The following is a 911,424-nucleotide window of genomic DNA, read 5'->3' on the forward strand; positions in this document are numbered from 1 at the left end:
GGATGACATTTGGCTTGCTGCGGGCGATGCTTACCTCATGTGGAGTCGGCGGCATTGATCCTGTGCCGAGTATGAGAAGCGCACTTAGCGTCGCACAAGAGAGAATGATAGCCGAAAATGCATACGAGTAACAAGGCGGAAACGGCCGATCATGGCCCCTGTAGCCGCTCATCATAAGCCCCTGCAGTCGCGTCACACTGCGCTCTGCCGCCCATCATGGGAGCTATGGCGGAAACTGGGTGATGACGGTGTGAGAAGGGCGGCGTATCGAGGCGGGTGTCGAGCCTGCCAGAACCTCTTCGAGAGAGCGATACGCCATGAACGAGACTACCAACATTGTCCGCTTTCGTCAGCCCGATACGATTGACGATCCCCTGACGGATATTCTCCGAACCGGCGCCCGCAAGTTGCTGGCCCAGGCCATCGAGATCGAGGCTGAGGCCTTTCTCGCCAGCATGCGCGAGCTGAAGCTGCCGGACGGGCGCGAGCGCCTGGTCCGGCACGGGCATGGCCCCGAGCGCACGATCCAGACCGGCATCGGTCCGGTGGCCGTCAGCCGGGTCAAGATCCGCGATCGCGGCGATGAGGGAGAGGACCGCATCCGCTTCACCTCGGCGATCCTGCCGAAATGGGCCCGACGGACAAAGAGTTTGGATGCGCTGCTGCCAATCCTCTATCTGCGCGGGCTCTCCACCGGAGACTTCCAGGAGGCGCTTTCAGCCTTGCTCGGCAAGGACGCCCCGAACCTCTCGCCGTCCGCCATCACCCGGCTCACCGGCGAATGGCAGGCCGAGTACGAGCGTTGGCAGGTCCGCGATCTCTCGGCTCGGCACTACGTCTATGTCTGGGCCGACGGGGTCTACCTGCAGGCCCGGATGGAGGACCAGGCCGAATGCATCCTGGTGCTGATCGGCGCCACGCCGGAAGGCAAGAAGGAGCTGGTCGGCTTCCAGGCTGGGGTGCGCGAGAGCGCTCAGAGCTGGCGCGAACTGCTCGTTGAAATCAAACGTAGGGGCTTGGCCATCCCGCCCCGGATGGCTGTTGGGGATGGAGCTCTCGGCTTCTGGAAGGCGCTCGACGAGCTCTTTCCCGGCACGCATCATCAGCGCTGCTGGCTGCACAAGACGGCTAACGTGCTCAACAAAGCGCCGAAGTCGGTGCAGCCGGGCATGAAGGTGGCCCTGCGCGAGATCTACCTCGCGCCCACACGAGCCCAGGCCGAGGTGGCCGTCGATCTGTTCGAGGAAGCCTATGGGGCACGCTACCCGAAAGCCGTGGAGTGCGTGCGCAAGGACCAATGGGCGCTGCTGGCCTTCTATGACTGGCCGGCCGAGCACTGGATCCATCTGCGGACCACGAACCCGATTGAGAGCGTGTTTGCGACGGTGCGGCACCGGACCGTGCGCACCAAGGGCTCACTGTCGCCAACCACCGCCCGCCTGATGGTGTTCAAGCTGGTGATGGCGGCCGCAAGAAGCTGGCGGAGGTTAATGGGCGAAAACCAGTTGCCGAAGGTGATCGCCGGTGTCAAATTCCCGGACGGCATCGAGATCATTCAGATGCCGACAAACAGCGCCGCCTGATCGGCCCCGTCACCTAAATTCCGTCATAGCTCCATCATGGGCGCGCAAACGGCACAGTTTGTACCTTTGATGATATTACAAACGGTCCGAAAGACCACCGGAATGACGCCGTAGGGTAAATTCGACCTGCCAGCCGACGCGCTGGGAATTTTGACGAATGCGAAAAGGGGGGACGGACTCGGTCGCCGTCCTGCGGCCCACTCCTAAATCCCCCGCGCGAGGGCTTACCCTCGATGGCATCTGGCAAGCCTCTCAGGATGCCGGTTGCACGGCACAGGGCGCAAACGCCCCTCCACAATCCATACCGACACGCAGCGCTACCGCAAGCACATCGTGCCTGCCCTCGGTTCCGTCGCCGGAACCAACCTGATCACCGACCGCGTGCGCCTCAATGGCGGCGTTGAGCGCGGGCAGATCGGTTTGGTCTGCGATAGTGTCGGCGGGGTACATCACGTCGCTAATGATGCTTGCGGTGACTGCGCGATTTTGCATCGCCTAGGAAGTAATCATCCGGATCGGAATCGAAAGCTCTTCCATGGCGACGACCCAGGAGTTGCTGAGCTATCCTTTTGAGAGCCATTCTAAAATCGCTCCTATCCCTTTGAGTTTATTGCGCAACAGCGGCGAGTATCTAGGCTCGAAGGTGGTCTCCAAAGGAGCCACAAGCGTGGAACGGGTTGTGGTCACGCGGACAGGGGATGATGTTTGGTCGGTATCGCACAAGGGGCGGACCGTCTCAGTTCACGCCACTGAGGAACAAGCACTCTCAGTCGCTTTTGCCTTGGCCTCAAATCGTCGGCAGGAGGGGTTTGAGGCGGTTGTCGTAGTTGCGGCGGGAGGGGGTGAAGACGACTTCAACCACTCGAAAGACTGATCATCACAATGCCTGACGCCTTTTGTGAGAGTTCTGTGCAATGGATGATGATGACAAGCTCTTGATGGTCGATAAGGTGTCGCCAGCTACCGATAAGTTGTCTCGTGTGCTCAATCGGCTCGGCTTGTTGATAGCATTAGAGCATCGGACCCAAAAGTGGATCCACTTTTGGGTCCGATGCTCCACTCCATGAAGTGCGCATCGTTCGGAGCGGAAAACCGGGTCCACTTTTCAGCACGATGCGCTAGGCATCATCGCTTGGACTGTCGTCTACGCGCTTCTGTTCGCGATCCATCGAACGATCAGCGATGGTATCGTCGAGCAATTTCGATAAAGGGCTTGCTTAAGAGGCTGCGATTAGACAGCCTCGTCTGAGAATTCCCATGTGCCGCTGAGAAAGCAGGAGCGGATGATGCAAGGCCTTCGGTCGGCAGAAGGCCTGCAACGGTTCACGAGCGTGTTTCCAGCCGTCAGAAACCTGTTTGTTCTGCCCCACTCGAACCCGTTTGCCCTTGCCACCCACCTTCACCGCCTTCAGGCCATGGCAGCATGGAAAGCCGCGGAAGGCGTGCTCGCCTGAAGCCAACGAAGCAGGGTTTACTGCGGTCTCCGCAAGTTTACGTGACATCACCCGATTCAGAAATCAGGATTACGAGGAGGACTGTCTGTAATCGGTGCCATAAGATCAATCATGGTCTGAGCTGGGATTGTGACGACAGATGCAGCGGTCAGCGTTGCGATGGAATGATCCATGCGCTTCAGGACGAAGATGCGCTGGTCACTCAGATCGCCAGGGATGAGGTAGTTCATGATCTGCCGGTTCCCATTCGGCAGGGCCTTATAGCGGCAAGCCCAGCCTGTGACGATCAGGTAGACGCTGTCCGGGGCAGCGCCCTCGCGGATCAAGTCAGTGTGGGAGACAATAGGCTCAGGCTTCTGCGAGAGGGCCTCCAGCACTGTTCTGTCACCTTATGGCAGTTCGATGTAGTTGCTGAGCTTGTGGATTAGCAGGTTCATCAAGGATGTACTCGGATGAGCGTATGATCATACTAGCATAGGTGGCACCTGCCTTCGCCCGAGCCAAAGGCGAACCATGGAGCAGGCACAGCATTCGTAGGCATGAAAGCTCCATTCGGAAAGTCAAACTTCCATACTTCTATGGTTATTTACCTGATAATGCTGTGATTTAGAGCTTGGGCGGCTTTATTCCCGAGTTTTGTCTGGTAGCCGACAGACAGAGTGGTTATCCCCTTTTAAGTTTTGTTAAATTTTCCAAGAGAGAGGGGAAGCAAGATGGCCGAGCAAGTGATCCCATTGCTGCCTGATCAGGCTTTTAGGGCATCCCACCCGTCAGGTCGTCCTGCGCGAGCGGTGACGACGATTCTGCTCTGCGACACCTCTCTTTTGCGTTCCGGACTTCAGGGCATTCTGCGGGGAGGGCCGTTTGCTCCGGCCGTGACAGCATCAACTGCCAATGCAACTCGCATGCAGGATGTGGTGTCGGAGTCTGCCCTTGTTCTTATCGAAGCCGGTCAGAACATCAGTTACCTGCTTGATGTGGTCAGATGGGTAAGAGCGCAGTATCCGAAAGCTCGGATCGTAGCCTTGGCGGATCGGGTCGACCTCGACTTCCTGCGGTTGGGCCATCAGGCTGGCGTGGACGGCTTCTGTTCAGCAGCCAGCGCCCGTGAGGTTCTGATCAAATCCCTTGAACTGGTGATGTTGGGAGAGCCTGTGATTCCCTCTGCGGTCCTTCGTTCTGTCACGGACGGGGCATTCGCTTGCCCTCAACAGCCACCTCATGAACATGGATCAGAAGTGCCGAACTCCTCTGACCTGATGGGATGCAAACTCTCTGCGCGAGAAGTGCAAATCCTGAATTGCTTGCGGCAAGGAGCGCCTAACAAAGCCATCGCTCGCAGACTGGATGTGACTGAGGCCGCGGTGAAAGTCCACATCCAAGCCATCCTGCGCAAGACTGGTTTGGCCAATCGCACTCAAGCCGCCATATGGGCCTCCAAGTGCATGTCACAGCGAAATGGGGCATCTATGAATGTCTGAGGTGGGGATGACTGAGATTGCGGTCGGAGTTCAGGTTAGCATCAACTTCAATCCCTCCGAAACCGATGAAGAGCTTTTCCGAGGGCATAGTCAGGCGGGTAGATGTGACCATTCTGGCAGGGCGCTCCTTTGTGCTCATAGTCAGGAATGAGGTCATTCTTGACCAATCGCACCGGATCAGGCCCGATTTCCCTGTTTTCGTCCGGTATGAATGCCGTAGAGGCTGAGCGGAACATCGTGCCAGCTCGGACGCAGGGAAAGCCGTGAGGCTGCCGCCGCGACTGCGATGTTGATGGGCTTGAAGGGACTTGGGGCAGAGTTTGCCAGCGTGCTCTTGTCAGAGGGGTTGTTCCGGACGTTTTCCAATCGCAAGGAGGTCGCAGCTTATGCAGGGTTGGTTCCCACGCGGTGGCGAAGTCGGTCTGTCAGCCATGAGCAAGGCATCTCGAAAGCTGGCAATGCCCGGTTGCGGACGAGCATGATCCAGCTGGCCTGGCTCTGGCTCCGCCATCAGCCGCACTCCCGTCTGACCCAATGGCTCTACACTCGTGTGGAGCTCTAGCGCAGCCGTGGTTGGAACGAGGATTGTGCCACTGACTCGAAAGCTCTTGATCGCGCTGCGGAAGTATATCTCTGCCAGGGTTGCGATCGAGAGCGCTGTCATCAAGGCAGCATAGCTCCCGGATCTCCCATTGCTCCCATCTTCCGAGGTATGATTGATCCAGGTGGACGAACCGATGCCCGAGGCGCTGGAGACGACGACGCTCTTGAGTCGGAAATCCAGAGTGACCCTGGCTTGGACGAGACCACCCAGCGGGCCGTAATCGAGGCAAGGCGCGGCCAAGACCGTTTCCGCCTCAATGTCGAAACCGTCGAGCAGCCCTGCCGCGTCACTGGCGTGACTGACCCACGCCTACTCCGGGCCAGCCACATCAAGCCCTGGCGGTCCTGCGCGACCAGTGCCGAGCGGCTCGGCGGGAACAACGGGCTGCTGCTCTGCCCGAATGTCGACCACCTGTTCGACCGGGGCTATATCTCCTTCCACGATGACGGGCGCATCCTCGTCTCACCTTTGGTTGATGCCACCCAGATTGCGCGGCTCGGGATTTCGACGGCACCGCAGCTGAACGTGGTCGCCTTTAGCGCGAGACAGGCCACATACCTCGCCTTCCACCGTGAAAGCGTATTTCTTCATGGTCGCTGAGCAGCAAGACAGGGCTGTAGGAAGGGAGGCTCGCCAATCCACGATCATGGACCCGGACTGGTGCAACTTGGTGTGGACACCATGGGTGCTTCACTCCGGTATCAACACACCTGTTCGCCGATGGCGCTTATGATCGGGGCCAGCTGATGAGTGAAGCCGCCTACCGGGATCTCGTGATCGAGATCGTGCGCAAGCTGCCCGACCAGCAGGGCTTTTAGGTGCTCGCGCGAAGGTGGGTCGTTGAGGTAGTCTTTACGCAATAGACAAAAGCGGACGTGCTCACTCTCCGGGCTGGTGGGCAGCACATAGCGGATTTCGACCTCGTCATTCGTGACTACAACACGGTCGACCAGCAATAGCACGAGCTGTCGACGCAGCTCGAAGGTGGCATTCGCCAGACCGTGCTGCACCTGCTCACGAAAAGCCTCCAGTGAGGTCGCCAAACCGGCGAGTTGTTGCTGGCGTTGTGCATCGTTGTACAGAAGCTCCTCCTGGTCAGCCATCGCTTGCATGCGGTGCTCCAGGTCGCGGCCACGCCGTTCTTCCACTCTGAGCGAGCCAATGAGGCCGGTACCAAGCGTTAGATTGCAACCACTCTCATGTTCGCCATTTCAAGCAGCAGGCAACAGAAAAGTTCTGGCTTATCTGGCCAGCGGTTGAGGACAGCTGCACCCTGGATTTGCTTCGCTTAAGTGGAGAGCGGTTTGGTAGCTATCCGGCCAGCCTTTCGAACTGAACCGGACTGACATAATCGAGTGTCGAATGACGCCGGACGGGATTGTAAAACCCATCGATGTAACGACCAATCGCCTTCTTGGCCTCGGCCCTCGTCTGGAAGACGGTGCGCCAGACCAGTTCGGATTTCAAGGTCTTGAAGAAGGTCTCGACCACGGCATTTTCGAAACAATTGCCTGTCCCGGACATGGAGATCCGGATGCCGTGTTTCCTCAACTCGGCCTGATAGGCTGTCGAGCAATATTGACTGCCGCGGTCCGCGTGATGGGTCAGCCCCTCACCAAGTCTTCGGATCGCCAGAGCCTTGCGCAGCGCCTCCAGCGCCAGCTCCGTGTGGAGGCTGTCACTGACCGCCCAGCCGACCACCCGCCGAGCAAAGAGATCGAGAATCACAGCCAGGGAGAGCCAGCCCTCGTTCGTCCACAGATAGGAGATATCCGCGGCCCACTTCTGGTTCGGGCGCTCGGCCGAGAAGTCCTGCTCGAGCAGGTTGGGCGCGATCGGAAAAGCGTGATGGCTGTCGGTGGTGCGCTTGAAGCGGCGCTTCTGCCGGGCCTTGAGGCCGTTCTCGCGCATCAACCGAGCCGTCCGGCGGCGTCCCACCGTTAGGCCCTCGTCCTGCAACTCACGAGTCATGCGCGGGCTGCCATAGGTCTCATGCGAGAGGGTGAAGGCCGAGCGAATGTGGGCCAGAAGCACCAGATCCTCGCGCTGGCGCGGGCTGGCTGGACGCGAGCGCCAGGCGAAGTAGCCGCTTTGGCTGACACCGAGAGTCTGGCACAGGCGCGTGACGGGGAAGCTCTCTTTCGCCACATCGATGAACTGAAACTTCATCGACTTCCCTCCTTGGCGAAAAAAGCCGTAGCCTTCTTCAGGATCTCCCGCTCCTGGCGCAGGATCTCGTTCTCGCGCCGCAGCCGCTTCAGCTCGACCGCCATGTCCTCCTGGCGTTCTTCCGGCGGATCGTCGATCTCACGCTCGCGGCGGCGATCGAGCCAGTGGCGCAGGGTCGACAGGCCGACGCCGAGATCAGCGGCAATCGCCCGTCGGCTGCGGCCACTGGTCAAGGCGAGCCGTACAGCCTCATCCTGAAACTCTTTCGTAAAGCGTGTCTGGGGCATGGAGATCCTCCTGCTTCATGAGAGGCTCTCCATCTTTTCGGAGCAAGTCCAGGGTGAACCGTTCGACGCTCGCGCGCTGGATGGCGGAGCACCAGGATATGCGGCCTTCGTCGGCCACGCCGCCCAATGAGGACATCGTGGACGAGCTCAAGCGCCTCCGCCGCGAGAACGAGGTGCTGCGCCAAGAGCGCGACATCCTCAAGAAGGCCACCGCTTTTTTCGTCAAGGAGGGAAGTCGATGAGGTTCAAGCTCATCGATGCGGCGAAAGCGGAATTCCCCATCCAGCGCCTGTGCCAGGTTCTTGAGGTGAGCCAGAGCGGGTACTTTGCCTGGCGAAGTCGTCCGGCGTGCCAGCGTCAGCGCGACGATCGGGTGCTGCTCGCCCATGTCCGGTCCGCCTTTCGAGAGTCGCATGGCACCGATGGCAGCCCACGGATGACGCGCGAACTCCAGGATCAGGGCCTGCCAATCGGTCGCCGTCGGACGGCCCGACTGATGCGCGAGAACGGCCTCAAGGCCCGGCAGAAGCGCCGCTTCAAGCGCACCACCGACAGCCACCACGCCTTTCCTATTGCGCCCAACCTGCTCGAGCAGGACTTCTCGGCCGAGCGCCCGAACCAGAAGTGGGCCGCGGATATCTCCTAGATACTGTCGGCGAATTCCCTGTTGGCTATTCAGCAAGAGGAGGAATCCATGAGCCTTCATCCCGAGCCGATTGGTGAGATCCCGGCCGAGACCGTGCGAGTTGCCCGGGCAGCTTTCCCTAAGGGCAACATTGTGGCCCGGCTCCGGGATGAATTTAGCATCCTCTACCAGGATGAGGACTTCCGACGGTTCTACCCGAGCCGGGGGCAACCCGCCCTTGCGCCGTGGCGGCTGGCTTTGATCACGATCTTCCAGTTCCTCGAGCACCTCAGCGATCGACAAGCCGCTGACGCTGTCCGGGCCCGGATCGACTGGAAGTACGCCCTGGGGCTCGAGCTGACTGATCCCGGGTTCCACTTCAGCGTGCTCACCGAATTTCGGGCCCGCCTTGTCGCCGGCCAAGCGGAGCATCTGCTGTTGGACACCATGCTCGAGCGGTTCAAGGCCCGCGGTCTGATCAAAGCGCGCGGCAAGCAACGCACCGACAGCACGCATGTGTTGGGGGCCGTGCATGACCTCCATCTTCTCGAACTTGTCGCTGAGACGCTGCGCGCCACTCTCGATGATCTGGCCGCCGTTGTTCCGGACTGGATTCGCGTGATCGCTCAGCCGGCGTGGTTCGAGCGCTATGCACATCGCATTGAGGACTATCGTCTGCCCAAGAGCCGGGAGAAGCGTGAAGCTCTCTCGCTGGAGATTGGCACGGACGGGTTCTTCCTGCTCGACGCCTTGGACGATGCGAGCGCACCGGCTGCGGCTCGAGCGGTGCCGATGGTGCAGACGCTGCGCGACGTGTGGCGGGTGCATTACGCACGGGACGATGGGCGGCCGCGCTGGCGGGCGGGAGCGGAACTGCCACCGGTCGGCGAACGGCTGCAGTCGCCCTATGATCCCGAGATGCATTACTGCACAAAGCGTCAGATGGAGTGGTCCGGCTACAAGGTCCACGTCACCGAGACCTGCGATGACGATGCCGCGCACCTGATCACGCACGTCAAGACCTGCCCGGCCATGGAGCAGGACATGACGAGCACGGCCGAGATCCATGCGTGCCTGGCCGCCAAAGGCCTCCTCCCTTCTGAGCATTACGTGGACTCGGCCTACATTGATGCGGCCTTGTTGGTCAGCAGCCGGCGGGACCACGGGATCTCGCTCGAGGGGCCGGTGCGGGGCGTATCGTCCTGGCAGGCCCGCACGGGACAGGGATATGATCTGCCCAACTTCGTGATCGACTGGGAGCGCGAACAAGTAACCTGCCCACAGGGTAAGGTCTCCGTGACGTGGCGCGTCGCGCGCAGAGAGGATGGAAGCCCGCGCATCAATGCCGTGTTCAGCCGCTCTGATTGTGGAGCCTGCGTCGTCAGAGCGCTGTGCACGCCCGCGAAGGAAGCCCGCCGCGCCGTCTACTTCCACACGCGCCAGGAGTACGAGGCATTGAATGCAGCCCGATCCCGGATGCACGATCCCACATGGAAGGAGCGGTATCATATCCGGGCTGGCGTCGAGGGCACTCTCTCACAGGGTGTGCGGGTATTCGGAATGCGCCGGAGCCGGTATATCGGGCTCCTGAAGACCGGCCTCCAGGAAGTGTGTTCGGCGGCTGCGATGAACGTCTTGCGGGTCGTACACTGGTTGGACGGATGGCCGCGCACCAAGACGCGCGTGACCCGCTTTGCTGCGTTGGCGCCAGCCCTCTGAATTCGCCGACAGTATCTCTCCTATCTGTGGACGAACGAGGGCTGGCTCTACCTGGCCGTGGTCCTCGATCTCTTTGCTCGGCGGGTGGTCGGCTGGGCGGTCAGTGACAGCCTCCACACGGAGCTGGCGCTGGAGGCGCTGCGCAAGGCTCTGGCGATCCGAAGACCTGGTGAGGGGCTGACCCATCACGCGGACCGCGGCAGTCAATATTGCTCGACAGCCTATCAGGCCGAGTTGAGGAAACACGGCATCCGGATCTCCATGTCCGGGACAGGCAATTGTTTCGACAATGCCGTGGTCGAGACCTTCTTCAAGACCTTGAAATCCGAACTGGTCTGGCGCACCGTCTTCCAGACGAGGGCCGAGGCCAAGAAGGCGATTGGTCGTTACATCGATGGGTTTTACAATCCCGTCCGGCGTCATTCGACACTCGATTATGTCAGTCCGGTTCAGTTCGAAAGGCTGGCCGAATAGCTAACAAACCGCTCTCCACTAAACTGAAGCAAATCCAGAGAGCTGCTGACGGGCTTGGCGCAAGGCCCGCACCGCCGCCAGACGGGCCCGGGCCAGGTCTCGCAGGGCCTCATGGGCCGGATCCGGAACCCAGACGGAGGTGAGTTCGCCGGCCCGATGCAGCCTGGCCAGATTGCTGGCATCGCGTCGGTCGGTCTTGATGCGCTCGCCCGGCTTGCGCGGGATCAGCGAGGGAGCCACCACCACACACTCGTGCCCGGCCGCCGTTAGTTGACGCTGGATACCATAGCCGCACGGACCCGCTTCGTAGCAGAACCGCAGGGTGCGGCCTGTGCATCCCAGCTTGTCCGCCAGCTTTTTGAGATCTGCAGGCGTGTTGGTGATCCGACCATACTCGCGCACGTCGCCGCGCTGGCCCTCTTCCGCCAGCGCCACCGTGATGGTGTCTTTGTGCACATCCAGTCCGACAAAGATGATAGGCTGATCCATGACCCGTCTCCGATGCATGAGGCTCGGCACCGAACCATCCGGCGCAATCCTCGAACACCTGCATACTGCGAGACGGGTCGCCCCAATCTCAGGCGAACATTTGGTCTAAGCAGCGATTCGGTGGTTGGCCAACGGATGGCGACTTCGCTCGCAATTGAGCATCGCGACCGCCTCGTGGATGGCATCATCGAGGTTCTCTGGACCCGCGAAAGTCTGGTGAGCAAGATGATGCTGCTTCAGATCGCGCCAGAGCTCTTCGATGGCGTTGAGTTCGGGAGCGTACTTTGGCAGCCATTCGACCGTGAGCCAGGGCGCCCGCTCGGCGAGGGCGGCGCGCGTCGCCTTGCTGGTGTGGATCGGGCCATTATCGAGGACGAGCACGATCGGCTTCGTCGCACGAGCGGACGTTGGGCCATACTGCGTGTCGATCTGGTCCAGCAGCGCGATGAAATCGGCACTGCGCTTGCTCCGGCTGGTGCGCACGATCAGGTCCCGCGGGGCCCAGTCGAGCAGACCGAGCATCGCCACCTTGGCGGCTTGGCCGGGCGCGGGAATGCGCAGATCCGCGCCCTTCTTGGCCCAAGCATGGGCGAGATAGGGGTGGGTGAGCGCTTGGCCGGGCGCGGGAATGCGCAGATCCGCGCCCTTCTTGGCCCAAGCATGGGCGAGATAGGGGTGGGTGAGCGCTTCGGATTCATCCCCGAACAAGAGCACGATATCGCCCGCCTCGGCCTGCGCCTTCAGGAGCTTGCGGCGCAGGCCGGCGCGATCCACGGCGTCTGCATCCTGGCGGCCCTTCAGGGTATGGCGCGGCCGGCGCCAGCGGAAATCCCCCTTTGGCGCAACACGACCGAAAGCCGTGAGCGCGAGATGCGCACGCCGGAGCGCTTCTCGATCTCGTCGGCCAGCCGCGGCAAGGTCCAGTTGGGGCGATTTGCGACCGATCCCGCCAGAACCGCCTCGGCCACCGCGAGCGCCCGCTCGGCCTTGACCGGTGCCGGTCCCGGGGCAACGGATCGCCGCAGCGCGTCGACCCCACCCGTCATGAAAGCGCTGCGCCAGAGCCGCACGGTATCCTCGCGCACGCCGAAGGCCTCGGCGATCCGCGGGCTCGTCCAGCCCGCCAGGGTCAGCAGGAGCGCCCGCGCCCGATCCGCCTCGCCCCGATCGCGCGAGTGGCTGAGAGCCATGAGCTCACGCCGCTGCGCGGCGCTTGCGACAACAGGGGATTTGCCCGCCATGATCCGCATCCCGAACCAAACTATGAGATGGAATCACAGACAGCATCCGTTGGCCACCCCGCTGAAACCTGCTTAGGTCAGGTCTTCGGTAATCTGCACGATAGGCTGCACACTGGTGAAGTTAGGAATATCATCAAGAATTTCCTGACCATGGGCTTGAACCGCATTCTGGAAGTCTTCCAGGGTGCGGAAGGTGAGCAAGGCAATCACCTGATAGGGTGCAGGACTGCCATCTAGCGAGCTAACCCCCCGCATTTGACGCTGGTCTTCCAGGCCCATAGATCGCCAGCGCTCCCTCACAAAGGGGACGTGCTTGTGCAGGTAGTAGTCATAATTGAACGATGAACCGGGTTCGTTCGGATACAGAGCACTGATAACAACCATCGCTCCCTCCCTGAGCCAGTAGGATCCAGCTTCCCATGAGGTTCTGCTTCAGATGTTCGATCAGCAAGAGGGTTTAAGCTGCGTCCGTTGGGCCTGTCTCAAAACAGAAGATCCCCGGTTCCATAAAGGCGCTTATCGGAAATTCACGTGTAGAACCCCGTTAGAAAGGTCACTCCTCTCCCCGTTACAAATGTCACTCTCCCTGGGTGATGGTGCTGGGGAGATTGGGTCTGATGACGGTGATCGGGATGAGCCGGCCGGAGATCGATCGGGTTCACATTCTGCGGGACGTCGTGGCGGAGCGAATTACGGTGCGCGAAGCTGCCCAACTGCTGCGGATCACACGGCGCCAAGTGTTCCGATTACTCAAGGCCTATCAGACCGGTGGTCCCACGGCCTTGGTGTCGCGCCGGCGCGGCAAGCCCAGCAACCGCTCCTACCCGGCGGCGCTGCGGACCGAGGTGCTGGCGCTGATCACAGCCAACTATGCCGATTTCGGCCCGACGCTCGCCTGCGAGAAGCTCGCCGAGCGGCACGGCATCGATCTGGGTGTCGAGACGATCCGGCGCTGGATGATCGCGGCGGGTCTCTGGCAGGAGCGCCGGCAGAAGCTCAAAGGGGTGCACCAGCCGCGCTATCGGCGCGACTGCGTCGGCGAACTCGTCCAGATCGACGGCTCCGAGCACTACTGGTTCGAGGATCGCGGCCCACCCTGCACGCTTCTGGTCTACATTGACGATGCCACCAGCCGGCTGATGCACCTGAAGTTCGTCGAGACCGAGTCGACCTTTGATTATTTCCGATCGACCCGGGAGTACCTGGAGGCCTACGGCAAGCCGGTGGCGTTCTACTCCGACAAGCATGCCGTCTTCCGCGTCAACGGCAAAGGAGCGGTGGGCGGTGACGGCATGACCCAGTTCGGGCGAGCCCTGCATCAGCTCAACATCGACATCATCTGCGCCAACTCGCCCCAAGCCAAAGGCCGCGTCGAGCGCGCCAACGGCACCTTGCAGGACCGCCTGGTCAAGGAGATGCGACTGGCTGGGATCTCGACCCTTGAGGCGGGCAATGCCTTCCTGCCGGCATTCATGGCGGACTTCAACCGCCGCTTTGCCAAGGCGCCCTACAGCGACAAGGACCTGCATCGCCCGCTCAGCGAGGACGATGAGCTGGATGACGTGTTCGCCTGGCGGGAGGAGCGGACGGTCTCGCGCAATCTGACCCTGCAGTACGACCAGGTGCTGTTCATCCTCGAGCCGAACGCGATCACGCTGTCCCTCGCCCGCCAGCGGGTGACCGTCTACGACTATCCGGATGGGCGCTTTGCCATCAAGCACAAGGGCCTGGAGCTGCCCTACAGGCCCTTTGACCGACGCCAGCAGGTGGATCAGGCGGCGGTCGTCGAGAACAAGCGGCTGGGTCCGGTTCTGGCCTACATTGCCGAGCGGCAGAAGGAGCTCGACATGAGCCGGAGCAACAGCGCCCCGCGGCGGCGCGGCCAAGGCAAGAGCCTGTTCAAGGTGGGTTGAGCTCTCAGCAGTCACTCCCCGGAGGTGACATCTCTAATGAGGACAATCAGAGACTTGTCTAACGAGTTCTGACATCACGTGCCCTCACAAATGACATCAGAAGTGCAAACGAGAGATGCACAGTCTCGGCGCAATCGGCTAAACCAACCAAGATGACACCCAAGGCTTTCTTCCGCTGGGTCGCATGGCTGCTCCTGCTTGCCATTGCGGTCTTCACCCTCACGCCAATTGAACTTCGGCCCGTCACTGGGGCTTCGGTCAGCTTGGAGCGGTTTGCCGCCTTTGCTGCCATTGGAGCCGCCTTTTGCCTCGGCTATCCAAAACACCGCCTCTCCATCCTTGTTCTGCTGGTCGGGATCGTCGGGTTCCTTGAGGTCGCCCAGAACCTTGTCCCGGGCCGCCATGGTCACCTTCCGGACGGCTTGGTGAAGGCATCAGGCGCTCTCCTCGGAGCCGCGTTCGCCACGTTCGTTACCCGCCGTGAGCGCGTTTCATAAAGCATCTTCTCGGAATCCGTCGACGAAGCTGTTCTCTATTCGGCCTTGCTGCAATTGCGGTAACGGCGCACCAACACATAGCCGCCAGCCAAGAGCAGGAAGGGCAGGCCAGCCCCTGCAATCGGGCCAAGTACGCCTGTGCCGCCGCCCGGCTTGCCCCCAGGTTTCTCCCAGGCTTGCCGCCGCCATGAGAGTTCACGAACTCGGAGATCCATTTGACCCCTGCCCCCACTTGGGTCGGAACCACATAGGAAACGCTCACGGCGCCGAACAGGGTCGCCGCTGCAAGGATATTTAGCCAGGAGCGTATCAAGACATCCTGTGAGGTGACTTCATCTCTATCGGCCAACGTCGGACCTTGAGGTTTCATCCTGCCTCTCAGCCAAAGGTGTTGAGGCCAACCTGCCGGAGGTACCTCCCTGGAGACTCATTGCATTCATAAGGGCAGTTGCTAATCGGCCTTGAGAGGCGTTGTCCTTTCAGGGGTCCCTTTCCATGAGGTGTGTTATGTTAAAGCAAATTACCTTGGCCACATTGCTTGTGGCGGCAACGGCAACCGTGCCCGCTCTGGCCCATCATAAGGCAGGCCATAGCGGCGGCGGTGGAGGCGGTGGAGGCTCCATAGGCGGCGGCGGCGGTGGAGGCGGTGGCAATAAAGGGGTTCCTGGCCCGATTGCCGGAGCCGGGCTGCCGTTCCTGCTGATCGCAGGCGGCTATGTCTTGGTCCGCCGCTACCGTACCCGTAGCACGGCAGAAACCAGCTCACCGACAATCGTTAGTTAGCCTCACAGCATGCACTGTCGGGTCGAGCGCCCGAAGCGCTGAAGCATTCACACAAGTATTCACGCTAGCACTAGCGGCTAGCCTTTGCATGATGAGGGGCCGATGCCGGATGTACACACGGCCCCATCTGCCTTTTGGCCTACTTCTGCCGGCGAGAGCCAGCGCTCATGCGAACAGGAAATAGCCACTACTCAGGTCTGTCACGCCCTTGACGGTAATATCGTCGGCAGCAGCGAAGTGGATGACACTGCTGTCCCCGGACGTGTCGATGCTCAGATCGGTAAAGGTGTGGATCCCCTCAGCCGCAAACGCGGTCAGGTCGATCTTGTCCTTGCTGGTCTGAAAGTCTCCAATCGTATCGTGTCCGTTGGGCGGAGCGAACACGAAGACATCGTTTCCACCACCGCCGGTCATGCTGTCGTCACCCGTGCCGCTAACCAAGGTGTCCTTGCCGGGCCCGCCGTCGAGCACGTTGTCCGTGCCACCGATCACCGTCAGCTGGTCGTCTCCGGCCCCGCCATCGAGCCGGTTCTCGGCAAAGGAGCCTTCCACGGCATCCGGAGAAGCCTTCACCGACAGGAAAGCCTCGAGCGTGTCGTCGCCGAAGCCTCCGTTCAGGATGTTCGACAGGTGATAGGAGGTGAGAAGATCCTCTGGCTGTGTACCGCTGGCCTCAAGGTGGGCGGTCAGGGTGTCGTTGCCCGTGCCGCCGTCGAGATGGTTCTTGGCCGTGGAATTATCTACCCTGTCGGGAAATTCTGACGTGATCGACAGGGTAGCCTCGAGGGAATCGTCGTCGGCACCTCCGTTCAAGATGTTCGACAGGTGGTACAGATCCCCGCCCGCGAGTCCCCCGAGGGGGATGGCATCGATGCTGGCATTCAGCGTATCCCGGCCCGTATCGCCCTCTAATTGGTTTACGGAGAGAATTTGGCCGTCACCGGAGTGAATGGATTCGGCCGCGAGAGTGTCATCACCTATCCCGCCGTTAAGGTAGTTGGTTGCGTCGATGAAGCCGTTGCCGCTGGTATTATGGCGCGCCTCCAAGGTATCGCTGCCCTGGTCGCCCCAAAGTTCGTTGATCGCAGGAGCACTTGACGAGTTGGTGCCCGTTGTGGCGGAGGCCGTCATCAGATCATCACCAGAGCCGCCATGCAGAGAGTTCTTCACCAGTTGGATGGTGTTGGAATTGCCGATGGCCGTGGCATCCATGACATCATTGCCGCCGCCGCCATCGAGGATATTGATAGCTGTACCTCCTATGCCGTCGAATTCCGTTCGAGCGCGAGCGGTAATGTCGTCACTCCCAGCTCCACCGTCGACGATATTCATGGCTGTATGTGGGTCACGGACAGCGCCTTGCGCATCCGCATCGGCGTTGATCGTATCATCGCCTTCCCCCCCGAGAATATGGGTCTCGACGTTTACAGTTCCGGTTGTAGCGCCATTCAACTTGGCAGTCGCGTTGATGGTGTCGTCGCCTGAATCGCCATTGCTCAGAACGTCGGCGGTCAACACTTGCTGGGTCGGGAGATCCAAGCCTCCCTGAAGGGCAACAGTCGCATCGAGCGTATCATTGCCTGCTCCACCGAGCTGCACGGCTACGCCGTGAGCGGATTGGCTATCCTGCACCGTAACGGTGTCGTTGGTAGTCAGCGTATCGTTGCCGCGTCCGCCGATCAGGGCCGTGCGGTTCAAGGTACTGCTCAGGTCATCATCGCCCCCCAGGCCTAACACCACATCGCCATCAGCGGCTGTTCTGAGAGTATCATTGCCACGTGTGCCGACGATCACGTCATGAATTGGGGTAATCAGGGACAGCCAATTGCGGGATGTTGCATCACCCCCGATTTGGTTGTCGTCCTTGCTGGTTGTGTCAGTGAAGGTCGCCATCATCGTGCTCCTGGTGCTGCAAGCCCCCAAGGAACCGGAAAGTGGAACGCCGTCTCAATGATCGGGATGGCGCGTCTGCAAGTTCACTGTGCTCCTCGACTCTACGGTTATGTAATCAGTCACGCTTAATGCGACAAAGTCATGAGAATTGGCAGGTTATAGCGCTCCATGCCATATTTCTAACCCGAATGATTAGCTCACTACACCCGGCTATTTGCCAAGCTCAATTGGGTATGCGAGGTAATCAGTAAGTCCGATAACTAACAAATCGGCAGCATTTTCTTTCGACTAAGGCTGCCATATTCTCCGATTGCTACGGTTGTTGTATTGTCACCGCCGCACGTGCTGCACCGGGTTGATCCGGTAAAGACGCACCAGTAGCTCGCGCCCATGATGTCGTCGGTTTGCCAAACCCCGACGGTGACGGGAAAGACCGGCGGCGCGGCGGTGTCATCGATCCAGAGGACCACGGGCGTGCCGTCGCGAGGTGCAGTGCTAACTGGGCCCCAGCCGCCGCTCATGATCGTTCTCGACCTGGTGGATGAACCTCACCGAGCCTTATCAACGACAGGCAGAAGCCTTTGTTCGCGGTTCCATACTGGGGTCCGGAACAAGATCTGCTCCCAAAAACACGCCGGCATTATCAACCAAACGCAGCTTTTCCTTTGCAGCTAAGCTTTTGCGTGAGCTTCTGATCCCGTGATCGATGGCCGGATCGGGAGGTCAGCATGCAGCTATCTGTAGGTGAGATACTGGGTAGGATCACGACCGTGTCGGATATGATCCGAGTCTTCCAGGATGAGGATCATTGCCGGTATCTGCTTGAGGCCATGGCGTGGCCCAAGGGACGGATCTGCGCGGCCTGCGGCTATCGCGGCTCCATCGCCCTGATGGGTCGGCAGAACAGGAGGCGAGCACGATCCGGCCTATACCAGTGCTCGAATGGCGTCTGTCGCTCGCAGTTCACAGTCACGACCCGCACGCCTCTGCATGCGACCAAGCTCCCGCTTCGGGTGTGGCTGTCCGGCCTCTGGCTGATGCTGCAGTCGGACAAGGGCATCTCCTCTATCCGTCTAGCCGAGGCCCTCGGCGTCAGCCAGCCGACGGCCTGGCGCATGGGCCATGCCCTGCGCCTCATGGTCGGGCGCGAGCAGGCTCTGGATGGAGTGGCTAAGATTGATGGCCTCTATGTCGGCAGCAAGCCATGGCGGGAGATGAACTATTCTCCACCCGGCCGTGGACGCAAAGGTGAGCCGAAGACCTTGAAAACACCGGCCCTTGTGGCCGTGCAGCGGCCGCCGGATCTGAGTGTTGGTGCATCCGCTGGTGAGACTCGGGCCGCGGTGATTGAGGATCTGTCGGAGTCCGAGGCTGATCGGGTTCTCACGGAAGCCGTCGATCCAAAGGCTCATCTGATGAGCGATGAATGGAAGGAGTTTGTGTCTCTGGGCGGCGCCTTTTCGGCCCATGACACCGTGCACCATAAGGCTCGCAAGTATGCCCGCGGTCCAGTTCATATCAATTCAGCGGAAGGCTTCAATGACCGGGTCCGCCGCACGGTCTCGGGTGCGTTTCATCACATCAGCCCACATTTGGCGGATCTTTACTTCAATGAGATTGGCTTTCACTGGTCCCAGCGGGTGGTCACAGGCCAGGCGCCGCGAAGGACGCGCAAAGGCCGTCAGGTGACCAAGTGAGGATACCGACGAAGCCGTCCACTTCGTCCAATCTGAAGCCGTCCAGGCATTCCGATTTCAAGCCGTCCGTGGTTCCGAGGTGAAGTCGTCCACCTGAGCGCCGCTCTTCGGGTCGTTGATGGATGGTGGTTGAGGCGGTGGCGCTGGTCAAGCGTCGGCTTGCGCGTGGCGGGTCTTGCGCAGGCTCTCGCCGGTGAGAGTGATCCGGTAGGCGTTGTGCACGACCCGATCGAGAATGGCGTCAGCCAGAGTTGGAAGGCTGCCGATCATCGCGTACCAGTTCTCGACCGGCACTTGGCTGGTGATCAGCAACGAACCGGCATCATAGCGGTCCTCGACGATCTCCAGCAGATCGCGCTGCTGCTCGCCGGTGAGCGCCTCAGGACCCCAGTCGTCGAGCACCAGCAGCTTGGCCCGGGCGAGTGTGCGTAACAGGCGAGAGTAGCGGCCATCGCTGCGGGCGAGATCGAGCGCTGCAAACAGCCGCGGCACACGATGGTAGAGCACCGACAGATCCTCCCGGCAGGCGCGGTGTCCAAGGGCGCAGGCGAGCCAGCTCTTTCCGACGCCGCACGGGCCGGTGATCAACAGATTGCGCCGCTCGCGGATCCAGTCGCAGGACGCCAGCTTGAGAAACAGTGCCCGGTCGAGGCCGCGCGCGGCCCGGAAGTCGACATCCTCGACGCTGGCAGGATGGCGCAGTTTGGCTGTCTTGGCCCGGGTCTCGAAGCGCTTCTGCTGGCGCGTCGTCACTTCATGATCGAGGATCAGGCCGAGCCATTCGGCATGGCCGAGCGCGTCAGCCTCGGGATTGGCGCCGAGCGCCTTGAAGCCCTTGGCCATGCCGTGCAGGCCCAGCGCGTGGAGCTGGTCGAGGGTGGGATGGGTCAACATGGTCGGTCTCCGTTCAGTGGAAATACCCCGGTCCGCGGACGTTGGGGTGGGTGATCACGGGCGTGTCGGCCGCCGGGGCGGGAGCACGCTCGTGGTAGGTGTCGAGTAGCGACACGATGCTCTTGTAGGTCAGCGCCCGGATCGCCAGGGCTTTGGCCGCGACCGCCTCGACACGCTCCTTCGGGATGCCGCGCATGTGCTGCAAAACCCCGATGCAGGTGCGAAAGCCCTGCTCGGGATGGCGGCGCGCCGACAGGATGGCGGCAATCAGTCCCTCGGTGTGGGGGCCGATCACCGCCGCCCAGGAGCGGAAGCGCTCGGGCGACCAGGCGGCATAGCGGCGATGAGAGCTCGGCATGTGCTCGGCCTGCGTGCCGTGCGCCCGTCCCGCGAAACGCCGCGCGTGGGCAGCCACGCGCCCGCCCTTGTGGAAGGCCTCGATCGTGCGTTGGGTGACGCGCACCTCGACCTGCTGGCCGATGAGGCCAAACGGCACCGAGTAGAAGAAGCCCTCGACCTCGATGTGATAGTCGAGCCCAACCCGGGCGAACTGCCAGTGCGCGAAGACGTAGTCCTGCGCCGGCAATGGTGCGAGGGCCGGCTTCTCGATGGTCTCGAACACCTGGCGCCGGCTGACGCCGAGCCGGCGCATGGGCACACTGTTCATGCGCGTGACGGCCTCGGCGATGGCCGCATTGGCCTCCTGGAGCGAGAAGAAGGTGCGGTGGCGCAGGCGGCCGAGAATGTAGAATTGGGCGAAGCGCACGCCGGACTCGACTTTTGCCTTATCCTTCGGGCGACGCGGTCGGGCCGGAAGAATGCCGACCTCGTAGTGGGCCGCCATCTTGCCGTAGCTGCGGTTGATCTCGGGATCGTAGAACGAGGCCTTGTGGACGCCGCTCTTCAGGTTGTCCGGGACAACGAGCTTGGTCACGCCGCCATGGAAGCGGAACATGCGCACATGGGCTTCGATCCAATCCGGCAGGGTCTGGGTCCAGGTCGCTTCGGCATAGGTCAGGTTGGAGGCGCCGAGTACGGCCACGAAGATCTCGGCGTGGCGGATCTCGCCGGTGAGCGGATCGACGATCGGCAGCTTCTTGCCGGAATAATCGACGAAGACCTTGTCGCCGGCGACGTGATGCTGGCGCATGGTCGGCGTCAGGCGGCGCTCGAAGGAGCGAAACAGATCGCAGAAGCGCGAATAGCCGTATCCGTCCGGATGATCCGCGAGATATTCCTCGTGCAGGATGGCGATGCTGACGCCAGGCCGCTTGAGCTCCTGGACCAGGTGGGCCCAATCCGGCTCCGGCCGGCGGCGCGTTCCGATCCGGGCGCCCGCCCGGGCGAACAGCTTCTCCTCGAGGGCGGTATCGCTCAGGTCCTCCGGCAGGGGCCAGATCAGCCCGGCCGCCTTGGCCCGCTGGATGGCGTCCCGCACGGTCGAGCGCGCCGCGCCGACAATCCGGCCGATTGCGCGGTCGCTGGTTCCACTCGCGTGGAGCCGTAGCACTTGCCGCATCTGTCGCATGGTCATCTCTCTGTTTGCCGGCATCGCGTCCCTCTCTGGTGGAGAGGTCGAAATGCCCCAATTGGATGACCCGGTGCAGCACGGTTCTTCCGCCTGAGCCCTGGACGGGATCAAATCGGAAGGATGGACGGCTTCAGTTCGGAAGGGTGGACGGCATCAAATCGGAACCATGGACGACTTCAAGTCGGTACACATGGACGGATTGCGTCGGTATCCGCAACCAAGACCTTGTGGGCGCGAGTACCGCCTGCCTTGCAGCTCCTAGCGGTGTTTCGCTTCACCATTGGACGCGAGATGCGCCGAACCAAAGTGGGTGCGATTGACCTCGTCTCGAAAGTAGCGGTGTTTGGTTGATAATGCCGGCGTGTCAATGGGAACAGATCTTGCGCTGGCCCCAAGTTGGAACAAGTGCGGTTCTACCGTGATCTGGAGCCGAAACTGTCTGAGGCGCAGCGCGCCGGGCGCAAGCGCCAGGGCAAGCCCTTCCACGCCAAGATCGCCAACCGGCGAGAGGACGCGCTCCATAAGTGCGCGTTCCAGGCGATCGTGATTACGGATTCCAGAGGATCGTGATCATCCATTCCAGAGCATCGTGATCATGGTGGATTTGCTTCGCTTAAGTGGAGAGCGGTTTGCTAGCTATCCGGCCAGCCTTTCGAACTGAACCGGACTGACATAATCGAGTGTCGAATGACGCCGGACGGGATTGTAAAACCCATCGATGTAACGACCAATCGCCTTCTTGGCCTCGGCCCTCGTCTGGAAGACGGTGCGCCAGACCAGTTCGGATTTCAAGGTCTTGAAGAAGGTCTCGACCACGGCATTGTCGAAACAATTGCCTGTCCCGGACATGGAGATCCGGATGCCGTGTTTCCTCAACTCGGCCTGATAGGCTGTCGAGCAATATTGACTGCCGCGGTCCGCGTGATGGGTCAGCCCCTCACCAGGTCTTCGGATCGCCAGAGCCTTGCGCAGCGCCTCCAGCGCCAGCTCCGTGTGGAGGCTGTCACTGACCGCCCAGCCGACCACCCGCCGGGCGAAGAGATCGAGAATCACAGCCAGGGAGAGCCAGCCCTCGTTCGTCCACAGATAGGAGATATCCGCGGCCCACTTCTGGTTCGGGCGCTCGGCCGAGAAGTCCTGCTCGAGCAGGTTGGGCGCGATCGGAAAAGCGTGATGGCTGTCGGTGGTGCGTTTGAAGCGGCGCTTCTGCCGGGCCTTGAGACCATTCTCGCGCATCAGTCGAGCGGTCCGCCGGCGCCCGATTGGCAGTCCCTCATCCTGCAGCTCGCGGGTCATGCGCGGGCTGCCGTAGGTCTCATTGGAGAGGGTGAAGGCCGAGCGAATGTGGGCCAGAAGCACCAGATCCTCCCGCTGGCGCGGGCTGGCTGGACGCGATCTCCAGGCGAAGTAGCCGCTCGGGCTCACTTCGAGGACCTGGCACAGGCGTGTGACGGGGAAGTTCTCTTTCGCCGCATCGATGAACTGGAACTTCATCGACTTCCCTCCTTGGCGAAAAAAGCCGTGGCCTTCTTCAGGATCTCCCGCTCCTGGCGCAGGATCTCGTTCTCGCGCCGCAGCCGCTTCAGCTCGACCGCCATGTCCTCCTGGCGTTCTTCCGGCGGATCGTCGATCTCACGCTCGCGGCGGCGATCGAGCCAGTGGCGCAGGGTCGACAGGCCGACGCCGAGATCAGCGGCAATCGCCCGTCGGCTGCGGCCACTGGTCAAGGCGAGCCGTACAGCCTCATCCTGAAACTCTTTCGTAAAGCGTGTCTGGGGCATGGAGATCCTCCTGCTTCATGAGAGGTTCTCCATCTTTTCGATACTGCTGGCGAATTCATCATGCTGGGATGGGAACCATCATGAGCCTGGTGAATGCGGATTGCCGGGTTCGTGCGAGCGGCGTGCCAGCGAACCAAGCCCCTAGTCGGATGAGGTTCATCGCAGCCGCCGTCAGCACGTGTTGCAGATGCGTTTTGGCAAGACCGATATAGCGCGAGCGCCGCAGATGCAGGACCCGGACCCCAGCTGAGATTGTGCCCTCGATCCCGGCGCGCTGTTGATAGTCCTGCTTGAAGTTCGGCTGTGCCTCACGCTCACGAGCCGCTGCAAGGGTCTCGTGCTCCTCCTGAGGGCGCAGCGTCAGAAGTCGCCGATCGCTCCGGGTACACCGTGCCTTCAACGGACAGGGACGACAGTGGGTCGTCGAGAAGCGCACCTTGAAGGCCGTCCGCCCCTGCCAGTAATCGGGACGCCAGCTCCGGCTCTCGTGCCCGGCCGGGCAGATCGCGACTTGCCGATCCCAATCGAAGATGAAGTCCTGCAAGGTGAAGCCCTCACCTGATTGGGTCTGCCACTGATAATTCTGGGGAGCCGGCCCCAGGAGCGTGACGCCATAGTTCCGGCGGCTGGCGACGAGTTGATCGGCCGCGACATAGCCGGCGTCGACGAGGTGAGTGCCGGGCAGCAGTCCCTTGGCCTTGAGCCCATCATGAATGGTGTTGAGGGCGTCGCGATCCACGACCGGCGCCGGCGTAGTCTCCACATGCGTGATCAGGTGCGGGCCACCCTCGTCACAAGCCTCAGTGAGATGAACCTTGTAGCCAATCCAGGTCGTCGTCCCCTTATTGGCATAATGGACCTCTGGATCGTAGGGTGATCCGGCCATCAGCAGGGAGGGTGGAAATCCCTCATGCTCGGTCCGCCACCGCACCCAGGGAGTGGTCTCAGAGAATGCGCCGGCCCCAGGTTCTCCGGTCTGAGCCTGGTCGGTGAGACAGAAATTCTGCACCCAGACCTGCCGCAGCAGCTCAACAGCCGGGATCTCACGCAACCAGATTGGTGCACCAGGAGCTATGATGGCAGCCAGCAGCTGATGACCATCGCGCCCGATCTGCTCGGCATGGGCGCGCCGCATCGCCTCGCCTTGCGGGACATTATAGTCGTCAGCCCGCCTGCCATACCGCTCGATCCAGGCGGGATTGGCATGAGCGCGCAACCATGCGGGAGCAGCGGACGCCAAGACATTGAGGGCCGCCCGCATGGTCTCGGTCACGCAGGCGAGACGGTTCAGAGAGCGGACGGCTCCGAGCACATGCGTGGAGTCGGTGCGCTGGCGGCCTCGGGCGCTCAGTAGCTTGTGCTCACGACACAGGGCTAGAAGCGTATCGAGGAGATGCTCCTCTAAGCCTCCTGCCACCAGACGACCGCGGAACTCGCTCAGAACCGAGGCATCGAAGCCAGGGTCGGTTAGTTCCAGGCCCAGCAGGTACTTCCAATCGATGCGGCTGCGGACCGCATCGGCCGCCCGCCGATCGGAGAGGTTCTCAGCGAACTGCAGCAAGCTCACCAGCGCCAGTCGCCACGGGCATTCGGCCGGCTGCCCGCAAGGGGCGAAGAGGGACGCGAACTGGGCGTCGGTAAAGATCGTCCCAAGGTGGTCACGCAGGCGCAGATAGGGGCTGCCATTCGGGAACGCGGCACGCGCGACGGCTGCCGTTGCGGCCGGGACATCACGGCACGGGGTCGGGCGGAGCGACATGAGGACCTCCGGGATGGTGGGGCTGCCCCTCAATCCCAGAACGCCAATCCCTGCCTCAACGGCTCCGGCCCATTCGCCAGCAGTATCCTTTTCGGAGCAAGTCCAATGCGCATCGGATTGAACTCAAGGGCGACAGCCTGCGCCGCCGGGCCGGCGACAGGAGTGTGGCATGATCCGATCGACCTTTGATCGCTGGCGCCGGGCTTGACCTGACGCCTGTTTCCAGACCACCTTACAACTGCCAGCGGTACTGACCGCTTCATTCCCGCTCAGCGGACCACCAGGTCAACGCTGACGGTGATCACGATCACCAGAACGAGTGATCATGATCGTGTGGAAGCACTGATCACCATCCCTGGAATGCGCACCATAAGTTCTCTCGCGCGGTGGTGAACCGTTCGGGAGCCGCCGTTGTCGGCACCATCTCATCCTCCTGGCAGATTGCATCCGGCGCCGGCAAGGCAACCCTTGATGTGAGTTGGTCCATGTTGCGCCACTTCCTCGACTGCGATCACACAGGAGTGACCTACTCAACGCAGACCTGTTCTGGGTGCGATGCGCTCAGCGGCCCACAAGGTCAGGACGGGCTTGCAATCAGGCAGGGGGTTGCGGCGATTGCGGGTCGGTTCACGAGCGCGATCAGTGAGGTGGCTCGGTTTGTCTGAGCAGCGTTTTCGGTTCGCTAAGTGGAGCCTCTGCCGGGGTTAGGCTGCCGCAAGCTGCGGCAGCGGGTTGAAGTAGGCCTGATCGGGTGTCCTCCGGTCAAGGCTCGAATGAGGCCTCTGGCCGTTGTAAAAGGTCAGATACCGACCAATCGAAGCTCGGGCCTCCGACACGCTGTCGTAAGCCTTCAGATAGACCTCCTCGTATTTGATGCTGCGCCAGAGACGTTCGACAAAGACGTTGTCGCGCCAGGCCCCCTTGCCGTCCATGCTGATCGCGATCTCGTTCTTGAGGAGCACGCTGGTGAAGTCGTGGCTGGTGAACTGGCTGTGATCTTCTGACTATCGGTGTTGAAGATCTCAGGGCAGCCATAGCGGGCGATGGCTTCTTCCACCGCCTCGATGCAGAAGGCCGCCTCCAGAGTGATGGACAGCCGCCAAGCCAGAACCCGTCGGCTGAACCAGTCGATCACCGCCGCCAAATAGACAAAGCCCCGCGCCATGGGGATGTACGTGAGATACTGTCGGCGAATTCCCTGTTGGCTGTTCAGCAAGAGGAGGATTGCATGAGCCTTCATCCAGAGGCGATTGGTGAGATCCCGGCCGAGACCGTGCGGGTTGCCCGGACGGTCTTCCTCAAAGGCAACATTGTGATGCGGCTCAGAGACGAGTTCGGTGCTCTCTACCAGGATGAGGACTTCCAAAGGTTCTACCCGACCCGGGGGCAACCCGCCCTTGCGCCATGGCGACTGGCCCTGATCACGCTCTTCCAGTTTCTCGAACACCTCAGCGATCGGCAGGCTGCCGACGCTGTGCGCGCCCGGATCGACTGGAAGTATGCGCTGGGGCTGGAGCTGACCGACCCTGGGTTCCACTTCAGCGTGCTGACCGAGTTCCGGGCGCGCCTTGTGGCCGGCCAGGCGGAACATCTGCTGCTGGACATGATGCTCGAGCGCTTCAAGGCCCGCGGCCTGATCAAGGTGCGCGGCAAGCAGCGCACCGACAGTACGCATGTGTTGGGGGCCGTGCATGACCTGCATCTTCTGGAGCTCGTCGCCGAGACGCTGCGAGCAACCCTGGATGATCTCGCCGCGGTTGTTCCGGGCTGGGTTCGCGGGATCGCTCAGCCGGCGTGGTTCGAGCGCTATGCGCATCGCATTGAAGACTATCGCCTGCCCAAGAGCCGGGAGAAGCGCGAAGCCCTCTCGCTGGAGATCGGCGCGGATGGGTTCTTCCTGCTCGACGCCTTGGACGATGCGAGCGCGCCGGCTGCGGCTCGTGCGGTGCCGATGGTGCAGACGCTGCGTGACGTATGGCGGGTGCATTACGCACGGGATGACGGGCGGCCGCGCTGGCGGGCTGGAGCGGAACTGCCTCCGGTGGGCGAGCGACTGCAGTCACCCTATGACCCGGAGATGCACTACAGCACCAAGCGTCAGATGGAGTGGTCCGGCTACAAGGTCCATGACACCGAGACCTGCGATGCCGATGCAGCCCACCTGGTGACGCACGTGAAGACCTGCCCGGCCATGGAGCAGGATATGACGAGCACAGCCGAGATCCACGCCTGCCTGGCGGCCAAGGGCCTCCTGCCTTCTGAGCACTTCGTGGACTCAGCCTACGTCGATGCGGCCTTGTTGGTCAGCAGCCGGCGGGACCACGGGATCTCGCTCGAGGGGCCGGTGCGGGGCGTATCGAGCTGGCAATCCCGCATGAGCCAAGGATACGACATGCCCCAATTTGTCATCGACTGGGAGAACGAACAGGTGACCTGTCCACAGGGCAAGATCTCAGTGACTTGGCGCGCCGCGCGCAGCGAGGATGGGAGCCCGCGCATCCATGCTCGCTTCAGCCGCTCGGATTGCGGGGCCTGTGCCGCCAGAGCGTTGTGCACGCCAGCCAAGGACGCGCGTCGCTCCGTCTACTTCCACCTGCGTGAGGAATACGAAGCGCTGAGCGCCGCACGAGCCCGCATGCGCGACCCCGAGTGGAAAGAGCGATATCATGTCCGCGCCGGGGTCGAGGGCACGCTCTCACAGGGCGTGCGGGCGTTCGGGATGCGACGGAGCCGGTATATCGGGTTGCTGAAAACAGGGCTTCAGGAGGTCTGTACAGCCGCTGCGATGAACGTCTCGCGGATTGTGCACTGGCTGGATGGATCGCCACGGGCCACAACGCGCGTGACCCGCTTTGCCGCCTTGGCGCCGATCGCCTGAATTCGCCGACAGTATCTACGTGATGAGCGCGGCGTTCGGACAAGTCAGCGGCAGCCGCGCATGCGCCAGCAGCCGCTCCGGCTGGTGTTTTTGGACGAGACCTTGGTCAATACCAGGAGATTCCTCCTGTGCGGGCGTAGCCGCAAGAGCGAGCGATTATGGGCGAGCCCGCCTTGTGCGATCGGCGGTCCGATAGCCCGCCGGATCTTCGAGACTTACGTTGAGATCCACCTTGCCCCAATCCTGACTAAAGGTGACGTGGTAATTCTCGACAACCTGCCGGCGGACAAGAGTGAAAAAGTCGCGCAATGCTTGAATCAGGAAGAGGCGTGGTTCCTGTTGCGGCTATCTTGTAGTTCCGATCACAATCCGATTGAACAGGCCTTTGCAAAGCTAAAAGCACACCTACGCGCCGGAGAAGCACGAACTTTGGACGCGCTTTGGCGAGCAATCGGCGACATCCTCAATCTCTTCGATCGGCGCGACTGTTGGAACTACCTCAGGGCTGCCCGATATACCTCCGTCTCAAGTTCCGATGGTTTAATCGAGCGCGATTTCCACCATGAGCACGCCGTTAAATGAGCGAACCTAGCATTTCAGCGAAGTGGCCCTGTGGGAGAAAGGGCGCGGTGATCAGCCGCGCCCGTGCGCTCAAAGCAAGAAGTCGGCCGAGGACAGCGTGTAGCCAGTGCCAGCCACATCCACAGTCGCGACTGAGCCCCCAGTCTTGATGTACAGGTGCGTCTCGCCTGCCGTCGCATCCTTAACAGCCCAGATTTGGCCGTCCAATCCGGTGCCGCTGGCGCTCTTGTACCCGGCCCAGGAGAACGCCTGATTACCGGACGCCGCCGAATTGGCATCGATGCCGGAGAAGTCGAGCCGGTCGGTGCCGCGCACGAAGTCCATCACCTTGTCGCCGTCCGAACTCCACTTCGACGTGAACTGGAACGTGTCACGGCCCGCGTTTCCCCACAGGGTATCCGCACCGCCGCGTCCGTTGAGCAGATCGTCTCCCGTTCCGCCCTTGAGTACATTGACCCCGTCGCTTCCGTCGAGGAAGTTGTTCAGCTCATTGCCAGTGCCGTTGATGGCGCTGGTACCAATGAGCTTCAGGTTCTCGACATTTTTGGTCAACGTGTAGCCAATCGTGCTTTCGATGCGATCGGTGCCTTGGCCAGTCAGCTCGACAATCGTGTCACCGCTATGGTTGACCATGTAGGTGTCATTGCCAGCAAGACCCTTCATGGTGTCAGGGCCGGTCGTACCCGCGAGCACGTCGTTGCCGCTCGTGCCGGTAATATCGCCCGGTGTAGGCGTCGGTGTGGGCTCCGGTGTGGGGGTCGGATCGGGCGCAGTACTGTCGCCCAGATTCGGTGCCTGGTCGGGCGAGAGCGGTGTCTCTACATTGATGTTGCCGATGCGGGTAGGCAGGTTGCCAGCGGCATCGGGCTTCACGTACTCATGGCCCCAATAGCCCTTGCCGTTGTAGTTCTCCTCCCAGGTGATGTTAGTCATCCGGTAGGTGGTGTTCTTGCTACCATCGAAGTACATAGTATAGCCACCACCATCGACGTAGTTGTGGCGGATCGTAATGTCATTCATGTTCCCGAAGTAGCTCTGGAGGAAGATCGCTCCAGTCTGACCATGATTGAGGATGATCGTGTTGTTCTCGATCAACACGCCGTTCTGACCGCCCTGCACCTGGATGCCGTCGTAATGGGGCGATCCGGCCGCCGCGAAATCGTGGAGGTAGTTGCCCCGCACAACCGATGCTCCGGCATTCAACGTGATGCCGTTCTCGAAGCCCCGAATGTCATTGCCGGAAAACGTGCCGGAGCCTTGGATACCGTGCGAGCCGGCGTACGCGCCCAGGCCATCAATGTCACAGTTGACCACCGATGCTCCCTTGTAGCCTGATTCGACTTTGACGCCCGTATATGAACTGGAGGTGATCTTGCTATTCTTGATGGTCACGTTGTCGGCGCGGATGACCACCGAGCCCTTGATGTCGAGACCGTCAAGCACAGTCCCTGCCTTGGTGACGATGATATTGCCGGAGGGCGTCAGGGTGATACCGGACGGAACGCCCGTGTTAACTGCTGTAGGAAAAGGCATAATAAATTTTCTTTTTCGCTTGTGAAATGATGAATGCGCATTGACGGGCCGAAGACGAGGGTTGCTGCAAGCGACAGCTGTCAGCGAGCCTGTGATGTTGACCCGATCAATGGAGGAATACGACGTGGAGATCTCTCGCAGGATCCGGAAAGCCGGGTGCCGCGACCATTATCCTTCGCAGAGTTGAGACAACGGTCTGCTACGCCATCTGCTATGATGGCACGCAGGAACTTACCTCGGAAGGAATGCCTGGAGTTGCTTAAGGGGGGGACGGTTTCCGCCATTGTTGACGGACATGGGATGGATTCAGATCCTATCGCATCCTGAGATCAAACGGCATTGCCGATAGCTACCGAAAAGCCATCTTACAATGCGCCAACACACGCAGTATCGGCAGAAATTATTGGTTTGTTTTGTGAGATAGAGATTGTCATCATTTGCCCTTTTATCGTTACTATTTGTTTTAGAGACTGGTCCGAAAGACATAGTGCCTTCGCGTCTCTTATTGGTGGTTAGTAACAAGTAGCCATTTAGAACTCCCTCCATATATGACTTCGTTCCTGTGAACGAATGCCTTGGTGAAGATTAAGTTCTTATGAAGACTTGTTATGTGCCAAAAAGCAGCAGAATTTGTCCAAAATATGTTAGGCCTGAAGAACGTTGAAACGGCGCAATGGATTTGCTTCGCTTAAGTGGAGAGCGGTTTGCTAGCTATCCGGCCAGCCTTTCGAGCTGAACCGGACTGACATAGTCCAGTGTCGAATGACGCCGGACGGGATTGTAGAAGCCGTCGATGTAACGACCAATCGCCTTCTTGGCCTCGGCCCTCGTCTGGAAGACGGTGCGCCAGACCAGTTCGGACTTCAAGGTCTTGAAGAAGGTCTCGACCACGGCATTGTCGAAGCAATTGCCTTTCCCGGACATGGAGATCCGGATGCCGTGCTTCCTCAACTCGGCCTGATAGGCTGTCGAGCAATATTGACTGCCGCGATCGGCATGATGGATCAGGCCCGCTGATGGCCGCCGGATCGCCACAGCCTTGCGCAGCGCCTCCAGCGCCAGCTCCGTGTGGAGGCTGTCACTGACCGCCCAGCCGACCACCCGCCGGGCGAAGAGATCGAGGACCACGGCCAGGGAGAGCCAGCCCTCACCCGTCCACACGGACGAAATATCCGCGGCCCACTTCTGGTTCGGGCGCTCGGCCGAGAAGTCCTGCTCGAGCAGGTTGGGCGCAATCGGAAAGGCATGATGACTGTCGGTGGTGCGTTTGAAGCGGCGCTTCTGCCGGGCCTTGAGACCATTCTCGCGCATCAGTCGAGCGGTCCGCCGGCGCCCGATTGGCAGTCCCTCATCCTGCAGCTCGCGGGTCATGCGCGGGCTGCCGTAGGTCTCATTGGAGAGGGTGAAGGCCGAGCGAATGTGGGCCAGAAGCACCAGATCCTCCCGCTGGCGCGGGCTGGCTGGACGCGATCTCCAGGCGAAGTAGCCGCTCGGGCTCACTTCGAGGACCTGGCACAGGCGTGTGACGGGGAAGTTCTCTTTCGCCGCATCGATGAACTGGAACTTCATCGACTTCCCTCCTTGGCGAAAAAAGCCGTGGCCTTCTTCAGGATCTCCCGCTCCTGGCGCAGGATCTCGTTCTCACGCCGCAGCCGCTTCAGCTCGGCTGCCATGTCCTCCTGGCGTTCTTCCGGCGGAGCGTCGATCTCGCGCTCGCGACGGCGGTCGATCCAGTGGCGCAGGGTCGACAGGCCGACCCCGAGATCCGCGGCAATCGCCCGTCGGCTGCGGCCGCTGGTCAGGGCAAGCCGCACCGCCTCATCCTGGAACTCTTTCGTAAAGCGTGTCTGGGGCATGGAGATCCTCCTGGGTCATAGAAGTGCTCTCCAGCTTTCCGAAGCAAGACCACCTTGGTCTTCATCCAGTAGATCGGCATTCGGTTCTCGCGGGTCAGGCTTTCTCGCTTTCCGCGCCGCTGCCTTCCTCGATCATCTTCACCCGTGCTCGGGTAAACTCGACGACCTTGTTGGCAAACTCGACCGCTTGCTCGGGTGTCGACCCAGTCTCCTGCATGGATTGGACGTAAATCCCTCGGTACATCGCATAGCGCGCCTCGCGCTGGTCGGCTGGGAGCTTAAGAATCTGCATCGCATATCTGTTGATCGCGGTGAGAATCGCATCAGCGGCATTTTGCTGTTTCGACACCGTTTTCTCCTGCAGTTTCAGAATCTCAATTTGCGCTATCGTTCCTAGCCGTTCTTATGCATCGGAAGAGTGATGAGGGCTGGCGGATGTAGCTTAAGCACTTGAAGCAGCGTAGGATTTGGTTGCTGAAGCCGATCCTGCTCTCCGTTCGAGGCTGCCACACCCGCCATGCCGGACGATACAACCGCAACGTTCCCGTTTCCAGCCGTGGGCCGCAAGAAGATCACCGCCGCTTTCGATGGCGGGCGCTTGTCGTCCGACGGCGGTGTCATGCTCCTGGCCCAAGCCGAGCGCCGGCTGGGGATTGCCGCGCGGCTGGCGCGCATCATCCCGGATCGGCGCGACCCGACCCGCGTGACGCACGCGATCACAGATATGATCCGCGCCCGCATCTTCGCCATCGCGTGCGGCTATGAGGATTGCAACGACTTCGGCCCGCTGCGCGCTGATCCGGCGTTCAAGCTCGCCTGCGGGCACTTGCCGGAAACCGGGGCTGACCTCGCCTCGCAGCCGACCCTCTCGCGTCTGGAGAATGCGCCTACGATCCGCGATGCGATCCGGTTGACCTATGCCCTGATCGAGCAGTGGATGGACAGCTATGCCACTCCGCCCGACGGCGTGGTGCTGGACATCGACGACACCTGCGATGTGGTGCATGGGCACCAGCAACTGTCCTTGTTCAACGCCCATTATGACGAACGCTGCTTTCTGCCGATCCATGTCTACGACAGCGCCACCGGCCGACCGGTTGCCGTCGTGCTGCGGCCGGGCAAGACGCCCTCGGGTGTTGAAGTGCGGGCGCATCTGCGACGCCTCGTGCGCCGCATCCGCACGCGTTGGCCTCTCACGCGCATCACGATCCGGGGTGACAGCCACTATGCCCGTCCCGAAGCCATGGACTTCTGCGAGCAGCACGGCCTCAGCTATCTGTTCGGACTGGCCGGTAGCCGGCCGCTCACAAGCAAGGTGCAGGGCACCGCTGATGCGGTGCGCACTCAACGGGCGATCGAGGATCGCGAGGTGGTGCGCGGCTTTGCCGAGACGACGCACCGGGCCAGGAGTTGGTCGTGCGAGCGCAGGGTGGTCGCCCGCATCGAGGCGACCCGCCTCGGGCTCGACATCCGCTTTGTGGTCACCAACCTGAGCGGGACCAGCCCACGCGTCCTGCTGTCCCGAAGCCGACCTCTTCCGCGCCATAGCGGCGACTCTCCTGCCCAGCCCGAGAGCAGCCTCGCCCTGAGAGACGGGGCCGCCATCGCCCCGATCATCCCACCCGATCCTGCAAACGCGTTCCCAACGTTCCAGACCTCGCCGCGGTGGAAGAAACGCAGCGGATCCGCACGCCGGGGCTGCAGATCACGTCATCCCGACAAACTCTGGTGAATACGATGGGCTAGCCCCCTCGGTTCGCCGAATGCCCTGTAACAATCGCTCCAACGCAGATTCGAGTTTTTGGTTCGGCTCGACGGCCAATGGAGGAATGCCGCTTTCTTTTACTTGTCCCATAATCACAGACCTCTCCGAGAGATTACTGTTTTTGGGACACTTTGGCGGACGTCCCCCCTACTGCTCCTCATCCAGGCGGGAGAGACCGGGAAAAGTGTTCCGCTCGGCCTCTCCCACGCCAAGCATTCATGAGTAATCATGCGCCGGCGGAGACCTGCACAGAAGCGGTTTTTATTAAATAGTTGGCCCTGAATAATGCATCGGCACCGGGCTGGCGCTGGATTTCAGGCGGCTTGAGAAGTATTCGGTTGCGCAAATGAACTGATCAGAGCTGCAATGATCCAGGCCACAAAAAGCCTGAGCCAGTTCAGGATCAGCCGTAGGTTATGTCCGGCGGCCACGAGCAGCGCGTTCATCGCATCACCCGCGACTCCGAGCAGGTGATTGCGTCCCAGCCGCCCGTCCGCTTTCATGTGCCCGATCATCGGCTCGATCGCGGACCGGCGTCTCAGTTCCCGCTTGATCGTGGGCGTCAGACCCCGCCGCTGTCGCGTGATGAACACCCGATCCGTCTTGGCGTAGTCATGCCCACGATAGCCCTGGTCGACGTAGATGCACGCGGGCTCCACGTCCGTCATGGCCACGACCTGATCCATCGTCGTGCTGAGCGTGTGGCCGTCATACGGATTGCCTTCCAGGGCCTTGGAGGCGACGACAAGCCCTTCCCGGTTGGTCACCGCCACCGCGACCTTGCTGCCGAACTCGTACGGCCGATGCGCTTTCCCTTTGGCGATGCACACCACCTCCGGAGCGTGAAGGCTGTACAGCTTGTTCTTGCTCGTGCGCTCCTGTGTCAGAAGACGCTCGGTGAGCCTCAGCAGAGGAGCAAACCGGCGTGAGAGGGCTGCGTCACCAGCGACTTTCCTGGCGATATCGCGATAGACCCGGCCCAAATAGGTCTTGAGCCGCTTCAGTTCGCGGCCCATGCGCCGCATCTGCCGCGCATGGGCATAGCGCCCCACCTGCACGGCCGCGCGTTTGGCCACCCGAGTATGAGCCTGACGCAGTTGAAGGCCGTGCCGCTTCGCCTGCCGCACCAGAGCCTGCAACGCCTTCAGGTACAGCTTGGCATCGGTCGGATGGGTGATGGCCTTGGGCTGCACCGTGGTGTCGACACTGATCCGCTCCAGGCTCGACGATCGCACCGCGCCGCTCTCCAGCCCGGCCTGGATGGTGGCGGAAAGCAGCGTCTCCACCCCCTTGGGTCCGAGCCGCTTGCGCCAGCGCGTGAGCGAGCTGGGATCGCACGGCGGCTGATGCTGGAAGTACTCACAGCCGCAGAACCACTGCCAATAGGGATTCTCGATCCAGCGCTGCACCACTGCCTCATCGGAGAGGTTGAAGGTGTGCTGGAGATACGACAGCCCGACCATCAGGCGCGTTGGCTTCGCAGGCCGTCCGAGCGGACGATAGAAGCGGCCAAACTCTTGATCGAAGCGGTGCCAGTCGATGAGAGTGGCGAGCCGAACCAGCTCATGGCGGTGGTCGAGGATCTGATCGAGGCGGCTGCGGTAGAGATCGCCGGAGCTCGGCAGCGATGGCTTGGGTCCCATGGCAAAACACCAAGTTTGAGCGGGTCAGTCCCCAGATGCTGGCATTTTACGATGCTTTGTGACGGCGAAGAATCCTTCAGCCTCAACAAGTTGTGGGTTGTTCAGGGCCGACTAAATAATCGGCGCGACGTTCCATAAAGTTCCGCGAACACTGTCCGAAACCTTCAAATCGCGTTCCACACGAAAGATAGTATGCGCAGTGAAGCGGAGTTAAAAAGAGATGTGTAACGTGGTATCTTTACGGCCCACAAGTGGGACGTTATTCGAAACGTACGAAGTCTGATCTGCCCCTCTACTGCGATCCGGGCCCGTAACACGATTGACAGCTCTACTTCAGTCGAAGTGCAATAAGCTTCAGGCTATGATATTCAGCGGCTGGACTCGACACTTGCATGCACACCACCTTACTCTTGGCGACGCTTCTCCTAACAACATTCTGTTGCGGTGTTCTTGTAGGCTACTACGGCTCACCACACTTGGAGCCGATCAAGCGCGTCTTGAGACCAATCAGACAGTTTGTTTGGGCATCGAAAAAGCGGTCGGTTTATGACCAGCCGATGGCAGGGCGTGTTACGGTCTACGATAGCCTACCAGGAACGGCAGAGATCGTGATGCTGGGCGACAGCCTGACTGATTGGGGAAACTGGGATGAGCTTCTGCCCGGTTTGGATATCATTAATAGAGGTATTGGAGGTGATACATCAGGGGGCGTTTTGACCCGATTGAAAGAGATCAGCCAGCGCAACCCAAAGACTGTTGTTCTTATGATAGGCATCAACGACATCCTCCAAGACTCCTCGCCGGAACTCGTCGCTCTGAATATCAAGCAGACGGTCCGCTCGCTTCGCGAGAACAAGATCCGTGTTATTCTGCAGAGCGTTCTGTTGATGGATGCGACTACGGGTCAGAGAGCAAACCGCAAAGTCAAACGGCTTAATACTTTTCTCCGCCACATAGCAGCCGAGGAATCCACCCAATTTCTCGATCTTAATACAGTGCTCGCGCCCAACGGTACTCTGCATCCTGAACTCACGCGAGACGGTCTGCATCTTGCCGGGCGCGGCTATATCCTTTGGGCAGAATCTCTTCGGCCCCTTCTTTAGAGCATAGGACGGTTAAACAGACGCATATCCGGCGGCCCTGAGGAAGTTCCAACACTCGTACGGCTCGAAGAGATTGCAGATATCGCCGAGGGCGCGCCAAAGCGCGTCGAATGTTCGAGCCTCGGCCTTGCGCAAGTGCGCTTGATCTTGGCAAAGGCCTCCTCATCCTGGATTTGCTTCGCTTATTGATCCGGCTTGGGTGATCTTGAACTACGCGGCATAACGGAAAGATGGATGCCCAAAGTAGCTGCGGATCCGTTCGGGCAACTTGGCGAGCCGGCGCATGTGGCTTATGACGGTGCGCTTGAGTTCGGGCTTGCTGCGGGCCGGCGGCTTGCGCGTCACGGCGTGCTTCAGGTCAGCATTCAGGCCCTCGTCCGGGTTCAACTCAGGGCTATAGGATGGCAGGTAGAAGACCTCGATCTGCTCCGTGCGCTCGGCCAGCCAGCCCCGTACCGCTTGGGCCCGATGGACCGGCAGGTTGTCCCAGATCAGAAACACCTTGCCCGTAGCATCCTGGATCAGCCGGCCGAGAAAGCGGATCAGGCTCGGGGCCTTGACCGCACCATTGAGCACCATCCAGCGCAGCTCGCCCTTGTTGGTCACAGCCGAGATCAGGCCCAGCCCCGCACGCTTCTGACAGGGGCGCACGACAGGCGTTCGGCCGCGTGGGGCGAAGCTGCGACCGCGCCCATCGTCGGAGCGCAAGCCGGTCTCGTCCCCCCCAGAAGACCGTGCCCTTCTCCCCTCTGGCTTGCTCCACGATGGCCGGATAGTCCTGCCGCAGCCAGCGCCGCACGGCCTTCGGTGACTGCTCATAGGCCCGTCGGAGTGGCTTCTGGGCCGTGAAGCCCCAGCGCGCCAGATAGGTGCCGATGGTGCGCACCGCCAGCCGGACCCCACAATGCCGCTCGATCAGCATCCGCACCGACGCCCGGCTCCACAGGGCGAAGGGCAGACCGAGTTCGTCGGGCGTGTGCCGGCGGATCAGAGCGCGGACCTGCGCTTCCTGCTGGGGCTCGAGAAACCGTCCCGTGCCGGGGGCCGGGCCCCGCGGTCCGCTGGCCAATCCCGCCAGGCCCTGCTCGGCGAAGCGACGGCAGATATCGAATATGCCTGTCCGGGTCAGGCCCACCTGCGCGGCAATGGCATCATAGGTCAGGCCGCTCTCGCGCAGACCAACCACCTGTCGCCGACGCTCCTCTTGCGCTGCTGCTGGCAGCTTGCGCATGTCGACATGTTTCATTCCGCCAAACTGGATCGACTGGCCCTAGATTTCAAGATCACCCAAGCCGGATCAATAAGTGGAGAGCGGTTTGTTAGCTATTCGGCCAGCCTTTCGAACTGAACCGGACTGACATAGTCCAGTGTCGAATGACGCCGGACGGGATTGTAAAACCCATCGATGTAACGACCAATCGCCTTCTTGGCCTCGGCCCTCGTCTGGAAGACGGTGCGCCAGACCAGTTCGGATTTCAAGGTCTTGAAGAAGGTCTCGACCACGGCATTGTCGAAACAATTGCCTGTCCCGGACATGGAGATCCGGATGCCGTGCTTCCGCAACTCGGCCTGATAGGCTGTCGAGCAATATTGACTGCCGCGGTCCGCGTGATGGGTCAGCCCCTCACCAGGTCTTCGGATCGCCAGAGCCTTGCGCAGCGCCTCCAGCGCCAGCTCCGTGTGGAGGCTGTCACTGACCGCCCAGCCGACCACCCGCCGGGCGAAGAGATCGAGAATCACAGCCAGGGAGAGCCAGCCCTCGTTCGTCCACAGATAGGAGATATCCGCGGCCCACTTCTGGTTCGGGCGCTCGGCCGAGAAGTCCTGCTCGAGCAGGTTGGGCGCGATCGGAAAGGCATGATGACTGTCGGTGGTGCGTTTGAAGCGGCGCTTCTGCCGGGCCTTGAGGCCGTTCTCGCGCATCAACCGAGCCGTCCGGCGGCGTCCCACCGTTAGGCCCTCGTCCTGCAACTCACGAGTCATGCGCGGGCTGCCATAGGTCTCATGCGAGAGGGTGAAGGCCGAGCGAATGTGGGCCAGAAGCACCAGATCCTCGCGCTGGCGCGGGCTGGCTGGACGCGAGCGCCAGGCGAAGTAGCCGCTTTGGCTGACACCGAGAGTCTGGCACAGGCGCGTGACGGGGAAGCTCTCTTTCGCCACATCGATGAACTGAAACTTCATCGACTTCCCTCCTTGGCGAAAAAAGCCGTAGCCTTCTTCAGGATCTCCCGCTCCTGGCGCAGGATCTCGTTCTCACGCCGCAGCCGCTTCAGCTCGGCTGCCATGTCCTCCTGGCGTTCTTCCGGCGGAGCGTCGATCTCGCGCTCGCGACGGCGGTCGATCCAGTGGCGCAGGGTCGACAGGCCGACCCCGAGATCCGCGGCAATCGCCCGTCGGCTGCGGCCGCTGGTCAGGGCAAGCCGCACCGCCTCATCCTGGAACTCTTTCGTAAAGCGTGTCTGGGGCATGGAGATCCTCCTGGGTCATAGAAGTGCTCTCCAGCTTTCCGAAGCAAGACCACTGGTACGATGCATCTTGATTCAAGACACGCCTCGACCAGTCCTCAACTGCGATAGGGACCGTCACCCAGTCTCAGCGCTCCCCGTGACCTTAGCAGGGCAACCCCAAACCTTCGATCCAGCAGCCACATCGCGATTCACAAAAGACATTGCTCCAATGGTCGCGCCATCTCCGATTACAACCCCCTTAGCTATTATACAGCTTGGCCCAATATAAACACCGTTCCCAATGCGGGTAGCCGCGAAGTCGATTGGTTCCTTTCCTAAAGTTGTACTCCTCCTGACGGTATCATGAGAGTATATCTGCACGCCTGAAGATATCGAACAAAAACTCCCTATGACTAGGCCTCCGGACCCGTCGAGGATAACGTTAGGGCCGATCCATGTATCTTCCCCGACCTGCACATCGCCTAATATTAGGACATTATCGTAACAGGTGGATCCTCTGCCAAACCCGTATTCCCGAGCGTTGTCTGAGCGATCAGTGATTAGATCCCCAAAGGAAACTCGCCTTTTGAACCTTTCCATTTTTTCTGCTTGTAGTTCTTTCTGGAGCTTTCGCAATTCATCGAGCATGTTATTAATCCTTCTTGACTGTCTCTTAGCTCGAGTTTGGCCATTTCTGATGGGTATTCAGGAGCGCAGGGCGGAGAAGCGAACGATGCGGTAAGCTGGCGGAGTTTCCGCCAAGAGACGCTGCCATGTTGCACCTACCCGCCCGCTTCGCTGCGATCATTGTAGCGTTTGCCCCGCTCTTTCGCCATCGGACGTGGCGCCATGCCGAGATCCTACTCGTCGGGGCCATCCTGGCGCCCGGCAAGCGCACCGTGACCAGCCTCCTGCGCATCACCGGCCTCAGCTGCGCTCGCTGGAGTGGACGCGAGGCGGCCCGCCTGCTGCTGGGCCCGCTGATCCACGCCTTCGCCCCGACCGGTCCGGTGATCCTCGGCCCGGACGACACTATCGAGCGGCGCCGTGGCAAGCACATCGCGGCCCTCCCGCGTCTGCACGCTCGTACCCTCCAGGAGGATTATTCCGAAATATTTGGTGCACTGCTGCACCAAAACTATCGGAAGCTCCCATACAGGACTGCGCAACGGCTAGCTGTCTGGATGCGAGACCTCCTTGGCGTGAGCGACGACGTGGAGGGCTTGGGCCAACGCGTATCGATCTGGCGGCTTGAAGCGCGCGTTGGCGAGGTTGGGCTCGGCGGCGAGGCGCCGGTGCACGACTTGCTCGGGTGAAGCCCCCTTGAGCACGCGCTGGCGTCGCCTGTTGTAGGCCTGGTTGAAGCCTTTGAGCAGCGTCTCGAGATCACGATGGCTATAGATCGTGATCCCCAGCACCTCGCGCTGCACCCGGCCGTTGAAGCGCTCCACAAGACCGTTGGTCTGCGGCGTGTAGGGTTTGGTCTTGCGATGCTCCACCTTCAGCTTGCGGCAGGCGTGTTCAAAGCCATCAGCCGTGAAGCAGGATCCTCTGTCCGTCAGCACGTGGGTGACCTTGAAGGGGAACGCGCGGATCGCCTCTTTCAGGAAGGCGACCGCGCTTGTGGCCAGCTCATCGTCTTTGACCGCCAGGTGCACCCAGCGCGAGCAGCGGTCGATGGCGACATAGAGGAAGCGCTTGCGGCTCTCGCCATTGGCGGTTTCCAGCTTGGGCAAGTGCTTGATGTCGATGTGGACGAAGCCGAGATCATAATCCTTGAACGTGCCGCTCTCCCGCTTGCGCTGCTGCGCCGGGGGCAATCGTCCTAGCCCCTCAGCCTTGAGGATGCGGTAGACCGCATCGCGGTTCAGATGGGGCAGGAAGTGCGTGACCACGAAGGTCAGATCATCGAGCGGAAAGCCGGTGGCCTGGCGCAGGGCGCAGACAATGGCCCGCTCTTCCTCAGTGGCTTTCCAGGGCAGCTTGTGCGGCCGGCTGCTGTGGTCCTGGCAGTCCTTGGCCCCGCGCTTGCGCCACTTGCGGACGGTCTCGGTGCTCACACTAAAGCGCTGGGCCAGCACGCCGGTGGGCTCGTGTGAGCGGGCAATCTCGCTCCGAATGGCCGGGGTGGTGCGGGCTTGCGGATGAATGGAGTGCATCACGTCCTCCTTCGATGAGGAGTTCGGCGCCGCAGGCCGTCAAAGCGCCAAGTATACTCCTCAATCGCCCAACGCACCCGGTCCCAACAACGTTCCGCCACCAAACAATTAGCATGTGTCCGTCAGAGCTCATCTAGCACCTCCCACACCCCGTGAGGGTTAATCCTTCTTATCTTGATTTATAGCCGTTGGGGGAGAGCATTTGTCTCGTCGTTGAGCTAACTAGGAAAAATGATGGCTCTTGGCACGGGAAACATTGATCCAGGAGATTTCGAATCTCCTTTTAACAGAGCGGCAGGTGTCCTTCTGCTGCAAGCTACCCAGACTGGCAGGATAAAGCCGTAGAGGGGGCGAGGAGCAGGTCTTCCAAGGCTCTTGAGGTTCTTCTGGCTCATTGCGGTAGGACCTGAGAAAACCGTGAGCCAGAGCATGACGTCAGATATGATACTTGATGGTACGCAGTCATCCTTGTCGCGAAAAAGAGGGCGACAGGCGCTTAGATCAAATCGGCTTCAGCGCGGACGTAAGAGGCGTGCAGCGGGTGAGGAGGAGGGGCATACAGGCGCCTTCGAAGCGTCGTCATGGACGACGCTACCATGGCCCGTTCTCATGTTCCTCACAGCAGTGGTCGTGCCATGGATTATCACGCTCGGCGATATACGTCTGTCCGCCTATCGCATCGTGCTGATCGCCACTCTTGTTCCTTCTCTAGTCAAGTGGGTGTCAGGCAAGGCCGGCCCGATCAGGGCTACCGATCTCGCGCTCCTGATGTATTCGGTCTGGTCTGTGATGAGCCTCTTCACCGTCCATGGTTGGCGGGCGGGACTTCAGCCCAGCGCAATTCTGTTCATTGAAACGACATCCGCGTATTTTCTCGCCCGCAGCTATATCCGCAGTTTCGACGATTTTTACAACATGACACGATTTCTGTTTTGGATCGTTGTTTTCATCTTGCCATTTGCAATCGTCGAGGCATTCAGCGGGCAAAATGTCCTTCTGAAGCTTTTCAGCTTAGTGCTGCCCTCAACCCCTTATATGCCTGCCGAACCACGCTGGGGATTGCGTCGTGTACAAGCCTTCGCTGAGCATCCCATTCTGTTTGGCGTCTGCGTAGGCAGCATCTTTTCTCTCGTCCATCTCGTTCTAGGCTACGACAGATCTGTGATCCAACGCCTTATGATGTCGGGCACTGTTGCGGCAACGGCATTCTTATCGTTATCCGCAGGGCCAATCGGCGCGGTAGCGGTGCAGGGCCTACTGATTACGTGGGATCGGATGTTTAGTCGCTACAGGTGGCGCTGGAGGATTATTCTGAGCATCGTGCTCGTCGTTAACCTGGCTATTGCAGCGATCCCCAATCAATCCCTGATTATGTTCTATATCAAGCACTTAACATTTGACGAGTTTACAGCTTACTTCCGGGTTCTCATCTGGCAATACGCATCGCAATCAGCTCTGAATCATCCCTTCTTCGGAGTTGGTCTGGGCGAGTGGGCGCGACCTTACTGGATGCCCGAGAGTATCGATATGTTCTGGCTAATTCACGCAGTGCGCTATGGCATTCCCGCAGCCCTTCTCATGCTGCTCGCCTTCACATTGGCATTCTACTCCGTGTCCTCTAAGAAAAACCTAAATGACCGGCTCGCCAGTTGCCGCGCCGCCTATCTGCTCTGCATGGCGGGCTTCTTTATTGCCGGATGGGCCGTTCACTACTGGAATGCTAGCTACGTCTGGTTCCTTTTCCTGCTGGGCAGCGGCCTTTGGCTGTTAGACGTAGAAGAGCCTTCCTCTGCGATGGACGGAGATCCGCGAAGCTGCCCCCGGCGAGGCTCACGCACAATGCTCCGGAGTTGAACCGCTGTGTTAGCCGGTCTCAAGCAGACGTTCGTAGTCCTTGGCGAGCCGCCGACTGGTGGTGAGCCAGACGATCAGTCGTTCAACAATCCATCTTCGCGCGAGCACCTGAAAGCCACTTGATCTCGTCGGCGGCTCCGCGTCGACCCGCATCCAGACGCCGCCGATCCACCAGTGTCGCGGGATGGACAGCTTCCGGCCGAGGGCTCGGCGCAGCCAATCCTCGGGCCACGATAAGCGGTATCGGCCCACATTCGCTCGATCGCCGGAAAGAGATGCTACAGGCCTGACAATACAAGCTCGACCCCCTGCACGGTCGTGGATGTCAGCCGGATAGACTTTGGTCTTCAGCAGCGTGCCTTGCGTATCTCCGAGCAGATGGCGCTTGCAACACTTGATCGTCGTGCTGCCCTTATAGCCGCGCGGTCCGTCCATCAAGCGCTTGGTATGCCAGTGCTCGCGCGCCTGCCGCACGTCGGAGTGTTCTTGTCCGCTGGCCCGCAGCGTTTTTTCTAGAGCATCGGCGGTTCTGAATGAATCGGAGGCTATGCGGCGTGACGGCTTTGTGATTCCCTTATCTCGGCCCTCTTTAGAGGAGATGAGCGATGACCAAGTCCTACTCGCTGGATCTGCGGCAACGGGTGGTGCGCTTTGTTGAGGCGGGGCATTCCTGCCATGAGGCCGCCCGCCATTTTGAGGTGTCGGTCGCGTTTGTGGTGCGGCTCATGGCGGCGTATCGGGCCACCGGCAGCCTGGCGCCCAAACCAGAGGGCGGCTGGCGCTACTCCAAGCTCGACCCGCATCGCGACTTCCTGATCCGTCGCGTGGCCGAGAGGAACGACATTACCATGCCCCAGCTCGCGGCCGAACTGCTGGCCTTGGGCACCAAGATCACGCCGGCTTCCATCGCGCGCTGGTTCATCCGCCACGGCTATAGCGTCAAAAAAAACTTTGCGGGCCAGCGATCCTTCGACAAGCTCAGGATGAGGAAGGACGCTCCGACGTGCGCCAAGCCCGCGAGCATTGGCACACGAAACGCCAGCCGCGCATGCGCCAGGAGCCGCACCGGCTCGTGTTTCTCGATGAGACCGGCACCTCCACCAAGATGACGCGCTTGCGTGGCCGCTGTCTGAAAGGGCAGCGCCTGTATGCAAGGGCGCCATTCGGCCACTGGCTGACCCAGACCTTTGTGGCTGGGCTCCGTTGCTATGGTCTGACGGCGCCTTGGGTGATCGATGGGCCGATGACCCGTCAGATCTTTGAGACTTATGTGGAGACCCAGCTTGCTCCGACGCTGTCCAAGGGCGACGTGGTGATCCTCGACAACCTGCCGGCGCACAAGAGTGAGAAAGCCGCGCAGTGTCTGAAGCAATGCGGCGCCTGGTTCCTGTTCCTGCCCCGTACAGTCCGGATTTTAACCCAATTGAGCAACTCTTCGCTAAGATCAAGGCGCACCTGCGCAAAGCCGAAGCCCGCACCTTTGACGCGCTCTGGCGAGCCATTGGGACTATCTGCGATCTGGTCGAGGCTGAGGAATGCCGCAACTATTTCACTGCCGCAGGTTATGGATTCGTCTGAACAGCCGATGCTCTAGGACAGCGAAGTTAACTGACAGGCCTGCTGTTCGAGAGCCGCCAGGTAGGCGGCAGGATCGTGGCGAAAGCGGGTGCGCAGCGTCCGCGCGCGGCGGCCTCTTTCCAGACTCTGGCGCAAGCTCCTCCAGTGCTCCCGGTTCGCGGCGCCGAGATCCCGTGCCGTGGGCGCGTGCACGCGGGTCGCGGTGGCGGCGAGCAGCCGGACCGAGCCGCGCAGAACCGCACCGGGGGCTGCCGTCTTGCGGCCGGTCGCACGCCGCTCGTGATAGCGCTGGGAGCCGAACAGCTGTTCAAGATCGTTGTTGGTGCGCGGTAGGTCCGGCACCGCATAGGTGTGGAACAACCCAGGGCGATAGCTGCGCGCGACCTTCTGGACATGATCGATCGCACCGGCCAGCGTCCCGGCCGCGCTTCGATAGCGCTGCATCGCACCCAGCACCCCGTTCACCCGCCGCCGCACCATCGCGGCGCTCTCCTCGTGCGGGTTGCCAAGCCAACAGCCTCTTACTCCAGTTTCGTGAGTAGGAGAGCAACATCGGTGCTGGTCGGAGGACGCTCTCTTGTACTGAACATCGGGCACCTACCAGCAGGCACCGGCGCAAATGGCCCGGCTGCATGGCTCAGGCTGCTTCACAGTAGATAGTAAGTGCCGTGTATACCCTTTTCGAGGTACTATACCAGCGAGTAGCACGACATGCTACCGCGGAATAGATAAAGAAATTTATTTAACGGTTCTTTGCCTTTGGCCGTTTCTGCTCCAAGTTCTGAACGTGGATAACAAATTTGATTCGGGCGTCTCTTGCTGCGTAAAGTTTTGGCTTTACCGTAAATAAAGCGGTTAACTCTTTTCGCGTTCCTGAAATCCATTTGGAGAGCGCAAGTGCACAACGAACAAGGCTCACGCTCTATATCGTACCCTAATGATTGGCCGAAGGGCACCTATATCGGGTATCTTAGTTCGAGCCGTAGCAGGAGGTTGCATCCACATAGGGTCGATGTCACGACCGAAGACCTGATTCCAGGGCAACACCATGTAAATCCGAAGTTAAACTTGGCGTTAAAACGTTGTCTTGACGTTTCAGCGGCGTTCGTCTTGCTTGTTTTGCTTTCTCCGATCCTGCTTCTGATTGCGGCTGCCATCAAAATCACTTCAACAGGACCAGTTTTGTTCCGGCAGCATCGCTATGGCCTGAACAAGCACAGGTTCGAAATCGTGAAGTTCCGCACGATGTATCTGAGCTCATGCGATCAGTCTGGTGTACGGCAGCCTTCCCAAGGGGATGGCAGGATAACACCTGTTGGGCGCATCTTGCGCAAGTCTAGTCTCGATGAGTTGCCCCAGCTGTTGAATGTATTGCGAGGAGATATGTCACTCGTTGGGCCACGCCCCCATGTTCCTGGGATGCTCGCAGGGGGCGTGCTGTACGAGGAGCTCGTGCCGGGCTACTTCGAGCGCCTTCGGGTGCTACCTGGAATCACAGGGCTCGCCCAGGTCAATGGGTTACGTGGCGGCACAGATAACCCGGCTGCTGCTGAAGCACGTATCGCTGCAGACCTCGAATATATAGATCACTGGTCGCTGCTGCTAGATCTTAAGATTCTCATCAAAACAGTCCAATGTGAGTTCCTATCGGGCAGTGGCTGCTAATTGCACCGTTCAATAACGGCATTACTTACTCTCAGCGGTGTTGTGATAGCTAAGATCAACTACTAATCCAACCCGCCCTCAAGTCTGCTATGCGAATAGCTTTCCATAAAGCTCCCGATCATTTTCCGACTGGCATATTATGATAGAAGGTTCAACGATGCTTGAGCAATTGAAGCATCGGCGATTTATCCGTAATCGGCGCAATGTCTTTCGTCAACAGCGATGTACTTGCTGGAAAGAAAGCTTGGGGTTGCCCGGCACGAATTGGAGGAGGTGTAAGGCTGTAAGCCGCCTGCATTTAATGGGTAGCAACAACGATGTCAGCCACGGTACCGCAGCACCGGTATTTCACGCAAAAAATGAGCTTTCATTAGAAATGCCGGTGGCCTCGTGGTGAGACAAACCAATAGTCCGACGAAGGGGTAAGCCGAATGAACACTTTAACCGACGCACGAGCGAGTTAGCTTGAGATCGAATGAATATTGGGTGGGAAGAATGCCCGTCAATAATGTTACAACGAGCGATGGTGTTGTCATCTCTCATCCGGATCTTGTAAATCTCTATGGATGCAGCATAGGCTCCGGTACAAGAATAGGCCCCTTTGTTGAAATCCAGAAGAACAGCAAAATCGGGGCGCGCTGCAAAATCTCCTCTCATTCCTTCATTTGTGAAGGTGTCACCATCGAAGATGAAGTTATGATTGCGCATGGAGTCATGTTCACGAACGACATTTACCCGCGGGCCGTAAATAGTGCCGGAGAAATGCAGTCCGATCATGATTGGGAACTCATACCAACTCTCGTGAGACAGGGAGCCTCCATAGGATCGAATGTGACAATCCGCTGCGGCGTGACAATTGGGCGACACTCAATCGTCGGATGCGGCGCCGTAGTTACGCGTGACGTGCCCGATTACGCCGTCGTAGCCGGTGTACCCGCTCGCGTCATCGCCGATGTACGCGGTTCAACCGACCCGAAGCCCGAAAAGTTGACAAGGATTTAGAGATGATTGGGATCGGCGTTATCGGATATGGATATTGGGGCCCGAACCTCGCGCGCTGTGCGACAGAAGCGGAAGGATGCTACCTCGCATCAATTGCAGATTTTTCACCGGCGGCTAGAAAGCGCGCGCTGTCACGCTACCCTTCTGTGGCCATCGAAGAGAGTTGGGCCGCGCTGATCGTAGATCGAAGAGTTGATGCGGTCATCGTCGCGACACCGACCCACTCTCATTTCGACATTGCCCTTGCGGCGTTGCAGGCCGGCAAGCATGTGCTCATCGAGAAACCGATGACCTCCTCATCGCATGAAGCACGTATCCTGATCGAAGAAGCAGACAGGCGTGGCCTCGTTCTAATGGTCGATCACACATTCGTCTATACGGGTGCCGTGCGGAAGATAAGGGAACTGATCACGAGCGGCCAAGTCGGCGATGTCTACTACTACGACTCGACACGCATCAATCTCGGCCTCTTCCAATCCGATGTGAACGTGATCTGGGACCTAGCTGTCCATGATCTCGCGATCCTCGATTACACGCTCGATGCGCGACCTGTTGCGGTCTCGGCCACAGGAGCTGGACACATTCACGGCAGCCCCGAGAACATGGCGCATATTACGCTCTACCTCGAGGGCGGAGCGACGGCACATCTCAACGTCAACTGGCTCGCCCCTGTAAAGATTCGCAGGACGCTTATAGGTGGTAGCCGTCGAATGATCGTTTACGACGATGTAGAGCCCAGCGAGAAGGTGAAGGTGTACGACCGTGGTGTGTATCACGGCTCAGAGGTAGAGGTCACCGGAAAGCCAGAAGAGATCCATAGTATGCTACTTAACTACCGCATGGGCGACATTTGGACGCCCCAGTTGCCTGTCAAGGAGGCGCTACTCACCGAGATAGAGTATTTCCTGCAATGCATCGAGAACAAAGAGATCAAGCCCATAACGGATGGCATGTCCGGGTTGCGAGTTGTTTCGATGCTTGAGGGTGCAACGCAGTCCCTACGGCGTCGTGGTCATCCCGTGGAAAATCTAGCTCTGAAGGAAGCATCATGATCCCTTTTCTTGATATTAAGGCTCAATACCAAACAGTGCAGGGTCCACTCGAACGCGCTGTCCTCGACGTTTTGAGAAGCGGCGATTATGTGCTTGGCGATCCAGTCAGGACGTTTGAACGGGACTTCGCTGCGTATTGCGGCGCTGGCGAGGCCGTTGCGCTCAATACCGGAACTTCAGCACTTCATCTGGCGCTCTTAGCGGCTGGGGTTGGCCCGGGCGACGAGGTAATTACAGTACCGCTGACATTCGTCGCCACTGCCGCTGCCATTGTTTTTACTGGAGCAACTCCGGTCTTTGTAGATGTCGATCCGAAGACATTCACAATGGATCCAGAGGCCTTTGAGGCCGCGATCACACCACAGACCCGTGCAGTGCTGCCGGTCCATCTGCACGGACGCTTGGCAGACATGGAAGCGATCTGCGCTATTGCCAATCGCCATGGCATCATGATTATCGAGGACGCGGCTCAGGCGCATGGTGCGGAGCGGGATGGCCGGAGGGCGGGCACCTTCGGGACTATGGGATGTTTCAGCTTCTATCCAGGCAAGAACCTAGGGGCGTGCGGGGAGGGCGGCGCCGTTGTCACGAGCGACTCGGAGATTGCCGCGTTACTTCGCTGCCTCCGTGACTGGGGGCAGCAGGGCAAATACAACCACATCCTGCGCGGCTTCAACTACCGTATGGACACGCTGCAGGCTGCGGTTCTGGGAGTTAAGCTTCAATTCTTGCCGGCGTGGACGGAGGCTAGGCAAAGGATTGCAGCGTCGTACGAGAGCTTGTTGGTGGAAACCGGCGTGGAAAGACCCGGTCTGTGCGGGCGGGATCACGTTTATCATGTCTACTCGGTCTGCGTCGAAGGGCGCGACAAAATCCGCGAGATCCTCAATGCTTCCGGCGTCGCGACGGGCATCCATTACCCGAGGCCGGTTCATATGCAGCCTGCCTACGCATCGATATCAACGACCCCTGGCGGGTTTCCCGTATCCGAGCGCTTAGCCGAGCGATTCCTCTCGCTCCCGATCTATCCTGAGATGACGCAGCAGCAAGTGATTGATGTTGCTGATGCACTCTCTCGTGCTACCGAAGGCCGCATCGTCGAGGCAGCCTGATCTTTAGGATGCTTAGACTGATGGCGTTACGCCTGTGTCCGTTTTCGCCCGGTGCCTTTTGGAGACACTAATGGAATCCTCGGTAAACATCCTGACCGGCAAAAGAGTCCTAGTGACGGGCGGTGCAGGTTTTGTTGGGTCGCACATTGTCGATTTACTAGTTCAGTCAGGCTGCAGCGAGGTTGTTGTGGTCGACAACATGGTCCGGGGCAGAGCCGAGAATCTGTTAGAGGCCATAGCCAGAGGGTCGGTGCACATCGTAGAAGGGGACATTCGAGACAGAGCCCTGATGAAGTCGCTCGTGGAAGGGACCGATACTGTGTTCCACCAAGCCGCGCTGCGCATCACTCATTGCGCAGCTGAGCCACGGGCCGCGATGGAAGTGATGGTAGACGCCACATTCGACCTTCTGGAGCTGTGCGTCAGCGAAAAGGTGCGTAAGATTGTCATGGCATCGTCTGCATCCGTTTATGGGATGGCTGATGAGTTTCCAACCACTGAACGTCAACATCCTTTCGCTAACAGAACTCTGTATGGCGCAGCCAAGGCATTCGGTGAGGGCTTACTTCGTTCTTTCAACGATATGTATGGCCTGGACTATGTAGCGCTCCGATACTTCAACGTCTTCGGACCTCGAATGGATATCCATGGGCGCTATACTGAGGTTATGATTCGGTGGATGGAGCGGCTGAACGGTGGGCTCCCGCCCATTATTTTCGGAGACGGCCTGCAGACCATGGATCTGATCCATGTGAAAGATGTGGCTCGCGCGAACGTCTTGGCTGCGACCTCCGACGCAACGGATATTGCTCTCAACGTCGGCACAGGAAGCGAAACGTCCCTTCTGGACCTCTCTCGCCTCTTGGCAAAGGCAATGAAGCACGAAGGGCTTGAACCTATTCATGAACCTGAACGCGCCGTCAACCCAGTTCCACGCCGCTTATGTGACCCGAGTGCTGCGCGGCAGATCATTGGCTTTGCGCCTAAGTTCGCCCTCGAGGATGGCATGTTTGAGCTGGTGGAGTGGTGGCGTTCAGAAGCCATGAACGGCCTCGAGAAAGGTGTCGCCTGATGATCCCGATCGCTTCTCCACTCATAGGGAAGGAGGAGGCTGATGCGGCCGCGTCTGTCGTGCTCTCGGGATGGCTGACGCAAGGCCCTCAAATCTTGGCCTTCGAGTCGGAGTTTGCGGCTTCTGTCGAAGCCGACCACGCTTGCGCTGTGGCCAATTGCACGGTAGCTCTTCACTTGGCACTCATGGCAATAGGTGTCGGTCCCGGCGCTGAAGTCATCATGGCCAGCCACACGTTTATTGCCTCGGCAAATGCGGTTCGCCAATGTGGAGGTATTCCGGTCTTCATCGATATCGATCCAGTGACCTTCACAATGGATCCAGACAAGATTGCGCCAGCTATAACTTCGAGAACAAAAGCTATTATGTGCATCCACCAGATGGGGATGCCGTGTGACATGGAGCGTATCCTGCCGATTGCGCGGGCGTATGGTCTTAAGGTGATAGAGGATGCTGCCTGTGCCATTGGCTCGGAGATCCAAATCGGTGGAGTGTGGCAGCGGATTGGATATCCGCATGGTGATGTGGCCTGTTTCTCACTCCACCCTCGCAAACTCTTAACCGTCGGCGATGGAGGAGTGCTGACGACGTCAGACCCGGAGTTCGACCGGATCTTCCGACTCGGGCGACAGCATGGGATGAGCGTTCCGGATACGGTCCGCCACAACAGTTCAATCGTTGTTATCGAGGAGTATCCTATTGCTGGCTTCAACTACCGCCTGACGGATGTGCAAGGGGCTATTGGACGGGTGCAACTCAAAAGACTTGATGCCATCGTTGCCCGGAGACGCGAACTTGCAACTGTTTACAAGCGTATGCTCGCCGAGGTTCCAGGTGTTACCCCGCCAGCCGAGCCGACCTGGGCCCGTACGAACTGGCAGAGCTACTGTGTCCGTCTTCCGGACGGTGCCAATCAAGTCGCACTGATGCAGCAAATGCTCGACCAGGGTATCGCAACACGGCGAGGCATTATGTGTGTTCACCTCGAACGAGCTTATGCAGATCTAGAGCTACGCTTTCCACTGCCCGAGTCCGAAAGAGCTAGGGACCGCTGCATTCTCCTGCCTCTCTTCCATTCCATGACGGATGATGAACAGCGGCACGTCGTTTCAGCACTGAAAGACGCCTTGTCGAATTGCCTGGAGCAGAGCGGATCTATTTAGCTCGAGCGCCGTCGGGAGCAACGAAGTCAGCCTGTGGCAGGTCCCAATTGAGAAATGTGCCAGGTTCAAAGCAACAAGTTTGAGTCAGGCTTTGTTACAACCTAACAATCGTCACGAAGGTGGTGTAACATCGGGCAGTGTCGATCATCGTGAGGAGGTGCGCAATGGATGGAAACGTCGGACGGCCGGATCACATAAAGGAGCGCCGTGTGGCGGCCGCGAGAATCAATTTCAGGAATGGGCTAGATTAATCCGCTTGCAGTACCTCTCCATCATAATCGACGAACGTCGCCGGGGAGGCAAGACTGAAAAGAATATGAAGCTTGATTGAGAGCGAACATGGGACCGGAAAAAGTCATGGGACCGGAAAAAGTGCGGCGAAAGATTCTGGCAATTTCCTCCGGGGGAGGGCATTGGGTTCAGCTGTGCCGTCTCAGGGCAGCCTTTTGCGACTGCGACGTCGTTTATGCAAGCGTTGACCCGATCTATGCTGAGGATGTTCCAGGCCAACGGTTGTACATTGTTTGTAACGCGACACGGCGTGACAAATTTGCGCTGCCTGTTCTCGTTGCTCAGCTCTTCCTCATCCTTCTTAGGGAGCGCCCGGAAGTGGTCGTTACTACAGGAGCCGCGCCAGCCCTGATTGCGCTCGCCCTCGCAAAGTTAGTCTTCCGCTCAAGGACGATATGGATCGATAGCATTGCCAACTGCGAGCACTTGTCCACATCGGGTGCTTTGGCGCGCAAGTTCTCAGACGCTTGGCTGACACAATGGCCGCAGCTTGCGCGAACCGACGGGCCGGAATACTGGGGGGCAGTGCTTTGATCTTTGTCACCGTCGGCTCATTATTTCCTTTTGACCGCCTAACCCGAACCATGGACAATTGGGCTTACCTGCATCCAAATGAGAAAGTTATTGCTCAAGTGGGAGGCAGCGAGTATGAGCCAAAGCACATGGAGTGGGTTTCAAAGATCTCCCCTGGCGAGTTCCGAGCGAGAGTCAAGGACGCCTCAGTTATTGTGGCGCATGCCGGGATGGGAACAATAATCACAGCAGTCGAAAACGGTCGCCCCATTGTTTTACTCCCACGCCGAGCCGCCCTCGCGGAGCATACGACCGATCACCAGCTGCATACGGCGAATTGGCTGAAGGACAGGCCAGGTATTTTCGTCTGCAGGGCAGAGAATGATCTCGATTCGATGATTGCGAAGGCCACTACCGCTGCTGCAAGTGAAAAGTGGAGTATCTCGAACGCGGCACCCCTGGAAATGACGGAGCGCATTCGGCAGTTTATAGCCAGCGCTCCTCAAAGATCGGGGTGGCGGGGATTTCTATTGCGAAGCTAGATGTCTATCTAGGACATTCGGCTTAAGTCCCATTTTCAACGTAGTGAAGAAAGGTGCTGCGTTCGAGACGATGATAGCGTCGGGATTATTCGAACTGCTCGAAGCACCAAGAAAGTGCTCGCAGCATGAAGCACTTTAGTCGCGTTACCGTTCCAATTAAGAAGCTTGATTTACTTCGACAAGTTGGAGTGCCTTTCAGGGCCACGAGGGCACTGGCAACGACCTGACCCGACCGGGGACAGACGACCACCGGCAGGCTTACTCGCTTCCGAGAAGTGGCGATCAAATTTGGATTTGTACCCCATTGCGCCGCTGCTCCTAATGCGTAACCCTTGATGCGGGATGCAATTACATCAAAATACAGCAGACTTCGAGTGCTGCACTCGCAGTTATAGTTTCTCGTTGCTACAACATCGGGAGAGGTTGACTATGCAGGCGTTTATTAGTCGTGACCCGCTGGTCAGCGTAATTATCCCTCATCTGAACGAGCCGGACGACCTGCGCCGGTGCCTCAGAGCGCTGGACGCGCAGAAAGCAGACGGCTTCAACTTCGAGATCATTGTGGTCGACAACGGCTCTCGAGAACTGCCTGAGGAGATCTGCGCGGGCGTCAAACTTGAACGGGAACTCATCCCCGGTCCTGGTCCAGCCCGGAACCGCGGCGCTGAAGTAGCGCGCGCGGAGATTCTAGCCTTTATCGATGCTGATTGCATTGCCGATGACGGATGGATTCGTGGCATCGTTGAATTCTTCGATGCTCACCGTGATGTACATTGTCTCGGTGGCGACATCCGGGTTGCACCTACTTCGTCTGGTCCTCCGACTGAGACAGAGGCCTACGAGAATATCTTCAGCTATCAGGTACAGCGTTATGTCAAGCGGGACCATTTTGCTGCAACCGGCAACATGGCCGTTCGAAGAAGAGCCTTCGAAGCCGTGGGTCCCTTCGGTGGAATAGCGATTCGAGAGGACAACGATTGGGGACTGCGGGCAACAGCACTGGGTTTTCGCATCGCCTACGTATCGCAGGTCCGCGTTTTCACTCCTCCGTGCAAGTCCTTCGCAGAACTCGCGCGCCGCTGGGATCGTCTAGTTGCCCATGAGTTCCAAGAGATTGGAGCTCATCCCAGTAGTCGTGCCAAATGGTTGGCACGTAGCTTCGCCATAGCAATCTCACCGCTCGCAGAAGTCCCCTCGATCATTCGCTCGGACCGGGTTACCGGTTTCCGGGAATGCTGGCTTGCATGGACCTGCCTCACCCGCATCCGTCTTTATCGCGCACAGCGAATGCTTGACTTGATAAGAAGGGGCGATCCCACACGAATAGCCGAAGGCTGGAATCGGGACTAAGTGGTGCATCCGGTAGGTTGCGGGGTGTAATGACGGCCTTGTCTGCCCTACTGGCGGAGGTGGCCCACGGTACCGATGTGCTTGCGGGATTTAACCGCTGAAGAACGCGCGACCGTCGAGCGCCTTGGCTCACTCCCACACGGCTCCAGCCCAATGTGTGCAACGTGCGCAAATCATCTGGCGGGCCAGTTTCGTCGAGAGCGCCTCTGCGATTGCAGCCCGGGCTGGGCTGGATGGCGAGACTGTGCGCAAGCGCATCCACCGCTTCAATCCAGAAGGACTGGACGCTCTCAAGGACAGACAGCGCTCGGGTCGCCCGCCGACGTATTCGGCCGAGCAAACCGCCGCCGTGATCGCCACCGCGTTGAGCAAGCCTCAGACGCTCGGGCTGCCGTTTGCCGCCTGGACGCTTGATCGGCTGGCCGCCTATCTGCACGAGCAGAAAGGCATCGCGATCCAGCGCAGTCGCATTGACGAGATCCTGCTCCACGAGGGCCTGCGCTGGCGCAAGCACGAGACCTGGTTCGGCGAGCGGGTCGATTGGGCGCCGTCGGACGGCCCGACTGATGCGCGAGAATGGGCTCAAGGCCCGGCAGAAGCGTCGCTTCAAGCGCACCACTGACAGCCACCACACCTTTCCGATCGCGCCCAACCTGCTCGAGCAGGACTTCTCGGCCGAGCGCCCGAACCAGAAATGGAACGCGGATATTTCGTCCGTGTGGACGGGTGAGGGCTGGCTCTCCCTGGCCGTGGTCCTCGATCTCTTCGCCCGGCGGGTGGTCGGCTGGGCGGTCAGTGACAGCCTCCACAAGGAGCTGGCGCTGGAGGCGCTGCGCAAGGCTGTGGCGATCCGGCGGCCATCAGCGGGCCTGATCCATCATGCCGATCGCGGCAGTCAATATTGCTCGACAGCTTATCAGGCCGAGTTGAGGAAACACGGCATCCAGATCTCCATGTCCGGGAAAGGCAATTGCTTCGACAATGCCGTGGTCGAGACCTTCTTCAAGACCTTGAAGTCCGAACTGGTCTGGCGCACCGTCTTCCAGACGAGGGCCGAGGCCAAGAAGGCGATTGGTCGTTACATCGACGGCTTCTACAATCCCGTCCGGCGTCATTCGACACTGGACTATGTCAGTCCGGTTCAGTTCGAAAGGCTGGCCGGATAGGTGCAAAACCGCTCTCCACTAAACCGAAGCAAATCCAGTTGCGGGGGTGCTCGCGCGACTGGACCGCCTGCTCCGCACGGCGGTGAGGCAACGACGTTGACCCAGCACCGAGACGAACATTTTGGCCCGTGAGCCGAATCCACCTCTACCTGCAAGGCGGTAGTGCAGAATGGGGCTGGAACTTCCAATCGATTCACGTAAACTGAAGGTTCGCTCCAGACAGGCTATCGGGCTTACGCCATGACACCCAATTTGAACCCTTGTCCCTCCATATCGGTTGTAGTCGTCACGTATAACAGCGCTGAGGTTCTACGGGGCCTACTCGACTCCTTGCCGACAGGTCTCGACGGTGTCTCTAAATTCGAGGTAGTGGTTGTGGATAATGCATCCAGCGATCAAAGCACCGATATTGCGCTTGCCCATCCAATAAGCCCGAAAGTCATCGATATGGGGCGCAATGCCGGCTACGCAGCCGGCATCAACGCTGCGGAGACAGTCATCCCTCAGGATCGCGCCGTGTTGATTCTGAATCCCGATATTCGCTTACGGCCCGGAGCGGCATGGATCCTGCTCGAACGCGCGGCTGATCCTAAGGTCGGCGTCGCTGTTCCGCAGATACTAAACGAAGATGGGACTGTTGCCCTGTCTCTGCGCCGTGAGCCTTCGATCGCGACGGCTTGGACAGACGCTCTGCTAGGGGGAAGATACTCAGCCCGCCTGGGGACCAGCGAAACGATTGGTGATCTGCGGGTCTATAGGCAGGATGGATTAATCGACTGGGCAACGGGGGCAGCCTTGCTCGTTACGCCACAGGCCCGCCGCATCGTCGGTAGGTGGGACGAGTCATTCTTTCTCTACAGTGAAGAAGTCGATTACCTCCAAAGAGTGCGGGAATGTGGTCTGACTGTCGCGTATTCTCACAAAGCTAAGGTTACGCACATCGGCGGAGACTACCAAAAAAACCCAAGGCTTTACGCACTGCTGGTAAGCAATCGAATTCGCTATTTTCGGCGCCACCATGGGACATTAGCAACCGCAGTGTTCCGATTAGCCATTCTGGTAGGAGCTGCAATGCGATACGTGCTAGGCCCCTCCTATCGAGCCGTTTTCCGCGCGGCCCTCGTTCCAGTTAAACCGCCACGTTAATGCCCATGGATGCTAGAGCAGTTCCGAACCCGATGCACTCAAGTGCTGCTCTAACTAATTAGGTCTCATTCGAGCGATGCACCGTTCCGGTCGAAGGCGACTGCACGAGATTGACACTTGGTTCTGCGCTCTGAGCAGGAGATTTTGTGTGACAAGCTTGATTGTGATCGATGTCATAATACCAGTCGACGCGAAGGCTGACTCATTCGGGGTTTCCAAACTAGCGCGGGTCTGACTCCATGGTGGTGACCAGGAGATCCGCCATGCGCCCAGGGATCGAGCTTCGCACGGACTATGATGCAGCCCAGCTTCGGGCTTTGGCCAGGGTCACCCGCAACGCAGGACAAAGCCGGCGGCTTCTGGCGCTGGCCGAGATCTATGAGGGCGGCTCACGGACCAAGGCGGCACGGGTTGGTGGTGTCGGGCTGCAGACGGTGCGGGACTGGGTGATGCGGTTCAACGCCCATGGGCCCGAAGCCCTGGTCGATGGCAACGCGCCAGGCAATGCCTGCAAGCTCCAGGCCTGCCACCGCGAGGCCTTGCTGGCCCTGGTGGAGCAGGGCCCTATTCCAGCCGCCCATGGCGTGGTGCGTTGGCGGCTGAAGGATCTGGTGCAGTGGGTCCGGGACGAGTTCCGGATCGGAGTGAGCGAGACGACGCTGGGCCGTGAGCTGCGGATGCTCGGCTATCGCAAGCTCGCGGCCCGCCCGCGCCATCATGCCAAGAGCGATGCCGCGGAGGCGGTTTTTAAAAAGAGTTTCCCGCGCGAGTGGCGGAAATCGCCTCCAACGAGGCCGATGGCAAGCCGCTCGAGATCTGGTTTGCCGATGAGGCGCGGATCGGCCAGAAGAACAAGATCACCCGGCGTTGGGCCCGGCGCGGCACGCGCCCGTCGGCGCCGCGGGATCTGCGAACCGCCTCGACGTACATCTTCGGCGCGATCTGTCCGGCTCAAGGAAAAGCAGCCGGCCTCGTGCTGCCGCGTTGCACCACCGAAGCCATGGCGCTGCATCTGACCGAGATCTCGCATGCAGTGGCTCCAGGAGCTCATGCGGTGCTGCTGCTCGATCAGGCTGGCTGGCACGTCTCGCGCAAGCTGAAGGTGCCGTCCAACATCACGCTTCTGCCGCTGCCGGCGAAAGCGCCTGAGCTGAACCCGGTCGAGAACATCTGGCAGTATCTGCGGGAGAACTGTAAGCGGTAAGCTGATCGCATCTGGCGCGGCATGATGCGATGGCTGATCTTTACTGACACAGAAGCAAGGAGCTTTCAGTGTCAGTTACTATGTCTGCGCCTATGCCTGAGGATAGAAGCTTCCATGTCCTGGAGGCTGTTCCCAGTCGCCTGGACGTTGGACCTGCGCAGGCGCGCCGGCGTTGGTCAACTCAGGCCAAGATGGCTCTGATCGAGGAGACCCTGAAGCCTGGGGCCAATGTGTCGGCCATCGCGCGCCAGGCTGGGATCTCGCCAGCACAACTGTTCGGCTGGCGCCGCAAGGCGATGCAGGCTGGTGTTGTCCAAGGCGAGTCCCATGAGCAGCGGCTCGGATTCGTTGAAGTCACGCCGACATCCTCCTCGATGATTGAGATTGTTGTCGCGGACGTGGTGGTTCGCGTTGGTGCGGATATTGATCAGAACCACCTGGTCAAAATCCTTCGAGCGGTGCGTCAGGCATGATCCCGGCCGGCGTGAAGGTGTTCCTGGCCAGCCACCCGGTGGACTTCCGCAAAGGACCGGACGGGCTTCTGGCGCTGGTGCGCGAGGCCGGATCTGATCCCTTCAGTGGGGCTCTTTACGTCTTCCGGGCCAAGCGGGCGGATCGCGTCAAAATCGTCTGGTGGGACGGCACGGGCGTAGTGCTTTACAGCAAGAGGTTGGAGAAGGCGCATTTCTGCTGGCCGCGGATCGGCCCTCATCGGGTTCAACTCAATCATGCTCAGCTCCTCGCCCTGGTCGACGGCATGGATTGGAAGCGGGTGCACGCCGTGACTGTCAGGGCCCCTCAGTCGATCGGATAGTTGTCCCTGCGGCATGATGATTCAGAGCTGGGGAAGCGCTTCGACTGGCTGGCCCGCCATGCTCTGATGGACGCAATGACGGCCCATGATTCCACCCTTCCCGATGATGTCGACGCGCTCAAGGCGATGGTGCGCACTATCACCGAGAAGACGGCGCTTCTGGAACAGCGCAATGCCCATCTCGAGCAGGTGAACCAAGGCGCCGAGGAGCGGATCGCGCGGCTGATGGCGATCGTCAAGATGCTCGAGCGGGCGCGCTATGGCACCCGGTCCGAGAGGCTCGGCAAGGATCGGCTGACGGACGACCAGTATGCCCTCGCGCTCGACGAGATCGAGACCGGCGTGGCCGCCCTGGAGGCCGAAAGGGAAAAAGCGGCGGGGCCCGCAACGACCAAGCGGCCGCCGCGCCCGCGCAAAGGCTTCGCGCCGCATCTTGAACGGGTCGAGGTGGTGATCGAGCCGGACGATCCTCCGGGCTGCGAAGGGCTGGAGCGGGTCCGGATCGGCGAGGATGTCTGCGAGCGGCTGGATGTAACGCCGGCGCAGTTCCGGGTCATCGTCACGCGCCGGCCCAAGTATGTCTACAAGGGCCGCGACGGCGTCATCCAAGCGGCAGCTCCGGCGCGGATCATCGCCAGCGGTATCCCCACCGAGGCGCTGCTGGCCCAGATCGCCGTAGCGAAATACGCCGATGGCCTGCCGCTGTACCGTCAGGAGGCGATCTACGCCCGCGACAAGGTTCTCATTGAGCGCTCGCAGATGGCGCAGTGGATGGGCAAGGTCGGGTTTGAGCTCGCGCCTCTGGCCGAGTATGCCCTGGCGCGGATCAAGCAGGGCGAGCGGATTTTTGCCGATGAGACAACCCTGCCGACCCTGGCGCCCGGGGCAGGCAAGGCCAAGACCGCATACTTGTGGGCCTATGTGCGCGATGATCGGCCGTTTGGCGGCAGCGATCCGCCGATCGTGGTCTATCGCTTCGAGGACAGCCGGGCCGGCGACTGCGTGGCCCGTCATCTCGAAGGCTATCGCGGCGTTCTGCAGGTGGATGGCTATACGGCCTATCATCGTCTCGCCCGGCCTGAGGGAGTCAATGAAGGCGTGCAGTTGGCCGCCTGCTGGTCTCACGTGCGAAGGAAATTTTACGAGCTGCACGTCTCGGATGCCTCCATCGTGGCCGGGCAGACGCTGGAGCAGATGGCGGCGCTCTGGGCTCTGGAGGACAGCGTCCGTGGCAAGGCTGCGATGACGCGCATGAAGGCTCGCCAGGCGGAATCGGCTGCTGTCGTGAGCACGCTGTTCAAGCTGTGGGAGAAAGACCTGCCAAAGCTGTCGCGCAAGTCGAAGCTGGCCGAGGCGATCCGCTATGCTCTGACGCGCCGTGCCTCTCTGGAGCGGTTCCTGTCGGACGGACGCGTCGAGTTGGACTCCAACACGGTCGAACGCGCGATCCGGCCTCAGACCATCGCCCGTTCATTCTGCCCATGTCGGCGAAGAGCGTGAGGTTCATTATCGTTGGCATCCCTACTTTGGCCGAAAGGTCAGCGTGCGGCGGGTCGAGGAGCGGGCGACTGGCCGGTTTCTCCAGGTGGAAGGCCCATCTGGCATTGTCGTCTCGATTCCGGGCTGGATGTTAGATCCCATCGCTTGCGCCAAGATGAGAATTGGCCCGCCACAGATTGATCTCGCAGCGTTGTCCGATCTGAAGAGACTGGTCATGCCGACCGCTGCTTCCCCAAACTCCCCGAGCGCAATCAGATTCGCATGGGAGGAAGTCGATGAAACAGAACAACGTGTCAGCTCCGATCGCGGGCAGGCAGATGAGCCTGATATTCGAACCCCGCAGATTGGACGGGATGCGCGACGCGGAGCGGGCGAAGACAGTACTGCTTCTTGCCCAAATCCTGATGCAGGCCGCCGGCCTCGTCGTCGAGGAGTTGGGCGATGACGAAGTCTGATCTGATCCCGACGGTGCTGCTGAGGCGCAAGGCCGTCGTCTATGTGCGCCAGTCGACGCAATCCCAGGTCATGACCAATCTGGAGAGCCAGCGGCGCCAATATGATCTCGTCGATCTTGCACGCCAGCACGGCTTCGCCGACATTGAGGTCATCGACGATGATCTGGGCCGATCGGCGAGCGGGACGGTGGCGCGCCCGGGCTTCGATCGCCTGGTTGCATGGTTGTGCGCGGGCAAGGTCGGCGCTGTGTTGTGCCTGGATGCATCGCGGCTCGCGCGCAATGGCCGTGACTGGCATCATCTGCTGGAGTTGTGCGGACTTGTCGAAGCCCGCGTCATCGACCATGACGGCGTGTACAACCCCTGCCAGCCCAACGATCGCCTGGTTTTGGGTATGAAAGGCAGCATCAGCGAGTTTGAGCTCGGCGTGCTCAGGACACGGATGCTCGAGGCCGCCAAGTCGAAAGCGCGTCGGGGCGAGCTGCGCTTGTCAGTACCGTTCGGTTACATCTGGCACCGCGAAGCAGGTCTGGGGCTCGACCCTGATCTGCGCTTGCAGGAGGTGATCCGGCTCATCTTCGCCCGCTTCCGCGAACTCGGCAGCGCGCGACAGGTGTTATTGTCGATGACGGCTGATCAGATCCACTTCCCACGGCCTTCGGATGAGGGCCGCATGACCAGCTTTACCTGGTTGCCGATCCGCTATCGCAACGTGATCGGCGTGCTCAAGAACCCCTTTTACGCGGGCGTGTACGTTTACGGGAAAAGCGAAAAGCGGACCTCTATTGTCGATGGGAGGGCCCGCCGGAGCTACGGCCACGGCAAGCCGGTCGGGACCTGGGAAGTGTTCATCAAGGATCATCACGAAGGGTACGTCAGCTGGGAGGAATACGAGCGAAACCAGAAGCAGTTGGCGCTCAACAACTATGGTCGCGCCGACGGGGTAAAATCCGGCCGTGGCGGCAAGGCACTGCTGTCAGGCGTTATGACGTGTGGACGGTGCGGGCGGCGACTGAGCGTGGCCTATACCGGTAATCCGCAAAGTCGACCTGTCTATCGCTGCGACAAGCCCAACCTGATGATGGGCTTGCCCCGGTGCATGACCTTCGGTGGCCCCAGGGTGGACGCGGCTGTTGCGCGTGAACTGTTGCGCGCGGTAGAACCCTTGGCGATTGAGGCCGCGTTCGAGGCGGAGCGAATGCACCGGGAACGACAAGATGATCAACGCCAGATCCTCGATCTGGAGCTTAAGCAGGCCCGCTACGAGGCCGGTCTTGCTGAGCGCCGCTATGCTGCCTGTGATCCCGACAATCGTTTGATCGCTGCGCAGTTGGAGAGAAACTGGGAAATTGCCTTACGCCGCGTGCAAGATCTGGAGGCGCGCCAGCCCGCCGGAACCCCATCGACCATTGAGGTTGATCAAGGCGCTTTCGCCAACATGGCGGAAAACCTGTCAGCGGCCTGGAACACTCCTGATGTGACGATGCGTGCCCGTCAGCAACTGCTCCGGACGTTGATCGCAGACATCATTGTCGATGTCGACGATACGGTTCGTGATGTCGTGCTCACGATCCATTGGCGGGGCGGCCAGCACTCAGAACTGCGTGTTCGCAAGCCGCGAACCGGCGAACACGGCTGCGCGACAGCGGAAGATGCGCTGGCAGTCATGCGCAGCATGGCCGGCCGCTGGTCTGACGAGCATATTGCCGCGTCGCTCAATCGGATGGGCTTGCCTACCGGCCAAGGTAAAACCTGGACGGCGCACCGCGTCTCTTCCGTTCGGCGCGTTCGCGGAATCCACGCCTATCGATCCGCGGAGAAAGACGGCGAATGGCTGACCATGACCGAGGCGGCAATGGCGTTAGGCGTTACAAACCACGCGATACGTCGCCTCATCAAAACGGGCGTGCTTCCGGCTGTTCAGGTTGTCCCCGGTGCACCGTATCAAATCCGAGCCGACGATCTGGCGTCAGAGCCGATCAAAGCTGCGATGGCCCGGAAGGGCCGCCCGTGTCGCGCTGCTGATGCGGGTACGCTTCCAATGTTTACAGACACTTGAATATGGAGTGCACAATGAAACCTGCTTCACAAAGATCCGGATGTCGCGCTCCAGTAGATTGTTGTCGATCGGCATCCTGCCGTCCTCCAGAAACAGCGTGAAGGCAGGCCAGCGATTGAGCGCATAGCGCATCGCCTTGGCGAGCTCGCCCTTGCCGGGAATGCGCCGGAGCTGAGCCTCGCACCAGGCCTTGAAGGCCTCGACGCGCGGTCGACTGTCCCTCTGACGCACCGCGACACGCTGCTTGGCCGAGGCTCCCGTGATCGTCCGCTCGATGTCGTAGAGCGCGCCGATCCAATCGAGTGCCTCCCGGGCGATCGGAGAGTTCGTCCCCTTCCAGACATCGTGGAAATCCCGGCGCAGATGCGCCCAGCAGGCCGCCTCGCGCACGCGGGCCGTTCCCGTGGCATCACGCTTGTAGAGTTCCTTGAAGCCGGAATAGCCATCCGCCTGCAGGATGCCGGTGAAGGTGGCAAGGTGGCGCTGCGGACGCTCGCCCTAGCGGTCGGGCGAGAACCAGTACGCGGCGCCGGGCGGACCGCGGCCGGCCCAGGGCCGATCGTCCCGGACATAGGCCCAGATCCGGCCTTCCTTGACTCCGCGCTCCTTGCCGCCCTTGCGCTGCGACGGGTCAAGCACCCGGATCGGGGTATCGTCGCCATGCAGGTGGTCGGAGTTCATGACATGGCGTTTGATCCGAGCGCTCAACGGCCTCAGCGTGGCGACGGCCTGGCCGCACCAGTCAATCAGGGTCGAGCGTGGAATGTCGGCGCCGTGGCGGGCGAGGATCTCGCCCTGCCGGTACAACGGCAAGTGATCATCGAACTTCGAGACCAGGATATGGGCAAGCAGGTTCGGCCCGGCCATGCCGCGGCGGGTCGGACGCGTCGGCGCGGGCGGCTGCACGATCGTCTCGCAACACCGGCACGACTTCTTCAGGCGCGCCGTCTCCACGAGCTTGAGCTTTGCTGCGACAAAATCGAGGAGAGTGGAGACGTCTTCTCCAAGCAGGCGCAGAGAGCCTCCGCAGGCGGGGCAGCATTCGCCGGGGTCGAGCACGATCCGCTCGCGCGGCGTCGCGTCGGAAACCCGCGGCTGACCCCGCCGTCGTGTTGTCGACGCAGGTGTGCCTTCGCTCGTCGGTTCCGTCTCAAGTACCGGATGGGCCACGGCGATCGCCAGTTCGAGATCTTCAAGCGCGAGTTGAAGCTGTTCGATCTCGCGCTCGATCTTCTCGGAGCTGCGTCCAAACTTCTGCTTTTGCAGCCGTGCGATGCGGATCTTCAACGTCTGTACGAGCGCTTCCAGGGCTTTCTCGGTCGCGGAAAGGCGCGTGATCTCCTCCCGTTGCGAGAGGATGATCGCCTTCAGCGCCAAGGGATCATCAGGGAGCGAATCGAGCGCGGCTACCATGCTCAAAATCTACCGCAAGCCGCCTGTCGAAGACAGTATTCTGAAGCGATATCAAAAGGATAATCTACACGACGCGCGCCGGTGGCGCGGTCCATGCCGGCCGGCGCCAATCGATGCCTTCCCACAACATCGCCAACTGCGCCGAGGTCAGCCGCGCGGTCCCGTCCGCCGGCGATGGCCATGGGAAACGGCCTTTCTCGAGAACCTTGTAGTAAAGGCAAAATCCCTGGCCGTCCCACATCAGCAGTTTGATCCGCTCCCTTCTGCGCCCCCGAAAGGCGAACACCGCGCCGGAATGCGGATATGTGGCGCGCCACATATCCGTTCTTATGTGTCGTGAGAGATGATGTGGCGGCGGGATCGCTGACGGTGGAGTTCCAGCGCATTGCGGTTCCTGGCCGCTACATAATCTGAGCCATTTCTCCAGTGGGCGTTGGGCTATCCGCGCTCGCATGGAGAACGCACATGCTGGAACGCTACTTCAAGTATCCGAGGGTCCTGCATCGCTTGAGAGGCGGCGGCCTGGGTGACGAGCTCGATTGCATCGCAACCCATCTTTTCGAGAGCGGCTATCAGCGCACTTCAGCGAAGATCTACCTCGGCCGATTGGGACGGTTCGGTGGAGTCGTATCACGCGCAAAGCCGATCACCCAAGCCCTGATCGATGGCTTTGTCGCCGGTTGTCCGACCAAAACCTCACGTGTCGCCGCACGCACCGCGATCGCCCTAGCCCGGAGGATTGTTCCTCACCGCTTCGAGATTGGCCGTCACGAGCCCCATCCACATGAGGCCCTGCTGACAGGCTATTCCAGCTACCTGCGTGAGGTGCGCGGTCTGGCAGTGAAGACGCGGGAGGGTCAGATGCTCCTCGCGCGGCGGCTGCTTGCCTGGTGGGAGCGGCATCACGCCAGCGAGCCGCTCTCGGCCATGACCGGCATACATGTGCTGGCGCTCACCGGTCACCTCATGGGCCTGTCGTCCATGGATAACACGCGGGCAGCGACCGGGTCCTATATGCGCCGGTTTCTGAGGTTCCTGCACTGGGCCAACCTCAATGACCTGGACCTTGCGCGGTTCGTGCCGCGCACGCCATGCTACCGTCTCGCGCATTTGCCGCGGCAACTGGGTTGGGAGGATATCAGGAAGGCGATCGACGCCATCGACCCTGCGACCCCTACCGGCAGTCGCGATCGGGCTATCCTCCTGTTGCTGGCCACGACCGGCATCCGCAACAAGGAACTTCGCTCACTCGTCCTCGAGGATATTCGGTGGCGCGATGCGCAGGTTCGGATACGCCGCACCAAGGCGAGGCGCGATCGGAGCGTGCCCCTCACGCAGGAGGCGGGCGAAGCGCTCGCCGATTATGTCTTGCGGGCCCGGCCCGATTGCCGCAGCCGTCGCGTGTTCCTGGTGCACCTCCCGCCCGTGCGCCCGATCGACTGCAGCACCAACATCTCCCGCATCGTCCGCTCCGCACTGCAGCGCGCCGGCATCGTGCTAAACGGTCCCATCGGCGCCCATCTCATCCGGCATAGCTTGGCGACCCATCTTGTCAACCGGCGACGACCGATCAACGAGATCGCCGACCTGCTCGGCCATCGCAGCATCGATACGACCGCCATCTACGTGAAGGTCGCGGTGTCGCAACTCGCCGAAGTCGCCCTTCCTTTTCCCGGAGACGCGTGATGAGCACATTCTCCAGCAGACTCAGCAAGCATGTCGAGGCCTATGTCGCGCTTCGACGCTCGCTCGGCTTCTCGCTCAGCAAGCAGGCCACGATCCTGCGCGCGCTCGTCGCCTATGTCGATGGCGAACAGCTCGATGGTCCACTCTGCCGCCAAACGGTGCTCGGCTTCATAGGCTCCTGGGCGGGCACGGCGAATGGACGGGCCGTTCGCTACGGCGTGGTTCGCAGATTCAGCGAGTATCTCGCCATCTTCGATCCGCGCACCGACGCGCTTGACCCCAAGGCCTTTCCCAGGAACCGAGCCATCCCGCCACCCAGGATCCTCACCGACGAGGAACTCTCACGGCTCATGGCGGCATGCCGCGCGGTGTCGCCCGATTATCCCGAGCGCGCCCGGTTCCTGACGCCGCTCGTCGGCCTGCTCGCCAGCACCGGCATGCGGTCCGGCGAGGCGTTGCGCCTCGATCGCGGTGATGCCGATCTGGCTCAGGGGATTCTCCACATTCGAAGGACCAAGTTCCGCAAGGATCGCCTGGTTCCTGTCCATCCTTCGACGCTGGCGGTCCTGCGCGACTATGCAAGACTCCGGGATGGGGCCTTTCCAATGCCGGACATGCCAGCATTCTTCGTCAGCTCGCGTGGGACGCGATTGTCGAAGTCCGGTCTGAACGCCGCCTTCGGCGCGGCGCGCTCCCTCGCCGGCCTCGATCGCGGCAAGCCGGTGCGTCTCCACGACCTGCGTCACCGTTTCGCGGTCAGGCGGCTGGCGAACTGGCACCAGCAAGGCGCCGATGCGCGAGCGATGCTGCCGCTGCTCGCGACCTATCTCGGCCATGGCCACTACAGCGACACCGCCTATTACGTCACCGCGGACGCCGATCTTTTGGCCATGGCCGCCGAACGGGCCTTGGCCTGGGGAGAGACGCCATGACCGGCCGCTTCTCCTTTCCGTCGCTGCTGGAGTCCTTCTTCCGCCATCGCATGGCCAAGCAGCGCAATGCCACGCCAGCAACGATCGCCAGTTATCGGGATGCCCTTCGCATGCTGATCCTGTTTGCCGCCGATAGGACCGGATGTACGCCATGCGATCTCACCATCGGCGACTTGGATCGCGACACCATCCTTGCCTTCCTCGATCACCTGGAGGTCTCGCGCGGGAACAAGGTCCAGACGCGCAATGCGCGGCTGGCGGCGGTGCGATCCTTCTTCCAGCACGTCGCCGCCAACGACCCCGCCTCGCTTGGCATCGCCCATAGGATCCTCGCCATCCCGCTGAAGAAAGCGCACACCGAGATCACCCATCACCTCACGCGCACGGAGCTGGATGCGCTCATCGCGGCGCCTGATCAACGGACCGTACGGGGCCGCCGCGATCGAACCTTGCTGCTGTTTCTCGGTCGCACCGGCGCCCGGGTAACCGAAGCAACGGGCGTCAATGTCGACGATGTCCAGCTCGACCGGACCAGGCCCCAGGTGCTTCTGCGCGGCAAGGGGCGCAGGGAACGTGTTGTGCCAGTCTCGGCCGATCTCGCTCAAGCCCTCAGAGCCTTGATCGCCGAACATGGCCTCAACCATGATTCGCGGGATCCGATATTCCGCGGCGCCCGTGGTGAGCGAATGACTCGGTTCGGTGTGACGCACGTCGTCCGGCGCGCGGTAGCCGCGGTCACGCAGCCGGGGTTAGCATGCAAGGTCGTGTCGCCCCATGTTCTGCGCCACACCCTCGCCATGACGCTGCTGCAATCGGGTGTCGACCTGCTCACGATCCAGGCCTGGCTCGGTCATGCCCAGGTCGCGACGACACATCGCTATGCGGCCGCCGATGTCGAGATGATGCGCCGCGGTCTCGACCACGCCGCCATCCCGGGCAAGCACCCCGCCCGGTTCAAGGCAAAGGACGCGGTGCTTCAACTGCTTGAGAGCCTATAATTATGTGGCGGCTGGGAGCCGCAAAATGCTGGGATGCCGCCATCGGCTCTGCCGCCGTCACATAATCTCTCACGACACATAAGGCCGGGTTCTGATGCAGAACCTCCTGAGCCAGGGCGGCAAGGCCGGTGATGCCGCGGCGCATGTCGGTCACCCCACAGGCAAGGTAGACCCGAACACCCACTCCCGGTCCGATCATGCGCTCTCCGCAATCCGGATGGCGCGCATGAGCAGGTTCTCCGGCAAATCCGCTGCGGCGCGCACGATCCGCCCGTTGCGCAGCCCGATCTCCACATGGCGCTCGTTTGCTGGAAAAGCATTGGAGGTCCCGCCTTGCGGCGGCGCTGCGGCAAGCTCCACAGGCAGAAACCGGGTCTCCTCGACCGGGACCATGCGCTTGTCCCGCGTCTCTCGGCGCCACTGATAGAAATGCTGGCGCGTGATGGCGTGCCGCCGCGCCACATCCGACACCGTCGCGCCCTCCACGCCGACTTCGCTTAAAATCTGCGACTTCTCTTCGGTCGACCAGCGCCGACGCCGCTCTATGCCAGTCAGGATCTCTTGCCGCATCATCCACGTCCTTGATGACGTCAATAACGACGTCGTTAACGACGGGAATTTACATCGTCATGGAACGCCTCAGAAGGCGGCCTAAATCGGCCGGTTACGTTCAATCTCCGCCGTCAGGTCCTGTTCCTGGCGCGCGAGGGCCGCCAACCGCGCCTCCGCATCACGCCGCCGCCGCGTGTATTCCTCAAGCGACACGATGCCGGCGAGATAGGCTTCGGTAAGCCGTTCGATCCGCTGCTCCAGCGCCGCCAGTCCGTGCATCAGATTCGTCTGTCGGGCTTGTCGCTCCTGCGGCAGCCAATGCCCGCCCCGCGCCCGCTCCATCGCTTGTGCGATCATCTCAGGCGTCTCGAGCAGTTGGCACAGATCCCGCCAGACCAGATCATCGAGAGCCGTGGCGGGGATGAAGCGCGCCGGACAGCGCACCCCCGTTGCGCGCAGGCGGGTCGTGGTGCGACAGACATAGTAATCGTAGTGGCCCTGCTGGCATCGCCCGACGCAGGCGTAGCGACAGTGGCCGCAGCTGACGAGGCCACGCAGCAGGTAGTCATGGGCTCGATTGTTTCGTCGCGCCATCTGCCGATTATACACCAGACGCTCAGCAGCTTTCTCAAATTGGGTGGAGCTGACCAGCGCCGGCACCGGCGCCACCGCAATCCATTCGCCGGGCTCGCGCCGGCTCTTCCCGCAGCTGTGCCGACCGACCGGGGCCAGCGCCGAGCGTCGGGTGGTCAAGGCGCGGGACCGCGTGCGGTTGGCGAACACCTGACCGATATAGGTGGGATTGGTCAGCACATGGCAGAGGGTGGCCGGACACCAGGCCGGGCATCCGGCGGGTGAGGCGATGCCCAACCGCTCAAGCTGCTGACCGAGCCCGTAGAGCGACAGTCCGTCCTCGGCATACCAGCGAAAGATGGCGCGCACGACCATTGCCTCGGCCTCGTCGATCCGCACGCCGGTGGGATCGCGCGGATGGTCGGGATCGACACGATAGCCATAGGGTGGTTTGGTCCACGGCAGAAGCGTGCCAGCCTGCAGCTTGCGCAGCCGTCCGCGGCGCGTGCGCTCGACAATCAGGACGCGCTCATATTCGGCCACCGCCCCGCGGATCTGGAGCAGCAACTGGTCATGCGGATCCTGGCTCATGGGCCGGTCGAGGAACTCCACGGCCGCGCCGTGCCGTTCCAGCTCCTCGACGAGCAGCACCTGATGAACATAGTTGCGGGCAAGCCGATCAGGCGCAGTGATCAGGATGTGGTCGAGCTGAGCACTGGCCGCCGCATCCCTCAAGTGGTCCAGTGCCGGCCGTTGCAAGCTGGCTCCACTGTAGCCGTCGTCGCGAAAGACATAGTCGGCGGGCAACTCCCAGTGCTGTGCGTCCGCATGGGCGCGCAAGCGCTCGAGTTGGCTCTCAATCGACTGACTGTCGGTCTGACGCTGGGTCGACACGCGTGCATAGGCCGCTGCGATCGGCATGATGGTTCTCCTGTGGCCCAGGCCTTGGATCATCGCCCAGATCGCAGCTTGGCCGTGCTGGCGCGCCCTCCACGAGCAGCCGATAGGCTTTGTCCCAGCGCGTCTGCGCCCTCGGGCCGCCGGTCCAGCATCGCCTGATTGTCCACTGACCCTGGTGCCTGATGGCCTCCGCAAGGGGTTGATCCCTCGCAGAGACAAACTGCAGCCGCCGCATGCCGAAGCCGGTGCGGGACCGAGCTGCCATGCAGGCTCAGACGGCCATGGCGAACCCAGCAAAATTTGTCATTTGTGAATCTACCATCTTAGACGGGTTCTGGATCCATCGCGTGCTTCAAGATGAGGGGATCGAAAGTCACGTCGTCGATCCCGCCTCGATCGCCGTCTCGCGCCGGCATCGCCGCGCCAAGACCGACCGGATTGACGGCGAGGCTCTGGTGCGCACCTTGCTGGCTTACAAGCGGGGCGAGCCGCGCGTCTGCGCCATGGTCCATGTGCCGACACCAGACGAAGAGGATCAGCGGCGCCTCTGCCGGGAGCTGAAGACGCTCGTCGGCGAACGGGTCCGGCATGTCAACCGGCTCAGGGGGCTGTTCTTCTCACAAGGCATTGCCGACTACGACCTGCGGCGTCCGGACAGGCGTGCAAGACTCGACGAGTTGCGGACCGGCGACGGGCGTCCCTTGCCGCAGCATCTCAAAGCCGTGGCGCGGCGCGAACTCGAGGTCATCGAGTTGCTGGATCGGCAGATCGCGGCCGTGAAGGCCGAACGCGATGCCCTTCTGGCCGCGGCGCAAACGGCGGAGGTCCCGTCAAAGGCAGTTCAGATGCTGCTCGGCCTCAAGGGAATTGGATCGGGGTTCGCGGGCGCGCTGTGGTCGGAAGGCCTGTTCCGGCGCTTTGACAACCGGCGGCAGGTGGCGGCCTATGCCGGGCTAGCCCCGACGCCCTGGAAGAGTGGCAAGATCGATCACGAGCAGGGAGTATCGAAAGCCGGCAATCCCCGGCTGCGCGCCGTCTTGGTCGAGATGGCGTGGCTCTGGCTGCGGCATCAACCGGGATCAGCCCTTGCGCTGTGGTACCATGATCGGGTGCGCTGCCTGGGCGGGCGGATGAAGAAGGTCACGATCGTCGCGCTGGCCAGAAAGTTGCTGGTGGCTCTCTGGAAGTATGTAGTCCACGGCGTGGTCATCGAGGGAGCGGAGTTGAAAGCTGCCTGATCCTGCCCGCACACAGAATTCTCATCACTTCCACCAAGGCCTGATCAGCTTTGGCGGATCCGGGTGGACGAACCGCGGTAAGGGTCTGGCCTGAACCGCCGTAGTTAAGAATGGTCGCGTCCTCCCGAGCCCTGCCCGCAGAATGCGGGATGGTGGTGCAGCCGCCGCGAGCGGCGACCGTATGTGATGGGGTGGACGCCCCCGACGGCCTCGCTGTGGCAGAGTGGGTGTCGAACACCCGTTGAAGGAGGCGTCTGTAGGTCAGGTGAGCACAATCGGATTGGACATCGCTAAGCACGTTTTCCAGGCGCATGGAGCCGATGCGTCGGGTCATGTCGTCTTTCGCAAGAAGATCACACGCGCGAAACTGATCGAGTTCATGGCCTCGCAGCCGCCGTGCCTGGTGGCCCTGGAGGCGTGTGGCGGGGCCCATTACTGGGCCCGCGAGATCACCCAACTGGGTCACACGGTCCGCCTGATCCCGCCGGCGTATGTCAAACCGTTCGTCAAGCGGCATAAGAATGATGCCGCTAATGCGGAGGCGATCTGCGAGGCGGCTCAGCGGCCCAACATGCGGTACGTGGCCGTGAAGGATGAGGAGCAGCAGGCCAGGACCGTTGTCTTCCGGGCGCGCGATCTTCTCGTGCAGCAGCGGACCCAGCTGATCAACGCTCTGCGCGGTCACCTGACAGAATATGGATGCATCGTGCCAAAGGGACCGGCGCACGTGGCGCGGCTGATCGCGTGGATCGAGGACCCTGCCTCGCAGTTGCCGGAGAGCGCACGGGCGGTGTTCACGGTGCTGATCGACAGCCTGAAGGTGGTGGACACGCAGATCGCCGGTCTGGATGCCGAGATTGCCCGGCGCTCGCGCGAGGATCCGATCGCCCGCCGGCTGATGACCATTCCCGGGATCGGCCCCATCACGGCCACCGCGATCACGGCGCTGGCCCCGCCTCCGGAAACATTCCGCAAAGGCCGGGACTTTGCCGCCTGGCTGGGGCTCACGCCCTTGCAGAAGTCGACCGGCGGCAAGCAGAGGCTCGGCGCGATCTCGAAGATGGGCGAACGAACCCTGAGGCGGCTGCTGATCATCGGCAGCAGCAGCGTAGTGCATCAGCCATGCAAGCGCGGAGCGCCCGCCGGCTCGTGGCTGGCCCAGATATTGGCGCGCAAGCCGCGCATGCTGGTCACGGTCGCGCTGGCGAACAAAATCGCTCGCGTGGTTTGGGCCCTGCTGGCGAAGGGCGAAGTTTATCGAGCTCCGGTCGCAGCGGCGTGAAGCTGGCTGCGAGCGCGAGGCTGTCGACGGCGTAGGCGGGCGAAGGAGGGTATGGCACAACAGTCGGCGAGACGGGGCTGGAAGAACCAGGCAAACTCAGAGCGCTTCAAGCGCGCGAATGTGATTTGGATCCGGTCCGCGAACTCCCATACAGGCCCGCAGCGTTCATGCTGCACTTAGTGGTGCATCCGGCATGTTCCGAGGTATAATGGCAGTCCCTTCTGACCTGCTGGCGGAGGTGGCCCATGGCACGGGTCTGCTTACGCGAAATGACTGCTGCTGAGTATGCGGCGGTCCAAAAGCTAGCTCACTCCCACACGGCTCCGGCCCAACGCGTGCAACGCGCCCAAATCATCTGGCGGGCCGGTTGCGGCGAGAGTGCATCAGCGATTGCAGCCCGGGTCGGTCTTGATGGGGAGACCGTGCGCAAGCGCATCTGCCGCTTCAATGCCGAGGGTTTGGAAGCGCTCAAGGACCGACATCGCTCGGGTCGCCAACCAACCTACACGCCCGAGCAGACAGCCACCGTGATCGCCACCGCGCTGACCAAGCCTCAGACGCTGGGGCTGCCGTTTGCCGCCTGGACACTGGATCGACTGGCCGCCTACCTGCATGAGCAGAAAGGGATTGCGATGCAGCGCAGCCGCATCGACGAGATCCTGCTCCACGAGGGCCTGCGCTGGCGCAAACACGAGACCTGGTTCGGCGAGCGGGTCGATCCGGCCTTCGCGGCAAAAAGGGGGCGATCGAAACGCTCTACACCAAGCCGCCTGCGGGCAGTTGCGTGATCTGTCTCGATGAGATGGGACCGGTGAGCGCCAAGAGCTACGCGGGTCGGGCCCTGGTGCAGAGCCGGACGCGACCGGCCGAACGCGCCAAGCAGGAGATCGATTATGGCCGCCGGGCCAAGGGCTACATCTTCGGGGCGTTTTGTCCCGCCACCGGCGAAGCCTTCACGCATCCGTATCCCGGACGGGGTGGAGCGCACTGGGTCGACTTCCTCGGCCAGGTTGAGAGCTGGGTCCCGAGGACGACCAAACGGGTGTACGCGATCATGGATAACCTGAGTTCCCATCGCACGACCGACGTGCTGCTGTTCGTGCTGGCGCATCCGCGCTGGGAGATGGTGTTCCAACCCAAGTACGCGGCTTATCTCAACCTGATCGAGCCCTGGTGGAAGATCCTGCGTTCACTGGCTCTTGCCGGCCGGCGCTTCGAGACCTGGGAGGAGATCGTCGATGCGATCCACTGCTCGACAGTCTACTGGAATGCACACCGCCATCCGTTTGTCTGGGGCAGGCGCCGCCGGCATCGGCCCCGCCGCTCGCCCGGTATTGCTCTTCTGCCCAAGGCAGCATGACTTACCGGATGCACCACTTAGAGGCCGGACAGATGGCAGCGTCCGACTACGTCTCTATAGCCTCTAAAAATCGCTTGCGTCGGACGGGGCGTCCACAGATGAGTTTGAACCGAGCCGGATATGGCTCGTGTCACGCAACGGCTCGGATCCTGGATCTGGAACAACCGACTGGAGATTGCCCCATGAGTGGCTGACCCAACAAACTTGAATCATCCAAGCCCATGTGAGCCCGTCCCGAAAAGGATTGAACGAAGCCGCTGACGCGGCATTTGGTGCCCGGGGATGCGGATGATGCTTCTGTTTTGAAGGGTTGCGGCTGTTGAAGCGCAATTCCAGAACAGGAGATCAAGATGGTCGAGATGAGCCCTCTGCGCCGTCGCATGATCGAGGACATGACGGTCCGCAATCTGTCGCCCGCCACGCAACGATCCTACATCCACGCGGTAGCGAAGTTTTCGCGCTATTTCGGCCGGTCCCCGGCTCGGCTTGGCCTGGAAGATGTCCGCGCCTTCCAGGTGCATCTGGTGGCGAAGGGGATCTCATGGTCGGCGCTGAACCAGACGGTCTGCGCGCTGCGGTTCTTTTACGGCGTGACACTGGGCCATGCCGAGATTCCAGAACGGATTGCCTATGCGCGCTTGCCCCGCAAGCTGCCCGTGGTGCTGAGCGCGGATGAGGTTGTCCGGTTCCTCGAGGCGGTGCCCAGCCTGAAGACGCGCACCGCGCTGACCACGGCCTATGCCGCGGGCCTCCGTGCCTCCGAGACCGTCGGCCTGAAGGTCGGCGACATCGACAGCGAACGCGGTGTCATCCTGATCGCGCACGGCAAGGGCGGCAAGGACCGATACGTCATGCTGTCGGCGCAGCTTCTGCGCATCCTCCGGGTCTATTGGCGGCTGGCAAAGCCCAACGACTGGCTGTTTCCCGGTCGTGACGCAACCGCGCCAATCGATGTGCAGGTTCTCTATTCGGCATGCCGCTCGGCATGTATCGCCGCCGGCATCGACAAACGCGTGACGGTCCACACGCTGCGGCACAGCTTCGCCACACATTTGCTCGAGAACGGAACCGACATTCGCATCATCCAGGTTTTGCTCGGTCACAACAATCTGTCGAGCACGGCACGCTACACGAAGGTCTCGAACGGCCTTATTCGCCGCACGGAGAGCCCGCTCGACCGTCTGAGGCTGGAGGTTGTTCCCCCAAACTGAGCCGGCGTCGTCATGTCGGCAAGACTGGAGGTGGCGGACATCATGCGTCGCCACGGCGAGGCCTATCGGCAGGCCCATGAGGGTCATCTCGGGCGGGTCGAGCGCCGCACGATGAGCGCGATCGAGCTGTGCCGGACAGCCGCTCTCGGTGGCCATCTGGAGGGATGCCCATCATGCAGGACAATCCGCGTCTCCTACAATTCCTGCCGCAACCGGCATTGCCCGAAGTGCCAAGGACAGGCCTGTCGGGATTGGCTCGCCGCGCGGCAGGGTGACCTCCTGCCGGTTCCCTACTTCCACGTGGTCTTCACGCTGCCGGAGCCGATGGCCGGCATCGCGTTTCAGAACAAGGCCGCCGTCTATTCCATCCTGTTCAAGGCCGCGGCTGAGACGTTGCTCACCATCGCCGCTGACCCCAAACATCTGGGGGCGGAGATTGGTCTCGTCGCGGTCCTGCACAGTTGGGGCCAGAACCTGCATTATCATCCGCACGTCCATTGCATCGTGCCGGGCGGCGGCCTGTCGCCTACCCGCTTCGGGCGTCGATCCGGGGCCGCGCAGTGGATTGCGTGCCGGCCCGGCTTCTTCCTGCCCGTGCGGGTCCTATCGCGCCTGTTTCGTCGGCTGTTTCTGCAGGACCTGCAAGCCGCCTATGACGCGGGCAATCTGAGCTTCTTTGGCGACCTCGCCGGGCTGATGGCGCCCGCCGCGTTCCGCCGCCGGCTGGCAGAGGTCCGTCGTGTCGAATGGATCGTCTACGCCAAACCGCCCTTCGGTGGCCCCGGGCAGATGCTGACCTATCTCGGCCGCTACACCCATCGTGTCGCCATCGCCAATTCTCGGCTTGTCAGTATGGCCGACGGCAGGGTCTCGTTCCGCTGGAAGGACTATCGTCATCGCGGCAAGGTCAAGGTCATGACGCTCGATGCCCACGAGTTCATCCGGCGCTTCCTGCTGCACACCCTGCCGGACGGCTTCCACCGCATCCGACATTACGGCTTTCTCGCGAATGGCCATCGCGCCCAAAAGCTGGAACTGTGTCGCAGACTGCTGACCATCACGGCGCAAGAGAGCGCCGCCGACACCACGCATGATCGGCCCGCCGCAACTCCGGCCAGCCGGTGCTCCTGGTGCGGCCGACAGATGGTCACGTTCGGCATCTGGCGATGTGGGGAGGTGCCTCGCCGTCCCTTCTGGAGCGACAGTTCATGAGAGGATCAACCGCTTGCAGCATGGCAATGACCGAGCCGACTGCCATGCGCGCCGGCCTGCATCTGTTTGCACCGCGTCCCGGAGCGGGAAAGATCCGGGTGCTCTACGGTGACCGTGCCGGCCGTCTTCAACGCGATCATCGGCACCGAGCCGTCGCCGTCGGCACCATCAGGCACACGGATCGCGTTCCAAATGCCGTCCGTCCGGCCCTCGTCGAGCAACTCACCTCACCAACCAGCCTACAATCCCCATAGCGCCATCCCCGTCTCGCGGCTTCGCTCAATCCGGCTTCAATGAGGTCCTTCCGGATGAGGGCCTTCACACGTTCCGTCGCGACCGGACCTCACAGAACCCTCCAGATTGAGTGGCCGAGATGCCTATGATTCCAGGAGGGTGCTGAAGCCTTCCGGCTTCGGCGCCAAGCTGCCGGTGGCCCGATACGCCGCTATCAGCCGCACCACGAAGGCGACCGACACCTCAAAAGCCGGGCGGCCGCGTGGCAGGAATGGCCCGACTCGACGAATCATGCCACCCGATGGCGTAGATCCAGCGAGTAGGACTTGGTCATCGCTCATCTCCTCCCAGGAAGAGGGCTGAGTTGAGCGATGGGGTGGACGGCCCCTGACCCAGCGGCATCGCGATGTACCAGGATGGTGCTGTCAGTGACCATCAACGGAAAGGGACCGTCCAGATGCAGATTACCACGATCGGCCTCGACATCGCCAAGAACGTTTTCCAGGTTCATGGGGTCAATCAGCAGGGGCAAACGGTCCTGCGCCGGAAGGTGCGGCGCGATCAGCTTCTGGCGCTGTTCAAGAGGCTGAGCCATGCCTGATCGGCATCGAAGCCTGCGCGACGGCGCATCACTGGGCCCGACAGCTACAGGCTCTCGGTCACCAGGTGCGGCTGATGCCACCCGCTTAACTGCGCATCTCGCGGATCGTGAGCGCTCATTTCGTGGGATCGTGAGCAGGCATTTCACGCGATCATGAGCGGTCGCGTCGACCGATGGGGTGATGGAGTCAGGAGATTTGGTCGCCGTCAAGAGGGCGGGCTCTGGCGTTCTGCTTTCTCATGCTTTCTCCGGCGAGTTGAAGGCGGTGGGCATTGTGAACAAGACGATCCAAGATTGCGTCTCCAAGAGTGGGATCCCCAATCAGGTCATGCCATGCGTCCACGGGAACCTGGCTCGTGACGATGGTCGATGAGCGGCCGTGACGATCGTCGAGGATTTCCAGGAGATCGCGCCGCTCGGACCCGGTGAGCACTGACAAGCCCCAATCATCGAGGATCAGCACCTGTACGCGACCGAGGGCCTTGAGCAGGCGGCCATAGCGCCCGTCGCCGCGCGCGAGCGCCAATGCCTCGAACAGGCGCGGCACGCGGTGGTAGAGCACCGAGCGGTTATCCCGGCAGGCCTTGTGGCCGAGCGCGCAGGCGATCCAGCTCTTGCCGAGGCCGGCCGCCCCTGTAATCAGCACATTCTCATGCCGGTCGATCCAGTCGCCAACAACCAGCCGGGCAAAGACCGCGCGATCGATGCCGCGCGGGGTTCGCCAATCGACGTCCTCGACGCAGGCGTTCTGGCGCAGCGCCGCGAACTTGAGCCGCGCGGTGAGACGCTTGGTGTCGCGCTCGGCCGCTTCGCGGTCGACCAACAGCCCGATGCGCTCCTCAAAGGACAGAGCGTCGAGATCGGGCAATCGTCGCTGCTCCTCGAAGGCTTTGGCCATGCCGGTCAGGCCAAGCGCGATCAGGCGCTCATGGGTGGGATGGGTCAGCATCGGTTGGGTCTCCTGGGTTCAGTGGAAGTAACCCTGGCCGCGGATGTTGCCGTGGCGCAGGGGTTCGTGGTCGGGCGTCTCGTCAACGACGGCGCGGTCGAGGCCATTCTTGAGAATCGACCGGATCGAGGCGACGGAGCGTGCCTTGATGAGGAGGCCGCGCCGGCAGGCGGCCTCGACGCGGGTGTCGCCATAGCTCCTGGCCAGCGACAGGATGCCGAGGCAGGTGCGGAAGCCCTGCTCGGGATGTGGACGGTCGGCGATCACCGCCTCGAAGAAAGCCGCGACGGAGGGCCCAATCCGTTCACCGGCGGCGATCAGGCCTCGTGGGGTCCACTGGCCGTGGCGGCGATGGGCGCTCGGCATATGCTCGGCAACGGTGGTGTGGCCGCGCCGGTTCGGCGCCCGGGCATGGCTGGCGACCCGCTGGCCCTTGTGGAAGATCTCGACCGTCGCACCGGCAAGGCGCACGTCGACGAGTTCCCGGATCAGGCGGTAGGGCACGGAGTACCAGTGGCCGTCGACCTCGACATGGTAGTCCGGCGCGACGCGGCAGCGCTTCCAGCGGGCGAAGACGTAGGGCTCGTCTGGCAGCGCTCCCAGCCGGGGCCGGTCGATCTCGGCAAAGAGTTCGGCCCGGCTGGAGCCGAAGCCGCGCATCTGGCGGGCGTTGAGTTCGACGACCAGGCTGCGAATGGCGCGATTGAGCTCGGCGAGCGCGAAGAAGCGATGGTTGCGCAGCCGGGCCAGGATCCAGCGCTGGGCGATTTGGACCGCGACCTCAACTTTGGCCTTATCCTTCGGGCGTCTCGGCCGCGCCGCGAGAATGGCGGTGCCGTAATGGCCGGCCATCTCGGCATAGGTGCGGTTGAGGCCGGGATCGTAGCGGTCGGGATTGGTCACCGCCGCCTTGAGGTTGTCGCAGATCACGAACTTCGGAACCCCGCCCAGGAAGGCAAACAGGTTGGCGTGCACGGCAATCCAGTCCGGCAGGCTCTCGCTCGCGCAGGCCTCGGCATAGGTGTAGTTGGAGGCGCCCATGGCGGCGACGAACAGCTTCATGGGATGGGCTTGGCCGGTCAGCGGATCGAAGACGTCGATGGTGTCGCCGGCAAAATCGACAAACACCTTCTCGCCGCCCCTGTGGGTCTGGCGCATTGTTGGGCGAACGCGCCCCTTCCAGGCCTCGTAGGTGGTGCAGAACCAGGTGTAGCCGAAGCCATCGGGATGGGCGGCGCGATATTCCTCCCAGAGCAGCACGCGCGTCACGCCACGCCGGCGCAGCTCCTTCTCGACATAAACCCAGTCGGGGACCGGGCGCCGATCGGTCTGAGCCGAGGATGGTGCCGGAAACAGCAGGAGTTCGAGCGCGTCGTCATCGAGCCCGTCCGGCAGCGGCCAGCTCAGCCCTGCCAGACGGGCGCGGCGCAGGTAGCCATGAACGACGCCATTGCTGATCCCCAGCGTGCGCGCGATGACGCGCTCGGTCAGGCCTTGGACATGTCTTAAACGAAGTACTTCTCGGATCCGGCGCATCGACAATCTCTGGGTTGGCATCGGGCCTCCTCGTGGGTTGAACGAGGCATCCGTAGCCGGTTGAGTTGTCGGCCGAAGCTCCCGGCACCTCCGAAAAGGTGCTCACGATCCTCTGAAATCGTTGCTCACGGTGCCGCGAAATCGCTGCTCACGATCACGCGAAACACGCACTTAACTGAAGGCCTATGTCAAACGGAACAAAAATGACGCCGCCGATGCCGAGGCGATCTGCGAAGCGGTCACACGGCCAAGCATGCGGTTCGTGCCGATCAAATCGCCGGACGCGCAAAGCGTGCTGATGTTGCACCGTGCCCGTCAACTGTTGGTCCGCCAGCGGACCGCGCAGGTGAGCGCCTTGCGGGCTCATCTGGCGGAGTATGGCATCATCGCACCCAAGGGCCGTCCTCATGTTCAGCAACTGGTTGACCTGCTCGACAGGGGCGCGGACGGGCTGCCGGAGCTCGCCCGGCAGACGCTGCTGCTGATCGCCGACATGATCTCAGGTCTGAGCCAGCAAATCCGGAAGATTGAGATTGAGCTCATGAAGTGGCATCGGGCCGATGCCGTGTGCCAGCGTTTGGAGACGATCCCCGGTATCGGCTTCATCACCGCCACCGCCCTGGCCGCGACCGTCAACGATGCGCGCGTTTCGGTCCGGGCGCCAATTCTCGGCCTGGCTCGGGCTGGTGCCCAAGCCGCATTCCTCCGGTGGCAAGGAGCGGCTGGGCGCGATCTCGAAGATGGGCGACCGCTACCTGCGCCACCTCCTCGTCGTGGGGGCAACCGCAGTTCTCCGCTATACAAAGCGCAAGGCGACATCGGTCAATCTTTGGGCGAGCCGGCTGCGGGAGCGCAAGCCAGCGAGACTAGTCACCGTTGCGCTCGCCAACAAGATTGCGCGGATTGCCTGGGCCGTGATGGCACGGGGTGAGACCTACCGCGCCACAGTGGCTGCTTAAGGCAGCCTGGCTAACCAGTTTGGGCAGGGGAGAACGAACGCGTGATGCTGATCCGGTCAAGCCGGGGATTGGGACAACCTGGGTGATTCAGCGCGCCTTGCAGCGCGGTCGAGTGATGAGGACCCGATCCACCGACATCATCATGGCCAGCGGTCAGATGTGCCGCATCAACAGGCCGTACATATGACTGCACCCGACCACCCTGCAGACACGTCAACAAATCCCTTGCCAAAGGGGAGCGTTCTCTAATCGCGGGTCTCCAGTCAAGCGCAAAAAGCTCTGGCACCTTTGCTTCTCCCCGGGTCACGGTTCTCTCCGCGGTCGGCACGGGCCGCCGCATCATTGGGTTCAACAGCACGAGCCTTCCAAGGTCCACAACGTGATCAGCTGGAGAATCCAGCTCTCACAGGCCCCGCTTGCGGAATGACCCGTACCCTCGCCCCGAGGAGCAAGCACGGCACCTGGCGCTCACCTCACGATGAAGGCCAGATCAATCTCATCCTCCCCATTCTCATGCGGCAGCCTCCAGTTTGGTCCAGCGGAAGGGCTCACCCGTCCGCCAGATCGCATGCAGAATGACGGCGAGCTTGCGGGCCAGGGCCACCCGGGCCTTGTTGAACCCACTGCGCTGCACCAGCCGCACCGCCCAGGCCTTGAGCGGCGACCAGCGTTGCACCCGAGTCAGCAAGACACCGGCGGCCTCGAACAGATAGGATCGCACCAGTTCGTCACCGCATTTCGAGATGCGGCCGCTCCGGTCGATCTCGCCGGACTGATATCGCCGCGGCGTGAGACCCAAATGAGCTCCGACATTGCGGGACTGCCGAAAGCGCTCCGGGTGCTCGATCGCACTGACATAAGCCAACACCGAGAGAGCACCGACGCCCGGCACACTCATCAGGAGGCGGCACTCGGCCCGCTGGCGTACCTCCTGCCGCACTGCCTTGTCGAAGCGGGCGATCTGGTCCTTCAGCTCACGCCAGACCTGCAGCATCGGCCGCACAATCCCGGCCACCGCGGGCTGATCCGCCAAGAGGGTCTCGACTCGCTCAGAGAACGAGCGGCCATGCGCCATCCCGACCACCAGGCCAAAGACCTTCAGGATGCCGCGGATGTGGTTGGACAGCTGCGTGGTCATACCCACCAGCTGCCGGCGGGCACCGAGCAGGGCGCGGAGCCGATGCGCTTCGAAGGATTTGACGTGGACGCTGCGGTACCAGCCGGTGCGGACGATCTGCGCCAGCCCTTCGGCGTCATTGCGGTCAGTCTTGTTAAGCTGCATGGCCAGAGCAGCCTTGGCGTGGCGAGCGTCGAGACAGATCACCTCCAAGCCACGACGACGCAGTTCGTGCACGAGCCAAGGCATCAGCGGACCAGTCTCAATACCGACCTGGAGATCAGAGCCGTGTCGGCATAGGATCTGGGCGAGAGCTTCGGGATCGGTCGGGGCCGTGCCGCGCCAGAGGCGGCGGCCCTGCTCATCCACGATGCAGATCGAGGTCTCCTTCTGCGAGACATCCAGGCCGGCGTAGTGGGTCATCGTCTGCTCCTGCTCTGTTGGGCCGATCAGACTGTCGCCTGATCGGCGTTTCCGCCAGAGCCCTCGCGCTACCCGCGATTACCCGATGTCCACACATGAATCACAGATCGCGCCAGCCAAAAACCCGGGGAGTCGGATTTACAGTCCGATGCTCTAAAAGGACCAAGTTTGCGCGATGAACCGCCCTTATACCAACCGGCGCTGATCCTCATGCATTCGCCCAGTCGCGCAGGCCGATGGACATGATGGTCCAGGGTTGGTTGGTCAGCTTGTTCGATCACGCATCTTAGTGCCCTCCTCAACAAGCCAACCGAGGGACGGGAGAGAGGCGGTCCACCTTGCCGGCTTTGAGCTTTTGGAACGCGCGCAAGGTCGTGGGGCCATCCGGGAACAGATAGAGACCTGTCTTGGCATCCAGTTCAATAGCAATCGTGCCGTTGTAAATGCGGTCATAGATCCAGTGCGGCGTAACGCCGAGCTGGGCCGCGAGTTGGGACACCGTCAGGCAGCCGGGGATGCGGCGCGGATGCGACTGGCGGCGTTCGCGCAGGATGCCGTGCCGCAGCCGGATGGCCTGAACTGTGCTCGGCAAGACCGCCTGGCGCAGAGGTGAGCGATGTCCGGCGGCGGTCAGCGCGGCGGCGATGGCCGCATCACTCTCACCCGCGCGGGCGCGCTCGACGATGGCGGCTTCCATCTCGCCGCTCCGTGACAGTTCAGCGAGCGAGCCAACCGTAATTGGCAGCGCGATCTCGCTCGTCGCGCCGCCGCGCCAGACGAGGCGTAGGGCGATCGTGTCCCGGACGGCACGGTGGATCACCACCTTGTCGATGAGGCATCGCAGCAGCGCCTTCTTGCGCACCGTGGTGAGGGCCGGTTGCTGCCATAGATCCGGCAGGCGCCGACCGACCTCGGTAAACGCGGCTTGGAGATCAGGGCCGACACCGAACGGGATGACGCGGCCTTCTTCCGGCGCCGCATCGGCGAGCGCGGCTTCGGCCTGGCGCAAATCACGCAACGTTTCCTCCCAGCGCCGCTCGAGTTCAGCCGCGACGAGACGGTTGTCTGGATCGACCTGATCGAACTGCCGTTCGGCCAGCGCCGCCCGGTAGCGCAGCCGCTCAACCTGTTGCGCTTGAGCCTTCAGCCCGGCTGCGTCTGCCTCGCGCCGGAGGGAAACAGCCTGCGTGTAGGCATCCAACTCGGCGGGGGTGAGGGCCTTGAAGAAAGCCGCCACGGCCTCGGCATCGACCGGCGCGGCCGGGATGACTTGGCACACCGGAACGCCATGCTGCTGACGAAGATAGTTGCACATGTACCGGGCGCCGCCCTTGTACTGGACCACCATCTTGTGACCGCACGCGCCGCAGTAAACCATCCCGTGCAGCAGCGCGGCACCCTCGCGCGGCACGCCACGCGTCTTGTTCCGGTCGTACTCAGCGTAATTGTCGCGCAGCATGGCCTCGATCTTCTCGAACGTCGCCCAGCTGATATAGGCGGGGTACTGGTCCTTCACGACGATCCTCCACTGCTCGCGCGGGAGCCTCTTTTGCGAGCCTTTGCCTAAGGGCGCTGTGCGGACCGAGCGGGTGCGCCCGTAGACAAAAGCGCCGGCGTAGGCGGGGTTCTTCAGCACCTGCAGGATGGCCGCAACGGTGGGTGGGCGCCAGACCGTATCGCCGAACCGTCCCCGGCGCGGGATGCTCAGGCCGCGCTCGTTGAAGGCGTGCAGCACCTTGCTGGCCGAGCGGAGCCGCAGGAAGGTCGTGAAGATCAGATCGAGGCGGGCTTGCACCTCGCGGTCAGGGTTCTTGACCACCACACCGCCAGTCTCCCGGACGAGGCCGACCGGCAAGATCAGCGCCAGCTCTCCGCGTGCGGCCTTGTTCAGGAGACCAGCCGTGAGGCGGGCGCGGATCGTGTGCAACTCGACTTCGGAGAGGGTCCCCTTGAGCCCGAGCAGCAGGCGCCCATTAGCGGTGCCCGGATCATAGACTCCGTCGCGGTCGGCAATGAGGCAGTCCCTGTAGCCGCACAGATCGAGCAGTGGGTACCAGTCCGAACAGTTTCGGGTCAGGCGCGTCACCTCGGAGGAGAGCACGATGCCAACCTGGCCGAGCGTAACGCGTGCGATCAGGTCCTTGAAGCCCTCGCGGTGGACAGCGGCTGCGCCGCTCAGCCCGAGGTCGGCATCGATGATCTCGACGTCCTCCTCACGCCACCCGAGGCCGAGCGCGCGCCGACGTAGATCGTACTGCAGGCGCAGACTCTCCTGATTGCTCAGCACCTGGTGCGGACTGGACTGGCGGATGTAGATGACCGCGTGGCGGGCCAGATGCCGGTCGGTGATAAGTTCCGATCTCATAGATCACCTCTGTGAGGATGGCGGCGACGTCTTCGGCGATCGCGGCGCGGAGTTCGTCGGGCAAGCGTCTCCAGACGCGTTCGGGTCGCATGGGCATGGCGCCACCCCGCACTCGTCGGCCAGGGCGATCAGTTCCTCCAGTGCCTCACGTGTCAGCTTGCACGGCGGCTCACACGACGGCCGTGGAGCAAGGCTCGTCGCTCCGATCGGAAGCTTCAGCACCACGCGGTCCCGATAGGCGACGAGAGCGTGGCCGTCATGCCGGCGCGCGCTCACCGAGACCAGCAGGAACCGGCGGCCGAAGAGCGGGTGCCGCGAATCAGTGACCTCGATCTCAATCGAATCCCGATCCGCCGGGTTGTGGAAGGGGGTATCAACTGACGCTGTCGTTCCAGGCCTCGCAGCAGTGATCGAGAATGTCCGTGTAGGACGTGAACACCCGGTTCGAGATCCAGTTCTCCCTCATAAATTGCGAGATGTTCTCGACCGGGTTCAGCTTAGGCGCTTTCGCCGGCAGCGGGAGAAGCGTGATGTTCGATGGCACCTTCAGCTTGCGCGAGACGTGCCAGCCAGCCTGATCGAGCAGCAGCACCGCATGAGCACCTGGAGCCACCGCCTGCGCGATCTCGGCCAGATGCAGCGCCATGGCTTCGGTGGTGCAACGCGGCAGCACGAGGCCGGCTGCTTTTCCTTGAGCCGGACAGATCGCGCCGAAGATGTACGTCGAGGCGGTTCGCAGATCCCGCGGCGCCGACGGGCGCGTGCCGCGCCGGGCCCAACGCCGGGTGATCTTGTTCTTCTGGCCGATCCGCGCCTCGTCGGCAAACCAGATCTCGAGCGGCTTGCCATCGGCCTCGTTGGAGGCGATTTCCGCCACTCGCGCGGGAAACTCTTTTTAAAAACCGCCTCCGCGGCGTCGCTCTTGGCATGATGGCGCGGGCGGGCCGAGAGCTTGCGATAGCCGAGCATCCGCAGTTCACGGCCCAGCGTCGTCTCGCTCACTCCGATCCGGAACTCGTCCCAGACCCACTGCACCAGATCCTTCAGCCGCCAACGCACCACGCCATGGGCGGCTGGAATAGGACCCTGCTCCACCAGGGCCAGCAAGGCCTCGCGGTGGCAGGCCTGGAGCTTGCAGGCATTGCCTGGTGCCGTGCCATCGATCAGGGCTTCGGGTCCATGGGCGTTGAACCGCACCACCCAGTCCCGCACCGTCTGCAGCCCGACACCACCGACCCGTGCCGCCTTGGTCCGCGAGCCGCCCTCATAGATCTCGGCCAGCGCCAGCAGCCGCCGGCTTTGTCCTGCATTGCGGGCTCCTCTGGCCAAAGCCCGAAGCCGGGCTGCATCATAGTCCGTGCGAAGCTCGATCCCTGGGCGCATGGCGAACCTCCTGGTCACCACCATGGAGTCAGACCCGCGCTAGTTTGAAAACCCTGAATGAGTCAGTCTTCGCGCCGATTGGTATTAGCCGGTGCAGTATGGCGCTGACGGTTTGATACCACCTTCATCGAATCTCCCAGATGTGCAGGCCAGGCGTGGCAGAAAAATCTACGCCTGGCCCGTCCGGCTATGGCTCAAAGCAAGAAGTCGGCCGAGGACAGCGTGTAGCCAGTGCCAGCCACATCCACAGTCGCGACTGAGCCCCCAGTCTTGATGTACAGGTGCGTCTCGCCTGCCGTCGCATCCTTAACAGCCCAGATTTGGCCGTCCAATCCGGTGCCGCTGGCGCTCTTGTACCCGGCCCAGGAGAACGCCTGATTACCGGACGCCGCCGAATTGGCATCGATGCCGGAGAAGTCGAGCCGGTCGGTGCCGCGCACGAAGTCCATCACCTTGTCGCCGTCCGAACTCCACTTCGACGTGAACTGGAACGTGTCACGGCCCGCGTTTCCCCACAGGGTATCACCGCCATAACGACCATTGAGAATGTCGTTCCCGCCCTCACCAACCAGTACGTTGGCACCGTCGTTGCCATCGAGGAAGTTGTCCAGGGCGTTGCCGGTGCCGTTGATGTCGGCAGTCCCAGTCAACTTCAGGTTCTTGTCATTTTCGGCAAGCGTGTAGCCCACAGAGCTTTCGACTTGATCGGTACCGTCAGGAGACGGGGCAGGATTAATTGGCGTGGGCTCGGTCGGCTCCGGTGTCGGAGCGGGCGTGGTTTCGCTGCCGCCGGAAGCTTGGTCGGGCGAGAGCGGATTGGCCGTGTTGACGTTGTCAATGCGCGTCGGCAGATTGCCGCGCGGGTCAGCCTTGATGTACTCATAGCCCCAATAGCCGCGACCGTTGTAATTATCTTCCCAGACAACGTTCGTCATCGTATAGCCGGTTGGCTTGCTGCCGTCGTAGTACATCGTATAGCCGCCGCCATCAACATAGTTGTTGCGGACAGTGACGTCGTTCACGCTGCCGAAGAAGTTCTGCATGAAAATCGCACCCGTCTGGTCGTGGTCGACGATGATCGTGTTGTTCTCGATCAACACGCCGTTCTGACCGCCCTGGATCTGGATGCCGTCGTAATGCGGCGAGCCGGGAGCCTGTAGGCCATGGATATAGTTGCCGCGCACTGTCGAGGAGCCACCGGTCAGGTTGATTCCGTTCTCAAAGCCCCGGATGTCGTTGCCGACGAACGTGCCGTTGCCCATGATGCCATACGAGCCGGCGGTTGAGCCCATGCCATCAATGTCGGAGTTGATCACCGATGCACCCTTGAATCCCCGCTCGACTTTGACGCCAGAATATTCGTCAGAACTGATCTTGCTGTTCTGGATGGTCACGTTGTCGGCGCGGATGATCACCATACCCTTGATGTCGAGACCATTGAGCACGGTCCCTGCCTTGGTGACCATGATGTCGCCGGAGGGCGTCAGAGTGGTACCGGACGGAACGCCCGTGTTAGCTGCTGTGGGAAAAGGCATAATAACCCCTTTGTCCTGGAATAATGTACCCAGTTCTAATGAAGATTAAGCGGGATCAAGTGGAATGAAATCGTGATTGGCACCAGGAGAACGCGCGCCTTTACTAACCCGCCGCGCTGAATATTACGAAGAAAAAGGCGACAATTTGACGATCTACAAAGATAAAATTCAGGCCCTTCTCCTACATTCGCTTACGTTCGCCACACTACTATCGTTTAAGAAGAAGTATATTATTACAGGTTTAGGAATCGTTGCGGGTGTGTGATACGGGGAGCATAGGGCTGCTCATGGCCGCGCCACTCATGGCTTCTAAAAAGTCGGCCCTGAACAATGCCGTTTGATCAGGTGGCGATTGCATTCCAGGGTTCGTGGGCAGTATCCGATTGCGTGGATGAACCCAGCAGGGCTGCCATGAGCCAGGCGAAAAGAAGTTTGAGCCAGTTCAGGATCAGTCTGAGATTGTGCCCGGTTGCCACCAGCAGCGCATTCATGGCGTCGCCCGCAACTCCGAGCAGGTAATTGCGTCCCAGCCGCCCGTCCGCCTTCGTGTGCCCGATCATCCGGCTCGATCGCGGACCGGCGTCTCAGCTCGCGCTTGATCGTCGGCGTCAGACCCCGCCGCTGGCGGGTGATGAACATGCGCTCCTTGTGCGCATAGTCGTGCCCACGATAGCCCTGGTCGACGTAAACGCGTGCGGGCTCCATGTCCGTCAGGGCCACGACCTGATCGATTGTCGTGCGAAGCGTGTGGCCTGCATACGGATTGCCCTCCAGCGCCTTGGAGGCGAGCGCGAACCCTTCGCGGTTCGTCACTGCCAGCGCGACCTTGGCGCCAAATTCGTACGGCCGATGCGCCTTGCCTTTGGCGATGCACACCACCTCCGGAGCGTGAAGGCTGTAAAGTTTGTTCTTGCTCGTGCGCTCCTGCACCAGGAGGCGCTCTGTCAGCCCCAGCAGAGGAGCAAACCGGATCGAGAGCTCCACATCACCGGCGACTTTGCGGGCCACATCGCGGTAGACCCGCCCGAGATAGGTCTTCAGCCGCTTCAACTCGCGGCGCATGCGCCGCATCTGCCGTGCATGAGCAGAGCGGCCCACCTGTACGGCCGCGCGTTTGGCCAGGCGGGTGTGGGCCTGCCGCAGCTTGAGATCATGCCGCTTCGCCTGCCGCACCAGGGCGAGCAGGGTCTTGAGATAGAGCTTGGCATCGGTGGGATAAGAGGCTGGTGAGCAATTTTATTGCTTACTTTAAGTGGTTGATTCAGAATGGATTTCGTGAGGAGCGTGAGGTGGATGCGGGCTGTTTGACAGTCGAGGAACCCCGCTATGGATACCTGTCTCTATGCCAGCGATCTCAACGACAACGAATGGGCGCTGCTCGCGCCACTGATCCACCGCAGCCATCCGGCCGGGCGGCGACAGTTTCATCCCTTACGCCGCATCGTAGACGCGGTCTTTTATTTGCTACGCACCGGGGCGCAATGGCGGATGCTGCCGCACGAGTATCCACCGCGGTGCGCTGTCTTCTATCACTATGCCCGGTGGCGTGAGAACGGCACTTGGGAGCAGGTGACGCGCGTGTTGCGCGAGAGCTACCGCCGCGCGATCGGTCGAGCTCCTCAGCCGAGTGCGGCCATCATCGATAGCCAGTCGGTCAAGACCTCCGAGATGGGCGGACCGCGCGGCTATGATGGCGCCAAAAAGATCAAGGGCCGCAAGCGCCATCTTCTCGTTGATACGCAAGGAAATCTGCTGAAGAACAGTGTACATCCAGCCGACATCCATGACCGCACCGGAGCCGAGATTTTGTTGGAAGGTCTGCAGCATCTGTTTCCGGCCATCGAGCTAATGTGGGCGGACACGGCTTATCGTGGGCTGAAGGACTGGCTTCAGAAGGCATTGGGCTGGAGATTATCCATCCCGCAGCATTGGTGGACAGGCGGCGTCTGGATGCGGACTGATGCGGAGCCGCCGACGCGTCCGAGCGGCTTCCAAGTGCTCGCACGCAGATGGGTCGTGGAGCGAACGATCGGCTGGCTCACCACCAACCGACGGCTCGCCAAGGACTATGAGCGCTTCGTCGAAACTGGTGAGATGCTGCTCTATCTCGCCATGAGCCGCATCCTGCTGCGCCGCCTCACGCGCAAGAACGAAAGATAATTGCTCACCAGCCTCTAAGTGATGGCCTTCGGCTGCACGGTGGTATCGACACTGATCCGCTTCAGGCTCGACGACCGCACCGCGCCGCTCTCCAGCCCGGCCTGGATCGTGGCCGCCAGCAGCGTCTCCAACCCGTCTGGACCGAGCCGCTTGCGCCAGCGCGTCAGCGAGCTGGGATCGCACGGCAGCTGATGCTGGAAGTACTCGCAGCCGCAGAACCACTGTTCGCGGTAGGGATGCCTGTTGCCAGGCACCCCCGCACAGATCCGAACGTGCCCTATTCAGGCATTCGGCTCCCACCTCGGGTGTGTGACGGCAAAGCGCTGGTCAGGCCAGGGATGAAGGACACGGGGCATCGGCAGCCATGCGTCGGCAATCTGCATCATCCGTTGCCAGTTCATCCCGTCTTTCTGGCTCCGTCGGCGCAGCGTTCGGCGCCACGCCACCATCACCCGATGCCGGAATGTCTGTAACGATCGCATGTTGGTGGGCACCGCATGATAGGCAAAGTAGCCCGTCATCACGGACTTCAGCCACTTCCCCTGTTCGGGGATGGAAGCATGCATGTGCTTCCGCAGCTGGTCCTTGATCGCGCGCAATCTCTCCCGCATCCGGTCCGCCCGGGTCCGGCGCTGGAGCTGAAAGCGCCCCAGCCGTGACCGGCCGCAGATGAACACAAACCCGAGAAACTGGAACGTCTCCGGTTTGCCAAGGCCTCGCCGCTGCCGGCGCTCGCTCGCGTAGCGACCGAACTCCAGCAGCCGGGTCTTGTCCCCATGAAGCTCGAGTCCAAACTGCTCGAGCCTCTCACGCATCGCGTCCCGGAACCGCCGCGCGTCGCCTTCGTGCTCAAAGCCGACGATCACATCATCGGCATAGCGCACGATGATGACCTGACCGTTGGCGTGTTGCCGTCGCCATTGCTCGGCCCAGAGATCGAAGACGTAGTGCAGGTAGACGTTGGCGAGCAGGGGCGAGGCCCCTGATCCCTGCGGTGTCCCCCTGTCACTGACGCTCCATTCTCCCTCATCCAGAACGCCCGCCTTGAGCCACTTGAGCACAAGGCGGATGATGCGCTCGTCACCGACCCGATGCCTCAGGAACCGGAGCAACCACGCCTGGTCGATCTGGTCGAACGACAGCGTCAGTTGATACCCCCTTCCACAACCCGGCGGATCGGGATTCGATTGAGATCGAGGTCACTGATTCGCGGCACCCGCTCTTCGGCCGCCGGTTCCTGCTGGTCTCGGTGAGCGCGCGCCGGCATGACGGCCACGCTCTCGTCGCCTATCGGGACCGCGTGGTGCTGAAGCTTCCGATCGGAGCGACGAGCCTTGCTCCACGGCCGTCGTGTGAGCCGCCGTGCAAGCTGACACGTGAGGCACTGGAGGAACTGATCGCCCTGGCCGACGAGTGCGGGGTGGCGCCATGCCCATGCGACCCGAACGCGTCTGGAGACGCTTGCCCGACGAACTCCGCGCCGCGATCGCCGAAGACGTCGCCGCCATCCTCACAGAGGTGATCTATGAGATCGGAACTTATCACCGACCGGCATCTGGCCCGCCACGCGGTCATCTACATCCGCCAGTCCAGTCCGCACCAGGTGCTGAGCAATCAGGAGAGTCTGCGCCTGCAGTACGATCTACGTCGGCGCGCGCTCGGCCTCGGGTGGCGTGAGGAGGACGTCGAGATCATCGATGCCGACCTCGGGCTGAGCGGCGCAGCCGCTGTCCACCGCGAGGGCTTCAAGGACCTGATCGCACGCGTTACGCTCGGCCAGGTTGGCATCGTGCTCTCCTCCGAGGTGACGCGCCTGACCCGAAACTGTTCGGACTGGTACCCACTGCTCGATCTGTGCGGCTACAGGGACTGCCTCATTGCCGACCGCGACGGAGTCTATGATCCGGGCACCGCTAATGGGCGCCTGCTGCTCGGGCTCAAGGGGACCCTCTCCGAAGTCGAGTTGCACACGATCCGCGCCCGCCTCACGGCTGGTCTCCTGAACAAGGCCGCACGCGGAGAGCTGGCGCTGATCTTGCCGGTCGGCCTCGTCCGGGAGACTGGCGGTGTGGTGGTCAAGAACCCTGACCGCGAGGTGCAAGCCCGCCTCGATCTGATCTTCACGACCTTCCTGCGGCTCCGCTCGGCCAGCAAGGTGCTGCACGCCTTCAACGAGCGCGGCCTGAGCATCCCGCGCCGGGGACGGTTCGGCGATACGGTCTGGCGCCCACCCACCGTTGCGGCCATCCTGCAGGTGCTGAAGAACCCCGCCTACGCCGGCGCTTTTGTCTACGGGCGCACCCGCTCGGTCCGCACAGCGCCCTTAGGCAAAGGCTCGCAAAAGAGGCTCCCGCGCGAGCAGTGGAGGATCGTCGTGAAGGACCAGTACCCCGCCTATATCAGCTGGGCGACGTTCGAGAAGATCGAGGCCATGCTGCGCGACAATTACGCTGAGTACGACCGGAACAAGACGCGTGGCGTGCCGCGCGAGGGTGCCGCGCTGCTGCACGGGATGGTTTACTGCGGCGCGTGCGGTCACAAGATGGTGGTCCAGTACAAGGGCGGCGCCCGGTACATGTGCAACTATCTTCGTCAGCAGCATGGCGTTCCGGTGTGCCAAGTCATCCCGGCCGCGCCGGTCGATGCCGAGGCCGTGGCGGCTTTCTTCAAGGCCCTCACCCCCGCCGAGTTGGATGCCTACACGCAGGCTGTTTCCCTCCGGCGCGAGGCAGACGCAGCCGGGCTGAAGGCTCAAGCGCAACAGGTTGAGCGGCTGCGCTACCGGGCGGCGCTGGCCGAACGGCAGTTCGATCAGGTCGATCCAGACAACCGTCTCGTCGCGGCTGAACTCGAGCGGCGCTGGGAGGAAACGTTGCGTGATTTGCGCCAGGCCGAAGCCGCGCTCGCCGATGCGGCGCCGGAAGAAGGCCGCGTCATCCCGTTCGGTGTCGGCCCTGATCTCCAAGCCGCGTTTACCGAGGTCGGTCGGCGCCTGCCGGATCTATGGCAGCAACCGGCCCTCACCACGGTGCGCAAGAAGGCGCTGCTGCGATGCCTCATCGACAAGGTGGTGATCCACCGTGCCGTCCGGGACACGATCGCCCTACGCCTCGTCTGGCGCGGCGGCGCGACGAGCGAGATCGCGCTGCCAATTACGGTTGGCTCGCTCGCTGAACTGTCACGGAGCGGCGAGATGGAAGCCGCCATCGTCGAGCGCGCCCGCGCGGGTGAGAGTGATGCGGCCATCGCCGCCGCGCTGACCGCCGCCGGACATCGCTCACCTCTGCGCCAGGCGGTCTTGCCGAGCACAGTTCAGGCCATCCGGCTGCGGCACGGCATCCTGCGCGAACGCCGCCAGTCGCATCCGCGCCGCATCCCCGGCTGCCTGACGGTGTCCCAACTCGCGGCCCAGCTCGGCGTTACGCCGCACTGGATCTATGACCGCATTTACAACGGCACGATTGCTATTGAACTGGATGCCAAGACAGGTCTCTATCTGTTCCCGGATGGCCCCACGACCTTGCGCGCGTTCCAAAAGCTCAAAGCCGGCAAGGTGGACCGCCTCTCTCCCGTCCCTCGGTTGGCTTGTTGAGGAGGGCACTAAGATGCGTGATCGAAGAAACTCCGGATATCGGCGTCGAGAATCCAGTTCACGCGCATGGCATTGATGCCAACCGAAAGCGCATCGAGCGCATGGTGCTGACTGCGCCCTGGCCGGAACCCATACGAGAACCCGAGGAAATCCTCCTCGTAGATCGCGTTGAGAACTCTGACCACGGCACGCTGGAGGATTTTATCCTCCAGAGCGGTTACACCCAGCGGTCGCTGTCGGCCATCCGGCTTCGGTATGAACCGCCGCCGAACCGGCTTCGCCCGGTAGCTGCTGCGATGGACCCGGCGATGCAGATCCTGAAGATTGGCCTCCAGGTTTGCCTCGTAGTCCTGCCATGTCAGACCATCCATCCCGGGCGCAGCCTGATGCTCAAGCGCCTGGAACGACTCCCGCAGCAGATCGACGGTGACATGGTGCAGCAGTGCGGTGAACGTCTCCTTCTTCCGCTGCCTTGCAGCGTGCCGTACACGGTCCAGCCCCGGTGACACGCTGGCCCGGCTCTGCGTCCGGGGCGTGCGTGGATGGCCCGTGTTTCCCTCGGTCCCCGCCCTTGGCTCCCCCCGCTCCGTGGCCGGTGCCCCGGCTTTGTTCGCAGGCTTCGTTGCTACTATGGCGAGGTCAGACTTCTCCGGCTCGTGCATCATCGGCTTCGGCTCCTCGCCTTCCCGATGCGGACCGTCGGCTGATACGCACACCGACGGTCGAGCCGGAGATCTCCCGGTTCCCGCGCAAAGAGCGTGCATGCATGCCAGGGTCTGCGACCACGCCGGATCCCCGCAGCCCTTGCGGTGACGGGCTGCGGGATGTTGCCTTCCACGTATTGGAGCGTGTCGGCATCCGGGATAAGAACCCTATCGTGGCTCAATGGCTGGCCTGCACGTGCCCCTGCCGACGCTTCGACGACAGCCTCACGGCGGCCTTCGCACGGCTCGGGGTCGATGTGGATCGCTACTCCTTCATCGCGGTGGACTTGCACCACCTGCTCTTTGCCGGTCTCCCGGCGCTCCCAATACGGGTTTTCTGTCCAACGCTGCACCACGGCTTCATCGGACAGGTTGAAATTATGCTGGAGATAGGACACCCGACCATCAGCCGAGTGGGCTTGGCGGGCCGTCCGAGCGGACGATAGAAGCAGCCAAACTCGTGATCGAACCTGTCCCAGTCGATCAGACTGGCCAGGCGAACCAGCTCGTGACGCTGATCCAGGATCTGATCGAGATGGCTGCGGTAGAGATCGCCGGAGCTCGGCAGCGTCGGCTTGGGTCCCATGGAATTACACCAGCTTTGAGCGGGTCAGCACCCAGGAGCCGGCATTTTACGATGCTTCGTAACGACGAAGAATCCTTCTGTCCCAATAAGTTGCGGGTTATTCAGGGCCGACTAAAAACTGTTTGATCCCAGGGTGGTGCATTCTTGTCGCCGGAATGGAGGGATGCGCTTCTCTATTCGGCCCCTCCAAGTCAAGCGCTTTTAAGGCATCGGCCATCCCACCTCCAGGCAGTCGTCTCTCGCAGGGCCTTGCTTCTCTCCGGGATCGGCACATTTGCCCTCCCACCATGGGATTCGTAGGATGAGGTGGCTCAATCTATGGGGCGTTCTGGCCGCGGCAGCGCGGCCGATACAAGCGCATCCACGAGCTCGCCTGATCCATCGTCCTGCGAAGGACGTCTTTCTTCCGCCTTCTGGCGGAATTCGAGTTATCTCATTGCCCGTTCCGGTATGGCATCTTAGACAGCTGCGGGGATGCTTTCCCTCGTCCAGCGGAATACGGTGCCATCGCTCCAGATGCGGTGCATGATCACGCCCAGACGCCGGGCCAGCGCAACAATGGCTTTTCGCCCACCACGCCGTTTGGCGATATTCATCGCCCATGCTTTCAACCACGACCACTTCACGTGAACATTCGTCAGCATGACTTGAGCGGCTTCGTACAACAGCGTTCGCATCATGCCATCCCCGCAGAGGGAGACGCGGCCGATCCGGTTGCTCTCACCCGACTGATGAAGCACCGGCGTTAACCCCAGGGAGGCACCCACGGCTTTGGAGTTCCGGAAGCGAGCCGGAACGTCGATAGTACTGGCATAGGCTAAAGCGACAACGGGACCGACCCCGGGAATGGTCATCAGGCGTCGACAAACACCGTCGTCGCGGACAATCGACAGCAGCTTTCGATGAAGACGCTCGACCTCCTCTCGAAGCTTTCGCCAGCTCGCCAGCAGCGGCTCCATGATCTCTGCCGGGTCAGGCAGACAATCAAGGAGTTCGCGAATGCGGATGTCGAATTTGGCTGCGCCAACGATGCCGACTTTGAGGCCGAAGTTGCGCAGCAGGCCGCGAATATCATTCTCAAATGCAATCGCCTTCTCCTGCAGCAACTTGCGGGCGGTCAGGAGGGCGCGCCGCTTTTGGCTGGTCAGGGTTTTTACATGAACCGGTCGGAACAGATTCACCCGCATCATCTGCGCAATGCCACGTGCGTCGTTGCGGTCACTCTTGTTCACCTGTGCCTTGAGGAACGCCTTCGTATGGCGGGTCTCGATGCAGACGATGGGCAGACCGGCTTCTGCAAGCCCACTGAACAGCCATTGCGACAAAGGGCCAGCCTCAAGGCCGATCCGCTCGAGCCGCCAAGCAGGATCATGGAGGACTTGCGCGAGATCGTCTGGGTGGCTCGGCACTTTTGTCTCGCGGCAGATCCTCGTTTCATCCACAACGCACACCGACGTCTCTTTCACCGAGACGTCCAGTCCAGCATAGTGCTTCATGCTAGGCTTCCTTTCCTGATGCTTGTGCTTGATCCAACAGACCGGGTTTCATCATCGTCCCGCGGCGCGCGCCTTTCTAGCCCAAGCCATGGGATGGCAGGCCGAATACTCCATCTATGGGCCAAGTTCTCCACGGCAGCGCCACAACGACAGAGCGGCTGTCTTGGAGATCAAGTGCTTTGTTGGCGCCATGGCGTGAGATCCCGTACGATGGCATTCAGGACGGTGAGCAGCTTTCGTAGGACAGCAACGAGAGCAACCTTCTTGGGTCGTCCGCGGGTGATGAGCTGGTTGTAGAAGGTTCTCAGGACAGGATTGCACCGGATAGCAGTCAGTGCGGCCATGTAGAGGACATTGCGCACCGAGGTTCGTCCTCCGGCAATCGCTCTGTGGCCCCGCATGAGACCAGGGTCTCGGTTCACGGGGGCAACCCCGACGAGAGCAGCAATCTGGTGGCGGTCCACGGTGCCAAGTTCTGGCACCTCAGCAAGAAGCGTCCGAGCGGTGACATAGCCGATTCCGGGAACGGACTTGAGGAGCGCCTCGGTTTTGCACCAGGCTGGGGAGCACTTGATGGCTTCGCCGATGCCGCGGTCGATCTCGTCAAGTTCCTTTTCCAGGAACGCAACATGGCGGTCGAGCCTCTTGGCGAGGCGCTTGTCAGTGGCTCTCCGGCGGCGGTTCGTCTCCATGCCGATCATCTCGATAACCTGTCGGCGCCTGCTCACGAACTCGGCTAAGTGGTGCATCCGGCAAGTTATGCGGCCCTCGGCAGCAGGGCGATGCCGGGCGAGCGGCGCGGCCGATGCCGACGGCGTTGGCCCCAGACAAAGGGATGGCGGTGTGCATTCCAGTAGACGGTCGAGCAGTGGATCGCATCGACGATCTCCTCCCAGGTCTCGAAGCGCCGACCCGATAATGCGAGGGAGCGCAGGATCTTCCACCAGGGCTCGATCAGGTTGAGATAGGCCGCGTATTTGGGCTGGAACACCATCTCCCAGCGCGGATGCGCCAGCAGGAACAGCAGCACGTCGGTCGTGCGATGCGAGCCCAGGTTGTCCATGATCGCGTACACCCGCTCGGTCGTGCTTGGAATCCAGCTCTCAACGTGTTCCAGAAAGTCGACCCAATGTGCGCCGCCGCGTCCAGGATAGGGATGGGTGAAGGCCTCGCCGGTTGCCGGACAAAAGGCCCCGAAGATATAGCCTTTGGCGCGCCGGCCGTAGTCGATCTCCTGTCTTGCGCGCTCGGCCGGTCGCGTCCGGCTCTGCACTAAGGCACGACCGGCATAACTCTTCGCACTGACCGGTCCCATTTCGTCGAGACAGATCACAACACTGCCCGCAGGCGGCTTGGTGTAGAGCGTTTCGATCGCCCCCTTATATGGGCCGATACGTCAGTCAAGTGCTGGTCGCAGATGTTGCCGTGATCTCCGAGGTTGAGCCCGATGGCGCTCATGCGAACCGGTCGTCCGCATCACCTTATATCCGGTTGGGCCATAGCCCTGACCATGATCCCGCATGCGACGGGCACGGGCTCCAAGGTGAGCGCGACCATTCTTTTTTGCGGCATTCTTCCAGCCAGGGGGCGAAAGCGGTCGCGCTCCCCTCAGACATCACGCGCTGACAATCCAGCGCCAGCGCGCAACGAGGTTCAGGGCTTCACGACAACATCGGCCGGAAGGGCGCCTGTTTCGACATAGCGCCACAGCAGGATCAGCAGCTTGCGGGCGAGCGCCACAATCGCAATGCGTCGGACCCGACCGGTGGCTGAACCCACACGGCTGCGGAACCAGCCCGCGAGCGCACTGTCAGGTTGGTTGCGCACCCACAGCCAGGCGAGTTCGATCAGCGCCTTGCGGGCGCGGGCATTCCCGGCCTTGGTGATGCCCTGCTCGCGTGACCTGCGGCCGCTCGCAAACGGACTGGGGGTCAGCCCTACATAGGAGGCCACGTGGCGCCGGCTGGCAAAGCATCGGTAGAACACCTCCTTGGCGAGGACAGTTGCAAGCTCAGGCCCAATGCTCTTCACGTGCAGCAAGGCCCCGAGCTTGGATGAGGTCGCTGCTTTCGCCGCCGCCGCTTCGGCATCGCGCCTCGTCTCGACCTCTGCCAGCTGCCGCAGCACGAGTTCGAGCCAGTCGAGCTGATGGGCGATCTCCTCCGACAGTCGCGGTGGCAGGGGCCGACCATCCCCCGTGATTAGCTGCGGCAGGCGCCGACGGCGATCCGGCCGCAGCGGCTCGTAGTCGGCGATCCCCTGCGTGGCGCACAGCCCCTGGATCCGGTTGACGAGGCGGATGCGCTCCTGCAGCAGCGTGGCGCGCTCGCGGCTCGGACGACGCGCATCCTCCTCATCCGGCGACGGCGGGCGGACCATGGAGCAGACCTTCGGCTCGCCGCGGGACCAGGCCATCAGCGCCCGCAGCAGAGCCTGGGCATCCAGGCGGTCTGTCTTCGCCCGCCGCGCACGGCGGTCAACCTGCAGAGAACTTGGGTCCATGACATGGCTGCTGACGCCGTGCGCCTCGAGAAGGCGGTGCAGCCAGAACCCGTCGCGGCCGGCCTCGTAGCAGCATGACACGTGCGGGCTTGCGCTGGTGCGTCGTTCCACACGGGTTTGGATGCGGGCGAGCAGGTCGAGCACCGCCTGTCCGTCACCGGCGGGGAGCCGATGCAACTCGATCTTGGCGGCATCGGGCGCATGTAGCGCCACAAGCCAGGAGCGGCGGCTGAGTTCGAGAGCCAGAAAGATCGTGTGGGTGCTGTCCGAGAATGAAGCGTCGGCTGATGGAGAGTGGAACATGAGCGACCTCCAGAGGTGAGGTGACCGCCTTACTTCACCAATCTGGCGGTCCCTGGCCCATGAGATCTTTTTTCTGCGAAGGCTGGGTCGACCCGCTCGCCGAACCAGGTCTCGTGCTTGTGCCAGCGCCAGCCCTCGTGGAGCAGGATTTCGTCGATCCGGCTGCGCTGCATCGCAATCCCTTTGTGCTCGTGCAGGTAAGCAGCCAGCCGATCCAAGGTCCAGGCAGCAAACGGCAGCCCGAGCGTCTCTGGCTTCGTGAGCGCCATAGCGATCACGGTGGCCGTTTGCTCGGGCGTGTAGGTGGGCCGGCGGCCTGAGCGGTATCGGTCCTTGAGGGCTTCCAGTCCTTCCGCATTGAAACGGCGGATGCGCTTGCGCACAGTCTCACCATCGAGGCCGACCCGGGCGGCAATCGCCGCGGCGCTCTCGCCATGACTGGCCCGCCAGATGATCTGGGCGCGTTGCACGCTCTGGGCCGGAGCCGTGTGGGAGTGAGCCAACTTTTGGACTGCCGCATGCTCAACAGCAGTCATTTCCCGTAAGCAGACCGATGCCATGGGTCGCCTCCGCTAGTGGATCAGCGGGAGACGCCATTATACCCCTCTACCTGCCGGATGCACCACTAAGCGAGCCCGCTCCGGGTCCAGCAGAGGCCTTGCCTCAGGCCTGATCCGCTCGGCGAAGAGGGCAATCGCCTCGGCGTCGAGCGCATCGGTCTTGGCCAGGCGGCCCATAGCCCGAGCAAAGTCGCGGATCTGGCGGGGATTGACGACGCAGAGCGGCAGCCCAACACCGGCAAGTGCCGCGGCCACGGTTGTCTCGAAGCCACCAGTCGCCTCCAAGACCACGAGGGCGACGGGCAGGTCGATGAGGTGGCTGATGAGGTCATCCAGCCCCTTTCCGTCTCGCGAGACACAGAATGCCTTGCCTGTTGGTCTCAGGTGGACGTCGAGGCGATCCTTGGAAACGTCAATGCCGACGAAGACTGATGAAAATTCGTCCATGATCCTACCTTGTAAATACGGGCTTAGGCCCAAGCGGCTGTCCGGGTTCGGGACTGTGAAAGTGGGGGCCGCACCAAGCTCTGTCGCGGGCTCATGAGCCCTAGGCAAACGCGGGCTGACCCCCACCTTCAGCCTCGCCGGCTTCGTCTCGGCGGGCAATAGAGAGATACAAGGCAGTCCGTCGAGCGATACAGCATAGTCAAGCGAGCCTGAGAGCCTTGGCCCAGCGCCATGGCATCAACCCGAAGACGGTCGCCAAATGGAAGAAGCGGGAGACCACCGCGGATCGCCCGACGGGGCCGAGAGCACCGCATTCAACGGTGCTCTCGGTTCAGGAAGAGGCGATCATCGTTGCCTTCCGCAAGCACACCCTGCTGCCCTTGGACGATTGCCTCTACGCCTTGCAGCCCACGATCCCGCACCTGACCCGCTCCTCGCTGCATCGCTGCCTGCAACGCCATGGCATCAGCCGCTTGCCGGAAGTGACCGGCGACAAGCCGGCCAAGAAGCAGTTCAAGAGCTACCCGATCGGCTACTTCCACATCGACATCGGCGAGGTGCACACGGACGAAGGGCGGCTCTACCTGTTCGTCGCCATTGATCGCACGAGCAAGTTCGCCTTCGCCCAACTGCATGAGAAAGCCACACGGCGGGTGGCAGGCGACTTCCTGCGGGCCCTGATTGCTCTCGTGCCGTACAAGGTGCACAGCCCGCTACATCGGGCTGGCAAAGACGCATCTGCAACACGCGCTGGCGGCGGCTGCCATGAACCTCATTCGACTTGCAGCTTGGTTTGCCGGCACGCCGCTCTCACGAACGCTGCAAGCCGCATTTACCAGGCTCATGATGGCTCCCATCCCAGCGTGATGAATTCGCCACACTACTCCTTCTTGCAGGATGCAGATGGCTTATGGATCGGCTGAAAAGCGAAGTCTGAGCACGCATTTGCCGGAGGCATCGGAGACGGTCATTTGCCACTCTGTTCCATCCCAAAAGGTCATACCTTCATCTCGCAGGATCTCATCGAGAGTTTGCAGCCCCCAAGTACGTGCCTCTTTGACAGTAGGAAGCTCGACCTCAATAGGCCCCCCCAGAACGCCATCACCTATGAGTCTGAAGCAGTACCTAGGCATCCTTCACTTTGTGCCACCCAAACGATCTCTGTAGCGCATATAACTGCTAGCACAGGAAAGTGTTCGAATGCCGCGTATCTACAAGGTGCCTTTTGTAATGGGAGGCCGTTTTCACTCAGGCGGCACGTGCATTTTAAAACCCTGCACCAAAAATTTTTGTCATACCATCTGAGAAGATTAGTTTCTTAGTACATTCGTCTTGGTTGGTGCTCGCTTCATTAAGTACCCAAAAGAAGGCTATCGGCAGCACGCAGAGCCAGTTGCATCAGGGCGAGTGTCGGGTTGATGCTACCTGCCGCTGGGAAGACCGATGTGCTTACCAATCGAAGGTTAGGAATATGATGGCAGCACAGATTAGGGCCGACCACAGACTTAGTTGGGTCCGTGCCCATCCGAGTGGAGCCGGACGGATGGGCTCTCTGGTCTGCGATTTCAATAAATCCGACCGATCTATCACGTATAGTCCCCAACCATGTAATCGGACAGATACTATTGAACCCAGTGCGGTTCCAGTAGGCCCTGAATCGCTTGATGGATGACCAAAATGTATGCTCATCCAGCGCCGAAAGTCGCCAGTCGAGCTTGGCCATAGGAGTCCCAAGTTGGTCTAGCTGTGGAGAAAGGCTGATCCGATTGCTCCAATTCGGGGCTTGCTCAACTGTAATCTCGAATCTTAAATCGGTTCCAACAGGAATTAGCATTTGGCGGTGTATGAGACGCCAGTAAGCACTTCGCGCCAAGTACCGGGTATCCGTTGCGAGTTTGTATACATCCGATGCACGGACTGCGAAGTCGCCCTTCTGGACATCGCGCAGTAGTCTCCTGGCCAGCTCGAGCGGGGATTTCGGAGGCAAATCCAGAGCGACCTCAGCGTATGCACTTGCAATTTCATCCGCTTTCTGCGCCTCAGAAGTGAGTTCGAAGTAAAGACTGCGTCGCGCAAGGCCGCTGAAACGGTAGCCGAACAGTCTGTTTGTTTTGACTGGATCGACTGGAACGAGATGGCCCACAGTTGCCTTTGCATGCTCCTGAAAGTAGCGCCCCAAGGCGTCACAGCTCTGAAAGGGCCTATTATCTGCGGAGGCGTCAAGAAGCAGTAGCAGTCGCGTGCTTTCAATCGCACCAGCTGCAAAAATGAATTCGCGGGCACTCACCTTCAACTCGTGATCACTGAAGTTCTTAGCCACAATACTAGAAAGACGCGCTGAGGTACGATCAACTTCGAAGTTACACACGGTGGCACCAAGCCAAACTTCGACATTGTGGTGAGACAAAATCTCGTGCTTTAAGGCGGCTCCTAAATTGATACGACTGAATGTGGGGATTTTAGCCCATCTGCATGTCACATCAGGATCCCGGCGTACAAAGAGTCTGGCGGGATCTAATTGCTCTAGTAACTCCTCCTCGTAAGTTGAATCATCAAGGTCAAAGATTTTCTCGATCTCGCGTTGATAGGAAGTTAGTTCATCGAATGAAATTGGCCAGCCTGATGAAGAAATATATGGCCGATCGATCGTATCATTTTGGCTTGGATGGATCAGGCGGCCTCCCCAATACTTCGAGTTACCGCCGAATTCGCGGTTTCGTCCGGATAAGGCGCGCTTATAATATCCGGCTGGATCATCAATCTTATTGAGTTCCTGTATTCGTGCCTCAAACCCCTCAATCCCACTCTCAACTACGATCACTCGTTGCCCTGCTCGCGCCAAACGCACAGCAATCAGGAGACCAGCAATGCCCGCTCCAATGATACAGACTGAAGCGCATCGGTTGATCTGGTTCAGCTGAGCTTCGGCGAGCGTGTAGATTGGCATACGCTTCTCAATTGCATGGATAGCGGTGAATCTTGAGCAGGCCTTAGCTTGGCAAGGTATTGCCTTTTGCAGCTATGCTAATAGGTTGATCGACAAGATTAGTCGAGTTACCTCTTCAGATACGCTGCTGCCCCAGTAACTGCTTGCGGCGATCTACGCACTTTGTGCGAAGATGTTGCTAAACTCCGCTGCTCAGATCAAACGAGGGCGTACATCACATTAACTCTGATGTTCGTTGGCAAAGGCATTGAACGCAATACTACGCTCCCTGCAACGATCCGGGCACTCAACGATGTAATTACCCAGGCCCTCCTTCCGCACTGAGAGCCCGTCCCGAAAAGGGTTGAGTGGCCGAGACCGTTATGATTCCAAGAGGGTGCTGAAGCCTGACTTGGAACCGCAATGTGGACCCCGACCACCCGGCGGCAGTATAGCCGCGACGGCTTGCGATACGAAACCGATTTGACCGATGCCGAATGGGCGCTGATCAAGCCGCTCCTGCCTGAGCCCCGCGCCCGAGGCCGCCCGCGGCGCTGGTCCACCCGGGAGATCCTGAGCGCGATCTTTTATGTCCTTCGCGGCGGCATTGCCTGGCGGCTGTTGCCTTCCGACCTGCCGCCCAAGAGCACGGTCTTTCGCTGGTTCAGCCTGTGGCGTGACACGGGTCTGTTCGAGACCATCAACCACCTGCTCGTCATGGTGGATCGCGAGCGGATGGGACGGGAGGCCTCGCCCACCGCCGCCGTGCTCGACAGCCAAAGTGTGAAGACCACCGAGAGCGGCGGCCCAAGAGGCTATGATGCTGGCAAAAAGGTCAAAGGCCGCAAGCGCCAGGTGATGGTCGACACCGATGGGCGCGGCCTGGTCCTGGAGCCCCAGCCGGCGGACGTTCAGGACCGGGATGGCGCCTGTGTGGTCCTGCGCCTGTCGCGGCGTGCGTTCCCGTTCATCGTCACAGCGTTTGCCGACAGCGGCTATGCCGGAGAGGCTCCCGCCCATGCCACCTCGATTACCATCGAGATTGTCCGAAAGCCGCCTGATCAGATTGGCTTTGCGGTGCATCCTCGCCGCTGGGTTGTCGAAGTAGTCTTTACGCAATAGGCAAAAGCGGACGTGCTCACTCTCCGGGCTGGTGGGCAGTACATAGCGGATTTCGACCTCGTCGTTCGTGACGACAACTCGGTCAACCAGCAACAGCACGAGCTGTCGGCGCTGCTCGAAGGTGGCATTCGCCAGCCCGTGCTGCACCCGCTCACGAAAGGCCTCCAGTGAGGTCACTACACCGGCGAGGTGTTGCTGGCGTTGTGGCATCGTTGTGCAGAAGCTCCTCCTGGTCAGCCAGCGCTTGCATGCGGTGCTCCAGGTCGCGGCGGCGCCGTTCATACTCATCGAGCGGCAGGACCGCCCGCAGATAAGCATCGGTCAGCCGCTCGATCTGCTGCGAGAGATGGGCCTGGGCCCGGCGCAGCGTCTCGCGACGGGCGAGCAATTCCTGCGGCAGCCAGGCTCCGCCATGGGCCCGCGCCACGGCCGCAGCCAACGGCTCGGGCGAGCCCAGCTGGTCTTGCTTCGAAAAAATGGAGAGCTTCTGATGAAGCAGGAGGATCTCCATGCCGAAGACCCGTTTTACGAGAGAGTTTCAGGATGAGGCCGTCCGCCTCGTTTTGACGAGTGGGCGCTCGCAACGCGCAATCGCCGACGATCTTGGGGTGAACCGTTCGACGCTCGCGCGCTGGATGGCGGAGCACCAGGATATGCGGCCTTCGTCGGCCACGCCGCCCAATGAGGACATCGTGGACGAGCTCAAGCGCCTCCGCCGCGAGAACGAGGTGCTGCGCCAAGAGCGCGACATCCTCAAGAAGGCCACCGCTTTTTTCGTCAAGGAGGGAAGTCGATGAGGTTCAAGCTCATCGATGCGGCGAAAGCGGAATTCCCCATCCAGCGCCTGTGCCAGGTTCTTGAGGTGAGCCAGAGCGGCTACTTCGCCTGGCGCTCGCGTCCAGCCAGCCCGCGCCAGCGGGAGGATCTGGTGCTTCTGGCCCACATTCGCTCGGCCTTCACCCTCTCCAATGAGACCTACGGCAGCCCGCGCATGACCCGCGAGCTGCAGGATGAGGGACTGCCAATCGGGCGCCGGCGGACCGCTCGACTGATGCGCGAGAATGGTCTCAAGGCCCGGCAGAAGCGCCGCTTCAAACGCACCACCGACAGCCATCACGCTTTTCCGATCGCGCCCAACCTGCTCGAGCAGGACTTCTCGGCCGAGCGCCCGAACCAGAAGTGGGCCGCGGATATCTCCTATCTGTGGACGAACGAGGGCTGGCTCTCCCTGGCTGTGATTCTCGATCTCTTCGCCCGGCGGGTGGTCGGCTGGGCGGTCAGTGACAGCCTCCACACGGAGCTGGCGCTGGAGGCGCTGCGCAAGGCTCTGGCGATCCGAAGACCTGGTGAGGGGCTGACCCATCACGCGGACCGCGGCAGTCAATATTGCTCGACAGCCTATCAGGCCGAGTTGAGGAAACACGGCATCCGGATCTCCATGTCCGGGACAGGCAATTGTTTCGACAATGCCGTGGTCGAGACCTTCTTCAAGACCTTGAAGTCCGAACTGGTCTGGCGCACCGTCTTCCAGACGAGGGCCGAGGCCAAGAAGGCGATTGGTCGTTACATCGACGGCTTCTACAATCCCGTCCGGCGTCATTCGACACTGGACTATGTCAGTCCGGTTCAGGTCGAAAGGCTGGCCGGATAGCTACAAAACCGCTCTCCACTAAACCGAAGCAAATCCAGGAATGCCCCGCCTCGACGAAGCGCACCACCCGTTGCCGCAAATCCAGCGAGTAGGACTTGGTCATCGCTCATCTCCTCCCAAGAGGGCCGAGACAAGGGAATCATAAAGTCGCCACGCCGCATAGCCTCCGATTCAGTCAGAACCGCCGCCGCTGTAGCCCAGGATTAGAGCCGGAGTTATACCAACCGGCGCTGATCCTCATGCATTCGCCCAGTCGCGCAGGCCGATGGACATGATGGTCCAGGGTTGGTTGGTCAGCTTGTTCGATCACGCATCTTAGTGCCCTCCTCAACAAGCCAACCGAGGGACGGGAGAGAGGCGGTCCACCTTGCCGGCTTTGAGCTTTTGGAACGCGCGCAAGGTCGTGGGGCCATCCGGGAACAGATAGAGACCTGTCTTGGCATCCAGTTCAATAGCAATCGTGCCGTTGTAAATGCGGTCATAGATCCAGTGCGGCGTAACGCCGAGCTGGGCCGCGAGTTGGGACACCGTCAGGCAGCCGGGGATGCGGCGCGGATGCGACTGGCGGCGTTCGCGCAGGATGCCGTGCCGCAGCCGGATGGCCTGAACTGTGCTCGGCAAGACCGCCTGGCGCAGAGGTGAGCGATGTCCGGCGGCGGTCAGCGCGGCGGCGATGGCCGCATCACTCTCACCCGCGCGGGCGCGCTCGACGATGGCGGCTTCCATCTCGCCGCTCCGTGACAGTTCAGCGAGCGAGCCAACCGTAATTGGCAGCGCGATCTCGCTCGTCGCGCCGCCGCGCCAGACGAGGCGTAGGGCGATCGTGTCCCGGACGGCACGGTGGATCACCACCTTGTCGATGAGGCATCGCAGCAGCGCCTTCTTGCGCACCGTGGTGAGGGCCGGTTGCTGCCATAGATCCGGCAGGCGCCGACCGACCTCGGTAAACGCGGCTTGGAGATCAGGGCCGACACCGAACGGGATGACGCGGCCTTCTTCCGGCGCCGCATCGGCGAGCGCGGCTTCGGCCTGGCGCAAATCACGCAACGTTTCCTCCCAGCGCCGCTCGAGTTCAGCCGCGACGAGACGGTTGTCTGGATCGACCTGATCGAACTGCCGTTCGGCCAGCGCCGCCCGGTAGCGCAGCCGCTCAACCTGTTGCGCTTGAGCCTTCAGCCCGGCTGCGTCTGCCTCGCGCCGGAGGGAAACAGCCTGCGTGTAGGCATCCAACTCGGCGGGGGTGAGGGCCTTGAAGAAAGCCGCCACGGCCTCGGCATCGACCGGCGCGGCCGGGATGACTTGGCACACCGGAACGCCATGCTGCTGACGAAGATAGTTGCACATGTACCGGGCGCCGCCCTTGTACTGGACCACCATCTTGTGACCGCACGCGCCGCAGTAAACCATCCCGTGCAGCAGCGCGGCACCCTCGCGCGGCACGCCACGCGTCTTGTTCCGGTCGTACTCAGCGTAATTGTCGCGCAGCATGGCCTCGATCTTCTCGAACGTCGCCCAGCTGATATAGGCGGGGTACTGGTCCTTCACGACGATCCTCCACTGCTCGCGCGGGAGCCTCTTTTGCGAGCCTTTGCCTAAGGGCGCTGTGCGGACCGAGCGGGTGCGCCCGTAGACAAAAGCGCCGGCGTAGGCGGGGTTCTTCAGCACCTGCAGGATGGCCGCAACGGTGGGTGGGCGCCAGACCGTATCGCCGAACCGTCCCCGGCGCGGGATGCTCAGGCCGCGCTCGTTGAAGGCGTGCAGCACCTTGCTGGCCGAGCGGAGCCGCAGGAAGGTCGTGAAGATCAGATCGAGGCGGGCTTGCACCTCGCGGTCAGGGTTCTTGACCACCACACCGCCAGTCTCCCGGACGAGGCCGACCGGCAAGATCAGCGCCAGCTCTCCGCGTGCGGCCTTGTTCAGGAGACCAGCCGTGAGGCGGGCGCGGATCGTGTGCAACTCGACTTCGGAGAGGGTCCCCTTGAGCCCGAGCAGCAGGCGCCCATTAGCGGTGCCCGGATCATAGACTCCGTCGCGGTCGGCAATGAGGCAGTCCCTGTAGCCGCACAGATCGAGCAGTGGGTACCAGTCCGAACAGTTTCGGGTCAGGCGCGTCACCTCGGAGGAGAGCACGATGCCAACCTGGCCGAGCGTAACGCGTGCGATCAGGTCCTTGAAGCCCTCGCGGTGGACAGCGGCTGCGCCGCTCAGCCCGAGGTCGGCATCGATGATCTCGACGTCCTCCTCACGCCACCCGAGGCCGAGCGCGCGCCGACGTAGATCGTACTGCAGGCGCAGACTCTCCTGATTGCTCAGCACCTGGTGCGGACTGGACTGGCGGATGTAGATGACCGCGTGGCGGGCCAGATGCCGGTCGGTGATAAGTTCCGATCTCATAGATCACCTCTGTGAGGATGGCGGCGACGTCTTCGGCGATCGCGGCGCGGAGTTCGTCGGGCAAGCGTCTCCAGACGCGTTCGGGTCGCATGGGCATGGCGCCACCCCGCACTCGTCGGCCAGGGCGATCAGTTCCTCCAGTGCCTCACGTGTCAGCTTGCACGGCGGCTCACACGACGGCCGTGGAGCAAGGCTCGTCGCTCCGATCGGAAGCTTCAGCACCACGCGGTCCCGATAGGCGACGAGAGCGTGGCCGTCATGCCGGCGCGCGCTCACCGAGACCAGCAGGAACCGGCGGCCGAAGAGCGGGTGCCGCGAATCAGTGACCTCGATCTCAATCGAATCCCGATCCGCCGGGTTGTGGAAGGGGGTATCAACTGACGCTGTCGTTCCAGGCCTCGCAGCAGTGATCGAGAATGTCCGTGTAGGACGTGAACACCCGGTTCGAGATCCAGTTCTCCGTAAGCGGGCAGCTGATGCCGTTCAGGGCTGATAGTTCCACGGCATGAGGGCCTCGATCTCGCGGTTGGGCCACCCGTTGGCGATGCGTTCAAGCGTTTGGGTCAGCCAGGCGTGCGGATCGACGCTGTTCATTTTGGCTGTCGCCAGAAGGCTCGCGATGGCCGCCCATGTGCGCCCGCCACCATCAGAGCCGGCGAAGAGCGAGTTCTTGCGTGTGATCGTGAAGCAGGTTTCATTGTGCACTCCATATTCAAGTGTCTGTAAACATTGGAAGCGTACCCGCATCAGCAGCGCGACACGGGCGGCCCTTCCGGGCCATCGCAGCTTTGATCGGCTCTGACGCCAGATCGTCGGCTCGGATTTGATACGGTGCACCGGGGACAACCTGAACAGCCGGAAGCACGCCCGTTTTGATGAGGCGACGTATCGCGTGGTTTGTAACGCCTAACGCCATTGCCGCCTCGGTCATGGTCAGCCATTCGCCGTCTTTCTCCGCGGATCGATAGGCGTGGATTCCGCGAACGCGCCGAACGGAAGAGACGCGGTGCGCCGTCCAGGTTTTACCTTGGCCGGTAGGCAAGCCCATCCGATTGAGCGACGCGGCAATATGCTCGTCAGACCAGCGGCCGGCCATGCTGCGCATGACTGCCAGCGCATCTTCCGCTGTCGCGCAGCCGTGTTCGCCGGTTCGCGGCTTGCGAACACGCAGTTCTGAGTGCTGGCCGCCCCGCCAATGGATCGTGAGCACGACATCACGAACCGTATCGTCGACATCGACAATGATGTCTGCGATCAACGTCCGGAGCAGTTGCTGACGGGCACGCATCGTCACATCAGGAGTGTTCCAGGCCGCTGACAGGTTTTCCGCCATGTTGGCGAAAGCGCCTTGATCAACCTCAATGGTCGATGGGGTTCCGGCGGGCTGGCGCGCCTCCAGATCTTGCACGCGGCGTAAGGCAATTTCCCAGTTTCTCTCCAACTGCGCAGCGATCAAACGATTGTCGGGATCACAGGCAGCATAGCGGCGCTCAGCAAGACCGGCCTCGTAGCGGGCCTGCTTAAGCTCCAGATCGAGGATCTGGCGTTGATCATCTTGTCGTTCCCGGTGCATTCGCTCCGCCTCGAACGCGGCCTCAATCGCCAAGGGTTCTACCGCGCGCAACAGTTCACGCGCAACAGCCGCGTCCACCCTGGGGCCACCGAAGGTCATGCACCGGGGCAAGCCCATCATCAGGTTGGGCTTGTCGCAGCGATAGACAGGTCGACTTTGCGGATTACCGGTATAGGCCACGCTCAGTCGCCGCCCGCACCGTCCACACGTCATAACGCCTGACAGCAGTGCCTTGCCGCCACGGCCGGATTTTACCCCGTCGGCGCGACCATAGTTGTTGAGCGCCAACTGCTTCTGGTTTCGCTCGTATTCCTCCCAGCTGACGTACCCTTCGTGATGATCCTTGATGAACACTTCCCAGGTCCCGACCGGCTTGCCGTGGCCGTAGCTCCGGCGGGCCCTCCCATCGACAATAGAGGTCCGCTTTTCGCTTTTCCCGTAAACGTACACGCCCGCGTAAAAGGGGTTCTTGAGCACGCCGATCACGTTGCGATAGCGGATCGGCAACCAGGTAAAGCTGGTCATGCGGCCCTCATCCGAAGGCCGTGGGAAGTGGATCTGATCAGCCGTCATCGACAATAACACCTGTCGCGCGCTGCCGAGTTCGCGGAAGCGGGCGAAGATGAGCCGGATCACCTCCTGCAAGCGCAGATCAGGGTCGAGCCCCAGACCTGCTTCGCGGTGCCAGATGTAACCGAACGGTACTGACAAGCGCAGCTCGCCCCGACGCGCTTTCGACTTGGCGGCCTCGAGCATCCGTGTCCTGAGCACGCCGAGCTCAAACTCGCTGATGCTGCCTTTCATACCCAAAACCAGGCGATCGTTGGGCTGGCAGGGGTTGTACACGCCGTCATGGTCGATGACGCGGGCTTCGACAAGTCCGCACAACTCCAGCAGATGATGCCAGTCACGGCCATTGCGCGCGAGCCGCGATGCATCCAGGCACAACACAGCGCCGACCTTGCCCGCGCACAACCATGCAACCAGGCGATCGAAGCCCGGGCGCGCCACCGTCCCGCTCGCCGATCGGCCCAGATCATCGTCGATGACCTCAATGTCGGCGAAGCCGTGCTGGCGTGCAAGATCGACGAGATCATATTGGCGCCGCTGGCTCTCCAGATTGGTCATGACCTGGGATTGCGTCGACTGGCGCACATAGACGACGGCCTTGCGCCTCAGCAGCACCGTCGGGATCAGATCAGACTTCGTCATCGCCCAACTCCTCGACGACGAGGCCGGCGGCCTGCATCAGGATTTGGGCAAGAAGCAGTACTGTCTTCGCCCGCTCCGCGTCGCGCATCCCGTCCAATCTGCGGGGTTCGAATATCAGGCTCATCTGCCTGCCCGCGATCGGAGCTGACACGTTGTTCTGTTTCATCGACTTCCTCCCATGCGAATCTGATTGCGCTCGGGGAGTTTGGGGAAGCAGCGGTCGGCATGACCAGTCTCTTCAGATCGGACAACGCTGCGAGATCAATCTGTGGCGGGCCAATTCTCATCTTGGCGCAAGCGATGGGATCTAACATCCAGCCCGGAATCGAGACGACAATGCCAGATGGGCCTTCCACCTGGAGAAACCGGCCAGTCGCCCGCTCCTCGACCCGCCGCACGCTGACCTTTCGGCCAAAGTAGGGATGCCAACGATAATGAACCTCACGCTCTTCGCCGACATGGGCAGAATGAACGGGCGATGGCGATCGGCAGAAAGAATTTTCTGTTCGCGGGCTCCGATGCCGGCGGTGAGGTCATCGCCGATGCCATGACGCTGATCGAGACGGCCAAACTCTGCGGCCTCAACCCACACGACTACCTCGCAGATGTGCTCGGGCGGATCAACGATCACAAGATCAGCCGGCTTGATGAACTTCTGCCCTGGAACTGGAAGCCCATGGCTGTCCCTCAGGATCAGGCGGCCTGATCATGGCGGCGATTGCGCACGTACTCACACTGGCTCGCGTCGCCGAACTTCTGGGCGAGGAGGAGGACCTGCTGCATGAGATTAGCATTGAGATGGAGCCTGAGGACGGCGTGATCGGCGTGCATGGCGTCGGCGACGACTATACCCCCGCCTTCACCGACTTCGGCATCGAGAACTTGCGCGAACGTATCGAACTCCATAAAGCCGACGCTCGCCGCGCGTCAGACGTCGCGGCTACAAAACTTGATCCCAGGTCCTGATCGGCCCGTTACGATTGAACGCCAGAGCACCACTGCCAGCTTGGCGGCTCATACTGACGCGTTCTGTCAGCGGGTCCGCTGTGGCCTTGCCGAGGCTGACTTTGAGCGCCGCCGCGCCCTGGTCGAACTGCTGATCGATCGCGTCATCGTCACCGATAGCGACGTTGAGATCCGCTACGTCTTTCCCACCAGCTCAAAGGGCGAGCGTGAGCGGTTTTGTCTATTGCGTATGGACTATCAAACCCGCCTCCTGAATGGAGATGATCGGGAATATCTGTCCGGTTCGAGCCCGCGCTTTCTCCTGTAGCTGCGTAAACCGCATCAGCAGGCTGGCCACATCGCCGCCGCGCACGCTGTGCTTGGACATCCTCTCGCCGGCCCCTGGAGACAGGGAGGTGATCAGCCAGACGGAACGACTGAGACCGTATGTTCTCGGGGTGAAGGCGGCTCACCCTCGCCGTAAGCTGAGATCGGGGGTTGCTTCGGAGTGGCCGAAGCCGAGCCCCAAGCTTAGCGAGGATGAACCGTGGATCAGCATAGCAGACTTTTCATCGGTCTGGACGTCTCGAAACTGAAGATTTCTGTAGCCGTCGCGGATGGCGAGCGGGGTGGTGAGGTAAGATTTTTCGGGGACATCCCCTCAGATCCGGCCTCGGTGTCATCCATCGTGCAAAAGCTGGCCAAGCGAGGAGCAAAGCTCCACTTCTGTTACGAGGCAGGGCCGACAGGGTACGAACTCTACCGTCAGCTCACCGAGATGGGCCATGATTGTGTGGTAGCGGCACCGGCACTCATTCCCAAGCGTCCTGGAGATCGCGTGAAGACCAACCGGCGCGATGCGGTCAGCTTGGCACGGTTACATCGTGCGGGTGAGCTGACAGCGGTTTGGGTGCCGGACCGCGGGCATGAGGCTATGCGCGATCTCGTGCGGGCCCGCGAAGCAGCCCAGGAGGCTCAAAAGCGGGCGCGTCAGCAGCTTCAGTCGTTCCTCCTTCGACATGGCCGTGTCTATTCGGGCCGCTCATCCTGGTCGCTGGCACATACGCGGTGGATATCGACTCTGACGTTCGAGCATCCGGCGCACTTCATCGTGCTCCAGGAATACTGCCAGGCGATCGAGGATGCCGAGGTGCGCTTAAAGCGTCTGACCGATCTGATCTCGGAGACCGTCAAATCCTGGACGATGGCTCCTGTCGTCGAAGCCTATCAGGCGTTACGGGGCGTGTCGTTGATTGCCGCCGTCGTCTTTGTTGCCGAAATTGGCGACATCCGCCGCTTCGAAAACCCCCGCCAGCTGATGGCCTTTCTTGGCCTCCTTCCGTCAGAAAGCTCGACAGGTGAACATGTCAAACGTGGCGGGATCACTAAGGCCGGGAACTCACGGGCCCGTCGCATGCTGGTCGAAGGCGCATGGGCTTACCGCTTCCCTGCGCGGGTCAGTCGAACCAAGCAAGCGCAGTTGGAAGGCCTACCGAGAACTGTTCGCGAAATAGCGTGGAAAGGTCAGCTCCGCCTCTGCTCTCGCTACCGAACAATGATCCTCGCGGGGAAGCACAAGGCCATCGCGATCACCGCGATCGCGAGAGAAATGGCGGCCTTCCTGTGGGCGATCGGTCAGGAAGTGCAACCAGCTCACCACGCTTAGCCAAGCACCGCAGATCGCGCGCATTCGAAAGAGGAGACAAGATCATCTGCTGATGCGCAATCTTGGAGGCAGGGCCCCGGTCGGGGAATCTTCGATGGAACTGAGTGGCCGACTACGTCGATGCCCGTACTAAGATAGAAGCAGCCCCAGGCGTACACACGGAAATGCGGTATCCAACCCGCGTATAAGAGTTTGCAAACCGTCGTCTTGAGGTCCTGTCTCCGACATTGCGCATTAAACTGCATCCAGTTTGAGAACCATGGTTTTGGGCTTGGATTAGCGGCGGGCGTTCCCATCTGAGGCACTTTCCTCAGATATGGGTGGCGTCATGCTACGGGTTGATTGTGCACGCTGGGGTCAAACACCGGATGACCTGCGGCGGCTGGCGCTAAACGCACCTCATGCGCGCACCCGCGAGCGCGCGCTCGCCCTCTACGACATGGCTCAAGGAAGCTGCGCCACCCAGGTGGCGGCACGCACCGGGCGCCACCCGCAGACCGTGATGGGTTGGCTGCATGCCTACCACACACAGGGCCCCGCGGCCCTGGCCTATGGCCGCACCGGCGGCCGTCCCCCCTTTGTGCCCGAACCGCCGCCAGTCTCGGCGAGGTCGTGCGCGCGGCCCAGGGTGCGGCGGCCGCGCCGCCCGTAGACGGCGCCGATCCGCCGCCTCGCTTCACCCTCAAGCGCCTGGTGGCGTTCGTGCGCGAGCGCTTTGGTCTCAGCGTCTGTCGCGAGACCATCCGGGCGGCCCTGCACCGCCTCGCGCTGTCGTGGAAGAAGGCCAAAAAGCTGCTCGGCCGCGCGGATCCGGAGCAACGACGGGCTTTCATCGATCGCCTCCCGGACCTGCTGGCCGGCGCCCAACGCGACCGCCACCTCCTAGTCTATCTTGATGAGGCTCACCTTCACCAAGACACCGATCTTGGTTATGGCTGGTGCGCCCGCGGCCAGCGGCTGTGGGTGGCCTCCTGCTCGCCCGGGCTCTCGGCCAAGGTGTCGTTCTATGGTCTCTATCTCTACAACGAGGGCGAGGTCCGGCTGTGGCCCTATGCCCGCGCCAACGGAGAGCACACGATCGAGGTGCTGCGTCGGCTGCGGGCCGAGGTGTCCGACCGCAAGATCATTCTGCTGTGGGATGGAGCGCCCTACCATCGCGCCCAGGCGGTCCGGGCGGAGGCCTCCGATCTGAACATCGCGCTTGTGCCCTTACCCAGCTACAGCCCTGACCTGATGCCCGTGGAGGCGCTCTGGCGCTGGCTGCGCGAGGACGTCACCTATCACCACTGCCACAGCAGCCCTGAAGATCTCACCCGACGCGTCGCCGCTTTCGAAACCCGCATCAACACGGATCCATGCGCCCTGGCCGATCGCCTCTGGGTCAAGGATCAGCTCGACCCCAAGGAGGAAGAACTACGGTTCCCAAAATAGACGCGGTTTAGCTACACTATGCAGGACCAGCCATGATTGGCGGGATGAACAGTCGTGGCCATGCCGCTTGCATTTGAACATAAGAGTTCCATTGAGATAAAGATTGCGCCAAGATTAGTGCGGATAGCAGTCGGCTCGGATCCGGGTTCAACTGACATGGGTCGCCTCCAGCGTGAGTGGATATCGCAACCTCACTCTGCCAGAGAGCAGATCGCTATCCACCCCCATGGGATCTCTTAGAAGATTTCAGTAGACTATGTTCTTGGGATGTAACCCCACTTCCGAAGTGCCATTTGTGTATTTTCGGATAATTGTAGTGTGCCTCAGGCGGCCAAAGTCCTTGACGGGCGGCCGCCAGAAGCATCTCTTCTCGTCGTTTTTTATGAAGTTTTACACGAGGCATATGGTTCTGCACCTCAAGCTCCAAGGCTCGATAAGCAGATCGCACAGAGTCTATGACCTTATATCGATTTGGATGAGCAAGAATTTCAGTGTAGATGCCCAGTTGCACTTGCACCGCTCGATCGAGGCTGAAGCGTTGTACAACCACTTCTCTGCCGAACCGCCCGAGTTCTTCTCTTCGATCAGGGTTAGCAAGAAGACTCTCGAGTTGTTCAGCGAGCCGCGTAGCCCCCGCTGCACCATCAGCGAGTCCATAGAAGCCTTGTTTAAGAAATAGGTTGAGTGTCTCGGGATTGAAAATAGCTGAGAATGCCTCTTCGCCCTGAACAATCAGGGGCCGGCCGATCGCAAGGGCGCGGAGCGCAGAACTACCCATGCCAATTACAATATCTGCTGCTGCGTAGGCTGCCCGTGGGTCGAGTGTAGGGCCAGGGAGGGCGACGACCTCACGTTCCCATCTTACATTGACGGCTCTTGCGCGTTCCAAAAGCGAGTCAAAGGCGGAGCCCCCGCCAACAAGCACGAGCTTGATCGGATACTGGCCGGCAAGCAGGTCTGCCGCATCTATAGCCCGTACAAGCGAATCGAGCTTTAGATCTGGCGCAAAGCGTGAAACCCCAACGATCAGAAGATCATGCTCCGAGACACCATGAGTTCGGCGAAAGTCAGAACCGTCGATCCCTGGATGATCACTGTCTACATTGATTGGAGGCTCGAGCACCCAGACATTGCTGTGTTGTACCTCCCGGGCCTCTCTTCCTAATTCCTCTGTTCCCATAATTAGTGGCACCGCAGCGGGAACATACGGCATCACTGACATGCTCAACACAGTACACAACAATGGAACGCCTAGAAAAAGTCCCGCCCCAAAATACGCATCAAGGCACCCCGGCCATTCGTATGTATGAATCAAATCAATTTGCCTTCTCCGTGTAATTTCGGCCAACTGAATGATTCGTGAGGGTGCCGGCCTGTACTTAAGTGGATGTGCAGGCAGAAACTCCAAATTTCGGTCCTTGATATATTCGACGAGAGGGCCTGTCCTGCCATATATGAGGACCTCGTGGCCGGCATCAGCAATGCCGGCGGCCAAGTCGATGGCATTTATTTGGCTACCCCCGATTGTGAGTTCGTGCGGATAGACGAGAATACGCAAGGCCCGTTCTCCTTATCCCGATGTGTACAAATGGTGTGAAAGCATGGTCAACAGGCGCTATAATCGAGCGTGGCGGTGGTTACTCTTCAACTAAGTTTCTATAATGCTAGCTCGAATATCGCCGAACCGTTTTCTACAGCCTGTGAACAAGATCATAGCAGCGGGTGATTGAACTTTTCAGGCCCACGGGGCACTGTTAACCACCTATACCTCTTTCCGCTCCAGCATGAGCGCTACCGCGAAATGGATCACTGTCATGTAATTGGAAAAGATCCTCGATGAGTCTGCGCCGCTTGATTTCGCTGTCGAACCCAAGATACGGTGCGGCTGTTCGTCATTGTCTTGTCGGCGCTGATCGTCCAGCTGTTCCCGAGTGTCGACAGCGGAACAAGACTTGTGCTGGCTCAGGCACTCGGGCTGGACCCAAATATAGACTGTTGCAATGTAGGCGCTGTTATAGAACCTAGTGCTTGAGGGGTAGCTTCATTTTGTACGGCACTGTCAAGACCTAAAACACTGGCGAAGTGCTCCGCCCGTGCAATCCAGCTGTGCTTTCGTGCAAACGTTTGCCGCCGATGTAACAGCTGAGGCGTACGGGACTGCGCCAGAGTTCGTTCAACGGCGTCAGCAAAGCTGCGAGGATCCCGAGCTGTGGCGATAAGGTCAGTACTGAGCCAGCGGGCTGCGGAAAGATCAGTGGACACGGCCCCTCGTCCAGCTGCCAGATACTCCAGCGTTTTCAACGGAAAGCTGGCTTGGTTGAATTCAGTTTCTGAATACGGAGTCAGCCCAACATCGATAACACGAAGATAACTCGGCATAAGCTCAAACGGCTTTCGGCCCACGTAGCGCACGTTCTTCCGTCTGAGTAGCTGGCTGAGATCAAATGACGATTGGACAGAGCCGACTAATAGCAAGGACAGACCCCGGTCAGCCACTGCTTCGAGAAGGCTAAGGTCGATGCGCTGCGATATATGTCCAAAGACCCCAGCTATTGGGCCAGGCAGGTTCACGTCATCAGGCCATGGCGCCATATCAACATTTGCGAACCGCTCAGTGTCGCATCCATTGGGAATAAGAATCGGTTCATGGCCAAGCGCTTGCCAATGTTTAGAGAGATGCTCCGTGACCACGACGACGCGGTCTGCTCGTGCGGCTTGTTTGTGTTCTTCCTTCAATAGATATTTGCGGTCGAGGCCCATCAAGCCGGCTCCAGCGACGAAGTTGTCGGCGGCATACATGATTCGCTGCTCTGCTTCGACAGCATCGAAAAGGTTGGTGTGATTTGCCACGACAAAGGCGAACGCACGCCTGACACCAAGTGCCCGCACCGCATTAGCTATTGCCCAGCGGGTGAAACTTGCCTGAATGTGCCGTATTATGGGCCGGGATCCTGCAGGCGGTCCGCTTGGCGTGAGAACAGCGATGCGGGGCTGGACGATACGTAAGCCCGTGGACCAACTAATACCAGCACGGTGTGCGGCAATCGGTGATAATGGTGGATCGACAAAAAGAATGGGTGCCCATCGCGATAGGCGAGTAGCGATATGTTTAGCAGCATACCAGCCCCTGTCCCATGCAGTACCGCCGCAGATCACGACGAGCCCCTCCCACTCTCCATGCTGAGATGCTCGGGAATTTATCATGGATGGTGTCCCTCCAAGGAGCAGCATAGTTCCTGTCCTTCAGCTTCAAGACAGATGTTATGGATAAAGGCAGTTTCTCTTATTTCCTTTGGCTTTCAGTGCCTCACCTGAAACACACTATTTTAAGCCTGGCCATCAAACCGGATGCTTCACCATAATCTATCAAATGCTGGCTGGGATGACACTACATTGGCGTCAACGAGATTGAAACCGACGCAAGGCCAAAAACCATGAGAAAATCTATGATATTGTTGAGCCCTGTTGGTTTTCTCCATAAAACTTTAGGGATGCCAAGCGTCCTGAAACCGTTGCGAAGGAAAAAAATACATCCCTTGCGGCCAGATTAGGTATTAATATCGTATCCCCACAGTAGCTTGGAGCTAGATTTCTAGACACAGCAAAAAGATCATAATCAACGTGCATTTGGGCTACCCCCATCTTTACACCTAGTCCTTTGCCACAGGGGTTATGCCGGGTAGAGCCGCCGCAGTTTGGAGCGAGCCTGGGCGGTGGTGAAGTGCCAGTGCGCCTTGGCTCTGGCCCCGTTGCGTTGTGGATTTGCTTCGCTTAAGTGGAGAGCGGTTTGTTAGCTATCCGGCCAGCCTTTCGAACTGAACCGGACTGACATAATCGAGTGTCGAATGACGCCGGACGGGATTGTAAAACCCATCGATGTAACGACCAATCGCCTTCTTGGCCTCGGCCCTCGTCTGGAAGACGGTGCGCCAGACCAGTTCGGATTTCAAGGTCTTGAAGAAGGTCTCGACCACGGCATTGTCGAAACAATTGCCTGTCCCGGACATGGAGATCCGGATGCCGTGCTTCCGCAACTCGGCCTGATAGGCTGTCGAGCAATATTGACTGCCGCGGTCCGCGTGATGGGTCAGCCCCTCACCAGGTCTTCGGATCGCCAGAGCCTTGCGCAGCGCCTCCAGCGCCAGCTCCGTGTGGAGGCTGTCACTGACCGCCCAGCCGACCACCCGCCGGGCGAAGAGATCGAGAATCACAGCCAGGGAGAGCCAGCCCTCGTTCGTCCACAGATAGGAGATATCCGCGGCCCACTTCTGGTTCGGGCGCTCGGCCGAGAAGTCCTGCTCGAGCAGGTTGGGCGCGATCGGAAAGGCATGATGACTGTCGGTGGTGCGTTTGAAGCGGCGCTTCTGCCGGGCCTTGAGGCCGTTCTCGCGCATCAACCGAGCCGTCCGGCGTCCCACCGTTAGGCCCTCGTCCTGCAACTCACGAGTCATGCGCGGGCTGCCATAGGTCTCATGCGAGAGGGTGAAGGCCGAGCGAATGTGGGCCAGAAGCACCAGATCCTCGCGCTGGCGCGGGCTGGCTGGACGCGAGCGCCAGGCGAAGTAGCCGCTTTGGCTGACACCGAGAGTCTGGCACAGGCGCGTGACGGGGAAGCTCTCTTTCGCCACATCGATGAACTGAAACTTCATCGACTTCCCTCCTTGGCGAAAAAAGCCGTAGCCTTCTTCAGGATCTCCCGCTCCTGGCGCAGGATCTCGTTCTCGCGCCGCAGCCGCTTCAGCTCGACCGCCATGTCCTCCTGGCGTTCTTCCGGCGGATCGTCGATCTCACGCTCGCGGCGGCGATCGAGCCAGTGGCGCAGGGTCGACAGGCCGACGCCGAGATCAGCGGCAATCGCCCGTCGGCTGCGGCCACTGGTCAAGGCGAGCCGTACAGCCTCATCCTGAAACTCTTTCGTAAAGCGTGTCTGGGGCATGGAGATCCTCCTGCTTCATGAGAGGCTCTCCATCTTTTCGGAGCAAGTCCACTCCGGTCGATGCCGAGGCCGTGGCGGCCTTCTTCAAGGCCCTCGCTCCTGCCGAGCTGGATGCCTTCACGCGAGCGGTGGCGCTCCGGCGCGAGGCGGACGATGCAGCGCTGAAGGCTCAGGCGCAGCAGGTCGAGCGGCTGCGCTACCTGGCGGCGCTGGCCGAACGGCAGTTCGATCAGGTCGATCCGGACAACCGTCTCGTCGCCGCCGAACTCGAGCGGCGCTGGGAGGAGACGTTGCGCGATCTGCGCCAGGCCGAAGCCGCGCTCGCCGACGCTGCGCCGGAAGCCGGCCGCGTCGTCCCGTTCGGCGTCGGCCCCGATCTCCACGCCGCCTTTACCGAGCCGGGCCTTGAGCCGCTCGGTCTCCAGCGCCTCGCTAGCGGCCGGGCGGGCGGCAAGGCTGGCCTCGCCGGCCGCCAGGAAGGCGTCGCGCCAGCCGCTGAGGGTTGCGGCCGTCACGCCCAGCGAGCGCGAGACCGTGTCCAGATCCTCACCGCGCAGCAGGCGCAGAACCGCCTCGCGTTTGCGCTGCCGCGACATGCGCCCGCCACGGCCCAGACCGGCCGCATCCTTCATCATCTCTGTCATCGTCATCACCCTTCTGCGGATCCCGTCCGCTTACAGGGTGTCTCAGGAAACTGTAGGGCAGAGGAGTCTCTATCTGTTCCCGGACCGCCCCACGACCTTGCGCGCGTTCCAAAAGCTCAAAGCCGGCAAGTTGGACCGCCTCTCTCCCGTCACTCGGTTGGCTTGTTGAGGAGGGCAGTAAGATGCGTGATCGAACAAGCTCACGGATCAACCCTGGACGATCATGTCCATCGGTTTGCGCGATTGGGTCAATGCATGAGGATTAGCGCCGATTGGTATTAGGCAGAATTTGTCATTTGTGATCAGACCATCTCAACTGGATTGCGGTCCACGTAACCCAGCCCGGGCGAGCCCCCATGGCCCAGATGCGCTCACGAAAGCTCTGAGCCGCTTCCTCTGCACAGGGATTATGACGCTTTGGGGGGCGGACCCTTTGGAGCGGTGTTGGGATAGACGCGACCCATCTTTGCCCAGGCTTGCTCGGTGGTGAGGTGGCTCGATCCGGCTGATCGCCGCAACCGCCACCCGAACGTGTGTCCCTTTAGCACGGGAATTGGGAGTGGCGAACTGGGAGAGTTGGAGTAACGAACGGCTAGCTCACCGCTCTCGAATGCTCTCATCAAGGCCACGCAGGAGAGGATAAAGGAAGTATGAGATGACGGTCCTGCGACCAACTTGAATTTCCGCCTGAACTGCCATGCCGGGAAGTAAGCGGAAACTATCTGGCAGGTTACGGAGATTGGTGTCGTCAAGGCTCAGTCGAGCCCGGTAGAAAAGCCGATCACTGGACTGAGCGCCGCTCTGTCTCGTGTCAGACGGGAATGAATCCTGACTGATTGTTCTGACCAAGCCAGATACGGTTCCGTGCTTCTGGAACGGAAATGCATCGAGCTTGATTCGAGCTGTATAATTCGGGCTGATATGGCCGATATCCTTAGGCTCGATAAAGACCTCCGCTTCCATTGGCACGTTAAGAGGGACAAGGGTGAACAGCGGTTCTGCTTGACGGACAACAGAACCGACGGACCTTTGGGCGACCTCGAGCACAATAGCATTGGCTGGCGCAATCAAGGTGACGTGGCGCCGGCGTAATTCGGCTTTCTTAAGTTCCTCCGCGGCCTCATTTTGTCTCTCACGTGCTGAAACTAGAGATTCTAGAGTCGTCCGCCGAAAATCCTCCAGGAATTCTTGGCGCTGCAGGTGTGCTTTTTCTAGCTCGTGCTTTGCTTCGATCTGGGAGCCCTGCAAGCGGGTAATCGCCCCCTCAATGTCTAGACGTGCATCGCGCGTCTGTAACAGGTTGAGCTTCGAGCCAGTTTGATGAGCGAGAAGTGTTGCGCGCATGGCTTCAACTTCCTTGATACCCAGAAGCCTGTCGCGGGTGATTTCCTCTTCCTCACGGCTCTTTTGAATGCTTGCTTCCGCTCGAGATATCTCCTCAGTGAGATTCCGCACTCGGCTGTCGCGAAATGCCTTCCGTTGCGCCGCCAGTTCGGCTTCGACTACCTGCCGCGGATTAGATAGGTCCGTAGGCACATAGATGCGGTCCGAGAGTTCCGCCTCAAGCCGGTTAACCATAGCGTCAGCGGTCTCGAGCTTCACTTTCAGCTGATGAACGTCGGCTTCTGTAAATGTTGGGTCGAGTACGGCTAGCGTCTGTCCTGCGGTGACGGACTGGCCGACGGTGACAGTGATGCTTTGTATAACGGAACTCTCAAGCGGCTGAACAACAATATTGGGTTGGGTCGTTATCAGTTTACCTCGGGAGACTGCGACCTCATCGATCTCTGTCAGACAGGCCCATGCGATGCCTGCGCTAATCAGCAGCATAATCAAATAGAGGGTCAGTCTCGCCACCCGAGGTGGCGCGCGTTCCTCGACCTCGATAGCGTCCGGTTGGAACTCCGAGATGAATGCGGGCCGCTTCCGGAGGGAAAGCTGCACGATCTGGGCTCTCGGCTGACTATCACTAGGCTGGTGGCGAGACGTAGTCATGCAGCATGTCTCGTTTGCTGGTTCCAAAGGTGACGGTAGGTTGTGCACGAGGTCAGAAGCTGGTCATGCTGACCCATCGCGACTATATGTCCCCGATCGAAGACCAAAATAGTGTTGGCATCCACCAGCGTTGAGAGCCGATGGGATACGATCAGCACGGTCCTCCCCTCCGCAATTTTGCGTAGGTTCTGACGGATGATCATCTCGCTGTCTGGGTCGAGAGCACTGGTCGCCTCGTCGAGTATCAGCAGCCGTGGGTCGCTGATCAGGGCGCGGGCGATGGCCAGGCGCTGCTTCTGCCCGCCCGACAGATTTTCCGCGTTCTCCTCGAGCAATGTATCGAAACCCCTCGGAAGCCGCTCAATGAATTCATCCGCCCCAGCAGCTCTTGCTGCCCATGCAATCTCTTCGAAGGTTGCAGTCGGCTTCGCGGCGGCGATGTTCTCCCTAATCGTGCCACGAAAGAGGAAGTTGTCCTGTAGCACCACGCCGATAGATTTACGTAGGTGCACAAGATCGATTTCACGAATGTCGTAGCCATCAATCCGCACCAGGCCTTCCTGCACTGAATAAAGCCGCTGGATTAGGCGCGTAATTGTCGTCTTGCCGGACCCGCTGCGGCCCACGATCCCAACGATGCTACCTGGCGCCACTGTGAACGAAACGCCGTCGAGCGCAGGTGATCTTTCGGATTGATACGAGAAAGATACATCCTCGAACTCGATCGCTCCGGAAATTGGAGGACAGAGGCCCCGCTGTATGCCGTCGACCTCTGGCGCGCGGTTCATCACCTCGCCGAGCATGCGAACGGACAGGGAGATCTCTTGGTACTCATGTGCCATGGTCAAAATCTGGACCAAAGGTCCTGACACACGGCCAGCCAACATGTTGAAGGCCACGAGTGCACCAACCGTCAGCTCCTGGTTGAAGACATCAACCGCACCAATCCCGATGATGGCAACGCTCATAAGCTTTTCAAGTAGGCCGGTCACACTCTGGGCTGCGGCCGAAATCTTGTCGACGCTGTATTTCGTCGTAACGACCTGGGCGGATGAATTATCCCAGGTGCGTCGGTGAATCGGTTCCATGGCGAGCGATTTGATGGTGCGCATTCCGTGCATGGCCTCCACGAGGATGGCCTGCCGTTCTCCCTCGGCCTCATAAAGGGCTTGAAGGCGGCGGCGGAAGGGGCCAACGAGAAGTCCGATCATCAATGCGACACAGGCTGTGAAGGCGAGGACAACTAGAGTCAGCTTTACACTGTAGAGGAGCAGAACAGGGATGAAGACCACAAGAGAAAGCCCGTCCAGCATTGTGGTGAACAAGCGACCGGTTAGGAACTCGCGAATACGGCTGGCCTGTTGCATGTGCTGCACCAGAACGCCGGTCGGCACCTGTTCGAAATAAGCCAGCGGCAGATTTAGGAGATGCGCGAAGGTGCGGACAGCCACACGAACGTCAATCCGATTACTCGCATAAAGCAGGAGATAGCGCCTTAAGAATGTAAAGACCGCGTCAAAAACGAGCGCAATCGTCACGCCACCGGCCAGTACATAGAGTGTCGCATAGGCTTCATGCACAAGCACTTTGTCGATGACAAGCTGCGAAAAGATTGGCACCGCCAAGCCCAACCCGTATAGGACCAGAGCTGCTAGCAGAACATCGAACAGAATGCGGCGCTGACGCAAGAGCTCAGGTACGAACCAGAGGAAGCCAAAGGGGCGGTTGAGATCTCGACGAGGGCTTCGGTCGGGTTTGACGAGGACGACCTCGCCTTTCCAGGCCTCGCAGAAATTAGCCTCGGTGAGAGAGATCGGCTCTGGCAGGGCTGCGATCGGGTCCAAAATCAACACCGTGTCCTGGTCGCCAGCCCTTTCCAAACCCAGGACGACGATCCAGTTACCGTTGTGCAGCCGGGCAAGAGCTGGGAAGGCTCCATCCAGGTTCAACAGCGCCTTCCAATCGATGGAGACTCTGCGGGCTCTGAGCCCTGACTCACGGGCCATGCGCAGCAGAAGCTGAGTCGAGATCGGCACCTCACCGAGGGCATAGGTATGGGCGAGGTATTCGGCCGACAGATCGGTGCCGTGGTGGCGTGCAAGGGCGACGAGACAATGTAGACCTGTGGGAATGTGTACAGTCAACGCCGTTCGCTGCTCCGGTTCAGGAGGTAAAGTTGGGTGAGAAGTTACGGCTGCGGGTAGCAAGGTTGGGGGGCGCGGAATCGGCTGGAGCTTGCCCGGTGTCCCCCGAGGCTGCCGAATTCGGCTTGATGGCACCGGCCTCAATGAGCCCCTTGACAACCCGCTGCATCAACTCGACCGAATTGGCGAAGGCATCCACTGGCATCACGATTCGCTGACGGAAGGCCGGTTTTGGGTTGTTATTGGCATCACGCTCAGCGGGCGATAGACTCATCAGATCTATACGAACAATCGGCCCTGTGATCGTAATTTCCGCAATTCCGTCAGAATAGACTTCGTCTTGCATTGGATGGTTTCCCTATGCTGCTGCCGAAGGATTGAAGAGAACGTCGACCCAGTAGTTGCTCTTCTGGTAGGAGTTGGTTGGGAACAGGCTCGAGGTGCCATAAGCGTAGACGCCGTTGCGGCTTGCCGTGGTGTCGGCCAAACCCTTCAAGGGTCCATTGGTCACGTCCGCCGTGAAGAAGTTGCTTGTGGAGGCGTAACGGCTGTTGCTGTGGTAGGAGACCACGTAGGTGGTGTTGGCGTTGATCGCGATCGGGTTGGCGAAGGTGGCGGTTTGCCAGCCGCTGGCTGTCTCATTGGCGAACGTCACCGAGCCCAGGTTAGTGCCCGTGCTCGTCCAAAGCGTGCCGGTATGGGTGCCAGTCTCGTTAGTAGCTTTGTAGAACCGAATCCCGCTCACCGTGCCGGCGCTGGTGGCCTGAAACTTCATTCCAAGCTCCGCCGACTTGTCTGCGACTGACGGTGATGCCGGGGTGGCCGAGGAGCTGAACAGGCTCACTGCTGAGCCTGGCGCGTTGACTGAGAGGCTGACGCTAGCCGAAGCGGCGCCGCCACGCCCATCAGAGATGGCATAGTTGAAGCCTGCTGTGCCAGTATAATCGGCATTGGGTGTGAAGGTGACCTCTCTGCTAGTGGTGTTGTAGGTAACGCTGCCGTTGGTGGCTCCACTGACACCGGAGATGCTCAGTGTATCACCATCCGGATCGTTATCGTTGCCTAGTAACGCCGAGGCGGCAATGGTGATCGCCCTATTGGCAGTGGTAGTGAACCCACTGTCGTTGACCGCCACCGGTTGCTGGTTAACCGTAGAGGGATTGAAGAGAACGTCGACCCAGTAGTTGCTCTTCTGGTAGGAGTTGGTTGGGAACAGGCTCGAGGTGCCATAAGCGTAGACGCCGTTGCGGCTTGCCGTGGTGTCGGCCAAACCCTTCAAGGGTCCATTGGTCACGTCCGCCGTGAAGAAGTTGCTTGTGGAGGCGTAACGGCTGTTGCTGTGGTAGGAGACCACGTAGGTGGTGTTGGCGTTGATCGCGATCGGGTTGGCGAAGGTGGCGGTTTGCCAGCCGCTGGCTGTCTCATTGGCGAACGTCACCGAGCCCAGGTTAGTGCCCGTGCTCGTCCAAAGCGTGCCGGTATGGGTGCCAGTCTCGTTAGTAGCTTTGTAGAACCGAATCCCGCTCACCGTGCCGGCGCTGGTGGCCTGAAACTTCATTCCAAGCTCCGCCGACTTGTCTGCGACTGACGGTGATGCCGGGGTGGCCGAGGAGCTGAACAGGCTCACTGCTGAGCCTGGCGCGTTGACTGAGAGGCTGACGCTAGCCGAAGCGGCGCCGCCACGCCCATCAGAGATGGCATAGTTGAAGCCTGCTGTGCCAGTATAATCGGCATTGGGTGTGAAGGTGACCTCTCTGCTAGTGGTGTTGTAGGTAACGCTGCCGTTGGTGGCTCCACTGACACCGGAGATGCTCAGTGTATCACCATCCGGATCGTTATCGTTGCCTAGTAACGCCGAGGCGGCAATGGTGATCGCCCTATTGGCAGTGGTAGTGAACCCACTGTCGTTGACCGCCACCGGTTGCTGGTTAACCGGAGCTGGCGCGTTGACTGAGAGGCTGACGCTAGCCGAAGCGGCGCCGCCACGCCCATCAGAGATGGCATAGTTGAAGCCTGCTGTGCCAGTATAATCGGCATTGGGTGTGAAGGTGACCTCTCTGCTAGTGGTGTTGTAGGTAACGCTGCCGTTGGTGGCTCCACTGACACCGGAGATGCTCAGTGTATCACCATCCGGATCGTTATCGTTGCCTAGTAACGCCGAGGCGGCAATGGTGATCGCCCTATTGGCAGTGGTAGTGAACCCACTGTCGTTGACCGCCACCGGTTGCTGGTTAACCGTAGAGGGATTGAAGAGAACGTCGACCCAGTAGTTCTCAGCTTTGAAGACGCTGGTCGGGAAGGTACTGGTCAAACCATAGGCATAGACACCCGCATTTGCCGGTGCCGAAAGGGGCCCGTTTGTCACCGAAGAGGCGAAGCCATTTGTAGTCGATGAGTAGTAGCCGCCGGTGTGGTAGGAGACCACGTAGGTGGTGTTGGGCGTGATCGCCACTGGGCTTGAGAAGCTTACCGCCTGCCACCCGTTGCCAGTTTCATTCGTGAAGGTCGCCGATGCCAGCTTGGTGCCAGTGCCCGACCAAAGCGTGCCCGTATGAGTACCCACATTCAGATCGTTCTTGAAGAATCTCACCCCGGTGACGGTACCGGCAACCGAAGACTGGAACTTCATCCCGACTTCAATCGGGTTGCGATCCAGCTGGGCCACACTCGGCGGGCTTGCCGAGGCCGTGAAAAGATTATTGCCTGTCACCGTAACCGTTTGGCCGGCTTTCGGGACCTCCACATTAACGCTGTCGTCGACAGCTCTGGTCCTGATTGTAAACGTGCCGGCAGTATGGGGCACCCAGCTGTAGGTCCAATTCTCATCCCCAGTCACTGGGTGCCAGGTGGCGCCGCTATCAGTCGTGATCTCAACGCCTGCAACAACTCCCCCACCACTATCGGAGGCCGTGCCGCTGATCGTCACAGCTTGACCTACCGTGAGGGCACTGCCGGCACTTGGATTCGTGATGGTTGAAACAGGTTTCGTGGTATCGGTTGATTGGGTCGCCGCCACAAGCCCGGGCTCCAATGTGCCCGGCTCAATGCCCATGTCGGCCAGCAAGTTGACCATAGCCTGCTTGACACGGGGATCAACAGGAGTTGCCTCTAGGTCATGATTTGAGTCGAGGCCCCAGGCCCAGTAGACAGTGCCGGCACCGAAAACCAAAGCACCACTGGGAGCGCGGTAAAGTGTTAGATTATGCTCGGCTGTGCCCGCCCCAGTTCTGGTACCATAATCTCGCAGATACTTGTCCACTGGTAGCGTGGTGGATGACAGCTTGACGAGACCTGCAGGATCAAAGCCGTTATCGGGTGCGGCATCCCATTCGTAGCCGAGATAGTTCTTCGTGAGTGTCGCTGTTTGACCCGGCTGGAGGTCCGCAACACTAGTGTTGCGCCAGAAGCGCAGATTAGCGTCGTCGTACGGGACGGTGATTGCATCAAGCCGGTACGAGTCGACCTGGAACATGGTGCCGGTCAGAGAGTTCTCTGGTTGCCCTGCGCCCACAGAATTTGGTCCGACAAACCGCGGATCTCTCCAGGTTCCGGTCCATTCGTTACTCGGATCAATCGGCCCCGCCCTGGTCTCCTTGTAAGAAACGAGGGTGCGATAATCCTGACTGCCTGTGCTGATGCTGGGCTCCCAGCGCGTCTTCCAGTAGGCTTCATTACCGCTCCAGAAAGCGAGGTTCACGCCAGCATCACGGGCCGCTTCCACGTTGGCGCGCTGTTGGCCTGACCAGTACTCGTCATGGCCGACACTCAGATACATCTTATGGTTCTTAAGCAGGTTGCCGAAGCGGTCAACGTCCACGCCGCTCATGTAGGAGACATCGTAGCCGTTCTTCTCAAGCCACATAAGCGCCGGAAATTCGACACTGAAGATGTAATCCTGCGGGCCTGCAGCGAGGCCGCCGCCGCGGGTTATGATGGGGCGATTGTAGCTGACCTTGTAGGCACGCCCAGGTGATGTATCGCCCCCTGGTCCATTTCCCTGATAAAGGTTCGCACCGCCCCAGTGATTATAGGCCTGCCAAGTCGTGTCTGCCGTCTGAAAAATGACATCGCTGCTGCTGCTGTCGTCGCGAACAATGAATGGAATGTGGTTCTGCCCAGCCGTACCGTCCTGGCGTACGAGCTTGGCAGTGTAGATACCCGATACGGCATCGGCCGGGATGTCCCAGGATGCCGTGACGGCCCAGTTGCCGGCATCAACCAGACCGGTGGTGCTATCGCGCAGCGGTGTGGGCTGGGTTTGGACGCCCGTATGCTGCAGGGTGGCTACCTTGCGAGCGCCCATGCCGCCATAATAGCCGAGGCGGTAGATGTCGATCCGGTAGTTATTCGAGTCAGTGTTGATCTTGAAATCAACCCTGTTGCCGCGGTTAATGCTGATGTCGGTGGCGAAGCCCTCAATATTGGAGCTGCCCGCGCCCGTGATATCCCACTCGCTCTGAGGATTGCCGGGCTTTTGGTTCTCGAGAACGATAGCATTCGGCTCTGGTGCCGTGAGGTCGAAGTTCACCGGCTCGCTAGTAGTGGTCTTGGCTGTAACGGGACCTTTCAGCACCCCGCGCTGTTCAATGTTCCTCGGATCGCGGCCTTCCGCTTCCAGGCCGGGAGGGGTGAGCGGAAGTATCAGTCGTTCGCCTCCAGGCCGGTAAACCTCTCTTGGGGGGAAGTTATTTACAGTGTCAGCAAGAACACGAGATGCTGCCGAGTCTTGCGCTGGCTCTGGCAGTGGGGTTACCGCGAGAGCCGCTGGTTGTGATGGAGTTAACTGTGTGGAGATCGGGTCGGTCAGCACCGATGAGGGATCATGTGCCTCAAGAGGCGCTTGCCCAGCGGCGGAGTCCATAGGATCAAGGTGTCCTGCCGGGAGATCCCACCTGGGTGTGGATGAGGATGGTCCTGTCGTTTCGTCTCCTCCGGCGCGGTCCTGATTTTCAGTCTGAAGAGGGACACGCGCGCCACCATTGGAAGATGCCCCTGCTAATTCCTCCGCATGCAGACCACTAGCAGAGATCCCATTCAGGCCGCCTTCTTGTGCGAACCCAATAAGCGATGTCTCTTCTAGAAACTCGGAACCATCCAAAGAATCCATTCCGTCCGTTTCGGGCTCTGAAATTCTATCACTTGATTGGAGCATGAGAAACTCCCATAGATACGTGACTTCAGGGCAGTGTTAACTACACTTTGTCATCATAATAACTGTTTCAAAAGTCCCATAATCCGGTCCGGTCTGGCACTTAGTAGGTAGATCTCAACGTGCTCCGCGATAACAATACAGTGGCTGAGTGATCTTCCCTGGCAGTGCGAGCGGCATGCCCGCGAACCAGGCATCAAGCCCAATGAGGTTCAGGGCTGCTGCCGTCAGCACGTGCCGGAGATGCGTTTTGGCGAGACCGATATAGCGGGAGCGCCGCAGGTGCAGGACCCGGACGCCCGCCGAAATCGTTCCCTCGATCCCGGCGCGCTGTCGATCCTCCTTTGAGAAGGCAAGCTGCGCCTCGCGCTGGCGAGCCGCCTCCAGCGTCTCGTGTTCCTCGGGTGGTCGCAGTGTGAGAAGGCGCCGGCCGCTTCGGGTACACCGTGACTTCAACGGACAGGGGCGACAGTGGATCGTCGAGAAGCGCACCTTGAAGGCGGTCCGTCCCTGCCAGTAATCAGGAAGCCAACGCCTGCTCGTGTGCGCTGCCGGACAGGTCGCCACTTGCCGATTCTGTTCCCGGCACAGGACCAGGAGGGTGTCGAGCAGGTGTTCTTCCGCGCCTCCCGCCACCAGACAACTGCGGAATTCGCTCAGGACCGAGGCATCGAAGCCAGGGTCGGTCAATTCCAGTCCCAGCAGGTATTTCCAGTCAATGCGGCTGCGACGGCCTCGGCCGCCTGACGGTCAGACAAGTTCTCGGCGAACTGAAGCAAGCTCACCAGCGCCAGCCGCCACGGGCATTCGGTGGGCTGTCTGCAACTCGCGAAGAGAGGCGCGAACTGGGCGTCAGTGGAAATCGTCCCGAGTTGGTCGCATAGGCGCAGATTTGAATTGCCACGCGGGAAGGCGGCATGGGCAACGGCTGCGGTGGAAGCCGGAACATCAGCACACAAGGTCGGGCAGAGTGACATAGAACCCTCCAGAGTTGCAGAATTCAGGTCCTGCAACCCGAATGCCAAGCCTACCTCAAACGCTCCAACCCATTCGCCAGCAGTATCGGGAAAATGGAAAGCACTTTTGTGACCGAGGAGGTTCTCCATGCCTCAACAGCCCCGGCGCTTTACGTAGGAATTGCGGGATGAAGCCGTTCGGCTTCGCAGCTAAACCGCGTCTATTTTGGGAACCGTAGTTCTTCCTCCTTGGGGTCGAGCTGATCCTTGACCCAGAGGCGATCGGCCAGGGCGCATGGATCCTTGTTGATGCGGGTTTCATTTCGGCGCGGTCAGTCATCAGGGCACTCTGCTGACAAAGCAGAGCGCTCTTCCGATCTGCGATTGCCTCGGTGATCTGTTACCTTAGGCGTGGATGGCTATTCTTCTCTGTGGCGGTTGCGGTAGCGGCGCATCAGCACATAGCCACCGGCCAGAAGCAGGAACGGCAGCCCGGCCCCGGCAATCGGTCCAGGAACGCCTTTGCTGCCGCCCTCCGGCTTGCCTCCAGGTTTACTGCCATGAGCGTTCACGAACTCAGAGATCCATTTGACCCCAGCCTCTGCTTGGGACGGAAACGCATAGGAAACGCCCACGGCGCCGAACAACACAGTCCCCGCGACAAGAACACTTGGCCAAGTGCGCATCAAGTTCTCCTATGAGGTCACCTTATCTCAATCGGCCAACAGCGGACCTTAAGGTTTCATCATGCCTCTCAGTCTGATGCGCTGAAACCCACCTATCTGAGGTACCTCCCTGGAGGCTATTAATCTCATAAAAGTAGTTGTCAATCAGCCGAGTGACGCGTTGTTGTTATACTTCCTCAACGCGAGGTGTGGAATGTTAAAGCAAGTCACCTTAGCCACATTGCTTGTGGCGGCAACGGCAACCGTGCCCGCTCTGGCCCATCATAAGGCAGGCCATAGCGGCGGCGGTGGAGGCGGTGGAGGCTCCATAGGCGGCGGCGGAGGCGGCGGTGGTGGAGGCGGTGGCAATAAAGGGGTTCCTGGCCCGATTGCCGGAGCCGGGCTGCCGTTCCTGCTGATCGCAGGCGGCTATGTCTTGGTCCGCCGCTACCGCGCCCGGGGCCAAGCTCAATAGACCGGGCCACATGCTGAACATTGATCGGCTCCCGCGCCCTTTGTCTGCAGACGCGGGAGCCATGATCGTGAATGGACAGGCCGCAGCCACATTTGTCTCCCGCAACGAGCTATTCGCCGGGCTGGCCGTGGTCGGCTTTGCCAATGGCATCAGCGAGAGAGTCAGCCACGCGGTGGCAGACATCGGAATTGTTGCTGCGCTGGTGAGCACTTTCGATATCAGCGCCATTGTCTGGGTTGCCTGGGGCCTTAGCCTCGTGATCCTGCTTCGTAGTCCTATGCAGCCGGTCCGCCGTTCGGATTGGCTTGTGGCCAGTGGCGCTCTTCTCGCCTTCCTCGGGCCAGTCGCACCGCTGAGCTGGCTGGCCCTTGCTGCTTTGGCCATCTACTTGTTGCGGACGTCGCCGCACTCGAGCCTGTTCCACCGCGGTGCCTGGATCCTCCTCACCCTGACGGTACCGATGTTCTGGAGCCGCCTGCTGTTTGCTATCCTCAGCGACACCATCCTGCAGGGTGATGCGCTGCTGGTGGGCTGGCTGGTAGGAACCCCTCGCAGTGGCAATGCAATTCAACTCGCCGATGGCTCCGGCTATCTCTGGATTGCCCCGGCGTGTTCGTCCCTGGCCAACGTGTCGCTGGCGATCCTGTGCTGGGTGACGGTTAACAAGGGTATGGGACGTTCCAGCTCGCTGTGGGATGTCGGGTGGATTGTGCTCGCCTGTGCCGCGGTGGTCGCCATTAACGTCACCCGCATCAGCCTGATCGGGTTTTACCCCGCCTATTTTGACCTGCTCCACGGCCCGGTTGGGGCCACTGTCGCAAGCTGGCTGACCCTGGGGATTGTGATAGCGATCTGCATATTGGCGGTCCGGCGCGATCTTCCGGCTCGAGCCAACTCAGGATCTGCCGTGAAGATCCAACCTGGGCTTGGGATCGGACTTAGTCTGGCGCTGGTGGCGAGCCTGTTTCTCAAGGTTTCAGGCCTGGCGCATCCTACCCCCAGCCCTGCGGTAGACACAGCACCCGTGTTTCCTGATGAGGTCACAACCCTGCTTGAGCAGCAGGGCTTCCACATGAAGCTGCTTACCCCTAAGGACGACTTGCCTTGGGTGGTTGGGACTGCGGGAGATTGCCAAGTTCGAGTGACGAAGGTCGCACCCCAAGGGTGGCAGCAGGGACTGCTGACAGCGTTGGCTCAAGATCAGCACCTCGTGTACCTGTTTGATGGAGCGAGTTACCTGGAGCAGCCGATGATGCGAACGCGGGCTGATTTCTACTGGACCCGGCTGAACCGCTACCTCGGGCGCAAGGCCCCGAGCCGCCCTGTCCTTGCTGTGCTCTCGACTTCAGCCTGTGAGAACCTGCCGTTGCGCGAACTGGCTGACCTGTCTGGATGAAGCCGGTGCAGAATAAGGCCGTGTGTGGACGGCGCCTGCGTGGCAAGAGGGCTCTTGGTGTCTTGACGCTTTGGTCGGGTGCTGTTGGGGTGGACGGCCCCCTTACGGCATCGCTGTGCCAGAATGAGGTCGTTGCCGATCTCAAACACAGGAGACCGTCCATGGACCAGATTATTCGCATCGGAATGGATACGTCAAAGCACGTCTTCCAGCTGCACGGGGTGAATGCCGCCGAGGAGCCAGTCCTGCGCAAGAAGCTGCGGCGCCAGGACCTGATCACCTTCTTTGACAAGCTTCCGCCCACCGTGGTTGCCCTCGAAGCCTGTGGGGGCTCGCATCATTGGGCGCGCCTGTTGCAGTCGTTAGGGCACCAGGTGAAGCTGATCGCGCCGCAACTGGCCAAGCCATACGTCAAGCGTGGCAAGAACGATGCCGCCGATGCCGAGGCCCTGTGCGAGGCGATGAGCCGGCCGACCATGCGCTTCGTGCCGGTTAAGACCCCAGAGCAGCAGGCGGCCCTGATGCTGGTGGGGGTGCGCGATCGGTTGATCCGCCAGCGCACCCAGCTGGTCAACGTGATCCGCGGCTATGCGGCCGAGTTTGGGCTCATTGCCCCAAAGGGACTGTGTCGGATCGAGCCCCTCCTGGAGCGGGTCAAGACCGAAGAGACCTTGCCGGCTCTGGCCCGAGAGCTGTTTGAGATGCAGGCCACAGAATATGCGCGATTGCAGGTCCAATTGGAGGAGGTCGAAGATCGCCTTATGGCTTGGCACCGCGCCCATGAGGGCAGCCGACGCTTGGCTCGGATCCCTGGGGCGGGGCCGATCGGGGCCGCCATGCTGGTGATGAAGACGCCCGCGCCCGAGGCCTTCCGGTCCGCCCGCCACTTTGCCGCCTGGCTCGGCTTGACCCCAAAGGATCATTCGACTGCCGGCAAGGTGCGGCATGGGGTGATCACGCGCGCCGGTGACGAGATCCTGCGCAGCGTGCTGGTGGTCGGCGCTACGGCTGTCATCCGGCAGTTGCGGCGCGGCCAGTGTGCGCCTGCTTCGCTCTGGCTGGTGGAGTTGCTCAAGCGCAAGCCACCAAAGCTGGTCGCCGTAGCGCTGGCCAACAAGATCGCCCGCATTGCCTGGAAGCTGATGGTGACAGGCGAGAGCTACAAAGGCCCCTCGGCCAGACCGGCATCGGCATGCGTAGTTTAGAGATCAGCCCGACATGAGATCCTCTCGAGTGCTCTCATGTTGAACTGGTGTCGGACCTTGCAAGGAAGCGAGCAGATGGTGTGATCGTCGATCCAGACGGTGAGACACTCCGCACATGACTGTGGTCTGGCGAGGCCGCGGTGCTGTTAAAGCGCTTTTGATCTGGACTTGAATCGCTTCGGGTGGTCTGTGCGTTGACTGGGATATGGCCCGGGAGGCAAACCATGCCCCAGCCCTATTCTCCTGATCTGCGTGAGCGTGTTCTTGTCGCCTGTGCGCGTGGCGACCTTCCTCAGGTTGAGATTGCCCGCCGCTTCCAGGTCTGCCCCGCCACCGTCTCGAACTGGCGCCGCCAAGAGCGCGAGGAGGGCCGACGCTGTCCCAAGCCGCACAGCGGCGGCGTGCCCTCGCGCCTGGATGCAGCAGCTCTGGAGGTGCTGCGTCAGCTCGTGGCCGAAGACAATGACGCGCTGCTGCGCGAGTACCGCGAGCGCCTGGCCGAGCGAACGGGCGTGACGGTGTGTCTGGCGGTGATCTGCGAGGCGCTCAAGCGGCTCAAGCTGCGTCCGAAAAAAAGACCCTTCGGGCGGCCGAGCAGGAGCGGCCCGAGATTGCCGCCGAGCGCGAGGCCTATCGCCAGCAGATGAGCGAGCTTCCCGTGGAACGCCTGGTGTTCCTCGATGAGAGCGGAGTGACGACCAAGATGGCCCGCACTCATGCGCGAGCGCCACGTGGGCAACGCGCCTATGGCTCCATCCCGCTCGGCTCGTGGCAGCGGCTGACGGTCTTGGGCGCACTCGCCTGTGAGGGCCTGGTCGCTACGATGAGCATCGAGGCCTCGACCTCGACCTCCGTGCTTTTGGCCTATCTCGAGCAAATCCTGGTACCGGCCCTCAAACGCACCAAGCCGGATGCCATTCTGGTGTTGGACAACCTGCGCCCGCATCGGGCCACAGAAGTGCGAGACCTGCTCGCGCAGGCCGGGATCGGGCTTTTGTACCTGCCGCGCTATTCCCCGGAGTTCAACCCGATCGAGCCCGCCTGGGCCAAGATGAAAGAGCGGCTCAAGGCGAAAGCGCCTCGCACTCTTGAAGCTTTGGAAGCGGAACTCAAACCCGCCCTCGACACCATCACCGCAAAGGATGCCCGAGGCTGGATCAGGCATGCCGGCTATGCCCTACACTGATCCCAAAAGCGCTTTAGGAACTCACAGAGCGGACGCCATCTTGGCCAGCGGTCCTGTGCGACTGCACCAACAGGCCGGACATATGACCGCAAGCGATCCGATCAGAACACTGTCCAACACCCTTGCGAGGCGGGGGCCGGTTCTCTAATCACGGGTCTCCAGTCAAGCGCAAAAAGCTCTGGCACCTTTGCTTCTCCCCGGATCACGGTTCTCTCCGCGGTCGGCACGGGCCGCCGCATCATCGGGTTCAACAGCACGAGCCTTCCAAGGTCCACAACGTGATCAGCTGGTAGATCCAGCTCTCACAGGCCCCGCTTGCGGAATGACCCGTACCCTCGCCCCGAGGAGCAAGCACGGCACCTGGCGCTCACCTCACGATGAATGCCAAGTCAATCTCATCCTTCCCATTCTCATGCGGCAGCCTCCAGTTTGGTCCAGCGGAAGGGCTCACCCGTCCGCCAGATCGCATGCAGAATGACGGCGAGCTTGCGGGCCAGGGCCACCCGGGCCTTGTTGAACCCACTGCGCTGCACCAGCCGCACCGCCCAGGCCTTGAGCGGCGACCAGCGTTGCACCCGAGTCAGCAAGACACCGGCGGCCTCGAACAGATAGGATCGCACCAGTTCGTCACCGCATTTCGAGATGCGGCCGCTCCGGTCGATCTCGCCGGACTGATATCGCCGCGGCGTGAGACCCAAATGAGCTCCGACATTGCGGGACTGCCGAAAGTGGATTTGCTTCAGTTTAGTGGAGAGCGGTTTTGTAACTATCCGGCCAGCCTTTCGAACTGAACCGGACTGACATAATCGAGTGTCGAATGACGCCGGACGGGATTGTAAAACCCATCGATGTAACGACCAATCGCCTTCTTGGCCTCGGCCCTCGTCTGGAAGACGGTGCGCCAGACCAGTTCGGATTTCAAGGTCTTGAAGAAGGTCTCGACCACGGCATTGTCGAAACAATTGCCTGTCCCGGACATGGAGATCCGGATGCCGTGCTTCCGCAACTCGGCCTGATAGGCTGTCGAGCAATATTGACTGCCGCGGTCCGCGTGATGGGTCAGCCCCTCACCTGGCTGCCGGATGACCAGGGCTTTGCGCAGCGCCTCGAGAGCCAGCTCCGTGTGCAGCCGGTCGCTCACCGCCCAGCCGACCACCCGCCGGGCGAAGAGATCGAGGACCACGGCCAGGTAGAGCCAGCCCTCGTTCGTCCACAGATAGGAGAGATACTGTCGGCGAATTCAGAGGGCTGGCGCCAACGCAGCAAAGCGGGTCACGCGCGTCTTGGTGCGCGGCCATCCGTCCAACCAGTGTACGACCCGCAAGACGTTCATCGCAGCCGCCGAACACACTTCCTGGAGGCCGGTCTTCAGGAGCCCGATATACCGGCTCCGGCGCATTCCGAATACCCGCACACCCTGTGAGAGAGTGCCCTCGACGCCAGCCCGGATATGATACCGCTCCTTCCATGTGGGATCGTGCATCCGGGATCGGGCTGCATTCAATGCCTCGTACTCCTGGCGCGTGTGGAAGTAGACGGCGCGGCGGGCTTCCTTCGCGGGCGTGCACAGCGCTCTGACGACGCAGGCTCCACAATCAGAGCGGCTGAACACGGCATTGATGCGCGGGCTTCCATCCTCTCTGCGCGCGACGCGCCACGTCACGGAGACCTTACCCTGTGGGCAGGTTACTTGTTCGCGCTCCCAGTCGATCACGAAGTTGGGCAGATCATATCCCTGTCCCGTGCGGGCCTGCCAGGACGATACGCCCCGCACCGGCCCCTCGAGCGAGATCCCGTGGTCCCGCCGGCTGCTGACCAACAAGGCCGCATCAATGTAGGCCGAGTCCACGTAATGCTCAGAAGGGAGGAGGCCTTTGGCGGCCAGGCACGCATGGATCTCGGCCGTGCTCGTCATGTCCTGCTCCATGGCCGGGCAGGTCTTGACGTGCGTGATCAGGTGCGCGGCATCGTCATCGCAGGTCTCGGTGACGTGGACCTTGTAGCCGGACCACTCCATCTGACGCTTTGTGCAGTAATGCATCTCGGGATCATAGGGCGACTGCAGCCGTTCGCCGACCGGTGGCAGTTCCGCTCCCGCCCGCCAGCGCGGCCGCCCATCGTCCCGTGCGTAATGCACCCGCCACACGTCGCGCAGCGTCTGCACCATCGGCACCGCTCGAGCCGCAGCCGGTGCGCTCGCATCGTCCAAGGCGTCGAGCAGGAAGAACCCGTCCGTGCCAATCTCCAGCGAGAGAGCTTCACGCTTCTCCCGGCTCTTGGGCAGACGATAGTCCTCAATGCGATGTGCATAGCGCTCGAACCACGCCGGCTGAGCGATCACGCGAATCCAGTCCGGAACAACGGCGGCCAGATCATCGAGAGTGGCGCGCAGCGTCTCAGCGACAAGTTCGAGAAGATGGAGGTCATGCACGGCCCCCAACACATGCGTGCTGTCGGTGCGTTGCTTGCCGCGCGCTTTGATCAGACCGCGGGCCTTGAACCGCTCGAGCATGGTGTCCAACAGCAGATGCTCCGCTTGGCCGGCGACAAGGCGGGCCCGAAATTCGGTGAGCACGCTGAAGTGGAACCCGGGATCAGTCAGCTCGAGCCCCAGGGCGTACTTCCAGTCGATCCGGGCCCGGACAGCGTCAGCGGCTTGTCGATCGCTGAGGTGCTCGAGGAACTGGAAGATCGTGATCAAAGCCAGCCGCCACGGCGCAAGGGCGGGTTGCCCCCGGCTCGGGTAGAACCGTCGGAAGTCCTCATCCTGGTAGAGGATGCTAAATTCATCCCGGAGCCGGGCCACAATGTTGCCCTTAGGGAAAGCTGCCCGGGCAACTCGCACGGTCTCGGCCGGGATCTCACCAATCGGCTCGGGATGAAGGCTCATGGATTCCTCCTCTTGCTGAATAGCCAACAGGGAATTCGCCGACAGTATCTAGGAGATATCCGCGGCCCACTTCTGGTTCGGGCGCTCGGCCGAGAAGTCCTGCTCGAGCAGGTTGGGCGCAATAGGAAAGGCGTGGTGGCTGTCGGTGGTGCGCTTGAAGCGGCGCTTCTGCCGGGCCTTGAGGCCGTTCTCGCGCATCAGTCGGGCCGTCCGACGGCGACCGATTGGCAGGCCCTGATCCTGGAGTTCGCGCGTCATCCGTGGGCTGCCATCGGTGCCATGCGACTCTCGAAAGGCGGACCGGACATGGGCGAGCAGCACCCGATCGTCGCGCTGACGCTGGCACGCCGGACGACTTCGCCAGGCAAAGTACCCGCTCTGGCTCACCTCAAGAACCTGGCACAGGCGCTGGTGCGTGTTTCGCGTGATCGTGAGCAGCGATTTCGCGGCACCGTGAGCAACGATTTCAGAGGATCGTGAGCACCTTTTCGGAGGTGCCGGGAGCTTCGGCCGACAACTCAACCGGCTACGGGTGCCTCGTTCAACCCACGAGGAGGCCCGATGCCAACCCAGAGATTGTCGATGCGCCGGATCCGAGAAGTACTTCGTTTAAGACATGTCCAAGGCCTGACCGAGCGCGTCATCGCGCGCACGCTGGGGATCAGCAATGGCGTCGTTCATGGCTACCTGCGCCGCGCCCGTCTGGCAGGGCTGAGCTGGCCGCTGCCGGACGGGCTCGATGACGACGCGCTCGAACTCCTGCTGTTTCCGGCACCATCCTCGGCTCAGACCGATCGGCGCCCGGTCCCCGACTGGGTTTATGTCGAGAAGGAGCTGCGCCGGCGTGGCGTGACGCGCGTGCTGCTCTGGGAGGAATATCGCGCCGCCCATCCCGATGGCTTCGGCTACACCTGGTTCTGCACCACCTACGAGGCCTGGAAGGGGCGCGTTCGCCCAACAATGCGCCAGACCCACAGGGGCGGCGAGAAGGTGTTTGTCGATTTTGCCGGCGACACCATCGACGTCTTCGATCCGCTGACCGGCCAAGCCCATCCCATGAAGCTGTTCGTCGCCGCCATGGGCGCCTCCAACTACACCTATGCCGAGGCCTGCGCGAGCGAGAGCCTGCCGGACTGGATTGCCGTGCACGCCAACCTGTTTGCCTTCCTGGGCGGGGTTCCGAAGTTCGTGATCTGCGACAACCTCAAGGCGGCGGTGACCAATCCCGACCGCTACGATCCCGGCCTCAACCGCACCTATGCCGAGATGGCCGGCCATTACGGCACCGCCATTCTCGCGGCGCGGCCGAGACGCCCGAAGGATAAGGCCAAAGTTGAGGTCGCGGTCCAAATCGCCCAGCGCTGGATCCTGGCCCGGCTGCGCAACCATCGCTTCTTCGCGCTCGCCGAGCTCAATCGCGCCATTCGCAGCCTGGTCGTCGAACTCAACGCCCGCCAGATGCGCGGCTTCGGCTCCAGCCGGGCCGAACTCTTTGCCGAGATCGACCGGCCCCGGCTGGGAGCGCTGCCAGACGAGCCCTACGTCTTCGCCCGCTGGAAGCGCTGCCGCGTCGCGCCGGACTACCATGTCGAGGTCGACGGCCACTGGTACTCCGTGCCCTACCGCCTGATCCGGGAACTCGTCGACGTGCGCCTTGCCGGTGCGACGGTCGAGATCTTCCACAAGGGCCAGCGGGTCGCCAGCCATGCCCGGGCGCCGAACCGGCGCGGCCACACCACCGTTGCCGAGCATATGCCGAGCGCCCATCGCCGCCACGGCCAGTGGACCCCACGAGGCCTGATCGCCGCCGGTGAACGGATTGGGCCCTCCGTCGCGGCTTTCTTCGAGGCGGTGATCGCCGACCGTCCACATCCCGAGCAGGGCTTCCGCACCTGCCTCGGCATCCTGTCGCTGGCCAGGAGCTATGGCGACACCCGCGTCGAGGCCGCCTGCCGGCGCGGCCTCCTCATCAAGGCACGCTCCGTCGCCTCGATCCGGTCGATTCTCAAGAATGGCCTCGACCGCGCCGTCGTTGACGAGACGCCCGACCACGAACCCCTGCGCCACGGCAACATCCGCGGCCAGGGTTACTTCCACTGAACCCAGGAGACCCAACCGATGCTGACCCATCCCACCCATGAGCGCCTGATCGCGCTTGGCCTGACCGGCATGGCCAAAGCCTTCGAGGAGCAGCGACGATTGCCCGATCTCGACGCTCTGTCCTTTGAGGAGCGCATCGGGCTGTTGGTCGACCGCGAAGCGGCCGAGCGCGACACCAAGCGTCTCACCGCGCGGCTCAAGTTCGCGGCGCTGCGCCAGAACGCCTGCGTCGAGGACGTCGATTGGCGAACCCCGCGCGGCATCGATCGCGCGGTCTTTGCCCGGCTGGTTGTTGGCGACTGGATCGACCGGCATGAGAATGTGCTGATTACAGGGGCGGCCGGCCTCGGCAAGAGCTGGATCGCCTGCGCGCTCGGCCACAAGGCCTGCCGGGATAACCGCTCGGTGCTCTACCACCGCGTGCCGCGCCTGTTCGAGGCATTGGCGCTCGCGCGCGGCGACGGGCGCTATGGCCGCCTGCTCAAGGCCCTCGGTCGCGTACAGGTGCTGATCCTCGATGATTGGGGCTTGTCAGTGCTCACCGGGTCCGAGCGGCGCGATCTCCTGGAAATCCTCGACGATCGTCACGGCCGCTCATCGACCATCGTCACGAGCCAGGTTCCCGTGGACGCATGGCATGACCTGATTGGGGATCCCACTCTTGGAGACGCAATCTTGGATCGTCTTGTTCACAATGCCCACCGCCTTCAACTCGCCGGAGAAAGCATGAGAAAGCAGAACGCCAGAGCCCGCCCTCTTGACGGCGACCAAATCTCCTGACTCCATCACCCCATCGGTCGACGCGACCGCTCATGATCGCGTGAAATGCCTGCTCACGATCCCACGAAATGAGCGCTCACGATCCGCGAGATGCGCACGCTGGAGGGGGAATTCCGCTTTCGCCGCATCGATGAACGTGAACCTCATCGACTTCCCTCCTTGACGAAAAAAGCGGTGGCCTTCTTGAGGATGTCGCGCTCTTGGCGCAGCACCTCGTTCTCGCGGCGGAGGCGCTTGAGCTCGTCCACGATGTCCTCATTGGGCGGCGTGGCCGACGAAGGCCGCATATCCTGGTGCTCCGCCATCCAGCGCGCGAGCGTCGAACGGTTCACCCCAAGATCGTCGGCGATCGCGCGCTGGGAGCGCCCACTCGTCAAAACGAGGCGGACGGCCTCATCCTGAAACTCTCTCGTAAAACGGGTCTTCGGCATGGAGATCCTCCTGCTTCATCAGAAGCTCTCCATTTTTTCGATACTGCTGGCGAACTCGCTTCAGGGCTGCCGAGGCAGCTGCCAAGCTTCCGGAGTGGACAGCCGGCGCTCTGTATCCGAGCGCTGCAGGTCAGCCCTCCAGCTGCGAATGAAGCGGCAACATCGAATTCGCCAGCGGTATGTTTTTCGAAGCAAGTCCAAGAAGCGCTCCCGCAGCCATTCGTCCAAGCCATCGAACGCCGTCCGGCGCACGGGCTTGCGGAACGCCACAGGTCCGCCCTGGCGCAGATACCGCCGCACCGTGTTGCGCGCGCACCCGAATTCCCTAGCCAGCCGCTTGGCTCCCCAGCCAAGCCCATGCAGCCGCAGCATCGCGGCCACCTCCTCAGCCTGAAGCATATCGTCTCCCCGCATCGTCCGCGACAATGCAGGATCCACTGAAACCCCAGTCGACATCTATTCCTCCTCTGCCAAGGAGGGGGCAGCTCTTCATTTCGTCAGGGGGCGCATTGCCTCACGTTGAATGTTACCGGTAGCTTCGCCGTCCCGGACGGGATGCGTCATCTTTTGTCATCCTGGTTCGGGGATGGTGGATGGCAAGGCATCTCAGCATGGCAACACGCTCGGAATTGGTCGAAGCGATCATCGAGCGCTACCGATCAAGCGGCCGGGCGGACAAGCAGCACATCCTGGATGAGTTCGTTGCGGTCACCGGCTATCACCGCAAGCATGCAATCCGGGTCCTCTGTCGACCTGAGAAGAAGCCACCCGCCACCAGGCAATACGCCACCCGGTATGATGCCAGGGTGCGCGAGGCCCTGGTTGTGTTGTGGGAGGCGTCCGACCGTCTCTGCTCGAAGCGCCTGAAGCCGATGATCCCCATTCTGTTGCCGGCCCTGGAGCGACATGGCCGGCTCGATGTAGATGACGAGCTGCAGGGCAAGTTACTGACGGTCAGCACGGCCACGATGGACCGGCTGCTGTCGCAGGTGCGCATCGTCGCTCGTGGCGGTCAGCGCCGTCGCGCCGGCATGAGTTCGGCGGTGCGCCGTTCGGTGCCGGTGCGCACCTTCGGCGATTGGAATGATCCTGTGCCCGGGTATGTCGAGGTCGACTTCGTGGCCCATTCCGGCACCTCGTCGTCCGGCAGCTTCGTCCAGACGATGGTTCTGACCGATATCGCCACGGGCTGGACCGAGTGCGTGCCGGTGCGCACGCGCGACGGCAGTCTTGTGATTGGGGCGATCCAGCAGGCCCGGTCGCTGTTTCCCTTCCCACTGCTCGGCGTAGACTTCGACAATGACAGCGCCTTCATGAATGAACTGGTGGTCTGCTGGTGCCGAGGCCAGGGGCTGGAGGTGACGCGGTCGCGTGCCTATCGCAAGAACGACCAAGCCTGGGTGGAGCAGAAGAACGGCGCCATCGTGCGCAGTCTGGTGGGCTATGGCAGGTTCGTCGGGGCAGAGGCGACGGCCTCACTGGCCCGCCTTTACGCTGTGGTGCGTCTGCACGGCAATCTGTACCAGCCCTCGTTCAAGCTGCGGGAGAAGACCCGGATCGGGGCCCGCGTGATCAAGCGCTATCATGCGCCAGTTCCGCCTGCCGCCCGTGTGTTGGCTCATCCCAGCGTGAGCGAGACAGACAAAGAGCGGCTACGGGATCTGATAGAAGCATCGGATCCGGTCATGCTGTTTACCGGGATCCGCGTGGCCCAGGAAGAGCTTGGAAAACGGGTTGATCATCGCGGCCTGAACATCAAGCCCGAGGAACCTGTGGCCATTGATCTTCAGCGCTTCGCTGCGAGCCTGAAGACGGCCTGGCAGGCCGGCGAGACCCGACCGACGCATCGACGGCCGTATCGGCGGACCAAGCCGTATCCGAAGCGGCCGAGCATGTTTGAGCCGCATGAGGCCCAGATCAAGGCATGGCTTGAGGCCGAGCCGGCGATCCCGGCGGCGACAGTGCTCCAGCGTCTCATGGATGCCGATCCGTCGCGCTTCCGGACGAAAAGCCTGAGGATGGTGCAAAAGGTTGTGAAGGCTTGGCGGGTTGACGTGATGGGACGGATCATCCTCGACGGCGACTGGATCAAGCAGGTGCCCGCTTCTCCTCCTGCCGCGGGAGGAGAGATCGTCCGCTCCATCACGACGCCCGGTAACATTCTTCGGTGTGGCAACAGGAGGGGTTAGTTTCTCAGTTCGGCCGACAGAGCTCCCCAGAAGCCAGTCGTTGCCGTTTCCTCCATCGAGCGTCACGGGCCCATACGTGAAGCGTGTGGAGGTCAGGTCGATCAAATCGTTTCCGGCTCCACCATTGATCTGCCGGACATTGATCAGGCGCGGAGTGTCATGACCTAACCTATCTAGCCCATCGTATTCACCAGAGTTGGTCGGGATGATTTGATCTGCAGCGCGGGCGTGCGGATCCGCTGCGTTTCTTCCACCGCGGCGAGGTTTGGAACGTCGGAACGCGTTGGCGGAGAAGACATGGGGTGACCGGGGCGACAGCAGCCCCGTCGCTCAGGGCGAGGCCGCCCGGGGCTGGGGTGCCAGAGCGCTCGCAAGGCGGCGGAAGAGGTCGGCGTCCGGGCAACAGGAGGCAAAGGCCAGCCGGATGCGACTGGTGGTTTCCTGCACCCGCACGGCGATCTTGAGCAGGCGCAGCCGCAGCGTCACGAACTCCGCCCGGGCGAGATCGCGTGCCGCCGGGATGGCCTCCCGCACCGCCAGCATCAGCCAGTAGGCGGCCGTGTGCAGCACGAGCCGGACCTGGTTGGCCACGGCGCGCCGGCACGAGGTCCGGTCGGAGGCAAGTTGCGCCTTGTGGAACTTGATCCAGTTCTCGGCCTGGCCGCGGGCACAGTACAGGCTCTCGTAGACGACGCGTGGGCTGGTCCCGCTCAGGTTGGTGACCACAAAGCGGATGTCGAGCCCGAGGCGGGTCGCCTCGATGCGGGCAACCGCGCGACGCTCGCACGACCAGCTCTTGGCCCGGTGCGTCGTCTCGGCAAAGCCGCGAACGACCTCGCGATCCTCGATCGCCCTTTGAGTGCGCACCGCATCAGCGGTGTCCTGCACCTTGCTTGTGAGCGGCCGGCTACCGGCTCGCCCGAAGAGATAGCTGAGGCCGTTCTGCTCGCAGAAGTCCATGGCCTCGGGACGGGCCTAGTGGCTGTCGCCCTGGATCGTGATCTGCGTGGTCGGCCAGCGCGTGCGGATGCGGCGCACGAGGCGGCGTAGATGCGCTCGCACCTCGATGCCCGAGGGCGTCTTGCCGGGCCGCAGCACGACGGCGACCGGGCGGCCGGTGGCGCGGTCGTAGACATGGATGGGGAGAAAGCAGCGTTCGTCATAATGAGCGTTGAACAGCGACAACTGCTGATGGCCGTGGACGACATCGCAGGTGTCGTCGATATCCAGCACCACGCCGTCCGGCGCGGTGGCATAGCTTTCCATCCATTGATCCACCAGAGCATAGGTCAACCGGATGGCATCGCGCAGGCTCGGGGCGTTCTCCAGGCGTGAGAGGGTTGGCTGCGAGGCCAGATCCGCCCCGGTTTCCGGCAAGTGCCCGCAGGCGAGCTTGAACGCCGGATCAGCGCGCAGCGGGCCGAAGTCGTTGCAGTCCTCATAGCCGCACGCGATGGCGAAGATGCGGGCCGGATCATGTCCGCCACAGCATGCCTGACGCGGGTCGGATCGCGCCGATCGGGGATGAAGCAGGCGAGCCGCTCGGCGATCCCGATCCGGCGCTCGGCCTGGGCCAGGATCATGACGCCGCCGTCGGATGACAAGCGACCACCATCGAAAGCGGCGGTGATCTTCTTGCGGGACACGGCTGGAAACGAGAACGTCGCAGGTGTATCGTCCGGCATGGCGGGTGTGGCACAGTGCAATTGGTAGCAGGAGTTAGTCTCAGCAACTAAATCCTACGCTGCTTCAAGTGCTTAAGCTACATTCGCCAGCCCTCATCAGCCGCATAATGAATAAGAGTGACAGCTAGAGATGGTTCGCCAGCAGAGCCAGAAGAATGACGCTCACAAGAATAAGCAAAAGCAGCACGATGCGGCTCAGCCGTTCATGGCGAGCGAGACGGGCCTTGGCGACTTCGACCTTGCGGCGTTGCTCATCTCGTTCGGAAGGGGGAGGCGACACGACACTGTTACGCTTTAGAATTGGACTAAATTTCTATCATCGGTTGTTTCTAGTAGTCTCGCGCGTACGTGAGAAGATTGTCCGCTATGTGGCAACCAAGTTGAAATGTCGCTTGAAGCGCAAAGTAGAGATGTCAGTCAGGCCGGGTGAGACGGAGCCTGGGGCGGCGGTGCGCAGACCGTCCGATCGGAGCGCCGGCGGCCCAGGCGTTTGGGTTTGGGCTGGGACTGGGCAACCTGCGCCAGGCGATCCGCGCGATCTTTCATCAGGCCGGCCTTCTGGCTCGAGCGGCGGGGGCCTGCACCAAGGCCAGATGGAACGGGCCGGGCGTCCTGCTGCTCCTTGATCCACGCCAGCACCTCGCCCAGCCGCTTGTTCTCGACAATCGCCGCATGATTGACCCGCTGCAGCTTGTCGAACGCCGCATAGGCCAGCGGCAGACCCTTCCAGCGGATCTCGAGCCGCCCATCGGGAAAGTCAAAGATCTCCACCAGCTGACCCACCAGTCGCGCCGTGATATCAGTTGGATGCAACGTGAACTTCATCCGGTTGTAGTGCACGACCAACTGCCGGGAGACCCGCCGCGTCTCGCGCCAGCACAGGATATCGCCAAGATCGTTCATCCCGTTCAATGGCCGGTGCAGATCCCGATCCCGCGCCGGCGGTCGGGCGAACTTGCTGTTGTAGCTCTCGATGAAGCCGGGCAGGAACGCATTGGCCGCCTCCAGATCGCTGATGCCGGCCAGCCGCAGCTCCTTCACCAGCCGGTCCGGCAAGGTCGCATGCGCGCGCTCGACCCGGCCCTTGGCCTGACTGGAGTTGGCACAGATGATGTCGATGTTCAGCTCCGCAAGCGCCCGGCCGAACTGGGTCATGCCATCGCCGCTGGCCGCCTCCTCCTTGCTGACCCGGAAGATGGAATGCTTGTCGGAGTAGAACGCGACCGGCTTGCCGTGCGTGTCCAGATAGCGTCTGAGCACCTCAAAGTACGCAAAGGCACTTTCCGACGGCACGAAGCCGAGGGCCATCAGGCGGCTGGTGGCATCGTCCACGAACACCAGAAGCGTGCAGGGTGGGCCGCGATCCTCGAACCAGCGGTGCTCGCAGCCATCGATCTGGACCAGCTCGCCCAAATGCTCGCGACGGTGGCGCGGCTGATGAAAGCGCTTGCGCTCGGCGCGTGGCAACCAGAGCCCGGCTTGGATCATCCAGGTCCGCAGCGTCTCACGCGAGATCCGCAGAGCGTGGCGTTCCTCAAGCTTCTCAGCCGCCAGGGTTGGGCCGAAATCCGCATAATGCTGCCGTACCAAGCTGACGGCATGCTCGCGCAGGACTTCCGGCAGACGATTGTTGGAGGGGCGGCCGCGCCGGCGATCGGCGATCCCGGCTGGACCGCTGTCGCGAAAGCGGCGCACCAGGCGGTAGACCTGACGCTCACTGACCCACAGCAGTTTGGAGGCAGCCGCTAGCGCAGGGCCTCATGCATAGGAGACAGGCCTGCGACGAAGCATATCAGGTGCCCTACCGCATGCGGAACTGTCGGGTATCCGGGGTTCCTTGCCGCGTGCCACGCGATGTCTCCTTCCAGATCATCGTTATGGCTCACACGAAATTCCAGACAGTACCGCCCGTTCAGGCCCAGACGATTAGGCTCCATACGATTTCTGGCTAAAAATCGCACTCGCAGCTCTACAGGATCGGAGCCCACCACCCATTGGTTCAAGCTGAATCGCCGATCTTAGGTTCAGATCTGCTTTAATAACCGTACTTTCTGGGGTCGAACCGACATTTGTTCAATACGACTCCAAGGAGGTTAGTTTCTTCCCGAAGCGTGTGCTCACAAACATCAATCTCACTGATTGTGCTTACTTCTGCAGCCGCTACAAGAATTGCGCAATCAACGTTGGGAAGAAATGCAAGCACATCGTCGGTAGCCAGCATTGGGGGAAGATCGAATAATATCAGATCCGGCCTTAGCTGCTCTTTCATCTCCGTCATTCTGCGCCGAATACCCGGTCCGTGCAGCAATTCGGCAGCATGAGCTATATAACCGCGGTTGGCACCGATTGCAAGATTTTCGCCGAAACGCGCGAAAACGCATTCGATTGGTGCATCCCTCACTAGGAAATCCTCAATCGAGGAGAGCTGGCCCATACCGAGAACGTCAGCTACCTTAGGTTGCCTGAGGTCAAGGTCTACCAAAACGGTACGGCAGTCTAATAGACTTGCGAAACTGAAGGCTAAGTTTAGACCTACGACGGTTTTGCCGCATCCAACCGTCGGCGATGTAATGGCCACAGATGTCCATTTGTTCTCACGCATAATCCTAAGCATCTTCGTGCGCAAGATATCAAACGGGAAATGAGCAGGGTTTGTGCGGGTAATTGTGACGATTCGTTCGTCAGCCGCGCGACTTTCGTCAACCTTCATCTGACGCAGACGCATCCAGGTTAGATTTTCGTCAGGCGGGAAAGACGACGCACGGCTCTCTGCGAAAGTAACCGATGTTTCATTTTCGGAATTCAAAAGTACGTCGTGAATCTGTTCCATAATCCGGGCTCAACCTTCCTGCTTGGACCCGACATTAGCCAACGCGAGCTTATGTCGAAAGTGCACGACTATAAGGGTTATATCCATAGCCAATCCGGCGGGATGACTCAGTGCTCCTTTTGGATTTTACCCATAAGCGCAACATTTCGTGGCCCGCTACCGGTGTGCGCTTGTGCACGTTGTGGTGATGGCTGGTTCCTAAGCGGGGTTGTCTTAGTAGATTGCCGTTGGTTCGTCAGCCCAGTAAGGGGTGCTCGGTCGCCTCCTACAATAAAAGGGATCGTCGCCAAAGGCTCAATTTCGAGCTTGGCGACCAAATCTGTGGGGCGCCGGATTACATTACTCAATAGCTCCAAAAGAACTATGAGGGCTGCGCCTAGGCCAACTCCGAGCGCCAAGCCGCCTGCAGCAATCATGCGGCGGTTTTGCTCGATCGGTCGGCGAGGTGGCATAGCTTGTTCAAGAACGGAAAGTCGCTCGCCCTTCGATCGGGCTTCGATCTGCTGACCAATCAAAGCCTCCGCAAGTCTGGCTGTCGCCGCACCGTATTGAGACTGAGTATTTTGGTACTCTCGTTCAAGTGCTCGCAACTCGGTTTCTGTAACAGGCGCCTTAGTGACAGAATCATTCAACTCCTCGAGGCGCTTTTGGATTGCTTCCTTTTCCTGCAGGATAAGCGCGAGCTTCCGCGAAATTTCGGCCAGACGTAGATCCACCTCTGGTGGTCTATTCTTGCTAGCCTCTCCTTCTCCGGCCCTCGCCCTATCCGAATCAATTTCTTTCTCGAGGGAAGCGATCTGAGACATTATGGCAACGATAGCAGGGCTCGTCTCCGAATAAATGGCTCGCTTGTCGATCAGAACACGCCGGAACTGCTCAAGGGTCTGTTGCTTCAACGTCGGGCTACTTGGACCAAGCAGAGCCATCTGCGCAGTTCTGAGGTCTTCATCGCGCAGAGCGGCCGCCTCACGCGCGATTTGCGAAAGCCTCTCCTGAAGGCTGGTTTGCTGGCTTTGACGGAACGCCGCATTTTCAGGCAAGGTGTTCTCGTGGCTTTTCTTGAAATCGACGATCTTGCTTTCAATTTCTTGAAGCCTATCGGCGTGGCGCTGCACCTCCTGCTGAAAAAAATGCAGAGTATCGCCCGCCTGATCCGTGCGAAGGCTCACATTTTTCCGAATAATCATTTCAACAAGCTGATTGACCAAATTGGCAGCTAGCGCAGGGTCGGGCGAGCTAAAGGATATCGACAGGCCAAATGTCCCTTTGCTTGAATTGTCGAGATGAACCGGATCGACGCTGATGTTTGACCGCATATCTTGCGCGATTTCGTCGGAAGAAAGTTCGGGATTGTCGTGATAAAGGCCTAGCCGGTTGGCAAGCGTGTATAAGTTATCTCTCGACATCACCTGCATTTTTATGCGCAAAAGCTGTTTGACGATCTCCTCAGGGATCGTTGAGCGAGCCAGTTCGTTCGGAATCTGTGGGGACTCAACGAGTATTGTGGCGTCCGCTCGGTAAACCGGGGCCAGAAAGTAGGCAACAGCAATGCCAATCGCCGTTGTAAACGCGACGATGATAGCGAAGTAGGGAAGACGTCGACGAAAGATCGAGATGTAGAATCGTAGGTCGGCGATGTTCATCCAATTCCTGCCGGTGATTTAAGTGTCCACCCAATAGAGGAGCTTGGCATCATCTGTCCTCGGTTTGCGAGTGTCAGTTATGGTAAAGGCCACATCGTGAACGACGCAAACGTCGATAATTCAAGACCAGTTAGTCAAGCTAGTAAAAGCATGTGGAGCTTACGACAGTAGGGCGAGATATGTCTAGAGATCGTGGGAAGTCCGATATGGAAGCCAAATGATTAGCTACAAAGAGCGATAGAAGAGAAAAAAAGTATTAACTCGCGATAGCATGGTCGAGAGGCGATGAACCGCAGTTGCCAAAGCCTTTAGCTAAAGAGATCATGTGGCACTGTAATGGCTACCGATAGGATCGAACCGGTGCAAATGATGAATGTCCGGGCAGCAGCGCTAAGATCATTGAGCAACATTTGGGCGGCAGCTTTCATTATTGCACTCAGTGCTATGCTCCCTCGTCAAGCCCTCGCGGAGCGGCTTGCGCTTGTCCCTCAAATGAAGCTAAGAGTAAATATCGTACAATGGGTTCCTTCCAAGGGCGAGTATCAACACTGGGACTCGGTTAGTGGCGAGTTCGTCGTATCAACAGATGGAACTGTTACGCTTCCACTCCTTGGAACATTTGCCGTCACGGAGTTCGACACTCGAGAGCTTGCTAGTGAAATCGTAGAGCGCTTTAAGACTAAAGCTGGATTACTTGACGCTCCTGATGCTACAGTCGACGTTGTTGAGTACCCATCGATTTTCCTAGTCGGCAGCGTCGCCGCACCAGGTGCGAAGCCTTTTCGACCTGGGCTAACAGTGCTTCAGGCTCTGTCGTTGGGAGGAGGGGTATTTCGGCCAGACAGTAACTCGGGCCTGACGGGACAACTCGCGACAGTTGGTGAATTGGAAGACGTGCGCAGCCAGATTCTGCGCCATACCGCCCGCTTGTCCAGACTGCGGGCCGAGATGGCAGGCGACAAAGAGATCAGCTTCCCGCCTGAAATGAAGGTAGGCTCCGACGAAGCGGTCCTTGTCGAAATTGTTGCGCAAGAGAAGATTATCTTCAGAGCCCGCCGAAACGCACTTGAACGCCAGTTGCAGAACTTGGCCGAGCTACAGGGCTTGCTCAGCTCTGAAATTGACATTCTCGGCCAGAAAACACAAGCACTTGAGGGTAGTATCAAGCTTTCGGAGAACGAATTGTCTGACGTCAAGTCACTTGTCGACCGCGGAATTGCAACAGTCTCCCGACGGTCGGAGCTAGAGCGGGCAGTTGCCGCATTAAGATCCGATCGATTGGATCAAATTACTGCAATAATGAGAGGACGCCAGAGCATCAGCGAGGCGATGCGGAGCGAAGTGGGGCTTCGCGATAAGTTCCAAACAGACGTATCGACCGAGTTACAGGACGTTCAGGCGAGCCTCGAGCGGCTAAGGATTAAAGAGGAAGTTCTCAAGAAGACACTCGTGCTGACGCCTGCTACCAGTAGCAATGGTGGGATGGCGTTGAGCAGTGCGGACCCGGAGTTGTCTTTCGCAGTCGTCAGAAAGACAAAGGATAGAGTTGAGGAGTTCGCGGCATCGGAGAGAACCGTGCTTGCTCCAAATGATGTAGTAAAGGTAACGTTAGGCGAGCGGAGTAAGAGGTCGGCCGGTGCATCTGTCGCGGTGTCCGGTGTAAGTCGTTGATTCGACTTCTAGGGTTGTCCTGGTGAGGCAGTGCGCCCATAGTACATGCGGGGAAAACCAGGGTTCCAAGGGATTTTCTTTTTACGCGGCCCGTCGTGGGCGCTTTTGAGCAGATGAGATTCTGGCAGACATTGTTTAAGTTGCTCAATGCACCTTGAACAATGGTAGCTTTAGAGTTCATCTCGGCGTTATGTGAGCCCCTGCCCATAAGGCTTCTACCTTCGCTCGCCTTTGCTCTTCCAATAGAATGCATCGAAATTATGGAATCGTTGTTTGTCACTATGCACCCAAATTTAAGATTTGGCCGGAGCAAAGCTGAAATCCTGAAATCTGTAGCGATGATGGGTGGCGCGTCCGTTGTGAACATTGCCTTTGGGATGATCCGGAGCAAGGCAATTGCTTTGCTACTCGGGCCGGGTGGTGTAGGTCTATTCAGCCTGTATAATTCTATCACGGAAATCACCAAGGCTCTGACGAACCTAGGCATTCCAAACAGTGGGGTTAGGCAGATCGCCGAAGCCGCCGGCTCCGGCGACACCAACAGGATCGCCAAGACCGCAACAGTCCTAAGGCGTATGTCGATACTATTCGCCCTTGCCGGTGCCATCGTCCTGGCCGGATTGGCTGGACCGGTTTCGGAGTTTACCTTTCGTGGCGACCGCAGCCAATCGGCTGGGGTGGCACTTCTCGCCATCGCGGTATTCTTCCTCTCCGTGTCAGCAGGACAAGCTGCCCTCATCCAAGGGATGCGTCGAATAGCGGATCTCGCCCGGATGAACATGTTGTCCGCACTATCAAGCACAACTGTTAGTATTATTTTTATCTACACGTTCCGTGAAGAAGGAATTGTGCCCTCGTTAGTGGCCGTAGCCATCGTTTCTGCATTTGTATCCTGGTGGTACAGTCGAAAGCTTCAAGTGCAGTCTGTCCGTATGAAGATCTCTGACACTCTATCAGAGGCAGCAAAGCTATTGAAGCTTGGCATCGCTTTCGCAGCAAATTCGATTCTTACACTTGGCGCCGCTTATGCAATTCGACTTATTCTGATTCAGAGCCACGGCGTCGAAACGGCTGGCCTATATCAAGCGGCCTACACGCTGGGCGGGCTCTATACCGGCTTTATTCTTCAAACTATGAGCACGGATTTTTATCCAAGACTCACAAGCGTGTCTCAGGACGATGGTGAGTGTAATCGTCTTGTGAACGAGCAAACTCATATCAGTATTTTGCTTGCGGGACCAGGGATTGTCGCCACGCTGACTTTTGCGTCGTTGGTGATGACAACGTTCTACTCGGCTGAATTCACGCCTGGGGTCAATCTAATCCGCTGGATCTGCCTTGGCATGATGCTTAGGGTCATCGCCTGGCCAATGGGCTTCATCGTGCTAGCCAAGGGTGCGCAATGGGTGATTCTTTGGATAGAGATTTGGGCAGCGATCGTACACGTCGGACTTGCGAGTATTCTCGTCGCAAAGTTCGGCTTTGAGGGTGCCGGCGCGGCATTCTTCGCCCTATATGTCTCGCATAGCTTCGTTGTCTACTTGGTCGTTCGCCGCTTGAGCGGCTTCCGGTGGTCTAGGGAGAACGTGTGGTTGGGAGCATTGTTTCTTCTCAGTGCAGCAATAACATTCTGCGGCTTCCTCCTTCTCTCATTCTGGCCTGCAACGGCTCTCGGACTTGTGGTACTGCTTTTCAGCAGCTTGTATTCCTTGTGGACGCTTATCAGCCTCTGCTCGACGGATATGTTGCCTTCAGCCCTGAGGCCTTGGCTTGCACGCTTCGCCCGAGACCCTGAGAAATTATGATCGTCGAATAGCCTTTTACAACAGGTGTTACGATGTCTCTGTGCAAAGTATCAAATGATGTAGCTGAGGCGACCATAGTTAAGGCCCACACTTGCCACGTCACTATCCGCTCAGGACTAGTGGCCACATTCGTCCTCGGCATGGCGACTCTTTTACCCGCAAGCGCGTGTTGTATGCAGATCGAGGAAGATCTCAGGCTCAGTGACACCAGTGATAGACCTGAAGGATCGGGATTTCCCACAGCAGCTAACACGGGCGTTCCGTCCGGTACCACTCTGACGCCCTCTGGCGACATCATGGTCACCAAGGCAGGGACCGTGCTCAGTGGTCTCGACATCAAGGGTATGGTGGTCATCCGCGCCGACAACGTGACCATCCAGAACAGCAAGATCAGTTCTGACGGATATTCTGGCGTCAAAGTCGAGCGGGGATTCAAGGGTGCATCGGTGATCAACTCCGACATTGATGGCATGGGCTCAACCGCCGGCTCGTATGGCATCATGGGCAACGGCACGTTCGTCGGCAACGACATCCGGGGCTTTGAGAACGGAATCAACCTGACCGGTGGCTCCTCGACAGTGCGCGGCAACTATATCCATGGCCTACAGGCTCCCGGCTCGCCGCATTACGACGGTATCCAGAGCATGGGTGGACAGTCAGACACGCTAATCGAGGGCAACACGATTCGCGCGCGTGGCACTTCGGCGATCTTTATCGACAACATGTTCGGCCCAGTCAACGGCGTGACAGTCCGCAACAACTATCTCGGGGACGACGGTCAGTTCTTGGGCTACACGATGTATGTCCTCGGGGACCGCGGTGGCCACTATCCGGTGATGAATGTCATTATCCGAGACAACTATATCATAAAGGGCAAGTACGGTTTCTACTCCATTCGTCCCGACTACTACGGTCATCTGCCTACCATCGTCGGCAATACCGAAGTTCTTTATAAAGTGCCGCCCGAACGGATACCAGGCGGCGCTATGGTGCCTGCGGCAGATTTGATGCCCCAATAGTCGGAATATCCGGGTCTGACATGTACAATTCCTAGCCGTTCTTATGCATCGGAAGAGTGATGAGGGCTGGCGGATGTAGCTTAAGCACTTGAAGCAGCGTAGGATTTGGTTGCTGAAGCCGATCCTGCTCTCCGTTCGAGGCTGCCACACCCGCCATGCCGGACGATACAACCGCAACGTTCCCGTTTCCAGCCGTGGGCCGCAAGAAGATCACCGCCGCTTTCGATGGCGGGCGCTTGTCGTCCGACGGCGGTGTCATGCTCCTGGCCCAAGCCGAGCGCCGGCTGGGGATTGCCGCGCGGCTGGCGCGCATCATCCCGGATCGGCGCGACCCGACCCGCGTGACGCACGCGATCACAGATATGATCCGCGCCCGCATCTTCGCCATCGCGTGCGGCTATGAGGATTGCAACGACTTCGGCCCGCTGCGCGCTGATCCGGCGTTCAAGCTCGCCTGCGGGCACTTGCCGGAAACCGGGGCGGATCTGGCCTCGCAGCCAACCCTCTCACGCCTGGAGAACGCCCCGAGCCTGCGCGATGCCATCCGGTTGACCTATGCTCTGGTGGATCAATGGATGGAAAGCTATGCCACCGCGCCGGACGGCGTGGTGCTGGATATCGACGACACCTGCGATGTCGTCCACGGCCATCAGCAGTTGTCGCTGTTCAACGCTCATTATGACGAACGCTGCTTTCTCCCCATCCATGTCTACGACCGCGCCACCGGCCGCCCGGTCGCCGTCGTGCTGCGGCCCGGCAAGACGCCCTCGGGCATCGAGGTGCGAGCGCATCTACGCCGCCTCGTGCGCCGCATCCGCACGCGCTGGCCGACCACGCAGATCACGATCCAGGGCGACAGCCACTAGGCCCGTCCCGAGGCCATGGACTTCTGCGAGCAGAACGGCCTCAGCTATCTCTTCGGGCGAGCCGGTAGCCGGCCGCTCACAAGCAAGGTGCAGGACACCGCTGATGCGGTGCGCACTCAAAGGGCGATCGAGGATCGCGAGGTCGTTCGCGGCTTTGCCGAGACGACGCACCGGGCCAAGAGCTGGTCGTGCGAGCGTCGCGCGGTTGCCCGCATCGAGGCGACCCGCCTCGGGCTCGACATCCGCTTTGTGGTCACCAACCTGAGCGGGACCAGCCCACGCGTCGTCTACGAGAGCCTGTACTGTGCCCGCGGCCAGGCCGAGAACTGGATCAAGTTCCACAAGGCGCAACTTGCCTCCGACCGGACCTCGTGCCGGCGCGCCGTGGCCAACCAGGTCCGGCTCGTGCTGCACACGGCCGCCTACTGGCTGATGCTGGCGGTGCGGGAGGCCATCCCGGCGGCACGCGATCTCGCCCGGGCGGAGTTCGCGACGCTGCGCCTTCGCCTGCTCAAGATCGCCGTGCGGGTGCAGGAAACGGCGAGCCGCATCCGCTTGGCCTACGCGTCCTGCTGTCCCGAAGCCGACCTCTTCCGCGCCATAGCGGCGACTCTCCTGCCCAGCCCGAGAGCAGCCTCGCCCTGAGAGACGGGGCCGCCATCGCCCCGATCATCCCACCCGATCCTGCAAACGCGTTCCCAACGTTCCAGACCTCGCCGCGGTGGAAGAAACGCAGCGGATCCGCACGCCGGGGCTGCAGATCACGTCATCCCGACAAACTCTGGTGAATACGATGGGCTAGAGCATCGGACGGTTAAACGGACGCATATCCGGCAGCCTTAAGGTAGTTCCAGCACTCTTGTGGTTCGAACAGGTTGCAGATCTCACCGAGCGCTCGCCAGAGCGCGTCGAACGTTCGGGCCTCGGCCTTGCGCAAGTGCGCTTTGATCTTGGCAAAGGCCTGTTCAATTGGATTAAGATCAGGCGAATAAGCAGGTAAAAACAGGAACCAGGCTCCGCGTTGCTTCAGACACTGAGCGGCCTTCTCGCTCTTGTGGACAGCCAGGTTGTCGAGAATCACCACATCGCCTTTGCGCAGCGTCGGCGCGAGCTGCGTCTCAATGTAAGCCTCGAACGCCAACCGGGTGATCGGGCCATCGATGATCCACGGCGCGCACAACTCGTTGCACCGTAGCCCAGCCAGAAAGGTATGGGTTTTCCAGTGTCCAAAGGGAGCTTTCATGCGTAGGCGCTGGCCCCTGCGGCTCCGCCCGCGCAGGCGCGTCATCTTGGTGTTGACATACGTCTCGTCCAGGAACACCAGCCGGTGCGTCTCCTGGCGCATGCGCGGCTGGCGCTGGGCATGCCAGACCCGGCGCTCATCCCGCACATCGGCGCGTGCGCACTCCGCCGCCATCAGGCATTTTTTTATATGAGAAGCCGTGCCGGCACAGGAAGCGCGAGAGCATCGCGGGAGCCGCAACGATCCCATGCTCAGTCAGCAGCCTTGCGGCCAGCTCGGGCATGGTGATGGCCGGCTCGGCCTCGACCGTCTGGATCAAGAAGCTCTCATAGGGCACCAGCTTGCCGCGTCCGGGCGGACGGCCTTGCCGGGCCGGTGCCGGCGAGCCGAACCGCCGCTTCCGGTGCACCAGCTTGATGGCGAAACTCTCGCTGACGTCAAAGTGCTGGGCTGCCGCCCGGCAGGAATGACCTGCATCGACAAAGTCGGCGACGCGCACCCGCAGATCCAGGGAATAGCAATGACCCATAATCCACCTCCCAGTCCAGGCAGTGAATCACAGCTCTAGATGCCGTAATGGGCCTGGCGCTCTCGAGCTAGCGGAGCGGGGTGGCTGTCCCTCAGAGTGATGGTGTTGAACCGGGGTCCGAGCGGATCGGCCCCAAGCATCATGAGGGACAGCCATGGACTATTATGCAGGGATCGACGTGTCGTTGGAACTGAGCAGCGTCTGCATCCTCGATGCCGCGGGACAGATCGTCCGCGAGGCGAAGGTCGCCAGCGAGCCGGAGGCGCTCACCGCCTTTCTGTCGGGCTTGGGCTTGCCGCTCACGCGCGTTGGCCTCGGCCAGCGAGAAGAAGGTTTGGTGCCGCAGCCGTCCGAGAAGTAAGCACTTGGTGTGTGCCCTCTTGTGAGAGCGCTGTTTGCGCGTGACGTTCTGACCTTAAGGCTCGCTTTAAGGTCAGCAGATCGATGAAGATCGAAGTTCTCGGCACAGAGCGCCGGCGGCGCTGGAGCCTCCAGGACAAACTCCAGATCGTGGAAGAGACGCTGCAGCCGGGCGTGACGGTGACCGAAGTGGCCCGCCGCCATGGGCTCGCACCCAGCGTGGTTTTCACCTGGCACCGGCTGGCCCGCGAAGGACGGCTCGGCGACGCCGGTCCCGCCTTCATACCGGTCAAGATTACACCTATCCCAGGGCAGACTACGCCGATAGCATCACCACCGCGGCGCACCGGTCTGATCGAGATCGTCTTGAGGCACGGGCGCCGCGTTCGCGTGGACCGCGAGGTCGATGCCGAGGCGCTGCGGCGAGTGCTGCAGGTGATGGAGAGCCTATCATGATCCCGGTGCCGACCGGCGTACGTGTGTGGCTGGCCACCGGCCACACCGACATGCGCAAGGGCTTTGGCGGCCTCTCCCTGCTCGTGCAGGAGACGCTCAAACGGGATCCGCATTTATGTGTCGTGAGAGATTATGTGACGGCGGCAGAGCCGATGGCGGCATCCCAGCATTTTGCGGCTCCCAGCCGCCACATAATTATAGGCTCTCAAGCAGTTGAAGCACCGCGTCCTTTGCCTTGAACCGGGCGGGGTGCTTGCCCGGGATGGCGGCGTGGTCGAGACCGCGGCGCATCATCTCGACATCGGCGGCCGCATAGCGATGTGTCGTCGCGACCTGGGCATGACCGAGCCAGGCCTGGATCGTGAGCAGGTCGACACCCGATTGCAGCAGCGTCATGGCGAGGGTGTGGCGCAGAACATGGGGCGACACGACCTTGCATGCTAACCCCGGCTGCGTGACCGCGGCTACCGCGCGCCGGACGACGTGCGTCACACCGAACCGAGTCATTCGCTCACCACGGGCGCCGCGGAATATCGGATCCCGCGAATCATGGTTGAGGCCATGTTCGGCGATCAAGGCTCTGAGGGCTTGAGCGAGATCGGCCGAGACTGGCACAACACGTTCCCTGCGCCCCTTGCCGCGCAGAAGCACCTGGGGCCTGGTCCGGTCGAGCTGGACATCGTCGACATTGACGCCCGTTGCTTCGGTTACCCGGGCGCCGGTGCGACCGAGAAACAGCAGCAAGGTTCGATCGCGGCGGCCCCGTACGGTCCGTTGATCAGGCGCCGCGATGAGCGCATCCAGCTCCGTGCGCGTGAGGTGATGGGTGATCTCGGTGTGCGCTTTCTTCAGCGGGATGGCGAGGATCCTATGGGCGATGCCAAGCGAGGCGGGGTCGTTGGCGGCGACGTGCTGGAAGAAGGATCGCACCGCCGCCAGCCGCGCATTGCGCGTCTGGACCTTGTTCCCGCGCGAGACCTCCAGGTGATCGAGGAAGGCAAGGATGGTGTCGCGATCCAAGTCGCCGATGGTGAGATCGCATGGCGTACATCCGGTCCTATCGGCGGCAAACAGGATCAGCATGCGAAGGGCATCCCGATAACTGGCGATCGTTGCTGGCGTGGCATTGCGCTGCTTGGCCATGCGATGGCGGAAGAAGGACTCCAGCAGCGACGGAAAGGAGAAGCGGCCGGTCATGGCGTCTCTCCCCAGGCCAAGGCCCGTTCGGCGGCCATGGCCAAAAGATCGGCGTCCGCGGTGACGTAATAGGCGGTGTCGCTGTAGTGGCCATGGCCGAGATAGGTCGCGAGCAGCGGCAGCATCGCTCGCGCATCGGCGCCTTGCTGGTGCCAGTTCGCCAGCCGCCTGACCGCGAAACGGTGACGCAGGTCGTGGAGACGCACCGGCTTGCCGCGATCGAGGCCGGCGAGGGAGCGCGCCGCGCCGAAGGCGGCGTTCAGACCGGACTTCGACAATCGCGTCCCACGCGAGCTGACGAAGAATGCTGGCATGTCCGGCATTGGAAAGGCCCCATCCCGGAGTCTTGCATAGTCGCGCAGGACCGCCAGCGTCGAAGGATGGACAGGAACCAGGCGATCCTTGCGGAACTTGGTCCTTCGAATGTGGAGAATCCCCTGAGCCAGATCGGCATCACCGCGATCGAGGCGCAACGCCTCGCCGGACCGCATGCCGGTGCTGGCGAGCAGGCCGACGAGCGGCGTCAGGAACCGGGCGCGCTCGGGATAATCGGGCGACACCGCGCGGCATGCCGCCATGAGCCGTGAGAGTTCCTCGTCGGTGAGGATCCTGGGTGGCGGGATGGCTCGGTTCCTGGGAAAGGCCTTGGGGTCAAGCGCGTCGGTGCGCGGATCGAAGATGGCGAGATACTCGCTGAATCTGCGAACCACGCCGTAGCGAACGGCCCGTCCATTCGCCGTGCCCGCCCAGGAGCCTATGAAGCCGAGCACCGTTTGGCGGCAGAGTGGACCATCGAGCTGTTCGCCATCGACATAGGCGACGAGCGCGCGCAGGATCGTGGCCTGCTTGCTGAGCGAGAAGCCGAGCGAGCGTCGAAGCGCGACATAGGCCTCGACATGCTTGCTGAGTCTGCTGGAGAATGTGCTCATCACGCGTCTCCGGGAAAAGGAAGGGCGACTTCGGCGAGTTGCGACACCGCGACCTTCACGTAGATGGCGGTCGTATCGATGCTGCGATGGCCGAGCAGGTCGGCGATCTCGTTGATCGGTCGTCGCCGGTTGACAAGATGGGTCGCCAAGCTATGCCGGATGAGATGGGCGCCGATGGGACCGTTTAGCACGATGCCGGCGCGCTGCAGTGCGGAGCGGACGATGCGGGAGATGTTGGTGCTGCAGTCGATCGGGCGCACGGGCGGGAGGTGCACCAGGAACACGCGACGGCTGCGGCAATCGGGCCGGGCCCGCAAGACATAATCGGCGAGCGCTTCGCCCGCCTCCTGCGTGAGGGGCACGCTCCGATCGCGCCTCGCCTTGGTGCGGCGTATCCGAACCTGCGCATCGCGCCACCGAATATCCTCGAGGACGAGTGAGCGAAGTTCCTTGTTGCGGATGCCGGTCGTGGCCAGCAACAGGAGGATAGCCCGATCGCGACTGCCGGTAGGGGTCGCAGGGTCGATGGCGTCGATCGCCTTCCTGATATCCTCCCAACCCAGTTGCCGCGGCAAATGCGCGAGACGGTAGCATGGCGTGCGCGGCACGAACCGCGCAAGGTCCAGGTCATTGAGGTTGGCCCAGTGCAGGAACCTCAGAAACCGGCGCATATAGGACCCGGTCGCTGCCCGCGTGTTATCCATGGACGACAGGCCCATGAGGTGACCGGTGAGCGCCAGCACATGTATGCCGGTCATGGCCGAGAGCGGCTCGCTGGCGTGATGCCGCTCCCACCAGGCAAGCAGCCGCCGCGCGAGGAGCATCTGACCCTCCCGCGTCTTCACTGCCAGACCGCGCACCTCACGCAGGTAGCTGGAATAGCCTGTCAGCAGGGCCTCATGTGGATGGGGCTCGTGACGGCCAATCTCGAAGCGGTGAGGAACAATCCTCCGGGCTAGGGCGATCGCGGTGCGTGCGGCGACACGTGAGGTTTTGGTCGGACAACCGGCGACAAAGCCATCGATCAGGGCTTGGGTGATCGGCTTTGCGCGTGATACGACTCCACCGAACCGTCCCAATCGGCCGAGGTAGATCTTCGCTGAAGTGCGCTGATAGCCGCTCTCGAAAAGATGGGTTGCGATGCAATCGAGCTCGTCACCCAGGCCGCCGCCTCTCAAGCGATGCAGGACCCTCGGATACTTGAAGTAGCGTTCCAGCATGTGCGTTCTCCATGCGAGCGCGGATAGCCCAACGTCCACTGGAGAAATGGCTCAGATTATGTAGCGGCCAGGAACCGCAATGCGCTGGAACTCCACCGTCAGCGATCCCGCCGCCACATCATCTCTCACGACACATAAGAACGGATATGTGGCGCGCCACATATCCGCATTCCGGCAGCCTATTTGTCTTCCGCGGCCGGCGCGGCCAACAAACGACATAGAGCATACGGTTTTCGGTCTGCCACCATTGCGTATCCCTGGCATCCGCTGTTCGGACAAACCGTTCAGGTCTCGCGGTATCGGCGCGGGAAGGCGTTGAGCTTCGTCTATACCCAGGAGCGACCGGACCTCTCACGGGAATTGCCGGACTGGATGCTCGACCAGGCCTATTGCGCCGGCATGAGCTTGGGATCTCCACAGGTCAGCGTTGAGGGCCTTGCCGAGCTGGCCGCTGTCCTTGCGTCGTGGACGACGAATCGCCGCCATGGTGCACGATCTCGTCCTTCGCAGAAGGAGATCGGTCATGCCAAGATCCCGCCACCGCTCCCGGGCCCAGCCCGCTCTGGCGCTGGAGCCCCGCAAAGCACAGCCGCCCGTGGCCCCGACCCTGAAGGGGATCGTCGAAGCCCTCGCCGAGCTTCTCCTCGACGCTGCTCAGGCCGAACGCCCGACACGCCAGGGAGGCTTCCATGAGCGCCCGGATCACCACTGAGCATCTGCGGCGCGCGGCGGTCGTCTATGTTCGCCAGTCGACAATGGCCCAGGTCATGGGCAATCTCGAAAGCCAGCGCCGGCAATACGATCTGGCTGGGGAAGCGCGGGCCAAGGGCTTTGCCTCGGTCACCGTGATCGACGATGATCTGGGACGCTCCGGATCGGGCCGCAGCGAGCGTCCGGGCTTCGAGCGGCTGGTCGCTCTGGTCTGTTCCGGCGAGGTCGGAGCCGTTTATTGTATCGAGGCGTCGCGCTTGGCCCGCAATGGGCGTGACTGGCATCATCTGATCGATCTGTGCGCACTCGCCGGCTCGCTCGTGATCGATCCCGATGGGGCGTACGATCCGCGGCTGGTTAACGACCGCCTGCTGTTGGGGTTGAAGGGAACCATGTCGGAATACGAGTTGAGCCTGATGCGCCAGCGCGGGATCGCCGCCCGCGATGCGAAGGCGCAACGCGGTGAGTTCCGGTTCATGCTGCCGCCTGGGTTCTGCTGGAACGAGGAGGGCCGGATCGAGATCGATCCTGACGAGCATGTTGCCGACACGATCCGGCTGGTCTTCACGAAGTTCCGGGAGTTGGGCAGTGCCCGCCAGGTCTTTCTTTGGCTTAGGGACGCGGCGATCAAGATGCCGGTCGTGCGGCGCAATGTCGATGTGTGCAAGCTCATCTGGAAGGCGGCGGCTTATCACAGTGTCGTCCAGATCCTGCACAACCCACTCTATGCCGGCGCCTATGCCTTCGGCCGCACGGGACAGCGCACCCGCCTCACAGAGGGCCGTGCCAGGACCGTTGGCGGACGCAAGACCAGGAACGAGTGGAGCGTGCTCCTGCGGGATCATCATCCCGGCTACATCACCTGGCAGGAGTTCGAGGACAACCAGAAGCTTCTGCTTGAGAACGCGCATATGAAGAAGAACTGCGCCCGCAAGTCGGCCCGGGGCGGGCGGGCGCTTCTGACGGGACTGATGCGATGCGGCCATTGCGGGCGCATGATGCGGGTCTTCTACGGCATGGGAAAGGGCAATGCGCACCGCTATCAGTGCCGTGGCGACGATGCCCATGTCGGTTCCGGCCTGTGCATCGGCATCGGCGGGGTTCGGGTCGATCGGGCGGTGGCGCTCGAGATCCTCGACGCCGTCTCCGAGCGGGCTGTCGAAGCGGCGATCCTGGCCGCGGATCAAACCGAGCGGACACGCCAGGATGCGATCGCTGCTGTACGGCGCGAGCTCGAACAGGCCCGTTACGAGACCTCCCTCGCCGGACGGCGCTACGAGTTGGTGGATCCGGCCAAACGTCACGTCGCACGGGAGCTGGAAGCACGCTGGAACGATGCCCTGGAGCGGGCCACGCAGATCGCGCGTCGGCTGGAGGAACTCTCGTCGTCCCTGGCGGCAAGCCCGCCGATCGACCGGGTCCTTCTGCTTCAACTCGCCCACGACCTGCCCGCGGCCTGGAATGCAGCAGCGGACATGCGCAGCAAACAGCGCCTGCTTCACATCGTGATTCAGGAGATCGTCTGCAATCTCGACGACGCGACGAACGAGGCCGTGCTGTTGATCCATTGGTCCGGTGGACGTCATAGCGAAGTCCGGGTGGCCCGTGTCAAATCCGGCCGTTACCCAGCTGACAGAGCGCCCTCCGCCGTGGAGGCGTTGCGCACCATGGCGGGGCATTGGCCGGATCGGGAATTGGCGGTGGCGCTCAACCGGATGCGCTGCCAGACGGGCGATGGCAACACCTGGACCATAGTGCGGGTGCGGGAGATGCGCGAGCGCCTGGGGTTGCCGCACTACGTGGTGGATCCTGCAAGGCCGCGGACCGTCACCTTGATGAAGACGGCCGAGCATTTTGGCATCTGTATCGAGTCCGTCAAACGGCTTGTGTCGCGCGGCATCCTGCCCGCGACCCAGATCATTCCGGGTGCTCCCTGGCTCGTTCCCGTCGAAGCGCTCTCGTGTGAGACCGTTCGCCAAGGAGTGCAGGCGGTCATCGCCCGCAGGCCGAAGAACTACGAGAATTATCAGGACATTAAGATGATCCGCCTCCCGGGGATCTGAAGAAAGGCTGCATTATGAAAGAAACTTCGGCGATCTGATCAAGGTCCTCTGGTATGATGGCCAGGGCCTATGTTTGTTCTCGAAGCGCATTGATCGTGGTCGTTTTCTGTGGCCGTCGCCGGCCGACGGCACGGTGTCGATTTCCACCGCGCAGTTGGGTTATCTGCTCGAAGGGTTGGAGTGATACCCCGTCTAATCATGGCGATGCTCCCTCAGATCGAGCTGATGAATGTTGCCGGCGCGCAGCGCACGGATGGCCTCCAAGGCATCCGCCGTGTCAGGGATGAGATGGCGCCCTGACGCTTCGCGCATCGTCTGAAGAATGCCGCGCCGCAGCCGTTCGCACAGCCATTTGCGCGGAACTCCCAATCGTTCCACAACCTGCGTAACGGTCAAGCAGCCAGGCACGACTGGCCACCGGGTCTGGCGCCGCGCAACCGTAATGCCATGCCGCCGCCGAATGCCGCGGACCGTGTTGACCAGAACCCCATTCTGAAGCCCGGGTGAACGGTATTCCTCCGCCGTCAAGATCTGCGCGATCTCGTCATCATACACGCCCGCGCGAACCAGCTCGAGGACTCGGGTCTCCATCTCGCCACCGCGCGAGAGTGCACGCAGCGTCGGGACCGGCATCGGTACGGTCAATTCGGTGATGGCACCGCCGCGCCACACAATCCGGACGGCAGCCTGATCCCGGGCGCAGCGGTGCAGGATGATCTTGTCGATCAGACACCGCAGCAGTGCCTTGCGCTGAGACCGGCGCAGGGCTGGATTGGCCCAGATCTCCGGTAGCCGCTGCCCCAGGGCAACAATCTTGGTGTGCAGGCGCGGTGAGATTGGCCGATGCTCCTCAGCCTGGGTTGTTCTGCGAGCGAGATCGTCCTCGGCCTGACGCAACGTCAGCAAAGCCGCTTCCCATCGGCGTTCCAGTTCAGCGGCAACCAGCCGGTTGTCCGGGTCGACCCGGTGGAACTGCCGCTCGGCCAGCGCTGCCTCATAGCGCAGGCGTTCGATCTGCTGCTCCTCAGCATGCCGCAGCGCCGCAGTCGCCTGACGCTCGCTCTTGCGGGCAAGGTTCCAGGCCTCGATCTCCGCCGGGGCGACCGCGCTCAGGAAAGCCTGAGCCACCGCTGCGTCGATGGGTCCGGCGCGTAGACATTGGCACTCCGGCACGTTGAACTGCCGATGCAGATGGTTGCAGACGTATTGGCTGCCGCCTTTGTAGCGTACCATCATCTTATGGCCGCACTCGCCGCACCACGTGATGCCGTGAAGAAGTGCGGCGCCATCGCGCGGGATGCCACGTCCCTTCACACGTTGGTAATCGGCCCGGTTGTCGCTCAGCATGGCCTGGATCTTCGCAAATGTATCCCAGTCGATATAGGCAGGATATTTGCCCCGTACGACCGTCCGCCACGCGCCAAAGGGCACTGGCGTTTTGAGCGGGGGGCGGCCTGAGGCCGTGGGGGGCTGTTGACGGGTGCGCCCATACACGAAAGCGCCGGCGTAAGCCGGGTTTTTGAGAATATTCGTCACTGCCGCAGTCGTGGGCTGCCTCCAACAGATGTCGCCGAAACGGTTGCGCCGCGGCAGCATCAGACCGCGCTCCGTCATCAATCGGGTGGTCTTCACCGCGGTGCGCATTTGCAGGAAAGCGGAGAAGACAAGACCGATCCGCTCCTGGACCTCGCGGTTAGGATCCTTTGTGACGACCCCTGTCGGATCCCGGAGAAGACCGGCCGGCAACAACTGGGCAAGCTCGCCTCGTTCCGCCTTGGCCAGGAGCCCTGCCGTAAGGCGGCCTCGGATGGTATGCAATTCGAGTTCGGAGATCGTCCCCTTGAGCCCCAGCAGCAGGCGACCGTTGGCGGAACTCGGATCATAGACGCCATCCCGGTCAGCGATCAGGCAGTCCCGATGAGCGCAGACATCGAGAAGCGGATACCAGTCCGAGCAGTTGCGGGCGAGGCGCGTCACTTCGATTGATAGGATGAGCCCGACTTCGCCCAGCGCCACGCGGGCCACGAGGTCCTTAAAGCCCTGACGGTGCGACCCGGCTGCGCCGCTCAAGCCGAGATCGGAATCGATGATGTCAATATTGGCCTCATGCCACCCGAGTTCGCGGGCGCGCTCTTGAAGGGCATATTGCAGCCGCAGGCTTTCCTGGTTGCTGATGACCTGATGCGGCGTCGACTGACGCACATAGATCACGGCATGGCGCGTGAGATGGGTTGAGGTCACGAGTTCCGAGCTCATGCTTCACCTCCTGTAGAACGACCGCTAGGTCTTTGACGATCTCCCGGCGGAGCGCCGCCGGCAGGGTGGTCCAGACGCCTTGAGGGTGGATGGGCATGCGCCCTCGCTCTCTCCGGCCACGACGAGCAGATCCTGGATTGCCTCCGTGCTGAGCTTGGCCGTCGGCATGGACGGCTCCCCGCAAGGCCAAAGGCTTGTGGCCGGAAGCGCTAACCGCAACGTGAGACCGAATCGATACTCTACCCGGACCACGCCTCCAGGCCATGACGCAGGCTCCACGCTGATGAGCCGGAAGCGCCGGCGATAGAGCGGATGAGCGGAATCAACGACAACAACCTCGGCCGCGTCCGGACAATCATCGTTCGAAATAGGGGTATCTCTCGACCCCCTCGCTCGAGGGCATCGACTGGCGTAATCCCCAGCAAACCTGGCGCCCGACTGCGGCCGGATGAGCACCAAAGCCTTGCCATGCCACGGGTTCGTGGCACACTGGAAGTGTGGCAAATCACCCTGATCCGCTTCCCGCCAGTCTGGCTGACGCTCACGCGATGATCCGCGCCGAGCGCGCTGCCCGTCTGGCCGCGGAAGCCCGCGCGGGGGATCTGGAGATCGCTCGCGCTGCGTTGGAAGTCGCCCGGCTTGAAGCCACGCAAGCGCACGCCGCCCGCTATGCCCTGGAGCTGGAGATCGAACGGCTCAAGCTGCAGATCGCCAAGTTGCGCCGCCAGCACTTCGGCACTTCATCGGAACGCAGCGCCCGCCTCGACCAACTCTTGCTCGCCCTGGAAGACCTGGAGGAGAGCGCCGCTCACATGGATGCCGAGGCTGCGGCGAAGGATGCCGCCGCAGCGCCGGAGGCACCCCAGTGGACGGTGGAGGAGTTGAAGCGGGCCAAGCCCGCCCGCGGGCCCTTGCCCGGGCACCTGCCGCGCCGGCGCGTCGTCATCCCCGGCCCAACCTCGTGCGGCTGCTGCGGTGGCAGCTTGCGCAAACTCGGAGAGGTGATGAGCGAGACCCTGGAGCGCATCCCAGCCAAGTGGGTCGTGCTGCAGACGGTACGCGAGAAGTTCAGCTGTGCGGCCTGTGAGACGATCACCGAGACGCCGGCACCCTTCCATGCCATTCCGCGTGGCCGCGCCGGTCCCCACCTGCTGGACGAGATCACGGTCGGCAAGTTCGGACTGCATCTGCCGCTGACCCGCCAGAGCGCGGTGTTTGCCCAGGAAGGCGTCGATCTGGATGTCTCGACCCTGTGCGACTGGATCGGTGCGGTCGCGGTTGCGACCCAGCCGTTGAGCGCGCTGATCACCGACCACGTGATGAAGGCCGAGCGGCTGCATGCCGACGACACGCCGGTGCCGGTGCTGGCCAAGGGCAAGACCAAGACCGGGCGGCTCTGGACGGTGGTGCGCGATGATCGTCCCTTTGGAGGGGCCGATCCGCCGGCTGCGGTGTATTTCTACTCGCCGGATCGCAAGGGCGAGCATCCGCAGGGCTTCCTGAAGAGCTACAGCGGGATTCTGCGGGCAGATGCCTATTCCGGCTTCGGGCAACTGTATGAGCCAGGCCGCATGATCGGGGCTGCGATCGAGGCAGCGTGTTGGGCGCATGCGCGGCGCAAATTCTTTGAACTGGCCGAGTTGCGGAAGGGGCCGATCGCGATCGAGGCCGTCAAGCGCATCGATGCGCTGTTTGCCATTGAGCGTGAGATCAACGGCCGGTCGCCTGACGAGCGACGCGCCATCCGTGCCGCGCAATCCAAGTCTCTGGTCGACGATCTGGAGAGCTGGTTGCGGGCGCAGCGCGGACGGTTGTCGCCCAAGAGTGAGACCGCCAAAGCCATCGATTACATGCTGCGGCGTTGGGCTTCCTTCGCGCTCTTCCTCGAGGACGGGCGGGTCTGCCTGTCGAACAACGCGGCCGAGCGGGCGATCCGTGGCATTGCAGTCGGGCGCCGGAACTGGACCTTCGCTGGCTCGGATGTGGGTGGCCATCGGGCGGCCGCGCTGTACACGCTGGTCGAGACCTGCAAGCTCAATGATGTCGACCCGCGCGCGTGGCTGGCCGACGTTCTGGCACGACTGCCGGAGCATCCAGCCAAACGCCTCGCCGAGCTGCTGCCCTGGAACTGGAAGGCACCGCGCCACCAGCAGGCGGCCGCCTGAGGCTCAGGGCTGTCGCGTGAACAGCGCCTTGAACAGCTCTTCGGCTTTCTGCAGTCCTTCCTCGGTGAGGACAACGGACTTGGCCTTGCTGGCGGGGTCGCAGATGAACCCCTTCTGGTAGAGCCGGTCCGTCACACCCCAATCAAAGCTCTTCCAGGCCCGGCATCCATCATGCAGCGTCAGCCACATCAGGGCGAGAACTGCCTCATCGATCTTGTCATGGTCGATCTCCATTACGGTACTCTACCACACCGCAGCTAGAGATTCCGCGGTCGTCGGCGGATGCGTACTCCGAGAATGCAGGCCTGGGCAAAGCGCACGCCATTCTCCACTTTGGCTTTGTCCTTGGGCTTTCGTGGCCGCGCCGGCAGAACGCCGACGCCGTAATGCGCGGCCATCATGCGTAGCTGCGGTTGATCTCCGGATCGTAGAACGAGGCCCGGTTGACCCCGGACTTGAGATTGTCCGGTACGATCAGGCGCGGGACGCCACCGAGGAAGCAAAACATGCGTCCGTGCGCGCCGATCCAGTCCGGCAGGGCTTGGGTCCAGGTCGCCTCGGCGTAGGTGAAGTTGGAGGCGCCAAGCACGGCGACGAAGATCTCGGCGTGGCGGATCTCGCCGGTGCGGGGATCGACAATGGCGATCTTCTTGCCGGAATAGTCGACGAAGACTTTGTCGCCGGCGACATGGTCCTGGCGCATGGTCGGCGAGAGGCGGCCCTCAAACGAGCGGAAGAGCTCGCAGAAGCGGCTGTAGCCATATCCATTGGGATGGACGGCCCGATACTCCTCCCAGAGGATTTGCAGCGTGACGCCGGGCTTTCTCAGCTCGATGACTGCATCAGCCCAGTGGGGCTCGGGCCGGCGACGCTGTCCCTGCTTGACGCCGGCACGGGCGAAGAGCCTGCCCTCCAGGGCCTCGTCGGTCAGCGCGCCGGGCAAGGGCCAGCTCAAGCCCGCCTGTTCGGCGCGCTTGAGGTTCTCCTGGACGGTGCTGCGTGCGATCCCAAGCCTCTCGGCAATGTCGCGCACGCTCACGCCGTCCCGGGAAAGGCGCAGCATCTGTCTCAACTGTCTCATGGTCAGCTTCCTCTTGGCAGGCATTCCGTTCTCCTCGTTCGCCATGAGGAGGGTGATGCCCGAGTTGCTGACCCAGGGGATCGTCAGTGTGGGGAAAGTGTCCGGTGATTGATTGGAACGGCGTCCGGCTTCATTCCGGAATGCTGTCCGGCTTCAAATCGGAATACCTGTCCGGATTGCGCCGGAATCCGCAGGCGCCTCCGCAAATCGGCGCCAACCAGTGAATCACAAGTCATTGCTCGGATTCAACTTTCACTCGGACAGGCTCTTAAGTCAGGTTATCAAAATGCAACCTAGTATAAGCAATGGCCGGCGCCACGGACACTTTCGAATGGTGAACGGTATTCTTCTCAGGATTTGAAGAATTTGGCCGCCAATTGCTTGTTTCAAGTAAGAGTTCACGTCTTTAAGGAATGTCAACATGCCAGGCATTGATACCGGATAGTGTCGCAGCGTGACCCTTTCTACCGCGATTGCACTCCACGTATCGTGCCAAGGCTCGGCTTCTCCAAGAAAATGGTGCCCGAGCAGCCCGTCCGCTTGCCCATGCTTGAGAGCCTCATGACTCAACAGCAGTCCAGGCGAGCAATTGGCGAAGCGCTCGTCGTAGCCGATTTTGAGCTCCCATGTCTTGTTGCCACACAGAACATCGATGCGAGCAGCGGCTGTCGCTTCACCGATCTTCATGAAGCCAAGGCGAAGCGTTTCTTCGCGCGCCATTCGGTCACAATACAACCGAAAGAACGAAGCCCGCTGGACATCGTATTGCAGGCCCGTTGCAGCCCTTCCTTTCCAACCCGAGGACTCGACCCGGAAGAACTCGTCGAGAAGGTCAGGAAGCTCCTCGGGGCGCGGCCGCAGGATCCTGAAGCCGACCGGGCCATGCTTTTCCGCAGCCTTTCGTTTGCGCCTCAGTGTACTGCGGCGGCTCAACGACATGCGCTCTTCGACACTGTTCCCCGCATCGCCAAACGAAATAAAGGAATCCTTGCTGCCGCTTGCTGCAACCATGGCGATGCCATAACCGGAACTCGTCCTGAAGCACTGGGGATCCGGGCATTGGGCCGTGACACCCTGCAGAATCAAGGGATAGCGGAGCGCTCTCAGGGCTTTGAAAAGGAGCTGCAGGCTCTGTTCGTCGCGCGCGATCAGCCGCTGCGGCTCGGCCAGCATGTAGTCGAGAGATTCCAGTCGGTGAGTGAGGCCATAGGGCCGCAGCACCAGAGGCGCGGCGGCATGAAGGACGCCGGCCTCGTGCACGATCACCACGCAGAGCTGATCTCGCCGATAAGTCTGCGCTGCCGAGATAATCCATTCAAATTGGGCCATGGGCCATGGAATATTTCGGGCCAGCGCATGCCACTGCTCTTCAAGTGCCTCGAGTTGCGACAGTTCACCGATTACCTCTACTTTAGCGGCCATGATAGTCCTAGCGAATGGACCCACCCCATGACGTTCCTCTTGTCGCAGAGGTTACGGTAGGCCCGCCTCATTACAGGGGGAATGCGAGGCTGCACATAATGTCGGTACAGAGATCGCAAGGCAACCTGCGGAAGCTGAAACAACACTGCCAGCGTATTCAGACGAACCAGATGGACGTTGACGTACTGGTCACGAGGCATGTGAAACAACCGATGCTGGGTCGAGTCGCTCATGGGATTGAGTTCGGCTAACTCAGGGCGGGAGAACGCATCCTTGATGACCTCCTCCATCAGGAGATGGCCCGGCATACAGTTCGCGAAAGCCTCATCATAGGCGTACTTGGGGAGCATAAGTGAAGCCCCGCACCGGACCGCCAGTTGCGCTGCGACGAGACGACCATCAACCCGGATCGCATGCCATTCCAGCCGCTCTTGAGCGGCAAAGCTCCTGACCAAGCTGGTATAGAAGGTAACCAGATCATGGTTCTTGAGGATGGCGGTCCCCATGCGACCCTTCCAGCCGGAGGCTTCAAGCGTGAGAAACTCGGCAAGAAAGTCTTCGCCGGCCCTTGCTCCTCTTCTCAACTCAACAGAGACGGTGCCGTGTTTCTCAAGGCATTGGCGACCAACCCGCAGGTTGCGACGCATCTTACCCAAACTAGCGAAGTAGCGATCTGAATCACTTTGCACATTGAGGAAAGAGTACAGCGAGCACAGGCCATGGCGCAGGAAATAGCCCGTAGGCTCATCCTGCAGGGCCCTCCAGACAGGGGAGTTCTGCCGCACGGCGGTGAGATCAAGGCCGAGATGGCCTGGCACCTCCCGCATCACCTCAGCCAGCAAAGCTCCAAATGCTGCCGCTGCGTGGTCAGGCGCAAGCACAATGTCACCGGAGGGGGTGTACGCATCAAACGGTGTCTGTAACTGCGGCCAGCGAAGCCCAAGAAGCCAATGTGGCGTGACAATAACGGGCAGCACGCCCACAAGCCTATCACCAGCATAGGCAAAGCTGCAGAACCAGCGCTGATCTGGCTTCAGTCTATGGTGGAAGAAGGCGTCAACCCAGCCCGGCAGCAGAGTCGGCAGTTGCTGGGGAGCCTCCCTGGCGAGACAATCCCAAGCTGACACATGCGGGGCGAGAGCACCAAAATCCCGAACAGTAATCGTTCTTAGGAGATGGCGGTGTGAGTAGGGCAACGCATCATCGCCCTGCTGTAATGACGAATTCCTCAGGGTCGGTCCTCAGTAAAAATTCTCTTGATCCAAATCACCCTCCTGCAAACCAACGGGTATTCGAGAGGGGTTCTCGCAGTTGAAGATCCTCTACTGGCACGCCAGAGGGGATCTCCTTACAGAATTACCGATGGAGACCGACATTGTTGCTTTGGTTACAGGTATACAATTTTGCGCACCAGATTGTGAATGCCTACTATGGATTAGAGAATATTTGTACGAGTTGAGATTACTTGCCTGAAACTGTCGCCTGCGAGCGGCCTAAACTCGCTCCAGTGCCCGCTTCGCCTGCACGGCACTCCACTCACCACCATGTGCCGTTTGGATGCCCTTGGCGTTCAGTTCGGCAGTAATCTGCCGGAGGGGGACAGCACCGGCAGATCGCAGCTCCTCGATGACGGGCAGGAGCTCTGAGGTGCGGTTATTGGCCTTGAACTGACGTGTCGCGAGGCTGATGGCTCGGCCTTTGTCGCCAATGACAGGCAGGTTGCCTCGGTTGCCGCCGAGCCTCTTCCCACGGGCCTTAGTCTTAGCCACCGCCAAAACATCGTTAGTTCGCTTCGAGGTCATGGGACGCTCCTCGTCGGCCACCTTGGCCATGATGCCAACCGCGAGACGGTTGGCGGCCGGCAAGCCATGAGCTCAAGGCATGTAAGTATAGAGCCTTATTTTCAGCGCAATCCAATTAGTAGGATGAGCATAACTAAAAATGCATCGAGCAAGGGGAGATGCATTATGATATTCAAGGTTTTACTTTACGCCGCTTCTGGCGGGATAATTTCGTGTTTACTTGCCTATCCGTATGGATGGTTAGGAATGATCCTCGCTTATATGGCAGGATCTATTGCCTTTCCTCTCATTGCAGGATTATTGACTTATAACCGGCCCCCTAAGAGCCTGTCCGAGTGAAAGTTGAATCCGAGCAATGAGTTGTGATTCACTGGTTGGCGCCGATTAGCGGAGGCGCCCATGTGGACCCCAGAGAACCGAGGTCGCTACGCTCGCACAGGTTTGCGCTACCCGAGCGACCTGACGGATGCCGAATGGGATCTGGTGCGACCGTTTCTGCGCCGTCGCACGAGGTCCGGGCCAGTGCCGGAGCGCTTGCGCGAGATCCTCAATGCCGTTCTGTCCGTCTTGAGCACAGGCTGCCAGTGGCGGGCTTTGCCCAGAGACCTGCCGCCGCGCAGCACCGTGCACGGCTGGTTCGTGCGCTGGCATTGCGATGGCGTGCTCGAGCGCCTGCACTTCGCGCTCTACCAGCAGGTCCGCGCGCTTGAGGGACGCCACGCCAGTCCCACCGCCGCGATCGTCGACAGCCAGAGTGTCAAGAGCGCCGAAAAAGGGGGAGGCCTATCGATCCGATCGGCGATGACGCGGCCAAGACAGTCAAAGGCAAGAAGCGCCACCTTATCGTCGACACGCTGGGCCTGATGCTCGGGCTGAATGTGACACCGGCCGATGTGCAGGATCGGGAGGGCTTTCTGCCGCTTCTGACGAGTGTGCGGCGCGTGTTCGTGTTCCTGCAGCGCCTGTTTGCCGATGGCGCCTACAGCGGCACAGCAACAGCCGCGGCCGCGAAACGGACCGGCAAGGTGGTTCTGGAGATTGTCAAACGATCGGATGCCGCCAAAGGCTTCGTGGTGGTCGCGAAGCGGTGGGTTGTCGAGAGAACCTTCGGGTGGCTCGGTCGCTGCCGCCGGCTGGTCAAGGATTTTGAGAACCTCACGCGCACGCAGCTGGCGTTCGTGCAACTCGCCATGATCCGGCTCATGACCCGCAGGATCGCAAGGCTTTGTCAAAGCTCATGAATCGCTCGGACCGACTCTTAGATTTTCAAGATCTCGTGCAAGACTCAAATGCATATCAAAGTAAGCTGTTTATTTTTTAGGAGCCGTTGTGATCACAATCATGCTCGCGATGAAACGGGTGTTTTTCTGCGCATTGTTCGCTGGGACACGTCTACTCGCCACATCAGCATTAGTTGGGTCAATAGCATGCTTTTCTGGATCCTTTAGTCCGTAGTGTGGAAAGATCCACTGAACCTAGCCGAATACATAGCCAGTATCGGCTTTGATCCTTTTGCCCGGGTACGAACCACGAAAAATTGACGTTACAGATGCCGATAGCCGCGTCGCCGCTTCGCCCGGGCGACCGTATCAAGCGCCTCCCCGGCATCGAGCTCGTGTTCGCGGCCAACACCTAGGCGACGAGGACCCAGCCGGATCCTACTCGCGCTGCCGGATCGGAATCCGCGCATCGTCGAGAACGCTTTAGGAATAAAGTGGCCAGTCCGAGGTACAGCCATTGCCCTGCAGCAAGGTTCTTTAGGCCAGCTATCCTCCTCCTTGCTTGGCGTTGCGGCAGTTGCCCCTGACCGCAATGATAACCGGGCGGGGAGGTCGGGGATGGTGCCATTTGTATGGTCCGGCCGTGCGTCGCAAGATGATGTTGGCAGACTGACGAACGTGAGAGCTGCATCAATGTATTCGGCCTCGTGGTGGAGCCTGTGCTCCGGGCCAGCATGGGTATCCGCGCGCATCCAGGACTCGCTAGCTGAAAGACCTCTGTGGGCCAAAATGGCACCCAGTCTTGTGGTTGCGCCGGGCAGACCGTTCGTCCATCTCCTTCATCCCTCTCGCAGACCTCGGCGGGAAACGGCTGGTTATCTGACGGATGTCATTGTTCAATCCTCAGGGTGGATGGTTCACCCGAACCCATTCCGGAAAGATCACGAGCAAGTTCGCCTCAGACGGCATGAGAAGCACTCCTGGGCTGATAGGCGTGGCCGCGCGCCAGCACCGCCCAGGCAATGCGGGCGAGCTTGTTGGCGAGGGCAATCACCAGCATATTGCGATGGAGTCTCCCGCCCGCGGTCTCAATCCAGGGCCACAGGCCAAGCCTGGCCCCATGCGGTCGACGTACCAGCACGATGTGCGCGGCCTGCACGAACAGGGTCCTTAGGTATTTGTTGCCGCGCCTCGAGATCTTGCCCAGGATGGTGCGGGCGCCGGTCGACTCCTGTTTGGGCACCAGCCCAAGCCAAGCCCCGAAGTCCCGCCCCTGCTTGAAGCCTGCACCTGTCCCAATCGCCGCCACGACGGCTGACGAGATGATTGGCCCCACGCCCGGCACACTCATCAGCCGCTGGCAGTGCTCGTCTTGCACCGCCAGCGCCTCGACCTCGGCGGAGACAGCCGCAATGCGCTCATCCAGCCGGCGCCAATCCTCCACCAGATCAGCGATCAGGCGAACCAGGCGCGGTGACAGGCTGTCAGAGGGTGAGCTGAGAATCCCTGGCAACGTCTGACGCAACGGCGCGAGCCCCTGCCGCACGGTGATGCCGCGCTCGAGGAGAAAGCCGCGGATCTGGTTGGTGATGCTTGTGCGCTGACTGACCAGGTGAACCGCGCCGGATTTTCCGGAGGCTGGTTGGCTTGGATTCTACGCGGCCATCGGCGTGACCTCAAGCTGGGCATAGTAGGCGGCTTCCGCCTCGGCGGGCGGGATGTTGCCGATGGGCTCAAGCAGGCGCCGGTTGTTGTACCCGTCGACCCATTCAAGAGTGGCGAACTCGACGCTCTCAAAGGAGCGCCATGGACCACGCCGATGGATCACTTCGGTCTTGAACAGGCCGATGACGGTTTCCGCCAGGGCATTGTCGTACGAGTCGCCGACACTGCCGAGGGATGGCTCTATCCCCGCCGTCGCGAGGCGCTCGGTGTACTTAATCGACACGTATTGAACTCCCCTGTCCGAATGGTGGATGAGGTTGGCTCGCCAGGGCTGCCGGTCATGGAGAGCCGGCTCCAGGGCATCGAGCACGAACTCGGCCCGGGCTGAGCGTGATACCCGCCAGCCCACGATCCGGCGGGCGAAGGCGTCGATCACAAACGCCACATAGACGAAGCCCGACCAGGTCGCGACAAACGTGAAGTCGCTGACCCACAAGGCGTTCGGCCGCGACGCGTTGAACTGCCGGTTCACCCGGTCACGTGGACAAGGGGCCGTGGCGTCACTGACCGTCGTCCTGATGCTTCTGCCGCGAACCACACCCTTCAGGCCCATCTGCCGCATCAGCCGGGCGACCGCGCATCGTGCGACCGCGATCCCTTCGCGCTGCAGTTGGCGCCAGACCTTGCGGACGCCATAGACGCCGAAGTTGGCCGCGAACACCCGGTGGATCTCCTGGCTGAGTTCGGCATCCCGGCGCTCGCGTGCCGGTCTGCGGTCGGGATTGGCCTTGCGGGCAGCATGCTCATGGTAGGTCGACGGGGCGATCGGCAGCACACGGCAGATCGGCTCGACCCCGTAAACCTCACGATGCTCGTCGATAAACGCCTTCATGGCTTGAAGCGGCGGTCGAGCTCCGCCTGGGCAAAATAGGCGCTGGCCTTGCGCAGGATCTCGTTGGCCTGGCGCAGTTCGCGCACCTCACGCTCGAGGGCCTTGATCTTTTCCTGCTCCGCGCTCGTCGGCCCAGCCCGAAGGCCCTGGTCACGCTCCGCCTGGCGCACCCAGTGGCGCAGCGTCTCGCGCGAGCAGCCGATCTTGGCCGCAATCGACAGGATCGCCTCATACTGCGAGGTGTACTCGTCGCGATGCTCGAAAACCATCCGGACCGCCCGTTCGCGGACCTCTGGTGAATACGGGGGTGTTTTCTTCGTCATGGCTCCATCCTGTCAGGAGTTGGAGCCTCCGGGAATCCCGGCGCGGTTCACAGGCGTGAACGCACCCGGTGCAGGGCGAGCAGATCCATTTGGTCTGGCGTCTTGATCGCCACAAACGACATGGTGGGCCGCTGCACCGCCTCCGCGATGGCTTCGGCATCGCGATAATCGTTCTTGTGGCCCTTGAGGAAAGGTTTGACGTACTGAGCCGGGATCAGGCGCACGTCATGACCCAGCGCTTGCAGTTGTCGGCCGATATGGTGGGCGCCGGCGCAGGCCTCCATGCCGATCAGGCACGGCGGGATGTTGGCCAGCCGCTGGGTGAGCTGCGTGCGGGAGAGCTTGATCCGCAGCACGATCGCGCCGCGCTCCTCCTGCCCGACGAGATGGAAGCTGGTCTTGCCCAGATCGATGCCCAGGGTGGCGATCGCAGCGAAAGAAGAAGACCGTGACATGGGACGTGCTCCTTGCGTGGCTCGAAGCCCCACACTTTACGAACAAGCGGGGCAGGAGCACGGCCGGACCATCCCATTACCGGCCTCTCTCTTCCCACGAAAAACTCCCCCGCCGATAGGGACCGACGAGGGAGCTTTTGCAGTACGAATACGCGGTGAAGCCTTCAAATCGCGTTCCATACTGAGGGTTATGCGAATTCATGTGTGTAGAACCCCGTTAGAAAGGTCACTCCTCTCCCCGTTACAAATGTCACTCTCCCTGGGTGATCGTGCTGGGGAGATTGGGTCTGATGACGGTGATCGGGATGAGCCGGCCGGAGATCGATCGGGTTCACATTCTGCGGGACGTCGTGGCGGAGCGAATTACAGTGCGCGAAGCCGCCCAGGTGCTGCGGATCACGCGACGCCAAGTGTTCCGATTACTCAAGGCCTATCATGCGGGCGGTCCGGCGGCGTTGGTTTCGTCACGCCGCGGCAAGCCCAGCAACCGCTCCTACCCGGCGGCGCTGCGGACCGAGGTGCTGGCACTGATCACAGCCAACTATGCCGATTTCGGCCCGACGCTCGCCTGCGAGAAGCTCGCCGAGCGGCACGGCATCGCTCTGGGCGTCGAGACGATCCGACGCTGGATGATCGCGGCGGGTCTCTGGCAGGAGCGCCGGCAGAAGCTCAAGCGCGTGCACCAGCCGCGCTACCGGCGCGACTGCGTCGGCGAACTCGTCCAGATCGACGGCTCCGAGCACTCCTGGTTTGAGGATCGCGGCCCACCCTGCACGCTTCTGGTCTACATTGACGATGCCACCAGCCGGCTGATGCACCTGAAGTTCGTCGAGACCGAGTCGACCTTTGATTATTTCGGCAGCGCCACTACGACAGAGGCAGGTCGTCGCGCAATCCAAGCTGGTCAAGAAAGCGTAAGAGCTTTGGCCCGACGCCGCCTTGTTGCATGGACAGGCGATTTGGCTGCCGAGCCTGGAACGCATAGAAGGACGGTGCCTTCCAGATCTCGGATTCGACCGTGCCGTTCAAGACCAATGCCGCTCGCCGTCACCGCATTCCCAAGCAGCAGCACCGGGTCACGAACTGGGCGGAGTATGACACGGCCCTGCGCCAGCGCGGAAGCCTCACCGTCTGGTTCTCACAGGAGGCGATTGCCCCCTGGCGGGCCGAGCCTCGCACAACACCGGGCGTCAGCCGCATTACTCAGCTCTGGCGATCCGAACAGCCCTGACGCTGCGGGCGGTGTTCCGGCTGGCGCTTCGTCAAAGCGAAGGCCTGATTCGCTCGATCCTGAAGCCCCTGAGTCTGGATCTGGCCGTGCCAGATCATTCAACCCTGAGCCAGCGGGCCGAAACCCTGGAGGTACCAAGGCCATGTCTTAGCTCCGGAGGGCCGGTTCACCTGCTGGTGGACAGCACACGCCTGCAACTCTGTGGTGCCGGCGAATGGTTGGTCAAGAAGCATAGCACCCGAAGACGCCGCTCCTGGCGAAAGCTGCACATCGGTGTTGACACCGACACTGGGAAGATCCTCGCGGCAGATTGAGCGAGTTGTGAATTCGATGATGGCTCGCAGGTCGAGCCCTTGCTTGACCAGATCACGGCTCCTCTGGCCTCTTTCATCGGCGACGGAGCCTATGATCAGGCTGGCATTTACGACACCATCGCCAAGCGCGATCCTGATGCGCAAGTGATCGTTCCACCACGAGCGACTGCCGCGCCGGGCGTTGTCACGATAACTGCCAGCAAGCGCACTTAAGGCCGATTTGGTCGCCGGCAGGCTCAACCAGCAATGTTTGTCATAGCTTTCCACTCCGCCATGGCATTGAGGCGGTGCAGGCGTGTGGCAGGGGCGAAGCGGTTGGAGCGAGGTGGAACGAAAAGATTGCGGACGGCAGAGAAGACGCTGACGAACCGCTGCAGGTACCTGGGTGATCGAAAGCCTTGCATCACCCGCTCTCGTCGCCGGAAGGGCAGATGCGAGTTCTCCGCCCGATTATTAAGCCTCTTCTGCGAGCGGTGTTCGACTTCTGGCATGATCTGACGCTGTGCAGCAGCGTATGAGCCGAGCTTGTCGGTGATCATCCGTCGTGGAGGGCAGCCCTGCTTCCGCAAGAGACGCTTCAGCAAGCGCTTGGCGGCCTTGGTATCGCGGCGCGTCTGCACGACCTCATCGAGCACGTATCCATCCTGATCAACGGCTCGCCACAGCCAGTGTTTCTTGCCAGATGTCGTGGCGGCTCGGTGCCTTGCGCCTGAGGCGGCGGGTGTAAGCCGGCCCGAACTTCAGCGCCCATCGCCGGACGGTCTCGTAGGACACGACGATGCCGCGCTCGAGCAGCATCTCCTCGACCAGCCGCAGGCTCAGAGGAAACCGGAAATACAACCAGACCGCATGGGCAATAATCTGAGGCGGAAAGCGATGGCGTTTGTAGCTGTAGCTGACGGGTTTGCTCATGCCGGACCATCTACACCGCTCGATCTCATGTCCAGGTTAACGTGACAACGCCCGAAATACCTCGCCCTATCACTCCCGTAAGATGCTTCGTTTCATCGCCGGACCGGCATATTTTCGCGCCGGGAGAGTTCGATATCCTCAGCATCGAAGTAGCGGTCCAGCCATTCAAAGGCGTCTTGAATCAGGGCTCTGCGCGCTGACGGGTCCGGATGCCGCTTCGCGAGGCTCATGGCTCTCATGTAGCGGGACCAGCAGTAAATGCAGTTATTCATCGCACAGGCCTCCGTAAACAAATCCGAATGACTGCCCCATTCTATCTTGGGGTCTCTCGGCTATCTGTAGCCGAGATCACACTCGGAGTTGGCCCATGAAGCACCGGCCAGGCTTTACGGACCAAAATCTGATGCGCTACAGCCGCTTCATCAGCCGCGCCGCTGCCGCTCCGAGTCTGACTAATGAGCCGAGAGAGCATCAAGCGGAATGACCTGCACTGCCTGACCTGAGGCATCGACAATCTCCAGCTGCCATCCCTGCCACTCATCCGAGTTCAAGGGATCCTGGGCCCGAAGCTCTTCGACGGCTTCCATCGCGGAGACCACGGCGGCTTGGAGACTGGACGCCGTGATGCCCTCCTCGTCGCGGATCATGCTGTCGCCATCAGTGAGATTGAAGTAGTAACGCGCTGGCGCCGAAAGACCTGTAGCGGATCCAGCCGAAGTTCCGGCTGGCGGATCAATTTCGACAGCGTCTTCAGCAGGTGCCTGCTTGCCATTCGTGAAAGTTACCATGGCTCGGACACCTTACTGGACTGCTGGAGAGGCGAGGTTTTCAAGATCCACCCAGCCGGTGCAGGTTGGGATCTCAGGGACAAGGTAAGCGCGGCTTCCATCGAGCTTCTCAACGCGACATGGATAGGTTCTCTTGTCTCCTGGTGGACGGTACAATACCAAGCTCCCCGCTGAGACAACATCGCCTGAGACTGGCTCTAGGGAGGCTTGTGCGATTGGCCCAAGCTGCTCAAGGCCGAGGGTATCGCGAGAGATACTCTGCTCAGCGGCCCGGACGCGATCGAGAGCCGCAATAGCAAGGCGGGCGCGGTCCCGGTACCGGTCCATGACCAACTTCAGTGGGCCTCGCTCCTGCCCTGAATGCCAGGACACACCTCCCGCTTTGGCCAACTCTGCTGCTACGGCTTCAACCTCACCCTCTGTCATCGTCAGCCCTCCCACTTTCTAACTTAGGGCTGCATTCCTGTGCTGCAATCGCAACATTCTGATAAATTCCGTGATGGAATAAATCCGTACCTGCCTCCGTTAATATAGCATCTGACGTTACCCGACAGCAGGAGTGGCCCGTGGCCGACCCGCATACCTCCGAAACTCTTCACGGCAAGGCTTTTGACCCGTAGGGCGTGACCGATGCTAACCCGTCCTTTCAGTGTGCGTCTGCTCTCTTTGTGGCCTCGCTCGGCTCCTTCATCGGAGCAAGCCTTTTGCTGGCCAGTCTCTGAAAAGTACGCCGCTCCTTTAACCGAATGTGTTGGTGCAGATGGTAAAGACCCCGAGGCAACAGGTAAGTTAGCACTTCATGAACGCCATATTGCGTTGCGCCTCATAGGAGGGTGCTTGTGAAATACGAAATAGATTCAATGAAGCCTGCGAGTGCTTCTACTAGCAACGACCGGTCGGAGCGGGCTCTCGAATGGATGGGCCTGCTCCCGGCGATAGGCGTATGCGCATGGGTCATTCTCAATTTTGGTTGAGAAAATCACCTTCAAGCCAAGGCCAGCGTGCAATTGCCACCCAAGCTCATCGCTCGCCAATCTGCCTGCGGTTGCCTGCTCGATTGCGCCACTATTTACCACTGTCCTTGTTGCGTCCTCCGGCTTCCACGGCGCAGACCAAGATGAAGAGACTGAGAACGGCAGCCAGTTGGGCGAAGGCCTCGACAGCCGCTGGCACACTGTCGCGAAAGGGGCCACTGGCGAGAGCCGCGAACACCAGGATGGGAAGGGCAGCCCAAACGAGCATCAGCTCACCTCCACAGTTTCAGAGCTATTTTAGCATCACAAACTACTGCAGATCCGTCCCACACCCTGAGGCGCATCAATCTGCTCAGGCCGCTGACTATCGCTCAGGTTGTCTTCGGACAATTGCTACTGCTTGGTACCGGAGGAGCCTCTGGTTTGGCGGTGACGTCCGGTGGCTGCTGGAGGATGGCAATTGCACGAGCGACGGTGTCGTCAACGCGCTTGGAAAGCCATGAATCGTCTGTCTGAGCATCGTGTGTGCCCCAGCAAGGTGGTCGGGGAACGCATACGCTACGCAACCAACCCTTAACGCAGCTTAGGAGCCCGAGTTCCGAGCTCAACGTGCACTTGCCGCCGACCCATACCTGTTCAAACAAACGGGCCCCATCCTGAGGAGAGGGCCCGAGGTGACACGCAGTCACTCGCTAGTCGCGCTTTATCCGGGTTGTTGTCCCGCTGATTGGATCAGATTGTCGAGCGGAAGGATACCTCCGACATTCGGCTGACGGCTGGAGGTCTGCTTCCCAGGTGGTGTCTGTATCGTGGCCTCCATCCATTCAGGGCCGTGGCAGGGGCTCGGTCCAAGGAACCTCGTGATTGGCTGCCGTTGGGAACCCGCAGAAGCAGTCAGGCCAGTCGGCGTGCTGGTGACGGGCATTTCAGAGCGAGACATCAACCCATCACACAACCCCAAAGCCCTCGCCCTGGAGTTGGTTTCAGCGGGGCTGAAAAGAAAAGTTCGTAGCGAGTGCCCGGCTGGCCACGAGGTTTCTTATAGCTTCGCTGAAACCAGTTCACCGGTCCGTGAGTTTCGGCTGGAATATGCAAGACGAAGTGCACCGATAGCGCAATGGAGGAGATCCATGCTGCCGGACGATAAAAGAAACTGCACCGGATCAGCGCTGATTGGCCCCACTGTCCAGCAACAGCGGATCACCTTCTTCCTCGGCCATTCCCTTCGGAGCCATTACGAGGATGTGATAAAGGAACCTATCCCGGACCGTCTGCAAGCGCTCGCTGAACAATTGGAGCGAAGGGCATTCTTTGACGTTCAATAGGAAATTAAGTCAAAGTAGCAAGAAAGACCTTAACCTTCGTCCTGTGAGGAGACATTGCTCATGCCAAGGTACTACTTCGACCTCTATCAGGGGGCGCAACGCATCTCCGAAGATGCCTCGGGCTATGAATGTCCCAGTGACGAAGATGCCCGGCAGTTCGCCCGCATGAGCAATGGGTTGGTCGCTCTCGACCCGGTCTTGTCTAGTCCCTCGCAGAACCATCGCGTTGTAGTCTTGAACGAGGACGGGCAGAGCATCTTCACTATGTCCGTATCTCAAGCAGCCTTCTCTACAGCCGCTTCATCGGATGTCTCGCTTCTTTCCTGAGGCTGAGACCGCATTCTAACCTGCGAGATCCACCGTGACGTGCGAGGATTTGGTCGCGCCGTGCTTTTTGGATGAGCAGGCGCCACTCGCGGTTCCTGAGTTGAACCGTGAGCGAACTTTAAAGTATCTGGAGTGCTGCTATCAACAGGGGCTGTCATGGGAGGAGGCCAAGCAGCAGATCCAAGGCTTTCTGCAGCAAAAAGGTGTTCCCCACCAAGGGATTGTACGGCAGTTGCAACTCGCCAAGCCGCTGCTTCAGCCTTGGTTGGACTGACACTGCACCAAACTCAAAGCCGCCTCATCAGTCGTGCCGCCGCCATGGCGAGATGGGTGTCTAGCATCTCCTCAGCCGCATCATACTTGGCCACCCACCGTTCATAGGTCGCCCAGCGCATGCCTTTGGGCTTGGGCGGCAGAACCCATTCATCCGGGTCCTCATGCCCGAGGAGAACTGCCGTCACCTTCGCCTTGGTGCACTTGATTCCTGAATCGAAATCTCTTGGCTGAATCCGCCTCCTGCTCGGCGTTTTCCTCGCATGACCAGAATGCTTTTGTCAGCGAGTTCCCTTTCGTCCTTCTGAGCATTAGGTAGCGGACAGGACGTCTCAATGACTTTTCAGATCTAATAGAGCGCCCAAAGCCCGTCGACGGGCAGTAGGATCGCGGGCAAGTTCGGAGCAAGAGGCTCGGGAGCGGAATTCTCGCGGGTTGGAAACCGAGGAGAGCGCTTCAGTTTAACGACAGTGTCTCTGCCTGCCGCTCCGCTTGGCTTCGAGCTTGTAGAGGGTGGCCTGACCGATTTCTCTACGGATTTCAGTTGGAGAGTGCGGCGACGGGTCTGTGCCGTTGCTTCATCGGACAACTCGCGCTCCCTCTCGACTTGGGGTGGGAGAGACACCTGCCGAGCCTTACGTTGCGAGATATCGTCGTCTGTACCGGCTCCCCTGTTCAGCTTCGCGCCTCCCTGGAATGTATGGGTTGAAGGCTTGAGCAGGACAGGAGTGGTTTGGAAAAGTAATGCGGCGGGTACGAATTCTGTGCGGACTCCTACATCCGCGATTTGCTTCTTCAAAGCGTGCACGTCACGGAGTGCAGCAGCGGAATTCTCTTTCTCTTGACGGAGCACTTCCTGAATTGTAGCAGCGCTTTCGGCTTGGGCTTTCAGAGCTAAAATTTCTCGCTCGGAAGCGCCTAACTGCCGAGTGACCGAAGCGCTGCGCCCTCTCTCTTGTTTTAACTCGTCCTGCATCTTGGCCTTGCTCTCTCGGAGAGCAGAGAGTTGCTCCTGCACGGCCGTCAACTGCTGAGATGTGGCATCTGCTCGCTCTTTCTCTTGGGTGGCTGATCTGACCGCTGCGGCGGAGCTAACTGCGCTTGTCTGGAGCGTGACGAGTTCTCTTCTCAGAGCCTCAAGCTTGCGGCCCGCAGATTTTACGGCATCTCTTTCCCGCTCAAGAGCCGGTCGCAATTCGTCTTTTTCTGCGGCACTCCCCTTGAGAAGCACAAGTTGCTCTTGGGCTTCTGCCAATTTTGCCGTCAGTTCCAACAGTGCAGCTTTACCCTGTTCCGCCTCTTTGGCATGCTCATCTCTCGTGTCAGCGGCTCTTATGGCGTCCTGCGTCATTGCTGCGAGCTGGCTTCGCACGAGGCTCAAGTCATTTATCCCTGAAGCTGTCCGCCCTTTTTCCTGCTCCAGTTTATGCTCAAGCTCTACTACTCTGGCCTCCTTTTCCCTTAAAGCTGCGACTTGCTCTTGCACTGCGTGTAGCTCTTGTAACGCTTCTTCGGCACGCACCCTCTCTTTTTCGGCAGCATCGCCCGGTGCGCCTACTTTGCCCCCATTTGCTCCCGGGTCAGCGACTGGGATGCCCTGAGCCAAGCGGGTGTCTTGCCGCTCACGTGCTACAGCCTGCAGCAGCTTCTGCAGTTCTGGATCTTGCATACTATCACTGATGATTATCGCGAGTGTCCCTGCATTTACAGCAGCTTCAAGCCTCTGCCGTGCTCCGGTTAAGTCCTTCTGCCGCAGCAATTCTCCAACATCGGCAGCAAGCTCGGTTCTTTCAGGGCCTGTTAAAAGCTCCTGGAAAAGCGAGATCCATTTCCTTTGCGGGGCTTCGACATTAGGGGATATTGCAATGTCCTGTTCCGCCGAATTAGGTGTTCGTTGTGTACCGTCTGGTGCATGGCCCTCTCCAATCTGAGGCGGATGGGGAGTGGCTCCACCAATCTCGTCACCTGCGAGACCGTGCGAAGAATACGCAAACACACCTACAGCAACGACAGTGGGTATAAGGCTCCGCCATCCGTGTCGCACCCTCGGTACGTGGTGGCTGTAGGCTGAGGCACCTGAAGGCCAAATGCTCTGTGACACCATGTGAGCCCTCCAAAAAGGTCGTTCGTAGGTGCAATTCCGGCGGAGTACTAAAGTGTCCTGAAAAGTCCACGATGTTGCAGAGTTGTATGTTGGCTGCTGCTAAGTCAGCTCTCACTCTGTCGCGGCTGACCCGCTATCAGCGGAGCGCCACCACTGCGCCGGACGCATTGAGCCGGCATGAAATGCGAGACTGGCGGACTTGGCGTGCATTCGCCCGAGCGTAAACAACTCTCACTTCAAGGGGAGCCGTGAGTCCTCCGTCCGGTGTGCGGCTCGCTTGCCCGACACTGCCTGCATCCACCTGCACAGCTCCATAAGGAAGCGCTGCCGTCACAATGGACGTGCGACAGGCTTGGACAATCTGAATTGGGACACCTGCTCGCCGGACGAGGGGCTCCACAAAGTCTGCAGTTGCAGAGCCCGATGTCTCAAGACGCGGCACGAGGGAGAGCGGCAGGGCCAATGCGGCACTGCTTCCTCTGACCCCGAGCGATGGCGGTATAGTTGCTGCGACCGAAACAGATGGCGCGGATCGTAGACTTGCAGCAGTTGGCGTTGCTGATGACCTTACGGCAGTCGACGCAGCTTGGGAGTTTGCAGCGGCTGGCGCTGCTCGTGAACTTGCTGTGCCTGCCGTATCTGGTGCTACGGACGTGGATGCTGAAGCCGACGCTCCCCCAGGTTTGCCGCTGCTGTTGTTGCTGGCCTGATTGCTTGTGCCTCCAGTGCTCCCGGCGCCTTTGGCACCAGCGCTGCCTCCGCTTCCATTGACTTGGCTGGGGCTGCCACTATTCCCGGCACTCTGATTATTGCCAGTTCCAGCGCTCCCACCGCCTTTGCCGCCACCGCCGGCATTTCCGCCGTTGCCTTGGCTACCACTGCCACCACCACCGGTGCTTCCACTGCCTTTGCCGCCCCTACTTCCACTGCCCTGACCACCGCCTTCGGCATTTCCTCCGGTGGTTCCGTTGCCCTGACCGCCACTGCTACTGTTCCCGCCACCTCGTCCTCCACCTCCTCCGGCATTTTCGCTGCTCTTATCACTGCCGCTGTTCCCATTACCCGGGCTGGAACCACCGTCTTTGCCGCTACTATTTCCGTTGCCTCCGCTGTTCCCGGTCCCTTGACCGCCCCCTCCGTCTCTTCCGCCGTCATTGTGATTACCCTGACCACCGCCGCCGTTACCTCCTTCACCTCCGCCCTTGGCGAAGACAGGCTGAGTGGCAAGCACCACAATTGTGATAACCGAAACGAGAGAGACCCGAAGCATGGCTCCTCCTGATGATTGCGCCGGACACACGCGGTTGCGCAGATTTCTGTGGTTTGGTTCTAGGCCGCCCTGTTCTCAGAGGTGCCACTTTCACGCGCTGGTTGCGAGGACAGCTCTACAGAGGGTGCCGGTTGGAACAGCCCAAGAGATCCGCCGCTAAATCGATTGCGCTCTAGCAACTGCCGTGGAGCGTACATTTTTTGTATGCCCCGCACGCAACAGCAATCTATTACTGCCCTGAATTGTGGCTTCGCCGTGCATCATCATTGGCAATTCGGGAGGATTATCCATTTGGATCCGCTCAAAGGCTGAACCGAAGCGGTTCCTTGTCACTCCCTGCTGGAATCCGCATGCCCAATTCATCTGCCTAAACATACTCCCCAGGTGTGCGGGCATGAAGTAAGGTGCCTTTGGTGACCTATCGGGACTTCTTGGCTAGATCCGCTTCATCAGCCGTGCCGCTGCCATGACGAGCTGCGCATCCAGCATTTCCTCGGCAGCATCGTACTTGGCCACCCACCGCTCATCGGTCGCCGAGCGCATGCCCTTGGGCTTGCGCAGCACATCCCATTCATCCGCGTTTGCATCCCCGAGTAGAGCCGCCTTCACCTCATGATGGAGGCGATTGCGGGAGAGCCTCAGCCGGTGCCGCCTCCAGCCCACGTTGACCGAGTACCTGCCGCAATTCCTCACTAAGGCTGTTAAACGGAATTGCCTCATACTGAAACACCGTTATGCAGCGGCCTTCGATGCTGGCCATGACCATAGCGTCAGCCGACGATGGGCGCCCTTCGGTGGTTTGGGCACTCGCTGGGCTACGACGCTCCTCACCTGGACTCCCTTCCTTCCTCAGGACGATGACGTACCAGACAAATCCAGCTTTAGCCGCTTCTGCTAGCATCTGCGCTCTTTGCTTCGCCTCATTCAACGCCTTTCGTCGTTCCTCGATGGACTCGCCTCGGGTGAAGGCGAGATTTGGAGGCGTGTCACCACTTTCGCCGTATGGATGGACGAAATTCAAGGTCATCCTCAAGCTGTCGACCCTGACCTCCCTGACCGCAAGTGCCGCGGCCTCCTTTCGCCCCTGGACGAACTCACGGACGGCCACATCACAGGCGCGGAACTCATCCTGTTCTTGCGCCGCTCGGGGTGGCGCCCGCTCCTGAGCAGCAGTGCCACGTTTTCGAGGTGTTGCGCCCTCGGCTCCTGCGGAAACAGCTAAGGCAAATGCGATGGCCAATGGAAGAATCTGCATCATGGCTCCATCCTCCCATAACAGGGAAGAACATTGCCAACCCGACCAATGCCCAAGCTGCTTCGGGCTAACGGCTCGTCAGCCGAGATGGCCACCGTTGATAGACTAACGTTTTGGCAGGATTTTAGTTGCTAAGCCTTTGAAGTGTATTCGAAATCCTCGACCTCTTCCTTCAGGTCGCCGTCTAAACTGCCAATTGCTCCATGGCTTTCAAAACTTGGAGCATGGGATCAACTTTCGTCCTTGTGCTTAAGCGCTCGGATTGCAGCAGCAAGCTCCCGCAATAAGTGAACCGCGCCGAGTTTTCCGGAGGCTGATTGGCTTGGATTTTACGCGGCCATCGGCATGACCTCAAGCTGGTGTGGAACGGCACCGAAGGTTGACCCCTGGCGAGGGCAGCGCAACGCCTTGGTTTAGCGACTCAAACTGGAAACTCAGCGGGTCACGATCGGCACCGATCATGACCCCACTGGCGCTTTGAATTCGCCAGCAAAGTCATGCACTTCATGGCAGTCGGCTCAAGGGTCCGCATTCGATGCTGATTCACAGGCTGGGCGACGCACGGTCAGTCCATACATGGGGTCACCTCTGACGGTCCCATGCCCTTCAGGAAGGTCTGCTGTGGCGCGATTAGCTGACCTCAGCCCTACGTCTCAGATGTGCCATAAGCATTCTCACGGTTAAGGCCGGCACACTCATCTTGTTCGCGGCGGTCCTTCGAGTGCACTTACAATCTCACACGCGGCAGTCTGCAAGTCTCCGAGATGTCGGGAGGCAAAGTCCTCAACTGAAAACGCTGTCTTGATCCAGAGCAGGTTGATGGAGCCGTAGACCCGCCGCTGTCCTTGCAACGGAACCGCAATGGCGGCCAGTTGGTCGTTGATAGGCGGGGCTCCGTGAGGACCGCCTGTGAAGATCGGATCGCGCGTGCCGTACCCCCTTTCACGCGTCCGCGCCAGAATGCGCCCCAGTCGTTCGGGTTCCCTTGCAAGTTGATCATCGGGCAGGTCGGAGCTTACAAGTCGGCTTACAATCCGCTTTCGCTCCTGTTCGGGGCAGAAGGCCAGATAGGCTCGCCCTACTCCGGTCAACAGCCATCCAACTAATTGCCCGACGCGGTCTCTACGGCCAGGATGCGGAAAAAACGGGCTCTGAAGCTGGCTCGTCTCTCGCCGCTCCATGTAGGGGCTTGTCACGTTTGCAGCTTGCTGACGGCATTGCATCGGCTTAGCTGTTCGATATGACCTCACCATTCTACTCCGGCTACCGCTTCCCCAGCGACATCATTCAGCGCGCGATCTGGCTCTACCTGCGTTTCACCCTCAGCTACCGGGATGCCGAGGAGCTCCTGGCCGAGCGTGGGGTCGAGGTGTCTTATGAGACCATTCGGCGCTGGGTGCTCACCTTTGGACCGGTGATCGCGCACCAGCTGCGGACCCGACGTCCTAAGCCTCACAGTCGCTGGCACCTGGACGAGATGTTTGTTCGCATTGGAGGCAAGCAGATGTATCTCTGGCGCGCCGTTGATGCTGAAGGCGAGGTCCTCGAGGTGCTGGTTCAAGCGAAGCGCGACAAGCGAGCCGCCCTGAAGCTCATTCGTAAGCTCCTGAAGAAGCACGGCACCGCTCCAACAGAGTGGGTCACGGACAAGTGTCCCGCCTATGGAGCTGCGCTTCGAGGCCTGAAGATCCAGAGGGCCGTTCATACCCAGGCCAAGCGGGCCAACAACCGAGCGGAGAGTTCGCACGTGCCGGTGCGACGACGAGAGTGGAAGCTGCAGGGGTTCAAGTCACCCGGCTCGGCCCAGCGGTTCCTCACAATGCATGCAGCGATCTACAACACGTTCACCGTTCCTCGCCATCTCACGACCGCCCGAACGCACCGGCTCCTCCGAGCCGAGGCGTTCGCCACGTGGCGCGAAGCTGCGGGTATAGTGGCATAGCGAGGGACATGTGGCAGATCCCATTTCGGTCAGACCCCGCAATGTGACAAGCCCCTATGAGTCGCCTCCGGAATCTCCTGCCACCATGGCTCTGAGGGCTCGACGCGAGGGATGGAGCAAGTTCGAAGTGTGTTCTCCTGGCACTGAAGAGAAGTAAAGCGAACGTCGGCGTTGGCACCGTGAGCGGCCTTCTACACGGCCGCACTGCGGCTGTCACAATAACCTAGGTAGGAGGGCGAAGCGTGTCGACCGAAAGTCGCTCGCCAGCTCGCTGCGGCGAGTTCCTCCGGGCGCAAAGAGACGCGGCCCGCACATTCAGCACGATCCCAAACCGCGCCTAATCCGGGGCGCCGAACAGATGTGCGAGGTCGTTCAGGGCCTCCTTCGGCAGCGACGCGTGGCGCTGGTCCGCGACGGCCGCCTGCCCCAGAAAAGCCCAGTAGAGGAACACGGCCCGATGGGCTGCGCGCGTGGTGTCCACGCCAGCATCGACCAGCAATCGGGCAACGCGGGCGATCCGTCGGTCGTCCACGGCGGCAACAAGGCTCGCAACATCCTTGTCGTGGGCGGCCCAAGACCGGACGGCGCGGTCAAGCTTAGGCTGCCGACCGAAGGCGTCGTGCAGCAGATCCCGCAACCGGCCTGGGTCGCCCGGCCTGGCATCCAGCGCATCGATGATCTGATCCGTCGACGTTTCCTGCCAGTGCTGCAGGAGCTGGCTCCGGAAGTCCTCGATGTCCTGGAAATGCCAGTAGAAACTGCCACGCGACACGTTGAGCGCAGCGGCCATCGGGCCGACCTTCAAGGCGCCCGGCCCAGCGTTCGCCAGCGTCCGCAGGCCCTGCTTCAACCAGTCCAACTTTGTTCGCCGATCGCCCATGGCTGCACCATACACATGTGTATTGACTCGTCCAGCCATTGGGCTATGGTCATCACCATACAGAGGTGTATGGTGATGACCAGACACGACGCCGCTCTCATCATCGCCGGGCTCATCGGCAGCTTTGGTGCCGTCGTGCACGGCATGCTCACCCAGTCTCGTATCGTCGATCCGGTTCAGGAGCTCGCGGCTGCCCGGATCAGTGCGCAGGTCCAGCGGCTTGTGACGCTCCTGCTGCAGTTCAGCACCTTCAACTGGTTCATTGGCGGGCTCGCGCTGATCGTAGCCGCCTGCACGTTCGGGCGGGAGGCCAGGCTGGCAACGGGCTTGCTGGTGGGAAGCTCGTACCTGTTTGCCACCCTCGGCAATCTCTGGGCTACCCGAGGGCGGCACCCGGGCTGGATCGTCTATGGAGCCGCGCTCAGCCTGACCCTCTACGGGCTCGCCGAAACCAGCCTGTGAGCGCCCGCCGGGCTTCGCGCTGAACCAGGTCGTGTGATCGTCTGATGCAAGCACAGGGAGGCCGACATGAAGATTCTGGTCGCCGGGTCATCTTAACGTCAGCCGCTACGCTGATTTATGCACCAATGTCACCTCGACCGGCTCATTCTCGCCCGCGAGCTGATTGGTCGGGTGACGACCAAGACCCGCAGCAATTCCAAGCTGCCAGCCCTGCTCGAGCTGTTCCTGTCGCGCCTGCTGGTGACGGTGCCCCTCGCGGCCAAGCTGTTGCAGGTCACCCCAAGGCCGTCGACCTGATGCTGGCGCAGCTCGGCGGGGCGCTGCCACGCGAGCTCACTGGCCGCACCCGCTATCGCGCCTGGGATATCGTGTAAGGCTCCCCAATAACATCTCATCCCCGAATTCTGAGCCATCTTGACCAATTCAAAGCCTTCAGTCCCGGAAGCGACATCGCAGCGGCCAGAGATCAAAAGGCCCAGCGCGAATTCAGGCTGGAAGGCTCGGCAATAGAGGCGTAAAATCGCTTTCTGGGATGGCGCGGCCTGTGTCCGAAAGCCACCCATTGCCAGGATTGCGCCGTTGCAGGAACTGGAGCGGCAACGTCGTCGCCTCATTGGGCGCACGGGCGAGGAACGCCGAGAGGACACACGCGAGAACGGTGCGCTGATCGACAATCGGTCCTGATCACTCCTCCAAGTGGGAAGACAGGCCTTATCCGATATCAAGTGGAGGGGACGCTCCATGCACAGCACTTCAACCCGCCGCCATATCCTCGCTGGCCTCACTACGACCGGGCTAGCCGCCCTGCTCGATGCCCGGAGAGCCTCCTCGGAGGAGGCTCCGCTTGATACCACCACCGTTCGCTTCTCGAAATCTCCTGGGATCTGCAACGCACCGCAGTTTGTGGCAGAAGACCTGCTCCGCGCCGATGGGTTTTCCGACTTCCGTTACGTGGATGCAGTGGCCGGTCTAACCGCGACCGCGATGCTGGCCCGCAGCGAAGTGGACTTTGTTGTTGAGTTCGGAACCGCTCTGGCTCTGCAGATCGATCAAGGGGCGCCCCTCAAGATCCTCACCGGCGTGCATGTCGGATGCTACGAACTTTTCGCGCATGAGGGCATCAATAGTGTCCTCGACCTGAAAGGCAAGACTGTCGGCGCCGGGCAAAATCTGGGGTCCGACCCGCATGTCTTTGTGACAGCAATGGCGACCCATGTCGGGCTTGATCCGCTCAAGGACATCAATTGGGTGACGAGTGACGTCAACCCGATGGAGCTGTTCACGCAGGGCAGGATCGACGCCTTTGTGGCCTTTCCGCCAGAGCCGCAGGAGCTCCGCGCCCGCAGGGTCGGCCATGTCATTGTCAACAGCATTCTGGACCGCCCCTGGTCCCAATACTACTGCTGCATGCTGGCCACCAATGCGTCGTATCTGGAGAACTATCCTGCGGCCACCAAAAGGGTTGTGCGCGCTGTTCTCAAGGCGACTGATCTGTGCGTCTCGAATCCCGAGCAGGTGGCCACGCTCTTGGTGAATGGTGGCTATACCAAGCGGTACGATCCCGCCCTTCAAGCCCTCAAGGAGATCTCCTACGCCAAATGGCGGGACTACGACCCGGAGGATACGATCCGGTTCTACTCCTTGCGCCTGCATGAGGCCGGCATGATCAAGTCGAGCCCACAGAAGATCATCGCCAGCGGCACCGATTGGCGCTTCCTCAATGAGATCAGGCGTGAGTTGAAGACATGAGCGGGCGGCTTGCATCCCTTCTGCTGGCAGCACTGCTGTCCTGCCCGGCGCAGAGCCACGACGCACCGCACAATCAGCGCTTACCGGTCATACGGACAGCACCGGACTTTACCCTGACGTCGCAGGATGGCAATCGCGTGTCGCTCCACGATTTCCGTGGCAAGGCGGTCGCTGTCACCTTCATCTTTGCGTCCTGCACGGACACCTGTCCGCTGCTGACCGACAACATGGCGCGCGTACAGGACAAGCTGGGTTCCGTGTTTGGCTCTAAGGTCGCCTTCGTGTCGATCACCGTCGATCCCGAGCGCGATACGCCCGAAGCACTGAAGCAATATGCGCAGAATTTCGGCGCCAACCTGAAAGGCTGGGCCTTTCTGACCGGTGACCCCGTTGTTATCCGTGAGGTTGAGCGAAAGTACGGCGTCTTCGCGAAGAAGACCGCGTCCGGCGACATCGACCACACCTTCCTGACGTCACTCATCGACCCGAAGGGAAACCTGCGTGTGCAGTATCTCGGCGTCCGGTTCGACCTGGAGGAGTTCCGCGGTGATCTTCTCAAGCTCCTCGATGAGGCCGAATAGTATCAGGAACTGGCTGGTCGGCTGGGTCGCCCGGTTGCCGGCGCGCGTTCAGACCAAGCTGCTCGCCGCGTTTCTCTCCATCGTCGGGCTCCTCATCGTGCTTGGCGCGGTGGGGTTGCAGGTGCTAAGCGGGGTCAACGAGCAAACTGATGTGCTGATCCGTCAGCAGCGCAAGATTGCAGCCTACCATCAGGTCCAGCACGATACCACGAGCCAGCTCTACAGCATCTCGACCGCACTCCTGCTGCAGGAGGACCGAATGCTCGATGCAGCGCTCCGTCAGCTCAGGCAGTTCGGCTACGATCTCGATCGCATGGAATTCATCGCCCGGGACGAGGCCGAGCTTCTTGCTCAAGTCCGCCAGGACTATGACCGCCTGACGGCTGAGGTGACACGGGTGGTGGACTTCATCCGCACCGGCCAGAGGGATGAAGCGCGGACAACGCAACTGGCACAGATCATGCCGCTGGCGGATCGTCTGGAACGGCTGACGAACCAGTTGGTCAACATCGCCGAGGCCGACATGGTGGACGCGATCGAGACGACCGAGCGGGCCTACGCCACCTCCCGGGCCGTCGTGATCTCGTTTGTCATCGGCAGTATCCTGTTGGCGCTCGGCCTTGGTTACATCATCTCATGGTCGCTAATCGAGCCGGTCAAGGAGATTGAGACCCATCTCAGCCAGATCGCGGCCGGCGACTTTGCCCAGAAGGTCACGATCGCCAATCGGGACGAGCTCGGCGTGCTCGCTCAGAACGTCAATCGGACATCCGAGCAGCTCGGGCAGCTTTACCGGCAGATCGAGGCACGCACGCGAGAGCTCACCGAGGCGCTGACCTACCAGACCGCCACCGGTGAGGTACTCAAGGCCATTAGTCGTTCGACGCTTCACCTGCAGCCCGTGCTCGACACGTTACTGGAGACCGCCGCTCGGCTGTGCAGGGCCAACCGGGCCCTCCTGTTCCGCTTGGATAACGGACTTTACCGGCTCCGGGCCTCGTACGGCTTCTCTGACGAGTTCAAGCAGTTCCTTGAGAACAACCCCATCAGTCCGGATGCGATCGGCACCATTGTCGGGCGCACCACCACGGAGCGACGCGTCCTCCACTATGAGGATATCGAGACGGACGACCGTTATATGTGGAAAGAAGCCCAGGCCTTCGGGGGCTTTCGCACCGTACTCGGTGTGCCCCTGCTGCGGGATGGGGAACCGATCGGCGCGATCGTGCTCTCTCGCCCCTATGTCGAACCCTTTACCGACAAGCAGATTGATCTGATCACGGTCTTTGCCGATCAGGCGGTGATTGCCATCGAGAATGCCCGCCTCGTCAGAGAGCTGAAGGAGCAGTCCGCCGCACTGGCCGCCTCGGTCGAAGAGCTAAAGGCTCTTGGTGAGACCGGTCAGGCCGTTAGCGGCACCCTCGACCTGACCCAAGTCCTCGATCTGGTCTCCAGCCGGGCCATGGCACTGGGCCAGGCGGATGCCTGTGGGCTGTTCCGCTACGATCGAACGAACCGTGCCTTCGTACTATGGCGGGCGAGCGGCCTTGATGAGGACTTTTCGGAGCGGATCCGCCACATCCGGATCCTGGAGGTCGAGACAGCTATGGGACGTGCGATCCAGCAGCATGGCCCGGTCGCCGTCAGCGATATCATGAAACTGCCGAACTGGCCGCTGCGCGATGCCGCCGTCGGGGCCGGAATCCGGAGCGTTCTGGTTGTTCCACTCGTCCGGGCGGAACGGGTCTTCGGGACGCTCGTGCTGATGCGGCGGGAGCAAGCGGAGTTTCCCAGGCGGACCGTCGACCTGATGCAGACCTTCGCGAACCAGTCGGTGCTCGCCATCCAGAACGCACGGCTCTTCCGCGAGATCGAGGACAAGAGCCGTCAGCTCGAGATTGCGAGCCAGCACAAGTCGCAGTTCCTGGCCAACATGAGCCATGAGCTGCGCACCCCTCTGAATGCGGTCCTCGGCTATACGGAGATGCTGCTCGATGGCGTCTACGGCGACGTGACTGGCGAAGCTCACGAGATCTTGGAGTACATTCAGGCGAACGGCCAGCACCTTCTGGCGCTCATCAATGACGTGCTCGACCTCTCGAAGATCGAGGCCGGGCAGCTTGCGCTGGCGCTCGATGAGTATGCCGTCCAAGGCGTCATCGAGGCCGTGGCCTCTGTCGCCCAACCGCTCGCCCAGACCAAAGGCCTCGACCTGAAGGTCGGCATCGCGGGGGATCTCCCGCTGGGACGGGGTGATGAACGGCGGCTCACCCAGGCTCTCCTCAACCTTGTCGGCAACGCCATCAAGTTCACCGACGCAGGCTCGGTCACAATCGCCGCAACGGCGGTCGGTGACCTGCTGGAGCTAGCTGTGACTGACACTGGCCCGGGAATTGCCCCGACCGACCAGGAGCGGATCTTCGATGCCTTCCAGCAGGTCGACAATTCCTCAACCCGGCAAAAGGGCGGTACGGGTCTGGGGCTCGCGATCTCACGGCGCATCGTCGAGATGCATGGCGGGACGATCTCTGTGGAATCTGTCCCGGGGCAGGGTTCCACTTTCCGGATCAGGATCCCGCTTCAGGCTGGCGAAGTCATGGAGGCGGCGTGATGAAGCGCATCCTGGTGGTGGAGGACACCTGGCACAACCGCAAGATGCTGCGCGATCTGCTCACGCGGGCAGGCTTCGAGGTGCTGGAGGCGGTCAATGGCGAGGAAGGTATCGCCCAAGCCGAACGACACCGGCCCGACCTGATCCTGATGGACATCCAATTGCCGCTGGTGGATGGCTACGACGCGACGCGGCGCATCAAGGCCAATCCGGACCTGCACCACATTCCGATCATCGCCGTCACCTCCTATGCCCTTGCTGGCGACGAGGCGAAGACGCGTGAGGCTGGCTGTGACGGGTATGTCGCCAAGCCGTTCAGTCCACGCAATCTGCTGGCGAAAGTCCAGGAGTATCTCGCATGAAGAGGACACCCGGCCATGCGTGATTTACCTCTTATTCTCGTGGTCGACGACACGCCGCAGAACCTTGACCTGATGACGCGTCGGCTCAGGAGCCACGGCTACGAGGTTGCGACGGCCGGCGACGGCGAGGAGGCGCTTGCCCGGGTAGTGGAGCTCGAACCTGATCTGATCCTTCTGGACATCATGATGCCCAGGCTCGACGGGATCGAGACCGTCCGGCGACTAAAGGCCGACGCCGCGCACCGGCACATCCCCGTCATTCTCGTCACCGCCAAGTCGGACCCGCGGGACGTGATCGAAGGCCTCGATGCCGGTGGCGACGACTATCTGACCAAACCGATTGACCATGCCGCGTTGCTGGCGCGGGTCCGGTCCATGCTGCGGATCAAGGCGCTGCACGACACCGTCCAAGACCAGGCCCGAGAACTGGCCACCTGGAACCAGCGACTCGAGCAGCGCGTCACCGAGCAGGTTGAGCAGATTGGCCGAATGGAGCGCCTGCGCCGGTTCCTGCCACCGCAAGTGGCGGATCTCGTGGTCGCAGGGCGGGGAGGAGCGGATCCCCTGGAGAGCCACCGGCGTGATGTCACGGTCGTGTTCGGGGATCTACGTGGTTTTACGGGCTTTGCCGAGACGGCGGAGCCGGAGGAAGTGATTACCGTGCTCCGGGAGTATCATACTGCGATCGGGCAGCTCGTGCTGCAGCTCGAGGGGACTCTGGAGCGCTTTGTCGGGGATGGCGTGCTGGTGCTGTTCAACGATCCGCTCCCGCAGCAGGATCATGCCGAGCGCGCGGTGAGGCTGGCGCTCCACATGCGCGAGCGCATTCATGTCCTGGCCGAAGGTTGGCGGAAACGAGGGCATGATCTCGGCTTCGGTGTTGGCGTTGCCCGAGGATACGCGACATTGGGCAGTGTTGGCTTCGAGCACCGGCAGGAATACTCGGTCATCGGCACGGTGCCAAACCTCGCATGCCGTTTATGCGGCGACGCGAAGCCTGGCCAGATCCTGCTGAGCCAGAAGGTCGTGGCTTCGGTCTACGGGAGGATTGAGGTCAGTCCGGTTGGCGATCTGACGCTAAAAGGGTTTCACAAGCCGGTCCCAGCCTTCGAGCTCGTCTCATGGTGTGGGTCGTGTGACGAGTCGAGACACGAGGCAGCTGGTGAAAGAGTCGAACAAGGAGACGTCCTTTGAGAAAACCAAGACGCCTCCCGCTCCTGGCTCACAGATGCGCTGTCATTGAGGAATATGCCCACGAAACGCGGACGATTGCCGTCGAAGGAACAAGCCAGCTTACTTCAGCACGTTCCTGTGCGAGCAGAAGGTTTGAGCTGGCTGATCCGAGATCAACCGGAGGAGGCGCCCCATGAATACCATTCAGACCCGCCGTCATGTCCTAACCGGCCTCACCGCCATCGGGCTTGTTCCACTGTTGAAACGTCCTGGAGCCTTCGCCGAGGAGGCTGCGCTTGAGACAACCTCTGTCCGCTTCGCACGGTCTCCGGGAATCTGCCTGGCACCGCAATTTGTGGCCGAAGAGCTGATCCGCGCTGATGGGCTCTCGGACTTCCGCTACGTGGATACACAGGCCAGCCTGACCTCGATAGCGCTGGCGGCGCGCGGTGACGTCGACTTCGTCGTCGAGTACGGAACTTTACTTGCCATTCGCATCGATCAGGGAGATCCGATCAAGGTGCTCAGCGGCGTGCATGTGGGCTGCTACGAGCTGTTCGCGCATGAGGGCATCAACAGCGTCCTCGACCTGAAGGGTAAGAGTGTCGCTGTGGGGGTGGCCCGCGGATCGGATCCGCACGTCTACGTCAGTGCTATGGCAAGTTATGTCGGGCTTGATCCGCTCAAGGACATTGTTTGGGTGACGAGTGACGTCAACCCGATGGAGTTGTTCGCACAGCACAAGGTTGATGCATTCCTTGCGGGACCGCCCGAGCCCCAGGAACTGCGCGCTCGCAAGATTGGCCATGTCATCCTCAACAGCCTCCAGGACCGACCCTGGTCACAGTATTTTTGCTGCATGCTGGCCGCCAATGCAGCTTATGCCGCGAAGTATCCAGCAGCCACCAAGAGGGTCTTGCGCGCTGTCCTCAAGGCCAATGATCTGTGCGTCTCGGAGCCGGAACGTGTGGCCAGGCTTCTGATCAGCGATGGGTATGCCACACACTATGACTTGGCTCTGCAGACGCTCAGGGACATTCCTTATGCCAAATGGCGGGAGCTCGATCCGGAGGACACGATCAGGTTCTTCTCGTTGCGGCTTCGTGAGGGAGGTATGATCAAGTCGAGTCCGCAAAAGATTATTGCCACTGGCACCGATTGGCGCTTTCTCAATGAGATCAAGCGTGAGTTGAAGACATGAGCGAGTGGTCGTTGCACACCCGGTGACGGAATGGTCTCAGATGATCCTTCCAACGCACCGGGCCGCCATCGAGGCTCGTGCCGGATGAATGTATGGTAAAGGTCGGCATGAGAGGAGGCGAGAAGGTCTTTGTCTGCCAAGCGGTTCGATAGGTGTTTCTTTGCAGCCTGTCATACTGACCATCATTTGGAAGGGAGGTTCTCATGCATACCCTATATGCTGGACCATTCAGCCGACGGAGGTTCCTTCGTGGGATTACGCTGGCGGGGACAGCGGGGCTCCTGGGCTGGCACCCCACGCGAGCCGCTGCGGAGCCGCCGCCTGAAACGACGCGGATCCGGCTCGTCCGGATTCCCAGCATCTGTCAAGCCCCTTCGTATGTAGCCGAAGAACTGCTGCGCAGCGAAGGGTTCACCGAGGTGCACTTCCTCCGAAAAGAGGGAACTGCAGACATCGAGTCGGCCCTCGCCTCCGGTGAAGCCGACCTCAATGGGCATTTCGCCGCCCCGCTCCTTCTCCGCCTGGAGGCGGGGGATCCCATCATCATCCTGGCGGGACTCCACGTCGGCTGCTTTGAACTGTTCGGGACGGATCGGGTTCAGACGATCCGCGACCTCAAGGGGAAGACCGTGGCCGTGCCGGCGCTCGATTCCAGCCGATACGTCTTTCTCGCCAGTATGCCGGCGTATGTGGGCCTGGACCTCCATAAGGACATACACCTCGTCACGCATCCGGGACCCGAGTCCATCCGGCTCCTAAGTGAGGGGAAGATCGATGCCTACCTGGGCTTTCCCCCCGAACCGCAGGAGATGCGGGAGCGGCAGATCGGCCATGTGGTGATTGACAGCACCGCGGACCGGCCCTGGTCGCGATACTTCTGCTGCATGCTGGCTGGGAATCGGGAGTTCGTCCGCACGTCTCCGGTGGCCACCAAACGCGCCCTCCGCGCCATCTTGAAAGCGGCGGATTTCTGCGCCAGCGAGCCCGAGCAGTCCGCGCAGTTCATGGTGGATCAGGGTTATACTAAGCGCTATGACCATGCCCTCCAGGTCATGAAGAAGCTCCCCTACGGTCAGTGGCGTGAGTATAGCGCTGAGGACACTCTGCGCTTCTACGCCCTGCGCCTCCACGAGGTCGGGATGCTCAACAGCAGCCCCCAGAAACTTCTCGCCCAGGGCACCGACTGGCGATTCTTCAACGAACTGAAGAAGGAGCTGAAGGGATAGCGCTTGTTGGGCGCGTAAGTGTGGATATCTGCTGTTGACTGTGAACCAGCATCGAATGCCGCCCTTCAAGCTGACTGTCTCACTGAGCACTCTGGCGTGAGACAGGCGATCTCATGATTTCAGCGACTTAGCCTGTGTTGTGAGACGAAAGCTTGGACATTTAACCTGAGATTCTCGGTGGCTTTCGGCATGGCGTTGTCACGTTAACTGGCGCCAGGCGCACTGGGGCCAATTTGGTTGTCGGAGAGGCTCAAGCAGCAATGTTGGCCATAGCCTTCCATTCCGCCATGGCGTTGAGGCGGTGCAGATGGATGGCAGGAGCAGAACGGCGGGAGCGGGGTGGAACGAAGAGATTGCGGACGGCCGAGAAGACGCTGACGAACCGCTGCAGGTAGCTGGGCGATCGAAAGCCTTGCATTGCCCGCTCTCGTCGACGGAAGGGCAGATGCGAATTCTCCGCCCGATTGTTGAGCCCCTTGTGCGAGCGGTGCTCGACTTCTCGCATAACCAGGCGCTGGGCGGCCGCGTAGGAGCCGAGCCTGTCGGTGATCATGCGCCGGGGTGGGCAGCCCTGCTTGCGCGAGAGACGCCTCAGCAAGCGCTTGGCAGCCGTGGTGTTGCGCCGGCTCTGAACGATCTCATCCAGGACGTATCCATCCTGATCCACCGCCCGCCACAACCAGTGCTTCTGGCCAGAGATCGTGACCACGACCTCATCGAGGTGCCAGATGTCGCGGCGGCTTGGCGTCTTGCGCCTGAGGCGGCGGGCGTAAGCCGGCCCGAACTTCAGCGCCCAGCGGCGGACCGTCTCGTAGGAGACGACAATGCCGCGCTCGAGCAGCATCTCCTCGACCAGCCGCAGGCTCAGAGGAAACCGGAAATACAACCAGACCGCATGGGCGATGATCTCAGGCACAAAGCGATGGCGTTTGTAACTGACAGGCTTGCTCATGCCGGACCATCTACACCGCTCGAACTCATGTCCGGGTTAACGTGATGTCGTGGATGGCGCCCTCCACCAGCGTCGACGTGCCAGAATGGGCATGTTGAAGAACCGGAGAGGATCACTTCCATGTCTGAGATTGCCACGATCGGCCTTGATATCGCAAAGAACGTCTTCCAGCTGCACGCGGTGGACAGGAGTGGAAAGATCGTCCTGCGCAAGGCGCTGCGGCGCAGCCAGGTGCAGGGGTTCTTCAGCAGGCTGCCGCCTTGCCTGATCGGGATGGAGGCCTGCGCGACGGCTCATCACTGGGCTCGGACGCTCATGGCTTTCGGGCATGACGTCCGTCTGATCCCGCCCGCCTACGTCAAACCCTATCTGCGCCGGCAGAAGAATGATGCCGCGGACGCGGCGGCGATCTGTGAGGCCGTCGCGCGGCCGTCGATGCGCTTCGTCCCGGTCAAAAGTCCACAGCAGCAAAGCACTCTCATGCTACACAGAGCCCGCGATCTCCTGATCGGGCAGCGAACTGCCCTGATCAATGCCTTGCGCGGTCACTTTGCAGAGTTGGGCATCGTGGTGGCGCAAGGCGCTCGCAACACGCGCCAGCTGATCGCCTTACTCCACGAGGAGGCCAATCCAGACTTCCCCGCGGCAGCTCGAACTGCGCTTCAGCCTTTGGCCACGATGCTGCTCGGGATCGAGACGCAGATTGCCAAGCTCGATAAGGCCATTCTGGCGGCCCATCGCAGCGATCCGGTCAGCATGAGACTGGCCGCCATCCCCGGCATTGGTCCGATTGTCGCTTCCTGTCTCGCGGCCAGCGTCCCGGACGCCAGCCTGTTCCAGGGCAGCCGGGAGTTCGCAGCCTATCTCGGCCTCGTGCCGCGGCAGCACTCAACCGGCGGTAAGGCGAGGCTGGGCTCCATCTCCAAGATGGGCAACCGGCACTTGCGCAAGCTGCTGGTCGTCGGTGCGCACGCTGCGCTCTACAGCATGAAGTCTGGCAAGACCAGGACGGCTATGGCTGACTGGGCCCGGTCTCTGCTGGCCAAGAAGCCGTTCAAGGTGGTCGCCGTCGCCTTGGCCAACAAGATGGCCCGGATCGCCTGGGCGGTGATGGCCAGGAGCACGACTTACGAGCCCGGGAGCAAGGGAGTTGCAGCGTCGGCGGCATAGGCGACCAGTTCAAACGATCTGCCCATAGGGCATCCCAGTTGGCACGGTGACGATGAGATGATGTGAAGCCAAAGCGGATATGGACCGCCGGATCTGGCAAACCCGTGACGTTGTCTTGCGTCAGTCGAGCGCGATAATGTGAGAGGGACCAGCTTCCAGCGTAAAACATCAGGGCCGGCGGTCATGAAGCACCGCGTTCAAAGGCCGGAGACATGACTGCACCCGCCCCGCTAGGCCTAAACGTCAACAACAATCACATTGCCAAACGGGCGCCATCCAGACATGACAACATCCGGATTCGAGCGCCGGTTGGAGTACTCTGTCATCGGCACAATTCCAAACCTCGCCTGCCGACTGTGCGACGAGGCAAGGCCGGGGCAAATACTTGTGACCGTCTCTGCAAGACAAAATCGAAGCTACTCCAGTCGGTCATTTAACGCTGAAGGGGTTCCATAAACCCGTCTCAGCGTTCCAACTCACCTCATCTCGAGGGTCACTCGACGGTAGAGCGCGCGCAAAAATCGCTGAAGAGGATGTGCAGTCTCCCTGATGCCGAAAGGCAGCATCCGGGGTATTTACTAGTGCAGCGATGCTGTCTGTCGCGTGCCGGGAACGGAATTCGATCGAGGACTCTCCGATCGAGCGAATGTCGCTGATGGCAACGGTCTGACCTGAGCCCGACGGAATGTGCTGAAGGTCTCGCCTAAAGAGAGCCGCTTGATCATCGGGCGGAAGGCGACCGGTGATCGAAGCCAACCACGTGGAAGACATCCTCGCGGGTGGAGGCAGCTATGTGCCGCCACAAACGTGCGCATGCATTGCAGCTGCAGCAAGTGGGCGTTGACCGAGAAAAGGGTCAGCCTCCAAGTTCACGTCGAACCTCATTGAGGAACCGCCAGTCGGCTCCATCTGCGATGATTTTCGCGGGGCTCGATTTCAGCATCCCCGATTCGCGCAGCCGAAGCGCGTAAAAACGGATTGTGTCCTCGGGATCATAATCACGCCAGCGGTTGTACGGCACGTCCGCAAGCGTCTGAACCGCATAGTCCAAGCGCGGCGTGAAGCCCCTATCTACCATACGCTGCGCAACAAGGGTTGGCTCGCTCACGCACAAATCTGTCGCCCGCAGCATGGCACGCACCACACGTTTAGTAGCGATGGGATTTTTTCGGACAAATTCTCGATCCCCCGCCAACATGCAGCAAAAATATTGCGACCAGGGACGATCCTGCGCACTGTTGAGGATAACATGACCGATGTTCTGCGCACGCAAACGCTGTGGTTCTGGAGGAAATCCGAGGAAGGCGTCGATCTTGCCCTCGGTAAACAACTCGATAGGTTTGACCTTCGCGCTCGTCACCCACTCGATATCCTTGACGGGATTAAGTCCAACAAGCGTCGCCATCGCGCTGAGGAAAACGTGTTGGGGTGACTCAAGCCCCTGAATGCCGACGGTTCGACCCTTCAAACCGGCGACGCTGCGTACGTCCTCCTTGGCGGATAGCTCGAAACAGCCGACATGAACCCCCGCCAGAACGGTAACGCCAAGGCCCCGTTCGATCGCAAGAAGAAGTGGACCAGAGAAATCCACGTTGAAGTCGAGATCTTTCCCCAATGTTTTATTTTGGTACACACCGCTACCAAGTTCAACGTAGCCAGCATCAACGTAAACGACGTTTGTGAACCCCTCGGCGTTTAGCAGGTCGCTTACCACGTACTGTGGGGCTATGCAGATGCCCGGGCTCTTCACGAGGCGGATTGTCGTCGTCTCTGGGGGCGGATCATCGATCACTTCTGCCCTGAGCCGAGCCGCAGTGCTCCAAAATAGCGCGGTCGAGCCAGCACATGCCCCAGCCAATAGCAAGTCGCGACGATTCGGATGCATCAGGACCTCCTCGAAATCGGCTTAGACGGTAGGGCTTCCGGGGGGCCGAAGTCGGGCCGACCGTGTTTGCGCGGACTTAAGGCCCCCGCTGGCGACGAAACTAGCACATCTGCGCTATGTCGGATATGCCCGGGGACTGACACAATGGCGATAAGCTGATCTTGACCCGTTGTGTAGCGCTCGTTGCAGAGGCTCGAACCAGCAGCCCGACTCCCATGAACCGAGCGCCGGAGCACCGGAGATTGGCGAGGACGGGCCACACTCCGGGTCATCTTGCCGCCCTGCGGGCCGCAATTATGCCCTGAGCCTCCTGACGTGGCGAGCAATCAATTGCTATCCATTCACGTTTTCATCTCCCGCCTTAGCTCGTCGAGGAAGCGCCAGTCTGTAAATTTCGAGATAACGTCTTTTGGCGTCTTTTTGATCATTCTCACTTCAGACAGCCGCAGGGTAAAGAAACGCACGGTGTCTTCTGGGTCATACTCTCGCCACAAGCCGTAGCGTGCGTCTTTCAGGATTGTCAGCGCACACTCGGGCGAGAAGCCGACATCGGCCATCCGTCGCGCCGCCATCTCTGATTGCGTGTGGCAGATGTCAGTCGCTTTCAAGATAGCACGCAACATACGCTTGGTCGCGACCGGGTTCCTGCTCACAAAATCGGCATTGGCGGTCACCATGCAGCAGAAATAGTTAGACCAGGGGCGATCATCGGCAGTATTGACGACGACGTGCCCGACGTTGCGCATGCACGGCTGCGAGGGCTCAGGCGGGGCGCCGATGAAGGCATCGATCTCACCGGCGGTGAAGAGGTCGGCCTGGCTCACCGACGAATTTGTCACCCATTTGATGTCCTCTCCGGGGTCGACTCCGACATAAGAGGCCATCGCGCTTACCAGCAGATGATCTGCTGCGCCGATGGCGGAGACTCCCACCCGTGTTCCTCGCAAGTCCCCGATGCTCTTGATGCTGTCCTTGGCACGCAGTTCCATGCATCCCACGTGAACCCCGGATAGTATCGTCAAGGGTCTGCCGACATCGACAAGCGGGAGAAAGTCGACGCAGGCCTCAAGGCTGACGTCGATCTCGCCATCCGCCACCATGCCCGCTGAAATAATCGGTGTTGGCACATAGCGGACTTCGGCAAAGCCTTCTCCAAGAAGCAGATCTTTGGCGAGGTATAGTGGCGCCATGCACGCGGCAGGGATTGCGGGGAGGCGGATGGTGGTCGTTTCCGGGGGCGGCTCAGCCCAAGCTGGTGCCGAGGTGCCGATAAGGCCTGCAGTGCCAGCAGCCGTTAGGCCAGCTAGGAAAGTGCGGCGATCTTGAATGATCTGCATCGGATCGACCCTCCTGAATTGAAAAACCGAGCAAAAGAACGTAAGCGCGCCGTGAGGAGCGGGAGTCTTGTGCTCTCCAGTCGCTCCGCGCGATCGATCCCCACCAACGATGAAGACAATTATACGCCCTATCTGCGCTGGCAGCGAGGACCCATCGTCTGGTTTGCGCGCCGCTCATTCGGAACATGGCTGCGTTTCACTCCGCTGCCGTGGGTTACACGTAACCGCTCCTCCCTACGACGACCCGATTGCTGCGGAGCTGGCATAGAATGCACAGTGTTGCATCCGCTTGCATGGCTGCACCGATGGACAGGGCAAGTGTGAAATTCAGTTTTGCAGGCGTAAACCCTGAACGCACTCGACCACATCGCGATCAACGATATCCTCTGCCGCTTCTTCCTCGCCTTCGACAAGCGGGTCTGGGCAGCCATGGAGAACTGTCTCGCGACCGAGGTCTTCATCGACATGCCTCGTTCGGGCGGGAACAACCCAGCACCATGAGCGGCGCCGAGTTCGTCAAGCGCCGGCGCAGTGCGGTCGATACCCTGGCCAAGCATCACAGCTTCGCCAACCTGCTGCTGACGCGGGATGGTGATGGCGTGAAGGGGCGCTGCAACTACCTCATCCTGCGGTTCGACGGCGACTTCAAGGGCGAGGGCGAGGACTTCTACAACGCGTGCGGGGCCTACGAGTTTCGTTTCGCCAAGGCTGATGGTGCGTGGAAGAGCACCAGCATCACGCAGCGGGCGCTCCAAAGTTGGGGCAATCGGCAACTGCACGCAGGCGCGCGCAAGACCGAAGCCCAAGACATCAAGGCATGATGCCCACCTTGTGCGCCCCCGGCAGCAGATCCATCAGCGCCCGCAGAGGCGGGCTGGCTTCGCCCTGCCACACAAGGTGCGTACGGTTGATGCGGAACCGATCCGGCAGCGGATGGCGCTCCACCGCAGTGCCCAGGACGGCTTGGTCGAGCACTTCTGCGGGCACGATGGCCACGCCGGTGCCTGCGGCCACACAGGCCACGATGGCGTGGTACGAGCCGAGGTCCAGGATCCGTCCGGGCGAGGCGCCCCCCTCGGCCATCCACTCGACCAGGCGCCGGCGGTAGGAGCAGCCATGCGGGAAGGCCAGCAGCGTTTGGCCGCCCAGAGAAGCCGCACTGCGGGGCGCAGGAGCGCCCTTGGCGCTGATCAGCACCAGCTCTTCCTCGAAGGCGGGCAGCGACGAAAGCCTTCCCGTCTCGAAGGGCTCTGACACGAAGGCAGCCTCAACCTCAAAGTGCTCCAGCAGGCGGAGGAGCGCGGCTGTCGTGCCAGTCTGCAACTCAATCGACACGTCCGGGTACTCGGCATGAAACGCAGACAGCACCGGCGGCAGCCGGGCGCCTGCCGCGCTTTCCAGCGAACCTAACCTCAAGACGCCTCGCACAGCGCCGCTGCGCAACTCCTGCTCGGCCAAGTCGGCCATCTGAAGCAGTCGCTCGGCATGGCCCAGCAACGTACGGCCGGCATCGGTAAGCGCCAGGCCGCGGCCCTGGCGACGGAACAGGGTGACGCCCAGCCGCTCCTCGAACTGCTTGATCCGCGTGGTGACATTGGAGGGCACACGGTGCAGCCGGTTGGCCGCGCGCGTCACGCCACCCTCTCTTACCACACAGCGGAAGATATGCAGGTCGTCCAGATCCATCATTCTCATTTGGAGAATTGTACGTCCGGATAATTCAGTATTCAATGCATCTTCAGAGGGGTAGTGTCGGAGGTGTTCGATCCGAGCGGCTGATGAGCATGGAACACACTTCCACCGTCCACCCTGACCGCACGACATGGAGCGTGATCGCCGGCGGCATCGTTGCCCTTGCCGTTGCCATGGGCATCGGACGGTTCGCGTTCACGCCCCTGATGCCATTGATGTTGCGTGATGGCACCCTGAGCACCGCCGCCGGTGCTGAATGGGCGGCGGCCAACTACGGCGGCTACCTCGTCGGTGCCCTGACGGCGTCCTGGTTCTCCAAGGATCCGCTCCGGGGCATGCGGCTGGCCCTGCTCGGTGTTGCGCTGACGACGCTGGCTGCGGCGTGGACCAGCGGAGGGTCAACAGCTCTCGTCGGTGCTGGGCTGCGCGCCGCCGCCGGCGTCTTCAGTGCCTGGGTGCTGGTCTGTGCGAGCAGTTGGTGCCTGGCCGAACTGGCCCGGCGGCAGGCTCCGCGGCTGGGCGCCTGGATCTACACCGGCGTCGGCCTGGGCATCGCACTGGCCGGCTCGTTCGCCTGGCTTGGCGGTCGCCAGCGGGCCACATGGCTGTGGCTGGAGCTAGGCCTGATCGCCCTCGCGGGTGCGGTGTTGGTAGGGCTGGGATTGCAGGATCGGAGCATGACCTCCGCATCGGCAGGGGCACATGCTTCGTCCCCCGCGACGCCAAGCACCAAGCACGGGCACCTGGCCCTGGTGCTATGCTACGGCGTCTCCGGTTTCGGTTACATCGTGCCGGCCACGTTCCTGCCCGCCATGGCCCAGCAGCAGTTCCCCGACCCGCTGGTATTCGGGCTCACATGGCCGCTGTTTGGACTGGCCGCTGCCCTGTCGGTTGCAGCCGCCGCACGCTGGTTATCGGGCTGGTCGCGCCGGCGCGTCTGGGCGCTGGCACACGGCACCATGGCGCTGGGCACCGCCTTACCTTTGGCAACCCAGGCCCTGTGGGCCCTGGCCGCCTCGGCGGTGCTGGTGGGCGGGACGTTCATGGTGGCCACCATGGCCGGTCTACAACTGGCCCGCGAGCACGCACCTGCTAACCCGACACCGCTGCTCGCCCGGATGACCGTCGCGTTTGCGGCCGGGCAGATTGCAGGCCCGCTTCTGGTTCGCGCCCTTGGCCCAGACGGTTGGGCCGGCTGGGATGCCCTAGCCTGGGCCAATGCGACCGCCACCGCGCTGTTAGTGCTCACGATGGCGTGGTTATGGCACGACGCCAAACACTCCTACTCACCTCTGAGGCAGTTCCGATGAACCCTGCTCCTTCCATGACCTCTGTCCTGAGCTTCCCCGAAGCAGGCTTGCCCGAACGCCTGGGTCCGCCAGCAACCCTCGACGCCGCGCAACAAGAGGCGGCCGACGAGTTGATCAACGGCCCACGTGGCGGCGTGTACGGTCCCTTCCGGCCCCTGCTGCATCGCCCGCCGCTGCTGCGTGCGGTGGCCAAGGTAGGCGAGTCCCTGCGCTACGAGGGCACGCTCGACGCCGCGCTGCGTGAATGGACGATCTGCGTTGTCGCTCGCGAGCTGTCCAATGTATTCGAGTGGGATATGCACCTGGCGCTGGCTTCGGCCGCCGGGGTGCCGAGTGCGGCACTGGCCGCTTTGGACGCTGGGCAACCGTTGCCACACGACCTGCGGGCCGACCTTGAGCTCGCTCGCGTCGTTGCCCACGAAGTCATCAGCCAGCACCGCCTGAGCGACGGGACCTACGCGGAGGCACTCAAGCAGTGGGGAGAGCCGACCGTGGTGGAACTGCTCGCGCTGGTAGGCTACTTCGCCATGGTGTGCTGGCTGATGAACGTGGCGCGCACCCCAGGGCCAGCGACCTGAGCTGAAGCCCCCAAGCTGTTTTCCTGCCGGCTTGGCGTCTGGCGTTCCAACTGCTGAGGTCAGCTACTGTGAAGGGTTTCGGATGCCGGCCATCGCGACGTAGGCACATGCACTGGGGCCGGCGTCCGGAAGCCTCCAGGGAAGATGCTATGGGACCGGCGGCGAGGATATCATATCCATCGGCGCTGAGATGAACCGATGGAGTGTCTCCCATGCAGAAGCTGAACGACCTGAGCCGGTCCCTCGCTCCCCTCGAACCGGACAGCACACTGATCTGCGTGATCGAACTGAGCCTGAAGAGCTGGCTCGTCGCCGGCATCGTGCCTGGCGTCGAGCGCCAGCCGTTGAAGAAGCTCGCGATCGACGAGGACGCCTTGCTGAAGCTGCTGCATCGATGGCGAGACGAAGCAGAGAAGGCGGGCCGCAGGATCAAGCGCATCGCTGTCGCCTTCGAGGCTGGCCGGGACGGCTTCTGGCTGGCGCGCTGGCTCAGGGCGCGCGACATCGAGGCCCATGTCATTCACGGATCGAGCGTCGCCGTATCGCGTGAACACCGCCGCGCTAAGACCGACCGACTGGACACCGAGCTGCTCAAACGCGCCTTTCTCGGCTGGCTGCGTGGCGAGCGCGATCACTGCAAGATGGTCGCAATCCCGACCATCAGGGAGGAAGATGCCAAGCGGCCCAACCGCGAGCGCCTCGTGCGAGAGCAGAGCCGGATCATCAACCGCATGAAAGCCACGTTGATCCGGCTCGGCATCCGCAGCTTCAATCCCAAGCTGAAGAAGGCCGCCGAACGCCTTGAAGGACTGCTCACCCCCGAGGGCGAGGCGATCCCGCCCAATACCTTGGCTGAGCTCCGTCGCGACATCGAACGCCGGCGGCTCGTGCGCGAGCAGATCCGCCAGATCGAGGATGCCCGCCTGGACCGTCTCGAGCAAGCACCCTGCGACGGGCCCCATGCCATGGTGCGCCTGTTGGGGCGCATCATGGGGGTTGGCATTGAGACGGCCGACATGCTGGTGCAAGAGGTGCTGGCGCGGCACTTGCGCGACCGACGAGCCGTCGCGCGTTATGGGGGCCTCACAGGCTCGCCCGATGAGAGCGGCACAAGACGTCGGGAGAAAGGGCTGGCCCGTTCTGGTAACGCTCGCGTTCGGCGCGGCATGATCCAATTGGCCTGGCGCTTTCTCATCTTCCAGAAGAACAGCGCCTTGGCACAATGGTTTCGAGCCCGCACCGAGAACGCTCGCGGCACGCGCAAGACCATGATTGTGGCTCTGGCGCGCAAGCTCCTGGTCGCCCTGTGGCGGTTCGTGCGAGAGGGAATTGTGCCTGACGGCGTCGTTCTGCGCCCTGCACAATGATCGGAGGACGCTCAAAATCCCCAGCAATTTCAGCCCGGTCCGTCCTCTTGTGACGGTTCGCCGCTGACGGTTCGAGGTGGCGGGATCCCGATGTGGTTCCTTGGCTTTCATGCCGAAGGGAAGAATGGGTCCGCTGCTTTGGAGCTTCGCCGCCGATGCGCATGACTGCATCATGGTTCGGGGTCATTGGACCCACCGAATACAAGGCTGTGGCGCGATGACTCGGCGCCCGTGGCATGGCTCCGCTCTATCCTCGGTCGGTTTGACACGGCTGATCCCGTCGCGGGCAGATCGGCTGGGAATGCTCCGCATTCCGGTCCTGGACGCTTGGCCAAGGAGCAAGAAAGAGAGGCAGACCACGTCGCTCTTGACAACAAACGTCCCATACAAGGAACCTGCGGAACAGTTGGGCGCCGCGCGTGGTGCGCTCATCTATGGGGATTTGGGCGCTTTGGATCGGGGACTGGATCGGCGTCGACGCGTCCAAGCCAGCGGAGTGGCGGCGATGAGCCGGAGCGGGGCATCATCGCCGTGGCCGAGTTGGCGCGACGGTGACCATTGATGCTCCATTCGCGGGGTATACGCCTCATTCGGCCGAGTGCCCGGGTGGCTGGCGCAGGACCAACGGCGGTGACGAACAGCAGGGCGGCAGCGTCGTGGGGCCATCGGTTTCATGAGGTGTCGACCCGGATCACAGCACTCGGGGACGATGGCCGGTGTATTGGCGAAGACCCGCGCGCGAACCGCTCGATGATGATCATGCGCCCGCCGCAGCAGGGACAGGGCTGCGTCAGGCATGGTGGAGCTGTGGCGCCAGTCGGGTCTGCGGTCACCGTTGCACAGGGCTCACGCGCACCAAGCAGCGCGCGGGCTCGCGTCAGGTTGGCGGCGCGTGAGCCGTGAGCGAAGAGGCCATAATGCCGGATGCGATGAAAGCCGCGCGGGAGCACGTGAAGCAGGAAGCGGCGGATGAACTCGTCGACAGCCAGCGTCATCGTCTTGCAGCGGGCGCGACCCTCAACCCGATAGTCCTTCCAGGTGAACGTCACGCCGCTGTCGTCGGCGCGGATCAGCCGGCTGTTCGAGATCGCAACCCGGTGCGTGTAGCGGGCGAGGTAGGCCAGAACGGCCTCCGGTCCGGCAAACGGCCGCTTGGCATAGACGAACCACCTGATCTTGCGCAGACGAGCCAGGAAAGCTGCGAACGCTTTGGGACCGGTCAGATCCGCGTGGTCGCCGAAGAACCGCAGTTGCCCGGCCGCATAGGCCGTGGCGAGCTTCTCCAGGATCAGCCGCCGGAACAGCTTTGAAAGGATCCGCACGGGCAGGAAGAAGTTCGGCCGGCATGCGATCCATCGCGTGCCGTCAGGGGACAGCCCACCGCCCGGCACGATCATGTGCACGTGCGGGTGATGCGTCATCGCCGAGCCCCAGGTGTGCAGCACGGCGGTGAGGCCGATCCGCGCCCCGAGATGCTTGGGATCGGCCGCAAGGGTAAGGGTCGTCTCGGCCGCGGCCTTGAACAGGAGATCGTAGATCACGGCCTTGTTGGGGTAGGCGAGGTCGGCGATGGCGGCCGGCAGCGTGAACACCACGGGGAAGTACGGCACGGGCAGCAGTTCGGCTTCGCGCTGTGCGAGCCAGTCCCGGGCCGCCGCGCTCTGGCATTTGGGGCAATGACGATTGCGGCAGGAGTTATAGGCGATGGTCGTGTACGTACAGTCTGCGCAGCGCGCGACGTGCCCGCCGAGAGCCGCCGTGCGGCAGGTCTCGATCGCACTCATCACCTTGAGCTGGCCAAGGCTCATATGCCCGGCATTGGCGCGGCGCCACGCCGGTCCATGGTCGCGGAAGATGTCCGCGACCTCCGGCCCTGGACGGGCCAAGACGACCTCGCCTTACGCGGGCGGCTGATGCTCCGGTCTCAGCAGGGTAAGCCGATCGAGTGGGCTCATGACGGCGCGGATCGTGGAGGTGGCGACACGGGTGTAGAGCGCAGTGGTCTCGAGTTTGGCATGCCCGAGCAGGACCTGGATCACGCGAATGTCGATGTTCTGTTCCAGCAGATGCGTGGCGAAGCTATGCCTGAGCGTGTGCGGGCTCACGCGCTTGGTGATCCCGGCCTGCTGCGCGGCCGCATGGAAGGCGCGGTTGAGCTGGCGCGTGGTGAGCGGGTTGACCGGGTTCTGGCCGGGAAAGAGCCAGACCAGGGGCCGCGCGATCCGCCACCAGTCGCGCAAGAGTTCGAGCAATTGCGGGGAGAGCATCGCATAGCGATCCTTGCGGCCCTTGCCCTGCTCGATGCGGATGAGCATGCGCTGAGAGTCGATATCGCAGACCTTGAGCGACACGACTTCCGACACCCGCAGCCCAGCGCCATAGGCCGCGCTCAGAGCTGCCTTGTACTTGGGGCCCGGGGCCGCCTCGAGAAGGCGAGCCACTTCCGCCGGGCTCAGGACGAGGGGTACTTTGCGCGGCTCGTGGACCAAGGTGAGACGCCGAGCCAGATCGATCCGATCGAGGGTGACGGTGAAGAAGAAGCGCAGGGCCGCGACCGCCGCGGTGCGGCTCGGTGGGGTCACGCCGCTTTTGGTCAGGTGCAACTGGAACTGCCGCACATCCTCAGGCGAGGCGGTCTCCGGCGAGCGGCCGAGGAAGGCCGCGAAGCGTCTGACCTGGCGGATGTAATCAGTGCAGGTCTTCTCGACGAAATGGCGCACCGTCATGTCGTCGATCATGCGCTGGCGCAGCGGGCTGATGGCTGTCTCGGACATCGAAGGCTCCTGTCGTGAGGTGGAGGCACCACACCCCTCGATCCTCAAGACAGGACCCAGCCCTGTCATCGTGTGCCGTTCAGCGGGTTACCGCCCCCAAGCCATGGCACCGCCCCAGCCGCAGTGCCCTCCCGCGCGAGCGGGTTCGTTCATTGGTACGCTTCGGAAGTGAACTGCGCGTCCGCATCGCTGTGGAAGCGGACCCGCCTGAGAATTGGCTCGAAGCCGCTTCCAAGGAGACAAGTCTCAGATTGATTCCGGACGTGCACCAGTCATCCGGCCGTCTCTGAAGCTGTGCTATCGTCCCTGGTGCCGGCACACGGTCCATCTCAAAGGAGGCCGCCATGAAACTCAAGCGCCTGAGCATCGGCACGTTCAATCTCTACAACCTCAACGAGCCGGGACTGCCGATCTACACTGACGAGAGCGGGTGGTCACAGGAAGAATACGATCTGAAGATCGACTGGACCGCCCGGATGATCCGCCTCCTGCACCCGGACATCTTCGGGTTTCAAGAACTCTGGCATGGAGTATCCATGACGCGGGCCCTCGAGGACTCCGGCAAGGCGGACGACTACGACCTGCTCGTCCCCTCCGACATCGATGGCACCCGCATCGTCTGCGCAGCCATCGTGAGAAAGGGTCTGATCGAAGGGCAGGCAGAGTGGATCGAGGACTTTCCAAAGAAGTTCGTCCTCAAAAGCTCCGGCGACGATCCCCAGACCCCCGCCATCAGCGTGGGCATCCATAGCTTCTCTCGTCCGGTCCTGCACTTCACCATCAGGCCGCGCGAGGATCACGAGGCCGCCCATGTTTATGTCTGCCACTTCAAGTCGAAGGGACCGACCAAGGTGTTCCAGGAGAGTTGGTTTGAGGCCGACGAGGCGACGTACAAGAAGCACGCGACGAGCCTCGGGTCGGCCATCGCAACGATCCGCCGCACAGCCGAGGCGGCGGCCTTGCGGTTCATCCTAACAGAGCGGATGAAGGGCAATCGGACGCCCGTGATCGTCGTCGGCGACATCAATGACGGCCATCTCAGCAACACGGCGAACATCCTGACTGCGCAGCCGCGCTATCTCGTGGGAGACAGCACGGGCGGCGGCGACGTCAGCCTGTACACCGCCCAGACATTGCAGGAATACCGCAGCTCGCGGGACGTCTACTACACCCACATCTTCCAGGACGCCATGGAGTCGCTCGACCATATCCTCGTCAGTGAGGAGTTCTACGACAACTCCAAACGTCGGATCTGGATGTTCGACGGCATGACCGTCAGCAACGACCATCTGAATTTCGACGATCACAAGGAGACGGGCACCAACGACCACGGCGTGATTTGTGCAAGCTTTGAATACAAGCCGGTCAAGTCCACATCCTCGGGGACGCCGCCTGAAGCCTGAACGAGCAAACTCCGTGCCCAATGCGGAGCGGCGGGAGCGAACCGACGTCCGTCCATCGTTAACTCGGAGAGACCCCCGCCGGGACCTGTCCGAGCTCGGCGGCGATGCCGCGCAAGGCCTGCTCGAAGGCCTCGGGCGGCTGACCGCCTGAGATCAGCCACCTGCCATTGATGACGATGGCCGGGACCGAGCGGATCCCGCGGGAGATCCATTCCTGCTCGGCATCGCGGACCTCCTCGGCATAGCGCCCCGATGCCAGCACCTCACGGGCCTCGTCCCCGTCAAGCCCAGCCGCAACGGCCGCATCCACCAGCACCCCCTGATCCGATACGTTCGCGCCGTCCGTGAAGTAGGCCGTGAACAGCGCGTGCTTGAGCTCCCGCTGGTGGCCGGTGATTCCCGCCCAGTGAAGCAGACGGTGAGCGTCGAAGGTGTTGTAGATCCGGCTCCCCTCCGACATGTTGAACGGGAAGCCGACCTCTGCCCCGCGAGACCGGATCATCTCGCGACTGGAAGCCGACTGCTCTGGAGTAGATCCGTACTTCTCACCGATGTGCTCCACGAGGTTCTGTCCAGCCGGGGGCATGCCCCGGTTAAGCTCGAAGGGCTGGAAGGTTATCTCGGCCTCCACCACATCCGCGGCCTTGGCCAAGGCCTGCTCGAGCCCCTTCAGGCCGATGATGCACCATGGGCAGGCGACGTCGGAGATGAAGTCGATCTTCAGGTGCTGGGTCACGGCGTCGATCCTGGGCGTTCGTGGAAATTGCAGGATCCCCCTTATCACGATCGCCAGCGATCCTAGCATCGAGATCGGTTCAGGGCAGAGCAAATTCAGGTGAGTCCGGCCGCGGGCACTGGTCATGGGATGCAAGCTGGACGATCGAGACCCCAAGCCCCATCTTTCAGCTCCGCAGGTGGGCCACCGGGGCTTTATCCCACGCTCACCCACGCACATCCCAGGAGTGACAGGAATGACCGATCCATCTCGTTATGTGCCGCCGAAGGTCTGGACCTGGAACAATGGCAGGAGCGGGAGCCCCGTCACGAGTCTCAACCGCCCGACCGCCGGAGCCACGCACGAAAAGGAGCTACCCGTCGGTCGGCATCCCTTGCAGCTCTACTCGCTGGGGACGCCCAATGGCCAGAAGGTCACCATCCTGCTGGAGGAGCTACTGGCGTTGGGCCATCCCGGCGTGGAGTACGATGCCTGGCTGATCAGGATCGGCGAGGGTGACCAGTTCGGAAGCGGGTTCGTGGCGGTAAACCCGAACTCCAAGATCCCTGCCTTGGTCGACCGCTCCGGCCCGGATCCGATCCGGGTCTTCGAGTCCGGTGCGATCCTGCTTTACCTCGCGGAGAAGTTCGGAGCCTTCCTGCCAGCCGAACCCAGCCTGCGCGCCGAATGCTTGTCCTGGCTGTTCTGGCAGATGGGAAGCGCCCCCTATCTGGGGGGAGGCTTCGGGCATTTCTATGCCTACGCGCCACTGAAGATCGAATATGCGATCGATCGGTTCGCAATGGAGACGAAGCGGCAGCTCGACGTGCTCGATCGGCGGCTCGCGGATAGCGAATACATCGCGGGGTCTAAGTACACGATCGCCGACATGGCCATCTGGCCGTGGTACGGCGGCCTGGTTCAGGGACGGATGTACGAGGCGAGCGAGTTCCTGTCGGTGCAGGACTACCGGCACGTCCGGCGCTGGGCCGATGCGATCAGTGGCCGCCCGGCCGTTGCACGGGGACGGATCGTGAACCGTGCCTTTGGCGAGCCTTCCGAGCAGTTGCACGAGCGCCATGACGCCAGCGACTTCGACAGGATGACCTAGGACAAGGTGGCCGCCCGCGATTAGCTGCCCACCGAGCACGAGCAAACGTCCTGCACGAGCATGGACGTGGATGCCGTGTGCTGGTGTCGAGGACAACGTCGCGCTGGAGCTGTTCGCGAGACAGCTCTTGCAGGACAATGGGTTGGAGCCCACATGGGCCGCGAACGCGAACGGGGCTATCAACGACCTGAATCTTCCAAGCCAATCCTAGAGGTCGGCTTGAGGCATCTTCCGGAAGAAGAGACGATGTCGGCTCAAGGATTCAAGAACGGACCTTCCCAGGACCCAGTGACCTTCTTGGCCTGACCCACAGCGGACAGCACGAGGACTGGCGATGATATCGCAACGACCTTGCGACCGAGGGCCACGAAATCTGCGCCTTCCAAAATCTGCGCCTTCTAAGAGACCCGTTTCACGCCGGGTGGCCGCCATGTCCCGTCGCCCGCCGGTAGGATCGACGGCGGCGTCGGCTTCGGCCAGTACAGGCGCATCACGAGATAGGGCTTGCCACGTTTGCAGCTTGCTGACGGCATTGCATCGGCTTAGCTGTTCGATATGACCTCACCATTCTACTCCGGCTACCGCTTCCCCAGCGACATCATTCAGCGCGCGATCTGGCTCTACCTGCGTTTCACCCTCAGCTACCGGGATGCCGAGGAGCTCCTGGCCGAGCGTGGGGTCGAGGTGTCTTATGAGACCATCCGGCGCTGGGTGCTCACCTTTGGACCGGTGATCGCGCACCAGCTGCGGACCCGACGTCCTAAGCCTCACAGTCGCTGGCACCTGGACGAGATGTTTGTTCGCATTGGAGGCAAGCAGATGTATCTCTGGCGCGCCGTTGATGCTGAAGGCGAGGTCCTCGAGGTGCTGGTTCAAGCGAAGCGCGACAAGCGAGCCGCCCTGAAGCTCATTCGTAAGCTCCTGAAGAAGCACGGCACCGCTCCAACAGAGTGGGTCACGGACAAGTGTCCCGCCTATGGAGCTGCGCTTCGAGGCCTGAAGATCCAGAGGGCCGTTCATACCCAGGCCAAGCGGGCCAACAACCGAGCGGAGAGTTCGCACGTGCCGGTGCGACGACGAGAGTGGAAGCTGCAGGGGTTCAAGTCACCCGGCTCGGCCCAGCGGTTCCTCACAATGCATGCAGCGATCTACAACACGTTCACCGTTCCTCGCCATCTCACGACCGCCCGAACGCACCGGCTCCTCCGAGCCGAGGCGTTCGCCACCTGGCGCGAAGCTGCGGGTGTAGTGGCATAGCGAGGGACATGTGGCAGATCCCATTTCGGTCAGACCCCGCAATGTGACAAGCCCTGATCACGTGCGTGTAGTCGGCGAGACCATCTGCCCGCAGGATCGCGCAATCAGCCCCTGGCGGAGCATCACATGAACCCCAGCAGCACCGCCCCGCAGAACAGAATGCCAGGGCGGCAACTAGGATCACTTCATTCTCATACGAAATATAGGACTTGAGACGCTTCGTCATGGCGGCCTCCCACCTTAACCATGGTATAGCGCTGGTCGGCGAGCGGGCGACGCATCCAAAAATTTCACTGGTTAATACGACTTCTGAGCTCAGGTTAGCTTGGCGGATGCTGATTGCATGACATAATGCAGAGTTTAGCGAATGGGCTCCGCTTACTCTAAACGATAGGGAACTGCCTTGACTGAACCGTGCGACCTCTCTGCTCGTGAAGCGCGCCGCCTCATCGGCTGCAGGTCTCTCTCGCCGGTGGAGTTGCTGGAGAGCTGTCTTACGCGCATCGAGCAGGTGAACCCTGCCGTCAATGCTTTCGTCGCTCTTGATGTGCCAGGATCTCGAGCCGCAGCCAAACAGGCTGAGGATGCGGTCATGCGCGGGGACGATCTCCCACTGCTGCATGGCCTGCCAATTGGCGTCAAGGATCTCGACGAGACGGCAGGGCTTCGCACCACGTGGGGAAGCACCCTCTATCGGGACCATATCCCGACCCATGACGCCGGGATGGTTGCCCGCTTTCGGTCAGCGGGGGGCTTGGTGCTCGGCAAGACCAATACGCCTGAGTGGGGTCTGGGAGCGAATACCCGGAACGCAGTCTATGGCGCAACAGGCAATCCCTTCGATCCGGAGAGGTCGTGCGCAGGCTCATCCGGCGGCTCTGCGGTCGCGCTAGCAGCTAACATGGCTCCGCTTTGCACCGGATCCGACATGGGCGGATCCCTGCGCAACCCGGCAGCCTTTTGCGGCATTGTCGGTTTTCGCCCAAGTCCGGGGCTTGTCCCGTCTGAGAAGCGAGCTCTCGGCTGGTCGCCACTCTCCGTGCTCGGGCCGATGGCTCGAAACGTCGAGGACCTCTGTCTGCTCCTGTCGGCTATGGCCTCAGATGATGCGCGCGACCCTCTGGCGTACACAATGCACAGAGCAAGTGTACGCAGCGCGCCTGGTTTGTTCTGGCCACCACCACAGGTCGATCTTGCAAAGCTGCGTGTAGCGGCAAGTGAAGACTTCGGCCAGGCACCAGTTGAGCGGATTGTCCGTGAGGCCTTCCAGGTCCGCGCTGAAGCCTGCCTGACAATGGTTCGCGAACTGGCCTTCGCTCACCCTGATTGCAGTGGAGCCGATGAGAGTTTTGCTGTTCTGAGGGCGGCTGGAGTTCTTGCTACTCATCTCGAACGGTACAGGACCCGCCCAGAGGAGTGTGGGCCGAACCTTCAGGCCAATGTCGAGGAGGGACTACACTACAGACTCGAAGACTACGCTCGTGCACATGTGAAGCAGACACAGATCTATCACTCTTTTCAGCGCTTCTTTCAGTCCCATGATGTTCTGATCACGCCTGCCATCACGATCAGCCCGCGGCCATGGCGTGAGCTCTATCCAACTGAGATTGATGGACAGCGGACGCGCAACTACTTTCACTGGCTGGCAATGGCGTACTACGTGACGCTGTCAGGTCATCCTGCTGTTTGTCTGCCCGTTGGGCTTGACGCTCAGGGAATGCCCTTCGGCCTGCAGATTGTAGGTCCAAGAGGAGGAGACGCCTTCGTCCTAGGCGTAGCGGCTGCGCTTGAGGAGGCTTTCAACAGTTCCCCGATGCTTCGTCGGCCAGTTCCAAACATTGAGCAACTCCGAGCGGCTCCCCCGATCAGCAGCATGGATGGGTTTCTTGGCTGGGAGTGACCACCCGCAGAGGCGTGTCGCTAAGTGGAGGCAGCTCCAGGTTGTGGCGCAGTGTCTAAGTCGGGTCGATCAATGTTTGTTGGCACTATCATGCGCCGTGATCCGCAACCTCGACCATAGACACCTGCAGGGCGGTCTTACTTTCACGCCCGCCAACATTGCTCATTCAGTCGTGACCGGGAAGGGGACCTCCCCAGGCGTGGCGGACCGAACCTCAACGCGCCTTCCCGGGCGCCCGGCGCGGGGCGATTGCGCGGCAGACTGCGGCCTACACCACAGATGATCCATCCGATCACCGTGTTCTCGGTGAGCTTGATGAAGAAACTCTTATTTCGATACTGTCCAGGAGGACCCTGTCGTGATCACGCCTGACAACATCCTGTCTGCGCAGGAGCGTATCGCCCCTTTCATAAGGCGCACTCCGGTGCTGTCAGCCATGCAGATGCGCGATGGCAGCGGACTTGAGGGACGGGTCACGCTCAAACTCGAACTTTTGCAGGTAGCCGGCTCGTTCAAGGCGCGAGGCGCCATGAACCGGCTGAAGACCCTGCCGCCGGAAGGATTGAGGCATGGACTGGTGACCGCCTCCGGAGGCAATCACGGATTGGCTATTGCGCGCACGGCCCATGCAGCGGGCGTCGCGGCCAAAATCTTCCTGCCTTCCAATGTCGCACCCGATAAGGTCGCAATACTGCAGGGCTGGAATGCATCTATTGAAATCGTCGGCTCTGTCTGGGATGAGGCCAACGAGGCGGCCTTGGCCTTTGCGGCCGCGGCTGGCGCGACCTATGTCCATCCATTCAGCGATCCGATCGTCGTTGCCGGCCAAGGCACACTGGGTCTCGAGACTCTGGACGATATGCCGGACGTGGACACCATTTGGTCGCGATTGGGGGAGGGGGACTTATCGCAGGCCTTTCGACCGCCGTGAAGGCTCGACGTCCCCACGTCAAAGTGATCGGGATTGAGCCGGTTGGCTCGCCGACGTTGCGGGCTTGCCTTGATGCAAAACGCCTCGTCACGCTCGACGGCGTTAGCACGCGGGTCCCGACCATGGCCTGCCGGCGGACGGATGAGGCGATCTTCCAAACGGTAATCCGCCACGTCGACGACATTGTCCTCGTCACGGACGATGAGATGCAGGCCGCGGCCCGCTGGCTCTGGTTCGAGTTTGGCATTGCCGCCGATTTATCGGGAGCGGCATCGATTGCGGCCTTAAGGGCCGGGAAGGTTCCGCGTTCAGCGGACGATCACGTTTGCGCCTTGATCTGTGGCGCAGGAACAGATGGGATGGCATAGGTGGAAGCCGCATGCGATCATCATGCGGGTTGCACCTAGAGACGGCGTGCTGCCAGGCGGCGAGAGAATGGCTCAGAAACTAGGAAAGTAGGGGGTATCGATTATGCAAGTCCTGTGGCAGAACCTTACGGCCGCTGAGTTGCGTGACCGTGCCGGCCGCGGAGCCATCGTGCTCCTGCCTGTCGCATCCACCGAGCAACACGGACCGCATCTTGCCACGGGTGTCGACGATGTCCTCTGCTCGGAGGTTTGCCGCCGGGCTGCGCTGAAGCTTGCAGGCCAGAACGTCCCAGTGGTCGTCGCACCGACAATTGGGATCGGGCTTGCCGAGCACCACATGGCTTTTGGCGGCAGTCTCACCCTTACCCTGCCAACCTACCACGCGCTCCTGCGCGATCTCTGCGACTCTATACTGCGAGCCGGGTTCGGCAGGATCCTGATCGTCAACGGGCATGGCGGCAACATGAGTGCACTGAATGCCTTGACGGTTGAACTCACGCGGGAGCTGAAAGCGCCGATCGCCACCACATCCTACTGGCTTCTCGCCAATGAAGCCTTCGCAGAGATCCTTGAGGATCAGCAGTCGGTCCTGCACGCCTGCGAGGCCGAGACCTCAATGATGATGGCGGTGCGACCAGATCTGGTCGACGTCGCAGAATTACCCAATGCCCTGGGGCCGCAAGCAAGCGGAGCGGGTTCTGTGCTGAGCCCGCCATTGCACCGCTGGCGATCATTTCAAGAGTTCGCCCCGACCGGGGTGATCGGTGATGCCCGTCGCTCTTCGGCTGACAAGGGCGAGCGTCTCCTGGAGGCGGCCTCGAGCGCCCTTGCAGACCAACTGGCCCTCGGCAAACCGTGGAACTGAATATCCATTAACTTCCTTCAGCCACCTAACTTTGGAGCCGTATGGATGGTCGAGATCAATTCCACCCGTCTGCTTGATGACCTGGCGGCGCTCCGACGGATTGGTGGCCAGGGTACCGGCGTGGTGCGGGAGGCTTTTACTGCCACCGATCTGGAGGGGCGGCGTTGGCTTGCACGGCGTTTTGCGGAAGCAGGTCTGCGCCCTGTATGGGATCCAATCGGCAATTTGTTTGGCTTGCCTCCCACAGGGAGGCCTACGGTCCTCATCGGCTCCCACTCGGATACACAGCCTGAATGCGGATGGCTTGATGGAAGTTACGGTGTGGTATGCGGGCTGGAGATTGCGCGCGCAGCACAGGAAGCCGGCCTCCAGGGTCTCGCCGTTGTTTCCTTCGCTGACGAGGAGGGATCCTTCGAGCCGCTCTTGGGAAGCCGGGTGTGGAGCGGCGAGTTGCCCTTCTCGGCAATCCAGGACAGGACTGACCGCAGAGGTCGTAGGCTCCGCGATGTTCTTGCCGGCATGCCTGAATTGAGAGCCGCGGAACAGGTCCCACCTCAGCTCTTCAAAGCCTACATCGAAGCCCACATCGAGCAGGGCCCTGTTCTGGACGACGCCGGCGAAGCGATCGGTGTGGTCGAGACGATTGTTGGGATGCAGCACGTCGAGGTGGCGATCATGGGCGATCAGAACCATGCCGGAACCACTCCGATGGATCGCCGGCAAGACGCTGTCATGGGCTTTGTGGCTTTTGCCCATGCGGTGGACGAAGCGTTTCGCTCCGAGGCCGGCCCGTCCACTGTGTGGACCTTCGGGCGCGTGACGGTCAGCCCGAACGCCACATCCATCGTGCCGGGCCGTACCGACGCAACGCTACAGATCCGCGATCCCGAACAAGCCCGCCTCAACCGCCTAACTGCACGTGCCCAGATGATTGCAAAAAACATCAGCGCGAATGGATCGATTGAAATCAGGACGCAAGTGACCGCTAAACTCCCTCCAGCTCCTCTCAATGCAGCACTGGTTAGCACGCTCACCAGTGCTGCTGAGCGTCTGGTCCCACGACGGTGGTGGCGGATGGTATCCGGCGCCCTGCATGATGCGGTGCCCGTGAGTCGCATCATGCCAAGTGCCATGCTGTTTGTGCCATCGATTGCCGGTAAGAGCCACTGAACCGCTCCGGGATTCCCGGAGGCTCCAACTCCTGACAGGATGGAGCCATGACAAAGCGAACACCCCCTTATTCTCCAGAGGTCCGCGAGCGGGCGGTCCGGATGGTTTTCGATCACCGCAACGAGTACGCCTCGCAGTATGAGGCGATCCTGTCGATCGCAGCGAAGATCGGCTGCTCGCGCGAGACGCTGCGCCAGTGGGTGCGGCAGGCGGAGCGCGATCAAGGCCTTCGCCCTGGGCCGACGAGCGCGGAGCAGGAGAAGATCAAGGCACTCGAGCGTGAGGTGCGGGAACTGCGCCAGGCCAACGAGATCCTGCGCAAGGCCAGCGCGTATTTTGCCCAGGCGGAGCTCGACCGCCGCTTCAAGCCATGAAGGCGTTTATCGACGAGCATGGTGAGGTTTACGGGGTCGAGCCGATCTGCCGTGTTCTGCCGATCGCCCCGTCGACCTACTACGAACATGCCGCCTGCAAGGCCGATCCGGACCGCAGACCAGCCCGCGAGCGCCGGGATGCCGAACTCAGCCAGGAGATCCGCCGGGTCTTTGCGGAAAACTTCGGGGTCTATGGGGTGCGCAAGGTCTGGCGCCAGCTGCAGCGTGAAGGGATCGATGTTGCGCGCTGCACGGTCGCCCGGCTGATGCGGCAGATGGGCCTGAAGGGTGTGGTTCGCGGCAAGAGCATCAGGACGACCGTCAGCGACGCTGGCGCGCCGTGCCCGCGCGACCGGGTCAACCGGCAGTTCAACGCGCCGCGGCCGAACGCCTTGTGGGTCAGCGACTTCACGTTTGTCGCAACCTGGTCGGGCTTCGTCTATGTGGCCTTCGTGATCGATGCCTTCGCTCGCCGGATCGTGGGCTGGCGGGTGTCACGCTCGGCCCGGGCCGAGCTCGTGCTCGATGCCCTGGAGCAGGCTCTCCATGGCCGGCAGCCTTGGCGAACCAGCCTCATCCACCACAGCGATAGAGGGGTTCAATATGTGTCGATTAAATACACCGAACGCCTCGCCGAGGCGGGCATCGAGCCATCGGTCGGCAGTGTCGGCGACTCGTACGACAATGCCTTGGCGGAAACCGTCATCGGCCTGTTCAAGACCGAGGTGATCCATCGGCGTGGTCCGTGGCGCTCGTTTGAGGCGGTTGAGTTTGCCACTCTCGAATGGGTCGATTGGTACAACAATCGGCGCCTGCTCGAGTCCATCGGCAGCATTCCGCCCGCCGAAGCGGAAGCTGCCTACTATGCGAAGCTTGAGGTCATGCCAATGGCCGCGTAGAATCCAAGCCCACCGGCCTCCGGAAAACTCGGCGCGGTTCACACTGCTTTGAGGAAGACACCCGGTCTAGCGATCTTATCCAAGGTTGCGCCGTTCTCGGTGCGGCAGTCGAGGAAATGCTAGTGCCGCCACTCAGCCCTTGAGCCGTCAGCTCCTGCTGGCTGCATACACTGGGGCTTCGCCGCCTTCAATAATCCGGCGCACACGATTAACAGCTGCCACGCTGCTCGTTGAGCGGATACAGGTTCCGGACCATAGCGTGAAAGCGGGGGTATCCAGGTAGGCGTGCCGCCAACAAGAAGCCTGGTTGTTGTTGCCACGTAGGTCTACGACGGGAAAATTTCACAGGGCTACGGCTTCAGAGGGGGTAGCAATACGCTCCAGAAGACCAGTCCAGTTTTCGCCAGCTATCTCCCTGGCACCAACGTTTGCCTTCGATGCTGGCGCGTGAGCCACGACAGAGCAGAAGAGGCTGCAGGGGTACTTCGATCAATGGGCAGCGGACATACGTACAGGGCGCATTGTCGGCTCTGCGGACTGGATAGGCTTACCTGCCTGCATTGTCATGGTTGGGGTTGCGCCAGACCCCACGAAAGCGGGGCCTGGGTTATAGACTGGAGGCAACCGCGTCCTATTGCACGGGCGTTGGGATGATCGGCAGGATGATCCGGGAGGGATGATCCGCGTCATGCAGGATCGTTTGGTCCGCAACCTTGAAGGATGTCTCCTGACCGAACTCAGTACCCGTGTTCGGATTGCGGTCATAGTGCGGGAAGTTCGAGCTGGAGATTTCAAGTCCGATGTGGTGGCCCGGCCGGAACAGGTTCGACGTGGGCCAGAGGTCGATCTTGTACTCATAGACCTTCCCCGGCTCGATAGGCGTCCGCCTCTCAAGCGACTCCCGTGAGCTGGCACGGATGATCCCATTGCCAAGATTGTAGACCTTGCCATCCGGATGAACATCGACGAGTTTGGCGGTGAAATCCGTGTCCGGGGCTGATGACTGCGCATACAGGATCACCTGAACCGGTCCGGTCACCTCCATGCTCTGCTCAAGAGGTGGGGTCATGTACACCAGAACGTCGGCCCGGTCTTCGATCTTGGCCTGATCGTAAGGTCCGACCGGTGCCACATCCGGCGTGCAGCATGAATGCCCGCCCGCGCTTGGGACAGGATTGGCCGGGTCATAGCGGTACTTGTCGAGCGCCTGGCTGGCCGCCTGCTTCTCAAGCGAGAGGGACCCGTTGCCATAACGGGTGTTGGCCTGCCCCATGCTATGCAGGTAGTATGGCGTGAACCTGGTCTCCGGCAGCGGCCAGCTGTCTGCTTTGCGCCAGGTGTTGGCACCCATCACGAACACCCGAACCGGCTTTTCGGTATCGACCCCGTTGACCTGACCTTTCAGCCAGTAATCGAACCAGCGCAGATGCAGCCGGTCGATCGGGTTCGCTGCCTCTGGGCCAAAGTCGATTTCGCCAACCTTCTGAACCCAGGGCAGATGGATCCACGGCCCAATCACCAGATGCTGGCCCTTGCGAGCGGCCTCCGAGCCGCCCTTCTCGCGCATGCCCATGAAGTTTTCGGTTCCCCCCTTCATGAACACGTCGTACCAGCCGGCGAAGTTCAGGGCCGGCACCTGGATGTCCTGATACTTGGTTCGAATGCTCCACTGCTTCCAGTACTCGTCCCAGGTATCGTGCGCGACCCAGTCGGCATAATAAGGTGCGATCCGCTGGTCGTTTTGGGAGTTCGGCAGATAGTCGCTGATCGGCACGTGCTTATACAGGGCTGGCAGGTCAGAGGCTGCCTTTTGGATCTCGTCGAGCAGCTGCTGATCACCCTGCCGGCGGACTCCTGACATGGCGATTGAGGTCAGCGGCCATGACTGCTTGAACGCAAGCGAGAAGGCGCCGCCCTCGTACGACCAGCCGTCGTAGTAGTCCGACGAGGTGTGGGCGGGGGCGATCGCCACCAGATGCGGCGGCTTTTCCGCTGCAGCAAGCCACTGCGTCGCTCCGACGTAGGAGAAGCCGTACATGCCGACCTTGCCATTCGACCCAGGCAGTTGGGCTGCCCATTCCACCGTGTCGTAGCCGTCCTTGCCTTCATCGCGGAACGGGTAGAACTCGCCTTGTGACTTGTACTGTCCGCGCACATCCTGGATCACCACGATGTAGCAGTGAGAGGCATACTCCTCCGGTTTGGCATAGACGTAGGTCTGTGCCGCATCTTTGTTGTAGGGGAGGCGCATCAAGAGGACCGGATAGCTCCCGGGTTCCTGGGGCCGGTACACATCCGCCATCAGCACAGCGCCGTCCCGCATTTTGGCGGCGACATCCGCCTCCTTCTTGACCGAGCATGGTCCCTTATCGAGGGCAGCCCATGCGGGGGACGCGGACGCGAGAACCACAACTGCTACAAACACAAAGGTGCAGGTTGCAGATCGATGATCCTTAGGGGTTCGGTTGGGCGTCCAAGCCTTTTGCCGTGTACTGACCGAGGACGTAGGCGCTCGTACCCGAGTTCGATTCTTCATTGAGTTTTCCTCCCGTTCTATGATTGCCTAGAAAGTCAGTCCGGCTCGCCTCCCGTTGGCTACTCGGCACGCAACGTGAGCCGAGAAACGGAATGCTCGCTCTTGATCAAAGGAGAGACAATTGCATTTCCGGCTATGGAGCTATCGCTGCGAGGCTCTTTGCATAATCAATGCTGGCTATTACTATACGCCAGCCTGAAGAATCAGCCTTTGCTTGTGAGCACGGATTATTGGCCCGTCGCATGGATCAGGGCGCTGTCAAAGATCATGCTCGGCCAGTTCTGACCGACGCCCATTGTGACTGTTTGCTCTCGCAATTCCCAGTTCAGGATCTCAGAGCGGCGAGAGGCGATTGCGAAATATCAGCTTCCCTTGCATGACGGACGCGCCGCATCGCCGAAGATGGGCGTCAGCTGCGCTTGTAGATGAGCATTTCGAACTGCCCCTATCCAGAATTCAATTACTCTCTTAACAGTTCAAGCTTGATGGAAATAATTGTCAAGCCGTGGTCGTGAGTTTTCATCTGCTGACCGAGCGATTGGCTATCCAGCACTGCTCTCCGGGGCGCAGTGTTCTTTTGGAGAAAACATGATCCGGAGCGCGGAGATCGTGCCTCACTGCCCGGTGAAAGTGGCTTATACTTCTCGCACGGCCCCAGCCCAAGTGCGACTAGCTGTTATATACGCTATCGCGTCACGAGGGCCGTGATCCTGTCTATCCGAACTCTCGCCAACCTGTCAGCACGCACTACAAACCGGCGATATTAATAGGTTGCACGTCCGCCAGAGACATCGAAGACGCCGCCTGTGCTGAAGGAGCATCCCTCTCTTGCGAGCCAGCAGATCAGGGACGTTACTTCGTCCACTGTCCCGAACCGCGCCATCGGAATCTTGGACAGCATGAAGTCGATGTGACTTTGGCTCATCTGGTCAAAGATCGGCGTATGCACGGCAGCAGGGGTGACACAGTTCACGGTGATGTTGCTCTTGGCCAGTTCCTTGCGGAGGGACTTGGTCAGGCCGATCACCCCTGCCTTCGAGGCACTGTAGGCCGATGCATTCGGGTTGCCTTCCTTGCCGGCGATAGAGGCGACGTTGATGATGCGGCCATAGCCGCCCTTGAGCATCTCTGACACAATGGCGCGGTTGCAATAGAAGAGGCCGTTCAGATTTACCTCTATTACGCGACGCCAGGCATCGATTGGGTATTCACTTAGAGCAGTGTTCGGGCCTGTGATGCCGGCACTGGCGATGAGGATGTCGACGCGCACCGCTACAGTCCCGGAACCGATCGTCTCACGGGCGGAAGCAATCGCATTGGCGTCCATATCCCAAATCGCCACTTGAGCACCCTCCGCGGCAAGTCTGACACTTACTCCGAGGCCGATGCCTGATGCGCCCCCGGTCACGATGGCCCTACGACCGTCAAATCGCCGATTGCTGCTCATTGCTCACCTATTTTGTGCCCTAACGACTTTGGAAACAGCGAATTTCGTTACCGTCCCCAGCGCAGCACCATCGCGATTAGACTACGGAATACCCGCCATCAATGGTCAGAATCGATCCAGTAATAAAGGCTGCTGCAGGCGAGCAGAGGAAGAGTACACCCCCAACCAAGTCATGTGGCGTACCCCAGCGCTTCAAAGGCGTACGCTCAAGAATAGCGCGGTTGCGATCTTCATTTTGGTGCAAAGCAGCCGTTAACGGCGTCTGGATCCACCCAGGCGCAATTGCATTGACGCGAATGCCATCTGCCGCGAACGCGATGGCGAGCGACTTCGTTAGTTGGACTATGCCGCCCTTGCTCGCGGCATAGCCGGGCACGAGCCCGCCGCCAAAGAAGGATAGCATCGACGCCAGATTCACGATCGATCCCTGAGATCGGGCAAGAAGCGGCCTCGCGGCCGTGCACACGCGCATGGTTCCCGTAAGATTGATGTCGATCACGTCTTCGAAGACCGAAGGCTCGAATTCCTCGACGCGCCGGATGATGCCAGCGCAGTTTACGACGACGTCGAGGGCGCCGAGTTCACCCACCAGCGCTTCCACGGCCCGGCCATCCCGCACATCGAGCACGCGACAATCGGCTGGGGCCATGGCTTCCCTAACCTTATCGACTTCGCCGCGCGAGACCCCTGTGGCGATCACCTCGGCGCCGGCTTCGAGAAACCCCTGTGCGATACCGGCTCCGATACCAGAGGTTCCGCCTGTGACGAGCACGCGCTTTCCGGAATACCACTGCGCAGCCCAATGACCCGAGGGTGCGGGAGCGCTCGACGTTCCGCGATCGGTTGTCCTGTCCGTCATTCCTTGGTCCTCGTTGGCATCAGCGCACGAACTGGTCGACGTAGTCAGCTCCGAGGCCGACCTCAGTGTAGTGCTTCCGGCACATGTCGATCTTCGTAAACACGTCCTCGAAGCCTACGTGCTTGTTGTCCTGATCGACGTAGTACATGCAGCCGCTGATGTTGAAGAACGTGATCATCTCCTGAACGTCGTCCGGCACGACCAGGGTGTGTATCTCGCCGGGCGGCTCAAACACGTAGGAGCCCTCGGTAGCAACCCAGTCATGCTCGAGGTAGCGCCATGAGCCCTTCAGGACGAAGCCGTGGACCGGGCTGGGATGCAGATGCCGCGAGAGGACGCCGGCGCGCCGGACGCGCAGAAGGTTGCACCATTGCCCCTGAAGCGTGTTGAGCATGAGAGGGCGGAACCAGACGTTTGGCGCCTGTGGCACCCAGACACGTTCGTCCTCAGGGATTGCCGTGACGGCAATTTCCTGAGGAGCGAGAACATGGGTCGAGCCTTTCATAGCGTGATACATGAGATCTTCTCCTGCGCTCAGACGGTTATAGGGGCGGACTTCGACTTTCGGGACGCCCAGATCGTCCAGGCCACCATGCCGATGGTGATCGCAGCCAGCACAGCCGCGATCGGGCGGTCCACGAGGCCGATCGGATTGCCGTCGGCCTTGATCATCGAGTTGATGAAGTTCTCCTCCAAGAGCGGCCCGAGGACCACCCCAAGGATCGTTGGTGCAACCGGAAAGCCGTTCTCCTCCATGATAAAGGCCAAAACCCCGAAGCCGAGCATCAGTCCGACATCGAACAGCGAGTTGTTGATGGCGAAGGCACCAACGATGGCGAAGAGCAGGATGATCGGCATGAGGATGTCGCGAGGAACGCGCAGGATCTTGGTTGCTACCTTGATCATCGCCCAGCCCAGCGGAAGCATCAGGAGGTTGGCCAGGACGAACACCAGAAAGAGAGCGTAAACGTTCTGCGGGTTGTTCACAAAGATCGTCGGCCCCGGCGCCATGTTCTTCATATAGAGAACCCCGATGGCGATGGCTGTGATCGAGTCGCCAGGGATACCGAACACCAGGGCCGGGATCCAGGCGCCGGCCAGCGAGCTGTTGTTTGATGCCCCAGCCTCGATGAGACCTTCCGGATGCCCAGTGCCGAATTTCTCGGGCTCCTTGGAGAACCGCTTGCTCATCGCATAGGACATCCACGCTGCCATGTCCGCGCCGCTGCCGGGCTGGATGCCAATGACCGTTCCAAGGGCGCTGCCGCGGATGAGCTGCCAAGGATACTGCTTCGTCAACTTCCACATGTTGGCGAAGATCGGCCCGATATGGGTCACAGCGATCTGAGCCTTCGCCTCTTTCGACACCATGTGCCGTAAAACCTCGGATACCGCGAACATCCCGACCATCATGGGAATGAGCGATATACCGCCGAGCAGGCCCGTCGTGCCGAAGGTGAACCGGGGCTGGCCTGCCGGGTTGTCCATGCCGATCAGCGCGATGGCAAGGCCCAGCAGGAGCGCGATGCAGGCCTTCAGGGGGCTTGCGGAGCCGATGAACACAGCGCCGCCCAGGCCCATGGCCACGATCCAGAAGAACTCGACGGATCCGAAGCCCAGTGCAAACTCGGCGATGGCTGGCGACGCGACCATCATGACCGCCGTCCCGAACAAGCCGCCCAACACCGAGAAATACAAGCCGATCCCGAGGGCGAGTTCCGGCTTCCCCTTCAGGGTCAGCTGATAGGAGTCCTCGACATAGGCCGCCGATGCGGGCGTGCCGGGAATGCGCAGGAGGCATCCGGGGATATCGCCGGAGAAAATCGCCATGGTGCTGGTGGTGACGATGGCGGCCACCGCGGGGACCGGCGGCATGAAGAAGGTCAGCGGCACGAGAAGCGCCGTCGCCATGGTGGCCGAGAGGCCGGGAATGCAGCCCACGACGAGCCCGTAGACAGCCGAGGCGACAATCACCGCGAGCACGTAGGGCTCGAACACCATTCCGAAGGCTGTCAGATAAGCGTCAAGCATGAAACATCACCACCGCACGGGGTCCATAATCCCCCAGGGAAGCTGCACGCTGAGGCCCACGTAGAAGATCGTGTGGACGAGAAGCGCGACGCAGATGGATAGGAGGGCAGCCCGGACGGGCCGCACGTGGCCGGACAGGAACAGGCAGACCAAGATCGCCACCGCCGTTGGCAGAAAGCCGAGCATCTCAACGAAGCTCACATATGCAAACACCGCCATTGGCACGAGAAGGAAGCGGGCGACGAGCCAAGGACGGCGGGTCCATTCGGACCATGCAAAGAGCGGTGCGTGGCCGGCGGACTGCAATCCGCCGGTCATCATGATGATCGAGCACAGGGCGAGCAGGCTTGCGATGACGAGTGGAAAGGTCGAGGGACCGAAGATCTGCTCGCCCGGATTTGGGAGGTTCCAGGCTCCGAGCCCCAGCCCGACGGCCAGGATCAGAAACAGGGCCCCACCGGCCACGTCATTGATCTTCATGAGGCGCTCTCCTTGGCGTCTACGTGGGCAATGGTCCAGCCGACCGACCGGTCCCTGCCAGCATCCATGCTCGAAGTCATTATGGCTGTGCTTGTGTCAGGTGTCCCTGCTTACTGACGCAGCTTCAGGCCAAGATCTGCCATCACCTCGCCATTGTTCTTGTGCTGCTCCGCCAGGAAGGTTCGGAAGGCGTCGCCCTTCTCGAAAGCGTAGCCGAAGCCGCGCTCGTTTAGGAAAGCCGTGTACTCGGGCCCGGTCGCGACCTTTTCAACCGCGGCTACCAAACGTGCCGTTACTTCCGGCGGAAGGCCGGCCGGCGCCGCGATGCCGCGCCATGTTCCGCCCGAATAATCCTTGCCGGTGGCTTCCTTGACCGTAGGCACATTCGGGAACGCCGCGATCTTCTCCTTGGCGAGGACCGCGAGCGACTTCACCCGCCCGGCATCGATCATCGGCTTGCCTTCCGGCAGCGAGGACGGGACGATCTGGACGCCCCCAGAGGCCAGTTCCTGGAAACCGGGAGCCGCGCCCTGGCTCGGCACAACGGTCACGCTTTTGGGGTTGATGCCTTCGAGCTTCAGCAGGCCCGCGAAGGCGAGGTGATAGGCCGCGCCGGCGGCCATGCCCGAGAGCTTGTAATGCCCGACGGGCTGCTTGCGAATGTCCTCCAGCGCTCCTTTGAGATCCTGCCAGGAGCTGGAGGCAGAAACGTTGAAGGCGGAGGCGTCGAAGTTGACGAGCGCAATCGGCGTCAACTGCTCATAGGTGAACGGGGCCGTGTTGGACCAGTAATAGGTGGTGACCTCGGCGGTCGCCAGACCGATGGTGTAGCCATCCGGTTTTGCATTGACGATCTCCGTATGCCCGACTACACCGCCCCCGCCGGTGCGGTTGACCACATTGATCGGCTTCCCCAGCTCCTTCTCCAGCCCTGCCGCGAGCATGCGAGCGACGGCATCGGTTCCGCCGCCGGCGGCCCATGGGACGATCAGCGTAATCGGTCGCTCAGGCCATGCCGCTTGAGCGGGCAGGCTTGCCACGGCGGCCAGCGCTGCGAGGGCGAGTACTTTCTTTAGCTTCATGGCGCTTCTCCCTTGGTTTTCTTGGGGTTTCACTTTTCCGAGATGCTTTTTTGCTCTTGGACGTCTCACTGGGCTCGATGGAAAGGTGATGGAACGTGTAGCCCAGGACCCGCTCCATGGCCCGTTGGGCTTCGCCGGCATTGCCTCGCACGATCGCGTGTGCGACGGCGGCATGGTTCTCCAGGTTTCCACTGAACGCCTCAACGGCCACATCGAACACGGCACTTAGAATGGCCTCGATGGCGCCGCGAAAGCTTCGCAGGACTGGATTGTGGGTTGCCTCCAAGATCGACAGGTGGAAATCCTTATCGGCCGCGATGGCAGCGTTCGGGTCGGTCTGCCCGCGTTCCATGGCCTCAAGCGCAGCCATGATCCGATTCAAGTCGTCGGGTTCGGCTCGCTGCGCGGCGAGTGCCGCGGCGGCGGGTTCGATAATGGCCCGCGTCTCCTCGAAGGCCAGAAGCAGGGCTCGATCGAGGCCCTCGTCCCCAGCAAGCCATCCAAGGAGCTCCTGATCAAGCAGGCTCCAATCATGGCGGGGCTTGACATGGGTCCCGAACCGCGGCCGGACGCTGACCAGCCCCTTCGCGGCCAGCATCTTGATCGCCTCCCGCACGACACCGCGGCTGGCCCCGAATCGCGCCTCCAGCTCATGCTCGGGCGGAAGGGCCTGCCCGGGCAGAAAGGTGCCGCGCACGATCTCGGACCCTAGGCCCGATACCACCGCGCCGATCTTCCCCGGCTTGGAACCCTGCCGCATCGCCGTGTCAGAACTTTCCGTATTGGAGATAAGCCTGCTGCGGATCCTGTCCGTTGCGGATGGCCTGACGCAGAGCGGACTCCGTACGGATCACTTCCTCGGTTTTGGCAATGATGCTTTCCGCATCATCTCTCGGGATCACGACGATGCCGTCCCGGTCCGCCAGGATGTAATCGCCGGCCCCGATCACGACGTTGCCGATGGTCACCGGCTCGTCGAATGCCTCGGGAATCCACCCCGCCACGATGTCCACGGGCGTCGCGTAGCGGCAGAAGACTGGAAAGCCTTCCGCCTCGATGAAGCCCGTATCCCGGCAACCGCCATCAACGATATAGCCGCGAACACCCCGAAGCTTCAGGGTCTCGGCCGATAGTTCCCCCATCAGCGCGCGAACGTCATCCTGCGGTTGGCACACGACGACGTGGCCGGCAGGAGCCTTTGACAGCAGGCCTGTCCAGGCCAAAAGGGATTCATGGGCGCTCACCGTCGTGTCCGGACGTCCGCGTACGGTGAAGACCGGGCCGGCTGCTTTCATGTCCTTGGTGAGACCGAGGAGGTTACGTGGCAGCACCCGCGGCGTCATGCCGAGATCGCGCATGACATCATAGACGGCGCCCGAGTAGCACTCCTGCAGTCGATCCGCGAGGGATGTCATTCTTTCCTCCTGAACCAGCCCATCTGAGGTGGGCTTGACAGGATCCTGACACGCTACGATGGTCACCGCAACAAACATCTGATGTTTAACATCATACCTTTGTAGAATGGAGGAAGCCTTGGGTCAGCATGCGTTTCACGGGGTGTATCCCGTTCTGTACGCCTTCTTCGACAGCAACGGTCGGCTCGATACAGAGGCCATGCGGCGTCAGGTCGAACATTGCATCGGTGCCGGCGCGCACGGACTGATGGCGTTGGGCCTGGTGACCGAGGTCAACAAGATGGATGTGCGCGAGCGCATGGAGCTCGTGGAACTCGTGGGCGCACTCAATCAAGGGCGTGTCCCCTTCGCGGTGACGGTTGGCGAGCCCTCGATCGCGGGTCAGATCGCCTTCGCGCGGGAAGCTCGAGCTGCAGGTGCGGACTGGGTCATCCTGCAGCCGCCTCCGGCACGGGGTGGCGGTGAGCCGGAGCTGATCCGGTTCTTCGGGAGCGTTGCTGACGCACTGGACTGCCCAGTGGCGATCCAACACAATCCCTTCAACCTCGATGTCTGGCTTTCCGTGGACGGCATGGTGTCGCTGCATCGGCAGCACGCCAACATCACGGTGCTGAAAGGCGAGGGGACAGCAGTTGAAACGGAGCGCCTGATTGCGGGAACGGACGGGCGGCTTGCCGTCTTTGCGGGGCATGGCGGGATTGAGTATCTTTCGAACCTGCGGGCTGGAGCGGCCGGACTCATTCCCGCGCCTGATTGCCTCCCCATTCAGGTGAGGATCTACGAGTTATTCCGTGAGGGTTCGCCGGAGGCGCTTGCGGAGGCCGAGCGTCTTCACAAGGAACTTCTCCCGCTCATTGTCTACATGATCAGGTCAATCCCCTCATTGCTGTGCTACGGCAAGCGGTTTATGGCTGAACGATTGGAGCTCCCAGAGGTAATCGACCGCGCGCCGGCGGTTACGCCAACGGAGTTTGGCCTGTCAGAGATGAGGCGGTTGCTTGGCGACTTGCAACGGCTTGAAGGCCTGCCCTGATGATCAAGCACAGCTAGTCCGGTTGGAAGGCTCTGAGGCTGATTTCGGATGAATATAGACGACCGCCATTCTGCCGGTTCGGTTGCAAGCCCTAATGTAGGTCAAGCGAAGGTCGGACAGGGCATCAGGTTAGGCAGCAGCGCGGAGAAGAGCAGCGATGAAGTCACTCTGAGCTTTTATGTCGTTTGCCGGCGCGCTCGCCACTTGACCCTTGCGGATCATCGCCACGACCTTATAGCCAACGATCAGCCGCTCTCCGAGCAGGTAGTGGTATAGCTGCTCATGATCCGCTCTGGGTGCGGTCCAAGAGGGATGTCAGCCAGGCAATGCCGTGCTGATCTCATTCGCCAGGCTGATCACAGTAACGCGAATATCCTCGGCGTGCTCTGACTCAGTGCCGTGGAGGAACGGAATGCTCAGCGCCGCAAGCACTCGTCCGTCGCGATCCCGGATCGGTGCCGCATAGGCGTAGATGCTGGGCGCACTCTCACCACGGTCCTGTGCCCAACCCTGCCGGCGGATGCGTGTTGCCTCTGCCTTGAGGCGCTTCGGATCGGTGAGGGTACGAGAGGTGAAGGCGGCTAGAGGACGAGAGAGCCACTCGGCTTGCCTCTCGGGCGGCTCAAACGCAAAGAGCAGCTTGCCGGCCGCTCCCGCATTGATAGGCATCCGCTGACCGGGTGTCACCCCCAATGCATAGGGCCGCCGACCCTGCGCCGCAGCGAGCACCAGCACGCCCTCGCCATCAAGCACCGAGAGCTTGACGCTGTGTCCGGCTGTGATGGCGACCTTGTCAAGGAAAGGCTGCGCCAGCGCAATGAGGTCGAGTTGAACTGGGTCGGACGGCACACGGGAGGCGAGCGTCCGCAGGCGCGGTCCGAGCCGGTAGGACCCGGTGCCATGGCGCTGGACGACGTCATGGGCCTCCAGCGTGTTGAGGATGCGGTAGACCGTGCTGCGGGGCAGCGCCAAAGCGGCCGTCAGTGCCGTTATCGAGGCGCCATCCTGCTGCTCCTCGAGAGCAGATAGCACGCTCATCATGCGGTCGATGGCCGGAATGGTATGCTGGATTGCTGCGGCATCCACCCATCGGGGTGCGACGGTCCTCGTTTTCTTCATTGACTTGCGATCTGGCCCATTCATAAGATGATGCAAATATGAATTTCAGCTATTCATATTTGAATAACAAAATATGAGCAAGCCGCCCGAACGGCTGCCTGGCCGGAGGAAATGCCGATGCTGACAGTGTCGTCGATCGCCCATGTGGCCATCCGCGTGACGGATGTGGAACGCACTCTCGATTTTTATTCTGGCAAGCTTGGCATGCGCGAGATGATGCGGCTCGACCGGGACGGCCGCCTCTGGCTGCTCTATCTGCGCATCACCGATACCCAGTTCCTCGAGGTGTTCCCCGAGGGCGTGGGCGAGCGTGCGGCGGAGCGCGATGCGGTGGGATTCAACCACATGTGCCTCGAGGTTGCGGATATCGACGTCGCGCTGCGTGAGCTGGACGCCGCAGGCGTGCCGCTGATCAGGGACAAGCAGATGGGTGCGGACGGTAACTGGCAGGCCTGGATTGAGGATCCGGACGGTCATCGCATCGAACTGATGCAGATGATGCCCGACAGCCTTCAGGCCAAGGCGATCGCTCGCATGGCGGCCAGCGGCTAGGCGCCCGCCATGAAGATCACCGGCCTCAAGACCTTCGTGGCCAATGTCTCGCGGACGAACTTCGTCTTCGTGAAGCTTTATACTGACGAAGGCATCGACGGTGTCGGCGAGGCGACGCTGGAGTGGAAGACGCTCGCCGTCACTGCCGCGCTGGAAGAGTTGGAACGCCGGCTCGTCGGTCGCGATCCCTTCCGATCGGACGCGCTTGTCGAGCAGCTCCATCGCGATAGCTACTGGCGCACGGGCGCGGTGTTCCGCACCGCGTTGGGCGCGGTCGAGGCCGCGATGCTCGACATCAAGGGCAAAGCGCTTGGCGTGCCGGTGTTCGAGCTCCTAGGCGGCAAATACCGCGATCGGGTCGCATGCTATGCCAATCACTGGTTCTTCGGCGCACGCACGCCGGAGGACTATCACGTCGCGGCGACCCGCGGCGTTGCCATGGGCTATCGCGCGCTGAAATGGGATCCGTTCGAGGCGTCCGATCTCGAAATGGACAGGACGCAACGCAACCGCACAGTTGCGATCGTGGAGGCCGTCCGCGATGCTGTGGGACCAGACATCGAACTGATGCTCGACGTCCATGGTCGCCTCAACGTCCCGACCGCCATCGCGATGTGTAAGGCGCTCGCGCGCTTCGACCTGACCTGGATCGAGGAGCCGACGCCCCCTGAGTCGATCGAAGCGCTCGCCGAGGTGCGGGCGAACTCACCCGTGCCTATTGCCTCGGGCGAGCGCTGGTACGAACCCACCCGTTTTCTGGAAGCTCTATCCAAGAAGGCGGTCGACGTCCTGCAGCCTGACGTGTCGCATGCAGGTGGCCTCGCCGAAACGAAGCGCATCGCGCATCTGGCCCATCTGCATCTCATCCCCGTTGCACCTCACAACCCTGTGGGGCCGGTGATGAACGCCATGACGCTGCACACGGCCGTCGCCATCCCGAACTTTTCCGTGTTCGAGACCGTCAGCGTCGATGTCCCCTGGCGCAAGGAATTGGTGAAGGAGACGCTCGTGTTCGAGGACGGGCATCTGCTCGCCCCGACGGCGCCGGGCCTCGGCGTCGAGCTCAACGAGGAGGCGTGCGCCCGTTTCCCCTATGCGCCCCATGATGTGCCGCTCTTCGATGGCTCCATCAATCTCAGCGGTGTGGCCACCGGCGCCGTCGTCATGAACACGACCCAACTCTAGCCCAAGGAGACTGCCCAGATGCGCGTCGGCCTCACTCTCAGCGGAGACAATCTGAGCGAGGATGGCGCCATGTTCGCTGCTCAGCTTGGGGTGACCGACGTGGTCGTTCATTTCAACGACTACGCGGCCGGTCCTGATGCAGAACCCTATCTGCAGGGGGAGGCGGTAGGGCCGATCCTCAAAGATTGCTACAGGGTTTCACTATGGGACTATGAAAGGATGGCCGCCGCCGCCGCCATGCTGGCGCGGCACGGGCTGAGGATCGCCGCGCTGGAAAATTTCTCACCATCCTTTTGGTCCGACATCCTGCTCGATGGCCCGAACCGTGCCGCACAGATGGAGGGCCTCAAGCAATTGGTGCACGATGCAGGGCGGGCGGGCATCCCAGTCATCGGCTACAATTTCTCGATCGCTGGCGTATGGGGCTGGCGCAGGCGCCGGGCGGCCCGCGGCGGCGCGACGACCGTCGTCATGGACCTCGCCGAGGAGGAGCGGGACACGCCCATCCCGGACGGCATGGTCTGGAACATGCGCTACCGTGACGGCGATCCAGCCGCTGCTCCCGTCACGGTGGGGGAGGCGGAGCTGTGGGAGCGCTTCGCCTGGTTCCTGGCGCAGCTCGTGCCGGTGGCAGAGGAGGCGGGGGTAAGCCTTGCCGCCCATCCCGACGATCCGCCGGTCGAGACCCTGCGCGGCACGGCGCGGCTCGTGAACCGTCCAGAGAAATATGACCGGCTACTCGCCCTGGAGCCGAGTCCCGCCAATGCGCTGGAATTCTGCATCGGCTCGCTCCAGGAAATGCCCGGCTGCGACATTTACAAGGCCACCCGCCATTACGCTCGCCGGAAGGCGCTGGCCTATGTTCATTTCCGCAACGTCCGCGGTCATGTGCCTAATTATATCGAGACCTTCGTTGATGACGGCGACGTCGACATGACGGAGATCGTTCGCATCCTGCGTGACGAGGACTTCGAAGGTGTGCTCGTGCCGGATCACGTGCCGGAACTCGCCTGCGCCGCCCCCTGGCATGCCGGCCACGCCTACACGGTTGGATACATGAAGGCCCTGATCGGGCTCGCACCCATGCTCGGACCATCCTGGTCCGCCGAGCGATCCCATCATGGAGAAAGAAGAAACGCCTCGGACCAACAGCGCTCCACGGCATAACCGGGGCATCAAAATCGAGGGGCACAGGAGGAAACGATGAAATCGCTGAAACTTGCAGGCTTCTTGGCCTTGTCGGTTCTGTCGTCGGTGGCGACGACCACGATCGCCCGGGCCGGCGACGTGGTGTGGTGGGCCCCGAACTGGGGTGAGGAGCGGGCGCGAACGCTCGCTCAGAAATTCATGGCCGCCAATCCCGGGACCAACATCAAGATCGAGGTGACGGTCTCGAACGGCCTCCCCGAGCGCGTGCTTACCGCCATGCGGTCCGGCACGGCCCCTGACATTATCGAGGTCCAGCACGGTTGGGTGAATGGATATGCACAGGGCGATTTGATCATCCCGCTCGACGACACGATCCAGGACAAGCAGGACTACGTGAAGGCGGCGATCGACTACGTGAGCTGGAATGGCAAGGTCTGGGCCATTCCCTACCGTATCGAGACCCATGGGGTGATCTACAACAAGGATCACTTCAGAGAGGCTGGCCTCGATCCCGAAAAGCCCCCGAAGACCTGGGACGAGCTGACCGCCGCCGCCAAGGCGCTCACAAAGAATGGCCGCTCCGGCTTTGGCATCACAGGGGGTGGTGAGGTCGGCAACACGATCTTCCGCTCGCTGCCCTTCATCTGGATGAATGGGGGCGACATCATCTCGGCGGACATGACCAAGGCCGTGGTGAACTCGCCGGAGGCGGTCAAGGCGGTGGAGTTCTACACGAACTTCTACAAGCAGGGCTTCGCGCCGAAATCGACGCTGGAGAACGACGGCCTGGCGCTGCGCCGCCTCTTCATTGCCGGCGCGGTCTCGGCCTATCAGTCCGGGCAGTTCGATCTTCCGGCGATCCATAAGGAAAACTCCACCATCAAGCTCGGGGCGATGATGATCCCCGCACCGGCTGGCAAGCAGACCGCGGCCATTCTCGGCGGTTGGAGTTATGTCATTCCGAAAAGCGCCAAGAACCAGGCCGAGGCCAAGAAGTTCGTTCAGTTTCTGAACACGACCGAGTACCAGGCCTACTACACGGACACGTTCCCGGCCCGCACCTCCGCGATCAAGCTGCCGCGTTTCGAAGACCCCATGCTGAAACCTTTCGCCGAGATGCTGCCCTATGGGCGGCCGGTCCCGGTGCACAAGAACTGGGTGAAGATCGTGCAGGCCTATTTCGACGGCATCCAGCGCATCCTGCTCGGCGATCAGACCGTCCAGAAGGCGATGGACGAAGCCAATGACGAGATCCAGGCCCTGCTGAAATAGCCGTCCTGAAGGCGAGGGACCGGCTCGTTCAGAGGGCCGGACCTCCCCGAAGCTCCGGAGCCCATGCCGTGAGATCGAATACGGGTCTTGTCTTCGCGCTGCCCGCGCTGATCGTGCTCTTCATGCTCATCGCTTACCCGGTGTTCTACACCGGCTGGCTGAGCGTGACGAACGATCAGGGACAGTTCACGGGCTTGCAGAACTTCTCTGCCGTGCTACGTCCGCGCGTGACCACACAGGCGCTGTGGAACACCCTGTGGTGGGTCTTGGGCTCCATCTTTTTCCAGGTGCTGTTGGGGGTCGCGGCGGCGATCCTGCTCAACCAGAACTTCATGGGCCGCGCGCTCGTGCGCTCCATCGTCCTCATCCCCTGGCTGATCCCGGGGATCGTCGCCGCCACGACTTGGGCATGGATGTTCCACACTGAGTTCGGGATCATCAACTACATGCTCACGAGCACGGGCGCACTCGACGAGCCAGTGGGCTGGCTCACCCGCTCGAACACGGTGATGCCCGCAATGATCGCCATCAATGTGTGGAAGCTCTTCCCGTTCGTGGCGATCATGGTGCTCGCCGGTCTGCAGTCCATCCCTCATGAGCTCTATGAAGCTGCCCGGATGGATGGCGCGAGCTACTGGGACGAGGTGCGCCATATCATGCTACCGCAGATCCGGCCGGTGATCACGGCCGTCACGCTGTTGCTGGTGATCTGGGCGCTGAACGCCATTACCATCATCTACGCGATCACCAAGGGCGGCCCTGCCAACCGAACCGTGATCACGCCGATCCAGATCTTCCGGCTCGCCTTCGAGAACGTCGAGTTCAATCAGGCCGCGGCCCTAAGCGTGATGTTCTTTGGTGTCGTGATGCTGATCGTCCTGGCTTATATCAAAGTTTTCGCCAACCAGCCGGGGGAGAACCCGTGAGACCCTCGCCGACCATCGGTCTCTCCTTGAGACGGCCCGGCCTCAACCGGCCGGCCATCTTCCTCGGCTGCTCGGTGCTCATCTTTGTCTGCCTGTTCCCGTTCCTGTGGATGGGCTTGTCTTCGATCAAGGTGCTGAACGAGCTCTACACCATCCCGCCGCAATGGTGGCCGGATCATCCGACGCTGGCGAATTACTACAAGGTCCTGTTTGAGAGCCGCATCCCGCGCTACTTCCTGAATTCTATCATCATCTCGGTCGGCGCCACCGGCCTTGCCCTGATCCTTGCCGTGTTTGCCGCCAATGGCTTCGCCCGTTTCCGGTTCAGGGGTAGGTCCTTCTGGCAGGCCTGCATCCTCATCGGGCAGCTCTTGCCCACGGCGGCGATCATCGTGCCGCTCTTCATCACCTTGAGGGTGCTGGGACTGGTGAATACCTATTGGGGCCTCATCCTCGTCTACATGATCATCACGCTGCCGCTCAGTGTATGGATGCTGACGAGCTACTTCAAGGCCATTCCCCTTGAATTGGAGGAAGCTGCGATCATCGACGGCGCGAGCCGTGTCGGCATCCTGTTTCGCATCACGCTGCCCCTGTCGCTGCCCGGCATCGTGGCGGTCCTGATCTATGCCTTCATCACGACCTGGAACGAATTCATTTTCGCCCTGTGCTTCGCGACCGACTCGAGCGTGAAGACCCTGCCGATCGGGCTTGCGGAGTTCTCGACGGAGTTCAACACGGACTGGGGCGCCGTGATGGCGGCCTCGATGGTGATGACGATCCCGATCGCGCTCCTCTTTCTCGTTTTCCAGAAACACTTCGTCGGTGGGCTCACCGCCGGAGCCACTAAGGGGTGACGTCATATCATGGTAGAGATTCCTAAACTCGGACTGGGCACATACGGCCGCACCGGCGAGGCCGGTATTGCCGCCATCCTCAAGACGCTTGAGATCGGCTATCGCCATATCGACACGGCACAGAGCTATGACACCGAAGCTGGCGTCGGCGAGGCCGTGCGCCGCAGCGGCGTTTCGCGCTCGGAGATTTTCATCACCACCAAGGTCGCGGACACAAATCTCGAAAAATCGCAGTTCATCGACAGCGTCGAGCGCAGCCTCGAGACAATCGGCCTCGGACCCGTTGACCTGCTGCTGATCCACTGGCCTAGCAAGAATGATGCCGTCCCGTTCGAGGATTACATGCTGGCGTTGGCCGAGGCGCAGCGCCGCGGACACACGCGACTGATCGGCGTCTCGAATTTCCCCATTGCGCTTCTGGAACGCACAGAGCGGCTGCTTGGGAAGGGCGCCATTGCCACCAACCAGGTGGAGATCCATCCCTATATGCAGGCGCCGAAGTTGATTGCCCATGCGCGACGCAAAGACCTGACGCTGACTGCCTACCAGCCGCTTTGCCAAGGCGCTGTAGCGTCGGATCCTGTGCTGCAACGCATCGGTGGGAAGCATGGCGTCGCGGCTTCAGCGGCCGCGCTTGCCTTTCTGATGGCGGAAGGTCATGCGGTCATTCCGGCCTCTGCCAACGAGGTCAATTTACGCGCCAACTGGCAGGCCCGCGCTGTGACGCTGGATAGCAACGACATGCAGGCGATTCGCGCTTTGCACCGCGGTGAACGCAGCATCAACCCCGACAAGTCGCCCGCCTGGGATGACTGAGCCGTCTATCCGACAGGAGCCCGTTATGACCCATACGCCGGACATCCAGCGTCCCGATCACCGTCTCGTCGAGGCACTGCGGGAGATCGGCACTGCGACCATCTCAGGCGAATTGCGCAATCTCGGCATCCGCAATGCTGCGATCACCGGGCCGCGCGCCTTGACCACCGGCAGGATCTCGGCTGGCCCCGCGCTGACGCTGCAATTTATGCCCATGCGCGAGGACCAGTTCGGTTCCGCAGAGTATGACGATCCGGAGAAGCAGCTCCACCGACATGTGCTGTACCACGCGCAAAAAGGCGACATGGTCGTCGTCGATGCGCGAGGCGACATGGACAGCGGCATCTTCGGTGAGATGATGCTTACCTACTTTGCCGGCCTCGGCGGCGAGGGCGTGGTGATCGACGGCTGCATCCGCGACTCTGCTAAGGCGCGGGATCTCGGCATCGGCCTCTGGGTCCGTGGGGTCACGCCCAATTTCCACGCGCAGACCAATATTTTTCCCTTCGCGGTCAACGTGCCCATCGCCTGCGCCGACACCTTTGTCGTGCCCGGTGACATTGTCGTAGCGGACGATGACGGAGCAGTGGTCGTTCCCGCAGCCATGGCAGAACAGGTGATTGAGGTCGGCAGTCGACATGCCGAATGGGAAGGGTTCTCGCGGCTGCGCCTGTCCCAGGGCGGGGACCTACGCAAGTATTACCCTCTGCGCGACGATGCAGAGGCTGAATATCTCATCTGGAAAACGCGGGGCGGCTCGTGATGACTTGGTGGGGACCATGCGACCATGAAGATCGTTGACCTGAAATGCGCGCTCATCGGCGACCATCCCATCATCCGCATCGCGACGGATGAGGGGATCAGCGGCTATTCGCAGATCGAGCATCACAAAGCATTCATCAAGCCGCACGTGCTCTCCTTTCGCGAGGCCCTGATCGGGGCCGACCCGACGAATGTCGAGCGGGTGATGCTGCGCATCCGCCAGCGCGGTGCGTTCAAGCCCTATGGTAGTGCCGTGAGTGCCATCGAGATGGCGCTTTGGGACATTGCCGGCAAGGCTGCCGGCGTGCCGGTCTATAAGCTGCTGGGAGGCAAGGTGAGAGATGAGGTCCGTGTCTATAATGGCTCGCTGCGCTTCCCGATGACGGGCCACCGTGCGCAGGACTACGCGGAGGACGTGCGTCGCATGATGGCGCTGCCCGAGGGTTTCACCATCATGAAGCAGCCGATCTCGTTCCACAGTCCCATGAAGCGTGAGGTGCCGGGCTACTACTACGGCGAGCCCGAGTTGGGGCACTTTCATGGTGCGCTCGACAGGGGCGTGCTCACCGAGCGCGGCCTCATCCACACGATCGACTGCGTCGCGGTGATGAAGGAAGTACTGGGTGACCGGGTCGGACTTGCCCTCGATTGCGGCCCTGGCTAGATGCTCTCTGACGCGATCCGCTTCGCGCGCGCGGTCGAGCCCTACAACCTCATGTGGCTCGAGGACATGCTCACCGGTGACTACATCCCCTATGTCCACGCAGACATGTACCGGGAGCTGACACTCGCGACCTCCACCCCCATTCATACCGGTGAGCAGATCTATCTGCGGCAGAACTTCAAGGACCTGATCGAGAAGAAAGCCGTGCGCGTCATCGGGCCTGACCCCTGCGATGTCGGCGGCATCGCCGAACTGAAATGGATTGCTGAATATGCCGATCTCCACGGTGTGCTGATCGCCCCTCATGGCACCGCCAATGGTGTGCTGGGCCTTGCCGCGCTGGTTCAGGTCTGCGCAACGCTGCCTCACAATTTCATTGCCTTCGAATACCCTGGGGCCAACGCCCCATGGTGGCATGACATCGTTGATGGCCTGGCATCACCGGTCGTGAAGAACGGCATGATTGCGGTCTGGGATCGGCCAGGAATGGGCTTCGAGCTAATCCCCGTGCGCGCCAGGGCTTATCTTGCCGAGGATGATGCCGCCTTCTTCGACTGAGGCATTACAGCGGCTCGAACCTAAATCGTCATCCAATAAGACTCTGCCTCGCAGCATAAACTTCGCACGAGTGTTGTCCGCCGGTATCGTGTACCGTCCTGATCAGGCCGCGCAGGCCAGCTCTCGGTTTGCTCTTCATGATGGGCGTGGGCGGCTTCGCGGCCGATCTAGGGACTCTGTTGCATTATCCTATCAATCCACAGGAAGTAGTATCTATCAAAGTGCACTTGCAGGCTACTGATTGTGCTTCACGAAGTTAACGTGATGTCGTGGATGGCGCCCTCCAACAGCGTCGGACGTGCCAAAATGAGCAAGTCCAAAAACCGGAGAGGATCACTTCCATGCCTGAGATTGAAACGATCGGCGTTGATATCGCAAAGAACGTCTTCCAGCTGCACGGCGTCGACAGGAATGGAAAGATCGTCCTGCGCAGGGCGCTGCGCCGCAGCCAGGTCCCAGGCTTCTTCAGCACCCTTCCGCCTTGCCTGATCGGGATGGAGGCCTGCGCAACCGCTCACCACTGGGCCCGCACGCTCATGGCCTTCGGCCATGAGATCCGCTTGATCCCGCCCGCCGACGTCAAACCCTATCTGCGCCGACAGAAGAATGATGCCGCGGACGCGAGGCCGTCACACGACCATCGATGCGCTTCGTCCCGGTCAAGAGCCCGCAGCAGCAGAGCACCCTCATGCTGCATGGAGCCCGTGATCTCCTGATTGGGCAGCGGACGGCCCTGATCAATGCCCTGCGCGGTCACTTTGCGGAGCTGGGCATCGTGGTAGCACAAGGGGCTCGCAACACGCGCCAACTGATTGCCCTGATCCATGACAACGCCAGTCCCGATCTTCCCGTCACAGCTCGGGTCGCACTCCAGCCTCTGGCGGCGATGCTGGTTGGGATCGAGGCGCAGATTGCCAAGCTCGACAAGGCCATTCTGGCCGCCCATCGCAGCGATCCAGTCAGCACGAGGCTCGCCGGCATTCCGGGCATCGGCCCGATTGTGGCCTCTTGTCTCTCCTCCAGCATCCCGGACGCCAGCCTGTTCCAGGGCAGTCGGGAGTTTGCCGCCTATCTCGGCCTCGTGCCACGGCAGCACTCAACCGGCGCCAAGGCGAGGCTGGGCTCCATCTCCAAGATGGGCAACCGGCACCTGCGCAAGCTGCTGGTCGTCGGCGCGCACGCGGCGCTCTACAGCATGAAGTCCGGCAAGACCAGAACGGTCCTGGCTGACTGGGCCCGAAGCCTCCTGGCCAAGAAGCCGTTCAAGGTGGTCGCCGTTGCGCTGGCCAACAAGATGGCCCGGATCGCCTGGGCCGTGATGGCCAGGGGCACGGCGTACGAGCCCGGGAACACGGGAGCTGCCGTGTCGGCGACATAGACGACCAGCTCAAAACCATTCGCCCCTCGGGGCATCTCAGTTGGCACGGTGATGATGAGATGATGTGAAGCTACAGCGGACATGAACCGCCGGATCTGGCAAACCCGTGGCATCGTCTTGCGTCAGCCAAGCGCGATAACCTGAGAGGGACCAGCTTCAGCGTAAAACATCAGGGCCTGGGGTCATGCAGCACCGCGTGCAAAGGCCGGAGACATGACTGCACCCGCCCCGCTAGGCGTAAACATCAAAAACAATCACATTGCCAAACGGGCGCCATCCAGACATGACAACGCTTCATCGGATACTGGGGTTCGCTTGTACGATTCTGCTGCTGACGCGCTCATGACGATTTTTCACCTCGGAACTGACCAGCTCGCTCAATGAGATCAACCATCTGAGATGCTGCATGAATGGTCAGGGAGTGCGGGGTGTAGCCTGGCCTTGGAGAGATGTAGGTCGCCATTTCGCGGGCAAGGTCGAGCTGCCGATCGGATACGTTGGCGAGCAACGCAATCAGCAGGTTCTCCAGCGCAATCACCCGAATGCGAAGCTGCACCAGCTCGGCATTCGTCAGGTCAGGCACCTCGGGTTGCGCATCAGGGGAGGTTAACTCCTCTTGCAGGCGACGGGGTCCTGCGCCGCCCTCGTTCTCCCACCTTGAAAGCGCCATCCGGCGCTGTTCCGAGGGGTCTGGGAATTCTGGCTTGTCATGGGTCATATGGAGGCCTTCCAAAACAGGATGGTGCGAAGTTGCTTTACATCGGCCATTCCAGCCGAGGACGCGAACCCATCTCAACAACGCTGCAAAGGCCGGGGAGCACCACAATTCAGGCTGGCGACGTACCAGGCCAAGCTACCTTTGGGTTCAGGGGGCAGCTCGGGGTCTTCGGCCCATTTTCCCGGCCCGTAATCAAAGAGGAGGCGAAAGGGTGAATGATGATTATCAGATCCTCCGATCAGGTGCCTCGCACGACCCTGCTCAAGCGGTTTCCCCGCCCCGCGAAACCTCGGCGTCGTCCCGGAATCCCGTATCGGGCGAGGGAAGGCGTGCCAACGCCCGCCGGGGCCGAGCGCGTCAACGCATTCGAAATCTATCGCTACACCCTGACTCCGACGATAACCCGCCGTGATACCTTCGAGGTGGATCTCGACGATTGCGACCCGATGGTTCTAGATGCGCTCATCTGGATCAAGAACAAGGTCGACCGGACCCTGACCTTCCGCCGCTCGTGGCGCGGTAGCGAACATGAGGATCATCAAGGACCTGGCCCCTTCGACCTGACACATGTCTTTGCCCAGTACGCGATGATCGAGCCTTGTCTCCAAGTGGCCCAACATCATCCGGCCGATGCCGGCGTCATGAACGGAAACCCTCGCAAATATCAGCATTCATGCGCTTATCAGCCGAGATGCCAATACCAGAGGAGATCTCAACACGATGCTGGCCCTGCCAAAGGGTCTGTGGAGGGCTCTGTTCTCTTATGCCGGGGATTCTGGTCAAGCCCTTTGAATGGCCCTTTCCGTTAGGTCTGCTGGTATCACCTGTCGGGTCATGATTCTCTCCGCGGTCGACAGACACCGCCGCATGATGGGGTCGGAAGCCTCAGCCTCGCCATGTTGCATACGCGGTCGACCTCATCCTGGGTGTCTGGAAGCGTCGCCGCAACAGTGCCAGCGCGATGGCTGCTGCCTCGTCCCGACAAGGGACATCACTCCGCCAGTCGGCGGATCTTCTGGTCTACAATCTCATGCCGGCTGTCCGTTCCCACGCTCGAGGACTTTGAGAACCGCTCCGGCGCATCGATGAGGCTGATATAGGCCAATGCCACGAGGGAGCCGACCCCAGGAGCCGTCATGAGCCGCCGAGCCGCTTGGTCCTGGCGTGCCAGAACCATCAAACGGCGGGTGAGAAGGCCGATTTGCCGGCCGATGGCCTGTAAGGCTGTCAGGAGCGCCTCCACGACATCCTTGAGCGGGCCATCGGCGACCAGTTCCCGCACACGATCGATGAAGGGCTGACCGCCCCCTTTCCCAGCGACCAGACCGAATGGCTTGAGCACGCCCCGGATCTGGTTGGTCAGATCAACCCGCATCCCGACCAGGCGGGCACGCGAGGTGAGGAAGCTCCGGACGATCTGACTGTCCAAGCTTTTGACGGTGACTGCGCGATACCAGCCGGTGCGCACGATCTGTGCTAGCCCAAGCGCATCATTGGGATCGGTCTTGTTCACCTGGAGAGAGTGCGGCTTTGGCATGACGCGCATCGAGGCAGATCACAGGTAAACCAAGCTTTGTCAGCTCGTGCCAGTGCCAGGTCGATAACGGGCCGCTTTCCAGGCCAATCCGCTCCACATGCGGCGCTCTCGCGTTAACGACAGCGGCAATGGCCTCTGGCGTCGAGGTGCACTTGCCGCGCCAGAGCGGCTTCCCATGCTCGTCGATGATGCAGACTGCTGTCTGCTCAGCGATCCATCCAATCCGACATACTGCTTCATGAGGATACTCTCCGTTGGCTTCCAGTTTGAGCCTGATCACACCAGACCTCAGTTTGCCGTCAAAGGGCACCAGGCCCGGAATAACCCCATGTTGCATTAACCTCGGCCGTATAGCGAGGAGCCGTTCATCAAGGATCCGCTCCCGTGTCTCTGTTCAAGCGCCGTCGCTTCCCGGTTGAGATCATCCTGCTGTGCGTGCGCTGGTACTGCAAGTATGGGATCAGCTATCGCGATCTGGCCGAGATGATGTCCGAACGCGGTGTCGCTGTTGACCCATCCACGATCTTCCGTTGGGTTCAGCGCTATGCTCCGGAGATCGAGACGCGGATCCGACCCTATCGGGGACCTCGCTCAGGCTCCTGGAGAGTGGACGAGACCTACGTCCGCGTAGGGGGCAAGTGGAAATACCTGTTCCGCGCGGTCGACAAGCACGGTCAGTTGATCGCCTCCATGCTGTCCGATCGCCGGAATGCCAACGCCGCTTATCGTTTCCTGTGTAAAGCCCTCAAGGCGATGAGTCACTATCCACCGTCCTCGATCACGACCGACAAACTGGCGTCGTATCCCAAGGCAATCCTGCGCCTGCAGGACGAAGGGCTTCTGCCGAACGATGTGGTACACCGCACCTCGAAATATCTGAATAACATCCTTGAAGCGGATCATGGTGCGCTCAAGCGCGTGATCCGTCCGACACGCGGCTTCCAGACCATGAAAACCGCCGCCGCGACCCTGACGGGTTTTGAAATCATGCGCATGATCCGCCGCGGACATTGTATCCATCGGGAACGTCGCGCGACAGGCGAAATCCGTCTCGTCGAACAGCTCTTCGGTCTTGCTGCCTGAGCGGCCAGTCCCACGAGGTTCGTTGTGCCCTTTTCAAGTTGCTGCAACAGTGCCCTTCGACGCAAGCCCATCATGAGAGGGGTTCAACAGCCCGCCCCCGAAAGAGGAGAGAACCGGACCAAGACGGCGCTGGAGCTGTGGCCGGAGGCTCAAGCCCGAGCAGACGAAATCGTTGCCGTCTGGGACAAGTACCTTGCTGACACGCGGGCAGCACGGGAACAGAGCGGCTTTGAAGAGGCGGACGAAGCCGCTCGCGAGGCCGTAGCGGATCTGCATGAGCTGGAAGGGCGGATCGTCCGGATGCGGGCGAAAACGCCCAAGGGAATGCTCGTAAAGGCGCGGATGGCAGCGCTAGATCCCACAACGGTCTCAACGGTCGACGACCTGGAACACGCCCTCGAGGAGCGATTTGAGACCGGCCACATCATCGGCCTTTCTCTCATCCTCGACGTGCTGGATCTGCACGGAGGCGATGCATAGGCGACAACGGACCGTTTACTCCCTGCCGCTATAAAGAGCCTAGCCTGCGTTGCGTATCAGGCTGAGGCAACAGGAAGCCCCGTTCGGCTCTACCCCGAGCGGGGTTTCTGCTTGAACCGCACAGGCGCCGCACTATTCAGCAGCAGTGAGTGCGTCGCTCGCCATGCGGTTCAGGTGCTTTTGGGCCCACATGGCTGCTTGCGTCCGGTTGGCAGCCTTCACCTTTCTCAGGATCGCCTTGATGTGAACCTTAATCGTAGCTTCAGCCACTCCAAGCTCACGGGCAATCAGCTTGTTTGACGCTCCTTTGGTGAGGCAGTGTAGGATCTGAGCCTCTCGGCCCGAAAGATGGCACACAGAAGGAAATCATGGGCTGACACTGGCGCAATTGGCCCTCCAGCGTGAGCCTGAAGGCGAGCTTGCCTCTGCTGGAACAAAGCGATGCCCGCAGCAGCCGGGATAAAGGATTCGCCGAGCATTACGAGTTCCAGCGCCTTGATCAGAGGCTCGCTATCCATCGCCGTCGAGCAAAGCCCATCCAAGCCTGCTTGAAAGGCCGGCACTATGGCTGCGGGTTCCATGTGGCCGGTCAGGAGAACCACCCGAGCGGATAGGCATCGCGCCTTTAGCCTCTCGACAGTCGCGGTCACTTCGTCAGTCACCTTGTCCGTATAGATGAGGTAGAGGACAGGCAGGCCGGATGAATGGTCAAGGGTTTCTTCTGAGGTGACGAAGTGCGTTCCTGAGAGGAGATGGCTGATGCCGCAGCGGACGAGCGTTCTGGCAGACCAGAACGGTCGTTACATACGAAGATGCATTCTGAGCCCGTGGGAGGATTTGCTCAATATAGATGACTTCATGGCTCATGATTGCGTGGCCCCTAATGATGCTCAGCATTGGTCATTCGAGACCGCCCGCGCTAGTCGATGGCATTCGCATACGAGGAGCCTTGTCTAACTCTAACAGGTCGTGACGCTTGGGTCCTTCCCGCGAGGTGGCCCTTAAGTGTTATTCCGCGTCCGTGCTTGGTCCAAGGCACCCATTTCCGAGAAACAGCATCGAACCCACACGAAAGTACACAGAGCGTCGTCCTGTTGGGGGGCTATGAGCGGATGCTGCGGTTCTATGGCATACTTCGATAGCCCCTCTGGCACTCCTTGCTCGAGGGCTACTGTCGTCGTCTCGCGGTGGGTTAATGTCCAGGCTCCTATTCCCTGTCATGCTAGGCACATTGGTTGCAGGTTGGGTCTACCTGTCAGAGCGGCATGATAGATTAGCCGCCCCGGCCTTTCGACAGAAGGTGGACGACCTTCTGTTTGGAGCATTTCTGGCCTTGGCGGCGCTCTTGCTCGGGTACTACCCCATTCGTCACTTGGCCCTGATCCTGACGGCGGCGTTGGGCATATAACCGAAGCCAGCAGCGGAGAGGTTGTGGAGATCTATGAGCGAATGCTGCGGTTCTACAGCATGATATGAGGCATCGTTGCATTAACCTTGGCGCTATAGATAGGGCGGCTATGTGAGGAGTCGTCCTGTTGTCCCTGTTCAAGCGCCGCCGCTTTCCGGTTGAGATAATCCTTCTATGCGTGCGCTGGTACTGCAAGTACGGCATCAGCTATCGCGACCTCGCCGAGATGATGTCCGAGCGCGGCGTCGCGGTCGATCCATCCACGATTTTCCGATGGGTCCAGAGGTATGCACCGGAGCTTGAGAAACGGGTTCGCCGCCACCGGGGACATCGGTCTGGATCTTGGCGCGTCGATGAGACCTATGTGCGGGTCGGCGGTAAATGGAAGTATCTGTTTCGTGCGGTCGACAAGCATGGGCAGTTGATCGACTTCATGCTGTCCGAACGGCGCGATACCGGAGCGGCTTATCGCTTCCTGGGCAAAGCCCTGAGGACGGTGAGCGACTATCCACCATCCTCGATCACGACTGACAAACTGGCGTCGTATCCCAAGGCCATCCGACGCTTACAAAGCGAAGGGCTGCTGTCGAAACATGTCGAGCATCGCACCTCGAAGTATCTCAATAATATCATCGAAGCGGATCATGGTGCGCTCAAGCGTGTGATCCGGCCGACCCGCGGCTTCCAGAGGATGAGAACCGCCGCTGCGACCCTGAAGGGCTTCGAGGTGATGCGGATGATCCGCCGCGGCCATTGCGGCCTGGCACAGCGTGGCGTGACAGGCGAAAACCGTCTCGTCAACCAGCTCTTCGGTCTCGCGGCCTGAGTGACCCATGCGACTGGATTCAATTTACCCTTCTCAAGTTAATGCAACAAAGCCCCAGCAAGCGCATAGGCACCGGCCGCGCCAAAATGGGACGAGTTGATCACCCCGACTGCATCAACCCCGGCTTCTTTCGCCAAGCTGCAGGCCAGCTCCATTGCCGCATAACCGGAGGCATGACCGAGGCCGTTGTCGGCATCGAGAACGGCAGAGCCTAAGGCCGTGCGGCGGATCTGCATCTTTGGCGTTGGATTGACACGTCCGCTCCGCAGCACGCGGGCATAATGTAGTGCAAGATGGACCCCATGACTGTCGACCCCAAGGCGCGACGCGTGCAGCATGGCACGGGTAGCTGCACCGGCTGAAGCTTCGTCGGCACCGGCGCTCCGAAGTCCGGCGAAAGTTTGGGTTTCAAGCTGGTCCCATGGAGCAATAATAAGGTCTGTCACATCAATCTCTTTTGATTTCGCGTGTTCGGGAGTCCGCCTGTTTACGACGCGCGGTTGACCGAAAAATCGGCGAAGAGGCTAACTCCGCTGCGAGCACAAAGTCTCTGCCCCGTCACATGCGAGGCATCGTCGGATGTCAGGCAAGCGAAAACAGCCGCAGCAAACGTGCAGCTCCCTTATTCCGGCGTGAAGATCTTAGGGTTCTGAGATGACACACGCTCCAACTCCTCCATGACAGCTTCCAAATGGGTCTTCATAGCGCGTCGTGCTGCCTCAGCGTCACGAGCCTCAAGGGCATAGAGCACCTCGCGATGTTCAATAAGGGTAGCCATATGCCGACGCGGCGAAGAGAGAAGGCGACGAGCTCGATCAATGTTAGCACGGGATACCTCAATGATCGCTGCAATCCGCGGAAGCTCCAGGGCCTCTACCAGAGTGTTATGAAAGTCTAAGTCAAGGTTATGAAATCCCGATGGATCCATTCGCGCAACAGCTTGCTCTTGGGCCTTCAGATTACTCCGAAGTACGTCCAACCCAGAAGGTGGTAGATGGAGAGCGGCTGTCGCAGCCACCAGCTCCTCCAAAGCTTGTCGGATTAGCATGAACTCCCTGATCGCACGCAGATGTATTCGAGTTACTCGGGTGCCGCGTTGTGGCAAAACCTCAACGAGGCCTTCTACGGCTAAGCGCGCGAGCGCCTCCGAAACGGGAAACATCGAAACGCCAAGTCTGGCGCAGACGGCTCTTTTGTCAATCAATTCGCCTGGAGCGAAATCCAAGGAAATGATAGAGGTTCGCAGCGACTGTTCCACCTGCTCCAAAGTACTTCCGCGGGGTCGATGCTCGAGACGAGAAAGGAACGTATATTTACTATTCTTGTCGGGTGCTTGCATGGTGCGGGAGTGTTAACAGTTACATACCTCAGGCGCTATAGTCGGATTAAGATGGGATGCTCGCAACCTATTCCTCAAAGTCCAGGAAACAGGGCAGAGTGTCTATGTGGTCTGTCACTGATAAGCTGTCCTAAGGATCAGATACGTTGTATGCCGATCAGGCCTAAGCCCTGCTCGCATAAGGGCCCAGTACCCGGAATGAAACTTACATACTTCACTGTAGGTGAGGGGTGCAGGATCAAGCTAGTTTCCGTCCACAAACGGCAAACGTTTGATTTCATTACGTGAATCATATCTTTGCGCGAGCAAGGCCCGGCGGTTTCAGGTATCTTGGATCATGCCACTAAGTCCAAAGCCCTGCCACCGCCGGAGCCGACAATGCGCCAAGAACGCACCGTCCAAGCCAGCATATTCGATCTTTTCGCCACGCACGAGATCGGCTGCGAGTTGAAGGCGATGTCGCAATGGCTGGATGAGCATTGCGATCTGTTTGCCGTGGTGGCGCGAGACCTGTGTCGGGGCGGCATCAAGGCGACCGGACGGCAAGGTCTGCCAGCCGAAGCCGTATTGCGCTGCGCGATCCTCAAGCAGTACCGGCAACTGAGCTACCAGGAGCTGGCCTTCCACCTCGAGGACTCCGCTTCATTTCGCGCCTTTGCCCGACTGCCGTGGTCGTGGAGCCCGCAGAAGTCGGTGCTGCAGAAGACGATCAGCGCGATCCGGCCCGAGACCTGGGAGCAGATCAATCGGGCCCTGCTGTCGGTCGCTCGGCAGGCGAAGCTCGAAGACGGTGCGGCGGTTCGGCTGGACAGCACGGTGACCTCGGCGCTCATGCACGAGCCGAGCGACAGCAGCCTGCTGTGGGATGCTGTGCGGATCATGGTGCGCCTTCTGAAGCGGGCCGATTCCTTGGTCGGCGGCGCCGGCTCATGGCGCAATCATTGCCGCGCAGCCAAGAAGCGCGCTCACAAGATCCAGTTCACGCGCGGTCGACCCAATCGGGTCCGGCTCTACCGCGAGCTGATCGCCATCACGCGCGCGACCTTGGCCGATCTGGAGCAGGCGAGCGAGCGTTTGGCCGTGGCAAGCACGCCGCTCATCGCCCTGTGGCAGGTCCAGGTTCGTCACTATCGGGCGTTGGTCGAACGCATCATCAGGCAGAGCGAGCGGCGGGTGTTGGCCGGCGAGCCGGTCCCCGCCGACGAGAAGGTGGTGAGCCTGTTCGAAGAGCATGCTGATATCATCGTCAAAGGCAGTCGCGACACTGAGTATGGTCACAAACTCAACCTGACCACCGGCAGGAGTGGCATGATCCTCGATCTGGTGATCGAAGCCGGCAACCCGGCCGACAGCGACCGCTTGCTGCCGATGCTGGCGCGCCACGTCGCCTTCTATGGCCAAGCGCCGCGGCAGGCGGCAGCCGATGGCGGCTTCGCCACGCGCAACAACCTGGCCACAGCGAAGGCGTGGGGCGTCTGCGACATGGCCTTCCACAAGAAAGCCGGCCTCAGGATCGAGGACATGGTCAGAAGCAAGTGGGTTTATCGCAAGCTGCGCAACTTCCGCGCCGGCATCGAAGCCGGCATCTCATGCCTCAAACGCGCCTACGGCTTGGCGCGTTGTACCTGGCGCGGCCTCGATCATTTCAAGGCTTATGTCTGGTCCTCGGTCGTGGCCTATAACCTCGTTCTCTTCACCCGCCTCAAAGCGACCTGAACCGAGCAGGCATCGCGATTGCGTCACGCCGGCCACAGTCGGCCCTCGGGACGTGCGCCTAACCGCGCCCACGACACCATTTTTGTCGACACTCAGCGCTCTTCACCCTGCCTATCCTCGTCAAAGCCGCTCAAACTCGGCACAACCTATTGTAAATGCTCCGAAATGCGCACGTTTATGGACGGAAACTAGCTAGGCTACTCGATCTGCCGAAAGTCTACGGTGGATCGTTGCGGCTTCCTTTATGTTCTGAAGCTCGTTGGCCCCGCCGAGTCTCAGTAGCCGCTCTCCCTTGCCGATAAATCCAGAAAGGGCAAGTTATGATGAACCTAGTCGCCTAAAGTCGATCGTTCAGGCGCATTACCAGCGCCCCACGCTGAACTAATCTCACTTGACACACTACAGATATTACTATCTTTTTTAAGAAAATTGGCTGGACCAATCCATAAAGATCGGCCGCGAATAGCTAGCTTGGGGTAGGGAACGATCGCAGGAGGGGGGCCTTGTCATTCAAGGTCGATGAGTCACGGCGGCTTTACCGACACATTGCCAAGCACTTACGCGATCTGATTGATAGCGGTGAGTACCCGATTGGCGGACGGCTGCCTTCTGAGCGCGAGCTTGCCGATCGCCTCCAAGTCTCTCGCACAAGTGTGCGGGAAGCGCTCATTGCCCTTGAAGTCGAAGGTCTTATTCGCATCAATATCGGCTCCGGAATCTACGTTCTGGGACCGTCAGCATCGAGCTCGACAATATCTTCCGGCAAAACTTCGATCGAAGGCCCATTCGAATTTCTGCATGCACGTGAGATCTTAGAGCCCTCCGTGGCAGCAGAAGCGGCTATTATCGCAGATTCCGAACTCGTCGGTACCCTTGATCAAATTCTTGCCCAGATGAAGAACTTTGGCGGCAATGATAAGTGGATTCCGCTTGATCGTGAATTCCACGTAGCAATCGCAGCGTCTCTTTCGAATGGGATGTTAGCCCGCTTCATCGGGCAGCTCTTTGATCAGCGGATGAATCCCTACTTCCGGCGCCTGGCAAGTTATTTCGAGGATGCGAGGACTTGGGGCCAAGCGCTCGCTGAGCACAGGGTCATCCGCGATGCCATTGCAGCGGGCGATCCTGAAGCAGCGCGGCAGGCGATGAGGCAACACTTGAGGCTTTCTCAGGAGCGCTTTTCAAGAAGTTTTGGTGAAATTTCAGTGCTGTCCCACCGATCGGGCAAGGTCACGCCCGCACTTCGCAGTCGAGCGGAAAGCCCGCGCGAGCTGCAAACGAAAACCAGCAGGAGGAAAATATGACGACAGTGAAATGGTCAGCGGTTGTAGCGGCTGTACTTGGCTTCGCGATTACGGGAGGGGCTGCTCAGGCCCAAACAAAGCTGAAATGGGCTCACGTGTATGAGCCCAACGAGCCATTCCACACGCAGTCAGTGTGGGCCGCCGGCGAACTCGCCAAGCGCACCAACGGGCGCTACACGATTGACGTCTATCCTTCCTCGCAGCTTGGCAAGGAAACCGACATCAATCAGGGCCTGTCCCTTGGTTCAGTTGACATGATCATTTCAGGGTCCAGCTTTGCCGCTCGAAGCTATCCGCCCATTGGCGTCACGTATTACCCATACGTTTTTCGAGATGCGAACCACCTCCTCGCATATACCAAAAGCGATGTATTCAAGGAGCTTGCCAAGGGCTACACGGACAAAACCGGACACCAGATCCTTGCGGTGACCTATTATGGCGCGCGCCACACATCGTCGAACAAGCCTATTAAAACATGTGCTGACATGAAAGGTTTGAAGATCCGTGTCCCGGACGTGCCAGCCTACTTGGCGATGCCCCGCGCGTGCGGTGCCAACACCGCTCCGATCGCATTCGCAGAAGTGTATCTCGCGCTTCAGAACGGGACCGTCGAGGCTCAGGAAAACCCTCTGACTACGATCGAAGCCAAGAAGTTCTACGAGGTGCAGAAGCACATCGCCCTGACCGGGCATATCGTCGACCATCTCAACACGGTGGTGTCCGCCAATCTGTGGAAGAAGCTCTCTGACGAGGACAAGAAAATCTTCTCGGAGGTCGCCCAAGAGGCAGCCGCCCGCGCCACCGCCGAAATTCAGGCCAAGGAGAAAGAACTCGTTGGCTTCTTTAAGGATAAGGGACTAACCGTCTCTGAGGTCGACAAGGAGGACTTCAAGCAGAACGTCTTGAAGAACGTCACATTCGAGTCCTTCGGGTATCGCAAGGCGGACTACGATAAAATCCAAGCCATCAAGAGCGAGCCTGCGTTGTAAAGCTCGTGGTTGCTCTGCCAGGGGCACCACTCCCCTGGCAGGTGCCTGACCGAAAACCGTCGACTATCTCGATTATTCAACGATAATTCTGGAGTGAACGGGATGAAGCCCGAGGTTCATACTGAGATCACGGCTGAGGAACTGGCCCACGCTTTCGAGGAGCCGGTTCCTGAGGTCGATCTCAAGCAGTATGGTGTTGAGGATTGGGCGACATTAGCGATCTTTTGGCTGATGGCCTTCGCGGTCTTTCTGCAATTCTTCACGCGGTACGTGCTCAATGACTCTTTCGCGTGGACCGAGGAGATTGCAACCTACTGCTTGGTAGCAGTGGTGTTTCTTGGGGCTGCGATGTGCGTACGCTTGGGGCGCCATATCCACGTTGATCTGCTCTTCCGTTATCTGCCGGCAAGGGTCGCGAGAGCACTGGCAATCATGATCGACGCCATTCGCACAGTTTTCTTCGCCTACGCGGCTTATCTTGTGTGGAACTTCATGGCGATTGTCGAAGGCGAGACCATGACCACAATCATGCTGCCGAAGAACTGGGTTTATGGCTGTGTCTTCGTCGGATTCATCCTGATGTTTATCCGATCAGTTCAGGTATCTATCGATAACTGGCGCCGCGGCTACTCCATTCTGGAGAGACCAGAGGCTTTCGACGCAGCCCCGATCTAACAACTTCAATAATCCGATGTCCTGAGATTTGATCGGAACTCGCCCATGCTTATTCTCGTTGGTTCATTTCTCGCTTTGATGCTCCTTGGCCTGCCGGTGGCTATAGCGATGGCCGTCTCATCCCTGATTTACATCCTTGCCACGGGAATCGCGCCCGACGTCGTTCTGGCTCAGCGCATGATCGCTGGCGTGGAGAGCTTTCCGCTGCTTGCCGTGCCGTTCTTCATTCTCGCCGGCAACCTGATGAATACTGCTGGCGTCACGGGGCGGATCTACAGCTTCGCGGTCGCACTAGTCGGCTGGATGAAGGGTGGGTTGGGGCAAGTCAACATCATTGGCTCAGTAATCTTTTCCGGAATGTCGGGAACTGCGATCGCTGACGCCGCTGGCCTTGGCACAATCGAAATCAAGGCTATGAAGGACCACGGCTACTCGACTGAGTTTGCCGTCGGCGTGACCGCCGCTTCCGCGACACTTGGGCCGATCATACCGCCGTCCTTGCCATTCGTGATCTACGGCATGATGGCCAACGTTTCGATTGGGGCGCTTTTCCTTGGAGGATTAATCCCCGGCGTCGTCATGACACTCATGATGATGGCAACGGTGGCATATTTTGCCTATAAGAACGGTTGGGGCAGTGACAGTCCATTCTCCTGGCGCCAACTCGGGAATGCGACGGTCGAGGTCATCGTTGTCATGATGTTCCCGGTCGCTGTCTGGGCCATGGTCCAGTTCGGCCTGTCCACCAACGTCGCAATCGGCATTGCGCTCGCGATTCTCCTTGCGCTCGACTGGTACTTCGATTTCTCCGCTGTCATGGCCCTTATGGCGCCCGTCATCCTGATCGGCGGCATGACCCTCGGATTGTTCACACCAACTGAGGCTGCCGTCGCCGCAGTAATCTGGTCGCTCTTCCTCGGTCTCGTGCGCTACCGCTCGATGACTTTGAAGACGCTGGTCAAAGCAACCTTCGATACGATCGAGACCACAGCTTCGGTGCTGTTCATCGTGACAGCCGCATCGATCTTCGCGTGGCTTCTCACGGTAAGTCAGGCCGCTCAGATCCTATCGGACGCGATCCTCGGTATCACGCAGAACAAATGGGTCTTCCTGCTCCTGGCGAACCTGTTGATGCTGTTCGTTGGCTGCTTTATCGACACCATCGCAGCCATAACCATCCTCGTGCCGATCCTTCTTCCGATCGTACTCAAGCTCGGCATTGATCCGATCCATTTCGGCTTGATCATCACCCTCAACCTCATGATCGGGCTTCTCCATCCGCCTCTAGGGATGGTCCTGTTCGTACTAGCTCGCGTGGCGAAGCTGTCGGTCGAGCGCACGACTGTGGCAATTCTGCCTTGGCTGATTCCGCTGCTGCTTGCGCTTGTCGCGATCACCTATATTCCTGAGTTGACTCTCTGGCTGCCGCGAACGATGGGAGTGGCAAAGTGACCGACATTGCTCTTGCTGCAACGCTTTTTGGAGCCGAAGATCTTCGCTTGGTGGAAGCGCCGACCGGTCCATTAACCCCCGGCATGGTCCGGGTGCGCTTCGGTGCAGGTGGAATCTGCGGGTCGGACATGCATTACTACCGACATGGTCGGACCGGCGACTTCGTTGTCAAATCCCCCTTAGTCCTTGGTCACGAGATCGCGGGCGAGATCGTGGACATTGCCGCTGACGGCTGGGACCTCAAGATCGGCGACCGCGTCGCAGTCAACCCATCACGGTGGTGCGGACACTGCGCGAGATGCCAGGAAGGCCGTCCGAACCTATGCGAGAACATTTACTTCATGGGATCAGCGTCAAAGACGCCGCACATGCAGGGGGGCTTTGCCACATATTTCGATGCCATCCCGGCCCAGTGTGTCAAAATCTCGGACAGTACACCAATGGCCGCTGCAGCGCTGGCAGAGCCCCTCGCTGTTTGCCTTCACGCCATCAGTCGGGCCGGCCAGGTGGAAGGCCGAAAAGCAATTGTATTTGGCGCAGGTCCTATCGGTCTCCTGACATTATTGGCTGCTCGATTGGCCGGAGTATCGGAAGTCGCGATGATCGATGTCGCCGCCGCTCCGCTTGCCTTTGCGCAGCGTTTAGGCGCTGATCATACGGTTGATATCTCTGGGGGCGAGGATGCTCTGGAAGAGCTTGCTAAAGCCAAGTCTTTTGACTTGGCCTTTGAGGTCTCTGGAACGGCCTCCGGTTTATCTTCAGCGATATCCAATGTGCATCGCGGTGGTACTGTCGTCCAAATCGGCAATTTGCCCGGCGGCCAGATCCCAGTCCCTGCCAACGCTGTGATGGCTAAGGAAATAGACCTCAAGGGCTCATTCCGCTTTGGCGAGGAATTTGAGCAAGCTGTCCGTCTCATTGACGACAGGATGATTGATGTCCTTTCCATCGTCACCTCCGAGTGTCCGCTTTCCGAAGCTACAGAAGGCTTCCGCGCAGCTCTAGATCGATCGCAGAGCGTTAAAGTCGTCCTGACAGCTTCTTAAGCCGGATTGCCTGATGTAAGAAATGGCTGATCGCCGTTATTGTGCACCTGAGTTGCTCTTCGTGAGCGGTGAGGAAGTGTCTTCTATGACTATGCATACTGCCGCGTCCCATCCGGTGATTTGCCTTCACCCCCACGATCACGTGGTAATAGCGCGCGCGACACTGTTGCCGGGTGCGCAAGTTGCAGACGGGATCGCAGCCTATGACCGGATCCCGGCTGGACACAAAGTTGCCGTGCGCCCGATCGCTGCAGGCGAGGCGGTACGGCGTTACAACCAGATCATTGGCTTCGCCACAGCCCCAATCATCCCGGGCCAGCACGTGCATGTTCATAATCTAGGCATGGGTGAGTTCACGAAGGACTATGCCTATGGCCAAGATGCAAGGCCGACAGAGTATGTCGATACCCCGGTCACCTTCGAGGGCATCCGCCGCCCGGATGGGCGTGTGGCGACCCGCAACTACATCGGCATTCTGACCTCGGTAAACTGCAGCGCCCATGCAGCCAACTTGGTGGCCGATGCCTTCAAGCGGCACCCTTTTACCGGCTTTGATCCTCTAGCCGAATTTCCGAATGTCGATGGCGTGGTTGCATTGACGCACAAGACCGGCTGCGGCATGCCGGAAGGCGAGCCCCTTCAGCTGCTGCGCCGCACGCTCGCTGGCTATGCACGCCATCCGAACTTTTCCCACATCGTGGTGCTTGGCCTCGGCTGCGAGGTGAACCAGATCAGCGGGATGTTAAAGGAGCATAAGCTCACCGACCGGATCCGCAACATGGATATCCAGAGCATGGGCGGTACCCGCAAGACCGTTGAGGCTGGCATAGCCTTCGTGAGAGAGGTCTTGGCCGAGTCGAACAGGGTGCAGCGCCAGACGGTGCCTGCGAGCGAGCTGAAGGTGGCGCTGCAATGCGGCGGCTCGGATGGCTATTCCGGCGTTTCCGCGAACCCGGCCCTCGGGATCGCCAGTGACCTTGTCGTGCGTCAGGGCGGCACGGTGATCCTGTCCGAAACAACTGAGACGTATGGTGCTGAGCACATCTTCACCCGTCGGGCGGTAAGCCGCGAGGTCGGCGAGAAACTGGTCGAGCTGATGCGCTGGTGGGAGGAGTACACGCACAAGCACGGAGCGGAGATCAATGCCAACCCGTCACCTGGCAACAAGGCTGGTGGGCTGACCACAATCCTGGAAAAGTCGCTCGGTGCCATGGCCAAGGCCGGCAGCACTAACCTCGTTGAGGTGATCAAGTATGCCGAACCTGTGACAGCACGCGGCTTTGTGTTCATGGATACCCCGGGTTTCGATCCCGTCTCGGCCACGGGTCAGGTTGCCGGTGGAGCCAACGTAATCTGTTTCACCACTGGGCGCGGCAGCGTGTTCGGGTGCAAACCATCGCCATCGATCAAGATCGCGACCAACACTCCTCTGTACCGGCGCATGGAAGACGACATGGACGTGAACTGCGGCACCATCGTCGATGGCGAGGAGACCGTGCAGGAGGCTGGACGGCATATCTTTGACCTGATCCTACGGGTTGCCTCCGGCGAGCGCACGAAAAGTGAGTTGTACGATTTCGGCTCCGCAGAGTTCGCACCGTGGCCGCTGGGCGTGACCGTATGATCATCGGGCACAGTGCCTGATGAGAGGAGGGCAATGTGGCGAATCGCACACAAGATCAGGCCGGCGTAGATCTGGACTTAGCGGCGCAGGCTCGCAGACTAGCGGAACAGGGCCTGCATGAACAAGCAATCGGCCATAATGAGGAGGCTGATCGTTTGCTTATCCAAGCCCAGGAGATTGACCCTGAAGCTGTCGCCGAAGTGCTGCGTGAGCACGACGCTGCACGAGCACCCGATGCGAGGCTGCAATCGACGGCGGATCAGGATGTGGAGCGCGTTCTCCCGCGGATCAAACCTGGACCAGAGCAGTCCAGCGGATGATCCGCAGAGCAGATAGAACCGGCTTTGTCGCAAACCTTTTGCTTCAGAGTTTCAGCTAATCCTCCCCGGGCTCAAGCATGGAGGGTGGCGTGTTTAAGGGCAGGCATTTTGATCGATCCGTGATCCTGCTCTGCGTCCGGTGGTATTTGGCTTACAATCTGAGCCTGCGGAACCTGGAGGAGATGATGGCCGAGCGGGGCATCTCCGTCGATCATGCGACCATCCACAGGTGGGTTGTTCGCTACTCGCCCGAACTGCTCAAGCGCTTCAACCTTCGCAAACGAAGCGTCAGCCGGAAATGGCACGTGGATGAAACTTACATCAAGGTCCGAGGCCGCTGGATGTACATTTGCCGCGCCATCGACAGCAATGGCGATACTGTCGAGTTCTGGTTCAGCGAGCGGCGCAATCTGGCTGCGGCCAAGCGGTTTCTGCGCAAGGCACTCAAGCGGCATGGCGGGCCCGAGCGGATCGTCATCGCCGGCAGCCAGACGAACCGGGAAGCCATCCTGTCGTGTGATGCCGAGAGCCGTCTGCAGGACCGATCAGGGTGCAAGCTGAAGCCGATCCGGATCAGGCAGAGTCAATATCTCAACAACCGCATCGAGCAGGATCACCGCGCCGTCAAGCGCCGCGTGCGATCGATGCTCGGCTTCAAGTCCGCTGACAGTGCCCGCGTGATCTTAAGTGGCATCGAGTTGATCCATATAATGCGTAAACAGCAGGCGAAATATGCCTGCAGGCAGCAGCTGTCGCTCGCGGAGCAGTTTCACCTGCTCGCCGCATGAGGGCGGCACGATGCACCTGCTGCTTTCTCGTCGCTGTGCCGGATTTGCGACAGAACCGCGACGGGTTCTGGAGGAGGTCGACATGCCAGCGCTCGACAGCTACCTGGTGTATCCGGAAGAAATGCGCTCGGTCGCGCGGGTTCAGGTGTTTCGCGACTTTCTCGTCACGAAGGCGCAGCGCTGGGTCTACTAGAGTTCTGCTAGATCAGGTGGCCAAACCCGGAAAATACGGTATGAGGCGTCGGGAACGAGACCGATCCGGAAGCTGGATCAATCTGATGCCAACCCAACAGACAAAAACGCCCGGCATAGGGGCCGGGCGTTTTGAACAGGCGGATGAAGAACGCGTTACTTGGTGTGAGCTGAAGCCTTGGCCGGGACCATCGCGGCCATCGCGGTCGAGCGAAGAGCATTGAAGGGCGCGAAGCTGTCCTGAGCCAGCTTGGTATAGAGTTCACGGGTCTTCGTGGCTTGAGCGACAAAGCCCTTGTGGGTGCTCTGGGCGTACTCAGTCTGAATCTCGATGGCCTTCTCGAGTGACCTGACGCCGACGAGCTTCTCGAACATGGCCGCGCTCTGCTCGAACGACTTTCTGGCATAATCGGCCGTCTCACCAGCGATCGCCTTCGTGCCGGTGGAGGCAACCTCAAAAGTCTTCAGGGTGGTGCCGAAGCTGTCTTTGCCGAGCTTCTGGATGGTCTCAAACTGCTGGTTCATGATGGTTCTCCGAAGCTGGGCGCTACGCCCGCTGGTAGGTCTCGCCGTTCAAGTCCTCGGCTGATCCTTTATTGTGCATTGCACAATGAATGTCAACTCTTATTGTGCAGTGCACAAATATGCGCAGGTGTCAGTCTCGATAGGATCTTGTTGCGGGAACACCTGCCGGGTCAGTCCGACGCGCGGTAGGCAGGGGATGTAACCCAACTCCTATCGCCGGTGTCGATTTGCACCTCATGATTGGACTGGCAGCCAGTGACAAATCAAGGACTTAGCCGAGACTGACGTGCGAAGCATTGTATTCCAGGTGAGACTTCTGGCACCGTTGCATTAACCTTGGCAGTGTAGCGAGAGATGGCTAATTGAGGAGCCATCCTGTTGTCTCTGTTCAAGCGTCGTCGCTTTCCCGTCGAGATCATCCTTCTGTGTGTGCGCTGGTACTGCAAGTACGGGATCAGCTACCGCGACCTGGCTGAGATGATGCAAGAGCGCGGCGTCGAGGTCGATCCAAGCACGATCTTTCGTTGGGTTCAGCGCTATGCCCCGGAGATCGAGAAGCGGATCCGGCCCTATCAGGGACCTCGCTCAAGCTCCTGGAGAGTGGATGAGACCTACGTTCGCGTAGGTGGCAGGTGGAAATACCTGTTCCGCGCGGTCGACAAGCACGGTCAGTTGATCGCCTTCAGGCTATCCGGGCGTCGTAATACCAACGCCGCTTATCATTTCTTGCGTAAAGCCATAAAGGCGATGAGCCACTATCCGCCATCATCTATCACGACGGATAAACTGGCCTCTTGCCCGAAGGCAATCCAGCGCCTGCAGGACGAAGGTCACTTGGCGCATTACGTGAAGCACCGGGCATCGAAATACTTGAATAACATTATCGAGGCAGATCATGGTGCGCTCAAGCGCGTAATCCGACCGACACGCGGTTTCCAGACGATGAAAACCGCCGGCGCAACCCTGACGGGTTTTGAAATCATGCGCATGATCCGCCGCGGTCATTGCATCCAGCGGGAACGTCAGGCGACAGGCGAAGTCCGTCTCGTCAATCAGCTCTTCGAACTTGCGGCCTGAGCGGCCCGTTCGAAGGGCTCGTTTCGCCTGTTCCAAGTTAATGCAACGGTGCCCCTTAGGCTTGGGTCACAAGAACCGCGAGCGGTGGGATGCTCGGTTGACCCCGTTTAATTGGAGGCGGTCCCCGAGATAGTCGAAGAAGGACAGCCGGAGCTTGCGGCAGGTCTTCGAAAGGCCCAGCATCGCATCTACCGCCATGCGGCTCCATCTCAACGACTGCACCTCCGACACCGGGAAGGCCACTGAATACTCTCATTCCGATGGGTCCGTCAGGGGGGTCGAACGGGAGCATCAAGGAGTTATATGAGTTAGCAATCGCATCGTCGTTCCGCTCCATAGCCTGCGCGGCAGGACGCCCTACCTTCCCCTCGGGCGCGTCCCCCTGAAAGCTCGGCGATGACCGCTTCCGCTCACATCCACCCGGCTCTCATTCGCAAAGCCCTGGACGTCGCCGGGGAGGAGTTGCGAGATCGCCGGATCCTCGGCGAGATCATGCTCCATGACCGCAGCGCGATCCTTGCGCGCTACAGCTGGTCCGATGACGGCAACCGTATCGAGGCCAACATCGCCCTCGAGGGCAAGCACGGAATCGTTCGCCAGGCGGTGGTGGGAGCAGGCCGAAGCATCGGCCTCCCCAAGGACTGGGTGGAGGATGTCCTGCCGGCTGCGTTCGGTCACAGGCCATCGTCTCCGGCCGAGTTCCCGACCGGCATGTATCCGTCTTGGGAGAGACCAGGGCTTCGCGTTCTCTCTGCACCGGTCAGCCTGCTGGTGCCGATGACATTCCTGGCCTCGCTCAGGCTGATGGAAGATATCAGCTACGACGACCTTGAACCCGCCATCCGGATAGCGGCTCAGGCCGGCATCAAGACCGCAGGGCGGCTGCAGTGCCTCGTTGCGCCCTACCTCGCAAGACAAGAGCAGGACGACGGCGACCTGGCGCGCATCGTTGAGACAAGGCTGTCCCAGTCCGGGTTTGCACTCGGTCGCTTCGGCTGCGGTGTTGTGCTGCGGTCGACACCGAAGTCCCTGGCCGACGTCGCCGCCATGGCAAGGGAGGATTGCGATTGCTTCGGGCCTGCCTCGGGTGAATTCCAGCAGGCATTCTATCTGGAGAAGTACAAGGCGACCCACCAGGCCATGCTCGCTCCGGTGCCTATTCCGACCGGAGATCCGCACAACAATGCGTGGCTTGGGGCGATCGGCGAGCACCTGGCCCAGCGCTGGGGGCTCGAGGTCCCGGCGTGGACGCAGGAGGCAGCCTTCATGGGTGGAAAGAGGCCGTATTTCTGGCCCGACAAGGCCATTGCACGCGACGTGCAGATCGTCGAGACGCCCCCGGCCTTTCGGAGACGGCTGCTGTTTACGTTTGCGGAGCCGCTGATGAATGCGAATGATCCTCCCTCGCGTTGGTGGACACCTTTGCTAAGCTCCTGCGGGAGTTGGAAGGTGTTCGATGACGAAGACGAGACGCGATTTTACCCCAGAGTTCAAACGAGAGGCTGTTGCACTTTTGGAGAGCAGCGGTCGACCTCTCATGCAGATCGCAACAGAGCTGGGGATTTCTCCCTCCATGCTGCGCAACTGGCGGGCGGTTGTGAATGATGGCCCACCTCGATCCGGGGCTGGTAGCAGAACCCCAACGTCCAGCGCCTCTCCCATGGCCTCTCCGGCCGATCAGGCGGCGGAGATCGCGCGGCTCCGGCGTGAGCTCGATCGCACGCGCATGGAGCGCGATGTGTTAAAAAAAGCCATCGGCATCTTCGCGGAGATGCCCAAATGAGGTTTCGTTTCATCGAGCAGCATGCCCGCGCCTATCCGGTGCGGCTCATGTGCCGCGTGCTCCAGGTCTCGCCCAGCGGCTATTACGCATGGCGATCCCGGCCGGAGAGCCGAAGAGCCCTCGCCAACCGCGGCCTGCTGCAAGAGGTGCATCGGCTCCATGGTCAGCATCAGGGCCGTTATGGCAGCCCGAGGATGCACGCAGCCTTGAGAGCAGAAGGCTACCGGGTCAGCCGCGGCCGGGTCGAGCGGCTGATGCGCCGGCATGGCATTCGCGCTCTGGCTCGTCGGCGCTTCCGGCCCGCAACGACAGACAGTCGTCATCAGCTGCCGATTTCGCCCAACCTGCTCCAGCAGAAGTTCACGGCATCTGGACCCAACCGCGTGTGGCTGGCCGACATGACCTACATTCCCACGGGCGAGGGATGGCTGTATCTCGCCGCGGTGCTGGATTTGGCGACCCGGAAGGTGGTGGGTTGGGCCATGCGCGATCACATGCGCACGGAGCTGACCCTGGCGCTCTGATCATGGCAGCCCAGCGGCAACGACCAGGCCCTGGGCTTATTCACCATTCGGATCGTGGAAGCCAATATGCGGCTGAGGCGTATGCCCAGCAACTGGCTCTCATGGGCGCCAAGCCATCGATGAGCCGGACGGGCTGCTGCTATGACAATGCCCCGATGGAATCCTTCTTCCATTCCTTGAAGGTCGAGTTGGTCCATCAGCATCGTTGGACGACCCGCGAGGAGGCGCGACGGGACCTGTTCGTTTATATCGAGAGCTACTACAATCGGCAGCGCATCCACTCGGCTATCGGGTATCTCACACCCGAACAGGCCGAGCGGAAAATGAACTAACCCGGTGTCCGCGCAATCGGGGGAAGATCACGAAGTTCCCCAATGACCGGAAGGTCAGGATGCCGTTCTGGCCATGAGGGGACGGCGTCTAAGGTATCGCCTGCCGCCCTTCGTAGCGGCCTTGCACATAGGATCCGTGATGTATGGCAATATCGGCAGCCTCGACCGCCTGGACTTTACCGTGGTTGACCCTGGGGTGAACATGGTCAGCCGGCTGGAAGGGTCGCCACAGAGAGCGGCGAAACTGCGATTTGCTCCGAGGACTACGCCTCCGCCCTGCCGGCCACATTTACCCGTCCCATAGGCCGCTTCGATCTCAAGGGGCTGGATGAGCAATACAACGTATTCGCCCTGGCTACCGAATAGGTGATTGCAAGCCCCCAATGCTAGAGCATCGGCTGTTCTGATTGAATCGGAGGCTATGCGGCGTGACGGCTTTGTGATTCCCTTATCTCGGCCCTCTTTAGAGGAGATGAGCGATGACCAAGTCCTACTCGCTGGATCTGCGGCAACGGGTGGTGCGCTTTGTTGAGGCGGGGCATTCCTGCCATGAGGCCGCGCGCCATTTTGAGGTGTCGGTCGCGTTTGTGGTGCGGCTCATGGCGGCGTATCGGGCCACCGGCAGCCTGGCGCCCAAACCAGAGGGCGGCTGGCGCTACTCCAAGCTCGACCCGCATCGCGAGTTTCTGATCCGTCGCGTCGCCGAGAGGAACGACATCACCATGCCCCAGCTCGCGGCCGAACTGCTGGCCTTGGGCACCAAGATCACGCCGGCGTCCATCGCGCGCTGGTACATCCGCCACGGCTATAGCGTCAAAAAAAACTTTGCGGGCCAGCGAACAAGAACGCTCCGACGTGCGCCAGGCCCGCGAGCATTGGCACACAAAACGCCAGCCGCGCATGCGCCAGGAGCCGCACCGGCTCGTGTTTCTCGATGAGACCGGCACATCCACCAAGATGACGCGCCTGCGCGGCCGCTGCCTCAAAGGGCAGCGTCTGTATGCAAGGGCACCATTCGGCCACTGGCTGACCCAGACCTTTGTCGCCGGGCTGCGCTACTGTGGTCTGACGGCGCCTTGGGTGATCGATGGGCCGATGACCCGTCAGATCTTTGAGACTTATGTGGAGACCCAGCTTGCTCCGACCTTGTCCAAGGGCGACGTGGTGATCCTCGACAACCTGCCGGCGCACAAGAGCGAGACGGCGGCGCAGTGTCTGAAGCAACGCGGCGCCTGGTTCCTGTTCCTGCCTGCTTATTCGCCCGATTTGAACCCAATTGAGCAACTCTTCGCCAAGATCAAAGCACATCTGCGCAAAGCCGAAGCCCGCACCTTTGACGCGCTCTGGCGGGCCATCGGGGACATCTGTGATGGGGTCGAAGCTGAGGAATGCCGCAACTACTTCACTGCCGCAGGTTATGGATTCGTCTGAACAGCCGATGCTCTAGAAACAGGGAAGGAAACGATTTCATGAGCTGGAATCCCGCTGAAGATCCGAAACCGGGCGACAAGTTCGCCTGCGACGCCATCGAGACCGTGATCGTGCCTCGCACCCGTGATCTTGGCAGCTTCGAGGTGCGCCGGGCGCTCCCGTCGGCGCAGCGGCAGATGGTGGGTCCCTTCATCTTCTTCGACCAAATGGGGCCATCCGAGTTCCTGCTCGGATCGGGGATGGATGTGCGACCGCATCCGCACATCGGGCTTTCGACCGTCACCTACCTTTTCGACGGCGAGATCATGCATCGCGACTCGCTCGGGACGGAACTGCCGATCCGGCCGGGCGAACTCAACTGGATGACGGCCGGGCGCGGCATCGTCCATTCCGAGCGGACGTCTCAGGAATTGCGAGGGATCGGCTCGAAGCTCTTCGGCATCCAGAGCTGGGTGGCTCTATCAGCCAAGGACGAGGAGGCGAACCCCGGCTTCGTCCACTACGATGCGGGCGACATGCCGGTGCTCGATGGAGATGGCAAGACAGTGAGGATCATCGCCGGTTCAATCCTTGGCGCGTCGCCACCCGTGCAAACCTCAAGCCCGATGTTCTATGCCGATGCCATCCTGACGACCGGCGCCAGCCTGCCACTCGATCCGGACTACGACGAGCGGGCGATCTACACCATCTCGGGCGAGGTTGAGATTGCCGGCGACGTGTTTCCGGCCGGCCAGCTCCTGGTGTTCAGGCCGGGCGACCGCATCACGATTCGGGCACGGAATGACGCGAGGTTCATGATGCTGGGCGGTGAGCCGATGGACGGCCCCCGCTTCATCTGGTGGAACTTCGTCTCGTCGCGGCAAGACCGCATTGAGCAGGCTAAGGCCGATTGGAAGGCCGCTCGGTTCGATACGGTGCCAAGCGATGAGGTCGAGTTCATCCCATTGCCCGAGCAGCCACCTCCGCCCGTGAGCTATCCGTAGCGGTCCAGCTGAAGGACTATCTTGAGCAGGGCGGTGCCAAATGGATGAGGTCCAATCCGGGGTCGGAACAAGAACAGTTCTTGTTCCGACCCCGACATCTGACGGCCAGAACCTCGTTGGCGCAAACCGGAAATGATAGATGGCGCAGGTCCCCGGCTGAAGCGTTGAGCGGCTTACACCGGAACCTTGCCGACAATCCACGCCGCCCCCTCGGGGCTGAAGCCGATTTCGATCAACTCCTCTTCGAGATCCTCAACGGCATCGGGATCCAGGGTAATGGAATTGTCATCCGCATCGGCTCCGGCAGCGGGCTTCGGCTCGTCGCCCATCGGCTCCGGTTCCTCCGCCTCATCGGCAATAGGGGCTACCGTCACGCGGACAACCGGGCCGTCATCCTCCTCGTCATTCTCACTCTCGTAGGCTTTGAGTGTGACCCAGCGCCCCTCAACCTCGTCCTCATAGACCGTTTTCCACTCGCCCATGCACGCCTCCTGGATCAGGCCGCGCTGCCACTGTATTTCAGCATTGTAGCGCAACAGTCCAGAACCCTGGGAGTTGTCCCGTGGTGGAGGCCGTCCACAGCCCCTGTGCTCTCCTTGCACCGGACCTCCGAAGACTCCAGCCCCGTTCAGCCCGCTCCTGACGGGGCTTGTTCATCCGTCCATTGAACTCGACGGTGTCGCGTCAACTCAGGCACCGCTTGATCAGATGCTGAGGTCAGCCGATGTCGGCAATTGCTGTCGGCAGCCGATGGGCCCAGGAACGAACCTGCTCGATCTGCGCCGCGAACGAGAAGAGGGTTTCCTCCTGTCCGAAGCGCGCGACAACCTGCACGCCGACCGGCAATCCGTCAGGCGTCCAATGCAACGGCAGGCTGGCTGCTGGTTGCCCGGTGACGTTCCAGATCGGTGAGAACGGCATGAACCGGAACGCGCGATCCGCCGCCTGCCGCAAGAGCGGTCCGTAGCGCAGGTACCGGCCGACACCGAGGCGGGCGGCCAGCCCTTGCAGGGCGGCCTCAAGGCCTCTCGGCTGCAGGTCTCCATGCCGGACCGGAGGGCAGGCCAGGGCCGGGGTCAACAGCAGATCATAGGTCTCGAAGAACACGGCAATCTGACGCGTGGCCCGGTGCAGCCGCTCGAGCGCGACCGAGAGCTCCGCCGCCGAGAAGCTTCGTCCCAACGCGCGGCACAACCACGTGCTCTCCTCGACATCACCGCGCCGGGGCCTGGTGCCGGTCATCTCCTCCGCAAACACAAACTCCTGCGCAACCGCCGCCAGAAAGGTGATCAAAAACCAGCTGAAGTAATCCTCCGGCACGGCAGGCGCGGCCTCCTCCACCTCGTGGCCTAATGCGCCACACAGCTTCGCTGCGTTCTCCACAGCCGTCCGGCACTGCGGGTCCACCGCAGCGCCGTTGGGAGCCATGGCGCTGAAGGCAATCCGCAGCCGTCCCGGCGGTCTTGCTGCGGCTTCGGCAAACGACCGTGCAGGCGGAGCAAGGCCGTAGGGGGCGCCGAGATCAGGTCCGGCAATCGCGTCCAGCAGGCGGGCAGAATCGCGGACGCTGCGGGCCACGGCATGGCCGATGGCGGCACCATGCCAGCCCTCCCCGATAGAGGGCCCATTGGGGGTCCGGCCGCGGGTGGGCTTGAGCCCGAAGAGGGCACAGCAGGACGCCGGGATTCGGATCGATCCCCCGCCATCGGTGGCATGGGCCATCGGCACCGAGCGGGCTGCAACGTGGGCCGCGGATCCTCCCGATGAGCCGCCCGTGGTGCGGTCCAGCGCCCATGGATTGTTGGCGCGGCCGAAATGCCGGGGCTCGGTCACTGGTGTCAGGGAGAGCTCGGGCACCTTGGTGCTGCCGAGGATGATCAGACCCGCAGCCTTGAAGCGGCGGACCAGCTCGCTGTCCTGCGACGGTACCCAGCCGCGCCAGATGCGGCTGCCGTTATGGTACGGGACGCCGGCTGCTACATGCATGTTGTCCTTGAGCAGAAACGGCACGCCTGCGAAGGGGACGTCTGCAAGACGCTCACAGGCCGCCCGGCGCGCCTCGTCCAGCGTCCTCTCCGCCATGCCCGCCAGCTTCGGCTCAACCTGCTCCAGCCGCGTGATAGCGGCCTCCACAAGTTCGGCAGGACTGACCTGCCGGTGTCGTACGAGAGCGGCCAGGGCCGTGGCATCAAGGGCGATGTAGTCGTCAGTTAGTCCCATGGATGCCCCCCTGTGCTGCCGCGATCGCCTGCGACAGCCTTATCCTGCCATCGGCTCGGCCGCCTGCCCACGCCGTCCACTTAGACCACTGTTTCGAGGGTGCCGAACCGCACCGGGATCACGGATCGCGTCCTGATCCGCCCATCGTCTGCTTTGTCGATGACGGTGAGCTGTTGGATTTCCTCGGGGCCGAGGGGCAGGACCATACGACCGCTTGGGGCGAGTTGATCCAGCAAGGCCGTCGGAGGCACTTCGGTGGCGGCTGTGACCAGGATCTTGTCGAAAGGGGCGTGCGCGGTCCAGCCACGGGTGCCGTCACCGACCCGTACGCCCACGTTCCCACACCCGAGTTGCGACAGACGTGCCTCCGCATGGCTGGCGAATTCCTCGACCACCTCGATGGTCCAGACCTGGCGGGCAAGTTCGGCGAGAATGGCAGCCTGATAGCCCAGGCCGGTGCCGACCTCGAGCACAGCCTCATGCGGCTGTGGATCGAGCAGGTCTGTCATGAGGGCGCAGATGAAGGGTTGAGACACCGTTTTGTCGAAACCGATCGGCAGAGGGGTGTCATGGTAGGCCACGGCTGCGAGTTCTGGCGGCACGAACAGGTGGCGCCGCACCCGCCGCATGGCGTCGAGAATCCGCTCTCCAAGGGAAGCCTTGCCGATCTCCTCGCTCATGAGGTCAGCCTGAAGAGCGATCACCTCGACCATATGCCGGCGCAGGATGGCGAAATGCGCTTCCGTCATCGGCTTCATGTCGGCAGATCCTCGATTGAGCTGACCAGAATGAGGCATGCCATCTTACGCTGATTGGGGGCAGGCGCTAATCCCGTTCCATGGTCGCATCAGCCATAGGGGTCGGAGTAAGAGTTGTGCCCACTGGAGCGCTAACGGCGTCCTTAGCAGGAACGTGAGCCCAGAAGCAGACTGGTGGACCTCGCTAAAGGCCGAACCGAGACTGGTTTACGATGTAAAAGCGTCATCCAAGCCAAAATGCCTGCTGGAGAGGAGGCACGCTCCTTAACCAGGCGCTCACGCTAGAGACGCGCTACCGAGATAGACTTGGTAAAGCAAATTATAGCTACAGCTTCAAATGGATATCTGATCGACGCGAGTATCGTCTCTCCTCTAATTGTGAAGGCAATTCTCACGTCTTTTCAGGTAGGTTGCCGATCCGCTCTAACTAATCGTGTCATTGAGCATAGCTCTTGTTCCAGCCCCAGGTATGGAGAGCATTCAATGGAGCACTCGCACTGTCTCAGCCGCCGCAGTCTCTTAGGCTTCTTGTCGGCGACCAGCGCCGCCGCGATGGTGTGGCCTCTGACCGGAGCCGCGCAGCCAGGTCCGGTCGCCACGAGACCCATCCCCTCGACTGGTGAGGCGCTGCCCCTCGTCGGACTCGGCACGTGGATCACATTAAACGTCGGGCGCGATACCGAAGCACGGGATAGTTGTGCCGAGGTCATGCGGGCGTTCTTCGAGGCCGGCGGGCGCCTAATCGACTCCTCTCCCATGTACGGCTCATCGCAGGAGGTGGTCGGCTATGGCCTGCAAAAGCTCGGCCCTCCGTCCAACCTGTTCTCGGCCGACAAGGTTTGGATCTCGTCTGGTTCAGCCGGCCCAAGCCAGATCGAGCAATCACGCCGCCACTGGCGGGTTCCTCGCTTTGACTTGCTGCAGGTCCACAACCTCCTGTCCTGGGAGGTGCACCTCAGGACCCTGCTCGCCATGAAGGCGGCGGGCGAGGTGCGTTATGTCGGGATCACGACCTCGGAAGGACGCCGGCACCGGGAGTTCGAACGCGTGATGCACCAGCATCCGCTCGACTTCATCCAGGTCACCTACAACATCCTCGATCGTGAGGTCGAAGACCGCATTCTGCCATTAGCGGCAGAGCGCGGCATCGGGGTGATCGTCAACCGCCCGTTCCAGCAAGGTGCTCTGCTTGATCGCTTAGAGCGCTACCCGCTCCCACCTTGGGCAGCCGAGATCGATGCGAAAAGCTGGGCGCAGTTCATTTTGAAGTTCATCGTGTCTCACCCGGCTGTGACCTGCACCATCCCGGCAACCACCCGGGTCGATCATGTGCGCGAGAACATGGCAGCGGCCACCGGACGATTGCCGGATGCCGCGATGCGGGCCCGCATGATTGCCTATGTCGAGAGCCTCTGATGGGGGATTGGCTGTCCTATGCACCATCGGATTTCCTGCTGTTTTCGGCCCGTACCTATTATCGTCTGTTCGAACTCTACAACCGGGCGATCTGGCCGGCGCAGATTCTGGCGCTGCTGCTCGGCCTCGTCATCCTGTGGCGTCTCCATCGCGGCGGAGCTCGACAGGGGCTGGTCGTGGCGGCCATCCTGTCGGGAGGCTGGCTCTGGACTGCCTGGTGCTATCTTCTGGGGCACTACGACACGATCAACTGGGCGGCGCGGTACTTCGCGATCGGCTTTGTCATCGAGGCGCTGCTGCTGATCTGGACAGGTGTCGTTCGTAACCGGCTTTCGTTTCAGCCATACAGGGATTGGACCAGCCGGACCGGAATGGGGCTGGTCCTGTTCGCACTGGTGGTGCAGCCATTCACCGGCCCGCTTGTTGGTCGCGATTGGCGGCAGGCCGAGATCTTTGGTGTCACGCCCGATCCCACCGTGCTTGCCACACTCGGTGTCCACCTGACCGTGGACAAGCGGCCCCCGTGGGGGCTCATGATCATTCCGCTGATCTGGTGCGTGCTCAGCGGAGCAACGCTTTGGACCATGGGCTCGCCGGATGCCTGGGTCATGCCTGTGGTAGCCCTTGGTGCTCTTGGCTTGGCCGTCTATCGTCTGTCGTCTGCGCGAGGGCAGAGCGGGATCAGGCACTCGGAAGACAGTTGAAGTCGGCTTTCCGAGCCTGAGCGTCGGTGTTACGGCCGAAGCGCTTGCCCATGCGTTATGTGGATCTTGCGCGGCTGCTGATCCGATTGTCCACACGAGACGCTCGCAAAGTTCCGTGCCGCCGAGCATCATGAAGCTAGGCAGCTCAGCGGATAGCGAGCTCATTCAATGCATCGGTCAGTGCGCCTGTAATCTGCTCCAGCACCTGCCCATCGATGTTGGCTGCCGTATCGCAAGCTTTGTGATAGCAGGGGTCGAACGGCTGTCCGGGAGTTCCACCGAACCGCTGGGCTTGCACCGCGTTCTTGGTCCCACCAGCTCCGGTAAACAGGCTGACGGTTGGGATGTCTCTGGCAGCAAAGGAAGCATCGTCCGAACCGCCCCCCCGGGAGCGCCTGGTTCGCTCCTCCACGGGAAGGCCATGCCGTCCGAAAGAGCGGTTGAGGAGCGCCACGGTGCTCGCCACAAGCTCGGATTGACTCTCTGCGGTGTACTGGATGAAGCGGCCGAAATTCGGCGACCCGACCATGTCCAGGTTGATGTAGAGCCCAATGCGCCGACGCTCTTCCTCGAGAATGGTGCTCAGGTGGTGTCGCGAACCGAGAAGACCGCGCTCTTCTGCACCCCAGAACGCGAACCGGATCGGCGTCCCTGCTGCAGGCTCTTCGGCTAGCCGGAGGGCGGATTCCAAAACCGCAGCCGAGCCGCTGGCATTGTCGTTCATGCCCGGCCCTTCCGACACGCTGTCGAGGTGAGCTCCCACGACGACAAAGGAGCCGCTCATTTTATCTCGTTCGGCAATCACATTGTGCGTCGAGCGGGTCCCAGTCTCCACCTCAATCTTCAAATGAACCTCAGAACCATTCGCCTCATGGGCCGCAGCGGCAAGCCTGAGACCGACCTCGGTCGATACTCCAAGCACCGGGATCGTCGCAGGGGTGGACAACTGTCCCGCAAATGCTCCCGTCTGCTCTTCAATCCCTTGGTTCATGATGATCACACCGGCAGCTCCCGCCGCCTGCGCGTATTCGACCTTGAGCTGGAATGGGCAAGTGCCACGTCTGATGAGTGCCACACGTCCCGGCACAAAGCCTGCAAAATCCTCTCGCTCGCAGCCGCTCGTCGACGGTGGCAAACGATCTTCGTTCAAATTTAGATCGATCCCCTGAAGGCGCGCGGTCACTTCACCGGACCCTGAATTCCTTAAGGTTCGCAGCGCATCCGATAGAGGAGTGTATGGGCTGGGATGAGTGGGACCGGCCACGAGAAGGGGAGGGGACCGTTCGTCGAAAAACAGGAAGGTGAACTCCTCAAGACGCACCTTGTAGCCTGCGTTGCGCAGCTGATTTGCAACGTAGTCAGCCGATCGGTCATACCCCGGCGTGCCGGCTGCCCTGTTTCCTCCAGACGCGTCTGCAATCTTCTGAAGAGCCTTAACGTGACGGAGTGGGCTGCTGCTAAATGTCGAGGCAAGGCCGACCTCCGCATGAGCCGTGAACGTGGCGCCAAAAAGAAGAATGGCTGCAATCGGCAACCGTCGAGTACAGAACAAAACCATTGAACGCGGCTTTCGCTTAAGGACTGCACCACCCTATGGGTCTGCAATGAGATCAGCCTTCGTTACAAACTAGCAAGCACGCTGCCGGTCATCTCACACAGCTGTGAAGAGCGGCGGTCGAGAGGCAGGGCTGCACGACCTACGTTCTTTTGGGGAACCGATGCGAACAGCCGGCTGATCGTCTCTCGGATTGCCTCGGTCACCAGGCGATGGTCCTCAAGTTGGGACAGGGCATTGACGACGACCGCACCGACACAACCGGTCTCCTTGATAAATATCGGGAATCCGCCACCGGCTGCCGCGCAGTCATGCTCGGACAGCGCGTAACGCTGCAAAAACGGGCGTCCCCTCTGCTCCGCCTCGACGGACATGCAGAGGAGCTGTGGTGGAACCGTTGCACAACCGCGCGCTTGCGGCGGATCCACTCGGCATTGTCCGGTGTTGCCCCTAGCAATGCCGCAAAGAACCGTTGCTGTCCGCCCTGTGAACGGCAAGCCTGCGGGCCCCCGATCTGAGAGGGGATTCACGCATCTCCGCCGTCGAACCATCAGAAGCGCCTGGCTCTGTCAGGTCCTGCCACGTCAGGGCTTGTTGAGCGGCTGGCGGGTCTTTGGCTCGACGATGATGCTTGGCGGCACAGCCTCCGAACCGGTCTCGACCAGATGCTGCAAGTCACCCTGCGACACGGCCTCTGCTGTTGCAGCCGGTGTGGCGCGCTGGACGCCATAGGTCGCCGGCGGCGGCGCCGTGTCGGCGGCAGCTTCCTTCTCACCCTTGACCTCGGCGAGCGTCGTTGGAGCAACCAGGCCAAGGCTGACCGCGTGCTCGGCCATGGCCATACTGTCTGCTGCCAGGACCAGACTGCTGCCCGCACCCGCAACAACCGTGGCGAGATCCTCAATCTCCTTGATCCTCTTGGGATCCCGGGAGATATTGCGAATGTAGACCGCCAGCACCCGCCCGGGATGCTCTTCAACGATCTGGCGGTAGATCTCAGGATCATGCTGACCGCTGTCGCCGATCAGCACGAAGGGCAGCTCGCTGTAGAGCGCCAGCATGTTGTGGATCAGCTCACGCTTGTGGTCCTCGGCCTTACGTGGCAGCGGACTTTTCCAGGAAACGCCCCATTCGCGCAAGAACAGGATCGGGCCGATGGGAATGCCGTTCCGATCGAAGAACTCCTCCAGCACCTCGTAGATGCCCCAAGGCGCTCGCGAGACATAGAGCATGGGGTTCTGCTGGTTGCCCGAGATGCCGGCGTGCAACGCCCGGTACAAGGCGCCGGCCCCCGGAAAAGCCACCCGGCTCTGGGCATCTTCGACGAACAGGCGCCAGAGCATCCTGAGCTTGTTGGCGACCCCGGTGTACATGATGGTGTCATCGATGTCGCTGATGACCACATACCGGCAGCTGGCCGGCGGGATGAAGATCTGCGCTTGCGCCTGAACCGGCTGGGGCTGCTCCAGAGCCAAATCCATCGTGTGCCACAAGCGATCGAGCGGTGGCGGCAGGGGAGGGGAGAGATGGACCCGGAAATAGCCGTCCTTGTCAGTGGTGAAGGGCTCTTCCGTCCCATAGAACCGGGCTGTTCCGCCCGCATGGGGAACGGCGCGGCGGGCAATGCGCCGGCCGATATCGCGCAGGTCAGCAAGGAGGTTATCTTTTGTGGGCTCCGAGGAAGGTCTCGACTGGCGGAACACCCGGCCGATCAGGAACACCTCGGAGCGGGAACCATAGCCGCGGTATGGCTGGACGACGACTCCACCCTCGCCCTGCGCCTCATGCACAGGCCGAGCGATGAGGCCCGAGATCCGGGTGAATGCTCCCAGCCATCGTTTTGTCGTGCCTGTGTCGCTCATGGCGTTCGCTTTGTGCTCTGTCTTGTCTCCCAATGGGACAGAGCACAGAAAAGATCCTTGGACCGGCATGTGTGCCAAGGAACAGCCGGCTTCGGGTCACTTGGGCCCAGGCACGGAAGAACGTCTGCAACGCGACGGCGAGCCGCCCTTCGCACGGTCGAGTTTAAAGGCTCAGCTTGACCCGGAGGAGACATTTCGCTGCGACCGACACCCGATCGGGCGATAGAGGTCTGACCCAACAGGCCGTTCCTGAGCGCCTCGCCGGATGGGCCGCCCGTCGCGATCCCATGTCGCGCGCCGACGGCCTCGGGGTCACAAGCGCCGCCAACCGATCCAAGCCGCTCCCTTACGGCCCCGGGAGAACCGGCGTGCGGTTGGGCGGTATCCATGGCATCATCGTCAGATCAAGGTCCACCAGACTTCGACCGGATGGCAGGGATCCGCCATGACCGATCTGGGAGTCCAACGAAGGCTGACGACCGTCGTGGCTGCCGACGTGGTCGGCTACTCGCGCCTCGTCGAAGCTGACGAGGCCGGCACGCTCGCGGCCTTGAAGAGGCTCCGGCTGACCGTGCTGGAGCCCCTTCTGGCCGAGCACCGGGGCCGTCTCGTCAAGCTGATGGGCGACGGCCTCATCGCGGAGTTCGGCTCCGTTGTCGGCGCGGTGGCCTGCGCGGCGGCCATCCAGACCCGGTTGGCCGAAGGCCAGGACGCAATCCCGCCCGAGCGCCGGATTGTCCTGCGCATCGGCATCAACCTCGGCGATGTGGTTGTCGAGGGCGACGATCTCCTGGGCGACGGCGTCAACGTGGCGGCGCGGCTGGAGCAGGCGTGCCCGCCCGGCGGCGTGCTGGTCTCCGGACCTGCTTATGATCAGCTCACCGGCAAGATCGATGTCCCGTTCGAGTCGGCGGGCGAACTGCGCCTCAAGAACATCGCGCGGCCCGTGCGGGCGTACCGCATAATGCCCGGTGGCTCCCTGGCCCCGCTAGCCACCGTCCCCCTCATGGACAGGCCTGCGGTGGCGGTGCTGCCGTTCGACAACATGAGCGGCGATCCGGAACAGGCCTACTTCAGCGACGGTATCACCGAGGACATTATCACGGAGCTCTCCCGCTTCCGCGAACTCATGGTGATCGCCCGCAACTCCTCCTTTGCCTTCCGCGGGAAGAACACGGACGTGCGCGAGATCGGCCACACGCTCGGCGCTGGCTACGTGGTCGAGGGCAGCGTCCGGCGGGCGGGCAACCGGCTGCGGATCACGGCCCAGCTTATTGGGGCCGCCACGGGAGCACACCTGTGGGCCGAGCGTTACGATCGAGGCGTCGAGGACATCTTCGACATCCAGGAGGAGATCGCCAAGGGCATTGTGGCGACAGTGGCGCAACGGGTTCTCGAGGACAGCGAGGCGGCGGCACGACGGCGGCCGCCGGAGGACATCCTGTTCCTGCGCGGCCACCGCCTCTCGGACGTGTTCACGCCTGGGGCGCAGGATCAGGCGCGTGCGCTGTTCGAGCAGGCGCGGGCAATCGACCCGACTTTCGCGCGGGCCTATACAGGCCTCGCCTACAACCATTCCAACCGCTCGATCGATGAAGGAGTCGGCATCCCGCGCGATCGGAACCCGGACCTGATCGCCGCGCTTGACCTGGCCCGGCAAGCCTTGGCCCTGGACCCCAACGATCCGCGCGTGCAGGCCACTATCGCCCGCATGCATCTGGCTTGGCGCGACTTCGATGCCGCTGAGCGCCACTTCAACCTAGCCCGCGAGATGAACCCGAACGATCCCACGATCCAGGTCACCTGGCCGTGGATTCAGGCCTGCCTCGGGCACCCCGAGATGGGCCTGCCCGCCGCCGAACTGGCCAAGCGGCTGAACCCGCGCTATCCACGCTGGTACGACGACTACGTGGCCCGCATCCTGTTCCTCCTCGGCCGCTACGAAGAGGCGGAGGCCATGCTGCGGCGGAAGACATCCGGGGCACCCGAGGAACACCCGCGGGACATGGGCTGGCGGACCGCCGCGTGCGGCCATCTGGGGTGGGAGGACGAGGCCCGCCGTTGCGCGGGCTGGTTTGTGCGGGCGGTCGGGAGGTACTGGCGCGGCGATCCGGCCGGGCCACGGGAGTATGTCGACTGGTTCATTGACGTCACGTCCCTGAAACGGGTGAAGGACGAGGAGCGCCTCCGCGACGGCCTGCGCGCGGCCGGCCTGCCGGCATGAGAGTGCGGAGACGAGCCAGGACGTGAGAGAAGCCGCCCGGCCTACTGTGGAAAGACCGTCTGACATTCCGGGAGGCGGTGGACTGGCGCCGCCATGGCCTGCAACTGCTCAGGCTTGGCGCAAGGCGGGAAGCCGGCGGACTGCATCCCCTCGACCAGCCGCTGCCGCTCGGCGTCGCTGTAGCCGGGGCTGTTCAGGGCAAAGCTCTCGATCGTGAGGTCGGGATGGCGCTTGAGCGTTTCGAGGACCGCTGCCCTCGCTTCCTCCTGACGGCCGAGCGCCGCATAGATCACCGCCTCCTGCACCCAACCGCCACGCGTGCGGGTCTGAGGAACCTCACGTTCCACGAGGCGCAGGGCATCCTCGTAGCGGCCGGCCATCAGGTAGGCCAATCGGAAAAAGCCTGCCGCCGAGACCGAGTAGTTCGGGTTGAGGCGCATGGCCCGGTCCGCGGCTTGGGCACCACGCTCGGGGTCACCGAAGGTGCTCGCCCACCCGGCATAGTTCGTCAGGATGCCGGCATCGCTCGGGTTCAGCCGCAGCGCCGTCTCGAACTCGGCTTCCGCCCGCGGCAGGTCGCCGGCCATCCCGAGGATATGGCCAAACGTTGCATGGGCGGCAGCATCCTGGGGATCGAGTTCGAGGCCACGCCGGATCGCCGGCATCGCGGCCGATCGCGCGGTGTCGGCATCCGCGCCATAATGCATCGTCGCGTCGTGGGCGGCGGCCAGTGCGACCCAGGCGCGGGCGAGTTTCGGATCCTTGTCCACCGCTTGCTTGAACCAGTGGAGAGCCTCCTCGGTACTCTCCTTGGTGAAGCGTCCCATCGCTTCCTGACCCAACCTGTAGAGGTCGTAGGCCTTCAGATCCTCCGGTCGCGCGCGCTGGCTTGCCGCTCGTTCGGCTTCGGGAATCGCCCCGCTGGAGGCCGCCAGCCGAGTGGCCACCTGCTCGGCGACCTCGGACTGCACCGCGAAGACGTCCGTGGCGGGTCTGTCCCAGCGTTCGGACCACAGATGTGTGCCGCGATCGGCTTCGATCAACTGCGCCGTCACGCGAACCTGTTCGCCGCGCCGCTGGATCGAGCCTTCCAGCACGTAGCGGACCTTCAACGCCTTGCCGACCGCCTGGATGTCGACCGCCTTGCCGGCGTAGGCCGCGGTGGCGTTGCGCGCCATGACGTCCAGGTCTCGGTAGCGGGACAGATCCGTGATGATGTCTTCGGTCACTCCAGCCGCCAGACGGCCTGTCGCATCGTCGCCGCCGAGATTGTCGAACGGCAGCACGGCGATCGAGGGCTTGCCGATGGTGGGCTCGACCCTTTGAGACCACCACCAGAGGCCGAGCCCCATGACGAGCAACACCGCCGCAAGAGTGGCTGCCAGATGCCAACGGCGGACGAGCCGGGTGCGCCACGACCAGCTCCGTTGGACGCCCGCCATTCTCAGGGTGTAGGTGCGTACGGGTTGCGAGATGTTCTTGACGCGCTTCTGTCCGGCAAAATCGAAGGGCACATTGAGCTTGCCCTTCAGGTGATCGTAGGCGGTTCCCGAGACCATCACCCCACCTGGCTCGCAGAGCTGCTCCAGCCGCGCGGCAATGTTCACACCGTTGCCCAGGAGGTCCTCGCCCTCGAGCACCACGTCGCCGAGATTGATCCCGATCCGAAACATGATCCGGCGCTCCGGCAGGGTGTCGTCCTGGCGGGCTGGCGTTTCGGCCTGGATCGCAAGGGCACAGGCAACCGCGTCGACCACAGAGCCGAACTCCGCCAGTAGCCCGTCGCCCATCAGCTTGACGATCCGGCCGCGATGCTCGGCCAGCAGTGGGTCGACCACAGCGTGGCGGATGTCCCTCAGGGCCGCGAGCGTGCCTTCCTCATCCTGCTCGACCAGGCGGGAGTAGCCGACCACGTCGGCCGCCAGGATCGCGGCCAGCCGCCGTTCGGTCCGGGTGCTCGCCATTCGGAAGGCTCCTGCGACAATCCTTGGCCCAAGGGTAGCACGAGACCCAGCGTCCTGCCGCATCCCGCGCTCCGGAGCCGTCGGCCCGCTAGCGGACCGGAATGCCGTATTGCAGGCCACCCTTGGTCCACAGGGCGTTCTGGCCGCGCTTGATCTTGAGCGGGGATCCCTCGCCGACGTTGCGTTCGAAGCTCTCGCCGTAGTTGCCCACGTGCCTGATGATGCGCACGGCCCAGTCGTTGCTCAGACCGATGGCCTCACCGAACCTGCCCTCGGTACCGAGCAGGCGCTTGATCTCCGGGTTCTCGGAGGCCTTCATCTGTTCGACATTGGCCTTGGTGACACCGAGCTCCTCGGCATCGAGCATGGCGTTGAAGGTCCAGCGCACGATGTCGGCCCATTGGTTATCGCCCTGGCGCACCGCCGGCCCAAGCGGCTCCTTGGAGATGACGTCCGGCAGGATGACGTGATCGTCCGGGTTGGGGAGGGTCAGCCGCGCGGCATAAAGGCCCGAGACGTCGGTCGTCATAGCCTCGCAGCGGCCGGCCTCGTAGGCCTTCTTCGCCTCCGTCGCGTTGGCGAAGCTCACCGGCTGATACGTCAGGCCATTGACGCGGAAGTAGTCGGCAAGGTTGAGCTCGGTCGTGGTGCCCTGGTCGGTGCAGACCGACTTGCCGTTCAGTTCCTTGGCCGAGGCCAACCCAAGGGATTTACGGACCATGAAGCCCTGGCCGTCGAAGTAGTTGATCGCCGGGAACTCGAGACCGAGCTGGGTAACCCTGTGTCGGGTCAGCGCTGGAATGCTCCGGCGGGACAGCTGACGGACAGCAGGAACTGCTTTCCGCCCGCGCAAGCCTTGGCGCGGCTGGTCACTGAGTTGGCGGCTGAGGACACATTCTTCAGCTACCTCCGTTAGCTCGCACATCGCACTGAGGTGATACATCTACAAAATCGTCAGAGACCAGCAACGCTCTGACTTTTAATCAGAGGGTCCTGGGTTCGAGTCCCAGCGCGCTCACCAAGCCTTATCAATCACTTAGCTGACGACTAGGCTTGGTCTTGCTTCCCAGAAAACCGGATTGGGAAGCGTATGGGAAGCAAGCTCGACTGAGTGAGCTATTTCCCGCTATCGCATCGGTTCACCCGCAGGTCGAACTCTACTGCCGGAATCAACGAACGTCAGGAATCAGCCAGAGAGCGGACCTTGTTATGGCCGCGCTGAATGACTCAACTTGACCCTATCCGGACATTCCGGCAGGTGTTCATGAATGGATGTAAGCAGGGAGGTGGCGACACTCTCCGATTTTGCGCTGCTTGATGCACCCCCTCGGCAAGTCGCCACCCTTCATCGCCGCGACGTGACGAACGTCCTTACCGCCGCAATCGTGGCCTCCGGCTGTTCCTCCATCAGCCAATGGCCTGCCGCTGGAATGACCACCTCGGTTACATCGCTAGCCGCGTTGCGCATCACAACGGCTTCGGCCGCGCCGAAAGACTTCTCCCCACCGATCGCCAGGACAGGCATTGAGAGCTTCGTCGTTATCGAAACCTTGTTGTCCTCAGCATCCTGCCGGATGGAGCGAAACTGGGCAAACGCCGAATGCATCGCACCAGGGCGGGCATAGAGGCGAGCGTAATGCTGGCGCGCTTCCTCATCGATCTTCGCTGGATCGCCCGCGAACTCGTTCCAGAACCGGTCGAGATAGATCCGCTCCCGACCCTCAACTAGCCGCTCCACATCGGGGCCACCGAAATCAAAATGCCAGAGAAGCGGATTGCGAACGATGGTCTCCCAGGGCGGAATCCCGGGAACGGGTGCATCCATGACGACCAGCTTCTGTGTCTTGTCAGGATAGCGGACCGCGTAGGCGTAAGCGACCATCGTTCCGATATCATGGCCAACAATGGTGGCTTGGTCGATGCCAAGCGAGGTCAAGATGGTCCGGATATCCCCAGCCTGGGTCCGCTTATCGTAGCCTTCCTGCGGGTGTGAAGAGAGGCCCATGCCGCGCAGGTCGGGAACGATGACGCGGTGATCACGGACGAGGTCCGCTGCCAGGGGAGCCCACATATCGCCGGTATCACCAAAACCATGGATGAGCACGACCACTGGTCCTTCGCCGCCAGTCCGCACATGCAGCGTTACGCCATTGGCGTCGATGTCCTGCGTTCGAAAGGCGGCCGGAAAGGGCAGAAGTTCTGCGGCTACAGGGCAGGCCAGCATCAGCGCAGCGACAACTCCTAGCAATAATCTATACATCTTGAAGCCTCCTTTTGAGACGGCGCGCGAAGGTTGGGTGAATGGTGTTGTATCATCCAGCAGACACGCGTGCCCCTCAGGAATCTTGGACACTCGCCTTCGGGGCACGTGCACGATGGGTAGACCCTCAGGTTCTGGTGATGGAGGCGCCGCCGTCCAAGAGGGCCGCAGTGCCGGTGACGAAGCTTGCGTCGTCCGACGCGAGATAGAGCACCGAGCGGGCGATCTCGTCCGGTGCCGCAACACGCTTCAGCGCGTGGAGGTTGGTGACGAAGGTTTGCTTGTCAGCGGTGTCGTTCATGGTGCGGTACATGTCGGTATCAACAGCGCCGGGAAGGATGGCATTGACGCGCACGTTCGACGGACCGAATTCCGCAGCCAGCGCCTGCGTCAGTCCGATCAATCCGGACTTGCTGGCGGCATAGGCTGCAACCTGGGGGAAGGCGAAGCTGTAACCGACGAATGTTGAGGTGAAGATCACCGAACCACCCCCGTTCTTGACCATCTCGGCAACCTGATGCTTGGCGGCAAGAAACGAGGCCGTCAGGTTAACCGTAAGGGCGTCCTGGAAGCCAGCCTCCGAGACACCGGTGCTGGGACCAGCCTCGCCGAGGATGCCAGCGTTGTTGAAAGCGATGTCGAGCCTACCGAAATTGCTGACAGCAGTGGCGACGAGCGTCCTGTGATAGTCTTCCGAGCGGACATCTCCTGCAACGGCTACCGCAAGGCCGCCAGCTGACCTGATCTCATCAACCAAGCTGTCGAGTTCGCGCGCTCGGCGTGCGCCGACCACAACCTTGGCGCCTTCGGCTGCAAAGAGTTTGGCAGTGGCCCTTCCGATGCCGGAACTCGCTCCGGTCACGATGGCAACTTTGTCGATTAACCGTTTCATTGTTTCATCTCCCGCAGGGGTTGAGAAGCTTGTGTGTCGTGATGGAGCGGAAGATGGCCATGCCCTTTCGTTCGGAATAGGATGCATATCGCGGAACTGGAATTCGGAAATCCGAACGATGCTCAGGGTGGAGGGGATTGCGGCCTTTGTTGCAGCGGTGGAGGGCGGCTCGATCAGCGAAGCGGCCCGGCGCCTGCGCCTGTCGAAGTCGGTCGTCAGCGAACGACTGGCAGAACTGGAAAGGTCTCTCGGAGGTCAACTGCTGCGCCGTACAACGCGCAAGCTGACGCTGACCGAGGACGGCGCGGTCTTTCTCGACCGCGCCCGTCGCATCGTCCGAGAGATCAACGAGGCGGCTGCCGATATGGCGGAGCGGCGGGGTACGCTCACCGGTCCGCTCAGGATCGCTGCCCCTGTCACCTTCGGGCGGATGCACCTCGGCCCGGCGCTCTACCCCTTCCTCATGCAGCATCCCGGGGTCGAACTGACCCTCGATATGGATGACCGGCGGGTTGATGCATCAGCCGGTGGTTATGACGCGATCGTGCGCCATGGTGCGATGGCCGACTCCCGGCTTGTGGCTTGGACGCTCGCACCCAGCCGCCGCCTGTTGACGGCTTCGCCCGACTATCTGGCTCGCCACGGAACGCCTGCCACACTTTCCGACCTCGAAGGCCATCGTGGCATCTTCTACACCAATCGAGGGATCGCCGACTGGCGCTTTCAAACGCCTGATGGTGCAGTCGCCATCCGGGGAAAGCTGGGCCTCGGCATCAACAATGGCGACATGATGCGCGATGCGGTGATTGCCGGCCTCGGTATTGCACTGCTGCCCACGTTTATCGCCGGCCCAGCGATCCGGGACGGAAGCCTAGTCGAAGTCGATATCGGCTACAAACCGGAAGCAGAATTCATTTACATGGCGCACCCTGAGGGCCGCAATCCATCCGCCAAGTTGCGGGCGATTGCGGACCATCTGAGGAGGGCCTTCGGCAGTCCGCCTTATTGGGAACCGGACGCAGGAGCGAGCGGCGATCGGAATTAGAACGCGATCAGAGCCAACGGGTATAGGTGCGGCTGCTTCGATCTGGAGACTGATCAATCACCGCAGGCATAGGGCAGTGATGGGCCGCGTTTGCACTCCTGAGACGAAAGCGTTTGGTCCGCTTCAGCCGTTGAGAGCCGACGTTCACTGGGTAACCGGAACGTGAAAGTCTGACCCATTAGCAGGTACTCGTTGCGGTATCTCACTAAGAACTGCCTGAGTATCAAACTTCAACATGGAAGTGGAACAGGCGTGCGACCGGGACGCGAGGGAGGCGGACCGCTTCGATCCGGACGAGACACGCATACAGGATTGCTCCGAGAGAGGGACCCAATAGGTAGATCCATGGGTCTACTGGCACATGTGCCACAAGCGCCGGTCCAAACGAGCGCGCCGGGTTTGCGCTCGCACCGGAGATGGGGGCCTCCAGCCATACAAGGAGCGAGAGAACCGCTGGCATCACGAGCGGAGTGAAGCGCCGTGTGCGAGGGTGCGCCGCCGTGGTGAGGATGGCAAGAATGAGCAGGAACGTCACGCCTGCCTCACCCAGCATGGCGGCCCAGGCAGGGACGTCAGGCCCGGGCTTTGTTGCACCAAAGGCTACGCTTCGTCCCATGGCACCCCAGACAAGGAGAGGCACGGCTCCGACAACACTGCCGGCGAACTGCGCCAAGACGTAGAGAGCCGCATCGCGCCACGCCAGCTTGCCCTCCAGCCAAAAGGCAAGCGTTATGGCAGGGTTGATGTGTGCACCGCTGATCCGGCCGATGGGCGAGACGGCGATCAGGGCGCCGACCGCTCCGAACAATCCTCCCGTCAGAAACAAGCGCGATCCTTCGGAAGGGATCAATCTCGATCCGGGGCTGTCTTGCCCGAACATGAAGATCACGATGGATACCCCAAGCAGGACCAGCACGGCCGTGCCGATGAATTCGGCCACATACAAAGCGGGGTGCAACCGAGAAGGAGGAGAGGGGTCGCCGTGCAAGGGCCTGTCTCGGGCGAGCCGCGCGGACGCGCCTTTATCCTGCATGATCGCTCATCGTCGGCGATACCGTGGTTCCGTGGCGAAGATCCTGAGCCGTTTCCTGCTGGGACATGGCATGGGCGCTGCCGAACTGGCTCGGCTGGATGATCGGGAGCGTGAGGCATACGCTCTGCGTCGGCAGAACCCTGCGCCATCTCTGGATCAGTTGCTGATAGGCCTTGCCGACGGGCCGGATATTGCGATCCAGATCATAAAGGCCGAGAGGATTCACACGGCCGTTCTCTTCACGCAGGGCCGTATCCCAATCGACTTGATCCGTCAGCGAGTACCAGGTGAATCCGACGATGGGAACGCCGCTGTTACGTACCCGCAGGACATTGGCCCATTCCTTCCGCAGCCAAGTGGCCGCTTCATCACCGTTGGCACCCTGTGCCAGGTTCGTCTCGGTGTGCATGACCGGAAGGCGGTAGCGGTCGTAGTACTGCCGCGTGATCTCTGCGTATCCGAAGATTTCCCCCGCCGCCCAGGTTCGCCCGTCGGGCGCGACCCGATGCTCGTTCGTGATATAATAGTCGTTCCCCATGATGCAGTGCTGCCGCAGATGGTGCGTCAGGAAGAACTGGTACTCGTCGCGCGTCATGCCGTTGTCCAGGAGGAACTGATACATCTCGGAATCGACGCGGCGACCGTAATTGAGATCGAGAGACAGGAACCGACGCGCATTCAGGGTCTCGGCGCCCTCAATCGCATCGGGCTCGTCGGCATGAAAATATTCCGACGACTCGCTTTGGATGAAGATCGCGTCGGGGCGGATCTCGAGAATTGCCGCCATCGCCAAGACATTCGCCTTCACAATATGCTTGAGTGCGGTCACGAACGCCGTGTCGCCGGAAAGCTGTTCATTCCACCAGCCGTAAGCGGCCGAGAAGGTCGCACAGACGAACATCTCGTTCACGGGCGTATACAGTTGCACCCATGGAAACCGCTGCGCAAAGGCGCTGGCGTACTCGGCGAACAACGTCGGGAAGTCGGGGTTCTGGAAATTGCCGATCCAGTCCGGCACCCCGAAATGGCAAAGATCGACGATGGGGACGATGTCGAGGGTCTTGAGCACACCGAATGTCTCGTCCGGAAAACTCCAGTCATACCGGCCGTGGCCGAGCCAGACGCGGTGAATCGGCGGCCCGTAGCGCAGGTAGCGGATGTCGAGTTCTTTCAGGAGTTCGAAATCCCTCCGCCAGTGCGCGTAGTGGCCACATTTCTCCATCTCGTCGACGCGAGCGCTGCCGTTCTTGATCGTCGGATAGCTGTTCTCGATGCCGGTCGCGAACATGAACCAGGGAGCTACCATTGCGGGCCTCCAAGCAGGGCCACCCAGAGCCCTTCGAGTAAAGGGGGTGGGCGGACGAGCCCGACCGACACAGGATACTGGCCCCTCAGGAAATCATACGTTGGTTGCAGGCGGCCGCAAAGGTGCGCCGAGCGGCCGCCTGCATCATAGGGCATACTCCGACCGTTATCTTAGAGGGTCGACTACGAGCGGGATAATCAGTCGGTTCCGTCACGGGTGGGCCGTTCCGGCACCGGCGCGACGGCACGGCAGCGCGACGAAGGTCCGGATCGCGTCCCCGACCTCCTGCGCAGCCTCGAGGGGGAGGAGGTGTCCGGCTCCGGCAATCTCGATATGGTACGCGTCGGCCAAGTGGGGCATGACTTCGGCTGCGATCACATGAGGCGGAATGACCGGGTCATCGCTCCCGCCCAGCACCAGAACCGGACAGGCAACCCGCCCGGCTTCCGCTGTAATGTCCTCACGGCTGCCTTGCGCAAGCCACCAGTTCCAGGCCTCCGGTGAGGTCAGGAGATTGTCCTCGACGCAAATTGCAACGTCCGCCATCGGGATGGGGCGCCGCGCGATCGTGCGCACGGTCCGCTCCGCCGAGGCACGATCGCCGTGGGTCGCCAGCAACCGGCTCCGCTCTCCCTCGTCCATCGGTTCTGGCGAGGGCGGCGAGGGAGCCACGAGAACAACGCCTGCCAAACCAGGCGGGTTAGCCGCCGCGCAGGCGAGCGCCAGCTTGCCTCCCATCGAGTGACCGACGAGAACGTAGCTGTCGAGGCGAAGGCCTGCGATAAGCGTCGCGACCACTTGGGCCACCGCGTCCACGCTGTAGGCTGGCAATGGCGCCGAGCGACCGAAGCCGGGAATGTCGATGCGCAGGCAGCGGAAGGTATGCGACAGATCCCCCGTGACGTGGAGCCACGAGCGCAGGGAGCCGGCAAAATAGTGAAGAATGACCAAGGCTGGGGTTCCGCTGCCTTGGTCTTGGAGGTGAAGGATAGGCCTGCTCATGTCCTCTCCGTCGGTCGCTCAAGCCGCTACACCCTCTGTCGCCTCGTGGGCGCTACAGAAGAAGCGGAAGCCCAAGGAGCTTGGAGCATTTGTGGTGTACCGCCAATGGCTATTGCGTGGACGCGTCCCGGATCTGGCCGGTTCCGGAGGGGAAATCAAACGTTTAATTCGGCATATGAAGGGTCTCACAGGCTCACACCTGAACTTGCCAATTTGACCCAACTCGGACACTTCGGAATGTAAGCGCATACGACATTAGTGCCTACGGTGGGATCGTTGCTGGGAGCGAATTGGCATCTGGCGTAGAGGCCTCAGCACTCACGATCACCTTGTGTTATAAAAGCCAAGCCGCGTCCATTGAAGGGCACTGCCATGATGATCGCCTCATACCGGAGCTATCGAGCTGTACCGGTCGGTTCTCCCATAAGACGACGAGCCTTCTATGCCGTGGACAACCTCCTTTCACTCCTGATCGCCGCGGTGCTTACCAGCGTAAACCTGCCGGGTGATGCGAGGGCTGCGGGACCGTCGGAGCCTGGACAGTCCTTGGAGGCGCGGATAGAGACGCTGATCCCGGAGATCGACGCCTATACGGCAGGTGGGATGAAGGCCTTCGACGTGCCCGGTCTAGCGCTCGGGATCGTCGCCAACGATCGCCTCGTTTACGGCAAAGGTTTCGGTGTGCGAAGCAAGGACGGCGGCGATCCGGTCGACACGCGCACGGTCTTCCAGATCGGCTCGACCACCAAGGCCTTTCTCGCCACGACCCTCGCCATCATGGTCGATCGCGACAAGCTCCGCTGGGACGACCGCGTCGTCGATCTCGATCCGGATTTTCAGCTGAAAGATCCTTGGGTGACCCGCGAGTTTCGCGTCTTCGACCTGCTTGCTCAACGATCCGGACTGCCGCCCTATGCCAACGATGTACTCGGCCTGTTGGGCCTCGCTGAACCGGCGTTGATCCGATCCCTCCGCTATGTCGAGCCGGCTTCAAACTTCCGGTCGACCTTCGCCTATACCAACATCACCCACCTCTTGGCCGGTCGCGTTGTGGCGAAGGCCGCAGGCGCTGCCGACGGGGACGGGGTTCTCCGTCAAGAACTGCTTGAGCCGTTGGGGATGAAGGATTCGTCCTACACGGCCGAAGCCATCGAAGCCGCAGCCAACCACGCGAAGGGTCACCGCTGGACTCCTGAGGGTACGATCGAGGTTCCGTTCACACAACTTTTCCCGTACGATTTCGGTGGCGAGGGCGACATCAACTCCACTATCGACGATATGGCGCGCTGGGTTCGCCTGCGGCTGTGTCGCAAATCTGGAACGGAGGCGAGAGAATGGCTGAGGCGTCGCCTTGGCTTCAGGCAGCGAGCCTCTCAAACTGCTCGGCGAGTGAGGGCTGCGGATTCCGGGCTTAGATCGCCTGCTGCTTGCGCATCATGTGGATCATCTCGATCCCGCCCAGGATCACACGAGCGCTGTTCATCGCATTGAACCCGAGCATCGGCCGCACTCGCCGCTTGACGGCCCGATGATCCTGTTCGATCCGGTTGTTGAGATAACGACTCTGCCGGATCCGGATCGGCTTCAGCTTCTGCCGTGTTTGGCCTTGCAGCCGGTCTGTCATGTCACAGGACCCGATCGCCTCCCGGTTGGTCTGGCTGCCGTCGATGACGATCCTCTCGGGCCGGCCATGTCGCTTCAGTGCCTTGCGCAGGAACCGCTTCGCGGCAGCCAGATTGCGCCGCTGCTGAACCAAAACTCGACCGTGTCACCGTTGCTGTCGATGGCACGGTACAAGTACATCCAGCGGCCGCGGACCTTGATGTAAGTTTCGTCGATATGCCACTTGCCGGTGACCGGACGCTTGCGGCGATTGAACCGCTCGAGGAGCTCAGGGGAGTAATGGACAACCCAGCGATGCACCGTAGCATGGTCAACGGAGATGCCTCGTTCGGCCATCATCTCCTCCAAATTCCGCACGCTGAGGCTGTAAGCCAGATACCAGCGCACGCAGAGCAGGATTACAGAGCGATCAAAATGCCTGCCCTTGAACACCATGACCTCCGCAACTGTGACTCTGGGCACAGTAGCTGAAACTCTGAAACAAATTGTTGCGACAGATCCCGTTGGATTGGGCATGATGGCACTGTCTGTTTTGATCTTGTCGGATGTTCCTGACATTTACGACGGGCTTATCCGGGGAGATAAGTTCCGATGGCTACTGGCTCTCCACCCTCTGGCTCGAGAGTCTATCATGGGTGGGCTTGGTGCTTTCATCATGATAGCTGCCATCTATCTCTTGCTCTGGGTTCTTTATGCGAAACCAGTGAAAATCTCACAGGATGGGGTTGAAGCCTATCCGAGAATCTTCCGGCGCAGCCACACCAGATGGGACGAGGTGGACCAAATCTCGCTCGATAGCACGTACGTCGTTCTCAAATAAAGGCCTAGCTCGCGGGGGGGTCTTTAGCATTGCGCATACCCGTGCGGTTGGCTCGCTCCTCAAAAGAAATCCTTGACCACATAGACCAGTACCGCCCTGATCTCACCCGACCTCATTTAACCTCACGCTTATCGGAGTAATCCCAGCCTCTCGGCAAGGCCCTCTTCCACGGACTCGTGAGGACGGGGCTCGACCATGAGGCAGCCGTCATCGTCTCGAGTGTAGGTCTTGCGAGTTCTAGGGTCAGGACCCACTAAACCGTTTGAAGCGAAGCGTATGGCTTGATTCCGGCGGCTCTGGGAGGTGTCGTCATTCGATCATCGAATGCGCCGCATCGCTATTCGGATCGGGTCGAGTAAGGCCCACTGGCGCAACTACAGATCTCGTATTAACATCTCATTCGACCACTCCAATCCAGTCGAACGAGCTCGGTACAGTGATGTGGCTACGTCGATGCTGCCAGAAACGAAATATGCTCAAAGCGGCGACGTGAGCATTGCCTATCAGGTGATAGGCGATGGACCGCTCGATCTCCTGATCGTTCCGGGCTTCATCTCCCATCTCGAGCAGGCCTGGGATGATCCGTCATACACGCGGTTCCTGCAGCGACTGGCGTCCTTCTCGCGGCTGATCCGGTTCGACAAGCGGGGCACTGGTCTCTCGGACCGCATTGCGGAGATCCCGACTCTGGAACAGCGGATGGATGATGTCCGCGTCGTGATGGATGCCGTGGGCTCACAGCGCGCCGCCCTGTTCGGCATCTCCGAAGGCGGCCCGATGAGCGTCCTGTTCGCCGCCACCTATCCGGAACGCACGTCCGCCCTGATCCTTTACGGCAGTATCGCCAAGGGCTCCTGGGCCCCGGACTATCCCTGGGGAGCAAAGCCCAATGCGAACTGGGAGAAGTGGCTCGAAAGCTTCCGGAAGGAATGGGGTGGTCCGGTTGGCATCGAGTCTTGGGCGCCGTCCATCGCCCATGATGAGCGGTTTCGTCAATGGTGGGCGAAATATCTGCGTCTGGCAGGCAGCCCCAGTGCTGTCATTCGTCTTTGGCGCATGAACCACCAGATCGATGTCCGCCCCATCCTGCCGGCGATCCACGTGCCCACGCTCGTCTTGCACCGATCGGGCGATCGGGCCGTCGAGGTCGAACAGGGACGATACCTTGCGGAGCATATTCCCGGCGCGCGGTTCGTCGAGCTTGCCGGCAACGATCACCTGTGGTGGGTGGGGGATTCAGACTCGATCGGCAATGAGATCGAAGAATTTCTAACCGGCGAGCGCCACGCTGTGGAGCCTGACCGCATCCTCGTCACCATACTTTTCACGGACATCGTGGCTTCTACCCAGCGCGCGGCGGAAATGGGCGACCGCGGCTGGCGGGACCTGCTCGATCATCACAACGCGGTGATGCAGGCGGAAATCGACCACTTCAAGGGTCGCGTCGTCAAGAGCACAGGCGATGGCTATCTCGCTACCTTCGATGGCCCGGCGCGCGCCATCCATTGCGCTTGCGCCGCCAGCCGGGAAATGCGGCGGCTGGGCATCGAGATACGCTCGGCGGTGCACACCGGCGAAGTCGAGCTCATCGGCAGCGATGTCGGCGGCATCACCGTTCACACTGCGGCGCGAGTTCTGGCGCAAGCCAAAGCGAATGAAGTGTGGACCTCGCGCACCGTCAAGGATCTGGTCGCCGGTTCACGATTCAAGTTCAGCGAACGCGGAACCTACACTCTCAAAGGAGTTTCAGGCGATTGGCCGCTGTTCACGGTCGAACCGTGACGAAGCTCGTCGGCGGCTCTTTATGGTCTGGATTTATAACCAGTAGCTGACGGTCGCGGCGAGGCAGATGGCCGCCAGGAAATTGGTTGCGAGCCGGTCGTAGCGGGTTGCGATCCGGCGGAAGTCCTTGAGACGACGGAACATGCGCTCGATTGCGTTGCGGGCTCGATAGAGCACGGGCGAAAAGCAGCATTTCCAGAGCCGGTTCACCTTGGGCGGGATGTTGGGCAGCGTGCCGTTGGCCTCAATCCGCCGCCGGAATGCGTCGGTGTCGTATCCCTTGTCTCCATGCAGGACGCGGCTGGCTGGCAAATGCTCCAAGAGCTGCTTGGCGGCTTCACAGTCCGCGACGTTGCCACCGGTCAGCAGGAAGGCAATCGGGCGGCACAGCCGATCCGTCAGGGCATGGATTTTAGTCGAGCGTCCCCCACGCGAGCGCCCAATGGCCTGCTGGTGTTTTCCCCTTTTCCGCCTGAGGCGGAGCGGTGGGCCTTCACGGCAGACGAGTCGATTAACACCTGAGCGGTGGGCCGCCTGCGCTTGCGAGCGCATGAAACAGATCGACCCAGATGCCCTTCGCAGCCCAACGAACGAAGTGGTTGAAGAGGGTCTTGTGCGGTCCATAGAGACTGGGGGCATCGACCCAGCGCCCGCCAGACTTGAGGACATGGATGATTCCGCTGATCACGCGGCGATCATCGACCCGAGGCTTCCCTCGCGTATCGGTGGGCAGATGGTTCGCGATCTTCTTGAATTGCTCGTCCGTGAGCCAGAAGCGATTTCGATTCATCAGTGGCCTCCCGACGAGGTCGTGAATCACGAAAGCGCCGCCCGCTCAAACTCCTTTATGGGTCCTGGCCCTAGGTTTTTGCATAGGTTGGATACCCGTAAGGGCATAAGACCCGGTCCCGTGAGGGGCAATACCCGTGTTCTTGATCTTCTACCGCTCAGCGTACGTCGCCCTAGCGCTGTATATCGCTGTCTCTGAGTATCAGATGGATGGCGGCTTATTCGACGTGATCGCCTATCCATTGATGATCGCACTCGCTCTGGAGGCTCTCTACTGGCTTCAGAGGCTGCAGACTTCCACGCCGCGCATCGTTCTCGGCTGGATGAAAGCCCGTGAAGATCGGAAGAGGCAACAAAAGGCCGCCACGGAATGACTGGGCGTCTGCATTGGGATCGGCGCGGGCTTCGCACTTGAGGTGACAGCGGCCGTAGCTCCAGCACCCTAAGCGGTCGTAGTTCGGGGCCCTGGAGGGCGAGCAGGAATGAGGGTAGATGAACAGCGAGCCAGCCTGACATTCAGACCGAGTTCACTCCCCAAGGCGCACTCTGAATGTATCGCCTTGGGAGGTAACATGTTGAAGAAAGTGGTTCTGGCTTTCGCCCTCGCTGCCGCTGGTTTTGCATCCCAGTCGGCCTCTGCGAGTCCCCAAACAGGTCCTGCAGTTATCACAAACGCTTTGGGCGTTTCGGTTCAGCACATTCAGTACTACGACCCACCACCGCGTTATGAGCGCCGGTTTAGTGGCCCTCTACGGCGCGACTACGAACGCCCTTACTGGCGTCGCGGCGATGGCCCACCGCCGTGGGCTCGTCCCTGGTGGCGCCGCCAATACGAGCGCTCGCATTGGGAGCGGCGTGAGTACTACGGTCGCGGTTGGTAGGACGGCTACCGTCACAGTACAAAAGAGCCCGCTGCGAAACCTCTCAGCGGGTTTTATATAAAGCTGACACACTCTGGGTGAAAACCACCGGGAGTGCTTTGTACTTGTATATCTAGCGGCGCTGACCGAGGGCGATATCGTCGGTCCGGCGATCGCCGCCGAGGACCTGTTCCAGTACTCCAGCCTGAGCCCGGACATGGGAACGACAATTCGTACTCTCGCAACGCTGTCGCCATGCACGCTGGCACTGATGCATGGCCCGTCCTTCTCGGGCGATGGCCGAGCCTCCTTGTCCGCACTGGCAGATGAGTACGACCGCCACACATCAGCCGCAGGCAGGCCGTCGCTCAGGCCACAGCCGCCTAGGGCAGAGCAGGGGGCAGTCTCACGACCTTCCTGCCAGGGTCGGTCGTGAGGCCGCTCCCAGCAGACCCACGAAGGCGAGGTTTAGGCAAGCCAGCACGGAGAGAAGTCCGAGCGCTGCGTCCGGTCCACCGATGCCGATCAGAACTGCCCCGATCGATCGGGACAGGGCCTGGGCCAGCAGGCTCGGCATTGCCAGCTTGCCCATGAGCGAGGCGTAGCCGTCCGGCCCGAACAGGCTGAGGGGCAGGGTACCCTTCGCGATGGAGCCGATGCCGTTCCCGGCGCCGTACAGCGCAAGGGCAAGCGCCAGGATCGGGAACCCGAGGAGGAGCAGCAGGATCCCGCACGCAACCAGGGTGACGGAGGCCGCCATGGTCCAGATCGGGTGATAGTGGCGGCCGAAGGCCATCTCGACGATGCGGGCGCCGACCTGCGAAGGACCGACGAGCGCGCCGAGGGCGACGGCTGCCGCGAGTCCGAGCCCCCGTGCCTGGAGGAAGGTGAGCAGGTGCACGGCGATCATGGAGGCGGTTACTGCCCCGAGGGTGAGGACCACGGCGAGGAGCGCGAACGCGCGCGCACGCCGGATGTCGGACAGAGGGGCTGGGGAGGACAGCACGGGCTGCGTGCCGGAGGATTTGCCGCCGCTCGAAGATAAATCGATGCCGGGAACGAGGAAGGCGTGCAGCGGAAGGGACACGAGGACGTGGATCGCGGCGTAGGCCGCGCAGGCACCGCGCCAGCCGAAGTGCTCGACGAGCCAGGCGCTGAGCGGCCAGCAGACCGTGCTGGCGAATCCGCCCCACAGGGTCAGGGTGGTGATGGCGCGCCGGGCGTCCTTCCCGTACAGGCGCCCGAGTGTGGCGAACCCCGCGTCGTAGAGACCCGACCCCATGCCGACGCCCATCACGAGCCAAGCCATCAGGTAGACGGGAAGGCTGTGGGCGAGCGCGAGGGTCGCGAGTCCGGCGGCGAGCAGGACCGAGCTGGCGACGAGGACCGAACGGCCACCCCTGGCATCGATCGTGCGCCCGACCCGGGGTGCGATCAGCCCTGCCGCGAGCAGACCCACGGACAGGCCGCCGACGACCCACCCGAGCGACCATCCGGTGTCGGCGGCGATCGGCTGCGCGAGTACGGCGGGCAGATAGAAGGACGATCCCCAGGCGAGGATCTGCGTGATCCCGAGGGCGGTAATGACCACCCTCGGGCTTGGCTTCGGCATGGCGGGACCGCTCGTCAGGGACTCGCTCACGGGATTCGACACGTGCGGATCTCAGCAGCAGCTTACAGATTCCGCAACCGTCTCCGGCGTCCTCGCGGGACCGCATCCGCAGCCCGACTGGCCTTCGGCCTTGGCCTCGGCGTCCGCGGCGCAGCAGTCGTCGACGGCTGCCGAGGCGGGACGGCCGCAGCATCCGGAGGATGCCTTCGCACCGTCGACCGGAATGTTCGTCGAGCACACTCCCGTCTCCGGCAGCACCAGGTGAATGTCGTCCGCTGCGGAGAGGTCTCCGGCGATCGCCGCCACGACCGAGCGGACCTGCTCGTAGCCGGTCAGCATCAGGAAGGTCGGCGCACGGCCATAGCTCTTGATACCGACCGTGTAGAAGCCGGGCTCCGGATGGGCGAGCTCGCGGTGGCCGTGCGGCGGAACCGATCCGCACGAGTGTTCATTGGGATCGATCAGCGGGCCGAGCGCCTTCGAGCTCTCAAGCCACGGGTCGAGGTCGAGTCGCAGTTCACGGGTCAGGTTGAGGTCCGGGCGCTGTCCGGTCGCGACGACGATCCGGTCGACGGGGCCGACCTCGCGGATGCCGTTTGCCGTTTCGCCCTGGACCATAACCTGCCCGTCGATGGCACGGATGCGTGTGGCGGAGAACCCGGCCACGAGGGTGACCCGTCCGCTGTCGACGAGCGCCTTGAGCCTGGAGCCGAGCTCGCCGCGGGCCGGAAGCTGGTCGGCCCGTTCGCCACCATAGACCCGCATCAGGTTCTCGCCGCGGGTGGCCCAGACGACGGAGGTCCGAGAATCCCGTTCGGCCAATCGGGCCAGATCGAGAAGCACGTTGGCAGCCGAGTGCCCGGCGCCGACCACCAGGATTGTCTTGCCTTCGTAGGCGGCGCGGTCGCGGCCGAGCACGTCCGGGATGCCGTAAGCAATGCTCCGGGCATTCTCGGACTCGCCCTCGGCCAGGATTCCGCCCGCACCCAAGGGATTCGGGGCCGTCCACGTCCCTGAGGCGTCGATCACCGCCCGGGCCAGGTCGCGCCGGATGGCGCCGTTGCCGTTGGAGACGGCAAGCACGAAGGGCTTGATCTCGCGCCCCCAGCTGAGCACCTTGTCCACGCCCTGTCGGGTGATGGCCGAGACCTTGGCGTCCGTCTCGATCACCGTTGCCATCGCGGGGACTTCGGACAGCGGCTTGAGGTAGGCCTCGTACAGGTCCGTCCCCGTCGGCATCGCCTTGCCAGGAGGCTCCTGCCAGCCGTGGGCTTGGAGCAGGGTTCGGGCTGCCGCGTCGGTGTTGTACTCCCACGGCGAGAACAGGCGGACGCGGCCCCAATCCTTGACGTTGGCGGCGACGGTGGCGCTTGCCTCGTAGACCTTCACGGGCAGGCCGCGCCGGATCAGGTGGGCGGCGGCGGCGAGGCCAATCGGACCTGCACCGATGACGGCAATGGGGAGGGCATTGGACGAGGTCATGGGAAGCTCCTTGGTCAGGATCGGCAGCAGGGGACGGGTCCGGGAGCGAGGGCGTTGCGCAAGCGGGTCATGAGTTCGGCCCAGCGATGGGCCGCCTTGGAGCGGCAAGCGGGCAGCAACCGCTCCACGGGGACGGCATAGAGGTTAGTGCGCCGCAAGCCGATGTCCCGCAGGAGATGATCGTCGAGATCGTCTAACGACAGCATTTCGCTGTGGGTGGTGGCCGAGCGTTCCCGGCCGAGGCGGGAAGAGAGAAGGATCAGCATCAGTATCTCCTGCATCGCTATTTCCGGTAGGATGGAAATAGTCGGCAAAAATAAATCAAGCGGCGTTCTCCGCCTGGGCTCCGCATCCGGCATCGGCGCAGCACTCGTCGGCGAGGAAGCCGATGAGGCCGTTCATCGCCGGGTAGTTGGCCCGGCAGATTAGGGTCGTGGCCTGCCGCTCCTGCGTCACCAACCCGGTCAGCAGGAGCCGCTGGAGGTGATGCGAGAGCGTCGATCCCGGAATGCCGAGGCGCTCCTGGATCTGCCCGACGGGCAGGCCCGCCTCTCCGGCCCGGACGAGAGTGCGGTAGACCTGGAGCCGGGTGGTGTTCCCAAGCGCTTCGAGCTGCTTAGCTGCTTGTTCGACGTTCATGGAAATACCTTGGGCCTGTGTGCGTGCTGCGTCAAGCGATATTTCCAGAAAGATCGAATTATCGTGCCCTGGGCTGAGTGGCGGGTTCTCAAATCCACCTGCCCTACTTTCTGGACTATCCCCGAGCCGACGAAGGGCACCCGGGTTCGTCGTGCCAGGAGCACAGTGCCATCGGCGACGCTTCGACATCCTGGCGGCTGCCGTCGGTCGCGGGGGCGTTTGGGCCGTTGGCGATGACAGGCCACTGAGTCCAGCCGGCCGGCTGGCGTGTGTGGGTGCCGGGGCGAGCATGGGCTGCGAGGGGGCGACGGATGTCTGACACGCAAGTGCTTATCGTGGGCGCCGGGCCGACCGGTCTGGTTCTGGCCCTCTGGCTGAACCGGCTCGGACTCCGCCTGCGCATCCTCGACAAGACGCCGGAACCCGGGACCACGTCACGGGCCCTGGTGGTCCACGCGCGGACGCTCGAGTTCTACCGGCAGGTCGGCCTGGCCGAGGCGGTGGTCGATCAGGGACTGGAATTCACGGCCGCAAACCTGTGGGTGAGGGGCCGGAAAGCCGCCCGTGTCGGCTTCGGCGCGATGGGGCAAGGCTTGAGTCCTTTCCCGTACCTGGTGATCTTCCCGCAGGACGAGCACGAGCGGCTCCTGATCGACCGGTTGAGCGAGACGGGGATCGAGGTCGAGCGCCGGACCGAGCTCCTCGGCTTCGAGGATAACGGCGAGCGCGTGCGGGCACGCCTGAGGCGGCCGGACGGGACCGAGGAGGTGTGCGAAGCGGCCTATCTCGCGGGGTGCGACGGAGCCCATTCCACCGTGCGCGATGTCCTGGGCATCGGCTTCCCGGGCGGCGCCTACACCCGTGTGTACTACGTGGCCGATGTGGCGGCGAACGGCTCGGTGATGGACGGCGAACTGCACGTAGCCCTGGACGACACGGATTTCCTGGCGGTATTTCCCATGGCAGGTTCGGGGCGGGCCCGCCTGATCGGCACGGTGCGGGAGGAGACGCAAGCCCCACGCGAGCCCCTGGCGTGGCAGGACGTCAGCCCCCACATGCTCGAGCGGCTGAGCATTCAAGTCGAGCGGGTGAACTGGTTTTCAACCTACCATGTGCACCATCGTGTGGCGGACCATTTCCAGCAAGGCCGCGCCTTCCTGCTCGGCGATGCCGCGCACATCCACAGCCCCGTGGGCGCGCAGGGCATGAACACCGGCATCGGGGATGCCGTGAACCTGGCCTGGAAGCTGGCGGCCGTCCTGCACGGGCGGGCCGGGACGCCGCTGCTGCACACCTACGAGCCTGAGCGGATCGCCTTCGCCCGGCGCCTGGTGGCGACGACCGACCAGGCTTTCACGGTGGTGACCAGCCCGGGCCCGCTCGCCCGGTTTATCCGCGTCGCGGTCGCGCCACGCCTGCTGCCAGTCCTGTTCACGGCGGCGTTCGTGCGCCGTTTCATGTTCCGCACGATCTCGCAGATCGGGGTGACTTATCGCGGCAGCCGCCTGAGCGAGGGCCGCGCCGGCAGCGTCAGGGGCGGCGACCGCCTGCCTTGGGTCACGACGGCCAGCAGCGCGGATCAGGAAGACGACAATTTCGCGCCGCTAAGATCACTCGACTGGCAGGCTCACGTCTATGGTGAGTGCGGCGCCGGGATCGCGGAGGCCTGCACCAGAAGGGGATTGGCGCTGCACGTGTTCCCCTGGCAACCCACGACAGCGCGCGCGGGCCTCAAGCGGGGCGCCGTGTACCTGGTGCGTCCGGATGGCCATATCGGCTTGGCCGATCCGGACGCCAGCCCGGCCAGGCTGGAACAGTACCTGGACACGCGGGGCGTGCATCCCTGAGCACCGCACGCCGGGAGAGGGATCAGGCTCGCGCCACGCGGTTCTCGGTCCAAGCAGTATGATGGCCGCGCCGCCGAGGCAGATGCTCGCGCCCGTGCCGTCCCGGCGGTCGGGACGGACCCCTTCGACGGCCCAGAGCCTGAGCAGGGAGGCGACGATGTAGACGCCGACGTAGGCCGCGTAGGCCCGTCCGGCGGCATCGCTATCGACGAGGGGCGAGGACGCCCAACTCGGGGAACTCGGCTCATTGAGCTGACTTCGGATCAGCGGCCGTCGATACGCCTACTCGGCCGCCTTGACCTCGTGCCTTATGGCTTCCGCAGCAAGCTGCTTGGCCTCCTTCTCGGCCGCTTCCTTGCGCTGGCTGTAGCGGTCGGTGAGGGAATCCGAGCGGTCGCGGGTCAGGAGCGTGAATTTCACCAGCTCCTCCATCACGTCCACAACCCGGTCGTAGTAGGAGGACGGCATGGCAGTTCTCCGTGTTCGTGGCCGCCATGGTCGCCGGCATGGCCCTGTTCCGGATCGTGCCGTCTGACTGGCCGCAGGTCACCTTTCGGCGCAGCTCTGTGGGAGTGATGGACGATGCCTGATCCCATGACAGGTGCTCTCGCCACGTGATCCGGCGGGATCGGCGGCCTTGTCCTCGGCCTGGTCGGCGACGGCGGATCCACCTTCGCGGTGCCGCTCTTGATGGTGGCATTCACTATCGCCTTCAATAGTCTCGTTTTGGCACGTCCAGGAAGTAGGGCGAATGTCTGCGTTGGCATAGAAGACCAGATGTTTCAGACCGGCAGGTTCCATCGCTTCCTGACCCCGATTTATGGACCGGCCGTGTGTCGCAAGAGGCATGTGAGATGGTGAGGTTGGTCTTGCGCTAATATATCCGGCCTTTTGCGGAGCAAGGCTCCCGGCCATCATGGGTATCCGCGCACATCGGTTCTCATTAGCGGACCGGCCCTTTCGGCCATCGGGGTCACCAGAGCACCAATGTGACGGCGCGACCGCTCTCCATCTCGTCTTCCTCTCGCAGACCTCGGCGAGCTCCAAGCGGTTGATGCAGGGCAGGGTAGGGCGATGCTACCCTTAGCCCATCACAGCCGCTGTCCGGGGTTCATAAGTCCGGTTCTGGCTCAGCACACTCCAGGCGATGCGGGCCAGCTTGTTGGCCAGAGCCGCCGCCAGCACGTTGTGGTGCAGGCGCATCGAGGCGGCTATCAGCCATTCACCAAAGCTGTGCTGGCGCCACTTCGCGGGCCAGAGCAGCAGCACGCGAGCGGCTTGGACCAGGAGGGAGCGGAGATAGGTGTTGCCGCGCTTGGACAGGCGGCCCAGCACGGTTCTGTCACCGGTGGAGATCTGGCGCGGAACCAAGCCGAGCCACGCTCCGAAGTCGCGGCCGCGTTGGAAAGCCGCCCCATTGCCGATCGTTGCCACCATGGCACTGGCGATGATCGGCCCGACACCCGGCACGCTCATCAGGCGCTGGCAGGCCTCGTCCGCCGCCACCAAAGCTTCAATCTCACCGGTCACTGCATCAATGCACTCGTCGAGATGCTGCCAGTCCTGCATCAGGCCTTCGATTAGGTGCGTCATCCGAGGCGTGAGCACGTCCGTTCGCTGAGCGAGAATATCCGGCAAAGCCTGACGCAGCGAACGTAGCCTCTGGCGCACCGGAATCCCGCGCTCCAGCAGAAAGGCACGGATCTGGTTGAGGACTGCCGTGCGTTGGCTCACCAGTCGTGCGCGAACACGATGAAGAGCTTGCAGGTCGAGTTGCTCGACGCTCTTGGTGGGCACAAACCGCATGGTGGGCCGCTGCACGGCTTCAGCGATGGCCTCAGCATCACGAAAGTCATTCTTGTGGCTTTTGCGGAAGGGTGACACGAACTGGGCTGGCATCAGCTTCACATCATGACCGAGCGCCAGCAACTGACGGCTGAGATGGTGGGCACCGACACAGGCCTCCATGCCGATCAGACACGCCGCCATGTTGGCGAGACGTGCCTCGACCTGTCCCGGGGAGAGCTTCTGGCGCAGGACAATGACGCCGCGGATATCTAGGCCAACGACGTGGAAGCTGTTCTTGCCGATGTCGATCCCAAGGGTGGCAATAGGCGGAAGCGGAGCTGTGGGCATGGCTCAAGTCCTCGTGCTAGGCGCCCCTCATGAAGGGTGCGCCGGTAAGCACGGCCGGTCCATCCCATTAGCAGACATTCGTACTCCCTGAATTCGACAGTTGCAGGCCTTCCGTAAAGATCATTAACTGCAAACTAAGGACCGTCATGGACCGATGAAATCTATTGCAAGGGGGGAAAACTTCATGCCTGCGGGGGCTACTGTGTTTCACCTGCGAAAGTATATCGCGGCCGCGTTACTGAGTACCGCCATTCTGGGTGGATTGGTGGTCTTCGCCGTAGATCTTGCCATCGATCATGCCGTCTCCGCAGATGCGCGGGCCCGGGCGGAAGACTGGGCAAAATACTTTGTCGCGACAATCCCGGAATTCGACGAACTGGTCAGCAGCGGCCAGCTCACCGAACGCCAGAGAGCGGTCGTTTCGACCGCGATGGTCGGCAACGTGTTTCGCTTCAAGCTCTATGACGCCAAGGGCAATGCGGTCCTTCAGTCCGACCTCGAAACCTTCTCGAACCAGGAACAGCACGATCATATCGACGATGAAGCGATGGAGGTAATCGCCAGTAAGCAGCCGCTGGTTTTCCTCAACGCCGGGACCCGCGAGCGCAATATGCCATCACGCTACGCCGAAGCGTATGTTCCGGTGCTCGACAGTGCGGGCAATTTGCGCGCCATCGCCGAGACCTATGTCGACGAAACGAGAGCAGAAGCATTCTTCCACCGTTCCTTAGCTCGACTTTGGCCAATCAGGCGGCTTGGCAGAGCGCGTAAACCAAGCCTCGTTGAAGGGCGTGTGAGGGTTTCGACATTTTGTGTCGGTAGCGTGATGTGAATAAACCCATCTCGCTCCAGATCTGACGCCGCACGGCCGCCAGGGCATCCGCGAAAGTCGGATGAGACTTGCGATACCAGCTGTCGATCCAAACAGCGGTTCGGGAGCGCTGACCGAGTTGCGCGGCCAGCAGAGTCACGATTGAGAACAGTCCGAGCAAGCAGGGCGTGGTGCGGGCGACGGCCTGATCCGACCATTGCCGCTGGGTCTCTACGCCCAGATGTGCACGCGCCTCCTGGAAGGTGACCTCGATCTGCCAGCGCAGGATGAACCAGCGGATGATCTGCAGCGGATCGCGCGTGGGATCGGTGCACAGCAGGGCTTGGGGCGAGAACCGACCGAGAGGATCACGCAGCACGACCCAGCGGATCGGCACGATGGGCATTCCGCCATGGCGCCACACGGCCGTGGCCGAGCAGAACTCGACCACGCGATCTCCTTCGCCATACCAGCCAGGCACCGTGACGCGGCGCCAGCGCGTGCTCGTCCGGAGCAACACATCGGAAAGGTTCGGCAACCGAGCTCCTTTGGTGCGCGGACGGCCCTTCGTCCCCGGCCGGCGCCGTGAAGCCGGCTCGTAGAGGGCGGCATCCAGGCGAAGCCGGGTAATACAGATCACGCCGCGGCGAGACAGCGCTGCCAGCAGTTCCAGGGCGGCAAAGCCCATATCGGCCACCAGCACCAATTCGCGCTCAGGCAACCACCGCCTGACCTGCAGCATCATCTGACGCGCCCAGTCGGTCAGCTTTTTGTGCCGCTGCCCCCGCTCACGGCAATACCGCTCGGAGGGTGCCAGGGCAGTGAGGAACGGCAGGGCCCAGGTGCGAGCTGCCCATGGAATGGGAGCCAGGAGCATGAGGTTGATCCACCGCAGGCCCGAGGCCTTGACGAAATGAGCATCGGAGGAGCGCACCGGATCGCGGTAGATGCCCTTGGCTTTGATGCGCTTGCCGCGGCGGCGCTCAATGGTGTCATCCAGGCCGAGGATCACCGGACCGGTTGGGGCAAAGGCCTGGATCAGCAGGCCCAGCAACAGCCGGGCCGCCTCGCGTGTGCTCCAGCGAGCCCGACTGAGCACGCGATGATAGTTGACGAAGTGGCGCTCGCGACTGAGGCCGGTGATACGCAAGATGCTGGTCACGGTGCGCTTACCGGGTGCCAGGATGGCTCCGACGAGCAGGACCTCGGCATGACGCCAGGTTCGGTGGCGAAAGAGCGGGGCAAACGCTACAATGATCGCGGCGAAGCGGGCGGGCAGGTCCGGCATGGTGGTGTCTCTTGGCGGAAACGCTGCCAGTCTACCGCATCGTTCGCTTCGCCGCCCTGCGCTCCCACATCACCCGCCAGAAATGGCCAAAGTCGAGCTTAGGTGCACTGGCCGTTGCACTCGGTGTGGGATTTGCCTTCTCCTTCGGTATTCCGACTGTAGCGTTTCTGATCCGGACGAGGCAGGCGCGTGAGGTTCGCCACCAGGCCGAGTTCCTCGCCAGCCACGATCCCATGACGGGCCTGCTTAACCGCACGCGGTTCGCGGAGATGCTCCAGGCCAGAATTGCCGACCGGGTGCCGGGTCGGCAACTGGCTCTTGTTTTTCTCGATGTCGACAACTTCAAGCTCATCAATGACGACTTCGGACATGATGCAGGGAATGAGTTCCTCAAGCACGTTGCGCGCGGCATCAGCCGATTCTGCGGCGGCGAAGACATCGTCGCCCGGGTCGGCGGAGACGAATTCGTGATCGCGCTGACTCGGTACGCGGTGGCAGAGATGGTGTCCGATGTAAAGGCCATCATGGCGACCATCAGCGAGCCGATCCACGTGCACGGCAACACCATGGCCGCCCACGTCAGCGCGGGAATCTATGTGATGTCGGATGAAGGGGCCACGGTCGAGGAGGCGCTGAATCGTGCCGAAGTTACTCTGTACGAATCCAAGATCGACGGCAAAAACAGAGTGAGCTTGTTCTCGCGCGAACTCGATGAGCGCATGCGCAATCGGCGCGAGCTCGAGGATTTGGTTCAACATGCCACGGCAATCGAGGGCTTCGAACTTCACTATCAGCCGTTGCTTTCCGCCGCTGACGAAAGCTGTGTCGGCTTCGAGGCTCTGCTGCGGCTCAGGGATCGCCAGGGCGCCTATGTCCCTCCGACCACGTTCGTTCCGATTGCCGAATCCATGGGACTGATTGCAGCCATCGGCAAGTGGGGGATCGTGGAAGCAGCCCGTACTGCCGCAACCTGGCCATCGGACACATTCGTCTCGGTCAATCTGTCGGTCCGCCAGTTTTACGACCAGACGCTGGTCTCAACCGTCAGCGACGCGCTCAAGGAGAGCGGCCTGGCGCCGTATCGGCTCGAGCTCGAGGTCACCGAGTCGATGCTGATGGAGGACACCGAGGGCATCGCCGAGCAACTCCGGTCTCTCAAGGCACTTGGTGTATCCGTGGCCATGGACGATTTCGGCACGGGTTATTCGAGCCTCGCCTACTTGTGGCAGTTCGGCTTCGACAAGCTCAAGATCGACCGCTCCTTCGTGAGTGCCCTTGAAAAGGACGAGCACAGGGCCCGCCAGATCCTGAGCACCATCATCATGCTCGCCCATCAACTGGGCATGAAGGTAACGGCCGAAGAGATAGAGACCGTGCGGCAGGCGGAAATACTGTGCGGGCTCGCCTGCGATCAGTTCCAGGGCTATCTCTTTGGCCGGCTGGCACCTGCGAGCGGCATGACATCGGTCTTCGCCTCCTCGGGAACGTCACGGATCTCGCTTGAAAATGTCGACTAAAGCCGAAGAGGTGGAAATGACCTTCGCGCTGCTTCGTGTCGAAACCCGCTCGAACTGCTCTGTTGGATATGGCTGCAGGCCCGGGATGAGCAATTGTTTACACATGTGCAGTCCTTTTGCCTCTATGGTTCCTTCGTGGTCTTGCCCTAGGTCGTAATGTCTAAGTTCATTCCCAATCTCGCGGACGAGACCCTCCCGGCCCTCGTCGAGGCCCTGACCGAAAGTGGGCAGGCGGTTTCCATCTTTGATGCCGAGGACAATCTCCGGTACGCGAATAAGACCTACCAGGGCATGTTTCTGGGCAACTATGATGGTCCTTTCACCTTCGCCGGCATCACCCGCCACGCACACAGAAACGGTCTTGGCGTTCGGATCGACGATGGAGATGTCGAGGCCTTCCTTGCCAGAACCCTTTCCCGGCGAAGGAGCCTGCCCCGCAAGTCCTTTGAAACCGATCTCGTGGATGGCCGCTGGTTCTGGATCGACCAGACCATTCTGCCGAACGGCTGGATTCTGTCTGTGGGTGCCGACATCACAGCCCTGAAGCAGAACGAAAAGGCATTGCGCCAGGCGCACGAGGCAGCGCTAAAGGCATCGCAGACCGATCTTCTCACGGGTTTGGCCAGCCGCCGCCATATCCTGGAGCAACTCGATGGCATGCTGGCTGAGCATGAGGCCTCTGGTTCGAAGTTGTGTATCGCCGTGATCGACATCGACCACTTCAAGGCCATCAACGACGGGCACGGGCACGACGCTGGGGACACCGTTCTTCGCCATTTTGCGGACATGTACCGCGAGAGAGTGCGTGCACAGGATATGCTGGGTCGGATGGGCGGCGAGGAGTTCCTGCTGATCCTACCCGGTGCCGGGGCTGACGACGCGTTCCGCATCATCGACCGGATCCGGGATCGCTTTCCGCCAGCCTGGCTCGTCGAGGACGGGATTGACCTGTCTTACACCTTCAGCGCCGGGATTACCGAGGCTTTGAAGGGAGACGACCGAAGTTCGATCCTGCGTCGGGCCGACCGCGCCCTGTACGCCGCCAAGGGAGAGGGGCGGAACTGCACCACGATCAGTGTCGCAGCGGAATGAGGCCGCCTTGGCGAACATCCGAGATTGGCACGGGGGCTGACCTTAGCCTTACTTCCGCACTGCTTGGATGAGCTGACCTTCGTTCAGGCCTGCGGTACTACCGAGCTTGACCCCAAGCCAACCTTCGACAGGGCTATACCCGGTGCGTTCAGCTGCCTGTTTGCACCCAAAGTACGATTGCTCGTCGAGGGTCAAGGCACCTCTGAAGTCTGCGCTGCAAAAGGTAAAGCAGCCGGCTGCTCATAGGATGCGGTCACCGGTGCCGGCTTCGTGGGTTGCGGGCACAGGCCTGCCACCTGGATCAGGCCGAACCCGTACGTCGGATCCCACCCGGGCTTCCCAAGGTCGCGGGTGCGCGCTTCCAGGCCGGACTGAACCACTTTAGGGTCCAACGTGGGGTTGGACGCGAGCAACAGGCTTGTTGCGGCGGACACGAAGGGGACAGCATAGGATGTGCCTGACTTCAGGGTGCCACTGCCCTTCGACGATGCTGTCCAGATATTCACCCCGGGTGCAGCAAGGTCAACATATCCGCCCTGCGTGGCGCGCCGGTACACATTCAGTTCCTGATCCACTGCGGTGACCGCGATGACTCCAGGATAGGCGGCTGGATATGACGGTTCGGCGCCGGGGCCATTGTTGCCCGCGGCCGCAACGATCACGATGCCCTTGGCCTGGGCGGCCTCGATGGCGTTCTGGAGGACCTCATTCGGCGGACCTGACAGGCTCAGCAGCCGCCATGAACCTCATTCGGCTTGGTGCTTGGTTCGCTGGCACGCCGCTCGCACGAACCCGGCAATCCGCATTTACCAGGCTCATGATGGCTCCCGTCCCAGCATGATGAATTCGCCAGCAGTATCTTTTTCGAAGCAAGACCACTCAGCAGCTTGTCGGCAACCTGCACAACTCAACGCCACGGCTGTAAGGCGCGTTCCGGAATGCTTTAGCCTATGTGAAGACCTTGGCTGACGAGCTTAGCCCATCCACTCTTCAATCCTGCCAAGCTTCCAGCCCATATAGCAGCAATCTCATGTGGTTCTCACGGCAGGATGAGAAGGGACGTTAACATAGCCGACAGAAGCGGCTATAATGTTCACGAAGTTAGTGCTGCGTCGATCTGGGCGTTCTCTCCAACACTGCGAGGGGGCCTGCGATGACAAAGCCTCTCCTGGCCTTGGGCCTTTGGTGTGTTGCCTTTGCGGTTGGCGTCGTGGGTCTCATCACAACCGGTCCTGGCAATCCCCGCTTCACCGGCACGGTTGTTTTCGATTTCAAGCCGTTCTGCCAGAGCTTCGTTGTCCAGACCGAGCGGGGCTTTGTGCTGCTGGAGTGGGAGGACGGCACCCTGTTTTTCGGTGAAGGCGACAGCCTCGTGGGGCCGCTGCACACAACAGGGGTTCAAACCTTGAATGTAGAGGGGCGTGGTGCGATGACGGCGCGATTCGAGACCTGGGTTCCTGATCTTGCTGCCGCGCAACAGGTGTTTCGGGAGCGCTGCCGCCTTGCTCCCAACACACCCCTGGCTGGGGCAGCACGAAATTAGCTCTCCAACATGGTCCTGGGTGGCCCCAACCGCCACTCGATCCTATGCTCCTGCCGATTTATAGGACGCTCGGCGCAATCCCGCAGCGAATTGTGCTGTTGTGAGCGTGACGTGTTCGGCCCGAAGCGTGGTGCGGATCGCTTCAGAAGCCAAGCTTTACCAGGAGCATCAGGTAGGCATGGACGATTATATAGAACTAACTATGAGGCTCAGGAATCCACTCCAGTTTCCTCGCAGACGAGCCAATGATCAAAGCCTCAAAACCTGATCATTCTCGGCCCCTCATCGATATCCGAGTTACCTCTGACCTGAATGCTGCTATGCTCCCCTCCATTCTGAGAAGAGGGAGGGTGTTCAATGCCGCGTACCTCTGTCGTGCGACAGGCTTCCGCCTCGGCGATGCAATGTCCCTGGTATCCTGCCGACCTACTGCCCCAGCTTCAAAGCACCCTGGCGGTTCTGGCGGATATCGAACTTCACTACCAAAGTGACCAGGAGCAGCTTCAGGGCGGGGCAGGCCCCGAGACCATCAAGACGCGGTTCGCTGCCCAACTTGCGGAGTGCTATCAGAGAGGCCGCTCTCGCTATGTTCAGTGGTTGAACGAGTTACAGCTTCTGATGAATCGGACGGCGTTCCCTCATTAGCTCTGTGGCCTGCCGACGCTCATTGGGAGAGAACCCAAGGAGGAGCCCATGCGCAAAGTTCTATCCGCCTCACTCGCAGGGACTGCCCTGCTGGCACTCTCATCCTTGTTGGTCCTAGCTCAGACACCCATCCCAGCGACGCCTCCAGGCGATGCGACTACACAGCCTGCGGGCGGGCTCGCCACTTGGTGGTGGGTTCTTCTGCTGGCCGTCGTGATCGCGGCTGCGGTTTGGTATTTTACCCGCAAGCGAACGAACCTGTAAGACGGCAAATGAATTATGCGCAAGATGCCGCTTAGCCCCATTCAGAGGGTCGTGACCTCGGTCTGGAAGGCCGTGCGGATACTGGAATAGCGTCCCGCAGCAACCCCGAAAGTCAAGCTCAACGGGCGGCGCGGCTATGGTGCTGGCGACATTCCGGCACCGGACAGAACGCCTGACGGCGACTGATTCGAAATCCTTATGCGAACACGGAGGGGCTGAGAACGCCTGAGAACACCTTCAACTCAGTGCCCTGCTGCGTCACCGATATCGGCACGGGCCGCATCTGGTGGGAGTGGCGTCAGGGTCACTGGGTGATCGCTGAAAGACTTGACCCTGCGGCCGTACCGAAGTGCCACGGATAGCTCAGTTCACTCGCGCAATCAGGTACGGGTCTTTGAACCTCTCAGGCGGGGCAGCAAAGCCGAAGGGGCTTTACGGCCCCTTCGTCACGATCAATGCTCCTACCGAGCGTATTTGAACTCGGGAGCCGCCTTCAACTGGTCCTTGGTCATGTTCGTTGTCAACATCGCATGATCCGGAGTCGCGCGAGCAGCAGTATCGGCAGGCCGATCCATAGCCAAGGTGCCGGTAGTGGTCGGCGCAGTCGGGCTGGCGGCCCCTGGAGCGGCGGCTGTGGCCCTCGGTGGGGCCGGGGCATTCGGATCGGTCGTGGTGGCTGTGGTCGCCACAGCACGTGGCTCATTCACCAATTTCACCTGATCGAACGGGATCGCCACATCGCGCTCACCAATGCCCAGGAACCCGCCGACACCAACCACCACCGCTTGGATTTTGCCACTGCTGTCCACGAGGATTTCGCTGATGTCACCGATCTTCTCGTTGTTCTGGTTGTAGACATCCAGTCCTTCGAGCTTGGAGGCCCGCCATTGCCCCGGTTGCTCCTGGGCCAGCCAGCTATGCGTGCGCGCTGGTTCATGCGCGCCGAAGCTACTATCGCCCGCCGAGGGTGTTGGCATTGAGCCTGCTGGCTGGTTGGTTTGAGCCATAACAGGGGCTGAGATCAGTGTTGTGCCGAGAAGAGCCAACGCGAGACGCCTACCAAACATGTCTTCCTCCATCGTGTTGTTCGCGCCATGCCGCGCATACAAGAATAACGGCGGGCTAAGCCCTCCGTTCGGCCCCACTTTCTTACTTCTGAGGCAGGCACCGTCACGCGTTGGGCGGCATTGCCCTACACAACGTGTTTTCTCCCAAAGGAATGGATCCTGTCCGACGGGGTATTTGTTCGTGATAAGTATTGGATTAGCGGGCAATCATTCGAGCCTTGCCGCAGCCAAGATACTCGAAGGCAGAAGAACCTCGCCAAGAAGCGTCGTTACGCCAACCGCCACGGTTAGCCGAACATAATCCCTTTCAGGTTTCGCAGAGCCTTGTCGCATCGCTCGATATGCTCGTTGGCTCGCCGTTGCACCTCAACAGTGTTGCGGCAGGGCTCATCGACCTCTTGTTTGCAGAACGGGCAGGTCATTGGCGTGACCTCTTAGTTGGTGGGTGTATCATGCCAACAAAGATGCTGCATCCGGGTTCCCGCGTTTCCTCCTCCATTCCATAGCAAGGATCACGCTCGGAAAGTGCATGGTCGATGGCACCTTGAGGTCGAGCTTCCGGCGTCACGCCAGACGCTCTTTCGCCATCAAGCGTCAGAAGCGTTGTCATCAAAAAGCCAAGGTATCTGCTCTGAATCTCACCATGAGCAAAGCCCCGAAGCCCCCGAGCCAACTGGAACCTCCCAGCGGATTACCCGATGGTTGCGCCGGAACTACGCCAAGGCGCGCTCCGAACTTGCTAATAAAATAATGGGCCTTGGCGAGCAGCGTAAGAAGAGCATTGCTCCCGTCGAGGCGGCTGCGGAAGCTTCCGCGAAGGGTCACCGCACCAAAAAGGCTGCCTGAGACCTTCGCCGACACGGCGCGTCCGAATGGTCTTGGGAAAGAGCCGAAAGTGGGCTCACTCAGGTAGCCCGCACGTGTGAGACCGTCACAGAGGCGTTCCAGCACTTTGGCACTGAGGGGGAAGGCGGCGCGAACGGCCCTCACCGTCATGTCCGGATACCCCACGAGAAGCTTGCGAACTGACGCCTCGGCTTCCGCCTGTTTATCCGAGAGGGTATACGCGGCGGCCAGAAGCCGGTTGATGAATATTGCCTTGGGATGAGCAAGGAGGGCTTTCTCGTCCCACTGGACTGCTTCCAAATATCGACCGGCAACGAAATGAGCCATTCCAATCCCGGCATAGGTCATGAAAGTCGTCGGGTCGAGTGGGCTGAGGCGCAAAGCCTTCGCGAAGTGATCAATCCCGGTATAAGGCTCATCGAGGTAGGTGTGAAGAAACGTACTGCGGTTCCATGCCCAAGCTGAGTTCGGATCGAGCGCCAGCGCCTTCTCGATCACTATCTGTGCCGCCAGGAACTCGCGCGAGATCGTCAGCGCAATACCGAGCACCGTCAGGACGATTGGATCATCAGGGGCGATATCCGCTGCCATGCGAGCCTTCTCGTGAATGTGGCGCTTGTCCCCTTCAATATCTTTCGACCAGATGTAGAAGACCTGCTGTGCGCTGCACCAAGCGGACAGAGCCAACGCCAGAGAATAAATAGCCCGGATCGAGTGAGAGTGCTTCCTCCAGGAGTTCGGTCGCTGTCCCGTTGGCGGCTGCATCATAGGACCAAACCAAAGGGAGAGATCGCATGACCAAATCATAGGCGTCGAGGCTACGGGTCACTTGCGCCTCGCCCGTTCGACCTCAGCGGCCCGTATCGATGGCTGTAAGGCACCGACCACGCTTGCAGTGATCTACGGCCTGTTATGACTTGAACCCTTTGCACCTGGAGGCGTTTTGCTCGTCCTGTCTGAGGAGGAGCCATGCTAACGGAAGCACAATGGGCCATGCTGGAGCCACTGGTGGAGCAATGCCGTCCCAAGGGCAAGACACCGCCACAGGATCTGCGTCGGACGTTCGAGGCCATTCTCTGGCGCCATGAGAACGGCGCCAAGTGGCGCGCCGTGCCGGCTGAATTGGGGCCGTGGTGGCGCGCCGCTCAGACCTTCATCCGCTGGGCCCGTCTGGGTGTCTGGGAGCGCCTGCTCAACCTGGTACAGAAGTGCGGCATCCAGCTCGGGATGACCTTCCTCGACGGCACCAGCGTGCGCGCGCATCAGAAGGCCGCCGGGGCTCGTCGAAAAGGGGCTCTCAAGCTCAACGAGACCATCGTGAAGCGCTTGGTCGGTCTCGTGGCGGCTATGGCACCAAGGCTTGCGTGATCGCCGACGGGCTCGGACGCGCCATCGCGTTTCGCATTGCACCCGGTCAGGCGCACGAGCTGCCTGACGCCATTCCGCTGCTTCACAGTTTGCCGAGTGTGCCCAGCTGGGTGGTGGCCGATCGCGGTTATTCAAGCCACAGCTTCCGCGAGCACATCTGGAGCATCGGTGCGAAGCCGGCGATCCCGGCTAAGTCCAATGAGGCGCCGGTGGCCTGTCCGGACTGGATCTATAACAACCGCAATGTCGTCGAGCGGCTCTGGGCCAGGCTCAAAGAGTGGCGAGCCGTTGCAACCCGCTACGAGAAGACCGCACGATCCTTCATGGGCGTGCTCTGCCTCGCCGCAGCAATCGACTGGCTCAAGCGCTAACAGGCCGTAGTCCTGAAAGTCGAAAATATCGTCAACTAAACCCTCGTAGCGCTCGCCCCAAAAATGAGCTCTGGTCGCGGCATCAATCAACTGCGCGGTCGCACGCACTCTGTTTCGGCTGCGCCGGACACTTCCCTCAAGAACGTACCTGACACCCTGTTCCCGACTGACTTGCTGGACGTTTACCGCAGGGTCCTTGTAAATGAAGGTGGAGTTGCGGGCGATCACGAAGAACGAGCGGACCCGCGACAGCGCGGCGATGATGTCGTCCACAATGCCGTCCGCAAGGTACTCGTCCTCTCGATCATGTCCAATATTGTCGAACGGCAGCACGGCAATCGACGGCTTATCAGGCAAGGGGAGCGGCTTTGCTCGCTCGCCTCGCGGCGTCGAGCCAGTCGCTGGCAATGCTGGAGCCGCGACACGAAACACATGCACCGGCTCTTCAATGTTTTTGACCTTCTGCGGTCCAAGATCATCGAAGCCGGGAGTAAGCGCTCGACGAGCATACGCGTGGGTTTCGGCTGAGATATACACGCTTCCAGGCTCCGCGAGGCTCTCCCGTCGGGCAGCGATGTTAACGACATCGTCCAACAGGTCGCCGTCCCGCACCATCACGTCGCCAACATGCACTCCGATCCGGAACTGGAGGCGGCGCTCCTCAGGTGTATCCTGGTCTGCTTGGGTGAGGAGCTTCTGGACTTCAACGGCGCATCGGACGGCATCTACGGCGCTCGGGAACTCCGCGAGTACACTGTCGCCCGCTGTGTTGGCAATTCGCCCACCACTCTCGGTGATGAGCCGGTCTATGATCCCGCGACAGGTGGTCAGGCTCTGGAGGGTTGCATCCTCATCCTGGGACATCAGGCGTGAATAGCCTGCCATGTTAGCGGCAAAGATTGCCACCAGTCGCCGCTCAACCTCATGCTCCTGCCGATCCATGGGACCCTTGGTGCAGTTCCAGTTCCAGAAGGAATTGTGCGGCGGGTCGGGTGAGCTGTCCAGTTTATGCTAACGAACCGCCAAGCTTGTTACAGAGCCTCAGGCAGGCGCGGATGGTCGTGGAAGGGTGGACGATCATTTTTCAACGAGGTGCTGGGCTGTCTCGGATGTTCGCCGAGGTTGTTCGGAAACATCCGGCTGATCATTCAGGTGCATGGTGCCAATCAGACGAAGTGCTCCCGCGATCAACACAATGGCAGTCGGCTTCACGAGCATCTCCCAAGTAATGCGGGTCTCAGCCTCCACAACGTCGGTAACAAAATCCACTACCAAGTAGACCAAGACCACCTGGATCAAGGTGATCTTGATTTCTCCGAGACCCTCGATGTGCATCCATAGCGGTGCCTTGGCTCGAACGCTGTTGGGGAGGGTGAAGGCAAAGCCGAAGGTGATGGCATAGGCGAACACAATTAGGACAAGACCAAACAGGAACGCATCCGTGGCCTGCATCACTGTGGCGATGACCGACGTTTCGGTGTCGGCGCTCGGCTGAAGCACCATCTCCAGGGCATATGCCAGTTTCAGGCAACCCTCGAAAAACATCAGCAGGGCCCCGAGTGCAGCCCCAAGAGCAGCGACGAGGGTGACCCAGCGCAGGGAGAGGATGGAGTGGAGCATCTGATCAGAGAGCCTCAGCCGGTATCGTGGTCTTGGTACAGTTTAACATATTCACCAGGAAAGACGCGCTACCTGAGCCAAAACAATTGCAGCCGTCGCTCGACCTTACGATCCTGCCGATCCATGGGACCCTCGGTGCAGTTCCAGATCGGATTGTGCGGCGGGTCGGGTGAGGTGTCCAGTTTATGCTAACGCACCGCCAAGCCTGTTACAGACCCTCAGGCAGGTGCGGACGGTTGCGGAGAGAAACAAGGCACACAGGCTGCAACCAGCCGACAATCTTGTGACTCTCCGCTTGGCAACGCTCCAGGAGGAGGAGAACACTTGTATTCCTTCGTCCTGTGCAAGATTCTGGATTGAGCCTCCGGAGTGATCCGTCATGCCTCTCCAGACCCGCTTGACCACCGCGCTTGGGATTGAGCATCCGATTCTGCTCGCCCCTATGGACCTTGTGGCGGGTGGCAAACTCGCCGCTGCGGTCAGCCATGCTGGTGGGCTCGGCCTCACCGGTGGCGGCTACGGCTATGCCGACTGGCTGGAGCGGTAGTTAGCCGCATCAGGCAACGCCAAGGTCGGCTGCGGGTTCATCACCTGGAGCTTAGCCAAGAAACCCGTACTGCTGGATTTCCGTGTTCCAGACACGAGCAGCGGCCAAGGATGCGCTTGGGCGTTACATCAACGGCTTCTACAACCCCGTCCGGCGTCATTCGACACTGGACTATGTCAGTCCGGTTCAGTACGAAAGGCTGGCCGGATAGCTACAAAGCCGCTCTCCACTAAACCGACGCAAATCCACGATGGCTCGCAGGTCGAGCTCTTGCTCGACCAAATCACAGTTCCTCTTGCCTCCTTCGTGGGCGATGGAGCCTACGATCAGGCCGGCATCTACGGCATTGTCGCCATGCGCAACCCTGATGCTGACGTGATCATACCGCCCCGCTCAACAGCGGTACTAAGCGAGAATGTGGAAATCAAACCGACTCGGCGCGACCGGCATCTCCAATCTATCCGCCGAGCATGGACGCAGGAGGTGGCAGAAGACATCCGGGTACACTCGTCGTGCCCTGGTGGAGGCTGCCGTAAGCCGCTTCAAACGAGTGATTGGGGGTACGTTGCGCTCGCGGACGGAACACCGCCGCGCGACCGAAATTGCCATTGCAGTTCATGCGTTGAACCGGATGCTCGAGCTTGGTCGCCTGATGCTGCATGGGGGGTTTTAGTGTGGCCGGGTCTCTGGCATTGCAACCAGCACCAGCACGAGCGGGATGAAGGCCACTCCAGCCAACATCAGAAACGCCGCCTCATAGCCGGCCCACGTCACTGCCAATCCTCCTAGCGCCTGGCTGAGGGAGCCGCCAATTCCCTGAACAGTACCAACAAGGCCGCGAGCCACATTGTACCGCCCCGTGTCACGCATGATATCGGCCAGAATAAGAGGCAAGAGTGCATCGAACAGGCCAATCCCGATGCCATCAAGCACTTGGACTGCGATCAACCAAGCCGCATTTCCAGAAAGCGTGAAGAGAATACCACGCAGCACCAAGGCGGCTATGGCAATAAGCAGAAGTGGTTTGCGCCCAGTCAGGTCGGCACGCGCCACGAGCAACGAGATCGGGACCATCACGAGTTGCCCCACAACAATCGCGCCTGCGGTGAGGGCCACCTCCTGGCCTGGATGACCGAGCGCGAGCTTCTGGCTGACCAAGGGGAGCATTGCCGCATTGGCTAAATGAAAGATCGCCGCGACTGCGGCGAGAACTAGGAGGGAGTTGTCCGTCAGGAGCGTGCCCCAGCGACTAGGTTGGTGTTGACGAACTGTCATCGAGGGCACCCAACCGCGGGCACGCTGATGATCGATCGCGTGGCTTGGGATCGCGAGCACAATCCACACCGTCCACACGCCGAAGAAGGGGACCAGGTAAAAAACCGCCCGTTGGCCCCAGGCCGTACCAACAGCGCCCGCCACGGCAGCGATAAACAGGTTTCCGGCCCGATCGAAGGCAGCATTGCGCCCAAGGCGAGCAGCTAATTTGTCTCGGTCGACGAGGCCCAGTGTGATCGCCGCAACGACTGGTGCGAAGACGGCGCCCAAGATTGCCATTGCTACATCGGCCGCAAACACAATGGGTACGATCGGGCGCCATGCAATAGCGATCGCGCAGGCCGAGAGTGCAACGACGCCCACCACGATAAGGCTGCGCTTGGCCCGGGTTGCGTCGATCAGGGCTCCGATGGGAGCGTGCATAGAGATCCCGATCAGGCCGCTGATCGTCAGGACCAGACCGATTGTAGCTTGGTCCCACCCTGCCTCCGTGAGCAGGAATACGCTGACATAAGGTCCCAGCCCGCCCCTTACGTCGGCCAGCAGGAAGTTGAGCCAATCCAGCGCTGCATGATGGGACATGATCACAGCTTAACAGGCGCGTATGAGCTTGGAACCCCCTTCACTAACATGGGTTAACCTCAGGAACCCGACACCTCAATTGCTGGAAACATCTTGATGCGGATTGCGCAGGTTGCCCCATTGGCCGAGGCCGTTCCGCCCAAGCTTTACGGCGGGACCGAGCGAGTGGTCTCCTGGCTTACTGAGGAGTTGATGCGTCAGGGCCATGACGTTACCTTGTTCGCCAGCGGTGATTCAACAACGTCCGCAAAGCTCGTGCCCTGTGTTCCGAAAGGGCTCAGACTTGCCGGCATTCGCGATCACATTGCCAGCCATCTCGTCATGCTAAACGAGGTCCGCTCCCGAGCTGATCAGTTCGACATCATCCATTTCCATGTTGACCTGCTGCAACATGTGCTCTTCCGCGATCTCGCTCATAAGTGCCTGACAACCTTGCATGGCAGGCTCGACCTGCCCGACTTCATGCCAGTGTACCAAACCTTCCAAGAAATGCCCCTGGTCTCGATTTCCAACAGCCAGCGCGCTCCGATGCCTCCTCATGTGAACTGGCTCGCAACGGTTCACCATGGATTGCCCGCGAGTGTCTGTCCCTTTAATGAGCAAGGTGGGGGCTATCTTGCATTTCTTGGTCGCATCGCCCCGGAAAAGCGTCCGGATCGCGCTGTTGAGATTGCCAAACGAGCTGGCATTGCGTTGAAGATCGCTGCCAAGGTTGATCCGGCCGATCAGGCGTATTTCGAAGAGGTCATTGAACCACTTCTTGATCACCCGTTAATCGAGTTTGTGGGTGAGATCGATGAGGAAGCCAAGTGCGACTTTCTCGGGCATGCTTTGGCGCTGCTATTTCCGATTGATTGGCCCGAGCCTTTTGGTCTGGTGATGATTGAGGCCATGTCGGCCGGAACGCCTGTGATCGCCTTCCGCAACGGCTCAGTCCCTGAGGTTGTTGCCGATGGCGTCACTGGTTTCATCGTCGAGACAATGGATGAAGCGGTCACGGCCGCTCGTCAGGTTGAGAGCCTGGGTCGAGCGGGTGTGCGGGAAGTCTTCGAGTGCCGCTTCACGGTGGCTCGCATGGCCAAAGACTATGTCCATGCTTACGACACCCTGCTGACAAAAGGCGGCACTGATCAGCGCCATCTGGTTGCGGCAGAGTAAACAATCGATCGCTTCCGAGCACCATGAGCGTATGGCTAAGCCGGCCATGGCAGCATTGAGCCTATACAGAACATCAACAACGAGGAAATTGGCATGAGCGAACGCGTCATGGGACCGGCCTCGGACCATCCAGAACCTTCTTCGGAGCAGCTTTCGGAACACTACATTGAGGCTCAAACATCCTTGGTCGAACGGAGTTTGCGAACGCTGAAGACGGGCGACGCCTTCGTGGTGCTCGATACCCATGGCGACTGCGGTACCGTGCCGGATAGTCCAGAAGGCCTGTTCTTCCAGGATACTCGTTACCTTTCACGGTTTGAGATGCGGTTTGAGGGCAAGCGCCCCCTGCTGCTGGGCTCAGTCATTCAGGACGATAATGCAGCGCTCACGGTTGACTTGACGAATCCCGACATAAGGCCGGGGGAGGACACCGCGCTGCCGCGGGACATTATCGCACTCAATCGAACCAAGTTCCTTTGGAAGGGGGTTCTCTACGAGCGTATTGGCCTGCGCAACTATGACGCTCACCGGCGGGTCTTCCGCCTCGAATGTCGGTTCGACGCCGATTTCTGCGACCTGTTCGAGGTCCGCGGTATGCAGCGGGATCATCGCGGTCACCTTTCAATCAAGACCGTGACTCCCGACCGGATCGTGTTCAGCTATGAGGGACTCGACGGGATCGTCCGTCAGTCCATGCTGCACTTCGAGCCGTGGCCAACACGCCTTGAGGCTAAGCGAGCCATTTACGAGATGGCGTTGGAGCCAGACGAGCGCCGCTCGATCCTGATCTCGGTGGCATGTGAGGAGCAGAAAACTGGGGAGATCTTTAGTCCCGAGGTACCTAACTTCCTCAAGGCCTACCGAGACACCCGTCGAGCCTTGCGGGCGACGACGCGGGAGATCGCCAAGATCAAAACTTCGAACCACCTCTTCAACGAGGTTATCTCCCGCTCCGCGTCCGATATGTACATGCTGGTCACGCCCACCGAGTGCGGCCTCTACCCTTATGCTGGCATTCCCTGGTACAGCACGGTTTTTGGTCGTGACGGCATCATCACCGCAATGATGCTTCTGTGGGCAGACCCATCCATTGCAAAAGGCGTGCTGCGCTATCTGGCTGAGATGCAGGCTACCGACGTCGATCCTGCTGCCGATGCTCAGCCCGGCAAGATTTTGCACGAGCGTCGCTTGGGCGAGATGGCTCGCCTCGGCGAGGTCCCGTTCCGGCGCTACTACGGCACAGTGGACGCAACACCCCTTTTCGTTATGCTGGCAGGCCAATACTACGAGCGCACGGGTGACCAGGAGACCATCAAGGCAATCTGGCCGAATATCGAAGCGGCCCTGCGCTGGTGCGATGAGTACGGTGATCGCGACGGCGATGGCTTTGTCGAGTATCACCGGGAAACGGATCAGGGGCTAGCCAACCAGGGCTGGAAGGACAGCCACGATTCCATCTTCCACGCGGATGGCTCGGGAGCCGAAGGTCCGATCGCACTCTGCGAGGTACAGGCATACGTCTTCGCAGCCAAGCAGGCTGCCGCGCGGCTGGCGACGACACTCAATCAAGCAGATATCAGCAACCGGCTTGCCAAGGAAGCCATCAACCTTCGTGAGAGGTTCGAGGCAGCATTCTGGTGTGAGGATATCAGCACCTACGCCTTGGCACTCGACGGAGCTAAGCGGCCCTGCCGTGTGCGGGCATCCAACGCCGGGCATGCCTTGTTTGCCGGCATTGCTGCACCGGAGCGGGCCCGCCGGGTTGCGAGGACATTGATGAGCCCCGACTTTTTCAGCGGCTGGGGCATCCGCACGCTCGCGCGGGGCGAAGCGCGGTACAATCCAATGTCGTACCACAACGGCTCAATCTGGCCGCATGACAATGGGATGATTGCGCTCGGTATGGCGCAGTATGGCCTGAAGCATGAGGCGGCGCAGGTTTTCCGGGCCTTGTTCGAGGTCGCAAGCTATCAGGAATTGCGCCGTTTGCCCGAACTGTTCTGCGGGTTTACGCGCCGGCGCCACCGGGGACCAACGGCCTACCCGGTTGCCTGCTCACCGCAGGCGTGGGCCGCGGCGACACCGTTCGCGCTTCTTGGATCGAGCTTGGGGCTGGAACTCAATCATGAGGGAAATGCGGTTCGGTTCAACGATCCAACCTTGCCAAGCTTCCTGGACGAGGTCTTGATCCACGAGCTTCGCGTGAATGCCTCAACGTTTGATCTGAGACTACATCGGTATGGACAGGATGTGTCGCTAAATGTCTTAAAGCGCGCGGGCGATGCCCGCATTTTGCTTGCGAAGTAGTGCAGCCCCTGGTTTGAGCGTCTTTCCAACTAAGCAGCGATTCGGTGGTTGGCCAACGGATGGCGACTTCGCTCGCAATTGAGCATCGCGACCGCCTCGTGGATGGCATCATCGAGGGTCTCTGGACCCGCGAAAGTCTGGTGAGCAAGATGATGCTGCTTCAGATCGCGCCAGAGCTCTTCGATGGCGTTGAGTTCGGGAGCGTACTTTGGCAGCCATTCGACCGTGAGCCAGGGCGCCCGCTCGGCGAGGGCGGCGCGCGTCGCCTTGCTGGTGTGGATCGGGCCATTATCGAGGACGAGCACGATCGGCTTCGTCGCACGAGCGGACGTTGGGCCATACTGCGTGTCGATCTGGTCCAGCAGCGCGATGAAATCGGCACTGCGCTTGCTCCGGCTGGTGCGCACGATCAGGTCCCGCGGGGCCCAGTCGAGCAGACCGAGCATCGCCACCTTGGCGGCTTGGCCGGGCGCTGGAATGCGCAGATCCGCGCCCTTCTTGGCCCAAGCATGGGCGAGATAGGGGTGGGTGAGCGCTTCGGATTCATCCCCGAACAAGAGCACGATATCGCCCGCCTCGGCCTGCGCCTTCAGGAGCTTGCGGCGCAGGCCGGCGCGGTCCACGGCGTCTGCATCCTGGCGGCCCTTCAGGGTATGGCGCGGCCGGCGCCAGCGGAAATCCCCTTTTGGCGCAACACGACCGAGAGCCGTGAGCGCGAGATGCGCACGCCGGAGCGCTTCTCGATCTCGTCGGCCAGCCGCGGCAAGGTCCAATTGGGGCGATTTGCGACCGATCCCGCCAGAACCGCCTCGGCCACCGCGAGCGCCCGCTCGGCCTTGACCGGTGCCGGTCCCGGGGCAACGGATCGCCGCAGCGCGTCGACCCCACCCGTCATGAAAGCGCTGCGCCAGAGCCGCACGGTATCCTCGCGCACGCCGAAGGCCTCGGCGATCCGCGGGCTCGTCCAGCCCGCCAGGGTCAGCAGGAGCGCCCGCGCCCGATCCGCCTCGCCCCGATCGCGCGAGTGGCTGAGAGCCATGAGCTCACGCCGCTGCGCGGCGCTTGCGACAACAGGGGATTTGCCCGCCATGATCCGCATCCCGAACCAAACTATGAGATGGAATCACAGACAGCATCCGTTGGCCACCCCGCTGAAACCTGCTTAGCCGTTTAGATGGAGTATTCGGCTTGAGTCCTCTCTGCAACGGCAATGGTTAGAAGGCAGCGCTTCGAGCTGATGATAGCGTGAGGGTGATCCCTCACAAGCATCAGGACAGGGCGCGCAGCATGAAGCGACCGTGATGGAGTGGACGCCCCAACGGCCCTGGTGTGCCACAGTGGAGGTGTTGATCATCACGTCAGGAGGCGTCCATGGCAGAGGTTTGTACGATCGGGCTGGATTTGGCGAAGCATGTGTTCCAGGCTCATGGAGCCGATGCATCTGGAGCAGTCCTGTTCCGCAAGAGGTTGCGGCGGGCTCAGGTGCTATCATTCTTTGCGACTCAGCCGCCCGGTACCGTGGCTATGGAGGCCTGCGGCAGCGCCCTTCACTGGGCGCGCGAGATCGGCAAGCTCGGTCATGCCGTGCGGCTGATCCCACCGGCTTACGTGAAGCCCTTCGTCAAGCGCCAGAAGAACGATGCCGCCGATGCGCAAGCGATCTGTGAAGCGGCCCAGCGCCCGACCATGCGCTTCGTGGCGCCCAAAAGCGAGCAGGCCCAAGCCGCCGCTCTCGTGTTCCGGGCGCGGGATCTCCTGGTGCGGCAGCGGACCCAGATCATCAATGCTTTGCGAGGTCATCTGGCCGAGTTCGGGATCGTGGTGGCCCAAGGACCGGCCCATGTCTCTTCCCTTGTGCGGGCCGTAGAGGACCCGGCTGAGCCGGTGCCGGAGATCGCTCGTGCCATCCTGTCGGTGCTAATCGAGATGCTGCACAGGCTGGATGGCAGGATTTCCTTGCTTGATCGCGAGATTGCCCAGAGGGCCAAGGAGGATGTAACCGCACGCCGTTTGATGACGATCCCTGGAGTGGGTCCGATCACTGCAACAGCCTTGACGGCCTTGGCGCCGCCGGCCGAGACGTTCAAGCGTGGACGAGATTTTGCCGCCTGGATCGGCTTAACTCCTTTGCAGCATTCGACCGGCGGCAAGCAGAAGCTGGGGGCCACCTCGAAGATGGGCGAGCGAACTCTACGTCGCCTGCTGATCATCGGGGCGAGTGCTGTCCTGCGCTGGGCGGCCCGTCATGGCGCACCAGCCGGATCGTGGCTGTCTCGCATGCTGGCCCGCAAGCCGCCGATGCTGGTGCGGGTAGCATTGGCCAACAAGATGGCCCGCATGGTCTGGGCCTTGATGGCCAAAGGTGGGGACTACCGAGCTCCGGCCGTGAGCGTGTAAGCGCTCGCGTCCGTGGGGCTGTTGGAGGCGTAGGAAAGTCGAAGGGGAGAGATGGCGCAACGGTCGATGAGACGGGATCAGGAAAACCAGAGTGCAACAGCGTGCCTTGAGCACGTGACCGTGAGTTGGACTTGATCCGCGGACTTCCATCCGGGCCCGCGGCATGTGAATGGCCGCAGACGAGGCCGCACACATGTAAGCACTCGCCGACGCACTACACCGAACCTAAAGATTTCTCTTGCGTCACCTGGGGCGTCCACACATGTTGCACGGATCGACCGGGGCATGGATTTAACCTATCCTTGCCCGATCTCAGGCAACTCGAACAGGCTCCGGGCGCCCAAGCTCAGGCATGCGGTTCAGGGCAGAAATGGCGATGGCGACTTCGGTCGCGCGACGCCCATCTGTTCGCGAGCGCCGCGCATCTCCGATCACTCGTTTAAGCCGGCTGATGGCGGTCTCTACCAGAGCCCGACGCGTGTACCCGGATCTCTTCAGCCAGCCCATACGGCCATGCTTCGCGATGCTTTGGAGATGTTGGTCGCGATCGGAAGGAGTGCCCTCTGCCATGTTGCTCGGCACCGCCGTTGCTCGGGGTGGAACGATGACTTCGGCAGCAGGATGGTGCTCGGTGACGGTGCCATAGATGCCGGACTGGTCATAGGCTCCGTCGCCAACGAAGGAGGCAAGTGGGCCGGGGATATGGTCGAGCAACGGCTCGACCTGCGTACCATCTTCGATAGCATGGGGCGTCAGCGCTGATGCGAGGATTTGTCCAGTCTCGGCGTCGACGCCGATGTGCAGTTTGCGCCAGGACCGGCGTCTTCGGGTGCCGTGCTTCTCGGTCAGCCACTCGCCGGGTCCACACAATCGCAGGCCCGTGCTGTCGACCAGCAGGTGAACGGGCCCTCGCGAGCTTGGACAGGGCTTTGGCACCTCGAGGGTTTCGGCGCGACGGCTCGGGGTTGAGTGATCCGGCACCGCCAGATCCAGACCCAAGAGCTGAAGGATCGAGCCGATCAGGCCCTCCGTCTGACGCAGCGCCAACCGGAACACGGCTCGCAGCGTCAATGCTGTCTGGATCGCCGAAGCCGAGTAGTGGGGCTGACCACCGCGTGTCGTGCGGGGCTCGGCCCGCCAGGCGGCAATCGCCTCGTCAGAGAACCAGACCGTCAGACTGCCTCGCTGGCGCAGGCTGGCGTCATACTCGGCCCACTTCGTCACCCGGTACCGCTGCTTGGGAATTCGGTGCCGACGAGTGGCGTTGGCTTTGAACGGCACGGCAGATGTCCGACAAGGAGGGGCGCAGTCCTCCTATGTCGCTCGGTTCCGGTTACCAACTCGCCTATTCGTGCAACAACGCGGCTCGCCGCCCGCCTTAATGTCCGACCGTTTCTGGCGCATTGTTTCGGTGAGCGGCACGATACCGCCGGCTCATCGAAAGATAGCACCTGGGACCACAAGACCATGTGCGTGCAACCGACTATACAGAGGAGGGAGCCATGACGAGGATCTCGGTTCTGTTGTCACAATTAGCCATCCAGCCATGGCGAAACCGGAGGCGTCGGGTTCTGCTGAGTACCGCTGCCGTCTTATGTGCAGGGCTCACCGGTCAGCCGGTTCAAGCCGACGAGACTTGCCAGTCGCCGTACATGGCCAAGATCACCGGCGAGGAGGAGTTCGTCTATGTCTGGACCCTCGGCCTCGAGGGGGTTGGCGACGGGCAGGACAAGGTGGTCACCGTCGATGTCCGCAAGGACTCGCCGACCTTCGGCAAGGCGATCGACACTGACTCGGTCGGCGGGCGCGGCGAGGCCCACCATGGCGGGCTGACGGATGACCGCCGCTTCTTCTGGGTCGCAGGCCTGTCCGACAGCAGAATCCACATCTTTGACGTGGCAACGAACCCTGCCAATCCGAAGCTGGTCAAGACGATCGACGACTTCGTCGAGAAGAGTGGAGGCGTGGTTGGCGCGCATGGCGCCTATGCCCTGCCGGGGCGCATGCTAATCCCGGGGCTGTCGAACAAGAACCACGACGGGCGTACCGGACTGGTCGAGTACACCAATGACGGGCAGTACATCACCACGCACTGGATGCCGACCGCGGAGAATACCCAAGGCGCGGCCGTCGAGAAGGTTGCCGACGGCTACGGCTACGACGCCCGTGTCCTTCCGCGCAAGAACGTCATGCTCACCTCATCCTTCACGGGCTTCAGCAACTACATGCGTCCGCTCGGCGAGGTCATGAAGGACGAGGAGGCGATGAAGCACTTCGGCCAGACAATGGTCCTGTGGGACTTCCATGCGCGCACGCCGAAGAAGGTATTCAACGTTCCGGGCGCGCCGCTGGAGATCCGTTGGGCTTGGGGGCCCTACAACAACTACGCCTTCACCTCGACGGCTCTCACCTCGAAGCTGTGGCTTGTGTACGAGGATACGGACGGAGAATGGAAAGCCGAAGCGGTGGCGGATGTTGGGGACCCAGCCAAGCTGCCGGTTCCCGTCGACATCAGCCTGAGTGCCGACGATAGGACGCTGTTCATCGACAGCTTCATGGACGGCATGACCCGGGTCTTTGACGTCTCCGACCCGCACAGGCCAAAGCAGATCTACGAAAGAAAGGTCGGCGGTCAGGTCAACATGGTCTCGCAGAGCTGGGACGGAAAGCGTCTCTATTACACCAGCTCACTTCTCTCGAACTGGGACAAGACGGGTGCCGACGGCGCGCAGTTCCTGAAGGCCTATAGCTGGGATGGAAAGGAGTTGGCGCCGCGGTTCGAGATTGACTTCCTGCGCGAGGGATTGGGGCGTCCGCACATGATGTCGTTCGGTTCCTCGAAGCTCTACGCGAGCTGACGTTTTCCGGGCGGGAGCCCTTCGGCTCTCGCCTTGCACCTGCGAGGGGAGGGATCCAATGCCGAGCCGTACTGTCCCCCGTCTCATTCTGGCCACCGTGCTCTGTGGGGCATCATTGGCTGCGTCGGCCCATGATCTGCACGAGCGCGAGCCAAACGCCGGGCAACCGATCGGCCCAAGCACCGGCTACGCCTTTGCTCTGCCGGATCCCGGAAGCTATCGGCTTCCGGCCATCCGACCCGCGGCCGGGGGGAGTGTCCTGGACGAGAGGGGGCGAGGACATGATCTGGCCGATCTCCTTCAGGGTCGGATCACCGTCCTGGCGTTCATGTACACGCGCTGCGGCGATCTCTGCCCGACCGCGACGTTGCAGTTGTCACTGTTGCAGGACCTTGTGGCCAAAGATCAACGGCTTGCCCAGCGCATGCATCTGGTCTCGATGAGCTTTGACCCGGATCATGACACACCTGAGGTTCTTGCCGAGTATGCGGCGACCTGGCGCTCAAGCGAACCCGGCGCTCCCGAATGGCTCTTTCTCACGGCCCCCGACCGCTCGGCGCTCGCGCCCGTGCTCGCCGCCTATGGGCAAGCTGTCAGCGCCAAACCCGATCCCGGCGCGGCGGGCGGACCGCTGTACCACATCTTTCGCGCCTTCCTGATCGACGCCTCGGGCCAGATCCGCAACATCTACAGCCTGGATTTCCTCGACCCAGAACTGGTTCTCACCGACACCAAAACCCTGATCCTCAATCAGGAGCAGGACCAACATGCGGCCAGCCCCGCTCCTTAGGCCAAGCACCACCTTTTCCACATGAGGCGAACATCATGGTGAACTTTACCCCCTATCGGTCCTGATCGGTGGACTGCTAGCCGCGCTTAACGCCGGACGTAGCCAGCCGTGACCTCGTCCTTATGGGCGGCGAAGGCGGCCAAGACTTCGGCCTTCTCGCGCTTCGGAACCTTGAAGAAGTCCAGGGACCGTCCGAGTTCGGCGGTAACCGCATCGAATTCTGCGGGGGAGATCCGGAGGTCCCGGTGCGCCTCCTCGAGGCCGAGCGGCGTCGCGCCGGGCTTGGTGGCCGTGAACTGGAAAGGTCCACCCGCAGCGTTGCAGACCCACAGCGTCCGCATGAACTTGAGGCCGGGCAGCCTCTTTAGATTCTTCGTGTGCCATTCCCGCAGCCGCGGGTTCTTGGACTTCTGGCCGACGATAGGGTTCTTCACGACGGCATCGCTGAAGTGATCGACCACCGCCGCAATGGCGAAGACGCCGCCGAGTCGCTCGTACAGACTTGTCTCAGGCTTGGTTTGATTGGTTTGGGCGTAGGCGTGATCCGCTCCTGTCAAAGCCACCGGGGCCGCGGTCAGCGCAAGCCCTATGACCGCCCATCGTCTTGTAAGAGACGTCGAAAAAAGCTGTGCCATAAAATCCTCCTAGGGCTGAAGCGATTTACGCTCGCAGTGAATGGCCGCCCGAGCGGGTTCGACCCAACATTGGATGTTGCGGGCAGGAGAAGGTTCCCGTCTGGCGAGCTTACCAGATGCAAGAGTTCTGGAAGCTCCTGTTCCGAGAGCAGCGCCAGCAGATCGTTTTGTAAACAGCCTTTCGCGAAATTCCATCCATCCACCCGTGGGCCATCGGGCGCTTAGCGTGGGTATGGTTTGAGCTCGAAAGGTCTCCTAAGAGGCTGGTGAGCAATTTTATTGCTCGCTTCAAGTCTTTGATTCAGGATAGATTTCACTGGAATCGGTGAGGCGGATGCGGGCTGTTTGACGGTTGAGGAGCCCCGCCATGGATGTCTGTTCCTACGCCAGCGATCTCAATGATGCCGAATGGGCGCTGCTCGCGCCCCTTGTCCCCCGCAGCCATCCAGCCGGACGGCGACAGACCTATCCGTTACGGCGCATCGTCGATGCGATCTTCTATCTGCTGCGCACCGGAGCCCAGTGGCGGCTGCTGCCGCACGAGTATCCACCCCGGTGTGCCGTCTTCTACCACTATGCCCAGTGGCGCGAGGATGGCACCTGGGAGCACGTGACCCAGGTCCTGCGCGAGAGCTACCGCCGCACGATCGGCCGCAGTCCTCAGCCGACAGCGGCGATCATCGACAGCCAATCGGTCAAGACCTCTGAGATGGGCGGACCACGTGGTTACGATGGTGGCAAAAAGATCAAGGGTCGCAAGCGCCATCTTCTCGTTGATACGCAAGGCAATCTCCTGAAGAACAGCGTGCATCCAGCCGACATCCATGACCGCGCCGGAGCCGAGATCTTGTTGGAGGGTCTGCAGCATCTCTTCCCGGCCATCGAGCTGATGTGGGCCGACACGGCTTATCGCGGATTGAAGGATTGGCTGTGCAAAGCGCTGGGCTGGAGGCTGTCGATCCCACAACACTGGTGGGCCGGTGGCGTCTGGACGCGGATTGGCGCAGAGCCGCCGACGCGGCCGAGTGGCTTTCAGGTGCTCGCGCGCAGATGGGTTGTTGAGCGGACAATCGCCTGGTTGACCACCAACCGGCGGCTGGCGAAGGACTACGAACGTCTGGTCGAGACCGGCGAGATGCTGCTCTATCTCGCGATGAGTCGTATCCTGCTGCGCCGCCTCACGCGAAAGGAAAGATAATTGCTCACCAGCCACTGAGACCAGCGCGACATCAAGTACAATAAAGCCTAGCTTAATCGCCTCGCCGTGAGGATGATGCCGCAGACGGTACGGGAGGTAACCGAGGACGAAGAACCCGAAGGCGTAGGCCCCGTAATAGAGATCGCGTGGCCATGGTACGAGCCAGATGAGCCAGACGGACACGACGATGATCGCAGTCAGCCGGGCATAGAACGCGAACTGGAGGCCTTCAAGTTCCGCCTGTCGAATGCTCGCCTGAAGATGATCCTGTGAGTTTCCATGAGACCAAAGCGATCGAAGCGCCTGCAAGGCACTGGACACAAAGCCGATGATCCGGTTCGCCACGTCAGACATGTGCTCGCTCTGCTAATCACGAAGGCTCTGAGCTTGAACCTGATAGCATTCCGGCAAGAGCCTTGCACGGTGCGAGCAGAAACGGCGATGGGGGTCAGGCCGGAGCTTAGGTCCATACGGAAATGTTTCGGGTGCAAGCCTGCCGCCCTAACGCATGCGGGGATCACCCGCGGTACTGATCGTCCGTTACGTGTTCCATCCAATCGACAGGAGAGCCGTTCAGCTTTTCTTGGATGGCGATGTGGCTCATGCCCGTGGTGGCTGTCGCGCCGTGCCAGTGCTTCTCGCCAGGCTCGAACCAGACCACGTCACCCGGCCGGATCTCCTCGATAGGGCCGCCCTCGCGCTGCACCCAGCCAAGGCCGGACGTGACGATGAGGGTCTGGCCCAGCGGATGGGTGTGCCAAGCCGTGCGCGCGCCGGGCTCGAACGTGACATGAGCCCCCGCAACACGCGCCGGATCGGGCGGGCTGAACAAAGGGTCGATGCGCACGGTGCCGGTGAACCAGTCTGCCGGTCCCTTGCCCGAGGCTTGTGAGCCGCTTCTATTGATTTCCATCGTCCTTCTCCTTCGATGTTTGGGAATCTCGCGTCATGTTCGCGACGTCCGATCAGGTCGGAGGGTAATCTAATGCGCGCAGCTCCAGGCGATTAGGTGGTGAAATTTACATGACCCTCTATTCGGGATTCATAAGTGCCGCGCATAGGACCACCTGTCACTTCGGCGTGAGATCGCTGTACCAATAGGCGGCCGTCACGCCACCATCCATGAGGAAGTCGCTGCCCGTAATGAACGCGCCGTCCGGACCCATGAGGAGGGCACCGACGGTTCCGACCTCGTCCGGGGTGCCGGCTCTCCCTGCTGCTGACAACTCAATCATGCGACGGTAGCCGGGGCCGCGTGGTCCCTCGAGTTCATCTTTCGCGAGCGGGGTGATGATGATCCCCGGGCTGATCGTGTTGATTCGTGCGCCGCGCTTACCCCAGCGGACGGCCTCGGCCATCACCCGTAACGAGTTCCCTCGCTTCGAGACCTGATAGGCATGGAGCGGATCCTCCACCTGATCGGGCTGAAGCATCGGCAGCGTGAGAAGGTCTTCCGTGGGCGTTGTCGCGAGGGCCGCGTTCTGCTCGGTTGAGAGCGGCGGCAGCCGATGCCCGGACTGGGAGGCGATCACGACGCCCGCGCCCCCGCGTGCGATGACGTTGCCGAATTCCTCGGCGCTCGTGCCAGTGCCAGGACCGAAGCCGTGACCGAGTTCCTTGTACTTCCGGTATTCCACCTCCGTGCCAGCCTGTCGCAGCGCTGCAATCCGTCTCTCCATCGCGGAGGGAGGTGCGATTACATCCTCCTCGCCGACGGCTACAAAGGTCGGAGGCTCGTCGGCTGAAAGGTCCGAATGGGCCGTGTAGGCCATCACGACAGCCGACGGCTTCGGAAGGTCCTTGCCTCCATATCGGGCGACGCCGTGCGAGCCGATCGACGCAGCCATTCTCGCTCCCGCGGAACTGCCCCACTAGGAATACCCTTGAGTACTGACCCCGAGCGTGTCGGCATTCTCGAAGATGTATGAAATCACGGTAGCCAGATCCTGGGTCGCAATCGCGCCGCCCTGTCCGGCCCGATATTTGATGCCTTCGGTGTCGGCCTCATCTCGACTGCGTCGCTGCTGGGATCCGCCCTCTTGACGCTCGCCCTCGGGTTGGTCGCCTACCGGATCCCGCGGCGTAGGGCCCTGCTGGCCGCAAGTCTCCTGATGCTGGCCACCGGGCTGGGGTTCGCTGGAATCGAGACTTTCTGGCCGCTGCTTGTGATCGCCTTCGTCGGCACGCTCAATCCGTCCGGCGGCGACGTCAGCGTCTTCCTGCCCCTTGAGCACACCGTCGTGTCCCATGTCGTCGCCGACGGGGACCGGACGGCGGCGTTCGCCCGCTACAGCTTCGTCGGCGCCTTCTTCGGTGCCCTCGGGGCGCTCTCGGTCGGCGTGGGTCGACTGGCTTGCCCCGGTCGCCACGCCGGAGACGACGTCCGCGGCTCTCTTCGGCTTCTACGGCCTGCTGGGGCTGCTCACGTTCCTGCTCTACCGCCACCTCTCGCGCGAGGTTGAGGCGGGCACCGACAACCCGCCGGCCCCGCTCGGGCCGTCGCGCGGGATCGTCTACCGGCTGGCGGCCCTGTTCTCGGTCGATGCCTTCGGCGGCGGCCTCGTCATCAACGCGTTGCTCACGATCTGGCTGGGCGAGCGGTTCGGCATCGGTGTCTCGACAATTGGAGCGATCTTCTTCGTGACCAGCCTGTGTTCGGCGGTCTCGTACTTCGCAGCGGTGCCGCTGGCCAAACGGTTCGGGCTGATCAACACGATGGTGTTCACCCATCTGCCGTCGAGCGTCTTCCTGATCCTGACCGCCTTCGCGCCGACCATCTGGATCGCGTTCGGGCTCCTGATCCTGCGGAGCCTGCTGTCGCAGATGGACGTGCCAACCCGGTCCTCGTACGTCATGGCGGTGGTCACGCCGGAGGAGCGGCCCGCCGCCGCGAGCGTAACGGCGGTGCCCCGGAGCCTCGCCTCGGCGGTCGCGTCACTTTTGTCCGGCTGGCTGCTGACCGCGTCGCCGTTCGGCTGGCCGCTCGTGCTCGCCGGCACCCTGAAAGTAGCCTACGACCTGACGCTGCTGCGGCTGTTCTCGGCCATCAAGCCACCGGAGGAACGCTAACGCGGTTCAGGGCTGGCTCCCTCACCCGGATGACGTGGGCCAGAACAGCCAGATCAGGAATGCGGCGGCCAGGAGCCACAGCGTGATGATCGCCGCAGCGGCGACCTTGCTGACCGGCCGTCCCTCCCGCGCAACCGCCTCGGCCCGGAACTCCATCATCAGGTCAGCCGGGACGAGCTTGATGGCGAGCAGGATTCCCAGAGGCACGATGAGAAGGTCGTCGAGGTAGCCGAGCATCGGCACGAAGTCCGGGACGAGATCGATCGGCGAGAGCGCATAGGCGGCCACCGCTCCGGCGGCCGCCTTCGCATACCAGGGCACCCGGTGGTCACGGGCGGCGATCCAGAGCGCCACGACATCGCTTTTGATGGTGCGCGCCCACTGCTTGGCCCGGTCGATCAAGCTGTCAGTGGCCATGCAAAGGCTTCCTTTACGATAAGGCCGTCGCGGGTGCTGCGAGGTCGACGAAGCCCTGCACCAGCATGATCACCCCCAGAACACCGACGAGGCCGGCCGAGGCCAGCGGCAAGGATGCGTCTGAGTTCATCGTGTCGGTCGGTCATGGCACGGATCCTCCGCTGGTCGGACGGTCTCCCCGGCCTGGCGCGCACGGCACCCCGGCGCGTCCAGCATAAGCCTGTCGCCACCGGACGGACATGCTTTCGCGGCCATGCCGGTTTCCCGTATGCCCGCCCGCTTGCACGGGGAGGCGGTCACACCTCCTCTGAGCCCTGATAGCGAGCGAAGGTCCTCTGGCCCGCAGGCCCGAACAGGACGACTTCGTAGGTATCGTTCTCCACGCCCGTGACCTCCATCCCGGGTGAGCCGACGGGCATGCCTGGGACCGCGAGCCCCTTGGCCTGCGGCTTCTCCGCAAGGAGACGCATGATCGCGTCCGCGGGGACATGTCCCTCGATGACGTAGCCGCCGACCTCGGCAGTGTGGCAGGAGGTGAGGTCCTGGGGTACCCCGAGCCGGACCTTCACCCGTTTGATCTCGGGTATCTCCCGAACCTCCACTGGGAAGCCCGCAGCGCGGATATGGTCGATCCAGCCGGAACAGCATCCACAGGACGGATCCTTGCTCACGACGACCTTCGGCAGGCCCGTCTCGGCGAAGACGGGCTTCATGGCCAGGGCCGCCCCCGCGGTGCCGAGGACGTTCAGGAAACGGCGGCGGTCGAACATGGGAGCCTCCTTCAGACTTCGATTGGGGTGTAGCCCGCCTCGGCAACAATGGCCTTGATGGACACCAGATCGGTACTGCCGAGGACCGAAACGAGCTTGGAGGCGGGATCGGCCTCGACGCTCGTGCCGGGTAGGCCGGTCTCGATGGCTTTCCTGATGGTGCCGGCACAGTGACCGCAGGTCATGTCCTCGACCTTCAGGGACAGGACATCCGGAGGACGATCCACGGCCTGGCTCGCCTCGGTCTGATGGGTGCTGCATCCGCACATGGTAAAGTCTCCGTTTCAACGGGATGATGCACGCACCCCGCACCTTCCCACGATGGCAAGGTCAAGAGACATACGCGCCCTCGTCCGACAATGGCCCCTCGGCTGGTCGGCGGAACCGTGCGAGAGGGCCATCGTCGGCATCATGGACCGTACCGTGGGTGGCCTGATCCGCCTCGTGCTCAGTCGCCGCGTCCCTGCCGAAGGCCACTTCGCTCCCGCCGTGCGACCTCCGAAGGCGTGAACGTGTATCCGGCCACCATCGCGAAGTCCTTCCTCGATTGCAGCCGGACACCAACGCGCGCATCGGCGCACGACGGCACTGCCTCGGCCCTGACGTGTACGGCGAGGCGTCGGTGGCATGATCCCGGCACCAAGCTGCCTACTTGCGCTTGTCGCTGTCGTATACCTTGGCGCCGCCGGTGGATGCCCCGGGGGTCGCCGAGGAGCCGGTTGTCGTGGCCCGTGACCGTCCGCGCATGAAGTACCAGACAAGGCCGGCAATGATCGCCAGCCCTATGATGATCCACAGCCAAGGGGCGCCGCCGTCCGTGGACGCGGGGGAGGCGGGTGAACCGGAGGTAGCCGGCGGCGTGGCTTGGGCGAGGGCCTCGTTCACCGCAACGAGGGTCGTGATCGTGAAGACGCTGAGCCTGTCGAGCATCATGTTCCCCTTCCGCCCACAAGGGCTGCGGATCAACGTTGGCCACACGCCCGCGTTCCTCTCATCGCGAGGGCTGGCGCACCCCTGCCTCGGGTTTCCCGGCCCTCCATATGGGGAACCGACGCGACGGGTGCCCGTTTGTCCTCGCTTGCGAGAGAAACAGCCATGGGCGACCCAACCCACCCTTCGAGCGTTCCGCCACACGATGATCAGCAGATGCCTGTTCTGGACGATGCGCCGAGGGGCGGTGCCCGCACCATGGCCGAGGAGATCATCCCGCTCGTCGAGGAGACCATGACCGTCGATAAACGACGGGTCATCACGGGCCGCGTACGCGTGCAGACGGTCACAGACACTCTTGAGGAGCTGGCTCACGCAAACGTCCAGCGGGAGACGGTGGAGGTTACCCGTGTGCCCATCGACAAAGTGGTCGAGACCGCACCGGAGATCAGGACCGAAGGCGATGTGACCATCGTGCCGGTGCTCGAGGAGGTGCTCGTGGTCGAGAAGCGCCTGGTGCTCAAGGAGGAACTGCACATCCGGCGCCGCGTCGAGTCCGAAACCGTCGAGGTGCCGGTCACCCTGCGCAAGCAACGCGCGATCATCAAGCGTGTCGATCCCGACGACCTTGGTCCCGAGGGTCCGGCAACCTATCCGGCAACCTAGGGGTTAAATTCTAACGCTTGGTACCCACGGCCAAGCCAACGCATTGGGTGGAAAGCGGACCTTCCCTCGCTGTTCTCAACATCCTGGTTTGACCCGTTTCGGACCATCCTGCTCTGGGACGCAATGGCACGAGCTGGACAGTGGATCAAACACATTCGGCTCCAGTGCGGGACTACCGAACCGATCTTCGTACTATTGCGCCGCGAGGGTCTCACAACTGTGCCTTGTTCCCAAACAACACTGATACAGTTGACCTCCGTCCCCGGGATAGGTCTACGGTCCACCACGGGAAGATGGAGGACTGGCAATGCCTCGGTCGGCTGCCGAACCTGATGGACATCACGCGCCAACGGGTCGATTGTCCGGGTTCTACCGGCTTCTCTGGCGTCAGACGAGACAGGCGCAGCTCCTGCTGATCGGGCTTTCGCTCGCGATCGCCGTCCTGGCGGCCGTGCCGCTCTACCTCCAGCTGAAGCTGATCAATGGACTGGCGTACGGGACCTCGCTGCACCAGGTGCTGGTGCTCGGCGCTTCCTATGGGGCAGCAAGCCTGCTCACAATCGCGCTGAAGCTCTGCCTGCAATATCGGAGTGCGATCCTCGGTGAGACCATCGTCCGCCGCATCCGCGGCCGCATCCTTTCCACCCATGCCCACAAGCGCCGCACCGGTGATCCGACGCGGACGGCCGATGGGACCGTCGTCAGCATGCTGACCGCCGAGGCCGAAGGCGTCGGTCTGTTTGTCGGCGAAGCGATCACGACACCGCTCCTGGAGATCGGGACACTGCTCAGCATCCTCATCTTCATCACAGTCAGCGAGCCGCTCCTGGGAGTGTTCATCGCTGCGATCGCACTCCCGCAGGCGGCGATCGTGGCTGCCGTCCAGGGATCCGTGAACACCTTGGTGAAAAAGCGCCTGGAGCTGCTGCGAACGGCCGCGGACCGGGCGGTCGATGCGGCGGCCCCTGGCCTGAGGCAACGATCCTTGAGACGTTCGACGAGGTCTTCCGCGCCCGCCGACGGATCCACATTCGCAAGCTGTCCTCGAAGGCGGCGCTCAAGGTGCTGGCCGCCCTCGGTGTCGTCGGCACACTTGTGCTGGGTGGTTGGCTGGTGCTGCGGGGCGAGACCGACGTTGGGACCGTTGTGGCCGCCCTGACCGGGCTGACCCGCATCGATCGCCCCTGGAACAACCTGATCAAGTTCTACCGCTCACTGAGCATGGTCATGGTCCGCTACGGATTGCTGGAGGGGGCCATCGAGTGAGGCGACCCGTGTACCACACCTCGCGCTCAATGCCATCGACCACCGGTGAGCTCGCGCCCCAACCCCTACTCGGATCAATGAAAACCCGCATCTGAATCTAAGGGAAACCCTGAAAATATTATCAGGGTATTGCGATCCTATCCCAGCAGGCTCCGAATTCAACGTGAAGTCAAAGGTAGCATGACGTGCGTAACTTGCCGGAATTTCCCAACAGTAAGTGAGTTATACTGAAATATTGAGCAGATTCAATTCATCTTGTTCGCAGTCAAGCGGATGAATAAATGGACCGATTAGCAAACTTCTGAGAGCATCGATGCCCCCACAGGCGGCCAATGCGATATCGCTCAGGAGGACTGGATGATGGACCCCACACGTCGCGAGATCGTGCAAGGTGCCGGCGCTTTTGCGCTCAGCGCAGCATTCGCCTCAACGCTCTCCGGTGCGGCACAAGCGGCAACTGATCCGGCGAGCTTCGACATCGACAAGGCGTTCTCGGGCTTCATGGCCGACATCGGCGGCAACCCTTCCGATGGTGGCGGGACAGTCAGCTTCACGGGCCGCGATCCGATCCTGCGCAGCCATTTCCGCATCGGCACGGCGATGGCACTGCCGGCAATGGCAGCGGGTGTCGGCGCCGCCGCGATCTGGAAGGACCGCATGGGCGAGGGGCAGGACCTGACAGTCGACCTGCGCGAGGCGGTCTACAACGTCAATCCGCTCATGACGCCGATCATGCAGCACCGCATCGCAGCCGGACGCGTGCCGGCGGACGACCCCGTGCCGCGAGGCTTCACCTTCACGCCAACCATCAACGGCCGCCTGTACCAGGCACCCGTCGGTCTGGGGAATCCCTTCTCATTCGTGGCGTTCGAGACCAAGGACGGCCGGTACGTCAACGTGACCGGCGCCTACCCCCACCTCAACGACCGCGCGCTGAGACTGCTGCGGACCACACCCGACCGCGAGTCGATCACCAAAGCCATCAAGCAGTGGAACGCCGAGGATCTCGACAATGCGATGATCGAGACGAGGACCGTCGGCGGCATTCACCGCACCGCGCAGGAATGGCTCGATCATCCGGAAGGCGCGGCACTGGCCAAGGTGCCGGTGATCGACATCCGCAAGGTCGGTGACTCCGAGCCCATCCCCTTCACGCCCGATCCAAGGTAGCCGCTGTCCGGGATCAAGGGGCTGGCGCTCACCCACGTCATCGCCGGATCCTGTGCGGCGCGCACGCTGGCGGAATACGGGGCCGACATCCTCCAGGTTGCGCGCGACCAGTCCTTCGAGCACGAGGCGATGTGGACCGACGTCAATGTCGGCATGCGCTCGACGATGCTCGACCTGAGGAATGCGGATCAGGCCAAGGCCCTCGATGCGCTCGTTCCCCGCGCCGACGTGTTCATGGAGAGCTTCAGCGGACGCGGGATCGAGCGGCTGGGCTTCGGTGTCGAGGAGGTCGCGAGGAAGCGTCCTGGGATCGTCTACCTGACCGTGCGCTGCTACGGATGGGACGGCCCTTGGAAGGACCGGGCCGGCTTCGACATGGAAGCCCTGACGGTGACGGGCTACACCATGGCCGAGGGCGGCGGCGGCAAGCCGGGGATCCCGCCGACCTTCCCCATGCCGGAAGGTGAGAGCCCGACACCGGCCTTCCCGCCGACCCTGGTGCTCAACGATTACATCGCCGGCTATCTCGGAGCTGCCGGCGTCATCGCGGCCCTCCGGCGCCGTGCACGGCAGGGCGGCAGCTATCACGTGCGGGTCAGCCTCTCGCGCGCCGCCATGTGGTACCAGAGCCTCGGCACGTTTCCGAGCACCGACTTCGACGCCACGGCTCCGGAGCACCGGATGGTCCCGCCGGAGACTGTTCGGGGACCGACACCCTATGGCGAGGTCCACCGCCTTGCGCCGCTGGTGAAGCTGTCCAGGACACCAAGTGGTTGGCGTGATCCTTTGGTCATCGTCCGCGGCAGCGACCGTCCAACCTGGTGAGGGTGAAGCACATGCGTCAGTTGAGTGAACGAGATGCGGACCGAAGCAAGGTTCTCACGGTTGTCAGCGTCTTTGCCTTGTGTCTGACGCCCGGTATGGCCTCATCCCAGACACCGGGAGCAGCGGCCCCTCCGCTGTATCCCGATCCCGGCATAATCGAATGGTACGACGGGGCTCGGGTCGATCTCCTCGACCAGACCCTGTCGGGCAAGGGCGACGTCGAGGAGGATAACAGGCCCCATAGCGGCTTCTTTCGCCTTCCGACGGCACTCGAGGAATGGTTCGCCTACAAACAGCGCTTGACGGAGCTGTACGGGCTCACCATCGGCGGTTCCTACGGCGTGTTGTGGCAGCACTATTCCAGCAGCCCGATCGACGAGCACGACGCAGTTGGTGGCAAATTCACGTTCAACCTAAGCTACCAACTGACCAGCCCCGGCTATGAGAACCCGATGTGGCTCGAGGCCGTGGTGGAAGACCGGCGAGCGCTGGGAACGGAGCTGTCACCGCTGTTCGGAGGGCTGGCAGCCGGGTCGATCACGCCGACTGCCGCCACGTGGGGCGAGTTCGATCTCGGCGTCACCCAGTTCTACATCCGCCAGAACCTGTTCAACAATCGCTTCCAGTATGCCATCGGCAAGCTCTTCGCGCCCAACTTCGTCAACGCCTATCCGTTCTTCGACGACAACCGGCAGTTCTTCAACCAGGCGTTTTCGACGAGCCCGACAATTCCTACGCCCCTGAGAGGGTTTGGTCTCGTCGCTGCCGGGTACCCGACCGACGGCGGGCTTTACATCAAGGCCGGCATGTACACGGCCAACAGCGACGACACCGGCCTCACCATCGACGACTTCTTCACCGAGCCCGAGCACTTCTACCATGTGGAGGTCGGATGGACGTCGCTCGCGGGACAAGGCGTCCCCTTGCAAGCCCGCGGTCCGATGGATGCCAACAATGTCCACATCACGGCCTGGCACAAGGACGACCAGAAATTCGGCCCACCCGAAGCGAACGGCGTCGCCTTCAACGCCAACTACAAGGTCCGCGAGGACGTGATGGTGTTCCTGCGCGGCGGCGTGTCCGAGGGATGGTTCGTCGATCGCAATCTCGCGGCCGGGTTTGGCTGGCGCCCGTTCGAGGCCTACTCGGATCTTTTCGGTCTGGGCGTGGGCTGGGCACAGCCGTCCAACGACGCGCTCAGGGACCAGTACACGATGGAGGCCTTCTACCGCTGGCACCTGACGCCCAATCTCGCGTTCACGCCGAACATTCAGATGATCGTCAATCCGGCCTTAAATCCCAATGAAGACACCCTGTGGGTGTTCGGCTTGAGAACACGGCTCACCTTCTAACGTGAGGCGTGATGTTCATAGATCGACATCGCACATCGTTGTTTCTGATCGCGGCAGTCCGGACTGGTCTATCGCTGACGTCCACTAATTCTTCCGCTCTCAGAGCCGGGCTGCCGGTTCGAGCGTACGGGAATAAGATCGAATTGGAGACGCCTTGCCGTCGCCTAAACGGCAGCTAATGGCACTGGGCTGACCTTAGCCGTACTTCCGCTTTGGGCTAGAGCAGGCATCCCAGATCGGGTACCAAGCGTTAGAATTTAACCACTCGGGCCTGGTCGTTTCGAGGAACCGAAGCCCGGCAACACGCCGGGCCTCGGCCGAATTGCGATCAGCCCTTGCGACCCTTGCGATCGGTCGAACCCGCGGTGCCCGTACCCCGGACGCTGCGCTCGTCATCGACGTCGACTTCCGTCTTGCGCACGGTGTCGGACACGGTCTCGGTGCGCTGCTCCACGTCCTTGCGCACGACAACCTCTTCCGTGACCCGCGCCTCCTTGGAAACCACCGCCTCCTCGCGGCGCTCCTCGGCCTCGATGGTGCGTTCGCGGAAGGCGGCGTCACCCTCGCTCAGGGGACGGTCGACGGGGCGGCGCTCCACGTGAACGCGTTCCTCGCGCAAATTGACCTGCTCCTGCACCGGGCGCTCGACCACACGGGACTGGATGCGCACCCGGCCGTGGCCGACCTCGCGCTTGCCGACATGCAGTTGCTCCTCGGCAATCGGGATCACCTCATCCCGTCCGGTCACATCGGTCCTGGCGCTCCTGGCGCGGGATGTCTCCGACGTTCCCGCGAGGTCGCTGGCCACCGCTGCCGTCGCACTGCCGAGACCGGCCGTGCTGCCCGAGGCCGACACGTCATATCCCGGCCATCCCTCGGAGCGCCAGGCGGTCTGCTGCTCGTCGAGGTCGAGGATGCCCTCGCCGTCGAGGATGCCGACCACCCGGTCGACCTCGTCCTCATCACATTCCACGGCAACGAGCGAGCCGCCCCGGCGCACGCCTTCCGCATAGGCATGGGCATCGGTGCGCGGCACGCCATCGTTTTCCAGATCGTCGATGAGGTTGTCGGAAGCCGTCGAGTAAAAGCTGATGTCACCGCGCGAGATGCCGGCCTGCTCGAGGCGGCTGACGATCTCGCTGGCTTTCTGTTGGTCCTGGTAGAGGCACGTGACGGTCTTGGACATGAGGTTGGCTCCTGAAAGGCTTTCGTGATCGAACCCGTTTGTGACCCATGGTCGAGCCGGACAGTTGCAACGGCAGACACGATCCCGCATCCCGGCGGGACACCGATGGTCCAGGGCAGCGTCCATGCAGGCAATCGGCTCGGCCGAGAACCAACCAATGTGCCGTCAGGATTTCGGTTCCCTTGACCCGACGGGCTTTACCGACGCAGTGACCATCGCCTGCCGCTCCTGCGGCAGGCGCCCTCGTTCTCGGATTGGCCAGTGCGGGCGATCCCGGTGCACCTGAAACGACCGGAAATATTTCGTGAAGGAATAAGCCCGCGACGGCTTTCGTTTGTCACTCATACGAACCGAGAAGGCAGAGCTGGCCCATGAATCACATCCGAGTGGCAGAAGCGCCCCAGGCTCCAGCGACCAATCCTTCCTACGCCTTCAGCACTGGCCCGTCATTGCAGTGCGCGGCGCTCTTTCTTGTCGCCTCCGTCAGCTCCTTCGTTGGAGCGGGCCTCCTGCTGGCGAGCATCTGATGGGAACTGTGCCCTCCCGCGTGACAGTGGTTCGCCCAGGCCAAACCCATCTCGAACGGACGGGCCGATGAGACCCGCGCACAACACTCGAAAGATGACCTCCATGGCGTGGCCGCTTGGCGGGAACTTGGGAGCGATTAGGTCTGTTACTGCCAAGCTGGGTCTAGGTCTCACAGGCTGTCCCCGGAATGGGGTGTCGCAACCCGAAGGCCCCTCGGCTGGAACTTGCCGCCAAGCGTCGCCGGTACTCTCAAACGTACAATGATGACTATCAGAAGTGATGCACAATCCATGGACCAGGATGTTGTTTATGGCGAGCGATCCCGCCCGCTCGCCCAACAGGCCCGCTCTCATGTCGCGACCGTTCTGGTCTGTCAGAACAACCTCATCCGCAGCGGCATCGATCACGTTCTTTCGGGGACGCGGTTCGTCATCTCGTCGGGCGCCGACGAACAAACCTCAGAGGCGCCTGCTCTCTGCTTGATCTACACGGACCACGTTGCCGACGACATCGGCGAGGCCGTCAACCGCCTCAAGACGCGATGGCCTTCTGTCCGGACGGTTCTCTTGAGCGATCACTTGGATCCCGCTGCCGTCGCCCATGCCTTCCAAGCGGGTCTCGATGGGCTGTGCTCGACCGCAATGAGCCCTGAAGCTCTCATGCTGGCTCTTGAGCTTGTTGTGCTCGGCGAGAGGTTTATCCCGGCAGATGTGGGCCTGGCTCTGCTGACTGCACAGTCCCGAGGCGACGAAGTTGGCTTCGGAATATCGGCTGCCGCTGTGCCAGCCAACGATGGTCTCGGCGGAAAGAGTCTGTCCGGTCGCGAAGCCCAGATCCTGCATCTCATCACCCAAGGCGCCGCGAACAAGGTGATTGCGCGGGATCTGGGGCTGGCCGAAGCGACCGTCAAAGTTCATGTCAAAGCGATCTTGAGGAAGGTCAAGGTGTCAAACCGGACCCAAGCCGCCATGTGGGCACAGCAGCATGTGAAAGGGCACCCTCAAGCTGCCATTATGGATGCAGCGGAGTGACGCAGCAAACACTAAGCAACAGGACAGCGGACCAGACGGCTCCGGCAACCGTCACTCACCTATTCGACTGTCCAATCGTTCAGTCATAAATAACGCTTGAGATGTTTTCCAATATATATTTCCTGTCGGCGGCACTCATCAGATATTCATCTGGCCGAATATTGGGTAAAGCTGCATATAATTTTGAGTATACTTGAAACCGTTCTCCTGGAAGTGCGTTATTGGATCAGCGGGCACCAAGCCCGAGATCATGAATTCAGGAGAACATCCATGTCGAAGAAGCTTCTTCTCGCTGGTGCCGTGCTTGCATCCCTCGCCCCTGCGGCCGCTTTTGCTCAGGGCGGTGCTGCGGCCGGTGCGGCCACGGGTGCAGTCGGCGGCGCTGTTGTGGGCGGTCCGGTCGGTGCCGTGGTGGGTGGCGTCACGGGCGCCATCGTCGGCGGCATCGCCGATCAGCAGCAGCCGGAGTTCCGCACCTATGTGACGACCCAGAAAGTGCCGTCCTACACCTACAAGGAAGAGGTGCGCGTGGGTGCCGTTCTGCCCGAATCCGGCGTGACCTATCATGAGGTGCCTTCCGAGTACAAGGTGAAGGGCTATAAGTACACGGTGGTGAACAACACCCCGGTGCTCGTCGAGCCGAGCAGCCACAAGATCGTGCAGGTCATCCGCTAAGAGACTCTAGCCTTCGGGCTAGCGATGGGCGGCCCTTGTGGCCGCCCATTGTCGTTCTATGGCTGATCGATTAAGCCGCCAAAGAAACACGCTAACGCTGATCGAGCGGAGGAATGCAATGCGAGTGCCGGCAATCCTACTGATGGGCATTGTCCTGTCAGGCTGCGTTTTGTCCCGCGAGCCGCCATCCCAGCCCGTTCCGCCAGCCAATCTCGGATCGACACAGGCAGCACCTCCCGTGCCCCCGGCCCCTGTCCCGGCGGCCCTTCCGCCAGGATACACCCGGCACATCACCTACAGCGATGGCAGGTTCACTCTGCCGGACGGCTCAACGGTGCCGGCCGATCCCAATGGCGGGTTCACGATCTCCACCGGGGCCTATATTCCACCCGACGGAGCAGGCGGAATCATTCTCCCGAACGGCGCGCGCTGCATTTCGGACAGTGCGCGGGACTACTTTTGCCCCTGAGGCACCCCCTTCGGTCGGTTGTCGCCTTTAGGTCACAGCCAAGCCTCTTGCCCGCCATCCGCACGCTCGGGTGAGATGCCATCCGCTGCCTCGCTGGAGTTGGTCTTGGCGCCCTTGGCTGCCGGCAGCCCATAGCCTTCAGGGTCACGCATTGGAGCAGCGGAACCCTCGCCGGTATGGGCGCATTCCCCGACCTCTAGCCCGTTTCAACGGAGGGACAAATGCGCCGTATCCTCATTGCCATCGCCGCCACGGCCCTGTTGGCGGGCACCGCTGTCGCTCAGACGGCCGTGACAACGACAACGGAAACTTTCGTCACAGCCAAGCCGACCGACGTGCTGAGCAACAACCTGATCGGTCTCAACGTCACCAACCAGGCCAACGAGACGATTGGTGAAATCAAGGACCTGATCCTCTCGCAAGGCGATCTCAGTGGCTACATCGTCTCGGTCGGAGGCTTCCTGGGCCTGGGCGAGCGCTATGTCATCGTCCGTCCGAGCGCCGTCAAGGTCAGCTATGCCGAGAACGACAACAAATGGCATGCCGTGATGAATGCCACCAAGGATCAACTCAAGTCCGCCCCCGAGTTCAAGTATGAAGGCCGCTGGAAGCGCTAATCAACCCGCCCTTCAAGGCCAGAAAGGCCCCGTTTCGGGGCCTTTCCCATTCTGAGATCACCAGGTCTGGCGACCGTACCAATCGTCGACATCCTGACGGACGCGATCCTTCTCGAGCCCATAGCGCTCCTGGATCTTGCCTTCGAGCTGATCGCGCTGGCCGTTGATGACATCGAGGTCATCGTCGGTGAGTTTGCCCCACTGCTCCTTGATCTGGCCCTTGACCTGCTTCCAGTTGCCCTCAACGCGGTTCCAATCCATGGCCTCACTCCTGTCTGTGATTAGAGCTGAGCGCTAACGTCCCGGAGCGGACAAGGGTTCTACGTCTGGTCGTTGGCCAATCCGGGCAAATCCGTGAATTCGCGGAACGGAAATCTCGCAACCGTGGCAGATGCAAACTGCGTTGGAGCCGCCAAAGCCAGTGCGGCTTCAGTTTGAAGCCCACTCCCTTCGCTCCGGTCATGCTGGCCGTGCTTGGTGTAAAATTGCCAGGAAGCACGGGAGGGTGGCTGGCCACAAGGACTGCTGCCGAGAGGGGAATTCATGGTGACTGAGTGCACGGCATGTCAACGTCGGGAAGCGTCAACGAAACCCAGCGATCCGCGGTCCGATCCAGGGGCGGCATACAATCGCCGCAGTGAGGCTGGAAATCCGACCGACCATGTCGATGGAGCCCCTGAAAGGGGATTGGTCCCCGATCAACGCTGCGCCGCGTGACGGCACGCCCGTCATTCTGTGGATGATCGGAAGGTACAGCCAGCCATTGCCGCCGGACTGAAGGAGTTGAGCAATATCAGGCATTGGTTTTCCAGGAATGTCTCGCGGCTGCAATGGTTCTCCCAGCCGCCATGGAGTGGATCACTTCAGGTAGGTGCGGACCACCTCGATGAGCTCGGCGGCGCCCTTGGCGCGCTCCGGGTCCGGTTCATGCGCCGGATCAACGACGTGGTTGCGGATGTGGTCCTCCATCAGCTCGACGGTCAGGCCGTTCACGGCCCCGCGCACCGAGGCAACCAGCATCAGGACGTCGGTGCAGCCGAGTTCTGCCTCAAGCGCTCGCTCGATCGCCTCGACCTGCCCCTTGATCCGGCGGACCCGGGCCAGAAGCTTCGCCTTTTCCTTGATCGTGTGGGACATGTGGCCTCCTCGGTGACGGCTTGCATGATATAGGGGGCTACCCTATCTGAGTCGAGCGCAATGTTTGCCGCAGGATCGGGTTGAGGCCGTGACGAAAGACAATCCTTGTATTTCCGTGTGCGCGTTTGACGGGCGGACCGGCTGGTGCCTCGGCTGCGGCCGGACAATCCCCGAGATCCGCGAATGGCGGAAGCTGACGCCGTATCGCCGCACGGCCCTCCTGCGGGAGCTTCCCCGACGCGTGGAACAGGTCCGGACACACCATGAGGCGTACACGAATCAGGTTGCCGGTCGGGTACGCCGCCCGCTTCCTTCCGGAAGCGGACAGTCGAACTGATGGTGCATCTGCCCGATTATCTCAGCCTCTTCGGGGCCTCCTTGCTGTCGGCGACGGTGTTCCCGTTCCAGTCGGAGTTGGTCCTGGCCGGCATGCTGCTGGCCGAGCACTACCAGGTCTGGGTGCTGGTGCTCGCCGCCAGCCTCGGCAACATCCTGGGTTCCTGCGCGAACTGGTACCTGGGCCGCCTCATCGCCCACTCCGAGGGCCGACGCTGGTTTCCGGTTGCCCGGGAGCAGGTGTGGCCAAGGCGGAGGGGTGGTACCACCGCTACGGTCGCTGGACGCTGCTTCTGTCGTGGGTGCCGATAATCGGCGATCCGCTCACCATCGTGGCGGGCGTCCTGCGCGAGCCGTTTCCGGTGTTCCTGGCGCTGATCGTGGTGGCCAAGACCGCGCGTTACCTCGGGGTCGCGGGCCTCACGCTCGGCTGGGTGCAATGAGGCCGCGGCGTGCCCGAGCGCACCTGCTCCTGCGATGAATTTGCAAGTAGAATCAATGGCTGGCGACAGGCGGACGAATCCCTTTGAAGCGGCCATCCCACTCATCCCCGGACCTGCCCTGGCTGCCGTCAGGTGGTCCCTATGTGTCGAGTTCGAGCATGGACCGCATCCAGAAACTGGCCGCCGGAAGCATTGCCGTCGGCGTCGCCGTCCTTGGCCTGAAATACGCCGCCTATCTGCTGACCGGCTCCATCGCCCTGTACTCGGATGCGCTGGAAAGCATCATCAACGTCGTGACCGCCGTGGTAGCCCTCCTGGCGGTGCGGACCAGCGCCATCCCGGCCGATGCGAACCACCCTTACGGGCACCACAAGGTGGAATACTTCTCCGCCGTGATCGTGGGCGTGCCGATCGTCGTGGCGGCGCTCGCCATCCTGCGTGAGGCCTACTTCGGGATCATGGCCCCAAAACCCTTCACAGCCTCGATGGAGGGACTTCTCGTCAATGGATTGGCGAGCGTCATCAACGCCGGCTGGTGCTGGATGCTGATCCGGCAGGGGCGGCGCTCGCGCTCACCACCGCTGGTCGCGGACGGCAAGCACCTTCTGACGGACGTCGTCTCCTCCATTGGTGTCCTGTTCGGCGTGGGGCTGGCGGCAGCCACCGGCTGGGCCATCCTCGATCCAGCGCTCGCGGCCTTGGTGGCGCTGAACATCCTCTGGTCCGGCTGGGCGGTGATGCGGGAGTCGGTCGGCGGCCTGATGGACGAGGCAGTGCCGGAGAACACCCTCGGCCGCATCCGCGAGCTGATCTCGTCCCAGGCCGAGGGCGCGCTGGAGGCGCATGACTTGCGCACCCGACAGGCCGGGAAGGTGACGTTCGTCGACTTCCACCTGGTCGTGCCGGGGGAGATGGCGGTGTCGGCGGCCCACGACATCTGCGACCGCATCGAGCGGGCGCTGCTTGACGAGGTCGATGACGCCCTGGTCACGATCCATGTCGAGCCCGAGCAGAAGGCCAAGCACGCCGGGACCGTCGTGCTCTAGGCCGCGCCCGGGACGGGCCGCCGGAGGAAGCCGTCAAGGCGCAGCCACGTCCGAAAGGAACAGCAGCCCGCGACCGCGGCGCCGGCACAAGCAGGAATCGTACGGAGCATCGGCAATGTCAGGATACAAAGGGGCTGAAGCCGGCCGCCCCTCAACGTCGTTCCGTGAGCCGGTTGTGCAGGACCGCAATGGAACCCGCAAGGACCAGGCCGGCACAGGGGAAGCCGGCCATTCAATCAGCCGATGGGTGAGAAAGGTCTCCTCCAGCACGGCATCATGGGTGGGATAATCACCCTGCTGCTAGGATCCCTAAAGCCGGCTATGGTTTCTCCGCCTTGGAGATGCGGCAATCCCTTGGTGTTCGGGTCCGGGCAGGAGGGGTCGGAAGGTGGCGTCGCCGATCCCTCTTCACCCGCTCGCTTCAAGGACAGAACTCGCCAGTATTCGCAGTCCCGCCGAGGCGACTTCCCGAGCCGGTTTTACTGAATGGGCGGCGCGGCATTCCATAAGCTCGCACGACGACTTCCCGAACACCTCAATCGCTTCCATACTGGCCGGTATGCGAAATTGTTGTTGGGCATCTCAACCAGTAAGAAGCGACATCCACCCCCGAATTTGCCGATCGGGGCAGAAGCGCGGCGGATCTCCGAAGAGACGCCAATAGCCAATACCAGCCTTGGAATTCAGCGTCCAAAACCCCACGGTCAGCGGGACCTCAGGTGGAGTCTCGTTCTCGATCATCCAGAGGATCACAGGCGTGCCGTCACGAGGCGCAGTGTCAACCGAGGCCCAGCCGCCGCTGATGGTCGTTCTCGACATGGCCTATAGAGCTCACCGAGCCTGTCAACGACAGACAGAAGCCTTTGTTCGCGGTTCCATACGGCTTCTGCGCAATGCGTATGCGTTCAGGCTTCTCTTCTACCGGGACAAGGCGGGAGGGAATGTGCCGGGCAATAGGCGCTCAAACAGACGCCGGATTTTCCCGTAGCATTCGCACGCCGTCTCTTCGAGGCCCTCTCGGTCGATCACCGTGATGCTTCCCTTGGACTGCCGGATGAGCCCTGCCGTCTGGAGCGTACGGGTCACCACACTCACGCCGGAGCGCTGCACCCCCAGCATCTCGGCCAGGAACTCGTGCGTCAACGGTAAACTGTCCTGATCGGTCCGGTCGTGCATGCTCAGGATCCAGCGGCAGCAACGGGCTTCGACCGGGTGAACGGCGTTGCAGGAGACGGTCTGGAACGTCTGGGCGAGAAAGGCCTCGCCATAGCGCATCATCAACTGCCCCAGATTCGGGCGGGCGTTCCTCACCGCATTCAAATGCTCGAATGGGATACGCGAGGCAGTGCCGGACATTTGCACGATATAGCGGCCGAAGGCTTCCCGGGTCACCAGGGCACTGAGCAGGCCCGCGGCCCCCTCACGCCCGAACACCGCAACCTCGGTGGTGGCACCATCCTCCATGACATTGACAAGGGAGATGATGGCCTCGTGGGGGAAATAGACGTGGCGAATGATGTCACCCGGCTCATAGAGCACCTGCTTGAGGGCCAGCTCCACGAGGTCGAGATGGGCTTCAAGCGACGCGAAGTCCGCGGGTTCCAGCGCAGCCAGCAGCCGGTTCCTCTGATGGTTCGCTTTCATAGCTTTGCCATGGCAGCAGCATCACTTCATCCAGACAACGCGGGTGGGTCCGAATTGTCTCAGTCTGTTTGTTCGGAATCCGACAGACAAGGCGGGTTGGCCCGTGTACATGGATGACACCGATACCGTTCTTTTGCCCCTACGGGTCGGACCTCCAGGCGCCCGTCGTGACGGGCGCTTTCTTTTTGCCAGGACAAGGCCTGACGTCATAAGTCCGAGACCCACTTCGCCGCTTCGTCAGGGCGACCCCTTTAAGCGCCTGGCCGGCGACGAGCTCGTCGGCAAAGATCTGGACCAGCTCTTGGCCCTTGGTGCCGATCCAGCCCAAAAACGCATTTCATACTGTGACTTATGCGAAATTCGCTTCATGTCCCCGGGACGCTACCTTGGCACATTCCAGCAGTACGCCGAATTCCTGTAAAGGTATGACGAGCGGTCCTTCATTTCATCCGCCCAACGTTACACTTGGCCCGTTCCCGACCCTCGCGCTGATGTGCACGCTGGCTCGGTTTTATCCAGCCCTGGTTAAGCAAAGTCCGGTAAGACCGATCTAAGCTTTCCAATGTCAAATGACGCTCTTCCAGCGCCTAGGGTCAAGATGGACCCAAGGGCCCTACACCCAGGATTACACGCCGGCCTCAAACGACGACACGGCCAACGCCGCACGGTTCCACCCGCGGCCACTGTCTCCATAGGCCTCGTGACCATCGGCCGTGACGGCGACCGTGTCCTCCAGTTTGATGAAGCCGCGCCGAGGGTGCAGCAGGGTTGTCTCAATCGAGATGACCATGCCCGCTGGCAGGGGGCGCTCCCGGTCGAAAGCGGAATAGGGCCACGGGCCACTCGCGGTCAGCCGAGGCGCCTCGTGGCTGATCAGCCCCATGCCATGCGCGACGAAGCTCGCCGTGCCAGCCGTCAAATGCTGCATCAGCGGCTCGACCGCCGAATAGATCTCCGCCCCGATCACCCCATCCCTGAGAGGCTTTCGCGCCGCGAGCTGGATCTCGTCGATCTGCTCCAGCAGTTCACGGAGCTCGGCGTCAGGCTCGCCTAAGATGCCCATGCGGCAGAGATCACCGATATAGCCGCGGTAGTTGCCGCCGGAGTCCAGGGACATGATATCGCCCTCCTCAAGAACTTGATCCGAGGGGGCGCGGTTGAAGCTCGTTCCGGCAGTGGTCAGGCAATATTCGAACAGCAGGCCTCGCATCGTCTCCTCGCGCCGGAGGGCCTCCACGACCTCGCGCTTGGTCTGGCCCGGACGCACCATCGGGAAGACAGCGAGCATGGCGTCGACGACGCCTTCGGACGCCTGCCGCAGCAACCGCAGTTCCTCCGCAGTCTTCACGGCGCGCAAGCGCTCGAGCGTGAAGACCGCATCCGCGATCTCGGATTCTGGCATCGCATCCCTCAGGACGAGATACGCATCAGCCGGAAGAAAGCCTGCCTCGATCCCGATCCGCTTCAAGGGCAGGCCGAGGTGACGGAGATGTTCGACGCAAACCTGCATGGCGTCGGTCGAAGTTCTCGACTTGGCCTGGATGTTGGGAACCCAGAAGCGCCCCAGCTCCTGCTCGAAAGTTTCGTGCGGGTTGGCGATGTAGGCACTCTCCTCGGGGCGCCCGCGGGAGTAGACGAAGATCGGAAGGTAGCGGCTCAATCCGATCGCATCCATGTAATCGAACATGAAGAAGCGGTAGCCGCCTAGCATGTACTGGACGTTGTGCTTGGAGGTGACGATCAGCACGTCGATGCCTTCTGCCTCCATCAATTCATCGAGGTGCCGGTGGTTGAAGGGAGGCACTCCCCGGTTAGAAGGCGGGTTGGAGGCGGTCTCGGAGGTCATCGGCTTCTCCCGATGCTGCTACGTCAGCCTGACCTGAGGTTATCACGACGGCCAAGATCGGAATACTCCGCACTCGTCCAGACGCGATCGCGGCCTCCCTGTTAAGCTATGGGGATTATGCAGACGAACATCAGCCCAATCCCAAAAAGGAGCTTGAGACTACCCAAAGCCAAGATAGGAAGCAGCATCTCGATCGCAGAGCGAAGGTCTCGAATTGGCACTACTGAGACGTAAGCGCTTGGTCCGCTTCAGAGCTTAAGAGCCGACGTTCGTTGAGCGGCCGGAAGGTGAATGTTTGACCCAGAGCTGACTCTAGCTGTTCCAACATAGATTGCATCTTGCGCGGTCGTACAATTCCTGTTTCGCGAATTGCAGGACGGTCTTCATGCTCACGCGATCGTCTTCATCCAAGCCTGAACTCGATCCGGTTGGGCCTGGGACCTGGGCACCCTGTGGCGTAGAAGCCGGTCTTGGTCAGCAGCCGGATGGAGGCGGCGTTGTCGGGTCGACATTCGGCAAAGATTGAACGAGGTGCCAGCGTAGGATCAGCGGCAATCTGCACCAGCATCCCCCGAAGCGCTTCAGACGCATAGCCCTTGCCTTGGTAATCGACTCCGAACCAGTAGCCAACCTCGATGCTCCCGTCCGGGTGATCAATGACCCCCATGGCCCCGATCAGGGCTCCATCAGGCAGCCGCACCGCCAAAAAGTATTCCTTGGTGTCGTCTTGGCTGGCGATGAGGGCCTGCGCCTTCTCCAGTGGGAAGCCGCCCTCCATGAAGGCCATCCATTGGCTCACCGCCGGGACGTCGCTGATCCTGGCCAGCTCAGGAGCGTCCGGGAGTTCCAGTTGACGGATTGCGAGGCGTTCTGTCGTGAACGGCTTCAACATGCGTCCACCCTGCGACCGATCCCCTTTGTATCATCAAATCGGGACGCGGTGAGGGCCGGAAGAGGCGTCCCATGTAGCGTCTTCTCGAAACTTCGCTGTCTTGCTTGGCTGCGCGACAAGGGCCTCACTCGGGAGTAGAATAGCTGGAGTAGCGTTTCCCGACGCTCTGATGAGCGCCGCCAGCCCGTCATGAGGGAGAGCGGCCTATGTCTCTCAAGCTTGATCTCTTTACAGCGATTGCCCTGCTTGGTTTCGAGCTGCCCGCCGACGCCCACGACATCTACTCGCCTCTCAGGGACTGGTCGGGGAACAGTTGCTGCCATGAGGGGATTGTCGACCCGCGCGCTATGGGGTGACGCCGAATGGCGTGCAAATGTTCGTCGAGGGAGAGTGGATCGCGGTACAGGACCATACGATCCAGTATCGGGCGCTGCTCGGGGATACGGGTGAAACAGACGGGGGACATTGGTGCGGGCAGATACACTGGCAGGGCCACAGGATGGACCATGCCACCCAATGCGCCATCCTACCGCCAAACCCGACAGCAATTCTTGGACCGGAGCTTGCCCTTCGTGAGGGGGCCATCCGACCCGTCCCATGAGGAAGCCTGTCCTTCGGACGGCGAGAGGGCGGACCACCCCACAAGGCCAACCAAACCGGCTGCCCGCTGAGCGGTGCCGGATCCAGCTTCATCTCTTGGCGATCAAGGACGAGCATGCTGGCGGTACCTGACGACTCGATCCATCGACGGATCTTCCGATCGGCCCCGGCATATTGCCGGGCAGTCCGAATACGCCGGGTGAGCGGTTACTTGCCTTCCTGGGGATCGGGCGTAAGATTCCCCCATTGATGGAGCCTCCAGGGTTCGGTCGCTTGCCAAGTAAACTCCGGCTCCACCATGCCACGGCGGTGCCAGTCGCTGGACCATCGTGGCGATCTGGATCGGACGCACGTTGGAGACGAGCGTGATGCGGTCCCCATGGCTTGCTGCCCTGACCTTCGCCGTCTGCCTTGGCGCCGGCGGCCACGGGAATGCCGCGCCGCTCCATGATGCGGCCCGCACAGGCAACGTCGACCAGGTCAAGCAGCTCCTTGCCACCGGCAGTGACGTGAACGGCCGCGACCGGGAGCGCGAGACGCCCCTGATCGAAGCCGCACTCGCGGACCAGCCTGAAGCCGTTGCGGCGCTGATCGAGGCCGGAGCCGACCTCGAGGCGCGCAATGACCGCGGGTTCACCGCACTCCATGCCTCGGCCTACGCGGGGAGCCCACGCATTGCGATCCTGCTGCTGGACCAAGGCGCCGCGGTCGATGCCAGGAGCCTGCACGCCATCACGCCGTTGCACGTCGCGGCCGAGCAGAACCAAGCCGCGGTTGCCGAGCTGCTGATCGCACGGGGCGCCGAGGTCGAGGCGGTCCAGGGCGACGGCTACACGCCGTTGAGCCGGGCGACCTTCTACAAGAGTGCCGCGGTGATGGCGCTGCTGAAGCGGCACGGCGCCCGCTGCCAGCCCAAGGAGACGATCGGCTCCTCGCAGGCCGTATGTGTTGCGGCCGCGAATTGACCGGATCGGAGAAGAGGAGTGCCCGCCATGGCCCTACGCTGCTTCCCACCGCCCAAATGGTTGCCACGCGCGGTGAAACCCATCCCGCTGCTCCTCTGCCTGGGCATCGGCACCGCCGCCGCGGCCGACGGCGTGAACACCGGATACTTCGGCAACGTCGCCATCAAGGGCTACGACGCGGTCGCCTATTTCACCGAGGGCCGCCCGACCCAGGGCTCGCCCGAGTTCAGCTACGACTGGCTCGGCGCCACGTGGCAGTTTACGAACGCCAGGAACCGGGACGCCTTCGCTTCCGAGCCCATTCGTTACGCGCCGCAATATGGCGGCTTCTGCGCCTTGGGAACGGCGAATGACGAAGCCTCGGCCAACATCGATCCGGACGCCTGGCGGATCGTCGGCGGAAAGCTCTACCTGTTCGGCGGACGGGAAGGCCTGGAGGAGGACTTCGATGCCCGGGCCGTCGACGTGATCGCGAAGGCCGACGTCAAGTGGCCGGACATCCAGCAGAAGGAATTCCAGGCCCGGCAGGGGAGCGGCAACTGAGCGTCCGTCGCCAGCCTCCCACCCGCGGCCGCGGCCCTGCGTGGGAACGTCACTGGGCGACCGAGAAAGACCGGACGGTGGTGGAATCGGGATAGACGTACTCGCTCCGGGTCTCGGCGCTTCCCCCGGGATTGCGATAGACCGGGCTACAGAATTTCCGGCCGAGCATGACCCCGGCGGATTGCGTGCAGAAGAGGTCCTGTTCGAGCGTGAACCGGCCAACGGCCATCCTCGTTTGCGTACGCACCGCGAAATCGCCGTTCGGGCCTAGCTGCATGACGAAGGGCGTGCGGTTCTGAAGGTGCCCGGTCCACGTCTTGCCCAAGGCGAGGGAGCGGATTGCCGACGCATCCAGCCGATCCTCCGGCCGACCACTGAACCCGTAACACCACTCCGGCAGGCCCGCCTTGAGGAGCGCTGTCAAGCGGTGGTCAAGATCTTCCGGCCGCCGATGATGCCCGTACATGACGCGGAGACTGGCAACACTTTGGCTGGAGATCCTCTTGAGAATGGCCTCCACGGCTCCGTGCGCATCCTCCATGCGGCCCAGTTGGGCGCTCGCCATGGCCAGGGTCTCGAGGCCGACATCGCCCAACCCGTCAGGGCCGACCGAGCGGAGGACCTTGAGCGCCTCCTCGTAGCGGCGGTTCATGTACAGCACCAGGCCGTAGTAGTCGTAGACCTGGGCCTTCGGCTTCGGATCGAGTTGCAGCACCCGTTCGATGGCCGCCAGGGCTTCCGGGTGCCGCCCCGCGTAGGTCAGCACGATGGCGAGGTTGAGCCTGGCGTCCGCGCCGTTCGGGTCGAGCTCGACCGCCCGCTGCACCGATTCGATCGCCCGGTCGATCTCGCCGTCCAGCATCTGTAGGATGCCGAGGACGGCATAGGCCCGTGGTAGTCCCGGATTGAGTTCCAGGGCCCGGCCCGCCGACGCATAGGCCTGCTGGCGGGCGACCGCGCTCAGCATCAGGGGCTGGAAGTCGAAGGCGAGGACATCGACGATCGCTCGCGCATGGCCCGCATAGGCTTCGGCGAACCCGGGATCAAGCGAGATCGCCTTCTCGTACATCGCGAGGGCCTCACCCAGAGACCGCTGTCCGATCGAATAGACCTTCTGTTCGGCCCGCATGTAGAAATCGTAGGCTTCGAGATTGCGGGTGGGCAGGCGGGTGATGGCGGAGGTTTCGCTCTCGGTCAACCTGACCGACAGGGCCTCGACGACGCGCCTGATCAACTGGTCCTGCAACTCGAAGATCCTGCTGGCGCTTCCGTCATAGCGCTCCGCCCAGATGTTGCTTGCGGTGGCGGCATCGGCGAGCTGCACATTGACCCGGATAGTGTCGCCCGCGCGGCGGACGTTGCCTCCGAGCACGTACCGGACCCCCAACTGCCGGGCGATCGTTCCGACGTCCTTGGGCTGGTCCTTGTACGCGAACGCCGAGTGACGGGCGATCACCGTCAGCCCTGAGATCTTCGACAGGTCGGTGATGAGATCGTCGGTGAGCCCATCGGCGAAATAGTCCTGCTGGGCGGTATCGCCAGGACCGTCGAACGGGAGGACGACGAGCGAGGGCTTGCCGGCCCCCGGCCTAGCCGCGCGCAAGAGTTCCGACAACAGGGTGGCGGGCCGGGGCCAAAGCGCGACACCGGTCGCGGTCACAATGGCCACCAGTACCAGCGCCGCGGCCAGGATGGACCACCGCGGCCGCCATCCCCGGCCTCGCGCAGGCAGCTTCAGCAGGACGCGATAGACCCGGACCGGCTCGGGGATGTTCTTCAGGTGCTGCCTGCCGAGCGACTGGAACTCAACGTCAAGCTTGTTTTTGGCGTGGTCATAGGCCGTTCCCGAGATGACGATGCCGTCCGGTTCGCAGATAGCCTCCAGCCGGGCGGCGATATTGACGCCATCGCCGTAGACATCGTCGCCATCGACGATGACGTCGCCGAGATTGATGCCGATCCGGAGCGAGATCCGGGCGTGCTCGGGGAGGGTCTCACCTTGGGTGGCGATCGCCCGCTGGATCTCCACGGCGCACGCCAAGGCATCGACCACGCTGGCGAACTCGACCAAAGCGCCGTCGCCCATGAGCTTGACGATGCGGCCGTGATGGTTCGCGATCACCGGATCGATCACCTCGCGGCGCAGCGCCTTGAGCCTGGTCAGGGTGCCGGTCTCGTCGAGGCTCATGAGGCGGCTGTACCCCACCACGTCGGTGGCGAGGATCGCGACCAGCTTGCGTTCGACCTGCGGTGTCTCGTCCACAGCGGCCATGATAGTGAAATCGGTCGGCGAGGCTACGGAAAAGGCTGCCTCACGGGGTCGTCCCAGGTGAAGAGCCCTCCCAGTCCTATAGGTGCGACGCAACGTTGCCGACGGAGTCTTCCGAATACGCTCGAACGCAACGTTTTCCGGATCCATCGAGCGCTTTGGTCTGCCCATAAGGCGGTGAGCCGACCTTCATTTCATTTGCTGTTCGTTACTCATTGACCCGGAGCTGACTTTAGCCGAACCAGTTCCTATGGCTTGTGGACAGCGCAATCCCGGCAGCGGAGTTGGCGCCAGCGGCTCCCAAGTGTTCTTCAATATTCGTGCTCACATCGGGCTGGCAGAGCGGCCGCATAGACTGGCTCTTTACTGACTCACTGACCGAGCGCCGACGGAAGCTTCCGAATACGCTCAAACGCGGGCCAGGGTCACGGTTCGACCCGAGTCGTTGGCTCCGTCACCCGAGACGTCGATGACCTGCCGATCCGCTTGCAGTCCGCTCTGACGGAGTTGCCGGACGCCGAAGTCGATGCCCCCTGAAATGGACGTGTAGTTCATGCTGTGGAGTGGGCTCTGCAAAAGCCGCTCGGCAAAGGCCTGGCTATCGCCAGGCTGCGCGATGACGGTCCAGGGGACGATGATCTCCTGATCGAACGCTCCGGACCACTCGACGTAAATCACGGCGATGCGCCCCAGCACGCCCTGGCGGATCGCCTGATGGACCTCGGGGGACTGGAACGCCTCGACGAAGCCGTGTCGCTGGAGCTCCTGCTCATCCGGCTCCATGGAGAAGGAGACATCGACGGCCAGCACCAGCGCGAGATCGACCCGGGTTTCGGCAGGAGTCGCCTCTCGGTTCAAAAGCAACGTCCCCCCTGCCAACATCAGTATTGTCATCAGGCGCAGTACGCTCAGCATCGCAAGCTCCCGTTCCGTCAGCGCTTCGTCCAGATAGATTTCGTACCGGCATTCGGCAGCAAAGGCCACCAAATCGCCTGTAAGCGCCTGAATCTGGAGGCGAATTACTTCGAAATGTGAGAGCGCTGACGGCTTCTGATCTAAATTGTGCGAGCGGCGATGGAGAAGTGCTCGATAGGATCTGCTACTGCTCCTTCCCGGAACAAAACTCGGACACTACCTTCGCATCGGAGGTGGAGGGCAAGGCGGGTCAGCGACTGCATCAGCGATGTGGCTGCCATCGACCATGTCGCAAGGTTGTTCGACCCGAGCATTGTTTCATGTTTCCCCATAGAACAGCCCTCGTAAACTCATGGCTGCCAGCGTTGACCAGCACACAACCGAGACGACCAGTGGCTCCGCTATGAAGCTGCAAGCGTCCCACATGCTTGGAGTACTGACCGCGCCTCGTCCATGATTTCATGTACGATCTCGGCGGCCCCTTGGACGCGCTTGACCAGTCCAACACCCTGACCAGCCCACAACGACAGTGCCTCAATGTCACCCGTTGCATCCGCGCCCGGTGTGACTGACCTGTACCGCTCGAGTTCGCCGCGCAACGGCGAGGTCGCCAGCACCTCTCCCTCGCCGGGTCGGCTGCCGGACGCGGGGCACCCCGCCGCTTCCCACGTCCGAACGGTTGAATTTCTGAGCACCCGATGCGGAGCATTCGGCCAGCTTCCATCAAACAACCGCGTGTAGACCGTGTCCGTCCCCGTCGCCTCGAGCAGAAGCTCTCGATAACGCGGATGGATGGCAGCTTCTTTCGCAGCGAGGAATCGGGTGCCGATCCACGCGCCGGAGGCTCCGAGGGCGAGCACGGCCGCGAGACCTCGCCCGTCAGCAATGCCTCCTGCCGCCACGACCGGGGTCGGAGCAACCGCATCGACCACGCTCGGGATCAGAGAAAGGGAAGTCATCTGTCCACGTACATGCCCGCCTGCCTCCCAGCCTTGCGCCACAATGATGTCCACTCCAGCCTCGACGGCTTGCCGCGCATCGGTGGCGTCTGGGGTCGAATGGAGGACCAGCGCCCCAGCCTCATGAATGCGTCCGACTAGCGGGGCCGGATCGCCCCAGAACAGGGAGATGATCGAAACACCCTCCTCGAAACAGGCAGTCAGTCGCTCCTGTTGATCAAAAGCCAGGTTCAGATTGACCCCGAAAGGCCGTTGCGTCAGCGCCTTCGTCTCACGGATCTGGCGGCGGAGCCCATCGAGGTCAACGGACCAGAGGGCCAGCATTCCGAGCCCGCCGGCGTTGCTCACCGCTGCCGCAAGCTCTGGGCAACTCGCGCCGCCCATGGGGGCCTGGATGATTGGACGTTCGATTCCAAGTTTGTCGCACAAAGCGGTCCTCATCCCGACCTCCTGTCGCCTCTCGGGGAGAGGCGTGCCACCAGTTACGGGCGTCTCGCGGGAGCGGACTCACCAGGGTGGTGTCTTCTGCCTCCCATCATCGAGCATATCGCGGAAAGCCAGCACAAGGCAAAGCCACGGGAATGAGTTGATCTAGGTTCTACTTAATTTCCATTGCAGCGCATCGACCCTGGACATACTCGGCATTCGGTAGCAAAACCACCGACCCGCAGGTAAAGTGGGCGCTCACCGAACCCATGAAGCAAGCCTGCCTATAATCGAGGCCATCGCCTCCAGCGATCCGATCATGTCATCGGGCTTCTCAAGTCCGTGGTCCAAGCCCGGCATGATTATCACCTTTGTACCCCGCTCCCTTGCGGCTTGTAGATGAACCTCATTGAAGTGCGGGTCTTGGGTTCCGATCACCAAAAGAGATCGGTTCTGGCACCGGGCCATCCCTTCAGGCATACCGGACACGAGAAAAGCCGGTGTTAACCAGACTAGATCAGCGCCAGCTAACCCGGCGCGATCCGGTATGATCATGGCCATTGCTGCTGTACCGGCTGACTTGCCGATAACTGTGACATGCTCGTAGGGGCCAGCGGACTCCGCTGCGTCAAAGGCCGCCGTGACGTCAGCTCTGATCCGGCATTCGGCAGCAAAAGCCACCAACCTCAATCCACCCCTTGGGAAGTCCTGGCATATACGGGGTGCAAATCTGCTTCCTCGCCAGTCACTTGGATACAGGAATATATTTCATTACCAGCCACTTACCTGCTGCCATGTGGTCATTACTGCCGAATGCCGCAGTTCCTGGCGCTCATCGGTCCGATGAGATTGGACAATCTCAAGGGGAGCGGCCTCGTTCGAGCATGTCGTCGGCGAAAGCCATGAGCGAGCCAGGGAACGTCAGGCCAAGATCATCGGCTGTTTGGAGATTGAGCACGAGTTCGTAACGGCGTGGCTGCTCGAAGGGGAGTTCGCTTGGCTTGGTCCCGCCGAGCACGCGCGCCGTGTAGACCGCGAGACCGCGATCGACCCCGCTCCAGTCAATGCCGTATGACATCAGGGCGCCTGCCTCCGTCAGGCGCCGGAACGGACTCGTGAGAGGCAGCCGATACTGTCTCGCCAACCGTGCAATCTGGTCGGCGTGAGGGACATGGTTGGCATCCGCGAGGACGAGAACTGCCGTTGCTCCCTCCCGGACCATGGAACCGAAGAGGGCTTCATAGTTATGCGAATAGAGAAATTCCTGGATGCTGACGCCACGCTGGTTGGCTTCACGCCAAAGCTGCCGCATGCCGTAATAAATTCTCTCCGCGCTGAGAAATGCCACATGGGATACCTTTGGCGCCGCCTCCAGAAGGAGATCGAGCTGTTTGCTGTAAAAGTCAGGTCCCAGGTCGATCGCGATACCCGTGATGTTGCCAGATCCTCGCGCAAGGCTCGATATGACTTCCTGTTCGATCGGACTGAGAGCTGAGATAACGATCGGGATCATGCCGATCACGGCATTCAACGTACGCGCCCAGCCATGCGAGGTGGTTACGATTACATCCGGTGAGAGCCGCTGGATGTCGTCCATCACCTCGGCCCACTCATCCCGCGGTCCGCCCCAGTCCTCCACACCTTCACGCCATCTGACGACGAGGTTGTCTCCCTCCGCGTAGCCTCGATGACGCAGTTCATCCCGAAACACGGTCCAGGGCGGGGTAGCAGGATCAGTCGTCGATGGAATGGACCAAGCATGCCCGATGAGCAAGAGTTGCCGGACACGACCCTTTGGCTGCGCCAAGCCCCGCGATGGGAAGCTTGTGGCGAGCAATCCACCGAGTATGAGATCGCGCCGCCTCATCCGATCACCTCGTGATGGCGTCGTCGCGCGCTATTCGATAACGTGCCCAGTTCTCACCTTACTCCTGACGTCGAGCAGACGCCACCAGGGCGTGCGGCGATGTAATCAAGTCCGGTGGCGTTTGCTACCGAATGCCGTTTCGTACGGACTGAACTTGAGCAGCGGACTGACGAGACAATCCCAACTTCCATGTCGATGTCCGAAATGAGTGTGACCGGGCGATATTCGACAGATGTCTGCCTGCCGTAAGTCTCCTGATTGAGCGGTGGAGTCGCCTCTTGTCTGGTGGCCTTTGCTGCCGAATGCCGATCATTTCCACCTACGCCGGGGGCGCAGGCCCCGCACCTGACCCCTCGGCTGACCAAGCCGGTTCGGCAGAATGAGCTGGCCGCCAGCCTGGCAAACCTTGGACGGGCATCCAACAGTTGACGGCCAGCAGGATCATGCGGCCTTCGTGTTGACCCGTGCCTCGGCCAGGCGGGGAGAGGCTGGGAAAACGTGCTCATCCCGGCCTCTCCCTCGCCACGAAAAAGCTCCCTCAAGTCGACTAGGATTTGCCTGCCTGGAGGTACAACCATCCCGAATGGTGGCCCGTAGTCCAGGCGGGAGAGGCCGGAAACGGCACCGTTTCCGGCCTCTCCTCTTACTCAATCCGAGCCATAGCATTCGCGAGTATTCGCGTGCTGGCTGAAGCCCGCTGCGGCGCGGTTTTTACTGTATAGTCAGGGCGGTGTTCCGTAAGCCGCCGGGACGACTTCCCGAAAGCTTCAAATCTCGTTCCATACTGCGGCATTACACGCAATACGTGCTGTTCCTGCTTGCGGACAGAGCCATTATGTTCAACTCGTTGACAGTGTGATCACGCGCATACGTGAGTTCAGCCACTCCGGTTGCCAGTCCCTCAGAGCGCAGGCGACAGGACTATTCTCAGATGAACAGCCAGTCGTCCGCCGAGAGCTCCCGAACCCCTCGCAAGGTCAGCGCGTCCCCGTTGTCAAAGGTCAGCGTCAGGCCGTGGTGCTGGGTGCTCAGGCCGATGTCGCCGCTTGCAATCAACGCCTGCAACTCGGCGAAATCATCAATGGCGTTGGTGCCGATACTGACGTCAAGCTGCACCCGGTCGAAGCGGGGGTCGATCTCGCGGCAGCGCTGGTCAAAGTCAAAGACCCGGTCATGACCATCAACTTCGTTGAAGACGACCAGATCTGATCCCTTGCCTGTGAAAATCCGGTCGCTGCCCGCGCCGCCGAGCACGGTGTCGTCGCCCTTGCCGCCAAATATCTTGTCGTCACCCTGGCCGCCGTCCAGGCTGTCATCGCCCTTGTCACCGAACAGCCAGTCCTTACCGCCGTGCCCGCGCAAGATGTCGTCGCGGCGGGTACCCTTGAGGACGTTGTTGCCTTCATCTCCATCCTTGACCACACCGTCCACGGGTGGGGTGAAGATCATTTGGGCCACGAAGACATCCCTGAGGCCGTTTGTATCTCCAGGAACTAGGTTTGACGCCTCGCTGACATAGGCCACAGAGTGGCCGTCCGCCGAAACATCCGGAAGGCTGCTGAAGCCGTTGCTCTGAGTGCCATTACCCGCCACGGAGACGCGCGTGGTGGTGTGGGTCTCCCGGTCGAACACGAACACGTCTGCGGTGTCATTGGTGTCTCCAGGAACGAGGTTCGTGGAAGCGCCCACGTAGGCGACATAGCGGCCATCCGCCGAAATCGAGGGGATGCCGCTTCCTGCGGGGCCATTACCTTCAGTGCCATCACTGGCCATGGAGACGCGCGTGGTGGTGCGGGTCTGCTGATCAAACACGAAGACGTCCAAGGCGCCGTTGGTATCTCCGGAAACCAAGTTCGAGGCATCGCTGGTATAGGTGATGTAGCGGCCATCCGCTGAAATGTCGGGCTCGACGCTGAGGGCGTTCCCTTGAGTCCCGTCGCTGGCAACGGAGACACGCGTGGTGGTGTGGGTCTGCCGGTCGACGACGAAGACATCCTCGACACCGTTGGTGTCACCTGGGACCAGGTTCGTGGCCTCGCTCCAATAGGTGACGTAGCGGCCATCCGCCGAAATGTCGGGATACCGGCTGTGGGCAATGCCTTGTGGATTCGTGGCCTCAGTGCCGTTGCTGGCGACGGATACGCGCTCGGTGATGCCGGTCTCCCGGTCGACGACGAAGACATCTATGGCCTCATTGGTGTCATCGGCGACGAGGTTCGACGCATTGCTGGAGTATGCCACAAAGCGACCGTCAGCGGAAATTGAGGGCCAGAGGCTCGACTCGTTCCCCTGAGTGTCGTCGCCAGCGACCGAGACGCGCTCGGTGGTGTGGGCCTGCCGGTCGAAGACGAAGATGTCCCCGAAGCCGTTGGTGTCTCCAGGGACGAGATTCGAGGCATCGCTGTGGTAGGTGACGTAGCGGCCATTCGCCGAAATGGCAGGCCCCCAAGAGCCAAACCCGCCGCTGCCTCCATTCGCTTCGGTGCCATCGCTTGCGACGGATACACGCTCCACCTGAAAGCTCTGCGCGGCTGAGATATTTCCGTCGGTTATGGTGGTCTGGGTAGCCATGGTGCCTCCTTCTCGCCGTAGCGAAACGGTGCTCGACCCGAGAAATCTGGTCGAGGGCTGCGGAGTGGGGTGGCGGGCCGGATAAAGCGGCGGCTGCCTGATGTCGACTAAGCTGGGCGAAGACCTTGCATCCCTGCGACCCGTTTTGAGGCGCTCAGCGCCACGCGGCTCGATGCCCGTGCTGACACGAATAACCTAGCCACAGAATAGCACACCGGCCGATTGGCCGAAACCTAGTGCGCAGGCCCATTACGGCGTCAAAGTAGGGCATCCGGGAATTGAGGATGTAACAGTCAGTTTCGACGTCCTGATAGCAAAGATGGCCGATGACACTGGTCTGCTTACCGGAGATAATGGCAGAGCACAGGACTGTCACGAAGCGGGCTCACCCACGCACAGCCCCTGCCCAAACTGTAGTAGCTGTCCCTCAACCTCACCGCCCGCGCTCCTCAGCCTTGCCGATAAGGTGATACAATGACGACGGAGTGGCCCTCCTGAGGCTCTTCCCGGTGGTGTAGAGGTGCCACTTCCGGTTCCATAATCTGCGAAATTGAACCCGAAGCCAGGAAGGTCAGCTCCTGGCACGAGGCAGACGAAAGCCAAACTTCCGCAGTCATACGAGTAAGCTGACCTTCACAAGGCCACGCCCAACGACTCACTTTGACCCACAAGAGACCTTCACGCGGCAGTCTTGCGATCACTTGCAACGTACAAATCAACGCGGCTGGCGAGGCGACTCGCTGCTGATGAACACTCCGAGTCGCCGGACTGTCTGGACCTTTTGACGATCGTCGCAAGGGCGGCGGAAGGCACTACGATCATCTCGCTAGCAGCGCGGCCAACCCTGCCCCGTCCTTCAGCACCAGAATGAGGAACAGGGCGGCCAGCCCGCGATTGATCCCGACCCGCTCCAGTCCCTCGACGGCGGGGACGAGCAAGCGTCCAAGCAGCCTTCCGCAAAAGTTCTCCTCTACTGAAGCGGCACAAGGGTCAGCGGAGTATGGGTCGACGACCGCATCGCCGCACTGGTAATGTCTGAAATCCAGAGGGAGACCGTGTCATGAACCGCCTGCTAGTCAGCCTTTTCCTTGCTGCGCCACTGATCTCGATCGGCACCTCGGGCATGGCGTAGCAGCAGTTCGATGGGCGCTGGAGTGTCCGTGCCATCCCCGAGAAGGGCGCCTGCCGCAGGGCCCATGATTACACGGTCGTGGTCGAGAACGGGGTTCCTCGCAATGCCGTTTCGCGGCGCACGACGGACAGGGCGACCGGCGGGCTGGAACCGGACGGGCATGTTCGGGTCAGCCTCCAACGCGACAGGGCCCGGGTCGCGATCACAGGGAAGCTCGCGGGGCGTTCGAGTTCCGGCACATGGACCCTTGCGGGGAGCATGGCCTGCTCGGGACGCTGGACCGCCTCCAAATGGGGCTGATCCGTCGCATGGTCAACGCGAACCGCCGGGCTCGGCCCGGACGAGTGCCGCCGCGGAGAGGCCGGCGGCGATAGCGAGCGGCACGCTCATCAAAGGTGCGTCCCGCCGCAGGTGGGCCTCTCGGCCGGAAGGTGTATACTGCCCCGGGACCTGGACCTACCGGGTCGGCCGCAGTCCAGGACGGGGTCGGCATCCTCATTCGGGAGTTATCTCGATGCAGCGTTATCTGTGGCTCGTCACCCTCGCTTCCCTGATCACCGCAGGTCCCGCCCTGGCGCAGGACAGCAATCGGCCGTTCACGCCCTCCGGGGAAATCCAGATCCCGTCCGGAGCGGCGATTGATCGGATGCTCGACAGCAATACCGTGCCACCGCCGGACAAGCAGTTCTCGCCCAATGATGCGAAGGCCATCCAACAGATGGACCAACGCGCCAAGCGCATCGATCAGAAGGTCATGAAGGGCATCTGCACGGGGTGCTGATCCCCGATGCGTCGAGCGTGACAGAGCCTAGATCATGAGAGCGCTGAACCGCCTCCTGCAACGCATCGTGTTCTTCGCCGTCGTGCCATGAGGCTGGATTGCGGAGCCGCCCGGGCCGCTTGCCACCCCGGCCAGGAGGCGTATCCTGCTTGCAGACATTCCGGTTCCCGCGTTCGACTTGGGCTCTCGATGGGCCATTTTTGATCGACATCCTTGTCGACGTCGCTTCGTTCCACGTGGTTGCGCGAACCCAGGGGAGGAGCCGTGCATCCTCGGACATGGGCTTAGGATGCCAAGGGTCGCCTCAAGATCGGAACGCAATCCTGGGAATGCCGCTTGCGCTGAGGAGGAGGCCATGGGCATGTCCGTCGGCGCCGTCTCAAGCACTCCGAGAAACACTGCGCCGTGGCCCGCACTGCTCCTCCTCGGGCTGCTGGGCGCGTGCCAGCAGGCCGAAGCCCCGCCACCGGACATCCGGCCTGTCAAGACCATCACGGTCGAGCGCCGCGCCGACGAGCAGTCCGTCTCCCTCACCGGTCAGATCCGGGCCCAGGACGAGGTCAGCCTCGCCTTCCGCACCGACGGCCGCATGCTGGAGCGGCCGGTCAACATCGGCGATCAGGTCAAGCCCGGCCAGGTCGTGGCGCGGCTCGATCCGCAGAACCAGCAGAATGCCCTCCGCTCGGCCCAGGCTAGCCTGTCGGCGGCGCAGGGGCAGCTCACCCAGGCCAGGAACACCTTCGAGCGCCAGCAGGGCCTGCTCCAGAAAGGCTACACGACCCGGGCCCAGTTCGATGACGCCCAGCAGGCCCGGCAGACCGCCGAGGCGCAGGTCGATTCCGCGCAGGCGCAACTGCGCAACGCCCAGGACCAGCTCGGCTACACCGAGCTTCAGGCCGACGCACCCGGCACCGTGACCGCCAAGGGGGCCGAGCCCGGCGAGGTGGTCAAGGCCGGGCAGATGATCGTCCAGGTCGCCCGCCAGGGCGGGCGGGACGCCGTGTTCGACGTGCCGGCGCACCTCGTCCGCATGGGACCGCGCCAAGCCACCATCACCATCGTGTTGGCGGACGATCCCAGCGTCAAGGCCACCGGACGGGTGCGGGAGGTCGCGCCGCAGGCCGACCCGGTCACCCGCACATATCAGGTGAAGATCGGGCTGACGGATCCGCCCGCCGCCATGCGCCTCGGCTCGACTGTGGTCGGACGGGCCTCGGCGACCTCCGGCGAGGTGATCGAGGTTCCGGCGACGGCGCTGACCGAGGCGAACGGACGCCCGGCGGTCTGGGTGGTCGATCCCGCGACGCAGACCGTGGCGCTGCGCAACATCGACGTGGTCCGCTACGATCCGGCCAGCGTCACCGTCTCCCAAGGCATCGAGGCCGGCGACGTGGTCGTCACCGCCGGCGTCCAAGCGCTGCGCCCGGGGCAGAAGGTCCGCCTGCTCGGGGTGACGTCATGAGCCTCAACCTGTCCGAGTGGGCCATCCGCCATCGGTCCTTCATCGTCTTCCTGATGCTCATCGTCCTGGTCGCGGGGATCGGCTCCTACTTTTCCTTGGGGCGGGCCGAGGATCCGGCCTTCTCGGTCAAGACCATGGTCGTCAGTGCCGGGTGGCCCGGCGCGACCCTCAACGACACGCTCCAGCAGGTCACCGAGCGCCTCGAGCGGAAGCTCCAGGAGGCGCCGCATCTCGATTATCTCCGCAGCTACACGACGCCCGGCCAGACCACGATCTTCGTCAACCTGAAGGGCGAGGTGCTGGCGCGGGATGTTCCAGATATCTGGTACCAGGTGCGCAAGAAGGTCGGCGACATCCGCAGCACCTTACCCCAGGGCGTGACCGGTCCCGGGTTCAACGACGAGTTCGGCGACACCTACGGTATCATCTACGGCTTCATCGCCGACGGCTTCACCCACCGTGAGCTGCGCGACACTGTCGAGGATGTCCGCTCGCGGCTCCTTCAGGTTCCCGACGTGTCCAAGATTGACGTGGTCGGGGCCCAGGACGAGAAGTTCTACCTCGAGTTCTCGACCGAGCAGCTCGCCGGGCTCGGTCTCGACCATGCTGCCCTCGCCGCGGCGCTTCAGGCGCAGAACGCGGTGGCCCCTGCGGGGGTTGTCCAGACCGGCAACGAGAAGCTCCTGATCCGGGTGTCGGGGGAGTTCCGCTCCGAGCAGGATCTGCTGGCGGTCAACTTCGTGGTGAACGGTCGCGTCATCCGCCTGGGCGACATAGCCACCGTCCGGCGTGCCTATGGCGATCCGCCCCAACCGATGTTCCGGGTCAATGGACAGCCCGCCATCGGGATCGCGATTTCCATGCGGGACGGCGGTGACGTGCTGGCGCTCGGCCGCAACATCGCGGCCGCCATGGCGGCGATCCGGAGGGACCTGCCCATCGGCATCGAGCCCGTGCTCGTGGCCGACCAGCCGGTGACGGTCGAGCACTCGATCAAGGAATTCATGAAGACCCTGTGGGAGGCCGTCGCCATCGTGCTGGCGATCAGCTTCCTCAGCCTCGGCCTGCGGGCCGGCGCGGTTGTGGCGCTGTCGATCCCGCTGGTGCTCGCCATGGTGTTCATGACGATGGCCTATGCCGGCATCGACCTGCAACGGATCTCGCTCGGCGCGCTCATCATCTCCCTCGGCCTCCTGGTGGACGATGCCATGATCACGGTCGAGACGATGATCACGCGGCTCGAGCAGGGCGCTACCAGGGAGGACGCCGCCACCTTTGCCTACACATCGGTCGCGTTTCCGATGCTGACCGGCACCCTGGTCACCGTGGCGGGCTTCATCCCCATCGGCTTTGCCCGCAGCTCCGCAGGGGAGTACACCTTCTCGATCTTCGCCGTGGTCGGCATCGCGCTCGTCGCATCGTGGTTCGTCGCCGTCCTGTTCTCGCCGCTGCTCGGGGTCTGGCTGCTGCCGAGACAAGCGAAGCACGCCCATGCCGAGCCAGGGCGGCTGATGCGGACATTCCGGCGGGTGCTCATCGTCGTCATGCGGGCGCGCTGGATCACCATCCTGGTGACGCTCGCACTGTTCGGGCTTGCGCTCTACGGGATGCGCGTCGTCCCGCAGCAGTTCTTCCCGGCCTCGGACCGCCCCGAACTGCTCGTCGACCTCAAGCTGCCGCAGAATTCCTCGATCCATGCGAGCGAGACGGTGGCGAGCCGGCTCGACGGGATCCTGAAGGGCGACGGCGACATCGACCACTGGAGCACCTATGTCGGCCGTGGCGCGGTCCGGTTCTATCTGCCACTGAACGTTCAGCTTGCGAACGACTTCTTCTCCCAGGCGGTGATCGTCACGAAGAGCCTGGAGGCGCGGGAGCGGGTCCGGGCCCGCCTGGAAATGGTCCTTGAGACCGAGTTCCCGAGCGTGGTCGCCCGGGTGTATCCGCTCGAGCTCGGGCCGCCGGTGGGCTGGCCGTTGCAGTACCGCGTCACCGGCCCCGACGTGAACACCGTCCGCGAGACCGCGTTCAAGGTCGCCGACGTGATGGGCTCGGACCCCTACGTCCAGACGATCAACTTCGAGTGGATCGAGCCGGCGCGCACCTTGCAGATCCGCGTCAACCAGGACGAGGCCCGGCTGCTCGGCCTGAGCTCCCAGGCCGTGGCGCAGGCCCTCAACGGCGTCGTGACCGGCGCGTCGGTGACCCAGGTGCGGGACGGCATCTACCTCGTCGACGTCGTCGTCCGCGCCGGCAGCGAACAGCGCACCTCGCTGGCGGCCCTGCGCGATCTCCAGCTTCCCCTGCCGAACGGCCGCACGGTGCCGATCACCCAGCTCGCCTCCGTCGATTACGGGCAGGAGTTTCCGCTGGTCTGGCGGCGGGACCGGGTGCCGAGCCTCGTCGTGCAGGCGGATGTCGCGCCCGGCGTCCAGTCGGCGTCGGTCGTCAGGGAGCTGGACCCCAGGATGGCCGAGCTGGTTGCGAGCCTGCCTGGCGGCTACCGCGTGGCCGTCGGCGGCACGGCGGAGGAGAGCGCCAAGTCGCAGGCGTCGGTGCTCGCGGTGGTGCCCCTGATGCTGGCGCTGATGCTCATCCTGCTCATGGTGCAGCTCCAGAGCTTCCAGCGCCTGTTCCTGGTGCTGAGCGTGGCGCCCCTGGGGCTGATCGGGGTTGTCCTGGCGCTGCTGCTGGCCAACAAGCCGCTCGGGTTCGTCGCGATCCTGGGCGTCTTGGCGCTGGTCGGCATGATCGCCCGCAATTCGGTGATCCTGATCGACCAGATCGAGACCGAGCGGGCGCACGGGCTGCATCCCTGGGATGCCGTCGTGGAGGCAACTGTTCACCGGTTCCGTCCGATCCTCCTGACCGCGGCAGCGGCGATCCTTGGGATGATCCCGATTGCCCCGACGGTGTTCTGGGGGCCGATGGCCTACGCGATCATGGGCGGCCTTGCGGTGGCGACCGGATTGACGCTGGTCTTCCTGCCGGCGTTGTACGTGGCGTGGTTCCGGATCGATCCGCCCGCCGAGACGGACGTGTCCGGGCAGCCTCACGAGGCGGCACCGGCTCTGAAGGGCGCCGCGGCCGGATGAGGGCGAGGTCGGCTCGTTGCCGACAGACAGGTCAAGGGAGGGTGAGATGTTGTCACGACGACACTTCTGCTGCGCCGGAGTTCTAGCCGGCACCGCGGCTAGCTTCTCAAGAGCGTTTGCCGCCGATCAGTGCGCGGCGACGACGCAACAGCGGCAGGCGGCGCTGAGCCCCGACGATGCGCTGGCGGAGCTCAAGGCCGGCAACGAGCGCTTCCTGTCGCAGAATATGCGCAACTGTGACCTGCTCGGTCAGGTCAGGGCGACCGCCGGCGGACAGTTCCCGTTCGCGCTGGTGATCGGCTGCATCGACTCCCGCGTGCCCCCGGAGCTGGTGTTCGATCAACGCATCGGCGATATCTTCAGCGCCCGCATTGCCGGCAACGTCGCCGACGATGACGTCGTTGGCAGTGCCGAATTCGCGACCAAGCTGGCCGGGGCAAAGCTGATCGTCGTGCTGGGCCACAGCGAGTGCGGCGCGGTCAAGGGTGCCATTGATGGCGCCCAGCTTGGAAAGCTCACCGACCTGTTGAACCGCATCAAGCCCGCGGTTGAGGCCAACCGGAACGCCCCGGGGGAGCACACCTCGAAGAACACGGACTTCGTGCAGCAGGTGGCGACAACGAATGCCACGCTGGCGGCCCAAGGTCTTCAACGAGATAGCGAGGTTCTTCGGGATCTGGTCGCCCAGAAAGATCTGAGGATCGTTGCGGCGATGCACGATGTCGCCAGCGGGCGCATCACGTTCATGGAATGAGGACTGGCGGCGGATCGAAGGTCTGGTACTGGCACTCCTGAGACGTAAGCGTTCGGTCCGCTTCGGCACTCAACTGCCGACATTCGTTGAGCCGCCGGAATGCGAATGCCTGACCCAAACTGGCCCTTGCCGATCCGCGTCGGCATGTCTCAATCACTTCGGCCCGGCTTGTCCTTAGGCCACACAACACCCGGACACAACATCACGAACATTGACGGTATGATTGCGGATAAGCCAGCCTGTTGACTGGGGTCGTGAACGCGATGGGTGAGCTTGAGTTGGCGACGGCTTCACCCCGGTCTACATTTGGTGGAGGTCTAATCACCGCCGTGGCCTACTGGCTTCCCGGCAAGCAGCCTCATTCAGAGCCGCAGCCGCAGGTTTGGGCTGATGATTGTCGGGCCGGAGCTGCCCCAGAGCGCCATCGGCGCGGGCCTTCAGGTAGACAAATATGTCGGGTAGATTGCACACGACATTCTGGTCCTCTCCCATCGCCCGCATGACCCGTTGCTGGGCCGGGCCTACCGTTCGTAGGCCGTGAATGACGATGTCTTGGAAGCCTGCGTAGTCCATTGCTTTCAGAGGGGCCAACAGGGGTGGGGCAATCATGCTGCCCTCGCCACTCGGGCCATGGCACATATGACACGCCGCGTGATAGCGGCGATACCCGTTGAACGTATACCAGTCTACCTGTCCGCCCTGCGCTATGTGATAGGTCGGCTCGCCGTTCTCAGCATAATAACGCCCATCCTCGTCCCTCACCGCTTGCGCGGCGGCCTGGAACGTGACCCAGCAAGCAATCAGGATGAGCGCGCGTGCGGCGCGCCACCTATGTACGCCCACTCTGTGCATGGTTGCGCCCATGTGACATCGTGGACGGGGGCAGGGGCCGGTGCATCATGGCGCGTCGGCCGCCGAAAGCTTGATCACTGATCCAGGCTGCTAAGCTGAGTGTCGTCGCTCACGAACACGCGATCCTCAATGCGCTTGATCTCAAGCTCAACGGCGCTTTGGCCGAAAGCTCGCGGTATCGACACAATTACTTTCTGACCGGACAACAGAGTTGCGATGAACCGAACAGGTGTCGCCTCCTCACTGGAAGCTAGGGTCGTTACCACCCGATAGCCGTCCTTTTCAATGGTGTAGTACGCATTGCCCGCCACATTGGCGAGTTTGACACTCAAGCCCTTAATTGGCGTGAGTTCAGACGCGTGCGCGGAGCTCGTGATGGCAAGAGTGGAAAGGAGCATAGCGAAGGTGCGCATGATCATACTCCTTCTACACCGATGAGTTGGGTTGACTGCCTCGCGGCGGACATGGCGAATATCGCGCTCAACCCTCCGGGAAATTGCCCACATCGGATAATGATAATGTTTATTCGTGTACGCTCACTGTGCTGGATCCGATGTGCGCCGCCACACGGAGCGGAATAGTTTTGCTTGGCTGCCCTGCTTAACAATACGATGAAGGGATTCGGTGTTTCAAATGCTATGTGTCGTTCCCCTGTCATGGAAAGCCCTTAGATCCGCTGCCGTGGCCGCTAGGCCTATGGGACAAGGATAGGCCCCGATGCACGGCCTTCCATGCCCCCTCAGCTAAACTCATCAGGTCAGCATCAGCACTAGGCTTCAGCGGCCCGGACAGGAAATCTGCGCCCTCTCGCGCTTGATGCCACCAAAGATCAGCCAGTTCGTGGGCGAGCAAAACCCTTCACTCCGTGCATTTAACGGGCGCGCAACGAGCCTGCGGTTGCCGCGGCCCAGAAGATCACACCGGAAGCTTGCCAACGATCCGCGCCGCTGCCTCAGCGCTGAAGCCGATCTCAACCAACTCCTCTGCGAGATCCCCAATCTGATCGGGATCAAGCGTGATTGAGCTGTCTTCCGCATCTGTTTCGGCTCCCGGCTTTTGCTCGTTGCTCTGCTCCACGGTCCTGCCAGGTGCCACGGTCGCGCGAACGGCCAGACCTTCGTCTCCATCCTCGTCATTCTCGGTCTCGTAGACCTTGAGTGTGACCCAGCGCCCCTCGACCTCGTCCGCATAGACCGTTTTCCACTCGCCCATCTTTCCCTCTCTTTGATCAGATCCCCAGTGCTGTCTGACTCCAGCATTGTAGCGTGACACTCCCAAGCCATCGACGATGTCCTTAAGCGAGGCGTTCTATTCCTTTGCTCCCCGACGAGAGACTTTCATGGTCTCGAATCGCCCCCTCGATCCTTCCTCCCGCAACGCTGCCGCATCGCGACAATGGCGATAAGGCTGAGAGGTCCCGCAGATGTGGACCGATCCCCTGATGTCGGCACCGACGGGGCGCTGAGGCGAATCCGGCCGAATTAGGCGCATGGGGAATTGCATCACGGGTCCCCGAAATGCGATATGTATATCCACGATGAAGACATTCTCCACACAAGATGCACAGGCTTCACCTTCTGTGGCCCGCAACCGGAATCCAATCTTGAGCGTACTGCGAAGGGTGCTTCCGCCGACAGGAACCGTCCTGGAGATCGCCAGCGGCACGGGCGAGCATGCGGTGTACTTTGCGGCCGCATTTCCGGGGTTGACGTGGCAGCCATCGGATCAGGACGAGCAGGCTCTGAGAAGCATTGCGGCCCATCGGGCGATCTCCAGGCTGCTCAACCTTCGCGCGCCGCTCTCACTCGATGCTGCCGCTCCTGAATGGCCTGTCGAACAGGCCAATGCCATTGTGGCGATCAACATGGTTCATATCAGTCCTTGGCGGGCGACGCAGGGATTGATGGCCGGAGCAGGGCGGGTGCTCTCGCCAGGCGGCGTGCTTTATCTTTATGGGGCCTACAAAGAGAACGGCGCTCACACGGCGCTGAGCAATGATGCCTTCGATCAGGATCTGAGACGGCGCAATCCGGAATGGGGCGTGCGCGATCTTCCGGAGGTCGCCGAACTTGCCGAAGCCAATGGATTAAGCCTTGCCGAGCGCGTCCCGATGCCGGCCAATAACCTGAGCCTCATCTTCCAGAAGTGATCTGCTGACAGGAAAGTGAGACCTCCAAGCCTTGTTCAGCGTAGCCATTGTGCAGTAATCTTTCTCGCCAGCCGAAGCGGTAGCGCGTCAGGTACTGCGTGTTCACGGCTATGCCCTTCGGCCTCGCGTGAACAGGACACAATCCCATGGTACTGCTTGGCTCAAGGCATCGCCTCCGGGTTCATCGGTCAATTTACCAGTTGATCCTAAGCGCTGTCGTGGCCATCACCGCGTCCAGTCTCCCAGCATGGACACAGACGCCGGATCCCACCGATATCCGTATCGGGCTGATCACCCGCCAGCCGCCACCGCCCACGCTATACGAATTCGATCCTGCCCCCGAGGATGAGGGGCTGGCGGGCGGACGGCTCGCGGCACGCGACAACAACACGACCGGGCAGTTCACGGGCCATCGCTACGTTCTCGAGGAGGAGACGCTCGAGGAGGGGCAGGACGCAGTTGCCGCAGCGCAGACGCTCGCAGCGCGCGGGATCGCATTCCTGGCGATCAATCTCCCGGCTGAGGAACTCTTGGCGATAGCCGACGCGCTCAAGGGCAACAACACATTGCTCTTCAATGTCAGCGCTACCGACGATCGGCTCCGGGGCGCAGATTGCCGATCCAATGTCTTTCACGTGGTGCCGAGCCGAGCCATGCTGACCGATGCCTTGGCCCAGTTCCTTGCCTTCAAGCGCTGGCGTCGGCTCTTCCTGATCGTCGGCCCGCAGCCGGGGGACAAGCTCTACGCTGAGGCCGTAAAGCGCTCCGCCCGCAAGTTCGGGCTGGTGATCGCTGCGGAAAAGCCATGGGAATTCGGCCCGCTGGCTCGCGCCAAGGCCGACAGCCCGACCACCGCGGTGGCACTCACCTTCACGCAGAACCTCGATTACGACGTCGCTATCGTCGCCGACGAGGCGAGGGACTTCGGTGACTACCTCGCATATCGGACGTGGGATTCGAGACTTGTCATGGGTACCCAGGGACTGACCGCCACCACATGGCACCCGACATTCGAGGTGTGGGGAGCGGCGCAGGCTCAGACCCGCTTCCGGCGCTCCTCCGATCGCCTTATGCGCCCGCTCGACTACCACGTGTGGATGGCAGTCCGGACGGTCGGCGAGGCCGTCACCCAGACGAAGGTGACCGATCCCGGCACAGTGAGGGAATTCATCAGGGGAGCGGATTTCGGCCTCCCGGCATACAAGGGGGTCTCATTGAGCTTCAGGCCCTGGGACCAGCAGCTCCGCCAGCCCCTTCTCCTCGTGCAGCCGCGCTTTCTCGTCTCGGTGGCGCCGGAGCAGGGCTTCCTGCACCAGCGCACGCCGCTCGACACCCTTGGCTTCGATCAGCCGGAGACCGCCTGCAAGCTTCAATGACATAACCGGGAGGATTGCCATGTCGTGGAATTTCGTCGGTGGAAGGACAGTGCTTGCTGTCCTGGGGGTCGCATGGCTGGGGGCCGCCGACGCTGATGCCTACACGATCTATGTCTCGAACGAGAAGGACAACACCGTTTCGGTGATCGACTCGGACAAGCTCGCCGTGGTCGCCACCTGGAAGGTCGGCCGCCGTCCGCGAGGCATCACCCTGAGCCTCGATGGCAAGTGGCTCTATGTCTGCGCGAGCGACGACAACCGCATCGACGTGGTGGACACGGCGACCGGCAAGGTAGTGCGTAATCTCCGATCCGGTCCCGACCCCGAGCTCTTCATCCTGCACCCGAAGGGAAACCCGCTCTACATCGCCAACGAGGACGACAACATGGTCACGGTGGTGGATGTGGAGACGAACAGACTCCTGGCCGAGGTGCCGGTCGGGGTCGAGCCGGAGGGAATGGGCATCAGTCCGGACGGGGCCATCCTCGTCAACACGTCCGAGACCACCAACATGGCCCATTTCATCGATACGACGAGCCACAAGATCGTCGGCAACGTGCTCGTCGATGCGCGGCCACGGATCGCGGAATTTTCTCCTGACGGCAAGAGGCTGTGGGTCTCCTCCGAAGTGGGAGGGACGGTGAGCGTGATCGATCCTGCCACTCGCCAGATCATCAAGAAGATCGGGTTTCAGATTCCCGGCATTACGAAGGAGGCGATCCAGCCGGTCGGCGTGCGGCTGACCAAGGACGGCAAGTGGGCTTTCGTTGCCTTGGGTCCTGCCAACCGCGTGGCGGTGATTGATGCCGAGACTATGGAGGTCAAGAAATATCTGCTCGTCGGCCAGCGCGTCTGGCAGCTCGCCTTCACGCCAGACGAGAAGCTCCTGATCTCGACGAACGGCGTCTCCAACGATGTATCGATTATCGACGTAGAGGCTGAGAAGGTGCTGAAGAGCGTCAGGGTCGGCGGGTATCCCTGGGGAGTCGTAGTAGGGCCGAAGTGAGACGGATGTGGTCTCATAGATCTGATTGTCATGGCGAAACGGAATGGCACGCGCGAAGCCTTGATGGAACTGTCATGGCAAAAGGTCGTTTGTCATGGCGTGCCATTCCCTAGAGGAGGAGCGCACATGAGGACGAACACCTTCTTGCTAGTCAGTGTGGTATCCTTGGTAGCGGGTGTCGGAACGGCTGTAGCCGGACCCTGCACAGCCCGGATCGACGACGTTTCGAAACAATTGGCCAGCCGTGACGCGGGCTCCGGCCCGACCAGCCCTGGCGGTTCCCAGACGGCGCAGGGAGCGGCCGTCAACGCAACCGGTGCGATCCAGGGGCAGGGCAGCGCGGCCGGTTCTGCCGGAGCCACCGCGACACCCGGTCAGGTGCCGAAGGCTGGCGAGGCCGCCGGGACCGAGGCGACGCCAGCGATGAATGCCGCTACGCAAGGGCGAGCCACGTCACCTTCGGATGCCCGCGCACAAAGTCAGGGCCAGCCGACGAGTGCACAAATCGCCCAGGGTGCAAGGGCTTCTGCCGCGCCGGACCACATGCGTCAGGCAATGGCCGCCCTCGACCAAGCTCGCGCCTTTGACCGTGAGGGCAAGGAGGCCGACTGCATGAGTGCAGTGCAGCAAGCCAACCAACTCTCCAGCATGAAGTGATCAAGGTCGAACGAGAATAATCCGCCGGGCGGGAGTCGCACACGCAACGTGCGTACAAGTGCCGAGATCGCAAAAGCAAATATTGCTTAGCAAGGCAGATTATTCTACATTAGGCAAATCTTCGGTGGAACCGGGCCGGCGTTCGCTGCGCTGTCCGACGCCAGCCAATTTGAGCTTATGCTCACTCTTGGCACGACGCCGCATGTGGCAGCAAAACGCTACCGAAGCCGAAAGATCCCATGAGTACGCCGCGTGAGCGGCCGGCATGTTGCCGGCTGCGTCTTGGCAAATAAGCGTGCATTGGGAGGAAACAAATGCGACGAGTTGTACTTGCGACCGTGCTACTTGGCACGGCTTCGGCCTTTTGGCCTGCCGTTGCCAATGAAGAGCTGATGAAAATGACCCAGGATCCAAAGCAATGGGTTCTGCCGACAGGCGACTACGCCAACACCCGCTTTTCCAAGCTCAATCAGATCACGAAGGATAATGCCAGCAAGCTCCAGCCAGTCTGGACTTTCTCGACTGGCGTCCTTCGTGGACATGAAGGCGGGCCGCTCGTGATCGGGGATGTGATGTATGTCCATACCCCGTTCCCCAACATCGTCTACGCTCTCGACCTGAACAGCGACGGCAAGATCCTCTGGAAGTACGAGCCGAAGCAGGATCCAACCGTCATTCCGGTGATGTGCTGCGATACCGTCTATCGCGGCCTTGCCTATGCGGACGGAAAGATCTTCCTGCATCAAGCGGACACGACACTCGTCGCGCTGGACGTGAAGACCGGCGCGGTGGTCTGGTCCGTGAAGAACGGCGATCCGAAGAAGGGTGAGACCAACACGGCGACCGTCATGCCCGTGAAGGACAAGGTGCTTGTCGGGATCTCGGGTGGTGAATTCGGCGTGCGTGGGCATGTCACTGCCTATGACATGAAGACAGGCAAGCAGGCTTGGCGCGCCTATTCCACGGGACCGGACAACGAAATGCTCGTCGATCCGGACAAGACGACCCATCTCGGCAAGCCGATCGGCAAAGATTCGAGCCTCAAGACCTGGCAGGGCGAACAATGGAAGGTCGGCGGTTCGACAACATGGGGATGGTATTCATACGATCCCGAGCAGAACCTCGTGTACTACGGAACCGCAAACCCCTCGACCTGGAATCCGAAGCAGCGTCCCGGCGACAACAGATGGTCGATGACCATCATGGCCCGCGATGCGGATACCGGCATGGCCCGCTGGTTCTACCAGATGACCCCTCATGACGAGTGGGACTATGACGGCGTGAACGAGATGATCCTGGTCGATCAGGAGATCGGCGGACGTCCGCGCAAGCTCCTGGTTCACTTCGACCGGAACGGGCTCGCCTACACCTTGGACCGCACCAATGGCGAGCTTCTTGTCGCGGAGAAGTACGATCCGGCCGTCAACTGGGTCTCCAAGGTCGACATGGACAAGAACAGTCCGACCTATGGACGCCCGATGGTGGTCTCTCAGTTCTCGACCGAACAGCAGGGAGAGGACGTCAATACGAAGCATGTCTGTCCTGCCGCGCTCGGCACGAAGGACCAACAGCCGGCAGCGTTCTCGCCGCGGACGGGACTGTTCTATGTTCCGACCAATCACGTCTGCATGGACTACGAGCCGTTCCGGGTGAACTACACGGCAGGTCAGCCCTATGTCGGCGCGATCCTGTCCATGTTCCCGCCCAAGGGCGAGACCAACATGGGCAACTTCATCGCGTGGGACGCCAGGACGGGCAAGATCGCCTGGACGAACAAGGAGCCGTTCTCGGTCTGGTCAGGCGCCCTGGCAACTTCAGGCGATGTCGTCTTCTATGGGACGCTCGAAGGTTACCTGAAGGCCGTCGATGCCCAGACGGGAAAGGAACTCTACAAGTTCAAGACCCCGTCCGGCATCATCGGCAACGTCACGACCTACGAGCATGGGGGAAGGCAGTACATTGCCGTCCTGTCGGGCGTCGGCGGTTGGGCCGGTATCGGTCTCGCCGCTGGCCTGATGGGTGAGCAGGGGGCCGGAGCCTGGCAGACCGCCGTCAATCCCGGTCGCGAGGAGAAAGGCGACAGGGCCATCGAGACGGCCGGCCTCGGCGCGGTCGGCGGCTATGCGGCGCTTTCCAACTACACCACGCTCGGCGGCACTCTGACCGTGTTCGCCCTGCCGACGCAATGAAGCCGGAGCACGGCTCACAATAAGGCGCCTAGCATCGCTGGCCGATGCTAGGCGTTCTCCACTCAGCGGCCCGCTGGAAGAATCCGAAGACCGGAGCGAAAGAGAACGAAGCGATGGCGAAGAATCGCGGTTGGGGCAGCGTTGCGGCTATAGCAGCAATGACAGTTGTCGCGTTTTCACCTGCCACCCTGCACTCCGCGGAAACGGCGGTGAAGGGCGAGGACGGGAAGTACATGACCTCTGAGGGCATGCCGACCTATCACATCGGATCAGACGGAACCGTAGACTGGTACACCTACAGCGGGTATCGGCGGTACCATGCCGACTGCCACACGTGCCATGGTCCGGATGGGCAAGGAAGCAGCTATGCGCCGGCATTGGCGCACTCGCTCAAGACACTAACCTACGAGCAGTTCATGGACGTGGTGGTCAACGGACGCCAGAAGGTCGGCGTCGCGGAGAACCAGGTCATGCCGGCGTTCGCCCAGAACGTGAATGTCATGTGCTACATCGATGATCTCTACGTCTACCTGAAAGCGCGGGCAGACGATGCCGTTCCTCGTGGACGCCCGGCGAAGCGGGAAGACAAACCCAAGTTGGCGACGCAAAATGAAGATTCATGTCTCGGACGCGGCGGCTGATCTGGTCACAGCGGTCGGCATCTCACTGGCTGCACTTCTCGTCGTACCGGGCTTGGCCATAGCACAGCCAACGGACCTGGTCTCGAGGACGGCTTTGCGCGTTTGCGCGGATCCGGCCAACATGCCCTTCTCGAACGAGGTGGGTGAAGGCTTCGAAAACAAGATCGCCGACCTGCTTGCCGCCGATCTGAAGCTTCCGCTCGAATACACGTGGTTTCCGCAGGTGACGGGGTTCGTGCGCAACACACTCGGCGCCAAGCGTTGCGATCTCGTGATGGGATACGTCGCTGCGGGCGAGGTCATCCAGAACACCAATCCCTACTACAAGTCAGCATGGTCATTGATCTATCCGAAGGACGGAAGCTTGAACGGTGTCGCTTCGCTGAACGATGATCGCCTCAAGGACAAGCGCGTCGGCATCGTTGCAGGGGCCCCTCCGGCCACCGTCATGGCGACGAACGGGCTGATGGCCCATGCGAAGCCCTACGCCCTGATGGTCGACCGCCGCTACGAGTCTCCCGCCGAGGAGATGCTCCAGGACATCAAGACGGGTGAGATCGACGCGGGGATCCTATGGGGGCCGATCGCGGGGTACTACGTGAAGAAGTCCGGCATGCCGCTCGCAGTCGCACCTCTGCTGAATGAGACGAAGTCGGTTCCGATGACCTACAGGATCACTCTCGGTCTGAGGCATGGCGAGACCGAATGGAAACATCGCCTCAACGATTTCCTTGATGCCCACCGAACGGAGATCCAGTCCATCCTCCTGCAATATGGAGTGCCGCTTCTCGATGAGCAGGATAAAGCGATTACGCAGCCCTAGCAGGCGGTTGAAGCATCCATACGAGGAGCCTCTACGCTTGCGGTCCGAATGAGCATCCCAACGAGGCGGCCATGAAGAGCGACACCGAATATCTACGTCTCACCATGGAGATCGCCAAAGAGAGCCGGGCCGCTGGCAATCATCCCTTCGGAGCGCTCCTGGTCGGCCCGAAGGGCGAAGTGCTCATTTCATCGGGCAACACCTTCGCGCGGGATCGCGGCGTTGGCCACGCAGAGTCAAACGTGGCCCGCGCGGCCGCGCTTCAATACGACCCTGCTTTCCTCGAGCAATGCATGCTGGTGACCTCGGTCGAGCCGTGCTGCATGTGCTCCGGGGCGTGCTACTGGGCTGGCATAGGTACCGTGGTGTTCGGGCTCAGTGAAAGTCGGCTGGACGAGATGACCGGAGACAACCCGAAGAATCTGACCCTCAATCTGAGCTGTCGCCAAGTGTTCGCCGCCGGACGGCGCAATGTGGCGGTCCGTGGCCCATACCTTGAACTCGAAGAGGAGATCGTAAAGGACCACAAGGATTTCTGGTGACCGAACTCATAATCGGTGGTCTGGTGTCAATGAAGTTGCCGTAGCATCTGCGGCGCCCTCGACGAACCGATGTGCGGCACGGACCGACCTGCTTCAAACGTTTTCAGTTGAGATGGCGTGAGATCTCCTGGCCAAGCGCATAGACCCTTTGCTCCAGCAGGACCGGACTCTCGCAGACATATGTCAGTGCCTGATTGCGGTCATCGTAGATGCGCGTGTCCCATTGCAGCTTCTGCTCCAGCGCGGTCCTCTCCGGGGTCGGATTGGTGCTCTGCGTCAGGATGCGGCCTGTCTCGCTGATCTGGTCGGCAAGGGATCTCTGCTTGCGGGCATATCGCTCGATACCGTTGATGAGGCGACGCCGCTGCGTATTGATGACCTCGAAGACCCCGGCGAAGAGCAGGGCCAGCTTTGCATCCTTATCCGTTCCTAAAGCATTGCTGAAGCGTTCGATCGCGGCGCTCGCCTCGTCGAGGCTCGTGCGGCGTGATGCAAGTGATCGTACAAGGGAAGCGACGGCTTGATCGTCACGCCAAAGGCTCGTTGCCGGGTCGATCGGCGGCCCAGCCCACATCTGGGCGACACTCAGCTCCACGACCCGGCGCTGGACACAGGGCCAGTCTGTCTCCGCTGCCACCACTGTCTCCGCGGACAGCAGGCCGACGATGACGAGACCAATTCCGACGCTCCAGCGAAAGCGCATGGGCTCCTCCGACACCTAGTCGGCCATGGCCGGCGCACCGCGCCGGGCGATAAGGCCTTTGGACGGATTATACGCAAACAGCGACATGATGAGAAAGGCAACGGCGACACCCATGACGATCGCGAGTGAGGTTCCGTCAAATTTTGCGTAAAGCGCAAACCGGATTGCCTCCACTGCGTAGGTGAATGGGTTGAATCGGCATATCTCGTAGAGAAGTGGACTCGCCTCCTGGATGCGCCAAAGCGGGTAGAGCGCAGAGGAGGCGAAGAACATCGGGAATATCACGAAGTTCATGACGCTGGCGAAGTTCTCGAGCTGCCGGAACAGGGAGGAGAGAAGAAGCCCCATCGCCCCAAACATCAGGCCCGTCGCGACAAGAACCGGGAGGAGCGTGAGATATCCCATGGCGGGAGCCTCGACCTCCCAAAAGAATGCCACGAGGAGGAAGGCATAGACTTGCAGGATGGAGGTGAAGACGCCCGCGAGGAGCTTCGAGACGAGAAGGAACCAGCGAGGATAGGGACTGACAAGCAGGATCCGCATGGCGCCGACCTCGCGGTCATAGACCATCGAAAGCGAGGATTGCAGCCCGTTGAAGAGTTGGATCATCGCGACGAGGCCGGGCGTCACATAGACCTCATACAATACATAGGTCTCGTAAGGCGGGATGATCGAGACGCCGAGGACGGACCGGAACCCGGCCGCGAAGATGAACAGCCAGACGAGCGGCCTGACCAGCGCCGACAGGAAACGCCCTCTCTGGCTGAAGAACCGCAGGGCCTCTCGCCAGGCGATCCCGGCGAAGCAGGTTGCGTAGCCTCTCGGTGACAAAGGGCTTGTCCTTCCAAGGCCTCTCATTCGGCAGCCTCCCGCCCGGCAGAAGTCGTTCCGGGAGCATTGACGAGCTTCAGAAAGGCCGTTTGCAAATCGGTGTCGCCCGCCTCGGCCAGCACGTCCTGCACAGATCCCTGGGCGAGGACACGCCCCTTGTGGAGGACGACGAGGCGATCGGACATCTCGATCTCGTCCAGCAGGTGCGTCGCCCACAGGATCCCGCGGCCTTCCTCGGCCACGAGCCGCCGCACCTCCATGATGAGGCCCTGGCGAGCCTCGACGTCGAGGCCGACCGTCGGCTCATCGAGAAGGAGGAGTGCGGGGTCGTGGATCAGCGCGCGGGCGATTTCGAGCCGACGCATCTGCCCACCGGAGAGATTGCGGACCTTGTCGTCGATGCGGTCGGCAAGGGCGAACTTTTCGAGGACATGGGCAGCACGCGCGCTTGCCCGGCTTCGGCCTATCCCGTGCAGTGCGGCGTGGTAGAGCAGGCTCTGGCGTACCGACAGGTCGAGATCGAGCGTGCGGGCCTGGAACACGATGCCAAGTCGGGACAGCGCTGCGGGAGCCTCCCGCCGGACGTCAAAGCCGAAGACCTGGATCGTGCCGGACGAACTGTCGTAGAGGCGTGTCACGAGCGAAAACAGGGTTGTCTTGCCGGCGCCGTTCAAACCCAGCAGGGCGGTGAATGAACCGGAAGGCACTGTCAAGCTCACGCGGTCGAGCGCCGTCCGTGTGCCGAAAGAGTGGCTCACGCCATCGATGCGGAGTGCGGGCTGCGTCATCAACCCCGTTCCTGGTCCTTTTGGGAGCAACGCCGCATGATGTCCCGTGGGTGCCATCCAGCCGAGGATGATTTCAACATTCGCGGCCCGTTTAAGTCAAATAGGCGCTCCATCACGCAAGGACAGGTTTGGGGCTGCTGACTGGACGCAATGAGGTCGGCGAAAGTCCAAGTCTGTCGCGCGAGTTGAGCTTGAGATGGCGTGCTGCTCGGCGTAATCTTCGGACCGGGAACCGCGAGCTCGTCAGAAAGCCACTAACAATGTGGCTATAACCCTTGGCTCTTGGAGATTCCGATGGATCCACTTCGGCGTGTGCTCCTTGGAGGTTTTGCAGCCCTGGCCGTCATGCCCTTCGCATCGCCGGGGGCAGCCCAGGTCTTGGAACCACTCAAGGTCGGGTCGCTCAAGTTCGGAACCGTCAACTGGCTCCTCGACACAATTGCCGGCGACAAGGTCGACGTCAGGGAAGGGGTGAGAATCGAGCGGGTCGAACTTGCCTCCAATCAGGCAACGACTGTCGCCCTTCAAGCTGGCGCCGTCGACCTGATCGTCAGCGACTGGCTCTGGGCCATGCGCCAACGGGCCGAAGGCGACAGCCTTCTTTTCCGGCCGTACTCGAACGCCTTGGGCGCACTGATGGTGCCGAGGGACAAGGGGTTCACGTCCCTCGCGGATCTCAAAGGAAAGCGGCTCGGAGTGGCAGGCAGCCCGCTCGACAAGAGCTGGCTCCTGCTGCGGGCCTTCTCCCGCAACACGCTCCATGCCGATCTCGCGGAGATCGCCGAGCCGATCTACGGTGCTCCGCCGCTGCTGTCCGAGCAACTGAGGCTCGGACGCCTGGACGGTGTGCTGACGTTCTGGAATTTCGCGGCACGCCTTGAGGCCGCAGGTTATCAGCCCTTGATCGATATGGTTGACGTCCTGACCGGGCTTGGAGTGACCCCTTCACCTCCACTCGTCGGGTTCGTCTGGCGTGAGGAGCTTTTGCGCACCAAGCCGGATCAGGTGGCAAGGTTCTTCCGCGCCGTCAGCGGCGCAAACCAGATCCTCAAGGCCGAGGATGCCGCGTGGGAGCGTCTCAGGCCTGCAATGGGCATCGAATCCGACGCGGAGTTCGGGCGGTTGAAGGATTACTTCAGGGCAGGCATCCCGACACCATGGGGAGGTGCCGAGACCCAGGCAGCAGAGAGGCTTTTCGGAATTCTGAGCGAACTCGGCGGACCGGAACTGGTCGGCCCCAGGACGCGCTTCGATCCTACCCTTTTCTGGGTGCCGAAGGGCTAGCATGAAGAAGCAATCGGCCAGGCGATCAAAGCATTTTGCCTGGTTGGCGCTTTCAATCGTCGCTATGGTGGCTGCCTGGCAAGTTGCGGCATACTTCTCGGATCCGCGTTTGCTGCCGGGGCCCGGCCGGATCGGCGCAACGCTGGTGGAGGCCGGGCTCGACGGCTCCCTCTTCACCAATATCAGCATTACGCTGGCGCGGGTATTCGCGAGCTTCGTCCTGGCAATGACGATCGGATCGGCCATTGGCATTGCCCTCGGTCGCGCCCCGCTGCTGAACCGCTTCTTCGATCCGTGGCTTATCCTGTTCCTGAACCTGCCGGCCCTCGTCATCATCATTCTCTGCTACATCTGGCTGGGCCTGACCGAGGTGGCCGCCATCACCGCTGTTGCAATCAACAAGATTCCCAACGTGGCAGTCACCTTAAGGGAAGGTAGCAGGGCGCTGGACCGCGATCTCCTCGAAATGGCATCCGTATATAGGTTCGGTCGGTTGCGGACGTTGCGCCACGTGGTCTTGCCACAACTGACCCCCTACTTCATGGGTGCCGTTCGTTCCGGTCTGGCACTCGTGTGGAAGATCGTTCTCGTCGTCGAACTCCTTGGCCGGAGCAGCGGGGTGGGCTTCGTCATCGGTTCGGCGTTCCAACTCTTCGATGTCTCCACGATTCTCGCCTACGCTCTCGCTTTCGTCGCCGTCATCCAGATGATCGAGTTTCTCATCCTCCAGCCATATGAGCGGAGGCTGAACCGATGGCGGAGATGACAGGTCTCGAGATCGAGATCGACGACAAGACATATGCCCCTTTGGCCAGCGCCCCGATGCGCCGGATTTTCGACGGATTCCAGATGACGGTCGATCCGGGAGCGTTCGTCTGCCTGCTCGGCCCATCCGGTATCGGCAAGACGACATTGCTGAACATGATCTCAGGGCTGGACACGGATTACTCCGGCCGGATCGAATTTTGCGGCGAGCCGCGCCCGCGCTTGGGCTACGTGTTTCAGACGCCGCGCCTGCTGCCCTGGCGGACGGTGCTCGAGAACATCCTTCTCCCCTTGCCGTCGACGGAGGCCGCACGGACGACCGCGGTCAATCTGCTCGCCGACATGGGAATGTCCGACACCCAGGATATCTACCCGGAACGGCTTTCCCTTGGCATGCAACGGCGCGTCGCGCTTGCGCGGGCGTTTGCCCTCGATCCCGATGTCCTGCTGATGGATGAGCCATTCGTATCGTTGGACGAGACCACGGCCGACAAGCTGCGCGATCTCCTGATCGCGATGCTGGCGCAGAGGCCCGTCACGGTCCTGTTTGTCACGCATGACAGCCGGGACGCCATCCGGATGGCGAACCGCATCATCGTCCTGTCCGGCTCTCCGGCCCATGCGGTCAAGGATATCAAGGTCGGGCTAAGCCATGGAGAACGCCTGGACAAGGGAGCGATCGAGGCCTTCAGGGGCCGCTTTCTGGCGCAATCCCAATGATTCTGATAGGCTTGGCACCGACTTTTGGCGGCTCTCTGGCCGTTCGGACAGGAATTGACTATGGCGTTGATCTTCCTTGTTTGCCTGATCTCATCCCCCGATACCTGCAAGGAGGAGCGCTTCAGTCTGGCGCTTGAGCCTGTCAGCGATCTCGGCTGCATAACGGGAGCGCAACCCAGGATGGCAGAGTGGACGAATACGCATCCCGGGTGGCGCGTCGCGCGCTGGAAATGCATTCCTCTGGATCTGGAGGAGCACCACATCTGAAAGACCTGGCTTCCGGTGGCAAAGGCCAAGCTTCTGACAGGAAGCTTGGCCGCAGTCGTCACTTTGGACTTACGCCATTCCATTGCCAGTCGACAGGAATCCAGGCGAAAGCCCCATCGGCTCTCGTGACATGGCCGAGACCCGGAAACGGCAGGTGGTAGGTCGAGACTAACGCCCTTTCGCTCGTACACCGTTCCAGGAACGCTCGCCGCGTCCTCACCGCGCCAGTCCGGGCGCTGGAAGCCGACTGCGCGGTTGGCGACGACATCCGCCGTGCAGAGAAGGTGATCGGAACCGGAGGCGATCTGGACCGAGGTGTGCCCAGAGGGGTATGGCCGGGCGTTGCGATGGTCGTGATGCCCTGGCTTTCCATTGTCGCAAATCGGGGCAATGCCACGATAGACAGGCATTCACGCGCATTGGAGTGTTTGGTATGCTGCGATTGGATCCCAACGGGAAGTGGCACATGTCCTGGGCGAATGTTGTCTCGAGGTGCGGCCTCCTTCTGGGACTTTTGACAGCCCATCCGGTCATTGCACAGGAAGAGGGCATCAACGACTATCCGACGACAGCCCGTGCCGACTACGTCTTTGCCTGCATGGCGGCCAATGGCGGAACGCGGCTGGCGCTGGAGCGCTGCTCATGCTCAATCGACGTCATTGCTTCGATCTTCCCGTACGAGCGCTATGTCCAGGCGGAAACCGCCCTCAGCGTAGGCCAGCGACCCGGCGAAGGGGCCGAACTGTTCCGCAGCAATCCTTTCATGCGGGACCTCATCGCCGATCTTCGCCGCGCGCAGGCCGAGGCCGAAGTGGAATGCTTTCCCTGAATCCGATGACCCTTTTTAGTAGTTCCGGCCGAGCCCCAGAAGGCGTCATCACAGTGGTTTGAAGCTCCTCTTTACGCTATAAACTTGGGCATTCCCTACTCGAACGCCTGAGCAAATCTACGAAGGGGAAACGCCATGGACACGAGGGCCGCAGTCGCGTGGGAGGCTGGCAAGCCGCTCACCATCGAGACCATCCGCATCGAAGGCCCAAAGGCGGGCGAGGTGCTCGTGGAGGTGATGGCGACGGGCGTCTGCCACACGGACGCCTATACCCTCTCGGGTCTCGATAGCGAAGGCAAGTTCCCGGCGATCCTCGGCCATGAGGGCGCGGGCATCGTGCGCGAGGTCGGCCCGGGCGTGACGACGCTGAAGGTCGGCGACCATGTGATCCCGCTCTACACGCCGGAATGCCGCAACTGCAAATCCTGCCTGTCGCGCCGCACCAATCTCTGCACCGCGATCCGCGCCACCCAAGGTCAGGGCGTCATGCCTGACGGCACCAGCCGCTTCCGCTGCGACGGCGAGACCGTGTTTCACTACATGGGCTGCTCGACCTTCGCGAACTTCACCGTGCTGCCGGAGATCGCGCTCGCCAAGGTGCGCGAGGACGCACCCTTCGACAAGATCTGCTATATCGGCTGCGGCGTCACCACCGGCATCGGCGCGGTGATCTACACGGCAAAGGTGTGGCCCGGCGCCAACGTGGTGGTGTTCGGGTTGGGCGGCATCGGGCTCAACGTGATCCAGGGCGCGCGCATGGTCGGTGCCGACAAGATCATCGGCGTCGACATCAACCCGACCAAGGTCGAGATGGCCAGGAAATTCGGCATGACCGACTTCATCAACCCGAACGAGATCGGCGCCGACAAGGTGGTGCAGGCGATCGTCGATCTCACCGGCGGCGGCGCGGATTTCTCGTTCGATGCCACCGGCAACGTGACCGTGATGCGCCAGGCGCTCGAGTGCTGCCATCGCGGCTGGGGCGAGAGCATCATCATCGGCGTGGCGGAAGCGGGCAAGGAGATCGCGACACGCCCGTTCCAGCTCGTCACCGGACGCGTGTGGAAGGGCACGGCCTTCGGCGGCGCGCGCGGCCGCACGGACGTGCCGAAGATCGTCGACTGGTACATGGAGGGCAAGATCAACATCGACGATCTGATCACCCACACCATGCCGCTGGACGAGATCAACACCGCCTTCGACCTCATGCACGAGGGCAAGTCGATCCGCTCGGTCATCGTGTACTGATTGGGTCGTCACCGAGACCCCGGCCGCGCGTCCGTTCCACTTGGACACGACGGACCCGGGTTTAGTTGCGTGAGCTAGTTGGAGTTCCGGCTCAGCTCTCATAGCCTCCCTTGGGCGTGATAGGCTCTGCCGGCTAGATAAACAGACTTTGATGGGGAAAGGAACGTCCAATGAATGCAACTCTCACGATCCACCCAGCAGTCGACAATGGCGTAACCCAAGGCGATCCGAACTTCGGCGGTGGCAGGCTCACATGCAAATGCACCAGCGATCCGGTCGTCGTGGAGATCAAGGGCAACAGTGCGTTCAACCACATGTGCGGTTGCACCAAGTGCTGGAAGCCAAGTGGCGCCACGTTCGCAATGATTGCCGTCGCGCCGCGCGATAATGTGACCGTAACGGCCAATGAGGACAAGTTGCAGGTCGTCGATCCGTCCGCGACGATCCAGCGACATGCGTGCAAGGTCTGCGGTGTTCACATGTATGGCCGCATCGAGAACAAGAACCATGCATTGTATGGCTTCGATTTCATCCATACCGAGCTTTCTCCGACGAGTGGATGGTCGGCCCCCGGATTTGCCGCATTCGTCTCATCGGTCATTGAGTCCGGCGTGGACCCGGCCCAGATGCCGCAAATCCGCGCTCGGTTGAAGGAGCTCGGGATGGAGCCTTACGATTGCCTGTCACCGGAGCTGATGGACCTCATCGCGGCCCATACGGCCAAGGCCAAGCAGGCGACCGCCGCCTGACGGACAGGAAGTGATCCGGACGAGGATGACCGCGCGGCCTGCGAGGCTACGCGGTCGTTCGGCTGCCCGATCCATCCGAAAATCCTGGTTGCATACCGCTCTCAAGGCGAGCAGTCTTGGGCAAATTAATAATATTCAGGTGTGGAAATGCCGAGGTTCGGCGATTGGGATCAGGTTCGCGCAAGCGAGATCATCGCGGCGCATGCTTCTCTGGAAGGCCCGGTGCTGCCGATCCTCCACGCTCTCCTGGACGAGTTCGGGCATATTCCCGATGAGGCCATAGCCTTGGTGGCCTCGGGCCTGAACCTGTCGCGGGCCGAGATCCACGGGACCGTCAGCTTCTACCATGATTTCCGCCGCAAGCCCGCTGGCGACCACGTTCTCAAGCTGTGCCGTGCGGAAGCCTGTCAGTCCATGAACGGCCCGCAGCTCGCACGCGATCTGCTGGATGAACTCGGGATCGAATGGGGCGGGACCACGCCTGACGGTGCCTTGACCGTCGAAGGGGTCTATTGCCTCGGGCTGTGCGCCTGTGCCCCTTCCGCGCTTTATGACGGCGATCCCATGGGCAGGCTTGACCGGAAGCGTCTCGACGACGTCGTCCGGGAGGCGCGGGGAACATGACCAGGGTCTTCATCTCGCGGGATGCCGCCTCGCTGTCCCTTGGCGCTGCACGGATCGCCAGGCTGATCGGCGAGGAGTCCCTCGTTCGAGACTTAGCCCTGGAGATCGTGGCGACCGGGTCGCGCGGCCTGTTCTGGCTCGAACCCCTGGTCGAGGTCGAGACGCCCGAGGGACGCGTTGCCTATGGGCCGATCAGTCCCTCGGACATCGGCGGCCTGTTCGATGCCGACTTCCTGTCGGGTGGGGAACACCCTTTGCGCCTCGGCCACCTGGAGGACCAGCCCTACCTCGCCAGGCAGCAGCGGTTGACCTTCGCACGGTGCGGCATCGTCGATCCGCTGTCCGTCGGGGACTACGAGGCTCATGGCGGCTATGCCGGCCTTCGACGCGCGCTGTCCCTGGAGCCGCAGGCCATCGTGGACGAAATCAAGCTTTCGGGGCTGCGCGGACGGGGCGGGGCCGGATTCCCGACTGGGATCAAGTGGGACACGGTCCTTCATGCGCAGGCCGACCGCAAGTACGTCGTGTGCAATGCGGATGAGGGTGACAGCGGCACCTTCGGCGACCGGATGCTCATGGAAGGGGACCCCTTCTGCCTGATCGAAGGCATGACCATCGCCGGCCTCGCCGTCGGCGCCACCAAGGGCTTCATCTACATCCGATCGGAATATCCTCACGCCTACCGGATCATGGTGGAAGCCATCGAGCTCGCCACGAAGGCCGGCTACTTGGGCTCATCCGTGATGGGGTCGGGTCAGGCCTTCACACTGGAAGCGCGGCTTGGAGCGGGCGCTTACATCTGCGGCGAGGAGACGTCCCTCCTGGACAGCCTCGAGGGCAAACGCGGCATGGTGCGGGCAAAGCCGCCACTGCCGGCGATCACAGGCCTCTTCGGCAAGCCGACGCTCATCAACAACACGCTGTCCCTCGCGACTGTGCCGTGGATCCTGGCCAATGGCGCACAGGCTTATGCCGACTTCGGCATGGGGCGCTCGCGCGGCACGCTGCCGGTCCAGCTTGCGGGCAATATCACACGCGGCGGCCTCATCGAATTGGCATTCGGGGTCACCTTGCGGGAGATCATTGAGGATTTCGGCGGTGGGACCGCGACGGGGCGTCCCGTGAAGGCCGTACAGGTCGGAGGACCGCTGGGGGCCTATTTCCCGGCCTCCATGCTGGACCTTCCCCTGGATTACGAGACACTCGCCGCGGAGAAGGGGCTCCTCGGTCACGGCGGCATCGTCGTGTTCGACGATACCGTCGATCTCTCGAGGCAAGCCCGCTTCGCCTTCGAATTCTGCGCAGCCGAGAGCTGCGGCAAGTGCACGCCGTGCCGCGTCGGCGCGGTGCGTGGGGTCGAGGTCATGGACCGGATCATCGCCGGGATCGAGCCCGAGAAGAACTTCGAGGTTCTCGAGGATCTCTGCACCCTCATGACCGACGCTTCGCTCTGCGCCATGGGAGGGTTGACGCCCTTGCCCGTAATGAGCGCGTTGACCCATTTCCCCGAGGATTTCGACAAGGCCCCGCAGGTTCCCGCGGCCGCCGAGTGATGGAGAGCAGTGATGGCTCTGATCAAGGAAGTCGACTACGGCACGCCGATCCGCAGGACGGACAAGGCGGTGACGCTGACCATCGACGGCCAGCCGGTCACGGTGCCGGCAGGCACCTCAGTGATGGCCGCAAGCATGATGCTGGGAACCGAGATTCCCAAGCTCTGCGCCACGGATTCGCTGGAGCCCTTCGGCTCCTGTCGTCTCTGCCTCATCGAGATCGACGGGCGGCGCGGAACGCCCGCGTCGTGCACCACACCTGCCGAAGAGGGCATGGTCGTGCACACGCAAACCGATCGGCTCGCAAGGCTCCGTCGCGGCGTGATGGAGCTCTATATCTCGGATCATCCGCTCGACTGCCTCACCTGTTCCGCGAACGGCGATTGCGAGCTCCAGGACATGGCGGGCGCCGTCGGCCTGCGCGAGGTCCGGTACGGCTATGATGGGGCCAACCATCTCGATGCGCCGAAGGATGTGTCCAATCCGTATTTCACCTTCGAGGACTCCAAGTGCATCGTCTGCTCCCGTTGCGTGCGGGCCTGCGAGGAAGTGCAGGGCACCTTCGCCCTGACGATCCAGGGGAGGGGTTTCGACTCCCGCGTCTCGCCGGGCGGATTGGATTTCTTCGGGTCCGAGTGCGTCTCCTGCGGCGCCTGCGTGCAGGCCTGCCCGACAGCCACCCTCAATGAGAAGAGCGTGATCGAACTCGGCACGCCCGAGCATTCGGTCATCACCACCTGCGCCTATTGCGGTGTCGGCTGCTCGTTCAAGGCGGAGATGAAGGGAAACACCGTCGTCCGGATGGTGCCGTACAAGGACGGCAAGGCCAACGAAGGGCATTCCTGCGTCAAGGGACGCTTCGCCTGGGGCTATGCCACGCACAGGGACCGCATCACCAAGCCCATGACCCGTGAAAGGATCACGGATCCATGGCGCGAGGTCTCGTGGCAGGAAGCGATCGACCATGCCGCCAGCGGGTTCAAGCGCATCCAGGCAAAGTACGGCCGCGACTCCATCGGCGGCATCACGTCCTCCAGATGCACGAACGAGGAGACATTCCTCGTCCAGAAGCTCGTCCGCACCGGCTTCGGCAACAACAATGTCGATACCTGCGCCCGCGTCTGCCATTCGCCGACCGGATACGGTCTGAAGACGACCCTCGGCACGTCGGCTGGGACCCATGACTTCGCATCGGTGGACCAGGCGGATGTCATGATCGTGATCGGGGCCAACCCGACCGACGGGCATCCGGTCTTCGCCTCCCGCATGAAGCGGCGGCTGCGCGAGGGGGCTCACCTCATCGTCATCGATCCGCGCCGGATCGATCTCGTGAGATCGCCCCACATCGAGGCCGATTATCACCTCCCCCTGAAGCCCGGGACCAACGTGGCGATGATCAACGCGCTCGCGCACGTGATCGTGACGGAGGGTCTGGTCGACGAGGAATACGTGCGCGAGCGGTGCGAGCTCGATGCCTTCGAGTCCTGGGCCCGCTTCATTGCCGACGACCGTCATTCCCCCGAGGCCGTCGCGGACATCCTGGGGGTTCCTGCCGCGGATGTGCGAGGCGCGGCCCGGCTCTACGCGTCCGGCGGGAATAGCGCGATCTATTTCGGGCTTGGCGTCACAGAGCACAGCCAGGGCTCGACCATGGTGATGGGCATGGCAAACATCGCCATGGCGACCGGCAACATCGGGAAGCCCGGCTGCGGCGTGAATCCGCTGCGCGGGCAGAACAATGTCCAGGGCTCATGCGACATGGGCTCTTTCCCGCATGAGTTCTCAGGCTATCGCCACGTCTCCGACGATGCGACGCGGCAGATGTTCGAGGCTTTCTGGGGGGTAGACCTCCTGAAAGAGCCCGGCCTGCGCATTCCCAACATGCTCGATGAGGCGGTGTCCGGATCGTTCAAGGCCCTCTACATCCAGGGCGAGGACATTGCTCAATCCGATCCCGATACGCAGCACGTGACCGCTGGCTTGAGGGCCATGGAATTCGTGGTGATCCAGGACATCTTCCTGAACGAAACCGCCAAATATGCCCACGTCTTCCTGCCCGGCTCCTCCTTCCTTGAGAAGGACGGGACCTTCACCAATGCGGAACGACGCATCAACCGCGTGCGGAAAGTGATGCCGCCCCTAGGCGAGTTGGCGGATTGGGAGGTCACGATGGCACTCTCGAATGCCCTCGGGTATCCGATGCACTATACGCATCCCGGCGAGATCATGGACGAAATCGCAAGCCTTACGCCGACCTTCGCAGGCGTATCTTATGACAAGCTCGATCAGCTCGGATCGATCCAGTGGCCGTGCAACGAGGCTGCCCCGGCCGGAACGCCGATGATGCACGTAGGTCGCTTCGTCCGCGGCAAGGGCAAGTTCATGATCACGGATTTCGTCCCCACCGAGGAGCGTACGGGGCCGCGTTTCCCGCTGATCCTGACGACCGGCCGCATCCTGTCGCAATACAATGTCGGCGCCCAGACGAGGCGCACGGAGAACAGCCGCTGGCACGAAGAGGACGTGCTTGAGATCCATCCCTTCGATGCGGAAAGCCGGGGGATCGTGGACGGCGACCTCGTGTCCCTCGAGAGTCGCTCGGGCGACATTGCCTTGCGGGCGCAGATCAGCGAGCGGATGCAGCCGGGTGTCGTCTACACGACATTTCACCACGCGAAGACCGGTGCGAACGTGATCACGACCGATTACTCCGACTGGGCGACGAACTGTCCGGAGTACAAGGTCACGGCGGTGCAGGTGCGCCGCACGAACAGGCAAAGCGACTGGCAGGCCCGGTTCTATGAAGAGGATGTCGCACTCAAGCGCATCGACGCGAATGCCCATGCTGCTGAGTGAAGACAACCCGCATTTCCTTGAGGCGGTGGACGCGCCTGCCACCGTCCTCCGCTTTGGGAGGGGCGAGCCCATTCGTGGCCTTCGCGTAATCCCCTCAGAAGTGCCGGTCAATTTCGTGTATGGCGGCATTCCGTTCGCCGTCATGATGGCATCGCCATCCGACTTGGATGACTTCACCGTGGGCTTCAGCCTGACGGAAGGCGTAATTCAAGCCCCGGACGATATCCGCGGAATTCGCATCGAGCCGGAAGAGAAGGGCTTGAGGGTCGCCGTTGATCTTGTACCTGACAGACTGCATGAACATCTGGCTCGTAGGCGCGTGCTGTCAGGGCGGACCGGCTGCGGGTTGTGCGGGATCGATGATCTCGACGCGCTGCCTCAAGCGCGCTTGCTCAGCGGACCTGCGCCGAGCGTTTCTCTCAGGGCCATTCGAGCGGCGTTGGCAGCGCTCGACAGTAAGCAGGTGCTGAATCAGCGGACCCATGCGGTTCATGGAGCAGCTTGGGCTGACATGAATGGGACGCTTGTTTGCGTGCGTGAGGATGTCGGCCGTCACAATGCCCTCGATAAGCTCATCGGCGCGCTATGCCGCGCCGGCACGAAGCCTGACGGCGGTTTCGTGATCGTCACGAGCCGCTGTTCCTTCGAGCTGGTCGAGAAGGTCGCCGTATTCGGGGCGAGAACATTGATTGCAATTTCCGCTCCGACATCCCTGGCTCTGGAACGAGCCCGACGTCTCGATATGACACTCATTGCAATCGCACGGCACGATTCCGTGACCGTCTTCCATGGCCTGGAACACATTCACAGTGAGGATGGCTTGACATGAGTATCGAGAAGCTCATCCGAATGGCCAATCAGATCGCCAGCTTCTTCCGTTCCTATCCGGAAGATCAGGCTCTCAAGGGTATCCACGACCACATTGTGGCCTTCTGGACACCGGGCATGCAGAGAGCGCTGTTATCCTGCGCGGGCCAAGATGATGGAAAACTCGATCCGCTTGTCGTGAAAGCGATGGTCGATGCCCCGTCAGGGAAGAACCCGATCGAAAAGGAAGTCGCCGGTCCGGAGACGGTAGGAGAATTGGGGAGTGATGCTGGGTAAGGTTGTTTCGTGCCATCGTCCACTGCCGCTCCGGGAGCGTGCGACAGTGACATAGCTATGCCAGGGTCCGCGGGCAAATTGGCGGCAATGCCGAGAGGATCCCTCCATTACGTCGGTCATGGGGACCGACTTCGCCTGAGCGGGAGGCCGACATGGCCCAAAAAACCTTAATTCTACTGTGCGCTGGGCTCTGCATTGGTCTTCCTGCCGGTGCAGCGGAGGACAGGGCGGTGGCGGCTCTCGCCCAGGACCTAAAGGAGCATGCGCCATCCCAGTGGGAGGTCCGCGTGCGTTGGCGGGACGGCCGGCTCCTCGCAACGATCATGCCGCAACCGTACCAGACGGCCTTCGATCTCTGGTACGCGCCTTCGAGGATGATCGCAGCACTCACGGATCTCTGCCCAGGCGCCAACGCGGAGATCTGGAGCCTCGTCGGATCGGAGCACGACATCGTTCTCGAACCAAGCGTCGGAGGAAAGACTGCTCCAGGAACTCGCGTCAGTTGCCGCAAGGCATTGCTGAATAAGTCCTGACCGGCTGTGTGACGATCCGAAAGGGGACTGCTACACGCCGTCGTACCGTTCCCATATGAGAGGATGCGGCACGTGGAAGGTTAGCCAATCCATGTTATGCTATATTCGAAGGTAGAGAAGTGATTGCGAGTAGGCACCCATCCATGGGTTGGACGCCGGGCGGCGAGAGTCGTGGAGACCGACCTGCGCGATCGTCCGCCACACAGCGTATCAGACTTCGTACAATCATAGGTGGGGTGCTCTCATGCGTCATCTGTTCATGTCGTGCCTTGTCCTGACAACGTTCGCCTCCTCAGTCATGCCGGCCGTCGCCGATGACCAGGCCGAGTGCACCGCCGGCATTGCCATGATCAAGGCGGAGCTCGACAAGAAGCCGCCGCAGTCGACACTCACCGCACTACAGCTAAGCAGGTTTCAGCGGGGTGGCCAACGGATGCTGTCTGTGATTCCATCTCATAGTTTGGTTCGGGATGCGGATCATGGCGGGCAAATCCCCTGTTGTCGCAAGCGCCGCGCAGCGGCGTGAGCTCATGGCTCTCAGCCACTCGCGCGATCGGGGCGAGGCGGATCGGGCGCGGGCGCTCCTGCTGACCCTGGCGGGCTGGACGAGCCCGCGGATCGCCGAGGCCTTCGGCGTGCGCGAGGATACCGTGCGGCTCTGGCGCAGCGCTTTCATGACGGGTGGGGTCGACGCGCTGCGGCGATCCGTTGCCCCGGGACCGGCACCGGTCAAGGCCGAGCGGGCGCTCGCTGTAGCCGAGGCGGTTCTGGCGGGATCGGTCGCAAATCGCCCCAATTGGACCTTGCCGCGGCTGGCCGACGAGATCGAGAAGCGCTCCGGCGTGCGCATCTCGCGCTCACGGCTCTCGGTCGTGTTGCGCCAAAAGGGGATTTCCGCTGGCGCCGGCCGCGCCATACCCTGAAGGGCCGCCAGGATGCAGACGCCGTGGACCGCGCTGGCCTGCGCCGCAAGCTCCTGAAGGCGCAGGCCGAGGCGGGCGATATCGTGCTCTTGTTCGGGGATGAATCCGAAGCGCTCACCCACCCCTATCTCGCCCATGCTTGGGCCAAGAAGGGCGCGGATCTGCGCATTCCAGCGCCCGGCCAAGCCGCCAAGGTGGCGATGCTCGGTCTGCTCGACTGGGCCCCGCGGGACCTGATCGTGCGCACCAGCCGGAGCAAGCGCAGTGCCGATTTTATCGCGCTGCTGGACCAGATCGACACGCAGTATGGCCCAACGTCCGCTCGTGCGACGAAGCCGATCGTGCTCGTCCTCGATAATGGCCCGATCCACACCAGCAAGGCGACGCGCGCCGCCCTCGCCGAGCGGGCGCCCTGGCTCACGGTCGAATGGCTGCCAAAGTACGCTCCCGAACTCAACGACATCGAAGAGCTCTGGCGCGATCTGAAGCAGCATCATCTTGCTCACCAGACTTTCGCGGGTCCAGAGAACCTCGATGATGCCATCCACGAGGCGGTCGCGATGCTCAATTGCGAGCGAAGTCGCCATCCGTTGGCCAACCACCGAATCGCTGCTTAGCGCTGGGGAGCGCCGAACGCGAGTTGAAGGAGGCGGAGTTCGACGAATGTGTCGATGCCGTCGACGACGCCAAGAACCTCGGCTCAGATCGTCTCTGGCTCCGATCAACTTCCCTGCACGGCGGATGTCATTGGGAAGCGTGCCGTCAGCATTCAGCATCCTGACTGGCGCGGCGGATTCGATCTTGATATGGAGCAAGGCGCAATGACGCGCCGCGCATTCCTGGAGCGGTGTGCAGGCGAAAGGGCACTTGTATCAACCTACCACCTGCCGTTTCCGGGACTTGGCCATGTTGCCAGAGCAGGGGCCGCATTCATTTGGGTTCCTGGCGATGGGCAGTGGGACGGCGTAAGTCCAAAGTGACGGATCCGTCTCGGATGTAGGAGGGTCCAAAAGGTACTGCCATTCGCCTCTACAGGAGTGGGGTCGCCGTAAGCGGAGGGTGGGTTTGGAAGGTCTCTTAGTGGCACGAGGCGGAAGTAGGCCAGTGGTCCGCTTAATAGAGGGACACCAGACCTTCTGAATGGGCAGGAGATTTCTCAGCCTGACCCTCTGCCGACCTTCCATCGGCCGCAGTCGGGAGAACAGGCACCTTCAACGGCCGTAGGAAACAAGGGTTTGCCAGTCCCGATCTCAGGGTTTTCCCCGATACCGAATGCCATCCGCAGCACTATCCTGTAGCGATCTATGTCAACTCAGGCCGAGCACGGCAACAGGCTCACGAGAGGATATGCCATGTCATCAGGAAACAGGGGCAGCCGTTCTGTTATCCCGCTGGCACTCGCCCTCTGTTGGGCGTTCAGCGGTCCTTTGTCGGCTGCTGAGACCTACGAGGACAGGTTGCTGACGACGCCGGCCACACCCGAGGTGCTGGCCAAGGGGCTTGAGGCCGATGGGTACCAGCTTGGTGTCTCTTTCAATTACCCATAGATTTGCGCCCCAATCCTAGCGCCGAGTTCGATATCCATCAGGCGGGATAGTCCTCTCCACATGACGGTGTTTCCTGGCGGAGGATCATGGCCACGGGCAAGGTAGCCGCCCATGCGGGCGATCTTAGTTAAATAGTAGGCGAGCGTCTTGCTCCGCAGCAGCACCTGGCCCTTGTCTCGCACCAGCTCGTCGAGCAGGTCCATTTCCAAGTCCGTCAAGGCCAGCCGCGGCGGCACGTCCGGAACAACACGATTGAGCATCGTCATCCAGAAGATCCGCCAGCTCAGGATGCAGTAGATGCTGAGCAGGTTCACCAGGCGCTCGGCCGTTCTCAGCTTGGTCTCCTCCGCTCGGCACCCGGACTTGAGGATCTTGTGGAACAGCTCGACCTTCCAGCGCATGGCGTACCAGTCGAGCATCTGGATCGCGTCCGCGCGGGATCGTACCGGCAGATCCGTGATCAGCTTCCAGTCGATCCGCGCCCGGTCTTTGGGTGGATGACGCTCCTGTGCGTGGATCACCGTCAGGCTCAGGGCTGGATAGCGCTTCTGCTTGCCGATCGGAGGCAGGATGTGGATCCGGCGGTATTTGAGCTCTACGGTGGCAAGGCTCACATCGCCTTTCGGGCTGCGAACTTCGACCTGATGCCGTCCTTTGACCTTCACCTCTGCCATCTCGTCCGCGATGGTGTGCTGGCCATCGCCCGCCAACCGATCCACGCAGGTTCGGACCAGGAAGTGCGTGCTCAGAGCCTGAGCCGTGCAGAAGAACTCGTCGATGTCGTTCTCCCGGTCGCCGATATGGATGCAGCGCTCAGGAGCACCGAACAGCGCCACGGACTGCCTCATGCACTCCAGCCAGCGGATACTCTCCTTCTGATCGATGGGCACCCGGGTCGGGTTGATCTTGCGTTTGAGCGTCCGGGCGCCCTTGAACTGAGGCCTCGTCCAAAACTTGATCGCCGAAAGCCCCAGCGGCAGCCCATCCGCGGTCACAGCCAGGCAAGAGTGCATGAGCAGCCCGCAGACCGTGTGCATCCTGGAGCGACCTTCCTTGTCCCGGCCGCTGTTGACCCGGCGGGTCGCACCAATCCGTTCAGGCTGTGCTCTTTCGTAGGACAGTTCGGTTGTGTCCTGAATGACCAAGATAGGGCCACCGAAGGCGGCAAAGCGGGTTCGGGTGGCTTGGAAATGGCCCTGAAGGATCTCATGGTCGGAAACTTTGGGATTGGACAGGAAGCGGTAGGCCGCTTTGGTGTTAGCCCAATCCTGGCAGGCCAGCGGAAGGCTGCCGCCAATGGCACCGGCCATGTGGGTCAGGAGCTTGCGCAGGCGCTGGCCGAGACGATTGTCCCGAAAGCGGCACCCAGCGAGTTCCTGATCGACCCAGGAAATAACATTGGCTGCCTCTCCCAGAGGATGCGTCGGAAGAGACGTCTTTGTCATGGCCCAGCTCCCGCGCCGCCTCGTGGGAGCGAATAGGAGGCCGTCCGGCGTATGCCCGGCGCGCAGAGATCAGCGAGATCACGGGAAAGCCGAGACAGAGCCCTGTCCATGGGACACCTCTCACAGATGAGGAGATGCTCACCAAGGAATCACGCTTGGTGCTGGTCAGGCAAGCACTGCTGCTAAGTCAGAAATGTGGGTAATTGAAAGTTGGTGTCTCCGTCTACACCTGGGGCTATCCCCTGGTGCGCATGGAGCGGGTGATCCGCGACTACACCGATGTCCCGTCCCCCAAACCCGCCACAAGCTACCGGGCACCCCTGAACACGATCGGGTGGGCCGCCGAACTCGCCACGCCCGCGGCAAAGGACATGCCCACGGCGAACAACGACACGTTCTACATGAGCGCGGTCGTCAAGCTCGACACCCCGTACATCCTGTCCGTCCCGGACACGGGCGACCGCTACTACGTGGTCAACGTCTTCAACATGTGGCAGGAGCTCGAGCACTATCTCGGTCGCCGCACCACAGGCACGAAGGCCGAACGCTACGCCATTGTGCCGCCGGGCTGGTCCGGACAGCTCCCAAGCGACGTCGAGCGCCTTGATGTCACGACGGACAAGGTCTGGCTCTGGGGCCGCTTGCGGATCGCGCAGGGCGAGCCTGCAGCTCCCGTGCTCGACCTCCAGAAGCAGTTCCGCCTCGAACCTCTCGGAGCCTCTGCGGGCACGGCAGGCGTAAATGCGTTGCCGCCTCTGCCGTCGATCGCCGGGGACGATCTTGGCTTCCTGAAGCATCTCGCCGTTGCCCTGAAGGCGAACCGGATCAAGCCCGCCGATCAGGCGCTGTTCGCCCAGTTCGCCCGCATCGGGCTGACATCCGACGGCTTCGATCCCGCCAAGCTGTCGGAGCCTGCTCGCAAGGGGCTGCTGCGCGGCCTGGAAGACGGCCCTGCCGCGGCCATCTCGTCCTTTGCCAGCACGGCCACCAAGCGGAATGGCTGGGACTGGGTCACCGGGCTCGACAGCTTTGGCTTCAACTATCCGCTGCGGGCGATGGTGGCCGGACCCTATCTCGGTGGCAACGGCGAGCGCGAGGCGATGTACCCGATCCGCTACAAGGACGCGGACGGCAACGTGCTGAACGGCGCGAACCGCTACCTCGTCAGGTTCGACCGCGAGCCGCCCGTCGACGCGTTCTGGTCGCTTACCATGTACAACGCCTCCGACAAGATGCTGGTCGAGAACCCGATCGACCGCTTCAAGGTCGGCACCGACACCAGGGGCCTGAAGCGGGCCGCGGACGGCTCGATCACGATCCCGATTCAGGTCGAGGCCCCGCAAGGCGACGCAGCGGCCAACTGGCTGCCGGCACCGACAGGCGACTTCTACGTGATCCTGCGGCTCTACCAGCCGAGCGACGAGATCCTGAATGGTACCTACCAGTTGCCGCAGATGCGAAAGGTCCAATAGCAGACGCTCGGGGGAGAGGACCATCCGATCCGAGGAGATCGACATATGCGTATGTTCCACACATTGGTGGCACTTGGCGCCATGCTCGCAGCCTTTCTCACTATCCCGGCAACGCAGGCTCAGGATGGCATGGAACCTCTCGGCGGGCAGCCTCCGGAAGGCGCGACCGCCTCGGTCAAGGACTTCGACTACCAGATCAAGTACCAACGCGCGTTCGAGGCGGTGCTGTGGAACATGCCTGCAATCGCGATCTACAGCTTCAGGCGGGCGGCGTTCGACAACCTCGGCATCAGGGACAACGACATCGTTGCCTACTCTGCGCCCGCCACCCCGAAGCTCGAAGCGATCACCGCTAACAGCACGACGCCCTACATCACCGCCTTCACGGACCTGCGACAGGGTCCGGTGGTGCTGGAGGTGCCCGCTGCAAGCGCCGAGGGCAGCGTCTACGGCCAGGTGGTCGATGCCTGGCAGTTCACGATTGCCGATGTCGGCCCGTCCGGCATCGACAAGGGTCAAGGCGGCAAGTTCCTGTTCACCCCGCCCGGCTATCAGGGCGCAATTCCGCCAGGGTACATCCACGTGACCTCGCCGAACTTCCGGATCGCGTTGGCCTTCCGGTCAGTGCCCGCGCCAGGGAAGAGCGCGGCCGATGCCTACCAATACAGCAAGAAGTTGAGGATGTACTATCTGTCCGAGGCCGGCAGCCCCCCGGAGCAGCGGTTCGTCGATCCCATCGACAAGCGGTATCCGACCCTTCCGTTCTATGATGGTCGTCACTTCGAGGACATGCACGCCATCCTGAGTGTCGAACCGGTCAACCCTCAGGACAAGGTGATGATGGGCATGCTGACCTCACTCGGTATCGAGAAGGGCAAGCCCTTCAGCCCGGACGAGACGGCCAAGAGGGCCATGCAGCAGGCGGCGATTGATGCCTGGTTTTACATGCAGCACTGGTTCGACAACATGCCCAGGGAGAAATTCTATTGGCCCGACCGGCACTACGCATCGCTACTCCAGGCCGATGCGAACAGGACCTTCACGTTCGGCTATGACAATCACATCGACCTGATCGGCCGCGCTGCCGAGTACTTCTGGTGCACCTACATGCCCAAGGAACTCAGCGATACGCCGGCGACGCAGTACCTGATGGCGATGGCCGACAAGGACGGCAAGCTCCTGCAAGCCGGCAAGCTCTACAAGATCGATGTGCCTGCCGACATGCCCGTCAAGCAGTTTTGGGCCCTGACGGTCTACAACCGCGCCACCATGTCCTTCATCTACAGCGACTCCAACCGCACGACGCTGTCCTCGTACGACCTCGACGGGATGAGGAAGAACGCCGACGGCAGCGTGACGATCTATGTCGGCCCGAAGCCGCCGCAGGGGCTCGAAGCCAACTGGATCCCGACCGCGGAGAAACGGCCGTTGCCGGCCATGCGGTTCTATGGCGGCACCGAGGCCCTCAACAATAAGACGTTCAAGATGCCGGACTTCGAACTCGTCGAGTGATGGAAGGCCGGCGCCGCGCCGCGAGCCGAGAGTGATTATCGATCTCGGACGCGCCAGGCCTGAATGTGCAGGCGAGGAACCTGGAGCCGGCCGTATTTACCTTCCTGTTCCCGGGATGAGCTGGTGGGCAGCAAGAGATCTACGGGGAGGCTTTCGCGGAGTAGGCGCGAAGGTCAGCAAATGGCACGGGGCTGACCTTAGCCGTACTTCCGTACTGCTGGGATGAGCCGACTTTCGTTCAGGCCTGCGGTACTACCGAGGTTGACCCGCTGCGGACCTTCGGGACACATGAGCTTTCAGGTCTAGTCTGTCTCGATGGTGGACGCGTGGCTCAGGTCGCCGTGCGAGACCGGACCCAGGACGCGAACCGCAGATACACCATCATCCCAGAGCGTGGCATCCGCCATGAAGTCGGGAATGAGGACGGTGCTCATCGTTCTGCCTGGGCCCTTACGGCTGCGTGTCGCGGATGCGCAGCCTGCCTACCACAAGCTCGTCGATTTCCAGATGGCTGATCCGCGCCTTGCCGATCGCCAGCCGCCCGATCGCCAGCGCACCGATGGCAATCGCTCCAATGGCCACGGCACCGAGCGCAAAGGCACCGACCGAAGATGCGCCGATCCCTGTCACGCCAAGGGCAACGCCTTTCCTGGCGATAAGATCATAGGCCAGAGGGTTACCACCAACCTCATGACGTCTTGTGCGACCGCTCCTCATGCTGCTCTCCTCAATTCTTGAAACATCCGGGTTGGGCGGAGACCCCGGTCAATCTGTTCCAGGAGGGCTTAAGGTCCGCACAGGGAACCCAGACCTCCGGGAAGAGCGGCGGCTTTCGGGATCGGCTCGCATTGAACGATACTCGAACTCCTGCACAAAGCAGACCCCACTCGATGAATTGAAGACTTTGCCCGGTATGATCTTTCCCTCGGGCCAGCGCTGTTTTGCGACGCAGTTGGACGCTCCGCCATCAACCGGATTAAGTTCCGGGCTGTGTTCCGGGCTTTATCTCGAGGTCAGCCCTTGGTCCTCCCGAAGCCCTCGGTCCGGTGCGATCAGCTCGAAGACCGCCTGCTCGTCGGGGATCCCTGGCAGCGTGAACGTTCCAAGCGGCCGGGTGGTGTCGCTCGGAAAGCAGGCTGCGACCTCCCGGGAACACACCGCGGCCGAGTTTGTGCTCTTGGCGACCGCCTCCAGCCGGCTGACAAAGTTGACCGTGGGGCCCACGACCGTGAAGTCCAGCCGATCCGGGCTGCCGATGTTGCCGTAGATCACAGGGCCGACGTGCAAGCAGCCGACAAAGTGCATCCCCACGATCGACTCGGCGTTGAGCAAGGCCGCTTCCAGCGCCCGACGCGCGCGAGTGCTCGCCGTCTCCCGTCCGCCGTCCTCAACCGGAAAGATGGCCAGCACGCCGTCGCCGATGAACTTCAGCACATCCCCGCCCTCGGCTCGAACCGCGGTGACCACCAGTTCCTGGTACTGGCCGAGGCGCTCCAGCAGCGCATTGGGAAGCAACTGCTCCGAGAGTAGGGTGTATCCACGCAGATCGGTCAGCAACACGGCGGCTTCGATCGCAACCTGATCACCGCGGCGGATAGCGCCAGCGGCAATGCGCTCGGCCGGACCATCGCCAAGGTAGGTTCGCAGAAGGCTCTCGGCAGAACGGCGCATCGCGGCAGGTTCGAGCGCTGCTGCCAGGAACGGGCTAAGCCTCTCGATCAGCGCGATGGCCTCTTGACTGAACCCGCCTGAAGCATCGGTGGTGAACGCAGCCCCTTGGACCGAGCCATCCCCATAGATGATCGGCAGAGCCAGATAGTCTGTGCTGCCATCCTCAGCAAGCTCGAAGAGCACCGGATGGTCACGGGCTGGATTGAGATCGCGCAGGGAGCGGTAAAAGCGGGTCCGCGTCTTAATCACATGTTCGAAAGGGCTGCCGGTGAATGCGCTTGTCGCGAGGACACTGCGGGGGACGGTGTACTCTTCGGCTCCGGTTTCGCGCATCCAGATCACTCCCCAGGCTCCGAGCAGAGGATTGATCAGCCGCTGCCCGACCCGCACCCGCCAGAGCGGGATTCCTGTGGCTACGAGCCGATCACAGGTTTGGGCAACGATTTCGACCGGGGAGAGAGCCACTCGTGCCGTAGCCACCAGCCAGGTGGCGGCTTCGGTGACATTGAAGTCGAGGAACCGCTGATGGGGCATGGCGTATCCCGCCGGTGGGTTGCGATGTCAGAAGGGAGTAGGAAACTCGCTCAAAGGGATCCCCACGATTATCTGGCTAGAGCCGTCACGACACAACCCTGCGTAACGGCAACTCCTGGCACCTCTCGGAAGTAAACCGAATGGCAGCTCTGGAAGGGAACGCCGGATGTTCTGGCGGACAGCAGAATTCGCGAGTTGACCCAAAGCGGGCATTTCATGGAATAGCGCACCGCTGCCACAGCCTATGGGCCGAGGGTTTGCTGCATTCAGCCGCGAAAGCGAAGCGCTTCCAGCACGACAGCAAACGCGGGGGCATGTTGACGGCTGCTTGGGTAATAGAGGTGGTAGCCCGGATACGGTTCGCACCAATCTTCCAGGACCCGTACGAGCTGCTTTCTCGCAATCTGCTCTTCGACGAGGTCCTCGGGTAGGTAAGCCAGCCCAAGCCCGTCCAAGACGGCATTGCGTGCAAGCTCCAGGCTGTTGACAGCAACCTGCCCCTCGACGCGCACGTTGATTTCGCGTCCGCGCTTCTCGAATTCCCAGGGAAAATACCCACCTCGCGTGACCCGTCGCAGGTTGATGCAGCGGTGATTGGTGAGGTCTTCCGGACGCTTTGGCACAGGATGCGTCTTGAAATAATCCGGCGTTCCGACGATCGCCTGCCGCATTTCCGGGCCGATGCGTACCGCGATCATATCCTTCTCGACGAACTCGCCCACCCGGACACCGGCATCGAAACGTGCGCTCACGATGTCGGTGAGGCCCTCGTCAGTCACGAGTTCGATCGTAATGTCAGGGTAGTCGCGCATCACTTTCGAGAGCCGTGGCCAGAGCACGGTCTCGGCCGCATGCTGGGTCGACGTGATGCGAACGATGCCTGACGGCTTGTCCCTCAGCTGCGTGAGCGCCAAGAGGCTTCCTTCGATCTGCGCGAACTGCGGCTCGATGCTGCGCAGCAGGCGCTCGCCGGCCTCGGTAGGCGCGACGCTGCGCGTGGTCCGGTTCAGGAGCCGCAGCCCCAACCGCTCCTCGAGCCCTCTCATGGCCTGGCTCAGGGCTGGCTGGGAGACGCCGAGCCGGACCGCAGCCCGGGTAAAACTGCCCTCGCGCGCGACGGTGATGAACGCGACCAGATCGCTAACATTCTCCCGAAACATTCATAACCTCTGCTTATAGGCTCAAGATCGATATAGCATCTAATCCTATGAGTTCGCAGCCGCTAAATTGAATTCTGCGCCAGGCAACGTGCTTGGCCTGAGCAGTATCCGTGCTGGGTGAACACACCCCCGGACGGATCAGCCCCATGGGATTCAAGGAAGGACGATGAGATGAAGGAATTCGCCTTAAGCCTCGCAATCATGCTGGGATCCGTCTCCGGCTTCGCTGTCAGCGCCTCTCCGGCATCGGCTCAGGACATGTCGAACGGTGCTGCCAACTTCTACAAGAGCGATCGGGTCGACGTGAAGAGCGTCACCTTCCGCAACCAGTACAACATGATGGTGACGGGTCATCTCTTCACGCCCAAGGACATGCGGCCGAACGTGAAGCTGGCCGCGATCGTCGTCGGGCACCCGATGGGCGCGGTGAAGGAGCAGAGCGCCGATCTCTATGCCACCAAGATGGCCGAGCAGGGGTTCGTGACGCTCTCCATCGACCTATCCTTCTGGGGCGAGAGCGAGGGCAATCCCGGTCACCTGGTCGCCCCGGATATCTATACCGACGACTTCAGTGCCGCGGTGGACTTCCTGAGCACGCAGTCCTTCGTCGATCAGGAGCGCATCGGCGCGCTCGGCATTTGTGGCAGCGGCAGCTTCGTCATCAGCGCAGCCAAGATCGATCCGCGCATGAAGGCGATCGCAACCGTCAGCATGTACGACATGGGCGCCGCCTTCCGGAATGGGTTGAAGCAGTCAGTCACGATCGAACAGCGCAAAGACTTCATTCAGAAGGCAACGGCTCAGCGCCTGGTCGAATTCGCCGGTGGTGAGACGCAGTACATTCCGGGCACAGTCAACGAGCTCACTGAGAGCACCGATCCGATCCAGCGCGAGTTCTTCGATTTCTACCGGACGCCCAGAGGCGCCTACACTCCGAAGGGGCAGCAGGCGGAACTGACCACGAAGCCGACCCTGAGCAGCATCGTCAAGTTCGCGAACTTCTACCCGTTCAACGACATCGAGACGATCTCACCGCGGCCGATGCTCTTCATCACGGGCGACAAGGCGCATTCGCGGGAGTTCAGCGAGGATGCCTACAAGCGGGCAGGCGAGCCGAAGGAGCTCTACATCGTTCCGAACGCAGGTCACGTCGACCTCTACGACCGGGTGAACCTGATCCCGTTCGAGAAGCTGACCGACTTCTTCCGCGGGAAGCTGAGCTCGTAAGCGCCGAGCTGACACAGACCCTGCAACACGGCACGCCCGGCAATCGGGCGTGCCTTCCCGTACGATCAAGGATGATACACGATGCAAGGAGAGACCACGGCAGAAACCCTGGCGACGGCTGAGGCAGCCTCGTGGGGCTCCGTCTTCGCTCTGACGCTCTGTGTCGCGACGCTGATCGCCTCCGAGTTCATGCCGGTCAGCCTCCTGACCCCCATCGCCTCCGATCTTGGAGTGAGCGAGGGAACGGCCGGACAGGCCATCGCCGTGTCGGGGCTGTTCGCCGTCCTGACCAGCCTGTCGATCTCCAGCGTGACCCGCGGCATCGATCGGCGTACGGTGCTGCTGAGCCTCACGCTGGTGATGATCGTCTCGGGCGTGATGGTCGCCTTTGCGCCGAACACCGCCGTCTTCATGGCGGGGCGGGCGCTCGTCGGCGTCGTCATTGGCGGGTTCTGGTCGATGTCGGCGGCGACGGTCATGCGCCTGGTGCCGGAATCACAGGTGCCTCGCGCGCTTGGCCTGCTGAATGGCGGCAACGCGCTTGCAGTCACGATCGCGGCGCCGTTGGGGAGTTTCCTTGGCCAGTATATCGGCTGGCGCGGTGCTTTCTTCGCCGTCGTGCCGCTCGCGGCCATAACGCTTGCTTGGCTGTTCGTCAGCCTGCCGTCGATGCCGGCGAAGGCAGGGAGAAGCGGGACCGTCTTCCGCGTCCTGCGCCGCCGCACCGTTCCGCTCAGCATGGCGGCAGTCTCATTACTCTTCATGGGCCAATTTATCCTCCAGACCTATCTGCGCCCCTTCCTCGAGACGGTGACTGGGGTGAACACGTCGATGCTCTCTCTGATCCTTCTCGTCATCGGCGGGGCCGGTGTGGTTGGGACCTACCTGATCGGGCTCCTGCTCAAGACGCGGCTCTACAGCCTGCTGATCGTCCTGCCGCTGCTCATGGCAGTCATCGGAGGGGCCCTGACCCTGCTCGGTCATTCACCGGTCGCGACGACGTCACTGCTTGCGATGTGGGGGCTGATCGGGACTGCGGCACCGGTTGGCTGGTGGACCTGGCTCAGCAAGGCGCTTCCCGAAGATGCCGAGGCGGGTGGCGGCCTCATGGTGGCCGTGGTCCAGCTCGCGCTCGCGCTCGGCGCGGCATCCGGCGGCTGGCTCTTCGATCACGAGGGATATCAGGTGACCTTTGGGTTCAGTGCCCTCGTTCTGGTGATCGGTGCCGCCGCCGCGGGTCTATGTGCCTACCGGGTTCGATCGGACATCTTCAGACGGAGCCAATCATTGGAGGAGTGCCTGCCATGACGGAGAACGCATTCTTGCCGCTTCGCCGCGCGCTGCTCGGGGCGATGGTCGCGAGCGTTGCCCTGCCCAGGCCATCCTTCGCCCAACAAAGGAACGCGCCAACACGTCAGGGACCGACTGACATGAGAATAAGGTTGACCTTCAACGGGAAGAGCATGACCGCGGCCCTGTACGACAATCCGTCGGCACGTGATCTGATGTCCCTGTTGCCGCTGGACCTGACGATCGACGACTACGGCAATAACGAGAAGATTGCCTATCTCCCGCGCAAGCTCACGGAGGATGGCAGCGGCCCGTTCGGCAACGAGAGGCCGGGTGATCTGTGCTACTTCGCGCCGTGGGGGAACCTAGCACTGTTCTACGCCGATTATCGCTGGGACGGGCTGATCCGGCTCGGCCGCTTCGAGGGTAGCTTCGAGCCCTTGCTTGTGCGGGGGAAATTCCCGCTCAGGATCGAGCGCATTCCCTGAACAAACCTTGGCGGCGCATCTAACCCGGGTGTGGGCCTATCGGGTGCCGTACTTCCGCTTGTGTGAAGGGTTTCGGATGCCGGCCATCGCGACGTAGGCACATGCACTGGGGCCGGCGTCCGGAAGCCTCCAGGGAAGATGCTATGGGACCGGCGGCGAGGATATCATATCCATCGGCGCTGAGATGAACCGATGGAGTGTCTCCCATGCAGAAGCTGAACGACCTGAGCCGGTCCCTCGCTCCCCTCGAACCGGACAGCACACTGATCTGCGTGATCGAACTGAGCCTGAAGAGCTGGCTCGTCGCCGGCATCGTGCCTGGCGTCGAGCGCCAGCCGTTGAAGAAGCTCGCGATCGACGAGGACGCCTTGCTGAAGCTGCTGCATCGATGGCGAGACGAAGCAGAGAAGGCGGGCCGCAGGATCAAGCGCATCGCTGTCGCCTTCGAGGCTGGCCGGGACGGCTTCTGGCTGGCGCGCTGGCTCAGGGCGCGCGACATCGAGGCCCATGTCATTCACGGATCGAGCGTCGCCGTATCGCGTGAACACCGCCGCGCTAAGACCGACCGACTGGACACCGAGCTGCTCAAACGCGCCTTTCTCGGCTGGCTGCGTGGCGAGCGCGATCACTGCAAGATGGTCGCAATCCCGACCATCAGGGAGGAAGATGCCAAGCGGCCCAACCGCGAGCGCCTCGTGCGAGAGCAGAGCCGGATCATCAACCGCATGAAAGCCACGTTGATCCGGCTCGGCATCCGCAGCTTCAATCCCAAGCTGAAGAAGGCCGCCGAACGCCTTGAAGGACTGCTCACCCCCGAGGGCGAGGCGATCCCGCCCAATACCTTGGCTGAGCTCCGTCGCGACATCGAACGCCGGCGGCTCGTGCGCGAGCAGATCCGCCAGATCGAGGATGCCCGCCTGGACCGTCTCGAGCAAGCACCCTGCGACGGGCCCCATGCCATGGTGCGCCTGTTGGGGCGCATCATGGGGGTTGGCATTGAGACGGCCGACATGCTGGTGCAAGAGGTGCTGGCGCGGCACTTGCGCGACCGACGAGCCGTCGCGCGTTATGGGGGCCTCACAGGCTCGCCCGATGAGAGCGGCACAAGACGTCGGGAGAAAGGGCTGGCCCGTTCTGGTAACGCTCGCGTTCGGCGCGGCATGATCCAATTGGCCTGGCGCTTTCTCATCTTCCAGAAGAACAGCGCCTTGGCACAATGGTTTCGAGCCCGCACCGAGAACGCTCGCGGCACGCGCAAGACCATGATTGTGGCTCTGGCGCGCAAGCTCCTGGTCGCCCTGTGGCGGTTCGTGCGAGAGGGAATTGTGCCTGACGGCGTCGTTCTGCGCCCTGCACAATGATCGGAGGACGCTCAAAATCCCCAGCAATTTCAGCCCGGTCCGTCCTCTTGTGACGGTTCGCCGCTGACGGTTCGAGGTGGCGGGATCCCGATGTGGTTCCTTGGCTTTCATGCCGAAGGGAAGAATGGGTCCGCTGCTTTGGAGCTTCGCCGCCGATGCGCATGACTGCATCATGGTTCGGGGTCATTGGACCCACCGAATACAAGGCTGTGGCGCGATGACTCGGCGCCCGTGGCATGGCTCCGCTCTATCCTCGGTCGGTTTGACACGGCTGATCCCGTCGCGGGCAGATCGGCTGGGAATGCTCCGCATTCCGGTCCTGGACGCTTGGCCAAGGAGCAAGAAAGAGAGGCAGACCACGTCGCTCTTGACAACAAACGTCCCATACAAGGAACCTGCGGAACAGTTGGGCGCCGCGCGTGGTGCGCTCATCTATGGGGATTTGGGCGCTTTGGATCGGGGACTGGATCGGCGTCGACGCGTCCAAGCCAGCGGAGTGGCGGCGATGAGCCGGAGCGGGGCATCATCGCCGTGGCCGAGTTGGCGCGACGGTGACCATTGATGCTCCATTCGCGGGGTATACGCCTCATTCGGCCGAGTGCCCGGGTGGCTGGCGCAGGACCAACGGCGGTGACGAACAGCAGGGCGGCAGCGTCGTGGGGCCATCGGTTTCATGAGGTGTCGACCCGGATCACAGCACTCGGGGACGATGGCCGGTGTATTGGCGAAGACCCGCGCGCGAACCGCTCGATGATGATCATGCGCCCGCCGCAGCAGGGACAGGGCTGCGTCAGGCATGGTGGAGCTGTGGCGCCAGTCGGGTCTGCGGTCACCGTTGCACAGGGCTCACGCGCACCAAGCAGCGCGCGGGCTCGCGTCAGGTTGGCGGCGCGTGAGCCGTGAGCGAAGAGGCCATAATGCCGGATGCGATGAAAGCCGCGCGGGAGCACGTGAAGCAGGAAGCGGCGGATGAACTCGTCGACAGCCAGCGTCATCGTCTTGCAGCGGGCGCGACCCTCAACCCGATAGTCCTTCCAGGTGAACGTCACGCCGCTGTCGTCGGCGCGGATCAGCCGGCTGTTCGAGATCGCAACCCGGTGCGTGTAGCGGGCGAGGTAGGCCAGAACGGCCTCCGGTCCGGCAAACGGCCGCTTGGCATAGACGAACCACCTGATCTTGCGCAGACGAGCCAGGAAAGCTGCGAACGCTTTGGGACCGGTCAGATCCGCGTGGTCGCCGAAGAACCGCAGTTGCCCGGCCGCATAGGCCGTGGCGAGCTTCTCCAGGATCAGCCGCCGGAACAGCTTTGAAAGGATCCGCACGGGCAGGAAGAAGTTCGGCCGGCATGCGATCCATCGCGTGCCGTCAGGGGACAGCCCACCGCCCGGCACGATCATGTGCACGTGCGGGTGATGCGTCATCGCCGAGCCCCAGGTGTGCAGCACGGCGGTGAGGCCGATCCGCGCCCCGAGATGCTTGGGATCGGCCGCGATGGTAAGGGTCGTCTCGGCCGCGGCCTTGAACAGGAGATCGTAGATCACGGCCTTGTTGGGAAAGGCGAGAGCGGCGAGAGCGGCTGGCAGTGTGAACACCACGGGGAAGTAGGGCACGGGCAGCAGTTCGGCTTCGCGCTGTGCGAGCCAGTCCCGGGCCGCCGCGCCCTGGCATTTGGGGCAGTGCCGATTGCGGCAGGAGTTATAGGCGATGGTCGTGTACGTGCAGTCTGCGCAGCGCGCGACGTGCCCGCCGAGAGCCGCCGTGCGGCAGGTCTCGATTGCGCTCATCACCTTGAGCTGGCCGAGGCTCATATGCCCGGCATTGGCGCGGCGCCACGCCGGTCCATGGTCGCGGAAGATGTCCGCGACCTCCGGCCCTGGACGGGCCAAGACGACCTCGCCTTACGCGGGCGGCTGATGCTCCGGTCTCAGCAGGGTAAGCCGATCGAGTGGGCTCATGACGGCGCGGATCGTGGAGGTGGCGACACGGGTGTAGAGCGCAGTGGTCTCGAGTTTGGCATGCCCGAGCAGGACCTGGATCACGCGAATGTCGATGTTCTGTTCCAGCAGATGCGTGGCGAAGCTATGCCTGAGCGTGTGCGGGCTCACGCGCTTGGTGATCCCGGCCTGCTGCGCGGCCGCATGGAAGGCGCGGTTGAGCTGGCGCGTGGTGAGCGGGTTGACCGGGTTCTGGCCGGGAAAGAGCCAGACCAGGGGCCGCGCGATCCGCCACCAGTCGCGCAAGAGTTCGAGCAATTGCGGGGAGAGCATCGCATAGCGATCCTTGCGGCCCTTGCCCTGCTCGATGCGGATGAGCATGCGCTGAGAGTCGATATCGCAGACCTTGAGCGACACGACTTCCGACACCCGCAGCCCAGCGCCATAGGCCGCGCTCAGAGCTGCCTTGTACTTGGGGCCCGGGGCCGCCTCGAGAAGGCGAGCCACTTCCGCCGGGCTCAGGACGAGGGGTACTTTGCGCGGCTCGTGGACCAAGGTGAGACGCCGAGCCAGATCGATCCGATCGAGGGTGACGGTGAAGAAGAAGCGCAGGGCCGCGACCGCCGCGGTGCGGCTCGGTGGGGTCACGCCGCTTTCGGTCAGGTGCAACTGGAACTGCCGCACATCCTCAGGCGAGGCGGTCTCCGGCGAGCGGCCGAGGAAGGCCGCGAAGCGTCTGACCTGGCGGATGTAATCAGTGCAGGTCTTCTCGACGAAATGGCGCACCGTCATGTCATCGATCATGCGCTGGCGCAGCGGGCTGATGGCTGTCTCGGACATCGAAGGCTCCTGTCGTGAGGTGGAGGCACCAAACCCCTCGATCCTCAAGACAGGACCCAGCCCTGTCATCGTGTGCCGTTCAGCGGGTTACCGCCCCCAAGCCATGGCACCGCCCCAGCCGCAGTGCCCTCCCGCGCGAGCGGGTTCGTTCATTGGCACGAGGCGGAAGTAGATCGAACTACTGGAATGCGCCGGCAAGTGGACCTTCCTATTGCCTTGTCTCAATGTGCTGCCGCTCGAGCCGTCGGCCACAAACGACCCTGATCGGGGATTTGCAGTCAATGCCCTTCCGATATCCGACAAGTATGAGGTTATTCAGACGTCGCCACCGATCAGGAGTTCATCCGGCTCAGGACATCGGCTCAGGAGCGGGCTTGGGATCTTCCGGCAACGGGATGAACTCCTGATCATCATTCAGAGGCAGATGAATCCGACCGCTCTGCCAGTCGGCCTTGGCTTGCTCAATCCTGTCCTGGCGTGAGGACACGAAGTTCCACCAGATGTGCCGCGGTCCCAAGGGCTCACCGCCCAGCAGCATGACCGTCGAGGTCGCAAGCGCCGTCAGGACTGGATCCGAGCTGCCAGCAAAGACCAGCATCTGCCCCGGGCCATATTCTCGGCCATCCGCTCGCACCCGACCTGCTACTACGTAAGCGGCTCTCTCTGCATACTCGCTCGGGATGCCGATCCGGCCGCCAGCTTGCAACTCGGCATGGACATAGAACAGGGGAGACTGGGTCCTGACCGGGTTGGTCAGCCCGAAAGCCCGACCTGCAATCAACCGCGCCGAGACACCCGCTTCCCCAAACACTGGGAGGTCCTCCGCGCCATGATGAATGAAGTCCGGCTCCATCTCCTCCTGGGCTTCCGGAAGGGCCACCCAGGCCTGAATGCCGTGCACCCGCCCGCCGCTCTGCCGGATGGGGCCATCGAACCGCTCGGAGTGGCTGATGCCGCTGCCCGCCGTCATCCAGTTCACAGCGCCGGGCCGGATGGCCTGCTGCGCCCCGGTGCTGTCCCGGTGCATGATCTCGCCATCAAACAGGTATGTGACGGTGGAGAGCCCGATATGCGGGTGAGGGCGCACGTCGGTTGTCCGAGGCACATGGGGCGGCAGATCTACAGGTCCCATATGGTCGAAGAAGATGAACGGCCCAACCATGCGCCGCCGCATGAACGGCAGCACGCGACCGACTTTGAAGCCGCCAAGATCCTTGCGCCTTGCGCCAATCACCAGATCCAGCATCAGACCCTCCACGCCGAGCGCAAACCGCAGCCCAGTCGGGATGGTTGGCCCTTAGGAGGGCTGAAATGTGACCTGAAGACGCGATGGGATCATTGAAACGGATCGGTGAGCGGCCATACCTCCTGACCTGACGCTTGGAGTTGTGTGGGTTCACCGATGAGACAGCACATGCGTCGTCCTCAATCCCAGCCCACGATGGAGCTGATCCTATGACGAACGAACATCCAGACGCAGGTGGGCCAGGACGGCATCCGTTTCGTGCCGTGCTGTGGGACATTGACGGCACCCTGCTGCTGAGCGAGGACATGCACTTTCGTGCCCTTCGCCATGCCCTGGCAACCGAAGGGGTGGAGGCGCCTGACGAGTTTCATCATGAGATCGTCGGCCGGGCGGCGAAGGTCGTCTACGAGAAGTGCTGGCAGATCTTCGGCTTGTCGATGAGCTTCGATCAGTGGCGCCGGCTCAAATACAGCTACTACACCGCCCATGCGGCGGAGATTGCGGTGCGGCCCGGCGCGCTGGAGGCTTGGCGGCTATTCGAGCAGTCGGGGCTCCGGCAGGCCTTGGTGTCGAACTCAGACCGGATCGTGGTGAACGCGAACATCCGGGTGCTTGGCTTGGAAACGCCCGGGTTTATTTCGGTGTCGATCAATGACGTGGTGCGCGGCAAGCCTGACCCTGAGCCCTATGAGCGGGCTGCGACGCTTCTCGGGCTTAAGCCTCAGCAATGTATTGTCATCGAAGACAGTCCGACCGGAGCCCAGGCCGCCCTTGCCGCTGGAACCCACATCATCGCGTGGCCGGAGGATCGGACGCTGGAGTTCCCGCCAAGCATCCGGCCCATCACGGATCTGGAACCGGCAGTCAAGGAACTCCTCCAATATGCGGCTTGAAGGGGACTGCACACGATGGTCCCGGTGGGCACGAACGGGGGAATCGATGGCCTGCCCCCTGCGTGGCGCTGAGGCGACGCAAGTCATCACCTTACTGGAAGTGGTAAAGCGCACCCTGTTCCGGGATCAAAAACTGAAGACCAAGATCGTTGCCGGCCTCGAGTTCCTTGCGGATCGCCTCCTGAGGCTGCTCATCCGTCAACGAGTACTTGATATGGCTCACGACGACCGGCAGTCCCTTCAGGGCGTTGCCACCAGCTTCCTGATCCAAAACATGCAGCGTCTTATGGACCCATTTCGGTGTCAGGTGCCCAAACAGCAGATTGTCCGGCCGATCGCTGGTGTATGACACTTCCAGAATGATGGCCTTCAACCTCTGCTGCCTCACCTTGTCGGCAATGGCCTTCCAGATGTCCCGTATGTTGGAAGCCTTCTGGACCTCGTCAGGACCGGTATCGCCGAAGCACAGGATGGCATCGCCCCCGCTTTCGATGAGGAAGGCAGTGGATTCGGCTCCTCCATGGTTGAGCGGGAAAGGTGTGACGGTCATCTTGGTTCCAGCAAGGTCCTTGGTCTCCCCAGGCTTCAGATCCTCCAGGTGATACCTCTTCAGCTGCGGCGGCTGGCCACGATCCAGCATGTTGGGCCAAGCCTTCCAGTTGAAGTAGGCCTGCTCAATCTCCGCACTCACCGATGGCAGCGCATAAATGGTTTTGTTGCTGTCATCGGGTGAAGCGATTACCAGCCCCTGCACATGGTCTAGATGAGCGTGGCTGATAAGGTAGCCTTTGATCTCGCTTTTCAGCACATGCCCGAGGACGCTGTCAGGCGAGCCCTCAGGCACTTTGACGTCCCTGAAGACGCCCCTGTCCTGAGCGACCCTCAACCCATTGACCAGACTGCCGGCATCACACGCGATGGCGTTGCGGTCCCCGTGTGGCCGAATGAGGTAGGAGCTGAGATTGCCATCCTGAATGCCGCCCAAAGCACCGAGAACAATCACATCGAAGCCTTGCCCCGACAGAGCGACAGTGGGTGTCAGGAGCATTGACAGTGAAACAAGCGATGCGATCAGTCTCATGAAGCCTCCGGCAGCATCAGAGTAAGGTTGGGGTCAGAAGATGTTGGCATAGGGGAGGGATGCATGCCAGTCGTCATCCTTGCGGCCTTGCCTTGTGAACGGCTGACACTTTCAAGAAGATGGGCAGCCAGACCAGGACGTGGTTGAGGATCTTCGGGATCGTAGGACCGCCTCGATGCGGACTTACGGAAGGCGGTCGACAAGAAAGGAACTGCCTCGTGAACTGTCCATCTCCTGCCTTGGGCAGAACGATCATGACCGCACTGTATCTGGTCGGCGCCGCCACAGGAGCGGTGGCCCACGATCGCCCACCTGTTCATTACACCTGTGCGGATGGAAGCAAGCTTCAGGCCACGTTCTCTCCTCCAAGCACCTTAATGGGGTCAGTGAAGCTGGTTTATGCCGGATCCTCGACCGAGATGACGCTGCCGCAGGCTCTCTCTGCGGATGGAGGTCGATACACTCAGGGCGCCATAGAGTTCTGGATCAAAGGGCAGGATGCAACGCTGACCCGAGCGGGAAAGTTGACGACCTGCCGGACCGGCGACTAAGCGACACCTTCCGACCCGCCGGCCCAACGCCCGCATGGAGGCGGGGAGCGGACCTTCACACGGCCAATCTGAAGGACTGTCCGTGACCCATAGCGGCCTCAGGCAGGCGGAGTAGGGCGCGCAGGAGCTCCGCTGTGCCAGGGCGTCAGTCGCGGCAGCCAGCGGCGCACATTGGCGGCATAAGCCTCGTACTGCGCACCGTAGGTGCTGCGCAACGTCGGTTCCTCGTAGGCCAGCACGAAGAGATGGGTGACGATGCCAAACGCTAGTGCGTAAATCAGCAGCGGCAGGGACCCGATCAGCAGCCCCTGGCCGGCGATCAGCGCCATGACCGCGAGGTACATCGGATTGCGCACGTAACGGTAGGCGCCCGAGACCACCAGCGTCGCGGTGGGATAGATCGGCGCCGGCGTGCCGCGGCCCTGCAAGGCGAAGCGGGCGAAGGAATCGAGCAGGATCACGGCGCCTAAGAGGATTAGCGCGCCACCGAGCCAGCGCACCGGCTCGAACCCGAGCAGCGGCGGGTCCATGTGCCACCCGGTCGTGTACCACGGGATGAAGACGCCAAGCAGTCCCGGCGCAGCGAAGAGAAATACGATCGAGCCGACGACGGGCATGATGCCGCGAGAAGGCTGGTCCATGACAGGCCCCCTACGTCCCAATCGGAATGCATCCGAGCTGCTGGAAGAGGCCAAGCCGGTCCAACTCGACCCAATCCTCTTTCAGCTTGCCGTCGGCGAAGCGGCCGATGATGATGACGGTCCACGTCACGTTGCGGCCGGATGCGGCGATCCCTTGCCATTCGCCCTGCTGGGTCGCCTGCCAGCGGCCACGCCAGACGCCTCGGTCGCCGGCGAAGAACATATCATCCAGGGTGTAGGCGGCGTCCGGAAAGGCGCCGAAAAAGCTTTCCATCGCCGCGCGCCAGGCAGGTAGGCCGTGGATCGTCTCCATGCCCAGCCAGTGCGATGTCAGCTCGTCATCCCAGTATTTTTCCAGGGTATCCAGACGGTGCCCGTTGAAGACCTCGGCGATGTAGGCGCGGATCAACACCTCGTGCTTGTCTTCCGCCATGGTCCTCGCTCCTCCGGAAGCTAAAGGTCGACAGGCCCGTGTAGTAGTCCAGCACGCGCCGTGATGGCCGGCGAGTGCTGTTCGGACGGGAGAGCAGTGGCGCGATGCTCATGGCGCGTTTCGTCGAGTAGGTGACGAGTGCTACTTTATCCGCAGGTCGCCTATCCCCACATGATAGCGCGGAATTTCCCTAAATGCATGAGGCATTACAAGGGGCGGAAGGGCCGCAACTGGCACGAGGCGGAAGTACTGCTTTGGTCAGCTCATGACGGGGTAAGCAGACCTTAATTTGATCTGCTGTTCGTCGCTCATCGACCCGTTGCTGACATTTTGGATATGCGAGCATCAGGGGTTCTTCATGCGAAAGGCCTGCGATTCCCTGTCGCCCCACTGGCACCAACCTGACCAATCGCGAAACCTTCGATAAACTAGGTCATTGCGAGCGGTGGCCTGGTTAGGAGGAGGGCAGTGGGATGAAGCTTCTGATCGTGGGCTCGACGGGCCTTGTGGGCCGACATGTGCTTGACCTCGCACTCGCTGACGGTCGAATTGATGCCGTCGTCGCTCCGGTCCGCCACAATGTGGCAAGCCACCCGAAGCTTTTCGCACCGACAGTCGATTTCGAGCGTCTGCCGAACGACGTCGATTGGTGGCGAGCCGACGCGGTGATCTGCGCCTTGGGGACAACCATGCGAGCGGCTGGATCGCAGGAGGCATTTCGCAGGGTCGACCACGACTACGCTCTCGCGGTTGCCGAGCTAGCCCGACAGCACGGCACCCGAACCTTCGTCCTCAACTCGGCAATTGGTGCGGACCCGCCCTCGCGCTGCTTCTATAACCGGGTGAAGGGCCAGCTGGAGCGTGATCTCGCGACGCTCGATTTCGAGTCCCTGACATTCGTACGACCGGGACTGATCGGGGGCAGGCGAGATGAAAGGCGTCCGGCTGAAAGGATAGCCTCGATCGTATTGCGCATTCTTCATCCAGTCCTTCCTCGACGCTTGCGCATCAACCCTGCCGTGCGGATTGCCCAAGCCCTGATCGATGCAGCCATCGCCGCGCGTCCAGGAACGCACATCGTGGGATCGGCAGAACTAACGTAAGGCATTTCAGCCTGGCAACGCTCAATGCAGGAAGGACCATTCCAGCATTCTCGAATCAGATACGGGTCCGCTTCAGCGGGCGGCGCCACCGCCAGACGTCCCACATTACTTCCCTAATCCCGGGAGCACTTCCATACGCATGACTTTCACACCGCCATCTGCCAGGGCCGGCAGCCTGGCAAACCATTCCTGCACGTATGGCATCGCGTTGTGAGCCTCGAAATCAGCCTGAGTGGGAAAGATCTCGTAGAAGATGAAGTGGCCGGGGGTCTCGCGGTTTTCCTGGAGGAAGTAGACGAGGTTCTTCGGGTCGCCTCGCACGAGTTGAACGAGTGGTAAGGTGACATCGCGCAATTCGGCTTCCTTGCCCGACTTTGCTCGAACCTCGGCAACGATGGAAATGGCTCCATTGGGAACCTGCGCATATCCCTTGCCTGGACCGTCCTGTGCCATTGCCATCGATGCCCCTCCCAGTTGCACCAAGCCTACATGCAGTGCCATTGCCGAATACATTCGCGTCCTGCCAACCATGCTGACCATTCCTCTCTCCAAGCTGCCCTGGAATCCCGGAATCCAGGGCGCGGCGCGGGCTATGCAGGGGTCAAGCCGTCCGGTGACCCACGCGCGCAGACGCTACGACGCTCCATCAGCCTGCGTCAGCCCGCACCAAGCGCCGACGGGCATCCAAAGCGTCATTGAACGTCTTCTTGACAGGCCCAAGAGCCTGAACGAACTCCAGTTGCTCTCCCTCGGAGCCCTTACAGTAGATCAGGGCCCAGCCGTTGGAGCGCCCTTCGGTGATCCGGTTGGTGTTCGCTTCCAGGGGCGCTGACAGCCTTTCTTTCTCGGAGGCAACTGTGATGACGCGGTTGGCCCTGACCTGCGTCATGCCGCGTCGGGCCGACTCCGCTTCCAGATCACGGATGAACTGGTTGAAGTCGATATCATCCCGGATGTGGAAGCAGATATGCATCGAGCGGGGATAGGCCGGGCTCATGTGATCTCGCGCTTCGGCGAAACTATTGCCGCCACCCATCGGCTGATCGGCATCACGATACTGGAGCAGCTCGATCACGGCGTTGTCGAACTGGATGAACCGGACATCAAGGCGCTGCGCCCCGCCCCTCAGATCGGGAACTCCCATCGTGCGCGGATTGACGCTCCGCTCACGCGCCTCGATGTCCTGATCGGTCAGCAGGGTGTTGTGGATGCGCTCGCCCTGGAAGTCGCCGTCGCGCATGATCTCGGTACCGCCGAGCACTTGCGTATAGAACTCGTAGGCGCGGTCCATGTTCTGTACGGTCAGTCCGAAGTGCTGCACTCCCCGGAGCCGGGCTCCGAGCGACGCGCTGTTGCGGTCTCCGGTGGCGGCGCGCGGGCTCCCACCGCCCGGCGTCTGGGCCAGAGCCGGAGTACCCATCGCGAGGGCGGCGGCAGTCGCGCCGGCAATCGCGGTCCCGGCGGCGTGCAGGATATCCCGGCGGTCCGGTCCAGCTAAGCTATAGTGATTATTGAGTTCGTTCGACATGGCTCGACCCGTGTTGTGCGGCACCGGCAGATGCAGGCTTGAATATGGCTTACCCTGTCCGCGGCGTTGCCTGTCGTTAAGAATAGTGAATTTCGGTGAATCGGACTTTGGCTTCTGGTATGACGGATCGATCCAGGACACGAAGGCCAGGCTTCCGAGCGCAGCCGGTTCCCCTGCTTCGGCTGTGAGGCAATGTTATTCTTGCCGATGCCAAAGCGGATCTTGCCGGCGCGAATGCTGCTGGGTGCAGTGCCGTCTGATGGATCGCGCATGACACGTTGGACCGGAAAGATCTTGCTGGTGCTGGGTTCTGGGCTGGGGATGTACTTCAGCATCGGGATCGTGCTCATCCATGGCTTCGGTGTCTTCATCCTGCCGATTGCCGAGGACACCGGCTGGGATCGGAGATCCATCGCCGCAGTCGTCGCCCCGGTCGCCCTGGTCAACGGCTTGATGTCTCCACTCGTCGGCGTCCTCACGGATCGGTTCGGGCCCCGCTCGGTGCTCACCGTATCATCGGTGACCACTGGAGTTGGGCTTGCCGGGATCGGGCTAACATCGGGAAGCCTTTCCGCCTTCGTTGCCGCCGTCGTCCTGGCAAGCATCCTGGGCGGAGCGCAAACCGGAGTGCCTTACACCCAGGTGGTTATCGGGTGGTTCAATGCCCGGCGGGGTCTGGCATTGGGCGCCATGCTCTCGTTCGTCGGGTTGGGCATCGCATCGGTTCCGCCAATCCTCTCGCTCATCATCGCGACGTGGGGCTGGCGTTCCGCCTTCGTGATGGCCGGACTGGCAACGATGCTGGTCACGCTTCCGATCGCGCTGTTCCTGATCCGGGATCCTCCAGCGCGTCGTCCGGGGGGCGAAGGCGAAGGTCACACGCTGCGCGAAGCCATGATGACTCCAAGTTTCTGGCTGATGCTCGGCGCGTTCTTCATGAACTATCTCGTGGCCGCCGCGGGCTCGATCTCACTGCCCGTCATCCTTGCGGACAGAGGAGTGCCGACAGGCAATGCCGCCGTCATCCTGAGCGTTGTCGGTGGCGCGTTCATTGTGGCGCGGCTCGGGTTCGGAGCGCTTCTCGACCGCTTCCCGCCCGTTCCGCTGACCAGTCTGGTCTTCCTCGCGCCCGCTGCCGGGCACCTGCTCCTTGCCAGTTCCGGCGGCCCCTTTCCAGCAGGACTCAGTGCCATCATGTTTGGGCTCGCGTTGGGTGCCGAGGGCGATGCGATGGGCTATTTGCTGGCACAGCGCTTCGGGACCAAGCATTTCGGGAAGATCTACGGGATCAACTACTTCGCCTTCACGCTCGGGGCAGGACTTGGTCCGGCAGCGCTTCACATGGTGGCCGGATCAGGCGAACATTACGTGATGGCCTTCATGGCCTTCGCGGTACTGGGCATGATCGCCCCAATCATGCTCCTATTGGAATGGAAGCAATCCGACCGTCGCCGAACCTGGGTGATCTAGGATTTCCTTCTGGACGGAGAACCAGAAGGGTGCGAGGTCAAAAGGGTCACGACCGTCGTCATGGGCCGCTTGTCACAGGCTCCGCGGAGGTCATCGAGTAGAGCCCGTGCCCGTTGGAGATCGCGGGTCTCGAAGCCCTCCTCGAAGCGTTCATACGTCGATGAGAGAAGAGACTTCGCCGGTTCGCTTTCCCCCGAGTGGTGCCAGAGGTCGGCCAGACTGGTCGCGGAGCGCAGTTCCCACGACAACGCGCCTTGGTGGCGGGCCAACTCGAGAGACTCCAGGTATGGCGTTTCGACTGCGTGCGTCGTCTCGGCTGGGCCAGACAGGCGCATCAGGTCGCCCTTGATCCGCAGCAGTTCCGGCATGCACCAGACTTCCCCCTGGACCCGCGACAACGTCAGTGCCTCCTCGATGGTGACGTGAGCCGCGTCGATCTCGCCGTGAACGCCAAACTCCTTGGCCAGGATCCCGAGGTAGTATGGACGCCGCATGACAAATCCCATGTCGGAGAGTTCTGCGAGCGTGTGGCGGAGGATGTCCAAGCCCGCCATCTCACCACTTTCCAGCAGCCACTCTCCGCGCAGGCAGCGCCCCATCGCGCTCCAGACCGTCATGGCATGCCTTGCCACGTGATCCTCGATCATTGCGAGTAGCCGCTCGGCGCCAGGCAGGTCTCCAACCAGCAGGGCAAGGGGACATGCGGTGTGGACGAGCGCATTGCAGAGCGCAAGAGCATGGTCGGCCTTCTGCGCTCCGACGAGTTGCTGCTCTGCCATCCGGGCAGCCTGATCCGGATAGCCTTGGAGCCAAAGGACATTGGCCAAGGTGCCACTTGCCGCCAACCGCGGATCGAGCTGGAACCGAGCGGTTTCCGCCCGGACCGCCGGAGGAACGTATTGTCGGATCATTCGCTCGAGATGGCTGCGGGCTTCGGCAAGGTCTCCCAGATAGCGCAGGGCGGTTCCGATCTGCCGCTCGACGTTGATGGTGGCTGGGCGGTCATCACGGGCACTCGCGATGGCGCTGATCCTGTTCGCGATCACGAGCGCCGTCCGGTGGTCGCCGATCCAGGTATGGTAGTCGCAGAGCCCCCACAGGCAGCGCAACTGGTACTCGCCATCGTCGAGGCGTTCGGCGAGGTCTAGGGCCTGCACCCAGGCCGACCTCACCGGGGAACCGGCCCCCGAGTATGGAGCAGGGCCGTGCCGAGCGCCATGCGAAGTTTCATCTCGTCATGCTCGCGCAGCGATCCGTCATCGGAATGCGCGAGAGCACGTTCCACGCAAGCGCGGCACTCTCCCACGAGCGACAGATGCTCCCAGAGCGGTATCGCAGCCGCAGTCAGGGCGACGCCGATCGGGATGTCGTGTTGGTCAGTGAAGGCCCAGTTCAAGGCAAGGCGGATGTCGTCGAGTTGGCGTCGGTGATCGCCGATCCACTCGGGCGCTGGCCTGGTGTGCCATTCCGCCTCCGCCTGCGCTGCCAGGTCCAACATGTTCTCGGCGTGGCGTCGTCGAAGTCGGTCGCGTTCGCCGGCTTCGGCCAGCTTCTGGAGAGCGTAGCCGCGAGTCGTGTCGAGGAAACGATAATGCGACGCTGCCCCCCTCGCGTCCACGGACAGGAGGGACTTGGCGACGAGACTTGCCAGGCCTTCAACCAGATCGGTCCGGTCCAAATCTCCATCGGCAGCCAGGGCACAGGCGGATTCGAGACTGAAGGTTCCCGCGAAGACCGCAAGGCGTCGCAGGATCGTGCGTTCGCTCTCGGACAGGAGGTCATGGCTCCAGTCCAGCGTGGCGGACAGGGATTGATGGCGTCCCGGAGCATCACGCCGCCCCATGAGCATACGGAACCGGTCATCGAGGAGGTCAAGGATCTCGCGGACCTGGAAGGCGTCGATGCGTGTCGCAGCGAGTTCGATGGCCAGCGCCACGCCGTCGAGCTTGCGGCAAATCTCGGAGACGGCCGGCGCATTTGCGTCATCCAGGGAGAACGCATTGAGGGTTGCAGTAGCGCGTTCCACGAAAAGTTCGACGGCCGGAAAGGCCAGAGCCTCCGCGGCCATAAGCTCGTGCGAGTCCGGCGGGGTCTCCAGGGGCGGAAGGCGATAAACCAGCTCGCCTTCCGCACGAAGCGCCTCCCGGCTGGTCGCAAGAATGCGGACCCCAGCGGCAGCCGCGAGGATGTCCCTCACACAGATCGCCGCTGCGTCGATGATGTGCTCGCAATTGTCGAGAACGAGCATGAGCCGTCGGTCGCGCAGGAACATCCGCAATGCCGACCGCTCATCGGCCGAATGCACGGTGAGACCGATTGCGGCCGCAATCGCACTCGGCACCAAAGCTGGATCGGTCACAGGCGCGAGATCGACAAGCCGGACATCATGCTCGATGGTCTCGGCCATGCGCGCGGCAACGGCGAGAGCGACCGTCGTCTTTCCGATCCCTGCGGCTCCGACAACCGTAACGAGTCTTGCTCCTTCGCACATCGACAGGATCGCGTCGCTGGCCTGTCCTCGTCCGAGGACGCGCGTTGCGGGGATTGGAAGATTGTGTGCACGGAGGCGGGCCGGAGCGTCATTGTGTGTAGCCGCATCGTCACCGAGGATCTGGACGGGGGAGACGAACCGGTAGCCCCTGCCGCTGACTGTCTCTATATACCGGACGCCGCCTCGCCCGTCTCCCAGGGTCCGTCGGAGGGCCGCGACGTTGACCTTCAAGTTGCTTTCCTCGACGAAGGTCTCCGGCCAGACGCGGGCCCGCAGCTCGTCCTTGCCCACCAGTTTGCCCGAGCGTTCGACGAGCGCCAACAATATTTCGAGTGCGCGGCTTCCGATTCGAACAGGCTTGCTGCCCTCCATGAGCGACCACCGCTCGGGAATGAGGACGAAGGGACCGAACAGGATTGTTCTATTGCTGCCGCTCACATCCAGTTGCCACTTGTTCTATAAGTGGTTGCAGGGCAAAACTGCCCGAATGCGCTACGGAGTACAAGTAACCTGAATGCGACCGGTCCTCGTACGGCCGCCCCATTGCGAATAGCAGAAAAAGGTCGAGGTTCCACGACGAGACCTTCATACGAAGCGCGGGATCGGGCCCCGCTGCGGTGTTCGATTGGGCAGGTCGACCTCGATCTCGTCGATGTAACACCAGCCCCAGCCTTCGGGCGGATCATAGCCCTCGATGATGGGATGCCCGGTCGCCTCGAAATGTCTCGTCGCGTGACGGTTGGGAGAGTCATCGCAGCAGCCGACATGGCCGCAGGTCCGGCACAGACGCAGATGCACCCAGGGCGAGCCCGTCTTCAGGCATTCCTCGCACCCGCGAGTGCTTGGCGTGACGTCCCGGATACTCGCGACATGGCTGCATGAACCACTCATCAGGTCATCCTCATCGATTGGGGCACACTCGGTTGCCGACCTCGCCCGGCAAGGCAGGCATGCAATGCCGCCACGACCTGAGCACCTTCCCCGACCGCGGCCGATACCCGCTTGACCGAACCCGAGCGCACGTCGCCGATGGCGAAGACGCCGCTGCGGCTCGTCTCAAGGGGATGGCGCTCCTGGCCTGCCGTGGCTCCGGTGCGGATGAACCCTTTGCCATCCAGCGCGATGTCGCTTCCTGTGAGCCAGTCGGTATAGGGATCAGCCCTAATGAACAAGAAGAGGTGGCGGATCGGGCACGTCCCTTCCTCTCCCTGGCGGTTGCGCCACCGGATGGATTCGAGACTCTCTCCCTGTCCGTCCAGCCCCGTGACCGTCGTCTCGGGCAACACCTTGATGTTGCGCTGCGCCTCGATGCGCTCGATCAGGTAACGCGACATGCTGGCCTCCAGGTCAACGCCACGTACGAGAAGCCACACCGTCTTCACCTGGCTGGCCAGGTAGACGGCCGCTTGTCCGGCTGAATTGCCCGCCCCCACGAGCGCGACCTCCTGCCCGGTGCAAAGCTTTGCCTCGATCGGAGAGGCCCAGTAATGCACGCTCGAGCCTTCGAACTGCGCCAGGTTGGCCACGTCGAGGCGACGGTAGCGGGCGCCGCTGGCTACAATCACGGCGCGCGCGTGCACGGTCTCATCTGTTCCTGTCCTGAGCCTAAATTGTTGGCCGCCATCACCGGCGGCGAGACCCAGGTGCTCGGCCTCGTTGGGGATGACCATCTCCACGCCGAACTTCTGCGCTTGGGTATAGGCGCGCGCCATCAGCGCCAGGCCGGAGATCCCGGTCGGGAACCCGAGATAGTTCTCGATGCGGGCCGAGGCGCCCGCCTGCCCGCCGAAAGCGCGGCAGTCAAGCACGATGACGGACAGGCCCTCGGAGGCCGCATACACGGCCGCCGCCAAGCCGGCGGGACCGGCGCCGATGATGGCGACGTCATAGAGCTTCGACCCGTCGATCGGCTTCACGAGGCCGATGCAGCGGGCAAGCTCCCGCTCCCCCGGGTTGAGTAGGAGTTTCCCATTCGGACACAGCACGATCGGCAGGTGATGGGGGTCGACGTGGAAGCGCTCGACGAGGCATCGGGCGCAGGAATCCGTCTCCGCATCCAGCACCCGGTGCGGGTGGCCGCTGCGGGTCAGGAAGCCTTGCAGGCGCAGCACGTCGCCATCGTTCTGGTGCCCGATGATGATGGGTCCGCTGCCGGCACTTTCCAGGAGACCGACGCGGCGCAGGATGAGCGCCCGCATGACGCGCTCGCCGAGGGTGGCCTCCTGGACCATCAGGTCACGCAGCCGTCGCGAGGGAATGATGAACGCGTCGACGGGCTCGATGGCCGCCGCCGTCACGAGAGAGGGGCGTTCGGAGAGCTGCGCCAGTTCGCCCGCGAAGCTGCCGGGGCCATGGACGACGATGGTCTCGTGCCGATCGCCGCCGCCATCCTGGCTGATCTCGACCTTGCCGGACACGATCACGATGAGTCCTGGTGCGATGTCGCCGGCCCTGACGATACGTGCGCCTGCCTCAAAAGCCGCGGCCTCGCCGAAGCGTCTTATCCGGGCAATGTCGTCCGGGGACAGGGTGGGAAACATCTGGTCGCGACGGGTATCGTACGTGGCAGAAGGAGACATGGTTTCCACCATTCCGCTCAAGTCATGCGGCTCAGCCTATCCGGTGCGGCCCGGCTTGAACAGAACCTGGGGCCAGCATAAAAGGTGATCGGTCCCATTCCATCGCTGAATTGGTTTTCGGTCGGCTGCGCTGATAGGGAACGGCTGAGCCCAATCAGCCTTCGGAGCCCGCCGTGCCCCGCTTTCCGTACGAGACTGTCGACGTCTTCACTGACCGCCCCTTCGGCGGCAATCCGCTCGCTGTCTTCACCGACGCGCGCGGGCTGTCCGACGCGCAGATGCAGGCGCTGGCGGCGGAGATGAACTACAGCGAGACAACGTTCGTCCTGCCAGCCGACGATCCGGCCAATGACGCCCGTGTGCGTATCTTCCATCGCACGGCCGAGATGCCCTTTGCCGGCCATCCCAATGTCGGCACGGCTTATGTGCTGGCGCGCCATGGCCGCGACCGCGACGGTGTGCTGCGGTTCGAGCAGAAGGCTGGCCTCGTCGAGATCGCTGTCGAGCGCGATCCGGCCGGATCGGTGACAGGGGCGGTTATCGCCGCGCCGCAGCCCTTGTCCCTCGGTATGGAGTTGCCTAATGACGAGATCGCCACCTGCGTCGGGCTTTCACGTGACGATATCGCTACAGCAGCCCACAAGCCGGTGCAGGCTTCGGTCGGCGTCAAGTTCGTGCTGACGCAGGTCGCGGCGGAAGCTCTTGCCAGAGCGACACCCGATGTCGCCGCTTTTCGCAAGCTCGTGCGGCTGCATGGCGATCTGGCCGGACGCTTGTCGCTGTTCCTCTATGCGCGTGACGGCGGCTCGATCCGGGCCCGGATGTTCGCACCGCTCGCAGGCACCTGGGAAGACCCGGCCACGGGAAGCGCCAGCGCCACGCTCGGCGCTCTGCTGCTCTCGCTCGATGGTGGAGACAAGGCCGCCTTCACCATCACTCAGGGCGTCGAGATGGGCCGGCCAAGCCTGCTCAAGGTGACGTCGTGGCGCGCCGAGGATGGCTATCACTCGCGTGTCGGCGGCAATTGCACCCCGATGTTCCGGGGCGAAGCGCTGCTTTAGAGGACCGAGTGCTCCAAGAGGTCCTTCCGCGGAACTGAACCAAAATCCCGGAACGTCGTCTCCTGGCACGGGCCTGACCTTAGCCGTACTTCCGTCCTGCTGGGATGAGCGGACCTTCGTTCAGGCCGACGGTACCACCGAGCTTGACCCAAAGCCGACAGTCCCTCCCGCTCAGGATGACCAGTTCTCTCTGAACTCGCCGAACAACGTCAGTCCCCACAGGCGTAGAGCGTCTGGCCCGTCACATACGACGCATCACCGGAGGCCAGGAATGCGAACACGGCCGCCATCTCCTCCGGCGTGCCTGCACGGCCCATGGGAATGTGGCTTTCGACGTTCGCCCGCGCCTCTTGGTCATCCTTCCAGGCTGCATTGATGTCGGTGACGATGGCTCCCGGGGCGACCGCATTCACCCGGATGCCGCGATCGGCGTATTCCAGGGCCAGCGTCCGCGTCAGGTTCCTGAGGCCGCCCTTACTGATCGAGTAGGCGATGAACCCCGGTTTCGGCACGATCTCGTGGACGCTCGAGCAGTTGAGGATCGTCCCTCCTCCAGGCCGTGACAGAAAGTGCCTGATTGCAACCTGCGAGCAGATCAGGGGACCGGTCAGGTCGACATTCAGAATGCGCCGATATTCGTCGATGGGATAGATGTGGCTTTCCGCCTCCGACTGGATCCCCGAGTTGTTCACCAGGATGTCGAGACGCCCCAGGCTCCAAGCACCTCGTCGAACATGCGCGAGATCGCGTGCTCGTCACCGACGTCGGCCTGGACGATCATATGCGCCGTGCCGGAGCAGCCGCCGTGGCGGGAAGCTTCCCGCGCCTGGCGAAGCGTCTCCTCGGCCGCGTCGTACGAGCCGCTGAAATTGATGGCGACGGTGGCGCCCTCCCTGGCAAAGCGGACGGCAATGGCCCGACCGATCCCGCGCGAGGCCCCCGTGATCAGGGCATACCGCCCTTCGAGACAGCCAGTAGTCGTCATGATGTCGGTCCTCCGGAATGCTCGGGTTGCTTTGGCCCCGCCCGGCCCACCACGTAATCATCCTGCCCACATCCCAGGGCACGGGATGGAACGTCAGCCTCTCACCTGACCCGACGGACCCGCGTCATTGGGAACGGCTGCCGGGGTGGTCCGGCGTGACCTGCCCAGGCCTCGAGCCAGGGCCAAGGTATCCGGGCATCCGGCGGCGATACTGATCCCCCATCCACCCATCACCTAGGCGTGGCAAAGGCGTTGACGAGATCGGAAGCCCGGTGGTGGGCCACAGGCACACAAGTTCCTGATCGCAAGTGTCTGTGAAGACGCGCAGGACATCGGCCGAGCCGAGGGTAAGGGGCGGCAGTGCGCCGGCTTGAAGAGGTTCCCGGATGACCGCCTGGCCCATCCAATCGCCGTCGCCTGCCCGTGATCGCAGACCCATCGAATGGACACATCCATCTCGATGTTGACACTCGAAGCCTCGTTCCCATGTCGATCCATGGAGGTCACTGCGATGGTGACGCGCCGGATCCTGGTGAACGCCGGTATCGCGAGCCTTGCTGTTGCGGCCGGGACATTCAGGCGGATGCCCCGAGCTTTCGCCGGCGAGCGTTTCGCCGTGACACATACCGATGCCGAGTGGCGCAAGCTCCTCAATCCCAGCCAATATGCCGTGCTCAGGCGGAGCGGCACCGAGGCACCTTTCAGCAGTCCCTTGCTCAACGAACATCGCAACGGGACCTTCACCTGCGCCGGCTGCGGGCCCGAGCTGTTCTCCTCCACGACCAAGTTCGAGAGCGGCACCGGTTGGCCCAGCTTCTGGGTGCCATTGGAGCGGGCGGTGGGCATCGAGGAAGACAAATCCCATGGCATGGTCCGCACGGCGGTGCACTGCCAGCGGTGCGGCGGCCATCTCGGCCAAGTCTTCGATGACGGGCCGCCCCCGACTGGGCAGCGCTATTGCATGAACGGTGCCGCAATGAACTTCATTCCCGCCGCCTGATCCACAGGGAGGGTACCCGATGAGACAAGCCGGAGCCGCCACCGCCGAGCACCACGCGCGGCGTTCGACGACCGTCCTCTTCCTCTCGGTCGTCAGAGCCTCGGCGGCTTCCTCGTACGACAGACCCTCTGCACCGATAAGCAGCAGGGCCTCGCGCTGCTCCCGGGGCAGCCTGGCGAGGGCGGTGTGGAGGTCCTGGACCGCCAGCCGGTCCTCCTGATCCGGGATCGTGATCATCATTGCCGCGTGGGACCCGTCCGCATCGTCGACCTCACGCTGCTTCGTGCGGCGGGAGGAGACGAACAGGTTGCGCAGGATGGTCATGAGCCAGGCCTGGAGGTTGTGCCGGCTTCGAACGTCTCCTGCCGGCCGATCGCCTTCAGCACCGTCTCCTGGACGAGATCCTCGGCCTGGTGGATGTCCCGGGTCAGCGAGATCGCGTAGGCCCGCAGCGACTTCAGGCTGCCCATGAGCTCGTCGCCGAAGGCCTGGTCCACCGGCTCCGTGTGGGCCCGGATGACCTGCGCCACCCGATCGAGCAGCCGGGTCAGGCTTCGGGGCATCTTCTCCGCGTCAGGATTGCCGTAGAGGACGCGCAGCTCGCGCCCGAGATGGGTCTGGATGGCGTCGGTGAGGGAAGGGATCGCGGCGGGATGGGAGCGTTCGGTCAGGATGGGTTGTGTCATCGCCCATCAGATGTAACAGGCTGGGTTGCTTTCAACCGCGGAGTAAGGACGCGGGAGCAGGGGCGCCCGCGTTGAAGTCAGTCGCCGCCCATCACAAAGGCCATTTGGCGCTACCCGCGTGGCTGGGGTGAGATTTGACGGGACAGCATGCGGGTTGCCGATATCTCCGGCAGCTTGCGGGCTCCCAATATCCGACGGGGGTTCGTTTACGGTCTGTTAACCATGCGCAGCGATGCTTCCCCGCAATGGCAGGAAGGCTTCCAGAGGCTGGTGCCAGAGTACGGATAGGTAGGCTCATGAGTAACGAGGGACGCCCGGACCGGAAGCCCGCAGCTCCGCCTCTTGCCCCTGATACGCGAAAGCATCTTGGAGCCCATCTCCAAGCCGTCTTTGCCGAAATCGAGGGAGAACCCATCCCAGACGATCAGATCGATCTGTTGCTCGCATTGCGGCGCGTCGAGCGCGACCTGGGACGCAAGGCGTCCTGACCCGCTCGTTGTCGTCCACGACCAGCCGCCAGGACCATAGCGTTCCTTGCATCCGTCACTGCCGGGGGCAAGTCCTGAAGATCCCATAAGGATTCGCACGGCTGCTCCCGCTGGATGGATCCGTTGCGACCCTTATTGCCCCGCATCCCGCCCGAGGCCATGGATGAAGCCGAGCTTCTCGACGACCGGCGGACTGATGATGAAGGGATAGAGGTCGCGCTGGCCCATGCAGCGGTTGAGGCTGTTGAGTGCGAACGTGAGTGGCAACCAATCCTCGACAACCCGTCCGATGTCAGCCCCGCTGTCCGCATCGACGCCGAAGTCGGCCGACAGCGTGCCGCTGTCGTCCAGCGGCGGGCCGACCCGCATGCCGAAGGCCTCCGCCATCTCGATCGTGTCGACGATGTGCAGGTAGTGTGCCCAGGTCTCGGCGAAATCCTCCCAGGGATGCGTCGTCGCGTAGGCCGAAACGAAGCGCTCCTGCCAGTCGGTCGGCGCTCCTGTGCGGTAGTAGCGCTGCAAGGCCTCGCCGTAATCCTCCCGCTCATCCCCGAAGACGGCCCGGCAGGCCTCGAGCCGGCCGCCATCGCGCACGAGCAGGTCCCAGTAGTGGTGGCCGACCTCATGTCGGAAATGGCCGAGCAGGGTGCGGTACGGCTCGCCCATGGCCGTGCGCCGCCTCTCGCGCTCGAGATCGTTGGCCTCGCTGAGCGCGATGGTGATGAGGCCCTCGTCATGTCCGGTCATCACCTTGGGGCCATCGTTCGCGGGCGGCTCGGCCAGGAACTCGAAGACCAGCCCATGCTCCGGATCCTCGGCCCGTGTGACCAAGGGCAGCCGGAGCTTGAGCAGAGTATAGAACAGCCGGTGCTTCGCCCGTTCCATCACGCGCCATGCGGCCAGGTTGGCTGGGACCGAGGGGTCCGGTATAAGGCCGTTGTGGCGGCAGGCGGTGCAATACGCGTCGCCCGCGGTGACCGGGACCAGCCAGTTGCAGGCGTCGAACTCGGCATTGGCGCAGAAGCGGTCGGCCCCCTCGGACCGGGCCAGCGCATGCCAGGTCGTGCCGCCATCGGGCTCCAGCGCCGAGAGCGTGCCGGCATCGGGCAGGTAGCCGAGGCGATGGCCGCAACACTCGCAGGCGCGGTTCTCGAAATAGACGAGATGGCCGCAGGCCTGGCACTTGAAGAGCTTCATCGGCGCATTCCTTGCGTTGCCGGAGCAGGTGCTGCGACCGACGGCTCGGTCCTTTGCCGCCCTAGGGAACGGGCACGGCTTGGCCAGTCAACGCCGCACCTTCCCTCCCAATCACTGCATCGGGCATGGAAATTCGGCAGGGGTTGCCTGAATCTTGACCGGAGTATCCGACAACCTAGCCAAAAATCATTCCCACCCGCTGTGATGGACCGACGATCCGCGCTGTCCGAGGGTGCAACGCCATCGAGGCAAGGCCCGTGGGAACGGCGCTCCCTCAGAGGCGTCTTCAGAGGCGTCCTTCCCACCCTGCCGCCGGAGCCCGTTATCGTGGAAGCGCCTCCCCTCGAGCGTAAGCTCGTCGCCATCCTGGCCGCCGACGTGGCGGGCTACAGCCGCATGATGCACCAGGACGAGGACGCCACGCTCGCCATCCTCACCACCCACCGCACGATCATCGACGACCTCATCACCGCCGGGCGCGGACAGATCTCGGGCACGGCCGGCGACAGCGTCCTGGCCGAGTTCGCAAGCGTCGTCGATGCCGTGCACTGCGCGGTGGCAATCCAGCAGGCCCTGCACAAGGCCAATGCCAACCTGCCTCCGGAGCGCCGGATGCGGCTGCGCATCGGCATCAACATCGGCGACGTCCTGGTCAAGGACGGCACCATCTTCGGCGACGGCGTCAACGTCGCCTCCCGCCTCGAGTCCCTGGCGGAACCGGGCAGCATCTGCATTACGCGGGGCGTGCGCGACCACATCCGGGATCGGGGCGACTATGAGTTCGACGACCTTGGCGAGCACAGCGTCAAGAACATCGCCCGCCCGGTCCGGGCCTTCCGCATCCTGTTCGATCCCGACGGTACGACCGAACTCCGTGAGATCCCGGGACCGCCGGAGCCGTCGCTCTCGAGCGGCGTTGCCGCGGACCTGTCGCAGGACGCGATCGAGCTCGAGTTCTGGCAGTCGGTCCAAGCGAGCGGGGAGGCGGACGAGTACGGGGCCTATCTCGAGCGTTATCCCGACGGTATCTTCGCGCCCCTGGCGCGGGATCGGCTGGCCAAGCCCGAGACCTTGGAACGGCCTCCCGCTCCGCCGGAGGGCTCGGCCGTCGAACTCGCGTTCTGGGACACCGTCAAGGACAGCGACAACCCGGCAATGTTCCGGGCCTATCTCGAGCAGTTCCCGGCCGGCACCTTCAAGACCCTGGCGGACATTCGGCTGGCTGAAATCGATGATGCGCACGAGGACAGCATCGGTTGATCAAGGATGTCCGCTCGGCGCAAGGGCGCCCGTGAATTCCCGCGGAGGGCGGCCTCAGGTGGCGAGGATGGCGACCGGCAGGCGGATGTCGAACGAGCTGCCGGCCGCGCTCGACGACCGGCTCAGCGTGCCGTCCAACTGCCGCACGAACACGCCAATGTAGCGCGTTCCGAAGCCCGTCCCTTTTGGGCCCGCTGCCGCGTCCGGACTGATCCCGTTGTCCGTGCGGACAGCCGGATGAAGTCGTCCACCTGCCGTTTCAGGCCGATGCGGATCGCGCCCTTGCGGGACGGAAAGGTATGCTTGATCGCGTTGGTGGCGATCTCGTTGACCACGACGCCGATAGGCACCGAGGCATCCTTGTGCTGGGCCGGCGGCCTCGCTTGGCCTCGACGGCGATAGCGTTCTCGCCGAGGAGGCTCGTGCCGAGGTTGGCGGCGATCTCGGCGCTGTAGCCTCATGCGCAACGAATCTCATGACGCAGCGCTGATCGCAATGGATCCCTTCAAGCCCTCGATTACCTCTTTCCTGGCCATGTCCAGGCACTGAGCCATTGCCTCGCGCAGGCTGGTAGCCACGACATCCGCCCGGGCCGCCTCCCGCAGGACCGTGGCAGCCGTAGCGTCCATTCCCTCGACCCAGCACCCCAACAAGATTCGCGCCTGCGGCATCTTGCGGCGCAGGCGACGCACCGCGTAGCGCATGTGAGCCGGGCTTCCGGCATCGAGATAGGACAAGCACACCATCGCGACGCCGGCATCGTCGATCCTCGCAACGGCTTGGACCGATAGCGAGGCTGCGCTTTCCACCCGGGCGCGAAGGCCATGCTTGGTCAGGAGCTGCGCCAGCATCATGGCAGCGGCCTCGTCGACCGGGCTCTGGCCGGCAATGCACAGGATCGGCGTCTCGCCCCGGAAGCGCGGATTGAGATCCTCCGGCATTAGGGTCGGAAGGTCGGCCCTGCCGCTCTCGCCTTCGCTGGCCTCGACGGCGGCGGCCGCCTCCGGATCGTCGGTGCGGCCGGATTTCGGCTCCTGGTCCGGATGGTCGGAGAGGTCGTCCACCAATTCCTCGACCGTCGCCCTCACGCGTTCCAGTCGGTCCTCGTTGAGGACGCCACGCAGAGCGTCGGCGCGGGCGAGCCGCAGACCGGACAAGGCCACTTCGTCGTAGTAGACGGAGAGCGAGCGCTCCTTCAGGAACTCCTCCGCCACGTCGGCTGCCTCCGCGGGATCACCGGCCAGCATGCGCTGGTAGAAGATCTCCGGCGGCGACAGAGCGGGGCGGTCTCCGAGCATGACATCGAGAAACTCGAGCTGCTCCACGTGCCGGCCGAGCACGACCAGGCACACGGTCAGCGGGGTTGCCAGCACCAGTCCGATCGGCCCCCAGAGCCAGGTCCAGAACGTCGCCGCGACGACGACCGCCACGGGAGACAATCCCGTGCTGTGGCCGTAGACGAGGGGCTCGACCACGTGGCCTGCCAGCGGCTCCATGACGATGAACAGCGCGGCCGTCATCAACAGCATCGACCAGCCGGGATCGACGGCCGCTGCCAGGGCCAGCGGAAAGGCAGCGGAGATGAACGCACCGATGTAGGGCACGAAGCGCAGGATCGCTGCAAGGATGCCCCAAAGCACTGGGCTCGGCACTCCGATGAAATACAGGCCGATGCCGATCACCACGCCGAAGGCCGCGTTCAGAGCCAACTGGGTCAGGAACAGCTTGCTCAGACGCCCGGCGGCATCGTCGAGCGCTGCGGTGGTCTTCTGGAGATCGTGCGACCCTGCGAGGCGGATCAGGCGGTTCCGCAGGTCCTCCCGTTGCACCAGAATGAAGATCACGAAGATGATCACGATCCCGGTGGTCGCGGCCGGATGGATGAGCGGGGTGATGAAGGCGCCGAGGGTTTGCAGGGCGCCTGGGTCGGGCTGGCGTACTTCCACCGGGATGGGCTTCGTCTCGGTAGCAGGCACGCTGTTCGGCGTCAGCGGGTTGGCCGGCGGGGATGTCCCGGCCTGCGGCCTGTCGAGTTCCTTGCCCAGGTCCTGCAACACGTCCGCGGCCCGTTCGAGGGCGCTGCTGCTGGCGGCGGAGCCGCGCAGGGACTGCACCTTCTCACGCATCGTGACCTGGTAGCGCGGCAGGTCCCCGGCGAGCTGGGTGACCTGCGTCGCCATTACGGTTGCAAGCACCGTAATGCCGGCAAAGGCGACCAGTACGACGCCGATCACGGCCAGCGCCCGGGGCACATGCGCCTTCTGCAACAGCCGGATGAGCGGTGCCAGAACGAAGCTTAGGAGGATGGCGAGCGCCACGGGAACGAAGACCTCGCGGCCGACGTACAGAGCCGCGATGACGAGGGCGATCATGCCGACGATGCCAAGGCCGGCAGAAGAGGGACCCGGGGGGAGAATGTCCCGTTCGGCGAGCTTGGGCTTCAGATCTGGCATCGATTACGGTTCCAGGCCGCCGTAGGTCGTGAGCGCCGGCCCGGCCCGGTGCGACAACGCCCGGGCAACCGAAACGCTCCCAAGCCCCGCTTAGCCGTGTGGGATCGTCAGGAAACTGCCGTCAGGCAAGGAACCGGTCAGGTTCGGAGCCGTTGCCATGTTGCGACGCAGCAAAAGCCGTTCGCCGTTGCGAGGTAGTCTTTCCCAGCGCCTGCGCCGCCGCTCTTCAAAGTCCGGTTGATTCTGCGGTCCGATCGCCTCGGAGGGCCATTGCTGCGCCCTGCTGCTGCGACGTCTGAAGATCGGCTCGGGCATCAACGTCACTATCCAGTATTGCGTCTGGCTCCAATTTTCCATGAGGACGACATGACGACCATCAGGCAACTGCTTCAGACCGGTCCGGCCAAGGCCAACGAACTCTTCGCCAAGCTCGTGGATACCTCGGACGGTGCGATCAAGACGCGCGAGAGGCTGTTCGCGGATCTCAAGGCAGAGCTGGATTTGCTCGCCAGGCTCGAAGAGGAGCACCTGTTCCCGGTGCTCAGGAAACACAAGGCCACCAAGGCGCTCGTGTCCGCAGCGCTCGCCGACAACAAGCAGACAAGAGTGCTTCTCGACGAGCTTGAGACCTTGCCAAAGGATGACGAGGAGTTCGCCACCAAGGTGGCCGAGTTGCGCAAGATCCATCAGCAGAGCGTGCGCGACGGGAAGAACGAGCTGCTGCCGGCGGTCCTGAAGGCGCTGAGCGACGAGGAAGCCCAGGCCATCGTCGACAGCATCGAAGCCGAGAAGGCGGAGATCGAGGAGGCCCGGCAGGTGGAGGCCGAACAGCGCCGCATCGAGGCGAGGCTCGAGCGCGAGCAGGAAGCGAGGCTCCTTGCCGAGCAGCAGGACGAGGCCGAGCGCGCGCAGGAGGCCCGCATGGCCGTCCGGCAGACCGTGGATGCCGTCGCACGGACGGGTGAGGTCGCAGCCGAGAGTGCCAAGCAGATGGTCCGGAGCACGACAGAGGTCGCTCAGCGGGTCGCGACGGCACCCATAAGTACCGGCTCGGTCCTCTGGGATTCGATGTTCAACCTATGGACGGCTCCGCTGGGCCGTGCCGTGGCGCGTCCCATCAATGGCCAACCATCCTCGCAGGCCGAGGAGGTCATTCCGCTCGCCGAAGAGACCCTGGTCGTGGGCAAGCAAACCGTGACCAGCGGCACCACCACCGTGCGCCGCGTTGTCGTGGAAACCCCGGTTCAGCAGCAGGTGACGCTGTATGATGAGAAGGTCATCGTGGAACGGCGCAAGCCGGTCACCGATGCCGTGATGGGCGAGACCCTGACCGAGGTCACGATCGAGATGATCGAAACGACCGAGAGGCCCGTGGTCGGCAAGAGCGTGAAGGTCAGGGAAGAGGTCGTCGTGCGCCGGGAACGCACCCAACGGACCGAGACCGTGCGGGACACCGTCCGTCGGGACGAGATCGAGATCCAGCACTCCGACGAGAGCCATCGTTCCGGCAGGACGCGACCCGCGATCGCCTCCGGCCGCAAGTAAGATCACGAAAGCAACGCCTCACCTTGCACACAGGTCGCGGTCGAGGACCGCGACCTGTGTGCCCGTAACCGGAACGGGGTGCCGGCCATGACAGGGACCGCACCGGATCACCAGATCAGTTTCCGTGACAGCCACCATGTATCCCTTCGGGGAGGATGGACAACGCTCCCTGGCTCGATCACGCGGTGTTCACCATGCGTCACGGCTGATGTTGCCACGAAGCGACCGTGTCGTCCGTCCCGGATTACGGCCTCAGGGTCGGGGACAGGGGGCGCGAACCGGATCATGGGCAGCAACACCGAACCAGCTCCCTAACCGCTGCTGCCATGGCAACCGACGCCCGCCGAGTCGATAACCTGGGAAAGGATCGTTCGAGATGAAGGTCACCATGAACGTTGATTGCACACCGGAGGAAGCACGCGCCTTCTTCGGCATGCCGGACGTGCAGCCCATGCAACAGCATTTGATGAACGAGATGCAGGAGCGCCTGTCCGCCAACCTGAAGGCGATGGAGCCGGATGCGATGATCAGGGCCTGGTTGCCGACTGCCGTCAAAGGCTTCGAACAATGGCAGGACATGTTCGCATCCCAGATGAACCCGACAAGGACAAAATAGGCACTTGGCGGTCGCCGCGGTTGTTACATCTCACCAACCGTCCGGGAACTCACGCTACGATGCCCATTGGAGGCAGCCCCGACACCGGACATTTCCCAATGCCCTTGCTCGTCGACTAGGATCTGCCTGCGCCCTTGCGTCAAACTAACGATCCTGGGGTGCCTGGGACTGAAGAAGTGTCATGGTGCCGAGTGCATCGCCCGTCGCAGTGAAGGCTGCCGTATTGTCAAAGATGCACCAAGCCACCGTTTCTGTCTCTGCGAGATCGCAAAGCGTCCTGGCCGTTTCAGCGATGACCTCGTGGATGGATGGGCTTTAATGTAGGTTACTTTCGTGAGTTACCACTCCGTAAGATCCATAAGGATCCTGCGAATGGCGCAAATGGTTGCTCTCAAGGCGCTGGGCAGGGTCCCGGGCTCAGCGTGTGGAAAGCTACGCCTTGTTCCTAAGCGGTCCTGCGGGCACCGTCGACGCGCCCCTCGAGCCTGCCGATCCCGCATCGCCAAGATCAGCCACCGGCGGGTCAGGAGTTTCCTGAACTGGCTTTCCGGCTTCCAAGGTGCTCTAAGTTTTTCAAGGCAAAGAACAGTGGGAGCGGGGCCATGAACTCGAACCTCGATGGAGCGCAGCCGATCGCACCCGAGCAGGGCGGCGATGCCGCCGACGAGCTCGCCTATCGCCTGCGCCAGCAGCAACTTTCGGCACGGTTTGGTATCTTTGCCCTCAAGACCCGTGACATCGACGCCCTCCTCCAGGAGGCCGTCCGGACGTGCGCCGAAGGGCTGCATAGCGAGTTCTGCAAGGTCATGGAGTTCCTGCCCACCGAGGACGAGCTCGTGGTCCGGGCCGGGGTGGGCTGGAAGCCGGGGGTGGTCGGCGTCGCCCGCACGGGAACCGACCTGGACAGCCCCTCGGGATTCGCCCTCAGGACGGGACAGCCCGTGATCTCCAATCACTTGGCGGAGGAAACCCGCTTCCGCACCCCGAAGCTCCTCACCGATCATGGCGTCAGGCGGGCCATCAACGTCATCATCCAAGGCGATGGCGGCGCCTTTGGCATCCTCGAGGTGGACAGCCCAACCGGGGGCCGATTCACCGAGCACGACCTCGCCTTCATGCAGGGGTTCGCCAACCTGCTGGGCGTCGCTATCGAGCGGCAGCAGGCGGAGGAAGAACTCAGGGCCAACAAGGCCCTTCTTCAGCAGGCGCTGGAGGAGCAGGACGTGCTGACCCGGGAGATCAGCCATCGCGTGAAGAACAGCCTCCAGCTCGTGGCTGGCCTGCTGAACATGCAGGGGCGGGCATCCGGCAACGAGGACCTGTGCCGGGCCCTGGCCGATGCCGAGGCCCGCGTGCACACCATCGCGCAGGTCCATGACCGCCTGTGGCGGCATAATGAGATGCGCTCCGTCGATCTGGCCGAGTTCCTCGGCGAGCTGTGCGCCAAGCTTCAGGAGGCGGCGCCCCATTTCACGGTGGGATGCAGCATCGATCCGGTGATCGTTCCGACCGACCTTGCCGTCCCGCTGGGCCTTCTGGTCAATGAACTCGTGACCAATGCCTTCAAGTATGCCTACCCCGAAGCTCCTGGCGAAGTCTGGGTCGAACTGACATCGGATAGCCCGGAGCAGTTCCGGCTCGAGGTGATGGACCACGGCGTCGGGCTGCCATCAGACTTCGATCCGGCTAGTGCCAGGAGCCTGGGGATGCGGCTTGTCGCTAGCCTGAGCCGACAGCTCGGTGGCCGTCTGGAATGGCAGGATGCCCGACCGGGCACCCGGTTCGTGCTCAACCTGTCTGCTCAGGACGACAACGCTGCAAGGTAGTATCACGGCGCACCTGAGACCCAAGCCCAAGGGCGGCATTCCTCACCTGACCCGACATTCCGAAACGTCACTGAACGTCACTGCCTGACCGAGGCTGTCGTCTAATCGCTCGTTGGAATGCAAGCCCTTTTTGGTGTCGAGGCTGTGGTTTGCCGGGAGCAGTGTCGTCTTCGCGGTCGACAGTAGTCGCCGCATGATGGGGCTCCGCGGGAGGAACCTTCCAAGGTGTCAAACGCACGCTCCGGGCCTGCTGGCGCGCAGGTGCAACAGCCACGGCGGAATGGTTCGTCCACGTCCCGGCAGGGACGCCTCAGCACGCCTCAGGGCAGGCGCATCCGAATTCTCTGGATCAGGCAGGGGCGCTGACCGCCCGGTTGAACACCTCGCCGGACTTGAGCATCGCGTGCATGATGACCGCCAGCTTGCGGGCCACGGCCACCGCCGCGCGTTTGAAGCCGATCCGCTCCCGAAGCATCAACCCCCATCGGCGCAGGTCGCTGTCGGCATGAGTGCGCGTCAGGATCACGGTCGCGGCTTCATAGAGCAGCCCTCTCAGATGAGCGTCGCCGCGCCGCGAGATGTGGCCGTCATAGTCGACCTCCCCGGACTGATAACGGCGGGTCGTCAGGCCCAGCCAGGCGCCGACCGAGCGCGACGTCTTGAAGTTGGCAGGATCCTCAATGGCGGCTGTGAACGAGGTGGCGGTGATCGCCCCCACCCCGGGGATCGACATCAACTGCTGACAGGCCGCACTCTGCCGGGCGCTGGCGAGAAGCTGGCGCCCCAGGACCGATGCCCGGGTGCGCACGCTGCGCCAGGCCTCCAGCATCGGCAGGATGATCCGGGCGAGTTCCGCTTGACCGACCAGCAGGCGCTGGGCTTCGGTTTCGAACGTGCCGCCTTTGCCGCGCGGCACGACCAACCCGAAGGTCTTCATGAGCCCGCGGATCTGGTTCGACAGCTCGGTTGTGATCTGGACCAATCGGGTTCGTGCGGCCACCAGTGTGCGGACCAGCATGCTGTCATACCCTTTCACCCGCACCTCGCGGTAGAAGCCGACTTCAGCCAGATGGGCCAGGCCATCGGCATCATTGGCGTCGGTTTTGTTCGGCGCCATGTCGAGGGCGGCCTTGGCATGACGAGCATCGATGCAGATCGCCGGCAGCCCCTCGGCTCGAAGCGCATGGTAGAACCATACCGACAAAGGACCAGTCTCGAACACCGCCCGCTTTGGCTCGGGTGCACGCTTGCGCAGAACCTCCGCGATCAGGTGTGGATCCGAGGGGCATTTGCCGCGCCAGATCCGCTTGCCATCCCGCCGCACAGAAATCGCCAACTCTTTCAACGACACGTCAAGACCGATAGACTCACCCATGGTTGTTCTCCGTTCGATGCTTGGGCCCGGCGTCCAGTCGAGAGCCCGTCTTTCCATCTTATCGGGGAACAACCACCCGCTCTTCCATGCAGTGACCGTCTGGCCTGAGGGCGACTCGCTCCGCGATTACCCAATGTGTCAAAACGCGATCAGGTCGCTCCATGGAGCAATTTAATTTCCTGCAAGCCTCGATTGACCGGGAAATTCCCAGTGCAGAAGCGTGAACTTGTACAAATCGTTCGGCAAGGCCGAGCCTGTTCGAGTTTTGGCACATCCCGACCCGTAGGAGACCTTCACGGAGTCAGGACTACCCTGAGCCTCTCTCAGGGTTTTCCCCGATATCCATCGAAGCCGAAGCATGTCCAGGATTCCGCGACTCCGGCAATCGGGTCGGGAGCGAGCGCCGCCGGCGCGCACCGAACTTGGCCGGACGTCCGCAAATGAGCTGTATTGAGAGACACCCATTGGCAAAGCCACACTCGACGACACTTTGATAGGGCTCTGTCGGCCGAGAGACACGAAGACAACCGGGGAGGCGTCCCATGACGAGCCCGACCTGCACGCCGGATGGAAGACTTCATCCCCGTCACCCCCTGACCAGCATCGTGTTCAAGATGCCCTTGCTGATAGGGCTGCGTGTCTCCACCGAGTGGAATAGCCTTACGTTGCGGCCACGGAACTTTCTCCTTCCTCTGCTGCTCGTGGCCGCCTTCCTGCTCGGCGGGCCCGCGACCAGGGTGCTTGCTCAGCCGGCCAAGGAGGCACCCGGGCCAAGCCTTGGCATAAGGTCCGTGCCGAAACTGCGTGACCTCGGAGGGTACATCGCGCACGATGGGGCTGTCGTCCGTTCTGGAATGGATTTACCGATCCGATCAACTCAGCAGGATCAGCCCCGATGACCTCGCGAGGATCGCGGCGCTGGGCCTCAGGACCGATTACGACCTGCGCACGGCCGAAGAGCGAGTGGAGGCCCCGGACGAGGTGCCGCCGGGCGTCAACACCATTTGGCTGGACGTGCTCGCGGATGCCCACCAAAGCGCGCCAGCCCAACTCGGAAAGCTGTTGCAGGATCCCAAAGCGGCGAATGCCGCACTCGGTGGCGGCAAGGTCGAGGCGATGTTCGTCCAAGGCTACCGGGACTTCGTGTCGCTGCCGAGCGCGCGTCAGGGCTATCGCCAATTGTTCATCGGTCTCGGCAGGCCGGACGGCCAGCCCGCGGTATTGTCAACTTGAGGCCGAGTAGACGACGCTGCCGCTGGAGCAACCATTGAGTCAGGCCAGATTAGCCTGCGAGGGCAGCCCAGCAAGCTCGCGCCAGTTAGCAAAGGCGTGGTCTCGGGCCACACGATACTCACTGGCGGAAAGACGGTGACGGTGGAGCTGGAAGTGGTTGTGGATCGAGCTATGAATGGCGAGAAATTGCTGGGCATGCCGGACTGATTTGAACTGCCGCATGTGGCGCTCACGCATTCGGGTGGGTTGGTGCGAGACCTCGCAGCGGTTGTTGAGATACCGGCTCTGCCGATGCTCAACACTCGGCAGGATCTCGCGTTTGGCGGCACCATAGGATCCAAGTTTATCAGTCACGATGGCTCTGGGCACGTAGCACAAACCGTTCAGCAGCTTGCGGAAGAAGCGCTTGGCGGCCGTCTTGTTGCGGCGACCCTGCAACAGTACATCGAGCACGTTTCCGTGCTGATCAACGGCCCGCCAGAGATAGTGCAGTTTGCCTCGGATGCGGACGAACACCTCATCCAGAAACCATTTGTCTCCGGGCTGTGGCCGGCGCCGCCTGAGCGACTTCGCGAAGGTCCGTCCGAAGCGGAGGCTCCATTCGCGGATGGTCTCGTAGCTGACCACGATGCCTCGCGCCGCGAGGATCGGTTCGACGTCACGCAAGCTCAGACTGAAGCAGTGATACAACCAGACGGCCTGATTGATGATCTCCGCCGGAAAGCGGAAGCCGCGGTACGGGTTGGACGTTGTGCTCATGCCCGAGACCCTGCCATACGCCCGAACCTTCGCCAACCTGACAATACCTTCTTTAGCCTATGCCGTGCTAAGCATTCGCCAGTATTCGCGCACTGGCTAATGTGTACTTCACAGTAGAATTTACTGAACATCCGGTGCGATGCCCCATAAGCCTACGCGAATACTTTCGAAAACCTTCAGAACGCGTGCCATACTGTCGCTTATGCGAAACTGAGATGCGCCCGGCCTCGATCTCGACCACGCAAATTCGTCTAAGGCGCAGTATGAAATGACGAGATGAAGCAGTATGAAATGACGAGATGAAACTGGTTAGTAGCGTCTCGGGCGCTGGCGAATTAGCGGTAGCGTGCTTGTGCTCAGGTGTTGGTTCGGACGAGCTTTCTTTGCGTAGGCGTCCCGCAAAGCCACGAGGACAGCCACTATGAGCACTAGGGCACTTCCCCCGAATGGCGCGCCAGCAAGCGCAATGAGCCGACCAAAGGGCCAGAGTGCAATGGCTGTTATCAACCCGCCTACCCAGGCAGCTAGCATCAACACGATTACCATTTAGGGGCTCTCCTTTGGAGAGGTTACAGTAGTTACACTTATAGCCGCTGCACGCGAAGGGTGCGCTCGAATGGATTAAGTTTTCACGTATGCCGCGTGAAGGCTGTCGATCTCAGAACCAGCCTCATCGTGGCTGGAAGCTGAGCCAACGGAGTAGTCGAAATAGAAGCGCGGCATCCGCGATATGAACCAGTAAGAGAAAATAAGTTCGTCATCGAAAGGGCATCCCGTCCGCCTGCTGGCGCTCTGGATCGGCTCCTTGCAGGCGGACGGATGCGGCACCGGTACTGCCCCGTGTGCACCGACAGGACGAGGTCTTAGCGGAAAAGCATCCACCCGCCTTGCTGTTCTACGCCAATGACTTGTTCGGTTGGAGCCAGACCGACTGCGCCAGGCCCGTTCCATCCTGGGTGTTCTGCGAAATCCACGGTCCGTTTCGCACGAGTCGATGTTCTTAGCCCAGTCGGGCTAATGTTCTCGCCCCTTGGGATTACAGGTTGGGACAGCTTCTCAGTTTGTTCGAGATTTCATCCTCGACGTTAGGTGAACTTGCGTGGCCCGTTGCTCAGCGTTCGCGGTTCAAGGCGCTCTCTTTTGCCGAGGATCCTCTACCGCGAGGGGACGGGTGAATACGTGCCGGGCAGCAGGCGCTGATAGATCCGCCGGATCCGGCCGTAGCTTTCGCAACCCGTCTCCTCGAGCCCAGTGCGGTCGATCTCCGTGATCCCCCTGGCCCTGCTGGACCAGCCCTGCCGTCTGGAGGGTGCGTGACACGACACTCGCCAAGGAACGCGGATCGGTATGAGTTGTCACAGTCTGTTGGTGGTGTTTTCGACAGACAAGGCGGCCTGGGTACAAAGGCGACACTTGCTCCTACGGGTCGGACCTGAGAGCGCTCCTCGCGAGAGTGGGCGTTTTCTTTTTGCAGGGTCTGATCTTCAGAGAGATTAGCCTCGCACCCCGGCCGATTCCATGCTGGCGCTTATGCGAAATTCGCGATTTCCTTCGCACAATTTAGCCCGTTCAGGCTAGAGGGGAGTACCCATATATGACGATGCCTCCGGCACGAGGACCTGTGGGATCACTGGACGCGTCATCCGCGGTTTGCAGCCACCTCTTGGCGCGAGTGCTTCGTGGGGGAAGAATCTTTCGCGAGTGGTCGCAGCGGCACTAAGTCATTGATTCTACAGCATCTGGCCAAGGCGGGTCCGCTATTATAGAAAAGTAAGAAGCGATTTTGCGACCTCACCAACTCGGGGCGAACATGGATAATCCGCGCACGTTCATCTACTCCGCGATAGAGAAGTACGTTGCGGTCGGACTATCGTTCCTCGGCATGATCACGCTTTCCAGGTTTCTAACTCCTCATGAGATTGGCACTTATGTTGTTGGGTTCGCGATCGCGTCCTTGATACAGTCGCTCCGCGACTTCGGAACATCTTCCTACCTCCTGCAAACTGACCCGACCGAGGCTGCTATTCGAGGAGCGTTTGGTATAGCTTTGGTGACGTCTGCGATCGCTGGGTTTGTGACATTTGCCAGTTCGCATGTACTCGCACAACTCTACGGCAACGAAGGATTATCTCACGTTCTAAGGCTCTGTGCCGCCCTTGCGATCCTTCAGCCTTTTGGTCTACCGGCTAGGGCCCTGCTACGGCGGAAACTTGATTTCAGAACTCTGTGTCTCGTTAATACAACATCGGGCATAATCGGTCTTTTAGCGACGATTGCGTTCGCCCTCGGCGGCGCGAGCTATGAGAGCGCTCCGCTCGGCGCCCTGCTAGGCAATGCGACATCTATTATTTTATTGACCTTCCACGCACCGAGGCATGTTCTCATTCGGCCATCTTTGCATAATTGGAAAACAATCACGAACTTTGGAGGCTATGCCACAGGTGCGACGCTTCTGGCAAACGCAGGCGTAAGCGCACCTGAGTATATTATTGGCAAGATTCTCGGCTTCTCAGAGGTTGGCATCTACAGTCGAGCGCGAGGGCTCCTCAGGCCTATTAACAATCTTCTCACGCAGCCGTTCATGCCAGCTGTTCTGCCAACTCTCGCGAGCGCGCACCGTGAAGGCGCAAACGTGAAGTTGATATACTTGCGACTAACATCGCTATACGTCGTTCTCGTTTGGCCAGCCTTCGGTCTTGCATGTCTTGGTATGCCGGACCTCGTGAGATTGGTGCTGGGGCCAAATTGGACCCAATCGATTCAAATTGCGCAGATCTTATGCATCGGCTCGATCATATGGGCACCTACAGCACTATCTGGAGATCTTTTCATAGGAACCGGTCACGTTAAAACTGCATTCCGTCGCGAGTTAGCCATTCAACCTGCTCGTGTGTGTGTGATCTACGTGGCGGCGCATTATTCGTTGTCGTTTGTAGCGGCGAGCCAAATCATCGTTCACGGGTACAGCGTCGTAATCACCCAATACCTTCTATTCCGAACATATGGAATTCATTGGTGTGAGCTTGTAAAGGCTGTTTCCCGAAGCGCGGGTGTCGCTGCGGCGAGTCTAGGGTTGCCGTTTGCGTTGTCCCTGTCTGGCGCGCTGGGCGAAACCCATCCGATCGCAAATCTTCTCATCCTCGGAACAGGAGGCGGCGCTTCCTGGATTGTGGCGGTGTATCTTTTCAGACATCCCGTGAGAGAAGTAGTTAGCGCGGCCATCAATAGCCGGGCACGGGTCAAGCCTTGTTCAGGAGGTGCGAAAGCTAAGTAGGCGTGGCTCCCCAAGAGCGCTCCCATTTTCGAGGCGGGAGCTCATGGATGCCGAATGTACATGCGGCGAGACAGTTCTCGTTGTTACAAACACCTGACAGGTCGAGAGCCAATCGAGATTCAAAATCAATGCTAAGATTCCTATAGGGAGCATACAGCGTTGGAACAATTCTGGCCTAAAAATCGAGCTCGCTATGAAATGACCAGTGCGCTTAGGAGGATCGCACGAGAGAGGTTGCTTCATGGCCGCGCGCGCGAAGTCTTATTTAAATGTATGAGCGACATAGCGATTGTTTACCTTACACATTATCTTGTTCACGGGCATTTACCCGATTTTCGGCATCAACCAAGCTTCAGCGAGCGAATTGCGTTCCGGAGACTCTTTCCCCAGCCAGTTTTTACTATTCTAAGTGATAAAGTCCGGGTCAGGGAGTATGTGAGGAGGCGCATCGGAGAAGCCTATCTCATCCCGATCTACGCCGTAACATCGGATATTGAAAACTTTGCATTCGAAAACCTCCCTCCTGCATTCGTCATGAAGGCAAGTCATGGCTCTCGCTGGGTCGAACTAGTTTGGAGCAAAGCAGAGGCCGACGTCGAGCAGTTACGTTTCAAGGCGGCCGGTTGGTTGAAGCAGAACTTCTATAGTAAGCAGCGGGAGTGTCATTACCAGAATATCCCACCGCACATCATATTCGAAACGCTGCTGGCAGATGGAGGAAAGCCCCCCAAGGACTACAAAATCCACTGCTTCCGCAGCAATCAGGTGTTGACACAAATCATTCAGGTCCACAGCGACCGCTTCACCAATCATAAAATGAACTTTCTTACGGCAGACTGGATACCAATCAATCTGAGCCTCGGTCACCCATCCGTTTCAAGCCAGGAATTGTTGCCGCCGCAAAATTTGAAGGATATGCTCGCTGTGGCGGAGAACTTATCGGAAGGTTTCAATTATGTCCGTGTTGATCTCTATTCCGTCGCGGGACAGCTCTATTTTGGCGAAATGACGTTTACGCCCGGAGCTGGACTGATGCCGTTTGATCCGGTGGAGAAGGAATACGAGTGGGCTCTCTTGTTCGAACCAGATCAATCTTTCTTCTGATCATGTTGCCGCGCATTTGAAGGCAAAAGAGAAAGTCGAGGATGCCCTCGGCCGCATCCTTCTCATCAATCAGTTATTCGGCCTCACGGTCTGAAAAAAGCTTCCAGATGGATTCGTTACACCCTTTCCTAAAGCGCTTTTGTTTTCAGTGTGGGGCATAGCCGGCGTGCCTGATCCAGCCTGTGGCATCTTTTGCTGTGATGGTATCGCGGGCTGGTTTGAGTTCCGCCTCCAAGGCTTCGAGCGTGCGCGCGGCTTTCGCCTTGAGCCGCTCTTTCACCTTGGCCCAGGCCTGTTCGATCGGGTTGAATTCAGGTGAGTAGCGAGGCAGGTACAACACTCCGATCCCGGCCTGGGCGAGAAGCTCAACGACTTCGGTTGCATGGTGCGGGCGCAGGTTGTCCATCACCAGAACCGCATCCGGCTTCACCTGCCGGAGTTTGGGCACCAGCACCTGCTCGAGATAAGCCAGCAGCACGGCGGTCGAGGTGGATGCCTCGATGCTCATCGTCGCGATCAGGCCCTCACAGGCGAGTGCCCCCAAGACCGTCAGCCGCTGCCACGAGCCGAGCGGGATGGAGCCATAGGCGCGCTGCCCGCGTGGGGCTCGGGCATGGTGCGGGCCATCTTGGTGGTGACACCGCTCTCATCCAGGAACACCAGGCGTTCAGCGGGGATGTCACTCATCTGCTGGCGATAGGCCTCGCGCTCGGCAGCAATCTCGGGCCGCTCCTGCTCGGCCGCCCGAAGCGTCTTTTTTTAGGACGCAGCTTGAGCCGCTTGAGCGCCTCGCAGATCACCGCCAGACACACCGTCACACCGGTTCTCTCGGCCAGGCGCTCGCGGTACTCGCGCAGCAGCGCGTCATTGTCCTCGATGACGAGCTGGCGCAGCACCTCCAAGGCTGCCGTATCCAGGCGCGAGGGCACGCCGCCGCTGTGCGGCTTGGGGCAGCGTCGGCCTTCCTCGCGCTCTTGGCGGCGCCAGTTCGCCACGGTGGCGGGGCAGACCTGGAAGCGATGGGCAATCTCAACCTGGCTGCCGTCGCCGCGCTCGCAGGCAGCCAGAACGCGCTCACGCAGATCAGGAGAATAGGGCTGGAGCATGGCTGGCCTCCCGGGCCGTATTCCCGTCAACGCACAGACCACCCAAATCGATTCAGGCCCAGATCAAAAGCGCTTTAGTTCCTACAACGGAGCCGAGAGAGTCCTTTGAGCCCGGGTTTCAGTCCGAGTGTCACTAAGCATTTTGGCGTGAGACAGGCGATCTACCGATTGCAGTGACGTAGATCCGTAATGGGCCTGCCGCTCGCATAGTAGCGCAATGGGGTGGCTGTCCCTCAGAGTGATGGTGTTGGAACGGGGTCCGAGCGGATCGGCCCCAAGCATCATGAGGGACAGCCATCGACTATTATGCCGGAATTGACGTGTTCTTTGGAACTGAGCAGCGTCTGCCTCCAGCAACGCCGGATCGAGCCTGCCTTCGTGATAACCTGCTCTGCTACAGACGAGCGGCGCGGTTCAACTGTCGGCATCGCTGCGCTGAACCGTGCCGGAGTGGCGTTCGATCAGATCACGTAGAAATCGCCTGCTGTAAGCTGCGCGCGGTTGCCGAGCGTTGCAACCTGTATCGCAGCCGTGGCGCCGCTTCCGTCAGGGTCATAGAAAAGTGCGCCGGACCTGGATTCGTAGATCACGTAGTCGTCCGAATCGAGAGCCTTGGCCCCGACAACGAAGGTCGCTGACGTCAAGGCCCCGTCCTTGAGTCTGCCATACACGCCGTTGTCGAGGCTGATGACATCCTCGCCCGGCCGGAAGTCCGTGATGGTGGCGGCACTGGCTTGATCACCAGGCCTCGTGTCGAACACGAAATTGTCACGACCTGCTCCTCCCAGGAGAATGTCCCTGCCGCCCTTGCCACTGATCTTGTCGTTGCCGCCGTGGCCGAACATCGTCTCCGCGGCAGATGTCCCGGTTAGCCTCTCGGATCCGTTCGTCCCGAAGATCGCACCCGGCGCAGTGCCTGCGGGTAATGCGGCAGCGTTCGGCGACGGGTAAGCGACAGCAGAGCCACTGCTGGCTGCATCGAGGAGAAGAGCAGAGCTCGAGCTGAGCCCGGACAGCTTTCCGGCCGTGGCGATCCTTGTATCGTATACCTCCAGCACTGCACCGGTCTTCCAGAGGTCGAAGACGGTCAGCCCGGCATTCTGGTCCGAGATGTAACCGGCGGTCATTGTCCCGTGCGCCCCGTCGCCCAACCAGAAGTGATCGGTCAACGCACTCCCACCGAAGTATTTCGGATCAAGGCTCTGGCTGCTTTCCATCGTAATGGAGTCGCTCCAGAAGCGGTAATTGCGGTTGTTGCCTATGGCAACCGCGTTGACCAGAACCGTGTTGCTGGACTTCAGATCGTAGCCGGCGTCCGTATTGCCGAATGCTACAGTGTTTTCGAAGCGGATGTTGTCATTGCCCCCCTCGGTCGTGAAGCCGTCGCCGTTCCAGTACACGTTGCTCGCACCACGGGCATAGCTGTTCTGCATTGTCACGTTTCTGAAGAGAACGTCATGTGCGGTGCCGTCCAGCGCAACGCCGAATACATATTGCTCCGGCGTGCCGGGGTCGCCGCGACCGATGACGTCCTCGATGACGATGTTGCTGCTGTTGTACTGCAGCTTGATGGCGTTGTGGGAGTACTTGTAGACCTCGACATTCCGCACTGTGAGACCATTGACGCTGGCGCTGGAATAGCCGCTTGAGACGGTATTGGCCAGGAAGCGCTTCACGTTCGTCGCCTGCATGTCCTGAAGGGTTAGATCCGTGATATCCGCACCGATACGGAAGGCCCCGTCACCAATGTTGCTGAAGGCCATGTCCTCGAACTTGAGGTGATCGGCACCGGAGAGCAGTCGAAAAACCTCTGATCCGACCGCCTTGTCGGTCGTCCAGTCGGTGGCACGGGTGCCGTTGATTTGAGCGATCTTGGTGTTGCCGTTCGCATCCACGCCCCGGATTGTCACCGGTGCGCCTGCGCTGCCGTTCTTGATGGTGATTTGGCCCGATAGATTGAAGGCGCCCTGATCGGCACGCAGGAGAACCTGGCCGCCCGGCCCGGCCTTGCCGATGAGACTTGAAAGGTTCGAGATCGTGCTGGCATTCGCCAGGGATGAGCCGTCCCGCGTCCCTGATCCTGTCGGTGAAATGTAGAGAATAGCCAATGTCGTATGCCCCTGTTGGTTTGGTAATCGCTGAGCGCGCTACCGGTTCTGGTCTGAGGGATGTCGGTGCATCCTCCGTCTTCGTTATTGTCTTGCGCGCGTGCGTCGTGGACGCACGCGCGCAATGCCTTGTCGAACGCGCGGTCGTTTTAGTGCTCGCGGAAGGCGCGGGCGATCTGCTCCTGCATGGGCTTGAAGAAATATTCGAACGGGGTGCGCTGGTTCACCTCGACGAACACCTCCGCCTGCATGCCGGCGATCAGATGGATGTTCTCGAGCTTCTTGATCTCGTCCTGCGGCAGCGCAACGCGGATCGTGTAGAAGGTCGTGCCGGTCTGCTGATCCCGCGACACGTCCGCCGAGATCCGGCTCACGCTGCCATGCAGATCGGGCACCATGCGCGCGTTGGCGGCATGGACCTTCACCGTCGATGGCTGCCCGAGCTTGACCTGATCGATGTCGTTGGGCAGAACCCTGGCCTCGAGCTCGAGCTTGTCGTTGATCGGGACGATGTTCATCACCGGCTCTGCGGGCGAGATCACGCCGCCGATGGTGTGGACGTTGAGCTGGTGGACGTAGCCGTCGCTGGGAGCACGGATGTCGATGCGCTTCAGCTGGTCCTCGGCCGCCACGCGGCGCTCGGTATATTCCGCGATCTTGCCCTGGATCTCGCGCAGCTCCTGCATCGCCTCGGCGCGCATCTGCTCGTCGATCTGGATGATCTGGAACTGGGTCTCGGCGATGCGGCTTTCCGCCTGGGCGACAGCCGCGATGAGCTGGCCGCGCTGGCCTTCGATGCTGGCGGCATCGCGCTCGAGGGCGTTCAGGCGCGTGATCGGGACCAGGTTCTTCTGGTAGAGGGCGCGGACCGCCTTCAGCTCGCCGACGATCAGCTCCGCCTCGCGGGCTTTCGCCTGCTGCTGCGCCCTCAATCCGCCGATCTCGTCCTGGGACTGGGTAATGCGCTTTCTGAGCTGGTCCTTCTGCGCCTCGCGAGAGGCAGCACGGGCGATGAACAGGGTGCGCTCGGACGACACGATCTTCTGAACGGCCGGCTCGTTCAGACGAGCGGCGAACTCCGCCGGCATCTCGATCTTCGAACCGTCGCGCTCGGCCTCGAGCCGTGCCTGGCGGCCGAGATATTCGTCGAGCTGCTTGGTCACGACCCGCATGTTGGTGCGGGTCATCGTCTCGTCCAGGCGGACCAGGAGATCGCCCTGGGAGACCCGGTCGCCCTCCTGGACCCTCAGCTCGCCGACGATGCCGCCGGTCGAATGCTGGATCTTCTTGACGCTGGTATCGACCACGAACTGGCCGCCGGCGACGACGGCGCCGGACAGGGTCGAGGTCGCCGCCCACAGGCCGATGGTTCCGCCGAAGAGAGCGATGACGGCGAACCCGGTCATGGCAGACCGGCGCACCGCCGTTGCGTGCCGGGACCTTACAGCGGGAGACTTGACGATGATGGCGTTCATTGATCCGACCTTTCGCAGGGGAGCCCGACAGGACGTAGTCTTAGCGGACAAGCATCCACCCGCCTTGCTGTTCTACGCCAATGACTTGTCGGCGCGGACTGGGGCGCTCGCACCGGGGCCGCCGCGGCGGCCGTGGTGGGTTTCATCATGGGTTTCATCCTGGCCTGCACATTTATCCGACCTTTCGCAGGTTAGCGGCCGGAGTGGCTGGCGCCTGCTGCGGGCGCCCGGGTGCCGGCGCCGCCGCATTGCGTTTCATGACGGATTGCAGGACCTCGTCGCGCGGTCCGACGGCCTTGATCCGGCCCTCTTCCATGATGGCGACCTGGTCGACCTGGCCGAGCGCGGCCGGGCGGTGGGTGATGACGACGACGATGCCGCCGCGCTTCCTCACCGCGAGGATGGCCTGGTTCAGGGCCTCGTCGCCGGCGCCGTCGAGGCTGGCATTGGGCTCGTCGAGCACGACCAGGAACGGGTTGCCGTAAAGGGCGCGGGCCAGCGCGACGCGCTGGCGCTGGCCGCCCGAGAGCGAGGCGCCGCCTTCACCGATGCGGGTGTCGTAGCCGTCCGACAGATTGAGGACGAGCTCATGGGCGCCGGCGGTCTGCGCTGCGGCGATGACATCCTCCGGCTTGGCGTCCGGCTGGAAGCGCGAGATGTTCTCGGCAATGGTGCCTTCGAACAGCTCCACGTCCTGGGGCAGGTAGCCGATATTGCGGCCGAGCGGATCCGGCTCCCACTGGTCGAGGGCAGCCCCATCGAGGCGGATCTCGCCGCGCAGGGTCGGCCACACGCCGACGAGGGCGCGGGCGAGGGTCGACTTGCCCGAGGCGCTGGGGCCGATGAGGCCGAGGCCCTGGCCCGCCTGGAGCTGGAGCGTGGCGGCCTGGACGATGGGCAGCGAAGCGCCGGGGGCGCCGATATAGACGTCTTCGACCGACAGGGCGGCCTTGGGGGCCGGCAGCGGCATGCGCTGGCCCTGGGCCGGCACGATGGTCATGATATGCGCGAGGCGGCGATAGGCCTGGCGGGAGGCGGTGAAGCCCTTCCAGTGCGCGACCGCGATCTCGATGGGAGCGAGCGCACGGGACATCAGGATCGAGCCGGCGATCATCAGGCCGCCCGACATCTGCCCCTGGATCACGTAATAGGCGCCCAGGCCCAGGATGGCCGACTGGAGCACCATGCGGAAGACCTTGGCGAAGGCGCTGATGCCGGCCGAGGACTCGCTGGCGACGAGGCCGTCATTGACGTGACGGACATGCACCTCGTCGTAGCGCTTGGCCAGGAAGCCCAGCATGCCGTTGGCACGGATCGCCTCCGCATTGCGGCGGCTGGTCTCGGCCATGGCATGGCGCTCGGCGCCGCTCTTGGTCACCTCGAAGGAGGGACCCTTGCTCTTGGCGTCGGTGTAGAGGGTCAGGATGATGATGACCACGCCGCCGACCACCGACATGACGCCGATGCCGGGATGGATCATGAAGCAGCCGATGAGGAAGATCGGCATGAAGGGCATGTCGAACAGGGCCGTCGGGCCCAGGCTCGAGAGGAAGCCGCGGATCGTGTCGAGGTCCCGGATCGGCTGCATGCTCTCGGCCTGCCGGGCGCCCTTGAGCGGCATCGTGGCCACGAGGTCGAAGACGCGGTGGGACAGGAGCTCGTCGAAGCGGGCGCCGATGCGCGCCAGCATCCGTCCGCGCAGCATGTCGAGGCCGCCGGAGAGGGCAAAGGCCGCAAGCGTGATCAGCGAAAGGCCGATCAGGGTGGCGATGCTCCGGCTGGACAGCACGCGGTCATAGACCTGGAGCATGTAGATGGAGCCCGTGAGCGCCAGAACGTTGACGACCGCGGAGAATACGGCGACGCCAGCAAATGAGGGAAAGCACGTCTTCAGAGCGTCTTGGACCTCTGTGCTCTCTTTCGATCGGTGCGGGCCTGGATGAGTCTTCACGCGCTTCATCATTGATCCTATCTGCGGAGCGATGGTGGCAGCAGCCCTTCAGTGCGGATTGGCGACCGCAGGCCGATGGGGCGCTGGCCACAGGGTTTGGCTGGGCGAGGCTGCTCGTCGGTGCCGCTGGCCCGGTGGCCTCTCGTGACGGAGCCTTCCGGGTCAGCGGCAAAATTGCGACGAGCGCACGATCCGACGAGCACAAGGCCCCTTCTCATCGGACGAGCCTTATCTAGCGGAAGACATGGCCCGCACGCTTGCTGCGACCCGCCAAATCGTTGTTCGCCGTCGAGATGTTGCGTCACTTGCCCCACACGGACGCAGCATGGTCTGCCGCGTTGCGCCACAGCCCAGGCTCCAGGCGGCGCGGCATCGTCATGTTGCATGGACGAGCGAGTTGGTAACCGCGGCTGGATCGCGTAACGGCCTGTTTGGCTTCCGAGCAAGATCCTGCTGCAGCGAGAAATTCCAGGATCCGCCGCCGTCGTTCGCCAGTGGTCAGACGCAACGTGGGAACTGGTAGCGTTTGGGCTTGATCCGGCAATGGCTGACGACGCCGCCGAAGCAAGCGCTGACTTGATCAAGGATCCAACTGGCGCCGCGTCGAGCGCGTACCGACGCAACCGGTCCTCAGCACCAGCGTGCATAAAATGCCGATAGCCAGCCGCCAGGTCGCCAAGCACCGTTGCAGGCTTTGAACCGAGCTGGTGCAGCCGCTCCGTCGGCATCAGACAACCGGCGAAGTCGAACGCGGTGGCCACGCCGCGGGCAGCATGATCACTGTAAGTCTTACCACGCAGCGGTAACAACGCTTTGGCAGATCTCAACAAGAGTCTGGACCCGTTTTCCTTTAGAGAAAGCGTCGTTCGGTGTTCGTCCCATCGGGTTGGCGATCCCATAAAATTAATACCTGATATCGGAATGTACGCGTGATTAGTACTGAGCAAAAATCCGTCTGATAACAATATGAGTAGGGGCTATGCCGTCATGCATTACCTAAGAGATTGTTATTGATGCTGACATGACACCAGTCATGATTTTCTAAAGCATGATTTTACTAGCCTGAGTGTGGACGTAGGCGATTTATTCTACGCTCTCACCAATATTCCCTTGCATGTTTGAAACGAGAAAAAAGCGAGCAAAGCTATGACAACTTTTTATGTCTCGACCACGGGCAGCGACTCCAATTCCGGCGCCTCCGGCAGCCCGGTGAAATCGATCACCAAGGCGGCGCAGCTGGCCCAGGCCGGCGACACCGTGCTGGTCGGCGCCGGCACCTACAACGGCACCGTCAGCATCGCCAAGAACGGCACCGCCTCGGGCCAGATCACCTTCAAGCCCGTCGACGGGGCGAAGGTGGTCATCGACGGCGCCGGCACCCCGGCCAACACCGATCTCGTCGTGATCACCGGCGACTACATCACCTTCCAGGGCTTCGAGGTCGTCAACTCGACGCGCACCGGCATCGGCCTGTGGGGCTCGCACGATTCCAAGGTGATCGGCAACAACGTTCATGACAGCTTCCGCGCCGGCATCTATGCCGGATACTCGAGCCCCGGCGTGTCGTACAACAACGTGATCGACGGCAACGAGGTCTGGCGCAACGTCAAGGAGAACATGAGCCGCACCTGGTCCGGCGGCTGGGCCCAGGGCATCAGCCTCGCCATGTCCGACAACAGCACGATCAGCAACAACAACGTCTACGACAACTGGGGTGAAGGCGTCGGTGCGATGTTCACCAAGGGCGCCAAGATCACCGGCAACACCGTCTACGACAGCTACAGCGTCGGCGTCTATCTCGACAACGCCCAGGATGCGGTGGTGCAGTACAACACCGTGTCGCATTCCTACGACACCGCCTTCTACCGCAGCGGCAAGCCGGCGAGCGGGATCGAGATCTGCAACGAGATCGGCGACCGCATGCTGCCCTCATCCGGCATCGTGATCACCAACAACGTGCTGGCTGGCGTCGGCGACGTGCACTACAGCAGCTATGGCGCCAACACGGGCTTGGTGAACTCGACGATTTCGTCCAACACGATCTACAGCAGCCCCGAGTCCATCCCGGCTCCGAGCCCCACGCCGACCCCGACCCCGACACCGACCCCGAGCGACGATCCGGTCGTGGCCGCGGACGACTCCTATGCTGCGACGGAAGACGCCGTTCTTACGGTCGACGCAACGAAGGGCGTTCTCGCCAATGACTCGGCTCCCGATGGTGGTAAAGCGGCAGTTGCCGGCACCTTCGCGACCGCTCAGGGCGGCAGCGTGAAGCTCGCCGCCGACGGCTCCTTCGTCTACACGCCGAAGGCCAACTTCTTCGGCTCGGACAGCTTCAGCTACACCGCCAAGGACGCGGACGGTGACACCGACACCGGCGCCGTGACCTTCAAGGTTGCCGACGTCGCTGAGACGACCCCGACGCCCACTCCGACCCCGACGCCGACGCCCTCGCCGCGGCCGACCACCACGACGACGATCAACGGCACGAGCAGCGCCAACGAGCTGATCGGCACGTCCGGCAACGACCTGATCAACGGCAGGGACAGCCACGACACGCTCTGGGGAATGAACGGCAGCGACGTGCTGATCGGTGGTACGGGCCGGGACACCTTCGTGTTCGCTTCGGCTGGGAGCAATGCTCTCAAGTTGGGCAGCGGCAATGTGGACGTGCTCGTCGACTTCAAAGCTGCCGACGACACGATCCAGCTCGGTGACTCGGTCTTCACCAAGCTGGCGGCCGGCGCCCTCTCGTCGAGCGCTTTCGTGGTCGGCACGAAGGCGTTGGATTCCAGCGATCGGATCATCTACGACAACAAGACTGGCGCCCTCTCCTATGATGCGGACGGCACGGGCTCGACCGCCGCGGTGAAGTTCGCCGTCCTGGAGAACAAGGCGACAATCAACGCCGCCGACTTCTACATCATCTAACAAGCGTTCGATCCGTCAGTGGTGAGGCGGCCCCGGTCAGACCGGGGCCGCTTTGCATTGGAGCAGGATCGATAGCCTGAAATTGGCCATTTGGTTCGACTCCGAAACCGCGACCCGCGGCAGCGGCGGCCATCGCCAAGACGGTGATGGGCAACTGGTGCATGGGAATGCCCCTGCTGCGGTGAGGCTCAGGATCCTGACTGGGGCCAGGACAGGCAAGCCTTTGGCGAAGGACAGCAAGATCGGCGCAGACCGCCTGCGGTATAACCCCCCTGTTCCGGCAGGACAGGATTGGCAGGCTGCGGCCGGAGCGTGGCTCCTCCCGCGCGAATGCGGGCCGCCTGCGCTGGAAAGCCTCGTGCCGATGGAGAATCACATGATGCAATCTTGCTGGGTGTCGGCGGGCGACGCCGCATGGCCCGAAGCGCGCCGGGACCGGATCGAAGAACAGATCATCCGCGCCTATGTGCACCTTGTCTTCGCTACGGAAGCGGATGGCTCCCGGACCGTCACGCTTAGTCGGCAGGGCAGCCTTGAGGTGCGCCTGACCGAGATGCCACGCCCGGGCCTGCCGACGTTTTGGCTGGAGATCCATTCGCTCCGGACCCGATTGATCATCGACAGCTTGGGGTGCTTTGAATCGACGAGGATGAATTGGCGGCCGCCGTCGATTTAATCTGCGAGGCCTAGGAGCGCCATCAGACCTGGCACTGACAGGAGCCTGATGTCGAAAGGGGCTCTGCGGATGGCTGGTCCCCAAGGTCGCCTTTGATCGCTTTCCGAGTGCTACTCGACCGAACTGCTCAACTATATCACATTGGATGAACCTTCATGCCGGCGTTTGTTAATGAGGCCAGCCTCTCTCTTTGGGTCGAGGCGGACCGCCTTGCGGCTCTCCGCACGTTCGACATTCTCGATACCGAACCAGAGGCTGCCTTCGACAGTCTCGCGAAGGTGGCCGCACACGTCTGCAATGCTCCAATCGCTCTCGTCACCCTCGTCGATGAGCAGCGGCAGTGGTTCAAGTCGCAGATTGGCTTGAAGGGGCTTCGGGAGGCCCCGCGCGAGGTTGCCTTCTGTGCCCATGTGATCCTCCAGTCAGACCTGTTCGTCGTTGCCGATGCCACCAAGGACCCTCGGTTTTCCGGTAATCCCGCGGTTACAGGTGACCCACACGTCCGCTTCTATGCTGGCGCCCCCCTTGCGACGGCGGACGGCCTGCCACTTGGGGCGCTCTGCGTGGTCGACACCATACCTCGCCCCGAGGGCCTCACCCAGGTCCAGAGCGAGACGCTTCTCGCTCTTGCGGGTGCCGTGATGAGCCAATTCAATCTCCGGAGGGTGAGCACAATCACGGCCCAAAGCGAGCACCGGTACCGTGCCCTGATCGAAGCCAGCGCGACAATGGTCTGGCGCGCAAGTCCCGACGGCGCAATCATTGACGGCTCTCCGGAATGGAGTGAGATCACGGGCCGGAGCCCGGAGGCTTCCAAAGGATTCGGCTGGTTGGCCGCAGTCCATCCTGACGATTCTGAACGGGTTGTTGCCGTCCGGCAGAACATCTTTGCTTCGGCTCGGTCCGGAACGTACGAGTTTCGGGTTCGACAGACGAACGGCGAATACAGATGGTTTAAGTCCAGGGCGGTTCCGATCCTGAGCGCGAGTGGCTCAGTCCAGGAATGGGTTGGCACCCTCACCAACGTTCATGACAAGAAAACCGCCGCTGAGAGGCTACGCGTCAGCGGAGAGCGATACCGCGCCCTCGTCAATGCCAGCGCGGCTGTGGTTTGGCGAGCCAGACCAGACGGGGCAGTTCTTGAAGGCTGGGGGTGGGAGACGTTCAGCGCCGAAGGGCCAGAGGAGTCGCGGCCGTTCGGCTGGCTCGAGAGCGTCCACCCGGATGACCGAGACCACGTTATTGCCGTCTGGCAGAAAGCCCTTGCTTCAGGGCAGCCTTGTGCGCAGGAGTATCGAACCCGTCGCCGTAACGGCGAGTACCGCTGGTCTCTGACCCGGGCGGTCCCTCTCCTGGGCATCGACGGCACAGTCCAGGAATGGGTTGGAACCGTCACCGATATCCATAGCCGCAAGCAGGCAGAAGAAGAGCTTTGGCGGGCGGCCAACTATGATGCACTCACCGGAATACCCAATCGTGTCCTGTTCCAGGATAGGCTTGAACGAGCTCTCGCGGAAGCCAGGGAAAGCGGCACCAGCCTCAGCCTCCTGGCGATTGACTTGGACGAGTTCAAGGGTGTCAACGACTCATTTGGGCATGACGCAGGGGATGCCCTGCTGAAGGAAACGGCCGCCCGGCTCTCGTCCGTCGCAAGAGATGGCGATACCGTGGCCCGGCTCGGGGGCGACGAGTTCGTCGTCCTGCTGTCAGGCTCAACCAGGCTGGAACATGCAGCCACACTCGCCGAAGGCCTCGCCAAGAAGCTGAGCCAACCCATTTCGTACGCCGGTCAGATGATCGCCAGTCGCGCCAGTATTGGTGTCGCAGCCTTCCCTGATCATGGTACAGACGCTGCCGACCTGATGAAGGACGCGGACATGGCCCAGTACCGAGCCAAAGCCGAGGGCCGTAACCGGGTTGTCACGTATTCGCACGAGATGCGGGCTGCCACGGAGAGGCGAACCACACTCAGGCGGGAGATGCGGGAGGCGGTCTCTCTCGATCAGATCATGCCATTCTACCAGCCGAAGGTCTCTCTCTCGACAGGCGAGATCGTCGGCTTTGAAGCGCTCGCGCGATGGGCCCACCCGACGCTGGGCCTGCTCACTCCTGCAACCTTCGGGGACATCTTTGACGATCCTGAGCTTGCGACCATGGTAGGCCGCCGCTTGATGGGCAAAGTGGTCTCAGACATGCGGCAGTGGCTCAACAGGGGCCTGCGCTTTGGCCAAGTGGCAATCAACCTGTCCCACAGGGAGTTCGTCCAACCGGGTCAAGCTGAGGACATCCTGCGCATTCTTGACCGTTCGAAGGTTCCGCCGCAACATTTCGAGATCGAGATCACCGAGAAGGTTCTGCTCGATGCGCAATCGGATGTCGTCTCATCGGCCCTGGAGAAGTTTCGGGCACGAGGGGTCCAAATTGCTCTCGATGACTTTGGTACAGGTTATGCCTCGTTGACCCACCTGAAGCGATTCCCTGTAGATCACATCAAGGTTGATAAAAGCTTCGTGCAAGGCATTGAACAGAACCCGGACGATGAAGCAATCGTGACAGCGGTGGTTAGCCTCGGCAGGAGCTTGAACCTCAAGGTAACGGCTGAGGGGGTGGAAACAGCAGGTCAGGCCGAGCGACTGCGGGAGATGGGTTGCAGCGCCGCTCAAGGGTACCTTTATGCGAAACCGATGGATGGATCAGACGTCCCCAGCCTCCTGTCAGAGTGGACGGCTCGGCTCATCCCAGCGAAGAGACTGCTTCTCATCGAGAGATGAAAACAGCGCCCACCCGCCTTGCTGACATGGGCCAACGGCTTGTTTGGTTGGAGCCAGACCGACTGCGCCAGCGCCTGTTCCATACTTGATCTTCTCGTAAATTCGCGGGTCGGACGGCTGCCTCATTTGAGGAGTGCGTCGAACCAAGCCTTCCATTGGGGCAGCGCGCTGGCGAAGGTGCCGCGATGTGTGGTGTTCCCGGTCGAGATCGCTTCGACGCGCTCATTCCCGCTCCCAATCGCACGCTGATAAGCCATCGCTAATTGCCCCAAGCCGGTGCTGGCAGCCTCGTCGCTCTCGCCGTAACAGGTGCGGACGGGCGTGTTGATGAGCGTCGTCAGCCATGGCGCATCATTCTTGCGGGGCAAGTTCAGGAGGCCGTTCTACGCCACAAAGACATCGACCGACGCACTTGCCGTGGCGGCGGCTTGCACGGGCACACCCGCGCTGCCGATCAGGTGATCGAGGGCAGCCCGGCTCGCGGTCAGCACCCGGCTCTCGACCGCGGCTGTGTTGGGTTAATCAGGCCGCCAACGTTATTGCACGACCTTGCACGCTTCTCTCCCGTCTGGCAGCATTTCGCAAAACGCTGACAGCGGCGTGCAAGAGCGAAGTGGTCCGGGTTTGCTAGGAATTGGGGGCGGGGCAATCCCCCTGGCGCGCTCCGGCGGTACTCCGCCGCCGCAGGTCGCACGCTGGACCCGACCTTGTGCCGCCGGTCCAGATAGCCCATCCAGAGGCCAGGGGCCTTTTTTGAGCACACCTGCCGTTATTGCACGGCCAACGACAGCCAACGACACCAGGGGCAACTCTGGACTGGGGCGCGGGGTCATCCCGCGCCCCTTTTTGTGCTTCCGGAGGCGACGAGGCTCCTGTAACGGTCAGGGGCCATGAAGGACTTAACGGACGACACCATCGGTTCCCGGACATGACCGGCAGGACGCGTAGATCGATACCGCAACGGCGTCCAGCCGCATGGCCTTCGACATTCATGAATATAATCTGGGCGACAGCCACCTCACCAGGCTCCCTCGCGAGCGGCAACCCCCTTACGACATCGAGGGTTATGGATCCTGGCCTTCGCGATTGAGGAGGTCGGCCCGTATTTGCGTCGGCGCCTGTCCTGTCCAGCGCCGGAAGGCATGGGTGAACCCGCTGACCTCCTGGTAGCCGAGCAGCCAGGCAATGCGCGAGATCGAGAGGCTGGCGTCGGCGAGATAATGCAGCGCCAACTCCTTGCGCATGTCGTCAAGAACCGCCAGGAAGGTCACGCCTTCCTCAGCCAGCCGCCGCGCCAGCGTGCGTTCGCTCATGCCGAGCGCCCGGGCCACTTCGCCCGCGCGCGCCGTACCATGGGGCAGGAGCGGTGCGAGGGCGTTCTCCACCCTGACGCGGATCGAGCTGGCTAAGCGGGCTTTATGGGACAGGACCTGGTCGCAGGAGCGGATCATAACCTGATTCAGGTACGGATCGGCATGGACGAGCCGAAGCTGCGAGGCGCCGCGGGCAAAGACGACATCATCATGCTCGGACGCGAAGGCCACCTCGCACCCGAAAAAGGCATCCAGCTCGCCCGATGCGCCGCAGCGGGGATGCGCGAAAGTGACCCGGATGGGCTTGATGCTCGTGCCGGTCAGGGTCTGACAGATCCGGACGAGGGTCCTGGCCCAGAACTCGACCTGATGGCGATCGGTGTGCCGGGCGACGCCGACATTGCTGTAGCGGAGGCGCAAGTCACTCTCTTCTCGGCGTTGCAGCAGGACCCCCTCGTTGGTGAGGGTGCTGTACCGTTCGGCGCGGGCCAGCGCCTCGCCGAGGGTCGCCGACGAGGCGAGCACGAAGTAGAGCAGGTCGGCCTCCCGCAGCTCGACTGTCTCGGCAAGATGGAACCCCAGCACCTCATCGGAAAGGGCGTCCGCCACCAGGTTCAGGAACGCGATCTGGCTCGCCGCCTCCAGGCGGGCATCCCGGTCCTGGAGCTGGGCCAACGACAGGCCTGCCTTGCACAGGAGCGGACCGGGATCGAGACCCGCCGCACGAGCCCTGGCCGCGGCCAGGCGGGCCGCGACGCCTGCTGTGCCGGGGGGCATTGCCAGGACGGTCATGGGCAATTGGTGCATTGGAGCGCCCCCTGCAGCGGTGAGGCTCAGTATCCTGATTTGGGCCAGGATAGGCAAGCCTTTGGCGACGGACGGCGAGATCGGCGCAGACCGCCTCCGGAATAAGCCCCTGTTCCAGCAGGACAGGATGGGCAGGCTGGGGCCGGTCGCAGTGTGGCGGCAGGCGTTCGGAAAAGTCTGGAACGATGCTCTGGTGGACTGGCTCGCCACCCACCCGCCCGGCAGTATCGTGCTCCCCGAGGGCTCCGATCCGGGTGCGGGCGACGACCCGTCCGATGCGTTCAGGACCTTCGCCCACCGAAACGAGGTGCGAGGAGAAGGGGTCGTGATGCAGCGGCGCCGACCCGTCCTGCCCCTCGGCCCCAAGGCAGCCCCCCGGTGGCCCGCGAAGGTCGGAAATCGGGGCTCGGAGACCGAAGTCGGGGCGGGTCCGGTCTTTCCCTTGCCGCAGGGAGCGGTCACCCACCGGGCATTTTCAAAAGCTCCGGCGCGTCGGATCGTAGGCCATGCGGGCATCCAGGCGGTCTCCGGCATCGCCGCGTAGAGCTGCAGACGGATGGGGGTCAAAGGACAGCCAAGGAAAACAACGTATTGGCGGTTTCCAGCAAGATCTGCGGTGGCCGTCAGGCTAAACCATCCGCCGTTGCAGGACGGGCAGTGCTGTGTCCTGCGCCGCGCCGCCGGGGCGAAGACAGCCCTGGCCGTGACCACCCGCAACACATAGTCCATCCGCGCCCGCATCACCGGGATGCGTACCCACCAAGATCCGCGCCGCCGTCTACCCCCTGCTTTCGGCCCACCGCTATGCTGCCAAGGTGCTGCGCAACGGCCAACCGTCGTGGGATGCCGACTGCCTCGACCAAATGCCGCTCGGCTATTGCACCGAAGGCGACGAACGCAAAGGGGATAATGATGATTCTCGATGAGCCTCTTCTCATTACCTACACGCCACCCTCCGGCACTTCAACACCACTCCGCCTGATTGATGTCCAGCCAGCGGCTTGGTCCGATTGGGGAGTCTGTTTCATATTCAAACGCCCGAAAGGCGGCCTCGTTAAACTCGACATGACCTTCAACGACTTGATGCGAATGGCCGCTTCAGCCTCGGAGGTGATCGAAAATCGCGACGACATCAGCCCTTTTAAGCCCGACAGCCAATAACAGGAGATCCTGCTGGCCAACCGGCCTGCTAACGTCGACACCGACGCGTTCACGCCGCCGCCGCTCGGTCCCATTCTCGCCTACAGCGGCGTCTGACTGCTCTGCACCACCAACAAGTTCGGCAACGTCCTGAAGGCGAACTATTACGCCTCGTGCGCGATCATGGGCCGTACCCCGATCTGTGGCCTGTGAACTGTTGGCGGCCGATTCCTGCGGTTCTATGGCAGCAGAACCGAGATCGAAACGGATTACTCCCGCTTGGTCTGGCGCAGGAAAACGGCGCGCTTCACTCTGGAATCCCTGCGCAATCACTCGCTCGCCATGCGCCGCGACCAGTTGAAGAGTGCCTGCAACAAACCACTGCCCAAAAAGCGAGAAAGCAGCATGACCCTGTTGGATGACCTGAAACTTTTAACCGATCAAGCCCTGGCGGTCCGCGACCGCCACCCGGAGAACCGCACCTTGAGCATCGTCACCATGATGCTGGTCTCGGCCATCACGGTGATGCTCGCCGATCTGCGCCGCCAGTCCCTGCCGCAGGCCAAGCGCCCGCGCCAAAAGGGCACGCACTAGTCTGTGAAGAGCGGAGCCAGCGCTTTGCGTTCGTCCCGGCTCCCCGCCAGCTCACGGCCACCGACAGGAGATCTCACGGCGAAACTGCCGGACAGCTTCGGCACCGACGCGTTCGCCTTGCCATCGCTCGATGGTTTTGGGAATCACCTCCGGGTCGGCCTCGATCGCATCGCGGATAATGCGGGCGTTGTGAATGTGCTTACGCAATAGACCGAGCTCGGCCGGGCCGGGCAATTGTTCCCACCGGAAACAATTGGATTGCCCGCCTTTTTGATCTCGCCGCGCTCCTGGGCGGCGTCATACTCGTCGGCGATGTCATCCACATCGCTTGCCGCGTTGGGCGAGCGGACTGGTGGATGACCAGTCCGCCATTCGTCTTGTGGCGATCAATAACAAGAGGTTGTCAGCATCGAACAAGTCCGTGCCCCAAGGCCATCTCTATATCAGTTCCATGAGTCGAGCAGAGGCAGCCTCGAGAGCGCGCCCTGCTCTTGCTTACGATTGCACGGGCGCTGCGCCGGGTATCAGAAGCTAGAGCATCGAACGCAAAATTGGAATCCACGCCTGCGATGCATCCGATGCGCCTCCGCTTGTCGAGTCCGGGAACGAGCCCCCGAGCGTTCCAGGTGATACAGGGCACTGTCCCTCGTAGGTCTATGACCGTAGCGGAAAGACGTTCGCATCGTCCGGAACCTTCCCCGTAGCGGTACCTCCGAGAGGCGCACAAAAGCCACACAGAAGGGGCAAGCGTTAGCTAAGCCATTGCGAATCAAAAACGGACAAGAACGTCAGGCGTGAGAGAGGGTATCGTGAAGTCGGATCTTCAACTGGCCGCCCGATCGGAGGCGAGCGACTGCGCCTATAACCTGTTCATCAACAAGCAGCGGCCCGAGATCCTCTGTGCCGTGCCGGAGGACCGTCCGATCCCGAGTTTCATCAGCTCGGAGCAGTGGACTTACGCGGGTCCGCTTCGCCCCCAAGATGCTCGCCTAGCGGGCTTCAACGATAAGGCAGCCGCTGCCGGCGTACGGTTTAGCGGCTTTTACCTGTTTCAGGTCACGGCCGCGCAAGGAAAGGCGGGGCCTCAAGGACAAAGCGTTGGGGCCAGGCCAGATTCCCTGCCTGAGCCCGAGGCACGTGTGAGCGTTCGCGAGCATGTTCGGAAAGCCTTGCTGCGCCTCCTGGCCAGGCACAGCAGGCCTGACCAGGTGATCGCCTTCCTCAGTCGCCCCACAGCAGACCAGAAATCCGCCGAGGCGCGCTATGCCGACCTTCTCGCGGCTCTCCCCTTTGCGGTCTACACGACTGATGCAACAGGACGTATCACCTTCTACAACGAGGCTGCCGTGGCCCTGTGGGGACGGCGTCCGGTGCTGGGGCGGGACCGCTGGTGCGGCTCGTGGCACATTTACACGCTCAATGGTGCTCCGCTGCCGCATGACTGCTGCCCGATGGCGGTGGCGATCCGCGAGGACAGGGAGGTTCGGGGCGTAACGGCCATTGCAGAGCGGCCCGACGGCACTCGGGTTAAGTTCCGGCCACTGCCCACACCCTTGCATGACGCCAATGACAATCTTGTGGGTGCCGTCAATGTGCTGCTCGATCTCGGAGCGGCGTAAACCTCGCCGGATCAGACACCTCCTGAAGTGTTCTTCGCACATCCGTCCTCGCGATAGACGCATCGAGCCGTCCAGCCCCCTCCAGGACGCCGATGCGGCCGGATACGCCAAGACGCTGTGCGATCTCATCTACCTTGGCGATCTGCTCCGGTCCGAGGCGGGGACCGCACGAAGGACAAGGGCCGCAGAGCCCGCGCCCGGCGCAGGAGGGCGGCGCAAACGCTCCTGGCAGCCCTGGAGCAGGACTTCGACGCGCACGGCGCGGCGACCTTCGCCACCTTGCGGACCCAGAAGCCATAGGCTTGGGCAAGGCTGCTGAGCGAGGTCTGCCAGTTCAGGCTGCTGCCCAAGACGCCCAAGCCTGCCCCCCAGCGTGAGCTGGGCGCCCTGCGCATGAAGGCCCTCATCGGGGAGATGCAGGCCCCGCCGACCCTCGACCTGGACGACCCGGCCCTGCCGCCCCATCGGGTGGAGGATCACCTTCGGGTCACGGCGGAGGTTGGGGCCGACGCCATCGGGACCATGAGCCTGGAGGAGCTGCTGCAGCACTTCGACGATGTCATGGCCTTGTGGGTCTGGCGCTGGCTCGGAGCGGGTCGGGACGGGCGCAGCATCTTCGGCCGCCTAGCCCCTGTTTCCCGCGAACGAGCCAGCCTTTAGCGAAACCAATTCCGCCACGACCACTCGCACGCGACACCGTCCCCGTCGGCGTCAAGGTGGGAAGCATAGCCCGGTTGCCCTCGATGCAACGGAGCGGCTCCAGCGGCGCGGGCGTCAGTGCAACTGCGGAAGGAGCCGTAGCTTCTGACCTGTGTGATCGAGGGTGACGAGCCGAACGACAGTAACGGATCCAGCGCCTCGACGTAGGAGAACACAGCCCATATGACCGCAGCACTTCCAACTGCGACGAGGCCGGGCTGAACCAAGCATCGCATAAGGCGCTCCCGCCTTTGTTTGCCGCCTTTGCTGCTGCCTCTCTTGCTCTTGCTGCTGCTTGATCTGCTCATGACAACGACGGGTGAATTCCCGGTACCGGCGAAACTCCTCGTAGGCGGCAAGGGTGCTCTGGTCATCCAGGTCTTCGGGCTCACCCCAAGGGCGTTTTTTCATCAGCGAAGTAGCCCCGGAAATGTGAGCGGAAGCACCCAACAAGCGACAAAAGACCCGAACGCGACTAGCGCAACAACCACCGCAAACCGGCCTTGGCTCATCCTCCGGCGTCGTCTCATCGCCCGTTCATAATCACGCCATATCGCCGCAAACCGCCGCCTCAAGCGGTCTGCCTGATAATCGGGATCGCGGGCCCGGGAAAAGCGAACGAATGGGACGTGGCTCATAATTGCCAAGCTTAATGAGTACCGATAGTTCTCGCAAGTAATTGCCGACGCGCTAAGGCGACCACTTTTACTGCATGGTCACCGCGGCGTCCATACGGCGCGGCGAAGACTTTCCGAAACCTTCCAATCGCGTTCCATACTGGACGTTATGTGAAATTCGCGGCGCGGGTTTTGAGCCTACGTTCCGGCGATTAGAACCGCCACGCCAAACAGCCATATTGCACCAAACAAACCCAGCCACCTGAGCAGATGAGCCAACCTGTCGGTCGTTGGAGACGGCCGATGGTGGTCGAGCCAGTCGTCGAAATCATCATCGCTCATGGGTAAATCAATCCCGGTTTATTTCGCACGTCCATGAATAGAAAAGGTTGGTAGGGGCTGAAACGACCGCACTGCGCGGGTGTGCTTTCATTGTCATCCCGACCTACCCGAGGTCTTCCGGCGGGGAGCCGTCGGCGTGAGCCTTGCGCTCCTCGTCCTGCGCGAGTTGCTCAAGGTGCTCGGCTGTCTCAAGCAGTTGCTCGCGGGCCTCGTCGATCGTGATCTTCTCGACAATGGTCCGGATTTCCTGCGCCTTCCGGCGATAGTCGGCAGCTTTCTTAAGGCGATCGGCAGACATGGTTGATCGTCACATGCGCAATGGGGGCATCAGCGCCTCGTGGTCGACCCGGATCGAGACCATCACGGTGAGGACAGCCCTTCGCTGCTCATCCTTCACTTCGACCCGAATGGCCTCAGAGGTTGCACCCTGCACCTGGAGCAATCGGTTCCGCGTCAGTTCACCCGCGCCGCGCCTGGCCTCGATCTCGGCCGCGTGAAGGCTGTCGATCTCGTAGCCAGCCTCATCGTGGCTGGAAGCTGAGCCAACGGAGTAGTCGAAATAGAAGCGCGGCATCCGCGATATGAACCAGTAAGAGAAAATAAGTTCGTCATCGAAAGGGCATCCCGTCCGCCTGCTGGCGCTCTGGATCGGCTCCTTGCAGGCGGACGGATGCGGCACCGGTACTGCCCCGTGTGCACCGACAGGACGAGGTCTTAGCGGAAAAGCATCCACCCGCCTTGCTGTTCTACGCCAATGACTTGTTCGGTTGGAGCCAGACCGACTGCGCCAGGCCCGTTCCATCCTGGGTGTTCTGCGAAATCCACGGTCCGTTTCGCACGAGGGGTGGTCTGGGCCTATCACGACGATGTTATAAACCGTGGACGTGGACACCCCATATCGGCCCAGGTCTCGCCTTGGAACAGCCTGGATTGGCTCGCTGCAATGGAAAGTCGGCTCAGGTTGCGGATGACCCATGGATTGGGATGAACCTTTTCCTCTGAACGCCGTTCCGCCTCGCGTGAGAAAGACGATCCTCAGCGAGTTCAAGGCGCGCTGTCCCAGCATCCGGGAGGTTGCCCAGACCCCGGACAGCTACTGGCTCGCAACACCCAACATCGGCCCGACCATCCTCGAGCAGATCCGCAGGGTCACCGATGCCGCGCTCGAGCAGACGGCCAGTCCCTCACGCCCTCGGCTGACCGATGCCGAACTCCTGGACTGCCTGGAGCGGCTGCAAGACGAACTCCGATGGCTCCAAGACCGGATGGAGGCAAAGCTGTTCAAGACGGCAAGGCGCAGACCGAACCGCCAGGAGGCTTCGCAGCACGCAGGCCACGACGCCTGATCCCTTCCATCTCGGTCCTTATCGGAAATCATGATCGATCAGGGATGGGTTCTCCAGACGGGGTCTGTGCTGCGTCAGCGCCGGGCAGCAGACGCTGGTACAGGCGCCGGATCTTGTCGTAACATTCGCAGGTGGTCTCTTCGAGCCCGGCTCGATCGAGCACGATGATGCCGCCGCGCCTCTGCCGGATCAGCCCGGCCGTCTGCAGCGTGCGGGTCACCACACTGACGGTCGAGCGTTGCACCCCCAGCATCTCGGCCAAAAACTCGTGCGTCAGGGGCAAGACCTCCTGATCGGCCTGATCTTGGGCCATAAGGATCCACCGGCAGCAGCGCGCCTCGACCGGATGAACGGCGTTGCAGCTGAGGATTTGAAACGTCTGAGCCAGCAGGACCTCGCCGTAGCGCTGGAGCAACTGTCGCAGCTTGGGGCGGGCCGTCCTGACCTCCTCCAGGCGCTCGGTCGGGATGCGCGAGGCGGTGCCGGCGATCTGCACGATGTAGCGGCCGAAGGCTTCCCGCGTCACGAGAGCACGACCCAGAACGCCGCCACGCCCGAACAACGCCACCTCGACGGTGCCGCCATCCTCCATCATGTTCACGAGCGACACGACGGCAAAGTGCGGGAAATAGGCATAGCGGAGAGGATCGCCGGGTTCATAGAGCACCTGTCCGCGCGACAGATCCACGAGCTCAAGGTGCGGCTCAAGGGCGGCAAAGTCCGCCGCCTCCAGACTGGCCAGGAGCCAGTTTGTGCGATGGTCCGCGTTCATAAGCTTAGCCATGGCGATCGGAATACTCCGCCCTGACAACGCAGAGCGGTACGTGTTGTCACAGTCTATTTGTGAGGTATCCGACAGACAGGGCAGGCGGACCAGCGTACAGAGGCGACACCGATACTGTTTTACCCCTACGGATCGGACCTTCGCGTCCCCTTGAGAAGAGAGGGCGCTTACTTTTTGCCTGGATCGGAAAGCGCATTCCATACTGACCATTATGCGAAGTTCACGGACGATCTTCCCGTGCATGTGCGAGGCTGTTTTCAGGATCATTTTCGCGTAGTTCTAGGACATGCCCGAAGACGCAATCCATGTTCCACGCAATCTCCCGATGGCCTTTGGTGGTGGGGCTGTCATTGGCGCCCTTGGCGGCCTGATCGGCCTTGGTGGGGCTGAGTTCCGCCTGCCGCTACTCATCGGGCTGTTCCGCTTCGCGGCGCTCGAAGCGGTGATCATGAACAAGGCCACGAGCCTCGTCGTGGTTGCCTCCGCTCTGCCGTTCCGGGCTGGGACGGTATCCTTCGGGTTAATCGCAGCCCACTGGCCCATCGTGCTGAACCTGTTAGCGGGAGCCTTCTAGGCGCTTGGATTGGCGCCGGATGGGCGACACGCCTGAAATCGGAGACCCTCTACCGGGTGATCGCGGTCCTCCTGGTCGCCATCGCAGGGGTGCTGGTGTTCGGCCATGACGCCAGCGCCGGCCAGGCCCTGCTCGTTGGGGCGGCGCAGCTCGTTGCTGGCATTGTCGCCGGGTTCGTGATCGGCATTGTTGCCTCCCTGCTCGGCGTGGCCGGGGGCGAGTTGCTCATTCCAACGCTGGTGTTGTTGTTCGGAGCCGACATCAAGCTTGCTGGAAGTCTATCCCTCGCCGTGAGCCTGCCGACCATGCTCGTGGGGTTTACCCGCCGAGCAGATCGCCACCTCGGACCATGACATCGCCGACGTGAATTCCGATCCGAAACTGAAGGCGTCTATCCTCCGGTGTGTCTTGGGCTACCTGAGCAATGGCGTCCTGCACGGCACCGGCACATTGGACGGCATCAACGGCACTCGGGAACTCGGCCAAGACACTGTCGCCTGCCGTGTTGGCGATCCGGCCTGCTCCGGGTGGAACCAAGGATGGCTTCACATGGAAGCTACGGCGTTCGAGTGCTGGAGGGCGGCTTGCATCAGCCGATCCGGTCCGAGATCGTGCCGGTTCTCCATCTGCAACATCGCGGCAAGCTGGGTGCGAGCCCGGTTCACCCGGCTCTTGATCGTGCCTTCCGCGACACCGCAGCGAGCCGCCACATCCGCATAGGTCTCGCCGTGCTCAGTCACCAGAAGGAGAGCCTCGCGCTGCTCCAGCGGCAAGCGCACCAAAGCCCGTTGAACGTCGTCCAGAAACATCCTGAATTCCTGCTCGGGTTGCACCATCAGGCGTTGGGCGAAGCTGCTGTCCGGGTCCTCGACCTCCCGTCTGTACTTACGATGCTCTGAGTAGAAGCTGTTGCGCAGGATCGTGAACAGCCACGCCTCCAGATTGGTGTCGTGCTGGAAGTAATCCAGGTTTGCCCAAGCCCGCAGGAGGGTACTCTGCACGAGGTCATCACTCCGGACCGGATCGCGGGTCAGAGACAGCGCAAAGGCTCGCAGGTGGGGGAGACAGGCGGGAAGGCGGTCGCGCATGTATTTTGAGCGACGGCCCGCGCGGACCTCCTCAACAAGGGCAAGATGCTGCGCATGTGAGGGCGGATGGATGTGATGGAGCCGCGCCAGCTTGCGCCGTGCCGACCGGCTGCGCTCTGTCTCCTTGAGCGCGGGATGGCTGTGTTGGCGGGCGGCGGTGGTCATGGCGTCGCTTCACCTTGGCTACCGCTTCACCATACACCTACGGTTGCCGTGCGACCAGCCCATTCGCTCGTGAAGCTGGCTTCTGCGGACTGCTTGACCCCTTGCCGGGGCAAGCGCACCATGCCTGTCACCTAGCCTCGGCTTTTGGAGCCTGTCATGGCTGAACAAGATGATGTCGCCTTGATCCGCCGCTGGTTCCAGAAGCTCCAACTCTGCATCCAGGCGGTGGATTTCGTCGGTTCCCGCCCGCTCTTCGCCGACGACATCGTCACGTTTGGGACCTTCGCAGCCTTCACTGTTGGGCGCGAGGCAACCGAGCAAGAGCAGTGGAGTCACGTCTGGAGCCATATCGACCAGTTCCGCTGGCGTTTGGACGATCTGCGGACCATCATCTCAGCCGACCGCCTCACGGCGGTCGGCATGGCGGTGTTCGAGTCCACCGGCTACTCTGAGAGCGGCAAAGCGTTTGATCGGCCCGGACGAGCGACGGTGGTGCTCGGGCGGCAGGCTGCGGGCGGGGAGTGGATCGCCCGGCACACGCATGTGTCGCTGTTCCCAGGCACCCCCTCACGCTCCTTCGGCACCAAGCGGGAGCATCCGCCTGCGTTGTAGCAGAGCCAACCCAGCCGACCGGAGCACGGGGCTGAGTTGCAATTTCTGGCACGGGGAGGTCACCCATGACCGAGCGACTCTACAATGTCCTGTTCCTCTGCACCGGCAACTCAGCCCGGTCGGTCCTGGCCGAAGGCATCCTGCGCAAGGACGGCGAGGGCCATTTCACAGCCTACTCGGCAGGCAGCCAGCCGAAGGGCACGGTCAACCCGCTCGCCCTGAAGGTGCTGGGTGATCACGGCTACCCGATAGACGGGTATCGCTCGAAAAGCTGGGACGAGTTCGCGGCACCGGGAGCGCCTGTCATGGACTTTGTGCTCACCGTCTGCGACAGCGCGGCAGGTGAGGCGTGTCCGGTCTGGCCAGGACATCCCTCAATCGCGCACTGGGGCATCGACGATCCAGCCGCTGTCGAAGGTTCTGATGCCGACAAGGAGCAAGCTTTTGTTCGCGCCTTCCATGCCGTGAAAAGCCGGATCGACACATTCCTCCATCTGCCGCTGGTCAGCCTTGATCGGTTCACGATGGGCACTCGGCTTCAGGCCATTGGTCATGTGGAAGCAGCAGGCTGACTCCATCAAGGGGAACTGACCTGCATTAGCGGTAGGCTGTGACCGAGAAGCGCAAGGCGACAACGTCAAACCGGTGTGACTGGGTCGATCTCTGAATCCTGGATTGCAGCCAGGATGGGCTCGGGCGTGAACGGCGAGCGCTCAACCAGCAGCACTTTGGCCACCGCGCCAAAGGCCCGCAACTCGTCGAGAACATGCTTCACCGGTTCCGACGCTGCGGCGTGCCGGGCCTCCTCCATGGTGCGGAATTCCAGCAGGGTGAACGTGTCAGGGCTGTTCTGATGAGCGGCGCGATAGGCCATGAACGATATGGCTCCAGGCATTGTCAGAAGCTGGGCGATCCAGTCGCGAACATGCCGGTTGTAGTTGTTCCAGTTCTGGGTGTCGATTGGACGGTCATATTGAAACATCAGATAGGCCATGGGCCACCTCCGGGTCAGCACCTCTGTGAGGCTCCATCTCCATCATCAGAGCTTGCTCACTACCCAGACTTGATCGCGAAAACGTAGATCAGAACAACAGCAGCCATCAGGAGCAGCGCGATCAAGGTTTGGGAGAGCATTACATGAAGCCCATGATCACAGCCCCACAAAACAAGAATGCGAGACCGGCAACAACAAGCGCTTCGTTCTCAAAAGAAACATAAGATTTGATTCTTCTGAACATCAGGCCCTCCTCATCTGATCGAACTATACGCCGTCCTCTTCGGCAAGGATATGTCCGTTGCCAGCTTGAAGATGCCTGAGAGCAAACGCTGCTTTGGTGCTGAGGAAGCGACAAGGGTCTCGTGACGACTCAGATCGTTCGAGGTTTGACTGACATCAAAAAGCGTGCTCGCCGTCGTACAATGTCAGCATGAGCAAGGCTCCGAAACGACCGAGCCAGCGTGACGATCTTAGACGATGGAACGAAGAAGGCGGTGCGCCGCGCTCTGGGCATCCGTCCCACGAGCCCGCGTCCTGCCCCCACGCATGCGACCCAACCGGCGTTGCACTACTTCAACATCAAGACCCCGAGCGGCGTTATCGAAGACCCGGAAGGGGATACATATCCCGGCCTTCAAGCCGCCCGTGCGGACGCACTCGCCAAGGCCCGCGACATGATCGCGGATGGTGATCAAAAAGGCGAGGATCGGCACGATTCGAGTTTCGAGATCAGGGACTGTGCCAATCAACATGTCCTGACAGTCGCGTTTTCAGAAATCGCCAAGTCGAAGCTGACCAGCCAAGGCGGGAGACGCTAACTGCCATCGCCCGATAACGGACGGCAGATGGATATTACCGTTGCCGCGATCCTACTTCGATGAGGACTGGTAGAGGACGCGTTAGCGGAGTTCAATGGTCGTTTCGACCACATGCTTTAGCGCGGGCTGATCGTCTGAAGTCAGGGTCATACGGAGCCGCAGGCTCGTTCCCTTTATGGCTCCCTCACGCACAATCCGCTCGATCTCTCGCTGCGACGTGACTCCCACTTCCTTTAGGAACTTGCGGACGGCCATGTTGAAGTGGTCTTCATCCATAATAATCTCCCCTTTCGAGGCCACTAAATACCACGGTATCACAGGTGCTTGGAACGGCGCTACCGGCGGCGATTGAGAGCGTGGAGTACTTGAAGATCAGGCACCAACCTTGCAACCGAGCGGTCAGGGGCCTACTCCACGGCAAATAAGGAGGTGCTGCCGCACGAGATGCTTAATATCCTGTCCGTACATTTGCCGCAATATCCCGCTGCATTGCACAATAGTGACCCTGAACAAGGGCGAGAATATAGGGGCATTCACCGGCACCTCCGTGCCGTCAACAAGAGTGTCTCGCTGGAAGCTCTGCCCCAGACCGACGCCCCGGCGATCATCCTGTCTCCTCCTGCCTCCGCTAAGCTGAATCAGTCGCTGGCCCCCAACGACCTTAAATGGCTGGGGGAGCGACTACGGGCTGCCTACGGTTCGGTCGAGACTCCCCTCCCAGCCCGATTGACAGAGCTTGTAGAGCGGCTCGCACGACGGGAGCAGATTGAGAATTAGGCTGCCGCTGGTCCATATTACGGGTTCGGCACCCATGAGGCGCTTTTGCCATCTACCTTGCATCACTCCGTGAAAACCAGCGTCGATGGCTGATTGAAGGTTTGTGCCGCACTTCATCGCACCTGACCCTTAAGCAGCCTGAGTGCGCTTGGTGATATGCGCCCGATAGGCCGCTGCTGACTTCATCGTGATCGTGCCAGCCTCGGTCAGCTTCACGATCTCGGCTTTGGCCCGCCGTGCCGCCTGTGCGGTGTAGGATGGTTTCAGCGTGACCTGAACTCGGCTGGCAACATATCGCCGATGGGCACTGGCCTGTCGCAGGTTGATGTTCTTCTTGGCGACAAGCTGATCCAGTTGCTTATAGGCTCGCTGAGATTCTGTCGGGGTATAGCTCTGCTTCTTCTCAAACATAGGGCAATCCTTTCGGAGATAACGCGTTCCAGTTGGGACCAAGCATCCGGCATTTCCCAGATCGGCTCCTATCTGAAAGTAGGCAGGTTATCGCCGTGGCTTCAATGGGAGCGCTCTATGCCTATGAAGTATGTCATGTTCCGACTTGACGGCGGCGAGTTGCTCCCGCTGCTCTTCCCTGAGTTCATGCAGCACTCTCAAATGCCCCACACTGTTCCGGCCACGGTGGTGAGTGCCTGTCGCGTCTCTCTGGAGGCTGGAAAGCTCATTGCCGATGGCGCATCAAGCTCACTGAATGTCTCCTCACGCGAGGAGGATAGCGGGATCATCCAGGCGTATTTTGATGGGCAGAATGTCATCCAGCAGGAGCTATGAGAGTCAGCAGGCGTGGACGATCATGGAGCGTTTACCGTGAGGCTCAGGAATCCACTCCAGTTTCCTCGCAGACGAGCCAATGATCAAAGCCTCAAAACCTGATCATTCTCGGCCCCTCATCGATATCCGAGTTACCTCTGACCTGAATGCTGCTATGCTCCCCTCCATTCTGAGAAGAGGGAGGGTGTTCAATGCCGCGTACCTCTGTCGTGCGACAGGCTTCCGCCTCGGCGATGCAATGTCCCTGGTATCCTGCCGACCTACTGCCCCAGCTTCAAAGCACCCTGGCGGTTCTGGCGGATATCGAACTTCACTACCAAAGTGACCAGGAGCAGCTTCAGGGCGGGGCAGGCCCCGAGACCATCAAGACGCGGTTCGCTGCCCAACTTGCGGAGTGCTATCAGAGAGGCCGCTCTCGCTATGTTCAGTGGTTGAACGAGTTACAGCTTCTGATGAATCGGACGGCGTTCCCTCATTAGCTCTGTGGCCTGCCGACGCTCATTGGGAGAGAACCCAAGGAGGAGCCCATGCGCAAAGTTCTATCCGCCTCACTCGCAGGGACTGCCCTGCTGGCACTCTCATCCTTGTTGGTCCTAGCTCAGACACCCACCCCAGCGACGCCTCCAGGCGATGCGACTACACAGCCTGCGGGCGGGCTCGCCACTTGGTGGTGGGTTATCCGGATCCGTCGCAAACTCTTTGTTGCAGAGTTTCAGCTACTGGGGCGTTGGTCACAGTAGTGGGGGACGCGGTGTTCAGGGCGGGCATTTCGATAAATCCGTGATCCTGCTCTGCGTCCGGTGGTATTTGGCTTACAATTTGAGCCTGCGGAACCTGGAGGAGATGATGGCCGAGCGGGGCATCTCCGTCGACCATGCAACCGTCCACAGGTGGGTTATCCGGTACTCGCCCGAACTGCTGGAGCGCTTCAATGCACGCAAGCGAGCCGTCACGGGCAAGTGGCACATCGATGAGACATACATCAAGGTCCGCGGGCAGTGGCGGTATCTCTACCGGGCCATAGACAGCAACGGCGACACGGTCGAGTTCTGGTTCAGTGAACGGCGCAATCTGGCAGCGGCCAAGCGGTTCCTGCGCAAGGCGCTCAAGCGGCATGGCCGGCCCGGGAGGATTGTCATCGACGGCAGCCAGACCAATCGCGAAGCCATCCTGTCGTGTGATGCCGAGAGCCGGCTTCAGGACAGATCGGGGTGCAAGCTGAAGCCGATCAGGATCCGGCAGAGTCAATACCTCAATAACCGCATCGAGCAGGATCACCGCGCCGTCAAACGCCGCCTGCGACCGGTGCTTGGCTTCAAGTCCTTTGACAGTGCCCGCGTGATCTTGGGTGGCATCGATTTAATCCATATGATGCGCAAACAGCAGGCGAAATATGCCTGCAATCCGCAGCCTTCACTTGCCGAGCAATTCGAGCGGCTCGGCGATGAGGGCGGTACGGTGCAGATGCTGCTTTCTCGTCCCTGTGCCGGATTTGCAACAGAACCAGTCACTCAAATCTGGCTTTTTAAAAGGTGAAAGTCCCATCAAGCACATTGCCAAACGGGCGCCATCCAGACATGACGGTGTCGGTTGATCAGCGCAGACAGGTTTGTCATTTCCTTCCGAACTGCTGGTCGAGCCACGAGAACGCCGCGTCCTGCTGATCCTGCAGGAAGACGTGGCCATAAGGCCAGAAACGGGTCTCTAGCCTGTCGGCGGCGCCGTTGGCAGCCCAAATCCTCCTCATCTTGTCGAAAGCGGCGTTGACCGATTCAGCCGGGAATAATGTGTCCTTCTCACCAGCATATACCAACATAGGCTTTGGCGCAGCGAGGCCTGCGACGTCGGGATAGTCGAGATAGCGACCTATCCAGGGGTGGAGCATTGGGAACGCCGACTGGCCACGAAGCTGGTTATTGCCGGGCACCATCAACCCCGGCATCGTTGCCATCCAGCAGTCGGCGATCGCTGCAGTAATGCTGTCGGACAGCGCCGCCACCTGCCAAGCCCGAAATGCCCCCATGGAGAAGCCGACGGCGGCCACCTTGCCCTTATCGACCTCCGACAGCGAGGCGAGGAACTCGGAGGAGCGCACATCCTCCTGCGCGATCAGCCCAGCGTAGGACGAGCCGAGATTGAACAAGTTGCTCGCCAGCGCCTGCTGGGATTCGCGCTGGAAGTCAGCGACAGAGCGATCGCCCCAGCCGAGCGCGTCGGTCGCCATTACCACGTAGCCGCGCTTGGCGAGTTCGTCGCCGGGCATGCGGCCGGCGAAGAACTTCTCCGACCACTCCTTGGCCGAGTTTTCGCGCGTCGAATCGTTCCAGGGCGCGATCCACTTCTCCTTGCCAATGTCGAAGCGGCTGCCGTGGTCGTGCAGCATCAGAGCCGCCGGGAACGGCCCATTGCCCTTCGGTACCAGCACGAGCGCCAACACGCGGCTCTCTGCGGTGACGTTAAAGACTAATTTGCGGGCGACGTAGCTGCCGCGGTCGATTTCGTCAATCACTGTTGGCTGAAAGGCGACGCGGTCGTTATCGGGAATCATCAGATCGCGCGCCTTGGCAAGGCCAGCAGCACGCCAAGCCTTGGGATCGGCGCCGTCCTTCCAGCCGAGCGTAAAGTTCATCTTGGTCCGGAGAGCCTCGTAGAACACTGGGAGCGCGTTATCCGCCGTTGTAAGGCCCTGTGTCTGATAGTCGGCAGCCAAGGCGGATTGGCAAGTAAAAGCTGCATAGGTCATCAATGCCGCAGCCGAAACATACCGAGCCATTCCTTCTCTCCGTTTGCTGCTCAAACGCATGCGTATGGACGTACCATCAAAGAGGCTTCGTCTCGGACGTTGCGGTCTCGCCTGAGGGCCAGCGCATCATATCGAGCGGCGCGGAGGATAGCACGCCGCAATTCTCGGGCGCCCAGTATCTCAAAGCAAGTCAAACTTGCCGAGAAGGCGGAGGCTCTCTACCCTCTAACAACAAGTGGAATGTCCTGGGCGCGTTTGAGTTCCTGTCTGGCAAGAACTTTCATGGTGAGCCGGACGGCTTCGCTATGGGGACCCTCGCCATCGCGCTGGTGGCGACTGGCAACATTTCCGAGTGTTGCCTCCTGGCTGATTTCGGTGAGAAAGCCGCCGGCACTGCCAAGGGATCTCATGGGGTGGATAGCGGTCCACTCTCTGGCAGACCGTATGTTTGCGGAGTGAAGGTGGCCCGCCCCTGCTGTAATACCAGTTCCAGCCGGAGATCATCCGGCACGCCGTTCGGCTGTATCTGCGGTTCATGCTCAGTTGGGGCCAGCGCAAGATCTGTGGCTCTGCCGCGAGATTTGGATGAGGGTAGATCAGGACTATTCCACCCGCAGGCTTTACGCAGCCAGGATGTTGAATTGCTCGGCGAGGGATAGCTGTGAACCGCGGGCACACTACGCCAGCGACGGCGTTCGTCAACGACGCAGCGTGTCAGCGACGTAGCCCTGAAATGGCTTGAGCCACTGACAAGAGTTGCCATAGAGGGCACGCGGCTCGCGCCCGAGGTGGATCTGGATCGCGTCGGGGAGGGAAGGGTTATTGGCGGGATGGGAGCGTCCGATCGCGATGCACTGTGTCATCGCTCATCAGCTGTAACAGGCCGGGCTGCTTTCAACCACGCGGGCGAATCGGAAACCAGCATCCCCGTCCGGCGTTGTCCAACCGTAGCGGTTCGAGTGCGAGGTCAAATGTATGCGTCGTTTCCTCCATGACAACGGACTGTCGGTTGCACTCTTCGCCCTTTTCCTGGTCTCGCTCATTGGCCAAGCCCTGACCGGGTGGGGTGGCGATCGGACTGCGAGATGCCGCGGAAATTGTAGTCGGACTGAAGGTGGGCACCGAAGGCGAAGTCGAACGCCGAGGGGACGGGTGCGGCGGCCGGTGCCGGGGCGGACGGGTCTGCGGCGTATGCCGGGGATCCAGGCATGATCAACGGGACGATGCCCACCCATGAGGCTGCGTACCAGGTCAGGATGGTGAGGAGTTGCCAACGACGCTCGGTGATCATTCTGGGACTCCACCAATTGAGGAAGCACAGAGCTTTGCCGCGGCCGCTTGCACCGTCAAATAAAGATCCCATAAGGACAATGCGCTGAAGCTTTCATGCAACAGCAATTTTTATACGATCCTTATATGGAAACGGAGCTTCGAGGGCGGCATAACAATCCGACTGAGTTTCCATATGACAAGTTAATATAAGGTCGCTTCGCCCTCTCTCGATCCTTGATGCGGAAAGTCCTTTCTTATGTCCCGTGCGGCACCTCAGCCGTATGGAGAAAATCATGTCTCTCGTTCGCTATGCCGGTCATAGGACTTGGGTGAAGGGCGCCCGCAAGGATTCAGGAACGCTCGCCCAGTCTGCGAAGCCTTACCAGGGGCTCACCCTGGAGACCGTCGCCTGCCTCGGTCTTCTTGCCTTGCGCCTCGGCATCCGCATCGTCGGTACCTCCGTCCTCTGAGGAGACCAGCGATGTATCCTGTCTCTTCAAAGCTGGAGCGGCTCGCCGCGCTCATGACGACGCTCGGCCGGACCGACCACCTCGATGAGGAACTGGTCCGATCGATCATCCTGCACACCTGCCAAGGCAACCCCTTCGCGACCCTGGCCACCCTCCGTCCCATGATCGTGGCACGATCCTGGACGGATCTCGGACTGGGTCTCATCACGGAGCAGATGCCAACATGGTGTGTCTGCCGCCTCTGCCTCGACGACGGGCTCTGGTGGTGCGCGATGAACCCTCGCCACCCCGTCTGCTGGGGTCCTTGCGAGGTGGACGAGCCGCATCCGGTGCTGGCGATCGCGATCCTGAAGGCGTTCGTCACCGCCCTGATCCGGCCGGAGAACCCTGCACCTCGGGCGACCAAGCGACGGATCGCAGCCAGCGCCGTCTTCGTTGCTGTCGACTGCGAATGAAGCGTCCAGGCAGTGGATGCCGTCCGCGGCCCTGATCACGACCACAACCCCATGAGTGTTGAGATGAGTCATCAAGGTTCGCCTGCCTTCGTGAAGGTCGGGCGCCCCTATTTCGTCGTCGGCGTGGATGCCGAGGGCCACTGGATCGCCGGGACCGGGCGGGTCTCGTCGGTGGCATCTTCATCAGCCGCGAGGCGGCGATCGACTTTGCCGAGTTCGAGGCCGGCCATGACCCGAATGCCGTCGAGGTTCTTCCCCAGACGGTCCGCCTCACGCTTGCGGGCATGCTTCCGGCCTGACGGCCGTGGCTCCGTGCCAACCCGGTGCCCGTACTCGGCACGGTCGTTCCGGGTCCCCTGCACAAGGGCATCTCACCTCCTGACCCTGGACATCGTGGCAGGAGGTTCATTTTTAGGGCAACGCTGACCGTCGATGTAAACGCCGGGAGCCTTGGACGTCGGCAATGGAGACGGCTGTCGCGAAGCGGATGGGCTGTTAGGGCGCATGACCCCGCGGTCCGTCCCAAACGGTCCAATCTTTATAACAATTTTATACCGACGCCCTTCCAGCTCTCTCGAACCTTTATACGCCTTTTGGCATCTGTTCCCGGACTGGCATGCCGTATCCCATGCGGCGGGCCTTTCGGACGGAGCCTACTTCCATGGACATCCTGATGCTCACACTTAGAGCATCGGACGATTACACGGACGCATATCCGGCGGCCTTGAGATAGTTCCAGCATTCCTGCGGCTCGAACAGATTGCAGATGTTGCCGACAGCTCGCCAGAGCGCGTCAACGGTTCGGGCTTCGGCTTTGTGCAGGTGTGCTTTGATCTTTGCGAAAGCCTGCTCAATTGGGTTCAAATCGGGCGAATATGCAGGCAGGAACAGGAACCAGGCACCTCGTTGCTTCAGACATTCCGCCGCCCTCGCACTCTTGTGGACCGCGAGGTTGTCGAGGATCACCACATCACCCTTCACCAGCGTGGGCGCCAGTTGCGTCTCAATATAGATGTCAAACGCCGAGCGCGTGATCGGGCCATCGATGATCCACGGCGCACTCAGCTCATGACAGCGCAGCGCGGCCAGAAAGGTGTGGGTCTTCCAGTGGCCAAAGGGGGCTGCAGCGCGCAAGCGCTGACCTCTGCAGCTCCGGCCGCGCAGGCGCGTCATCTTGGTATTGACGTAGGTCTCATCCAAGAACACCAACCGATATGGCTGCTGGCGCATCCGCGGCTGACGCTGCGTGTGCCAGACCCGGCGCTCCTCACGCACGTCGGCGCGTGCGCATTCCGCGGCCATCTGGGCTTTTTTATAGGTGAAGCCGTGCCGGCACAGCAGCCGCGAGAGAGTGGCCGGGGCGGCGACGATCCCATGCTCCTCCAGCAGCCGAGCCGCGAGTTCGGGCATGGTGATGTCCGGCTTGGCCTCGACGGCTTGGATCAGAAACGTCTCGTAGGGCGAAAGCCTCCGGCGTCCGGGTGGACGGCCCTGTCGCGCCGGAGTGGGCGATCCGGACGTCTTCTGGCGCTGAAGCAGCTTGATGGCGAAGCTGTCGCTGACCCCAAAGTGGCGCGCCGCGGCCCGGCAAGAGTGACCCGCTTCCACAAACGCCACCACGCGCACGCGTAGATCGAGAGAGTAGCTCTGGGTCATGATCCACCTCCTGGTCAGAAGGGAATCACAGCTCCCGCCCAAAGTGAACCCGTTGAATCCGCGTTCCTGTCCGATGCTCTAGTCTTGGCTTCTTCGGCCTTGCTGCCGCCTATACCGCCGCCTGCGACCGGCTCTGAGGACTCTGTCATGACCCTCGACTACACCCTGGCCGGACTCGTGACGGCCGGCCTCCTCATCTACCTCACGTAGTGCTTCATGCTGCGCTTCTCCCATTGATGCCTGAGGCCATTTTCCACGAACCTCGTTGTACTACCAGCCTGAGGCGCCGCGCTTCTTCGTGAAATGGAAAGGCTCTGGCGGCAGGCCGAATATCCCATCTGTAGAGCTTGTTCTTGCTCGTGCGCTCCTGCATCAGAAGACGCTCAGTGAGGCCGAGCAGACCAGCGAAGTGGGCAAGGAGGCTGTCATCGCTGGCGACTTTGCGGGCCACATCGCGGTAGACCCACCCGAGATAGGTCTTCAGCCGCTTCAACTCGCGCCGCATGCGTCGCATCTGACGGGCATGGGCATAACGGCCCACCTGCGCGGCTGTGCGTTTGGCCAGACGCGTGTGGGCCTGCCGCAGCTTGAGACCGCACTTCCTGGCTTGGCGCACCAAAGCCTGCAAGGCCTTGAGGTAGAGCTTCGCGTCGGAGGGATGAGTGATCGCCTTGGGCTGCACGGTGGTGTCGACGCTGATCCGCTGCAGGCTTGTCGGCTGCACCGCTCCCGTGTCGAGCCCGGCCCGGATGGTGGCGGAAAGCAGCGTCTCCAACCCGTCTGGTCCAAGCCGCTTGCGCCAGCGCGTCAGCGAGCTGGGATCGCACGGCAGCTGATGCTGGAAATACGCGCAGCCGCAGAACCACTGCCAATAGGGATTCTCGATCCAGCGCTGCACCACCGCCTCATCGGACAGGTTGAAGGTGTGTTGGAGATAGGACAGTCCGACCATCAGCTGTGTCGGCTTCGCGGGCCGTACGAGGGGTCGGTAGAAGCGGCCAAACTCCTCATCGAAGCGGTGCCAGTCGATGAGGCCAGAAAGCCGGAACAACTCGTGGCGATGATCGAGGATCTGATCGAGACGGCTGCGGTAGAGATCGTCGGAGCTCGGCATCGATGGCTTGGGTCCCATGGCAAAACACCGGTTTTGAGCGGGTCAGTCCCCAGATGCTGTCATTCTACAATGCTTCGCGAAGACGAAGAATCCTTCAACCTCAATCAGTTGTGGGTTGTTCAGGGCCGACCACTTACTTTCCCACACAAATGTCTGGAGCGCTGTGTTTCCTGGGACCAGAGAGTGATTTGTTCAACCGCAGAGACGACAGTTGTCGAGGATCATCCTCTCGTGAGGTCCCTTCAATCCATTTTGAACGAGATGGATGATCAATACGATCGGCAGCGACAGGACCTCATCGCGACACTGCCGAATTCGCATGTCAAGGATCGTGCGCTCGCAATGCTTGAATCTCGGCATCGCCAACGGCGGGAGAACTACAGCCGGGAACTGACTGCGCTTCTTGAGAGTGCGGGTGCAGCGCCCGACCCTGATCGCAAGGTTGCCAACGCCAAGGCGTAGAGTGGGTCGATCGACGGCCCGGATAGCAGACGTTGGTTCAGAAAGGCCTGATGCGGCATGCCCTCGATCGGTCTCTACCATCTTCCATTCGGGGCGACCTGCATCCTGAGATTTCTGCACCATTCAGGTGACTAATCCTGCGTGTCGAAGAACTCGGTCACTGTTAGCTCTTCCGGATTGTCGCCCAGGCAGACGAAATCCAGGTAATCCTCCGGAACCTCCTCGAGGCTTCGGATCACCCGCGGCTTCTTCTCCCCATCGAAATACGGCAGCAGGCTCTCCTCATCGGCTTCGCCATGGTCCTGGTACTCGAGGGTGTGGAGAAGGCTGTCCACATCCTCGGCAAGGGCGAAGATTGCGGAGGGCTCGCCGTCCGCAGTGACGTTGAGGCGGTACAGCTTCATATGTTCCAAGCCCTCCTGAAACTGCTCAGCTCGTCCATGTGCTCAGCAGACAAGCCGACGAACGTGAGATCCAGGTTAAGGGGATACCATCCTCGAGCCAAGAATCAGATCTATGGGCACAGGGGCCAGGGCGAGTAACTAGGCCCCACTGGAAGCTCAGCGTTTTGATCGCACACAGGCACTGCAGCTTGATCTGCTGCCGGACCTAAGACCAGCCGCGCACTGCTGATCCTAGTCGACTCCTCGATCCTGTGACACTCAATCCAGACCCACACCGCCAGATCGGCATCCTGCGAGCGGCGTGCCAGCCAGTAGCTTTCGGCCGGGCACCGACACATGTCTGGGTACGGGCGCAGGAACTCAGCCACTGCCGCCACGGCATCGCCGTAGGCGCAAAGACCCTCGCCAAGGCAGCCGTTGTCGAGCGGCTGCCCGGATCGTCCGACAAGTTGCCACCGGACACGGTAGGCCATGGGAAGCGTTCCAGCATCACGAGGCCTAACATGGCATGCTGGCCGGTCTTCCGACAGGGGCCGATGGGCTTGCCGGCTCTCTCAGCTGTCGTTGTCGCTCGTGAGCTGGTCCGGCCGCAGACCCTCGTCCGGTTGACCGGAACGTCGCAGTCGAACGCCAGGACCTTGTCCGCCGTCAGCATCAAGGAAGAGCACGCCTTGACCCTCAAGAGCGGCTTGCAGGGCTGCCACGGCAGGCTCGAGCGCACCTGCTGCACGCTTGGTCTCAGCCTCTGCGGCGACTTCAACTGTCAGGCCCGCGCGCTCGGCGAGTTCGGCCTGTGACAAACCGAGAAGAGCGCGCCCGGCGCGCAGTTGCGCGGGAGTGACCACTGGCGCCTGCATCAAGGTTTCTCCTTATCACCTCCACATTGGCAACCCTGCATACCCCGAACAACGTTCAGCAATAGCAGCTCTATGCGACGCCAAATCGCGAGAAGGGCTCCGACTTCGTTAAACGGTTGGGATTGTGATCCATCCGGCAGATGCCATGGCCTAAGAACGAGGCTGCGAGTTGCTACATGGAGCACTCCCATTAGGCCTGTCTGATGACCGAAAGCCTGAAACTTGGCTGCGACAATTGTGCATTGCACAAATCGCCTTCTCCGCCGTTGGCTTGTTGGATGCTGAGGAGAGGGACCGTGGATCGAAAGAAAGGCATTCCTGCCGCGTGGAGCCGGCGCCGCACACGCCATGACCCTCCTGGTCTCGACGAGGCCATAGCGGCTGCGCAGGGTCTGACAGACCAGATTGAGAGCCAGATTGCGATCGCCGCACAGTTGGTCGGACTGTCGGAAGATGAAAGCCGTAATCGCGTCCTGTTGGCACACGCTCAGCCCAATCAGAGCCGATCAGCGCTCACTCGAGGACGACAGACCGAGGTCGTGATCATCAAACGACGAAGCGTGCGCGCCCACTGATGTGCGCCCACTGCGCTGAGCCTCCCCGTAACGAAACATTCACGCCCGCTTGCTATCGCTCAGACGAGGTCAAGGACCAGCGTGCTGGAAGGGAAGAAGCTTACAACAGATACCCTGCAGGGGAAGCGCCAGAGGGCTCCAGACACATCAGAGGAGCCATGACATGATCTTGTTCTCACTTTGCAAAGTCGCCTCCTTCAACCTCACGCATCTGCCATCGAGCTTGAGACGTCATCTGAGCTCGATCCGGCAGGAGTTCCTGCCCACCGATGAAGAGCGCGATGCGGCGCATCTCGCATCAGCCGCAGACCTCCACGAGCTGGAGTTTCGCATCCGAGAAATGGGCCGATTAAACCGGCAGAGACGCTGACCGTTTCACCACTTCTGATTACAGCGCAGACAACCGAACAACAATCCAGACCTGCGATCGGCAGACCTGGGCCAGCGGCTCCCCGTTCGGATTGGAGAACGTGATGCAACCACTCTTCTCGGTTGGCCAGCTTGTCCCATGAGACAGGCGGCTGGCGGGATCTGTGAGGTCGTGCGCATCCTCCCTGTCGTCGATGATGGCATGGTCCTGTACGTAATCAGGAGTGAACAAGGGGCTGAGATGATCGTGCGACAACACGAGCTTGGAAGAGCCTAAGCCGACCTGCAGAACAAGCTGTCGCGGTGGTGTTGCTCATGTGCCAACGCGAGCGGCAAATCATGACTCGGTAGCAGATGGCTTGTTTTATTCTCCGGCTCCTGCATTGGGTACGATCACCCCGAAGATCGTCTGCTCATTCGGAATAACGGGCAGAACGAAGCTGCCGAGCGGGTTCAATGTGTCAGCGGGAAAAAACGCCGCCACCTCACCCGAGCAGACCGCGACCTGGTTCATCCTTTTGGCAACGGCCTCCAAGCGGCTGATGAGATTGACCGTGGGGCCAACGACCGTGAAGTCCAGGCGATCGGCGCTGCCGATGTTGCCGTACGTCACGGGACCGGCGTGCAGGCAACCGACGAAGTGCAGATTGCCGACCTCGGCAGCCATCAGCTGGGCGGCCTCCAGGGCACGACGTGCACGAGCGCAGGCCTCCTTTCGTCCACCTGCGTTGACAGAGAAGATCGACAGCACGCCATCGCCGATGAACTTCAGCACGTCACCGTGCTCTGCGCGCACAGCCTCGACGATGACTTCCAGATACTGGTCGAGGCGCTCCAGCAGTTGATCGGGCGCCAGTTGCTCTGCGAGCGCCGTGTAACCCCGCAGGTCCGTGAGCAGCACGGCGGCCTCGATTTCCACCTGATCGCCTCGGCGGATGGCACCGGCCGTAATGCGTTTGGCCGGGCCATCGCCAAGATAGGTTTGGAGCAGGCTCTCGGTCGAGCGCCGCATGGCGGCAAGCTCCAGCGCCGCGGCGAGAAAGGGACTGAGTTCCCCGATCAGCGCCACATCCTCTGGGCTGAAGCCGCTGCTGTGATCAGTTGTGAATGCCGCTCCTTGGACCGAGCCGTCGCCGTAGGTGATTGGAAGGGCAAGATAGTCGGTGCTGCCGGCTGCAGCTAGCTCGAACAACACCGGGTGATCGTGAGCTGGATCGAGGTGCTGCAGGGAGTGCCGAAAGCGGGTGCGGGTCTTGACCACATGTTCGAAGGGGCTGCCGGTGTAGGAACTCGTGGCCAGGACACTGCGGGGAACCGTGTACTCCTCGGCTCCCGCTCCACGTACCCAGATGATGCCCCACGCTCCGATAAGAGGGTTTGCCAGCCGCTGTCCGACCCGCACCCGCCAGAGCGGAACGCCGGCATGCACCAGCCGCTCGCAGGTCTGTGCCACGATCTCGACTGGCGTGAGGCTCACGCGAGCGGGACCGGCCAACCAGCTCGCAAGGTTGAAGACACTGGCACCTGACTTCGCCGGATGGGACATCGCCGCCCCTCAAACTTTTGGGAGATTCCCTGGCGACCGGTCCTCCGCTCGCAAGGGCGATCTCTGCCACTCTACTACAATTCGTCAAAGGGGAGCCACTGTTCGAGAGTGTCAGCAGGCCACCATCCACCAACTGCCCCGCCGATCCGCCAAAGGGCGAAGGTTGGTCAGGATGGATCCGCTCAAGATAGCAATCGATGGCCCAGGGGTCGGAAACAACCTCATCGCCATCGCCCAGAACCTTGACCTGCCCGGAGAAGGCGATCACGTCCTTGTCGGTGAAGCGACACGCCACCGGCTCGAACTCGAGTTGCTTGTGCCCGAGAACGAAGCGGATCCGCCAGCAGTAGGGGCCGAAGCGCCGGTTGTCCTCGGCGCCTGCGAGTTCATAGAGTTTGATGGCCATCCCTGGAGATCCGCTGGGCAATTGACCCGCGAGGTCACCGTCCCAATCAGGCAACTGCCAAGCAGGGCAGGAATGATTGCGCTGCCCTATGCATCAAGGGGTTGCGACCACGTTCAGAGGCGTAACAAGAAGAATTCTATTTGTACTGCTCTGATGGATAAGGAGTTTGCCTTCCCGTGTCGGTCGCATGTGGCGGACAATGCCGGCGTGAATGCCGCCTGACGGAATAGGCCAGCTCTGGAAGGATTCCGTCTTCGGGTCAAAACGCACGAGCATGTCCGGCCGCATCCCTGACTCGTTGTACCAGACGATGCCGTCCACCACCGCTATCGCATAGGGATGCGATTTCGGCCCACTCGGCGAGAGCCACTCCTTGGCCTCGCCTGTGCGAGGATCGAAGCGGCCGAGCCTGCCACCGGAGGAGTTGACGTACCAAAACATCCCGTCGCGGGCGATGTCGAGGCGCCGGACCGTGGTCGCCGTGTCCGGCAGCTTATACTCGGTCAGCTCCATCGAAACCGGATCGACTTTGACCAGGCAGTTGGAGCCGTTGCAAGCGACCCAAGGGACGCCCTGCGCGTCAATCTTGATTCCGTAGGGGCGCGCGCCAGGAGTTTTCATGGTCACGAGCTTGATGGCGCCCGTGGCAGGGTTCAGGCGGCCCACCATATTGCTGCTCTGGAGGGTGAACCACAGTGTGCCGCTCTGGTCGAACACCGCCGTATGCGGGTCCTTCGCAGCCGGGTCCGGCATCCTGTAGGCCGTCACTTCGCCCGTTTTGGGATCGAGCTTTCCGACGGTGCCATTCTTGTTGCCGGTGTACCAGACGTTCCCAGCGCCATCGAGCACCACCGTGTGGGGCATGGCGTTCGGCGGCAGCGGGTATTCCTTCATCTCGCCTGTCGCCGGATTGATCTGTCCGATGAGGTTTCCCCACTGGCCGGCCCACCAAAGGGAGCCGTCCGGTCCCTCGACCGGGTCGCGCGACCGCTGGCCGAGCGTCGGCACCTGCCATTCCTTGTACGTGACCTGCACGTCGCCAGGAGCAGCCTTGGGAGCTCGCATCGCGTTGGGCGGGAAGTGGGTGGCGAGATACTCGATGATCTGCTCTCGCTCGGCCGGACTGGCCGACAGATCGACCATGGTGGAGGCGAGCTCTGTCCAGCCAGCTCGGGTATAACCGGAGCTGCGGAGGATCTCGCTCGTCTGATGGCAGCCGGTGCAGACGCCCTCCACCATGCCCTTTGCCGGGCCGTCCGGGAGCCCTGCCGCGGACTCCTGAGCCTGCACGCCCACGGTGAACACGGGGCTCATGGCCAGTGCCAGAATGATCGAAAGTTTGACCATTGTCGTGCACCTCCCGCAGCAATGCTCTGTTCGAGGGTCAGAGATGTCAAATCAGAGCATCGTGACCTGGCCGGGATTCGAGGGTACGCCTCAAATCCTTCAATCTCCCAGCGGTCCGTGTAGAATCAGGCGGATCGCAAGCGGGGACGCGCACAAAGACTGTTCAACAATCAGGATCTTGCGCTAGCCTCCTTTGGCTGCCCAATGGGCGATTACGGCAGCAGCTGCTTGAGCGAGGGTCGCGCCGGCAGCGTCAGGGGCGGCGACCGCCTGCCTTGGGTCACGACGGCCAGCAGCGCGGATCAGGAAGACGATAATTTCGCGCCGCTGAGATCCCTCGACTGGCAGGCTCACGTCTATGGTGAGTGCAGTGCCGGGATCGCGGAGGCCTGCACCCGAAGGGGATTGGTGCTGCACGTGTTCCCCTGGCAACCCACGACAGCGCGCGCGGGCCTCAAGCGGGGCGCCGTGTACCTGATGCGGCCGGATGGCCATATCGGCTTGGCCGATCCGGACGCCAGCCCGGCCAGGCTGGAACAGTACCTGGACACGCGGGGCGTGCTGCCGCTGAACGCCGGGAGAGCGACTAGTCCAGGGCCCCATTCGCTCGCGTGAGGGCATCGCGGCATCTTCCCGAGATCCTGCACTTCACATCCGGTCCCGAAGCCCTGCCGAGCCGCTGCCATCAGCGTTGATGCATGGAGAAAGGATACGTCGAGCAGCAGCTCAAAGGTTGACGCGAGGCCGAACCACCACAGCCTCTCGTTGAACGGAACGACCGAGCTTCCCAGGATGTTCTCAGGAACTGCTCCGCGCCCTTTCTCCTTCTGTATTGCTGCCGGCAGAGACAAACTTGGTTGTTCTCGCGCATGTTCCCGCCCCGGGCGCGTGGGTGCCGAACCGTGCGCATTGACGATCTCTTCGGGACTTGGACGTTGAGGCGGTTCGTCATAACGAACAAACGCCGGAGCACCTATCACCGGAATTGATCCTTGAGGCCTGCCCCACCCTCAGCGATTACCCCGAACCGATTGAAGATGTGTCCGATATTGTGGCGGCTGGGCGCTATCTGCGAGGCTCGCTGGGGGCGAACGAGAGTGCCTGGAACGAGGCGGTGGCCGAGATCGGCCTGGTGCGGGCCGCGGTGACGGTGATCTACGTGCTGCAGCTCTACGACGATGATGTCTCGAGCGGCGAGGGCCGGATCAAGAACCCGGGCGGCTATTTCCGCGCCATGGCGCGCCTCGTCAAAGCCGGCAAGATCGACCTGAGCGTCGAGCTGCTCGCCATGAGGAGACGTCGGATGTCGTAGAAGACCGAACACCTCGCTGGTGTCGCCCTTATGTGCGCAAGGGTGCCAGAGCTGAGCACTTCGGAGGCCGATTTGCGAAGGCTCACCCTTGGTGCGAGCGGGCGCACGAGCCCACCACGAGGGATAGCTTCCATCACAGTCGTGAATCAGTCAGCCTGTGAAAGATTCCGGCTTTTCATTGGACGTTGAATCCACGGATTACGATACTTGAGCTCATGTCGGAAAAGCTCAATGTCCTCGTCCTGGACCGCTGTGACCCGTCACAGAATGTGTCGCGCTTTTACATCCTGCGCATCGAACGATCGCTGTTCGGCGATCCGACTTTGGTCCGGGAATGGGGCCGGATCGGTCAGCGCGGCCGGCAGATGATTGAACTCCACCTATCAGAGCACGAGGCTGTTGAGGCCCTGGAAGCCTGGCTTCGCCGCAAACAACGGCGTGGCTACCAAATTCGGAAAGCGTAGATCACGGCGGATCCTTACTCTCATAAACTCCGGGTAAGTATCAGGGCTGCCTTAGCCACTGGCTTTAGAAGCCCGTGATGGTAGTCGCGGAAGGCTGGATCCTCTCCAGGTAGTCAGTGTGCTCGTAATTTTGAAGGATGGAGGGAACTACAGTTTGGACTCGGCACCGAGCTGCCGAGTGGCATGCAAGACAATGAATGCCGTGAGGCGCAGCGAACGCAAGCCGCGCTCTCGCATATGGCCGCTTCCAGTCTATTCCTTTGGAACACACCGCTGCATGACCCTTGCGAGCCGCTGCGAAAATGCCCTTGCGTCGACCGGCAGTTCCCCATCGAGGATCCGCGCCTCGTCCAGCAGGAGACAGGCGGCATCTTCGCGAAGGTTTTCTTCTTCATCTCCGAGGCCTGCCAGGGCAATGATAAGTTCATGGTGCGGGTTGATCTCGAGGACTGGCTTCGCCGCCGATCCCAGTTGTCCGGCTCGGGCCAGGATCCGCTCGAGCTGGCGGTCCATACCGGATTCCGGGGCCACCAGGCAGACGGCACTTTCCGTCAGACGCTCCGAGGCGCGAACATCGGACACAGTCTCACCGAGGGTTGCCTTTAGAGAATTTATGAAGTCTGTCACTGCTTCCGCTGCCAGCGGATCCCAATTGTCCTTGGCTTCGATCAGCGGGATTTGCACCAGATCAGCAGCGCCTTGGGTCACAGACTTGAAGGGCTTGCCCTCATAATCTGTTCCTGTCGTGACCCAGAAGCTATCGACTTGATCGGGCAACAGCAGGACCTCGATGCCACGGGCGCGGAAGCCTTCGAGCTGAGGCGAGGCTTCAAGGCGTACGAGATCCGTCCCCGTCACATAGTAGATGGCCGTCTGGTTCTCCTTAAGCGAGCCGACATAGTCCTTGAGCGAGCGCCACACGCCACCGGAGGCGGTGGTCTTGAACCGGGCCAGTCCCAGCAACGTCGAGCGCCGCTCGAAATCCTCGTAGAGCCCTTCCTTCAACACCGGACCAAAGGCCTCCCAGACCTTGGCGTAGGCCTCGGCATCGTTCTGGGCGAGCTTATCGAGTTCACTGAGAATCCGGCTGGTGACGCCCTTCTTGATCGCGGCCAGGAGCGGGCTTTCCTGGATCATCTCGCGCGAGACGTTGAGTGGCAGATCGGCCGAGTCGACAAGTCCACGGACGAAGCGCAGGTAGCGTGGCAGGAGCTCGGCCTCATCGGTGATGAAGACGCGCTTCACATAGAGTTTCATCCGGCCGTGACGATCGGGATCGAACAGGTCGAACGGCTTGGATCCTGGCACAAAGGCCAGCGCCGTGTACTCGTGACGGCCCTCAGCCCGGAAATGCACTGTCAGGGCGGGCTCATCGAACTGCCCGGCCACGCTGCGATAGAAGTCGGTGTAGTCTTCAGATGTGATCTCAGAGCGCGACTTCACCCAGAGGGCGGCGCCGTCGGCAACCTCCTGCGGCTCCGCCCCGGGCTTCTCGACGAGGGAGATCGGCACCGGCACATGGCCCGACTGCTCCTTCACGATGCGCTCGAGCCGGTTGCGCTCGGTGTAGGAGGCGGCGTCCTCCATCAGGTGGAGGACCACCCGCGTGCCGCGGGCGGGCGCCTCCTCGATGACTGCCGGCGCGACCGTATAGGAGCCCTTGCCGTCGGACGACCAGAGGGTCGCCTCATCATGACCTGCACGGCGTGAGATGACGTCAACTCGGTCGGCCACCATGAAGGCTGAGTAGAAGCCGACGCCGAACTGCCCGATGAGCTGGGCCCCTTCGCCGCCTTGAGCTGCCTGGATCCGGTCCATGAAAGCTTTAGTGCCCGAGCGGGCGATGGTGCCGAGTGCCTCGATTATCTCGTCGCGGCTCATCCCGATCCCGTTGTCCTCGACCGTCAGACGGCGGTTCTCGGCATCGATCAGCAATGTGATCCGGGTCTTGGGATCATCGCCGAGCAAAGCTGGGGTGGAAATCGCCTCGTAGCGCAGCTTCTCGCAGGCGTCGGCCGCGTTGGAGATCAACTCGCGCAGGAAGACATCCTTGTCGGAATAGACCGAGTGCACCATCAGGTGCAGCAGCTTGGCAACATCAGCCTCGAAGGAGTGGCTCTCAGGGGCGGGCGTGGTGTCAGCAGTCGTCATGGCGTGAGATGAACCTTGTTGCTCCGGCGGGCGATGAGATGGCGGTGGACGGTCAAGATTTCAAGCCTTAAGGCCTCGGGTAAGGCCAGCTGTGTAGAGATCCAGCAGGTGCCGCTTAGCGGGCCGATCGGAACCTCTCGAAGGCAGTAATCTTGTGGGTGTAAGGCTCGACCTCGCGCCGGTAAACCTCGCGCCGAAGAAACGCGAGCTCAGCCTCACCGGCCTCCTCGTCAACCTCCACCCACCACGACTTCGGGCGCCCGTTGGTCCCGTCATTCCAGCGGTACCCTCGCGCCTTCAGCACGTCCTTCATGTCGAACGGGCTGCTCTCCGCCCAGATGCGCAGGAGCGACTTCCGAGCCGAGGCAAGCAGGTGCTTGAAAGGGAGACCAGCCTCCGACGGCAGGGGAGAGGCCAACACCTCAAGCAAGGCATGGCAGTCCTCGACTGCGCGGTGCCCCTCGTGGAACCAGCCACACTGCGTCAGGAGATAGCCCAGCTTCGATCCCTCAAACCCAAACCCGCTCCAGGCGATCTCGGAATGGGAGCAGGCCCACGCCTTGACCTGGAAATCCTTGGACAGGCGCTCACAGAAGGGCCGATCAAAGCGAGCGTTGTGCGCGATGATCAACTCCGCCGGCGCGATGAACTTCTCCACTGCCTCAAGATCGAGCACTTGGCCGGCGACCATCTCAGGCGTGATCCCGGTCAGGCGAGTGATCTCAGGACTGACAGGTACGCTCGGCTCACGCAGGGCATTGAACGTTCCGATCACATCACCGATCCGGCCTTCGTCATCATAGGTAAAGGTGATCATGCCGAGTTCGATGACCTCGTCCCTCGTATGATCGAGACCGGTGGTTTCGGTGTCGAGGATGACGGCGATCTTCTCGCCTTCGCGAGCGGTGCGGGACACGACGATGGGGCGTGGCGTCAATCGACGCAAAACGCGGTAGTCGCCTGTGGCCTCCAGCATCCGGGCGGCGGTCTCGTAGTCAGGGGCCTTAAAGATCTCACTGCGAGGCTTGGCTTTGATCACAATCTCACCGACGGGACGCGTCTCGATCGGACCCGGCGGTGCGTCGTAGTCCAAGAAAAGGTCAGCCTGGCCTCGCATTCCCACACCTTCCGCCCGCCAATAGGACAGCCCCACGAGTGCGGCCCGGCGGGGCAGACTAGAGGGTGCGGGTCGCCAGATCGTTAATGCACAAGGTATACGGGGAGGGAGTAAAACCGTGGAGCGGGTGGTCTGTCCCGATGCGTGCAGGCAGTTCAGTTATACAAGATTACAGTGGGAGTGCCCTGAACCCTATCCAGAATTACCGTCTGACTCTTGTTTTCTGAGGCGCTCAATACGATTTCACGTGGTCCTGATGGTGAACCCGGACCATGACAGTTCATTTTCCCTTCGACAACACCTACGCGCGCCTGCCTGATCGGTTCTATGCGCGTGTAGAACCCGAAGCCGTTACGGCTCCGAGGCTCATCCGGCTGAATTGGGATCTCGCCTTACATCTCCGCCTCGACCCTGATCTTCTCTCCAGTCCTGACGGAGTTGAACTTCTGTCCGGCAACCGCGTTCCGGATGCGGCAGAGCCCATTGCCATGGCTTACGCCGGCCACCAGTTCGGGAACTTTGTGCCGCAGCTCGGTGACGGCCGCGCTGTCCTCCTCGGTGAAGTGGTTGATCGAGACGGCATCCGCCGGGACATTCAACTCAAGGGTTCAGGTCCGACGCCGTTCTCGCGCCGCGGCGATGGGCGGGCGGCGTTGGGACCTGTCTTGCGTGAGTATCTTCTCAGCGAGGCAATGGCGGCGCTTGGGCTGCCGACAACGCGGGCGCTCGCCGCAGTCTTGACCGGCGAGATGGTTGTCCGCGAGACGCTACTTCCCGGGGCAGTTCTCACCCGCGTTGCCTCGAGTCATGTCCGGATCGGCACGTTCCAGTTCTTTGCAGCCCGGCAGGATGTGGAGGGGCTACGCCTCCTGGCGGACTACGTCATTGCCCGGCACTACCCACAGGCTGCCGAAAGCGACCAACCCCACCGCGCGTTCCTAGACCAAGTCATTGCAGCCCAGGCAAACCTTATCGCCCGTTGGCTCCACATCGGCTTCATCCACGGAGTGATGAACACCGACAACATGTCCATCGCCGGCGAGACGATTGACTACGGCCCATGCGCCTTCATGGATGCCTACGATCCGGCGACAGTCTTCAGCTCGATCGACCGGCAGGGCCGCTATGCCTATGGCAACCAACCCCACATCGGCCTTTGGAATTTGACACGGCTGGCTGAGACGCTTCTGCCGCTCCTATCCGAAGACCAGGAGAAAGCTATTGCGGAAGCGGGCGAGGCGCTCGAAGCCTTCTCGGGTAAATTCGAGGCGGCCTATCACGCGGCGCTCAGGTGCAAGCTCGGGCTGCTGACGGAACGCGAGGAAGACCTGACACTCGCCGGGGATCTCATGAAGGCAATGGCTGAGAATCAGGCTGACTTCACTCTGACATTCCGGCACTTGAGCGATGCTGCCGCTGGAGCCGAAGGGGATGAGGCGGTACGAAACCTCTTCATCAATCCGCTTGCTTATGATGCCTGGGCCACCCGCTGGCGCGAGCGGTTGAGCCTTGAGCCGCAAGATGGTGCAAGCCGCCAAGCTGCAATGCGAGCCGTCAATCCAGCCTTTATCCCGCGCAATCACCGCGTGGAGGCGGTGATACAAGCTGCGGTTGAGCGGGGCGACTTTGCTCCTTTCAAGGAGCTCCTGACTGTTCTCTCGAATCCCTATGAGGATCAGCCAGCTTTCGCCCACTATTCCGAGCCACCGGAACCGCACCAGCGCGTCTATCGGACATTCTGCGGGACATAAGACGGGAAGACTGCTTCAGCAGTTTTCCCACCCGGGCTGTTCATCGCATTTGGTGCCGCACTTTATGCTTCCAGCGGGGAACTACCCAGGACACCTATGTCCCTCCACGGCTTCGACCTCCGCCCAATTGCCAATCTGCATGCTGGGCGGAGGAAAGGCGACACGCGTGGGAAGTCAGCTAGCCGGGACAGCCAAATGTCGGAACATATGTTGGCGTGCTTCGTCGTCCATCTCAGCTTTGAAGCTGTGCCTCTCCTTCAGCGCGGCAGTGGCCTGAGCGGCCGGGCGAGCGCTGATCTCATCAAAAAGACGCTTGAGGTTCGGGAAGTCCTCCCAGGCGTTCTCACCTAGAATGAAGGGCACCATGCGTGCCCAGCCCCACAGGGCCATGTCCACGATGGTGTAAGTTTCACCCACCATGTAGCGCTGCCCGGACAGATGCGCATCAATGATGCTGTAATGTCTCTTCGCTTCGTAAAGATAACGATTGACGGCATAGTCCTTGGGCTCAGGCGCAAAGTGCTTGAAATGCCCGGCTTGGCCTGAGAACGGGCCGACACCCGTTGCAATGAACATCAGCCAAGAGAGAAGCTCACCACGCGTAACCGGTGTGCTGTCAGGGAGGAACTGTCCGGTCCTCTCCGCAAGATAGAGCAGGATCGCGTTCGAGTCGAAGACCCTTACGCCGGTATCTTGGTCGATGATCACAGGCACCTTGCCATTCGGATTGATGGCCAGAAAGTCCGACTGATGCTGCTCGCCTTTGCGTGTATCCACGGGCTTGAGCTCATACGGGAGGCCCATCTCCTCCAGGCACAGAGCAACCTTCATCGGGTTCGGGGCAAGGTTGTAGTAGAATGTAATCAAAGCAGAGCTCCAGCAGCAGGGGCGATGGCGGGTAGGTTCTGACAAGAGCCGCTGCCGCATGTCATGCAATCGCAGCGAAACTCGTCAGGGGGCGTCAGGCAGGATTTTCAAAGAGGTGAGAGGACGTGGATCAAGAGGTCTTCGATCATGTCAGCCGTTCGCTCAGTATAAGCCTTCATGTGCGGGGCGGCAGCGTGCGCTTTGGGCGCTTCAGGGCTCGCCCATTTCTCGACCATGACAAAGGTGTCTGGCCCAAGTTCGGTCTAGGAAGCTCCGAATGCCGCCGGAAGATCGACAACAGGAACGTACTCGATGCAAGCCTCTTCAGCATGCACGGCCGGCATGTTCGCTCGGAACTCTCGGAGCACGGTTTCACGCATACCGGGCTTTGCAGTGATGTAGGCCAGAACGTGCAGCATGAATGATCTCCTGATAGCCGATTGTTAGACACAGCTCGGCGGTCCCGCAAGCTCCTTACCTTGGATGCAGGACCTGTGACTCTCGCGTTAAGTTCGGCGATCGAGATACATCAACCTGTCCTGGAGCCCAGGCGCCTCGGCCGCCTCTCAAGAGGTTGATGGGAGACCGGACCAAAGCCGCCGAGGGGAGCCCAGTGAGGCCACCGGGCCTCCGGCCCCCAGCGCCACTGGGCATGTGGGGTTAAGCCGATCTCGCTTCCCTGCTCCGGAATGTTGATGCCAATTGGCAACTTATATGTGGCGGTCTGGCCCGCCCAATCTTCACGCTGATACCGAATCTCTCGTTTGCAATGGGGACAGCGTGACGCGAGAACTTTTCTGAAAGGCCGTGGGCTTTCTGCGAGATCAGGAAGAGCCGCTCGAGCCTTGGCATAAGCGTCTGCGTAGCCGTGCATCGCTTGGGCCACCTCAATTTCGAGAGGTCTCGCATGTGGCGCTTCAGCCCTGTAGGCCAGGAGAGCTCTTTTTCGGCAGGTGCGGTGCCAACATTGCTCCTCACGAAGAACGAGTGGAATAATCCCATGCCGGCCATTGCCATACCACTGAAGCTGCCCGGTGAGGGCACCGGCGACAAAGTCAGAGATGCTGAGCGACAAGCCGTCGACATGCACGTGCGCTCCCGGTAGGCCATACTGATCCTTCCAGGCCGTGGTTTTGGAGGCCGGTAGATGTGGGTCAGGCCTAAGCCAGTAATGATGCAGGGCTGCAGGCTCATGAGCGACCAGCCAGAGGGCGCGAATGCCCGAAGCCACATAGCGCTCTTGCCGCTGGCGGTAGGTTTCCTCCTCCTGGAGCTGAACCTGAGCTTCAATGGCGACAGTCCAGGGCTTTCCAGGCCGGCGGCACAGGACATCGGCCCGCCAGTCCTGGCCATCTGGTGCCGTCCCAGATTGCTCCGGCAGGGCATCCCAACCCGCGGCTCGGGCTCCAATCAGGCTCTGTGCTTTGATGTAAAGATGGAGGTCGCTTTCCCTTGCTCCCTCGGGAATTTGCTCAGGAGGATGGGCGAAGAAGCGTGTTCCAAGGCGCGATGTCTTGGGGATGGCCCGCCCTTTCCCATATGGCATCCATGCATCGCGATTTCGCGCTGATCGCAATCGCTCCCATTCATCATCGGTCATCAGTGGAGCAATAAGCGGCTCTCATGAGTGGGTATATGCGAGCAGCGGCATGGTCTAACTTATATTACCTCGAGACGTGCGTATGGTGTTGAAACCGCACACTTCGAATGCGCCATGAGAAAGGAAGTCTGAGCTGTCGATCAGTGGGCAGCTAACCATTCCTGCAGTTTCGTCCAGCGCCTCTTCATCTGCCCACCCCCGACTGCAATCCCGACAGCTTTCTTTTGGCCCACCAAGACCACGAGCCGCTTGCCGCGGGTTACGCCAGTGTAGAGCAGGTTGCGGGCCAGCATGGTGTAGTGCTGTGTTACGACAGGGATAATGACGGCGGGATACTCCGAGCCTTGCGACTTGTGGATGGTAGTCGCATAGGCAGGGACGAGCGTGTCAAGTTCACCGAACGGATAGGACACCTCCCGCCCATCGAACGAGGCAATCAGTGCCCCTTCCTCGTCATCGATCCGCACCACCATGCCAAGGTCACCGTTGAAGACCTCCCGGTCATAGTCGTTTTGGGTCTCCATCACCCGATCTCCTGGCGAAAAGCGCCAGCCAAACCGCTCCACCTTGGATGACGGATTGGGATTAAGCACCTCTTGCAGCTGGATGTTGAGATTACGAGCTCCGAGCACGCCCCGGTTCATGGGGCAGAGCACCTGAATATCCTTCATCGGATCGAGCCCGAACCTACGCGGCATGCGTTCCTTGATCATCTGGATGATCTTGGGCACACCCTCCTCGGGATCGGCGATCTCGACGAAGTAGAAGTCAGTCTCCTCGCCGGCCTTTGGCACCTCGGGCATCTGACCCTTGTTGATGCGGTGAGCATTCACCACGATCCGGCTTTCTGCCGCCTGCCGGAAGACCTCGGTCAGGCGGGCGACAGAAATTCGACCTGAGGCGATGATATCGGCCAGCACCTGCCCTGAGCCGACGGAGGGCAACTGGTCCACATCTCCCACCAACAGCAATCCTGCTTGCGGCGGCACCGCCTTGGTCAGGGCATTCATCAGCGGCACATCGACCATGCTGGTTTCGTCCACCACCAGCAGATCGCAGTCGAGTGGGTTCTCTTCACTGCGTGAGAAGCCACCATGCTTCGGATCAATTTCTAGCAAGCGGTGAATGGTCTTGGCTTCCAGTCCCGTCTGCTCTGTCATGCGCTTGGCCGCTCGTCCCGTAGGAGCTGCTAACGCGACCCGAACGCCTTTGGCAACCAGCAGACGCAAGATCGTGTCGAGCAGGGTTGTCTTGCCGACGCCCGGACCACCGGTCACTACGGCCATCTTGGAGCCAAGCACCAGCTTCAGAGCCTCACGTTGTGAGGTTGCCAGGGTCTTGCCCGTGCGGCCTTCAACCCACGGAATGGCCTTGTCGAGGTCGATCTCTGGCCAGGGTGCTGGACCAGACGCTCGCTCGATCAGCCGAGACGCAATCGCTTGCTCGGCGAGATGGAGACCTTTTAGGAAGAGGCAGGTCTCGTCCCCAATGGTGTCCGAGACGATCTCGCCCTTGGACAACTCCTCGACTATCGCTGTGCGGATCAGGGCCTCATTGACTTCGAGGAGTTGCTCGGCCAGCCGGGTGAGAGCATCGACCGGCAAGGCGCAGTGCCCCTCGTCAGTCGCCGTCTGGAGCGCGAACGAGATACCAGCCCGGATGCGCTGCGGGGCAGTCTTCTCCATCCCGAGCTTCGCCGCGATGGCATCTGCCGTTCTGAAGCCGATGCCGCGCACGTCCTTGGCTAGTCGATACGGGTCCTCCGTCATGACCTGGATGGCCTCATACCCATAGGTCTTGAAAATGCGAACCGCTCGAGCGGTGCCGACCCCGTGCGCGTGAAGGAAGATCATGATCTCCCGCACCGCCTTCTGCTCGGCCCAGCCCGCCACGATGCGGGACGCCCGCATCTGCCCAATTCCAGGCACCTCGGTCAGGCGCTCGGGGGCGGCCTCGATAATCTCGAAGGTGTCCACCCCGAAGGCAGCGACGATCCGCTTCGCCATGGCCGGCCCGATGCCGCGCATTTGTCCGGAGGCGAGATACTTCTCGATCCCCTCGGCACCGGTCGGTGGGGTGGTCTTGAGCACCTCGGCCTTGAACTGCAGCCCGTGCGTACGGTCGGTGATCCAAAGCCCGCTAGCGGTGATCCATTCGCCTGCGGAAACGGCTGGGGTGTGTCCGACCACCGTCACGAGGTCGCGCTTGCCCCGTGCATGTACCTTCAGGACAGCGAAGCCGTTCTCGGCATTGTGGAAGGTCACACGCTCGACCGAGCCCGCGAGCGTCTCGGGAACGGGCCTTTGATCAACTTGTAAGGGTCGAGTCATCTGGTTCATGGCGCCTGCCAGGAAAAGATCCCGGGCTCTCCGACTGTAGCGCTGGATGGCACCACTGACGAGGATGCTCTCCCTCTATTCACGTCAAAGGTTCTTGGTTTGTTTCAAGGCTTTTTTGCGACAATGTGGGTTAGCACGGACTCCATCAAGGGCAATTCGTGGGTTTAGTTGTGGTGCCAACTAAGCAAGCGCCTTAGGCGCGGACCTCCTCGGAGGGCCTTCAGAGCCGCTACAAGGCTCTCCATTTTTGGAAGCAAGGCCAATTCGCCGGCTATGCTGCCAGAACTGCCAATTAGCAGGTCGCCCGGTAGCTTGGCCGGTGACCCTATCCTTGACGATCCTTCCTGCGGCTCGGGGAGTTCTGGCCTCCCTTGCGGCCAGCTTCGGAGGCCGATGCAGTGTTCTGGGCGAAATACCGTTTTTCAGCCGGGACGCTCTTGCCGCCTTTGCTTGCGATCTCGCGACGCCTTTCCTCACTCATTGAAGCAAAGCCGCGCTTTGGCGAGTTCTCATCAGCACCCATGACCGTTCTCCGAAAGCCCCTGGCCCTAGGCCGAGAACGGCCGGTTCTGGTAGAAGTTCGGGCGCTCCGCAAACTTATCTGGATGCTCCGCCGTCGGGCAGCCGCTCGGTTCGATCGCGCTACCCTTTCTGTCGCTACCCTTTCTGTGTGGCGTTCGGTTCATCAAACAGAATCCTGATGAGGCGCCACAGTTCGCGGTGCCCGGCGGTCTGTCCGCCCTGGAGCATATACTCGGAGATCTCGATTTGCTCCGTCCCGTTGTTCGAGCCCCGCTCCGGGTCAGGTCCACGTGCTGCCACTCGTGCTCGACGTAGAGGCACTTGGTGTCCGTATCGAACACCAAAGACCAAGTGTCGTCATTGTTGGCGACCGGGCCCTTAGCGGTCCCGTGCAGTTCTCGTCTCAACAGTGCCATTGTGCGCTCCCTTGGTCTGCTATTGAGTTGGTCGACCCAGCTCAATCATGGACTCATCGCCCTCACCCCCCATCTATGGTAGCAGCCAGGCGGCTGGCTGGAAGAATTCTGATTCTGCCTTCTCACGCGGTGACTGAGCGCCGCAGTATCACCCGCATTACAGGGCGGATCGATAGGCAGGTGAGGGGCCGCCCGCGCTGTCGCGGGCGACGTTAAAGACCTGGCGGGTGGTGAAAACGCTGTAGAGATTCCACATGAGCGGGATTCTCCGACAGGGCGTGGTCCTCTTCGGCGGCGGTTCACAAATCATGAAGCACGGTGCACGCCTTCGCCTCCAGCTCTGGAGCCTAGCCGAAATGGTACAAGACGGCGTCCCGCTTTCCAGGTGGCGACGGGCCAACGAGTTACTTGCGAGCGGCCATGAGATCGTGGGTGAGGACGGTAAGCTTGCCGATCAGCGATGCCATATCGCCAGGATCGCAGGACCACTGGGTGCCAATGGCCGATCCGTCAGCGGACACGGACACCACGGCGAGCGAGCGCAGCTTGCCTTCACGGGCGAGCCGCAGATGTTCCTGCAGCAGGTCGATCATCGATGCAGTGTTCTCATCGACCGGAGGCGTGCTAACGGGATGAAGCTTAGCCACCGATCCACTTTGATTTGCCTGCTTGTCGCTCATGGTGCACCCCGCAATAATTCCCAGGCTCTTACGGCCTTCTGAATAAGGATTCGCACTAGACATGAACCATGCGTCAACACTAGGCCTGTGCAGCAGAAATATTGGCCGTGTCGTATTTCGACAACAGGACCAGGTAAGCTTAGCCAATACCATTGGCAGCGGCGCCAATGGGAATCTTTTATGAACGCGCTGGAGCAACCGACAACTGCGCGGCGGTGGACACGGATGGATGATGGCTCAGGTGACGAGGTTGCAGGCAGCAGAACAGGGTTCGAAATCATGAGGAATCAGGTTCTGCTGGACCTCGGTCTGCCAGTCGACCGCATGCCGGAGGCTGAGGTGGCCTTGCGGTTGGCCGAGTTCATCCTGTCGCTTCCCGCCTCCGGAGCAATGGCCAGCGTCGCGATTGACGGGGCCAGCATCAAGGTCGGCGATGCTGTCGTCTTCGACATCGGCCGCTTTATGGCTGGCACCGGATGGGAGCAAGCCAAGGAGCCGCAGGTCGGCCGCAATGCCTGGACCGGCGTGTATAGACGCGGCGACAAGACCATCCGCGTGCACTCGCGGCCGGGCGAGGGCGACGTGGTCACCCAAGTCAACGGCCGCCGCATCGTAGCCAGGTGCAAGAAAGGCCCGCTCGTCCGAAAGCCCGGAGGACCGGAGTACCCACTCCTCACGACGGCGCTCGGCCAAGCGATTCTGTTCGAGGTCTCTGCTGATGACATTGTGGTCGCCGCGGTGCCGGACACGCCTGTCTTCCGTAAGCTCGCGGAGACTTGGCGGTGCCGACCGCTGGTCAGACGGACCGGCATCCGGATCGCCCTCGTGGCGCGCGATGGCGCAGTCTCCGGCCTCGACCTGTAGCAGCACAGGCCGTGGTGCGCGATGGAGAAGGCTCTTCTGACTGTAGGACGTTGCGAAATTGGATGGCCTCTCTTGAGTGTGTGCACAATGACAGTCTTGCACGCCCGAGGCCGAGTTCCGGGGGCGCGGTAAGGCCCGTCTACGGCCCCAGTGCGTCATGCCGGATTTTGATGGCTTGTGACGGGGCGTAGACGAGCCTCCGGTGCCAATCGCACCAGCTCGAGCCCTCCTTTGTCGGGGCTCCACAACAGACGGCACGTCGAGGGTCATCGGAGACGATGTAGCGGCACTGCCGCGTGCCGATCTTGAGCAGTTTTGTTCGTTGTCTCGGGTCGGGCTCTTGCATGATGGGCTGACTCAGTGGAAGTCGCGTGTCGCGACGCGGATGGCTGGTACAGTAGTATGCCGTTCCGGGACCATGACTGGCGTCGCATCGACAACCTCTTTCGGTCCGCCGCGCAGCCGGTCGCGCGTTCCGAGCTTTGCCTCATCTCCTCGACCGTGTTCCGCCTGGAATGGTTGATCCCGGTCGCCCACGGATCGCAGCAGGTGCGATAGATCGACGATGTGCTCGGCGATAACATGGGTCACCCCACCCTCCTTCTGAAGGCGTCCACGACACCCGATCATTCCTGAGGACAGGATCAGCCGGCGCTGCTTCTCAAACAGCGAAGGCCAGATCACGAGGTTCGCCACATCGGTCTCATCCTCGATCGTCATGAACATTACTCCTTTCGCGGATCCCGGCTTCTGCCGCACCAAGACCATTCCGGCTATCGTCAGCCTGCGGCCATCCCGCATCATTCGGATTGCCGAGCAGCGATGAATGCGCTGGCGCCGCAATTCCTCCCGGAGGAAGGAAATCGGGTGTTGCCGAAGCGTCAGCCCTTTCGACCGGTAGTCCTCCACAACCTCACGACCCTCGGTCATTGGCGTGAGTTCTACATGCGGTTCATAGCCTTCCGGTCGGATCTGACTGTCCCGCTCATCGGCTGCTGCAAAGAGCGGAAGGGGGGCATCCGAAAGGCCTTTGATTGTCCAGAGAGCGTCCCGTCGACTGACCCCGATCGGTCCGTAGGCATCCGCGTCCGCTAGTCGCTCGAGAGCCGCGACGGAAATTCCAGCCCGACGCCAGAGATCCTCGATCGATGTGAAAGGATGGTTCGCCTGGGCCAATGGGATCATGGCCGCCTCAGAGTTCTTTAACCCCGCGATCAGCCTTAACCCGAGGCGAACCGCGAACCGTTTCGGGTTCCGCGTCGGCTCGAGCGTGCAGTCCCAACGCGAGTGGTTGATGTCGATAGGGCGGATTTCGACTCCATGGTTTCGTGCATCCCGAACCAACTGCGCGGGAGCATAAAAGCCCATCGGCTGGGCGTTCAAGATCGCACAGCAGAAGACGTCCGGATGGTGGCATTTCATCCAGGACGAGGCATAGGCGATCTTGGCGAACGAGGCTGCATGGCTCTCCGGGAAGCCATAGGATCCGAAGCCCTCGAGCTGCTTGAAGGTTCTCTCCGCGAACTCCGGGTCGTAACCACGCGCGGTCATGCCGCTCACGAGCTTGTCCCGGAACTTGGTGACGCCCGCCGTCAGTTTGAACGTCGCCATAGCCCGCCTGAGTTGGTCCGCCTCGGACGGCGCGAACCCGGCGCATTCGATGGCCACCCGCATGGCCTGCTCCTGAAACAGCGGCACCCCGAGTGTCTTTTCCAGAACACGCCGGAGCTCGGGCTGGGGATAGTCCGGTTTCTCGTGACCTTCCCGTCGGCGGAGATATGGATGCACCATGTCGCCCTGGATCGGTCCCGGCCGAACGATCGCCACCTGGATGACGAGGTCATAGAAGATCCTCGGCTTGATGCGGGGAAGCATCGCCATTTGGGCGCGGCTCTCGATCTGGAAGACGCCGACCGTGTCGGCCTTCTGAATCATGCGATAGGTCGGGCCGTCCTTCAGCGGGATCGTGGCGATCTCCCGCTCCTCGCCCTTATGCTCCCGCAGAAGGTCGAAGGCCCGGCGCATGCAGCCGAGCATGCCGAGGCCCAGCACATCCACCTTCATGAATTTCAGGATGTCGATATCGTTCTTGTCCCATTCGATCACCTGCCGGTTCTCCATGGCGGCAGGCTCGATCGGCACGAGATCGTCGAGACGATCCTGGGTCAGCACAAAGCCGCCCGGATGCTGCGAGAGATGCCGGGGGGCTCCAATCAGCTCCGAGGCCAGTTCGAGCGTCATCCGCAGCCGCGGATCCTTGAGATTGAGGTTGAGCGCCTCGGCCTCCTTTTCCGTCACGCCATCGTTGCCCCAGCCCCAGACGAGGCCCGACAGGCCGGCGGTCACGTCCTCCGGCAGGCCCATGACCTTGCCGACTTCCCGCACGGCGCCACGGGCACGGTAGGTAATCACCACTCCAGTCAGAGCCGCACGATGCCGGCCATAGGTGTCGTAGATCCACTGGATCACATCCTCCCGGCGCTCGTGCTCGAAGTCCACATCGATGTCGGGCGGCTCACGCCGCTCCTCGGACACGAAGCGCTCGAACAGGAGATCGTGCTCGATTGGATTGATCGAGGTGATGCCGAGCACGTAGCAGACCGCGGAGTTAGCGGCCGACCCGCGCCCCTGACACAGAATGCCTCGCGTCCGCGCAAACTGGACGATGGCATTGACCGTGAGGAAGTATGGCGCGTAGTCCAACTTCTCGATCAGATGAAGCTCGTGCCGGATCGTTCCGGCCACCGTGTCGGGAACACCACTAGGGTAGCGACGGCTCGCGCCGTCCCAGGTCAGGCGCTCCAACTTCTCCTGAGCGGTCTCACCCGGATCGGTTTCAGTCGGATACTGATAGCGCAGCTCGTCGAGGGAGAATGTGCAGCGATCAAGTAGTTCCTCGATGCGGTGGAAGGCTCCAGAATGCCGTACAAACAGACGCTGCATCTCGGCTGGATCCTTCAGATGTCGATCCGAATTGCGCTCCAGCAGGAAGCCCGCAGCGTCGATCGTGCAGCCCTCCCGGATGCAGGTGACGACATCCTGCAGCCGGCGCCGATCCGGATGGTGATAGAGGATGTCACCGAGTGCGACGGTTGGAACGCAGGCGATCCGGGCAGCTTCTTCGACCTCATGCAGACGCAGGTGTTCGTTTTGAGAGAACCGGCGGATCAGGGCCATGTAGGCGCGATGACCGAAGGTGGATTTCAGGCGCGACAGGTTCGCTTTGAGTGTGCCGTTCGCCTCATCGGCCAGGAGGACCGCTAGCAGACCCTCGCTCCACTGGACGACATCATCCCATGTCAGAAAGCATTTGCCTTTCCCACAGCGGCTCTTTCCGATGCTTAGCAATCGGCACAGCCGCGAATAGGCCGGGCGATTCGTCGGATAGACGAGGAGGGACGTGCCGTCGGTCAGATCAAGCCGGCATCCGACCACCAGGCGCACGCCTGTGTCCTTTGAGGCTTCATACGCGCGGACGATCCCGGCCAGAGAATTCCGATCGGTAATTCCCAGCGCCGATATTCCGAGCAGCTTAGCCTGCTCGAACAGTTCGGCCGGACTGGATGCGCCGCGTAGAAACGAGAAATGGGTGGTGACCTGCAGGTCGGCATACACGGTCATGCAAAGAACCCGTGCATCCACCAGCGGCCGCCCTCAGACATTGGCGCATCACGGAAGATCCAGAAGCGAGCACCCTCGGTCGTTTCGAGCCGGTAGTAATCCCGGATCCACTTCTGCTCATCGCCGAGCCACCACTCGGAGGTGATGCGTTCCGGCCCATCCGCCTTCGTGACCTTGTAGCGGACACGGCGCCAGATGAATGACCCGGGCGGGTGATCCGGCAGCAGGGCCGTCGTCATGATCGATTCCGGCGGATCAAGGAGGCGGGTGGGACGCTCCAGGCTTTCCGGCCAGCTGGATTCCGATGGTGGTGCGAGAGCTGAAATCCTCCTTGTCATGCGCTCCGGGACGCGGGATTGGACCGGAGCAAGCCGATAGACGCGATCTTCCCCAATGCGAGCGGTCAGCCGGTCAACGAGTTGGCTTAGATCGACAGCTTCGTCCTCGGCCTCGATCCCTCTTACGACTGTCTGCTTCTCAGACAGTGGATCGACGCGGTTGGCTACGAGGACGATTTCCTCGATGCCAAAGCCTGGGTCGACGGTCTCAATTTTCTCATCGAACAGCTTTGCCAAGTGAACGTGGTCCCGGGTGGCCTTGGCTGTCCCGACGCGAAGTGAAGCACCTTTCTGATCCACCCGGCGGACGATCAGGTCGAGACGACGGACACCTTCGCCGCGGTTCCCGAGTGATTGACACATCTCCTCTGCGAGCCGTCGCACCACCAACTTCAGGTCCTCCAGCCGGCCGATCGGCTCCGCAAAGGCGCGGGATGCAATAACCGCCTCCTCCGGAATCATCGGCGTGATCGGCTCGAAGGCATGCCCCAGCGCCTGATCCAAGCGCAGGCTTGCTTCGCGGCCGAAGCGGCGCACCATCGGGGCCCGCGGCATGGCGGCGAGCTGACCGACACGCTCGACACCCAGGCGATGCATGGTGCTCACTGTCTCATGAGAGAGCCGGAGGGCTTGCACGGGCAGGGCCGAAACAGCGTCGACTGTCCGGCCTGGTGGAATAATTCCGCCCTTGCCGTACCGCGCAACGGCCCATGCCGCACCGGGCACATCGGCGATCGCCGCGCGGGCATGAATCCCGTTGTTCTCCACACGATCAATCAGCTTGTTGAGCAGAGCTTCCTCGCCTCCAAAGAGATGCTCCACTCCCGCGATGTCGATCCAGATTCCGTCTGGAGGATCGGGTGCGACGACAGGTGAAAAGCGGATCAGCCATTCTGCGAGCTGCCGCAGCGATGCACTTTCACCATCCGGATCGGCATCGATGATGTGCAGATCCGGGACCATGGCCTGTGCTTTGGCAACGGCCATTCCCTCGATCAGGCCGACTTTCCGTGCGGCCAGGCATGCAGACGCAATCAGCCGGCGCGAGCCCTGCTTGTTCACGGTCACAAGCGGCTTCTCGCGCGGCGGGTCACCGAACTTGCGCCTGATCCTGTCGGTTGGCCAAGTCAGCAGGTAGAGCGAGACGACCCTGCGCATTGCAGGCCTCCAAAATCCAGGAACGGGGTTCCGCACCCCGGCAGCGCACGAGCTCAACCTGCCAGCGGCCGCGTTTAAGGCCGCCGGCAGGAACAACCTCCGACGGGACCGGCGACACGCGCCATCGCGTCGAGGCAGCGGTGGGAAGCTTGGTCAGGTCCTTCTGAGCGACCGTCCACCAGCGCCGGATGACCAGGGCGGGAACGCCTGAAGCCTCCGCGGCCACCTGCAGGCGACGGGAGGTGGTGAGGCCGAGCCGGGAGACTTCGCCGATGACCGCGCCCAGGCCTTTCTGATGTAGGCCCTCTTCGATGAGCGGCAGAACGTCGGCATCACGATTGGTCTCGGCGTAAATGACACGATCCGGATGAAGGCTGACCTTCATCAGGCCAGGAGCAAACAGATCGCGCCGGGTCAGGCACCAGAGCACCGGACCTTTGAGGCGGGCGGCAATCCCCGCCGTGAAGAACGTGGCGGACCCGGCAAACTCCGCTGCTGGCCCATGCTCGACCACCTCGTGCAGGGCTCCGAGGGTAAGCCCTCGTCCCGGCAGATGCCGGTCGAGCGCTAAAACGCCAAAGGGCAGGAACTTGCGCGAGCCATACGTCCCGCCAAGCCTCTCGATCTGGCGCCTCAAGTCGTCGATGACTTCGCGCCGGGTGACCATCGGTCAAGCTCACCTCCCTCCTGCGACAAAATGGAACAAAACAAGAACATATGCCGCTGCGTAGAGTCAATGTGAGGTTCGCCCAAGCGCCTGTGGATATCGGGGAGGAGAGTGTTGCAATGGTGGGATCGATGTGTTTGGCGCCGAGCGTTGATCCTTCTGGCCCTCGACGGCGGTGCCGGTGACCCAGGATCCCCGCAGGTTCTCGACAAGGTCGAAGCCGAAGTGGCGATCCCGCTGGCTGCCTCTCCTGAGAGGCTCGTCATCCCTCTCGCATCGCTCTCCGCCAGGAAAAGCTCAACGGCCGGAACATGCATCCTATTGGCATCCAGTACGTTATTCCAACCTGGGCCATGAGGGAGGAAGCCGTGACAGACATCAGCCAGATCAAGGAGCATATGGAAGTCATCGGCGCTGATGGCGCCCACGTCGGCACGGTCGACCATCTCGAGGGAAACCGCATCAAGCTGACCAAGAAGGACAGCGGGGAGGGGTCGCACGAGGGCCACCACCATTATATCGCAACGGCTTTGGTCGCAGACATCGAGGGCAACCAGGTACGCCTCTCGGCTAACGCCGATGTCGCTGTCACTTTCGAAGAGGAAAGCGACGGCCGCCAGGCCTGATGCTCGGTAACCTGCATTCAAGCCTTAACTGAGGCAACCTCAAACCCGGCTCATGCCCGACGTAGCAACAGGGCAAGATGCGCTGTGTCAGCTGGGTCCATCACTGTTGTGAATCGTTGCACCGCAATGGATTCATGACTTTGATTGGATCTCGCCTCATGCTCTGCGCAACATGGAGACATGTGCGGAGACACAATTCAGTACCTGGTCCTCGACAGATTCGATCCCGCCTGCAACATGGCCCGCTACTATGTCCTGGCGATCGAGCCCAGCCTGTTTGGTGACCCCACGCTGATCCGCGAGTGGGCTGTGTTGCACGGATCGATTGGTGAACGCACTGAGCCCACCCCCCTGCCTGTGGTTTAGGCGATGCGGACGGACTTCGGGCGTCCAAGCTCGAGCATGCGGTTCAAGACTTTGACGGCGATGGCCGTCTCGGTTCTGCGGCGTTGATCCGTCCGTGAACGCAAGGCGTCTCCGATCACTCGTTTAAGCCGGCTGATGGCAGTCTCCACCAGGGCTCGTCGCGTATACCCGGACCTCTTCTGCCAACCCATGGGTCCATGCTCCGCGATGTTTTGGAGATGCCGATCGCGCTGGGTCGGAGCGCTCTCCGCCGTCTCAGTCAGCACGGCCGTTGATCGTGGCGGAACGATCACGTCAGCATCAGGATGGCGCTCGCCAATGGTGCCGTAGATGCCAGCTTGATCGTAGGCTCCATCACCGATGAAAGAGGCAAGTGGGCCTGTGATCTGGTCGAGCAAGGGCTCAATCTGCGAGCCATCATCAACATCGCTGGTCGTCAACTCTGATGCGAGGATCTGTCCGGTCCCGGCATCAACGCCGATGTGTAGCTTGCGCCAAGCGCGACGCCTTTGGGCGCCGTGCTTCTCGATCAGCCATTCGCCGGGCCCGCACAGACGCAGGCCTGTGCTGTCGACCAGCAGGTCAACAGGTTCTCTGGAGCACGGAGATGGTCTTGGCACCTCCAAGGTTTCGGCACGCCGGCTCAGGGTTGAGTGATCCGGTACCGCCAGATCCAGACCCAGGAGTTGGAGGATCGAACCGATTAAGCCTTCCGTCTGACGCAGCGCTAACCGGAACACTGCCCGCAGGGTCAACGCCGTCCTAATCGCGAGGGCCGAATAGTGGGCTTGACCGCCCCGCGTGGTACGGGGCTCAGCCCGCCAGGCGGCAATGGCTTCCGCAGAAAACCAGACCGTCAGGCTTCCCCTCTGGCGCAGGCTGGCGTCGTACTCAGCCCAGTTCGTCACCCGGTACCGCTGCTTGGAGATGCGATGTCGATGGGCGGCATTGGCCTTGAAGGGCATGGTGAGGATCTTTACTCGGAAGCCAATCAGGCCGTTACACTATCCAGCCGCGGTTACCAACTCGCTCATCCCTGCAACCAGGCGCCGTAGAGAGCGTCGCTACCGCAATAGGCGGGGGGCGCGGACATTGCAGCAGTCCGCTCCCCAAGTGTGCGGAATCCCATGGCCGAGGCGCACCCTTTGCCAGATAGCTGAAGCTGCTCGGAAGGGTTCGACGTGTAACCAAATGCTGTGAAGGGCCGGCCTTAGGAGACCAGGAGGCGCGGTCTATCCGAAGCGGATCTGCACCCCCAGATAGGATGGATGAGCCAGGAACTTCGTCGCCAGCACCCGCTTCCGGCGTCCAAGGGCAACGCCGCAACTCCGGAAATCGCCCTGTCTGAGGAGGACCGCGCGGCCTTAAGACAGGCCGTCCGCTCGCTGGAGGGGCCAAGCTACGTTGGCCGCCTGGCAGCCTTGGCCGGGCGGCCGATCGAGCTGCTCGGGCAGGCCCTTCCCCAGGTCGCATCCGACCTAATCTCGAAAGCCACTCAGGCGGCGCTCACCCGGGCGCTGCGGTACGCGCTCCGGACGATCCCGAAGGAGGGCAGGGATCCGGAAACCCGCGCTCACAAGGCCCTTGCGATCCTGTCGGGCGCCATGGGTGGAGCGCTGGGCGTGTCGGCCGTCCTCGTCGAGCTCCCGATCTCGACGGCGATCATGCTGCGGTCGATTGCCCGGATCGCCCAGAGCGAGGGCGAGGATCTCGAACATCCCGAGACGGCGCTGGCATGCGTCCAAGTCTTCGCCCTGGGCGGGCATTCCGGCTCGGACAAACTGCACGAGGCCGGCTACTTTGCCGTGCGATCGGCGATGGCGAAGTCCGTCACCCGTGCCCTGCAGCAGATGGCCGGGCGCGGGGTGGTGGACGAGAGCGCCTCTGCCATCGTGCGCCTGCTGGCCCAGATTGGATCCCGATTCGGAGTGGTCGTGTCGCAGAAGGTCGCGGCCCAGGCCGTTCCGATTGTTGGGGCGATCGGCGGCGCGGCGGTCAACGCCGCCTTCATCGATCATTTTCAGACGCTCGCCCGCGGACATTTCATCGTGCGTCGCCTGGAGCGGATCTACGGCAAGGGAACGGTGCGCCGAGCTTACGACCAGATCCGGGTGGGCGAAGGCCTCTAACCGCGGGGGGCAGATCGTGACGATTTAAAGAGCAACTTGCGTTGCATCGATTGTACTCAGTCCGCCATCTTGGCTTGCGATCCAGAATTCGCCTCTGACAGGGCGCGAGAGAGTTCAGCCTCTACATCTTCCGTGGACACTCCAGGATCAATACCGGCTGCTGTATCAAAGACAACGTTTGCTACATTATCACCGTTGATGATCAAGAAACGCGCTATGCTCTGATCTGGATCCCCGCTAGATGTTTGATCCCAGGGTTTGATGGTGCATTCTTATCGCCGGAATGGAGGGATGCGCTTCTCTATTCGGCCCCTCCAAGTCAAGCGCTTTTAAGGCATCGGCCATCCCACCTCCAGGCAGTCGTCTCTCGCAGGGCCTTGCTTCTCTCCGGGATCGGCACATTTGCCCTCCCACCATGGGATTCGTAGGATGAGGTGGCTCAATCTATGGGGCGTTCTGGCCGCGGCAGCGCGGCCGATACAAGCGCATCCACGAGCTCGCCTGATCCATCGTCCTGCGAAGGACGTCTTTCTTCCGCCTTCTGGCGGAATTCGAGTTATCTCATTGCCCGTTCCGGTATGGCATCTTAGACAGCTGCGGGTATGCTTTCCCTCGTCCAGCGGAATACGGTGCCATCGCTCCAGATGCGGTGCATGATCACGCCCAGACGCCGGGCCAGCGCAACAATGGCTTTTCGCCCACCACGCCGTTTGGCGATATTCATCGCCCATGCTTTCAACCACGACCACTTCACGTGAACATTCGTCAGCATGACTTGAGCGGCTTCGTACAACAGCGTTCGCATCATGCCATCCCCGCAGAGGGAGACGCGGCCGATCCGGTTGCTCTCACCCGACTGATGAAGCACCGGCGTTAACCCCAGGGAGGCACCCACGGCTTTGGAGTTCCGGAAGCGAGCCGGAACGTCGATAGTACTGGCATAGGCTAAAGCGACAACGGGACCGACCCCTGGAATGGTCATCAGGCGTCGACAAACACCGTCGTCGCGGACAATCGATAGCAGCTTTCGATGAAGACGCTCGAACTCCTCTCGAAGCTTTCGCCGGCTGGCCAGCAGCGGCTCTATGATCTCTGCCAGGTCAGGCAGACAGTCAAGGAGTTCGCGAATGCGGATGTCGAATTTGGCTGCGCCAACGATGCCGACTTTGAGGCCGAAGTTGCGCAGCAGGCCGCGAATATCATTCTCAAATGCAATCGCCTTCTCCTGCAGCAACTTGCGGGCGGTCAGGAGGGCGCGCCGCTTTTGGCTGGTCAGGGTTTTTACATGAACCGGTCGGAACAGATTCACCCGCATCATCTGCGCAATGCCACGTGCGTCGTTGCGGTCACTCTTGTTCACCTGTGCCTTGAGGAATGCCTTCGTATGGCGGGTCTCGATGCAGACGATAGGCAGACCGGCTTCTGCAAGCCCACTGAACAGCCATTGCGACAAAGGGCCAGCCTCAAGGCCGATCCGCTCGAGCCGCCAAGCAGGATCGTGGAGGACTTGCGCGAGATCGTCTGGGTGGCTCGGCACCTTTGTCTCGCGACAGATCCTACCCGTTTCATCCACAATGCACACCGACGTCTCTTTCACCGAGACGTCCAGTCCAGCATAGTGCTTCATGCTAGGCTTCCTTTCCTGATGCTTGTGCTTGATCCAACAGACCAGGTTTCATCATCGTCCCGCGGCGCGCGCCTTTCTAGCCCAAGCCATGGGATGGCAGGCCGAATACTCCATCTATGGGCCAGGTTCTCCATGGGAGCGCCACAACGCTCGATCCAGTCCGTCGAGCAATACAAAATAGTCAAGCGAGCTTGAGGGCCCTGGCCGAGCGCCATGGCATCAACCCGAAGACGGTCGCCAAATGGAAGAAGCGGGATACCACCGCAGATCGCCCGACGGGGCCGAGAGCACCGCATTCAACGGTGCTCTCGGTCCAGGAAGAGGCGATCGTCGTCGCCTTCCGCAAGCACACCCTGCTGCCGTTGGACGATTGCCTTTACGCCCTTCAGCCCACCATCCCGCACCTGACGCGCTCATCCCTGCATCGCTGTCTGCAGCGGCATGGTATCAGCCGCTTGCCAGAGGTGACCGGCGACAAGCCCGCCAAGAAGAAGTTCAAGAGCTACCCGATCGGCTACTTCCACATCGACATCGCCGAGGTGCATACGGAAGAGGGCCGGCTCTACCTGTTCGTAGCCATTGATCGCACCAGCAAATTCGCCTTTGCCCAACTGCATGAGAAAGCCACAAGGCGCGTGGCGGGTGACTTCCTGCGGGCGCTGATTGCGGCCGTGCCTTACAAGATCCACACGGTTCTCACCGACAACGGCACTCACTTCACCACACCCGGCAACACCAGTTCGGCTGCCCCTCTGATCAAAGAGGCGATGGCCCGCGGCGAGATCTTCCGGGCCCATTCGTTCGAGCTCGCCTGTGCGCAGAACGACATCGATCACCGCTTGACCAAACCGCGCCATCCCTGGACGAACGGACAGGTTGAGCGCATGAACCGGACCCTCAAGGACGCGACCGTCAGGCGCTACTACTACGACACCCACGACCAGCTGCAGGGGCACCTGGGCGACTTCCTCGCCGCCTACAACTTCGCCCGAAGGCTCAAGACGCTGCGCGGCCTCACCCCCTACGAGTACATCTGCAAGATCTGGACAAGCGAGCCTCAACGCTTCAGGCTCGACCCGCTCCACCAAATGCCGGGACTAAACAGCTAGTCGCGGGATAACGAGTGCATCTCCACACCGTATAAGTGCCATGCATTTTTCTCATGGCGAAGGTTGGGTATCGTTGCTAGCGTAGGTGCTCGCTCGCGTAAGAACATAACAATATTGCCTCGTGACTACCGCGTGCGAATGGGACTTTGTAAGCGCAGCCACGCCTTCATCGGCTGTTCTGTTAAATACTCGAAGAGGAAACGCTATGGTGGTTTCAACTCGCTCGTTGCTGGTATTGACGGCTACGGGCATCGGACTTTTCATCGGTTCCGCATCGGCCCAGACGGCTGACCAGAGTACGAATGAAGTCAAACGGATCATGGACCATGCTTCCTACAAGGAAGCCGTGAAATTCATCGATGGCGATTATGACCGAGTGATCGCCGAGGGCATCAAACTCACTGAAATTCCTGCGCCCCCCTTCAAGGAAGAAAAGCGCGCGGCCGCCTATGCGCAAATGTTCAAGGATGTCGGCCTGACCGATGTGGAGATCGACCCGGAAGGCAACGTGCTGGGCATTCGCAAGGGAACGGCCGGCGACGGCAAGTTCGTCGCCATCACGGCCCACCTCGACACGGTGTTCCCCGAGGGAACCGACGTGACCGTCAAGCGCGAGGGTACGAAGCTGTATGCGCCGGGCATCGCCGACGATACGTTGAGCCTCGCAATCAATCTCGGCTACATTCGCGCCTTGAACGCCGCCAAGATCCAGACGAAGGAGGACATCCTCTTCGTTGGCACGGTAGGCGAGGAAGGTCTCGGTGACCTGCGCGGAGTGCGCTACCTGTTCACCAAGGGCAAGTACAAGGACAAGATCAAGACCTTCTTCACGGTCGAGGGTGGTGGGATCACCAGCGTCACCAACGGCGGCATCGGCTCCAAGCGCTACCGGGTCACCTATAAGGGGCCCGGTGGCCATAGTTATAGCGCTTTCGGCCTCGTCAACCCGGCCTTTGCGCTCGGCGAAGCTGTTTCGCTGTTCTCGCGCAGCTTCGTGCCCGCCAAGCCGAAGACGACTTTCAACGTCGGCGTGATCACGGGCGGCACCTCCGTCAACTCGATCCCGTTCGAGGTATCGATGGAAGTCGACATGCGCTCGGAATCCGATGCAGAGCTGAAGCGTATCGAAGAACGCCTCCTCACCATCGTCCAGCAGGCGGCGGATACTGAGAACTTCGCCCGATCGACGAAGGAGGGCAAGATCACCGTCAAGGCCGAACTGATCGGGGATCGCCCCTCCGGGAGCACGGCGGAGACGCAGCCCATCTTCCAGTTCACCAAGGCGGCGCTCGAGGCGAACGGCTACAAGCCGAACTATAGCTGGGGCTCGACGGACGCCAACATGCCGATGAGCCTTGGCATCCCGGCCCTGTCCATCGGCGCGAAGGGACCGGACAAAAACGGCCGCAGCCATTCACTCGACGAATGGGCCGACGTCGAAAAGGATCCCTTCGTGAAGGGCATGAACACCGCTCTAATCCCGCTCCTGGCCGTCATCGGCCTTCAATAGGCGAGCCGAATCCGTCCGGACGACCTCGTCCGGACGGATTCCAAAGGGCGGCGCAATCCGACCTGCCTTGGAAAGACCGTGGTGCGAAGGATAAGCTAGAATGAAGAACCGCCGCTCACGGCCTCGCGCACAAGCGGCAAAGACAAACGGAGAAGGACATGCTGACACGTCGTGCTGCGGCCCTTGCCTTTGCGGGATTGCCGCTTCTGTCTCGGACGAGCTTTGCCACTGAGCGGATCCGGATGTTCGAGCTCTACAAGGATGATATGAGCTTTTCCAAACGCGCCTACGAGCTTCAGGGAAAAGCGATTGAGATCCAGGGCTTCATGGCACCTCACCTGAAGGTTGCGTCAGATTTCTTCATTCTGTCGAATACACCTGTCGAGACCTGTCCGTTCTGCGCGAGCGAAGGTGATTGGATCGACAGCATCGTGTTTGTGCGCATGAAGAGCCGCGGCGAGGCAATCAGTCCAGGCCGTGTCATCAACACCGTCGGTCGCCTGGAGATCGGGGCGGAGACCGATGCAGAGACGGGCTTCGTCAGTCGTGTCAGGCTCGTCGACGCTGCCGTTCGGCTTGCATGACCGCGAGCGTTGATCGGCCCGCCATGCTGACGGCCGACGGCATCTCGGCCTCGTTCTCGGATGCCGCCGGCGAGCCGATCCGAGCGCTCAACACCGTCAGTGCATGTTTCCATGCCAGATCCATGGTGGCCGTGGTGGGGCCGTCCGGATCGGGCAAAACGACCCTCATTCACGCGCTCGCCGGCATCGTTTCGTTGAGTGCTGGTGAAATCCGCTTCGGCGAAACCGTAATCTCTCATCTCAACGAGACGCAGCGTGACGCCTGGCGGTATGTGACGTGCGGTATGATCTTCCAGGATTTTCGCCTGATCGAAGAACTCGACATCTTTTCGAACGTCATTCTCCCGGCCACCTTTTCGAAAGCACGGGTGCCTCAGGATCTCAAACGCCGCGCCCGCGAGCTCCTGGAGAGATTCGAAGTCCCTCACCGCTCAGGCTCCGTCTCCGGATTGTCACGCGGTCAGCGCCAACGGGTGGCGCTGGCTCGGGCTCTCCTGATGGATCCACCGATCATCCTTGCGGACGAGCCGACCGCCAGCCTCGACCCTGAGAATGGCGACCGCATTGCGCACGAGTTCGACCGGCTCGCGCGATCGGGCAAGCTCGTCATCTGCGTCACCCATGACGAAAGGCTGGCCGCCTATGCCTCGTCGGCGCTGACCATGCATGATGGCCGCTTAGTTGGCGACAGTCTTTACAGGAAGGTATCCTGACAGATGCCTGGAATTGAATGAATCCGCTGCTCATCATCTGGGCCTCGTTGCGACAGTATCGCTTCAGCGCTTTGGCCTTCGTCCTCCTCATTGCCGCCGGCACGAGCCTATCGGTGGCGATCATCTCGCAGGAGCGCGCTCTGAGAACCGGAAGCGCCCGCGCAGCCGATCGGTTCGATCTTGTGGTTGCGGCCCCGGGCAGCCGTACCGATGCGTTGCTCACGTCGGTCTTCCTGCAACCCGGATCCGCCCGCCTTCTCTCGCCCGAGGTGACGGCACAGCTGCTCAACGACCCCAATGCCTCCTTTGTTTCGCCGCTGGCCTTTGGCGACAGCATACGGGGCGCTCCAGTCGTCGGCGTGACCGCCCCTCTCGTCGAGCATTTGTCCAACGGCCTGGCGGAGGGCCGTGTTTTTCTGAGCCGACAGGAAGCAGTGATCGGCTGGGCCTCGCCTCTGAGTGTCGGTCAGAAATTTCGCCCTGCGCACGGCGTTCATGCGCACGGCGACTCCGAGGACGACGATCACGGCGCGGGTGATCATGCTCATCGTGATACCCATGATATCGTCCTGACGGTCGTCGGTCGCATGAAACCAACCGGATCGCCGTGGGATCGCGCGGTGACAATTCCCGTTGAACTGGTGTGGGACGCGCATGGACTGCCATCCGGGCATCCGGAGGGGAGCACGGAGATCGGCGCCCCCTTCGACCCGGCGCGAACACCGGGCATCCCGGCAGCCGTTGTGCATGCGAAAACGGTTGCTTCAGCGTACAAGCTACGTCAGGCCTACACGACCAACGACTCGATGGCATTCTTTCCGGCCGAGGCGCTGATCCAACTCTATTCCGTGGTTGGAGACGTGCGGCAGTTGATGAGCATTCTCGCCGTGATCACGCAGGCACTCGTTCTGCTGGCAATCGTCTCCAGCGTGTTCATCCTGCTTCGCCTTCTTATGCCGCAATTCGTTACTCTGCGGGCGCTCGGTGCTCCTCGTCTCTACGTTTTCGCCGCGGCCTGGGGATTTATGGCTGCCCTCGTTCTGGTCGGCGTCGCGATCGGTCTCCTCGGAGGCTACGCCCTCTCTTTCGGCATCAGCCACTGGCTGTCCAACAGGACGGGGGTTGCCCTGACGCCAACGCTGGGAGAGACGGAGATCCTGATTGGGCTTGCCATCCTGGCAATCGGTCTCGTGCTTGCGCTTGTTCCGGCATCCTGGCTGCAACGGCGGCCGCTCGCGGAGGCGATCGCCAAGTACTAGCCTCATTCACCGGACGATCAGGTCAGCTTCTGGCACGGGGCCGATCATAGCCGTATTTCCGCAAGAGCAGATTGAAGCGGACCTTTACAAGGCAACGCATAGAGACCGTCCCTGGCCCGCAGGCGACATTCCGCGGAGACGACAGAGCGGCAATCAGCTCCCGTGAACGAGCTGTCGAGACAACACGTTGTGACGTTCTACCAGCATCGGGAGCTCGAGCGGCAGAAGGTGACCATTCTTCACGATAATCTGGCCGTTGATCATGCTCCACGACACGCTTCCCAGGGCACAGAATATCAGCGCCGCAACCGGATCATGCAGAGCACCGGCCATACCGATTTGATCTATATCGAAGGCCACGATGTCCGCTGCCATCCCGGGCGCGAGCTGGCCGATGTCGTCTCGGTGGAGCACCTGCGCTCCTCCAAGCGTCGCCATCTCCAGCGCTTGCCTGGCCGTCATGGCGGCGGGACCGAACCCCACCCGCTGGAGCAGCATGGCCTGCCGTGCCTCGCCCAACAGATGGCCAGCGTCGTTTGAGGCCGATCCATCCACGCCCAACCCGACCGGGACCCCCTCGCACCGCATCTGCCGGACCGGAGCAATGCCAGATGCCAGACGCATATTCGAGCAGGGACAATGAGCGACCCCGGTGCCGGTTCTGGCAAAGAGCCTGATCCCCGGTTCATCAAGCTGGACGCAATGGGCGTGCCAGACATCCGGACCGATCCAGCCAAGGCTCTCGGCATATTCCGCCGGTGACTGACCGAACCGCTCGCGGCTGAAGGCGACATCGTTGACGTTCTCAGCCAGATGCGTGTGAAGGGACACTCCGTAGTGACGAGCCAAGCGAGCAGACTCTTCCATCAACCCTGTGGTGACGGAGAAGGGCGAGCATGGTGCCACCACGAGCCGCAGCATCGAGAAACGCTCCGGATCATGGTACGTCTCAATGAGGCGTTGCGTGTCAGCGAGGATTGCAGGCTCGCTCTCGACGCAACTGTCGGGCGGCAGCCCGCCAAGGCTCACTCCCAGGCTCATTGATCCCCGGCTGGCATGGAACCGCATCCCGATTGCCTGGGCTGCCTCAATAGCATCATCAAGGCGGCAGCCGTTGGGATAAATGTAGAGGTGGTCGCTAGTGGTCGTGCAGCCCGACAGGATCAGTTCGGCCATGGCTGTCTGCGTGGAAACCGCGATCATCTCCGGCGTCAGGCGCGCCCAGATGGGATAGAGCGCCTTGAGCCAGCCGAACAGCTCGGCATCCTGGGCCGCCGGAACGACCCGCGTCAGGCTCTGGTACATATGGTGGTGGGTATTGACGAGGCCGGGCAGGACGATCTGTCCCGCCGCGTCGATGACCTCGTCGGCAGATGATGGCAGTTCCTCCGTCGGGCCGACATGCACGATTCGGTTGCCGTCGCAGTAGACACCTCCGCCAGGGATCTCCCTCCGATCCTTGTCCATCGTGACCAGGATGGCGGCGTTTCTGATGAGCAGGGTTCCCATAGCAGCAATCTCGTCATTGCATCCTGATAGCGGAACTTGATCGACCCAGTCGGACAAATATCGACCGTCTTTGTCCAGTAAATCGATGTTGGCGGTTCCATATACGACCATTTGCAGAATTGAGCGAAAATCGAGGTCCGGTCACGTGAAGGGTCATGGATGCCGGCCCATGGCAGACGTAACCGTGTGCTGGGGCTGACCGAAGCCAAAGGTCGGCATGAGTGAAGTGAAGCGGACGTTGATGAGGTTCGCTCTACGTTACACATTGACCCTCAGCCGACCTTCAGCAGCCCATCTGGCGTCTCATTAACGGGGACTTTCCAGCCCCCACTCTCGTTATCAAGGGTGCCGCGGGCCCAGGCTCGCCTTCCGAGGGTGCGACGTGGCGATCAAGGATTTGCAGAACCTGATGTGGAACGGGGCACTGCTCTCCGGCGGATTGTCCGTCGTCGCTCGTGTGCATGCGTGGCAGGCCTGGAGGAGATTCAAAGCAGCTCTGGTAGATGCCCAGACCCGCGATACCGGTGAGAGGCTCTACCGGCGGGACTGGGATGTCAGGTACTGGCACGGGATCGGGTTATGGACGGCCGGGCTCTCGATCCTCTGCTCCATCCTGTGGCTCTTTTCCAGGCTGCTCTACTTCTGATCCGCCCCGCGCGATCGGACGGGCAGGCGCAAGACCTGAGTCTTGCATGGGGCTGCGCCCTGCGGACCTAGTTCGTTCCCTCGTCAGTCAGATCGTGATGCGTGAGCCGACCTCGACGGCACGATCCTCGGGGATGCAGAAGTGGTCCGACACGTCGCTGGCGGATCGCGCCATCGGGATGAAGAGGTAGTCCTGCCACAACGGCAAGCCGGACTGGGCCGACGCTTGCAGCGCCCGCCGCGACAGAAAGAACGAGACGTCGCTCAGGTCGAAGCCCGCCGCCCGCAGCGCCTTGGGCACGCTCGGGCTCTCCATGAAGCCGAACCGCACTGTCACCCGCGAGAACCGGTCCGAGAGCTTCTCGACCGTGACGCGGCCCTCGTCCGGAAGACGCGGCACCTCTTCGGTCACCACCGTCAGGATGACGTTCTGCTCATGCAGCACCTTGTTGTGCTTCATGTTGTGCAGCAGGGCGGCCGGCACATCCTGGGCGTTGCCCGTCAGAAACATGGCCGTGCCGGGCACCCGCGGTGCCGAGCTGGTCTCGCACATGCGGATGAACTCCGCCAGCGGCGGTCGGCCGCGGTGCGTGATCTCGGCCAGCAGGCGCGAGCCCTTGCGCCACACCCACATCAGGGTGAACAGCCCCGCACCGGTCATCAGCGGGAACCAGCCGCCCTGCGGGATCTTGAGCGCGTTCGCCCCCAGAAAGATCAGCTCGATGGCGAAGAACGGCGCGATCACCAGGGCCGTGACCAACGGGGACCAGCGCCAGAACTTCCACGCCACGACGAACAGCAGGCATGAGGTGATGACCATGTCGCCCGTCACGGCGATGCCATAGGCGGCGGCCAGGTTGCTCGACGTCCTGAAGAACACGACCAGCACGATGACCGCAAGAAGCAGGAGCCAGTTGATCATCGGGATGTAGATCTGGCCCTTCTCGGTCTCGGAGGTGCGCAGCACGCGGAAGCGCGGCAGCACGCCGAGCTGCATCGCCTGCTGCGAGATCGAGAACGCGCCGGTGATCACCGCCTGGCTGGCAATGATGGTAGCGATGGTGGCCAGGATCACCATCGGCAGCAGCGCCCAGGAGGGATAGAGCAGGAAGAACGGGTTCTCCAGCATCTCGGGGTGGGCCAGCAGCATGGCGCCCTGGCCAAGATAGTTGAGGGCCAGCGCCGGCAGGACGAAACCGAGCCAGGCGGTGCGGATCGGCGAGCGGCCGAAATGGCCGAGATCAGCATAGAGCGCCTCGGCCCCGGTCACGGACAGGAACACCGCGCCGAGCGCAAACAGACCCGCCGTGCCGTGGTTGATCAGGAAGCTGAGGCCATGGAGCGGGTTGATCGCGCCGATGATTGCAGGATCGTCCAGGATGTGCATCAGGCCACCGACACCCATGACGGCAAACCAAAAGGCGGTGATCGGCCCGAAGAACGTCGCCACGCTGGCTGTGCCAAGCCGCTGGACGGCAAACAGGGCAATCAGGATCACGAGGCTGAGCGGCACCACGTAGGGATCGAGGGCGGGCGTCACCAGCTTGAGGCCCTCCAGCGCCGAGAGCACCGAGATGGCCGGAGTGATGATGGCGTCGCCATAGAACAGCGAGGCTCCCACCATGCCAAGGATGATCGTGAACCCGGTGCTGTGCCCGAGGGCGCGTTGGGCCAAGGTCACGAGCGAGAGGGTTCCGCCCTCGCCGTTGTTGTCGGCCCGCAGGACCAGGACCACGTACTTGAGGGTCACGATGATGATCAGCGCCCACAGGATCAGGGAAACCACCCCGACCACCATCTCGCGCGTAAGGGCGGCGTGGCCCGCGTGGGCGGTTGCGGCCGCGAGGCTTTCCTTGAGGGCATATAGCGGGCTGGTGCCGATGTCACCGTACACCACACCGATGGAGCCGAGGGTCAGGGCCCAGAAGGAGGTCGGGGTCGCGTGTCCGTGTATGGCAGGGGCCACATCCACCCGTTCGCTGATCCCCGTCGTGGCCATGAACCCTCCCGGCGTTGAGAAAGGAGCGAGGCCCCTTCGGCACAACGTGGCGGCACAGGGAGGGTTTCAATCGCGCCCCGCGGAACGGCCACCCCGGGGCCGGAGCCGGCCGAGAGTGGCTTTCCGGCCGCCGTGATCCATCTCGTCCCAGGCTCGCCCCAGGGTGGCCGACCATGCTCAGCGGCATTCGGGTCCTGATCGTCGAGGATGAAGCCTTGGCTGCCGCCGCGCTTTCGGATGCGGTTGAGGATGCCGGGGGAGTGGTCGTGGGGATCGCCCGCACCGTGGGTGAGGCGCGGCAGATCATCAAGGAGACCATGATCAGGCTCCGGCGTGAGGCCGCCAACAGTTCCTAATTGCCGAACCGGTCTCTCCACCCGGCCTCGCCCGAGAGGCAGTTCGCCCGCCGGGCCACGTCACGGGCCACGTCACCTTGTGCCGGCCTGATCAGGGGTTCTCCAACCGTAGGCGTCGCGGACACCTCCAGCAGGATCTTGGCCTTGATCGCCAGTTGGAACTGCGACCGCTCACGGGCCGGCACCATGAAGGCGCCCGGACCGCCGATGACACAGTCACGGAAGTAGAGGTTGAGGTCCGGATCGTCGAGGGAACCCGGCTTCTTCAACATGATGGGCAGGCCGTTGATCGTGACCCCACTCGCAATTGCCTCGTCGCGGGCGTGCCTGACGGGGCGGCCCTGGTTGTTGGTGCCGTCGCCCGACACGTCGATCGCCTTGCGGGTGGCCTCCAGCCCGCTGCGATCAAACAGGTTCGCGGCTACGTCGATGGCGGCCGAGACCGACGTGCGCTGCGCCCGCCGCAAGGGAGATGAGGCGATCCTGTCGGCGAAGGCCATCAGGCTCTCGGAGTTGTCGAGGACCGTCCAGGGGATGATCACCTGCTGTTCGTAGGCTCCGGCCCATTCCATGTAGGTGACGCCGATCCGGCCCAGCATGCCATGGCGGATCGCGTCATGGACGAGCAGCGAGCGGAAGGCCTCGGCAAAGCCCTCCCGCGGCAACTCCTGCTCGTCCGTGTCCATCGAGTAGGAGATGTCCACCGCGATGACGAGAGCGAGATCGACCTCCGTCTGCGCCTGTGCCGGCATGGCTGGGATCAGGGCGGCCCAGACGAGGGCGGCCAGCAGCACACGCAAGGGGTGAAGCATGGCAACCCTCCTGGCGACCGGCCGGAGGGGCGAGGGCTAGAGCCAGCCCCTCCATTTGAACCAATGATAGGGCAGAACGGCCGAGATCACCATGAGCACCAGGGCGACGGCATAGCCGTAGTCCCACTGCAACTCCGGCATGTCCTGGAAGTTCATGCCGTAGATCGTGCCCACCAGGGTCGGCGGCAGGAACAGCACGGCGGCGATCGAGAACACCTTGATGATGCGGTTCTGATCGAGGTTGATCAGCCCAAGCGTCGCCTCGTGCAGGTACACGATCTCAGACGACAACTGCCCCTCGTAAGCGGAGAGTGAGCGCAGGTCGCGCTCGACCTGCTTCAGGCGCGCCGGGCTGCCGTTGGTCAGCCACTCCTCGGCGCCCTGGCGCAGGTAGGGCACCAGCCGTGACAGCGACAGCAGGCTCTCGCGCAGGATCGCCACGGTCATGTTCTTACGCCCGAGCCGCTTGATCAGCACCTGGAGCTCGTCCTCCACCCGCTTGACCTTCCGGCGCTTCGGATCGCGGTCCTCGATGAAGAGGCGGGTCGAGACCTCGTTCAGGTCGGCCGCCACCATCTCGAGCACGTCGGCGGCGCGCTCGACGATGCTCTCCAGCAGCGAGGCCAGCAGGCTGTCGCTGGTGCTGTGGGCTTCCGGCTGCCGCTGGCTCTTGGCCATGAACGTGCGGAAGGGCACCGGGTCGGCGTAGCGCACCGAGACCAGGTGGGTTGGGGTCAGCACGAAGGTGACCTGGGTGCGGGAGGGCCGGCCCTCGGCCACGCCGTTGATGATCACGGCCGTCATGACGAGGGCGCCGTGCTCCTGGTACAGACGAGCCGACTCCTCGATCTCGGCCATCTCCTGCCGGGTCGGCACCTGGAGCCCGAGCAGCGCCTCGACGGCCTTCTCCTCCTCGTGTGTGGGATCGAGGAGGTCGATCCACAGCACGTCAGAAGGCGTAGGGAGCGTAGTGCCATCCTGCGCCAAGCGCACGAGACGGCCCTGGCGCAGGCCATGGAAGTTCATCATCGGGGAGTCCTCAGGCGGAAACGATCAGCCGCGCGTGGGCTTCGCCGGCAGGGTGACGTGATGGGCAAGGTTGTCCGGCGGCGACGCTGCACTTTCAGAGTCGAAGGCGACGGCGGCAATGTGCAGGCCGATGATCGGCACGAACACAAGGCCAAGCAGCAGGGCAACCATCAGCAGGATGCTGCGGTCGTCCGCGGAAGCAGGCTCGGGGCGCTCATGGGCGCGGAGCGGGATCAGGTTCAGGAGGGTCATGGCTCACCTCGGTTCCGACCGGCCGTCGCAGGCCGGTCGCGGGCGAGCCGATCAAGCGATCAGGCGTGCGCGCGGGCCGGCAACGGCGTGGTCAATCGACTGGGACTGTCGCTTGGCATGGGGTTCAGGGTTCCTGTGGGTCCGCGGTCTGCCGAAGCAAGCCGCGAATGACAAGCCAGATGCGCCTGTTGCGGTTCCCGGTCAAGCCGAAATCGCCACCACTCACAGCGCGAACCGGGATGATCAATCCGCATGCCAATTGGGGGCGCGGCTCAGCACGTCAGGAACGGGCACATCTGCGAAGTAGACTGGATGTCCGCTTCGGCAGGGAACAACAGGCACTCCTAAAGCGACCGCAATTTCCTTGCGTGACCCGCTGCTGACCTTCAGGACAGTCTATCCTTGATCGTCCGGCAACCGGACGCCGCAGGGATCAGACGGGCATTCGGTAGCAAAAACCACCAAACAAAATCCAGTCCGCTGGATGTTCGTCGGTGCCATTCCTGGGGCGGGGCAAGCAAGGCATCGGGTCTTGTGCTATCCTTGGGCCAAGGGTTTCCGCTGGAGGCCGTCCGATGACGAGCACCCGGACCGAGCGACGGCTGGCCGCGATCCTGGCGGCCGACGTGGTGGGCTATTCGCGCCTCGTCGAGCAGAACGAGGAAGGCACGCTGGCGGCCCTGAGGGACATCCGCAGCAGCGTGATCGACCCGCTGCTGGCCGAGCATCGCGGCCGGATCGTCAAGCTGATGGGCGATGGGGCACTGGCAGAGTTCGGCTCCGTGGTCGATGCGGTCTCCTGCGCCCTCGCCGTTCAGGCCGGGACCGCAGCCCGCCAGGCGCAGGTGGCGCCAGAGCGTCGGATCGTGTTCCGGATCGGCATCAACCTCGGCGACGTGGTGGTCGAGGGCGAGGACCTGCTCGGGGACGGCGTGAACATCGCCGCACGGCTGGAGCAACTCTGCGAACCCGGCGGGGTGATGATCTCGGGAACCGCCTATGACCACCTCAAGGGCAAGCTCAACCTGCCCCTCGACTATGCGGGGGAGCTGCGCGTCAAGAACATCTCGCAACCCGTGCGTACCTACGCCGTCAGGACTGCGGGTGGTCAACGAGGCCGGTTGTGGCGCATCCGGCTCTTCCGGCGTTGGCGGCCCCTAGCTGCTGCTCTCGCTACGGTATTGCTCATGGCAGGTTTTGGCATCTGGTGGTTCCGGCCGATCGAGACCGCCACCGGCAAGCCCTCGATTGCCGTGCTGCCGTTCGACAATCTCGGCGGCGACGATGCGACAGGCCGTCTGGCGGCTGGAGTGACCGAGGACATCATCACGGATCTGTCCCGCTACCGAGACCTGGACGTCATGGCGCGCAACGCCACCGCGGCCTACGCCGGCAAGGCGGTCGACATCCAGGCGGTCGGCAAGGCGTTGAAGGTCCGCTACGTGCTGGAAGGCTCGATCCAGCGGCGCGGCGAACAGGTTCGCGTGACGGCGCAGTTGATCGAAGCCGATCGCGGCACACATCTGTGGTCCGAACGCTGGGACAGACCCGCCACGGACGTCTTCGCGGTGCAGTCCGAGGTCGCCGAGCAGGTGGCCACTCGGCTGGCGGCCTCCAGCGGGGCGATTCCCGAAGCCGAACGAGCGGCAAGCCAGCGCGCGCGACCGGAGGATCTGAAGGCCTACGACCTCTACAGGTTGGGTCAGGAAGCGATGGGACGCTTCACCAAGGAGAGTACCGAGGAGGCTCTCCACTGGTTCAAGCAAGCGGTGGACAAGGATCCGAAACTCGCCCGCGCCTGGGTCGCACTGGCCGCCGCCCACGACGCGACGATGCATTATGGCGCGGATGCCGACACCGCGCGGGCGGCCGCGATGCCGGCGATCCGGCGTGGCCTCGAACTCGATCCCCAGGATGCTGCCGCCCATGCAACGTTTGGCCATATCCTCGGGATGGCCGGCGACCTGCCCCGGGCAGAAGCCGAGTTCGAGACGGCGCTGCGGCTGAACCCGAGCGATGCGGGCATCCTGACGAAATACGCCGCGTGGTCAAGCACCTTCGGGGAACCCGAGCGCGGTGCACAGGCGGCGGACCGGGCCATTCGCCTCGACCCGAACTATTCGATCTCGGCCGCGGGCTACTTCAGGCTGACCTACTTGATGGCCGGCCGATACGAGGATGCATTGCGTTTTGTGAAACGCGAGGATCCTCAGACCCGCACGCGAGGCGGCTGGGTGCAGGGGGCCGTGATCTATGCCGCGCTCGGCCGGACGGAGGAAGCGCGAGCGGCGGTAGCCGATGCGCTCAAGCGCCACCCCAACCTCACGATCGAGGGGTTTGCCCTGAACAGTCCGGGATACAGCGACATCGAGCGCCAGAAATTGGCCGACGGGATGCGGGCAGCCGGCTTCCCGCTTTGCGCCAAACCGGAGCAGTTGCAAGGCATGACCGCGCCGATCCGCTTGCCGGAATGCCAGACGGTTTCTCCACGGTAGCGACGCCAACAGACCTGGATTGCCCTTGGGGTGACCGCCACCGATCGGAAGGGTCAGCGGGCGTCGGCATTTGGCATGCCTGTGCCGGCTGTGACCGACCGCAGCAAAAAGGGCAGAGATCTCTTCAGCCCAGGCACTTGCGTGGTGCTTGGTGGTCTTTGCTACCGAATGCCGGATCGGACAGGGGCCGGGCCAGTCTCCCTGTCTCGCAGGACAGCTCAGGTATTGCCGAAGGCGATTTCGGGGTTTCCCCTAGATCCGACGCTTGGCGGTTTCGGCTAGACTTGACGGCCTGAGGCAAGGGCATGACGCGCATCCTGATCGCCGACGACTATGACGTGGTCCGCACCGGGCTGCGCGCCATCCTGAGCGGTCAATCCGGATGGGTGGTCGTCGCCGAGGCCGAGGACGGTCGGCAGGCAGTCGACCTCGCCCTCGAGACGCAGCCCGACGTCGCCATCCTCGACTACCAGCTTCCCCTCATGAACGGCGTCGACGCGACCCGCGAGATCCGCGCCTTCCAGCCGCAGACCGAGGTGTTGATCTTCACCATGCAGGAGAGCGAGCCCCTGCTGCGCGAGCTGCTCGAGGCTGGGGCACGCGGCTATCTGCTCAGGTCCGATGCCAGGCAGTTCCTGATCGCCGCCGTGGCGGCGCTGGCGCAGCACAAGCCATTCTTCACCGGTGGCGTCTCGGAGACCCTGCTGACGGCATATCTGTCCAGGGGGCCTGCCGGTGACGGCGCGCTGACGGCGCGGGAACGCAGCGTCGTCCAGCTCATCGCGGAGGGCCACAGCAACAGGGCGGCGGCCCAGATCCTGGGCGTCAGCCAAAAGACCGTGGAGGGCCACCGCGCCGCGGCCATGCGCAAGGCCAAGGTGAATTCGACGGCGCACCTCGTGCGCTATGCAGTCCGCACCAGGCTCGTCGAGCCCTAATGCGGCCGGCATGCCGATCCTGATCATGTCCGGCATTTGGCAGCAAATGCCACCAACTATCAGGCAAGTAGCTAACCAATGTGGGTTTTCGCCTCATCCTCTTTCGAGAATCCATGTACGACGTGAGGCTGGAAGCACGTGATGGCGCCCGATGGCTCAGGCGGCCCGCGGTGTTGCCGCACGCCACGTCAAGGAAACTCCTGGTCAGTCACCTGGCTGGCGGCTGGTGTCTCCGCAGTTCGCCAGCCAGACAGTTCGTCGAGGTGTCGGTCTGGGCATGTTGGACGAGCGAGCGAGGGGGTGATTGATCCGTGATTTCCCGGACGAGCTTGGCCTTGATGGCCCCGATGAAGTGCGCCTTCTCCCTTACCGGAACCAGAAAGGCTCCCGGACCGCCGATGACACAATCGCGGAAGTAGAGGTCGAGATCCTCGATGTCCCAGGGCCCATCGGGCCACTTCAGCATGATCGGCAGGCCGTTGATGGTGATGCCACGAGCCAGAGCCTCGTCGCGGGCCAGGGTCACGGTTCGACCCGAGTCGTTGGCTCCGTCACCCGAGACATCGATGACCTGCCGATCCGCTTGCAGGCCGCTCTGACGGAGTTGCCGGACGCCGAAGTCGATGCCCCCTGAAATGGACGTGTAGTTCATGCTGTGGAGTGGACCCCGCAAAAGCCGCTCGGCAAAGGCCAGGCCATCGGCTGGCAGCTCGATGACGGTCCAGGGGACGATGATTGCCTGATCGAACGCTCCGGACCACTCGACGTAAACCACGGCGATGCGCCCCAGCACGCCCCGGCGGATCGCCTGATGGACCTCGGGGGACTGGAACGCCTCGACGAAGCCGTGTCGCTGGAGCTCCTGCTCATCCGGCTCCATGGAGAAGGAGACATCGACGGCCAGCACCAGCGCGAGATCGACCCGGGTTTCGGCAGGAGTCGCCTCTCGGTTCAAAAGCAACGTCCCCCCTGCCAACATCAGTATTGTCATGAGGCGCGGTATGCTCAGCATCGCAAGCTCCCGTTCCGTCAGCGCTTCGTCCATGTCGATTTCGTACGGACTGAACTTGAGCAGCGGACTGACGAGACAATCCCAACTTCCATGTCGATGTCCGAAATGAGTGTGACCGGGCGATATTCGACAGATGTCTGCCTGCCGTAAGTCTCCTGATTGAGCGGTGGAGTCGCCTCTTGTCTGGTGGCCTTTGCTGCCGAATGCCGATCATTTCCACGTACGCCGGGGGCGCAGGCCCCGCACCTCCCCCTCGGCTGACCAAGCCGGTTCGGCAGAATGAGCTGGCCGCCAGCCTGGCAAACCTTGGACGGGCATCCAACAGTTGACGGCCAGCAGGATCATGCGGCCTTCGTGTTGACCCGTGCCTCGGCCAGGCGGGGAGAGGCTGGGAAAACGTGCTCATCCCGGCCTCTCCCTCGCCACGAAAATCTCCCTCAAGTCGACTAGGATTTGCCTGCCTGGAGGTACAACCATCCCGAATGGTGGCCCGTAGTCCAGGCGGGAGAGGCCGGAAACGGCACCGTTTCCGGCCTCTCCTCTTACTCAATCCGAGCCATAGCATTCGCGAGTATTCGCGTGCTGGCTGAAGCCCGCTGCGGCGCGGTTTTTACTGTATAGTCAGGGCGGTGTTCCGTAAGCCGCCGGGACGACTTCCCGAAAGCTTCAAATCGCGTTCCATACTGAGGGTTATGCGAATTACGCAGCGCGACGGGAACAGGATCTCCGGTCGGGAGTAGAACAAGACTGGTCGCGTTATCCCGACGCTCTGACGAGCGCCGCCTGCCCATCATGAGGGAGAGCGGCCTATGTCTCTCAAGCTTGAGCTTCTTGCAGCGATCTGTCTGATCAGTCTCGAGCCACCCACCGAAGCCCACGACATTTACTCGCCCTTAAAGGACCGATGGGGAAACAGTTGCTGCAACGACCAGGATTGTCGCCCTGTCCCGTATCGGGTGACGCCGGCCGGGGTTCAAATGCTCGTGAATGGCATTTGGATCGCCGTGCCGGACCACGCGATCCAGTATCGGGCGCTGCCCGGGGATAGAGGTGAAACAGCCGGCGGGCATTGGTGCGGAGAAATCCGCTTATTGCAGGATGAGACAGTGAGATATTCAACTCACTGCGCAGTCCTACCGCCGAACGGAGCGGCTCTCTTTGGACCGCCCTCTGCTCTTCGTGAAGGTCGCATCCAGCCTGTTCCCTAATCGACGTTATGCGACTTGCGCAGGCGGTGCGCGCTGTGAGGCGTGACCTTTCGGCAGCCAGACCTGGTCTGCGGAAATTCCAAGTTGCGCCTTGTGGTCCGGATCGGGGGTAAGCATGGACACGGTGGCGAGATGGGTTTGTGAGCTGCTCGGCTTGTCAGGCTGCACCGTGTGGTCCCCGGCCGATGTGGCCTTGTTCGCCTGGGCGACCACAATGGCCGGGCTGATCATCGCGGTACTGCTCGTCGGCTTTGTGCTCGGGCGGCACTGACGTTCGCCCAAGTGCCATGTTCTCTGTTTCAGAACAGGGAATTATCGGACATTCGCAGCCCTAAAACGCCAGAAGCCCCGGATCGCTCCAGGGCCTCGGCTGTGGGCGGTACCTTGCACCCGGCTTGCACCAGGGCCAGATCCCTCTCTCCACGCAGGCCTTCATCATGTGCCGCCTTGAGCCGGCATCAACTTGCAGCATCGCGACGATGGCCAAGGTGCCCCACAGCCGCGCGCGGCCGATTTTTACGCCCGGGGTGAGCCACGGGTCCCAAACGGTCACAAGGCTGTCCCAAGCGATCAAGCACGGCGCTCCGGCCGCGCTAGACTGCTGTGATGGAAATGCCGTCCCCCCGCAAGGCAGACCTGCCCCGATCGCGTCATGGCCGACGACCGCTCACCGAGGAGGTGCAGCGCTCGCTTCGGGTCAAGCTCATCCGGGATACTTGTACGTCTGACATGGTCGCCAGCCTCTACGCGGTGTCTCGCCGGACCTTGTACCGACACCTGAAAGCCGAAGGCGGCACGTTTCGGCAGGTGGCCAACGAGGTCCGCTGCGAGATTGCCTGCACGCTACTCGCCGAGACGGACCTGACGCTCAGCCAGATCGCTGAGATCCTGAACTACTCCGAGATCAGCGCCTTCAGCCGCGCCTTCCGGCGCTGGGCGGGTCAGCCCCCGTCGGTCTGGCGCAGCAGTCATCGCGCGTGGGCTGGACGGTCACGGCGCCGCCGACCTTGAGCCTGGCTTCGTCGAGGAGGTCGTCCAGCCCTCAATCGGGCCTTCTGCGAAATTTCGCTCATGTGCCCGGAACGTCTTCAAATGGCACATCTGCGAAATAGACTGAACGTCGGCATAAGGCGGGCGCACCGGACATTCATGAAAGGTCGGCAGTTTCCTTGTCTGACCCACACCGGACCATAATTTCTCAGAGGCGTGCTTCGCTAGGATTGGATCGCGCTTCCCGATCTGGACCGCTCTCGCGCTTGGGCGCAGAATAGAGGCGGATCATGCGCCGGGGCTCCCATGGACGCGCAGGAGCATAAGACCGAGAGACGATTGGCGGCGATCCTCGCCGCCGACGTGGCAGGCTACTCGCGCCTCATGGGGCGCGACGAGGCCGGAACCTTGCGAGCGCTCACCGCCCATCGCGAGATCCTGGACCGCCACATCGTACGGTTCGGCGGGCGCATCGCCAACACCGCCGGCGACAGCGTGCTGGCCGAGTTCCCGAGCGCCGTCGATGCCGTCCAATGCGCCGTCGAGGCCCAGGAGGTTCTGGTGTCCATGGATCGCGACATTCCGGCAGAGGCGCGCCTGCTCTTCCGCATCGGGGTGCACGTTGGCGACGTGATGGTCCATGGCGACGACCTGCTGGGAGACAGCGTCAACATCGCGGCGCGGCTGGAGGGCGTCGCCGATCCAGGTGGCGTGTGCCTCTCGGACGCAGCTCTCGGCCATGTCCGCAAGGTCCTGCCGCTGACCTACGTCAATCTCGGATCCCAGACCTTCAAGAACATCGAGGGGCCAATCCATACCTACAGGGTTTCGATCGGATCTGGCTCGAGGCACCATGCCATGGCGGAGAGGCTGGACCCAGCATCGGCGCACCGCAGGCCAACCGTTGCCGTCCTGCCCTTCGCCAATCTCGGAGGAACGCCGGACCAGCAATACTTCAGCGAAGGGATCACCGAGGACCTGATCACCGACCTCATGCACTTCAGGGAGCTGGCCGTGCGGGCCATCAGCCTGCCGGGCAAGCTGCGGGAGCACGACCGCGATGCCCGCCCGTTCGAACCGGACGTCCAATACCTCGTCCAGGGAAGCATCCGACGGTTGGATGATCGGGTCCGCATCACCGTGCAACTGATCGAGACCGCCACGGGAGACCATGTCTGGTCCGAGCGGTACGACCGGGAGCAGGCAAGCCTCTTTGCAGTGCAGGACGAGATCGTCCGCACGATCGTGGCAACGCTCGTGGGGCGGCTTCAGGCCACCGGAGTCCGGCAGGCGCGACGCAAGCCGCCGGCGACCTTGGCAGCGTACGAGTGCGTGCTGCGCGGCCGCTCACTCCCGATCGGTAACACCGAGACCGAGGCGGAGGCGCGGCGCTGGTACGAGCGGGCCCTCGAGCTTGACCCTGACTACGCCCAGGCCTCTGCGCTGTTGTCCTACATGCTGACACTTGAATGGTTCCGAGACACGAGCGGCTCGGACGCCATGCTGGACCACGCGCTGGAGCTGGCCCACAAGGCCGTCGCCCTCGATGCCGAGGATCCGCTGTGCCATGACATGCTCGGCTGGGTTCACCTCCAGCGCAAGGACTTCGATCTGGCCGAGCAGCACAAGCTGCGGGCGCTGGAGTTGAACCCGGCTGACCCGGAGCAGGTCGCCTGCATGGGCATTCTGTTCCTGTATCTCGGTCGGGCGAATGAGGGCATCGCATGGATGGAGCGGGCTCGGCAGCTCGATCCGTACTTTGACCCAAGCTGGCGCTGGAGAATGACAGGGGTCGCGCACTTCGTGGCAGGCCGTTACGACGAGGCCATTGTCGCTTTCGGGCGCTCGCCGTCGCAGCCGGACTGGGTCCAGGCCTACTTGGCGGCCTGCTACGCCCATACGGGGCGAATGGATACCGCCCGCGATGCCGCCGCTGGGCTCCAGGCCTCACATCCCGGCTTCTCGGCGGCCCGGTTCATAGCCAAGGAGCCGTTCAGGCGCACTGAGGATACGGAGCGCTTGGCCGATGGTATGCGACTGGCTGTGTTGCCCAGGTAAGCATGAGAATTCATGTCGTGGACCTGGAATGTCTTCAATTGGCACTTCTCGGAAGTAGCGTCATGGTCAGGTCGTGCGGGTAAAGCGGACGTTCCCTTAGGGCAAAGGATGTCCTCGCCGGCCGGACACCCTGCTGTGGAACAGCATCGACTCTCGGTGCCATTCCACACTCTTGACACGCAGATGCGCTGGCTAGACATTGGCCCAATGGCCCAGCTCGGCTCTCATCCAGGGCACTGCTATGACGATCGACATTGACCAGCTGACCGAGGCCGAACTTATCGATCTCAACCACCGCATCGTCGAGCGCTTGCGCTTTCTCGACCAGATGCGCGCTCATGTGGAGATGCTGGAGTTCAAGATCGGGGACCGGGTCAGCTTGAGGGCATGCTGACGCGCTATAACAAGAAGATCGTGTCGGTGATCACCGACACTGGGCAGAGGTGGAACGTCTCGCCTGCCGTCCTCAGCAGGGTCAAGCCGGCCAAGGGCACCAACACGGCCGGATCCAACGTGGTCCCACTGAGCAAGCGTTGACCCGGCTCGGGTGTGTGCGGATTGACAGCGGTGATGGCATGGGATCACCATTCCTGGTGGGGGCTCCGTGAGGATCGCTGCCATGGATCATTTCGTCCCTATCCTGAACTGGAAGCTGAAGCAGCGCTCACACACCTTCCGCGGCCAGGACGGCGGCACCTGCATCAACGAGGCGGCCATCGTGGCAGCGGGCTTCCCGTACCAGCCCGTGCGCGCGGTCGTGGACATGCCGGCGTGCTTCTCACGGCCGATCTGCCGCTTGGCGATGCAGTTGAATGACGAGGCCTCCGATGAGGAGCAGCAGCACCTACTGCCGTTTGTGACCCGCCTGGCCTGCGCCGACACGTCGATGGTGGAGCGCGAGCGGGAAGCCTACATCGCCGCGCGCATGCGCTGGCGCCTCCCGTTCAGGGACGGCCTCACGGTACTGGAGGGTGCACTGGCCATTGGACGACAGGCTGACGCGCTGTCGGCAGAGGAGGCGCAGACCCGGATGGAGGGTGTTCAACAGAATGCGCCCGGTCCCACGTCTGAAACCGACCACGCTCTGTTCGCGAAGGTCCAAGGATGGTTCATCGGTTTATTTTAGAGTCGAGGCTGGCGAAGCGTAGGATCGGAGGCCGAAGCCGCCTAGGCTCCCATCCATCGCGTTCCGGCATCAGACCTCTGCCTCGAGGCGCAGCACTCTCCCCAAGGCCTGGTAAAACTGAGCGCCCGCTCGGCGCCACTTCTCGAGATCGACGGGACCAATTCCAGCACTGCAAAACGTTGTGGCCGTCGTGCAACGCTGGACCCGAGAATGCTCAGGTCCGGTTGACTGAGTTCCCGTGGAAGGTAGGTTGTCCGCCCCTTCGCCGACAACCGCCATGAGATTCTCAACCTCCATCATCCAGCGGGCCGCGATCCCCGTTCTCGCCTTCCTTGCCCTGACGGCCGGGACGCAGGCGCAAACCCTGAACGGCATCAGCATCGGGGAGGAGATCGCGGCTGCCTCGAGGATTGCCGGGAAACCAACAGCCAAAGTTGCCGCCGGGCCGCACGAGGCGGTCACGTGGAGGCTGCCGGACGGGAACAAGCTTGCGCTCGCCACGCATCCCGGCAACGGGCGGATCGCCTATGCCGAGGAGACCTGGGGCGGGCGCCCCGATGGCAGGCCTGCCGACTTCCCGGGGTTCAAGTACGGCGAGACCACCCTGGCAGACATTCGCAAGCATGCAGAGAGCAATGGCTTCGCCTTCGTCGAGCGCCTCCTCGATGAAAGGCCCGACGGGCTGCGCCTGTTCAATTCCTACGAGGTTGAAGGGCGTCCCGGCCTTGTCGTGACCTTCGTTACCAAGATGTCCAAGACCGATGCGCAACGGCTCAAAAGCAAGCAGGACGGTGTCGACATCAACCGGTCGGCCAGGCTGGATTCGATCATCCTGGGCGATGCCGGCTACCTGGAATCGATCTGGGGCCAGGCCAAGCTGAAGGGAAAGAAGTACAAGCCGATCAGGTGGGCGTCGATCCGCCCATAGGATTTATCGGCATGCTGTAAGTACACTTGGCGGAAAAGCCGACCAACCCGTTTCATTTGGTTCTGCGAGCCCAGAGCCAGCCACTTGTTGCCGCAATTGCCTGCGAATGGCAGATCCACCCTGTTGCTCACGCGATAGGTGCCTTTTGTGCCCCGCAGCCGAAAGCCGCCCATGATCTCCGCGCCCAGATATGCCTTTCTGTCCATCTTGGCCCTCATGGCCGCTGCCCTGATGGGGCAGACCGTGCAGGCTACGTCTGGGTATCCAAAGCACGAGGCTCCTGTCCCGCCAGCAACGGTGACTCTAATGAGGGGGAAGAACACCTCTCCCGCGGAGCCGATGGTGATCCGCATCTACAAGAAGGAAGCGGAACTGGAAGTCTGGAAGCGCAGCGCAGGCGGGCGATATGTTCGCCTCAAGACGTTCCCCATCTGCCGCTGGTCAGGCCAACTTGGGCCCAAGCAGAAGGAGGGCGACCGGCAGACCCCGGAAGGCTTTTATGCGATCACCGCCTCCCAGATGAACCCGAACTCCAAGCACTATCTCTCCTTCGACACCGGGTTTCCCAATGCCTACGACCGGGCTCAGGGGGCCACCGGGTCCGCCCTGATGGTTCACGGAACCTGCTCCTCCGCCGGTTGCTATGCCATGACGGACACAGGCATGTCTGAGATCTATGCCCTCATGCGGGAGGCCTTCAGAGGCGGCCAGAAGGCCGTCGAGTTGCAAGCCTATCCGTTTCGCATGACCGCAGAAAACCTCGTCCGGCACCGCTTGGACCCGAACATCGCGTTTTGGCGCCAGCTCAAGGAGGGCTCCGATCGCTTCGAGGCGACTAGGGAAGAACTCGTCGTGGGTGTCTCGGCGGGGCGATACTCGTTCCGGCCGGCCAAGAGCCCGGAGAGGGAAGCAGAGGTGCTGGCCTACCGGGCCATGGAAGACGATCACATGGCGGTGTTGCTGGAGGAGGGCAGGGCGGCCATCCGGACCACCTATGCCGATGGCGGGCAGCACCCATCCTTCACCGCCTTGTGGCGCCGCGGCGTCTCGCTGGGTGAGGTGAGCCGTCCCGAGGCTCTGGCCTATGCCGGGCTGGAGCATGTGATCACGCCGGAGCGTGCGACACGGCTGGCGTGCTTTGGAACAGGCACTTGCGCGCCCTCTGCTAACGAGGTGAAGACAATATCTCCTCCGGCCGCGGGAGAACAACTCCTGGCAATCGCGCCGTTGGATGGCCCGTCCATGTGGTTGAAGGAGTTGCCGTCGCTGTTCACGTCCGCCCCAGTCGGTGGTGCTCTGATAAGCGTCACACACGACCAGCCGATGATCTTCGGAGCACAGCAAATCGTGCCTACCCGCTTGGCAATGCAGCGTTGACCACCGTTGGCGCCGTTGGGTGGTTCCCGTCCTGACGTGCCTCAACCTGTCCGCGGGAGAGCTTCTGGCGCAGGACAATGGCGCCGCGGGCATCCAGGCCGATCAGGTGGATGCTGTTCTTGCCGATGTCGATCCCGAGGGTGGCAACAGGCTGAAGCGGAGCTGTGGGCATGGCTCAAGTCCTCGTGCTGGGCGCCCCTCCTGAAGGGTGCGCCGGTAAGCACGGCCGGTCCATCCCATTAGCAGACTATCGGTAGTTGGCTAGCTGCTGGGATGACGCGGAATCCTGTTGGCGCTGCGTTCCATAACGTCCCCCTTGTAAGAAATGCGCACCTGTAAGGCTTTGCTGAACCGCAATCCGAGGATTATTGAGAATATCCTAGGGGCCGAAGCGAGGCGGACATAATGATCCGGGTAGACGTGAGGGACTTAAACTCCCTCGGGGCAGGGCCACACATGAAAAAGCTCCCTCCACCAAACGGTCGAGGGAGCAGGTTTTAAGAGGGAACCTATCAATGCGACTTCTCGCTTGAGCAAAAGCTTCCAGGAACGGCTTTGTTCCTGCGACGGGTCATGGCCAGTGGATTACATTCCATCCCTTCGCTGTTCGAGCGCACAAGGATTTGCAGTCCTCGGCGTGACCGCGCCGTAGCGCGGGAAAATGCTTCGCCTGGGGTACAGCGATTGCCCTTGCGGGAGAACGGCGCGGAGGCAGCTATGATCTCTTGGCTTGGCTCTGGGGCCTGGCCCCCACTGCTCCTCATCCAGGCGGGGAGAGACCGGGAAAACGTGCTCATCTCGGCCTCTCCCTCGCCATGGAAAAAAGCGTTCTCAAGTCGACGAGCGCATCGTCCGGAAAATGGGATCCGGTTTTCCGCGCTGAACAATGCGCCAGTTAAGGAAGGAGCATCGGATCGATCCAAAAAAGGGGAGTCATTTTTGGGTCAGATGCTCCAGCGAAGGTTCGTCGCATGTTATCTCACGAGCGCGTCTGGGCTGCTATTGATGCCCTGGCATCACGTCACGGCCTGCACACATCAAGACTAGCGCGCAAGGCCGGTCTCGATGCGACCAGCTTCAACAAATCAAAGCGTGTGAGCCGGAAGGGCCGAGAGCATTGGCCCTCCACAGAATCGATCTCGAAAATCCTGGAAGTCACCGGCACCACCCTGAAGGATTTCCTTCGTCTCATCGAGCCCTCAGGCTCCTTGCGCCGCTCCATGATCCCGCTGATCGGTATGGCGGCGGCGGCCTCTGGCAAGATCTTCACTGAGGACGGCATGCCCGGCGAAGGTCCGGGCCGGGACGCGATCGAGTTTCCCAATGTCGAACAGGAGAAGGTTTTTGCCCTCGCCGTCACGGGCGAGGCCCTGTCTCCGCTCTATCGCGACGGCGATATCCTCATCGTCTCGCCGACAGCGAGCACCCGCAAGGGCGACCGGATCGTCGTGTGCACGACCAGTGGCGAGATCCTGGCCAAGGAACTCAAGCGCCGCTCGGCCAAGACCCTCACAATGACGTCCCTTGCCAAGGACGAGGATCAGGTGATCCCGGCAGAGGAGATCGCCTGGACCGCTCGGATCATGTGGGCACGGCGATAGCTCTTAGCGCATCGTGCGGATCAGGGGATCCGGTTTTCCGCACGATGCGCCAGGATTTCCCTGCCTGGAGGTCCCACCATCTCGCATGGTGTCCGGTGGGCCAGGCAGGAGAGGCCGGAAATGGTGCCGTTTCCGGCCCCTCGGCCCTCACGAAAAAGCTCCCTCGCCAGGGGGGATCTGGGAGGGAGCTTGCTCTCCGGACGGAGATGGATATTGCCGAGCGAAAACCTCAGCGACAGGCCAAAATATCAGCCTCGAATGCCGCGAATTTGGGCTGGCGCGGCTGCAAGTTATTCTCAATATAGCCGCTCATGCCGAGGCATCATTTCGAGGCGGTTTTACTGAATAGGTGCGGCGACGTTCCATAAGCTGACTTGAACAATTTCCGAAACCATCAAATCGCGTTCCATACTTGGCATTCCGCGCACAAAATCGGGGAGGTGGTAGAGGTGGTATAAGCCAAAGGATAGCTTTGGAGCGACCTCCTGAACGGCTAATCTGAGGTCTGCGGCCTCTCATGGCTTGGTCTGTGAGACTGCTCTGATCGCGAGGCCCCGACGCCGGCCGATTGGGAGGTTCTTCAACCCCATCGCGCCGGCGTCGCCTTTTCGGCTGCTCTGTTTCATGGATCGGATTGTGCACGCATTGAATGCATCCGGAGCCCGAATTCAAGTGATGCGGACGGATCTCGGGCGTCCGAGCTCGAGCATGCGGTTCAAGGCGTAAACTGCGATCGCGACCTCTGTCCTGCGACGCCGTTCTGTCCGCGAGCGTAAGCCGTTCCCAATCACTCGTTTAAGCCTGCTGATGGCGGCCTCCACCAGAGCCCGACGCGTGTACCCGGACCTCTTTTGCCAGCCCATGCGTCCATGCTCCGCGATACATTGGAGATGTCGGTCGCGCTGGGTCGGAGCGCTCTCCGCCGTCTCACTCAGCACTGCCGTTGATCGGGGTGGAACGATCACATCAGCATCAGGATGCTGCTTGGCGACAGCGCCGTAAATATCCGCTTGATCGTACGCTCCATCGCCGATGAAGGAGGCGAGTGGACCGGTGATCTGGTTGAGCAACGGCTCGACCTGCGAGCCATCGTCAACATCGCAGTTGGTCAGGTCTGATGCGAGAATCTCTCCAGTCTCAGCGTCAACGCCGATGTGCAATTTCCGCCAGGACCGGCGTCTTTGGGTGCCATGCTTCTCGATCAGCCACTCGCCGGGCCCACACAGCCGCAGGCCCGTGCTGTCGACCAGCAGATGAACAGATCCTCTGGAGCTTGGACATGGCTTTGGGACGTCCAGGGTCTCGGCGCGGCGGCTCAGGGTCGAGTGATCCGGGACTGCCAAATCCAGACCGAGTAGCTGAAGGATTGAGCCGATCAGGCCCTCGGTCTGCCGGAGCGCCAGCCGGAACACCGCCCGCAACGTCAACGCCGTTCTGATCGCCAAAGCCGAATAGTGAGCTTGACCGCCCCGGGTTGTGCGCGGCTCGGCCCGCCAGGCGGCAATGGCTTCCTCAGAGAACCAGACGGTGAGACTTCCCCGCCGGCGCAGGGCAGCATCGTCCTCGGCCCAGTTCGTCACTCGGTGCCGCTGCTTGGGGATATGGTGACGGCGAGCAGCATTGGCTTTGAACGGCACGGCAGAGGTCCAAGATCAGGAGGGCGCAGTCCTCTTATGCCCTCCCGCTTCGGCCGCCAAATCGCCCATTCGTGCAACAAAGCCACGCCGAGGGGGTGATCGAACCTGGCGAGTTCCAGCCGCGCATCGCGTGCCTGAAAGCGCGCAAAGCCCAGGGATGACTTTGAATTTATAGACTTGCGAACCTGTCATCTTCTGTGAGTCCGTTGAGACTGACCGTGGCGGCTTCAGTCAACACTACACGGGCGGATTGGTCGAAATCTACATTCACAGCACTCGGGAGACACGCTTTGTCTAACACCTAATCTTTCAGAGATCTGTTGAATGATGCTACAGATCGGCATGGATGGCGATGGAGGAATCGTGTGGATAGGCGCAATTCAACACGCAAGCGCTCGCTTTTGAATGGGCGCATAGTTTTTAACAATCGTTGCTCGGTTATCGAATGCACTATCAGGGATATCTCCGAAACCGGGGCAAAAATCTTATTTTCTCATCCTACTCCGATCCCGGCGGAATTTGAACTGGATATACCAAGTAAAGGTCCTCCTGTTCGCGCGCGGGTGATGTGGTCCAACGGGAAGGAGTGCGGAGTCCTGTTTGGCGGCAGAACGGAAACATCCGGCGCCTCCCGAGGCACGGACACACAGCAAACACCGGTCGCAAGTTGCAGAACTGAGGACCTCGTTCCACATGAAGTGCAAACAATTCTCAATGAGGCCCGCCAGCGGATCGCTCAACTCTCCGGGGTCCCTGTCGACGCGGTAAAATTAACGGTCGAGATTGGCTCAACTGCGTGACATCAGCGGCTGGTGCCGGTTGGGTAACCTGCGACGCGGCGGCAGTTCTTTCAAAGAAAGTAAGTCCATCGCGCCCGCTGTCGACATATGGAGGAGCCTGGGCAGCGCTCAAGGAGTTAACTGGGTGCGCTTCAAAATTGCAATGTTGTTAGTGATGGTTCGGTTACCGGGGCTGGACGCCTGTGCTTGACGAAACAGACCGCCGGCGCGAGCCGCATCGCCTCGCAACAAATAGGAATAGCCGCGGTTGTTCAACAACTGCGGAGTATTCCCCTTGATTTTGACAGCCTGCTCGTAGGCTCGATCCGCGAGGTCAAACCGGCCCAGCTGATCGTAACTTGCGGCAAGTCCTACCCAGGAGTCACCGTCCTCCGGCATCCGCTCGACAGCAGCCTGGAAATACCGCTCAGCGAGCGCATAATTGCCGCGAGCGAACTGCTCCCGTCCCAATCGTTGTGGCTGGTCGGTGTCGACATATTGTTCCTGGCTAACAGCTCTCCCTTGGCCAGCCTCTTCCGGTCCGTTCATCGACTGACACGCTGCAAGCGCGAGGGTGGCTGCCAAAAGGACGAACTTGATAGAGTGTTTCATTGTTGCCCAACCCTCGGGATATTTCGACAGCAGCTTCACGCCCATCGTTGTCATTATTGCCATGAATATCAGACCGACCTCGTAGTTGAAGATGCTAAATGGCAACAAAACTAGCGAAACTCCAAATCTGGGACGATTGACCCGAACGAATTTTCAGTTAGCGGTGGTCGTGTGACTGCTCGCCGGACCCGTCCCGCATCCATCGGAATCGGAACGAACCTAGCACGTGCCTTCCCCGTTCGACGATGCGCCCTCGCTGCTTCCGCCGCCGTTGCCGTTGTTGCTGGCCTCAGCCACCTTTCCACATCGATAGTTCTCGACCGCACGCTGCATCCGCTGCCCATCGGTTGCAAAATACCGGTTGCGAGAACTTGCCGGCCAAGGATCGATGACATGAGTCACAATGTTCGTTTGCACCGCATTGCCGGCACTGAACGCGATCGTGTTCTTGCGGTCGACGTACTCGCCGCATGCGCTCAGGCAGTAGCTCGCGATAACGACGACAAGCACCGTGCGAGCGGTCTTTGCATACCCGATCATTGTATTCTTCCTCCGTCGCGCTATCGAACTCCCAGTGTCACTCATCTCGGCTGGCCGTCGGTGCTGTCGAGAGTTGTCTTTGGAATGAACTAGTATTTCGCCGTAACAATGCCGGCCGGAGCCAGTCTGGCAACACGCCGCCGTGCGGCTCCCACCGGCACCGTGGTGGGTTCCGACATGATGTGTCCAAACGGTCCCCCGATTATCGCGCCGTTCGCCATGATCCATTGTTGGGTCGGCGAAGAGGTGGAGGAATCGCGCGGCTTCTCGACTTCCGTCTTCCCGGTAAGGAATAGATCAAGGTCGTTGGAGGGCAAAGTGGTGTCGAGCGGTGTTGCGATCATGTCGCCTGGCCTCGCCGGCCTTACGAGGTGCGGAGTGACGATGACCACCAACTCAGTCTCGCGTGACAGAAACTCCGTGCTGCGAAACAGCGCGCCGAGAACCGGAATCGATCCCAACCAGGGAAACTGCTCGATATTGCGCTCGGTGACGTTTTGCAGAAGGCCTGCCAATGCAAAGCTCTGTCCGTCGCGAAGTTCGACGGTAGTTTTCGCCCGGCGCACGGACAGACCCGGTATCGAGATGCCGCCCGTGGTAATGGAAACCGTGGGGTCGACATCGCTGACCTCCGGCTCAAGCCTTAGATTGATCAGGCCGTTAGACAGGACTGTTGGTGTGAAATTCAGTTTCACACCAAATTCTTTATAGGAGACCGTGATCGTCGGGACGCCAGACTGGGTCGTGGATGAGACGGGGATCGGGATTTCGCCACCCGCACGGAACTCGGCGCTGTCGCCCGACATGGCGACGAGATTAGGCTCGGCAAGTCGGCGGACAAGGCCCTTCTGCTCGAGAGCATCGATCGTGACGTCGAGCATTCGCGAGTTGTTGGCGAAGCGGGCAAGGATCGTCGCGAACGGAACAGTCGAGCCGAGAAGCGTATCAATTCCCGGAATGCCCGCGACTGGATCAGCTGGTTGACCACGTCCAATTCGCGCGGCTCGCGTCTGGCCCAAATAGTCCGAGCGGATTCCGAACTCGCGCCCGGCGTTGCGGTTGACCTCGACAAAACGGACCTTCAACATCACCTGTTGCGGCGAGGCAACTCGGGTCGCGTTGATGACGCCCCCCGGAGAATTCGCCCGCGCGATTTCCACCGCCCGATCAACTGTCGGCGCGTCCGCGGCGTTTCCCTCCAGGATCAGCTGGTCGCCACTGCTGCGGACCCGAATGCCGCCCGCGCCAGTCCCAGCAGCAAGTTTCTCGGCGACGCTCCCGGTATCGGGGCCGACATCGACGTCGACCACACCGATAACGCGTCTCGAGTTGTCAAGAACCGAAACGTTGGTCGTGCCGGTCTTCTTGCCCAGGATGTAGAGGCTCTGGTCGCTCAGGGGAATGACATCCGCGATTTCCGCGGACCCGACCAGTACGTCGGTAAAGGGGTATTCCAGGCGAAGCGCCTGGGATTTGTTCACAGACACCCGGACGCGCAGTAGCTTCGCGCGCGGAGCGGTAGTTGCAACCTGGGCGGACACGGGGGTGATGAGGCGAGCACCGGGCGCCAAGAACGGCGCATGTCCGAGTGCGAGTACGGCGCAGGTCGCCGCCAGCGCCAACGTTCTCGACCTACCCATACCGCCCCCAAGCGAAACTATTGAATTTTCTGTTACCTGATTCCTTTATGTCCAAGAATGGTTAACGAAAACTTATGAATGGACCAGAACTGTACGGAAACTCTCGCGCAAAGCAGATTTTATCCGGAGCCAGATCTAGCTATAACTGCTATTAACTTGGATATCCTAGTTTCGTAAAGTAGACCGGGAAGCCAAATGTGTGCTCAAAAAACAAAGTCGCCTACCTTGACTTTACGGGAATTTTTGAATAGCAATTAGGATTATAGTGCCAATGGCCTATAGGATTGCAGTACTATGAGCGTGCATCGGTCACAATGTTGTGTAACCGGGGAACTTTTTAAAGTTAGCGGAAAAGACCTCCGCTGCGACGCGGCGAAGCCGACGGTCGTTTCCAGTTCAGTCACTGACCTCTCATCTGGGGAGGTTCCGGTGCTACCCGCGCAATCCGTCGCGCTCATCGCCGATGCCGATGTTTATTTTCGAATGGCCGTCGGTGCTCTTCTGAGGCGCGAACTCGGCTTCTCCGACGTGATCGAAGTGCCCACATTTGACGAGGCGAAGGAGTATCTTCTTGGACATCCCGAAGCGTCCGTCGCCATTCTGGACCTTTCAATCCCGGATATGAAAGCCGCCGCGGGCCTTCGCATAATCCGCGCGTTGTTCCCGAGGATAAAGTTGGCCGTTACTTCGATCTCGACGTCGAGGCGCGACATTCTTTCGGCGCTGGAAGCCGGCGTCCATGGGTACGTGCCCAAAAACTTGAACGTCGCTGGACTGACATCTGCGCTCCGTCTTGTCCTTGACGGTGCGCTGTATGTGCCACCGATACTGGCCGAGGTGGCGCCACAAATTCCTGAATCGACGATAAGGCTGACCGACATGCGCGTCTTTTCCGATGCAACTGCACGGGGTCAGCTAACTCCTCGCCAAAAGGATGTTCTTGAACTTCTGGTTCAGGGCAAACCGAACAAGGAGATCGCGTCAGCACTCAATCTCGGAGAGGGAACGGTCAAAATTCACCTCGCCGCCATCTTCCGATACTTTGGCGTGAACAATCGCGCGGCGGCCGCAGTGGCCAGCGCACGTCCCCACCCCAGTCGAGATTTTTCGGTTCTGGGCCGCACGGCTAAGGCGGGGCCCATTCCTAGCGAGAGCGCGGGAATGACACCGGTTGCCTTGTCGCTGTAAGTGTCATAGGTGCGCCTTCAGCAAGTTCGTTGGATATTTGCGAGCGCAGCTTCGCCAACCATGAACATGATGTCTCGTATGGTACCCATTCGATCCGGCGAAACGTCGGTGACCAGCAATGTTCACCACACTAGACTCCCCCAAGACCGCATAGGCCATTCGGCCTAGTTGTCTTATGACGGCGTTTCGACAGATAATATTTTCCGATCCAGGTCTGATCGTCGGAACTCGGAACCGTCGCTTCTGCTTCTTAGAGCTTTGACCTTGCTTAGAATTCTATACTTCACATCCAGGATGGCGCCGCGAGCGACGCGCAGGTTCGCAGCCTAAACTGACGACCTAAGGGCACTAGGGGCAGCATCATGAAATCGCTCGAGTTGGTTCGCGAAGGCGCTGTTTGGAAGGCGCTTCGAACTGCTGTCAGATCCTTTGTACGCGATCGAAGCGGCAGTGTTGCAGTGATGGCCGCGCTGGCTATGCCTGTCCTGATCGGCGTCACGGGACTGGGAGTAGAGGTCTCCTACTGGTATCTGACCCAGCGCTCTATGCAGAATGCGGCCGATTCCGCCGCCATCGCAGCCGCCACGAACGGAACCGTGAACTACAGCGCCGAGGCCAAAGCAGCAGCAGCAAAATATGGCTATGTGCATGGGGCAAACAATATCTCGGTCACAGCGTCGAATACAGCACCCTGTCCTTCGGGCGGCGCCAATTGCTACAGCGCGACCATCACCGGGTACGTCCCTTTGTTTCTGTCTCAGGTTGTAGGCTACCGCGGCACCGCGACGGTGGACGGATCGCAACAAACAATGCTGAGCGCGAAGGCTGTTGCGCGGCTTGATCTGATGCCGCGGGAATATTGCATCCTGGCACTCGGGACGAGTGGTATCGCCTTCGGCACCAACGGCGCTCCGAAAGCTGATCTCACCGGTTGCAGCATTATGTCCAATGCTGGCGCCGACTGTAATGGCCACAATCTGGGGGCCGATTATGGTGATGCTGCAGGAAAAAACGAGGGGTGCGGTATCGTCCAGCGCTCGGACGTACCCCCACTGAGCGACCCTTACGCCGGGTTGAGGGACAACCTTCCGGCTGATCCGTGCGGAGGCAAATACCCCCAGATGGGAACAGCAGACTTCCCGGCTGCGAACACGTGGAACGGCACGGTCACTTTGCCTGCGGGACCCAAGAATGTTTGCGGCGACCTGGTGTTGGGGGGCGATGTCACGATCCAAACTCCCGCCGAGGGTGCCATCCTTATAATTTGGAATGGTCAACTCTATACCGGCAAGAAGCCAAGCGGACGCACCATGAGCACCAATAGCGGCTCAGCTCTCACAATCGTGTTCACCGGAACAAACGGCGGCTACATACACAGTCCCAGTGGAGACGGAACCCTCGATTTCGCCGCCCCGACAACTGGCCCCTGGAAAGGCATCGCCATCTATCAGGACCCGAACCTGACAACCGGCGTCGATATCTCGGAAGCCGGAAACACCCCAACCTGGAAGATTACCGGGATGGTTTATCTGCCCCATGCAAGCGTCACGTTGAGTGGCGTAATCAACAAGTCCAGCAACGGCGAATCGTGCTTCGGTCTTGTCGTCGATAACCTCCTTATCAATGGCACGGGCTCCATCTTGTCGACAGGCGGATGCGCCGCGGCCGGCCTCGACCTGCCGACCGGAACCGCCCCGACGGGGCGCGGCACACTGGTCATGTGATGCTGCAATCATGCAACTGCGCGGATCAGTCCTCATGAGTGGCAATCGTTTTCAAGACAGCCGCGACACGTCAGCCGGCGGGGTGTCTTTCTCCCTTTGCCACGATAACCGGGGCGTCGCCGGGATCGAGTTTGCCCTTGTTGCCGGCGCCTTGTGCATTCTGCTGCTCAACGGGATCGAAGTCGCTCGGTATGCTTACACGGTGATGCAAGTCCAGAACGCCGCGCAAATCGGCGCACAGGCGGCCTGGAAGGCATGTGATCCGACCAGGGAACTGCCCGCCACGACCAAGTGTGCGGCGTTGAAGACGGCCGTCGCGACGGCGATCCAGAGCACCACCCTTGGCGCCAACGTCAAGCTGCCGGCGGGTTCTCCCACCGAAGCTTACTATTGCCTCAATAATTCGAATGCGCTGATTCCGGACGGCGGCATCGCCCTTAGCAGCAAGCCAAGTAATTGCAATACGGTGGCGGGGGCACAGGCGGGCGCACCAGGAGATTACATCAAGATTGATGTAACCTACGCGTACCAACCTCTGTTTCTCGACTTCACGGTTGGGCGTCTATTCCCGTCGACCATTAGGAAGACGACGTACATGCGGTTACTCTAAACATGTGTAAGTGTCGGACGAGAGCACTGTCGAGCGATGAGCGTGGTGCAACCGCAATCGAATTCGCACTGATTGCACCGGTTTTCCTGGCAATGGTGCTCGGTATTTTTCACCTCTCGCTCCTGGGATTCACCGTCGCGAACCTGCACTATGCCGTCGAAAAAAAAGCCCGGTGCGATGCCATCTCGGCGGTCTGCCCTGACGCGTCAACATACTACTACGCGCCTGACCCCGAGCCTGTCTTCACCATCAACAAGGGCACAGCCTGCGGCACGTCGGTCAATGCGACAGTCACCTACGAGTTGAATGTATTGATCTATCAAAAGTCCATTCCGCTGTCGGCCGCGGCATGCTTCCCGTGAGGGAGGGGACTAGACCTTCATCACCTGAATGACCGCCGGGGTGATGATGACAGCAAACAGCACGGGCAGAAAGAAGATGATCATCGGAACCGTGAGCTTGGGTGGCAACGCGGCAGCTTTCTTCTCGGCCTCGTTCATTCTCATATCCCGGTTCTCCTGCGCTTGAACACGAAGCGACTGGCTGAGAGCGGTCCCGTATTTCTCCGATTGAATGAGGCTGGTGACGACCCCCTTCACGCCGTCCAGGCCTGTGCGATCGGCTAGGTTTTCATAGGCCTTGCGTCGATCCTGCAGGTAGGACAGCTCGGCGGTTGCGAGAGCGAACTCTTCCGCAAGCTCAACAGACTGCGACCCGATTTCTCCCGAGACCTTGCGAAGCGCGCCTTCGATGCCCATGCCGCTCTCCACACAGATGAGCAGAAGATCAAGGGCATCCGGCCATGACCGGCGGATCGAGAACTGACGCTTCGAGATCTTGTTCTTCAGGTAGATCGCTGGTGCATAATAGCCGAGCCCGGCTGCCGCCATCACTATCGAGAGCTTCACGAAGAATGGATAGTCAAGGCGAAGAATGACGAAGACGTACAACGCCGCCAGAACGAGCATTCCCACAGGAGCGAGCTGGCGGATGGCAAGATAGGCGGTGATCGGCCCCTCGCCGCGATAGCCAGCCATCCGAAGCATCTTGACCGTTTCGCCATTTTCCGTCCCGGCGAGGTTGAGCCGGTCCACGATGAGCTTGTAGAGCCGCTTCGGTTCGGTGCGGAGCGAAATCTGTTTGCTTTGTGCGTTCAGCCGATTTCGCTCGCGCACCCGAATTCGTTCGTTCTCATTGGTGACCTGCACCATCCGCTCTGTAAGATGATCGCGGACGAAATACGGCCAAGCCACGACGAGCACCGCAGCAACCACCGCAACAGCCGCCGACAGCGCGATAAGCATATCCAAGTTGGCCGCGAGCAAATTCATGGCGAGCCTTAGAAGTCGAAGTTGATCATCTTACGCATCATCAGAATGCCGAATCCCATCCAGACAGCAGCGGCAGCAAGGACCGTTTTGCCGATGAAGGTGGTGAACAGCAGCGAGATGTAGTCGGGCGCTGAAAGGTACAGCAGACAGGTGACCACCACCGGCAAAGACCCGATGATCCCGGCGGAGGCTGTCGCCTCGGAACTCATCGCCTTGATTTTTCCCGCCATTTTCTTTCGCTCTCGCAGGACCTTGGAGAGGTTTCCGAGGGCCTCCGAGAGATTTCCTCCGGAGCGACTCTGAAGTGAGATGACGATGGCGAAGAAATTGGCTTCCGCGACGGGGATGCGTTCTGCAAGCCGCTGTACCGCCTGGTCTATCGGAACACCCAACGTCTGATCGTCGAGGATGATCTTGAACTCGCTCCGTACCGGCTCCTTCGCCTCGCTCGCAATCATCTTCAGGCAATCCACGAGCGGCAATCCGGCTTTGACACCGCGCACGATCACGTCCACCGCGTTGGCGAATTCGGCGGTGAAGGCCTTGAATCGTGCGTTCCGCTTCCGGTTGACATAGAGATGGGGTAGGAGCAGACCGCCGGCCGCGCCAAAGCCGATGGCGGGAAGCGAACTGACGCCGAAAAGAGCGAGCGCGACCCCGAACGACATGACAGCGGCAATGACGCAGGCGATAAAATAAGTCTTCTTAGTCCAACCCAAACCAGCCTGCCGCATCCGGATGCCAAGCGAGGGCTTCACCCCTCTCTTCGCCTTTTGCTGTTCTTCGAGATTGCGTAGCGTGGTTTCGATCGAGCGCTTGCGACTGCCCTCCTCGGAACCCACAGCGCGACCAACCGGCCCATCCCAAATTGCGATCGCAGCGAGCCGCTTATCGGCCTCCGAGCGCCCTCCCACGCGAGCGTAGAGCAGAGAAATCACGACGCCGCCAACACATATAGCGGCGAGCACGGCAGCGAGAACCGGAACGAGGTCTGGCGACAAGACCGGCATCACATCGCGACTTTCTCGGCAGCATCGAGCGCCGCAGCAAGGCGCTTCTCCTCGCCATAATAGCGCGCCCTGTCCCAGAAGCGTGGGCGCCCCACGCCGGTTGAGCGGTGCTGCCCGATAACATTACCTTGCGCGTCTTCGCCAAGCATGTCGTAGATGAATAGATCCTGCGTGGTCACGACATCTCCTTCGAGACCGAGAACCTCAGTGATATGGGTTATCCGGCGCGACCCGTCCCGCAGGCGGGCGGCCTGGATAATCACGTCGATCGAGGACACGATCATTTCGCGAATTGTCTTGGATGGCAGTGAATAGCCGCCCATCGTGATCATGGACTCCAGACGGGATAGCGCTTCACGCGGGGAGTTCGAGTGGAGCGTTCCCATTGAGCCATCGTGTCCCGTGTTCATTGCCTGCAACAGATCGAAAGCCTCGGGACCACGCACCTCGCCGACGATAATGCGTTCAGGGCGCATGCGAAGGCAGTTCTTCACAAGGTCGCGCATCGTTACCTGGCCTTCGCCTTCAAGGTTGGGAGGCCGGGTTTCCAGACGGACCACGTGTGGCTGCTGCAGTTGAAGTTCCGCCGCATCCTCGCAGGTTATCACGCGTTCATCGGGCTCGATGTAGGCCGTGAGGCAGTTCAGCAGGGTCGTCTTGCCCGAGCCGGTGCCTCCAGAAATGAGGACGTTGCAACGGACGCGGCCGATGATCTGCAGGATCTCGGCGCCTTCCCTCGAGATGGCGCCGAACTTGACGAGTTGATCGAGCGTGAGCTTATCTTTCTTGAACTTTCGGATCGTCAGGCTCGGGCCATCGATTGCCAGGGGAAACGCGATCACGTTCACGCGCGAGCCATCGGCCAGACGCGCGTCGCAGATCGGGCTCGATTCGTCGACGCGGCGACCGACCTGGCTCACGATGCGTTGGCAGATGTGGAGCAACTGTGCATTGTCGCGGAAGTGGATATCAGTCCTCTGTACCTTACCCCCGACTTCGATGTAGACCGTGTCGGCGCCGTTCACCATGATATCGGCGATGTCATCGCGGGCGAGGAGAGATTCGAGCGGCCCGTAACCGAGGACGTCGTTGCAGATGTCGCGCAGGAGATCATCCTGCTCCGAAATCGACATGACGATCTTCTTCGCCGTCACAATATCGGTCACGATCTCGCCGATTGCGTCGCGGGCCTGGATCACATCCATCTTTGCTAATTGTGAAACGTCGATCGCTTCGATCAATGCGGCGAAAACCTGCGTCTTGAGGAGATAGTATTCATCGGATTTCGGTGCTTGTGGCCGCATCACGGCTGGCGCATCCGGCGTTCGGGGAGCCGTGGGAACAACGGCACGGCTGCGTGCATTCGGTTCCTTCGGTGGCGACGCTTTCCCCGCTGCAATCGGGACTCCCGCCGCCGCATTGACGCTTGCTGCCCGCTGGAGCAGCGGGACCTCGCCTGGCGTTTCACTTGGCTGGCTTCGTTTGCCGAACATGATGGAAGTCCCTTATCGTCTCGTGCATTGGAGCAATCCTGCTCCGTGGTTCGACGGCCGCTTCTCAGCCTGTGTTCGAGCCAAACTTCATCCGCCTCATCATTGAATCGAACAGCCCTTTCCGACGGCGCGGCTTCGGGGTTACGAGGGCGCCTGCCAGTTGCGTGAAGATTTTCGACGCGGGGGCTTTCGCTGACACCTCGGCCACCATCTGGCCGGCGTTCGAGGCTTTTCCGAATAGTTGCGGATCAAATGGGATGCATGCGAGCAGTTCAAGTTGAACGGCTTTGGCAAATTCAGCGGCTTTGATTTCGGGCCGTTTTGGCATGCCGACTTGATTCAAAATTAGCTTGGGTGGCGGATCGTGAGGACGAGCCTGCCTCAGGAATGTGATCAGGCTTTTGGCATTCCGCAGATTGGGCAGATCAGGAATGGCCGTGACGATGATCTCGTCCGCGCCGACCAGCACGTTTCTCGCCCAGGCGTTCCACACGTGCGGCATGTCCAGGAGCAGGTACGGCACGCTCGATTGCGCGATCTCGATCAGCGGATCAACCGCGTTCTCTTCCAAATCATAACATCTGTCGAGGGTGCCCGGCGCGCGAAGCAGACTGAAATGGTCGCCGCATTTGGCAAGCAGGCGGTCGAGCAGGACCTCATCCAATCGTCCCGCGTCCTCGATAGCCTCTGCGACACCCTGCCCTGGGTCGAGCTTGAAATCCAGGCTCGCCGTGCCAAACGCCAGGTCCATATCCGCGAGCACAACATCGGACGCGACTTGCCGCGCGATCGTCCATCCCACGTTATGCGCAATCGTCGAGGACCCCACTCCACCCTTGGCGCCCACGAACGCGAATGCCTGTCCGAGCTTTGCCGTTGCGGGCTCGCTGTAGATCCCCGAAATGGCAACGATCAGGGAGATCGGGTCGATGGGTGCGAGCAGATAGTCGCTGATCCCGCGCCGTGTCAGCTCGCGATAGAAATGCACGTCGTTCGCATGTCCGATCGCCATCACTTTGGTGCCTGCGTCACAGACGCTGGCCAGCCTGTCGAGTTCGGAAAGGAACGCCTCAGGAGGCGATCGGCTCTCGATGACGATGAGCTGGGGCGTCGACTTCTCCTGGTAGAAGACCGCGGCAGCGGCGATCCCGCTCTGCTGAACGGTGACATGAGCGCGCGACATGAGACGATCGGCGGCCGCACTCGTGATGACATCCACAATATCCGGGGTGTCGCAAAACGCATGGACGGTGATGTAGGGGATCCGCGTTGCCTCACGGCGGTGCGAATGGTCGGAAGGCGTCATCGCGTCGAGCCGCTTTGCGATTGATTGCCACGGAGCCGTGACGGGATCGAGAGGCTCTGATGTCATCGTCGATACATGCTTATTCATTTTACGCTTACTCTGTCACAATACTCTCGGCGCCATCCATCATTGAATGATCGTGCCTTCGCTACGCACCTTGACGTCTTCGCTCTTTCCACCTCGGAAAACGCGCACGTTGACACTGCTCTCCCGCGCTGCCAGTGGATTTTCGTCGAGATCCGCAATCGAGCGCAGGGCTAAAGAAAGGGTGCCGGCAGCCTGAGCCGAGGAAATGATTTCCGCATCACCCGGGCTCAGTTCCAGCGTCGCCGTCTTGCCCACTACGACCAACTGCCCCTTGGTTTCATCAGCCTTCTGATCGACCGCTAGGACGCGGACATTGCGGAGAAGGGTCCGGCTTGTGTGCACGGGCCTTCCCTCGTCTGAGCTGGAGACGTTCTGTATCACGTCAACCCGATCGTTGGGCAGGATGAAACCGCCGGCTGTGCTTTCGGCAGAGACGCGGATGGCCACCGCCCGTTTGCCGGGCGGCAGCATGGCGGCGAGCATCCCGGCCGCGCCGCGTGCAATCTTCTCTTCACGGATAGGTTCACCGGCGACGAAATGGCTCCGCACGAGAGCGCCGGTGAATGAGGTCAACGCGTCCGGCTTGACTTCGCGGTTGATGAATTCAGCACTCAAGGAGTCTTTCGGCCAAGACTGCCAGCGCATGCTCTTTTCTTCGAGCGGCTGTCCCTGAACCAGATCGCCAGACGCGACCAGTATCTCGACTGTTGTTTTTACAATCGGCGCGGCGGGCGCAACCGCGGCTTCGCGTGACCTGCTGGACAGCACCAGCCAACCGGCAAGGCCGCCGGCTCCGATGGCGATGATGAGAATGATGGCACGAAGCATGGTCGAAGATCCCGTCATTGATTGAGGGAAGGGAACTCTACGGCGGCCACGTCAAGTGAGCACTTTCATCCAGTGGGTCGCCGGAAAGATGAAGAGCGCTGCCGATGCGATCGCGACCCCGTAAGGAACACCGGTCTCCGGTGCATGCAGCCGCATGATCCAGGGCACTGTGAGGCATTGCGCGGGCAGGACCAACAAACGGAACTGAAGAAGTGCGATCGTCAGGATTCCGCCGAACAATGCCGTATAGAGAACGTAGGCGAGCGCATGATCCGCCCCGAGCCACAACACGATCACAGCCGCGAGTTTGGCATCGCCACCGCCGATCCAGCCAAAGCCAAACATAACGAACATGCCGATCAGAACGCCCGCGGCGATGATGGTGCTCCACCCGATATCTACCCATCCGGTGCTGGAGAGCGGGGCAAAAACCACATAACTCGCAAGAAGAAAAAGAACGAGTCCGTTCCGGATCTTCATTGTCACGAGATCGGCTGCGCCCGCGCACACCACCCCGGCGACGAAGCATAGACATGGGGCATAAGTTGCGACGGGGAACGTACTCATTCACAAGCTATTTGACTAGATTCGCTTTCGCTATTCGGTGACTAGGGGAAACGGAGATCTGACGCCTCCGCTTCCTCTCTGTCGACGAGCCTTATAGCGCCACCTTCCCCAGTTCGATTCCGATCGTATTGAAGACAAGGGTCAATTTGTCGCCAACTGTTACCAAGACGGTAATGATAACGACCGAGACGAGACCGGCGATGAGGCCGTATTCGATGGCGGTCGCGCCCGATTTGTCTTTCACAAAACGCGTTACAAGAGACTTCATGATGTTTGATCCTTGGATGGAATTGCGCTGCTGGCCCCGCAGCCTCGGCACAAGTCCCACGATCTGGATTGTGGAAAACCAGAGCACTAGCCCTTGTGTTGCCTCATTCTGGCTATTTTGGATTACTGAGTCGATTCGGCCTAATGGCCTAGACCATTGTGATCCGCATCCCCTAAATGGCCTAGGCCGTCTGCCGACCTCAGGTTGCGGTCGGCCGGGCATCGATAACATTTGCTCGTCCGAGTTGATCTCAAGAGAGAAGTCAACTGCGAACTTTCACGTATAGCGTCGGATGGCGCTCTCGCGCTCATTTCACTTGCTGACGGACGCAACTCCGTCCCGGATGTTTCCGTAGAAGGACTCCAACGGGGCAGCCATCAGCGTCAACGCCACGACGATCGCAATCGAAACGATGCCCGCGACAAGCCCGTACTCGATCGCTGTTGCGCCGGTCTTGTCCTTCAGGAAACGCCTGACGAGAGACTTCATGATGTAATCCGGAAAATGGATAGCGGGTTGCGGGCTAGTGCAGGTCTTCCTTGATCAGCAAGTTTCTCTGATCGGAAGAGGTAAACCGACGTTGCCGCTTAAGGTTACTCTATTCTAGCTATCCTAAAGGATTAGGCCCTTCGGCCATCCGTCGCGCTGCTGCTCTGTTTTTCTGAGTTCGAACTCGGTTAATCTGGAAAGTCCAAATGAGAGGCTGATCTTGAACAAAATTGCATCTGACATAGGCGACATCGTATGCGTTGGAATCCACGCACTGGACATTGGTGTTCTGGCCGCAAGCTGCACAGCGAGATCAAGCACAATCACGATAGGATATTGGGCGTTGGCCGCCCTCTCGATGGTCGGGGTTGGCCTCCTCGCGAAATCCCGTCGGCCGGCCTGAACGAGAGCGGCGGCGTCCTGCCCGTTCCGACGATTCTGTGGTCATCTCCTCGTCCTCGCGCGAGGCCGCTCGGTGTTTTTCGCGATGCCGGAGCCGCAAAAATACCTCCGAGAACAGAGCATACGAGGTACTCCATCATGGGTGTCCGATCTCAGCGGCCAGAATGGAAACAAAGACCCTCGAACCCGTAGATATCCCCGAGGTTGCTATCGAGACCCTCCAGGCTAAATACCATCGCGGTGCCGCGTCGGAACGCTCGGGTCTCCGTGCCCTTGAAGAGGACAACCTCGAGGCGGGACGGAACCTTGCGGAGTAGGCCCAGCATTCCCCTCATGATGGAATCGCTGAACCCTGCCGTCTCTTTGAATTCGAAGCTCCCGTCTTCAAAAAATTGGACGGCCGGGTAGACGGGCAGCGACGGCATGCTCTGATTCCCGAACCACCCACGAACGATTGCCCGACCCTGAGATGAAACGTAGATGCTTGGATTCTTTGGAATGTTTCCAATTTGAAACCGGATGCGACGTCCACCGGGCTCGCACGCCAATATGAGCAGTCCCTGTCGGGTCGACCGGTTGCCTTTAGCCAGAGCAGTGATGTCGGTCCGCAACAGGACGAAATCGTCCGACAAACGCTCGAGCTGCCAGCCGCTCCGCCCGGCTTCGAAATTCTGCGCACATGCCTGACCTCCCGCCAGGATTCCAAGCAGGGCGAATACGATCTTCATATGTCGGCCGAATGGCAAGGGCATCTGGATAATGTTAATTTATTACGAATCTCTTCAGGCTGGCGCTGTCTTCCCGGTTCCCGAAACGAAAGTTCGACAAGCGCGAGTAGTATCACGAGTAAGCATCACCTTTGGCAAGCTGTCTCGTTAACGTGTTACCACGCCTGCGAGTGGTCGATGCAGTCATATGGGTGAGCTGTCAGCGTGGCTTTGTTGCACGAATGGGCGATTTGGCGGCCGAAGCGGGAGGGCATAAGAGGACTGCGCCCTCCTGATCTTGGACCTCTGCCGTGCCGTTCAAAGCCAATGCTGCCCGCCGTCACCATATCCCCAAGCAGCGGCACCGAGTGACGAACTGGGCCGAGGACGATGCTGCCCTGCGCCGGCGGGGAAGTCTCACCGTCTGGTTCTCTGAGGAAGCCATTGCCGCCTGGCGGGCCGAGCCGCGCACAACCCGGGGCGGTCAAGCTCACTATTCGGCTTTGGCGATCAGAACGGCGTTGACGTTGCGGGCGGTGTTCCGGCTGGCGCTCCGGCAGACCGAGGGCCTGATCGGCTCAATCCTTCAGCTACTCGGTCTGGATTTGGCAGTCCCGGATCACTCGACCCTGAGCCGCCGCGCCGAGACCCTGGACGTCCCAAAGCCATGTCCAAGCTCCAGAGGATCTGTTCATCTGCTGGTCGACAGCACGGGCCTGCGGCTGTGTGGGCCCGGCGAGTGGCTGATCGAGAAGCATGGCACCCAAAGACGCCGGTCCTGGCGGAAATTGCACATCGGCGTTGACGCTGAGACTGGAGAGATTCTCGCATCAGACCTGACCAACTGCGATGTTGACGATGGCTCGCAGGTCGAGCCGTTGCTCAACCAGATCACCGGTCCACTCGCCTCCTTCATCGGCGATGGAGCGTACGATCAAGCGGATATTTACGGCGCTGTCGCCAAGCAGCATCCTGATGCTGATGTGATCGTTCCACCCCGATCAACGGCAGTGCTGAGTGAGACGGCGGAGAGCGCTCCGACCCAGCGCGACCGACATCTCCAATGTATCGCGGAGCATGGACGCATGGGCTGGCAAAAGAGGTCCGGGTACACGCGTCGGGCTCTGGTGGAGGCCGCCATCAGCAGGCTTAAACGAGTGATTGGGAACGGCTTACGCTCGCGGACAGAACGGCGTCGCAGGACAGAGGTCGCGATCGCAGTTTACGCCTTGAACCGCATGCTCGAGCTCGGACGCCCGAGATCCGTCCGCATCACTTGAATTCGGGCTCCGGATGCATTCAATGCGTGCACAATCCGATCCATGAAACAGAGCAGCATCGATGGTCCATCTCAGGTCTTCTTCTACCTTCCGTTATCGGCATTTGCGATGCGGGGCAGGCCATCCTGCCCGCGGCCGAGCACAACGACCAGACGCTTGACCTCGCCCTTCAGGTAAGCCTGAAGAAAGCGATCGTAATCCTTGAAGGACACGCAGCCGTTTGAATCCCCGTTTGGGCCAAGCATGTAGGTATGAGCCAGCAGGCCCACGCGGCCATGGATCGCCCGGCTCCCACCCACCGGGTTCATGCGCAGGGCACGTACGCCATGGAAGGGCTTCTCGCGTTCGGTGAGATCGTAGGTGCCGGGCGGCGTCGCCCCACGCATCGACACATGCACATGGCGCGGATCGTCGAGTTTATCCCCGAGCCCGGAATGCGCCTCCAGCCTCTCGCCATTCGGCATGATGACGGCTCTCGCGCTGATGTCATAAACGGCGGTCGCAGCGTTCTCTGTCAAATTCGGAGCTGGGTTGAGGGGGGCACTCGGCGCGATATTGCCAGTTGCGCTGTCGAGCGATGCATAGCCAAGCGCGGTCGCCGGTGGGGAGGCGGCCTGACCACCAAAAAGCTTCTCCAGGAACGAGCGGTCGTCTGGCAGCGTGCTCGCCACAGCGGCACTCGTCATAGGCACAGGGGCAGCCGCGCGCGAACTCCTTGGAACCTCGGGTTGCCGAGGTGCGGGAGCGCGCAATTCGGGAGGGCGGGGCACCGGCAGAGGAACCGCTTCCGGCACCGGTTCGATGGTATCCCCCGTCACCGCTAAAATTGCAGGCGGCTGATCCGGCTCAACGGGGATCTCGGGTGATGCATCCGCGGGCAGAGCGAGCTGCGGCTTGAGACTAGTCTCGTCTGGCACGGTAAACTGGCTGAATTTCGGTGCGAGCGGAGTGTTATGCACAAAGTCAAACGTCTCAAGGCTCATCGCCGGAGCGAAACTGACGAGCGGTCGGCTATCTGTTGATGCGAAGGCGCCTATGGCGGTCTCCTGCGCGGGCGCAGGAGCGTTAGCGAGACGGGCAGAAATGACCGGCCATGCATCCTCGGAGAAAGCCAAATCGGCCAAATACGCCGCGGAACTCAGGAGAGCTGCCACCAGGGCAGCCGTCAAAAAGAGATTACGCTGGGCACGGCGGCCCGAAGGACAAGGCATCAACAGCATCAATGATCTCGAGGCAACAACTCGGGCCGCGCATGAACAGCCTCGACCCATGCGGCAGGTCGGAGGGGAGTCCTTTAATTGATCGAGGACGCCATGCGCGAAGGGCACACCCCTTCGGATCAAGAGGCGGTATGGTCAAAGTATGGCAATGACGTCCTGCGGACGCATTTGCCGTGCCAGACTATCCAAAAGATCTGGGACCAAGCCAGACTTACGGCCAAGGCGAAATGCCGAGCTTCTGAACACGCACTGTAGTGCGCGCCCGGCCGCACCAGCCCTGAAAGATCAAACCCGCCTAGCAGCCTTAGGAGGCAACGTTGGCCGCAGTTTCCCATTTTATGGAGACACGCAATTGCCATGCATGGCTGCCACGCTGTCTCCGACACTCTGTTGGTGTGCCGCAACACGTCGCGAGCATCGTCTCGTATCGGCGGGTAGGCGCAGGAACAGTTTCATGGTTGAATAAACGCTTCGGTGCGTTCACTGGGTCGCCTGCCTCCTTGGGAGGTTTGCATGAAGCGTCGCGACTTTATCCGCTGCTTGGGTACTCTCGCCCTCACGTTGGGTTCTTCGGAACTAAGGGGGCAACAATCCTCCAGGGTGTTTCGGGTCGGCACGCTCAGTCCGGGCATACCGATGACCGAGAGCGTCTATGGTCCAGCGCTGGTCCGCGGCCTCGCCCAGCATGGCTACGTGCTCGGGCGCAATCTGATCATCGAGACCCGAGCGGCCGAGGGGCAGCTCGAGCGCATACCGGCGTTAATTCAGGGTCTCATTGCCAACAGGGCCGACGTGATGGTCGTGCAGGGCTATCCGCCCGCCCTCGCGGTCAAGCAGATCGGCACCCTTCCGACGGTTGTTCTCGGCGGAACGGGCGATCCCGTTGCCACGGACCTGATCGAGAGCCTCGCCCGGCCAGGAGGCAACATCACCGGCATATCGGATGTGTCCGTCCAGCTCTCGCCGAAACGATTGGAACTTCTGAAAGAGCTGACGCCGACGCTGAAGCAGGTAGCGATGCTGTGGAACGCCAATGACTTGGGCATGACGCTCCGGGTCCGGGAGTCCGAGCAGGCTGCAAAGGCGCTCAACCTCAGCGTACAGGCCTTCGGCGTGCGTGAGCCGGACGACTTCGCGGCAGCGTTTGCCGCTATGACCCATCAGAGGCCCGACGCCATCCTCATGGTCAGTGACTCGCTCACCCTTCTGAACCGGCGCCGGGTGTTCGAGTTCTCCGCCGCTCACCGGCTGCCGGCGATCTACGAGTTTGAGTCTCTTGTCCGCGACGGCGGGCTGATGTCTTACGGACCGGACCAAAGCGGGAGTGCTGAGCGTGGGGCAGCGTTGGTGGACCGCATTCTCCGGGGCGCAAGTCCGGCCGAGTTACCGTTTGAGAACCCGACCCGCTTCACCTTCGCGATCAATTTGAAGACGGCGACGAGCCTGGGGGTCACAGTGCCGCCCGCGCTGCTGGTGCAGGCTGACGTGCTAATTGAATAAGAAATCCATGGGTCGGCCCCGTCTGATGGAAACCTTATTCATCAGCTGTCTGGCGGATTTTATTTTGTTGCTGGACAGAATTATGAAGCGGCATACGGATATTCATTGGGATGCGACAGCATTCATCTGTCCCAACGCCTAACTACACTCGGCTACTTAGGCACTATATTGATTTTAGGGATTGGCACGGGGCAGACCTTATTGAGATGTCCGCATCAGCGATGTGACCTCCCCTCAGCCGCAGGATCGTCACAGCTTGACCTGATGCGGACATGCTCCTGGCGGCAGACGCCGATCTCGCCGGGACTGGACGATGACGGTTTGGCGCACAGAGTTCCCTCTGCGCCAAACACTGCGTGCGCTTGTACTGACCGTGTCACCGTCTGATATTGTATAGCTTGCTGAAGTCTCTCGAGATTGAAGTCGGAGCCAGGAGCGCGTCGCAACACATTTCATTACCATGCATGACATGTGAGACCGTGGCCTGCACTGCAACCTAGGCGTCAAGGAGCGGCCGCTCATGAAAGTCAAGGTCATCGGCCTGATGATCGCCTTCTGCATCGCCACATCGGCGGTCGCCGAGGTCGATACCCCATCGCACCTGTTTGGTCAGTTGTTCGTGGATGTGCAGATGCAGCGTGTCTTTCCCGACGGCAAGACCTTCGTCGACGCCCTGCCGAACGATGCACCGGCCGCTATCGTGCAACGCTATGAGGAGGAGCGCGGCAAGCCTGGCTTCGACCTAACTGTATTCGTTCACCGAAACTTCACTGTGCCGCCTCCCAAGGGCAGCGCCTATCGCAGCGATCCCAACGAGGATGTGTGCCGCCACATCGACAATCTGTGGCAGGTCCTCGAACGCGGGCCCGACAGCGCGACGCTCGGCCCTTACTCTTCGCTCCTGCCTTTGCCACGGCCGTACGTCGTCCCGGGGGGACGCTTCGACGAGGTCTACTATTGGGATTCCTATTTCACCATGCTGGGGCTTGATGAAAGCGGTCGTCATGATCTCGCGGTCAGCATGGTCGAGAACTTCGTGAGCCTCGTCAACCGGTACGGACATATTCCCAATGGCAACCGGAGCTACTTCCTGAGCCGTTCGCAGCCGCCATTCTTCGCATCCATGGTGGAACTCATCGTCGCCAGAAGCCGCGATCCTGCCACGACGTATGCCGCGTTCCTGCCGGCCTTGAACAAAGAGTATGCCTTCTGGATGGAAGGCGCCGACACGCTTGAGCCTGGGACGGCGCATCGCCGGGTCGTGCGGCTAGGCGATGGCACGCTCCTGAACCGCTATTGGGATGACAGCGACAGCCCACGCGAGGAGTCCTACCGGGAGGATGTCGAAACGGCTCGCGCATCGAACCGACCAGCGGCGGAGGTTTACCGCGATCTCCGTGCTGCCGCCGAAAGCGGATGGGACTTCAGCTCGCGCTGGCTCGCCGATGGCAAGTCGCTCGCAACCATCAACACCACCGCTCTGGTGCCTGTCGATCTCAACAGCCTGCTATTCCATCTCGAGACGACCCTCGCCAAGGCCTATGCGGCATCTCGCAAGCCGGAAAGGGCCGCCGAGTTCAGGGCACGTGCAGCGCTGCGCAAGGCGGCGGTTCGGCGTTATCTCTGGGACGCTGGCGAAGGCATTTACACGGATTATCTCTGGCGCGAGGGCAAGCCGACCGGAAAGGTGACCGCTGCCAGCTTGTACCCGCTGTTCTTCGGGCTTGCCACCCAGGCTCAGGCGGATCGTGTGGCTAAGGTCGTGCGATCCCGCCTGCTGAAGCCGGGCGGCCTTGTGACCACCACGGTTCAGTCGGGTCAGCAATGGGATGCACCGAATGGCTGGGCGCCCTTGCAGTGGATCGCGATCGAGGGTCTGAATGCCTACAGCAAGAGAGCCCTTGCCCAAACGATCGCGCGGCGCTGGATCGGCAGGGTCGTCACCGCCTATCGCAACACCAGCAAGCTCATGGAAAAATACAATGTAGTGAACCCTTCGCTCGTGGCCGGCGGCGGAGAATATCCGGGCCAGGACGGTTTCGGTTGGACGAATGGCGTGGTGCGAAAATTACTTGTAATCGATGATGATCTAGCGGCGGGCACTCGCTGCGCGAGCCCGGTCGCAAACGACAATCTGCCCTCGGGCCTGCCCCGGCCCGGCAGGAGCCCGAATACCCCCCGCTAGCTCTGCTACCAGCACAGCTTCCTGACGAGCTGCGGTTCACGCTCCGGGCCAGGCGGTTCGGCTCTCGGGAATTGACGGCCCGGCCAAAGGATATCCCGCTTTCAGAAATTCGGCTTCGCCTGGGCACCCGCTTCGCTACGAGTACGATCTCAATCGTCCATGGGAGCATGAACGGGACGGTCCGGCGCTTAAAGAGTCTGCGTAGGTTGAGATGCGCCGCCACATGATAGCCCACCCAGTTTTCGCCGCTTCCCATCTGAGCTAAGGACAACGGGCCGTCTAGAGTGTCGGCGATAACGGTCAATTGCTTGAGGTCCAAGCGCAGGGGATTATCTCCGTGCTCAAGGCCCAAGCGCGTGGCGTAGGCGGTTCGGCTCCCGGAAACTGACGGCCCGGTCTCCGGAGGTACCGCTCTCCTAGCTTCGCCTCCGCCAAGGAACCCGTTTCCGCTATGAGTATGATATCACCGTTCCATGGGAACACGGGGAGCGTCTCGAGGGCCGGCATGGCACCGAGCCCGGGAGAAGTTATCCCATTTGCATGGATAGGCAGGGGGCCTGCCCGCCAGAGGATTGCGGCGGGGTGAACCGCTTTCTGGTCCGGCGTGAGGCCTCGGCCCCTCCGGAGGTCAGTCATGATTTCGCCGTCCTGGCCGATTTCGTGGATCAGCTCGCTCTGGAGCGGAGCACAGGGGATTCATGACGTTCGGGAGGCTCTGGAACGCCTTGAGGTGTGCCAAGGGTGGCAGGGCAAGCCGTTCTCCTGCAAGGACGTCAATGCTCGGCTATTCAATGCCGAGTATCTCGACCTCATGCATCAACAGTGGTGAGGCCGTAGATCCCGTTGATCTGATGACGTTGCTTGAGCCCTCCCGCAAGCGCACGGAGGGGCCCATGCAGGTCAGAATCATGCTTCAGATCGTCGGTGACGACGGTACCGTTTGCGACGCGGAGGAGGTTGCGTCTCTGACGAAGATCACCGAGGGAGCAGAGGATCCCGTGCCGAAAACAGCCATCAGCCGACCCGACGACGCGAGCGCATCATGAAGCGCTTCAAATCAACCGGGCAGGCGCAAAATCCAAGCTATATCGGGCCATTGCGGCGCCTAAGGACTGCCTATCTCCAAACAGCCGTGGGAGCACGTGATCCACCCAGCCACCTGGAAGACCGACGCAGTCTTCTGCCTACTCGACTGCCTGCCGGACGGGCCGTTCCTGCCGTCGAAAGAGATGTCGGCCTGGATCTGCTTGCCGTCGTCGGACCAGCGGTAACGCATGAGGAGGGCCTTGCCCGCGCTGATCATGATCTCGCCCAGGAATCGCTGGTCCCGAATTTCCGCTCCGGCGAGTTGACGAATCGCTGCCTGAAGGTTCGGAGCATCCCATCGACATGAGTGCTTCCGTCGGTGTCTTAGCCAAGCAGATGATTCCCTTGTCGATATGGTTTCGACCCAGGGGAGGGAGATCAAGGCTCTCCAAGCGCGCTGCCAACAGCTCGAGGAGCGTGAGCAGGCGATCATGGTCGCATTCACGACCTTCTTCCATGTTCTTGCCGCCGGGAAAGTTGCGAAGCTGGAGGATGTCTCCGCCATTCTCCGCAACATCATCGACGTGGTGCAAGACGAGGCCCACCCACAGGAGTCCATTCGATTTCTTCGACGCCTCGCCACCATGCTTAATCCCCAGCCGGGCACCGGTGCGGCCGAGTTGCAAACCCACGATCCCGCTCAATAGAGATGCCGAACCGCCACGCGGGATGCGCGCCTCTGAGGAGTCCGAGGCGCGCATCCCGGCGCGGTTTTCTCACGACGGGAGGCCGGATGCCGGCCGGAAGCGACTATTTCACACCCTTGAGAACAAGGTTGAGATAGACACGCCCGTCCGGGCGAGGAGCGAAGTCGAGACGGTCCGATACGCCATAGAGGTTCGGCTCGGTGAAGAGCCAGACCACGGGAGCCTGCTGCGCCGCATAGGCTTCAGCCTCGTAGCACATCTTCTGCCACTTCGACGCGTCGAACTCCTGGGTGAAGGCGCGGAAAAGCTCTTCGAATTTCTCGTCCGACCAACTCATCCGATTCGAGCCGGAGTCCTTCTGAACCAGCAGGAGGTCGCCTTGGCAGGTATAGTCCGGCCCGGAAGAGCTGTTCATTAGGTCCCTGTAACCGGCCCCCTGCTTGGCGCGCAATTGTGCATTGATGGCGGAGTCGATCACGCGCAGATCCTTGATCTCGATGCCAACCTCCTTCCAGTAGTCGGCTGCAACCTGGGCGATCTCCTTGTCCATAAGGTAGGACCCGTTGGTGGTGTCCATGTCCAATGCGAGACGATCGCCGTTCTTGGCCCGAATGCCGTCCCTGCCGGCGACCCAGCCGGCCTCGTCCAGAAGCTGCTTGGCCTTGGCAGGATCATAGGGAAACGGCTTGAGTTCAGGGTTGTTATAAGGTTCGTTGACCAGATCGATCCGGCACTTGGCCATCCCGCCCAAGAGCGAGGCCGCAATTTCCTCGCAGTTGATCGCGTAGTTCATCGCCTGCCGGACCCGAGCATCGGCAAGCGCCGGATGACGGCCTTGTTTGATGGCGATGAAGAGGCGGCGATAGCTCGGAGCATCCACCACCTTCACGCCGGCCGTGCTTTCCAGGTTCTGCTTCAGGTCGGCAGGCACGCCCGTAATGAGGTCCGCGGAACCGGCCTTCAGCTCGCTGATGCGCGTTGCCACCTCGGGGACCGCCTTGACAATCACGTCGTCGACGGGAGGCTTCCCAAGCCGATATTGGTCGAAAGCCTTCAGCACCAGACCTTCGCCGGCCTTGTAGGACATGAATTTGTACCCGCCTGCGCCCACCGGGGCGAAGACGACCTTCTCCGGCGGGTTCTCGGTATAGTACTTGGGCGGCAGGATCGAAACCTCGGGATTGACCAGATGGGCCGTGATAATCGGATCCGGTTGGCGCATCACGAACCGCACGGTGTAATCGTCGATCTTCTCGACCCTGTCGTATTTCAGGGCGCCCAGCGCAAAGGTAAGGTCGCCCTTGCCCGCAGCGAACAGTTTCTTGGCGCGATCGAACGTGAACACCACCGCGTCGGCGTTGATCGGCTCGCCGTTCTGGAAGGTCAACCCTCGCCTGATCTTGATGTCCCAGTTCAGGGGGTCGACGTTGGCGATGGACTCTGCGATGGCCGGAACGACTTTGCCCTCGTTGTCCAATCGGAACAGGCCCTCATGGATCGACAGGACGACGTTTGCGTCCGACTGGGTGAACATTGGGTCGAGGCTCACGGGCTCGGCGTTCTGAAGAACCACAACGGGCTTTGCCGCTGCCCATGACGGCGATCCGGCCGCGGCGGCCGAGAGAAGTCCTAAGGCAATCATCGATCTCTGGATGAAACGGTTGGCCTTCACGTCGAAGATCCTCCACTTGGTTGCTGCGCAAGGCAGAACCGCTGACGTCAGCGGTTCTGCCTCGATGCGTGACGGGCACTAGGTTGGTCGGTTCGCCGAGCGTCGCGCGGACGCTCGCTCGCGGTGATCCGCAACGATGTCGGGCAGGCTGGCCGGCATGCTCAGAAGTTGCGCCAAGGGACCTGGACTCCCGGTTCGTTGGACGGGTGACAGGGCAGTGTTCAGTCAAGGCAGGTGCTTGTCAATCATTCCTATCGAGCGCTCCTGCGCCAGAGGAGCCAAGCCTAGAGTATGTTTTTCAGGCGGGGGTCGAGATAGTCGCGAAGCCAGTCGCCCAGGATGTTGATCGACAAGACCGTGAGCGAAATCGCTACGCCGGGAGGTATGGTGAGCCATTCGGCAACCCCGATATATTGGCGTCCATCGGCCAGCATGGTGCCCCAGCTTGGAATCGAAGGCGGGACGCCGACGCCCAGGAAGCTGAGCGACGCCTCGGCCACGATGTTGCTTGCAACCGAGAAGCTCGCGATCACGATGATCGGGCTCCAGATGTTCGGAAGGATGTGCTGGAACAGAATGCGCCAGCGCTTCTCGCCAGTGGCCCTCGCGGCCAGCACGAACTCCTCCTCCTTGATCGATAGAACCTGGCCCCGGACGATGCGCCCGTATTGCACCCAGCCGGTCAGTCCGAGCACCAGGATTAGCTTGTCGAGCCCACTTCCGAGCACCGCCATGATCGCGAGCGCAAGTAGAATGGTCGGGAACGACAGCTGAATGTCGGCGATGCGCATGATGACATCGTCGATGAGGCCGCCGAAAAACCCCGAAGCCAAGCCGAGAAGCAGCCCGATCGTGCCTGAAATCAGCACGGCCGAGAGCCCTACGATGAGCGAGACCCGCGCCCCATAGATCACCCGGCTGAGCACGTCTCGGCCGAGGGTATCGGTGCCCAACCAGAAGGTGACCCCGCTCGCATTGACGTAGCCGGGCGGCTTGAGGCGCTGGACGAGCCGGATTCCATAAGGATCGTTGGGCGCGATCCAGGCGGCGGTCACGGCCGCAAGGACCACGAGCAGGAAAACGAACGCGCTCGCGAGCGCCGCTTTGCTGCGGAGCAGGCGCACGAAGAAATGGCTCTTGGCTCTGACCGACGTCGCAGCGGCGAACTCGCTATGCACTGGTTGTGCCTCTGGTGTTGAAACGTGGCCGTTCGGGTTCATTCGCCAAATCGGATGCGTGGGTCGACCCAGACATAGACGAGGTCGATGATGAGGTTCACGGAGGCGAAGATCAGCGCCAGCATGATGACCCCTGCCTGGACGACGTAAAAATCCTTCGAGCCGATTGCGGCGATGATCTCGCGGCCGACGCCCGGCCAACCGAAGATCGTTTCGATGATGACCGAACCGCCGAGCAGGAAGCCGACCTCGAGGCCGATCGCCGTGACGAGCGGCAGCAGGGAATTCCGAAACACATGGACATAGACCACGCGGCTTTCCGAAATGCCTTTCGCACGGGCTGTTCGAACGAAATCGCGCTGCATGAGATCCAGCATCGACGAGCGCGTCAGGCGCATGTTTCGCGCAATCGGGAAGGCCGCGAGAGCAATGCCAGGCATGACGAGATGTTGCCATGTGCCGCTGCCCGAAACCGGAAGCCACTTGAGGTACACGCCGAAGAACAGGATTAGCAGAATGCCGAGCCAGAAGCTTGGGATCGACTGCCCGATGAGCGCCACCACCGAAACGAGATGATCGATCGGCGTTTGGGCCTTTGTTGCCGAGAGAACGCCTAGGGGAATCGACACCACGAGCGAGAGCACGAAGGCAAAAGCCGCAAGCTGGATCGTTGCAGGAAGACGTTCGACGATCACCTCATAGGCAGGCTTGTGCCGTATGAAGGATTCGCCGAAGTCGCCCTGCAAGGCCTTGGTGACAAAGTCCGCGTACTGCACGTACCAGGGCCGGTCGAACCCCATCTTCGCCCGGAACTCGTCGATTTGCTGGACGGTCATCCGGTCGGCCCCGTCGCCGAGAATGACCTCAGCCGGGTCGCCGGTGAGAAACATCATTCCGAAGGCGACGATGCTGACGCCGAACACGACGATGACCGACTGCAGCACACGGCGGATGATGTACCGCATTTCTAGCTGGCCCTTGTCTTCAAAAGCGTGGATGCGGGCCAGCCTTGGCCCGACGCGATGGGCGCATGGCGGTGGAAATGGCGCAATCTCGGCATCGGTTACCTCACACCAGGTGACAAGCCGCCCAATGACCCGGCTCAACCTGCCGGAACTTGGGCTCAACCCGACGACACACCTCCTGAGCCAGCGGGCAGCGGGTGCTGAAGTTGCATCCGGACGGCGGGTTGGCCGGGCTTGGAAGATCGCCGCGGAGGATGATGCGCTGCCGCTGACGCTCAAGCGGCGGATCGGGGATCGGGATCGCCGACAACAATGCCCTGGTATAGGGGTGAAGAGGGTTTTCGTAGAGCTCCGCACTCGTCGTGAGCTCCATCAGCTTGCCGAGATACATCACGGCAATCCGCGTTGAGATGTACCGCACCATGCTTAAATCATGGGCGATGAACAGGTAGGTGAGCTGCAACTCCTCGCGCAACTCCTCGAGCAAGTTGACGATCTGGGCCTGAATGGAAACGTCCAGAGCCGAAATGGGCTCGTCGCAGACGATGAAGTCCGGGGACGTGGCGAGCGCTCGGGCAATCCCGATCCGCTGACGCTGACCCCCGGAGAACTCGTGAGGGTATCGATCCCGAAGGGACGGGTTCAGGCCAACCTTAGTCATGAGGTCAGTGACGCGGCGCCTTTCCTCGGCTTTGTTGGCCGCCATGCCGTGAACGCGCAAGGGGCGAGCAACGATCTCGCTGACCCGCATGTTCGGATTCAAGGACGCATAAGGGTCCTGGAAGATCATCTGCATATGCCGCCGAGACCGACGCAACTCCGGCGCACTCTGCCGCGCGAGGTCGGAACCTCGAAAGATCACCTCCCCGCCTGTGGGCCGATAGAGCTGCAGGATCGCGCGTCCGGCAGTGCTCTTGCCGCAGCCGCTTTCCCCGACGAGCCCGAGGGTTTCACCCTTTCGGATCTCGAGGGAGATACCGTCGACGGCCTTGATGTAACCGGTGGTCCGGTTGAGGAATGAGCCCGCCCGCGTCGGGAAGTACATCTTCAGCTGGTTTACCTGAACTAAAGCGTTCTCGTTCATGGCGTCACCTGTGGTTTGAGCAGGTGGTTCCAGCACGCAACCGCATGCTTCGGGCCGACTTCTGCCAAGGGCGGATTGTGGATGCGACACCCGTCCGTCGCGTATGCGCAGCGGGGTACGAACGGGCAGCCCAGCAGCGGAGCGGTAAGGTTGGGCGGAAGGCCCTTGATGGCCTCAAGCTTCGTTCTGACCTTGGAGTCCAGCCGCGGCAGGGAGTTGAGAAGTCCGCGTGTATAGGGATGAGCGGGGCGGGCATAGAGCTCGTCCACGGGCGCCTGCTCGACGATATAGCCCGCGTACATGACGGCGACGCGGTCGGCCAGGCGCGCCACCACGCCGAGATCATGGGAGATCCAAATGATCGCCGTTCCCAATTCCGCCTGCAGTTGCTTCACCAACTCCACGATCTGGGCTTGGATCGTTACGTCCAGCGCGGTGGTGGGCTCGTCCGCGATGATGAGTTCCGGCGAGCAGGACAGCGCCATAGCGATCATCACCCGCTGACGCATGCCGCCAGAGAATTGGTGCGGATAGTCGTTGAGCCGTGACGCCGGGTTGGGAATTCCGACCAGGCTCAGAAGCTCGACCGTACGCGTGCGGGCCTGTCGCCGCGTCATGCCCCCATGAGCCGTAAGACTCTCTGCAATCTGGGCGCCGATTCTCATGACCGGGTTGAGCGACGTCATGGGGTCCTGGAACACAAAGGCGATCTCATTTCCCCGAACGCCCCTGAGCGCCTTCGGGCTCATGGAGAGCAGGTCTGTTCCTTTGAAGGAAATCTGTCCGCCAACGATCCTGCCAGGAGGGGACGGGACGAGCTGGAGGATCGACAGGACTCCGACCGTCTTACCGCTGCCGCTTTCACCCACGATGGCCAGGCATTCCCCTCTATCCACCGAGTACGAAATCCCGTTGACCGCGTTCACCACGCCGTCGACCGTGAAGAACTTGGTTTGCAGATCTTTTACTTCGAGCAGCATCGTCACCGGGCCTCCCCGGCAGAAAGCCATGTGCGACAGCCCTCGCGCGGCCTTGAAAGCGCTCCTCCGGCATGGGAGCAGGAGCAATGCCCCGGGCTCCCGGTCATCGGCTCTGGTTTCGAGCAATCCATTGAGCGCTTTCGGTCCATTCCAGTGCGGACGTGTGCCGTTAATACAGCAACGATTTGTTCAGGATGTTTTTCATCCGGTCCGGCCGGCCCGCGAGATATTCTCGAAGGTTGTGACAGAAGATTTCGGTGATGCGGGCATTCTCAGCCTGCACCGTGCTGGCCGAATGAGGACTGATCAGGACGTTCGGCATGTCCCAAAGCGGGCTGTCGGGCGGCAATGGTTCCTTGGCCGCAACGTCAAGAGCCGCGAAGCCAATGTAGCCGGATCGCAAGTTGTCGATCAGGGCGGATTCGTCCACCACCGATCCCCGCGCAATGTTCACGAACACACCGCCGGGTTTCATGGCGCCGAGCGCCGACCGGTCGATCATCGTGTCGGTGTCGGGAGTATGGGGAACGGCGATGACCACCGCGTCGGCCTGCCCGAGCCGCTCGTGCAGCCGCTCGACCGGAAAGATGGCGTCGAACACATGGAGGTGATCCCGGGACTTGTCCGGATGCCGCGCAATGGCTTCGACCCGCATGCCGAACGCCTGGGCCAAGACGGCCGTGCCCCGCGCCAGATCACCCGCCCCGACGATGACGAGGTGCTTTCCCGCGATCTCGTCGCCGCAATAGCGCGTCCAACGGTGCTGTTTTTGTTCGGCTTCCAAATGGCGCAAACCCCTGAAATGCGCCAGGAGACCCAGCATCACGAATTCGGCAAGCGGACCGGCGTGCACGCCGCGTGCGGTCGTGACGATGATGTCCGAGTTCTGCAAGCCGTGAAGCTTGACGAGAGGACCGACTCCCGTGCTTGTCGTCTGCACCCACTTCACCTTGGGCGCACCGAGCATAGGACTCCGTCCATCGGCTCCGAGAGGCGGAAAATCCCACAGGATGTCCGCGCGCTCCAGGCAGGATCGCCACCGTCGCTCCTGCTCCTCGGTTCGCTCCAACGGGCCTCCCTTGTGATCCGCGACGTAGCGGGGGGAGGGGAGCAGATCCGACTCGAACAGAACCTCAAGGCCGGGGCTGACGGACCGGATCGAATCGACATACTCGGCTTCCAAAGGCGAGGTGATGAAAACGGTATACTGGGACAATTTCGCTCATTCTTCTGGGCTGCGACCGCAAGACGGATCGGACAGCGTCGCGCCATCCGGAGATCCCCCTGTTCGGGGAGTAGAAATGAATACGGGTTGGTTGTCCAGCGGATCGCCCTCCGTTGGGGCGGTATTGTCAAGTTGGCAAGATCGGCTTTGTTGCATTAACTTGGAAAGGGCGTAACGGACCCATTCGGCCGGATCCCTCAGGCAGCCAAACCGAAGAGCTGGTTCACAAGCCGGATTTCGCCTGTCACGTCCGGTCGTGTCAGGACGCAGTGGCCGCGACGGATCATCCGCATCACCTCGAAGCCTTTGATGGTGGCGTAAGCAGTTCTCATTCTCTGGAAGCCGCGCGTCGGCCGGATCACGCGCTTGAGCGCACCATGATCCGCTTCGATGATGTTGTTCAGATATTTCGATGTTCGGTGCTCGACATTCTTCGACAGCAGGTCTTCCTTCTGCAGGCGCCGAATTGCCTTGGGGTACGATGCCAGCTTGTCAGTCGTAATCGAGGAGGGCGGACAGTCGCTCATTGTCCTTAGAGCTTTGCGCAGGAAGCGGTAAGCCGCTCCAGTATCACGCCGATGGGACAGCATGGAGGCGATCAGCCGACCGTGCTTGTCGACGGCGCGAAACAAATACCTCCACTTCCCGCCTACTCGTACATAGGTCTCGTCGACGCGCCATGAGCCTGAACGATGTCCCTGGCAGGGTCGCACCCGCTTCTCGATCTCCGGGGCGTAGCGTTGGACCCGACGAAAGATCGTGCTTGGATTGACGCTGAAACCGCGCTCGGACATCATTTCAGCCAGATCACGGTAGCTGATCCCGTACTTGCAGTACCAGCGCACGCACAGCAGGATGATCTCAACCGGGAAGCGGCGGTGCTTGAAGATCGACAACAGGATGGCTCCTCGATTGGCCATCCCTAGCTAAACTGCCAAGGTTAATGCAACGGTGCCCTCAGAGATCCTGATAGCCCCGCCTCCGCTCGGCCTGGGCCTCCCACGCCTCTTGCAGAAGAACCGGCGCTATTCGGTTGCCGCTTCAGGCGGTGGATCCTCGGTGAAGCGAAAGGCGTCCCACGCGGCTCTGCCCTTCGGGGTGATCCTGTAGCGAACAATCTCGTGGCCATTGGCAGCACGGGTGGCGGCGCGCTCCAGATAGCCCACCGGCACCAGCCTCTTGGCTTGTGCGTCGGTACAGCCATAGGGCAAATGGTCAATGCCGTTTGCAGCCTCCGCCAGCGTACCGAGCATGAAATAGTCTCGTGCCGTCAACTCAAACGCATTGTGGCCCAACCTGAGGTCCTCTTGCAGAACAACGATCACCTGTTCGTAAAGAGATGATATTCTGCATCAGGCCATGGTTGCTCTGGACCTTCGCGCTATGCCTCGGATGAAAAGCGGTAATCACGAAGCTTGGTGCAATTGGTGAGAGACTTGGTAGCCGCGCCGGCTGCGATCTCGTCGGCATGGAACTCGACCAGATCCTGCTCCTTTGTGCCGATCCAGCCGAAAAACGCGTTTCCATACTGACAATTACGCGAATTATTGTCACATCAGAAATTGGCGGCTTCTCCCGTAGTCCGATGCGCCGATATGCATTTGGCTGTATGCTTGGGTCTCATGCGCAACGCTTAATGGCCTGAGTTGAACGACAGCACGCCGCGCGGCCGAGCCGAGGTAAGGCAATGCAACGCCGTTATTTGATCACGTTGTTCGGTAGCGCGGCGATCGCGTGGGCACTGGCGGCACATGCGCAGCCGGCAACGAAGCTGCCTCGGATCGCCTTCCTGTCCCCCGGCCGCTCTGAGCCTTCCGACCCTATTTTCAACATGCTCAACGCCTTCCTGCAAAGACTGCACGACCTTGGCTACACGGAGGGACAGAACCTCGCCATAGAGCGACACTATGCCGATGGGAGGTCGGATCGGCTTCCCGGGCTGGCCGCTGACCTGGTTAGGCGCAAGCCCGATCTCATTGTCGCGTTTAGTACGACAGCGGCGCTCCCAGCCAGGCAAACAACGGCCACAATCCCCATTGTCGTGGTCGGCATGGCCGATCCGGTCGCTGACGGGCTGATCGCCAGCCTTGCGCGACCAGGCGGGAATGTGACGGGGACGACGTTTCTCGGCCCGGAGGTGTCCGCCAACTTTCAATTACCCATAGATTTGCGCCCCAATCCTAGCGCCGAGTTCGATATCCATCAGGCGGGATAGTCCTCTCCACATGACGGTGTTTCCTGGCGGAGGATCATGGCCACGGGCAAGGTAGCCGCCCATGCGGGCGATCTTAGTTAAATAGTAGGCGAGCGTCTTGCTCCGCAGCAGCACCTGGCCCTTGTCTCGCACCAGCTCGTCGAGCAGGTCCATTTCCAAGTCCGTCAAGGCCAGCCGCGGCGGCACGTCCGGAACAACACGATTGAGCATCGTCATCCAGAAGATCCGCCAGCTCAGGATGCAGTAGATGCTGAGCAGGTTCACCAGGCGCTCGGCCGTTCTCAGCTTGGTCTCCTCCGCTCGGCACCCGGACTTGAGGATCTTGTGGAACAGCTCGACCTTCCAGCGCATGGCGTACCAGTCGAGCATCTGGATCGCGTCCGCGCGGGATCGTACCGGCAGATCCGTGATCAGCTTCCAGTCGATCCGCGCCCGGTCTTTGGGTGGATGACGCTCCTGTGCGTGGATCACCGTCAGGCTCAGGGCTGGATAGCGCTTCTGCTTGCCGATCGGAGGCAGGATGTGGATCCGGCGGTATTTGAGCTCTACGGTGGCAAGGCTCACATCGCCTTTCGGGCTGCGAACTTCGACCTGATGCCGTCCTTTGACCTTCACCTCTGCCATCTCGTCCGCGATGGTGTGCTGGCCATCGCCCGCCAACCGATCCACGCAGGTTCGGACCAGGAAGTGCGTGCTCAGAGCCTGAGCCGTGCAGAAGAACTCGTCGATGTCGTTCTCCCGGTCGCCGATATGGATGCAGCGCTCAGGAGCACCGAACAGCGCCACGGACTGCCTCATGCACTCCAGCCAGCGGATACTCTCCTTCTGATCGATGGGCACCCGGGTCGGGTTGATCTTGCGTTTGAGCGTCCGGGCGCCCTTGAACTGAGGCCTCGTCCAAAACTTGATCGCCGAAAGCCCCAGCGGCAGCCCATCCGCGGTCACAGCCAGGCAAGAGTGCATGAGCAGCCCGCAGACCGTGTGCATCCTGGAGCGACCTTCCTTGTCCCGGCCGCTGTTGACCCGGCGGGTCGCACCAATCCGTTCAGGCTGTGCTCTTTCGTAGGACAGTTCGGTTGTGTCCTGAATGACCAAGATAGGGCCACCGAAGGCGGCAAAGCGGGTTCGGGTGGCTTGGAAATGGCCCTGAAGGATCTCATGGTCGGAAACTTTGGGATTGGACAGGAAGCGGTAGGCCGCTTTGGTGTTAGCCCAATCCTGGCAGGCCAGCGGAAGGCTGCCGCCAATGGCACCGGCCATGTGGGTCAGGAGCTTGCGCAGGCGCTGGCCGAGACGATTGTCCCGAAAGCGGCACCCAGCGAGTTCCTGATCGACCCAGGAAATAACATTGGCTGCCTCTCCCAGAGGATGCGTCGGAAGAGACGTCTTTGTCATGGCCCAGCTCCCGCGCCGCCTCGTGGGAGCGAATAGGAGGCCGTCCGGCGTATGCCCGGCGCGCAGAGATCAGCGAGATCACGGGAAAGCCGAGACAGAGCCCTGTCCATGGGACACCTCTCACAGATGAGGAGATGCTCACCAAGGAATCACGCTTGGTGCTGGTCAGGCAAGCACTGCTGCTAAGTCAGAAATGTGGGTAATTGAAAGGTCCGCCAAGCGCCTACAACTGCTCCGAGAGGTCGTCCCTGGACTCTCCCGTGTGGCCGTCCTTTGGCATCCCAACGCATACAGCGAACGCACGATGGCAGGTCTCCTGCATGAAATGGAGGGTGCGGCCCGGACCTTGGGATTACAGCTTCAACTCGTGCCGGCGTTTGGCCCGGAGGATGTCGTCGGTGCGTTCGCCGCGATGGCCAGAGAGCACGCCGGCGCTCTCATTGTCATGCCCAGTCCGATGCTGTTTGGCGAATACAAACGCATCGTGCGTCTTGCGGCGAACGGCAGACTGCCGGCAATGGGCGCAGCCAGAGAATTCGTGGATCTCGGAGGGCTCATGTCCTACGGCGTCAACCAGGTCGACCTTGCCCGGCAGACTGCCACGTTTGTGGACAAAATTCTGAAAGGGGCAAACCCGGCAGAGTTGCCCGTAGAGCAACCGATCAAATTCGAGCTTGTGATCAATCTAAAGACAGCGAGAGAGTTGGCGGGGACGGTTAGCGGAGAGTTTGAGTCTCTGTTGGTTGCCGACGACGTGATTGAATGAAGATGCTGTTGGCTGCAGTGTCGGTCCTACGATGGACTACATGCGCGCTGAGATCACAGTCCACGCCCTCCGATACCGGATCCCGGGCATCGCCACCTACCGAGGCGATGCCGAAGCAGGGGGATTACTATCCTACGGAGCGAGCCCTCGAGCAATCGGCAGTCGCGCTGCGGGATATGTTGATCGAATTCTCAAGCGTGCGAGCCCGGCTGAGCTGCCCGTCGAGCAGCCGGATCGGTTTGGGTTTGTGATATCTCAAAGCTGCGAAGGAACTCGGCCTTGACGTCCCGCCGTCTTTCCTCACCCTCGCAGACGAGGTGATAGAGTGAGGTAGGCAGCTTGTATATCCGCTAAACTCCTCGTCTCTCTTTTTGCCGGAGTTGCAGTCGGTTCCACATAGACCTTATCGGCAAGCGAGCTTTCACGCGGGTGGGCCTGCTACCAGCACCGTTCCATCCATAAATGACATTCCGGGCTACCCTCGCACCTTGCGATCCGGGAAGGTGTATACTCCTGCTTGAAAGCCTGCAGGCTGCGTTGGCGAGGTGATCGAATGAGGCGCCGAGACTTTCTCGCGTATCTCGTTGGAGCTGCCGGCTCCTTGCCACTGGCCGCCAGTTCTCAGTCCGGTGGCAGCGTCAGGCGCGTCGGCATTCTGATCGAATTTGCCGAAAGCGATCCGGAGGCCCAAGCACGCCTGTCGGCCTTGTGGACAGGTCTGAACGCCCTGGGGTGGAGGGATGGCGACAATCTTCGCAGCGACCTTCGGTTTGCGGGTGGCGACGCGGCCCGCATCCAGAGTCTTGCCGCGGAACTGGCAGCATCCGTGCCTGACATCATCCTCGGGAGTGGAGCTCCAGTAGCGGCAGCGTTACAGCGGGCGACACGCTCGGTACCGATTGTCTTTGTTCAGATCTCCGACCCGGTCGGTGCCGGTTTGGTTCCAAGCCTCGGACACCCGGGCGGCAACATTACAGGCTTCACGAACTTCGAATACCCGATGGCCGGCAAATGGGGCGAGACGCTGAAGGAGATGGTCCCCAGCATCGAGCGGGTACTTCTGGTTCAAAATCCCGCAAACTTCGGATGGCCCGGATATCTTCGCGCCATGACGGATGCGGCTCCCTTATTGAAGCTGAGACTTACGCCAGGCGCAGTGCAGGACGCCTCCACCATCATGCAGGTCATTGACGAGTTCGCGCGTGAGCCCAACGGTGGTCTCATCGTGCTGCCGGACACAACGACCAGCGCCCATCGTGAACTGATTGTCATGCTAGCAGCCCGTCATCGTCTGCCAGCCATCTATCCATTCCGGTTCTTCGTCGATGTGGGCGGGCTAATGTCGTATGGACTTGACGTTCTCGACGTCTTCCGGCGGGCGGCATCCTACATCGACCGCATCCTGCGTGGCGAGAAGCCGGGCGACTTGCCAGTGCAAAAGCCAGACAAGTTTGAACTGCGGATCAATCTCAAGACTGCGCGCGCCCTCGGCATAACGCCGCCCTTTGCCCTCTTCATCCGCGCGGATGAGGTCATCGAATGACACCCGTGTTCCTTTCAAATCATCGGGATCTGCCCCGTTCCATAAATGGCCTTTCGCGAAATTGAACCGAAAACCAGAAAGTCCCGTTCCTGGCACTCCCGAGGTATAAGGGTGTTGTCTGCTTCGGCAATCAGGAGCTTGCGCACGTCGGGCAGTCGGAATGTGAAGCAGTGACCCACTCCGGACCATCCTTAGGTCGGGACACGTGGCTGACGGAACGATCGATCCCATTGGCCCTAATTCCATAAGCCCATTTAACGACACCGCTCGAACTGCTCGTCAAATCAAGCACTCGCATTCGAAACGGGGGTGGCGGAACATCCGCTTGCCCCCGGCTTCTCTCTCCGAGAAATGTTGGCCGCCTCGGGTGGGCAGCCCTGCAGGTCAGTTCGTCTCGCGATATTACAGACCGAAGCAAGGCCCACCGAACACCGAGCGAATGCAGGGCGATCCACCTCGCCTGCTTCCAGAGGATGTGACAGTCACTCCGCCCTGAGGCCCTCTTGGCACTCGGCGATCCCGCACGATCGGAGTAGTGCGATGGTCGCGGATAATGGGTTGCGTCCGATGATCTCGGATGATTACGGGCGTGCGATGATCGCGGTCCACGGGTGGCATGCGATGATCGCGAACCACGAAGCCGCCGCCATCGTAGCCGCGGTCACGTGCTGCAGCTCCGTCGTGTGTGGCAACAAAAACCAGACAGGCGGAGAGCGCGACGGCAACTCGGGTCAATGTCGTCATGGACTTGCCCCAACGATGCGGTGCGCGGGTGATCAAGGCTGCCTCCGGAATTCAGCGGCGTCTCGTGGCGGTCCTCTGCGCCGACGTTGCAGGCTATGCCCGCCTCATGAGCATGGACGAACGTGGCACCCTGCGCCTGCTCACGTCCCATCGCGAGATCACGGACCGCGAGATCGAGCAGCATGGCGGACGGATCGCCAATACGGCGGGAGACAGCGTGCTGGCCGAGTTCCCCAGTGCCGTTGATGCAGTGACGTGTGCGCTGAGAGCCCAGGAGGCGCTGTCGTCCGCCAATGATAAGCTGCCAGCAACCCACCGCCTACAGTTCTGGATCGGGGTGCATGTGGGCGACGTGATGGTGAAGGGCGGCGATCTCTTCGGGGAGGGCGTCAACATCGCCGCCCGGCTGCAGGCGCTCTCCCGGCCTGGGGGCATCTGCCTGTCGGCGACAGCCCAGGAGTACACACGCAAGGCTCTGCCCATCACCATCGAGGATCTCGGGTCTCAGCATGTCAAAAACATCGATGAGCCCGTCCGGGCTTTCGCCGTCAAAGCAATCCACGGGCAGGGGACCCCAGCCCGTATACCCTCCAGCAAGGAAATCCTCCGGGCCGACCGGCCAGCGGTGGCGGTGCTGCCGTTCGCCAACATGGGCGACCCTGATCACCTCTACTTCAGCGACGGAATTACCGAAGACATCATCATCGAGCTCGCTCGCTTCCGGGACCTTCTCGTCATTGCCCGGAACTCCTCGTTCACGTTCCGGGGCAAGGACGTCGACGTGCGGGAGGTCCGTCGGGCCCTCAATGCTGACTACGTTGTCGAGGGCACCGTGCGCCGGGCCGCCGACCGGGTTCGGATCACGGCGCAGTTGATCAACGCCGCCACAGGGGCCCATCTCTGGGCTGATCGATATGATCGTTCGTTCGACGACGTGTTCGCCATCCAGCATGAGATCGCGCGTGGGGTGGTCGCAACCCTAGCCCGTCGCATCGAGGAGGAGACCGAGGCGGTGGCGCGCCGCCGGCCGCCGCAGGACATGCGCGCCTATGATCTCTTCCTGCAGGGGCACCGCCTGTCCGATGTGTTCATGGACGACGGGCAGGCCCGGGCGCGGGCGTTCTTCGAGCGCGCCCGCGACCTCGATCCCACTTTTGCCAGGGCGTACACGGGGCTTGCGTTCAACTATCTCAACCGAGCCGCCGAGCTTCAACTGAACAGGCTGGTTCCCACGGGAGGCTTTGCACTGGAACATGGCCCTCGGTAGGACCGGAGCCGCATCGATCGAGTCCGCGAAGCCACCGGCCCTGCGTGTATGGCGGTGATCTCACGCAGGGGTCATAGACTGTCGCGAATGGGAGCTGTGGCCCAGCCATGAATGATGACCGGCATGGGACAGGACGCCTCGCCCGGCTGCGCCGATGGGCAGGAGCGGTCAAGCAGGACGTCGTGGTCCTCTACATCGCCGCGCGAGACCCGCGTGTGCCGTGGCATGTGAAGCTCGCGGCAACGGCCATTGCCGCCTATGCGCTCAGCCCCATCGATCCTATTCCGGACTTCATCCCCGTCCTCGGCTATCTTGACGAGCTGATCCTCCTGCCGATCGTCATCTTCTTTTTGATCAAGATGATCCCGATCCGCTCATGGCGGCATTCCGCGCGGAGGCGGGGAGACGATCCGAGCGTCCGGTTAGCCGAGTGGCAGCGGTGGTGATCATCGGTCTTTGGATTTCAGCCGCAGCATTTCTCCTGTGGGCGTTTTGGCCAACCCCAGTTCCATAAACGTCTTCCCAAACTGCGCGGTATGCGAATTACTGTTCTGACAAACCAAGCCACTCGACCTGGATCGACGCAGCCTGAGGCGGCAGGATCGCACATCGCGTCGTGTAGACAGGCTCGTCTTCATTGAGTGGCGTGAGGGCAAAACCGCACCAGTGGCCACCCCCTGTCTCGCCTGGATCATCCAGTAGGGCCCGATACTGGATCGTCTCCTCCGGTACGTCGATCCATCTCTCATCTACGAACATTGTCACTCCGCCCGCAGTCATGCGGTAAGGCACAGGGCGGCAATCTTTCTCATCGCAACAGCTCTTCCCCGCTGCGTCGACCAAATGCGAGTAGATGTCGTGGGCTTGGAGGGGCGACGGCAGGTTGATGACAAGAACAGCCACAAGCAGGGCAGATTTGGAAAGCATGTGACGCTCCCGACCCTAAGCGGCGTGGGCGCTGCGTCGGAGCGCCCAGAGGCCGCAAGATGTAACCAAAGCCATCTTCTGCTCGTGATCCAGAGACGACTGTGCCTCAACGCACACGCCGGCTGGGCTAGCAGTACTGGGGATTATGCGAAATCGTGCGGCGGGTTTTCACGCACGACCAAGGAGGGGCAGGCTTCCCCGTGCGGCCTCACACATCTTGGGCCACCGCTTATGACTAAGATGACAACCTGCTGAAGAGGAGATCGGGGCGATGACTGCCGGGCTCGTGTCGCGAACTCCCAAACCTGTCCCTGTCAGTCGTAGTGTCCCTCTTCTCCTTTACGGGAGGTCGCGATGGCACCTCAAGGCCAGCCGCTACGTGCCCGGATCTATACCCAGGCTTTTGTCATCAGTTGTGGCTTTCTAGCGACTTGCGCCAGCCAAGCGATGGAGGGGCGACCGCCGCTCTCGGCCGCTTGTCGGGCCTGGAACGGCCACATCGCTGAGTTGATCGATCAGCACAGGATAGCCCACGAGCTGGACGATGACCAAGTCCACGAATTCATCCGGCTCTTCTACGAGGCTGGGAGCGCCTGTTCGGCCCTGCGCTTCGAGGAGGGACTGGCCATCTATGAGGCCATTCCTATTGGGCCGGTCGCGAGCCGCCTACTTCGTTAGATGGGTCAGCACCGTTCCATACACGGCCTTACGCGCCATTCTGAACCCATGAACCATGAAGGTCTGGTCCTGGTACGAGGCGGAAGTAGACTGAATGGCCGCTCAGGCAGGGGCACCAGACGTTCCTGCTGAGCAGTGAGTTTCCTCGGATGACCCATAGTAGACCTTCAGATCGCTCCTCGGAACAAGAGCATCATGAGACAGGCTCAAGGGAACGGAGCCACCCCGATGGAGCAAGAAGAGCGATGTCGGGTTATTTGATGCCGTTCAAGGTAAAGTAAGAACGGATTACTTGGCTGTCATCCGCCGATCCATCTCCGCGTCCGGAAGTGGCAAGGAACATCTGCTGGGCTGCCGCAGCCAAGGGCAGCGCTGCCTTCACGTCCCGGCCGGCATCCAGCACGATGCCGAGATCCTTGACGAAGATGTCCACCGCGCTCGTCACCTCTGGCTCTGCCTCCAGCATGCGCGGCCCCCGGTCCTTGAGCATCCAGCTCGACGCCGAAGAACCGCTCATGATCTCAAGCAGGATCCTGAGGTCGACGCCGACCTTCGCGGCCAGAGCGAAGGCCTCCGCGACTACGGCGATGTGCACGCCGCAGAGAAGCTGGTTGACTGTCTTGACCATCGCACCTTGCCCGGGGTTTTCACCGACGTGGAAAACCTTGTCTCCGAGGGCGTCAAAAGCCGGCTTCGCTTCGTCGAACGTGTCCTTTGGCCCGGCGGCCATGATTGTGAGCGTTGCCGCCTTCGCGCCCGCGACACCTCCGGATACGGGCGAGTCGATCAGCCAGCGTCCAGCCTTGAGAACGCGGTCGTTGATCGTTCCCACCGCGCTTGGCGGGCAGGTCGCCATCAGGGCCACTACCCCATCCGGCCGAAGAGCCTCGAGAGCTCTTCCCTCGAACAGCACAGCCTCGGCCTGGGCGGCGTTCACAACCATGAGGATCAGGATGTCCGCCCCGGAGGCGGCCGAGGCGGCGTCGGTTGCCCGTTTGCCTCCGGCGCTTTCGAGAGCGTCGAGGGCCTTGGCATTGAGATCGTACCCGGTGACGGCGAACCCGTTCGACAGGAGATTGCTCGCCATGGGTAGGCCCATGGCGCCGAGGCCGACGAAAGCGACGCGGGTCATGTCGTTTTTCCTTCTCCCGTGATGATAGGCAGATTGTCGGACTGATCAGGTCCAAACACCAAAAGGAAACGTCCCGCTTGTTCTCAAGCGGGACGTTTCCGGCTTAGTAAATCGTGAGCGCAGGAATATAACTGATCGCAAGAAGGATCAGCATGGAGACGGCGAGGAAGGGCCAGAGCTCACGAGTCGTGTCGGCCAGCGACGCTCTTGCGATCGACGACGAGATGAAGAGCGTGGTTCCGATCGGCGGCGTGTAGAGCCCGATGCCGAGATTGAGCACCATGATGATGCCGAGCTGCACCGGGTCCAATCCAATCGACGCCGCTAGGGGCACGAAGATCGGTCCGAGCAGCAGGATCGCCGGCGGGAGATCGAGCGGCATGCCGACGATCAGGAGCAGGATGTTCATCGCCAGGATGACCAGGAGCGGGTTGCTGATCGTGGCCGTGACCCACTCGGCGAAGCGCGTTGGAACCTCATCGAACGTGAGGATCCAGCCCACGATCGCGCTACCCATGATGACGAGCATGACGACACCGGTTGCGATGCCGGACTCGATCAGGCTGTGATAGAAGCGTTTCCAGGTCAGGTCGCGGTAGAAGAAGGCGCTGAGCGCAAGCGCATAGACGACCGCCAGCACCGAGATCTCGGTGGGTGTGGCGATGCCGAAGCGCAGGCCGAGCAGGATTAGGATCGGCATCAGCAGGGCAGGACCGCTCAGCACCGCGAGCTTCAGGAGTTCCATCCGGCTGACGGCGGGATCCTCCGAGTGGATGCCGCGCCGTCTCGCGATCAGGCTGCAAGTCAGGATGAGCCCACCTGCCAGCAGGATTCCAGGCAGAATGCCCGCCGTGAACAAATCGGCAATGCTGACACCGCTGACCAGCGAGTAGAGGATGAGCGGGATCGACGGCGGAATCATTATGTCGATGATCGCCGACGTGGCATTGTTGGCTGCGCACAGGCCCGCCGGATAGCCCTGCTTTTTCTGCCACGGAATGAGCACCGATCCCAGCGCGCTCGCATTGGCGACCGCGCTGCCCGAGACACCGCCGAAGACGACCGACGCCACGACGGTGGTCGACAAGGGACCCCCACGCCAGCGCTGCATCGCCTTGGTGGCGAAGCCCAGGAGTTTCTCACCGAGCTTGCCGCCCAGCATCAGGCTGCCGGCCATCATGAAGAAGGGAAGCGCTAGCATCGGGAAGGACTGCGTCTGCTGGTACATCTGCTGCGCGACGATCATCAGCGGCAGCTCGGCCTGCCAAGCGAGCGTCAGACCGGCCGCAATGATCAGTGCGTGCCCGACGGGAATCGCCAGAAGCATGAGGACCGTGAAGGCGACGACGAGAATGAGACTCATATGCCTGTCTCCTCTGGATCGGGGGTCGGCATGGCCTCGGGGCCGAGCCTCCAGACACGCAGCGCAAGCGCGAAGGTCGTCAGGATGACCCCGAGGCAGCCGAGCGCGAGCGCGTAGTAGCTGTAGCTGCTCGACAGGCCGAGCACAGGGCTTGTCTCGATGGACACAATGTCGGCGACCCCCAATGCTTCCCACCCGAGGATGGCATAGGAGGCGATGATGATGGCGAAGCCGACGAGCAGCATGGTGCGCGCACCGTTGCGGTTCAGGCGCGCGAGCACCGACTCCACGGCCATGTGGCCGCCCTTCTGAACCGCGAGCGCGACGCCTGCCATGATGAACCAGGGAAAGAGCCGCTCCGGCAGTTCCTGGGCGAAGCGGAACCCACCGCTTTCCATCAGGTAGCGGGCAACGACGTTCGCCGTCAGCAGGACAAGAAGTGCGATGCCGGTCAGCAGGATCACCGCACGGCAGACGAAGCCGACCGTGCGGTCGATGATGTCGGCGACGGAGAGCGCGCCGCCCCCCTTAGCCGGTGCTTGTTCCTCATGGTGAGGCAGGGGGGAGACGCGAGTCATGGCGTCAGCCTCGCGCCGTCTTGACGAGCTGGTTGACGAAGTCGCCGAAGGGCTTTGCGCGCCAGGTGTCGACGACCTTGGCCGAGGCTTCCCGGAAGGCGGGCTTGTCGACCTCGTTCACCGCAAGCTTCGGATCGGCTCTGAACTGGGCGTTGAACTTGGCCTCGTTCTCCGCAAATAGCTTGCGTTGCAGGTCACCGGCCTCCTTGGCGGCTGTCTTGATGATCTCCTTGTCCGCCGCGGACAGGCGGGTCCAGGTGATCTGCGACATCAGGAAGGGCGAGCTTTCCCACTTGTGACCCGACAGGCTGATGAACTTGTTCACCTCAAAGAGCTTGGAGCTCGCGATGTTGGTGAGCGGGTTCTCCTGACCATCAACGACGCCCTGCTGGAGCGCAATGTAGAGTTCGCCGAAGCTGATCTGCTCGGTTCCGGCGCCGAGCGCCTGGAAGATGTCGATCGTCATCGGGTCGGGCGGCGTGCGGATCTTGAGGCCTTTCAGGTCGGCAGGCTTCACGACCGGGCGCTTGCTGTTGGTGATGTGGCGAATGCCGTTATCCCACCAGCCAAGCGGCACCATCTGAACCTTGGCGAAACGCTGCGCAAGTTCCTCGCCGATCGGGCCTTCCAGAACCTTGAAGGCGGCGGTGCTGTCCTCGAACAGGAAGGGCAAGCCGAGGGCGGCGATCTCAGGCACGAGCGCGGAGGTGGAGCCCTGGCTGTTGACCGTCATGCTGACGGCGCCGGTCCGAAGGCTCGTGAGCAGCGACTGCTCGTTGCCGAGCTGCTCGGATCCTGCGACGCGAACGGTGATGTTGCCGCCGGACCTCTCCTTGACCAGCTCGGCGAAACGTTCGGTGGCAATGCTGCGCGGGTTGCCCGGCGCCGCGTTGTGGCCGAGGGTGAGATTGGTCGCGGCTTGCGCACCGCGGGTCAAGGTGAGGATGGCTGGGGCCGAGATGGCGCCGGCGATGAGGGTGCGGCGTGAAATCGTGCTCTTCATGTGCGTTCTCCTTCTGGATCCTGCCCGTTGTCCGGGCTTTTTTGGTCATTGTGATGGTTCGGGTCGACGGATCGGCCTTGCCTCGGAACTCTTCACGCCGAGGCAGGCATTCCTAGAGCCAGCCTTTGATGCTGTTCGTCATGGCATTGGTGGAGATGCCGTAACGGTCGTGGAGGGTCGGCAGGGCGCCGGCATCCAGGAACTCGTCGGGCAGGGCAACCTGGCGGAAGGCGGTCGGGAATACGCCCGATCGCATCAGGAGCCCGGCGACGGCCTCTCCCAATCCACCGATGATCGTATGGTTCTCCGCCACGACCACCATGCGGCCGGTGCGCGATGCCTCCTTCAGGATCGTGGCCTCATCGAGCGGCTTGATGGTCGGCACGTGCAGCACCGCAACGTCGACGTTATCGTCCGAGAGGGCCTTGGCCGTCTCGAGGGCGCGCATGGTCATGAGGCCTGAGGAGATGATCAGCACGTCGTTGCCGTCGCGCAGCATCTTGGCTTTACCCAGCTCGAACGTGTAATCGTACTCGTCGAGCACGAGGGGCACGTTGCCGCGCAAAAGGCGCATGTAGACCGGCCCGTTATGCGCTGCGATGGCCGGAACCACCTGCTCGATCTCATGAGCATCGCACGGATCGACGATGGTGATGTTGGGCATGCCGCGGAAGATCGCGATGTCTTCCGTCGCTTGATGGCTCGGCCCGTAGCCTGTCGTGAGGCCGGGAAGGGCGCACACGATCTTCACGTTGAGGTTTTCCTCGGCGATCGCCATGCAGATGAAGTCGTAGGCGCGCCGTGCCGCAAACACCGCATAGGTTGTCGCGAACGGCATGAAGCCTTCGCGCGCCATTCCGGCGGCGGCACTGATCAGGAGCTGCTCCGCCATGCCCATCTGGTAGAAGCGGTCGGGATGGGCCTTCGCGAAGACGTGGAGGTCGGTGTACTTTGCGAGGTCCGCCGTCAGTCCGACGATCTCCGGCCGTTTCTCGGCAAGCTTCGCGAGGGCGTTGCCGAACGGAGCGGGCTTCGTGCGCTGGTCCGCGCCGGCAAGCGAGGCGATCATCGCCGATGTGGTCAGCCGCGGCTTGTCCGCCGTTCCCTGTCCGCCTTCGCCCTGTTCTCCGAGCCAGGTCGGCCGCGTGTATTTCGAGCGCCTCATGCTGTCCTCCCGGCGTCAAGCAGTTCGAGGGCCTTCTGCCATTCCTGCGGCTCGACCCGCAGGAAGTGGTTGCGCTCGCGCTCCTCCAGGAACGGGACGCCCTTGGCCATCTTGGTGTCGCAGATCACGATGCGCGGCTTCGGCTCCGTGAGATTGCGGGCTTTGTCGAAGGCGGCGACGAGCGCATCGATGTCGTTGCCGTCGACGCGCTGCACGTGCCAGCCGAACGCCTCGAAGCGGGCTGCGAGCGGCTCGAAGCCGGTCACTTCGGAGGCCGGACCGTCCGCCTGCTGGTTGTTGACGTCGACGATGCCGATCAGGTTGTCGAGCTTCCAGTGGCTGGCCGACCAAGCCCCTTCCCAGACCGAGCCCTCGCCGAGCTCGCCGTCGGAGAACAGGCAATAGACGAAGGATTTCGACTGCTTGCGCTTCAGCCCGAGGCAGAACCCGACCGCAAGGCCGAGGCCGTGTCCGAGCGATCCGCCGGTGATCTCCATCCCCGGCGTGTAGGCGGCCATGCCAGACATCGGCAGGCGGCTCTCGTCGGAGCCGTAGCTCTCGAGCTCGTCTTCCGGGATGATCCCAGCTTCGATCAAGGCTGCATAGAGCGCGATGGCGTAGTGGCCAATGGACAGCAGGAAGCGATCGCGTTCCTCCCATTCCGGATCCTCTGGCCGATAGTTCATCGCGTGGAAATAGGACACCGCCAGGACGTCGGCGATGCCCAGCGCCTGGGCAATGTAGCCCTGGCCCTGTACCTCGCCCATGCGGAGCGCATGGCGGCGGATGTGATAGGCGCGGTCCGAAAGGGACACATTGGACAGGGGAGGCTTTGACACCTGCCCAGCGTCGCTGGTGCTCGTATTCATCGATCTCTCCAAGGTTGGAGGGCGCGGGCTAATGGCGCCCACGCCGATCAGTGGATCAGCATGCCGCCGTTCACGTCGATCACGGCGCCGGTGATGTAGGACGACAGGTCGGAGGCGAGGAACAGGCAGGCATTGGCCACGTCGTCGGCGACGCCGAGACGGCCGAGCGGTATGCCACTGGCGATCTCCACCTTGAGCTCGTCGGTCAGCTTGCCACCGGTGATGTCGGTCTGGATCAGGCCGGGCGTGATCGAATTCACCCGGATCGTATCCGGACCAAGTTCCCGCGCCATCGCCTTGGCCAAGCCGAGTACGCCGCCCTTTGCGGCGCTGTAGTGGGGACCGCCGAAGATGCCTCCGCCGCGCTGCGCCGAAACCGAGGACATGCACACGATGGAACCGGAGCGCTGCTCGCGCATCTGGGGAATGACGGCCTGGCTCATGTAGAGCGTGCCGCGCAGGTTGACGTCCAGGACAGCATCGTAGTTCTCGGCCTGGATGTCCATAATCTTGAGCGGCTGCGTGATGCCGGCATTGTTGACCAGCACGTCGACCCGGCCGTAATCGCCGATCACGCGCTCCGCGGCGTCCTGGCACGACTGCCTGTCGGTGACGTTGCAGGCGAAGCCAAGATGCCCCTCGCCGAGATCGGCGGCAGCCGCCTTGGCCTGGCCGTCATCGAGATCCACGATCACGACGCGTCCTCCTTGCTGGCTGAACAGCCGTGCCGTCGCCCGGCCAATCCCGCGCTGGGAGGCCGCTCCGGTGATGATGCAGACTTTATCGGCGAGTAACATTGGGCCTCCTCCAGGATGTTCCGGATCGAACGGAATGACGGTGGAGTGGGCGGCAATCCTGGGGAATGCGGATGGCGTGGCAGCAAGATACGGTCTTGCACGCGGCTCGGCCAAGTATTCTGGGCGAGGCTTTATCCGGCTGTTCCGACTTTCTCAGGCACCGCTTCCTCCAGACATTCTTCGTTGTTGAGGAGGTCGTAGCACGCGGCTCATAAGGGCAACAAACGAGTTATTTGCAACGAATCTTGAATCTGACTCATCATTGCTAGGGCGCTGACGCTCAAGGCAGGGGAACGAGCTCGATTCCGAGTTCGTGCGCGAGCCATTGCGCGAAGACCTGGATCGGGCCGCTTTGCCGCGACGGCTTCGGGAACACCAGATAGTGGCCGACGTAGCGGATGTCTTTGGTCCTGCCTACAAGCGGCGCCACGAGGCGTCCGCTCACGAGCTCGCGCTCGGCCAGCAACGTCGATTCCAGGGCGATGCCCAGTCCGTCGGCCGCCGCCGCGATAGCCAGGAAGCTGCGGTCGAAACGCGATCCGCGCAGGGACGATGGAAGGTTCGTGCCGTTCAAGGCGAACCAGGAGGGCCAACGGACCTGCTTGTTGTCGCTCTGGATCAGTTGGTACTGGAGCAGGTCCTCGGGAGACGCGATGGTCTCGGCGATATGGGGCGCGCAGAGCGGCGTAACCGTCTCCTCGCCCAGGGGCAGGACCACGAGGCCGTCCTGCCGCGGCACGCCATACGTGATGTCGGCATCGAACTCGTCGGTCTCGAAGCGCGTATAGTCGGTGTTCGCCGAGAGCCTGACCTCGATCTTGGGATTCTCGGCCAGGAAGCGTGCGAGGCGCGGACCGAGCCACTGGGTGGCGAAACTCGGGGCGCTGTGAAGGCGCAGCAGGTGAGGGGCCCGCGTGGACACCATGTCCAGCCCATGGCGCAGTTCCTCGAAGGCCCGTTCGGTGTGACCCATTAGGGCCTCGCCCTCGGGGCTCAGGCGCACCCCGCGGCCATCTCGTTCGAACAGCACGACGCCAAGCGCCTCCTCCATCTTGCGGATGGCGTGGCTCACCGCGCTCGGTGTCAATCCGAGCTCCGTGGCGGCGCCCTGGAACGACCGCCGGCGGCCGGCGGCCTCAAACACGCGCAACGAAGAAAGAGGTACTTTCAAGGACATAGCACGCTAACATGAACCGGATTCACGGTTCCTTGTAAAGAAGTCATTTGCGTTTCGGTCCGCTCCGCGATGGATTGCAAGCCGTCGAAGGAAGACGGCGCAGGCAGGGTTCCATGCGTACCGCCCGACTTTCCCCGTCGACCGCAACCAGCAAAACCATAATAAGTCAGGGAGAAGCAGATGCCTCATCCTCAGGATACGCCGCATGTCGTGTTTCTCGATCGCGATACGCTCTCGCCCGAGACCCGTCTGAGGGAAATCGCATTCCCCCATCGTCTGGAGGTTCATGCGCAAACGGCACCCGACGAGGTCGCCGAACGTATCCGGGATGCCGAGATCGTCATCACGAACAAGGCGCCTCTCGACCGGGAGGCCATCCTCAGGGCCGAGAAGCTCCGGTTCATCGCCGTGGCCGCCACCGGCACGAACATCGTCGATCTCAAGGCATGCACCGAGCGCGGGATCATCGTCTCCAACATCCGCAACTACGCGATCAACACCGTTCCGGAGCACACCTTCGCCCTGATCTTTGCCCTCAGGCGCAGCATCGTCGCGTACCGGGAGGCGGTGATCCACGGCCGTTGGCAGGAAGCAGGCCAGTTCTGCTTCTTCGATTTCCCGATCCGCGATCTCGCGGGATCGACGCTCGGGATCATGGGTGACGGAGTCCTGGGCCGGGCCGTTGCCGAGATCGGGCGGGCGCTGGGCATGCGCATTCTCTTTTCCACCTACAAGGGCATAGAAGGGATGGGGCCGCTGTACACCCCCTTCGACGAAGTCATCCGCACCAGCGACATCATCACGCTGCACCGCCCGCTGATGCCCTCCACGCAGAACATGATCTCGCATCGCGAGTTCGCCATGATGGAGCGCTCCCCGCTGCTCATCAACACGGCTCGTGGTGGGCTGGTGGACGAGCAGGCCCTAGCCGAGGCGCTGGAAACCGGGCGGATCGGCGGGGCCGGCTTCGATGTCGTCACGAGCGAGCCGCCACCTGCGGATCACCCCTTGATGAAGCTTGCCGGGAAGCCGAACTTCATCCTGACGCCACATGTCGCCTGGGCGAGCCAGGAGGCGATCCAGGCGCTGGCGGACCAGCTCATCGACAACGTCGAGGCGTTCCAGTCCGGCTCGCCCCGGAACTGCGTCGCCGCGTGATGAGCGATCCCCGTAGTATCCTGCACTCACTCTTCGCAGCGGCCGTCGCGTCCGCGGACCCGGCGTCAGGTCGCCCGGAAAGGTCAGCCCTTCGCCGCACCGTGCGTCCTGCTGTCCGGCGGCGAGACGACGGTCACGGCTTCTTCGAGGCCTTGGGCGATACTGTCGTTACGGGACTAAGCTCACCAACGTGAATGATTTCCGTGCCGTCCTCATCGCGGCTGATGGCGAATTACGACGATCCGATGCCCGCCCGAACCCGCCGTCGTCCGCTTTGAAGCGGCAAGACGATTTGAATCGATAAGAGCTCCCTGGGAGCCTTGCTTGGAGGAACCAGCATCATGAACATGACCGATCCACGCACCATGGCGAATGCCATCCGCTTCCTTTCGATCGACGCCATCGAGCGGGTGGGCGAGGGGCATCCGGGGACCCCGCTGGGCTCAGCGGATACGGCGACAGCTCTGTTCACGTGTCACCTCAAGTTCAATCCGAAGGATCCGCTGTGGTTCGACCGGGACCGCGTCGTCCAGTCGAACGGCCACGGATCGATGCTGCTGTATTCCCTTCTGCACCTGAGCGGGTATGAGAAGATCACCCTCGACGACATCAAGCGCTTCCGCGAACTCGGATCCCACTGCGAGGGCCATCCGGAGTTCGACCCGACCTGCGGGATCGAGGTCACGACGGGCCCCCTGGGCCAGGGCATCGCCAATGCGGCGGGCATGGCGCTTGCCGAAGCGTTCCTGGGCGAATGGCTCGGACGGGACCTCGTCGATCATTACACCTACGCCTTCGTTGGGGACGGTTGCCTCCAGGAAGGCGTCGGGCAGGAGGTCATCTCGCTGGCCGGGCACCTGCGCCTTGGCAAGCTGGTCTTCCTCTGGGACGACAATCGGATGACGGACGACGGGGTGATCGACCTGGCGCTGAGTGACGACATGCCCGCGCGCTTCCGCCTCAGCGGATGGCACGTGCAGGAGGTCGACGGCCACGATGTCGATGCCGTGTCCGCGGCAATCCTGCTTGCCAAGAAGGATCCGCGGCCATCGATGATCCGCTGCACGACGGTCATCGGCCGCGGGCTGCCCGAGGTGGAGGGGACGCGCGCGGCGCACAGTGCCCGTATCTTCAGGGAAGGGGCCGAGGCGGCCCGACGGTACCTTGGCTGGCCGCATGCCCCCTTCGAGATCCCCGACGACACCTTGAGTGCCTGGCGCGAGGCCGGTCGGCGGAGCCTGCCGGAGTACCAAGCGTGGCAAAGCCGTGTCGATGCGCTGCCTCCGGAGAAGCGTCGCCTCCTCGATCGGCTCAGGGAAGGACGCCTGCCCGAGGGCTGGCAGGAACCGCTGCGGTCCTTCCGCGAGCGGGCCGCGCGAGAGTCATCGGCTGAATCCGGCATCAAGCTGTCCGGTGACATCGTCGACATTCTGGCGGAAGCGATACCAGAGCTGATCTCGGGCGCACCCGACCTCGAGGGGGCGACCAAGCACAAGCGTGCGCTCGCGCCGTTCACGGCGTCGGACCACGGCGGCCGCTATGTTCACTACGGCATCCGCGAACATGCCATGGGCGCGATGCAGAACGGAATGGCGGCCCATGGCGGGGTCGTGCCCGTCGGCGTGACCTATCTCGTGTTTTCCGATTACATGCGACCGACATTGCGGCTCGCCGCCATGATGAACCTGCCGGTGCCGTTCGTGTTCAGTCACGACTCCATCGGCATCGGCCGGAACGGTCCCACTCACCAACCTGTGGAATATCTGGCATCGCTGCGGGCGATCCCCAACATGCTGGTCCTTCGCCCTGCCGATGCCGTGGAGGCGGCCGAGTGCTGGGAGATCGCGCTTGGCAACAGGGGAGGACCGTCGTCGCTCATCTTCGCCCGCCAAACCCTGGAGCCGGTGCGCACCGATGGCTCGGGCGAGAACCGATCCCGCCGTGGCGCCTACGTGTTGCTGGAAGGCGAGAGTGGGGTACGGCAGGTGACGATCTTCGCGACGGGATCCGAGGTCGGCATCGCGGTCGAGGCCCGCAGGCAACTAGAGGCGGAAGGGATTTCGACAGCGGTGGTCTCCATGCCGTCGTGGGAACTGTTCGATGCCCAGGACGAGGATTTCCGCAAGAAGGTCCTCGGCAGGGGGACGGTACGGGTGGCGGTGGAGGCAGCCGTACGCCTGGGATGGGACCGCTACATCGGTGAGGACGGCGGGTTTGTCGGAATGAGCGGCTTTGGCGCATCGGGAGCCGAAACCGATCTGTACGAACATTTTGGCATCACGGCAGGAAGGGTCGTGGAGGAAGTCAGGAAACGGCTCAAGGGCACGTCGTCCTGAGCCTCGCTCGCATCGGCCCCTTGTGCCGATATCCAAGATCGCGAGCCCGCCGACCGGGTAGGCTTGGATCAGGTGAGCGACGCCGTCAGTAGTGGTAGGTGCCGCCCTTGGAGTTTGCCATGGCGCGGGCAGCGCGACGCTCGCCCGTACGGACCAGGGTCGTCCAGATTTCACGCCCAACGCTTTTGAGGATAGCGACCAACATCGTACTCGACCTGTTTCTTGTGCACTGCGATACGCAATATGTAATATGTCCCGAGCGCGTATCAACGAGAATAACGCCCTTCAGGTATGCGCTGACGCCACGACACGGATGCTTAGAAAGTGGGATCCACCACAACGCAATATCAGGCCGAGTGTGAAGCAGCTTCATCGGACTGATCAGTCCCATTCATCGCAACTGGTGCATCCTTTGGCGCGGCTGACGGTTCTATTGCCAGTGACGATGCCAGCTACCCCCAAGAGTCGAGCCGTAGGGCAACCCAGCCTTCGGCAGCCACACCGATTCTTATCCTACATCGCAGGACCACGAACGCGCTTCGCGAGTCGGAGCGCGAACGGCACCCCGTGCCTGATGGTCCATGCGCGCGGTGCATGCGCGCGGTGGCTGGGTTGTCACGCGTGCAACGAACAGGAGACTGCACCCGGGAACATGAAGACCAGAAGGGTTCCCGCGCATACATAAGGCGCAGCGTGCTCCACAACCCAGTCGCGCCAAACATCAAACAAGTCGCTCATCAGGTCTCAACGAGCCGCATAGGATTAGAGATTTTCAACTTCCGGAGGTCTGGAATGGCACACCTGAGACCAAAGCTTTAAGGCAACAATCCTCATGGAACCGGACGTTCCTAAAGGACAGTCAATCTCGGCTCCTGACCCCAAGCCGACCTTCCGGAGCATGCTCCTGCCGAAGGCGATGGCTTTTTTGGTGATAGCTGGCGGATTTATCGGCCATTGGATTGCTGTGCCGGTCATTGGAACAAAAGTCGCTTCATAAGCACCTGGGAGCTCGTTGGGCGTCCGCGCGGGCACCGCCGCCGCTTGGGCATCCGATAAAGTCGCTTCTGTTGCGGACGTCGTACTCCTCAGAGCGAGATGCCAAACCGGCCCGCAGCCGAGCGGATATGACATTGCATTGCCACTTCCGCAGTGTCGGGATCTTGGCTGGCTATCCCCTCCAGAATCGCCTCATGCTCACGCACGGTTTCACTCAGGCGATCGAATTGCGCCATGGGAAGTCGTTGACTCTCGACGAGCATTTCGCGGACTGGCCGGTACATGGCGGCGAGAACCGGGTTTCCGGAGAGCTCAAAGATCATGTCGTGAAACTCCGTGTCGTTGACGGCGAGGCTAATCACGTCACCTATCTCAAGGGCGTTTCGCATGGCGTCGGTGCACCGTCGCAGGCGTTCCTCGGCAGGTTTGTCGATGCGAGCGGCTGCGAGCCTGGCAGCGTAACCCTCCAGCCCCAGGCGTGCCTCGTAAACATCTGCCGGCGTGCAGCGGTCCGAGTAGCGCCACAGCGGCCGGCGCGCATCGGCTTTGGCGACGAACACCCCGCTGCCCACCCGTACCGTCACAAGACCCATGGTCTCAAGCACAGTCAGTGCCTCCCGCACTGACGGCCGGCTCACGCCTAGCTGCTCCGCCAGTTCCCGTTGGGAAGGAAGACGCTGGCCAGCCTTAAGGCCACCCTTCAGGATCAGGCGCTGGATGTATTCGACGATGCCGCGTGGTACGGGGGTGCGGTCCGCGAGCTCCAATTCCGGCAGGTTCACTGCATCGCTCATCATCTGCTGTCTCCACCCATTCTCACGTCGAAAGCCAATGGAGTTCCGGGTCACGCCTCTGTGGCCCCATCTTTGACTGCCTCCAAGCTGCACGATTTGTCTTGACGATGCGCCAGGATAGCTGCACGTTCAACTGGTCAGATTGGTAAGACCAGTTTGGCCAATATCACCGGCCTTTGCAAGTTTTCCAAGGAGCCGGCCACCAGACGGCAGCAGAGAAGCGATCGCCGGCGATGGATCCGGCGTGCAAAATGGAGGACCAAATGTCAGTGAAATTCACTCGGCGCGGCACATTCGCCGCAACCTTAACCGCCGTGTTAGCGATGTCGGCAGGGACGATGGCCTCTGCTGCCGACATGAAGGTCGGAGCGAACGTCGGCAACGTTCCGTGGGAGTTCCAGAACGAAAAGGGCGAGATTGTCGGCTTTGAGATCGACGTCGCCAAGGAAGTCGGCAAGCGCCTGAACATGAACGTGTCCTTCGTGAACATTCCGTTCAATGGGCTGTTTGCTGCGGTACAATCGGGTCAGGTTGATGCCGCCGTATCCTCGATCACCATCACCAAGAAGCGTCTCGAGTCGGTATCCTTCGCCCAGCCTTATTACGATAGCGACCAATCGCTGGCGGTGCGAGCCAACTCGGGCATCAAGAACCTGGACGGTATGGCGAGCAAGGTGGCCGCGGTCGATACGGGTTCGACCGGCGACATGTGGTCGACGCAGAACCAGCAGAAGTACAAGTTCTCCGACATCCGTCGCTACGAGGGCCTGGCCCCCGCGATGCTCGACCTCGCTGCGGGCCGCATCGACGGCTATGTCAGCGACATTCCGGCCGTCCAGTACTACATCAAGGACAAGCCGATCTATCAGGTGGTGGAGCGCATCCCGACCGGCGAGCAGTATTCGATGATGTTCGCGAAAAACAGCCCGCTGGCGGAAAAGGTCAACGCCGAGATCACGAAGATGAAGCAGGACGGAACCCTGGCGAAGATCCACGAGCAGTGGTTCGGCGCCAAGGCCGAGCCGAACTCGACGACCGTCAAGGTCATGGAGATGCCCAAGCTCTAACGAGCAACTCTCACCGAGCGTCCGGCACCTGTGCCGGACGCTCGGCATGGCCACGAATGTTGAGGCGCTGCCCGTCATGTCCATCTTCGACACCTTCCTGAACTGGAAGGTTTTCGTCCAAACCCTTCCCCTCCTGTTGTCGGGCCTGACCACCACGCTGACCCTGGGAGTGACGGCCATCGTCCTGGGCTTCATCGGCGGGCTGGTTCTCGCGCTGGTCCGGCTCTATGCCAGCTCACCCCTAAGGCAGATCGCCGTCGCCTACATCGACCTCTTCCGCTCCATCCCGATCCTGGTTCTGCTCGTCGTCATTTACTATGCACTGCCATTCGTCGGGCTGCGGCTTTCCTCCTTCGGGGCCGCCGCCTCCGCCCTGAGCCTCGTTTCCGCCGCTTATTCCGCGGAGATCTTCCGGGCGGGCATCGAGGCCGTGCCGAGGGGCCAGTTCGAGGCCGCCCGCGCCCTCGGCCTGAGCCCCTGGCGGCGAATGAGCGACGTGGTGCTGCCGCAGGCGCTTCGGATAGTGATCCCGCCGATCACATCCAATTCCATCAACGTGATGAAGGACACGGCCCTCGCATCCGTGGTGGCGATGCCTGACCTGCTGAAGCAGGCAACGCAGGCGCAGGCGCTGGCGGCGAACCCGACGCCCCTTATCAGCGCGGCCATCATCTACATCCTGATCCTGATGCCGCTCGTGCGCCTCGTCGGGGTTTTCGAAAAGCGACTTGCGGTGAGGGGACGATGACGCGCCCGATTATCGAGATGAAAAACGTCATCAAATCGTTCGGCCTTTTCCAAGCGCTGCACGGTATCGACCTCAGGGTAAAAGAGGGGGAGATCGTCGTCATCATCGGTCCGTCCGGGTCAGGCAAGTCTACCCTGATCCGCTGCATCAACCAGCTTGAGGAGCACAACGGCGGTGTGATCATCGTCGACGGGGCGGAGGTTGGCCGCGGTCGCAAGAGCACCGTGCTCACCGAGGTGGGAATGGTGTTCCAGAGTTTCAACCTCTTTCCGCATATGACCGTACTCCGCAATGTTGCGCTCGGGCCCGTCCGCGTGCGCGGCCTGTCATGGGCGGCAGCGGAGGAGCGCGCCCAGCGCCTTCTGGCCCGCGTCGGGCTCGAGGATCACGTGGTGAAATATCCGGCGCAACTCTCCGGCGGGCAGCAGCAACGCGTCGGCATCGCCAGGGCGCTGGCCATGGAGCCGAAGGTCCTGCTCTTCGACGAGCCGACCTCCGCATTGGATCCGGAGATGGTAGGCGAGGTCCTGGATGTGATGCAGCAACTTGCTAAGACCGGCGTCACCATGGTCGTCGTGACTCATGAGATGGGATTTGCCCGCAAAGTCGCTGACCGGGTGGTGTTCATGGACGGAGGACGAATCGTCGAGGAGGGGCCTCCCGACGAGATCTTCAATGCGCCACGCGACCCGCGCCTCAGAAGCTTCCTTCAGGCCGTCCTTTCCCACTAGGCTTATACATCAGTGCAGACCCTGTCCCCAAAACGCTTGACGCCGTCAGTCTTCAGCCCTTTCGGCGAGGTGCTGTCCTTCGACCCGGAACGCAGCCGCCTGGTCAATGACGGGCGGGCGTTGCGCTTCGACACCGACACTCGCTTCGACCACGCTTCTCGCGATGGCGAGCCCGTGCTTGCAGTCTACCGGGCCTGCGGTGGACCGCTGCCGATGCGGCTCGTGACCTTCGAACGGCATCCTCTGTCGTCGCAGACGTTTGTGGCTCTCTCTGCTGAGCGTTTTCTGATCGTTGTCGCGCCGGAGGACCGAGCCGGGCTGCCCGATCTCGAGCGGGCCGAAGCGTTCGTCGGCCATCGGGGCGAGGGGGTCAACTACGCCCGCAACCTCTGGCACGCTCCAATCGCGGCGATTGGCGCCGACGGCGACTTTCTCATGTTCATGTGGGAAAGCGGCTCCCCCGAAGACTGCATTTTCCATCACCTCCACGAGCCGCTTGTCGTCGGCTCGATCCAACCGTCCGCAGAATAGGTGCATCCATGTCCCTTGATCTCGCCTTCGTCCGCTCCCAATTTCCGGCCCTGGCGGACGGCTTCGCCTATTTCGACAATGCTGGTGGCTCCCTGGTGCTGCGCAATGTCGCCGAGCGCATCTCGGAGTATCTCCTGACCACGAGCGTGCAGACCGGCGCTAGCTACGAGCATTCGCAACGGGCCACGAGCCGGCTCATGGAGGCCCGCGCCAAGATCGCGCGGCTGCTCGGCGCGGAACGCCCGGAGGAGATTGTGCTGGGACCCTCGACCACCGTCCTCGCCCAGTTCCTGTCCCGAGCCATGGAAGGCCGCCTCAAGCCGGGTGACGAGATCGTCGTCACGAATTTCGACCACGAGTCGAATATCGGTCCATGGCGCTCCCTGGAGAAGCGCGGCATCGTCATCAAGGAATGGTCCATCGATCGCGACAGCTACGAGATCGACCTGCATGAACTCGATCGCCTGATGACCGAACGGACCCGGCTTGTGGCGGTGACCCATGCGTCAAATATTATGGGCACCATCAACCCGGTCAAGGAGATCGCGCGCCGTGTGCACGAGCGGGGCGCCGAAATCGTCGTCGACGCCGTTGCCTATGCTCCCCACCGGGCTGTGAACGTGAACGATCTCGACGTCGACTACTACATCTTCAGCTTCTACAAGACCTACGGCCCCCACTTCGCCGTGATGTACGGCAAGTACGAGAAGCTGCTCGAGCTCGACGGGCTCTATCACTACTTCTACGGCCGCGAAAAGGTGCCGATGAAGCTCGAGCCCGGCAACACTAATTACGAACTCGCCTGGGGTTCGGCCGGCATCGTGGACTACATCGACGCCCTCGGCGGCGGCACCGGCGACCGGGCCGCCATCGACCGCGCCTTCGGTAAGATCGCGGCGCACGAGACCCTTCTGGGAGAAAAGCTCCTCGCCTATCTGAGGGACCGCAACGACGTGCGCATCGTCGGGCGCCGTGACAGCGCAACGGATCGCCGCGTACCGACCATCGCCTTCAAGGTGGACGGACGCGACTCGGCCGAGATCGTGCGTTCCATAGAAGCCGACAGGATCGGCATCCGCTTCGGGGACTTCCACTCCCGTCGTCTGATCGAGCACCTTGACCTTGCCGAAGGTAATGGCGTGGTGCGCGTCTCCATGGTGCACTACAATACGCCAGAGGAGGTCGACCGGCTGATCACAAGCCTCGACCGCGCGCTCGCCTGAGGAGGACGCCGATGGAGCTCGATCTCGCGATCCGGGGTGGCACTATCGTCACCGCATCCGACACGATCCGCTGCGACGTGGGTATCAGGGGTGAGCGCATCGTAGCGCTGGGCGAGAATCTTCGCGCCCAGCGCGAAATCGATGCTGCCGGGCTCCTCGTGCTCCCCGGGGGCATAGACAGCCATGTTCACATCGCGCAACCTTCCGGGCCCGGCGTGGTGATGGCGGATGACTTCGCCTCCGCCACAGCTTCGGCCGCGGCCGGCGGCAATACCACAGTCCTTCCCTTCGCGCTCCAGCAGCGGGGCACTTCTTTGCGCGCCTGCGTCGAGGACTACCGGCGGAAGGCCGAGAGCGAGTGCTACGTCGACACGGCCTTCCACCTGATCGTCTCTGATCCGACACCTGAGGTTCTAGGGCAGGAGCTTCCCGCACTGCTCAAGGACGGCTACACGTCGTTCAAGGTCTTCATGACCTACGATGATCTCGTGCTGAAGGACCGCGAGCTTCTCGACGTATTCGAGGTTGCGCGCCGGGAGCGCGCCCTCGTGATGGTTCACGCGGAAGGATACGACGCGATCCGCTACATGACCGAGCGCCTCGAGCGCGAGGGCCGGACCGCTCCCTATTATCATGCGGTTTCCCGCCCCGAGATCGTGGAGCGGGAGGCCACGCATCGGGCGATCAGCCATGCGGAGCTTGTCGATGTGCCGATCATGATCGTGCATGTGTCGGGCCGCGAGGCGATGGAGCAGATCCGCTGGGCACAGTCCCGCGGCCTCAAGGTCTATGCCGAGACCTGTCCACAATACATCACGCTCACCGCCGAGGACCTACAAGGTCCGGACATGGACATGAGTGGTGCGAAATACGTCTGCTCGCCTCCGCCGCGAGACGTTGAGAGCCAGGCGGCTATTTGGGAGGGTCTACGCAGCGGCGTGTTCCAGACTTTTTCCTCAGACCATTGCCCATTCCGCTACGACAGTCCGTCCGGCAAGCTCCACCCGAACGGCAAGACCTCCTTCCGCTGGGTGCCGAACGGCATCCCCGGTGTTGAGACCCGCCTGCCCATTCTGTTCTCGGAGGGCGTTTCCAAAGGACGGATCTCCCTCAACCGTTTCGTGGAACTGACCGCCACCAACCACGCGAAGATCTACGGCCTCTATCCACGCAAAGGTTCTATCGGCGTCGGCTTCGACGCGGACATCGTGCTCTGGGACCCGAACCGGCGCGAGGTCATCCGCCAGGAGATCCTGCACCACGGTGCCGACTACACGCCCTGGGAAGGGTTCGAGGTCACCGGATGGCCGGTGACGACGTTGCTGCGCGGCCAAATCGTGGCCGAAGGCGGACGTATCGTCGGTGCCAAGGGAGCTGGTCGCATCCTGGCACGGGACGTATCGGCCTATGCCGCGTCACCCTGCACCTGAAAGCGGCGCTTCCGCCTACCCTTCCTGAGATGGGGAAGCACCTATCCTTAGGCTCAACTAGGGACAGCCCACGGTGATCAAAATCGCCACTATCGCGTGCCCTGAGAAGGAATCTTCGCTGCTGCGCTGCACGCTTAATGCGAAGAGTTATAGGGGCGCGCTTCGACAACCGAAACTCTGGGGCGTTCCGAACAGCATTGCCGTCACCTCTGGGCGAACGAGGCCCACGGCTTTGAGGATCACCAAGGTCTCCGTTTGGCACATCTGCGAAGTAGGTCGAATGTCCGGTCGAGCGGGGAGTTGCAGACCCTCCCAGGGGGCCTGCCCAGGGGGCCTGTAATTTCCTCGGGCGACCCGTTTCAGACCTTCCGTGCGAAAGTTCATGAATGAGCCATCTCAAGCAGTTCGCAGGTTGCGTGCTGCGCCTCCAATGTGCCTCGTCCGCCTTGCCTGACGTGCCTAACCCGGTCCAACAACCCGCGGCGGAGCTGTCTTCTTCACGACAAATTCCCCGGGTGTTGCGCCTAAGGGCTCTACTCAGCGATGCCCTGGCGTAAGAGGCGGTTGACTGCTTCGACGACCCGCTGGTGCTCCTCCTCCGAGAAGGGATTGAGGTCGTGCATTTCCAGGCTGTTCAGGCCCTCAATGGCCAGCCAACCCAACAGCGCCGCGTCGAGATCATCCGACGTGGCTTTCAGGTTCTCCAGGGTCGCCTTGATGACCTCGCGCACGGGATCGAGCAGGCGCGGGTTCTCGGCCGAAGCGGCCAGCATGCCACTGGCAACCTCCTTCGTCTTGCCCTTGCGCAGTTTGAGCAGCGCCGCCGTGCACAGACGTGCTTCCAGGTTCCGCCCGGGCTCGGCTTCGGCTCGGAGCGCCTCTCGCTCCGCCGAAACCTCGTCGACGAGGCGCTGGACCATGGCCTGAAGCAGCGCCTCCTTGGTGGAAAAGTTGTAGAGTAGCCCACCCTTGCTGAGACCTGACCGTTCGGCGACGGCATCTAGATGTTTAGACCCTGGACATCACCTAGAAAACACCGCTCAGGAACAATTCGACAGGAATGGAGCAGCACTCGACTTCCTGAGGCTAATGGAAATCACGCGCACCATGGGTCCGGCGGCCACCCTGAGAACGGCGGTGCAAAATTTGACCACGGTAGCGGCGGGATAGACCCGCTGCGGGCGGCGCAAAAGTCGTCCACCTATTCCCTTTCTGCCGGTTGCAGGGAGGGCTGGGGGATTTTCACCGTGGAACTTTACCGGAAGGTTCGGCTGGCGTGCTCTGAAGGCATGAGCCAGCGCGAGGCGGCGAAGCATTTCAACATATCGCGCGACAGCGTTCGCAAGATGATGGCCTATGCGGAGCCGCCCGGCTATCGGCGTCATGCTCCTGTCCGGCGCCCGAAGCTGGAAACGTTCGTCCCGATCATCGATGCCTGGCTGGAGGGCGATCGGTCGGTTCACCGCAAGCAACGCCATACGGCGAAGCGGGTGTTTGACCGGCTCCGGGAGGAGCATGGGTTCACCGGCGGCTATACGACGATCAAAGACTACATCCGCGAGCGCGAGCGGCGATGCCAGGAGATGTTTGTGCCGCTGTCGCACCCACCCGGCCATGCGCAGGCCGACTTCGGGGAGGCGGTGGTCGTGATCGGCGGGGTGGAGCAGAAAGCGCATTTCTTCGTGCTTGATCTTCCGCACAGCGATGCGTGTTTCGTCCGGGCCTATCCCGCGGCTGTGTCTGAGGCCTGGGTGGACGGCCACATCCAGGCCTTTGCCTTCTTCGGTGCGGTGCCGCAGTCGGTGCTCTATGACAATGACCGCTGCCTGGTGGCAAAGATCCTGCCGGACGGGACGCGCAAGCGGGCGGCGTTGTTCAGTGGTTTCCTGTCGCACTACGTGATCCGGGATCGCTACGGTCGTCCGGGCAAGGGGAACGACAAAGGGAATGTGGAGGGCCTCGTCGGTTATTCCCGTCGCAACTTCATGGTGCCAATCCCGAACTTCCCGAGCTGGGAGACCTTCAACACCTGGCTGGAGGGGCAATGTCGCAAGCGGCAGGATGACAAGCTGCGGGGGCCGGCCGAGACGATCGGCCAGCGCCTGCAGCGGGATACCGCGGCCATGCGTCCCCTGCCGGCCTCGCCATTTGAGGCCTGCGATCAGGCCAGCGGGCGCGTCTCATCGCAGTCGCTCGTGCGCTACAAGACCAACGACTACTCGGTGCCCGTGGCCTGGGGCCATCAGGATGTCTGGATCCGGGGCTATGTCGACGAGGTGGTGATCGGCTGCCGCAGCGAGGTCATTGCGCGCCATCCCCGCAGCTACGAGCGGGAAGAGGTGATCTTTAATCCGCTACATTACCTCCCGTTGATCGAGAACAAGATCAACGCACTCGATCAGGCCGCTCCTTTGCAGGGATGGGACCTGCCCGAGGAGTTCGCGACCTTGCGCGGCTTGATGGAAGTCCGCATGAACAAGCAGGGCCGGCGCGAATATGTGCAGGTGCTGCGGCTGCTGGAACTCTTCAATCTCCCGGATCTCCATGCTGCGGTGAAGCAGGCCCTGCAGATGGGGGCGATCGGCTTCGATGCGGTCAAGCATCTGGTCCTGTGCCGGGTGGAGCGCAGACCGCCGCGGCTGGACCTCGATGTTTACCCCTATCTGCCGAAAGCCAGGGTCGAGAAGACATCGGCGGCGGCCTATATGTGCCTGATCTCGGAGGATGCCGCATGAGCGCTGAAGCTCCCGAGATTTTGCTCGCCCACCACCTCAAGGCGCTCAAACTGCCCACATTCCTGCGCGAGCACCAGAAGCTGGCCCGCCAATGCGCCACCGAGGGGCTTGACCATGTCCGCTTCTTGGCCCGGCTCGTGGAGATGGAGCTGATCGACCGCGAGCGGCGGATGGTCGAGCGGCGCATCAAGACCGCGAAGTTCCCGGCCGTCAAAAGCCTCGACAGCTTCGACTTCGCCGCCATCCCGAGACTGAACAAGATGCAGGTCCTAGAGCTGGCGCGTGGCGAGTGGATCGAGCGGCGCGAGAATGTCATTGCCCTCGGCCCCTCCGGCACCGGCAAGACCCATATCGCCCTGGGGCTCGGGCTGGCCGCCTGCCAAAGGGGACTGTCCGTCGGCTTCACCACAGCCTCTGCCCTGGTCAGCGAGATGATGGAGGCCCGTGACGAGCGCCGCCTGCTTCGTCTCCAGAGGCAGATGGCCGGATACAAGCTGCTGATCATCGACGAACTGGGCTTCGTGCCCCTCTCGAAGACCGGGGCGGAGCTGCTGTTCGAGCTGATCTCGCGACGCTACGAACGCGGCGCCACCCTCATAACCAGCAATCTGCCCTTTGACGAATGGACCGAGACCCTTGGCTCAGAACGCCTTACGGGCGCACTTCTCGACCGACTGACCCACCATGTCAGCATCCTCGAGATGAACGGCGAGAGCTACCGTCTTGCTCATAGCCGATCGCGCAAACGGCAAACATCGTCCTGAAATCAACCCGATGACAATTGGCCCAGGGGGCCAATGCGCCATGGCACGCGCCAGCTATGTGGTCAGCGCGCCCGCCACTGGCCCAGTTTTGCGCCGCCCCGTGGTCGACTTTTGAACCGCCGTTGACACCTATTTCGTCGAAAAGCCCATTCGTCCGGAAAGACTGCTTGAGATGATCCGAGCACTGCTCCGCGAGGAATAGGAGTGCCACGAACGCCGTGGCACTGAAACGCGGGCCAAACCCCTCCAGTAGTTATGGGCGCCCTGCAAAGAGCGCGTCATTTCGGGTGCGCCATGCTTCATCCGCCAGCCATTTGTAGTCCTGATCAGGCATGTGCGGCACAGTCCTGACGCTTGCCTCGGTCATGGGAAGGAAGAAGCTGTCCCGTTCCTGCGAGACCTTAAGGGAACGGATCGGAACGACGATGCTGTCCTTGCCGGGTGTGAAGAAACCTCCTGACGCCACAATAGCGTAGTCGCGGCGGTCTTTGGTGCCAAACACGACGTTTCTGACCTCTCCGACGATTTTGTCATCGGCACTTCGCACCTCTGCCCCGATGATCTGGTCGGCCCTCAAACCTGGAGCGAGCTCGTCGATGTGAATGAGCGGCCTGGCATCCTTATCGGCACGACGGCCCTGGACCGCGCCGCGCTGGACCTTCGGCTCGCGCGCGCTCATCTGGGTTTCCGCATCCTCTTCATCGTTGCCACCCAAGGAGTTCATTGGCGGGCCGGAGAGAAGTTCGCGGATGTTGCCCAGAAGGCGCTCGCAATCGTCATGCCGCCCGTAAGACCAGAGCGTGATCGCAGCATCGCGTAAGTTGCGCAGGTCCCGAACCGTCTGGCGATTGGCCTTCCCGCGAAGCTCGGGCTTTTGCAGGATGGCTTCTTCGAGTTTGGCATCGGCGATCTGGCACTCGGCCATCGCTTGGGTGGCGCCGAGCATGCCGAGGAGAGTGACGGTGAGGAGAAGTCGTGCCGGTTTCATGATTGGTCCAATTTGTGGGAGAGGCAGGCGGAAGGCAAAAGCTGCCTCTTGCCCCAGCCATAGGTTTGTAGGGTAGCGGTAGAAATATTAATGTCGCTGCGAAACGACGTTGCCAGCTAGCAGTATGATCTTCAGAGATAAAAATATTTGATAATTCTTCAGGAAGATGAGGAATTAGAGTTGATTATACAATAATCTACGCAATTTTCATACATAATAATACTCAGTTTTATTTCCATATGTCTTAGGTTGACCTTCAATAAGCCTTCGTTGAGATCATATCATTCTGGAACAGAATGACGGAGGGACCACGATATGGAACAGCATGCCAACGATACAGAGAACCGGGTGAGACAGCGTGCCTACGAGCTGTGGGAGCAGCACGGCAGCCGAGAAGGCCACGAGGCTGAGTTTTGGCATCAGGCCGAACGTGAGTTGAAAGGCGAAGCGAGCAGCAGCGACACGAGCAGAGGCATCAGCGCCAATACGGCATACAATAGGAGTGGTTCCGGATCCGACGGACCTGGAAAGGTCTGACAACAAGGCGGGCGAGGAGTCATCTTGGCAGTTGATCCGCAACATTCCTGTGCGCCTTATTTGCCCCATGGGACGATAGCAGGAATTGCCGGTCTTGAATTCGAGGCCGGCGAAACAGTCTCGTACGGATCTCATGGCTCGACACCCTGTTGTCATTTCAGTCGGAATACTCAGGGGAGGTGGGTCACGAGCGCCAACACAGTGTCCCGTACTCGTGGGTTCCTGTTTCTCGGCGGTCAGCTCATCTCTAAAGGATGCTCGCTCTGATTGTGACAATGTGTGATTGGAAAAACCGTGACAGAGGCCTCGAACACCCGTCCCGTGTCTCTTTCAAGTTTGGGATGGTCTGATTTTTTCGAGGATCAACTTGAAGCCCATGAGGCCGGGCTTGCCCCCCATCGTATCGCCACCGTTCACCGCGCCCGCCTGACCGCCATATCCCAGACCGGGCCGGTCGGACTGACGCTTCCGGTTCATAGCCAGACTGGCGATTTTGCCGTGGGGGACTGGGTGCTTGCCGACCCACAAACCCGATTGCTGCATCGCCGATTGAACCGCAAGACGGTGCTGGAGCGTCGTACCGAAGGCAGCAAGACCCCGCAGCTTGCTGGTGCCAATGTCGACACGCTGTTCATCGTCACCTCGTGCAATGCCGATTTCAATCCCGCCCGGCTTGAGCGCTATCTTGCGTTGGCGAACGAGGCCGGGACCAATCCGGTGATTCTGCTGACTAAGGCTGACACTGCGACGGATGCGCCGGCGTATCTAAATCAGGCGAGCGCGCTGCAACGCGGGCTGGCCGTTGTGATCCTAAACCCCCGATCTGGAGATGCCGCAGCTGCTCTCGCCCCATGGTGCCATGACGGGCAGACAGTGGCGCTGGTCGGATCCTCGGGTGTCGGCAAGTCGACGTTGGTGAACACTCTGGCGGGCCTGACGCCGGGACGGGCCCAGGAAACCGGGGGCATTCGCGAACACGATGCCAAAGGACGTCACACCACGACCTCGCGCTCGCTTCACGCCATAGCCGGTGGCGGATGGGTAATTGACACGCCGGGAATGCGCTCGCTCCGCGTCAGCGATGCGGCCTTTGGCATCGAGACCCTGTTCGCTGAAATCACCGAGCTCGCCCCTCACTGCCGGTTTCGCGACTGTACCCACGCCCATGAACCTGGCTGCGCCGTTCAAGAAGCCGTCGCGGCAGGTGTGCTGGACCCGGAGCGTCTCACCCGATGGCGCAAGCTGTCGCAGGAAAGCAGCAACCAGACGGCGGGTCGCGATGCGCCACGCGGCAATGTCGGTGCGAGTCGCAACAAGAATCGCTGAACGAGTGGCAGGGCTGCTCACCTCCATGTCAGATCGATCGCTTCACGATAAGGTCTGCTCGCACTGGACCCAATGCAAAGACTGCGATGCAAACATCGCAGTCCACCTGAGGCTCATACTCTGCTTGTTGGAAATCCTTACGTTAGCCCAGGCAAGAAACCGGTTTGGCGGCTCCTATCGTTCATCTTCTTTTCTAGCAGGCCTCGTTCTGCTGCGTCCCTTGCTTGCCTTGGTAGCGGCCAGATCCTTGATAAATGCCGCCGCCCACCGTGAGACATCGGAATTCCAAAGAATCTTCAGCATCGCCTGCCAGCGAGCGACCCGCTCCTCTTGGCTCATGTGCAGCGCGTGCTGAAACGCCTCCGCGACTTCGACCTTATCGTTCGGATTGACGATGAGTGCATCGGTGAGCTCCTCAGCGGATCCGGCGAATTTCGACAGGATGAGAACACCGGGATCCTGCGGGTCCTGAGCTGCCACGTATTCTTTGGCCACGAGATTCATCCCATCGCGCATGGGGGTCACGAGCCCGACCCGGGCCAGCCGATAAAGGCGAGCAAGGACCGCGCGAGAATAGGTGCTCGTCACATAGTGGATCGGCACCCAGCCAGGCTCTCCCAAGGAGCCGTTGATCCGCCCCAGCGTCTCATTCACGTCTCGGCTGAGGGTTGCGTACTCGGGCACTTCGCTGCGGCTTGTTGGGGCAATCTGCAGATAGGTCACCCGTCCCCGCTGATCCGGATGGCTGACCAGAAAGCGCTCGAAAGCCTCCATGCGCTCAGGAATGCCTTTTGAGTAATCCAGCCGATCAACCCCGATGATCAGCTTGCGGGACCCCAGACCCGCAATCGTCTGCTTCAGAAGCCGGGTTGAGCCGGAGCGTTGGGCTGCTTGCTGGAACCCATTGACGTCAATGCCGATTGGAGCGCTTTTGATGCGGACTCGTCGGCTTCCGACGTCGAGAAGGTCTGCCCTGCGGTGGATTGCGCCAAGTTCCTGGACGAGGCTGCGTCTGAGGTTGTCGGCATCCCGCTCTGTCTGCACGCCCACAAGATCATAGTCCGGAATGACGCGCAGGAGCTCTGTACTGCCTGGAAGAGCTCCAAAAACCTCAGGAGCAGGCCAGGGAATGTGATGAAAGTACCCGATCGGGTTGGTGATGCCGACAGCCCGCAACTCGCTCGCGAGGGGGATAAGGTGATAGTCGTGAACCCAGACAAGATCGTGAGGCTGGATCAGATGGGCCAGTGCACTGGCGAAGCTCCGATTGACCCGCAAGTACCCTGCGTAGTCAGCCCGCGAGAACTCGGACAGGCCAATCCGATAATGCATGATGGGCCAGAGCGCCCGGTTGGCGAAGCCGTTATAGTACTCCTGTCGATCGAGCGATGTCAGGTCCATGACAGCATACTGCACCTGTCCCTTATCGATGATCTTGGGATGGACCGCCGGATGGGCTGCAACCTTGCCGCTCCAGCCGAACCACAGCCCCTGGTAAGCTTGAAAGGCCTCGTGCAGGGCCACGGCTAAGCCTCCTGCAGCAGCTTTTCCGGTGGCGTCCGGGATAGCTACGCGATTGGAGATGACAACGAGCCGTCGCAAATGCACCGTTCCTTCTGTGGGGGGCTTGAGGGTAACCAAGGACGAACATTGTGGCATATAGGGCCAGCCCGGGCGCGCCATGGAGATTTTTTAAAGCGCCGCGATAGGCGAAATGTATCTTGGCAAACGCCCTCACATGATCGAGGTTTCCCCGCCTCACTGTCTCTCGGTCGGGTGCTGGATCACGTACTCTTAGCGAATTTGGCCGACGAGGCCCGCATTTGGCACGTCTCGGAAGTAAACCGAATGTCAGCCCTGGTAGGGAATACCGGACGTTCCTAAAGGGCAGAGGATTTCAGAGTCTGGGCCGCGCCGGAATCGGCAGTGGAACCCGAGACACCTTGCCGAGGCATCTCGCAGACGGATTCGGGGGAGGTCCCAACGGCCTTGGTGCGCCAATGTGGAGATATTGAGCACCTCTTGAGGGAGGTGTTTAGCTGGTTGCCATATGGTCTAAGTTACCGCGAAGTGTGTCCCCATTCTGCATGACGCTGTGGCGTCGAAAGGCGATACCGTGAATATGAACACAAATCTGACCACTGAGCGGCCGACCTTCGTCACTCACCTTGAGTGCTCTTGGACGGGCGAGATCTATGAGGCGGACCAACCACATAACCTGTCTCGCGCAGGCAAGCCCTTGCTGGTTCGCTATGATCTGGACGGCGTTCGCGCCGCGCTCAGCAAGGAGACGGTGGCGGCACGACCCAACGACCTTTGGCGGTGGCGCGAACTGCTCCCGGTGCGCCGGGTGGCCGACATCATCAGTCTGGGTGAAGTGGCCACGCCGCTCATTCCTCTTACGCGGTCCTTGCAGGACCTAGGCGGAGGGGAGGTTCTCGTGAAGGACGAGGGTCGGCTTCCAACCGGATCCTTCAAGGCCCGCGGGCTTGTGATGGCCGTCTCCATGGCCAAAGCCTTTGGTCTCAAGCACTTGGCGATGCCGAGCAATGGCAATGCCGGGGCGGCTCTCGCCGCCTATGCGAGTCGTGCTGGCATCCGCGCTACTGTCTGCTGTCCCGAAGACACGCCCGAGATCAATCTCTCCGAGATCGCGCTGCAGGGAGGCGCGGTCTACCGGGTCAATGGACTGATTGACGATTGCGGCAAGCTCGTGGGGCAAGGTCGTGAAGTCACGGGATGGTTTGATGTCTCGACCCTGAAGGAGCCCTACCGGATCGAGGGCAAGAAGACGATGGGTCTGGAACTGGCCGAGCAACTCGGCTGGGAGCTTCCCGACGTGATCTTCTACCCCACGGGAGGCGGCACTGGTCTGATCGGCATGTGGAAAGCCTTCGCTGAACTGGAGGCCATCGGCTTTATCGGAAGCAAGCGACCCCGGATGGTCGCCGTACAGGCAGCCGGTTGCGCGCCCATGGTGCGCGCCTTTGAGGCTGGCGACGAGGCCGCAATTCGCTGGGAGGGGGCCCACACGATAGCATCCGGCATTCGCGTACCCCAAGCGGTCGGGGACTTTCTCATTCTCCGCGCTGTCCGCGATAGCGGTGGGTTCGCCATCGCCGTGTCGGATGAAGCGATCATGGCAGCAGTTGAGTCCGTGGCGCGAGCCGATGGCCTGTTGTTATGCCCGGAGGGGGGAGCAACCATGGCAGCCTATAAGCAGGCACTGGCCGACGGCCGGGTCCGGAAGGATGAGCGTGCCGTGTTGTTCAATTGCGCGACCGGACTGAAATATCCCATGCCTCCGGTCCATGCCTCGCTCGATCGCACCAAGCCGATCAACTTTGCGGGCCTCTCTGAGGCCGATTAAGAAATTGAGCCACAGGGGCTCTTCCATAGGCATGGATGGCAGAGCCCTTCCAGCTGACAGGGTCCCTCGAATGACCGACCAGAAGCCCATCATCCGTGGGGCAACGCTCACCCTGCATGCCGGTGCAGGGAAGCGGGACATCGGGGCACCAGCCTCGCCGCCGCCGGTGCTGGCGACGAGTTATTTCACGCACCCGGATGCGGTGGGCTTTTCCGCGAATGATCTCGGTGAGGCTGCCCCCACTTCTACACCCGCTTGCTTCTCAACACCTCCACTTTGGCACACCAAGGCCGCTCAGGCACGAGTGCCTGCGCCTGAGCGAGTGGCATACCGATGCGCAGCCCTAGACCATCCGCCGTTGCGTCCACGGCCGCAATCAGGCGGCGGGAACCCGTGGCACCCACGGTCACGAGCGGCTTATCGCGTGGCGGCTCGCCGAACCTGCGCCGGATCCGGTCGGTCGGCCAGGTCGGCAGGTAAAGCGAGACGACCCTTCGCATCGCAGGCCTCCAGGATCCAGGATCGGGGTTCAGCGCCACGGCAGCGCACAAGGTCGACCTGCCAACGGGCCCGGCCGAGGCCGGGAGCCGGTAGGCGTTCGGATTCCACTGGTGCTACGCGCCAACGGGTCGAAGCGGCGGTGGGCAGCCGGATCAGGTCCTTGTCGGCAACGGTCCACCAGCGCCGGAGCAGGAGAGCGGTGACACCCGAGGACTCCGCTGCCAGCTGCAGTCGGCGTGAGGCGGTGAGGCCGAGCCGCGTGACCTCGCCAACAACCGCTCCGAGGCCTTTCTCGTGCAGGCCCTCTTCGACGAGGGGCAGGATATCCCGGTCATGGAAGGTCTCGACATAGATAACGCGATCCGGATGCAACCCGGCCCGCAGCAGGCCAGGGGCGAAGAGGTCGCGCCGGGTCAGGCACCAGAGAACCGGTCCCTTGAGCCGTGCGGCAATGCCGGCCGTGAACAGGGTGGCGGCTCCGGCAAACTCGGAAGCCGCTCCTGCCTCGATGATCTCGTGCAGGGTGCCACGAGCCAAGCCATGGCCAGGAAGGTGTTCGTCGATGGGTGGCACGCCGAAGGGTAGGGGCCGGCGGCGCTGCGACCCGCGCTCGAGGTGCGCAATCTGCCGCCGTAACTCCGCGATGGCCTCCGGGGGCTTGGCATGCATGGGTCCTGCTCATGCGGGCAAGGCAGCGAGGCTCAAGGGGCGGATGGGCGATGAGGAACTTGGGGACACCGTCATGCTCCATGACTCACTGCTACAAAATGGAACAAAAAATGAACATGCTCCCACGGGCAGAGTCAACGTGAGAGGCCTAGCCAAGGGCTGTGGATAACGGGGAGGAACTGTGGCGCGGCCACAGCCAGAGGGGCATGAGCCGACTGTTCTGATGGGTTGAGGACCTACCGCGGCGCCAAACCTCAGAGCGCCAGAGTCAGTTGCGGGCTCTCGTGATCCTCATCCGCCCCGAGCGCCGAGAGGGTGATCCCAAGCAGGCGCACACCCTTCGACACAGGCAGCAGGGATTTCAGAAGCTCGATGCTTGCGTGTTCTAATGCCGCCTTACTATCCATCGGGGTCGCCAAGGATCGGCTGCGGGTGACTTGCTGGAAATCCGCATACTTGACCTTCAACGTGACCGTGCGTCCGCGGATGCCTGTCCCCTCGCAGTAACGCCAGACCTTGTCGACGATCGGCACGAGGCTTTGCTTCATCTCTTCGAAAGCAATCAGATCGTTCGAGAAGGTGTTTTCCGCTCCAACCGACTTGCGGATCCGGTTCGGCTGCACGGGACGGTGATCGACGCCACGGGAAATCCAGTAGTAGTAAGATCCGGCCTTACCGAATTGCTCCTGCAAGAACGGGAGGGTCTGGGATCGCAGGTCCAGGCCGGTCTGGATCGCCAGCCGGTTCATCTTTGCCGTGGTGGCAGGTCCGATGCCATGGAACCTGCCCACCGGCAGAGCCTCGACGAAGTCAGGACCCATCCGGGGTGTGATCACGAAGAGGCCATCCGGCTTTCGGTAGTCCGAGGCGAGTTTGGCCAGGAACTTGTTGTAGGACACGCCAGCTGAAGCCGTCAGAGCCGTCTGCTCGCGGATCTTCGCCCGGATCTCCTCTGCGATCCGCGTGGCCGATGTGACGCCTTTGATGTTCTCGGTGACATCGAGATACGCCTCGTCGAGCGAGAGCGGCTCGATGAGCGGCGTATATTCGGCGAAGATTGTGCGGATCTGCTGCGAGATCTCTCGGTACACATCAAAGCGCGGTGGCACGAAGATGAGGTCGGGACATTGGCGCCGCGCCATGGTCGAGGCCATAGCAGAGCGGACACCGAACTTGCGGGCCTCGTAGCTGGCAGCCGCCACGACGCCCCGCTCACCTGCTCCACCCACAGCTACGGGTTTGCCGCGCAGCTCCGGGTTATCGCGCTGTTCGACAGACGCAAAGAACGCGTCCATGTCGATGTGAATGATCTTGCGCTGCCGCCCAGTGAGCACCGACGGCTCGCCAAACGCGTGAGAGGCTCGCCTTTGAACTTCTTCCGGGTCGGGGGCTGGCCTTACCATTCGGCTATGACCTCCGCTTCGGCTCATTGGTGCCCGAGGTGGCAACGTGAGAATCCACCTCGGCAGCGCTGGCTATCGCCACATGCCACGCATCTTTGCGCCGACATCCACGCGAATGCTTTTTGTCGCAGCAGGTGAGATTGCTGGGTCCGGCACAGCCACGGGCCATGACACCCGTTCGAACAGCTTCAGGAGACTACTCGGGATAAAGCGGGTGCGGGCAGCGTAAACATGACGATCGCCCGTGGCGGGTTGTTGATGGGTGAAGAACCGCTGCGGCACGATTAGATGCAGGTGGTCCTTGGCCCGGGTCATGGCCACGTATAGGAGCCGCCGCTCCTCCTCGATCTCCGCCGTAGTGCCGGTGCCGAGATCGGACGGGATGCAGCCATCGACCACGTTCAGCACGAACACCGAATTCCATTCCTGGCCCTTGGCGGAATGGATGGTCGACAGAATCAGGTAGTCCTCATCGCGCAGAGGCACCCCAGCCTGATCGCTCGTGGCATCCGGCGGATCGAGTGTAAGCTCGGTCAGGAAGCGCTCGCGCGAGGGATAGCCTCCCGCAATCTGCTCCAACTGGATCAGGTCGGCTTTGCGGGTCGCGGCATCATCGTGCATACGCTCGAGGTGGGGCTCGTACCAGGTCCGCGCCTGCTCGAGTTCCGCCGGCCATCCTGCGGTGCCCGCGCGAAGCTGTGCAATCGCATTGACGAACGAGGGCCACTCGTCTCCCGCCCGGGGCGGGAAAGGCGCTTCCATGAGCGCTCCGATCGGATCGGCGGCGTCATGCATGCGATCGAGCACGCGCTGGGCCGAGGTGGGACCGACGCCGGGCAGAAGCTGCATCAGCCGGAAGCCGGCCACCCGATCGCGCGGGTTTTGGACAAACCGCAGCAGGGCGAGCAGGTCCTTGACGTGGGCGGCGTCGAGGAACTTCAGGCCTCCGAACTTCACGAAGGGTATGTTGCGGCGGGTCAGCTCCACCTCCAGCGGCCCGCTGTGATGCGAGGTCCGAAACAGCACCGCCTGCTGCTTGAGGCTGATGCCATTCTCGCGGTTCGCCAGCACCTGCTCGACCACATATCGGGCCTGATCGGTCTCGTCGCGGACGGCCACCAGCTGCGGCCGCTCACTGGAGGCGCGATCTGTCCAAAGATTTTTAGTGAAGCGCTCCGAGGCGAGCTCGATCACCGCATTGGCCGCGGCCAGGATAGGCTGGGATGAGCGGTAGTTGCGGTCGAGGGTGACGATCTCGGCCTGCGGGCTGAACTGAGAGGGGAAGTCGAGGATGTTGCGCACGGTCGCGGCGCGGAAGGAATAGATCGACTGGGCATCGTCCCCGACCACGGTCAGGCCCTGGCCGCTTGGCTTAAGGGCCAGCAGGATCGAGGACTGGAGCCGGTTGGTGTCCTGGTACTCATCGACAAGGACATGGTCGAAACGCCCACCGAGTTCGGTGGCGATTGACGGCTCGGCCACCATCTGGGCCAAGTAGAGCAGGAGATCGTCGTAGTCGAGCACGTTCTGGCGCTGCTTGGCTTCAACATAGGCGGCGAACAACTGCCGCAACTCGGCGGCCCAGCCGGCGCACCATGGGTATGAAGTACGTAGCACCTCCTCAAGAGCCGTCTCGGCATTCACGCAGCGGGAATAGATCGCCAGGCAGGTTGCCTTCGTGGGAAAGCGGCTCTGGGTGGTGGAGAAACCGAGTTCGTGCCGGACGAGGTTCATCAGGTCGGCCGAGTCCTCGCGGTCGTGGATCGAGAAGGCGGGGTCGAGACCGATTTCGGGCGCGTAGTCGCGCAGGAGCCTGGCGCCGATGCCGTGGAACGTCCCGGCCCAGGTGAGGGCGTCGGTCATCACGCCTGCGTTCTGGCCCAGAACTTGGCCCGCGATCCGCTCGACCCGACGCGCCATCTCGGCCGCGGCCCGGCGGGAGAAAGTCAGCAGGAGGATGCGGCGCGGATCAGCGCCGTTGACGATCAGATGCGCCACACGATGGGCCAGGGTGTTGGTCTTGCCCGAACCGGCTCCCGCGAAAACCAGAAGTGGCGCAGCCGAAAGTGAGCCATCGGCCAGGACACCGTGTTCGACCGCCTGACGCTGCCGCGGGTTGAGTTGGTTAAGGTAGGCAGGGTTCGCAGACACAGTCGAATCATTCCTCTCTAGGCTGATATAGATCCTCATTCCTGTTTTGTTCGCAATGGCTCAGCTTGTCGCCGCAGGACCAAGTCGCGACAATATGTTCTGTCTTTGTTCTTTCTTTCGCCACATAAATCCTTAGGGTCCGGCTCATCTGTTACGCACTGGATTTGGGATGACCACGGATAAAACAAAAGCAATCGAGACTGCCGTCAGCCAGATTGAACGAGCCTTTGGCAAGGGCGCCATCATGCGCCTTGGTGGCGATCAGGTTGTCGAAGTGGAGACGGTTTCCACCGGATCACTGGGGCTCGACATCGCTCTCGGGGTCGGCGGTCTGCCGCGCGGCCGGATCATTGAGGTGTATGGACCGGAATCGTCCGGAAAGACGACGCTCGCACTCCAGACCATCGCCGAGGCTCAGAAGAAGGGCGGCGTCTGCGGCTTCATCGATGCCGAGCACGCGCTGGATCCAGTCTATGCCCGCAAGCTCGGGGTGAACCTGGACGATCTTCTCGTCGCCCAACCGGACAACGGTGAACAGGCCCTCGAGATTGCCGATACGCTCGTGCGCTCGAGTTCTGTGGATGTCCTGGTCATCGACTCAGTGGCAGCCCTCACGCCTAAGGCCGAGATCGAGGGCGAGATGGGCGAGAGCCGTCCTGGTCTCCAGGCCCGCCTGATGAGTCAGGCGCTACGCAAGCTTACCGGTTCGATCAGCCGCACCAAGACGATGGTGATTTTCATCAACCAAATCCGCATGAAGATCGGTGTCATGTACGGAAGCCCAGAGACCACCACCGGCGGCAATGCGTTGAAGTTCTACGCCTCGGTCCGCCTCGACATCCGTCGCACGTCCACTCTGAAGGACCGCGATGAGCCGATCGGCAACCAGGTGCGCGTGAAGGTGGTCAAGAACAAGGTTGCTCCGCCCTTCAAGCAGGTCGAGTTCGACATCATGTTCGGTGAGGGCATCTCGAAGATGGGAGAATTGATCGATCTCGGCGTGAAGGCCAACGTAGTCGAGAAGTCCGGCGCCTGGTTCTCCTACGACAGCCAGCGCCTCGGACAGGGGCGTGAGAACGCCAAGACCTTCCTGAAGGACAATCCCGAGATTGCGGCCGAGATCGAAGGCAAGATCTGCCAGAATGCTGGTCTCCTGATCGCGGAGCTACAGGGCAACGATGACGTGGGCGCATCAGAGGATGCAGCCTGAGGACAACCCCTGAAGCAGAGCCCCTATCCCTGTGCGGCAGAGGGCTCTTCATTAAGCAGGAAAGTAAAAAGGCCGCCTCTTTGTAGGCGGCCTTCTCGCAATCTGAGTTGTCTAAGACGCTATCAAGCGGCCTCGGCAACCGGCGCCGGTCCGGCCTCATTCATGGCTCGCATATAGACGTCGAGCAGGCTGTCGTGCTCGTCGCACTCGAAATTAAATCATTCGACGCCCGGCTTGAGGCGTCCGGGCTAGCCGCCGGCTGGCAATCCCGGTGCGACATGAACGAAGCGGTGAGATCCCTTCTGCTTGACGGCCATCTGGTCGACATTGGCGATCTGGTGCTGCATGACGCTGGCATGGACGTGCGGAGCCCGACCCACGAACTCACGCGAGCTGCATCAGCTCTTCGGGCACGACGGACTGCAATGGTCAGGAAGGCGCCCTGGCCAATTTCCTATGACGGTTTGGCGGCCCTGCGAGGAATTGGGCCGGTGAAACCCGAAGAGCCGAAGCCCAAGGGCAAAAGGAAGGTCGATCCGGACGATGAGGAGGCCTATCCAGCCTTTGCCAACGATGCCGATCCGTGGGAAGCGCACTTTGCGGAAATCGACGCGCTGCTTGATCGGACGGACAAGGTTCTGGCCGGCGAAACCCGCTCCCGAAAAGCCGATCCCATCTCGTCTACGATCCGGATCAGGACGAGGCCGAGAATGAAGATGCCTGGCTTGATGTGGTGAAGCGGGTTTCCCACTGGCCGGCAGTCGCCGCGGCCGCCGTCGCCTGGGATGCCTGGCTCGATCTGAACCTCTACACCCGGCAACCATGGCTCGGATTGATCATGGCCGCGTCGATCCTCCGGGCTCGAGGGCTGACAACCCATCTCCTGCCGCTGGCCGCTGGGTTTAAGCAATCGAAATTCCGGCCGCAGGGCAGGGAAGGGATCCTGGAAAAGCTGCAGGGCTTCTGCCAGGTGCTCGAAGAGGCCGTTGAGATCGCCAACAAGGATCTGGAGAGGCTGATCCTCGCTCAACAACTCATGAACCGTGTGGCTGATAAATGCCGCAGCAATTCCATTCTGCCCGGGCTCGTGAACCTATTCCTGTCGCGCCCTCTGGTGACGGTGCCGCTGGGTGCGAAACTGCTCAAAGTGACACCCAAGGCCGTGGACCTGATGCTCCTGCAACTGGGCCGATCCCTGCCGAGGGAACTGACCGGCCGCCGGCGCTATAGGGCATGGGGGATCATCTAACTCCTGCTGACTTACCTGATCCGACTGCAGCAAATGCTGTCACCTCGTGCGACCTGAGTTTAAGAGCAGCTTTCCTCGGAGAACCGGACATTCCGGAAAGTCCGCAAATTTCGCCACCTGACCCAAAGGAGACCCTCGCTCGGTTTTGAGAGACGCAGACATGCACACGGTTGCGACAGGGAATGCGGGCGCTTGGTGGAATCCACCAGCGTCCTTAGCGATATACGGCTGCCAAATCGGGCTAGCGGTTGCCCGCGGCTGCTCCAACCGGGAGTGCCTCAGAGATGCGCGACACGTGCTCTGCCGACAGGCGCACTTGCAAAGCCCCCAAGTTTTCGCCCGGCTGGAGCGGAGTGGCACGCCGGAAAGCCGGCTCATTCACTTCGTCGCCGAAATCCCGTCCCGAAATTTGCGATTCTTCAGGCGATCCCAGCGAGGAGTATGACCTTCGCTGGTTTCCATCGATTGTTCCCGACCGAGATCGAACCCCGGCATGACGCTCAGAATGCCGACATCGCCGTGGGTCGAGGGCTGGCCTTGGGACATGCTCCCGAAGGTGTCAGGCGTCGCGGGGTAGAGCGGTGTAGACCCGCACGATAAACTGGTGGAACTCCGCCATGTAGTTCTTCAGGAACTCGGCCGTGGACTCGTTCGTGACCTCGCCCTCATCGGTGATCAGGCCCGGCGTGAACTGGATGTAGGCCTCGGGGGCGTTCATCTGCGGCGAGTTGCAGAAGCCGAGCACGCTGCGCAGGTGCTGCTGTCCTACGGCGGTGCCGATGGCGCCCGGCGAGGTACCGATCACGGCGGACGGCTTGCGCGTGAATGAGTTCTTCCCGTAGGGACGGCTCGCCCAGTCGATGGCGTTCTTGAGTGCGCCCGGGATCGAGCGGTTGTACTCGGGCGTGACGAACAGCACCGCGTCGACGGACGCGATGGCGTCTTTGAACGCTTTCGCCGTAGGCGGGTAATCCGCATCGTAGTCGTAGCTGTAGAGCGGAAGGTCCTTGATCGGAATCTCGGTGAACGTGAGGTGCTCCGGAGCGACGAGGGTCAGCGCCGTGGCGAGCTTGCGGTTGATCGAACCCTTGGCAAGGCTGCCGATCAGATAGCCGACTTTGAACGTGGTCATGGGATGCTCCTGGGTTCTGGCGGCTCCCGATCGGTTCCGCCTTGGTTGAGCCCCCATGACAACTCTTCTTTCTATGAGTTGGTTGTCACCCTTTGTGGTTTGGACCCACTTGGCCGGCATCAGGCCACTTTCCTCTCGGCACCTGCCAGAAAACGTTCAAATCCCAAAGCTGGTCCGAGCGGCACGATCCCGTTCGGGTTCAAGCTCTTGATTGAATAATAGCTGCGCTTGATGTGGTCGATGTTCACAGTGCCGGCAACCCCTGGGATTGCCAGCATCCGCTCGAGATGCGTGCTTAGGTTCGGGTACTCGGCGATCCTACGCAGGTTGCACTTGAACAGCCCATGATAGGCCGCATCGAAACGAACGAGCGTCACGAACAGGCGAATGTCCGTTTCCGTCAGGCGATTGCCGAACAGGAAGACACGGTCGGACAGTAGGGCCTCCACCTTGTCGTCCCGAGGGAAGGTTGGAGCGAATAGTGGCTCGTCAAATCAGGCCTCTACGCCGGGGGCATATGGTCAGTCCCGTGAAACTTGGGTGCAGTGCTGATGGAAACGCTCCGCAAGCCAGGCGCATCGATCTTCAACTCAGTCGCCCATTGAAGCTCAACGAGCATTTCTGGTTGGACGTTTGAACTCCCAAATGGCCGCAACAAGTGGTAAGCGGTCTTCTTGCGAAGTGCCGAAACCTACATCCTCAGGAGCCTTCACCCGGTCCAAGATCGATGGATCCATCGAGCATGCGCCAGACGCACTTTCGGACTGAAAGACGCCGTCACTCTGGTAGGCCGGCCTTTTCCAGTCCTGTGAGGTAGAGTTCACCCATCTTGGGATCGTGGGAACTGGTGCTTCGGGAGGTTCGAAGGCTAGAGGTGGGTTGCGCCTTCAGGAGTTCGGCGACAACCGCTTATGCCTCATCCATGCGGCCCAGATGGGCGAGAGCTGCGGCACGGTAACGGCGCGCGACATTGTGCGTCGGAACCTCGGCCAGGACCCGGCTGGTCAAGGTCACCGTCTCGTCGAAATGGCCTGCGAAGAAGTGTGCCGCCGCCAGACCAAGCATCGGGAAATAGCCTTTCGGGTCGACAGGGCTCAGGCGCCGCGCTTCTTCGAACTGCTCGATGGCCCGCAGACTGTCTCCCATGTAATGAAACACCCACCCGCAGAACGAGCGCACATGAACCGAGTTCGGATGAATGGCGAGCGCTCGGTTGGCCAGGTCGAGCGATTGTTCGAAGCGCACGCCCAGGGTTGAATAGGCCCAAGCCGCGACCGCCAGGACCGACGCGTTTTCAGGGTCGGCCGTGACCGCGCGTCCGGCCAACGCGCAGGCCTCAGCGGTGCTGGCCTGCTTGTCCGCGGCCCATCCGTTGACCACCATTCGGACGAGACATTCCGCGAGGGCCGCGAGCGCATCCCCATAGGTCGGGTCGAGAGCGACGGCTCTACGGAGCAGACCTTCGGCCTCCTCGAAACCGGCTCGTGTGTAGATGTTGATGGCCGGGAGCGCCCGCAGATACAAATCATACGCGTCGAGATTGTCGGTTGGTTTGCGCTGGGCCCGTTCGATCTCCGCCAACCGCAGGCTCGGCTCGACCGCAATCATGACACTTGTGGTGATGCGATCCTGGAGCTCGAAGATCTCCGAGATCTCGCCATCGAAGCGGTCCGCCCACAGGTGGGCGCCCGTGGCGGCCTCGAGGGGCTGCCCCGAGATTCGGACGCGCTGACCGGCCTTGCGGATCGAGCCTTCCAGGAGATAGCGGACGCCGAGGTCGCGGCCGATCTGGTGCGCATCGATGGCGTTGTTCTTGTAGGAGAAGGACGAGTTCCGGGCGATGACGAAGAGCCACCTGACCCGGCTCAGGGCCGTGATGATGTCCTCCACAATGCCGTCGGCAAAGTACTCCTGTTTAGGGTCGCCGCTCATGTTGCTGAACGGCAGCACGGCAATCGAGGGCTTGGTTGGCGAGCTGGGTGTCGGTCTCGCCGGTGACGCCGACGTGTGGCCACTGGCGTAAACCCTGACAGGCCGCGTGATGTTCTTGAGGGTCTGCTCGCCCCAATCCTGCCAGGCCAGCGCCAGCCTGCCTTGCAGCTCGTCATAAACCTTGGCCGAGATCACGATGCCGCCAGGAGAAGCCATGGGTTCAAGCCGAGCGGCGATGTTGATGCCGTCGCCATAGAGATCGCCGTCAGGACGGGCCACGACGTCTCCAAGGTTAATCCCGATCCGAAGACGAACCTGCTTGTCTTCCGGCTTGGCGGCTGACCGTTCTGAAAGCGTCTTCTGAACCTCATGAGCGCACGTCACGGCAGCGACCGCGCTGGCGAACTCGATCAGTGCACCGTCGCCGATCGTTTTGAACACCCGGCCACCATGGCGTGCGGCCGTCGCGATCAAGACGTCATGGAGGGCAGCGTGGATGGCAGCGAGCGCATAGGCTTCATCGGCTTCCATGAGCCGTGAGGACCCGACCACGTCCGCCGCCAGGATCGCGGCCAGCCGACGTTCCGCTCCTGCCGCAGCGCTCATAAGGCTTGCTCCACTCCCAACGGCAGTAAAGCAGACGGGTCTGCAACCGGCAAATTGATCCAGCCGTTCACACATGATCATCGAGGACCCGAAAGCACACCTGCTTGAGATCCGAGAAGGAGCGACAACGGAAGAGCTACGGGCGAACCCAAACGGCAGCGGTTGGCATGGAGACGACCTTAGCCGTACTTCTGCACCGCTTGGCTGAGCGGACCTCGTTCAGGTCAGCGATACTACCGAGCTTGACCCGGTGCTGACATTTGGCGCCAGCAGGCCAATTGCATTTAAGGTCGTCGCGGAGGCGCTGCTGAGCTATTGTTCTCCGGTTCTTCGGACGGACGCCCTACAGGTTCGAAGCGGCGGGGGATGGATGACATCGTCTCAAGCGGAACGCCGACTGGCGGCTATCATGGCAGCCGACGTGGTCGGCTACTCCCGTCTCGTCGAAGCTGATGAGGCTGGGACCCTCGCTGCCTTGAAGAGCCTGCGGCAGACGGTGCTGGAACCGCTCCTGGACGAACACCGTGGGCGCTTGGTCAAGCTGATGGGCGATGGTCTGATCGCGGAATTCGGGTCTGTGGTCGGGGCGGTGGCTTGCGCCAGGGCAGTCCAGATCCGATTGATTGACAGTCAGGAGACGATCCCCCCAGAGCGCCGCATCGTCCTGCGCATCGGCATCAATCTGGGCGACGTGGTCGTCGAGGGCGATGACCTCCTGGGCGACGGCGTCAACGTGGCGGCTCGTCTGGAGCAGATCTGTCCACCTGGCGGCATCCTGATCTCGGGAATGACTCATGACCAGCTCCCAGGCAAGCTGGACTGCCACTTTGAATACGCAGGTGAGCAGCGCCTCAAGAACATCGCGCGGCCCATCCGAGCCTACAGGATGATGCTCGACGGCACTTCCTCTCCGGACGTGGCTGGCGCGCGATTGGCCGACAAGCCGGCGGTCGCGGTGCTGCCATTCGAGAACATGAGCGGTGATCCCGAGCAGCTCTATTTCAGCGACGGCATCACCGAGGACATCATCACGGAGCTCTCGCGCTTCCGCGACCTGATGGTGATCGCCCGCAACTCCTCGTTTTCCTTCCGCGGCAAAAGCACGGATGTGCGCGAGATCGGCCGCGTGCTCGGGGCCGGGTACGTGGTCGAGGGCAGCGTCCGTCGCGCCGGCGGTCGCGTGCGCATCACGTCTCAGCTCGTGGAGACCGCGACTGGAGCACACCTCTGGGTGGAGCGGTACGACGGAGCCTTGGAGGACGTATTCGCGGTCCAGGAGGAGATCGCCCAGAGCATCACGGCAACGGTGGCCCAGCGGATCATCCAGGACAGCGAGGCGGCGGCCCGGCGGCGTCAGCCCGAGGACATCCGCGCTTACGAGCTCTTTCTTCAGGGCAACCGCCTTTCTGACGTGTTCACACCAGAGGCTCAGGCGCGAGCGCAGGCGTTCTTCGAACAGGCGCTCAGGATCGATCCCGGCTTCGCGCGTGCTCATACGGGACTCGCCTGGATCTATCTCAACCGTTCGGTCGCGGGCAGCGTCGGGGTGCCCCGGGAGCAGGACCAGAATCGAGCCATGGCGCTGCGCCAAGCGGAAGAGGCGCTCGCGAAGGACCAGAACGATCCGCGGGTTCATGCCACGCTTGGCTACATGTGCCTGATGTGGCGCGACTTCGGTCGGGCTGAGCGGCACATGGAGCTTGCCCGGACCATGAACCCAAACGATCCGCTGATCCAGATCTTTTGGGCCTGGATCCAGTCGTGCATCGGCAAGCCGGAACGGGCGCTGCCGGCGGCCGAAATGGCCGTCCGGCTCAACCCGTGCCATCCGGGCTGGTACAACTACTATCTCGCGCACATCCTGTTCCGGCTTGCGCGGTATCAGGAAGCGGCCGATCTTCTTGAGCAACTCACGGTGTCGCCGGGCCTGCACCCGCGCTACATGGCCCTGCGTGCGGCGGCTTGCGCGCACCTGGGGCGCATCGAGGAGGCGCAGCGCTGCGCCAGCATCTCTCTCGAGTCGGTCCGCAACCGTTGGCACGGCGACCCGGCTGCGGGTCCGAAGGAGTATGTCGACTGGCTTGTGGATGTCCTGTACCTGCGGCGGGCCGAGGACGCGGAATGGCTGCGCGAAGGTCTACGACGTGCCGGATTGCCGGCATGAGCCCTTAATTAGGTCATGTGCTGGAATCTACTGAACCGGGGAGTTTTGCAGATCCCCACGGGTTCGAAGTGTGGCTTCTGCGGGGATATGGGAATGTCGCATTTTGGCACAACTGAGACCTAAGCCTGAGGGCAGCAATCCTCGCGTAACCAGACCTTCCGCAAGATCGGCGAATTTCACTGCCTGACCCAACGCAGACGTTCACACAGCGATCGTACACACCGGCTAACAAGCCGAATGTATCGACGATTGAGCAAAGCGGCCAGGGCCGACGTCTACTCGTCGGTAAGCCCAGCTTTGCGCAAGCCCTCAATAAGTCGGGCGTCTTCGGCGATGAAGATCGGGTTACTCGACCAGTTTTCTTGCGCCCATCTCCGGACCGTGTAATTCGGCAACAACTTGTGCAGCTCGATGATAGCTGCCTGGGCCTCATCTCGCATCCCTTTCCAACCATAGGACGAGATTAGGTCGATATAGGCGATCCAGAACGGAGCGAGTGCAACGGACTTCCGGCACCATTCGATTGCGGCATCCCACTCGGCAAGATGCGCATAGCCGTGGCACTTCTGAAAGTAGAACACATGAAGCCGAGGATCGCGCGGGCTAAGGCGGACCGCGTGATCCACATGGGCGAATGACTCTTGAGCCCGGCCAGTGAAAACAGCGTTCGCGGCAAGCCTCGCATAGACATTCGCCAAAGTTGGATTGAGCGCAATTGTGGTTTGATAGGCTTCCCGTGCCTCTTCATGACGCCCTTGCGCCATCAGGAGTTCAGCCTGCGCCCAATGCGCGTGGGCGTTCTGCGGGGCAAGAGCAACAGCCTGGGCGACCTTTGCCCTGGCGTAGCCGAGAACTTCAGCGGCGGACTGTACATTGACGCGCAGGTTCACCAGTTCCACGGAGGCTCGCGCAATCCCCAGCATGGCGTCGACGTGATAGGGGTCAATCCGCAGCGCCTGCCCGAACAGGTGAAGCGAAGCTACGACGTTGTCGCGAGTGTGCGGACCGTTCAAGGTGGCAAGACCCTGCAACGTAAGGTCGACGGCATCTGGGTAGCCCGGTCGCTCCCGCTGCCCCCGCCGAATCTCAGCATCCGTCAGGGCGAGATCAAGCGCACGGGCGATACGGCTCGTTACGTCGGCCTGCAACTCCGGCATCCTGGCGGTCTCGCCGTCAAACCGGTCGGCCCAAAGCTGTTCGCCGGTTTGGGTGTCAGCGAGCTGCGCGTTCACCCGCAGCATGTTTCCCACTCGTCGCACGCTGCCTTCCAGCGCATAGCGCACCCCGAGATCGCGGCCGATCTCCTTCACGTCCACGGCTTTGCGCTTGTAGGTGAAAGCGACATTGCGAGCGATGACGAAACTGCCGGGGATGCGCGAGACGTCGGTCAGCAAATCATCGGTGATGCCGTCCGCAACGGCTTCCTGCCCAGGGTCGTCATTCAAGTTAACGAAAGGCAGCACGATGATGGAGAGCCGCGGGAGAGGGGACCGCACCGCTTGGCTTGTCACTCTCCCGGCGGGCGATTGAGCGACCTGCGCCGCGCCTGTGTGGTCCTTCGGAACTGACCCGGCCCACGGCCATGACCACGACGCGACGGCAATGACTGTTGCGGCCATCACGGCCGCACCAGCGATCTTCCACGGCAGCCAACCGTGGCTGGTGGCCCTGGGCTCAGGCAACGGCGTCGGCTCGCCTGAGCAAGTGTCAAGGTGAACCTGAAACACTCTGACCGGCCGCGCCACATTCTTGACCTGCTGCTCGCCGAGATCGTCGAAAGCATATGGGAGCCGATCTCTGATCTGGTCCCGCACCATGCGCGAGATGCAGATGCCGCCGGGCACGCACAGGCGCTCGAGCCTGGCGGCGATGTTCACAGCGTCCCCGATAATGTCACCCTCGTCGCTGAGGAGGTCACCAACATTCAGGCCCATCCGGAAGACAATCCGCTTGCTCTCCGGCGTTTCCGCATTGCGGACGAGCATGGCCCGTTGCACCTCGACCGCGCAGGCAACCGCCTCGACGGCACTGGGGAATTCGATGAGCACACCGTCACCCGTGGACTTCACGAGGCGCCCGTTGTGGCGCTTCACGGATGGGTCGATGATTTCCCGTCGGATCGCCTTCAGGCCCGCGTGCGTCCCGGCCTCATCCCCGCCCATGAGACGGGAATAGCCCTCAACATCGGCCATCAAGACTGCGGCCAGCCGGCGCTCGGGATTTGGGTTCCGCATGGCAGGCTCCGACGGCCCGGCAGTTTACTACACAACGCCTCAAGTGGCGAGAAAGCAGCCAGAGCCGGAGGGATGAAATAGTGCCGATAGATTGCGTTGTGCCTGCGGTGCAGCTTGCCGCCCAGAAAATTGGTCATTCAGGCGAGAACGAGCGTTGATCCAAGCCACATAGATTGGTGCTGATTCTATGTGCGGCCCCACAAGCCTTCGCGCCACCGATTGCGGCTATGATGATGACTTGGCACCCTTGGCAGTTTACGCCGCCTTGCGGCAAGCCTCGCCGATGGTCTCGTCGATCTGCCGGCGCACGGCCTCTATGGCCTGTTCGCGGGCCTCGGGTCCGAATGCCAGCTTCTCCGCCCGCAGGAAGGTCACGTCGGTGATGCCCATGAAGGCGAGAAGGTTGCGCAGATGCGGCTCCTGCGAGTCCATCGCCTGCGCCGGCCCCTCGCTGTAGAGGCCGCCGCGGCTCAGGACGACCACGGCGCGTTTGCCCTTGAGCAGTCCCTCGGGGCCGCTCTCGCTGTAGCTGAACGTGATCCCGGCCCGCAGCACGTGGTCGAACCAAGCCTTCAGGGTCGAGGGCATACCGAAATTGTACATGGGCGCCCCGATGATGAGGGTATCGGCGGCCTTGAGCTCGGCGATCAGCCCGTCCGACAGGAATTGGGCGGCAGCTTGGGCCGCGTTGCTGGGCTCCCCTCCGCGCAGCGCCGTGGCGGAGTCGATGGTCAGGTGCGGAACGGGTTCGCGGCCGAGATCCCGGGCGATGACCCGCAGGGCGGGATCGCGCGAGCGCAGGCGGGCGACGGTTTCCGCGACGAGCTGGCTGGACACGGAGGCTTCGCCGAGGGCACTGCTGGTGATCACGAGAGCTGTGGACATGAGACAATCCTTCCGAGGGTTCTGGTCCTTGCGGTACGACCGAGGTAATGGTTCATCCGATGGCGCAGAAGGCGCATATTCGGCACCATGCTGTTGCCAACGGAGGAACACTGCCGTGTCCGAGCTGGAGGAGCTGAGGACTTTCGTGGAGGTCGTCGAGAGCGGTGGACTCAACCGTGCCGCGGCCCGCCTGGGCGTCTCGAAGTCCATCATCAGTCGGAGAATCACGCGCCTGGAGGCTGACCTCGGCACGCGGCTGCTCAGCCGCAGCACGCGCGGCATCATCCCGACTGAGGCCGGCATCGAGTACAAGATCCGATGCGACCGGATCCTTGCGGAACTGGACGAAGCGCGCGATGCAATCGCTCAGCAGGGTGGGTCCGTGCGCGGCCGCCTGCGATTGTCCGCACCGCTATCCTTCGGTGTGCGGCACCTAGCGCCGGTCCTGGCGGACCTAGCCCGACGTCATCCGGCTCTCGAGCTGGACGTGTCCTATACCGACCGGGTGGTGGACCTGATCGGCGAGCGGTTCGATGCCGCGGTTCGCATTGGCTCGCTCAGGGATTCCAGTCTCGTTGTTCGCAGAATAGCCCCCGTTCACGCGGTACTGGTCGCAAGTCCCGAGTACCTTGCCCGCCATGGGCGGCCGGGGACACCACAGGATCTCGTTGGCAACGAATGCTTGATCTACACGGCCAGCCTAGTCCCGGAGTGGCAATTCCAGTCGGGCAATCGCCGGATCTCGATTCGACCTGAGGGACGCCTGAGGTCGGATAACGGGGAAGCCATTCTCCAATGGGCGATCGCGAGCCTCGGGATTGCGAACGCTCCATCGTTCCTGGTCTCCGACGCCATCGAGAGCGGTGCCCTTGAGCCCCTCCTGCTGGACTATCCGCAGCCCGAGTTCGGCATCCACATCGTGCGTCCGCCGGGTTCCCATGTCCCGGGCAAGGTCCGGATTCTGATCGACACGCTGGTCGAACGTTTTGGAGGCACGCCTGAATGGGATCGGTGCCTCATCAGGTTGAGCGGACGGTAGTCCTTCGACCAGATCTGCCATACGGGGCTTTGCGCTACGAGCGCAGTGCCCAGGGAATAGATGCATGAGTCTTGAGAGCACGTCGGTGAAGTGGCTCTTATCAGTAAAGCAGCAGCGTCTCGCGACCTCCTTGGGGGGATGGGTTCGGATTCAAAACGGGTCCTGCCCTTCCTTCAAGCGTTGCAGGGACGCCGGCCGTTGTGGCCAAACAGTGGGTCCTATCTTAGGATCAAAGGCGCTGAACGTTGAATTCCCGAGTCTTTTGTGATCCGCATTCGCGGGTAGGACTGCTGCTGCGATCGTCAATGAAAGATCGTCCATGACCGCTACGCCGGCCGAATCCGGAACGCTCCACCATCTCACCCGGCGCATGGGCGGGCGTGATCCCCACGAGGCTCACCGTGTCGCAACGCCGCTTGAGTTGCTGTTCGACCTGACGTTTGTCGTTGGCTTTGGCCTCGCGGCCTCCCAGGTCGCCCATGCGCTGGCGGAGGGCCACTACGCCGTCGCGCTGATTGGCTTCGGCTTTGCAAGCTTCTCCATCTGCTGGGCCTGGGTCAATTTCTCCTGGTTCTCCTCGGCCTATGATACCGATGACTGGATTTTCCGGCTCGTCACCATGGTGCAGATGATCGGTGTGCTGGTCCTAGCCATCGGCCTGCCGCGCATGTTCGCCTCGATCGAGCACAGCGAGCACCTCGACAATTCGGTCATGGTGCTCGGCTATGTGATCATGCGCATCGCCATGGTCGTCCAATGGCTCCGCGCAGCCCGGCAGGATCCCGCCCGGCGCAGCGCCTGCCTGACCTATGCCACTGCCATCTCGATCGCCCAGATCGGCTGGGTGGTGCTGATCTTCTTCGATTTCACGCTTGGCGTGACTTTGATCCTCAGTTGCACCCTCGCGCTCATCGAACTGGCGGGTCCCGTCCTCGCCGAGCACAGGGATGGAGGGACGCCTTGGCACGCCCATCATATTGCCGAGCGCCACAGCCTGTTCGCCATCATCGCGCTCGGCGAGGGGGTCGTGGGCACGCTCGCGACCCTGTCAGCGGTCGTCGAGGAGCAGGGCTGGACCACGGACGCGGCCCTGGTCTGCCTCGCCGGCATCGGGCTCACCTTCGGCATGTGGTGGGTTTATTACATCCTGCCGTCAGCCCAGGTGCTCCACGCCCACCGCAACCGATCCTTCGTCTGGGGCTACGGCCAGATGGTGATCGTCACCGCCATCGTCGCGACGGGCGCCGGATTGCACGTCGCGGCGTATTTCATCGAACACAAGGCCCACATCGGCGCGCTCGCGACGGTGCTGAGCGTCGCCATTCCGGTCGGTGTCTTTCTCGGATCGATCTATGCACTCTACACCTATCTCGTTGGCCGCTTCGATCCCTTCCACGCGTGGCTGCTGGTTGGAACGGCGGGTGTCGTTGCGCTGGCAATTATCGCGGCATCGGCCGGCATCGACATGCCGATCTGCCTCATCATCCTCACGCTCGCGCCGGTGGTCACGATTGTCGGATATGAAATGCTGGGACACCATCATGAGGCAGAGGTGCTCGCGAACGACGCCGCAACGACTCCAGTGGCACACCCGCGCATGCACGGGGGCTCCTCATTGCCTCATCCGCATCGGCAATAGTGGTCTGGTCGCCGACCGTCCTTGTTCGATGGATGACCTTGCCTGAGCCAGACGATAATAAAGAACCAGACGTCCGTTCATGGCACTCCCGAGACGTAAGAGCTTGTTCCGCTTTGGCGGTTGAGAGCCGACATTCGTTGGTTGGTCGCAACGTGAATGTTTGACCCCAAGCAGACATTGCGCCTGCAATCTCCTGTTGAAGCTAGAGCCATTTCCGGCTATTCCGAGTCAGAGGGGATTCCGCTTTGAGATCTGATGTGGCTTGCTGACTTCCAGACATGGAGGCACGGCATGGCACGCGCTTACAGTCAGGATCTGCGGGATCGGGTGATCAAGACAGCCCTGAGTGGCGTCTCAGTGCGGCGGGCAGCCGCCCGCTATGGGGTTGGCATCTCAACCGCCGTTCTGTGGGTGCGCCGCGCTCGATCCGGCGAGGTGGCTGCCCGCCGGCAGGGCCAACCCAGGGTCTCCAAACTTGATCCGCATGCCGCCTTTCTCCTGGAACTGATCGACGCCTCCTCGCATATCAGTCTTCACGAGATGCAGGCGAGGCTGAGGCAGGAGCGCGGCGTCTCAGCCGGCATCGGCACATTGTGGCGCTTCTTTCATGCGCGGGCGATCACCGTCAAAAAAAACCGCCCACGCCTGCGAGCGCGACCGGCCTGACGTCAGAGCCGCGCGCGAGGCTTGGTTTGACGGCCAGCTTGATCTCGACCCGGAACGGCTGGTGTTCATTGACGAGACCAGCGCCTCGACCAAGATGGCCCGCCTGTACGGACGCTGCGCGCGGGGCCAGCGCTTGCGGGTCGGACTGCCGCACGGACATTGGAAGACCACGACTTTTGTGGCAGGTTTGCGCCTAAGCGGGTTTACCGCGCCCATGGTGTTGGATGGTCCGATGACCGGTCCGTGGTTTGCCGCTTATGTCGAGCAGATCCTGGTGCCGACACTCCGACCGGGCGACGTGGTGATCCTGGACAACCTGCCGCCGCACAAGAGTGCAGCCGTTCGGGAGCTTGTTGAGGCAACAGGGGCCAGGCTGATGCGCCTGCCGCCGTATTCGCCCGACTTCAACCCGATTGAGAATGCCTTTGCCAAGCTCAAGGCATTGCTGCGCAAGGCAGCCGCTCGCACGAAGGAAGTGCTGTGGCAGACCATTGGCGAATTGCTGGACGAGTTCTCGCCTGAGGAATGCGCCAACTACTTCAGGGCCGCTGGATATGAACCGGAATAAGCGGAAATGGCTCTAGCTTAGCATTTTCATCTGGAATGGTCAGGCTTTCCCACTGGAACGCTATCGCCTGAATGCGGGCTCATGGCCTTCACCGTCGACACGGTCTGATCCGTGCAACAAAGCGTTATAGCTCTGCGAGGGGATCAACGCCTCCACTTACCTTCGTACCGGAATTCCGGGGCGGACTTTAGTTGATCAAGGTCGGCATTCATGGTCGCCTGCCAACTGTTCTCGCCCTCCGTGTACCGGATCGCGATCGCGGATGGATCGACTGCCACGTAGCGTTGGCCGCTCCCCAGGACCTCACCGACGGATAACACGATGCCTACGATCTGGCCGCCCTCAAAGACAACGTCTTCGATCTTTCCCATTCCTTTGCCGCCAGCGCTTTGAACATCCAGACCAATCAGCCGCGAGCTCAGTATGGCATTGTTGCTGATTGTGATGAACTGCGGCGCACCGGACGCTGGCGGTGTGCTCTGGGCTTGTGCCATGCCTGACATGCCGAGAGTAACGAGAACTATAAGAGCTGAAGAGCGCATCGATTCTATCCTCGAAAGCGGTGTGCAGCACCAGTAGCGCCCACGATAATGGCCGATTTAGGAGGATCGTCCGGTGCCGTTGGGTTTGGAGCTTGCCGATCTTCAATGCGTGGCAAGCAACGGCAGAACCCTGAGACGAGTTCGGACAATGGACCGAACGGAGCAATCTCTGTTGGGGAACTGGGCCGAGACTCCCATATACAAGTTTGGAGCCGCGATATGCTCCTTCGAGGAGAGACCTATGCGGATCATGACAGCCACGGCCGTGCTGGCCTCGTGACCGTTTCATTGCTTTCGCCGCCTCTAAAGCCAAACATTGGAGACTTCATCGTTAGGGCGGGCCTCACCGTGCAATAGCCGGCTTATGCCCATTTCTGAGAGAGTTCAGTTGACGAGGCCATCTTTCGCAAAGGCGGTTAATCGCCACCCTCAGGCGGGCGGCGTCTCCTGGTGAGCTGCCGTCAATTCTTGAGGATCGACCCTGACCGCCTGTACCGAGCCATGATTTCCTTGATGGAGTGGCAGGTAGATAGTGGTCGCAACGCGCCGGTAGGCGAGGAACGACAGCCCCTCAATCAATTCCTCGTCAATGTCGATCGCGTATGTTCCGGCAGGCTGCATCTTATCCACGGCCATGAGTGAAAACGGGCGGTCGAAGGTCATGGTCTCTCGTGTTGTGCGCATGACCTATTCCTAAGCGGCGATCTTGTCGGCGCAATCTTTGGCTACCTGGCTGTTGCCTTCCGCGGTGCCGGGCATGGTCGCCCATCCATTCTTCAGGACGAGGTCGCCCCTGTTCCATGACGAGGCGGTCTTGATGGCAGCAACACGCTCAGTAAGCTGGGGATCGCGCTTGGATTGATCAACGCAGATCAGGGATAAAGCCGTGACTACCTCGGCTTTCGATTGATCGGCCGCCATCGTGCGAGCCGTGCCGCCGGTGACCCAACCGCCCCAGGAAAACCCGATGACGGCGAGCGCGACAGCGCCACAGGCGGCGCCGTAGAGGCCAGGCTTCAGCCACTCAGGGGTTTGCATGATGTTTTCCTTAGGACAGCAAAAGAAATATTCTTCTGTCAATAAGATTAACATATCACGCTTGAACAATTTATCTCAGCTTTATATTTGATCTGAGTTCTATTTAATTGGTTTATGGCTCCCCATATCCTACGAATGACAAGCACGAGTCTGCAACTGGAGGAGCGGATCATTACTGCCCAGGCAGCGAAACTTGGTTTGCCCCGAGCCTGATGCCCTCAATGGAGAAGCTCTGCAGTGAGGAGATTGGCATGACATTCCTGATCCAGTTCAAAAGGTTTCGACGCGGTGTTCCAGAGGTCATCGGAACCCTGCCGATCGCTGCTGCTGACGGTGCCGCAGCCTTGGCCTTCGCCCGGAGCGTTGCCGGAATGAGACGCTGGCCATCCCGGACCGATGCTCTGCGTGTGATGGACGATGGCGGCCGCATACTGCTCGATTGGACCGTGCCGGTAGCTGCCGCGCAGCCACTCACCTCCTCAACCAGCCCTGTTCCGACTAAGCCCGCCGGCAAAGAGCCGCGCCCAGCGCCTCTCATGACGGCGGAGCACCCAGAAGACAGCCCGTCAACGCCCACCCTGGGCCAGCATCGGTTTGCTGTGGGACAGGCCGTCTCCTACGCGGAGGACGGTCAGCCCGAGATCTGGAAAGGCGGCTATGAGATCGTCAGGCTCGATGATCCGCATCACGGGCCGCGATACGCGATCAGAAGCGCAGATCAGTCGTATGACCGGATCGTCCATGAGCACGAACTCCGCGAGGACCTGGGTGCCCGCGGTCGTGGGCGCTGAGGTTGCATCTCCGGTTCGCCTCCAAACCAGTCAAAAACCTGCACCAAGCTGCCACGGACGCACGGCGAACCCGAGCCGTTGGCGGCACGAAGGAAAGCGAGCGAGACATGGCACAGAACATCCTCAGTTTGGCGACATCGATCATGCGCAAGATTTGGGGTGCGTTGACATCTGACCCCGCTCCCGCCGTGCAACCACGACCGCAGCTCGACGGAAGGCGAGGTTACGGAGACGACAACATTAAACCGCCCGGCTGAGCTTTGAGGGCGCAGTTGCTCTGGGTAGGCTTCTCATCAACGTCTCTCGTCGCTGGGCAAATGCCGCGAGAGGCGGAACATGTCAGTGACCGTCGCTGCGTTCCCGCGCTGGCGCAGCCCGCGACCCGTGCTGGGCCTATCCATCCCGATACAGGTCAGTTCCAAGCGACATCGATAGTACTACTGCGCTCGAGGCTGCCGGGTTTCCCGACGGATATTCTCTAACTCACTGCGGGTATGTTCCATCTCCCGCCGAACTGCGCCGATATCCCGGCGCAACTCCTCAATCGAGCGCGTCATCTGTTGCGTCAGTTCCCGCAAGTCACTGCGCGTGATCGACGCGTCCGTGTTATCCTGCTGAACGCTCGCACAATCCGGTTTGCCATCACGGCGGTAGCGCAGGCTCAGGGTCTCTCCCACCTTGAGATACACACAGCGCGTCTCAGGGTCGCGCCATGTCGATGGCGGAGTTTCTTGTGCCATTGCCGGGGCGGCGAGGGCAAACAACCCAGCCATGATTGCAATGTTGATCATCAATCCTCCCTGTGAAGATGTGGGGTCATGAGCCGGAAAGTCCATGTTGTTCCAGGGCGTCACGGATGCGATGAACGAGGATGACATCCACTGTGTGAGGATACCGATGAAGCTGTGAAAATGAGGCTCCCGTCACGGAGAAATGGGTCGGATAATATCCTTGTCTCTGAGCTTGTCTGAAGCTTCAGCCGTATTGTTCTGGAGGCGGTGGTTTCCGGAACAGGGCAAGACCGTTGGTGTTATCGGCGCATCCTTCCTTAAAGCCGCAGGAAGACGTTCCGAAATCTTCAATTCGGGTTCCATACTGCGGCTTCTGCGAATTCCACAGGGATCCCATTCAGACACCCGCCGCTCGCAACGCAAGCGGCGGGCGATGCTGCCGGGCTTTGTGGCGTCAGCTTGGCCGAAGTCCTGGCCACGACTCGCAAATCAGCCGCGTCCGGTTCCAGTTGTTCGGCCGTTGTGCTATTTTGCTGGCAGGCCATTTTGTGTTCCGGGCATCGCGCCGCGGTCCGCCGCGACCCGTTTCGAGACGCTCAGCGCCGCAAGGCCTCCGCCCGGCTTAGGTGAACTCAGGCAGCCGCCGCTTCATCCGGGACTCCCGGCTCCGGCTTGCAACTCCACTCCACAAGCCCGACTGGATCTCTCCGGTTGAACACCGCTTCGCCATTGGCGAGAAGGAGGCAGAATGGCCACCCGGACCCCCCTCACCGACACAGGAGCTCCGTGCCCACAGAACATCCAGGTCGAGCGGATCTCCGTTGCCAGCGACGGCACCGAAGTAAATGGCTTCAGTATTGATGCCGCGATTTCGGCCAATGGCCGCTTTGTCACCTATCAGAGTGTGGCCTCGAACCTGGTCCCGGACGACACCAACGGCAGCGGTGACATCTTCCTCTATGACCGGAAGGAAGGCACCGCCGAGCGGATCTCCGTCGCCAGCGACGGCACCGAAGGAAACTTCTTCAGTTCCGGGCCCTCGATTTCGGCCAATGGCCGACATGTCGCCTACGAGAGCTTTGCCTCGAACCTCGTCCCGGACGACACCAACGGCAGCGAAGATGTCTTCGTGGTTTCAACGGATTATTGGCTGGTATAGGAGCCCAGGCTTACAGGACCTCTGACCCAGCCAGTGCGCCCTTGCACACGCTTCGACCAGCAGGATGGGACGGGCCCACCCTGCACTGTCCTCTGAAACGTTTTGATTGCCCGCTGAGGCGGTGTGAACGAGAGGATCCCGCTTCCGGGTCTAAGTCGCTCCCAGGTGAGAGCCACCCCGATCCTTCCCGCTCTCTGATCCGCCTCATAGATCCCGGTATCCCCGCCGCCGCATGGCCTGTTCCATAAACAGCCTTATCAGCAATTCACATGTAGAACCCCGTTAGAAAGGTCACTCCTCTCCCCGTTACAAATGTCACTCTCCCTGGGTGATGGTGCTGGGGAGATTGGGTCTGATGACGGTGATCGGGATGAGCCGGCCGGAGATCGATCGGGTTCACATTCTGCGGGACGTCGTGGCGGAGCGAATTACGGTGCGCGAAGCTGCCCAACTGCTGCGGATCACACGGCGCCAAGTGTTCCGATTACTCAAGGCCTATCAGACCGGTGGTCCCACGGCCTTGGTGTCGCGCCGGCGCGGCAAGCCCAGCAACCGCTCCTACCCGGCGGCGCTGCGGACCGAGGTGCTGGCGCTGATCACAGCCAACTATGCCGATTTCGGCCCGACGCTCGCCTGCGAGAAGCTCGCCGAGCGGCACGGCATCGCTCTGGGTGTCGAGACGATCCGGCGCTGGATGATCGCGGCGGGTCTCTGGCAGGAGCGCCGGCAGAAGCTCAAAGGGGTGCACCAGCCGCGCTATCGGCGCGACTGCGTCGGCGAACTCGTCCAGATCGACGGCTCCGAGCACTACTGGTTCGAGGATCGCGGCCCACCCTGCACGCTTCTGGTCTACATTGACGATGCCACCAGCCGGCTGATGCACCTGAAGTTCGTCGAGACCGAGTCGACCTTTGATTATTTCCGATCGACCCGGGAGTACCTGGAGGCCTACGGCAAGCCGGTGGCGTTCTACTCCGACAAGCATGCCGTCTTCCGCGTCAACGGCAAAGGAGCGGTGGGCGGTGACGGCATGACCCAGTTCGGGCGAGCCCTGCATCAGCTCAACATCGACATCATCTGCGCCAACTCGCCCCAAGCCAAAGGCCGCGTGGAGCGCGCCAACGGCACCTTGCAGGATCGGCTGGTCAAGGAGATGCGACTGGCTGGGATCTCGACCCTTGAGGCGGGCAATGCCTTCCTGCCGGCATTCATGGCGGACTTCAACCGCCGCTTTGCCAAGGCGCCCTACAGCGACAAGGACCTGCATCGCCCGCTCAGCGAGGACGATGAGCTGGATGACGTGTTCGCCTGGCGGGAGGAGCGGACGGTCTCGCGCAATCTGACCCTGCAGTACGACCAGGTGCTGTTCATTCTCGAGCCGAACGCGATCACGCTGTCCCTCGCCCGCCAGCGGGTGACCGTCTACGACTATCCGGATGGGCGCTTTGCCATCAAGCACAAGGGCCTGAAGCTGCCCTACAGGCCCTTTGACCGACGCCAGCAGGTGGATCAGGCGGCAGTTGTCGAGAACAAGCGGCTGGGTCCGGTTCTGGCCTACATTGCCGAGCGGCAGAAGGAGCTCGACATGAGCCGGAGCAACAGCGCCCCGCGGCGGCGCGGCCAAGGCAAGAGCCTGTTCAAGGTGGGTTGAGCTCTCAGCAGTCACTCCCCGGAGGTGACATCTCTAATGAGGACAATCAGAGACTTGTCTAACGAGTTCTGACATCACACCACCCCTAGGCCGAGGATTGGGCGTGTGGGATGCTGTGAGCCCGGAATGTCTCAAAATGGCACGTTCCGGACAGGGGGCGAACTTCCGCTTTGGACAGGAACATCGGACGTTCCTGTCAGTGAACGAATTTCACTACCTGACCCATAGGAGACAATTCGCGATGGTGGCTTCGCTAGGCCGTCGTTTATCCCGGTTGGCGTTCCAGGATCCATCCGCGCAGCATTTCTGCGATCTCGGCGTTGTTGTCGTCCATCATGAACATGTGCGAGTTACCGTTGATACCTAGACGCGGCAGCGACCATAGCGTCGCGCTTGCACCCGCTTCCTTGAGAGCCGCAATGCACTCTTCGGTCCTTTCCCTGAGGGACGTCCAGATTGGCGTCGCATCCATGTAGTCGCCGGTGATGAGAAGCACCGATCGGCCGACAAAGGCGGCCGGTTCATCAGGAAAACCGGACGGCTCCAATGCGACGAGGCATGGTACCAAGGTCGGGTGACGTGCGGCTGCGCGGAAGGCAACCTCACCTCCCTGGCTATGTGTCACCACACAGCATGGACCGACCCGTTGAAGAACCGCCTCGAACGTCGAGACTGCAGCATCGGTCGTGGTCAGCCAGCGGGGTATGTGACCCATAATGAACGCGTCTAGGGCGCCAGCCGGGAAGCGTTGGCCCGGAAACGGCCTGCGGTCCCCAAAGTCCTCAGCTCGCCCGAACCTGAATAGGCTCCACGCTTCCTGCGCGCTCCTGACGATGGGGTCACCCGACCACACTTCCGGAACGGCGCACCATCCGGCGCGGCCCCGTTCGACATTGTCGACGACGTAGACCGAAAAACCCAGGCCAAGAAGAATTTGGAGCCAGCCCGGCCTCCCATCCGGTGTCGTCTCCCACATCGTGCCGCTGAACCCGCCGCCATGAAGGAGGACGATCGGTAGCGGTGAGACCAGCCGTTCCGGGATGAAGTACTGAACGTAGGCCTGCTCGACGTGGTAAAGCCCATTCGGGTCATACGAGAACGAGGCGCTGCGCGTGAATGCGATGGACTGCGTGTCTCGGCCTTCGACCTGGATCTGGCGCCCACCGACATGGAAACTGCCAACCTGCGCGATCCTCAGGCTCGGGGCGTCCATCGTCACTTCTTGACCAGCGGACACTTGCTCTCGGACAGTGGCCAGGCGGAGTCGCCGGCCGGGATCTCCCGCACGATCTCAAAGTAATCCCAGTCGTACTTCGATTGGGCGGGGGCTTTTACCTTGGCAAGATACATGTCGCGCATCACGCGGCCATCCTCCCGGATCGACGCCTTCTTGGTGAAGACGTCCTCGACGGGCATGGAGCGCATGGCGGCGGTGACCTTGTCGGCATCGTCCGTTCCGGCCGCCTTGACGGCCTTGAGATAGTGCAGAACGCTGCCATAGACGCCCGCCTGAAGCATGGACGGCATCGCCCCGACCCGCTCCTTGAACTTCCTGGACCAGGCACGGGTCGCATCATCCGTGTCCCAATAGGACGCCGTCGTCAGATAGGTGCCCTGGGTCGTGTCCAGCCCGAGGCTATGGACATCGTTGATGAACATGAGCAGGGCAGCAAGATTCTGCCCACCCTGCACGACGCCGAACTCGCGGGCCGCCTTCATGGCATTGACCGTGTCACCGCCGGCATTGGCGATGCCGATGACTTTGGCGCCGGAGGACTGGGCTTGGAGGATGAAGGACGAGAAGTCGCTGGCGTTGAGCGGGTGACGGACGGCCCCGACCACCTTGCCGCCATTGGCCTGGATGACTTCGGTTGCGTCCTTCTGCAACTGGTGTCCGAAGGTGTAGTCGGAGGCAAGGATGAACCAACTGTCCCCGCCTGCCTTGACCACCGCCGATGCGGTTCCGCGGGACACCCCATAAGTGTCATAGGTCCAATGGAAACCGTAAGGCGAGCACTGCTCGTTTGTGAGGGCAGTGGTCCCGGCGCCCGAGAAGAGGGCGATACGCTTCTTGTCCTTCACGATCCCCTGGACGGACAAGGCGACCGCGGAGTTGGGAATGTCAGCAATGACGTCGACGGCCTCGGTGTCGAGCCAGCGGCGTGCCGTCGTCGCGCCGACTTCCACCTTGTGCTGATGATCGGCGGAGATCACCTGGACGGGTTTGCCGAGAACCGACCCACCGAACTCCTCGACTGCCATCTGGGCGGCCACAAGGGAACCTTTGCCGGTCACATCGGACGTGACCCCGGTCATATCGGTCAGGACGCCGATCTTGACGACATCGTCGCTGACCTGGGCCAAGCCCGGAGAGGCAAGGGCGGATGCCGCAAGCAGGGCGGCAACTGTCGTCGCGCTGGCTTTCATTGAGGGTTTCTCCCTACACTCGATTGCACGCGGACCTGTGGTCCGGTTCGTTTTGTGTTATGGGCCTGGAGGGTACGCCCGGCCTGACCGGGATGCAGGGAAAAGGTCTTATATGAGACTAACGTTGGTCTCACATGAGACTATCGCAACATTGCTTCAGGCGCTGGAGGGTCAGTTTGGCGAACGGCGACAGTAACGACGTCAAGAGCATCCTGAACGGCACGACGATCCCGACGGCCTACAAGATGGGATATGTCCTGAACCATTACCGGGAGCCCTCATTTCGGGCCATCGAGCGGGAGTACGGAATCACTCGGCCCGAAATCGTGATGCTCATCTTCCTCGTTCATCGGGAGGGCATCACGGCAAACGACATCTGCGAGTTCTCCGGGCACCTGAAGGCCAACATGAGCCGGGCTGCGATTGCTCTGGCCCGGAAGGGCCTGATCGACCGACGGCCGGATGCGGCCGATCAGAGGCGCCAGCTCCTCTTTCTGACGGCTGTCGGGCGACAATTGCACGGACGCTTCATGCCGACGCTTGAGGCGCGTGAGCGTGCCATGCTGGCCTGCCTTTCCGCTCGTGAGGCAGAGCAATTCGAGCGTCTGCTGAACAAGCTGGGTGATCACGTTCCAGACTGGGCAGGCGAGAACTCAATCTAGCCTTTGGCCCGCCAATCCCATCTGACGGAGTGCTGCCATTCACTCTGCTGAAATCTAAGAGAATGGCAGCCATTGATCAAGGGTGTGTCGAAATGCGGACGGACCGCACTTTGGAGCAATTTAATTTCTTGCAAGCCCTGATAGACCGGGAAATCCCCGTTACATGAGCATGAACTTGTACGGATAGGTCGTCGGGGCCGGGCTTGTACGAGTTTTGACATACCCTCGACCCAAAGCAGACTCAAGCCGACATCAGATCAGGGGCTTCCCTCGCATCATAAACTCTGTCGGTTGGCATCGAGCAGCCGCTAACCTGCGTGCCTTTCACGGTACCAGATCTGTTGCGGCAGTTCCGCTTCCGTCCATCCGCATGGGGAATGAACTATGCTCGTGGCTGATCTTCCAGACGCCATCGCGACGGCGAAGCACGATCGTGCGACGGTGCCATTGGTCGAGCGGGCCGACACCCTTCTTGATGCCGCGCGCATCCGCGCCAGCCCAAAGGCAACGGCGAGGTCGCCATTGATGAGGACCTGCGGGTCCTTCATCTCGACCGTGACGCCGTCCTCCCATGTCGCGAACCACTCCCGGAGCCCGTCGACGGCTGGCGTGCCAGTGCCGTGATACTCAAGAGGTGGCGGCAGGTCATACGTCACGACATCAGCCGCCAAGGCCGAGATTGCCGCCTCCGCATCGCCACGCCCGATCGCGGCTTCCTGGTCGCGTAAGATATGCAGGATGGCCTTCTCATCATCAGCCATGATGTGCCTCCTCATAGCGCATGTCTTCCATCCTGTGCTGAGCAATCGTCGCGCATTGATCATCGATCGCCTTGCGGTACGCCGGCCGGTCGAAGCACCGGGCCTGATAGGCCGCCAAGGCCGGAAAACCCTCGAGAACCTCCAGCGAAGAGGCGATCTTGAGCACCGAGGACATCATCAGGTCACCAACGGTGAAGCTGTCGCCCACAAGCCACTGGCGCCCGCCAAGCGCGTCCTGGAGTTCGCCCAGTCGCTTCTTCGCGGCGGCCAGCACCGCCGGGCGACGCAATCTCTTCTCGGTCTCATCCGGGATGAAGAACTCGACCTCGGCAAGGTTCATCAGGAACGGCTCGATGGAGTTGAGCGCGGCGATCACCCACATCACCGCCTCGGACCGCTGGTTCGCATCGGCGGGGAGCAGCCTTCCGGAACGGGTCGCGACGTCGAGCACGATCGCCCCTGACTCGAACAGCGCGGGACGTCCGTCTTCTTCCATGACGGGCACTTGGCCAAAGGGTTGCTGGGTTCTGTATTGGGCCGAGGACATCGTCGGCGCATCGACAAGCCGCACCCGATAGGGCCAGCCCACCTCGTTCAGGATCCAGCGTGCGCGGTGATCGCGAACGCTTCCGGCCGCGAACGGCGGGGCCCACTTCATGGCCGTAATGGTGATCATAGGCGCTTCCTCCATCACATCGTCCTGTCGATTGGATTGGGGCGGTTCAGCCCCGCGAGGCGGGCCGCCTCTCTGCGAAGATGGCCTCGAGCTTATCGAGTGCGCCGTTCCAGCCGTCCTCATGGCTGTCACGCGAGGCCTCATCGGGCAGGCGGGCATGGACGAATGTCAGTTCGGTGCCGTCCTCGATGGTGCGCAAGCTGACCTCCACACGAGACGTTTCCCCGGGGTCCGAGTCCCAGGTCCAACTCATCGCGATCCGATGCGGCGGATCGTACTCCTCGAAGGTTCCCATGCTGCCGTGCTCGGTGCCGTCCTCCATGCGGAACCGAACATGGAAACGGCCGCCGATGCGGGGATCCACCTCGGCCAGGAGCACTGGGCCCCGGTCCGGGCCCCACCAGAGCGCGATGGTATCGGGGTCGGTAAAGGCGGCGAACACGGCCTCAGGCGAGGCCTTGATCCGGCGGATGATAGTGAGGCTCGTCATCGTTTCTCCTGTTCCTCGACGATGGTGGCGAGACGGTCGATGCGTTCCGACCAGAAGGTAGCGGTGCGTTCGAGCCACGCTCTCGCCTCGGCCATGGCTTGCGGGGCGAGTGAGATCATGACGGTCCGCCCGGTCTTATGCCGATGAATCAGGCTGGCCCTGGAGAGCACGTCGAGATGCTTCATCACCGTCGGCAGGGCGATGGGTAAGGGCGCGGCAAGCTCGGAGATGGAGAGCTCCGGGGTTTGCGCGAGCCTTTGCAGCATGGCGCGACGGGATGGGTCCGAGAGCGCGGCATAGGTCTGGTCGAGTGGCATAGTGACAAAACTTCGCTAAGTGGTAAAGTGTTCCGCCGCATCCTTCACAGGAGTGATGGAGGCTGGTCAAGAGCTGGCTTCAAGAGGGGAAAGGACCACGCAATGGCAAAGAACACGATCTGCCTCTGGTACGACAAGGACGCCGAGGCCGCCGCCCGCTTCTATGCCGAGACCTTTTCCGACAGCACGGTCGGAGCCGTGCATCGTGCGCCCGGTGACTACCCATCCGGCAAAGAGGGCGACGTGCTGGTGGTCGAATTCACCGTGGCGGGGGTTGCCTGCATCGGCTTGAATGGAGGACCCGCGTTCAAGCACAACGAAGCCTTCTCGTTCCAGATCGCCACCGACGATCAGGAGGAGACGGATCGATACTGGAACGCCATCGTCGGCAACGGCGGCCGGGAGAGCGAGTGCGGTTGGTGCAAGGACAAGTGGGGCGTGTCCTGGCAGATCACGCCGCGTGTCCTGACCGAGGCGATGGCGGCAGGAGGCGCGGAGGCCAAGCGCGCGTTCGACGCGATGATGACCATGAAGAAGATCGACGTGGCAACGATCGAGGCCGCTAGGCGCGGTTGAGGTCCATCGCCGATGGTGGAAAGCTAGCCGCCAGCTTCTGTCCATCATGGCACCTCTCGGAAGAAGCGCTCCGGTCTGCTCATGCGGCGGAAAGCTGACCTTTATTCCATTTGCTGGTCGTTACTCTTTGACCCGGAGTGGACTCTCTTGCTTCCAAGGCGCTTCATTCGAACTGACGCCTGGAAGCTGTCCACGAGCTATTCGCCAAGCTGCGAGCTTCGGCGACGTCCGATCCCGGAGGATGGGCGAGTGACGCGTCTGCGCGTTGCTTTCAGGAGCTTACGGAAGGTTGGGCATTCCAGATGCGACGGAGCGGGACAATCGGCAACATGCCGAAGGGCGTCCCGCAACAGTCGCAGGTCGAGCATCCGGCGCTGCAAATCGTCCGCCTTGGCGCGCAACTGGTCGCGAGGGATGTCGGGCCGACCGTCCTCCCCAAACATGCCAGCGATCTCTGCGAGCGAAAAGCCCGCCGTCTTCCCGAGTTCGATCAGGGACAGCTTTAGCAGAACGTCGGCCTCGAACTGCCGCCGAAGTCCATGCCGGCTGATGGATCGGATCAGGCCGATCTCCTCATAATAGCGCAGGGCCGAGGGCGGCACGCCCGATCGTTCCGCGACCTCTCCAATGTCCAAAAATTGCATGCTTGACCTCAAGTCGACTTGAAGTCGTACCGTCTCTCGAATCGTCAATTTGATCAAGGGGGACGTTATGGTACGCAATCTACTCCACAGGCCCGTCTGGCGAGATCCACGAGCGGTGGCGCTGCTGATGGCAGCATCGCTCACCACCATGGCCAACGCCACGATCAGTCCCGCGCTCCCCGGACTCGAGCGCCTTTTCGCGGATGATCCGAACGCTGCGATGCTGGTGCGCCTGCTGGTGCCTGCACCCTCACTGAGCGTCGCCCTCTGCGCGCCGTTCGCCGGCCTTGTTGCCGACTGGTACGGTCGGCGTCGGATGCTCCTGGCCGGGGTCATGCTCTTCGTGTTCGCCGGCTCCGCGGGGCTGTTCCTTCCCGACCTTCCAACCATCTTTGCAAGCCGTCTGATTTTGGGGGTCGCTGTCGCCCTCATCATGACAGCCCAGACCGCACTCATCGGCGACTGCTTCACCGGCGAGGACCGGAGCGCGTTGTCAGGACTTCAGATATCGGCACGGAACTTCGGAGGTCTCGCCTTCATCTCGCTCGCCGGATGGTTCGCGGCGATCTCGCCACGTCTGCCGTTCGTCATCTATGGCGTTGCTGCGGCCTTCCTGCCGTTGATGTGGAAGGTTATCGTCGATCCACCACGGGCATCACCGTTTCCTGACGCCAGGCTGGATGACAGCACCCCAGAACGTTCATCATGGGGCTTCGTCTTCGCGTTGCTCGTGCTTCTCCAGGCTGTGACGAACATGATCTTTTTTGTCATGCCGACCCAGTTGTCGTTTTTGTTCGTAGCGGCAGGCTATAGCAGTCCTGTGATGATCGGCTCGGCGCTCGGCATCCTGATGCTCTCGGGCGGTTGCTTGGCGTTGCTCTACAGCCGCATCCAGCGGGCAACTGGTTACGTTGGCGTCTTCGCTCTGGGCTATGGTGCGATGGCGCTCGGTTTCCTGTTGCTGGCCCATGCTGCGACGCCTCTGGCCTGGTTCGTGGCAGCCACCGCCATCGGGGCAGGCTACGCATTGGTCTCGCCGAGCTTTGTGACCCTTGCATTGAGGCTTGCTCCGCTCCGGCGAAGAGGGCTGGCTGGTGGTGTCCTGACCGCTTCCGTTTTCATCGGACAGTTCTGTTCGCCGCTTCTCAGCACGCCCGTGATTGCAACATACGGCTACGAGGGCCTCTTCCGCAGCACCGCTTTGCTTGTTGCCGCGATGGCTGTTGCAGTTGTCTTGAAGGGGTGCGCGGTAGGGCTGCAAGCGTTGAAGGGCCGGACCCCGTCTCCGGAGCAGCGGCCATCAGTGAGATAAGGGCTGAAGGGGGGCTCTCAGGCCAATCGTAGAGAACGACGCCCTGTGGCACGGGGGCCGACCTTAGCCTTACACCTCTGCATTGCTGGGATGACCGACCTTCACACGGCCACGCTTTGGCCGGCTGGGTTGATCTGACCTTCATTGATTGTGCGTTGCAATATTCAGACTTGATCTTGTCGCCGAGGACGGGCAATAAAGCCTCCAGTGAATAAGGACCCGGTGCAACTCCGGGTGGCTCTTCCGGCCGCCAATCCGCCGGACCATCCAGTAACCAAGCCCTTCAGCAGCCCCGTCATAGGACGGGCTCTGCTTCCCTGTGCTTTCTGGAAAACCATGACCTTCATCGATAACCTCCGCCGTGACTGGCTTTCCAACATCCGTGGCGACGTGCTCGCCGGTATTGTTGTCGCCCTTGCCCTGATCCCCGAAGCCATCGGCTTCTCGATCATCGCAGGCGTCGATCCCAAGGTAGCGCTGTACGCCTCCTTCTCCATTGCCGTGATCATCTCCATCACCGGCGGACGCCCCGGCATGATCTCGGCAGCGACCGCCGCAACCGCCGTGCTGATGATCACGCTCGTGCGCGATCATGGCCTGGAATACCTCCTTGCCGCCACGATCCTCGCCGGGATCATTCAGGTGCTGGCGGGTCTGTGCCGCCTCGGCTCCGTGATGCGCTTCGTCTCACGATCCGTCATGACGGGCTTCGTCAATGCGCTCGCCATCCTGATCTTCATGGCGCAGTTGCCCGAGCTGATCGGCATGCCCTGGCAGACTTACGCCATGATCGCCGCGGGCCTTGGGATCATCTATCTGTTCCCGCGGCTCACCAAGGCCGTTCCCTCGCCGTTAGTGTGCATCATCGTCTTGACGGCCCTCACGGCCTACCTGAACATCGACGTGCGCACCGTGGGCGACCTCGGCGCCTTGCCGGATAGCCTGCCGGTGTTCCTGATCCCCGACATTCCGTTCACGCTCGAGACGCTCTGGATCATCCTTCCCTATTCCATCAGCGTCGCCGCCGTGGGCCTATTGGAAAGCCTGCTGACCGCCGCCATCGTCGACCAGATGACGGACACCGGCAGTGACAAGAACCGGGAGGCCATCGGACAGGGCATTGCCAACTTCTGCACCGGCTTCATCGGTGGCATGGCGGGCTGTGCCATGATCGGACAGTCGGTCATCAACGTGAAGTCGGGCGGACGCGGGCGGCTGTCGACCTTCGTCGCTGGGGTATTCCTGCTGTTCCTGCTCCTCGTCCTGGGCGACCTCGTGCGCATCATTCCGATGCCTGCGCTGGTCGCCATCATGATCATGGTTTCGATCGGCACCTTCAGTTGGTCGTCCCTCAACGACCTGCGCAAGCATCCCCGGCGCTCCAGCCTCGTCATGCTGGCAACCGTCTTCACGGTCGTGGGCACCCACAACTTGGCCCTTGGGGTTGGTGTGGGCGTACTGCTCTCCGGCCTCTTCTTCGCCTGGAAGGTAGCGCAGATCTTCCGCGTCACCTCGTCACTGACGGCTGATAGCCACGAGCGCGACTACCTGGTCGAGGGGCAACTCTTCTTTGCCTCGGCGGAGGATTTCATGGCGGCGTTCGACTTCAAGGAGCCCCTGAAGCGGGTGCGCATCGACGTCAGCCGGGCGCACATCTGGGACCTCACGGGCGTCAATGCCGTGGACCGTGCCGTCCTCAAGTTCCGCCGCGAAGGCATCGAGGTCGAGGTTGTGGGGCTGAACGAGGCCAGCACGACCATCATGGACAAGCTGGCCGTCCACAACGACCCAAAGGCCATGGAAAAGGTCTTTGGTCACTGAAAGTCTGCCGCGCGGCGTCCGACCCGCGCGGCCTACTTCCACTAACGGCTCTCGGAAAATCGAAAGCAAAACCATTAAGGGCCGCTAATAGCACTCCTGAGACATAAGAGCTTGGTCCGCTTCAGCGGGTAAAAGCCGACGTTCATTGAGCAGTCGGAATGTGAATTTTTGACCCGTTGCAGACCTCCAATAGCTAACGGGTTGGAGGCAAACCGTGGGTGGAGATCTGCTATCAGCCTTGGTGGGTCAGTGTTCTAAATGTTCAAGCCGCCGGGTCAGGCCGGGGAGGTCCCGGCCTCGGGGAGAAATCAGAGGACGGCTTCGATGAGAAAGGGGCCGCGGCGCAACAGGGCGCCCTCGAAGAGCCGCACGAACTCCTCAACGGTGGTGGCGCGCCCTGCCTCCACACCCATGCCCTTCGCTATCGCAATCCAGTCGAGCGCCGGCTCGTCGAGAGTGAGCATGCGCTGCGCATTGGTGCCGAATTCGTTCACGCCTACGTTGCGCATCTCGCCTTGGAGGACCGCATAGGCGCGGTTCGCGAACACAACGGTGGTGACATCGAGGTTCTCGCGCGCCTGCGTCCACAGCGCCTGTACCGTGTACATGCCGCTACCATCAGCCTGGAGGCCGATGACCCTGCGGTCGGGACAGGCGATCGCCGCGCCGGCCGCAAGCGGGATGCCAATCCCGATGGAACCGCCGGTGATGTGCAGGTAGTCGTGCGGCACGCTGTTCTGCGACAGGGCGAAGAACTGACGGCCCGATGTGATGGACTCGTCGCAGATGATGGCGTTTTCCGGCATCATCCGGGCCACGGCGAGCGAGATTGCGTCCGCAGTCAAACACCCCTGGGGCAGCGTGTCTGCGATAGCAGCGGACCGGACAATGGGCGCCGGCCTGTCAGGCCGCACCCCGAGTTCGTCAGCAAGCCAGGCGAGCGCGCCCTTGAGGTCCTGCCCGATCTGCGCCAACTCGATCACCTCGCAATCGTCACGCACGAGCCGCCCGGGCTTGCCCGGATATGCGAAGAAGGTTACCGGCACCCTCGCACCGACGAGGATCAGCACGTCAATGTCGCGCAGCATCTCCAGCGCCAGATCGATCGGATAGGGTACCCGCTCGACCGGGACGCGGCCGACGCCGCGCTCGATGCGTCCGTTGAATGCCTGGGCAGTCAGCCGCAGCCCTGTGGCTGCGGCGATGCGGCCCGCAATTTCTAGCGCATCCGCCCGCAGGGCCTGGCCGGTGAGCATGAGGAGTGCGCGCCGGCCCGAGCGGATGGCGTTCGCCGCCGCCATGACCGCCTCTGCTGCCACGGGTTCCTGCTCGGCGAGTGCAGCACGCGTGATCGCCGTTTCCGAGACCTCGCTCCACGCGGCATCGGCAGGCAGGATCAGCGTCGTAACGCCCGGCAGGGACATGGCCGCCTGATAGGCTGCGGCCGTATCCGGCCCGACGCTCTCGGCATCAGCAATTCGCCGGACCCAGTCCGACATCGGTCGGGCGAGGCTCTCGATATCGCTCGTCAGCGGTGCATCATGTTGGAGATGATAGGTGGCGTGATCGCCGACCACGTTGATCATCGGCGTATGGGCGCGCCGTGCATTATGGAGATTGGCGAGCCCGTTGGCGAGACCGGGTCCCAGATGGAGGAGAGTGGCGGCTGGCTTGTCAGCCATTCGGGCGTAGCCATCGGCGGCGCCAGTGACCACGCCCTCGAAGAGGCCGAGCACGCAGCACATGCGCGGCTTGCGGTCGAGTGCCGCAACGAAATGCATCTCGGAGGTTCCGGGATTGGCGAAGCAGACGTCCACGTCGTTCGCGAGCAGCACGTCACACAGGCGATCGGCACCGTTCATGTCGTCCTCGCTTGCCATCTCTCAACCGAAGAGCGGAGGGAGATCGTATCCTTCCGGTCGGTAATCCGTTCTCATGCCATTCAGCGGCTTCCCGAGTCCTGTTCTGCCATGGCCTGAAAGGCCCTGCGTCAGGCCAGAACACGCCCCCATGTGATGACGAGGACCTGGGCTTCCTCGTACTCAGCTCGGGCAACTTGGAAGTGGAGATCCAGCAGGGTGCATCACCTACCGCATGGCCCGTCGATGTCATCCTTGCATCGCTCACGGGACACCTCATCGGCTTATGGTAGCACAGCCACGAACCTTGGTCCTGTCACAATGCCTGATTGATCATGCCACAACTCTTGATAGGAGGCAGTAACTTCGCAGTCGTGATAGGGCGCAACCGGTGGGAACCAACCATGCCCCTGCACCGCTCATTGGACAGGGATTGTTGCTGCGCTCGCTGGAACGATGCTTAGCGATGGTTGTACCGCATCGGCTTGGAGTGTGGGCGCAGGGTTTACCGCGACGGCGATGCCGCGCAGCACCCGATGGTCTTGGATCAACCACTTACCGGCACAAGCGTCATACGCAAAAGCCAGGCTGACCTGGGACGGCTGGCGCAACGTTTCGCCGGACCGCTTGGTCACGACGAACTCCATGCCACCGGCACACGTGGCGGTCGCATCGTCATACGAGTAGCACTTGATGTCATTGAGCTTCACTGAGCGCAGCGTGTTGTGCCCATTCTCGAAGTAGTAATGCTCGCTGATGGCCTCCGGTCCGATCATATCGGCGGTGTCCACACCATGCAGGCGGGCATAGCGATCGTACAAATGCGATATCTTGTTGTGATCACCCTCTGTATAGGCTTGTGCCCACGCCGAGATGATGTCTCGGACCTCGTCGTCCGGGTTTGCTAACGCTGGAGAGACTGGGATGCATAGCATCGACGCAACAAGAATTCTCGATACGGTTCTCATGGAGACCTCCTAAATGAGTTCACGACCTCTGGATCTTGGATTCGTCAGCCAGCTCCCGCAGGAGGAGGAATTGGGATCAGTGATCTGTCAGAGCGCGGGTGTTACTGAGCCGCTGCCGTTTGCAGGTAGCCCAGGGTGTCCTTCTCGGCCTCGCCCGTATTCGCGCCGACCTGCAGGATCTCATTGTGTGCAGAACTGGTGAGGGCGCTGGTTCGCTCGACATCAGCCGGCCCGCACAGGAGGCCGAAGGTGTCCTTCTCGGGATCCCCACTCAGGACCCCGACCTGAACGACCAGAGTAGAGCCGCATGCGGCCAGAGCCGGTCCGGCAGTTGTGAGAACAAGAGCAGTGGCTGCAAGGATGAAGAGAGGACGTCTGGGCATAGCTTCGCCTCCTCCGGAACCAATCGGGTTCCGCAATGATGAGAGTCTTGACGGACTAGTTTTGCTGGATTAAAAGTTTTAGCGAGAGAAAGATTTCACGAAATCATCATTCTGTCAAATGTAGAGATCTGATGGCGAGAGACTACCGGATGCAGAAGCGGGCGGAGGCCCGTGACCAGGTCCGCGAGCGGATCGTGGAGGCGACGATGCGGCTCCACGACGAGAAGGGGGTGGTTCCCACAACCTTCGCGGAGATCGCGGAACGCGCCGGTGTCGGGCCGGCCACGGTCTCCCGGCATTTCCCCACGCTCGGTGACCTTGTGCGGGCCTGCGGCGCGCATGTGTGGCTCGAGATGCGCCCCCCGACTCCCGACGCTGTTGCTTCGGTGTTCGCTGAAGCCAAGACGGGCCGCGATCGGCTCGTGCGCCTGGTCGAGGAGCTGGATGCCTTCTACGCCCGGGGCGCACACCGCCTCGCCCTCGCGGCGCGGGATCGCGACCTCGTGCCCGAACTCGACGGTTTTCTCACCGCTGTGGAGGCCGGCGTTGAGGCGCTGGTCAGGGAGGCGCTGGCGCATACCGAGGATGGTGAGCACGTCATCCAAGTCGCCGTCGCGTTCACCAGCTTTCAGGTCTGGACGCAGTTCACACGAGTTGATCTCGCTCCTGCGGAATTGACCCGATTGAAAGTCAAGATCCTGGAATACGCACTCAAGGCTGCGCGGCAGGTCTAGTCCACGAGGGGTCCGCTCGAGGTTACACAATGCCTGCTTCCGCAAATTGAACATACCGAAATCTGGGAAGGTCCGCCTCTGTGAAGGGTTTCGGATGCCGGCCATCGCGACGTAGGCACATGCACTGGGGCCGGCGTCCGGAAGCCTCCAGGGAAGATGCTATGGGACCGGCGGCGAGGATATCATATCCATCGGCGCTGAGATGAACCGATGGAGTGTCTCCCATGCAGAAGCTGAACGACCTGAGCCGGTCCCTCGCTCCCCTCGAACCGGACAGCACACTGATCTGCGTGATCGAACTGAGCCTGAAGAGCTGGCTCGTCGCCGGCATCGTGCCTGGCGTCGAGCGCCAGCCGTTGAAGAAGCTCGCGATCGACGAGGACGCCTTGCTGAAGCTGCTGCATCGATGGCGAGACGAAGCAGAGAAGGCGGGCCGCAGGATCAAGCGCATCGCTGTCGCCTTCGAGGCTGGCCGGGACGGCTTCTGGCTGGCGCGCTGGCTCAGGGCGCGCGACATCGAGGCCCATGTCATTCACGGATCGAGCGTCGCCGTATCGCGTGAACACCGCCGCGCTAAGACCGACCGACTGGACACCGAGCTGCTCAAACGCGCCTTTCTCGGCTGGCTGCGTGGCGAGCGCGATCACTGCAAGATGGTCGCAATCCCGACCATCAGGGAGGAAGATGCCAAGCGGCCCAACCGCGAGCGCCTCGTGCGAGAGCAGAGCCGGATCATCAACCGCATGAAAGCCACGTTGATCCGGCTCGGCATCCGCAGCTTCAATCCCAAGCTGAAGAAGGCCGCCGAACGCCTTGAAGGACTGCTCACCCCCGAGGGCGAGGCGATCCCGCCCAATACCTTGGCTGAGCTCCGTCGCGACATCGAACGCCGGCGGCTCGTGCGCGAGCAGATCCGCCAGATCGAGGATGCCCGCCTGGACCGTCTCGAGCAAGCACCCTGCGACGGGCCCCATGCCATGGTGCGCCTGTTGGGGCGCATCATGGGGGTTGGCATTGAGACGGCCGACATGCTGGTGCAAGAGGTGCTGGCGCGGCACTTGCGCGACCGACGAGCCGTCGCGCGTTATGGGGGCCTCACAGGCTCGCCCGATGAGAGCGGCACAAGACGTCGGGAGAAAGGGCTGGCCCGTTCTGGTAACGCTCGCGTTCGGCGCGGCATGATCCAATTGGCCTGGCGCTTTCTCATCTTCCAGAAGAACAGCGCCTTGGCACAATGGTTTCGAGCCCGCACCGAGAACGCTCGCGGCACGCGCAAGACCATGATTGTGGCTCTGGCGCGCAAGCTCCTGGTCGCCCTGTGGCGGTTCGTGCGAGAGGGAATTGTGCCTGACGGCGTCGTTCTGCGCCCTGCACAATGATCGGAGGACGCTCAAAATCCCCAGCAATTTCAGCCCGGTCCGTCCTCTTGTGACGGTTCGCCGCTGACGGTTCGAGGTGGCGGGATCCCGATGTGGTTCCTTGGCTTTCATGCCGAAGGGAAGAATGGGTCCGCTGCTTTGGAGCTTCGCCGCCGATGCGCATGACTGCATCATGGTTCGGGGTCATTGGACCCACCGAATACAAGGCTGTGGCGCGATGACTCGGCGCCCGTGGCATGGCTCCGCTCTATCCTCGGTCGGTTTGACACGGCTGATCCCGTCGCGGGCAGATCGGCTGGGAATGCTCCGCATTCCGGTCCTGGACGCTTGGCCAAGGAGCAAGAAAGAGAGGCAGACCACGTCGCTCTTGACAACAAACGTCCCATACAAGGAACCTGCGGAACAGTTGGGCGCCGCGCGTGGTGCGCTCATCTATGGGGATTTGGGCGCTTTGGATCGGGGACTGGATCGGCGTCGACGCGTCCAAGCCAGCGGAGTGGCGGCGATGAGCCGGAGCGGGGCATCATCGCCGTGGCCGAGTTGGCGCGACGGTGACCATTGATGCTCCATTCGCGGGGTATACGCCTCATTCGGCCGAGTGCCCGGGTGGCTGGCGCAGGACCAACGGCGGTGACGAACAGCAGGGCGGCAGCGTCGTGGGGCCATCGGTTTCATGAGGTGTCGACCCGGATCACAGCACTCGGGGACGATGGCCGGTGTATTGGCGAAGACCCGCGCGCGAACCGCTCGATGATGATCATGCGCCCGCCGCAGCAGGGACAGGGCTGCGTCAGGCATGGTGGAGCTGTGGCGCCAGTCGGGTCTGCGGTCACCGTTGCACAGGGCTCACGCGCACCAAGCAGCGCGCGGGCTCGCGTCAGGTTGGCGGCGCGTGAGCCGTGAGCGAAGAGGCCATAATGCCGGATGCGATGGAAGCCGCGCGGGAGCACGTGAAGCAGGAAGCGGCGGATGAACTCGTCGACAGCCAGCGTCATCGTCTTGCAGCGGGCGCGACCCTCAACCCGATAGTCCTTCCAGGTGAACGTCACGCCGCTGTCGTCGGCGCGGATCAGCCGGCTGTTCGAGATCGCAACCCGGTGCGTGTAGCGGGCGAGGTAGGCCAGAACGGCCTCCGGTCCGGCAAACGGCCGCTTGGCATAGACGAACCACCTGATCTTGCGCAGACGAGCCAGGAAAGCTGCGAACGCTTTGGGACCGGTCAGATCCGCGTGGTCGCCGAAGAACCGCAGTTGCCCGGCCGCATAGGCCGTGGCGAGCTTCTCCAGGATCAGCCGCCGGAACAGCTTTGAAAGGATCCGCACGGGCAGGAAGAAGTTCGGCCGGCATGCGATCCATCGCGTGCCGTCAGGGGACAGCCCACCGCCCGGCACGATCATGTGCACGTGCGGGTGATGCGTCATCGCCGAGCCCCAGGTGTGCAGCACGGCGGTGAGGCCGATCCGCGCCCCGAGATGCTTGGGATCGGCCGCGATGGTAAGGGTCGTCTCGGCCGCGGCCTTGAACAGGAGATCGTAGATCACGGCCTTGTTGGGAAAGGCGAGAGCGGCGAGAGCGGCTGGCAGTGTGAACACCACGGGGAAGTAGGGCACGGGCAGCAGTTCGGCTTCGCGCTGTGCGAGCCAGTCCCGGGCCGCCGCGCCCTGGCATTTGGGGCAGTGCCGATTGCGGCAGGAGTTATAGGCGATGGTCGTGTACGTGCAGTCTGCGCAGCGCGCGACGTGCCCGCCGAGAGCCGCCGTGCGGCAGGTCTCGATTGCGCTCATCACCTTGAGCTGGCCGAGGCTCATATGCCCGGCATTGGCGCGGCGCCACGCCGGTCCATGGTCGCGGAAGATGTCCGCGACCTCCGGCCCTGGACGGGCCAAGACGACCTCGCCTTACGCGGGCGGCTGATGCTCCGGTCTCAGCAGGGTAAGCCGATCGAGTGGGCTCATGACGGCGCGGATCGTGGAGGTGGCGACACGGGTGTAGAGCGCAGTGGTCTCGAGTTTGGCATGCCCGAGCAGGACCTGGATCACGCGAATGTCGATGTTCTGTTCCAGCAGATGCGTGGCGAAGCTATGCCTGAGCGTGTGCGGGCTCACGCGCTTGGTGATCCCGGCCTGCTGCGCGGCCGCATGGAAGGCGCGGTTGAGCTGGCGCGTGGTGAGCGGGTTGACCGGGTTCTGGCCGGGAAAGAGCCAGACCAGGGGCCGCGCGATCCGCCACCAGTCGCGCAAGAGTTCGAGCAATTGCGGGGAGAGCATCGCATAGCGATCCTTGCGGCCCTTGCCCTGCTCGATGCGGATGAGCATGCGCTGAGAGTCGATATCGCAGACCTTGAGCGACACGACTTCCGACACCCGCAGCCCAGCGCCATAGGCCGCGCTCAGAGCTGCCTTGTACTTGGGGCCCGGGGCCGCCTCGAGAAGGCGAGCCACTTCCGCCGGGCTCAGGACGAGGGGTACTTTGCGCGGCTCGTGGACCAAGGTGAGACGCCGAGCCAGATCGATCCGATCGAGGGTGACGGTGAAGAAGAAGCGCAGGGCCGCGACCGCCGCGGTGCGGCTCGGTGGGGTCACGCCGCTTTCGGTCAGGTGCAACTGGAACTGCCGCACATCCTCAGGCGAGGCGGTCTCCGGCGAGCGGCCGAGGAAGGCCGCGAAGCGTCTGACCTGGCGGATGTAATCAGTGCAGGTCTTCTCGACGAAATGGCGCACCGTCATGTCGTCGATCATGCGCTGGCGCAGCGGGCTGATGGCTGTCTCGGACATCGAAGGCTCCTGTCGTGAGGTGGAGGCACCACACCCCTCGATCCTCAAGACAGGACCCAGCCCTGTCATCGTGTGCCGTTCAGCGGGTTACCGCCCCCAAGCCATGGCACCGCCCCAGCCGCAGTGCCCTCCCGCGCGAGCGGGTTCGTTCTCTGGCCCAGAGCGGAGGCAAGCCGAACTTCCGCCCTGAGGTCGAATGCAGTCGTTCGTGCCAAGCGCTGTAGGTCGAGTTGCGGGAAGAACTTTTGGTACACAAAGCTGGTCCAAAGCATGTTTTGCCCCCAGCCTATCTCTTTGTTTTTCTTGAATACTGCGCCATGTGGTTCTCCTTCCCTCGGCTCCATTACGGCTCCGATTGGACGCATGGGCGCCTGACGTTTTGCTGGAACATGAAGAAACGGATTGTCGGCTTTCACCTTGACGAAGAACAGCACTGGGTTGCTGAACTTGAATGTGGCCACAACCAACATGTCCGCCATAATCCGCCTTGGACCAATCGTCCGTGGGTGATTACAGAGGAAGGCCGCGAGAGGGCGCTAGGCCACGAGCTGAACTGCAAGAAGTGCGACGTCGGGGCGCCACCGGACCGGAGTGATCTGCATTAATGCCTCAGCTGGCACAGAGCCGAAGTACACCAAGCGTCCGCAGGCGTGGGGTCAGCAGACCTTTACACGGTCACGCTTAACGGCTCAGTTTGACCCGCACCGGACGTTTGGCCGACGCCGGGAAGCGGACCATCGTTGATCTGACAAAACTCGAACACTTCGGCCTAATCCGAATGCTTTGATCGGCGATGGAACACCAGTGCGCAGTCGCGCACCCTGCAGCGGTATTCTACTCCGCATCTGATCGAAGCTGAGGATAAGTCGCACGGGCACTACCACCTCACGGACCATCCCTGATATGTTTGTTCCGTCGCCGACTTCGCCTTGAGGACCAGCCCGGCGGCGCGAGCTAAGCGAAGCCCAGAGACGATCGAGTGGGAAACCGTTCTCGCCAACCTCCGCCGCAATCCTTGGAAGGCCGCTTCAGGTTCGCCGAGGATTCTGTTCGGGTCCAAGGAGGGCCCCTCGAATCCCGTCTTCGACCTGCTAGGGACATCGAGACCGGGGAGCAGTATCTCGTCAGGTTATTCCCGAAGACCGGCACGGCCATCGACGAGGATCTCCGTAGGCTCGTCGACGGTGGCCTGCGCCGCATTCGCCGCGTCCTCTCTTCGCGACGGGCTAGGGACGTTCTCGTTGAGGTTATTGAGGTCGTCGAGGACAAGCATGAGCTCGGCATCGTCATGCTCGATCCCGGGGCTCCGTTGCTCGGCTCGCCGCGGAGGGCACAGGCGAGGCGCCAATTTTGCATGACGAACGGCGGCCGCCGGGATTTTTGGCGGAACGTATCCCGGGTGGTCGAGGCCCTCACGTATTGCCACGACGCTGGCATCGTTCACGGCGCCATCGACGAGCTTGCAATCTTCGCCGGCGACGACCAGGCGCCGAGCTATCGGCTGGGCGGCTATGAGGCCTGCGTACACATCACGGACGATGATCTGGTTCCCTCTGGGATGGCCTTGCGGACATCGAACTCCATCTCTTTCCGTCAGGATCTGGCCGACCTGGCGAGGGTCGTCCGCTCGGTCCTCGGGCTCGGGGCGCCGGATGCCCCCGTCTTGACGAGCATCGAGCAGCGCATTTTGGCCAGGATGGCCGACCCGCCGCACTATCAGCTCTACGACGCTCACGTAGCCTTAGAAGATCTGACCGAAGTCGTCGAGGAGCTCGATCGGCTGGGCGCGAGCGTTGAAGGCGAGCTGGTGCTCTACCCCGTGAAAGAGGTCCTGAGAAGCGACCTTCCGTCGTTGGCCTCCGGCGCAATCTTGGCGGACGACACGGATGCGTTCATGCGGTTCGTCGCGGACGACCTGCTCAGGCCGGACACGCGCGCGGTCGTCGACGATGCGCGCACGGTCCGACTCGTGACCGATCTCGCAACGTACAGGGTCGAAATTGTCGATAGCCGGATCGGCATGATCGTGCGTGGCGCGAAGCGGCGGCCTCAAGACGCCATCGCAGATGCGTTCGAAATCAAACGGCGGGTCTATCTCGCAAGGAATCACGGCGCGGCAGCCGAGCGTGTCCGAAGGCTCGGCAACGGCGCTCTGTCCTGGGCCGGTCTGGGGCAGGCACGATCCGTTGTGGCGATGTTCGATGACCCCCCTTCGTGGCATGCGCTGATCCTGCTTGAGGCGTTCTCCTTGCTGAAGCAGCAGTTACGGACGTTCCCGGTCGATGTTTTGACGCCTCCCCAAGGCCGATCCGAACTCGTGTGGATCGCGCCCCGGAGCGACGCGGATGTAGAAGCGAGGCGGAAGCGGTTGAAGCTGCCGTCGCCGGCGGTCGCCCTCGCACGGGAGATGGACAACGACGAGGGGCGTCCGGATTGGACCGTCTCGTTCAGCGACACGTTGGGTCGGCCGAAGGAGCGTCTTCCCGAACTCGCGTTGGAGCAGATTGCGGAGGTCGGAGGCCGGCGTGCCTACGGGTTCAGGTCGAGCGAACCCGTCTTAGCGGAGAAACTTCTCTTCCTCCGTCCCCGCACTGATACGGGCACCGAGAGCGCGATCCGTCGCCGGCTGCAGAACGTCGTGGCCGCGAGGGCAAACGTCGAGCTTCTGAGGGCCCTCGACGATCCTGCGACCGTTGCGATGGAAGACGCCCTGCGGATGGTCGCGGCGCCCGACGATCCGCCCGACGGTCTCGACGACTCCAAGAAAGAGGCTTGGAAGGCCATTGCCGCAGGTCGCTCAATCAACGTGGTCGTCGGGCCGCCTGGTGTCGGCAAAACCTATCTCGTCGCGCAATTGATCGGAAGCATCCTTGTCCGGACGCCGAGCGCCCGCATCCTGGTCTCGTCTCAGAACCACGAGACGCTCATCTCGTTGGAGCACGAGCTGAAGGCAGTTTTGGCGCCGCTCGGGAAGATCGTCGTGCGCGTGCAAAAGTCCGACATCGAGGCTGACGCGACCCTCCTGAGGCGGACTTCGCAGGAGTTCCTGGAGGCGGTGTCACGCGCCGATATGTCCGGGCCGCTCGTCAATCCGTATCGCGAGATCCGGGAGGCGTTGCGACCGACCGACGAGGCCGAGCGAGCCGTCGCCGAGCGCGTCCTGCGCGACACCGACAGCCTGCTCCTGCGGTCGTCCGACGTGACGCTCGCGACGACCTCGTCGCCGTTCATCGAGGACATGATCGCCGATGGCGAGCAGTTCGATTGGGTCTTCGTCGAAGAGGCAGCCCGTGCCAACGGAGCCGAGCTGATCGGAGCGCTCCTCCTCGGCAATCGACGCGTAATGATCGGTGACCATCGCCAGTTGTCGCCTTTCGAAGCGAAGGAGCGGAAGAGGTTCTTCGAACCGTTCCGTGCGGAGGAGTTGCTCAAGGATGGAGCGGAGCGTCTCGCGTCCATCCCCGACCTCCCACCCGAGGTCGATGCGACGCTCGAACGCCTGAAGACAGACGGGACACTGCTGATCGACGTGCTCGCGGCTGCCACCCGCCTGGAGGAACCGTTTTGCTCCATTGCCGAGCGGGAGAAAGAACGCGAGGCCGAGGCGGGTCGTCCGAGTTCCATTGCAAAGACGCTGCGGGAACAGAGCCGCATGCATCCGACGATCTGTCGGGTTGTCTCCAAAACCTTCTACGACGGCGACCTTGTCCCGTCCGACCGGGTAAAGGGGCGGAAGGCGACGGTTGGCTCGCAGGCCGGTTTCCCCGCGTCGCCGATCGTCGTGCTCGACCTCCCCCCGCTCGGCACGTCCAAGGTTAGATCGTTCGAAAAGCGGAACAGGAAGGCACTGTCGAACCCCTCTGAGGCCGCGGCCCTGGTTGACGCGCTCATGGGCGTATGTCCCTCGGCCGGCCCGGACGAAAAGCCGCCAAGCCTCGTCGTGCTGGCGACCTATACCGGACAAGTCAAACTTCTCGAAAGTCTAATAATGCCGAAGGTGGACGCCGAGGGGCGGCTCCGCGGTTTCGTGTCACCGCGCGGCGACGGACGTTTCGTCTACACGAGCGACAGCTTCCAGGGCGGCGAGGCGGACGTCGTCCTGGCAAGCCTGGTGCGCAACAACGTGATGGTCGGCAAGCCGGCGCTAGGATTCCTCAGCAACCCGCAGCGTCTGAATGTCCTCCTTAGCCGGGCGAAGCAGAAGCTCGTTGTCGCGACGAGCCTCCGGTTCCTCTCGGACGTCGTGGACGGCACCGATCCCGACCGGGCGGGGGGAGACCTGGGCTTCATCCGCACGCTGGTCGGGGAATTGCGCGGGCTGACCGGCGAGCGGGTCGATGGCGGACCTCACGGTGTGACGATCCTGGCACGGGACGAGCGCGGGAAGAGCGTCCGATGACGATATACATAGCGGCGTGGCACTATCGGGCCCGCGTCATCGTCCAGAGGACCTGGGGTTGGAGCCCGGTGGAGGAGCTCGTGCTCCTGCATCTCGACGAGGCCCCGGGCACGATGGAGTCGGTGAAGGCTCGACTGGGCCTGAACGCCCAGGTCGTAGGTGCGACCCTGTCGCGCCTGATGCGATTTGGTCTGGTGGAGTTGCGGACCTCCCCCGTCCCGTTGCTGTCCACCAGTGCGTTGGGTCGGCAATTCATCCGCTCGGGACAACCCCTTCCGGAACGGACTGTCGACCGCGAGATTCCGGTGAACCTCGTCTACGAGCGTGTCGGCCGGTCGGTGTTTCGGCGGCGGGACGTGGACTTAATACCAGAGCGCGACGTCGGTCCCATCGACTATGCAGTGAGGTTCACCAGGGACGAGCCGGACGAGACCGACGAGACGATGGCTCTTCGGGTTGGCCGTTTCATGGCGGGGACGCTGCGGCCGGGCGAATGGCTGCGCGGCGTCCGTGCCGTCAACTCGGTCCTGCGACGTGGTTATCTCAGGATCGAGCTGAACAACGCGCGAAACGGGTGTTTCCCAAGGGTGCGAGCGACGAACTCGTCGGCGCCCTACGTGCGACCCTTAAGACCGGCCTCCCGCCTCTACTCGCCTCCGAGCCACAGGCGTCTGTGCTTCCGATCGAGACGGAATTCGACGCCGACGGGTTCCTTATAGGGTCGGCCGACCACGTCGACCGGTTCGTCGAGATCGTCGACCGCGCGGAGCAGGACGTGTTTGTCCTCTCGACGTTCATCGCGGCGCAAGCCGACGAGAAGGGGCGGGAACAGCGCGACCGCATCCTCGACGCCCTAGACAGGGCCATTAAACGCGGTGTCCGTTGCCACCTGTTCTTCGGGACGTCGCTCGACGAGCATGCCAAGCACGCGCACGCTATGGAGGAGATCCGGGTCAGGCTGTCGGCCGGGGGGCTCACCCGCGGATACCTTCAGGTGCATCGCGATCCCGTGAGGAGCCATGCCAAGATCCTGGCTGCCGACGACGGACGCGGCGGGGCCGTCGTCGTGATTGGTTCGTGCAACTGGCTGTCGTCCCCGTTCTCGGCTGTGGAGGTATCGGTGGTCCTGAGGGCGAGCGGAGCCGCGGCCGCGGCCTCGACGTCCTGCGCTCGATTTTGGCGCCTCTCCCGGATGCCAGTCGATCCCGGGAGAACCTGCGCTTCATGGCGGCCGAGTTGCGCCGTTCCTCGGAAGACGCCAGACTTCGCCGAACGCCGCCCTCCGGCCTTGCGAAGGCGCGTCTTTCCGTCGTTTACGCCGCCGATCACGAGCCGCTGCTCCGGAAGGCGGCTCACGATGCCGAGAGACGCTTCGTCTGCTGCACGCACAGGCTCGGCGCTCCGATGGTCCCGGCCTTGTTCATGCCGGCGGAAGTGGCGGGCCGTCGTCTGAACGATGTCAGGGTCCTCTACTCGCGCCAGACCGGGCCGGTGAAACGCCGCCACGTGTCCGAGCAGCGCGAGCGTCTCCATGGTTTGGTCGACGTGATCGGGGTGCGAGAGCCGCAGCTCCACTGTAAGTTCTTATTGTGGGACGACGACCATGTAGTGGTGAGCACGATGAATTGGGGTTCGCAATCGGGCAGGACCGACCATCCCTTGGACGAGATCGGCATCCACCTAGAAGGTCCAGGGCTAGCCGCGAGGCTCCTCGAACGGATCGAGCGGCTGCTGCCGCAGGTTTCCGATCGCTAGATACCTTCTGCGGTCGTGGGCAGGTCACCTGTGTGAAGCAGGGCTCCATGGCAGCCAACCTGAGCGGGTACCGTCCTCCTCGTCGAGGATAACTACTCGCATTGGCGATGGATAGAGCGGCAGGGAACGACGGCTCCTGGCACGCCTGAGACCGAAGCTCGAAGGCAGCAGTTCTCATCGAACCGGACGTTCTCAACGCGCAGGGAATCTCGGTTCCTGACCCACTCCGGACCATCCTGAGATTGGGACACATGGCTGTCGGAGCGACTGATCCGATTGGATGCGAAATTGTTGGCAGTCATCTCAGCCGCTAAGAAGCGCCTTCCACTCCCGGATTTGCCGATCAGAGCAGGAGCGCGGCGGATCTCCGAAGAGACGCTAATAGCCGATACCAGCCTTGGGATTCAGCGTCCAAGACCCCGCGGTCAGCGGGACCTCAGGTGAGGTCTCGTCCTCGATCATCCAGAGGCTCACAGGCGTGCCGTCGCGCGGCGCAGTGGCAGCCGAGGCTCATAGTCGTTCTCGACTGAGTTTAGACGGAGGCCAGACGCCATTGATTACAAATCGCAGAGGCGGCGGCGAACAAGGCTGCGCTTGTGAGGGCGGCGGCTGTGATTTCCGCGAGGATCTGGGCAAATGGCTCAACCTCGCTCATGTTATGAGAGATGGCTTCGTTTATCTCGTGCGCGCAGCCTAAGGCGACGCCGATAAGTGCGCCAGTGAGTGCCAACAGCTCGGTATCCCACTTCTTGCTGGCAGTTGGTTTGTCGGAGTAACCGTCGAGAGTGCGAGACAAGGCAGACCCTCCGGTGGACACCCTAGGCCGCTTCAACTGCTGGCCACTTCGCCTTGTTCCCGCAAGGATATTAAGAGGTACGCCCTGCTCCAGGTCGATCCGGTGCCGGATCGTTCGCGCGCAGTCGTCGTGCACGGCGCGGAGACCGTTCTGGCCGCGTCGATTTCGTGTCTCATCCGGTCAAGCAAACTCCGCACTGAAATCCAATTCCATACTGGGCGTTATGCGAAATTTGTGAACTATAGATGGTTGTTCCGGGTAAAGAGGATTTGGCTCTCGCTCGACCCACAGACCTTGAGACGGCAGTGATACAACCCGGCCAATCTGGCTACTGCGGCGCGGCGCTCCTCAAGGGTCGGATAATAGGGGGCGAAAGCCTGCTCAACCTCGGCTGTCGGAAGCAGCAGGGTTTCTCCGGAGCGCAGGCGTGCCAAGCGGTCTTGCAGGTCGTCGGCATTCATAGCGAATGATCGTCGCTATTCCCCCAACTTGTCAAAATCGCGCTGATCGGAAATTCGCCGTACCTTTCAAGCCGCCCATGTTCCCAGAGCGCTGATCACCTGAGCCATCCTGTAGGCTTTCGAGATAATGATCCCTCCGGGGACAGGCTGCATCTGCTCCGCATACCCTGTCACATACAGGACGGGTAGATCGGGGAAGCGCTCGCGAAAGGCCCGGGCCACCGCCCAGCCATTGGCTCCCGGCAGGCGAATGTCGGTCAGCAGCGCATCGACCGTAATCCCAGCTTGCAGGAGTTCCAGAGCCTGCCCGCCGCTGGCCGCCTCGGTGACCTCGAACCCGGCATCTTCCAATCCTGCCACAGCCATCTCACGAACAAAGGGATCGTCTTCGACTACCAGAATTTTCATGCTGCTCCTGCCCGATGGCCTGCATACATGGTCAGCCAGGTCCCCTCATCAACCCTATCCGATTCCATAAGGACACTTCGGCGGAATTTGTGGCTCGTGTACGTGAGCCCGCGTACGATCGGTGCCGTGCCAGACCTACGCCAAGAACCGCTGCTGGAGCTTCTTGGGAAGAACCACAGTCGAAGGCACATCGTCGAGCAGCGCCGAACAGGAATATTGCCTTCCGAACCTAGCCTCGTGGTGCGGGCTTCAAGGCCTCAGGGGAAGCATGCTAGTGGTCGTGCTGGCCTTGGCCGAGCAGGAGGACAAAGCACAGTGTCGTCTGAACAATCGACTCCTCCAGTGTGGGAGCCAAAAAACTTACGCCGCGCCATTGACGCGGCCGGGGTCGCCCTGTGGTCGTGGAACGTCGATACCGACAGGCTCACCATGGACCAGCGCGCGTATGACCTGTGGGGTGTGCTCAGAAGCGAAGAAGGTGTGACCTTTGAGGACCTGTCATCGCATATCCATCCAGCCGATCGTGACAGGGTGAGGGCCGCTTTCGCGGCGACGCGCGGGGTTTTGGGCGCGTATGAGATCGACTTTCGGATCATGGTCGGGGACGAAGTCCGGTGGGTCTCCGCTCGGGGTCAAGGAGACGATGTCGGCATGGTCGACCGGATCATGTTCGGCATCTTCATCGACGTGACCGGTCGCAAGCAGGCCGAGGAAGGCCACGAGTTGCTGGCAGGTGAAATGAGCCACCGGGTCAAGAACCTGTTGGCCATTGCAGCGGGCCTCACCGCGATGACCTCCCGCTCGGCGGCGACGACGGCCGACATGGCACGGGACCTCACGCACCGGCTCACGGCTCTGGGGCGCGCCCACGACCTCGTCCGTCCGCTTCCGGGCCAGGAGGGAACGGCGGCGCTTCTCGGCGACCTGTTTGCTGTCCTGCTCGCACCCTACGATGACATGGGAGCCTTCAGCGGACGCATTCGCGTCTCGGTGCCGAGGATGGGTGTCGGAGAGGCAGCGGCGACGACGCTGGCCCTGGTCACCCACGAGTTGGCGACCAACTCACTCAAGTATGGCGCGCTCTCGGTGGCCAGCGGCACGCTCGATATCTCGTGCACAGCCGATAGTAGCGAAGCGGTCGTTGTTTGGACCGAACGGGGCGGCCCGCCCGTTGTGGCTCCCACAGGACCTGGAGGCTTCGGGAGCAAGCTGGTCAACCGGAGCATGTCCGCTCAGCTCGGCGGCGCGATCGACTGCGACTGGTCTGAGGAAGGCGTGGTCATCACGCTGAGGATGAACAAGGATAGCCTCGCGCGGTGAGTTTCCTGCCTCGTCTGGCACGCTTCAACATCCCAAGACAGCGCCACGCGGGAGAGTGAAATCCAATTCTGGCGAACGAGGACCCAGTAATCCCCAGGAAGGACGACAGAACGGTTCCATACTGGGTGTTCTGCGAATTATGCCTGCCCCAGATCCGGAGGCGGAGACGATAGCTCATGCCGCTCGATCTTCATCGAGGCGGTCACGGTGACGACCCGCTGGTCGTGCTCATTCCGCACCTCGATGACGACATCGCTGAGATCACCCCTTGCCAGCCGGTCTGTGCCAATCTCAGCCGCCGAGCGAGCCGTCCCTCGGATCGCAGCGTCCAGGCTGTCGAACTCGGCACCCTCGTCATCACGCAAAAGGTCCGTTCCATGCCGGATATCGAAATAGTAGCGAGCCACATCCATCTCCCAAGGCATGACGCCTTACCAAATTGAGGGGTTCGGATCCGAGACCAAGAGCCTCGCGCTGGCTCTGGGGATCCTCTACCACGAGGGGGCTGGTGGATACGTGCCGGGCAGCAGGCGCTGGTAGACTTGGCGGATCTTGCCGTAGCATTCGCAGGTCGTCTCCTCGAGCCCGGCCCGGTCGAGGATCGTAATGCTGCCGCGGCTCTGCCGGATCAGGCCCGCCGTTTGCAGCGTGCGGGTCACGACGCTGACGGTGGAACGCTGGACCCCGAGCATCTCGGCCAGGAACTCATGCGTGAGCGGCAGGGTATCCCCATCCGCCCGGTCGTGCATGCCCAGGATCCAGCGGCAGCAGCGGGCCTCGACCGGATGCAGGGCATTGCACGAGACGGTCTGGAAGGTCTGGGCCAGAAAGGCCTCGCCATAGAGCAGGATCACCAGCCGAAGGTTGGGACAGGTATCCCGCACCTCGTTCAGGCGCTAGAACGCAATCCGCGAGGCGGTGCCGGCCATCTGCACGACATAACGGCCGAAGGCCTCCCGCGTCACCAGAGCACTGAGCAGGCCCGCGACGCCCTCGCGCCCGAACACCGCGACCTCGTTGATGGCGCCATCCTCCATGACGTTGACAAGCGAGATGATCGCGTTGTGGGGAAAGTAGGCATGGCTGATCAGATCCCCGGCGTCATAAAGGATCTGACCGCGCGTCAGCTCGACGAGTTCGAGATGCGGCGCGAGAGCCGCAAAGTCCTCGGGCTCGAGAACGGCCAGGAGCCGGTTGGTGCAATGACTGGCGTTCAGCCCCTGAGGCATGGCACGGGTTCCGCCTACAGCACCACAACGCGGATGAGGCGGGATCGTCCCAGCGTGGCCGGTTCCATATACGGCCTTCTGCGAAATTCTCTTGTAGACGCAATATAGAGATGACACCCCTCTGCAAAGTTCAAATGGCACTCTCCTGCTTTTCGGGGCTGCAGGAGGACGTGCCGTATGACGGTGGTGTCGATGAGCGCCAAGGAGTTTTCCCGGCTGGATGTGCTGATGGATTTAGAAGCCCGTCGGGTGACCGTTCGGGACGCTTGCGGCCTGCTCCGGCTCAAACGCCGACAGGTCTTCCGGCTGTTGAAGGGCTTCCGGCAGCATGGAGCTGTCTGCCTCGTGTCGAAGCGGCGCGGCCAGCCCGGCAACAACCGGCTTCCCGCGTCAGTCCGCGACTTGGTCATGACGATCATCAAGGAGCGCTATCCAGACTTCGGTCCGACGCTGGCTACTGAGAAGCTGCGGGAGACCCATGGTTGTCCCGTGTCCCGAGAGACGGTCCGCAAATGGATGATCGAAGACGGTCTGTGGCTGGATCGCCGCCGACGCCTTCCTTCGGTTCATCAGCCACGCAATCGCCGGGAGCGCAGGGGCGAACTGATCCAGATCGACGGCTCCAAGCATTGGTGGTTCGAGAACCGTGGCCCACAATGCACGCTTCTGGCTTATATCGATGATGCCACCAGCCAGCTCATGCATGCGGCTTTCGTGCCCTCGGAATCCACCTTCGATTATCTGCGTGAGACCCATCGATACGTCGCAGCCCATGGCCGCCCGATCGCCTTCTATTCCGACAAGCACGCCATCTTCCGGGTCAGCAACACAGCGGCGGACGGCGGCGACGGCATGACCCAGTTCGGACGCGCCCTGCATGAGCTCAACATCGACATCCTCTGCGCCAACACGCCGGCTGCCAAGGGCCGCATCGAGCGCTCGTTCGGCACGCTCCAGGATCGCCTGGTCAAGGAGATGCGGCTTGCCGGCATATCGACGATCGAGGCAGCCAACGCCTTCCTGCCGGGGTTCCTGGCCGATCATAACCGGCGTTTCGCCAAGGAGCCCATCAGCCCCTCGGATGCGCACCGTCCGGTGCCGCAGGACATGGTGCTGGAGGATATCTTCGCCTGGAAAGAGGAGCGCACCGTCACCCGCAATCTGACGCTCCAGTACGACAAGGTGCTGTTCCTGCTCGAGCCCACTGAGCTGACGCGCCCTCTCGCCCGCCAGCGTGTGACGGTGATCGACTATCCGGACGGACGGCTGGCGATCCGGCACAACGGGGTCGACCTGCCATACCGCACCTATGACAAGCTGCGGCGGGTGACGCAGGCGGCGATTGTCGAGAACAAGCGCCTGAGTGAGGTGCTGGCCTATGTGGCGCAGCGTCAGCAGGAGCGGGACGAGCAGCGCTCGGCCAAGGCGCCGCGCCGGCGGGGGCAGGGTGAGCGTCACATGTTCAAGACACCGTAAGGCGCCCCGGCGGAGCAACCCCGACCAGCTCCGCCGGGGCGCCCTCCCCAACCGGTTTTAGACCCAGGGTGTCATGTCAACTTTGCACGCGGAGTGCCATTTCTGGATTGCGCCGAGATCTCTTCATGTACCCGGAACGTCCCCAATTGGCACTCCTAAGACGTAAGCGCTTTGTCTACTTCAGCACTCAAGAGCCGACGTTCGTTGAGCTACCGGAATGGGAAAGTTTGACCCCAAGCAGACCAATGTTGGCGTCGTTGGATCCCTGCCGCCTGCTGACAGCCGTCATGTGTTCTTTGAGGGTCAATCCGTGAAGCTGCTGTTGTCAAACAGGACATAAAAAAAAGGCCCGGAGCGGTCCGGGCCTTTTCCTTGTTGTGTCGTGGGTGCTCAGTAGGTGCCGAACTTGAAGTTCAGCTTGGCGCGCGCGACGAAGAAGTCCTGCTCGTCATTGCTCCGCGGCAGGAACACATTGACCGGCGCTCCGCCAACCGGAGTAAAGGTCCCGGTGGGGCGAGTGCTGTCGTCGTCTTGATCGATGCTGACCCACAGACCCTCGAGGCCGAGGGTGACCGCCGAGGAGCCGAACCAGTTCACCGGCATGGCCCACTCGACACCACCGCCGAGCGCCCAGCCGGTGTTGTCCTCCGTGTAGGCCAGACCACCGGTGGCGTAGACCAGGACGCGGTCGAAGGCGACACCGGCGCGCAGGCGCACCGAGCCCCACCAATCCGCACCGTTCTCGAACTCGCCGGGCACAAAGTCCCCGCCAGCAAAGCCCGGACCGGGGATGAACACCACATTGGAGTTGTTGTCGTTATTGATCCCCTGGATGTCGGCCTCGGCACCGATCACCCACGAGCCGATCTGGTAGTTGTAGCCGATCTGGCCACCGCCGGTGAAGGTGGCGTCGTTGCTGTTGCCGAAGAGGAGCGTGCCGCCCTCCAGGCCGCCCGGAACGCCGGGCCCCGTCAGGATCACCGGGTCGTTGTTGCTGTCGCGCCAGCCCCAGCCGAGGTTGCCGCCGACATAGAAGCCGGTCCAGGTGAAGATCGGAGCCACCGCGATGACCGGCGGAGCCGCACGGACCGGCAGGTCGGCAGCGGAGGCAGCGGACAGTCCAGCGGTAGTGAGCGCCGTTGCGGCCAAGAGGCCAAGAATTCGTGTTCTCATAGGCTTGCATCCCTTGTGCGAGGAGTCGCACAGTCAAGTATGAAGCAGTGGCGCGTTCTGGCTATGGCTTAAAAGCAACACCGGAATGAAATTGCTGTTTTCCGTCAGTATTGCTGCCATGAATACATGCCTATGCCGTAACGTATGCATAGATTGGTTTGACTCCCGCATAGTTTCACGCCCTAATGGTCATGTTTTCGGAGACCCCGAAGGCGAGGAGAACTCACCCTGCCCTCCCAGAGGGCAGGGTTTTTTGTGTCTGATCTGCCGTTCTCAGAGTTTGCCCGGCCGATTTCCAGGGTTTTACCTGATGGTGCAGTTTGGCAGTCCTGTTAGTCTCGCGTTGACACTTAGGGACATGAACCTGCTTCCATTCTGCACCGTTGAAGGCCAGGGTTGGGCTGTTGATGGAGCCGCGAGTGTCCCAGGCACGAAGGTGTGACTGAGGATGTCGGGACATCATCAGGTTGCTTGCGTAAGGGTATCCGATCGACTGGCATGAGGTTCTCATGACGCAAGTTGATGGCACCGAATGTCTGACAGGGGGTGACAGCCGGCCACCAAGCCAGGTGTCCCAGACTGTCCCGGCGGCCATTGGGCGAACGCTGCCGCCCGGCTTCATTCACCTTGGCGTCTCCAAGGAAATCGTCCCGACCCTGCGCGAACTCGGCGTCGAGCCCGATCCGGTGATCCGGGCGGCCGGACTGGATCCGCATCTGTTCGACGATGCGATGAGTATGATCCCGTTCGCCGCCCTGGGCCGGCTGTACACCCTGTGCGTGGCCCGCACGGGCTGCACGCATTTCGGGCTCCTGGTCGGCCGGCGGGCGAGCATCCTGTCGCTGGGCCTGGTCGGGCGCCTGATGCGGCACTCGCACACCGTCGGCGAGGCAGTGCGCGCGCTCGTCTCGAACCTGAGCACTCAGGACCGGGTGGTGGTCCCTGCGCTGACGGGCCGCGACGGCATTGCCCTGCTCACGTTTGCGGCCTACCAGGCGGAGAGCCGGAGCGGGCCGCAAATCCTCGACGCCGCACTGGGCGTGACAGTCAACATCCTGCGGACGTTGTGCGGCTCTGGCTGGAGACCGGATGAGGTTCTGTTGCCCCGGGCCGCCCCAGCAGACCAGACGCTGTACCGGCACCATTTCAGAGCCCCGCTCCGGTTTAACCAGGAGAGCGCCAGCATCATCTTTTCTGCCCGTGATTTGGATCTGCGGATTGCGGGGGCCGATCCGATGATGCGCGCCCTTCTGGAAGAACGGATCCAGCAACTGAAGGGTGCGCAGGGCACCGAATTCTCGGACGACATTCGGCAGTTGCTGCGCACGCGACTGACGAGCAATCACTGCTCGGCCGACGACATCGCCCATTTGCTGACGATACACCGCCGCACCCTGAGCCGCCGCCTGAAGGAGAGTGGCCTGGGTTACAGGGCGATCACGAACGAGATCCGGTTCGAGATCGCGCGGCAGTTGCTGCAGGACACGCAAGTGCCGCTCGCCCAGATTGCGGCCGCTCTCGGGTATTCCGAAGCGAGCGCCTTCACCCGGGCCTTCCGGCGCTGGTCGGGCCAGACGCCGACCGCCTGGCGGACCGAAGGCGATCATGACTGATTGCCCCGGCGGCCTAAGCCGTCGAGGGATCGGCCCCAGTCGCCTGAAGCAGGCAAGCGGCTGCGGGATCGCGGTGGCGACGACCGCGTTGCCGCACTGACAATGTCCGAACGCCAAAGGGAGACCGTGTCATGAACCGCCTGCTGCTCAGCCTTGTCCTTGCCGCGCCATTGATCCCGGTCAGCACCACGGGCATGGCGCAGTCGCAGTTCGATGGGCGCTGGACTGTGACGACCATCCCCGAGAAGGGCGCCTGTCGCAGGAAGCATCATTATGCGATCGTGGTTGAGAAGGGAGTGGCCCGCAATGCATCCGGGCGGACGAGGGCCAATGTCACTGGCGGGCTGGAGCCGGACGGACGCGTTCGGGTCGGCCTCCAACGCCGTGGGGCCCAGGTTGACGTGACAGGGACTCTCGCGGGGCAATCGGGTTCCGGTCACTGGATCGTCGCCGGAAGGATCGACTGTTCGGGACGGTGGACTGCCTCCAAATGGGGCTGATGCCTGATGGTGGAGTCGCCCGCGAACCAGTCCTGCACGAGGTCCGAAATATACTGACACCATTCAGAGGTCGCGCCCGTCCGCCGGGTCTCTCTTATGCTTCATCGCACTTGGATCGCGCCGCAGCGCCGGTGTCCCGGGACCACGACCTGTGCTGGTGGCTCGGATAATAAGGACCGCTAATGGCACGGGGCTGACCTTCGCCGTACTTCCGCGGCGCTGGGATGAGCGGACCTTCAATCATGCCCGCGGTACTACCGAGGTTGACCCGTTGCGGCCATTCCGGATCCCAATCGCAGCATGAGTCCCTTATGGTTGCAGCGTTACACCCGTTGGCTGGGCAATGTCTCGTATGCCGGAATACGGCCGGCCCGTTCCAGCTTTTTGAGCCGTTTGGACGTCACCCGGGCTCGCTCGGCGCTCGAAGGGTTGATGCGTTGCTCCGTCAAACCAGGTAGCGGCCGTCGGGCGGTACCTACCTCGTCCACCGGGCGTTCCTTTCGGCGCTGGTCCCGCGAGATGACCACCGCCTGGCGAACCGAGGCCCACCCCACGGGATGGCGCTGTCCCAAACTGTCAACAGATTGTCCCGGCCGGTCAAGCACGGCGCTCCGGCCGAGCTACGGTGAAATCGGGTAGGACAGGAAGATCGTTCCTTGTCTATAATCGCCCTGGGTTCGGGGACAAGTGCCGGTGCTCTCCGATCACCCGCCGGACCGTCAGCGGAGGCGAAGCGGTGCCAGTCACGCGTGATCTCCCATCGGACAATCCGGCCATGCAATCGGAGCTGCTGAAGGCTGGCCGGAAGCGGCGGGAGACGCTTACCTTCCTGGTCCTCGCAGTCCTGATCTGGCCCTTCATCGCCGTCGGCATCGTCGCAGGCTGGGGGTTCGTCGTCTGGATGTACTACCTGTTCACGGGACCGCCCGGTCCGGTCTGAAGGGGAGGCGCCGGATGACCGAAGCCGTGGATCTCAAGCGCCGCAGCTTCCTGCTCGGGAGGCTTGCCCCGGCAAGCCAGGCCGCCGGACCTCCCATCGCCGTAATCGGTCCGTCCTGTCTCGCCTTTCGGGGCATCGCCTGCATGAGCTGCCGGGATGTCTGTCCGGTGGAGGCCGTGCGGTTCGAGCTCGCCGTTGGTGGTGCCTGCCCCACGATCCTGACCGACGCCTGCACCGGCTGCGGCGCCTGTGCCCGATCCTGCCCTGCCGATGCCATACGGGTTTTCGCGCGGGAGGCCATGGCATGACCGGCGAATGTCACATCTCCAGCCTCGTGGTTCACAGCCGTCCCGACCGCGTGCCCTTCATCGTGGAGTGCATCGGTGCGATCGCGGGAGCCGAAGTCCATGGCGGCGAGGATATCGGCAAACTGATCGTCACCCTCGAAACGGAAACGGAAAGCCAAGTCGTCGAGCGGATCAACGCGATCCAGCTCCTCGACGGCGTGCTCGCCGCGACCCTCGTCTTCCATCATTTCGAGCCTGTCCAAGAGCGGGAGTAGATCCATGGACCTCACGCGCCGCACCGTCCTGAAGGCCCAGGCAGCCGCAGCCGCAGCCGCAGCCGCTGGTATTTCCCTCCCTGCCGTTGCCCAGAACATCCTGACGGGTGAGGACCTTCAACTGCAATGGTCGAAGGCTCCCTGCCGCTTCTGCGGCACCGGCTGCGGTGTGATGGTCGGGGTGAAAGAAGGCAAGGTCGTTGCCACCCACGGCGACATGCAGGCCGAGGTCAATCGCGGCCTCAACTGCGTCAAGGGTTACTTCCTCTCCAAGATCATGTACGGCAGCGATCGGCTCACCCAGCCGCTCCTGCGCATGAGGAACGGGCAGTTCGCGAAGGACGGCGCGTTCGAGCCCGTCTCCTGGGACCAGGCCTTCGACGAGATGGCGCGGCAGTTCAAGCGCGTGCTCAAGGAGAACGGCCCCGAAGCGGTCGGCATGTTCGGCTCGGGCCAGTGGACGATCTGGGAGGGCTATGCCGCCTCCAAGCTGATGCGGGCGGGATTCCGCACCAACAACCTCGATCCGAACGCCCGCCACTGCATGGCGTCCGCCGCCGTCACCTTCATCCGTACCTTCGGCATGGACGAGCCGATGGGTTGCTACGACGATTTCGAGCATGCCGACGCCTTCGTGCTCTGGGGCTCGAACATGGCCGAGATGCACCCGATCCTGTGGACCCGGGTGACCGACCGCCGCCTCAGCCATCCGCATGTGCGGATCGCGACGCTGTCCACCTACGAGCACCGCACGACGGATCTCTCGGACATGGCGGTGATCTTCAAGCCCGGCACGGACCTCGCGATCATGAACTACATCGCGAACCACCTCATCCAGACCGGGGCGGTGAACCGCGAGTTCATGGACCGGCACGTCAACATCCGCATGGCCAACACCGACATCGGTTACGGCCTGCGGCCGGAGCACGTGCTCGAGCAGCGGGCGCAGCACGCCAACGACGCCCAGGTCTCGCATCCATCGGATTTCGAGGCCTACGCGAAGCTCATGAGCGAGTACACGCTGGAGCGCGTGTCCGAGTTGTCCGGTGTCCGGAAGGAGCAACTGGAAGCTTTGGCGAAACTCTACGCCGATCCGAAGGTCAAGGTGATGTCGCTCTGGACCATGGGGTTCAACCAGCACGTTCGCGGCGTCTGGGCCAATCACATGGTCTACAACCTGCACCTGATGACCGGGAAGATCGCGGAGCCCGGCAACTCACCCTTCTCGCTCACCGGCCAGCCCTCGGCCTGCGGCACGGCGCGCGAGGTCGGCACCTTCGCCCACCGTCTTCCGGCCGACATGCAGGTCAACAATCCCGAGCACCGCAAGCACGCGGAGGAGCTCTGGAAGCTGCCGCACGGGCTGCTGCCGGAGAAGGTCGGCTATCACGCCGTGCAGCAGGACCGCATGCTCAAGGACGGCAAGCTCAATGCCTACTGGATCATGTGCAACAACAACCTCCAGACGGCGCCGAACACCAACAACGAGACCTATCCCGGCTACCGCAATCCGGCGAACTTCGTGGTGGTCTCGGATCCCTACCCGACAGTCACCGCCATGGCGGCGGACCTGATCCTGCCGACGGCGATGTGGGTCGAGAAGGAGGGCGCCTACGGCAACGCGGAGCGGCGCACCCATTTCTGGCACCAGCTCGTCAACGCCCCCGGCGAGGCCCGCTCCGACCTCTGGCAGTTGATGGAGTTCTCGAAGCGCTTCACCACCGACGAGGTCTGGCCGGCCGGGGTCCTCGATGCCAACCCCGCCTACAAGGGCAAGACCCTCCATGACGTTCTCTTCGCCAACGGTCAGGTGAACAAGTTCCCGCTGTCGGAGCTCGATCCGGCCTACGAGAATCGCGAGGCCAAGGCTTTCGGCTTCTACGTCCAAAAGGGATTGTTCGAGGAATACGCCAGCTTCGGGCGCGGTCATGGGCACGATCTGGCGCCGTTCGACACCTATCATCAGGTCAGGGGCCAGCGGTGGCCCGTCGTGAACGGCAAGGAGACGCTCTGGCGCTACCGCGAGTGCTACGATCCCTATGTCGAGAAGGGCAGCGGGCTCCAGTTCTACGGCAATCCCGACAAGAAGGCCAACCTCATCGCCGCACCCTACGAGCCGCCCGCCGAGACCCCGGACGACGAGTTCGATCTCTGGCTCGTCACCGGCCGCGTGCTGGAGCACTGGCATTCGGGCTCGATGACGCTGCGCGTGCCCGAACTGTACCGGGCGTTTCCGGGTGCGGTCCTGTTCATGCACCCGGACGACGCCACCAAGCGCCATCTCCGGCGCGGGCAGGAGGTGCGCATCATCTCCCGGCGCGGCGAGATCCGCAGCCGGGTCGAGACGAGGGGACGCAACAAAATGCCGCCCGGGGTGGTCTTCGTGCCGTTCTTCGACGCCAGCCAGCTCGTCAACAAGCTCACGCTCGACGCGACGGATCCGATCTCGAAGCAGACCGACTTCAAGAAATGCGCCGTCAAGGTCGTGCTGGCCGCCAGTGCGGACGCGGGGAGGCAGCCATGAGGCACATCGTCTTCCTGTCGCTTCTCAGCGTGGTGCCATGCCTGGCGGCCGGGGTGATCCTGGCGCAGGATGCGCCGCGCCTGCGCGGGCCGGAGCCGTTCACCGAGGAGGTGCCGGCGCCGCCAATGCAGCGCCAGGTCACCGACGATGTGCGCGTCGGCCGGAACTATCCCGACCAGCCTCCGGTGATCCCGCATTCCATCGAGGGCTACGCGATGGACCTGAACGCGAACAAGTGCATGTCGTGCCATGCGCGCAAGTTCACGGAGCAGAGCCAGGCGCCGATGATCAGCGTGACGCACTACCAGGACCGGGCCGGCAACACCCTCGGCGGCCTGGCCCCGCGGCGCTACGTCTGCGTCTCCTGCCACGTGCCGCAGACGACAGCGAAGCCGCTGGTGGAGAACGTGTTCACCGACATGGACGCCATTACCGAACCTGAGCGGCAGCCCGAGCGGAGGACGCGCTGATGGCGGCCGGTATCTCACGCGCCTGGGGCTGGTTCCGCGGGAATCGCTGGGTCAACACGGCGCTGAGTCCGCCGGTCTACCTCAGCCTCGCCTTTCTCACGCTTGGCGGCTTCGTGGCCGGGGTGGGCTTCTGGGGCGCCTTCAACACCGCCCTCGAGGCGACGAACACGGAGCAGTTCTGCACCAGTTGCCACGAGATGCAGGCCAACGTCTTCGAGGAGCTGAAGGGCACGATCCATTTTACCAACCGCTCCGGCGTGCGGGCTACGTGTCCCGATTGCCACGTCCCGCACGAGTGGACCAACAAGATCGCCCGCAAGATGCAGGCCTCGAAGGAGGTCTGGGGCCACATTTTCGGCTCCATTGCCACGCGGGACAAGTTCCTGGCCATGCGCAAGCACCTGGCGGAGCGCGAGTGGGAGCGGATGAAGGCCAACGACTCGCTGGAATGCCGCAACTGCCACAGCTCGGAGTCGATGGACCTGACGAAGCAGAACCCGCGCGCGGCCTCGGCGCACGAGCGCTTCCTGTTCTCTGGCGAGAGAACCTGCATCGACTGCCACAAGGGCATCGCGCATCGCCTGCCCGACATGTCGGGCGTTCCGGGATGGCAGTAAGCCCATGAAGATCAGCAGCATCGTCATGGCAGCAACCGTTCTCGTGACAGTGCTGCCGGAAGCAATCCCGGTCGTCTGGGCACAAGGGCAGGGTGCATCGGTCCCCGCCACGCAGACGCGTCCCATCGAGCCGCAGGAGTTCGTCCGGCTGGCCTACAGCTCCGCGTCCCTCCAGGCGCAGGCCGCCAGGCTTGCGGCCGGACGCGACACGAGACCGGAGGTCAAGAACTACGCGGCGTCAGCGGCCGATTTCCGCACAAGCCTCCTGCAACGGCTCGAGGCCTTCGCCAGGGAGCGCAGCATCCCACTCCCGGCCATGAAGGAATTCGAGCATCAGGTCATCCTTGAGAACCTGGAGCCGCTCGATGCCCTCGAACTGAGCCGACGCTACGCGGAGATCCAGGTGCAGGCGCTTGATCGGGAAATCGGCATCTACCAAGCGGCAAGCCGGAGTCCGCATCAGGAGATCAAGGAATTCTCCGCTCAGGTGCTTCCCCAGTTGCAGCAGCGGCTCAAGGGTGCGCAGACAATGTACGACGCCATCAAGCCGTGAGCAGACACATCAACGTTCGCTCAGGAGGCGTCTGCTGGACAGTCGTCGCGCAGGCCGACATCCGCTTGTCCACCTCACGCAGGAAGGCCACTGGCTCGCTACAAAGGTCCGGTCCTGGCACAGAGCTGAAGTACGCGGAATGTCAGCTCACGAAGGGAACACCGGACCTTCCCAGAGCGAAACGTGCTTACTGCTTTGACCGGATGCGAAACTTCCTGAGCTTGATGGATCTGCCGCTGCTACCGCCACATACGCCGCATGTTCGCGCCGACGTCGATCCGAACCTTTCTTGTGTCGGCGGCACCAGCGGTCGGCTCCGCCGTAGCGACGGGCCATGATACCCGCTCGAACAGCTTCAGGAGCGCGCTGGGAATGAAGCGGGTACGGGCAGCATAGACGTGGCGATCGCCTGTGGCGGATTGCTGGTGCGTGAAGAACCTCTGCGGCACAACGACATGAAGGTGGTCCTCGGCCCGGGTCATCGCCACATACAGCAGTCGGCGCTCCTCCTCGATCTCCGCCGTCGTGCCGACGCCGAGGTCCGAGGGGATGCAGCCGTCGACGACATTGAGGACAAACACCGACTTCCATTCCTGCCCCTTGGCGGAATGGATCGTCGACAGGATCAGGTAATCCTCGTCGCGCAGGGGCACGCCAGCCTGATCACTCGTGGCATCGGGCGGATCGAGCGTGAGTTCGGTAAGGAAATGCTCGCGGGAGGGATAGCCGGCCGCGATCTGCTCCAGCTGGATCAGGTCGGCCTTGCGGGTCCCGGCATCCTCATGGATGCGCTCGAGATGGGGCTCGTACCACGTCCGCGCCAGCTCGAGCTCCGCCGGCCATCCGGCACGGCCGACCTGAAGCTGCGCGATCGCATCGACAAAAGTGGGCCACTCGTCGCCGGCCCGGGGTGGAGCCGGTGCCTCCATCAGGGCACCGATCGGATCGGCAGCGGCGTGCATGCGATCGAGCACCCGCTGCGCCGAGGTCGGGCCGACGCCGGGCAGGAGCTGCATCAGCCGAAAGCCAGCGACACGGTCGCGCGGGTTCTGGACAAACCGCAGCAGGGCGAGCAGGTCCTTGACATGCGAGGCATCGAGGAACTTGAGGCCGCCGAACTTCACGAAGGGAATGTTGCGCCGAGTCAGCTCCACCTCGAGCGGCCCGGAATGGTGCGAGGCCGGAACAGCACTGCCTGCTGCTTGAGGCTCATGCCGGCCTCGCGGTTCGCCAGCACCTGCTCGACCACGTAGCGGGCCTGGTCGGCCTCATCGCGCACGGCAACGAGCTGCGGCCGCTCGGCCGAGGTGCGGTCGGTCCAGAGGTTCTTGGTGAAGCGCTCGGAGGCGAGCTCGATCACCGCGTTGGCTGCGGCCAGGATCGTCTGGCTCGAGCGGTAGTTGCGATCGAGGGTGACGATCGCGGCCGGTGGGTTGAAGTGGCTCGGGAAGTCCAGGATGTTGCGCACCGTGGCGGCGCGGAAGGAATAGATCGACTGGGCATCGTCCCCGACCACCGTCAGACCCTGGCCGCCTGGCTTGAGAGCGAGCAGGATCGAGGACTGGAGCCGGTTGGTGTCCTGGTACTCGTCGACCAAGACATGGTCGAAGCGCCCGCCGAGTTCGGCCGCGATCGCGGGCTCGGCCGCCATCTGGGCCCAGTAGAGCAGGAGATCGTCGTAATCGAGCACGTTCTGGCGCTGCTTGGCCTCGACATAGGCGGCGAAGAGCTGGCGCAGCTCGGCGGCCCACCCCGCGCACCAGGGATAGGAGGCGCGCAGCACCTCCTCGATGGCCATCTCGGCGTTCACGCAGCGGGAATAGATCGCAAGGCAGGTTGCCTTCGCTGGAAAGCGGCTCTGTGTCGAGGAGAAGCCGAGCTCATGTCGGACGAGGTTCATCAGGTCGGCCGAGTCCTCACGGTCATGGATCGAGAAGGCGGGGTCGAGACCGATCTCCGGCGCATAGTCGCGCAGCAGTCTGGCGCCGATGCCATGGAACGTGCCGGCCCAGGTCAGGGCGTCGGTCATCACACTTGCGCTCTGGCCCATGACCTTGCCGGCGATCCTCTCGACCCGATGCGCCATCTCGGCGGCCGCCCGGCGGGAGAAGGTCAAGAGCAGGATGCGGCGGGGATCGGCGCCATTGACGATAAGGTGGGCCACGCGGTGCGCGAGCGTGTTGGTCTTGCCCGATCCCGCACCTGCGATCACCAAGAGTGGGCGCGTCGAGGTGGGAGCCCTCCCGTCGGTGACGCCGTGTTCTACCGCCCGACGCTGTTCCGGGTTGAGCTTGTCGAGATAACCGACCGAGATGGACACTGACGAATCGTCCCCTGCTTCTTCTCGGACGATTGATCCTTGTTTCTGGTTTTGTTCGCAAGTGACGATTGTTTGCTCGCAATGCACATCCTGCTGGGAGAGGTCTGATCCTTTGGAAGAAGACCGAATTTGGTAACGAACCGCAGACTACCGTGCGGCGCCGTCGTTCCTAGGGCCGGAAACAGAACCATGAAAGGCTTTCTGCTTGCCGCGATCGGGATTGTCTTTGCGCCTGCCGCAGTTCTGGCTGACGGCCTGAGCCTTGCAGGCTCCTTCTGGCAATGCACCCGCTCCACCGACCAGTCTCAGTTCGTGATCGCTTTCTATCCAGGTGGTGGCGTCGGGGGAGGGGAGTTGGAGAACAACGAGGTGAGCCCCTACATCTTCGATGCCTCCCAGACGAAGTCAGGGGAGTGGCCTGGGAAATGGGAACAGACAGGCCAACGTTTCACATGGGTGTTTCCGGATCAGAGCATTCGGATCGAAGGTAGCCTCTCAGGGCTTGGTCAGTCAGCTGCGAGGCTCACCGGCACTGGAACTGCCTCTGGCGATAAATTTGCAGTGACGTGCAGAAGCCTGGTGAAACTGCCCAAGATCGGGGACGGGCTCGTTGTCCCAAGGGATAGCCGCTTCATTGACTTGGATGGGGATGAGGGAGAGCTGAAGGTGCCCGCTGGGGTCTCCCTTCAAGAGCCAGGATCGCGCTGATATCTACTTCGTAGCGAACTAACGTTTTTTGAGCGCGTGGGAGTGGAGAAGCTCCATAGCGCTGAGTGCATCGCCAGTCGCGGCGAAGGCTGCCGTATTGTCAAAGATGCACCAGGCTTCTCTTCCGGCCTGCGCGTGGGCGCCAAGCGTCCCGGCCGTATCAGCGATGACCTCTTGCGAGTATGCCGAGTAATACATTTTGGGCGACCCATGCAGGCGGTAGTAAACGAGGCCGGTCCAGCCGCCCGGAGTACCGGCACTCGGATGAGGCTTGGGATCTGCCGCCACCCGTGCAATCGGTGCTCTACGAGGAAGGCATCGACATCGGCCGTGAACCATGACGCGTGCCGGGGCTCACAGACGACGTCTCCGCCGAAGGAGGCTCGAACCTTCTTAACAAACGGCCTGACGACCGCAGGATCAAATTTCAGGCTTGGGACAAGCTGGATGAGGACCGGTCCGAGCTTGGGACCTAGACCGGCGATTTCTCCAAGAAACCGCTGCAATGGCTCGTCGACATTGCGCAGACGGCTTTCGTGGGTGATCGTCTTCGGCATCTTCACGGCAAAGCGGAAGTGCTCCGGGACATCATCGGCCCAGCGCTGATAGGTCGACAAACGATGCGGGCGGTAAAATGAGGAGTTGATCTCAACGCCGTCAAACCGGCTCGCGTATCGCACGAGATGGCTTCCTTCGCTCGGGAAGGCATCCTGGTATTGCTTTGGGATCGCCCAAGCGGCGGTCAGAACATAGATGCGGCACTCAGTCATATTCGACTTTGAGCAGCAGGCTGCCGGGGGTTAGCCTCGCTTGAGCTTCCCAGCCGCTGCATCGAGCTTTTCACGGCTATTCCCAAGTTCTTTGATTAACGCCTCAGCCTGAGCAACGCTGATCCCATGCTTTTCGGCAAAGTACTCGACCTCGTACGTCTCCCCGCCGGCGACACGGCCCCGATCAGCACCGCCGCGATTGGCTTTATCATCAGACATTCGGCTACTCCGTTTGCCGTTAGCTCAGTTCCAAAATGCGCGGAGGCGTGGAGCGGTTTCATGCGACGTTAACCGCGTTGGAGATGCCTGTGGAGAACTCGGAACGAGTCATCTCAGGGCGACGTTGCTGACTCGTGTGGGTACCGGCCAAGGTTACCGGGCCTGTCACACAGTAGCGTGTCTTTGGGAGTTCTACCCATGGCTGAACGGACGGTCTGGAAAGGCCACATCAAGCTGTCTCTCGTGTCCTGTGCGGTCGGCCTGTATCCCTCCACCTCGTCGGGAGGCAAGATCCGGTTCAACACCCTCAACCGCAAAACCGGCAACCGGGTGAAACGCCAGTTCATCGACAGCGAGACGGAGGAAGTCGTCGAAAGCGAGGAGCAGGTGAAGGGCTATCTCGTCGGCAAGGGCAGTTATATCCAGGTCGAGGACGAAGAACTCGATGCCCTCAAGGTGGAAAGCACTCACACCATCGATATCGAGAGCTTCGTGCCACGCGATGAAGTCGACGAGCGCTTCCTTGATACGGCGTATTATATCGCTCCGACCGACAAAGTGTCGAACGAGGCATTCTGCGTCATTCGCGATGCCATCCGCGACAAAGGTATGGCCGGGATCGCCCGCATTGTGCTGGCGCGGCGCGAGCGCATGATTCTGCTGGAGCCTCTCGATGAAGGGCTTGTCGGGACGACCCTTCATGCAGCGGATGAGGTCCGCGATGAGGACAAGGTTTTCGATGAGATCAGTGAGGTGAAGTACCCCAAGGAGATGAAGGACCTCGCCGGCCACATCATCGAGAGCAAGGCGGCACACTTCGATCCCAAGCAATTTGACGATCGCTATGAAGAGGCTGTCGCCGAGTTGCTGAAGTCGAAGCAGGCGGGCAAGCCTCTGAAAGAGGAGGCGTCCGAGAAGCCGTCGAACGTGGTCAATCTCATGGACGCGCTTAAGCGCAGTGTTTCCGCCGAGAAGGATGGCTCCGCGGGCAAGAAGGCTGCTCCGGCGAAGAAGCCCGCAGCGAAATCGAAATCGGCGAAGAAGCCCGCACCCAAAACGAAGGCGCGCAAGGCTGGCTAAGTCCCCGACAAGTTGTATTGCGTAGGAGTGTGCTATGGTGGCGGGATCATCCAGTCTGAAAGCCAGGAGTGTCCGGTCCCGAGCCAAGCCTTCTACTAAACCAAAGGTCCCGGGTTCTCTTGCCACCTACCAGGCGAAACGGGACTTCTCCATCACGATCGAACCCAAGGCGAAGAGGGGCAAGTCTCAGGGTGACCGCTTCGTGGTTCAGAAGCATGATGCTCGCCGCCTGCACTATGACCTGCGGCTTGAGCTCGATGGCGTTCTCAAGAGTTGGGCAGTAACAAGAGGCCCGAGCCTGGTTCCAGGTGAGAAGCGCCTTTCGGTCCACACCGAGGACCACCCGCTGAAATACATCGACTTCGAAGGCGTCATTCCGGCTGGCCAATATGGCGGTGGGACCATGCTCGTCTGGGATCAGGGCTACTGGATCCCCGAAGGCGATCCCCGGGAAGACTATGCCCGTGGTCGACTGACCTTCATCCTCGAGGGCGAGCGTCTCAGAGGCAGGTGGCACCTCGTGCGGACGCGTGGCAAGCCGGGACAAAAGAACGAGCAATGGCTGTTGCTTAAGTCCGACGATGAGGCTGCCCGGACCACTGACGATCCAGGCATTCTGGAGGAGAAGACAACATCACTGAAGTCAGGTCGCACGATCGAGGAGCTTGCTGGGGAGGGCGAGATCCGCATCGACCACGCAGCGCGTGAGAAGGTGGCAAAATCACGCGTTGGTAAAGCGCGACGGCTAACCAAGATCGGCGGAGCGAAGAAGGGCATTCTTCCAGCTTTTGTCGAGCCGGCCCTGGCAAAACTGGTTGAGAGCGCGCCAAGCGGCACCAACTGGCTGCACGAGATCAAGCTCGATGGCTACCGCATGCAGGCGCGCATCGATGGCGGCGAGGTGCAACTGTTGACGCGGAAGGGTCTGGACTGGACCGCGAAGTTCAAGCCAGTTGCGAATGCCCTGAAGGAGCTGAAGCTTCCGTCGGCTTTGCTCGACGGCGAGATCGTTGTCGAGGATGAGGCCGGTGTCTCAAGCTTCTCGGCACTACAGCGGGAGTTGAAGGGCAAAGGCGAGCGCTTCGTCTACTATGTCTTCGACCTGCTCTATCTCGACGGCGAGGATATCAGGAAGGCCAACCTTTCAGACCGCAAGGCAGCATTACGGCTTCTGTTCGACGACTTGCCTCAGGGTGGTGTTGTTCGCTTCAGCGACCATATCGAGGAGGATGGCGCGACGCTCGTCAGGCATGCCTGCCGCATGGGTCTGGAGGGGATCATCTCCAAGCGCGCCGATCGGCCCTACAGGTCGGGCCGCGGCGAGGATTGGGTCAAGTCGAAGTGCACTCAGCGCCAGGAACTGGTGATCGCCGGTTACTTGCCCTCGACCGCGAGCAGGAAGGCGGTAGGCTCACTGGTGATGGGTGTCTATGAGGCTGGCAAGCTCGTCCCAGTCGGTCGCGTCGGCACCGGCTTCACCGCGGCGGTCGCCGGCTCTCTGTACAAAGCTCTCTCCTCAATGGAGATCAAGGCGTCGCCCTTTGCCAGCAGGCTCCCTGCCGCTGCCAGTCGTGGAGTGAAGTGGGTCAGGCCGGAGCTGGTCGCGGAGGCGGAATTCCGCGGGTGGACGCATGACGGCATGGTCCGACTGGGCTCGTTCCAAGGCCTGCGCGAGGACAAGGCCCCCCGGGGGGTCGTGCGGGAGACGGCCGGGGAAGCTCCTCCCGCCGCAAACCCCGGGGCCACAATCCTTGAGCAAGCCCATCTCACCCACCCCGACCGGATCCTGTGGGAAGACGAGGGCATCACCAAGCTCGGGCTCGCTCAGTTCTATACGGAGATTGCCGATTGGATCCTGCCTCAGATCGTGAACCGGCCTTTGTCGCTCCTGCGTTGCCCAGGCGGCTCGCAGAAGGAGTGCTTTTTCCAGAAACACGCTTGGGCGGGCCTCGATGAGGATCTGATCCAGCGGATCCGCGTGGGCGATGACGAGGCAGTGGCGATTCGAGACCTCGGTGGTCTTCTCGCCCTCGTGCAAGCCGGCGTTCTCGAGATCCATCCATGGGGCTCCACGCTGAAGAATCCGGAGAAGCCCGATCGCCTCGTCTTTGACCTCGATCCTGGAGAGGGCGTCAGCTGGGACGCTGTGGTTCAGGGTGCGACCGATGTGCGCGACTATCTCGAGGGCCTCAATCTTGTGAGTTTCGTCAAGACATCCGGCGGCAAGGGCCTGCATGTTGTCGTTCCACTCCGCCCGAAGGCGTCATGGGACGAGGCCAAGGCCTTCGCGGCAGGTGTCGCGTCGGCCATGACCAAGGCGAGCTCCGCCCTCTACACGAACACAATGGCGAAACGCGCGAGGACGGGCCGGATCTTCATCGACTACCTTCGCAACGGGCGGGGTGCGACGGCTGTGGCGGCCTATTCGACGCGAGCTCGGGCTGGGGCTTCGGTGTCAACGCCACTCGCCTGGAAGGAACTGCCGACGATCCGCAGTGGCAACCAGTATCGGATCAGCAATCTGGCGGCGCGGCTATCACATCTTCAAGACGACCCTTGGTCCGATTTCGGAAACGTCGACCAAGTGATTCCGAAAGGGACGAGACCGCGGTAATCTTGATCCTCCACTGATCTCAAGGTTTATATGAACGGCACTGCGAAAGAGACCTGATGTGGCAGGTATAACTGGCTCTGGAGAGGACGTGTCATTCTACCCCAAGTTGGGGAGACTTTGGGTAGATACCGCAAATCCGGGTGTAGTACCACTCACAGGTTGAAGGCGGGGAACTGAAGTTTGGGAACAAAGCCGGCGAGTACATCAACGAGGCCGGACTTTGGCACCGGCTTTGATCTGAGATTGACTACCCACAGTTCTTTTTAGACCAAATCAACAACCAATTTTAATAGCCGAGCTTGAAGAACGGCAATCATGGACTCTATTCTGTTCCAGTCGACTTAATTCGGCGACCTATCCGGACAGCGTGCAGAGCATGCAGAGCGTCTTACTGCCCTTCCTCCTTCAATAGTTAGCCTGAGCCGATGTAAGTGCATCGGGGCAGGAGTTCAGGAGTCCTTCTTTTGGCGACGCTGAAGCAATTCGAAGAAGCGCTGCGCACCCAAGGCATGAACATGGCCCTGGCCATCCTGGAGAAGATGCGCAAGGAGGAGAAGAAGACGCGTTCAATTGCCCCGGCCCGTCGGGTGTCCGGGCGCAAGATGACGCCGGAACTCGCCCGCAAAGTCCTCGAGCTTCACAACACCACTGACATGACCCAGCAGGAGATTGCTTTCCAGCTTGGGGTTAACCAGGGGCGCGTGAACGAAGTCATTCGCCGAGGGAAATGGTTGACCGAAAACCCGAATTCCGAAGAAGCGCAAGCACGAGACAAGGCGAAAGCCCGAATGAAGCGAATGAAGTCTGAGGATACGCCTATCCCTCGCAAGCAGCCGGTTGCAAAAGGTGTTGAGGAGAGGCCCAAAACGCCGAAGACGAAGCCGGCCAATTCGGCACAGTTGTCGATCGACGACTTCCTCAATGTTTCGAGCGATTGAATGGAATCGTATGTCAGTGGGGCTTGGCCCCGCTGCTTACGATCAGGTCAAGCCGCGGCAGATCTGTGTGGTGCATCAACAGCACGCCGTTCTTATGCGCGAGTTGGTGAGCTGATTTGGTGAAGACCGAATTGGTCACCACCACCGCGTAAGGCGCATCCTGAAAGGCAGCGGCCGCATAGGCCTCCTGCACCGCCTTGTTGCCGACGGTGCCGTTGTAGAATTTGCACTGGATCACAACGCGTCTGTCGTCCTTCTCTGCGATGATGTCAGCGCCCTGGTCGCCTGATCCGGGAGTAAGCGCAGCATGCCATCCTGCCTCCTGTAGGACATTCCGGCAGTAGAGTTCAAATTCCCTGCCAGTCATTGCATCATCGAGTTCGACCGCTGGCTCAGCCGGCTGATATCGGTCAATGATCCGGTTGATCCGTATCCTGAGGCGGCTCAGGTGCCTCTTGGGGTCCTTGGCGAACAGATGGTCGATCTTTCTGCGCTGAAACTCCGGCAGGAGCGTCTTTTTGATGAAGGTGGAGAGGTGCTTGTCCCAGGCGTCTTCTGACACGTTCCCATATTCGTCTGGCGACAGCATATGGGCACGTTTCGTGGCCAGCGTCCGGACATGCTTCAGGGCCGCCCGCTCGGTCAGATCCACGATCAACAGATGGGAATGGACCTTCGTCAGGCGCAAGAAGATCAGAATTCCCAACATTGACCACCCAGCAACGGGCTGGAGATACAATCCGATGAGGAACGCTGCGATCAGTGCGAGGCTGAAGCCCTTATGTCTCCAGAGGTACCGAAACATGCCCTTTTCCCGCGGCGAGCGGCAATCGTTGATATGACTGATCGTCCTCTCGATAGCTGAGTGGAGTTACCATAGGCTTCGCAAAGAAATAACCAGGCGGGAACTCACAGGAATATTTCGGCCGCTACTGTTTTGTGATCCGGGTCCAGTCGAGAAGTTGACCGGCGAACTCCTGGAGTTCTTTTGCAGTCCTGGTCTCGTCTCACTGGTTGACTCGGCAGCACACTTTTCGTGACCCTCAAGGCGAGCACCACAAATATTAATGGTAAGATCGCTGCTGATGCGTAGTCTTTGAAGCCTAAACACTGAGAATCGTAGAGAAGAACGTCGGAGGGTGCATCGACGCGTCGGCTCGATAACTCAGGGCGTGGAATCAAGGACATAACGCCAAGCCGCTTGGAACCAGCCCTTTACTTGCGAATTGATTCGGCTTTTTGCGCTAAATGATTCTGCCTAAACGAGTTTTCCAACGGAGAATCCATCTATTGTGAATGGATTCTTGACGTCCGACTCCACAGCCACCTCAGAATCGGGCAAGGCTCGTAACGTTACGAGCTAAATGGGTGTGAGATGCCGGACCCCTTGACCCGCCAACGCGTCCAACGTCTCCGTCAAGCCCGCAAGGAACGGGGCTTTCGGGAGACGAACGTATGGCTGACTAAGGAGGTCGATCAACAAATAGATGATGCTGTTGCAAGAGGGCGCTTTCCCTCTCGCCGCGTCGCGATCACCCATGCCCTCGCAACATTCTTCGAACAGGAGAAGAGCACAGTGACTTAACCTAGGCAAAGCAAAAGGCCCACGAAGCTGGAAACTTCGAGGGCCTTTGGAGACCCACCGCGGGGTGGGCATAGAGAATGTTTCGCACCGTTCTTATGCCATCCCGACAAGCTGCGTGTCAAGAGCATCGGTTTCGGTGAACGCTCCCGCTTTGCCCTCAACACGGAGGGTACGATGCAGCTTGCATCGTCAGGAGGCCGGCGGCTGAGACATGCCGCTCTGGCCGCGAGGAAGCTTGCGCTCGAAGCCGGGCGCACGGTGACGCGAAAAGAACTATCTGCGGCAGCCCGGGATGCCGGCAAGGCCCTCGACCTGAGGCCGGCCCAGCGCGCGGTGCTGTCCGAACTCGTCGCCTGCTGGGGTGAGCAGGAATGGGAGCGGCTGCTGGTGTGGCCGTCGAACGACTATCTCATGAGCCGCACGGGCCTGACCGAGCGGGCGATCCGGCGCATCCTGCGCCAGCTCGTCGATCTGCAGCTGCTCGCGCCCAAGGACTCGCCCAACGGCAAGCGCTACGCCGTCAAGGACCTGGCCGGGCAGGTGGTCGACGCCTTCGGCTTCGACCTGACCCCGGTTTATGCCCGGCGCGGCGACTGGGCGGTGATGCTCCTGGAGCAGAAGCAGCTGCGCGAGGTCCGCAAGCGGGCGTTTGACGAGGTCACCATCTGCCGGCGGGCGACGGAAGAGGCCCTGAATGCGCTGGCGGAGCATTTCCCGGCCATCGACCGCAGTGAGCTCGAGGACCGGCTAAAGACCCTTCAGGCCCGGACGCCGACCCGCTCGCAGATCACCTTGCCGGCTGATCTTTTGGACGCCTGGCAGCTGTTGAGAACTGCTACGGAAGAGACCTTTTATGAAGCGGGCAATGCCGGACTCGGAGTCCGCCACTTAGAAACAAACAACGATCCTCCTAGTGAGACTTGTAACAAGAGCTTTCCAAAGAAAGCTGAGGCGGTTCGTCAAACCGAACAACCACCGGAGCACCTATCACCGGAATTGATCCTTGAGGCCTGCCCCACCCTCAGCGATTACCCCGAACCGATTGAGGATGTGTCCGATATTGTGGCGGCTGGGCGCTATCTGCGAGGCTCGCTGGGGGCGAACGAGAGTGCCTGGAACGAGGCGGTGGCCGAGATCGGCCTGGTGCGGGCCGCGGTGACGGTGATCTACGTGCTGCAGCTCTACGACGACGATGTCTCGAGCGGCGAGGGCCGGATCAAGAACCCGGGCGGTTATTTCCGCGCTATGGCGCGCCTGGTCAAAGCCGGCCGGATCGACCTTAGTGTCGAACTCCTCGCCATGCGGAGGCGTCGAATGTCATGAGGGGAGAGGGATCATGCGCGCTCCGACAACTGGCTTGTCAGCGTGTTGAGTTTCTGGTGGGCAGGATTGGATGTTCAGTTCGCTCATCACAGCGTAGGCCTGCGACGGAGAACGAAGAGGCAAAAGCATGGTGTTGATTTCAACCGTCGTGGGCGGGCTCATCCTCTACGTGATCTTCGAACGGTACCTGAAGAAGGCACTGCTTCGGACCCAAGTCCAGCACAAATCCATTGAGACGGGCACCCTGATCACCGCCATTGTTGCAATTGTCCTGGCGGCCGGGAGCTTGGCCTACACACTGACGTCGATCGGTGCTCTTGAGGAGCGCGTCATGCGGCTCGAAAAGGCCGCGCGGAACCTCCCTCAGGGGAGATAGAAACGGCCTGGATGAGCGATTAAGGCCTGTAGGTTGCTACGCTGACATTTCGATGGCTGGATGCATCACTATTGTGAATCATTGCGACCGAACAGATTCAGGATCTTGATGAATGTGGCCGCATTGGCCAGCCTAGTCAAAAGCGGGTCGAGCTTTATGAAATCTAGTTAAAGGCAATGGAGGCGCTTGAGAGATGACTCCAGCGAAAGCGGCGACGAGGCTATCTGCTCAGGGGCGGGTACGACAAAGGAGTCCAGGAAACTTGGATTGGTCGCAGCGCAGGATCCTGAACAACTCGTCAGTGACTGTGGGAATGCTGCCCTCGATCTATGCTACAGTGTGATCAGAGCTTCAACAAGGCACGCGGTTGATCGGATCAAACGGGCGCTGAGAGGATGACCTGAATGGACGAGAGTTTCTCGCCGACCATTTTCCTTTATGGCATGGCTCTCGTGTTCGCTGTGGGAAAGGCGTTCACGCTGACGATCTGGCGAACCCTTCCTAAACCCAGACCAGGGCTAAAGCACGAGATGCTGCAGGCATGGAAGAAGCGCAGGTTCCAGAAACAAGCCGCTAAGAACGCAGTCGAGCATCCTCGAAGCGAGTGGACGGCGGACAATCCCTTGTCGAGCACGAACGAGGCGACGGGTGAGCCGCACGCTGCAGCACCACCTCCAGAAAAGGAGGCCATGCTACAACCGAGGCCCAACGCACATTTCTGAAAAGTAGCTTTGCAGGTTCCAGGCAATTCAAACTCACTGGGTTGATCGGTACTTGCAGCTTCGGCCAGGTTCTCAAGCAGGTTGTTTGGCAGCCGACGCTACCGTTCGATCGCCACTTCCGCTGGCTTGGTGAGACAACGTCTCGTACTTGGCGGTGCGGTCAGGGTCATCAGTAGTGGCGTGACACTAAGTGAGAAACGTCGCCGGAGTTCCAGGCCGACGTGCCTTTCAGAGCATACCCATTCGAATCAGGATGCGGCGCGTTCCTACACGTGGGCCTGTAGCTCAATCGTTAGAGCCGGCCGCTCAAGCCATCCTGTCTCAAGTCGATGGCAGCCGTTGAAGCATCACAGAATAGACCTCGATTGCATACCTTTCGATCTGCCCAAACTTCGTCCGACGAACCTGTTGTAATTAGGAGCTCAGGTTGCTCGTATCGGACTTGAGCATGAGGCGAATAAGAGGCTCGCAACGGGCATTAAATTCTGCGTCTGCTCGTGCATACTTCTCTCTTATACGATGTCGTTCGGCTTCAACGCAGTGAGACAGCAACATGGCTGTATACGGGTTGGGCGGTGGAATGTCGTAAGCCAGTTTCTTCACTTCCTGGATAAATTCGTCGACCCAAGTATCTTCGACCATAACCAACCCCTTGGGCAATCAGCCGAGCTAAAACAGTAATCCAAAGCCGATAACCTTGCTATTTCTTCTGAATAGTCGCGAGGCAATACAGCGGGTTCCAAGAGTGGTACTACTGTTCCACTCACGACGGCGGCTCTGGCATGGTTGAGCTTAGAGTCGGTCCGAGCGATTCATGAACTTTGACAAAGCCTTGCGATCCTGCGGGTCATGAGCCGGATCATGGCGAGTTGCACGAACGCCAGCTGCGTGCGCGTGAGGTTCTCAAAATCCTTGACCAGCCGGCGGCAGCGACCGAGCCACCCGAAGGTTCTCTCGACAACCCACCGCTTCGCGACCACCACGAAGCCTTTGGCGGCATCCGATCGTTTGACAATCTCCAGAACCACCTTGCCGGTCCGTTTCGCGGCCGCGGCTGTTGCTGCGCCGCTGTAGGCGCCATCGGCAAACAGGCGCTGCAGGAACACGAACACGCGCCGCACACTCGTCAGAAGCGGCAGAAAGCCCTCCCGATCCTGCACATCGGCCGGTGTCACATTCAGCCCGAGCATCAGGCCCAGCGTGTCGACGATAAGGTGACGCTTCTTGCCTTTGACTGTCTTGGCCGCGTCATCGCCGATCGGATCGATAGGCCTCCCCCTTTTTCGGCGCTCTTGACACTCTGGCTGTCGACGATCGCGGCGGTGGGACTGGCGTGGCGTCCCTCAAGCGCGCGGACCTGCTGGTAGAGCGCGAAGTGCAGGCGCTCGAGCACGCCATCGCAATGCCAGCGCACGAACCAGCCGTGCACGGTGCTGCGCGGCGGCAGGTCTCTGGGCAAAGCCCGCCACTGGCAGCCTGTGCTCAAGACGTACAGAACGGCATTGAGGATCTCGCGCAAGCGCTCCGGCACTGGCCCGGACCTCGTGCGACGGCGCAGAAACGGTCGCACCAGATCCCATTCGGCATCCGTCAGGTCGCTCGGGTAGCGCAAACCTGTGCGAGCGTAGCGACCTCGGTTCTCTGGGGTCCACATGGGCGCCTCCGCTAATCGGCGCCAACCAGTGAATCACAAGTCATTGCTCGGATTCAAATTTCACTCGGACAGGCTCTTAGCCTCGTCGATTATCTTGAGGTCGGCAGGCTGGGCCTTTGAGGTCGCAGGCTCGAACGTCACACGGTGAGGAAGCGAGACCCGACGCGCTAACGTTCCTGTCCGAGGGTACACATTGACTGACCCTGGCCCGAAGACGCCCAAGATCAGCGAATACAGCGAAGACTGGCGGAGAGGGGAGACTCGAACTTCCGAGGCGGTTGATCGTATGCCGCGTTCTGGGTGAGGTGCCACGTCAGGATACAAGAAGAGACAAGGCCAGAGAAGAAAAAGTCGAACACCTTTCCCGGGGACTGTTCTTGCATCACCTAAGTGTTCATAAAATCCGGGAAAACTGAAAAACTGCCCACAGGCCCCTTAGTGCACTTACGGCGCTTGATGACGAGCGCGAAGGCTTCGGACCTGCTCCGTTCCGGGGCGGCTACCGCTTTCGCGCCTGCACAGCTTTTGCGGAAGGCCGAGCCCACTCCTTGACACAGCCGCTGCGGTGGTGACCGGCATGGGACGCGATCGGATTTAGCGGGTGGGGCTGACGGGGTGGCGGGCCGGCATGCCAAGCTGTCGCACGAAGGGGGCGGGGTGTTGATTCATTGCGGAATGGGACCGTCTTTTCGAGGACAGCGCATAAACTGTCACGTGTGCGCTCCGATCCGGATTCTGTGCGCCTTTTACTGGATACCGGCCTATGGCGCCAGGGCATCATGCTGGAGTTAGGCGACTGTTAACCATGCCGCCCAATAATGCTTTCTTTGGGAGCCTTAGCGATGGCCAGACGACCGCTCATTCTTCTCATTCCTGCAGATCGCCGCACCGGTGCTCTCACACAAGCTGGTCTCGAGGGGTATGGTTACGATGTCCTGGTAGCGGGCACCGCTGAGGAGGCGCTTGACCTCCTCCGTGTACATCAGAGGGTCAGCGTCCTGGTCGTCGACGTCGAACCCGAGAAGGACTCTGACGGAATCGCACTGGCACAAACTGCCCGCCGATCCGATCCGAGCATTCATGTGATCTATACCAGTGGTGCGCCCTACAAGCTTCATGAGCGGCACAAGGTTAGCGGCGCGCCTTGCTTGCGTACGCCATATCATCCGCATCAGCTCGTCGGGGTCATCGGACAGATCTCGAGCCGACACTGTCTTGATGAGTATGAAATGCACGCAGCCTGACAAGCCAATAGCACGGACGCTTTGGAGATCTCGATCGCAAAGGACAGCCATCGTTCGGCTGCCCTGGCGGATAAACCGTCATCCCAAGCGCGCAGCCGGTGTCGGCCAAGGAGAAGCGGAAGCGTGAGGAGTTGATCGCGCCATATTCCGATGTCGTGCCTTAGGGCCTGGCATGCTGCGTCTCAAGAATGACGCGGCCTCTCGGACGCCATTCCTCCGTCCGGTCTCCGCCGACTAAAGCCACCTGATGGCGACGATACCTTTTTCCGTTAGGACATCGGGCATCGCATGCGGCCCCTCAACGGGTTGGTCTGATCGCAGGGCGGCTGCGCCTCGATCCCTTGACCACAACAGCGGGTCCGGACCTGTCGGTCCTGAGAGCGTTTTTCCCCGGCCTTGCGGCCTTCCTCGCGCGACAAAAACGCTCCCCCGCGCCGTCCTCCACGTGCGTTGCGGGCCTGCGGCTGCGGCGTGATCGCCTGACGATCCTTCGACCGCCATCGAGGCCGCGCGGTGCGGCCCGACCAACGGAAAAAGGAACACTCCCATGGCGACCATCGGCACCTTCAGGGAAACCGACAAAGGCTCCTACACCGGCACTCTCAAGACACTCACGCTCACGGTCAAAACCCACATCACCAAGAGCCCAAAGTCGAACGATCAGGCTCCCGACTACCGGATCTTCGTTGGCCCGACCGAATTTGGCGCCGCATGGCTCAAAACCTCCCGCGACGGCCGCGAGTACCTCTCGGTCAGGATGGACGATCCGAGCTTTCCTGCTCCGATCTTCGCCTCCCTGGTCGAGGGCGAAGGTGACGTGTTCGGCCTCATCTGGTCGCGCCGATCTGGCGAATGACCCTCCGGCCCCCGCCTCACAGGCGGAGGCACCGACCCCACTAGCGTCATATCAGAGAGAGCGCTCATGTCCGCCTTCGTTGTCTCGACCGCCCATATCGATACCATTGTCTCCGCCGCCATCGAGCTCGAACTCTTCGCCGCCCGCACCGACCACGGCACCCTCGAATGGGTCTGCCACGAGACGGCGACTGCCTTCGGCCAGATGCTGCTGGCCGAGAATGTCCGCTCCGTCGTCCACCGCTACCGCCTGATCGGCAGCACCGAGGCCTCTGACTACGCCGAGCTCATGGAGACCTACGAGTTCCGGTACCGTCCCTGCGTCCGGGCCGGTGTGGCCGCCAAGGCCCTGGATTGCTTCGACTACCAGTCTTGCGAGACCGACAATTACGAGACGAGCCTCGCCTGTGGGTTCTCGAAGGCCAGAGAGATTGGACCCCTGCTCTTGAACCAACTCCCAGTCAGTGGGGCGTGCAGACGGAAATTTATCAGCCTCGCAGCAGCTACCGACCCGTGTGAGGCCGTCTTTCAGCCAGGCTCCATCTGCCGCATGTCCAAGATCTCCAGCAGAAGAACGCCCAGGATAGCCACAGCCAGAAGTGTTATCACCATCAGGATGAGGCTGTGCCACTTTCCCTGTTGCGCCAGCGTAGCCTTGATGGCTTCAAGCTTGCGTTCTTGTTCACGCTCAAGGGACATGTTTCTTCCTGGATCGACCGACTTTTGCGTGGGTTGCCTGGGAAGATAATCAGCTAAACATGGGTGAAGCTGTGCGATATCACACACGTGATACGCGAAATCCGAACTGATCGGATCCCAGGGTGGACGGTGAACCGTCATTGCGCACCTGTCTCTCGCGTAGTTGGCGCATTCTCTCGGGGGCCACGGCTGACGCCGTGAGTTTCACAGAATAGGCGATCTATACGGCGGCCGCTTTTGGCGGCCGACTCATGGCTCTTGTGCCGGCTGGAGGGAAGAGGGGCGCGGCCCCCTCTCCCCAGCAACCCCGAAAACCCGTCTCCCCATCATTCGAGCTGTCAGGCCGGATCGCCCGGGCCTGCCATCCCTGCATGACAACTCTCCGGCGGCCCTCCAGGCGCATTCGCGCCTTCCGGGTGGGAGATCCCCTGGCGGGATACCGGGAAGATCATCGCCTTCCGCAATGACTCCCATGAGTTCGTCTACCCAGCGTGCCAGTTTGATCAGTCCCGACCGATCGAAGGGCTCGATCGGGTTGTCGGATACTTTCCGTCTCCCGAGGAGGCGTGGGAGTGGCTGGTCACGCCCAATCTGTACACCGACAGCGCAGCACCCATTGACCGGCTGCGGTCAGGGCACATCGAAGTGGTCATTCGCGCGGCAGAAGGTGTCAATGACTACCAATAAGGATATGAACTCAATGCCAGACGACACGATTGTCTCGGATCCGGAAGTCCTGGGTGGCATGCCGGTCATCAAGGGCACACGGGTCTTGGTCCATGACTTGGCTGCGTCCGTTAAGGCAGGTATCCTGCGGGATCGTATTCTGGCGGCCTACCCCACCATCAAGGAGCATCATCTGGATCTGGTTGTCGCTTATGCTGAGGCCAATCCATTGCAGCGGCGGACCAGTAAGCTTCCAACAAGGCCAGGTGCAACCCTGGCGAAGCCCGGTCGGATATCGAGGGGGATTCAAGAGTACCAAGGACACATATCCTCATCGCGACCGCGACGTGCGAGAAACCAAGTGGGCTTTAGCTGTTCTTGAGAATCCGGGAGCGGGAACGCATCGCGGCCATCAACTTCGGCATTCGGGAGCATGACAAGCAGAATGCTTCGACGTCTTCGTGACACCAAGGCATTCGCCCAACCAATCGGAAACCTGAATGTGGCACGTCTCCCCCAGTGGGCGCCTGGATAGGCTCACGGTCTTCAAGCATGTCGGAGGCGGCTACGTCCCGGCCGGCGAGATGACATTCGAGGGCAGTGAGTTTCTTCGTCCCGGTGCATTTCAATATGACCAAAGTTATCTTGAGACACCTGGCGCAACGCCGCTCGATCCTCTTGGCCTTCCCGTCGTGTCACAGGTTTTCCCAGGTGTCCCAGAGGCTCCACTTGCGCTGCTCGACGCCGGGCCGGAGGGCTGGGGTCGAAGCGTCCTTGCCATGGCCTTCGAGGGATCGGTTCTTGGTGCAGCTGAATTTCTCGCGGCAGGCACCACAGACCGCACCGGTGATCTGGCCTTCGGCGCCTCTGGTGAAGGGGGACCTGGACATTGGCGGCCTGATGGCTCCCAGTCGTCGGGGATCTCCAACCAATGCGACGATCTCGAAGCCTTGATGCTTGCCGCCATCGCGGCGGATGAAAGCGACGCGACAGCCGATCAGCTCGGGATGCTCGTCCGAGCCTGTGCCGATGTTGGCGGCGCCCGCCCGAAAGTGAGATGGCGCGACCGGGAAGGGGAAGGGATTGCGAAGTTCCCGACCTGGGGCGACAAGTTCGACGATCCGCGCATCGAGGCCGTTTGCCTGGATGTCGCGGAATCCGCCGGTCTCCCAGTTCCGCAGCGCCGGCTTGAGACCTTCTCGGGCAGGACCGCTTTGCTGGTGCGGCGCTTCGACCGGTCGGAGGATGGCAAGCCCTATGCTTACTTGAGCATGGGAACGCTGCTCCAGGAGCCTGCAAGCAGCTATGGAACGACCAGAACCTACACCGACATGGCAGCGGCTGCCCGGGCGATCGGCATTGAAGCGCCGGAGGAGCAGATGTTCCGCCGGCTGCTGGTGAACGCCTTTCTGCACAACACCGACGACCATCTGCGCAATCACGCAGTCATCAACACAGGGGAGGGGTGGGAGCTCTCGCCGGTGTTCGACGTCGTTCCGTATCTTGAACGGAAGCGACACGTCTGCGCTCCTGGACCCGGGTTCAGCCCAGAGTGCGATCCGCAGGTGGCGTTTGCCTCGCACATTGCCTTCGGGTTGGCTGAAGAGCAGGCTGAGGCAATCCGCGATGATGTCGTGGCGGCGGTGCGCCGCTTGCCTGAGTTTTTCGATCGTCGTGACGTGAGCAAAGCCGATCAGGAGCTTCTGCGGGGATTGGGGCAGCAATGATCCAGATCCCGACTGTGCCTTCGACACGTTCCGGACGTTGGTCCAGATCACTGATAGCATCATGCGCCGCTTCCAGGCACTCTCAGGATGCGCGTGCCGGACGTGCTCAGTCAAACGCGCCTTGTCGGCACAGTCTTGATCTTGCCTCTCGCCTCCTGAGCCTCGGCGTTCGGGTGGCACGCGTGGTTGATGAAACTCACCGTGGTCCCAAGTGGTAGCCCATCGATGGTCGAGCGACTGTTGACGGCGAACACGGATCGAGCCTGAGGCCGGTTGTGACCTCGGCGTTGGTGCTCCTCGGGCCGATGTCGTCGATGATCAACGAGCCCTTCTCGATGACAGCGATGGTAAACGGGCCGAGGCCTGTCCTCGAGCGTCCCACCCAGTCGGCCCTTGGATGCCCTTCATCAGTTCGTCCTTCCACACTGACCCACCAGCCTCGCCATACCGCGGCTCCCGTGCGGCCGATAAGAGAGGTCACCACCGGTGAGACAGGCGCTGCTTAACCAGACAGGGCGGGCAGGGACGTTCCAGTCCCAGAAGACACAGAGAGAGAGGATTACCAGAAGAGATTGAGACGAGGATAGAAACGTAGAAATCCCGGAAAATGACAGTTCAAGACGCAACCCAGCCCCTGCGGGCCGGGCGGGACGCTCTCTGCCTCGATCGCACGCCGCTCACCATCGTGCAGCGGTTTCCTTCAAACCTTCTGACGAAAGCCTTTATCGTGACCACCCCTACAGACGAATCTACTTTGAGCGCCGACGAGCTCGCCACCCTGATCAAAATGCACGTCTTTGGGCAGGATGCTGCCATTGACACCTTTGCGGCGCAGGCCATCCGTCGCCGCGACACACGTCCGGCGGATCGCCCGCTCGGCGTCTTCCTGTTCGCAGGACCCGACGGTTTCGGCATCAACCGGATCTATGAGTGTCTCCAGACCACAGCCGGCGTCAACGCGGTCCGCGCCTCCTTTTCCGGAGCGGTGGCAGCGGCGGACGTCTTGTTTCAGGTGAGCGAGGCCGCCGACGCCCCCCACACCGTCGCCGATTTCTACAAGGTCGACCCAAGGAGCGTCGCCCTTCTCGACAACATCGACAAGGCTAACCCAGACATCATGGCCCGCCTGCAGCAAGCCTGGAGCACCGGTCTCTTGCGCAGCAGCCAGGGAGATGACATTTCGATCGCGGGGGGTATGTTTCTGCTCACGACAAGAGTGGCCAGCACTGCGATCGCCGAGTTGGCCCGGCGCGAGAGCGACCCGGATCGGCTGCACATCGAAAGCCTCAAGATCCTGCTCGATGCCGGCTTTCCGGCCCCTGTCCTGACGAGCATCGACCGGATTGTTTGTCTCCGCGACATCACGCTCGACGATCACTTTCGGTCGGCTTATCGCGGGATCGCTGAAGCCGTGGCTCCTCATGGTCTCGCGCTTGAGGCGGGTGGGGTCGATGCGCGGATCCTGATTGAATTCATGGCGCCACTTCTGGGCGGGCGCGCCACGGCCGGCCGTGTCACGGACGAGGCGCTGGCGGCTTGCCTGGCCGAGGCTCGGGCCCAGGGGATGACGCGGGTGCGTCTGATCCAGGGCGAGAGTGGTGTCCTTGTGGTGCCGGCCATGACCCCGGTGACGGGCGCATGAGCGGCCTTGACCTGGATCCCGCCCTGCGGTTGCAGGCCCACGCCCTTCTCGACCGCTTGGTCGGGGAGGGGAGCACCTTTTCATCCGGCGATGCCCGGCGTCTGATCGCGCTTGTGCCGATGACACGAGCCTCCCGGCTCTCGTTTGTGGGCACCCTCACGGGCCGCGGCGGCCGCCTGCGCGGGGATGCCGCCGGCGTCGGCCCGGTGGACCTGGAGGGGGAGGCGAGGGATAAGCGCCTGTCGTGGAAAGCGCCCAAGCTTTACCGGATCGGGGGCTATGAGGTGACCCATGCCCCGGGAGAGATCGGGATCAGCCTGCTGTGGCACGAGACGCGGATCGATCAAAGCGGACAGAGCTGCGTGCTGGTTTACGACGCCATAACCGGTGAGCCGCGGGAAATGCTGATCGCCCGGGAGCGCTCGCTTGGGTTGTTCTTCATCCGCTTGAGCTACGTCTCGTACATTCCCTGGAAGACGCCGGTGGCCGGATAGGGAAGACCCTTCAGGTCATCGGTACAGCCCTTCCGACCCCCTTCCCCGACACCGTTTCAACCAGCGCCGCCACGAGCGGCGCTTTTCATTTCGACTTGGACACCTTCATGACAACCCTTTCTTCAAAGCCAATGCCGATAGTGCCCGTCCCCACCGCCGCCATGATCGCCGACGCCCTTTCCGGCGCTGTGATCGGGCAGGATCCGACCCTGGCTGCCCTGGCCACTGCGGTGCACGCTCAGCTCACACTCCATCAGCCCGGCCGCCCCACCGGCGTCCTCCTCCTCGCCGGCCCTGACGTGGCCCGGGCCAAGGACGCGATCGCCCATGCGCTCGCCGACGTCCTCGGGTACGACTGGGGCCTGTACGATCTCGCCGATCCCGACCTGACCGTGGAACAGTTGTTCCGGTCCGGACCATCGGGCCCGCGTCCGGGCTCGCTGTCGCATCAGCTGATGCGCGTGCCGCACTCGGTCATCGTGCTGGATGGGATCGAACGAGCTGACCCGCCCGTGCTTGAGCGCCTGATCGCGAGCTGGCGCAACGGGGTCATCCTCGACATTGCGGGGGAGGGGATCCCGACCGATGCGGCGATCTTCCTGCTCACGACTGCCGTCGCGCCCGCGCGGCTTGGCCAGATCGGCCGGGAGGACCTGTCGGCCGATCAACGGCACCTCGCCTGCCTCAAGATCCTGTCCGATGAAGGGGTGCCGGCGGGTCTTCTGTGCGGCGTTGATGTCGCCTTCTGCCTTCAGGGCCTGACGATGCGCGATATCGCCCGGGAGTGCCGTCGTCGTCTTGAACAGCAGGTGGCCTCGCATGGGCTGAGCCTGACAGAAGATGGTCTCATCACCGAAGTTCTGACATGTGCCATGACCTCGGCGCTTGGCGTCTCAACACTGGCGTTCCGGCACCGCCGCGTCGCCCTCGACCGTCGCCTCGCGCAGTGCCGCAAGACGGGCGTCACGCGCATCCGGCTGGTGATGGACGGGGACGAGATCGGCGTTGTGCCGGTCAAGCCGGCAGATGCCGCTAAGAGCGCACCATCGGCATCGAACCCTTAGTGAGCGTCCCGCGGTCGTCTATCATCATGGTCGCAGAGCGCGATCTTGGAAACCGAGATGCCCCGAAACCGGGAGCCGGAATCTGCCGCGATTTGAGACGGGACGCGTCTTGTTGCGGGTGCGGCGGCCGCGCCATTCGGCATAATGACCACAAGGTCAGTGTCACCAGAGCCTTGCAGAGCAGGTCGCGTCGCAGGGGTTGGTCCTGGCTGAAGGCGACATAGACGCGTGATCCTGATCCATCCCATGGATCCGGCGATCGAGCCCTTTGCCTCAGGCGTCACGTTCCTGCGTGATGGCGAGAAGCAGGTCTCATGGAATCCTCCCACCGTTCACAGAGTCGGAGGGTATGTGGTCACTCACTCCTCGGGCCAGATCGTCATCGACATGATGTGGAGCGAAACGTGCGAGGATCGATCGGGCCAAAGCTGCCTGCTCCTCTACGATCCTGACATGCGAGAGCCGCAGCGGATCTCGGTTCAGAAGTCCCTGCCCCTGCTATTCATCCGCTTGGTCTAAGTCACCTACGTTCCGGGAGGAAGCCAGACTCTACGCGGACAGGGGTGAGCTCATTGCCCCATCGGCGGGCCTGCCGCTCGAGAGCTCTGCATCGATCATCGCCTCGTGACTCCACCAGTGGTCCGAGCGGGTCAGATCGCCACCACGGCCTACGACCTCTGGAAGCCGGAGTACTCGTACACCTCGCCCATGAAGGAGGCCGCCTACCACGGCTTCGTATTCGGCTCGCTGTCCCCGCGCAGCAGCCTGAACCGCGACAAGTGATCCCGCTGACCGGTCCGGCCCTGAAGCATGCCGCCTTCCAGCGCCAGGCCGATTTCGCCACCGACATCCTGCTCGGCAAGGTGCCGGAGATCGAGGCCTTCCTGGCTCTCGATGACGAGAACGCCGCGATCGACCAGGAGGACGATCGACAGCAGGCCGCCGTCCGGGCTGTGATCGACGAGGCCCTGGCTCAATACGTCCCGACCCAATGGGACGCCGAGCTCGTCCGTCTCATGGAAACCATGGACTGGACCTTCGACTACACCGATCGGCCGAACAGCGCGTTCTACGATCAGCGCCGCGAGATCGAGCGCCGCCTGAAGACCCTGCCGCTGGAGGTCGCCATCAGCTTCCTCGACGTCGCCAGCCATATGTGGAGCTACGCCTACCGGCTGCTCCGCAACCACCCGGACGCGATGAAGGCAGCCGCATAAGCCGGCTCACGACGAAATAGGGAAGGGCGGTCCACCTCACGGTGACCGCCCTTTTTCGTGCCGATCGGTCCAAACCCCTGAGACCGTCTATCGACCGCTGTTGTCGATGCTATCGAGATAGCGTTCGAACTCCAGCTGTTCCACGGCCTCGGCCGCCATGAACTCCCGCAGTGTCGGAACGTCAGGCTCGTCCCAAATGATAGCCTTAAACTGATCCTGCATACTCCATAGATGCCGGTTCATCATGACAGATCCATGGAGACGACGCGGGAAGAGCCAATAAGGAAAGCGCTCATGGCTCCGGTTCCAGTGCGGGATCGACTGGTCACACTCAGCCCATTCCGCCATATCCCGAGGCGAGAAGCCTTCAAGCCAGGTCATCGCATTGATGACCTTCTTATAGACCTCCTGCTCTTCGTCGGTCAGCCTTCCCAGGATCTCATAATCGTCCTTGGCCATACGGATCTTGGCAATATCGAGCCTCATATCCAGATCATCGTTGTCAATCTGGCCCGTCTTGTAACACCAATGGTGGAACTCCACCGACCACAGCCGCTCCTCAACCAGAGGCCACACGCAAATACGGATGCGCTCCTCTTCGATCCAAGGCTCGATCATCATCTTGAATGTCCGATAAACGCCCATAGCGCCCCGATAATTTCTCAGGCCATCTTTGAGCATCTCATCGACCTCTTCGAGGGTCATCTCATCCTCGTCGTTGAGATATTTGACGTAGAGCCACTTGAGGACATCCTCCTCCTTCATGCTCTGGTCAGGGTTTTTCTCATTATAAGTCGGATAAACCGTCGAGAGGCCAAAGCCCTTGAAGACGTCCTTCACTTCAGTCGGAGCCGACTGAGGATCCGTGAAGTCGTAATCATGCTTGAAGGCCCCGTGATCACCACGCTCCCAAACCCGGCTCTCCATGAACCTCAGGAAATGGCGCTCCTTAGCCTCAGCCAGATCAGCCGCGTCGAGTTCATCCTGATACTCCTGGTCGAAGCCCAGAGGCCGCGCGAGGAATGACGGCAGAGGACGTTCAACGAAATCGGTCTCGTCGACCACCGACTTTGCCGGTGCCGGAACGACCTCAGAAAGGGTCGGCTCGACCTTAGTCTTGACCGAAATCGACGTATCGCTGATCGCGACATCGATCTGGATCGCCTCAGGCTCAATGACATCCACGCCACGGCTGCCCGCGATCGTCGACTCCAGAAGAGTACGGCCGATTTCAGGGGCCAACTTCGGCACAGAGGCTGGGGCAGGGGATGCGGTCTCGGTCAAACCGGTATCAAATGTCTCAGTGGGAGAAATATGCAATGATGGCGTGGCTGTAGGTTGTATTGATGCGCTCCGAAGGCGACTGGCGGAAGTGGTCGCCCGCGAGCGGCGACGAGGGCGTGGGTTGTCAGGGCCCCCTACGGGCGGTCTGCCCGGTTCTCGCTTCGGTGCCGCCGTGAAGGCCAAATCGATTGCCGCTGCCTGTGCCGCTGTCCGATCGAACCGACCGCCGACGGTCGCTCGCTGGATCAAGGCAATTAGCTTTCTGGTCTGGCTCTCAAGAGCGCTCGCTGAAGCGAGCCTCGCCTCATATTCCGCCAGAGCCTTGGCTCGCATCTTCGGGATGCCTGTCTCAAGGGTGTTCAGAGCGCGCTCGAGCATGGTTTTTGGGCGCTCTTGTCCCCAAAGGTAGCGATTAGAAGTCATGATAATCTGTCTAATGTGAAAGTTGATGTTTGAGGTGAACTCAAATCATACGAGCAGCCTCAGCGGCCTGTAAACGCCAGAATTCGTGACTTTTCTTGAATAACTGCAGGTTTACTCTTGCCCTTTGCTGCGTGATGACGCCGCAATCGAAGCATGTCTCGTGGATGCTCTCGCGCAGTTGGCGAAGAGGCTGCCTTGCTACGCTGCCAAACCCGCCAAGATCCGCACAGCTGGCCGGTCATTTTTCGATCGTAACGTTGAGCCGCAATGAAAGAAATTCGCACTCTGGGGCATCCTCGCAGGATGATCGGCAAATCTCATTTAAGTGCTCTACCGAGGGCAAATTTTTTGTTCAGCTACGTTGCTCAAAGTGGAGTCAGGAGCAAATCGGAACGGTGGCTTGTTTCGTTCGCGTAGGATCCTGAGCAAATGTCGAAGCGTAAAAACTTGCTGGGCGTCCGCAGCGCGCGCCGGTGTTCAGAGCAATAATCAGGAGGCTCGCTTTTGCCACACAAGGGCAAAACCCTTTGCCTGATATCCTGCACATTGGTGCCGTGAAATCGGAGAACGGCATCGATGGCTAATTTCACAAGTGACGAATTTGCCTACTGCATTGGATGCGACCGAGAGCAAAGAATAAGGGCCGCACATCCGAACTGGATAGTGCTCTCGGGCACGGGGAGAGTCCTGGATGGCCAGTTCCCAGGCTCCTTCGGACCTGGCGCGGGCGGGGGCGAGAACTAGCCCGGGAGGCAGAAATACGTCTCCTTCGGCCGATCAGAATAACAGGCTCAATACCGCAAACCTGACGCAGGCACGAGAATACGCCACAATATATAATATTATTCCATCGATAAAAAGTTAGGCTCAATACCGCAGATTTTATGCACGGGGTCTAAACCCTCTCAACGATTGCGCCGCTCCCCGTCCAACACATCCGTTTGAATGGCGCGGTTCGTCCAGCGCAACTCGAAAACTCGATGGCGGGGCGACCGCGGCGGATAATTAGGCATATCTGAAATTGACCATGACCCCAGGCCCACGGCAGCCAGAAATCATAGAGCCCTGCGGCACAACTCGTCTCCTGCATGGCTGCTCTCCCGCCCATACAGACGTCCGCAAATTTGTCCCGCACGGATGTCTCACGAAGCGCAAATTGCCCTAACTTTTTGGTTGCCGGCCGTCCGAAACCTGCCGGCTGGCCAATCCTCAAAGTGGCATCTGGCTGGCCTTTCTGCTCAGGCTTCCGTGCCGGCCAGAATCCGTTCCACCACGTCAGCTCCTTGCTGCTGTATCAACTGCCAGAATTGAACAAAGTCCGTGACCTGTGGACCAGCCATGGCCAGGACGTCCGTCACGGGTTCGAGGCTGACTTTTTGCCGGGCTGCTTCTTCGGCCGCCCTGGCGGCGGTTGTTCGCCCGGCCGGATCGCAGGCATAGGCCAGCGCCACATACGCGTTAAGTTGCTTTGCCCTCGCGATCACGCCGGCGATCTGGTCAGGGCGTGAGCCTGTTGCGACATAGACGATCTCGCCGATGTCGAAGGCCTCGATGGGCGGCAGAATCCCTTTGCCTAGTTCTGTCACCGCGCGCAGGGCGAGAGCCTCAAGAGGTGTTTCGGTCAACACATAAACAGCCTGCGTCACAGGTCCTACGGCCTTAACGGAGAGAAACCAGACACCTGTCTGACTCACGAGAAATGGTTGCAGATGCATGACAGAGCTGGCCGGGTCTTCCGTGATGAGACCAATACGCGAGGGATCCACCAGTGGAAACGCCACCTGCACCTGGTCGCCGAGCCGGGCAATGCCGATCAACTCCTCGGCACACCTTCGCGCCTCCTCGGGCTTTGCCACGAAAAGGGGGTCTACAAGAAAATCCCCTACGAGTTCCGGCTCGGCTTCCTGATGAAACGGTTCTACATCCTGGCTCCGCTGCGGGCGGGACCCTTTGACCTCTGCCGCGAACCGGCGCAGATCATCACGGGTTGCGAGCCTCTCGCTGAGGGCAAAAATCTGCTGTCGAAGAAGCGTTATTTCTGCCAGTAGCGCACCATGTTTGGTCTCTTCTTGTTGAGCAGCAATGGCGGTCGCAGCTTCCTCCCGTGCCTTGGCCAAGGCCCTTTTCTTCCGCGAGCGCTCGGTGCTCGACATTGCCATTGCTTGCTCTCCGAAACTCAAAATCTCTGTGTCCCGAGCTGGATGGCTCAGTAAGTGACTGAAATCAAGCAACAATCTATTTTCGTCCCGGAGAGTAAGCAACGGGTACAGGATCGATGAGGGGCGGAAACGGCGGCCAAGGGCTTTTGGTGGTTCTCCCGTCACTTTCCTGGAGTTGGAGCCGCGCAAGACATCTAATAGGGTAGCCGTCTCGGGCTCACCAAGGCCTGTGAGCCCTTGTTGCTTGCTAGACAGTGCATGGCACCAAACTCCTCGTATCGCGGCCTCCACGGTCCCTTAGCACCTAACCAATGGCGACCGGGGTAAAAGCAGGGGTCCTTTGTTGCCGAAGGATCAAAACTCCGAGATCAAAGGCCGCGCTGTTCTCGCTTTTTTGACCGAAGCGCGCCGGAGGTGGCGGAAGTCAGCGATGAACAAGGCCCCGGATGCTTGGGGGCACCACTCCGAGCCGAAAGAGATCTCGATATGCGGATCAGTCGACGTGAGATCGTGCCGTCTTTCGACCACCTCAAAAAGGAACGGAGAGGGAAGTTCTCAAAAGCCCCTGAGAAGTGCGATCTGACCCCCAGAAGGAGCCATTACAGACCTTCAGAAAAATAGGCTCAATACCGCAAACGTTGTGGGTCGCTTTTGGACGCCACAACGTTAGCTTCGCTCCTTCGAGTGTTTTTCAAAAACGTTGCAATCAATTGCAACGGCAGCAGGGCATTCTTTGGTGGCCGAGAAGAGATCACCCAGTTCGTTCGGCTGGTGGCTTCGTCCGCGGCGACACCGCCAGTCCGAGAAAGACGAGCATGGCCTGGTTGAGTCGCAAAAGATCCTCGTCATCGAGCCTGCCGATGCGGGCGCCAACCTTGGATTTCGGAATCGTGGTGATCTTGTCCACCATCATGTGGCAAGGGGCCCGCAGTCCATTGCGCGCACTCGGCTCAACGAACAGGCGAAACAAGGGCGCCTCCGTCGGATCCGTGGTGAAGGCGCAGATGGTGATGGAATCCGTTCCGTCGAAGCTGTCGTCCTGGACGAGGACAACAGGCCGCGGCTTGCCCGCGTAGTCCTTGCCCCCTGAGACCGTCCAGATATCCCCGCGTCTCATTCATCGTCCCAGTCTGACACGGCATCGATAAACGCCTGGTCGTCCCTGGCATGCCCGCTGGCGGCGACCGCCACGGACTGACGATGAGCCTCGGACTTGAAGGCGGGCGCGCGCATATCGGGCACCCAGATCTGGATCGGGCGCAGCCCTTGTCGGCGCAGACGCTCACGATGCTGACGCACCTTCTCGCGGGACGGTCTGGATTTTGCTGGCGCGGCCATGGGCTCCTCGTTGGTTACATGTAACCTACCATATTCCGGCGCCCCCGCCTAGGCTTTGGTCCTGCATCCGTAAATCGAAACTCCCCGAAGACTGTGTGCCTCTCAGGTGCAACGACCATTTCCGAAGGAGACCCGTTACATTGTCTCATATTCCCAGGAGAATAAATTAGGCTCAATACCTCAAACTATCCGCGCTCTGCGGCGCCCAGAAAGGTTGCTGGGCCCCTTCGAGCCATTTTCAGGCGCGCGTTGGCAACGCCGCGCAACGGCATCAAGGGGATTTTGCTCGACAGCAACTTACATCGGACGATGGAATGCGAGATATCCTGAGCAAAATGTTTGGCTGGACCTCGCGGTGCGCATCTGACTCGTTGAATGACCAGCGGGCGAAGCATCTTTTTTGATCGGCAAGGAAACTCAGCAGAAACGCGTTCGTTACCTCGATCGTTGATAGACGCAAGTCCTTAACCAGCCGGTCCTGCATCGTGCCGAAGGTCAAGAACGATGATCCCAAGGAGACCACCACCGTTTCCGGCAAAACAGACTCGTTTCGGGTCTCAGAGGGTTGTCAAAATAAAATAGGCTCAATACCTCAGTTTTTGTGCACCCCTCCGGATCGGGTAAAAACTACTTCGCTCCAGCGCGTTTTTCAGGCTCGTTGCAAACGTTTGCAACGGCCGTGCGGCGCTCCATGTCTCGGGCTATGGCTTCGTCAGCCCAGGGCATGCCGCCAGTCCGAGAAAACGAGAGTGGCCTGATTGAGCCGCAAGAGATTCTCATCATTGAGCCGGCCGACCTAGGCGCCCATCTTCGATTTCGGGACCGTGGTAATCTTGTCGACCATCATGCGGCAGGCAGTGCGCAGGCCGTTGCGCGCGCTCGGCTCTACCGGAAGGCGGAATAAGGGGGCTTCGGTCGGGTCCGTGGTGAAGACGCAGTTCGTGATCGAATCTGTTCCGTCGAAGCTGTCGTCCTGGACCACGACGACAGGACGTGGCTTGCCCGCGTAATTCTTGCCTCCGGAGACCGTCCAGTTCTCTCCCCGTCTCATTCCTCGTCCCAGTCTGACACGGCATCGATAAACACCTGGTTGTCCCTGGCATGCGTCTGGTGGCCACAGCGAGGGATTCGCGATGTGCCTCGGACTTGAAGGCAGGCGCGTGCGTATCGGGCACCCAGATCTCTGGATCGGGCGCATCTTTGCTGGCGCAGGCGCTCGCGATGCTCCCGCACCTTCTCGCGGGACGGTCTGGACTTTGCCGTCGCGACCATGACGGGATCTCCCTGCTAGTTACATGTAACCTATTACGATCGACGGCTCGGGCCGGGGCTCTTTAACCCCGTCGCTTGCAATGCTCCGAAGAAGGTTCCAAAGGACAATTTCTCGCCGAGGACGCAACGGCGGTTTTCGAGAAGCGAGACCCGTTTACAGGCCTCGACGCTCAAAAATAAATCAGGCTCAATACCTCAAAGGTGACGCACCCCTTCGTGCGCATACTGATGCTGGGCTCAGTCAGGCCTTTTCAGACGTGCTGTTGGCAACGCCGCGCAACGTTTTGCGAGACGGCTTTTAGCGCGTCCACAAGGGGCAGGGCCCTTTGCACCCGCCAGAAGCTGTTCGTGCGCTCGGAAATTGTTATCGCCCACGACGCGCAGGTGATCCGAAGTGGGTGTAAGTCGTCAGGGCTCACCCGCTTTGTATCGAGCGCTTGGTTCGCGAACGAAATCAATGGGCGGGCGCCGGCGTCTTTAGCAGCGATCTCGACGAACTTCTCCGATGGGGCAACTGCAGGACTCCGGCTCACTTCCGATCGACAAGTGTCTCGCCATTCTTGAACTGCTGGCGGCTTCTCGCAAGTCCGTACGGGACAGCACTGTCTGCGCTCCTTGCAACCGCCCGGGCCAAGCAGGTCGGAGGTACTGATATCCCTTAATGGTTGGTGGAAAGACGTTGCGACGGCGGGCGGAAGCGGAGGCCCAGACGGCGGTGCTGCACCAGATTTATCGGAAGATTTCGAGCTACGCACCAAACAGACTACCGCGCGCAAACTCTTCGGCGCGTCTCGCTGAAGTCCGTTACCGATGATGTCAGCTCCCAAGTCTGCTAGGCCGAAAGTCACGAGGGGAGGAGGGGATGCGCTCGCGTTACGGCGGACAATCTCGACATTCCACATTGCGGCGCAATGGGATGGCGCTGGCGACGCATGCGAAAAACCAATCTCGGCGGCCAGCATGGCGCCGAACGTGCTTGAGCCAAGAATCCATAGCGGCATCTATGTTCCTGCCGCAGGCACCGCTGGAATGCGCTGATCCAGCCCCGCCGGGGCGAGAAACGCCTGCAGCTTGAGAACATCCTGCGGAAAGTGCTCGGCGGGGCGAACGGCGCAGCGCGCGGAGAGTGTTCTTGTCGGTTCCGGGTACGCGACCGAGCCCCAGTTCGATGCGACCGGGAAACAGGCGCGCCAACGTTCCGAATTGCTCGGCGATGACGAGGGATGTCAACGCACTGGCGATGCCCGGATATTGTGACGCTCGGCGCCCCAGATGTGTCGATAACCCCGCTCATCCGCATGCCGCGCCAGATCGCGGGCATTGTCGAGCGCCCCGCGTACGTCGACGTTCTGTTTCCATGCCATGACGGCTTCGCCCGTCATGGCTCATGACGACCCATAACTTGTCAGCCAGCTCCGGGGACCGGAGTAGCGGACAACGGTGCTTGGGGCGTGATGGCGCGCCTCCATAAGCAAAATTTCGACAAGAAACTCTCCCCTCGCTCCCCCGTGACGAATCAGGCCTCACGCCTGTCCACGTCCTCCCATCAGGCGCAGGGAGGCGTCAGAGCCGGTGACTTTGGGCTGGTCGAGGTTCAGGTTGCCGAGCTTCCAGGATTGAAGCACCACAGAGGTCTCACCCATCGCTTTCGGCTTCACACCACCGTCCAGGGCACGCTGAATCGTCAGCACCTTACCACTCCAGTCCAGCAGGAGCCGATCTTCCGGACCAAACCCTGCACGGTCCCACAACTCTCGCGGCAGGCGGATGGAGGTGTAGAACCTGTCCGAACGCTTGGCGTCTGGGATCGATTTCACCACGACAGGCGCGGAGCCCACCGTACGGGCTTTGTCCTCACTTTGGTTTAGACGCGCCTTCGGCTTCTCGCGCCCTTTGGCCTTGGATGTCACGAGGGGCCCTGGTTCTAAGCTAACGTCCGTATCCTGCTGTTTGACAGGTTCAGTCTCTCGCGTGAGCGGCTTTTCTGCCTTGGTGGGCTCTCGCTCGGGAGCGGAGGCGCTTGGAACCGACTGGATCGCGCGGACGACGTCTCTGAAGCCGCCGGAGATACCTTCAGCTGTTCGAACCATCAGAGGTGCGAACCGTGCGATGGCCTCGATTTGCTGACTGCCAAGAGCTACCAGCTGGCCCATCTGCTCGGCCATAAGCTCCATGGTCGAGCGAAGACCTTTCAACTCGGCGGCCATGCCCGTCAGGGCTTGTTCCACCTCTGGCGACAGGGCAGGCGCCGATCCGGTCTGCAGGGGTGCCTCCGGAGCAGGGGGACGAGGCGACGGCACGGGCTTGGGGCGGAAGACCTCCGCAGCGAGCGCCTCGGGCTTGCCCAAGTGGCGCGCCAGGATGTCAGCCGTATCTCGGGTCCGCTTGTCCGCTGGGGCGGTCGGGCGACTTGAAGGGTTCGCAGCCTCTGTCGACCGATGACGCTGAGCCTCGCGGGGTTTTGTCAGGCAAGCCGGACACAGATCGTAGGCGCGATCGCGTCCGAGAAGCCAGCCGCGGTCCTTGAAGTAGCCTTTGATGAAGTCATCACCTACAGACTTGCTGGATTCGTAGGTGTCCGTCTTATGGCACCCGGAGCATCGGGCGGTAAAACGGTACTGGGAGGGTGCCCCACCACTGCGGGTAATCTGCGGCTCGAACTGACGTGCGATGCCGGGCATCTGGCAAATCCTGATCGTTAGAAAAGATCTTCAGGCGGGGGACGCGGTGTGCTGATCCCTTCACCCAGAGAAGCAAAGTGTGGCAATCACAGCGGATTAACATCTGTCCCGCCAAATGCCAACCGGTCGGTTCGGGTATGCCGTATCGGTGAGGAAGGGAACAGCGTAGGCACACTTCCAAGCTTACCCGAAGCCGCTATAATCATGGGACGGCTGCTATCGAATACTCTTGTGCCGGCTGATGTGGGGGATGGTGGAAGTTGACATGACCGAGACATTCCAAGGAAGGGTTATTGCAGGCCGAGGCGATGCCGAGAGTATCGCCATCCAAGTCCTGAACTTCATCGTCGTGGATGTCGATCGGATCATCCAGTTCCTCAATATCACTGGGCTCCAGCCTGAGACGATCCGCGCGTCGGCAAGATCATCGCAATTCCTGCTGGGCGTCCTTGAGTATGTGGCAAAGGACGATGACCTCCTGAAGGCGATCGATCACGAGCTAAAGATTCGGCCAGCCGCGATCCTGGCGGCTATCGTGCATCTGTCGCCGGAGCCCGAGGAAAAGCCGCTCGATAAGAAAGTCGCTTCAACTCCTCAACTGCCGAGGCGCAACCTGTTCCAATAAAAAGGCAGCTAGCCAGATCACGGCTCGGGCTCACTTCTGATAACCGGCACTTATCAGGTGTGAGACATGTGCTTGGCTACCTCCCGGATCCAAGGCAGGGGCTGCTGAGATTGGAGGAGCAACGCAGGACCTGTCATCAAGGAAGCGATGGAAGCTGTCTGAATGGATCAAGGCAAGCAATACCGAGCGGCTCGAAATGCTTCAGATTACGCGTCAGCACTGTGAGCCCATGAGCCTTCGCCGTGCCGGCGATGGCAACATCCGCCCATCCAGGCGATTGACCAATGCTGCGAGCCTTGTCGAGAAGCCGTCCGGCAGCCCTGGCCGCCGCGCCATCAAAAGGCAGGATGCGAGGTCCGTAAAGATGTTCGACCGCGGCCCACCATGCTTCCAGATTGCTGGCCTTTGTCGTGGCTCCTTCACGTAGAGCTTTTACAATGCCCGCGATCACCTCTCCTGTTGTGACAACCGAGATAAACAGCTTTGGGGACATGGCATCCATCCACCTGACGAGTTCGTCTGGAGGGAAGCTTTTGGATGGTGCTCTGGCGGAAATAACGTTCGTGTCGACCAGATACACCTAAAACTCCTCAGACCGATGCGGGGGCTCGTGCCGCTCGGGAAGGTCGCCTTCTTCGATCGGCGCTGACATGAGCAGCTTACCAAACGACGGAACGGTCGAAAGGCGCCGAAACTCGTCCCAGGAAATGAGAACCGCTTCCTTTCGACCGTGGCGGGTGATCACGATCTCTTCACCGGCGGCTGCGCGGTCAACGATGGCGGACAGAGATGCCTTAGCGTCCTTGAGCTGAACCTCGTGCATAATATTACCTCTCTCGCCAATATGACTACAGTGGTCATATTGGACGAATCTCCATGGTTGTCAATGGTCAGGTGCTTTGGTGTCAGATCTCCATTGGCGAAGGGGTAATGGGCAACCTAAGCCACTGAGCTGAAGGAAGGATTCTTTGTCGGGCCAGTTTAGAAAAGGTGTTGGAAGGGCACACGCGAACTTGACCGCAGATTAGCCTAGGCAACTATGCATCCTGCACTAAAACGACAGCCGATAGCACCGCGCCATAATGGCATGCTGTCGCCAAGAGAACGAAGGCATGCCAGATCGCGTTTTGGAAGCGAAGGCTCTCCCACACGTGAAAAATGACACCGGTCGTGTAGAGCAGCGCCCCGGCGCCGAGCAGCCAAAGGGTTACAATCGGAAATGTTAGGATGTCGTCCCACAGGACGATGCCGCTCCAGCCGATCAAAAGGTAGAGAATGATCGAAAAGCGATCGAAGCACCCCGGCATCGCAATGGCCCAGAGTTCAGCACGATCATACTCGAAGCGCCCAGCAGTTGGTCGGTGCAAGTTCATTCCCCGCAGCAAACTCCTGCTGCGTGTATCTGTTGATTGAGGACGGAAGCGGGCAGACCTGACGGCGGGTGCATCTAGCCGTCGGCTCCACGCATTCGGGCACTCGGAAAAGTGAAACCAAAGGCCCCGCCCAAGTCGAGTGGAAACTTCCGCCGTCGCTGAACTTTTGATCCCAACACCTCACAGGTCGTTTGCGGCCTGAAAGCCTCGACAGGCCACAACCTGCGGATCCGGCATTCTTTCGAGCCGTGCCGCATAGGTTTCATCGTCCTCACCGATTCTCTGCGGGTACTTCCCGACTTTGAGGAGGAACTTCAGCGCGACCTCGCTAGAGCACCCGTACTGTTGAGCGAACTGCCGAACCAAGGACATCGTTTGGTCGTCGATCCGCGTAAAGCTCTCGATCAAAGCCGTTGCTCCGGAGCTGACTTGTCCAAAGCGAGTATGCAGGTTCGCGGGGCGAGGGGGAAGCCAGTGGCAATAGCGCGATGTAAGCGTGTCCCTAAAGCGCTTTTGGGATCAGTGTAGGGCATAGCCGGCATGCCTGATCCAGCCTCGGGCATCCTTTGCGGTGATGGTGTCGAGGGCGGGTTTGAGTTCCGCTTCCAAAGCTTCAAGAGTGCGAGGCGCTTTCGCCTTGAGCCGCTCTTTCATCTTGGCCCAGGCGGGCTCGATCGGGTTGAACTCCGGGGAATAGCGCGGCAGGTACAAAAGCCCGATCCCGGCCTGCGCGAGCAGGTCTCGCACTTCTGTGGCCCGATGCGGGCGCAGGTTGTCCAACACCAGAATGGCATCCGGCTTGGTGCGTTTGAGAGCCGGTACCAGGATTTGCTCGAGATAGGCCAAAAGCACGGAGGTCGAGGTCGAGGCCTCGATGCTCATCGTAGCGACCAGGCCCTCACAGGCGAGTGCGCCCAAGACCGTCAGCCGCTGCCACGAGCCGAGCGGGATGGAGCCATAGGCGCGTTGCCCACGTGGCGCTCGCGCATGAGTGCGGGCCATCTTGGTCGTCACTCCGCTCTCATCGAGGAACACCAGGCGTTCCACGGGAAGCTCGCTCATCTGCTGGCGATAGGCCTCGCGCTCGGCGGCAATCTCGGGCCGCTCCTGCTCGGCCGCCCGAAGGGTCTTTTTTTCGGACGCAGCTTGAGCCGCTTGAGCGCCTCGCAGATCACCGCCAGACACACCGTCACGCCCGTTCGCTCGGCCAGGCGCTCGCGGTACTCGCGCAGCAGCGCGTCATTGTCTTCGGCCACGAGCTGACGCAGCACCTCCAGAGCTGCTGCATCCAGGCGCGAGGGCACGCCGCCGCTGTGCGGCTTGGGACAGCGTCGGCCCTCCTCGCGCTCTTGGCGGCGCCAGTTCGAGACGGTGGCGGGGCAGACCTGGAAGCGGCGGGCAATCTCAACCTGAGGAAGGTCGCCACGCGCACAGGCGACAAGAACACGCTCACGCAGATCAGGAGAATAGGGCTGGGGCATGGTTTGCCTCCCGGGCCATATCCCAGTCAACGCACAGACCACCTGAAGCGATTCAAGTCCAGATCAAAAGCGCTTTAACCATCTGAAGCCAGAGCTGAGGGAGCAGTGGGGAGAGCGCCGTTAAATCAGATGCGTTTAGACCGTTAAGCTTTGCATCTACTGTAACGATAAAAATCTCGGCGCAATCCAGAAATGGCACTCCGCGTGCAAAGTTGACATGACACCCTGGGTCTAAAACCGGTTGGGGAGGGCGCCCCGGCGGAGCTGGTCGGGGTTGCTCCGCCGGGGCGCCTTACGGTGTCTTGAACATGTGACGCTCACCCTGCCCCCGCCGGCGCGGCGCCTTGGCCGAGCGCTGCTCGTCCCGCTCCTGCTGACGCTGCGCCACATAGGCCAGCACCTCACTCAGGCGCTTGTTCTCGACAATCGCCGCCTGCGTCACCCGCCGCAGCTTGTCATAGGTGCGGTATGGCAGGTCGACCCCGTTGTGCCGGATCGCCAGCCGTCCGTCCGGATAGTCGATCACCGTCACACGCTGGCGGGCGAGAGGGCGCGTCAGCTCAGTGGGCTCGAGCAGGAACAGCACCTTGTCGTACTGGAGCGTCAGATTGCGGGTGACGGTGCGCTCCTCTTTCCAGGCGAAGATATCCTCCAGCACCATGTCCTGCGGCACCGGACGGTGCGCATCCGAGGGGCTGATGGGCTCCTTGGCGAAACGCCGGTTATGATCGGCCAGGAACCCCGGCAGGAAGGCGTTGGCTGCCTCGATCGTCGATATGCCGGCAAGCCGCATCTCCTTGACCAGGCGATCCTGGAGCGTGCCGAACGAGCGCTCGATGCGGCCCTTGGCAGCCGGCGTGTTGGCGCAGAGGATGTCGATGTTGAGCTCATGCAGGGCGCGTCCGAACTGGGTCATGCCGTCGCCGCCGTCCGCCGCTGTGTTGCTGACCCGGAAGATGGCGTGCTTGTCGGAATAGAAGGCGATCGGGCGGCCATGGGCTGCGACGTATCGATGGGTCTCACGCAGATAATCGAAGGTGGATTCCGAGGGCACGAAAGCCGCATGCATGAGCTGGCTGGTGGCATCATCGATATAAGCCAGAAGCGTGCATTGTGGGCCACGGTTCTCGAACCACCAATGCTTGGAGCCGTCGATCTGGATCAGTTCGCCCCTGCGCTCCCGGCGATTGCGTGGCTGATGAACCGAAGGAAGGCGTCGGCGGCGATCCAGCCACAGACCGTCTTCGATCATCCATTTGCGGACCGTCTCTCGGGACACGGGACAACCATGGGTCTCCCGCAGCTTCTCAGTAGCCAGCGTCGGACCGAAGTCTGGATAGCGCTCCTTGATGATCGTCATGACCAAGTCGCGGACTGACGCGGGAAGCCGGTTGTTGCCGGGCTGGCCGCGCCGCTTCGACACGAGGCAGACAGCTCCATGCTGCCGGAAGCCCTTCAACAGCCGGAAGACCTGTCGGCGTTTGAGCCGGAGCAGGCCGCAAGCGTCCCGAACGGTCACCCGACGGGCTTCTAAATCCATCAGCACATCCAGCCGGGAAAACTCCTTGGCGCTCATCGACACCACCGTCATACGGCACGTCCTCCTGCAGCCCCGAAAAGCAGGAGAGTGCCATTTGAACTTTGCAGAGGGGTGTCATCTCTATATTGCGTCTACAAGAGGTATTCGCATAAGGAGACTTTTGACAAGAAGTCGGTAACCCTTGCTGTGGCAGGGTCCTCTCACGGGAGGATCTCATGCGTGCAAACCACCGGCTAGCCCAGCTCTGGCTCGATGCTCTGACAACCGAGCTTGGGGCATCTGCCGGCACCATCGACACCTACACCGATGACCTGAACTGCTATCTTGTCTGGCTGGATGAGAACAGCCTTGGCCACGACGAGGTCAGTTTGGAGCCGATCCGCGACCACATCGCAGCTATCGATCCGCGCGGCTATGCCGGATCAACCATGGCCCGACGCATCACGGTGGCGCGCGGCCTGCACAAGTTTCTGATTGCTGAGGACCTCGGTTTGCGCGATCCCACATCCAATCTGTCGTCCATGCGCCGTTCCCGGAAGCTGCCCTTCGTCCTGTCCATCGCCGAGACAGAAGCGCTCTTGGAGACTGCCCACAGGCTTGAGGCCGATCCCTCGGTGGGACTTTATCGTCAGGCCGGCTATGCTCGACGAGCCGCTCTGTTCGAGACCCTCTAAGCCTCTGGTATGCGCATCAGCGAAGGAGGGTCGGGCGCTGCAATGATCCCGAGGAGACATTTGATCATCGATTCCGGCACTTTGGGCATGGGCAACCGATCATATCTTGCGCCACGCCATCCCCATCGTCATTGAAGGCGGAAGCCTGGATCACGTAGCCTTCCGCTTCGACCCAGGCGATCATGAACGAGGGTGTCTGCGGGGAGCCGGAGCGGTCGAACATTGCGACACGGTCCTTCTGCAGGGTGAAAGCAATCTTTCTGATCCGCGGCAGATCCACTACGACGCTGGTCTTGGGATAGCGCAGAATGAAATCGACCGGCTCACGCAGATACTCCGTGTTGCCATAGGTCCAGTCGAATTTCGCGTTGTTCAGCAGTTGCTGCATCAGGGCAAAGCGCTCCGGTGTCATGCCGCCTGCTCCATCTGGTCGATGTTGCACTGGTTGACAGTGAAGGTGACCGCGACGATCCACGGGTGATTCGATGCCGACTGCGGTCAGGCTATCCGTTCAGATCCAGGGCAAATACCAGGACGGCAGATTGGTGGTCTCATATTCGACCCCTTTTGCCTCGGCATCGGCCCGGTTGATGTCCTGCAGTTGCTCGAACTTCACATCGGATACGATCAGCGTCAAGCGCGAGGCCCGGCGAGGCATGTGGATAGAGGGGCGCGGCTTCTCGCTGTCCGGATCGGCAACGTTGCCATCGGGCATAGTGCTGTCGATCATGCGCCTGATTGCGCGATGCGGCTGGCTAGTATTGTTGATATGAAATTGCTGACTTGATGCTGGCGACGATACGCGGTGAACTTTGAGCCTCTGGCCTGCCGGCCGCACAAGCAACACTGCAACAAGCCGACCCTGGTCCCGTCGCGCCCAATGCTCTTAATGATTCAATCACCAAACAACCTTGTCCTCCAGTATCTCCAAGGCCAGTGTGATGAGCATGTCGGCTCGTCCATTCTGACCCATGGAGGCAGTTGCCTCGGCACTGTTGCAGTTTCGTTATTGCAGGAGTTTCCATGATCCGAACCTTGGCACCGTTGCTCGGCAACTGGCAGCGGGCTGTGACCGTCATTCTCGGGGTCGGAGCCGCGGCTGGATGGGGCATGCTTGCGGTTTCGAGCCAATCCGCAGTTGAAACCGAACGTCAATTGCAGGAGCGGATCGCCGCACTCCAGGACAGCCAAACGCAGCTGTTGCTGGAGCGGGACCGATCCCAAGTTGCAAGCACGGAACTTGTTCGCCTGCGCAACGAGCTCAGTTCAGCCCAGGATGAAATCGCGCGTCTTGCCCAGAGCCGGACTCAGGCTCAGTTGAAGGAACCTGCGGACAGGCTGCCGCTTGATGCAAGTTCATCCCCGGCACGTCTGTCGCAGAACGGCGTTTCCCAAACAGGCTCCATCCGGGGCTTGCCTCCAACTCCGCCGCAGGCGCCACCACGTCCGGCGCAAGCAGCACCTTCGAAGCCGCAAAGTGGTGTCATGGTCGTTCAGGCTAGCGACAGAAAGCGGCAGGGACCGGAGCAGGCTCCGGTCCTGAAGCCGGGAGGATAGGCCTTCAGGCTTTATCGAGAGCCAGCGTTGAGATTGCCGGCGCTCTTGAGACGCGTCCGGGCACGAGAGGCTGCGCCAACTTGGTCGATTATGCCGCCACCCGGCTTGGGGACGAGGCGCTGGATGATCCCATCTGGGCTGCGCTCGACGGCGTCGTCAATCCATCTAGACACCTAACAATAGCATACAGGGAACCGGCCGGAGATTGCGTCCATGCTCCCAGTGCGGAGGGCCAGCGCCGTGAGCCGTCGAAACCGCGCGTAGGAAAAATAGGGTCAGCGCTTCTGCGACGTTGATGAGGCTTATGCAGCTGTCCGGTTGAACCACCTGCTGATCAGGCTCGGCCTATCGGCTACAACGATGACACTATCCGCGCCGGTCAGTCTCCGCGCTGCTTCAAGGTAGGCCTGAGCCGGTGCACTGCCGGGGCTGCCCAGGGGCACCGGTGCTCCCACGTTTGAGCTGCGCAGCACTTCTCCACTCTCTGGAACGATGCCCAGCAGCGGAATGGAAAGGATCTCCAACACGTTCTCTACCGACATGATCTCGCCGCGCCGGGCACGAACGGGATCATAGCGCGTGAGGAGAAGGTGCTTTTCAATAGGTTGCCCATGCTCCGCCTTGGCCGTCTTGGCATCCAGCATGCCGATGATGCGGTCCGCATCGCGGATCGAGGAAACCTCCGGATTGACGACCACGACGGCCACATCGGCATGCCGCATCGCCAGGATCGCTCCCTTCTCGATCCCGGCCGGACTGTCGCAGATCACCCAGTCGAACTGCGCCCGCAGTTCAGCGATGACGCTCGCAACCCCGTCCTCGGTCAGACTGTCCTTGTCTCGGCTCTGCGAAGCCGGCAGAAGTGCGAGGGTGTCGAGGCGCTTGTCTCGAATGAGCGCTTGAGCGAGCTTGGCCTCGCCCTTGATGACGTTGATCAGATCAAAGACCACGCGTCGCTCGGCACCCATGACCAGATCGAGGTTGCGTAGCCCGACATCGAAATCGACCAGAGCCACCTTCTGCCCGCTCAGTGCCAGCGCAGTGCCCAGTGCTGCTGTGGACGTGGTCTTGCCGACGCCGCCCTTGCCGGAGGTGACGACGAGCACCCTGCCCTGTCGGACTTTTGTCTTTGTCTTGGTGTGCTTTGGCCTTGACTTCTTCATCGCTGGCATCTCTCCAGGGAGACCGTGAGGGGGGCACGGCACCTACAGGCACACGCGTGACCGAGGGGTCATAAGCAAAGAGGAAGCGAACTGGAGCCGTTTCAGCTTTTGGTCCCTCATAGGCATGCCCATTCCGCGCTCAAGATGGTTACCAGGAGGTTAACGATCGACAGGAAGCGCCGATGGCGATTGAGCAAGCGCCTGTTAGTAATCTGTTAACCAAACTGCGGTGAGCATGTTCAGGCAGATCCGGCTCAGGGATCAGCATCGTCCTCCAAAGCAGACGGATGCGGATGGACCGTCTCGTTCTGCTTTGGAGATGTATGGCACCCGTGCAGTGACTAAGGCTTAACCACGATCCCATTCGAGTTTGATCGAAAAAGGACACGCGACGTTCTTCGTCTACGAGCATTTTCGATCTGATCGCCAACAGTCAGTCGAGATCGACACCTCGACTAAACCACACCGTTCAATGTTCTGGGCAACTCGGAGACAGTCATGAAACGGTCTTGCCAACGACGGATCAAGCGGTGGTTTCTTGAAGAGCTGACACGCCGCCTTAAATGGTGCGGCGAGATCCATTCCGATCGGCCCCACTTCCTCGGACCACACGGATCTGGCCTGTCCTCGAGTCCAGCGGAAGGCGTCAGCGAGGGTCGCTCATGACCGCTGCCGTTCGACAGGAGCCATGGACCCGCACTGAGATGAGCCCTGGAATGGTTGGCCTCTTCCGATCAACCAGCGGATGAGGCAGAGGCTGAGACCCCTTCCCTGGCGGATGTTCCGCCGAGTCTAGGAGTTCCTACCTGCGCCAGCAACGGGCGCCGCTGATGACCCAGAGCATCGGGAGGACGCACATGCCTGCCAACACGACACATCATTCTGCGCACATGGGAAATGGCGTTACCCATCTGCAATCATCCGAGCTTCAATCTTTCCTGCAATCGCTCCGGGCAACCCTCGCCGCCATTGACTTCGCGTACGAGAGTGACATGGAGACCGTCAGGAAGAGCTCTGTGGACGAGTTGTTCAAGCAGGCGACGATCCGAAGGCTGCAGGAGCAACATCGGGAGCGGCGCATGCCCTGCGTTGCGCAACTTGAACGCTTGCAGGAGCGCATCCAGGCACGAGCCGCGTGACTGTGCGCTGGAGCCGTTCAACCCCATTCGCTCGTACTGGATGCATCACGTCACAATCGCCAGAGCCTCTCCATCTCGTAGCGTGTCTTGACAGGTTTTCCTCGAAGGCCGAGCCTCACCCATCATGAGCGCTGGCGCAACGGTGAGGATGATTGGTTGGACTTTCCTGGCACCATCTATTCGGCCTCGACTTGGATCGTCCCAATCCTCCTCGCGATTACTTTCCATGAGGCGGCACATGCCTATGCCGCCTGGAAATTGGGGGACGACACGGCCTACCGTCTGGGCCGCGTCACCTTCAATCCGCTGAAGCATGTGGATCTTTTCGGAACGATCCTGCTTCCGGCCCTGCTCTTCCTGACCAAGGCTCCTTTCCTGTTTGGATGGGCGAAGCCTGTTCCCGTGGCGTTCGGGCGTCTGGGCCATCCGCGCCGCGACATGGCGATTGTCGCCATGGCCGGGCCGCTGACGAATGTGTTGCTGGCCTTTGCCTCGGCGGGTTTCCTTCGGATCGTCTGGGTGCTGCCGGAGGCGATTGCACCCTGGCTGGTTCAGACACTCTTTCAGTCGATCCTGCTGAACCTGATCTTGGCAATCTTCAACATGTTTCCCCTGCCGCCTCTAGACGGGGGCCGCATCGCCCTCAGCATTCTGCCGAACGCACTGGCGAGGCCATTTGCCAAGCTGGAGCGGTTCGGCTTCCTGGTTCTGCTCGGGATCATCTTTCTGCTGCCGATGCTTGGCAGATCGCTGGGGACCGACTTGAACATTTTCCGGTGGTTTGTTGCGATCCCGCTAGCATGGCTAATGCCGGTCTTTCGGGCAATCGCTGGAGCACCGCAGTAATGGCTGAAGGTGCAAGGCACCCCTACCCTGTCCTTCGCAGAGCGCGGCGAGAAGCAATCCACGCGGAAATCTTGGCTGCGCCAGAGCAGACACAATCAGCTGAACCGTCGAAGCAAATGGCCATAGTGCAGGGGCACTATCGGTATCGCTCGTGACCCTCTCGCACTGAGCAACGAATGTCATTGACGTAGGAGGCAATGCCTCGGCACTGGCGTGCGATCAATCCGGTGCCATATGCCAGACTGACCGTCGAGATTGCCGTTGCGCTAACGCGAAGCAACCCGACCCTTCGGCATTGCCAGTTTCCATTGGATCGTTCGAGATGACGTCCGGGGCACAAGCCGGGTGAGGCGAGTTTTCTGACGTGCCAGTTCGCCAACTCGATGTTTTTTGCTCCATACTCTGTTGGCTCTTGCAGCCTCGTAGAGTGGACTGAGGCGGATCCGCTCTCTCACATGGGGACGAGAAGCTTTGGAAGCGCTGAACGTACGCTTTGCCGAGCGCACGCGCTGAATGTTGCCACGCGTGCGGATCACCGGCTGTGCAAGCGCCCCAGTTGAAGTTCCAATCTCAGTTCCAACAGCGGCAAGATGCTGGCGAGCCCTTCTACAGTACTCGATGCTGAGGGCGCTCATCTTGTCTGAGCCGTGTCCGGCACGGTACTTCATCAGCGCACGACACAGGTCACCGTCGGCCAACCGCCAGGCTTTGGCCAGATACCCCACGCCATAGCGAAGATTGGTCCTCGGCTCGGCCAGTTCGGCGGAGGTTCCTTGGAACCCCAACAGTGCGGCAGTCTTGGGTCGCACCTGCATGAGACCAATTTCGCCGATGCTGCCAACGGCAGACGGATCGTACCGGCTTTCGATCCGCACCACCGCGTCGACAAGGGCCGGCGGCACCCCGCTGGCTGCGGCCTCCTCGGCGATGGCAGGCAAATACGCGGAGCGATCTTTCAGAGCACGGGAAGGAGAAACAATGTCGAGCATGGCGGATGTTGTGATCGGCTCAAGATCAGGCGGCAGGGGAAGCGACGCAAGCTGCCAATCCACATCGATTTCGAGTCCGTTGAAGTCAGGCTCGGCTGATCCTGAACCTGGAAACAGCACAAGGAACATTGTCGCGCAGGCAACAAGATGCACGCTGAACATAGGCCAAGATCCCTTCAGGGTGGCGCTCTACTCAGCTTTTCGCAAATGTGTTGATGGACCGTTTATCGGCGGCTGTTTCCCAAAGGTAACAGATGCCGCTGATCAGCCGAGGTTCAGACAGCTTTCATGTTTCAGCAGTAACACTACAGGATGTCTGCTCCGCTCTTAACAAGACGGCCACTCCAAGGCTGTGCGGGGAAAGACGTATCGTCAATGTGGCTGGGAAATATGCTTAAGAAAACTGAAGATATACCTATAATCCTGAACAGGAAGCCGGACACGTTTGAGCGGCTGATCGAGCAAGCTCAAGAACCACTTCCAGCTCATGAATTCACTCTCATCGAAACCTTCACGGACCTGATCGAGGAAGGCCTGGCACGGGGATGGATCTATTCGGCCTCCCTGCAGGAGCTGATTGCCGCCATGGATCCGCGGCTGGCCGGCCTTTCCATCGACGCGTTGGCGCAGGTCTTCGACTTCGAGGAGGTGCAGGTCTGGGCCAACTCTACCCGATCAATGCCAATGCGATCGCACGGCGCCGTTGCCGTGCGCAACGCTGCCTTTCTGCTCATCCAGCTCAAGGCGATGGGCTTCTGGGTCGACGATGCGCCGCTCAGCTCCCGGATGAGGCCATTGTTGGCCAGCAAGAAGGTTCTCGTCGGCCGAGAGTTCTACGTCTTCTGGCAGCAGGAGCTTGAGGCCAAGCGCGAGGCGTTCGTCCTCTACAACGGGCCTTCTCCGCAGAACGTGACAATCCAAGAAGTGATCTTGCCTCTGGGACACACCATGCGGATCATTTCCGATGGAACGCGCGCGATCGGCATCGAAGTCACGCCGCCCCGATCGGCAAAGAGCAGCCCGGACTAGCGCTGGCCGACTTACTCGAGATCGACCAGAGGCTGCGAGGTTACGAACTCTGGACAAAGACGGAGATGGCTACGGAGCGAGCCTGCTCTTGCGGTTCATCATGCCCGGAAGAGATGCCGATCCCTGTGAATCCCGTGGAGAACGGGGACAAGCAGGAGAATTCTGATGTTCGTTGTCAATGAGCTTGGACGTGGGTGTGCGATCCCAGGGCAGAAGCCGGGCGCGGCAGGATGGAGCGATTGCGCAGGGCCGGCGGCAGAGCCGTCAAGACGACGGTTGAGCAAACTCTGATGCGCGGGTTGATCACCGCATTTCCGTGTGTTCGTCCGGGGCTGCCTCGATCTGTCAGCGGGCGTCGATGACACATCATCGGCCACACAATTCTCGCGAGGGTTCCCCTCCGAGGCCCTGCCGCCGGCGCTGGGCAACCGCAGATGTCAGTCCAAACTGAGGAGGTCCTCCGCAATGACCGTGAGCTCGTTCGGCTTTATGCGGCCGAGCGCGGCTCGATCTCGCGCCCGATCGCCCACAGGAAGGCCGCCATCAGCCGGCGATACCGCGCGCACAGCCGCACCTGCGCCTTCCAGGCAATGGCCCGCACGATCGCTGGCAAGCCCTCCTGGCGCTCCTGCAGCACGCGGCTCATCCGGGCCGGAAAGCGATAGGTCCAGGCGCCCTCGATCAGCACCCGGCGAACCCGTGGGTTGCCCGCCTTGGTGATGCTGCCGCGCCGCACCCGCTCGCCGGTCGAGCTCTCGCACGGCACCAGACCGAGATAGGCCATCAGCTGGCGCGGGCTCTCGAAGCGGCGTACATCGCCGATCTCGGCTACAAAGGTCACCGCGGTCAGAAGCGCCACCCCACGCAGGGCCTGATAAGCCTCGACCACGGGCGCCATCGACCAGGTCTTGACCACCTCGGCGACTTGCTGGTTCAGGCGCTCCAATCGCGCCTCGGCATCCTCGATCGCCTGCCGGTACTCGCGCAGGACGAGATACTGGGCCGGATGCTCGAAGATGAGTTCGGATAGCCAGCGCGCATGCGCTCGGGTCCAGGGCTTGTGGCCGGAGAAGATCCGTCCATGGCGCAACAGAAACGATTGCAGGTGCTGGCGCTTCTCGCGCAGGTCCGCCATGGCCGCTTCGCGCGCCCGCACCAGCTCGCGCACGGCCTCATGGCCTGGATCCGGCACCCAGATGGCGGTCAGCTCCCCGGCCCGATGCAGCCGGGCCAGGGTCAGGGCATCGCGGCGGTTGGTCTTGACGCGCTCGCCCGGGCGCTTGGGGATCAGCGAAGGCGCAATGACCGCACACTCATGTCCCAGAGCACTGATCTGCCGCTGCAGGCCATAGCCGGTCGGGCCGGCCTCGTAGCAGAACAGCAACTCGCGATGCTTGCCACTGAGCTTACTGACGAGGCGCCGCACTGCCTCGGGCGTGTTGTCGATCTCGCCCAGAAAACGGACTTCACCCTGACGGCCGTCTTCAGCCACGGCGACCGCGATCTTCAGTTTGGACGTATCCAGACCGACAAACACTTTGCTATTCTGCTGCATGGCTCGTCCCCTGTGCGGGAGGCTCGGCGCCGGCCCATCCGGCGCAACCCTCGCTCATCGCATAGTGTGGACGAGCCACCTCCGCCGGCAACGAACATACGGTCTGTCACCAGCCGTTGCTCGCAAAGGTCCAGAACTCCTTCTTGACTCAATGACCGGAAACCTCAGCGGCTCCGGGGGTGCAGGAGCACGGGGATGCGCCTTCCCTCCCCTACACGGACGGCCGGGAGGTGCCCTCCGCGGCCGCCCGATGACGAGAGGAAAAGCCCATGAGCCCGTCGTCACAATGGACTCGGTTCCTCGCCCGCCCTGGCCGCGGTCGACAGCACGTCGTCCGGGATCCTCACGGCGAGCCTCGGATCATCTTTGGCGAAGATGACGGCTCGCGGATCAATGATCGTCTCGCCCGGTATCTTGTTGAGAGCCTGAATGCGGGTCTCGCTCCAGAAGACCCGAACCCGGACGAGGGCTGGTTCGTGGACAGCGTGGGAGACGGCGACGAGCAGGATCGGGTCATTCTCGTTTGCGACCCTGATTTTGAAGTCAGGCTCGAGATCCTCGAGACCGGGAGCCTCGAAGAGGATCGGAGGCTGGGCCGAAGACTTACAGCGCTCATCAACACCTATTTCCTCCAGGACGAAACTTCATATCCGAGCGTGTCGTCTTCCGGCTCTCGGACAGAAAGCGGGCAATCCAACCCCAGACTCTGAGTGCGATAAGCGAGACAATGGCACTTCTTGCCTCATGGAATTTGAGCCTAACTGTTTGGTAGCGGAACGTTGTTGGGATCGGGTGCGTTACGCAATTGAGGAGTACACTTGGCGCTTCGATGGCCTGCGACGCCGAGCCCCTCGTCGAAGGAGGACGTGATGCACTCCCTTCATCCGCAAGCCCGCACCACCCCAGCCGTTCGCCAGGAGATCGCCCGCTCGCGCGAGCCCACCGGCGTGCTGGCCCAGCGCTTCAGCGTCAGCACCGAGACCGTCCGCAAGTGGCGCAAACGTGGGGCGCAGGACTGCCAGGACCATAGCAGCCGGCCGCACAAGCTGCCCTGGAAAGCCACGGAGGAAGAGCGCGCCATCGTCTGCGCCCTGCGCCAGGCCACCGGCTTTCCGCTCGACGACATCACCTTCATCGTCACGCACTTCCTGCCACATCTCAACCGCGATGCCGTCTACCGCATCCTCAAGGCTGAGGGCTTGGGACGCCTGCCGGCGCAGCAGCACAAGCGGAAGAGCGGCACCTTCAAGGACTACGATCTCGGCTTCGTGCATATGGACATCAAGCACCTGCCCAAGCTGCAGACCGCAAATGGCGAGCGCCGCAAGCGCTTCCTGTATGTCGCCATCGACCGTTGCTCACGCTGGGTGCATCTCGCCGTCAAGGACGACGAACTGGCCACCAGCGCGATCGCCTTCCTGAATGAGGCGGTGCGTGCCTTCCCGTTCAAGATCACGCACGTGCTCACCGACCGCGGCTCCTGCTTCACCGCCGACGGCTTCGAGGACGCCTGCCGCAAACTGAAGGTGGAGCACCGCAGGACCAAGCCGTACACGCCGCAAACCAATGGCCTTGTGGAGCGCTTCAACGGGCGGGTGCAGCGCGAGGTGCTGGGCATTACGATCTACAGCCACCGGGATCTGGAGACGCTGCTCAAGGGCTTCAACCAAGCCTATAACCAGAGACGCCAACGCGTGTTGAAGGGACGATCCCCCGAGCAGGTGGTGCACAGCCGCTTGGCCGCCGAGCCGAAGCGGGCCAACCGGCGCTACAAGCCGCCCGATTCAGACGCTTTGTCGCCAGCCCTCAGGGTCGTCGCTCGCGCCAAGGAGGTCTCGCATCCAGACACCTAACACTACAGTTGCACCCGCTGCGCATGGGCTCATAATCTCCTGATCTGACCCAGGAGGCTGCCATGACGGGTGTGGCCATCGAGCAGATGCTCGAGCTCTGGTGTGTGGAGTTGCGTCAGGTCAAAGCCGATCTCCAATCCCTGTTTGCTCATCCCAGCGTCGCCACCTCGGCGGCCGCCTTCCTCGATGGGGTGCTCGGCCCGGAGCGGCGCAAGACCGGCTGGATGCGGGCGGAAGCCGCCGGTGATCCGGGACCATGGCGCCAGCAGGCGGTGCTCGGGCGCAGCCACTGGGACGCGGATGCTCTGAGAGACATGGTGCGCGACTATGCGCTCGAGACGCTCGCCTCACCTGGTGCGGTACTGGTGATCGATGAGACCGGCTTTCTCAAGCAGGGGCAGAACTCGTGCGGGGTGGGACGCCAGTACACCGGATCGGCGGGCAAGATTGCCAGCTGCCAGATCGGCGTGTTTGCCGCTTATGTGTCGGACAAGGGCTGCGCCTTCATCGACCGTCAGCTGTATCTGCCCAAGGATTGGACGAACAAGCCCGAGCGCCGCACTGCGGCTCAGGTGCCCGACAGCCTCCGTTTTGTCACCAAACCCGAGATCGCTGCGGAGATGATCGCGCGGGCTCTGGCAGCGGGCGTTCCGTTCGATTGGGTAGCTGCTGACACGATCTATGGTGTGGGAGCTATCGAGATGCAGTTGCGCCGGGCTGGCAAGGGTTACGTGCTCGGCGCTCATGCCACCGACCAGTTCTACTCCTGGATCGACAAACCCGAAGTCGCTGGTACGGCCGAGCAGATCACGAAGGCTCTTCCCTCTGAGACGTGGAGGCGCCTGTCGGCCGGGGATGGCACCAAGGGAGCGCGCCTGTATGACTGGGCCTATGTCGAGTTGGCGGATCTTGAGGCGGAGGAATACAACCAAGACCTCACCGGTCTGTGGACCCGCGGGCTACTGATCCGGCGCACCCTTGCTGATGAGGACCTGGCGTTCTTCTCGACCTGGTGTCCGGCCGGCACGCCGATCGACACGCTGGTGCGGGTGGAGGGGCAGCGCTGGGCGATCGAGGATGCGTTTGAGACCGCGAAGACGGAGTTGGGCCTCACCCACAACGAGACGCGCTCGTGGCATGGCTGGCATCGGCATGTGTCGCTGGTGATGCTGGCCTTTGCCATGATGGCGGTGGTGCGCGAGCGCGCCAACACTCTCACGTCACCCCAAAAAAGAAGCGACGAGGCCAAGCTGCAGCGCTGGTGCGATGGTCTGTCCAGGAAATCCGCCGCGTGGCCACACGCCTCGAGCAACACCGCATCGAGCCCGCCTTCGTGATCGCCTGGTCTGCGTGGCGCCGCGCACATCAGGCCATGGCGCAAACCTCACACCGCAAACGAAAGGTGCAACTGTAGTGTTAGGTGTCTGGATGCGAGACCTCCTTGGCGCGAGCGACGACCCTGAGGGCTGGCGACAAAGCGTCTGAATCGGGCGGCTTGTAGCGCCGGTTGGCCCGCTTCGGCTCGGCGGCCAAGCGGCTGTGCACCACCTGCTCGGGGGATCGTCCCTTCAACACGCGTTGGCGTCTCTGGTTATAGGCTTGGTTGAAGCCCTTGAGCAGCGTCTCCAGATCCCGGTGGCTGTAGATCGTAATGCCCAGCACCTCGCGCTGCACCCGCCCGTTGAAGCGCTCCACAAGGCCATTGGTTTGCGGCGTGTACGGCTTGGTCCTGCGGTGCTCCACCTTCAGTTTGCGGCAGGCGTCCTCGAAGCCGTCGGCGGTGAAGCAGGAGCCGCGGTCGGTGAGCACGTGCGTGATCTTGAACGGGAAGGCACGCACCGCCTCATTCAGGAAGGCGATCGCGCTGGTGGCCAGTTCGTCGTCCTTGACGGCGAGATGCACCCAGCGTGAGCAACGGTCGATGGCGACATACAGGAAGCGCTTGCGGCGCTCGCCATTTGCGGTCTGCAGCTTGGGCAGGTGCTTGATGTCCATATGCACGAAGCCGAGATCGTAGTCCTTGAAGGTGCCGCTCTTCCGCTTGTGCTGCTGCGCCGGCAGGCGTCCCAAGCCCTCAGCCTTGAGGATGCGGTAGACGGCATCGCGGTTGAGATGTGGCAGGAAGTGCGTGACGATGAAGGTGATGTCGTCGAGCGGAAAGCCGGTGGCCTGGCGCAGGGCGCAGACGATGGCGCGCTCTTCCTCCGTGGCTTTCCAGGGCAGCTTGTGCGGCCGGCTGCTATGGTCCTGGCAGTCCTGCGCCCCACGTTTGCGCCACTTGCGGACGGTCTCGGTGCTGACGCTGAAGCGCTGGGCCAGCACGCCGGTGGGCTCGCGCGAGCGGGCGATCTCCTGGCGAACGGCTGGGGTGGTGCGGGCTTGCGGATGAAGGGAGTGCATCACGTCCTCCTTCGACGAGGGGCTCGGCGTCGCAGGCCATCGAAGCGCCAAGTGTACTCCTCAATTGCGTAACGCACCCGATCCCAACAACGTTCCGCTACCAAACAGCTAGGCCTGACAACTCGGTTCACGTGCCCGACCATAATGAGTGCGATTGCTTTCAGCCATCCGTGGACGCCGATCAGACGCATCCGGTCCAGTGAAAGGTAGACCATACGGGCGATCCGCCCCTCAACTGCCATGCGGCCACTCCTACAGTGGTGAGCCGTGCCTCTTCCAGATCGGGGCCTCGGCTCTTGGGCTCGACCTCAGTGCATGGAATCAGCGCGGCTCACCCCCCAAGTGTCCACTTAGGCTCTTGCAAGGTCACGGTGTCGAACAATCAGTTCTGCCCCGTGCTCACTCCTGATCACGTACAGAAGCATCCCGTCTTCCACGACAGGAAGAGTTCGCACCACTTCACAGATTCGTCCGGTCTCCTTGATACGGACGAGTTGACCAATGACGAAGACAGAACGCATCACGCACTCCAATTCGAACTGGCTCGCAGCCGTAGGTTCAGCACTCACGAGCCAAATTGTTGCTGAGTGATTTGATGCACGGATCAGGAAAGGTGAAACGGTCCGCGTCTCTTCCGCCCTGGACGGTCGAGCTCGCGGATGCGGAACTCCAATTCATGACGATCGGCGGCGGATGCAAGATGCGCTGCGTCGCGCTCTTCATCCGTGGTCAGAAGGCGCTGTCGGATCCAACTCAGAGGACGCCCTATGCGCAAGGGCAGAGGTGGGTGACCAAGGGAGGCGAGTTTGCAAAGTGTGTACAAGACCATGTCATGGCTCCTCTGATGCGACTGGAGCCCTCTGGTGCTTCCCCTGTCGGCTGCTTTTGATTGTAAGCGTTTTCTCGCACTCGCTCGTATTCGGATTGAGCGACAGCGAACCGGCGTGAACGTTTGGTTATGAGAAGGCTTAGCTCAGTTGGCGCGCGGGCTTCGTCGTTTGATGACCACGACCTCGGTCTGTCGTCCTCGGGTGAGCGCTGATCGGCTCTGTCTGGTCTGAGCCTGTGCCATTAGCACTCGACCTCGGATTTCATCTTCGGGCAGGCCGATCAGCTGGGCGGCGATTGCAATCTGGCTCTCGATTTCGTCTGTCAGACCCTGCGCAGCCGCGATGGCCTCGTCGAGACCAGGAGGGTCATAGCGTGTGCGGCGCCGGTGCCACGCGGCAGGAATACCTTTGTTGTGATCCATGGCCCTCTCCCGGCATCTGCCAAGCCAACGAAGGAGAAGGCGATTTGTGCAATGCACAATTGTCGCAGCCAAGTTTCAGACTGTCGGTAATCAGACGTGCCTCACGAAAGTGCTCAATGCAGCAACGGATCACAATCCCAATGGTCTGACGATGCCGGAGCCCTTCTCGCGATTTGGCGCCGCATGGAGCTACTATTGTTGAACGTTGTTCGGACATGCAGGGTTGCTAGTGTGGAGGTGATAGGGAGAAACCTTGATGCAGGAGCCAGTGGTCACCCCCGCGCAACTGCGCGCCGGGCGCGCTCTCCTCGGTTTGTCGCAGGCCGAACTCGCCGAGCGCGCGGGCCTGCCAGTGGAAGCCGCCGCAGAGGCCGAGACCAAACGTGCAGCAGGTGCGCTCGAGCCTGCCGTCGCAGCCCTACAAGCCGCTCTTGAGGGTCAAGGCGTACTCTTCCTTGACGCTGACGGCGGACAAGGTCCTGGCGTTCGACTGCGGCGCTCCGGTCTACCGGACGAGGGTCTGCGGCCGGACCAGCTAACCAGCGACAACGACATCTGAGAGAGCTGGCAAGCCCATCGGCCCCTGTCAGAAGACCGGCCGGCATGCCATGTTAGGTCTCGTGATGCTGGAACGCTTCCCATGGCCTACCGTGTCCGGTGGCAACTTGTCGGACGATCCGGGCAGCCGCTCGACCACGGCTGCCTTGGCGAGGGTCTTTGCGCCTACGGCGATGCCGTGGCGGCAGTGGCTGAGTTCTTGCGCCCGTACCCAGACGTGTGTCGGTGCCCGGCTGAAAGCTACTGGCTGGCACGCCGCTCGCAGGATGCCGATCTGGCAGTGTGGGTCTGGATTGAGCATCACAGGATCGAGGAGCCGACTGAATTCAGCAGTGCGTTGCTGGTCCTAGACCCGGCAGCAGATCAAGCTGCAGTGCCTGTATGGAATCACAACACTGAGCGTCCAGTGGGGCCTTATTTCTCGCCCTAGCCCCTGAGCCGATAGGTCTGACGCTTGGCTCAAGGATGGCATCCCCTTAACCTGGATCTCACGTTCGCCGGCTTGTCTGTTGACACACATACGAGCTGAGCAGTTTCAGGAGGCTTGGGATAGATGAAGCTGTCCCGCCTCAACGTCACTGCGGATGGCGAGCCCTCTGCAATCTTCGCCCTTGCCGAGGGTGTGGACAGCCTTCTCCACACCCTCGAGTACCAGGAACATGGCGAAGCCGATGAGGAGAGCCTGCTGCCGTACTTTGACGGGGAGAAGAAGCCGCGGGTGATCCGAAGTCTCGAGGAGGTCCCGGAGGACTACCTGGATTTCGTCTGCCTGGGCGACAATCCGGAAGAGTTAACAGTGACCGAGTTCCTCGACACGCAGGAATAGTCACATGGAACCTCATGTGTCTTCCTGCAGCACTATCCATCAGACAGACACGGATTGTTTACCGCAGTCGCGACAGGATGCGCGTGCCGGCGCGTGGCGCATCAGCCCGAACAGGGACCCTGGTGCCATTGGTGGATGGCATCAGTGTGGTAGGAGGGCTTCCTCTCCGCTGACGCCCTGGCTGGGGGTTTTTAGACAGCACCCTTAGCCAGGGCACTTCGACAGGCACCCAGCACGACGGTTGAAGGTCAGGACCGAACAGGGCTTGGCCAGCAGGAGAGAGTGCCATGGCCCGTTATTTTTTCGATGTCCGGAACGGGAAGCCGCCCCTACACGATGACGAGGGCGCCGAGTTTGACAGCGTCGATGCGGCCGTGCAGGCGGCCGCCCGCTCCGCGGCTGAGATTGGAACCAACCGGCTGGCGAAGGGCGATACCAGCCATGTTGTCATCGAGGTGCGGGACGAGCAGAACCAGCGGGTCTGCACGGTGACCGCGTCGATGCGGATTGAGCGACACGGCCCCTCTCAGCAGGGTCCGCATTCCTGGAGCGCGTGAGCTCGAGAGGCCACCATGGAATGCTCTGACAGGAACTTCCCATAGGAGCATGATAGTTCGGCGTGATGACCGTCGATCCCGGGGATCGAGCACGCAAGCATCGGCTGAGGGATAGCTTGGCCTTATTAGCAGCCGCCCTCGGCCAGCTACGTTGCCTTCGATTTATACCGCTCGGAGGGCTCACTGGTGACCCGGAATCATTGTGGCAAACTGTGAGGACGCGTCGGCCTGTTCTGGTATTGGCAAGAAGGCTTGAACTGTCTCACTCTCTTATCCAAGAGGCACAAAAGCACTGAGCAGCTTTCGCCCGATGACGCGATCGGACAGGGGTCGATTGCAAGAAGGCAATCGGGTATGGCGCTCTCTCAGATACAGTAGGTTCACGTGTCGCCCTGGAAGCCGCATTGTATGCCGACCGATTACTTGCCGGCATACAGGCAGCGAAGTCCCATGGTTGCGGGCTTAGTAAATACCGACGAGCCACCCGTGGATTTTGGCGAACAGCGGATACTCATCAACAGAGGTGGGCTTTGAGGCCTTCTGCTGAAGAGCATCCAGTCGGGTCCGCACATCCCCGGACGTTACCACATCAGCTTGCCGCCCGATGGCGAGGGCGCCCTCCAGCACTGCCATGCCTTCTCGCAATGGAAGCCGCCAGCGCATGCGCGTGGCAATGTACACTGCCCGCTCGCGCTCGACTTGGGGCGTGTCGGCGCAGGCCAGGCGGCTCACAACCAGCAGCAGATGCTGCCGCTCCTCATCGGAGGCCTCGTCGTTCAGTTGCATGGCCAACCGGCAGATCGGACGCGAGAAACATGCCGGCATGTCCTCGACAGAGCGCACGGGCTGGTATGGGAAACCCGCTGCCACGATGGCGGCTTCGTTGATGCAGGTGCCACCGTCCTTGCTGGGGAAAGTGTGTGAGCCCTGCTTCAGCTTCCAATTTAGGATGTGGTCGAACTGGTCCATCGCAGCCATCCTCATGGCGCCCCCACCTGGAAGGGTGGCCCCTTGGTGTCATTCCTGTCAATCCAAACGATACGCCTCGGCTTCTCCCAGCTGATCTCACTCACGCGAGATCGGGCTCGTCGTCGGGAGTGAGGATCGAAGTCACCGTTGTCCGGTCCCGCAGACGGCGCTGCGGCGCTGAGATGTGGTCGCCCTACGTAAGCAGTACAACTCACCGTTCACGACAGGCGGGAATTTCGTTTGCATCCCGCCTCTTCTACGCTAGCTTCGATGACGGCCAATGACATGGTTAGTGCATGATCCGGGAGGGGAACATGGGCGAATGGACCACAGTCTATGAAGATGAGATTGAGGAGCGTCTGGTCACCTTAAAGGTCTATCGCAGCGACCAAGCGGCGGATGAAGATGGAGACGACGGCCCAGCCATCCGGGTCACGACCACCTCCGCGGAAGGGTCTTCAAGTGTTGTGGAGGACGATCAAGACGGAGATACGCTTTTGGTCGAGCGCGAGGCGACAGCGCGCCTAATCACATTGGAGCCGTACAGCCTCGAAGATCTTGAGGGAGAGTTGATGGAGGTAGGGTTCAGTCCGAAAGCGGCTGCCCAGATTGCCAACAAGGTCCCTGCATAAGCCGCTTAGCAGCCATACGAGGGTCAGGGCTTATCACTCGTTCCGAGTTCAAAGCTGAGCATGCATCCTGTTTTATGACCCAACGCTGCCGACGCTATTGCGTAGCAGTACAAAACCGGCAGCAGAAATTCGGATCAGGATTCGGCGATGTAACGGCCTAAGGTCGACAGCGGTTAGTTCCGCATCAAGAACTCCAGTCCCGGTGGAAGGTCATGTTCCTGCCGTGCTGGTCTCATCGCCTTGATCGACGATTTCGGGTTCGGCAGCGCTTCGTCCGTGATCCAGGCAGTTTTCCCGTCTGGTGTCTCCAGCGGGCATCCGGCGTCAACATGGAGCATCGCTTCGTGCAGCCATTGAGCCTGCTGCGCGGCGCAGAACTGCGACAGGAAACGCTGATCCCGCTCATGAAAGGCGATCTCCAGGATCCCGCTGCCCTTGTCGCTGACTTGGATCATAATGTGATCCAACAGCCTTTCCTCAATCAGGTAGCCATCCATCTGAGCAGTTATGACAGGGCCGGCGGTCGTGACCAACTTCTTCATGGGCAACCCTCGCTGAAAGGCTCTGACGAGTGTAGGCAGCACCTGTGACGAAGCGGTACGGAGTTCTGCGAACATCCTTAATGCGTGAGCGGCGAGACCCAACGCTCTGCAATTGTCCATGAGCGGGATCAAGACCCGATAATCCAGTTCTGAGCCTGAAAGGGCGGGATTTCCGCGAAATGGTCGCACAAATCCCAAAGCTAAGCCGCATTGAAGCCAAGGTTAACCTTAGGTTAACGGCTTCCCGTAGGGGCAACTGCGGGCCTTTCGCCATTAATAATAGGAGCGCAACGGCTTTCGGTACGGCTGAAACGGGGATGTTTCCGGGTAGACAAGCCCCCCGTGGTCGGACAACGAGCTGATTTGAATCTGTAGCGGTTGATGGCATGCCTGTAACCTTACCATGCCGCTGGGTGAAGGCGTCGCTTCCAGCGCTCGTTGCGCGGGAGTTGAACAGTGGCAGCCTGACGCTTCGTGAGCCCCCGACGCCTGGCCTTCTGCGATCTCGCAACGCCTGCTGCGGATGCCATCAGATCTGCTTTAACGGGTAATGGCGCTGCCACAGGCGGCGATTTCTCAACCGGGTCGACGAGCTCAGATACCTTGTTCGGTCGTTTCCGCGCCTTCGTCTCACTCCTTTGCACGTCCGGGCGCCAAACTTCATCATCAGGAGCTGTGCTCTCCTCTGCGACGAGAGCACTGTCCGCCTTTGATCCGTCCGGGGTCGGTGGCAGGTCTGGAACTTCTTTCCTCCCTTCGCCGGTCGTATCTGCATACAGATCGAACTCGATTTGCTCCCGATCGGCCTTCGATCTCAAAACCTGTTTACGACGAGCGGGTATCGCATCCTCAGAATTGGTTGGGACGACGGCAACGATGCTCGGCAGGATGCGAGGGGCCACCACTGGTTCGGCGACAGCGCGAGGTTCTGCCTTCTGGATAGATGGCGAAGTCTCATCCGGCAGTGTTGCGAACAGTGGCCTCGGCGGAAGATGCTGACGCGGGACTAGAGTGCAGGATTTCTTGATCTCGACGGAAAAAGTCTTCTGATGACGTTTCATCTTATTTTTGGCTATGAGCTCGAAATGACTTTGTGGGGTGCCAGGGTCGGTGAAGCATCGCCTTGCGGCGTGGAGCTACCCTCGCCCTAACATCCGAACATTTCCTGCATATTTTATGACGTCTCGTCTGCCCTGGCAAAGAAAAGCGCCCTGTGCATGGCAGAGGCGCTTCTCTTCCGGGGAGGACCAGCCCCCCAGCCGCTCCTTCATGGATCCAACCACAATGCCAGATGGCTGGCGCTTTGGCTGTATCGAAATAGGAACAAGTGCCGAGAAGATGCAGCGTCAGAGTCCGGCCAGCAGCAGGCTCAGGCCGATCAGGGCTGTAAACGAGACGACAAACCGGACGGCGGCTTGCGTGAAGGTCGGGGCATGCGTCGGAGCAAAGACAGGTGCTGCGACCTCTGTCGGCGGCATGATGGACACCTTCAATAAAGTCAGGTGGTTCTGGAAATGGGTCCAAGAGGCGATCGATCATGCCGCTCGGCCGCCGCTATGTGTCCGATTTCTGCGCTGATGTCTGTAGTCGGCAGGCCACAGGGCAGGCCCTGATGCCTCTGGCCATCAGCTGTCTTTTCCCAGCGGAAGCGATGTCGTCCAGACACGAGCAGGGCTCTTCAAGCCTTCCAGTGGTCAACCGCGCCCAGAGCCGGGCGCCGTACGGCGCGTACTTTAATCTTCCGTCGCATCAGCCTGCGTGGATGATGGTGATCGTTTGCGTGGTTTGCGCGTGTACGCGCTCGGCCTGGTCACAGGCTCGGGCGGATCGACAGGTTCCTCTGGCTTGCTCCGCTCATGGCTGTAGAACACCATGCTGGAGGTCAGCACGAACAGGAACGGCGTCACCAGAAAGGCGAAGATCTGAGGATCGGTCATTGCAATGAATTGTGTGGTGACAGGGGACGCGGCTGCCACCCGTAGCACGCTCGCGTCATTGCGCTATGTCGGCGAGCACCTCTCTGACATGCGGGATTGTCGACTGCTGTGCGCCGCCTACATCCAGGATGTGCGTCATTCCCTTGGCACATAGGCGCCCTGATCGAGGTTTTAGACAGCGCCTCGGTCGGGGCGCTTTTCTATCACGCACCCTGAGCTCGACTTTGGCCATTTCTGGCGGGTGATGTGGGAGCGCAGGGCGGCGAAGCGAACGATGCGGTAGACTGGCAGCGTTTCCGCCAAGAGACACCACCATGCCGGACCTGCCCGCCCGCTTCGCCGCGATCATTGTAGCGTTTGCCCCGCTCTTTCGCCACCGAACCTGGCGTCATGCCGAGGTCCTGCTCGTCGGAGCCATCCTGGCACCCGGTAAGCGCACCGTGACCCTTTCAATTACCCATAGATTTGCGCCCCAATCCTAGCGCCGAGTTCGATATCCATCAGGCGGGATAGTCCTCTCCACATGACGGTGTTTCCTGGCGGAGGATCATGGCCACGGGCAAGGTAGCCGCCCATGCGGGCGATCTTAGTTAAATAGTAGGCGAGCGTCTTGCTCCGCAGCAGCACCTGGCCCTTGTCTCGCACCAGCTCGTCGAGCAGGTCCATTTCCAAGTCCGTCAAGGCCAGCCGCGGCGGCACGTCCGGAACAACACGATTGAGCATCGTCATCCAGAAGATCCGCCAGCTCAGGATGCAGTAGATGCTGAGCAGGTTCACCAGGCGCTCGGCCGTTCTCAGCTTGGTCTCCTCCGCTCGGCACCCGGACTTGAGGATCTTGTGGAACAGCTCGACCTTCCAGCGCATGGCGTACCAGTCGAGCATCTGGATCGCGTCCGCGCGGGATCGTACCGGCAGATCCGTGATCAGCTTCCAGTCGATCCGCGCCCGGTCTTTGGGTGGATGACGCTCCTGTGCGTGGATCACCGTCAGGCTCAGGGCTGGATAGCGCTTCTGCTTGCCGATCGGAGGCAGGATGTGGATCCGGCGGTATTTGAGCTCTACGGTGGCAAGGCTCACATCGCCTTTCGGGCTGCGAACTTCGACCTGATGCCGTCCTTTGACCTTCACCTCTGCCATCTCGTCCGCGATGGTGTGCTGGCCATCGCCCGCCAACCGATCCACGCAGGTTCGGACCAGGAAGTGCGTGCTCAGAGCCTGAGCCGTGCAGAAGAACTCGTCGATGTCGTTCTCCCGGTCGCCGATATGGATGCAGCGCTCAGGAGCACCGAACAGCGCCACGGACTGCCTCATGCACTCCAGCCAGCGGATACTCTCCTTCTGATCGATGGGCACCCGGGTCGGGTTGATCTTGCGTTTGAGCGTCCGGGCGCCCTTGAACTGAGGCCTCGTCCAAAACTTGATCGCCGAAAGCCCCAGCGGCAGCCCATCCGCGGTCACAGCCAGGCAAGAGTGCATGAGCAGCCCGCAGACCGTGTGCATCCTGGAGCGACCTTCCTTGTCCCGGCCGCTGTTGACCCGGCGGGTCGCACCAATCCGTTCAGGCTGTGCTCTTTCGTAGGACAGTTCGGTTGTGTCCTGAATGACCAAGATAGGGCCACCGAAGGCGGCAAAGCGGGTTCGGGTGGCTTGGAAATGGCCCTGAAGGATCTCATGGTCGGAAACTTTGGGATTGGACAGGAAGCGGTAGGCCGCTTTGGTGTTAGCCCAATCCTGGCAGGCCAGCGGAAGGCTGCCGCCAATGGCACCGGCCATGTGGGTCAGGAGCTTGCGCAGGCGCTGGCCGAGACGATTGTCCCGAAAGCGGCACCCAGCGAGTTCCTGATCGACCCAGGAAATAACATTGGCTGCCTCTCCCAGAGGATGCGTCGGAAGAGACGTCTTTGTCATGGCCCAGCTCCCGCGCCGCCTCGTGGGAGCGAATAGGAGGCCGTCCGGCGTATGCCCGGCGCGCAGAGATCAGCGAGATCACGGGAAAGCCGAGACAGAGCCCTGTCCATGGGACACCTCTCACAGATGAGGAGATGCTCACCAAGGAATCACGCTTGGTGCTGGTCAGGCAAGCACTGCTGCTAAGTCAGAAATGTGGGTAATTGAAAGACCGTGACCAGCATCTTGCGTATCACCGGCCTCAGTCGCGAGCGCCACTTCGTCAACTATCATCGCGTGCTCAGTCGGGCTCGCTGGAGCACACGCGAGGCGGCCCGGCTGTTGCTGAGCCTGCTGATCCAGGCCTTTGCCCCAACCGGTCCGGTGATCCTCGGCCTGGATGACACCATTGAGCGCCGCCGCGGCAAGCGCATCAAAGCCAAGGGCATCTACCGCGATCCGGTGCGCTCCTCCGATGCTCATTTCGTCAAGGCCTCGGGCCTGCGGTGGATCAACCTCATGCTCCTGGCTCCCATTCCATGGGCAGCTCGCACCTGGGCCCTGCCGTTCCTCACTGCCCTGGCACCCTCCGAGCGGTATTGCCGTGAGCGGGGGCAGCGGCACAAAAAGCTGACCGACTGGGCGCGTCAGATGATGCTGCAGGTCAGGCGGTGGTTGCCTGAGCGCGAATTGGTGCTGGTGGCCGATATGGGCTTTGCCGCCCTGGAACTGCTGGCAGCGCTGTCTCGCCGCGGCGTGATCTGTATCACCCGGCTTCGCCTGGATGCCGCCCTCTACGAGCCGGCTTCACGGCGCCGGCCGGGGACGAAGGGCCGTCCGCGCACCAAAGGAGCTCGGTTGCCGAACCTTTCCGATGTGTTGCTCCGGACGAGCACGCGCTGGCGCCGCGTCACGGTGCCTGGCTGGTATGGCGAAGGAGATCGCGTGGTCGAGTTCTGCTCGGCCACGGCCGTGTGGCGCCATGGCGGAATGCCCATCGTGCCGATCCGCTGGGTCGTGCTGCGTGATCCTCTCGGTCGGTTCTCGCCCCAAGCCCTGCTGTGCACCGATCCCACGCGCGATCCGCTGCAGATCATCCGCTGGTTCATCCTGCGCTGGCAGATCGAGGTCACCTTCCAGGAGGCGCGTGCACATCTGGGCGTAGAGACCCAGCGGCAATGGTCGGATCAGGCCGTCGCCCGCACCACGCCCTGCTTGCTCGGACTGTTCTCCATCGTGACTCTGCTGGCCGCGCAACTCGGTCAGCGCTCCCGAACCGCTGTTTGGATCGACAGCTGGTATCGCAAGTCTCATCCGACTTTCGCGGATGCCCTGGCGGCCGTGCGGCGTCAGATCTGGAGCGAGATGGGTTTATTCACATCACGCTACCGACACAAAATGTCGAAACCCTCACACGCCCTTCAACGAGGCTTGGTTTACGCGCTCTGCCAAGCCGCCTGATTGGCCAAAGTCGAGCTGAGAGGCGGTATGGCGGTTGTTGGTATTCACTGGCGGCCGTCCAAGCCAAGCGCATAACTCCTCCAGTGATGGAAAGCTGTGCTCGATGTCCTGGAAGGGACGCGGCCTCTTGCTCCGCGGCAGATCCTCCAGCAACTCCGCGGTCCAGGTGTAGGGCTGTCGCAAGCCGCTCCTGACAACGCTAGCAACGATGCTGTCGTGCAGGTAGAGATCATAGGCGCCGGGCGCGAGTTGGATCAGGCTGTAGCTCATTTGGGGTTCCTGTCAGAGGCAAGCGGTCGATCGATCCACTCGCGGGCCTTGGCGAGAGCAGCCTCGCGATCCAGTGCCATGATCAGGATCGGTCGCTGCTTGGACAAAGCGACGCACGCCATCCATTCCAGGCCACCCGGGCTGAGGTGGATCTGATAGCCGCGATGCTCCAGCACCTCGGCGCCCGCGACCGGGCGAGCGTCAGTCATCGGCCTTGCCGGCGGCCTTGCGCAGGGCTGCGTTGATGCGCTCCTGCCAGCCCGGGCCGCCCTCCTGGAAATATTCCAGCACATCCTGGTCGATGCGCAGGGTGACGGTCTCCTTCACGCCGGGGATCGCAGGTGCTTTCGCAGGATTCTCGATCGGCTTGGTCGTTGCCTTTCTGAAGGCAGCCTCCGCCGCTTGCAGGGGATCGGTGGGACGGCGTCCTCCCGGTGATCGCGACATGCCTGTTCTCCTGTGATCCGGCCGGATCGATCGTCCGAGCGTAATCTTCGTGGGCCTGGAGGGACTTGAACCCCCAACCAGACCGTTATGAGCGGCCGGCTCTAACCATTGAGCTACAGGCCCTGGTCCGAGGATCTATGCCTGACCCTCGCTGCTCTGGCTATATCAACAAGGGTATAGCGGGCCAAGAGAGTGGTTGTCTCCTGATCGGTTTTCCTCCTAGTGAATGTCGTGCTGTCTTCTTCACCTTCATGGTTCAAGAACATTGAGGCTGCTGGCGTGGGCCTCCCTTTGCATCCCTGACGTAAGTGTGAGGGAGCAGCCGCTCGAAGCTGCGGCGCACCGTGCCGTAGCACTCGCAGGATGCACCCTCCAAGCTAGTGCGGTCGATCACGGTGATCAGGCCCCTGCCCTGCCGGATCAGCCCCGCCGCCTGAAGCGCTCGCGTAATGCTGCTGACGGTGGAGCGCTGCACACCCAGCATGTCCGCCAGGAACTCATGCGTGAGCGGCACGGTGTCCCGGTCCAGCCGGTCGTGCATGCTCAAGATCCAGCGGCAGCACCGCTCCTCGACGCTGTGAACCGCATTGCAGGCGACATTCTGCAGCACCCGCGCCATCATGGCTTCGGCAAAGTTCAGCACCAGTTGACGCACCTTCGGACGGGTGTCGATCACCTTGTGCAGGTGCTCCAGCTCGATCCGGGAGGCGGCGCCGCAGGCTTGCACAATGTAGCGCCCGAAAGACTGGCGGGCCATCATGGAGCTGACGAGGCCCAGCGCTCCTTCCCGGCCATACACCGCCATCTCGGCCGAGCGGCCATCCTTCAACACGGCCACCAGCGACGCCACCGTGTCATGGGGAAAGGTGGCGTGGTGAAGAGGATCACCCGCCTCGTACAGCACCTGATCCTGCTGCAAGATGACCCCATGCAGGTGCGGCTCGAGCGCGGCGAAGTCGTCTGGCTCCAGTGCCGCCAGGAGCCGGTTGGCCCGGTGATTAACCTTTGGAGTTGGAGCAACGGCGTAAATATGAGGTTTCATCCCCCAAGCTAAACAGGAGATGCACCTGAAGCAAAGGCGGGAAAACAGACCGGGTTCAATAAAAGGAGGCTCAGGCGATGATTGAGCTCATCGCCACCGAGGAGCCGCTGCCATCGGCTACCTCACCCAAGGGCCTGCTCCAGGTCAGCGATGTCTGGTATTGGGCTACGACCAGTTACCACTCCACAGAGACAGGCTCCTTACCAGATGCCAGGTCGAGCAGGCGCTTAGCAGCCGAATCCACCTATAGACGCATCGCTGAGATGCACACTCGATGACCAATCTTGTGGTCTGAACGAGCCCTCTGCCCGCATGACAAGCAATAAAGATCGAACATTCCGATAGCTCCGATCCGGCGAAGTTTGGTAGACCAAACTCAGCCGAGACTCCGATAGCCGCCTGGCTGCTGGGGAGAAATTGTGATCGCAGACGTGAGGAGCTGATGATGTTACGTCAACTTGAAGCTGGTCTTTTCAGCCTTGTGGCTGTGAGTCTCCCGCTAGCTCTCTCCGCACAGGAAGCCTCGCAACGCATCAGCCCTAAGGTGATGGTCATCACTATGTTTGCTGGTGAGGCCAAGCCCTGGCTCGACCATGAGCGCTTCACGCAGAAAGTGGCGGTTCCGGGTCTGTCCAAGGCCTTCCCCGAGGTCTCGTGCACCGACGCTGGTCTGTGCCTGATGACCACCAGCATGGGCTATGCCAACGCGGCCAGCTCCGTCTCGGCTTTGGTCTACAGCGGCCACTTTGACCTCTCGCAAACTTACTTCCTTATTGCCGGTATTGCCGGTGTTGATCCTGCTGACGGAACGCTGGGTTCAGCCCACTGGGCGCGCTTTGCGGTCGATGGCGGTCTGCAGAATGCAATCGATGCCCGCGAGATCCCGAGCGAGTGGAGCACCGGCTATGTTGCCATTGGCGCGAGCCGGCCGGGCGAGAAGGTCGAGCTCAAGTACGGAAGCGAAGTTTACCGGCTCAACGAAGATCTCCTGCAGAGGGCTTACAGCCTGACCAAAGACGTGGAACTGGCCGATGGCGATGCCGCCAAAGCCTATCGGACGCGGTATGCCGCCGCTCCGGCAAATACGCCTCCGCGGGTGAGCATCTGCGACACAATCTCCATGGATACATGGTGGCACGGTTCGAAGCTCGGCGCCGCGATGGAGGCGTGGGCGAAGCTGATCACAAACGGTGAGGCCAACTACTGCACCACGCAACAGGAGGATAACGCGACCCTCACGGCGCTTCGGCGTGGTGCGGAGGCCAACCTCCTCAACTTCGACAGGGTCGCCCTCCTTCGAACCGCTTCGAACTTCGATCGGGAAGGATCAGGTCAGTCTCCGGTGGAGTCCCTGACGGCCAAGTCGGGCGGTTATATTCCCTCGGTCACAAACGCCCACCGGGTTGGCACCAAGTTTGCTCACACGATTGTGGCGGATTGGCAGAATTGGAGCGTTGGGGTTCCCAAGTGAGCCTGACAGCATAGCCCTTCCAGCTCCTCAGCGGTCCGGGTGGGTTCACGCCTGCAGGAAACCCTGCACGTCAGTGTTATTGCAACATTTGCCGAAGGCCGAGGTCAGCGGCGCCCATGAGCGCAGATTGATGAAGAAGCAGGTTATTATCGACACTGACCCCGGCCCGGATGATGGGGTCGCCATCCTGACAGCCTTGGGCTCTCCCCTGATCGAGGTTCTCGGGGTCTGTGCCGTCGCCGGCAACGTCCCCCTTCATCATACCGTCCGGAATGTCTGCAAGATCCTGGAGCTCGCAGAGCGTCAGGATGTCAGGGTATTCGGCGGGGCCAAGACTCCTCTGGCCCGTCCGCTGTTCACGGCTGAATACGTGCACGGCAAGACCGGTTTTGATGGATACGATCTGCCGGAACCAACGATGCCGATCCAGTCACAGTATGCGGCGGACTTCATCGTTGAAGAGGTCATCAGCCGGCCACCAAAGTCAATAACGATCTGTGCTCTTGGTCCCTTGACGAACATAGCAATTGCCCTGGGACGGGATGACCGCATAGCTGAGCGGATCGAACAGATCGTCTGGATGGGCGGTGCTTTGTCGGAAGGCGGCAATGTGACCCCTGCAGCCGAGTTCAACTGCTACGTGGATCCAGAGGCGGCTCGGCGAGTGTTGAGTTCGGGCGCTCAAGTCGTGATGATGCCACTGGATGTCACCCACAAGGCTCACGTAACGGCCGAACGGATCGAACGCTTTCGCACAATGGGGAATCAGGTCGGCCCGATCTTCGCGGAACTCCTCACCTACGCCAAGCAGTTTGACTGGCAGAAGTACGGAGTTGACCGCGCCCCGATGCACGATCCAACAACGGTTGCCTGGTTGCTAAAACCTGAGTTGTTCTCGGGTCTTCATGTTAATGTCGAGATCGAGACAGCTTCTCCTCTGACAACCGGGATGACTGTGATCGATTGGTGGGGTGTCACCAATCGGCAAAAGAACGCTTACGTAGTCCGTGATCTTGATACTGAAGGGTTTTACAATCTGATTTTCGAGACCTTCAGCCGTCTGCCCTGATGACCCAGGATCAGGACATTTTAACTTTGCGGCTACACACAGCATCTCGGCGCAATCCAGAAATGGCACTTAGCGTGCAAAGTTGACATGACACCCTGGGTCTAAAACCGGTTGGGGAGGGCGCCCCGGCGGAGCTGGTCGGGGTTGCTCCGCCGGGGCGCCTACGGTGTCTTGAACATGTGACGCTCACCCTGCCCCCGCCGGCGCGGCGCCTTGGCCGAGCGCTGCTCGTCCCGCTCCTGCTGACGCTGCGCCACATAGGCCAGCACCTCACTCAGGCGCTTGTTCTCGACAATCGCCGCCTGGGTCACCCGCCGCAGCTTGTCATAGGTGCGGTATGGCAGGTCGACCCCGTTGTGCCGGATCGCCAGCCGTCCGTCCGGATAGTCGATCACCGTCACACGCTGGCGGGCGAGAGGGCGCGTCAGCTCAGTGGGCTCGAGCAGGAACAGCACCTTGTCGTACTGGAGCGTCAGATTGCGGGTGATGGTGCGCTCCTCTTTCCAGGCGAAGATATCCTCCAGCACCATGTCCTGCGGCACCGGACGGTGCGCATCCGAGGGGCTGATGGGCTCCTTGGCGAAACGCCGGTTATGATCGGCCAGGAACCCCGGCAGGAAGGCGTTTGCTGCCTCGATCGTCGATATGCCGGCAAGCCGCATCTCCTTGACCAGGCGATCCTGCAGCGTGCCGAACGAGCGCTCGACGCGGCCCTTGGCAGCCGGTGTGTTGGCGCAGAGGATGTCGATGTTGAGCTCATGCAGGGCGCGTCCGAACTGGGTCATGCCGTCACCGCCGTCCGCCGCTGTGTTGCTGACCCGGAAGATGGCGTGCTTGTCGGAATAGAAGGCGATCGGGCGGCCATGGGCTGCGACGTATCGATGGGTCTCACGCAGATAATCGAAGGTGGATTCCGAGGGCACGAAAGCCGCATGCATGAGCTGGCTGGTGGCATCATCGATATAAGCCAGAAGCGTGCATTGTGGGCCACGGTTCTCGAACCACCAATGCTTGGAGCCGTCGATCTGGATCAGTTCGCCCCTGCGCTCCCGGCGATTGCGTGGCTGATGAACCGAAGGAAGGCGTCGGCGGCGATCCAGCCACAGACCGTCTTCGATCATCCATTTGCGGACCGTCTCTCGGGACACGGGACAACCATGGGTCTCCCGCAGCTTCTCAGTAGCCAGCGTCGGACCGAAGTCTGGATAGCGCTCCTTGATGATCGTCATGACCAAGTCGCGGACTGACGCGGGAAGCCGGTTGTTGCCGGGCTGGCCGCGCCGCTTCGACACGAGGCAGACAGCTCCATGCTGCCGGAAGTCCTTCAACAGCCGGAAGACCTGTCGGCGTTTGAGACGGAGCAGGCCGCAAGCGTCCCGAACGGTCACCCGACGGGCTTCTAAATCCATCAGCACATCCAGCCGGGAAAACTCCTTGGCGCTCATCGACACCACCGTCATGCGGCACGTCCTCCTGCAACCCCGAAAAGCAGGAGAGTGCCATTTGAACTTTGCAGAGGGGTGTCATCTTTATATTGCGTCTACACAGCAGATGCGTTGAACAAACATTATGGAACTAGCTGTAGAATCTCTCGAACACTGTCCCGTCTGGCAGGATCAGAATGGCATGCAATCCCCAAACTGAAGCGGCACTTTGCGCGACGTCGACGGACCAGTCTTGAGGTAATGATCTGTTAGGTCTTTCGTCGTCATGGTCGCTCCGTCTTGCCCGTGCTGGTTTCAGCTGGGCGTAACAACGGAGCCTTACCATGTCGATGTCTAACGCCGTTCAGACAGAGCAGGATCACGCTGGGACAAAGGCAGCGAGGAAGCCGAACCCGGCTCTGATGAAGCCATTGCAGCCCTCGACTGAGCTGGCGGGTGTGGTCGGGTCGTCCCCGTTGCCGCGCACTGAGGTGGTGAGCAAGGTGTGGGAGTACATCAAGGCCAAGAACCTCCAGAATCCTGAGAACAAGCGCGAGATCCTGGCCGACGACAAGCTGCAGGCCATCTTCGGGGGCAAGAGCAGGGTCAGCATGTTCGAGATGAACAAGCACCTCGCCCAGCATCTCTCCTGAGACCAGCCCACGTGACGACACGCCCGCCCCGCCGAGTTCCTGGCGAGGTGGGCGTGTTCTCAGCGACCCAGCTACGGCTGCTGGTCAGACTGCTTCCTTGAGTTCCTTGGCGGGCCGGAAGGCGATCTTCTTGGACGCTTTGATCTTGATCGGCTCGCCGGTCTGTGGATTGCGGCCGGTGCGGGCGGCGCGCTTGCGCACCTGCAAGATGCCGAGGCCACTCAGGCGAATCTTCTCGCCCTTCTTCAGGCTCTGGGCGATCATCTCGATCACCTGCGTCAGCATCTCGTTGGCCTGGCGCTTGGGCAGTTCATGCGCCTCCGACAGCTGCTCCGCAATGTGACGCAGGGTCAGGACCGGGCTGGCCGAAGTGCCGGCGGCCTTCTTCGCGACCTTCGGGGCTGCTTTGGCGGCCGCCTTTGGTGCCGCGGCCTTCGGCGACCTCCTGGCTGCTGCGCCGGCCGGTTCAGCCGCTTTGGCTGGTACCGCCTTCGATGCGGCCGCTTTGCGGGCCGGCGCCTTCTTGGCTGTGGTCTTGGTTGCAGTTTTCGCCACGGGTGAGACCTTCCTCATAAGTTATAAAACTTGCGGCCGGTTGATGGGCAAAGCGCTTGCCGCCCAAGATTGAAATCACCAGCGGGCCACGTGCTCAATATCCGTGCCGGCAGGAGTTCACAGGATCTTGTCAGCGCAAGATAAATTACTGCTTGGTGCCAAGGCTTGGCGCTTCATGGGCATACGATGAAACTCCCCTCCCCTCTGAAGTCATTCCAGACCTGAGGGTCCTTGCAGACCATCCTTCCGTTCTTCTGGACGGTGTATCCCTTCAAGATGCCGTTGGTGTCGGCCCTGGCATCAATCTGAGCAAACGCGGTGCTCGCTCCTGCCATGACGCATCCGCACAGAACACCCATCAGAAATCTGCTCATTCGCGTCGCCTTTCTGAAGCTTGATCATCTTCTCTGAAGCTTAATCATCAAGAGCGCCGGCTCGCACCAGCAGGTTCCGGTGCCGGGCGATCCACGACGACCTCACGCGAATCCTTGTCTTCGCGCAGGCCAAGGAAGCTCGGATGGCGCAGGATGTTGTCTCGCGTCCACTCCGTGAATTCGACTTGGGCCAGGTAGCGCGGCTTGACCCAGTGCACCCTCGCTCGCATGTAGGTCCCCTTCGGCAGCACAGCTGTCGGCTTCTCTTGCTCGATCCGCTCCAGCCTGGCCTGAAACGCTTCAAGGAATTCACGGGAGTATTCCCGTCCCGACTTTGCCAGCGTATTTCAGCTCACCGGAGGGTGTGTAATAGCCAACCAGGAGAGCTCCGAATCCAACACGCGATCGCTGCGGCTCGGTGTAGCCGATGATGACGAACTCCTCGGTGTTGAGGCATTTCACCTTGAGCCAGTCAGGATTCCGGGTCCCGGAATACAGGGAACTGCGTCGCTTCGAGACAATGCCTTCGAGCTTCAGAGTGCAGGCCTGGGTGAAGAACGCCTTTCCGCCACCAACCCGGTGCTCACTTACGCGCACGCTGGCCGGAGCGTTGGCCAATGCCCCGGCAAGCAGCTGCTTTCGTTTCTCTAGCGCTGATCCGCGGAGATCAACACCATCAAGGAACAGAAGATCGAAGGCGTAGTAGACCAAGTCCCCAGTGTCTTCGTTCGAGAGGGCCTCCTGGAGGGCTGCGAACGAGCTGATGCCGTCCTGTTTGAGCCGGACGATCTCGCCATCGAAGACGGTTCCAGGTCGGCCGAAGGATGCAAACGCCTCAGCTAGCTCGGGAAAGCGTGCCGTCCAATCCTGGTCGTTGCGGGTCACCAGCCGGGCTCGCCCATCCTCGATTCGGGCCAGCATGCGGTAGCCGTCGAACTTGATCTCGTGCAGCCAGTCATCCCCTTCGGGTGCCTGCTTCTCGAGCACTGCAAGTTCAACAGGGATACGCTTGGGCAATGTGGGTTGGCGGATTCCAGACGTCCGGCTGAGCTTGGATTGTGACTTGGCCATAGTCGGGAAGAAACAGCCACCGTGAGCCCCGGTTCCCAGCGGTTCGCAACAGGCCGCTCACAGCCCCAAGGACAGCTGCGGGCTGTCAGGCTCGTCGGTGTTCAGAGCCGACAGGGACACGCCTAAGAGGCGGACGCTCTTGTCCAGAGGGAACAACATATTCAGGAGGTCGACACCGCCCTGCTCGAGCCCTGCTCTGCTCTCGACATAGCCGGGCAGCGTACGGCTGCGGGTGATCTGCTGGAAATCGGAAAACTTCACCTTGAGCGTCACCGTCCGGCCTCGCACACCGGTCTGCTCGCAATGCCCCCAGACCTTGTCGATGATCGGCTGGAGCTCGGCTTTCATTTCCTCGAAGCTCTCCAGATCCTCTTCAAAGGTGTTCTCGGCACCCACCGACTTGCGGATGCGATCCGGCTGGACCGGGCGATGGTCGACGGCGCGGGCGATCCAATAGTAGTGGGTACCCGCCTTGCCGAAGCGTTCCTGCAGGAAGCTCAGCGACTGGGCCTTCAGATCGAAGCCGGTGAAGATGCCGATCTCGTTCATCTTCCCCGCTGTGGCCGGGCCGATGCCATGGAATTTGCCCACCGGCAGGCTCTCGACGAAAGCTGGTCCCATCTCGGGCGTGATGACGAACTGGCCGTTCGGCTTATTCTGGTCCGACGCCATTTTGGCCAGGAACTTGTTGTAGCTGATTCCGGCCGAGGCCGTCAGATGGGTCTCCTCCCGAATTTTGGCTCTTATCTCCCGGGCCACTTGGGTGGCATAAGCGATGCCCTTCAGGTTCTCGGTCACGTCGAGATACGCCTCGTCTAGCGACAAAGGCTCGACCAGAGGCGTGTACTCGTAAAGATCTCCCGGATCTGGCGCGAGACCTCACGGTAGACGTCAAACCGCGGCTTCACGAAGATCAGTTCCGGGCACTTCCGCCGGGCCGTGACCGACGGCATGGCTGAATGCACCCCGAAGCGTCGGGCCTCGTAGCTGGCAGCCGCCACAACGCCGCGCTCGCGGGAGCCGCCAACCGCAACCGGCTTGCCCCGTAGATCCGGATTGTCCCGCTGCTCGACAGATGCATAGAAGGCATCGAGATCCACATGCACGATCCGACGTTGCAGCTCCGGCCCGCCGGGCTGCTCCCTGGAGCCTGACGTCGGGACGGCGCTGGAGCGATCGTGATTGGTACTTGTCATCGCCTAGGATTGCGGAATGGGGCTACCCCCTCCACTACCATTTAACCTGGATCCTGCATCGGGCTGACCGCGGCCGATCTGGCAATTGGGTTGTCTCTCTTTTAGAAACCTGCTCATGAGCCATTTCCTTCACCTCTTGCCTCGCAGTGCACTATGACCAAACATGTGGTTATCGACGTCGAAACAGCGCAATCATACGACCACATCATTGAGATTGCGGCTGTTGAGGTGCTTGGCAACACCATATCATCTCGCTCGCTGGTGCGCCGGATCAAGCCGCGCTCGCCCATGAGCCGGTTCTGTTACGCCGTCCATGGCATTTCGCTCGAAGACCTGGAGAACGAGCCGTACTTTGAGGAGGTGATCCCGGAACTCATTGAGTTCGTGGGGGATGCCACGATCGTGGCTCACAACTATGTCTACGAGTACAACACGCTGAAACGAGAGTTCGAGCGCGCCGTCTATCCGGTTTATCCACGGGACCGCTTTTCCTGCACCATGGCCATGGCGAAGCGATCCGGCCTCCCCGGTAAGCTCCGGCACGCGTGCTCAGGGGCCAGCATCAGCATTACCCATCTTCGCGACGAGCACGACGCGTTGAACGATGCCCTTCTGGCAGCCCACCTGTTTCTCAAGCTCAATCGAAACTGATGCCGCTCGACCCGTCTCAGCGTCGTGCCGCCACCTGTGATGCACCCATCCAGCTCACCCTGGCTGGCCCGGGATCCGGCAAGACCAGCACGCTGACGGGGCGTTTTATTCATCTCGTGCGGCAAGGGATCGATCCCCGGCGGATCCTGGCCGTGACCTTCACGAAGAAGGCGGTGGAGGAGATGAGGCAGCGGATTTCCGCCGCCTTGCCTGACCTACTGCCGAAACAGCTCGAGATCTTTACGTTCCACGGCTTCGCGTATCGGTACTTGAGACGCAATCCTGCCGTCGCAGGGCTACCCAGTACAATCCAGCTCTGGGACACGCCGGAGCAGCGCGCCGTCTTCTCGAAGAGGCGCATGTATTGGAACGAGGATGAGGACATCCTCGACATTATCGGATCGGCCAAGGAGCGCCTTCTCGACGCCAGGACCTTTGAGGCGTCGCTCGACCGCGGGGATGAGGTCGGCAGGTCTGCGGTCGAGTTCTTCCGTGTCTATGAGGAGGCTTTGAACCGAGCAGGAGCCATCGATTTCGCCGACATGGTGCCCCGTTTGGTTCAGGCCATGGACGGTGATCCTCATTATGGCCGGAGTATCGTCCGCGCATACGATCACCTCCTCGTCGATGAATACCAGGATGTGAACCCCGGACAGGACCTGCTGATCTCGCATTTTGTCAGGGCAGGTGTGAAGCTCTGGGCAGTCGGGGACGACGATCAGACCCTCTATGCCTTTCGGGCCTCTGATGTCAGATACATCCTTGACTTTCAGGAGCGTTACCCTGGGGGTCAGGTTCACATTCTCGACCGGAACTATCGCTCGGCTCCAGGGATCGTCCGAACTGCAAAAAAGCTGATCCGCAAGAACGAAGGACGGGTCGACAAGGATTACAGCGCCGTCAACCAGGGGGCATGTGACATTGTCGTCCGAGGGTACAGCATGCCGGCGGTGGAGGCCCGGCAGGTCGCCGCTGCGATTTCACAGCTCATCAGCAAGGGTCTGGAGACCCGGCAGATGGCTGTTCTATACCGATCAGGAACCATCGGCATCCACTTCCAGGCCGCGCTCCGCGCTCTGGACATTCCCTTCGAGGTCCGGGGTGCCGGAGATTTTTGGCAGAGTTCCCCAGCCAAACTCTTCGTCGGCTCTCTCTTCTATTTGCGTGACCCCAGAAGTGCGGAAGCCCTCGAGAAAATGGGCATGGGCAAACGGGGGGACATCACGCGCGAGCGTCTGGACCTGATTGATCGCCGCACGAGACGCGAATTCCAAAGCTCGTGCGCTCAGGTCCAGCGCATTGTGGCTGAGGCTCTCCCCATACGAGCATCCAGCCGGGAGCGGGCGGAGTGGGAGAGCATCGTGGACGGAGTCGCCATGCTGGCGGCCTCCTGTTCGTCGGTTGAAGAACTCGAGATGCGGATTGCCGAGCAGACCCAAGCGACCAGGCGCTCGCACGCGAACAGTGTTGTTCTGTCGACGGTCCATTCCGCGAAAGGCCTTGAGTGGGATACAGTGTTCCTCGTCGGGGTTGAGGATGGCGTTATGCCTCATAGCAACTCAGCCGATATCGAGGAGGAACGGCGGGTCGCCTATGTGGCGATCACGCGGGCCAAGCGTCGTCTGGCCCTCACCTATGCGGCAGAGAGGTTTGGGACAAAGTCAGACCCATCTCCATTTCTGTTCGAGATGCATCATCGGGAGGTCATTTGGACCAGCCCGAACATGGCTGGGGCTGACAGTCGTCTTCCTCTAGCGAGCCTCGGAGAACGGGCTCAACTCGCAACGAAGAAGTCCAACCCGAAATCCGGCCCAACCGCTCGCAGGATTTCACGCGAGACGGCATCGTCTGGCGCAACGCCATGGACGTCCCGTGAGGATACGCGCCTTCAGGCGGCGTATGCGTCATCGTCGAGCCTTGAGGAGATGTCCCTGATCCTGAAGCGATCGCCTGATGAGATTGTCAGCCGCCTCGTCGCCTTGAAGTTCCTGCCCACCCGCAACCCGTATGACGCCCTGTCGGCCGAGTATCTTCGTCGGTCCTTGCGCTAGCGACATCGTCGGGCAAACCCACCGGAACTCGCGTCAGCGCTGATTCAGCACGACCACGTTGGATCCAGCCGTGTTGGTGCCCTTGGCTGGCTTGACACTTCTGATGAGGGTGGGCGAGACGTTCCACCTCTGCCCGGTGTCGGCGATCACCGTCACGGTCTTCTTGTTGTAGCGCGTCAGCATGCCCTCAAGTGGACCCTGGCCGGGCGGCTGGAAAGTGACCCGGTCGCCGATCTTGAACTCCAGCATCTCCACATGGGCACGCATCTGGTTAAGAAAGCGCAGACGCTCGACGATGCGGTGGTTGAGATCGATAAGTTCGGCCTCGGTCAGCTGGTCAATATCGATCGTCATAGGAGTGCCCTCGATGAAAGCCGGGCTGGGATAATCGAGCGAATGTCTGGCCAGCGCTTATGCGTGTCAAGAGGAACGGTCCAGGCTCTGAAAGTCCCCTGCCCTTCGCGAAGGTTCGTTACCCCTTGGACGAGCGGATCAACGCGTTTCTTCCGAAAAGTGCCAGGAGCTGACTTTTGCGAAACAGGCAAGCATATTGCCAACAAGCTGCCTTCTCTCCGTGAATCTGTTATGATGCCCCGTCGTCGCGAACCGGGCCCGAATGGCTCGACGGACGCGTACCTAGCCCGCCATCGGCCCCATCACGAGACAGCGGCGCCGGTCCTGCCGGCCGGCTGCGTGGCAAGGGATCACATCCCCATGACATACATCACCACCAAAGATGGCACCCGGATCTTCTACAAGGACTGGGGCCCCAGAGACGCTCAGCCGATCGTGTTCCACCATGGCTGGCCCTTGAGTGCCGACGATTGGGACAACCAGATGATGTTTTTCCTGGCGGAAGGATATCGCGTCATCGCCCACGACCGCCGGGGCCACGGGCGCTCGGACCAAACCGACGGCGGCAACGAGATGGATACCTATGCGGCCGATGTCGCCGAGCTGGTCACGGCGCTCGACCTCAAGAACGCGATCCATATCGGCCACTCGACCGGTGGCGGCGAGGTCGCCCGTTACGTGGCGCGGGCGGAGCCGGGGCGCGTGGCCAAGGCCGTGCTGGTCGACGCAGTCCCTCCGGTGATGGTCAAGAAGGAGTCCAATCCGGGCGGGACGCCAATCGACGTGTTTGACGGATACCGCACCGCGCTTGCCGCCAATCGCGCCCAGCTTTACCTCGATATCCCGAGCGGCCCATTCTTCGGCTTCAACCGGCCCGGCGCGAAGGTGTCGGAGGCTCTGATCCGCAATTGGTGGCGGCAGGCCATGATGGGGAGCGTCAAGGCCGGGTATGAGTGCGTCAAGGCCTTCTCCGAGACCGACTTCACCGAGGATCTGAAGGCGATCGACGTGCCGGTACTGGTGATCCACAGCGAGGACGACCAGATCGTGCCTTATGCCGCTTCAGCGCCACTGACGGTCAAGCTCCTGAAGAATGGCACACTTAAGACCTACAAGGACCTGCCGCACGGCCTGTGTCAGACCCATCCCGAGGTCGTGAATCCGGAGCTCCTTGCCTTCATTCGCGGGGAGGACGTGAAGGCAGACCAGCAAGCTGCCGCTGCCGCGCCCGCCATGGCATGAACTCAGGCTGCGGGCCCGGCTGTCCCGGCCGGGCCCGCACCAAGTGTCCATACGTCGGCCACGGAAAGCATCAGGCACACTCATCCCGGCGATGCAGGAGTACGGCTCAGGTCAGCCCCGTGCCGGAAGCCGACCAAATCGGATCCAATTGCCGGCCTGTTTCACGCCCACGTCCTAACCGGCGAACGGGATGCCAAGCATGATCCTGTGCGGGGCGCCCAGTGACGGTGATGGGCGGTCGTGGAGGGTCGGTGAGTTCACTCAAGCCATGACAAGGCCGCGGTGAGGGCCATTAGAAATCCGAGGAGCCTTCAATGTTGGGGCACGCCTGGCTCAACGCGTCTGGTAGGGGTGGAAGATGTAGTCCTTGGCCTTCACCTCCACATGGCAAGCGTGACCGCAATCTGAGGGGCTGGGATCGGCCGTGAACCTGTTGGATGCGGCTTCGTAGTTGAACAGCGCATAACCCCATCCGCCGCTTTCCGGAAATCTCTTGCTGTCCTTTTCGATGACGAAAGCCTGTGTGAAGACGTCCGGCACATCCACCACGAAGGGGGCCTCCGTGCTCTTCTTCGGCTTCCACTGGAGCTTCGCGATCCTGGAGCCATCCGGGAAAGGCTGGCCGTTGCCCGGAACGCCGGCCTTGTACGCCTCGATCATGGTCGGATTGGCGACGATCACCTTGAGCACTTCGTCGGTTCGGGCGGAAGAGACCACGGCCCAGTCCTCGTATCCCCTGAAGTCGGAGAACGCGATTCCGCTCGGCGATGTCAGCGAGTACTTGTCCTGAGCGTAAACGGCCGTGCCCAGGACGAGCACTGCCGTGGCTGCGGCCAGTGTCTTGGCGAGAATGGTCATTTTTCTTCCTCCCCTGAGTGCCATCGGCTCACGAAAGACGTGAGATCCACTTCAATGCCGAAAGGCTCGGCATGAACAGATACTCGCCGCCGCGAAGGACGTTGAACGTCTCCATCCCATGGATTCGTCGGCGGACAGGATCTTTCGGGATTGTGAAAACCCCATCGGCAGGCTGCAATCCGACCATCGGGTCGCGCTCGTCGCCCACGCCGGCGAAGTTCCCGTTGTTGATCCACTCCCCTTGCAGGAATTCGAGCGTGGCCATCGCCTTGGCGCTGATGAAGAGGAAATAGACGCCGCGCGGCACCTCATCCTCTTCCTCGGACAAAGCGTCCGGATCGTACGGCGTTCCGTAGGTCGTGCTGCGCCGGATGATCCGGTGCAGGTTGACGTCGGTCAACTGCGCGAGCTGGGCATTGCGCGGGTTCATGCGGCGCATGTGACAGCCGAGCGGTACCTGCCGTCCCCGCGCGTCGGCCGCATAATCGAAGTCGTTGTTGCGCTGAGGGTCCTCGCCGAGCAGCGGATCGTCCGCGTCCGGAGCGAGCGTCAACGGCGCCCCGCTGCGCCAGCGGCCGACTAGCTTGGCCGCAAGCAGTTCCCGGTCTTCATGCGTGCCTGCGTTCGCCTGGAGGAAACGATTGAACGTGCCGACGCGGGACTGGTACTTGCGAAAACCGACGTAAGTGCCGTTTCGCCCTAGCACGGCGGGCTGCGGCATCGGATAGGCGAAGCCCGTCTCGCCGGGATAGCCGAGGATGAACTCACCGGCCTTGATCGCCCGACCTTGGCCGGGCAGCGGATCGACGCCGCTGCCTTCGATCGCGGGCTGGCCGATGCCGTCCTTGTAGCCGAACGGATTGAGACTGCCCGGCTGCGCCCCGAAGTCCTGCATATGGATGATGGTGACGCCGGAGAAGCCGATCGCCTGCTCGCGGGCAACGGCGACCGTGCGGCGCCACTTCGCCGCGGTATCGCTGAAGGCCGTAACGCCGATGTGGACATGGCCCGTGCCGAACGGGAAGTCCCAGTTGCTCGACGCGTTGACGCCAATGTCGCGAAGCTGCTCCGCGCGAGCGGCCATACTGGCGCGAAATGCCTCGGGAAAGCTGTGCAGGGACTCGTCGGAAAGGCCGAGCGCTTTGAGTCCCGCAAAACTGATCCCAACCCCGAGCCAGGCATCGCCGGCGTTCCACCAGCCGGCTGCGGAATCGATGTGAGGGCTGAGCCGGCGCAGGAACTCGCGGCCGCCTTGCACATCGTCAACCCGCAGGAGTACGTGCGTGCCGAAATAGGGCTCCGGCCGGTATCTCAGGACCGTCGCCTGGATGTCATCCAAATCAAGTGTCGGCGAACTCGGTGATTCACGCTCGCCGGCCCCTTTTTCCAGTGTCACCATGGCAAAGTCCTTCAGTGGGTCGGGTCCGTCCCGGCCCGCCCATGCGAACGATCAGTCAGGCAATCTTGTCGAGGAATTCGTCAAGCGCCTTACCAACGCGCTCGAGCCGCTTTGCTTCGGCCACCGTGAGATCGGGATTGGCGACATACCACGCCTCAGCGGTGATCTGGAACTTGGCGATCCAGTCCTTGATTCCCGGCGTGTGCAGACCCGGGAAATTTTCCGTCGTGCTGAACACGAGGTCGAGTTCGTCGGGGATCTTGCTGACGAAATCGTCGATGTACGGGTCCCAGTCTCCATCATAGGCGGTCGCGAACAGCATCCTCGTGTCATTGTCGAAGAACACGAAGCGCATGTCGTGGACGGTCCCGACCTTTTCCCCGGCATCGCCGAAATTGGCGCCGAGGGCCTTGAGCAAGGCCCGCAGTCGCTTGGCGCCTCCGGGCGCGAAGGGCGCGATCACGGTCAGCTCGGAGACCTTGCCCTGGCGTAGTCCGGTGCGGCCGGCCGTGGAGATTTCGCCTTGCGGCCGAACAGAGTGCCCAAGCTGTCCGATCAGCTTCTCGAGCGCGATCTGGCCGACCTCGGATCCTTCCGCATAGAGTGCGCGGAGCTCCTGGAGCTTGTCCTTCCGCTCAGCCGTCGGGTGATCCATCACCTCGGTCGGCTGAGAAGGTGCCATCGTGGTCATAGGCGGTTCCTTTCAGTTGAGGGTGGGAACGCTACGCATACACGTCGGCAGGCCCCTTACCCGAAGACCTCAGCGAGACTCTCCGGCTCCTTTCGCGTTTGATGGTTGAGCTGGTGGCGCAGGGTCGATGACAGGCGGTACACTTCCTTGCGGGCACGCATGATGTTGCCGAGCGGGCGATGATCTTCGGTCACGCGCCAGGGCGACATCGACGTCGCGTCCATCCGCTCGAGATTGTCGTCGCCACCGATGTCCTGTTGCGGCAGGCGGAGCTTGGCCACGGTGACGAACGGGGACAGGCTCTCCGGCCACCGCACCGTCACGTCCTCGATCGGCATCTCGTAAAGGTTCGTGCAGAGCTGCACCTGGATGTCGAACTCGTACGGCCGCTCCTTCAGCTCGGCCACGAGCGCGGGCCGGAAGACCTGCTGCGCCGCGTTCACATCGAGCGCCCGCCTAACCACGCGGTCGGCGAAGTCCTTGACCGGAGCGACACGAAGCTTTGCGACATGGTCGCCGTGCCGGACGGCCCCCATCGTATGATAGGTCGACAGCAGCAGGTTGACGAACGGGATCTGCGCGAACTGCGCGATCGCGGCCAGCTCTTCCCAGGCCCAGTTCTCGGGCTCCAGCGTGCCCATTCCGGTGATGAAGTCGTGGAGGAAGCGGGCGATCCGCGCCCGCCGCTCCTGCGGCAGCTCGGTCGGCGGCGGCGGGGCGCTGGCCTGGGCGCCGATCTTCAGCACGAAGATGTAATGCTCGACTGTGTTGGCGAAGAAGATCGGATAATTGATCATCGCATAGTCGAAGGTGCGGCTGTCCGGCTCGTCGTCCAGGAGCTTGCGTCCTTCGATCCCGAAGATCTTGAGCCCGATGCCGCAAACCGACCCGAGCAGCCTGTCCGAGTTGATATGCGGCTGTCCGTTCGAAAAGCGGACCATCGCCTCGTGACGGCCGGGCGTGGCGTAGATGCCCTGCGCATATTCCGGCGGAATGTCGGCGAGGATCTCGACTTCGCCCTGTGCGAGCCCGTAGCCCTTTGCATGCGCGTTGCGCACGGCGACGCCGCCGTCGAACTTGGGCGAAGCCGTCACCTGCTGCCTGAGGTCTTCGAGGACCGTGTGAAGCGCCGTGTCGAAGTTGGGGTCCGGGGCTTCGATTCCCGGACTATAGCGGACGAACTCCATCATGAGGCGACTCCTCGCCTGTTCGGGTTCAACTCCACTGAGAAGGCTTTATTCTTAGCACAAAAGGCTGTGGCATGGCAGCCTGTGAAATAAAAAAGGCAGCCTCCTGGCGGCCGAAGTGCCGGCACCGGAACTGCGGCGTCGCGGGCGAGCCGGTTCGAACTTGCCCTGGGGTCGCGATACCGCGGATCGGCTCGACGAGCTGCATCATCGGCACTGGGTTCATGAAGTGGATGCCGAGGTTGCCGATGGCGATTCAGTTGTGATCATTGGGGAGCCAAATGGTCATGCCCGGCTCAAGGTCGTCACTGCCGGTCGACGGCTCAAGCCGCACCAGGAAGCTGTTGAGGTCGTGGTCGCCAACCGCTCTTGCAGCTCGCCAGGTGGCGAATTCTCCCAAGGGCCGCAGTTCGGTGACCTGCGCCTCGATTGGGTGCCCGAGGCTCGTCTGCAGCGAAACCCGTCCACCCATCGTCAGGCCGCCGAGAGCGTCCTCGCGCAGGGTGAATGTGAACCACGGCTGCCCGTCGGCTTCGATCGTCATGATGGGCTTACCAGGAGACAGGACCTCGCCAGGTTCGGCCACCAGGACGCGGACCATGGCGTCGAGCGGGGCTCGCAGCGTTGTCTTGTCGAGCTTCGCCTGAAGGTCGTCAATGGTTGCCGACGCGAGAGCGACCCTCGCATCGGCGAGACTGCGCTCTTCCGCCGTGGGTCCTGCATTCGCCGCCGCAAACTGCGCCTGCTTGAGATCCAGATCGGCCTGCGCCTTGGCGAGCGTTGCCTGAATCTCGTCGAGCTGCTGACCACTGGAATAGCCCCGCGTCGAGAGCGCTGTCGCGCGGGCACTCTCCTGCTGCGCCAGGAGCAGGTTGGCCTCCGCTGTCCGGATTGCCTCGGCGGCAATGGCCACCTCTTCGGCCCGGACGCCGGCGTAGACATGGTCCCGCTCGGCCTTGGCCGCAGCCGCGGCGGCCTTCGCTTCTTCGACCGAGGCCGCCAGTTCCGGATTGTCGACGACGGCCAGGACATCCCCTTTGTGGACGTGCTGGCCTGGCCGGACTGCAACCAAGGCAAGCCGCCCGTTGATTTCAGGGGCCATGCGGATTTCGGTCTTCCGGACCAAGCCAGGGCTCGCCGCACCGGGCTTGGTCCCCTGGGCGTGAGCAGCGAGAGGTGCCAGGCTTCCGAGTGCAACGGCAGCGACCAACGCCGACTTCAGCGGCAGCCTAGCTCTGGGTGACATCGGCCCCTCCCCGCATGCTGACAAGCCAGGATGTCAGGATGGCCAGGACGGCATAGACCGTGGCCAGGATCCACAGCCGGATCCAGTCGGTCGACACATCGGCCAGGGTCGCTCCCATCTGGTTCAGGCGCACGAGCCCATCGATTCCCGATGTGCTCGGAAAGGCCCTGCTCGCGATCCTGAGCCCATCAGGAATGGCTTCCAACGGCCAGGAGACCCCCACCAGGAAAAACAGCGGCAGGCTGATGGCAATGAGAAGCAGGACCGCCGTCTCGCGGCGCTTGAACCAGGCGCCGACGAACTGTCCCATGAAGCTCACCGCAAGAATGAACGGGATCCCGAGGGCCAGCATCTCCGGCACACGGCCGACGGCCGTGAAGCCATAGACGCGCGGCAGGACGATGAGGTAGAGGGCGAACCCCGGCAGGGCGAGGACGAGATGCGCCAGGCCCTGGCCCAGCACCGCTGCGGCAGTCCCGCGGCGGCGGCGGGCTCCAGGCCCGCCTTGCTCGAAGGCGACGCCGCCGAGCGTCGCGGCGCCCATCAGCAAGGTCTGCTGCAGGATCAGGATGAACGCGGCGGGGACGATATAGCTGCCATAGCCGCTTGTCGGATTGAACAGCGGCTGGTTGAGGATCTCCACGGGCGCGCTCTTGACCAACGCCGCTCGATACAGGCTGCCATTGGAGCGTGCGCCACGGGCGATCAGGTCGGCCGAGACCGCGCCCGTTGCCTCCGAGATGCCCTGCACGGCGCGATTGTAGAGGAGGAAATACGCGGAATCGACATAGGCCGGCAGCCGGGCGCTGTTTCCCTTGAGAACCTCCCGTTCGGTCCCGGCCGGGATGCCCACGATCCCAAATACCTCACGTCTCGCGAGCGCCGCCTGCGCCTGCGCCAACGTGTCGGCGCGGGCGGCGATCCGGATCGCTTCGTCGGCATCGAGCATCTGAATGAGCGATCGGCTGAGGTCGGATGTATCATTGTCCACGACAGCGATCGGCACCTTGCGCAGCAGCTGACCGAGGTAGGGCTGGGGATAAAGCAGGCCATAGATGATCGGGGCGAGAACGACCAGACCGAACACCCCGCGATCGCGAAGGACACGCCCGTACTCGGCCGAGAAGGCGCCGACGATGCCTGCTTGATCCGGGCCCTCGCGAACAATCTCCTCGGGAGCCTTCGCGATCGGGGCTCGAGCGACAGTGCGCAGCCTGAGCCAGGCCGAGCCGAAGAAAATGACGGCCAGAATGCTCAACATCATGAACGGTTGCGCCGTGTCCCGCGCTGGCACGCCGCGCGCGGCCTGATCGAACAGGATTTGGATGTACCAGCGCAGGGGCAGCAGCGCTCCCCAGGCGCGGCCGAACGTACCCATACCCAGAATTGGAAATCCCACGCCAGCGAACCCGAAGGCGGGCGAGCAGACGATGCCTGTCAGCGAGAGACCTAGGGCGAGGTTTCTGACGAGAAGCTGGAGCAGCGCTCCCAAAGCGAGATAGGCCACGATGAGGAGACACGCGGCCGTCCCCACCAGGACCGGATCACCCCGGAAGGGAATCTGGAACAGGCTATGAATGATGCCGAGTTCCACAGCCATCATGACGATGAAGATGCCGAAATAGGGAGCCAGCTTGCCAACGAGTGCGGCCAGAGGACTGCCTCCTGCGGCATCGATCCACTCCCGCAGGCTTCGCGAACCGAACTCGGAGCCGACGGCATAGCCTCCGGCGATGGCCGTGATCACATGGAGGACCATGGGGAGAACCGCCCGCAACAGGAACTGGACATAGTTGAGCGCGGGATTGGTCAGGACATACTGCTCCACGACGAGCCGACCGGGCGTGAAGGTCCCGGAGCCTCCGGTGTCCTTCGGCAGCGTCGCGACCGCCGCGGCGATCGCCGCCTGCAGCCCACCCGACGCGATATTGCCTGGCGTGTAGTACTGCTTGTTGTGGAAGATCACGATCTGCGGACGTCGTCCGGCGAGAATGTCGCGTTCGAAGTCCTGCGGAATGTAGACCGTGGCGATCGCCTCGCCCGACCGGATCGCACGCATCGCGCCCGTGAGATCGGACGATCGGGAGGCCACCTCGACGGCTGGCGCCGCATTGATCGCCTGAACAAAGATCATCGATGTCTGGGACCGGTCCTGATCGACGACATCGACCCTTAGGTCCCGAATGACCGCGTTGCTGAAGGTCGCCGCCAGCAGAGTGAATGCCAGGAGCGGAATCCCGATGACCAGCAGCAGCGCGACCCGGTCATGCGCAATCCAGACGACCTCGCGGATCGCCACCCGCAGAAGCCCGGGCCTGGCGGTGATCATCAGCGCACCCTGGGCCAGTCGACATACACGCTCATGCCGGGGCGCAGAGCGGCAATCCTGTCGACCGGGTAGGCCCGTACCTCGAAGGTCCGGAGATCGAAGTCACCGGTCGCGCGGGTGGCGCGCCAGCCGGCATATTCCCCGCGCGTGGCGATCGTCCGCACCTCGACCGGCACCAAGCTGTCGCCGAGGGCCGGGATCCGCACCTGAAGCCGATCGCCGACCTTGAGGCCTTTGACGAGATCCTCCCGCAGATCGAACCGCAGCCACGTGTCGCTCAGATCGATCACGGACAGGAGGGGAACTCCCGGAGAGACGAACTCGCCCAGCTCTGCGCCGATTTGATAGACCTGCCCGGCGATCGGGGCCTTGACGGTCAGCTCGGCGACCTGGGCCTGCAGCGTCGCGATGGCGGCCTCGGCCTTGACGACATTGGCCTGGGCGATTCCACGCTCCTCAGCGGTATAGCCTGCCACGGCCTCCTCATAGGCGAGCTTCGACCGCTCGAGATTTCGCTTCGCCACATCGAGGGCTGCGGTCGCCTCGTCGAGCCTCTGGACCGAGGCAAACTCGCGAGAGGTGAGCTGACGGGTCCGATCGTAGGTCTGCTGCGCGAGGGTCACGCTGGCTTGGTCTGCGGCGATTGCAGCCTTGCGCTGCGCGATGACTTCGGCCCGCGTGCCGACCTGAATTCGGGCGAGGTCCGCCAGGGCGACCGTCTTCGCGGCCTCGGCCTCCCGCAGCTTGGTGAGAAGCTGCGGGTTGTCGATGGTGACGAGGACCTGTCCCGCCGCGACGCTCTCGCCCCGTGCAACGGGACGCGTCTCGACCCGCCCGTCGACGCGGGCCGCAATGTCGATGCGTGTCGCGTCCGCCTCTCCCTGCACCAACAGGGGTTGCGGCTGAACGAGATACCAGAGCGACAGACCGACAATCGTCGCGACGGTCACCGACACAATGAGGGCGGCTGCCTTTGGCGTCTTGGTCGACGTCTTGGGTGGCGAAGCGGATGGTGACGGACCGGCGGCCAAAGAGGGCGCAGCTTCGTCGCGCTTGGTTTGGGGCAATGGTGCCTGCTCGTTCATGCGAGCATCCTCGCTACTGCATGAACCATCCATGGCTGACGACGAGCGACTGGCCGGTGAGCGCATTCGATGGGAAAGCCGCCAGAAATACCGCTGTTTCCGCCACGTCCTGCACGGTTGTGAACTCGCCGTCGACGGTCTCCTTCAGCATCACGTTTCTGACGACCTCGGCTTCGGAAATGCCGAGCTCGCGCGCCTGCTCCGGAATCTGCTTCTCGACCAGCGGCGTGCGCACAAAGCCCGGACAGATCACGTTGGCACGGATCCCGTAAGCGGCCCCCTCCTTCGCCACGACCTTGGCCAAGCCGACCAGACCATGCTTCGCCGTGACGTAGGGCGCCTTCAGGGGCGAGGCCTCTTTGGAGTGCACGGATCCCATGTAGATGATGCTGCCACTCTTCTGCTGGTACATCTGCCGCAGGGCGGCGCGGGTGGTCAGAAATGCCCCATCCAGATGAATAGCAAGCAGCTTCTTCCACTTGGCGAACTCGAACTCCACGACGGGAGCGACGATCTGGACACCTGCGTTGCTGATCAGGATATCGAGGCGGCCAAAGGCTTCGATCACCCGCGTCATGCCGGCTTCGACCTGCTCCTCATGGCTGACATCCATGGCAACCCCGAGCGAGCGCTGGCCAGTCGGGTCGATGGCAGCCGCGGTCTCCTGCGCCGCCCTCGGGTCGAGGTCGGCGATGACCACTTTTGCCCCCTCCCGTGCGAACATCAGCGCAATTTCCTTGCCAATGCCGCTCGCGGCTCCCGTGATGACAGCCACCTTGTCCTGCAGTCGGCTCTCGCGGGGACCGCTCGCGGCGGGCAAATCGGATAAAACTTCATTTCGTAAGTTCATGGGCTCTTCCTTTCTGCCGAGACGGCTCGGATCCAGCCAAGTAGTCGTGCACCACCTTGCCGAGCCCGAGCGTCAGATCGGCGAGAATGTGGGTGGCCGAGACCACCTCCAGCACCGGCAACTCCGCCAACGGCGCCAGCGCGTGCGACCACAGCCTCAGGGATGCTGGACCGGTCCACGCGCCTTTCAGGTCGATATCCTCCAGGTAATATTCGACGAGCTCGCAGATGCGCGGCGTGCCATCGACATGCGGAATGATCTTGAGCAGGTAATTCGGCTCCTGGAGCGCAGCCTTCACGCTCGCGAGATCGGCCGCCCTGTGCTTGTAGCCCATCGTGGCGGTCGCGATGCGCATCGGGCCGTAGTCGAGCGTGCCGACCAGGGTATCGATTTCCGCCCGGAGGGTGGGGTTCGCGAGCTTCTTCGGGAATCCCCACAGTTCACGCCCGCCGGCAATGGGCGGGTGGTCGTTGAGGAACATGCAATGGCTGTATCCGCCCTTGCGGCCCCGCAACGAGACGGGGATGACCTGTCCGCTCTCGGTGTAGTCCCCGAAGCCGGTCGAGTCCGGCATGCGGATGAACTCGAACTTCACCAGCGGCTCGTCGACCTGGAGCGGCTCCGGGACAAGTTCGCGCAGCTTCTGCGGGTCGGTCCGATAGGTGATGATCAGGTATTCCCGGTTGTGGAAGCGATAGGGCCCGATCGGAAAGGCCGGGCTGGTCAGGGGCATCGCGAAGGCTCTGGTCCGGACAATGTCTTCGTGCATAGGTCGGCCCTCCAGTGTGGATCGAGCGGCTCGCTCGTGGGGCGGCAAGGCAAGCGTCCTTGAACCCCCGGGCGCATTGATTCCAGTACGCAACGCAGAATGGACTGTCCGACTGTCTCGCGGCCTGGCTGCTATTCCCGCCCATCGACGGCAAGGTCGAATGTGCGGATTCCCTCCTGACCATCGGGCCGCTGGAGCACTTCGGGATGACGCAGCGTGCGCCGGGCGTCCTGGTAGCCAGCCTTCCAATGCTCTTCCATGGTCCGCCGCGAGAACTCGTAATCCTTTGATTCACCCTCGTAGTTTTTCGACCGGTGGATCAGCTGGATCAGGCTGTAGACCTTCCTGTCGGCGACCGTTTCCAGGAATTTGACCTCGGGATGCCCCCGAAGAGCCGGCGGCAGGTCATCCAAGAGCCGCGCGATCGAGTTTCGCACCTGCTGTAGACTGCGGAAGTGGTCGGTCGTGGCGCGGGTGCGACTGGAGTACTGGATCTCCTTCTGCCGCGTCGCCACGGTGGAGATATCGCGCGGGAACTCGCCTCGTGCGCTCCAGAGGTCGACCTGGAAGGCGAGCGTATCCTGGCGCTGCCGCAGGACCCATTGCAGCGGCGTATTCGAAACAAGACCGCCGTCCCAGTAGTACTCCCCCTCGATCTCGACGGCGGGGAATCCGGGCGGAAGCGCACCGCTCGCCATGACGTGCTCCGGACCGATGACATGTCTGTCGGTATCGAAGTAGACGAAGTTGCCAGAACGCACATTGACCGCACCGAGGCTGAGATGGATTTCGCCCCCGTTGATGCGGTCGAAATCGACAAGCCGTTCCAGCGTCGCCCGCAGCACGCTCGTGTCGTAGAAGCTCGTGGCGGCCAGGGAGCCTGGCGGATGCAGGAACGGCCCAGGGACACGCAGGTTGAAGAACCCCGGCGCACCTTCGAACAGCGAGTAGAGCGCATTAACATTGTTGGCGATCGAGCGTCCCAGGTCGCCGCCGTCGGCGTGAAATTTCTGAAGCAGAGTGAATATTGGAAACCAGGGTTTGGCGGTGACCCCCTCCCAGAATGTCCGGAGCTTGTCCACCCGCGTCTCGGGCGGATTGCCTGCGATGATGGCGGAGTTGATCGACCCGATGGAGATCCCGGCGACCCAATCCGGCTCAAGTCCTGCCTCGGCCAGCGCCTCATAGACCCCGGCCTGGTAGGCTCCAAGTGCCCCTCCACCCTGTAGGACCAGCGCGATGCAGTCAAAGGGCGGTCGATCCATCAAGCGCCTGCCGGCCCTGATCGCTCGCGAAGGACGGACCGCCCCTGCATGGGATGCCGTCGCCTGAGCATGCTCGTTCATAGCGTAGCTCCAGGAGCAAGTCTCGACCGACCAAGCGCACTTGCGGCGGTACGGTTCGGACCTGAGAAAGCGTGCGATACACCACTCCAGGAGCCGCCTGCCGATACAAGACCTGGGCAGGCTCCAGTCACCACGAAGATGCGCTTAAGCATGGGCTCCTCCTTGGGCTTCGCGGGCCAAGGGGTGCAGGAGCGAGGTCGATCGTTTCTGCCGATCAAAAAGGGAGGCTCATCGTGAGCCTAAGTCCTACGCCATACTGGCCCAATAATAACGCCGATGCCCATCGCTCCGCAAGTTTTCCGGCTGGAAGGTAATTTGGCATCTCATTTTCACCTGAACCTTTGCCGTGTGGGTTCAGCGCTGCGTTTGCAACCGGGCCGCCGGTTATCCAAGACAAGGCTGCTCAGGTTCATTGCGGAGGCAACCGCCTCGTCGGTGGGCTCCATTATGGGGACGGTGGGGCAGATAGTGAGAAGATCCCCTCCGGAAGCAGCAGCCAAGCCTGATCAACGATAGTGCAACGGGGGCCAAGGTCACAAGCGACGTGGCTGCCCCACATCTCATGCTCCCTTATGCGCCACAACAAAACCCCGATGTCGGCTCAATCTCAAGCTGTCGATCTCGCCCCTATCGCCACGGTCGAGAGCGCCGCAAATGCCGGATGGCTCCTCTGAGGTGAGCTGCGGCCAGTCCTTGTTGCGTACGCCTCACGTTCTGCCTTGAAGCCGGGAGTCCTCGCTCCCGTTGCAGCAGGAGGCACCTATGAGGATCAGTAGCTTTCTGACCCGACTGATTGTCCTGACCGTCGCCGTGCCCAGCCTCGGTTGGGCGCAGGAGCAGCCCGTCGAAATCCAGGTCGTGGACGCGATGAACAAGGTGTTCGGCAGCCATCCTGGATTCCGTGCCTTTCACGCCAAGGGAATTGTGTTTGAGGGCAGCTTCAAGGGCACACCCGACGCTGCGGCGCTGAGCCGAGCGGTCCTGTTTGACGGCCGCACGATTCCGGTGACGGTGCGGTTCTCGGACTCAGGCGGCCTCCCGACCATTCCAGATGGCTCGGATGGAGCCAATCCTCATGGCATGGCGCTCAAATTCCACCTGCCTGACGGCAGCGAGACCGACATGGTGACAAACTCGTTCAAGGTCTTCCTGGTGCCCACCGCGGCCGACCTGCGCGACTTCTTTCTTGCCATTGCCGCCAGTCCGCCTGAGGCTGCCAAGCCGACAAAGCTCGACCAGTTCGTCGCCAGCCATCCCACGGTACCAGCGGCCTTGGCCACGATCGCCACGCCGGACAGCTTCGCCCATGAGGAATATCGCGGCCTCAATGCCTTCGTGCTCGTCAACAAGGCCGGCGAGCGCCAGGCTGTGCGCTATGTGGTGACGCCGGAACAGGTGGTTCATCTGAATGCAGCGGAGGCAGCCAAACGGCCACCGGACTTTCTCATGACGGAGTTGCCGGAGCGCCTGAACCGTGGGCCGGTCATCTTCCACCTCAAGGCACAGCTCGCTGCGGCCGGCGATCCCACCAACGATCCGTCGCGACCTTGGCCCGACGACCGCAAGGTGGTGGAGCTCGGCATCCTGACGCTCGATAAGGCTGTTCCGGGCAGCGCTGAGGCAGAGAAGAAGCTGCTGTTTCTGCCGGGCCAGCTCACCGACGGAATTGAGGCTTCGGACGATCCTATGATCGACGTGCGGGACAGCGCATATGCCGTATCGTTCTCGCGCCGCAACCCCTGACCGAGTGCGTGTTCGATACGGCAAGGCAGTTGTGACCCTGCAACGAGAATAAGGCCCTGGCGAAATGCCCGTCCGGATTGTTCTGTATTCGGAGCAAGCGGAGCGGCCAGCGGTCATTCCGGCACGGGAGACGGTACAATGGCTCCGTATCGATGGAAGCCCCCCTGCTGGAGGCAGGCTATTCTTCTCGGTCTTCTGCTGCCGACGGCGTGCAACCCTCCGCAGCAAGCAGCCGCTCCGGCACCGCAGCCGGCGGTCGGTGTGCGGCCGGCCGAGATGCGCGGGGTCAACCAGTCCTTCCAGTTCGTCGGCCGCATCAAGGCCCAGAGCACGGTCGATCTGCGTGCTCGCGCCGAAGGTTTCCTCGAGCAGGTTGCGTTCCGGGAGGGCCAAGCCGTCAGGGCCGGCGACCTCCTGTACCAAATCGAGAAGGTCCAGTTTCAAGCGCAGGTCGACCAAGCAAAGGCGAACCTGGCCTCGGCGCAAGCCGTGGTGACCAACGCCCAGCTTCAGTACGATCGGCAACTGTCCCTCTCCGAGCGCCAGTTCACGCCCCAATCCGTCGTCGATCAGAACAAGGCCAATCTCGACAGTGCCAAGGCCAATGTCCTGCAGATGAAGGCCGCACTCACACAGGCCGAGGTGAATCTCGGCTACACGGAGATCAAATCGCCGATCGAGGGCCTGATCGGCCGCACCGCTTACACGATCGGGAATCTCGTCAATCCGGCGAGCGGCGTACTGGCAACGATCGTGAGCCAGGACCCGATCTATGTGCTCTTTCCGGTGAGCGTGCGTGACCTCGAGCTCATTCGCGAGGCGCGGCGCGAGGAAGGTGGCAGCCTGGCCAAGATCGAAATCCGCATCCGCCTGTCGAGCGGCGCCGAATACCCGCACCGCGGCGTCTGGAATCTGACCGACCCGCAAGTCGATCAGCAGACCGACACGCTTATCATGCGCGCCACGATTCCCAATCCCGATGGACAGTTGATCGACGGTCAATTCGTGACGGCGGAGATCCGCCGGCGTCAGGAGGAGCCGCGCCTCGTCATTCCGCAGGCGGCTCTGCAGTTCGACCAGACCGGCTATTACGCCCTGGTGGTCGATGATCAGCGCAAGGTGCAGCAGCGGCGGATCAAAACCGGTCCGAACCGCGATACCGATGTGGTCATCACCGCGGGCCTTCAGGAAGGCGACAACGTGATCGTTGATGGCGTCCAGAAGGTCCAGCCGGGACAGGTCGTGCAGGCGAATGTGCTTGCGCCGGAGGCCTCGAGCCAATGATCTCGAACATCTTCATCGATCGGCCGCGCCTCGCCTTCGTCATCTCGATCGTCATCACCTTGGCAGGCCTGATCGCGATACAGGCGATCCCGGTCGCCCAGTTTCCCGATATCGTGCCGCCGCAGGTCTCACTCACAACCCTCTATCCTGGCGCCGATGCCGAGGTCGTGGAAACGACCGTCGCTCAGCCGATCGAGCAGCAGATCAACGGCGTCGACAACGCCCTCTATTATCAGTCGACAAGCGGGTCCGACGGTAGTTATTCGCTGACCGTCACCTTCGCCCTCGGCACCGATCCCGACATCAACACGGTGAACGTTCAGAACCGGGCCCAGCTTGCAACGCCGCTCCTGCCGCAGGAAGTCCAAAGACAGGGATTGGTCATCCGCAAGAAGTCGGCGGCGCTCCTGCAGATCATTACGCTCTCGGCGCCGCGGGGCACGCATGATGCGCTGTTTCTCAACAACTATGCCACGATCAACATCATCGATCCGCTGGCCCGCGTCCCCGGCGTCGGTCAGGCGACCCTCTTCGGACCCCTCGATTATTCGTTGCGCCTGTGGCTCGACCCCAACCGCCTGACGGCCTTCAACCTGACCCCGGCCGATGTGATCGCCGCGATCCAGGCCCAGAACCTGCAAGCCGCAGTGGGTCGTATCGGCGCTCAGCCCGCGCCGGGCAACCAGCAACTGCAGCTCACCATCAAGACCAAGGGGCGTCTGACCCGGACCGAGGAGTTCGAAAACGTTGTCCTGCGGGCGAACCCCGATGGCTCGCTCGTCCGGGTCAAGGATGTGGCTCGTGCCGATCTCGGCGCCAAGACGCAGGAGCGTCACACCCGCTTCAACGGCGCCCCCTCCGCGGCGATCGGGATCTATCAGACCCCTGGTGCCAACGCGGTCGACGTGGCGCGTCACGTGCGGGAGGTGATGGACGATCTCGGCAAACGCTTCCCGGACGATGTCCGCAGCGATCTCTTCTGGGATGCGACCACCTTTGTCACCGCAACCGTCGACGAGGTCGTTCGCACCCTTGTCATTGCGTTCCTGTTGGTGGCGCTGGTGGTGTTCCTGTTCCTCGGCAAGGTACGCACGATGGTGATCCCGTTAGTTGCGGTGCCGGTCTCGATCATCGGCACCTTCGCGGTCATGCTCATCATCGGCTATTCGGCCAATACGGTATCGCTCCTGGCCGTGGTGCTCGCCATCGGCATCGTCGTCGACGATGCGATCGTGGTCACCGAGAACGTGGAGCGGGTGATCGAAGAGGAGCCGACCCTCTCGATTCAGGATGCCACCAAGAAGGCCATGGCGGAGATCACCGGGCCGATCATTGCCATCACCCTCGTACTCCTGTCGGTGTTCATTCCGGTGGCGTTCATCCCCGGCATCAGCGGTCAGCTTTTCCGCCAGTTCGCCGTCGCGGTCTCGACCGCCATGATCATCTCTGCCGTCAACGCCCTGACGTTGAGCCCGGCTTTATGCTCGGTCCTTCTGAAGCGTGCTGGGCCACATCGCGGGCCCATGCGTTACGTGCTTGGCGCGATTGATCACGCGCGAGATGGATACGCCGCGCTGGTGCGCCGTCTGGTCCGCGTTGCAATCGTCAGCCTGATTGTCGTCGCCGGAGTCGCTGCGGCATCGTTCGGTCTTTACAGGGTGACCCCACAAGGCTTCCTGCCGTCGGAGGATCAGGGCGCGATCTTTGCCGCCATGCGGCTGCCCGAGGGCGCCTCCAGCGAGCGCACCGAGAAGCTGGTCGCTCAAGTGGAAGACATCATCCGATCGACCCCCGGGGTCGCGCGCGTTCTGTCAGTGGTCGGTCTGAACTTTATCGACTACGTGGCTTCATCGAACAACGCTTTCTTCGTGATCCGGATGAAGCCGTACGAGGACCGTACCGATCCGGCCGAGAGCGTCGACGCGGTCCTTGCCCGTCTGCGCCCGCAGCTCGCTGCCGTCCAGGGGGCCGTCGTCTTCCCATTCAACCTGCCGCCCATTCTCGGCCTCGGCAACACCGGCGGTTTCCAGTACGCGCTCGAAGCGCTGCAAGGCCAGAGCCCCACCGACCTCGCCGCCGTCATGCGTGGACTCCTCGTCACGGCCAATCAGCAACCTGAACTTGCCGGCGTCTTCAGCACCTTCGCGGCCGATACGCCACAGGTCTCCCTTGAGATTGATCGCGACAAGGCGCAGGTGCTGGGGATCCCCGTCAGCAGCATTTTCAATGCACTGCAGGCGTCACTCGGTGGGTTTTACGTCAATGATTTCAATCTGTTCGGCCGTACCTGGCAGGTCAATGTCGAGTCGGAGGCCGGATTCCGTAATGAGATCGACGACATTTACCGGGTCTACGTCCGTAACGCCGCCGGGACCATGGTGCCGATGCGTGCGCTGGCACAGGCACGGCTCGTACAAGGACCGCAGGCGGTCGTGCGCTACAACGGCTTCCGCGCCACGATCATCAACGGTGCGCCCAAGCCGGGCTACAGCTCGGGCCAAGCGCTCGCGGCCATGGAACGGATCTCGGCCGCGACACTCCCACCGGGCTATCGATTCGAATGGACCGGGACCGCGCTGCAGGAAAAAACGGCAAGCGGCCAAACTGGCATCGTGCTCGGCCTTGCGGTGCTCTTCGCCTATTTGTTCCTGGTTGCGCTCTACGAGAGCTGGAACATCCCGATTCCGGTTCTCTTGTCGGTCAGCGTCGGCGTACTAGGCGCCGTCGGGGCGGTGAAGCTGTCCGGCCTCGCCTTCGACGTCTACGCGCAGATCGGACTTGTGGTGCTGGTGGCGCTGGCCGCCAAGAACGGGATCCTGATCGTCGAATTCGCACTCCAGCAGCGGCTCCAGGGCGCGGGAATTGGCGATGCGGCGATCACCGGAGCGCGCTTGCGCTTTCGGCCGGTGATGATGACGAGCCTCGCATTCATCTTTGGCCTCCTCCCGCTGGTGATCGCTGATGGCGCCGGAGCGCTCAGCCGGCGTGCCGTCGGTACGCCGGTCTTCGGCGGCATGATCGCCGCCGCATTCTTCGGCATCTTTGTGATCCCGATGCTCTATGTCGTGTTTCAGAAGCTGCGGGAACTCGGCCCGCGTCGCAAAGTCAGCATTGAAGGTCCGCCCGGCCGTGGTGCAAAGGACAGCGTCGCTGCAGAATGAGGGATAGTCTGCTTTGGTTCCTCTTTCGATACGAATGATGAGACTATGGAGATTATCTCATCGCACTTCAGATCTGATCGCGGCACCTTGACCTTGTGGAGCGGAACCCGCGACCAGCGCGGTGGTATCGTCAGGTGCTGAGCCGAAGCTTATGGTCCCGTGGAGCCAGTCGATCGCCACGCCTTAGACTTCAACTGGCCATATCACTGTCTGTCGACCAGCGTGAGTCCCTGAATGGATAGTCGCGGAATCGAGGTTGCGCTGCTCGGCTGCGAAGCACCGAGTGAACCGCGGGTAACATGCTGAGCGAGGCCAGATGCTGTGGGCCTAAATATCGAATAGGTGCCGGATGCGTGCTGCCAAATGGGCCGATCTGACCGTGACCTTGTCCTGGCCCTGCTCCAGGGGATGCAGCTCGGCAGCGGCCCGCTTGGATAAGAGCGAACCGAGCTCTTCGACAATTGCGGGTCGGTCCCGCATGAGAGGTGCCAACCCTTCCTGGGTGATTTCGTAGACAACCACCAACGTCAAGGCTTGAATGGTCCCGCGCTCCCCAGCACCGGTCAGCAGACCACCCTCACCGAAAAAGTCACCAGGCGCCAGCCGTCCCAGTTCCCTCTCTTGCGTGTTGTCTCGCAGTGTGATCGACGCAACACCACTGCGAACGATCATGAGCGACTTCAACACGGTTCCCTGTTCGACCAGAATATCGCCTTTGCGAAAGGTGCGTCGCGCCATCGTTGAGGCAAGGATTTCCTTTTCGTCTGCGGTCAAGGAAGCAAAAAGCGCTATGGCATCCAGGAGGCGCAGCGGGGTGGTCTGCTGATGGCGCGGCACTTCCTCGGGCTGCGGTAACGCGAAGGCTCCGTGGAATTCGGCCGATGGAGCAAGGGCCAACCCGGCCGCCTTGGCATGACGGTAAATCAGGTCGAAGATCTCGCTCTTGGCTCTGCCAGCCATCGCCATATCCGCAACCCTGAAGGAAAGTTCGAGCTCAATTGCGTTCGCGTCCAGCGCCGTCACCTGAACCGTCGACTCGGGAGCAGATAGGATCGTTTCGCTGCTTAAGAAGACAGAACGCATGACATCTAGCATTATGGATGGTGCCGTCGTCGGCCGAAACCGCACGGTGAGCGTCACGCCATGGCTCCGCTCCGGACTGCTGAGGTTAATCAATCTCGCTTTTGCAAGATCGCTGTTAGGAACAATGACGAGATCATTTGCACCGTTGAGAAGATGTGTCGCCCGCCAGTTCGTCTCGATAACCCTCCCCTCGATTCCGTCGGTAAGAACCAACCAGTCGCCAATACCGTAAGGTTTGCCAAGGTTCAGCGCGATACCTGAGAATACGTCACTCAAGGTACTTTGGAGGGCCAGACCAAGGATGATTGCAAAGACGCCGGATGTGGCGATCAATGTCCCGACAGGGGCGTTGAACACATAAGCGACAACCGAAAGGACTGCGCCCAGATAGATAAGCCCGACGACGAGATCTTGGAGCAGACGCCCTTCACGGGGTTGCCGCTCAAAGATGAGGAAGACGCGGACGGTGCTAATCAAGGACCATGCTGCGTTGATCCACCAAATGATCTTCGCTAGCCCAATGAACACACGTTGCAGACTGGAGGCGCTGCTTGGCCCAATCTCGTAGGGCACGATGTTGTGGTACAGCAGGAGCCCGGTAAGAGCCGAGAAGAAGAGGAGCTGGCCGACGAGGCGGCGTGTCGGATGATTGCGTAGGACGATGCGAGTAACCACTGCGCCAATAACGGCGAGAGCACCGGTCTGAACGAATGGATCGGCGACCATGTTGATAATATCGCCGTAGTGCACCATGGGACGGATCTGAACCCTCGATCTTGTGACATGGTTGCGAAATTGCTTTGCAACTGGGTCGGTAGGTCTGTTGACTGCTTCGAGAGACAGGGGCCTCCGTCGATTGAACGTTTGAGGCAGCTTACCTCCGGGCCCATTGGCTTTCCAGCTTCTTGTCTAGGTTGTTCATCAATAGAACCGTGATGGAGTGGACGCCTCAACGGCCCTGGTGTGCCACAGTGGAGGTGTTAATCATCACGTCAGGAAGCGACCATGGCAGAGGTTTGTACGATCGGGCTGGATTTGGCGAAGCATGTATTCCAGGCTCACGGAGCCGATGTATCTGGAGCAGTCCTGTTCCGCAAGAAGTTGCGGCGGGCTCAGGTGCTATCATTCTTTGCGACTCAGCCGCCCTGTACCGTGGCCAGGGAGGCCTGCGGCAGCGCCCATCACTGGGGGCGCGAGATCGGCAAGCTCGGTCATGCCGTGCGGCCGCGTGCCCATCATGGCGGCATACGACCTGTTCCCCATCTTCGCGGCGGCGCTGAGATCTTCGAAGGTCGCGCGCTCCTTCTCGGACAAACCCGCCGGCGCGGGCCCGTCGGCAGCGAGCACCGCGGCCACCTCGGGCGGAACGATTGCCGGCAGGTTGATATGGATGCCCAGCAGGCAGGTCGGCGCCTGGCGCGCCATCGCGCTGGAGACGGGCGAGCCCCAGTCACCCCCCTGGGCGACGTAGCGGGTGTAGCCGAGGCGCTGCATCAGCTGTGCCCAGGTTCGCGCGATTCGGTCGGGACCCCAGCCGGCGCCCGTCGGCTTACCGGAGAAGCCATAGCCGGGCAATGACGGGATCACCACGTCGAACGCGTCCTCCGCGGGTCCGCCGTGCGCGGGTGGATCGGTGAGTGGGCCAATGATCTTGAGCTGCTCGAACACTGAGCCCGGCCAGCCATGAGTGATGATCATGGGCAGGGCGTTGGGATGCTGCGAGCGAACGTGGATGAAGTGAATCCCGACACCGTCGATCCTGGTCATGAACTGCGGCAGGGCATTGAGCTTCGCTTCCGCCTTGTGCCAGTCATAGCCGGTGCCCCAATACTCGACCAGCGGCTTGAGCTTCGCGAGCTGGATGCCTTGCGACTGGTCGTTGACCGTCTCCTTGTCGGGCCACCGCGTCGCCGCGATGCGGCGGCGGAGGTCGACGAGTTGCTCATCCGGAATGCTGACGCGGAAGGGGCGGATCGCGGTGCCGTCGGTAACGGCGCCCGCTGGGGCCGACTGCGCGGCCAATTTCGTGGGAGTCATGCCGACGGCGACTGCCGTGGCAACCTACACCGCGACTGAAGCCGTGAGCAAGGACATCGTCATTCGCCTTGGTGGTCCGGTAACTCACGCGGGACAGGAGCGACGCCGACAAAGCTGTCGATCAAAAGCGGCTCGTCGGGGAGCCAAGGTTCGACGCACGACTTTGAGGTCTGTGAACAGGATACGCCTCTCAGGCGGAGTGGCAAGCGGAGCCGTAGTCGGGACCAGCCCCATCGTTCAAGTCTTCATCCAGCCCCCTTTGCGGTAACGTGACCTCGCGATCGAGGATCCTATACCTGAAGGTTGCACCTGAACCGGGCACCAAGGTGCAATCCCGGGTGTTGCCTATGGACCTTGTGTTCACCGTCTGTGGCAGTGCGGCCAATGAGGCCTGCCCGACCTGGCCGGTCACGACGCACTGGGGCGTTTCCGAATGCCGCCACCGGATCCGAGGCGGAGATCGCCGTTGCCTTCGATGAGGCCTATCGCATGCTGCGGCGCCGGATCGAGCTCCTGCTGGCGATCCCGATCGGATCCATCGATCGACTCGCGCTCGAGGAAAGCCTGCGGGAGATCGGGAGGTCTGATCCCGCCCTGCCCCCGAGCAGACAGCCCAGTGAGCGGGAAGAAACGGCATGATCCGTTCACTCGCTCATTCAGTCCAATCGAAGTCGTCTTCCCTGGCGTTGAGCATGGCGGCCAGGGTACGCAGGCCGGTATCGAGCTGATCCATTGCCGGAGATGCCAACGCCAGCCTGACGGCGTTCGGGGCATGGCCCGGCGTGACGGCGAAGGTCGTGGACGGCGTCAACGCGATGTCGCGCCGGGCCGCGGCCGCGACAAAGGTCTGCGAACGCCAATGGGCCGGCAGCGTCAGCCAAAGATGATAGGATTTCTCGTTCGCCTGGATCTCGAAAGCCGAAAGACGATCGGCCGCCAGTTTCTGACGCGCGCGGGCATCGAGGCGCTTCAATCGCGAAAGCTCGGCAACGACGCCCTCGTTCATCAGCCGCTCAGCCGCGGCCAACGCAAATCCTGAGGCAGTCCATCCCCCCGAACGCACCGACGTCCTCACGCTTTCACGCAGCCGCTGCGGCGGCACGATGAAGCCAAGCGCCAGACCGGGAGCGACCTTCTTGGAGAGGCTGTCGATGGCGATGCAGGATTCAGGCGCGATCGCGGCAAGCGGCGGCTCGCTGTCGAGGAAGCCGTAGACATTGTCCTCGATGATCGGAAGGTCGAGCTTTTCGACGACGCGCACGAGATCGGTCCTGCGCGTCGGGGGCATCGTCATCCCCAGGGGATTGTGGACCGCCGGCTGAACATAGATGGCCGAGAGATGGGCCTCACGATGCGCCTTTTGCACCGCGTCCGGCTGGACACCGTCCTTGTCCATCGCCAGCGGCACCAGCGCAATCCCGAGCCGGGCGGCGATCCCCTTGATGAAGGGGTAGGTCAAGGCCTCCACGCCGCAGCGGCCGCCCGCGGGAACGACTGCGGCCAGCGCGGCGGCAATGCTCTGCCGGCCGTTGCCGGTGAAGACGAGTTGCTCCGGGGAGACGGACCATGCGCCCTGCGACAGGTGTTCGGCGGCGACGCTCCTGACCGCCGGCGTCCCGACGCTGGTCGCCTGTCGCAAGGCGGCATCGAGCGCCTCGGATTTCTCCAGGCCCTCCAGGCTTTTGGCGATGAGCGCCGTCTGATCTGGGAGCAATGGATAATTGAACTCGAGATCGATCCGGATGCCGCGCGGTTCGCCTGGCGCCGCCACGCCGCGCCTGGCCTCGCCCGCGATGAAAGTACCCCTGCCGACCTCCCCGACCACGTGGCCGCGCCGCAACAGCTCCGCATAGACGCGGCTCGCGGTCGAGACCGCGATCTTGCGCTCGTAGGCGAAGCTGCGCTGGGGAGGCAGGCGGTCGCCGGGCTTGAGGGTGCCATCCGCGATTTCCGCAGCGATGGCGTCGGCCAGCTTCAGGTATTCGGATTTCGACACAATTGCACCGAGAGCAATACTTTTATTGCTCCGAGCATCGTACAGGAGCATTCTGCCGACATCAACCCGATTGTACCTGGCATTGCTGCGGAGCAAGCACTGGAGATCAGACATGTCCGCAACCCTTTCGACCATCATCCATCCAGCCGGAGCGTCGAGGACCGGCGCAGGCCTTCTGACGGTCACCGCCTCTTGGAAGAGGATCAGGCGCCATTTCGCCCGTCGTGCGGCCGTTGCACACCTCCGCGAGCTCGATGACGAAGGACTCCGGGACATCGGCCTCGCGTATTCCGAGATCGAGGCTGCGGTCCACGGCTTCATGACTGCTCCTAACCGGGCGAGGATGCGATGATCGCCTCCCCGGCCGCGCCGGAGCTGACAGCAGTCACGATCCTGGTCGCGTTTGCCGGCGTCTTCCTGATCTGCTTCATGAAGGGCGCGTTCGGCGGCGGGTTCTCCATCGTGGGCATTCCGCTGTTGTCGATTGTGATGGATCCGGTGACGGCCGGCGGCCTCCTCGCTCCCCTGCTGGTGGCGATGGACCTGTTCGCCTTGCGCTACTGGAAGCCCTCGACATGGTCGAAGCCGGACCTCGTGCGGCTGTTGCCGGGGCTCGTGATCGGGATCGGGTTCGGCTATCTGCTGTTCCGCGTTCTGGACCATCGCGCCATCGCGATCATGATGGCGGCGATCACCTTGGTCTTCGTCGGCCTGTGGCTCGTGAGCGGCGCGAACGTGACGATCCGCCCGCGTTCGTCGCCGAAGGCGGTCGCTGCCGGCCTCGCATCGGGCATCAGCACCATGGTGGCGCATTCGGGCGGACCGCCGCTCGCGATGTATCTGCTGCCACTCGGCCTCAGCAAGGACGTCTATGCGGGAACGACGAGCCTGTTCTTCACCGTCGGCAATGCGACCAAGGCGGTGCCGTGGCTGCTGCTGGTGAGACCGGCGGGCAATGACTGGACACTGATGGCGGCCTGCCTGCTCGCCATTCCCAGCGGCGTGTGGTTGGGTTGGCGGCTTCACGGAAGGCTGGACCAGCGTCAGCTTTATCGGGCCTGCTACGGGTTGCTGGTCGTGACGGCGTTGAAACTGTTGTGGGATGGTGTTTCCGGCTATCTCGCGTAAATTTAGACTGTGTATGTCTGCTGTTGGTCGTGCCTCTGTGACATCAGCGTCACCCTGCGGGCACCTTGATCCTGATCATGTAGGGACCCGGCTCCAATGGCTCGCGACATACGAGATCATCTGTTTCTGGACGATCTGCAGGTCTGCCCGCCCTTCACCAGCCCATCGCACCACAGTGCTGCCGAGCAGAACAAAGGTTCGGGGAGGAGTTTGACGAGCAACTCCTCCTCCTCAACAATGGCGACGCTCCTTCGCAAAAGCTCGGTGACTGTCTTTTCGCCCAAGCAGCAGGCCCATCCGACCGTTATCCGTGATGCTCGGGAACGCGCGGCAGGGGTGACCCGTCAGTGCTCCTGCGGCCATAGCGTTCCGCCGGCAGGCGATGAGATATGTTTGGCAGGAGTGCTGCCCGCGCTGTTTTGAAGGCAATCCAGTCGGAGATATCCGGTAGTGCTGGAATCGTGACCCGTTCCCCCTGATCGAGACCCGCAAACGCTGCATCGACCATATCGCCGGTCTCCATGACGATGTCCTGCGGCAGGGCGTTGATATCGAGCCCGCCCTTCTCCCACAATTCGGTCCGCGTCACGCCGGGCAGCACGGCCTGCACACGCACGCCGTATGGCGCAAGTTCACTGTCGAGCCCTTCGCTGAAGGCGAGAAGATAGGCCTTGCTGGCGCCATAGCCGACACTGATCGCCGGTTGATCGCCGCGAATGGCGACCACGGAGGCGATATTGATGATGTCTCCCCTGCGCCGTTGGGCCAGACCTGGCGCCACCGCTCGCGCCAGGCGCGTCGCCACCACCACGTTGAGCTGGATCATCGCCTCAAGCCGCTCGGGATCCATCTCGACCGTCGGCCCGGCGACCGCGACGCCCGCATTGTTGACGAGCACGGTAATGTCGTCCGCATGGAGCCGCGCCTCGACCTTGCGGATATCGTCCACGTTCGAGAGATCTGCTCGCAGGACTTCGACCTTCACACCCGTCTCACCGATCAGTCGGGTTGCGAGGGCGTTCAACTTTGCCACGTCGCGGGCGACGAGGATGAGATCGTATCCGCGATGGGCGAGACGGTCCGCATAAACCGCTCCGATGCCGGCCGAAGCGCCAGTGACCAGTGCCGTTCCTTGTCCTTTGCTCATATCCAGGTTCCTTCGGTTCAAGAGGAGGGACGCAACAAGGCGAATGCGTCGACCATTCAGGCCGGACGCTCGATGGCGATGGCCGTGGCCTCGCCGCCGCCGATGCACAGAGACGCGACCCCGCGGGACAACCCCTGGCGCTCCAGCGCGTGGAGCAGGGTCACAATCAAACGGGCCCCCGTCGCGCCGATGGGATGGCCGAGGGCGCAGGCACCGCCGTTCACATTCAGGACGTCACGGGGGATCCCGAGGTCCCGCTGCGCTGCCATAGCGACGACCGCGAAGGCCTCGTTGATCTCGAACAGGTCGACATCCCCCACGCTCCAGCCCACTTTGTCGAGCAGCTTGCGGATCGCCGGGATTGGCGCCGTGGTGAACCAGGCCGGATCCTGGGAATGGGTCGCGTGGCCTCGGATCTCAGCCAGAACTGGAAGCCCTTCACGCTCTGCGATGGAACGGCGCGTCAGCACGAGCGCCGCCGCTCCATCGGCATTGGCCGAGGAACTTGCCGGCGTGATCGTGCCATCAGGCCGAAAAGCCGGCTTGAGAGACGGGATCTTCTCCGGCGACACCTTGAGGGGGTTCTCGTCCGTGTCGATCACCGTGTCCCCCGTCTTCCCGGCGATGATGACGGGCGCGATCTCGGCCGCGAACGCGCCCTCCTCGATCGCCCGGCGGGCCCGGGTGAGCGTCTCAACCGCATAGGTGTCCTGGTCGGCCCGGCTGAACTGATAGGCCTCGGCCGTCGCCTCGCCGAAATCTCCCATTGGCCGGCCGCCCTCATAAGCGTCCTCCAAACCGTCCATCATCATGTGGTCGATGAGGCGGTCGTGACCGACGCGATAGCCGCTGCGCGCCTTGGCCAGGAGATACGGCGCATTGGACATGGACTCCATGCCGCCGGAGATAACGATCCCGGCCGAGTCGGCCATGAGGAGATCATGGGCGAGCATGGTCGCCTTCATGCCGGAGCCGCAGACCTTATTGACGGTCGTCGCGCCTGTTGCGTCCGGTAGGCCTGCCCCGCGGGCGGCTTGACGGGCCGGAGCCTGTCCCTGGCCAGCCGGCAACACACAGCCCAGGAGGACCTCGTCGACCTTTTCGGCCGCAAGCCTGGCCCGGTCGAGCGCGGCGCGAATGACATGGCTGCCAAGGCGTGGGGCGCTCAGTCCCGAGAGAGTGCCCTGGAACCGTCCGAGCGGGCTGCGAGCGGCGGAAACGATTACAACTGGATCATGCAATGCCATCAACGTCTCCTTTATATGATGGTTGACATATATGATGATGATCATAATGTAAAGTCCACAAATGACGGAGTTCGGCCATGCGTTACGAGAAGGGCCATAAGGAGCAGACGCGCAAACGCGTCCTCGAGATTGCCGGGGCTCAGTTCCGTGCCAAGGGCATCGAAGGGACCGGCGTCGCCAGTCTGATGGCGGATGCTGGGCTGACCCACGGTGGCTTCTATGCCCATTTCAAATCGAAGGATGACCTCGTCCGGGAAGCCCTGTCAGCCGCCGGTGCGAGCAGCCGTGAGGCATGGGCTGCCGAGGCCAAAGCCGCACGTGAGCGCGGCGAGGATGGGCTTGCGGCCATCGTGCACCGGTATCTGCGCACGGTACACCGCGACCGGCCGGAGGCAGGCTGCGCCGTCGCCACACTCGCGCCCGAGGTCGCCCGCCACAATCCGAAGACCCGCAACAGCATGGCCGAGGCTGCGAGCGACATGGTCGCGGTCATCGCGGCTGAACTGCCCTCGTCCTTCGCCGCGGAGAAGGCGACGGCAACCGCCTATGCGATCTTCGGCCTGTTGATCGGCACGCTGCAGCTTGCCCGCGTGACGACGGATCCGGTCCTCTCCGAGATGATCCTGCGCTCCGGCCAGGAGGCTGCTGTGCGCCTCGCCCGCGAGGGGGCGTCACAAAGCCGTGCACAAACCCCGCCCAACCGGTGACACTGCAATTTGAAGCCTTCGCCCGAATGGAAGATGCTGAAATGGATAAAGAGCGAGAGCGTCTGTTTCTGGACGATCTGCACATCGGCCAGACCTTCACCAGCCCATCGCACAGACTGAATGCCGAACAGATCAAACGGTTCGCGGAGGAGTTCGACCCGCAGCCCTTTCACCTGGATGAGAATGCCGCCGCCCAATCGCTCTTTGCCGGGCTCGCCGCCAGCGGCTGGCACACCGCCGCCCTCACGATGCGATTGCTCGTGAATGGTGGCGCGCCCATCGCCGGCGGCCTCATCGGCGCGGGAGGCGAGATCGCGTGGCCCAAACCGACCCGCCCCGGCGACGAGCTGCAAGTCGTCAGCGAGGTCATGGAGATCATTCCGTCCCGCTCAAAGCCGGACCGGGGCATCGTGGTGTTGCGGAGCGAGACCCGGAACCACCGCGGCGAAGTCGTTCAGGTGCTGACGTCGAAGCTTGTGGTTCCACGGAGCCCGTCCACTTCCGTGTCCTGAGCGTCACCCAATCGAGCGGCAACCGTTCAGGAACAAGCGCGCGCACATGCTGGCCCGCGCCGCGATCTCTTCCGCATCGGGCGCGGGACGTTGGCCCAGCATCACGGCTCGCTGCGGCTCCATGATCATCATGCCGCGCAGCATATCGGCGGCGACACCGGGATCATCGAGCGCGATCAGTCCTTGGTGGCATTTCAGTCGCAGCCAGCTCTCAATGGCCTCCCGGGTGCGCCGGAAGGCGCCCTCGTAAAAGGCCGACCCGAGTTCAGGAAAGCGGTCGCTCTCACTGGTGACGAGCCGGGTGATGGCGATGACTTCGCCATCAAGGGCCAGGTTGCCGTACGCGCCCAGAATGCGCTCGAGCGCCGCCTCAAGCTCGAGGGTTCCGACGCTCGTCTCGTCAATGGCCAGCATGAAGCGGCCAATCCGTTCGGAGCACATGCTCTTGAACAGATCCGCCTTCGTCGGGATCAGGCGGTACATAGTCTTGGTGGAGACGCCGGCCCGCTGGCCCACGGCAGACATGGTGGTCGAGGCGTAGCCGTTCGCCCGGAACTCCAGCGAGGCGGCCTCGAGGATCAGGTGCCGGGTCTCCTCATCGGAACGGATCGGCGGCCGTCCGCGGGAGCGCCGGACAGCATGCTCATTTTGTCGCATGATCATTTTCCAAAATACCGTTGACGGGCTCTTCCCCGAGGTTCATTTTGGAAATTAATAGTTTTCCATAAAAATGCCAAGTGCGTTTAGGGGCTCGCGGGAACGGAAAGGACCCGAACGATGACCCAACATCCGACAGCCTTCACCATCGAGAAGGCGATTCCGGCGGCCGAGGCGATGCCCGACCTGGTGGCACCACGCGAACTCCGCGTTCCCTCTCCCGAGCCCCCGCCGACCGGCGCCGCCTCCACCGCATCCCGCAAGCGCCCCATTCGCAAGCTGTTGCTCGTCGGAGCGAGCCTCATCGCCGTCGCCGGCGCCTCGGACTTCGGCTGGCGGTACTGGACCGTCGGACGTTTCCAGGTCGCGACCGACGACGCCTACGTCAAGGCCGACAACACCACGATCGCCCCGAAGGTCCCCGGCTACATCGCCGCCGTGCTGGTGGGCGACAACGAACCCGTGAGGGCCGGCCAGATCCTGGCCCGCATCGACGACCGGGATTACAAGGTCGCGCTCGAGCAGGCCAAGGCCGATGTCGAGGCCGCCAAGGCCAACATCGCCAACAAGCAGGCGGCGATTGCCGCCCAGCAATCCGCGATCGCCGCCGCCAAGGCCACCGTCGTGGTCGACCAGGCGAACGAGACCTTCGCCGAGCAGGAGGACAAGCGCTATGCCGAGCTCGCCACCAAGGGCTACGGCAGCCTCCAGAATGCGCAGCAGGCGGCCTCGCGCATCGCCGCCGCCCGTGCCACGGTGGTGCGCGACAATGCGGCCCTCGCCAGCGCAACCCGGCAGCTCGACGTGCTCCAGGCCGAGCTCGGGCAGGCGCAGGCGGCCCTTGGCCGCGCCGAGGCGGTGCAGGACCAAGCGAAACTGAACCTCTCCTACACCACCATCGTCACGCCGATCGATGGCGTGATCGGCAACCGCACGCTGCGGGTCGGCCAATACGTCCAGGCCGGGACGCAGCTCATGGCCGTGGTGCCAACGGAAGCGGCCTATATCGTCGCCAATTACAAGGAAACGCAGCTCACCAACGTGCGCGCCGGCCAGCCGGTGACCGTCGAGGTCGACACCTTCCCCGGCCGGGTCTTCCAAGGGCGCGTCGACAGCCTCTCGCCCGCGAGTGGCCAGGAATTCGCGCTACTGCCGCCCGACAATGCCACCGGCAACTTCACCAAGGTGGTCCAGCGCATCCCGGTGAAGATCGTCCTCGACGCCGGCACTCCCCTCGCGGTCGTGCTGCGTCCGGGCATGTCGGTCTATCCGACGATCGACACCAAGGCCGAAGGCACGCGCATCGCCTCCGGCCCCGAACGCAACAGCTAGGACCTGAACGACCGACGCAGGAGACATCTCATGTCCACCGCGACACAGACCATGATGCTCACCACGCCCCGCCCCGTGCCGGCGGCCGCCATCCCGTCCGGCAAGGCAAGCCTCACGTCCTGGATCGCCGTCCTGGCGGGGATGATCGGCGCGTTCATGGCGATCCTGAACATCCAGATCACCAACGCCTCGCTCCTCAACATCGAGGGTGGCATCGGCACCGGCGTCGACAATGGAGCCTGGATCTCGACCTCCTACCTCATCGGCGAGATCGTGGTGATTCCGCTCACCGACTACCTCAGTCGCGTGTTCTCCTTCCGGCGCTTCATCATGACGAACACGCTCCTGTTCGCGCTGTTCTCGATGGCGTGCGCCTTCACGCACGATCTCGGCTCGATGATCGTCATGCGGGGCCTGCAAGGCTTTGCCGGCGGCATCCTCATCCCGATGGCGTTCACCATGGTGCTGACCAAGCTGCCCAAGGCGCAGCAGCCGATCGGCCTCGCCCTCTTCGCGATCTCGGTCACCTTCGCGCCGGCCATCGGCCCGACCATCGGCGGCTACCTGACGGAGAACTACGGCTGGCAGACCATCTTCTTCGTGAACCTGCCGCCCAGCATCGCGATGGTCATCGCGCTCGCCTATTCGCTCGAGAAGACGCCGATGCAGCTGTCCCTGCTCCGGCAGGGCGACTGGGCCGGCATCGTGACCATGGCGATCGGGCTCTCGGCGCTGCAAACCGTGCTCGAAGAGGGCAACAAGGACGACTGGTTCGAGTCACCTTTCATCTTCAACCTGGGTATCGTGGCGGCGGTGTTCCTGGCTGCCTTCGTGGCCATCGAGCTGACGGTGCAGAAGCCGCTCGTCAATCTGCGTCTCCTGAAGCGGCGCAACTTCGGCATCGGCGTGCTCGTCAATGTCCTGGTCGGGTTTGCGCTGTTTGGCACCGTCTTCATCCTGCCGCAATACCTGGGCCAGGTGCAGCACTACAACGCCGAGCAGATCGGCAATGTGCTCGCCTGGACCGGCTTGCCGCAGTTGCTGCTCATCCCGCTTGTGCCGCTGCTGATGAAGCGCTATGACGTGCGTTACATCGGCTTTGTCGGCATCAGCATCTTCGCCGCGAGCTGCTTCATGAACATCACGTTGTCGCTGGACAGCGCGGGCGATCAGTTCTTCCTGCCCAATGTCGTGCGCGCCATCGGCCAGGCCCTGGTGCTGACCCCGCTCAGCAGCATCACGACCGCCGGCATCGCTCCGAGCGAGGCCGGCGAGGCGTCCGGGCTGTCGAACATGCTGCGCAATCTCGGCGGGGCCGTGGGTACCGCGACGCTCGCCACGGTCCTGACCAAGCGCGAGCAGTTCCATTCCAACATCATCGGCCAGTCGGTGACGCTCTACCGCGACGAGGTGCGTCAGCGGATCGACGATCTGACCCAGTACTTCATGGCGCACGGCGTGGCCGATCCGGCGGCCGCGCATCATCGGGCGCTTGCGGCGATTGGCGCGACCGTCCGCCGCCAGGCCCTCGTCATGGGCTTCAGCGACACGTTCGCGGTGATCGGTACGCTGCTTGCGATTGCAGCCGTCGTGCTTCTCTTTGCCCGCAAGGCGGGTGCCGGGAGCGGCACGGGCGGCGGACATTGAGGCGCCGCCGATCACGGAACGGATTCCCGAGCAGGCACGCAAACGTGAGGCTCACGCGGCAAGGCTGGTGCATCACTCCAGGTCGCAGATGAACTGGCGTTCGGCACCGCAGCGCTTACAGACCTGGCTTGAAACGGCGGGCACACGGATCGGTCGGTGGTTCAGGAGATCAGCCTGCTCCTGTGCCAGCCATTGATGACCAAGGACAAGGCATGACAACCGTTTCAAGGTGAACATCGTGAACTCCTTGCAAGTCTCGAATATGAGCACACAATCAACCCGTGTCTCTCACCAACCCACCCAGCGGTGCGAACTCCGCCCCTGTTGCTGCTCGCATTGATGCTAGCGGGCCATGAGAGGCTCGCTGGGTGTTCTCTCGCAGATCCACTTCATGGACTTCCGTGCACGTTGAGCGAATGGCTGGTCGAAGTCACGTGGCTCCGTGATCGGCAGCTGCAGACAGATACTCTGGGCTGGTAGCACCTGACACCAGTCGTGGATCAGCTGTTTGTACGCCCGCCCCACGGCTCGGACGTTACGATCCAAATCATACAGGCCGAGCGGGTTGACGGTGCCGTTCTCCTCCCGCAGGGCGGTGTCCCAGTCGACCTGATCGGTGAGCGAGTACCACGTGAAGCCGATCACCGGCACGCCGGAATTGCGCACGCGCAGGACGTTGGACCACTCCTTCCAGAGCCACTTGACCGCCTCGTCGCCGCGTGGACCTTCTTTGACGTTCGTCTCCGTGTGCATGACCGGCAGCCTGTAGCGGTCGTGATACTGTCGGGTGATCTCGGCATAGCCGAAGACCTCGTCGGAAGCGCTGCTGTGCCCATTGGCCGAGACGAGATGCTCGTTGGTCACGTAGTAGTCGTTGCCCATGATGCAGTGGCGCTTGAGGTTGGCCCGCATGAAGAAGTCGTAGTCTTCCCGGCTCATCCCGTTGTCCAGGAGGTAGACGAACATGTCCGAGTCCACCCGCCGGCTGTAGTTGAGATCGAGCGGAAGAAAGCGGCGGGCGTTGCAGAACTCGGCGACCGGAATCGCATTCGGGCAGTCGGGGTGGAAGTGCTCCGAGGACTCGCTCTGGATGAAGATGGCATCGGCGCGGACGTCGAGGATCGTCCCCATGGCCAGCACATTGGCCTTGACGATGTGTTTCAGGGCCGTGACGAAGGCATGATCGCTTGCCAGTTGCTCGTTCCAATAGCCATAGGCCGCCGAGAACGCGGCGCAGACGAACATCTCGTTCACCGGCGTGTAGAGCTGGATCCAGGGAAAGCGCTCGGCGAAGGCAAGCGCATATCCGGCGAAGAGCTCGGGAAAGTCAGGGTTCTGGAAGTTGCCGACCCAGTCGGGCACCCCGAAGTGACACAGGTCGACGATCGGCACGACATTGCGCTGGTAGAGTTCACCGAAGGTTTCGTCGCAGAAGTCCCAGTCGTAACGCCCCTGCCCGAGCCAGGTCGTGTGGATTGGCGGGCCATACCGCAATACCCTGATGCCGACGTCGTCGAGTAAATCGAAGTCGGTCTTCCAGAGGGTGTAGTGCCCGCACTTTTCCATCTCGTCGATGCGGGTTCGGCCACTATTGATGGTCGGATAGCTGTTCTCGATCCCCGTGGCGAACAGAAACGTCGAAGCGCTCATGGCAGACCTCCTTCATGATGGGGCGGCACGGAACATCTTAATCCTCTGACTGCGCTTTGTGATCGGCCAGGTCGCCCAACAGGCGGGGCAGATCCAATTCCGCGTCCCGCGTCTGGAAGCCGCGTGCCAGCGCAGCCTTGATGCGGCTCTGGGCTTCGGGATCGCGCACACCCTCGCCGAAGAGATCGGAATCGCGCCGGAAATCCTCGCTCGGCGCTAGCGCGACCGCATTGACGCGGCCCTTGACCACGGCCTGGCCAGCCGCCGGGAACTGGGCGATCCGATGGGCCAGCGACCGCACGAAGTCACCAAGGGCAGCGGCGGGCAAAGCCCGGTTGATCCAACCGTAGCGTTCAGCCAGCTCCGCGTCGTAATCGCCTGCGCTCAGCATGACCTCGAGCGCCCTGGCCCGGCCCATGAGGCGCACGAGATGTTGGACGCCTCCCGCACCGGGGACCAGGCCGAACGCCGGCTCTGGCTGACTGAAGAGCGCAGTCTCGCGCGCGGCAAAGCGCATGTCGCACGCCAGGACAAACTCGCTCCCGGCGCCGCGGACGCGGCCCTCGATCTGCGCGATCGAGACCAGGCGGCTTGTGCTGAGGTGACGGAACAGCAGGGCGATCGAGGCTTCGCCGGTCAGCTTGGCCGCCTCCTCCCGGTATTCCCTGATCCGGGTGACATCGACATGGGGGATGAAATAGTCGGGGTCGGCGCTCCTGAAGACGAGCACCTGGACGGCGGCGTCGGCTTCGGCCCGCTGAATGAGGGAGACCAGATCGCGGACCAGTTCAGGCCCCAGGAGATTCATGGGCGGGGCCTTGATGTCGGCGAACAGGACGGCTGCCTCCCTGCGTACGGCGATCGTCTCGTAGACCGGATGGTCCTCCGTCGGGGTCCTGGTTGGCCTCATGGGGTCCTCCTTCGGGTAATCACCTCCCCCGGCTGGTGCAGCCGGGTGGAGGGCTCAGCCCTCCCGGGATTTCGCGATCGTCCGACCCGACTGGAGAACGCCAACGCCGACGAGGATCGTGGCCATCGCGAGAACGTCAACCGCCTGCACCGGCTCTCCCGCGAGGACCGCTCCGATGACCAGGGCGACAACCGGCGGGATGTAAGTGACGCTCGAGGCCGCCACGGCCCCGAGCCGGTCGACGATCAGGTAGTAGAGGATGTAGGCGACGCCGGTGCCGAGGAAACCCAGTCCGACGATGAGGCCGAGCGCGGCGCGGATGTCGCCGAAGACCTGCATGATGCCGCCGAGATCGGTGGTGGCCAAGAGGATCGCGAGGGCGAGGCCGATCTGGTAGGTGGTCAGCGCCAGCGGCGGCAGCCCGAGCGGGCTGATGAACTTCCGGGCGTAGACGAAGGAGCAGCCGACGCTGAAGGAGCCCGCAACCATCCAGAGGACGCCTGCGACGTTCACGGTGCCGATGTCCTGGCTCCATGGCCGTGCGATCAGGAGGACGCCGAGGAAGCCGAGCAGCGTTCCGCCGATCGAGCGGATATTCAGCGGCTCTTCGCGCAGGAACGCGGCCGCGGTGACGAAGGTGAAGAGCGGTATGGCCCCGCTCAGCATTCCGGCCACGCTCGACAGGAGCAGGGCCGTGCCCTTGGCGAAGGCGATGTAGTAGAAGTCCGTCGCCAGCAGCGCCATCACGAGAAAGTGGTGGGCGTGGTGCCAGTCACGCCAGTGCAGCGCCCCCGTTGCGACCGCGAACGGCATCGTCAACTTAACGGGTTGGGTTAGGACTGCCCGTCATGGATCATCAGATTATAACCCAGCGGCGATGTCAGTCACCTCGGCCCAGGTTGTAAAGGCCCGGGCCCGGGCTTTGCGATGATCAGCGGCGTTGGTATTGGCAGGACGGCGGAAGAGATTTCCAACTTGATCGTGGACTGAGAGGAAGCGCTGGGCCTGCCCGGCTGATTTGAAGCACTTCATGACGCGTTCGCGCCTTCGTGTCAGCTGATGGCTGTTTTCCGCGCGATTGTTTAAGCCCTTGTGCTGCCGATGCTCCACGCCCGGCATGACAATCCGCTTCGCGGCGGCGTAGCTGGACAGCTTGTCCGTGATCATCACGCGAGGAGCGATGCCCTGCTTCTTGAGCAGCTTGCGCAGCAGGCGCTTGGCCGCTTTGGCATTCCGGCGACTTTGAACCAGGATGTCGAGCACAACACCGTGCTGGTCGACAGCGCGCCAGAGCCAATGCTTCCGGCCGGCGATCTTGATCACGACCTCGTCGAGGTGCCACTTGTCTCCTGCTGCCGGAAGGCGCCTGCGGATCTGGTTTGCAAAGTCCTGACCGAACTTCATTGCCCACTGCCGCACCGTCTCATGGCTGACCTCGATGCCTCGGGCCGCCAGCATCTCCTCAACCATGCGCAGGCTGAGCGGAAACCGGAAATACAACCAAACAGCATGGCTGATCATCTCAGCCGGGTAGCGGTGGCGGGCATAACGGGGATGGTGGGTCTTCTTCATCCCTCACACATGTCAGAATTCCGTCACCTCCGAGTTAAATTGACGGTGCCGTCGGAACTGTCCGATTGACGCCCAAGGACTTCAAGCCCAGAGTCGAAGCCTTTGGAGGTCTCGGAGACCTGATCCTCAGAGCCCCGTTCCGCTCCGTCCCCAGCTCGAAGCCATCTTGCTCTGGTGACTCACTCCTGATCCGTGTTCCAGATGTCGGCCACGATTTTCCAGTCGCCGCCTTCCTTTCGGTAGAGGACCAAGTCCTTGCCGGAGAAAGTCATGGGCTGTTCGTCTTTTGTAGTAACTTTCCATGTGCCAATGCGGGCAACGGTATCCGATCCCAAAGGGATAACGTCCGTGGTCGTGAGCTTGATCGTGCTGAGCTGCTCAAGACCTGCTTTCCAGTGTGCGGCGATGGCCTGCTGACCCTTTAGGCGCGGCGCGTGGTTAGGTAGCAGCACAGCATCCTTGGCGAACAAATCAGTGATACCCTGTGCGTCGCCTTTCTTGAACGCAGCTATGAACTTGTCGGATATGGCTTGGATCTCGGGCTCGACAACTACGGAACGGGTCATCTCGGCACCCTCCCACGCGGCGGATGCCGCACGGGAATATTGAGCCGCACTTCCCCCGCCGACAAGTAAGCTCGGAGCGTGATCGCGTAATTCGCAGAAGCCCTTTATGGAACCTGATTTTGCGTATTCGCGAAGTCTTCCCGGCGGTTGATGGAACGCCTCGCTGGCTATGCAGTAAAACCGGCTCCGAAGAGCGCCTCGGCAGGGTTGCGAATACTGGCGATAACTTTCAGCTGAGCCTTCCGAAATTCCCGCCCGGTTAATCTCGTTGAAAGCGCCCCTGCCTGACTGGCGTAGGATGTGGACGTTCATCCCTGATGAGCACGTACTCCACTCAACCTGCTCCCTCCCGGTCGCCGGCAAGGGAGCCTTTCCGTGGGGCGTGTGAGGAGGAGAGATCGATGACACGGGAAGAGAGCGAGACCGTAATTCGCCGGCTCGTCGAAGAATGGGTCGAACTCAGGGGAGTAACGCAAGGGCAGAGCGAGGCGCCGAGCTTCTCGGACTTCTACGCGTGGCTCCAGCAAGACTATTCGCCTTACTTAGACTTCCGGAGTGCAACATCAGTCCGAGCCGATGTTGAGCGTTGGTTTGACGACGAACTCGGCCAAGACTGGCTGAACTAAACCACTTCCACTATTGGCGACCACTCCGGCTCGACCTCGTGCTTGGTCGCGACGGCGAGCACCTGGGTGCCGTCCATCGAGCACGGTTTCAGCTTGGTCCAAGAAAATGCCCCTCACGAGAGATTGTGTGAAGGGCCTGAAGTGAGGCGAAGGCCAAAGTTGAAGGGTTACGCGGCCTTCGTGCAGGGCTAACGGCTCAGGGCCAAGAGTTATTCCACCGGCTGGCGTAATTTCTATCGGTGAGCCACCACTTGCAGGGCTTGTGGCCGTTACAGCGTGCTGAGCGTCTATCGGACCCACGCGAGCTGATTCCTCCACAGGAACCGAGAATTGCTCGAGACCGGCCGGGTTATCCTTCCTTCCCATTGCTGATTCACGAGGGGAGCGGATGACCCGTGCGGGCGACAATCTCATTGAAGCCACCGCTCGTGCGCTGTTGCGCGGGCACCGTCAACTGAACCGAGAAAAGGCCGCTTTCTGCTGTTTTCAGCAATTCCCGGGCAAGGCTAAGCTACTGAAAATGCGTGACCTGCTCCGGATCTAAGCACCACAGAGAGCAAGTAAGGGCGTTAAATTGACGGTGCCGGCAAGAGCCCGGCTGTGTAGCTCCAATGGTTTGAGTCTGCCTGGGCCTGTTCAAAAAGGCCTCTACTTGCTTGATCTGGCAATGTCCTCACGTTGCTCCGATCTGGTGGCGCAGCCTCTGGACACCTTCGCCGCACTCCCGCGTTGATCAGGGATGCAATACATCTGTGATGCCCCGGGCTCGAAGACCTGGTTTCGGATTGAAACCGAAGGTGAAGCCGCGCTCGAGTCGGATGTGATGGGCCACGTGGTTGAGAAATACTTTCGCGAAGCCTGGGAGAGTGCAACGAGCACCTATCGCTCGACCTCCAGCCCCTTTGTTGAGCAGAACATTGGCCTCAAGGCTCACGTGCAGCGTGTCATGCCCCTGTTCCTTACGTTGCGCACTGCGGAGGGGGCAGCCCTCGTTACAGCCATGCTGCCGCCGGGCGGGCGCTATGACCCGGCTTTCAGGATCATCATTGTGGGCCCTGAAAACCAGGATCCCTACCCTGAGCATAGTGAGGCCATTCGCAAACTGGGGGAGCATTTCGGCCTCAGCCTCGAGCGCGTCCGGTGCTATCCATATGCTGGAACTGCTCCATCCCGAAGATAAGCTGGCCTGCGCCTGCCCTCCTGGAGAACCGTTCCAGTCGACGGCTGGACCCCTGCCCACCTATCGCCTGACGACCGGTGTTCTCAAGCGAGCGACAGCTCTGAGTCGAACTCCGTATTTTCGGCAACCTGCTGCACAGCCTCCTTTTCGCTGATACCAAGACGCTCAATCCAAGCATTCGAAACGACTTGGATGGGGAGCATGAGGATCCCTGGTGAATCCAGCGAGTGGGCCCCTTCTGAGAGAAGCGATCAAGCCCGGTCAGCGGCTGTGCAGTGAAAGCCAAGACCACGGGCGACGTTGTTGCCACACAGTTCCTTATGCTCTCCATCTTGCAGCGAAGAGCGGCATCTCCAAACACGACATCGGTGCAGTATTGGATGGCCTTAAGGATATCGAGGAGGCGATGCTCGAAAAGCTTGCAGCAGTACTCAAAGTCGCCCAGGACCGCTTGATCTAAGTTCTCGCCCCCAGGCAGCCTCGGGGCACGAGCACTGACCTGAAGGTTGCTACGCGCCTGGGTGCAATTGTCCAGGAGAAAACTTTCCCCGAGCCGCTCCATCTCAGAGTACCATGCTGCACCTCACAGGCAATTCCCAACAGGTCCAGCGTTTCAAGAGGTCCAGCGGGATCAACTACCCGCTTTGATTTTTATTGTCCTGGCTTCTGCCTGTTCAGCTCTGGGAACCATTAGCTGGAGCACACCATTTGTCAGTGTCGCCTCGATCTTATCGGCATCGAAATCCCCTGACAGAGTAAAGTCGCACTCAAAATCGCCGACCTGGTACTCCTGGTAGATCGGGCTGTATCCCTCGGGCGCATGATCCTCGACTGCCGCGTGAATATTCAGGGCCCGCCTATCAAGCGTGATCGTTAGGCCGTCCGGCTTGGCGCCTGGCGTATCTGCCAGCAGCATCAGCCCAATGTCCGTCTCACAAATATCCACCCGAGGCCTAAAGGTTCGGCCCGAGCGCGTGCGCTCCCCGCCCTGACGCTCTGCGGGCATCTTCTGCTCAGCTTGGTTCGGTTGCTCGGCCTCGACCTGCTGCCCCTGGGGCTTCTTGGCCATGAGAACCTCCTCCTGTTTGGAACTGCTTCAAGCTGTAACGCGGATGCGCTTTGGCTTGTCGTGCTCAGGACGCTGCAGGGACAGCGTCAAAACACCCTCCTTCAACGTCGCGTCTACTTTGTCAGGGTCCACCTGGAAGGGAAGTCCGAAGGTCCGAACAAAGCTACCCCGACCCCGCTCTCGGCGGTGGTAAGCCCGGGCCTCGTCCGGCTGATCCTGGCGCTCTCCGCGAAGTGTTACCGTGTCGCGGTGCACTGTGATTTCCAAGTCGTCGGTTCGCACGCCAGGCAGTTCGGCCGTGATGACGATCCCGTCTTGATGAGCATAAACGTTGATTGCTGGAAAGGTCGCTCGCGGTGCAGCCGCGCTTTGGGCGAGCCGATTAACCTCCTCTTGGAGGAGGCGCATGTCGCGGAATGGGCCGCCGTAGAACATGTTCGTAGTCATGGGCGTGTCACTCCTCCTCTGCGGTCACTAGAGCGCACCTTGACCCCGTACCGCTCTGAACGTTCACCGATTTCGTGCGCTCGAACCAACCTTTGGTCTTGGACAACATCGGATTACCCGCATCGATGTAGGCGCGGTCGTCCTACATGATCTCCCTTCCATCCTGCCCATTACCGCGCCTGCGCATCCCATCCAGGGATCGTGATCTTTGGCAACTCACCTGTCAATCGCACTACAACGTGGCCATGGGGTGGAGTTCCAATGAACGCGTAATGCGCTCAGGCAATACATGCCTGAAGGTATGGACAACCCCTTCTGAGCTCACCCCAATTCGAGACTCCAGCCTACATCGAATTCACGGATCGAATGAAGCGGATATCGTCGGAGCTGCGGTTTCCTGTAGTTGCATTCGGATGACAAACCGTGACGGATCTTTATGACTGGGTCAAAGTCGGTAGAAAGGTCGTCGGCCTGAGGTGAAGTGCCATTGGCTGATTTGACGAAGCGGAACTTGGAGCGAGCCGAACTCGCGCCTATCTCTCAAGTCTCCTAAAGCGTGGTGGGCGAGGAACGCAGCGACATCTGGTTAGCGACCCTGGCCCATTCCAATGCCGATAGATTGAGGGCAGACTTTAATCTCTAAACGCAAAGCTTCGCCATGGCTTTTCAGGATGGCAGCCACAGGCGCGACCTTGGGAACCCTCCCATCGCACGAACACTCCAGCCTTAGACTTGCTAAAACGCTATCTCAGACGCACGAACTCGGTTGCGACCAATTGCAATCTGGCGAAGGGGGCTGTCTGCAGTACGGTCACGTCAACCCTATGGCTGCTGTCATCTGCTTGAGCCGGAGAGTGTTCCCTTACGGAAGTCACAATCCTACGGTACGCCGCGAGGTGTGGTTTGACACGGACGGAGCACCGCGATGCGCGCTCTTGATCGCCTTGCCCTCTACAGCACCTGCACTGCGACAGCTGTTATTATCGCAAGCACCGCGCTAATCTTCCATCAGGGGCCGCCACGCTGGGGCAAGCTCGACGAGCCTCACGTCGTCGAGCAGCCAGTGGTCCAGGCGGTTGATCTGTCCCGTCTCACCCCAGAAGTTCGACAGGCTGTCGAGAAAGCCCGCATGGATGGCTTGCAGCATGCCCGCGCCGAGCTTGAGAGCCTGCATGGCGAGATGATGCGGAAGGTCGATAGCAGGCTCCTCGACTGGTACTTCGGCTACTGGACCCAGCAGCGCCTGGGACTGAGCTATGCGTACACCAGTGGGAAGAACTGGGTTGCAAGTCTCGTGGTCGATGTCGACCCAGAGGAGGCAAGCAAGACCCTGCAGTCGGAGATTGCGCGGGAGTTCGAGCTACGGGTGATGCCAGGTCCCATCCTGGAGCAGCATCTCCAGAGGATCGCACAGCAATCGGTCACGGTCTTCGTCCGCTCGCTTCAAGAGCATCTTCAGGACATCCCGAAACGGTACCAGGTCCCGTCTGCGCAATGGGAGGAGTACCTCGAGCGCATCACCTTCATGATCGGTGGGACGCAGGCGAGCCGCAGCGTGCCCCTGACCCTCAAGGCACTCTCCGCTGGGGTCGTCCTGAGCGGTGTCCGCGTGACCGCCGCCCTAGCTCCGTATGTCACGGCTCAGGTCGCACAGAACATGGCTATCGCTGGAGCATCCCGTTCCTCCGGGGCTCTGGTTGGGTCGGTGGGCCAGCGGGCTGCAACCACATTGGCCAGGCAAGTTGCAGTGCGAGGAATTGCGACGGGCGCGGGTTCCTGGGGTGGTGCGCTCACCGGCGGCGTCGCTCTTGTGGCGCTCGTTGCCTGGGAGGCGTGGGATCACCAGAGCACTGTTGCCGAGAACCGACCGCTGCTGCGGAACAACATCGACCACTTCCTGCAGCTCTATGAGTCAGGCCTGGTGGAGCCGCACGGGATGATCGGTAACATCCTCCACGATCTGGAGACGCAGATCGCAGCGAGCATTCCGACCTGACGTGTGCCTGCTGCCGCAGCGGAGAAGTGCTGTGCTGGAGACCTTAGCGTCGCGGCTTCTGGCCAGGACCGGCTGACGTACCCTCAATGCGCTCGCTTCTATAGATGATCGTGTTGAAAGGCTCCGCTCTGACCCAGCTCCCAGCCTCTCTTGTCGGGGACTGTCATCCTGAGCCGCGCCGATGGCGTCGGGAAGGTATTGTGAAACCTGCTATCGGGAGAGCCAAAGATGCTGAAAAAGGGCGAAGCCGCCGCTCGCTGCCAATTCAAGCGGCCCGAGCGCAGGGCCGCCTGGCAGCGCGGATATCAGCGCGCCTATGACGCCATCGTGGAGGCGTTCGGGGACTAAGAGGCCGCGCAATTTCGCATAACGCCCATTCGGACAAGCCCTCAAGGTTCAGCAAGCAGCCTCCCATTCGGAGCCAACCCGGAAGTGTACTTCGCGGAAGGCCGTTTATGGTATTAGATAAGGTTGCAATAGCTTATAGAGGATGAAGTTCTCGTGCTGTTCATTTTCTAGGTGAAAGAAGATGGATCCGTTTCGGTGGAATTGATGCTTTTCGTAGAAGCGTATAGCAGGCAAATTCTCGTGATTTACGGAGAGCCAGACGCGGTCTATCCCACGATCTGCACAAAATGCCGATGCATAATCTAACAGTCTGCTCCCGATACTACGTCCAATAAAATGCTCTTGGACATAAAGCGTAGCAATCTCGCCATGAGAGCTCGGATCAGTTGGGCAAGGCGAGTCCAAGAGCAGCCTCAGGTATCCGACCAGATGGCCATTTTCCTCAAAGACAAAGAAAACCTGGTTCTCGTCCGCCAAGCGCGCTGTGAGCTTCTCCGGGGTATATTCGGCCAGCACGTAGTCGGACAGCGCACTCCACAGGCCGCTCTTGGCGTATGTATGGAGCCACACTTGGATCGACAAAGCGGCTAAATTGCTTGCATCAGCAGTTGTGGCTACTCGGATCATCAGGCTTCTTTCCTAACTTGGCCAGGAATACTCGCCCAGTATGATCGGGACAACATACGTGCTGGAGCTTCTAAGCTGGAGTTTGGCCCTTTCAGGTGGGGAAGCATGCAGCCTCGGTAAGGCGATTGAGCAGAGCCCGTGGGATTTTTACCTGGTCCCGGTCCTGTCGAGACGTTTCAAAACTGGTGCTCCACAGTTTGGCCCGTACAACCGCCAGAGCATCGCTGAAGGTCAGGCGCGATTTCGCATACCAGGCGGCCTGCCGTGGCTTCCAGCCATCCTTGAGAGCCTCATTGGACCACACCGTCACCAACGAGAACAGGCCGAGCAACGCAGGCGTGGTGCGGGCAATCGCTCTGTCCGACCACTGGCGCTGCGTTTCCACTCCGAGATGGCGGCGCACTTCCGCGAACGTCACCTCGACCGACCAGCGCCGCACAAACCACCGCAGCACATCCACCGGATTCGCCGTCAGATCCGTGCACAGGAGAGCCCGCGGCTCGAACGCGCCCGCTTCATCCCGCACCAGCACCCAGCGGATCGGCACACTCTTGCCCGGGTGGTACCAGAGCGCCGTGCCGGAGGCGATCGCCAGCCGTCGATCCTGTCCTCCGTACCAGTGTGGGACAGTGATCCGCCGCCAGCGCGTGGTCGGATCGCTCAGTCGCTGCGCCAGGGTGGGCTGGCGAGGGCCCGAGACCCGCGGCCGTCCCTTCTGGCCGGGCGGGCGCACCGGGGGCGGATCGAATAGGCGCGCATCGAGCCGCAAGCGGGTGATCACCGTCAGGTGCCGCCGCACCGCTTCGAGCAACTCGATGGCCGCATAACTCATATCAGCCACAACGATGACCTGTCGCTCAGGCAGCCAACGGGCGACCTGGAGCAGCAGCTGGCGCGCCCAGTCCGTCAACAGCTTGTGCCGATGCCGCCTCTCGTGGGCATAGCGTTCCGAGGGCGCCAGGATGGTGAGGAACGGCAGTGCCCACACGCGGCCAGCCCAGGGGATCGGCGCCAGGAGCATGAGGCTGATCCAGCGCAGGCCCGACGTCTTGACGAAATGACCATGGGAAGAGCGGACCGGATCGCGATAGATGCCACGCGCCCGGATCCGGGCACCCCAGCGCCGCTCGATGGTCTCGTCGATGGCGATCACCACGGGTCCTTCGGGCACGAAGGTGGTGATGAGCTGATGCAGCAGCCGACGGGCGAGATCGCGCGGCGCCCAGCGGTTGCGGTTGAGCACGCGATGGAAGGTTGTAAAGGTGGCAATCTCGCGCAGGCCCAGGATGCTCAAGGCGGACGTGACGGTCCGCCGGCCGGGAGCCAGGATGGCGCCGGTCATCAGGATGAGCACGCCCCGCAAGGTCGGCGCCGTAAAGGCACTCGCGAAGGGTGCGAACCAGCCGGTGAGGACAGGAGCGGGTGCGGGAGGTATCATGGCGCGCTCTGACGGACGTGATGACCGACAGATCAACGCCTTTCTGCGGAGCTGGCCTGTTCATGGGACAACGCGATCGCATCCTGGAGGGGCTCGAAACCCTCTGCCAGGCCCATGATGTTGTGGTGGAGAAGCGAGGCCGCGGCTACTCGTTGCTGAGCCGACGCACCGGGGCGCCGGTGGCACGGCTGCGTCCGACCGACGATCCCGAGAAGGTTCAGGTGTTGTGGTGGAATGGCGAGCGCTGGAAGGACCCTGGTCCGTTCGGCAGGCTGACGATGCCGGTCGACCAAGCCGTCGAGTACATCGCCTCAGAGCCCGCTTTCTGGATCCATGTCTGATCCTCCAGCACCCTCAAAAATGGCCAAACTCAAGCTAAGTGCCCGTTTGAGAATAGGCCAAAGCCACAACCTGTAGGGACATGCAGCCTGAGCGGACTACAAGATTTTGTGCCTGCGGTGAATTCTCAAAACAGGCTCTAACGAGACAATGGTCTTTTCGCATAACCCCTAGTATGGAATTCGATTTGAAGGTTTCGGAACGTCTTCCAGGCAGATTATGGAGCCTCGCCACGCCGCCGAAGCGCCCGGCAAGTTGGTTCACCATCGCCTCGCCCGACTGGCCTGAGGCCATACGGCGGATCCAGGCTTCCTCCGACGAGCTAAACTCCCCGAGTTGCTTCGGGATCGTGCGGGTGGATTGCTGGCCGCCGCCGCCAGGTGCGTGTCGCGGCGGTGAGCGGGATCGCGGCGAGGAACGAGCCGATCGCGTAAATGGTGATGAGCTGTCCGGCCATGGCCTCGCTCACACCGAGGTCGGCACCGATCTGGGGCAGCAGGCCCGCCGGAAGGGCTTCGGTCAGGATCGTCAGGAAGCTTGCGGTACTCAGGGCCAAGAGGCCCAGGAGCGGCAGTGTGGGAGCGGCCCGGCCTGCGGGAACGGGGGTATCGAAGGCAGCAATGGATTGGTCGGACATGACGGCTCCGGACGGATGGATCAGCTCTCCCGCCATGTAGATCCGCTCGCGGAAGCGAAAAGCAGGCTGCTGTTCCGGTGACTGCGGAACGGAATTCCGCTATCCAGAGGCCATGGAACACCTCGGAACCCTCAGCCTCTTCGTGCAGGCCGCGGAAACCGGCAGCTTCGTCGCGGCGGGCCGGCAGGCCGGACTGTCGGCGTCGGCCGTCGGCAAGGCCGTCTCACGTCTCGAGCGGCGCCTCGGGGTGCGCCTGTTCCATCGCAACACCCGCAGCATGACGCTGACCGAGGAAGGGCGGCTCTTCCTCGACCGCTGCCGCCGCATCTTCGAGGAGATCGAGGCGGCGGAAATCGAGCTGACGCAGACGGTGGCCGCACCGAGCGGCCGCCTTCGCGTGAGCCTGCCGCTCGTCGGCATGCTGCTGATGCCCGTCATCGCGGACTTCATGGAAGCCTATCCCGCCATTCAGCTCGATCTCGACTTCACTGATCGGCTGGTCGACGTGATCGAGGAAGGGTTCGACGTGGTGATCCGGACCGGCGCCGCCACGGACAGCCGGTTGATGCGCCGCAGTCTGGGCCGCTTCAGCGGGCGCATCGTCGCCTCTCCCGGCTATCTCGAACGGCGCGGTCGGCCGCTCGTGCCCGTAGATCTCTCCGGCCATGACTGCCTTCGCCAGCGCTCCCCTGCGAGCGGCAAGCTCCATGACTGGCCGCTGCTCGATGTCGATGGGGCCGGGCGCGCCGCCGTTCCCGAGACGATGAGCGCAACCACCATCGAGCCGCTGATCCACTTGGCGGAACGGGGCCTCGGGATCGCCTGCCTGCCTCCCTTCGCGGTGGCCTCGCAGATTGAGCGGGGCAAGCTGGTCCCGCTTCTGGAGGAGTACATCCGCCAGACGGGAGAACTGGCGGCCCTGTGGCCGACCAGCCGTCAGCTCTCGCCGCGGATCCGGGCCTTCGCGACCTTCCTGTCCGAGCACCTCAAGATCGGCGACGAGGGTTCGGTGTCGCTAGGCACTTTGGCGTGAGATTCCAGATTTCTGAGAAGTCGTGGGCATTTTGGCGTGAGATTCTGGGGGCGTGGAATCTCAAATTAGCTGCCCATGTAAGGCCGCTTCGGGACTTCCCTGCCCTCCTCCATTCCAGCTAACGCGATGATCTTCCTGGCATTGATGCGCGATGAAACACTCCGATCGTATGTTGGCCGGTTGGGCTCAACCCATTCCAAATCCAAGCAACGTTTGAGAGCCGGAATCTCGCGTTAACTGCCCAAAGCCAACGAGAGTCTCAGGTTAAGTGCCCAAACTTTCGTCTCAGAGCCCAAGCTAAGTCACTGAAATTATTAGATCGCCTGTCTCACGCCAAAGTGCTCAGTGACAGACTTCACCTTGGCGGCCGTCTTCGGCCAGGGCGACGGAGATCTTCAGTTTCGAGGTATCCAGACCGACAAACACTTTGCTATTCTGCTGCATGGCTCGTCCCCTGTGCGGGAGGCTCGGCGCCGGCCCATCCGGCGCAACCCTCGCTCATCGCATAGTGTGGACGAGCCACCTCCGCCGGCAACGAACATACGGTCTGCGGGGTCGTCCCAAGAGAACATGTCGCTCCTGTTGCGGATCCCTATGCGCATCTGGCGGCCAACATCCCGGCCAATCCTTGTGGCGGGTCCTATCCTCAGATTCCCCCGAAAAAGAACGGCACTCCATTGCCCTCCACGAACCTGTGGAATGGCATCCCGAAGCCGTTGAAGGCCGTGGAGCACGTCTGCGGCGATCTGCAACTGACCGGAAATGTCACACTTCGTACCCCGTCCGAAGGCTCGGTTCTCGTGATCTGGAACGGGCAGCTTGACATGAATTCGTATACTTTTGCCACCGAGGACGGCTCTGCCATCACGGTGATTTTCGCAGGAGACAACGGCGCGTACACCCATGGCCCGACGGGCGACGGCACCCTCGATATCACCGCGCCCAGCAGCGGGCCATGGAAGGGTGTCGCGCTCTATCAGGCACCCAACCTCACCGCTGGGGTAGACCTGACTTACAAGGGCAACAGCCCGACGTGGAACATCACCGGGCTGGTCTATCTGCCACACTCGAATGTCACGTTCAGTGGCGCGGTCAACAAGTCGAGCCACGGCCAGTCTTGCTTTGCCCTGGTCGTGAATACCATTTTGATCAACGGCACCGGCTCGATCCTCTCAAAGGGTTCTTGCGGGGAAGCCGGGCTAAACTTGCCCACTGGTTCCGGCACGCTCGCCCGGGGACAATTGGTCAATTAGGACGTCTTCGCGCGCGCGGAAAACCTCGAGCCGGCGCGTTCCATAACGTCCATGCCGCGAAATTGCCGGTACGCTGGCTTTGAAGGCCTTGGCCCAGGACAGACGTTTCAGCACTCCACCCGACCATCCTTGTCGAAGCGCACGCGTTCTTTGCAGTCTCCCAACGGCACCTTGAAGCCAAGACCGGCAACATCCACCGGCGGCTCAGCGTCCAGCACACACTCGGCCAGCGTGCCGTTGGGATAAAACGCAATCGGATACCCAGCCGCACAAGCCACTCCCAAGTAAACGGTGGAGCGCTGAGGCATTTGGTAGTTTGGGTACGCGATAGCCCGTTCACTCAAGATGCACCCGTTGGCACCCGCCCAGGAACCCTCGGCCCATCACACTCGATGGACGTCTGCTCTTGATACGCACCTTGGATAACAGCCACAAAGCTATAGCTCTCGGCACAGGCAGCCCCTGCCGCCATCACCCCAACCAAGCCAAGCCACGCTTGTCGCATGGGATCCTCCCGCGTCGTGCGGATTGAACCACCAGCCCTGATGAAGAATAGCAGAAAGGCCTCATGCGCGCGCGACCTGCTCCGTCTCCCGTCCCGTGTTCCATAACGCCAATTTCGCGCAGAAAATCGGGGAGGTGGTAGAGGTGGTATAAGCCAAAGGATAGCTTTGGAGCGACCTCCTGAACGGCTAATCTGAGGTCTGCGGCTTCTCATGGCCTGGTCCGCTGGGCGGCCTTGATCGCGAGGCCCCGACGCCGGCCGATCGGGAGGTTCTCCAACCCCCATCGCGCCGGCGTCGCCCTTTCGGCTGGAGGGCCGAATTTCGCGGAAGGCCGTTTATAGAACGGCCGAGGGACACGCGCACGCTGAAGCTGTGATAAGCTCACCTGATTGGTGCTTGGGAGATGACCATGCCCGACCGTGCTGCCCTTCTCGGGACCTGGAAGATGGTGTCATGGCAGCGTGAGGTTCTCGCAACGGGCGAGAGAACGGATGCCCTCGGCCCCGAGCCGGTAGGCTACATCACCTACGGTGCGGACGGGCGCTGCTCCGTCATTGTGGTCAAGCGAGATCGGCCGCCCCCGACAACCCTCCCGCCCACTGAAGAAGAGCGAGTTCGGCTCTTCGACAGCATGCTCGCCTACGCTGGAACCTACACGGTCGATGAGGAGAAAGTGGTCCACCATGTGGATGCGTCGTGGAACCAGACTTGGACCGGGACTGATCAAGTCCGGTTCTACCAGCTCGAGGGGGACAAGCTGATGCTCCGGAGCGCCCCAGCGAAAGACCCTCACACCGGCGAGCTTGGTTTTCACCTGGTCCAATTCGAGAGAGTGTGAGGATCGCGGAGATAGTGCGCCTGGCTGGGTGGATGTAAGGGCGAAGAGCCAAGTCGATCAGGCGAGCGAAATTGAGAATGGAGGACGATGATGGCCGTATTCCTGATTGCCAACGTAAAGGTCACCGACGAGTCCTGGATTCCCGAATACGCTGCAAAAGTGCATGACATTGTTGCCAAGCACGGCGGAAAGTACCTCTCCCGCAGCGGCAACATCAGGACGATTGAGGGTGAGGAACCTGATACGACCCTGATAGCCCTGGTTCAGATCCCCTCCATGGAGGCCGTTGAGGCCTTCGTGAGCGATCCCGAGTACGCGCCCTTCGGAAAGGCGAGGCAGGCTGGGAGTATCAGTCGCTTTTACGTCATCGACGACACGGATGTGGCGGGCTCAATTCCTTATCTCTCGGCGGGTCGCTGAAACCGCCGTATCCGCTAGGCACGCTGGCGACGGCCTTGGAGCGGGGAGCGGCTCGCCGACGAGGCCTTAGATGTGCGGCGAGTGATCCGGGCCTTCACTCGTTCGAGCGCGATGTCAGAACTCATTAGACAAGTCGCTGATTGTCCTCATTAGAGATGTCACCTCCGGGGAGTGACTGCTGAGAGCTCAACCCACCTTGAACAGGCTCTTGCCTTGGCCGCGCCGCCGCGGGGCGCTGTTGCTCCGGCTCATGTCGAGCTCCTTCTGCCGCTCGGCAATGTAGGCCAGAACCGGACCCAGCCGCTTGTTCTCGACGACCGCCGCCTGATCCACCTGCTGGCGTCGGTCAAAGGGCCTGTAGGGCAGCTCCAGGCCCTTGTGCTTGATGGCAAAGCGCCCATCCGGATAGTCGTAGACGGTCACCCGCTGGCGGGCGAGGGACAGCGTGATCGCGTTCGGCTCGAGAATGAACAGCACCTGGTCGTACTGCAGGGTCAGATTGCGCGAGACCGTCCGCTCCTCCCGCCAGGCGAACACGTCATCCAGCTCATCGTCCTCGCTGAGCGGGCGATGCAGGTCCTTGTCGCTGTAGGGCGCCTTGGCAAAGCGGCGGTTGAAGTCCGCCATGAATGCCGGCAGGAAGGCATTGCCCGCCTCAAGGGTCGAGATCCCAGCCAGTCGCATCTCCTTGACCAGGCGGTCCTGCAAGGTGCCGTTGGCGCGCTCGACGCGGCCTTTGGCTTGGGGCGAGTTGGCGCAGATGATGTCGATGTTGAGCTGATGCAGGGCTCGCCCGAACTGGGTCATGCCGTCACCGCCCACCGCTCCTTTGCCGTTGACGCGGAAGACGGCATGCTTGTCGGAGTAGAACGCCACCGGCTTGCCGTAGGCCTCCAGGTACTCCCGGGTCGATCGGAAATAATCAAAGGTCGACTCGGTCTCGACGAACTTCAGGTGCATCAGCCGGCTGGTGGCATCGTCAATGTAGACCAGAAGCGTGCAGGGTGGGCCGCGATCCTCGAACCAGTAGTGCTCGGAGCCGTCGATCTGGACGAGTTCGCCGACGCAGTCGCGCCGATAGCGCGGCTGGTGCACCCCTTTGAGCTTCTGCCGGCGCTCCTGCCAGAGACCCGCCGCGATCATCCAGCGCCGGATCGTCTCGACACCCAGATCGATGCCGTGCCGCTCGGCGAGCTTCTCGCAGGCGAGCGTCGGGCCGAAATCGGCATAGTTGGCTGTGATCAGCGCCAGCACCTCGGTCCGCAGCGCCGCCGGGTAGGAGCGGTTGCTGGGCTTGCCGCGCCGGCGCGACACCAAGGCCGTGGGACCACCGGTCTGATAGGCCTTGAGTAATCGGAACACTTGGCGCCGTGTGATCCGCAGCAGTTGGGCAGCTTCGCGCACCGTAATTCGCTCCGCCACGACGTCCCGCAGAATGTGAACCCGATCGATCTCCGGCCGGCTCATCCCGATCACCGTCATCAGACCCAATCTCCCCAGCACCATCACCCAGGGAGAGTGACATTTGTAACGGGGAGAGGAGTGACCTTTCTAACGGGGTTCTACAGGCGAATTTCCGATAAGCTCATTTATGGAACCGGCACCCTCGAAGTGCCCGGTTAAGTGCCTGACGCTTCCGCACTCTGTAACGGCACCCGGACCCAGCCACCAACCCAGCGGGGCGAGAACGCAGTGAGCCGCGCAGCCACGGCTTCTTCCCGCAGTCGGTCGGCAAGGCTTTCGATGTCCACCTGCTCGGCCGTGACGAGACCAAGCCGTATGATCTGCGGCAGCAACGTGCGAACGGTCTCGGCAAACAGCCAGTAGGACCCGTCCGGCCCGCAGGAGACCTTCTGAAATGAGGTCAGGTACGGCCATGGCAGGCCAGCGTCACGGAACACGGTTCCGAGGCGGGACCCCAGGGCGGGATCAATGCTGCCTCCCTCAAAAGCGCGCGTGATCCAAGTGGCGGCGGTGCGAAACAACGGGGCCTCCGGCACGCTTTCGATCCGCGTGACATCGAACTCCATGAAAGCGATGACTCCGCCAGGCCGCACACGGGAGGCGAGCCGCCGGAGCACGCCAGGCGGATCAGCCAGGTAGGGCAACACAAAGCGCCCGACCACGGCATCATAGTCCGCCGAGGGCTCGTAGGTGTTGAGATCGCCCACTTCAAAGTGCACGGGCACATTGCCTGCAGCTGCAGCCCGATGGGTCGCAAGAGCGGCGGAGTCAGCCGACTGCTCGATGCCGAGGACAGATCCGCCGGGGCGGACCAGCCGCCCCACCAGCAAGGCCACATCGCCTGCTCCGCTGCCGACATCCAGGACCTGCATGCCAGCTGTGATGCCGGCGCGCCGGAAGAGGTCCTCCGTCTCTGGTTCGACCAGCGCAGCCTGTCGTGTCAGGCGCTGCAACTCTCCTGTCGACCAGCCGAACATGTAGCTGTCGGTTGTCATTGCAGGGTTCTCCAGACGCATGATCCCTGGAGCACTATGTGCCCAAGCCCAGGAAAAGGAAATTCGGGCTCGTCCGCGATCTCGGTGCAATCCAGAAATGGCACTCCGCGTGCAAAGTCGACATGACACCCTGGGACTAAAACCGGTTGGGGCGCCTTACGGTGTCTTGAACATGTGACGCTCACCCTGCCCCCGCCGGCGCGGCGCCTTGGCCGAGCGCTGCTCGTCCCGCTCCTGCTGACGCTGCGCCACATAGGCCAGCACCTCACTCAGGCGCTTGTTCTCGACAATCGCCGCCTGGGTCACCCGCCGCAGCTTGTCATAGGTGCGGTATGGCAGGTCGACCCCGTTGTGCCGGATCGCCAGCCGTCCGTCCGGATAGTCGATCACCGTCACACGCTGGCGGGCGAGAGGGCGCGTCAGCTCAGTGGGCTCGAGCAGGAACAGCACCTTGTCGTACTGGAGCGTCAGATTGCGGGTGACGGTGCGCTCCTCTTTCCAGGCGAAGATATCCTCCAGCACCATGTCCTGCGGCACCGGACGGTGCGCATCCGAGGGGCTGATGGGCTCCTTGGCGAAACGCCGGTTATGATCGGCCAGGAACCCCGGCAGGAAGGCGTTTGCTGCCTCGATCGTCGATATGCCGGCAAGCCGCATCTCCTTGACCAGGCGATCCTGGAGCGTGCCGAACGAGCGCTCGATGCGGCCCTTGGCAGCCGGTGTGTTGGCGCAGAGGATGTCGATGTTGAGTTCATGCAGCGCCCGCCCGAACTGGGTCATGCCGTCGCCGCCGTCCGCGGCGGTGTTGCTGACCCGGAAGATGGCGTGCTTGTCCGAGTAGAAGGCGATCGGACGGCCATGGGCTGCGACGTATTTATGCGTCTCGCGCAGATAATCGAAGGTGGATTCCGAGGGCACGAAAGCGGCATGCATGAGCTGACTGGTGGCATCATCGATATAAGCCAGAAGCGTGCATTGTGGGCCACGGTTCTCGAACCACCAATGCTTGGAGCCGTCGATCTGGATCAGTTCGCCCCTGCGCTCGCGGCGATTGCGTGGCTGATGAACCGAAGGAAGGCGTCGGCGGCGATCCAGCCACAGACCGTCTTCGATCATCCACTTGCGCAGGGTCTCCCGTGACACCCGGCAGTCAGGGGCCAGCGCAAGATCTGTTCCCATTGACACGCTAAGGTAGAACGGATCGGCAACCTTTCGGGTAAGGCTTGCGACCTGACTCCTAAGCGTGGCCCACGACGATGTTCCCGTCGATTGGGTACCCGGTTGAAACTATTGCATTAACTTGCTTTCTCGAACTTATCTCGACGGCGACCGTCTCTCGTAAGCAAGGCCTCGGGAAGGAGTACGCTGCTCCATCAGTTGTTCGTCCCAGGATGATGGCTCAGACGCTCAGTTGAAAGCGGGATTCAGCCAATGTGAAGGCACGTTCGTCCGGTTTACAGGTCCACGTTCTTGCTACGTACTGCGTTAGGGTGTTTTTGGGAGCAGATCTTGTTCCGGACCCATGTTGCACGCAGGGGTAAGTGCTACAGCCCGCGTAACGAATGCCGAGATCGAGGCCAAGGCGAAGGCCCTATACTCCGATGATGGCCTCGACCCGGACCAGAACGTGACGCACGCGTACGGCGAAGACTTCACCGCCCAGGAGTGGGAGTCTTGGTGGACGTTCAACCCGGCGATCCCTATCCAGCCGGTGGTCAGCCCAATGTGGAGACTGTACCGTGCCCGCGCAGTCGTTGAGCTGTCGCGCCTGCCGAAGGCAGTCGAGATCGGCGGTAACGTCATCCCATTCAGGAGGTGCAACAGTTAGCTTGGAACAGGCTAGACGTCACGACGGTGCCCGTCGCGGCACGGCAAGGGTTCACTCTCCGCTAACGACGGACTCCGCTCAGCACAGAGATCAGCTCAGAGAGTTACTTGGTCAGTCTTGACGGTCAGGTAAAGGCTTAGTTAAGGGCGCTTTTGTCAGCCGAAGGAACAAGAGAAAGCTTAGCTGATGTATTTTATATTCAGTATCAGGCATTTATTGGCTCAATCTTAGGCCTATATACTGGCATTATCCTAAATATCCTAGTATTGCTTTTCTGTTTCGGCCGTGGATGATTGAGGCAATAGCTGTGTGTTCTTTCGCGACGAGGAGCCCATGAGGCCCTGCTACGTCTTTCAGTCCGAGGCAGACCCGAATCTATATGGCTTCACTGGCAGTTCTGCAGGCGAAAAGCTTCCGGCTGCGAGTGGGCCTTGGACGGTTGTGCGACAGCTCAGCCTAGACGAGCAGTGGACCTTCAGCGTAGGCCGAGCCATCGTTTCAGCCGGAATACTGAAGAATGGCTTCTTTTTGTGGGAAGCAAGCAACGAGGCAGCCTCATTTCATCCGGTGATCGGGAGTGATCGTGTTGAAGGCACGGCGGTGTACAACCAACAGGGCCGGCAGATCGGCACGATCAAGCGGCTGCTGATCGAGAAAGTCAGTGGACGCGTCCTGTATGTGGACGTGACCTTTGGCGGCTTTCTCGGCATTGGTGTTCACCATCGCACGGTCCCATGGGATAAGCTTTCCTATGCCAGAGACCTTGAGGGCTACCGCACCGACATCACCAAGGAGCAGGTGCAAGGTGCACCATCGTTCTGCATTGAGGGTGACGATGAGTTGTGGCCTGACCGCAAGCGTCAGCAGGAGATGAGGGACTACTGGCATGATTATCCAAGGGGCCCGATTTAACCTCTTGCGGGAGCCGCTCCTTGATAAATCTTGTTCCTTAAGGGTTTAGCGAACCGGATGCACACGAACGGCGTTATCTTTCGTGCCTAGCGGTCTTAACTCCCTTTGGCATAGCTAGGCAGCAACTCCTGACCGAGTGGGAGCCTCAGGCCGCTAACTCCTGGGGCTCTTTGGTTTGCTACAGGGTGATGCTCGGCGGCGTTGAGGGGTCGGAGGGGGCAAGTACCTTCCCGCCTGAAATCGCCGCCTGCTATGTGAGGGGAGCGGCAAGAAAGACACACTCAGATTCGATAAGGGGCCGCACAAGCCAATCCTACTCGAAACCCTCATTACATCCGTTGACTTCAGAAGCGGCTGGGTTAGGTGACGGTCAATTATACTATTATAAAATCGATTGCCGGGGCAGAACCGTGGTCAAGCAGCTTTTTCATTTCGCTGTTGCGCGTCATTTCTCGATTGAGCTTGGGCTTGCAGCGACAGCCATCACAGCAGCAAGTGTCGCGCTGACCATCTGTGCGCAGCTGCCCTAGCGGCAGGTTGCACGCCGTCAGCAGCTTCAGGTCCTCCGATCCGTCCTTGGCCTTGGCCACATCTCCATCACCATAGTCAACGCGCCCCCAGGCGGGCCAGATAGACGGCTGTGTTGAGTGTATCCCCGCCATAGCCGCGGGACAGGCGGCCGTCTGCCTCCTCCCTAAGCTCGATCATGCACTCGCCGATGCAAGCCATCCGGGACACCGTCATCTCTCCATCAGAACAGGCAGCGAAATGGCATCATGCCGTTGTTTTGGATCAACAGCGTCATCGCGCACGACTGAATCGGGCATGGAGATGCTTGCACGCCGCTTACCCTTATCGTGGCACGATCAGTGGCTCGAGACTGCAATCGAGAAGTGACGGGTCAATTTCGCGTTCCATCACATCGAACATGCTGTCGACGAAGTCGATGAGAGCATCGGATGCCGCCGCCGCTTCATTGATGTGCCGGTTGGCCACCCCATTGAGGACCGCAAGGTGGCAATCGATCGTGGTCGTCAGGCTCTCATCCCCCTTGATATGACGATGATGGACCCACCCGATCCGGCGGAAGATCGTGTGAAGCGGCCGCACGGTGTGCTCCAGAAATGGCTCTCCAGCCACCGTCAGAATGAGCTTGTCGATGCGCCGGTCGAGGACGTTGAACTCTTCGACCGTCATGCTGTCCCGCCGCTCGCGCAGAAGGCGTTCAATATGCAGGAACTGGTTACGGTGTGACGGCCCAGAGCGCTCGGCTGCCAAACGGATCACAAATCGCTCAATGTCACGCCGGAGCTGCAACAACATTCGCTCCCGGGCGAGATCGATCGGGGCGATCTGAACACCGTGCCGCGGCCGGATGACGATGAGCGTGTCATCCGCCAGCCGGCTCACGGCCTGGTGCACGGGTGTGCGACTAAAGCCGGTCATCTCCTGCAGGTCCTGGATTGCCAGGAAACGCCCAGGCTTGAGCTCGCAGGTCACGATAAGATGTTCGATCCGCTCATAGGCGAGCTCGAAGAGATTGACCCGGTTACTGCGGCGTGGGGGAGCTTCGGGGGCCTCGCCCGCTGTTGCCAGTTTCAATTGCGCCTGCCGTTTGCCAGCCATGAACCTCTCCTCCCGCTGATCAGACGAAGCCTAGTTAATTCGTATAGGTGTTCTAAAACATGTTGTGATATTTTACAATGTGTTTATAGTTCACCTCACTCTCGAAAATTGCACGGCCGCCACGCTTTTCGCCAAGCCGCCCAACCGCACCACCAAGAGTGCGGACCATCACAGCCACACCAGAGGAGACACAGATGAACGCCTACTTCAGAACGATCCTGGGAACGGCCCTGCTGGCATCCACCGTCCTGTCTGCCAGCTTCGCATCCGCTCAGGAGATCAAGGAGCGCACGATCAAGCTCGCACTCGCCAACACGCCGGAGTCGGCTCATGGTCTGGGCGCCAAGCGATTTGCCGATGTCGTGAGCCAGAAGAGCGGCGGCAAGCTCAAAGTCCGGGTTTATGCCGGCGGAACGCTCGGCGGTGAGGTCGTGGTCGCCTCCGCCATGCAGGGCGGCACGATCGAGATGTCGATGATGGGTCCCGGGCTGCTGACTGGGATGGACAAGGACTTCGGGATTTTCGACACCCCCTTCCTGTTCGACACCTTCAAAGAGGCTGACGCCATCCTCGATGGCCCAGTAGGCAAAAAACTGCTCGAGAAGCTTCCGGCAAAAGGCCTGGTTGGATTGTCCTATTGGGATCACGGCTTCCGCGTCCTGACCAACAGCAGGCGGCCAGTGGCGAAGATGGAGGACATCCAGGGCCTCAAAATCCGGGTGCAGCAGATCCCGGTTTTTATCGACACCTTCACGACTCTCGGCGCCAACGCGGTGCCCCTGCCATTCCCGGAGCTCTACACCGCTCTCGAAACCAAGACGGTTGATGGTCAGGAGAACCCTTTCGTCTCGATCGAGGTGACCAAGTTCTACGAGGTCCAGAAGTACGCCTCCAACACCCGCCACGCCTACTCTCCCCTCCTCGTGCTCGCGAGCAAGAAGTTCTGGGATCAGCTGTCGGATGACGAGCGTACGCTCCTGCTCGACGCGGCCAAAGAGACACAACCGTATGAGCGCGAGACCTCACGCTCCCTGGATGCCAAGGCTGCGGACGAGCTGAAAAGCAAGGGTATGACGATCACCGAGATCTCATCCGAGGAGCGCTCCCGCATGCGCGAGAAGCTGAAGCCGGTGATCGAAAAGCATTACACGACCATCAACGGAGCCCTCGTCCAGGAGCTGACGGCGGAACTTCAGAAGGTGCGCGCCTCCCAGTGAGGTCATAAGGCTCCAGCGCCGAAGAGGAGAAATCAATTCGGCGCTGGAGCTTGACGTGGACCGCATGCAAACGCCGCGTCTGTCAATGCTCGGGCTCATCAATGCTGCGGGCAAGGGAACAGCGACGCTCCAGCACCACGGATCGAATTCGCCATTTGAGGCGACGGAAATTCTATAGGTTTGAGAGGCCGCCCATGAAAATCACAGCAATTGAGACTCTGAGAACTGAGGAATTCGCGAATGTCCTCTGGGTTCGCGTTCACACCGACAGCGGGGTTATCGGCCTCGGTGAGACCTTCTACGGCGCCGGCGCAGTGGAAGCTCACATCCATGACACCCTGGCAGGACGTCTGCTCGGGCGCAATCCACTGCACATCGAAGCCATTCACCGCGACATGGTGAACCTGCCGATGGCCCAGTCGTCGACGGGAGCCGAGTACCGGGCCGCCTCGGCAGTCGACATCGCCCTCTGGGACGTCTTCGGCAAAGTCTGCGGTCAGCCGGTTCATCAGATGCTGGGCGGCCTGTGCCGGGACAAGCTGCGGATCTACAACACCTGCGCGGGCTACAAGTATGTCCGCTCAACGAACATCAAGCCGGTTTCCAACTGGAACCTGGGCGAGGCTGGGGGGCCCTTCGAGGATCTCGACGGCTTCATGAATAACGCCGATGCATTGGCGGAGAACCTTTTGGAGAGCGGGATCACGGCGATGAAGATCTGGCCGTTCGATCCTGCTGCCATCGAGAACAACGGTCTCTACATTACCGCGGAGCAGATGAAGACGGCGATTGCGCCGTTTGAGAAGATTCGGAAGGCCGTCGGCGACAAGATGGACATCATGGTCGAGTTCCACTCATTGTGGAATCTGCCGACGGCCAAGAAGATCGCCAAGGCCCTTGAGCCCTATGCTCCCATGTGGTTCGAGGATCCGATCCGCATGAACTCGCCACAGGCGCTCGCCGAGTACGCACGCTCGACCGATGTCTGGGTCTGCGCCAGTGAGACGCTTGGTTCGCGGTGGCCATACAAGGAGATGCTCGAGCGGGATGCCGCCCATGTGGTGATGGTCGACCTGTGCTGGACCGGCGGCCTGACGGAAGGTCGCAAGATCGCAGCCTTGGCGGAGACATGGCACCGCCCCTTTGCGCCCCACGACTGCATCGGCCCGGTCGGCTTTGCCGCCGCGATCCACGCCTCCTTCAGCCAGCCCAATACCCTGATCCAGGAGTCGGTACGAGCCTTCTATACGGGCTGGTACAAGGAGCTGGTGACCACTGTTCCGACGATCAAGAACGGCTATGTGTACCCGATGGAGGGTCCAGGCCTTGGCGTCGAACTTCTGCCCGCCGTCTTCGATCGCTCCGATCTGACCGTGCGCCGTTCGGAACCGTGAGGTCTGTGCCGTGTCAACCAACCTGTTTTCCCTTGCGGGCCGCACCGCCCTTGTGACCGGATCCTCCCGGGGCCTCGGACGGTCGATGGCCGAGGGACTTGCCGCAGCCGGCGCAACAGTCGTGCTGAATGGCTCCGACCAGGGACGCTTGACCGCGGCCGCGACGGCGATGAAGGTTGCCGGGTACACGGTTCATGAGGCTCGCTTCGATGTCACCGACGAAGCGGCCGTGACGGCAACCTTCGAACGGTTCGATGCGGAAGGCATCGAGATTGACATTCTCGTCAACAATGCCGGCATCCAGCTGCGCAAGCCCATGGTGGAACTTGCGACCGACGAGTGGCGCAAGGTGATTGAGGCTAATCTCACCAGCGCCTTCGTCGTCGGGCGCGAAGCGGCAAAACGGATGATCCCGCGGGGCCGCGGCAAGATCATCAACATCGGCTCGCTGACGAGCGAACTCGCCCGTGCCACGGTCGCCCCGTACACGGTGGCCAAAGGCGGCATCAAGATGCTGACCCGTGCCATGACGGCCGAATGGGCAGCGAGTGGGATCCAGGCGAATGCGATCGGGCCCGGCTACATGCTGACCGACATGAACCAGGCGCTGGTTGAGAACCCGACCTTCGATGCCTGGGTGAAGGGCCGAACACCGGCCAAGCGCTGGGGTAAGCCGGATGAGCTCATCGGGACCGCTGTGTTCCTCGCCTCGTCGGCGTCCGACTACGTTAACGGCCAGATTATCTATGTGGATGGAGGCATGCTGGCGGTGCTCTGACAAGAGCCTGATCCGCGGTTCCGCCTAACGACGACAAGCCGAACTCAAGTTCGGCAAGAGGAGGAAAGTCCATGCGCGGTGTCATCATTCATGGCCCCAAAGACCTTCGGGTCGAGGAAGTCACGGTCCCCCCGCTCGGACCGCATGATGTCCGGGTTCGGATCGAAGCCGGCGGCATTTGCGGATCGGACCTGCACTATTACAACCATGGGGGCTTTGGAACGGTCCGGGTGCAGGAGCCTATGGCTCTTGGACACGAAATTGCCGGCACCATCGATGAGGTCGGCAGCGACGTCTCTCTGGTCTCGAGAGGCATGCGGGTCGCCGTCAACCCGAGCCAGCCTTGCAACGATTGCCGCTATTGCCGCTCCGGCCAGCACAACCAGTGCCTCAACATGCGGTTCATGGGCAGCGCCATGCGGTTCCCACATGTCCAGGGCGGCTTTCGCGAACGCATCACGGTGGATGAGGGCCAGGCCATCCCGATTGCGCCGGCGATGACGATGTCGGAGGCCGCGATGGCCGAGCCGCTTGCGGTCTGTCTGCATGCTGCCCGCCAAGCGGGTTCGCTGCTGGGAGCAAAGGTTCTTGTGACCGGTTGCGGTCCGATCGGGACCCTTGCCGTTGTGGCGGCGCGATATGCCGGCGCTTCAGAGATTGTTGCCACAGATGTGAGTTCCTACCCGCTGTCGATCGCAAGTCAGGTTGGAGCGACAAAGACAATCAACGTGGCCGAGGATCCGCAGGGACTGGCACCCTACACGCAAGAAAAGGGAACGTTCGATGTTCTCTTCGAGGCCTCCGGGAACGAAGCCGCTCTCCGCGGTGCCCTCGACGCTCTCCGGCCTGGAGCGGTTATCGTGCAACTCGGCCTCGGCGGCGACATGAAGTTGCCCATCAACGTCATCGTGGCCAAGGAGCTCCAAATACGGGGGACGTTCCGCTTCGACGAGGAGTTCCGGCTTGCCGTCGATCTCATGGGCAAGGGCCTCGTCGATGTGAAGCCCCTGCTCAGCCAAACTATTCCGTTCGAGCGCGCGGTGGATGCCTTCACTCTGGCGTCAGACCGCTCTCAGGCCATGAAGGTCCAACTCACGTTCTGATCTACGGACCATAAGGGTCTGCTGAAAGGTCGCCGCGAGCCACTGGCGCCGGACGACGATGATGAACCAACCGGGAGGATTTGCCATGAAGACGACGATTAAGACTGGCTTATCAAGCCTCATCGGCCTGAGTGTGGCCCTTGTCGCTGCCAATGCAGGGGCTGCCGAGATCAAACAGCGCACGATCAAGGTCAGCTACGGCACGGCCGCGGATCACCCCTTTGGGCTTGGGGTGACCAAGTTTGCGGACCTCGTGGCCAAAAAATCCGATGGCAAGATCACAGTGCGAGGCTATCCCGCGGGTCAGCTGGGGGCTGAGGTCCCGTCGATCTCATCGGCTCAGGGCGGAGTTCTCGAAATGGCCGTGACATCGACCTCGGCCGTTGTCGGCACCGTGAAAGAGTTTGCCCTGTTTGACTTTCCATATCTCTTTGCCACCGAGAAAGAGGCAGACGCAGTTCTGGATGGCGCGGTTGGAAAGCAGTTGCTTGATAAACTTCCGGCCAAGGGTCTGACCGGCCTTTGCTATTGGGAGAGCGGCTTCCGCAACATCAGCAACAGCAGACACCCTGTGACCAAGCTTGAGGACATTCAAGGGCTGAAAGTTCGCACCATTCAGAACCCCGTGTTTCTCGACACAATCAACGCGCTCGGCGCGAATGCCGTGCCAATGCCGTTTACGGAACTTTACACGGCACTGGAGACCAAGGCGGTCGATGGGCAGGAAGGGCCTTACACGACCATTCTGACAAGCAAGATCAATGAGGTTCAGAAGTATCTAAGCCCCACCCAGCACATTTACGGTGCCGTTGTCGTTCTCGTTGGCAAGAAATTCTGGGATCAGCTGAGCGGTGATGAAAAACAGATTCTGCAGGATTCGTGCGGAGAGGCTCGCGATTACGAGCGGGCGGTTAGTCGCGAAGCAAGTCCCGCATCGCTCGCCGAGCTGAAGACGAAGGGAATGGTATTCAACGAGATCCCGGCCGACGAGCTCGCGAAGATGCGCGAGAAGGTCAAACCCGTCGTCGATAAATACACGAAAGACGTTGGGGACGCGTTGGTCACTCAGGCTCATGCCGAGATCGAGAAGGTCAGGCAGCAAAAATAGGTGACCTATCCTCCGGAATTGAACCTGACACGGAGCGAATGAGGCAACACTTTCAATCGATGTAACGCGTCCGCTCCAAAAACAACAATAAGGACGCCAGACACAGGAAACGCCGATGCACATGATCGTGGAAGGCTACTTCAAGCTGCTAAAGATCCTGATTGCCCTTTTCCTGGCGATCATGGTCGTTCTCGTTTTCGGCAACGTGGTGCTGCGTTACGCCTTCAACTCCGGCATTACGGTCTCGGAGGAGGTCTCGCGCTGGCTCTTCGTCTGGCTGACCTTCCTGGGCGCCATCGTGGCCCTGCGCCAGCATGGCCATCTCGGTGTCGATGCCCTGGTCCGACGCCTGCCGAATGCGGGCAAGCGCGCCTGCCTGATCGTCACTCAGATCCTCATGCTCTACGCCACCTGGCTGCTGCTCCAGGGCAGCTGGGAGCAGACCATGATCAACTGGGATGTGGCAGCGCCGGCCTCCGGCCTCTCGACCGGCTGGTTCTATGGCGTCGGCATCGTCTTCGGCGTCTCGACCGGCCTGATCCTGATGGCCGATCTCTACCGCACGGTCAGTGGCAAGCTCTCGGACGAGGAGCTTGTCATGGTCAAGGAGTCGGAAGAGCAGGGAGAGTTTGAGGCGCTCCAGCATGAATTGGCCGAGCGCGACCGCCGCGAAAGCGCGCTCGCCACCCCCGCATCCACACCCGGGAAGGTGCAGTCATGACCATTGCGATCTTCGTCGGCTCTCTTCTCGGCACCATGGCGATCGGAATGCCGATCGCCTACGCCCTGCTCCTCAGCGGCATCGCCCTGATGTACTACATGGACCTGTTCGACGCCCAGATCGTGGCGCAGAACATCATCAACGGCGCCGACAGCTTCCCCCTCCTGGCGGTGCCGTTCTTCATGCTGGCCGGCGAGATCATGAACACGGGCGGCCTGTCCAAGCGCATCGTGGACGTTGCCCTGGCGCTGGTGGGCCACGTGAAGGGCGGCCTCGGCTATGTGGCCATTCTGGCCGCCTGCATTCTCTCGGCTTTGTCCGGCTCGGCCGTGGCCGATGCTGCGGCTCTCTCGGCTCTGCTCGTGCCCATGATGGTCAAAGCCGGCCACAGCAAGTCGCTCTCCGGCGGGCTCATCGCCGCATCCGGCGTGATCGGGCCGGTGATCCCACCCAGCATCGGTTTTGTGGTGTTCGGTGTCGTGGGTGGTGTGTCGATCACCAAGCTGTTCCTGGCCGGCCTGGTGCCTGGGATTCTGCTCGGTCTCGGCTTGGCCTTCGCCTGGTGGTGGGAGGTGCGCAAGGAAACCATCGTCAGCCCGCCGAAGAAGTCGGCAGGCGAAATCGGGCGCGCTCTACGCGAGGGTATCTGGGCTCTGATCCTGCCCTTCATCATCGTCTTCGGCCTGAAGTTCGGTGTCTTCACCCCGACCGAAGCGGCGGTGGTGGCGGCAGTCTACTCGCTGATCGTGGCGGTGTTCGTCTACCGCGAACTCAAGGTCTCGGAGCTGTTTGCCGTCTTCGTGACCTCGGCTCAGACAACCGCCGTCGTCATGCTGCTGGTGGCTGCAGCCCTGGTCTCGGCGTGGCTGATCACAGTATCGGAAATCGCCACCTCCGTGGTCGATTTGCTCGAGCCGTTCATGGGCAACCAGACGATGCTGCTGATTGCCATCATGGTGCTCGTGGTCATTGTCGGAACGGCCATGGACATGACGCCGACGATCCTGATCCTGACGCCGATCCTGATGCCGGTGGTCAAGGCGGCTGGCATCGACCCGGTCTATTTCGGCGTGCTGTTCATCGTGAACAACTCGATCGGCTTGATCACGCCGCCGGTCGGCACCGTGCTCAACGTCGTGGCCGGCGTGTCGAAGATCAGCATGGAAGACCTGATGAAGGGTGTCTGGCCTTTCCTGCTGGCACAGCTCGTCGTGCTGTTCCTCATGGTGCTGTTCCCACAGCTTGTCATGTGGCCCGCCAAATTGATCGGGGGTTGAATGGTTTTGTGGAGCAGCAGAGATCTTCTGAAAGATCGTACACTGCGGAAGCGGGAACTGCGGTGGCTATCAGATGATTTACTGCTGTGCCCCGGGGGCCCGTGCCGTGCCGCTTCTAGCGGCCGCTCAGATCTCAGCATCGCGGCATCACAGATGCTAGCCAACTAGCGCGGAACGTGATCGCCACGGGTACCCGTGCTCTCAAGGAGCGAACCGGGTATGGTAGCCCGCTCATCCCAGCCGGCGACGCTGGCAAGCCGGGATCTTTCGAGGATGGAAGGCGTGCTGCCCGCGGGCGGAGATCAATAGGATTGTCTTCCATTATCCGAGAAGCGTAGCGTAGCGCTGACGACGGAGCGTGCGACGAGTCACCTCGGCTTCGTTAATCACCTTCAACATCTTGGTGGCAGAAAGCCAAAACGATCCAAGCAGCGAGTCTGCATAGGAAGCCTTCTGATCTTTAGGAAAGTAGTCTATACGGGTGTTCATGGTGGCCATAGATCCGTCATTCGAAGTGAGAACGTGACCTCAGGCGCTTCCTCTTATCGTTCTTACTGCAAAGATGGGTTGCGCTGTTGCTCGGTACCAGACGTGAGTCCGCATGGTTCGTTTGCACTCAATGCATGGCCGGAGTAGCGAATGCTTAATCTTATGCGCCAATTGCATATAATTTGGTCTGTGACGAGAATTGTCTCACCCCCGCAACCTGCGGGTCTCAATCGCAATCTCTCGAAATCGCCGCGCGGCTGAGATCTCGAATTCCGGTATGGCAAATCCGAGGCCGCAAGCGGCAGTAGGCTGGTGAGCGTCTTGAAGCTGGCCTGCCCGAGAGATGGTCCGTTCAAACCGACGGTACCGAGGCGACCCTTTCGACGAAGCACATGGCCGCTTGGTTCGTCGACGGGTATTCGCCAGCACGAGGCGGCCAATCTTGAGACCCTAAGCGAATGGCCCAGCCTGCACACCGTTCTTGCCGTCGAGACGCTGCAGTACCAAAGGCGCTCCCAAGGTCGAAACCGAGATCCGCTCCTTCTTGTCGAGCTGTCGTGACGATCCAGCTGTGCTCAGTCGGGCCATCCGCAAGCACCGGGCTATTGAGAATGCGTTGCACTGGGTGCTCGACGTCACCTTCCGGGAGGACGACAGCCGTGCGCGACCAGCGTGCCGCCCGCAATCTCGCGGTCTTGCGCAAGATCGCGATCAATCTCGTTGGGCGCGATCGTTCAACCAAGGCTAGTGGGCGCGCCAGACGGAAAAGGGCCGCCTGGGACAATGACTACATGGCCCAGCTCCTGGCGGGTTCGCTTGTCCGCCAGTCGGTCGAGTGCAGTAGCCATAGTGTTCGCCCCTGCCGTTAGTGGACCCTCTCCCCGCTCCAGCGATCACGCCCGGCCCAGTAGGGGCACAACGGACAGGTCGGTCCGTGGTAGTCAATTCCTTCTTCGTGCGGGCAGCCGATAATCCGGTCCACCATCGCAACCGAGCGCACGCCGAACCTGTCCATGTACGCCAAGACCTCCTCCGCAGCTTGGACGTCCTCGCGCACATCGCCCTGCTCGGCGAACCATTGCTTCAGCTCGACTGCCTCTTGGTTCTCAGCCAGCACGATGCCGACTGTCAGCTTGCTCGCCCGGCGGTTATCCGGCCCGTAGAAGGCGACCGTGGCCACCGGGAAGCCCCGAAACCCTTTCTTGGCCTTCTTGGTCAGTCGCTTGCGCGCCTGCTCCCGGAGCATGCTCCACCCGTTCGGTTGTCCGGCACTGCCCCACAGTTACACAGGTTGGCCTCGAGCCAAAGGTCCCGCGGATCACGCCTCACAGGTTCGTGCGTTACCCCCACCGAACCGCTGAAGCTCATAGGAGGCTAGAAACTGGTTCAACGTGGTGTGGGCCGGGGGAGGAAGCATGGCTGGTAGGGCGTTAGTCGGGAGCAGGGCTTGCTGCATTGAGGCACTCTCGCTGGCGGCACGAGGTGCCAGTAAATGCCCTTATGGCCTCGCCCCATTCCAAAGCCACTGTGTGCAAAGCAGCGAGATATTGTGGCAAATGTACGGAAGACGTTAGCTCCCGAGGCCATGCCACCACCTGTGCTCATCGCAGTAAGTGGTGGAGCAGAAGGTAACCGTGATGGCCCGTTACGAAAACACCCCCCTACTGTAGTGGTCGTCCTGGTGCCTTTGCGCAGCGGCCTGTTGATGATCTGACGCGCCCTCCCCGGTCAGGGCCAAGGTAAGCTTACTCTCCCCGGTGGCTACCAGATGCCCGGCCAAACATGGCAGGAGCCTAACGCGCGTGGAGTGCTGGAAGGAAACCGGTGTCGTCATCTCTCCTGAAGCGTTGCGGGTTGTGACGGTAGACACGCCAGATCGGCGGCAGAACCTACTCTTCTGCCAGAGCCCTCCCGTCGAACACCAGGGTGCGTTCGTCCATGACGCCGAGGTTTCAGAAGTTCTCGTCATCCACGAGCCAACTGAAACAGTGTTCGCGCGGCACCCGCGTGTGGCACGAGAGTTCTTCGTGAACTCCGGTGTCGTCTAACGGTTTGCCGTCGAGAATGGTGCAAGCTGATGTCCAAGAGCGACCCATGCCCTGCTGTTCGTGCCTTCACGTTTGATGAAAGCATAGCCTGTTCGCCGCCAGGGCAGAATGGCGTTTCTCTTGTTGTCGAGAATGAAATCACCACGGTCAGTGAGGACCATGAGCACAGCATGTCCCTGCCCCTGCTCGTCAACGACGGCTGCCATCCGCATGGCCCGATGGGGCAGGCCCGCCTGGACCAGCAGCCTCCGTTTCAGAAGTTGGATGTCCTCGCAGTCGCCAAGGCCATCATCAGGGAAGTCCCATCGGTCGAGAACGCCCCAATGATCCTGGTCTGTGACGGCCAGGATCAATGAGTTTACGCGCTCGTTCACTTGTGTGAGGGCAGCCCACACCTGCGAGTTCATCGCAATCCGCGCAGGCTGCGAGAAATCGACACGACATTCATGAGGGTGGCTCCGGCAGAAATTGATCCACGCTTGGGTCGGGCCTGCGGCTCCTACAACTTGAAATGAGCCAGTTGCTCGCGCCGGGAGAATGCTCTCGGCAGAGGCAGAGCTTACAAAGCCTGCAAGTGCCGCAAGCGCAATGCCAATCAGCGCCGTCTTCTGAGCACTTCGCTTGGTGCCGCCGCTCAGGTTGGGTCGGGTATAGAGGGCCTGATCAACATGATCCATGGCAAGGCTCCAGTCACGGAGGCAATACGATGGGCAATCATGGTAAACAGGGTCTTAATGCAATCTATGAATGAGGCGCGACATCGCCGACGCCTCTTTGAATGGCAGTGTAGAGGGATAGCAAATGTAAACCCGGCGCTTGGCAGCACTGGGTTTAGCAGGCAGCACCTGAGGGGCTATGGTCGATCCATGTAAGGAGGGTGACCTATGCAGCCTTCTTCGTGCGGCGGCCTTTAGCCGGTGCAGTCACTTCCTCGGATGTCGCAGCGGCCTTGGCGGCAGCGCGCTTCGGCTTGGCAGGAGTAACATCATTTGCAGCAGTTTCTACCCGAGCCGCACTCTTCTTGCGTTGCTGGCCGAGCCCCATCGTCTTGGCAAGCTCAGATCGTGCCTTGGCGTAGTTCGGCGCAACCATCGGGTAGTCCGCTGGCAGGTTCCACTTGGCGCGGTACCGCTCGGGGGTCATGTCATAGGTCGTGCGCAGATGGCGCTTGAGCGATTTGAACGACTTACCGTCCTCCAAGCAAATGATGGCATCCGGAGTGACGGACTTCCGCACTGAAACGGCAGGTACCAACTCAGCTTTTGGCTCTTCTTTCTGTCCCTGTGCGGTCTTCGTCAGGGCGGCATAGACGGAGTTGAGCAGCACCGGCAGGTCGGCGGCTTGTACGGAGTTGTTGCTGACATACGCCGAAACAATGTCGGCACAGAGTTCGATGTAGTTCGGAGAGGTTGCGCTCTCGCTCATGATATTCTTGTCCTCGGCTGCACTGGAACTGATTGGAAAGGTGGATAGAACAAGTCGATGTTCTACCAGGATCAGCAGGAACGCCTCGTGCAGCACAACAGATGCCCGTGATCTCGGCCTCACCTATGCCGCTTGCTTAACTTTGGCAAGATACTTCGTCGTCCGTGAAGAATGGTCGGCTGGGTTGTATTAGGCCCGTTGAGGCGATCGACCATACCCGACCAACAACATGGTGTGAGGTCGCGTCGGGCACCCGGTGTCCTATCCCTTCATTTTCGGCAGGCGTCCTGGAAGCTCCAGGTCCTCGAAGAAGTAGTAGATGCCCTGGTCCCTGACCATCATCTCGGCAAAAGCCCTGAAGAACACGCCGACGATCCTATCCATCTTGGCTGCATGGTTCTGGATGTCCTTGAGCTCGGTCCATAGCCGACCTGACGAGAAGTAGTCCCGCGACTCGGTCATGCCGAAGACCTTCTTCGCGGTCTTCCTCTTCTCTTCGTTCAGAACGGCACCATGGAACACGAGCCTATGCTCGAGGAGGTCCCGCTTGGCCACTGCGAGTCCCTTCGGGGCATCGACGAAGTCATAGTACATCCCGTAGCAGTTCAGCGAGGCCAGCTCTTCCCTGACCTCATCGGTCACATCCCTCCAGCCGCCGCCCTTTCGGGAAATCCGGTCGATGTCGGTGGGCAGGACCTTGTGCGGATCGCCGGGCAAGTCAAAGCCCATCTCCTTGAAGACGACCGCCACGAGCTCGGAACAGAGATGCTTGTGCTTCCGACCCTTCCATTTGAAGCCGTAGTTGTACTGGTTCGCCGTGCATTGGACCACGGCCAGCTAGAATGATCCCCTCTTCGCGGTATCCAGTTCGAGCAACGTCTGAAGCGGCTCGTATCGGACGACACGGTAGTTTGCATCCGGCTCCATGACCTCGAAGAAGAGCGTCTCCTCGATCCCGTCCGGAAGGGCATGGGTGATCGTGTAGTTGCCGCAGAATATCGCAGCGTGGGTCGCTATAGGCAGCCGATCCGTGTGGAACACCCGCTGTCCAGCGAGGTTCATGGCGTTGCCCTTGCGGTCGTAGAACAGGATCACGTCGCCAAGCATTTGCCGCCCCGCGGAACGAGAGCGGCTGGATCATATCCTTCCCGCCGCCTTTGCGCCAACTTGGAGCCATCGTCGCCTGTCCGGCCGTCAATGCGGGCCCCTCGGCGGATTGGCTATGGCCACACCCGTCATCTCCAAAGCGCGAGCGACGCGGAGACAAAGTTCCTCCCGCCATGGGGCTGCGATCAGTTGGACACCGATCGGGAGCTGTCCCGACCAGACAGGAACAGTGACTACCGGAAGGCCAACGCACGAGATCGGCTGGGTAAAAAGGCCAAGATTGGGACGAAGGGCGACCGTTTCACCGCGCAGGGGCAATGTCGTCTGACCGACGAGCGGTGCAGGACAAGGAGTTGCGGGCGCGATCACGAGATCCACGTCCTGGAACAAGTCCATCATCTTATCGTGGAACCACCGTCGAACGCGCTGCGCCTGGATAAGCCATGCCGCGGGCAAGAGAGCGCCCGCGAGGAACCGATCGCGTGTTTCGGGATCGAAATCCATCGCTCTCGTCTTGAGTCGATCGAGATGGAATGCCGCGCTTTCCCCGTTGGTGATCAGGAAGGCGGCGGCGCGGGCTTCCGCCGCGCCATCGACATCGACGGTTTCCTTCGCGCCGAGAGCCTGTGCGACCACGCGGACCGCCCCCGCAGCCTCGTCCATTCCGGCAGTGTCAAAATGACCGCCGGCTATCACGACGCGCAATCCGTCGATCCCCTGGTCGAGCGTTGGCAGTGTCGGCTGTGATCGGGGGCAGTCGTGCGATGCCTCCGTGGCGTGAAGTCCCTGCAATACGTCATAGGTCAGTGCCAGATCGTGGGACGTCCGCGCCAGAGGGCCCAGATGATCGAGGCTGTCGCAGAAAGGAAAGGTACCCGTGCGAGGCAGGCGGCCGAAGGTCGGCTTAAGGCCGAATATCCCGCAGAGAGAGCTCGGCACCCTGATCGACCCATTCGTATCCGAACCGAGGGAGACCGGGGAAAGGCCCGCGGCAGTTGCCGCACCCGAGCCTGATGATGAGCCTCCGGCCATGTGGGACAGATCATGGGGATTCCGACAGGCACCGTCGTGCGCGTTCTCGCCCGTGAAGTCGTAAGCGTACTCGCCCATGTTCAGGGCGCCGAGAAGCACGGCGCCCGCCTGGACCAGTCGCTCGACCAGTAGCGCGTCACGCAGCGCCGGACGCCGATCGCGATTTATCATCGAGCCAGCCCTCGTGGGGAGACCCTCGACATCGAACAGGTTCTTGACCGCAAACGGCACTCCGGCGAGAGGTCCGGGCACATTGCCTTCCGCAACGGCCCGGTCGATCTCCCGGGACTGGCTCAACGCCCGATCCGCAGTGACATCCGTGAAAGCATTGAGATCCGGGTTCAATCGCTCAATGCGTTCCAGGAACATGAGCGTTATGCTTTGCGACGTGACGGCACCCGATCGCACCAATTCGGCCATTCGATGAGCGGGAGTGAACGGATCGATCGTCACGTCTGTTCTCTTCCGCTCATCCCGGGCAGGAAGACCGCCGGGACTTCGAAGGTATCGTCCGCAAGTGGCACGCCGTAGACCTTGTTCGCCATTGCCGTCGCCAAGCGAAAGAACCGGACGACACCGGGTCTCTCGACATCCGTGATCGACAACCCGACCACGGATGCCAGGATTTCGACCTGGCGTTCGAAATCCTTCGGCATGGCTGCCTCATCCGTGAGATGCATGAGGCCTACTCCGCCGGTTCCAGTTCGGGCGTTGCAGGCGGGCGTTCGGTCGAGAGGACGAAGCTTGTCCGTCCAAGCGCAAACAGGAAGAGAGCCATGAGTCCGTATGCCACCACGAGCGTAGGCGTTACTCCTAAGCCGTTGCCAACGCCGATCGACTCGCCATGCATGAGACCGAAGTAGGTAAGAACGGCAGCGGCAAGGGCAAACGCCGCTGCTTGGGCGAACTGGCGCTCGATGATGAACACGCAGATCGCGCCGAGGATCAATCCCGACAGGATCGCACCGCCGCCAAGGACCTCGAGTCCGTGGTAAAGGACACCGACGTTGCTAAGTTTATCAAGACCGACCTGTGAGGCGGATGTCCCGGCCGCGGTGAGCGTGCCATCGATGAGGGTCTTGGCCCAAGCTGCCAAATGTGGCGTCAGGGCCAATACGATGGCGGGGGCATGCGTCGCAGGCGTGGTCTGGAATGCCTGCGCTCCGATCAGCATGCCGATATACAGCAGGATTGGTGAAATCGCGACAATGGGGATAATCGCCAGGAGAAGCGAAACGATCCCCAACCAGCACAACAGGAGTACCATCACGCCCGTTGCGGCCGAGTAGCCGATCCGGCCGCCCATCGACTTCCAGCCTGGATGTCCGATATAGACTGCGTTGATGAACGGATTGCCAAGCAGGCATCCGATCAGGCTGACAACGCCATCGGCCGTAAGGACGCGGGTCGTCGGGAAGTGATCGCCGGCCGCCTCGGCACTCTCGACATTGTCCATGGCCTCCACGAGGTCATAAATCCCGAACGGGATGGCAGTGACCAATATGATGCCAAGGTATTGGAAACCCGAGAAAACGTGGTCGACGGCCGGAACCGGCAACGAGAAGCCGAAATTCGCGAAGGCCGAGACGACGTTCGAAAGCTTCATGTCGCCAATGCCGAGGCCGAAGGCGGAGGTGAGCCAGCTAATGACGATCCCGAACGCGACGGCGACCAGTCCCGCCGGGATCCCGCGTGGATAACGGACACCTCCGAGCCAGCTCACCAGGATGATCGCGAGGCAGACGAGGCCGATTGCCGGGGTCATGAAGATTTCCAGGGCCGGCCGCATCGAGATGAACGCAATGGAGACCCCGGCGAGCGTGCCGAGCAGAGCCGCGCGGGGCGTTACCTTGCGGATGAAAGGAGCGATGAAGCCTCCGAGCATGAGAATGAAGCTCTGGAAGAACACCCATACGAGTCCGGCCTCCCACCCCTTGATGGGATCGCCCGTCGCGGATGCGATCGGCAGCATGATGACGAAGGTAACGACGAACATGTGGGGCACGCTGATGCCAGACGGCAGGGCGCACACGTCACTCCGCCCCGTTCTCTTGGCCAATGAATAGGCGAGCCACGCATAGTACGAGGTGGACAGAAACATCATGAGGCCGAGTGCAGGCAGAATTCGCCCGAATACGATATCACTCGGCATCTTGAGAACAAACTGGAGCAAACCTGTGAGGACCAGGAGATTGACGAGGATGTTCGTGCCGAAACCGAAGAATGCGTTCCAGTCACCTGGTGTCCAAAGGACAGGAGTATGATCGCTTGCTGCCTTCATAGCCGTCGCCTTTCCTAGGTTGCGAACGAACGCGGAGTCGGAAGTCGCTATTGGGGAGACATGACCCTCATGACGTCACGTGAAGTCGAGACCCAACCGAAAATCCCTCCTTGTGCCTCGATCATGGCGAGACCGACATCGTGGAAGCGCGGAAAATAGGACGCACAGCAGTCACCAAGAACGACGCAGCGGTAGCCACGATCGTTGGCTTCGCGCACGGTCGTATGAACGCACACCTCCGTCGTCACGCCGCACACCAGCAGCGTCGAGATCGAGCGGTTACGCAGCATGAGGTCCAGATCCGTCTGATAGAACGCACCCTTCCCCGGCTTGTCGATGACCGGTTCATTCTGCAACGGGGCGAGATCAGCAATGATCTCATGTCCGGCCTCGCCGCGGACCAGGATGCGGCCCATCGGACCCGGCGCACCGATGCGCACGCTCGGATCCCCGCGGTCCAACTTAGAAGCCGGCGCATCCGAAAGGTCCGGCCTGTGCCCCTCCCGCGTGTGGAAGACCGGCATCCCGATGCCGCGTGCCGCTGCCAAAATGTCACGGCATGGGTCAATGGCAGCTCGAAGAAGTGACACATCGTTCCCCAGGCTTTCCCCGAAGCCACCTGGTTCGAGAAAGTCGCGCTGCATATCGATGATGAGGAGGGCAACACGATCCAATTCCACTTGGACCGGCCCGGGGCGCGCCTCGACTTTCAATGATCCTGCCTTCATGTTGCATCACCATCATCGATCGGCGCCGGAGATCGTCTGTTCATTGGTCCTCTCCGTGCCGGCAGTCACCGTGCCATCCGACGGATCAGAACCGATCCGCCCTCATATCCGTTGCGAGGAGTGACACGACGTGGCCAATCGCCTGGTGGCCGCGCCGTGCGCGTTGCATGTACGCTTCAATCGAGGCTGTTATCGAGCGGCGAGGCAGGAGCAAGCCTCAACGCCCGAAAGTCTCCTGACGCATGAAAGCGCGCCAGCCACCGTATTTCGAAATGTCCTCGGCTCCATCGGTCGCCGCCGATTCGACGATGAAGCCTTTCGGGGCGCTGCCGTCGGCCATCCGGATCGTGCCGATGGCGAGCGGGGACGGTATCCGCGCGACGAAGGATCCGAAGGCATCAGGCCTCAGCGCCCAAACTTCGGCCTCGATGGAATGCCCGTCACCGTCCGAAACACGAAGAAGTCCGGGACGCCGCGGGCCATCGCCTTGCAGTGCAAAGAACCGATACTCGGGACGGGTTTGACCTGTCCGAACGAAACGAGCACCTAACGACACGAGCTCCTTGTTCAGGGGAAAGCCCGAGAGATGGGCGCCGACGACCGCAAGTTCGATCTTGTCGTCCGATGCGGTCTCCTCGGGTTCGGGAAAAGCTGGCATCGCTCGCGACGTCGCTCCGAGCAGGACCGCGGAAGCCGCATGGACCTTCAGGCCAAGCGACCCGATCAGAGCATCCCGTCCGGCTGTCGAAATGAGTGTGCATCCCGAGGGCAAACCGTCGTCCCGGAACTTCCCGGGAACGGCCAATGCGCACAGGTTGAGCAGGTTGACGAAGTTCGTGTACGTGCCGAACTCGGTATTGGGCGTGATCGGATCATGCTCCAGGTCGGCGATGGTTCGCGGTCGAGGGATGGTCGGCACCATGAGGACATCGATCTCGTGCCAGGTGTGCTCCGCTGCGCGCTGCGATGCGGCAAGCTTGTACATCCCCCTGAAAACGTCCGATGCGGAGAACCGGGACGCCTGCGCGATGATTGACCGCGTGACGGGGTAAATCGAGGCCGGATGCGCATCCATGAAGGAATCGATCGCCTGATAACGTTCGACGATCCAGGGTCCGTCATAGAGCAAGGCCGCCACGTCAAAAAGCGGGCGCAGATCGATTTCCCTGGTGCTGAACCCCATCCGCGCCAGGTTGGCGACATTCGCATCGAAGGCCTGCTCCGCCAGCGCATCGCCTCCGAAGAACCTGCTGTCCTGATCCGGAACGCCGACAATCAGTCCGGGCGGTAGACTGCCGAGCATGCCGACATGGCCCTTTCTCGAGTACGGATCGTCCGGATCGTAACCTGCCATGACGCCGATCGCGGCATAGGCATCATCTACGGTAAGGGCGAAAACGGACACGCAGTCTATCGTGCGACAGGCAGGGAAGACACCTGTCGTCGACACGAGGCCAGGCGTGGGTTTGAGTCCGACGATGTTGTTGAGGGCTGCCGGGACACGCCCGGATCCGGCGGTGTCCGTCCCGAGCGCAAGAGGCACGATCCCTGCGGCAACCGCGGTCGCGGATCCCGAACTCGAGCCGCCCGGCACGAGTTCGGCGCGAATGGCGTTCCTGGTGATGCCGTACGGGGACCGCACACCGACGAGGCCCGTTGCGAACTGGTCCATATTCGTCTTGCCGACAATTATGGCGCCTGCCGCGCGAAGTCGCGCCACGACCGTCGCGTCCCGCTCCGGCGTCCAGGCGAAATCGGGGCAGCCGACGGTCGTCGGAGTGCCAGCTACGTCTATGTTGTCCTTTATTGCAACCGGGATGCCGTAGAGCGGCGTCTCCTTCGAGCCGTGAAGCTCGATGTCACGTGCTTCATCGAGGACCTCGGCCATGGGGCGGAGCGTGATGAACATGGACGGGTCGTCGTGGGCGGCGATGCGTCGATAAACTTCCTCGATCTGTCGACTGGGAGTTGTCCGCCCATCGTGAAAGGCGCTTCGGTAATCGGACAGCGTATGGATCCCGGCGTCATCCATCGATCAGGCTCACATGAGCGGCGACAATCCGCCAGCCGACAGGAAACCTCACCCACATCTGCATCTGCCGTCCGACCTTCCCTGGCGCCGAGTCCCGATGGAACAGCGTTGATGCCGTGGCAACGTCGTTCCCATAGGTCGTGATCATCGTGCGACTGAGGTGTCGCGCCAGTCCATTGGGAGAGCGGTTCCTTCTAAAGGAACGGATCTCCGATGCCCCATAGAGGTTCTCGGTATGCCCGTAGCGGATCGTGCGCCAATCGTCGTGAAACAGCGCATCCAATGTCTCGACATCGTTCGAGACAAGCGCATCCTCGTAGCGTCGGAAGGCCGCCTCAACCTCTGTTCTCACGCCGGGATTATCAAGTTCCATGCAATCCTCATGCATTGCATACAACGCAGCAATAATGCATATGAATGAGAGGAACTGTGTGCCTAAATTCCCGGTATTTTGCACAAACATAGGGATGCCTATGCTTACGTATTGAGCAGCATCCTGACGTTCGCTGCTTCATGATGCTTTGGACCATTGAATGATCGACCTCGACGTACAAACCCATGCCGAACGCCTGGCCACGGAAATCGCCGATGCGATTCTTTCCGGTCGGATACCTCCAGGGACCCGCTTGGACGAGAAGTCGCTCGCAGAGCAATTTGGCGTTTCGCGCACACCCGTCAGGGAGGCGCTGCGGCAGCTTGGAAATTCCGGACTGATCGACATCAGGCCGCATAAGGGAGCCGCCGTCACCAAGGTGACGCCGGCCAAACTCGAGGAGATGTTCTGTGCGATGGCGGAAGTCGAAGCGACTTGTGCCCGTTTGGCTGCGATCAGCATGACCCCGATCGAGCGCCGACGGCTGGATGCGCTTCATCACAGCATGGGGGAGATGGTTCAGAACTCACTTGACGACAGGTACATCGAGGCGAATGTCGCGTTCCACGGCGCCGTTTATGCCGGCGCCCATAATGGGATCATCCACGAGATCGCCCTGAATCTTCGCCGCCGGCTGTCTCCGTTCCGACGGGCACAGTTCCAAAAGGCGGGGCGACTGGCTCAGTCCCACGCCGAGCATGGCTTTGTGGTGCGAGCAATCCTGCATGCCGATGCGCCCGCGGCTCACGCTGCGATGTTGCACCATGTATCTCTCGTGGAACTCGCTTTTGATGAGCTTACGGTCCCGCGATTTAGGTCTGAATAGGGCTTGCCTCGGAATGAAAGGTGATCCGTCCCGAAACACCGGAGATGGATGCCACATCCCTCAACGCTGTTCACTCGCCGTCTTCGAGAAATGCGCGAGCGTAAGGCGTTATCTTCTTGTTTCACTTGGGTTTTGGCTTCGGGCTTGGCTTCTGGGTCACGTCCGTCAAGGAGTGTAAATTCGGGTGTGGTTTGAGGTGGTCATTGGTCAGTACGCCTGTGGGGTGATTGCCAGAGTCTGCTGGTTGATCATCGGTGTTGCGAGCTCAGTCATCCCTTCGATCTGCATGTAGCGGTGCTGGAGCTGCCAGTCGTCATTGGCCTCCAGCAGCACCGCGCCGATCAGGCGCCTGATGCTGTCCTCGTTGGGGAAGATGCCCACCACATCGGCCCTGCGTTTGATCTCCTTGTTCAAGCGCTCCAAGGAGTTCGTGCTATGCAGCTTCGTCCGGTGCTGGGCCGGGAAGCTCATGTAGGCCAGCACGTCATCCAGGCTGTCGTCGATGAAGACCTTGAGCTTGGGCCAGCGGTTGTGGAGTTGATCGGCAAACTGGGACAGGCTGGCCCGGGCTGCCGCCTGATCGGGCTGCTGGAAGGCCTGGCGCAGCCCAGCCGCCACCATGGTCTGGTGTGCCTTTGGCACATAAGCGAGCGCGTTCCGGGTCCAATGAACCCGGCACCTCTGCCAGGTGGCGCCCAGCACCCGACGGATCGCGGCCTTGAGGCCCTCATGCGCGTCCGAGATCACCAGCTTGATGCCCGTGAGCCCGCGTTTGACCAGATCGCGCAGGAAGTCGGTCCAGAAGATCTCCGCCTCGCTCGGACCGATGTGCAGCCCGACGATCTCGCGCCGGCCCTCGGTTGTGACCGCAACAGCCACTATGACGGCCACCGAGACGACGCGGCCACCTTCCCGCACTTTGAGGTACGTGGCATCGAGCCACAGATACGGCCACTCTCCCGTGAGCGGGCGCTGCAGGAAGCCCATCACCCGCTCGTCGATGTCCTTGCAGAGCTTGGACACGGAAGACTTCGAGATGCCGCTCAGGCCCATGGCCTGGACCAGATCATCGACCCGGCGCGTGCTCACCCCGGCAATCCAGGCCTCCTGGATCACCGCCACGAGCGCCTTCTCGACTGTGCGCCGCGGCTCGAGGAAACCGGGGAAGTAGCTGCCGGTGCGCAGCTTGGGGATCTTGAGGTTCAGGGTGCCCAGGCGCGTGTCGAGCGCGCGCTCGCGATAGCCGTTGCGGTAGGTGGCCCGCTCGCCGCTGCGCTCGTAGCGCGCAGCTCCGATCACGCCCTCGACATCGGTCTCCATCAGGATCTGGAGCACGCTTTCGGCGACACTGCGCAGAAAGTCGCCGTCATCGGCCTTCGCCATCAGCTCGGCCAGTGGTAGTCTGTCGTTGGTCATTGGGGTTCCTTCAGCTGGGGTGCAGTCGAGCAACTCCACCATAGCCGGCCCTCCCAATGACCACCTCATCCCAACACCCGGCGCGTCAGCAAATTTCCACCACCAGCGCGGACTCTACCCTTCTGAGCGTAGGATGACGTGCTACTGCCGGGCGGGAAAAGGGCTAGCCGGGCTCCGGTGGAGGTCGCACCCCACGCTGGTCGAACAGGAGTTGCCACGCCCTGACGGCCCGACTGGACTGGGCCGGGAATCCGGTCCCGCTGTTCTGCTGCCAGAGCGTGGAGTTCGGCTGGTTGCATCGCTCGCCCCCTGGCGAAGTCCGCCATCAGGGCCGGGCGCTGTCGTCGAAGCCGACGACGTCGAGCATCCATCCGTCGTCCGGGTTGGCGATGCTGAAGGACGTGGCGGTCATCCCGGCCACGATCATCTTCGCGTCGATCCTGGTCTCCTTACGGTACTGCTTGAGCGCCTGGGATGGGTGGGTGCGGCCGGCATTCGTCTCGTTATCCGTGTGGCGGCCAACGGCAGGATTCGCGGCCCGAAGCCGCCCGGATCTGCCGGTGCTTGAGCCTTTCAGGCGCTGGCGGCCCCATGGATACAGCGAAACCGACCGAAAGAAGCCCAGAATGGCTGAATACAGCTTTCATCTTGGTGTCTGAGCCGTCATCGAGTCGCTTGTATGTTTAGTAAGAATATGCATTACTGAACAAATCACTAAACAAGCCGGACCACCGGCGGGGCCCTTCGGGGTCGGTGAGGAAACGCATGATCGAGACTTTCCCCCGCCGGACTTTCTGCGGCGGTCCGATGCCGCTATCGGCCCATCGGCCGGAGTGGTTTATCCAAACCGATCACGGAGGGACGTATGAAGACACTCACCATTGCAGGGAGTGCACTAGCGGCCTCGCTCGTTTGTGGAGCCGGCGCTGCGCAAGCACAGGGTAAGACCATCACCTTGTGCTGGGCCGCTTGGGATCCGGCGAACGCCCTTGTGGAGCTCTCGAAGGACTTTACGGCGAAGTCTGGCGTGACCATGAAATTCGAGTTTGTGCCCTGGCCGAACTTCGCGGACCGCATGCTCAATGAGCTGAATTCCAAGGGCAAGCTGTGCGATCTCATCATCGGCGACTCGCAGTGGATCGGCGGCTCTGCCGAGAACAAGCACTACGTGAAGCTCAACGACTTCTTCGCCAAGGAAGGCATCAAGATGGATGACTTCCTGCCCGCCACCGTCTATGCCTACTCGACCTGGCCGAAGGGCTCGCCGAACTACTACGCGCTGCCCGCGATGGGCGACGCCCTCGGCTGGACGTACCGGAAGGATTGGTTCTCCCGTCCTGAGCTGCAGGCCGAGTTCAAGCAGAAATACAATCGCGACCTCGCTCCGCCGAAGACCTGGACCGAACTCAAGCAAGTCGCCGAATTCTTCCAGAACCGCCAGATCGACGGCAAGACCGTGTATGGGGCAGCGATCTTCACCGAGCGCGGCTCGGAGGGCATCACCATGGGCGTCACGGCAGCGCTCTATGCCTGGGGCCTGCAGTACGACGATCCGAAGAAGCCCTACGCCATGGACGGTTTCACCAACTCCAAGGACGCGGTCGAGGCCCTCGAGTTCTACAAGTCGCTCTACAAATGCTGCACGCCGCCCGGCTACACCAACGCCTACATGCAGGAGGGTCTCGACGCCTTCAAGTCGGGACAGGTGGCGATGCAGATGAACTGGTTCGCCTTCTTCCCCGGGCTTTTGAAAGACGAAAAGGTGGGTGGCGACAAGATCGGCTTCTTCGTCAATCCGGCCCAGAAGGTCGAGGCCTCGACGCTCGGCGGGCAGGGCATCTCCATCGTCTCCTACTCGCCGAACCAGGCGGAGGCGCTCGCTTACATCAAGTGGTTCGCGCAACCCGATGTCCAGAAGAAGTGGTGGTCGCTCGGCGGCTACGCAGTTCACAAGGCCGTCGTCGAGGGTCCGAACTTCACCAAGTCCGCCCCCTTTGCGGCCGATTTTCTGAAGGCCATGGGCGGCGTCAAGGACTTCTGGCAGGAGCCCGCATACGCGCAACTCCTCCTCGACATGCAGAAGCGCGTGCATGACTACGTGGTCGCCGACAAGGGCACCGCAAAGGAGGCGCTCGATCTCCTCGTGAAGGATTGGGAGAAGTCCTTCACTGAGGAAGGCAAGATCTAACGCTACTCGATCATGCGGCACGAGACGAGCGCGCCCGCCTCGTGCCGCCGAAAGTTCCGACCGCACCCGGATTGGCACTGCTATGAACGTCGAAGCATCCCCGATGCGATTTGCCGAAAAGGCCGTCACCGTCGCGCCGGCCGCCCCGGCCCGGCGCCTGCGCAGTCTCTCGGACCGGACGATCGCCTGGCTCTTCATCGCGCCGACGATCGTCCTGCTTCTGGCCATCAACGTCTTCCCGTTGATCTGGACGGTCCGTCTCTCATTCACGAACTACCGCGCCAACCGGACGAACGTGCCGCTGCGCGATGTCGGGCTGCAGCACTACAACGACATTCTGACGAACCCGGATGTATGGGCCGCCATGCAGGTCACCGCGCGGTTCGTGATCGCCACGATCCTGATTCAGACAGTGCTTGGCTTTACCCTCGCCTGGCTTGTCGACAAGAAGTTCCGCGGCCACGGGCTATGGACCACGGTCATCCTCCTGCCGATGATGCTTTCGCCGGCGGTTGTCGGGAATTTCTGGACCTTCCTGTACCAGCCGCAGATCGGCCTGTTCAATTACGTCGTGTCATTCTTCACCGGCATCCCGCCCTCCTCATTCCAGATGCTGGGCGACCTGACGCTTTCCCCGTGGGCCATCGTGCTTGTCGACACCTGGATGTGGACGCCTTACGTGATGCTCATCTGCCTCGCGGGGCTGCGCTCCATCCCAGATTATATCTATGAGGCGGCTGAGGTCGACCGGGCGTCGAAATGGCGCCAGTTCTGGACGATCACGTTGCCGATGGCGGCGCCCTTCATCATGCTGGCGGTGCTGTTCCGCGCCATTGAGAACTTCAAAATGTTCGACATGGTCAACCTTCTCACCGGCGGCGGGCCGGGTTCGACGACGGAGGTCGCCTCGATCACGCTGAAGCGCGAGGCGTTTGAGAAATGGCGCACTGGCTACTCCTCCGCCTTCGCGATCATTTTGTTCGTCACAGTCTTCGGCCTTGCCAACATCTACGTGAAAGCGCTCAACCGGTTGAAGCAGAGATGAGCGGCAACGTTACAGCCCATTCAGTCGTCGAGCCGTCGTCGCTGACGAAGCGCATCGCGGGCATCCTGGTCGTCCTGTACGCGATCATCACCATGGTGCCGCTCGGCTGGATCGTTCTGACGGGCTTCAAGTCGCCTCCAGACTCGATTTCATACCCGCCGAAGATCCTGTTCGATCCGACCCTCGAGGGCTATTGCAATCTCTTCACCACCCGCTCGCGCCAGACCGCCGAGTATCTGGCGAGCCTCCCGCCGCCGTCGGGGACATGCGAGTCGATCGCGCGCGCCCGGAATTTGGTGGTGGTGTCCGAATCGAAGTTCGTCCCGCGCTTCTGGAACTCCGTCGTCATCGCCTTCGGGTCGACCGCCCTCGCGGTGTTCCTCGGCACCCTCTCAGCCTACGGGTTCTCGCGCTTCCGGGTGCCGCTCAAGGACGACCTGCTGTTCTTCATCCTCTCGACCCGTATGATGCCGCCGATCGCGGTCGCGATCCCGATCTATCTCATGTACCGGGAACTCGGCCTGCAGGATACGAAGCTCGGCATGATCCTGCTCTATACGGCCGTCAACGTATCGTTGGCCGTCTGGCTGCTCAAAGGCTTCATTGACGAGATCCCGCGCGAGTACGAGGAAGCCGCGATGATCGACGGCTACTCGCGCCTGCAGGCCTTCCGCAAGGTGGTCCTGCCGCAGGCTGTGACCGGCATCGCAGCGACCGCGATCTTTTGCCTGATCTTCGCGTGGAACGAGTATGCGTTCGCGGTGCTGCTCACCTCAGGCGAGGCGCAGACCGCGCCGCCCTTCATCCCGATCATCATCGGCGAAGGCGGACAGGACTGGCCAGCGGTGGCGGCCGGAACCACGCTCTTCCTCGTGCCGATCGTGATCTTCACCGTGCTGCTCCGCAAGCATCTCCTGCGTGGCATCACCTTCGGAGCGGTGCGCAAATGATGCAGGAACCCGCCAGGACCTCGCAGCGCAAGCGCCTCTCCCCACGCGGGGTCGCCGAGGCTGCCGCGAGCATCGTCATCGCCCTCGGGGTCGTCATGCTGATGCAGCCCCTCTCGCTCACTCTATACGGCTGGTCCTTCCCGATGACGCTCGTCGGCACGGTGATGTTTCTCGTCGGTTCGAAGCTTCCGGAGTAAGGTGATGGCGACGATCGACGTCCGGGACCTCAACAAGACCTTCGGCGAGTTTATCGCGGTTCGAGACTCTTCGTTCACTGTGGATGATGGTCAATTCGTCTGCCTTCTCGGGCCGTCAGGTTGCGGCAAGACGACGACCCTGCGGATGATCGCTGGACTCGAACTCCCGACTTCGGGCTCGATCAACCTTGCCGGTGAGGATGTGACGTACAAACGGGCCTCGGAGCGCGACATTGCCTTCGTATTCCAGCTCTTCGCGCTCTATCCGCACATGAACGTGCGCCGGAACATCGAGTATCCCTTGCACAACATCGGAATGCCGAAGGCCGACATCGCCAAGCGGGTCGCCGAAGCGGTCCGAATCCTGCGCATCGGCCACCTGCTCGATCGCTCCGTATCCGGCCTTTCCTCGGGTGACCGCCAGCGGGTGGCGCTCGGCCGCGCGATCGTGCGAGAGCCCGCGGCGTTCATGATGGACGAGCCGCTCGGCGCGCTCGACGCGGAGTTCCGGCATCTCATGTGCGGCGAGCTTCGCACACTCCATGACCGGCTCAAGGCGACGACGGTCTATGTCACCCACGACCAGCTCGAGGCCATGTCGATGGCGGATCGCATCGCGGTGATGAACCAGGGCGTGATCGAGCAGTTCGGACCACCGCAGGAGATCTATGACCGGCCGGCGACGCTGTTCGTCGCCGGCTTCATCGGCTCTCCGCCGATGAACTTCATCAACTTCGCGGGAGCGCTGGCCCGCGGCCAACGGGAGATTCGCGTCGGCGAGCGCAGCCAGCCGGTGCCGGAACTTCTGGAAGACCGGGCCGAGGGCGAGCATGTCCTCGGCGTCCGGCCGGAGCATGTCCGCATCTCGGACGAAGGATGGCTGCGCGGCGAGGTCTACGGGTCGGAATATCTCGGCACGACGCAGATCGTGACCATCCGGACGGCCCGCGGACGGATCCGCGCCAGGTTGCCCGCGGACTCGATCGTGCCGCGGGGCCGGCAGGTCGGCCTTACGCTGAATCCCGACAAACTCTCGATCTTCGACGGGGCCACGGGCCGGGCGATCCGCACGGCCCTGCACGAGGGAGGGCTGCTTCATGGCTAGCGTCGAATTCGACCGGATCTCGAAGCGCTTCAAGGACGTGGAGGCCGTCGCCGACCTGTCGCTCACCATTGCGGACGGAGAGTTCGTCGTCCTCCTCGGTCCGACCGGCGCCGGCAAAACGACAACCCTGCGCCTCGCTGCCGGTCTTGAACGCGCCGATGCCGGATCGATCCGGATTGGCGGAGTGGATCGAACGAGCGCCGATCCGGCGCTGCGCGACGTCGCCTTCGTGTTCCAGCAATACTCGCTCTATCCGCACCTGTCCGTTTACGACAATCTCGCTTTCCCGCTGCGCTCGCCCTTGTGTCGCATGGCTGAGGATGCGATCCGGGCGCGCGTGACGGAGATCGCCCGCCTTCTGGGTATCGATGACAAACTGCAGAACCCGGCGACACGTCTCTCGGGCGGACAGATGCAGCGCGTCGCCATCGGTCGCGCGCTCGTGCGCCGGCCATCGGCCTACCTCATGGACGAGCCTCTCTCGTCCCTTGACGCGAAGCTCCGGGCCGATCTGCGCCTCGAACTCGTCCGGATCCAGCAGGAGCTGGGCGCGACGATCCTCTATGTCACTCACGATCAGATCGAGGCCATGACCATGGCCGACCGCATCGGCGTGATGGAGGCGGGACGGCTCGTCCAAGTCGGGACGCCCCGCGACATCTACGAAAACCCGTCGACGACCCATGTGGCGACACGGCTCGGTCATCCGGTCGTGAACCTCATCCCGCGCGGTCTCATTCCGGACCTGCCCGCGCCGCCTCGAACTGTGCTGATCGGCGCGCGGACCGAGCATCTGCGCCTCAGCAAGGCGGGCGGGTCCGCGCAGGCATCAAACCTTGTCGGCGCGCTGTCATGGATCGAGCATCTGGGCGACCAGAACCATCTGCACCTGAAGGTCGGGGACATGGAGCTCGTGACCCTCGCCGAACCGGAGAGCGGGCTGAGCGTCGGTGACCGCGTCTCCGTGGAACTCGCACGCCCTCTGTTCTTCGATGATGCTGGCCAGCGAATTACGATATGAGGCACACCATGGAACCCGCCTTGCACACGAGCGAACGAGCCGAGTCCGACCTCACCCTTCGGGTCGTCCGCGCAGCCGCCGAGGCGGTGATCGGGCATGCGGACGAATTGACCGCCCTCGACCAGGCGATCGGCGACGGCGATCACGGGATCAACATGAAGCGCGGCCTTGAGGCTGTGCTGGCCGATCTCCCGCAACTGCAGGACAAGCCTCTCGGCGAGATGCTGAAGGCTATCGGCATGAAACTGGTCATGAAGGTCGGCGGGGCCTCCGGCCCGCTCTACGGCACGCTGGCGCTCGAACTCGGGAAGCATATGCCCGCGACTCCCTCGCGCGGCGACTTGGCGGCAGCCTTCGCTGCCGCCATCGAGGCCGTCAAGGCGCGAGGCAAGTCCGATCTGGCCCAGAAGACCATGCTTGACGTTCTCGCGCCCGTTCAGGCGAAGCTCGCCGAGGGCGCGGACCTGTGCGCCATCAAAGCCGAGGCGCTGCGCGCCGCCGAAGCGACAAGGCCGATACAGGCGCTCCGCGGCCGCGCCTCGTTCCTCGGCGAGCGCTCGATCGGCCATGTGGATCCGGGCGCGCGTTCGGCGGCTCTCTTCGTCGCGGCGATCTGCGACACACTGGAGGGGTGAGGCATGGCGAATGTGGGCATCGTGATCGTCTCCCATTCGCCGAAGGTGGCGGAGGGCGCGTCCGAGATGGTCCGCCAGATGGTGGGCAACACCGTTCCGGTCGCCCATACGGGCGGCAATCTCGATGGAGGCCTGGGCACCTCTGTCGAGGGGATCATGGCTGCAATCGAACGTGCCTGGTCGCCGGCGGGCGTCGCCATTCTGGTCGATCTTGGTGGCGCCGAGACGAACAGCGAAATGGCGGTCGAGATGCTGCCGGAGAATCGGCGCGGCAAAGTTGTGGTATGCAACGCGCCCATCGTGGAAGGGGCTGTGATCGCCGCCGCGGAATCGTCGGGAGGCTCATCTCTCGAGACCGTCAAGCGCACCGCCGAGGAGTTGAGCCCGTGAGGGTTGGAGTGACGAGATGAACAGGGCCTCGGCCAATATGATGCTGACGAACGCTGTCGGGCTCCATGCGCGCCCATCGGTGAAGCTCACCCAGCTCGCTAAGAGCTTCCGGGCGAATGTCGAGCTCGCGCTCGCTCCGGATGGTCCGTGGTCCGATGCGAAGAGCCCTGTACAGGTGATGCGGGTCAAGGCCGGGCGGGGCTCGGTTGTCCATGTGCGCGCCGAGGGCGAGGATGCGCAGGCCGCGGTCGCGGCCGTCGTCAATCTCGTCGAGCGCAAGTTCGACGAGGAGTGACGACCATGCCCGCCACCCGCCTCGTCGGTCGCCCCACCGCGCCGGGACTGGCGCGCGGGCCAGTCGCACTCCTCGATCGGGCCGGCGGCGAATGCCGGGTCACCGGCGACCCGGCATTCGAGGCAAGCGCCTTGCGCATGGCGATCCGGACCGCGATCGAGACGCTGAACCTTCTCGCCGCAGAGGCCGGCGACGCGGGCGCCGAGATTCTGGGTTTCCAGATCGCCATGCTGGAGGACGACGCGCTGTCGGCCGATGCCTTCGCGGAGATTGCGGCCGGCATCCCGGCGGATCACGCCTGGCGCCGCGCCCTTGATCGGGAGATCGCGGGCTACACCGCCTCCGAGGATGAGTATTTCCGCGCCCGGGCGACCGATCTCGAGGATATGCGGGACCGGGTCCTCGACGCGCTGACGGGCGCCGGCACCCGTACGATCCCGCCCGGGTCCGTTGTCTTCGCCGACAACGTGACGCCTTCCCGCTTCCTCGCCACCGACTGGACCGGAGGCGCCATCGTCCTCGCCGGCGGGAGCCCGACGAGCCATGTGGCCACCCTGGCGCGAGGGCGCGGCGTGCCGATGGTGGTCGGCGTGAGGATCTCCGCGGATGCGCTCGGATCAACCCCGTCCGAGGCGATCGTGGACGGCGCGACGGGCCTTGTCCTAATTGGCCCCGATGCGGCGGACCTGGAGGCGTTCCGATCGCTCGAGATGGCGGCGGCTGACACCGTGGCCCGTCATGCCGCCTACCGTCTGAAGCCCGCGGTGACTGCAGACGGCACGCCGATCGCCGTTCAGGTCAACATCGCCGATCCGGCGGAACTCGACGCGCTTGACCTCGCATCCTGCGACGGCATCGGGCTGGTGCGGACGGAACTCCTGTTCGGCGGCCGCGGGCTGCCCGACGAGGAGCATCAGGTCGCAATCTACCGGCGCATCGTCGAATGGGCGTCCGGCAAGCCCGTCATCATCCGCACACTGGACGCGGGCGGCGACAAGCCGATCCCGGGTCTAACCGAGAACGGCGAAACGAACCCGTTCCTCGGCCTGCGCGGCGTTCGCCTCACTCTCAAACACCTGGATCTGTTCAGAACGCAACTTCGAGCGCTCGCCCGCGCGGCCGCCTATGGGGGCATCGAGATCATGGTGCCGATGGTGACAGTCCGGGAGGAACTGTCCGCGTCCCGCGCACTTCTCGACGAGGCGGTGGCCTCGTTGTCTGCAGAAGGCCTGCCCCATCGACGGCCGCCGCTCGGCATGATGGTCGAGGTGCCTGCGGCCGCAATCGCGATCGATCTCTTCGACGCCGATTTCTTTTCCATCGGCTCGAACGATCTAACCCAATATGTCACGGCCGCGAGCCGCGACACCGCCTCCGTCGTGTCCCTCGCCGATCCCGCCCATCCGGCGGTGCTGCGCCTCATCGAAGAGGTCGCCGCTCACGGGGCGAGGAGCGGCCGCAAGGTGTCCCTCTGCGGGGATGCCGGGGCTGATCCCCGCATGCTGCCGCTGCTCCTGCGGCGCGGGCTGCGCACCGTCTCCGTCGCGCCGACCCTCGTGGCGACGACGAAGGCGGCGATCGCTGCCATCGACCTCCGGGACGGCGAGCGATGACGTCTCGCCCGGCCGACAAGGCGACGAAGACCGATGCAGTCGGCGCCTATAAGCAGATTCTGGCGGACCTGCTCGATCGCCGACCATCCGGGACGCGGCAACGCCTGGCCATTGCGCTCAACAAGAACCGCAGCTTCGTCTCGCAGATTACGAACCCGGTCTATCCGGTGCCGGTGCCGGTGCAGCACCTCTCGGTCATCTTCGAGGTCTGCCACTTCTCGCCCGCGGAGCGGCAGGCCTTCCTGGACGCCTATCACGCCGCCCATCCGCGCCGCCTGGTGACGGCCGGGCACGGGCCGGCCACGCGGCGCATCACCATCAATGTTCCCGACCTCGGCGACGCGAAACGCAATCGCGCCCTCGAAGACCTGATGGAAGAGATGGCCCGGCGCATCGCCCACATCATCCGCGCCTCAGAACGGAGGGAGCCATGAAGAAGTTCGTCAACGATGTCGAGACGGTCCTGTCCGAAAGCCTCGACGGGTTCGCTGCCGCTCATGCGGACATCGTTGTCCTTGGGCCCGAGCGAAAGTTCGTCAGGCGCCGCTCCCTCACGCACGGCAAGGTTGCGCTGATCTCGGGCGGCGGATCGGGCCACGAGCCGCTTCATGCTGGCTTCGTCGGACTTGGGATGCTCGACGCGGCGTGCCCCGGCCAGGTATTCACCTCGCCGACACCGGACCAGATGGTGGAAGCCGCCGAGGCTGTCGACACCGGCGCCGGATGCCTCTTCATCGTCAAGAACTATGAAGGCGACGTGATGAACTTCGAGATGGCCGTCGAGATGGCGGGCCGCAAGGTCCTGACAGTCGTCACAGATGATGACGTCGCGGTCGAGAACTCCCTCTACACGACCGGCCGGCGGGGCGTCGCCGGCACCCTCGTCGTTGAGAAAATGGTCGGCGCAGCCGCCGAGGCAAAGGCAGGTCTCGCAGAGCTCCAGACGCTCGGACAGCAGGTCAATAGCCAAACCCGCTCGATGGGCGTTGCACTGACATCCTGCACCGTACCGGCGGCCGGAAAGCCGACTTTCGAGATTTCAGACGACGAGATGGAGTTTGGCGTCGGGATCCATGGCGAACCGGGTCGGCGCCGTGTGCGCCTCGAGAAGGCGGATCGGATTGCCGAGGACTTGATGGCGCCGATCCTGGCGGATCTTGCGATCAGACCGGGCACCCCGGTCCTTCTCCTCGTGAATGGCTTCGGCGGCACGCCCGCAATGGAGCTTTACCTGATGTTCGACAGCGCGAAGCGCCTCCTCGACAACGCCGGCGCAATCCTGGCTCGCTCGCTCGTCGGCCCCTATGTGACCTCGCTCGACATGGCCGGCTGTTCCCTCACGGTGACAGTGCTGGATGACGTCTTGATTCGGCTTTGGGATCAGCCAGTGCACACGGCCGCGTTGCGATGGGGCGCGTAACCTCGCCGTGATTTCCCTCGCCTTGGATGGTACCGTCAGCTTAACCAGAGGGTGACGGAATGCTGGGAAATGAGGATTGGAGCCGACCCGTCATGCCCGCAACGCCAGCCATCGACTTTGTGCGCCATTCAGATGTGGCCCGCGTGACCGTGTTGCACGAATCGACCGAGGGATGGATTTCACCTGACCTCGCCTAATGTCAGGCGACTCGGATGGATTTCGGGCGCCCAAGCTCAAGCATGCGGTTCAAGGCATGGATGGCGATAGCCACCTCCGTCCTGCGACGCCGATCGTCCGCGAGTGCAAGGTGTCCCCGATCACTCGTTTCAGCCGGCTGATGGAGGCCTCCACCAAAGCCCGGCGAGTGTACCCGGATCTCTTCTGCCAGCCCATGCGTCCATGCTCGGCCATGCTGTGGAGATGCCGATCGCGCTGGGTCGGAGCATTCTCTGCCGTATCACTCGGCGCGGCAGTCGCTCGTGGTGGAACGATCACTTGCGCGAGCGTGTTGCACGGACCGGTGAGATCACGCAGACCGTCCTATGCCCCCGTTTAGCTGGACGATCATGCCGAAGGGCAGCATCAATATCTTGAGCTGGCAGCTCACGGATGACGGAGCATCGGGCATAGTCCCAAGAGTCCCGGACGACCCGCCGCATCCCGAGATTTCCATGCTCCCGCGGTTCGAGACGATCCTCATGATGTACGGGGCGGACTCCACGACTAACCGTCGCCATCATGGGGGTTGGCAAAGAAAAGGCCCCGCTAGGGAGCCTGAGTTTCAGGGAGGACCAATGAACTCCCAGCCCATGGCCAGTGTCATCCCGGCACTTGGGCAGGTCAATTCACCAAGTCTTTCAGACTGTTAAGAGACAACGATCCTGTGCCTGAGCGTGCGGGAACGCACCGCCAACATGGTCGCCCAGTGTCATCCTCTCTGGGTCGTTAGTGCCTCATCCCTGGCTGGAGAGATGGACAATGACCATGAGAGGCAGAGAGCTTTCCAACGAGACTTTACCTGATCTGGCCGATGTTGACCTTGCACCGCGCTCACCCGTTGCACTGTATCTGGTCGGAACTGTGGTGGTCATGAATGTCTGTGCGACCGTGCTGTCGCTGATGGCTTGACCACCCTGATAGCGCTGCCTGAGCGCGCCTATCTCGCAGGGTCATCGATGAGACAATTGCAGCTGGTGTGTGCTGCTATCGTCGTCATGGGCGTTGGCTCTGGCGCACTGGCCCAGAGCATCCTCTGACCTTGCGGATGGTCTGTCGTCAGGCCCGAGGGGTGGTTTCCGCCGAAGGTGTCATCGTCCTCAACACCAGCCCGATAACTTATGACCGTTATGTTGCTGCGGGTAGCTCATACGTTGTGGGTGAGGTCTTGGACCCTGCTTGGGTTCCAACAGCAGATACCCCGCAGTGCCCGATTGGGTATCGTTGTGTGCAACGCGCAAGGCCTTCGGGAAGTTGAGGGCGCTTCCGCAACTCGCGTCTGATCGACAATCCACAGGGCGAGCCTGCCGTTGAGGAAGGGTGTTCGTAATGATCCGCTTTCTGTGCAGCACGGAGAGATATCCGTGGCGAAGTACATGTCCGTGACGGTGGCATCGTCGCCATTCGTCAGGATGATGTGGGGGCGGGCCTCATGCTTCTATCCACTGTCGGGATAAGGTAGGCGGGCATGGAGATGCCCTTGATGGGAACGTGCATCGGATCGATGAGAATGTGCGACACCAAGGAAACTCAATCAGATCACAGCATCTCAGGCGTTCGGGTCGTTCCGGTTCAGAGAGAGTACAGGTCAAGAGCCCCGCTGAAGCGGGTCCGATACTGGTCGAGGCGTCGCTCATCCTTCTCATCGGCGGCCCGCTCGATGAATGGGGCGTAGTTGATGACGTTGATGGCCTTGAGGATCGGCGCCATCTTGCGGATCTCTGCCTCGCTCGACCCATATCCGCCCAGAAAGGCCTGCTTGGCATCAACCGATAGATCGTGCAGCGACAAAGCCAGATCCCAATACGGCGCAATGTTGGAGGAGCAGAACTCCCAGTCAATCACGGCAGTGACCTCGCCCGCCTCATCGACCATGACGTTCTTGAGCCGCATGTCACCGTGGTTGAGAACTGGATCGGCGTCCAGGTTCTCGATCCCACTCAAGGTCTCATGCAAACTTTTGAGCTGTGACTTCGACAGCATCTTGTTGGCCGCAAGCACCTTGAGACGTTGCTCGACATTCAGCTCGCGCTTGAGATACTCGGCCCAAGTCTCCTTGCGTGAGAGCTGATTGTTCGACCAGTCGAAGGTGTGCCCGAAGCCGCTGGTCGGAATGGTGTGGATCAGCGCCGTCAGGCGTCCCATTTCGCGCAGGATTGCCATCCGCTCCGGGTGGTGGGTTGCCTCGCTGCCCACGACCTTGCGCGACACCATATACGGAATCGGCACAGCATCGGCACCAACCTCAAGCACCTCGGGTACCGGCACGCCGACCTCCTGGGCGCGGGCGATCGCCCACTGCTCTTTCAGATACTCCTTGACCTTGGCTGGCTGTGGGTTCATCCGGACGATGAAGTCGCCGTCCCTGTGGTTGGCCTCGAAGACGAAGTTGCTGATGCCTCCACCCATCGGGCTGATGCGCTTGGGCTTGGACCCGAAATGATGGGTGATGATCGCCCGGGCCATGGCCCGGGCCTGACGCTCATCGACACTCGGAGGCTCCGGCATGCCGTCGGTCAAAGCTGTGCTCGCCGTTGCAACTCGGCCAGCCGGAACAGCAGTGCCCCGAGCTCGAGCGAGTCCCTGACCTTTATCGTTGCCAGATGCCCCTTGTATTCCAGGGCGAGATCGCCGACCTGGACCGCAAGGCCAACCCCCCTCAGGAAACTGTCCATGGGTGTGTCGCCGGCCCCGACCGCGTGAGCGAGATCAATCCCGAGCAAGCTGGCAAGGGTCTGGGTGCCTGACAGCTTATCGACGCCTTTATGTGTGACGAAGTTCGAGCGCTTGGCGTGCTGGTACGCCATGAGCCGGTCCTCTTCGGCGTTGATCAGGAGAAGCATCATGCAGATGTCCTGCGCATGTAGGGTTTCTCCCAGCTCGGCGACGGACGTTGAAACAACCGCCGTGGCGCTGCGATACTTGGCCTGGATTGCCGCAATCCGTTCGGGCGCTGGTGTCCAGATCAACTCGCCCTGCGTCCAATCGCGGGGGTAATAGAACACGATCAGGTCATCGATGCCGTCACTGACCAGTCCCTGGATGCCAGTCAGGACCTCGTCGATTTCGGATGCCTCCAGCGGGAAGGCCTTGATCTCGTCGAAAGCAATCTCTCCTTCCCCCGTCTCATGGAGGTAGCCCATGAGGCTGCCGTTGAGAGAGATCAGCGGCAGCGGGGCGTTGGTAATGGCGTACCACTCCTGGCCGAAGGTGCGGATCACATTGAGCGGGAACCGCAGGGTGTTCAGGATCACCGGGCGGCCCAGGTCCCGCAGGTGTTTTAGGCCATGTGAGACTGCGTCAGGAATAACAACACGCCCCTCAAACTCGTGCACAGCCGTGCCATCGAGGTCAGTGATGACCGCGCCCTCACGGCCGAAACGTGAGCTCTCGACAAAGGTCCGCAAATCACCATCAATCGACACTTCGGAAGTCATGACGCCCATGATAGCCTGGTTGTGAATGGAAGCTGCGCCGGTCAACGTTCAAGTCGGCAATCCGTTCACCCGGCGCTCGACGGTGATCGGGACTGAGGCCATTCGCATCCCAAGCAAGAGCATTCGCGGCTTGGCTCATGAGGCATAGGCTATGGCCGATTTGTCCCATTCCGCGGCCGGCCTAATGGCGTGTGCTAGGTTAGGATCTTGAACAGGGGCGCACGCACGGTCTCTGGCTTTACTCAGGATTGTTCCGCGCAAAAGCTCTTAGGGGAAATGGCCCGTCTTCTTTCGACAGATTCCCCTCTGGCCAAGACTGAGATCAGTACTGGACGCACAATGAGCTCGGACGAGGGTGAACAATACCGCTCTCCAGAAGTTGCCCGGCTAGGGTGGGGCTTTATTGCCGGAGGCACCATGTTGAATGTTTGTTTTGGCACGCTCGCAGAAGCCGAGGATGCGGCGTGGTTCCTCACCAAGAAGACCCGCAGGAAATGGTGCGCCGTGCCGTTTCCGCAGGGCGGGCAAGGCAAATGGGCCATCGAGGAGACGAAGCGGCCTTCGCTTTTAGTGGTGAAGTAGCTTTGTTACGGATGTCTCGCGCGTAGCGGCTGCGACGGTGATTGGGTCAGGTTGGAGGCGTTTCGGGAACCTAAGGATCATGTCCCTCGTGGCGCGCGATTTCGTCCAGGACGAGCTGGCGATGCCTGCGCCACTTCTCAAGGAGAAGTTTATAGTTCTGAAGCAGTCTCTCGGCCTGCGTCGTGTCATGACCGTGTTCGGCCCTCCGCTCGATGGGGGCAATCTGCTCGACCACGAGCTTTTCGCCCGCGGCGATGTGAACATCTACCGTGGCGAGGTCCTCGCGGTCTTCCGAGCCCGGCTGACAGCGGTGCTGGAGCGCATGGCCGGAACATGGCGCTGGCGCCTGTTCCATGGCTCGGAACCCGTCCCCGACCGTTGAGCGGCCGACCAGCTTGATGGCGGTCCCGACCACCCGGAAAGCTCCAGGAGCTTCCTCTCAGCCCGAGTAGTCGGTGTCGTCGTCGGCGGTTGCTCTCGGGTCCAGGTGCATCACCACGAAGAAGAGGCTCTTGTCGCGCTCGCTCTCGGAGAGGCGGATTGGGTGGATGGTCACAGGCTTCCAGCCACTCTTGGCCTCTTGATGGAGCCATTCGGCCAGCTCGGCGTCAGTAACCTCTCGGCGGAAGGCGGCATAACGGTCCATGGGGCACTCCATAACTGGGTCACACTTCGGCAGCCGCTATCGTCTCACATCGTCAGTCGTCATCTCCACAGGGTTTCTCGTGTGCGGGGCGGTCGGACACGCGATCGTACCCAGTTTAGGTAGATGACAGCCTCTCTTCGAATGTGCCGCCAGCCCGCCCGAACCCGCCGCCATTCCGCTTGCGTCAAACGCTCGGCGGATCCCGGTGCCGCTGAACACAGCTCCGAAAGGTCCGGATCGAGGTTAGACTGGCCCTCCCGGCCCTCTTGGGACATCGCGCCAGTAATCCCACAGCTCCTGCTCGCGTTTCCTGTCCGGCCAGAGCAGGTCATCCCCGTAGAAGGCAGGGGCACCTCGCACCTGCTCTTCGGTGATGTCGGTGCGATAGCCGTGAAACCCTGTGTCGTAGGTGAGCTTCTCCCACGGGACGGTGTGATGATGGACTCCGACACCCAGGAAGCCCCCGAATGTCACGTCGACGTAAATCACCCGGCCGCTCACCTTCTCGATCAACAACCGCTTGATGGTGCCGATCCGGTGCCCCTGGGTATCGTACACCGCCGTGCCCTCGACACGGTCGCTTTCGATGACGGGCTTGGATGAGGCGTGCTGGGGAAGCGACCCCGAGAGATAGAAGCCGTTCTCCAGCACCCCGAACTCCACGACGGCTTCGTTGACGTCCAGGGGCCAGGGCTCATCGGGGGCGATCTGCCGCTCCAGGGTCCAAGGGCCATCCGTCGCCGGAAGTCCCGCCGCATCGTGATCGCCAGTGATGCCGCGCAGATCAGGAGCACTTGCCGAGTGGAACACGTAATACGTGGTTCGTCTCATGAGCCCCTCCCTTTCACCGGGATCGGCAACCTCTGTACATTCACTCATGATCAGCGTGAAAACGCAAAGACCGGTCGTTCAGGTCCGGTTCCGAGGACCAGAATGTGAACCCGAGCCAAGTGTGACCGAGCCTGTCACGGCTGGCACCTGCCAACGTCTGTTACTGCTGCATTGCCAGGCGGGCGGGCACGATCTGCTGGGCTCCCAAGATCACTGGCTGGGCGTGTCTGACGCTCGGCGTTGCGCCATCGACTGGGGCAGATGTCAACAGCGACGGCAACTCCTTCAGCCACATGAAGGGGCCGTCCAGCGGCGCGATGGCCACGAGCTGTTCTCCCGTGCCTGGAGGAGAGATGGCCTTCACCTCGTTAGCTGGGGATGGGCAGGTGCCTGTCCCAAGACAGGCCAGGCGTGTCGCACGCGCCGGCGTGATCACATGCTCCAGCCCGGCATAGGCCAGAGCCTCGGGACGGCTCACCTCACCCAGCGACACGCCGCGGCGCCAGAGGGCAGTGAAGGATGGGTGCTGCCCGCCATCCACATAGGTGGTCCGGATGGCCGCCCTGCCCTCCTCCAGCAACACCGCCATGTGATCCTCTTCCATGGCCCGGTAGGCCAGCACCCCTGCTTCGGTCTCCGGGCTCCTGGCCCGTCGGAATGCATATTGCCCCGCCGCGACGCCCACGACGGGTTCTTCCCGGGTCGCGTCGAAGCGATCCGAGCCCTCCTTGAGCTGGCGCCAGAATGCGATGTCCGGGTCCAGGCGGTGCCGGACGAGGTTTTCTGCGGTCATGCGAAACGGATAGGCTTGCAGCTGGATGGTTTTCTGGCCGCCTCTGAAGGCCTCCCGCATGAGGGCATAGATCTCAGACATGCCTGTGTCCGTCATGGCATAGCAACCGGCGGAGGAGCAGGTTCCGTGAACCATCAGGGCGGACCCGGTGGCCCCCTGAGCCCGGTCGTAGGCATTGGGAAACCCGGTGTCGAAGGAGAGATAGTGCTTGGAGTTCGGGTTCATCTGGGAGGCGCTGACGGCATAAAAGCCTTCCGGGGTCTGCCGGTCGCCCTCCTTCTGCTTGGGCCCAAGTTGGCCTGACCAGCGGCAGATAGGGAACGTCTTGAGGCGAATATACCGCCCGCTTGTGCTGCGCTTCCAGACTTCCAGCTCCGCTTCCTTCTTGTAGATGCGGATCAGCATCGGTTCTGCGGGAGAGGTGTTCTTCCCCCGCATCAGAGCCACCGTTGCTGGCGGGATAGGAGCTTCGTGCTTCAGATATCCCGATGCAGCCTGCACGGCCTGACCCAGCAGGGCAGCGACCATGAGGGCCAGGACAGGCAGATGTGCACATCTGAGCATGGAGATCATGGGCGGCTTTCGGCTGCGGGAGCACAAAGGGCATCTATCACTTAAGCAGTAGGATGGATCAGCCATTCGCAGGCAATTGCGGCAACAAGTGGCTGGCTCTGGGCTCGGAGAGCCCGATCGGGGACCAGGAGGATCCGAGGGGCGGCCCTCATGGAGGTGTCGCTTGGCCCTTAGCGGGACACAAACGCGGCCTGGCGGGACCGCTCCCAACGGATGGGCTTATACGCCTTGCCCCTCAGCTTCGCGTCGCCCCAGATCGTGTCGAGATATCCCGCATCGGCGAGAATGATGGCGTCCAGCCGGGCCGCACGGTTGATGTCCACATTCGCCTTGCCGGTCCGGAGGCGCTCGTCATCCCTCTTGGACAACTTGGTCACGAATGTCACGACAACGCCGGGCGCGCCCTCGACCTCGTACGCGTTGAACAGGGCAAGGCCATCTGGCCTCACCTCGATGAGGTGCTCCTTGAACGCGAACCCGTTGTTCTGGGTGTGGGTCCTGATGTCGGCGAGGGTGGTCTCGCCGAAGACGAAGCCTGGAAAATCGGCGGGCTTGCCGTGAGCGCCTCCGCCCCACTTCGTCTCCGCGTAGACAATTTTCTGCGTCCCCGGATCTGCGGCAACAGAAAGCCTATTTCCGTCGGGCAGCTTCCATCGCCGTTCCTCGTGCGGATCCACGCTCTTGGAAGGCAGCGGCCGTGCATCGAGTCTGGAGGCGGACGAGATCTCGTCGCCGACCTTGATCCCCGAAAGGGATTGCGCCTGGGCACTGGTGCCGAAAAGCACGCCCGCAGCGACCGCGGCGATGGCCTTGAGATCAAGTCGTCGCATAATGCCCCCGATGCTTGATTTTGGCGGGAAAGTAGAGACTTGGCCGCTTGTGCGTCAACCCATGCGGGCCGCCAGGAGCATCCATGGGCCCGACGGTGTCGCATCCATGCAACACTGTCCTATGCCGCGCAGAGGCGTGCCGCCGGTTCTACCGCCTCAGGTTAGCCAGGAGGGGGAGGTTGATCCCTTCGACGTTGAGCGCCTCATAGGTTGGGCAAGGGACAGCTCGAGTTCGCTAGCGGCGCAGGCGCAGACTAGGTTCAGCGAGGCTTATGCGTTATGCTGAACGTCGTGAGCGGGATTGCAAACCCAGCAGACTCCGCGTAATCTATATCTAGTAGGCGCTATCCATTCGAGGTCCGATATGTTGCGGCATGTCACGGATGAAGAGATTGAGCAGCGCGTGAAGGTTCTCCGAAGGGAGCTCGGTCTGGAGAACCAGAACCGTCCCGACATGATGGCTGTGATCGAAAAGCTTACGACCAGCTTTCGGCACTTTGCTTATCAGCGGATACCAGACTCCGAGATGCCCAATGGAGAGGCGCAATGGGATGCCAAAATGGGCGTCCTACGGATGCGTGAGAGTGTCGTCGGCGCAGTTCAGAGGGGTGATCCAAGAGCCCGCATGACCATCGCCAATGAGATTGGGCACTTCGCAATGAAGCACTCTGGTATCGGCAACAGGAGCACCGCCCAAACGCCCGCTGGACTGCTCTTGTTAGAGACCCGGAAAGAGGAGAGTGAGGCAAGACGTTTTGCTGCGATGTTCCTGGCTCCCAATTATCTCCTCAGTTCGACAGATACCGTTGACGATATTGTTGGCCGATTTGGAATCAGCTTTGAGGCCGCAATGATCCGCAAGGGCGAGTTTGATGCGTTTCAGCGCCGCGCCTCCGGGCAGCGGCGCGAGCTACCGTCTGTCGTCGTAGATTACCTGAAGGATGCACAGAGACGGGGTGTGAAGCTGCGGACGGAACTGAATTAGGAGAGGCCAAGCGCGGTCCGGTTATGGCGACGTACGAGGCAACTGGTCAGTGGCGCCCGATCGAGCATCAAAGCGATCAAGGATCTGCCTCAAGCCAATGTCCGAAACGAGGCTTGCTGCCTTCCTAGAGTTGAACCATTTCGTCTCCCGCTCGCCTTGTTCAAGCCAGCGGTCCTTCTGATGGTCCACATGAAGCGGAAAGACCTCGACGACACACTGTACTTCACGCCCATCCCCAATCTTCTTGCTGTACTCAAAGGACCCTATGGCCTCAGGATGGACCTCCCCGACCAAGCCTGCCTCCTCGAATGCTTCACGGGCGGCACTGTCGTGCGGATCGAGTCCTCGGATCGGCCAGCCTTTGGGGATCATCCAGCGCTTGCGCCCGCGTGTGGTCACGAGCATGACCATCAAAGCCCCATCCCGGCTCCAGCGAAATGGCAGAGCTCCGTACTGGACGTAGCATCCCTTCACCCGCTTCGGACCCCTTCTGAGAAAAGTTAGCCACCTCACTGCAACTCACTGCTCCGTCTCTTATGGAACTACCCTGTAGAGCTTGCGTTCCGATTTCCAGTAATCGGAGGCTTTGAGGCCAATGAGGAAGGGATCCAACACTCCTTACGAGATCAAACTCAAGCTGTAAGTCGAACCTGAAGTGCCGAGCGACGTGCTGATGCATGTGAGTCTCGGCTATTAGGGCCGCTCCCGTGGGGAACGATCAGTTCCAGAAGGGCTTTGCCTGTTTGAACGTTTTCCAGATGGCCTCTAACTCGGCGTCAGCCAGACTGGTGGCCCGCGCTTGCCACCCGAGAATGAACCCCGATGCCCGTTCGGCATCGGCATCGTGCGTCGTTGCCAGCCCGCTCAAAAACTGCTTCGCGGTAACGGCGTCGTTGTGGGCGCCGAGAAGATCTTGCAACGTCGAGATCGTGCGAAGATAGGCCTTCACGTTCTGCCGGCGGCCGAACAGCCCACGATAGAACTCAGCCCCATAGCGCAGGTTCTTTAGGACGATGCGCAGATCGTGGCGGGCCTCGTCGGACAATTCCATCAGTTTCTTGCCCCGCTTCAGCGCGCGGTTTCTCAGCCGGTCAAGGGTTTGCTGGGCGAAGTCCGCCGCCGGAGCGGTCAATTGGGCTAGTTCCGGACCAGTCAGGGCATTGCGCCAGGTGCGGCGGGCCAGGAGGCTTTGCACTTTCAGAACGAACAGCATCGTATCGCGATCCTCAAGCCGCACACGTGCGTCTTCGTAGGCAGCAATCCGGCGCTCCTCGATCGCGGCGAGCAACGTGGTGCAGTTCTCTGGCCGATCGGGGTGCTCCAGCGGCCCACCCTCAGCCGTTTCGCGAAAGACATCGCATTCGCGCGCCGGACCGAGCGCAGAGGCGATTCGCTTTGCCTCTCCCCGGAGGAAATCGAATTCTGAGCAAGGCAGAGCCCGCTTGAACATCGCGAGCGCGGCCCGCATGCGCCGCAGGGCAACCCGCATCTGATGAATGGCAACCGGATCCTGCGCTCCTCTGAGGGCATCCCAGTTGGCCACGAAGTGCCATAGCGTGTTCGAGATCACCGCCTGCACAGCGTCATCAAGCGTCGCCGCCGGTGCGAACTGGATCGGACCGGCCTTGACGGCGGCGGCCGTCTCTTCGGAGACGGCGCGGAAACCGCGCTCTCCCTTGCTGACGAAGTCGAGCTGCAGAGGCAATTCTTCGGCAAGGCTCATCGCCAGGTCATACAAAGCAGGCTCATCGCCCGATTTCAGCTCCAGTTCGATTTCGGTCAGTGGCACACTCCGCCCGGCGACGGCAATGACGCCTTCATCGAACGCCACTTCGATCTGGGACTGGCCTCGCTCGACCAGGATCGTCCGTCGCTTGATGGTTGTCTCAAACTGCGCGGCGAGAGGACGATCCTCCACAAGAGCGATCAGCTCGCGTGCTGTGCCCTCGTTGAACAGCGTAAGGTCGGGGTAAAGACTCGGCGAGTGGACCTCAACGTCCTTTCGGGAGAACGGACCGTCGTCCATCTGAGCCGCTTTGACACCGAGGGTTGGGCGCGCGCGGCCCTTTCTGCGAATGCGGAGGACGATCCCATTCTTCCGCAGATCTCCCGATACGGTGTCGAAATAGGTCGAGCGCACATTCTCGGTGCGGGGGACCGACACCGATGCCACAACCTGCGAGGCCTGGGCTCGCTTGAGACCGTCGCGATCAGTTCTGAACTTGACCTCGATTTCCCGGCTGTCGGAATCGGCCGCAGCTGCATCAGGGGTGGGCATACTGGCGACAGCGCTTGCGGGCCTGGTCATGGAAACATTCCGTCATCGACAGCGGTGTAACCGCCACACATCGACAGAAGATGTCAGGGCGGTCCTGTGTTTATTCAACATTAAGACTGTGCGAGCAAGCCTGTCATATGACTGTTACGGATTTGGGGTATGAGGCCTCATGCGTGCTCGGGAACAGCAACTGCGTCAGGTCGGCGCGCTCCCACTGCTTGTTAACCAAGACGGCGGCGTTGAGGTGTACGTTGTGACCGCACGGGGCAGCGGACGCTGGATCATTCCCAAAGGCAACCTCATTCCTGGCCTCGCGCCGCACGAGGCGGCCGCCCAGGAGGCCCTGGAAGAGGCCGGCTTGGTTGGCATGGCCGAGCCGCATTGCATCGGAACATTCGAGTTCAGCCGCCGTCGCCGCGGCCGCGAGACGCACTGCCTCGTGGACGTCTATCCACTCACGGTCAAGCTTCAGCTGCGCAAATGGGCCGAGGCAAGTCAGCGTTCGGTGCTTCGGTGTACCCTCGAGACGGCTTTGTCGCTGGTGGATTCCTCAAGCCTTGCATTCCTGATCGAGCAGCATTTATCTCCGCACCTGCAATCCGAGCATCCAAGGCAGGCTCGCCAACCCAGTTTCACGTCGCTTCACGCCTGTTGAGGCGGCGGTAGATCCGCTGGTTTCGACCTGTTCTTCTTTGCGCGCGGATTGGATGCCTTGCCTCTGGTCTTGGCGGCTCCCCTCGCTGGCCAACCGATCCGCTTGAGTTCGTCAGCTTCTGCGTTGAGGGTCACCAGCCCCTTCTCAACCGTCTCCAGGAGCGACCGCAATGAGGTGTCCGGGTTTCTTTGATCCACAACCTGCTTAAGGCTGCGAGCGAACTTCTCGCCGCGCTGGATGGCCTTTGCCGTTTCCGCGTGAAGGGTCCGGAAGGTGTTACGGTCTGACTTTGTCGCCATGATAGAATTCCATGTATGCCAACGGCTGAGAAACAAGCGAGGAAACTGCTGTCAACTGTCCGGTATGAGCCCGTTCGGTAAAGTCTTGCCTGTCTCCTGCATCGTTTTGGTGGAATTCCTGCTCGAGTGAGGATGAGAGCCAAGGCTTCGTCCCTCGCCCCGGGCGATGCGTCGGCTCAAGAGTATCATGGATTGCGGCCGTGTTACGGCGGATCATCATGTTGAGCGGCTGCTCGAAAGTCTGACGATTCGGCATTTGGATCGCTTCATGGCGCGGCCTGGTCGCCACGATGAGCATCGAGGCGTCGACCTCGACCGCCGTGCTGCTGGCTTATCTCAAGCAGGTGCTGGTGCCCAAACTCCGGCAGGTGAAGCCGGATGCGATCCTGGTGATGGACAACCTGCGCCCGCACCATGCAACCGAAGTCATTGAGCTTCTCGCCCAGGCCGGGATCGGGGTGTTGTACCTGCCGCGCTACTCGCCTGAGTTCAACCCGATCGAGCCCGCCTGGGCCAAGGTGAAAGAGCGGCTCAAGGCGAAAGCGCCTCGCACTCTTGAAGCTTTGGAAGCCGAACTCAAACCCGCCCTCGACACCATCACCGCAAGGGATGCCCGAGGCTGGATCAGGCATGCCGGCTATGCCCTACACTGATCCCAAAAGCGCTTTAACATTCAGTCCTGTTCGCCGAAGCGTATCCCGAACATTTGGAATATCCAGCATGAATGATCGTTGTAATGAAGTACCATGCAGGCTAGCTCTGGTGCGTAGCAGATCTCCTGGGCGGTGACACTCGTAGGCGGAGAAGATCAGAAGGCAGCCGAAATGTTCGCCGCTCAGCCTGATGGCCCGAGTTGAGCAAGACCGGCGTCGTGGGCTATTGCCCTTTCAGCTCCGGGGCTAGGTCGGTGCCGGTCATACCGGGCATGAGGTGATCGGTGAGGATGAAGTCCGGCACAAGCCCATCCTCGATCACCGCCAGCATGCGCCTCTCTATCGAGGCGTGTCAGAACTCGTTAGACAAGTCTCTGATTGTCCTCATTAGAGATGTCACCTCCGGGGAGTGACTGCTGAGAGCTCAACCCACCTTGAACAGGCTCTTGCCTTGGCCGCGCCGCCGCGGGGCGCTGTTGCTCCGGCTCATGTCGAGCTCCTTCTGCCGCTCGGCAATGTAGGCCAGAACCGGACCCAGCCGCTTGTTCTCGACGACCGCCGCCTGATCCACCTGCTGGCGTCGGTCAAAGGGCCTGTAGGGCAGCTCCAGGCCCTTGTGCTTGATGGCAAAGCGCCCATCCGGATAGTCGTAGACGGTCACCCGCTGGCGGGCGAGGGACAGCGTGATCGCGTTCGGCTCGAGAATGAACAGCACCTGGTCGTACTGCAGGGTCAGATTGCGCGAGACCGTCCGCTCCTCCCGCCAGGCGAACACGTCATCCAGCTCATCGTCCTCGCTGAGCGGGCGATGCAGGTCCTTGTCGCTGTAGGGCGCCTTGGCAAAGCGGCGGTTGAAGTCCGCCATGAATGCCGGCAGGAAGGCATTGCCCGCCTCAAGGGTCGAGATCCCAGCCAGTCGCATCTCCTTGACCAGGCGGTCCTGCAAGGTGCCGTTGGCGCGCTCGACGCGGCCTTTGGCTTGGGGCGAGTTGGCGCAGATGATGTCGATGTTGAGCTGATGCAGCGCCCGCCCGAACTGGGTCATGCCGTCACCGCCCACCGCTCCTTTGCCGTTGACGCGGAAGACGGCATGCTTGTCGGAGTAGAACGCCACCGGCTTGCCGTAGGCCTCCAGGTACTCCCGGGTCGATCGGAAATAATCAAAGGTCGACTCGGTCTCGACGAACTTCAGGTGCATCAGCCGGCTGGTGGCATCGTCAATGTAGACCAGAAGCGTGCAGGGTGGGCCGCGATCCTCGAACCAGTAGTGCTCGGAGCCGTCGATCTGGACGAGTTCGCCGACGCAGTCGCGCCGATAGCGCGGCTGGTGCACCCCTTTGAGCTTCTGCCGGCGCTCCTGCCAGAGACCCGCCGCGATCATCCAGCGCCGGATCGTCTCGACACCCAGATCGATGCCGTGCCGCTCGGCGAGCTTCTCGCAGGCGAGCGTCGGGCCGAAATCGGCATAGTTGGCTGTGATCAGCGCCAGCACCTCGGTCCGCAGCGCCGCTGGGTAGGAGCGGTTGCTGGGCTTGCCGCGCCGGCGCGACACCAAGGCCGTGGGACCACCGGTCTGATAGGCCTTGAGTAATCGGAACACTTGGCGCCGTGTGATCCGCAGCAGTTGGGCAGCTTCGCGCACCGTAATTCGCTCCGCCACGACGTCCCGCAGAATGTGAACCCGATCGATCTCCGGCCGGCTCATCCCGATCACCGTCATCAGACCCAATCTCCCCAGCACCATCACCCAGGGAGAGTGACATTTGTAACGGGGAGAGGAGTGACCTTTCTAACGGGGTTCTACAAGGCGAATTCGTTGAACATTTTTTATGGAACTTAAAAGTGTGTTAGCCTTGGGCTAATGCATTATGCTCTTGCGATGGCGGTTCGGGTCATTTCTTCACGCGCCTCCGTCCAAACCAGTTCACCGCGATGAAGCATGGCGTTGACGTGAGCGTGAGTCTCGCTGAAGGCGAAGCTCAGTTGATGAGGATCAAGCGGGCGTGTGAAGAGCACGGGAACCAAGTCGGCAACGGAGTGAGGCCTGATGCGACAGGCCTTCGCGACCCGAGCGCAGCGTTCCTCATGATGGTCCACTAGCTCCTGGCAGCGCACATGCAGACCACGGAACGGCAGCTGGTGACCAGGAAGAACAAGTGCGTCGGCAGGAATCCGGTTCGTGATCATGTTCAGCGAGCGCAGGTAAAGACCGAGCGGGTCGCCGTCAGGATCGACTTCCCAAACGCTGATGTTGGGCGTGATTTTGGCGAGGACCTGGTCTGCTGGAAGAAAAATGTTGTCACTGGCACAGTACAGCATGAGCTGGTCGGGCGCATGGCCATCACCAAAGAGCACCTCGAACTCGCGACCGCCGATCAATAGAACCTGTTCTGCAACAACGCGTGTGAAGGTCGGCGGAAGGGGCGTCACCATCCGGAGATAGGCCTGGCCCCGGGTGGCAACGAGATCAGCTGTCTCAGGAGCCATGCCGTGGCCCAGGTAAAAATCGCGATAGGGCTTTGCTTCCTTCGCTTCCGGGCTGAGCGAGATGTTGAGGCAGCCGAGATAGCTGCTGAGGCTCGTCAGCAAAGGCAGGTTGAACTGCTCGCACAACCAGCCTGCAAGGCCGATATGATCGGGATGAAAGTGGGTGATAATCAGGCGCGTCAGCCGCCGTCCGGCAAGTGGCCCAGCAAGGAGCGCCTGCCAAGTTGACCGGGTCGGATCATCTGCGATCCCAGTATCGAGTACCGCCCATCCGTCGCCGTCTTCGATGAGATAGATGTTGACGTGGTCGAGACGGAATGGGAGCAGGATTCGGGTCCAAAGGATTCCCGGCGCGACTTCCCGCACTTGACCGATCTCAGGGGGCTCCGCAAACGGCAAAGTCAGGCCGAGTTCGGCGGAGAGCGGGGTTGAACTCTTAAGCACCAGTTCTCAAGCTCCAGTCACTAAAGGATCATTAATTCAGATGGCCTGCACGAGCAGATCGATGCTGGCTTTGGCATCGCCATAGAACATGCGGGTGTTGTCCTTGTAGAACAGCGGGTTCTCGATGCCGGAATAGCCGGTCCCCTGCCCTCGTTTCGACACGAACACCTGCTTGGCCTTCCACACCTCCAGCACCGGCATGCCGGCGATCGGGCTGTTCGGATCCTCCTGGGCGGCCGGGTTGACGATGTCGTTCGAGCCGATGACGATCACCACGTCCGTCTCGGCAAAGTCCTCGTTGATCTCGTCCATCTCGAGCACGATGTCGTACGGCACCTTGGCTTCGGCCAAGAGCACGTTCATGTGTCCCGGCAGGCGGCCGGCCACCGGATGGATGGCAAAGCGCACCTCTTTGCCCTTGGCGCGCAACCGCCGCGTCAGCTCCGAGACCGATTGCTGCGCCTGCGCCACCGCCATGCCGTAGCCCGGCACGATCACCACGCTGTCGGCCTCGTCCAGGGCGGTGGTCACCCCATCGGCATCGATGGCGATCTGCTCGCCGGCGATCGCCATCACCGGACCCGTCGTCGCACCGAAGCCCCCTAAGATCACGCTGATGAAGCTGCGGTTCATCGCCTTGCACATGATGTAGCTCAGGATCGCACCGGAGGAACCGACCAGGGCACCCGTCACGATCAGGAGGTCGTTGCCGAGCGTGAACCCGATCGCTGCCGCCGCCCAGCCCGAGTACGAGTTGAGCATGGACACCACCACCGGCATGTCGGCGCCGCCGATGCCCATGATCAGGTGATAGCCGATGAAGAATGCCAGCAGCGTCATCGCCACCAGCGTCCAGATGCCAGCGCCCTGCACATACAGCACCAGCAGGACGAGCGACAGCAGCGCCGCGCCGGCATTGAGCCCATGCCCGCCCGGCAGCTTTTTGGCCTTGCCGTCGAGCTTGCCGGCCAGCTTGCCGAAGGCAATCACCGAGCCGGTGAACGTCACCGCCCCGATGAACACGCCGAGGAACACCTCGACCTTCAGGATCGCGATCTCCACCCCGGTCTTGTGCGCCAGCACCCCGGCAAAGCCGGTGAGCGCATGCCGCGCCGACTCGTCGAGCGCCAGAACCCGCCCGAGCTCGAGGTCGGCGTTGAAGCCGATGAGCACGGCGGCGAGACCGACGAAGGAATGCAGCGCCGCCACCAGCTGTGGCATCTCGGTCATCGCGACCTTCTTGGCCACATACCAGCCGATGCCAGAGCCGATCACCAGCATGGCGGCAATCACCGCGTAGTTGCCCACGCCCGGGCCGAACACGGTCGCACCCACGGCGAGCGCCATGCCGGCAATACCGTACCAGACGGCCCGCTTCGCGCTCTCCTGGCCCGAGAGGCCGCCGAGAGAGAGGATGAACAGGATAGCGGCCGCCACATAGGCGGCGGAGACAAGACCAAAGCTCATCGGACGATCCTCACGACTTCTGGAACATGGCCAGCATCCGGCGTGTCACCAGGAAGCCGCCGACGATGTTGATGGTGGCGATCAGGAAAGAGAGCGAGGCCAGGGCCGCCACCAGCCAGTGGCCGGAGCCGACCTGCAGCAGGGCGCCGAGCACCACGATGCCCGAGATGGCGTTGGTGATCGCCATCAGCGGCGTGTGCAGCGAGTGGCTGACGCTCCAGATCACCTGGAAGCCGACAAAGCAGGCTAAGGCAAACACGATGAAGTGGGCCATGAAGCTCGCCGGCGCATAGGCGCCGACCAGCGCGATCAGCAGGCCACCGGCGACGAGCAGTCCGACCTGGCTGCGGGTCTGCGCCTTGAAGGCCGCCGCCTCCCCTGCCCGCCTCTCCTCCGCGGTGAGTTCCTTGGACTTGTCCTTCGGCTTGGCGGCCGCGATCGCCGGCACCTTCAGCGGCGGTGGCGGATAGGTGACCGCACCTTGGTGCGTGACCGTGGCGCCGCGGATGACGTCGTCGTCCATGTTGTGGTGGATGACACCGTCCTTGTTCGGCGTCAGGTCGGTCAGCATGTGACGGATGTTGTTACTGTAGAGGGTGGAGGCCTGGGCGGCCATGCGGCTCGGGAAGTCGGTGATGCCGACGACGGTGACGCCGTTCTCCGTCACGATCGTCTGGTCCGGCACGGTCAGGTCGCAATTGCCGCCGCGCTCGGCCGCCAGATCGACGATCACCGAGCCGGGCTTCATGGCCTGCACCATGTCGGCCGTCCACAGCTTCGGCGCCGGTCGGCCGGGAATGAGCGCGGTGGTGATGACGATGTCGATCTCCGGCGCGAGTTCGCGGAACTTTTCCAGCTGCCTCTCGCGGAACGCTGGGCTCGAGGGCGCGGCATAGCCGCCGGTGGCGGCGCCGTCTTGCGCCTCCTCGAAGGCGAGGAAGACGAACTGCGCCCCCATCGACTCGATCTGCTCGGCCACCTCAGGGCGCACGTCAAAGGCATAGGTGATGGCGCCGAGCGAGGTCGCCGTGCCGATGGCGGCCAGTCCGGCGACGCCGGCTCCCACGACCAGCACTTTGGCGGGCGGCACCTTGCCGGCGGCCGTGACCTGGCCGGTGAAGAAGCGGCCGAAGGCGTTGCCGGCCTCGATCACGGCGCGGTAGCCGGCGATGTTCGCCATGGACGAGAGCGCGTCCATCTTCTGGGCACGCGAGATACGCGGCACCATGTCCATGGCCACGACGGTAGCGCCTCGTGTCCTTGCCAGCTCCAGAAGGCTGGAGTTCTGAGCCGGCCAGAAGAACGATATCAGTGTCTGCCCCTGGCGTAGGCGTTGCACCTCGTCCTCAATCGGTGGACGCACTTTCGTGACCACGTCCGTTGCAGCGTAGAGGGCGGCTGCATCCGGCACGACGCTCACCCCGGCAGCGGCATAGGCCGCATCCGAGATCCCAGCAGCAGTTCCGGCCCCCGCCTCGATAAAGCATGTATGGCCCAGCTTCTGCAGCGCCACGGCCGAGTCCGGCGTCATCGCAACGCGTGCTTCACCTGGAAAAGCTTCCTTCAGTGCCCCGATCTTCATGGTCGATGTCCTGCTCTGGTGTCGTGTCAGGTGAAGCTCAGATGGATCTTCATCGACCGGTTGCGATCGCCGGCAGCCTCGAAGGCCGCCACCGCATCGGCGATTGGAAAGGTCCCGCTCATCAGAGGCTTGAGATCCACCCGCCGCGCGTTGATCAGGTCGACCGCGAGCGCGAACTCCTCGTGGAAGCGGAACGTCCCCTTCATCTCGATCTCCTTGGCCACCACCAGGTTCTGCGGGATCGATACATCGCCTCCAAGCCCGAGCTGCACCAGCACGGAGCGGGGCTTAAAGTACCTCCAGGCCGGAGCGCACGGCGCTCTCATTGCCCGAGGCCTCGAAGTGGACATCGAAGTAGCCTTTGTTGGCCGAATAAGCCGAGAGCGCTGTTGGGTCACTCGCCACATTGATCGTCCGGTCGGCGCCGACAGCCCGCGCCTTCTCGAGCACGGCATCCATGACGTCCGTGGCGACGATCTCCCGCGCCCCATGCGCCCGAGCAGCGATGATCGCGAGAGCCCCGATTGGGCCGCAGCCCGTCACCAGAACCCGCTTGCCCAGAAGCGATCCGGCCCGGTTGACCGCATGCAGCGTCACCGCCAGCGGCTCGGCGAACGCCGCCTCGTTGATCGAGACGTCCTCGGACACCTTGTGGCATTGCCATTGCTCGGCCACCAGGCTCTGCCGGAATGCGCCCTGGATGTGCGGCATCGGCATGGCGCTGCCATAAAAGCGCATGTTCAGGCACTGGTTCTGCTGACCCTTGAGGCAATACTCGCATTGCTGGCAGGGCCGGCTCGGCGAGACCGCCACCCGGTCTCCGATGGCAAGACCCGAGAGGCCCTCACCAAGGGACCGGATGGTGCCGGCCACCTCATGGCCGAGAATCATCGGCTCGCGCACGCGCACCGTGCCGAAGCCGCCGTGATGGTAGTAGTGAAGATCAGAGCCACAGATGCCGCCTGCCTCGATGGCGACTTCGACCTGTCCCGGCCCGGGAGCCTCCGGCTCGCGTTCCTCGATGCGCAGGTCCTTGGCGGCATGAATGACAACGGCTTTCATGGGGCAATCCTCAGATGACGGGCGTCAGTAGGGGCTGACGGGCAAAATGCGCTGCCAGGTTGTCGCGCACCAGCTTGCCCATCGCCTGCCGGGTTTCCACGGTTCCGGACGCGTGATGCGGCTGGAGAATGACATTCTCGAGCGTCAGGAAGCGCTCATCGATGTTCGGCTCGTTCCAGAATACATCAAGGCCTGCGCCTTTGATGACGTTGCGCTCGAGCGCGTCGAGCAGGGCTGCCTCATCGACGGTTGATCCGCGCGAGATGTTGATCAGAATGCCGTCGCCTCCCAGCGCCTGCAGGACATCGGCGTTGATGACGCCTTGCGTGCTGGCGCCCCCGGCCAGGGTCACAATGAGGAACTCGGACTGCCCGGCCAGAGCGATCAGATTGGGCACGAAGGTATACGGCAGATCATCTCGCCGGTTGATATCGAAATAGGCGATCGGACAATCGAAGGCAGCCAGACGCTTGGCGACCTCGACGCCAATGCGGCCCATGCCGACGATGCCAACTCTCTTGCCATGAACCCGGGTGACGAGATGCATGTTGGCGTTGCACCAGTGCCCGTCCCGCACATACCGATCCGCCCGCGGGATCTGGCGGGCTACCGCCAGGAGTAGCCCAACACCGATGTCGGCCACGTCAGCAGTCAGGACGTTGGGCGTGTTGGTGACCCGGATCCCATTTGCCTTGGCGTGTGAGAGGTCGATGGCATCAGTCCCAACACCGTAGCAGGAGACAATCTCGAGCCCTGGTAGGGCTTTCATAAGCTCAGCTGACGCGCCGATCTCACCGCGTGTCGCAATGGCGCGAACGTTGCCACCCACTTCGCTCAGAAAGGCCGCCCGGTCAGCAGCCTCCCAGAGCCTGTGAACCTTGTAGTTGCTTTCCAGGTCCTCAAGGTCCCAGGCCGGGTACGGACCCATCATCAGGATCTCGGGCTTGGTCATTGTGATCGTCCTCCCATGTCAGCTATTGGCGGAGTTGCGGCGTGCTCCGTGGGCTGCCGCAATCGTTAATCGGACGGGGAACTGCCGCCCGTCATGACGGTGAGCGTGGGGCAGCGACCTGCCTCAAAGGCAAGTCGTGATGCCGCCGTCGACGTAGAGCGTATGGCCGTTCACGAACGAGGATGCCGCGCTCGATAGGAAGACAGCCGCGCCTACCAATTCCTCGACATTGCCCCACCGGGCGGCCGGCGTGCGCTTCTCCAGCCAGCCCGAGAACTCCGCGCTGTCGACGAGGGCTTGGTTAAGCGGGGTTTTGAAGTACCCGGGCGCAATGGCATTGATCTGTAGGCCGTGCTTGGCCCAGTCCGCACACATCCCCCGGGTCAGGTTCTTCACCGCCCCCTTGGTGGCCGTGTAGGGAGCGATCCCGGGCCGGGCGAGTTCGCTCTGCACCGAGGCGATGTTGATGATCTTGCCACGCCCACGGGCGATCATGCGCCGGGCGACCGCCTGTCCGACATAGAACACGCTGGAGATGTTGGTGGTCAGCAGTTGCTCCCAGCGGTCGGCGGGGAAGTCCTCCAGGGGCGTGCGGAACTGCATTCCCGCATTGTTGATCAGGATGTCGATTGGGCCCTCACCTTCGATAGCCTCAATCCCGTTCCGGACAGCTTCTGCCGAGGTCACGTCGAAGATGGCCGTCGAGACCTTGTGTCCTTTCGCCAATAATTCGGCTGAGGCCACCTCAATCTTGCCGGGGTCGCGTCCATTGAGGATGACGGCGGCACCGTGCTCGGCCAAGCCTTGGGCCAGAGCGAGCCCGATCCCTTGAGACGAGCCTGTAACGAGGGCACGTTTGCCCTTAAGAGAAAACAGCGGATAGTCCATGATGACCTTGTCGACTCCAGCTATGCGCGAGGGTCTCTAAAGAATGTTTCATTGCTTGTCTCGACCATGCGAAAGATCGAATGTTTCGCGACGTTACGTTCAGAACGGTGGTTCCACAAAGACAAGTATGGTCTGCATCCATAGCCTTTTCTTATGACAAGCGCTTGTGCAATGGTGGGAGGAAAGGCATACGCATTCGGATCCGGGAATACTTGGCTACACAGCCAAGTCGTTGCTATCGATGTAAAGAGACATGCCCGGTAACACTTCAGGTCAAACCCACACGGGAGGGGCTAATCAGGTCCGGCGGGGATCCTGATTATGGCCGCACCTCGAACGACACTAGCCCGCTCACGGTCTACAGGTCCTTTTCCGAACACGTTTCAAGGTGGCTGACCGAGGTTGCTTGTGTCGAGGTCAACGGCACCAAGGTTGGTCGCTCGACCAGGTTCTGCTGAACTCACTAAGAAATCTGCAATGGTCGAGCGGAGAAATGGGAAAAGGACCTCCGGTATAATGAAGTTAGCGCGAAGGCAGAGGCGAACCCTAGGCCTACAGACGTTTTAACCCGTTGCGCGAGTGCCATGTTCATTGGCGTTTGGGTAGATGAAGACAACCTCTTACGCCCAGGCATCCTCGCGCATGCCCGGCGGCCGGTTCCTCTCGCCACCTCGATTACCTGTCGGTGATGTTTGGGCTGAGTCACGTATGGGCTTACTGCCAGACGCACCCGATTACAGAGATTTCTACCTCGCGACTTGGCGGCCAGCGGGATTGCTCACCGCAGCCACCAAGTCACATTAATTCTGACCGTGTAGGTTGCTTTCATGATCCAGCTAAAGCGTCGCAATCAAGGGATAGGGTCGAACTTCAACTCGGACAGGGGAGTCACCTTATCGGTTCGGGTCATTTTGAATTCCGTGTTCGGCCCGAGCCACTTATCCCAAGCTGCGTTGATTTCGCCAGCCTCATCCATTGCCTTAAGCGTTTCGTTGACCTTTGCCAGGAGTGCCGGCTCGTCCTTCTTCATGCCAATACCTGTTGGCTGCAACACCATAGGCTCTGGAATCATCTTCAGCTCGACACCTCGCGACTTCGACTCATTGACGAGCTTCGTGATCGTCATGGTGTTCGCGACCATGCCGAGTGCCTTGTTCTGCTGAACCGCCATGAATGCCGAGCCCGTATCCTGGAAGGTCAGCGGCTCGGAGCCGTTCATCTTGATGGCAAGCTCGGAAGTCGAACCTTTCGTTGAAGCGAGCCGCTTGCCCTTGAAATCTGCCTTCGAGGTTGCTGGGTCACTCGCCTTTACGGCCAACATTTCCTTGGCAACATAGTAGGGATCACTGTACTGGATCTGCTCGGCCCGGCTCAGGGTGTAGGCGAGATTTGCAATCGTCAGGTCGACACGACCAAGCTTCACCTCCGGCACTCGTGCTTCGACGGACAGCGGTGTGATTTTCGCCTCGACGCCCCATCGCTTCGCGATCCCTTTGCACAGATCGACATCGAAGCCGACCAGCTCGCGGGTCTTCGGATCCGGAGCGGAGAAGGGTGGCACGTCAGCGTATGTACCGCAGCGAAGCTCCTTGCGCGCCATGATGTCTGCAAGCTGGTCGGCCTTCGCGGGTGCCGCAACCGCAATACCGAGCGCTGTCACAGCGAGGCCGATTTTCAACGAGTTTATCGACATGGTCTATCTCCTCTGGTTATCTTTTTGAATTAAGGTTTCAGTGGCGCAGGTCAGAAAGGAAACGCTGCGCCCGAGGGTGCTGCGGCCGAGAGAAAAAGCTCTCCGGATCAGCCTCCTCAAGGATGCGGCCGCCGTCCATGAACCAGACACGATCCGCAACTTCTCGTGCAAAACCCATCTCGTGAGTAACGCACATCATGGTCATTCCGTCTGCCGCCAGAGCCTTCATCACGGCGAGGACCTCGCCAACCATCTCAGGGTCGAGGGCACTCGTCGGCTCGTCGAACAGCATCGCCGGAGGCTCCATGGCGAGCGCCCGAGCGATCGCAACTCGTTGCTGCTGACCGCCGGACAACTGACCCGGATACGAGCCGGCCTTCGCCGCCAAGCCTACGCGATCAAGGAGTTGCAATGCCTTCTCTCGGGCCACTTCCCGCTTTAGGCCGTTGACCGTCACCGGCGACAGGGTGACATTTTCAAGCGCCGAGAGGTGCGGAAAGAGGTTGAAACTTTGGAATACAAAGCCGATGCGGCTGCGGAGATGATTGAGCTCCTTACTACGCATCTTGGCATGGACGTCTTGGCCATCAAAGAGGATTGAACCCGATTCGATCTCCTCAAGCCTGTTAACAGTCCGGATCAACGTCGACTTTCCGGATCCAGATGGTCCACACACCACGACGACCTCGCTTCGTGCCACGTCGGCATTGACATCAACGAGTGCTTGAAAGGATCCATAATTCTTGTTGACGTTCGAGAAGCGGATCATCGGTGGGCCTCCCGCAGGCGGATGATTGATGGTCATGGCTCGGCCGTAAGTGTTTGGGGCTGTAATTCGACGGGTAATTTACCGCTCGACGTCCCAGCGCGTTTGCGCGCAATTCGCCGCTCCAAAACAGTCGCAGCATAGGACAGAGTCCAACAGACGAGGTAGTATATGAGTGCCAGGATGAAGAAGACTTCAAACGGCTTCGTTAGAAGCTGATTGTTGATTTGGTTGGCCGCAAACGTGAGCTCCGGAACGTTGATCACGTACCCTAAAGTCGTCTCCTTGATCGTCGAGACGAACTGGCTCAGGATGCTCGGCATCATGTTGTAGAGAGCTTGCGGGAGGATAATGTACCACATGGCTCCAAGGTAGCTGTGGCCGAGCGCGCGCGCAGCATCCATTTGACCACGGCCAAGAGCCATAATCCCGGCTCGCACGACTTCACTTAGGAACGCTGCCTCATAGATGACCAGGGTTACGAGCATCGTCACGAACCCAGGTATGTTCGCGCCGATGAGCACCGGGACCATGAAATAGACCCAGAGGATCAGCATCAGCAGAGGCACGCCCCGCGCGATGTAAACAAGGGCAGTCGACGGCCAGAGCAGGAACGGCGAGCGAGACATTCGGGCGAGAGCGAGCAAGACGCTGAGGGGGAATGCAAGGCCAATGCTCAGTACCGACAGAATAAGGGTCGCCGCGAACCCACCGAGTGGGCCATTGGGATACTGCCCGATCAGAAGGAGAAGCCAGTTATCCTGAATGATAGAGAGGATGTCCCACAGCATTGGTCAGCGCTCCCCCTTCAGCACTGCCTGGCGGCTCAGTGCTGCCCCGGCAGACATGATCAACAGGGAGCAAATCAGGTATGCAATGGTCGCAATCAGGTAGACCTCGAAGGTTCTGAAGCTCTGGTTCTCGACTTCCTTGACGGCGTGCGTAAGCTCAGCGACCCCGATCGCCATCGCAAGGCTGCTGTTCTTGAACAGAGAGACGCTATGATTGATAAGCGCGGGCAAGGCGTTGCGAAAAGCTTGCGGCATAAGCACGTAGCGCATCGTACCAAAGAAGCTGTGGCCGAGCGCGCGGGCAGCCTCGGACTGTCCAGCCGGGACGGAGCGAATGCCGGAGCGCAGATCCTCGCTGAAGTAAGCGGCTTGGCAAAGCCCCAGCGCGATGACGGCGAAGATGGCCTCCGCGCCATGATCGGAAAGCCAGTATTGTAGAGCCTCGGGCAGTACGCTTGAGATACCGAAGTACCACAGCATGAGCTGCACCAGGGTCGGAACATTGCGGTGATAAGACACGTAGGCTGCGACAGCTCGACCAGCGAGGCGGCTTGGAGAGAGCCGAATGATCAGCAGCAGGATGGCGAGAGTCATGGCAAGAAGCCACGACCCGGCAGCAATCACGAAGGTCATCTCTAACCCGTGAAGGAGCAGTCGCCCAAAGTCCGGGTTCATGAGGATCGCAGTGAGATCGAACCCGGTCATTGCAGCTAACCCGCCGTCGCTTGTCGGTCGTCTTTTGTCGCGGGACGAGCCGTCTGGAGGCCACCGAGTACCTGGAGAGTTGGAGTGATCTCCATGTGACCAACATTCATGGATACGGGCGCCGCAACGGCGAAGGCGATTGCCTCAGCAATGTCAGCCGCCTCCGGCAGTTCAAAGCCTTCGATGAAGCGCTCCCGGATCTCGGGGGTGTCCCCATGAACATGCGCAAAGATGTCGGTGGCCACGCGCCCGGGACAGATCTCTGTGACGCGAACCCGGTGTCCGAAGGCGTCAATGCGCAGCTGGCGGGACAGCATGCTGACCGCGGCTTTGGTCGCATGGTAGGTCGAGTTCCCGCCGAAATTGTAGGCTCCGGCGATCGACGAGATATTGATGACATGACCGCGATCCCGCGCCACCATGCCGGGAACGATGAGCCGGCAGAGATGGAGCACGGCCCGTGTGTTCACATCGACGAGCAGGTCGATGTCCTCGGGATCCGCCTCAAGGAACTTCTTGGGACGGTCGACGCCCGCATTGTTGACCAGAATGTCGAACTGAACCGCCTCTGCGAGACTTGCGAGCTTTTCGCGATCCGACACATCGATGACATGCGCGATGCATCCGGTTCTTTCCGCAAGGCGTTCCAGCGGCTCTCGACTGCGGGCGATCGCGTGAACCTCCAAGCCTTCGCGGCGGAACCGCTCGACCACGGCGGCGCCAATCCCTGAAGAAGCGCCAGTCACGAGAGCTGTCTTGTAGTCAGAGAAGGGCATGAGTGTCCTCGCTGGTTGATAGAGCTTAGGAGAAGTTAGCCAGCAGATGCCAAGACCGTTTGTGTTTGTGGCGATAAGCTGTTCTTATCTTGTGGCGTCTGAGCCCGGCTACGCCATCTGGGATACAGGCACCACCTTCCCACCAGCCTGCTCGATTTCCATACGGATCTTACGAGCGAGCGATAAGGCGCCAGGCGTATCCCCATGCAGCAGGATGCTGTGAGGACCCATCGGCAGGTCTTCTCCCTCATACGTTGTAACAGTCCTCTGCTGTAGAACTTGTCGCACCCGTTCCAGAACCTTGGCCTCGTCATGAATGACCGAGTTCGGCAGCCGGCGCGGAACGAGAAGACCTGACTTGTCATAGGCCCGGTCTGCGAGAAAGGTGGTCGCGACACGCAGTCCGCAGGACGTCGCCGCGTCCTCAATAGCCCGGCTCGTTGAGGAAACGATGATCAGCTCAGGATTGAAGCGTGCGACCGCGGCCACAAGAGGTGCTGCGACGGCGGGATCTGCGGCCGCCATGTTCCCGAGGGCACCATGGAAGCTCATGTGGGTCATTCTGTGCCCCACCACGCGCGCGATCCCCTCAAGCGCTCCAAGCTGATAAATCACCATTGCAGCCAACTCGTCCGAGTCGATCTGCATCGGCCGTCGTCCGAACCCCTGCTTGTCGGGAAAGCCGACATGCGCACCGATATCGACCCCGCGTTCCAGGGCTGCCTTGACGGTTTTCTCCATGATCAGGGGATCGCCCGCATGAAAACCGCAGGCGAGGTTCGCCGACGACAGCACATCCAACAGGGCATCGTCGTCACCGATGCGCCACTGGCCGTAGCCTTCAGCAAGGTCTGCATTGAGATCGATTTGCATAGGTTGGCTCCCCTAGGGCTTCAGTGCGACGAGCGGATCGCCATAGCCGACGAGCGAGCGGTCTGGCGCAATGATCGAGGCCACAATCCCGTCGCGCGGAGAGAGGACGGGGAGGAGAATGGGTCCGACCTGTAGAAGCCCCAGCGGCTGACCGGCCGCCACGGGCTCGTTCGGCTCTACCAGCGCCGCCTCTTGGACAGGGTGAGCATGCAGGAAAAGCCCCACACTTGGCGATACGGCAACATCAGGTTGGCCTCTTGCCGGAACGGCTGCATCCCGCACAGAGCCCGCCGCCCCAACTCGCCTGCTTCTAGCCTTAACACTGCGCCTCAGGCAGATGCGATAATCCGGGCCTGTCAGCTCGTATGTCGTAATCCCCGCTTCGGAGATCCAGGCTGCAATTTGTGGAATGTCTGAGATCTTCATGAGCTCGCTCTCCGGGCTCCCGCAAGATCGAGACACCGCGCTACGTCGGACAGCCATTGAGAGACTTCGTCGAGGGCGTGCAGTGCCCCATCCCAGTCTGTCTCGATGAAGCGGATGGAACTGCCAATCGGGGCCTGCCCGAGCCGCCAGAGATCCGCCTCTATGACAGTTCCGATCTTTGGATACCCTCCAGAGGGCTGGGCATCGCACATCTGCACGATCGGCTGGCCGCCATGTGGCACCTGAATGACTCCGGGAACGATGCCATGCGAGCGCAGCTCTAGGGGAGCAACGGGCTCAAGGACAGGGCCGGACAGGCGATATCCGTAGCGGTCGCTCTGAGGCGTCACCTTCCACGGCTTCAGCCACAGATCGCTCTGGGACTCCGGTTTGAAGCAGTGGTATTCGGCGGCCGGCAGAACCCGGACCGCCGGCAGGCCATCCACCATCAGCGGCAAAGCGAATGACGGCGGCACAATACTGGTTCCGTCCGACGCGCGGCGTGCGCCGTTGGGCTGGCCGAAAGGCAGCTTGTCTCCCTGCTGCAGCGCCCTCCCCTCAAGACCGCCGATCGCTCCGCGCAACTGCGTGGACCGGGATCCTAGGACGATGGGAACGTCGATGCCGCCTGCCACGCAGACGTAAGCACGAGATCCCCGCCAACGGGCAGATCTCGTCAGCCCAAGGCGCAGCACCGAGCCGGCTTTCGCTTGGATGCTCGACCAGGGAAGGATGGCTTTGCCATCAATCGATGCCTCGCACGTTGCACCGGTCAATGCGATCTTGGCTTCACAATCAAACCGAGTTTCGAAGGGAAAGACCTGAATCTCGATCGCAGCAGCATCCTCACTGTTGCCGAGCAGTAGGTTGCCGCAGGCGAGTGCAAGCCCGTCCATCGCGCCGGCGGTGCCGACACCCCATTTCAAAGCACCGAAGCGTCCGCGATCCTGTATGGTCGTGAGCGCGCTCTTGGATCGAATCTCCATCATCGGACCACCTCGACGATGCGGAACCGAATACTGTCGCCTGGCTGCAGCAGGATGGGTGGATCGCGGGTCGCGTCAAAGAACGTCGTTGATGTCGTGCCAATCGTATTCCAGCCACTGGGACCGGCCGAGGCCGATACGCCAGTCTGGGATCCTCCGATCGAGACCGCGCCACCCGGAAGCTTCAGCACCGGCACCTTCCTGCGGGGTGTGGCGATGCGTGCGTCCATCCCGCCAAGATAGCAGTAGCCTGGATGGCTTCCGATCGCGTAAACGGGATAGAGCGGACTGGCATGAATCTCGGCAATTTCGTGCGAGCACAAGCCAGTATGGGCGACGACATCCGCCATGTGCGGCCCCCCTTCCCCGCCATAGACAACTGGCAGCTCAATCGTGCGCCCCTGTAGGATCATTGGTGTCGCTGCGTCCCAGGCGGAGTGCAGACGTGTCTCGAGCGGCGCAAGCGACCGCGGCGGCACCGAGAAGCTCACGAGGAGGTTGTTGACGCCTGGTACGGCTTCGCTCACTTCCGGCCAAGTATCCACCTCACGGGCAAGCGACCAAATCCGCCGTTGCGTCGTCAGGCTGGTCTCGCCCGGTGCTTCGAAGAGAAGCGCTCTGGTACCCAGCAGGCTGATCTGGGGCTCCTTCACCATCATGCGGAGGCCTCGGCTTTCAGCAATTGCTCAAGATAATGGATATCGAACCCGCCCTCGATGAAGCCTGGCTCGTCCACAATCCTTCTGTGCAAGGCAAGGTTCGTGGCGACACCCTCGACCCTCATCTCGGACAGCGCCACCTTCAACCGCGCCATCGCCTCGTGCCGGGTCTGTCCATGAACAATGAGCTTGGCGATCATCGAGTCGTAGTAGGGCGGTACGGCCGCTCCCGCGGCGATGTGACTGTCGACTCGCACGCCAGGCCCACCCGGAACGTCGAACCGTGTGATCTGCCCCGGGGATGGTGCGAAGGTGGTGGGATCTTCGGCGTTGATCCGGCATTCGAAAGCGTGACCGTGGCAGCCTATATCGGCTTGGCTAAGGGTGAGGGCCTCGCCGCGTGCAACCCGGATGCCTTCGGCCACGATATCGATTCCGGTGGTCGCTTCAGTCACTGGATGCTCGACCTGCACCCGCGTATTCATCTCGATGAAGAAGAATTCCTCTTGCTCGACCAGGAACTCGAAGGTGCCGACGCCCTGATAGCCGATCCGCCGGCAGGCCTCGACACAGCGCTCGCCGATCCTCGCGACGAGGTCGACTGGCAGACCCGGAGCCGGGGCTTCCTCCAAGACCTTCTGGTGGCGGCGCTGGAGCGAGCAATCGCGGCTGCCGAGCCAGAGTGCCGTACCATAGGCATCGGCCAACACCTGGATCTCGACGTGGCGCGGATGCTCGAGAAACTTTTCGGCATAGATCTCCGGATTGCCGAAGGCGCGGCGCGCTTCCTCGCGAACAAGCGCAAACGCATCGGCAAGCTCCGAACGGGCCCGGACAACGCGCATGCCGCGACCGCCTCCTCCGCCTGCCGCCTTGAGGATCAACGGAAGGCCGATCTCACCGGCGACCGATTGCAAAGCCTCCAGGTCGTCGGGCAGGGCTCCCTCTGAGCCGGGCACGCACGGCACGTTTGCCTCGCGCATGGCACGCTTGGCTGCAACCTTGTCGCCCATGGTGCGAATGCATGCCGGGCTCGGCCCGATGAATGTCAGACCCGATCGGGCGACGTCGTCGGCAAAGGCGGCATTCTCGGACAGAAACCCGTATCCGGGATGAATGGCCTGTGCGCCCGTCACCTCCGCAGCAAGCAAAATCGCGGCACCATCGAGATAGCTCTTCCCTGCCGGAGCGGGGCCGATACACACGGCGGTATCGGCGTATTTCACGTGGGGGGCATCTCGATCGGCCTGCGAATAGACGGCGACCGTCCGCAATCCAAGCGTTCGGCAGGCCCGCTGGATCCGAAGGGCAATTTCGCCGCGATTGGCTATGAGAACAGTGTCGAACATTGGCGCTCAGACGATCCGCAGGAGGGGCTGGCCAGCTACGACTTCGTCGCCGGTCGTGACGAACACAGCCTCGATCACGCCATCCCGTTCAGCCGTAACAGGATTGAACATTTTCATAGCTTCAACAGTACAGACAGTGGTGCCAGTCGTGACTGCCTGGCCCACGGTCACGAAGGGCGGCGCATCCGGCGAAGGGCCCAAATAGACAATCCCGGACAAGGGGGCGGTGACATCGTTCGTGGAGGCTGCGGATTTGACGGACGCCGGGGGCTCGCGACGAGAGGAGTCCGGGCGAGTGTGCGTCACAGTCGGTGTTGACGCTGCCCCACTGGTTAAGGGCGCGGACCCCAAGGTCCCCGTCTCGCGCGTCAGTCGCAGAGTCCAGCCATCCTTGCTGACCTCCACTTCAGCAAGGTCGGATGCGCTCATCGCATCGATTAGTGCTTTGATCTCGTCGAGTGTCATGAGCATCACCGGTCCGTCACCGTGACGGGCCTATGTTCCTGACGCTAGCAGCCGCCCAAAAGGGAGGCCAAGACAGATTGTCTCTGTGCCCATAAGAGCAGCTTATGCTCTCTTGAGGACGCCTTCCTCTTGAGATGAGAGCATATTACCGGGCAGTTCCCGAACAAGTTCCAGCAGAATTTGCCTGATCGCGGCGGCTGGCTCGGACAGCGGAAGGTGGTCCGATTGGCACAGTGCCAAGGGCACCTCAATGGCGGGATCAACAATCCGCGCATGCCACGCCGATGTGGACTCCACGACCTGTTTCGCCATCGAGCCGGGCAGGACCGTCACGCCCATTCCTGCCGCAATCACGGAAGCCAGTGTGCTCGCCGACTCGATCTCGGCGACGACGCGAGGGACAAGCCCAATGCCGGCGCACGCCGCGTCCACGACTTTGCGGACCACGTTATACGGGCGAGGCAGGAAGAGATCCATTTCGCCGATCCGTTCGAGAGGCACGGGATCCAACGGAGCCGGGATGCTGCTGGGACCCACCAAGTAGAGGCTTTCGCGCAAGAGGGGCTGGAACGTGAGCCCGTGCACCGACTGCCCCCCGCCGTACAGCACGGCGAGATCCATTCTGCCGTTCATCACGAGTTCCGAGAGCGTGGTCCCATAGGTCTCGTTGAGGTAGAGCACGACCCCCGGATGACGGCTTCTTGTGGCAACCAGCAGAGGCATGGCAAGGCCAGCAGCGGCAGTGCCCGGTGCAAGGCCAACGGAAACGGCGCCGGAAATACCCTCTCCGGCGGCCCTCATGTCAACCCGCGCCTGATCGCATTGCCGAAGAATGAGCTGAGCGTGGCGATACAGGACCTTGCCTGCCTCCGTCGGCGTCACGCCCCGCGGCGTGCGAACCAGGAGCTGTTGGCGGACTTCGGACTCAAGCGTTGCCAATTGCTGGCTCAAAGCGGGCTGAGCCACGTGAAGGATATCTGCCGCCTGTGTCAGATTGCCGATATCGACAATCTTCACGAAGTACTGGAGGCGTTTGAGGTTCATGATCCGATCACTGCTCCCGGCACCGGACATGAGCAGGGCTCCTCCCACTCGCGAGCCATAAGATTTTCCTATGTTGGCAGACTGAACTTGTCTTGGCTAGTCGCCAGGTGCCCCGTTAGCTGTCAGGGATCAATCTGAGATCCATGAGCTGAACAATGACAACTAGCATTAGGAAATACCCTTCGGCTCCGTCAGCCGATCCTGAGATCATCGCAACTTTGAAACAAATCCCGGTCGCTCTCCTCAGTGACCAGCTGCAGCGCAACCGGGGCAGTACCGGGCTCCAACCTTATCATCACCCTGCTCCGCTGGCAGGCACAGCTGTCACAGTGCGCACCCGCGCCGGCGATAACCTCGCCATTCTTCGCGCTTTCGAAATCGTCAGGCCGGGCGATGTGCTGGTGATCGATGCCGATGGCGATGTCGCTAATGCGCTCGTCGGCGGGATCATGACCTTCTATGCTGCAAGTGCAGGGGTCGCCGGGATGGTCCTTGATGGTGCGATCCGCGACGTCGCTGAGATCCGGGAGCGTCCTTTCCCAGTCTATGCCCGAGGCGTCAATCATCGGGGTCCTTACAAGGACGGCCCTGGCGCGATCAACGTCCCGGTGTCTGTGGGCGGAATGGCTGTATGCCCCGGCGACATCGTCGTTGGCGATCAGGATGGACTGGTCGTGCTCTCTCGCGATGAGGCGCCGACCGTGATCGAGAAGGCTCTCCTTCAGAAGCAGAAGGAGGAAGAAACCATGCAGGCGATCCGAGAAGGCAGATGGGACCGCTCGTTTGTCAACGCGCTGGAAGCGCGTAGCATCAACTTGTAGCCGTTGACGTCGCTCGCAGCGGATAACGCCAAAGCAGCAGTGTGAGTCCAAAGCGAGATGGAACGACCATCCAGCCGTTGACCTCAGAGCCGAGGCTCTAGCTCACCTCGTTGCTGACGCAGTGAAGCATTCGACGAGGATAGAACGAGCGGGATTTAGGAGTAAGTCATGCCTCTTGACTGGGGAGTTCACTCACTGGATCGACCGTTCGTTGGAGCTGCGGGCCGCGCACCAGCTGCACAGTTGGGTGTATCGGTGCAGCAGATAGCAAATTCAGGTCTTAGGTCGACGGCTATCCGCTAGCCGAATTTACTTCGATAGAGATGTCTGCCCGGCGCAGACCACTCTGGAGATTTGGCAGAATAATCGCAGGGATCATGATAATGCTTCAACTCGCAGATCGGCTAAAAGCTGTGAAGGTTTCGGCATCTGCCGCGATGACGGACCAAGCACGTGAGCTTCGTGCTCAAGGTGTTCAGATCATCAGTCTATCATCAGGAGAGCCTGATTTCCCGACACCGCAGCATGCGATTGAGGCCGCCCATCAGGCCGCACTAGCGGGAGACACCAAATACCCTGCGCAACCTGGCACCGCAGCTTTGAGGGCCGCCGTTCAGCGCAAGTTCAAGCGCGAAAACAACTTGGACTATGCGCTTGATGAGATCCTGGTCGCCAATGGGGGCAAGCAAATTATCTTCAACGCACTTCTCGCGACGTGCAACCCGGGGGATGAAGTTGTTATCCCTGCGCCCGGTTGGATCACGTATGCTGATATCGCACTTTTTGCCGAAGCGACGCCCGTTGCTGTGCCTTGCCCCGAGAACAATCATTTCAAGCTTCGCGCTGATGATCTGGATGCTGCGATTACGCCAAACACCAAGTGGCTCATTCTAAACTTCCCTAACAACCCGACTGGTGCAGCATGCACTCGCTCTGAAATGCGAGAAATTGCCGACGTAATGTTGAAGCATCCTGAGGTATGGATCCTGACCGACGACATCTACGAGCACCTTACCTATGACGGTTTCGAGTTCTGCACGATCGCCGAGGTCGAGCCGAAGCTTAAGGATCGCGTGCTGACCGTGAACGGGGCCTCGAAGGCCTATGCGATGACTGGCTGGCGCGTCGGTTACTGCGGCGGTCCGAAGGAGCTGATCGCAGCAATGAACAATGTCCATGGGCAGGCCACAGGCGGGATCTGCACCTTGAGTCAGGCCGCAGCGGTTGCGGTGCTTGAGGGTCCTCAGGATTTTCTGAAGGAGCGCGCGGATGTCTACCGCGATAGGCGTGACCTGGTCGTCAGGCTCCTCAACGAAATTCCTGGCATCAACTGTCATACGCCGGAAGGAGCATTCTACGTATTTCCAAATATCGCTGGATGCATCGGAAAAATGACTGAACGGGGCCGGCGTATTGAGTCTGACGCCGACTTCGTCTCGGCACTCTTGGAAGAGCAGCACGTTGCCACAGTGCAGGGTAGCGCATATGGGATGAGCCCCTACTTCAGGATTTCTTATGCTACGGATACAGAAACATTGAAGGAAGGATGCCGACGCATCTCACGCTTCTGCGAAGCATTACGGTAAACTGGGTGGCTACTCGGACTCAATGGCTTCTTCTATTCTATGCCTTGGTTGCGACCCCGGCTGTTCGGTGGGCCATAGAAATGATGGGAGGCCTATGGGAGCCCTTGTCGTCATCCCGGGGAACCCACGTCCAAGCCACCAGATGCCTGCCAGCGGCGTCCGCAGCGGGCATTGCGCAAGCATGAAACATTTACCACATCGATGAAGATGTGCTTCGAGCTTTCTGGTTTGATATCGAACCAGTTCGGGTCATCGAAGGTGCCCGCGTACAAACCGCAGACTTCGGCGAATCTCTCGAAAGTCATGTAGAGCTTCGTCCCGTATGCGGTACAGAAGTGAATGCGGACGATTTTGCCGCTACCCCCGGAACAGTGATCATAGACGGCTGGGAACCTTTTGTGACCTGAAGATCAGCCTCACGGAAGATTGGCTCAGACATGACGGTGCCGCTAGGAGCATATCAATCTCACGGGCACGTACGCCTGGGGCGAGCAGCCTGTGCTCGTGGACGGTTTCCGGCCCTTGCGGCTGCCCAAGCCTCTGGCACGTGCCGCATAGCCGCCCATACCACAAAATAACGCAGCCCTGCACCAGATTCCCTGTCCGATCTACCTTAGCGCTCAATCAGGAACACATCTTGCGCTGCCCCCGGTTCCACGGATAATCAGGCATGCCAGGATGGACCGCCTGGACGGAGATCCCTGTGCCCAGAAGCGCCCTGGCGATCAAAAGACCGGGTGCGAGAGTGTGCCTGAGAAACCGGATTGCCATTGCCGCCCCTTCCGATCACGTATCGGTCTTCTGACTATGTCACGGATCGAGCAGGACTTTATCCAGGCAATGAGGTCAGTCGACGCCGCTGACCAGACCGACCGAGCCAAACTGCCGATAGAGTAAATCCCGATGCCGACGACAATGCGGGTTCGTAACGTTGGGCAGAACTAACTACCCAGATCAACCCGAGCACCTTCTGGCGACCGAGGCCAACTACGCTTCGGGCTTGCGAAAGCGTTCTGGCATCTGGGGATTATTGGCAGGGTTTGTGTCGTGACGCGACAACCGCGTGATCTGGGTGCCGTCCACCAAGGGCTGTAGAACGGCCTCAAGGGCATCAGCTTCCTCCTTGGTGTAAACTTCTCTGCCTTTGACATAGATCGCGAAGGACCTGAGATGCTTCGCCTTCTTTATGGGATCGTCGATGGTCGCCCTGGTCCATTCATAAAGTGGGTAGCTTTCAACCCCATCCGCCTCAGCTTGCGCGACATAGCTTGCAAAAGCGTCGAGTTGGCATTTCATCATCGCGTCATGCTTTTCAAGGATGCGGCGGAGGGATCCGAGTTCCGGAGCGCCTGCGTTGTGTCGTACAGCCTCGGCAAGCTCATCCGCTAAGTAGAGCCTCAACTGGAATTGCCACTGTTCACTCATGCCTCCGCTCCATTGAAACGGTCCGGCGCAGCCGCATTGCCGCGTAATCTAGCACCTTTCTTCGAATCAAGCAGAACTGAAAGCCGTCTTCAGATCAAAGTCGACCTCGGCCGAAGTAAAGGAAGGTCTGCTCACGCCACCAAAACGGAAATCTGGATAAGGTCAGCCCAGTGCCATTGAACGAACCCGCTCGCGCGGGAGGACACTGCGGCTGGGGCGGTGCCATGGCTTGGGGGCGGTAACCCGCTGAACGGCACACGATGACAGGGCTGGGTCCTGTCTTGAGGATCGAGGGGTTTGGTGCCTCCACCTCACGACAGGAGCCTTCGATGTCCGAGACAGCCATCAGCCCGCTGCGCCAGCGCATGATCGACGACATGACGGTGCGCCATTTCGTCGAGAAGACCCGCACTGATTACATCCGCCAGGTCAGACGCTTCGCGGCCTTCCTCGGCCGCTCGCCGGAGACAGCCTCGCCCGAGGATGTGCGGCGGTTCCAGTTGCACCTGACCGAAAGCGGCGTGACCCCACCGAGCCGCACCGCGGCGGTCGCGGCCCTGCGCTTCTTCTTCACCGCCACCCTCGATCGGATCGATCTGGCTCGGCGTCTCACCTTGGTCCACGAGCCGCGCAAAGTACCCCTCGTCCTGAGCCCGGCGGAAGTGGCTCGCCTTCTCGAGGCGGCCCCGGGCCCCAAGTACAAGGCAGCTCTGAGCGCGGCCTATGGCGCTGGGCTGCGGGTGTCGGAAGTCGTGTCGCTCAAGGTCTGCGATATCGACTCTCAGCGCATGCTCATCCGCATCGAGCAGGGCAAGGGCCGCAAGGATCGCTATGCGATGCTCTCCCCGCAATTGCTCGAACTCCTGCGCGACTGGTGGCGCATCGCCCGCCCGCCGGTCTGGCTCTTTCCCGGCCAGAACCCGGTCAACCCGCTCACCACGCGCCAGCTCAACCGCGCCTTCCATGCGGCCGCGCAGCAGGCCGGGATCACCAAGCGCGTGAGCCCGCACACGCTCAGGCATAGCTTCGCCACGCATCTGCTGGAACAGAACATCGACATTCGCGTGATCCAGGTCCTGCTCGGGCATGCCAAGCTCGAGACCACTGCGCTCTACACCCGTGTCGCCACCTCCACGATCCGCGCCGTCATGAGCCCACTCGACCGGCTTACCCTGCTGAGACCGGAGCATCAGCCGCCCGCGTAAGGCGAGGTCGTCTTGGCCCGTCCAGGGCTGGAGGTCGCGGACATCTTCCGAGACCATGGACCGGCGTGGCGCCGCGCCCATGCCGGGCATGTGAGCCTTGGCCAGCTCAAGGTGATGAGTGCGATCGAGACCTGCCGCACGGCGGCTCTCGGCGGGCACGTCGCGCGCTGCGCAGACTGTACGTACACGACCATCGCCTATAACTCCTGCCGCAATCGTCATTGCCCCAAATGCCAGAGCGCGGCGGCCCGGGACTGGCTCGCACAGCGCGAAGCCGAACTGCTGCCCGTGCCGTACTTCCACGTGGTGTTCACGCTGCCGGCCGCCATCGCCGACCTCGCCTACCCCAACAAGGCCGTGATCTACGATCTCCTGTTCAAGGCCGCGGCCGAGACGACCCTTACCCTTGCGGCCGATCCCAAGCATCTCGGGGCGCGGATCGGCCTCACCGCCGTGCTGCACACCTGGGGCTCGGCGATGACGCATCACCCGCACGTGCACATGATCGTGCCGGGCGGTGGGCTGTCCCCTGACGGCACGCGATGGATCGCATGCCGGCCGAACTTCTTCCTGCCCGTGCGGATCCTTTCAAAGCTGTTCCGGCGGCTGCTCCTGGAGAAGCTCGCCACGGCCCACGCGGCCGGGCAACTGAGGTTCTTCGGAGCGCACACGGACTTAGCCGACGCCAAAGCGTTCGCAGCTTTCCTAGCTCGTCTGCGCAAGATCAGGTGGTTTGTCTATGCCAAGCGGCCGTTTGCGGGACCGGAGGCGGTGCTGGCCTACCTGGCCCGCTACACCCACCGGGTTGCGATCTCGAACAGCCGGCTGATCCGCGCCGACGACAGCGGCGTGACGTTCACCTGGAAGGACTATCGGGTTGAGGGTCGCGCCCGCTGCAAGACGATGACGCTGGCTGTCGACGAGTTCATCCGCCGCTTCCTGCTTCACGTGCTCCCGCGCGGCTTCCATCGCATCCGGCATTATGGCCTCTTCGCTCACGGCTCACGCGCCGCCAACCTGACGCGAGCCCGCGCGCTGCTTGGTGCGCGTGAGCCCTGTGCAACGGTGACCGCAGACCCGACTGGCGCCACAGCTCCACCATGCCTGACGCAGCCCTGTCCCTGCTGCGGCGGGCGCATGCTCATCATCGAGCGGTTCGCGCGCGGGTCTTCGCCAATACACCGGCCATCGTCCCCGAGTGCTGTGATCCGGGTCGACACCTCATGAAACCGATGGCCCCACGACGCTGCCGCCCTGCTGTTCGTCACCGCCGTTGGTCCTGCGCCAGCCACCCGGGCACTCGGCCGAATGAGGCGTATACCCCGCGAATGGAGCATCAATGGTCACCGTCGCGCCAACTCGGCCATGGCGATGATGCCCCGCTCCAGCCCACCGATGTCGCCACTCCGCTGGCGTGGACGCGTCGACGCCGATCCAGTCCCCGATCCAAAGCGCCCAAATCCCCATAGATGAGCGCACCACGCGCGGCGCCCAACTGTTCCGCAGGTTCCTTCCCTGGAGGCTTCCGGACGCCGGCCCCAGTGCATGTGCCTACGTCGCGATGGCCGGCATCCGAAACCCTTCACAATAGAAGACAAAAATCACGAAGAGATCGCTGCCCGAAGGCGGACGAGGCATTCGCGCCATACTCGCGGGCCGCTCGAACCGAAGAGGGCAGGATGGCGCTGGCTCGGATGCAAGCCAACGCTGCTAGCGCCCTATAAGAGTATTGATGGGCTGGGAAGGTCCGAACGCGGCTGGGTCACGCCCGGCGGGCGCCGTCTCGTCGGCTGGAGATTAGCTTCAGCCAAGGCGGCGAATGGAAGGCGCTCATCAGCAAGTACATCGGGATCATTCCGTTCAGCCACGACGTATGTTCCGCGGCCGAGCAGAGGATATCCGACTGGCCGCCGCCGAGAACACCCGTGAGCAGCGCCATGATTGCGAAAGTCGGCGCGGCCGCGAGACATAGCCAGTCGGCTGCGCGGAGGGCGGCTGAATGCCTGCTTTCAGAACGGATTGCGCCGCCAGCGCATCCGCCAGGATAGGCCTCGCTCATGTCGTTTCTCCGGCAAAGCGTCAATCGCGCCACTAATTCTCGAGAGCAACGAACAGCCCCTGGACCGAACCAGCCGCCGGCGCTGCCTTCGCAACCGGCGCCGGCTCATAGCGGTCGTGGTGGCGCACCCAGTCCATCTTGTACTCCACGTCTCTCTCATCGCGGCCCTTGGGCGTTAGGTCGAGTATGTTATAGGTGCCCATCATCACCTCCACACCGCGCCCGTAGGTCGAGTAGGTGTGAAAGACATCGCCCGTGTCATCCTTGTAGAACACGCTGATGCCGGGCCATTCCTCGTACGCGAAGGGCCACGTACCGTAGTTGTAGTAGAGCTCACCTTTGGCCATTTCTTCCGGCGTGAAGCTGACGCCGAAGTCGTAGTTGAACTCGCTGCCGTGCGAAGACACCCACTTGAACTGCCAGCCCATGCGTTGGCGAAAGCCCTCGATTTTGGCCAGCGGCGCGCGCGAGACGGCCACCAGCGTGACGTCGCGATGGGCCAGGTGCACATTCATGCCGTCGCTGTGGTCAGCCATGAAAGAGCAGCTCGGGCACCCTTGCTCCCACCCCGGGGCGAACATGAAGTGCTGCACCAGCAGTTGCCGGCGATCTTCGAACAACTCGGCGAGCGTGCGCCGGCCCTCGGGCGCGTCGAAAACGTAGTTCTTATCGATGCGCACCCACGGCAGCGCGCGGCGCTCGCGGGCTATCTGGTCGCGCAGGCGCGTCAGCTCCTTTTCGTGCGCCAGCAGCGTCTTGCGCTCGGCAACCCATTCGTCCCTAGATACGACGCGATAGTTTTCGGTGCTAACCAGGCGAACCCCGGCAGTGCCGGTTATCTGCGTTTTCATAGCTTTCGCTTCCTCCTTCGGCTATCCATTCGCTTCTCGATACTGTCGGTGGTTATCTGTCGCGAGAAACACTTAGCGCCATGCATCGAAACGTTTGGAGTGACAAATGTGACGGGATTCCGATGGACTCGCTGATCACGGCTGCGGCGCGGGCTCTCGCCGCGGGTGACCTCCTCGGCGTATTGAAACGGGTTGGCCTGCGGGATGACGCGCCTGCCCTCGCGCTTCGTGGTATCGCGATGGCGCAACTCGGCGATTTCGTGCGAGCGAAGACTCTTCTGCAAAGTGCGGAACGCGCCTTCGGTCCCAGAGAGGCCGTGGCCCGCGCGAGGTGTGTCGTCGCCGAGGCTGAGATCGCGCTCGTGTCGCGCGACCTGGGCTGGCGGCCGAAGGCGCTCGACGCGGCGCGGGCGACGCTCGAAAAACATGGCGACTGGGTGAACGCCGCGCATGCGCGGCATCTCGAGGTCCGGCGTCTTCTCCTGATCGGGCGTCTCGACAAGGCCGAGCGTGCGCTCGCCGAGCTCGATCCGGCGCCATTCCCGCCCGCGTCGCGGGCCGCCTACGAACTGGTCGTAGCGGGGATCGCAATGCGACGCGTTCGGGCCAAGGTGGCACGCGCTGCGCTCGCTCGAGCCGAGCGTGCCGCATGCCAGGTAGGTATCGCTGCACTGATGAGGGAGGTGGAAAGCGCATTCCTCGTCCTGAACACGCCCGCGGCGCGCCTGATCGCGCGTGGCGAGGAGCACCTCCTCGTGCTTGAGGAGGTTGAAGCAGTGCTCGAGTCTGGGACTCTCGTCGTGGATGCGTGCCGTCATGTCGTGCGTGGCGAAAACATGGTGGTCTCGCTCGCCAGGCGTCCAGTGTTGTTCGCGCTCGCACGTGCGCTCGCCGAAGCATGGCCCGGCGAACTGTCGAGGGATGCGCTCATCAAGCGAGCGTTCCATGCAAAGCACGCCGATGAATCGCATCGCGCACGCTTGCGAGTAGAGATTGGGCGGCTTCGCGCCGAGCTCCGCTCGCTCGCGTGCGTGAGCGCGACGAAACAAGGGTTCGCGCTGGCGCCGCGCAGCGCGTGGGAGGTCGTCGTGCTGGCGCCGCCCGTCGAAGACCAGCACGCATCTGTAATAGCATTACTCGCCGACGGTGAGTCGTGGTCAAGCTCGGCTCTGGCGCTTGCGCTGGGAGCCAGCGCACGCACAGTGCAGCGGGCCCTCGGTTCGCTTGCGATCGCAGGCAAGGTGCGATCCTATGGTCGCGGGCGAGCACGCCGCTGGATGACCGCGCCCGTGCCGGGATTCACGACAACGTTGTTACTCCCCGGTCCACTGCCGAGTGACTAGAACCGAGATATGAAAAGATCAGCAGCCGAAATCCTCCGCGACTATGGCCCATTTCCGGACGCCGACCACGTGCATGGTGTGACGTTTGACGGCCAGCACGTGTGGTTTGCGTCAGGAGACAAGCTGAGCGCCTTCGATCCGGAGAGTGGAAAGACGGTGCGCTCGATCAATATCGCCGCCCATGCAGGAACCGCCTTCGACGGCAAGCACCTGTTTCAGATTACCGAGGATCGCATCCAGAAGATCGATCCGGAAACTGGCCGTGTGCTCTCGACGATCCCGGCGCCTGGCGGCGGCGGTGACTCGGGGCTCGCATGGGCGGAAGGGACACTCTGGGTGGGGCAGCACCGAGGCCGGAAGATCCACCAAATCGATCCCGAAACGGGAGCTGTTCTTCGCACTATCGAATCCGACCGTGTCGTTACCGGCGTCACCTGGATCGACGGCGAGCTCTGGCACGGCACTTGGGAAGGCAACGAGAGCGACGTGAGGCGGGTCGATCCTCGAACGGGACAGGTTCTGGAGAAACTCGAGATGCCGCCTGGAGTGGGTGTCTCGGGGCTCGAGTCCGATGGCAGCGATCGGTTCTTTTGCGGTGGCGGAAGCAGCGGGAAGGTGAGAGCCGTCCGCCGCCCCAAACGAGACTCCGCGGCTAAGCCGAAGACGTAAGGACGAGCGTGCCAGAAGGCGCGAATAAGAGCGCTCACGAACGTCCGCTTCAGGCCTCATAAACTGACGAAATCGCTACTTCCGGCACGTGCCCAGTTCCCGACATTTGCGACCGCTCTTCATAACGGACCTTCGCACGACGGCCGATTGCGGATCCCTCAGACCGACCGCCGCCGCCCGCCGAATCCACCGGAACAGGCCTAGCTCATGGCTTCGTGCTCGCATGTTGGTTCCGGAACGCCGCCTCTCCGGCGTCCGACACCTCGACCCACTTCTTGTCGGGCGCTGCGTCGGCGACGTAGCTGTCGTGCCAGTTCCACCACTTGTAGGTCGGGGTCTGAGGATAGCCCTCGGGCGAGTCCTCCCAGACCTCCTGCCGACCCAGCGGCGTGATGTCGAGGTAGTTCCAGGTGCTCCCCATCTGCTCGTCGCCACGGTTGTTGATGAAGTAGGTCCGGAACACACGGTCGCCGTCGCGGTAGAACACGTTCGTGCCGTGCCACTCGTCCACACCGAAGTCGGCGTCAAAGCTGTCCGTGAGGGTGAACCATGGCATCTCCCAGCCCATCCGCGCCTTCAGCCGGGCAATGTCCGCCTGAGGCGCACGCGAGACGAAGACGAGGGTGGTGCCACGGGCATTCAGGTGGGAGACGTGGGCGACCTGGTCGGCCACCATGGAGCAGCCGCGGCAGGCGTGGTCGGGCCAGCCGAACACTCCCGGCTCGAAGAAGGCGCGGTAGACGATCAGCTGACGCCGGCCGTCGAACAGGTCGAGCAGGCTGGCTCTGCCCGCGGGGCCCTCGAACGCATACGCCTTCTCCACCGCCATCCACGGCATTCGCCGGCGCTCGGCGGCCAGGGCGTCACGGGCGCGGGTCTGGGCCTTTTCCTTCACGAGCAGCTGCTCGCGCACCGCCTCCCACGCCTGCTGCGACACGACCGGCGGTGTCTTCATGGCAGGCTGCCCGCCTTTCCGTCCGTTCTCGACCGATGCAGTCATGGCTTTTGAAACCTCCAAATTTGGGCAAATTTCCCGCGCCTTGGCTGGAGCGCGATTCCGTTTGCGGCTCATCGCTCGTTGTTGGGCGTGGATAGTTTGGCACCGGAAATCGAATGGTGCGAGTAACAAGTGTGGCGGTATTCCAATGGGGTCGCTGATTACAGCCGCGGCGCGTGCGCTCGAAGCGGGTGATCCCCTCGACGCATTGAACCGCGTCGCGATGCGCGACGATGCTCCTGCGCTCGCGCTTCGAGGAATCGCGATGGTCCTCCACGACCGCTTTCCGGAACGCGATCCGATGAGCGCGAGGTCCGGTTTGGGTCTTGGTTGTGTCAAAACGCTGACGTGTCGCTCGGTGGAGCAATTTTATGTCTTGCGAGGCTGAATCGACCGGAGATTCCTCGGTGCATGGGGCTGAAATTGTACAGGTAGTTCGTCGAGATCGGACCTGTTCGCGTTTTTACACAGGCTGGGTCTGGTACAGCCTTTAAGCGTGACTTCGTAAGGGTCCGCTTCACGTTTCTATTGCGGAAGTTCGACTTAGGGAAGCCCTGTGCCAAAGGCGGACCTTTCCTGTTCAAAGCCTTGCAATCACTCGATTTGCTGCACCGCAGGAGGCGTCGAGGGCCGCACTCTTTGGCCAGTAGGCACGCAGATAACGGGCTAAGTCGGCTCCCTTCGGTGCGAGCAGCCAGATCGCCCGCTGCGCCTCGGGCGCTGGGTCGGCCTGCACGTAGATCGTGAGCGAGCCATCCGGGTTGGGTTGCAGTGTCTTATTCTTGGTGCCCAATGAGTAGTGCCTGATCTCGTTCGGCACGAAGAAGTGATGCTCGTCGTACAGGGTCAGCGACCAGAACCCAACTACCGGCGGCGCCCGGTCCCTGGCGAAGGTTACTGCAAACGCAATTGCAGCAACGGGCCAACCAGGACGGCGTCGGCCTTCAGCCTCATGGTTCGTTCCTTGGATGGGCTCAGTTGGTCCGTTGATTCGGAGGCGGGAAGTAAATGCCGTTCGATACCCCGTCGGTGGGGCCGTAGTACCGGAAGGTCAGGCGGTAGATCGATCCTTTCGGCGTCGGCAGCCGATTGCCTTCCGGCGCGCTGACAGGCTTCTCGGCAGCGAGGTAGAGGGTCAACGAGCCATCACGCCTGTATTCGGGCGTGGATTGCTCGTTGATCTGTGAAAGTTGGGATTTGACCGATCAGACAGTGTCTGATCGAATCCTGTCCGACGTGTTGGGGTGCAGGCTTTCATCCCGGCTTGACAACCCGAGGGCTTGGGCCCGACAGGCGGTCAAGTCCCGTAGCCGCGCAGCGGTGCGCCAGGGGCGCAGGGCTTGACGGCATGGCGGAGCCCCAAGCGATCAATCATAGGCCGGGATGAATTCGGTCGGACACTGTCCGTCCAATCAAGTCCAGGATTCTACAGTTGATCAGATGCTTCTCCTTCGGGTTGGGCAAGCCCCTCACCTCATGCCTCCCCAGCTGGGTCATGCTGGGGCGAGCTTCAATGCCGCAATGCCTGCCACCACGAGCCCGATCCCGCCCAATCGCATGGGGTTGAGCGACTCACCGAACAGGACAACACCCAACAGGACAGTTCCTACGGCACCGATCCCCGTCCAAATGGCATAAGCCGTGCCGACCGGAAGGGCCTCCAGGGCGCGTCCGAGCAGGAAGACAAAGCCGCCGAGAAGAGCCAGGGACAGGATACTCCAGCCGAGCCGCGTGTAGCCCTGGGCATACTTCATAGAGATCGCCCAGGCGACGTCGAGAAGCCCTGCCACAACGAGCAATATCCAAGCAAGACCCTGGCTCATGTCACCCCTCCTGATACGCCTTGAGAAGATATGCGTCGTGGCCGGCAAGAAACGCCCGCAGCCGGTCGCCGTAATCCGGATCCACCGCGTTCTGCTCGACAGTGCCGCGCGCCAGCGGCCGACCTTTGGCAGCGTATCGAACATGTGGAGCGCAACGAGTGTGTCGAACACGTCGAAGTACCGGAAGATCGGCGCAAAGACGGCATCGACGAGGCTGAAGCGGTCACCGGCAAAGTATGGCCCGTCGCCGAGCACCGCTTCGAGCCGGCCGAACTTTGCAATGATCCCATCCCGCTTTCCGGCGAACGTGACCGGCTCGGGTGTCGTCTCCAGAACCCAAAGATCCGCCAGGATCGTGGAGCCGAACTCCATCCAAGCCCGATGACGAGCCCGCTCCAGCGGATCGTCCGGGTGAAGCCGAACGCCGTCCTGCGTCTCCTCGACATACTCGCAAATCACGCTACTCTCGAAGAGGACCGCCTCCGCTCCGCGTCCATCCTGGACGCGGAGCAATGGCACTTTTCCGAGCGGGGACAGCGCAAGGAACCAGTCCGGCTTATGGGCCAGGTCGACCGTGACGCGCTCGAACGGTACACCCTTCTCGAGCAAGGCGATCGCCGCCCGCTGCACGTACGGACAGAGATGGTCACTGATGAGGGTGAGCCTCGTCATGACTGCGCTCCTGCCAGGGTAGCCGGAGCCTTGAGGCCTTCTACATCTATGGCTTCGCGGACCTTCCTGCGTGAGCCGATACGCTCCATGAAGGTGCGAAGGTGCGGAAAGCCTGAAAGATCGATCCTCGCAAACCCTGACCAGCCCACGATGGTGAACAGATAGGCGTCGGCGACGCAGAACCGATCGCCCATGACGAACGGGCCGGACGCTGCCAAATGGTCCTCCACGAAAGCGAGCCGCTGGGCGATCTTGTCCCGCGCGACGCCCTGGGCCTGCGCACCATATTCGGGATGGAACAGCCACGGGCTGTACATCTTGTGCAGTTCGGTCGCGATGAAGGTCAGCCAGGATTGGACACGATAGCGCTCGGGCGTGCCCGCCGGTGGGACGAGGCCTGACGCCGGATTCAGATCGGCAAGATACTGGACGATCACGGCACCTTCGGTCAGCAGCGAACCGTCATCGAGGCGCAGGGCCGGCACATAGCTGTTCGGGTTGACAGTCGTGAAGTCGATGCCGGTTGCCGTGACGTGGGGTGTTCTGCGGATGTCGACCCGTTCGAGCTCGAGCGGGATGTCCGCCTCCCTAGCGACGATGTGCGGCGACAGCGAGCAGGTGCCGCTGGCATAGTAGAGTTTCATGGAAGAACCTTTCCGGGTGATGGGCGGCTGTTCATGGCAGCAAGGTAGGTCCTGCGCTTGTGCAAGGCCACTTGGGGTTTCACCAGTGGCACTTGCGTGACTGCAAATGCCTGAACTGCTATTATCCGGGCATGGATGACTGGAACGACTTTCGCCTGATCTTGGCTGTGCAGCGTGCCAGCATGCTGACGGCTGCCGCGAAGGCGCTGGGCATCGACCATTCCACGGCCTTTCGCCGCCTCAATGCGCTTGAGGCGAGGATCGGGGTCCGTTTGTTCGAGAGGCTGCCGGGCGGGATTTATCAAGCCACTCTCGCCGGCGAGCGCATGGCCGTGGCGGCCGAACGGATGGAGGACGAGACACTCGCTCTGGATCGCGATCTGGTTGGTCAGGATCACCGGCTGTCCGGCCGGGTGCGGGTCACGTCATCGGAAACACTCGCCTATGCGAGACTGACGCAGCACCTGGCGGCGTTTCGCCAAGTGCAGCCTGGTATTGAGGTCGAGCTGATCATCGACAATCGTGTCCTCAGCCTGTCGCGTCGCGAGGCGGACATTGCCTTGCGGCCAGTCCGGCCAAAGGAGGGCGACCTTTGGGGCCGCAAACTCGCCGATGTGGCCTGGGCCTTTTATGGAGCACCCGCTCGTCTGGATGAAAGGGATGGCCCTCTTTCCGGTCTGGATGATCTCTGCAACCATCCTCTCCTCGGTTGGGAGGAGACGGCCGTGGGAATTCGGGCAGCCGACTGGCTTGCTCACACCGCACCGCCCACGGCCTTCGTCTACCGGACAAACAGCCTCGTCAACCAGCTTACTGCCGCCAAGGCCGGCATCGGTCTCGCCCTCCTGCCCTGTTACCTTGGCGACCGTGAGCCTCGTCTCGTGCGAGCCTTAAGCGCTCCCGTGCCGGAACTGACAGGCGAACTCTGGATCGTCACCCATGTCGACCTCAAGGGCACGGCGCGGGTCCGCGCGTTCTTCGACGTGGTCGGCGATGGCTTAGCCCGGGAACGCAGCCTCTTCGAAGGACGGGAAGGACAGCAGGGATAGGGCATCATGGCGACGCTGGTGAGATCACGGTCGAGGTCCGGAATGAGCATCACCAGCGGATGCTGACCGTCACGGTGTCGCTAGAGATCCATCGGGCGGACCCAGAGACGCTGCCCCCACGCGCGTGAAATTGCGTTGCGAATTTCGCATAACGCCTAGTCTGGAACGCGATTTGAGGTGCTCGGAAAGTCTTCGCCGCGCCTTATGGAACGCCGCGTGCCCTCATCAGTAATAACTGCACCGCAACAGACCCTGGCTGGCACGCGAGGACTCGCGAATGCTTGTCCTGGGAGAAGCCGGGGATGAGCACCTTTCGTGACGTGGGACGTGCTCCTTGCGTGGCTCGAAGCCCCACAGCTTACGAACAAGCGGGGCAGAAGCACGGCCGGACCATCCCATTACTGGGCCTTCCGAGCAATACCCCCTAGGGATATCCGATCCTGCGAGTTGACCCTCTGACCCCAGAATGGCTGCGATGGATTAAGTTGGCAGTCGACACCGGCAACTAAACGCTACCCTGGAACCAGCGTTCCCCCGTCCCGTTTCTGGGATGCCTTTCTGCTTTGCTGGAGCCCAGCCATGGCCGATCAGGAGAAACGTCCCGCCCCCACTGAACTGGCAGCCGATCATGATCAACCTGCTCCTGGTCGCGAAGCCGATATGCACCTGAAGCCGGACAGCGATCTGTCCAACTACAAGCCTGCCAACAAACTCATCGGGAAGGTGGCCCTGATCACTGGCGGCGACTCCGGCATCGGTCGAGCTGTCGCGATCGCCTACGCCATGGAAGGGGCGGATATCGCAATTGCGTACAACCACAGTGAAGGCGATGCGGCTGAGACATGCCGTCTCGTCGAGCAACGCGGCCGGCGCTGCCTGGCGCTCCTTGCCGACGTCACCGTGAGAGCTGATCGTGAGCGCATCATTGGAGAGACCGTGTCTCGTCTGGGCAGGCTCGACATTCTCGTCAACAATGCCGCGTATTTCGAAGGCGATGGCACGCTGCTCGATCTTGAGGAAGAGGGTCTACGGCGCGTCTTCGATACGAACATCATCGCTTACATGCTGATGGCGCAGGCCGCGCTGCCGCATCTCGAAAAGACCGGCGGCTGTATCATCAACACCTCCAGTACCACATCACTGCTCGGCAAGAAGGGCGCTTTGGCCTATTCGAGCAGCAAAGGAGCCGTGAATGTGTTCACCAAGTCTCTCGCGGACGAACTCGCAGGAAAATACATCCGCGTCAACGCCGTGCTCCCAGGTCCCTTCTGGACCCCGGCCATTGCCACCTCGGGTGAGGCGACGGTCAGGAGCTTCGGCACGTTCACAATGATGGGTCGCGCTGGCCAGCCGGAGGAGATTGCACCGGCTTACGTGTTCCTGGCCGCCGATGCATCATTTGTGACGGGAGCGTTGCTTGAGGTCAGTGGGGGCTTCAAGTCCGTTGACTGAAGGGAGCCGCAAGATGGCGAGCGCGACCGACCAGGATGGCACCTACCCGCCTCTTGATGTCCTCAAACCCGTGACGGAGGGGGTCTGGATCGTCGACAGTGGCCCCCTTCACGTATTCGGGTTGACGCTGCCCATTAGAATGACGGTGCTGCGTCTGTCCAGCGGCGATCTCTGGCTTCATTCGCCCACCCGATTTACAGCGGAGCTCCGCGCGCAGCTCGAGCAGCAGGGGCGGATTGCGCATCTTATCGCACCGGATGTTGCGCATTGGTCGTTCCTGCAGGATTGGCAGAGGAACTGCCCAAATGCTCAGACTTGGGTGGCTCCCGGCCTGCAAGAGCGCAGGCAAGTGCAGAAGGCCGGTGTCAAGATCGACCATATCCTCTCCGAGGCCCCACCTACGGAATGGGCCGGTGAGCTGGAGCAGATCATCGTCCGCGGCCTAGGGTTTAGCGAGGTGGACTTCTTCCACCGCTCAAGTCGAACACTGGTCCTGACGGATCTCGTTCAGAACCTGGAAATGGAGCGCCTGCCTGCTATCACGCGGATCATGGCACGTCTGAATGGTATTGCGGCACCGTGGGGCCGGGCACCCATCTATCTTCGCCTTGTCGTGGAGGCGAACAGACGCGAGGCGGCACAGGCGGCGGCTCGGCTCGTCGAGTGGCAGCCGGAGCGAGTGATCTTTAGCCACGGACGCTGGTTCGAGCGGGATGGGACCGAAGCCCTTAGACGATCCCTGGATTGGCTCGTAGGCTAAGCTGAGCTTCAGCGCGTCGGCAGCAAAGTGGCGAACTGTGAGCTCGTTCAGGGCTCACCCCAGGGTCGAGGGCTCTGTTGCATTAACCTGTCAAGCCACAGGATGTAGTGGCGATCGCGCGTGGCAAGCACGCTACAGATTGTGCCTCGTGAAGTTAATGCAACAGAGCCCTAGGCCTAAACGTCATCAATAATCACATTGCCAAACGGGCGCCATCCAGACATGACGGTGCCGTCGGATCCTATCCTTAAGCCGCCGCCTCATCCTCGGCATTCGTATCGGCTTCCGGACCGGTACCTTTCACCGGATGCGGTGCCTTGGCCAAGTTTTGCTCAATGAGCGTTAGCGCTTCCGTATGAGTGATCCCATAGACGGCGGAGAACTCACAGAGCAGCGTCTCAAGGGCCGACTCGTAGAGCGTGCGTTCGCTATACGATGCCTCTGCCTGCTCAGGAGAACGGTAGAGATCGCGCACGACTTCGGCGACTGAGATCAGATCACCTGATTTGATCTTCGCTTCATACTCCTGACCTCTGCGAGACCACATGCCCCGCTTCACCCGGGCGCGACTGGTGAGGACCACAAGCGCCTTCTCGACCAATGCGGGCTCTGCAATCTTTCGCATCCCTACACTGGCAACTTTGGCGATGGGAACACGAACGGTCATCCTGTCTTTCTCGAAGAAGATGACGAACACTTGGAGCCTGAATCCAGCAACCTCCTGTTGCTCGACAGCAGTAATCAGCCCCAGTCCATGCGCCGGGTAAACCACGGTTTCACCGGTCTTGAATGCAAGAGTAGCCTTCTTGGCTGTCGTCATGGGTACAAGCTTCCTTTAGCACCAACGCCTCTGAGCGATGGCATTTCACTGTCTCCGCTTTGAACGTCCGCGGAGACACACGATTGGACGGCAAAACTCGAAATGCTTATTGGCTTGACCTGATCAGCAAAAGGCGACCAGACACCCCTACGACCTGCACCCTCCGCATGATCGGACGACTCGCCACAAAGGCGGCGAGGCAATTTCCTGGGCGGGCTGTTCTAATTTCTGATGAGTGTTGATCAGGGCCAGGGGTGATTACGCGTGGCGGCGTGGGCTTGCCTTACCACAAGCAAGCTCCAATTGCAAAAATTGAACCCCTAACGACAAACCCGCTAGAGAGGGTTTTGTCCCAACTCCTCCGGCACAGGGACGAGAAAGCAGCAGATCCGACCTACCGCCCTCATGCGGCGAGCAGGTGAAGCGGCACGGCGAGTGACAGCTGCTGACTGCAGACATAATTCGCCTGCTGTTTACGCATCATATGGATCAACTCAATGCCACCCCGGATCACGCGGGCACTGTCAGCGGACTTGAAGCCGAGCATCGATCGCGCGCGGTGTTTGATGGCGCGGTGATCCTGCTCAATGCGGTAATTGAGGTATTGACTCTGCCGGATCCTGATCGGCTTGAGCCTGCGTCTTGAATGGTCCTGCAGTCGGCTCTCGGCATCACACAATAGGATGGTTTCCCGATTGGTCTGGCTCCTATTGATGCGAATCCGCTCGGGTCGGCATGCCGCTTCAGGGGTCTGGTTAAGAAGCGTTCGGCAGCCACCAAGTTGCGTTGTTCGCTGAATCAGAGCTCGACCGTGTCGCCATTGCTATCGATGGCTCGGTAGAGATACATCCATCGCCCGCGAACTTTGATATCTTATCCACATGCCATTTTCGACTGACTGGTCGCTTTCGTCTATTGGACTGCTCCAGCAACTCGGATGAGTACCGGACCACCCAGCAACCGACCGTAGCATGATCCGCGGAGATGCCTCGCTCGGCCATTCTCTCCTCGAGATTTCGGAGGCCAAGGTTGTAAGCGAGGTACCACCGCACGCAGAAAAGGATTACCGATCGATCGCATTGCTTGCCCTTGAACATCTTGCTTCACCCTTTCTCGCCAGAACAAGCCATAGGTCGCGATAGGAGAGAAAGGGTCGCTATAGAACCGACCATACCCTGCACGGGCTCTTCTGCTGATCGGTGTTGGCCATCTCATTTGCGCTGCCAAAGGCGCGGTGGGAACCTGCGCCACAGTGTGACGTTTGCACATGGCTTACCGCCGCAAGGTTGAGGGTCAGTAGATGCAGCAGCGATGGCCCGAACGGCTTTGGATCGTCCGCCACGGCGAGAGTGCTGGTAACGTGGCGCGTGATGCTGCCCACGCAGCCGGCTTGTCCCATATCGACATCGCCGATAGGGACGTGGATGTCCCCCTGAGCTCGCTGGGAGAACAGCAATCCCGTGCCCTAGGACGTTGGTTTGCTTCTCTTCCGGAAGAGGATCGCCCCAATGTTGTGCTGACCTCCCCCTACCTCCGAGCACAGCGCACTGCCGGGTTGATCGATGCCGAAGGAGGTGTTTGTGCCAAGCGCAACACCTTTGTGGTCGACGAGCGGCTGCGCGAGAAGGAGTTCGGCGTTCTCGACCGCCTCACGCGGTCGGGCATCGAGCAGCTGCATCCCGATCAGGGCGAGTTCCGCCGGCTCCTGGGTAAGTTCTATCACCGGCCACCGGGCGGAGAGAGCTGGTGTGACGTTATCCTGCGCCTTCGTAGCGCACTGGACACCATCTCACTGCACCACAGCGGGTGTCGCGTGCTGATCGTCGGACATCAAGTTGTCGTTCTATGCTTGCGCTACCTTCTTGAGAATATGACCGAGCAGCAGATCCTTCACATCGATGCTGAGGGCGATGTTGCGAATTGTTCAGTCACTGAGTACCGCTTAGATCCAAGCATCGGCGAACATGGACAGCTAATCTTGCAGAGCTACAACTTTGTGGCTCCGCTTGAGGAAGCTGGCGCGCCTGTAACATCAGAGCCTGACGCCAAAGTCGCAGCACGATGAGCGATGGCGCGATCACAGCTGAATTTTTGAGCCGTACGCCACTGCGGCAGCCGGCAGACGATGGCGACAAGGACCAGCGCGGCCGTGTGCTGGTGATTGCCGGAAGCTTGACTGTGCCTGGGGCCGCTCTGCTTGCCGCGACTGCGGCATTGCGTGCGGGAGCCGGCAAGCTTCAGATCGCGACCTGCCAGAGCATCGCGATCCAGCTTGGTCTCGCCGTGCCAGAGGCGCTTGTCCTCGGCTTGCCTGAGACTCGGTCTGGCGAGATTGATCCGAGCGCCGCCTTGCTTCTGCGTGAGCGGACGACACGCTGTGACGCGGTTCTGATCGGACCGGGCATGATCGATGAGCAAATGGCTGCCGCGTTGACGGCCAACGTATTGGACTGCGATCCAGGCGCAGCATTCGTTCTGGACGCTGCGGCGTTGGGGAAGCTGAAAAACTTGGCAACCGTTCTTGCCCGCCACAATGGCCAGGTGGTGATCACGCCTCATGCGGGCGAGATGGCCAACCTGCTGAGTATCGACAAGCATGAGATCCTGCGCAACCCGGCCGAGGTTGCGACCGAGACGGCGAGTTTGCTCAACTGTGTTGTGGCGCTCAAAGGATCCTGCACCTACATCGCTGCTCCAGGCGGGGGTGCATGGACGTACAATGACGGCAATATCGGCTTGGCGACATCAGGCTCAGGAGATACGCTCGCGGGTATCATCGCGGGCCTTCTAGCCCGCGGCGTTACTCCGCTCCAGGCGGCGCAATGGGGCGTTTACCTTCACGGCGAGGCCGGCAATCGGTTGGCGCAATCCCGCGGTCCTCTTGGATTTCTCGCCCGCGAGCTTCTCGCCGAGATCCCTGTGATCATGGCGGCCTTCCATCATGTTCGATAGCGCCCCTTGAGCGTCCTTCATGAGAAAGGGAGACTGCGACAGAGTACTGAAGCGCATCGTTGGCGTAGACACGACAATGAGGATCGGCCGCACGGTGCTCTTGGGCACGACCCTCCGTCGATCCAAAGAATGGGCTCGGCGCAGATCCATGCCTGCCAATGCAGGATCCGGATCAGTTAACGAGTGAGAGTTTCTCGGTAGCCCGCAGGTTCTCGTTGGCCCACATCGCGGCTTGGGTGCGATTGGCGGCACCGATCTTGCGCAGGATCGATTTCACGTGAACTTTGATCGTCGACTCCGTGATATCGAGCCTCCTGGCAATGACCTTGTTGGCGTCGCCGCCCATCAGGGACTGCAAGATGACAGTCTCTCTGGGCGACAGTTTCGTCACCCTCGGATCAGGAGCGCTTTTCTCAGATGTCGATGAGATCCGACCAACGCTCGAAACCGTTGATGCGTGATTGAGAAGGCAGTTGACTACGCTTCTGGGCAGGATCTGCTCGCCGAGCACCGTCAGTTCGAGGACGTTGATCAGTACTTCACGACTTACCGTGGCAAGGCAGAAGCTATCAACCCCGGCCGAGACCGCAAGCTGGATTAGGTTAAGGTCAAAGTCGTTGGCGATGGCCGCAACGCGAGCTGAGGGACGTTGCCTCTTGGCGCCTTCAACAAGCATGATTGTCTGTTCAAGAGATCCGCTGGCATCAACGATATACAGAGCAGGTTCTGCCTGACCTGATAATGAGGTGTCTCCAGTACGCCCGCTGACGGCTACACCGAAGCGGGTCCCATTCAGCAGATGCGTCAGACCAGCCCCAAGCAGCGCATTGCCACACAGTAATACAGTTGCGACACGCGCGCTTGAGCTTTCTGCTTGTCCAATTGAGTTTGTCGCGCCGCCGGATTTATCGCCAAACATGTCCCGAGCCTTTGTATGGTCCGACGCAACTACTGCGCGTTCGTCACAGATGATGAAGAACCCGGCGTGAGCAATAGCAGACAGCCACTACTACTTACTACGAGGTACACATTAGTACGTAAGGGCGCCGCCACGTTAAGCCTGATTTAAAGATGCCATGGACAGCGATCTGATCAGCCACCTGCGGAGAGAAGCTGTGTTCCTTTTGCAACCATGGATGTGCCAATGCCTCGGATCAGTTGACGAGAGTCCAGTCAAAGGTGGGTTGTCTGCCCCTTTGCCAACGGACACTATGCGATTCTTCATCTCCATCGTAGCGCGGGGCGCAATCCCCCTCATCGGCTTTCTCGCCCAAGCTGCCGGGATGTAGGCTCAGACCCTAAACGGCATTCGCATCGGGGAAGCGATCGCGTCGGCATCGAGGACCGTGGGCAAGCCAACCTTCAAGGTTACCGCAGGGCCGCACGAGGAGGTTGGGAGATTGCCTGACGGCAACTAGCTCGCGCTCGCCACCGATCCAGGGAACGGGCGGATCGCCTATGCGAGGAGACCAGTGGAGGCCGGCCAACTTCCCTGGCTTCACGTACGGCGGCCAGGTCCGTTGGGTATGTGCCTGACCTCAAGGTCACGTCAGAGCCCGGCAAGAAGTTGATAGCCGCCGCCAGATCACGGCCGTAGGTTCTAACATCCTGGAACGCGGCTTACAGGCCTAGCGTTGAGTTGCGCAGGATGCCGCTAAACCTGTGTCGAGTGCTCTGGAGGGCTTGTAGTGAACATCCCCGGTATCAACAACCGATCCGTGCCCGACAAAGAAGAGCGTCAGTCTGCGGAGTGTCTCCCGGACAATAAGCTGCCCGAGAACTCGCAGGAGAACCTCGATGCAAGGCTCGACCACGCCATTGAGGAAACCTTCCCAACCAGTGATCCGGTCTCTGTCACCATCACCAAAGGCCCTGAGCCTGACCGTCCCGATCAGGAAGCTCGACCGGAGCGGGACTCAACGGAGCAAGTTCTGGATCAGGTGCGGGAAGCCCTGCATGACGTTACAACGCAAGCGTCTGGACGAGCCCGTGAATTGTATAATCGAGGCGAACATTACGTCCGACAAGCAGGAGAGCAGTACCCAGAGGCCGAGCGGTACATTCGTGCGGGCGAGCGAGCCGTGACCCAGCGGGTGACAGCGAACCCGTTGCTCGCGCTGTTGATGGCAGGTATTGCGGGATATGCGCTGGCGTGGCTGATCCATGGCAAGAAGGGAGATAGGAAACCTGATGTGCCAGATTATGACCGAACCCATCGCGGGTACGCACCACACCGTGAAGGGTAACCTGCGTAGACACGACGAACGGGTGAAACAAGAGTGACCGTCCACCGAGCTCTGAAGCCTCACCCATCGACAAGAACGTTAAGTGTTCTGGCGCTTGAAATGGTGGTGCGATCAGCTCCTCCTGGAGGAACGGGCTATAGGACCGCTTCGCGGGAAACCCTCAAATATCGACGGCTCTTCAAAAGCCGGATTAAGCCGCGACCAAGGATTCGGTGGATGTCGTCTCGCCAACTTTCCGAGCGCTCTCGCGCTGACGGTTGTCCATCGGCTCGTGGCATGCATATAGCGGAACGATCGGAACGCGGACCCAATCCTTGGCACGACAGGCAGGGGCACATTTCCTTGCTGGCGCATTGGACCTTTGTGAGCTCGTTCCCGTTCAAGCCTCGCGGCCTTACTCTTATGGGGTCGCAGGCGCCCTGGCCGGAGTGGAAGTGGTGTTCGGCTCCAGGCCGGGGCGTTTTATTTGAGAGCTAATCCGAATGCTGAGGGCGACACTTCTGGGATTATGTGACTGACCTTCTGAGATGTTGTGAATCAGCAAGAGCAGCGTATCCTCTATAGCGTGGCTTTTCTTTTGTTTTGCAAAGGCAAGTCCACTGGCGCCCTGGTGGTGGAGCCGGAAGACCATGGCCAGGGCGTCCGACCAGACACCAATTGTTTACCTGGTCGCGTCAGAGTTCTTGCATCGGGCGCGTTGCGTATCAGCCCGTCGAAATGCGGGTTGCCCTCTCCCGCAGGAACGCCCTGGCTGAGGCCCAAGACCGTACTCGGCCGGGGCGTTTTCTTTCCGTGTCGGCGGCGTCCTCATCCCTCTCCGCCGCATCGAGAGCATCGACGAGCCTTTGCAGCTCGTCGGACAGCGGGGCCATGAAGGTGTCCTGATAATGCTTGCCCAGCGTCTGCCCTATGAAAGAGGCCAGCGACCTCGGCAGTCAGGATGGGGCACTTTGTTCGCAAGTTCACATATCTCTGGAACCCCCGTCCGTTCGGTCGGTTGATGACGTTCATCCGAATGGAGAACAGAGCATGCAGACATGGTGGCTAACGACGTTGGGCCTGGTGGCGGGACTGTGCACCAGCCTCAGCTTCGTGCCGCAGGTGCTCAAGGCTTGGCGCGAAGGCGACACGGAAGCGATCTCGAAGCGTATGTACGTGGCGTCGCTGATTGCCTACGGGCTTTGGATCGTGCACGGGCTGATGATCACCAGCGTGCCGATTATGCTATTCAACGCCGTCAATGTCGTTCTCGCCGGCCTCATCCTGGTGCTGAAGCTGCGCGGCCTGAAGGCGGCACAGGGACGCTAATTCATGGATATACCGTTCTCAACTCTCGTCGGATTCGGGGCTGGCTGCATCGGCCTCTACAGCCTCTTGCCGCAGGTCGTGAAATGCTGCCGGACCGGTGACGTGGCTGCCATCTCACTACGCATGTTTGCGGTACGCATCTTCGGGCTGCTGCTCTGGACGGTGTACGGCTATGCGCTCGGTAGTTTACCCGTACTAATCTTCAGCGCTCTCGGCTTGGTGCTGAGTACAGTCATTCTGGTCCTAAAGGTTCGTGGCTCCCGCACGCAGCCCGCTGGCGACGAATGCAGCCGGGACGTAGTGCGAGAAGAAAACCCGGGCTCTGCTGACCCCGTCGCAGGCTGAGCCCATGTCTCCACATCGTTGCTGTCGATATCGGGCCAACTCTCGATAATCCAGAATGCCTTTGTCAAATAGGAGCGCGCTGAACGGCGGTCCCCGCTATATTGTCAACGCCGTTTGGATTCTGGTCCCACCGCCTCCGTCTCCTGCGCCTGGCGCGGAGCCTCCCCGGCCTGAACGAGACGGTCCTGCGTCCCTTCCATGGGCGAAACCATCCGGTCCCTTGCGTGGCCCGCGAAACAATTCCGCGCGCCCATCGTTCGTCATGAGATCTGGCTTCGGAGACGGAACCCGGTGCCCAACAGTCGGGTCAGAGCTGAGGATGACGTGATACGCACCGATGCCAATGGCCGTTATCGGTGGTCAGGCTACCTGCTTGGATTCGCGCTCGGCGGCTTCTTTGACGGCATCCTGCTGCACCAGATCCTCCAATGGCATCATCTTCTGAGCGCGATCAACAGCATGGACATCCGCTTCCAGGTGGCCGCCGACGGCTACTTCCATGCTTTCATGTATGTGATAGCGGTTGCAGGACTCTGGCTGCTGTGGGCTTCGAGAAAGGCGCCCGATCGTCCCGCGGGCCGTCTGCTGCTCGCCACGATCCTGATCGGGTTCGGTGCCTGGCACGTGGTGGATGCGGTCCTGTCTCATTGGGTGCTCGGCATCCACCGGATCCGCATGGACAGTGGCAGCCCGCTGATTTGGGATCTTCTCTGGTTCGGTATCTTCGGGGTCATGCCCCTGGTCATCGGCTGGCTGAGAAATGGGACAGACGATGACGACCGGATGCAGGTCAGCCGAAGCGCCACTGTCGTCCGCTTGCTTGCAGGACTTCTCGTCATCGGGGCGGGCGCTCAAGCCTTGCGGCCGGCTCCGGATAACGGGTTCACGACCGTGCTGTTTGCGCCTGGCATCTCTCAAGAGCGCATCTTCAGGGGGATTGGAGCGGTGGATGGACGGGTGGCGTGGACCGACGGGACCGGGGAGCTCGTTGTGATCCGGATCGCTGCTGGGCAATCCCGGCATGCGCTGTTCCGGCACGGGGCAATCCTTGTGAGCGGCGCCGGGTTCCCGGCCGGGTGCTTTGACTACCTTACAACAGGCTGATTTGGGCAACTGCTCCTATATCAGTGTCCGGTTGCCGCATGAGGGGCAGCCACGGGCTTCGACTCCGACGACCCGCGTTGGCGCAGGTAGATGCCGAGCACCAGCAGCACCCCGATCGACAGGAACTCGCTCTGCCAGTTCTGAAAGCTCTCGTACCAGAACTCCGCATTGGTGAGCGTCTCGGCCATGCTTTGCGGCGGTTGCCCATGCCAGAGAGCTTCCTCGTTCATCCGACGCGTGCTCCCGGCCAGGTGAAGGAAGAAGGACACGAGGAACAGCGTCACCAGCGCAATGCTGAGCGAGTGCGAGTAGAGCTTCAGCAGCAAGCCGCCCCGGTGGACGGGCCAGGGCGCATCCGGATCGCTGCGATGCGCGGACGGTGATTCATCTTCCGGGTTGCTCTCGTCGGGCTTCTTGGACTCCGAGGCGCCCTTCTGGAACAGGAAGATGGTCAGCACAACGTAAGCCGCCATCTGGAGGAACTCGCTCTCCCAGTTCTCGAACACGGCCGAGATGAAATGGCCGCTGCCCAGGTAGTCGAGGAAGCCGATCGTGGGCAGCTCATGGAGGCGGAGTTCCTCGGCGTGAGCCCTCCAGCCGGTGAGCGCCTGCCCGATCAAGGAAACCGCGAACAGGATGAACAGGGCGACGGACAGGCCATTGTCACGCAGGAACCGACGCATTCTCCGAACCTCAAGCGGACGCAACTGCCGAGATTCAACGGACCAGCGGGAGCTTTGGTTTCACGACCCTCCAACCCGGAACCGACCCACGGCAGGGTCGTTCAGGATCCCCTGCTTCCACTGCTCACGTGCACTCCCCAAGATCCACCACGTACCAGTCCGCCGACGCCACTACGTCCAGCACTGACAGGCCAACCTTCCGGAACCGGGCCGCGATGGTCATGGGTACGAGATCCGGAGCGGATCGGGCACCCGGGGGGCTGCCAAGGCGTAGATCGGGAGAACCGCTTGGCAGGACAAGCCAAGGTGACACCCCAGCCCTGTGAACAATCGGGCGGGATCGGTCTCGCCGAGCTGAAGGAACTCATCGGCGGGGCCACATCGGCGAGTCGCACTGCCCCGAGATCCGGCATAGCCCGTCAGGTCCAGGGAACCGGAATCCTGACGGCACATTGGTAGGTTCTCGGGCTGAGCCGATTGCCTGTGTGGCCGCTTCCCTGGACGAACGGTGTCCTGCCGACATTCAGGATCGCGTCTGCCGTTGAACATGTCCGACTCAGCCAACCGTAACGAACGGGTTAGATTGCTACAGCCTTGCAGGAGGCAACCTCATGACCAAGACCATCACGTGTCTCTACCAGGATCAACAGAAAGCCAGCGAGATCGTCAGCCACCTCGAGCAGGCCGGCATCTCGCGCGGTGACATCAGCTTCTACTCGACACCCTCCGACGATCTCATCGACGATCTGGAAAATGACGGCGTGCCGCGCACTGATGCCCATGCCTACGCAGAGGGCGTACGCCGCGGAGGGTCGTTGGTCGCGGTCGAATGCGACGATGACGAGGTCGACCGGGTGATCGGCATTCTGGATGATGACGGCGTACTGGACCTCGACGAGCAGCAGACCTCCTGGCGCTCGGAAGGGTGGCAGGGCTACGACGCCTCGACCTCCGGCAGCACGACTGGTGGCCTTGGCACCGCGGCAGCCGGGCTGGCCGGCAGCCTCACCGGATCCTCCGGCACAACCCGGACGGAGATGGGCGCTGGTGAGGACGTGACCGGATCAGCGGACATGACCCGCGCCCGGACAGACACCGCGGGCGTGAGTGGACGCGACGAGGTCATCCCGATCGCCGAGGAGGAACTGCACGTCGGCAAGCGCGAGGTCGGCCACGGCCGGGTGCGCATTCAGTCCCGTGTGGTTGAGCGGCCGGTGCAGGAGCAAGTCAGCCTGCGCGAGGAGCACATCGAGGTCGAGCGCCGTCCCGTGTCTGGCACGACACAGGCAGGCAAGATCAGCGGCGACCCGTTCCAGGAGCGCACCATCGAGGTAGAGGAGCGCAGCGAGGAGGCGGTGGTCTCCAAGGAGGCGCGCGTGGTCGAGGAAGTGGTGGTCCGCAAGGACGTGGAGCGGCGCACTGAGACCGTGTCCGACACCGTGCGCCGCACCGAAGTGGATGTCGAGGACGAGCGCAACGTCCGTGGCACCGGCACCACAGGCTCAACCGACGGCAAGCGCTGATCCCGCTTCAGTCGAAGCCCGGCGCGACGCCGGGCTTCGACACGCTTGCTGAACTATGTGAGGGCTTGCCCGGTTTATCTGTCAGGAGCTTGATCGTCAGGATCAAGCCGCTCGATGACGGCGCGCTGCTTGCGCAAGGTGACCGGCACTTCGACGGCTTCGGTCTCAATGCGGCGCCGGATGTGCAATTCCTCCTTGAGCACGAGGCGCTTCTCGACGACGAGCACTTCCTCGACGATCGGTAGAATCGTCACATCGCCGTCGGTTCTGATCGCGGGTGCGGTCTCGACCACCTTGTCGATGGGCACTCGGGTGACCTCGACGCTCTCGCGCTGCACCTCCGCATGAGCGAGCTCCTCGACGGTGTCGGTGAGCGTCTGCACGCGCACGCGTCCAGTCACGACCTGCCGCTTCGCGATGGTCGCGATCTCCTCGGCGAGCGGAACGACCTCCTCGGACGTCGTGTGGGCGCCGCTTATCGGCGCATCGTTCAGACTCGGCACAGGCTCAGCATCGTGTGGCGGTACGCTCGAAGGGTGAGTTGGGTCGCCCATAGCTGCTCTCTGGTAAGCGAGGACCAACGGGCGTTCGCCCCAGGGGTTCCTTGCGCCTGAACTCCGCGCAATCTTGGCGGCAAGCGCGACAAATCCTTCACCCGCAAGGCAATTCGTCTGTCTGCGCTGAACCATTTCCACACCGGGGGGTTGGCCCGCGAACAGGAGGTCTCACCATGACCGACGCCCATCATCCCGACACCCCGCGCAATCGCGGCGACACTGATGCTCCGCACAACTCCGAGGGTATCGTCTGTTGAGCTCGTGTTGGCCGTCACAGCGGACTCCCCCAAACCGGATCTGGTCCGTGATGGTGGCTCAGCACCCGATGCCGACGCCACAATCCCCATAACATCCGCAGCGCCTGCGCGGTGGGCCGCGGTTTCCTCCTTTGAGGCTTATCGAACGCCTGCCGCTCGTGCGGCGGCTCCGTTCCGCCGCGGCAGGCATCCAACAAGCCTTAACAAAACCGGTCCATCGGAATGGCTGAGTGCAGGTTAGCTCATCGCGCAATTGCAGACGTTCGTCTGCCCAGCTCAAAGTGAGTCTGGACTGTCGCAGGTTGCCCGAAGTTCGTCTGCTGTTACCCGTGGCGTTACCCGAAAGAAAATCGGGCGAGCCGCTGCAGACACGAGAAGATCATAAAACCCTCGCCGGTTAAGGGTTTGAGGTGGTGAGCGCGCTGGGACTCGAACCCAGGACCCTCTGATTAAAAGACAGGAGCTCTTTCGGCTTCTCCTGCCTAGGGCCTGCCGGGGCTCCGGCGGCGCAAAGCTGACTGTTCTTGAGCACACGTGCCGGTCCAAGGATCTTTTCCGTGACCTTCCTCATTGGGAGACAAGACACAGGCACAGAGCGAACGCCATGAGCGGCATTGGCACAGCGAAGCAGTGGCTGGGAGCGATCACCCGGATCTCGGGCCTCATCGCTCGGCCTGTGCATGAGGCGCAGGGCGAAAGTGGTGTGGTCATCCAGCCCTACCGCGGCTATGGATCCCGCTTCGAGGTGTTCCTGATCGGCCGGGTGTTCCGGCAGTCGAGACCTCCCTCAGAGACCAGACGGGACAACCTCCTTGCTGACCTGCGCGATATTGGCCGGCGCATTGCCCGCCGTGCCGTTCCCAATGCGGGCGGAACAGCCCGGTTCTATGGGACGGAAGAGCCCTTCACCACTGACAAGGACGGCTATTTCCGGGTCCATCTCTCCCCTCCCCTGCCGCCACCGCTCGATCGCTTGTGGCACACGATGGATCTGGCTCTGGAGCAGCCCCAGGTGGTTCAGGCGCAAGCGCAGATCTTCATTCCACCGGCCAGTTGCCGCTATGTGGTCATCAGCGACATCGATGACACCATCATGTACACCGGGGTCGCCAACAGGCTCAGGATGCTGTGGCGCCTGTTCGTCGAAGATGCCCAGAGCCGGGTGGCTTTTCCGGGGGCCGGCGCCTTGTACCGGGCGTTGCACGCTGGCATCTCCGGTCATCAGCAAAACCCCATGCTCTATGTCTCGCGAGCACCTTGGGGCATCTACGAGGTGCTGGAGGAATTCTTCGATCTGCATGGCATCCCGATCGGCCCGATCCTGTTTTTGCGCGAATGGGGCGTTTCCTGGAAAAGTCCGCTGCCACGCAAGGCCGAGGACCACAAGCGTGAGCTGATCCACAACATGCTGGCGCTCTACAGCGAGCTGCCCTTCGTGCTGATCGGCGACAGCGGTCAGCATGATCCTGAGATCTACCGCCAGATCGTTGACGAGCATCCCGGCCGGGTGCTTGCAGTCTACATTCGCAACGTCTCCCGGGATCGCAAAAGGATCAAGGAGATCGAGGATCTCGCCAAGGTTGTTGCGGGTGCGGGCAGCAGTCTGGTCCTGGCGGCTGACAGTATGGCGATGGCCGAGCACGCGGTCAGCCTTGGCCTGGTTGCTCCAACAACGCTCTCCGCGGTCAGGAATGAGAAAGCGGCGGCCGCCGACACGGCGCGGCCGCCAGTGACCTATGGCATTCAGCGTGCCACACCGGCTGCAACAGCAGACGCCGTGTCGCAGGGTGACTTGCAGCATCTGGTCGAGACCGGATCGGAGGCCGTGCCGCCAAGCGTCATCGTCGAGCCAAAAACCCGCCAGCCTTTCAACGAACCCTAGCCTAAATTTAATGCCGCCCCCTCAGGTAGCATAGAACTTGGACAGAAAGAGTGCTGGGTCTGAGCGAGGCCTCTCAGAGCTAACTCCATTCGGTCTCAAATCGGGTAGTATATCGCCATCCCTGTCGTGAATGGCGGATAATGTGATTACTGTCTTTTAGCGACCGGGCCCTGGTGTCTTCTGCGCCATTCGAAGTCCTAGCTCCCCGGCAAACCATATCGAGATCGCCTATCTCGCTATGGGACCTCCACGAAACGGTGGAACTTGGTCCTGTAGACATCGTTTGTATCAGCCATGACGCCCTTGAGCCCCGCCACGCTTCACCTGTGCATCGACATGCAGCGCCTCTTTTCGACGGAGGGTCCTTGGCCGAACCCGTGGATGGAGCGCGTCCTGCCGGTCGTTGCCGAGGTTGCGGAGCGAGTTCCCGAGCGCACGGTTTTCACGCGCTTCATTCCGCCTTTTCGACCTGAGGACATGCCGGGCACATGGCGCGGCTACTACGAGCGCTGGCGCGAGGCGACCCGTGAGCACCTCGATCCTCGCCTCCTAGAGCTGATGCCGCCGCTGCAGCGTCTCGTGCCGCCTGCCGTCATTCTAGACAAGCCGGTCTATTCGGCCTTTGCCGGCCATAGGCTGCGCGATCTCGTGAGCGAGCGCGGCATCGACACGCTGCTGATCACCGGCTCGGAAACCGACATGTGCGTCCTGGCGACAGTGCTCGGCGCCGTCGATCTCGGCTTGCGCGTCGTGATCGTCACGGACGGCGTTTGCAGCTCCTCAGACGAGGGCCACGATTCCCTTTTAACGCTTTACTCGAAACGCTTCCGGCATCAGATCGAGACGATCGAGAGCGAAATCCTGTTCGCACAATGGCCGGCGGAGGAATTATGAAGTTGGGCTCTCTTCGGATCGGGCGATCATCACCAACCAGCAGGGAGTAATCCTTGGGCTCGGCACTGGCTATGATTAGCTCCCGAAAACCCCTGAGCAATTGGCCGACATGGCCCCCGTGCTCGATCATGCCATCGGTGTACTCATGCCGCTCTGGCCCTGCATGGACGGCTGCACATGGGTGAAGGCGTGCATTCGGGTGGTGTTTATCCAGCTGATGAACGGCCTGTTGGCCCTAACCTGCCGCTCCATGAAATCCATGGCCGCATTGGTCTCGTCGTCGATGGTCTCCATCCGCTTGCGGTTCAGCGGACCCGTGCCTTCGATGCGGCCGTCGCGCGAGGTCCTGAGGAGGCCGCGCGGGGAGTTCGCCCTGACTGATACCAGTCGACGCGAAGGCTGACTCATTCGGGGTTTTCAAACTAGCGCGGGTCTGACTCCATGGTGGTGACCAGGAGGTTCGCCATGCGCCCAGGGATCGAGCTTCGCACGGACTATGATGCAGCCCGGCTTCGGGCTTTGGCCAGAGGAGCCCGCAATGCAGGACAAAGCCGGCGGCTGCTGGCGCTGGCCGAGATCTATGAGGGCGGCTCGCGGACCAAGGCGGCACGGGTCGGTGGTGTCGGGCTGCAGACGGTGCGGGACTGGGTGGTGCGGTTCAACGCCCATGGACCCGAAGCCCTGATCGATGGCACGGCACCAGGCAATGCCTGCAAGCTCCAGGCCTGCCACCGCGAGGCCTTGCTGGCCCTGGTGGAGCAGGGTCCTATTCCAGCCGCCCATGGCGTGGTGCGTTGGCGGCTGAAGGATCTGGTGCAGTGGGTCTGGGACGAGTTCCGGATCGGAGTGAGCGAGACGACGCTGGGCCGTGAACTGCGGATGCTCGGCTATCGCAAGCTCTCGGCCCGCCCGCGCCATCATGCCAAGAGCGACGCCGCGGAGGCGGTTTTTAAAAAGAGTTTCCCGCGCGAGTGGCGGAAATCGCCTCCAACGAGGCCGATGGCAAGCCGCTCGAGATCTGGTTTGCCGACGAGGCGCGGATCGGCCAGAAGAACAAGATCACCCGGCGTTGGGCCCGGCGCGGCACGCGCCCGTCGGCGCCGCGGGATCTGCGAACCGCCTCGACGTACATCTTCGGCGCGATCTGTCCGGCTCAAGGAAAAGCAGCCGGCCTCGTGCTGCCGCGTTGCACCACCGAAGCCATGGCGCTGCATCTGGCCGAGATCGCGCAGGCGGTGGCTCCAGGTGCTCATGCGGTGCTGCTGCTCGATCAGGCTGGCTGGCACGTCTCGCGCAAGCTGAAGGTGCCATCGAACATCACGCTTCTCCCGCTGCCGGCGAAAGCGCCTAAGCTGAACCCGGTCGAGAACATCTCGCAATTTATGAGGGAGAACTGGATCTCGAACCGGGTGTTCACGTCCTACACGGACATTCTCGATCACTGCTGCGAGGCCTGGAACGACAGCGTCAGTTGATACCCCCTTCCACAACCCGGCGGATCGGGATTCGATTGAGATCGAGGTCACTGATTCGCGGCACCCGCTCTTCGGCCGCCGGTTCCTGCTGGTCTCGGTGAGCGCGCGCCGGCATGACGGCCACGCTCTCGTCGCCTATCGGGACCGCGTGGTGCTGAAGCTTCCGATCGGAGCGACGAGCCTTGCTCCACGGCCGTCGTGTGAGCCGCCGTGCAAGCTGACACGTGAGGCACTGGAGGAACTGATCGCCCTGGCCGACGAGTGCGGGGTGGCGCCATGCCCATGCGACCCGAACGCGTCTGGAGACGCTTGCCCGACGAACTCCGCGCCGCGATCGCCGAAGACGTCGCCGCCATCCTCACAGAGGTGATCTATGAGATCGGAACTTATCACCGACCGGCATCTGGCCCGCCACGCGGTCATCTACATCCGCCAGTCCAGTCCGCACCAGGTGCTGAGCAATCAGGAGAGTCTGCGCCTGCAGTACGATCTACGTCGGCGCGCGCTCGGCCTCGGGTGGCGTGAGGAGGACGTCGAGATCATCGATGCCGACCTCGGGCTGAGCGGCGCAGCCGCTGTCCACCGCGAGGGCTTCAAGGACCTGATCGCACGCGTTACGCTCGGCCAGGTTGGCATCGTGCTCTCCTCCGAGGTGACGCGCCTGACCCGAAACTGTTCGGACTGGTACCCACTGCTCGATCTGTGCGGCTACAGGGACTGCCTCATTGCCGACCGCGACGGAGTCTATGATCCGGGCACCGCTAATGGGCGCCTGCTGCTCGGGCTCAAGGGGACCCTCTCCGAAGTCGAGTTGCACACGATCCGCGCCCGCCTCACGGCTGGTCTCCTGAACAAGGCCGCACGCGGAGAGCTGGCGCTGATCTTGCCGGTCGGCCTCGTCCGGGAGACTGGCGGTGTGGTGGTCAAGAACCCTGACCGCGAGGTGCAAGCCCGCCTCGATCTGATCTTCACGACCTTCCTGCGGCTCCGCTCGGCCAGCAAGGTGCTGCACGCCTTCAACGAGCGCGGCCTGAGCATCCCGCGCCGGGGACGGTTCGGCGATACGGTCTGGCGCCCACCCACCGTTGCGGCCATCCTGCAGGTGCTGAAGAACCCCGCCTACGCCGGCGCTTTTGTCTACGGGCGCACCCGCTCGGTCCGCACAGCGCCCTTAGGCAAAGGCTCGCAAAAGAGGCTCCCGCGCGAGCAGTGGAGGATCGTCGTGAAGGACCAGTACCCCGCCTATATCAGCTGGGCGACGTTCGAGAAGATCGAGGCCATGCTGCGCGACAATTACGCTGAGTACGACCGGAACAAGACGCGTGGCGTGCCGCGCGAGGGTGCCGCGCTGCTGCACGGGATGGTTTACTGCGGCGCGTGCGGTCACAAGATGGTGGTCCAGTACAAGGGCGGCGCCCGGTACATGTGCAACTATCTTCGTCAGCAGCATGGCGTTCCGGTGTGCCAAGTCATCCCGGCCGCGCCGGTCGATGCCGAGGCCGTGGCGGCTTTCTTCAAGGCCCTCACCCCCGCCGAGTTGGATGCCTACACGCAGGCTGTTTCCCTCCGGCGCGAGGCAGACGCAGCCGGGCTGAAGGCTCAAGCGCAACAGGTTGAGCGGCTGCGCTACCGGGCGGCGCTGGCCGAACGGCAGTTCGATCAGGTCGATCCAGACAACCGTCTCGTCGCGGCTGAACTCGAGCGGCGCTGGGAGGAAACGTTGCGTGATTTGCGCCAGGCCGAAGCCGCGCTCGCCGATGCGGCGCCGGAAGAAGGCCGCGTCATCCCGTTCGGTGTCGGCCCTGATCTCCAAGCCGCGTTTACCGAGGTCGGTCGGCGCCTGCCGGATCTATGGCAGCAACCGGCCCTCACCACGGTGCGCAAGAAGGCGCTGCTGCGATGCCTCATCGACAAGGTGGTGATCCACCGTGCCGTCCGGGACACGATCGCCCTACGCCTCGTCTGGCGCGGCGGCGCGACGAGCGAGATCGCGCTGCCAATTACGGTTGGCTCGCTCGCTGAACTGTCACGGAGCGGCGAGATGGAAGCCGCCATCGTCGAGCGCGCCCGCGCGGGTGAGAGTGATGCGGCCATCGCCGCCGCGCTGACCGCCGCCGGACATCGCTCACCTCTGCGCCAGGCGGTCTTGCCGAGCACAGTTCAGGCCATCCGGCTGCGGCACGGCATCCTGCGCGAACGCCGCCAGTCGCATCCGCGCCGCATCCCCGGCTGCCTGACGGTGTCCCAACTCGCGGCCCAGCTCGGCGTTACGCCGCACTGGATCTATGACCGCATTTACAACGGCACGATTGCTATTGAACTGGATGCCAAGACAGGTCTCTATCTGTTCCCGGATGGCCCCACGACCTTGCGCGCGTTCCAAAAGCTCAAAGCCGGCAAGGTGGACCGCCTCTCTCCCGTCCCTCGGTTGGCTTGTTGAGGAGGGCACTAAGATGCGTGATCGAACAAGCTGACCAACCAACCTTGGACCATCAGGTCCATCGGCCTGCGCGACTGGGCGAATGCATGAGGATCAGCGCCGGTTGGTATGAGGCATCGGTTCTCGGAACCGACCGTCATCTCCTTGCTCGGCATGGGGAAGCCGTTTTCCAGTGCACCGTTCATGGCGGTGCTCGCGATGAAGGGTAACATCAGGTCTGATCGTCACGCCTTTGCGGCGCCGATGGTGTCGGCCATCGTCGCACCGCGCTGCCCCATCGGGCGATCCGGTCCGACCGTCGTGTCCCTGGCGGTCTGGTGCTCCATCTCGGCGTTGATCTCGGCACCCACCAGTACCACGATGCCCGAGATCCAGATCCAGGTCATGAAGCCGATAACGGCGCCGAGCGAGCCATAGGTCTCGTTGTAGCTGCCGAAGTTCGCCACGTACCAGGAGACCAGCATCGACACGACGAGCCACAGCACGGCCGCCACGAGGCCGCCCGGCGTCACCCACTTCCACTCGGCCTTGTCGCGGCTCGGGCCGTAGCGGTAGAGAAGGGACAGGCCCAGCACGACGCAGGCCAGGAGGATGGGCCAGCGCGCCAACGAAAGCAGCCACTCGGTACCGCTGCCCAGGCCGACAAAGCTGAGGATGACCGGCAGCACGACGATCCCGGCCAACGCCAGGAGGATGAAGCCGATGGCCGCGAGGGTGAACGCCAGCGACTCGAGGTTCAGCTTGAGGAAGCTGCGCTTCTCTTCCTCGTCGTAGACGATGTTGAGTGCGTCGATCATCGCCTTCATGCCCGCATTGGCACTCCACAGCGACAGGACGAGACCGATGAGAAAGCTGACGCCAAGCGTACCGCTGCCCTTGGAGGCAATGCGGACGACTTGCTCGCGGACGATGTCCAGCGCCCCGCTTGGCAGCACGCCCGAGAGGGCATTGAGATGGTCGTGGATCGTCGCGGGATCGGCGAACAGGCCGTAGATCGACACCAGGGCCGCGATTGCTGGGAAGATCGCGAGCAGGGCATAGTAGGTCACTCCTGCTGCCACGGCCATGAGCCGGTCCTGCCCGAACTCCTCGTAGGTCCGCCACAGGATGTCCTTCCAGCCGAGTGTCGGGATTTGGGTCGGCGTGTCGGCTTCGCGTCCGCGCCCGCTCTCGCCAGCCGCCTCGGGACGCGCATGCTGCGCCTTGCTGCGACCCGACCCCAACCGACTTGTGCCGCCTTGGCCACGTCTGTGCGCGATTGCCGTGCCCGGGCTTGCGCTGTCGGCGAAGACGTGACGCGCCAGCGCCCATCCGGCCACGATGGCCAGCATGGTGACCGTCGCGGAGATGGTCTGGTGCGTCTGTGAATCTCGAGACGGAGGCGTGGCGGCCATGACGGATGTGCGATCTCCGGAATGCAGGCAACGGGCCAGCCTTGGCCATTGAAGTAACCGGGATCGGCAGCCCCGGGTTCCCGGATCCCAATGCTGTCCGGATCCACGCACCCGGCGGTCGCGGGGCATCGGCTCACCTGCCTCCGGCTTGTCCACATTCCGCTTTGGAACTTCGGTGATGCCGTGCCGTTAGTCGCCGCATCAATGCCTTGCACCCTTTGACCCGAAGCCAGGAGAACCTTTCATGGCCGCAAAACAGAAGACGCTCGACGACCTCTTCCTTCACACCCTGAAGGACATCTACTACGCCGAGAAGCAGATCCTGAAGGCCCTGCCGAAGATGGCCAAGGGCGCAGAGTCGGACGAGCTCAAGGCCGCCTTCCAGACCCATCGCGAGCAGACGCAAGGGCAGATCGAGCGGCTGGAGCAGATCTTCGAACTCCTCGGCAAGCCCGCGCGCGGCGTGCCCTGCGAGGCGATCAAGGGGATCATCGACGAGGGCACCGAGATCATGGAGGACTTCGCCGACAGTCCGGCTCTCGATGCCGGCATCCTGTCCGCGGCCCAGGCGGTCGAGCATTACGAGATCACCCGCTACGGCACGCTCAAAACCTGGGCCCGGGAGCTCGGGCTGACCGAGGCCGCGACGCTGCTCGATCAGACCCTTCAGGAGGAGAAGGAAACCGATGCCCTCCTCACCCGGCTGGCCGAGGCCCGGGTCAACGTCAAGGCGGCGTAGGCGTCGCCCGCGGCGGAAGTGCCTGCTCAACCGCTCAAGGCCGGATCATGCAGATCCGGCCTTTGGTCTGCCGATGTCCACATCGATCCATGGCGGTTTCGGCATGGCGCTTTACAGAGCGGAACCAGGTGTGAAGGATTCCTCCTTGCCTCGGACCGTCAGCACAAGGAATGCGCCGATGAAGCTCTTCAAGTGCCAGGCCTGCGGCCATCTCCTCTATTTCGAGAACCGCGCCTGCGAGCGTTGCGGCCATCGCCTCGGCTACTTGCCCGATGCCGGCACGCTCTCGGCGCTGGAGCCCGATGGCGGCACGACCTGGCGTGCGCTGGCCCGGTCGGAGGGGGCCGACCGCTTCTGCGCCAATGCCGAGTTCGACGCCTGCAACTGGCTTGTCCCGGTCACCGCGGGCGAGGCGTATTGCACCGCCTGCCGACACAACGGCGTCATCCCGGACCCTTCGGTCCCGGCCAACCTGGCTGCCTGGCGCGTGATGGAACTGGCCAAGCACCGGCTGTTCTACACCCTGCTCAAGCTCCAACTGCCCTTGGTCACACGGGCCGAGGATCCGGAGCATGGGCTGATCTTCGAGTTCCTGGCCGAGCCGCCCGCGAACGATGGCCCCAAGGTGATGACCGGACATGACGAGGGCCTCATCACCATCGCGCTCAGCGAGGCCAACGATCTCGAGCGCGAGCGGCGGCGCACGGCCATGGGCGAGCCGTACCGCACCCTGCTCGGCCACTTCCGACATGAGGTCGGCCACCACTACTGGGACCTGCTCGTGCGCGATGGCGGCCGGCTCGAGGCCTGCCGGGCCGTCTTCGGGGATGAGCGGGAGGATTACGGCGAGGCCTTGCAGCGCCACTACCGCACAGGCGCGCCGACCGACTGGCAGGAGCGCTTCGTTTCGGCCTACGCGACGACGCATCCGTGGGAGGATTTCGCCGAGACCTGGGCACACTACCTGCACATCGTCGACACGATCGAGATGGCGGAGGCCTTCGGCATCCGGGTCGGCCCGCCGCTGGACGACAGCGGCACGCTGTCGGCCGACTTCGGCGTCGATGCGGACAGCGGGGCTGACATCGGACAGGTTGTCGAGGATTGGTTGCCACTCACGTTCGCGCTCAACAGCCTCAACCGCTGCATGGGCCAGCGCGACCTCTATCCCTTCATCATCAGTCCGCCGGTCGTCGAGAAGCTGGGCTTCATCCATGGCCTCGTGCGGGATGCGGGGCGCTGACGGCCGGAACCAACGAACTCCGCGATCCTGACAGCGGCCCCGGTTGTCCCGAACGCGGGGTCGTAGACGACACCGAACGCGTCAGGGCTCCTTCCGCCCGAGCTCACGCTCGGCGCGCCGCAACGCGAGCAAGAGATCAATTTGATCGTTGGGGATCGGCTCACCCTCGATGTCGGCGAAGACCACCTGGAGCTGGGCTCCGATATGCTTTTGGGTATCAGGGGCAAGCGGCGGAGCTGCGAGCTTCTGGTTTGGGCGTCCCTCGTTACGCATGAGCCTACCTGTACGTACTTTGGCACCAGCGGCTGGATGAACCTTCCTGCCGTCGCGGGAACCATCCCCGTCGGGTTCGAGGTCACGGAAGCGGCCAGCGGCGGGCAGGCCCTGGGACTCCTGCAAGCCGGGATCGCCGTTGATGTGCTGCTGACCGACATCCGCCTGCCGGGGGCCGATGGCTGGACGGTGGCCAAGGCCTACCGCGAGCGCTTCCCCGACCTGCCCGTCTTGTACGTGACAGGCTATGCGGAGCGAATGCAGCCCGTCCCCGGCGGGATCATCCTCTCGAAGCCTTACAAGATGGCTCAGGTGATTGGCATTCTGGAAACACGGGCCGCTTGAGACGGGCTGCGTTCCGACAGCCGTTCATGGGCGGCACGGTTGCCCGTCAGCAGCCCATCCATGGGCCGAGTCCGTGACCGATCAGATACCCGGCTGCGCGCTCCTGTGCCAGAGCCTGCCGTCTGAGGGAGCGGTGGTGTTGCCACAAGGCGAAGCGAAGCCGTCGTGTGATCATACCCACCTCCCGCTCTGGCTCGGGACCGGGAATCGTCCCGCCCGTGTTTCGCCCTAGCTTCCCTGCTAACGGGTGGTCCCTGAACGGGAGCTCAGGATGCTCAGTCCATGGCGTGGCCTTGCGCTCCTGCTGCTGACGGCCGGGCTGATGGTCCTGGAACCCTGGAGTGCTCACGCCGAGGCCGAGGTCGACCTCGCGCTGGTGCTGGCCGTCGACGTCTCCCTGTCGATGGAGCCGGACGAGCAGGACCTCCAGCGGCAGGGCTTCGTCGAGGCCTTCCGCTCCTCGGAGGTGCACGAGGCCATCGGCAAGGGCATGCTGGGGCGCATCGCGGTGGTGTACGTCGAATGGGCCGGGGCCGGATACCAGCAGGTGGTCGTGCCCT

Annotated in this window: 808 protein-coding genes, 1 tRNA gene, 101 pseudogenes and 3 other annotated features (1 of these 913 cut by a window edge); of the genes and pseudogenes, 449 read left to right on the forward strand and 461 right to left on the reverse strand. The window is 61.7% G+C overall.

Annotated features, from left to right (window positions below; translation table 11 throughout):
* Positions 1 to 317: 317 nt before the first annotated feature.
* From BB934_RS28010 to BB934_RS28025, 3 genes and pseudogenes are all read left to right on the forward strand, one after another.
* Complete coding sequence (locus tag BB934_RS28010) at positions 318 to 1,583, forward strand: IS256 family transposase (RefSeq protein WP_099513295.1); 1,266 nt, start codon at positions 318 to 320, stop codon at positions 1,581 to 1,583.
* Positions 1,584 to 1,847: 264 nt separating this feature from the next.
* Complete coding sequence (locus tag BB934_RS47400) at positions 1,848 to 2,156, forward strand: hypothetical protein (protein WP_157934360.1); 309 nt, start codon at positions 1,848 to 1,850, stop codon at positions 2,154 to 2,156.
* 671 nt (positions 2,157 to 2,827) lie between these two features.
* Positions 2,828 to 3,037, forward strand: a pseudogene (locus tag BB934_RS28025) (IS6 family transposase); the annotation flags it as partial.
* Positions 3,038 to 3,093: 56 nt separating this feature from the next.
* Here BB934_RS28025 and BB934_RS28030 read toward each other — a convergent pair.
* A complete protein-coding gene (locus BB934_RS28030) occupies positions 3,094 to 3,414 on the reverse strand; it encodes a Crp/Fnr family transcriptional regulator (RefSeq protein WP_099513298.1) in 321 nt (106 codons plus the stop codon).
* 336 nt (positions 3,415 to 3,750) lie between these two features.
* On the opposite strand from BB934_RS28030, the gene BB934_RS28035 reads away from it, so the two are divergent.
* The 4 genes and pseudogenes from BB934_RS28035 to BB934_RS49385 form a co-directional block, all read left to right on the forward strand.
* Entirely contained in the window at positions 3,751 to 4,518 is a 768-nt protein-coding gene (locus BB934_RS28035) for a response regulator transcription factor (RefSeq protein WP_099513299.1), read from the forward strand.
* Positions 4,519 to 4,810: 292 nt separating this feature from the next.
* On the forward strand, positions 4,811 to 5,080 hold the full coding sequence (locus BB934_RS28040; protein WP_237050507.1) for a transposase: 270 nt from the start codon (positions 4,811 to 4,813) through the stop codon (positions 5,078 to 5,080).
* A 234-nt stretch (positions 5,081 to 5,314) separates the two neighbouring features.
* Positions 5,315 to 5,722 carry an HNH endonuclease gene (locus BB934_RS28045; RefSeq protein WP_157934361.1) on the forward strand — a complete coding sequence of 136 codons (408 nt, stop codon included), beginning with the start codon at positions 5,315 to 5,317 and terminating at the stop codon, positions 5,720 to 5,722.
* Positions 5,723 to 5,817: 95 nt separating this feature from the next.
* Positions 5,818 to 5,937, forward strand: a pseudogene (locus BB934_RS49385) (IS5/IS1182 family transposase); the annotation flags it as partial.
* Between the two features lie 496 nt (positions 5,938 to 6,433).
* Here the strand turns inward: BB934_RS49385 and BB934_RS28055 are convergent.
* A protein-coding gene (locus BB934_RS28055) for an IS3 family transposase (protein WP_418294777.1) occupies positions 6,434 to 7,578 on the reverse strand; the annotation gives its coding sequence in 2 pieces (ribosomal slippage) (positions 6,434 to 7,320 and positions 7,320 to 7,578; 1,146 coding nt in all).
* A gap of 128 nt (positions 7,579 to 7,706) precedes the next feature.
* Here BB934_RS28055 and BB934_RS28060 point away from each other — a divergent pair.
* From BB934_RS28060 to BB934_RS28070, 3 genes and pseudogenes are all read left to right on the forward strand, one after another.
* A pseudogene (locus BB934_RS28060) lies at positions 7,707 to 8,221 on the forward strand (IS3 family transposase); the annotation flags it as partial.
* A 51-nt stretch (positions 8,222 to 8,272) separates the two neighbouring features.
* Positions 8,273 to 9,922: an IS1182 family transposase gene (locus tag BB934_RS28065; protein ID WP_099513304.1), complete on the forward strand. Its 1,650-nt coding sequence runs from the start codon at positions 8,273 to 8,275 to the stop codon at positions 9,920 to 9,922.
* 15 nt (positions 9,923 to 9,937) lie between these two features.
* Positions 9,938 to 10,396, forward strand: a pseudogene (locus tag BB934_RS28070) (IS3 family transposase); the annotation flags it as partial.
* 30 nt (positions 10,397 to 10,426) lie between these two features.
* On the opposite strand, the pseudogene BB934_RS28075 reads toward BB934_RS28070, so the two are convergent.
* The 4 genes and pseudogenes from BB934_RS28075 to BB934_RS28090 form a co-directional block, all read right to left on the reverse strand.
* A pseudogene (locus BB934_RS28075) lies at positions 10,427 to 10,885 on the reverse strand (IS110 family transposase); the annotation flags it as partial.
* Positions 10,886 to 10,990: 105 nt separating this feature from the next.
* A complete protein-coding gene (locus BB934_RS28080) occupies positions 10,991 to 12,004 on the reverse strand; it encodes an IS630 family transposase (RefSeq protein WP_418294790.1) in 1,014 nt (337 codons plus the stop codon).
* Positions 11,944 to 12,135: pseudogene (locus BB934_RS51035) on the reverse strand (helix-turn-helix domain-containing protein); the annotation flags it as partial. The gene BB934_RS28080 and the pseudogene BB934_RS51035, both read right to left, overlap by 61 nt.
* A gap of 63 nt (positions 12,136 to 12,198) precedes the next feature.
* Positions 12,199 to 12,510 carry an EthD family reductase gene (locus BB934_RS28090; RefSeq protein ID WP_099513307.1) on the reverse strand — a complete coding sequence of 104 codons (312 nt, stop codon included), beginning with the start codon at positions 12,508 to 12,510 and terminating at the stop codon, positions 12,199 to 12,201.
* A 233-nt stretch (positions 12,511 to 12,743) separates the two neighbouring features.
* Between BB934_RS28090 and BB934_RS28095 the strand changes: the two genes are divergently transcribed.
* Positions 12,744 to 14,039: an ISNCY family transposase gene (locus BB934_RS28095; RefSeq protein ID WP_099513308.1), complete on the forward strand. Its 1,296-nt coding sequence runs from the start codon at positions 12,744 to 12,746 to the stop codon at positions 14,037 to 14,039.
* A 152-nt stretch (positions 14,040 to 14,191) separates the two neighbouring features.
* Entirely contained in the window at positions 14,192 to 14,536 is a 345-nt protein-coding gene (locus BB934_RS28100) for a VanZ family protein (RefSeq protein WP_099513309.1), read from the forward strand.
* 948 nt (positions 14,537 to 15,484) lie between these two features.
* Here the strand turns inward: BB934_RS28100 and BB934_RS28110 are convergent.
* Positions 15,485 to 17,215 carry a calcium-binding protein gene (locus tag BB934_RS28110; protein WP_157934364.1) on the reverse strand — a complete coding sequence of 577 codons (1,731 nt, stop codon included), beginning with the start codon at positions 17,213 to 17,215 and terminating at the stop codon, positions 15,485 to 15,487.
* 725 nt (positions 17,216 to 17,940) lie between these two features.
* On the opposite strand from BB934_RS28110, the pseudogene BB934_RS28115 reads away from it, so the two are divergent.
* Positions 17,941 to 18,906 (forward strand): annotated as a pseudogene (locus BB934_RS28115) (IS1595 family transposase); the annotation flags it as partial.
* 150 nt (positions 18,907 to 19,056) lie between these two features.
* On the opposite strand, the gene istB (BB934_RS28120) reads toward BB934_RS28115, so the two are convergent.
* Both istB (BB934_RS28120) and istA (BB934_RS28125) read right to left on the reverse strand, forming a co-directional pair.
* On the reverse strand, positions 19,057 to 19,803 hold the full coding sequence (gene istB / locus BB934_RS28120; protein ID WP_099508289.1) for an IS21-like element helper ATPase IstB: 747 nt from the start codon (positions 19,801 to 19,803) through the stop codon (positions 19,057 to 19,059).
* A 13-nt stretch (positions 19,804 to 19,816) separates the two neighbouring features.
* Positions 19,817 to 21,355 (reverse strand): IS21 family transposase, encoded by a 1,539-nt coding sequence (gene istA / locus BB934_RS28125; RefSeq protein WP_099508288.1) that lies wholly within the window; start codon positions 21,353 to 21,355, stop codon positions 19,817 to 19,819.
* A 198-nt stretch (positions 21,356 to 21,553) separates the two neighbouring features.
* Between istA (BB934_RS28125) and BB934_RS49395 the strand changes: the two are divergent.
* Both BB934_RS49395 and BB934_RS47410 read left to right on the forward strand, forming a co-directional pair.
* A pseudogene (locus BB934_RS49395) lies at positions 21,554 to 21,685 on the forward strand (IS1595 family transposase); the annotation flags it as partial.
* Between the two features lie 54 nt (positions 21,686 to 21,739).
* Positions 21,740 to 21,904 carry a hypothetical protein gene (locus BB934_RS47410; RefSeq protein ID WP_157934365.1) on the forward strand — a complete coding sequence of 55 codons (165 nt, stop codon included), beginning with the start codon at positions 21,740 to 21,742 and terminating at the stop codon, positions 21,902 to 21,904.
* A gap of 66 nt (positions 21,905 to 21,970) precedes the next feature.
* Here the strand turns inward: BB934_RS47410 and BB934_RS28130 are convergent.
* The 3 genes and pseudogenes from BB934_RS28130 to BB934_RS28145 all read right to left on the reverse strand — a co-directional run.
* A protein-coding gene (locus tag BB934_RS28130) for an IS3 family transposase (protein ID WP_418294778.1) occupies positions 21,971 to 23,115 on the reverse strand; the annotation gives its coding sequence in 2 pieces (ribosomal slippage) (positions 21,971 to 22,857 and positions 22,857 to 23,115; 1,146 coding nt in all).
* 58 nt (positions 23,116 to 23,173) lie between these two features.
* Positions 23,174 to 24,874, reverse strand: a complete 1,701-nt coding sequence (locus BB934_RS28135) for an IS1182 family transposase (RefSeq protein ID WP_099513313.1) — start codon at positions 24,872 to 24,874, stop codon at positions 23,174 to 23,176.
* Between the two features lie 704 nt (positions 24,875 to 25,578).
* A pseudogene (locus tag BB934_RS28145) lies at positions 25,579 to 26,054 on the reverse strand (transposase); the annotation flags it as partial.
* Positions 26,055 to 26,102: 48 nt separating this feature from the next.
* Between BB934_RS28145 and BB934_RS28150 the strand changes: the two are divergent.
* Both BB934_RS28150 and BB934_RS28155 read left to right on the forward strand, forming a co-directional pair.
* Positions 26,103 to 27,752 carry an IS1182 family transposase gene (locus BB934_RS28150; protein ID WP_099513315.1) on the forward strand — a complete coding sequence of 550 codons (1,650 nt, stop codon included), beginning with the start codon at positions 26,103 to 26,105 and terminating at the stop codon, positions 27,750 to 27,752.
* A 60-nt stretch (positions 27,753 to 27,812) separates the two neighbouring features.
* A complete protein-coding gene (locus BB934_RS28155) occupies positions 27,813 to 28,334 on the forward strand; it encodes a transposase (RefSeq protein WP_099513316.1) in 522 nt (173 codons plus the stop codon).
* A 69-nt stretch (positions 28,335 to 28,403) separates the two neighbouring features.
* Here the strand turns inward: BB934_RS28155 and BB934_RS28160 are convergent, their stop codons facing one another.
* From BB934_RS28160 to BB934_RS28170, 3 genes are all read right to left on the reverse strand, one after another.
* On the reverse strand, positions 28,404 to 29,867 hold the full coding sequence (locus BB934_RS28160) for a calcium-binding protein (protein ID WP_099513317.1): 1,464 nt from the start codon (positions 29,865 to 29,867) through the stop codon (positions 28,404 to 28,406).
* A gap of 711 nt (positions 29,868 to 30,578) precedes the next feature.
* Positions 30,579 to 31,723, reverse strand: a protein-coding gene (locus BB934_RS28165; RefSeq protein WP_418294779.1) for an IS3 family transposase whose coding sequence is annotated in 2 segments (ribosomal slippage) — positions 30,579 to 31,465 and positions 31,465 to 31,723 — 1,146 coding nt in all. Because the reading frame shifts where the segments join, the coding sequence is not laid out codon by codon here.
* Between the two features lie 94 nt (positions 31,724 to 31,817).
* Positions 31,818 to 32,072, reverse strand: a complete 255-nt coding sequence (locus BB934_RS28170) for a hypothetical protein (RefSeq protein ID WP_099513319.1) — start codon at positions 32,070 to 32,072, stop codon at positions 31,818 to 31,820.
* A gap of 168 nt (positions 32,073 to 32,240) precedes the next feature.
* Here BB934_RS28170 and BB934_RS28175 point away from each other — a divergent pair.
* Positions 32,241 to 33,227 (forward strand): annotated as a pseudogene (locus BB934_RS28175) (IS1380 family transposase); the annotation flags it as partial.
* 575 nt (positions 33,228 to 33,802) lie between these two features.
* Here the strand turns inward: BB934_RS28175 and BB934_RS28180 are convergent.
* Positions 33,803 to 35,131, reverse strand: a complete 1,329-nt coding sequence (locus BB934_RS28180; protein ID WP_099513320.1) for an IS5 family transposase — start codon at positions 35,129 to 35,131, stop codon at positions 33,803 to 33,805.
* Positions 35,132 to 35,523: 392 nt separating this feature from the next.
* On the opposite strand from BB934_RS28180, the gene BB934_RS28185 reads away from it, so the two are divergent.
* The gene (locus BB934_RS28185) at positions 35,524 to 36,234 is read left to right on the forward strand and encodes a GDSL-type esterase/lipase family protein (RefSeq protein ID WP_099513321.1); all 711 of its coding nucleotides are present in this window, start codon (positions 35,524 to 35,526) and stop codon (positions 36,232 to 36,234) included.
* A 210-nt stretch (positions 36,235 to 36,444) separates the two neighbouring features.
* Here BB934_RS28185 and BB934_RS28190 read toward each other — a convergent pair.
* The 3 genes and pseudogenes from BB934_RS28190 to BB934_RS28200 all read right to left on the reverse strand — a co-directional run bounded on the left by BB934_RS28190 (position 36,445) and on the right by BB934_RS28200 (position 39,329).
* A pseudogene (locus tag BB934_RS28190) lies at positions 36,445 to 37,480 on the reverse strand (IS630 family transposase).
* Positions 37,481 to 37,557: 77 nt separating this feature from the next.
* Positions 37,558 to 38,702 (reverse strand): IS3 family transposase gene (locus BB934_RS28195; RefSeq protein ID WP_418294780.1). Its coding sequence is split into 2 segments (ribosomal slippage): positions 37,558 to 38,444 and positions 38,444 to 38,702, totalling 1,146 coding nucleotides; the frame shifts between segments, so codons are not numbered across the junction.
* Between the two features lie 114 nt (positions 38,703 to 38,816).
* Positions 38,817 to 39,329, reverse strand: a complete 513-nt coding sequence (locus BB934_RS28200; protein WP_099513323.1) for an acyltransferase — start codon at positions 39,327 to 39,329, stop codon at positions 38,817 to 38,819.
* Between the two features lie 125 nt (positions 39,330 to 39,454).
* On the opposite strand from BB934_RS28200, the pseudogene BB934_RS28205 reads away from it, so the two are divergent.
* Positions 39,455 to 39,712: pseudogene (locus tag BB934_RS28205) on the forward strand (transposase); the annotation flags it as partial.
* A gap of 141 nt (positions 39,713 to 39,853) precedes the next feature.
* On the opposite strand, the gene BB934_RS28210 reads toward BB934_RS28205, so the two are convergent.
* Positions 39,854 to 40,840, reverse strand: a complete 987-nt coding sequence (locus tag BB934_RS28210) for an IS481 family transposase (protein WP_099513324.1) — start codon at positions 40,838 to 40,840, stop codon at positions 39,854 to 39,856.
* A gap of 609 nt (positions 40,841 to 41,449) precedes the next feature.
* On the opposite strand from BB934_RS28210, the gene BB934_RS28215 reads away from it, so the two are divergent.
* On the forward strand, positions 41,450 to 42,694 hold the full coding sequence (locus tag BB934_RS28215) for an O-antigen ligase family protein (protein WP_099513325.1): 1,245 nt from the start codon (positions 41,450 to 41,452) through the stop codon (positions 42,692 to 42,694).
* Between the two features lie 9 nt (positions 42,695 to 42,703).
* Here BB934_RS28215 and BB934_RS28220 read toward each other — a convergent pair whose 3' ends face one another.
* Positions 42,704 to 43,168, reverse strand: a complete 465-nt coding sequence (locus BB934_RS28220) for a transposase (protein WP_237050453.1) — start codon at positions 43,166 to 43,168, stop codon at positions 42,704 to 42,706.
* A gap of 131 nt (positions 43,169 to 43,299) precedes the next feature.
* On the opposite strand from BB934_RS28220, the pseudogene BB934_RS28225 reads away from it, so the two are divergent.
* A pseudogene (locus tag BB934_RS28225) lies at positions 43,300 to 44,272 on the forward strand (IS630 family transposase).
* A 12-nt stretch (positions 44,273 to 44,284) separates the two neighbouring features.
* Here BB934_RS28225 and BB934_RS28230 read toward each other — a convergent pair.
* Entirely contained in the window at positions 44,285 to 44,752 is a 468-nt protein-coding gene (locus BB934_RS28230; RefSeq protein WP_099513326.1) for a hypothetical protein, read from the reverse strand.
* Between the two features lie 588 nt (positions 44,753 to 45,340).
* On the opposite strand from BB934_RS28230, the gene BB934_RS28235 reads away from it, so the two are divergent.
* The 18 genes and pseudogenes from BB934_RS28235 to BB934_RS28325 all read left to right on the forward strand — a co-directional run bounded on the left by BB934_RS28235 (position 45,341) and on the right by BB934_RS28325 (position 62,378).
* Positions 45,341 to 45,937 carry a sugar transferase gene (locus tag BB934_RS28235; protein WP_173909537.1) on the forward strand — a complete coding sequence of 199 codons (597 nt, stop codon included), beginning with the start codon at positions 45,341 to 45,343 and terminating at the stop codon, positions 45,935 to 45,937.
* A gap of 495 nt (positions 45,938 to 46,432) precedes the next feature.
* Complete coding sequence (locus tag BB934_RS28240; protein ID WP_099513327.1) at positions 46,433 to 46,939, forward strand: acyltransferase; 507 nt, start codon at positions 46,433 to 46,435, stop codon at positions 46,937 to 46,939.
* A 2-nt stretch (positions 46,940 to 46,941) separates the two neighbouring features.
* Positions 46,942 to 47,991, forward strand: coding sequence for a Gfo/Idh/MocA family protein (locus tag BB934_RS28245; RefSeq protein ID WP_099513328.1), 1,050 nt, complete (start codon positions 46,942 to 46,944; stop codon positions 47,989 to 47,991).
* Positions 47,988 to 49,103 (forward strand): DegT/DnrJ/EryC1/StrS family aminotransferase, encoded by a 1,116-nt coding sequence (locus BB934_RS28250; protein WP_099513329.1) that lies wholly within the window; start codon positions 47,988 to 47,990, stop codon positions 49,101 to 49,103. The genes BB934_RS28245 and BB934_RS28250 overlap by 4 nt, the downstream gene beginning before the upstream one ends.
* Before the next feature lie 70 nt (positions 49,104 to 49,173).
* Positions 49,174 to 50,175 (forward strand): SDR family NAD(P)-dependent oxidoreductase, encoded by a 1,002-nt coding sequence (locus BB934_RS28255; RefSeq protein ID WP_099513330.1) that lies wholly within the window; start codon positions 49,174 to 49,176, stop codon positions 50,173 to 50,175.
* Positions 50,175 to 51,338 (forward strand): DegT/DnrJ/EryC1/StrS family aminotransferase, encoded by a 1,164-nt coding sequence (locus tag BB934_RS28260; RefSeq protein ID WP_099513331.1) that lies wholly within the window; start codon positions 50,175 to 50,177, stop codon positions 51,336 to 51,338. Before BB934_RS28255 ends, BB934_RS28260 begins: the two co-directional genes overlap by 1 nt.
* A gap of 339 nt (positions 51,339 to 51,677) precedes the next feature.
* Entirely contained in the window at positions 51,678 to 52,163 is a 486-nt protein-coding gene (locus BB934_RS28265; protein WP_237050454.1) for a glycosyltransferase family protein, read from the forward strand.
* Positions 52,109 to 52,684, forward strand: coding sequence for a glycosyltransferase (locus BB934_RS51040; RefSeq protein ID WP_099513332.1), 576 nt, complete (start codon positions 52,109 to 52,111; stop codon positions 52,682 to 52,684). Before BB934_RS28265 ends, BB934_RS51040 begins: the two co-directional genes overlap by 55 nt.
* A 429-nt stretch (positions 52,685 to 53,113) precedes the next feature.
* The gene (locus BB934_RS28275) at positions 53,114 to 54,034 is read left to right on the forward strand and encodes a glycosyltransferase family 2 protein (RefSeq protein WP_099513333.1); all 921 of its coding nucleotides are present in this window, start codon (positions 53,114 to 53,116) and stop codon (positions 54,032 to 54,034) included.
* Positions 54,035 to 54,191: 157 nt separating this feature from the next.
* Positions 54,192 to 54,656, forward strand: coding sequence for a helix-turn-helix domain-containing protein (locus BB934_RS28280; protein WP_237050455.1), 465 nt, complete (start codon positions 54,192 to 54,194; stop codon positions 54,654 to 54,656).
* A pseudogene (locus BB934_RS28285) lies at positions 54,574 to 55,200 on the forward strand (IS3 family transposase); the annotation flags it as partial. The gene BB934_RS28280 and the pseudogene BB934_RS28285, both read left to right, overlap by 83 nt.
* 240 nt (positions 55,201 to 55,440) lie before the next feature.
* Positions 55,441 to 56,346: a glycosyltransferase family 2 protein gene (locus BB934_RS28290; RefSeq protein ID WP_099513334.1), complete on the forward strand. Its 906-nt coding sequence runs from the start codon at positions 55,441 to 55,443 to the stop codon at positions 56,344 to 56,346.
* A gap of 239 nt (positions 56,347 to 56,585) precedes the next feature.
* Positions 56,586 to 57,538, forward strand: a pseudogene (locus tag BB934_RS28295) (IS630 family transposase); the annotation flags it as partial.
* Positions 57,539 to 57,741: 203 nt separating this feature from the next.
* A complete protein-coding gene (locus tag BB934_RS28305) occupies positions 57,742 to 58,023 on the forward strand; it encodes a transposase (RefSeq protein WP_237050456.1) in 282 nt (93 codons plus the stop codon).
* Positions 58,020 to 58,364 (forward strand): IS66 family insertion sequence element accessory protein TnpB, encoded by a 345-nt coding sequence (gene tnpB / locus BB934_RS28310; RefSeq protein ID WP_099513338.1) that lies wholly within the window; start codon positions 58,020 to 58,022, stop codon positions 58,362 to 58,364. Before BB934_RS28305 ends, tnpB (BB934_RS28310) begins: the two co-directional genes overlap by 4 nt.
* Positions 58,365 to 58,439: 75 nt before the next feature.
* Positions 58,440 to 59,834, forward strand: a pseudogene (gene tnpC / locus BB934_RS28315) (IS66 family transposase); the annotation flags it as partial.
* A gap of 305 nt (positions 59,835 to 60,139) precedes the next feature.
* Positions 60,140 to 60,319, forward strand: coding sequence for a hypothetical protein (locus BB934_RS28320; RefSeq protein WP_099513339.1), 180 nt, complete (start codon positions 60,140 to 60,142; stop codon positions 60,317 to 60,319).
* Positions 60,306 to 62,378, forward strand: coding sequence for a recombinase family protein (locus BB934_RS28325; RefSeq protein WP_099513340.1), 2,073 nt, complete (start codon positions 60,306 to 60,308; stop codon positions 62,376 to 62,378). The genes BB934_RS28320 and BB934_RS28325 overlap by 14 nt, the downstream gene beginning before the upstream one ends.
* Before the next feature lie 36 nt (positions 62,379 to 62,414).
* On the opposite strand, the pseudogene tnpC (BB934_RS28330) reads toward BB934_RS28325, so the two are convergent.
* Both tnpC (BB934_RS28330) and tnpB (BB934_RS49405) read right to left on the reverse strand, forming a co-directional pair.
* A pseudogene (gene tnpC / locus BB934_RS28330) lies at positions 62,415 to 63,791 on the reverse strand (IS66 family transposase); the annotation flags it as partial.
* A 64-nt stretch (positions 63,792 to 63,855) separates the two neighbouring features.
* Positions 63,856 to 64,110: an IS66 family insertion sequence element accessory protein TnpB gene (gene tnpB / locus BB934_RS49405; RefSeq protein WP_418294781.1), complete on the reverse strand. Its 255-nt coding sequence runs from the start codon at positions 64,108 to 64,110 to the stop codon at positions 63,856 to 63,858.
* Between the two features lie 146 nt (positions 64,111 to 64,256).
* Between tnpB (BB934_RS49405) and BB934_RS28340 the strand changes: the two genes are divergently transcribed.
* From BB934_RS28340 to BB934_RS28350, 3 genes are read left to right on the forward strand one after another with little or no spacing between them, the layout of a single operon-like run.
* Positions 64,257 to 65,477, forward strand: coding sequence for a site-specific integrase (locus BB934_RS28340; RefSeq protein WP_099513342.1), 1,221 nt, complete (start codon positions 64,257 to 64,259; stop codon positions 65,475 to 65,477).
* Positions 65,477 to 66,409: a tyrosine-type recombinase/integrase gene (locus tag BB934_RS28345; RefSeq protein ID WP_099513343.1), complete on the forward strand. Its 933-nt coding sequence runs from the start codon at positions 65,477 to 65,479 to the stop codon at positions 66,407 to 66,409. The genes BB934_RS28340 and BB934_RS28345 overlap by 1 nt, the downstream gene beginning before the upstream one ends.
* Complete coding sequence (locus BB934_RS28350) at positions 66,406 to 67,407, forward strand: tyrosine-type recombinase/integrase (protein WP_099513344.1); 1,002 nt, start codon at positions 66,406 to 66,408, stop codon at positions 67,405 to 67,407. Before BB934_RS28345 ends, BB934_RS28350 begins: the two co-directional genes overlap by 4 nt.
* On the opposite strand, the gene tnpB (BB934_RS51045) is transcribed toward BB934_RS28350, so the two are convergent.
* The 3 genes from tnpB (BB934_RS51045) to BB934_RS28365 form a co-directional block, all read right to left on the reverse strand.
* Positions 67,364 to 67,606, reverse strand: coding sequence for an IS66 family insertion sequence element accessory protein TnpB (gene tnpB / locus BB934_RS51045; protein ID WP_157934368.1), 243 nt, complete (start codon positions 67,604 to 67,606; stop codon positions 67,364 to 67,366). The two genes, BB934_RS28350 and tnpB (BB934_RS51045), sit on opposite strands and share 44 nt — an antisense overlap.
* A complete protein-coding gene (tnpA, locus tag BB934_RS28360) occupies positions 67,603 to 67,980 on the reverse strand; it encodes an IS66-like element accessory protein TnpA (RefSeq protein WP_237050457.1) in 378 nt (125 codons plus the stop codon). Before tnpA (BB934_RS28360) ends, tnpB (BB934_RS51045) begins: the two co-directional genes overlap by 4 nt.
* Positions 67,981 to 68,058: 78 nt before the next feature.
* Complete coding sequence (locus BB934_RS28365; RefSeq protein WP_162299236.1) at positions 68,059 to 69,453, reverse strand: recombinase family protein; 1,395 nt, start codon at positions 69,451 to 69,453, stop codon at positions 68,059 to 68,061.
* A 245-nt stretch (positions 69,454 to 69,698) separates the two neighbouring features.
* Here BB934_RS28365 and BB934_RS28370 point away from each other — a divergent pair.
* The 6 genes and pseudogenes from BB934_RS28370 to BB934_RS28395 all read left to right on the forward strand — a co-directional run.
* A pseudogene (locus tag BB934_RS28370) lies at positions 69,699 to 70,670 on the forward strand (IS110 family RNA-guided transposase); the annotation flags it as partial.
* A 241-nt stretch (positions 70,671 to 70,911) separates the two neighbouring features.
* Complete coding sequence (locus BB934_RS28375) at positions 70,912 to 71,952, forward strand: IS110 family RNA-guided transposase (protein ID WP_099513346.1); 1,041 nt, start codon at positions 70,912 to 70,914, stop codon at positions 71,950 to 71,952.
* Between the two features lie 269 nt (positions 71,953 to 72,221).
* Positions 72,222 to 72,740, forward strand: coding sequence for a helix-turn-helix domain-containing protein (locus BB934_RS28380; RefSeq protein ID WP_418294791.1), 519 nt, complete (start codon positions 72,222 to 72,224; stop codon positions 72,738 to 72,740).
* Positions 72,741 to 72,754: 14 nt separating this feature from the next.
* Entirely contained in the window at positions 72,755 to 73,312 is a 558-nt protein-coding gene (locus BB934_RS28385) for a transposase (RefSeq protein WP_237050458.1), read from the forward strand.
* 350 nt (positions 73,313 to 73,662) lie between these two features.
* The gene (locus BB934_RS28390; protein WP_099513349.1) at positions 73,663 to 74,523 is read left to right on the forward strand and encodes a tyrosine-type recombinase/integrase; all 861 of its coding nucleotides are present in this window, start codon (positions 73,663 to 73,665) and stop codon (positions 74,521 to 74,523) included.
* A 12-nt stretch (positions 74,524 to 74,535) separates the two neighbouring features.
* On the forward strand, positions 74,536 to 75,735 hold the full coding sequence (locus BB934_RS28395; RefSeq protein ID WP_099513350.1) for an IS91 family transposase: 1,200 nt from the start codon (positions 74,536 to 74,538) through the stop codon (positions 75,733 to 75,735).
* Between the two features lie 5 nt (positions 75,736 to 75,740).
* Here the strand turns inward: BB934_RS28395 and BB934_RS28400 are convergent, their stop codons facing one another.
* Positions 75,741 to 75,956: a hypothetical protein gene (locus BB934_RS28400; protein ID WP_099513351.1), complete on the reverse strand. Its 216-nt coding sequence runs from the start codon at positions 75,954 to 75,956 to the stop codon at positions 75,741 to 75,743.
* A 470-nt stretch (positions 75,957 to 76,426) separates the two neighbouring features.
* Here BB934_RS28400 and BB934_RS28405 point away from each other — a divergent pair.
* Positions 76,427 to 76,656 (forward strand): annotated as a pseudogene (locus BB934_RS28405) (IS110 family transposase); the annotation flags it as partial.
* Positions 76,657 to 76,757: 101 nt separating this feature from the next.
* On the opposite strand, the gene istB (BB934_RS28410) reads toward BB934_RS28405, so the two are convergent.
* Together istB (BB934_RS28410) and istA (BB934_RS28415) are read right to left on the reverse strand one after the other, a co-directional pair.
* Entirely contained in the window at positions 76,758 to 77,519 is a 762-nt protein-coding gene (gene istB, locus BB934_RS28410) for an IS21-like element helper ATPase IstB (RefSeq protein ID WP_099509450.1), read from the reverse strand.
* A gap of 18 nt (positions 77,520 to 77,537) precedes the next feature.
* The gene (istA, locus tag BB934_RS28415; RefSeq protein WP_099509451.1) at positions 77,538 to 79,076 is read right to left on the reverse strand and encodes an IS21 family transposase; all 1,539 of its coding nucleotides are present in this window, start codon (positions 79,074 to 79,076) and stop codon (positions 77,538 to 77,540) included.
* 154 nt (positions 79,077 to 79,230) lie between these two features.
* On the opposite strand from istA (BB934_RS28415), the pseudogene BB934_RS51455 reads away from it, so the two are divergent.
* Positions 79,231 to 80,014: pseudogene (locus BB934_RS51455) on the forward strand (IS110 family RNA-guided transposase); the annotation flags it as partial.
* Between the two features lie 511 nt (positions 80,015 to 80,525).
* Here the strand turns inward: BB934_RS51455 and BB934_RS28425 are convergent.
* From BB934_RS28425 to BB934_RS28445, 5 genes and pseudogenes are all read right to left on the reverse strand, one after another.
* A complete protein-coding gene (locus BB934_RS28425; RefSeq protein ID WP_099513353.1) occupies positions 80,526 to 81,554 on the reverse strand; it encodes an IS110 family RNA-guided transposase in 1,029 nt (342 codons plus the stop codon).
* 298 nt (positions 81,555 to 81,852) lie between these two features.
* Positions 81,853 to 83,919, reverse strand: coding sequence for a recombinase family protein (locus BB934_RS28430; RefSeq protein WP_099513354.1), 2,067 nt, complete (start codon positions 83,917 to 83,919; stop codon positions 81,853 to 81,855).
* Positions 83,920 to 84,307: 388 nt separating this feature from the next.
* Positions 84,308 to 85,326, reverse strand: a pseudogene (locus BB934_RS28435) (IS630 family transposase); the annotation flags it as partial.
* 170 nt (positions 85,327 to 85,496) lie between these two features.
* On the reverse strand, positions 85,497 to 86,837 hold the full coding sequence (locus BB934_RS28440) for a right-handed parallel beta-helix repeat-containing protein (protein ID WP_099513356.1): 1,341 nt from the start codon (positions 86,835 to 86,837) through the stop codon (positions 85,497 to 85,499).
* A gap of 341 nt (positions 86,838 to 87,178) precedes the next feature.
* Positions 87,179 to 88,058: pseudogene (locus tag BB934_RS28445) on the reverse strand (IS5 family transposase); the annotation flags it as partial.
* Between the two features lie 105 nt (positions 88,059 to 88,163).
* Here BB934_RS28445 and BB934_RS28450 point away from each other — a divergent pair.
* Positions 88,164 to 88,997, forward strand: a complete 834-nt coding sequence (locus BB934_RS28450; RefSeq protein ID WP_099513358.1) for an IS5 family transposase — start codon at positions 88,164 to 88,166, stop codon at positions 88,995 to 88,997.
* A 20-nt stretch (positions 88,998 to 89,017) separates the two neighbouring features.
* Here BB934_RS28450 and BB934_RS28455 read toward each other — a convergent pair.
* Together BB934_RS28455 and BB934_RS28460 are read right to left on the reverse strand one after the other, a co-directional pair.
* Positions 89,018 to 89,221 (reverse strand): annotated as a pseudogene (locus tag BB934_RS28455) (IS5/IS1182 family transposase); the annotation flags it as partial.
* Positions 89,222 to 89,278: 57 nt separating this feature from the next.
* Positions 89,279 to 90,133: pseudogene (locus BB934_RS28460) on the reverse strand (reverse transcriptase domain-containing protein); the annotation flags it as partial.
* A gap of 389 nt (positions 90,134 to 90,522) precedes the next feature.
* Between BB934_RS28460 and BB934_RS28465 the strand changes: the two are divergent.
* On the forward strand, positions 90,523 to 92,589 hold the full coding sequence (locus BB934_RS28465; protein ID WP_099513354.1) for a recombinase family protein: 2,067 nt from the start codon (positions 90,523 to 90,525) through the stop codon (positions 92,587 to 92,589).
* 11 nt (positions 92,590 to 92,600) lie between these two features.
* Here the strand turns inward: BB934_RS28465 and BB934_RS28470 are convergent.
* Positions 92,601 to 93,254, reverse strand: a pseudogene (locus BB934_RS28470) (reverse transcriptase domain-containing protein); the annotation flags it as partial.
* A 101-nt stretch (positions 93,255 to 93,355) separates the two neighbouring features.
* Between BB934_RS28470 and BB934_RS51055 the strand changes: the two are divergent.
* Positions 93,356 to 93,739 (forward strand): hypothetical protein, encoded by a 384-nt coding sequence (locus BB934_RS51055; protein WP_157934371.1) that lies wholly within the window; start codon positions 93,356 to 93,358, stop codon positions 93,737 to 93,739.
* A gap of 8 nt (positions 93,740 to 93,747) precedes the next feature.
* Here BB934_RS51055 and BB934_RS51460 read toward each other — a convergent pair.
* The 7 genes and pseudogenes from BB934_RS51460 to BB934_RS28505 form a co-directional block, all read right to left on the reverse strand.
* Positions 93,748 to 93,879: pseudogene (locus BB934_RS51460) on the reverse strand (IS5/IS1182 family transposase); the annotation flags it as partial.
* Between the two features lie 458 nt (positions 93,880 to 94,337).
* Complete coding sequence (locus BB934_RS28480) at positions 94,338 to 95,375, reverse strand: IS110 family RNA-guided transposase (protein ID WP_099513362.1); 1,038 nt, start codon at positions 95,373 to 95,375, stop codon at positions 94,338 to 94,340.
* A gap of 170 nt (positions 95,376 to 95,545) precedes the next feature.
* Positions 95,546 to 96,163, reverse strand: a pseudogene (locus tag BB934_RS28485) (transposase); the annotation flags it as partial.
* Positions 96,133 to 96,690: a transposase gene (locus tag BB934_RS28490; RefSeq protein ID WP_237050460.1), complete on the reverse strand. Its 558-nt coding sequence runs from the start codon at positions 96,688 to 96,690 to the stop codon at positions 96,133 to 96,135. The gene BB934_RS28490 and the pseudogene BB934_RS28485, both read right to left, overlap by 31 nt.
* A 338-nt stretch (positions 96,691 to 97,028) precedes the next feature.
* Positions 97,029 to 98,180: an IS110 family RNA-guided transposase gene (locus BB934_RS28495; protein ID WP_099508187.1), complete on the reverse strand. Its 1,152-nt coding sequence runs from the start codon at positions 98,178 to 98,180 to the stop codon at positions 97,029 to 97,031.
* A gap of 29 nt (positions 98,181 to 98,209) precedes the next feature.
* A complete protein-coding gene (locus BB934_RS28500; protein ID WP_237050461.1) occupies positions 98,210 to 98,683 on the reverse strand; it encodes a helix-turn-helix domain-containing protein in 474 nt (157 codons plus the stop codon).
* Between the two features lie 129 nt (positions 98,684 to 98,812).
* Positions 98,813 to 99,187, reverse strand: a pseudogene (locus tag BB934_RS28505) (IS110 family transposase); the annotation flags it as partial.
* 158 nt (positions 99,188 to 99,345) lie between these two features.
* On the opposite strand from BB934_RS28505, the pseudogene BB934_RS28510 reads away from it, so the two are divergent.
* Positions 99,346 to 99,903 (forward strand): annotated as a pseudogene (locus BB934_RS28510) (helix-turn-helix domain-containing protein); the annotation flags it as partial.
* A gap of 192 nt (positions 99,904 to 100,095) precedes the next feature.
* On the opposite strand, the gene BB934_RS51060 reads toward BB934_RS28510, so the two are convergent.
* On the reverse strand, positions 100,096 to 100,320 hold the full coding sequence (locus tag BB934_RS51060) for a DUF6894 family protein (protein WP_418294783.1): 225 nt from the start codon (positions 100,318 to 100,320) through the stop codon (positions 100,096 to 100,098).
* 218 nt (positions 100,321 to 100,538) lie between these two features.
* Positions 100,539 to 102,134, reverse strand: a complete 1,596-nt coding sequence (locus BB934_RS28515) for an FAD-dependent oxidoreductase (RefSeq protein ID WP_099513365.1) — start codon at positions 102,132 to 102,134, stop codon at positions 100,539 to 100,541.
* Positions 102,135 to 102,536: 402 nt separating this feature from the next.
* On the opposite strand from BB934_RS28515, the pseudogene BB934_RS28520 reads away from it, so the two are divergent.
* Both BB934_RS28520 and BB934_RS47425 read left to right on the forward strand, forming a co-directional pair.
* Positions 102,537 to 103,226, forward strand: a pseudogene (locus BB934_RS28520) (IS5 family transposase); the annotation flags it as partial.
* Positions 103,227 to 103,247: 21 nt separating this feature from the next.
* On the forward strand, positions 103,248 to 103,406 hold the full coding sequence (locus BB934_RS47425; RefSeq protein ID WP_157934372.1) for a hypothetical protein: 159 nt from the start codon (positions 103,248 to 103,250) through the stop codon (positions 103,404 to 103,406).
* On the opposite strand, the gene BB934_RS28525 is transcribed toward BB934_RS47425, so the two are convergent.
* A complete protein-coding gene (locus BB934_RS28525; protein WP_099513366.1) occupies positions 103,387 to 103,746 on the reverse strand; it encodes a hypothetical protein in 360 nt (119 codons plus the stop codon). The two genes, BB934_RS47425 and BB934_RS28525, sit on opposite strands and share 20 nt — an antisense overlap.
* Here BB934_RS28525 and BB934_RS28530 point away from each other — a divergent pair.
* A protein-coding gene (locus BB934_RS28530; RefSeq protein ID WP_418294784.1) for an IS3 family transposase occupies positions 103,745 to 104,886 on the forward strand; the annotation gives its coding sequence in 2 pieces (ribosomal slippage) (positions 103,745 to 104,003 and positions 104,003 to 104,886; 1,143 coding nt in all). The two genes, BB934_RS28525 and BB934_RS28530, sit on opposite strands and share 2 nt — an antisense overlap.
* Here the strand turns inward: BB934_RS28530 and BB934_RS47430 are convergent.
* The 6 genes and pseudogenes from BB934_RS47430 to BB934_RS28550 all read right to left on the reverse strand — a co-directional run bounded on the left by BB934_RS47430 (position 104,852) and on the right by BB934_RS28550 (position 110,231).
* A complete protein-coding gene (locus BB934_RS47430; protein ID WP_157934373.1) occupies positions 104,852 to 104,989 on the reverse strand; it encodes a hypothetical protein in 138 nt (45 codons plus the stop codon). The two genes, BB934_RS28530 and BB934_RS47430, sit on opposite strands and share 35 nt — an antisense overlap.
* Before the next feature lie 224 nt (positions 104,990 to 105,213).
* Complete coding sequence (locus BB934_RS28535) at positions 105,214 to 107,280, reverse strand: recombinase family protein (RefSeq protein WP_099513354.1); 2,067 nt, start codon at positions 107,278 to 107,280, stop codon at positions 105,214 to 105,216.
* Between the two features lie 373 nt (positions 107,281 to 107,653).
* Positions 107,654 to 107,782, reverse strand: coding sequence for a hypothetical protein (locus tag BB934_RS50275; RefSeq protein WP_257792377.1), 129 nt, complete (start codon positions 107,780 to 107,782; stop codon positions 107,654 to 107,656).
* Positions 107,764 to 107,961 (reverse strand): annotated as a pseudogene (locus tag BB934_RS28540) (transposase domain-containing protein); the annotation flags it as partial. The pseudogene BB934_RS28540 and the gene BB934_RS50275, both read right to left, overlap by 19 nt.
* Before the next feature lie 31 nt (positions 107,962 to 107,992).
* Positions 107,993 to 110,065: a recombinase family protein gene (locus BB934_RS28545; RefSeq protein WP_099513340.1), complete on the reverse strand. Its 2,073-nt coding sequence runs from the start codon at positions 110,063 to 110,065 to the stop codon at positions 107,993 to 107,995.
* Entirely contained in the window at positions 110,052 to 110,231 is a 180-nt protein-coding gene (locus BB934_RS28550; protein ID WP_099513339.1) for a hypothetical protein, read from the reverse strand. The genes BB934_RS28545 and BB934_RS28550 overlap by 14 nt, the downstream gene beginning before the upstream one ends.
* Before the next feature lie 306 nt (positions 110,232 to 110,537).
* Here BB934_RS28550 and BB934_RS28560 point away from each other — a divergent pair.
* The 3 genes and pseudogenes from BB934_RS28560 to BB934_RS47435 form a co-directional block, all read left to right on the forward strand.
* Positions 110,538 to 110,771 (forward strand): annotated as a pseudogene (locus BB934_RS28560) (transposase domain-containing protein); the annotation flags it as partial.
* A 2-nt stretch (positions 110,772 to 110,773) separates the two neighbouring features.
* Positions 110,774 to 111,031: a hypothetical protein gene (locus BB934_RS28565; RefSeq protein ID WP_099513369.1), complete on the forward strand. Its 258-nt coding sequence runs from the start codon at positions 110,774 to 110,776 to the stop codon at positions 111,029 to 111,031.
* 40 nt (positions 111,032 to 111,071) lie between these two features.
* Positions 111,072 to 111,338 (forward strand): hypothetical protein, encoded by a 267-nt coding sequence (locus tag BB934_RS47435; protein WP_157934374.1) that lies wholly within the window; start codon positions 111,072 to 111,074, stop codon positions 111,336 to 111,338.
* On the opposite strand, the pseudogene BB934_RS28570 reads toward BB934_RS47435, so the two are convergent.
* A pseudogene (locus tag BB934_RS28570) lies at positions 111,270 to 111,452 on the reverse strand (IS110 family transposase); the annotation flags it as partial. The gene BB934_RS47435 and the pseudogene BB934_RS28570 sit on opposite strands and share 69 nt — an antisense overlap.
* A gap of 105 nt (positions 111,453 to 111,557) precedes the next feature.
* Between BB934_RS28570 and BB934_RS28575 the strand changes: the two are divergent.
* The 3 genes from BB934_RS28575 to BB934_RS28585 all read left to right on the forward strand — a co-directional run bounded on the left by BB934_RS28575 (position 111,558) and on the right by BB934_RS28585 (position 114,107).
* Positions 111,558 to 112,676: an IS110 family RNA-guided transposase gene (locus BB934_RS28575; RefSeq protein ID WP_099513370.1), complete on the forward strand. Its 1,119-nt coding sequence runs from the start codon at positions 111,558 to 111,560 to the stop codon at positions 112,674 to 112,676.
* A gap of 439 nt (positions 112,677 to 113,115) precedes the next feature.
* Positions 113,116 to 113,328, forward strand: coding sequence for a helix-turn-helix domain-containing protein (locus tag BB934_RS51065; protein ID WP_418294754.1), 213 nt, complete (start codon positions 113,116 to 113,118; stop codon positions 113,326 to 113,328).
* Complete coding sequence (locus BB934_RS28585; protein WP_157934170.1) at positions 113,289 to 114,107, forward strand: IS630 family transposase; 819 nt, start codon at positions 113,289 to 113,291, stop codon at positions 114,105 to 114,107. The genes BB934_RS51065 and BB934_RS28585 overlap by 40 nt, the downstream gene beginning before the upstream one ends.
* A 214-nt stretch (positions 114,108 to 114,321) precedes the next feature.
* On the opposite strand, the gene BB934_RS28590 is transcribed toward BB934_RS28585, so the two are convergent.
* The 11 genes and pseudogenes from BB934_RS28590 to BB934_RS28635 form a co-directional block, all read right to left on the reverse strand.
* Positions 114,322 to 115,665 (reverse strand): glycosyltransferase family 4 protein, encoded by a 1,344-nt coding sequence (locus BB934_RS28590; RefSeq protein ID WP_099513371.1) that lies wholly within the window; start codon positions 115,663 to 115,665, stop codon positions 114,322 to 114,324.
* 404 nt (positions 115,666 to 116,069) lie between these two features.
* Positions 116,070 to 116,906, reverse strand: a complete 837-nt coding sequence (locus BB934_RS28595) for a glycosyltransferase (RefSeq protein WP_157934375.1) — start codon at positions 116,904 to 116,906, stop codon at positions 116,070 to 116,072.
* 995 nt (positions 116,907 to 117,901) lie between these two features.
* Positions 117,902 to 119,043 (reverse strand): IS3 family transposase gene (locus BB934_RS28600; protein ID WP_418294785.1). Its coding sequence is split into 2 segments (ribosomal slippage): positions 117,902 to 118,785 and positions 118,785 to 119,043, totalling 1,143 coding nucleotides; the frame shifts between segments, so codons are not numbered across the junction.
* A gap of 389 nt (positions 119,044 to 119,432) precedes the next feature.
* A pseudogene (locus BB934_RS28605) lies at positions 119,433 to 119,693 on the reverse strand (helix-turn-helix domain-containing protein); the annotation flags it as partial.
* A 591-nt stretch (positions 119,694 to 120,284) separates the two neighbouring features.
* A complete protein-coding gene (locus tag BB934_RS28610) occupies positions 120,285 to 121,682 on the reverse strand; it encodes an HlyD family type I secretion periplasmic adaptor subunit (protein WP_099513374.1) in 1,398 nt (465 codons plus the stop codon).
* Positions 121,679 to 123,826 (reverse strand): peptidase domain-containing ABC transporter, encoded by a 2,148-nt coding sequence (locus BB934_RS28615; RefSeq protein WP_099513375.1) that lies wholly within the window; start codon positions 123,824 to 123,826, stop codon positions 121,679 to 121,681. The genes BB934_RS28610 and BB934_RS28615 overlap by 4 nt, the downstream gene beginning before the upstream one ends.
* Before the next feature lie 19 nt (positions 123,827 to 123,845).
* Entirely contained in the window at positions 123,846 to 124,172 is a 327-nt protein-coding gene (locus BB934_RS28620; protein WP_099513376.1) for a hypothetical protein, read from the reverse strand.
* Between the two features lie 12 nt (positions 124,173 to 124,184).
* On the reverse strand, positions 124,185 to 125,384 hold the full coding sequence (locus tag BB934_RS51465) for a DUF4082 domain-containing protein (protein ID WP_472436442.1): 1,200 nt from the start codon (positions 125,382 to 125,384) through the stop codon (positions 124,185 to 124,187).
* Between the two features lie 108 nt (positions 125,385 to 125,492).
* A pseudogene (locus tag BB934_RS28625) lies at positions 125,493 to 128,402 on the reverse strand (N,N-dimethylformamidase beta subunit family domain-containing protein); the annotation flags it as partial.
* Positions 128,403 to 129,092: 690 nt separating this feature from the next.
* Positions 129,093 to 129,952: pseudogene (locus tag BB934_RS28630) on the reverse strand (transposase).
* A gap of 398 nt (positions 129,953 to 130,350) precedes the next feature.
* Entirely contained in the window at positions 130,351 to 130,617 is a 267-nt protein-coding gene (locus BB934_RS28635; RefSeq protein ID WP_099513378.1) for a hypothetical protein, read from the reverse strand.
* A gap of 193 nt (positions 130,618 to 130,810) precedes the next feature.
* Here BB934_RS28635 and BB934_RS47440 point away from each other — a divergent pair, with 193 nt between their 5' ends.
* The 5 genes from BB934_RS47440 (at position 130,811) to BB934_RS28660 (ending at position 134,858) form a co-directional block, all read left to right on the forward strand.
* The gene (locus BB934_RS47440; protein WP_157934376.1) at positions 130,811 to 131,071 is read left to right on the forward strand and encodes a hypothetical protein; all 261 of its coding nucleotides are present in this window, start codon (positions 130,811 to 130,813) and stop codon (positions 131,069 to 131,071) included.
* Positions 131,072 to 131,132: 61 nt separating this feature from the next.
* The gene (locus BB934_RS28645) at positions 131,133 to 132,467 is read left to right on the forward strand and encodes a hypothetical protein (RefSeq protein WP_157934377.1); all 1,335 of its coding nucleotides are present in this window, start codon (positions 131,133 to 131,135) and stop codon (positions 132,465 to 132,467) included.
* Positions 132,468 to 132,628: 161 nt separating this feature from the next.
* Positions 132,629 to 133,672, forward strand: coding sequence for an IS110 family RNA-guided transposase (locus tag BB934_RS28650; protein WP_099513380.1), 1,044 nt, complete (start codon positions 132,629 to 132,631; stop codon positions 133,670 to 133,672).
* A gap of 224 nt (positions 133,673 to 133,896) precedes the next feature.
* Positions 133,897 to 134,319: a helix-turn-helix domain-containing protein gene (locus BB934_RS28655; protein WP_099510510.1), complete on the forward strand. Its 423-nt coding sequence runs from the start codon at positions 133,897 to 133,899 to the stop codon at positions 134,317 to 134,319.
* On the forward strand, positions 134,283 to 134,858 hold the full coding sequence (locus tag BB934_RS28660) for an IS630 family transposase (protein ID WP_237050334.1): 576 nt from the start codon (positions 134,283 to 134,285) through the stop codon (positions 134,856 to 134,858). Before BB934_RS28655 ends, BB934_RS28660 begins: the two co-directional genes overlap by 37 nt.
* Positions 134,859 to 135,268: 410 nt before the next feature.
* Here BB934_RS28660 and BB934_RS28665 read toward each other — a convergent pair.
* From BB934_RS28665 to BB934_RS28680, 4 genes and pseudogenes are all read right to left on the reverse strand, one after another.
* Positions 135,269 to 135,586, reverse strand: a pseudogene (locus tag BB934_RS28665) (transposase); the annotation flags it as partial.
* Positions 135,587 to 135,624: 38 nt separating this feature from the next.
* A pseudogene (locus BB934_RS28670) lies at positions 135,625 to 136,083 on the reverse strand (IS3 family transposase); the annotation flags it as partial.
* Between the two features lie 15 nt (positions 136,084 to 136,098).
* Positions 136,099 to 137,748 carry an IS1182 family transposase gene (locus BB934_RS28675; RefSeq protein ID WP_099513304.1) on the reverse strand — a complete coding sequence of 550 codons (1,650 nt, stop codon included), beginning with the start codon at positions 137,746 to 137,748 and terminating at the stop codon, positions 136,099 to 136,101.
* A gap of 51 nt (positions 137,749 to 137,799) precedes the next feature.
* Positions 137,800 to 138,156: pseudogene (locus BB934_RS28680) on the reverse strand (IS3 family transposase); the annotation flags it as partial.
* A gap of 153 nt (positions 138,157 to 138,309) precedes the next feature.
* On the opposite strand from BB934_RS28680, the gene istA (BB934_RS28685) reads away from it, so the two are divergent.
* Complete coding sequence (gene istA / locus BB934_RS28685) at positions 138,310 to 139,848, forward strand: IS21 family transposase (protein ID WP_099509451.1); 1,539 nt, start codon at positions 138,310 to 138,312, stop codon at positions 139,846 to 139,848.
* Positions 139,849 to 139,866: 18 nt separating this feature from the next.
* Entirely contained in the window at positions 139,867 to 140,628 is a 762-nt protein-coding gene (istB, locus tag BB934_RS28690) for an IS21-like element helper ATPase IstB (protein ID WP_099509450.1), read from the forward strand.
* Positions 140,629 to 140,724: 96 nt separating this feature from the next.
* Here istB (BB934_RS28690) and BB934_RS28695 read toward each other — a convergent pair.
* Together BB934_RS28695 and BB934_RS28700 are read right to left on the reverse strand one after the other, a co-directional pair.
* Positions 140,725 to 141,059 (reverse strand): annotated as a pseudogene (locus tag BB934_RS28695) (transposase); the annotation flags it as partial.
* Positions 141,060 to 141,260: 201 nt separating this feature from the next.
* Positions 141,261 to 141,458: pseudogene (locus tag BB934_RS28700) on the reverse strand (helix-turn-helix domain-containing protein); the annotation flags it as partial.
* A gap of 194 nt (positions 141,459 to 141,652) precedes the next feature.
* Here BB934_RS28700 and BB934_RS28705 point away from each other — a divergent pair.
* A complete protein-coding gene (locus tag BB934_RS28705) occupies positions 141,653 to 143,248 on the forward strand; it encodes an integrase catalytic domain-containing protein (protein WP_099513382.1) in 1,596 nt (531 codons plus the stop codon).
* 330 nt (positions 143,249 to 143,578) lie between these two features.
* Here the strand turns inward: BB934_RS28705 and BB934_RS28710 are convergent.
* The 4 genes and pseudogenes from BB934_RS28710 to BB934_RS28725 all read right to left on the reverse strand — a co-directional run bounded on the left by BB934_RS28710 (position 143,579) and on the right by BB934_RS28725 (position 149,406).
* Positions 143,579 to 144,933 (reverse strand): annotated as a pseudogene (locus tag BB934_RS28710) (IS1380 family transposase).
* A 594-nt stretch (positions 144,934 to 145,527) separates the two neighbouring features.
* Positions 145,528 to 146,682, reverse strand: a pseudogene (locus BB934_RS28715) (ISNCY family transposase); the annotation flags it as partial.
* Between the two features lie 286 nt (positions 146,683 to 146,968).
* Positions 146,969 to 147,763 carry a CpsD/CapB family tyrosine-protein kinase gene (locus tag BB934_RS28720; protein ID WP_099513383.1) on the reverse strand — a complete coding sequence of 265 codons (795 nt, stop codon included), beginning with the start codon at positions 147,761 to 147,763 and terminating at the stop codon, positions 146,969 to 146,971.
* 107 nt (positions 147,764 to 147,870) lie between these two features.
* The gene (locus BB934_RS28725; protein ID WP_099513384.1) at positions 147,871 to 149,406 is read right to left on the reverse strand and encodes a GumC family protein; all 1,536 of its coding nucleotides are present in this window, start codon (positions 149,404 to 149,406) and stop codon (positions 147,871 to 147,873) included.
* Between the two features lie 336 nt (positions 149,407 to 149,742).
* Here BB934_RS28725 and BB934_RS28730 point away from each other — a divergent pair, with 336 nt between their 5' ends.
* The 4 genes and pseudogenes from BB934_RS28730 to BB934_RS28745 all read left to right on the forward strand — a co-directional run bounded on the left by BB934_RS28730 (position 149,743) and on the right by BB934_RS28745 (position 155,412).
* The gene (locus BB934_RS28730) at positions 149,743 to 151,077 is read left to right on the forward strand and encodes a polysaccharide biosynthesis/export family protein (protein WP_099513385.1); all 1,335 of its coding nucleotides are present in this window, start codon (positions 149,743 to 149,745) and stop codon (positions 151,075 to 151,077) included.
* Positions 151,078 to 151,337: 260 nt separating this feature from the next.
* Positions 151,338 to 152,882 (forward strand): O-antigen translocase, encoded by a 1,545-nt coding sequence (locus BB934_RS28735; RefSeq protein ID WP_237050465.1) that lies wholly within the window; start codon positions 151,338 to 151,340, stop codon positions 152,880 to 152,882.
* A 173-nt stretch (positions 152,883 to 153,055) separates the two neighbouring features.
* Complete coding sequence (locus BB934_RS28740) at positions 153,056 to 153,901, forward strand: right-handed parallel beta-helix repeat-containing protein (RefSeq protein WP_157934378.1); 846 nt, start codon at positions 153,056 to 153,058, stop codon at positions 153,899 to 153,901.
* A gap of 155 nt (positions 153,902 to 154,056) precedes the next feature.
* Positions 154,057 to 155,412: pseudogene (locus BB934_RS28745) on the forward strand (IS1380 family transposase).
* 169 nt (positions 155,413 to 155,581) lie between these two features.
* Here the strand turns inward: BB934_RS28745 and BB934_RS28750 are convergent.
* Positions 155,582 to 156,539: pseudogene (locus BB934_RS28750) on the reverse strand (IS630 family transposase).
* Positions 156,540 to 156,693: 154 nt separating this feature from the next.
* Here BB934_RS28750 and BB934_RS28755 point away from each other — a divergent pair.
* The 3 genes and pseudogenes from BB934_RS28755 to tnpB (BB934_RS51070) form a co-directional block, all read left to right on the forward strand.
* Positions 156,694 to 156,855: pseudogene (locus BB934_RS28755) on the forward strand (IS110 family transposase); the annotation flags it as partial.
* A gap of 128 nt (positions 156,856 to 156,983) precedes the next feature.
* Positions 156,984 to 157,355: an IS66-like element accessory protein TnpA gene (tnpA, locus tag BB934_RS28760; RefSeq protein WP_099513387.1), complete on the forward strand. Its 372-nt coding sequence runs from the start codon at positions 156,984 to 156,986 to the stop codon at positions 157,353 to 157,355.
* Complete coding sequence (tnpB, locus tag BB934_RS51070; protein ID WP_099513388.1) at positions 157,352 to 157,594, forward strand: IS66 family insertion sequence element accessory protein TnpB; 243 nt, start codon at positions 157,352 to 157,354, stop codon at positions 157,592 to 157,594. The genes tnpA (BB934_RS28760) and tnpB (BB934_RS51070) overlap by 4 nt, the downstream gene beginning before the upstream one ends.
* On the opposite strand, the gene BB934_RS28770 is transcribed toward tnpB (BB934_RS51070), so the two are convergent.
* Genes BB934_RS28770 through BB934_RS28780 form a run of 3 tightly spaced genes read right to left on the reverse strand, consistent with a single transcriptional unit; the run spans position 157,551 to position 160,701 of the window.
* The gene (locus BB934_RS28770; protein ID WP_099513344.1) at positions 157,551 to 158,552 is read right to left on the reverse strand and encodes a tyrosine-type recombinase/integrase; all 1,002 of its coding nucleotides are present in this window, start codon (positions 158,550 to 158,552) and stop codon (positions 157,551 to 157,553) included. The genes tnpB (BB934_RS51070) and BB934_RS28770 overlap by 44 nt on opposite strands.
* A complete protein-coding gene (locus tag BB934_RS28775; RefSeq protein ID WP_099513343.1) occupies positions 158,549 to 159,481 on the reverse strand; it encodes a tyrosine-type recombinase/integrase in 933 nt (310 codons plus the stop codon). Before BB934_RS28775 ends, BB934_RS28770 begins: the two co-directional genes overlap by 4 nt.
* A complete protein-coding gene (locus BB934_RS28780) occupies positions 159,481 to 160,701 on the reverse strand; it encodes a site-specific integrase (RefSeq protein ID WP_099513342.1) in 1,221 nt (406 codons plus the stop codon). Before BB934_RS28780 ends, BB934_RS28775 begins: the two co-directional genes overlap by 1 nt.
* A gap of 523 nt (positions 160,702 to 161,224) precedes the next feature.
* On the opposite strand from BB934_RS28780, the gene BB934_RS47445 reads away from it, so the two are divergent.
* The 3 genes and pseudogenes from BB934_RS47445 to tnpB (BB934_RS49430) all read left to right on the forward strand — a co-directional run.
* Positions 161,225 to 161,413: a hypothetical protein gene (locus BB934_RS47445; protein WP_157934379.1), complete on the forward strand. Its 189-nt coding sequence runs from the start codon at positions 161,225 to 161,227 to the stop codon at positions 161,411 to 161,413.
* On the forward strand, positions 161,391 to 163,475 hold the full coding sequence (locus tag BB934_RS28790; protein WP_099513389.1) for a recombinase family protein: 2,085 nt from the start codon (positions 161,391 to 161,393) through the stop codon (positions 163,473 to 163,475). Before BB934_RS47445 ends, BB934_RS28790 begins: the two co-directional genes overlap by 23 nt.
* 28 nt (positions 163,476 to 163,503) lie before the next feature.
* Positions 163,504 to 163,659 (forward strand): annotated as a pseudogene (gene tnpB, locus BB934_RS49430) (IS66 family insertion sequence element accessory protein TnpB); the annotation flags it as partial.
* An 8-nt stretch (positions 163,660 to 163,667) separates the two neighbouring features.
* Here tnpB (BB934_RS49430) and BB934_RS28800 read toward each other — a convergent pair.
* Positions 163,668 to 165,731, reverse strand: a complete 2,064-nt coding sequence (locus BB934_RS28800) for a recombinase family protein (RefSeq protein ID WP_099513391.1) — start codon at positions 165,729 to 165,731, stop codon at positions 163,668 to 163,670.
* 548 nt (positions 165,732 to 166,279) lie between these two features.
* Here BB934_RS28800 and tnpC (BB934_RS28805) point away from each other — a divergent pair.
* Positions 166,280 to 167,896, forward strand: coding sequence for an IS66 family transposase (tnpC, locus tag BB934_RS28805; RefSeq protein WP_099513392.1), 1,617 nt, complete (start codon positions 166,280 to 166,282; stop codon positions 167,894 to 167,896).
* Positions 167,897 to 167,899: 3 nt separating this feature from the next.
* Here the strand turns inward: tnpC (BB934_RS28805) and BB934_RS28810 are convergent, their stop codons facing one another.
* The 5 genes and pseudogenes from BB934_RS28810 to BB934_RS28830 form a co-directional block, all read right to left on the reverse strand.
* Positions 167,900 to 168,130: a DUF6429 family protein gene (locus BB934_RS28810; RefSeq protein ID WP_099513393.1), complete on the reverse strand. Its 231-nt coding sequence runs from the start codon at positions 168,128 to 168,130 to the stop codon at positions 167,900 to 167,902.
* A 38-nt stretch (positions 168,131 to 168,168) separates the two neighbouring features.
* Positions 168,169 to 169,001: pseudogene (gene istA / locus BB934_RS28815) on the reverse strand (IS21 family transposase); the annotation flags it as partial.
* A 249-nt stretch (positions 169,002 to 169,250) separates the two neighbouring features.
* A complete protein-coding gene (locus BB934_RS28820; RefSeq protein WP_099513394.1) occupies positions 169,251 to 170,399 on the reverse strand; it encodes a GNAT family N-acetyltransferase in 1,149 nt (382 codons plus the stop codon).
* Positions 170,384 to 171,382: a GNAT family N-acetyltransferase gene (locus BB934_RS28825; protein WP_099513395.1), complete on the reverse strand. Its 999-nt coding sequence runs from the start codon at positions 171,380 to 171,382 to the stop codon at positions 170,384 to 170,386. Before BB934_RS28825 ends, BB934_RS28820 begins: the two co-directional genes overlap by 16 nt.
* Before the next feature lie 510 nt (positions 171,383 to 171,892).
* Entirely contained in the window at positions 171,893 to 172,264 is a 372-nt protein-coding gene (locus BB934_RS28830; protein WP_099513396.1) for a serine integrase family protein, read from the reverse strand.
* 336 nt (positions 172,265 to 172,600) lie between these two features.
* Here BB934_RS28830 and BB934_RS28835 point away from each other — a divergent pair.
* A protein-coding gene (locus BB934_RS28835; RefSeq protein ID WP_099513397.1) for an IS5 family transposase occupies positions 172,601 to 173,442 on the forward strand; the annotation gives its coding sequence in 2 pieces (ribosomal slippage) (positions 172,601 to 172,985 and positions 172,985 to 173,442; 843 coding nt in all).
* Positions 173,443 to 174,379: 937 nt separating this feature from the next.
* Here BB934_RS28835 and BB934_RS28840 read toward each other — a convergent pair.
* From BB934_RS28840 to BB934_RS28850, 3 genes and pseudogenes are all read right to left on the reverse strand, one after another.
* Positions 174,380 to 175,033 (reverse strand): annotated as a pseudogene (locus BB934_RS28840) (IS110 family RNA-guided transposase); the annotation flags it as partial.
* A gap of 42 nt (positions 175,034 to 175,075) precedes the next feature.
* A protein-coding gene (locus BB934_RS28845; RefSeq protein ID WP_099513398.1) for an IS3 family transposase occupies positions 175,076 to 176,301 on the reverse strand; the annotation gives its coding sequence in 2 pieces (ribosomal slippage) (positions 175,076 to 176,013 and positions 176,013 to 176,301; 1,227 coding nt in all).
* Positions 175,904 to 176,020, reverse strand: a sequence feature (AL1L pseudoknot). Its footprint overlaps the gene before it by 117 nt.
* 50 nt (positions 176,302 to 176,351) lie before the next feature.
* Positions 176,352 to 176,756: pseudogene (locus tag BB934_RS28850) on the reverse strand (IS110 family transposase); the annotation flags it as partial.
* 305 nt (positions 176,757 to 177,061) lie between these two features.
* Between BB934_RS28850 and BB934_RS50650 the strand changes: the two are divergent.
* Positions 177,062 to 177,328: pseudogene (locus BB934_RS50650) on the forward strand (helix-turn-helix domain-containing protein); the annotation flags it as partial.
* Here BB934_RS50650 and BB934_RS49440 read toward each other — a convergent pair.
* A complete protein-coding gene (locus tag BB934_RS49440) occupies positions 177,221 to 177,574 on the reverse strand; it encodes a hypothetical protein (RefSeq protein WP_237050541.1) in 354 nt (117 codons plus the stop codon). The pseudogene BB934_RS50650 and the gene BB934_RS49440 overlap by 108 nt on opposite strands.
* A 200-nt stretch (positions 177,575 to 177,774) precedes the next feature.
* On the opposite strand from BB934_RS49440, the gene BB934_RS49445 reads away from it, so the two are divergent.
* From BB934_RS49445 to BB934_RS49455, 3 genes are read left to right on the forward strand one after another with little or no spacing between them, the layout of a single operon-like run.
* Positions 177,775 to 177,987, forward strand: a complete 213-nt coding sequence (locus BB934_RS49445; protein ID WP_237050542.1) for a hypothetical protein — start codon at positions 177,775 to 177,777, stop codon at positions 177,985 to 177,987.
* The gene (locus tag BB934_RS49450) at positions 177,984 to 178,301 is read left to right on the forward strand and encodes a transposase (RefSeq protein WP_237050511.1); all 318 of its coding nucleotides are present in this window, start codon (positions 177,984 to 177,986) and stop codon (positions 178,299 to 178,301) included. The genes BB934_RS49445 and BB934_RS49450 overlap by 4 nt, the downstream gene beginning before the upstream one ends.
* 39 nt (positions 178,302 to 178,340) lie before the next feature.
* The gene (locus BB934_RS49455; protein WP_237050467.1) at positions 178,341 to 178,514 is read left to right on the forward strand and encodes a hypothetical protein; all 174 of its coding nucleotides are present in this window, start codon (positions 178,341 to 178,343) and stop codon (positions 178,512 to 178,514) included.
* Positions 178,515 to 178,537: 23 nt separating this feature from the next.
* On the opposite strand, the pseudogene BB934_RS28865 reads toward BB934_RS49455, so the two are convergent.
* The 4 genes and pseudogenes from BB934_RS28865 to BB934_RS47455 all read right to left on the reverse strand — a co-directional run bounded on the left by BB934_RS28865 (position 178,538) and on the right by BB934_RS47455 (position 181,243).
* A pseudogene (locus BB934_RS28865) lies at positions 178,538 to 179,213 on the reverse strand (IS6 family transposase).
* A 92-nt stretch (positions 179,214 to 179,305) separates the two neighbouring features.
* On the reverse strand, positions 179,306 to 179,443 hold the full coding sequence (locus BB934_RS47450; RefSeq protein WP_157934381.1) for a hypothetical protein: 138 nt from the start codon (positions 179,441 to 179,443) through the stop codon (positions 179,306 to 179,308).
* 222 nt (positions 179,444 to 179,665) lie between these two features.
* Entirely contained in the window at positions 179,666 to 180,001 is a 336-nt protein-coding gene (locus BB934_RS28870; RefSeq protein WP_237050468.1) for a DUF6894 family protein, read from the reverse strand.
* A gap of 1,065 nt (positions 180,002 to 181,066) precedes the next feature.
* Positions 181,067 to 181,243, reverse strand: coding sequence for a hypothetical protein (locus BB934_RS47455; RefSeq protein WP_157934382.1), 177 nt, complete (start codon positions 181,241 to 181,243; stop codon positions 181,067 to 181,069).
* A gap of 640 nt (positions 181,244 to 181,883) precedes the next feature.
* On the opposite strand from BB934_RS47455, the gene BB934_RS47460 reads away from it, so the two are divergent.
* The 3 genes from BB934_RS47460 to BB934_RS28890 are packed head-to-tail and all read left to right on the forward strand — an operon-like array spanning position 181,884 to position 182,901.
* On the forward strand, positions 181,884 to 182,300 hold the full coding sequence (locus BB934_RS47460; protein ID WP_157934383.1) for a NepR family anti-sigma factor: 417 nt from the start codon (positions 181,884 to 181,886) through the stop codon (positions 182,298 to 182,300).
* A gap of 60 nt (positions 182,301 to 182,360) precedes the next feature.
* On the forward strand, positions 182,361 to 182,627 hold the full coding sequence (locus tag BB934_RS28885) for a DUF6894 family protein (protein WP_099513401.1): 267 nt from the start codon (positions 182,361 to 182,363) through the stop codon (positions 182,625 to 182,627).
* Positions 182,628 to 182,661: 34 nt separating this feature from the next.
* Complete coding sequence (locus BB934_RS28890; protein ID WP_099513402.1) at positions 182,662 to 182,901, forward strand: hypothetical protein; 240 nt, start codon at positions 182,662 to 182,664, stop codon at positions 182,899 to 182,901.
* Positions 182,902 to 182,914: 13 nt separating this feature from the next.
* On the opposite strand, the gene BB934_RS47465 is transcribed toward BB934_RS28890, so the two are convergent.
* The 5 genes from BB934_RS47465 to BB934_RS28905 form a co-directional block, all read right to left on the reverse strand.
* A complete protein-coding gene (locus BB934_RS47465) occupies positions 182,915 to 183,088 on the reverse strand; it encodes a hypothetical protein (RefSeq protein WP_157934384.1) in 174 nt (57 codons plus the stop codon).
* Between the two features lie 161 nt (positions 183,089 to 183,249).
* The gene (locus tag BB934_RS28895; protein ID WP_157934385.1) at positions 183,250 to 184,896 is read right to left on the reverse strand and encodes a coiled-coil domain-containing protein; all 1,647 of its coding nucleotides are present in this window, start codon (positions 184,894 to 184,896) and stop codon (positions 183,250 to 183,252) included.
* A 753-nt stretch (positions 184,897 to 185,649) separates the two neighbouring features.
* Entirely contained in the window at positions 185,650 to 186,198 is a 549-nt protein-coding gene (locus BB934_RS28900) for a hypothetical protein (RefSeq protein ID WP_157934386.1), read from the reverse strand.
* A gap of 511 nt (positions 186,199 to 186,709) precedes the next feature.
* Entirely contained in the window at positions 186,710 to 186,838 is a 129-nt protein-coding gene (locus BB934_RS50280; RefSeq protein WP_257792378.1) for a hypothetical protein, read from the reverse strand.
* Positions 186,839 to 186,884: 46 nt separating this feature from the next.
* Positions 186,885 to 187,532 carry a hypothetical protein gene (locus BB934_RS28905; protein WP_099513405.1) on the reverse strand — a complete coding sequence of 216 codons (648 nt, stop codon included), beginning with the start codon at positions 187,530 to 187,532 and terminating at the stop codon, positions 186,885 to 186,887.
* Positions 187,533 to 188,769: 1,237 nt separating this feature from the next.
* On the opposite strand from BB934_RS28905, the gene BB934_RS28910 reads away from it, so the two are divergent.
* Positions 188,770 to 189,471: an IS6 family transposase gene (locus tag BB934_RS28910; protein WP_099513406.1), complete on the forward strand. Its 702-nt coding sequence runs from the start codon at positions 188,770 to 188,772 to the stop codon at positions 189,469 to 189,471.
* Between the two features lie 337 nt (positions 189,472 to 189,808).
* On the opposite strand, the gene BB934_RS28915 is transcribed toward BB934_RS28910, so the two are convergent.
* Positions 189,809 to 190,330 (reverse strand): TetR/AcrR family transcriptional regulator, encoded by a 522-nt coding sequence (locus tag BB934_RS28915; RefSeq protein ID WP_237050469.1) that lies wholly within the window; start codon positions 190,328 to 190,330, stop codon positions 189,809 to 189,811.
* A gap of 96 nt (positions 190,331 to 190,426) precedes the next feature.
* On the opposite strand from BB934_RS28915, the gene BB934_RS28920 reads away from it, so the two are divergent.
* The 9 genes and pseudogenes from BB934_RS28920 to BB934_RS28960 all read left to right on the forward strand — a co-directional run bounded on the left by BB934_RS28920 (position 190,427) and on the right by BB934_RS28960 (position 199,716).
* The gene (locus tag BB934_RS28920; protein WP_099514251.1) at positions 190,427 to 190,813 is read left to right on the forward strand and encodes a hypothetical protein; all 387 of its coding nucleotides are present in this window, start codon (positions 190,427 to 190,429) and stop codon (positions 190,811 to 190,813) included.
* Positions 190,814 to 190,930: 117 nt separating this feature from the next.
* Positions 190,931 to 191,187, forward strand: a pseudogene (locus tag BB934_RS28925) (helix-turn-helix domain-containing protein).
* 367 nt (positions 191,188 to 191,554) lie between these two features.
* The gene (locus BB934_RS28930) at positions 191,555 to 192,562 is read left to right on the forward strand and encodes an ABC transporter substrate-binding protein (RefSeq protein ID WP_099513408.1); all 1,008 of its coding nucleotides are present in this window, start codon (positions 191,555 to 191,557) and stop codon (positions 192,560 to 192,562) included.
* Positions 192,559 to 193,143: an SCO family protein gene (locus tag BB934_RS28935; RefSeq protein ID WP_099513409.1), complete on the forward strand. Its 585-nt coding sequence runs from the start codon at positions 192,559 to 192,561 to the stop codon at positions 193,141 to 193,143. The genes BB934_RS28930 and BB934_RS28935 overlap by 4 nt, the downstream gene beginning before the upstream one ends.
* Positions 193,130 to 195,754 (forward strand): ATP-binding protein, encoded by a 2,625-nt coding sequence (locus BB934_RS28940; protein ID WP_099513410.1) that lies wholly within the window; start codon positions 193,130 to 193,132, stop codon positions 195,752 to 195,754. Before BB934_RS28935 ends, BB934_RS28940 begins: the two co-directional genes overlap by 14 nt.
* The gene (locus BB934_RS28945; protein ID WP_173909538.1) at positions 195,754 to 196,116 is read left to right on the forward strand and encodes a response regulator; all 363 of its coding nucleotides are present in this window, start codon (positions 195,754 to 195,756) and stop codon (positions 196,114 to 196,116) included. The genes BB934_RS28940 and BB934_RS28945 overlap by 1 nt, the downstream gene beginning before the upstream one ends.
* Before the next feature lie 15 nt (positions 196,117 to 196,131).
* Positions 196,132 to 197,310, forward strand: a complete 1,179-nt coding sequence (locus BB934_RS28950) for a response regulator (RefSeq protein ID WP_099513412.1) — start codon at positions 196,132 to 196,134, stop codon at positions 197,308 to 197,310.
* A 172-nt stretch (positions 197,311 to 197,482) separates the two neighbouring features.
* On the forward strand, positions 197,483 to 198,490 hold the full coding sequence (locus BB934_RS28955) for an ABC transporter substrate-binding protein (protein WP_099513413.1): 1,008 nt from the start codon (positions 197,483 to 197,485) through the stop codon (positions 198,488 to 198,490).
* Positions 198,491 to 198,693: 203 nt separating this feature from the next.
* Positions 198,694 to 199,716 (forward strand): ABC transporter substrate-binding protein, encoded by a 1,023-nt coding sequence (locus BB934_RS28960; RefSeq protein ID WP_237050471.1) that lies wholly within the window; start codon positions 198,694 to 198,696, stop codon positions 199,714 to 199,716.
* 250 nt (positions 199,717 to 199,966) lie between these two features.
* On the opposite strand, the gene BB934_RS28965 is transcribed toward BB934_RS28960, so the two are convergent.
* Complete coding sequence (locus BB934_RS28965; RefSeq protein ID WP_099513414.1) at positions 199,967 to 200,668, reverse strand: IS6 family transposase; 702 nt, start codon at positions 200,666 to 200,668, stop codon at positions 199,967 to 199,969.
* 120 nt (positions 200,669 to 200,788) lie between these two features.
* Between BB934_RS28965 and BB934_RS28970 the strand changes: the two genes are divergently transcribed.
* Positions 200,789 to 201,838 carry an IS110 family RNA-guided transposase gene (locus BB934_RS28970; protein ID WP_099513289.1) on the forward strand — a complete coding sequence of 350 codons (1,050 nt, stop codon included), beginning with the start codon at positions 200,789 to 200,791 and terminating at the stop codon, positions 201,836 to 201,838.
* A gap of 856 nt (positions 201,839 to 202,694) precedes the next feature.
* On the opposite strand, the gene BB934_RS28975 is transcribed toward BB934_RS28970, so the two are convergent.
* Together BB934_RS28975 and BB934_RS28980 are read right to left on the reverse strand one after the other, a co-directional pair.
* Positions 202,695 to 203,723 (reverse strand): ABC transporter substrate-binding protein, encoded by a 1,029-nt coding sequence (locus BB934_RS28975; RefSeq protein WP_099513415.1) that lies wholly within the window; start codon positions 203,721 to 203,723, stop codon positions 202,695 to 202,697.
* A gap of 341 nt (positions 203,724 to 204,064) precedes the next feature.
* Positions 204,065 to 205,060: an ABC transporter substrate-binding protein gene (locus BB934_RS28980; RefSeq protein ID WP_099513416.1), complete on the reverse strand. Its 996-nt coding sequence runs from the start codon at positions 205,058 to 205,060 to the stop codon at positions 204,065 to 204,067.
* Positions 205,061 to 205,557: 497 nt separating this feature from the next.
* Between BB934_RS28980 and BB934_RS28985 the strand changes: the two genes are divergently transcribed.
* Positions 205,558 to 205,881, forward strand: coding sequence for a nuclear transport factor 2 family protein (locus BB934_RS28985; protein WP_237050472.1), 324 nt, complete (start codon positions 205,558 to 205,560; stop codon positions 205,879 to 205,881).
* Here BB934_RS28985 and BB934_RS28990 read toward each other — a convergent pair.
* Positions 205,871 to 206,746 carry a LysR family transcriptional regulator gene (locus BB934_RS28990; protein ID WP_173909543.1) on the reverse strand — a complete coding sequence of 292 codons (876 nt, stop codon included), beginning with the start codon at positions 206,744 to 206,746 and terminating at the stop codon, positions 205,871 to 205,873. The two genes, BB934_RS28985 and BB934_RS28990, sit on opposite strands and share 11 nt — an antisense overlap.
* Before the next feature lie 98 nt (positions 206,747 to 206,844).
* Between BB934_RS28990 and BB934_RS28995 the strand changes: the two genes are divergently transcribed.
* From BB934_RS28995 to BB934_RS29005, 3 genes are all read left to right on the forward strand, one after another.
* On the forward strand, positions 206,845 to 208,062 hold the full coding sequence (locus BB934_RS28995; RefSeq protein WP_237050512.1) for a YbfB/YjiJ family MFS transporter: 1,218 nt from the start codon (positions 206,845 to 206,847) through the stop codon (positions 208,060 to 208,062).
* 14 nt (positions 208,063 to 208,076) lie between these two features.
* Complete coding sequence (locus BB934_RS29000) at positions 208,077 to 208,640, forward strand: carboxymuconolactone decarboxylase family protein (protein ID WP_099514252.1); 564 nt, start codon at positions 208,077 to 208,079, stop codon at positions 208,638 to 208,640.
* 212 nt (positions 208,641 to 208,852) lie between these two features.
* The gene (locus tag BB934_RS29005; protein ID WP_099513419.1) at positions 208,853 to 210,007 is read left to right on the forward strand and encodes an IS110 family RNA-guided transposase; all 1,155 of its coding nucleotides are present in this window, start codon (positions 208,853 to 208,855) and stop codon (positions 210,005 to 210,007) included.
* Positions 210,008 to 210,678: 671 nt separating this feature from the next.
* On the opposite strand, the gene BB934_RS29010 is transcribed toward BB934_RS29005, so the two are convergent.
* Together BB934_RS29010 and BB934_RS29015 are read right to left on the reverse strand one after the other, a co-directional pair.
* The gene (locus BB934_RS29010; RefSeq protein WP_099513420.1) at positions 210,679 to 211,893 is read right to left on the reverse strand and encodes an IS91 family transposase; all 1,215 of its coding nucleotides are present in this window, start codon (positions 211,891 to 211,893) and stop codon (positions 210,679 to 210,681) included.
* Between the two features lie 12 nt (positions 211,894 to 211,905).
* Positions 211,906 to 212,781: a tyrosine-type recombinase/integrase gene (locus BB934_RS29015; protein WP_099509201.1), complete on the reverse strand. Its 876-nt coding sequence runs from the start codon at positions 212,779 to 212,781 to the stop codon at positions 211,906 to 211,908.
* 344 nt (positions 212,782 to 213,125) lie between these two features.
* On the opposite strand from BB934_RS29015, the gene BB934_RS29020 reads away from it, so the two are divergent.
* Complete coding sequence (locus BB934_RS29020) at positions 213,126 to 214,184, forward strand: endonuclease/exonuclease/phosphatase family protein (protein WP_099513421.1); 1,059 nt, start codon at positions 213,126 to 213,128, stop codon at positions 214,182 to 214,184.
* Positions 214,185 to 214,242: 58 nt separating this feature from the next.
* Here BB934_RS29020 and BB934_RS29025 read toward each other — a convergent pair whose 3' ends face one another.
* Complete coding sequence (locus tag BB934_RS29025; protein ID WP_099514253.1) at positions 214,243 to 214,920, reverse strand: DsbA family oxidoreductase; 678 nt, start codon at positions 214,918 to 214,920, stop codon at positions 214,243 to 214,245.
* Between the two features lie 235 nt (positions 214,921 to 215,155).
* Here BB934_RS29025 and yghU point away from each other — a divergent pair, with 235 nt between their 5' ends.
* The 7 genes and pseudogenes from yghU (at position 215,156) to BB934_RS29060 (ending at position 223,774) form a co-directional block, all read left to right on the forward strand.
* A complete protein-coding gene (yghU, locus tag BB934_RS29030) occupies positions 215,156 to 216,010 on the forward strand; it encodes a glutathione-dependent disulfide-bond oxidoreductase (RefSeq protein WP_099513422.1) in 855 nt (284 codons plus the stop codon).
* Positions 216,011 to 216,565: 555 nt separating this feature from the next.
* Positions 216,566 to 217,267 carry an IS6 family transposase gene (locus BB934_RS29035; RefSeq protein WP_099513423.1) on the forward strand — a complete coding sequence of 234 codons (702 nt, stop codon included), beginning with the start codon at positions 216,566 to 216,568 and terminating at the stop codon, positions 217,265 to 217,267.
* 403 nt (positions 217,268 to 217,670) lie between these two features.
* On the forward strand, positions 217,671 to 219,167 hold the full coding sequence (locus tag BB934_RS29040) for an amidase (RefSeq protein ID WP_099513424.1): 1,497 nt from the start codon (positions 217,671 to 217,673) through the stop codon (positions 219,165 to 219,167).
* A gap of 442 nt (positions 219,168 to 219,609) precedes the next feature.
* Positions 219,610 to 220,466 (forward strand): annotated as a pseudogene (locus tag BB934_RS29045) (pyridoxal-phosphate dependent enzyme).
* Positions 220,467 to 220,569: 103 nt separating this feature from the next.
* Complete coding sequence (locus BB934_RS29050; RefSeq protein ID WP_335645649.1) at positions 220,570 to 221,331, forward strand: creatininase family protein; 762 nt, start codon at positions 220,570 to 220,572, stop codon at positions 221,329 to 221,331.
* Between the two features lie 45 nt (positions 221,332 to 221,376).
* Positions 221,377 to 222,501, forward strand: a complete 1,125-nt coding sequence (locus BB934_RS29055) for a hydantoinase/carbamoylase family amidase (RefSeq protein ID WP_099513426.1) — start codon at positions 221,377 to 221,379, stop codon at positions 222,499 to 222,501.
* Positions 222,502 to 222,548: 47 nt separating this feature from the next.
* A protein-coding gene (locus tag BB934_RS29060) for an IS3 family transposase (protein WP_099513427.1) occupies positions 222,549 to 223,774 on the forward strand; the annotation gives its coding sequence in 2 pieces (ribosomal slippage) (positions 222,549 to 222,837 and positions 222,837 to 223,774; 1,227 coding nt in all).
* Positions 222,830 to 222,946 (forward strand) — a sequence feature (AL1L pseudoknot). It overlaps the preceding gene by 117 nt.
* 631 nt (positions 223,775 to 224,405) lie before the next feature.
* On the opposite strand, the gene BB934_RS29065 is transcribed toward BB934_RS29060, so the two are convergent.
* From BB934_RS29065 to BB934_RS29105, 9 genes are all read right to left on the reverse strand, one after another.
* Complete coding sequence (locus BB934_RS29065) at positions 224,406 to 226,097, reverse strand: CocE/NonD family hydrolase (protein WP_157934387.1); 1,692 nt, start codon at positions 226,095 to 226,097, stop codon at positions 224,406 to 224,408.
* 976 nt (positions 226,098 to 227,073) lie between these two features.
* On the reverse strand, positions 227,074 to 227,757 hold the full coding sequence (locus BB934_RS29070) for an SDR family NAD(P)-dependent oxidoreductase (protein WP_099513429.1): 684 nt from the start codon (positions 227,755 to 227,757) through the stop codon (positions 227,074 to 227,076).
* A gap of 76 nt (positions 227,758 to 227,833) precedes the next feature.
* On the reverse strand, positions 227,834 to 228,616 hold the full coding sequence (locus BB934_RS29075; protein ID WP_099513430.1) for an SDR family NAD(P)-dependent oxidoreductase: 783 nt from the start codon (positions 228,614 to 228,616) through the stop codon (positions 227,834 to 227,836).
* A gap of 19 nt (positions 228,617 to 228,635) precedes the next feature.
* Entirely contained in the window at positions 228,636 to 229,133 is a 498-nt protein-coding gene (locus tag BB934_RS29080; protein ID WP_237050473.1) for a 2,4'-dihydroxyacetophenone dioxygenase family protein, read from the reverse strand.
* 17 nt (positions 229,134 to 229,150) lie between these two features.
* Complete coding sequence (locus BB934_RS29085) at positions 229,151 to 230,647, reverse strand: tripartite tricarboxylate transporter permease (protein WP_099513431.1); 1,497 nt, start codon at positions 230,645 to 230,647, stop codon at positions 229,151 to 229,153.
* Positions 230,648 to 230,653: 6 nt separating this feature from the next.
* Complete coding sequence (locus BB934_RS29090; RefSeq protein ID WP_099513432.1) at positions 230,654 to 231,127, reverse strand: tripartite tricarboxylate transporter TctB family protein; 474 nt, start codon at positions 231,125 to 231,127, stop codon at positions 230,654 to 230,656.
* Between the two features lie 110 nt (positions 231,128 to 231,237).
* Entirely contained in the window at positions 231,238 to 232,209 is a 972-nt protein-coding gene (locus BB934_RS29095; protein WP_099513433.1) for a tripartite tricarboxylate transporter substrate binding protein, read from the reverse strand.
* A complete protein-coding gene (locus BB934_RS29100) occupies positions 232,133 to 232,969 on the reverse strand; it encodes a FadR/GntR family transcriptional regulator (protein WP_099513434.1) in 837 nt (278 codons plus the stop codon). The genes BB934_RS29095 and BB934_RS29100 overlap by 77 nt, the downstream gene beginning before the upstream one ends.
* Before the next feature lie 7 nt (positions 232,970 to 232,976).
* Positions 232,977 to 233,624, reverse strand: a complete 648-nt coding sequence (locus BB934_RS29105) for an RraA family protein (RefSeq protein WP_099513435.1) — start codon at positions 233,622 to 233,624, stop codon at positions 232,977 to 232,979.
* Positions 233,625 to 233,742: 118 nt separating this feature from the next.
* Between BB934_RS29105 and BB934_RS29110 the strand changes: the two genes are divergently transcribed.
* Positions 233,743 to 234,657 (forward strand): dihydrodipicolinate synthase family protein, encoded by a 915-nt coding sequence (locus tag BB934_RS29110; protein WP_157934388.1) that lies wholly within the window; start codon positions 233,743 to 233,745, stop codon positions 234,655 to 234,657.
* A 315-nt stretch (positions 234,658 to 234,972) separates the two neighbouring features.
* Here the strand turns inward: BB934_RS29110 and BB934_RS29120 are convergent, their stop codons facing one another.
* Positions 234,973 to 235,776, reverse strand: a complete 804-nt coding sequence (locus BB934_RS29120; RefSeq protein ID WP_099513437.1) for an IclR family transcriptional regulator — start codon at positions 235,774 to 235,776, stop codon at positions 234,973 to 234,975.
* 117 nt (positions 235,777 to 235,893) lie between these two features.
* On the opposite strand from BB934_RS29120, the gene BB934_RS29125 reads away from it, so the two are divergent.
* From BB934_RS29125 to BB934_RS29170, 10 genes and pseudogenes are all read left to right on the forward strand, one after another.
* Positions 235,894 to 236,328 carry a VOC family protein gene (locus BB934_RS29125; RefSeq protein ID WP_099513438.1) on the forward strand — a complete coding sequence of 145 codons (435 nt, stop codon included), beginning with the start codon at positions 235,894 to 235,896 and terminating at the stop codon, positions 236,326 to 236,328.
* 9 nt (positions 236,329 to 236,337) lie between these two features.
* On the forward strand, positions 236,338 to 237,513 hold the full coding sequence (locus tag BB934_RS29130; protein WP_099513439.1) for a mandelate racemase/muconate lactonizing enzyme family protein: 1,176 nt from the start codon (positions 236,338 to 236,340) through the stop codon (positions 237,511 to 237,513).
* Between the two features lie 18 nt (positions 237,514 to 237,531).
* Positions 237,532 to 238,680, forward strand: a complete 1,149-nt coding sequence (locus BB934_RS29135) for a mannonate dehydratase (protein WP_099513440.1) — start codon at positions 237,532 to 237,534, stop codon at positions 238,678 to 238,680.
* A gap of 36 nt (positions 238,681 to 238,716) precedes the next feature.
* Entirely contained in the window at positions 238,717 to 239,934 is a 1,218-nt protein-coding gene (locus tag BB934_RS29140) for an ABC transporter substrate-binding protein (RefSeq protein ID WP_099513441.1), read from the forward strand.
* Between the two features lie 68 nt (positions 239,935 to 240,002).
* Entirely contained in the window at positions 240,003 to 240,860 is an 858-nt protein-coding gene (locus BB934_RS29145) for a carbohydrate ABC transporter permease (RefSeq protein WP_237050474.1), read from the forward strand.
* Positions 240,857 to 241,717, forward strand: a complete 861-nt coding sequence (locus tag BB934_RS29150) for a carbohydrate ABC transporter permease (RefSeq protein WP_237050475.1) — start codon at positions 240,857 to 240,859, stop codon at positions 241,715 to 241,717. Before BB934_RS29145 ends, BB934_RS29150 begins: the two co-directional genes overlap by 4 nt.
* A 9-nt stretch (positions 241,718 to 241,726) precedes the next feature.
* Positions 241,727 to 242,533, forward strand: a complete 807-nt coding sequence (locus tag BB934_RS29155; protein ID WP_099513442.1) for an aldo/keto reductase — start codon at positions 241,727 to 241,729, stop codon at positions 242,531 to 242,533.
* 25 nt (positions 242,534 to 242,558) lie between these two features.
* A complete protein-coding gene (locus BB934_RS29160) occupies positions 242,559 to 243,296 on the forward strand; it encodes an RraA family protein (RefSeq protein ID WP_099513443.1) in 738 nt (245 codons plus the stop codon).
* 24 nt (positions 243,297 to 243,320) lie between these two features.
* A pseudogene (locus BB934_RS29165) lies at positions 243,321 to 244,517 on the forward strand (mandelate racemase/muconate lactonizing enzyme family protein).
* A gap of 341 nt (positions 244,518 to 244,858) precedes the next feature.
* Positions 244,859 to 245,895: pseudogene (locus tag BB934_RS29170) on the forward strand (IS110 family RNA-guided transposase).
* A gap of 340 nt (positions 245,896 to 246,235) precedes the next feature.
* On the opposite strand, the gene BB934_RS29175 reads toward BB934_RS29170, so the two are convergent.
* Entirely contained in the window at positions 246,236 to 246,613 is a 378-nt protein-coding gene (locus tag BB934_RS29175; RefSeq protein WP_099513444.1) for a hypothetical protein, read from the reverse strand.
* Between the two features lie 329 nt (positions 246,614 to 246,942).
* Here BB934_RS29175 and BB934_RS51075 point away from each other — a divergent pair, with 329 nt between their 5' ends.
* Complete coding sequence (locus tag BB934_RS51075) at positions 246,943 to 247,422, forward strand: hypothetical protein (protein ID WP_157934389.1); 480 nt, start codon at positions 246,943 to 246,945, stop codon at positions 247,420 to 247,422.
* A 182-nt stretch (positions 247,423 to 247,604) separates the two neighbouring features.
* Here the strand turns inward: BB934_RS51075 and BB934_RS29185 are convergent, their stop codons facing one another.
* Positions 247,605 to 248,150, reverse strand: coding sequence for an IS110 family transposase (locus tag BB934_RS29185; protein ID WP_237050476.1), 546 nt, complete (start codon positions 248,148 to 248,150; stop codon positions 247,605 to 247,607).
* Entirely contained in the window at positions 248,104 to 248,430 is a 327-nt protein-coding gene (locus BB934_RS49470) for a hypothetical protein (RefSeq protein ID WP_237050477.1), read from the reverse strand. The genes BB934_RS29185 and BB934_RS49470 overlap by 47 nt, the downstream gene beginning before the upstream one ends.
* A 104-nt stretch (positions 248,431 to 248,534) precedes the next feature.
* On the opposite strand from BB934_RS49470, the gene BB934_RS29190 reads away from it, so the two are divergent.
* A complete protein-coding gene (locus BB934_RS29190; RefSeq protein ID WP_099513446.1) occupies positions 248,535 to 249,233 on the forward strand; it encodes an IS6 family transposase in 699 nt (232 codons plus the stop codon).
* 72 nt (positions 249,234 to 249,305) lie between these two features.
* Positions 249,306 to 249,713, forward strand: coding sequence for a hypothetical protein (locus BB934_RS29195; RefSeq protein WP_099513447.1), 408 nt, complete (start codon positions 249,306 to 249,308; stop codon positions 249,711 to 249,713).
* Positions 249,714 to 249,845: 132 nt separating this feature from the next.
* On the opposite strand, the gene BB934_RS29200 is transcribed toward BB934_RS29195, so the two are convergent.
* On the reverse strand, positions 249,846 to 250,070 hold the full coding sequence (locus BB934_RS29200; protein WP_099513448.1) for a response regulator transcription factor: 225 nt from the start codon (positions 250,068 to 250,070) through the stop codon (positions 249,846 to 249,848).
* Between the two features lie 1,178 nt (positions 250,071 to 251,248).
* On the opposite strand from BB934_RS29200, the gene BB934_RS29210 reads away from it, so the two are divergent.
* Positions 251,249 to 251,947, forward strand: a complete 699-nt coding sequence (locus BB934_RS29210; protein WP_099513450.1) for an IS6 family transposase — start codon at positions 251,249 to 251,251, stop codon at positions 251,945 to 251,947.
* Positions 251,948 to 251,985: 38 nt separating this feature from the next.
* Here BB934_RS29210 and BB934_RS29215 read toward each other — a convergent pair whose 3' ends face one another.
* Together BB934_RS29215 and BB934_RS29220 are read right to left on the reverse strand one after the other, a co-directional pair.
* Positions 251,986 to 252,393, reverse strand: a complete 408-nt coding sequence (locus tag BB934_RS29215) for an Ldh family oxidoreductase (protein ID WP_162299237.1) — start codon at positions 252,391 to 252,393, stop codon at positions 251,986 to 251,988.
* 176 nt (positions 252,394 to 252,569) lie between these two features.
* The gene (locus BB934_RS29220) at positions 252,570 to 253,205 is read right to left on the reverse strand and encodes a GntR family transcriptional regulator (RefSeq protein WP_162299238.1); all 636 of its coding nucleotides are present in this window, start codon (positions 253,203 to 253,205) and stop codon (positions 252,570 to 252,572) included.
* Between the two features lie 459 nt (positions 253,206 to 253,664).
* Here BB934_RS29220 and BB934_RS29225 point away from each other — a divergent pair, with 459 nt between their 5' ends.
* The 10 genes and pseudogenes from BB934_RS29225 to BB934_RS29270 form a co-directional block, all read left to right on the forward strand.
* Positions 253,665 to 255,002, forward strand: a complete 1,338-nt coding sequence (locus tag BB934_RS29225; RefSeq protein ID WP_099508213.1) for an ISNCY family transposase — start codon at positions 253,665 to 253,667, stop codon at positions 255,000 to 255,002.
* 503 nt (positions 255,003 to 255,505) lie between these two features.
* Positions 255,506 to 256,306, forward strand: a complete 801-nt coding sequence (locus tag BB934_RS29230; protein WP_099513452.1) for a FadR/GntR family transcriptional regulator — start codon at positions 255,506 to 255,508, stop codon at positions 256,304 to 256,306.
* On the forward strand, positions 256,303 to 257,295 hold the full coding sequence (locus tag BB934_RS29235) for a sialic acid TRAP transporter substrate-binding protein SiaP (protein ID WP_099513453.1): 993 nt from the start codon (positions 256,303 to 256,305) through the stop codon (positions 257,293 to 257,295). Before BB934_RS29230 ends, BB934_RS29235 begins: the two co-directional genes overlap by 4 nt.
* Positions 257,296 to 257,397: 102 nt before the next feature.
* On the forward strand, positions 257,398 to 257,970 hold the full coding sequence (locus BB934_RS29240) for a TRAP transporter small permease (protein ID WP_099513454.1): 573 nt from the start codon (positions 257,398 to 257,400) through the stop codon (positions 257,968 to 257,970).
* 45 nt (positions 257,971 to 258,015) lie between these two features.
* The gene (locus BB934_RS29245) at positions 258,016 to 259,422 is read left to right on the forward strand and encodes a TRAP transporter large permease (protein WP_099513455.1); all 1,407 of its coding nucleotides are present in this window, start codon (positions 258,016 to 258,018) and stop codon (positions 259,420 to 259,422) included.
* A complete protein-coding gene (locus BB934_RS29250; RefSeq protein ID WP_099513456.1) occupies positions 259,419 to 260,468 on the forward strand; it encodes an L-idonate 5-dehydrogenase in 1,050 nt (349 codons plus the stop codon). Before BB934_RS29245 ends, BB934_RS29250 begins: the two co-directional genes overlap by 4 nt.
* Positions 260,469 to 260,559: 91 nt before the next feature.
* Complete coding sequence (locus BB934_RS29255) at positions 260,560 to 262,092, forward strand: UxaA family hydrolase (RefSeq protein ID WP_099513457.1); 1,533 nt, start codon at positions 260,560 to 260,562, stop codon at positions 262,090 to 262,092.
* 35 nt (positions 262,093 to 262,127) lie between these two features.
* Positions 262,128 to 262,412, forward strand: coding sequence for a hypothetical protein (locus BB934_RS47475; protein ID WP_157934390.1), 285 nt, complete (start codon positions 262,128 to 262,130; stop codon positions 262,410 to 262,412).
* An 89-nt stretch (positions 262,413 to 262,501) separates the two neighbouring features.
* On the forward strand, positions 262,502 to 263,200 hold the full coding sequence (locus tag BB934_RS29265; RefSeq protein ID WP_099513459.1) for an IS6 family transposase: 699 nt from the start codon (positions 262,502 to 262,504) through the stop codon (positions 263,198 to 263,200).
* A 79-nt stretch (positions 263,201 to 263,279) separates the two neighbouring features.
* Positions 263,280 to 263,393: pseudogene (locus BB934_RS29270) on the forward strand (LysR family transcriptional regulator); the annotation flags it as partial.
* 155 nt (positions 263,394 to 263,548) lie between these two features.
* On the opposite strand, the gene BB934_RS29275 reads toward BB934_RS29270, so the two are convergent.
* Complete coding sequence (locus BB934_RS29275; RefSeq protein WP_099513460.1) at positions 263,549 to 263,917, reverse strand: phasin family protein; 369 nt, start codon at positions 263,915 to 263,917, stop codon at positions 263,549 to 263,551.
* Positions 263,918 to 264,295: 378 nt separating this feature from the next.
* On the opposite strand from BB934_RS29275, the gene BB934_RS29280 reads away from it, so the two are divergent.
* From BB934_RS29280 to BB934_RS29300, 5 genes and pseudogenes are all read left to right on the forward strand, one after another.
* Complete coding sequence (locus BB934_RS29280; RefSeq protein ID WP_099513461.1) at positions 264,296 to 264,994, forward strand: IS6 family transposase; 699 nt, start codon at positions 264,296 to 264,298, stop codon at positions 264,992 to 264,994.
* A gap of 396 nt (positions 264,995 to 265,390) precedes the next feature.
* Complete coding sequence (locus tag BB934_RS49475) at positions 265,391 to 266,599, forward strand: hypothetical protein (protein ID WP_237050478.1); 1,209 nt, start codon at positions 265,391 to 265,393, stop codon at positions 266,597 to 266,599.
* Positions 266,508 to 267,633, forward strand: a pseudogene (locus BB934_RS29285) (IS3 family transposase). Before BB934_RS49475 ends, BB934_RS29285 begins: the two are co-directional and overlap by 92 nt.
* Before the next feature lie 479 nt (positions 267,634 to 268,112).
* Positions 268,113 to 269,064 (forward strand): annotated as a pseudogene (locus BB934_RS29295) (IS630 family transposase).
* Between the two features lie 38 nt (positions 269,065 to 269,102).
* Positions 269,103 to 270,047, forward strand: coding sequence for a pirin family protein (locus BB934_RS29300; RefSeq protein WP_099513462.1), 945 nt, complete (start codon positions 269,103 to 269,105; stop codon positions 270,045 to 270,047).
* Positions 270,048 to 270,220: 173 nt separating this feature from the next.
* Here the strand turns inward: BB934_RS29300 and BB934_RS29305 are convergent, their stop codons facing one another.
* From BB934_RS29305 to BB934_RS29315, 3 genes are all read right to left on the reverse strand, one after another.
* Positions 270,221 to 270,529, reverse strand: a complete 309-nt coding sequence (locus BB934_RS29305; protein WP_099513463.1) for a hypothetical protein — start codon at positions 270,527 to 270,529, stop codon at positions 270,221 to 270,223.
* A 235-nt stretch (positions 270,530 to 270,764) separates the two neighbouring features.
* Complete coding sequence (locus BB934_RS29310) at positions 270,765 to 272,267, reverse strand: amidase (RefSeq protein ID WP_099513464.1); 1,503 nt, start codon at positions 272,265 to 272,267, stop codon at positions 270,765 to 270,767.
* A gap of 80 nt (positions 272,268 to 272,347) precedes the next feature.
* On the reverse strand, positions 272,348 to 273,025 hold the full coding sequence (locus BB934_RS29315; RefSeq protein ID WP_099513465.1) for a protein-L-isoaspartate(D-aspartate) O-methyltransferase: 678 nt from the start codon (positions 273,023 to 273,025) through the stop codon (positions 272,348 to 272,350).
* Between the two features lie 483 nt (positions 273,026 to 273,508).
* On the opposite strand from BB934_RS29315, the gene BB934_RS29320 reads away from it, so the two are divergent.
* Together BB934_RS29320 and BB934_RS29325 are read left to right on the forward strand one after the other, a co-directional pair.
* Entirely contained in the window at positions 273,509 to 274,441 is a 933-nt protein-coding gene (locus BB934_RS29320; RefSeq protein WP_099513466.1) for an aldo/keto reductase, read from the forward strand.
* Entirely contained in the window at positions 274,441 to 275,145 is a 705-nt protein-coding gene (locus BB934_RS29325) for a DUF6064 family protein (protein WP_099513467.1), read from the forward strand. The genes BB934_RS29320 and BB934_RS29325 overlap by 1 nt, the downstream gene beginning before the upstream one ends.
* Before the next feature lie 145 nt (positions 275,146 to 275,290).
* Here BB934_RS29325 and BB934_RS29330 read toward each other — a convergent pair whose 3' ends face one another.
* The 3 genes from BB934_RS29330 to BB934_RS29345 all read right to left on the reverse strand — a co-directional run bounded on the left by BB934_RS29330 (position 275,291) and on the right by BB934_RS29345 (position 278,562).
* Complete coding sequence (locus BB934_RS29330; RefSeq protein WP_162299239.1) at positions 275,291 to 276,679, reverse strand: M20/M25/M40 family metallo-hydrolase; 1,389 nt, start codon at positions 276,677 to 276,679, stop codon at positions 275,291 to 275,293.
* A gap of 86 nt (positions 276,680 to 276,765) precedes the next feature.
* Complete coding sequence (locus BB934_RS29335) at positions 276,766 to 277,074, reverse strand: heme-binding protein (RefSeq protein ID WP_099513469.1); 309 nt, start codon at positions 277,072 to 277,074, stop codon at positions 276,766 to 276,768.
* 210 nt (positions 277,075 to 277,284) lie between these two features.
* Positions 277,285 to 278,562: an App1 family protein gene (locus BB934_RS29345; RefSeq protein WP_099513470.1), complete on the reverse strand. Its 1,278-nt coding sequence runs from the start codon at positions 278,560 to 278,562 to the stop codon at positions 277,285 to 277,287.
* A gap of 445 nt (positions 278,563 to 279,007) precedes the next feature.
* On the opposite strand from BB934_RS29345, the gene BB934_RS29350 reads away from it, so the two are divergent.
* Positions 279,008 to 280,786 (forward strand): adenylate/guanylate cyclase domain-containing protein, encoded by a 1,779-nt coding sequence (locus BB934_RS29350; protein ID WP_099511964.1) that lies wholly within the window; start codon positions 279,008 to 279,010, stop codon positions 280,784 to 280,786.
* A 41-nt stretch (positions 280,787 to 280,827) separates the two neighbouring features.
* On the opposite strand, the gene BB934_RS29355 is transcribed toward BB934_RS29350, so the two are convergent.
* The 4 genes and pseudogenes from BB934_RS29355 to BB934_RS29370 form a co-directional block, all read right to left on the reverse strand.
* Positions 280,828 to 282,750, reverse strand: coding sequence for an adenylate/guanylate cyclase domain-containing protein (locus BB934_RS29355; protein ID WP_099513471.1), 1,923 nt, complete (start codon positions 282,748 to 282,750; stop codon positions 280,828 to 280,830).
* Between the two features lie 88 nt (positions 282,751 to 282,838).
* Positions 282,839 to 283,540, reverse strand: a pseudogene (locus BB934_RS29360) (type 2 periplasmic-binding domain-containing protein); the annotation flags it as partial.
* A 555-nt stretch (positions 283,541 to 284,095) separates the two neighbouring features.
* On the reverse strand, positions 284,096 to 285,010 hold the full coding sequence (locus BB934_RS29365; RefSeq protein ID WP_099513473.1) for an alpha/beta fold hydrolase: 915 nt from the start codon (positions 285,008 to 285,010) through the stop codon (positions 284,096 to 284,098).
* 127 nt (positions 285,011 to 285,137) lie between these two features.
* Positions 285,138 to 285,902 carry an SDR family oxidoreductase gene (locus BB934_RS29370; protein WP_099513474.1) on the reverse strand — a complete coding sequence of 255 codons (765 nt, stop codon included), beginning with the start codon at positions 285,900 to 285,902 and terminating at the stop codon, positions 285,138 to 285,140.
* Between the two features lie 118 nt (positions 285,903 to 286,020).
* Here BB934_RS29370 and BB934_RS29375 point away from each other — a divergent pair, with 118 nt between their 5' ends.
* A complete protein-coding gene (locus tag BB934_RS29375) occupies positions 286,021 to 286,947 on the forward strand; it encodes a LysR family transcriptional regulator (RefSeq protein ID WP_099513475.1) in 927 nt (308 codons plus the stop codon).
* Between the two features lie 223 nt (positions 286,948 to 287,170).
* On the opposite strand, the gene BB934_RS29380 is transcribed toward BB934_RS29375, so the two are convergent.
* The 3 genes from BB934_RS29380 to BB934_RS29390 all read right to left on the reverse strand — a co-directional run bounded on the left by BB934_RS29380 (position 287,171) and on the right by BB934_RS29390 (position 290,288).
* Positions 287,171 to 287,980 carry an MIP/aquaporin family protein gene (locus tag BB934_RS29380; RefSeq protein WP_099513476.1) on the reverse strand — a complete coding sequence of 270 codons (810 nt, stop codon included), beginning with the start codon at positions 287,978 to 287,980 and terminating at the stop codon, positions 287,171 to 287,173.
* On the reverse strand, positions 287,970 to 289,286 hold the full coding sequence (locus tag BB934_RS29385; protein WP_099513477.1) for a family 1 glycosylhydrolase: 1,317 nt from the start codon (positions 289,284 to 289,286) through the stop codon (positions 287,970 to 287,972). The genes BB934_RS29380 and BB934_RS29385 overlap by 11 nt, the downstream gene beginning before the upstream one ends.
* 210 nt (positions 289,287 to 289,496) lie before the next feature.
* Entirely contained in the window at positions 289,497 to 290,288 is a 792-nt protein-coding gene (locus tag BB934_RS29390) for an alpha/beta fold hydrolase (protein WP_099513478.1), read from the reverse strand.
* 447 nt (positions 290,289 to 290,735) lie between these two features.
* On the opposite strand from BB934_RS29390, the gene BB934_RS29395 reads away from it, so the two are divergent.
* Positions 290,736 to 291,779, forward strand: a complete 1,044-nt coding sequence (locus tag BB934_RS29395) for a serine hydrolase domain-containing protein (protein WP_210422180.1) — start codon at positions 290,736 to 290,738, stop codon at positions 291,777 to 291,779.
* Here the strand turns inward: BB934_RS29395 and BB934_RS29400 are convergent.
* Positions 291,700 to 292,343, reverse strand: a protein-coding gene (locus BB934_RS29400; protein ID WP_099514258.1) for an IS6 family transposase whose coding sequence is annotated in 2 segments (ribosomal slippage) — positions 291,700 to 292,034 and positions 292,034 to 292,343 — 645 coding nt in all. Because the reading frame shifts where the segments join, the coding sequence is not laid out codon by codon here. The two genes, BB934_RS29395 and BB934_RS29400, sit on opposite strands and share 80 nt — an antisense overlap.
* On the opposite strand from BB934_RS29400, the gene BB934_RS29405 reads away from it, so the two are divergent.
* Positions 292,336 to 292,731: a hypothetical protein gene (locus BB934_RS29405; protein ID WP_157934394.1), complete on the forward strand. Its 396-nt coding sequence runs from the start codon at positions 292,336 to 292,338 to the stop codon at positions 292,729 to 292,731. The genes BB934_RS29400 and BB934_RS29405 overlap by 8 nt on opposite strands.
* Positions 292,732 to 293,055: 324 nt before the next feature.
* On the forward strand, positions 293,056 to 294,513 hold the full coding sequence (locus BB934_RS29410; protein ID WP_237050479.1) for an adenylate/guanylate cyclase domain-containing protein: 1,458 nt from the start codon (positions 293,056 to 293,058) through the stop codon (positions 294,511 to 294,513).
* A 33-nt stretch (positions 294,514 to 294,546) separates the two neighbouring features.
* Here BB934_RS29410 and BB934_RS29415 read toward each other — a convergent pair.
* Positions 294,547 to 295,303, reverse strand: a pseudogene (locus BB934_RS29415) (IS5 family transposase).
* A gap of 136 nt (positions 295,304 to 295,439) precedes the next feature.
* Here BB934_RS29415 and BB934_RS29420 point away from each other — a divergent pair.
* Positions 295,440 to 295,676: a hypothetical protein gene (locus tag BB934_RS29420; RefSeq protein WP_099513482.1), complete on the forward strand. Its 237-nt coding sequence runs from the start codon at positions 295,440 to 295,442 to the stop codon at positions 295,674 to 295,676.
* A gap of 892 nt (positions 295,677 to 296,568) precedes the next feature.
* On the opposite strand, the gene BB934_RS29435 is transcribed toward BB934_RS29420, so the two are convergent.
* The 4 genes from BB934_RS29435 to BB934_RS29450 are packed head-to-tail and all read right to left on the reverse strand — an operon-like array spanning position 296,569 to position 299,895.
* The gene (locus BB934_RS29435; protein ID WP_099514259.1) at positions 296,569 to 297,774 is read right to left on the reverse strand and encodes an MFS transporter; all 1,206 of its coding nucleotides are present in this window, start codon (positions 297,772 to 297,774) and stop codon (positions 296,569 to 296,571) included.
* Positions 297,775 to 297,825: 51 nt separating this feature from the next.
* Positions 297,826 to 299,256: an FAD-dependent oxidoreductase gene (locus tag BB934_RS29440; protein ID WP_099513484.1), complete on the reverse strand. Its 1,431-nt coding sequence runs from the start codon at positions 299,254 to 299,256 to the stop codon at positions 297,826 to 297,828.
* Between the two features lie 14 nt (positions 299,257 to 299,270).
* Positions 299,271 to 299,522 (reverse strand): DUF1127 domain-containing protein, encoded by a 252-nt coding sequence (locus tag BB934_RS29445; protein ID WP_099513485.1) that lies wholly within the window; start codon positions 299,520 to 299,522, stop codon positions 299,271 to 299,273.
* Positions 299,523 to 299,577: 55 nt separating this feature from the next.
* Positions 299,578 to 299,895 carry an ArsR/SmtB family transcription factor gene (locus BB934_RS29450; protein WP_099513486.1) on the reverse strand — a complete coding sequence of 106 codons (318 nt, stop codon included), beginning with the start codon at positions 299,893 to 299,895 and terminating at the stop codon, positions 299,578 to 299,580.
* A 311-nt stretch (positions 299,896 to 300,206) separates the two neighbouring features.
* On the opposite strand from BB934_RS29450, the gene BB934_RS29455 reads away from it, so the two are divergent.
* Positions 300,207 to 301,742, forward strand: a complete 1,536-nt coding sequence (locus BB934_RS29455; protein WP_099513487.1) for an FAD-dependent monooxygenase — start codon at positions 300,207 to 300,209, stop codon at positions 301,740 to 301,742.
* A gap of 42 nt (positions 301,743 to 301,784) precedes the next feature.
* On the opposite strand, the pseudogene BB934_RS29460 reads toward BB934_RS29455, so the two are convergent.
* From BB934_RS29460 to BB934_RS29475, 3 genes and pseudogenes are all read right to left on the reverse strand, one after another.
* Positions 301,785 to 301,955, reverse strand: a pseudogene (locus BB934_RS29460) (YnfA family protein); the annotation flags it as partial.
* Between the two features lie 69 nt (positions 301,956 to 302,024).
* Positions 302,025 to 302,207 (reverse strand): annotated as a pseudogene (locus BB934_RS29465) (hypothetical protein); the annotation flags it as partial.
* Positions 302,208 to 302,825: 618 nt separating this feature from the next.
* Positions 302,826 to 303,878, reverse strand: a complete 1,053-nt coding sequence (locus BB934_RS29475) for an IS110 family RNA-guided transposase (RefSeq protein ID WP_099513489.1) — start codon at positions 303,876 to 303,878, stop codon at positions 302,826 to 302,828.
* A 184-nt stretch (positions 303,879 to 304,062) separates the two neighbouring features.
* Here BB934_RS29475 and BB934_RS29480 point away from each other — a divergent pair, with 184 nt between their 5' ends.
* Complete coding sequence (locus BB934_RS29480; protein WP_099513490.1) at positions 304,063 to 304,710, forward strand: hypothetical protein; 648 nt, start codon at positions 304,063 to 304,065, stop codon at positions 304,708 to 304,710.
* On the opposite strand, the gene BB934_RS29485 is transcribed toward BB934_RS29480, so the two are convergent.
* Entirely contained in the window at positions 304,625 to 305,977 is a 1,353-nt protein-coding gene (locus tag BB934_RS29485) for an IS701 family transposase (RefSeq protein ID WP_099513491.1), read from the reverse strand. The genes BB934_RS29480 and BB934_RS29485 overlap by 86 nt on opposite strands.
* Positions 305,978 to 306,246: 269 nt before the next feature.
* On the opposite strand from BB934_RS29485, the gene BB934_RS29490 reads away from it, so the two are divergent.
* The gene (locus tag BB934_RS29490) at positions 306,247 to 307,494 is read left to right on the forward strand and encodes a putative bifunctional diguanylate cyclase/phosphodiesterase (RefSeq protein ID WP_237050514.1); all 1,248 of its coding nucleotides are present in this window, start codon (positions 306,247 to 306,249) and stop codon (positions 307,492 to 307,494) included.
* Positions 307,495 to 307,650: 156 nt separating this feature from the next.
* Positions 307,651 to 308,586, forward strand: coding sequence for a sensor domain-containing diguanylate cyclase (locus tag BB934_RS29495; protein WP_099513493.1), 936 nt, complete (start codon positions 307,651 to 307,653; stop codon positions 308,584 to 308,586).
* A gap of 191 nt (positions 308,587 to 308,777) precedes the next feature.
* Here BB934_RS29495 and BB934_RS29500 read toward each other — a convergent pair whose 3' ends face one another.
* Positions 308,778 to 309,248 (reverse strand): S8 family serine peptidase, encoded by a 471-nt coding sequence (locus BB934_RS29500; protein ID WP_157934395.1) that lies wholly within the window; start codon positions 309,246 to 309,248, stop codon positions 308,778 to 308,780.
* 491 nt (positions 309,249 to 309,739) lie between these two features.
* On the opposite strand from BB934_RS29500, the gene BB934_RS29505 reads away from it, so the two are divergent.
* The gene (locus BB934_RS29505; protein WP_099513495.1) at positions 309,740 to 310,129 is read left to right on the forward strand and encodes a hypothetical protein; all 390 of its coding nucleotides are present in this window, start codon (positions 309,740 to 309,742) and stop codon (positions 310,127 to 310,129) included.
* 693 nt (positions 310,130 to 310,822) lie between these two features.
* The gene (locus tag BB934_RS29515) at positions 310,823 to 311,038 is read left to right on the forward strand and encodes a hypothetical protein (RefSeq protein ID WP_099513497.1); all 216 of its coding nucleotides are present in this window, start codon (positions 310,823 to 310,825) and stop codon (positions 311,036 to 311,038) included.
* A 461-nt stretch (positions 311,039 to 311,499) separates the two neighbouring features.
* On the opposite strand, the gene BB934_RS29520 is transcribed toward BB934_RS29515, so the two are convergent.
* Together BB934_RS29520 and BB934_RS51470 are read right to left on the reverse strand one after the other, a co-directional pair.
* A complete protein-coding gene (locus tag BB934_RS29520) occupies positions 311,500 to 312,117 on the reverse strand; it encodes a PRC-barrel domain-containing protein (protein ID WP_237050480.1) in 618 nt (205 codons plus the stop codon).
* Positions 312,118 to 312,392: 275 nt separating this feature from the next.
* On the reverse strand, positions 312,393 to 312,527 hold the full coding sequence (locus BB934_RS51470) for a zinc finger domain-containing protein (protein ID WP_472436440.1): 135 nt from the start codon (positions 312,525 to 312,527) through the stop codon (positions 312,393 to 312,395).
* 231 nt (positions 312,528 to 312,758) lie between these two features.
* Here BB934_RS51470 and BB934_RS50655 point away from each other — a divergent pair.
* Together BB934_RS50655 and BB934_RS29530 are read left to right on the forward strand one after the other, a co-directional pair.
* A pseudogene (locus BB934_RS50655) lies at positions 312,759 to 312,951 on the forward strand (MucR family transcriptional regulator); the annotation flags it as partial.
* 969 nt (positions 312,952 to 313,920) lie between these two features.
* Positions 313,921 to 314,690 (forward strand): IS5 family transposase gene (locus BB934_RS29530; protein ID WP_099511788.1). Its coding sequence is split into 2 segments (ribosomal slippage): positions 313,921 to 314,242 and positions 314,242 to 314,690, totalling 771 coding nucleotides; the frame shifts between segments, so codons are not numbered across the junction.
* 525 nt (positions 314,691 to 315,215) lie between these two features.
* On the opposite strand, the pseudogene BB934_RS49485 reads toward BB934_RS29530, so the two are convergent.
* Together BB934_RS49485 and BB934_RS29540 are read right to left on the reverse strand one after the other, a co-directional pair.
* Positions 315,216 to 315,632: pseudogene (locus BB934_RS49485) on the reverse strand (adenylate/guanylate cyclase domain-containing protein); the annotation flags it as partial.
* Between the two features lie 135 nt (positions 315,633 to 315,767).
* Positions 315,768 to 316,310 carry a YqhA family protein gene (locus BB934_RS29540; RefSeq protein ID WP_099513498.1) on the reverse strand — a complete coding sequence of 181 codons (543 nt, stop codon included), beginning with the start codon at positions 316,308 to 316,310 and terminating at the stop codon, positions 315,768 to 315,770.
* Between the two features lie 379 nt (positions 316,311 to 316,689).
* Here BB934_RS29540 and BB934_RS50470 point away from each other — a divergent pair.
* Both BB934_RS50470 and BB934_RS29550 read left to right on the forward strand, forming a co-directional pair.
* Positions 316,690 to 316,935: pseudogene (locus BB934_RS50470) on the forward strand (nitronate monooxygenase); the annotation flags it as partial.
* Positions 316,931 to 317,068, forward strand: a pseudogene (locus BB934_RS29550) (IS3 family transposase); the annotation flags it as partial. The pseudogenes BB934_RS50470 and BB934_RS29550, both read left to right, overlap by 5 nt.
* Before the next feature lie 458 nt (positions 317,069 to 317,526).
* Here the strand turns inward: BB934_RS29550 and BB934_RS29560 are convergent.
* The gene (locus BB934_RS29560; protein ID WP_099513501.1) at positions 317,527 to 318,714 is read right to left on the reverse strand and encodes an MFS transporter; all 1,188 of its coding nucleotides are present in this window, start codon (positions 318,712 to 318,714) and stop codon (positions 317,527 to 317,529) included.
* 96 nt (positions 318,715 to 318,810) lie between these two features.
* Here BB934_RS29560 and BB934_RS29565 point away from each other — a divergent pair, with 96 nt between their 5' ends.
* Entirely contained in the window at positions 318,811 to 319,872 is a 1,062-nt protein-coding gene (locus tag BB934_RS29565) for a glycosyltransferase family 4 protein (protein WP_099513502.1), read from the forward strand.
* 93 nt (positions 319,873 to 319,965) lie between these two features.
* Positions 319,966 to 322,179, forward strand: a complete 2,214-nt coding sequence (locus tag BB934_RS29570; RefSeq protein WP_099513503.1) for an amylo-alpha-1,6-glucosidase — start codon at positions 319,966 to 319,968, stop codon at positions 322,177 to 322,179.
* 29 nt (positions 322,180 to 322,208) lie between these two features.
* On the opposite strand, the gene BB934_RS29575 is transcribed toward BB934_RS29570, so the two are convergent.
* Both BB934_RS29575 and BB934_RS51080 read right to left on the reverse strand, forming a co-directional pair.
* Positions 322,209 to 322,952, reverse strand: a complete 744-nt coding sequence (locus BB934_RS29575) for an IS630 family transposase (protein ID WP_237050034.1) — start codon at positions 322,950 to 322,952, stop codon at positions 322,209 to 322,211.
* A 134-nt stretch (positions 322,953 to 323,086) separates the two neighbouring features.
* Positions 323,087 to 323,278 (reverse strand): annotated as a pseudogene (locus BB934_RS51080) (helix-turn-helix domain-containing protein); the annotation flags it as partial.
* A gap of 272 nt (positions 323,279 to 323,550) precedes the next feature.
* Here BB934_RS51080 and BB934_RS29585 point away from each other — a divergent pair.
* Complete coding sequence (locus BB934_RS29585; RefSeq protein ID WP_099513504.1) at positions 323,551 to 324,576, forward strand: IS110 family RNA-guided transposase; 1,026 nt, start codon at positions 323,551 to 323,553, stop codon at positions 324,574 to 324,576.
* A gap of 312 nt (positions 324,577 to 324,888) precedes the next feature.
* On the opposite strand, the gene BB934_RS29590 is transcribed toward BB934_RS29585, so the two are convergent.
* A complete protein-coding gene (locus tag BB934_RS29590; protein WP_099513505.1) occupies positions 324,889 to 325,857 on the reverse strand; it encodes an IS5 family transposase in 969 nt (322 codons plus the stop codon).
* A 221-nt stretch (positions 325,858 to 326,078) separates the two neighbouring features.
* Here BB934_RS29590 and mtoX point away from each other — a divergent pair, with 221 nt between their 5' ends.
* The gene (mtoX, locus tag BB934_RS29595) at positions 326,079 to 327,434 is read left to right on the forward strand and encodes a methanethiol oxidase (protein WP_099513506.1); all 1,356 of its coding nucleotides are present in this window, start codon (positions 326,079 to 326,081) and stop codon (positions 327,432 to 327,434) included.
* A 58-nt stretch (positions 327,435 to 327,492) separates the two neighbouring features.
* On the forward strand, positions 327,493 to 328,224 hold the full coding sequence (locus BB934_RS29600) for an SCO family protein (RefSeq protein WP_099513507.1): 732 nt from the start codon (positions 327,493 to 327,495) through the stop codon (positions 328,222 to 328,224).
* 86 nt (positions 328,225 to 328,310) lie between these two features.
* Here BB934_RS29600 and BB934_RS29605 read toward each other — a convergent pair whose 3' ends face one another.
* Complete coding sequence (locus tag BB934_RS29605; RefSeq protein ID WP_099513508.1) at positions 328,311 to 328,859, reverse strand: group I truncated hemoglobin; 549 nt, start codon at positions 328,857 to 328,859, stop codon at positions 328,311 to 328,313.
* Positions 328,860 to 329,226: 367 nt separating this feature from the next.
* Here BB934_RS29605 and BB934_RS29610 point away from each other — a divergent pair, with 367 nt between their 5' ends.
* Positions 329,227 to 330,057 (forward strand): IS5 family transposase, encoded by an 831-nt coding sequence (locus BB934_RS29610; protein ID WP_099513509.1) that lies wholly within the window; start codon positions 329,227 to 329,229, stop codon positions 330,055 to 330,057.
* A gap of 517 nt (positions 330,058 to 330,574) precedes the next feature.
* On the opposite strand, the gene BB934_RS29620 is transcribed toward BB934_RS29610, so the two are convergent.
* From BB934_RS29620 to BB934_RS49495, 3 genes are all read right to left on the reverse strand, one after another.
* On the reverse strand, positions 330,575 to 330,970 hold the full coding sequence (locus BB934_RS29620; protein ID WP_099513510.1) for a (R)-mandelonitrile lyase: 396 nt from the start codon (positions 330,968 to 330,970) through the stop codon (positions 330,575 to 330,577).
* 157 nt (positions 330,971 to 331,127) lie between these two features.
* Positions 331,128 to 331,904: an SDR family oxidoreductase gene (locus tag BB934_RS48605; protein ID WP_237050481.1), complete on the reverse strand. Its 777-nt coding sequence runs from the start codon at positions 331,902 to 331,904 to the stop codon at positions 331,128 to 331,130.
* Positions 331,905 to 331,928: 24 nt separating this feature from the next.
* Positions 331,929 to 332,306 (reverse strand): hypothetical protein, encoded by a 378-nt coding sequence (locus BB934_RS49495; RefSeq protein WP_162299233.1) that lies wholly within the window; start codon positions 332,304 to 332,306, stop codon positions 331,929 to 331,931.
* Positions 332,307 to 332,370: 64 nt separating this feature from the next.
* On the opposite strand from BB934_RS49495, the gene BB934_RS29630 reads away from it, so the two are divergent.
* Complete coding sequence (locus BB934_RS29630) at positions 332,371 to 333,126, forward strand: MFS transporter (protein WP_157934397.1); 756 nt, start codon at positions 332,371 to 332,373, stop codon at positions 333,124 to 333,126.
* Between the two features lie 21 nt (positions 333,127 to 333,147).
* Here the strand turns inward: BB934_RS29630 and BB934_RS29635 are convergent, their stop codons facing one another.
* The 4 genes from BB934_RS29635 to BB934_RS29650 form a co-directional block, all read right to left on the reverse strand.
* On the reverse strand, positions 333,148 to 333,543 hold the full coding sequence (locus BB934_RS29635; RefSeq protein ID WP_099513512.1) for a YkvA family protein: 396 nt from the start codon (positions 333,541 to 333,543) through the stop codon (positions 333,148 to 333,150).
* A gap of 296 nt (positions 333,544 to 333,839) precedes the next feature.
* Entirely contained in the window at positions 333,840 to 334,313 is a 474-nt protein-coding gene (locus BB934_RS29640) for a DUF411 domain-containing protein (protein ID WP_099513513.1), read from the reverse strand.
* Between the two features lie 11 nt (positions 334,314 to 334,324).
* Positions 334,325 to 334,582, reverse strand: coding sequence for a heavy-metal-associated domain-containing protein (locus tag BB934_RS29645; protein WP_099513514.1), 258 nt, complete (start codon positions 334,580 to 334,582; stop codon positions 334,325 to 334,327).
* Between the two features lie 379 nt (positions 334,583 to 334,961).
* A complete protein-coding gene (locus BB934_RS29650) occupies positions 334,962 to 335,246 on the reverse strand; it encodes a hypothetical protein (protein ID WP_099513515.1) in 285 nt (94 codons plus the stop codon).
* Between the two features lie 213 nt (positions 335,247 to 335,459).
* Between BB934_RS29650 and BB934_RS29655 the strand changes: the two genes are divergently transcribed.
* From BB934_RS29655 to BB934_RS29675, 5 genes are all read left to right on the forward strand, one after another.
* Positions 335,460 to 335,909: a YsnF/AvaK domain-containing protein gene (locus BB934_RS29655; protein ID WP_237050482.1), complete on the forward strand. Its 450-nt coding sequence runs from the start codon at positions 335,460 to 335,462 to the stop codon at positions 335,907 to 335,909.
* A 307-nt stretch (positions 335,910 to 336,216) separates the two neighbouring features.
* Positions 336,217 to 337,068, forward strand: coding sequence for a 6TM ABC transporter family protein (locus BB934_RS29660; protein WP_157934398.1), 852 nt, complete (start codon positions 336,217 to 336,219; stop codon positions 337,066 to 337,068).
* Positions 337,069 to 337,532: 464 nt separating this feature from the next.
* Positions 337,533 to 338,345, forward strand: coding sequence for a CoA transferase (locus BB934_RS29665; protein WP_099513518.1), 813 nt, complete (start codon positions 337,533 to 337,535; stop codon positions 338,343 to 338,345).
* A 39-nt stretch (positions 338,346 to 338,384) separates the two neighbouring features.
* The gene (locus tag BB934_RS29670) at positions 338,385 to 339,170 is read left to right on the forward strand and encodes a CoA transferase (RefSeq protein WP_237050518.1); all 786 of its coding nucleotides are present in this window, start codon (positions 338,385 to 338,387) and stop codon (positions 339,168 to 339,170) included.
* A gap of 11 nt (positions 339,171 to 339,181) precedes the next feature.
* Positions 339,182 to 340,522, forward strand: coding sequence for a carbohydrate porin (locus BB934_RS29675; protein ID WP_099513520.1), 1,341 nt, complete (start codon positions 339,182 to 339,184; stop codon positions 340,520 to 340,522).
* Positions 340,523 to 340,850: 328 nt separating this feature from the next.
* Here BB934_RS29675 and BB934_RS29680 read toward each other — a convergent pair whose 3' ends face one another.
* Positions 340,851 to 341,708, reverse strand: coding sequence for a YsnF/AvaK domain-containing protein (locus BB934_RS29680; protein WP_099513521.1), 858 nt, complete (start codon positions 341,706 to 341,708; stop codon positions 340,851 to 340,853).
* A gap of 818 nt (positions 341,709 to 342,526) precedes the next feature.
* Between BB934_RS29680 and BB934_RS29685 the strand changes: the two genes are divergently transcribed.
* From BB934_RS29685 to BB934_RS29700, 4 genes are all read left to right on the forward strand, one after another.
* Positions 342,527 to 343,267, forward strand: a complete 741-nt coding sequence (locus tag BB934_RS29685; protein WP_157934399.1) for a LuxR C-terminal-related transcriptional regulator — start codon at positions 342,527 to 342,529, stop codon at positions 343,265 to 343,267.
* A 270-nt stretch (positions 343,268 to 343,537) separates the two neighbouring features.
* A complete protein-coding gene (locus BB934_RS29690) occupies positions 343,538 to 343,942 on the forward strand; it encodes a DUF1236 domain-containing protein (RefSeq protein WP_099513523.1) in 405 nt (134 codons plus the stop codon).
* 118 nt (positions 343,943 to 344,060) lie between these two features.
* Positions 344,061 to 344,411, forward strand: coding sequence for a hypothetical protein (locus tag BB934_RS29695; RefSeq protein ID WP_157934400.1), 351 nt, complete (start codon positions 344,061 to 344,063; stop codon positions 344,409 to 344,411).
* A 221-nt stretch (positions 344,412 to 344,632) separates the two neighbouring features.
* Complete coding sequence (locus tag BB934_RS29700; protein ID WP_099513525.1) at positions 344,633 to 345,028, forward strand: PRC-barrel domain-containing protein; 396 nt, start codon at positions 344,633 to 344,635, stop codon at positions 345,026 to 345,028.
* Positions 345,029 to 345,085: 57 nt separating this feature from the next.
* Here the strand turns inward: BB934_RS29700 and BB934_RS29705 are convergent, their stop codons facing one another.
* Together BB934_RS29705 and BB934_RS29715 are read right to left on the reverse strand one after the other, a co-directional pair.
* Positions 345,086 to 345,289, reverse strand: coding sequence for a CsbD family protein (locus BB934_RS29705; protein ID WP_099513526.1), 204 nt, complete (start codon positions 345,287 to 345,289; stop codon positions 345,086 to 345,088).
* 597 nt (positions 345,290 to 345,886) lie between these two features.
* Positions 345,887 to 346,165 carry a metal/formaldehyde-sensitive transcriptional repressor gene (locus BB934_RS29715; protein ID WP_099513528.1) on the reverse strand — a complete coding sequence of 93 codons (279 nt, stop codon included), beginning with the start codon at positions 346,163 to 346,165 and terminating at the stop codon, positions 345,887 to 345,889.
* Between the two features lie 115 nt (positions 346,166 to 346,280).
* Between BB934_RS29715 and BB934_RS29720 the strand changes: the two genes are divergently transcribed.
* The 3 genes and pseudogenes from BB934_RS29720 (at position 346,281) to BB934_RS29730 (ending at position 347,990) form a co-directional block, all read left to right on the forward strand.
* On the forward strand, positions 346,281 to 346,502 hold the full coding sequence (locus tag BB934_RS29720; RefSeq protein ID WP_237050519.1) for a DUF1289 domain-containing protein: 222 nt from the start codon (positions 346,281 to 346,283) through the stop codon (positions 346,500 to 346,502).
* Positions 346,502 to 346,944 (forward strand): annotated as a pseudogene (locus tag BB934_RS29725) (YqaA family protein). The gene BB934_RS29720 and the pseudogene BB934_RS29725 overlap by 1 nt, the downstream one beginning before the upstream one ends.
* 158 nt (positions 346,945 to 347,102) lie before the next feature.
* On the forward strand, positions 347,103 to 347,990 hold the full coding sequence (locus BB934_RS29730; protein ID WP_099513529.1) for a cation diffusion facilitator family transporter: 888 nt from the start codon (positions 347,103 to 347,105) through the stop codon (positions 347,988 to 347,990).
* Between the two features lie 918 nt (positions 347,991 to 348,908).
* Here the strand turns inward: BB934_RS29730 and BB934_RS29740 are convergent.
* From BB934_RS29740 to BB934_RS29755, 3 genes are all read right to left on the reverse strand, one after another.
* Positions 348,909 to 349,634 carry a Crp/Fnr family transcriptional regulator gene (locus tag BB934_RS29740; protein ID WP_099513531.1) on the reverse strand — a complete coding sequence of 242 codons (726 nt, stop codon included), beginning with the start codon at positions 349,632 to 349,634 and terminating at the stop codon, positions 348,909 to 348,911.
* A gap of 625 nt (positions 349,635 to 350,259) precedes the next feature.
* Entirely contained in the window at positions 350,260 to 351,480 is a 1,221-nt protein-coding gene (locus tag BB934_RS29750) for a M24 family metallopeptidase (RefSeq protein WP_099513533.1), read from the reverse strand.
* A 403-nt stretch (positions 351,481 to 351,883) separates the two neighbouring features.
* Positions 351,884 to 352,372: a GNAT family N-acetyltransferase gene (locus BB934_RS29755; protein WP_099513534.1), complete on the reverse strand. Its 489-nt coding sequence runs from the start codon at positions 352,370 to 352,372 to the stop codon at positions 351,884 to 351,886.
* A gap of 206 nt (positions 352,373 to 352,578) precedes the next feature.
* Here BB934_RS29755 and BB934_RS47490 point away from each other — a divergent pair, with 206 nt between their 5' ends.
* The 3 genes from BB934_RS47490 to BB934_RS29770 all read left to right on the forward strand — a co-directional run bounded on the left by BB934_RS47490 (position 352,579) and on the right by BB934_RS29770 (position 354,480).
* On the forward strand, positions 352,579 to 352,728 hold the full coding sequence (locus BB934_RS47490; protein ID WP_157934401.1) for a hypothetical protein: 150 nt from the start codon (positions 352,579 to 352,581) through the stop codon (positions 352,726 to 352,728).
* 612 nt (positions 352,729 to 353,340) lie between these two features.
* Positions 353,341 to 353,937 carry an ankyrin repeat domain-containing protein gene (locus BB934_RS29765; protein ID WP_099513536.1) on the forward strand — a complete coding sequence of 199 codons (597 nt, stop codon included), beginning with the start codon at positions 353,341 to 353,343 and terminating at the stop codon, positions 353,935 to 353,937.
* Between the two features lie 27 nt (positions 353,938 to 353,964).
* Complete coding sequence (locus BB934_RS29770) at positions 353,965 to 354,480, forward strand: YHS domain-containing (seleno)protein (protein ID WP_175608895.1); 516 nt, start codon at positions 353,965 to 353,967, stop codon at positions 354,478 to 354,480.
* Positions 354,481 to 354,529: 49 nt separating this feature from the next.
* Here BB934_RS29770 and BB934_RS29775 read toward each other — a convergent pair whose 3' ends face one another.
* The 6 genes from BB934_RS29775 to BB934_RS47500 all read right to left on the reverse strand — a co-directional run bounded on the left by BB934_RS29775 (position 354,530) and on the right by BB934_RS47500 (position 364,879).
* Positions 354,530 to 356,752, reverse strand: coding sequence for an adenylate/guanylate cyclase domain-containing protein (locus BB934_RS29775; RefSeq protein WP_099513537.1), 2,223 nt, complete (start codon positions 356,750 to 356,752; stop codon positions 354,530 to 354,532).
* A gap of 405 nt (positions 356,753 to 357,157) precedes the next feature.
* The gene (locus BB934_RS29780; protein ID WP_237050483.1) at positions 357,158 to 357,664 is read right to left on the reverse strand and encodes a DUF1194 domain-containing protein; all 507 of its coding nucleotides are present in this window, start codon (positions 357,662 to 357,664) and stop codon (positions 357,158 to 357,160) included.
* A gap of 401 nt (positions 357,665 to 358,065) precedes the next feature.
* The gene (locus BB934_RS29785; RefSeq protein WP_099513538.1) at positions 358,066 to 359,064 is read right to left on the reverse strand and encodes an NAD(P)H-dependent flavin oxidoreductase; all 999 of its coding nucleotides are present in this window, start codon (positions 359,062 to 359,064) and stop codon (positions 358,066 to 358,068) included.
* An 844-nt stretch (positions 359,065 to 359,908) separates the two neighbouring features.
* A complete protein-coding gene (locus BB934_RS29795; protein ID WP_099513540.1) occupies positions 359,909 to 360,916 on the reverse strand; it encodes an ABC transporter substrate-binding protein in 1,008 nt (335 codons plus the stop codon).
* 927 nt (positions 360,917 to 361,843) lie between these two features.
* A complete protein-coding gene (locus BB934_RS47495; RefSeq protein WP_157934402.1) occupies positions 361,844 to 363,487 on the reverse strand; it encodes a PD40 domain-containing protein in 1,644 nt (547 codons plus the stop codon).
* Positions 363,488 to 364,687: 1,200 nt separating this feature from the next.
* Positions 364,688 to 364,879 (reverse strand): hypothetical protein, encoded by a 192-nt coding sequence (locus BB934_RS47500; protein ID WP_157934403.1) that lies wholly within the window; start codon positions 364,877 to 364,879, stop codon positions 364,688 to 364,690.
* Positions 364,880 to 365,133: 254 nt separating this feature from the next.
* Between BB934_RS47500 and BB934_RS29805 the strand changes: the two genes are divergently transcribed.
* The 4 genes from BB934_RS29805 to BB934_RS29820 all read left to right on the forward strand — a co-directional run bounded on the left by BB934_RS29805 (position 365,134) and on the right by BB934_RS29820 (position 370,711).
* Positions 365,134 to 365,400 carry a hypothetical protein gene (locus BB934_RS29805; RefSeq protein WP_099512291.1) on the forward strand — a complete coding sequence of 89 codons (267 nt, stop codon included), beginning with the start codon at positions 365,134 to 365,136 and terminating at the stop codon, positions 365,398 to 365,400.
* 289 nt (positions 365,401 to 365,689) lie between these two features.
* Positions 365,690 to 366,862 carry an efflux RND transporter periplasmic adaptor subunit gene (locus tag BB934_RS29810; protein ID WP_237050484.1) on the forward strand — a complete coding sequence of 391 codons (1,173 nt, stop codon included), beginning with the start codon at positions 365,690 to 365,692 and terminating at the stop codon, positions 366,860 to 366,862.
* Positions 366,859 to 369,957, forward strand: a complete 3,099-nt coding sequence (locus BB934_RS29815; RefSeq protein WP_099513541.1) for an efflux RND transporter permease subunit — start codon at positions 366,859 to 366,861, stop codon at positions 369,955 to 369,957. Before BB934_RS29810 ends, BB934_RS29815 begins: the two co-directional genes overlap by 4 nt.
* Before the next feature lie 16 nt (positions 369,958 to 369,973).
* Positions 369,974 to 370,711, forward strand: coding sequence for a carbonic anhydrase family protein (locus tag BB934_RS29820; RefSeq protein ID WP_335645650.1), 738 nt, complete (start codon positions 369,974 to 369,976; stop codon positions 370,709 to 370,711).
* Between the two features lie 321 nt (positions 370,712 to 371,032).
* Here BB934_RS29820 and BB934_RS29825 read toward each other — a convergent pair whose 3' ends face one another.
* From BB934_RS29825 to BB934_RS29835, 3 genes are all read right to left on the reverse strand, one after another.
* Positions 371,033 to 371,575: a c-type cytochrome, methanol metabolism-related gene (locus BB934_RS29825; RefSeq protein ID WP_237050485.1), complete on the reverse strand. Its 543-nt coding sequence runs from the start codon at positions 371,573 to 371,575 to the stop codon at positions 371,033 to 371,035.
* 62 nt (positions 371,576 to 371,637) lie between these two features.
* A complete protein-coding gene (locus tag BB934_RS29830; RefSeq protein WP_157934404.1) occupies positions 371,638 to 371,976 on the reverse strand; it encodes a hypothetical protein in 339 nt (112 codons plus the stop codon).
* Positions 371,977 to 372,478: 502 nt separating this feature from the next.
* Positions 372,479 to 372,775: a hypothetical protein gene (locus tag BB934_RS29835; RefSeq protein WP_099513544.1), complete on the reverse strand. Its 297-nt coding sequence runs from the start codon at positions 372,773 to 372,775 to the stop codon at positions 372,479 to 372,481.
* Between the two features lie 325 nt (positions 372,776 to 373,100).
* Here BB934_RS29835 and BB934_RS29840 point away from each other — a divergent pair, with 325 nt between their 5' ends.
* The 8 genes from BB934_RS29840 (at position 373,101) to BB934_RS29875 (ending at position 380,946) form a co-directional block, all read left to right on the forward strand.
* On the forward strand, positions 373,101 to 373,712 hold the full coding sequence (locus BB934_RS29840) for a DUF938 domain-containing protein (RefSeq protein WP_099513545.1): 612 nt from the start codon (positions 373,101 to 373,103) through the stop codon (positions 373,710 to 373,712).
* A gap of 146 nt (positions 373,713 to 373,858) precedes the next feature.
* On the forward strand, positions 373,859 to 375,088 hold the full coding sequence (locus BB934_RS29845; protein ID WP_099513546.1) for an ABC transporter substrate-binding protein: 1,230 nt from the start codon (positions 373,859 to 373,861) through the stop codon (positions 375,086 to 375,088).
* A 19-nt stretch (positions 375,089 to 375,107) separates the two neighbouring features.
* A complete protein-coding gene (locus BB934_RS29850; RefSeq protein ID WP_099513547.1) occupies positions 375,108 to 376,094 on the forward strand; it encodes a YVTN family beta-propeller repeat protein in 987 nt (328 codons plus the stop codon).
* A 126-nt stretch (positions 376,095 to 376,220) separates the two neighbouring features.
* Positions 376,221 to 376,751: a hypothetical protein gene (locus BB934_RS29855; protein ID WP_099513548.1), complete on the forward strand. Its 531-nt coding sequence runs from the start codon at positions 376,221 to 376,223 to the stop codon at positions 376,749 to 376,751.
* Positions 376,752 to 377,065: 314 nt separating this feature from the next.
* On the forward strand, positions 377,066 to 378,940 hold the full coding sequence (locus BB934_RS29860) for a methanol/ethanol family PQQ-dependent dehydrogenase (protein ID WP_099513549.1): 1,875 nt from the start codon (positions 377,066 to 377,068) through the stop codon (positions 378,938 to 378,940).
* Positions 378,941 to 379,098: 158 nt separating this feature from the next.
* A complete protein-coding gene (locus BB934_RS29865; RefSeq protein ID WP_237050520.1) occupies positions 379,099 to 379,581 on the forward strand; it encodes a c-type cytochrome, methanol metabolism-related in 483 nt (160 codons plus the stop codon).
* Positions 379,550 to 380,404, forward strand: a complete 855-nt coding sequence (locus BB934_RS29870; protein ID WP_099513550.1) for a substrate-binding domain-containing protein — start codon at positions 379,550 to 379,552, stop codon at positions 380,402 to 380,404. Before BB934_RS29865 ends, BB934_RS29870 begins: the two co-directional genes overlap by 32 nt.
* A gap of 71 nt (positions 380,405 to 380,475) precedes the next feature.
* The gene (locus BB934_RS29875; RefSeq protein WP_099513551.1) at positions 380,476 to 380,946 is read left to right on the forward strand and encodes a nucleoside deaminase; all 471 of its coding nucleotides are present in this window, start codon (positions 380,476 to 380,478) and stop codon (positions 380,944 to 380,946) included.
* Between the two features lie 103 nt (positions 380,947 to 381,049).
* Here BB934_RS29875 and BB934_RS29880 read toward each other — a convergent pair whose 3' ends face one another.
* Genes BB934_RS29880 through BB934_RS29890 form a run of 3 tightly spaced genes read right to left on the reverse strand, consistent with a single transcriptional unit; the run spans position 381,050 to position 383,268 of the window.
* Positions 381,050 to 381,649: a hypothetical protein gene (locus tag BB934_RS29880; RefSeq protein WP_099513552.1), complete on the reverse strand. Its 600-nt coding sequence runs from the start codon at positions 381,647 to 381,649 to the stop codon at positions 381,050 to 381,052.
* A gap of 15 nt (positions 381,650 to 381,664) precedes the next feature.
* Positions 381,665 to 382,507 (reverse strand): ABC transporter permease, encoded by an 843-nt coding sequence (locus BB934_RS29885; protein ID WP_099513553.1) that lies wholly within the window; start codon positions 382,505 to 382,507, stop codon positions 381,665 to 381,667.
* Complete coding sequence (locus tag BB934_RS29890; RefSeq protein ID WP_099513554.1) at positions 382,504 to 383,268, reverse strand: ABC transporter ATP-binding protein; 765 nt, start codon at positions 383,266 to 383,268, stop codon at positions 382,504 to 382,506. The genes BB934_RS29885 and BB934_RS29890 overlap by 4 nt, the downstream gene beginning before the upstream one ends.
* Positions 383,269 to 383,562: 294 nt before the next feature.
* On the opposite strand from BB934_RS29890, the gene BB934_RS29895 reads away from it, so the two are divergent.
* From BB934_RS29895 to BB934_RS29965, 15 genes and pseudogenes are all read left to right on the forward strand, one after another.
* Positions 383,563 to 384,552, forward strand: a complete 990-nt coding sequence (locus tag BB934_RS29895; RefSeq protein WP_237050486.1) for an ABC transporter substrate-binding protein — start codon at positions 383,563 to 383,565, stop codon at positions 384,550 to 384,552.
* 1 nt (position 384,553) lies between these two features.
* Positions 384,554 to 385,318: an ABC transporter permease gene (locus tag BB934_RS29900; protein WP_099513555.1), complete on the forward strand. Its 765-nt coding sequence runs from the start codon at positions 384,554 to 384,556 to the stop codon at positions 385,316 to 385,318.
* Complete coding sequence (locus tag BB934_RS29905) at positions 385,306 to 386,037, forward strand: ABC transporter ATP-binding protein (RefSeq protein ID WP_099513556.1); 732 nt, start codon at positions 385,306 to 385,308, stop codon at positions 386,035 to 386,037. Before BB934_RS29900 ends, BB934_RS29905 begins: the two co-directional genes overlap by 13 nt.
* 60 nt (positions 386,038 to 386,097) lie before the next feature.
* On the forward strand, positions 386,098 to 386,304 hold the full coding sequence (locus tag BB934_RS29910; protein WP_099513557.1) for a hypothetical protein: 207 nt from the start codon (positions 386,098 to 386,100) through the stop codon (positions 386,302 to 386,304).
* A 466-nt stretch (positions 386,305 to 386,770) separates the two neighbouring features.
* Positions 386,771 to 387,133, forward strand: coding sequence for a hypothetical protein (locus BB934_RS29915; RefSeq protein WP_099513558.1), 363 nt, complete (start codon positions 386,771 to 386,773; stop codon positions 387,131 to 387,133).
* A 135-nt stretch (positions 387,134 to 387,268) separates the two neighbouring features.
* Positions 387,269 to 388,381: an S-(hydroxymethyl)glutathione dehydrogenase/class III alcohol dehydrogenase gene (locus BB934_RS29920; protein WP_099513559.1), complete on the forward strand. Its 1,113-nt coding sequence runs from the start codon at positions 387,269 to 387,271 to the stop codon at positions 388,379 to 388,381.
* A gap of 170 nt (positions 388,382 to 388,551) precedes the next feature.
* Positions 388,552 to 389,130, forward strand: a complete 579-nt coding sequence (gene gfa, locus BB934_RS29925; protein ID WP_099513560.1) for an S-(hydroxymethyl)glutathione synthase — start codon at positions 388,552 to 388,554, stop codon at positions 389,128 to 389,130.
* Between the two features lie 147 nt (positions 389,131 to 389,277).
* Complete coding sequence (locus tag BB934_RS29930; RefSeq protein ID WP_099513561.1) at positions 389,278 to 389,754, forward strand: formate dehydrogenase subunit gamma; 477 nt, start codon at positions 389,278 to 389,280, stop codon at positions 389,752 to 389,754.
* A complete protein-coding gene (locus BB934_RS29935; RefSeq protein ID WP_099513562.1) occupies positions 389,751 to 391,307 on the forward strand; it encodes a formate dehydrogenase beta subunit in 1,557 nt (518 codons plus the stop codon). Before BB934_RS29930 ends, BB934_RS29935 begins: the two co-directional genes overlap by 4 nt.
* 12 nt (positions 391,308 to 391,319) lie before the next feature.
* A complete protein-coding gene (fdhF, locus tag BB934_RS29940) occupies positions 391,320 to 394,163 on the forward strand; it encodes a formate dehydrogenase subunit alpha (RefSeq protein WP_099513563.1) in 2,844 nt (947 codons plus the stop codon).
* On the forward strand, positions 394,150 to 394,992 hold the full coding sequence (gene fdhD, locus BB934_RS29945) for a formate dehydrogenase accessory sulfurtransferase FdhD (RefSeq protein ID WP_237050487.1): 843 nt from the start codon (positions 394,150 to 394,152) through the stop codon (positions 394,990 to 394,992). Before fdhF ends, fdhD begins: the two co-directional genes overlap by 14 nt.
* Positions 394,989 to 395,267, forward strand: coding sequence for a formate dehydrogenase subunit delta (locus tag BB934_RS29950; RefSeq protein ID WP_099513565.1), 279 nt, complete (start codon positions 394,989 to 394,991; stop codon positions 395,265 to 395,267). Before fdhD ends, BB934_RS29950 begins: the two co-directional genes overlap by 4 nt.
* A gap of 152 nt (positions 395,268 to 395,419) precedes the next feature.
* Positions 395,420 to 395,800 (forward strand): hypothetical protein, encoded by a 381-nt coding sequence (locus tag BB934_RS29955; protein ID WP_099513566.1) that lies wholly within the window; start codon positions 395,420 to 395,422, stop codon positions 395,798 to 395,800.
* A 530-nt stretch (positions 395,801 to 396,330) separates the two neighbouring features.
* Positions 396,331 to 396,462: pseudogene (locus tag BB934_RS51085) on the forward strand (helix-turn-helix domain-containing protein); the annotation flags it as partial.
* A gap of 134 nt (positions 396,463 to 396,596) precedes the next feature.
* Positions 396,597 to 397,340, forward strand: coding sequence for an IS630 family transposase (locus BB934_RS29965; protein ID WP_237050488.1), 744 nt, complete (start codon positions 396,597 to 396,599; stop codon positions 397,338 to 397,340).
* 920 nt (positions 397,341 to 398,260) lie between these two features.
* Here BB934_RS29965 and BB934_RS29980 read toward each other — a convergent pair.
* A complete protein-coding gene (locus tag BB934_RS29980) occupies positions 398,261 to 399,715 on the reverse strand; it encodes an IS4 family transposase (protein WP_099508970.1) in 1,455 nt (484 codons plus the stop codon).
* A 203-nt stretch (positions 399,716 to 399,918) separates the two neighbouring features.
* Here BB934_RS29980 and BB934_RS29985 point away from each other — a divergent pair, with 203 nt between their 5' ends.
* Positions 399,919 to 401,187, forward strand: a complete 1,269-nt coding sequence (locus BB934_RS29985; RefSeq protein ID WP_237050489.1) for a DUF1254 domain-containing protein — start codon at positions 399,919 to 399,921, stop codon at positions 401,185 to 401,187.
* Between the two features lie 81 nt (positions 401,188 to 401,268).
* Positions 401,269 to 402,699, forward strand: a complete 1,431-nt coding sequence (locus BB934_RS29990; RefSeq protein WP_418294792.1) for a DUF1254 domain-containing protein — start codon at positions 401,269 to 401,271, stop codon at positions 402,697 to 402,699.
* 302 nt (positions 402,700 to 403,001) lie between these two features.
* On the opposite strand, the gene BB934_RS50285 is transcribed toward BB934_RS29990, so the two are convergent.
* From BB934_RS50285 to BB934_RS30005, 4 genes are all read right to left on the reverse strand, one after another.
* The gene (locus BB934_RS50285) at positions 403,002 to 403,133 is read right to left on the reverse strand and encodes a hypothetical protein (protein WP_257792379.1); all 132 of its coding nucleotides are present in this window, start codon (positions 403,131 to 403,133) and stop codon (positions 403,002 to 403,004) included.
* Between the two features lie 16 nt (positions 403,134 to 403,149).
* Positions 403,150 to 403,416, reverse strand: coding sequence for a hypothetical protein (locus BB934_RS29995; RefSeq protein WP_099513571.1), 267 nt, complete (start codon positions 403,414 to 403,416; stop codon positions 403,150 to 403,152).
* Positions 403,417 to 403,701: 285 nt separating this feature from the next.
* Positions 403,702 to 404,904, reverse strand: coding sequence for an adenylate/guanylate cyclase domain-containing protein (locus BB934_RS30000; protein WP_099513572.1), 1,203 nt, complete (start codon positions 404,902 to 404,904; stop codon positions 403,702 to 403,704).
* 266 nt (positions 404,905 to 405,170) lie between these two features.
* Entirely contained in the window at positions 405,171 to 406,064 is an 894-nt protein-coding gene (locus BB934_RS30005) for a LysR family transcriptional regulator (protein ID WP_099513573.1), read from the reverse strand.
* Between the two features lie 171 nt (positions 406,065 to 406,235).
* Between BB934_RS30005 and BB934_RS30010 the strand changes: the two genes are divergently transcribed.
* The 4 genes from BB934_RS30010 to BB934_RS30025 all read left to right on the forward strand — a co-directional run bounded on the left by BB934_RS30010 (position 406,236) and on the right by BB934_RS30025 (position 410,430).
* Positions 406,236 to 407,291 carry an alpha/beta hydrolase gene (locus BB934_RS30010; protein WP_099513574.1) on the forward strand — a complete coding sequence of 352 codons (1,056 nt, stop codon included), beginning with the start codon at positions 406,236 to 406,238 and terminating at the stop codon, positions 407,289 to 407,291.
* Positions 407,292 to 407,372: 81 nt separating this feature from the next.
* Complete coding sequence (locus BB934_RS30015) at positions 407,373 to 408,599, forward strand: MFS transporter (protein WP_099513575.1); 1,227 nt, start codon at positions 407,373 to 407,375, stop codon at positions 408,597 to 408,599.
* A complete protein-coding gene (locus BB934_RS30020) occupies positions 408,596 to 409,069 on the forward strand; it encodes a cyclophilin-like fold protein (RefSeq protein ID WP_099513576.1) in 474 nt (157 codons plus the stop codon). Before BB934_RS30015 ends, BB934_RS30020 begins: the two co-directional genes overlap by 4 nt.
* 206 nt (positions 409,070 to 409,275) lie before the next feature.
* Positions 409,276 to 410,430: an IS110 family RNA-guided transposase gene (locus BB934_RS30025; RefSeq protein ID WP_099513419.1), complete on the forward strand. Its 1,155-nt coding sequence runs from the start codon at positions 409,276 to 409,278 to the stop codon at positions 410,428 to 410,430.
* Positions 410,431 to 411,101: 671 nt separating this feature from the next.
* Here the strand turns inward: BB934_RS30025 and BB934_RS30030 are convergent.
* The 3 genes from BB934_RS30030 to BB934_RS30040 form a co-directional block, all read right to left on the reverse strand.
* Positions 411,102 to 412,316, reverse strand: coding sequence for an IS91 family transposase (locus BB934_RS30030; protein WP_099513577.1), 1,215 nt, complete (start codon positions 412,314 to 412,316; stop codon positions 411,102 to 411,104).
* A 12-nt stretch (positions 412,317 to 412,328) separates the two neighbouring features.
* Entirely contained in the window at positions 412,329 to 413,204 is an 876-nt protein-coding gene (locus BB934_RS30035; RefSeq protein ID WP_099509486.1) for a tyrosine-type recombinase/integrase, read from the reverse strand.
* Positions 413,205 to 413,553: 349 nt separating this feature from the next.
* Positions 413,554 to 414,450 carry a pirin family protein gene (locus BB934_RS30040; protein ID WP_099513578.1) on the reverse strand — a complete coding sequence of 299 codons (897 nt, stop codon included), beginning with the start codon at positions 414,448 to 414,450 and terminating at the stop codon, positions 413,554 to 413,556.
* Positions 414,451 to 414,659: 209 nt separating this feature from the next.
* Here BB934_RS30040 and BB934_RS30045 point away from each other — a divergent pair, with 209 nt between their 5' ends.
* A complete protein-coding gene (locus BB934_RS30045) occupies positions 414,660 to 415,343 on the forward strand; it encodes an HAD family hydrolase (RefSeq protein ID WP_099513579.1) in 684 nt (227 codons plus the stop codon).
* A gap of 91 nt (positions 415,344 to 415,434) precedes the next feature.
* Here the strand turns inward: BB934_RS30045 and BB934_RS30050 are convergent, their stop codons facing one another.
* The gene (locus BB934_RS30050; RefSeq protein ID WP_099513580.1) at positions 415,435 to 416,424 is read right to left on the reverse strand and encodes an MBL fold metallo-hydrolase; all 990 of its coding nucleotides are present in this window, start codon (positions 416,422 to 416,424) and stop codon (positions 415,435 to 415,437) included.
* Between the two features lie 254 nt (positions 416,425 to 416,678).
* On the opposite strand from BB934_RS30050, the gene BB934_RS30055 reads away from it, so the two are divergent.
* Entirely contained in the window at positions 416,679 to 416,975 is a 297-nt protein-coding gene (locus BB934_RS30055) for an MliC family protein (RefSeq protein WP_099514268.1), read from the forward strand.
* Between the two features lie 98 nt (positions 416,976 to 417,073).
* Here the strand turns inward: BB934_RS30055 and BB934_RS30060 are convergent, their stop codons facing one another.
* Positions 417,074 to 417,616, reverse strand: a complete 543-nt coding sequence (locus BB934_RS30060; RefSeq protein WP_237050490.1) for a methyltransferase family protein — start codon at positions 417,614 to 417,616, stop codon at positions 417,074 to 417,076.
* Between the two features lie 10 nt (positions 417,617 to 417,626).
* Positions 417,627 to 418,049 (reverse strand): ester cyclase, encoded by a 423-nt coding sequence (locus BB934_RS30065; protein WP_099513581.1) that lies wholly within the window; start codon positions 418,047 to 418,049, stop codon positions 417,627 to 417,629.
* Between the two features lie 473 nt (positions 418,050 to 418,522).
* Here BB934_RS30065 and BB934_RS30070 point away from each other — a divergent pair, with 473 nt between their 5' ends.
* The gene (locus BB934_RS30070) at positions 418,523 to 419,152 is read left to right on the forward strand and encodes an NAD(P)H-binding protein (protein ID WP_099513582.1); all 630 of its coding nucleotides are present in this window, start codon (positions 418,523 to 418,525) and stop codon (positions 419,150 to 419,152) included.
* Between the two features lie 105 nt (positions 419,153 to 419,257).
* Here the strand turns inward: BB934_RS30070 and BB934_RS30075 are convergent, their stop codons facing one another.
* Together BB934_RS30075 and BB934_RS30080 are read right to left on the reverse strand one after the other, a co-directional pair.
* Positions 419,258 to 419,611, reverse strand: a complete 354-nt coding sequence (locus tag BB934_RS30075; protein WP_418294793.1) for a putative quinol monooxygenase — start codon at positions 419,609 to 419,611, stop codon at positions 419,258 to 419,260.
* Positions 419,612 to 419,798: 187 nt separating this feature from the next.
* Positions 419,799 to 420,680 carry a VOC family protein gene (locus BB934_RS30080; protein WP_099513583.1) on the reverse strand — a complete coding sequence of 294 codons (882 nt, stop codon included), beginning with the start codon at positions 420,678 to 420,680 and terminating at the stop codon, positions 419,799 to 419,801.
* A gap of 270 nt (positions 420,681 to 420,950) precedes the next feature.
* Between BB934_RS30080 and BB934_RS30085 the strand changes: the two genes are divergently transcribed.
* Entirely contained in the window at positions 420,951 to 422,150 is a 1,200-nt protein-coding gene (locus BB934_RS30085) for an MFS transporter (protein ID WP_237050491.1), read from the forward strand.
* On the opposite strand, the gene BB934_RS30090 is transcribed toward BB934_RS30085, so the two are convergent.
* From BB934_RS30090 to BB934_RS30105, 4 genes are all read right to left on the reverse strand, one after another.
* On the reverse strand, positions 422,147 to 423,307 hold the full coding sequence (locus BB934_RS30090) for an ATP-binding protein (protein WP_099513585.1): 1,161 nt from the start codon (positions 423,305 to 423,307) through the stop codon (positions 422,147 to 422,149). The two genes, BB934_RS30085 and BB934_RS30090, sit on opposite strands and share 4 nt — an antisense overlap.
* 11 nt (positions 423,308 to 423,318) lie before the next feature.
* Complete coding sequence (locus BB934_RS30095; RefSeq protein ID WP_099513586.1) at positions 423,319 to 425,079, reverse strand: ATP-binding protein; 1,761 nt, start codon at positions 425,077 to 425,079, stop codon at positions 423,319 to 423,321.
* Positions 425,080 to 425,226: 147 nt separating this feature from the next.
* Positions 425,227 to 425,532 carry a UBP-type zinc finger domain-containing protein gene (locus BB934_RS30100; protein ID WP_099513587.1) on the reverse strand — a complete coding sequence of 102 codons (306 nt, stop codon included), beginning with the start codon at positions 425,530 to 425,532 and terminating at the stop codon, positions 425,227 to 425,229.
* Positions 425,532 to 427,220 (reverse strand): FAD-dependent oxidoreductase, encoded by a 1,689-nt coding sequence (locus BB934_RS30105; protein WP_099514271.1) that lies wholly within the window; start codon positions 427,218 to 427,220, stop codon positions 425,532 to 425,534. Before BB934_RS30105 ends, BB934_RS30100 begins: the two co-directional genes overlap by 1 nt.
* A gap of 173 nt (positions 427,221 to 427,393) precedes the next feature.
* On the opposite strand from BB934_RS30105, the gene BB934_RS30110 reads away from it, so the two are divergent.
* Positions 427,394 to 428,281, forward strand: a complete 888-nt coding sequence (locus BB934_RS30110) for a PhzF family phenazine biosynthesis protein (protein ID WP_099513588.1) — start codon at positions 427,394 to 427,396, stop codon at positions 428,279 to 428,281.
* Between the two features lie 171 nt (positions 428,282 to 428,452).
* On the opposite strand, the pseudogene BB934_RS30115 reads toward BB934_RS30110, so the two are convergent.
* Positions 428,453 to 429,266, reverse strand: a pseudogene (locus tag BB934_RS30115) (SDR family oxidoreductase).
* A 511-nt stretch (positions 429,267 to 429,777) separates the two neighbouring features.
* Here BB934_RS30115 and msrB point away from each other — a divergent pair.
* The gene (gene msrB, locus BB934_RS30120; RefSeq protein WP_099513589.1) at positions 429,778 to 430,266 is read left to right on the forward strand and encodes a peptide-methionine (R)-S-oxide reductase MsrB; all 489 of its coding nucleotides are present in this window, start codon (positions 429,778 to 429,780) and stop codon (positions 430,264 to 430,266) included.
* A 141-nt stretch (positions 430,267 to 430,407) separates the two neighbouring features.
* On the opposite strand, the pseudogene BB934_RS51090 reads toward msrB, so the two are convergent.
* Together BB934_RS51090 and BB934_RS30130 are read right to left on the reverse strand one after the other, a co-directional pair.
* Positions 430,408 to 430,590 (reverse strand): annotated as a pseudogene (locus BB934_RS51090) (RNA polymerase subunit sigma-70); the annotation flags it as partial.
* Positions 430,587 to 430,952 carry a sigma factor gene (locus BB934_RS30130; protein ID WP_099513590.1) on the reverse strand — a complete coding sequence of 122 codons (366 nt, stop codon included), beginning with the start codon at positions 430,950 to 430,952 and terminating at the stop codon, positions 430,587 to 430,589. The gene BB934_RS30130 and the pseudogene BB934_RS51090, both read right to left, overlap by 4 nt.
* A gap of 296 nt (positions 430,953 to 431,248) precedes the next feature.
* Here BB934_RS30130 and BB934_RS30135 point away from each other — a divergent pair, with 296 nt between their 5' ends.
* Complete coding sequence (locus BB934_RS30135; RefSeq protein ID WP_099513591.1) at positions 431,249 to 431,440, forward strand: NepR family anti-sigma factor; 192 nt, start codon at positions 431,249 to 431,251, stop codon at positions 431,438 to 431,440.
* 132 nt (positions 431,441 to 431,572) lie between these two features.
* On the opposite strand, the gene BB934_RS30140 is transcribed toward BB934_RS30135, so the two are convergent.
* Positions 431,573 to 432,637, reverse strand: a complete 1,065-nt coding sequence (locus BB934_RS30140) for a zinc-binding metallopeptidase family protein (protein WP_099513592.1) — start codon at positions 432,635 to 432,637, stop codon at positions 431,573 to 431,575.
* 327 nt (positions 432,638 to 432,964) lie between these two features.
* Here BB934_RS30140 and BB934_RS30145 point away from each other — a divergent pair, with 327 nt between their 5' ends.
* Complete coding sequence (locus tag BB934_RS30145; protein WP_099513593.1) at positions 432,965 to 433,897, forward strand: adenylate/guanylate cyclase domain-containing protein; 933 nt, start codon at positions 432,965 to 432,967, stop codon at positions 433,895 to 433,897.
* Positions 433,898 to 434,019: 122 nt separating this feature from the next.
* On the opposite strand, the gene BB934_RS47505 is transcribed toward BB934_RS30145, so the two are convergent.
* The 3 genes from BB934_RS47505 to BB934_RS30155 all read right to left on the reverse strand — a co-directional run bounded on the left by BB934_RS47505 (position 434,020) and on the right by BB934_RS30155 (position 436,665).
* The gene (locus BB934_RS47505; RefSeq protein ID WP_157934405.1) at positions 434,020 to 434,247 is read right to left on the reverse strand and encodes a hypothetical protein; all 228 of its coding nucleotides are present in this window, start codon (positions 434,245 to 434,247) and stop codon (positions 434,020 to 434,022) included.
* Between the two features lie 123 nt (positions 434,248 to 434,370).
* On the reverse strand, positions 434,371 to 436,350 hold the full coding sequence (locus tag BB934_RS30150; RefSeq protein WP_099513594.1) for an AI-2E family transporter: 1,980 nt from the start codon (positions 436,348 to 436,350) through the stop codon (positions 434,371 to 434,373).
* 90 nt (positions 436,351 to 436,440) lie between these two features.
* Positions 436,441 to 436,665 (reverse strand): hypothetical protein, encoded by a 225-nt coding sequence (locus tag BB934_RS30155; protein ID WP_099513595.1) that lies wholly within the window; start codon positions 436,663 to 436,665, stop codon positions 436,441 to 436,443.
* Between the two features lie 51 nt (positions 436,666 to 436,716).
* On the opposite strand from BB934_RS30155, the gene BB934_RS30160 reads away from it, so the two are divergent.
* From BB934_RS30160 to BB934_RS30170, 3 genes are all read left to right on the forward strand, one after another.
* Complete coding sequence (locus BB934_RS30160; protein WP_099513596.1) at positions 436,717 to 437,895, forward strand: DUF2382 domain-containing protein; 1,179 nt, start codon at positions 436,717 to 436,719, stop codon at positions 437,893 to 437,895.
* A gap of 388 nt (positions 437,896 to 438,283) precedes the next feature.
* A complete protein-coding gene (locus BB934_RS30165) occupies positions 438,284 to 438,511 on the forward strand; it encodes a DUF6489 family protein (protein ID WP_418294786.1) in 228 nt (75 codons plus the stop codon).
* A gap of 602 nt (positions 438,512 to 439,113) precedes the next feature.
* On the forward strand, positions 439,114 to 440,337 hold the full coding sequence (locus BB934_RS30170; RefSeq protein ID WP_099513598.1) for a sensor histidine kinase: 1,224 nt from the start codon (positions 439,114 to 439,116) through the stop codon (positions 440,335 to 440,337).
* Positions 440,338 to 440,686: 349 nt separating this feature from the next.
* Here BB934_RS30170 and BB934_RS30175 read toward each other — a convergent pair whose 3' ends face one another.
* Positions 440,687 to 441,712, reverse strand: a complete 1,026-nt coding sequence (locus BB934_RS30175; RefSeq protein ID WP_099513599.1) for an IS110 family RNA-guided transposase — start codon at positions 441,710 to 441,712, stop codon at positions 440,687 to 440,689.
* An 831-nt stretch (positions 441,713 to 442,543) separates the two neighbouring features.
* Between BB934_RS30175 and BB934_RS30180 the strand changes: the two genes are divergently transcribed.
* Complete coding sequence (locus BB934_RS30180) at positions 442,544 to 442,945, forward strand: tyrosine-protein phosphatase (RefSeq protein WP_099513600.1); 402 nt, start codon at positions 442,544 to 442,546, stop codon at positions 442,943 to 442,945.
* Positions 442,946 to 442,984: 39 nt separating this feature from the next.
* Here BB934_RS30180 and BB934_RS30185 read toward each other — a convergent pair whose 3' ends face one another.
* Positions 442,985 to 443,704: an IS6 family transposase gene (locus BB934_RS30185; protein WP_099513601.1), complete on the reverse strand. Its 720-nt coding sequence runs from the start codon at positions 443,702 to 443,704 to the stop codon at positions 442,985 to 442,987.
* A 1,810-nt stretch (positions 443,705 to 445,514) separates the two neighbouring features.
* Between BB934_RS30185 and BB934_RS30195 the strand changes: the two genes are divergently transcribed.
* Together BB934_RS30195 and BB934_RS30200 are read left to right on the forward strand one after the other, a co-directional pair.
* Positions 445,515 to 446,978: an oligosaccharide flippase family protein gene (locus BB934_RS30195; protein WP_099513603.1), complete on the forward strand. Its 1,464-nt coding sequence runs from the start codon at positions 445,515 to 445,517 to the stop codon at positions 446,976 to 446,978.
* Positions 446,979 to 447,137: 159 nt separating this feature from the next.
* Positions 447,138 to 448,082 carry an ATP-grasp fold amidoligase family protein gene (locus tag BB934_RS30200; RefSeq protein WP_157934406.1) on the forward strand — a complete coding sequence of 315 codons (945 nt, stop codon included), beginning with the start codon at positions 447,138 to 447,140 and terminating at the stop codon, positions 448,080 to 448,082.
* A gap of 145 nt (positions 448,083 to 448,227) precedes the next feature.
* On the opposite strand, the gene BB934_RS30205 is transcribed toward BB934_RS30200, so the two are convergent.
* The 6 genes from BB934_RS30205 to BB934_RS30225 form a co-directional block, all read right to left on the reverse strand.
* The gene (locus tag BB934_RS30205) at positions 448,228 to 448,659 is read right to left on the reverse strand and encodes a transposase (protein WP_099513605.1); all 432 of its coding nucleotides are present in this window, start codon (positions 448,657 to 448,659) and stop codon (positions 448,228 to 448,230) included.
* The gene (locus BB934_RS47510) at positions 448,632 to 448,769 is read right to left on the reverse strand and encodes a hypothetical protein (protein WP_157934407.1); all 138 of its coding nucleotides are present in this window, start codon (positions 448,767 to 448,769) and stop codon (positions 448,632 to 448,634) included. The genes BB934_RS30205 and BB934_RS47510 overlap by 28 nt, the downstream gene beginning before the upstream one ends.
* Complete coding sequence (locus BB934_RS30210) at positions 448,766 to 449,188, reverse strand: helix-turn-helix domain-containing protein (protein WP_099513606.1); 423 nt, start codon at positions 449,186 to 449,188, stop codon at positions 448,766 to 448,768. Before BB934_RS30210 ends, BB934_RS47510 begins: the two co-directional genes overlap by 4 nt.
* Before the next feature lie 461 nt (positions 449,189 to 449,649).
* Positions 449,650 to 451,296: a calcium-binding protein gene (locus BB934_RS30215; RefSeq protein WP_099513607.1), complete on the reverse strand. Its 1,647-nt coding sequence runs from the start codon at positions 451,294 to 451,296 to the stop codon at positions 449,650 to 449,652.
* 149 nt (positions 451,297 to 451,445) lie between these two features.
* Positions 451,446 to 452,771: an HlyD family type I secretion periplasmic adaptor subunit gene (locus BB934_RS30220; protein WP_099513608.1), complete on the reverse strand. Its 1,326-nt coding sequence runs from the start codon at positions 452,769 to 452,771 to the stop codon at positions 451,446 to 451,448.
* A 172-nt stretch (positions 452,772 to 452,943) separates the two neighbouring features.
* Positions 452,944 to 454,731, reverse strand: a complete 1,788-nt coding sequence (locus tag BB934_RS30225) for a type I secretion system permease/ATPase (protein WP_418294794.1) — start codon at positions 454,729 to 454,731, stop codon at positions 452,944 to 452,946.
* 1,137 nt (positions 454,732 to 455,868) lie between these two features.
* On the opposite strand from BB934_RS30225, the gene BB934_RS30230 reads away from it, so the two are divergent.
* From BB934_RS30230 to BB934_RS30240, 3 genes are all read left to right on the forward strand, one after another.
* Entirely contained in the window at positions 455,869 to 457,653 is a 1,785-nt protein-coding gene (locus BB934_RS30230) for an Ig-like domain-containing protein (RefSeq protein ID WP_099513609.1), read from the forward strand.
* Between the two features lie 223 nt (positions 457,654 to 457,876).
* Positions 457,877 to 458,329, forward strand: coding sequence for a hypothetical protein (locus BB934_RS30235; protein WP_157934408.1), 453 nt, complete (start codon positions 457,877 to 457,879; stop codon positions 458,327 to 458,329).
* Between the two features lie 155 nt (positions 458,330 to 458,484).
* Positions 458,485 to 461,100, forward strand: coding sequence for a bifunctional diguanylate cyclase/phosphodiesterase (locus tag BB934_RS30240; RefSeq protein WP_099513611.1), 2,616 nt, complete (start codon positions 458,485 to 458,487; stop codon positions 461,098 to 461,100).
* A gap of 122 nt (positions 461,101 to 461,222) precedes the next feature.
* Here the strand turns inward: BB934_RS30240 and BB934_RS30245 are convergent.
* Positions 461,223 to 461,549 (reverse strand): annotated as a pseudogene (locus tag BB934_RS30245) (hypothetical protein); the annotation flags it as partial.
* Between the two features lie 615 nt (positions 461,550 to 462,164).
* Positions 462,165 to 463,220 (reverse strand): AraC family transcriptional regulator, encoded by a 1,056-nt coding sequence (locus tag BB934_RS30250; protein WP_237050493.1) that lies wholly within the window; start codon positions 463,218 to 463,220, stop codon positions 462,165 to 462,167.
* A gap of 61 nt (positions 463,221 to 463,281) precedes the next feature.
* On the opposite strand from BB934_RS30250, the gene BB934_RS30255 reads away from it, so the two are divergent.
* From BB934_RS30255 to BB934_RS30265, 3 genes are all read left to right on the forward strand, one after another.
* Complete coding sequence (locus BB934_RS30255; protein ID WP_099513612.1) at positions 463,282 to 463,764, forward strand: hypothetical protein; 483 nt, start codon at positions 463,282 to 463,284, stop codon at positions 463,762 to 463,764.
* 365 nt (positions 463,765 to 464,129) lie between these two features.
* On the forward strand, positions 464,130 to 464,381 hold the full coding sequence (locus BB934_RS30260; protein ID WP_099513613.1) for a hypothetical protein: 252 nt from the start codon (positions 464,130 to 464,132) through the stop codon (positions 464,379 to 464,381).
* 258 nt (positions 464,382 to 464,639) lie between these two features.
* Entirely contained in the window at positions 464,640 to 464,954 is a 315-nt protein-coding gene (locus BB934_RS30265) for a hypothetical protein (protein ID WP_099513614.1), read from the forward strand.
* A 51-nt stretch (positions 464,955 to 465,005) separates the two neighbouring features.
* Here the strand turns inward: BB934_RS30265 and BB934_RS30270 are convergent, their stop codons facing one another.
* Complete coding sequence (locus BB934_RS30270) at positions 465,006 to 465,188, reverse strand: hypothetical protein (RefSeq protein WP_099513615.1); 183 nt, start codon at positions 465,186 to 465,188, stop codon at positions 465,006 to 465,008.
* Between the two features lie 1,028 nt (positions 465,189 to 466,216).
* Between BB934_RS30270 and BB934_RS49505 the strand changes: the two are divergent.
* Both BB934_RS49505 and BB934_RS30280 read left to right on the forward strand, forming a co-directional pair.
* A pseudogene (locus BB934_RS49505) lies at positions 466,217 to 466,561 on the forward strand (PAS domain-containing protein); the annotation flags it as partial.
* A gap of 405 nt (positions 466,562 to 466,966) precedes the next feature.
* The gene (locus BB934_RS30280; protein WP_099513617.1) at positions 466,967 to 467,233 is read left to right on the forward strand and encodes a hypothetical protein; all 267 of its coding nucleotides are present in this window, start codon (positions 466,967 to 466,969) and stop codon (positions 467,231 to 467,233) included.
* On the opposite strand, the pseudogene BB934_RS49510 reads toward BB934_RS30280, so the two are convergent.
* From BB934_RS49510 to BB934_RS30295, 3 genes and pseudogenes are all read right to left on the reverse strand, one after another.
* Positions 467,230 to 467,355, reverse strand: a pseudogene (locus BB934_RS49510) (excalibur calcium-binding domain-containing protein); the annotation flags it as partial. The gene BB934_RS30280 and the pseudogene BB934_RS49510 sit on opposite strands and share 4 nt — an antisense overlap.
* A 979-nt stretch (positions 467,356 to 468,334) precedes the next feature.
* Positions 468,335 to 468,529 carry a hypothetical protein gene (locus tag BB934_RS30290; RefSeq protein WP_099513619.1) on the reverse strand — a complete coding sequence of 65 codons (195 nt, stop codon included), beginning with the start codon at positions 468,527 to 468,529 and terminating at the stop codon, positions 468,335 to 468,337.
* A gap of 9 nt (positions 468,530 to 468,538) precedes the next feature.
* Positions 468,539 to 468,805, reverse strand: a complete 267-nt coding sequence (locus BB934_RS30295) for a DUF6894 family protein (protein WP_099513620.1) — start codon at positions 468,803 to 468,805, stop codon at positions 468,539 to 468,541.
* Positions 468,806 to 469,205: 400 nt separating this feature from the next.
* On the opposite strand from BB934_RS30295, the gene BB934_RS30300 reads away from it, so the two are divergent.
* A complete protein-coding gene (locus BB934_RS30300) occupies positions 469,206 to 469,577 on the forward strand; it encodes a hypothetical protein (protein ID WP_099513621.1) in 372 nt (123 codons plus the stop codon).
* 28 nt (positions 469,578 to 469,605) lie between these two features.
* Here BB934_RS30300 and BB934_RS30305 read toward each other — a convergent pair whose 3' ends face one another.
* The gene (locus BB934_RS30305; RefSeq protein ID WP_099513622.1) at positions 469,606 to 470,361 is read right to left on the reverse strand and encodes a Crp/Fnr family transcriptional regulator; all 756 of its coding nucleotides are present in this window, start codon (positions 470,359 to 470,361) and stop codon (positions 469,606 to 469,608) included.
* A 286-nt stretch (positions 470,362 to 470,647) separates the two neighbouring features.
* On the opposite strand from BB934_RS30305, the pseudogene BB934_RS30310 reads away from it, so the two are divergent.
* Positions 470,648 to 471,261 (forward strand): annotated as a pseudogene (locus BB934_RS30310) (TSUP family transporter); the annotation flags it as partial.
* Between the two features lie 219 nt (positions 471,262 to 471,480).
* Here the strand turns inward: BB934_RS30310 and BB934_RS30320 are convergent.
* Positions 471,481 to 472,188, reverse strand: a complete 708-nt coding sequence (locus BB934_RS30320; protein WP_099513623.1) for a sigma-70 family RNA polymerase sigma factor — start codon at positions 472,186 to 472,188, stop codon at positions 471,481 to 471,483.
* 156 nt (positions 472,189 to 472,344) lie between these two features.
* On the opposite strand from BB934_RS30320, the gene BB934_RS30325 reads away from it, so the two are divergent.
* Together BB934_RS30325 and BB934_RS30330 are read left to right on the forward strand one after the other, a co-directional pair.
* Complete coding sequence (locus BB934_RS30325; RefSeq protein ID WP_099513624.1) at positions 472,345 to 472,800, forward strand: YybH family protein; 456 nt, start codon at positions 472,345 to 472,347, stop codon at positions 472,798 to 472,800.
* Positions 472,801 to 472,865: 65 nt separating this feature from the next.
* Positions 472,866 to 473,372 (forward strand): arsenate reductase ArsC, encoded by a 507-nt coding sequence (locus BB934_RS30330; protein ID WP_099513625.1) that lies wholly within the window; start codon positions 472,866 to 472,868, stop codon positions 473,370 to 473,372.
* A gap of 65 nt (positions 473,373 to 473,437) precedes the next feature.
* Here the strand turns inward: BB934_RS30330 and BB934_RS30335 are convergent, their stop codons facing one another.
* Positions 473,438 to 473,794 (reverse strand): hypothetical protein, encoded by a 357-nt coding sequence (locus tag BB934_RS30335; protein WP_099513626.1) that lies wholly within the window; start codon positions 473,792 to 473,794, stop codon positions 473,438 to 473,440.
* Positions 473,795 to 474,258: 464 nt separating this feature from the next.
* On the opposite strand from BB934_RS30335, the gene BB934_RS30340 reads away from it, so the two are divergent.
* Positions 474,259 to 474,615 carry a DUF6894 family protein gene (locus tag BB934_RS30340; RefSeq protein WP_099513627.1) on the forward strand — a complete coding sequence of 119 codons (357 nt, stop codon included), beginning with the start codon at positions 474,259 to 474,261 and terminating at the stop codon, positions 474,613 to 474,615.
* 81 nt (positions 474,616 to 474,696) lie between these two features.
* Here the strand turns inward: BB934_RS30340 and BB934_RS30345 are convergent, their stop codons facing one another.
* Positions 474,697 to 474,891, reverse strand: coding sequence for a DUF6494 family protein (locus BB934_RS30345; RefSeq protein ID WP_099513628.1), 195 nt, complete (start codon positions 474,889 to 474,891; stop codon positions 474,697 to 474,699).
* A 630-nt stretch (positions 474,892 to 475,521) separates the two neighbouring features.
* A complete protein-coding gene (locus BB934_RS30355) occupies positions 475,522 to 475,803 on the reverse strand; it encodes a hypothetical protein (protein ID WP_099513630.1) in 282 nt (93 codons plus the stop codon).
* A gap of 117 nt (positions 475,804 to 475,920) precedes the next feature.
* Here BB934_RS30355 and BB934_RS30360 point away from each other — a divergent pair, with 117 nt between their 5' ends.
* Together BB934_RS30360 and BB934_RS30370 are read left to right on the forward strand one after the other, a co-directional pair.
* Positions 475,921 to 476,178, forward strand: coding sequence for a hypothetical protein (locus tag BB934_RS30360; RefSeq protein WP_099513631.1), 258 nt, complete (start codon positions 475,921 to 475,923; stop codon positions 476,176 to 476,178).
* Between the two features lie 780 nt (positions 476,179 to 476,958).
* Positions 476,959 to 477,618: pseudogene (locus BB934_RS30370) on the forward strand (IS6 family transposase); the annotation flags it as partial.
* A gap of 172 nt (positions 477,619 to 477,790) precedes the next feature.
* Here the strand turns inward: BB934_RS30370 and BB934_RS30375 are convergent.
* A complete protein-coding gene (locus BB934_RS30375; protein ID WP_099513632.1) occupies positions 477,791 to 478,951 on the reverse strand; it encodes a dienelactone hydrolase family protein in 1,161 nt (386 codons plus the stop codon).
* 668 nt (positions 478,952 to 479,619) lie between these two features.
* Complete coding sequence (locus BB934_RS47515) at positions 479,620 to 479,784, reverse strand: hypothetical protein (protein WP_157934409.1); 165 nt, start codon at positions 479,782 to 479,784, stop codon at positions 479,620 to 479,622.
* A 112-nt stretch (positions 479,785 to 479,896) separates the two neighbouring features.
* Between BB934_RS47515 and BB934_RS50670 the strand changes: the two are divergent.
* A pseudogene (locus BB934_RS50670) lies at positions 479,897 to 479,947 on the forward strand (hypothetical protein); the annotation flags it as partial.
* A gap of 13 nt (positions 479,948 to 479,960) precedes the next feature.
* On the opposite strand, the gene BB934_RS47520 reads toward BB934_RS50670, so the two are convergent.
* Positions 479,961 to 480,212, reverse strand: a complete 252-nt coding sequence (locus BB934_RS47520) for a hypothetical protein (protein WP_157934410.1) — start codon at positions 480,210 to 480,212, stop codon at positions 479,961 to 479,963.
* 274 nt (positions 480,213 to 480,486) lie between these two features.
* On the opposite strand from BB934_RS47520, the gene BB934_RS47525 reads away from it, so the two are divergent.
* Positions 480,487 to 480,663, forward strand: coding sequence for a hypothetical protein (locus BB934_RS47525; RefSeq protein ID WP_157934411.1), 177 nt, complete (start codon positions 480,487 to 480,489; stop codon positions 480,661 to 480,663).
* Positions 480,664 to 480,674: 11 nt separating this feature from the next.
* Positions 480,675 to 481,118 carry a hypothetical protein gene (locus tag BB934_RS30390; RefSeq protein ID WP_099513634.1) on the forward strand — a complete coding sequence of 148 codons (444 nt, stop codon included), beginning with the start codon at positions 480,675 to 480,677 and terminating at the stop codon, positions 481,116 to 481,118.
* A 107-nt stretch (positions 481,119 to 481,225) separates the two neighbouring features.
* On the opposite strand, the gene BB934_RS30395 is transcribed toward BB934_RS30390, so the two are convergent.
* The 3 genes and pseudogenes from BB934_RS30395 to BB934_RS30405 form a co-directional block, all read right to left on the reverse strand.
* Entirely contained in the window at positions 481,226 to 481,480 is a 255-nt protein-coding gene (locus BB934_RS30395) for a hypothetical protein (RefSeq protein ID WP_099513635.1), read from the reverse strand.
* A 337-nt stretch (positions 481,481 to 481,817) separates the two neighbouring features.
* A complete protein-coding gene (locus BB934_RS30400) occupies positions 481,818 to 482,774 on the reverse strand; it encodes an IS630 family transposase (protein WP_099513636.1) in 957 nt (318 codons plus the stop codon).
* Positions 482,775 to 483,114: 340 nt separating this feature from the next.
* Positions 483,115 to 483,906: pseudogene (locus BB934_RS30405) on the reverse strand (IS5 family transposase); the annotation flags it as partial.
* A gap of 51 nt (positions 483,907 to 483,957) precedes the next feature.
* On the opposite strand from BB934_RS30405, the gene BB934_RS47530 reads away from it, so the two are divergent.
* Entirely contained in the window at positions 483,958 to 484,350 is a 393-nt protein-coding gene (locus BB934_RS47530; RefSeq protein ID WP_157934412.1) for a hypothetical protein, read from the forward strand.
* Between the two features lie 131 nt (positions 484,351 to 484,481).
* On the opposite strand, the gene BB934_RS30415 is transcribed toward BB934_RS47530, so the two are convergent.
* On the reverse strand, positions 484,482 to 484,754 hold the full coding sequence (locus BB934_RS30415; RefSeq protein WP_099513639.1) for a hypothetical protein: 273 nt from the start codon (positions 484,752 to 484,754) through the stop codon (positions 484,482 to 484,484).
* Between the two features lie 251 nt (positions 484,755 to 485,005).
* On the opposite strand from BB934_RS30415, the gene BB934_RS47535 reads away from it, so the two are divergent.
* The 3 genes from BB934_RS47535 (at position 485,006) to BB934_RS30425 (ending at position 486,556) form a co-directional block, all read left to right on the forward strand.
* Positions 485,006 to 485,551 carry a hypothetical protein gene (locus BB934_RS47535; protein ID WP_157934413.1) on the forward strand — a complete coding sequence of 182 codons (546 nt, stop codon included), beginning with the start codon at positions 485,006 to 485,008 and terminating at the stop codon, positions 485,549 to 485,551.
* 356 nt (positions 485,552 to 485,907) lie between these two features.
* Complete coding sequence (locus BB934_RS47540) at positions 485,908 to 486,186, forward strand: hypothetical protein (RefSeq protein WP_157934414.1); 279 nt, start codon at positions 485,908 to 485,910, stop codon at positions 486,184 to 486,186.
* A gap of 163 nt (positions 486,187 to 486,349) precedes the next feature.
* A complete protein-coding gene (locus BB934_RS30425) occupies positions 486,350 to 486,556 on the forward strand; it encodes a DUF3563 family protein (RefSeq protein WP_099513641.1) in 207 nt (68 codons plus the stop codon).
* 363 nt (positions 486,557 to 486,919) lie between these two features.
* Here the strand turns inward: BB934_RS30425 and BB934_RS30430 are convergent, their stop codons facing one another.
* Positions 486,920 to 488,101: an adenylate/guanylate cyclase domain-containing protein gene (locus BB934_RS30430; RefSeq protein ID WP_099513642.1), complete on the reverse strand. Its 1,182-nt coding sequence runs from the start codon at positions 488,099 to 488,101 to the stop codon at positions 486,920 to 486,922.
* Positions 488,102 to 488,600: 499 nt separating this feature from the next.
* Entirely contained in the window at positions 488,601 to 489,854 is a 1,254-nt protein-coding gene (locus BB934_RS30435; protein WP_237050494.1) for a Vgb family protein, read from the reverse strand.
* Between the two features lie 228 nt (positions 489,855 to 490,082).
* Here BB934_RS30435 and BB934_RS30440 point away from each other — a divergent pair, with 228 nt between their 5' ends.
* The 3 genes from BB934_RS30440 to BB934_RS30450 all read left to right on the forward strand — a co-directional run bounded on the left by BB934_RS30440 (position 490,083) and on the right by BB934_RS30450 (position 491,630).
* Positions 490,083 to 490,469 carry an FAD-dependent monooxygenase gene (locus tag BB934_RS30440; protein WP_157934415.1) on the forward strand — a complete coding sequence of 129 codons (387 nt, stop codon included), beginning with the start codon at positions 490,083 to 490,085 and terminating at the stop codon, positions 490,467 to 490,469.
* 424 nt (positions 490,470 to 490,893) lie between these two features.
* The gene (gene repC, locus BB934_RS30445; protein ID WP_237050495.1) at positions 490,894 to 491,166 is read left to right on the forward strand and encodes a replication initiation protein RepC; all 273 of its coding nucleotides are present in this window, start codon (positions 490,894 to 490,896) and stop codon (positions 491,164 to 491,166) included.
* A gap of 215 nt (positions 491,167 to 491,381) precedes the next feature.
* Positions 491,382 to 491,630 (forward strand): WGR domain-containing protein, encoded by a 249-nt coding sequence (locus BB934_RS30450; protein ID WP_099513645.1) that lies wholly within the window; start codon positions 491,382 to 491,384, stop codon positions 491,628 to 491,630.
* Between the two features lie 252 nt (positions 491,631 to 491,882).
* Here BB934_RS30450 and htpG read toward each other — a convergent pair whose 3' ends face one another.
* Complete coding sequence (gene htpG, locus BB934_RS30455; protein WP_099513646.1) at positions 491,883 to 493,781, reverse strand: molecular chaperone HtpG; 1,899 nt, start codon at positions 493,779 to 493,781, stop codon at positions 491,883 to 491,885.
* A gap of 115 nt (positions 493,782 to 493,896) precedes the next feature.
* Complete coding sequence (locus BB934_RS30460; protein ID WP_099513647.1) at positions 493,897 to 494,898, reverse strand: 3'-5' exonuclease; 1,002 nt, start codon at positions 494,896 to 494,898, stop codon at positions 493,897 to 493,899.
* A 272-nt stretch (positions 494,899 to 495,170) separates the two neighbouring features.
* Between BB934_RS30460 and BB934_RS30465 the strand changes: the two genes are divergently transcribed.
* Entirely contained in the window at positions 495,171 to 496,649 is a 1,479-nt protein-coding gene (locus BB934_RS30465) for a protein adenylyltransferase SelO (protein ID WP_099513648.1), read from the forward strand.
* A gap of 174 nt (positions 496,650 to 496,823) precedes the next feature.
* Here BB934_RS30465 and BB934_RS30470 read toward each other — a convergent pair whose 3' ends face one another.
* The 5 genes and pseudogenes from BB934_RS30470 to BB934_RS30500 all read right to left on the reverse strand — a co-directional run bounded on the left by BB934_RS30470 (position 496,824) and on the right by BB934_RS30500 (position 503,073).
* A complete protein-coding gene (locus tag BB934_RS30470) occupies positions 496,824 to 497,480 on the reverse strand; it encodes a glutathione S-transferase family protein (protein WP_418294795.1) in 657 nt (218 codons plus the stop codon).
* Positions 497,481 to 497,623: 143 nt separating this feature from the next.
* Positions 497,624 to 497,935: pseudogene (locus BB934_RS30475) on the reverse strand (putative quinol monooxygenase).
* Positions 497,936 to 499,256: 1,321 nt separating this feature from the next.
* Positions 499,257 to 501,455, reverse strand: coding sequence for an SF1B family DNA helicase RecD2 (gene recD2 / locus BB934_RS30490; RefSeq protein ID WP_099513652.1), 2,199 nt, complete (start codon positions 501,453 to 501,455; stop codon positions 499,257 to 499,259).
* Between the two features lie 325 nt (positions 501,456 to 501,780).
* On the reverse strand, positions 501,781 to 501,978 hold the full coding sequence (locus tag BB934_RS30495; RefSeq protein ID WP_099513653.1) for a KGG domain-containing protein: 198 nt from the start codon (positions 501,976 to 501,978) through the stop codon (positions 501,781 to 501,783).
* Between the two features lie 819 nt (positions 501,979 to 502,797).
* Positions 502,798 to 503,073, reverse strand: a complete 276-nt coding sequence (locus BB934_RS30500; protein ID WP_099513654.1) for a hypothetical protein — start codon at positions 503,071 to 503,073, stop codon at positions 502,798 to 502,800.
* 279 nt (positions 503,074 to 503,352) lie between these two features.
* Here BB934_RS30500 and BB934_RS30505 point away from each other — a divergent pair, with 279 nt between their 5' ends.
* Positions 503,353 to 503,937 (forward strand): hypothetical protein, encoded by a 585-nt coding sequence (locus BB934_RS30505; RefSeq protein ID WP_099514275.1) that lies wholly within the window; start codon positions 503,353 to 503,355, stop codon positions 503,935 to 503,937.
* Positions 503,938 to 504,076: 139 nt separating this feature from the next.
* On the opposite strand, the gene BB934_RS51095 is transcribed toward BB934_RS30505, so the two are convergent.
* The 4 genes from BB934_RS51095 to BB934_RS30520 are packed head-to-tail and all read right to left on the reverse strand — an operon-like array spanning position 504,077 to position 509,721.
* Positions 504,077 to 504,283, reverse strand: coding sequence for a GcrA family cell cycle regulator (locus BB934_RS51095; protein WP_157934416.1), 207 nt, complete (start codon positions 504,281 to 504,283; stop codon positions 504,077 to 504,079).
* Positions 504,284 to 504,294: 11 nt separating this feature from the next.
* Positions 504,295 to 507,558 (reverse strand): error-prone DNA polymerase, encoded by a 3,264-nt coding sequence (locus BB934_RS30510; RefSeq protein ID WP_099513655.1) that lies wholly within the window; start codon positions 507,556 to 507,558, stop codon positions 504,295 to 504,297.
* Positions 507,555 to 509,054, reverse strand: a complete 1,500-nt coding sequence (locus BB934_RS30515; protein ID WP_099513656.1) for a Y-family DNA polymerase — start codon at positions 509,052 to 509,054, stop codon at positions 507,555 to 507,557. Before BB934_RS30515 ends, BB934_RS30510 begins: the two co-directional genes overlap by 4 nt.
* Positions 508,987 to 509,721, reverse strand: a complete 735-nt coding sequence (locus tag BB934_RS30520; RefSeq protein WP_099513657.1) for an ImuA family protein — start codon at positions 509,719 to 509,721, stop codon at positions 508,987 to 508,989. The genes BB934_RS30515 and BB934_RS30520 overlap by 68 nt, the downstream gene beginning before the upstream one ends.
* A gap of 398 nt (positions 509,722 to 510,119) precedes the next feature.
* Here BB934_RS30520 and BB934_RS30525 point away from each other — a divergent pair, with 398 nt between their 5' ends.
* On the forward strand, positions 510,120 to 510,347 hold the full coding sequence (locus BB934_RS30525) for a DUF2171 domain-containing protein (protein ID WP_418294796.1): 228 nt from the start codon (positions 510,120 to 510,122) through the stop codon (positions 510,345 to 510,347).
* Positions 510,348 to 510,709: 362 nt separating this feature from the next.
* Here the strand turns inward: BB934_RS30525 and BB934_RS30535 are convergent, their stop codons facing one another.
* On the reverse strand, positions 510,710 to 511,678 hold the full coding sequence (locus BB934_RS30535) for an IS5 family transposase (protein ID WP_099513658.1): 969 nt from the start codon (positions 511,676 to 511,678) through the stop codon (positions 510,710 to 510,712).
* A 303-nt stretch (positions 511,679 to 511,981) separates the two neighbouring features.
* On the opposite strand from BB934_RS30535, the gene BB934_RS30540 reads away from it, so the two are divergent.
* Positions 511,982 to 512,842, forward strand: a complete 861-nt coding sequence (locus BB934_RS30540; protein WP_099513659.1) for an EcsC family protein — start codon at positions 511,982 to 511,984, stop codon at positions 512,840 to 512,842.
* A 586-nt stretch (positions 512,843 to 513,428) separates the two neighbouring features.
* Here the strand turns inward: BB934_RS30540 and BB934_RS30545 are convergent.
* Positions 513,429 to 514,469, reverse strand: coding sequence for an IS110 family RNA-guided transposase (locus BB934_RS30545; RefSeq protein ID WP_099510310.1), 1,041 nt, complete (start codon positions 514,467 to 514,469; stop codon positions 513,429 to 513,431).
* A 116-nt stretch (positions 514,470 to 514,585) separates the two neighbouring features.
* On the opposite strand from BB934_RS30545, the gene BB934_RS30550 reads away from it, so the two are divergent.
* From BB934_RS30550 to BB934_RS30570, 5 genes are all read left to right on the forward strand, one after another.
* The gene (locus tag BB934_RS30550) at positions 514,586 to 515,578 is read left to right on the forward strand and encodes an IS481 family transposase (protein ID WP_099513660.1); all 993 of its coding nucleotides are present in this window, start codon (positions 514,586 to 514,588) and stop codon (positions 515,576 to 515,578) included.
* 319 nt (positions 515,579 to 515,897) lie between these two features.
* Positions 515,898 to 517,088 (forward strand): M20/M25/M40 family metallo-hydrolase, encoded by a 1,191-nt coding sequence (locus BB934_RS30555; RefSeq protein ID WP_237050496.1) that lies wholly within the window; start codon positions 515,898 to 515,900, stop codon positions 517,086 to 517,088.
* Between the two features lie 158 nt (positions 517,089 to 517,246).
* Positions 517,247 to 517,672 carry a hypothetical protein gene (locus tag BB934_RS30560; protein ID WP_099513662.1) on the forward strand — a complete coding sequence of 142 codons (426 nt, stop codon included), beginning with the start codon at positions 517,247 to 517,249 and terminating at the stop codon, positions 517,670 to 517,672.
* Positions 517,669 to 518,385: an ABC transporter ATP-binding protein gene (locus tag BB934_RS30565; protein WP_099513663.1), complete on the forward strand. Its 717-nt coding sequence runs from the start codon at positions 517,669 to 517,671 to the stop codon at positions 518,383 to 518,385. Before BB934_RS30560 ends, BB934_RS30565 begins: the two co-directional genes overlap by 4 nt.
* A 17-nt stretch (positions 518,386 to 518,402) precedes the next feature.
* Positions 518,403 to 519,644 (forward strand): ABC transporter permease family protein, encoded by a 1,242-nt coding sequence (locus BB934_RS30570; RefSeq protein WP_099513664.1) that lies wholly within the window; start codon positions 518,403 to 518,405, stop codon positions 519,642 to 519,644.
* 153 nt (positions 519,645 to 519,797) lie between these two features.
* On the opposite strand, the gene BB934_RS30575 is transcribed toward BB934_RS30570, so the two are convergent.
* On the reverse strand, positions 519,798 to 521,153 hold the full coding sequence (locus tag BB934_RS30575) for an 8-oxoguanine deaminase (protein ID WP_099513665.1): 1,356 nt from the start codon (positions 521,151 to 521,153) through the stop codon (positions 519,798 to 519,800).
* A gap of 382 nt (positions 521,154 to 521,535) precedes the next feature.
* Here BB934_RS30575 and BB934_RS30580 point away from each other — a divergent pair, with 382 nt between their 5' ends.
* A complete protein-coding gene (locus tag BB934_RS30580; protein WP_099513666.1) occupies positions 521,536 to 521,799 on the forward strand; it encodes a hypothetical protein in 264 nt (87 codons plus the stop codon).
* Positions 521,800 to 521,886: 87 nt separating this feature from the next.
* Here BB934_RS30580 and BB934_RS30585 read toward each other — a convergent pair whose 3' ends face one another.
* The gene (locus BB934_RS30585) at positions 521,887 to 523,797 is read right to left on the reverse strand and encodes a potassium transporter Kup (protein ID WP_099513667.1); all 1,911 of its coding nucleotides are present in this window, start codon (positions 523,795 to 523,797) and stop codon (positions 521,887 to 521,889) included.
* Positions 523,798 to 523,970: 173 nt separating this feature from the next.
* On the opposite strand from BB934_RS30585, the gene BB934_RS30590 reads away from it, so the two are divergent.
* The gene (locus BB934_RS30590) at positions 523,971 to 524,153 is read left to right on the forward strand and encodes a hypothetical protein (RefSeq protein ID WP_099513668.1); all 183 of its coding nucleotides are present in this window, start codon (positions 523,971 to 523,973) and stop codon (positions 524,151 to 524,153) included.
* Here BB934_RS30590 and BB934_RS30595 read toward each other — a convergent pair.
* The 3 genes from BB934_RS30595 to BB934_RS30605 are packed head-to-tail and all read right to left on the reverse strand — an operon-like array spanning position 524,150 to position 526,246.
* Positions 524,150 to 524,965, reverse strand: coding sequence for a DUF1194 domain-containing protein (locus BB934_RS30595; protein WP_099513669.1), 816 nt, complete (start codon positions 524,963 to 524,965; stop codon positions 524,150 to 524,152). The two genes, BB934_RS30590 and BB934_RS30595, sit on opposite strands and share 4 nt — an antisense overlap.
* A gap of 36 nt (positions 524,966 to 525,001) precedes the next feature.
* Positions 525,002 to 525,994 (reverse strand): magnesium transporter CorA family protein, encoded by a 993-nt coding sequence (locus BB934_RS30600; RefSeq protein WP_099513670.1) that lies wholly within the window; start codon positions 525,992 to 525,994, stop codon positions 525,002 to 525,004.
* A gap of 24 nt (positions 525,995 to 526,018) precedes the next feature.
* A complete protein-coding gene (locus BB934_RS30605) occupies positions 526,019 to 526,246 on the reverse strand; it encodes a hypothetical protein (RefSeq protein ID WP_099513671.1) in 228 nt (75 codons plus the stop codon).
* 575 nt (positions 526,247 to 526,821) lie between these two features.
* Between BB934_RS30605 and BB934_RS30610 the strand changes: the two genes are divergently transcribed.
* Both BB934_RS30610 and BB934_RS30615 read left to right on the forward strand, forming a co-directional pair.
* Entirely contained in the window at positions 526,822 to 528,741 is a 1,920-nt protein-coding gene (locus BB934_RS30610; protein ID WP_099513672.1) for an adenylate/guanylate cyclase domain-containing protein, read from the forward strand.
* 305 nt (positions 528,742 to 529,046) lie between these two features.
* The gene (locus BB934_RS30615) at positions 529,047 to 529,679 is read left to right on the forward strand and encodes a response regulator (RefSeq protein ID WP_099513673.1); all 633 of its coding nucleotides are present in this window, start codon (positions 529,047 to 529,049) and stop codon (positions 529,677 to 529,679) included.
* A 208-nt stretch (positions 529,680 to 529,887) separates the two neighbouring features.
* Here BB934_RS30615 and BB934_RS30620 read toward each other — a convergent pair whose 3' ends face one another.
* Positions 529,888 to 530,724 (reverse strand): DUF1194 domain-containing protein, encoded by an 837-nt coding sequence (locus BB934_RS30620; protein WP_237050497.1) that lies wholly within the window; start codon positions 530,722 to 530,724, stop codon positions 529,888 to 529,890.
* A gap of 1,299 nt (positions 530,725 to 532,023) precedes the next feature.
* On the opposite strand from BB934_RS30620, the gene BB934_RS47550 reads away from it, so the two are divergent.
* From BB934_RS47550 to BB934_RS30660, 7 genes and pseudogenes are all read left to right on the forward strand, one after another.
* Positions 532,024 to 532,170, forward strand: a complete 147-nt coding sequence (locus BB934_RS47550) for a hypothetical protein (protein ID WP_162299240.1) — start codon at positions 532,024 to 532,026, stop codon at positions 532,168 to 532,170.
* Between the two features lie 341 nt (positions 532,171 to 532,511).
* Positions 532,512 to 532,910 (forward strand): helix-turn-helix transcriptional regulator, encoded by a 399-nt coding sequence (locus BB934_RS30630; protein ID WP_099514278.1) that lies wholly within the window; start codon positions 532,512 to 532,514, stop codon positions 532,908 to 532,910.
* 285 nt (positions 532,911 to 533,195) lie between these two features.
* A complete protein-coding gene (locus BB934_RS30635; RefSeq protein ID WP_099513675.1) occupies positions 533,196 to 534,947 on the forward strand; it encodes an adenylate/guanylate cyclase domain-containing protein in 1,752 nt (583 codons plus the stop codon).
* 241 nt (positions 534,948 to 535,188) lie between these two features.
* Positions 535,189 to 535,484, forward strand: a pseudogene (locus tag BB934_RS30640) (hypothetical protein).
* Positions 535,485 to 535,566: 82 nt separating this feature from the next.
* Complete coding sequence (locus BB934_RS30645; protein ID WP_099513676.1) at positions 535,567 to 536,073, forward strand: hypothetical protein; 507 nt, start codon at positions 535,567 to 535,569, stop codon at positions 536,071 to 536,073.
* Positions 536,074 to 536,350: 277 nt separating this feature from the next.
* Positions 536,351 to 537,001, forward strand: a complete 651-nt coding sequence (locus BB934_RS30655) for a hypothetical protein (RefSeq protein WP_099513678.1) — start codon at positions 536,351 to 536,353, stop codon at positions 536,999 to 537,001.
* Positions 537,002 to 537,172: 171 nt separating this feature from the next.
* The gene (locus BB934_RS30660; RefSeq protein WP_099513679.1) at positions 537,173 to 538,378 is read left to right on the forward strand and encodes a L,D-transpeptidase family protein; all 1,206 of its coding nucleotides are present in this window, start codon (positions 537,173 to 537,175) and stop codon (positions 538,376 to 538,378) included.
* 34 nt (positions 538,379 to 538,412) lie between these two features.
* On the opposite strand, the pseudogene BB934_RS30665 reads toward BB934_RS30660, so the two are convergent.
* Positions 538,413 to 538,550, reverse strand: a pseudogene (locus tag BB934_RS30665) (IS110 family transposase); the annotation flags it as partial.
* Positions 538,551 to 539,349: 799 nt separating this feature from the next.
* Between BB934_RS30665 and BB934_RS30670 the strand changes: the two are divergent.
* The gene (locus BB934_RS30670; protein WP_099513680.1) at positions 539,350 to 539,979 is read left to right on the forward strand and encodes a S24 family peptidase; all 630 of its coding nucleotides are present in this window, start codon (positions 539,350 to 539,352) and stop codon (positions 539,977 to 539,979) included.
* Positions 539,980 to 540,647: 668 nt separating this feature from the next.
* On the opposite strand, the gene BB934_RS30675 is transcribed toward BB934_RS30670, so the two are convergent.
* Positions 540,648 to 541,616, reverse strand: a complete 969-nt coding sequence (locus tag BB934_RS30675; protein ID WP_099513681.1) for an IS5 family transposase — start codon at positions 541,614 to 541,616, stop codon at positions 540,648 to 540,650.
* 365 nt (positions 541,617 to 541,981) lie between these two features.
* Here BB934_RS30675 and BB934_RS51100 point away from each other — a divergent pair, with 365 nt between their 5' ends.
* Positions 541,982 to 542,416 carry a PilZ domain-containing protein gene (locus tag BB934_RS51100; RefSeq protein ID WP_157934418.1) on the forward strand — a complete coding sequence of 145 codons (435 nt, stop codon included), beginning with the start codon at positions 541,982 to 541,984 and terminating at the stop codon, positions 542,414 to 542,416.
* A gap of 108 nt (positions 542,417 to 542,524) precedes the next feature.
* On the opposite strand, the gene BB934_RS30685 is transcribed toward BB934_RS51100, so the two are convergent.
* From BB934_RS30685 to BB934_RS30695, 3 genes are all read right to left on the reverse strand, one after another.
* Positions 542,525 to 543,052, reverse strand: coding sequence for a tetratricopeptide repeat protein (locus BB934_RS30685; RefSeq protein ID WP_237050498.1), 528 nt, complete (start codon positions 543,050 to 543,052; stop codon positions 542,525 to 542,527).
* A 174-nt stretch (positions 543,053 to 543,226) separates the two neighbouring features.
* On the reverse strand, positions 543,227 to 543,547 hold the full coding sequence (locus BB934_RS30690) for a hypothetical protein (RefSeq protein ID WP_099513683.1): 321 nt from the start codon (positions 543,545 to 543,547) through the stop codon (positions 543,227 to 543,229).
* A gap of 89 nt (positions 543,548 to 543,636) precedes the next feature.
* Positions 543,637 to 545,169, reverse strand: coding sequence for a type II and III secretion system protein family protein (locus BB934_RS30695; protein WP_162299241.1), 1,533 nt, complete (start codon positions 545,167 to 545,169; stop codon positions 543,637 to 543,639).
* Positions 545,170 to 545,616: 447 nt separating this feature from the next.
* Between BB934_RS30695 and BB934_RS30700 the strand changes: the two genes are divergently transcribed.
* The 4 genes from BB934_RS30700 (at position 545,617) to BB934_RS30715 (ending at position 549,071) form a co-directional block, all read left to right on the forward strand.
* Positions 545,617 to 546,375: a LuxR C-terminal-related transcriptional regulator gene (locus BB934_RS30700; protein ID WP_237050499.1), complete on the forward strand. Its 759-nt coding sequence runs from the start codon at positions 545,617 to 545,619 to the stop codon at positions 546,373 to 546,375.
* Positions 546,376 to 546,737: 362 nt separating this feature from the next.
* Positions 546,738 to 548,099: a TadE/TadG family type IV pilus assembly protein gene (locus BB934_RS30705; RefSeq protein ID WP_099513686.1), complete on the forward strand. Its 1,362-nt coding sequence runs from the start codon at positions 546,738 to 546,740 to the stop codon at positions 548,097 to 548,099.
* 34 nt (positions 548,100 to 548,133) lie between these two features.
* Positions 548,134 to 548,709, forward strand: coding sequence for a TadE/TadG family type IV pilus assembly protein (locus BB934_RS30710; protein WP_157934419.1), 576 nt, complete (start codon positions 548,134 to 548,136; stop codon positions 548,707 to 548,709).
* A gap of 92 nt (positions 548,710 to 548,801) precedes the next feature.
* Positions 548,802 to 549,071: a hypothetical protein gene (locus BB934_RS30715; protein ID WP_237050500.1), complete on the forward strand. Its 270-nt coding sequence runs from the start codon at positions 548,802 to 548,804 to the stop codon at positions 549,069 to 549,071.
* 9 nt (positions 549,072 to 549,080) lie between these two features.
* Here the strand turns inward: BB934_RS30715 and BB934_RS30720 are convergent, their stop codons facing one another.
* The 9 genes from BB934_RS30720 to BB934_RS30760 all read right to left on the reverse strand — a co-directional run bounded on the left by BB934_RS30720 (position 549,081) and on the right by BB934_RS30760 (position 557,218).
* A complete protein-coding gene (locus BB934_RS30720) occupies positions 549,081 to 550,040 on the reverse strand; it encodes a type II secretion system F family protein (RefSeq protein ID WP_099513689.1) in 960 nt (319 codons plus the stop codon).
* Positions 550,041 to 550,048: 8 nt separating this feature from the next.
* Positions 550,049 to 551,050 carry a type II secretion system F family protein gene (locus BB934_RS30725; RefSeq protein ID WP_099513690.1) on the reverse strand — a complete coding sequence of 334 codons (1,002 nt, stop codon included), beginning with the start codon at positions 551,048 to 551,050 and terminating at the stop codon, positions 550,049 to 550,051.
* Positions 551,050 to 552,543, reverse strand: a complete 1,494-nt coding sequence (locus tag BB934_RS30730) for a CpaF family protein (protein ID WP_099513691.1) — start codon at positions 552,541 to 552,543, stop codon at positions 551,050 to 551,052. The genes BB934_RS30725 and BB934_RS30730 overlap by 1 nt, the downstream gene beginning before the upstream one ends.
* 64 nt (positions 552,544 to 552,607) lie before the next feature.
* Positions 552,608 to 553,849, reverse strand: a complete 1,242-nt coding sequence (locus tag BB934_RS30735; protein ID WP_099514280.1) for a CpaE/TadZ family protein — start codon at positions 553,847 to 553,849, stop codon at positions 552,608 to 552,610.
* A gap of 126 nt (positions 553,850 to 553,975) precedes the next feature.
* Positions 553,976 to 554,764, reverse strand: a complete 789-nt coding sequence (gene cpaB / locus BB934_RS30740; protein ID WP_099513692.1) for a Flp pilus assembly protein CpaB — start codon at positions 554,762 to 554,764, stop codon at positions 553,976 to 553,978.
* Between the two features lie 51 nt (positions 554,765 to 554,815).
* Positions 554,816 to 555,244 (reverse strand): A24 family peptidase, encoded by a 429-nt coding sequence (locus BB934_RS30745; RefSeq protein WP_237050501.1) that lies wholly within the window; start codon positions 555,242 to 555,244, stop codon positions 554,816 to 554,818.
* Positions 555,245 to 555,422: 178 nt separating this feature from the next.
* On the reverse strand, positions 555,423 to 555,599 hold the full coding sequence (locus BB934_RS30750) for a Flp family type IVb pilin (protein ID WP_099514281.1): 177 nt from the start codon (positions 555,597 to 555,599) through the stop codon (positions 555,423 to 555,425).
* Positions 555,600 to 555,911: 312 nt separating this feature from the next.
* Positions 555,912 to 556,088: a Flp family type IVb pilin gene (locus BB934_RS30755; RefSeq protein WP_099513694.1), complete on the reverse strand. Its 177-nt coding sequence runs from the start codon at positions 556,086 to 556,088 to the stop codon at positions 555,912 to 555,914.
* Between the two features lie 554 nt (positions 556,089 to 556,642).
* Positions 556,643 to 557,218, reverse strand: coding sequence for a hypothetical protein (locus BB934_RS30760; RefSeq protein WP_157934420.1), 576 nt, complete (start codon positions 557,216 to 557,218; stop codon positions 556,643 to 556,645).
* Between the two features lie 290 nt (positions 557,219 to 557,508).
* Here BB934_RS30760 and BB934_RS30765 point away from each other — a divergent pair, with 290 nt between their 5' ends.
* Entirely contained in the window at positions 557,509 to 558,477 is a 969-nt protein-coding gene (locus BB934_RS30765) for an IS5 family transposase (RefSeq protein WP_099513681.1), read from the forward strand.
* An 83-nt stretch (positions 558,478 to 558,560) separates the two neighbouring features.
* Here BB934_RS30765 and BB934_RS30770 read toward each other — a convergent pair whose 3' ends face one another.
* Positions 558,561 to 559,148, reverse strand: coding sequence for a DUF2778 domain-containing protein (locus BB934_RS30770; RefSeq protein WP_418294787.1), 588 nt, complete (start codon positions 559,146 to 559,148; stop codon positions 558,561 to 558,563).
* Between the two features lie 1,062 nt (positions 559,149 to 560,210).
* Between BB934_RS30770 and BB934_RS30775 the strand changes: the two genes are divergently transcribed.
* A complete protein-coding gene (locus BB934_RS30775; protein ID WP_099513696.1) occupies positions 560,211 to 561,197 on the forward strand; it encodes an ABC transporter substrate-binding protein in 987 nt (328 codons plus the stop codon).
* A 520-nt stretch (positions 561,198 to 561,717) separates the two neighbouring features.
* A complete protein-coding gene (treF, locus tag BB934_RS30780; protein WP_099513697.1) occupies positions 561,718 to 563,382 on the forward strand; it encodes an alpha,alpha-trehalase TreF in 1,665 nt (554 codons plus the stop codon).
* Positions 563,383 to 563,611: 229 nt separating this feature from the next.
* On the opposite strand, the pseudogene BB934_RS30785 reads toward treF, so the two are convergent.
* A pseudogene (locus BB934_RS30785) lies at positions 563,612 to 563,734 on the reverse strand (DUF3732 domain-containing protein); the annotation flags it as partial.
* Between the two features lie 110 nt (positions 563,735 to 563,844).
* On the opposite strand from BB934_RS30785, the gene BB934_RS51105 reads away from it, so the two are divergent.
* From BB934_RS51105 to BB934_RS30800, 3 genes and pseudogenes are all read left to right on the forward strand, one after another.
* The gene (locus BB934_RS51105; RefSeq protein ID WP_099513698.1) at positions 563,845 to 564,084 is read left to right on the forward strand and encodes an IS1096 element passenger TnpR family protein; all 240 of its coding nucleotides are present in this window, start codon (positions 563,845 to 563,847) and stop codon (positions 564,082 to 564,084) included.
* A 292-nt stretch (positions 564,085 to 564,376) separates the two neighbouring features.
* Positions 564,377 to 564,457 (forward strand): annotated as a pseudogene (locus tag BB934_RS48435) (IS6 family transposase); the annotation flags it as partial.
* A 364-nt stretch (positions 564,458 to 564,821) separates the two neighbouring features.
* The gene (locus BB934_RS30800; protein ID WP_099513699.1) at positions 564,822 to 565,115 is read left to right on the forward strand and encodes a hypothetical protein; all 294 of its coding nucleotides are present in this window, start codon (positions 564,822 to 564,824) and stop codon (positions 565,113 to 565,115) included.
* 103 nt (positions 565,116 to 565,218) lie between these two features.
* Here the strand turns inward: BB934_RS30800 and BB934_RS30805 are convergent, their stop codons facing one another.
* The 8 genes from BB934_RS30805 to BB934_RS30840 form a co-directional block, all read right to left on the reverse strand.
* Positions 565,219 to 566,787 carry an ABC transporter substrate-binding protein gene (locus tag BB934_RS30805; protein ID WP_099513700.1) on the reverse strand — a complete coding sequence of 523 codons (1,569 nt, stop codon included), beginning with the start codon at positions 566,785 to 566,787 and terminating at the stop codon, positions 565,219 to 565,221.
* 284 nt (positions 566,788 to 567,071) lie between these two features.
* Positions 567,072 to 567,965, reverse strand: coding sequence for an ABC transporter permease (locus BB934_RS30810; protein ID WP_237050502.1), 894 nt, complete (start codon positions 567,963 to 567,965; stop codon positions 567,072 to 567,074).
* A 38-nt stretch (positions 567,966 to 568,003) separates the two neighbouring features.
* Positions 568,004 to 568,930 carry a nickel ABC transporter permease gene (gene nikB / locus BB934_RS30815; RefSeq protein WP_099513702.1) on the reverse strand — a complete coding sequence of 309 codons (927 nt, stop codon included), beginning with the start codon at positions 568,928 to 568,930 and terminating at the stop codon, positions 568,004 to 568,006.
* 103 nt (positions 568,931 to 569,033) lie between these two features.
* On the reverse strand, positions 569,034 to 570,014 hold the full coding sequence (locus tag BB934_RS30820; protein WP_099513703.1) for an ABC transporter ATP-binding protein: 981 nt from the start codon (positions 570,012 to 570,014) through the stop codon (positions 569,034 to 569,036).
* Complete coding sequence (locus tag BB934_RS30825) at positions 570,011 to 571,000, reverse strand: ABC transporter ATP-binding protein (RefSeq protein ID WP_173909541.1); 990 nt, start codon at positions 570,998 to 571,000, stop codon at positions 570,011 to 570,013. Before BB934_RS30825 ends, BB934_RS30820 begins: the two co-directional genes overlap by 4 nt.
* A 163-nt stretch (positions 571,001 to 571,163) precedes the next feature.
* On the reverse strand, positions 571,164 to 572,210 hold the full coding sequence (locus tag BB934_RS30830) for a D-2-hydroxyacid dehydrogenase (RefSeq protein WP_099513704.1): 1,047 nt from the start codon (positions 572,208 to 572,210) through the stop codon (positions 571,164 to 571,166).
* Positions 572,211 to 572,416: 206 nt separating this feature from the next.
* Complete coding sequence (locus BB934_RS30835; RefSeq protein ID WP_237050503.1) at positions 572,417 to 573,115, reverse strand: IS6 family transposase; 699 nt, start codon at positions 573,113 to 573,115, stop codon at positions 572,417 to 572,419.
* 129 nt (positions 573,116 to 573,244) lie between these two features.
* Positions 573,245 to 573,472 carry a hypothetical protein gene (locus tag BB934_RS30840; protein WP_099513706.1) on the reverse strand — a complete coding sequence of 76 codons (228 nt, stop codon included), beginning with the start codon at positions 573,470 to 573,472 and terminating at the stop codon, positions 573,245 to 573,247.
* Positions 573,473 to 573,906: 434 nt separating this feature from the next.
* Here BB934_RS30840 and BB934_RS30845 point away from each other — a divergent pair, with 434 nt between their 5' ends.
* Positions 573,907 to 574,434, forward strand: a complete 528-nt coding sequence (locus BB934_RS30845) for an ABC transporter substrate binding protein (protein ID WP_099513707.1) — start codon at positions 573,907 to 573,909, stop codon at positions 574,432 to 574,434.
* On the opposite strand, the gene BB934_RS30850 is transcribed toward BB934_RS30845, so the two are convergent.
* Positions 574,375 to 575,829, reverse strand: coding sequence for an IS4 family transposase (locus tag BB934_RS30850; protein ID WP_099508970.1), 1,455 nt, complete (start codon positions 575,827 to 575,829; stop codon positions 574,375 to 574,377). The two genes, BB934_RS30845 and BB934_RS30850, sit on opposite strands and share 60 nt — an antisense overlap.
* A 193-nt stretch (positions 575,830 to 576,022) precedes the next feature.
* Between BB934_RS30850 and BB934_RS30855 the strand changes: the two genes are divergently transcribed.
* The 5 genes and pseudogenes from BB934_RS30855 to BB934_RS30875 all read left to right on the forward strand — a co-directional run bounded on the left by BB934_RS30855 (position 576,023) and on the right by BB934_RS30875 (position 580,663).
* A complete protein-coding gene (locus BB934_RS30855; RefSeq protein ID WP_099513708.1) occupies positions 576,023 to 576,595 on the forward strand; it encodes an ABC transporter substrate-binding protein in 573 nt (190 codons plus the stop codon).
* A 40-nt stretch (positions 576,596 to 576,635) separates the two neighbouring features.
* Entirely contained in the window at positions 576,636 to 576,878 is a 243-nt protein-coding gene (locus BB934_RS51110; RefSeq protein ID WP_157934423.1) for an ABC transporter substrate binding protein, read from the forward strand.
* A gap of 270 nt (positions 576,879 to 577,148) precedes the next feature.
* On the forward strand, positions 577,149 to 578,138 hold the full coding sequence (locus BB934_RS30860) for an ABC transporter substrate-binding protein (RefSeq protein WP_099513709.1): 990 nt from the start codon (positions 577,149 to 577,151) through the stop codon (positions 578,136 to 578,138).
* 742 nt (positions 578,139 to 578,880) lie between these two features.
* Positions 578,881 to 580,149 carry an adenylate/guanylate cyclase domain-containing protein gene (locus BB934_RS30870; protein WP_099513710.1) on the forward strand — a complete coding sequence of 423 codons (1,269 nt, stop codon included), beginning with the start codon at positions 578,881 to 578,883 and terminating at the stop codon, positions 580,147 to 580,149.
* Between the two features lie 107 nt (positions 580,150 to 580,256).
* Positions 580,257 to 580,663 (forward strand): annotated as a pseudogene (locus tag BB934_RS30875) (YkvA family protein).
* Between the two features lie 29 nt (positions 580,664 to 580,692).
* Here the strand turns inward: BB934_RS30875 and BB934_RS30880 are convergent.
* Complete coding sequence (locus BB934_RS30880) at positions 580,693 to 581,076, reverse strand: hypothetical protein (protein ID WP_099513711.1); 384 nt, start codon at positions 581,074 to 581,076, stop codon at positions 580,693 to 580,695.
* A 354-nt stretch (positions 581,077 to 581,430) separates the two neighbouring features.
* On the opposite strand from BB934_RS30880, the gene BB934_RS30885 reads away from it, so the two are divergent.
* Positions 581,431 to 581,754: a hypothetical protein gene (locus BB934_RS30885; RefSeq protein WP_099513712.1), complete on the forward strand. Its 324-nt coding sequence runs from the start codon at positions 581,431 to 581,433 to the stop codon at positions 581,752 to 581,754.
* A gap of 253 nt (positions 581,755 to 582,007) precedes the next feature.
* Here the strand turns inward: BB934_RS30885 and BB934_RS30890 are convergent, their stop codons facing one another.
* The 8 genes from BB934_RS30890 to BB934_RS30925 form a co-directional block, all read right to left on the reverse strand.
* Positions 582,008 to 582,886 (reverse strand): NAD(P)-dependent oxidoreductase, encoded by an 879-nt coding sequence (locus tag BB934_RS30890; RefSeq protein ID WP_099513713.1) that lies wholly within the window; start codon positions 582,884 to 582,886, stop codon positions 582,008 to 582,010.
* Between the two features lie 103 nt (positions 582,887 to 582,989).
* Entirely contained in the window at positions 582,990 to 584,249 is a 1,260-nt protein-coding gene (locus tag BB934_RS30895) for a TRAP transporter large permease (RefSeq protein ID WP_099513714.1), read from the reverse strand.
* Positions 584,246 to 584,827, reverse strand: coding sequence for a TRAP transporter small permease (locus tag BB934_RS30900; protein ID WP_099513715.1), 582 nt, complete (start codon positions 584,825 to 584,827; stop codon positions 584,246 to 584,248). The genes BB934_RS30895 and BB934_RS30900 overlap by 4 nt, the downstream gene beginning before the upstream one ends.
* A 4-nt stretch (positions 584,828 to 584,831) precedes the next feature.
* Positions 584,832 to 585,830, reverse strand: coding sequence for a TRAP transporter substrate-binding protein (locus BB934_RS30905; protein WP_099513716.1), 999 nt, complete (start codon positions 585,828 to 585,830; stop codon positions 584,832 to 584,834).
* Between the two features lie 112 nt (positions 585,831 to 585,942).
* A complete protein-coding gene (locus tag BB934_RS30910; protein ID WP_099513717.1) occupies positions 585,943 to 586,995 on the reverse strand; it encodes a transketolase family protein in 1,053 nt (350 codons plus the stop codon).
* Positions 586,992 to 587,864 (reverse strand): transketolase, encoded by an 873-nt coding sequence (locus BB934_RS30915; RefSeq protein ID WP_099513718.1) that lies wholly within the window; start codon positions 587,862 to 587,864, stop codon positions 586,992 to 586,994. Before BB934_RS30915 ends, BB934_RS30910 begins: the two co-directional genes overlap by 4 nt.
* Before the next feature lie 47 nt (positions 587,865 to 587,911).
* Entirely contained in the window at positions 587,912 to 588,661 is a 750-nt protein-coding gene (locus tag BB934_RS30920) for an SDR family NAD(P)-dependent oxidoreductase (protein ID WP_099513719.1), read from the reverse strand.
* Positions 588,662 to 588,941: 280 nt separating this feature from the next.
* Positions 588,942 to 589,838 (reverse strand): LysR substrate-binding domain-containing protein, encoded by an 897-nt coding sequence (locus BB934_RS30925; protein WP_099513720.1) that lies wholly within the window; start codon positions 589,836 to 589,838, stop codon positions 588,942 to 588,944.
* Between the two features lie 180 nt (positions 589,839 to 590,018).
* Between BB934_RS30925 and BB934_RS30930 the strand changes: the two genes are divergently transcribed.
* Entirely contained in the window at positions 590,019 to 590,996 is a 978-nt protein-coding gene (locus BB934_RS30930) for a D-2-hydroxyacid dehydrogenase (protein WP_099513721.1), read from the forward strand.
* A gap of 341 nt (positions 590,997 to 591,337) precedes the next feature.
* Complete coding sequence (gene tkt / locus BB934_RS30940) at positions 591,338 to 593,332, forward strand: transketolase (protein ID WP_099513722.1); 1,995 nt, start codon at positions 591,338 to 591,340, stop codon at positions 593,330 to 593,332.
* 1,085 nt (positions 593,333 to 594,417) lie between these two features.
* Here tkt and BB934_RS30945 read toward each other — a convergent pair.
* A complete protein-coding gene (locus BB934_RS30945; RefSeq protein ID WP_099513723.1) occupies positions 594,418 to 595,125 on the reverse strand; it encodes a FadR/GntR family transcriptional regulator in 708 nt (235 codons plus the stop codon).
* Between the two features lie 260 nt (positions 595,126 to 595,385).
* Here BB934_RS30945 and BB934_RS30950 point away from each other — a divergent pair, with 260 nt between their 5' ends.
* From BB934_RS30950 to hydA, 6 genes are all read left to right on the forward strand, one after another.
* Positions 595,386 to 596,189, forward strand: coding sequence for a transporter substrate-binding domain-containing protein (locus BB934_RS30950; protein WP_099513724.1), 804 nt, complete (start codon positions 595,386 to 595,388; stop codon positions 596,187 to 596,189).
* A gap of 76 nt (positions 596,190 to 596,265) precedes the next feature.
* Positions 596,266 to 596,937, forward strand: coding sequence for an amino acid ABC transporter permease (locus BB934_RS30955; RefSeq protein WP_099514284.1), 672 nt, complete (start codon positions 596,266 to 596,268; stop codon positions 596,935 to 596,937).
* Positions 596,934 to 597,668 (forward strand): amino acid ABC transporter ATP-binding protein, encoded by a 735-nt coding sequence (locus BB934_RS30960; protein ID WP_099513725.1) that lies wholly within the window; start codon positions 596,934 to 596,936, stop codon positions 597,666 to 597,668. Before BB934_RS30955 ends, BB934_RS30960 begins: the two co-directional genes overlap by 4 nt.
* Before the next feature lie 12 nt (positions 597,669 to 597,680).
* The gene (locus tag BB934_RS30965) at positions 597,681 to 598,199 is read left to right on the forward strand and encodes an ureidoglycolate lyase (RefSeq protein WP_099513726.1); all 519 of its coding nucleotides are present in this window, start codon (positions 597,681 to 597,683) and stop codon (positions 598,197 to 598,199) included.
* A gap of 8 nt (positions 598,200 to 598,207) precedes the next feature.
* Positions 598,208 to 599,422, forward strand: a complete 1,215-nt coding sequence (locus BB934_RS30970) for a cysteine desulfurase-like protein (RefSeq protein WP_099513727.1) — start codon at positions 598,208 to 598,210, stop codon at positions 599,420 to 599,422.
* An 11-nt stretch (positions 599,423 to 599,433) separates the two neighbouring features.
* Entirely contained in the window at positions 599,434 to 600,852 is a 1,419-nt protein-coding gene (gene hydA, locus BB934_RS30975) for a dihydropyrimidinase (protein WP_099513728.1), read from the forward strand.
* Positions 600,853 to 601,385: 533 nt separating this feature from the next.
* Here hydA and BB934_RS30980 read toward each other — a convergent pair.
* On the reverse strand, positions 601,386 to 601,772 hold the full coding sequence (locus BB934_RS30980) for a hypothetical protein (protein ID WP_099513729.1): 387 nt from the start codon (positions 601,770 to 601,772) through the stop codon (positions 601,386 to 601,388).
* A 327-nt stretch (positions 601,773 to 602,099) separates the two neighbouring features.
* On the opposite strand from BB934_RS30980, the gene istA (BB934_RS30985) reads away from it, so the two are divergent.
* On the forward strand, positions 602,100 to 603,587 hold the full coding sequence (gene istA / locus BB934_RS30985; RefSeq protein WP_157933989.1) for an IS21 family transposase: 1,488 nt from the start codon (positions 602,100 to 602,102) through the stop codon (positions 603,585 to 603,587).
* A complete protein-coding gene (istB, locus tag BB934_RS30990; RefSeq protein ID WP_099508287.1) occupies positions 603,584 to 604,351 on the forward strand; it encodes an IS21-like element helper ATPase IstB in 768 nt (255 codons plus the stop codon). Before istA (BB934_RS30985) ends, istB (BB934_RS30990) begins: the two co-directional genes overlap by 4 nt.
* Positions 604,352 to 604,604: 253 nt before the next feature.
* Here istB (BB934_RS30990) and BB934_RS30995 read toward each other — a convergent pair whose 3' ends face one another.
* A complete protein-coding gene (locus tag BB934_RS30995) occupies positions 604,605 to 605,339 on the reverse strand; it encodes a PRC-barrel domain-containing protein (RefSeq protein WP_099513730.1) in 735 nt (244 codons plus the stop codon).
* A gap of 315 nt (positions 605,340 to 605,654) precedes the next feature.
* On the opposite strand from BB934_RS30995, the gene BB934_RS31000 reads away from it, so the two are divergent.
* The gene (locus tag BB934_RS31000; RefSeq protein WP_099513731.1) at positions 605,655 to 605,876 is read left to right on the forward strand and encodes a DUF2934 domain-containing protein; all 222 of its coding nucleotides are present in this window, start codon (positions 605,655 to 605,657) and stop codon (positions 605,874 to 605,876) included.
* 294 nt (positions 605,877 to 606,170) lie between these two features.
* Positions 606,171 to 607,202 carry a ribosome small subunit-dependent GTPase A gene (gene rsgA / locus BB934_RS31005; protein WP_237050504.1) on the forward strand — a complete coding sequence of 344 codons (1,032 nt, stop codon included), beginning with the start codon at positions 606,171 to 606,173 and terminating at the stop codon, positions 607,200 to 607,202.
* Between the two features lie 174 nt (positions 607,203 to 607,376).
* Here the strand turns inward: rsgA and BB934_RS31010 are convergent, their stop codons facing one another.
* Positions 607,377 to 608,804 (reverse strand): alpha,alpha-trehalose-phosphate synthase (UDP-forming), encoded by a 1,428-nt coding sequence (locus BB934_RS31010; RefSeq protein ID WP_099513733.1) that lies wholly within the window; start codon positions 608,802 to 608,804, stop codon positions 607,377 to 607,379.
* 520 nt (positions 608,805 to 609,324) lie between these two features.
* On the opposite strand from BB934_RS31010, the gene BB934_RS31015 reads away from it, so the two are divergent.
* Entirely contained in the window at positions 609,325 to 610,572 is a 1,248-nt protein-coding gene (locus BB934_RS31015; protein ID WP_418294788.1) for a threonine synthase, read from the forward strand.
* A 417-nt stretch (positions 610,573 to 610,989) separates the two neighbouring features.
* On the opposite strand, the gene BB934_RS31020 is transcribed toward BB934_RS31015, so the two are convergent.
* The 3 genes from BB934_RS31020 to BB934_RS31030 all read right to left on the reverse strand — a co-directional run bounded on the left by BB934_RS31020 (position 610,990) and on the right by BB934_RS31030 (position 615,296).
* Positions 610,990 to 611,742: an ImuA family protein gene (locus BB934_RS31020; protein ID WP_099513734.1), complete on the reverse strand. Its 753-nt coding sequence runs from the start codon at positions 611,740 to 611,742 to the stop codon at positions 610,990 to 610,992.
* A 254-nt stretch (positions 611,743 to 611,996) separates the two neighbouring features.
* Positions 611,997 to 613,145 carry a DNA polymerase IV gene (dinB, locus tag BB934_RS31025; RefSeq protein ID WP_099513735.1) on the reverse strand — a complete coding sequence of 383 codons (1,149 nt, stop codon included), beginning with the start codon at positions 613,143 to 613,145 and terminating at the stop codon, positions 611,997 to 611,999.
* 72 nt (positions 613,146 to 613,217) lie between these two features.
* A complete protein-coding gene (locus tag BB934_RS31030) occupies positions 613,218 to 615,296 on the reverse strand; it encodes an ATP-dependent helicase (protein WP_237050505.1) in 2,079 nt (692 codons plus the stop codon).
* A gap of 169 nt (positions 615,297 to 615,465) precedes the next feature.
* On the opposite strand from BB934_RS31030, the gene recA reads away from it, so the two are divergent.
* From recA to BB934_RS49520, 3 genes are all read left to right on the forward strand, one after another.
* Positions 615,466 to 616,506: a recombinase RecA gene (gene recA / locus BB934_RS31035; RefSeq protein WP_099513737.1), complete on the forward strand. Its 1,041-nt coding sequence runs from the start codon at positions 615,466 to 615,468 to the stop codon at positions 616,504 to 616,506.
* A 107-nt stretch (positions 616,507 to 616,613) separates the two neighbouring features.
* A complete protein-coding gene (locus BB934_RS49515; protein ID WP_237050394.1) occupies positions 616,614 to 617,243 on the forward strand; it encodes a hypothetical protein in 630 nt (209 codons plus the stop codon).
* On the forward strand, positions 617,240 to 617,755 hold the full coding sequence (locus BB934_RS49520; protein ID WP_237050395.1) for a DUF1612 domain-containing protein: 516 nt from the start codon (positions 617,240 to 617,242) through the stop codon (positions 617,753 to 617,755). Before BB934_RS49515 ends, BB934_RS49520 begins: the two co-directional genes overlap by 4 nt.
* Positions 617,756 to 618,314: 559 nt before the next feature.
* Here the strand turns inward: BB934_RS49520 and BB934_RS31050 are convergent.
* The 3 genes and pseudogenes from BB934_RS31050 to BB934_RS31060 all read right to left on the reverse strand — a co-directional run bounded on the left by BB934_RS31050 (position 618,315) and on the right by BB934_RS31060 (position 621,425).
* Positions 618,315 to 618,887 carry an NADPH-dependent FMN reductase gene (locus BB934_RS31050; protein WP_099513738.1) on the reverse strand — a complete coding sequence of 191 codons (573 nt, stop codon included), beginning with the start codon at positions 618,885 to 618,887 and terminating at the stop codon, positions 618,315 to 618,317.
* Positions 618,888 to 619,006: 119 nt separating this feature from the next.
* Positions 619,007 to 619,354 (reverse strand): annotated as a pseudogene (locus tag BB934_RS31055) (glutathione S-transferase C-terminal domain-containing protein); the annotation flags it as partial.
* A 442-nt stretch (positions 619,355 to 619,796) separates the two neighbouring features.
* Entirely contained in the window at positions 619,797 to 621,425 is a 1,629-nt protein-coding gene (locus BB934_RS31060) for an adenylate/guanylate cyclase domain-containing protein (RefSeq protein ID WP_157934424.1), read from the reverse strand.
* A gap of 370 nt (positions 621,426 to 621,795) precedes the next feature.
* On the opposite strand from BB934_RS31060, the gene BB934_RS31065 reads away from it, so the two are divergent.
* The gene (locus tag BB934_RS31065; protein ID WP_099513741.1) at positions 621,796 to 623,589 is read left to right on the forward strand and encodes an adenylate/guanylate cyclase domain-containing protein; all 1,794 of its coding nucleotides are present in this window, start codon (positions 621,796 to 621,798) and stop codon (positions 623,587 to 623,589) included.
* Between the two features lie 275 nt (positions 623,590 to 623,864).
* Here BB934_RS31065 and BB934_RS31070 read toward each other — a convergent pair whose 3' ends face one another.
* Positions 623,865 to 625,823, reverse strand: a complete 1,959-nt coding sequence (locus tag BB934_RS31070; RefSeq protein ID WP_099513742.1) for an adenylate/guanylate cyclase domain-containing protein — start codon at positions 625,821 to 625,823, stop codon at positions 623,865 to 623,867.
* Between the two features lie 255 nt (positions 625,824 to 626,078).
* Entirely contained in the window at positions 626,079 to 626,708 is a 630-nt protein-coding gene (locus tag BB934_RS31075; RefSeq protein ID WP_099513743.1) for an FMN-dependent NADH-azoreductase, read from the reverse strand.
* Between the two features lie 115 nt (positions 626,709 to 626,823).
* Between BB934_RS31075 and BB934_RS31080 the strand changes: the two genes are divergently transcribed.
* From BB934_RS31080 to BB934_RS31090, 3 genes are all read left to right on the forward strand, one after another.
* Positions 626,824 to 627,747: a LysR family transcriptional regulator gene (locus BB934_RS31080; protein ID WP_099513744.1), complete on the forward strand. Its 924-nt coding sequence runs from the start codon at positions 626,824 to 626,826 to the stop codon at positions 627,745 to 627,747.
* Between the two features lie 319 nt (positions 627,748 to 628,066).
* Positions 628,067 to 629,386: a low temperature requirement protein A gene (locus tag BB934_RS31085; RefSeq protein ID WP_237050396.1), complete on the forward strand. Its 1,320-nt coding sequence runs from the start codon at positions 628,067 to 628,069 to the stop codon at positions 629,384 to 629,386.
* A 291-nt stretch (positions 629,387 to 629,677) separates the two neighbouring features.
* Positions 629,678 to 630,620 (forward strand): IS630 family transposase gene (locus BB934_RS31090; protein ID WP_099513745.1). Its coding sequence is split into 2 segments (ribosomal slippage): positions 629,678 to 630,012 and positions 630,011 to 630,620, totalling 945 coding nucleotides; the frame shifts between segments, so codons are not numbered across the junction.
* Between the two features lie 143 nt (positions 630,621 to 630,763).
* Here BB934_RS31090 and BB934_RS31095 read toward each other — a convergent pair.
* The 3 genes from BB934_RS31095 to BB934_RS31110 form a co-directional block, all read right to left on the reverse strand.
* Entirely contained in the window at positions 630,764 to 631,162 is a 399-nt protein-coding gene (locus BB934_RS31095; protein WP_099513746.1) for a PRC-barrel domain-containing protein, read from the reverse strand.
* A 429-nt stretch (positions 631,163 to 631,591) separates the two neighbouring features.
* Positions 631,592 to 631,825 (reverse strand): hypothetical protein, encoded by a 234-nt coding sequence (locus BB934_RS31105; protein ID WP_237050397.1) that lies wholly within the window; start codon positions 631,823 to 631,825, stop codon positions 631,592 to 631,594.
* Positions 631,826 to 631,855: 30 nt separating this feature from the next.
* Entirely contained in the window at positions 631,856 to 632,269 is a 414-nt protein-coding gene (locus BB934_RS31110; RefSeq protein ID WP_237050398.1) for a hypothetical protein, read from the reverse strand.
* A gap of 182 nt (positions 632,270 to 632,451) precedes the next feature.
* Here BB934_RS31110 and BB934_RS31115 point away from each other — a divergent pair, with 182 nt between their 5' ends.
* Positions 632,452 to 632,991: a hypothetical protein gene (locus tag BB934_RS31115; protein ID WP_157934425.1), complete on the forward strand. Its 540-nt coding sequence runs from the start codon at positions 632,452 to 632,454 to the stop codon at positions 632,989 to 632,991.
* A gap of 437 nt (positions 632,992 to 633,428) precedes the next feature.
* On the opposite strand, the gene BB934_RS31120 is transcribed toward BB934_RS31115, so the two are convergent.
* Positions 633,429 to 633,782, reverse strand: a complete 354-nt coding sequence (locus tag BB934_RS31120; RefSeq protein ID WP_099513751.1) for a hypothetical protein — start codon at positions 633,780 to 633,782, stop codon at positions 633,429 to 633,431.
* A gap of 688 nt (positions 633,783 to 634,470) precedes the next feature.
* Here BB934_RS31120 and BB934_RS31125 point away from each other — a divergent pair.
* Entirely contained in the window at positions 634,471 to 634,881 is a 411-nt protein-coding gene (locus tag BB934_RS31125) for a TolB family protein (protein WP_099513752.1), read from the forward strand.
* Positions 634,882 to 635,236: 355 nt separating this feature from the next.
* Complete coding sequence (locus BB934_RS31130; RefSeq protein ID WP_099513753.1) at positions 635,237 to 636,532, forward strand: ISNCY family transposase; 1,296 nt, start codon at positions 635,237 to 635,239, stop codon at positions 636,530 to 636,532.
* Positions 636,533 to 636,797: 265 nt separating this feature from the next.
* Here BB934_RS31130 and BB934_RS31135 read toward each other — a convergent pair whose 3' ends face one another.
* Entirely contained in the window at positions 636,798 to 637,745 is a 948-nt protein-coding gene (locus tag BB934_RS31135; RefSeq protein ID WP_099513754.1) for an alpha/beta hydrolase family protein, read from the reverse strand.
* Positions 637,746 to 637,747: 2 nt separating this feature from the next.
* On the reverse strand, positions 637,748 to 638,959 hold the full coding sequence (locus tag BB934_RS31140) for an ABC transporter substrate-binding protein (RefSeq protein WP_099513755.1): 1,212 nt from the start codon (positions 638,957 to 638,959) through the stop codon (positions 637,748 to 637,750).
* A gap of 176 nt (positions 638,960 to 639,135) precedes the next feature.
* Between BB934_RS31140 and BB934_RS31145 the strand changes: the two genes are divergently transcribed.
* Positions 639,136 to 639,621 (forward strand): MarR family winged helix-turn-helix transcriptional regulator, encoded by a 486-nt coding sequence (locus BB934_RS31145; RefSeq protein WP_237050399.1) that lies wholly within the window; start codon positions 639,136 to 639,138, stop codon positions 639,619 to 639,621.
* 308 nt (positions 639,622 to 639,929) lie between these two features.
* Here the strand turns inward: BB934_RS31145 and BB934_RS51475 are convergent, their stop codons facing one another.
* The 4 genes from BB934_RS51475 to BB934_RS31165 are packed head-to-tail and all read right to left on the reverse strand — an operon-like array spanning position 639,930 to position 641,865.
* A complete protein-coding gene (locus BB934_RS51475; protein ID WP_162299243.1) occupies positions 639,930 to 640,382 on the reverse strand; it encodes a Cif family virulence factor in 453 nt (150 codons plus the stop codon).
* Positions 640,375 to 641,058, reverse strand: a complete 684-nt coding sequence (locus BB934_RS31155) for a glutathione S-transferase family protein (protein WP_099513757.1) — start codon at positions 641,056 to 641,058, stop codon at positions 640,375 to 640,377. Before BB934_RS31155 ends, BB934_RS51475 begins: the two co-directional genes overlap by 8 nt.
* A gap of 46 nt (positions 641,059 to 641,104) precedes the next feature.
* Entirely contained in the window at positions 641,105 to 641,548 is a 444-nt protein-coding gene (locus BB934_RS31160) for an SRPBCC family protein (protein ID WP_099513758.1), read from the reverse strand.
* Positions 641,545 to 641,865 carry an ArsR/SmtB family transcription factor gene (locus tag BB934_RS31165; protein WP_099513759.1) on the reverse strand — a complete coding sequence of 107 codons (321 nt, stop codon included), beginning with the start codon at positions 641,863 to 641,865 and terminating at the stop codon, positions 641,545 to 641,547. Before BB934_RS31165 ends, BB934_RS31160 begins: the two co-directional genes overlap by 4 nt.
* 102 nt (positions 641,866 to 641,967) lie before the next feature.
* Between BB934_RS31165 and BB934_RS31170 the strand changes: the two genes are divergently transcribed.
* Entirely contained in the window at positions 641,968 to 642,441 is a 474-nt protein-coding gene (locus BB934_RS31170; RefSeq protein WP_099513760.1) for a VOC family protein, read from the forward strand.
* Positions 642,442 to 642,638: 197 nt separating this feature from the next.
* On the opposite strand, the gene BB934_RS31175 is transcribed toward BB934_RS31170, so the two are convergent.
* The gene (locus tag BB934_RS31175) at positions 642,639 to 643,085 is read right to left on the reverse strand and encodes a helix-turn-helix domain-containing protein (protein WP_099513761.1); all 447 of its coding nucleotides are present in this window, start codon (positions 643,083 to 643,085) and stop codon (positions 642,639 to 642,641) included.
* Between the two features lie 67 nt (positions 643,086 to 643,152).
* On the opposite strand from BB934_RS31175, the gene BB934_RS31180 reads away from it, so the two are divergent.
* Positions 643,153 to 644,397 carry an MFS transporter gene (locus BB934_RS31180; protein WP_099513762.1) on the forward strand — a complete coding sequence of 415 codons (1,245 nt, stop codon included), beginning with the start codon at positions 643,153 to 643,155 and terminating at the stop codon, positions 644,395 to 644,397.
* A gap of 212 nt (positions 644,398 to 644,609) precedes the next feature.
* Positions 644,610 to 644,665: a sequence feature (sul1 is cis-regulatory element that is thought to sense ions involved in sulfur or methionine metabolism; They are found in Alphaproteobacteria), on the forward strand.
* Positions 644,666 to 644,733: 68 nt separating this feature from the next.
* A complete protein-coding gene (locus BB934_RS31185; RefSeq protein WP_099513763.1) occupies positions 644,734 to 646,218 on the forward strand; it encodes a SulP family inorganic anion transporter in 1,485 nt (494 codons plus the stop codon).
* 308 nt (positions 646,219 to 646,526) lie between these two features.
* On the opposite strand, the gene BB934_RS31190 is transcribed toward BB934_RS31185, so the two are convergent.
* The 3 genes from BB934_RS31190 to BB934_RS31200 all read right to left on the reverse strand — a co-directional run bounded on the left by BB934_RS31190 (position 646,527) and on the right by BB934_RS31200 (position 649,428).
* Positions 646,527 to 648,080 carry an acetolactate synthase large subunit gene (locus BB934_RS31190; protein WP_099514288.1) on the reverse strand — a complete coding sequence of 518 codons (1,554 nt, stop codon included), beginning with the start codon at positions 648,078 to 648,080 and terminating at the stop codon, positions 646,527 to 646,529.
* A 416-nt stretch (positions 648,081 to 648,496) separates the two neighbouring features.
* The gene (locus BB934_RS31195) at positions 648,497 to 649,045 is read right to left on the reverse strand and encodes a Cif family virulence factor (protein WP_099513764.1); all 549 of its coding nucleotides are present in this window, start codon (positions 649,043 to 649,045) and stop codon (positions 648,497 to 648,499) included.
* 101 nt (positions 649,046 to 649,146) lie between these two features.
* Positions 649,147 to 649,428, reverse strand: coding sequence for a hypothetical protein (locus BB934_RS31200; RefSeq protein ID WP_099513765.1), 282 nt, complete (start codon positions 649,426 to 649,428; stop codon positions 649,147 to 649,149).
* Positions 649,429 to 649,559: 131 nt separating this feature from the next.
* Here BB934_RS31200 and BB934_RS31205 point away from each other — a divergent pair, with 131 nt between their 5' ends.
* On the forward strand, positions 649,560 to 650,162 hold the full coding sequence (locus tag BB934_RS31205; protein WP_099513766.1) for a TetR/AcrR family transcriptional regulator: 603 nt from the start codon (positions 649,560 to 649,562) through the stop codon (positions 650,160 to 650,162).
* Between the two features lie 224 nt (positions 650,163 to 650,386).
* Positions 650,387 to 651,541, forward strand: coding sequence for an IS110 family RNA-guided transposase (locus BB934_RS31210; protein ID WP_099513419.1), 1,155 nt, complete (start codon positions 650,387 to 650,389; stop codon positions 651,539 to 651,541).
* Between the two features lie 671 nt (positions 651,542 to 652,212).
* Here the strand turns inward: BB934_RS31210 and BB934_RS31215 are convergent.
* The 3 genes from BB934_RS31215 to BB934_RS48440 all read right to left on the reverse strand — a co-directional run bounded on the left by BB934_RS31215 (position 652,213) and on the right by BB934_RS48440 (position 654,794).
* Positions 652,213 to 653,427: an IS91 family transposase gene (locus BB934_RS31215; RefSeq protein ID WP_099513577.1), complete on the reverse strand. Its 1,215-nt coding sequence runs from the start codon at positions 653,425 to 653,427 to the stop codon at positions 652,213 to 652,215.
* A 12-nt stretch (positions 653,428 to 653,439) separates the two neighbouring features.
* Complete coding sequence (locus tag BB934_RS31220) at positions 653,440 to 654,315, reverse strand: tyrosine-type recombinase/integrase (protein ID WP_099509486.1); 876 nt, start codon at positions 654,313 to 654,315, stop codon at positions 653,440 to 653,442.
* 65 nt (positions 654,316 to 654,380) lie between these two features.
* Positions 654,381 to 654,794 carry a hypothetical protein gene (locus BB934_RS48440; RefSeq protein WP_162299234.1) on the reverse strand — a complete coding sequence of 138 codons (414 nt, stop codon included), beginning with the start codon at positions 654,792 to 654,794 and terminating at the stop codon, positions 654,381 to 654,383.
* Here BB934_RS48440 and BB934_RS31230 point away from each other — a divergent pair.
* From BB934_RS31230 to BB934_RS50685, 5 genes are all read left to right on the forward strand, one after another.
* Positions 654,705 to 654,920 carry a DUF3565 domain-containing protein gene (locus BB934_RS31230; RefSeq protein WP_099513768.1) on the forward strand — a complete coding sequence of 72 codons (216 nt, stop codon included), beginning with the start codon at positions 654,705 to 654,707 and terminating at the stop codon, positions 654,918 to 654,920. The genes BB934_RS48440 and BB934_RS31230 overlap by 90 nt on opposite strands.
* Positions 654,921 to 655,294: 374 nt before the next feature.
* Complete coding sequence (locus BB934_RS31235) at positions 655,295 to 658,714, forward strand: DEAD/DEAH box helicase (RefSeq protein ID WP_237050400.1); 3,420 nt, start codon at positions 655,295 to 655,297, stop codon at positions 658,712 to 658,714.
* Entirely contained in the window at positions 658,711 to 659,433 is a 723-nt protein-coding gene (locus BB934_RS50675; protein WP_335645635.1) for a hypothetical protein, read from the forward strand. Before BB934_RS31235 ends, BB934_RS50675 begins: the two co-directional genes overlap by 4 nt.
* Before the next feature lie 56 nt (positions 659,434 to 659,489).
* On the forward strand, positions 659,490 to 660,167 hold the full coding sequence (locus BB934_RS50680) for a phospholipase D-like domain-containing protein (protein WP_335645652.1): 678 nt from the start codon (positions 659,490 to 659,492) through the stop codon (positions 660,165 to 660,167).
* On the forward strand, positions 660,137 to 660,469 hold the full coding sequence (locus tag BB934_RS50685) for a phospholipase D-like domain-containing protein (RefSeq protein WP_335645636.1): 333 nt from the start codon (positions 660,137 to 660,139) through the stop codon (positions 660,467 to 660,469). Before BB934_RS50680 ends, BB934_RS50685 begins: the two co-directional genes overlap by 31 nt.
* Positions 660,470 to 661,001: 532 nt before the next feature.
* Here the strand turns inward: BB934_RS50685 and BB934_RS31245 are convergent.
* The 3 genes from BB934_RS31245 to BB934_RS31255 all read right to left on the reverse strand — a co-directional run bounded on the left by BB934_RS31245 (position 661,002) and on the right by BB934_RS31255 (position 662,134).
* Positions 661,002 to 661,265 (reverse strand): hypothetical protein, encoded by a 264-nt coding sequence (locus tag BB934_RS31245; RefSeq protein ID WP_157934427.1) that lies wholly within the window; start codon positions 661,263 to 661,265, stop codon positions 661,002 to 661,004.
* 239 nt (positions 661,266 to 661,504) lie between these two features.
* The gene (locus BB934_RS31250; RefSeq protein ID WP_099513770.1) at positions 661,505 to 661,726 is read right to left on the reverse strand and encodes a hypothetical protein; all 222 of its coding nucleotides are present in this window, start codon (positions 661,724 to 661,726) and stop codon (positions 661,505 to 661,507) included.
* Positions 661,727 to 661,792: 66 nt separating this feature from the next.
* The gene (locus tag BB934_RS31255; protein WP_099513771.1) at positions 661,793 to 662,134 is read right to left on the reverse strand and encodes a response regulator; all 342 of its coding nucleotides are present in this window, start codon (positions 662,132 to 662,134) and stop codon (positions 661,793 to 661,795) included.
* Between the two features lie 315 nt (positions 662,135 to 662,449).
* Here BB934_RS31255 and BB934_RS31260 point away from each other — a divergent pair, with 315 nt between their 5' ends.
* Complete coding sequence (locus tag BB934_RS31260) at positions 662,450 to 663,454, forward strand: sensor histidine kinase (RefSeq protein ID WP_237050401.1); 1,005 nt, start codon at positions 662,450 to 662,452, stop codon at positions 663,452 to 663,454.
* A 137-nt stretch (positions 663,455 to 663,591) separates the two neighbouring features.
* Here BB934_RS31260 and BB934_RS31265 read toward each other — a convergent pair whose 3' ends face one another.
* The 3 genes from BB934_RS31265 to BB934_RS50695 form a co-directional block, all read right to left on the reverse strand.
* Positions 663,592 to 663,861, reverse strand: coding sequence for a DUF6894 family protein (locus BB934_RS31265; RefSeq protein WP_157934428.1), 270 nt, complete (start codon positions 663,859 to 663,861; stop codon positions 663,592 to 663,594).
* A gap of 84 nt (positions 663,862 to 663,945) precedes the next feature.
* Positions 663,946 to 664,338 carry a Crp/Fnr family transcriptional regulator gene (locus BB934_RS50690; RefSeq protein ID WP_335645637.1) on the reverse strand — a complete coding sequence of 131 codons (393 nt, stop codon included), beginning with the start codon at positions 664,336 to 664,338 and terminating at the stop codon, positions 663,946 to 663,948.
* Between the two features lie 12 nt (positions 664,339 to 664,350).
* Positions 664,351 to 664,683 carry a cyclic nucleotide-binding domain-containing protein gene (locus tag BB934_RS50695; protein ID WP_335645638.1) on the reverse strand — a complete coding sequence of 111 codons (333 nt, stop codon included), beginning with the start codon at positions 664,681 to 664,683 and terminating at the stop codon, positions 664,351 to 664,353.
* A 177-nt stretch (positions 664,684 to 664,860) separates the two neighbouring features.
* Between BB934_RS50695 and BB934_RS31275 the strand changes: the two genes are divergently transcribed.
* A complete protein-coding gene (locus tag BB934_RS31275; RefSeq protein ID WP_099513774.1) occupies positions 664,861 to 666,159 on the forward strand; it encodes an ISNCY family transposase in 1,299 nt (432 codons plus the stop codon).
* 390 nt (positions 666,160 to 666,549) lie between these two features.
* On the opposite strand, the gene BB934_RS31280 is transcribed toward BB934_RS31275, so the two are convergent.
* Positions 666,550 to 667,332 (reverse strand): outer membrane protein, encoded by a 783-nt coding sequence (locus tag BB934_RS31280; protein WP_099513775.1) that lies wholly within the window; start codon positions 667,330 to 667,332, stop codon positions 666,550 to 666,552.
* A 509-nt stretch (positions 667,333 to 667,841) separates the two neighbouring features.
* Here BB934_RS31280 and BB934_RS31285 point away from each other — a divergent pair.
* From BB934_RS31285 to BB934_RS31325, 9 genes are all read left to right on the forward strand, one after another.
* Positions 667,842 to 668,945 carry an AraC family transcriptional regulator gene (locus tag BB934_RS31285; RefSeq protein ID WP_099513776.1) on the forward strand — a complete coding sequence of 368 codons (1,104 nt, stop codon included), beginning with the start codon at positions 667,842 to 667,844 and terminating at the stop codon, positions 668,943 to 668,945.
* A gap of 131 nt (positions 668,946 to 669,076) precedes the next feature.
* Positions 669,077 to 669,445 (forward strand): hypothetical protein, encoded by a 369-nt coding sequence (locus BB934_RS31290; RefSeq protein WP_099513777.1) that lies wholly within the window; start codon positions 669,077 to 669,079, stop codon positions 669,443 to 669,445.
* Between the two features lie 736 nt (positions 669,446 to 670,181).
* Entirely contained in the window at positions 670,182 to 670,385 is a 204-nt protein-coding gene (locus tag BB934_RS31295; RefSeq protein WP_418294769.1) for a periplasmic nitrate reductase, NapE protein, read from the forward strand.
* Between the two features lie 14 nt (positions 670,386 to 670,399).
* Entirely contained in the window at positions 670,400 to 670,693 is a 294-nt protein-coding gene (locus BB934_RS31300; RefSeq protein WP_099513778.1) for a 4Fe-4S binding protein, read from the forward strand.
* Entirely contained in the window at positions 670,690 to 670,947 is a 258-nt protein-coding gene (locus BB934_RS31305; RefSeq protein ID WP_099513779.1) for a chaperone NapD, read from the forward strand. The genes BB934_RS31300 and BB934_RS31305 overlap by 4 nt, the downstream gene beginning before the upstream one ends.
* Positions 670,948 to 670,951: 4 nt before the next feature.
* On the forward strand, positions 670,952 to 673,471 hold the full coding sequence (gene napA / locus BB934_RS31310) for a periplasmic nitrate reductase subunit alpha (RefSeq protein ID WP_099513780.1): 2,520 nt from the start codon (positions 670,952 to 670,954) through the stop codon (positions 673,469 to 673,471).
* Positions 673,468 to 673,941, forward strand: coding sequence for a nitrate reductase cytochrome c-type subunit (locus BB934_RS31315; protein ID WP_099513781.1), 474 nt, complete (start codon positions 673,468 to 673,470; stop codon positions 673,939 to 673,941). The genes napA and BB934_RS31315 overlap by 4 nt, the downstream gene beginning before the upstream one ends.
* Positions 673,941 to 674,558 (forward strand): NapC/NirT family cytochrome c, encoded by a 618-nt coding sequence (locus BB934_RS31320; RefSeq protein ID WP_099513782.1) that lies wholly within the window; start codon positions 673,941 to 673,943, stop codon positions 674,556 to 674,558. The genes BB934_RS31315 and BB934_RS31320 overlap by 1 nt, the downstream gene beginning before the upstream one ends.
* A 4-nt stretch (positions 674,559 to 674,562) precedes the next feature.
* Positions 674,563 to 675,111: a DUF4142 domain-containing protein gene (locus BB934_RS31325; RefSeq protein ID WP_099513783.1), complete on the forward strand. Its 549-nt coding sequence runs from the start codon at positions 674,563 to 674,565 to the stop codon at positions 675,109 to 675,111.
* A gap of 239 nt (positions 675,112 to 675,350) precedes the next feature.
* Here the strand turns inward: BB934_RS31325 and BB934_RS31330 are convergent.
* Positions 675,351 to 677,425: pseudogene (locus tag BB934_RS31330) on the reverse strand (ATP-dependent helicase).
* Between the two features lie 195 nt (positions 677,426 to 677,620).
* Between BB934_RS31330 and BB934_RS31335 the strand changes: the two are divergent.
* Positions 677,621 to 678,139, forward strand: coding sequence for a hypothetical protein (locus BB934_RS31335; protein WP_099513784.1), 519 nt, complete (start codon positions 677,621 to 677,623; stop codon positions 678,137 to 678,139).
* An 18-nt stretch (positions 678,140 to 678,157) separates the two neighbouring features.
* Here BB934_RS31335 and BB934_RS31340 read toward each other — a convergent pair.
* Both BB934_RS31340 and BB934_RS31345 read right to left on the reverse strand, forming a co-directional pair.
* Positions 678,158 to 678,909 (reverse strand): annotated as a pseudogene (locus BB934_RS31340) (DUF72 domain-containing protein).
* 30 nt (positions 678,910 to 678,939) lie between these two features.
* Positions 678,940 to 679,128 (reverse strand): DUF3606 domain-containing protein, encoded by a 189-nt coding sequence (locus BB934_RS31345; protein ID WP_099513785.1) that lies wholly within the window; start codon positions 679,126 to 679,128, stop codon positions 678,940 to 678,942.
* Between the two features lie 198 nt (positions 679,129 to 679,326).
* Between BB934_RS31345 and ku the strand changes: the two genes are divergently transcribed.
* The 3 genes from ku to BB934_RS31360 all read left to right on the forward strand — a co-directional run bounded on the left by ku (position 679,327) and on the right by BB934_RS31360 (position 683,760).
* Complete coding sequence (ku, locus tag BB934_RS31350; RefSeq protein ID WP_099513786.1) at positions 679,327 to 680,208, forward strand: non-homologous end joining protein Ku; 882 nt, start codon at positions 679,327 to 679,329, stop codon at positions 680,206 to 680,208.
* Positions 680,209 to 680,242: 34 nt separating this feature from the next.
* Positions 680,243 to 682,822 carry a DNA ligase D gene (gene ligD / locus BB934_RS31355; protein WP_099513787.1) on the forward strand — a complete coding sequence of 860 codons (2,580 nt, stop codon included), beginning with the start codon at positions 680,243 to 680,245 and terminating at the stop codon, positions 682,820 to 682,822.
* A gap of 464 nt (positions 682,823 to 683,286) precedes the next feature.
* Positions 683,287 to 683,760 (forward strand): sigma factor-like helix-turn-helix DNA-binding protein, encoded by a 474-nt coding sequence (locus tag BB934_RS31360; RefSeq protein ID WP_099513788.1) that lies wholly within the window; start codon positions 683,287 to 683,289, stop codon positions 683,758 to 683,760.
* Between the two features lie 13 nt (positions 683,761 to 683,773).
* Here the strand turns inward: BB934_RS31360 and BB934_RS31365 are convergent, their stop codons facing one another.
* Positions 683,774 to 684,412, reverse strand: coding sequence for a restriction endonuclease (locus BB934_RS31365; RefSeq protein WP_157934429.1), 639 nt, complete (start codon positions 684,410 to 684,412; stop codon positions 683,774 to 683,776).
* Positions 684,413 to 685,519: 1,107 nt separating this feature from the next.
* Here BB934_RS31365 and repC (BB934_RS31375) point away from each other — a divergent pair.
* The 3 genes from repC (BB934_RS31375) (at position 685,520) to BB934_RS31385 (ending at position 687,766) form a co-directional block, all read left to right on the forward strand.
* Positions 685,520 to 686,668: a plasmid replication protein RepC gene (gene repC / locus BB934_RS31375; RefSeq protein ID WP_099513791.1), complete on the forward strand. Its 1,149-nt coding sequence runs from the start codon at positions 685,520 to 685,522 to the stop codon at positions 686,666 to 686,668.
* Positions 686,669 to 686,795: 127 nt separating this feature from the next.
* Positions 686,796 to 687,044, forward strand: coding sequence for a hypothetical protein (locus BB934_RS31380; RefSeq protein WP_099513792.1), 249 nt, complete (start codon positions 686,796 to 686,798; stop codon positions 687,042 to 687,044).
* A 404-nt stretch (positions 687,045 to 687,448) separates the two neighbouring features.
* Positions 687,449 to 687,766 carry a hypothetical protein gene (locus BB934_RS31385; protein ID WP_099513793.1) on the forward strand — a complete coding sequence of 106 codons (318 nt, stop codon included), beginning with the start codon at positions 687,449 to 687,451 and terminating at the stop codon, positions 687,764 to 687,766.
* A gap of 812 nt (positions 687,767 to 688,578) precedes the next feature.
* Here BB934_RS31385 and BB934_RS31390 read toward each other — a convergent pair.
* A protein-coding gene (locus tag BB934_RS31390) for an IS5 family transposase (RefSeq protein ID WP_099513794.1) occupies positions 688,579 to 689,420 on the reverse strand; the annotation gives its coding sequence in 2 pieces (ribosomal slippage) (positions 688,579 to 689,036 and positions 689,036 to 689,420; 843 coding nt in all).
* Between the two features lie 842 nt (positions 689,421 to 690,262).
* On the opposite strand from BB934_RS31390, the gene BB934_RS47570 reads away from it, so the two are divergent.
* Both BB934_RS47570 and BB934_RS31400 read left to right on the forward strand, forming a co-directional pair.
* Positions 690,263 to 690,664 carry a response regulator gene (locus BB934_RS47570; RefSeq protein ID WP_157934430.1) on the forward strand — a complete coding sequence of 134 codons (402 nt, stop codon included), beginning with the start codon at positions 690,263 to 690,265 and terminating at the stop codon, positions 690,662 to 690,664.
* A gap of 547 nt (positions 690,665 to 691,211) precedes the next feature.
* A complete protein-coding gene (locus BB934_RS31400; RefSeq protein WP_099513796.1) occupies positions 691,212 to 691,520 on the forward strand; it encodes a DUF736 domain-containing protein in 309 nt (102 codons plus the stop codon).
* A gap of 51 nt (positions 691,521 to 691,571) precedes the next feature.
* Here BB934_RS31400 and BB934_RS48860 read toward each other — a convergent pair whose 3' ends face one another.
* Positions 691,572 to 691,760 (reverse strand): hypothetical protein, encoded by a 189-nt coding sequence (locus BB934_RS48860; protein ID WP_157934431.1) that lies wholly within the window; start codon positions 691,758 to 691,760, stop codon positions 691,572 to 691,574.
* A gap of 287 nt (positions 691,761 to 692,047) precedes the next feature.
* Positions 692,048 to 692,218 carry a hypothetical protein gene (locus BB934_RS47580; RefSeq protein WP_157934432.1) on the reverse strand — a complete coding sequence of 57 codons (171 nt, stop codon included), beginning with the start codon at positions 692,216 to 692,218 and terminating at the stop codon, positions 692,048 to 692,050.
* A 745-nt stretch (positions 692,219 to 692,963) separates the two neighbouring features.
* On the opposite strand from BB934_RS47580, the gene BB934_RS51120 reads away from it, so the two are divergent.
* From BB934_RS51120 to BB934_RS31440, 8 genes are all read left to right on the forward strand, one after another.
* Positions 692,964 to 693,266 (forward strand): DUF433 domain-containing protein, encoded by a 303-nt coding sequence (locus BB934_RS51120; protein WP_418294797.1) that lies wholly within the window; start codon positions 692,964 to 692,966, stop codon positions 693,264 to 693,266.
* 118 nt (positions 693,267 to 693,384) lie between these two features.
* Positions 693,385 to 694,611, forward strand: a complete 1,227-nt coding sequence (locus tag BB934_RS31415) for a type II toxin-antitoxin system HipA family toxin (RefSeq protein ID WP_099513799.1) — start codon at positions 693,385 to 693,387, stop codon at positions 694,609 to 694,611.
* Positions 694,612 to 695,218: 607 nt separating this feature from the next.
* On the forward strand, positions 695,219 to 696,253 hold the full coding sequence (locus BB934_RS31420; RefSeq protein ID WP_099513800.1) for an AAA family ATPase: 1,035 nt from the start codon (positions 695,219 to 695,221) through the stop codon (positions 696,251 to 696,253).
* Positions 696,250 to 696,747 carry a hypothetical protein gene (locus tag BB934_RS31425; RefSeq protein ID WP_099513801.1) on the forward strand — a complete coding sequence of 166 codons (498 nt, stop codon included), beginning with the start codon at positions 696,250 to 696,252 and terminating at the stop codon, positions 696,745 to 696,747. Before BB934_RS31420 ends, BB934_RS31425 begins: the two co-directional genes overlap by 4 nt.
* Positions 696,748 to 696,854: 107 nt before the next feature.
* Complete coding sequence (locus BB934_RS31430) at positions 696,855 to 697,811, forward strand: P-loop NTPase family protein (protein WP_157934434.1); 957 nt, start codon at positions 696,855 to 696,857, stop codon at positions 697,809 to 697,811.
* 228 nt (positions 697,812 to 698,039) lie between these two features.
* Complete coding sequence (locus BB934_RS31435) at positions 698,040 to 698,330, forward strand: hypothetical protein (protein WP_099513803.1); 291 nt, start codon at positions 698,040 to 698,042, stop codon at positions 698,328 to 698,330.
* Positions 698,331 to 698,435: 105 nt separating this feature from the next.
* The gene (locus BB934_RS47590) at positions 698,436 to 698,594 is read left to right on the forward strand and encodes a hypothetical protein (protein WP_157934435.1); all 159 of its coding nucleotides are present in this window, start codon (positions 698,436 to 698,438) and stop codon (positions 698,592 to 698,594) included.
* On the forward strand, positions 698,591 to 699,028 hold the full coding sequence (locus BB934_RS31440; protein ID WP_099513804.1) for a hypothetical protein: 438 nt from the start codon (positions 698,591 to 698,593) through the stop codon (positions 699,026 to 699,028). Before BB934_RS47590 ends, BB934_RS31440 begins: the two co-directional genes overlap by 4 nt.
* An 87-nt stretch (positions 699,029 to 699,115) precedes the next feature.
* On the opposite strand, the gene BB934_RS31445 is transcribed toward BB934_RS31440, so the two are convergent.
* The 7 genes and pseudogenes from BB934_RS31445 to BB934_RS31480 form a co-directional block, all read right to left on the reverse strand.
* A complete protein-coding gene (locus tag BB934_RS31445; protein ID WP_157934436.1) occupies positions 699,116 to 700,645 on the reverse strand; it encodes a hypothetical protein in 1,530 nt (509 codons plus the stop codon).
* A gap of 1,328 nt (positions 700,646 to 701,973) precedes the next feature.
* A complete protein-coding gene (locus BB934_RS31450; RefSeq protein WP_099513806.1) occupies positions 701,974 to 702,894 on the reverse strand; it encodes a hypothetical protein in 921 nt (306 codons plus the stop codon).
* A 751-nt stretch (positions 702,895 to 703,645) separates the two neighbouring features.
* Positions 703,646 to 704,011 (reverse strand): type II toxin-antitoxin system PemK/MazF family toxin, encoded by a 366-nt coding sequence (locus BB934_RS31455; RefSeq protein WP_099513807.1) that lies wholly within the window; start codon positions 704,009 to 704,011, stop codon positions 703,646 to 703,648.
* Positions 704,008 to 704,232 carry an antitoxin MazE family protein gene (locus BB934_RS31460; protein WP_099513808.1) on the reverse strand — a complete coding sequence of 75 codons (225 nt, stop codon included), beginning with the start codon at positions 704,230 to 704,232 and terminating at the stop codon, positions 704,008 to 704,010. Before BB934_RS31460 ends, BB934_RS31455 begins: the two co-directional genes overlap by 4 nt.
* A 796-nt stretch (positions 704,233 to 705,028) precedes the next feature.
* Positions 705,029 to 705,283, reverse strand: a complete 255-nt coding sequence (locus BB934_RS31465) for a type II toxin-antitoxin system PemK/MazF family toxin (protein ID WP_099513809.1) — start codon at positions 705,281 to 705,283, stop codon at positions 705,029 to 705,031.
* 1,150 nt (positions 705,284 to 706,433) lie between these two features.
* Positions 706,434 to 706,886 (reverse strand): annotated as a pseudogene (locus BB934_RS31475) (LLM class oxidoreductase); the annotation flags it as partial.
* 141 nt (positions 706,887 to 707,027) lie between these two features.
* On the reverse strand, positions 707,028 to 708,185 hold the full coding sequence (locus BB934_RS31480; protein ID WP_099513810.1) for a hypothetical protein: 1,158 nt from the start codon (positions 708,183 to 708,185) through the stop codon (positions 707,028 to 707,030).
* Positions 708,186 to 708,450: 265 nt separating this feature from the next.
* Between BB934_RS31480 and BB934_RS31485 the strand changes: the two genes are divergently transcribed.
* Entirely contained in the window at positions 708,451 to 708,810 is a 360-nt protein-coding gene (locus tag BB934_RS31485) for a DUF3572 domain-containing protein (RefSeq protein ID WP_157934437.1), read from the forward strand.
* Positions 708,811 to 708,946: 136 nt separating this feature from the next.
* Here the strand turns inward: BB934_RS31485 and BB934_RS31490 are convergent, their stop codons facing one another.
* The 7 genes from BB934_RS31490 to BB934_RS31520 all read right to left on the reverse strand — a co-directional run bounded on the left by BB934_RS31490 (position 708,947) and on the right by BB934_RS31520 (position 713,255).
* Positions 708,947 to 709,390, reverse strand: a complete 444-nt coding sequence (locus BB934_RS31490; protein ID WP_099513812.1) for a PIN domain-containing protein — start codon at positions 709,388 to 709,390, stop codon at positions 708,947 to 708,949.
* Entirely contained in the window at positions 709,391 to 709,633 is a 243-nt protein-coding gene (locus BB934_RS31495; protein WP_099513813.1) for a type II toxin-antitoxin system Phd/YefM family antitoxin, read from the reverse strand.
* 214 nt (positions 709,634 to 709,847) lie between these two features.
* Positions 709,848 to 710,183, reverse strand: a complete 336-nt coding sequence (locus BB934_RS31500; RefSeq protein ID WP_099513814.1) for a hemolysin III family protein — start codon at positions 710,181 to 710,183, stop codon at positions 709,848 to 709,850.
* A gap of 180 nt (positions 710,184 to 710,363) precedes the next feature.
* The gene (locus tag BB934_RS31505; RefSeq protein ID WP_099513815.1) at positions 710,364 to 710,591 is read right to left on the reverse strand and encodes a hypothetical protein; all 228 of its coding nucleotides are present in this window, start codon (positions 710,589 to 710,591) and stop codon (positions 710,364 to 710,366) included.
* A 111-nt stretch (positions 710,592 to 710,702) separates the two neighbouring features.
* Positions 710,703 to 711,353: an IS630 family transposase gene (locus tag BB934_RS31510; protein ID WP_237050355.1), complete on the reverse strand. Its 651-nt coding sequence runs from the start codon at positions 711,351 to 711,353 to the stop codon at positions 710,703 to 710,705.
* A complete protein-coding gene (locus BB934_RS31515; RefSeq protein WP_099510510.1) occupies positions 711,242 to 711,664 on the reverse strand; it encodes a helix-turn-helix domain-containing protein in 423 nt (140 codons plus the stop codon). The genes BB934_RS31510 and BB934_RS31515 overlap by 112 nt, the downstream gene beginning before the upstream one ends.
* A 292-nt stretch (positions 711,665 to 711,956) precedes the next feature.
* Complete coding sequence (locus BB934_RS31520) at positions 711,957 to 713,255, reverse strand: ISNCY family transposase (RefSeq protein WP_099513774.1); 1,299 nt, start codon at positions 713,253 to 713,255, stop codon at positions 711,957 to 711,959.
* A 164-nt stretch (positions 713,256 to 713,419) separates the two neighbouring features.
* On the opposite strand from BB934_RS31520, the gene BB934_RS31525 reads away from it, so the two are divergent.
* Positions 713,420 to 713,878, forward strand: coding sequence for a site-specific integrase (locus BB934_RS31525; protein WP_237050402.1), 459 nt, complete (start codon positions 713,420 to 713,422; stop codon positions 713,876 to 713,878).
* A gap of 64 nt (positions 713,879 to 713,942) precedes the next feature.
* Here the strand turns inward: BB934_RS31525 and BB934_RS31530 are convergent, their stop codons facing one another.
* Complete coding sequence (locus BB934_RS31530; RefSeq protein ID WP_099513816.1) at positions 713,943 to 714,290, reverse strand: hypothetical protein; 348 nt, start codon at positions 714,288 to 714,290, stop codon at positions 713,943 to 713,945.
* A gap of 99 nt (positions 714,291 to 714,389) precedes the next feature.
* Complete coding sequence (locus BB934_RS31535) at positions 714,390 to 714,608, reverse strand: hypothetical protein (protein ID WP_157934438.1); 219 nt, start codon at positions 714,606 to 714,608, stop codon at positions 714,390 to 714,392.
* A 293-nt stretch (positions 714,609 to 714,901) separates the two neighbouring features.
* On the opposite strand from BB934_RS31535, the gene BB934_RS31540 reads away from it, so the two are divergent.
* Positions 714,902 to 715,435 carry a hypothetical protein gene (locus BB934_RS31540; protein WP_099513818.1) on the forward strand — a complete coding sequence of 178 codons (534 nt, stop codon included), beginning with the start codon at positions 714,902 to 714,904 and terminating at the stop codon, positions 715,433 to 715,435.
* 302 nt (positions 715,436 to 715,737) lie between these two features.
* Here the strand turns inward: BB934_RS31540 and minD are convergent, their stop codons facing one another.
* Positions 715,738 to 716,598 (reverse strand): septum site-determining protein MinD, encoded by an 861-nt coding sequence (gene minD, locus BB934_RS31545; protein WP_099513819.1) that lies wholly within the window; start codon positions 716,596 to 716,598, stop codon positions 715,738 to 715,740.
* Positions 716,599 to 717,455: 857 nt separating this feature from the next.
* Here minD and BB934_RS31550 point away from each other — a divergent pair.
* Entirely contained in the window at positions 717,456 to 717,737 is a 282-nt protein-coding gene (locus BB934_RS31550) for a hypothetical protein (RefSeq protein WP_157934439.1), read from the forward strand.
* Between the two features lie 156 nt (positions 717,738 to 717,893).
* Positions 717,894 to 718,583 carry a site-2 protease family protein gene (locus BB934_RS31555; RefSeq protein WP_099513821.1) on the forward strand — a complete coding sequence of 230 codons (690 nt, stop codon included), beginning with the start codon at positions 717,894 to 717,896 and terminating at the stop codon, positions 718,581 to 718,583.
* Positions 718,584 to 718,849: 266 nt separating this feature from the next.
* On the opposite strand, the gene BB934_RS31560 is transcribed toward BB934_RS31555, so the two are convergent.
* Positions 718,850 to 719,734, reverse strand: a complete 885-nt coding sequence (locus BB934_RS31560; protein WP_418294770.1) for a lytic transglycosylase domain-containing protein — start codon at positions 719,732 to 719,734, stop codon at positions 718,850 to 718,852.
* A 228-nt stretch (positions 719,735 to 719,962) separates the two neighbouring features.
* Here BB934_RS31560 and BB934_RS31565 point away from each other — a divergent pair, with 228 nt between their 5' ends.
* A complete protein-coding gene (locus BB934_RS31565) occupies positions 719,963 to 720,601 on the forward strand; it encodes a hypothetical protein (protein WP_099513822.1) in 639 nt (212 codons plus the stop codon).
* A gap of 487 nt (positions 720,602 to 721,088) precedes the next feature.
* Here BB934_RS31565 and BB934_RS31570 read toward each other — a convergent pair whose 3' ends face one another.
* Positions 721,089 to 722,156, reverse strand: coding sequence for an IS110 family RNA-guided transposase (locus tag BB934_RS31570; protein WP_099509475.1), 1,068 nt, complete (start codon positions 722,154 to 722,156; stop codon positions 721,089 to 721,091).
* 269 nt (positions 722,157 to 722,425) lie between these two features.
* Here BB934_RS31570 and BB934_RS31575 point away from each other — a divergent pair, with 269 nt between their 5' ends.
* The 3 genes from BB934_RS31575 (at position 722,426) to BB934_RS31585 (ending at position 725,346) form a co-directional block, all read left to right on the forward strand.
* Positions 722,426 to 722,866 (forward strand): hypothetical protein, encoded by a 441-nt coding sequence (locus BB934_RS31575; RefSeq protein WP_099513823.1) that lies wholly within the window; start codon positions 722,426 to 722,428, stop codon positions 722,864 to 722,866.
* Positions 722,867 to 723,025: 159 nt separating this feature from the next.
* On the forward strand, positions 723,026 to 724,009 hold the full coding sequence (locus BB934_RS31580; RefSeq protein WP_099513824.1) for an IS481 family transposase: 984 nt from the start codon (positions 723,026 to 723,028) through the stop codon (positions 724,007 to 724,009).
* A gap of 62 nt (positions 724,010 to 724,071) precedes the next feature.
* Entirely contained in the window at positions 724,072 to 725,346 is a 1,275-nt protein-coding gene (locus BB934_RS31585; protein ID WP_418294771.1) for an IS701 family transposase, read from the forward strand.
* A gap of 79 nt (positions 725,347 to 725,425) precedes the next feature.
* On the opposite strand, the gene BB934_RS31590 is transcribed toward BB934_RS31585, so the two are convergent.
* Both BB934_RS31590 and BB934_RS31605 read right to left on the reverse strand, forming a co-directional pair.
* Entirely contained in the window at positions 725,426 to 726,409 is a 984-nt protein-coding gene (locus BB934_RS31590; protein WP_099513824.1) for an IS481 family transposase, read from the reverse strand.
* A gap of 973 nt (positions 726,410 to 727,382) precedes the next feature.
* Positions 727,383 to 727,661 (reverse strand): hypothetical protein, encoded by a 279-nt coding sequence (locus BB934_RS31605; protein WP_099513826.1) that lies wholly within the window; start codon positions 727,659 to 727,661, stop codon positions 727,383 to 727,385.
* Between the two features lie 256 nt (positions 727,662 to 727,917).
* Here BB934_RS31605 and BB934_RS31610 point away from each other — a divergent pair, with 256 nt between their 5' ends.
* The 3 genes from BB934_RS31610 to BB934_RS31625 all read left to right on the forward strand — a co-directional run bounded on the left by BB934_RS31610 (position 727,918) and on the right by BB934_RS31625 (position 729,602).
* Positions 727,918 to 728,220 (forward strand): helix-turn-helix domain-containing protein, encoded by a 303-nt coding sequence (locus BB934_RS31610; RefSeq protein ID WP_099513827.1) that lies wholly within the window; start codon positions 727,918 to 727,920, stop codon positions 728,218 to 728,220.
* A gap of 552 nt (positions 728,221 to 728,772) precedes the next feature.
* Positions 728,773 to 729,045, forward strand: coding sequence for a hypothetical protein (locus BB934_RS31620; protein ID WP_099513829.1), 273 nt, complete (start codon positions 728,773 to 728,775; stop codon positions 729,043 to 729,045).
* Positions 729,046 to 729,332: 287 nt separating this feature from the next.
* Positions 729,333 to 729,602, forward strand: coding sequence for a DUF6894 family protein (locus tag BB934_RS31625; protein ID WP_099513830.1), 270 nt, complete (start codon positions 729,333 to 729,335; stop codon positions 729,600 to 729,602).
* A gap of 462 nt (positions 729,603 to 730,064) precedes the next feature.
* Here the strand turns inward: BB934_RS31625 and BB934_RS31630 are convergent, their stop codons facing one another.
* A complete protein-coding gene (locus BB934_RS31630; protein WP_099513831.1) occupies positions 730,065 to 730,571 on the reverse strand; it encodes a hypothetical protein in 507 nt (168 codons plus the stop codon).
* A gap of 314 nt (positions 730,572 to 730,885) precedes the next feature.
* Between BB934_RS31630 and BB934_RS31635 the strand changes: the two genes are divergently transcribed.
* Positions 730,886 to 731,203 carry a hypothetical protein gene (locus tag BB934_RS31635; protein WP_157934440.1) on the forward strand — a complete coding sequence of 106 codons (318 nt, stop codon included), beginning with the start codon at positions 730,886 to 730,888 and terminating at the stop codon, positions 731,201 to 731,203.
* Positions 731,204 to 731,376: 173 nt separating this feature from the next.
* Here the strand turns inward: BB934_RS31635 and BB934_RS31640 are convergent, their stop codons facing one another.
* The 4 genes from BB934_RS31640 to BB934_RS31650 form a co-directional block, all read right to left on the reverse strand.
* Entirely contained in the window at positions 731,377 to 731,736 is a 360-nt protein-coding gene (locus BB934_RS31640; protein WP_157934441.1) for a hypothetical protein, read from the reverse strand.
* A gap of 1,355 nt (positions 731,737 to 733,091) precedes the next feature.
* Complete coding sequence (locus BB934_RS50290; protein WP_257792375.1) at positions 733,092 to 733,223, reverse strand: hypothetical protein; 132 nt, start codon at positions 733,221 to 733,223, stop codon at positions 733,092 to 733,094.
* A gap of 255 nt (positions 733,224 to 733,478) precedes the next feature.
* Positions 733,479 to 733,682: a hypothetical protein gene (locus BB934_RS31645; protein ID WP_099513834.1), complete on the reverse strand. Its 204-nt coding sequence runs from the start codon at positions 733,680 to 733,682 to the stop codon at positions 733,479 to 733,481.
* Positions 733,683 to 734,135: 453 nt separating this feature from the next.
* Complete coding sequence (locus BB934_RS31650; protein ID WP_099508970.1) at positions 734,136 to 735,590, reverse strand: IS4 family transposase; 1,455 nt, start codon at positions 735,588 to 735,590, stop codon at positions 734,136 to 734,138.
* Between the two features lie 213 nt (positions 735,591 to 735,803).
* On the opposite strand from BB934_RS31650, the gene BB934_RS31655 reads away from it, so the two are divergent.
* On the forward strand, positions 735,804 to 737,030 hold the full coding sequence (locus BB934_RS31655; RefSeq protein ID WP_099513835.1) for an IS701 family transposase: 1,227 nt from the start codon (positions 735,804 to 735,806) through the stop codon (positions 737,028 to 737,030).
* On the opposite strand, the gene BB934_RS31660 is transcribed toward BB934_RS31655, so the two are convergent.
* The 5 genes from BB934_RS31660 to BB934_RS31680 all read right to left on the reverse strand — a co-directional run bounded on the left by BB934_RS31660 (position 736,980) and on the right by BB934_RS31680 (position 738,789).
* Positions 736,980 to 737,300: a hypothetical protein gene (locus BB934_RS31660; protein ID WP_099513836.1), complete on the reverse strand. Its 321-nt coding sequence runs from the start codon at positions 737,298 to 737,300 to the stop codon at positions 736,980 to 736,982. The genes BB934_RS31655 and BB934_RS31660 overlap by 51 nt on opposite strands.
* Complete coding sequence (locus BB934_RS31665; RefSeq protein WP_099513837.1) at positions 737,297 to 737,509, reverse strand: hypothetical protein; 213 nt, start codon at positions 737,507 to 737,509, stop codon at positions 737,297 to 737,299. The genes BB934_RS31660 and BB934_RS31665 overlap by 4 nt, the downstream gene beginning before the upstream one ends.
* Positions 737,502 to 737,747, reverse strand: coding sequence for a BrnA antitoxin family protein (locus BB934_RS31670; protein WP_099513838.1), 246 nt, complete (start codon positions 737,745 to 737,747; stop codon positions 737,502 to 737,504). Before BB934_RS31670 ends, BB934_RS31665 begins: the two co-directional genes overlap by 8 nt.
* Positions 737,748 to 737,797: 50 nt before the next feature.
* A tRNA-Ile gene (locus BB934_RS31675) sits at positions 737,798 to 737,870 on the reverse strand.
* 133 nt (positions 737,871 to 738,003) lie between these two features.
* Positions 738,004 to 738,789 carry a Crp/Fnr family transcriptional regulator gene (locus BB934_RS31680; RefSeq protein WP_099513839.1) on the reverse strand — a complete coding sequence of 262 codons (786 nt, stop codon included), beginning with the start codon at positions 738,787 to 738,789 and terminating at the stop codon, positions 738,004 to 738,006.
* A 445-nt stretch (positions 738,790 to 739,234) separates the two neighbouring features.
* Between BB934_RS31680 and BB934_RS31690 the strand changes: the two genes are divergently transcribed.
* Entirely contained in the window at positions 739,235 to 740,260 is a 1,026-nt protein-coding gene (locus BB934_RS31690) for a purine-nucleoside phosphorylase (RefSeq protein WP_099514292.1), read from the forward strand.
* Between the two features lie 130 nt (positions 740,261 to 740,390).
* On the forward strand, positions 740,391 to 741,329 hold the full coding sequence (locus tag BB934_RS31695) for a nucleoside hydrolase (protein ID WP_099514293.1): 939 nt from the start codon (positions 740,391 to 740,393) through the stop codon (positions 741,327 to 741,329).
* 161 nt (positions 741,330 to 741,490) lie between these two features.
* Here BB934_RS31695 and BB934_RS31700 read toward each other — a convergent pair whose 3' ends face one another.
* Entirely contained in the window at positions 741,491 to 742,789 is a 1,299-nt protein-coding gene (locus BB934_RS31700) for an ISNCY family transposase (RefSeq protein WP_099513841.1), read from the reverse strand.
* 308 nt (positions 742,790 to 743,097) lie between these two features.
* On the opposite strand from BB934_RS31700, the gene BB934_RS31705 reads away from it, so the two are divergent.
* A complete protein-coding gene (locus tag BB934_RS31705; protein ID WP_099513842.1) occupies positions 743,098 to 743,406 on the forward strand; it encodes an SWIB/MDM2 domain-containing protein in 309 nt (102 codons plus the stop codon).
* Between the two features lie 84 nt (positions 743,407 to 743,490).
* Here the strand turns inward: BB934_RS31705 and BB934_RS49530 are convergent, their stop codons facing one another.
* From BB934_RS49530 to dinB (BB934_RS31730), 4 genes and pseudogenes are all read right to left on the reverse strand, one after another.
* Positions 743,491 to 743,760 carry an HU family DNA-binding protein gene (locus tag BB934_RS49530; RefSeq protein ID WP_237050528.1) on the reverse strand — a complete coding sequence of 90 codons (270 nt, stop codon included), beginning with the start codon at positions 743,758 to 743,760 and terminating at the stop codon, positions 743,491 to 743,493.
* A 622-nt stretch (positions 743,761 to 744,382) separates the two neighbouring features.
* On the reverse strand, positions 744,383 to 744,676 hold the full coding sequence (locus tag BB934_RS31720) for an ATP dependent DNA ligase (protein WP_099513845.1): 294 nt from the start codon (positions 744,674 to 744,676) through the stop codon (positions 744,383 to 744,385).
* Positions 744,645 to 745,322, reverse strand: coding sequence for a non-homologous end-joining DNA ligase (gene ligD, locus BB934_RS31725; RefSeq protein ID WP_162299246.1), 678 nt, complete (start codon positions 745,320 to 745,322; stop codon positions 744,645 to 744,647). Before ligD (BB934_RS31725) ends, BB934_RS31720 begins: the two co-directional genes overlap by 32 nt.
* A gap of 141 nt (positions 745,323 to 745,463) precedes the next feature.
* A pseudogene (gene dinB / locus BB934_RS31730) lies at positions 745,464 to 746,602 on the reverse strand (DNA polymerase IV).
* Between the two features lie 153 nt (positions 746,603 to 746,755).
* Here dinB (BB934_RS31730) and BB934_RS31735 point away from each other — a divergent pair.
* Together BB934_RS31735 and BB934_RS31740 are read left to right on the forward strand one after the other, a co-directional pair.
* Complete coding sequence (locus BB934_RS31735) at positions 746,756 to 747,253, forward strand: 3'-5' exonuclease (RefSeq protein WP_099513847.1); 498 nt, start codon at positions 746,756 to 746,758, stop codon at positions 747,251 to 747,253.
* Positions 747,253 to 749,304 carry an ATP-dependent helicase gene (locus BB934_RS31740; protein ID WP_099513848.1) on the forward strand — a complete coding sequence of 684 codons (2,052 nt, stop codon included), beginning with the start codon at positions 747,253 to 747,255 and terminating at the stop codon, positions 749,302 to 749,304. The genes BB934_RS31735 and BB934_RS31740 overlap by 1 nt, the downstream gene beginning before the upstream one ends.
* Positions 749,305 to 749,337: 33 nt before the next feature.
* Here BB934_RS31740 and BB934_RS31745 read toward each other — a convergent pair whose 3' ends face one another.
* Complete coding sequence (locus BB934_RS31745) at positions 749,338 to 749,658, reverse strand: hypothetical protein (RefSeq protein WP_099513849.1); 321 nt, start codon at positions 749,656 to 749,658, stop codon at positions 749,338 to 749,340.
* A gap of 360 nt (positions 749,659 to 750,018) precedes the next feature.
* On the opposite strand from BB934_RS31745, the gene BB934_RS31750 reads away from it, so the two are divergent.
* Complete coding sequence (locus tag BB934_RS31750) at positions 750,019 to 750,900, forward strand: alpha/beta fold hydrolase (RefSeq protein WP_099513850.1); 882 nt, start codon at positions 750,019 to 750,021, stop codon at positions 750,898 to 750,900.
* 333 nt (positions 750,901 to 751,233) lie between these two features.
* Here BB934_RS31750 and BB934_RS31755 read toward each other — a convergent pair whose 3' ends face one another.
* The 11 genes and pseudogenes from BB934_RS31755 to BB934_RS31805 form a co-directional block, all read right to left on the reverse strand.
* Positions 751,234 to 751,758: a cytochrome P460 family protein gene (locus BB934_RS31755; protein WP_099513851.1), complete on the reverse strand. Its 525-nt coding sequence runs from the start codon at positions 751,756 to 751,758 to the stop codon at positions 751,234 to 751,236.
* 28 nt (positions 751,759 to 751,786) lie between these two features.
* The gene (locus BB934_RS31760) at positions 751,787 to 753,157 is read right to left on the reverse strand and encodes a Dyp-type peroxidase (RefSeq protein WP_099513852.1); all 1,371 of its coding nucleotides are present in this window, start codon (positions 753,155 to 753,157) and stop codon (positions 751,787 to 751,789) included.
* Positions 753,158 to 753,212: 55 nt separating this feature from the next.
* Complete coding sequence (locus BB934_RS31765; RefSeq protein ID WP_237050403.1) at positions 753,213 to 753,848, reverse strand: hypothetical protein; 636 nt, start codon at positions 753,846 to 753,848, stop codon at positions 753,213 to 753,215.
* Between the two features lie 56 nt (positions 753,849 to 753,904).
* Positions 753,905 to 755,038: a catalase family protein gene (locus tag BB934_RS31770; protein WP_099513853.1), complete on the reverse strand. Its 1,134-nt coding sequence runs from the start codon at positions 755,036 to 755,038 to the stop codon at positions 753,905 to 753,907.
* 160 nt (positions 755,039 to 755,198) lie between these two features.
* Positions 755,199 to 755,276, reverse strand: a pseudogene (locus tag BB934_RS51130) (3-hydroxyacyl-CoA dehydrogenase NAD-binding domain-containing protein); the annotation flags it as partial.
* 15 nt (positions 755,277 to 755,291) lie between these two features.
* Positions 755,292 to 756,281 carry an HlyD family secretion protein gene (locus BB934_RS31780; protein WP_099513855.1) on the reverse strand — a complete coding sequence of 330 codons (990 nt, stop codon included), beginning with the start codon at positions 756,279 to 756,281 and terminating at the stop codon, positions 755,292 to 755,294.
* Positions 756,265 to 758,610 carry an ABC transporter permease gene (locus tag BB934_RS31785; protein WP_099513856.1) on the reverse strand — a complete coding sequence of 782 codons (2,346 nt, stop codon included), beginning with the start codon at positions 758,608 to 758,610 and terminating at the stop codon, positions 756,265 to 756,267. Before BB934_RS31785 ends, BB934_RS31780 begins: the two co-directional genes overlap by 17 nt.
* Positions 758,610 to 759,695, reverse strand: a complete 1,086-nt coding sequence (locus BB934_RS31790; protein ID WP_099513857.1) for an HlyD family secretion protein — start codon at positions 759,693 to 759,695, stop codon at positions 758,610 to 758,612. The genes BB934_RS31785 and BB934_RS31790 overlap by 1 nt, the downstream gene beginning before the upstream one ends.
* 13 nt (positions 759,696 to 759,708) lie before the next feature.
* Positions 759,709 to 760,545, reverse strand: a complete 837-nt coding sequence (locus BB934_RS31795; protein ID WP_099513858.1) for a 3-hydroxybutyrate dehydrogenase — start codon at positions 760,543 to 760,545, stop codon at positions 759,709 to 759,711.
* A complete protein-coding gene (locus BB934_RS31800; RefSeq protein ID WP_099513859.1) occupies positions 760,529 to 761,314 on the reverse strand; it encodes an acetoacetate decarboxylase in 786 nt (261 codons plus the stop codon). The genes BB934_RS31795 and BB934_RS31800 overlap by 17 nt, the downstream gene beginning before the upstream one ends.
* 131 nt (positions 761,315 to 761,445) lie before the next feature.
* Positions 761,446 to 762,660, reverse strand: coding sequence for a patatin-like phospholipase family protein (locus BB934_RS31805; protein ID WP_099513860.1), 1,215 nt, complete (start codon positions 762,658 to 762,660; stop codon positions 761,446 to 761,448).
* A gap of 762 nt (positions 762,661 to 763,422) precedes the next feature.
* Between BB934_RS31805 and BB934_RS31810 the strand changes: the two genes are divergently transcribed.
* The 3 genes from BB934_RS31810 to BB934_RS31820 all read left to right on the forward strand — a co-directional run bounded on the left by BB934_RS31810 (position 763,423) and on the right by BB934_RS31820 (position 768,848).
* Entirely contained in the window at positions 763,423 to 764,403 is a 981-nt protein-coding gene (locus tag BB934_RS31810) for a catalase family peroxidase (protein ID WP_099513861.1), read from the forward strand.
* A 138-nt stretch (positions 764,404 to 764,541) separates the two neighbouring features.
* Positions 764,542 to 765,687, forward strand: coding sequence for an efflux RND transporter periplasmic adaptor subunit (locus BB934_RS31815; RefSeq protein ID WP_099513862.1), 1,146 nt, complete (start codon positions 764,542 to 764,544; stop codon positions 765,685 to 765,687).
* Complete coding sequence (locus BB934_RS31820) at positions 765,684 to 768,848, forward strand: efflux RND transporter permease subunit (RefSeq protein WP_099513863.1); 3,165 nt, start codon at positions 765,684 to 765,686, stop codon at positions 768,846 to 768,848. The genes BB934_RS31815 and BB934_RS31820 overlap by 4 nt, the downstream gene beginning before the upstream one ends.
* A 327-nt stretch (positions 768,849 to 769,175) precedes the next feature.
* Here the strand turns inward: BB934_RS31820 and BB934_RS31825 are convergent, their stop codons facing one another.
* Complete coding sequence (locus BB934_RS31825) at positions 769,176 to 770,684, reverse strand: cyclic nucleotide-binding domain-containing protein (RefSeq protein WP_099513864.1); 1,509 nt, start codon at positions 770,682 to 770,684, stop codon at positions 769,176 to 769,178.
* 252 nt (positions 770,685 to 770,936) lie between these two features.
* Between BB934_RS31825 and BB934_RS49540 the strand changes: the two are divergent.
* A pseudogene (locus BB934_RS49540) lies at positions 770,937 to 771,155 on the forward strand (IS110 family transposase); the annotation flags it as partial.
* Here the strand turns inward: BB934_RS49540 and BB934_RS31835 are convergent.
* Positions 771,084 to 771,941 (reverse strand): annotated as a pseudogene (locus BB934_RS31835) (epoxide hydrolase family protein); the annotation flags it as partial. The pseudogenes BB934_RS49540 and BB934_RS31835 sit on opposite strands and share 72 nt — an antisense overlap.
* A 411-nt stretch (positions 771,942 to 772,352) precedes the next feature.
* On the opposite strand from BB934_RS31835, the gene BB934_RS31840 reads away from it, so the two are divergent.
* Entirely contained in the window at positions 772,353 to 772,607 is a 255-nt protein-coding gene (locus tag BB934_RS31840) for a hypothetical protein (protein ID WP_099513865.1), read from the forward strand.
* 13 nt (positions 772,608 to 772,620) lie between these two features.
* Here the strand turns inward: BB934_RS31840 and BB934_RS31845 are convergent, their stop codons facing one another.
* Positions 772,621 to 773,964, reverse strand: coding sequence for an aminotransferase-like domain-containing protein (locus tag BB934_RS31845; protein ID WP_099514295.1), 1,344 nt, complete (start codon positions 773,962 to 773,964; stop codon positions 772,621 to 772,623).
* A 112-nt stretch (positions 773,965 to 774,076) separates the two neighbouring features.
* On the opposite strand from BB934_RS31845, the gene BB934_RS31850 reads away from it, so the two are divergent.
* Positions 774,077 to 774,316 (forward strand): YjiS-like domain-containing protein, encoded by a 240-nt coding sequence (locus BB934_RS31850; RefSeq protein ID WP_099511583.1) that lies wholly within the window; start codon positions 774,077 to 774,079, stop codon positions 774,314 to 774,316.
* Complete coding sequence (locus tag BB934_RS31855; protein ID WP_099513866.1) at positions 774,313 to 775,092, forward strand: sulfite exporter TauE/SafE family protein; 780 nt, start codon at positions 774,313 to 774,315, stop codon at positions 775,090 to 775,092. Before BB934_RS31850 ends, BB934_RS31855 begins: the two co-directional genes overlap by 4 nt.
* A gap of 304 nt (positions 775,093 to 775,396) precedes the next feature.
* On the opposite strand, the gene BB934_RS31860 is transcribed toward BB934_RS31855, so the two are convergent.
* Positions 775,397 to 776,239 (reverse strand): SDR family NAD(P)-dependent oxidoreductase, encoded by an 843-nt coding sequence (locus BB934_RS31860; protein ID WP_099513867.1) that lies wholly within the window; start codon positions 776,237 to 776,239, stop codon positions 775,397 to 775,399.
* Positions 776,240 to 776,295: 56 nt separating this feature from the next.
* Positions 776,296 to 777,486 (reverse strand): acetyl-CoA C-acyltransferase, encoded by a 1,191-nt coding sequence (locus BB934_RS31865; protein WP_099513868.1) that lies wholly within the window; start codon positions 777,484 to 777,486, stop codon positions 776,296 to 776,298.
* A gap of 77 nt (positions 777,487 to 777,563) precedes the next feature.
* Between BB934_RS31865 and BB934_RS31870 the strand changes: the two genes are divergently transcribed.
* Together BB934_RS31870 and BB934_RS31875 are read left to right on the forward strand one after the other, a co-directional pair.
* Positions 777,564 to 778,193 carry a TetR/AcrR family transcriptional regulator gene (locus BB934_RS31870; protein WP_099513869.1) on the forward strand — a complete coding sequence of 210 codons (630 nt, stop codon included), beginning with the start codon at positions 777,564 to 777,566 and terminating at the stop codon, positions 778,191 to 778,193.
* A gap of 41 nt (positions 778,194 to 778,234) precedes the next feature.
* Positions 778,235 to 778,705, forward strand: coding sequence for a MaoC family dehydratase (locus BB934_RS31875; RefSeq protein ID WP_099513870.1), 471 nt, complete (start codon positions 778,235 to 778,237; stop codon positions 778,703 to 778,705).
* Positions 778,706 to 778,708: 3 nt separating this feature from the next.
* On the opposite strand, the gene BB934_RS31880 is transcribed toward BB934_RS31875, so the two are convergent.
* A complete protein-coding gene (locus BB934_RS31880; RefSeq protein ID WP_099514296.1) occupies positions 778,709 to 779,362 on the reverse strand; it encodes a TetR/AcrR family transcriptional regulator in 654 nt (217 codons plus the stop codon).
* Between the two features lie 120 nt (positions 779,363 to 779,482).
* Here BB934_RS31880 and BB934_RS31885 point away from each other — a divergent pair, with 120 nt between their 5' ends.
* Positions 779,483 to 780,694 (forward strand): HlyD family secretion protein, encoded by a 1,212-nt coding sequence (locus BB934_RS31885; RefSeq protein WP_099513871.1) that lies wholly within the window; start codon positions 779,483 to 779,485, stop codon positions 780,692 to 780,694.
* A gap of 54 nt (positions 780,695 to 780,748) precedes the next feature.
* Complete coding sequence (locus BB934_RS31890) at positions 780,749 to 782,341, forward strand: MDR family MFS transporter (protein WP_099514297.1); 1,593 nt, start codon at positions 780,749 to 780,751, stop codon at positions 782,339 to 782,341.
* 342 nt (positions 782,342 to 782,683) lie between these two features.
* Here the strand turns inward: BB934_RS31890 and BB934_RS31900 are convergent, their stop codons facing one another.
* From BB934_RS31900 to BB934_RS47600, 5 genes are all read right to left on the reverse strand, one after another.
* Complete coding sequence (locus tag BB934_RS31900; protein ID WP_099513873.1) at positions 782,684 to 783,991, reverse strand: family 1 glycosylhydrolase; 1,308 nt, start codon at positions 783,989 to 783,991, stop codon at positions 782,684 to 782,686.
* A 37-nt stretch (positions 783,992 to 784,028) separates the two neighbouring features.
* The gene (locus BB934_RS31905; protein ID WP_099513874.1) at positions 784,029 to 784,901 is read right to left on the reverse strand and encodes an enoyl-CoA hydratase/isomerase family protein; all 873 of its coding nucleotides are present in this window, start codon (positions 784,899 to 784,901) and stop codon (positions 784,029 to 784,031) included.
* Positions 784,902 to 784,955: 54 nt separating this feature from the next.
* The gene (locus BB934_RS31910; protein ID WP_099514298.1) at positions 784,956 to 785,714 is read right to left on the reverse strand and encodes a DMT family transporter; all 759 of its coding nucleotides are present in this window, start codon (positions 785,712 to 785,714) and stop codon (positions 784,956 to 784,958) included.
* A 48-nt stretch (positions 785,715 to 785,762) separates the two neighbouring features.
* On the reverse strand, positions 785,763 to 786,473 hold the full coding sequence (locus tag BB934_RS31915) for an IS6 family transposase (RefSeq protein ID WP_099513875.1): 711 nt from the start codon (positions 786,471 to 786,473) through the stop codon (positions 785,763 to 785,765).
* 179 nt (positions 786,474 to 786,652) lie between these two features.
* Positions 786,653 to 787,039: a YybH family protein gene (locus tag BB934_RS47600; RefSeq protein ID WP_157934443.1), complete on the reverse strand. Its 387-nt coding sequence runs from the start codon at positions 787,037 to 787,039 to the stop codon at positions 786,653 to 786,655.
* Between the two features lie 401 nt (positions 787,040 to 787,440).
* On the opposite strand from BB934_RS47600, the gene BB934_RS31925 reads away from it, so the two are divergent.
* Positions 787,441 to 787,665 (forward strand): hypothetical protein, encoded by a 225-nt coding sequence (locus BB934_RS31925; RefSeq protein ID WP_099513877.1) that lies wholly within the window; start codon positions 787,441 to 787,443, stop codon positions 787,663 to 787,665.
* A gap of 196 nt (positions 787,666 to 787,861) precedes the next feature.
* Here BB934_RS31925 and BB934_RS51135 read toward each other — a convergent pair whose 3' ends face one another.
* On the reverse strand, positions 787,862 to 787,996 hold the full coding sequence (locus BB934_RS51135) for a hypothetical protein (RefSeq protein WP_157934496.1): 135 nt from the start codon (positions 787,994 to 787,996) through the stop codon (positions 787,862 to 787,864).
* A gap of 57 nt (positions 787,997 to 788,053) precedes the next feature.
* Here BB934_RS51135 and BB934_RS47610 point away from each other — a divergent pair, with 57 nt between their 5' ends.
* The gene (locus BB934_RS47610; RefSeq protein ID WP_157934444.1) at positions 788,054 to 788,209 is read left to right on the forward strand and encodes a hypothetical protein; all 156 of its coding nucleotides are present in this window, start codon (positions 788,054 to 788,056) and stop codon (positions 788,207 to 788,209) included.
* Between the two features lie 195 nt (positions 788,210 to 788,404).
* Complete coding sequence (locus BB934_RS31930; protein WP_099513878.1) at positions 788,405 to 788,845, forward strand: hypothetical protein; 441 nt, start codon at positions 788,405 to 788,407, stop codon at positions 788,843 to 788,845.
* 631 nt (positions 788,846 to 789,476) lie between these two features.
* Here the strand turns inward: BB934_RS31930 and BB934_RS31940 are convergent.
* On the reverse strand, positions 789,477 to 789,914 hold the full coding sequence (locus tag BB934_RS31940; RefSeq protein ID WP_099513880.1) for an Hsp20/alpha crystallin family protein: 438 nt from the start codon (positions 789,912 to 789,914) through the stop codon (positions 789,477 to 789,479).
* Between the two features lie 27 nt (positions 789,915 to 789,941).
* Positions 789,942 to 790,361, reverse strand: coding sequence for an Hsp20/alpha crystallin family protein (locus BB934_RS31945; protein ID WP_099513881.1), 420 nt, complete (start codon positions 790,359 to 790,361; stop codon positions 789,942 to 789,944).
* Between the two features lie 925 nt (positions 790,362 to 791,286).
* Between BB934_RS31945 and BB934_RS31950 the strand changes: the two genes are divergently transcribed.
* Positions 791,287 to 792,357 (forward strand): hypothetical protein, encoded by a 1,071-nt coding sequence (locus tag BB934_RS31950; RefSeq protein ID WP_157934445.1) that lies wholly within the window; start codon positions 791,287 to 791,289, stop codon positions 792,355 to 792,357.
* A gap of 453 nt (positions 792,358 to 792,810) precedes the next feature.
* Here the strand turns inward: BB934_RS31950 and BB934_RS31955 are convergent, their stop codons facing one another.
* Both BB934_RS31955 and BB934_RS31960 read right to left on the reverse strand, forming a co-directional pair.
* The gene (locus BB934_RS31955; protein WP_099513883.1) at positions 792,811 to 793,332 is read right to left on the reverse strand and encodes a GNAT family N-acetyltransferase; all 522 of its coding nucleotides are present in this window, start codon (positions 793,330 to 793,332) and stop codon (positions 792,811 to 792,813) included.
* Between the two features lie 91 nt (positions 793,333 to 793,423).
* Entirely contained in the window at positions 793,424 to 794,770 is a 1,347-nt protein-coding gene (locus tag BB934_RS31960; RefSeq protein ID WP_099513884.1) for an IS701 family transposase, read from the reverse strand.
* 62 nt (positions 794,771 to 794,832) lie between these two features.
* On the opposite strand from BB934_RS31960, the gene BB934_RS31965 reads away from it, so the two are divergent.
* Positions 794,833 to 795,111 carry a hypothetical protein gene (locus BB934_RS31965; protein WP_157934446.1) on the forward strand — a complete coding sequence of 93 codons (279 nt, stop codon included), beginning with the start codon at positions 794,833 to 794,835 and terminating at the stop codon, positions 795,109 to 795,111.
* 356 nt (positions 795,112 to 795,467) lie between these two features.
* Here BB934_RS31965 and BB934_RS31970 read toward each other — a convergent pair.
* Positions 795,468 to 795,746: pseudogene (locus BB934_RS31970) on the reverse strand (hypothetical protein); the annotation flags it as partial.
* A 112-nt stretch (positions 795,747 to 795,858) separates the two neighbouring features.
* Here BB934_RS31970 and BB934_RS31975 point away from each other — a divergent pair.
* Complete coding sequence (locus BB934_RS31975; protein WP_099513886.1) at positions 795,859 to 796,779, forward strand: LysR family transcriptional regulator; 921 nt, start codon at positions 795,859 to 795,861, stop codon at positions 796,777 to 796,779.
* Positions 796,780 to 797,456: 677 nt separating this feature from the next.
* Entirely contained in the window at positions 797,457 to 798,032 is a 576-nt protein-coding gene (locus BB934_RS31980) for a translocation/assembly module TamB domain-containing protein (RefSeq protein ID WP_099513887.1), read from the forward strand.
* Between the two features lie 107 nt (positions 798,033 to 798,139).
* On the opposite strand, the gene BB934_RS31985 is transcribed toward BB934_RS31980, so the two are convergent.
* Entirely contained in the window at positions 798,140 to 798,376 is a 237-nt protein-coding gene (locus tag BB934_RS31985; RefSeq protein WP_157934447.1) for a hypothetical protein, read from the reverse strand.
* A 571-nt stretch (positions 798,377 to 798,947) separates the two neighbouring features.
* Here BB934_RS31985 and BB934_RS31990 point away from each other — a divergent pair.
* Positions 798,948 to 799,376, forward strand: a complete 429-nt coding sequence (locus tag BB934_RS31990) for a lipocalin-like domain-containing protein (RefSeq protein ID WP_099513889.1) — start codon at positions 798,948 to 798,950, stop codon at positions 799,374 to 799,376.
* Between the two features lie 90 nt (positions 799,377 to 799,466).
* On the forward strand, positions 799,467 to 799,796 hold the full coding sequence (locus BB934_RS31995; protein WP_099513890.1) for a DUF1330 domain-containing protein: 330 nt from the start codon (positions 799,467 to 799,469) through the stop codon (positions 799,794 to 799,796).
* A gap of 186 nt (positions 799,797 to 799,982) precedes the next feature.
* On the opposite strand, the gene BB934_RS32000 is transcribed toward BB934_RS31995, so the two are convergent.
* The 3 genes and pseudogenes from BB934_RS32000 to BB934_RS32010 all read right to left on the reverse strand — a co-directional run.
* Entirely contained in the window at positions 799,983 to 801,278 is a 1,296-nt protein-coding gene (locus tag BB934_RS32000; RefSeq protein ID WP_099513308.1) for an ISNCY family transposase, read from the reverse strand.
* A 137-nt stretch (positions 801,279 to 801,415) separates the two neighbouring features.
* Positions 801,416 to 802,255, reverse strand: coding sequence for a class I SAM-dependent methyltransferase (locus tag BB934_RS32005; protein WP_157934448.1), 840 nt, complete (start codon positions 802,253 to 802,255; stop codon positions 801,416 to 801,418).
* A 156-nt stretch (positions 802,256 to 802,411) separates the two neighbouring features.
* Positions 802,412 to 803,500 (reverse strand): annotated as a pseudogene (locus BB934_RS32010) (ISNCY family transposase); the annotation flags it as partial.
* A gap of 1,090 nt (positions 803,501 to 804,590) precedes the next feature.
* On the opposite strand from BB934_RS32010, the gene BB934_RS32020 reads away from it, so the two are divergent.
* A complete protein-coding gene (locus BB934_RS32020; protein WP_418294798.1) occupies positions 804,591 to 804,995 on the forward strand; it encodes a PRC-barrel domain-containing protein in 405 nt (134 codons plus the stop codon).
* Between the two features lie 615 nt (positions 804,996 to 805,610).
* On the opposite strand, the pseudogene BB934_RS32030 reads toward BB934_RS32020, so the two are convergent.
* A pseudogene (locus BB934_RS32030) lies at positions 805,611 to 805,739 on the reverse strand (PfkB family carbohydrate kinase); the annotation flags it as partial.
* Positions 805,740 to 805,847: 108 nt separating this feature from the next.
* On the reverse strand, positions 805,848 to 806,621 hold the full coding sequence (locus BB934_RS32035) for a GntR family transcriptional regulator (RefSeq protein ID WP_099513894.1): 774 nt from the start codon (positions 806,619 to 806,621) through the stop codon (positions 805,848 to 805,850).
* 194 nt (positions 806,622 to 806,815) lie between these two features.
* Here BB934_RS32035 and BB934_RS32040 point away from each other — a divergent pair, with 194 nt between their 5' ends.
* The 7 genes from BB934_RS32040 (at position 806,816) to BB934_RS32070 (ending at position 814,219) form a co-directional block, all read left to right on the forward strand.
* Positions 806,816 to 807,838 carry a TRAP transporter substrate-binding protein gene (locus BB934_RS32040; RefSeq protein ID WP_099513895.1) on the forward strand — a complete coding sequence of 341 codons (1,023 nt, stop codon included), beginning with the start codon at positions 806,816 to 806,818 and terminating at the stop codon, positions 807,836 to 807,838.
* 194 nt (positions 807,839 to 808,032) lie between these two features.
* A complete protein-coding gene (locus BB934_RS32045) occupies positions 808,033 to 809,232 on the forward strand; it encodes a mandelate racemase/muconate lactonizing enzyme family protein (protein ID WP_099513896.1) in 1,200 nt (399 codons plus the stop codon).
* Between the two features lie 10 nt (positions 809,233 to 809,242).
* Positions 809,243 to 810,010, forward strand: coding sequence for an SDR family oxidoreductase (locus BB934_RS32050; protein WP_099513897.1), 768 nt, complete (start codon positions 809,243 to 809,245; stop codon positions 810,008 to 810,010).
* Positions 810,011 to 810,081: 71 nt separating this feature from the next.
* Positions 810,082 to 811,113 (forward strand): L-idonate 5-dehydrogenase, encoded by a 1,032-nt coding sequence (locus BB934_RS32055; RefSeq protein ID WP_099513898.1) that lies wholly within the window; start codon positions 810,082 to 810,084, stop codon positions 811,111 to 811,113.
* An 85-nt stretch (positions 811,114 to 811,198) separates the two neighbouring features.
* Complete coding sequence (locus BB934_RS32060; protein ID WP_099513899.1) at positions 811,199 to 812,221, forward strand: TRAP transporter substrate-binding protein; 1,023 nt, start codon at positions 811,199 to 811,201, stop codon at positions 812,219 to 812,221.
* Positions 812,222 to 812,336: 115 nt separating this feature from the next.
* Positions 812,337 to 812,942 carry a TRAP transporter small permease gene (locus BB934_RS32065; protein WP_099513900.1) on the forward strand — a complete coding sequence of 202 codons (606 nt, stop codon included), beginning with the start codon at positions 812,337 to 812,339 and terminating at the stop codon, positions 812,940 to 812,942.
* Entirely contained in the window at positions 812,939 to 814,219 is a 1,281-nt protein-coding gene (locus BB934_RS32070) for a TRAP transporter large permease (RefSeq protein ID WP_099513901.1), read from the forward strand. Before BB934_RS32065 ends, BB934_RS32070 begins: the two co-directional genes overlap by 4 nt.
* Positions 814,220 to 815,573: 1,354 nt before the next feature.
* Here the strand turns inward: BB934_RS32070 and BB934_RS32075 are convergent.
* The 11 genes from BB934_RS32075 to hpxZ all read right to left on the reverse strand — a co-directional run bounded on the left by BB934_RS32075 (position 815,574) and on the right by hpxZ (position 825,734).
* Positions 815,574 to 815,954 (reverse strand): hypothetical protein, encoded by a 381-nt coding sequence (locus BB934_RS32075; RefSeq protein ID WP_099513902.1) that lies wholly within the window; start codon positions 815,952 to 815,954, stop codon positions 815,574 to 815,576.
* A 798-nt stretch (positions 815,955 to 816,752) separates the two neighbouring features.
* Positions 816,753 to 817,433 carry a transglutaminase-like cysteine peptidase gene (locus tag BB934_RS32090; protein WP_099513905.1) on the reverse strand — a complete coding sequence of 227 codons (681 nt, stop codon included), beginning with the start codon at positions 817,431 to 817,433 and terminating at the stop codon, positions 816,753 to 816,755.
* Between the two features lie 205 nt (positions 817,434 to 817,638).
* Positions 817,639 to 818,181: a Ros/MucR family transcriptional regulator gene (locus BB934_RS32095; RefSeq protein WP_099514300.1), complete on the reverse strand. Its 543-nt coding sequence runs from the start codon at positions 818,179 to 818,181 to the stop codon at positions 817,639 to 817,641.
* Between the two features lie 261 nt (positions 818,182 to 818,442).
* Positions 818,443 to 819,012, reverse strand: coding sequence for a hypothetical protein (locus tag BB934_RS32100; protein WP_099513906.1), 570 nt, complete (start codon positions 819,010 to 819,012; stop codon positions 818,443 to 818,445).
* Positions 819,013 to 819,018: 6 nt separating this feature from the next.
* Positions 819,019 to 819,288 carry a hypothetical protein gene (locus BB934_RS32105; protein WP_099513907.1) on the reverse strand — a complete coding sequence of 90 codons (270 nt, stop codon included), beginning with the start codon at positions 819,286 to 819,288 and terminating at the stop codon, positions 819,019 to 819,021.
* Positions 819,289 to 819,375: 87 nt separating this feature from the next.
* Entirely contained in the window at positions 819,376 to 820,740 is a 1,365-nt protein-coding gene (locus BB934_RS32110) for an AtzE family amidohydrolase (RefSeq protein WP_099514301.1), read from the reverse strand.
* 29 nt (positions 820,741 to 820,769) lie between these two features.
* Positions 820,770 to 821,000 carry a DUF4089 domain-containing protein gene (locus BB934_RS32115; protein WP_099513908.1) on the reverse strand — a complete coding sequence of 77 codons (231 nt, stop codon included), beginning with the start codon at positions 820,998 to 821,000 and terminating at the stop codon, positions 820,770 to 820,772.
* Between the two features lie 5 nt (positions 821,001 to 821,005).
* Positions 821,006 to 822,601, reverse strand: coding sequence for a regulator (locus BB934_RS32120; protein WP_099513909.1), 1,596 nt, complete (start codon positions 822,599 to 822,601; stop codon positions 821,006 to 821,008).
* Between the two features lie 47 nt (positions 822,602 to 822,648).
* On the reverse strand, positions 822,649 to 823,329 hold the full coding sequence (locus BB934_RS32125) for a cysteine hydrolase family protein (RefSeq protein ID WP_099513910.1): 681 nt from the start codon (positions 823,327 to 823,329) through the stop codon (positions 822,649 to 822,651).
* Between the two features lie 217 nt (positions 823,330 to 823,546).
* The gene (gene atzF / locus BB934_RS32130; RefSeq protein WP_099513911.1) at positions 823,547 to 825,361 is read right to left on the reverse strand and encodes an allophanate hydrolase; all 1,815 of its coding nucleotides are present in this window, start codon (positions 825,359 to 825,361) and stop codon (positions 823,547 to 823,549) included.
* Positions 825,354 to 825,734 carry an oxalurate catabolism protein HpxZ gene (gene hpxZ, locus BB934_RS32135; protein WP_099513912.1) on the reverse strand — a complete coding sequence of 127 codons (381 nt, stop codon included), beginning with the start codon at positions 825,732 to 825,734 and terminating at the stop codon, positions 825,354 to 825,356. Before hpxZ ends, atzF begins: the two co-directional genes overlap by 8 nt.
* Before the next feature lie 160 nt (positions 825,735 to 825,894).
* Here hpxZ and BB934_RS32140 point away from each other — a divergent pair, with 160 nt between their 5' ends.
* Positions 825,895 to 826,560, forward strand: a complete 666-nt coding sequence (locus tag BB934_RS32140; RefSeq protein WP_099513913.1) for a GntR family transcriptional regulator — start codon at positions 825,895 to 825,897, stop codon at positions 826,558 to 826,560.
* Positions 826,561 to 826,767: 207 nt separating this feature from the next.
* Here BB934_RS32140 and BB934_RS32145 read toward each other — a convergent pair whose 3' ends face one another.
* Both BB934_RS32145 and BB934_RS51480 read right to left on the reverse strand, forming a co-directional pair.
* A complete protein-coding gene (locus tag BB934_RS32145) occupies positions 826,768 to 827,976 on the reverse strand; it encodes an IS256 family transposase (RefSeq protein ID WP_099513914.1) in 1,209 nt (402 codons plus the stop codon).
* A 325-nt stretch (positions 827,977 to 828,301) separates the two neighbouring features.
* A complete protein-coding gene (locus BB934_RS51480; RefSeq protein ID WP_472436443.1) occupies positions 828,302 to 828,616 on the reverse strand; it encodes a hypothetical protein in 315 nt (104 codons plus the stop codon).
* A 225-nt stretch (positions 828,617 to 828,841) separates the two neighbouring features.
* Between BB934_RS51480 and BB934_RS32150 the strand changes: the two genes are divergently transcribed.
* The 13 genes from BB934_RS32150 to BB934_RS47620 all read left to right on the forward strand — a co-directional run bounded on the left by BB934_RS32150 (position 828,842) and on the right by BB934_RS47620 (position 839,963).
* On the forward strand, positions 828,842 to 830,164 hold the full coding sequence (locus BB934_RS32150; RefSeq protein ID WP_099513915.1) for an ABC transporter substrate-binding protein: 1,323 nt from the start codon (positions 828,842 to 828,844) through the stop codon (positions 830,162 to 830,164).
* 103 nt (positions 830,165 to 830,267) lie between these two features.
* The gene (locus BB934_RS32155) at positions 830,268 to 831,209 is read left to right on the forward strand and encodes a carbohydrate ABC transporter permease (RefSeq protein ID WP_237050406.1); all 942 of its coding nucleotides are present in this window, start codon (positions 830,268 to 830,270) and stop codon (positions 831,207 to 831,209) included.
* Complete coding sequence (locus BB934_RS32160; protein ID WP_099513917.1) at positions 831,206 to 832,159, forward strand: carbohydrate ABC transporter permease; 954 nt, start codon at positions 831,206 to 831,208, stop codon at positions 832,157 to 832,159. Before BB934_RS32155 ends, BB934_RS32160 begins: the two co-directional genes overlap by 4 nt.
* Positions 832,156 to 832,356: a hypothetical protein gene (locus BB934_RS32165; protein WP_237050407.1), complete on the forward strand. Its 201-nt coding sequence runs from the start codon at positions 832,156 to 832,158 to the stop codon at positions 832,354 to 832,356. The genes BB934_RS32160 and BB934_RS32165 overlap by 4 nt, the downstream gene beginning before the upstream one ends.
* A 4-nt stretch (positions 832,357 to 832,360) precedes the next feature.
* Positions 832,361 to 833,461: an ABC transporter ATP-binding protein gene (locus BB934_RS32170; protein WP_099513918.1), complete on the forward strand. Its 1,101-nt coding sequence runs from the start codon at positions 832,361 to 832,363 to the stop codon at positions 833,459 to 833,461.
* Positions 833,454 to 834,482, forward strand: a complete 1,029-nt coding sequence (locus tag BB934_RS32175) for an ABC transporter ATP-binding protein (RefSeq protein WP_099513919.1) — start codon at positions 833,454 to 833,456, stop codon at positions 834,480 to 834,482. The genes BB934_RS32170 and BB934_RS32175 overlap by 8 nt, the downstream gene beginning before the upstream one ends.
* Positions 834,483 to 834,490: 8 nt before the next feature.
* Positions 834,491 to 835,117: a dihydroxyacetone kinase subunit DhaL gene (gene dhaL / locus BB934_RS32180; protein ID WP_099513920.1), complete on the forward strand. Its 627-nt coding sequence runs from the start codon at positions 834,491 to 834,493 to the stop codon at positions 835,115 to 835,117.
* 3 nt (positions 835,118 to 835,120) lie between these two features.
* Positions 835,121 to 835,507: a dihydroxyacetone kinase phosphoryl donor subunit DhaM gene (gene dhaM / locus BB934_RS32185; protein ID WP_099513921.1), complete on the forward strand. Its 387-nt coding sequence runs from the start codon at positions 835,121 to 835,123 to the stop codon at positions 835,505 to 835,507.
* Positions 835,508 to 835,523: 16 nt separating this feature from the next.
* Positions 835,524 to 835,802 (forward strand): HPr family phosphocarrier protein, encoded by a 279-nt coding sequence (locus BB934_RS32190; protein ID WP_099513922.1) that lies wholly within the window; start codon positions 835,524 to 835,526, stop codon positions 835,800 to 835,802.
* A gap of 5 nt (positions 835,803 to 835,807) precedes the next feature.
* The gene (ptsP, locus tag BB934_RS32195; protein WP_099513923.1) at positions 835,808 to 837,415 is read left to right on the forward strand and encodes a phosphoenolpyruvate--protein phosphotransferase; all 1,608 of its coding nucleotides are present in this window, start codon (positions 835,808 to 835,810) and stop codon (positions 837,413 to 837,415) included.
* Positions 837,412 to 837,849 (forward strand): hypothetical protein, encoded by a 438-nt coding sequence (locus BB934_RS32200; protein WP_099513924.1) that lies wholly within the window; start codon positions 837,412 to 837,414, stop codon positions 837,847 to 837,849. The genes ptsP and BB934_RS32200 overlap by 4 nt, the downstream gene beginning before the upstream one ends.
* The gene (dhaK, locus tag BB934_RS32205; RefSeq protein ID WP_099513925.1) at positions 837,846 to 838,835 is read left to right on the forward strand and encodes a dihydroxyacetone kinase subunit DhaK; all 990 of its coding nucleotides are present in this window, start codon (positions 837,846 to 837,848) and stop codon (positions 838,833 to 838,835) included. Before BB934_RS32200 ends, dhaK begins: the two co-directional genes overlap by 4 nt.
* Before the next feature lie 984 nt (positions 838,836 to 839,819).
* Positions 839,820 to 839,963 carry a hypothetical protein gene (locus BB934_RS47620; protein ID WP_210422179.1) on the forward strand — a complete coding sequence of 48 codons (144 nt, stop codon included), beginning with the start codon at positions 839,820 to 839,822 and terminating at the stop codon, positions 839,961 to 839,963.
* A 660-nt stretch (positions 839,964 to 840,623) separates the two neighbouring features.
* Here the strand turns inward: BB934_RS47620 and BB934_RS32220 are convergent.
* Both BB934_RS32220 and BB934_RS32225 read right to left on the reverse strand, forming a co-directional pair.
* Entirely contained in the window at positions 840,624 to 841,559 is a 936-nt protein-coding gene (locus tag BB934_RS32220) for a phosphotransferase family protein (RefSeq protein ID WP_099514303.1), read from the reverse strand.
* A gap of 8 nt (positions 841,560 to 841,567) precedes the next feature.
* Complete coding sequence (locus tag BB934_RS32225) at positions 841,568 to 842,497, reverse strand: HAD family hydrolase (protein WP_237050408.1); 930 nt, start codon at positions 842,495 to 842,497, stop codon at positions 841,568 to 841,570.
* A 330-nt stretch (positions 842,498 to 842,827) separates the two neighbouring features.
* Between BB934_RS32225 and BB934_RS47625 the strand changes: the two genes are divergently transcribed.
* Both BB934_RS47625 and BB934_RS47630 read left to right on the forward strand, forming a co-directional pair.
* On the forward strand, positions 842,828 to 843,070 hold the full coding sequence (locus BB934_RS47625; protein WP_157934450.1) for a hypothetical protein: 243 nt from the start codon (positions 842,828 to 842,830) through the stop codon (positions 843,068 to 843,070).
* 79 nt (positions 843,071 to 843,149) lie between these two features.
* Complete coding sequence (locus BB934_RS47630) at positions 843,150 to 843,452, forward strand: nuclear transport factor 2 family protein (RefSeq protein WP_157934451.1); 303 nt, start codon at positions 843,150 to 843,152, stop codon at positions 843,450 to 843,452.
* A 57-nt stretch (positions 843,453 to 843,509) separates the two neighbouring features.
* Here BB934_RS47630 and BB934_RS32235 read toward each other — a convergent pair whose 3' ends face one another.
* From BB934_RS32235 to BB934_RS32250, 4 genes are all read right to left on the reverse strand, one after another.
* The gene (locus BB934_RS32235) at positions 843,510 to 843,716 is read right to left on the reverse strand and encodes a hypothetical protein (protein ID WP_099513927.1); all 207 of its coding nucleotides are present in this window, start codon (positions 843,714 to 843,716) and stop codon (positions 843,510 to 843,512) included.
* Positions 843,717 to 843,959: 243 nt separating this feature from the next.
* Positions 843,960 to 844,547: a PRC-barrel domain-containing protein gene (locus BB934_RS32240; RefSeq protein ID WP_237050409.1), complete on the reverse strand. Its 588-nt coding sequence runs from the start codon at positions 844,545 to 844,547 to the stop codon at positions 843,960 to 843,962.
* 160 nt (positions 844,548 to 844,707) lie between these two features.
* Complete coding sequence (locus BB934_RS32245; RefSeq protein WP_099513928.1) at positions 844,708 to 845,913, reverse strand: L,D-transpeptidase family protein; 1,206 nt, start codon at positions 845,911 to 845,913, stop codon at positions 844,708 to 844,710.
* 170 nt (positions 845,914 to 846,083) lie between these two features.
* The gene (locus tag BB934_RS32250) at positions 846,084 to 846,743 is read right to left on the reverse strand and encodes a hypothetical protein (protein ID WP_099513929.1); all 660 of its coding nucleotides are present in this window, start codon (positions 846,741 to 846,743) and stop codon (positions 846,084 to 846,086) included.
* A 364-nt stretch (positions 846,744 to 847,107) separates the two neighbouring features.
* On the opposite strand from BB934_RS32250, the gene BB934_RS32260 reads away from it, so the two are divergent.
* The gene (locus tag BB934_RS32260) at positions 847,108 to 847,728 is read left to right on the forward strand and encodes an ImmA/IrrE family metallo-endopeptidase (RefSeq protein ID WP_099513931.1); all 621 of its coding nucleotides are present in this window, start codon (positions 847,108 to 847,110) and stop codon (positions 847,726 to 847,728) included.
* Between the two features lie 21 nt (positions 847,729 to 847,749).
* Here BB934_RS32260 and BB934_RS32265 read toward each other — a convergent pair whose 3' ends face one another.
* On the reverse strand, positions 847,750 to 848,139 hold the full coding sequence (locus tag BB934_RS32265; RefSeq protein ID WP_099513932.1) for an NUDIX hydrolase: 390 nt from the start codon (positions 848,137 to 848,139) through the stop codon (positions 847,750 to 847,752).
* Positions 848,140 to 848,446: 307 nt separating this feature from the next.
* The gene (locus BB934_RS32270) at positions 848,447 to 850,036 is read right to left on the reverse strand and encodes a CYTH and CHAD domain-containing protein (protein ID WP_099513933.1); all 1,590 of its coding nucleotides are present in this window, start codon (positions 850,034 to 850,036) and stop codon (positions 848,447 to 848,449) included.
* A gap of 139 nt (positions 850,037 to 850,175) precedes the next feature.
* Here BB934_RS32270 and BB934_RS32275 point away from each other — a divergent pair, with 139 nt between their 5' ends.
* Positions 850,176 to 850,661, forward strand: coding sequence for an NUDIX hydrolase (locus BB934_RS32275; RefSeq protein ID WP_099513934.1), 486 nt, complete (start codon positions 850,176 to 850,178; stop codon positions 850,659 to 850,661).
* Between the two features lie 276 nt (positions 850,662 to 850,937).
* Here the strand turns inward: BB934_RS32275 and BB934_RS47635 are convergent, their stop codons facing one another.
* Positions 850,938 to 851,258 (reverse strand): hypothetical protein, encoded by a 321-nt coding sequence (locus tag BB934_RS47635; protein ID WP_157934452.1) that lies wholly within the window; start codon positions 851,256 to 851,258, stop codon positions 850,938 to 850,940.
* Here BB934_RS47635 and BB934_RS32285 point away from each other — a divergent pair.
* Entirely contained in the window at positions 851,251 to 851,613 is a 363-nt protein-coding gene (locus BB934_RS32285) for a transposase (protein ID WP_099513936.1), read from the forward strand. The two genes, BB934_RS47635 and BB934_RS32285, sit on opposite strands and share 8 nt — an antisense overlap.
* A 424-nt stretch (positions 851,614 to 852,037) precedes the next feature.
* On the opposite strand, the gene BB934_RS32290 is transcribed toward BB934_RS32285, so the two are convergent.
* The 19 genes and pseudogenes from BB934_RS32290 to nac all read right to left on the reverse strand — a co-directional run bounded on the left by BB934_RS32290 (position 852,038) and on the right by nac (position 871,028).
* On the reverse strand, positions 852,038 to 853,333 hold the full coding sequence (locus BB934_RS32290; RefSeq protein ID WP_099513308.1) for an ISNCY family transposase: 1,296 nt from the start codon (positions 853,331 to 853,333) through the stop codon (positions 852,038 to 852,040).
* 146 nt (positions 853,334 to 853,479) lie between these two features.
* Positions 853,480 to 854,544: an MBL fold metallo-hydrolase gene (locus tag BB934_RS32295; protein WP_237050410.1), complete on the reverse strand. Its 1,065-nt coding sequence runs from the start codon at positions 854,542 to 854,544 to the stop codon at positions 853,480 to 853,482.
* 36 nt (positions 854,545 to 854,580) lie between these two features.
* On the reverse strand, positions 854,581 to 856,011 hold the full coding sequence (locus BB934_RS32300) for an NAD(P)(+) transhydrogenase (Re/Si-specific) subunit beta (RefSeq protein ID WP_099513937.1): 1,431 nt from the start codon (positions 856,009 to 856,011) through the stop codon (positions 854,581 to 854,583).
* Positions 856,012 to 856,021: 10 nt separating this feature from the next.
* Positions 856,022 to 857,593: a Re/Si-specific NAD(P)(+) transhydrogenase subunit alpha gene (locus tag BB934_RS32305; RefSeq protein ID WP_099513938.1), complete on the reverse strand. Its 1,572-nt coding sequence runs from the start codon at positions 857,591 to 857,593 to the stop codon at positions 856,022 to 856,024.
* A gap of 26 nt (positions 857,594 to 857,619) precedes the next feature.
* Positions 857,620 to 858,655 (reverse strand): annotated as a pseudogene (locus tag BB934_RS32310) (L-idonate 5-dehydrogenase).
* 10 nt (positions 858,656 to 858,665) lie between these two features.
* The gene (locus BB934_RS32315; RefSeq protein WP_099513939.1) at positions 858,666 to 859,607 is read right to left on the reverse strand and encodes a 2-hydroxyacid dehydrogenase; all 942 of its coding nucleotides are present in this window, start codon (positions 859,605 to 859,607) and stop codon (positions 858,666 to 858,668) included.
* 123 nt (positions 859,608 to 859,730) lie between these two features.
* Positions 859,731 to 860,495, reverse strand: a complete 765-nt coding sequence (locus BB934_RS32320) for an SDR family oxidoreductase (protein WP_099513940.1) — start codon at positions 860,493 to 860,495, stop codon at positions 859,731 to 859,733.
* A gap of 850 nt (positions 860,496 to 861,345) precedes the next feature.
* Entirely contained in the window at positions 861,346 to 862,188 is an 843-nt protein-coding gene (locus BB934_RS32325) for an ABC transporter substrate-binding protein (protein WP_099513941.1), read from the reverse strand.
* Between the two features lie 37 nt (positions 862,189 to 862,225).
* Positions 862,226 to 862,957, reverse strand: a complete 732-nt coding sequence (locus tag BB934_RS32330; RefSeq protein WP_099513942.1) for an amino acid ABC transporter ATP-binding protein — start codon at positions 862,955 to 862,957, stop codon at positions 862,226 to 862,228.
* A 32-nt stretch (positions 862,958 to 862,989) separates the two neighbouring features.
* A complete protein-coding gene (locus BB934_RS32335) occupies positions 862,990 to 863,745 on the reverse strand; it encodes an amino acid ABC transporter permease (protein ID WP_099513943.1) in 756 nt (251 codons plus the stop codon).
* A gap of 3 nt (positions 863,746 to 863,748) precedes the next feature.
* Positions 863,749 to 864,450: an amino acid ABC transporter permease gene (locus tag BB934_RS32340; protein ID WP_099513944.1), complete on the reverse strand. Its 702-nt coding sequence runs from the start codon at positions 864,448 to 864,450 to the stop codon at positions 863,749 to 863,751.
* A gap of 5 nt (positions 864,451 to 864,455) precedes the next feature.
* Positions 864,456 to 865,226: an SDR family oxidoreductase gene (locus BB934_RS32345; RefSeq protein ID WP_099513945.1), complete on the reverse strand. Its 771-nt coding sequence runs from the start codon at positions 865,224 to 865,226 to the stop codon at positions 864,456 to 864,458.
* A 108-nt stretch (positions 865,227 to 865,334) separates the two neighbouring features.
* A complete protein-coding gene (locus BB934_RS32350) occupies positions 865,335 to 866,099 on the reverse strand; it encodes a LamB/YcsF family protein (protein WP_099513946.1) in 765 nt (254 codons plus the stop codon).
* A gap of 12 nt (positions 866,100 to 866,111) precedes the next feature.
* On the reverse strand, positions 866,112 to 866,525 hold the full coding sequence (locus BB934_RS32355) for an acetyl-CoA carboxylase biotin carboxyl carrier protein (protein ID WP_099513947.1): 414 nt from the start codon (positions 866,523 to 866,525) through the stop codon (positions 866,112 to 866,114).
* Positions 866,522 to 867,514 carry a 5-oxoprolinase subunit C family protein gene (locus BB934_RS32360; RefSeq protein ID WP_099513948.1) on the reverse strand — a complete coding sequence of 331 codons (993 nt, stop codon included), beginning with the start codon at positions 867,512 to 867,514 and terminating at the stop codon, positions 866,522 to 866,524. The genes BB934_RS32355 and BB934_RS32360 overlap by 4 nt, the downstream gene beginning before the upstream one ends.
* Positions 867,511 to 868,170: a 5-oxoprolinase subunit PxpB gene (gene pxpB / locus BB934_RS32365; protein WP_099513949.1), complete on the reverse strand. Its 660-nt coding sequence runs from the start codon at positions 868,168 to 868,170 to the stop codon at positions 867,511 to 867,513. Before pxpB ends, BB934_RS32360 begins: the two co-directional genes overlap by 4 nt.
* Positions 868,167 to 869,519 carry an acetyl-CoA carboxylase biotin carboxylase subunit gene (gene accC / locus BB934_RS32370; RefSeq protein ID WP_099513950.1) on the reverse strand — a complete coding sequence of 451 codons (1,353 nt, stop codon included), beginning with the start codon at positions 869,517 to 869,519 and terminating at the stop codon, positions 868,167 to 868,169. Before accC ends, pxpB begins: the two co-directional genes overlap by 4 nt.
* 6 nt (positions 869,520 to 869,525) lie before the next feature.
* Positions 869,526 to 869,984: an acetyl-CoA carboxylase biotin carboxyl carrier protein gene (locus BB934_RS32375; protein WP_099514308.1), complete on the reverse strand. Its 459-nt coding sequence runs from the start codon at positions 869,982 to 869,984 to the stop codon at positions 869,526 to 869,528.
* A gap of 102 nt (positions 869,985 to 870,086) precedes the next feature.
* Positions 870,087 to 871,028: a nitrogen assimilation transcriptional regulator NAC gene (nac, locus tag BB934_RS32380; RefSeq protein WP_099514309.1), complete on the reverse strand. Its 942-nt coding sequence runs from the start codon at positions 871,026 to 871,028 to the stop codon at positions 870,087 to 870,089.
* A gap of 155 nt (positions 871,029 to 871,183) precedes the next feature.
* Between nac and BB934_RS32385 the strand changes: the two genes are divergently transcribed.
* Together BB934_RS32385 and BB934_RS32390 are read left to right on the forward strand one after the other, a co-directional pair.
* Positions 871,184 to 871,849, forward strand: a complete 666-nt coding sequence (locus BB934_RS32385) for an RraA family protein (RefSeq protein ID WP_099513951.1) — start codon at positions 871,184 to 871,186, stop codon at positions 871,847 to 871,849.
* A gap of 383 nt (positions 871,850 to 872,232) precedes the next feature.
* Positions 872,233 to 873,435 carry a pyridoxal phosphate-dependent aminotransferase gene (locus tag BB934_RS32390; RefSeq protein ID WP_099514310.1) on the forward strand — a complete coding sequence of 401 codons (1,203 nt, stop codon included), beginning with the start codon at positions 872,233 to 872,235 and terminating at the stop codon, positions 873,433 to 873,435.
* 110 nt (positions 873,436 to 873,545) lie between these two features.
* Here BB934_RS32390 and BB934_RS32395 read toward each other — a convergent pair whose 3' ends face one another.
* A complete protein-coding gene (locus BB934_RS32395; RefSeq protein WP_099513952.1) occupies positions 873,546 to 873,740 on the reverse strand; it encodes a hypothetical protein in 195 nt (64 codons plus the stop codon).
* Positions 873,741 to 874,422: 682 nt separating this feature from the next.
* Positions 874,423 to 874,860, reverse strand: coding sequence for a hypothetical protein (locus BB934_RS32405; RefSeq protein ID WP_099513954.1), 438 nt, complete (start codon positions 874,858 to 874,860; stop codon positions 874,423 to 874,425).
* Between the two features lie 329 nt (positions 874,861 to 875,189).
* Here BB934_RS32405 and BB934_RS32410 point away from each other — a divergent pair, with 329 nt between their 5' ends.
* Together BB934_RS32410 and BB934_RS32415 are read left to right on the forward strand one after the other, a co-directional pair.
* Positions 875,190 to 876,065: a tyrosine-type recombinase/integrase gene (locus BB934_RS32410; RefSeq protein ID WP_099513955.1), complete on the forward strand. Its 876-nt coding sequence runs from the start codon at positions 875,190 to 875,192 to the stop codon at positions 876,063 to 876,065.
* Between the two features lie 12 nt (positions 876,066 to 876,077).
* A complete protein-coding gene (locus BB934_RS32415) occupies positions 876,078 to 877,292 on the forward strand; it encodes an IS91 family transposase (RefSeq protein ID WP_099513956.1) in 1,215 nt (404 codons plus the stop codon).
* 535 nt (positions 877,293 to 877,827) lie between these two features.
* On the opposite strand, the gene BB934_RS32420 is transcribed toward BB934_RS32415, so the two are convergent.
* Both BB934_RS32420 and BB934_RS32425 read right to left on the reverse strand, forming a co-directional pair.
* Positions 877,828 to 878,124: a hypothetical protein gene (locus tag BB934_RS32420; protein WP_099513957.1), complete on the reverse strand. Its 297-nt coding sequence runs from the start codon at positions 878,122 to 878,124 to the stop codon at positions 877,828 to 877,830.
* 32 nt (positions 878,125 to 878,156) lie between these two features.
* On the reverse strand, positions 878,157 to 878,975 hold the full coding sequence (locus tag BB934_RS32425; RefSeq protein WP_099513958.1) for a DUF899 domain-containing protein: 819 nt from the start codon (positions 878,973 to 878,975) through the stop codon (positions 878,157 to 878,159).
* Positions 878,976 to 879,097: 122 nt separating this feature from the next.
* On the opposite strand from BB934_RS32425, the gene BB934_RS32430 reads away from it, so the two are divergent.
* A complete protein-coding gene (locus BB934_RS32430; protein WP_099513959.1) occupies positions 879,098 to 880,318 on the forward strand; it encodes a helix-turn-helix domain-containing protein in 1,221 nt (406 codons plus the stop codon).
* A 9-nt stretch (positions 880,319 to 880,327) separates the two neighbouring features.
* Positions 880,328 to 880,987: a Vgb family protein gene (locus BB934_RS32435; RefSeq protein WP_099513960.1), complete on the forward strand. Its 660-nt coding sequence runs from the start codon at positions 880,328 to 880,330 to the stop codon at positions 880,985 to 880,987.
* Between the two features lie 205 nt (positions 880,988 to 881,192).
* Here BB934_RS32435 and BB934_RS32440 read toward each other — a convergent pair whose 3' ends face one another.
* Positions 881,193 to 881,987 carry a DUF899 domain-containing protein gene (locus BB934_RS32440; RefSeq protein ID WP_162299247.1) on the reverse strand — a complete coding sequence of 265 codons (795 nt, stop codon included), beginning with the start codon at positions 881,985 to 881,987 and terminating at the stop codon, positions 881,193 to 881,195.
* Between BB934_RS32440 and BB934_RS47640 the strand changes: the two genes are divergently transcribed.
* Complete coding sequence (locus BB934_RS47640) at positions 881,986 to 882,372, forward strand: hypothetical protein (RefSeq protein ID WP_157934453.1); 387 nt, start codon at positions 881,986 to 881,988, stop codon at positions 882,370 to 882,372. The genes BB934_RS32440 and BB934_RS47640 overlap by 2 nt on opposite strands.
* Before the next feature lie 192 nt (positions 882,373 to 882,564).
* Here the strand turns inward: BB934_RS47640 and BB934_RS51140 are convergent, their stop codons facing one another.
* The 5 genes and pseudogenes from BB934_RS51140 to gstA all read right to left on the reverse strand — a co-directional run bounded on the left by BB934_RS51140 (position 882,565) and on the right by gstA (position 885,123).
* A complete protein-coding gene (locus BB934_RS51140; protein ID WP_099513962.1) occupies positions 882,565 to 882,975 on the reverse strand; it encodes a DUF1214 domain-containing protein in 411 nt (136 codons plus the stop codon).
* The gene (locus tag BB934_RS32455) at positions 882,959 to 883,123 is read right to left on the reverse strand and encodes a DUF1214 domain-containing protein (RefSeq protein WP_237050412.1); all 165 of its coding nucleotides are present in this window, start codon (positions 883,121 to 883,123) and stop codon (positions 882,959 to 882,961) included. The genes BB934_RS51140 and BB934_RS32455 overlap by 17 nt, the downstream gene beginning before the upstream one ends.
* Positions 883,124 to 883,477: 354 nt before the next feature.
* Positions 883,478 to 883,807 (reverse strand): DMT family transporter, encoded by a 330-nt coding sequence (locus tag BB934_RS32460; RefSeq protein ID WP_099513964.1) that lies wholly within the window; start codon positions 883,805 to 883,807, stop codon positions 883,478 to 883,480.
* A 1-nt stretch (position 883,808) separates the two neighbouring features.
* Positions 883,809 to 884,479, reverse strand: a pseudogene (locus tag BB934_RS32465) (glutathione S-transferase family protein).
* Positions 884,476 to 885,123: a glutathione transferase GstA gene (gene gstA / locus BB934_RS32470; protein WP_099513965.1), complete on the reverse strand. Its 648-nt coding sequence runs from the start codon at positions 885,121 to 885,123 to the stop codon at positions 884,476 to 884,478. The pseudogene BB934_RS32465 and the gene gstA overlap by 4 nt, the downstream one beginning before the upstream one ends.
* A gap of 92 nt (positions 885,124 to 885,215) precedes the next feature.
* Here gstA and BB934_RS32475 point away from each other — a divergent pair, with 92 nt between their 5' ends.
* The 3 genes from BB934_RS32475 (at position 885,216) to BB934_RS32485 (ending at position 888,384) form a co-directional block, all read left to right on the forward strand.
* A complete protein-coding gene (locus tag BB934_RS32475) occupies positions 885,216 to 886,172 on the forward strand; it encodes a LysR family transcriptional regulator (RefSeq protein ID WP_237050413.1) in 957 nt (318 codons plus the stop codon).
* A gap of 579 nt (positions 886,173 to 886,751) precedes the next feature.
* Positions 886,752 to 887,624 carry an SDR family oxidoreductase gene (locus BB934_RS32480; RefSeq protein WP_099513967.1) on the forward strand — a complete coding sequence of 291 codons (873 nt, stop codon included), beginning with the start codon at positions 886,752 to 886,754 and terminating at the stop codon, positions 887,622 to 887,624.
* 13 nt (positions 887,625 to 887,637) lie between these two features.
* The gene (locus tag BB934_RS32485; RefSeq protein WP_099513968.1) at positions 887,638 to 888,384 is read left to right on the forward strand and encodes a DUF4336 domain-containing protein; all 747 of its coding nucleotides are present in this window, start codon (positions 887,638 to 887,640) and stop codon (positions 888,382 to 888,384) included.
* A 247-nt stretch (positions 888,385 to 888,631) separates the two neighbouring features.
* Here the strand turns inward: BB934_RS32485 and BB934_RS32490 are convergent, their stop codons facing one another.
* Positions 888,632 to 889,204 carry a CarD family transcriptional regulator gene (locus tag BB934_RS32490; RefSeq protein WP_099513969.1) on the reverse strand — a complete coding sequence of 191 codons (573 nt, stop codon included), beginning with the start codon at positions 889,202 to 889,204 and terminating at the stop codon, positions 888,632 to 888,634.
* A 403-nt stretch (positions 889,205 to 889,607) separates the two neighbouring features.
* A pseudogene (locus tag BB934_RS50155) lies at positions 889,608 to 890,301 on the reverse strand (IS6 family transposase).
* A gap of 203 nt (positions 890,302 to 890,504) precedes the next feature.
* Between BB934_RS50155 and BB934_RS32500 the strand changes: the two are divergent.
* Together BB934_RS32500 and BB934_RS32505 are read left to right on the forward strand one after the other, a co-directional pair.
* Positions 890,505 to 891,269 (forward strand): histidine phosphatase family protein, encoded by a 765-nt coding sequence (locus tag BB934_RS32500; protein WP_099513970.1) that lies wholly within the window; start codon positions 890,505 to 890,507, stop codon positions 891,267 to 891,269.
* A 26-nt stretch (positions 891,270 to 891,295) separates the two neighbouring features.
* On the forward strand, positions 891,296 to 892,156 hold the full coding sequence (locus BB934_RS32505; protein ID WP_335645643.1) for an NAD(P)H-hydrate dehydratase: 861 nt from the start codon (positions 891,296 to 891,298) through the stop codon (positions 892,154 to 892,156).
* Between the two features lie 172 nt (positions 892,157 to 892,328).
* On the opposite strand, the gene BB934_RS32510 is transcribed toward BB934_RS32505, so the two are convergent.
* Entirely contained in the window at positions 892,329 to 893,075 is a 747-nt protein-coding gene (locus BB934_RS32510) for a LuxR C-terminal-related transcriptional regulator (RefSeq protein WP_099513972.1), read from the reverse strand.
* A 769-nt stretch (positions 893,076 to 893,844) separates the two neighbouring features.
* On the opposite strand from BB934_RS32510, the gene BB934_RS32520 reads away from it, so the two are divergent.
* Positions 893,845 to 894,402 (forward strand): hypothetical protein, encoded by a 558-nt coding sequence (locus BB934_RS32520; RefSeq protein ID WP_099513974.1) that lies wholly within the window; start codon positions 893,845 to 893,847, stop codon positions 894,400 to 894,402.
* A 704-nt stretch (positions 894,403 to 895,106) separates the two neighbouring features.
* Here BB934_RS32520 and BB934_RS47645 read toward each other — a convergent pair.
* The gene (locus tag BB934_RS47645) at positions 895,107 to 895,274 is read right to left on the reverse strand and encodes a hypothetical protein (RefSeq protein ID WP_157934454.1); all 168 of its coding nucleotides are present in this window, start codon (positions 895,272 to 895,274) and stop codon (positions 895,107 to 895,109) included.
* A 157-nt stretch (positions 895,275 to 895,431) separates the two neighbouring features.
* Between BB934_RS47645 and BB934_RS32525 the strand changes: the two genes are divergently transcribed.
* From BB934_RS32525 to BB934_RS32535, 3 genes are all read left to right on the forward strand, one after another.
* A complete protein-coding gene (locus BB934_RS32525) occupies positions 895,432 to 895,710 on the forward strand; it encodes a SemiSWEET family sugar transporter (RefSeq protein WP_099513975.1) in 279 nt (92 codons plus the stop codon).
* 3 nt (positions 895,711 to 895,713) lie between these two features.
* The gene (locus BB934_RS51145; protein ID WP_099513976.1) at positions 895,714 to 896,055 is read left to right on the forward strand and encodes a SemiSWEET family sugar transporter; all 342 of its coding nucleotides are present in this window, start codon (positions 895,714 to 895,716) and stop codon (positions 896,053 to 896,055) included.
* 324 nt (positions 896,056 to 896,379) lie between these two features.
* The gene (locus tag BB934_RS32535; RefSeq protein ID WP_237050414.1) at positions 896,380 to 897,159 is read left to right on the forward strand and encodes a DUF2243 domain-containing protein; all 780 of its coding nucleotides are present in this window, start codon (positions 896,380 to 896,382) and stop codon (positions 897,157 to 897,159) included.
* A gap of 20 nt (positions 897,160 to 897,179) precedes the next feature.
* On the opposite strand, the gene BB934_RS32540 is transcribed toward BB934_RS32535, so the two are convergent.
* Positions 897,180 to 897,842, reverse strand: a complete 663-nt coding sequence (locus tag BB934_RS32540; RefSeq protein WP_099513978.1) for a DUF6766 family protein — start codon at positions 897,840 to 897,842, stop codon at positions 897,180 to 897,182.
* A 611-nt stretch (positions 897,843 to 898,453) separates the two neighbouring features.
* Here BB934_RS32540 and BB934_RS32545 point away from each other — a divergent pair.
* Entirely contained in the window at positions 898,454 to 899,365 is a 912-nt protein-coding gene (locus BB934_RS32545; protein ID WP_099513979.1) for a YsnF/AvaK domain-containing protein, read from the forward strand.
* Between the two features lie 74 nt (positions 899,366 to 899,439).
* On the opposite strand, the gene BB934_RS32550 is transcribed toward BB934_RS32545, so the two are convergent.
* Positions 899,440 to 899,868 carry a YsnF/AvaK domain-containing protein gene (locus tag BB934_RS32550; RefSeq protein ID WP_237050415.1) on the reverse strand — a complete coding sequence of 143 codons (429 nt, stop codon included), beginning with the start codon at positions 899,866 to 899,868 and terminating at the stop codon, positions 899,440 to 899,442.
* A gap of 915 nt (positions 899,869 to 900,783) precedes the next feature.
* Between BB934_RS32550 and BB934_RS32555 the strand changes: the two genes are divergently transcribed.
* Both BB934_RS32555 and BB934_RS32560 read left to right on the forward strand, forming a co-directional pair.
* On the forward strand, positions 900,784 to 902,061 hold the full coding sequence (locus tag BB934_RS32555; protein ID WP_099513981.1) for an App1 family protein: 1,278 nt from the start codon (positions 900,784 to 900,786) through the stop codon (positions 902,059 to 902,061).
* 294 nt (positions 902,062 to 902,355) lie between these two features.
* A complete protein-coding gene (locus BB934_RS32560) occupies positions 902,356 to 902,955 on the forward strand; it encodes a cysteine hydrolase family protein (RefSeq protein ID WP_099513982.1) in 600 nt (199 codons plus the stop codon).
* A 67-nt stretch (positions 902,956 to 903,022) separates the two neighbouring features.
* On the opposite strand, the pseudogene BB934_RS32565 reads toward BB934_RS32560, so the two are convergent.
* Positions 903,023 to 903,354, reverse strand: a pseudogene (locus BB934_RS32565) (arylsulfatase); the annotation flags it as partial.
* 42 nt (positions 903,355 to 903,396) lie between these two features.
* Here BB934_RS32565 and BB934_RS32570 point away from each other — a divergent pair.
* Positions 903,397 to 904,415: pseudogene (locus BB934_RS32570) on the forward strand (IS630 family transposase); the annotation flags it as partial.
* A 388-nt stretch (positions 904,416 to 904,803) separates the two neighbouring features.
* Positions 904,804 to 906,870, forward strand: coding sequence for a recombinase family protein (locus tag BB934_RS32575; protein ID WP_099513354.1), 2,067 nt, complete (start codon positions 904,804 to 904,806; stop codon positions 906,868 to 906,870).
* A gap of 224 nt (positions 906,871 to 907,094) precedes the next feature.
* Here BB934_RS32575 and BB934_RS32585 read toward each other — a convergent pair whose 3' ends face one another.
* Entirely contained in the window at positions 907,095 to 908,264 is a 1,170-nt protein-coding gene (locus BB934_RS32585; protein ID WP_173909542.1) for a YihY/virulence factor BrkB family protein, read from the reverse strand.
* Positions 908,265 to 908,508: 244 nt separating this feature from the next.
* On the opposite strand from BB934_RS32585, the gene BB934_RS32590 reads away from it, so the two are divergent.
* Entirely contained in the window at positions 908,509 to 909,003 is a 495-nt protein-coding gene (locus BB934_RS32590) for a YciE/YciF ferroxidase family protein (protein ID WP_099513985.1), read from the forward strand.
* A 178-nt stretch (positions 909,004 to 909,181) separates the two neighbouring features.
* Positions 909,182 to 910,246 carry a zinc-binding metallopeptidase family protein gene (locus BB934_RS32595; RefSeq protein WP_099514313.1) on the forward strand — a complete coding sequence of 355 codons (1,065 nt, stop codon included), beginning with the start codon at positions 909,182 to 909,184 and terminating at the stop codon, positions 910,244 to 910,246.
* 81 nt (positions 910,247 to 910,327) lie between these two features.
* Here the strand turns inward: BB934_RS32595 and BB934_RS47650 are convergent, their stop codons facing one another.
* Positions 910,328 to 910,519 carry a hypothetical protein gene (locus BB934_RS47650; protein ID WP_157934455.1) on the reverse strand — a complete coding sequence of 64 codons (192 nt, stop codon included), beginning with the start codon at positions 910,517 to 910,519 and terminating at the stop codon, positions 910,328 to 910,330.
* 36 nt (positions 910,520 to 910,555) lie between these two features.
* On the opposite strand from BB934_RS47650, the gene BB934_RS47655 reads away from it, so the two are divergent.
* Together BB934_RS47655 and BB934_RS32605 are read left to right on the forward strand one after the other, a co-directional pair.
* Complete coding sequence (locus BB934_RS47655) at positions 910,556 to 910,864, forward strand: response regulator (protein WP_157934456.1); 309 nt, start codon at positions 910,556 to 910,558, stop codon at positions 910,862 to 910,864.
* A gap of 271 nt (positions 910,865 to 911,135) precedes the next feature.
* A protein-coding gene (locus tag BB934_RS32605) for a DUF1194 domain-containing protein (RefSeq protein ID WP_099513987.1) crosses the window boundary here: on the forward strand, positions 911,136 to 911,424 show its beginning. The gene runs 512 nt beyond the window's last position; 289 of the gene's 801 nt are visible here — the first part of the coding sequence; it begins with the start codon at positions 911,136 to 911,138; its stop codon lies off the right edge, out of view.

Source organism: Microvirga ossetica (assembly GCF_002741015.1).
Taxonomy (GTDB): Bacteria; Pseudomonadota; Alphaproteobacteria; order Rhizobiales; family Beijerinckiaceae; genus Microvirga; species Microvirga ossetica.

Bases quoted from the DNA above. Each gene is read 5' to 3' on its own strand.
- BB934_RS28010 (WP_099513295.1), top strand. From the start codon at position 318: ATGAACGAGACTACCAACATTGTCCGCTTTCGTCAGCCCGATACGATT.
- BB934_RS28035 (WP_099513299.1), top strand. From the start codon at position 3,751: ATGGCCGAGCAAGTGATCCCATTGCTGCCTGATCAGGCTTTTAGGGCA.
- BB934_RS28040 (WP_237050507.1), top strand. From the start codon at position 4,811: ATGGGCTTGAAGGGACTTGGGGCAGAGTTTGCCAGCGTGCTCTTGTCA.
- BB934_RS28065 (WP_099513304.1), top strand. From the start codon at position 8,273: ATGAGCCTTCATCCCGAGCCGATTGGTGAGATCCCGGCCGAGACCGTG.
- BB934_RS28090 (WP_099513307.1), bottom strand. From the start codon at position 12,510: ATGGTTGTTATCAGTGCTCTGTATCCGAACGAACCCGGTTCATCGTTC.
- BB934_RS28095 (WP_099513308.1), top strand. From the start codon at position 12,744: ATGACGGTGATCGGGATGAGCCGGCCGGAGATCGATCGGGTTCACATT.
- BB934_RS28100 (WP_099513309.1), top strand. From the start codon at position 14,192: ATGACACCCAAGGCTTTCTTCCGCTGGGTCGCATGGCTGCTCCTGCTT.
- BB934_RS28110 (WP_157934364.1), bottom strand. From the start codon at position 17,215: ATGATGGCGACCTTCACTGACACAACCAGCAAGGACGACAACCAAATC.
- istB (WP_099508289.1), bottom strand. From the start codon at position 19,803: ATGTTGACCCATCCCACCCTCGACCAGCTCCACGCGCTGGGCCTGCAC.
- istA (WP_099508288.1), bottom strand. From the start codon at position 21,355: ATGCCGGCAAACAGAGAGATGACCATGCGACAGATGCGGCAAGTGCTA.
- BB934_RS28135 (WP_099513313.1), bottom strand. From the start codon at position 24,874: ATGTCGCTCCGCCCGACCCCGTGCCGTGATGTCCCGGCCGCAACGGCA.
- BB934_RS28150 (WP_099513315.1), top strand. From the start codon at position 26,103: ATGAGCCTTCATCCAGAGGCGATTGGTGAGATCCCGGCCGAGACCGTG.
- BB934_RS28155 (WP_099513316.1), top strand. From the start codon at position 27,813: ATGCGCCAGCAGCCGCTCCGGCTGGTGTTTTTGGACGAGACCTTGGTC.
- BB934_RS28160 (WP_099513317.1), bottom strand. From the start codon at position 29,867: ATGCCTTTTCCTACAGCAGTTAACACGGGCGTTCCGTCCGGTATCACC.
- BB934_RS28180 (WP_099513320.1), bottom strand. From the start codon at position 35,131: ATGGGACCCAAGCCATCGCTGCCGAGCTCCGGCGATCTCTACCGCAGC.
- BB934_RS28185 (WP_099513321.1), top strand. From the start codon at position 35,524: ATGCACACCACCTTACTCTTGGCGACGCTTCTCCTAACAACATTCTGT.
- BB934_RS28200 (WP_099513323.1), bottom strand. From the start codon at position 39,329: ATGCTCGATGAATTGCGAAAGCTCCAGAAAGAACTACAAGCAGAAAAA.
- BB934_RS28210 (WP_099513324.1), bottom strand. From the start codon at position 40,840: ATGCACTCCATTCATCCGCAAGCCCGCACCACCCCGGCCATTCGGAGC.
- BB934_RS28215 (WP_099513325.1), top strand. From the start codon at position 41,450: ATGTTCCTCACAGCAGTGGTCGTGCCATGGATTATCACGCTCGGCGAT.
- BB934_RS28230 (WP_099513326.1), bottom strand. From the start codon at position 44,752: ATGGTGCGGCGGCGGGTGAACGGGGTGCTGGGTGCGATGCAGCGCTAT.
- BB934_RS28240 (WP_099513327.1), top strand. From the start codon at position 46,433: ATGCCCGTCAATAATGTTACAACGAGCGATGGTGTTGTCATCTCTCAT.
- BB934_RS28245 (WP_099513328.1), top strand. From the start codon at position 46,942: ATGATTGGGATCGGCGTTATCGGATATGGATATTGGGGCCCGAACCTC.
- BB934_RS28250 (WP_099513329.1), top strand. From the start codon at position 47,988: ATGATCCCTTTTCTTGATATTAAGGCTCAATACCAAACAGTGCAGGGT.
- BB934_RS28255 (WP_099513330.1), top strand. From the start codon at position 49,174: ATGGAATCCTCGGTAAACATCCTGACCGGCAAAAGAGTCCTAGTGACG.
- BB934_RS28260 (WP_099513331.1), top strand. From the start codon at position 50,175: ATGATCCCGATCGCTTCTCCACTCATAGGGAAGGAGGAGGCTGATGCG.
- BB934_RS28265 (WP_237050454.1), top strand. From the start codon at position 51,678: ATGGGACCGGAAAAAGTCATGGGACCGGAAAAAGTGCGGCGAAAGATT.
- BB934_RS51040 (WP_099513332.1), top strand. From the start codon at position 52,109: ATGGCCGCAGCTTGCGCGAACCGACGGGCCGGAATACTGGGGGGCAGT.
- BB934_RS28275 (WP_099513333.1), top strand. From the start codon at position 53,114: ATGCAGGCGTTTATTAGTCGTGACCCGCTGGTCAGCGTAATTATCCCT.
- BB934_RS28290 (WP_099513334.1), top strand. From the start codon at position 55,441: ATGACACCCAATTTGAACCCTTGTCCCTCCATATCGGTTGTAGTCGTC.
- BB934_RS28305 (WP_237050456.1), top strand. From the start codon at position 57,742: ATGGCTCTGATCGAGGAGACCCTGAAGCCTGGGGCCAATGTGTCGGCC.
- tnpB (WP_099513338.1), top strand. From the start codon at position 58,020: ATGATCCCGGCCGGCGTGAAGGTGTTCCTGGCCAGCCACCCGGTGGAC.
- BB934_RS28320 (WP_099513339.1), top strand. From the start codon at position 60,140: ATGAAACAGAACAACGTGTCAGCTCCGATCGCGGGCAGGCAGATGAGC.
- BB934_RS28325 (WP_099513340.1), top strand. From the start codon at position 60,306: ATGACGAAGTCTGATCTGATCCCGACGGTGCTGCTGAGGCGCAAGGCC.
- tnpB (WP_418294781.1), bottom strand. From the start codon at position 64,110: ATGTGGCGCGCCACATATCCGCATTCCGGCGCGGTGTTCGCCTTTCGG.
- BB934_RS28340 (WP_099513342.1), top strand. From the start codon at position 64,257: ATGCTGGAACGCTACTTCAAGTATCCGAGGGTCCTGCATCGCTTGAGA.
- BB934_RS28345 (WP_099513343.1), top strand. From the start codon at position 65,477: ATGAGCACATTCTCCAGCAGACTCAGCAAGCATGTCGAGGCCTATGTC.
- BB934_RS28350 (WP_099513344.1), top strand. From the start codon at position 66,406: ATGACCGGCCGCTTCTCCTTTCCGTCGCTGCTGGAGTCCTTCTTCCGC.
- tnpB (WP_157934368.1), bottom strand. From the start codon at position 67,606: ATGATCGGACCGGGAGTGGGTGTTCGGGTCTACCTTGCCTGTGGGGTG.
- tnpA (WP_237050457.1), bottom strand. From the start codon at position 67,980: ATGATGCGGCAAGAGATCCTGACTGGCATAGAGCGGCGTCGGCGCTGG.
- BB934_RS28365 (WP_162299236.1), bottom strand. From the start codon at position 69,453: ATGCCGATCGCAGCGGCCTATGCACGCGTGTCGACCCAGCGTCAGACC.
- BB934_RS28380 (WP_418294791.1), top strand. From the start codon at position 72,222: ATGACTGCTGCTGAGTATGCGGCGGTCCAAAAGCTAGCTCACTCCCAC.
- BB934_RS28385 (WP_237050458.1), top strand. From the start codon at position 72,755: ATGGGACCGGTGAGCGCCAAGAGCTACGCGGGTCGGGCCCTGGTGCAG.
- BB934_RS28390 (WP_099513349.1), top strand. From the start codon at position 73,663: ATGGTCGAGATGAGCCCTCTGCGCCGTCGCATGATCGAGGACATGACG.
- BB934_RS28395 (WP_099513350.1), top strand. From the start codon at position 74,536: ATGTCGGCAAGACTGGAGGTGGCGGACATCATGCGTCGCCACGGCGAG.
- istB (WP_099509450.1), bottom strand. From the start codon at position 77,519: ATGCTGACCCATCCCACCCATGAGCGCCTGATCGCGCTTGGCCTGACC.
- istA (WP_099509451.1), bottom strand. From the start codon at position 79,076: ATGCCAACCCAGAGATTGTCGATGCGCCGGATCCGAGAAGTACTTCGT.
- BB934_RS28425 (WP_099513353.1), bottom strand. From the start codon at position 81,554: ATGACCCACTACGCCGGCCTGGATGTCTCGCAGAAGGAGACCTCGATC.
- BB934_RS28430 (WP_099513354.1), bottom strand. From the start codon at position 83,919: ATGAGATCGGAACTTATCACCGACCGGCATCTGGCCCGCCACGCGGTC.
- BB934_RS28440 (WP_099513356.1), bottom strand. From the start codon at position 86,837: ATGCCTTTTCCCACAGCAGCTAACACGGGCGTTCCGTCCGGTACCACT.
- BB934_RS28450 (WP_099513358.1), top strand. From the start codon at position 88,164: ATGGATACCTGTCTCTATGCCAGCGATCTCAACGACAACGAATGGGCG.
- BB934_RS28465 (WP_099513354.1), top strand. From the start codon at position 90,523: ATGAGATCGGAACTTATCACCGACCGGCATCTGGCCCGCCACGCGGTC.
- BB934_RS51055 (WP_157934371.1), top strand. From the start codon at position 93,356: ATGCCAGGGTCTGCGACCACGCCGGATCCCCGCAGCCCTTGCGGTGAC.
- BB934_RS28480 (WP_099513362.1), bottom strand. From the start codon at position 95,375: ATGAAGCACTATGCTGGACTGGACGTCTCGGTGAAAGAGACGTCGGTG.
- BB934_RS28490 (WP_237050460.1), bottom strand. From the start codon at position 96,690: ATGGGACCGGTCAGTGCGAAGAGTTATGCCGGTCGTGCCTTAGTGCAG.
- BB934_RS28495 (WP_099508187.1), bottom strand. From the start codon at position 98,180: ATGTTCCACTCTCCATCAGCCGACGCTTCATTCTCGGACAGCACCCAC.
- BB934_RS51060 (WP_418294783.1), bottom strand. From the start codon at position 100,320: ATGCCTAGGTACTGCTTCAGACTCATAGGTGATGGCGTTCTGGGGGGG.
- BB934_RS28515 (WP_099513365.1), bottom strand. From the start codon at position 102,134: ATGCCAATCTACACGCTCGCCGAAGCTCAGCTGAACCAGATCAACCGA.
- BB934_RS28525 (WP_099513366.1), bottom strand. From the start codon at position 103,746: ATGGAGATCCTCCTGCTTCATCAGAAGCTCTCCATTTTTTCGAAGCAA.
- BB934_RS47430 (WP_157934373.1), bottom strand. From the start codon at position 104,989: ATGACCAAGTCCTACTCGCTGGATTTGCGGCAACGGGTGGTGCGCTTC.
- BB934_RS28535 (WP_099513354.1), bottom strand. From the start codon at position 107,280: ATGAGATCGGAACTTATCACCGACCGGCATCTGGCCCGCCACGCGGTC.
- BB934_RS28545 (WP_099513340.1), bottom strand. From the start codon at position 110,065: ATGACGAAGTCTGATCTGATCCCGACGGTGCTGCTGAGGCGCAAGGCC.
- BB934_RS28550 (WP_099513339.1), bottom strand. From the start codon at position 110,231: ATGAAACAGAACAACGTGTCAGCTCCGATCGCGGGCAGGCAGATGAGC.
- BB934_RS28565 (WP_099513369.1), top strand. From the start codon at position 110,774: ATGGCGGCGATTGCGCACGTACTCACACTGGCTCGCGTCGCCGAACTT.
- BB934_RS51065 (WP_418294754.1), top strand. From the start codon at position 113,116: ATGGCTCAAGGAAGCTGCGCCACCCAGGTGGCGGCACGCACCGGGCGC.
- BB934_RS28595 (WP_157934375.1), bottom strand. From the start codon at position 116,906: ATGTATGCCGCCGACAACTTCGTCGCTGGAGCCGGCTTGATGGGCCTC.
- BB934_RS28610 (WP_099513374.1), bottom strand. From the start codon at position 121,682: ATGACTACGTCTCGCCACCAGCCTAGTGATAGTCAGCCGAGAGCCCAG.
- BB934_RS28620 (WP_099513376.1), bottom strand. From the start codon at position 124,172: ATGCAAGACGAAGTCTATTCTGACGGAATTGCGGAAATTACGATCACA.
- BB934_RS51465 (WP_472436442.1), bottom strand. From the start codon at position 125,384: ATGAAGTTTCAGGCCACCAGCGCCGGCACGGTGAGCGGGATTCGGTTC.
- BB934_RS28635 (WP_099513378.1), bottom strand. From the start codon at position 130,617: ATGCGCACTTGGCCAAGTGTTCTTGTCGCGGGGACTGTGTTGTTCGGC.
- BB934_RS47440 (WP_157934376.1), top strand. From the start codon at position 130,811: ATGTTAAAGCAAGTCACCTTAGCCACATTGCTTGTGGCGGCAACGGCA.
- BB934_RS28645 (WP_157934377.1), top strand. From the start codon at position 131,133: ATGATCGTGAATGGACAGGCCGCAGCCACATTTGTCTCCCGCAACGAG.
- BB934_RS28650 (WP_099513380.1), top strand. From the start codon at position 132,629: ATGGACCAGATTATTCGCATCGGAATGGATACGTCAAAGCACGTCTTC.
- BB934_RS28655 (WP_099510510.1), top strand. From the start codon at position 133,897: ATGCCCCAGCCCTATTCTCCTGATCTGCGTGAGCGTGTTCTTGTCGCC.
- BB934_RS28675 (WP_099513304.1), bottom strand. From the start codon at position 137,748: ATGAGCCTTCATCCCGAGCCGATTGGTGAGATCCCGGCCGAGACCGTG.
- istA (WP_099509451.1), top strand. From the start codon at position 138,310: ATGCCAACCCAGAGATTGTCGATGCGCCGGATCCGAGAAGTACTTCGT.
- istB (WP_099509450.1), top strand. From the start codon at position 139,867: ATGCTGACCCATCCCACCCATGAGCGCCTGATCGCGCTTGGCCTGACC.
- BB934_RS28705 (WP_099513382.1), top strand. From the start codon at position 141,653: ATGGCAAGGCATCTCAGCATGGCAACACGCTCGGAATTGGTCGAAGCG.
- BB934_RS28720 (WP_099513383.1), bottom strand. From the start codon at position 147,763: ATGGAACAGATTCACGACGTACTTTTGAATTCCGAAAATGAAACATCG.
- BB934_RS28725 (WP_099513384.1), bottom strand. From the start codon at position 149,406: ATGAACATCGCCGACCTACGATTCTACATCTCGATCTTTCGTCGACGT.
- BB934_RS28730 (WP_099513385.1), top strand. From the start codon at position 149,743: ATGGCTACCGATAGGATCGAACCGGTGCAAATGATGAATGTCCGGGCA.
- BB934_RS28735 (WP_237050465.1), top strand. From the start codon at position 151,338: ATGGAATCGTTGTTTGTCACTATGCACCCAAATTTAAGATTTGGCCGG.
- BB934_RS28740 (WP_157934378.1), top strand. From the start codon at position 153,056: ATGCAGATCGAGGAAGATCTCAGGCTCAGTGACACCAGTGATAGACCT.
- tnpA (WP_099513387.1), top strand. From the start codon at position 156,984: ATGAAGATCGAAGTTCTCGGCACAGAGCGCCGGCGGCGCTGGAGCCTC.
- tnpB (WP_099513388.1), top strand. From the start codon at position 157,352: ATGATCCCGGTGCCGACCGGCGTACGTGTGTGGCTGGCCACCGGCCAC.
- BB934_RS28770 (WP_099513344.1), bottom strand. From the start codon at position 158,552: ATGACCGGCCGCTTCTCCTTTCCGTCGCTGCTGGAGTCCTTCTTCCGC.
- BB934_RS28775 (WP_099513343.1), bottom strand. From the start codon at position 159,481: ATGAGCACATTCTCCAGCAGACTCAGCAAGCATGTCGAGGCCTATGTC.
- BB934_RS28780 (WP_099513342.1), bottom strand. From the start codon at position 160,701: ATGCTGGAACGCTACTTCAAGTATCCGAGGGTCCTGCATCGCTTGAGA.
- BB934_RS47445 (WP_157934379.1), top strand. From the start codon at position 161,225: ATGCCAAGATCCCGCCACCGCTCCCGGGCCCAGCCCGCTCTGGCGCTG.
- BB934_RS28790 (WP_099513389.1), top strand. From the start codon at position 161,391: ATGAGCGCCCGGATCACCACTGAGCATCTGCGGCGCGCGGCGGTCGTC.
- BB934_RS28800 (WP_099513391.1), bottom strand. From the start codon at position 165,731: ATGAGCTCGGAACTCGTGACCTCAACCCATCTCACGCGCCATGCCGTG.
- tnpC (WP_099513392.1), top strand. From the start codon at position 166,280: ATGATCCGCGCCGAGCGCGCTGCCCGTCTGGCCGCGGAAGCCCGCGCG.
- BB934_RS28810 (WP_099513393.1), bottom strand. From the start codon at position 168,130: ATGGAGATCGACCATGACAAGATCGATGAGGCAGTTCTCGCCCTGATG.
- BB934_RS28820 (WP_099513394.1), bottom strand. From the start codon at position 170,399: ATGGCCGCTAAAGTAGAGGTAATCGGTGAACTGTCGCAACTCGAGGCA.
- BB934_RS47450 (WP_157934381.1), bottom strand. From the start codon at position 179,443: ATGAGCCTCGCGAAGCGGCATCCGGACCCGTCAGCGCGCAGAGCCCTG.
- BB934_RS28870 (WP_237050468.1), bottom strand. From the start codon at position 180,001: ATGGTAACTTTCACGAATGGCAAGCAGGCACCTGCTGAAGACGCTGTC.
- BB934_RS47455 (WP_157934382.1), bottom strand. From the start codon at position 181,243: ATGCTCGTTTGGGCTGCCCTTCCCATCCTGGTGTTCGCGGCTCTCGCC.
- BB934_RS28885 (WP_099513401.1), top strand. From the start codon at position 182,361: ATGCCAAGGTACTACTTCGACCTCTATCAGGGGGCGCAACGCATCTCC.
- BB934_RS28905 (WP_099513405.1), bottom strand. From the start codon at position 187,532: ATGATGCAGATTCTTCCATTGGCCATCGCATTTGCCTTAGCTGTTTCC.
- BB934_RS28910 (WP_099513406.1), top strand. From the start codon at position 188,770: ATGACCTCACCATTCTACTCCGGCTACCGCTTCCCCAGCGACATCATT.
- BB934_RS28920 (WP_099514251.1), top strand. From the start codon at position 190,427: ATGACCAGACACGACGCCGCTCTCATCATCGCCGGGCTCATCGGCAGC.
- BB934_RS28930 (WP_099513408.1), top strand. From the start codon at position 191,555: ATGCACAGCACTTCAACCCGCCGCCATATCCTCGCTGGCCTCACTACG.
- BB934_RS28935 (WP_099513409.1), top strand. From the start codon at position 192,559: ATGAGCGGGCGGCTTGCATCCCTTCTGCTGGCAGCACTGCTGTCCTGC.
- BB934_RS28940 (WP_099513410.1), top strand. From the start codon at position 193,130: ATGAGGCCGAATAGTATCAGGAACTGGCTGGTCGGCTGGGTCGCCCGG.
- BB934_RS28945 (WP_173909538.1), top strand. From the start codon at position 195,754: ATGAAGCGCATCCTGGTGGTGGAGGACACCTGGCACAACCGCAAGATG.
- BB934_RS28950 (WP_099513412.1), top strand. From the start codon at position 196,132: ATGCGTGATTTACCTCTTATTCTCGTGGTCGACGACACGCCGCAGAAC.
- BB934_RS28955 (WP_099513413.1), top strand. From the start codon at position 197,483: ATGAATACCATTCAGACCCGCCGTCATGTCCTAACCGGCCTCACCGCC.
- BB934_RS28960 (WP_237050471.1), top strand. From the start codon at position 198,694: ATGCATACCCTATATGCTGGACCATTCAGCCGACGGAGGTTCCTTCGT.
- BB934_RS28965 (WP_099513414.1), bottom strand. From the start codon at position 200,668: ATGAGCAAGCCTGTCAGTTACAAACGCCATCGCTTTGTGCCTGAGATC.
- BB934_RS28970 (WP_099513289.1), top strand. From the start codon at position 200,789: ATGTCTGAGATTGCCACGATCGGCCTTGATATCGCAAAGAACGTCTTC.
- BB934_RS28975 (WP_099513415.1), bottom strand. From the start codon at position 203,723: ATGCATCCGAATCGTCGCGACTTGCTATTGGCTGGGGCATGTGCTGGC.
- BB934_RS28980 (WP_099513416.1), bottom strand. From the start codon at position 205,060: ATGCAGATCATTCAAGATCGCCGCACTTTCCTAGCTGGCCTAACGGCT.
- BB934_RS28985 (WP_237050472.1), top strand. From the start codon at position 205,558: ATGAGCGGCGCCGAGTTCGTCAAGCGCCGGCGCAGTGCGGTCGATACC.
- BB934_RS28990 (WP_173909543.1), bottom strand. From the start codon at position 206,746: ATGGATCTGGACGACCTGCATATCTTCCGCTGTGTGGTAAGAGAGGGT.
- BB934_RS28995 (WP_237050512.1), top strand. From the start codon at position 206,845: ATGGAACACACTTCCACCGTCCACCCTGACCGCACGACATGGAGCGTG.
- BB934_RS29000 (WP_099514252.1), top strand. From the start codon at position 208,077: ATGACCTCTGTCCTGAGCTTCCCCGAAGCAGGCTTGCCCGAACGCCTG.
- BB934_RS29005 (WP_099513419.1), top strand. From the start codon at position 208,853: ATGCAGAAGCTGAACGACCTGAGCCGGTCCCTCGCTCCCCTCGAACCG.
- BB934_RS29015 (WP_099509201.1), bottom strand. From the start codon at position 212,781: ATGTCCGAGACAGCCATCAGCCCGCTGCGCCAGCGCATGATCGACGAC.
- BB934_RS29020 (WP_099513421.1), top strand. From the start codon at position 213,126: ATGAAACTCAAGCGCCTGAGCATCGGCACGTTCAATCTCTACAACCTC.
- yghU (WP_099513422.1), top strand. From the start codon at position 215,156: ATGACCGATCCATCTCGTTATGTGCCGCCGAAGGTCTGGACCTGGAAC.
- BB934_RS29035 (WP_099513423.1), top strand. From the start codon at position 216,566: ATGACCTCACCATTCTACTCCGGCTACCGCTTCCCCAGCGACATCATT.
- BB934_RS29050 (WP_335645649.1), top strand. From the start codon at position 220,570: ATGCAAGTCCTGTGGCAGAACCTTACGGCCGCTGAGTTGCGTGACCGT.
- BB934_RS29055 (WP_099513426.1), top strand. From the start codon at position 221,377: ATGGTCGAGATCAATTCCACCCGTCTGCTTGATGACCTGGCGGCGCTC.
- BB934_RS29065 (WP_157934387.1), bottom strand. From the start codon at position 226,097: ATGCGGGACGGCGCTGTGCTGATGGCGGATGTGTACCGGCCCCAGGAA.
- BB934_RS29070 (WP_099513429.1), bottom strand. From the start codon at position 227,757: ATGAGCAGCAATCGGCGATTTGACGGTCGTAGGGCCATCGTGACCGGG.
- BB934_RS29075 (WP_099513430.1), bottom strand. From the start codon at position 228,616: ATGACGGACAGGACAACCGATCGCGGAACGTCGAGCGCTCCCGCACCC.
- BB934_RS29080 (WP_237050473.1), bottom strand. From the start codon at position 229,133: ATGTATCACGCTATGAAAGGCTCGACCCATGTTCTCGCTCCTCAGGAA.
- BB934_RS29085 (WP_099513431.1), bottom strand. From the start codon at position 230,647: ATGCTTGACGCTTATCTGACAGCCTTCGGAATGGTGTTCGAGCCCTAC.
- BB934_RS29090 (WP_099513432.1), bottom strand. From the start codon at position 231,127: ATGAAGATCAATGACGTGGCCGGTGGGGCCCTGTTTCTGATCCTGGCC.
- BB934_RS29095 (WP_099513433.1), bottom strand. From the start codon at position 232,209: ATGAAGCTAAAGAAAGTACTCGCCCTCGCAGCGCTGGCCGCCGTGGCA.
- BB934_RS29100 (WP_099513434.1), bottom strand. From the start codon at position 232,969: ATGCGGCAGGGTTCCAAGCCGGGGAAGATCGGCGCGGTGGTATCGGGC.
- BB934_RS29105 (WP_099513435.1), bottom strand. From the start codon at position 233,624: ATGACATCCCTCGCGGATCGACTGCAGGAGTGCTACTCGGGCGCCGTC.
- BB934_RS29120 (WP_099513437.1), bottom strand. From the start codon at position 235,776: ATGAAGAAAACGAGGACCGTCGCACCCCGATGGGTGGATGCCGCAGCA.
- BB934_RS29125 (WP_099513438.1), top strand. From the start codon at position 235,894: ATGCTGACAGTGTCGTCGATCGCCCATGTGGCCATCCGCGTGACGGAT.
- BB934_RS29130 (WP_099513439.1), top strand. From the start codon at position 236,338: ATGAAGATCACCGGCCTCAAGACCTTCGTGGCCAATGTCTCGCGGACG.
- BB934_RS29135 (WP_099513440.1), top strand. From the start codon at position 237,532: ATGCGCGTCGGCCTCACTCTCAGCGGAGACAATCTGAGCGAGGATGGC.
- BB934_RS29140 (WP_099513441.1), top strand. From the start codon at position 238,717: ATGAAATCGCTGAAACTTGCAGGCTTCTTGGCCTTGTCGGTTCTGTCG.
- BB934_RS29155 (WP_099513442.1), top strand. From the start codon at position 241,727: ATGGTAGAGATTCCTAAACTCGGACTGGGCACATACGGCCGCACCGGC.
- BB934_RS29160 (WP_099513443.1), top strand. From the start codon at position 242,559: ATGACCCATACGCCGGACATCCAGCGTCCCGATCACCGTCTCGTCGAG.
- BB934_RS29175 (WP_099513444.1), bottom strand. From the start codon at position 246,613: ATGACCCATGACAAGCCAGAATTCCCAGACCCCTCGGAACAGCGCCGG.
- BB934_RS29185 (WP_237050476.1), bottom strand. From the start codon at position 248,150: ATGCCAAAGCCGCACTCTCTCCAGGTGAACAAGACCGATCCCAATGAT.
- BB934_RS29195 (WP_099513447.1), top strand. From the start codon at position 249,306: ATGAGAGGGGTTCAACAGCCCGCCCCCGAAAGAGGAGAGAACCGGACC.
- BB934_RS29225 (WP_099508213.1), top strand. From the start codon at position 253,665: ATGCGCCAAGAACGCACCGTCCAAGCCAGCATATTCGATCTTTTCGCC.
- BB934_RS29235 (WP_099513453.1), top strand. From the start codon at position 256,303: ATGACGACAGTGAAATGGTCAGCGGTTGTAGCGGCTGTACTTGGCTTC.
- BB934_RS29240 (WP_099513454.1), top strand. From the start codon at position 257,398: ATGAAGCCCGAGGTTCATACTGAGATCACGGCTGAGGAACTGGCCCAC.
- BB934_RS29245 (WP_099513455.1), top strand. From the start codon at position 258,016: ATGCTTATTCTCGTTGGTTCATTTCTCGCTTTGATGCTCCTTGGCCTG.
- BB934_RS29255 (WP_099513457.1), top strand. From the start codon at position 260,560: ATGCATACTGCCGCGTCCCATCCGGTGATTTGCCTTCACCCCCACGAT.
- BB934_RS29275 (WP_099513460.1), bottom strand. From the start codon at position 263,917: ATGAACCAGCAGTTTGAGACCATCCAGAAGCTCGGCAAAGACAGCTTC.
- BB934_RS49475 (WP_237050478.1), top strand. From the start codon at position 265,391: ATGACCGCTTCCGCTCACATCCACCCGGCTCTCATTCGCAAAGCCCTG.
- BB934_RS29300 (WP_099513462.1), top strand. From the start codon at position 269,103: ATGAGCTGGAATCCCGCTGAAGATCCGAAACCGGGCGACAAGTTCGCC.
- BB934_RS29305 (WP_099513463.1), bottom strand. From the start codon at position 270,529: ATGGGCGAGTGGAAAACGGTCTATGAGGACGAGGTTGAGGGGCGCTGG.
- BB934_RS29310 (WP_099513464.1), bottom strand. From the start codon at position 272,267: ATGGGACTAACTGACGACTACATCGCCCTTGATGCCACGGCCCTGGCC.
- BB934_RS29315 (WP_099513465.1), bottom strand. From the start codon at position 273,025: ATGAAGCCGATGACGGAAGCGCATTTCGCCATCCTGCGCCGGCATATG.
- BB934_RS29320 (WP_099513466.1), top strand. From the start codon at position 273,509: ATGGAGCACTCGCACTGTCTCAGCCGCCGCAGTCTCTTAGGCTTCTTG.
- BB934_RS29325 (WP_099513467.1), top strand. From the start codon at position 274,441: ATGGGGGATTGGCTGTCCTATGCACCATCGGATTTCCTGCTGTTTTCG.
- BB934_RS29335 (WP_099513469.1), bottom strand. From the start codon at position 277,074: ATGTCCGTCGAGGCGGAGCAGAGGGGACGCCCGTTTTTGCAGCGTTAC.
- BB934_RS29345 (WP_099513470.1), bottom strand. From the start codon at position 278,562: ATGAGCGACACAGGCACGACAAAACGATGGCTGGGAGCATTCACCCGG.
- BB934_RS29350 (WP_099511964.1), top strand. From the start codon at position 279,008: ATGACCGATCTGGGAGTCCAACGAAGGCTGACGACCGTCGTGGCTGCC.
- BB934_RS29355 (WP_099513471.1), bottom strand. From the start codon at position 282,750: ATGGCGAGCACCCGGACCGAACGGCGGCTGGCCGCGATCCTGGCGGCC.
- BB934_RS29365 (WP_099513473.1), bottom strand. From the start codon at position 285,010: ATGTATAGATTATTGCTAGGAGTTGTCGCTGCGCTGATGCTGGCCTGC.
- BB934_RS29370 (WP_099513474.1), bottom strand. From the start codon at position 285,902: ATGAAACGGTTAATCGACAAAGTTGCCATCGTGACCGGAGCGAGTTCC.
- BB934_RS29375 (WP_099513475.1), top strand. From the start codon at position 286,021: ATGCTCAGGGTGGAGGGGATTGCGGCCTTTGTTGCAGCGGTGGAGGGC.
- BB934_RS29380 (WP_099513476.1), bottom strand. From the start codon at position 287,980: ATGCAGGATAAAGGCGCGTCCGCGCGGCTCGCCCGAGACAGGCCCTTG.
- BB934_RS29385 (WP_099513477.1), bottom strand. From the start codon at position 289,286: ATGGTAGCTCCCTGGTTCATGTTCGCGACCGGCATCGAGAACAGCTAT.
- BB934_RS29390 (WP_099513478.1), bottom strand. From the start codon at position 290,288: ATGAGCAGGCCTATCCTTCACCTCCAAGACCAAGGCAGCGGAACCCCA.
- BB934_RS29410 (WP_237050479.1), top strand. From the start codon at position 293,056: ATGCGCCGCATCGCTATTCGGATCGGGTCGAGTAAGGCCCACTGGCGC.
- BB934_RS29435 (WP_099514259.1), bottom strand. From the start codon at position 297,774: ATGCCGAAGCCAAGCCCGAGGGTGGTCATTACCGCCCTCGGGATCACG.
- BB934_RS29440 (WP_099513484.1), bottom strand. From the start codon at position 299,256: ATGACCTCGTCCAATGCCCTCCCCATTGCCGTCATCGGTGCAGGTCCG.
- BB934_RS29445 (WP_099513485.1), bottom strand. From the start codon at position 299,522: ATGCTGATCCTTCTCTCTTCCCGCCTCGGCCGGGAACGCTCGGCCACC.
- BB934_RS29450 (WP_099513486.1), bottom strand. From the start codon at position 299,895: ATGAACGTCGAACAAGCAGCTAAGCAGCTCGAAGCGCTTGGGAACACC.
- BB934_RS29455 (WP_099513487.1), top strand. From the start codon at position 300,207: ATGTCTGACACGCAAGTGCTTATCGTGGGCGCCGGGCCGACCGGTCTG.
- BB934_RS29475 (WP_099513489.1), bottom strand. From the start codon at position 303,878: ATGCCCACAGCTCCGCTTCCGCCTATTGCCACCCTTGGGATCGACATC.
- BB934_RS29480 (WP_099513490.1), top strand. From the start codon at position 304,063: ATGCCTGCGGGGGCTACTGTGTTTCACCTGCGAAAGTATATCGCGGCC.
- BB934_RS29485 (WP_099513491.1), bottom strand. From the start codon at position 305,977: ATGCCGGACCTGCCCGCCCGCTTCGCCGCGATCATTGTAGCGTTTGCC.
- BB934_RS29490 (WP_237050514.1), top strand. From the start codon at position 306,247: ATGCTCCAGGCCAGAATTGCCGACCGGGTGCCGGGTCGGCAACTGGCT.
- BB934_RS29495 (WP_099513493.1), top strand. From the start codon at position 307,651: ATGTCTAAGTTCATTCCCAATCTCGCGGACGAGACCCTCCCGGCCCTC.
- BB934_RS29505 (WP_099513495.1), top strand. From the start codon at position 309,740: ATGACAAAGCCTCTCCTGGCCTTGGGCCTTTGGTGTGTTGCCTTTGCG.
- BB934_RS29515 (WP_099513497.1), top strand. From the start codon at position 310,823: ATGCGCAAAGTTCTATCCGCCTCACTCGCAGGGACTGCCCTGCTGGCA.
- BB934_RS29520 (WP_237050480.1), bottom strand. From the start codon at position 312,117: ATGGAGGAAGACATGTTTGGTAGGCGTCTCGCGTTGGCTCTTCTCGGC.
- BB934_RS51470 (WP_472436440.1), bottom strand. From the start codon at position 312,527: ATGACCTGCCCGTTCTGCAAACAAGAGGTCGATGAGCCCTGCCGCAAC.
- BB934_RS29540 (WP_099513498.1), bottom strand. From the start codon at position 316,310: ATGCTCCACTCCATCCTCTCCCTGCGCTGGGTCACCCTCGTCGCTGCT.
- BB934_RS29560 (WP_099513501.1), bottom strand. From the start codon at position 318,714: ATGTCCCATCATGCAGCGCTGGATTGGCTCAACTTCCTGCTGGCCGAC.
- BB934_RS29565 (WP_099513502.1), top strand. From the start codon at position 318,811: ATGCGGATTGCGCAGGTTGCCCCATTGGCCGAGGCCGTTCCGCCCAAG.
- BB934_RS29570 (WP_099513503.1), top strand. From the start codon at position 319,966: ATGAGCGAACGCGTCATGGGACCGGCCTCGGACCATCCAGAACCTTCT.
- BB934_RS29585 (WP_099513504.1), top strand. From the start codon at position 323,551: ATGGCAGAGGTTTGTACGATCGGGCTGGATTTGGCGAAGCATGTGTTC.
- mtoX (WP_099513506.1), top strand. From the start codon at position 326,079: ATGACGAGGATCTCGGTTCTGTTGTCACAATTAGCCATCCAGCCATGG.
- BB934_RS29600 (WP_099513507.1), top strand. From the start codon at position 327,493: ATGCCGAGCCGTACTGTCCCCCGTCTCATTCTGGCCACCGTGCTCTGT.
- BB934_RS29605 (WP_099513508.1), bottom strand. From the start codon at position 328,859: ATGGCACAGCTTTTTTCGACGTCTCTTACAAGACGATGGGCGGTCATA.
- BB934_RS29610 (WP_099513509.1), top strand. From the start codon at position 329,227: ATGGATGTCTGTTCCTACGCCAGCGATCTCAATGATGCCGAATGGGCG.
- BB934_RS29620 (WP_099513510.1), bottom strand. From the start codon at position 330,970: ATGGAAATCAATAGAAGCGGCTCACAAGCCTCGGGCAAGGGACCGGCA.
- BB934_RS48605 (WP_237050481.1), bottom strand. From the start codon at position 331,904: ATGGCTGCGTCGATCGGCTCGCACGGCGTCGCCCGATATGGAGGCAAG.
- BB934_RS49495 (WP_162299233.1), bottom strand. From the start codon at position 332,306: ATGGGACACGACGGTGTGCTCAAGGGGCAGGAAGACGCTGACGTCGCC.
- BB934_RS29635 (WP_099513512.1), bottom strand. From the start codon at position 333,543: ATGGCCACTGACAGCTTGATCGACCGGGCCAAGCAGTGGGCGCGCACC.
- BB934_RS29640 (WP_099513513.1), bottom strand. From the start codon at position 334,313: ATGTTCGACCGCCGCCGTTTCCTGAACGTCCTCGGCACCGCGGGGGCG.
- BB934_RS29645 (WP_099513514.1), bottom strand. From the start codon at position 334,582: ATGTGCGGATGCAGCACCCATCAGACCGAGGCGAGCCAGGCCGTGGAT.
- BB934_RS29650 (WP_099513515.1), bottom strand. From the start codon at position 335,246: ATGATGCTCGACAGGCTCAGCGTCTTCACGATCACGACCCTCGTTGCG.
- BB934_RS29655 (WP_237050482.1), top strand. From the start codon at position 335,460: ATGCCTGTTCTGGACGATGCGCCGAGGGGCGGTGCCCGCACCATGGCC.
- BB934_RS29660 (WP_157934398.1), top strand. From the start codon at position 336,217: ATGCCTCGGTCGGCTGCCGAACCTGATGGACATCACGCGCCAACGGGT.
- BB934_RS29665 (WP_099513518.1), top strand. From the start codon at position 337,533: ATGATGGACCCCACACGTCGCGAGATCGTGCAAGGTGCCGGCGCTTTT.
- BB934_RS29675 (WP_099513520.1), top strand. From the start codon at position 339,182: ATGCGTCAGTTGAGTGAACGAGATGCGGACCGAAGCAAGGTTCTCACG.
- BB934_RS29680 (WP_099513521.1), bottom strand. From the start codon at position 341,708: ATGTCCAAGACCGTCACGTGCCTCTACCAGGACCAACAGAAAGCCAGC.
- BB934_RS29685 (WP_157934399.1), top strand. From the start codon at position 342,527: ATGGACCAGGATGTTGTTTATGGCGAGCGATCCCGCCCGCTCGCCCAA.
- BB934_RS29690 (WP_099513523.1), top strand. From the start codon at position 343,538: ATGTCGAAGAAGCTTCTTCTCGCTGGTGCCGTGCTTGCATCCCTCGCC.
- BB934_RS29695 (WP_157934400.1), top strand. From the start codon at position 344,061: ATGCGAGTGCCGGCAATCCTACTGATGGGCATTGTCCTGTCAGGCTGC.
- BB934_RS29700 (WP_099513525.1), top strand. From the start codon at position 344,633: ATGCGCCGTATCCTCATTGCCATCGCCGCCACGGCCCTGTTGGCGGGC.
- BB934_RS29705 (WP_099513526.1), bottom strand. From the start codon at position 345,289: ATGGATTGGAACCGCGTTGAGGGCAACTGGAAGCAGGTCAAGGGCCAG.
- BB934_RS29715 (WP_099513528.1), bottom strand. From the start codon at position 346,165: ATGTCCCACACGATCAAGGAAAAGGCGAAGCTTCTGGCCCGGGTCCGC.
- BB934_RS29730 (WP_099513529.1), top strand. From the start codon at position 347,103: ATGGACCGCATCCAGAAACTGGCCGCCGGAAGCATTGCCGTCGGCGTC.
- BB934_RS29740 (WP_099513531.1), bottom strand. From the start codon at position 349,634: ATGAAAGCGAACCATCAGAGGAACCGGCTGCTGGCTGCGCTGGAACCC.
- BB934_RS29750 (WP_099513533.1), bottom strand. From the start codon at position 351,480: ATGACCTCCGAGACCGCCTCCAACCCGCCTTCTAACCGGGGAGTGCCT.
- BB934_RS29755 (WP_099513534.1), bottom strand. From the start codon at position 352,372: ATGTTGAAGCCGTTCACGACAGAACGCCTCGCAATCCGTCAACTGGAA.
- BB934_RS47490 (WP_157934401.1), top strand. From the start codon at position 352,579: ATGTCTCTCAAGCTTGATCTCTTTACAGCGATTGCCCTGCTTGGTTTC.
- BB934_RS29765 (WP_099513536.1), top strand. From the start codon at position 353,341: ATGCGGTCCCCATGGCTTGCTGCCCTGACCTTCGCCGTCTGCCTTGGC.
- BB934_RS29770 (WP_175608895.1), top strand. From the start codon at position 353,965: ATGGCCCTACGCTGCTTCCCACCGCCCAAATGGTTGCCACGCGCGGTG.
- BB934_RS29775 (WP_099513537.1), bottom strand. From the start codon at position 356,752: ATGGCCGCTGTGGACGAGACACCGCAGGTCGAACGCAAGCTGGTCGCG.
- BB934_RS29780 (WP_237050483.1), bottom strand. From the start codon at position 357,664: ATGCTGAGCGTACTGCGCCTGATGACAATACTGATGTTGGCAGGGGGG.
- BB934_RS29785 (WP_099513538.1), bottom strand. From the start codon at position 359,064: ATGAGGACCGCTTTGTGCGACAAACTTGGAATCGAACGTCCAATCATC.
- BB934_RS29795 (WP_099513540.1), bottom strand. From the start codon at position 360,916: ATGAGGCGGCGCGATCTCATACTCGGTGGATTGCTCGCCACAAGCTTC.
- BB934_RS47495 (WP_157934402.1), bottom strand. From the start codon at position 363,487: ATGGCTACCCAGACCACCATAACCGACGGAAATATCTCAGCCGCGCAG.
- BB934_RS47500 (WP_157934403.1), bottom strand. From the start codon at position 364,879: ATGCTCCCCGCAAGGGTCCATGTGCCGGAACTCGAACGCCCCGCGAGC.
- BB934_RS29805 (WP_099512291.1), top strand. From the start codon at position 365,134: ATGCAGCGTTATCTGTGGCTCGTCACCCTCGCTTCCCTGATCACCGCA.
- BB934_RS29810 (WP_237050484.1), top strand. From the start codon at position 365,690: ATGCCAAGGGTCGCCTCAAGATCGGAACGCAATCCTGGGAATGCCGCT.
- BB934_RS29815 (WP_099513541.1), top strand. From the start codon at position 366,859: ATGAGCCTCAACCTGTCCGAGTGGGCCATCCGCCATCGGTCCTTCATC.
- BB934_RS29825 (WP_237050485.1), bottom strand. From the start codon at position 371,575: ATGGGCGCAACCATGCACAGAGTGGGCGTACATAGGTGGCGCGCCGCA.
- BB934_RS29830 (WP_157934404.1), bottom strand. From the start codon at position 371,976: ATGCGCACCTTCGCTATGCTCCTTTCCACTCTTGCCATCACGAGCTCC.
- BB934_RS29835 (WP_099513544.1), bottom strand. From the start codon at position 372,775: ATGGGCGAGTGGAAAACGGTCTATGCGGACGAGGTCGAGGGGCGCTGG.
- BB934_RS29840 (WP_099513545.1), top strand. From the start codon at position 373,101: ATGAAGACATTCTCCACACAAGATGCACAGGCTTCACCTTCTGTGGCC.
- BB934_RS29845 (WP_099513546.1), top strand. From the start codon at position 373,859: ATGGTACTGCTTGGCTCAAGGCATCGCCTCCGGGTTCATCGGTCAATT.
- BB934_RS29850 (WP_099513547.1), top strand. From the start codon at position 375,108: ATGTCGTGGAATTTCGTCGGTGGAAGGACAGTGCTTGCTGTCCTGGGG.
- BB934_RS29855 (WP_099513548.1), top strand. From the start codon at position 376,221: ATGAGGACGAACACCTTCTTGCTAGTCAGTGTGGTATCCTTGGTAGCG.
- BB934_RS29860 (WP_099513549.1), top strand. From the start codon at position 377,066: ATGCGACGAGTTGTACTTGCGACCGTGCTACTTGGCACGGCTTCGGCC.
- BB934_RS29865 (WP_237050520.1), top strand. From the start codon at position 379,099: ATGACAGTTGTCGCGTTTTCACCTGCCACCCTGCACTCCGCGGAAACG.
- BB934_RS29870 (WP_099513550.1), top strand. From the start codon at position 379,550: ATGAAGATTCATGTCTCGGACGCGGCGGCTGATCTGGTCACAGCGGTC.
- BB934_RS29875 (WP_099513551.1), top strand. From the start codon at position 380,476: ATGAAGAGCGACACCGAATATCTACGTCTCACCATGGAGATCGCCAAA.
- BB934_RS29880 (WP_099513552.1), bottom strand. From the start codon at position 381,649: ATGCGCTTTCGCTGGAGCGTCGGAATTGGTCTCGTCATCGTCGGCCTG.
- BB934_RS29885 (WP_099513553.1), bottom strand. From the start codon at position 382,507: ATGAGAGGCCTTGGAAGGACAAGCCCTTTGTCACCGAGAGGCTACGCA.
- BB934_RS29890 (WP_099513554.1), bottom strand. From the start codon at position 383,268: ATGACGCAGCCCGCACTCCGCATCGATGGCGTGAGCCACTCTTTCGGC.
- BB934_RS29895 (WP_237050486.1), top strand. From the start codon at position 383,563: ATGGATCCACTTCGGCGTGTGCTCCTTGGAGGTTTTGCAGCCCTGGCC.
- BB934_RS29900 (WP_099513555.1), top strand. From the start codon at position 384,554: ATGAAGAAGCAATCGGCCAGGCGATCAAAGCATTTTGCCTGGTTGGCG.
- BB934_RS29905 (WP_099513556.1), top strand. From the start codon at position 385,306: ATGGCGGAGATGACAGGTCTCGAGATCGAGATCGACGACAAGACATAT.
- BB934_RS29910 (WP_099513557.1), top strand. From the start codon at position 386,098: ATGGCGTTGATCTTCCTTGTTTGCCTGATCTCATCCCCCGATACCTGC.
- BB934_RS29915 (WP_099513558.1), top strand. From the start codon at position 386,771: ATGTCCTGGGCGAATGTTGTCTCGAGGTGCGGCCTCCTTCTGGGACTT.
- BB934_RS29920 (WP_099513559.1), top strand. From the start codon at position 387,269: ATGGACACGAGGGCCGCAGTCGCGTGGGAGGCTGGCAAGCCGCTCACC.
- gfa (WP_099513560.1), top strand. From the start codon at position 388,552: ATGAATGCAACTCTCACGATCCACCCAGCAGTCGACAATGGCGTAACC.
- BB934_RS29930 (WP_099513561.1), top strand. From the start codon at position 389,278: ATGCCGAGGTTCGGCGATTGGGATCAGGTTCGCGCAAGCGAGATCATC.
- BB934_RS29935 (WP_099513562.1), top strand. From the start codon at position 389,751: ATGACCAGGGTCTTCATCTCGCGGGATGCCGCCTCGCTGTCCCTTGGC.
- fdhF (WP_099513563.1), top strand. From the start codon at position 391,320: ATGGCTCTGATCAAGGAAGTCGACTACGGCACGCCGATCCGCAGGACG.
- fdhD (WP_237050487.1), top strand. From the start codon at position 394,150: ATGCTGCTGAGTGAAGACAACCCGCATTTCCTTGAGGCGGTGGACGCG.
- BB934_RS29950 (WP_099513565.1), top strand. From the start codon at position 394,989: ATGAGTATCGAGAAGCTCATCCGAATGGCCAATCAGATCGCCAGCTTC.
- BB934_RS29955 (WP_099513566.1), top strand. From the start codon at position 395,420: ATGGCCCAAAAAACCTTAATTCTACTGTGCGCTGGGCTCTGCATTGGT.
- BB934_RS29980 (WP_099508970.1), bottom strand. From the start codon at position 399,715: ATGACAAAGACGTCTCTTCCGACGCATCCTCTGGGAGAGGCAGCCAAT.
- BB934_RS29990 (WP_418294792.1), top strand. From the start codon at position 401,269: ATGCTCGCAGCCTTTCTCACTATCCCGGCAACGCAGGCTCAGGATGGC.
- BB934_RS50285 (WP_257792379.1), bottom strand. From the start codon at position 403,133: ATGAGCACCGTCCTCATTCCCGACTTCATGGCGGATGCCACGCTCTGG.
- BB934_RS29995 (WP_099513571.1), bottom strand. From the start codon at position 403,416: ATGAGGAGCGGTCGCACAAGACGTCATGAGGTTGGTGGTAACCCTCTG.
- BB934_RS30000 (WP_099513572.1), bottom strand. From the start codon at position 404,904: ATGCCCCATCAGCGGTTCCTCGACTTCAATGTCACCGAAGCCGCCACC.
- BB934_RS30005 (WP_099513573.1), bottom strand. From the start codon at position 406,064: ATGTTTCGGGAGAATGTTAGCGATCTGGTCGCGTTCATCACCGTCGCG.
- BB934_RS30010 (WP_099513574.1), top strand. From the start codon at position 406,236: ATGAAGGAATTCGCCTTAAGCCTCGCAATCATGCTGGGATCCGTCTCC.
- BB934_RS30015 (WP_099513575.1), top strand. From the start codon at position 407,373: ATGCAAGGAGAGACCACGGCAGAAACCCTGGCGACGGCTGAGGCAGCC.
- BB934_RS30020 (WP_099513576.1), top strand. From the start codon at position 408,596: ATGACGGAGAACGCATTCTTGCCGCTTCGCCGCGCGCTGCTCGGGGCG.
- BB934_RS30025 (WP_099513419.1), top strand. From the start codon at position 409,276: ATGCAGAAGCTGAACGACCTGAGCCGGTCCCTCGCTCCCCTCGAACCG.
- BB934_RS30035 (WP_099509486.1), bottom strand. From the start codon at position 413,204: ATGTCCGAGACAGCCATCAGCCCGCTGCGCCAGCGCATGATCGATGAC.
- BB934_RS30040 (WP_099513578.1), bottom strand. From the start codon at position 414,450: ATGCTGGATCTGGTGATTGGCGCAAGGCGCAAGGATCTTGGCGGCTTC.
- BB934_RS30045 (WP_099513579.1), top strand. From the start codon at position 414,660: ATGACGAACGAACATCCAGACGCAGGTGGGCCAGGACGGCATCCGTTT.
- BB934_RS30050 (WP_099513580.1), bottom strand. From the start codon at position 416,424: ATGAGACTGATCGCATCGCTTGTTTCACTGTCAATGCTCCTGACACCC.
- BB934_RS30055 (WP_099514268.1), top strand. From the start codon at position 416,679: ATGACCGCACTGTATCTGGTCGGCGCCGCCACAGGAGCGGTGGCCCAC.
- BB934_RS30060 (WP_237050490.1), bottom strand. From the start codon at position 417,616: ATGGACCAGCCTTCTCGCGGCATCATGCCCGTCGTCGGCTCGATCGTA.
- BB934_RS30065 (WP_099513581.1), bottom strand. From the start codon at position 418,049: ATGGCGGAAGACAAGCACGAGGTGTTGATCCGCGCCTACATCGCCGAG.
- BB934_RS30070 (WP_099513582.1), top strand. From the start codon at position 418,523: ATGAAGCTTCTGATCGTGGGCTCGACGGGCCTTGTGGGCCGACATGTG.
- BB934_RS30075 (WP_418294793.1), bottom strand. From the start codon at position 419,611: ATGGCAATGGCACAGGACGGTCCAGGCAAGGGATATGCGCAGGTTCCC.
- BB934_RS30080 (WP_099513583.1), bottom strand. From the start codon at position 420,680: ATGTCGAACGAACTCAATAATCACTATAGCTTAGCTGGACCGGACCGC.
- BB934_RS30085 (WP_237050491.1), top strand. From the start codon at position 420,951: ATGACACGTTGGACCGGAAAGATCTTGCTGGTGCTGGGTTCTGGGCTG.
- BB934_RS30100 (WP_099513587.1), bottom strand. From the start codon at position 425,532: ATGAGTGGTTCATGCAGCCATGTCGCGAGTATCCGGGACGTCACGCCA.
- BB934_RS30105 (WP_099514271.1), bottom strand. From the start codon at position 427,220: ATGTCTCCTTCTGCCACGTACGATACCCGTCGCGACCAGATGTTTCCC.
- msrB (WP_099513589.1), top strand. From the start codon at position 429,778: ATGGTGACGCGCCGGATCCTGGTGAACGCCGGTATCGCGAGCCTTGCT.
- BB934_RS30130 (WP_099513590.1), bottom strand. From the start codon at position 430,952: ATGACACAACCCATCCTGACCGAACGCTCCCATCCCGCCGCGATCCCT.
- BB934_RS30135 (WP_099513591.1), top strand. From the start codon at position 431,249: ATGAGTAACGAGGGACGCCCGGACCGGAAGCCCGCAGCTCCGCCTCTT.
- BB934_RS30140 (WP_099513592.1), bottom strand. From the start codon at position 432,637: ATGAAGCTCTTCAAGTGCCAGGCCTGCGGCCATCTCGTCTATTTCGAG.
- BB934_RS30150 (WP_099513594.1), bottom strand. From the start codon at position 436,350: ATGCCAGATCTGAAGCCCAAGCTCGCCGAACGGGACATTCTCCCCCCG.
- BB934_RS30155 (WP_099513595.1), bottom strand. From the start codon at position 436,665: ATGCCCGAGCCGATCTTCAGACGTCGCAGCAGCAGGGCGCAGCAATGG.
- BB934_RS30160 (WP_099513596.1), top strand. From the start codon at position 436,717: ATGACGACCATCAGGCAACTGCTTCAGACCGGTCCGGCCAAGGCCAAC.
- BB934_RS30165 (WP_418294786.1), top strand. From the start codon at position 438,284: ATGAACGTTGATTGCACACCGGAGGAAGCACGCGCCTTCTTCGGCATG.
- BB934_RS30170 (WP_099513598.1), top strand. From the start codon at position 439,114: ATGAACTCGAACCTCGATGGAGCGCAGCCGATCGCACCCGAGCAGGGC.
- BB934_RS30175 (WP_099513599.1), bottom strand. From the start codon at position 441,712: ATGGGTGAGTCTATCGGTCTTGACGTGTCGTTGAAAGAGTTGGCGATT.
- BB934_RS30180 (WP_099513600.1), top strand. From the start codon at position 442,544: ATGGGGCTGTCGTCCGTTCTGGAATGGATTTACCGATCCGATCAACTC.
- BB934_RS30185 (WP_099513601.1), bottom strand. From the start codon at position 443,704: ATGAGCACAACGTCCAACCCGTACCGCGGCTTCCGCTTTCCGGCGGAG.
- BB934_RS30195 (WP_099513603.1), top strand. From the start codon at position 445,515: ATGGATAATCCGCGCACGTTCATCTACTCCGCGATAGAGAAGTACGTT.
- BB934_RS47510 (WP_157934407.1), bottom strand. From the start codon at position 448,769: ATGAGTGACATCCCCGCTGAACGCCTGGTGTTCCTGGATGAGAGCGGT.
- BB934_RS30210 (WP_099513606.1), bottom strand. From the start codon at position 449,188: ATGCTCCAGCCCTATTCTCCTGATCTGCGTGAGCGCGTTCTGGCTGCC.
- BB934_RS30220 (WP_099513608.1), bottom strand. From the start codon at position 452,771: ATGAACGCCATCATCGTCAAGTCTCCCGCTGTAAGGTCCCGGCACGCA.
- BB934_RS30225 (WP_418294794.1), bottom strand. From the start codon at position 454,731: ATGAAGCGCGTGAAGACTCATCCAGGCCCGCACCGATCGAAAGAGAGC.
- BB934_RS30230 (WP_099513609.1), top strand. From the start codon at position 455,869: ATGACAACTTTTTATGTCTCGACCACGGGCAGCGACTCCAATTCCGGC.
- BB934_RS30240 (WP_099513611.1), top strand. From the start codon at position 458,485: ATGCCGGCGTTTGTTAATGAGGCCAGCCTCTCTCTTTGGGTCGAGGCG.
- BB934_RS30250 (WP_237050493.1), bottom strand. From the start codon at position 463,220: ATGCACCAATTGCCCATGACCGTCCTGGCAATGCCCCCCGGCACAGCA.
- BB934_RS30260 (WP_099513613.1), top strand. From the start codon at position 464,130: ATGATGATTCTCGATGAGCCTCTTCTCATTACCTACACGCCACCCTCC.
- BB934_RS30280 (WP_099513617.1), top strand. From the start codon at position 466,967: ATGAAGGCCCTCATCGGGGAGATGCAGGCCCCGCCGACCCTCGACCTG.
- BB934_RS30290 (WP_099513619.1), bottom strand. From the start codon at position 468,529: ATGTCTGCCGATCGCCTTAAGAAAGCTGCCGACTATCGCCGGAAGGCG.
- BB934_RS30295 (WP_099513620.1), bottom strand. From the start codon at position 468,805: ATGCCGCGCTTCTATTTCGACTACTCCGTTGGCTCAGCTTCCAGCCAC.
- BB934_RS30300 (WP_099513621.1), top strand. From the start codon at position 469,206: ATGGATTGGGATGAACCTTTTCCTCTGAACGCCGTTCCGCCTCGCGTG.
- BB934_RS30305 (WP_099513622.1), bottom strand. From the start codon at position 470,361: ATGGCTAAGCTTATGAACGCGGACCATCGCACAAACTGGCTCCTGGCC.
- BB934_RS30320 (WP_099513623.1), bottom strand. From the start codon at position 472,188: ATGACCACCGCCGCCCGCCAACACAGCCATCCCGCGCTCAAGGAGACA.
- BB934_RS30325 (WP_099513624.1), top strand. From the start codon at position 472,345: ATGGCTGAACAAGATGATGTCGCCTTGATCCGCCGCTGGTTCCAGAAG.
- BB934_RS30330 (WP_099513625.1), top strand. From the start codon at position 472,866: ATGACCGAGCGACTCTACAATGTCCTGTTCCTCTGCACCGGCAACTCA.
- BB934_RS30335 (WP_099513626.1), bottom strand. From the start codon at position 473,794: ATGGCCTATCTGATGTTTCAATATGACCGTCCAATCGACACCCAGAAC.
- BB934_RS30345 (WP_099513628.1), bottom strand. From the start codon at position 474,891: ATGGATGAAGACCACTTCAACATGGCCGTCCGCAAGTTCCTAAAGGAA.
- BB934_RS30355 (WP_099513630.1), bottom strand. From the start codon at position 475,803: ATGTTTGAGAAGAAGCAGAGCTATACCCCGACAGAATCTCAGCGAGCC.
- BB934_RS30360 (WP_099513631.1), top strand. From the start codon at position 475,921: ATGCCTATGAAGTATGTCATGTTCCGACTTGACGGCGGCGAGTTGCTC.
- BB934_RS30375 (WP_099513632.1), bottom strand. From the start codon at position 478,951: ATGGCTCGGTATGTTTCGGCTGCGGCATTGATGACCTATGCAGCTTTT.
- BB934_RS47515 (WP_157934409.1), bottom strand. From the start codon at position 479,784: ATGACACAGTGCATCGCGATCGGACGCTCCCATCCCGCCAATAACCCT.
- BB934_RS47520 (WP_157934410.1), bottom strand. From the start codon at position 480,212: ATGATCACCGAGCGTCGTTGGCAACTCCTCACCATCCTGACCTGGTAC.
- BB934_RS47525 (WP_157934411.1), top strand. From the start codon at position 480,487: ATGTCTCTCGTTCGCTATGCCGGTCATAGGACTTGGGTGAAGGGCGCC.
- BB934_RS30390 (WP_099513634.1), top strand. From the start codon at position 480,675: ATGTATCCTGTCTCTTCAAAGCTGGAGCGGCTCGCCGCGCTCATGACG.
- BB934_RS30400 (WP_099513636.1), bottom strand. From the start codon at position 482,774: ATGACCCAGAGCTACTCTCTCGATCTACGCGTGCGCGTGGTGGCGTTT.
- BB934_RS47530 (WP_157934412.1), top strand. From the start codon at position 483,958: ATGCTTCGCGAAGACGAAGAATCCTTCAACCTCAATCAGTTGTGGGTT.
- BB934_RS30415 (WP_099513639.1), bottom strand. From the start codon at position 484,754: ATGAAGCTGTACCGCCTCAACGTCACTGCGGACGGCGAGCCCTCCGCA.
- BB934_RS30425 (WP_099513641.1), top strand. From the start codon at position 486,350: ATGATCTTGTTCTCACTTTGCAAAGTCGCCTCCTTCAACCTCACGCAT.
- BB934_RS30430 (WP_099513642.1), bottom strand. From the start codon at position 488,101: ATGTCCCATCCGGCGAAGTCAGGTGCCAGTGTCTTCAACCTTGCGAGC.
- BB934_RS30435 (WP_237050494.1), bottom strand. From the start codon at position 489,854: ATGGTCAAACTTTCGATCATTCTGGCACTGGCCATGAGCCCCGTGTTC.
- BB934_RS30450 (WP_099513645.1), top strand. From the start codon at position 491,382: ATGTCGGAAAAGCTCAATGTCCTCGTCCTGGACCGCTGTGACCCGTCA.
- htpG (WP_099513646.1), bottom strand. From the start codon at position 493,781: ATGACGACTGCTGACACCACGCCCGCCCCTGAGAGCCACTCCTTCGAG.
- BB934_RS30460 (WP_099513647.1), bottom strand. From the start codon at position 494,898: ATGCGAGGCCAGGCTGACCTTTTCTTGGACTACGACGCACCGCCGGGT.
- BB934_RS30465 (WP_099513648.1), top strand. From the start codon at position 495,171: ATGACAGTTCATTTTCCCTTCGACAACACCTACGCGCGCCTGCCTGAT.
- BB934_RS30470 (WP_418294795.1), bottom strand. From the start codon at position 497,480: ATGAAGGTTGCTCTGTGCCTGGAGGAGATGGGCCTCCCGTATGAGCTC.
- recD2 (WP_099513652.1), bottom strand. From the start codon at position 501,455: ATGAACCAGATGACTCGACCCTTACAAGTTGATCAAAGGCCCGTTCCC.
- BB934_RS30495 (WP_099513653.1), bottom strand. From the start codon at position 501,978: ATGGGTGCTGATGAGAACTCGCCAAAGCGCGGCTTTGCTTCAATGAGT.
- BB934_RS30500 (WP_099513654.1), bottom strand. From the start codon at position 503,073: ATGAGCGACAAGCAGGCAAATCAAAGTGGATCGGTGGCTAAGCTTCAT.
- BB934_RS30505 (WP_099514275.1), top strand. From the start codon at position 503,353: ATGAGGAATCAGGTTCTGCTGGACCTCGGTCTGCCAGTCGACCGCATG.
- BB934_RS51095 (WP_157934416.1), bottom strand. From the start codon at position 504,283: ATGCAAGAGCCCGACCCGAGACAACGAACAAAACTGCTCAAGATCGGC.
- BB934_RS30510 (WP_099513655.1), bottom strand. From the start codon at position 507,558: ATGACCGTGTATGCCGACCTGCAGGTCACCACCCATTTCTCGTTTCTA.
- BB934_RS30515 (WP_099513656.1), bottom strand. From the start codon at position 509,054: ATGCGCAGGGTCGTCTCGCTCTACCTGCTGACTTGGCCAACCGACAGG.
- BB934_RS30520 (WP_099513657.1), bottom strand. From the start codon at position 509,721: ATGGTCACCCGGCGCGAAGTCATCGACGACTTGAGGCGCCAGATCGAG.
- BB934_RS30525 (WP_418294796.1), top strand. From the start codon at position 510,120: ATGGAAGTCATCGGCGCTGATGGCGCCCACGTCGGCACGGTCGACCAT.
- BB934_RS30535 (WP_099513658.1), bottom strand. From the start codon at position 511,678: ATGCCCTTCAAGGCCAATGCCGCCCATCGACATCGCATCTCCAAGCAG.
- BB934_RS30540 (WP_099513659.1), top strand. From the start codon at position 511,982: ATGAGCCAGGAACTTCGTCGCCAGCACCCGCTTCCGGCGTCCAAGGGC.
- BB934_RS30545 (WP_099510310.1), bottom strand. From the start codon at position 514,469: ATGAAGCACTATGCTGGACTGGACGTCTCGGTGAAAGAGACGTCGGTG.
- BB934_RS30550 (WP_099513660.1), top strand. From the start codon at position 514,586: ATGGGCCAGGTTCTCCATGGGAGCGCCACAACGCTCGATCCAGTCCGT.
- BB934_RS30555 (WP_237050496.1), top strand. From the start codon at position 515,898: ATGGACCATGCTTCCTACAAGGAAGCCGTGAAATTCATCGATGGCGAT.
- BB934_RS30560 (WP_099513662.1), top strand. From the start codon at position 517,247: ATGCTGACACGTCGTGCTGCGGCCCTTGCCTTTGCGGGATTGCCGCTT.
- BB934_RS30565 (WP_099513663.1), top strand. From the start codon at position 517,669: ATGACCGCGAGCGTTGATCGGCCCGCCATGCTGACGGCCGACGGCATC.
- BB934_RS30570 (WP_099513664.1), top strand. From the start codon at position 518,403: ATGAATCCGCTGCTCATCATCTGGGCCTCGTTGCGACAGTATCGCTTC.
- BB934_RS30575 (WP_099513665.1), bottom strand. From the start codon at position 521,153: ATGGGAACCCTGCTCATCAGAAACGCCGCCATCCTGGTCACGATGGAC.
- BB934_RS30585 (WP_099513667.1), bottom strand. From the start codon at position 523,797: ATGGCCACGACGGGGATCAGCGAACGGGTGGATGTGGCCCCTGCCATA.
- BB934_RS30590 (WP_099513668.1), top strand. From the start codon at position 523,971: ATGCTCAGCGGCATTCGGGTCCTGATCGTCGAGGATGAAGCCTTGGCT.
- BB934_RS30595 (WP_099513669.1), bottom strand. From the start codon at position 524,965: ATGCTTCACCCCTTGCGTGTGCTGCTGGCCGCCCTCGTCTGGGCCGCC.
- BB934_RS30600 (WP_099513670.1), bottom strand. From the start codon at position 525,994: ATGATGAACTTCCATGGCCTGCGCCAGGGCCGTCTCGTGCGCTTGGCG.
- BB934_RS30605 (WP_099513671.1), bottom strand. From the start codon at position 526,246: ATGACCCTCCTGAACCTGATCCCGCTCCGCGCCCATGAGCGCCCCGAG.
- BB934_RS30610 (WP_099513672.1), top strand. From the start codon at position 526,822: ATGACGAGCACCCGGACCGAGCGACGGCTGGCCGCGATCCTGGCGGCC.
- BB934_RS30615 (WP_099513673.1), top strand. From the start codon at position 529,047: ATGACGCGCATCCTGATCGCCGACGACTATGACGTGGTCCGCACCGGG.
- BB934_RS30620 (WP_237050497.1), bottom strand. From the start codon at position 530,724: ATGGACGAAGCGCTGACGGAACGGGAGCTTGCGATGCTGAGCATACCG.
- BB934_RS30630 (WP_099514278.1), top strand. From the start codon at position 532,512: ATGCCGTCCCCCCGCAAGGCAGACCTGCCCCGATCGCGTCATGGCCGA.
- BB934_RS30635 (WP_099513675.1), top strand. From the start codon at position 533,196: ATGGACGCGCAGGAGCATAAGACCGAGAGACGATTGGCGGCGATCCTC.
- BB934_RS30645 (WP_099513676.1), top strand. From the start codon at position 535,567: ATGGATCATTTCGTCCCTATCCTGAACTGGAAGCTGAAGCAGCGCTCA.
- BB934_RS30655 (WP_099513678.1), top strand. From the start codon at position 536,351: ATGAGATTCTCAACCTCCATCATCCAGCGGGCCGCGATCCCCGTTCTC.
- BB934_RS30660 (WP_099513679.1), top strand. From the start codon at position 537,173: ATGATCTCCGCGCCCAGATATGCCTTTCTGTCCATCTTGGCCCTCATG.
- BB934_RS30670 (WP_099513680.1), top strand. From the start codon at position 539,350: ATGTTATCTCACGAGCGCGTCTGGGCTGCTATTGATGCCCTGGCATCA.
- BB934_RS30685 (WP_237050498.1), bottom strand. From the start codon at position 543,052: ATGGGCGTGAAGCTGCTGTCGAAATATCCCGAGGGTTGGGCAACAATG.
- BB934_RS30690 (WP_099513683.1), bottom strand. From the start codon at position 543,547: ATGATCGGGTATGCAAAGACCGCTCGCACGGTGCTTGTCGTCGTTATC.
- BB934_RS30705 (WP_099513686.1), top strand. From the start codon at position 546,738: ATGAAATCGCTCGAGTTGGTTCGCGAAGGCGCTGTTTGGAAGGCGCTT.
- BB934_RS30710 (WP_157934419.1), top strand. From the start codon at position 548,134: ATGAGTGGCAATCGTTTTCAAGACAGCCGCGACACGTCAGCCGGCGGG.
- BB934_RS30715 (WP_237050500.1), top strand. From the start codon at position 548,802: ATGGTGCTCGGTATTTTTCACCTCTCGCTCCTGGGATTCACCGTCGCG.
- BB934_RS30720 (WP_099513689.1), bottom strand. From the start codon at position 550,040: ATGAATTTGCTCGCGGCCAACTTGGATATGCTTATCGCGCTGTCGGCG.
- BB934_RS30725 (WP_099513690.1), bottom strand. From the start codon at position 551,050: ATGCCGGTCTTGTCGCCAGACCTCGTTCCGGTTCTCGCTGCCGTGCTC.
- BB934_RS30730 (WP_099513691.1), bottom strand. From the start codon at position 552,543: ATGTTCGGCAAACGAAGCCAGCCAAGTGAAACGCCAGGCGAGGTCCCG.
- BB934_RS30735 (WP_099514280.1), bottom strand. From the start codon at position 553,849: ATGACGCCTTCCGACCATTCGCACCGCCGTGAGGCAACGCGGATCCCC.
- cpaB (WP_099513692.1), bottom strand. From the start codon at position 554,764: ATGCTTCGTGCCATCATTCTCATCATCGCCATCGGAGCCGGCGGCCTT.
- BB934_RS30745 (WP_237050501.1), bottom strand. From the start codon at position 555,244: ATGAAGATCCGGAACGGACTCGTTCTTTTTCTTCTTGCGAGTTATGTG.
- BB934_RS30750 (WP_099514281.1), bottom strand. From the start codon at position 555,599: ATGAAGTCTCTTGTAACGCGTTTTGTGAAAGACAAATCGGGCGCGACC.
- BB934_RS30755 (WP_099513694.1), bottom strand. From the start codon at position 556,088: ATGAAGTCTCTCGTCAGGCGTTTCCTGAAGGACAAGACCGGCGCAACA.
- BB934_RS30760 (WP_157934420.1), bottom strand. From the start codon at position 557,218: ATGAAGATCGTATTCGCCCTGCTTGGAATCCTGGCGGGAGGTCAGGCA.
- BB934_RS30775 (WP_099513696.1), top strand. From the start codon at position 560,211: ATGAAGCGTCGCGACTTTATCCGCTGCTTGGGTACTCTCGCCCTCACG.
- treF (WP_099513697.1), top strand. From the start codon at position 561,718: ATGAAAGTCAAGGTCATCGGCCTGATGATCGCCTTCTGCATCGCCACA.
- BB934_RS30800 (WP_099513699.1), top strand. From the start codon at position 564,822: ATGGTTTCGACCCAGGGGAGGGAGATCAAGGCTCTCCAAGCGCGCTGC.
- nikB (WP_099513702.1), bottom strand. From the start codon at position 568,930: ATGCGGTACATCATCCGCCGTGTGCTGCAGTCGGTCATCGTCGTGTTC.
- BB934_RS30820 (WP_099513703.1), bottom strand. From the start codon at position 570,014: ATGAACGAGAACGCTTTAGTTCAGGTAAACCAGCTGAAGATGTACTTC.
- BB934_RS30840 (WP_099513706.1), bottom strand. From the start codon at position 573,472: ATGCTCGGTACGCTGGCGGAGGCTGCAAACGGCATTGACCATTTGCCC.
- BB934_RS30845 (WP_099513707.1), top strand. From the start codon at position 573,907: ATGCAACGCCGTTATTTGATCACGTTGTTCGGTAGCGCGGCGATCGCG.
- BB934_RS30850 (WP_099508970.1), bottom strand. From the start codon at position 575,829: ATGACAAAGACGTCTCTTCCGACGCATCCTCTGGGAGAGGCAGCCAAT.
- BB934_RS30855 (WP_099513708.1), top strand. From the start codon at position 576,023: ATGTGGGTAATTGAAAGGTCCGCCAAGCGCCTACAACTGCTCCGAGAG.
- BB934_RS51110 (WP_157934423.1), top strand. From the start codon at position 576,636: ATGCGCGCTGAGATCACAGTCCACGCCCTCCGATACCGGATCCCGGGC.
- BB934_RS30860 (WP_099513709.1), top strand. From the start codon at position 577,149: ATGAGGCGCCGAGACTTTCTCGCGTATCTCGTTGGAGCTGCCGGCTCC.
- BB934_RS30870 (WP_099513710.1), top strand. From the start codon at position 578,881: ATGGACTTGCCCCAACGATGCGGTGCGCGGGTGATCAAGGCTGCCTCC.
- BB934_RS30880 (WP_099513711.1), bottom strand. From the start codon at position 581,076: ATGCTTTCCAAATCTGCCCTGCTTGTGGCTGTTCTTGTCATCAACCTG.
- BB934_RS30885 (WP_099513712.1), top strand. From the start codon at position 581,431: ATGGCACCTCAAGGCCAGCCGCTACGTGCCCGGATCTATACCCAGGCT.
- BB934_RS30890 (WP_099513713.1), bottom strand. From the start codon at position 582,886: ATGACCCGCGTCGCTTTCGTCGGCCTCGGCGCCATGGGCCTACCCATG.
- BB934_RS30895 (WP_099513714.1), bottom strand. From the start codon at position 584,249: ATGAGTCTCATTCTCGTCGTCGCCTTCACGGTCCTCATGCTTCTGGCG.
- BB934_RS30900 (WP_099513715.1), bottom strand. From the start codon at position 584,827: ATGACTCGCGTCTCCCCCCTGCCTCACCATGAGGAACAAGCACCGGCT.
- BB934_RS30905 (WP_099513716.1), bottom strand. From the start codon at position 585,830: ATGAAGAGCACGATTTCACGCCGCACCCTCATCGCCGGCGCCATCTCG.
- BB934_RS30910 (WP_099513717.1), bottom strand. From the start codon at position 586,995: ATGAGGCGCTCGAAATACACGCGGCCGACCTGGCTCGGAGAACAGGGC.
- BB934_RS30915 (WP_099513718.1), bottom strand. From the start codon at position 587,864: ATGAATACGAGCACCAGCGACGCTGGGCAGGTGTCAAAGCCTCCCCTG.
- BB934_RS30920 (WP_099513719.1), bottom strand. From the start codon at position 588,661: ATGTTACTCGCCGATAAAGTCTGCATCATCACCGGAGCGGCCTCCCAG.
- BB934_RS30925 (WP_099513720.1), bottom strand. From the start codon at position 589,838: ATGTCCTTGAAAGTACCTCTTTCTTCGTTGCGCGTGTTTGAGGCCGCC.
- BB934_RS30930 (WP_099513721.1), top strand. From the start codon at position 590,019: ATGCCTCATCCTCAGGATACGCCGCATGTCGTGTTTCTCGATCGCGAT.
- tkt (WP_099513722.1), top strand. From the start codon at position 591,338: ATGAACATGACCGATCCACGCACCATGGCGAATGCCATCCGCTTCCTT.
- BB934_RS30945 (WP_099513723.1), bottom strand. From the start codon at position 595,125: ATGATGAGCGATGCAGTGAACCTGCCGGAATTGGAGCTCGCGGACCGC.
- BB934_RS30950 (WP_099513724.1), top strand. From the start codon at position 595,386: ATGTCAGTGAAATTCACTCGGCGCGGCACATTCGCCGCAACCTTAACC.
- BB934_RS30955 (WP_099514284.1), top strand. From the start codon at position 596,266: ATGTCCATCTTCGACACCTTCCTGAACTGGAAGGTTTTCGTCCAAACC.
- BB934_RS30960 (WP_099513725.1), top strand. From the start codon at position 596,934: ATGACGCGCCCGATTATCGAGATGAAAAACGTCATCAAATCGTTCGGC.
- BB934_RS30970 (WP_099513727.1), top strand. From the start codon at position 598,208: ATGTCCCTTGATCTCGCCTTCGTCCGCTCCCAATTTCCGGCCCTGGCG.
- hydA (WP_099513728.1), top strand. From the start codon at position 599,434: ATGGAGCTCGATCTCGCGATCCGGGGTGGCACTATCGTCACCGCATCC.
- BB934_RS30980 (WP_099513729.1), bottom strand. From the start codon at position 601,772: ATGGTCCAGCGCCTCGTCGACGAGGTTTCGGCGGAGCGAGAGGCGCTC.
- istB (WP_099508287.1), top strand. From the start codon at position 603,584: ATGAGCGCTGAAGCTCCCGAGATTTTGCTCGCCCACCACCTCAAGGCG.
- BB934_RS30995 (WP_099513730.1), bottom strand. From the start codon at position 605,339: ATGAAACCGGCACGACTTCTCCTCACCGTCACTCTCCTCGGCATGCTC.
- BB934_RS31000 (WP_099513731.1), top strand. From the start codon at position 605,655: ATGGAACAGCATGCCAACGATACAGAGAACCGGGTGAGACAGCGTGCC.
- BB934_RS31015 (WP_418294788.1), top strand. From the start codon at position 609,325: ATGAACACAAATCTGACCACTGAGCGGCCGACCTTCGTCACTCACCTT.
- BB934_RS31020 (WP_099513734.1), bottom strand. From the start codon at position 611,742: ATGCATGCCAAGCCCCCGGAGGCCATCGCGGAGTTACGGCGGCAGATT.
- dinB (WP_099513735.1), bottom strand. From the start codon at position 613,145: ATGGTAAGGCCAGCCCCCGACCCGGAAGAAGTTCAAAGGCGAGCCTCT.
- recA (WP_099513737.1), top strand. From the start codon at position 615,466: ATGACCACGGATAAAACAAAAGCAATCGAGACTGCCGTCAGCCAGATT.
- BB934_RS31050 (WP_099513738.1), bottom strand. From the start codon at position 618,887: ATGACCACGTTCAAAGTCGGCTATCTGATCGGCAGCCTTGCCAAGGGT.
- BB934_RS31060 (WP_157934424.1), bottom strand. From the start codon at position 621,425: ATGAGCGCTGCGGCAGGAGCGGAACGTCGGCTGGCCGCGATCCTGGCG.
- BB934_RS31065 (WP_099513741.1), top strand. From the start codon at position 621,796: ATGACATCGTCTCAAGCGGAACGCCGACTGGCGGCTATCATGGCAGCC.
- BB934_RS31070 (WP_099513742.1), bottom strand. From the start codon at position 625,823: ATGCGGAACCCAAATCCCGAGCGCCGGCTGGCCGCAGTCTTGATGGCC.
- BB934_RS31075 (WP_099513743.1), bottom strand. From the start codon at position 626,708: ATGTCCACAGCTCTCGTGATCACCAGCAGTGCCCTCGGCGAAGCCTCC.
- BB934_RS31085 (WP_237050396.1), top strand. From the start codon at position 628,067: ATGACCGCTACGCCGGCCGAATCCGGAACGCTCCACCATCTCACCCGG.
- BB934_RS31095 (WP_099513746.1), bottom strand. From the start codon at position 631,162: ATGCGCTCTTCAGCTCTTATAGTTCTCGTTACTCTCGGCATGTCAGGC.
- BB934_RS31105 (WP_237050397.1), bottom strand. From the start codon at position 631,825: ATGACCTTCGACCGCCCGTTTTCACTCATGGCCGTGGATAAGATGCAG.
- BB934_RS31115 (WP_157934425.1), top strand. From the start codon at position 632,452: ATGACATTCCTGATCCAGTTCAAAAGGTTTCGACGCGGTGTTCCAGAG.
- BB934_RS31120 (WP_099513751.1), bottom strand. From the start codon at position 633,782: ATGATCAACATTGCAATCATGGCTGGGTTGTTTGCCCTCGCCGCCCCG.
- BB934_RS31125 (WP_099513752.1), top strand. From the start codon at position 634,471: ATGGCCACCCGGACCCCCCTCACCGACACAGGAGCTCCGTGCCCACAG.
- BB934_RS31130 (WP_099513753.1), top strand. From the start codon at position 635,237: ATGACGGTGATCGGGATGAGCCGGCCGGAGATCGATCGGGTTCACATT.
- BB934_RS31135 (WP_099513754.1), bottom strand. From the start codon at position 637,745: ATGGACGCCCCGAGCCTGAGGATCGCGCAGGTTGGCAGTTTCCATGTC.
- BB934_RS31140 (WP_099513755.1), bottom strand. From the start codon at position 638,959: ATGAAAGCCAGCGCGACGACAGTTGCCGCCCTGCTTGCGGCATCCGCC.
- BB934_RS51475 (WP_162299243.1), bottom strand. From the start codon at position 640,382: ATGGCTGATGATGAGAAGGCCATCCTGCATATCTTACGCGACCAGGAA.
- BB934_RS31155 (WP_099513757.1), bottom strand. From the start codon at position 641,058: ATGATCACCATTACGGCCATGAAGTGGGCCCCGCCGTTCGCGGCCGGA.
- BB934_RS31160 (WP_099513758.1), bottom strand. From the start codon at position 641,548: ATGACGAGCCTCACTATCATCCGCCGGATCAAGGCCTCGCCTGAGGCC.
- BB934_RS31165 (WP_099513759.1), bottom strand. From the start codon at position 641,865: ATGCCACTCGACCAGACCTATGCCGCGCTCTCGGACCCATCCCGTCGC.
- BB934_RS31170 (WP_099513760.1), top strand. From the start codon at position 641,968: ATGGCAAAGAACACGATCTGCCTCTGGTACGACAAGGACGCCGAGGCC.
- BB934_RS31175 (WP_099513761.1), bottom strand. From the start codon at position 643,085: ATGCAATTTTTGGACATTGGAGAGGTCGCGGAACGATCGGGCGTGCCG.
- BB934_RS31180 (WP_099513762.1), top strand. From the start codon at position 643,153: ATGGTACGCAATCTACTCCACAGGCCCGTCTGGCGAGATCCACGAGCG.
- BB934_RS31185 (WP_099513763.1), top strand. From the start codon at position 644,734: ATGACCTTCATCGATAACCTCCGCCGTGACTGGCTTTCCAACATCCGT.
- BB934_RS31190 (WP_099514288.1), bottom strand. From the start codon at position 648,080: ATGAACGGTGCCGATCGCCTGTGTGACGTGCTGCTCGCGAACGACGTG.
- BB934_RS31195 (WP_099513764.1), bottom strand. From the start codon at position 649,045: ATGAGAACCGTATCGAGAATTCTTGTTGCGTCGATGCTATGCATCCCA.
- BB934_RS31200 (WP_099513765.1), bottom strand. From the start codon at position 649,428: ATGCCCAGACGTCCTCTCTTCATCCTTGCAGCCACTGCTCTTGTTCTC.
- BB934_RS31205 (WP_099513766.1), top strand. From the start codon at position 649,560: ATGGCGAGAGACTACCGGATGCAGAAGCGGGCGGAGGCCCGTGACCAG.
- BB934_RS31210 (WP_099513419.1), top strand. From the start codon at position 650,387: ATGCAGAAGCTGAACGACCTGAGCCGGTCCCTCGCTCCCCTCGAACCG.
- BB934_RS31220 (WP_099509486.1), bottom strand. From the start codon at position 654,315: ATGTCCGAGACAGCCATCAGCCCGCTGCGCCAGCGCATGATCGACGAC.
- BB934_RS31230 (WP_099513768.1), top strand. From the start codon at position 654,705: ATGAAGAAACGGATTGTCGGCTTTCACCTTGACGAAGAACAGCACTGG.
- BB934_RS48440 (WP_162299234.1), bottom strand. From the start codon at position 654,794: ATGGCGGACATGTTGGTTGTGGCCACATTCAAGTTCAGCAACCCAGTG.
- BB934_RS50675 (WP_335645635.1), top strand. From the start codon at position 658,711: ATGACGATATACATAGCGGCGTGGCACTATCGGGCCCGCGTCATCGTC.
- BB934_RS50685 (WP_335645636.1), top strand. From the start codon at position 660,137: ATGCCGGCGGAAGTGGCGGGCCGTCGTCTGAACGATGTCAGGGTCCTC.
- BB934_RS31250 (WP_099513770.1), bottom strand. From the start codon at position 661,726: ATGAATGCCGACGACCTGCAAGACCGCTTGGCACGCCTGCGCTCCGGA.
- BB934_RS31255 (WP_099513771.1), bottom strand. From the start codon at position 662,134: ATGAAAATTCTGGTAGTCGAAGACGATCCCTTTGTTCGTGAGATGGCT.
- BB934_RS50695 (WP_335645638.1), bottom strand. From the start codon at position 664,683: ATGCCTCAGGGGCTGAACGCCAGTCATTGCACCAACCGGCTCCTGGCC.
- BB934_RS31275 (WP_099513774.1), top strand. From the start codon at position 664,861: ATGACGGTGGTGTCGATGAGCGCCAAGGAGTTTTCCCGGCTGGATGTG.
- BB934_RS31280 (WP_099513775.1), bottom strand. From the start codon at position 667,332: ATGAGAACACGAATTCTTGGCCTCTTGGCCGCAACGGCGCTCACTACC.
- BB934_RS31285 (WP_099513776.1), top strand. From the start codon at position 667,842: ATGACGCAAGTTGATGGCACCGAATGTCTGACAGGGGGTGACAGCCGG.
- BB934_RS31290 (WP_099513777.1), top strand. From the start codon at position 669,077: ATGAACCGCCTGCTGCTCAGCCTTGTCCTTGCCGCGCCATTGATCCCG.
- BB934_RS31300 (WP_099513778.1), top strand. From the start codon at position 670,400: ATGACCGAAGCCGTGGATCTCAAGCGCCGCAGCTTCCTGCTCGGGAGG.
- BB934_RS31305 (WP_099513779.1), top strand. From the start codon at position 670,690: ATGACCGGCGAATGTCACATCTCCAGCCTCGTGGTTCACAGCCGTCCC.
- napA (WP_099513780.1), top strand. From the start codon at position 670,952: ATGGACCTCACGCGCCGCACCGTCCTGAAGGCCCAGGCAGCCGCAGCC.
- BB934_RS31315 (WP_099513781.1), top strand. From the start codon at position 673,468: ATGAGGCACATCGTCTTCCTGTCGCTTCTCAGCGTGGTGCCATGCCTG.
- BB934_RS31320 (WP_099513782.1), top strand. From the start codon at position 673,941: ATGGCGGCCGGTATCTCACGCGCCTGGGGCTGGTTCCGCGGGAATCGC.
- BB934_RS31325 (WP_099513783.1), top strand. From the start codon at position 674,563: ATGAAGATCAGCAGCATCGTCATGGCAGCAACCGTTCTCGTGACAGTG.
- BB934_RS31335 (WP_099513784.1), top strand. From the start codon at position 677,621: ATGAAAGGCTTTCTGCTTGCCGCGATCGGGATTGTCTTTGCGCCTGCC.
- BB934_RS31345 (WP_099513785.1), bottom strand. From the start codon at position 679,128: ATGTCTGATGATAAAGCCAATCGCGGCGGTGCTGATCGGGGCCGTGTC.
- ku (WP_099513786.1), top strand. From the start codon at position 679,327: ATGGCTGAACGGACGGTCTGGAAAGGCCACATCAAGCTGTCTCTCGTG.
- ligD (WP_099513787.1), top strand. From the start codon at position 680,243: ATGGTGGCGGGATCATCCAGTCTGAAAGCCAGGAGTGTCCGGTCCCGA.
- repC (WP_099513791.1), top strand. From the start codon at position 685,520: ATGCAGCTTGCATCGTCAGGAGGCCGGCGGCTGAGACATGCCGCTCTG.
- BB934_RS31380 (WP_099513792.1), top strand. From the start codon at position 686,796: ATGGTGTTGATTTCAACCGTCGTGGGCGGGCTCATCCTCTACGTGATC.
- BB934_RS31385 (WP_099513793.1), top strand. From the start codon at position 687,449: ATGGACGAGAGTTTCTCGCCGACCATTTTCCTTTATGGCATGGCTCTC.
- BB934_RS47570 (WP_157934430.1), top strand. From the start codon at position 690,263: ATGGCCAGACGACCGCTCATTCTTCTCATTCCTGCAGATCGCCGCACC.
- BB934_RS31400 (WP_099513796.1), top strand. From the start codon at position 691,212: ATGGCGACCATCGGCACCTTCAGGGAAACCGACAAAGGCTCCTACACC.
- BB934_RS47580 (WP_157934432.1), bottom strand. From the start codon at position 692,218: ATGTCCCTTGAGCGTGAACAAGAACGCAAGCTTGAAGCCATCAAGGCT.
- BB934_RS51120 (WP_418294797.1), top strand. From the start codon at position 692,964: ATGCCGGTCATCAAGGGCACACGGGTCTTGGTCCATGACTTGGCTGCG.
- BB934_RS31415 (WP_099513799.1), top strand. From the start codon at position 693,385: ATGTGGCACGTCTCCCCCAGTGGGCGCCTGGATAGGCTCACGGTCTTC.
- BB934_RS31420 (WP_099513800.1), top strand. From the start codon at position 695,219: ATGACAGTTCAAGACGCAACCCAGCCCCTGCGGGCCGGGCGGGACGCT.
- BB934_RS31425 (WP_099513801.1), top strand. From the start codon at position 696,250: ATGAGCGGCCTTGACCTGGATCCCGCCCTGCGGTTGCAGGCCCACGCC.
- BB934_RS31430 (WP_157934434.1), top strand. From the start codon at position 696,855: ATGACAACCCTTTCTTCAAAGCCAATGCCGATAGTGCCCGTCCCCACC.
- BB934_RS31445 (WP_157934436.1), bottom strand. From the start codon at position 700,645: ATGCGAGCCAAGGCTCTGGCGGAATATGAGGCGAGGCTCGCTTCAGCG.
- BB934_RS31450 (WP_099513806.1), bottom strand. From the start codon at position 702,894: ATGGCAATGTCGAGCACCGAGCGCTCGCGGAAGAAAAGGGCCTTGGCC.
- BB934_RS31455 (WP_099513807.1), bottom strand. From the start codon at position 704,011: ATGAGACGCGGGGATATCTGGACGGTCTCAGGGGGCAAGGACTACGCG.
- BB934_RS31460 (WP_099513808.1), bottom strand. From the start codon at position 704,232: ATGGCCGCGCCAGCAAAATCCAGACCGTCCCGCGAGAAGGTGCGTCAG.
- BB934_RS31465 (WP_099513809.1), bottom strand. From the start codon at position 705,283: ATGAGACGGGGAGAGAACTGGACGGTCTCCGGAGGCAAGAATTACGCG.
- BB934_RS31480 (WP_099513810.1), bottom strand. From the start codon at position 708,185: ATGCCCGGCATCGCACGTCAGTTCGAGCCGCAGATTACCCGCAGTGGT.
- BB934_RS31485 (WP_157934437.1), top strand. From the start codon at position 708,451: ATGACCGAGACATTCCAAGGAAGGGTTATTGCAGGCCGAGGCGATGCC.
- BB934_RS31495 (WP_099513813.1), bottom strand. From the start codon at position 709,633: ATGCACGAGGTTCAGCTCAAGGACGCTAAGGCATCTCTGTCCGCCATC.
- BB934_RS31500 (WP_099513814.1), bottom strand. From the start codon at position 710,183: ATGAACTTGCACCGACCAACTGCTGGGCGCTTCGAGTATGATCGTGCT.
- BB934_RS31515 (WP_099510510.1), bottom strand. From the start codon at position 711,664: ATGCCCCAGCCCTATTCTCCTGATCTGCGTGAGCGTGTTCTTGTCGCC.
- BB934_RS31520 (WP_099513774.1), bottom strand. From the start codon at position 713,255: ATGACGGTGGTGTCGATGAGCGCCAAGGAGTTTTCCCGGCTGGATGTG.
- BB934_RS31525 (WP_237050402.1), top strand. From the start codon at position 713,420: ATGCGTGCAAACCACCGGCTAGCCCAGCTCTGGCTCGATGCTCTGACA.
- BB934_RS31530 (WP_099513816.1), bottom strand. From the start codon at position 714,290: ATGACACCGGAGCGCTTTGCCCTGATGCAGCAACTGCTGAACAACGCG.
- BB934_RS31535 (WP_157934438.1), bottom strand. From the start codon at position 714,608: ATGATCGACAGCACTATGCCCGATGGCAACGTTGCCGATCCGGACAGC.
- BB934_RS31540 (WP_099513818.1), top strand. From the start codon at position 714,902: ATGATCCGAACCTTGGCACCGTTGCTCGGCAACTGGCAGCGGGCTGTG.
- minD (WP_099513819.1), bottom strand. From the start codon at position 716,598: ATGAAGAAGTCAAGGCCAAAGCACACCAAGACAAAGACAAAAGTCCGA.
- BB934_RS31550 (WP_157934439.1), top strand. From the start codon at position 717,456: ATGCCTGCCAACACGACACATCATTCTGCGCACATGGGAAATGGCGTT.
- BB934_RS31560 (WP_418294770.1), bottom strand. From the start codon at position 719,734: ATGTTCAGCGTGCATCTTGTTGCCTGCGCGACAATGTTCCTTGTGCTG.
- BB934_RS31565 (WP_099513822.1), top strand. From the start codon at position 719,963: ATGCTTAAGAAAACTGAAGATATACCTATAATCCTGAACAGGAAGCCG.
- BB934_RS31570 (WP_099509475.1), bottom strand. From the start codon at position 722,156: ATGCAGCAGAATAGCAAAGTGTTTGTCGGTCTGGATACGTCCAAACTG.
- BB934_RS31575 (WP_099513823.1), top strand. From the start codon at position 722,426: ATGAGCCCGTCGTCACAATGGACTCGGTTCCTCGCCCGCCCTGGCCGC.
- BB934_RS31580 (WP_099513824.1), top strand. From the start codon at position 723,026: ATGCACTCCCTTCATCCGCAAGCCCGCACCACCCCAGCCGTTCGCCAG.
- BB934_RS31585 (WP_418294771.1), top strand. From the start codon at position 724,072: ATGACGGGTGTGGCCATCGAGCAGATGCTCGAGCTCTGGTGTGTGGAG.
- BB934_RS31590 (WP_099513824.1), bottom strand. From the start codon at position 726,409: ATGCACTCCCTTCATCCGCAAGCCCGCACCACCCCAGCCGTTCGCCAG.
- BB934_RS31605 (WP_099513826.1), bottom strand. From the start codon at position 727,661: ATGGATCACAACAAAGGTATTCCTGCCGCGTGGCACCGGCGCCGCACA.
- BB934_RS31610 (WP_099513827.1), top strand. From the start codon at position 727,918: ATGCAGGAGCCAGTGGTCACCCCCGCGCAACTGCGCGCCGGGCGCGCT.
- BB934_RS31620 (WP_099513829.1), top strand. From the start codon at position 728,773: ATGAAGCTGTCCCGCCTCAACGTCACTGCGGATGGCGAGCCCTCTGCA.
- BB934_RS31625 (WP_099513830.1), top strand. From the start codon at position 729,333: ATGGCCCGTTATTTTTTCGATGTCCGGAACGGGAAGCCGCCCCTACAC.
- BB934_RS31630 (WP_099513831.1), bottom strand. From the start codon at position 730,571: ATGGACCAGTTCGACCACATCCTAAATTGGAAGCTGAAGCAGGGCTCA.
- BB934_RS31635 (WP_157934440.1), top strand. From the start codon at position 730,886: ATGGGCGAATGGACCACAGTCTATGAAGATGAGATTGAGGAGCGTCTG.
- BB934_RS50290 (WP_257792375.1), bottom strand. From the start codon at position 733,223: ATGCCGCCGACAGAGGTCGCAGCACCTGTCTTTGCTCCGACGCATGCC.
- BB934_RS31645 (WP_099513834.1), bottom strand. From the start codon at position 733,682: ATGACCGATCCTCAGATCTTCGCCTTTCTGGTGACGCCGTTCCTGTTC.
- BB934_RS31650 (WP_099508970.1), bottom strand. From the start codon at position 735,590: ATGACAAAGACGTCTCTTCCGACGCATCCTCTGGGAGAGGCAGCCAAT.
- BB934_RS31660 (WP_099513836.1), bottom strand. From the start codon at position 737,300: ATGAGCTACAGCCTGATCCAACTCGCGCCCGGCGCCTATGATCTCTAC.
- BB934_RS31665 (WP_099513837.1), bottom strand. From the start codon at position 737,509: ATGACTGACGCTCGCCCGGTCGCGGGCGCCGAGGTGCTGGAGCATCGC.
- BB934_RS31670 (WP_099513838.1), bottom strand. From the start codon at position 737,747: ATGTCGCGATCACCGGGAGGACGCCGTCCCACCGATCCCCTGCAAGCG.
- BB934_RS31680 (WP_099513839.1), bottom strand. From the start codon at position 738,789: ATGAAACCTCATATTTACGCCGTTGCTCCAACTCCAAAGGTTAATCAC.
- BB934_RS31690 (WP_099514292.1), top strand. From the start codon at position 739,235: ATGTTACGTCAACTTGAAGCTGGTCTTTTCAGCCTTGTGGCTGTGAGT.
- BB934_RS31695 (WP_099514293.1), top strand. From the start codon at position 740,391: ATGAAGAAGCAGGTTATTATCGACACTGACCCCGGCCCGGATGATGGG.
- BB934_RS31700 (WP_099513841.1), bottom strand. From the start codon at position 742,789: ATGACGGTGGTGTCGATGAGCGCCAAGGAGTTTTCCCGGCTGGATGTG.
- BB934_RS31705 (WP_099513842.1), top strand. From the start codon at position 743,098: ATGTCGATGTCTAACGCCGTTCAGACAGAGCAGGATCACGCTGGGACA.
- BB934_RS31735 (WP_099513847.1), top strand. From the start codon at position 746,756: ATGACCAAACATGTGGTTATCGACGTCGAAACAGCGCAATCATACGAC.
- BB934_RS31740 (WP_099513848.1), top strand. From the start codon at position 747,253: ATGCCGCTCGACCCGTCTCAGCGTCGTGCCGCCACCTGTGATGCACCC.
- BB934_RS31745 (WP_099513849.1), bottom strand. From the start codon at position 749,658: ATGACGATCGATATTGACCAGCTGACCGAGGCCGAACTTATCGATCTC.
- BB934_RS31750 (WP_099513850.1), top strand. From the start codon at position 750,019: ATGACATACATCACCACCAAAGATGGCACCCGGATCTTCTACAAGGAC.
- BB934_RS31755 (WP_099513851.1), bottom strand. From the start codon at position 751,758: ATGACCATTCTCGCCAAGACACTGGCCGCAGCCACGGCAGTGCTCGTC.
- BB934_RS31760 (WP_099513852.1), bottom strand. From the start codon at position 753,157: ATGGTGACACTGGAAAAAGGGGCCGGCGAGCGTGAATCACCGAGTTCG.
- BB934_RS31765 (WP_237050403.1), bottom strand. From the start codon at position 753,848: ATGACCACGATGGCACCTTCTCAGCCGACCGAGGTGATGGATCACCCG.
- BB934_RS31770 (WP_099513853.1), bottom strand. From the start codon at position 755,038: ATGATGGAGTTCGTCCGCTATAGTCCGGGAATCGAAGCCCCGGACCCC.
- BB934_RS31780 (WP_099513855.1), bottom strand. From the start codon at position 756,281: ATGTCACCCAGAGCTAGGCTGCCGCTGAAGTCGGCGTTGGTCGCTGCC.
- BB934_RS31785 (WP_099513856.1), bottom strand. From the start codon at position 758,610: ATGATCACCGCCAGGCCCGGGCTTCTGCGGGTGGCGATCCGCGAGGTC.
- BB934_RS31790 (WP_099513857.1), bottom strand. From the start codon at position 759,695: ATGAACGAGCAGGCACCATTGCCCCAAACCAAGCGCGACGAAGCTGCG.
- BB934_RS31795 (WP_099513858.1), bottom strand. From the start codon at position 760,545: ATGAACTTACGAAATGAAGTTTTATCCGATTTGCCCGCCGCGAGCGGT.
- BB934_RS31800 (WP_099513859.1), bottom strand. From the start codon at position 761,314: ATGCACGAAGACATTGTCCGGACCAGAGCCTTCGCGATGCCCCTGACC.
- BB934_RS31805 (WP_099513860.1), bottom strand. From the start codon at position 762,660: ATGAACGAGCATGCTCAGGCGACGGCATCCCATGCAGGGGCGGTCCGT.
- BB934_RS31810 (WP_099513861.1), top strand. From the start codon at position 763,423: ATGAGGATCAGTAGCTTTCTGACCCGACTGATTGTCCTGACCGTCGCC.
- BB934_RS31815 (WP_099513862.1), top strand. From the start codon at position 764,542: ATGGCTCCGTATCGATGGAAGCCCCCCTGCTGGAGGCAGGCTATTCTT.
- BB934_RS31820 (WP_099513863.1), top strand. From the start codon at position 765,684: ATGATCTCGAACATCTTCATCGATCGGCCGCGCCTCGCCTTCGTCATC.
- BB934_RS31825 (WP_099513864.1), bottom strand. From the start codon at position 770,684: ATGGTGCACTACGGCGATATTATCAACATGGTCGCCGATCCATTCGTT.
- BB934_RS31840 (WP_099513865.1), top strand. From the start codon at position 772,353: ATGAGGCCTGCCCGACCTGGCCGGTCACGACGCACTGGGGCGTTTCCG.
- BB934_RS31850 (WP_099511583.1), top strand. From the start codon at position 774,077: ATGTCCGCAACCCTTTCGACCATCATCCATCCAGCCGGAGCGTCGAGG.
- BB934_RS31855 (WP_099513866.1), top strand. From the start codon at position 774,313: ATGATCGCCTCCCCGGCCGCGCCGGAGCTGACAGCAGTCACGATCCTG.
- BB934_RS31860 (WP_099513867.1), bottom strand. From the start codon at position 776,239: ATGAGCAAAGGACAAGGAACGGCACTGGTCACTGGCGCTTCGGCCGGC.
- BB934_RS31865 (WP_099513868.1), bottom strand. From the start codon at position 777,486: ATGGCATTGCATGATCCAGTTGTAATCGTTTCCGCCGCTCGCAGCCCG.
- BB934_RS31870 (WP_099513869.1), top strand. From the start codon at position 777,564: ATGCGTTACGAGAAGGGCCATAAGGAGCAGACGCGCAAACGCGTCCTC.
- BB934_RS31875 (WP_099513870.1), top strand. From the start codon at position 778,235: ATGGATAAAGAGCGAGAGCGTCTGTTTCTGGACGATCTGCACATCGGC.
- BB934_RS31880 (WP_099514296.1), bottom strand. From the start codon at position 779,362: ATGCGACAAAATGAGCATGCTGTCCGGCGCTCCCGCGGACGGCCGCCG.
- BB934_RS31885 (WP_099513871.1), top strand. From the start codon at position 779,483: ATGACCCAACATCCGACAGCCTTCACCATCGAGAAGGCGATTCCGGCG.
- BB934_RS31890 (WP_099514297.1), top strand. From the start codon at position 780,749: ATGCTCACCACGCCCCGCCCCGTGCCGGCGGCCGCCATCCCGTCCGGC.
- BB934_RS31900 (WP_099513873.1), bottom strand. From the start codon at position 783,991: ATGAGCGCTTCGACGTTTCTGTTCGCCACGGGGATCGAGAACAGCTAT.
- BB934_RS31905 (WP_099513874.1), bottom strand. From the start codon at position 784,901: ATGAGGCCAACCAGGACCCCGACGGAGGACCATCCGGTCTACGAGACG.
- BB934_RS31910 (WP_099514298.1), bottom strand. From the start codon at position 785,714: ATGCCGTTCGCGGTCGCAACGGGGGCGCTGCACTGGCGTGACTGGCAC.
- BB934_RS31915 (WP_099513875.1), bottom strand. From the start codon at position 786,473: ATGAAGAAGACCCACCATCCCCGTTATGCCCGCCACCGCTACCCGGCT.
- BB934_RS47600 (WP_157934443.1), bottom strand. From the start codon at position 787,039: ATGACCCGTTCCGTAGTTGTCGAGCCCGAGATCCAAGCCATATCCGAC.
- BB934_RS31925 (WP_099513877.1), top strand. From the start codon at position 787,441: ATGACACGGGAAGAGAGCGAGACCGTAATTCGCCGGCTCGTCGAAGAA.
- BB934_RS47610 (WP_157934444.1), top strand. From the start codon at position 788,054: ATGACCCGTGCGGGCGACAATCTCATTGAAGCCACCGCTCGTGCGCTG.
- BB934_RS31930 (WP_099513878.1), top strand. From the start codon at position 788,405: ATGCAATACATCTGTGATGCCCCGGGCTCGAAGACCTGGTTTCGGATT.
- BB934_RS31940 (WP_099513880.1), bottom strand. From the start codon at position 789,914: ATGGCCAAGAAGCCCCAGGGGCAGCAGGTCGAGGCCGAGCAACCGAAC.
- BB934_RS31945 (WP_099513881.1), bottom strand. From the start codon at position 790,361: ATGACTACGAACATGTTCTACGGCGGCCCATTCCGCGACATGCGCCTC.
- BB934_RS31950 (WP_157934445.1), top strand. From the start codon at position 791,287: ATGCGCGCTCTTGATCGCCTTGCCCTCTACAGCACCTGCACTGCGACA.
- BB934_RS31955 (WP_099513883.1), bottom strand. From the start codon at position 793,332: ATGATCCGAGTAGCCACAACTGCTGATGCAAGCAATTTAGCCGCTTTG.
- BB934_RS31960 (WP_099513884.1), bottom strand. From the start codon at position 794,770: ATGATACCTCCCGCACCCGCTCCTGTCCTCACCGGCTGGTTCGCACCC.
- BB934_RS31965 (WP_157934446.1), top strand. From the start codon at position 794,833: ATGGGACAACGCGATCGCATCCTGGAGGGGCTCGAAACCCTCTGCCAG.
- BB934_RS31975 (WP_099513886.1), top strand. From the start codon at position 795,859: ATGGAACACCTCGGAACCCTCAGCCTCTTCGTGCAGGCCGCGGAAACC.
- BB934_RS31990 (WP_099513889.1), top strand. From the start codon at position 798,948: ATGCCCGACCGTGCTGCCCTTCTCGGGACCTGGAAGATGGTGTCATGG.
- BB934_RS31995 (WP_099513890.1), top strand. From the start codon at position 799,467: ATGGCCGTATTCCTGATTGCCAACGTAAAGGTCACCGACGAGTCCTGG.
- BB934_RS32000 (WP_099513308.1), bottom strand. From the start codon at position 801,278: ATGACGGTGATCGGGATGAGCCGGCCGGAGATCGATCGGGTTCACATT.
- BB934_RS32005 (WP_157934448.1), bottom strand. From the start codon at position 802,255: ATGACAACCGACAGCTACATGTTCGGCTGGTCGACAGGAGAGTTGCAG.
- BB934_RS32035 (WP_099513894.1), bottom strand. From the start codon at position 806,621: ATGGCTGGCAAACGGCAGGCGCAATTGAAACTGGCAACAGCGGGCGAG.
- BB934_RS32040 (WP_099513895.1), top strand. From the start codon at position 806,816: ATGAACGCCTACTTCAGAACGATCCTGGGAACGGCCCTGCTGGCATCC.
- BB934_RS32045 (WP_099513896.1), top strand. From the start codon at position 808,033: ATGAAAATCACAGCAATTGAGACTCTGAGAACTGAGGAATTCGCGAAT.
- BB934_RS32055 (WP_099513898.1), top strand. From the start codon at position 810,082: ATGCGCGGTGTCATCATTCATGGCCCCAAAGACCTTCGGGTCGAGGAA.
- BB934_RS32060 (WP_099513899.1), top strand. From the start codon at position 811,199: ATGAAGACGACGATTAAGACTGGCTTATCAAGCCTCATCGGCCTGAGT.
- BB934_RS32065 (WP_099513900.1), top strand. From the start codon at position 812,337: ATGCACATGATCGTGGAAGGCTACTTCAAGCTGCTAAAGATCCTGATT.
- BB934_RS32070 (WP_099513901.1), top strand. From the start codon at position 812,939: ATGACCATTGCGATCTTCGTCGGCTCTCTTCTCGGCACCATGGCGATC.
- BB934_RS32075 (WP_099513902.1), bottom strand. From the start codon at position 815,954: ATGCTCCGGGAGCAGGCGCGCAAGCGACTGACCAAGAAGGCCAAGAAA.
- BB934_RS32090 (WP_099513905.1), bottom strand. From the start codon at position 817,433: ATGGATCATGTTGATCAGGCCCTCTATACCCGACCCAACCTGAGCGGC.
- BB934_RS32095 (WP_099514300.1), bottom strand. From the start codon at position 818,181: ATGAGCGAGAGCGCAACCTCTCCGAACTACATCGAACTCTGTGCCGAC.
- BB934_RS32105 (WP_099513907.1), bottom strand. From the start codon at position 819,288: ATGCTTGGCGACGTGATCCTGTTCTACGACCGCAAGGGCAACGCCATG.
- BB934_RS32110 (WP_099514301.1), bottom strand. From the start codon at position 820,740: ATGGCCGAATTGGTGCGATCGGGTGCCGTCACGTCGCAAAGCATAACG.
- BB934_RS32115 (WP_099513908.1), bottom strand. From the start codon at position 821,000: ATGCATCTCACGGATGAGGCAGCCATGCCGAAGGATTTCGAACGCCAG.
- BB934_RS32120 (WP_099513909.1), bottom strand. From the start codon at position 822,601: ATGAAGGCAGCAAGCGATCATACTCCTGTCCTTTGGACACCAGGTGAC.
- BB934_RS32125 (WP_099513910.1), bottom strand. From the start codon at position 823,329: ATGAAGGCAGGATCATTGAAAGTCGAGGCGCGCCCCGGGCCGGTCCAA.
- atzF (WP_099513911.1), bottom strand. From the start codon at position 825,361: ATGGATGACGCCGGGATCCATACGCTGTCCGATTACCGAAGCGCCTTT.
- hpxZ (WP_099513912.1), bottom strand. From the start codon at position 825,734: ATGGAACTTGATAATCCCGGCGTGAGAACAGAGGTTGAGGCGGCCTTC.
- BB934_RS32140 (WP_099513913.1), top strand. From the start codon at position 825,895: ATGATCGACCTCGACGTACAAACCCATGCCGAACGCCTGGCCACGGAA.
- BB934_RS32145 (WP_099513914.1), bottom strand. From the start codon at position 827,976: ATGACCAACGACAGACTACCACTGGCCGAGCTGATGGCGAAGGCCGAT.
- BB934_RS32150 (WP_099513915.1), top strand. From the start codon at position 828,842: ATGAAGACACTCACCATTGCAGGGAGTGCACTAGCGGCCTCGCTCGTT.
- BB934_RS32155 (WP_237050406.1), top strand. From the start codon at position 830,268: ATGCGATTTGCCGAAAAGGCCGTCACCGTCGCGCCGGCCGCCCCGGCC.
- BB934_RS32160 (WP_099513917.1), top strand. From the start codon at position 831,206: ATGAGCGGCAACGTTACAGCCCATTCAGTCGTCGAGCCGTCGTCGCTG.
- BB934_RS32165 (WP_237050407.1), top strand. From the start codon at position 832,156: ATGATGCAGGAACCCGCCAGGACCTCGCAGCGCAAGCGCCTCTCCCCA.
- BB934_RS32170 (WP_099513918.1), top strand. From the start codon at position 832,361: ATGGCGACGATCGACGTCCGGGACCTCAACAAGACCTTCGGCGAGTTT.
- BB934_RS32175 (WP_099513919.1), top strand. From the start codon at position 833,454: ATGGCTAGCGTCGAATTCGACCGGATCTCGAAGCGCTTCAAGGACGTG.
- dhaL (WP_099513920.1), top strand. From the start codon at position 834,491: ATGGAACCCGCCTTGCACACGAGCGAACGAGCCGAGTCCGACCTCACC.
- dhaM (WP_099513921.1), top strand. From the start codon at position 835,121: ATGGCGAATGTGGGCATCGTGATCGTCTCCCATTCGCCGAAGGTGGCG.
- BB934_RS32190 (WP_099513922.1), top strand. From the start codon at position 835,524: ATGAACAGGGCCTCGGCCAATATGATGCTGACGAACGCTGTCGGGCTC.
- ptsP (WP_099513923.1), top strand. From the start codon at position 835,808: ATGCCCGCCACCCGCCTCGTCGGTCGCCCCACCGCGCCGGGACTGGCG.
- BB934_RS32200 (WP_099513924.1), top strand. From the start codon at position 837,412: ATGACGTCTCGCCCGGCCGACAAGGCGACGAAGACCGATGCAGTCGGC.
- dhaK (WP_099513925.1), top strand. From the start codon at position 837,846: ATGAAGAAGTTCGTCAACGATGTCGAGACGGTCCTGTCCGAAAGCCTC.
- BB934_RS47620 (WP_210422179.1), top strand. From the start codon at position 839,820: ATGAGAGGCAGAGAGCTTTCCAACGAGACTTTACCTGATCTGGCCGAT.
- BB934_RS32220 (WP_099514303.1), bottom strand. From the start codon at position 841,559: ATGCCGGAGCCTCCGAGTGTCGATGAGCGTCAGGCCCGGGCCATGGCC.
- BB934_RS32225 (WP_237050408.1), bottom strand. From the start codon at position 842,497: ATGGGCGTCATGACTTCCGAAGTGTCGATTGATGGTGATTTGCGGACC.
- BB934_RS47625 (WP_157934450.1), top strand. From the start codon at position 842,828: ATGAGCTCGGACGAGGGTGAACAATACCGCTCTCCAGAAGTTGCCCGG.
- BB934_RS47630 (WP_157934451.1), top strand. From the start codon at position 843,150: ATGTCCCTCGTGGCGCGCGATTTCGTCCAGGACGAGCTGGCGATGCCT.
- BB934_RS32235 (WP_099513927.1), bottom strand. From the start codon at position 843,716: ATGGACCGTTATGCCGCCTTCCGCCGAGAGGTTACTGACGCCGAGCTG.
- BB934_RS32240 (WP_237050409.1), bottom strand. From the start codon at position 844,547: ATGAGACGAACCACGTATTACGTGTTCCACTCGGCAAGTGCTCCTGAT.
- BB934_RS32245 (WP_099513928.1), bottom strand. From the start codon at position 845,913: ATGATCTCCATGCTCAGATGTGCACATCTGCCTGTCCTGGCCCTCATG.
- BB934_RS32250 (WP_099513929.1), bottom strand. From the start codon at position 846,743: ATGCGACGACTTGATCTCAAGGCCATCGCCGCGGTCGCTGCGGGCGTG.
- BB934_RS32260 (WP_099513931.1), top strand. From the start codon at position 847,108: ATGTTGCGGCATGTCACGGATGAAGAGATTGAGCAGCGCGTGAAGGTT.
- BB934_RS32265 (WP_099513932.1), bottom strand. From the start codon at position 848,139: ATGGTCATGCTCGTGACCACACGCGGGCGCAAGCGCTGGATGATCCCC.
- BB934_RS32270 (WP_099513933.1), bottom strand. From the start codon at position 850,036: ATGACCAGGCCCGCAAGCGCTGTCGCCAGTATGCCCACCCCTGATGCA.
- BB934_RS32275 (WP_099513934.1), top strand. From the start codon at position 850,176: ATGCGTGCTCGGGAACAGCAACTGCGTCAGGTCGGCGCGCTCCCACTG.
- BB934_RS32285 (WP_099513936.1), top strand. From the start codon at position 851,251: ATGAGCATCGAGGCGTCGACCTCGACCGCCGTGCTGCTGGCTTATCTC.
- BB934_RS47635 (WP_157934452.1), bottom strand. From the start codon at position 851,258: ATGCTCATCGTGGCGACCAGGCCGCGCCATGAAGCGATCCAAATGCCG.
- BB934_RS32290 (WP_099513308.1), bottom strand. From the start codon at position 853,333: ATGACGGTGATCGGGATGAGCCGGCCGGAGATCGATCGGGTTCACATT.
- BB934_RS32300 (WP_099513937.1), bottom strand. From the start codon at position 856,011: ATGAGCTTTGGTCTTGTCTCCGCCGCCTATGTGGCGGCCGCTATCCTG.
- BB934_RS32305 (WP_099513938.1), bottom strand. From the start codon at position 857,593: ATGAAGATCGGGGCACTGAAGGAAGCTTTTCCAGGTGAAGCACGCGTT.
- BB934_RS32315 (WP_099513939.1), bottom strand. From the start codon at position 859,607: ATGACCAAGCCCGAGATCCTGATGATGGGTCCGTACCCGGCCTGGGAC.
- BB934_RS32320 (WP_099513940.1), bottom strand. From the start codon at position 860,495: ATGGACTATCCGCTGTTTTCTCTTAAGGGCAAACGTGCCCTCGTTACA.
- BB934_RS32325 (WP_099513941.1), bottom strand. From the start codon at position 862,188: ATGTCGATAAACTCGTTGAAAATCGGCCTCGCTGTGACAGCGCTCGGT.
- BB934_RS32330 (WP_099513942.1), bottom strand. From the start codon at position 862,957: ATGATCCGCTTCTCGAACGTCAACAAGAATTATGGATCCTTTCAAGCA.
- BB934_RS32335 (WP_099513943.1), bottom strand. From the start codon at position 863,745: ATGCTGTGGGACATCCTCTCTATCATTCAGGATAACTGGCTTCTCCTT.
- BB934_RS32340 (WP_099513944.1), bottom strand. From the start codon at position 864,450: ATGACCGGGTTCGATCTCACTGCGATCCTCATGAACCCGGACTTTGGG.
- BB934_RS32345 (WP_099513945.1), bottom strand. From the start codon at position 865,226: ATGCCCTTCTCTGACTACAAGACAGCTCTCGTGACTGGCGCTTCTTCA.
- BB934_RS32350 (WP_099513946.1), bottom strand. From the start codon at position 866,099: ATGCAAATCGATCTCAATGCAGACCTTGCTGAAGGCTACGGCCAGTGG.
- BB934_RS32355 (WP_099513947.1), bottom strand. From the start codon at position 866,525: ATGAAGATCTCAGACATTCCACAAATTGCAGCCTGGATCTCCGAAGCG.
- BB934_RS32360 (WP_099513948.1), bottom strand. From the start codon at position 867,514: ATGATGGAGATTCGATCCAAGAGCGCGCTCACGACCATACAGGATCGC.
- pxpB (WP_099513949.1), bottom strand. From the start codon at position 868,170: ATGATGGTGAAGGAGCCCCAGATCAGCCTGCTGGGTACCAGAGCGCTT.
- accC (WP_099513950.1), bottom strand. From the start codon at position 869,519: ATGTTCGACACTGTTCTCATAGCCAATCGCGGCGAAATTGCCCTTCGG.
- BB934_RS32375 (WP_099514308.1), bottom strand. From the start codon at position 869,984: ATGACACTCGACGAGATCAAAGCACTAATCGATGCGATGAGCGCATCC.
- nac (WP_099514309.1), bottom strand. From the start codon at position 871,028: ATGAACCTCAAACGCCTCCAGTACTTCGTGAAGATTGTCGATATCGGC.
- BB934_RS32385 (WP_099513951.1), top strand. From the start codon at position 871,184: ATGACAACTAGCATTAGGAAATACCCTTCGGCTCCGTCAGCCGATCCT.
- BB934_RS32390 (WP_099514310.1), top strand. From the start codon at position 872,233: ATGCTTCAACTCGCAGATCGGCTAAAAGCTGTGAAGGTTTCGGCATCT.
- BB934_RS32395 (WP_099513952.1), bottom strand. From the start codon at position 873,740: ATGACTTTCGAGAGATTCGCCGAAGTCTGCGGTTTGTACGCGGGCACC.
- BB934_RS32405 (WP_099513954.1), bottom strand. From the start codon at position 874,860: ATGAGTGAACAGTGGCAATTCCAGTTGAGGCTCTACTTAGCGGATGAG.
- BB934_RS32410 (WP_099513955.1), top strand. From the start codon at position 875,190: ATGTCCGAGACAGCCATCAGCCCGCTGCGCCAGCGCATGATCGACGAC.
- BB934_RS32420 (WP_099513957.1), bottom strand. From the start codon at position 878,124: ATGAGCGAGGCCTATCCTGGCGGATGCGCTGGCGGCGCAATCCGTTCT.
- BB934_RS32425 (WP_099513958.1), bottom strand. From the start codon at position 878,975: ATGAAAACGCAGATAACCGGCACTGCCGGGGTTCGCCTGGTTAGCACC.
- BB934_RS32430 (WP_099513959.1), top strand. From the start codon at position 879,098: ATGGACTCGCTGATCACGGCTGCGGCGCGGGCTCTCGCCGCGGGTGAC.
- BB934_RS32435 (WP_099513960.1), top strand. From the start codon at position 880,328: ATGAAAAGATCAGCAGCCGAAATCCTCCGCGACTATGGCCCATTTCCG.
- BB934_RS47640 (WP_157934453.1), top strand. From the start codon at position 881,986: ATGGCTTTTGAAACCTCCAAATTTGGGCAAATTTCCCGCGCCTTGGCT.
- BB934_RS32440 (WP_162299247.1), bottom strand. From the start codon at position 881,987: ATGACTGCATCGGTCGAGAACGGACGGAAAGGCGGGCAGCCTGCCATG.
- BB934_RS32460 (WP_099513964.1), bottom strand. From the start codon at position 883,807: ATGAGCCAGGGTCTTGCTTGGATATTGCTCGTTGTGGCAGGGCTTCTC.
- gstA (WP_099513965.1), bottom strand. From the start codon at position 885,123: ATGAAACTCTACTATGCCAGCGGCACCTGCTCGCTGTCGCCGCACATC.
- BB934_RS32480 (WP_099513967.1), top strand. From the start codon at position 886,752: ATGGCCGATCAGGAGAAACGTCCCGCCCCCACTGAACTGGCAGCCGAT.
- BB934_RS32485 (WP_099513968.1), top strand. From the start codon at position 887,638: ATGGCGAGCGCGACCGACCAGGATGGCACCTACCCGCCTCTTGATGTC.
- BB934_RS32490 (WP_099513969.1), bottom strand. From the start codon at position 889,204: ATGACGACAGCCAAGAAGGCTACTCTTGCATTCAAGACCGGTGAAACC.
- BB934_RS32500 (WP_099513970.1), top strand. From the start codon at position 890,505: ATGCAGCAGCGATGGCCCGAACGGCTTTGGATCGTCCGCCACGGCGAG.
- BB934_RS32510 (WP_099513972.1), bottom strand. From the start codon at position 893,075: ATGTTTGGCGATAAATCCGGCGGCGCGACAAACTCAATTGGACAAGCA.
- BB934_RS47645 (WP_157934454.1), bottom strand. From the start codon at position 895,274: ATGGCCCCGCTGTCCGACGAGCTGCAAAGGCTCGTCGATGCTCTCGAT.
- BB934_RS32525 (WP_099513975.1), top strand. From the start codon at position 895,432: ATGCAGACATGGTGGCTAACGACGTTGGGCCTGGTGGCGGGACTGTGC.
- BB934_RS51145 (WP_099513976.1), top strand. From the start codon at position 895,714: ATGGATATACCGTTCTCAACTCTCGTCGGATTCGGGGCTGGCTGCATC.
- BB934_RS32540 (WP_099513978.1), bottom strand. From the start codon at position 897,842: ATGCGTCGGTTCCTGCGTGACAATGGCCTGTCCGTCGCCCTGTTCATC.
- BB934_RS32545 (WP_099513979.1), top strand. From the start codon at position 898,454: ATGACCAAGACCATCACGTGTCTCTACCAGGATCAACAGAAAGCCAGC.
- BB934_RS32555 (WP_099513981.1), top strand. From the start codon at position 900,784: ATGAGCGGCATTGGCACAGCGAAGCAGTGGCTGGGAGCGATCACCCGG.
- BB934_RS32560 (WP_099513982.1), top strand. From the start codon at position 902,356: ATGACGCCCTTGAGCCCCGCCACGCTTCACCTGTGCATCGACATGCAG.
- BB934_RS32575 (WP_099513354.1), top strand. From the start codon at position 904,804: ATGAGATCGGAACTTATCACCGACCGGCATCTGGCCCGCCACGCGGTC.
- BB934_RS32585 (WP_173909542.1), bottom strand. From the start codon at position 908,264: ATGGCCGCCACGCCTCCGTCTCGAGATTCACAGACGCACCAGACCATC.
- BB934_RS32590 (WP_099513985.1), top strand. From the start codon at position 908,509: ATGGCCGCAAAACAGAAGACGCTCGACGACCTCTTCCTTCACACCCTG.
- BB934_RS32595 (WP_099514313.1), top strand. From the start codon at position 909,182: ATGAAGCTCTTCAAGTGCCAGGCCTGCGGCCATCTCCTCTATTTCGAG.
- BB934_RS47650 (WP_157934455.1), bottom strand. From the start codon at position 910,519: ATGCGTAACGAGGGACGCCCAAACCAGAAGCTCGCAGCTCCGCCGCTT.
- BB934_RS47655 (WP_157934456.1), top strand. From the start codon at position 910,556: ATGAACCTTCCTGCCGTCGCGGGAACCATCCCCGTCGGGTTCGAGGTC.